A 906,215-nucleotide genomic window follows, 5' to 3' on the forward strand; every position below is an offset into this window, starting at 1 on the left:
GCACCATCCCAGCGAGTTTTGGTCACTTGGCACAACTGGCCGCCAAATACCGTAATAAAGTGAAACAAACATTTACTAAGTTAGACGATCGACGTGATTTTTGGGAAAAAATCATCAATGGTGTTACAGCTGAACATATCTATGCAGGCCGTAAAGCCGAAGCAGAGCAAGTATTGCAATCACAGTTGGAAAGCCCCGAAGTAAGAGCTAATGGTGAGGTGTATTTAGTAGGCGCGGGACCTGGGGACCCTGACTTATTAACCTTCAAAGCGTTACGGCTAATGCAGCAAGCCGATGTGGTTTTGTATGATGCGTTAGTTTCCGATGCCATTATGGAATTAGTACGCCGAGATGCCAAGCGAATATACGTAGGAAAACGACGCGCTAATCATGCATTACCTCAAGAAGCCCTAAACCAAAAATTGGTTGACTTAGCACTCGAAGGCAAAAGGGTTCTAAGATTGAAAGGCGGAGATCCATTCATTTTTGGCCGAGGCGGTGAAGAAATAGAACTCTTAGCAGAGCAAAATATTCCGTTCCAAGTTGTTCCAGGTATTACGGCGGCTTCGGGTTGTTCTAGCTATTCAGGTATTCCGCTAACTCATCGCGATTATGCGCAATCTGTTCGTTTTGTGACTGGGCATTTAAAAGATGGAAGTGCAAATTTACCTTGGGCGGAGCTTACCGCTCAGAAACAGACTCTAGTTTTCTACATGGGATTAAATGGTATTAACTTTATTTGTGAGCAGTTAATCCAACATGGTCGATCACCTGAAACGCCGATAGCGTTAATTCAAAAAGGCACAACTCCGGAACAAAAAGTATTTATCGGCACTTTAGCGACCATGCCTGAAATTGTTGAGCGGGAAAAACCACAAGCGCCAACTCTGACCATAGTTGGAGAAGTTGTAACCTTACATGAAAAGCTAAAGTGGCGTTGAATAGGAACTTTAATAATCTTTTTTGGTCAAAGTCATTATGACTAGCCAATGATCACATATGTTAAAACTGCTTAAAAAACCAAAACTAACAGCCATTTTAGCACTAATGTTCTATGGCACTTGGGCTAGTTATTCTAATTTCGAATTCGGCTATAGCATCGCAATAACTGCTTTCATGATTCAAGGCAGTTTTGCGTTTACTTCGACGTTAGTTTCAGGCTATACCGCGTTGTTTTTAATGAAAAAGCTCCAGCATTTTTCGCATTATCTATTATGGTCGTATTTGATCACCATGGCACTGCTTGTATCCATTCCTTTTGTACTTCATACCGTCTTCTTAACACCCAATAAACTTTTATCTATGGCGCCTGGGATGGTAATAGGTGGGTTATACATTGCTACGCTGTTGCGATTGCATAGCAAATCGAATTAACTAATTCTTAAAGATTAAATAGTGAAGGTTTAAAGAAACAGGATAACGCGTTGGTTATCCTGCTTTATTTTAATTTAAAATATTATTAAAAAGGCTCCATCAACCAGAGTTGTTACTGTCGTAGTTGTTTACGTAAGTGGTGCTAGACGCATTGTAGGTCGACTTTGTAAAGTTGTTATAGCTGTCATACAGGTATGTTTGAGTTCTATCTATCGAACCATTGTTATCGTCGTCGATTGATAAGCTAGTGGTATTGCCCAAAGTATCAAATAAATAGCTGTGAAGGTCATCGTTATAACTTTCAGGACTAACTTTAGGAAAATGAGAAACAATGCTGGTTCGACCAAGTTCAGTGTAAGTATGAATATAATTTGATTCACTGAAATATGGACTACCATCAGATGTAGTTCGTGTAATTACATCACCGCGATCATTATATTCAAAGCTTATAACCTCCTCAGGCGGTTCAGTTACACTGGTGTAAAAATAATGACTTTCTTGTGTTTTGATTCCAGCGATATCGTAAGAAAAGGTCGTTATATTAATCGGATCGGGCTCGGTGCTACTGAATACTGAGAGGGTGGTTAGATTTCCATTGTTGTCATCGTACTCGTATGTAGTCGTTTCATCGGGGTCTGTTGATGGAAGTCTATACCATTCCTTACTGATTAACTGCCCTTGAGTATTGTAAGTGAAATTGTAAACTTGATCTTCGTTATTCACACTTACACTACGCAGAACTTTTAAACCACTGTCAATGTCGAGACTTGAGTATAAGTGCTGCATGACCTGCCAGGGCCGGCGTAGTTGTCGAGGCCCATCAAAGCCATTCGTTGCATAGCTCGATTTAATAGCTCGATAAATTTTGACTGTGTTTAAGGTTTTTAATGTCTGCCGTAAAATCTAAACTATTCTCCGTAAACATGGCCGATATGTGTGTCGGTATATCAATACCGTTTTCCAGATTATTATCACGATCTAAGGTTTGCAATAGCGTCGCAATGCCTAGTACTTTTTGCATAGGTGTGAGTTGTTCGGTGTTTAACAGGGCAGGGTATAATGCATCACCCGTTAATGGCTCTATGCCGACTAGGTCAAACGGTGAGACAATGTTTTTGCCTTCTACTTGACCAAGTAGTAACTCACCAAGATAAAAGCTGACGGATTCACCTTCAAGGTATTCGAATGTACCCTTGTCAATAGCCGTAATGCCTTCTCGTGACGGTGTTACGTAACGTAAACCGCCAACGGCACTTTCAATGAACTGACCTTGCTTAACGTCACCAGAGCTAGAACTATTATCAGATTTACTTTCGAAACATGCCGTTAATAAAAGTGGCAGAGTGAGGGCGAAGGCTGTTAGTTTTTGACGCCTAAATGATTTTAAAGTCATAAATATTCCATCTGTCCTACAGAGTAATTTTAGAGGCTCATATAGAGGGTTAAAATATAAAAATGGGCCTAATAATAGGCCCATTTAGACATTATTTAATGTTCGCGTTGATGACGCAGCAGGGTATTAAATAGGCTCCACCATGGGTCATTGTCATTTGAATAATGGTATTGAATAGTCTTATTAGATAGTGCGTTATTAAATTCCCAGGTTTCTAGGATGAGTTTGCCATTTTCATCGTATTCGTACGACTTATTCTCAAAACTTGTAATTTCATCGTTGCTCAGATTCATATAGGAATGAAAATGACTCAATAATTGATCATATTGATTGTAAGTGTAAGCAATGGATATTTTTTCATTGCGATTAGGTTGAACGATAATATTACTCGTTAAATTATTATTTGAGTCATAGGTGTATATATATTCTTCATCAATATTGCCATCATTTCCATAATCAATACTTTCACTTAGTAAGTTATTCGCAGCATCGTATTGATAGGTATAAAATCCTTCGGAATTTAGGAAATAACCATCGCCAACGCCTGTAAATAATGTAGTTCTACTATTTCCCGAATATACCTGAACATATGTACCTTTAAATTCATCAGATTCGATTTCATCTATAATAGTATGAAGAGTTAAATTATTATTTTCATCGAATTCAAAAGTTTCGATCCAATCGGCTAATCCGTAGATTTCCCATTTGTAATATTGGTAACCTACAACGTTACCGTTTAAGTCATATTGGAATTTTTCAATGAAGTATGGGTCTCCATTGATGTCCCCTACATAGTGTTTATAGCTTACAACGTTACCATTTACGTCATTTTCGTATACTCCAACGATGTCAGGCATTCCAAAAACATCAGTTTCAAACTCGCTTTCTTTCGCTTTAAAACCTAGGAAATCATAAGCGTAGGTTTTGACATAAAATGGGTTAACATTGTCAGACGAATTATATTCCGCAGAATAAATAACATTACCGTATTCATCATAGTTATAGCTATATGTCTTATGATATGAGCCCGTTTCGGTTTCGTCTCGCTCTATTAAAACAGGCTGTCCATTCGCATCGTATGTATGACGATAAGTAACCGCTTTGGCGCCATCTCGTGCTTCCTTTGAAGTTATAGATGAAACTGCCATTAGCTGAGTTTCAATATTCAGGCTTTCATAAAGGTTTTTTAATGCTTGCCAAGCAGGGCGGATTTGACGCGGTTCAGTGAAACCGACACTGTCATTTGCCAATAATATTAATTCGTTAATTGTTGAACTCGACATTAAGTTATTAAATGATACTTCGGTATCAATTATTTCATCATTAAACAAGGCGGAAATTTGGCTTGAAATAACAATGCCATTGCTCAGATCGTTATCGCGATCCATGGTTTGCAATAAACGTGCAATGCCAATAACTTGCTGCATTGCAGTATTCTCTTCTAAATTCTCAATGGTCGCCCGCAATTCATTACCAACGGGGGCTTCTATACCAGCAAGGTCAAACGGTGTGATGGTTACTTGTCCTAAAGTAGATCCAAGATATAGCTCACCAAGATAGAAACTAATGGTTTCACCTTCTTTATAGGAAAAGTCACCGCTGCCAATTTCGGTTATGCCTTCTAGGCTAGGTGTAACATAGCGAAGGCCGCCAACTTGGCCGTTAAATTGACCAACCTGTAATTTATTCGAGTTACTTTTAGAACTGTTTTCAGAACAGGCCGTTAATATAACAGCTACAGTGAGGACAATAACCTTAGCTTTAAGGTTGCTTAACAAATAATTGTGCATAACTTTCCTATTTTCTGTTTTAGCCGTCAGATTAGTACGGGCAATTAGAAAGTTATGAAATTTCCTTATTAGCCAACCTATTAAGACTACGCTTTGTACGGTTGTTGTTAGGGAAGAAATTAAATGCTGAAAATACAGCAGATGAGATATCTCTAATTAGATAGTTTCACAATGACATTATAAAGTCAATTTGATTAGGTAAATGTTTTTTGAAATCTATGAATAGTGAGAGGATTTAGCATTAGTACCGATTTTTCCACCAGATATGAGTTTGCTTTTGCGCGTCTACATAAGGTAGAGACTGAAGTTTAGACAAGATAATTGCTGCTGTATCTACTGTGGCCTGTAGGCCATAGGCGTTGCTAGAGTCGTCGTTCCATAATTCTATTAGTGCCGTAAAGGTTGGCGCGTCAGGGCGAACAGATCTTCGTTTAAGTGATTTAGGTACAAAGTCATTATCTAGTGGGTGATAACCTTGAATAGCGATTCTAGTCTCTGAATCAGGCCGAACTTCAAATTCTCCGCCGTCACCTTTTAGAACGATATTATTGTTCTGCGAAAGCTTCTCAGCAACTTCGTGGTGAAGGCTTTGATATGCCGGATGGAACATCGCCTGCAATGTTAGATTCGTTTTGAAGGGTGTTAAATGGCGAACCAGTGTATTCGCACAGCTTCTTAGCCCTAGAGTGTGTTTTAGGTCGATTAACCGTGAAAGAGTTGGGTTCATAGCCTCTAGCGGTATATAACAAAAGTTATGTTCTTGAATTAGATTGGATGCACTTTCTATTAAAGTCGCACAGGGCAAATTCAGCAGCTGACATACTTGCTGTGCATATTGCCGATTTGCAGTGTGATGACCAGCTCCGTGCATTAATACGGAAACGCCATTTTGAGCCAGCAGTTTAGCTGCTAATAAATACCAAGAAGGTTGTCTTTTTTTGCCAGCATAAGCGGGCCACGTGACATCGACCTGTACGGTATCGCGAATGGAAATGGCGTCATGGCAGGCTTGAACCATTCCCGCTATTTCAGAGGACGTTTCTTCTTTTACGCGAAGTAGCATTAAAAAAGCGCCTAATTGAAGATCTTCCATTTTGCCATCTAAAATAGCAGACATGGCAAAGTGCGCTTCTTCAAACGTTAAATCGCGAGAGCCAGTTTTCCCTCGTCCTAATATTCTTATGATACCAGGAAGTGTCATAGCAGAATCACTCATAAGCAATTCTTCGGTTTTGGTAGGCCAGCCAATAAGGCTAAGACACGAGCAGGGCTTTCTCCATAGCGTTGCATCAGCCAAATGCTGTTGCCATAGTCGCTATGGACGTTATTTTTAATTAATTTGACTAAAGGTCGCATCGGCGGCGAAAGGTCAAAATCAAAATAGAATTGTCGTAAGGCATTTATAATTCTAAAATCAACTTCATCCAACGGTAAGCCTTGTTTTTGCGCCATATGTTCAGCCCAGCTTTCTGTCCACTCGGACGCATCTAATAAAAAGCCTTGCTCATTTACTTCTAAAGCCATGTTTACCACGCGATGTGTTTGTTTGCAGTTATAAGGTGGGTAGCCCATTGCTCATCGGTAATGACTGTCCAGCTGTCATGCGCATGGCCACCGCTTTGTAGTAATTCACACTCTCGCACAAAAGCCTGTGTATTTAAGGGCTTTTCTGTGTACACCAATGAAATTGAGCTGCTGGTAGCAATAACGGCATCCGTTGGTGAGAGTGAATTTGCTAAAAACTCCAATTGAAAAGGGCTTGGAGGAAGTGAAAGTGTAACCGTTGTCATTAAAACACCTCAACATGGTTTGCGTTTTGAAACCAAGTCGTCAATTGCTGCAATGAAACCGGAGCCACTAATGAGAGTGTTTCATTGTTGCCTAAAATAGCTTCCTTATGCTCGGTAACGAAATACAGCTCATCGCTGTCATACATGGGCAACGCATTGAGTTGTTTTTCTATTGATTTTGCATGGCTCGGGCTTTGATTCTTAGTCAACCAAGTTAACCCTTGCTCGAAAAACACAATTTTATGGTTTACTTCAAAGAGAGCTAAACTCATTATGGCTTCCAGCGTTTCATGCCCGGTACGGCTGCTGTAGGGTGGTTTGGTTACTAATATTAAATTGAAACTCATTCGATACCCGCTATTTAAAGGTAATTAGCTTATCGCAATCATGAAACCCTGTGGCCCATTGGCCTAGACCAGTCAGTTGAAAAAAATCAGCCGATGAAGGGTGAGATTGCATATAACGTTGTGTTTCTTCTGCATTCAAAACGCCTCGATTCGCAGACGCAGCAATGCAAAGCAGTAGCTCAACTCCTTGGTTATGAATATCTTGCCATTGCGCCAAAAAGTTGAATTCATCACTGGCGGGGCTTTGATTTGATAGACCATGGTAAACGCCATCAAAAAAGAAGAAAACACGTGCAAGCTGATGGCCTTGTTGGAGGCATTGTTGAGCAAACGTCAAAGCATCTATCGATGCTTGATGGCTCCAAGGCGCTGAATATACATTTATTTGAATTCGCATAATATCTACTATTTTAGTAATAGCTCTATGGTAGCAAATTCGCAGTTAAAGAGGGTAGAGTTGGCGTATTTTAGGTACAAAAAAGGCCGCGATTGCAGCCTTTTTTATTGAAGCAATATTACTAGTCGTTACCAGAGAATACGGCAATCAAGTGTAATAAATGGACAAAAATATTATAAATATCTAAGTACAATGAAACGGTAGCGCGAATATAGTTTGTTTCGCCACCGTTAATGATTCGGCTGGTATCAAACAAAATGGCTAATGACATGACTAAAACAACGCCACCAGAGATCATTACGCTGCCTAACGCACTGCCAAAGAACAGATTAGCGATCATGCCGACAATTAAAACCAGTACGCCAACCATAATAAAACCACCTAAAAAGCTAAAGTCTTTCTTTGTGGTTAACGCATAAAATGATAAGCCAAAAGTAATAATTGCAGTTCCGCCTAATGCTTGAGCAACATAAGAAGCTCCGTTTGGCAAAGCTAGGTACATTGAGAGCATAGGGCCTAAAGATGCGCCTAATAGCCCTGTGAAAGCAAATGCCCAAACAATTCCTGAAGCCTTGTTATAGGTGCGTGGCAATACAAACCATACGATGCCAATTGCGGCTAAACTCATGATAAGTGCTGCTCCGCGAGGAACATTTAGCGCCATCGCTGCCATCGCTGCTACGGCACTGAATAACAATGTCATAGATAACAGCATGTAGGTGTTTTTGAGAACTTTGTTTGTTGCTAAAACGGATTCTTGTTGAACCGTTGCATTGTGTTCTATATGAGCCATTTCTAGCCTCCAGTGTGGATGTTTGTTTATTGTTATGAGGGCTGATGCCTCTAATTTCAATAGCTTGGGCTAGTTTTAGTCGAAACAGCTGTTAACTTCAATGCTTTTTACGTTTGATTTAACTTAAATAGTTGGAAGATGGGTGAAAATTACACAAATCAAAGAAAATAGCTGCAAATCATTTTAAAAAAGCCTATTCTAGTCGTTTAAAACGATCGTTTGAATTGAAAGAGCAGTAATTATGACCCAAGCCGATACCATCACCCGAATTTTAGACTCAGCCGAGCAATTGTTTGCTGAAAAGGGTTTTGCAGAGACTTCTTTGCGTATGATCACTACTCGCGCCAAAGTGAATTTAGCCGCTGTTAATTATCATTTTGGATCAAAGAAAGATTTAATTCAGGCCGTTTTTGCTCGTTTTCTAACACCGTTTACCGAGAAGCTTAATAAAGAGTTACAGGTGGTCGTCAAAGACAATCCATCGCCTTCTTTTCACGATGTTTTAGGTGTGTTGGCAAAGACGATGTTAACAGGCATCGAGAATAACGAAAATTATAATAAATTGTCTGTATTTATGCGCTTACTCGGCTTAGCTTATACGCAAGCTCAAGGCCATTTACGTAAATTTTTACTCGAAAATTATTCTCAATCTTATTCCGCGTTTATCGGCTACTTGAAAATGGCTCACCCTGAATTAAGTGGTCGAGAAATATTCTGGCGTATTCACTTTGCCATTGGTGCCTCAGTTTTCACAATGTCTAGCATTGAAGTGCTGAGAAGCATGGAGCAGAACGATACTGGCGCAAAGTCTTCTATCGAAGAAATTATGAACCAGTTGATTCCTTTTTTAGCGGCGGCTTTAGAGCAAGAGCAAACATTTAATGTGAATGCTCAAACTTAGTCTGTTTTAAAGCAGATTCACGAACGTCTATTGAGCTTTCTATGAGTGTATCTAACAACGACTCATCTAAAGGCTCAATTGAGCTGACTGTTAACATCGATTTTGTTTGAATTAAAACGGTTTCATCCAGCCTCACCATATTTCTAATGATCATATCGGCATAGGAATCCAACTCTTGCTCTGGCATCAGCTTATTGACTAAACCTAAACGCGTAGCCGTGTAGGCATCGAGAGTTTCTCCTGTTAAGGCGTAGTAGCGGGCTGCGTGTTCTCCGAGCGTTCTTATTAGGTAAGGGCTTTGCAGTACTGGCGCTAACCCTAAATGTACTTCATTTAGGGTAAAGCTGCTTTTTTCACTCGCAAAAACAATATCACAGCAGCACAATATGCCGATTGCATCGGCGTTGGCTTTGCCACGAACCGTTGCAATTACTGGAATTGGTAAATCATATAAAGTATGAAATAAGCGCGAAAGGTGCTCCGCATCGAGCTGATGTTCAGCTCGCCCCGATTCCTGGCGATGCTGAAGCCAGCGTGAATCTGGTCCACTGCAAAAGTGGGGACCATTGGCGGTTAACCATAAGATTTTAACGTTGCTGTCTAAAGAAATTTCATCCAATGCCGTAATCAGTGTGCAAACAAACTCATGATCATATGCGTTTCCGATTTCAGGCCGATTAAATATAATTTTTGCGACGCCATCCATTGGGCGTTCTATAACGATCGTTTCCTTCATGTATTTTCTTCTTATATTTAGAAGGGATACATTTAAGTTAAACCAGATTGTTACAGAACGCCAGTTTTTGGCGTAAAGAAGTGGTAAGGCTCTAGAGCGACCCTGGTGGTGCGCACAAAATCATTCGTACGCCGCTGGTCGCAAATTCACAATGCTCCCAAGCGTCAGCTTCAATCGCGATTTGCTGTTTCAGTTTTTCAACATCATCGGCTGTTACCAACGGATTGACACTCGCTAGGTATTCAATGCGTTCTAATCGTGCACGATTAAACTCAAACGAAGACTGCTTGGCCTTTTCCAATATGTTGTTAAAACGTAACCTAGCGTGCTTTTGACTGGCGTCATAAAGAGGGTTAATACGGTCTTTCGCCTGACGCACCATTTTGCGAGCAAGCTTGACTGGTAAGGTTTTAACCTGCTCTTGCAAGCTGTCTTCCGTTAAAATAGAGGCTAAGTCTTTGTCGCCGCCTTCTAGTACTAGCGTTCGATATAGAGCTTCATCTAAGTGCGGTTTCATCGCATGAACGTGCTTTTCTGGTAATACAACCGACCATTGAGTTTCTAAAAGGAGTTGTCCAGCAGGAACCTGCTCCGATTCCAAAAGGGCAATACTCGCCTGGCCAATATCCGTTCCAGACAAGATATCTTGTAACCCTTGAATGAAAGGGTGTTCCCAAGAGATGAATAAAATATCTTCACGCTCTAACGCCTTATCGCGTCGGAAAGTGATTGTAGCACCGCCTTCTGGAATGCCAGGAAGAGTAGGTATGAGCATATTACTCGATGGAATTAGCTCATAAATACCCGTACCTAAGGCTTCAAAGTGTAGATTCAACAGGTTTGCGGCCATTTCAACCACATCAAGCGGGTGTTCAAACTCTAAATCTTCGATTGCATGGCGAATCTCATTCGCTTCTGGCTGGCGACATGAGTTTAATTCAAGAAGTATATCTCGACCGTTTTCAAGCTCTTGAGAAAGCTGTTCAATTTCAACGACAACTTCTTTTAGTAATTCATCACTCGGGTTACTAAACCATTCTTGAGCGTATTTATCATGCACTGCACCAGCGGCGGGTTGCATGCCTTCTAAACAATTCAGGGCATCATGGTACCAGCGGTACTTCATGGCATCATCGCTTTGTGCATTGGCCATGATATGAATTTCGATGGTTTGTTTTTGGCCAATACGATCTAAACGGCCAATTCGTTGCTCTAAAACATCCGGGTGGTCGGGTAAATCCCACAGTACTAAATGATGGCAAAATTGAAAGTTTCGGCCTTCACCACCGATTTCAGAGCATACTAAAATTTGTGCGCCATCTTCATCGTCGGCAAAATGTGCTGCGGCTCTGTCTCGTTCAATTAGGTCTAAGCCTTCATGAAAGGCCGTCGCTTCTACGCCATGAACATGCCACAGCGTCTGGGCGAGCTCTTTTGCTGTTTCCATCGTTTGAGTAATAAGCAACACTTTTTCGCCACGATGATCTTTAAGGAATTGAAACAGTGCTTTTTCACGTTCCGTCTCGCTTTCAAATTCTTGAAAGTCTGCAACGCGCTCATGGAACCCCTTGACGCCTTTTCGTGTATTACGATAAACAACTCGGCCGGTACCATGTCTGTCTAACAACGCTGACAGCGCTTCTTGCGGGTCATCGTTCCAAGAAACGCCCAGTGCATTTAGCTCATTAATGGTTCGATCTGTAATTTGATCCGCATTGAGGTCACGAGCAATATTAGTTAATGCTGAAAAGTTGGCTTCTTCACTTTGATACTTTTCAAAGCTAGTAAAACGACCAGCATCTAATAATTGTAAGCGACCAAAGTGCGCTTGTTGCCCTAATTGCTCTGGAGTCGCCGTCATTAATAATAGGTGAGGGGTGGTGTGAGCCAGTTCAGTCCAATGCAAGCTGGAATTGTCCGCATTTTCGCTTTCTAAGTGGTGGGCCTCATCAACCACCAGCATGTCCCAGTCTAATTCGGTGATAAGTGCCATGGTGAATTCATTGCGCAGCTCTTTATGAGTAACTAGGTGTACCTGGCCCATGGCAAAATCGTGAGCGATGTCTTGGTAAAGTTCACAATGAATTGAAAACCGGCGAATCAGTTCAACAAGCCATTGCGCCTGAAGCGCTTCAGGCACAGCAATTAAGATTCTTTTTGCGCAACCCTGATGATACAAGCGATTAATGATTAGGCCCGCTTCAATGGTTTTCCCCAATCCTACTTCATCTGCCAAGAGAGCACGAACGTGTGTATGTTCTGTTGCTTTTTTGGCTACATAAAGCTGGTGAGGTAAGAGGTCTGATCGAGTACCCAGTAAACCATTTAAATTTTGATTCCAAATGGTGGAGATACCTTTATCTAACGTTGAACGAAAGGAAAACCAATTAGGGTGATCGGTTTGGCCGGTAATTAGCCGCATAATTGGGTTGTTGCGTTTAACGGTGTCGGCCAGATCTGTTTCAGGCACCATGCGTTCGCCATCTACTTCATATATGACGATGCCATTTAGCTCATGAACCTCTGTAATGGTCATTTGGCCATCATCTCGGTGCTCTAAGGTGTCTCCTGCTTCTAACACCAAACGCGTTAATGGTGCTTCTTGCAGTGAGTAATGACGTTCACACTCTTGTTCTGGGAAAAAGAGGGTTACAGCTCGGGCTTCGATGCTTTGCACCATGCCTAAGCCAAGTTCTGGTTCACTGTCGACAAGCCAACGTTGCCCTTGAACAAACTCCGTCATATATACCTCTAAAACTGAGAAAGGGGCGGTATTCTACGGATTTAACCATAATATTAAAGGGTTATATCCAAACTTAATTTGCTTTCAACCCCTTTAGCGCCATAAGCTATAGCGTTATCTATTAAAAATAGACCAAATCTTAGGCACAGGCATAATAAATGACCAAATCAGAAGTTACGACAGCAACAATGTCTCCCCATTCATCATTTGAGGCGGTTAAATCTCACTATGTTGAATCACTTAATGTTCGCCTTGAACATTATCGTCATAAAAAAACAGGCGCAGATCACTTTCACCTAGCCAGTGACCACGAAGAAAATATATTTATGGTGACATTGCGCACTATGCCAAAAGACTCTTCCGGTGTCGCCCATATTTTAGAACATACGGCATTATGCGGTTCAGAAAAGTACCCGGTTCGTGATCCATTTTTTATGATGACACGCCGTTCTCTAAATACATTTATGAATGCAATGACCAGTAGCGACTGGACAGCATATCCATTTGCCAGCGAAAACAAAAAAGATTACGAAAACCTTTTAGATGTGTATTTGGACGCTGTATTTTTTTCTAGGCTAGATGAGCTAGACTTTTTACAAGAAGGGCATCGTTTAGAGTTCGAAGAACCCACAAACACAGAGTCACCATTAGTGTATAAAGGTGTTGTGTATAACGAAATGAAAGGAGCCATGAGCTCACCGGTTAGTCAGATATACCAATCTTTAAAACATTATTTATTTCCAAACAATACTTATCACTTTAACAGTGGTGGTGATCCTGAGTGTATCCCAGATTTAACATACGATGATTTACTCTCTTTCTATAAAACTCATTATCACCCATCTAATGCTAGCTTTTTTACATTTGGAAACCGTTCTGCTGAAGACATACAGCAGCGTATAGATGAAAAAGCCTTAAATAGATTCGATGCTTTAAATGAGAAGCTTTCTGTACCTTTAGAAAAGCGTTTCAATCGTGAACTAAGAGTTGAAGATGCCTATGCTTTTGAAGGTGACAGTGTTGAAAACAAAACTTATTTATCGATGGGTTGGTTATTAGGTGAAAGCACCGATCTATACGCACAACTCGAAGCGCATTTATTAAGCGATTTATTGTTCGACAACAGCGCAACTCCGCTTAGAAAAGCGTTAGAGACGTGTGAATTTGGTACGAACCCAAGCCCATTGTGTGGCCTAGATGATTCAAATCGTGAAATGGTCTTTTTATGTGGTCTAGAGGGCAGCGAACCCAAACACCAGCAAGATTTTGAACAGCTCGTTTTAAATACTTTAAAAGAAGTAGCTGAAAACGGTGTGCCACAAGAAAGTATTGATGCGATGTTGCACCAACTTGAGTTGTCGCAACGTGAAATTACCGGTGATGGTTATCCCTATGGTTTACAACTTATTTTATCATTGACTGGAGCCGCTACGCACGGTGGCAGTGTGATGGATGCTTTAGATATAGATGCTGCACTTGAAAAGTTAAGAATTAAAAGTAAGAGCCCTGATTACATTCCTGAATTGGTCAATAAGTTGCTATTGCAGAATGTGCATCGCGTAACGTTAACAATGCGCCCTGATGCTAAACTCGTTGAGCGACAAACAAACAATGAACGACTGCGTTTAGAAGCCATTGAAGATAGTCTTACGGAAGCAGAAAAGAAAGCAATTGTTGAACAAGCTAGTGCATTGAAAGTACGTCAAGAACAACCCGATGATGGTGACATATTACCCAAAGTAATCTTGGCCGATGTAAAACCTGATGTGAAAACTTTAGCACCCATTAAAGAGATGCCTATTGTTCAATACGGTGCAGGCACGAACGGCATTGCTTACCAGCAACTTTATTGGGCATTACCTGTTTTAAGCAAAGAAGAACAAATTTTGTTGCCTATTTATACATCGCTTTTAACTGAACTAGGCTCGGGTGATAAGTCGTATTTAGATTTGCAAAATTGGCAGGCTGCACGCACCGGCAGTGTTCATCTTTACAGCATGTATAAACCGAGCCTGACCGATTTAGACAGCATCAATGGCTATTTGATTTTCTCAGGAAAAAGTTTAGTTCGACACGCGGATGAGTTAACAGACATCATGGCAAGTCACTGGCTAGAGCCACGTTTTGATGAAGTAGATCGAATATTAGACTACCTAACGCTTATGAGTTCGCGTCGATCGCAGGGTATTACTGGCAGCGGGCATAGCTTAGCCATGCAAGCGGCATCGAGCGCACAAAGTGTTGGCAGTGCTTTTGTTTACAACAGCTCGGGTCTTCCTGCAATTGCTAGACTAAAACAATGGGTTGAACAATGGAAACAATCTCCAGAGCAATTAACACAATGGTTGCAAGGTTTATATGCGCTGCATAAAAAGCTTTCTTCTTTAACACCACATGCACTGTTAGTTGCTGAAAAAGATGAATTACCCGTTCTTGAAGCGCATTTATTGCAAAGTAAATTCAAATTAACGGCAGAACCCAGTATTTCTGTTCAGCCTGCAGAGGTAAATAGCCACTCAAAAATAGTTTGGAGTACTTCTACACAAGTTAACTTTTGTGCGGCCGCTTTTAAAACAGTTGCGCCGACTCACGAAGATTCTGCGCCTTTAACGGTGCTAGCTGGTGTGCTAAGAAACAATTATTTGCATCGAACTATCCGTGAACAAGGAGGTGCATACGGGGGAGGAGCATCACACGATAATAGCAATGGCGTTTTCCGATTTTATTCATATCGAGACCCTCGTTTAGAGGAAACGCTTAAAGACTTTAATGCGAGTATTGAGTGGTTAGCCCAAGGAGATTTTACGTCTGAAAAAGTAGAAGAATCTATTTTAGGCGTAGTAAGCTCGATGGATAAGCCTGGTTCACCGGCCGGAGAGGCAAAAATTGCTTACCAAAACAGACTATTTGCTCGTTCTGATGACTTTAGACGTGAATATCGTGAGCAATTGTTGAATGTTAATAAGCAACAACTCGTTGATTTAGCCGGAAAATACTTAACGAGTGATAATGCTTCTCATGCGGTCATTACTAATGGGGAACAAGCTGAAGTATTGGCTGATAAGGGCTTTAATTGGCAAAAAATTTAGCGCTATGTTGTGCCGTTAAAAAGGGCTGCCAAAAGGGCAGCCTTTTATTTTAGGCAAGTTCAATATCTAACGTCAGCCAAATGGGCGCATGGTCGCTGGGTTTTTCTAAACCGCGAGTATCGTAATCTATCCCGGCTTCTTTAATTAATGGTACTAATGGTTTTGTGATCATGATTTGATCAATGCGAAGTCCGCGTTTTGGGTTGTCATCAAAACCTTTAGACCGGTAATCAAACCAACTGAATCGATCGTTAACTTCGGGATACAAGTGACGGTAGGAATCGATAAAGCCCCAATCTCGAATGCGTTCAAACCATTCACGTTCTTCTGGTAAAAAAGCAGACTTACCTTCACGCAACCAACGTTTGGCGTTTTTTTCGCCAATGCCAATATCGTTATCGACTGGTGCAATATTAAAATCGCCTAAAATAATGACTAAATCATCTGGTGTAACATTCGTATTTAGCCACGCAAGTAAATCGGCGTAAAATTTTCGCTTTGCTGGCCATTTGGTTTCGTGTTTATTGCTTTCGCCTTGTGGGAAATATCCGTTAATAACAGTTAGTAATTGGCCATTAACTAATGGGTGCTGGGTGATAATAAGTCTGCGCTGGTCATCTTCGGAGTCGGTAGGGTAGCCGCAAGTATACTCCACTGGGGTCCGAGTAAGCGTTGCAACGCCATGGTGTGCCTTTTGCCCCCAAGTTTGCGAAACCAATCCACTGGCTACTTGCACATCTTCATGTGGGTATAAGTCGCTATGGACCTTAATTTCTTGCAAGCACAGAATGTCGGGGTCGTGTTGCGCTTTTAAGGCCGCTAATTGATGATAACGGGCTCGTACGCCATTGATATTAAAAGAAATAATCTTCATTTGGGTCCTTAGGCATTGTGGCTTGAAGGGTTTGGCGGCTATTATTACCAGACCTTAAGCAAATTACCAATGTTAGGCATTCTATGGCGCAACTCTATTTTTATTATTCGGCGATGAATGCCGGTAAATCAACTGCACTTTTGCAATCTGACTATAATTATCTTGAGCGTGGAATGACCACACGGTTACTGACGGCCCAATTAGATAATCGCTTTGGTGAAGCTACAATTTCTTCAAGAATAGGGCTTTCTAAGCCTGCCGACACCTTCAATGAAAGCACTGATTTAGTTACTTGGTACTTAGACGGACCCAAAGTTAATTGTATATTTATCGATGAAGCACAGTTTTTAACCAAAGAGCAGGTAAATCAGCTGGCGGTTATTGTAGACAAATACAACACGCCTGTTTTGTGCTACGGCATTCGTACTGATTTTCAAGGTGAGTTGTTTACCGGCAGTGCACGGCTTCTGGCAATTGCAGATAAGCTTACTGAATTGAAAACCGTTTGCCACTGTGGCCGAAAAGCCATCATGGTTGTAAGAATGGATGAACAAGGCAAAGCATTGGCTCATGGTGCGCAAGTACAAATTGGCGGCAATGAAAAATACGTATCTATGTGCCGGCGTCATTATCATGAAGCATTAGCGATAGCCTAGTTTTTACTTTTAAACCGCCGTTTTGCGGTGGGACTCTGGCCACCAGCACAATGAACATTCACGTTCGACAATAGAAAACCCTAAGCTTTGATACAACGCCGTTGCGTGGTAATGCTCATCGGCCACAATAACCAATGATTGTAGAGAGCTAGGGGCATTTTGTATAAGTAATGTTAATAAAGTAGAGGCGATTTTTTGGTTCTGATACTCAGGTATCACGTGTACATTTTGGAAACGACCTAGTGCATCTTTATGGTATAAACCGGCATAACCAATTAATTGGTTGTTCACAAAGGCTCCTAAATAGTTTCCTAGCTGTGCCTTTTCTAGTTGATTATAATTTTTTGCTTTTCGTGTTAAGTAGGTTTTCAAGCCTTCTTCAGAATAATCACCTTGTTGATCTGCTATTGATAACTGAATCCATTGCTCCCAATCTTCCTGCGAAGTTAATGCGCGATAAACAGGGGTTTGATTTAGTTTTATAGGCTCTTTAAAAGCTGATTTGTTCAGCGCAAGAATGTGCATTTCTTCAAATTCAAAACCGGCACTCGTAAAAGACTCAATAATAGCCAACTCATTCTCATTATTTCTAACCCAGCTGAAAGTTAAATGTTCTACTTTAGGCATGTCTTTAAACTCATGAGTGAATATTTTCAGCCATTCTTCTTTTGAATGAGTGCTAATTGGAACACTTAACGCTAATAAATTTCCAAAATAATAACTCGGGTTGCTGGCCGTTTTTAAAACTGTGTACTCTGGTTTTACGAGGATATCCGCTTCGAGTTGGCTGATTACAAACTCACTTTGAAATCCTAAATTACTTATAGGCGTCATATATTATTTTGCTTTACATTGATTGGTTTGGAGTGATAGGCGTAGAGTAGCCATCTGGAAATGATTCGGGTAAAAGCATTCCACCTAATATTTTTTGGTAAAAATTTACCGGCCCAGGCGAACCGATAAACGCATATACATAGCCTCGTTGCATTAAACGATGCATCGCATCTACTAGCAATATTTTACCTAAACCTAAGCCTCGCTCGCTCTCTAACACACCGGTGGGCCCGAAAAAGCTTGGGAATGTTAAATCGAAACCGGCAAATCCGACTATAGAATTATTCTTAGTAATAAGAGAAACTTTAGCCGGGTGGCCGGAAAGTCCGCACAATACTTCATTTGACCATTCAGGTAAAAAATTCGCATCGACCCATTCAACAATGGTTTGGCTATCCCAAGGTTTGGCGATGTCTAATGTATAACCATCTGGCAGTGCTGGAATAGGTGGTAAGTTTTTAAGTGGAACAATCATATCCGGCATAGGCATTACTCTTTAAAACCTTTAAAAGTGTAGTGTAGGGTCATAGTATCCTATTGGTAATAGGGTTCAACTTTATCACCGTAGAGCGTGTATCCGCTGCCCCCAAATCAGATTCTTGATACTCCACCTTGAAAAGCTTACTGACGTGGGCAGGGTCATAAGTGTATCGAATTGAAGTGCTTTTAATGCTTCAATAAGCTCTGTTGCTGCAGGCGAGCCGTGCTCCAAATTTCCGTTATCGTTTTCCCATATCACGGGTATGTAAGTTTGCTTCCCTAATTACGCTTTATTGGTATAGCTTGTGCATAATTGTTTAATTTAAGTAGATTGAACTAGGAATAATCAGAAGGGCCACTGATTAGGGAATAAAATTTGCCCTTTAAAAGTGCACCTTGAGAGTAGATAAGCGACGAAAAGACATCTTTAAATTCGGGGTAATGAGAGTCATTTGAAAACGGTATCAGTGCCAAAGTGGTATCGGCATGAAAAGATTCACAGTCAATAATCTCGACTTCATGAAGATCTTCTACATGGCTTAATTGGTGAACAAGCACAATGATGTTGGTCGACAAAAATACGCCAAACATCAATACAAATAGCAGTGTGTGAGTACGGTCCATTTTGAGAATAACTGCCGATAAGATAAGGGCGGTAATCAACTATGTTGGCGTTTGAAAGAAAACTCCACATATTTGAAAAATGTCTATAATCAATTAAACAGCAAATATTGTGCTACAACGGAGTATTGCATGCGGAATTTGACCTTAACATTTAGAATATCGTTACTTGTAGTTTTATTAGTATGTGCATTGGGGTTTTTATCCGTTTTGATGGTCGCGGGTATTCAGCAAATTATTACTAACATCTCAGCGGACAATATCTACCGCCAATATGAGGTAAATAGCAGTAAATCTTGGCGTATAGTAGAGGAAAGCTACAGTGTCAGTGCTACCGTAGGTAATCAATTCACGGCTAGAGCTGCAACGATTGAAGAAGTAGACGAAGCCGCACTGCAAATGAGGAATGCACTCGCAGAGCTTGAATCAACTGTGTTATCGCTCAATGATCAGCAAATAGCGCATTGGGACGAAACCATGGCAGATGTTGGTGAACCCTCAATTAGTGGTGAGCTAGGTCTATTTTCAGAAGATTACGAACGGCTTGTAGCGGCTTACGAAGGGATTTACAGCAGTTGGGCCAATCAAGCGGGCTTTAGTGCACGTAAAAGTGCACAGAAAGAAATTGATGCCTCGTTATCCTTAATGGATTTACGCATGCAAAGCATTGGTGATCATTACCAACGGTATACTTCTGTTTCAGCCGAGAATATCATTCAGACTCAAAAAGCCCGTATGAACTGGGTATTGCTCGTGGCTTTGGCGACTATTGTATCTTCCATTGCATTGTCTATTTTTATACTACGCAATATGAAAAAAGACCTCGCAAAAATTGTGACAGAAACCAATTATGTGGCGCAAGGTGATTTAACGCGCCCCATAATTGTGTCTGAAGGTAAAAATGAGATCAGTGATGTGAATCGCTCGATCAATACAATGCAAAATAAGCTTAAAGAGATGTTTTCTAACATCAATGAGCTGTCAAGTGAGCTGGGCAAGAGCACTAACTTACTGGAAGCCGACGGTGACAATCGGCGTAGAGGTGCTGAGAAGCAAACGGAGAAAATTGAAGCGGTGCTAGCCACCTTTCAAAAGGTAGAGTATGCATCTCAGCAGGTTGAACACAACGCAACGCGCGCGATTGATCAAAGTGACAGTGCTTCAGAGTTAGTAGAAAAAAGTGAACATATCATTCACGCAACGGCGACGGTGATTAAAGCCTTGGCTGAGAAAATCGAAGATGCGGTTAATATTATTTCTAACTTGAATGCTCAAACTGAGAACATTCAAAATATCTTGGGTGTAATTAAAGGTATCGCCGATCAGACTAATTTACTTGCATTAAATGCTGCCATCGAAGCGGCAAGAGCTGGAGAGCAAGGCCGAGGCTTTGCCGTTGTTGCCGATGAAGTTCGAACACTTGCCATGCGCACACAGCAGTCTACCCAAGAAATAGAATCTACGCTCGATACCTTGACGGTAAGTACTGGCAAGGCCGTAAAAGCTATTAACGAAAGCAAAGACGTTTCAGAGCAAAGTGTGACAAAAGCAACTGAAGCGGCCGAAGTTATGAGCAGTATTGGAACAACAGTCAGCGATATTAAAGCGATGTCTAGCGAGACAACCGTTTCGGCACAAGAGCAAATTCAATCTTTACAATCGCTCTCAGAAATTATTAATGATATTGCAGAAGTAGCGACTGATAACGCTAAACAAGCCAATTCTTCGAGTGTTATTACTGAGACATTAAGCAGCTTAAGCAAGAATCTGTTGAAATCTTTAGAAGATTTTAAATTTAATAAAGTTTAATAATAAAAAAAGCGGGCTTCTTAAAGCCCGCTATTACTTTCAGTCAGTCCATATTATGGGCATTGACCCACTTCAAAAATGCCATCAGAAGTTTCTGCAACCCAACTATAAGAGCCCGACACACCACCTAAATAATCATTGCCTCCAACGGTGTAGTAACCCATTGAATAATACGCCCGTGAATTATTAGAGTGCTGCAAATTCGATCCATACCATTGTTGGCATTCAAATGAACTTGGTGGTGGTGGGGTGCTATGGCAAGCCGCAGGCTCAATTAAATACCATAAACCAGGTTCACCCTCCGTTAACGTCACCGTACTCCAGCTATCCCATGCAAAGCCAATGTCGTTTTGGTCACCGGTAGAGATAGCTCTTAAGTTATATGAGCCGCCGGCATTAGCACGACCAGCTTGAATATGGTCGCTGGGTGATGAATTGCTCACCGCGCATGTTTCAGTAGGAGCGTTAGGGTCGTAAACCTCAATAGTACGAGTTGCTGTACCAGTATAGTTATCGGAATCTGTTGCGCTATAACTACAGTAGTAATCGCCAACTATGGCCGTGTTCACGTTACAACTAGATTGCACAACTAAACTGCCATCTTCTGCATCATAAGCCGTGGCACCTGGATCGTTAAAGCTATTGCCAAGAGCGATTAACATAGGGTTTGCGCCATTCATTGTAATGATGGGTTTGTTAACAGACGTGCCAGCCTGTTTAGGGTGGCGATTAAAGAAATCCCAAATTATATCCGGCATGCTTGGTCCAAGTTTAATAGACCATTTGCCGTTGTTACCGTTTTGGCCGCCAATCCAATAGTGACCATGGTTTGTGTCTTGCGTGTTTGGTGTACTTAATGGACCATTGTAAAAAACAGTTTCTACAATAGAGCGTGAGCCAACATTGCCATCTTGAGTAAAGAACTCGTGCTCACAACCATAATCATTACTGCCATTTACCGGCGAACAGTTTTCTATTTTTGCTCGGGTTTCACTCGGGGAATTAAAGTTTTCGGAACCAAAGACTAGTAAATGACTGTCGCGAATGTTTCGCCCAGCGGGTTGAACGACAGTACAATCATTTTCACTTTGAATAACCATCATAGGAATAGGGTAATCATCATCTAGTTCCTGATTGATATCGTTAGCAACTCTTCCAACTGAATGGAATGTTGCGTTACCAGGGCATTGACCACTTAAAGAAACAGACGCTGCATCCTCTCCATATGGTAACCCTGCTACCGAGGCTGAAGCCGCCCAATATTCGTTATGAGTAATGGCCGCTACTTCGGCCATTGCACCACCTGAAGATAGCCCTGTGATGTAGCGGCGATTAGGGTCAATACTAAATTCTTGTTCAACTAAAAGCCCAATTTGATGTAAGTCTTCAGCTTCCCCAGAGCCTTCGTGGCGGTGATTTTCAAACCAAAATCCCCAGCAATTTTCATTACGTAACCCATCGTAACTCGTAATAAATGGCATTACTAAAACAAAACCATATTGGTCGGCGGCATCGACTAACCCCCAATCGTTTTTCACATCGGTATTCGTTTGTTTGCAGCCATGCAAAGCCATAACCATAGGTGCAGAGCTGGTTGCTCCAGTTGGTACATACACTTCAAATTGTCTTGTTTGTGATGCTGTATAAGATTGTTGATAAAGTGTTCTAGAATAGAAAGTTCCAGCAACAACGGTTGCACTGGAAAGTGAAAATAGGGCGATCATTAAATAGCCCATGAGTCGGTAGTTCATTTGTCTCTCCTCGTTATTTTTATTTTAATAACGTAGACATGAGACCCCAATTTTCGCTAGTCGTCATCAGAGTGGCTCACTCTACGGCCACGACTGCTCAACATGGTTCTGATACTATGGCTGTTCAAATAACAAACAGATATCGTAAGATAGGAGGAGGTTAAAAATGATGAGGTTGAGCGAAAAAAAACATGCCCACTTCCGATTGTTGGCCGTGGGCTGAATAGTTTTCTACTAAGCTTTTTCTTTTTGCTTTAATCGATTTTCCCAAAAAGTTGCGTTTTTAATGCCTAGTTTTACTGGGTCAAACGTAATTGGTCCGCCTGCTTTTTTCTGGTCTTCGTAATCTTTCAGGCAACGCATAGTTGGCTTATACATCATGAAAATAACTAAGATGCCGACGATGTTTACCCAAGCCATTAAGCCAACGCCAACATCTCCTAAGTTCCATATGTAGCCGGCACTGTTAACGGTGCCGTAAGCGACCATAAACATAATAAGGAATTTGAAAACCATAGAAGGCAAACGATTGTTGAGTAATCGATTCAAATACACAACGTTGGTTTCGGTAATGTAGTAGTAAGCCAAAATCGTCGTAAACGCAAAGAAAAATAAGGCGATGCCAACGAACACTTGACCAAACTGCCCAAATACACTGTATAAAGCCATTTGCGTAAAGGCAGCTGAACCAATTTCAGTTGATGCATCAATATGTTGAATAATGAACGAGCCATCGGATAGTGTGCCAACAACGTTGTATTGCTGAGTGATTAAAATCATTAATGCCGTTGCAGTACATACGAAAAGAGTATCGACGTAAACAGAAAATGCCTGAACTAAACCTTGCTGAGAAGGGTGGTCTACCTCTGCTGCAGCGGCTGCATGTGGCCCTGTACCTTGACCTGCCTCATTAGAATAGATGCCACGCTTAACACCCCAACCAATGGCGGCACCAAAACCGGCTTGCGCAGAAAAAGCATCGCTGAATATTAACGCAAAAATGCCAGGCACTTTATCGAAGTTTAAGAATACAATGATCAAGGCCATGATGATGTAGCCTAGTGCCATAAAAGGAACAACGACTTGCGTAAATGAAGCAATGCGCTTAATGCCACCAAATATAATGAAACCCAATACCAGTAAAATAATCGCCAAAGCCACTAGCTTATGCGATCCAACATCGCCAAAAGCAGTAGAAACAATATTGCCACCACCAAATATTTGCGTAACAGCGTTACCAACTGCATTGGCTTGAACGCCGGGTAGAAAAATTCCGCAAGCTATAATTGCAGAGATTGCAAAAACAACCCCTAACCAACGCCAGCCTAAGCAACGCTCAAAATAATAGGCAGGGCCGCCGCGGTATTCACCTTCTTCTTCAACTTTATATAGCTGACCTAAAGTCGATTCAACATAAGCCGTACTGGCCCCTAAAAAGGCAACGACCCACATCCAAAAAATAGCACCAGGACCACCAAAGCCAATGGCCGCGGCCACACCGGCAATGTTACCAACACCTACGCGACCCGATAGAGAAACCGCCAACGCCTGGAAAGAAGAAATACCTTTTTCAGACGTATTGCCATTTAGCAGCAGCTTCCACATTTCTTTAAAATGCCGAACCTGACCAAAACGCGTTAATATTGAATAGAATAAGCCTGCGCCTAGGCAAAGGTATATAAGAGCTTCGCTCCAAATAAACCCATTGAGCGTAGAAATAAATGCTTCCATTTTGTTTCCTTATTGTTGTTGTCTAAATTAAATCGCCAGAATGCTATTCACTTTGACCATTAAAAACAATGTCGATTAGGGAAAAACTGTAAGAAAGTGGAGGATTTTGTAAGGCGCTATGAGCAGTCTGATAATGTTTGTATGGTTTGTTTTTAACCCATATTATAAAAGCTATACAATGCAAAAGGGGAATTTAATGAGTGTGATATTTTGGGATTTTGACGGCACTTTAGCGAGCCGACAAGGAATGTGGTCTGGCGCGTTAGTAAACTTAGTTCAAAGATATTTCCCTGAATCTGAAATAAAAATAGACGATATTCGGCCGCATCTAAAAAATTGATTTCCTTGGCATGAGCCACTAAAGAATTACGGTAGTCGAAGCGCTGATGATTGGTGGGCTGAAATGCAACGAGTATTTAGCAGTGCTCATATAAATGTGGGATTAGCATCGAATGACGCAAAAAAATTATCTGGCTTAGTTAAGGATGAGTACCTTAACCCAGAATACTGGACGGTTTATGATGATGTAAAGGGTTGTCTTTTAAAACTGACTGAATTGGGTTGGAAGCAAATAATACTAAGCAACCATGTTCCAGAATTACCGTCACTTGTACATAAATTGGATTTAACTCAATATTTTGATGAAATAATAACCTCCGCCAACGTAGGTTTTGAGAAGCCAAACAAAGCAATTTATGAAGCTGCAAAAGATAGAGTTAATGTGCAATCAAAAATATGGATGATTGGCGATAATTATAAGGCTGATGTTGAAGGCGCTGAGCTATGTGGTATACCTGCAATTTTAGTTCGCAATCATAATGATGCGGCCATGCGAAGTTCATTGTCATTATCTGGCATAGCCGATATTGTCGGAAAAGCTTAAGAGTCTAAGGCGCTAAACTAAATAGGTTTCATTTGAAAAGGTTTTAAAACTTGAATTGTCATAAGTACTTAGCTTGTAACTGAAACAGGGTATCTAACCTCTGCTATTATTTCCGATACTGTTCAGTACTCGACATAAGGTAATATGCCCGTTAGAATAGCTTACAGACCAATTAGTGATCTTGATGCCTATGAAAATCGATAACCCAACGCCGTTGTTTCCTAAGCAAGACGATTTTAAACAATTTGATATGCGTGACTATCCAAATATTGAGCCTGTTTTAAATGAAGCTTGGAAACTTAAAGATTGGCAGCAAGCTTTTGATTTTTTAGCCTACATCAACCGCAATAAGTCAAAAAACACCTTTACGCGCTTTCGCAGTGAAATTGAAAAGCTGTTGCTTTGGTGCTTTTTGGTTAAGCAATCGCCTTTAGAATCACTCAGGAAATCGGATATTCTCGAATACATCGATTTTTTCTGGAGCCCGCCAAAACATTGGATGGCTTTTAACAACTACGATCGATTCGTACTATCTGAAGGTAGATTCCTAGTTAACGAGAAATGGATGCCTTATAAGGTTTCTACTCCGAAAGCGTCTAAAATAAAGGCCGATAAGTCTAAATACCGTCCGTCACAACAGTCGCTCGCATCTTTATTTACAGCAAATAATGCCTTTTTTAAGCATTTGATTGATGAAGAATACCTTATAGGCAACCCAGTGCCATTAGCCAAAAAAGACTGCCGGTATTTCATCAAAGACGCTCAGGTTAAGAAAATAAAGCGCTTATCTGAAGATCAATGGGCTTATGTGCTAACAACCGCAATAGATTTAGCCGATAACGATGCTTTTTATGAACGCAGTTTATTTTTAATTATTACATTAAAAACTCTGTTTTTACGTATTTCAGAACTGTCTGATCGGGATGAATGGAGCCCAACTATGGGCGATTTTTGGAAAGATCACGACGGTAATTGGTGGCTAAAAGTTTATGGAAAAGGGCGCAAAATACGCGATGTATCGGTACCTGCTAGCTATTTAGACTATTTACGTCGTTATCGAGCCAGTCAAAGTTTACCATCACTGCCCTCACCCAATGAGCCCTCGCCTATTATATTTAAACTACGCGGCCCTGGCAGCCCAACTTCTCGTCAGTTAACACGGTTAATACAAGAACTGTTCGATATCGCTCATGACAAAATGGTCAAAGAAAAAGGTGTGGAGGAATCGCAACAACTAAAAGAATCCTCTACGCATTGGCTAAGGCATACAGGCGCTAGCATGGAGATTGAGCGTGGCCGTGACATGAAAGATTTATCGGACGATTTAGGGCACTCGAGCATGGCCACAACAGATACTGTATACGTGCAGTCAGAAAACAAAAAGAGAGCAGAGAGTGGTAAGGAAAGGAAAGTATAAGCTGCACTATTACTATCTATTTAAATGGAATCTGCATAATTGCTAGCAAACTACTACACTAAGTCGACCTGCTACAATCTTAAAGAGGAGCAAAAATGGATACCACGGATCACAGCCACATGGCATCACTATTTGAGCAATTAGGTCTTTCGGCTTCAAATGAAGATATTGAACGTTTCGTTTCTACTCATAGACTCGATGCTGGCGTTGCAATAGAAAAAGCGCCTTTTTGGAAGCCTAATCAGGCCAGTTTTTTAAAAGAATCGATTAATGAAGATTCTGACTGGGCTGAGCTAGTCGATCAGCTGGCGGTATTGCTAAGAGCATAGTCAACCAGCAATTTAGATCCAATACTTTAATGCCAGCTAACGCCGACTTTGCGATAGACTCAACCATTAGAAAAACGCCTGAAGACCCGTTTGTGCACGCCCGAGAATAAGCGCATGTACATCGTGCGTACCCTCGTAGGTATTCACAGCTTCTAGGTTCATTACATGACGTATAACGCCGTATTCATCACTGATTCCGTTTCCGCCGTGCATATCACGAGCGACTCGTGCGATATCCAATGCTTTACCTGTGTTATTACGTTTCATGAGTGAAATGAGTTCGACTGGGCAAGCACCGTTGTCCATTAATTGACCCATGCGTAATGCACCTTGCAATCCTAAGCTAATCTCAGTTTGCATGTCGGCCAATTTCTTTTGAATCAGCTGTGTAGCGGCTAATGGTTTTCCAAACTGAACACGTTCCATGACATACGATTGTGCCGCATGCCAGCAAGCTTCAGCGGCGCCCATTGAGCCCCATGCAATGCCGTAGCGAGCTTTATTTAAACAACCAAACGGACCTTTTAATCCAGTAACTTTAGGAAATATATTGGCTTCAGGCACAAATACGTCTTCCATGACAATTTCACCCGTTGTTGAGGCTCTCAAACTAAATTTGCCCTCAATTTTAGGTGTGCTTAAACCATTCATATCGCGCTCAAGTATAAATCCGCGAATCTCATCCTCTAGTTTGGCCCAAACAACGAATACATCGGCAATGGGCGAATTCGTGATCCACATCTTTGCACCGTTTAAAATGTAGCCATTGTCGGTCTTAACGGCTTTAGCTCGCATGCTTGCAGGGTCAGAACCAGCATCGGGCTCGGTTAAGCCAAAGCAACCTACAAATTCTCCGCTCGCTAATTTTGGGAGATACTTCATGCGCTGTTCTTCACTGCCGTAGTCATAAATGGGGTGCATAACTAGGGAAGATTGAACACTCATAACAGAGCGGTAACCGCTATCTACCCGCTCTACTTCTCGGGCGATCAAGCCATAAGCGACGTAAGTGGCATCGGCACCACCATATTGCGCTGGCAAAGTTGCACCTAACATACCTAATGCGCCTAACTCTTTCATAATGTTGGCATCGAAATGCTCTTCACGGTTGGCCATTTGTGCTCTAGGTAATAGCTCGCCCTGACAATAATCGCGCGCGGCTTCCATGATCATAAGCTCGTCATTTGTAATTTGGCTATTAATCAAGAATGGGTCTTTCCAATCGAAGTGGGTGCGAGGCATGTTTAATTCCTATTGCTTTAGTTTATTTGTTAGAGCCACCTTACTAAAAACTTTTGAAAAGATATATTTTATAGTTTCTATCAAAATTTAGGGATAGTCCTACCTGCCCTGAGCATTGCGATTAAAACCTTAGAAGAATAAACCGCTCTTAAACTGATCAACCGAAGTAATCGTACAATGTTACTTACCTCAGATGGCAATGCATTACTTAATATCCCAGAATTTTTTACCATATAAGTAAAATAAAATAGCCAAACTAAACTGCTCTTAAGCATTTTGTATGCTGTCCTATTTAAATACTTAAAATAAAAAAGCCACCTTAATTGGTGGCTTTTAGTGTGAATAATGCAATTAGTCGTTGGCGTCCATTAATTTACCGAGCATGGCATGGTATATTTCACGATCACCAATATAACCCACAAGTTCACCTTGCGATTCTACCAGTACGGCGTGCCCGCTTTGGTATCTCAATGCCATTACGTCTTGCATTTTAGTATCGAGCGGTACTATTAATACAGCCGATTTATCTAGCCCTTCTATACTTTGTTCATCGCTAATTTGCCAGTATTTAACCGGTGTTTTTTGATCACCATAACGAATAAAGGCATCGGAAAGATTATCAGCCATGGATAGCCAAACGTCATCACGCTGGCTTAGGCAGTATTCATCATTTTCTTGTTTTATGTCGGCCATGGGTCGCATTAAAGACTGGGCATTTACCACGTTTACAGGGTTGATGTGGGCTACAAAGTCGCGTACATAATCGGTAGCCGGCTTCATCACAATGTTTTCTGGTGTATCGTGTTGCACTACTTCACCGTCTTTCATGATGGCGATGTGGTTACCCAGTTTTAGGGCTTCGTCTAAATCGTGGCTCACAAAAATAACCGTCTTATTGAGTTTTTCTTGTAATCGAAGCAATTCATCTTGCAGTTGAGTTCGAATAAGCGGGTCTAATGCTGAAAATGGTTCGTCCATTAATATAATGTCGGTTTCCATTGCAAAGGCACGAGCCAAACCTACGCGTTGCTGCATACCGCCAGAAAGCTGATGCGGCTTGCTATCAGCCCACTCTGCTAGCCCTACTAGCTCTAGCTGTTCTAATGCTTTGGCTTTAACCGTAGCTTTGTCTAGCCCTTTTTGCTCCAAACCAAAGCCAACATTTTCTGCAACGGTTAGCCAAGGCATAAGTGCAAACTTTTGAAACACCATAGTGATTCGGTTCATGCGAGCGTTTCGTTTATCTTCTTCATTGAGCTCGTGGAAGTTTTGTTTGCCGTTTTCTGTTTCAATAAACACTTGACCACGTGCAACCGAGTTTAAGCCGTTCGCAGTTCTTAATAAACTGGATTTGCCTGAGCCCGATAAACCCATAAGGACGCAAATTTCACCTTTACCGACACTCAAGCTAACGTTTCTAACTGCCGCCGTTAAACCAGTAGATTCTTGAATTTGCTGAATAGATTGTCCGCTGTCCATCAATGGTAGTGCGCGTTCAGGTTGCTTGCCAAAGACAACATCAACATTTTTAAATTCAATCATTATGTTCTGCCTTTATTTGGTTTTAAAGAGTCGGTCTAACATGATTGCCACTAATACAATGGCCAGCCCTGCTTCGAAACCCGTTGCAATATCCACCGTATTTAACGCACGTACTACTGGCTTCCCTAAGCCATCAGCCCCTACTAAGGCCGAAATAACCACCATCGATAAGCTCAACATAATACATTGTGTAATACCGGCTCGAATGCTAGAAATGGCCGCAGGAATCTCAACTTTTAATAGTAAGTTTCGGTTGGTACAACCGAAGGCACGCCCGGCTTCTAGCAACTCTTTCGGTACTTCTGAAATGCCCAAATACGTCAGACGAATCGGAGCAGCAATAGCAAACACGATGGTTGAAATTAAACCCGGCACTACACCCAAGCCAAATAGAGTTAAGGCAGGAATTAAATAAACAAAAGGCGGAATGGTTTGCATTAAATCTAGAATCGGGCGTAATGTTCTAAATAACCAAGGTCTATGAGCTGCAGCAATGCCAATGGGCACGCCAATCAACACGCATAAGGTGGTTGCATAAACAATCAATGAAAAAGTCTCGATTGATTCTTCCCAATAGCCCAAATTCCAAATTAACAGTAAGGCTAAAATAAAGAACAGAGTGACGCCTTTATTGCGCTGTCGCCAGTATACTAACCCCGCAACAATGCCAATAAATAGCCAAGGCGGTAGCATGGATAAACCATCAACTAAGCCTTCTATCATCGTGTCTAAAACCAGTGAAATTGCGTCAAAAAATGAACCGCTGATATTAATCAAACCATCCATTAAGTATTCTGCCCAATGACCAATAGGCAATTTGTTTTCAGTAATAAAACTCATTATTTACTATTCTTTGTTTGTGAAACGTTGCTAGGTTGGCTAGGTGGCCAACCTAAATCAAGGGCAGTTATTTTGCGATGTGTGCTTTTACTTCTGCAAGCGCTGGCTTACCATCTAGGGTACTTACGCCGTCTAACCAATCTACTAATACAGACTCATTTGCTTGTAACCAGTTTTTAGCGGCTACGTTTGGCTTTTGACCATCATTCAAAATACTCGCCATTACTTCGTTTTCAGCTGAAAGCGTGAAGGTTAAGTTAGTCAGTAATTTGCCAACGTTAGCGCACTCTTGGGTGTAGCCTTTACGAACGTTGGTATAAACACTGGCACCGCCAAAATCAGGTCCAAAGAAATCGTCACCGCCGCTTAGGTACGCAAGGTCAAAGTTTGCGTTCATTGGGTGTGGCTCCCAACCTAAGAATACAACCCAGTTATTACGTTTTGTCGCACGCTTAACTTGAGACAACATGCCCGCTTCACTCGATTCAACGACTTCAAAATCTTTTAAGCCAAATGCGTTTTGATCAATCATAGATTGAATTAAACGATTACCATCATTACCAGGCTCGATTCCGAAGATTTCACTGTCGAATTTATCGGCATACTTAGCAATGTCGCTAAAATCTTTCACGCCAGCATCGTAAACATATTGCGGAACCGCTAACGTATATTTTGCGCCTGACAGATTTTTATGAATGGTTTCAACGGTGCCCGCTTCACGGTAAGGCTTAATATCGCCTTCCATAGTTGGCATCCAGTTCCCTAGAAACACGTCAATATCGCCATTTTCTAACGACTTATAAGTTACCGGTACCGATAACAATTGCGTGTCGGTTTTATAACCCATACCTTCTAAAACGGTCGAGGCAATTGCTGTCGTTGCGGTAATATCGGTCCAACCTACATCAGAGAATCGAACAGTTTCACATTGGTTCGCTTGCACTGACATAGCTGCACTGGCGGCTATAATAGGTAGAATCATTTTTGCTTTCATTGTTATTCCTTACTTTTTGACACTTAATTTTTATCCGACTTACATAACTCGTTAATGCAAATCAGAACGATCAGCGGAGGCATATTCACCTCCGCCTTTTTAGGTAGAAACTAATTATTGATGGCTATATTTGGCCGTTGACGGGTTTGCCATTTTTCGTCCATTTTCACTGCGACTTGTGCTGCTAGAAGAGTGTCGCCGTTTAATATTAGGTCGGCTGCACGCTCAGCAACCATAATGGTTGGCGCATTCAAATTGCCATTGGGAATAGTTGGGAAAATAGAAGAATCGACAACGCGCAATCGCTCAATGCCATGAACTTTGGTTGAAGGGTCTACCACGGCCATGTCATCCACGCCCATTTTACACGAGCATGATGGGTGATAAGCACTTTCTACATTTGCACGAACAAAGGCATCTATTTGTTCATCGCTTTGAATTTGCTCGCCCGGTTGAATTTCTCCATTGCGATACTCATCAAAAGCTGGCTGCGCGATAATTTCTCGAGTTTTACGCACACAGTCTCGAAACCCTTCCCTATCATCTTCGTGCTGCAAGTAGTTAAATTGTATTGAAGGTGCTTGTTTTGGGTCCGCACTCTTCACATGTACATGGCCACGGCTTTTAGGCTTGTTGTGACCAATATGAACTTGAAAACCATGACCATCAAAGGCTGCTCGGCCATCATAGCGCATAGCGGCTGGTAAAAAGTGGTACTGCAAATCGGGCCATTCGACACCAGCTTTAGAGCGAATAAAACCGCAGCTTTCAAAGTGATTTGTGGCACCTAAACCAGTTTTAGTGAAAAACCATTGAGCCCCAATAAGACCTTTATTAAACAGGTCTAATTTTCCATTTAACGTAATAGGCTGTTTGCACTTAAACTGAAAATAGAACTCAAGATGATCTTGTAAGTTTTCACCAACGCCGTTAAGTTCATGCTTTACTTCAATACCCGCTTTATTTAAAACATCGGCATTGCCAATACCTGATAACTGCAAAATATGCGGAGACCCAATTGAACCTGCACTGAGTATGGTTTCTTTTGCAGCCAACGCTGTTTTGGTCGTACCCTTGTGTTCGTATTCGATCCCAGTGGCTATTTTGCCTTCAATAATAACCTTTTTTACTAAAGCATGTGTTACCACGGTTAAATTCTTACGTTGCATTGCAGGGCGTAAATAGGCATTGGCCGTAGACCAGCGACGACCATTTTTAACGGTCATGTGCATGGCACCAAAGCCTTCTTGCTGGGCGCCATTATAGTCTTTAGTGAATTCATAACCGGCCTGTTCTCCGGCTTTAATAAAGGCGATATACAATGGGTTTTTCATCTCATTGCCATTATTTACGCCTAAAGGCCCTGTGTCTCCACGGTATTCATCACCACCAAAAGACCAAGTTTCAGCCTTTTTAAAGTAAGGCAGGCAATGTTGATAATCCCAATTATGCGCGCCCTGCTCCGCCCATTCGTCAAAGTCTTTCGCGTGACCGCGCACATAGACCATGCCGTTAATAGAAGATGAGCCACCCAAAACCTTGCCACGAGGGCAATGCATTTTTCGGTTATCTAGGTATGGCTCGGCATCGGTTTCAAATTGCCATGCGTATTTTTCAGTATTCATCGGTATAGACAACGCTGTTGGCATTTGGATAAAAATACTTTTATCACTGCCACCGGTTTCTACCACCAGTACCTTATTATTTGGGTCTTCCGAAAGTCGGTTTGCCAGTACGCAACCAGCAGACCCAGCACCAACGATGATGAAATCAAATTCATTTGTCATTGTGTTGGCTCCTTCAAAATGGGCTGTCAATTTTGTTCATGCCGACATATACCGCTTTTTGCTGCGTGTAATGATTCAGCGTTGATAGGCCATTTTCACGCCCAATGCCCGATTGCTTGTATCCGCCAACTGGCATTTCAGCTGGGCTATTGCCGTAGGCATTAATCCAACAAATGCCCGCTTGAATTTGATGAATGACTCGGTGAGCACGCTGAATGTTTTGCGTGAATACACCGGCGGCTAACCCAAGCTGGGTATCATTTGCACGATTAATCACTTCTTCTTCAGTGCTAAAACTTAAGACCGACATAACCGGACCAAATATTTCTTCACGAACGATCGTCATGTCATCGGTGCATTGAGTAAATACGGTGGGGGCTACAAAGTAACCATTAGGTGCATCTTCTGGCGCTAGAGCACTTCCGCCGCATGCTAATTGAGCGCCTTCTGCTTTACCTTTTTCGATGTATTCCAACACAAGCGCTTGATGCTTTTTAGAAATAAGTGCGCCAAAGTTAACATCGGCATTCATCGGGTTGCCGGCAACAATGTTCTTTTCGATTCGCCCAACGAGTACCTTTAAGAATTTTTCTTGAATAGATTCGTGTACAAATACACGGGTACCGTTGGTGCAAATTTCACCTTGGGTATAAAAGTTTCCAAGCATTGCAGCAGAAACCGCTTCGTCTATATCGGCATCTTCAAAAACAATCAAAGGCGATTTACCACCTAACTCCATGGTCACGTCTTTTAGTGTGCTAGACGCGGCGGCCATTACTTTCTTACCCGTACCTACTTCACCTGTAAACGACACCTTGGCAATGTGTTGATGATACGTAAGTAACTCACCTACACGGTGATCACCTTGAACCACATTAAACACCCCTGCCGGTAAACCCGCTTCATAGAATATTTCGGCTAACTTTAAGGCACCTAAGGGTGTTTCTTCTGATGGCTTAAACACCATAGCGTTACCGGCTGCCAATGCAGGTGCGGCTTTCCAGCATGCAATTTGTAATGGATAGTTCCATGCGCCAATTCCCGCACAAACGCCTAGAGGCTCGCGACGGGTATAATAAAAATCACCGCCTAAATCTTGCTGATTTCCCTCAATAGCCGGTGCTAAACCAGCAAAAAACTCAATTGAATCTGCGCCCGTCACTACGTCTACCACACTGGCTTCTTGCCATGGTTTACCCGTATCAATGACTTCAATTTTGGCTAGTTCATCATTGCGCTCGCGTAATAACGCCACCGCTTTTAATAAAATTCTCGATCGCTCCATGCCTGTCATGGCTGACCAAACTTTAAAACCTTCTTGAGCGCTGCGAACCGCTTCTTCTACTAGCTCAGGGCTCGCCTGTTCAACAGAATATACAACGCACCCAGTAGCAGGGTTAATCACATCAAAGGTTTCGTTACTGTTACTGCTTACATATTGGCCAGCAATAAAGGATTGGTAAGTGGTAGTGCTCATGCGTTTGCAACCTCATCGGTCTGTAATAGCTGGGGATTAATAAGAGAATGAATATATTTAATACAATAATCTGCGGAGGCTTCGATAGAGATAGGCTGTTTACTCAGTGCTCTTCTTAGCCAAAGCCCATCAATCAATGCAGCGGTCGTTTGTGCCGCCTGTTCAACCTGGTCACTGGGCAGTAACTGTTTAAACGAGTAACGTAAGTTCGATAATAAGCGTCGTTCGTTAACTTGCTGTAAAGCCGAGAATTGTTCGTCATGCATCGCTTGAGTCCAGAAAGCCAGCCAAGTTTTTGAGCTTTTATCGGCCGTTTGAACCTGAGCGAAATTTGCTTTTACGATGGCTTCTAAGCGCTTTACAGGGTCTTTATTATCTATTTTGCGAAGCTCTTTCATGAGTTCATCGTGAAGTGACTGCAATAAAAAGCGAACTGTGGCTTCTAATAACCCCTGTTTACCGCCGAAATAATGATTAATGATGCCTGTTGAGACGCCAGCGATTTTAGCAATCGAATTAATGGTGGTCTTATTAAAACCATACTGCTCTACCGATAAAAGCGTGGCTTCTATTAGCTGGCTTTCTCGCAGTGGTTTCATTCCAACTTTAGGCATCAGTGCTCCGTCAAAGTTCATTTTTTATTAATTGAACGTTCAATATAAAAAGAATGATAACGGATATTTTATAGAGTACACAAGTTTGTTTTGGAATAAACGGCGTAGTTTTGATGGTTTATACTTTGATATCTAACCTTAAAAATGTCTTGAATACCCTATTTATAGGCGTTCTAGAGAATATTTTACTTTGGAATATTTAGTGTTCTAAATTGTAGTGAACAAACAAGGATAAAGGGGTAGTTGTTTATTCCGCACCTTCTCAGAAGCTTTTGTTTCAAACGGGATGACCATTTCGTTAAATTGAACATAAGCAAAGTTTAAGCGTGTAAACTGTTCAACTAGCCACGCCAGTTCTGCCCTACTAGAAACCGAATAAACGGACTTTGGCTGGCCTTTGGTATGGAACGAGCCATGGCTTTTAACTTGTTTCGGCTTTGATTTACAAAAATAAGAGTGTTTCTGCACATCCATTTTTACAGCAGGCGCGTACAATGGTCACTACTACTTAGAATGTTCACACTATGAAATACACTAAATTACCAACCGCCATCCTTTCTATTTTTCTGTTTATGACATTGGCGATATCACAAGGCTGGATTCCCACCGGGCTCGAGCTCTTGCAATCGTTAAGAGACGGTATAGGTGATCAATGGTTTTGGTTGGTTGTGTTTTGTATATTCTTAGAGGCACTTATTGTTATAAGTCTCTACTTTCCTGGTCAGTATATCGCGGCTATCTTAGTGATACTTTCAGGTCCAACGTTTACCGATATCATATTGCTGACGGCCGCCATGGTCATTGCAGTAACTCTTGGCTCTAGCGTTAACTATGCAATAGGCCGTTATTATTCTAATGAACGCATCACCAAGCCTATGTCTTTTAAAACGCTACTACCAGCGATGATTCATTCCAGTGGTTTAGCCATTTTTACCTTTAACTGGGGGTTACAAAAAGGCACTGCAAAACTGATAATTGCCTCGGCTTTACTGAATCTACCTTACTACCTATTCATAATGTTCATCACAGTTTCTTTTGGTGAGCAAATTATTGCAGCAACCGATAACCCCTTGATAATTGGTACAGCACTATTGATTTGGTTAGGCATCGCAATATACCGCGATCGGCAGTTGCTAGTTGCTTCGCGGAATGTTTTGCCCAGCTAAGAGAAGCGTCTTAATGGTATTAACGGCCTCCAGAAACTTCTAAAAAGGCACCCGTGGTATAAGCTGATTCGTCTGAGACCAAAAATGCAATGGCTGCAGCAACCTCTTCTGGCTGGCCACCTCGTTGTAACGGTAGATTTTGCTTTAAACGGTCTACTCGTGCCGGCTCCCCACCACTGGCGTGCATTTCGGTGTAGATCAAGCCTGGCCGTACGCAATTAACACGAATACCTTGGTTTGCTACTTCCAATGACAACCCAATGGTTAAGGTATCTAAAGCCCCTTTGGATGCGGCGTAATCTACGTATTCATTCGGTGCCCCTATTCTTGAGGCCGCTGAAGAAACGTTCACAATGACCCCGCCTTCATGGCCATACTCGGTCGACATTCGCTTGATTGCTTCAATGCAACACAAAAAAGGACCGGTAACGTTGGTTTGTAATACCTTATTGATTCTTTCCGCGTTGAGTGACACCACCGGGCTCTGCGTAAAAAGAATACCTGCATTGTTTACTAGCACGTCTAATCGGCCGCAGTTTATGTCTATTTCTTGATACATGCGTTTAACATCGGATTCTACACCAACATCGGCTTGCACTACCCAAGCTTGATTGCCCATTGCCAAGACCTGTTGGGCGACTTTCTGTGCTGCTTCTAGATTGGAAACATAGTTAACTACGATATTGTAGCCATCTTTAGCTAACCTCAAAGCCGTTGCAGCGCCAATGCCACGACCACCACCAGTAACTAAGGCTACTTTATTCATCATTCAAAATATCCAATTTGTTAAACAAGAAAAATACTAACAAGATTCGATACATAAACCAAAAGGCTGGCTATAATGAGCCTTTTAAACCTTGTATAGAGTTATTATGAGAATTTGTGGTATTGAACTGAAAGGCGGCGAAGCTGTTTTGTGTATTTTGGGTTATAACATGGGGGCCTTTGAACTGCCCGACAGTCGACAGCGGCAAATCGCCGTGTCCAACTCTGAAGACACTCAAAGTATTCGAGACTTTCAGTTTTCGATCAAAAAACTATTTGAAGATTACAAAGTTGAACGCGTCGCCATTATAAAGCGCGAGCAAAAAGGTAAGTTTGCAGGAAGTGCCACCAGTTTTAAGCTGGAAGCCGCATTGCAGCTGCTCGATATGCCCGTCGAGGTATTTAGCCCTTCGGTTATTAAAGACCAGATGAAGCGCAACCCATTACAAACAGACTTTGCATCTCTAGGGCTAAAAAAGTTTCAACAACAAGCTTTTAATGTAGCCTACGCCGCACACAATTTAAGACTCTACAAAGAAGGTGATGCTTCATTAGATCAAGAATAAGCCTGCCTCAACTTGCATCGCCTATTTAGGGCGATGCTTATTTTGTAAGCCTTGAAGGAAATTCCTGAGCACCTGATCTTTACACGGGCGAAAATGTTGGTGGTCTGGTTTGCGGAAGAATGCGCTTAACTCAGATTTGCTCAAGCGAAAATCAGCTAATTGCAATGTGGCGAGTATATCTTCAGCTTGCAGATTAAGTGCAATTTTAAGCTTTCTAAGCACAATGTTATTGTTTAACTTAGTTTCAACAACAGGCTCAGCGCCCTCTTTTTTACCACGAAGCTTCACAATAAAACCGTTTAAAAACTGCGCTAAAGCTGGGTCTTTTAGTGCCTTATAAGCTTCATCTTTATCACTTTTCAACCAATCACTCACTTCAGCTCTGGTGACATTCAGCCCCCCCAGCGAAAATATTTTGATCATAGCGTCGTCTTTTAAATCATAAATAAAGCGGATTTTGCGGAGCACATCGTTATTTGTCATAGAAACCTTTAGTTAGATAAATATTGCGGTAATTTGAGGGATTTTAGCAGGTATCTAGCTCAATAGCCGCGTGCGGCGGCTTTTAATTCATAAAGTGGCGATTCTTTCTTCCAATTCGCCTAAATTCATTTCAGAAAGCGAAGCCTTTAAGTGCGTTTCATTCCAAACTATATCTTCAATAAACCGATCAAGAATCATATGAAAGCTCGTTTTATCGGGTCTTTTCTGAAACAGCTGAAACGCAATCTTACATGAATTCGCTAAGCTTTTACGCTCATCACTGCGACCTAGATAAGCACCGACTATGCGCACCAGTTCAGACGCACGGTAAGATTTTAAAACCGCGCGTAATTGTTTTGACCGTGCTTCAGCACTGCTATGAGTTAATGATTGGATAGGTGCACGTAAGCCTTCGATGATGGCGCTACTGATTGTTTCTTCGCCTGTCAGTTCTTTAAACTCGAGCAACATCTTGTGTGCTTCTGGTGTAAGCGTGATATTTATCGGTGCCGAATCTAAGCGTTTGTCTTTACGTCGCCGTTTCTTAGCGGAAAGCGCTTTTCTTAGTCGAGCCCAATCTTCGGCTTCTAGTGCATTGTCGAGTATTTTTTGTGCAGCCTCGCAAAGCTCATCAGAAGGGCTTGAAACTTCTCGCCATTGAACAACACACTCTTTGAGGGCAGGTATACCCATATCGTGGATAGAGTGTTTAGGTTGCTCTAACCATTTAGGTAAAGTTAATTGGTAAGACAGCCAATCTAGGCTGTCGTGCCAATCTTTGCGATTAATTTTATACTTAGGTCGAGCCATATATCTACACGGTAGCTAATAGTAGCCTTTAATTTAAACTCATAGCCTGATAAATGCCAGCGCTTTCATCAATGGATTCAAAATTAAATTACCCCTAATTCTAACGCTTTAAGTACCGCGCGAGTACGATCTCTGACGCCCAGTTTCGCTAAAATATTAGAAACATGGTTCTTGATAGTGCCTTCAGATTTAAAAATGGCTCTAGATATTTCCTTGTTTGAATACCCTCCTGCCATGAGCCTTAAAATTTCAATTTCCCTAGAAGTCAGCGGGTCTTGTACGGGCTCTTTTTCAACTTTGCTTTCGCCATTACTTTGAAGCTCAGTAAAACCTTTAATAACGCGTTCAGTCACGGCCGGTTGAATTAACGTTTCGCCTCGGCTTACCGCGTCTATTGCTTCAACAAGGCTTTCAAGTGAAACATCTTTAAGTAAGAAACCTCGTGCACCGGCTCTAATACCGTTCAACACTAATTCATGATCATCAAAAGTTGTTAATATAATTACAGGGGTTTCATTACCCTGCTCTTTAAGTGCTTTCAACGCTTCAATGCCATCCAATCGAGGCATTCTTATATCCATAAGAATGACATCGGGTGCTAGTTGTTCAACCGTTTCGATGGCTTCTTGCCCGTCGGATGCTTCGCCGACAATATTTATGTGTCCGGCCAATTTTAAGAGGGATTTTATGCCTTGTCTTACAAGGTTCTGGTCATCTACCAGCATCACATTAATGGTTTGTTTTCCTGCGTCGCTCATAGTTCTTCCTTATATGGGATGTTGATGGTGATCGAAAAGCCATCAGTTGAGTCAAGTTGTACCTGTCCTTGAACGTTTTGCACACGTTCTTGCATTCCTAGCAGGCCATTTCCTTCAATGATGGTGTGTTTTGCCTTACCGTTGTCTTTGATGATCAGCCTTAAGTTTTGATCCACTTTAGACAATGAAATAGATATTTCTGTTGCTTTCGAATGTTTCAATGTATTGGTTATGGCTTCTTGAATGCTTCTGAACAGTGCTTCAGTAACAGCGACATCGGTAATTTTGATGTCCTCATCTAAATTTAATTTGATGTCGATATCAGGTACCTGGGCAATTAATGCATCGAGAGCATCATTAAAGCTAACAGTAGACTGTTCACGCATTTGGTGAACGGTTGATCTTACATCTTGCAATAGTTCACGGGCTAAATCATAGGCTTCTGTGATGTCATTTTTAGTGTCACCTTCAGTGGTATAGGTTAAATACTGAAGTTTTAAAATTAATGCCGTCAAATGGTGCCCTAGTCCATCGTGTAAATCTCTTGATATTCTCATGCGCTCGCTGTGTTTAGAGGACTCTTCTAGCAAGGCCTGCGTGGCAATAAGTTCGCGGTTTAGAGTTGCAATTTCATCTCGGGCTTCTTGCTCTTGAATCACTCTTTGCGTCATTCTAAAAGCAAAAAGATGGAACGCAGCCGCTAACATGGTCCAAATGAGCGCATCCTGGAGATGCCAGTGCCATTGATTAAACCAAAAGTCGACTAAGATCAGCGCTAAAACGCCCAGCAACGCTGAAAGCTGATTTAAATACATCGGAAGCAGCGCCGCCAATGCCACGCTGAGAATAACTACGACACCTGAATCACTTAATACTCGAATAAGTATAATGGCTATAAATTGAATGAAAATTGCGCTTAAGCGAATAACAATGTCGTTTTTAGGTGACACCTGAGGTCGGGTCGCAAAATAGAAGCCCACGATAAACAACAATAACCCCGCCACAATAGCAAACAGCAGAATTTGCCCAGAGAAAGTATCCGTGGGTTGGTCATTTAGCGTTAAATAGCACACCATTGCCCAAGACAAGTAGCCGATAATACCTTCAAGGTTTTGAGCAAATGAATTTTTATACAAAGTGGTGCATCCTTTCTGAGCTAACAGTGTAATTCGGCTAGTGTATATTGAATTGTGACCCTGCGCACAGTGACTAAGGTCACGGTTGCTATTCCGATGCAAGCATGGTGATATTAGGAAATGACTAGTTCAATCATCAAAAAAGCGTATCAGCCTCATATCTTCTTAGATGAAAATCGCATCGGAAGAGACTTTGTGGTGTCCGATCTACACGGATATCGTGATCAACTCGACAAAGCATTATTAGAAGTTTCCTTTAACCCAAATAAAGATCGACTCATTTCTGTAGGCGATTTAATCGATCGCGGCCCTAATAGTCAGGCCTGCTTAGATTTATTAGAAGAACCTTGGTTTTGGAGTGTAATGGGTAATCACGAGCAACTACTGATTGATGCAGTTGAGCACCAAACAGACGCACTTTGGAGCCGATGGTTATTAAATGGCGGTAGTTGGATCCTGAAGTGTGATGATGCCGTTGTGGCTAATTACGCAAGCTCCCTTAAATTTTTACCATTGACTATTACGATTCCCGTTGGCGGACAGTTGATGGGCGTTTGTCACGCCCAATATTCAGAATCTTCTTGGTTAGAACGAAAAACGGCCAGCGAGCATAGTCAAGCCGATTGGTTGTGGGGGCGAAGCCGACTAAAGAATAATGATACCCAGCCTATTAATGATATAGACTGGGTGTTTAATGGCCACACGGTGGTGCCTGATATTACAACGCTGGGCAACAGTGTCTTTATTGAACGGGGTACTTACCTAGAACACCCTATTTCACTGATTAACCTTCATCAATGGGCAAGCGACTATTCATAAAGCGTTTCAATTGTTCACTTTTTTGCCTACAAACCGAGAAGGTTCTCGCATAGTCACAAACTCTTCGGCTGCGGTAGGATGAATGCCAATGGTGCTGTCAAAGTCATTTTTAGTAGCTCCGGCTTGAAGTGCTACGCCAATGCCTTGAATAATTTCACCTGCATCATGGCCCGCCATGTGGCAACCAATAACTTTATCAGTTTCAGTGTCTACCAATAACTTCATTAACATTCGCTGAGGATTGCCTGAAAGCGTATTTTTCATTGGCTTGAACGCACTGTCGAAAACGGCGACTCGATCAAACTGTTTGGCGGCTTCTTCTTCTGATATGCCTACCGTGCCGAGGTTTGGCTGGCAAAATACAGCGGTTGGAATCAGGTCATAGTTCACTTTACGAGGTGCTTTGTCTGAAAACAGTTGATGGGCAACATGCATACCTTCGGCCAATGCAACCGGAGTTAATTGAACTTTGCCAATAACATCGCCGACGGCAAAAATATGAGCTTTAGAGGTTTGATATTGGTCATTGACGACAATCTCTCCACCATGTCCAACGGATAAACCAGCCTTTTCTATCTTCAGGGGCTCTACAAGTGGTTTTCGGCCAAGCGCGCAAATTAATGCATCAGTAACGGTCGTGGTTCCGTCATTAAAAGTGGCTTCAAACTGACCATTTTCAAGCTTTTCCACTTTCTCAATTGTTGTATGGTAATGCAAATTAATACCAGCGTTGCTCAGCTCTTCAGAAACAAAGTTTCGTACTTGCTCGTCAAATCCTCTTAAGACAGGCTCTCCTCGATACACAATATGAGTATCACAGCCTAACCCGTTAAGAATGCCCGCAAACTCAACCGCAATGTAACCACCGCCAATGACAATTGCGTGTTTAGGGAAATTTTCCATATAGAAGAATTCATTCGACGTTAAAACATGCTCGCTACCTGGAATTGCCGGTTTGAATGGCCAACTGCCAGTTGCTATGAGGATATTTTTTGCGGAGAAGATTTCATCGCCAACTTTTACCGAATGTTCCGATTCAAATTCAGCATGACCGTCGATAATTTCAACGCCTGCGTTTTCAAGCATGCGTTGATACACACCGTTCAAGCGCTCAATTTCAGCTGTTTTGTTATCTCGCAAGGTCGCCCAATTAAATTGAGGCTTACTATCTACCGTGTAGCCGTAACCCGCCGAATCTTCAAAGTGTTCTTGGTACTCTGAAGCATATACGAAGAGTTTTTTCGGAACACAGCCAACATTAACACAGGTGCCACCTAAGTATCTTGATTCCACCACGGCAACTTTTGCACCCATAGATGCAGACATTCGTGCGGCTCGTACACCGCCAGACCCTGCCCCTATAACCAGTAGATCATAATCAAATTCCATCACTTTTTGCTCCTGTGGCAATCAATAAAAAAAGGCCGATAACGGCCTTTTTACAACATTTGTTTAGTGTACGACCAATGCGGTTAGGCTGCCGCTTCCTGGTAATTTGGGTTTGGTCGATACAGTATGTATTCTTTCTGAGGGCCGAGCGGTAACTCAGCAAATACCTCATACCCTAATGACTGATAGAAATTTAGATACTTGTTATTACCAGTATCTAAAAATAGCCCAATAGAGTTGTTATCTTTATCAGTTAACTCATGAATGCTGTCTAATAATTTTTTTCCAAGGCCTTGTTTTTGAAAATCTGGATGAATACCGATTAAACTGACCATTCGATGATTTTTGACCGGTAAACTGTCTTGTACATCATTAAAGTATTCAACATACCGACGAGTTCCCTCAAACCCAGCCGTCAAAAGCATTTTGCAACGCCATAAAAATTGGTTGGAGATATCCATTTTCAACTCTAAGTCACTAAAAAATGCGATGCCAATTAGTCGCTCTTCTTTTTTGTGAATCACGCCCAAAACAAACTCACCTCGGCTGAAATGAAGCTTTATAAGTTCTCTAATGGTGGCTCGAATTCGTTGCTTATAGCCTGAACGATGGGCATCTAACAAATACTTAAACGTTGGTTCGTCTTTATACGAATGATAAAGAAGTGAGCGAGCTTGTCGTGAAAAACGGTCATCTAAGCGTACAACTTCCACATCTTCAAGGTCGATTTGCGGCATTGAGGTTCCCTTTTTTATTATTATCTTTTTTAGCGTAATGTTTGCTAAACCCGAATTCAAGCGAAATTAGGTCAATTTTTAGGTAATGCAAAGGTTACACGAACCGATACAAATCCAGGTTTGTTCTCATCATCTAACGTCAATTCTGCTTGAGTAATACCCATCGATTCTAAACCAGCTAACCACTTTACAACAGATGGGTAACGTGCGCCTTCTAGCCACACTCGCAAATTATCACCTTGAGGTTCAAAACGTTGAATCGACAATCCATAGCGAACGGCCTGTCGGCGAATTTCAGAATTTAAAGAGCTGATCGAAAATGCCGGAGTCGATTGACCATTTGCCAGAGCTTGTGGCGCAATGGCGAGCAGCTCTTGATATGTTGTTTCTGCATTAGCGAGTGAGTTTTTGGCATTGTTTTGAGCATTTACAAGAGGCATTACAATGCCAAAAATAATGATAGCCACTAACAGAGAAACACTTAAAACAATAACCGACTTCTGATCACGCTCAGAAAAGAGAGCCCAGCGTTCAGAAAGTTTAGTTTTTACATCGGCAAACATGGTTTAACCTCCTAATACGCTTTTAAATTTAGCTCGAACCGCATCACGATCTTGGCTGGCCGAATATTCCACACTGTACCCTTTACGACTTAACTCAGTTTTAAGTGCTTCAAAGTGGTTAAATGCATCGCTTTGCGCATCGCTGACCAGGGTAAACGTTGTTTCGTTGCGATCTTGATTGTATCGCAAGTCTTCTAACTGAAGAGTAGCGTTTGCACTACGTAAATCATTCAAAACGGTTAAGGCATTCGCATTGGGCTGTTTAGAGTCGCTAGAACCAATAGATGCGGCTTTATTACGCATTTCACGGACCATGAGCGGTCTTTGAATTCTTTTTTGATCGCCAAAAACCTGTTTAAAGACAGCTTCACTGGCTTGCCAAGTTTGATCAGCTTGCTCTTGTAATCGCATAGTTGATATTCCGGTATAGGCTGACCAAACCACTAACGAAAATACAGCCGCAATACTCGTTGGCACCCAGAATCGAGCATGTTTATTGGACGTCCCCGGTCTAAGGTTTGCTGTCAGTAAATTATGGACCGATTTACTGGAGGATGCTGTTTCGGCCCATTGTGCAATCGAACTGTCTTCTTGAATAACCCACTCTACTTTGTGACCGTTAGTTTCTAGCGAAGTCACCAGGTTTCTAGCGGCACCATCTGTTTGAGCGCTGTAGACCATAATAGACAAATTTTCTTCGAAACCATTTTGACTGAGCCAATGCTCAAACCATTGTGGAAATCCACGGTAATGTGCCTGTGAAAAATTAAGCCCAGATCTTATGGAGACCTGTTCGTTGTTCACATGAATATCAACGTCATGGGTGCTTTGATGTGGAAGCAAAAATTGGCCCGCGTCATAGGCTTCAAATACGTTCATATTTCGGGTTTTGAGGGTGCTTATTACCTGTAGAAAAGGCTCTTTAGCCGTTGCACAAACAGACGCTTCTCCTTGTTGTGGCTTTCCTAACATTACTAGATGCACATCTTCGATGTTTTGAGCAATAAATTCTTCTGCAGCGAAACTGAGCATTTGGCTCGACACTCGCTTAGCACCTTTTGGCAATTGTACAGGGAAAGTAGTAAACCAACCCGCTGGCAAGAATAGCCGCGTTACAACTTGGGCTAAATTTCGCTGCTGCACCTGATCTTCCAGCTCTTCAAGCGTGCCATTAAACTGAGAATTTTCTTCAGCCCAATACCAACTTATATTTTGTGCATCTTGCCAGTAAAGGCTTAATTGTATGCTCATAAAATGCCTATTATTCTACTTTTACATTGCCTTGGTTGGATGATCCGCTTTTGATCGGATCTCCTGGTGCACGATTGGCCGCTTGAGCCGACCTATTACGTGTTACCACAATTACCTGCTGATTATTTCTTGATAGCAAGCTTTGCTGAGTCAGAGTTCGATCTTCTATAGTGACTGAAGTATAAAGTTCGAACCACTGCGAAGAAACGCTCAACTCAGAAATATTAAGTGATTTATCCTGATTAATGGTAAAGACTGGGTATTTTTTAAAATCATCAACATTTTTAAACCCAGATTCACCTCGGTCAGTCACCATCTGATTAGCGGTATCTTGATCGATAAACGTTGCTATGCTTTGCAATACTTCTATGGGTGCCGTATTCACATTTAACGCACTTTCTGGTGGCAGAGCACTGATGTAAGGGGCCAACTTATCGTACTGTTCAACATCTATCGCATTCAGTAACCTCAACTCTGAAATGTCTGCTAGTGGGTAATACGAGGGTGCATAGGTTGGTATTTTATCGAGATAAAAATAATCTGCACCGCTGTCTTGATCGAACCACATATTTAACTCATCGGCTATTTCAGCATTCGCACCAACGAGAGATAGTAGTCTCTTAAAGGCTATTAATGCCCCTTCCCGGTTTGCGCTTTGCATCGACATCCAGTTTAGGTTGAATCGACCTTGTAGATCATTCAACTCTGTTTCTATAATGCCCTTGGGTTCTGTTAATGGGAATATTCCTTCAGAGACATTCCAAAGTTCATATAGGTGATCGGTTTTAGAGTTTTGTGCATCAAGGGTTAAGCCAACTTTCGCAATGGCCTCGGCGCTGTCGAGTAATGTAGTGGCTTGCGAATAAAAAAGCGATTGTTGCGCCCGCTCAATGTTTAAGCGCTGCCCTAGTTGCAAATTAACCGCCACGATGCTGAGTAATGCAAAGATCAGTAGAACTTGAAGTAAGGCGATGCCTCTTTGCGCTATCATGATGCCGCTCCACTAGATTTTTCATAAGGGCGGCTCGGTGTTGCAATAATACGTTTAAAGCGCCGATCATCGTCCAGCGTGAGCGTAACTGAAAGGGCGTGTATTACTAACGATTGTGGCTGTGTGCGGTCAAAGTTTTCTGGCAATGTTGAGACAAGATTTTGTTCGCCCGTAGCCTCATCAACCAACAAAAATTCCCAATCGAGCTCTGTCACGTGCTCACTGATCACCTGGTGTTTCCACTCAAACGAACCATCATCATCAAGGTGAACCGTGAAGCTGCGTACAAAGCAAGGTGTGTCTGTAACAGAATCTGCTGAGTATTCGCATAGCTCACTGCCGCGCGGTGCTAAGCGATATTGAACGCGCTGTAAGGTAGAGCGCTGATAGGTTTGATAAGGGCTCACGGCCCAACCATTCCTGGTCAATTGTAAGCCTTCGTAGGTAACCGCTAAAAAATCATTGTACTCACCGTATGGATTACGCACGGGGCGAAACGGAGCTATTTGAGAAAAATCACGTTCTAAAATTGCCATTGCCCGAGTCAATTCTAAAAAAACATCACTTTGTTGTTCAATGCTTTTTTTGGTTTCGACACTGATGCTAAACAACCGAAACGATACCACCGCAATGATCGCTGAAATAGCTAACGCGATTAACAATTCGACTAAAGTTAACCCCTGTTGCCTTTTCATTGAGTCACCTGCACATGCCCTATTACAGCATGCAATCTATCTACAGCCGATTCGTCGTTTTCTAAATAAGCCCGAACTTCAACGCGACGTAAAAACGGACCGATAATCTCTACCTCTACGTTAAAGGTTTCTATTTCTACCGTCCATTCATTGTTATTTAACGTCACCTTGTCTTTACTGAGGCCCGGTTTTGGTAACACTTCAGATAACCGTAGTTCGGTCAAAGCATTTTGTGTTAGCCAACGAGCATTTTGCTGCTCTTCTATTTGCCTCGCGGCAGCAATGCTTTGCGTGTTGGCGATTGAAATAGCCGATGCCATAACAGCAAATACGACAAGCGCTACCATGACTTCAACTAATGTAAAACCACCGTTAACGCGCTTCACGATTCACCCTTGCGCGATTAAAGCCATCAGCAATTATTTTCATTTGCTCATCGCTGTAACCGTCATCATAAAAATGAATATAATAGGAAGGAAAATATTCTTCAGAAGGCGTAACAACAACGTGTGGGGTTAAAAACTTGCCTTCCGATTCTTCTGGCAAATCTGACTCTAAATCTACCCAATCGCTGAGATCGATATCTAAAAACAACTCAATGCGTAAATCTTCTGGAATGGTAAAGGCACTCAACTGACCGTGAGCTTCCCAAACAATGTCGGGCTCGGCCTCCATCGGGTCGCCTTCTCGCCATTTCATGGCCTGCACATTAGATTCAGTAAAGTACAGACCAATGTCCTTGCCGGATAAAAGTGATTGGTCAATTGATTTTGAAAACCAATGCTGAAAGCCATAAGCTTTTTTTACGGTATCTTCGAGCGGATCTTTAGTTTGGCTGGCTAGAGAAATCATACTCATTACCACACCCATAATGAGAATCACCACTAATACTTCGATCAGCGTGAATCCATTCATTGTTTGGCGTGGTAACTTTGTCATTTGATTTTATTGAGCCGCCGAACTGATATCGGCATTCACGCCTTCCCCACCTTCTGCTCCGTCGGCTCCATAAGAAATTATTTCTGGCACACTGCCATCATTGATATAGCCGTAATCGTTGCCCCAAGGATCTTTTGGCTGTTGCTTCAGGTAAGGCCCCCGCCAATTTTTAGGCTCAGGTGATCCACTTGGCTTGCTTACTAACGCTTCTAAACCTTGGTCAGTTCCTGGGTAATGTGAGTTGTGTAACCGATACATTTCTAACGCATTGCCAATGGTCTTTATATCCGTTGCAGCGGCCGTGGCGCGTGCTTCGTCTCCTCGACCGGTTACATTTGGTACCACCAAACCAATGATGATCCCTAAAATAACCAATACGACCATCAGTTCAATTAGGGTAAAACCCGTTTGTTTTTTCATTTCAATCTTCTCCACAACTAAAAACGGTGTGTGTTTAACCTGCCAATGTATTCATTGTTAACATAGGCAATACAATGGCTAACACAATAATTAATACGATGACGCCCATCACTAAAATCATGAGCGGCTCAAATAAACTTAAAATACTGGATATCAGAATTTGAATTGATTTGGTTTCAGCATCGGCTGTTTTTTGCAACATGATGTCGAGCTCACCACTGGTCTCACCGCTGCCAATCATATGCAACATCATTGGTCTAAAGTAACCTGCTTCTTTTAGAGCTTGATACAATGAGCCGCCTTCACTGACCTTAACCGCTGCCCTTGATACACGTTGTTGAATTTCCAAATTGGTCACAACTTGAGTGGCTATTTTCATGGCTTCCACCAATGGTACGCCGCTGCTTGACAGCATAGCAATGGTGCCAATAAAACGAGACGTATTAAAGCCTTTCGAGATTCTCGCTATCAACGGAAGCTTTAAATACAATCTGTGTGTTCGAATTCTACGCTGAGGCTTTTTGTTAAACATCACTATCGCAATAATGAACAACGCGATACCAATCAATCCTTTTCCCCAGTGATTTTGTATGGCCTCGCTCACTTGTAATAATACTTGAGTCGGCTTTGGCAGTTCGGCTCCAGAATTAACAAATACACCCACAATTTCTGGGACTACCGTGTTTAAAAGCAAAATAACAATGCCAATAGCAATGCAGCTTAATATCCCCGGATAAATACTGGCGTTTAATACTTGTGCATTGATGGCTCTTTGCTCTTCCATATAATCTGCAAGGCGATCCATAACTTCGTCTAAATGGCCACTGTGTTCACCGGCTTGCACAGTGGCTCGGTATAATACAGGGAAAGCTCTTGGATACTCTTCTAGCGCTTTGGCTAGGCTATAACCTTCTAACACTTTCGAACGCACACTGAGCATAATATTGCGTACTTTGATCTTTTCAGATTGCTCTGCTGCAGCACGTAAGCACTCTTCTAACGGCATCCCAGAGCCAACCAAGGTCGACAACTGTCGGGTCACCAGTGATAAATCAGACACTGAGAGTTTAGGACCAATAAGAGTAGAAAAGCCGCCGCCTTGTTTGCGAGATTTGGTCGATAACTCTACCGATTCAGGATACCAACCTTTGTCTCTCAGTTGCTGGCGCACCTGACGAGCGCTGTCGGCTTCTAGAGCGCCCTTTTTCTTTTTCCCTTGGGCATCTAACGCTAGGTATTCATAGGCCGCCACCGTTAATAGCTCCTATTCACTCGAAGTATTTCTTCAATAGTGGTTAAGCCGGCCAGTACCTTCTCTTTACCATCATCCATTAATGCGGGTGTGGTTTTACGAGCATGCTTTTCAAGTTCTATATCACCAGCGTTGTCATGTATCAGTTGGCGCATGCCTTCATCTACTTTGACCAGCTCGTAAAGCCCTAAGCGGCCTTTATAGCCACTACTTTTACAGGCATTGCAGCCTTTGGGTTGAAATACATTAAGTGGTTCTGTTGGGCCAACACATAAAAATTCACGCTCTTTAGCATCTGGCTGATATGGCTCTTTGCATTCAGGGCAAAGGGTGCGCACGAGGCGTTGCGAAACTAAGCCAATGACACTGGAAGAAAGCAAAAATGGCTCAACGCCCATGTCTTGTAATCGTGTAATGGCACCAACGGCGGAATTTGTGTGTAGAGTACTTAATACTAGATGCCCGGTTAAACTGGCTTGTACCGCAATTTCGGCCGTTTCTAAGTCACGTATCTCACCAATCATGACGACATCAGGGTCTTGTCGTAAAATGGCTCGCAAGCCGCGGGCAAATGTCATATCAACTTTGGTGTTAACCTGGGTTTGACCAATTCCTGGTAAGCCATATTCAATCGGGTCTTCTACGGTCATAATATTGCGCGCATGGCTATTAAGCGATTGCAATGCGGCATACAGCGATGTGGTTTTACCTGAGCCCGTTGGACCCGTGACTAAAATAATGCCATGAGGACGGGCGATCAGTTCCTGCATTAGCGTTAAATCACGATCCACCAACCCTAAATGACTTAAATCTAGTCGGCCTGCCTGCTTGTCTAACAATCGTAGAACGACTCGCTCACCATGACTGGAAGGTATAGTCGATACTCGTAAATCTACCTCTCGACCCGCCACTCGTAATGATATTCGGCCGTCTTGAGGCAAACGTTTTTCGGCAATGTCTAATTTTGCCATAACTTTAATACGTGAAACTAATAATGACGCTAACGCGCGCTTAGGTTGAACAACTTCTCTTAGCACTCCGTCTACACGAAATCGAATAGACAGGCGTGTTTCAAATGTTTCGACATGAATATCTGAGGCATTCTCACGAACAGCCTCGGTCAAAATGGCGTTAATGAGGCGAATAATGGGCGCATCATCCACTTGGTCCATTAAGTCTTCAGTTTCAGGGACAGAATCGGCTAACGAGCTTAAATCCATAGACTCACCCAAACCCTCAACCATTTGCATGGTTTCATCCGAATCGGTTTGGTATGCCAAGTTCAATGCCTCTGAAAATGCCGCATCGTTTACTAACTCCAACGGCAATAAAGCTTGAGCTACTCGTTGCGCTTCTTGGATAGCCACTAAGTTTGCTAATTCGGTATACAGAAGCCGTGCGCCATCACCGTGGCGATAATCAATAATTACGCCATGGCGCTTAGCAAACGAAAAAGGTAATTGTCTTTCCAAATGGAGAGATCCTTCTATTTTTATTAGTTGGATGAAACGACTTTAAAGATAACCTCTAAGGTATTGATTCTCTATTATTTTCACGCGCCCTTTACATCAATAGCTGCTCCAGCGTTGCATAACACTGACTAATTCATCGTATTGGAGGGGTTTAGACAAGAAATCATCCATACCAGCGGCTAAATATTCGCGCTCTTGTTCAGCCGATTGTTCAGAAGACATCGCAATAATGGGTATATGGCTACCCGTTTGAGATTCAATTTGCCTTATTTCGCGTGTGGCTAACAATCCGTCTAAACGTGGCATGTAACAATCCATTAATACCAGGGCGTAGTCATTTTCACTTACCTTCTTAATGGCTTCATGGCCGTTGACCACGGCATCGACTTCGGCACCCATCTGTTCGAGCATGGCAGACAATACACGCTGATTCAGTAAATTATCTTCTGCTATTAGTACTTTGACTTGCTTTTCGCACTGGTATTTATTTTCAGCGGTATCATCTAACACCTCGATGGCTTGCCTTAATGTGTACAGCAATTGGTCTCGGGGGACCGGTTTTTCAATGAATATTGGGTCTACAGTCAAATTCTTAACAATGTTTCGCTGTAATTCTGATGCATATATGATCAGATGGGTATTTTCATCGAAGCGAGAAGCCAACTGGTTAACTAGCTGAATCTGAGTTAACGCTTTTTGGTCTTCAACAGAAAGGTTAACCAACACAAAATCAGTATCTATGGCATTATCGCCGTCTATTAACTTTTCTAAATCAAGCTTTTGAACCGTCATGTTCCAGCTGAGGAATTCAGCTGCTAAAGCCCTTTCAGATAATGGGCTTAAATCGGATAATATGATTGAGCGCCCGGCCATATGCTTGGTTGGCCTAAAGGAACTAGCTTGCTGAGTCGTTGCTTTTATCGGTAAACGTACTTCAATGGTTTTTAAATCACCCTTGGCGCGAATATATATCTTGGCGCCCATCGCTTTAAACTGAGCCGTAGAAACCATGAGCGTTAATTGATCTGTAATGTCCTCATCTTCTGGCAGGATGGCCATCTGGCGTTCTACCGCGGCGGTTAAATCTGATTTTTCTATTTCGTTGTTCATAAAATAGAATGACAACACTAACAAATCGTCTTCATGCTCTGGGTCTAAGCCAATCTTTACGGTAATTTCGCCTTGTTCAGCCGACTCCAACGCAAAATCGAGCATTCGACGAAACGCGTTCGATAACCAAGTAGGATCGGCTTCTATGCGTTCTGGTACATCAGGGTGGTACAAATAAGACAACTCACGGCCATGTTCGTGGGCTTTGGGTCCCATATCGGCGAGCGTGTGTTCTAAGGTTTTGCGTAAATTAAAAACAATTGGATTAGGAACGCGGGTTTGGTCTCGTTGTTCAATAAAAGCTTCCAAATCACTCATTAAATCTAAAATAGAAAACCCAGATCGACGAGCAATGGTCAGCATGCTGTTGTTGGCGCTTTCTTGGTCTTCGGAGCTGAGCATGCCTAAAACGCCTAACAGCCCACTGAGTGGTGTTTTTAAACGTAAAAGTATTTGTTGAACGAAGCGTCGATTCGATGATTTTTCGACGGTGGTTGCTTCTCTCGCCTGCTCTAAAGCCGTAAGTCTCAGCTTATACTCGGTATTCATTTTCAAAAAGCTCCAAATGAGCTCCGAAATACGAGAGGCTGTCATAACCAAGTAGGCATAAAGCGCTAATATGGCGATACCGATTACAAAATCGTGTGGCTTTGCACCTACAGCTAAATAAAACACCACCAAAGGCAAAAGCAAAACAGCTAAATACACTTTAACCGTGTACCCATAGAGCGAATACACAAAGGTTCCGCCCGCCGCTATTGCAGAGGTATAGAGGATGCCTAATAACAAAATTGGGTGATCAGGTTCGGTGTAAAGGCGATAAGCTAAATAACTTGACCAAATACCCGCATGTAAGATGCCTGAAAGAATAAAGCGTTCACGCCACTTTTTAGGCCCGCGAGCATACCAGCTTTCAAATTGGGCAATCATGACAAAACGCCAAGCCGCCATAATTATGAGCGCAAAACCAAAGAAGTAAACGGTATCAGGTATGGTATAGCCCGTTTTGCCTCTTAAGTAGGCTTCTAAAATAATGAACAAGCCAAAATGAAGAATGGCACTGGGCAGCCCTTGGCGACTTAACGTCTGATCAATCTTTTTTAAAGTGGCTCGATCTTTTTGGGCTTTATGCTTTGGGTTAAAAAATAAACTCATAACGCGAATCGTTGACAGAAAAACGGCTACTATACGCCTGTATCACACTAATCCCAAGCCCTGTCAACGTACAATCTGAGCTAACGACTACTTGATTAACAAAAAATACAGTTATTTTAAAACTGTGGTCGCCTTTGCGATGTTAACGCTGTACGGTTTTTAAATTGGGCATAAAAAAAGCCAGCATGTGCTGGCTTATTTAATGATATTTTTAAGCGAGATTAGATGCTTTGCTCAAGTTCCGGCAAGGCATCAAATAAGTCTGCGACTAAGCCGTAATCGGCCACTTGGAAGATAGGCGCTTCTTCGTCTTTGTTGATCGCAACAATGACTTTACTGTCTTTCATACCAGCTAAATGTTGAATCTGACCAGAAATACCAACGGCGATGTACAATTCAGGAGCAACAATCTTACCAGTCTGCCCAACTTGCATGTCGTTAGGAACAAACCCTGCATCAACCGCTGCGCGAGATGCGCCAACGGCCGCTCCTAACTTGTCGGCAACTTTATAAAGTAGGTCAAAGTTTTCACCGTTTTGCATACCACGGCCACCCGAAATAACCACGCCTGCTGAAGTTAGCTCAGGGCGGTCAGATTCGGCAAGCTCTTCACCAACAAATTCACTAACACCAAGATCAGCCACGGCTTCAACGGCCTCGATAGAAGCACTGCCGCCCTCTGCACAGGCATCAAATGCCGTGCCACGAACCGTAATTACCTTGATGGCGTCAGCCGATTGAACCGTAGCGATGGCGTTGCCAGCGTATATTGGGCGACGGAAAGTGTCAGCGCTTTCTACGGAGACAATTTCAGAGATCTGCTCAACATCTAATTTAGCCGCTACACGAGGTAAAAAGTTTTTACCCGTGGTAGTTGCTGCCGCTAAAATGTGGCTATAGTTAGCGCCTAACGCACTAACAAGCTCACCCATTGGCTCTGCTAGTTGGTGAGCGTATTGTTCTGCATCGGCCGTTAAAACTTTGGCTACGCCTGCAAGCTTAGCTGCAGCTTCTGCTGCACCACTTACATTAGAACCTGCAACCAGAACGTCTACATCACCACCAATAGCCGTAGCTGCAGTAACCACGTTTTTAGTGACAGCTGATAATGCTTCGTTGTTATGCTCTGCAATGACAAGAATACTCATGACAACACCTTCGCTTCATTTTTCAATTTATCGACAAGTTCTGCTACAGAGCCAACTTTAATGCCCGCTTCACGTTGTGCTGGCGCTTCTACTTTTAAAGTCGTTACTGAATTTTTTAGCTCTACGCCAAAATCAGCTGCCGTCTTTTTATCCAAAGGCTTACGCTTAGCCTTCATAATGTCTGGAAGTTTCACGTAACGAGGTTCGTTAAGACGTAAATCTGTGGTTACAATGGCAGGAAGTTTCAAGCCAACAGTTTGCAAACCACCGTCGATTTCACGAGTGACGTTCACTTTGTCACCGTTAATTTCAACTTTGTTTGCAAAAGTGCCCTGAGGCAAGTTGCTTAATGCTGCCAACATCTGACCTGTTTGGTTATTGTCAGTATCGATAGCCTGCTTACCAAGAATAACTAAACCTGGTTGCTCTTGCTCAACAATAGCGTTTAACAACTTAGCGACGCCTAAAGAGCTTGGGGCTTCTTCGGTCGTAATAAGAATGCCGCGATCAGCGCCAATGGCCATTGCACGACGAATTTGCTCTTCCGCTTTGGCTTCGCCTATGGAAACAACGATGATTTCTTCAGCGACGCCGGCTTCTTTTAACCGAACGGCTTCTTCTACCGCAATATCACAAAACGGGTTGATGTCCATTTTAACGTTGGCGAGATCAACCCCAGTATTATCGGGCTTGACGCGTACTTTGACGTTGTAGTCTACAACGCGCTTTACAGGAACCAGAATTTTCATAGCGTCCTCAATGTAGGTTTTGACGATTTAAACGGGCAATTGTTGCCTTCGTACGAAATATACGGCGTTTAAAATCATTACTGTTAACTAAATGACCATAAACACTGACATAGTTGAGCCTATTTAAGCTGGTTTACGGAGAAAATTCAAACAGTTGTTTTAATTTTTTGTATATTACAGGTAAACTGAGGGTAATTAGTTAATAATCACCGTGATTTTTAACCCAATAATAAAACGAATTTTTAAAATTTGAGCCATTACGATAAAAAAGGGGTCTCTATGGAACGCGAATCTATGGAATTTGATGTTGTTGTTGTGGGTGCCGGTCCTGCAGGCTTATCAACAGCCATTCGTCTGATGCAAAATGCACAGAAAGAATCAAAAGAAATAACAGTCTGTGTCGTTGAAAAAGGCTCTGAAGTCGGTGCTCATATTATGTCAGGTGCGGTTTTTGAGCCTGAAGTTTTATCCGAATTATTCCCAGATTGGTCAGAAATGGGCGCACCTCTAAACACCAAGGTGGTTCGAGATGAGATTCATGTTTTAAGATCTGAATCGAGCACCATTAAAGTACCAGGCGTGTTTGCACCGAGTACAATGCATAACGAAGGCAACTATATTATTAGTCTAGGAAACCTGTGTCGCTGGTTGGCTGAACAAGCCGAAGGCATGGGCGTAGAGATCTTCCCAGGTTTTACGGCTGCAGACGTTCTTTATGATGAAAACGGAGCCGTAAAAGGCATCATTACCGGTGATATGGGCGTAGCAGAAGACGGATCTCAGAAAGATTCATACATGCCTGGCATGGAGCTTCACGCCAAAACAACCGTTTTCGCCGAAGGCGCTCGTGGCCACCTAGGTAAACAGTTAATTGCCAAGTTTAAGCTTGATGAAGGTAAAGACACTCAACATTTCGGTTTGGGTATCAAAGAATTGTGGCAAGTGAGCGATGAAGTTCATGAGCAAGGGTTAGTCGTGCACACAGCCGGCTGGCCACTGCAAGAACACGGTGCCGCAGGTGGTAGTTTTATGTATCATCTTGAAGATAATCAAGTGGTCGTTGGTTTAATAACCGATTTAGGTTATGACAACCCATACTTATCGCCATTTGATGAGTTCCAACGATTAAAGAGCCACCCAGTTTTTGCAAAAGTATTGAAAGGTGGCAAGCGAATTTCCTATGGCGCTCGCGCGCTAAACAAAGGCGGGCCACAATGCCTTCCTAAAATGCACTTCCCAGGTGGGCTGCTTATAGGTTGTGATGCCGGCACCATGAATGGTGCTAAAATTAAAGGTTCTCACACGGCAATGAAGTCAGGTATTTTGGCGGCAGATACTATTTTCAACCAAATAGATGAAGCTGACTACGGAAAAGATTTAACGCAATTTTCTGAAGCCTTTGCTGCAAGCTCATTACAAAAAGAGTTGCACTTACAGCGGAACTTCAGCCCAGCTCAACACAAATGGGGCAACATATTAGGGTCTGCTTATGTCTTTATTGATATTAATATCTTTAAAGGAAAGCTACCCTGGACCATGACGGATCCTGTTCCAGATCATGCGACTTTAAAGCCTGCGAGCGAATGCAAAGAAATTCACTACCCGAAACCCGATGGCGTATTGTCGTTCGATAAGCTGAGTTCAGTCTTTTTATCGAATACAAACCATGAGGAAGACCAGCCCGTTCATTTGAAGTTAAAAGATTCAACGATTCCTCTTGCTCAAAACTTACCTAAGTTTGCAGAGCCTGCACAACGGTACTGCCCTGCTGGCGTGTACGAAATTGTAGAGGATGAATCTGGTACGAAAAACTTCCAGATAAACTCTCAAAACTGCGTGCATTGTAAAACATGCGACATTAAAGACCCAGCCCAGAATATTACTTGGGTAACCCCAGAAGGCGCCGGTGGGCCAAACTATCCAAATATGTAATAAGTGCAATAAAATCAAGGGCTTCTGTTTAGAAGCCTTTTTTGTTTATGACGTTTTTTCTAGCAAGAATGAATGGTCATTGCTGCTAATGTATAAACCGTCATCTTTTAACCCACCTTGCTCAATGGCAAATAGTTGCAGTTGATACATCAGTTTTGTTGTGAGTCTGGCTGGTATTTTACGTTTCCAAATAATGGCTGGCTCGCCGTTCGAAACGTCAATGGGATGGTTTGCATCTAAGATGATCTGTTGATCCAAGTTATTGTAAAACACTAAAGTATTGTCGACACATTCAAAGCGAACAGCAACTAAGGGAGTAGACTCTACCTTTATTTGTACTTTTTCGACGGGCGTCACTAAGAAAAAATGCTCTCCTTCACGCTTCAGAATGGAAGCAAATAGTTTCACAAGTTTTATTCGCCCTATCTTACTTCCTTCATGGAACCAGTCGCCATTTCGTTTAATTTCAATATCAATTTCACCACAAAATTCAGGGTTCCATTGCTCCACAGGCGGATCAGACATTCCATCAACTTGGCTGAGTATATCGGATAATCCCATTAGGTTTTCTCCCCTATTGTGTACACCGATTCTAATAAAAACTTTGAAAAACCACGCTTGTCAGCGATTAATTCGTGAAAATAATCAGAATCGGTTAAATGTGAAACGCCTGAAGCAATCGACCATATCAGTCCATAGTAAAAGCGAATATTCTCTTCATCCAACTTATGTTCGGCCGGTAATGTAGATTGTATGGCGGCTGAAAATTCATCCACGTGGCTAGCTCTTAACAGTTTCCAGCGAGTAAAGCGTTCAATAGTCTCGTTATTCTTCTGTAGAATGGTTTCGAGCTGACCTAAAAGTTTATACTTTTTAATATTTTGAATGCAGTAATTTAAATAGTTCTTTAATAGCTCGCCTGCTGAGTGTTCGTGACTCATTTGTTTTATGAGGCCGTGAATTGCAAGTTCTTCTGATAGTAATATGGCGGCAAATAAATCTTCTTTATTCGAAAAGTATTTATAAAAACTAGCGCGGCTTACACCAGCGGCTTTGATAACTTGCGTAACAGACAGCGGTTTTTCCGGGTGCTTAACTAACAAATTGAAGGCCGTGGCAATAAGCGCACTTTCAACGGGCTCTTGATCATGAAGGTCTGAAAGGATTATCTGAATAGGCATAGCAATTTCAGTACTGATCAAATGAGCTTTAACAGTACTGAAATTAAAGACTCATGCCAAGTCTTACATTGTGTGTGTTGGCTTATCCGAATTTAACGCGCCGGCTAAGTATTTTTCTATTTTATCTTTTGCCATTTCATTCTTTTTAGAAAACTGCACGCCGATGCCAGTGGCTCGGTTCCCCTGCGCACCTCTTGGTGTTAACCAGATAACTTTACCCGCTACTGGTATTTTCTCGGGTTCATCCATCAATGTGAGTAGTAAAAAGACATCGTCGCCAATATTAAATCGCTTGTTTGTGGCAATAAATAACCCACCATTTTGTACAAATGGCATAAACGCAGCATATAACACGGCTTTATCTTTCATGGTGACCGATAAAATACCGCTACGTGCTCCACCCAACTTAGGGTTCATATTAATCCTCTCATTTTTAACCATCGTGCCGCAATTTGTTCGCTCATCAACTGAGTATTCAAATTCGCCTGATTTTTAACTGATGTTAGCATGCCTACAATATAGTCGCGAAATTTAAAAAGCAAAATTGAAGGCACTTTATTGAGTTCCTGCAGCATTGATTCAGAAACGCCTGTGTTGTCGCTCTTTGGGGTTTGCCTTTGCCTCAAGCTCTCATCTACCCAATATAACACTTGCTCCAATAGCTCTGGCAACGATTGGCTGTTTATAAATTTGCCCAGCGTCGTAAATGAAGAGGGTCGCAAGAAGGTCGTTTCACGCTCTAACCACGCAGCTTCAGCCTCATTAGATAGTGTTAACGCCGAAAAAGGAAGCCCAAAGCACATGGCTAGCTTTCGGCTGGCGTCTTCTTTGGTAACACCTTGAAGCGCCATCCAGTCTAGTGATTCCTGGGGTTGCGGTCCGTTCAATCTAACGATTCGGCTGCGAGATCGAACCGTTGGCAGTATTCGGCTTAATTCTTCTACTTCCATTAATAAAAACGTATTTTGTGTCGGTTCTTCTAGAACTTTTAATAACGCATTTGCAGCATTCAGGTTCATTTTTTCTGCGTTTTGAATAAACACAACCTTATTGCCAGATTGTTGTGCCGTTTCTGATACTAAATGCGTTAATTGGCGAATTGCGTCTACTTTGATGGTTTGGCTTTTTCCTTCCGGCTCTACCTTTAAATAATCCGGGTGAGAGCCGCTCGCGAGCAATTGGCAAGATTTGCACGTTGAGCAAGCATCACCATTTATTGGCGCAATACACATTAAGGCGGCAATTAATCGTAAGCTGGCCTCTCGGCTACCGTTTCCTATGCGCCCTACCATCATTAAACCATGCGGCAAGGTACTATGAGCGTATTGTTTGGCTAAGTTTTGGTAGTCGGCTTCTAACCAGTTAGGAAAGTTGCTCATACCATCCCTCCAATGCATTAATTAAGTCTTTTTTCACCTGAGCCTCGGTTTGGTTAGCATCGAGTCGTATGAAGCGGCTGGGGTCAGCGTTAAATCGCTGTTGGTAGGCTGCTCTACAGCGATTAAAGAAGCCTATCTCTTCTTGCTCAATTCTATCTAGAGCGCCACGTTGCTTGGCTCTTGCTAAGCCAATCTCAGCATCGCAATCTAGCCAAAGCGTGAGGTCGGGTTTAAAGCCGTTTAGCACTATACGCTCAAGATTACTGATCAGGTCTAAATCTAACCCTCTGCCACCGCCCTGGTAGGCATAGGTTGCGTCGGTGTATCTGTCGGAAAGCACCCAATGCCCGTCATTTAAATTGGGCCGAATGAGCGCTTCGGTATGTTGTGCTCTCGATGCAAATACAAGCAGTAGCTCTGTTGAGGGCATCATCTTTTCGCTGTGATGCTCTAAAACAAGGTCTCGTACAGCTTCAGCAATAGGTGTACCGCCAGGTTCTCGAGTACGAACAATGGTGTGCCCTTTATTGGCAATCCAATCGTTTAAGTGCTTAGCCTGGGTCGATTTTCCGACGCCTTCAAGGCCTTCAATGGAGATAAAACGACCGGTCATTATTTTGAATCCTCGGTGCTTGGGGCAGATTGATAATCTTCTCGGCGCCCAAAGCGCTGATACTGACGAACGGCGCTATTGTGTTCTTCTAATGTAGTCGAAAAGTAGTGAGTGCCGTCACCTTTGGCTACAAAAAACAAAGTTGTACCGTCACTGGGGTTTAGAGCTGCAAAAATAGCCTCTCGACCCGCACTGGCAATTGGCGTAGGTGGCAAGCCCTTCCGCGTATAGGTGTTATAAGGCGTGTCTGTGCGTAAATGAGTACGCGTAAGATTGCCACTGAAGTTATCGCCTAAACCGTATATAACCGTTGGGTCGGTTTGCAATCGCATACCCTTTTTCAACCGACGAGTGAATACCCCCGAAATCATTGGTCGCTCAAACGCGGCACCAGTCTCTTTTTCAATGATCGAGGCTAAAATTAGCGCGTCGTAAGGCGTTTTTACTGCAGCTTTATCTGATCGATTTTCCCATTCTTGCGCTAGAACATTTTTAGTGCGTTGATAGGCTGTTTTTAGAATGTGTAAATCGGTAGTCCCTTTCTCGAAATGGTAGGTGTCTGGGAAAAACCAGCCTTCAGGGTGTTTAATGTCTGAGCTTACCTTTGCAACAATCTCTTCGACAGCTAAACCAGTCAGAGTTTGCTTTATATCGCTATGGGAGGCGAGTGTTTTAAGTAACTCGCTAAAGCGGTGGCCTTCGATGAACGAAATAGTGCTGAGCACTTTTTTACCTTCAATCATTTTCTCTATGGCAGCCATAGGGGTTAAACCAGAGGTTAACTCATAGTCGCCCCGTTGTATGGCGGTTTTTTCTAAATACCGTAAATACAACTCAGCCGCCCTAGATTGTGTCATCCAACCTTTTTGCTCAAAATCGGACAAAACCTTGCGAACGCTGGATCCGTTTTCCACGGTATACAAAGTAGGCTCTTGTATTTTTAGCGGTAAAGTGAATTGGTTATAAACATAATTGCCGTAACCTAAAATCGCGATTAATACGATTAGAGGTAAAATTAAGAAAAGCTTTTTAATCACGAAGTAGCCTTAGTGAATGAGTAAATTGAGTAAGATTTGAGCACAACTCGAGCTTGCGTTGGTTTAATTCGATTATTGGGATAATTCCCATCAAACTATTCGTTAAGAATGCGGATTCTACCTGCGCTAATGTCGCTTGGTCTATATGCTGTTCTAAAATTTGAGAACTAAAGGCACTCAATAAGTGTTGTCTAATAATGCCATTCACGCCAGCCGTATCTAGAATGGGAGTAAACCATTGCCCCTGAACTTTTAAAAAAACATTAGCCATACTCGATTCAATGACGCGTCGTTTGCTAGTTAGCATGAGCGCGTCGTGCGCACCTTCACTTCGAGCTTCCTGCCGAGCTAACACGGAGTCTAATCTGTTTAAGTGTTTGATACCGGCTAAATAGGCATTTTCTGAAACGGGAATGCTGGATTCAACAACCTTTGCGCCCTGGCACCAATCGGGCTTTTGATAAGGATTTAGTTGAATAACAACGTCTAATCCTTGCACCTTAGGGTTAAAGTCATAGCCGCGACCCGGTGCCTTACGTAACAGCATGATTTTTAAAACATGAGGCTCGTTGATATGACTTGTAAGATGAACGACATCTTGCTTAAGGCTAAGCTTTTGCGCATCATCAAACGGGAGCAGCAGTTTCTTAGCGCCGTCCATTAGCCTTTGTAAATGGGCGGCTAAAAAGTGAATCGTTCGATGGCTGACCAAACAAGTTTCAAACAATCCATCTCCATACGCGAGCGCACGATGGTTCGCTTCTATTAACGCATCTTGGCCATTAACCAATAATATTTCCATAATAAAAAAAGGGCTCTAAATGAGCCCTTAATGTTATCAGATTTTACTAAATATGAGAGATCCGTTTGTACCACCAAAACCAAACGAATTGCTCAAAGCATGGTTTATTTCCATATTCCTAGCCGTGTGAGGTACGTAATCCAGATCACAACGTGGATCTGGGTTGTCTAGGTTGATTGTTGGCGGTGCTACTTGATCACGTATTGCCAAAACACTAAAAACAGCCTCGATTGCACCGGCTGCCCCTAACAAATGACCAACCATAGATTTAGTAGAGCTAACCACAATTTTATCGGAATCTGCGCCATAAATAGATTTAGCCGCCTGAGATTCAGCTACATCGCCTGCAGGAGTCGATGTACCGTGTGCATTAATGTAGTTAATGTCGACAGCATTAAGCTTGGCATCATTTAGAGCGTTTTGCATAGATGCTGCAGCGCCAGAGCCATCTTCAGGTGGTGATGTCATGTGGTATGCATCGCCGCTCATGCCAAAGCCAGTCATTTCTGCATAAATTTGAGCGCCGCGAGCCTTGGCGTGTTCGTATTCTTCTAGCACCAATACGGCTGCGCCATCGCCTAACACAAAACCATCACGATCAACGTCCCACGGGCGACTTGCGCTTGTAGGATCATCATTGCGAGTAGATAGTGCGCGAGCTGCACCGAAACCACCCATACCTAAACGCCCTGAAGCCATTTCAGCACCGCCCGCGATCATCACATCGGCATCACCATACGCAATTGTTCGCGCTGAATAGCCAATGTTATGGGTGCCTGTGGTGCAGGCTGTGGTGATTGCGATATTAGGGCCTTTAAACCCGTATTGAATAGACAAGTTACCCGAGATCATATTGATGATGGCCGCTGGAACAAAAAATGGCGACATTCTTCTTGGACCCGATTTTTGCATCGCCAAGAAATTGGTTTCAATGGTATCTAAACCACCAATACCCGATCCAATAGCAACACCCATTCGGCTTGCATTAGAATCGGTAACTTCAATACCAGAATCGGCAATAGCTTCCACAGCAGCAGCAATGCCGTACTGAATAAAGCCATCCATTTTTTTGGTATCTTTAGAATTCATGTAATCGGAAGGGTCAAAGTTTTTGACCTGCGCAGCAAACTTAGTTGTGAATTTCTCGGTATCAAAATTCTCAATTAAATTAACACCACTTTTACCTGCAAGAATACCATCCCAAGTATCTTTCACGGTGTTACCGAGCGGGCTAATGCACCCCATTCCGGTCACCACTACGCGTCTTTTAGTCATGTAATACTCCGATTTTTTGCATAAAAAAAGCCGTAATCCTTTAAAGCTTACGGCTTTCGATACTAATTAATTCTGTACGTCTTAAGACAAGTGATTGTTGATGTAATCAATCGCGTCTTGAACAGAAGTTAGCTTCTCTGAATCTTCATCAGCAATTTCAGTTTCGAACTCTTCTTCAAGAGCCATTACTAAGTTTACTGTGTCTAAAGAGTCAGCGCCTAAGTCATCGATGAAAGAAGCTTGATTTGTAACGTCTTCTTCTTTAGCACCTAACTGTTCGCAAACGATTTTTTTAACGCGATCTTCAATGTTGCTCATTATGAACACTCCCTAATATGTATTTGGCACTGCTAATGTGCCGGTTAGTTTATATAAATAGTAAACCTTTGAGCAAGTCAAAAGACTTTCAACTTGCAGGAATTATCCCATATACATGCCGCCATTAACATGCAAAGTTTCACCTGTGATATACGAAGCGTTATCACTGGCTAAGAATGCAACCGCATGGGCGATTTCATCTGGCAAGCCTAAGCGTGCCAATGGAATTTGTTTTAAAAGTGTTTCTTTAACGTTTTCGGGTAACTCGTGTGTCATATCGGTTTGAATAAAACCAGGTGCAACTGAGTTAACTGTTATTGAGCGAGACCCAATTTCACGAGCTAGAGAACGTGTAAATCCTTCAACCCCAGCCTTCGCGGCGCAGTAGTTAGCCTGGCCTGCGTTCCCCATAGACCCAACTACTGAAGAGATATTAATAATGCGACCATAACGAGCGCGAGTCATAGATTTGATAACCGCTTTGCTCATGGCGAAAACCGACGTTAAGTTGGTGTCTAACACAGACTGCCACTCTTCATCTTTCATGCGTAAAAATAGATTATCTTTTGTAATGCCTGCATTATTTACGAGCACAGCCGGATCAGAATAATCTTCTTTAATGGCCGCTAAAGTCGCTTTTATTGATTCAGCATCCGTTACATTTAAGCAGTAACCTTTACCTTCAATGCCTTTGCTATGTAAGCGCTCAGTAATAGCATTTGCGCCATTTTCAGAGGTGGCTGTACCAACAACGATAAAGCCTTGTTCACCTAAGTTATCGGCAACCGCTGCGCCAATTCCTCGACTTGCCCCAGTGACCAGTGCTACTTTTTTTGAATCTGTCATGTTTATTTCCCTACTCGTTCTTCAAACGCGCTTAAACTTCCGATAGCCGTGTGTGTAGTATCTTTTGCAATTCGCTTATTTAACCCAGATAAAACTTTGCCTGGGCCACATTCAATAATTTCTTCTACTCCTTGATCGGCCATATAAGATACTGAGTTAGTCCATAAAACAGGCATATAAAGCTGCTCTAATAAGTTGGCTCGAATTTCATCAAGGTTAGTAACGGCTTTTGCAACACGGTTTTGAATAATTGGGCAGTTAGGTGCTGTAAAATTTATAGCGGTCAATTGCTCGGCAAGTTGATCCGCGGCTGGTTTCATCAGAGCGCAATGAGAAGGTACACTCACATTCAATGGCATTGCTCGTTTGGCACCGGCTTCTTTTAATGCCGCCATTGCGCGTTCTACGGCGCTTTTTTGACCAGCAATGACCACCTGGCCGGTTGTATTAAAGTTAACAGCAGAGACCACTTCGCCTTGTGCAGCTTGCTGGCAAACCTCGACAACTTTATCATCATCTAAGCCCAATATAGCGGCCATTAAGCCTTCACCTGCGGGTACTGCTTTTTGCATAAATTGACCGCGCATTTCAACTAACTTAACTGCATCGGCAAATGAAATGACGCCAGAAGCAACCAACGCACTGTACTCACCAAGACTATGACCCGCCATATAGCTAGGCTGTATGTCTGTATTGGCTGTAAACGCTCTAAACAAGGCTACACTTGCGCAAAGCAATGCCGGCTGTGTTTTTTCAGTACTGTTTAATAACTCTATCGGCCCATCATTAATTAGAGCGCTCATGTCGTAGCCTAGAACATCACTTGCTTCACTGAACGTCTCAGAAATGACAGGATAAGACTGAGCTATATCAGCCAGCATACCAATCTGTTGAGAACCTTGACCAGGAAAAACAAAGGCGACTTTTGACATACTTCTCTACCATTAACTGTAATTTGCAGGCGATTATGACGAGATTGGTTGTTTTTAAAAGGCGAACCCTGTTAAAACATTTATGAATTCTAGGCATCGACCAAACCGAATTCAGCATCGAAACAGACGCTAATTTAGCGAACTTTGTCGAGTTCTTCCCATATTCGCTCAGCCGATTGGCTTTCTATTGCATCAACAGCACGATTCAGAGCCGCGGTAAGTGCTCTTCGTCGAGCATTGCCATGGCTTTTTATGACAATTAAATCAGACCCTGCGACCAATGCTCCGTTTGCATTGTCTGGGTGAAGTTGTGAAACGACGCTTTTTAATCGATATTTTAAAACCAATCCAAGCAATTTATGCCAAATAGACGCGGTAAATTGATCCGAAACGGAACTGAGGGTGAGCTTTAATGCGCCTTCCGCTGACTTAATGGCAGTATTACCGGTAAAGCCATCCGTAGCGACAATGTGGGTTCGCCCACAATAAAGATCATTCGCTTCAATAAAGCCTTGAAATTCTATTCCCTCCCATTGAGACAATACCTGGTAGGCGGTACGTAATTCGAGAGGCCCTTTAAAGGCTTCAGTCCCTAGGTTTAACAGGCTGACTTTAGGTGTTGAGTAGCGGCTACGCATCAATCCAATGCCAACAGCGGCATAGGCTACCAGTTGGTCGGAAGTTGCCGAAAAAGAAGCACCTAAATCGAGCATCACGGTTTCAGAAGATGTCGTAGGTAACCAAGAAGCGAGTACTGGGCGATTCAATTGACTGTGCAGCTGACCATATTTTGTAGATAAAGCGAGTAATACGCCCGTATGCTCGGCCGATACAATCGCATCGACATCTTTATTAGACAGCGCTTTATAAGCTATTTCTATGGAGCTGGTACCCGATTTTCTTAACAGCTTAGAGGGTGTAGCACGCTCGATATCGGATAATTCATCGGTGTCTATCCACTCAACATTCGCTGGGCTTTCAGAAACATATGCACGATAACTTTGGGCATTGCCAAATAAATAGCCGAAATGCTGGGGGTTAGAACGAAAGAAGTCTAAACAAGAAGGGATTACAACGAAGGGGCCAAAGTCCCCTCCGTGTATATCGACGGCAAGTTTTGCCATCTCAAGAATTAGTCGTCGCTACCTGCAACAACTTTACGGCCTTTGTAAAAGCCATCAGGGGATACGTGATGACGACGATGAGTTTCGCCAGTCGTAGCATCTACTGTTAATTCTGGTGCTTTTAACGCATCGTGTGAGCGACGCATTCCGCGACGTGAACGAGTCACTTTACTTTTTTGAACTGCCATGGCCCAAAGCCTCCTAATTGATATTTTTTTGAAGATTTACTTCAAATCTTTTAATACATCGAATGGGTTGGGTGTTTTCTCAGTTTCCTGTTCTTCACCAACCTCTCCAAATTGGGTTTCAATCCGGCATTCACCTGCTGGATGCTTTGCGTGGATCGGCAAGCACAATAATAGCTCTTCCTCGATCACATCCGCTACATCCATGGCTTCATCTGGTAGCAATAAAAGTGCATCCAAATGCGCCGGCAATCCCTTAGACATTTCTTCGTTATAGACCAAAGCAAGCTGAAACTCACCTGATAACTTATAACCAAATGCATTAAGGCATCGTTGGCATTGCACTTTCGCAACGCCGTTTACCTGCCCTGCTATCACGCGTCTGTTAGATTCATCTCTGAAAAATCGCAATGTAGCGTGCGCTTCAGAGGGTTCTCCAGCAGTAGCATCTGCAAGGCGTTCCAACCGGCTGCCACTTATCACTCCTTCCAAGTTAGTCTCTCTATCGGCTAACTGATAAGGGTTTACATGTTCCGGTAACTCGAAATTTGACATAGGCGCGGTATGATACGTATGAGTTAGAGTAAGTCAAAGCCTTTTTCACAAAAAACCGCTCAAAAACAAGGTTTTACGCCACTAATGCTAAATAAAAGGATCATAAAACATTGAACCCCTTAATTTTCGCCAGCACATCAACCTATAAACAGCAGCAATTATCGACATTAGGCCTTAAATATCAAGCCGTTAACTCACAGATTGAAGAATTTCATGACCCGGCTTTAAAGCCCAGTACGCTTGCCTTAACGTTAGCTCAACAAAAAGCAGAGAGCGTAATGGATCATTTTTCACAATGCTGGGTGCTTGGTTCAGACCAGGTGGCCGTTTCGCCAGACAACACACTGTTAACGAAGCCTAACACCGTTGAAAACGCCGTTAAGCAACTTTCTATGTGCAGCGGCAAAACTGCAACCTTCTACAGCGCCATTTGCTTAATCAATGGAACTAAGAGCTACAAAAGTTGCATAACAACAACGGTTAGCTTCAGGAAGCTTACTCAGTCCGAAATAGAACGATATATAGCAAAAGACCAGCCGTTAAATTGCGCTGGCAGCTTCAAAGCAGAATCTTTGGGCATTAGTTTGTTTGAAAAAGTCATCTCGGAAGACCCCAGCGCTTTAATCGGACTGCCCTTAATAGCAACCTGTAATTTGTTGCGAAAAGCCGGTTTCAGCCTGCCTTAAAAAACACAGTTACAGGCAGGCAGATTTAACCAGCCTGCCTGTCTGGCCGTTTAGCGAAGCGAAAAGCCTTGCTCTGAAGATAAACTTAACAAGGCTTTAGCAATGCTGACCCCTAGTGAATCGGCAAATGACTGTAGCGGTGAAGGCCGATAAGTATAATCAACGACTTGCTCATAACCTAGCTCGCGCGCAAGCTCTGACGTTGACTTCAAACCATCAACTAAACCCATTTCAAGCGCTTGTCGTCCGGTCCAGAATAGCCCTGAAAAAGTCTTTTCCGTCGGTTTCAGGCGGTCTCCTCGGCCTGCTTTCACATCATCTATAAATTGCTGGTGAACATCATTCAACAGTGTTTCAAAGAGGGCTTTTTCTTCTTCTTTTAATTCAACAAAGGGGTCTAAAAAGGCTTTATGCTCGCCAGAAGTGAACTGCCGACGTTCCACACCAAGTTTATCGAGTAATTCTTGGAACCCAAACTGAGCTGATGTAACACCAATAGAGCCCACAATACTGGCTCCGTTTGCATAAATGTTTTCGGTCGCCGCGGCAATATAATAGGCACCACTCGCGCCCGAGTCTGATATGACTGAATGAATAGGCACTTCGGGGTGCAGATCTCTTAACCGTATAATTTCATTGTAAATGTATGAAGATTGCACTGGGCTACCACCTGGGCTATTTATTCGTAAAATAACCACTTTAGTATCTTCGTTTTTAAGCGCAGCTCGCAAACTACTCACGACAGCATCTGCGCCAGCTGGCTTGCCGTCGGCAATGACACCCTGTACATCAATGACCGCCGTATGGCCACCAGTAGCAGTCCCTTCTTTGCCCGCATTGCTGGCATCTAGAAATAGAAAGAGTAAGCCAAATAAATAGACGAACGTTAGAATCTTAAAAAATATACCCCAGCGACGGCTTCGTTTTAATTCGTCCGTATTTGCCATAACGACACGTTCGATTAGCTTCCATTCCTTTGCGGAAGGCTCTTTTGAACTGGGTGCTGAATCTTTACTTTGACCAATGCCTAACATAATCAACCTCTATTTAACTCAATGATGCTAATAGTGCCTTAAGCTTTGGCTCTAAGTCAGCAATAAAAGCCATTTCTTTACGCTCTATAGGGTGCGGAATCGTTAACCGAGCCGCGTGTAGAAAAAGCCGCTTAAGCCCTATTTTTTTAGCAATTAGCTCACATTGCGAATCTTGATATTTATCATCCCCCAGAATTGGGCATCCGGCTTCCACGCAATGGACACGAATTTGATGTGTACGCCCTGTCACCGGTTGCGCCTCTATCCAAGCACAGTCTTCAAATTGCTTGAGCAGTCTAAATTTTGTTACAGAGGGCTTTCCATCTGGGTGCACGGACACTCTCCGTTCACCCGATTGGCTTTCATCGTGGCGTAACAACGGGGCGTCAATTTTTTTCACCGACTCTGGCCACTGGCCTTTCACTAAGCACCAATAGGTTTTTTGAACGTCTCTTTTTAAACGAAACTCATCTTGCATCAACGTTAATGCTTTTCTTTTTTTTGCCACCAAAACAATGCCCGAAGTATCGCGGTCTAATCGATGCACTAACTCTAAAAACTTATCCTCTGTTCTATCAGCTCTCAAAGCTTCTATAAGGCCAAGCTTTAACCCAGAGCCCCCGTGTACAGCCAGCCCACTGGGTTTATTTACAGCCATCATTACGTCATCTTCGTAAACGACTGATTTTTCGAGTGCTGACCTTAATCCCTGGCTAGGCTGTGCAATTTCTACGACTTTTTCTGAATCTGATACAGGCGGTATTCGCACAGAATCGCCTGTACAAAGTTTTGTTTCTGGCTTGGCTCGTTTTTTATTAATTCGCACCTCTCCCTTACGGATGATGCGATAAATTCGGCTTTTAGGGACATTATTCAAATAATACATCAAGAAGTTATCTAACCGCTGACCTGAGCGATCTTCTTCAACTTCTATAAAACGAACTCCAGACACGTAGCAACCTTATAAACAACAGTGTAAAAACATGATGATAACAGGTTATACAAGATTGAAGCAGCGGGTATTTACTGCTATATTCAACTTGCTTGGTATATTTAGGCTACCGTCCAGCGATGACACAGGCGGATAGGCTATATGCCCAACACTTAATTAATTGGTTGGGCAGCAAGAACAGAATGTACAGTTTTAATATTTTTGCGCCACCGGAAGCACGCTTTCCATTACAAAGGCGAGAAAGCGACTAAAGAGAGCCGGTATCTCCGTAAGACTCTGTCCAAGGGCGAAAATATTTTAAGGTTAAATATCGTTAGCTTACGCACCATAAGTGCGAAGTTTTTAGTATTAATCGATTTCTATCGGTGTTAGCCGGCTGTGGCACCTGCCTTGTTGCTCTGAAACTTACAAATAGAGTAATAATCCTCAATGAAGAGAATGTTAATAAACGCAACACAAGCCGAAGAGCTGCGTGTTGCCCTTGTAGATGGTCAAAAACTATACGATTTAGATATTGAAACTGGTTTTAGAGAACAAAAGAAAGCCAACATTTACAAAGGAAGAATCACCCGAATAGAACCCAGTTTAGAAGCCGCATTTGTTGAATTCGGCGCCGACCGACACGGTTTCCTCCCCCTTAAAGAAATTGCCCGCGAATATTTTATCGATCCCTCCATGTCTTCTCGCTCAAGTATTAAAGAGTTAGTAAAAGAAGGCACTGAAGTTATTGTTCAGGTAGATAAAGAAGAACGTGGCAATAAAGGTGCGGCACTCACTACAATGATCAGCTTAGCCGGTCGTTACCTTGTTTTAATGCCGAACAATGCACGCGCTGGCGGAATATCTCGTCGAATTGAAGGCGACGAACGTGCTCAGATTCGCGATGCGCTTCAAGGCGTTAATGTTCCAAACGGTATGGGCATGATTGTTCGTACGGCAGGTATTGGTCGTACCACTCAAGAATTGCAATGGGATCTAGACTACCTCATTCAATTATGGGCTTCTATCAAAGAAGCTTCTGAGACTCGCCCTGCTCCATTCTTGATCTTACAAGAGAGCAACGTAATTCTGCGCGCCATTCGCGATTACTTGCGCCAAGATATCGATGCCGTAATGATCGATACCAAAGAAGCTTATAACTACGCGTTAGACTTTGTACAAAAGGTAATGCCTGGTTATCAGAACAAAATCAAATTGTATGATGATTCTGTTCCGCTTTTTAACCGTTACCAAATTGAATCTCAAATTGAAACGGCCTTCCAGCGTGAAGTGAAGCTTCCAAGCGGCGGCTCAATTGTTATTGATCCAACAGAAGCACTGGTTTCTATTGATATTAACTCTAGCCGAGCAACTAAAGGCAGTGATATCGAAGATACTGCTTTCAACACCAACATGGAAGCCGCAGAAGAAATTGCTCGTCAACTTCGATTGCGCGACATGGGCGGCTTAGTAGTTATCGACTTTATCGATATGCACCAAGCAAAGCATCAGCGTGAAATTGAAAACAAGATTAAAGAATCAACCAACACAGACAGAGCGCGTGTACAAATTGGACGTTTGTCAAAATTTGGATTACTTGAAATGTCTCGTCAGCGTTTGCGCCCTTCTTTAGGCGAAACCAGTGGCATTGTCTGCCCTCGCTGTAATGGCCATGGCACAATTCGTGATGTTAAATCTCTATCTTTGGCTATTTTACGTTTAATCGAAGAAGAGTCACTTAAAGAACGTACAGCCCAAATCCGAACAATTGTTCCACTTGCCGTGGCTACCTTCTTATTAAATGAAAAGCGCGATGCTATCTCAGAGATAGAAAAGCGTAATAAAGTTCATGTGTTGGTTGTTCCGAATCCTCAAATGGAAACACCTCACTATGAAGTGATTCGCATGCGCGATGACGATGAATCTTTGGTTTCAGGTGAAGCAAGTTTTGCCATTAAATTTGAATCTACACCTTTAGAAACTGAAACGGTATTAGAAGTTCAACCCAAGGTTGAAGAAGCGGCAATCAGTGCGTTAACGCCTACTCATGCTCCTGTACCAGAAGCGGCACCCGTAGCTAAAGCATCACCTGCAAAACCGGTGAAAAAAGCAACAGCGAAAGGACCTGGCTTATTCGCAAAAATAGCTTCAGCAATCAGCGGTATTTTCAGCAGCGATGAAGAAGAAGCTCCGGTCAAAAAACCTGCTTCAACTCCCAACAAGCGCCCTCATTCGGATCGCCCACAAAACCGAAACCGAAACAATAACCGCGGTAGAAACAATAACAACCGCAACAACGATAAGCGCCAAAACAATCGTAACAAGCCTGAAGCGAAAGAGAAGCCAGCAGTCACTTCTGAAGCGCCAAGTAATAATACGAGTAAGCCAGCAGCCGATAAAGCTCCTGCACCTCGTAAAAACACGAAACGCCGCCCAAGTCGTGATACTTCTACAGGACGCGTTGCAAGCGATGAAATCGGCGCAAACCGTAAGTCTCGTGGCGACAGTAAAAATGCAAGCAAGCGTGTTAAGCCAGCTAAACCGGAAGGCATTGTGAATGACATAGATTTCGAAATGCTGGGTAAAGCTCCTGCAGCCGTGGCTAAAGCCGAAGCAAAGGCAAAAGCAGAGGCAAGTAAAGATGTGGTTGTAGAACCAAAAGAAACCGTTTTAGAAACCACAGAAAAACTTACTCCAGCCACTACCGATGTTAAAGTAGAAGAGGCAACTGAGGTTGCAATTAAAGCTGAAGCGGTTGAAGCCCCAAAAGCGGTTGAAGTTGAAAAAGCAGTTGAAGTAACGCCTACTGTCGAAGCCGTGAGTGCTGTAACTTTAGCCGATTCACCTGAACCTAAGGTTGCACATGAGCCTATTGCAGAAACTCCTACTGAGCAAACAGAAGAGCCAGCTGCAGAAGAAGTAAAGCAAGAAGCATCAATAGCGATTGAGACTGACGAGAAAGCACCTAAACAACGTGCAGCCAACGATCCTCGTGAAGTTAAGCGTCGTAAGATGGAAGAAGAAAAAGCCGGTGAGTAAAATTACCTGCCAATAAAAAAACCGGCCTAGGCCGGTTTTTTTTTGCTTTGATTTTAGTCTAAATAGTTATCGTAACGCCCAGATTGTCTAAAACTTGCCAGGGCTTCATTAAATTTTTCTAGTAAGACTAAGCTATTAGGGTCACTCTTCGGAAACAACACAAAACTTTGATTTTCAAGAATTGGCTTAGTATGAAAAACCAGCTCATTTTTTAAATCAGGCGCAAAATTATTCAACGTATATTTAGCCACGCTTATTTCTTCGGCATAAACATCTGTCCGCCCTGCCGCCAACATCCTTAAATTTTGCTCTACCGTTGGCAAACGGATTTGTTTAAAAACACCCTGTTCCAAGGCTTCGTCGAATTCGGCGCCATAACTGTACCCTAGACCACCGCCTATTAGCTTCCCTTGCAGGTCTTCCATAGTAGTCCAATCAAATGAATCATCTTTACGATAGATAAATACAAACATTTCATTTAATACAGGGTCACTGTAGTAAAAGTCTTCAGCGCGTTCTTCTTTAAACATCCATACAGCTGTCGCGGCATAATCGCCTTTTGCGGTAACCTGATAAGCTCTAATCCAGGGTAGAAAATTGAATTCCACTTGATACCCAGCGTCTATAAAAACGTCCGTGAGTAAATTGGCAATTAGGCCCTGCTTTGGTAAGTTTTCACCAAGGAACGGAGGCCACTCTCCAACGCTTAACTCTAATTTAGGCAAGGTACCTTGGTTAGTTTGCGTCTCTGAAGTAGCTATGGGTACCGCTAAAAGCCCTGTCGCCATTATAAATGCCAAAGACCGAATGTAATTTCTCATGCCAGCCTCCTTATAAACTTAAGTTTCAACGTTAGCTGCCCTTAGACTTTAACTCTTAAAGAGTATAGTTGAAAATTGAGTTTCAACCCCTTTCTGGACGGATTGAAGCTTAAAGATCTCCTGCAATATAGTTGAGCAGTTCAACCACCTGTTGCGGACTAGTCGCCCAAGCATGAGCTGCTGCATCTACTTCTTTTAGTGGGTGAATAATGTCTTCACTGTGCAAAGTTATATAAGGTGTTCCTAATGCAGCGCAATATCCGGCATCAAATGCCGCATTCCACTGCTTATATTTATCTCCAAAACGAATAATTGCAATATCACACTGTTCGATAAGGTTCTTAGTTCGCATAGCATTAACTTTGGCTGATTTATGATCGCGCCAAAATCCATTATTCTCTTTGCCCAGTACATCTCCAGCGGCATCGCTAGCCTCATGGTCTGTTATAGCTGAAGTAAATTTGAAAGCACCTTCGCCACAGCCACTAATGATTTGTTCGCGCCAATCCGTATGGATTTCACCTGAAAGATACACATTTAACATACTAATTTTCCTTATAGTGAAGTAGACGTAAGTTTGAAAACACTCGCATTGTCTAGCAAATGTATTTTTGATTGATCAGGATAACAATTACAATTTATGAATTTAACGAGTTCAGGGCTGGGCTCACAAAATAAAATATCCAACGCTAAACGATCATGCCCATACAACCCTCGATGAATCATATTTGCATCAAAAGCTAGCAAATCACCTTTTTGCAAAGGTACTGCAACACCATTAGGCAAGTCTTCATGGTTTTTACGGCCATTTTTTTCTAACCTTACATTGAGCTCTTCCTCGTTATCCCACTGGTGATGGCTACCAGGAATAAACTCCAAACCAGGCTCATTAAACAAAGGAATGCGAAAATGAACAACTTTAGGCCCTTTAAGTGCCTCTTTTTGTTCCGATTCTGATAAATGGTATTGCGGATCTCTGTGCCAGTAGTTTTTCTGGTTTTTATTAAAAGGATCAAAAAACAGTTGAGTGTTCATAAAAACAGCGTTGCTACTGACAAATTTTTTAACGCAATCAATCAACTTATCACGGCTGATAAAATCAAATAAAGCCCACCTATTTTCTTCTGATAAAGAACCTTTAAGCGTTAGCTCAGCCGAATTGACAGCCTTCTTTTGGTACCAAATCTTATTGTCTAAAAGCCACTGCTGATGAAAGCGTTGAGCAATGGTAGTTAAAAAACCCAGCTCGTTTGCATCATAAAAATTACGGAAAACGGTAAAACCGTTTTCGCTAAAATCATTCATGTGGGCTGGCGTGAAGAGGTTGATACACACCTAAATTACTGCCACCCGGCAGTGTAATATGTACAAGCAGCCCCCAAGATTCATCTTGGATATCTGTACAAGGTATTTTATTTTCCGACATTGATTCTATAAATGAATGTATATCATCACACGTTAGGTAAAATTCTTGCTTACTGCTGCCCTGAATAGGATGAAAGGCTAATTCAGAAGGCGGTAATTTAAAGATCAACCATCCACCTCCTACATCGACATGAGGGAACTTCAATACATCTCGAAAGAAGTTTCGATCTGCATCGGCATCGTTGCTGTAAATGATAGAATGAGCGCCAGATATCATATAACCACCGCAATTTTAATTATTGTTAGGCCGTTTAGCTTACTAAATACTGCCTTCCTTCTCAATGACCAGTATTCGGGCTTCACCCTGAGGATGAGCAACATGCTCTGTACCAATTTGGGCATAAAAAATATCGCCTGAATTTAGTATTACAGACTGCTCTATACCATTAGCCCTGTATTTCATTTCTACAGCACCATCTAGTACAACAAACACTTCTTCACCGTCATTGATGTGCCATTTATAGGGTTCGTCTGTCCAATGAAGGCGAGTAGTAATGCCATTCATATTACAAATATCAAGCGCGCCCCAGGCTCTTTGCGATTTAAACTCTCTTGACCTTATGACTTTCAATAATGTCACCCTACTCTAAATTTTGAAATATTTAATTTTCTAGATCAAAGTTAAATCCAATAAACTCTTCAATTTCTGTTGGCTTTAGCGATGAATACAATGCATTAGCCGCCTTATTATCCGTTTCTGTTCCTAACCATGCTTCCGTGCAATTATGCGCTTTCGCTATGGTCAGGAGTGATTTCATCATGTACTTGCCTACGCCTAGCTTTCTAAAATTAACACAAACATCCACTTCATCAATATAGAGCCATTGCTCTTTACCGTAAGGCTTGATTTCAATACGAGCCGAGGCTATGCCAGCAATTTGCTCATCTATATAGCAGGCTAAGAATACAGTATCTTGGCGTGATAAATAGGCCGTTAAGCTTTCAACATCGAACACTGAAATTTCATTTGCATCATCCCACATCGCATTATTTATTAAGGAAACTAAACTACTAAGGTCATCATGAAGCTCTATTTCTTTAACCTGCATCTTGCCCCCTTACCTATAACATTAACGGCGCTCGAACGTAACCATGTTAAGAATCTCTGGTATATCTATAAATACTGTAGCTATAGTTATATAGGAAAGCCTCATCAAAAACGATGGATTGTAAAGAATCCTGAAGAATAGCCTCTACTTCTTCATAGCTTGACCCCTGATGAACTGCGGCTTCTATATTAGACTGGGTCGTTAAGTACTTGATGAGTGCTGCTTTATCGAAGCTAAGCGGAATTGTTCCCTTTGAACTGTCTAGTTTTTCAAGGTTAGAAACCCCCTCAAAATTTGCCGTTTGGCTGTTTCTCGGTGGTGTCGGAAATAATGTTAAGTAAGTATCGAAAAACCAATCGTTAAATTCTTTTGAGTGAACACTGCCGCCAAATGAAAAATTGTATATTAGCCAAATTGACGAATCACTAGAAGCTTGTTTATATGCTTGCACGGCCTGTTCAAAGTCGAACCAATGAAAAGCCATGCAAGTGGTAATTAAATCAAATTGCCCGAGAGTATGAGCCGCTTCGTAACCCAACTGGTTTACTTCTAAACCTTTAGCGCGAGCTTTGTTAAGCATAACTTCGCTTAAATCTATGCCTTGTACCGAATTAGATATATCGATTACCGGTATAGTCGAATCACCTGTTCCGCAAGCAATATCTATGGCTGTATCAAAGCGTTTGGTAATGCCAGCATTTTTAAGCCAATGCTTAATCACGCCATGCACTTTAGGCCGGTATTGTTCGTAGCGATTCGATGCTTCTTCTAAAGAAAAATATGTCAAATAACTTCCTTTATGCAGTAATTAAAAAATAACTATGCCAATTAAATCAAGTTGCCTTAGAACTTAAATGAGCTCTACCTTTATGTAATTCAACATATTCATTGAGCAACTGTTGCGATTCTTCCTTACAAATACCGGTCACTACATTCAGTCGTTCATCATAATATCGATTTTGTTTAAGCAGAGCGATAGAGCCTACAAAATTATCGTCGGCGGCATACACCAATTGACCAATACTGGCACTCACAAATGCACCTGCACACATACTGCAAGGCTCTAAAGTTGAATACAAGGTAGCTTGCCTTTTATTTTTAAACAGTAAATTTTCACAACTGCGTATAGCTGTAAGCTCTGCATGAAGCAAATCAGATTGGTTGGTGTCTACTAAATTATGGGCTCTAGCAATGACTTCACCATTGAGTACAATGCAGCACCCAATTGGTAAATTCCCCAGCTCGAATGCCTTTTTTGCCTCTTCTAACGCAATTTTCATATATTGTTCGTGCATCTATTCTCCATAGATAGGTAAAAAGTAAATGGCCACATTATCATTATAAAACCAAATTACTTAAACCTATTTTAATAAATTCAGGTCTAATTCTTTCTGTTTTTTCTTGGACAGGCCCAAACCCACAATACGATAAGACTCGGAAATATAATACTCAAGATTATCTCGCTCATCAGGCGTATATTGAAACAATTGAATCCACTTCATACCACGTGAAGCCAAATAAGGTGCTGGCCGATAACATTCGTGGTCGCTTAGAAAATAGAAGTCTTGCTCTGAAGTTTTAAAGGTAAATGCAGGTTTACTATCGTTATTTTCCCAGCCGCCTATTGCGAAAACCTTACCACCTACTTTCCAAACATGAGAGCCACCCCATTGCACAACATGAGTAGTAGCCTTAAATGAACCGCAAAAATGATTAAACTCTTCGTAAGTCATAGGCGTCTTATTAATTACATTTACAATTTCTTGTTGTTCTAAACTTTGAAAGCTTTGCATCCAAGTTTTTTGTCAAAAGAACCTACATGTTTAAGCGTTAAAATCTAGTATCTTGATTGATAATTGAACATCACTTTAGCTTTTCTAGCTGCCCTTTTCGCTTAACTATATTCTTATAATCCCACTGTATATCACGAGACTGCGACAACCAGTTTTGAAGTAACTTTGTATTTACTTGATTTGATGATGTATAGCGTACCTCACCCGCCTTAAAGCTCCCAGTTTTAGCTAAACTGTCGCCTTTAAAAGATTGTCCACTCCAAAACATGAGACGTATACAGTGTTTTAGTTTTCCGTAGCCGACGATAGGGTTTCCATCTAAAAACCAGACTGGGTGTGCATGCCAAATTTTGTTCTCAGCCTCTGGGAGGCCTTTGTTTATTTCATTAGCAAGAAGCTCACAAATAGCTTTGTTTTGTTCTTCTTGTGAATCATTATAAGCTTGGGTGTCTGGGTTCATTTGGGTGCGCCTTTTTTGTTTATATGCATTCTACAACCACTTATACATAACGAGGGCATCTATAAATCCTTTTAATGGATGTTTAAATGCCTTAGGCAACCGGCCTACTGTTTCAAACCCTAACTTAGTCCAAAGGTACAAGGCAGACTCATTACTGGAAGCCACAAAATTAAACTGCATCGCTTTATAACCTAAACTTAATGCCATCGCCTGGGAGTGTTCACACATCTTTGCAGCGACCCCCTTCCCTCTAGCCGATTCAGAGACCATATAACCACAATTACACACATGACTGCCAGGACCGGCCTGGTTGGCTTTTAGGTAATACGTTCCAAGTATTTGGTGATTATCTTCAATGACAAAGGTTTTTCTTGGTGTATCTAGCCAAAGCTGTTTAGCTTTAGGCTTCGAAAGATCAATATCGAATCCATAAGTATCACCAAGCGATACAACTTGATGAAATATAGGCCATATTGCCTCCCAATCGCTTGTTGTGGCTTCTCTTATAACCATTTAAGGGTTTTCACTGCCAAAATAGGTACTTATCCACCAAGTATTCCCGCCAAGGTCTTTAAATGCGGCTTGCCTCTCCTGATAGGGTTTATCTTCTGGCTCAGCGATTGATTCTGCACCTAACTTTATCGCTGTTTGATAAGTAGCATTAACATCTGGAACATAAATATATAAAGAATTGAGCCAACCTTCAGCTCCCTCAGGTAACTGTCCTGCTTCGATGACAAGTACCGACCCATCAATATTTAGCTCAACATGGCAACTTTCAGAACCAAAAACATGTCGCTCTAATTCTATGGCATTAAATACTTGGGTTATAAATTCAATTAACGAAAGTGGTCCATGAATATAAGGTCTAAGGTTGCCAATGCCATGGCGAATGTGAGTAGTCATTTGAAATCTTCCTCGTATGTTTAGTCCCACCTTAAGCTGTTTTCGCAGCGGTCGCAATCAAACAGAAACCATGAAATAGGCAAATAAATTTGGCTTTAAAGGTGATTACTACAAATGATTCCTAATGAACCGGATAGCGCCTTTAAAAAGTGGATGCCAGTTGTCGTCTAAATCGCTATTTAATGGTAGCCAAAAAAATCGGAAATTGTGACCGTTATCGTCGAGACAGTAGTGAACCCAAGAATCGCTGGGTTCTTTCAGCAGTTTTATTAGGCAAAAACCCCATATTTGGCCCTCGAAGTTAGAATCCCATTTACCTAAATAAGATTCAACCACCCCATTAAGACCGGACTCTTCGAAGAGTTCTCTAATACAGGCTGTTTCTAAGGGTTCATACTTCTCAATAGTACCTTTTACCAATTGATAGCCTGCCAGTGGATGCTCAAAGGCGAGCAATTCCAGGGCACCATCTCTTTTTCTTACGACTATGGGGCAAGCTTTATTAATAGTCATCGCTCATAATTCAGAAAACAAAACTAATAGACACCGTTAATGTTTTAAACTTTTAAGAGTGCCATTTATTTTAAAAAAACATTCGTCACTTTCTACTATTGCTCACTGAGTTTGGCAAGTATTACCTCTAGTTTTTTTATCCTTTTCTCTTGAAAAGTTAGAGCGCCAATTAACACGATAAATAGCATAAAGGCTGAGAACATGGGTGTGCCTTGAGCTTGGCTAACGAAATATCCTAAAGATAAAGTGAGGGCAACTGCAACGATAATACTTTCAATTTTTTTCATTATTATTCCTTTAATGAATTTATTCGAAATAAAAGGCTATTAAATGTATTTAATGCACAAATTACCAAGCCTATAGGATAGTTTGGTAGTCATAATTTTGACTCTTCAGAGTACTTTAAATTTTAGTTACTACATTCAGTAATGTCTTAAGTATATTTCAGTATAATTGAATAAGAAATTAACTATCGAATGCTTCACATTCCAAATAATGTCACAAATTTATTCTTTGAGTTCTGAGCTTTCAGATACTTTTGGTCATTCGATTTACTTGGTCTTCTTTAGATAATTATACTTAACGAGATGGTTCAATTATGCCTCTCTAAAAATAACGCCGAGCGCTACTGAAAAGGGTTAGGCTAATTTACTTCAGCCACTGTACACCGAAAAACTCAACCATACATACGCGCAATAACAGACTAATAGTGCTCCGCCTTCAGCTCGGCTCAATTGCCGCCTTGTATAAAGGAACAAAAGTAGCAGCACTGATGTTCCAAGCATGACCCATTGATCAAATTGGAGCACTCTGGGAGGGATAGGGAGAGGCTGAAGAAATGCCGATAAACCGAGTATTCCGAGCAGATTAAATATGTTACTGCCAAGAATATTGCCGACAGCTACATCAGCATGACGCCGAATAGCTGCAAGTACCGATATAGACAATTCAGGGAGAGAAGTACCCACGGCCACTAACGTTAAGCCAATTACCGCCTCAGGCACTCCGAAGTGGTGAGCTAATCCAGTTGCACCGATCAAAAAAACTTGTGAACCGGCTATTAAAAGAATCAGACCATGCAACGAGGAAAAGACAGCAGACATAGCCGACTTTGGAACGGCCGTAAGTTCTTCCGATTCTGCTTTGTGTAATTCTCCAGAGGGTGCTGAGTGGAAATTTTCACTCCAGTAAGCCCAAACCAGGTACACAAGTAAGGCACCGATTAAAAGTGCCGCGTCCAATCGACCTAACGCTCCTCCTCCAGCAAGGACCAAGAATAATATACTAGCTGCAACAACTGTGACGGCATCTCTTTGTAAAGCCAATGGCCTTACTGATAAAGGCGTAATTATTGCGCATAGCCCGAGTATCAGTAGGATATTGCCAATATTACTGCCAATAACATTTCCAATTGCAATATCAGGTTGCCCATCAATAGCAGCGTTCACAGAAACCACTAATTCAGGTGCTGAGGTTCCAAAGCCTACTATCACAAGCCCGCTCAATAAAGGTGATACGCCGAGTAGCCGAGCGGAAGCAAGTGCACCACGAATCAATGCTTCACCGCCAACAGTGAGTAAAACCAAACCAATACAGAAATAAACTAAATCGAATGTCATTTACTTGCTCGATCCTTCAATGGGCTGCCAGAACGTGCTTGAAGATTCACTCAAAGCTACCGAGTATTCTCAATAAGCTTCTCAATTATTATATTACCGACCAATTTGACAGATAAATAGTCTTTTTCAAGTGATCTTTTAGGTAATTTAGGCGTAGTACGGAATTTTGCGATGCAAGTCTGAATCGCCCGCTCTGATCTAGTCATCTTAGCCGATTCGTTATTGGTGATATAGCTCTTAGCCTACTTTTTCCGTTTCCCCTACCCCATACTCGGGGGGTTCGTCCTTAAAAACTGATGGCTAGATCACAGGCGGGGCGACCGCCATCAACACTCGAATGCAAGTCATCAAGAATTGTGATATTTATTCATATCGTAAAATTTGAATTTCGGTATAAACAAACTCCGTTTGAGATACGCCAATTTATACAAAAAAAATGGACAAGTTAGAGGTATTTCTAAAGTCTGAACGCTGCTCTATACAGCGCTTGTTATTCGATTTGTATTGAGATTGGTACGCCATATCTTTTATTGTAAATTTCTGCTCTATAAGGAGCCCTTGGCTTAAGAGTAATTAAGCCTTTAGATACAGAAATATTTGATGCAAGGAAAAATAAATCTTCGTAAAACTCCAGTTCTATTTCACTAGTGAAAGCTTTACTTGATTTTTTATCGAGATAATAAATTTTGGCCACTGAATTATCTGATCCATTGGGGATTATTTGGTAAGTCAACTTCACTTCATATGACTTTGTCTCTTTGTGCTTATGTAATAACTCGATCTCAGACCCTTTTGATGCTATTTCACTTTTTACTTCTTTAATTAGCGCCGATTGGTTTTGATTAATTAACTCTAGTGCTTGATAGTTTTTTTCTACTATAAAAAGCAACTTATCAGAATCGCTGAGCTGATTTGCTTCATTTCTGTTAATTCCAACATCGAAATATTTGAACCACTTTTCACAATGCTTATTTTATAAAGCTACCTCTGAGTTAGGTATACTTTCTGTGAAGTTGATATAGACATGATCAAACTCGCCTGTAGAAAATCCAAGCCCTCTTAGTTTTCTAGCTATTCTCGCTCCTAAAGCTGACGCTTCCTTTCCAATTTTGAATATTGAAACATACTGGCCACTAGTACTTTCATCATCCTCAGAGTAGTAGCGTATATCTAATATATTCTTTTCCTTGGTCATATCTATCCTTTACGCATAACGCTTTTAGCACGCGCGAGTCTACGAGTCGCAGTGCTTGCGATTGTTATGCCCTTGGAAAACCATTAAGTATTTTCACGAGATCAGATGCAGACTTCCCGAAATTATCGGGGAGGATTCCATGTGGAATGTCCATATTTACTGGGTAGCCTTGCTTAGCTTCGGCTTCTAAAACAACCTCTTCGCTGTAATGCCACCCTACCTTTTTGGTTTTTCCATCTTGCATGGTCAATTCGTAAAAATAAGAAATCTCGTTCCATGGAATGAAATTCGTTCTAAATAGAACCGTATACCTGATACCGTCACTTGCAATTTCGAGTTGACTAGCTCCAGGCAGAAGTTGCAACAATGCAACAATGAATCCGATACCAAAAAAAATAGAAGCAATATGCCCCATATACATAGGGATATCGGATCTAAAATATAAAACTATGAAAACAAATACCCCCGTTAAAGCCAGAAGGAGAAGATTTTTAAGTTTTGATGATTTTAATACCATTGCTGGCTCCAAATATTGGCATAACGCCGCCATAATTTGCTGACTGAAGCGTAGCGTAAGGCGGTCAAATTCATGGCCTTGTTACACATTGCTCATCCTTGAATAGTGTGAAATAAAGTGTTTATTCCACCTAATTAAAGCCTTTTTTCTTTCCATGTGAGAAGTTAATAGTTCTTTATTCTGAGCTCGAAATTCATCTTTTTCATAAATATAGTTTTGAAATTCGTAAACTTGCTTAACTAGCTCATGCATTGGCTTTGACTCAGAGTGTTTAATATCCTCAAACTCTATTGGTTGGTCAATATCAAAAATAGGATCGACACGATCTTGGTGCTGAAAATAAAGCACTCCTTTTCCTGTTGGGTAAGGAGGCATAGTATGTTGTGCTAGGTACGAGTCGAAACGACTGTAGTCTCCGAGATATCCAGACTGGAAGCTATCATCAGACGATCTTCGTATGATCGGCTGATAAAGATGTATTGACGGCTTTGCGATTGTTTTTCTCAGCAGTGGATGCTTAATACGGCGTGTAATCTGAAAGTCATTTAAATGCATCAGATTAGGGTTATCTCCATCTAGAGTTGTATATCGACTTTTAGGAAAAGGGAAGCCGCAGCGAGCCGAAAACAAGTAATCGGACGACATATTTAAGATCAATATGTCATTTATTCGAAGCGCAAAGCAGGAAGGCTGACTGTGAAACACTAATGACTCGACTCCAAACGCGTTCAATCCTACTCCATCACCGGCTATTGGATAAATCGCAACCATTCTGTCTTTTTGGCAGATTCGGGTTTTAATATGAAAGCTTGGATCTATATTGGTTGGGTTCCCTTGAATAAAATGATACGCAATCCAAATTCCGACACGTACCTTATCAAGCCAATCCATAAAGTCAGAATACTCAATGCTTGAAAGAGCTTCTCTGGCGACTAGCTTTAGAACATGGGCCTTAGCTCGAGCCTCCAAGTCAGAAAATTCCGTATTGCAGCTTTCGCATGCTGGAACACAGAAATTCGACCAATCAAAACGTATAGCATTTCCATTTTTGAAGTTCGTTCCAAAATTGACCACTCGCTTAGGGTCACCAGTGAGTTCAAGAAGCCACTGAGGGAGTATATGCTCTCGATTCTTTTTTTCTGGAGGGCTTCCACAGAAAACGCAGAACCTATTGGTCGTCATGCTTTATATCCATAGATGTGTAACGCCTTTATTTTGTGGCGAGTTTACGAGTCCAAAGCCCACTTGCGAAGCAAGGATGTTGGGCTTGAACAACAATTTTTTGTAAGGCTATTGGTAGTACAATTCATCAGGCTGTTTACCAATATTATCTGGTTCCAGTGGTTTCGTAAATTGTACGGCCAATATAGTGTCATGCCCTTCCATCTTGGCCTTACAAACACGGTGCATACCGTCCATTATTCTACCTTCGCTACATAAAATAATTGGATAGCTAAGGTCAGCTTCGTAAATTTGTTTCGCGTGCTGAATTATATCTTCGCACTTAGCTTCCATTCCGGGCATAAAACCGAACCAATAGTTCTCTTTGAGCTCTCCAATTTCCTCCACCTTTTTTTCGAAAACCGGAAAGTCTTTGGATAATTCAATTAATTTTAGAACATCCCACGACAGTAATCCTAGGGTGGAAGGTCTAAAATGATATTGTTGATGTAATTTATTTTTCATAAAGCCTAACGTTCCTAAACTGAGGCGCAATGAAGCGCAGCGTAATTGCGTCCTATGCCCGCCGCGGAACGCGGTTTTTGGCGGGCATGAACAGCTTTGGTTTGTTAGGTGGACCTAGAATTACCACTAATTTCACTACTGTATCTAGCAATGAATTTCCTTTGGTGCACCCAATAACCAGAAGTAACTAGTACCGAAACAATAAAGCCAATTGCTCCCTGACTTGCAACGAAAACCCACAATACAAATGTCGAAATGGCTATTCCTTTGCCATACGCTCCATTTAAAACAAAAATGATTAGCATTACTGCTAGAAAATTAGAACCACCAATTACGAGATACAATACCAGTGCAATATATGGGCTCGACTCCTCGAAACCTTGTATCGAAGGAATAATAAGTACAATTGGAAGAACCAAAAATACCAAATTAATCCAAAATAAATTACTGAGAACGAGCCTCTTCATATACACCTAACGTCAAAATAACTGGCGAAATTGCGCGCCAGCGTGATTGAGTCCAGTGCGTACCGCGCAGCGGTGTTTACGCACGAAGTTCATTGCCTTGTTAGAGTTTGCCAGTTCTAAGCAAGGAGATTACCTTTTCTTTTGCGGATACGGGTTGCAAATTGACGTTTTCTAGCTTTTCCATATTAACCCAAATGAGTTCGTATTGGTTATTTGAACTCTGCCTTTCCTGTTCAGGTCCATTGCCTAACTTTACTTCACCTGAAATAGCCCCTATAGAAAAGTAGCTCTCTCTTCGTCCTTCATTAGATTGCTCAAATACGAGCTCAATATTTGAGGTAGATAAGCTAGTTTCTTCCTCAATCTCACGAATTACGGCTTCTTCTGCGGTTTCGCCTTTTTCAATACTACCACCAGGGAAAACCCAATACTCACGTTCGTCCTTCATCCTGTGAACTAGCAATAATTCTTTAACATCATTTACTATTAGTGCGCAGGATCTAGGATTCATAAAAAACTCTAACGCCTATAGCACGCGCGAGTTTACGAGTCGCCGTGCCTATGATTGTTAAAACGGCCCTCTCAAGCCAATTAAATTACCAAATGGATCTGTTACTTGGCACATCCATTGGTTTGCCTCAATCTCCATTGGTCCTCGGTATATAATAGATCCAATGCTTTTAAACCTATCCATTTCATATTCTAGGCTTTCTACTAGCCAATAGGTTACTGATCCACTCTTACCAGATCCAACCCTTTCATCAGCTAAAACCAATTCTAACGCAAAACCATTTACCTCGAGGAATGTAAAATCGTCAATGGTCCGTACAATTGCACCAGGGAAAGCCTTTTGGTACCAATCAAGACCTAACTTAAGATCTTCCACATGTATTAGGTTTGCAATAGGTTTCATAAGCCTTTTAACGCAAAGCACTGCGGCGAACGACAGTGAGTCCAGTGCCGTAGGCACGATGCAGCTGTGCCTTGTTACAAGTAGTGGCCTGTGGCTCTTAACTATCACGTGCCAGCGTGCTTAATTATTTATTGTTTTCCATCAAACTTCGCTTTTGACGCAGTAATTTAGTTTGATGGCTTTAAAACTTTCTTGCCAGCTTAACTAGGCTGGCTAATCACTCTACCCTAGCTTGGGAGCAATGGCTATTGCGTACAAGCTAGCCTGTTAAAGTTGTGAACCGTTGCTCTAAAAACCATAAATTTATACGAGCAAAACTATATTTTGGTGCAGGATTCATTCAATAGTTTTAAATGTCCTTCCACCTGTAACGCCAAAATAACTGGCGAAATTGCGCGCCAGCGTGATTGAGTCCAGTGCGTACCGCGAAGCGGTGTTTACGCACGAAGTTCATTGCCTTGTTAAGTGTTACCCTTCCACAGCCTCAACAAAGTAGCTAAAACTATTAAAGTCCCAATTAATTGCTATCGAATCAGGAAGATACTGCTTCAAAAAAGGTAGGTTTGCCACACCGACTCCAAAGCAGTCATACATCAGATTCTCTTTAGGAACATCAAATTCTTTTTGAAATTCACCTAAGTTAAAGTTCACAAGCTTCACATCAAAAACTAACCTTTCGGTTTCGTTTGTAAAGCAAGTCTACGTACGAACCATTCTATAATTCATAAAAACACTTAACGCCGCAAGCAACTGCAGATGAAACGGAACTTGTTTTTATGCGAGTATTTTACCGCATAAAAACAAGTGGAGAGTAACACGTCAGATTGCCTTGCTTTGTTATACGTTTTCAAGTGAAAGCCTCACTCCTTGAGCCTTAAAGTTTAACTTACCTGCAAACTCTATTGTAAATATATATTCACCAAGAACAGTGAACTGAAAGTCTTCTATATGGCCAAAATCCTTTTCACCAGTGGCATCAACAGCTGGCTTGCACTCAGCTAAAGAACTGAACCCGTCCATGTCTTTAACTCCATCAAATATCAAGTATGCAGAAGCGAAGCAAGCCCATTCATTTTCTTTCGGCTCCGTATAGCCCTCGTGCTCTGGAAAGAGGTACGCATCGATTTTAATACGTAATTCTTCGCCTTTAAGTTCCCAGCCAAGAACAAAGGACTCCCAAAGGTCTATGTGTTCAAGACCGCTTATTTTATTAGCATCGTGATATAGCATGGTTTACGTATAACGTTGTACACAGTGGCGAGCGTATGCGAGTCCAGTGCCGTAGGCACGATACTGCTGTACCTTGTTAATGTGCATTGACCACCACTGCCACTTTTTATAATTTTTAAAAGCTCAATCAACCAAAGCTTTTACGACGATTTCATTGCCTTTAATATGCCAGCCCCAAAACTTGGTGGCTAGCAATAGTTTTGCTTTTTTTCAGAAAGTATTGCTACTGAAATGTAAAATAAAGTATCAGTTAAGCCAGCTTAAAAAGGCATTCTCATTCTGCACAATAACGCCGTTGTAAATTGCAGTTTTGGAGGAGCCCGTTTGTGCTATTAAGCACAAAAAGGAGCGACGGAAAAACTGTCAATTTGACAACTTTGTTAAGCGTTTTTACGACTCTTGCCATTCTTTAAATTCTTTAATTGTATTTGGAGTAAGCTCGAGAATAACTTCAGCTAATTCTTCGCTACCTTTTGCGACTGCTACAGCGGCTGCTAATACGTTAGCCATTATTGGGTCTGATAAAGGCGATTCTCCAGCAAGCTTAGCCATTAACTTTATTGATTCGATATAGTTTCTTTCCATTTCAATATTTAATTTAGCACCATTACCTTTAAGTCTGGCTATTTCTATACAAACAGGCAATAGAAAGTAATTGTAATTTGCCCTCTGTGGGTGCTTTTCGATTAAAGAAATTATATGCGGAACGGCTGCATATGAAGAGTTATAAATATCACCTTGATGACAGAGGCTACTCCATAATGTAAAGAATGGTTCTGATTCATAGTCCTCACACTCAGGATACTCTTCAAGTTGAGCCAGTAGCCCAGGGATGTCCGAAGCATTTCCATATGCGTGTTCCAACTTATTCCAGTTAATTAATTCCATGTTTGATCTCTTGTGTAACGCTTAACGCAAAGCTTAGCGGCGAGCGTGAGCGAGTCCACAGCCCACCGCGAAGCGGTATATTTGGGGCTGTATTGCTACAGCGTTTTGTTATGAGGCTAAGTTACCACCACTATTTTTCCCTTTGTACGAATATAAACCCTTAATACGCGCCAACAGATAAAAACACCAATACCAACAAATAAGTTACCAAAGTAGAAAGCCGATAGTCCCATCAATGCTACTAATACTAGGTTCACTGTACCTTCAACAAGCAGGTTGTCCTCAGGGTCAAGCATTAGCAATGAACTGCATTCTGAGCATATCACTGAGGCTCCTGGAATGTGCATTCCACTAGCAAAAAGCTTCATTCTAGAAATCGTTCTAGCTTCGCAATTCGGGCACACTCTCACTTAATTTGCCTCATAACGTTGTACACAGTGGCGAGCGTGAGCGAGTCCAGTGCCGTAGGCACGATACTGCTGTACCTTGTTAATGTGCATTGACCACCACTGCCTTTATTTTTAGATTACAAAAGCCTAAATACTATGACTTTTGCCACGAATTAGTGCCTTTAATATGCCAGTGGCGCAGTGTTTAGGCCACTAGAAATTTAGTTATGCACGAGGAAAATGGTGTTAAATTAAAAGACGATTACTACATAGTGCCATTTAGAGTTAAATATCCCTCGTCTGCACAATAACGCAAAGCACTGCGGCGAACGACAGTGAGTCCAGTGCCGAAGGCACGATGCAGCTGCGCCTTGTTACAAGTAGTGGCCTGTGGCTCTTAACTATCACGTGCCAACGTGCTTAATTATTTATTGTTTTCCACCAAGCTTCGCTTTTGACGCGGTATTTAGGCTTGATGTCCTTTAAATTTGGCTGCCAGCTTAACGAGGCTGGCTATTCACTTTACCCTAGCTTGGGAGCGATGACTATTGCGTACAAGCTAGCCTGTTAAATTTGTGAACCGTTGCACCTAAAACCACAAATTAATACGGGCAAAACTATATTTTGGTGCAGACTTCACTCAATAGTCTTAAATACTTTTCCACCTGTAACGTTTGCGTTTGTTGTTAGTTGGCGCGAAGCAGAAACTAATCCACAATACGCTCTTGTTAACCTTTGCTTAGCCACTTTGCTTTAACTTAATGGCTAAATCATATACTTTCGAGGAAAGGTCATTACTAGAGCCAAATTTCTCAATAAGCTCATTTCTTTCCTTAGATTGATTAGGATTGTAGTAGTCATTGAAACTACCCATTCCCCCATATACTGCTCTAATCGAACTAGAGAGTTGATATAGATCGTCGTCCACATAACCGTATTCAATTAGGTCATTTATATGCCTTAACTGCTTCTCAAAATGGGCAGTCCACAAACAACTTTTATCTGTTTTTAAATGAAGAATTAGTTGCTCGATTGCAGACCTAATCTCTATCAAGACTTGTTCCTTTTGCCACATCAACTAATACCTAAAGGTTAACGTTGTACACAGTGGCGAGCGTATGCGAGTCCAGTGCCGTAGGCACGATACTGCTGTACCTTGTTAATGTGCATTGACCACCACTGCCTTTATTTTTAGATTACAAAAGCCTAAATACTATGACTTTTGCCACGAACTAAAGCCTTTAATATGCCAGTGGAAAAACCTTTAAGCCACTGGAAATTTAAGCTATTCACGAAGAAACTGGCGCTAAATTAAAAGACAATTACTACATAGTGCCATTTAGTATTAAATATCCCTCGTCTGCACAATAACGTTGTTGTGCTGGCGCGAACGGTATTGAGTCGAAGGCCCGCCGCGCAAGCGGTTTTAAGCGGGCCTGTTCCAGCCACTCATTGTTATAGGCTATTGCGATTAAGCTAAATCTATTTCATTCCATAAAGGCTTTAAACCTTTTGACTGCATATAGGTTCCGTAATCTACCCATTTCCCACCTCGAATATGTTCTTTCTTGAACCAAGTGGCTTCGCACTCTTCACACAGGAATATTTTCTCGTTTTTAGCTCTGATCCTAGCTTCTATTATTGAGCCTTGTGAACATCTAGGGCAAAGCATTCAATATTATCCTCGACTAAAACCTATAACGTTTGCCCGCAACGGCGAGCGTGAGCGAGTCCAAATGCCCGCCTGCGAAGCAGGGTTTGTGCGGGCATTGCTGTTGCCGGGCCTTGTTAGAGTTTGACCTAGCCACTTTACTTTAACTTTTTGTAAATTAGAAAACCAAACAATCCCGTAGCACCTAAAGCAATGAACATAAAATACCATTGATGCGTTAATTCAAACAGATTGATATCGAAGGCAAATAGGGAGAATACACTTATCACTAAAAAGGAAGCGATAAACAAACCGTAAGATGCAATCAGCCACTTTAGATGCCAGGTTACTCCTTTCTGATTTCCCATACATTAAAACTCTAACGTTGTACACAGTGGCGAGCGTATGCGAGTCCAGTGCCGTAGGCACGATACTGCTGTACCTTGTTAATGTGCATTGACCACCACTGCCACTTTTTATAATTTTTAAAAGCTCAATCAACCAAAGCTTTTACGACGATTTCATTGCCTTTAATATGCCAGCCCCAAAACTTGGTGGCTAGCAATAGTTTTGCTTTTTTTCAGAAAGTATTGCTACTGAAATGTAAAATAAAGTATCAGTTAAGCCAGCTTAAAAAGGCATTCTCATTCTGCACAATAACGTTGTACACAGTGGCGAGCGTGAGCGAGTCCAGTGCCGTAGGCACGATACTGCTGTACCTTGTTAATGTGCATTGACCACCACTACTTTATTTTTAGATTACAAAAGCCTAAACACTAAGACTTTTGCCACGAATTAGTGCCTTTAATATGCCAGTGGCGCAGCGTTTAGGCCACTAGAAATTTATGCTATTCACAAGGAAAATGGCGCTAAATTAAAAGACAATTACTACATAGTGCCATTTAGTATTAAGTATCCCTCGTCTGCACAATAACGCAAAGCACTGCGGCGAACGACAGTGAGTCCAGTGCCGTAGGCACGATACAGCTGCGCCTTGTTACAAGTAGTGGCCTGTGGCTCTTAACTATCACGTGCCTACGTGCTTTTTAATTTATTGTTTTCCATCAGGCTCCGCTTTTGATGCAGTATTTTTGCTTGATGGCCTTTTAACTTGCCTGCCAGCTTAACGAGGCCGGCTACTCACTCTACCCTAGCTTGGGAGCGATGACTATTGCGTACAAGCTAGCCTGATAAAGTTGTGACCCGTTGCTCTAAAAACCATAAATTTATACGAGCAAAACTATATTTTGGTGCAGGATTCATTCAATAGTTTTAAATGCCCTTCCACCTGTAACGCCAAAATAACTGGCGAAATTGCGCGCCAGCGTGATTGAGTCCAGTGCGTACCGCGAAGCGGTGTTTACGCACGAAGTTCATTGCCTTGTTAAGTGTTACCCTTCCACAGCCTCAACAAAGTAGCTAAAACTATTAAAGTCCCAATTAATTGCTATCGAATCAGGAAGATACTGCTTCAAAAAAGGTAGGTTTGCCACACCGACTCCAAAGCAGTCATACATCAGATTCTCTTTAGGAACATCAAATTCTTTTTGAAATTCACCTAAGTTAAAGTTCACAAGCTTCACATCAAAAACTAACCTTTCGGTTTCGTTTGTAAAGCAAGTCAACGTACGAACCATTCTATAATTCATAAAAACACTTAACGCCGCAAGCAACTGCGGATGAAACGGAACTTGTTTTTATGCGAGTATTTTACCGCATAAAAACAAGTGGAGAGTAACACGTCAGATTGCCTTGCTTTGTTATACGTTTTCAAGTGAAAGCCTCACTCCTTGAGCCTTAAAGTTTAACTTACCTGCAAACTCTATTGTAAATATATATTCACCAAGAACAGTGAACTGAAAGTCTTCTATATGGCCAAAATCCTTTTCACCAGTGGCATCAACAGCTGGCTTGCACTCAGCTAAAGAACTGAACCCGTCCATGTCTTTAACTCCATCAAATATCAAGTATGCAGAAGCGAAGCAAGCCCATTCATTTTCTTTCGGCTCCGTATAGCCCTCGTGCTCTGGAAAGAGGTACGCATCGATTTTAATACGTAATTCTTCGCCTTTAAGTTCCCAGCCAAGAACAAAGGACTCCCAAAGGTCTATGTGTTCAAGACCGCTTATTTTATTAGCATCGTGATATAGCATGGTTTACGTATAACGCCAAGCTTAGCGGTGAGCGACGAAGGAGAGAATCCTAGGCCCACCGCAAAGCGGTGAATTTAGGGCCGTATTGCTACAGCGATTTGTTAGGCTAAATCATCCGACTAAGCACGAGACAGTTGTACTCGCGTCCATTTTCATGTTCTTTTTCAAAAGCGACTATTTTATTAAAGCCGCCGTTATACCAGAATCTAAAAGAATCCTTATTCTCTGCATAAACATTAAGTTGCAAGAGATTGAATCGATCGTATGTAGACAATAGATCAACGATGCTTCTTAGGATTTCAGTGCCATAGCCAAGGCCTTGTTTATTAGGCGAAAGAACTAACATAGGAATCCAGCATTGTTCATTGGCTGGCGCGTTTAGCTCTAACTGCAAATATCCAACTACATCCCCTTCTTTCTCGACGATTTTCCGCAAAATAAAAGCTTGGGGTGTAGATAGATCTTTTGGCTCTAAATCCTTATTAATTAAAGATTCATACTCGGAAAGGGGCCATTCTCTGAAAGTAGGATCAACATTCACTAAGTGAGAATTTGCAGAAAAGATATTTTTAGCTACTTGAGCTTCATTCAGTTTGAATGGCTCAAACAAAAGCCTCTCAGATTCCCACTTTTCTTTAAACATCGTAAAGTACTCTATGCCTAACGCCAAAATAACTGGCGAAATTGCGCGCCAGCGTGATTGAGTCCAGTGCGTATCGCGAAGCAATGTTTACGCACGAAGTTCATTGCCTTGTTAAAGCGGGTCACAATGATGAAAGCCTTGATAGTATGCCTTTAATTTTGCCGGCATTTCATTCCAATAAGGTGATGCCTTATTTGGAGCGACTTTCCAAAACAAATTTTCAACAAATGAGACATCAATGCAATCGCTTATTTCCTTTGAACCTATAGCGTCAGCTTTTCGAATAAACTCGAATAACTCTTTGTAATTACTGAACGGAACACTTGACTCCATCTCAGAATTTAGAGTGTTCGCTAAACTTTCAAACCAGCAATAGCATGTATCTAAGGAAACAGTATCCCAAATCCTAATATGTTCAATATCGGCCTTTTCAGTAATCTCTGAAAACCTACGCCTAAACTCGATGTAAAATTCTTCTACAGTATTCATAGCTTTAACGCTTACAGCACGTGCGAGTTCACGAGTCGCTGTGCCTGTGATTGTTATGAATTGTCGGTGTCGCCAAACAATTCAAGTATTTTTCTTTCTAGCAATGAGTGATTGCAAGTGGAAAGCAATGCATAAATTTCTGTCAGAAAGTGTATGTTTGTTGCCATTTGCTCGCGAACATCACTTTGAACTAATTCGTCAATTCTCTCCAAGTATCCTTTCAGATACGTATATTCATCTGTCGTATTGAGGCCAAGAGATTCATATTCCTTAATAATCGACCTTAATGAAATAGGCACTAACCTAATATGAGTATTGATTAATCCACTAAAAGTTTTTGTGACATCATCTACTTCTTTATCACTTCCGGAACTATATCCAGTGGAAAAGCCTAAAAGCGAAGTTAGGCTTTCTTGAAGCTCTTTTTGAGCATCATTTAACCTGTCCTGCTGGTTTTCATAATAATGTAATAGGTGCTCTTTGGCTTTGAAGGAATTTGCTCGCTTTAACTCTTCAATTTTTAGTTTACTTTGAATGCTAGTAACTTTATATGTGGCAAAAGAAGCAATGGCAGCTGGGCCTAATATCTTCGTTGCTTCAGTAAGAACATCAGCAATCAATCGAGCAATTTCAACTTCCATTCTGAGCTACCTAAAATGATTCATAACGCCCACCACACAGGCGAGCAACTTGTTGCGAGTCCAAGGCACGGAGTGCCTGATTGTGCTGGTTCTTGTTACTAGTCTGGGTTGCCTTCATATTTAACTTTGGAGCTCTATTTGTTTTGGTTTTAGCAGAGCTAATAGCATATAAAATACCCATGCGAACCAAGATACAAAGATCATAGCTAAAAGCCAAGCAAGTTTCTCTTTACCTGAAACCTTCTTCGAGAAAATGATACTGAGAAGTGGTATAAACCAAAAAATCAGCAAAAAATGACCTAAAAAAGTTAAGTTAATATTCATAGATTATCCTTATCTAATTATTACTAGTAACGTTTGTAGCAGTTGCGCGGGCTTTTTCGCGTCGACTGCCTGCATTTGTTACTAGGGAGCAAAGCACCCCAGAATTTCACCGAAGCTTGATATCTCAAAATTTGGTTTCCCAATTTCTTCAGAGGGTTCAACTGATGAAAACTTACCATTACGGAACCATATTGATGTTGCACCGCGCTCGTTTGCCCAAGCGATGCCCCGAATTACGTAATCATCTACAACAGCGACTTCTTCGGGTTGAAGATGGAATCGCACTAACATTTCATCTAATGCCGAATGTTTTAGCTCTGGCTTATCCACAAACCAGACACCTTCAAATAATTCCCAAACTCCAAGTTTTCTAAGTGCTGATATTCGGTTATCCACATCATCACACTTGGAGTATGAAATGATACTCAGAGAATAGTTATTACTAAGTTCTTTTAGCACAGCACTGACTTCGGGAAAGAAATCATTACGCTCCCTATCGAAAAGAGTACGCCCATAGTCAAAAGCAATTCGCTGTATCATATGTACCTAGTAACGATTAGCTAAGCGGCGAGCGGATGCGAGTCCTTAGCCCGCCGCGTAGCGGTGAATTTAGGGCTAAATTGCTTCAGCGCCTTGTTAACTTTACGAGTGCCTCATGGCCGCCAACTTCATCCACTAAATCATTTTTAAGGCGAACTATCTGGGCATTCAAACGTTTCATCTCATCAAAGCTTACATAGTCTCGTTGCTTATACGAATGTATTGCCGTTTCCGAATATAGTTCGCCCGATTTTTTATTTTCGAAAATCTGCACCATCATTGGATTATGAACTATCGTATTTCGCCTTTCTGCTAGCTCTATCGCTTCTTCGAGATAGCTCTTCAATTTAGCTTTACTCTTACCATTGAGTTGACTAACTACTTGCTTGGTTCTCTCTTTAAAATTATGCGAAGGATCATCATCTGGATAAAGTTGCTCATGAAGCAGGTAGCTTACATATTCAATTTCACAAAACTCAACGATAAAACTTCCTATTTCATCCTTCCATTCTTCGTTCAATCAGTGAGCTCCAAAGAAAGTTAACGCCCGCATAAATGGCGAGCAACTTGTTGCGAGTCCAGCGCGTACCGCGAAGCGGTGCCTTTAAACGCGCGATATTTCATGCGTTTGTTAGGCACTTTGAATTGCCTGAATTTCTTTTATCGCATTCGATATTTGGTCTTCGTCATATCTCAGTTCAATTTCCCATTTCACACTTGGTTTTCCAAGGAATGATGGACCTTCGAAGGTAAAATCAAATGTAATCTCTAAAGCACATTTCAGGACACCTCTATTCTCGATAAAGGAAACTTTCGATGTATCTGCGGGATTGTGAGCGTGCCCAAGATATACAGAACCATCTATGTAGCCGTTTTCAGGATTAATTGGAAATGAATAAGAATTCCCAATGAGTTCCTTCCAATCGTTACGAACAGGCAAATGGATAAAATCAAGTTCAACAGTAGTATCGACTTTTTCATTCTGAAATTTGAACGTTTCCAATGGAATACTAATACCAAAAAAAAGTGTTGGTTTTAGACCTATAAACTCGTTCTCAAAAACACTCGCACTCAGAAATCCGGATAGTGGCTTAACTTCCTTAAATGACTCTATATCCATATCTACTCCTTTTGCCTAACGCCCGCCACACAGGCGAGCAACTTGTTGCGAGTCCAAGGCACGGAGTGCCTGATTGTGCTGGCGCTTGTTAAGTGTGCTAGCTGGATACATTACGCCAACCTTCGAGCTCAGTTTTTCTAAAATGCGTAATCCAGAATTTATGTTCAGGATCAAAAGCAATGCCAAATTTGGGGCTGACTATGAAGCCTACCGTTTCAAAAATTTCACTATCGTATTTAGATAAGTGATCTTTAAGTAAGTGATACTGTACCGTTGCTCCATTTATCTCTATGCTTTCAAGATTGGCTGTAACTTCAACAAGCCTTCCTTCTTTATCTAGTCTGTAAACAGATTCACCATAGACCAGCTCATACCAACCTAGACTATTTGTACTTTCATCTTCCGGACTTCCCAACTCTTGAATTATTTCATCTTTTGAAGAGTTGAAAGAAATCTCGTTGACTGATTTAAATGGACAGAATTTCATTTCAATTACCACTTAACGCAAAGCTTAGCGGCGAGCGAATGCGAGTCCACAGCCCGCCGCGAAGCGGTGTATTTAGGGCTGTATTGCTACAGCGTTTTGTTACATTCAGTTTGATACATAACTGAGTGTTTCTTCTAGCAGTACAGATTTGCTTTGAATGGTATCTAAGATAAGCCTGCTCGAAATCAAGGGTGTGTATTTAGTAGATATTTCTACTACGTCAACCCAGCTCAATTCGTACCAACCTTTAATATTTCGTTTTCTTGATTCAATACGGCGCTTATGCTCAGCTTTGTCAGAGCAAATGCACTCGATTGCGATCAATTCTTTTGTAAGCAGATCAGGCCAAAGCTCGTTCACGCGATTTTTATCTGCGATGAAATCCACAATGACAGATGATTGCCGTTCAAGGTGCTCGTCAACTAAGTTTTTAAGCAAAGTATATCCAATACCATTCAGCAGCTCAGTTCGCAAAGCACCATGTTCAACGATTGAAGCCTCTAATTTGTCTTTTGAAAATAGAGGCAAACCAAGTGTTTTTGCTAATTCTTCTGCCAGTGTACTTTTCCCTGAACCAGGCAAACCACATATAAGAATCACCTTAGCCATCTAATTCCTTGAATGTAACGCAAAGCACTGCGGCGAACGACAGTGAGTCCAGTGCCGTAGGCACGATGCAGCTGCGCCTTGTTACAAGTAGTGGCTTGTGGCTCTTAACTATCACGTGCCAACGTGCTTAATTATTTATTGTTTTCCATCAAGCTCTGCCTTTGGTGCGCAAGTTTAGCTTGATGACCTTTATACTTGCTTGCCAGCTTAACTAGGCTTGCTAATCACTCTACCCTAGCTTGGGAGCGATGACTATTGCGTACAAGCTAGCCTGTTAAAGTTGTGAACCGTTGCTCTAAAAACCATAAATTTATACGAGCAAAACTATATTTTGGTGCAGGATTCATTCAATAGTTTTAAATGCCCTTCCACCTGTAACGTTCCTAAACTACGGCGAAATCGCGCGTAGCGTGATTGAGTCCAAGCCCAGTTTGCGCAGCAAACGTCTTTGGGCTGAGTAGCTTTGGTTTGTTATGTGTTTTTTCGCACATAGGCGGAAACAAGCCTCTTTCGAATATAGGAGCCAATAAAACCTGAAACTACATACACTCCAAATAGTTGTATAGCGTTAATTCCAGTAGGATTAAGCGAAACCCAATATAAATAAAACCCACTGATAGACACTAAAAAAACAAGAATTGGAAATGCTATGACTACGCGCCAGATGGAAAATCCTTCTTTATATAATTTCCTATATATAGGCCATAGTCTCTTTATTTTAATAAGCTCATTCTTTTCAGCCTCTGAGGATTGAGCCATTCCAATTATGAGGCCAATAAATATTGCTCCAATCACCTGAAGTATTATCATCACGGATTACACATAACGCTTACAGCAGTTGCGCGTGTTTTTCCGCGTCGACTGCCTGTGATTGTTAATTTTCATACTCAACCCTTAATGTTGAGCATATAGAAAGAGCAGTATTGATTGCTCCACTTATTCGACTTCGCTCGTCGTCCTCATACAAAGTGACATTTCCAGATTCAAAGAGTAGAAAATTTGCCATGTTCAATAACGAAACAAATATACCCGGAAGTCCAGAAACTTCGAGAGACCAGCCCTGCGGCATAAAATGTATGAAATTATTTCGAAGCTCAAGAAGTTTTGTAACGGCACGATCTCGCTCTTCGTCTTCAGGCAACACCTTGCTGCACGTTAGGAAATGCATATATTCAGTGGACTTAACCTTCTTATACAAATTAGGAAAATTATCCATTTTAACTTTGGGCCAGGGTTTGTTCTCTCTATGTGCTTTTAAACATTTTTCCGCAAGTTTATCAGGCATTATACGAAAGTCATTACCTGCTCTTAGCGCCAAGACCATCGAACCTTGCAAAGAATTATGAAGCGCTATTACGGCCCATTTCCAGTATTCGATATCGGTATTAACCTTGGATACGGACTCACATACCATATTTAGAGAGGAAATTAGTTCATTTCTCTCATCCGTTCGAAGCCATTTACCCATACATTTCCCTGAAAATTAACGTTGTACACAGTGGCGAGCGTATGCGAGTCCAGTGCCGTAGGCACGATACTGCTGTACCTTGTTAATGTGCATTGACCACCACTGCCTTTATTTTTAGATTACAAAAGCCAAAATACTATGACTTTTGCCAAAAATTAGTGCCTTTAATATGCCAGTGGCGCAGCGTTTAGGCCACTAGAAATTTAAGCTATTCGCGAGGAAGCTGGTGCTAAATTAAAAGACAATTACTACATAGTGCCATTTAGTATTAAATATCCCTCGTCTGCACAATAACGCTTACAGCATTGGCGCGGTTTTTTTCGCGTCCATTGCCTGTTATTGTTAGTTGAGTGTTGGCACAGTCGAGTAAATTTCTTCATTTCTTACTTCAAGAAACCAGTCACGATGCACAATATCTCTACCACCCTTTGATTTATACCAATCTGCGATGCGTTGAACGTGCGTTTCGTCTGAACGAATATTAGCTTCTATTCTCTCATATTCGTCTTTACTGTCATATTCCCATATTGCGAATACTTCAACTCGATTTTCATCTAAAGGGAGCATCCATCTGCCTACAATTCTGGTACCGTGCTTCAGTTGATTAGGAAGATTTACTTCATTAAACAGCTTATTAAATTCGTCTAAATACTGATTAGCGACTATGTAATATTTTCTACGGTAAAACAATAGATACTCCAATTCCTACAACTAACGCTTGCAGCAGTTGCGCGTGCTTTTTCGCGTGATCTTCCCCCGATAAAATGGACACCTCGGGATTCACGCTGCCATTTGTTCATAATTAATTGGTGACATATACCCAATACCTGAGTGTAACCTCACCGTATTGTAAAATTTATTTATATACCTGCTAAGCTCAGATCGCAACTCTTCTATTCCTTTAAAATAGGTTTGCCGGATTAACTCACCTTTTAAGGAATGGTAAAACGATTCCATGAACGCATTGTCTGTACAATGTCCTGGTCGATTGACACTGTGATGCATACCATATTTTACCAATTCAGATTGAAAGACCGAGCCCGTAAATTCAACACCTCTATCGGTGTGAAAAATAACATTTTTTGGGTTTCGCCCTTTTTTAATGACATACCTTAAAGCGGTTGTCGTTAACTCCGTTGTTCTAGAATAGGATAATGACCAACCCAATATCCGGCGCGAGTATTGATCCATGATCGTTGCTAAATACGTCCACTTTCCTTGTAATTTAATATAGGTTACATCGGCGACCCAAACTTGATCCGGTGCCGTTGCAGCGTCGCGCGCTAATAATCGATTTTCACCTTTCGCTATGAAGCGTTTAAGTCCTGGCATTCGCCGCGTTACTTTGGTGACCCTGGCTTTGAGCCCTGCTTCACGCATTAGCCGCTCGACACGCTTCTTAGCGATGCGGTAACCGCTCTGACGCAGGGATTCATAGACTCTAGGACTGCCATATCGTCCGTGACTGTCGTCAAATATCTTCGTGATCTGTTTTAACAATTGCTGATCGGACAATGCCCGATCTGTTGTCCCTCGCTGACGCCATGCATAGTAGCCGCTGGGCGATACCTGCATCCAACGACAAAGGTTACGTACCCCTATTTCTTTTCCGTATCTGTGGATGAACCCAAATCGTTCTGATGTTGATCCGCCAGATACTGTTGCCACTTTTTTAGAAGGTCATTTTCCCTCTTTAATCTATCGATTTCTTTTTTTAACTGAGCGTTCTCAGTTATTTGCTTCGCCGATTTCACTTTGCGTTTCTTTGACAAACCTACTCGCCTTTTTCCATCACCTTGAAGATGGCCTTCTCGATACTCTTTGCGCCAACGGGACAACATAAATGGATGAATACCCAAGCCTTCCGCAACCTGAGAACTTTTAATATCAGGTTGATAGCTCATTTTAACAGCTCGAACTTTAAACTCTGTTGAATACTGCCACGTTTTACGTGGATTATTATACTTTGGCAAAATTACCTCCAGATGCGTTATCTAGAGGTGTCCACTAAAACGGGGGAAGTTCAGCGTCGACTGCCTGTGATTGTTAGGTGGGAAATTTACCATGGGCGCCTACCTTTATTTATTGGTATCACATCACCATTTTTTATATTTACGATGAAATCTAGACCAACCCAGTTACCAGCAATTAATTGACCATCCTCAACATGCATATCCATATAAGCCTTATCTTCTGTCGCTCCACCAGCTGGACACTCCTGTATTATCCAAACAAGACTCCCATCAGCTTTATGAGCCTCAATATTTCTGTTTAATTTTTCGCGAGGATAATCTACGAGAGCTTCATCGGAAGGATACCGTCTAATAATCTCGAGGCCTTCAATTTCAATCCTCTGTTTGATTTCAGCTACTTCCATATTGCACCTAACGCAAAGCACTGCGGCGAACGACAGTGAGTCCAGTGCCGTAGGCACGATGCAGCTGCGCCTTGTTACAAGTAGTGGCCTGTGGCTCTTAACTATCACGTGCCTACGTGCTTTATTATTTATTGTTTTTCACCAAACTTCGCTTTTGAAGCGGCATTTAAGCTTGATGTCCTTTAAAATTGGCTGCCAGCTTAACGAGGCTGGCTATTCACTTTTCCCTAGCTTGGGAGCGATGACTATTGCGTACAAGCTAGCCTGTTAAATTTGTGAACCGTTGCACCTAAAACCACAAATTAATACGGGCAAAACTATATTTTGGTGCAGACTACACTCAATAGTCTTAAATACTTTTCCACCTGTAACGTTGCTCACAGCCGCGAGCGGCAGCGAGTCGAAGGCCCGCCCGCAGCAACGCGGAGGGGGTATTTAGGGCCTGTGGTTGCTGGGCCTTGTTAATTTTGTAACCCCTGAATCTCAAATTGCTTCCTACTGTATGCTATGGAGAAATATACCACAGAAACAACTAGTGGCCAGCCCGTAACTACTCTAACAATTGAGTAGGCTGTTTCAGAGTAATCTCCCAGTAGAAACAATGCCGCTTTGACCAAATAGGCAATAGCCCAAACAATAGATATGGTTTTGAATATACTTATATAGGTACTGCCATGCTCGTTTCTGACGTCTTTCAAGGGTGGAGCAAAGGCTTCAGCGAGCAACATTGGTATAGGTTTATTAAGAACCATAAATGCGATAAGGATGATGGATGATTGGACTGCATATACCTGAGCTTGAATAGAAAGCGCGTCACTCAGATAGCTTTTGGGCACTATGAGCGTAATTGCTATGTCTATTACTCCAAACAATAGAAACAAGTAAGCGAAGTTACCCAGAACTCTAAACTTTAAATCAATTAATAGGCAATAAACTGCCAAGATTATTGTTGCTACCCAAAGTCCCAACTGAGCGGTTAGAAATGGATAAGCAATTCCAGGGATAATTACCGTTGCAATAGCAGTATTGCTGAGCATTGAATTCAAAAGAATTTTCAGGTTTTCCATAACCTACCTTTTTAAAATTAACGCAAAGCACTGCGGCGAACGACAGTGAGTCCAGTGCCGTAGGCACGATGCAGCTGCGCCTTGTTACAAGTAGTGGCCTGTAGCTCATAACTATCACGTGCCAACGTGCTTAATTATTTATTGTTTTCCATCAAACTCCGCCTTTGGTGCGGAAGTTTAGCTTGATGACCTTTATACTTGGTTGCCAGCTTAACTAGGCTGGCTAATCACTCTACCCTAGCTTGGGAGCGATGACTATTGCGTACAAGCTAGCCTGTTAAAGTTGTGACCCGTTGCTCTAAAAACCATAAATTTATACGAGCAAAACTATATTTTGGTGCAGGATTCATTCAATAGTTTTAAATGCCCTTCCACCTGTAACGCAAAGCACTGCGGCGAACGACAGTGAGTCCAGTGCCGTAGGCACGATGCAGCTGCGCCTTGTTACAAGTAGTGGCTTGTGGCTCTTAACTATCACGTGCCCACGTGCTTTTTAATTTATTGTTTTCCATCAAGCTCCGCTTTTGGTGCAGTATTTCAGCTTGATGGCCTTTAAATTTGGTTGCCAGCTTAACGAGGCTGGCTATTCACTCTACCCTAGCTTGGGAGCGATGACTATTGCGTACAAGCTAGCCGGTTAAATTTGTGCACCGATGCACTAAAAACCACAAGTTTATACGAGCAAAGCTAAATTTAGGTACAGACTACATTCAATCGTTTCAAATGGTTTTCTACCTGTAACGTCCGCATTTGCGGTTGGTTTGGAGCGCAGCGGAAAACCAATCCGACAACATGCGCTTGTTAAATTGCAATTACTGCTGACTTTAGAGCAACGAAACAATAAGTGAACCAATTGAAGCTATGGATGCTGCTGTTGGCAAAGACTTAATCAGTGCGCTTATAACAACCTTACTTGGACGTTCATTTTTACACTGCTCTTCTATTGCTCCAACGACCTCTATTGCTTCAGATTTATCTTCGGTCGATAATTCAAGGCGGTTTATTTCAGTCTTTAAAGCCTCAACACTTTCAACTAATTCATTATTTATATTTACAACGTTATTAGAGTTATCCGTTGAATTATTATTTACGCGAGAATTATTACCATGAAAATTATAAGTTATATTCTTAATTTCGGATTCAGCTTCAGGAATTCCTAGTTTCTTATAAGAAATCTTGTACCCAGAAGATATTCCACTCATGCCTTGATAAAATCCCGGATCTATAATTTTAAATGTTTCTTCAAGACCGCTAGGAAGTTTACGGACTAAAAGGTCACCCGATTCAATTGCTACATCATAACTCTCAGTTACTATTAAATTCGGAGTTACAGCTGCCTTTATACCTTCTACGACTTCACCACTTTGTTTTCGTAACAATAATTGATCATTCATCATGTCTGAAAATGACATACATTACCTCCTTGAAATTTAACGCCCCTATTCAACGGCGAGGAGCTTTTACCGAGTCCGTTGCAATGGTTTGTTAAGTTTTAGTAGCGACCAATGCAATATATTAAACACTCCGCAACCCATAAATAATGCTATGGCTCCCGCCCCAATTAGAAACGGCCAAAACAAAATATACATATGCGATGCCCCCTCATAAAAATCGGGACGTTCGCGAATAAATATTAAGTAGAGCCAAACGGCTAAACTACCTAATAGAACTAAGTCTGAAGCAGCCCTATAAACGTTAATTCTTAATATCGTGAAGCTAGTTTGATAGGATGCAAAGAATGCCATAAAAGCAGGTAGTGCCGTAAGAACTCCGAAGATTATTACAGCAAATACAGCATTTAGACTGATCCCAGCTTCATAAGTGTCAAGAGCAGCATTAAGGCTCCCCATTAGTCCTAGAAAAAACATAAGCTTAAAGCGAATATCCAACTCCTTTTAAAAAACTTAACGCCAAGCGCAGGGGCGAGTGACTGATAGGGAACGAGTCCCAAGCCCGCCGCGCAGCAGTTTTTTGGCGAGCTTCATTGCTGCCGCACCTTGTTAAACTAAACGGTTACCAAGTGCCACCGCGACTCATCGAATTCCCTAATCTTTAATTCAATTTCTTTGTTTAAGGATTCAATCGTAAGAGCATGAGTAATGCCGTTAGGTATTTTTAGCCAAACTGAATTGTTAGGTTCAACTTCAATTTCGGCTTTAACTTGGCAGTTTTGAGATAAACGCTCTTCGCACAATAGAATTCCATTTAGTTCATTTAATCTAATTCGATTAACTGTACTTAAGTTCTTCAATTCAATAATTCTATACCTTCTGATGTCATACGCTAAACGGGATTCTCTATTAATTTGAGGAAATATAGGAACTAGAACCCCGATAAATCTGGACCGACTTCTATATGGGCTAGAACACATTTCGACAGATATAGAGTCAGAAGTTCTAAAACACCAGATGCTATGAAAATCGTCATACGATTTTGAAGCTGAATTCTCAATTTCAAAATGATAGTTATTTGCCGAAATGGTACATCCAGTAAAAAGTATCAATGTGAAGATAAAGGCTAGGTATTTCATAAGTTTAACGTTCCTAAACTACGGCGAAATCGCGCGCAGCGTGATTGAGTCCAAGGCCAGCCACGAAGTTGCGTTTTGGCCTGAGTAGCTTTGGCTTGTTATAAGCCTGAAATCTGGTGCCATTCATGATCACACCCGTCTATGCATTGTGTCTTTCTTCGTCGCTCATCTGCAACGGAGAAAACAGATAAAAGCAGTTTGAAAGAACGTTCCTGATCAAGACCATTCATTCTTAGAACTTTTTGACGCACCTCGCTAAATGGCTTCTTGCGAATAAGAACGCAAGGCGAATAGGTTTCTTTCAAATTCGATTTAATCAAACCCTCCTCAATATCTTTGACTGTAGGGTGGGATTGATAAATACAGTAATCCAAGCTCTTCATGATTTCGTTTTTCTTGGCATCAGAGGAATTCGAAAACCACTCAAAACCGTCTTTAAGCGGAATCAACTCTTGTGCTAGCTTATTAATCGTAAGTTCAATTTCTCTCATAAAAGCTTATAACGTTGTACACAGTGGCGAGCGTATGCGAGTCCAGTGCCGTGGGCACGATACTGCTGTACCTTGTTAATGTGCATTGACCACCATTGCCTTTATTTTTAGATTACAAAAGCCTAAATATTATGACTTTTGCTACAAATTATTGCCTTAAATATGCCAGTGGAAAAACCTTTAAGCCACTGGAAATTTAATCTATTTACGAGGAAATGGTGCTAAATTAAATGACAATTACTACATAGTGCCATTTAATATTAAATATCCCTCGTCTGCACAATAACAGTTTATTCTTCCGCACTTGCGGCTTTTATAAGGAGCGGTTAAATCTTGTATGAAATTCACTCGCCACTCCTACACGTCGTTCATAATGTATATTAACAGCTTACCTGTCAATTTGAATATCCAGAAGATTCCTGCAGGTGCATCAGTATTCCTGTATATACCGTACTGATAGCCCTTTAAAAACGTACGCTCTTCGATTATGGCTTCGTGACCCTCTATTTATATATCTCAATATTCTAGGTGGTTTTACCGCGCTTTCGTTGTATTTCAAATAAACACTATAAATTACCGCACACCTGCCCGTTTATGTGATGCAAATCGTATATTTTTCGCCCTAACCTCACTACTGTATATGCATACAGAACACATTGTAATAAGGAAATTACACTATGCCTAAAAACAAGGTTATCGATACTCGCGTCTACATAAATGAACATTAAAATAAATTTACTGATCAATTATGCCGGTTTATCCGCTCTAAGGGGCTTTCGTATAGCACTGAAAAAACCTACATGATTTGGATTCGGCGATTTATTCGCTTTTGTGAGTACAAATCTCCAAAGGAAATTCAAACGAGCGATATTGAGCGCTTTTTAAACCACCTATCTCAAGATCGCTTTTGCTCTCCCAACACCCAGGCTACGGCGTTGAACGCCTTAATTTTTATGTTTCGTGAATTTTTGGGTATTAGTACTGAGGGGCTAAACTTCATTCTTGCGCGCCGCAAGCCAAAGGTACCCACAGTACTGTCTCGTGAAGAGGCTCAATTGGTTATTCAACAACTCTCGGGCAATAAAAAGCTAATTGTGCAGCTACTTTACGGTAGCGGGCTTCGCATCAGTGAGGCAATCCGCTTACGAGTTAAGGATGTAGACTTTAATAACAAAGGTCTTTTTATAATGGAAGCAAAAGGCGATAAATCTCGTAGAACCCTGCTACCAACGGCTCTAGTAGAGCCTTTAAAAATGCAAATTGAGTTTGTTCGCAATACATTAGAGGCCGATAAAGCCTTAGGTAAGGCGGGAGTCTTTATGCCCGATGCCCTTGCTAAAAAATGGCCAAAGGCTGAACTTGAACTGGGCTGGCAATATGTGTTTCCTGCAAATGATTATTCGATAGATCCGCGAAGCGATAAAGAGCGCAGGCATCATGTCTCGCCTGATCAAATTCAACGAGCGGTTAAGCAGGCTAAGGGTAAAGCTGGCATCAACAAGAAGGTTTCTTGTCATACATTCAGGCATTCTTTTGCAACAGAATTGTTGCGCCAAGGTACCGATTTAAGGAATATTCAGGAAATATTAGGCCACTCGTCTATAGAGACCACTCAAATATATACCCATGTGGTTGGCTTACATGAACGCGGAATGGTTAGCCCTGTAGATATTTAACAAATTAACATTTAACAAGCTGAAAAGTTTACAGGCACAAAAAAGGCCGCCAATTGGCAGCCTTTCTTCAACAAAATAGCAATTAGATTGCTACGATGTTCTCAGCTTGAGGGCCTTTTTGGCCTTGAGTTACAACGAACTCAACTTTTTGGCCTTCAGCCAAAGTCTTGAAGCCAGAACCTTCAATTGCAGAGAAATGTGCGAAAACGTCTGGGCCAGACTCTTGCTCGATGAAGCCAAAGCCTTTAGTTTCGTTGAACCATTTAACGGTACCAGTAGTTTTGTTAGACATGATATATATCCTGTATTAATTTGATTTTGCTCTAGAGAGCGTTTTTTAGTAAAAACGAATCTCCTACTGACTTATGCACTACAGGACGTAATTTAACAATAAACAACGAATTGGAGCCGATAAACAATAGACGTTCTTTCTAACTGGCGCTCACTTTATACAACTTATATTGTATGTCAACGATTTATTGAAAATATCTAACAGCCCGCCCTATTGCTGGTGCTATTATGCACAGCATGTGCATAAAATGCATATTTGCACCCCACTTTAATATTAGCTACACTACCAACAAAGGTTTAGAGAGCATGTTATGGCCGATTTAGCCCAGCAAACAGATTCAAAATACTATGCCACTCTCAGTGTCGCTCAGCTCGGTAGTGAACACGCCGCCGCGAGTATTCGTTGGATGAAGAACGTTGCTATGGTGCAGTTGCAGCTGAGTGTCGATGAAGCTTTAGAGCTTCTTGGTGGGTTAAAGCGCCGTACTTGGTTCGAATGGGTTAAAAAGGCGGAGTCTCATCAACCCTTGGCTATTAGCCGAGATGTCATGGAGCGTTTCTCATTATTAATTGGCATTTATAAAGCCATGAAGTTAAGTGTTCCCGATGCTCCTAATGCTCTAAACCATTTTTTCAATGAACCTTCTTCGGCTAATTTATTCCAGGGGCAATCTGTAAAGCACTATTTGTTACAGCACGGAACCATGGCAGCACTTTACAATGTAAGGCGGTACTTTGATGCTCAACGTGGATAACTACCCGAAAACAAGACCGTTATGGCAACACTATCGGGTAATCCATTCTCGGTTTCCGCCCAAAAACATGTTTGATACCAATGATCAAGATGCATTTTTGTTGGCTCAAGTAGAATCTAGTACTAACGATCGTTTGTTTAATTGGTCAAATTATATAGCCGCGGAAGATTTTAATAACGGCGATGGTTGGGGCGCACTAATGGCTTCGTTTTGCTACCCAAGAGAAGGCCGATTCAGTACCGATAATAGAGGCGCGTATTATTGCGCTAAAAGCATAGAAACCGCTATTAAGGAGTGGTCTTTTCATACTGCAAAGTTTTGGCACAGCCATGGCTGGACAAATGAAGTCAGTGCAGTTGTACGCAGTTACACTGGCCGAATCGTTGAAAACCTAATAGATGTGCGAGGTGAAGCTAGCCTGCACCACCCTAGTGACTATAGCCAATCAATTTTATTTTCCGATCAAGCCTATCTAAATAAAGCCCATGGCATTGCATATCAGTCTGTTCGGCACCCAGGCAGCGAGTGTTTAGCGCTGTTAAGGCCTACAGCTTCTACCCCAGTGAAGCAATCAGCACATTACACACTCATTTTTAATGGCCAGTCTTTTGAAAGTTACGCGAAGTTAGGCGAGCTCAAAAAACTTTAACGCCAAATACGTGGCTCCATCTCCAATGTAACACCAAATTTTTTATACACTTGTTGTTGTACCCATTTTGCCCACGCTAAAACGGCTTCTCCGTTTGCTTTGTTTGGGTTTACCAGTACCAATGCTTGTTTTGCATAACAACCCACGCCGTCAAGATTGCTCTGCCCTTTTAAACCAACCTGGTCTATTAACCAGCCTGCCGCTAATTTAATGTTGCTTCCAGCAGGGTAATGAACAATATCGGGAAATTGTTTTTCTAAGCTTGAAAAGGAATCAACTGAAATAATTGGGTTTTTAAAAAAACTACCGGCGTTTGGAATGCTAGCTGGGTCAGGTAACTTTTCCGTACGAACAGCAATCACCGAATCGAAAATGAGCTGAACATTCAAGTTAGGATGGTCGGCAAGTGCCTGCAAAGGCCCATAAGTTAAAATTGGCTGCAACTGTTTGCTAAGCTTAAACTGCACCGATGTAATAACAAATCGGCCTTCGTGCTCTTTAAATAAACTGTCACGATAACTAAATTTACAGTCTTCAGCCGTTAAAGTAACAAATTCATTTAATTGAATGTCAAAAGCCGTTACCTGCTCAACTACACTGGCCACTTCGACGCCATAGGCCCCGATATTTTGAACGGGTGCTGCGCCTACCGTCCCAGGGATCAACGCTAAATTCTCTACACCTGAATAGCCTTGAACAACACACCAATTTACGAAAGAATGCCAAATTTCACCACCCTGCACTTCTAACCAAATATAGGAATCGTCTTGTTTAACGATTTCTATGCCAATTAGGCTGTTATGGACAACAACGGCATCAATGTTAGGTGTAAGTACAAGGTTACTGCCGCTGCCTAATACCTTCATAGAACTGCTAATCTGCTGTATTCGCTCAACAAGCAACGGCAAATCACTGCTTGTTGTAAGCTCGTAATACCAACGCGCATTGGCAGTACACCCTAAGGTTGATAATCCAGTTAAATCTTTATTTTCTTCAAGAGTAATCATGTTAACCGATCAATAATCTGTTGAGTGGCGCGTTCACATAAGTCCAGCACAACTTCAAAGCCGTCACCATCACCGTAATATGGATCTGGCACTTCTTGTTGTTCTAGATTGGCGAATGCAAGGTACAAGGATACTTTTGCGTTGGCGTCTTTTGGCTGCATGGCTTTAAGATTGGCTAAGTTGCTGTTGTCCATTGCAAAAATGAAGTCATATTCGTAAAAATCATCAATGACTACTTGCCTAGCACGTAAGTCGCTTAAGTCGTAGCCATGCTTCTTGGCCGTAGCTTGGCTGCGTGAATCTGGCGCTTTGCCTATATGATAAGCTGCGGTTCCGGCGGAATCGACGAAAAGTGGTAGTTTTTGCCGCTCAATTTCATGCGCTAAAATACCATGCGCTGTCGGCGAACGACAAATATTGCCAAGGCACACCATTAAACACTTTTTCATAAGGCTTGCTCTTTAAACAGTTGAATTACGTTGTGCAGATCTTCTTCTGTATCGACTCCGATTGGAATGGTCACTCTGGCCTTCTGGGCAATAATTTTATGACCATTTTCTAGAAACCGTAATTGCTCTAGCTTCTCCAAAGCCTCTAACGAACTTTCTGGGTAGGTAACAAAGGCATCTAAAGCCGACTTTCGATATGCATAAACGCCAACATGGCGCTTCAACATTTCTGATGGAGTACGCGAATTATCTCGATCAAAAGGAATATTGGCGCGTGAAAAATAAAGTACTTGGTCGTTCAAGGCTTGCACAAGTTTCACGGCATTTGGGTTATCTAAGCCATCCGTCAAACTGATATCTTCATATAAGGTAGACACAGCCATGTCGCTATTTTGTTCGAGTAAATCGCTCACCTGTTTTAAGTTTTCATTCGGCATTAGTGGCTCATCACCTTGTAAATTAATGATGATATCTTCAGCGTTTAACTTCAGTTTATTAGCCGCCTCATGAAGGCGATCGGTCCCACAAATGTGATCGTCACGCGTCATAATGGCTTTATAACCATGCTCTTCAACAACATTTGCAATACGAACATCATCTGTTGCCACAGCAATAATATCGGCACTCTTCGGATCTACAGCTTCGCAAACACGAATAATCATCGGCTTGCCCAAAATATCCTTAAGTGGCTTACCTGGCAATCGGCTTGAACTATAGCGAGCGGGAATGATGACGGCTTTTTTCATCTACTTTATCTCTTACTAATGCGAGCAATTGCTCATCGAATGAATGGGGCAATGTAAATAACAGCGGTGCAACATAAACATGGGGGTAGTCGGCTATGTTTAACTTCACCGCGTCTTTTTCGGTAATTACCACGGGCGTATTTGCTTTCAATTCTTTCTCAGGAATTACGGCGTGATCGGTTAAAAATACAGAACTACTCACCTCATAGCCCAGTTGTTGTACTGAAGTTAGAAAGCTATCTCCATTCCCAATGGCCGTTACCAATCTTATAGGCCGCTGAAATGAGAGTTCTTCACCTACACTGTTTTTTGGGGGGCCTAACGTGGGAATGGCATGAGCATCTATTTGAATAGGCAGGTCACAAACCCCCTTACTGACTATAAAATCTACCTTACTTAAGCGGCTCGACTGTTCACGTAACGGACCAAGTGGTAGCAAATGACCATTGCCCAAGCCCCTAATGCCGTCGAGCATCACCAGCTCAATATCGCGTGCCATATTATAATGTTGTAAGCCATCATCGCTAATGACTAAATCTACCTCAAACTCAGAAAGTAAGCGTTGAACGGCTTCGTGCCTATTAGGGGATACAACAACAGGAATATTTAACGATTCACTTAATAATTTGGGCTCATCTCCGCAAACAGAGGCTGGTACAGCCTTAGAGACAGTTAACGGGTATTGGTCGCATTTACCACCATAGCCTCGGCTTACAACACCTACTTTAATAGAATGCTTTTTACACAGTTGTACAAGGTATTGAATCATCGGCGTTTTGCCTGTACCGCCAACGGTGATGTTACCGACAACTAATACTGGCGCGCGATACCCTTCTAAGCGACGGTTTTTGCGCCGTTGGCGGGTTATTCTGTTAACTAAAACAACCCATGGCTGCAATAAAAAGGCGAACCACGGTAATTTAGAGCGATACCAAAAGTCCATTAGCCCACCCTTTTAGTTATTCCGCGCTTTGAGTTTGTGTCGTAATACTCACTTTATTAAAGCCCTGTTGCGCAACGGCGTCTAGTGCGTGAATAAAGGATTGGTGAGGCGCGGCGGCATCGGCGGTTATAACAATGGCCCGCTCTACATCTCCACCCGAAACCTGTTCTAAGGCTTGTTTTAGCGATTCGATGTCGTGCTTAATTAACACCTGCCCATTAACAGCATAAGTACCGGTACGGTCTACTAATACTTCTATTAAGCCGGTGTTTTCAGCAGAAGCTTCCGATTGGCTCTCAGGCAAGGTTATCTGCAACTGGGTTTCACGGGTAAACGTAGTGGTTACCATAAAAAATATCAGCAGTAGAAAAACGACATCAATCAACGGGGTTAAGTTGACCGATACCTCTTCTTGTCTTGATCGTCGAAATCTCATTTCTTATCTTTCGCTGTATCGGCATGAATTGCATCGACTAATTTAGTGCTGTCTTGCTCCATAAGCACTAACAGTTCATCTACCTTACGAGTTAATGATCGATGAAATGCAACGGCCGGGATAGCAACTGAAAGCCCTGCAGCGGTTGTAATTAATGCTTTAGAGATACCGCCGGCTAACACCGCCGTATTGCCCGTACCTTGCAACATAATGTCAGAAAACACATCAACCATACCCAATACCGTACCTAACAGCCCCATAAGCGGAGATATAGCGGCAATAGTACCGAGCGTACTTAAGAATTTTTCCATTTCATGAGCAGCGTGGTTTCCGGCTTCTTGAATAGCGTCTTTCATCGCTTCTCGACCATGTTTAGAGGTACGAAGCCCTGCCGCTAGAACAAACCCAAAAAGACTACTTTGAGCCAGCTCTTTAATTTTTGTGGAGTCTAGTTCGTGATTTTTAATCCACAACCAAACCTGTGGTAACTGGTCTTTTGGTCTTACTTTAGAAACGCGTAATGTCCAGTAACGCTCTACAATTATGGCCATTGCAATCACCGAACTGAGTAAAATGGGCAGCATTAACAACCCGCCAGCCTTTATTATTTCAAACACAATGAATATCTCCTATAAAGTGGCCATACTTTAACATAGGAAATTTCAAAAAAAGTAGTAAAATCAATAAATAAGGCGTTTTCTGAACGCCGATTCGTAAGATTTTATGTGAATATCAACCTGTGTCACAAAAACATCCAATGTGCCTCTTTTTGCGGTATTTGCTAACGCAATTTTCTCTGATTCAAACCAAGAACGTATTGCGGTTGCTGGCCAACTGCCACGAGCCATATCAGCCCCACTGTTTACAAAAAACGCTTCTTTATTCGCCTTTAGCCAGTCGGTCGCACTACTCGATGCACTGCCATGATGACCGAGCACAACGACATCAAATGGCAGCAGTTGCGGGTAAGCCTGCATTAGAAAATATTCAACGTTTTTCCCTGCGTCCCCCGTTAAAATAATTCGTTTACCTACATGCTCAATCACAAGCACACAGGATTGATCATTATCGTTTTTCTGCAGGTTATAGGGCACCGGAATAAAAAATGAATGATCGTTTACAAATGGCGCATCATGGCAATTCTCAGAAGGAATGGGCAATAAGCCAGGTTGACCGCCAAATAGTTTGGCCGAAGGGTGCTGCTCTAAAACATCTAACACGCCCGCAGAATGGTCACTGTCTGAATGAGAAACGATCAATGCGTCGATATTTGGTACTAGCGATGATAATTTACGAGCGTAAATACTGTCTTCTTGGCCTATTCGTCCTCCTGTATCAAATAGTACGGTGCCACTGGGTGTTTTTATCAGTACGGCCAATCCGTGACCAACATCAAAAAATCGTAACACTACATTAGTATTGGGTTGTTGATTAAGTTTAATAGGATTAATAACCGCCACTGGCCACACAGCCAATGCAGACAAACTAAAAAGCCATATTATTTTTTTCTCTGGCTGCCAAACCAAAAACAAAACCAACAACACAATGCTTAACGCTATATATGCGTAAAGTGTATTCCCTTCAACGCCAAAAGTAGCCGATTGCTTCATCAGGTCTAAACTACGTTCAGCAAACCATTCAAACACCCCTACCAATAGGGATGGCTGCCATAGCATTAAAATGGCCAGCGGAAAAATCACAAAAGTGATAAATGGACTAGCAAGTAGGTTTATAAAAAAACCCAAAGCATTAAAAGAAAGGCCATAAAAGTAGCTCCAAAATAAAGATAGCAAGCTCATCAACAGCTGAAACAAAAACAAAGCCGTAATCTTTGAAACATTCGCAAACAGTTGCCAACGAATCGCTACAATAATCAACAATACCGACCCAAAGCTAAGCCAGTTGCCAATACTCAGCCAAGTTTGCGGATACAACAGTAATACAATGATTGCAGCCATCAGAATGCTACGATACGCCGACAACTTTACACTCAGTACCACGCACACTAATGGTACCAATGCCATTATTAATGCGCGTAATGCGGGTATGGGCCAACCAATAAAAGCCACATAACTCGTTGTAAGAACAAACACTCCAGCGTAACGTATTTCTAATGGTAAACGATACATAGGCGACAATACCCAACCTATTCCAAAACATAATCCGTGGGCAATTAACGCAATAATTCCAATATGAAACCCACTCACTACGAACATGTGGGCTAACTGATTACTGGCCAAAAGTGCTTTTAACTCGGCGCTCATTGCTGAAGACCAGCCTAAAACCAATGCCGCCCACAACTGTTGGTGGCTTTCATCAGAAAAGTACGGTTGGGCTTTGCGATTTAATTGAAACATCAAACGATCGTTAATATAACTTCGCTCTAGCTTTACCAACGATACTTTTGCATCTATTTTTTGAGAAAAATAATATTGATCGGCATTAAATTGCCCTGGTAACAATTGTCCAAATGGCTGCTTCACTCTAAAAATGCCAACGATACACAACCCCGGCGAGTTAACGAGTTCAAACTTAGCGCCAATGGCGGCAGATACTCGGCGTAATTTTAGTTCATCTGGCTGCGATACAATAAATGCATTACCTAGCATTACATCGTCATAGTGTTTAAAGATAGAGTCAGCACAAATAGTTAGCTCAAATTGATCGTGCTGATATTGAATCGGCAAGGTATGTGTCGATTGCACCTGTAACGTAGCAATGCAAATACTGCCAAAAGCGATAATGCTTAACGCACATCGGATAGAAACCAGTTGCCCAGTAATAGATAAAAAAATGAGATAGGAGGCCGCCCAAACTATACCGTAGTGAAACCACAGCCATGGAATTAGCAACAACCCAGCGTACGCAAACATCCTTGTTCACCATAGCCAGTTTATTAGTATTAGGTCACCTTTTCTAAATGACCTTTCGATAACTTAAATTGTATCGGTATGTGGTTTGCCCAGTCTTGGTTGTGCGTCACAATTACAAAGCTTGCATTAAACTGTTCGTTTAATGATTCGATCAACTTTTGGGCCTGCTCAGAGCTGACTTCATCTAAATTACCAGTAGGCTCATCCATTAACACCACGGCCGGCTTGTTAATCAAGGCTCTTGCTATCGCTACTCGCTGACGCTCACCTCCAGAAAGTTCACCAGGGCGGTGACGCATTCTGTCTCCTAACCCCACACTGCTTAGCAAATGCTCAGCATACTGACGAGATTCCGCACTCACCTTGCCAACAATCCGGCACGGCATCAATACGTTATCGAGCGCTGAAAACTCAGGCAGTAAATGATGAAACTGAAACACGAAACCCATGTGTTTATTGCGGGCTTTGGCTTTGGCTTTATCCGATAAATTGGCCAAATTCTCCCCGGCCATTAATACTTCGCCTTGGCTGGGTTCGTCTAAACCGGCCAACAAATTTAACAAGGTTGTTTTACCCGATCCACTGGTGCCAACTATGCTGGCCATTTCACCCGCTGAAATATCAAATGAAATGTTTTTCAACACATCAATCGATTCGTGTCCTAGTTTGAAAGAGCGCGATACCGACTGACACGACAAAACAGAATTAGGATTCATAACGCAGCACCTCCGCTGGTGAAATTCGAGAAGCACGCCAAGCTGGATAAATAGTAGACAAAGCCGCTATAACAAAAGCACTGATCGACACAGTATAAATATCGCCCACCTGTAGCTGAGATGGTATGTAACTGATGAAATAAACGTTTGCGTTTAGAAACTCAATATTAAATGCGCTTTCTATCCAGGCAATTATATCGGCAATGGTTAATGCCCCTAAAATGCCTAAAAGTGTACCGACTACAATGCCCAACGCGCCAATGACAGTACCCTGAACAATGAATATTCCCATTACTTGGCTACGAGTTGCGCCAATAGTACGAAGTACCGCAATTTCGCCTTGCTTATCGGTCACTAGCATCACTAAGCTCGATACTATGTTAAACCCGGCCACAGCAATGACCATAAACAGCAACAGTCCCACCATTCGCTTTTCCATTTGGATGGCTTGGAATAAGTTGCCTTGAGTCACACTCCAGTCGCTCACTCGGTAATACCCTTCGAGTGATTGACCGGCCTCTTTGGCTATTGAACGAGCTTTGAATAAATCATCAACCTTCAGCTGAATGCCATCAACAGCGTTGCCGTATTGCAATACCTTGGCTAGGTCATTTAAATTAAACACAGCCAAAGACTGATCAACTTCGGCACCTACTTTAAAAATACCAGAAACTGTAAACCGCTTGAATCGGGGTTGAATACCCGCAATATTGACCGATAATTGAGGCACCAGTACGGTAATTTTATCACCAACATAAGCTCCAATTGAACGTGCGAGGTTATCGCCTAATATCACGTTAAATTCACCTTCGGCCAAATTTTCGATATCACCTTCCAGTAAATGATTAGGTAATATAGAAACCGTAGACACAGTACTGGGCTCTATACCACTGAGCAAAGCGCCTTTAGTTTGTCGGCTACCTACAAGCATGCCTTGCGTTTGAACATAAGCTGAAGCCCCTAAAACTCTTGGGTGTTCTAAAGCAATTGCCCTAACCTGTTCGGCATTAGTCATTTCACCAGGCTGTGAAATAGTGGCGTGTGGCACCATGCCTAAAATTCGTGTGCGTAATTCTCTATCGAAGCCATTCATCACCGAAAGCACGATAATCAACACGGCGACACCTAAGGTAAGGCCAATCATAGAAACAGCAGAGATAAACGAAATAAAGTGATTTCGTCGTTTCGCACGTATATAGCGCAACCCAATATACAGCGGTAAGCTTTGAAACATACAGATATCCAAAATTTGCGGCAAGTCGCCACTATATTGACTACAATGGCATAATTAGATTCATTTTACATAACAATGACAACGAGCCCAATATGCCTGACGTTTCCAATGATAACCGCGATTCTTTTCGAGTAGACATGAATGCCGTGGTACAGCTTAAACCGGTTGATGAAGACACCGTCAATGGCTCAGATTGCTTCCCAGAATTGATCACCCTTTCAATGATGATGGAAGCCAACCATATCGATACTGAAATCAATGCACTGAGTGAACGAATTAAAGATTTATCTGTTCAGAAAACACTCAAGTTAATGCAAAAGAAAATAGATTTAACCTTGAAAGCTCAAGAAATTGAAAAGGTTCAAAACTTTGGATTAAAGCCGCAACCTTTAAACATTGGTGAAGGCGGTTGTTCGTTTTCCAGTAACGCTAGCGTGAACATTGGAGACCGAGTGGCTTTAGCGATTATTCAAAGTTCGCATTTTTTCACCTTTTTTCCAATTGCTCATGTAGTTGAAATTACGCAGAGCGATACTAACCCTCAGTTGCATTTAGCGTTTGAAAAGCTAACAGAGTCAGACAATACCATTTTAATGCAGCAGCTGTTTAAAATTCAAACATCCCAACCGCGTTCAGAATCTTAATTAGAACCTGTAAACGCAAACAAACAGGCTTTATTCAATTTCCCAACGGTAACTGGGTAATGAACGCATGACACTCTTTCCATAGCGTTTTTCAATTATCCGGCGATCCATAAACCAAATGGTGCCAGTATCATTTTCATTACGAACTAAACGCCCACACGCTTGCACCAATCGAATAATGGCTGATGGCAACGTCACTAACTGAAAAGGATTGAGCCGTTTTTGCTCTAACCACTGCGAGAGTGTTGCCGTAATCGGGTCATCTGGTGTACCAAAAGGCAATTTAGCTATCACTAAATGTGTTAAATAGTTACCGGGTAAATCTACCCCTTCGGCTAAGCTGGCCAACCCAAACAACGTAGAACCGGCCCCACCCTCCAAACGTTCCTTGTGGTGACTGATGAGCATTGATTTTGGAAGGTCGTCTTGTAAGGTAACAATTTTCTGCCATTCTTCACTTAAGCCTTCATAGGTTTCATGCATTTGAGCACGTGATGAAAACAGCACCAGGTTACCGGTTTCTTTAGGCAATTGCGTTTCAATGAGTTCGATTATAGACGCGGTGTGCTCAGTCTTTTTAGCTGCATCAACAGCAATCGCCGGTATTTTAGCGGTTACTGCATTTTGGTAATCAAACGGACTATCTACTCGCAGTACATCCGAGTCATCTTTTAGACCGGCTTGATTCAAAAAGCGATCGAATTTACCCTCAATAGTGAGTGTGGCAGACGTGACAATGGCCGCGCTGCAACGATTCCACAAATAACTTCTTAAAACATGATTCGCCGATACTGGGCTGGTATTTAAGACTAAATCTTGGTTTTCTGGGGTGTCTAACCGTTCAACCCAACGTGCTATTGGGGCGTAATCGGGTGAGTCTTCTTGCAACCAATTTGAAACTAGAGTCTTTGCTGGCTCCATTCGTTGAAGCCAACGTCCAACCACGGGCATGGCGTTTTGAAGGTGGTCTTTTTCTTCAATATCTTGCGCAGAGGCTAACCGTTTTCGAATATTCTCTTCTAAAGCAACAATCGCTAGAAATAGCTGAGTAAATGGGTGATTCAACGGTTCTAATATGGCTGAAAATTCTTCTATTTGCTCAGGTTGCAGTAATGTTAACGTATTGTTGTCTCTATCTAGGCGGTGATACCAAGGCTGCAATGCCTGCCAAGCAAATGCCAAGTGCTGGTGAGCGGCGCTCAGCTCATCAACAACCTGATCGAGTAAGTACTCCGATTTCTCACCATAATTCAACTCTAAACGCAGCTTAGGCACTTGCTTCTTCCACTGCTCGAATTGGTTCAACATATACTTAGCCGTCAGTTGACTGGCAAAATGCATCAGGGCTTTATCGGGTAAATGGTGACCTTCATCAAAAATATAAATCGTGTCCTCGGGTGCCGGTAAAATTGCACCGCCACCGAGGGATAAATCGGCCATCACTAAATCGTGGTTGGCGATGATTACATCGGCTTCTTCTAGCTCGTTTCTAGCCTCAAAGAATGGGCAATTCTGAAAATGCGGACAACGTCTATTCAAACATTCACGGTGCGTCGATGTTAGGGTTTGCCAAATTTTATCATCCACTTTCTCTGGCAACTGATCCCGATCACCACTCCATGCACCTCGACCAAAATCGGTCATAAGTTCATTGTATATATTTAATGTGGCCTCATCGGCTTCCATAGTCTCTTCAAACAAAGACATCGCCACCACAGTGCCGCTGTAGAACTGAATCAGCTGCTCCAGTTTGTGTGTGCACAAATAGCGACCGCGGCCTTTTGCGAGCACCGCTTTAAACTTTAAATTGGTATTCTTTTCTATATCCGGGATGTCTTTATTGACGACCTGCTCTTGCAACGCCACTGTCGCGGTGGCGATAACCAATTTCTTTTCAAAAGCTTGAGCCATAGGAATAGCACTTAAAGCATAGCCGACGGTTTTACCGGTACCAGTACCGGCTTCAATAACCGCTATTGGCGCTTGACCAATTTTATTGCCCTCGCTATCGACTTCCATTCGCGACAAACTGCGGGCTATCTGAGCCAGCATGTGTTTTTGTCCGTAACGAGATTTAAGCTCGCGAGCGTCAAGATAGTGTGAATATGCCGATTGAATGGTCGATTTTACAGTGTCAGTTAACATTTAAACTTGGTTTCGGTGAGAAGGCGGCTACAATAGCCTACTTTCTAATTAAGAGGAATATTTGATGCAACAACGAGTCGTTTCAATTGGTGATATAGCCTGCGGTAATGATCAACCTTTTACCCTATTTGGCGGAATAAACGTACTAGAGAGCCGAGACTTAGCCTTACGCGCGGCAGAATCTTACGTAAATGTCACCGAAAGCTTGAATATTCCTTATGTGTTTAAAGCCAGCTTCGACAAAGCGAACCGTAGCTCAATTAATAGCTTTAGAGGCCCAGGCTTAGAAGAAGGCCTGAAAATTCTTCAAGAAATCAAAGAAACCTACAATGTGCCTATTATCACGGACATTCACGAGCCATATCAAGCTCAACCGGCTGCTGAAGTGGTTGATATTATTCAGTTACCCGCATTTTTGTCGCGCCAGACCGATTTAGTATCTGCTATGGCGAAAACCAAAGCCATTATCAACATTAAAAAAGCACAATTCCTAGCCCCACATGAAATGCAGCATATTTTGAATAAATTCCAAGAGGCTGGTAACGACAAACTTATCTTATGTGAGCGCGGCACCAGCTTTGGTTACAATAACCTGGTTGTCGATATGTTGGGTTTCGGCATCATGAAAGAAACGGGGTTCCCTGTAATATTCGATGTAACCCACGCCCTTCAAAAGCCAGGCGGACGAACAGATTCAGCCGATGGTCGTCGCAGCCAAGTAACCGATCTAGCAAAAGCTGGAATGTCTCAAAAGATTGCCGGTTTATTCTTAGAAGCGCACCCAGACCCAACCAAAGCCAAATGTGACGGCCCGTCGGCTCTCCCATTAGATATGCTTAAGCCTTTCTTAGAACAAGTAAAAGCCATTGATGATGTGACGAAATCGCTGCCAGATATTATTACTGGGTAATCAGTGCTCCTTTCATTCTAACTCAAACCGAGGTACTGCAGCACGGGGTCATCCCATGTTTGCAGAACCTCAGAGTGTGCAAACTTACTAAAGCTAAAGCGTTGGTTTTCTATATCGTTCTTTTGCGTTCAAAATCGGCCGACATAGATTTTTCGTAAGCTAATTTGTATTTGCCTTGAGCTTTCAAAAGAAGGTCACATACATGACGTGCTACACCTTCACCGCCCTTCTTGGGCACAATGTAATCAACATTTTCAAGTACGTAATCGTATGCATCACTCGGACACATAGACACCCCAACAACGTTGATGGCAGGAATATCGACCATATCGTCGCCTACAAAAGCTACTTCTTCTAATGGTAATCCCAGTTTCGAAGCCAATTCAGTCACTTTGTTTTGTTTATTTTTAACACCCGGAAAGTAATACTTAATACCCAACTCACTAATACGCTTTGCCACCATTTTAGAATCTTTTGCAGTAACAATGGCAACTTGAATACCCATATCAGACAATAACTTTAGGCCAACACCATCACGAACGTGAAACACCTTGATAGCTTCACCTTGTTCGGTGTAATACAGTTTACCATCTGTTAAAACACCATCGACATCAAATACGACTAACGACAGTTTGGACAGTTTTTTATTTAGCTCGCTTGAAATTTCCATTACGTTTACCCAAAGAGATCAAAGTTAGGACCTTCAGCATCGGCATCCGTATTGAGCCAATTTGCAGGTTTACTAAAGGTTTGTTCAATTTGCCGCTGAAGCGTAGCAGACAGCTTTTTTTTGCCGTCACAATAAGCAGCGGCATGTTCTTCTGATATTCCTAAACAATGGGCGAACTCGATCGAACTGATCATGTTTTCGTCTAAAATTTCTTGTAATTTTTTAACTTGCTCTGTCATTGTTTACTCCAATGAAAAAGGCTGCAAATGCAGCCTTTATTAAACACCGAATGTACTTGGTATTCTACTGTCGGACTTTAATGTCTGCAGCCGCTCGTGCCGCGTTGAACACTACTTGATACTGGCTGTTGCTAGATGCTTGTTCTAGCCAGCTTGCTGCACTAGCAATATCAGCTTCCGTAACTTCACCATCAATTACGTTAGTGACAGCAACGGCATACGCTTCATTACCTTGCACGGCAGAACCAAAACTGATTGTTTCTGGTTTCGGCAAACTGAATGCTGTTTCAACAACATCAACAGGCAAGTCTGATTGATTGCGATCAATACCATTCGCCAAGGTCCAAGCACTTATGTCAGCACCTTCAGAAGCTGCAGACTCAGCCGCGGCTGCCATTAACTCAACTGACTTCTCAGCTGTTAACTGCGCAACGATCGTTTCTTTCACAGACTCTAATGGCTCTACTTGCTCTGCAACATAGTCAGATTTTTGAACCACCACTAAATCGCCATTAGCGAGTGTGGCGACATCACTGATTACACCATCTACCGTTACTTGATCAGAAAACGCAATGGCTTGGAAAGCAGATTCAGACATTAACGGGTTTACTGTAGAACGAGTTAACCAATCTGTATTCTGAACATCGACAAAAAATGCACTGGCAACATCTTCAATGTTGTCATTCGCATAAGCTTCATCCGCTAATTGAGATTCTAATAATATGAGTTCGTCTCGTGCTTTGCGGTCACGAACGTCTGCTTCTAAATCTGCCTTCATTTCTGCGAAGGGTTTAGCTTGTTCAGATTTTATAGAATCTAAACGAATGATATGAGTACCGTATTGAGTTTCTACCAAACCAGACAGTTGCCCTGCTTCGGTTAAAGCACTCGCCGCTTCATTAAATTCAGCAACAAATACACCGTCGACTAAAACACCTAAAGAACCGCCAAATTCCGCACTGCCAGGATCATCTGAAAGTTCTTTTGCCATTGCAGAAAAGTCTTCACCTTCATTTAATCGATCTAATGCAGATTGCGCCGCAGCTTGGTTGTCTTCTTTTTCAGCAAATAAGATATGCGAAATTTCACGTTCTGAACTTGAGCTAACCGAAGCTACATAAGATTCATATGCACTCTGTAAATCTTCGTCAGTTACAATAGCTTGCTCAGCAATTGATTCTTTTGAAAGCACAACGTACTTCAGCTTAACCTTTTCTTCACTCATGAATAGGTTACTGTTTTCATCGTAAAAAGTTTGAATTTCTTCGTCGGTTAACTCTACGTCGCTTTCGAAATCTGCAGCAACAAACGTTTTATAAGCCACATCGCGCATTTGCTTATCGAGCTTCGCTAATTGCAGAGCTGATTCCTCAATATTAAACGCACTGCCAAATACACCGGCCTGGAACTGGCTTAGGGCATTGCTTTTTTGCTCACGAGCAATAAAAGTTTGATGGGTATAACCAGAACTTGAAAGTACTCGAAGGTAGGTGTTTTGATCGAATACACCATTCACTTGAAAGGCTTCTACACTGCCAAGCGACTCAAGTATTTGCTGTTCTGAAATTTCAAACCCCATGTTTGATGCTAATTGAGATTGAATTTCTTGGTTTACTAAATTGCTCACCACTTGATTGCGTAAAAATGGCGAGTTACTTAATTGTGCCGCCGCCTCAGCACCATATTGCTGTGCTAATTCTTGTTGGCGCGTGTTTAGCATAATTTGATATTCCGCTTCGGAAATATCTTGTCCGTTTACGGTAGCAGGTGAAGAATTACCCGCGATCGACATAATTGATTCGGCACCAAATAATACAAATGTGATTACAACGAGACCAACGATAATCTTACCGGGAGTGCCCTTTGCGGAGTTACGAAAGGTATCGAGCATTTAATTTCCAACCTGGCTCTAAAGCTTGAAGTAAATAAAAAAAAAGCGCATCTCACGACACGCTGTTATCCAATAATTTGGAGTGGTGAGCACATAGGCTCACCGAACAATCTTAGTTAACTGCGTCTTTTAAAGCTTTACCAGCTTTGAAGCTAGGCACAGTGGCCGCAGCAATTTGGATTGGATCGCCAGTTTGTGGGTTACGGCCAGTACGTGCAGCACGCTCTTTCACAGAAAAAGTACCAAAACCAACTAAAACAACTTGATCACCTTCTTTCAATGCACCAGTGATTGACTCAACCATTGCATCTAATGCACGACCAGCAGCAGCTTTTGAAAGATCCGCAGACGCAGCAACTGCATCAATTAATTCAGACTTATTCACACTATTCCCCTTTACTTTGTTTTATTAATACCAAAGTGATCATATCACCAAAAATATTTCTATTTTTAGCGTCAACAACCCTTTGTTAATGTTTTTTATAATTTCACACTAAATCCAACGCCAATTTATACCAGCCTGCAAAAACTAAAGTCAAGCCGATTAGTGCGTACTTAGGCTGGTTTCTGGGTGGTTTTTAGCTTTTTGTTTAGAAATTGCGGCCTCGACCTCATCATCTGTCAATGGTTTTGGCTTTGACTCTAACGCAATGTCTAAAACTTGATCAATCCATGAAACGGGTCGAATATCGAGCTCGTTCTTAATATTATCAGGAATTTCCTTCAAATCGCGAACGTTTTCTTCAGGGATCACAACTGTCGTGATCCCGCCTCGATGTGCGGCCAACAGTTTCTCTTTTAAACCACCGATAGGCAACACCTGACCGCGCAATGCAATTTCACCGGTCATAGCCACGTCTGCACGCACAGGGATGCGCGTCAGCACCGATACAAGCGCCGTACACATACCTACCCCTGCCGAGGGTCCATCTTTCGGTGTAGCACCCTCAGGGACGTGTATGTGAATGTCTTGCGTTTCATGGAAATTAGGTAAGATACCTAAACCTTGGGCACGAGAACGAACAACCGTCATCGCAGCCTGAATGGATTCTTTCATTACATCCCCTAAAGAACCCGTTCTCAATACAGAACCTTTACCTGCAACTGACGTCGCTTCTAAATTTAATAGCTCTCCGCCAACAGAAGTCCAGGCTAAACCAGTCACCATACCTACTTGGTTTTCTTTATCTGCCATGCCGTATTTAAACTTAATGACGCCAGCATAGGGCTCAAGATCATCTAATGATATGGTTGTGTTAGATTTATCTTTCTCTAACAAGTGCTCCATTACCACCTTACGGCAAATTTTAGCCAGCTCTCGCTCTAACCCTCGCACACCGGCTTCACGCGTGTAGTGGCGGATTAACCCAAGAATAGTGTCATCAGAAACAGTTAATTCATTTGGTTTAAGGCCGTTTGCTTCGATTTGCTTAGGCAATAAGTAACGCTTAGCAATATTGAGCTTTTCATCTTCGGTATAACCAGGAATGCGAATAACTTCCATTCGATCTAATAACGGACCCGGAATGTTCATGCTGTTTGAAGTACACACAAACATAACATCGGATAAATCGTAATCGACTTCCAGATAATGATCATTGAACGTATGGTTTTGCTCAGGATCTAACACTTCTAGCAAAGCTGACGCTGGGTCACCTCGATGATCCATGCCCATTTTATCTATCTCATCGAGCAAAAATAATGGGTTCTTTACACCAGCCTTACTGAGTTTTTGAACGACTTTACCAGGCATAGAGCCAATATATGTACGGCGGTGACCACGAATCTCCGACTCATCACGAACACCACCTAGCGCCATACGAACGTATTTTCGATTCGTTGCTTTTGCAATAGACTGACCAAGCGAAGTTTTACCCACACCAGGAGGGCCCACAAGGCACAATACAGGGCCTTTCACCTTTTTAACTCGCTGTTGAACGGCTAAGTATTCTAAAATGCGCTCTTTCACTTCTTCCAAGCCGTAATGATCCGATTCTAAAACGTCTTTAGCTTTAGATAAATCGTGACGAACCCGAGATCGCTTAGACCATGGTACACCTAACATCCAATCTAAATAGTTACGAACAACTGAAGCTTCAGCCGACATTGGCGACATCATTTTGAGCTTATTAAGCTCACTCATTGCCTTGTCTTTGGCTTCTTTCGGCATGCCCGATTCATCAATCTTTCGCGTCAGCTCTTCTACTTCATTGGCGTTGTTTTCATCCAAGTCGCCTAATTCTTTTTGAATCGCCTTTATTTGCTCATTCAAATAGTACTCGCGCTGAGACTTCTCCATTTGCTTTTTAACGCGCCCACGGATTCGCTTTTCAACTTCGAGTAAGTCTATTTCGGCTTCTAAAAGTGATAATAGATGCTCAATACGCGCCCGTTCGGAAGCAACTTCAAGAACTTTTTGCTTTTCTTCTACCTTTAAAGATAAATGAGATGCAATGGTGTCTGCTAACCGGCCCGGCTCTTCAATATTATTTAAAGAAGTCGACACTTCTGCAGGCACTTTTTTACTTAATTGAACATATTTATCAAATTGGGATAACAAAATACGGACTAAAGATTCTTGCTCACGATCTGAGAGCGCATTTGTCTCTAGGCTATCAGCCTGGGCAAGCAAGTATTCACCGTTGTCTTCAATTTTATCAATAGACACACGCTGCTGCCCTTCTACCAGCACTTTAACGGTGCCATCGGGCAGTCTCAATAGCTGCAGAACCGTTGCCAATGTACCAATTTCATATAAATCGGCATTAAGAGGGTCGTCGTCTTTGGCATTTTTCTGCGCCACTAATAATATTTTTTTGTCGCTATCCATTGCTACTTGCAATGCTTCTATCGACTTTTGGCGTCCTACAAACAGTGGAATAACCATATGCGGGTACACAACAACGTCGCGTAGCGGCAGTAATGGCAATGCCAATGTATCTGAAAGGTGTGCGTCTTCTTGCGCCATGTAAACCTCAAAACAGTAACTAGTCTGCCACTGTATTGCGGCAAACCTAAATATATCAATAGCTTAGAATAAAAAAAACGGGCTATAGCCCGTTTTAATCAGATGCACCGCCAGCCGATTTGGGGGTTTCTTGAGTCTCATAAATTAATAAAGGTTCAGACTCCCCTTTAATAACTGACTCATCGATAACCACTTTGGTCACCCCTTTTTCAGATGGAATACGATACATCGAATCTAGCAACACATTTTCAATGATAGAACGCAATCCACGCGCGCCTGTTTTACGCTCCATTGCCTGCTTGGCAACCGCACGCAAAGCACTTTCACGGAAGTCTAATTCTACCGACTCCATCTCAAACAATTTTTGATATTGCTTAACGAGCGAATTTTTCGGTTTGGTTAGAATTTGCATTAATGCTTCTTCATCAAGCTCACGTAACGTGGCTAAAACAGGCAAGCGACCTATGAATTCGGGAATAAGACCATACTTAACGAGATCTTCTGGCTCTACTTCCGAAATTACCGATCCTAACTCACGCTCGTCTTTACTCTTAACCGATGCATTAAAGCCAATACCGCCCTTTTCAGCACGCTGGCTAATCACCTTTTCCAAGCCCGCAAATGCACCACCGCAAATAAACAATACGTTTGACGTATCGACTTGCAAAAACTCTTGCTGTGGATGCTTACGACCACCTTGAGGCGGTACAGAGGCAACGGTGCCTTCGATGAGCTTTAATAATGCCTGCTGAACACCCTCACCCGATACATCGCGAGTAATCGAAGGATTGTCCGACTTACGTGAAATCTTATCAATTTCATCAATATAGACAATGCCACGCTGAGCTTTGTCGACATCGTAGTCACATTTTTGCAACAATTTTTGAATAATATTCTCTACGTCTTCGCCCACATAACCTGCTTCGGTTAAAGTTGTGGCATCGGCAATGGTAAACGGAACGTTTAATAATCGCGCTAACGTATCGGCCAACAAAGTTTTACCGCTGCCTGTTGGACCAATTAACAATATGTTCGACTTACTGAGCTCAACATCTGAACTGCCTTCACCGTAATGCAGCCGCTTGTAGTGGTTATACACAGCAACCGACAAGACCTTCTTAGCTCGGTCTTGACCAATCACGTATTCATCAAGCGTTTCGCGTAATTCTGCAGGCGTCGGTAAAGTTGCACTTTCACTTTTCGGTGCCGCTTCTTGTAATTCTTCACGAATAATGTCATTACACAAATCAACACATTCATCACAAATAAAAACCGAAGGCCCTGCAATTAACTTACGGACTTCGTGCTGGCTTTTTCCGCAGAAAGAGCAATACAACAATTTGCCATCGTCGCCCTTTCTGGTTTTATCCTCAGCCATTTAATTACTCCAATACCTATTTCTTAAAATTAAAGATGTATCCACCTTCAAATAAAAGCAAGTTTTTGACTGCACTATTATGTACCAATTCGTTAACTTGCCCTAATAATTAGTTACGGTCTGATATAACCTTATCAATTAGACCATATTCTACTGCTTCATTTGCCGTCAAGAAGTTATCTCTATCAGTATCTTTCTCAACTTCTTCTAATGGTCTACCAGTATGATAGGCCATAATTTCGTTCAAACGCTGTTTCATTGAAAGAATTTCTTTGGCATGAATCTCAATATCGGTCGCCTGACCTTGATACCCACCTAGAGGCTGGTGAATCATCATACGAGAATTTGGCAAACAGTAGCGCTTACCTTTAGTACCGCCCGCTAACAATAATGCACCCATACTGGCTGCCTGCCCGATGCACATTGTGCTTACGTCAGGTTTTATAAACTGCATGGTGTCATAAATAGCCATACCTGCCGTAACAGAACCGCCTGGCGAGTTAATGTACAAGTGAATGTCTTTATCTGGGTTTTCACTTTCAAGGAACAACAGCTGAGCAACAATTAGGTTGGCCATATAGTCTTCAACTTGACCCACAATAAATATGACATTTTCTTTTAGCAAACGCGAATAGATGTCGAAAGAGCGTTCACCGCGAGAAGTCTGCTCAATGACCATAGGCACTAGGCCACCCGCATTTTGAATCTCGCTTGCTAATCCTGTTTTAGGATCAAAAGACATTGTCTGACTCCTTGGTTTTTTATTAGAACAAAAAAAAGTTGGCCTTCTCATCGAAGCGCCAACTTTTATTGTAGTCGTTAAAATCGAATACTGTTACACAAAATTACTAAAAATTAGCCTTGTGCCGCATTTGATTTAATAGCGTCTTCGTAACCAACTTTAACATCAGTTACTTTCGATTCAGCCAATATATGGTCGATCGCCGCGTTTTCAACTACAACCGCCTTAACTTGATTCAACATTTCAGCATTATTGTTGTAATACTCAATAACCTGAGCTGGATCTTGGTAAACAGACGCTTGCTCTTCGATGTACGCTTTAACCAAAGCATCGTCCGCTTTAATTTCAGCTTTATTCACGATTTCATTCATGATTAAGCCAACTTTAGTGCGACGCTCTGCTTGATCTTGGAATAATTCGTTAGGCAATGTGTTTGGATCCATATCCGCACCACCACCAAACTGCTGCATAGCCTGCTGCTTCAAACGACCAATTTCATCGTCAACCAACGCTTTTGGTACGTCTAAAGTGTTCACTTCTAGAAGCTTGTCAATAACGTCGTTCTTTAACTTACCTTGCAACGCGTTTTTCGCTTCACGCTCCATGTTAGATCGAACTTCAACGCGGAAAGCGTCTACGTCTTTAACGTCTGCACCGAACGCTGCAAAGAACTCTTCGTTCATTTCAGGCAGTTCTGCTTCAGCAACTTCATGAACCGTAATGTCGAACTGAGCGGCTTTACCGGCTAATTCTTTATTGCCGTAATCTTCAGGGAACGTTACGTCGATCGTTTTGGTTTCGCCAGCTTTCATGCCTTCAATACCTGATTCGAAACCAGGGATCATTTGGCCAGAACCTAAAGTAACAGATTGACCTTCAGCGCTGCCGCCTTCGAACAATTCGCCGTCTACTTTACCAGCGAAATCGATTTTAACGCGATCGCCTTCTTTGCTCTTGCGCTTAACTTCTTTGTAGTTAGCACGTTGCTTTTGTAGGTTCTCTAGCATGGTTTCAACATCAGCGTCTGTAATTTCAGCAACTGACTTTTCAAATTCAAAACCATCGAAACCGGCTAATTCGATTTCAGGGAATACTTCAAATGTTGCAATAAACTCAACATCTTCACCCGCAACATCTTTAGTGAACTCAATGTTCGGGTTGCCGGCTGGCATTACTTTCTCTTCTGTAATTGCCTTGAAGTAATGGTTACGAACCACTTCTTCTAAAACTTCAGCTCGAATACCCGCGCCGAAACGCTGCTTTACTACAGACACAGGTACTTTGCCTGGTCGAAAGCCATCGATACGAACACGACGAGCGGTTTCTTTAACTTTAGTATTTACGGCTGTGTCGACTTCGCTCGCTGGTACACCGACGGTCATGCGGCGCTCAAGACCACTTGTCGTCTCGATAGAAACTTGCATGAGGCTTCCTCTTAACTCTAGGTAATTGGTAAAAAATTGGGGCTGATACTCTAAGGATGGAACACCTTATAATCAAGCCCTAATACGCTTATTGATCACATTATGGTTAAAAAACCAAAAAAAAAGGCCGTCAAGACGGCCTTTTTAAAAAATATGGGGTGGACGATGGGGATCGAACCCACGACCACCGGAATCACAATCCGGGGCTCTACCAACTGAGCTACGCCCACCATATTGTTACGTTGTTGGATACTGGCACGCCCGGCAGGACTCGAACCTGCAACCACTCCCTTAGAAGGGGAGTGCTCTATCCAGTTGAGCTACGAGCGCAAACCTTGCCCGCCCTACGGGCCACCTTTGCGAAATTGGTCGGAGCAGAGGGATTCGAACCCCCGACCCTCTGGTCCCAAACCAGATGCGCTACCAAACTGCGCTATGCTCCGTTCGCTACGTGTCCGTCAACGTGGCGCGCATATTAATGATACCCTTCCAGTTCGTCAAACACTTTTTTAAAAAAATGTTAAAAAACAATGTGATAGCTCACTTTGTGAACGAGTATAAGATACTTTCTACCCACTTCCTGCAATTTCATACAGTTACTAGACGCTATTAGTTGCTGTGCCTTAGCACACATGCGAGAATTCGCGCAGATTTTTCTCCTATCCTTAATATCTTAACAAAGGTAGCAAACGTGTCGGCCAAATTAATCGATGGCAAAGCCATATCTCTTTCGATACAAGACCAAATTAAGCGCGATGTAATAGCAATGACCAGTCAGGGCCACCGCCCTCCGGGCTTAGCCGTAATACTTGTCGGTGCAGATTTTGCCTCGCAAAAATACGTTGCCAGCAAAATCTCAGCCTGTGAAGACGTGGGTTTTAAGTCAGTCAACAAAAAACTGCCAGATACAACCAAAGAAAGCGAACTTCTACAATTAATCGACGAACTCAACGAAGACGCCTCCATTGATGGCATTTTAGTTCAAATGCCATTACCTGCTCATATCAATTCAGATACAGTGCTAGAGCGTATTAAAGTAGATAAAGATGTCGATGGCTTCCACCCGTTTAATATAGGCCGCTTAGCACAGCGTCGCCCTCTTCTAGAAAGCTGCACACCTAAAGGCATCATGACCTTGTTGCAAGAAACCGGTGAAGCGATTCGAGGTAAAGACGCGGTCGTCGTAGGCGCATCTAATCATGTTGGTCGCCCAATGTCTCTTGAGTTATTACTCGCAGGCTGCACCGTGACAACCACTCATCGCTTCACTGAAAACTTAGAGCAACATGTTCGAAACGCTGACATAGTCGTGGTTGCTGCAGGCAAACCTGGTTTGGTAAAAGGCGAATGGATAAAAAAAGGTGCCATCGTCATAGATGTTGGCATTAACCGCGATGGAAATAATAAAATTGTTGGCGATGTAGAATTTAGCAAAGCCGCAGAAAACGCCAGCTGGATAACACCGGTCCCGGGCGGGGTTGGTCCAATGACCGTCGCAACATTAATGCAAAATACTCTCATTGCTGCCAAGCAACTACACTTAGGCATCACTAATTAAACGTAAGGAAATTACTTATGAACGTACTAATGAAAACTTCGATGGGCGACATCACCATTAAGCTCGACACAGAAAAAGCGCCTAATACAGCTGAGAACTTCAAAAACTACGTTGAAGCTGGTTTTTATGATGGCTTAATTTTTCACCGTGTGATTAACGGCTTCATGATTCAAGGCGGTGGTTTTGAACCCGGCATGAAACAGCGTGAAACCAATGATCCGATCGACAACGAAGCTAACAATGGCCTTAAGAACGCTAAGTACACTTTGGCCATGGCACGTACTATGGACCCTCATTCAGCAACAGGTCAATTCTTCATAAACGTTGCGGATAACACCTTTTTAGACCATAAATCTGAAACCGTTGATGGCTGGGGCTACGCTGTATTTGGCGAAGTCGTTGATGGCACTGACGTTGTAGAGCGTATTAAAGCGGTGCCAACTACATTTAAAGGCGGACACCAAGACGTTCCAACCGAAGATGTGATTATTGAATCTGCGACTTTAATCGACTAATGAACAAAAGTTACCGCAACGCTCTGTTTATTTCAGACTTGCACCTAAGTGAAGAACGGCCGGCGTGTAACCGGGCGTTCTTTTCTTTTTTAGAATGGGTGCCAGAAAAAACAGAAGCCTTATTTATCTTAGGTGATTTTTTTGATTATTGGGTGGGCGATGATTTGCCATCTGAGGTAGCCCAAGCCGTTGCACTTAGTCTTAGAAAGCTCAGCATCGAAAAACAAATTGACCTGTATTTTTTAGCGGGTAATCGAGATTTTGCCATCGGCCAGCAATATTGTAATGATGCCAATATGACCCTCCTTTGTGAAGAAAGTCTTTTTGAAATTGCCGGGAAAACGACCGCAGTGTCGCATGGCGATATTTACTGCACTGACGACATAAGCTATCAACGTTACCGAAAAGTTATTCGCCACCCTTGGGTGTTAAAGAGTTTATTGAGTTTACCTAAGCCTTGGCGAGTTAAAATTGCAGAAAAACTACGACAAGCCTCTAAAGAAAAATTTCAGCGGTCACCCTACTATATCGATGTCACACCTAAGGCAATTTCAGAAGCACTGGATCAATTAAAATGTGAAATTTTGGTGCATGGCCATACCCACATGGCAGACATTCATTTAGCCAATGAGCCCGAGGCTTACCCTAAACGAATAGTATTAGGCGATTGGCATGAAGCGGGATGGTATTTAGAGCTGTCAGAATCTGGCGAACGCCTACACCGCTTTAGCATAGACGCGCCGTTATTTGCTAAGAATTAGACGTTAGGCCGCGTTCGGTACACCGCTGTGAAAGCGAAACTCTGTGTCTTCAGACAATATCAATTCTTTTTCAGCCAGTAAAAATTCATTAAGTCGAAGATTAATTGGCGAATCAGCGTATTTTTCGGCGAGGTTTATATAGTGTTGATAGTGTCGAGCTTCACTGCGCAATAAAGAAAAGTAGAACTTACCTAACTCTGGGTCTAAATGCGGCACCAACTTAGCAAAACGCTCACAAGAACGGGCCTCTACGATTGCCCCTAAAATGCATTTATCGATGAGCAACTGCGGCTCTTCTTTTACCACCATTTTAAATAATGTAGCCGCATAGCGTCCGGCCGGCACGTGATCATAACTAATATCACGTTGTTTCATTATTTTAAGAACCTGATCAAAGTGCACCAGCTCTTCACGGGCTAACTTACTCATTTTAGCGAGCAGCTCCGGGCGATCGATGTATTTATACATCATAGACATGGCGGTAGAGGCTGCTTTTTTCTCACAATTAGCGTGATCAATCAGCAATGTCGGTAAGTTACTCAGTGCAGCTTGAACCCAACCATCGGGTGTTTCGCACGCGAGAAAGCCGCGAATATCTACCAACAGCTCATCAATTTCTGCTTTATGCATTAGGAGTTACCTTACCGTCTATTTCAAAGAAGACGCGGATTATATAGGCCGAAAAACTCCGCACAATAGGCTATACTGAATAATCTCAAATATTTAACGGTATAAACTGGAATACCCTAAGAATATCAATACAATTCGCCGCCTGATTTTGATTGAGAACCCCCATGCCATTTCCATTTGCACCTGAACAGTACGAACAACAACTGACTGAAAAGTCGGAACGACTCACCAGCTTACTGGCGAACTGGAACCACCCGTCGCTTGAAGTCTTCCGTTCAGAAACGCACAACTATCGAATGCGAGCCGAGTTTAGGTATTGGCATGAAGGCGATCGCTCATTCTACGCGATGTTTGCTCCTGAAGATCGTCGTACCCCTGTAGAAGTAACTGATTTCCCAGTCGCCTCTACTCTTGTCAATGAGCTAATGACTCAGGTCAATGACGCCGTTCATGAAGATGACGACCTGAGGCGAAAACTATTTCAAGTTGAGTTTTTAACCACAACATCGGGGGATGCGCTCATTACCCTTATTTACCACCGCCAACTTGATGACCAATGGCAAGAGCGAGCCAAATACTGGCAGTCACAGTGGGGCTTTCCGGTTATTGGTCGTGCACGGAAACTACGACTGGTTTTAGAGCGTGATTACGTGCAAGAAACCCTGTCTATTGCAGGTAAAAGCTATCATTTCCGACAATACGAAAATGGCTTTACTCAGCCTAATGCCGGCGTTTGCCAACACATGGTAAGTTGGGCCGTTCAACACTCGCAAGGCAATTCAGATAAAGATCTAATGGAAATGTATTGTGGCAACGGCAACTTCTCTATCCCAATGGCGCAAAACTTCCGCAAAGCGCTGGGCACAGAAATTTCTCGTACTTCTGTAAACAGCGCGCAAGAAAACATTGAACTGAACAACATCGAAAATCTGAAAATAGCGCGCATGGCAAGTGAAGACTTGTCGAATTGTTGGATAAAGGGACAACAAAGCCGTCGCTTTAATGAATTTGACATCGATAGCTATGATTTTGATACCGTACTAGTCGATCCACCAAGAGCCGGTTTAGATGAAACGACCATAGAATTGCTTAAACGCTTTCGTCGTATTGTTTATGTATCGTGCAACCCTGAATCTATGGTGGCTAACATTGAATCGTTAAAAGATTCTTATAACATGACGGCCAGCGCATTATTCGATCAGTTTCCGTACACACATCATATGGAAGCAGGTGTCGTATTGGAACGCAAAGATTCATGAATTTAACGTCAGCTCGATTACAACGAGTGCCTAAAGATAACACGCTGAAAGCGTGGAGTGCCGCAGATGAATTACTTTTATCTCGCATCCCTTTGGAGGCAGGTTCATCAATTCTTGTCGTAAACGATACCTTTGGCGCGCTGAGTATCGGATTATCAGAACATACACACGATTGGTGGAATGATTCTGCAATGTCGATTCAAGCGCTTCAAGAGAATTGCACCGTAAACGATGTATCTCTGCCTACGTTGATACAATCACCAATGCGCCGTTACGATACCGTTGCTATTCATATTCCAAAATCATTAAAGCTGTTTGAGTGGCAATTGCGTAGAATTTTTGAACACTGCGATGAACAAACTCAGTTTTTTGCGGCTGGCATGGTGAAACACATTAGCGCAGGTCATATTAAGGTGATGAATAAGCTTTTTGCTTCTGTAAACCCAGGTCGCTCAGAGAAAAAAGCTCGAGTCATTGAACTAAAGCAGGCTTTCGCCTCCGCTGAGAAACAAGTTGAATCGCTGACAACCGAATACCCTGTAGAATCACTCAATCAAAATATAGTAAATCTGCCCGGGTGCTTTGCACAAAACTCTATCGATCCTGGTGCACGAGTTTTCTTAAACTGCATGAAACTATTGCCTGAAGCTAAAAAGGTGATCGACTTGGGGTGTGGCAACGGTATTTTAGCGTTGGGTTATTTGATCCAATACCCTGAAACCCAAGAATTGAATTGTGTCGATGATAGTTTTCAAGCCATTGGCAGCGCAAAGATAAATTTATCCAGCTATTCACAAGTAAATTACTGGCATAACAACAGCTTTAATGGATTGACGGAACTCAATCAATCCGACTTGATATTGTGCAACCCTCCCTTTCACCAAAGCACAACATTAACCGAAAATATTGCAAAAAAAATGTTTCAAGATGCCGTTAAAGTACTCGCGCCGGGTGGCGAATGCTGGGTAGTAGCCAATAGACATTTAGTGTATCAACCTATGCTGAGATCACTTTTTGCCTTGGTAGAAGTTGCATCGAAAGACCCAAAATTCACAGTCTTTCGATGCGTAAATCACAGCTAACCGTTACTCTTCAATGTGTCGAATTTCAAAACAAACGTGAGGCTGCTTGCGTTTGTAATCGGCCGGAACAGAATGCGCGGTAATTTCACGAACGTCGTACTTTTTAAGCACTTTTTCGGACATTTTAAACTGACGATAATTATTCGAAAATAATAACAATCCGCCCTCGTTTAAATGTTTCATTGCGAAAGCCACCAAAAATCCATGATCGCGTTGAATGTCTAAAGTTTCACTCATCCGTGCGGAATTACTGAAGGTGGGTGGATCCATCACGATCAAATCAAACTTCTCATCGGTTTCTTTTAACCACTTCATAACATCGGCATGTACGAATTGATGATTCGGCCCTGCCTTGCCACCATTGAGCTCCAAGTTATCTTCAGCCCATTTTAAATAGGTTTTTGATAAATCAACACTGACTGTTTTACTTGCCCCACCTTTAAAAGCATGCGAAGTAAAACTGCCGGTGTAACAAAACAGATTTAAGAACGAAATACCTTCGGCACTTTCCTGCACCCACTTTCGAGACGGGCGATGATCTAAAAACAACCCCGAATCTAAATAGTCGTGTAGGTTTACCTTCAGCTTTACGCCATGCTCCATAATGGAAAAAGAGCGATCCGTTTGCCCTTTTTTCTCATATTGATTAGTTCCCCTTTGGCGCTCTCGTCGTTTAACCACCACTTGTGAAACTGGAATTTCAAAATAGTTCGATAACGCCTCAACGGCATTTAACAACCTTGCTTGAGCCTTTTCTTCAGGAATTGATTTTGGCGGCGCGTATTCCTGAACATGCAACCAATCACCATATTTATCGACGGCAATGGCAAACTCAGGAATGTCGGCATCGTATACTCTATATGCCTCAAGCTGCTCTTTTTTAATCAACTTTTTAAGTTGCTTAATATTTTTCGCAACACGGTTCGTGAGTGCTTGGGTTTGCTCTTGCTGCTTAGGATCCGTCGTATTTTGCTCTCGTGAATCATTCACGCCATACGAGTAAAATACGGCTTCGATAGGACCATTATAAAAATTACGCTTTAACTCAGGCCTTAATCCAATTTCACGCGCTAAGATATCGTCAGAAGTTAGCATGCCTATAGACCACTGTGAAAGCTGGCTGCGAGCAATGTCTCCAATGGTCCGATAAAACCGCATTAATGTTGGTTTATCGCCTAGACGCTCTCCATAAGGTGGGTTCGATACCCAAAGACCTGGCTTTAACGCCCAGTGAGTTGGTAATGTCCATTCATCGAGAGATTTTTGGTAACAACGTGCATGCTTACTTAACCCGAGCGACACCAGCGTTTCGTTGGCTTTTTCAATAACACCGCCATCCGAATCGAAACCAAGTACCGAAGGCATTGCCTCTAAACCAGAGGTTCGACGTTCACGAGCTTCTTGCAGCAAAGTATTCCAATGCGTCGGGTTATGTAATAGCCAACGTTCGAATGCGAATTCCCGTCGTAATAAGCCTGGAGCGTAATCGGCGGCCATTAAAGCGGCTTCAATCACAATGGTACCCGAACCGCACATAAGGTCTAAAAAGGATTCACCTTGCTTCGATTTTTCTGGCCAGTCTTTACTAAAGAGTAATGCTGCCGCTAAGTTTTCTTTGATGGGTGCGGGCCCCGTGGCTTGCCGGTAGCCGCGCTTATGCAAAGAATCACCAGTGAGCTCTATCCCTAAAAACATACGTTTTTTGGCAACTTGAACGTAAACTGTTAAATCGGGCGTATTATCGACGCTAGGCCTTGTACCATGCTTTTCTCGAAATTGATCAACAATCCAATCTTTAACCTTTTGTGCACCGAAACGGCTGTCCCTAATTTCAGGCAGACGACCACCAAACGACACCTTTAACGAGCCAGTAGGACGTACGTGTTCATCCCATTGAATAGCTTCTACCATGGCTTGCAACGATTCAAAGGAAACATTAACGGTATCGTTTAAGCCTAAAAATATTCGGTTTGCTAAACGCGACCACAAACAAACGCGATAGCCAGCTTCCAATGTACCTTCAAATTGCACACCTTTATTCCAATCACCTGCTACGATACCCGTAATGGCTTCAATTTCTTTTTTCAGTAGTCCATGCACACCCTGAGGGCAAGTCAACCAAAACGTAAATGTTTGTTCAGCAGTCATATTTAGACAGTTTCTCTATTTTAAAATTTGTTTCTATAGCTTGTGGCTATATAAACGCACTAAGGGCTAGGCTTTAGGTGCTCGCTAACCCCCTTACGTTGCAGTCATGCCAGTTTAACATTTTTTTAATCACATGAATTCATAATAAAATGTTTTTTAGACCGTTTCGATTGTCGACAACAACCGCATTAATTAGGTACAACAGTAGCACAGGTTTTACAGGTACTCGGTAAAACTTGTGCTACTCATCTGAGTAAAAAGTAATGAAAAAACGAATAAGCGAGGATCGTTAATGAAAAGACAAAAGAGAGATCGTTTAGAGCGTGCATTTCAAAAAGGTTACATGGCAGGCGTAGAAGGAAAATCTAAAGAGTTATGCCCTAAAGACGAAGGCCCCGAACATCAGCAATGGATGAACGGTTGGCGAGAAGGCCGAGGTGACAATTGGGACGGATACACCGGCGTTAGTGGGATTCATCGAGTTAACGAAGTCGTCATTCACCACTAATATAGTGTAATAGACACCCTCAAATTAGGAGAGGCCGAATGTTATTCGGCCTTTTTGCCTTCTGAATCCATCATAGTTTCAAGCAGACCACTCAGCTTACTAATATCGCTGTCACCTAACGGTTTCTGAGCCTTTTTAAGCAACATCACCAGGCTCACCTGTTGATTTGCACTAAGATTTGCAAGCAACTGCTCTTTTTTAGATTGCTGTAGTGTTAAAACACTCCGCTGAGCATGCTGTCTATCGGTGACTTGCTTCACAAAAGCTACGGCTCTTCCTAATAACACGAAAGCAAACTGTAAATCAGCAATAGGGCCGTATTGTAACTTTTTACCGGCAACGGGTACTCCCCTTACTTTCCAGGCTTCTGGTTTTAACGTCGCCCAGGCCGCCGTAGCCGCAGACGCGACACCTCCGATGGCGGCACCTAGCATGAGTGAACTACCCCCAACGCCTATATCGACTACTACGCCCGTTGCAGCGCCAGCCGAACCTGCTAACCCAACCAACTTTGCACGGCTTAAACCAAATAAATACCAATATTGCTCATCAAATAAATCGGGATAATCTAGACTCAAACTTTCATGGTCTATTTCGAGATTAAAATGGGTGTATAACTGAGCGACTTTTTTATGCAAATCGGCTTCTAACTGCCGCAACCGAGTTTGATACTGTAATTCTAAAGCCTTTACCGTAGCCTGAGTAATCCCATCCGTGGTTTCTGGTGCGGATACTTTATAACCGAGAGATTCATTAAGAAAGCCGGCGATGATCCGAGACGATTGTTGTAATCTTTTACCGCTGACCTGCTGCAATTTCTTCGCACAGTCGAGTAACGGGTCTCGCCATTGTGTGAATATTTCAGCGACCGATCGTAAAATTTGCTGCTGCTTTTCTAGGTTGTCTGTCATCGGGTTGAAAACTTTAACAAGGCTGAAATATTGGCTTAACGCAGCCTGCCAATCATGTATATAGGCCTCCCCGCCAATTGGATTTATCAAGGCAATTCTTGGCTGCCCTGTCCATTGAAGAATAGCCATTTCAGCTTCAAATTGAGATGAAAAAGGCACTGATCCGTCTACCACGTAGATAATAGCAGCCCCGTCTACAATAGGCTTTAGCAGCTCTACTTCACTTTTAAAGCGGTTTGACTCGACAGGTAAATTACTGTGTTCATTAACAAATTCAGTGACAGTCTGCTGTCGCTTTGCGGCTGAACCGCAATGCGACTCAAGCCAATCTATAACCTGCCTAGGGCGTTGAAATCCCGGTGTATCGACAAGGTGATACATTGGTTGTCCATCGATCACCAAAGAATGACGGCTGGCTTCTACCGTTGTGCCCGACTCTTCGGATATACCAATAGAGTCTTGTTGAATCAGGGTCGATACAATACTCGACTTGCCTTGATTAGGGTGACCAACGATAGCAAATATAGGTTCACTCATGATACTGGCTCTTGGAGAATTACGAATCGGATCTGTGGGTGCTTTTGCGAAAACTGCCGCCAAGTTGCTTCGAAGCGCCCTGCGCGCGAAGCTTCATTTTCGCCAATGAACAGCCCAATAGTTACGAGGTTGGTACTGAGCAATTCTGATATCTGGCTCACTAAGTCTATTAGCTCTATTACTGGGGTCTGGAAAATATTCACCAGCACCAGTACATTGCCTTTTTGAAGTTGAGCTGTATTTTGTTTTAACCAGTCGAGATCGACTTGCCAGGATTCAGCACCAAAATTGTAGCCCAACTCAATAGTTGAATGCTTAAATTGCCACCCGAGTAAAAGGCTCTCGCTTAAAAGACTATAATCACCTTTCGATAAACTCAGGGTTTGTGAATCCACTTCAATTTCCGAATACACTGATTTTTGCTCAATTGTAAGCGCATTATAACGCTCGATAATACCTGATGACCGAATATCGGCGATAATTGCAGACTTTAAGCGATGATACTTCCATGCAAACAGGCAAAGCCGACTCATGAGACCATATACAAACATACTAAAAAATACATACGGCCACCATTGCCTTAAAATTTCAGCGTTTTCAGAGGCGTTTCTTGAAAGCAAACTCGCTTCTAACAGCTCATTTGATGGTGCACCCAAGTAAAAATGGCCTGGCCAAGTCAGCCAACTCGCCAATGGCGCCATCCAACTTTGGCTATTGGATAAAGTCGATGTCCAACCAAAGGAGATATCCCAGAAAGTAATGATAGTTAAAAAACCAATCAGTGAGCCTAGAGTAAAACTGATTGAAAAATACTGCCATTTCCAAGCAACCCAGCGCTGAATCAACGTTTTACTTTTCTGAGAATCTAATAAATCATCGGGAAAATGTTTGCCTCGTTTGACCATTGCAAATAAGGATTGAACCCACATCGATTGAGCTGGCCGAGCATCTTGCACCACGCTCAACAGCGCAGTAATAAAAGGCCAAAGTGCAAAGACGCCTATAATAAGCCATAAATTGGCCGGTTGATCTTTGGCATAACCGATCAAACTGGAAATACCGATAATGCCAAAAACAAGACCAACAGCGAATAAAGCTGAACCTAAGTGGCTCGCTGGGTGTGTCGACGCAAAAGCACGGTCTATTTGATCAGCTAACGGCTCTTTGGTACTTGGTAAACGGTGAGATAAGGTTCGATCTAGCGCTTGGCTCAAAGTGAGCCAAGCGAAGGTATTTGTAGTTAGGTCGGATTGAAATACCCGCCTTTCATCAGGAGATAACTGCACTAATTAAACTGCCCCAATCGGTATCAAGCACGTTAGTGTACCAGTATGTTGAGGCAGGTTCGTACTATTTTGCTAAACGTTCTACTGACTTTTTGATTAAACCAGGGCCTTCGTAAATAAATCCAGAATAGATTTGCACCAAATCGGCACCCAGTTGCACTTTTTCTTCTGCTTCTTCGGCTGAAAGCACGCCACCGACCCCAATGATAGGTGTGTCTTCATTGAGCTTTTCGCGAAAACGTTTAAGTACATGATTCGATTGTTCGCGTACCGGAGAACCGCTTAAACCGCCCGCTTCTTTTCCATGTGTGTAGTTTTCTACGGCGTCACGTGCCACGGTAGTATTCGTCGCAACAATTCCTTCCACTGCTTGTTCGTTGAATGTTTGTGCTAACTGATCTACTTCTTCGTCGGTTAAATCGGGCGCAATTTTTATTAAGATTGGTGTATGTGCATGGGTTTCATCTAACTGCACTTGACGCTGTTTGAGGGCCTGAATCAACTTTACCAATGGCTCACCAAATTGTAGGTTTCTTAAACCAGGCGTGTTCGGAGAACTAAGGTTTACAACGATATAATCAGCTACCGTGTAGACTTTATCTAAGCAATATAAGTAATCATTTACCGCTTCTTCTTCTGGAGTGGTCTTATTTTTACCAATATTAACGCCAATTATCCCGCTGTATTTTGACTTTTTTACTCGTTCAACTAAATAGTCGACACCCTTATTGTTAAACCCCATTCGGTTAATAATGGCATCTTTTTCAGGAATTCGGAAAAGCCTTGGCTTTGGATTACCGTCCTGAGGTTTTGGCGTCACAGTCCCTACCTCAATAAAGCCAAATCCAAATGAACCCAATGCATCTATAAATTCACCATTTTTGTCTAACCCAGCGGCTAAACCAACACCATTTGGGAATGTTAACCCTAATAGCTCTACAGGCTTTTGCGCTCTTGGTTTCGGCATTAAATTCATTAACCCCAATCGAGCGAGTGCACTGGCACCTTCCATAGAAACTTCATGGGCCGTTTCGGGCGTTAAACAAAACAGTGCTTTTTTTAAAAATGAATACATTCTGGGTCCTTTGCGGAAATATGCTCGAACATTATACGATTAAAACGCGCCTATTGGCATCAGAGTGAATCGTTTCAAATCGCTTCGATTCGCTCAAACTTATGATTTTTATCAAAATGAATCACAAAGGTACCTTTTATACCTTCACGACGGACAAATGGCTGAAGTATTCGAGAAGGAAACTGTACCCGTTTGCCCTCCCTAGAAACGCAAGATACAGTATGAACGGCACCTTGGTAATGTTGAAGATAATCTTCGGCAGAAATATAAATATCGACCGTGAGTGATTGTGTTGTCATTTAATAGTATTCGAGGTGGCTATTCTTATATTATAACCACGCTAAACCCAAAATAAGAACTCGTTTTAGAAACAGCCTTTTAAGCGTGTTCGATTGTTTTGGAATCTATAATATCGCTTAATTCGGGCAAGCAAGAGCCACAATTTGAGCCGCATTTTAACGAACGGGTAAGATCGGCCAAGTTTTTAACACCCTGCTCAAGTGCATCGTTGATTTGATTTTCGCCAACATTAAAGCAAGAACACACAATTCGCCCGTGATCAACTCCATTAGATGGCTTACCTGCCAGCAATCCAAGCCTTTGATGCTGTTCAATTTTAGATTGGCTGGTCACCATTTCCCTCAACCAATGAGTACTCGGCAACATGGGGTGCTGAGCAAAATAGAAAGCGGCAATCAGAACATCATCTTTTACGAAGGAGAACCGAGCAACGTTTTCTATTGGATTAGAGTATACAAGCCACTCTCCTGCTTCTATATCTACATTTTTAGCACTTAACAAACTTTTGGCTTTTTCAAATAGTTCAGTACTTGTCGCAGACGCTTCTTGAAGCGCGAATTCTGTATGAGCACCTTGCTCTAAGGTTACGTGACACCAATAGGCTGCATCATCAAAGTTTAACTTCTTCTGACTGATACAGTACCCATAGAGAAGTTTTTCTACCGGTCGAATGACTACCTGTGCAAATTTTGATTCAGGCTGACCAGACAACGGATCAACCGTTGCATTGATTAAATTTGAGATAACGGCATTGTTCGCAAATTGATCCGTCCAATGAATCGGCGCAAACACTTGCCCTTTCTTCTGAGTGGAACGAATATTGGCTCTCAGTTTAACTGAGCCAAGCTGGGATACGACTTCAACAATTTGCAGCTGAACTATCGATAAATGTGCCGCATCTTGAGGGGAAATATCAATAAAAGGTTGCTCAATATGCCCCATTAATTTACTGGTTCGGCCGGTACGTGTCATCGTATGCCACTGATCTCGAATACGACCGGTATTCAATGTTAATGGGAACTCATTAGACAATTTTTCGGCTGGTTTTTGTGGGTTAATCGGTACAAAATTCGCCCGCCCTGAATGGGTGAAGAATTGACCATTCTCAAACATTCTCTCCGTTCCTTCCGGCTTTCCTATAGGAACAGGCCATTGAACGGGTTTCATTTCATTGTAAGTTTTTTCTGAGATTTGACTAAAGTGCCCTATATCAAAATCACGGGTTCCATTATTTTCGAAGGCTGAAAGCCCGGCATGTTCTGCAAAAATCTCATGAACACCCTGGTATGAAAACTCAGATGAATAACCCATCGCAATGGCAACGTCACAAATGGCTTGCCAGTCGTGCTTGGCCTCACCCTTTGGCGCTTCAAAGCTGTGTTGGCGAGAAATTCTTCGTTCAGAGTTTGTCACCGTACCATTTTTTTCACTCCAACCTGTTGCAGGCAGCAACACGTCGGCCAATTCAGTTGTATCTGTTTTGTCATAACATTCACTGACGATCACTAAATCACACTTCTTTAACGCTCTTCTTACTTGTGCGCTGTCTGGCAAACTTACCACGGGGTTGGTAGCCATAATCCATACGATCTTTACGTCGCCGGCTTCAATTGCTTTAAATAAATCTACCGCTTTTAAACCGTTTTGCGTTGCCATCTTAGGTGCTTGCCAATATCGTTTTACTCGGTCAATAGCGCCTAGAGTAGTGAAATCCATATGAGCGGCGAGTTGATTCGCCAAACCACCAACTTCACGTCCACCCATCGCGTTCGGTTGCCCCGTTATCGAAAATGGACCCATTCCTACTTGGCCGATTCGGCCAGTTGCTAAGTGGCAATTTATAATGGCATTCGATTTATCAACACCCGTTGCCGATTGATTAATACCTTGAGAAAATAATGTGACTGTTTTTGGGGTGCTGCACCACCATTGCGACAAGCACTGTAACTCTTGCTCTGAAACGCCACAAAAACTGGCCGTTGCTTGCTCAGTCCAAGGTTTTGCCTGCTCGAGTGCTTGGTCGAACCCTTCGGTGTTCGATTTAACATAACCGATATTTAATGCATTATTTTGGTCGGTTTCGTTAAGTAAGTAGTTAAATAAGGCGGCATCAGATCCGGGGGAAATGGCTAAATGTAAATCGGCGACATCACAACTTGCCGTTTTTCGCGGATCAATAACCACGACCTTCATGGCTGGATTATTTTTTTTAGCCGCCACTATTCGTTGATATAAAACAGGATGAGTCCAAGCCGCATTTGATCCGACCATAATCAAGAGGTCGCATTGTTCTAAATCTTCGTAATTGCATGGAACCGTGTCCGATCCAAAGGCACGTTTGTAGCCGACTACGGCAGAGGCCATACAAAGCCTAGAGTTTGTATCAACATTGGCCGTGCCAATAAAACCCTTCGCTAGTTTATTAGCTACATAATAGTCCTCTGTAAGTAATTGCCCAGATAAATAAAATGCAAAGGCATCGGGTCCATGTTTAGCAATCACATCTTTAATTTTACCAGCAATAGTATGAATGGCTTCATTCCACTCTACTGGCTTTCCTTGGATAAATGGTTGAGTAAGCCTGCCTTGCGGCGTTAGAGTTTGCAGTAAGTTACTGCCTTTCACACAAAGCTTGCCAAAGTTAGCCGGATGGCTCGCATCACCTTTAGCTGTAACTTGCACTTCACTCAATACAGCTTTAGCGCTGACTTCTACTCCACAACCTACCCCACAATAGGGGCAAGTTGTTTTAGTACTACAGTTATTAAGCGGTTTGTTCATAAAGTGTCTCTACCGCTAGGGAAATTTTTCCGTTTTCGATTTTAACGGAATAGCTTGGTACGCTGACCTCTTCTTCCAAACATTGCCCAGTTTTAAGATCAAAGTGATGTTTATGAATAGGGCTAGAGACTACTAACCGGCCCTGAATATCCCCAAGAATACCCCGTGACAATACATTCGCCTTGCTGATTGGGTCCCAATTCGACAAAGCAAACACACGTTCTTTGGTGTTAGGCATGTAAAATATCGCTACCTGTTGATTCGATACTTTTACGGCAATGCCTAAATTTGGAATGAGATCATTTTCTAAACAGACTGTTTCGAATTGCATTTTTTGAACCCTCTTCAGTTAGCCACCGCAATAAGTTTTTTTTCTTCTTCCGTAGCAGGTCGAATTTGACTACGCTCTTCAATAAAAACAACGTTCTCGTCTTTATCATTACTATTTACAAACGGTTTAAAGGCTTTCAGTGCCTCTGGGTTTTCTAAGGTAGTTTTCCATTCACACTGAAAAGTATCGACAAGATGTGACATTTGAGATTCTAATTCGGCCGCAATAGAAAGGCTGTCTTCGATAACGACTTGTTTTAAATAGTCTAAGCCGCCTTCTAAGTTTTCCATCCAGACCGAGGTTCGTTGCAAACGATCGGCGGTTTTAACGTAAAACATCAAAATTCGATCAACATATTGCAGTAACTGTTCATCACTTAAATCGGTTGCAAACAAATCTGCGTGCCTAGGCTTCATCCCACCGTTACCGCACACGTATAAATTCCAGCCACCCTCAGTCGCGATCACGCCAATATCTTTACTTTGAGCTTCAGCACATTCACGAGTACACCCAGACACTGCAAATTTCAACTTATGAGGTGATCGTAAGCCTTTGTATCTGTTCTCTAATGTTAATGCCATAGCCATACTGTCGTTCACCCCGTAACGGCACCAAGTACTACCGACACAAGATTTAACCGTTCGAACCGATTTACCATAGGCTTGCCCAGTTTCGAACCCGGCATCAATTAATTTTTTCCAGATCAACGGTAACTGATCAACCGTTGCACCAAATAAATCTACTCGCTGCCCACCGGTAATTTTCGTATAGAGCTTAAATTCTTTCGCAACTTCACCTAAAACAATTAATTTTTCCGCAGTAATCTCGCCTCCAGGTATTCGGGGCACTACAGAGTATGTTCCGTCTTTTTGAATATTTGCCAAATAGCGATCATTCGTGTCTTGCAATGAAACGTGTGGTTTTTCTAGTACGTAATCGTTCCAAATACTGGCAAACATACTGCCTGCTAGCGGTCTACAAATCGCACAGCCGTGGCCTTTACCGTGCTTTTGAATCAATTCATCGAAAGTAGTAATTTCACCTACTTTAATCAGGTTATACAAATCTTGGCGGGTATAAGGAAAGTGCTCACATACATCAGTGCTTACTTCGACACCCAATGCAGTTAACTCGCTGTCCACTACTTTTTTCAGCAATGCAGCACACCCACCGCAACCACTGCTGGCTTTCGTTGCGCTTTTGACATCAGCCACAGATAAGCAGCCGCTTTGAACAGCTGATGAAATATTATCTTTGGTAACGTTTAAACAACTGCAAATAGAAGCCGACCCAGGTAATGCTTCAACACCTAATGCGGCCGAGGCACCATCAGTATTGGGTAGAATCAAGCTCTCTGGCTGCTTAGGCAGTTTGATTCCATTTAAGTAATATTGTAAAAGAGTGTCGTACGCGCTGTTGTCACCGACTAACACGGCTCCTAGAAGATGTTGTCCATCTTCTGATACCACTAATTTTTGGTAACTTTGAGTCATACCATTGTGATACACAAACGTTTTGGCACCTTGGGTTTGGCCATGAGCATCACCAATCGAACCGACATCACACCCAAGTAACTTTAATTTAGTGCTCATATCAGCACCGGTAAATTCAACGTTTTCTTTTTGACTTAAGTGGAACGCCGCGGCTTTTGCCATTTGATATCCTGGCGCTACTAATCCAAATATTCGACCACTCCATAAAGCACACTCACCAATTGCGTAAATATCTTTATCTGAAGTTACGCAATGATTATCGACCTCGATGCCGCCTCGCTCCCCTACATTAAGACCTGACGTACGGGCTAACGCATCTTGTGGTCGAATCCCCGCGGAAAATAGAATCAGATCAGTTTCTAAATAAAGCTCATCATCTGTCTGACTTGCAAACTTCATTCGGTGTACACTTTCTTGTCCATCGACGATTTCAGTCGTCGCAGTTGAGGTATAAACATTTACACCGAGCCCTTCGATCATCGCTTTTAGAACCGTGCCGCCTTGATCGTCTAACTGCACTGGCATTAACCGAGGTGCAAATTCCACTACACTGGTTTCTAAACCAAGATTTTTAAGCGCATTTGCGGCTTCCAACCCTAATAAGCCACCACCTACTACGGTGCCAGTTTTAATAGATTGCGCACAAGATTTGATTGCATCCAAATCATCGATGGTTCGATATACAAATGTATTGAGTCGATCGTAACCTGGAATGGGTGGTACAAAAGGATAAGATCCTGTGGCAAGTACTAACTTTTCGTAGTCAACTCGATCACCTTTCTCTGTGAGCACTTGCTTTGCATGAGTATCAATATGCTCAACCCGACAATCAGTTTCAAATCGAATGCCGTTTTCTTTGTAGTAATGAGCTTCGGTTAGTGATAAATCGTCTATTCCTTTACCATTGAAATACTCACTTAAATGTACGCGATCGTAAGCTAAATGTGGCTCTTCACCAAACACTAATATCTCATAAACTTCATTTAAATCTTGCTCTATACATTGTTCAATATAGTGATGTCCGACCATGCCATTACCGACAACAATAAGTGTTGGTTTTTGATCTGCTAATTTTTTCATATTTGCTCTCTCTATAAATACAGCGTTACCGTCGCACTTTAAATATTAGGCGGCATGATTAATGACTGATTCACTATTGCAGTATGCTTCGCCAAAAATTAGGTTTCTCATTAAGTGAGAAACATTGGCTTTAGTTTGGATTAATGAAAAGTACCAAGGCCCATCCGAAATGTTTCCGTACAAAATAGCAGCTACAATGACACCATTATCGATAATAATTTTTCGGTATTCACTGTTGGTACGATCGACCAGTACAATTGAATTTTTATCCGTTGCTTTACCAATATCACCAACAGAATAAAGATTGACACCCGACACCTTAAGCTTGGTCGGCGAGTGCTCTATTTTAAACTTAGGGTTTTGATTGCTTGGAGCACCTTTAGCATTTAGCAGCCAACTCACTAAAACTTCGAGCTGTTTCCATATAGGGTCGACTAAGCCAAATGTTTGGCCATTAAACTCCGTACATTCGCCTATGGCATAAGTATGAGCCTTGCTCGTTTGAAGATACTCATTCACTACAATGGCTTTCTTGGTTAACAAGCCGGATGATTTTGCCAAGCTAACTTCTGGTGTAATACCTGTAGCGAGAACCACCGTATTACACTCAATATGCGTTCCGTCCTCTAACGTTACACCCGTAACAATTTTTTTATCTTGAGCAAATTCATGAGTGAGCTTAGAAGGAGAATGTCCGAGAAAAAATTTAATACCTAATGCTTCTAAATGGGCTTGTAATAACTCAGCGGCAGCGACATCCAACTGACGATTAAGTATATGCCCCGCCCGATGTACTAACGAAACATTTAACCCACGTTTAACCAAACCGACAGCCGCTTCCAACCCTAGTAATCCACCGCCAATGACGACGACCTGAGCGTCATTGTTAATGTTTTCTAAAATACTGACATCGTTTAAGTTTCGAAACCCATGTATATTCCCAATGTTTTCAGGAAATTGAGCTAATTGACTTGCCCGAGACCCTGTCGCAAATACAACCTCATCGAATGCCACTTCGACACCACTGGCTAAAATAATCTGTTTCAGTTTGTAACTAACTTGAACCGCAGGATCATTAGTTATGAGTCTCAGCCCTTGGCTACAAAGTGCTGTCATATCAACAAAGTTAATTTGTTTGGTAGTTATCTCTTTAGCGAGCAGCGGCGAAAGCATAATACGGTTGTAGCCTGCTTTTGCTTCTTCTCCGATTAAGGTAACTTGAATATCGGGGCGACCAGACTCAACAAGTGATTGAGCTAACTTACAACCCGCCATTCCCGCGCCGATAATGACGATATTCCGATTATTTGTTTTCATTAACATCTAACCCGCCACCTTTACTGCAGGTTGATGTTCTACTTTAGGAGATTTTTTGCTTGGTAATGGCTCTACCTTTTTTTGCTTTTCATATAAAAACTTAAGTACTTGAGAGCGGTAATCTACGTAAACCGGATCATTGGCTAAGGCTAATCGATCTCGTGGTCTCTCTAAATTAACGTCTAAAATCTCTCCAACAGTCGCTTCTGGCCCGTTGGTCATCATCACAATTCGATCTGAAAGCAATACCGCTTCATCAACATCATGAGTAATCATTATGACGGTATTGTTTAGTGTTTTTTGTATGTCCATTAAGGAATCTTGTAAATGCGCTCTTGTTAACGCATCGAGAGCTCCGAACGGTTCATCCATTAAAAGTACACTAGGCTCCATTGCAAGTGCTCGAGCGATACCGACTCGCTGTTTCATACCACCCGACAACTCGTCTGGTCTTTTATCTTTTGCATGACTCATGTGCACGAGCTCAAGGTTGTGCTCAATCCAATCGCTCATTTCCCTGTTGCTTCTCGTGCGTCCAAATACTTGTTTTACGGCCAGTTCAACATTTTGATAAGCTGTTAACCAAGGCAGTAAGGAGTGGTTTTGAAAAACAACCGCTCGTTCGGGACCTGGCCCTTTAATTTCACGGCCGTCTAAAATAACGCCACCCTCTGTTGCATCGTACAAGCCGGCTACAATATTCAATACGGTTGATTTACCACACCCAGAATGACCTATAAGACTCACAAACTCGCCCTTATTAATTTTTAGCGAGACTTTATCTAACGCTTTAAAAGAGCCTTTAGGTGTAGGAAACTCGATTGATACTTGGCTAATTTCTAAATGAGATGACATAACTTATTCCTTATCTTAATACTTGAGTTTTATCCCATGAAACAAACCGCTGTACGATCAACATGGTGCGGTCTAACAAAAATCCAATAAAACCAATGGTAATAACGGCCACCATTATTCTGCCCAAAGAATTTGAGCTGCCATTTTGAAACTCGTCCCAAACAAATTTTCCTAAACCAGGGTTTTGAGCCAGCATTTCTGCAGCAATGAGCACCATCCATGCGATGCCTAACGACAAACGTAGCCCGGTAAACATCATTGGAATTGAAGAAGGAATCACTATTTTCCAAACGTGGGTTGTCCAGTTTAATCGCAGTACCTTAGATACATTAAGTAAGTCTTTATCTATGGCTGCGACACCAACAGCGGTGTTTATGAGCGTTGGCCACATGCAACATAGCGTTACGGTAAACATTGACGTGAGGAAAGATTTTGAAAACATAGGATCATCAGTAACATAGGTTGCGCTAACCACCATAGTGACCAGTGGTAACCAAGCCAATGGCGACACGGGTTTAAATATTTGAATAACTGGATTTAATGCACTGTAAATAGCTCCGTTTAACCCAATGAGAATACCGACCGGAATGGCGATCAATGATGCCAATAAAAAGCCAGCTAACACGGTGATTAGGCTGGTAAATATTTGATCAAAGTAAGTGGGCTTTCCAGTATATTCACGTACTTTGGCAACATAGGTTGGATCATCGGCTAAACGCTGCGCATTTCGCTCTGTTTGTCGCTCATGAAAAGCGATTTCTTTCTCTCTTTCCCGTTGGTGGTCATCCACAAGACTGTGCCATTGTTCGTAAACAACCACCGGACCAGGAAAAACACCTAAGGATGTTTCTATTTTTGATGAGCCTGCCTGCCAAATCAATAAAAACAACGTAATTCCGATCATAGGAAATACGAGGGAAAGAATGGTTTTGATGTCAAAGAATGACCATAGGCTAGTCATGTCTTCTTTTTTTATCTGATTAAGTTTCAAAAGCGTTGAACTAATCATTGGGTAACCTTTTTTTTACGGGTAAATTTGCAACGTTTAAATCGGAGTTCAGGGTAACCTGCTAAGCAATGTTACCCATCCACCTAGTGTTTAAGGTTTTTCTGAACCTTTTAATCCAATATCGAAACTCTCTAAATAGCTATTTGGGAAACGGCCATCATAAGTAACCTGATCGATAAACTCGTTCATTGGGGGTTTAAAGCCAGATTCAGTAGAGAAGTCTGGGAAGTCAGTAGCTTTAAATCCATACTCTTCAATGAGCGCTTGTGCCGCGACGGCGTATATATCGGGGCGGTACACTTTTTTAGCTGTTTCCATGTACCAGTCATCCGTTTTTTGCTCAGAAATTTGACCCCAACGTCTCATTTGGGTGAGGTACCAAATAGCATCGCTGTAATAGGGGTAAGTTGCGTTGTGACGGAAGAACACATTGAAATCGGGGGCAGCACGCTTATCGCCCTTTTCATACTCAAAGGTGCCGATCATACTGTTTGCAATCACTTCAAAATCGGCGCCGACGTATTCGCTTCTAGATAATATTTCGACACTTTCGTTTCGATTGGCGTTGTCGTTTTCATCTAACCATTTCGCAGCACGAATGAGTGCTTTCACGACGCGAATATGGGTATTAGGATACTTATCAGCCCATTCTGAATTTACGCCAAAGACTTTCTCAGGATTATTCTTCCAAATATCGTAATCCGTTATTACGGGAACACCTATGCCTTTAAAAACGGCTTGTTGATTCCAAGGTTCACCAACGCAATAACCGTCAATGGTACCGGCTTCTAACGTTGATGGCATTTGAGGAGGCGGTGTAACCGATAGCAGTACATCAGCTGATCGCTGACCGCTAGTATCTCCTTCGGCGGGAGCATAAAAGCCAGGATGAATACCGCCAGCCGCTAACCAGTAACGTAATTCGTAATTATGAGTCGACACTGGAAACACCATTCCCATATTGAATGATTTACCTTCGCTATTGAAACTTTCTATAACGGGCGCGAGTGACTTTGCGCTTATGGGGTGCTGTGGTTTGCCATCTGCCATGGTTGGGATATATGGTTTCATTTGCTCCCAAACCGAATTCGACACAGTGATGGCATTGCCATTTAAGTCCATGCTGAATGCCGTGATAATGTCGGCTTGTGTGCCGTAACCTATGGTAGCTGCAAGTGGCTGACCAGCTAACATATGTGCACCATCTAACTGACCATCGATGACTCGATCTAAAAGTACCTTCCAATTGGCCTGAGCTTCTAATGTGACGTAAAGACCTTCATCTTCGAAATAACCTTTTTCGTAAGCGATGGCAAGTGGCGCCATGTCAGTTAACTTAATAAAACCAAAGGTGAGATCTTCTTTTTCGGGGTAACCTACTTCACCATTGGATGTCGCACTTAAAAACACACCTGCACTGACAATGGCTATTTTAGAAAACTGAAGCCTTAAATTTTTGAGTAATGACGCACTTTTTTTACGGGCTACTTTCATTGACACTCTCCGCCTTGAAGAAAATTCGCTTACAAAAAAAGCGCCTGGAGACAAACACATTTTAGTGCTCGTCTTCAGGCGCCTTTGCCTTAATTGATATCTGCGTCGATATCAATCTCTAATTGTTTGCTTAAACACTTTTAAGCTTTCAAACTAGAAATAGCATTTAGCGTGCCAACGTCTTAAAACTACCGTTACACCAGTAAAACTGGCTACTTCACTGAATGAATGATTAATAAACGGCTGGACTTTATTCTCCAAATCGGTGCGTAAAATTATTTATGCACCAAAAAGTATCATGCTTTATTTAAATAAAACCCACTCAGGTGTCCTTGCTTACTTATTCGAACGCGCCCTTGAACTGCTTCGTCCTGCCAATGATCGCTGATTAACTCAAATGCCGAAAGGTTCTTAAAATCAATGTCTGTTTTTAAAGCGTGGTTGTACGCTTTAGGCAAATACACTTTGCTCACAATGGTATTAAGCTCTGGTGAAGGTAATATTTGTTGCCATCGCAACATTTGAGTTAATAACCAATAGGCAAGATTTACAGCAGGCTCATTTACGGTTGTACCAGAAAAGATTTGATTCGCTTCTAACGGCCAAGCAACTTCACCCTGAGGCTTTTTGGATACAAAACCATACTTTAATTGCGCTACAGTACAATTAAGATAATGTGGTTGACTCAAAATATTCAACAACTCTTCCTTATGATTATCGGTATCAATCCATTGACATGCACTGTGTAGCGCACGAATAATTTTAAAATGTTTATCAGGGTATTGATTAGCCCAATGTTCGTTCACGCCTAATACTTTTTCCGGTATATTTCCCCAAAGGTCATAGCCTGTTGTCACCATTTGGCCAATACCCTGCTCCATGGCTAGGCTGTTCCAAGGCTCACCGACACAATAGCCATCTATTATGTCTTCCTTCAAATAGGTCAACATGTTAACCGGTGGCACTACGACAATTTTCACATCAGTATCGGGATTGATATTCGCTTGGGCTAACCAATCTCTTAATAAATAGTGATGCGAAGAGTACGGATAGACCATTGCAAAACGGAGACTTTTCTTATTTCTAGTCTCAATCAATCTTTTTAAGGCAACTCCAGATTTTATATCGCCTTCTTGGTACGCAAACTCTTTCATAGATTCAAAAAGCGCATTGCTGACCGTTATGGCGTTTCCATTTTGACTTAAAGTAAAAGCCGATTGCATCGGGGCCTTTAATATACCAAGTCCTATGCTCGACGCTAAAGGTAGTGCCGCTAACATGTGCGCCCCGTCGAGTACATTAAACGCCACTTTATCTCTAATACTTGCCCAAGATGCTTCTTTACTTAACACAACTCGAACGCCTTCTTGCTCGAAGAATCCTTTTTCTTGTGCTATCACGAACGGAGCACAGTCTATTAAGGGGATAAATCCTAACCTGACTGTGTCTGAATTGTTCTTATTTACTTTTTGGGCAGACATTAAGATTTACCTCCCATTACGCTCATCACAGAAATAATATCCTGAGCAACATCTACTAACTTTTGACTGCGACTCATCGCCAGATTTCTCAAAGCTTGGTAGGCCGCTGGCTCATCGCATCCTTGATTTTTCATAATGAGCCCCTTGGCTTTGTCTATTATTTTACGATCTTCTAATTGAATTTTTACAGTATTTAGTTCTGACTTCAGTGCTTGAAACTCACGAAACCTTGCTACCGCAACTTGTAAAATTGGTTTCACCCGACCTGCACTCATACCATCGACCACATAGGCACTGACACCGGCTCTAACCGCCGCTTCAATTTGTTCACTGTTATCTTCCTCGGCAAACATAACAATTGGACGAGGGTTATCCTTGGTCAACCGAGACATATTTTCGAGCATGTCTCTATCGGGTGATTCGATATCAATAATGACAATGTCGGGTTGCGATTCATTAACCGCTTGAGTGAGGTGATGGGTGCTTTCTAAACGTCGAATAACCCGATAACCATTATCAAGCATGGCCTGCTCAACGATAGCGGCTCTTGCGGGTTCATTATCCACTAACATAACCGTTAACTCGGTCACTTTGAGGGTCCTTACAGTAATGTACTAGGCAGTTTTACATGAGTGATTGTCGAGATACTAACCAGTTGTAGAGCAGAAACAAAATAGAATTTTAATTTTTTAGAATTGTTGAACGACCAGTTAGAAAAAAATCCCCATAAAAAAAGCCCGATCAGTTAACTGATCGGGCTTTGATTCTACTTAACATTTTCAACCTAAATGAACGGTTTATAGTTCTGGTAATGTTGCCTGTGATAAATCTAATAGCTCACGTATTGCGACGCTGTACATACTGAATTCAGGTTCGCCAACTGCACGAATTTCACTCATCATCTTCAACCAACGCTCAACCAATAGGTGATTATCAACTAACCATTTATCAACAGTCTCAACTAATTTACCTTCCTTACCCATTTGGAAGAATAAACCTTGGGTAATTCGTCGTTGCTGCCATTCAAGATCATCACGGAAGCTTTCGCGAGCCATCGCTTGCCAATGAGAGAATACTTTCAGCTCATTTACTTGCCGTGCGAACTGCTCTAACCCTAGTGCATCGCCTACCATGAAGTAGCCTTGCGCAACTTCAAGTGCATCACGTTCAATGCTTTGTGAAATGCCAACAACGCCTAACGCTGTATATAAGATATCGCTAGAGGCAATTTTCATCGCTAACTCATGCGAAACGCCTGCTTCTTCCATGCGCTTAGCATCGGCTACCCAAGCTTCATTTGCCTCTTTGGGCAACAGTGAATCCAATTTACCCGCTAGCTCTTGCAAAGGTGCTTTATACTGCTTTACCACCTGTTCCATATTGATGCCCATACGATAGTTTTTTATCAACCATCGACTAGCACGGCGAACCATTCTTAAGGTACGGCGCATCATATCACTTTGTAAATCACTGGGCACTTTATGGTCGAGCGCTTCAATATCGTCAAATAACTGGTGTAAACCAAAAATATCACGAGCCGCAATGTAGGCTTTAGCGGCTTCTACTGCCGAAGCGCCCGTGCTTTCTTGCAATCGATTATAATAGGTTATGCCCATATAGTTGATCATATCGTTAGCAACTTGGGTGGCTACAATCTCTTTTTTCAACCGATGCTGGTGAATTGCTGCACCAAACCTCTTGACCATTGCTGCAGGAAATTCTGTTTCCACAGCTCGAGCAACATAGTCATCTTCCGCTAAGTTTTGATTAGCGAGCTGCTCTTTTAAATCACCTTTTACATAAGAAATTAGAATCGCTAATTCTGGGCGCGTTAAACTTTGACCGTTCGCCTTGCGCTCACTAATGGTTTCGTCAGAAGGTAAAAATTCCAACTCACGATTTAGTTTTCCTTCGGATTCAAAACCGTTTATTAGGCGACGGTATTCTTCAATTCTAGAAAGCGATTCCGTAATGGCTACGCCTAAAGCTTGAGTTTGACGATAGTTGTTACGTAACACTAAATTAGAGACATCATCTGTTAAGCTCTGCAATGTTTCATTACGCTGCTTAACCGTCATATCTCCCGCTGCTACCATGTCATCTAACAAAATTTTCATATTGACTTCATGGTCCGAACAGTCAACTCCGCCAGCGTTATCAATAAAGTCTGTAAAGCATCGCCCGCCATTGAGGTTAAACTCGATTCGTCCTAACTGACTAAACCCTAAGTTACCGCCCTCACCTAATACGCGAGCTTGTAATTCGCAACCATTGACTCGAACAGGGTCATTGGCTTTATCGCCTACATCGGCATGTGTTTCATCAGTAGATTTAACATAAGTACCAATACCACCGTTCCAAATTAGATCGACCGGTGCCTTTAACATCGCGGTGATCAATTCATTCGGCGAGAGTTTGGAAGCAGAGATACCAAAGACGGCCTTCATTTCTTTGCTTATAGCAATAGATTTCGAGCTGCGACTAAAGATGCCGCCACCTTTCGAGATAAGATCTTTGTTGTAGTCTTCCCAAGTAGATCGAGGCAGCTCAAATAAACGTTCACGCTCTTTGAAGCTTTCTTCAGTATTTGGATTTGGGTCAACAAAGATATGCATGTGGTTAAACGCGCCAACCATTTTCAACATTTTAGAACGCAATAAGCCGTTACCAAAAACATCACCCGCCATGTCGCCAATGCCAACCACAGAGATTGATTCCGTTTGTACATCAATGCCAAGCTCTCGGAAGTGGCGCTGCACACTGACCCAAGCACCTCGAGCTGTGATACCCATGCCTTTATGGTCGTAACCATATGATCCGCCAGATGCAAAAGCATCACCTAACCAAAAGCCATATTCATCAGCAACTTCATTGGCGATATCAGAGAAAGTGGCGGTACCTTTGTCGGCGGCAACAACCATGTAAGGGTCATCATTGTCGTAACGCACTACCTGTTTAGGGGGCACAACATCGGCTTCAACTAAGTTATCGGTGAGATCCAATAAACCTCGTATAAACGTTTTATAACAGGCGATTCCTTCTGCAAAAAAGGCTTCACGATCACTCGCGGGTGGCAATTGCTTAGCAACAAAGCCACCTTTTGCCCCAACAGGGACAATGACGGCATTCTTAACCTGTTGCGCTTTTACTAAGCCCAATACTTCGGTGCGGAAATCTTCGTTACGATCAGACCATCGTAAGCCGCCTCGCGCTACGTTTCCGCCTCTTAAGTGAACGCCTTCAAGTCTTGGCGAGTAAACAAATATTTCATACTTTGGCCGAGGTAACGGAATATCACTAATTTCAGATGGATCTAACTTGAAGCTAATGTATTCTTTTCGTAACCCTTGGTCATCTTCTTGATAAAAGTTAGTTCGCAATGTAGCCATTATAAGCTCAACATAACGACGTAGAATTTTATCTTCGTTAATATTGTTTACGTCTTCTAACAAGGCATTAATTTTATCTACCCAAGATTCACAGTTGTTCTTGCCGCCCTGTTTTTCAGGGTTAAATCGAGCTGAAAAGAGTTCGGTGATATGATCGGTAAGTTGAGTATGCTGAATTAACGTTTCAGCGATGTATTCTTGGCTCAAGCTGAACTGGGTTTGTTTCATGTACTTGGCGTAGCCACGTAACATAGCCACTTCTCGCCAAGTCAACTTAGCACGCAGCACCAAGCGGTTATAAAGGTCATTCTCTGAGCGACCATTCCATATATTCAAAAATGCTTTTGAAAATAAATCACGGTATTCGGCCGGATCTAACTCTGGGTCGGCTTCGTACACTAAGTTGAAATCGTATATCCAAGTGCATCCATTTTTAGGGTGCATGATTTCATACGGAAACTCATCGACTACCTTTAGTCCTAAGTTTTCTAATACAGGGATCAAATCAGATAGCTGAAGCTCATCGCCTTTATTAAATATTTTCAGTTTTAAAGCCGACCCAGTTGGTTCGATAGATCGGAAAAAACTTAGCGCTAGCTTGTCGGTTTTATGTTTTTGTAAACTTTCAATACGTTGAATATCGGCAACGGCAACGCGTGCACTGTATTCTTCAACATAACTGGATGGAAAAGCGTGCTCATATTGTTGATATAAACGAATACCCTTTTCTTCACCGAATGATTCCACCATGGCTTGCTGCAGTTCATCTGTCCAGCGTCGCGCAAGCTGCACGATCTTATTTTCTAGGCGCTGAATGTCCGGCATTTCTTCAATGGGCTTGGCCAGTTTAAATACAATACGTGTGCGCGCTAGTACAGATTCACTGAAATAGGAGGTGAAATCTGACCCTTCAACTTCAAAATGAGACGCCAGTAAATCGTGTACTTTAATACGCAATTGAGTATTAAAAATGTCTCTAGGCATATAAACCATAGCATTCAAGAATTTTCCGTAAGCATCTTTACGCAAAAATAAACGAATTTGCTTACGTTCTTGAATTGATAGAATTTCATTCGTTACATTGTGCAGTTCGTCAACGCTGCCTTGAATTAGCTCATCACGTGGTAAGGTGTATAAAATAGCCGCAAATTCTTTATAGGCATGCGAACCAGGCGCGTAACCACTGCCTTTTATGATTTCCGCAATCTTGGTTCTTACAACGGGAATATCTTTAGCTGTTTCGCTGTAAACAGACGAAGTATAAAGGCCTAAAAAGCGGTATCCGCCAATTACATTGCCTTTTTTATCGAATTTTTTAACTAATACATAATCACTGTAGGCCGGACGGTGTACTGAAGATCGGCGTCCTGATTTTGAGAAAATCATCAACTCTTGCTTAAAGACATGCTCTTTACGGTACTCGGTCATATCTGAAATGACTTCTTCGCGACGTTTAGAGGTCTTTTTAAACAAGCCGAGTGCTGTTCCTTCAACCTGCTTTACAACATCGCCAAAAATTTCATATTCGTCATATGCCAAAAAGCTAAAGTGATTATCGGCCATCCACTGCATAAATACAGAAGCCTCTTCCATTTCATCTTTGCTGAATGGATAGTTTTCTTTTTTGAAGGCTTCTTTTACTACTTTAGTTTTTTCTAACATGGCCGGAAAATCATCTACCACGTAGTGAACATCGAGTAATACTTCGTTTAACGAATCTTCAACTTGTTTACGCTGCTCAGGGACCGTAGTTCGATCCATTTCCAAGCACAACAATAATTCGTTACTGCCTTTATCAGAAAACTTAACAAATTTCCCTTTATTATCTCGCTCAACAAAAAAACTACCGTAAAAAATGGCGTGAATATTAATGTCTAGGCTATTGAGGGCTAATCGTGCGGAATCGATAACAAATGGCACTTCATCACTTAACACCGTTACAATAGAATGCGAACTCTGCCATTCATGCTCTTCAACACTTGGGTTAATGACTTCAACATTGGCTTGTTTTGGCGATTTTTTTTGAAGTGCCCGCCAAAGTGTTACCACCATGCCAGCTAAATCGGTCATTTCGTAGCTGGTTAAATCACGCATAGATGCGTGTTTAAACAATTGCTCAATTAATGTGTTTAAATCACTGTGATGTTGCTTAGGAAACTCGGTGGTTAACCGCTGATATAAAGATTCCAATAATTCAGAGCGATTGGAGGCAACCAAATTTGTCATATAGACCTCTATTGTATTTTTTGCGAAATTAGGCAGATGGTTATTAGGCTAGACCAATATCCAGTATTCTCTAGTATTTAACCAGCGTTGGCATGGTACATTAGGGCAAAACCCCGAAAACTGTCGCAGTTCAGCCTGTTTTGTCGCTTTTTTGAAAGGTGTAAGAAATGAAAGATGAGCAAAAAATTATCAAGCCCAGCTTTTGGCAAGTTTGTAAAAGTGTATTAAGTGCCGCCGTGGGTGTACAAAGCGAAAAAAATCGAGAGAAAGATTTCCAAGCCGCATCGGTTTGGCCATTTTTAATTGGAGGGATTATATTTACAGCCGCCTTTGTAATCGGCTTGATTGTGTTAGTAAAAACAGTAACTTAACGAATGAAGTAGTTTAGCAAAGCCTAAAGGTAGAATGCCTACCCTTAGGCTGCTAAAAATAAGATATGAGGTTCACCTTAGGCGGTGGCTACCCAAAATACCGCAGTCGCAACAACGGTTAAAACAACAATTACGGCAGCAATTGCATCGGCTTGTGCATCGGTAAATCGAGACTTTCCAGAAGCCATACTCTCTCCTAATTTTTTTATTATTAAGTATTTTAGCTTAGAACAAGCTAATAGCTCCATTTAATCGGCTTTTTAGCCTTAGTGCAACCCACCATATATAACACTATGGAATAAAATCATGAAAATATAATCATTCATAGAATAAGGATGATTATGTATAGTCTTGCACTCATTAAAAGCACTTTATCGAAGGATATCTCATGTACGTGTATGATTCGTATGATCAGCAACTTGTTGATCAGCGTGTCGAGCAGTTTCGGGACCAAACTAACCGATTCCTTGCGGGACAGCTAAAACCAGAAGAATTCCTGCCTTTGCGGTTACAAAATGGCCTATATATTCAGCGACATGCACCAATGCTTCGAATTGCCGTGCCTTATGGGCTTATGAATTCAACGCAGTTACGAAAGGTAGCCCATATCACCCGTGAGTACGATAAAGGTTATGCCCATTTTACCACGCGACAGAACATTCAATTAAACTGGCCTGCTTTAGAAGACGTGCCCGATATTTTAGCTGAACTCGCTGAAGTTCAGATGCACGCTATTCAAACGTCTGGCAACTGCATACGCAATACGACCACTGATCAGTTTGCGGGCGTCATCGCAGATGAAATAGACGACGCTAGACCCTGGTGCGAACTGATTCGCCAGTGGTCAACACTGCACCCCGAATTCGCTTTTTTACCTAGAAAATTTAAAATTGCAGTTAATGCCAGTAAAAATACCGACAGAGCGGCCATTCGATTTCATGATATTGGACTGCAACTGGTTAAAAACGAAGCGGGCGAGCTTGGCTTCCAAGTATTTGTTGGCGGTGGCTTGGGGCGTACACCTCTTGTTGGCCAAGAAATAAAGTCCTTTTTGCCCAAACACGACCTCATTACCTACCTCGATGCTATTTTAAGGGTCTATAACTTAAAAGGTCGGCGAGACAACAAATACAAAGCACGAATTAAAATATTAGTAAAAGCCATGGGCATAGACGCCTTTAAAGCTGCCGTAGAAGATGTGTGGCAAGGTATTCGAAACGGAGCAGACCAGTTAACCGATGCTGAAATACAGCGTGTCAGCAGTTTCTTCATCGATCCAGCATATGACGTTATAGAAGACGCAACAGAGTTATTAGCGCAACAACGTTTCGAACACAAAGATTTTGACAATTGGTTAAATCACAATGTTGAGAGCCACAAAATACCAGGTTATGCCGCTGTAACTGTCTCGGTTAAGCACCCTTCTTCGGCTCCTGGCGATGTAACCTCTGATCAGCTCGACGCATTGGCCACTTTAGCCGATGATTATTCGTTTGGGGAAATGAGAGTTAGCCATCAGCAAAACGCTATTTTAGCTGATGTAAAACAAGAGCAGTTGTTTGATCTTTGGCAGCAATTGAAATCTCTCGAATTCGCTGAACCAACGGTTGACACTTTACTGGATGTCATCTGCTGCCCTGGTGGAGACTACTGCGCACTGGCAAATGCAAAATCACTTCCTATTGCTGAGGCGATAAAGCAACAGTTTGATGATTTAGACTATATCTATGACTTAGGCGATATCGATTTAAATATTTCTGGTTGCATGAATGCCTGCGGGCACCATCATATTGGACACATAGGCATATTAGGCGTCGATAAAAAGGGCGCAGAATTCTACCAAGTGTCTTTGGGTGGCAACAGCGGTCAACATGCAAAAGTAGGAAAAATATTAGGCCCTTCGTTTAAGGCAGATGAAGTTCCTGCCGTTATCAAAAAAATATTAGATGTTTTTGTTGAGCAACGACAGCCTGAAGAGCCGTTTTTTGATTTTGTTCATCGCGTAGAGCTGAAAACCTTTAAGGAGCGTGTTTATGCCGCATCTCATTAAGTTAGAAGGCGCTATAGAATCGGAGCCTAACACATTTGTGCCGTTTTCTGATTGGTTGGCCTTAGACAATAATAGTCTCGCAGATGTATCGGCTGTCATAGTAGAAGAAAACGATTCAATTATTGAGACTGACATTAGCGTTGAATCATTAAAAGTTATTGCGTTTAATTTTGCTAAGTTCGCCGATGGCCGAGCGTTTTCCCAAGCTAGAACGCTAAGAGAAACACTTAATTTCAAAGGTGATATTCGAGCAATGGGCGATTTCATTCCAGATCAAGTGGCGTTTTTAACTCGATGTGGATTTACATCTTTTGAATGCAAAAATGAATTAGAGCTTGAAATAGCCAGCCGAATAAAGTCTTTAATAACGACCCAATACCAATCGGATGTTATTGAGAAACAGCCCTTATTTAGGCGTCGTTAACCCCACCGACGCTTATGTTTTATGCCGCCAAGCCTTATAGCTTGGCGGCTTTTTTTTGCCTAATCGACAAAGGTATCGTCGAAAGTCTAGAAACACAAAACGTACAAACTATCCAAAAAATGCTTAACATCACTTTAAGCCCGATCGGATCAACTATATAAATAGACAACCCAAAGGTTAATGCGATTATAATTAACGAACGTCTTTTCACCGCTGGTTCAATGTATCTTTCTTGGTTCCAATTTTGAATTAACTGACCAAATACCTTATTGGCCAGCAACCAAGCGTGAAACCTAGGAGAGCTTTTAGCGAAACAGGTGGCAGCTAATAGAATGAACGGTGTAGTGGGCAGAATCGGCAATACGATGCCGGCAATGCCTAAAAACATACACAGCCAACCCAGCGTGAAAATCACCCATTTCACAGCATTAACCTTCACCTAATTGTATTTCTGGAAGATTAGATGACCGAGTATTAGCAATGGGGGCATTGGTTGCATCATGGTAGGTAAAGACCATAGAAAGCTTTACTGTCTCAGTCGCATTTCGAGTGGCCTTGTGTAATAAACGGCTGTCAAAAAACAACACATCACCCGGCTCTAGCGTTAATTGGATTTTGTTATCAAGCCAAGTTCTATTCTTTTCTAACCCTTCGATAAAGAACTTGTCTTCGTCAAATTGATCGTGATCAAACTGAGCGCTATGGCTTTTTGGGATAACTTGTAGCGCCCCGTTATTCGCTGTTTCAGAACCTAAAGCAATCCATGCACTGATTAGATTGGGCTGCTTAAAATGCCAATACCTTATATCTTGATGCCAATGCGTGTCACTGCTGTAACTCGGGGCTTTAGTCATCAAACAGTTATGATGGTTTTGATTCAAGAAGGCAGGTGTTTTGCTACCAAATAAATGCTGTAAAACACCAGCAATTGGGCCTTTGGTGGCCATGTTTTTAACCGATTCACTGCGTGAACACAAAGAAAGCACGCGTCGAATGGTTCTTCCTCCCTCACTTTCAGCCGTCTTTGGGGCACCTGGATACCCAACAGCGGCTTCTAGCTCTAGCGGTTCAACTGGTTTTTTTAGTAAAGCATTGGCTTCATTAATCGCAAGGCTGAGGCTCTCTGAGGACAAGAGTTGTCTTTTAATAAGATAACCATTTTCTAAAAAAAACTGCCGTTCTAGCGCAGTCACCGTTACATCACTTTTCAACAAATTCGCCCTTTTTTTAAAAAGTTCTTTGACATCAGAACTATTGCTGTATATAAATACAGGTACTGGACAAACAAACAGTACTTGGAGAGACTATTATGACAACTCAACTAGCACAAAGCCATTACCATGGCGCTTTAACACAAAAAATAGCCCCAAAACGCACAGTACGATTTTTTGACTATTGCTCTCCTATTGTTAGCCAATGCCATTTCTTAATAGATGCTATTCGGCAAGTCAAAAACGCTAGGCTTTGGGTGACCCTCATAGATCCACCCTTTCTGCCCAAAAAAGGCTATTTGACTATGTTAGGGCTCGGCCACTTTAGTATCAGAGTTGTAAGACTTAAAGGAATGTCGACTGTTGAAAAGCAGCACTGCTTAGAGCAATGCGTCCTCAATGGTAAAAGCAGTTTAGTGGCGATTTGGTCTACTTCTAAAACAGAAATACCCGCAATTCTTAATGATGACGGTTTAGAAACACCCTTATGTCAAACTCTTGTATTTGAGAACCAAACAAGCCGACATGAGCAATTAGAAATGGAATTTTAAGGAAATGGCCTCTTTTTATTCAAAGAGACCATGACATAGCAGAAGTTTTAGTCTATTTCGGCGTTGTGATATACGTTTTGTACATCGTCTAGAAAATTCAACAATTCAAGAAATTTTTCAAATTGTTCAACATCTTCGCCTTCTATTTTGGTCAGCATCTGCGGTACAAATTGAACCTCTTCTACATCGAATTCTATGCCTTCATAAGCATCTTTTAATGCTTGTCGTACTTTTGCATATTCAGTATGGGGTGCAAATACCGTTACTTTTCCGTCTTCTAGCTCAATGTCTGAAACATCGACATCGGCTTCCATCAACACTTCAAGTATCGCTTCTTCATCTTCTCCATTAAATGAGAAAATAGCGCTGTGATCAAACATATGGCTCACTGAGCCTTGGCCACCGAGTTTAGTTTTTACTTTATTGAAGCAGGTTCTAACGTCACCAAAAGTACGATTTGGGTTGTCAGTTAAGCAATCAACAATCACCATCGTATTCCCAGGACCAAAACCTTCATAGCGAGCAACGGCGAAATCTTCACCACCACCGCCCGCGGCCTTATCGATAGCCTTTTCAATAACATGCGCAGGTACTTGCTCTTTTTTTGCTCGATCGACCAAAGAAGCTAGAGCCAAGTTGCCCGTTATTTCTGTGCCACCCGTTTTAGCACACATATAGATTTCACGGCTGTATCGGCTGTATATCTTCGCCTTCATATCAGACGTTTTTGCCATGGATTCTTTACGGTTTTGGTAGGCTCTGCCCATGAAAATACACCATTTATTGAGTTGTTTTATCAATTTTATAAAATTTAACCGCTGCGCACTAGCGGTTTCTGCTATGGCTCACAAGACACTTCTATAGAGACTGTAAACCCACTCACTCACTAATCTTTCCAGCGCTCTTTAATAACCAGCACTTCGTCTAAATTTTGAACAAACACATCAACTAAAACAGGATCAAAATGTAACCCCTTTTGGCTTTCTATAAAGCTAATGGCTTGTTCTACTGGCCACGCATCTTTATAGGGTCTTACACTAGTGAGTGCATCAAATACATCGGCGATAGCCACAATTCTTCCTTCGATGGGAATATCTTCACCCTTTAATTTGTTTGGGTAGCCAGAGCCATCGTATTTTTCGTGATGAGTCATCGACACTACTTTTGCAAGCTCTATTAAATCTGAATCAGAGTCTCCAAGAATTTCCGCCCCTATCTGAGGGTGATTCTTCATGGTTTCAAATTCTTCTTCAGTGAGCTTTCCTGGTTTCAACATGATTGCATCGGCTATACCAATTTTCCCAATATCGTGCATGGGAGCGGCATGAAAAAGATTATCGGCTGCTTGCTCAGAAAAACCCGCGTTTAGAGCAATAACCTTTGAATAGTGACTCATGCGCATAACATGCATTCCCGTTTCATTGTCTTTATATTCAGATGCCCTTCCCAGACGCTGAATAACTTGCAAGCGCGTATCTCTTAAAACTTGGGCATCGACTAATGAAAGGTGCGTTTTAACGCGTGCTTTCACTACCGCTGGCGAAATAGGCTTAGATATATAGTCAGCCGCCCCTATATTTAAGCCTTCAGCTTCATCATCAGGATCACTTAAAGCCGTAATAAAAATAATTGGGATATGTTTAAATTTAGGGTTAGCTTTGAGTGTTTTACAAACATCATAGCCGGTTACATCGGGCATCATGACATCTAATAAAATCAAGTCTGGGCTATCTTTTTCAACAAGCCGAATAGCTTCTTGACCACTTTTGGCAAAGATCAACTTATAGGTATCACCGAGCACTTTATTAAGCACTCGTAAATTCGTAGGCTCGTCATCAACAGCTAAAATCCTTTGTTTATTATTTGTCACCGTGTTTTCCTATTCTATCAAACTGATTAAACACCAACCGCCTCTCGCAATTCATTAATTTTTTCAGAAGCAAGCTCAAATTCAAAATTATTGCACGACTCTATAATTTCGTTAATCAGCACAGGACTATAACTTTGCAGCTTCTCCAGCTGATTCAGTAAATCATCATTTATTTCGTTATTATCGGTTAGCTCTTTTAACTCAGCTGCAATGTGCACCAATGACTCAAGTGAGTGGTCGTTACTGCCAGTGTTTGTGCTTTCTGACAGCTCACCTTCTTGCATCGACTTTCGAGACTGCATACAAGCTTTCAACGCCTCTAACTCGATGAATATTGTATCTATTGCTTCAAGTGTGGCTGGCATATCAGTAGCTGAGCTACTTGCCTCTAAGCTATCGAAAGCTGCCGCAAGTTTTACAATAGCAACGTTACTTGCACCACCTTTAAACTTGTGTCCTATAGCAGCAAGCGAGCTAAAATTCTGTTCAGTTGCCAATTGCTTAAATGAAGCCAACTCCGGTGTTAAATTATCAACAAATCGCTTCACTTCATTATATAGATTCGTTTTAGAGCCCCATAAAGAGACGCCTTTTTCAACATCGACGATTTTACTAGCGGTGCTAGGATCTGTTTCGGTTAAAGGCGAATCTGGCTCTATGTGCTCTAACATTTCACCATTTAATACCCTTGCAATTTCACGATTCAACTGTTGCATATCAACCGGTTTATTTGCAAAACCATTCATACCTGCACGCTCAGCCGACAAACGATCTTCGGCCAAAACACTGGCCGTTAAAGCGATCAATGGCGTTGAGTCCAGGTTGTTATCTTGCTCATACTTACGCCTAATCTTCGAAGCTGTTAATCCATCCATAATTGGCATTTGAATGTCTATTAACGCAACATCGACTGAGCTCTTTTCTAGCACCTCAAGTGCTTCTTGGCCATTGCGTGCGCACTGAATAAAATGGCCATCTTTTTGCAACAATCTAGTGAGTAGGTCTAGATTTTGTTCAATGTCATCTACAATTAAAATTGACAGCTCAGGCAATTCGGTATTGGCTTTTGAACTAGCTTGTAAAGTAACTTGCTGCGCTGGTTTTAATGGAATGGTAAAAGAAAATGTTGATCCAACGCCAGCCTCACTCTTTGCCGAAATCTTCCCCCCCATAAGCTCTACCAGTTGCTTACTAATGGTGGTTCCTAAGCCAGTACCACCAAACCGTCTATTCATTGATTCATCGGCCTGCGAAAACGGCTCAAAAATATTTTCAAGTTGATCACTGGTCATGCCTATTCCCGTATCGGAAATGCTAAAGGTTGTGCATCCTTTTTCACTTTGGCTGACATCAATAGAAATGGAGCCTTGCTGGGTAAACTTAATGGAGTTTCCAATAAGGTTAGTAAGAACTTGACGAATTCGATCCGGTGCACCGTTAAACTGATCTTTTAGTTTCTTAGGCAAGTTTAAATTAATTTCTAACCCTTTTTGTTGCGCTTGCAGCCAAAACGTTGAAACCACTGTATCTATTTCTTCAACTAAGGAGAAATCTCGGTATTCAAGCTCAAACTTACCTTTATCGAGCTTAGCGCTGTCTAATATATCATTTAAAATGTGTAAAAGTGATTTGGCAGATTGGTTAATAGTTTTCAACTGCCTTCGTTGTTCATCGGTAACTTGGTCAAGCAACAACAATTCGCTAAACCCAATGACCGAGTTCATAGGAGTACGGATCTCATGGCTCATATTGGCTAGAAAGTTTGCACGAGATTCGGCCGCTTTTTCAGCCGTCTCTTTGGCTTGAACCAGCTCAGATTCCATTTCTTTCCGATCACTAATATCCATCAAAAAGCCGTCTAAACAAGCCGACTCAATACCCTCCACCTGAGTAGCTTGGCCGTAGCCAAGCAACCACTTAATTTTGCCTTTGCGATCAATAATTCGATACTCAATTTGATAGCCGTTCGGGTTTAGCAAATCGGTTCTTTCAAAAACACCAACATCTTCAGGGTGTAAAAAGTCGTTAATGCTCCGAGTTGGGTTAGGTAACATAAAGTCTTCTTTCGGGTACCCTAAAATATTTTCAACCTGATCATTTACAAACAAAATAGGCCAAGTTGGATCGTAAATGGCGCGAAATGTGATGCCCGGTATATTGCTCAAAATTGCCTGAATTTGTGACTCGTTGCGTTTAATTTCAGCCTTCATGCGATGGTATTCCCGTAAATCAGAAATAAACAACACGCTGAGGTTAGCATCACTTAGATCAACCTTACCGAGTCTAAAACGAATTGGAATACGCTCGCCGAACACGTCACTGACTTCGGTATCCTCATCAATGGTATACCCAAGTGATGAGTTGTTTACCTTGCCCAATAAGCTTTTTTCAATATTTAACGCATCAAGCGGCCTACCTATTAGCTCATTTTCCTGCCACCCTAAAATGGTTGTCACTGCCTTATTCACACTAATAATGATACTGAATTGATCAATCGTAATGATGCCATCTATCGCTGTATCCATTGTTGCAATGAGGCGTTTTTCGTTGCGTAGGGCTGCATCTGACTTATCGCGATACCTAAAAATAAGATTGGCACCCAACACTAAAATAATCATCAAAATAGTAATCGCGGTTATAATCGAGGCTAAAACTAGAGATATTTCTCCTGATTGAATTGAAGGGTCCATCCCTGGTGGCAATACGAATCTTGCTGCGGCCATGCCCGTATAATGCATACTAGATATAGCAGCGCCCATCACAAGGCTTGATATAAGTATTTTGAAGTTTGGAGTCAGCGATACACTTCCATGACTATCTAGCCCGTAGCGTACCCAAAGCGATAAAATAGCTAACGCAACAGCGACCAAAATAGAAATGAGAAATACAGCCAAGTTGTAGCGAAGAAAAGCAGCCATTTCCATTGCGGCCATACCAATATAGTGCATAGCTCCAATGCCAGCCCCAACTAAAACCCCACAAACGATTAACTGCTGGGTTGTGATGTTTTTATGAGTAAGTTGATTCAATGCAATCCAAGAAGCGACAATGGCCGGTATAATAGACAAGGCGGTAATGTCCAATCGATAGGTCACCACTGTACAAATTTGCAACGCCAACATGCCTATGAAGTGCATAGACCAAACACCGCCTGCTAGCGCAACACTGCCGACGATTAAAAATACATGCTTACGCACCCCTACCGTTGTAGAAGCTTGCCCTGCAACCTGAAACCCCATATACGAAGCAAAAACAGCAATAGATACCGACAGTAACACCAGCCAAGAGCTATATTCGGTTACGCTGAAAAGACTTTGTTCGGAATACTGAAATAACTCTAAAAACCACTGCATAGCTAATTACCAATAAAAGCGTAGATAAAACTCAAATCTCAATTCCATCGAATTGTAACTAGCGAACTTGTAGCGGTGTTTGACCATTAATGACCTATCACCCTAACGGCTGCTGAATTTGAATCACATAGGAAGTACTCTAGCGCAGTCTACATAACTGTACTGAGCACGCTAATTATAATGAAAAATAAACTGGCTGCAGCCCATATAGGTTGAAATCTCCGTCACAACTGCTTTTCCCCTCGTTAAGGTGTTCACTTTGCAATCAACCCAGCGCCCGCATTATGCCTATTTACGAATGAAGTTTGTTTTACAAACCATAATTTGAATATTTTTAGCCTCGCATCTACATTTATTTTCGTATCTGTATAAAAACACACTAACCTTTTACTGGTTCAACCAGTAGAATATCGTCAATTTTCCGGCCACCACTTAAATAGGATAAACTCATGGGTTTTTCGACCGAACGGTCCAATAATGTCGTCGTAGTAAGCAACTCTTCTGATAATCCCTTCGCTATCGACGTAGCTTATGCAATGGGTCAACATGAAGACATCGCCGACCTCATCAGCATGAAGCATTTTATGAACTCTGAGTTTTGCCCGCGATTTATTTCCGATGAAAATGATTTAGAAAACATAGGCAACAACCTAAAAGATAAAACTGTTGTCATTGTCAGCACCAGCAGCCATGTAAAAAGCCGACAAGAGTTAGCAATGTCAAACTTTTTCATTGCTCGTACAGCAAAGGAAAACGGGGCGGAAAAAGTTTTTTTAGTTGAGCCAGATTTATTTTTCAGTGCTCAAGATCGTGGTCCGAGCGCTGATTTAGGCGAAACACTTTTCGAACGAGATATTCACGATATTAAAAAGTTTGATGGCCAAGCTTTTACCTCTAAGTTGTATGCACAACTTTTAAAAGTATCTGGAGTAGATGCAGTTTTAACCATTCACAATCACTCTTACTCTGTGCAAAAGATATTTTCAGACGTATTTGAAGGTGATTTCCATAACCTTATCCCCTATGAAATTTATTCACACTACCTGTTAAATTCTAATATATTGAATTACGGTCCTAATGGTGAAGGTTTAGTGTTATGTGCCCCGGATAAAGGCGCCAGGGACTTCGTGAAAACCATGTTTGATACCATTGGTTTAAGCAAAGCCAAATTTATTATGCTCGATAAAGTCAGAACAAATGAGCGTAAAGTAGAAATCACTCTCCACAAAGAAAGCGAGCACACCTTTGAAGGGTTAGATGGCTGCAGTATCGTTTTATTTGATGACATGGTTAGAACTGGTTCAACAGTCGTTAAGTCGTGCCAATTCTTAAAACAAATTAGCCCAGAACGAATGGTATTTGCTGTTTCACATTTTTACGCAAGTGATGAAGGCCGCGAACGTATGGCCCACCCTGCCATTGGAGAAATACTTACACTGAATACCCTACCCACTATATTAAACCGAGACGAACAAGGCCGCCTGCGTAAAAAAATGGTGGTCTTAAAAGTTGAAAAATGGATTGCGCAAGAGCTAAATAAAATCTTAGGATTAGCACAAACTGAAGACATGAACCCATATAAAATTGACATGTCTTCTAAAAATCCTCGCTTTAAACGAAAGATCTGGTTCAGTGATCAACTGGAAGACCTAAACGAAGGTTAAACTATACTTTAAAGTTTGAAAGTTAATTTAAAAGGCGCTATAAGCGCCTTTTTTTACTCTAATGTGAAGCCAAGTAAGATTAACCTTTTTACTCAGTTACCAAGTTACAGTAGAAGAAACATTGTTGTAAACAATGGTCATTTCTGTACAGCTCACAAAAGTAATGGTTAAAACGTTGGCACTTGTACTATCAGTTACCACAATTGTTCCTGAAGAAAAACCACCCTCTGAACAGCTGATCAGATCTGTTCCTTCAATTGTGATGTAACCATAATCTTCATGATACACCTTAGCTTCAACATCATACCCAGAAGAAGCGCTGCCACTCACACTGAAATTCGACACGCGATAACTTGTACCACTGTATGAAAATTCATCGCTGTATGAGCAATTAAATTCTGCATCACATTCATAGATTGCGGTAATTTTGTAGCTTTCTGAACCATAGCTTACTGTTATGTCGTACTCGTAACGCAGTGATCCATCTTCATTGTTCGTATAGGTTGCAAACCCATCAATAGCTGCCGTTTCACCTCCATAACTGTAACGGCAATTATTATATGTAATGGAAAAGGTACCATATCCAGTAGTATTATTTTCATCATAGGTATAGCCAGCAGAGCCGCCAGCTTCACAAACTGAGCTACTTAAATCGACATAGCCCCTACCTTTAGCTTCACCGAAAAAATCATTCAAAGCTAGTATGTGATGTTCAAGTACGGGCTCTACGGAACGTGCTCTAGGCACCAGCGCCCTACCCGGTGCAGCACTCGCTTCTATCGCTTGTTTAGCTCCCACTGAAGAAGCTATTGCAATATCGTCTTTGTTTTCTTCATTGACCGTAGCGGCAGATTCTTTGCCTGAATAACCAGTATCAGCGCCTTCACCATCGCCTGAACCAGCACATGCGACTAACGCAGTAATTGCAATAGCCGCGAATAACCAATTTTTTAATTCCATGTATCACCCCACTCCCATTTTGATTGCAAAATTGCACGGCTAGATTAGCTAAATCAAACAGCCCGAACCATTCAATCTGTTTATCTTGTGATCAGGTAGCCATTGAAAATGAGGGGGTTATCACAATGTGATAATAAGCATGCTATTGGTGTATATCTATTCTGTGTAGTGAAATCTCTTATTGCCATTGAACTTTGTACCGTTAGCGATTGGTAGTTACCTGTTGAACGGGAAGATCACATGGAACATCGGCGTTATTGGTAAATATGCGTGAAAAGCTATTTAGACTCGCTACTTTTACTGAACCGTTCAACTGCCATTTGCTCTCGTCGGCAAACAACCAGCTTTCTCGCGCATTGGCTAAGATTGCCTTAGATATTTCAGCTTCTTGAGGTTCATGCTCCATTGCAGTTTGACTAGAACTGACGGAGCCACATCCGATAATACCGATATCGGCTTCAAACTCACTGAAAAAACGTAATGTACTTTGCCCGACTAAATCTTGGTAATTACTGCGGATCAAACCTCCAGAAAGGTAAACCTCGATGCCATCGCTTGCCTCTAATGTTCGTGCCACTTGTAAGTTATTTGTGACCACCCTCAATGATTTAAACAGGACCAGCTGCCTAGCCACATAATCCATTGACGTACCGATACCTAGCATTACCGTAGCACCTTCTGGTATTTGCTGAACGATAGCCTGTGCAATCGATTGTTTTACAGTACAGGCCACATCGATACGATTTTCAAAGCTGGTATTGCTTAAACTTGGTGGCAAACTAACACCGCCATGAACTCGCCTTGCAATACCTTGCTCACATAATAGGTTAACGTCTCTTCTAATGGTTTGGGTAGTTACTTCAAATATATTCGCCAACACATCTATTTGAACTTCTCCGTGCTCGGCTAAATATTGCTTAATCTGTTGCATTCTTGGGCTTAACGACATGCACTAACCTTTCAATTTGACTTTATCTCTATGTTCATTTGAAAATAAAAGTGTTCATATGAATACACTTTTTCATAAGTATATGGTAAAAATCACCCAGCACGAATAAGAGCTGCGTTTCATCACAGGTTCATATTTATGCACTATAACAATAATTTCACTACTTTTAAGAAGGTTAACTCAATGAAAAAGCTGCTAATTGGGTCGGTTTTAACAGCCGCTACCCTATTCGGCGTGGCTACAACGGCCGCTGCTGATAAAATTAACATTAATATGAGCCTAGTTTTCACTGAAAACGAGGTGCTTACTCAGCAATTAATCCAAGTAACGGATAAAATTCGTGCCCGAACCGATGGTGATGTGAACATTCAGGTTTTCCCTGGTGGGCAGCTACCTGTATACAAAGATAACCTAGAGCAAGTTGTAAACGGTGCCGACTGGATAGCTGTAGAAGACTTAAGCTATTTGGGCGATTTTGTTCCAGATTTTGCTGCATTAGCGGGACCAAGCCTATATCGTTCTTATGATGAATACCTTGCCATGATGAAAACTGACATGGTTGCCGACTTATCAGCTCAAGCTGAGAAAAAAGGCATCAAAGTTTTAACCGCCGATTACGTGTTTGGTTTTCGTCATATGATCACGAACAAAGTAATCCGCACACCTGAAGATATGAAAGGAATGCGAATTCGAGTTCCTGGGAGCCAACTGTTTATCAGTACACTGAAAGCCATGGGCGCTGCTCCAGCACCGATCCCATTCCCAGAAACCTATTCTGGCGTTCAACAGGGTGTTGTTGATGGATTCGAAGGTTCTATTTTAACGATGTATGGCACTAAGATGTATGAAGTGACTAAGAACATGTCTTTCACAAAACACTTCTTAGGTTCTGTTGGTTTATACATTTCTCCTAAAGTTTGGGATAAATTAACCGCTGAACAACAAAAAATTGTGATGGAAGAGCTTGAAGCCGGCGCTATTTCAAACACCAACGCTGTAGTTAAGCTGGATGCTGAATTTAAGCAAAAGCTTGAAGATCTAGGTGTTACTTTTAACGAAGTAGACAGCGCTGCTTTTAGTAAGCTTACGGCTGAAGTTTATAACCAGTTCCCGCAGTGGAGCAAAGGTATTCACGGAACAATCAATGCCGAGTTAGAAAAAATACGCGCAGCACAATAAGCGCACTAACTGACGGCCCTAATGCGCTATAGGCGCAATAGGGCCGATTTTTTTTGATTAATTAAGCTTCGGGGAACCTATGTGGTTTTTGAAGAATTTTGAAGAAGTACTAGCATCGTTAGCCATTTCAGTGACGGTTCTAATCGTGATATTAAATGTAGTTCTGCGATATTGCTTTGGCTTTGTCATTCCATGGACAGAAGAACTCTCTGTAATTTGCTTTATTTGGGCCACCTACTTTGGTATTAGCTCTTGTTACAAACATAAACTTCACATGGGTGTTGATGTTGTACTAACGCTATTACCTGAACGAGCAAAGCCAGTTTTCAGACTGTGTGTTTTCAGTTTGTTGTTGGTGCTCAACACCGTATTAGCGTATTTAAGTTACGATTACACCATGCTCTCTAAAAAAGTGACGCCCGTTATGGGCATGTCTTATTTCACTATTAACGGCGTGTTAGTGGTGTGCTTTAGTTTAATGGCGTTTCATACACTTCGCTTTATGAAAGAAGAGTTCAAATTAATTAAACACCCTACTTCAACGACACCAATTTCTTAGGACGCTCACGTGGAAATATTTTTACCGATCATCCTGTTATTTATACTGTTTTTAATCAATATTCCCATTGCGTTTTCATTGATCGCATCGGCGTTAGTGTATTTTTTATTCATTAATACATCGTTGCCGGTCAGCTTAGTCATGCAAAGGTTTATTTCATCCGCCTCTTCTTTTCCACTGCTCGCCATACCCTTTTTTATCATGGTGGGTTCTATTATGAACTACGCAGGAATCAGCCGAAGCTTATTGGCCTTTGCAGATTCTATTATTGGGCATAAAACAGGTGGTTTAGCTCATGTAAACGTATTACTCAGCTCACTTATGGGAGGCATTTCAGGCTCTGCTAATGCTGATGCGGCTATGCAATCTAAAATTCTGGCACCTGAAATGACAAAGCGTGGATATGGTTTGAGCTTCACTGCTGCAGTTACTGCAGCATCTTCTGCAATCAGCCCAGTCATACCGCCTGGTATTAACCTCATAATTTTTGCACTGCTGGCCAATGTATCGGTGCATTCAATGTTTATTGCCGGCTATGTACCTGCTTTCCTAATGGCTATTGCGTTGATGTTTGCTATTTCAATAATTTCACATAAACGTGGGTACAAACCATCTCGTTCAGAACCGGCGTCGGCAAAAGAACGCTGGGGTTATTTTTTGAAAGCAATTCCTGCCCTATTAATTCCGTTTGGAATAATTTTAGGCATGCGTTTTGGACTATTTACACCCACAGAGGCAGGTGCTATCGCTGTGCTTTTGTGCGCAATAATCGGTGTGTTTGTCTATAAAGAGCTTAAGCTCAATCATGTTGCTTTAATTTTAAAAGAAACCATTCAAGGTACAAGCGCGGTAATGTTTATCATAATTGGTGCAATGGTTTTTGGCTATTACATGACATTAGAGCGCATCCCACATGAAGTGGCATCGGCTTTAATTCAATTAACCGACAATAAACTCGTGCTTTTACTGCTTATTAATGCACTCTTACTCGTGGTAGGCATGTTTATTGAAGGCGGTGCGGCCATGATTATTTTAACGCCACTATTACTCCCTGCCGTTCTCAATTTAGGGATTAACCCAGTGCATTTTGGTGTCATTGTAATAGTTAATATAATGATTGGCGGTGTAACACCGCCCTTTGGTTCGATGATGTTCACAGTTTGTTCTATACTAAAAGTACGTATGGTCGATTTCGTGCGTGAAGTAGCGCCACTTTTAGTTGCCCTTATTGCAGTATTATTGCTACTCACCTTCTCTGAAGGCTTAGTCATGTTTTTACCAAACTTATTGAAAGGATAGCCAACTACGTTATGACCACAGGGCAAAGTGCATTAACTGAGCAATGGAACAACATTAAATGGGTGTTGACGGATGTAGACGACACCCTCACTTGGCAAGGTAAACTACCACCCGAAGCATTGATCGCATTAAATAAGCTTCAGCAAGCAGGGATCAAAGTAATTGCTGTTACCGGCGCTTGTGCGGGCTGGTGCGATCATATCGCTCAGCTTTGGCCAGTGGATGCTGTGCTTGGTGAAAATGGCGCCTTTATCTTAGAAAAGAAAAATGGATACTTAACAATCAGCGCTGACCTATCTTTAGACACTTTAAAGGCACAGCAATCTCAATTAAAGGAACAAGTGCTTAAGATTCTAATGAAGTATCCCGATTTAAACCTTACACTCGATCAGGCTTATCGATTATGCGAAGTTTCGATTGATATTGGGCAAAATAGACCCCGTGTAGACAACGAAATCATTGAAGAAATTACGTTTAATATTCAAGCCTTAGGCGCACATGCTACCTCGAGCTCTATACACATTAACGCCTGGTATGGAGAACACTCCAAAAAGGCAACTTCCTTTAAATATTTGAATGCTAAGGGTTTAACTGAAAGCGAAATAGCTAAACATTGCTGTTACATCGGCGATTCAATGAATGATCAAGCTATGTTTCAAGCTCTACCTTTAACGGCCGGCGTTGCCAATATTTCGCATTACTGGGATAAACTGCACCACCACCCTTCTGTAGTGATGGAAAATAATGGTGGTTATGGATTTTCTGAATTTACTGAGAAGTTGCTTACGATAAAGTGCATAGCTTAAATACTGTTTTAAAGAGGGCAATTTAAATTAATACCCCAGTTTGTAAACACGGAGAACATTAATGGTCTATTTTCGATTGCTTGATAAATTTCATATTGAAATTGAGTCGAAGATCACGCGTGAAAGCTCTGATTCTAAACTGCAGGTTTATTTCTTTTTACCTGATCAACTGGGGGTGAATGCCTACACCTTCACCGACGACATGTTTTACCAAAGCATGGTAACAGAGCAAGGTTACTTTTATGGCAACCCAAATTTAGTTAAATCACATGTACAAATTTCAAAATTAGGTCGCATCCGCACCGACAACAACGACAATCACAACGCCTATTGGAAGCAAGTTAGCTTGCTCAGTGTTCAATGGCGAAAAGCGATAAAATCAACCTTTCGTGATATTGTAAAAACTGAAAATTCTGAGCTATTGGAAGAAACATTATCTCATTTAAAGCACTTATTTAAATTGCTTAGAGAAGTAGAACCCAAAAAAGAACAAGCCCGTTTTTACCGTACTTTTCAGTTTTTAGACAGCCATCTAAGTTGGTACCTTCAGCAAAAACTTATTACACTTTCAATTGAGTTGAAGGGTCTAAAATCTTTACCTAAAGATGCATGGAAAGATAGCGTTAATGGATTAATTGAATCGGAAAAGGCCTATTACCACGACAAAGGTTTCAGAGAGTATGAAGCTAGTGAAGAAGGTGCTGATAAGCTGCTTTGGCGAATGAAGCAAGTTCAACGCTACCTAGACCACCCTATTTTACTGAATACTAGCCGGAAGCCAGTAGGTATATTTACTGAGCAAATGGTATTTGGGCTTGCAGCTGCAGCTTCGATGGCATTTGCGACAGCCATTGCCTTTTACACCCAAAAGCAATTTGGTAACTTCAGCACCACCTTTTTTTACGCCCTAGTTATTTCCTATATATTGAAAGATCGCTTAAAAGACTTAAGTCGCAGCTTTATATATAAAGTGCTAAGCAAAAGGTTTTACTCGTACAAATATGCCGTACGCACTAAAGACAATAATACTCGTGTGGCCACAATTAAAGATGCTTGCGGATTTTTGAAAAAGGATAAAGTACCGGAAAATATTCTAGATATAAGAGAGAAAAACTTATTAACTAGCCGCAAGGCTGAAGAACCCCATGTGTTCTTGTACAAAAAATCATTTACGCTGTCTTCGTCCTCATTCACCTCTGAGCACGACAAAATGTATGACAACATAAAACTCAATTTGGCCAGAATGATTCGGAATTTCCCAGATACTCGCAAGAACATTTACTTTTACGAAGACGGTAAAACTAAAAAGTTTGTCGGCCGCCAAAAGTTTGCGATAAACGTCTGCATTACTTTTAAGTCTAGCTCGAGTGATATTTTGAAATACTATCGATTAATGATAAACAAAAAAGGGGTGTACCGTATTGAAGAGCTAAAAGAATAATACACAATTTAATACGAACGTTAAAACGCCTCGTTTTCACTGTAAACCGCCAAGCCTAGCTGCCCTCCCCCTAAGTCAGACACCACAAAGGTAATCGGCTTGCAACAAACCTGACAATCTTCAATATAGTTTTCACCGGTATCGGTTGGGTCTAGTAAGACATCTAGGGTAGCTGCACAGTATGGGCAACGGGTTCGTGTTTCCTGTAAGTGCTGCATTTTATCGCCTATAAATTAGTTGCCCCTATACAGTTCGTCTAGGCTGCATCACCATAATTATCACATACAACTACAAGGTATCCGTCTGGGTCATGAAGCCATATTTCATGGTGTTTTGCATTAGGGTTAACATGAGGTTCGGCAACCACTATCATTGGCTCAATTTTCATATTTCTTCCACCTATGTAGTATTTATATATAGGTTATTAATGTTTAAATTTCAACAGATTGCGCAGCTTTTGTGGTAACACACCTCTAGCTTTGAGGGTTAGATATGCTTCATGCTATTGCCATACCCCCCAGATAAATACCACATCGTTACTGCAATAGGTATCGTTAGAAACGGGTATTTGTACCGCCAAACCATCACGGCACCAACGGCAAGCGTGGCCAGCTCCATGGAAAGCCAATGCCATTTTAAATATCAGTGATAATCACCTTTTCATTCGCAAGCACAGAAAGTGTGTTTGAACCAAATAGCTAACCTAAATGAAGGTAGTTGTTACCGAATTTCTATATTGTGATTCATTTTATATTCAGTACTTTCTGTTATATTTCCTTTATACGTTTTCAGTATCCATACTGATTTCAACCATTTACTCTATGGCAAGGAGACGGGACACTGACAAATGCTGTCGTTGTGGTCCTCACTAATATGAATGAAGCATTAAAAAAATTACAAAAAATTTCTGTAACCACACTTTTATTTTCTGCAAGTACGATTGTGTTCGCGATAAACACGACCAATATCCCTGAACAATGCCAAGAATATGTAAGTGAATTAAAGTTGCAACTCACTGAGGCAGATACTGAGTTTGTCCAATCTGGTCTTCCCTATGTGATATCCGCGTTCCGTGAGGGGTCTCCTGAGTGCATGTCGCTGGTATTTGAATACCCTTTCGAAATGCCTAACCCACTCCCTCCAATAAAAACCCCAACCGAAATGGTAAAAAGGATCGCTGAGGTCGTTGACGATTCAATCCAGCTAAAAATTGCGCAATCCTCCATAAACAACTGGAGCACAATGGGCTGGAAAGGATCTATGCTAGAAAACGGCATTATTTGGATAGCAGAGTCAGGGGGAATATTTAGAATTCACTATGAAACAGCGGCAAGGAAAACAAAAATTGAGAGTGTGCTAGCAGCACAGCAAAAGAACCTCCACCCTAGCTTACATGAGTTCGAGAGCCCTATTTTATCGTGGAATTCGAAACGCTTTAATATCAGAGTAGATCAGTTGGTCAATGACCAATATCGATACGCTGTCTGGAAAGGCAGTGAACCCCAAAGTTCTAAACCAGATCTAATCCTAAACAATGGACAATATTATCGATCGGGTGGATCAATGTCATACCCTGAGTATCAATTTAGGAACGGTAAGTACATTTACACAATTGGTCAATCGTGGACTCCTAATTGGCCTGACGGGAAAATTGGTCAGCTAATCGTAGAAAAAGAAAACTCTGATGGTTCAACAAATTTATTAACAACTGTCGATTACTTCGAAAATGATATTGGTATGAACATTCCTATGAGTCGAAATGAATTTGTAGAAGACTTTATTAATAAATTGCTACAAAGCGCTCCTTTAAGAGGCAGAGGACAAGATAATATTAATTATAAACACATTGGTACCACAGATGACCTTTATTCAGAGAATTACTGTGACCGATCTTATGAATTAAATTTAACCAACATACCAGTAGAGCAATTTACTGAATTACTAGAGTTGCACATAAGAGAAACCTTTACATGGGAAAAAGAGAATTGGCCAAATATGAAATTACAGTTTTCCGAGTACTCAGGCGTAAATCAAGAATTAATGACTCCTGTAGACAGTTCACTTTCAATTGATGTGATCAATGTTACTGTTGACGAACCTGGTTCAACCTTTTTATTTTACTTTACTGAAGAAAACGGAGTAGATAAATTGATTCAAGTTTCGCGAAAAACACTGTGCATGCCTTAATAAACGTTTAAATGATAACATTGATAAGCTCTTGGATTTCTGACTTGATTCCAAGAGCTTTTTAAAAATCTATTTGTTCACAAAAATAACAACAACATCAACAACAGGCACTTATAACTTCTACAACTAGCGCTTCATCATCGGCTTCAGCTAAACCACTGACTCCCATAGCCCCTAGAACCTTACCTTTCACTTCAATAGGTACTCCGCCAGCAATACCAGTAAACTTTGGGTCTGTCCAGTAACTTAACCCTTTATGAGTTTCTCGTGCCCATTGAGCTAAGCTCGATGTTTTTTGCCGGTCTCTGGCTGACGTGTACGCTTTGTTTTGCGCTAAGACGATGGCGTGTTTAGCTACATTATCTGTTCTAGCAAACCCAACCAATTCACCGTGATTGTCTACAACCGCAACCGCTATTTCTACTTCTTTGTGTTTCGCAAACTCTAATGCTTTCGCGATTAAATCCTGCGACAACGTTAAATCTATATCCATACTTTTATCCACCTATGAACAATTACTTTTAGTTAATATTGACTAGCTCAATACTAATATATGCACTGAATATATGAAGGTGATTCATTCGAAAGAAGGTTAATTGTTCGTACTATAGTTGTGTATTTACCTATTACAGATATAAAAAATCACTAAACGTCACTAACATTTGCCACAAGCTCGGTCTTTTTCCCGTTAAAATCACGGTATAGCTTTTCATGAGCCACTTTAGAAAAAGTATCGGTACGGTTGTTATAATCTGTGATCCAGCTAATGAGCATGTCTAAATTTGCATCTTGTGCAGCTTTAGATTCATATTTGTGAGGCTCCCATGGGCGATTCCTCGCATTGTCTATACACTCTGAGATAGGTAGGTTGAGAAAGATGATTTCACTGGCCTTTGGCATGACAAGCTTTAATAAATCTGAATAGCAGCCTTCAATTACCCAGTTAGGGCGGCTCTCAATAAACTCGATTATTTGGTTTTCTGATTCTTCAATAGCCTTTCGCTCGGGCGGCATGATCGGCTGCCATGCCACTGTATCCAAATCTAAATGAGCTAGTTGGTATTTCTTGGCCAATTTTTTGGCTAAGGAAGACTTCCCCGACCCTGAATTCCCAAAAATAACAATGGTGCTCATTTGAAAACCCCTTAAGACTTAATAGTGAATGCCTTGTATCGACCATAAAAGAAGATTAACAAAGAAACGGAACTACCCGAAAATGAATTCATAAAAGATCGAGAATGCTAGTTCCAATTTAATTCAAATACTTCTATCTGAGAAATATTCATTTAGGCTATGAGGAAGAGAGCCATTCTGAATTACGTAGGCTGTAAAATCACCAACTAAGGAAGCAGCAACAAAACTTCCTACGACATAAGCCAAAGCCTCAAAACCACTTGTATCACCCCACTTTACAAGGCAGGTAACAAAAGCAATTAAATGGAATGCCGCTCCATAGGTTGGTATAGGCAAGACAATATAGGCAGCAACTACGAACAACATTAACTGTTTCAATTCAATATTTTGAAACATTCTTTTACTTGCAAAGTACATAATGCCAATTGCTACTAGAAAGTTACAAATCAATTCTAAAAGATTCAATTGCCATAGCTCCTTATTAATCAATCACTTGTCTTTTTATTTTTTTTTAGATATTCCGCTAAGGTAAACACCATCCATGTTTCTTAGTACCTTAATTTCAATCATAATGTCGACTATTCACCTACCTGTCAATTTGAACATTAACATTGCTTGTTTAATTTTAAAACCTACAAAACTGAATCGCAGGTAGCATATTTTGGTGCTAAATGTACATGGTAGCCCTATCCTACACTCGTGAAGCGGAATTGTTATATTTCATATAATGAGGTTCATATTTTTCGTGCAATGATGAAAACACTAATGCCATTCTTGCCATGACTCCATTGCTTTTCAATTGAAAAACCCGCCTTTTTGATTTCATAGAGCAGCGTTGATTCGGTTAATACAAATACATCGGGCATAAGCCCTAATCGCTTTCCAATTGGAGCAAGCAATTTTATGAAGCGTAAGTAAGAATGCCCAATACAGGCCGTACTGCTAACAAATACTCCACCAGGTTTAAGAATTCTGGCAACTTCAGTAATCGCAGACTGCCAGTCCTCCATTAGGTGAATCACATTTAAACCTAATACTGCATCTAGACTATCCGCTTTAGCATTAAACTCTTGTAAAGTTCCACGCGAGAAAGTAATGTTATCAATATCAGCCTCTCTTGCCTTATTCCGGCCAATCTCAATCATTTTCTCAGATATATCGATGGCGTAAATGTGTTGCACATAAGGAGCATGATATACAGCCGTTGTGCCAGTACCGCACCCAAATTCTAAAACCTGCATGCCGGTAGACAAGGTAGCTTGCGTCTCGCGAAGCTTTTTCTGATACGTTAATTCATCAGAAATCGGACTCTCCGCATAACCCTTAGCTTTACTATCCCAAAATTTATCAGACTTACTCATGCCAACCTCGACTATGCTGTTTAAACTGCAGCTTAGGTACTTTGGATTTGAATCGGTATCTCTATAGCAACCAGAACAAAAATACCTTCAGGGAGCCTATTTGCTTAGGTTAGTGCCATAAAAGCTTTTAGGCTAATAAATACTCAACCTTACGTCTAAAATACAAACATTCCCGCAAACCTAATTTCATTCTTTTTAGATGGTTTGTCCATTTAAGTACTGTATTTTTAACCTCAACGGATATATAAATACTTATGCACTTCAATGAAAAAGTTTGGCCGACAGGATTTAGGTCACGTTGAGCAATGAATGCATAGCAACTTTTGGCTATATACCTAATTTGCACTCAAGAACGGACACTATGAAACTAAATATGGTTAATTACTTATTATCAACTATTTCGATTTTGTTCTTTATATTAGGAGCCCTACTAATATTTGAAGTTATCAGACCTTATAGCAATTTAAAGGTAGATGGACCACTAGGGCTCAGTTGTTTTGTTCTGGGGGCTTTGATTTCAGGGTGTTTTCTTTGGTTCAGTTTTGGAGTGATTGCAATAAACATGATCAGCTTAGCCTTAAACTTGGTCTTTATCGTCTGGGTATGTGTCATGCTTTATATGGCATCAAATATATTTTAAACATCAACAATAGATAATTTTTTGTCGGAAACTAGAGGCAAATAAGCCATAGTTTTACACGCCACTAGTTATAAAGCACAAAGTAACCCTATAAAAACACGGGTCGTGTTAATTCTTAAGGAATTGCTGCAACTTGCATTATACTAAGGAGTTCCTTCAAAAAAACCGCTTACATACCAACAGCCATCCAATTTCTGGAATAGCCATTTTCTATAGTTAGACTCTACTTCTGCAGCATAAATTAGCTTTGCCCGATCATCATTAACGGTAGCAACCCATTTATTAGCTCTGTCTTTTTGCAGTAATTTCAAGGAAGCCGCTGAGGATTCTCTGATACTAGATAAATCTCCATCCATGATTTTCTCGTTGTAATCTAACTCAGACGACTTAACCTTATGTTGAAAGGGAAACCTATAGATAAGCTCGCCGCTGTTAAAACGGTGCACTATTTCTTCACGATTAAGCTCTATTACACATTCAGAAAATGTAAATGGTGAAGCCATAAAAATTGACATAATTATCAGTTTTTTCATGAAAGTTCATTTTAAATTTAAGCTTCTCTAAAAACCCGTTCGTCCCTACTTTCATTAGTATTCAATTTACGGAACTATGACGGCCATACCCAATACGGCTCCATATTGAACCAGGAATTTATACCTGTCAATTTGAACATCAATATAAAATAAAAAAGTAGCGTAATTTTTCAGATAAGAGAAAACTCTCAACTACCTAACGGCATGAGAAGATGATTTAAAAGCTGAGGAAGTTCTAGGAAATGGTGCGGGTGGCCGGACTTGAACCGGCACGACCGTTAAGTCGCAAGATTTTAAGTCTTGTGTGTCTACCGATTCCACCACACCCGCTAAAAGACTTGGACGTCTCCGTCCTTTGTTACCTTACTGCTGCTCTTTACTGTGGAAAGAACACTTACTCTATTTTGAAACTTGTCCACTGAGTAAGTAGTGGAGGCGCGGGTCGGAATTGAACCGGCGTACACGGAGTTGCAGTCCGCTGCATGACCCCTCTGCCACCGCGCCTAATTTGCAATGTTTTAACAGCTTGCTGCTGATTGTGCCAAACAAGCGCGCAACCGCTTATTTTTAATAATTTGGAGCGGGAAAGGAGGCTCGAACTCCCGACCCCAACCTTGGCAAGGTTGTGCTCTACCACTGAGCTATTCCCGCTAATTGTTGTTGGCTGTATGCCCTGACAACGGAGACGCATTTTAAGCATCCCTCACTTGTTGTCAAACATTATTTTATAACTTTTTGATTTTTATAGTGTTTTTTTAAAAAACCAGTCAATATTTAATCAAATCGAACAAAAATTACGCGTTTTCGCGCACTGATCACAAAAATAAAGCCGCTATTGCGGCTTTAGATCGGACCATGCAGCTTTCAGGTAAACGATCATCGACCATAAAGTTAAAGCAGCCGCTACTTGTAATGCAATTAAACCAAAGTTGCTGACAAAATTAACTGTATCTGGCGATTGAGCCAGTAACACAATGATAGATACCATCTGCATCGTCGTTTTGAGCTTACCTAACATGTTAACGGCGACACTCGCACGTTTGCCAGCTTCTGCCATCCACTCGCGTAATGCTGAGATCACAATTTCACGACCAATAATAATAACGGCAGGTATAGTCATAAAAAAGCTGGCGTGAGATTCAACCAAGACCACTAAGGCGGCCGCAACTATCAGTTTATCGGCTACGGGGTCTAGGAATGCACCAAAGGGTGTCATTTGCCCCAGCTTGCGCGCTAGATACCCATCGAACCAATCGGTAACGGCGGCTATGGTAAAAAGAATGGCCGTCGCTAAATACGCCCATTGAAAAGGTAAGTAATACACGATGACGCATACTGGAATAAGTATGACTCGAAACATCGTCAGCAAATTTGGAATATTCATAGTGGTCCTTGAAAATCTATCGGCGCATTATAAACACATTCATTGAAAATAGGTTATTTGGTTTAATTCGTGTGCAAAAAAGTATAAATATCCTGAGCAAGTGCCGTCGATATGCCCTGCACTTTGGCAATTTCATCAACGCTGGCCGATTTAACTGCCTGAGCACTGCCAAAGTGGCGTATCAATGCCCTTCTGCGCGTACTCCCAACTTTAGGGATATCATCTAGCACAGAGCCTAATCGCTGCTTGCCACGCCGCGCTCGGTGCCCTGTAATAGCAAAGCGATGAGCTTCATCTCGTATATGCTGAATGAGATGCAAAGCTTGCGAATGGTTGGGTAAGGTAATCGTTTGATCGGGTGTTTCGAAAAACAAGGTTTCTAACCCTGGTTTACGGGTTTCGCCTTTAGCGACACCTAACAACGGTATGGCCACACCGAGTTCGTTCATGACCTCACGAGCCATACTCATTTGCCCTTTACCGCCATCTACAATCAGTAAGTCGGGTAATTTAGTGTCTTCTTTTTGCAGCCTTGCATAACGCCTATGAATGGCTTGCTGCATAGCGGCGTAATCATCACCTGCGGTCACGCCTTCAATATTGAATTTTCGATACATGCTTTTGTTAGGGCCGTCTCTGTCGTATACCACGCACGAGGCTGTCGTGGCTTCCCCACTGGAATGCGAAATGTCAAAACATTCGATGCGCTCTGGTATTTGCTCTAACTCTAGCGCTTCCTGCAACGCTTCTAGGCGTTGCGTAACTTGCTTACCGTGCGACATACGCAAACTTAATTGCTCGCCTGCATTGGTTTTAGCTAACTCAAGCCATTTAGCGTTAGTGGAACGAACGGCGTGGCTAATAGTGACCGAGCGATTGAATTGTTCTTTTAAAGCGCGCTCCAGCCAAGCTGATTCTTGCACCGGAACATTCGATAATATTTGCGTAGGGCATTCGGTATTGGCGCGCGCTAAATAGTATTGAGCTAAGAAGCCAGTCATGATTAAGCTTTCGTCTTCCTCTATTCCCGGCTTTGGAAAAAAGCTGCGGCTGCCGATCATGCGACCATCTCGTACCATTAAAAAGTGAATGCACACGCCCGAGGCTTCTTTTACTACAGCAAACACATCAACGTTGCCTTTAGCGCCCGAAACAAATTGTTGCTCTTGCACCTTTCTTAAAAACAACAATTGGTCGCGTAAATCGGCGGCTCGTTCATATTCGTATTTTTCGGCAGCGGCGTCCATGTCACGTTCTATTTTTTTTACCAAGTCTTGGCTCTTGCCTTGCAAAAAAGCGCGGGTTTTATCTAAATCTTCTTTGTATTCTTGCTCTGATACCAAGCCAACACACGGGGCTTTGCAGCGTTTTATCTGATATTGCAAGCAAGGCTTTTCGCGATTACTAAACACGCTGTCTTCGCATTGACGAATCCGAAACGCTTTTTGCAATAACAATAAACTCTCTCGTACTGCATGCGCACTTGGAAACGGCCCAAAATATTCATCTTTTGCGCCTTTTGAACCGCGATGAACGTATAATCCTGGCGACGAATGCGACGTTGAAAGCTTTAAATAGGGGTACGATTTATCGTCCATCAATAGAATATTATAGGGCGGGCGATGCTTTTTAATCAGCGTCTGCTCTAGTAATAGTGCTTCGGTTTCACTGTGGGTAATGGTGATTTCAATCGATCGAATATGCGACACCAAAGCCACGGTTTTATTGGTGAGCCCGCGCGAGCGAAAGTAGCTCGATACCCTATTCTTTAAATTTTTTGCTTTACCGACATACAGTAAATTGTGTTCGCCATCGAACATGCGGTATACACCGGGGCGAGCGGTTAAATTTCGTAAAAAGGCTTTTGAATCGAAAGGTTCGGCTTGGGGTTCTGTAGTCGGGTCAGACATAGATGTTGCAGTTACACCATTTCTTGAGGTTCTAATAAACCGTGCCGTATCGCTAGGTGAGTCAGCTCAACATCGCTGGAAAGCCCGAGCTTATCGAAAATACGATAGCGGTAAGTGTTCACCGTTTTAGGGCTTAAGCAAAGCTTATCGGATATTTCCTGCACCTTCTTACACGAGCAAATTAAAATGGCAATTTGCATTTCGCGATCGGATAAATCGTTAAATGGATTCTCCGATGCACCTAAACTATTTAAGGCCAACTTTTGAGCGATTTTGGCCGTTAAATACTTTTGCCCAGCAATGACGGTTTTAATGGCCTTCACCATTTCGTCGGTAGAAGCCCCTTTAGTAAGGTAGCCTGAAGCGCCCGCTTGTAGCAATCTTGTAGGGAATGGGTCGTCATCGCACGCTGTTACTGCAATAACTTTAATATCGGGAAGAATACGGTTAATTTTACGCGTCGCTTCGATGCCATCTACGCCCGGCATTCTAACATCCATCAACATAACATCAGGTTCGTGCTGTTTGGCGAGTTTAATTGCTTGTTCGCCACTGTTGCCTTCGGCGACAACACGCAAACCTTCAACGTCTGACAATAACTTAACTAGCCCCATTCGGACTAAGTCATGATCGTCTACTACAATTAAATCAACCACTTAGAATACCTCTAATATTACCCTGCTCCATAATACGTTGGCTTGAGCAGGGTTTAAAGCGTTTTTTCTAACATACCTTTAAAGGTGAGATTCTGCAAAAGCAGCCAGCCTGCTTCGTGCCACGCCCTGTAAAGTAATAGATCCAGCATGTTCAAAGCCTTTAAAACGCTCACTGATATAAGTAAGCCCACTGCTGGTCGACCCCAAATAGGGCGTGTCTATTTGTGCCAAGTTTCCTAAGCAAACTACTTTTGTACCCTGCCCGGCTCGTGTCACGATGGTTTTAACCTGATGAGGGGTCAGGTTTTGAGCTTCGTCAACAATCAAAAGCGTTTGTTGAAAACTTCGGCCTCGTACAAAGTTTAAGCTTTTAAACTGGATGGGCACTTTCGATCCGACGTAATCTTCACTGCTGACTGGATCAAAATCCTCAGCATGCAGAACCTCTAAATTATCGGTAAATGCACCTAACCACGGTTGCATTTTTTCAGCTTCTGTTCCTGGCAAAAAGCCAATATCCTCATCTAAACCACGTGTACTTCTAGTGGCCAAAATTCGTTTATAAATACTTTTTTCGACGGTCAGTTCCAATGCGCAGGCTAGCGCAAGAATGGTTTTACCACTGCCTGCCGCGCCGTTTAAACAGACTAAATCTATATCTGGGCTCAGCAATAAATGAATAGCCATGGCTTGATGAATATCTCGCGGTGCTAACCCCCAAGCTTTTTGACGCATCATAGAACCGTGGTTTAATAATTCTATCGCTATGTTCTCGCCATCGTCTTTATGTGTGCGGCAAACAAAGTCATTTTCATCGTATAAAAACTGATTAACATATACGGGTGCTCCAACCAGTTGTTGAATAACTTCTTTACTCATAACATGGTATTTTTCACCACTTGGGCGTTGCGGTGCTATGGCCTCTACGCGCTCCCAAAAACTGCCTTCTATAGCGTGATAACCTGTTGCAAGTGAGTTTAAATCGCTGATTAATTGATCGTTGTGATAATCTTCCGATTGCAAACCGCAGCCGCGCGCTTTCAATCGCATGTTAATATCTTTGGTCACTAATACGACTTCGGCATCAAGCACGTTTTTTTGAAGTGCGAGTAAGTCGTTGATGATTTTATTATCGTTTAAATGATTCGATAAACTTTGTTCAGCCGACTCTTTATTTGGCATTAAAATAGATATAAGACCTAAGGTTTCACCACTGGCGCGAGGAATGGGTACACCATTCATCACCTCGGCAACACTGGCTTTACCTAAAACACCTTCTAATGTTCTTACGGCTTGCCGCGCATCGGCGGCTACGGAGGTAGGTCCTACTTTGAGTTTATCGAGTTCTTCTAGCACCACCATGGGTATTTTTACGCGGTGTTCTTCGAATTTATAAATGGCGCTTGGATCGTGAATTAAAACATTTGTATCTAATACATATACGCGTAAACCAGAATCGCTATCAAGAGTCATATAAGGCAACCTTAGACAATACTGTCGTAATGGAAAGTGTTTTGCTTAACCTTTATCTCATCTAAATAAAAACAACAGATTACAGTATTAACATAGCGCTATTTGTTTTGTTCGGCCAACCATTTTTTCAATGCTTGAGATAATTCAGCGGCATTCTTATATCGATCGCTCAGCTCCTTATGTAACGCTTTGTTCACAATTCGAACTAACGATACCGGCACATCACCATTAATATTACGTGGACTAACCTGCTTACTCTGAGTGATTGCATAAGCCAATGTCGGTAAGGTATCGCCCGTAAATGGCAATTGTTGGGTTAAAGCCTGATAAAGCGTTACGCCTAAACTAAAAACGTCGGTTTGCCCGGTCAGATTGTCGCCTCGAATCTGTTCCGGGGACATGTAAGAAGGGCTGCCCAACACAACGCCCGTTTGTGTTTGCTGTGCACCAGCAATACGCGCCACACCAAAGTCAGTCAATTTCAATTGATTAGTTTTGCTGTCAATGATCATGTTTGCGGGTTTCACATCGCGGTGAATCACCTCGTGATCATGCGCATAAGCTAAAGCATCTGCGGCTTGCGCTATCCAGGTTACACGCTGAATTACATCAATACTGGCCGCTTTGCTGATGTGATCTGAAAGCGCATGCCCTACCAGTAAGTCCATCGCAATAAATGCAACATCGTGCTCTTCACCCACATCATAAACGGTCACTATGTTCGGGTGGTTTAATTTACCTGCGGCTTGTGCTTCGCGGAAAAACCTCTGTTTTACGGCATCCATCTCATCAAAGCCTAAGCTTTTCAAATGCACTACTTTCAAGGCGACGTGCCTGTTAATTTTGGGGTCGTTGGCTTCATAAACTATCCCCATTGCGCCTCGGCCCAGCTCTTTAGTTATGTGATAACGACCTAGGGTTAAATTTTCTATGTGCCCAACTGGCAGCTCACTTCTAGTTTGGCCAATGACCATTGTCGCGGTACCATCAATAACTTCTTTTAGCTGTTTTAATCCTTTTTTAGCTTCCGTACATTTTGGATCAAACGATAATAACTCTTCATAGCATAATTGCGCTTTGTCTAACTGGCGATTGCGCTGGTAGCCTTTGGCTACTTCCAGCCAAAGTGGTGAATACGCCAATGTGTTTTTTTGCTCAACTAGAAATCGGTAGGCGGATTCTGGCTTACTATCATCCAACAATGAAGCTACCCAGTATCCTGCAATTTTTCTATGCGCTTTGTTTAAATTGTTTATCCTGTGCATTAGGCTGGTTTTTTGCAGATACCAAACCGTGGCCAACACCAACATAACAGCAGGCACTAACACTGGCACCCAAACGGCTTGTGCTATCAATAAATACAGCACAATAGCAACCTCTATCAGGCCGATAGACAACGCAACCCACATTGGTTTTGAAGTGGTCGCTATTAATAGCCAGGGTGCAGTTGCCAACAATATGGCCAATAAAAATGACCAATTCGGTACAGTCACCCAAAGCTCTTGTAACAAAGCGGCTTGCTCTTTAATAAATTGGTGCGCTAATGGGGTATCATGCGAAATTAGCGTGGCATCAAAATTTCCTAAATCTGCATAGCTTAGGCTAGGTACTGCCTGCCAATTTAAAAACAAGCCTCCAAAACCATCTATCGGAATTGCTTGATAGTTTAGCAACAAATGATCGGCATCTTTTTCTACTGGCACACCTAAGGTATTTAACGTTGCATCAAAAAAACTGCGACCTTCTTGGTAAGAAACCAGAGTTTTATAGTGAACCTGCGCAGGCTGCCAGTAAAAATGTTCACCTTCTTGAATTTGAGTCGCTCTAGTCTTTCGAAATAGATTGAGCGCCGATTGAAGCCAGCGTTGCGTAGTGATAGATTCGCTCGAGTAACTGTATTGAAAGCCAGACAAAACCTGACTAGGTGAATGCGATACCGGTGTTTTAATGACCAACTCACCTCTTTGAGACAAGCTCGGTACAACACGCACTAATGGCGCTTCCAACGCGTCTCCCGGGCTCAATGAACGGCCCCAACTGATGAGTTGGCTATCGATGCCATGCGTGGCTGGAAATAGCCCGATGACTAAAATAAAACTGGAAATTAGCCCAAAAAATAACCTAAAAAACAGGTGTCGCACGATTTAGTCACCATTCTGTTAACGATTTATCAGTGTTTTACATTTAACCCTGCTAATCTATACCCGAAATCATTCATACTTGGCAACCGCAGGAGCTCGGAAATGCCCCTTTTAATGCAAATAAAAGATGACGTGGTGCAAAATAAGTTTCCACTGGATCAAAAAACCATGTCGATAGGTCGCGCTACGGATAACGACATTCAGCTCGATGATAGCACGGTATCGGCCAATCATGCTTGGCTTGAGTACCATCCAGCTGACGACGAACAGACTCAGCCGTACTACCGCTTAATTGATTTAAAAAGCACCAATGGCTCATTTGTTAATGAAGAGAAAATCTCAGAGCACACCATTCATCACAACGACATTGTGAGAATTGGCTTTGTATCGTTCAAGTTTATTGATGAAAATGAGCATCGCTTCGAAGAAACCGCAAAGGTACACAAAAGCTGGATTCCTGGCGTGTATTACACCAAAGACAAATAACAATGAGCAGTGGCGCTATGCCACTGCTTTTTTCTTTTAGGATACGCCTACCTCAGTCTTCAAAGTCATGATCTTCAGCGGCCAGCGCTAATGAAATGGCACCTGGCCCTAAGTTTATTCCACCACTTAGGCCCATCACGCAGCTCAACACTTGTACATTATTTTCTTTAGCGATAGCCAACATTTTTGGGTATTGCTCAAACGCCATTAAATCGGCCTCATCCCCTGCTACACTCACTACGACATATTGGCACAAGAGCCCTTTTTGTATTCGTTTAATTGCGTACTCAAATAAACCGTTACCAGCATTGCGATAACCTTTAACACTGGCCACTGAGACAGTATCGTCGTTTTTAAATTGGATGATGGGTTTTATTTTCATCGACTTCGCAAAAAACGCACTGACAGCCCCCACAGAGTTTTCACCTCGTGTTTTGGCCCGCTCACGAATATAACCCACCTCGGGTGGCAGCATGTAGGCGTATATTTTATTCTTAAACGCTTCCGACAGCTTTAAAATTTCTTGTCGCGATTTTCCTGCTTTTATGAGATCGGATGTAAAGGCGGCTAACAACCCTTGGCCTGCAAACATATTGGCTGAATTCATCACTCTCATGGCAAAGGGTTTTTCGGATTTTCCTAAGCCTCTATAGCTTTTTAATATTTTAGGTTGAGCCAGTTCATAGTTATTAAAAATTGGGCTGCGTGCTTTGCTAGCCGTTTGCACCAACGCAAAATCAAAAAACTCTAGAATATCGTCTTTAAACACTTGATGTATTTTTTCTGGACTAAAGGCGATAGTTTCGGCTTTGTGCTCTAATGTTAAAAGGTTATCGGCATAGAAGGCTTTAAGCTCTTCAGGGTCTTTGCTGTCTTCGTATAAATTGCCATCTACGTTTACTGTAATAGGAAATACAACAATGCCTCGCTCTGCTACAAAGGTAGCTGGCAAATCGCAGGCGGCATCAACGACCAACAATATACTCATTTAACTCTCCTAATCTTTAGAAGTTTCATACCACTCTGGTGTAAACTAGCGCCACAACAAAAGGCCATAGGCCATTTATTATGATTGTCGCTTACTTAACTGGATTCTGTATTGCAAGTTATCACTTTAGACTATTTATCCGATGTCATCGTACTTACTCAGACACTTTCGTCAGAAAATGGCTTTATATGGTTTCATAATGGTCCTGAATCTAAGGCTGGAGAAGAGTGGTTTTCGGCTTGGCCTACTGAAACCTATCAGTATTTAGGTCAAAATAGCTGCCAAGTAAGCTGTTTCTCAGGCGAAACGGAACACCTTGTCAGAGATTATTTCGAGCTTTTAAAGTCAAAACTCGGCGAGCCGGCGAATACCCCTTCAAAAGGCCTGTTTACGGGAGGGCTAGCTGGGCATCTTAATTATGAGATAGGCTTGGAAACACAAGGCGTTGCAACGAAACACGCCTGTTCAACTGAAGATAAAACCCTTGCAACGGTGGGCCTGTATCATTGGGCCTGTAAGGTTGACCACAACAACCAAACCATCGAAGTATTTATCCGCTCTGAATGCCCAACAGGCATTAAAGAAAAAATAGAGCAATGGGCGAGCTCAAACACGGAACAAAAGGACAATCAGACCAAGCAAAATAATAGCAATTTACATTGGCAATGCAGTATGAGCTATGAACACTATTGCCGTGCATTTAAGAAGGTGAAAGATTACATATACGCTGGCGATATTTATCAAGCCAACCTCACTCGGCAATGGTCTAGCACCAGCAATGTCACACCGTGGGCCAACTACTGCAAACTGTTAAGGTCCATGTCAGCGCCCTTCTCATTTTACCAAGCGGTTGATGACGTTGCGGTTATGAGCGTTTCTCCTGAACGCTTTTTGCAAGTAAAGGGCGACACCATTTTCACACAGCCTATAAAAGGGACTCGTGCCCGCGGCATTACACCCCAAGCCGATGAGCGGTTAAAAATAGAACTTCAAAACAGCGTAAAAGACCAAGCTGAAAACTTAATGATTGTAGACTTGCTTCGTAATGACATAGCCAAGAATGCAGAGCCAGGTTCAGTCGTTGTTGATAAGTTGTTTGAATTGCAATCTTTTAAAAATGTTCACCATTTAGTCAGCAGTATACGTGCTAGAAAGCTGCCCACTAGCCACCCTTTGGATATTTTAAAAGATGCTTTTCCCGGTGGCTCGATTACAGGTGCGCCGAAGAAACGCGCCATGGAGATCATCGATGAACTAGAAGTGGTGCAAAGGCGGCAATATTGTGGCACTGCGTTTTTCTTGTCTTTTGAAGGTTATTTAGACAGCAACATTATGATTCGGACTCTTACGCAAAGAGGCAACGAGCTTACTTGCAGCGGCGGTGGCGGCCTTGTATACGACAGTGATTTAGACAGCGAGTACCAAGAAAGTGAATTAAAAATTCAACGCCTTCTCGATGCGTTGTCTGAAAACACCTTATAACCAATCGTTATGTAATATTCTTATCTTATACAGTTATTTTTAGAAATGATGCGACCGTGCTAGAGTCAGGTCAATTCAAATTTTGGCAGCAATTATGGAAAATATAACCGAATTAAACCTCGAGCTCAGTGCGAAATCGCCTCGAGATATCATAAAACACGCTCTTGCTACACATAGCAATATCGGCATCAGCTTCAGTGGTGCTGAAGATGTAGTGCTGATAGACATGGCCGTTAAGCTTAAAAAAGATGTTCATATCTTCACACTCGATACCGGTCGCTTACACCCAGAAACGTATCAATATTTGGAAAAAGTGCGCGAGACATATGGCATTCGTATTGAAATCTATTCTCCGGATGCCAGTGCCCTGCAAGCATTTACCAATGAAAAAGGCTTATTTAGCTTTTATCAGGATGGCCATAAAGAATGTTGTGGCGTACGTAAAATCGCTCCGCTTCGAAACGCCCTATCTAACCTAGATGCTTGGATCACTGGTCAGCGTAAAGACCAAAGCCCTGGCACCCGAAACAGCATTGCAACTGTAGAAGTGGACACGGCTTTCAAGGGTAAAACAGACCAACTCATTAAGTACAACCCATTGGCAAACTGGTCTTCTGAAGAGGTTTGGAATTATATTCGAGCTATGGAGATACCTTACAACGAACTGCACAGCAAAGGATTTAAAAGTATTGGGTGTGAGCCTTGTACGAAAGCGGTTTTGCCAAACCAGCATGAGCGAGAAGGCCGCTGGTGGTGGGAAGAAGCCACACAAAAAGAATGTGGCTTACACGCTGGAAATATGAGCCAACCTTAGTAGGTTGGCAAAGAGGTATTTTTGAACATCTCGTCTAGTTCGTGTTTATTAGCGACGGCCATCGCAGCTTCAACTGTCGCTTTATCAAGATGAGGAGCAAAACGTTCAATAAACCGGTACATATAACCTCTAATAAATGTTCCTTTGCGGATACCCAAACGAGTGATGCTGGCCTCAAATAAATGGCTAGCATCAATGCTAACTAAGTCTCGATCAGTTTCCGGATCTACCGCCATGTGCGCCAAAATACCTACACCCAAGCCTAAACGAACGTATGTTTTTATGACATCGGCATCGGTGGCGGTAAAAACCACCTTGGGCTTTAAGTCTTGTGCAATAAAGGCATCGTCTAATTTAGAACGACCGGTAAAACCAAAAACATAAGTCACTAATGGGAATGCGGCCACATCTTCTAATGAGATACTGCCCTTTTTCGCCAAAGGATGGTCACGCGGAACCACCAATGAGCGGTTCCAACGATAACAAGGCATCATCACTAAATCAGAAAAATGATCCATACCTTCTGTAGCAATCGCCATATCAACAGTGCCATCTGCAGCCATTTCTGCAATTTGAAGTGGGTTTCCTTGATGCATGTGAAGTGAGACATCGGGGAAGTCTTCAATAAAATGCTCGATAACCTCGGGTAAAGCATATCTAGCTTGGGTATGGGTGGTGGCAATGCTTAAACTGCCCTTTTTATTATTGCTGTGCTCTTGTGCAATTTGCTTAATTGAATCAACTTTGCCGAGTATTTCACCCGCCACTTTGAGTACGGCTTCACCGGCAGGCGTTACCCTTGTAAGGTGTTTGCCAGAGCGCGCAAAGATTTCTATACCTAGCTCATCTTCTAGTAATCTAATTTGTTTACTGATGCCCGGCTGAGAGGTATACAAAACTTGTGCGGTAGCGCTTACGTTTAGATCGTGATGCGCAACTTCCCAAATATATCGGAGTTGTTGTAGCTTCATTGAACCAATCCCTTACCCTAGTGGTATGTAGAAATGTTTGTCACCATCCTAAGTTACATTTTAGTTATATAAATATCAATAACTATTCTTTTTAGAAATACACCATACAGGTTAGATTAACAACATTGTTAATTTATGCCTTTTTGGATGGTTATGGAAATACTTTTGTTTATAGCAGCAGGCGCAGCAGTCGGGCTCATTGTGGGCATGACAGGCGTTGGCGGTGGTGCACTGATGACACCTATATTGTTGCTTTTTGGTTTTCCACCACAAATTGCCATTGGCACAGACCTTTGGTATGCCGCTATTACTAAGTCTTCCAGCCTTTATAGCCATCATAAGATGAACAATATTCGTTGGCAAATTGCGTTAACAATGGCGGCTGGTAGCTTGCCCGCTGCTGTCTTAACCGGCCTAGTATTAACCTATTGGTTTGATGACAATGGCTCTTATACCCACATTTTAACAACCGCGTTAGGGTTTATGCTGATCTTAACAGCCTCAGCCATCTTATTTAAAAACAAGCTCATGAAAACATCACGAGACGATACAGAAGGCAACCAAACAAGTAGGCAAGCTGTAAAATTGTGGGCGATAGGAGCCATTCTCGGTGTTTTGGTCACTCTCAGTTCGGTTGGTGCGGGGGCTATCGGGACCGCGGTACTGTTAATTTTGTACCCAAAGTTTTTGCCTAGCCAAATTGTCGGTACCGATATTGCTCATGCCATACCCCTGACATTTGTTGCCGGACTAGTACATTTGCAATTAGGCAACGTTGATTTCTTCTTATTGGGCGCCCTTTTAATGGGGTCGATACCTGCCATTCAGATTGGTTCGAAGTTAACCCAAAAAGTACCTTCGGCCATTTTACAGCCAGTTCTTGCTTGGCTGCTTTTAGGCTTAGGATTAAAGTACGCCATTTTTTAAGCGCTTACTTTTTAAAAAAACCAAAGCCCTTACCACCTTTGATTCGAGTTTCGAGCATTTGGCGGTTCACAGCAGATACATCGCATCGAATGTAAAGATCTAAATCTTCTTGATCTTTAACTCGTAAATTCACAAAAACCGTATGAACCTTTAACTCAGAATTATAACGTGATGATCGTTTATCAAAATTAGTTTGCATTAAATCTCGGCCATAGGAATCTATTGCCTCTTGTTTGCATACTTGAATTGCAACTTGTTGACTCACTTCAGCACGACCTTGAGGCAACTCACCTCGGCCATTTAATACATCCCAGACTGAAGGCCTGTATTCACCTTGATTTGCGACCATTTCATCTACCGCTAAAACCATGGCAAAGGTAAAACCTAAGGCAAGTATTATTGGGATAACGATCGTTTTAAACTTACTTTTTTTAACGGCCATTCAAACTCCGTAAACATTTATATACAGGTTGTAATTATAACTTTACCACTTTATGATAGAGCCTACATACTACACAAACACACAAGCGCAAAATTATTATGAACCCAATTGATAACCTCAATGTTGATAGTCAAACTATCCTTATTACACCGAGTGATCTTAAAAAAGAACTGCCTATTTCAGATTCTGCCTATAACACCATAGCAGAAGGCCGAAGCGCTGTTAGAAATATTTTAGATCGTAAAGACGACCGTTTAATGGTTGTAGTAGGCCCGTGTTCAATTCACGATACCGAAGCAGCACTCGACTACGCACGTCGCCTAAAAAAGCTCAGCGATGAAGTTAAAGATGACCTCCTTATCATAATGCGCGTTTATTTTGAAAAACCACGTACCACAACTGGCTGGAAAGGGTTAATCAACGATCCGCATTTGAACGACTCCTTCAAAATTGAAGAAGGATTACATATAGGTCGTAAATTGCTACTCGATATTGCTGAGATTGGTTTACCAACAGCGACTGAAGCACTGGACCCAATTTCACCTCAATACATGCAAGATTTAATCAGCTGGTCGGCTATTGGCGCACGTACCACAGAAAGCCAGACACACCGTGAAATGGCCAGCGGCTTATCGAGCGCTGTTGGCTTCAAAAATGGTACTGACGGGGGCTTAGAAGTTGCGATTAACGCGCTTAACAGCGTGTCTTCTGGTCACAATTTCTTAGGTATCAATGGTGACGGTCAAGTGGCCATCATTAAAACGAAAGGAAATGCATATGGCCATGTTGTATTGCGAGGTGGTAATGGCAAGCCAAATTATGATTCTGTTTCAGTCGCGCTTTGCGAAGAAGAGCTCATTAAAGGCAAGCTAACTCCCAATATTATGGTTGATTGCTCTCATGCAAACTCCAACAAAGATCACAATCTCCAACCGCTAGTCGCTGAAAATGTGGCCAACCAAATTCTAGAAGGCAATAAGTCTATTATCGGCATTATGATTGAAAGTAATATTGAAGCTGGCAATCAAAAAATAAAAGAGTCACTCTCGGATATGACCTATGGCGTATCAGTAACCGACGCTTGTATTGACTGGAAAACCACCGATACCTTGCTTAAAAACATCAGCAACAAGATCTCAACGGCATTGAGATCAAGAAATTAAGCATTATTATAAAAGGGCACTGGTACATCACCTACCAGTGCCCTACTCTTAACTTGTATCCTCTACTGTATTTAAACGATTAAACTATGGTTTTTTCTTTCTTCCTTATTTTTACGGGTGCGGCAATTTTTGCCACATTCGCTCTCTACACAAAACAACCGCTGCTTATTGCGTACATCGCATTAGGCGTAATTGTCGGGCCATTTGGGTTTTCCGTCGTAGAAAACACCCAGCTTTTAACCGATATGGCCGAGATTGGCATTATATTTTTGCTGTTCTTACTTGGGCTTGATATGCAGCTTTCTAATTTAATATCGACGCTAAAGAAAAGTGTCGTTGTTGGTATTGTTAGTTGCGTGGCGTTTGTTTTAATTGGCTTTACGGTAACCAATATAATGGGGTTTCCTACCAGTGAAGCGATCATTATCGGATTGTGTTTAATGTTTTCGAGTACGATCATTGGTATTAAACTTTTACCTACTACCGTACTGCACCATAAACACTCTGGTGAGCTTATGGTGGGCATTTTGCTCATTCAAGATTTCGTTGCAATTTTGGTGTTACTGGCAATAGAAAGCCTTGGCAGCGGCACGACCGATGTGTATTCCATGATAAAACCACTTATCATGCTACCTATTTTAGCGGCCATTACTTTTACTGCGGTTAAATTTGTTATTTTACCTTTGTTCAGTAAATTCGATCGCTTCCAGGAATATATATTCTTACTCACCATTGGTTGGTGCCTGGGCATTGGCGAGCTAGCTCACGGGTTACTTGGGTTATCATACGAGATAGGCGCTTTCATCGCGGGTATTAGCTTAGCAAGCAGCCCCATATCGCAATTTATTGCTCTCAATTTAAAACCATTAAGGGATTTTTTCTTAATACTTTTCTTCTTCACCTTAGGCGCACAATTAAACATTGCAGTACTTGCAGATGTTTGGGTTCCAGTATTAGTGCTAACCGCTACTGTGCTAGTCGGCAAGCCAATCATATTCCGGTTTTTACTGCACCGGTTAAGTGAATCAAACCATTTAGCATGGGATATTGGCTTTAGGTTAGGTCAGATAAGTGAGTTTTCGCTACTGGTGACCTTTATTGCCCAGGGCGCAGCGTTAATGTCTGAGAAGTCAGCGGTATTAGTTCAATCTACAGCCATTGCAACCTTTGCTATTTCCAGCTATATCATTGTATTTAATTTTCATAACCCTATAGCCGTCTCAGATAAATTACGACGCGATTAACCGCTAAGATTGCTTAATAACTAGTTCTAGCAATGTGGGGGTTACATCCTTCTCTAGAATGCGCTGCACTCGGGCTTGCTGCTTGAGGTGGCGCTTAGCCAACGCCACCCCTTTTTTATTTGTAGCAACCCAAACGATGGTATTGGCAACACCCTTCATCGCTTGCAACGCTTCTTTACCTTCTTTGAACGTGAACGATGACAATAACCCATGGCGCTTGAGTTCGTGTCGGAAAAAAGACTGATGTTCAAACTCAGTACCCGCACCTTTTATCCAAGATTTACCGACAAGTTTTAATCGCTTTAACAATTTAATGCCAGGGATCCAGTAGCGCTTTTTACTTTTGACTGGTTTAGCGTTGACGCAATAATAGTGCGCAATAGGTAACGTATAGTTAATGGAATGCAAAGCCATTTGAGCGCCGTATCCTATACTGATCATCTGGATCGGGGCATTGCGTTTTTCATTTATAAACTGAACTACGGCGGGTAAATCGTACTGCGCCATATTTAATAAATAGTTTTGCGAATCATCTTTATTTTTCTTCGATGCACCATGTGCGCGCCAATCCATCAGCCATACAGAAAAACCTGCTTCTAACAATTGGTTCGCTAATGAACTGTACGGCGGTTCATCAAATTGCCAGTGCGTTTGAAAAACATCATGAATCAATAGCACCTGGTTAGATTTAGCGTTAATTTTCGGTTGCAAATGTATAAGCGATATTTCAACGGTTTTATCGGAACTGTTGTTAGGCTTAACTGAATAAGTATCTTCAAAATAAGTATCGCGAACTTCAGCGCGAATAATTTCAACCGGGAAAAAACGACTGCTGCTTTTCAATGAAATAAACCCTTTACACAATGGCTTAGCTGTATATAATCCCAGATACTGTACATAAAAACAGGCTGGAAATCCATGGATAAATTGACCGCTCGACAACAACAAGTTTTAGACGTCATCAAAGATCATATTGATGAAACGGGCTACCCACCTACCCGTGCGGAAATAGCAAAAACACTTGGGTTCAAATCACCCAATGCCGCAGAAGAACATATTAAAGCATTAGCCCGCAAAGGCCATATAGAAATTGTACAAGGGGCCAGTCGTGGAATTCGCTTACCCGAATCCGAAACCGGCTTACCTATTATAGGCCGCGTTGCAGCAGGCTCCCCTATATTGGCGACTGAACAAATCGCAGAATATATGGATTTACCAAAGTCTTTGTTTCAACCAAGTGCCGATTTCCTACTGCAAGTTCAGGGCTTAAGTATGAAAGATATCGGTATTTTAGAAGACGACTTAATTGCCGTTCATAAAACCAATATGGCTAAAAATGGCGATATCGTTGTTGCTCGTGTAGGTGAAGACGTAACGGTAAAACGCTACGAGAAAAAAGGCAGTGTTGTCACGCTACACCCTGAAAATGAAGACTTTTCACCTATTGTTGTTAATTTAGGTCAAGAAGATTTCGAAATTGAAGGTCTATACGTGGGTGTAATTCGACGCTCCATTCATTAGCCTATAAATTGGGCGTTTGTCATAATCTCCATTAACAAACGCCCTAATTTTAAAATCTTACTTAGGCCATTGAATAGGTTGGCCTGTTTTTTTCGCCAGCATGTCTAAAAACGCTTGATGAGCTTCAAGCTCTTCTGCAGATGGGGCGACTTCAATAAGCGCCCCTTGAACTTCACCTAAATTTACCAATGCTGATTCGTCGGTCTCTTCATCCTCATCTTCTTCATCACCAAGCAGTAAATCTGTTTGACCACCCGTGAGCATCAAATAAACATCAGCTAGAATCTCGGAATCGAGTAATGCTCCGTGAAAGGTTCGATGAGAATTATCAATGCCATAACGTTTACATAATGCATCGAGCGATGCTTTAGAACCTGGGTGTTTTTCTCGAGCTACTTTAAGCGTATCCAGAACCGTGCACGCCGATTCAAGCGGCTTAAAAGGTTGATTCCGTTCTTTGGCTAAAATCTCATACTCTGCATTTAAAAAACCCATATCGAAAGCCGCGTTATGGATTACGAGTTCTGCGCCTTCAAGCCACTGCCAAAGCTCATCAGCTACCTCTCGAAACTTTGGGCAGCCTTTTACGCGCTCATTATCAATATTATGAATGCGCACCACTTCTTCAGGGATGTCTCGCTCTGGGTCGATAATATGATGAAAAGTTTTTCCCGTAATCTTGCGGTCAATAACTTCAACACACCCAACCTCTAGAATACGGTCACCTTTCTTAGGGTTTAAACCGGTTGTTTCGGTATCGAGCACTACTTGTCTCATTGTTTTTCCAACTCATCCATTGCTTGGTTTGCTAATTGATCGGCCAATTCATTCATCGGATCGCCCGCATGCCCTTTAACCCAATGCCAACTTACATCATGTTGCGTCATGAGATCATCTAACCTTATCCATAAGTCTTGATTTTTAACGGGCTTACGGCTGGCTGTTTTCCAGCCATTTTTCTTCCAGTTGGTGATCCAACTGGTAATTCCTTGCTTCACATATTGTGAATCGGTGTATAACTTGACTTCCATTCTACGCTTCAGTGCATTCAGCCCTTCGATAGCAGCCAATAATTCCATTCGATTATTAGTAGTATCAGGCTCACTTCCATACAGCTTTTTTTGCTGATCACCCCACAATAGCACAGCGCCCCAGCCACCAGGCCCTGGATTACCTCGGCAGCCTCCATCGGTGTAGATCGTTACTGAATTCTTCAAACTTTTGTCCTTGCTGTTGTTTGGCCGCCCAATGAGGCATCGAGAAAGCCTTTTTTAATTGTAGAGTGAGATGGCGGCAACTTGCCATACACTTGCTTATAGCCCACTAACAGATAAACCGAACCGGCAAATGGAAAAATACTGCGAAATAGCTTTGAGAGTCGTTCACTTTGGGTAAGTTTTTTAGGTTTCAAAATAGGAGGCATAAAAATATGACGCTCGTGGCGTTCTAATTCAAAATTGAGCAGATGCATCCAATCTTCAACTCGACCGCTTCTTATAAATCGAGAACTCCAAACCCCAGCCGACTTTCTACGGCCTTTTATCAAGGCCATAAGCCCCCACAAACTAAAGGGATTAAAACCTATTACTATGAGTAAACCACCTGGTTTTAGTGCAATTGCCCCTTCCCTTACGGCTTGATACGGGTCATCGCAAACGTCTAATGTATGATGCATTAACACCATATCAACGCTTTCTGGTTCAAAGGGTAGGCTTTCAGGCTCAGCCTGAACAGAGGGGCAAAGCGCGCGGTGCTCAAGTTGAGACACAATAATACCGGATCCAAATAAACGTTTTTCAAACAATGCATCATGATGACCCGAGTCTAATTGCACCATTACCGAGGCAAAACGACCCGACACAGCCCGAGATACCAACGATTTTTCAGCATTTATTAAAATCTCGCCCAGGCCTGTGGTATACCAATGAGACAGCGCTAACTCCTGCTCTGCGGCACTTTCAGGACCTTTTCGATAAACTTGTTTAAATCGCCGCTTTAATCGTTTAACCAACTAAGCCTCTCTTTACTTTTCAACACCTTGCGCCTGAGCCGAATCAAAAATAGAATTATCCCTCATCTCATTCACAGTCACAAATAACAGAATCGATCCTTAATGAATTTTACTCAAAATATAACCCTGTTTATATCGGCTCTGGCACTTGTAAGTTGCCAGATGATACCGACACAAACGTCGATGACTAGTGAAGACACCCTAGTTTCAGAAAACGACCTTACGATCAATCAAGATTCAGGGACCGAATCTGCTATTCAAGCCTTAGAAAGAGACCTCATTACCGATATCATCAACTACCACTATGCCGCTAAAACAAAAGACCAGCTAACAGATTACGAATTAGCTTGGGAACAGCCTCTCGACTTATCTCGCCCAGATCCATATGCAAAATACCCTGACGACTTGTATCAGGTTTTACGTCGAGGCTTCGTATTTGACCTCACGGTTGAAGACCCACGCATCACCGCACAATTAATGTATTACGCCAAACACCAAAGCTATATTAACCGAGTTAGCGATCGCGCATCACGATACATGTATCACATCGTTCAAGAGATCGAAAAGCGAGATATGCCGATGGACTTGGCTCTATTGCCAATCGTGGAATCTGCTTTTGACCCATTTGCGTACTCACACGGCAGCGCAGCAGGAATGTGGCAGTTTATTCCGTCTACAGGCAAAATGTATGGTTTAAAGCAAAACTGGTGGTATGACGGCCGTAGGGATGTAGTTGAATCTACCCGCGCAGCACTTGACTACTTAGACGATTTGCAAAGGATGTTCGATGGCGACTGGCTTTTAGCATTGGCTTCCTATAATTCTGGACCTGGTACGGTATTTAAAGCGCAACGTAAAAATCGCGCCGCTGGTAAACCAACCGATTTTTGGCATTTAGATTTACCGCGTGAAACGGAAGCCTATGTTCCGAAAATGTTTGCATTGGCTAAACTATTTCACAGCCCCGATGTATATGGTGTAGAACTTCCCATTGTGCCAAATGAGCCGTTTTTTGCTGAAGTAACGCCAGGCGGCCAAATCGATCTTGCTCAGGCTGCGACCTTAGCCGATATGGAACTCAGTGAAATTTATTTACTTAATCCAGGCTACAATCGATGGGCTACAGACCCTGACGGCCCGGACCGTTTATTAGTTTTCGCTGACAACAAAGAAATTTTTGAAGAAAATATTAAAAACCTACCGGCCGACAGCCGATTAACCTGGCAACGACACACAATTAAACCCGGAGATTCTCTCCTTTCAATCGCCAAAAACTATGAAGTAACGGTAGACGTAATCCGCGACGTTAATAAGATTCGTGGTAATTTAATCCGCGCAGGCGATACTTTATTAATCCCCGTAGCCAGTAAAGGTGATAATTATTATTCTCTCAGCGCTGATAACCGCTTAAAGGTTAAGCAAAATGCTCTTTCGGGCAGCAGTAAGCAACGCACGGATTATATTGTACGAAGCGGCGATACCTTTTGGGATATATCTCAAAAGTTTGACGTGAGCGTTCAAAGCATAGCTCGTTGGAACAATATGGCTCCCAAAGACATTCTTCGACCTGGGCAAAAGCTGGCCATCTGGACGGCACCAAGCGCCAACACAACTACAAATAATGCGATCGCTAGCATGCAAGACCGCGAAGTGGTTCGTAAGGTGGGGTATGTTGTTAGAAGTGGCGATTCATTATCTCGAATCGCCAGTAAGTTTAACGTTCGAATCAAAGACATCGAAAAATGGAATACGATCACCGGTAAATACCTTCAACCCGGCGATCGCTTAACTTTATACGTAGATGTTACTCAGATTCAATAAACTTAAGGCAACCAACGCTTTTTAAGCAGCGCCTCTGCACTTTCAAAGAATGCGCTGCTGGCACCCTTAAGACGTTGCTCCAAAGACTTCTGTGGCTCCCAAGTAACGCGATAGACGTCTTTTGAGGCTGCTAAAGACTGTAAGTACTCATCGCTGGTTTTGATCTCATCTACCAAATTCAACTCTATAGCATCTTCGGCCAACCAAAAATCACCTTCCGATACGGCATCGATATCTAGCTGCTCACGTTGCGAGGATACCAATGTTTTAAACCGTTGATGAATAGCGTTTAAATCTTCTAAATGCTTTTGACGGCCTTCTTCTGTGTTTTTGCCCATTAGAGTTAATGGCGCTTTATGTTTACCGGCCGTTAAAACGTCTACGTCTACATCAAATCGCTTTAAAAAACGATGAACGTTAGGTACTTGGCTTAACACGCCTATAGAACCGACAATGGCAAACGGTGCTGCATAAATTTTATCGCCAACACAAGCCATCATGTATCCACCGCTTGCCGCAACTTTATCGATGCAAATGGTCAATTTTAAACCGGCTTCTTTTAATCGAATCAGTTGAGATGCCGCCAAACCATACCCAGAAACTGCTCCTCCTGGGCTTTCTAGACTGACAACAACTTCTTGCCCTGGTTCAGCAATCGATAAAATAGCGGTCACTTCTCTTCTCAAAGACTCGACTTGTGAAGCCTGTATGTCACCTTTAAATAAGATACTGAAAGCCTTTTCTTTGTCTTCTGGAGCTTTAGCCTGTTGCTTCTTTTTGGCTTTTTCGTCTTTTTCCAGCGCTTTGAGTGCCTTTTTAGACAGCATATTCTGCTGCATATGACTCTTTAGGCTTTCCCACTGCTTATTTAAGAATACAGTAGATAATTTACCTTTGGCAGCACCGCCGGATTCAGATTTAGAGGCTTTTATTAAAACGCCCACTATAATTATAAATGCCACCAAGAACGTGACTGTTTTTAGTAGGTAAAGGAAATAATCGGACCACAAAATAGCATTCTCCATCAATTTAAAACTATTGTTTAAAACATTTGTTTGATTTTTCATTCCATCAACACATACAATGCAGGCAGGCCACTGATGCTGTCAACCGACAAAAGTATGTTTAGGAGCGTAAATATGAGTGCAATCGCTGAAGCGTTTGGAAAAATAGAATCTAAATTCAATGCCTCTGCTGCTGCAGGGTTAGATGTTGTATTTCAATTCAATGTAGATGGTGAAACGTTTCACTTAGTTGTTGCAGACAACGCCTGCAAGCTTGCAGAAGGTGAACATAATGACCCAACTGTTACCTTGATCATGGATCACGCGACTTTAGAAGAGATCATAAGTGGTGATCTAAACGGCATGCAAGCTTTTATGGCTGGCCGATTACGCACAGAAGGCGATATGATGTTAGCAACTCGTTTATCGGATCTTTTCGGAATTTAAGATTGTCTAAACGCATAAAAAAAGGGCGATCAATCGCCCTTTTTAGTGCCCACGACTTATCTATACATGCAATGACTTAAGCGAATGAACCGCTAAATTCAGAATATCAAGATTATCATTACCGCTTAATAACCCTTCCAAATAAAACTCTAAACTCGACAGCGCATCGGCAAACAACTCCAATTGCTTACCATTAATCAAAGTACCACTTTCGAGTAGGTCACGCTCTACAAATGCAATGGCTCGCCCAACTAAGTCGGCGGCTTGATCACTGCTCAAAAAAACCAAAGCCCCACGAACGCCATTTAAAGTGGGCACTACATTCGCCAAATGCAATTTATCGCCATTTGAATCCATATAAGAAGAAATAGAACGCTTCGCTAAGGCCAAACCAGATTCAGACTCATCGATCAATACAACTCTTGCTTCATGCACTTGCGCTTTAAATGCCTTATTGTCGCCTTCTTGATCTAACTGAGACTGACCTTGAAGCAATCGAGATAAGGCACTCTCAGCGTATAACACGACATCGGCAATATTTAACAAATCTTCATGCGTTGGAGCCGCGTTGTCAGCCCAACCACCAACAATTTTAGCTTGATTTTTCATGACATTTGATGGGCTCTGCAAGCCTAACATCACGTAAATATCTGCGACTTTAACAAGACGTTCCGTTAATTCCTTTGCCGAAAAATTACCGCCGCGCGCCACTTGGTCCACAGTATCTTTAATTGCATTGATATCATCTTTGAGGGCTTCTGCAACGCTTTCCATAACGCCTAACCCAGGGCTAAATAACAGCTGACGCTGCTCTTCTAGTATAGCTTCTGAATACTCTACAATGGGTAGGTTATAAAACTTAGCCACTTGCCGTGCTTTTAAGCTGTCACTTTTATTAATGGCAATTAAATAAAGGAATTCTTTTATTAACGGGATGCTCGGTGACTTCTTTAACGATTCCGGTGCCTGCAGTATTAGCTTTTTTAGCTCTCTATCTAGAAGCGAAAACAATCGTTTTCTCGTAGGCGTCATAGAGGCGTTATTTTGCACCATCGCCTCAATAGCACCAGAAGCAACCCACCAAAGTGGCGCACAAGGAATGGTTCCCAATAGCTTATCAATGCGTGCTAAAGCTAAACCCATATAGCGCATTGCGCCAATGGTTCGATCACCGCGAATCATATGCAATAAAGAAGCTTGGTACATATGACGGTATTTTTTAAGAGCCGTGATGGTCTCTCGTGTAATGCGAACTTTTTGCCCCGAAGACGGCTTTCCAGCCTTAAAGCTGAAATCGAAAAAGTATCCTTCTCCCAAGACAGAGGCACCACGAGCGATTCGAATTTGGTTTATGGCCGGCAACAGAACTGCAGGCACCACTTTGTTTTTTAAACTGATTAACTCTAAATATCGGCTAAGAATGACTAACCCTTGGCTGATGCTTTCTAAAATCCCTTTATTTGAGTTCGCAACTTGATCAACTTCTGAACTCATGGAATTGAGCCCAGCGTTCATTTCATCACAAACAAATATTGCAGCAGGCTCTTCTAACATTTGGAATATGCCACGTAACTGGCGGACATAGTCTTGAACCTGCTCTAGATGAGACAATTCCGATGCATCTTCGCTATACCCTTCTAAGGCTGATTGTGCCTGTTGGATGGTAGCTTCCAGCTCACCTTTAATAGCGTCTTTTGAAAAAATTGCACTCATGGATGTTCCTATTAACTTGTTCTTATTTCTCGAACAATGACCTAAATAAATACAAATCGATTACAAGTGGTTTAAATTACCCTTTAAAGAGGCATTTTACCAGTGGGGATGAGGGTTTAGCGTTAAAACTCAAAGCAAAGTCTCAAAAATAGCCGTATTTTTGACGAGTTACCCTTATATTCAAACATTTTAGGTTATACCTATGATGTTTGGCTCGGATTTCTTATAATTCAACGTCACTACAGCCCATCTTTTCTTGCGACATTCTTGAGACTCTCATTTCATGACACAAACGCTTTACAAACATCCTTTTTCGGTTGCCCCCATGATGGATTGGACAACATCTGAATGCCGTCAATTTCATCGAAAGTTGACAAAAAACGCCCTACTTTACACTGAAATGGTCACAACTGGCGCGATCGTTCATGGTGATAAAGAAAGGTTTTTACGATTCAACCCCGATGAACAACCGGTTTCACTACAGCTAGGCGGCCATGACCCGAAAGACCTAGCAACCTGCTCAACGTTGGCACAGCAATGGGGATACAATGAAGTTAACCTCAATGCGGGTTGCCCGAGTGATCGCGTTCAAAACGGCATGATTGGCGCAATACTCATGGCGCACAGCCAAATAGTGGGCGACGGACTCAAAGCAATGCAGGACGCTTCAGATATAGAAGTAACTCTTAAGCACCGGATCGGCATTGATGATATGGACAGTTACGACTTTATGAGAGATTTTGTTGGCCATGTTCATAGTATCTCAGAGTGTAGAACGTTTATCGTCCATGCTCGAAAGGCAATATTGCAAGGCTTGAGTCCAAAAGAAAACCGCGAAATCCCCCCTTTAGATTATGATCGCGTTATAAAGTTAAAGCAGGACTTCCCACACTTAAATATAGTCATCAATGGCGGAATTAAGAGCCATGAAGACGGCTTAGCGCTAATGAATAAGGGTTTAGACGGTGTAATGTTAGGACGGGAAGCGTACCAAAACCCATTATGCCTAAGAACAGTCGACTCCCTATACTACGGCTCTAAAGACGCATTCGAATCTCCACAAGCATTGAACCAAGCTTTAATAAGTTGGATTAACCAAGAGGTATCCGCAGGTAAACCTCTGAAGTATATCGCACGGCATATGCTTGGGTTATATTCAGGAAAACCAGGCTCGCGCCAATATCGACGATATTTAAGTGAAAACATACATAAAGCAGAATCTACCGCTGCTGTATTTGAACATGCTATAGGGCTTATAAAGGTTGATTCTTTTTAATATCAATTCAACTGACTAAAGGCTTCTCTTTTTGTTACAAAAGCCATAAACTTGACCAAACAGTCCATAAAAGCAGAGATATGATGAATAAATTAAAGCAGCTACAAGAAAACACCATCATTGTTGCCGACACCGGCGATATTGAAGCCATCAGTAAGTATGCGCCTCAAGATGCGACTACAAACCCCTCTTTGATTCTTAAAGCCGTTCAGAGCGGGCAATTTGACTCTCATATTGAAAAACTTGCTAAAAGCAACTTATCGTTTGAAGCATTTATGGACCAAATTGCAACGACCGTCGGTGTTGAAATTTTACAATTGGTACCAGGCTATGTTTCTACGGAAGTAGATGCTCGTTTATCATTTGATAAAGCAGCGACAATTGAAAAGGCACAAGCTTTAATTGCTTTATACGAAGCCGCGGGCTATTCGCGAGATCGCATCTTAATTAAGATGGCGAGTACTTGGGAAGGCATCCAAGCTGCAGCCGAACTAGAGAAAGAAGGTATTCACTGCAACCTAACGCTTTTGTTTGGAATGGCTCAAGCTCGCGCCTGTGCTGATGCAAATGTCACTTTGATCTCCCCTTTTGTTGGCCGAATTTTAGACTGGTATAAAAAATCGACTGGTGAAGACTACACAGCGAAAACAGACCCAGGTGTTTTGAGCGTACAAGAAATTTTCAACTTCTATAAAAAACATGGCTATAAAACCATTGTTATGGGTGCTAGCTTCCGAAATATCGGTGAAATTGAACAACTGAACGGCTGTGATCGTTTAACTATTTCGCCAGGCCTTTTGGAAGAACTCAGTCAAGATACAGGCCCGCTAAAAACATTATTAAAATACGACGATGCGGTTCAACCAGCGCCAGCAGCAATTACTGAAGCTCAGTTCCGCATTGAGTTGAATCAAGATGCCATGGCCACGGAAAAACTCGCTGAAGGTATTCGTAACTTTATTAAAGATACAGAAACGCTAGAAGCCTTGGTTAAATCTAAGTTTTTAAGTTAATCCCTGCTTATACTTCAGAAAACGGTGCTGAGAATCTTCATTTCAGCACCTTCTCCTTGAATAATACGTACACCTCGCGTAAATTTATCTAAAATCAAAATAGATAACGGTATAAAAATGGAAGCTCAGCTCTATAAACAATTTGAAGCTTTGCGAGATTCAATGCGTGATTTTTCCAGAATGCTATCGGATGACCGCAATACTTTATGGCTCGCACCGTGGAATCACTTAGACAGCCGCTCTACCATTGAAGATATTTTATTCGATCTTTGGTATCAAGATGACCAAGATGGCCGAGAAACACGCGTCTATCCTGGGTTAGTAGGCATTACACCGCACCAGATAACTTATGCAAATGAGATCAATTTAGCAAAAGATCGATTTCGTAAAACAGTCCAAAAAATCAAAGCGGACGATTCTGCTTTTTGGCGTGACGTTCAAGGACGATTAGCCAAACGCTATAAAACTTTAAACGATCAATTAACCCGAGACGGGCTTGCCAGAATTCACCTAAAACAAGTGTTCAGGCACTTGCCTCTTGTGGTCAGTCGTCCCGAAAAAGTTGGATTCAGTTGGTACACCAGCGGTCGATCGATACAAAAAATCACGACGAAAGACGCTTACGACTTACTGTGCAAACTCAATACAGAGTCTGCGCACATTCAAATTCAACTAGAGCGATTGGCGGCTTTGCCATCGAATGAACCTTTAGCGCGAGTGCAAAAGCAAGCGCCTGTATTGCGTGCTAATATTGTGTTTGCGAATAAACAGCGGCGTTCACTTAATGTATCTCTTCCTCTATTGTTTCCTAACGAGGGTCAAATAGATCTGCCCGACTTTAATATTCCACCACAGACTCCGCCAGCGCAAAGGCAACGATTAGTACGTTCAGATAATAGGATAGAAGATGAGGCATACCTCCCCTCTATTCGAGTGCATCGGTATGCCCAACAGCAAAAAACCAATTTTTTCTAAAATTAGAAAATTCGATTTAATCCGTTTAAAGCAGCTACCCGATAAGCTTCAGCCATTGTTGGGTAGTTAAAGGTATGTTCTAAGAAATAGCGAATCGTATTGCCACCGTCGGTTTGCGCCATAATAGCCTGGCCAATGTGCAAAATTTCTGCAGCCTGATCACCAAAACAATGAATTCCCAATAGCTCAGTTGTTTCTCTGTGGAAGAGTAATTTTAAGACCCCTGTTTCTTCGCCAGTAATTTGAGCTCTCGCAGTATCTTTAAAGTAAGCTTTGCCAATTTCATACGGCACTTTTGCTTCGGTCAGTTCGCGCTCTGTTTTACCAATAGACGATATTTCTGGAATCGTATAAATGCCCGTTGGTACAGAATTAATTTTACGATAAGTACCATTGTTGGTGATAACGCCAGATACAGAACGGCCTTGATCATAAGCGGCACTGGCTAAACTTGGCCAACCGATCACATCACCTGCGGCAAACACATGTTCTACACTGGTTTGATAATGGTCATTCACTTTAATCTGACCACGACCATCGGCTTGTAAGCCAATTGCATCAAGGTTTAATTTATCTGTATTTCCGGTTCGACCATTCGCCCACATAAAGGCATCCGCTTTGATCTTTTTACCAGACTCTAACGTTAAAATGATGTGGTCGTCGAACCCTTCTACACTTTTGAAAGACTCGGCATGACGAATCATTACCCCATGGCCTCGTAAGTGATAAGACAATGCATCTGATATTTCATCGTCCATAAACGCCAACAAGCGTTCACCTGGGTTGATCAAATCAACTTTTGACCCTAATCCATTAAAAATAGATGCATACTCACACCCAATAACACCAGCTCCGTAAATAACTATATGCCGAGGCGTACCATCAAAATTTAAAATCGTATCGCTATCAAACACTCGCGGATGGTTGAAGTCTATTTCTGGTGGGCGGTAAGGCCGAGACCCAGTAGCAATGACAAAGTTCTTAGCGCGAAACTTTTCTGTTTGACCATCGGGGAGTACCAAAGTAAGTGTATTGTCGTCTTCAAAACTGGCTTCGCCAACTTTTAAGTCGACGTTGTTGCGTGCGTAAAAACGTGCGCGCATTGCCACTTGTTGATCAATAACTTTTTGGGCTGTTTTTCGAACGTCTTGGTAAGACAGCCATTTAGGTTCGGCCATATTACGAAACATCGGGTTGCGATTAAAACGCATGACCTGATGAACTGCGTGACGTAGCGCTTTTGAAGGAATCGTACCTTGGTGAGTACAGTTGCCACCCACCTCTTCTCGTAGGTCAACCACCGCAACCCTTAAGTTGGCTTTTGCACCATTCATAGCAGCGCTTTCACCTGAGGGGCCACTGCCTATAACAATTAAATCGTAATCAAAATTCGACATAGTAATCCTAAGAGCTGTAATTATTTAGGCTCGCTTGCATCGTAGAAAGCAGAACTGGATTCAACTTCGCCCTCAAAGGCATCGTCTTTATCACATTTGGTTTTATCGCCACCGCAAACATCGCATTCAGATTCCATTCCAATCGCAGCCATGCCACCGCAAGAACCGGCAATAGGTTTACGACCAAAAATAACGCCTACGGCCATCACAATGACAAACATTGCCATAAAAGCAAAAACCACTATAAACATATTTAACATTTTAATGCCTCCAAACTTAAACTCAGTTAACGGCTAAAGGTCCAAATAATCGGACAAATGAATCAGATGCCGCCACTTTAAATGCCTTGTCTTCTCGATAGATAAAATAGGCCGCTATATTTTGCTCGTTTGCTATATTTAACGCTTTTTCTAATCCCATCGCCATAAAAGCCGTTGCATAAGCATCTGCATCCATGCAATTTCGCATAATAACCGATGTCGATGCTAAGTTATGACTAACAGGATAGCCTGTTTTTGGGTTTATGGTATGGCTATATCGAACACCATTTGTTTCAAAATAATTTCGATAATCCCCACTGGTGGCAATAGCCATATCCGTTAAGGGAAGTACATCAAACACTTCACGCAAGCCATCTGTAGGCGTTTCAATAGCAATGAGCCAAGCTTCGTCATTTGGCTTTACGCCTGCGCTGCGCATTTCTCCACCAATTTCGACTAAAAACTGCTCAATTCCCTCTTCTAACAAGTACTCAGCAACTAAATCTACAGCATAACCTTTAGCAATGGCGGACAAATCTAATTCAGACGCCGCTGTTTTACTTAAGGCCTGTGAGGAGATGACTTTCACATTATCATACCCAACCAATGGTAAGCGTTGACCTATCTCAAATGCTGATGGTTCTTCACTCACATCGGGAGATGGACCAAAACCCCATAAATCAACTAAAGGCGCAATCGTAGGGTCAAAATAACCGTGTGTTGCGTTAGAAACTTCCAACGCGCGCGTTACGACGGCTGCGGTTCGGCTACTGACATCAAGCACTTCACCTATATCAATTGCTTTAAACTTTGATAAATCTGAACTTGGCAGATAAGTCGACATTCTAGCGTTGATATCAGACAAAATGCCTTCTATACCAAGTTGCAGTCGCTGCGATTTTGACAACGATGATACAATTTTAATGTGATAACTGGTGCCCATGGAATAACCATAAAGGCTTTGTATTTCATTTTTTTCAGTAAAACTGCATGCTGATAAAAAGCCCACCAAAAGGTAGGCTTTGAATACAGTGAATAACACATGCTTTCGCATTTATTTCTCGCTGTTAATTGTTAGCCGCCGAAGTCATCAAGCAAGATATTATCTTTCTCAACGCCTAAGTCTTCTAACATTTTGATCACGGCTGCGTTCATCATTGGAGGCCCACACATGTAGTACTCGCAATCTTCCGGCGCTTCATGATCTTTCAAGTAATTCTCATAAAGAACATTATGAATGAAGCCAGTATAACCATCCCAGTTGTCTTCTGGCATAGGATCCGACAACGCTAGGTGCCATTCAAAGTTATCGTTCTCGCGAGCCAGCATATCGTATTCTTCTTGATAGAAAGCTTCGCGCATAGAGCGAGCTCCGTACCAAAAGCTAATTTTACGCTTGCTGTTTAGTCGCTTAAGTTGGTCGAAGATATGTGAACGCATCGGCGCCATACCAGCACCACCACCTACGAAAACCATTTCAGCATCAGTGTCTTTGGCAAAGAACTCACCAAAAGGACCGTAAACATCGATAGTGTCGCCTGGTTTTAAGTTAAATACATATGAACTCATGATACCCGGTGGATGATCGGTACCTGGAGGTGGTGACGCCACTCGAATATTAAACTTAACAATACCCTTTTCTTCAGGGTAATTCGCCATAGAATAAGCACGAATAGTTGGCTCTGTCACTTTAGACTTGTACTGCCAAATATTAAATTTATCCCAATCTGGGTGATACTCTTCTTCAATGTCGAAATCTTTGTATTCAATCTCGTGCGGTGGGCATTCTAATTGCACATAGCCACCCGCTCGGAAATCAACATTCTCACCTTCTGGAAGCTTAAGCGTAAGTTCTTTAATGAATGTGGCCACGTTCGGGTTAGATTCAACCGTACAAGTCCACTTCTTTACGCCAAAGAACTCTGGCTCAACTTCAATTTTCATGTCTTGCTTAACAGCAACCTGACAAGACAAACGCCAGCCTTCTCGTAATTCACCCTTTGTGAAATGTGGTTGCTCTGTTGGCAATGCTTCTCCACCGCCCTCTAAAACCTTACATTTACACTGCGCACAGGTACCGCCGCCACCACAGGCGGATGATAAAAATACACCGTTTGCTGAAAGTGTTTGCAATAACTTTCCGCCAGCGGCTGTTGTAATTTTTTTATCGTCGTCATCGTTAATATTAATGGCGACGTCACCACTGTTTACCAGCTTTGAACGTGCTGACAAAATAACTGCCACCAAAGCCAAAACAATGACGGTAAACAGTACAACGCCTAAAATAATTTCAGTTGTCATAATTTGAATCCCTTTGGTGTATTACAGCGAAACGCCTGAGAAAGACATAAAGCCTAACGACATTAAACCAACCGTTGCAAAGGTAATGCCTAAGCCTCGTAAGCCTTCTGGTACATCACTGTACTTCAGCTTTTCACGAATACCGGCCAACGCAACAATGGCCAATGCCCAACCTGCGCCTGCACCGACACCATAAACTACGCTTTCGCTAAAGTTGTAATCACGCTCCACCATAAACAACGACGCACCCAAAATTGCGCAGTTCACCGTAATAAGTGGTAAAAACACGCCAAGCGCGTTGTATAAAGCTGGGAAATAACGATCAAGTACCATCTCTAAGATTTGTACGATCGCAGCAATTACGCCAATGTAGCTAAGGTATCCTAAGAAACTTAAATCAGCTTCAGGAAAACCCGCCCAAGCCAAAGCCCCTTCTTGTAATACGTAAACGTATAAAAGGTTGTTCACCGGAACAGTAATCGCTTGAACAACAATAACCGCAACACCCAAACCAATGGCAGCGGATACCTTCTTGGAAATAGCCAAGAAAGTACACATGCCTAAGAAGAATGCCAAGGCCATGTTTTCAACAAACACAGCTCGGATAAATAGACTGATTAGGCCTTCCATTAGTGAGCCTCCTTATTTACGTTCTTGGCAATTTTATAGTCTTCGGCTTCTACCTGATCTTTTTGGTACAAACGCAACCACCAAATAAAACCAGCGATAATGAAGAATGCGCTCGGCGGCAACAATAGCAACCCATTTGGAATGTACCAGCCACCGTCATTGACCAATGGCAAAATTGTTATGCCAAAGAGCTTACCTGCACCTAAAAACTCACGAATTACCGCGATAAAAATAAGTACAACGCTGTAGCCTAAACCATTTCCGATGCCATCCATAAAGCTTGAACGTGGTGGGTTAGACATTGCGAATGCTTCTGCACGCCCCATCACAATACAGTTGGTAATAATTAGACCAACAAAGACCGACAGCTGCTTTGAAATATCATAAGCAAAGGCTTTCAAAATTTGGTCCACAACAATTACCAGTGAAGCAATAATCGTCATCTGAACAATGATTCGAATGTTCGAAGGAATGAAGTTTCGAATCAAAGAGATAAAAAAGTTAGAAAATGCAGTAACCGTGGTCAATGCTAAACACATAACCAACGTAACCTGTAGGCTTGTTGTAACAGCTAGTGCCGAACAGATACCTAAGATTTGCAATGCAATCGGGTTGTTTTCAAAAATTGGAGAAAACAAAATCTTTTTAGTATCAGACATATTAAGCTCCTCCTGCTTTAAGGTTTTCTAAGAACGGCTTGAAGCCATCTTCACCTAACCAATACTGAACAAGGTTTGTCACACCGTTACTCGTCAATGTAGCGCCACTTAGGCCATCGACTCTGTGGTTTGCTTCAAACTCGTTGGCCGGGTTAATTGATCCCTTTTTCAAGCCTATGACGGCTTCGCCATTGTTATAAACTTGCTTGCCTGGCCACATTGACTTCCACTTAGGATTATCAACTTCGCCACCTAAGCCGGGCGTTTCTGCGTGATCATAAAAACCTAAACCCACGACCGTATTCAGATCGTTCTCAAGAGCAATAAAGCCCCAGAGTGTAGACCACAAGCCATAGCCACGAACCGGCAAAATGATAATATCGAGCTCACCTGCACTGTCGCGCACCAAATAAACTTCAGTAAACGTTTCACGGCGCTTGATGCCTGCTGGGTCTTCTTTTTTACCCAGTGCTTTTGTAATTTCTGGATTAGAAATTGCTTTCACTGGATCAAAAGTATCCACGTCGAACTCAGTTGAAAACTGACCAGTTTCAATATTGACCAACCGTGTTTCAATTTGCTCGAACTGCTCTTCAACCGTTTTACCTTCAACTAAAAGGCCGGCCGCTGATAAGATATTTCGTTTTAAGTCGAGTTCTTTATTCTTTACTTGCAGTGGGCGCAACGCAACCGCGGACGATGCCACAATAATTGCGCAAACCAGACAAACGGCAAAAGCGACCGTAAAGATATATTGAATGGAGTCTTTATTCTTAGCCACGAGCTAACCTCCGCTTGATGTTCCGTTGAACAACAAAGTAATCGATCGTTGGGGCGAAAATATTGGCAAATAAAATTGCTAACATGATGCCTTCTGGGAATGCTGGGTTAATGACCCGAATTAAGATAGTCATTAGGCCAACCAACACACCAAACCAAATTTTACCTGCATTGGTCATGGCCGCTGAGACTGGGTCGGTTGCCATGAACATCATGCCAAAGGCAAAGCCACCAATAACTAGGTGCCAATACCATGGAATAGCAAACATCGGATTGGTTTCAGAGCCGGTTACATTGAACAATAATGTTGTGGCAATTAAGCCGATCATTACACCCAATACAATTCGCCATTGAACAATACCCATTACCATAAGCACGAAGCCACCTAACAAGATCATCAAAGTAGATACTTCACCTACTGAGCCCTGTTGGAAACCTAAGAACGCTTCCATCCAAGTTAGGCTGCCGATCATGTTATCTACCAAGCCATCCGAGAAAGCTACGCTGAGCGCAGTTGCCCCGGAAAAACCATCGACTGCGGTCCAAACAGCATCACCCGACATAGAAGCAGGATAAGCAAAGTACAAGAACGCACGGCCTGTTAATGCCGGGTTTAGGAAGTTCTTGCCGGTGCCACCGAAAATCTCTTTACCGATAACAACACCAAACGAAATACCTAATGCCACAGCCCAAAGCGGGATAGTTGGCGGACAAATCAACGCGAATAAAATAGAAGTAACAAAGAAACCTTCATTAACTTCATGGCCACGAATAGAGGCAAAGAGGATTTCCCAGAATATCCCTACTGCGAAGGTAACGATATAAATAGGTAAAAAGTAGACTGCGCCGAAAGCAAAGTTATCCCACAAGCTTGAAGGATCGTTTCCGGCAATCAGGCCGATAATAGCTTCACGCCAAGTATCAGCAAACACACCGGCACCACTGGCAACAGCGGTATTGGCTTGAAACCCTAGGTTCCACATTCCCCAAAACATGGCTGGGAATACAAATAGCCAAACCATAATCATCATACGTTTCAAATCCATGCCGTCACGTACATGTGACGAAGAATGCGTATTGGATGCAACTTTATATAAAGCTGTGTCTATCGCTTCAAACAATGGATACAACGGCGCATATTTTCCGCCTTTGTGAAACTGAGGTTCGATTTTATCTAAAAAAGCCCGAAGACCCATAATTATCCCTCCAGCTCTATTTTAGTTAGCACATCCCGCAAAATTGGGCCGTACTCATATTTACCTGCACATACATAAGTACACAGCGCGATATCGTCTTCATCTAACTCCAACGCACCCAATTGTTCAGCACCTTCAAGATCACCGGTGACAATGGCACGCAAAAGTTGAGTCGCTAGGATATCGAGAGGCATAACCTTCTCAAACTGGCCAATTGGCAGCATGCCGCGCTCAGAACCATTGGTTGTTGTGGTGAAATCGAACAATTTGTTTTTGAACAAACTAGAGATAAACGTACGTTTCACAGAATGGTTATTCACGCCTAAGCGTAAGAAGTGAATCATTGGGCGAGAATAGTCTTCTGCCAACACACTCAATTGGGTATGGAAACGCCCTAAATAAGCCAAAGGACCTTTACCTGTACGACCACCAAAAACAGAACCTGAAATTAAACGGTTGTCGCCGTCTTTGAGTTCATCTTGAGCAATCATGGTTAAATCGGCGCCCAACTGGGTACGCACGAGTCTTGGCTCTTTTACTTGAGGGCCGGCAATCGAGATTACTCGATTCATATCTAATTCACCGGTTAAAAACAGGTTCGCCATAGCGATTACGTCTTGATAGCCAATAGTCCAAACAGTTTTAGTCGCCGATACTGGCTCTAAAAAGTGGATATGAGTACCAGGATTGCCCGCTGGGTGAACGCCACCGAACTCTTCAACTTGTATGCCACTGGCCGTTGGAATAGACGCGCCAGGCGCTTTACAAAGATAAACTTTGCCTTGCGTCAACTTAGTTAACAACCCCAAACCTAGCTCAAATGCTTCAGCTTGCTCGGCAATTATAACTTCAGGATTTGCGGCAAGTGGATTGGTATCCATGGCTTGAACAAAAATAGCGGCCGCTTCTGAATCAATGGCTGGAGCTTTAGAATAAGGACGCGTTCGCAATGCTGCCCACAAGCCAGATTCTACTAACTGACTTCGAAGCTCTTCAGCACTGATAGAAGCCAATGCAGACTTGTCGAATTTTTTAAATTCGACCGCGTCATTTCCCTGCACTTCTATAACAAGTGACTGAAAAACACGTCGCTTACCGCGATTAATTTCTTTTACAACGCCCGAGGCTGGCGCAGTGTATACGACACCTTCATTTTTCTTGTCAGAAAAAACAGGTTGGCCTTTTTTGACTTGATCGCCTTCACGTACCAGCATCGTTGGTTTCATGCCGTGGTAATCGTACCCGATCAGAGCCACCGTACTAACGGGTCGACCTTCAGAAATTTCCTGGCGGGGTGCGCCGGAGATCGGAAGATCCAAACCTTTCTTGATGGTTATCATAATTATAGTATCCGTTGACTTCGCGAGATCTTTGCTTGGTTTATAACCAATATGACCGCTTCGTTGTCAAATTGCTTTCAGGTAATTCGTGTGCACTGTGGTTCACAGCTACTCGAACACCTCCCAAAAAATCGTGCGATAGTATAAAGATCCGCGCTATATAAGGCCAGCGCGTATTTTACCGCTTGGTTAAAAAAATTTACTCGACCGATTAATTTTTGTACCACTTCAGTGTAGTCGGCCACTTTCATTTGACAAATATTCAATGAATACTCGCGCATGAGTAAGTTTTTACCTAGAATCGCGACTCCATTCGAACAGTACTGTTTCCTATTCGTCATGACATTTTTTACTTTTAAGACACCGAATAAAGCCAGCGATATTAAAAAGATAGGTAATTTAGCGGGAAGCAGCCAAGCACTGTTACTCGTAAACCTTATTGAGCAGCAAGGCGGTACCATTTTTTGTATTGTGAACTCCCCCGCCGAATTAGAATCTCTAGCCTCCGATTTAGCCTGTCTACGACAAAATAACGACTGGTCAATTCAGACCTTTCCAGATTGGGAAACACTGCCCTACGATGGTTTTTCGCCTCATGAAGACATTATTTCAGATCGCTTATCGGTACTGTCATCGTTAGCAAGCCAATCAAACAGCCTCGTTTTGGCCACCGTTTCAAACATTAGCCACCGCTTACCCCCTGTTTCCGCGATCCAAGGAAACCACTTTCATTGGCAAGTTGGTCAAACACTCAATATTGATCAGCAACGGCAACAACTGCAATCTTCTGGTTACCGCGCAACGGAAACTGTATTTGAACATGGTGAATTTGCCGTGCGAGGCTCACTGCTCGATGTTTTCCCAATGGGCTCAGAGCAGCCGGTTCGAATCGAGCTGTTTGATGACGAAATCGAGTCTATTCGTTGGTTTGACCCTGAAACTCAGCGAACAAGTGAACAAACCAACAGCATTACCCTTCTACCTGGACGTGAAGTCCCTTTAACGGAAGCGGGCATAAACCACTTTAGACAGTCTTTTAGGAGCCGCTTTGATTGTGACTTTAACAAGTCGACACTCTATAAAGAAGTTAGTCAAGGTATCGCCAGCCCAGGAGTCGAATATTACATTCCTCTTTTTTACGAAGAGACTGCGAGCTTTTTCGATTACCTCCCAAACAACACAACCATAGTCACGACTGAAAAGCTCAATGAAACTTTTGATCGCTATTGGCTAGAGATTCAAAACCGATATGAAAATCGTCGCCATGATGTATTCAATCCAATTCTAGAACCTAACGAACTCTTTTTACCGCAAGAAGTTTTCTTTGGTCATTTAAAGGCATTTCCACGGATAATGCTTTCGCACCATGCCTTTGACGATTCTCAAGCTTTCAACCAAAACACAGAAAAGCCTTCTGTTTACCCAATTGATCACCGGGCAACAGAGCCTCTTAACAAATTGGAATGCTTCCTAAAAGAAACGGATCATCGCGTTTTATTTTGTGCAGAAAGCGCAGGACGTAGAGAGGCGCTGCGTGAATTACTGGCCCGAATACGAGTAAAACCAACCGATTGCACAAACATTCACGCCTTTTTAGAGCAGCCAGATATAAACATTGGGTTAACCGTAGCCCCGCTATCGACGGGCATGACGTTAACGGACGCCAAAATAACCTTAATTGCAGAAACGCAATTGTTCGGCGAATACGTTGCGCAACGACGCCGACGTAAACCAGGAACACCGTCTGAACAAAGCGATAGCGACCAAGTAATTAAAAGCTTAACCGAACTCAGCATTGGCACGCCAGTCGTGCACTTGGATCACGGTATCGGCCGCTATATGGGTTTAGAAATACTGGATATAGACGGCCAAACTCAAGAATTTTTAAAGCTCGAGTACGCTCAAGGCAGTAATCTCTATGTACCCGTATCGAGTTTGCATTTAATCAGCCGATATTCAGGAGCCGATGTTGACTACGCGCCTATTCACAAGCTAGGCAATGATCGCTGGGCTAAAACCAAGCGAAAAGCGGCTGAAAAGATCCGAGATACAGCCGCAGAATTGCTCGACATTTACGCTCGCAGAGAAGCTCAAAAAGGGTATGGCTTCACTATTGATGAAACCGATACGGCATTGTTTGCCAGTGGTTTTGGCTTTGAAGAAACCGAAGACCAACAAATCGCGATTGATGCCGTAACCAATGATATGCGTCAAAAGCGACCAATGGACAGGCTTGTGTGTGGTGATGTTGGCTTTGGCAAAACCGAAGTCGCTATGCGTGCCGCCTTTATTGCCGCCAACAATGGAAAACAAGTGGCCATTCTAGTGCCCACTACCCTGTTGGCCCAGCAACATTTTGAAGGCTTCCAAGACCGTTTCGCTGATTGGCCATTTAGAATAGAAGTGCTCAGCCGGTTTAACAGCTCTAAAGAAACACAATCGACCTTAGAATCTTTAGCCGATGGTAAAGTTGATATCGTCATAGGAACGCATAAGCTTTTACAAAAGTCAGTGAAATTTAAAGACTTAGGGCTTTTAATAGTCGACGAAGAGCACCGATTTGGTGTTTCGCAGAAAGAGACCATCAAAGCGTTACGCGCCAATGTCGATATTCTCGCTCTCACGGCAACGCCGATTCCACGTACCATGAACATGTCGATGTCTGGTGTACGCGATTTAAGCATCATTGCGACACCGCCAGCCAAACGACTGTCCGTAAAAACATTTGTTCGCGAGAAAGACGATGCGTTAACTAAAGAAGCCATTCTGCGAGAAGTACTTCGAGGTGGCCAAGTGTACTTTTTACACAATGAAGTCAGTACGATTGAAAAAACGCAACAGTATTTAACAGATTTAATCCCCGAAGCTCGAGTGGTCGTTGCTCATGGCCAAATGCCAGAGCGCCAACTTGAACGAATCATGAGCGACTTTTATCATAAGCGATTCAATGTTTTGCTTTGTACCACCATTATTGAAACCGGCATCGATGTACCCAGTGCAAACACGATCATCATTGAACGAGCGGATAAATTTGGCCTAGCACAATTGCATCAGCTTCGAGGGCGCGTCGGTCGGTCACACCACCAAGCTTATGCTTACCTGCTAACGCCGCCTTGGAAAACAATGACCAAAGATGCACAAAAAAGATTAGAAGCTATTGCCGAATCTCAGCATTTAGGTGCCGGTTTCACGTTGGCGACACACGATCTTGAAATTCGTGGCGCAGGGGAATTGCTGGGTGAAGAGCAAAGCGGTCATATAGAAGGTATTGGATTTGCCTTATATATGGATTTACTGAACAAGGCCGTACGCGCCCTAAGAAAGGGTGAGGATATTTCACTCGATGATATAGAAAATCAAGGACCCGATGTTAACTTACGCATTCCTGCCTTGATTCCTGCTGACTATATGGGCGATATTAACACTCGGCTTTCCATGTATAAGCGCATTGCGACTATCACTGATGATGCCAATATGCGTGAATTACAGGTAGAATTAATTGATCGATTTGGTTTATTGCCTGATTCTGTGAAAAACTTATGCCGTTTAACATTGGTTCGCTTAAAAATAGAACAGCTCGGTGCCACACGACTCGACATGAACGATTCGGGCGGTAGCCTAGATTTTGGAAAATCTACCACGGTAGACCCTATTAAAATCGTTCAACTGGTTCAGGCTCAACCACATATTTATAGCCTTGTAAAAGGCACTAAATTAACGTTTAAAGCCGACACTCAAACTGCCGATCAGCGCTTTGAGACGGTCGAAAAACTACTGACACTTTTAAAATAAAGAAACGAACATGATGCGAAATAACTTAACGCTGGCGACCTTATTATCACTGTCTTTGTGGTCGGCTACCGTACATGCCGAAGACCAAGCTGAAGAACGCTGGTTCCAAGTGGAAATCATCGCTTTTACCAACGCCGATGTTGAAACAGATTCACCCGAGGCTTGGCCTAGCTACTCGACTATAGAAACACCAGAGCAATTCATTCAAATTAAAGGGGTAACTGAGTTGCTGACCGCAAATTCGGCTCAGGAACCGACAGAAGAAGAATTAGCCGAGCTAGAAGAAGCGACGTTAGAGCCCCAAATGACAGAAATAAACTTGGAGGCATTTGTCGCACTGTCTGAATTTGAACGCCAACTTAATGTACAGCGCTTGTCTTTAGAAGGCAGTCGAAGTCATCGAGTACTGTTTCACGAAGCTTGGAATCAGCCGGTACCTAACAGAGACAACGTTATACCAATCCGTATAGATGGTGGTGAAAAGTACGGCCGCCAAGCTGAATTACAAGGCTATATAGATTTATATGTTGAACGCTATTTACATCTCAACACTCGGCTGACGTTTTTAGAATACGCAAAAAGCCAAGATCCATTTAGTTTTTTTAGTGAATCCAATACTTCCGGATCGGCTACAGATGCCGTAGATGATTTTGGTGGCTTGTCGCTTATTAATGCAGATTCACTTTTGAACAATCGTGTTAGCCGTAAATCGGATGACTATTTTATATCGACCAGCGCTGCGGCAATGAACGAGAACCGAAGAATGAGAAGTAAAGAGTTGCATTACTTCGATAACCCAAAATTTGGACTCATCGTGTTAATAACCCCAATTGAACTAAAACAGCCTGATGAAAACTAAAAATCAAAAAAGCCGACTAACGTCGGCTTTTTTTAAGCTGATTAAATTACTCTGATTCGTAATAATCGCTAACTACCTGCCCTAATATTCTACGTACTTTTTGCATTCCCACGGCTAAATTTTCATCGATCTCGCGAATGGTGATGGCACCACGTCCTTTACCAGACGCCGGATTCACGATTAAGGACAAGCTCGCATAATTCAATTTAAATTCACGTGCTAAGCTTGCTTCTGGCATGCCTGTCATGCCAACAATGTCACACCCATCGCTCTCCATTCTAAAAATTTCAGCCGCTGTTTCTAAGCGAGGGCCTTGAGTGACGCCATAAACCCCACCATTTAAAACCTTTTCACCAACCTTGCCTGAAGATTTAATCAACAAGTCTCTCAGTTCTTCAGTGTAGGGGTAACTAAAATCAACATTCGATACGGGTGCGAACTCCCCATCAAAGATGGTTCCTTCACGACCGTAGGTGTAATCGATAATTTGTTTCGGTAACACAAGTGTACCGGGCTTCATATTTTTTGTAATACCACCTACCGCATTGACGGCAATAACATCTGTAGCATATAGGTTTTGAAGCGCCCACAGGTTGGCACGATAGTTAACTAAGTGTGGTGGAATTCTATGCGGGTGACCATGACGAGCAATAAACAACACGCGCATTCCATCGAGTTCACCTTCCAAGACAGGGGCTGATGGTGCGCCAAATGGCGTCTGAATATCGTGAGCATTTGAAATTGTTAATCCGGCAAGCTGAGTTAAACCGGTACCGCCGATAATGGCTAAAGACTTTGACATGATCACCTCTTGATTAGTTTGTGGCCTCCCCGCAGGGACTCGAACCCCGATCTACCGCTTAGGAGGCGGTGGCTCTATCCAGTTGAGCTACGGGGAGGCAGAACTCGCTAGATTGTAGCGAGCAGCCGTGCAGAATAAAAGACCGATTCGCATTTCCTTTTCGTGATTCTTTAAATTACGCGTATAATATAAAAATAAATCTCAAAAGGTTCCAAATAATGTCCGAAATTGATGTAGACCAGCTGGCCGACTGGTTGGAAAGTGAACAACGCAGTGAAGATTGTTTCGACATTCATGGCTTACATGGTTATTTGACTGCGTTAGCCATTTGCTCAGAGCCCGTTTCCGATGAATGGCTAGCAACCGCCATTGATCAGCCATTAACAGAGCTTGAAGAATCCGAAGCCATCTACTTTGCAAATACGTGTGTGGCTCTGCATGCACAAATTGCAGAAGAGCTCTATTCTGATGATGCGATTACATTAACATTTGAACCGACCGTTGATTACCAAGAGTCTGACATGGAAGCTTGGTGCCAAGGCTTTATGGAAGTTGTGTTTGAATTGCCAGAGCACTTCCAGCACAAAGACGAAGAGCAAATGTCGGTACTTATGCTGCCTATTGAAGTAGCATCGGGCTTTTTTGCTGAAGAACCAGACTTTAAACAGTTTTATCAACAGAAATCACTGTTGAAGCAAATGTTCGATGAAATACCGGACATTCTAACCGACCTATACCTTTTGTTGAATGTACCAACAAAGTAACAGGTAACCGTGCAATAAGCCTCGAAGCGAACCACACGTTCGCGCGAGGCATAGCTATCTGAATTAAGACTTCGAACCGCCCAAGCAATTTGGTGAATCTGGTGAACTGCCTTGCCACTCTTGCGTGTCATAGGCGTGAATCGCCAACGCATGAACCTTGCCGGGCTGCAATTCTTCTTGTAATAGTGCGTAAATCATTTGATGGCGCTTTACTGACCTTACCCCACCAAATTGATCGCTAACAATTGTCACCTTAAAGTGAGTTTCACTGTTTTTCGGTACAGAGTGCATATGACTTTCATTAATAACTTCAATAAAACTAGGGTTTAACACGGTTAGTTTTGCTTCAATTTGAGTTTGAATCGACACAGGTGACTCCAAATACAGTACAATAATTTCTATATAATAACGCAACTGTTAAAACTATAAGAGGATTTCATGACAAATCGCGCTCAAGAATTGATTAAAAATTTCTACGAAGAAGAAGCTCTCCGCAAAGAAAGCGAGATTACCTTTAGTGACTTTAATGTTCGGTTAAATAGCTCGGATATTGCTATGTTGGACATTATTGCTAAGCGCTTTGGTAAAACCTCTGATCGTGTCGCTGCCGACGCATTGTCTGCTGCGCTGTACTCAATGGTAGAGGCGTTAGAAACTTCTGAGCGAAAGCAGCTAGCTAAGGAGGCCGACGAGCTGAATGAATCCTTAGCAAAAAAAGCCGCGAAAAGTAACGGAATGGCCGATTATGATGAAAAATCTGTTACTTGGACTATGAATGATCGCGCCATAACCCGAGAAGAAAATAGACGTAAAAAAGAGCAAGAATCCAATCAGGCCACTCAGTCAACCTCAGCCCACACAGAGACCGCAATTGAAGCGTCAGAATCGTTGGTTACCGTAGAGAGCCTTCCTGACAACGCAGAAAGCCAGAGCACCTACGCTCCAGCGTCTGATCAACATACAAATAATTCGGTATTTAGTAGCTAAAGATCGGCATTTTCTATTTGTTCAGAGACAAAGGTTTTTTTATAGGTCTCCTGAATCAGAAATGCATCAATGCCCGCTCGATGATCGGGCAACTCACGGTGCATTTCAATTTCAGCTTTAGTTTGATCCCAATGTTCTAATTGGTACTCTGATAATATTTTAGGCAAGGTGTCTAATTTAAAAAACATTTTTCGACCCGACACATAATACAGCAGATTCAACCAGCCTGAATCGAATCCCCAGCCATCACTGTATAGCATTTGACCTTCAAAAAGTTCGTTGAGTTTGTCGGCAATCTCGGATGTAGGCAAGCCTTCTTTCAACAATTTCTCACGCGAAATGCCATGCAATGCCTCGGCTTCTTCTCGCCAATGCACCCAGTCATCTTCCGGTCGAATCAACCAAGAATGTTGACGTCCCGCTTCTGTCATTACGCCTATTTCAATGGGGTAACTGCCCTTACCAAAACCAGAGGCCTCGATATCTAAAATGGCTGGTAAGCTAAATTGTTCCAACGAAAAACCTTCTTCACCTAGAAATGTTGATTTAATGGTCGAGCAAACTCAAAGCATAGCTTGTCTTGTTCACTTTGACCATTGGCTCTAGGCAATTTACTACAGTGTTTCTCCCCGAAAGGTCTCGGCAACTAAACCAAAACTGAGGATCTGCGGTAATACTAAGGCTTCAGAGGCACCCTTATGGTAATAGGCATACAATGGCACGCCATCACGATTGAACCCTTCAATGAGCTTATCGACCGCTGGCGATGGGTTCGTCCAATCGGCCTTTACTAGCACCACCCCTTCTTCTTTAACCAATTGATTAAAACGATCTCCCGAAAGTGCAACGCGTTCGTTTGCTTTACACGTAATGCACCATGCGGCCGTTACATCGATAAAAACGGATTTGCCTTGGCTTAAAGACTCTTCAACAAGCGATTCACTGTAGTCGACCCATAAATCTTCTTTTTCTCGGTAATCGAACAAAGCAAACAAGGCTAAAACTACAAACGACCACCTTACGATCCGTTTGAACCACGCAAGGCGCACACTTTGAATTTCATTTACCGTCAACACGGGCCAAATAGCAATAGAGAGAGCAATCAGCCCAAGACCTACCGTTAATAAAGCATCGGTTCCTTTAATTTCTACTAATACCCAAGTTAGCCACAACACCGTGGCAAACAAAGGAAAGGCCATTAACTGCCTAAACACATTCATCCAAGCACCAGGCTTAGGCATCAGCGCACCTAGGTTCGGCAGTAGTGTAATCAGTAAAATGGGTGCCGCCATACCAAATCCCATGGCGGCGAAGATTAGTAAGCTTACATAGGCCGGCTGTAGCAACGCAAAACCAATTGCAGAGCCCATAAAAGGAGCCGTACAAGGTGTCGCGACTACGGTAGCAAGTACGCCAGTAAAGAATGAGCCCGATAGTCCAGACTTCTGCGTGAGCCCTTGCCCGACACCCATTAAGTTTTGGCCAAACTCAACGTAGCCAGTCATGGTGAGAGACATTAAGAAAAACAAGGCGATGAGAAACGAGACAAAATAAGGTGATTGCAATTGAAAGCCCCACCCCGCCCAGTCACCAAAATAACGAATCAATAGCAAAACACCCGCAACTGCCACAAAACTTACTATTACCCCTACGGTATAGGCTAATCCGTGTGCGCGCGCTTGCTGCTGATGCTGTCCTAGTTGTGCCATTTGCATTGCTTTTATTGACAAGACCGGAAATACACAGGGCATTAGGTTTAAAATGAGTCCACCAATCATCGCGAAGATGACGGCTGTTACAATAGTGAGATTTGAATCACTAGCTTGAGGTAGATCGGCAATTAAAGAGTCACCTAAATCTAAACTGGTTCCTATATTGCTGCTCGGGGCTGCTATTGGCTCACCCGTTAATGAAAAGTATCGTTTTTGAGGCGGGTAGCACAAGCCAGCATCGGCACAGCCCTGAAAGGTAACTTGAATACTGCCATTCTCAGCGATTATCGCGTGCGTTGCCGTCATAATATTATAAAAAACGGCCATGTCCTCGCCAAAATTAGGGTCGAATTTTATTTTTACATTGTCACTGAATTCTGCAGCACCAAGCTTAGCGCCCTCAATCCCTTTTATTGAGTAACGATCTCGATACAAATAATAATCGGGCGCAATTTCAAAACTAAACATGAGTGAATTATCGGTGCGCTCCGTGGAGATTTTGAAGGCATCGTCAACGTCTAAAAACTCACTGGCAAACAAGGGGTTAAACAATAATAAAACTAAAACGAGTAGCGACTTCATTTAAACCTCAATACTTCCAAAAATAGAACTGTCTTTTCTTATGGCTAAGTATGGCAAAGCTATTTCATCTAGCCACTCTTTTGCACGCTCACCTTTTAACATGGCAATTGTTGTGATGCTACCGGCCATTATGCAGTTTTGTGTAATGACCGAAACGGACGCCAAGCTTTCTGTATCTGGCCAGCCTGTTAACGGGTTTATTAGGTGATGGTAACGCTTACCATTAATAAGCATGAATCGCTCATAATCTCCGGAGCAGGCTATTGCCCCACCTTCTAGGTTTACCGTTGCTATAACCTTACCCTTAGCACGTGGATGCACGATTGAAATAGGCCATGGTTGCCCTTCTACTTGCCTTCCCGTTACAGCAATGTCTCCAGCTAAATTTACCAGACCGGTAGCCCGATGCTCTTGCAATAACGCAACCAAACGATCTGCGGCAAATTCTTTGACCAGCCCGCCAAAATCAAGTTCCGTTCCTTTCAATAAATTGACACTTCGACCATTCCAACCAACCTTGTGCCAACCTACTTTGTCTTTAACCGTTAAGATTTCAGATTCTTTAGGAGTTTTTCCAGACTTAAAATCCCATATTTCTCTGAAACTGCCGACGGTAATATCAAATAGGCCATCACTAATTTCAAAACATTGTTGGGCGTAATTAAGCAGTGCAGTGGTTTCATCATCAAGATCTGAGCCGTTATGTTCGCCACGATTAATTTGTGACACCAAGCTCGAAGCTTTAAACCGACTGAATTTAAGTTCTAACCGACGCACTTCTTGTTCGAGAGTGCGCTTAATATCATCAGCCTGTTCTGAGTGATGCCAAAAATAGATTGCACAGGGGCCGCCCATGGCCACAAATTGATGATTGTGCTTAAACATTGATTAAAACTTATAATCTAAGCCCGTAGTAAATCGCCAATAAGCCGGCAAACCCGGAACTTCGCCAATAGCTGGATCATCAGAGAAATTAAACCCATAGGCAGGGTTACCCGCATAGCGTTCTGCCAATGCATTCCAAGCAAATTGCTTGTAAGTCACTTTGAGCCGCGCCTTCAAACCTAAGGCACCATACCAAGACAATCGCGGATCGCTTGAATAATACTCTGTTGTATTTTCATCGTAAGCCAACCCTCCAGGGTAATCAGCTAGGTTTGGAACTTCATAGAAAAAAGCTGAATTTTGTTGGTAGTAGCGAATGCCCGGTGCAACCTGAATGGTTATATCGTTATTAGTAAAAAACTTGATATTGGGTGCAAATGTTTTATACACATCAAAATCTAACGTGTGAGAAGCTACATCCCAGGTATCTAAATACAATCGGTAATCTGCGTGCACGTAGGCATCATATTTAGGTAAATACTTACGACCACCAAGCGCTAGTGTACCAGCGGCACGGCTAGATGGCCGAATATCACAGGGTACGTTTTCAGCGTGGTCACATATATCACGATACGGATCCGATAAATAACCCGCTTTATAAGTAAAAGAGACCGCAGCTTGAACTACCGTATTCATATCAATTACTTGGCCAACACCTTCAAACACAGACACTTGCCACTTTGTTTGATTATAGGCGGCTAAACGCCCCGCCGAAACATTGGCCTTTTGCGCATCTGATAGATCACCAATATCAATGGTTTCACCTTTACTATTTTTGATTCCAGAATTTGGATTTAACCAATCGTATCCAGCACTGAGCCCACCTGAAATAGTAGTCATTTGATCATTAAATTGCATCGACCCATCAAGGTTGCCACTAAGCGCTAAGTAATCTCGCTCTTTTGAAATATAAGCACCCGCGCCAATATCAGCTTCTGAAAAATAGTAGCGAGCCGAGGTAGTTGCATCAAAGCGACGCTCTTCAGAAGCCCCACTGTAATAGGTAGACACTTCGTCTTCACCATCGGCAATGTATGATGCGGCTGGAGAAGATCCAGACATGTATTCATAGCTCACTTCAGCGTTAACCGCTAAATGCTGATCAATTGGGTGCAATAAGTGAAATTGATGGACTTGAATATTGTATCGTGGATTGGCGGTATTTGAGTCATCTCGTGCAACATCGGATTTATCTTCTTGGTAAAAGGTGTACCGATAAGATGCTTCTGATTCGGCCGGGCCCGCGGCTGAAATTTGAGCGCTCATTCCCGGAATAGCCAACGCGCTGCTGGCTAATAGTTTTAATTTATTTGACATAACAACTTCCATTTAAATTAGTTACAACCACACCCACCGCCTGCAGCGGCTGTACCACCCGAAGAGGCCTCTTTTGCAAAATATATATGGCCATCTAAGGTACTTTCGAGTCTATCTGGTGCCCAACTCATTTCGGTTTTGGCGAGTGTCCCCCGTTGCCACGGACTGACCGTAGCGCATCCGGAGAGCACAACCATTAGTGCGCAGATTGCAACTAATTTATACTTCATGGATTGTCCAACTTCTTTTTAATAATTAATGGACGAGAAAACTCGCTAAGTTTTATCGGAATAATACCGACATTAACCCAGCATATTTAACTCATCAACTTCTATCGGAAACTGCAAAGCTTCCGCTGTATTATGTATCCCTGCTTTTTTACGCAATTGATCGTGTAAGTGTGCAGCCGTCATTCTGCGTGAACCGCCTATTGTTAAGTCTGTGCCACTATTACTGACCTCAACGGCACTCACTAGACCATCCGTTGCGTTTACAACCGTTCCACCTGCAACGTGGTTTCCAAATAATAAATAACTGGTTACAGCCCAATGGTCCTTACCGTTGCCATCGTTAAACCAAGGCGTACGACCAAAATCAGACCCCGCAATTACCGTCGTTTGATCGGCAATACCATAAGCATCGAGCGCTTTAAATAAAAAATGCATATCTTGCAGAACGGTTCGAATACGATTGAAATGGTTAGCATCATGATTGCCGTGAGTATCGAAGCCTCCAAATCCTACTTGCATAGACGAAGCCATTCCGGCAGCAAAACCAGCAACACCAACTCGCATATGACGACGCGTATTGTTATTGGCCAGATTTTCTACAGCTATTTGCTCTGCTGTTGATGGATTTAAAATATCATTCGCAACAGCCGAAAACTCTTCACTACTTTCACGCACCATATACAATTGGTTTTGCAATTGCTGACGTAAAGGTAAGTTTTCTTTTTGAGCTTGAATTTGCTTCCGAATCGCTTGAGCCGTTTCTAATTCGGTATCGACAAAATCAACCATTCCGTCTTTTGGATCGGCTAAAATACCGAAAAAGTTTGCATCACTGGCGGATGAGCGAGCCACAATTCCGGCAGATTCATCATTACCGCGACCATCCGTCATCCAAGCTAATGGCCTGTCTGCACCCTTCACGGCGGCATACAAAGCACTAAAATCAGGGTAGCCCATAGACATACTTCCGGTATCAGCATACCGAGTGCCTGTATCGTGGGAGTTCGTTTGGTTATCGACACCATTTAGAACACGCATCTGGTGAGCGTATAAGCATACGAATGCATCGTAGCGGAATAAATTAGCCGCCATATTAGCACCTGCTGTACCAATATCTGTAATAGCTAAATCGCGATCAACTAATCCCGTAAGTTCTCCAACTACAATAGTAGTAGCAGTGCCCTCGAGAATCGCTTCGGCATTAGTTCGAATGTTAGCTTTATCTGCAGCAGCCCAATCTAAACCCTCTGCTGCGATAGTAATTGTATCTCCAGCTAAACTACCCGCTAAAATGCGCTGAATGTGTTCTATTTTGAGACCACGGTTTGCATCGCCATTATCATTAACCTCTATATTGTCTGGGTCAACAAGATTATACGTGCCTAAAAAAGGTGCATAGGTTAATTCATCGGATACCATACCTTCCCCAATATAAACATCTACAGCTCTACGAATGGCTGATTTAGGAAAGCGATTCACAGGGCTCTCTCCACGTGTCACTCGACTATTTGGTTCTGGCAAATTCGCATTAACTGATGAACGTAACTCATTACCTTTTGGGTTACAAAAGGTGGTTGGATCCCAACCACCACCTAAATGCGCAAACACAAAATATTGCCCGACGGGCGCAAATGTTGCGGCGCTGGCTTTGGTACTTACGCTTAAAGGTGCAACCATTGCTAATCCAGAAGCACCTGTCGTTTTTAAAAATTCTCGACGATTCATTGTTATTCTCCTGAATTAACCGTAAATGAAGCGGTAGTCGCTTAGCATGAATACCACGACAACGTACCAAGCATCTTCAATGTCGTTTCCATTTGTTCCACCGCATCCTGAGCTGGCGGTAGCGCCATTTTCTAGCGCACTCATGAACAAATCAAAAACTAAGTTCACTTCTTCACTGCTCAAATCAACTTCTTTTTGCAACATCGCTAGATATAGGAATTGAATATTTGAACGAATTGCTCGAATATTATTCATCCTAGTTTGTGCCGAAATGTTAGTGGCCATTGGATTCGTATTCAATTCAACATATTTCAGCAGTTTGCGTTCTTCACGATCTCGATTAAATTCATTGTTAACAATGTCACAGGCTTCCTCAACGGCCATACGGTCTAGGACACCAGCGATGATTCCCCCGACGGAGTCTGCATCTTTCAAAATATCATTAGAATTCATACCGCCGATAAATTGTCGAGAGTTCAATTGACGTAAGTCCAAAGAGTTAGTCCAACCACCCGAATTTAAAGCACGAAGCTTTTGATGAAGAACTTGAGGAGCCAAATAGCTCACGGCGCCAACCTGAGTGTATTTGTCTGAAAAGCTCGGGCTAGCCACATTCGCACTTCGGTAATAGGCACTTTTGGTTACCGCATAAACCAGCGCTTTTATGTTATAACTGTCCGCTTTAAATTCAGTCGCCGCGTTTGCAATCAGGCGTGATTGTTCAGCATAGGCATTTCGGTATTCTTCAGGGGAGTCATCGCCTGGCTCACCTAAAATTTGCTGACCTAACATGCCGCTAACCACAATTTGAGCAATGCCACGTGCATAGGCAGGGTCATTTGCGATTTGCTCGCCTAACCATTGTAGCTCACGGTTTGCATAACTGGTTCCCTGCCCTAATTGGTTGTAATCAATATCAGCATTACTCAAACCCCATCCAACAGTCTTGAGATGTGCTGGCACCCGATCAGAATTATCTGGATCCCATAGGCCATTCAATGCATAACTTTCAAAGGCTTTCGCAACAGGATCCATAATGTCATGGCAAACTTTACAGTCAGGGTTTTCCTGTGTTGGATCGTTTGTACCAACGCTCACGCCATCAAAATCATCAAAAGCAATGGTACTGGCATCTCGGTTACCCTCAATCGCTAACAAATCTTTCGCAGCAAAGAACCAATAAATCATTCTTGCTCTGTTTCGATGCATATTGGTTTCGGTTGCAGTATATACATTCAAAAATAATTCATCTGTGATGACGCCGGAATGAGGTACGCCGCTGGCTCTTGGTAAACCAGTTCCTGTTTTTTCATTATAAAAAATCTGAGCCGCTTTTAAATCTCGTGGATCATAAGGGTAGTCCGACATTATGTATTGATTTCGATCTGTTGTTGACAGCCCAATTCCGCCAAGATATTCAACAACATCTAAGTACTCATTTATTTCTTTTTGTGAGTTAAATGTGCGCCATTCTGGATTAGACACTGGTTTTGACGAGCCATTCGGACGAGGCTGATCAGGATCTACAATAACTACATTATCGCCCAGCATATCAAACATAAACTTGTTGACGACTGTGTATTTACCACTGACAAACTCACGGAAGTCTCGATCGTTTCGAGCTAAAAATTCAACATAGAGCATGGGTTTACGTGCTAACCCTTGTTCAGCAAAAAAGCGCAAATAGTTTCGAGTTAACATTCCTGGTACTTCACTCTCCCATTCTCGTGTATCAGGGAAAGGCGTATAATTACCACCATTTGGATTAGGCAACTGGAATTGACCATTTCCGCCATCATACAAGCCACGTACGTTACCGCCATTTTCACTACGATAACGATCCGTCAGCATGGTCTCATTGAAAATATCTTTTAACCGCTCGTAAAAATAGTCTTCTTCCATGAAGCCATAAACAACTTCTTTTTCACCCCCTACGTTTTCAGAAAAGGTGGCAACTTCTTCATCGGTAGGTAAACGGCCCGCGAGGTCGAATGCAATTTTATAAATTGCTTCCTTCTCTGTCATGGTGGCTAACCCGGGTAATGTACGCTGTACACTACCTATAGAACCCGAGTTAAAAGCATCAAAAACATATTCTGCGGTGTTACGAGCATCGTCACCTTTCAGGGCTTTAGACGCACTTGGCATATCTCGTTCAATTTTGGCAATTAATGAGCTAGTGTCACCACAGGTAGCACAACCAATTAGGCTGCCTCCGTTACCACCTTGACCACTTGAACCATGGCAAGAAGCACATTGCTCAGCATAAATCGCCTGACCTTTTTCATTGATACCGCCAGACCGACCTTCAGCATCGCCAAAATCTTGCGTACAGGCTGTTAACACCAAAAAGGTGCCGGCAATTAATAATTTTAAACTAGCTTTTACGAGTGTGTTGTAATCCATGCTCTCTCCGCGACCTCTGAGGAGGTTCTATCATTTGCTCAAGATACAACCAAGAAGTACAAGCCATGCGGAACTGAATCACAGAATTTTAGCTTTATTTACAAAACGCGATTGATGTCACATTGCAAAATCGGAATACTGATACTGATCTGACCAAATAGGTCACATTTTTGCATGGTTATTCAAATCAAAATGATTACGACAACAGGTTATTCAATTTTATGACACCAAAAATTGACACAAATTCAGTCCGCCTACTATTAGCTCATTACGCTAAAGCAAGGGAGGTAGTGACTTACAAGGAGTTAACCGAAAGACTGGCCATTACACCCCCTCATTCTATTCAGCAATTAGTTCAGTTACTCGAGGCATGCCAAGAAGATGACGCGGCGTTACAGCAACCTCAAATAGTCAGCGTGGTTGTGCAAAAAAATGGGCTGAATTGCCCAAGGTCAGGTTTTTTCCAAAAGCTCAAGGCACTAGGCCTGTATCAAGGCCCTGATCAAGGACCGGAAGCTCAGATGTGGCACCAAAATGAACTCGAAAAAGCCTTCGAGTTTTATCGTTAAATCACATTATTGAGGCTTTTGAGCCGCTTTTGATATCCAGCGCGCGAATAGTGCGCCATAAAGCAAAGTCGCCCATGCGGCCTGGCACCATAGTAAAAATAGCGGGATCGCATAGAACACGCCGAAAACTAACGACCAATTAGGAATATTGGTGTAAAACCAAGAAAACGCTGCTTTTAAAATCATAAATCCAAGGGTCGCTAGCAAAGCGGCCAAAAATACCCACCTAGCCGCTATAGAACGCCGACTGGCTAATCGATATACAAAAAAAAGCACCAGCAACTGTGCCACTTCTGCACCAATTGAAATCGACGGCAATAAACGGCCTAGACCCGTTCCTAATATAATTTGAAAAACTACAATGGCTGTCATACTTGCCACCAGCAATGACATCAACGCAGGCATGACCCAAACGTAATGTAACCATCGCCGTTTACCTCGTCGTGTTTCAAGTGCAAATACCTCATGCAAGCTGTGGTCTACCCTATTTACAAGAAACAAAACGCTGGCAATGAGTAAAATAAAAGAGCTCAACGGTAAATCAGTGGAATCCGCTTGCCAAAACTCCAATCGTTCACGCCAAGAAATTGCTTGTTCGGGAACCAATTGCGATAAAAACTGCTCAAGCAACTCGGCTATTTGTGACTGATAAACCGGCAGTTGAGAGATAAGCCAAACAGTCGTAAACGCAATGGGCACAAGCGCAAATAAGGTCGCTAAAGTCAGCACCGCCGAATGTTGCCCAATGTGGCTTTTTGCTACAATATTTGAATTTAAGAAGACCTGAATACTTCTTCCGATTCCTTTCATACGGTATGATCTCGTGAACGAACATTAATAAAGGATGATGACGGAAATGACCGCAACTATCTACCACAATCCTCGCTGCTCTAAATCTCGACAAGCTTTAGCTTTACTCGAAGAAAAAGGGATTGACGCCAACATAAAACTTTATTTAAAAGAATCTTTAACCGCAAAAGAGTTGAAAGAGCTCATATCAGATTTAGGAATCAAAGCGCACGATATTTTACGCACTAAAGAAGTGGAATATAAAGAGTTAGGTTTATCCGCAGAATCAACCGAATCAGACATTATCAATGCGTTAATAAACACCCCTAAACTACTTGAACGCCCAATCGTGAAAACTGTCAAAGGCGCTCGAATTGGGCGACCAACTGACGCTATTTTGGACATACTCTAGTGCCTTACATTCTCGTTTTATTTGCTAGCCGCCATGGCAGCACTGAAACATTAGCGCACAACATTGCAGAGGGAATTGAAAGCATTGAGGGCATTTCAGCGCTGGTTAGAACGGTAGCTCCGATCGGAACTAGCTTTAACCCTGAGATATCCGACATTCCTGAACAAGGCTCACTTTATTGCAGTGTAGAAGAGTTCGCCAATGCCAGTGGGTTAGCACTAGGGTCTCCCGGTCGATTCGGAAACATGGCCGCCGAGCTTAAATTCTTTTTAGAACAAACCAGCACACAATGGCTGTCTGGAAAAATGATCGGTAAACCGGCGACCGTTTTTACCAGTACTACAACCGTTCATGGTGGCCAAGAATCTACGCTACTGAGTATGATGAACCCTCTTTTTCATCATGGAATGACGTTAATGAGTGTCCCTTATACTGAGCCAAGGCTGCATGCTCAAAGTGGTGGCGGAACGCCATACGGGGTTAGCCATGTAGCCGGGCCACATCATAATGCGATTGATTCAGAAACGGCTATGCTTGCTAAACAACAAGGGAAACGACTCGCACAACTCGCACTGAGGATAATGAATGACTGATCACACTATTTCGATTAATAAAAAAATTAGGCTTCATTACATTTTACTGGTCATCGCAGTCATTGTGGGTGTGTTAGTCAGTGGGCCTGCTTTAGATTCAATGCCATTAGGGAAATGGTTTGCCAGCGGCACTATTATTGCCATCATTACTTGCCTGCCGTTGTTACTATTTATACCAACAATCATAAACCCCAGTTCAACCGGATTAAGCTGGTATGGATTCTTACTTCTCGCTTATATTTTAGGCGGGCTCGTAAAGTTATTAGGCCCATCTGGTTTAATTGGCGGGCTACTCATCGTTGGCTTTAGCCTTACTAACTTTATGTACGTCATCATGTGGCTCAGACCGTTTAAAAAAGCCGCCAAGGCGAAAGAAAAACAACAGAAAGCTAAAGCCAAAAGCTAACCTGAGAATGGCTTACTTCTAACTATGCGCCGGTAATCACTCGGGCTTACCGACGCATGCTCTTTAAAGGCTTTAGAAAAATAAGCGTTATTCGTATAGCCGCTGGCAAAAGCGACTTCAGCCATCGACAAATTCGTTTCTCTTAATAAATCTTGTGCGTATTCCATTCTAATTTTTGTAAGGTATTGCAAAGGCGCTAACCCGGTCGCTGATGTAAACCTTCTTCTAAACTGTCTTTCGCTCTGCCCGACAACTTCGGTTAGTTGCTTTAGACTTATGGGTTCAGCTAAATGCGTCCTCATCCAGCTTTGTGCTAAGCTCACTAGCTCATCATTGTGCATTGCACCGCCAGGTTCATAGAATGGCGTTGTAAAAGATCGCTTTAGCTCATGCATAAATTGTTGCTCTACTAACGCTAACGCTTCTTCCCCCCAATGCCTTTCAATAAAATACAATACAAGATCAGTCTGTGCGTTAATTGAACCCGCACAATACAAGCCATCTTGGTGAGTAATAAAGTGTTGTTTTTGAAACTCAACGTCGGGAAAGCGCTTTTGAAATCGGTCTAGATAATACCAATGCGTAGTAGACACTCTTCCGGCTAATAATCCTGCCGAACACAAATGACCTACTCCTGTACCAGTGGCAATCAACTTGGTGCCGTTTGCGTAAGCGTTGGCCAACCATGCGTGCATTTCACTAGCCTGGCTTAACTGATGCCAAGGGCTCCCCCACATGGGAGGGACAAACACCCAGTCAAAATGGCTTTGCGTTTCAAAGGCGTCCGTTGCAACGAGCGTTATCCCACCGGTTAACGTCACAGGCCCCGTATGGTTACTGATAAAATGAGCGCTGAATTGAGTGTTTTGATCATTTTTAACGTGATCCGCAGCCTGGAACATTTCGACAGGTACGGTAACGGCCGTTGCTAATACCTGCGGGTACAATAAAAAGCCAACTTTCATTTCAATTGCCGTTTTTAAACATTGCGTGTCCGAAATAGCATACTCTTTTTTTTCAAGAATCTCTAATACGCCCTGATCAACGCTCTTTAAATCGCACATTTCAATTTAAAGCGATTCTCCCGCCATGTGAGTGCTTATCAGAAAAAGCTCTCGATTTGTTTGAATTTTGAGACATCGGTCGAAAAAAACACACTCTCGACCACTGTTTTTTAAACAGAGTTCACAAATTAACCTACGTTGGGTTGTGGCTATGTTTTGACCACTTTAATAGTGGTGTTCTGTCCGCTCAAAAAACACCCAAAAGGTGTTATTTGCATCGAGTCAGTCTGACGTGTGCTTGCCAAAAACGAGCCGTGTTAGAACACAATAATAATGACAACATAGGATACTCTAATGAAACATTTTAAGTTTTCACTCTTGGTCAGCGGTTGCTTATTAGCATCCGCGACGACCTTCGCCGCCGATCGGGTTCCAGCGACGGAAGTACACTTATCGCAAGGTATCATGGCTTCTCAAGCGAATGCCTCATCCGTGCAGTTAGTCAAATCACGTCGCTTAGCCAATGATGTAACCGTAGAGAAGTATCAGCAAACCTACCAAGGCGTTCCCATTTGGGGCGAAATAATTACTCGAAGCGCAAGTGCAAATGCCTCTGCTTCGTTAGCCGGTGACTATGTCACCAATATCGCGTCTGATTTACCTCAAATGACACCGACATACGATGGTAAAGAGATTCTAAATTACGCTTTAGAGCAACATAGCCTTAGAACACAAGGCGTTCGCCCAAGCCAGAGCGCGATAAAAAATAAGTTAATGCAACTTGAGAACAAACAGCAAAACTTATGGGTGCGTTTAAACGACAATGATGAAGCCCAGCTCGTTTACCTTGTGTCTTGGATGGACTATTCAGCTGAGCCTACTCGCCCACATTACTTTATTGATGCCATGACCGGTGAAGTACTTGAGCACTGGGATGGTCTTGCGCATAGAGATGCAACCGGCCCAGGTGGTAATGAAAAAACAGGTCAGTATTTTTATGGCACCGACTTCCCAGCGCTTAATGTCGATGCTAACTGCCGCATGGACAGCCCAAACGTTGAAACGATCGACATGCAAAATAGAACCACCGGTGGCTCTGTTTTCCAATTTACCTGCCCTGAAAACACGAACCGATACGCCAACGGTGCTTATTCGCCACTGAATGATGCCCACTTCTTCGGCAACGTCGTGTTTAACATGTTTAACGATTGGTACCAAACGGCTCCTATTAACACTAAGTTGCGTATGCGCGTGCATTACGGAAACAGCTATGAGAACGCCTTCTGGGATGGCAGCCAAATGACCTTTGGTGACGGTGCTACACGCTTTTACCCACTCGTGAGTTTGGATGTTTCCGCGCACGAAGTCAGTCATGGTTTTACTGAGCAAAACTCTGGTTTGGTTTACAGCAATCAATCGGGTGGTATGAATGAAGCCTTTTCTGATATGTCTGGTGAAGCCGCTGAATTTTACATGAAAGGCAGTAACGACTGGCAAGTGGGTGCCGATATCTTTAAGTCGACGGGCGCATTGCGTTACATGGATGATCCGACCAAAGATGGTAAGTCGATCGGTCATGCGTCTAACTACACATCAGGTATGGACGTACACCACAGCTCGGGTGTATTCAACCGAGCATTTTACCTAATGGCCACGTCTCCTGGTTGGGATACTCGCAAAGCGTTTGATGTATTCGTTCTAGCAAACCAAACTAAGTGGACTCCTAACTCAACCTTTGTTCAAGGTGCTTGTGGCGCTCTCAGTGCCGCGCAAGACTTAAGCTACGATACATCCGTCGTTGTTTCAGCCTTTAATACTGTCGGTGTTTCTACGGCTTCTTGTGGTGGTGGAAGCACAGTTACTCCTCTGGATAACGGTGTACCCGTCACTGGGTTAGGCGGCGCTTCAGGTAGTACTGTCATGTTTAAGCTCGATGTACCCGCTGAAGCCACTGACGTTACAATTAACATCAGTGGTGGAACCGGCGATGCTGATTTGTATGTTCGTTTTGGATCAGAACCAACGACATCTTCATACAACTGCAGACCATACAAAAATGGTAATAACGAAACATGCAGTTTCAACCCTGCGCAGACAGGTACTTACTATGTAATGATTCGAGGATACAGCACTTATAGTGGCGTTACCTTAACGGGCTCGTATGCTACAGGAACTGGCCAACCCACCTCTGGTACAGAAACAAACTTAAGTGGAGTTACTGGTAGCTGGAAACACTTTGAAATTAACGTACCTGCCGGTGCAACTAACCTAACGGCGTCAATTTCAGGTGGTTCAGGGGATGCTGATTTATACGTTCGTCAAGGCAGTCAGCCTACAACGTCACAATACAATTGCCGCCCATATCGAAACGGGAACAACGAAACGTGCTCTGAAAACGCCCCCGCCGCTGGTACTTGGTGGGTCAGTATTCGGGCTTATTCGAGCTATTCGGGCGTTACAATGAACTGGGATATTAACTAATACTTAACTTTGAGTATTTAAACGCTATCTAATCAACAAGGGTAGGCGCTACAAAAGCGCGTACCCTTTTTTTTATTGCGTGATTTTGTGGTACATCGGCGAAAATTTGTCATTAAAAATGAATAGCTTTGCGGTTTATCGCGGAGGGTCAATACTATTGTTGATGGAAGTGTTAACACGAAACCAACCAGCAACGGAATATCGATCTCTTGTTGCAGGTAGCACTTCATGTGGAAATTCTTCGCTAAGAAAGGCTACGACCGTTCCATAAAGTGGCACTACTTTTATACCTTCTCGGTCTTTTTCGTCTCTGTACACAACCAGCTCCCCACCATCCGATGGCCCCCACCCAGGATTTAAGTAGGTAACAATTGAAAGTACTCTATTCGCTTGGCCCCTGAACGCATCATAATGCCTTTTATAGTATGCGCCGGGCGGATAGTGAGCAAAATGACTTTCAAAAGAAAACAGCCCTAAGAAAAGTCGTTGATTTAAAAATCGTTGCAATTTCGTCGTCCAACCTACCCACTTACTCCCTGCTTCTGAATCACTGGTGATCCAGCAAATTTCATCGGTTCTCACAAATTCCGTCTTTAGATAGTCGTCACCACGTCCGATGCCGGCATCGACATATATATTGGAGTTGAGCTCCAGTTGGTGAGCATACAAAGAACTTGAAATATCATCAGGTAAGGCACCGTGCCTAATACTAAAGCCTTGATTGACGAGGTCATCCGCGATCAGTCCAAAAAGAGTTTCATCAATGGTATTTCCATCATTAGCTTTAGGGATTCGCTTAACTGCTGCCAAAATTTTTATCTACCTATTCGAATAAAAGTATAAAAACCAGAAAAAATGCCCAATTAAGCCACCCTAAAAAAATGATCGGCCGTATGGCTTTCTTAAATGACCAAAATGCATCTTGTTAGAATGAAACGTTTTGCCGCCTTAGTTACCTACAAATAAGCCGTAAATTTTAAGGGTTTAATCTCCTTAGTATCGAAAATCAGAGGATTAATATAAGAGAGCTTAACGTAAATACCTACTGTTTATTTCGCCTTGTTAAATATTGAAAGAAACTTATGCCATGCAACGTTGGGTTTTAACTCGCACGATACGAATTTTGTGTAAAATTCGCAATTGCGCGAATCCAGCTGTTCATTTCAGACCTATTATCGATAGAACATTGATATAACTTGTTGATGACGCCTAATTATCCGATAAGCAATAAATAATGGCCGATTTATTATACCCTTAATCATAAAATCCCCCTATATTCTGCACAAACACTTTGTAAGAGACGGTTTATGAAAAAGCTTCCCGTAATAGTCGGTTTTGGTGGAATAAACACAGCAGGACGTGCTTCCATGCATCATGCCCACAAGCGCATGGTTCATGATGCATTAGATGATTCAACCATGAAAAACACTTGGGAAGACTTAGCCACATTGATGGGCTTAGATCGCAATGCGGATGATTTCAAAGAGCAAGCTCTCAAAGGCACACTTATTCGCAAAATCGAATCCACTTTATACGATCCTGATAAAGTTCAATCCGCGAAACAAGGCGAATTTAACACCGACGCCACGCGAAATTTCAACGTCAAAAAAGGGCATCTTCCTGAAACTATTCCGGAGAATTGGAGTGTAACTGAAATTGATGCAAAAACGGTCAATGTAACCATTAAAGGCCCGATCACTGCAGTCATTCCTGATAATTACAAAGCAAAAGTCAGCAGTGCTGGCCAATTACCCACCGGATTTGACCCAAGCAGTTATTATAACTCGGCACACCACCCTCGCGGACTACAAATGACAGTTTTTGGTGCTTCCGATGCTATTCAATCTATCGGTATTGATTGGTCAAACATCGTGGACCATATCTCACCTGATGCAATTTCTGTTTACGCAGGTTCTGCTGTAGGCCAAACCGATCAATACGGTTTAAAAGGGCTTTATCAAGCTGGCTATAACGGAAAACGCACCACCTCAAAAATGATGCCATTGGCATTACCTGAAATGGCCGCCGATTTTGTGAACAGCTATATCATTAACAGCGTTGGTAATACGGGTTCAAATGCAGGTGCTTGCGCTACTTTTTTATATAACCTTCGCCAAGGGTTAATCGACATTCAGTCAGGGCAATGTCGCGTTGCCATTGTAGGCAACTCAGAAGCACCCATCGTTCCAGAGATTATGGAAGGCTTCCGCGTAATGGGAGCGCTGGCTGAAGATGAGCAATTAAAGCAACTTGATGGAACTGAAACAGCCAATAATCGCCGAGCTTGCCGACCGTTCTCTTCTAACGCTGGGTTTACCATGGCCGAGTCGGCACAATTTATTATGCTCATGGACGATGAGCTAGCCTTAGAGTTAGGCGCTACGGTATTTGGTTCTGTAGCCGATGTGTTTGTGAATGCAGATGGCAATAAAAAGTCGATCTCAGGTCCTGGCGTCGGAAATTACATTACTATGGCAAAAACTACCGCTCTTGCTCAGGCCATTTTAGGTGATGAGTTAGACAAAACATTTGTCATGGCACATGGTACAGGTACCCCGCAAAACCGAGTCACTGAATCACATATTGCCAATGAAGTTGCAAAGTCATTTAAAATTAACAACTGGGCCGTCTCTGCAGTGAAATCGTACGTTGGCCATTCACTAGGACCGGCCGCTGCAGACCAAATTACCGCCGCGCTTGGGGTATGGCACACAGGTTTTGTTCCTGGCATCAAAACCATTGACCACATCGCCGATGATGTTTTAGATTCAAATCTGAACATCTTAATGGATCATCACGCTGTAGGTGAGCACGGCGCTGAGATGTTGGGTACCGTAATTAATTCGAAGGGGTTTGGCGGCAACAATGCCAGTGCATTAATATTATCGCCGGAAAAAACTAAGGCATTAATGAAGCAGCGCCATGGTGAAAAGTCATTCACCAAATACCAAGTGCGCAATGAAAACGTTCTTGAGCAACAAGCCAAATTCGATGAAAATACACGCCTTAATGGATTGTCAGTAACCTATTCATTTGGCGAATCGGTGATGAGCGATAAAGACATCAGCTTCGACCAAGAGTCTTTTAAACTCAGTGAGTTTAAAAATAAAATTAAGCTGCCTAACTCAAACCCGTTTATTTAATAGAAAATAAAAAAGGACCGATACTCGGTCCTTTTTTCTAGCATACCTTACCCTTTGGCATTTTTAGTCAACGCTAAAAAGCCCCCTAGCGCAATCAATAACAAGGCAGTACTGGTAATTATGGCGACGGGGTAATACAAATTACCGGCCAACTCTAATTGGCTGTACTTAATAACCATGATCAGCCCTTCTAATGAAAGTGCGATACACACGGTACCAATAAAGCGCGGAATGGTGCGTCTTAAGCCTACGACAGCGTCTTTTTCCGACTCTTGATCATGGCTAGAGTATTCACTGTGAATCACTAATGCCAATTCAAATACGGCTAAAGCAATGATCCCAGTATTAATGCCACTTAAGAAAATTTGCATAATATTGGTACCATCTAAAATGCCTTCCAGAACTTTTTTAGCAAGCGAAAAAAGTATTGCCGCGGCTAAACCAAAAAAGATAAAGGTAAAAATTTTAGCGAAAATACTGCGTACAACGGAAATCAATTGATCGTTCATATCATCCTTACTAATTTAAAATAAATAGTCCTTAGTCAACGCTAAGGATGTCAGAATGATAATGAAATAAAAAAATATTGGTGAGATGACGTTCAAGAAGTGTTGTAAGCATTGAGTGAAACTTTTGTACGCAATACTTACAAACGTAAAGAAACTATAAGGCTAAAACTTGTTTTAAGAATGGAATCGTGAGCCGCCGCTTTGCCGCCAGAGATTCAGTATCTAACTTATCAAAGGTCGCGACCAGCTCTTTCATATTCTGATTATGGCGGAGAATTAAAAACTCAGCTACTTCGCGCTCTACAACCAATCCTCGTCGCCTCGCTTTCCAAATAACCCAATCAATTCGCTGGTCGTCATCGAGTTGAGATAATTGTAGAGTTAAACCTGAGCTCAATCGCGATTTTAGGTCAGGCAACTCAATAGGTAACTGCATCGGGCTACAATTACTGCCCACTAAGATCATTTTACCGCTGTCGCGCATTCGGTTGTAAAAATGAAAAATCGCTTCCTGCCACTGAGCATTACCGCTAACAAGCTCAATATTATCTAAAGCAATTGCATCAACCTCATCTAAACCGTCTAATGCCTCTGGTCCAAACTCTAGGCATTCGGCTAATGGCAAATACATGGTAGCCAAACCTTGCAATTGTAAATCGTGAATAGAGGCCTGCAAAATATGACTCACCCCCACCCCTTCGGCTCCCCAGATTAATATTAGATGGTCGTCTAATCGTGCTAGTGCTTGCCGCAACGTTCCAATCGCTAGGGCGTTATTGCCCGGCAGATAGTCTTCAAAGACGGCATTATCTTTGAATGTCACATGAAGTGGCATTTGTGGAGTAGCTTGATGAACCAATTACTTTTCCTCTGGACGGTTTAGTTCGTCGTCTGTTTGTTCTTTCGTTACTTCGCTGTCATTGGCGTTGTCGTCTGCATCCGTTAGGCCATTGTCACTGTCGTCCTCGTCATGGTGATCTGGACCATACAATTCGCTCACGCGATAATTATCGTGCATCTGCCGAACTAAAACCATGATCACGGCCGCAGTAGGTAAGGCTAATAAAATACCGACAAAACCGAATAATTGTCCGCCCGCCAACACTGCAAATATAACGGCAACGGGATGTAACCCTATTCTATCACCGACAAACTTTGGCGTTAATACAGTGCCTTCAAGCGTTTGACCCACACCAAATACAACAGCAACAAGCACCAAGTGAGTAATATCACCAAACTGAAAAAACGCTGCTACTAATGCGGCGCCAATGCCAACAATCGCACCTAAATACGGTACAACAGAGGCCAGCCCAGCTAACAAACCGATCAATAACCCTAAGTCTAAGCCGATCAACATTAAGCCAACTGAATAGATTACAGCCAAAGCCAACATGACCATAAGTTGACCACGGAAAAATGCGCCTAGTGTTTCATGGCAAGCAGACGCTAAATGAGACGATTTTTTATAGTAATATCGCGGAATCAAAGCACCAATTTTCGCGATAACATCGTCCCAGTCCCTTAGAAGATAAAACCAAACAACGGGAACCAATACTAAATTACCGATGAATCCAATCAGCGCAAAGCTACTTTGAGTCACATTACCGATAATGTTTTTAGCAATATTACCGGTTGCCCCCCAATTCAGTTGCTGGCTGAGTTGAAGCCAATCTAACTGAGCCAACTCGACACCAAACTTTGCCTCCACCATGGGTATAAAAGTGGATTTAATGTAATTGATTAAGGTCGGAATCAGCTTAATCAATTGGTCTATCTGTTCAACTAATGCCGGCACAAGGATGAGACCCGCCAACACAAATACAGCGGTTAGGGCTAAAAACGTCACCACAACACCTTGAGTGCGAGAAAGCTTCCAAGTTTGCAGTTTATCTACTATAGGGTCCCCCATATAGGCCAATAAAATAGCCGTCAGGAATGGACCTAAGATGGGAGACAATAAACTAAGCAGCCATATGGATAAGCCCAAACAGGCTAATATAAACCATTTTTGTGAATCGGTGACTTTCATGCTTCTATCCTTAGGGTTGCCACATAAATAACAACTCATTATCGAGTTGAGCTTCAAGCGTTGTTTCTAATAAAGGAATCAGTTTTTTATCGAGTGCTAGCAAATCGGAGAACTGATTTCTATCACCACTGATCTCTACATCAAACACAACAGCCGATTCAGACAATGAACTCAGCGTAAGCTGCGTGATCATGTTAATAGACTGCAAATAAGACTCTATAGCCGCTAAAGTTTGGGCATTTTGCACGTCTTGAATTTTTACGGACACAGCGCCAATTTGATTGGCATCTAAAACGAACGCATATTGCTCGGATAAGCGCTGCGCCACCATATCAAAGCCTTGTTCGGTAACTTCATCTAAAGTACCGCTAACGGTCGGAAGCCTGATACGCTCGCCTTTAAATAACATTAACCAATCGGCTTTATAACTATCACCTTCTCCCGTTAATCGACCGGCTAAAATGGCTTCTGGGGCATAACGTTCGGAAGCGGATTGAATATCGCTGGAAAAGAGTCCATAGACATCCGAAAATGAAATGCTCAGCGTATCGGTTAAATCCATAATGGGTAACACGATTGGAATTCCGCGCTGTTGCGCATTGGCCAAAATAGTTTCAGCGACCTCTCCAGTTTCAGAATCAGCCAATATATGATCTTGATTATTGACGCGATCCGCTAACCAAATTAAAACCTCAGGACGCTTTTCACCCCATACTGGCAAACCATTAGCTATTAATAAATCGTTTACCAATTTTTTATCAAACTCTAATATCATGGCTTTGGTAGGAATTTTCTCTCCTAACACATTGGTAAAAAACTCACTGCTTTCTACAAATCTAAAAGAGCTCAAATAACGATCACCCACGTTCAGAGCATCAACAATATCCGGGCTTTCAGTAATCGATTTAATTCCAGAGACTCGAATAAGTGTTTCTTTAAAGGCACTTTGTACCGCTTCGGATTGCTCTTTATTATTAGCGTTTAAGCTCACAACCACGGTATTGCGATACAACTCAACCTCGGTGGCTGCTGCACTAAAGCCACTGACACACGCTAAAAAGGCACTTAACACTAGCACCAAGCTCAGTCGTGATTTGATATTCATACCCTACTCCGAATGCATTTTAAAATGGCTAAAAACCGCTATTGTGACAGAGCGTAACCAAAAATACAGCGATCTGTGTAACAAACTAAAAAACTGACCGATTAGACATGCTGATTAACGCTAAAGACGCTGTTACAATCCGCGCGCCATTAAGGCTGGTGATCATTTTTCATTCTTGGAGCCCTTCATGACCGACCAAAACAAGCCATCATTAAGCTATAAAGACGCAGGTGTTGATATCGACGCTGGTAATGCTCTCGTTGAACGTATTAAAGGGACAGTGAAAGCAACTCGACGCCCAGAAGTAATAGGCGGCATCGGTGGTTTTGGAGCTTTGTGTAAAATACCAAAAGGCTATGAAAGCCCTGTACTCGTCTCTGGTACAGACGGCGTAGGCACCAAATTAAAGCTGGCAATGGATCTTGATCACCACGATACCATTGGTATAGATCTAGTGGCCATGTGTGTGAATGACTTAATCGTGTGTGGTGCAGAACCACTATTCTTCTTAGATTATTATGCAACTGGAAAGCTAAGTGTTGATATTGCTAGCCGAGTTGTCGCTGGTATTGGTGAGGGTTGCCAACAAGCCAATTGCTCGTTAGTGGGTGGTGAAACGGCCGAAATGCCCGGAATGTACCAAGGTGAAGACTACGATTTAGCTGGGTTTTGTACCGGCGTCGTTGAAGAAAACGCCATCTTAGATGGCAGCAAAGTAGCTGAAGGAGATGTCGTAATTGGCTTACCTTCAAGCGGCCCTCACTCAAATGGGTATTCATTAATACGCAAAGTATTAGAAGTATCTGGTGAATCGACCGACCAACCTTTAGGCGAAACAACCTTAGCAAAAGCACTCATGGCGCCAACGACTATCTATGTGAAACCAATTTTAGAGTTGTTAAAAAGCCAACCAGTGCATGCAATATCTCACATCACCGGTGGCGGCTTCTACGAAAATCTACCTCGCGTTCTGCCTGATAACTGCAGTATTCGCATTGATGCCAACGCTTGGCAAGCGCCTGACGTGTTTAACTGGTTGCAAGAAAAAGGCAACATTACTGATACTGAAATGTTCCGAACGTTCAACTGTGGTATCGGTTTAGCATTAGTCGTACCGGCCACGGCGCAGCAGTCGGTAATGGATTCACTATCGGCTATGGATCAAAAGCCAGTCGTCATTGGTGCTATTGAAGCTCTACAAGGCGAAGGCGAACGCGTACTTATTGATGGCATAAACGGTTAATGATGAAACGAATAGTTGTGCTCATCAGCGGCGGCGGTAGCAACCTCCAAACCATATTAGATAACTGTCTATCGGGTGAGATTAATGGGCGTGTTGAAGCGGTTATTTCAAACCGCCCAGACGCATATGGATTGGTACGAGCTAAGCGCTACGGCTGTGAAGCCATTACCTTAGACCATAAACAATTTACCAGCCGAGAAGCGTTTGATGAGCAGCTTCAAGCAACCATCGATGAATTCAGCCCAGACTTAGTGGTTTTGGCTGGGTTCATGCGCATTTTAACGCCCGAGTTTGTTCAAGCCTACTTGGGGAAGATGATTAACATACACCCATCTTTACTGCCCAAATACCCCGGGCTACACACACACAAAAGAGCATTGGAAGCCGGTGACAAAGAAGCCGGAGCAACCGTTCATTTTGTAACGCCGGAATTAGATGGTGGCCCCCCTATTTTGCAAGGCAAAGTGCCCATTTTACCTAAAGATGAAGAGCTCGATCTTGCCAAACGCGTTATAGCGATAGAGCATGTTATTTACCCCAAAGTGGTGGGTTGGTTTTGCGAAGAACGCTTAACCCTGGCTGAAGGTGACGTAATCTTTGCAGGTAAAACACTTCAAATACCGCTGACATTAGATGATACTAACGCCACCAAGTAAAACTAATTGGATTTCTTGAATGGCGTTACACTTTTTCAAAACTGTATTTACCTTTCTAGGGATTGCGATAGGCAGCATTGCCTTTGCAGCAGACCCGCTTTTGCCATTTGAAGCCAAACTTAAAGCTACTCGCTTTGGCGCTGTAGATGTCCATTTAACTGGTACGATGTACCTGCGTACAAAAGACAATCAGTGGGAATTTGCTTTAAACGCCAAAAAAGGCGGCATTTCAACCCAAGAAGTATCTAAGGGTACATTACTTCAAGACAACCGGTTTTTGCCAACCAGCTATAATAAGAAAGCCCGTGTTTTCCTAATTAAAGAAGACATTGAGTGGCGTTTTGATTGGCCAAAAAACAAGGTAACTGGCCAAGTCAAAAAAGATAAGCTAAGCCACACAATCAAAGCCAATACCTTTGACCCTTTAAGTTATCAGTTAGCATTAAGGCAACAATTGAAAACAGGTGCTACCGAGCTCAATGTCATTAATTTGCGTTACAAAAACCCTGAACCTCATCGGTTTGAAGTAATTGGTGAAGAACTCCTCGACGTCGACGGTGATTTAATTTATACGAAAATTGTAAAACAAGTACAACCGCAGAAAAAAGACACCAAATATTTGATCTGGGTTGCACCTGAGCTTGATTATATTACGTTAAAATTTGCAAGCTATAGGAAAGGCAAGTTAAAAGATTTGGTTGAAGTGGAGTCGCTTACTATCAATGGTCAGCCAATCAATCTCTAACTTGCCTATATTTACATTTAACCACTCGGCCAGTGGGTAAACATAGGAATTCGCCATGAGAGTTGCCGTATTCAGCAGCAAGCCATACGATGAAAACCATTTAATCCAAGCCAATAAACACAACCATCACTTTTCTTTTTTTGAATCCCATTTAGATGAAACCACTGTCGCACTTTCTCAAGGCTTTGACGCGGTTTGTTGCTTTGTAAACGACACGCTTAATGCAGACGTCATAAAACACCTAGAAGATAACGGTATAAAACTTATAGCTATGCGCTGCGCAGGCTTTAACAATGTCGATTTAGAGGCCGCACAAAAAGCCAACATCACAGTAACCCGAGTACCTGAGTATTCTCCCTATGCAGTAGCAGAGCATGCGGTAGCGCTCATTCTTGCGCTAAACCGCAACATCCATCGAGCCTATAATCGAGTTCGTGAAAACAATTATGCACTCGACGGTCTCATGGGGTTTGATTTGCATGGCAAAACAATTGGTGTGATCGGCACAGGCAAAATTGGTTTAGCCTTTATTAAAATCATGCGTGGGTTTGGCTGTACGGTAAATTGCTATGACCCATACCCAAACCCTGAAATAACGCCTGTAATGGCAAACTATGTTGGGCTAGAAAAAATATGGACTGACAGTGATATCGTTTCATTACACTGCCCATTAATGGACGCTACCAACCACATGATTAATCAGGAAACACTGGCCCAAATGAAAGACGGTGTTACCCTAATTAATACCAGCCGAGGCGGCCTAATAGACACTGGCGCTGTTATATCAGCATTAAAAAGTGGGAAAATAGGTAATTTAGGGTTAGATGTTTATGAGGAAGAGGCCGAGCTGTTTTTCGAAAACAATTCCAATAAGATTCTGTACGATGATCAATTAGCACGGTTACTGTCATTTCTTAATGTGATTGTAACCGGACACCAAGCTTTTTTTACCGCTGAAGCCTTAACGGCCATTGCCCAAGTTACTCTGAACAATATTGATGGATTTACCGAAGGAAACTTCGACACAATATTTCAAGTAAACGCCGAGTAATCAGCCGAAAATAATCGCGCCCTAGCATTTGCCTAAGGCGCGAAACTTGGTTATTTCGCCAAACTCGCCTTTAAATTTAAACGCGCTTGGTGCAACAATGGCTCTGTGTAGCCACTTGGCTGCTCAACCCCTTTAAAGACCAAATCGAGCGCCGCCTGAAAAGCAATACTGCTATCAAAATTAGGCGCCATAGGCGTGTATTCAGGGTCCCCAGCGTTTTGTTCATCCACAACCGCGGCCATGCGCTTCATCGTTTCTAATACTTGAGCTTCATTCGTAAGGCCGTGTACTAACCAATTACACATGTGCTGGCTAGAAATACGCAGTGTCGCTCTGTCTTCCATGAGCCCGACATTATTTATATCGGGCACTTTCGAACAGCCTACCCCTTGGTTTACCCAACGAACTACATACCCTAATATTCCTTGCGCGTTATTGTCTAACTCACCTTGAATTTCTTCAGCAGTTAAACTATTGGAGTCTTCTAATAAAGGAATGGTCAGAATATCTGAACGTTTCGCTCTTTCTCGCTGTGAAATTGAATTTTGCAATTCGAATACATTAACTTGATGGTAATGAGTCGCGTGTAAAGTGGCTCCATTAGGTGATGGTACCCAGGCTGTTGTTGCACCTGATTTAGGGTGCGCAATTTTTTGCTCAAGCATAGCGGCCATTTCATCTGGCATGGCCCACATACCTTTGCCAATTTGCGCCTTACCCGATAACCCTGCGGCCAAACCGGCATCAACATTATTGTCTTCGTAGGCACCAATCCAAGTGGTCGTTTTCATTTTGGTTTTTGGAATGAAAGCGCCTGCAAACATGCTAGTGTGGATTTCATCACCGGTACGATCAAGGAAGCCCGTGTTGATAAACACAACACGCTCAGATGCCGCCTTAATACAGGCACTTAAATTTAATGAAGTACGGCGCTCTTCATCCATAATGCCTATTTTAATCGTGTTATCCGCTAAACCCAACGCCTCTTCTACTCGAGCAAACAAGCGAACGGCAAAGGCAACTTCTTCAGGACCGTGCATTTTCGGCTTAACAATATAGATGCTGCCAGTGCGACTATTTTGGAATTTGCTCAGCTTTTTAAGATCGTGCATGGCGGCTAATACGGTCACCATTGCATCTAAAATACCTTCAGGAATTTCATCGCCATTGGCATTTAAAATAGCAGGGTTAGTCATTAAGTGCCCAACATTGCGGATAAACATCAGACTTCGGCCTTGCAACCGAACTTCTTCACCTGCGACCGTTTGATAAAGCCGATCGGCGGCCATATCTCGCGTCAGCTTTTGACCATTTTTAACAAAACCAGCCGACAGCGTTCCGTTCATTAAACCTAACCAATTGCGATAAACTTCCACTTTATCTTCAGCATCTACTGCGGCGATTGAATCTTCACAATCCATAATGGTTGTAATGGCGGCTTCAACTAACAAGTCTTTAACGCCAGCCGGATCGGCTTCGCCTATTTGGTGATGAGCATCAATTTGAATTTCAACGTGTAGTCCATTGTTCTTCAACAGTATTGCCGAAGGAGATTCTGCCTTACCCTTATATCCGATGTACTGAGTAGCATCGGCTAATCGGCCTTGCTCCTCATTTTTGAAGGTTACAACCAAACCATCGGCATCAACGCTGTATTGAGTAACAAGTTCATGACCTTGCGTGGACAACGGAAAAGTTTCATTTAAAAAGTTTTTCGCATAATCAATGACTTTCTGACCCCGAACTGGATTATACGCTCCGGCTCGCTCAGCGCCGCCCTGTTCAGATATTGCATCAGTACCGTACAGTGCATCATAAAGGCTGCCCCAACGCGCATTGGCTGCATTCAAGGCGAACCGAGCATTTTTAACGGGTACCACCAACTGAGCGCCCGCTTGCTGCGCTATTTCGGTATCGACATTTTGTGTTGTTACCTGAAACGGCGCCGGCTCTGGCAACAAATAACCAATATCGGTTAAAAATTCCGTGTAAGCTTGAGCATCATGAGGCTGACCTGCACGCTCTTTATGCCAATCATCTATTAAACGCTGAAGTTCTTCTCGCTTGGCTAGTAACATTTTATTTTCTGGTGCTAGGTCATTAAAAATTGACGAAAGCTCTGCCCAGAAATGCGCACTACTGACTCCCGTGCCGGGGGCTATCTCATCTTCGATCAATGCAAACAACTTTTTATCGATCTGAAGATCGCCACTGTTCAGGTATTGACTCATCGCTTTAGTCCTTCGTCAGAATTTTTTGTTGTGTTCCTATACTAATCACCAAAATTAATTTATCTAATCTATATTAGTTATACTTTCCATTCATAATATGAATGTTAAAAGTACGGTGCTGGGATTTCTTCTGCAACGTCAATGATCATGCGGCGTAGCCATCTATGGGCTGGGTCATGATGAAGCAACGGGCTCCAAACCATTTTCAACAATAACGACGGTATTTCAAAGGGAGGTGCTTTAATCGCCAACCGATCATTCCTGGCTTGCAAATGTGCGGCTCGTGCTGGAATAGTAACCACTAGGTCATTTTCTTCGGCAAGCAACATAGCGGCACCATAGTGGCGCGTATAAACCGAAATATGCCTTTTTTTGCCCAGTTGATTGAGCACTTCATCTACAAACCCTAAACGCTGTACATCATCTGGATTAACCCCCACGCCAACCCCATAGCCTGTCTTACTCACCCAAATATGACGCGCTTTTAGATAATTCGTTAAACTAAAATTTTCTAAAATGGGATTATTCTTACTTAACATGCAACAAAAATTATCTGACCACACTGTCATTTGATGGAACGATTGCGGCAATGTATCAAAACGGTTTATCACCATGTCGACCCGCCCTTGTTCTACATCTGAAAAGTTAACGTCACTGGGCGTCATAATATCTAACGCTACATTCGGCGCTTCGTCCGATAAGCGCTTTAGTAACGCCGGCAACAGAGTAGATTCAGCATAATCACTGGCCATGATCCGAAAAACTCGATTACTTTCAGCGGCATCAAAATGATGTCGAGGCGTGACCACTTTCTCTAGGCTTTGCAATGCCATGCGCAGCATAGGCTCTAAATCTCTTGCACGCTCGGTCGGTGTCATGCCATCGCTGGTTCTGATCAGTAATGGGTCTTCAAATAGGTCGCGCAAGCGACGCAAACCATTACTCATGGCCGGCTGACTAATACCTAGCTGATGCGCAGCTTTAGTAACGCTGCGCTCTTTTAAAAGAACATCTAAGTACACCAATAAGTTCATATCAACCCGATTCAGATGCATTTCAACCCTCCAAGCGTAATTTATTATTTAGCGTAATTTCGCTAGAAAACAGGTATTTACCACCCTTTATAACTTCTGCGAATGTCAGGCATCATAGATATAAATTAGACGAATCACAAATAGATTCTTATCTTTGGGTCATCACCAGCGGGAAACAACATTAATTTCCGCCGTTATTTTGGATGCCAACGACCAAGAAAAGAGGGTTTACACATGACTCAATACAGCAACGATATCAGTCAAATTTCTGAACTAAAGGACAAAGCTGGCAGCAGCTGGTCAGCAATCAACCCGGAATATGCCGCTCGTATGCGCGCTCAAAACCGATTCCGTACAGGTCTTGATATTGCGAAATACACGGCAGACATTATGCGTAACGATATGGACGCATACGATATTGACCCAACTAAATACACTCAATCTCTAGGTTGCTGGCATGGTTTTATCGGCCAACAGAAAATGATTTCTATTAAGAAGCATTTTGAAGGTAAAACAGATCGTCGTTACTTATATCTTTCTGGTTGGATGGTTGCAGCGCTACGCTCTGAGTTCGGTCCACTGCCCGATCAATCAATGCATGAGAAAACTTCTGTTGCCGCTTTAATTAAAGAGCTTTACACCTTCTTGCGCCAAGCCGATGCGCGTGAGCTAGGCGGTTTATTCCGCGACTTAGACGCCGCTCGCGAAGCCGGCGACAGCGATAAAGCAGCCAGCATACAAGACCAAATCGATAACTACGTTACTCATGTTGTTCCTATTATTGCCGACATTGACGCTGGTTTTGGTAATGCTGAAGCCACTTACCTAATGGCTAAACAAATGATCGAAGCGGGTGCATGTTGTATCCAGATCGAAAACCAAGTGTCTGATGAGAAGCAATGTGGTCACCAAGACGGTAAAGTTACTGTTCCACATGAAGACTTCTTAGCTAAAATCCGTGCGGTTCGTTACGCTTTCTTAGAACTAGGTGTGGATAACGGCGTTATCGTTGCTCGTACAGACTCTTTAGGTGCTGGCCTTACTAAGCAGATCGCGGTATCACGTGAACCGGGTGATTTAGGAGATCAGTACAACTCTTTCTTAGATTGCGAAGAAGTTGGACCAGAAGCTCTACAAAACGGCGATGTTATCCTTAACCGTAACGGTAAGTTACTTCGTCCTAAACGTTTACCGTCTAACTTGTTCCAGTTCCGCCAAGGAACGGGTGAAGATCGTTGCGTACTGGATTCAATTACGTCTTTACAAAACGGTGCAGACTTATTGTGGATCGAAACTGAAAAGCCGCACATCGGCCAAATCGGTGGCATGGTTGACCGCATCCGTGAAGTAATCCCGAATGCGAAACTGGTCTACAACAACTCGCCTTCTTTCAACTGGACATTAAACTTCCGTCAGCAAGTATTCGATGCATGGGCTGAAGCGGGTAAAGATACATCAGCGTACAACCGCGATAACCTAATGAGCGCAAACTACGATGAAAGTGACTTGGCTAAAGAAGCCGATGAGCGCATCCGTACGTTCCAAGCGGACTCTTCACGTCAAGCGGGCATCTTCCACCACTTGATTACGCTTCCTACGTACCACACGGCTGCATTGTCTACTGACAACCTAGCTAAAGAGTACTTCGGTGATCAAGGCATGCTTGGCTACGTAGCTAACGTTCAGCGTAAAGAGATTCGCCAGTCTATCGCTTGTGTGAAGCACCAAAACATGTCGGGTTCTGACATCGGTGATGATCACAAAGAGTACTTCTCTGGTGAAGCAGCCCTTAAAGCCGGCGGCAAAGACAATACGATGAACCAGTTCTAATCTACTGCTTCTAAAACCAACCTCCCCTGACTATGGTCTTGGGAGGTTTTTTTGTAGTCATTTTAAAGTTCAGTGCCCTACCTGCTTTTGATTTAACCCGAAGCCCTAAACAGTGGCTATAACCCGCTTTGGTGGTGGGATTTGCTTTCGCGGGTCGCTGTTCGCGCATCCTGCGCCGCTAAACTTCGCCATCCATGGCTCAGATGCCCGCTACAGCAAACCCCACCACCAAAGCTATCTACAACAACCACTCAATGAAGTAAGAGCGCTCGAAGCAAAGCGAAGACGCGATGGGGTTGATTTTCTTTTACCTAACTCTAGTACGAAGTTATTTTTAAAGCAGCGTTTTTCTGACCATTCTTAAAACACTTTCCTCTTGAGTGATCATTTCAATCTCGGCTCGGCTCATCCATTTAAGCTCGTTAGATTCTTCGCTTATTGTGAGCGTTTCGTTATCGGCTATAAACCAGTAACGAATATCTAAATGATTATGCTTCGGCTCACTCTTTCGCTCGGGAATAGCGTGAACATCAACATCGAAAATCTCAGTTTGTTTTAACGTAAGGTTTGCAAGCCCTGTTTCTTCTTGCGCTTCACGCAAGCTTGCTTGCGCTAAAGATTCATCACTGTCATCCACATGGCCGCCAGGCTGCACCCAAATATCTAATTTTTTGTGGTGCAGTAATACGGCTTTGGTTTGCTCTGCATTAGTGATCCACGCCGAAGCTGTTAAGTGCCCTACTAAGGTATCTCTTGCCCAATAACGAGGCTGTTCGGCTACAAATTGAGTGATAAATTCGAGTGACTTGGCCTCTTCCTCGCAGCTCGGGGTTACTTTGCTAAGGTGCTGTAATACGGTTTCTTGGCTTTCCATTATGCTCAGGTTCCATAAATTTTCGCGCAGTATAAACGATGGTCGGTAGGGTTTCGATTGCCTGTTTGTCTAAATTAACGGTTACTTACTGAATAGGCGTTGAGCGCTTCAGCTAAACTAATTAGAATGCCCTCTTTTATATGCCTGCTTTTATGGCGTTCACACCTTTTTTGGAGTTATTTGATTGAGCCGTGCCGATTCCCTTGTTGTTCTAGATTTTGAAACCACGGGTCTTTCACCCGATATGGGTGATCGCGCTATTGAAATTGGCGCTGTTAAAATTGAAGAAGGTGTCATTGTTGATCAGTTTCAAGCGCTCATGAACCCTGGCAGACGTGTAGACCCATTTATCGAACGTTATACAGGCATTACCAATACCATGCTCACCAGCGCAGACTCTTGTGCTGACGTCATGGCAGATTTCGCTGAGTTTATCGGTGATAGCAATTTGCTCGCACACAATGCCTCATTTGATAAACGCTTTCTTGATGCGGAGTTTCAGCGAATAAAGCATCAATATCGCGGTGAATTTATCTGCTCGCTTTTAGTATCTCGCCGCATTTTTCAGAACGCACCCAACCATAAACTGGGTACTTTGGTGGGTTACTGTAATATAGAATCAAATGGTGCTTTTCACAGAGCCTTATACGATTCAGAGATGACGGCAAAGCTTTGGCTAGCCATTATTGATATTATATGCCAGCGCTCGAACTTAGAGACCCTACCCTTTAATGCCGCACAAAAACTTTGCAAAACCCCAAAAAAGTCTATCGATAAATATCTAGAATCACTAAAGCCCATAGTCGCCTAACGCCTTCAAAAAATTTAGTGAGCTAGCTCTGCAAGCGTCACTTTATAAGAGACCGTTCCTTTTACGGTTTCATTAAAGCCATGCTTAATAAGCAATCTACGAAGCTTTGTATCGAATGCTTCAGCCTGCTCTGGCACCATTCGATCTAGGCTAAACCCATTGCGAGCATGAAAAGAAGAAATATAGTGGTCGATGTTTTGCTCAACGAGACTAACGGGCATTTCAGTGGTTAAGGGTGCCTCGATGTAACCACCCTTAGTCAACATGGTTACCACGTTATAGGGTTTAAAGGTTTTTGTCGTTGAGAAGGCTTTCACTAGGGCAAGAATTTCATCTTGAAGCCCTTCAATTGCGATATCACCACCCGTGATTATTGCAAAACGAGCATTAGGCTTGGCAACGGCTCTTAACGCTGGAAAAGCGCGATCCCAATCGGTCCAGTGAATACTGTTTGCAGCAACAATTAAATCGAATGCTTGAGGCGATTCAAAGCTTTCGATGTAACTTTGCTTAAAATCTACATCCGCATTCTTCGCTGTTGCTGCTTTTATCATTTCAACAGACGGGTCAACGCCTGTTACGCAGTGCCCTAGCTGAGCTAATGGTATGGCTATTTCTCCTGTGCCTGTACCAACATCTAATACCGACATATTTTCAAGCTGGAGGCTATTCGATAGGAATTGAATAACATCAGGCGTATATTCTGGTCGATAGCCATAGTTTTCAACGACCGATTTATCTGAAAACTGATCACCTATCGCTTTACTTAAATGCTCAGGCTTATTCATTTACACCCTTACTAACCTAAAATCGCTGATACTTACTATCGAAAAACAGCTAAGAATTTATAGCATATAAAATTGCGATGAATGCGACTACAAAACCCATGCAGCTAATAACCCCAGGAAGATTATTGCGCGCCAGTTCAGAAAGGTTTGCCTTCATAAGCTGTTTTTCTTGATCACAAATTTCATCACCACACCCCCGACAAAAACGGTCATTAATGCAAATAAATTTTGCACAGTGCACACACCGATAGCGGTCTCTGGTATTCCAAGGGAGCGCACCGACTACTGAATTAGGCAATGCGCGCATAGCCTTAACTTGATCAATAGTAAAAGTAATACCGCAGCTACGACAATGATGGTCACCATCTGCGACCACACCTTTACAAGAAGGACAGTTATAAATGTCTTCTAATGTTTTAATGGTTAAAATCCTTTAACACTTCATTTTCAAGCTAACTTATACCGCTCAAACATGCTGATCAATTAATATTTTATTTCCATCAGGGTCAGTCACAGAGAAACTGCCAGGCCCACTATCACCTTCAATGCTCTCTTGGGTTACCTCTAACCCCTCTGCTTTATATTTAACATGCAGCTCTCTTACATCTGAAAAAGCACCCACAGATTGCGCACTCTGGTCCCAACCTGGGTTGAATGTAAGAATATTGCTTTCAAACATTCCCTGAAAAAGACCAATATTGGTATCACCGTTCTTCATAATCAAATAGCCGTGTGACTCGTCACCACCGAAAGCACTGAAGCCTAGTTTTTCGTAGAAAACCTTCGACGCACTTAAATCTTTAACCGCCAAACTGACTGAAAAGCAACCTATCGACATTGGAGCACTCCTTTTACTGTTCGTTGAGTAGGAAGTATAGCCTTGATTGAGTTGTAAGCCTTCATATGCTGACTACGAGTGGAATATTCGCGTCTCCGCTTTGCTTCGATCACTCCTACAAAAGCTTTGAAATGGTGGAATAGTTAGCTTTGGCGGTGGGTTTCACTGCAGCGGGCATCTGAGCCATGGATGGCGAAGTTTAGCGGCGCAGGATGCGCGAACAGCGACCCGCGGAAGTGGAATCCGCCGCCAACGCAAATTCAGGCAGTGTAATTTCGACTAAAGACAAGCTCAAAATAATCGCGTCTCAGCTTTGCTTAAATCACTTATATGGACCCGTCCGTTGTTGCAAGCCACTTATTTTACATTAGATTGAGATTGCACGCTTATATTCGGCTTCTTATTTAGGACGGCCGTCGCCTTCTGTCCTGAGCCATTATGAGTTGTGCTCTTACTGTCCTGATCTCCTACGCGGCTTCTTTGAGCCAAAGCGCTCTCAAGGGTTCAGTAAGTCGATCTTATCTTTTGTGTCTTAAGGGTCTGCGCAACCTCTAGGTTAATCTGATTTATAACTTCTAACTTACCTTGCTGGTTCTTTTTCTCTTTTGACTTAAGAGTGGTATACCGAACCATTTTTCATCAGTGCCCAACTGATTCTGGCGAGCTTATTCGCGAGTGCCACGATGATGACATTGGGATGCTTGTTCCCTTCGTGCTTCATCACCCATTGCTTTAGAGCACTGTCTTTTTCCTGCCGCTGCAAGGATTTATAAGCCGACCTCGCGCCATGCACCAGCATCTTACGGATCTGTTTATTGCCTTGTTTACTAATGCCAAGCAAGACATCTTTCCCTCCGCTGGAGTGCTGTCTGGGAACCAACCCCAGTGAAGCACTGACATGACGACCACTGGCAAACGATGCAGCCTTGCCAATGTGACTGTAGAGAAGCGTTGAGATGATTGGACCGATACCCGGTATGCTTTGAAGACGCTTACAGGTTTCATTTGAGTTGGCGATCTGCGCGATTTCTTTGGCGTATTGCTGCTCTTGCTGTTCGCGTTGCAACCACTGCTGCCTGAGGTCGGCTATCATTCGCCGACCTCGAACGCTGAGCTCATTCGTTCCATCCTCTAACACCAATAACACCTGCTCACGGATAGCTTTTGCACCCTTAGGAAGAATGACTCCATATTCAGCCAACAGACCTCGGAGCTCATTGCCTACGGCAACACGCTCTTTCACTATACGCTCCCGAACACGATGCAACGCCTGAAGATCTTGTTGCTCAACATTTTTTACAGCAACGGTCGGCATGGTTGGTCGACTCGCTGCTTCAGCGATGCCAAGAGCATCCCTGGTGTCATTTTTGTTCACCTGAACGAAGGGTTTAACGTAACGAGGGTGTATAACTTTAACGGTGTGACCGAGCTTAGCCAACTGCCTAGCCCAGTAATGGGATCCGCTGCAAGCTTCCATAGCGACGACAGATGTTGGCTGCTTCGCAAGAAAAGGCAACACTTGAGCACGCTTGAGCTGCTTCTTTTTAATCTCATTGCCGCGATGATCTAACACAGACAATTGAAAAACAGACTTCGCCAAATCAAGACCGATAATGTTAGTATTTTGCATGATGGATCCTCCTGCTGGATGCCGTACCTGATTAGAGTTTTGCAACTTAATCATGGCACAAGTGGGACGGGTCCATCTCATTTCCTACAAAAGCTTTGAAATGGTGGAATAGTTAGCTTTGGCGGTAGGTTTCAATGCAGCGGGCATCTGAGCCATGGATGGCGAAGTTTTGCGGCGCAGGATGCGCGAACAGCGACCCGCGGAAGTGGAAGCCGCCGCCAACGCGGGTTCAGGCAGTGTAATTTCGGCTTAAGACAAGTTCACAACAATCGCGTCTCCGCTTTGCTTCGATCACTCCTACAAAAGCTTTGAAATGGTGGAATAGTTAGCTTTGGCGGTAGGTTTCAATGCAGCGGGCATCTGAGCCATGGATGGCGAAGTTTAGCGGCGCAGGATGCGCGAACAGCGATCCACGGAAGTGAAACCCGCCGCCAAAGCGGGTTCAGGCAACGTGAGTTACGCCGCTACGCTCGAAGGGAATGCGTGTCTAAAGATACGGTACCAAACTTGCCCAAATTGCTTTGAAAGCCTTCCCGTATTATAGGTTTGACCATAGCGCTCGCAGATTTCTCTTACTTTAGGCGCCAGTTCTGCATAGCGATTTGCGGGGATTTCAGGAAATAAATGGTGTTCTATTTGATGGCTCAGGTTGCCACTTAAGATATGGAATAATTTACCACCTGAAATGTTACTCGAGCCTTGAATTTGGCGTAAATACCAATGACCATTGCGAGTATCTTTAACTGCACTTTCAGGAAAAACTTGGGCTTTATCGGTAAAATGACCACAAAAAATAATCGTAAAAGTCCATAAACTTCTAATGATGTTAGCGACCGCATTGCCTGCAAGCACTGTTAAGAATAATGGACCCGCCAGCAACGGAAAGACGACGTAGTCTTTTAAGACTTGCCATTTCATTTTTTTCCATTCTTCTTGGTTATTATCACGCAGTGATTGAAACAAAGTCTTGCCTGGTGTTTTCTCAAATTTCACATTTTGTAAGGCCACGCCCCATTCAAAAACAAACGCAAAGAAAAAGGTATAAATAGGTTGTAATAAAAACCAAGGGTTCCACTTTTGCTCCGCAAAGACCCGAATAAACCCATAGCCAATATCTTCATCATGACCTTCAATGTTGGTATAGGTATGGTGCTTATAATTGTGAGTTTCACGCCAGTTATCACTGGTGCCAATAATATCCCATTCATATTTCTTGCCCTCAAAAGTAGGGTCGCCCATAAAATCGAACTGGCCATGAATAACGTTGTGACCTAACTCCATGTTATCGAGAATTTTTGATAACGCTAAAAATGCGACACCAAAAAACCAAACATAAGGAATGAAACTTAAAAACAACAAACCACGTCCTAAGACGCCAGTATAACGGACGGCTCGATGAATTTTTCGAATGTATCGAGCGTCTTTTTCGCCAATTTTTTTCTTAACATCAAGCTTCAGCGCATCAATTTCAGCACCAAAAGCTTCCGTTTCTGCATCAGAGAGCTTTTTATAATATTCAGACATTATAGTTCCAACGTGATATCACTGATTGCAGCGTGCATACAAGGTTTAAACATTGCGTCGTCTTCAGCGTGCACACGTTTATCTTGTTGATCTTGAACCAATCCACTGACCTTTTTACAAGTGCAGGTATTACAAGTGCCCCGGCGGCATCCGCTAGCAATTGAAACGCCAGCTTGCTCTAAACCGTGCAAAATGTTCATACCACTGGGAATAGACACACTGCGGCGCTGCTTAGTTAAATTAACTTGAATAGGCGCACCTGCAGAAGCAGTAGCAAAGGCCGGTGTAAAGGATTCAAACGAAAAACTATTCACCCAAGGCTGAAAACGATCTCGCAATTGGTTTACAAAACCTTCATTACCACAAGCAAACGCCTCGACATTCGGCAAGCGTTTCTTTAAATCTTCAAACCACTGAGCCGATTCCGCAATTAACTTAGGCGTACCGTCTTCATTTCGTTCAATAAACTCTGTTTCAATAACGTGCAATCGGAACCAATCATTCTTTTTCGCAATTTTCTTTAAGCGTTTTATAAAAGCCAAATCTTTTTCAGACTTACCCCAATACATCAACTCAACCGGGTGGTTACGCATGCTGGTAGACCACGCTTCTAGCATACTAATGATCGGGGTAATGCCGATGCCTCCTGCTAAAAACAAGGCTGGTTTCTCTTCAAAATGAGCCATAGAAACTTCGCCATAGACATCACCTAAAGTAATCACCAACCCTTTCTTAGCGTGATTATTCAAGTAATTACTCACTTTGCCTTGGCTGACTTGCCGAGCGGTAATTCGAAATCGCCGCCCTTTCACGCGCGAAACCGAATAGCTTCGATTTAAGCGCCTGCCGTCGACTTCGACACCAATATTAATGTGCTGACCGGGTTGAATACCCTCGAAATTTGCGTTTGGCTTAAGCCATAAAGACACGGAGTCAGATGATTCTTGAACAACCTTGACGACTTTCGCCATGGCTTGATCTCGCCTTGAAATGAACCCAAACTCTTGACACCAAAAATCATAAACCTTTGCCGGCAAAACCATGTTTCTTGCCGCGCGTAACCAACTTACTGCAATACTCATATATTTCTACTACCAATTTAACCATTCAGCCAGTATAGCCTTTTATATACAGTTGTCTATTAATCTATTGAAGACAGCTATGACGATACAAGGTAGTATAGTAATCTCGTTTCGTCATCAAGGAATTTACGTGAACATCGTTCAATCGCAAGAAAAGCGCACAGCGGGCCGAAAAGCAACCATCACTCGAGATGATATCATTGCCGCAGCTATGCGATTGGTCGGCCCTAACCGCAGCGTTTCTTCGTTGAGTTTACGTGAAATAACCCGTGAAGCCGGTATAGCGCCTAATAGCTTTTATCGACACTTCGACAATACCGAAGCACTCGCCATTAGTGCGATTGAACTTGCCGGCTCAACATTAAGAACTTTAATCAAAGAAGCTCGCTTTAGAACTTCAGAGATGAATAAAGGCATCGTCCGTATGTCGGTTGAAACCTTCATTCACCAATTATATTCCGACGGGCAATACCTGCCATTGCTACTAAGAGAAGGTATCGTTGGCTCAGATCGCTTCAAGAAAGCCGTTCGAAAACAATTAGCCTATTTCGAACAAGAATTGGCCGATGACCTGCAAGCCATTGCCTTAAAAACAGGAAAAGTACCCCACCGCCCAGATTTAGTCGCAACAGCCATTACTCGCTTAGTGTTTTCCATGGGTGCAGATGCACTCGATACTTCCGTAGAACACCATCAAACTTTAATCGATGACATGGTTACGACTATCAAAATAATAATCACAGGCGCGCATGTTATTGAACATAACAAAGAGCTACTAAAGTAAACTTACGATTTGCTTGATCGACATAGCCAAACACATAACGATGACTAAAGGGCGAATTAATTTCGCCCCGCCCCAATAGATACTGTGTGCTCCAACGAATGCACCCAGCAGTTGTCCTACCATCATAACAAACCCTAACGTCCACATGACTTGCCCGCCAAAGGCAAAAACCACCAGAGAAGCAATGTTGGAAGTGAAATTTAACGGCTTAGCCATGACGGTGGCATCGATGAGATTTTTACCCCGCAAGATCACACTACTGGCCGCAAAAAAGGACCCCGTTCCCGGTCCAAAGAAGCCATCATAAAACCCAATAGCGGGAACAGCGGTGTTTTTCCATTTTTGGTGTGAAATTTTTGGTGTTTTCTCAACGGCCCCTAAATTCGGGCTCATTAAAAAATACATGGCGACCAAAACCAGCAAAACAGGCACAGCCCAGTTGAGCCACTGAGTATCGATAAGTTGAATTAAAAGCGTTCCAAGCATGGCACCTAAGCCACTCATTAACATTAATGGCCACAAACCCGCTGTACTCAGCTTTCGCTTACTTATTAATGTAATGGTTGCCGTGAACGTGCCAATAAATCCTTGGCATTTATTGGTAGCCAAGGCCGATACTGGTGATATACCTGTCATCATTAATGCTGGAAGCACTATAAGCCCTCCGCCTCCAGCTAAGGTGTCTACCCAACCAGCGACGGCTGCAACAGCAAACAACAAAACGATCAACTCAATGCTAATGTCCAACGGCAGGCCTTACTAAAAAATAATAAAGGCGCCATAGTCTATAGTTTTCGCATTGGCGTCAATTTTATTGTTCCGCTAAGGACGGCATAAGCCCAACGGCCGTTAGATGGGTCCAAACTTCAGTTTGCTGAGCTTTATTTTTTAAATTGGCTACTACAATACGATAACGCGCATCGGCCATAGAATAATTTAAACTCAACGTCACTGGATTTTGATTAATGCGCTGAAAAGCTTCAAACCAAAGTACTTCAGGTGACCGTAAGCGAGAAAGTATTTGCAAATTAGATTCGGCTCGATCAACTTCAACGCTGAATTTATTTATCGGAGCACCTAGAACGAACTGATAAATATCCCCGTTCATACGAGTTAAAACAGTCAGTGATTTTGCGGAAAAATTTTCCGAGGCAAACATGGCACGCCAATTATCTAGCTGCGCTTGATGATGGAAACCAGAAAAGTTCAACCAAGCTTCTTGTCGTGTTTCATCCCACACCATTGATTTCATGGTGGGCAATTCCATCGTTTCATCACTGGCCAAGATTCGTTTAAAAAAGGTTTCATTAAGCAATGCAGTTAAAGCCGATTTTGTTAATGGTCCAACTTGAACATAACCTTCAATGGTTTCAGGCTTGGAATCCGTCGCTGGCAGCTGTTCTAAGATGGGCGAATTCATTTCAATTGTAGTGTTTGGCAGACTGTTCAACGCTTGTACATCGACTACCACTGGCTCGGCACTGTTTAACTGCTCAACATTGATATTTTCGATTCCTTCGCCGGTCGCCGGCAAAGAATTCATTCGCGCTATTTCCTCTGCCGTGTAAGTGACTTCGGGCTCTAATAAAGCTGGATCTAGAGCAATGGTGGGGTTTTCGACACGCTCACCGCTGTCACCGATCACTTTACGCAGCCTTGCACTTATGCCATTTTTTTTCAATTCATGACGCCAATAGCGCAGTTCTGGCAACTCGTTAATTTCGCCTAGGAACAATGCCACCGAGCCATATTCATCAATTTGGGCTAAAAATACCGGTAACGGATTTTTTTGATAGGCACGCGAATTAAAGAACTGGCGTAAGCCACGATATTCCATGGCTCTTACGGCTTGCTCGATATGTTTAAATTCACCCAGTTGAAGCGTATAAGGACCTGCAGGATAACACTTGCAGAGCTCAGCAAATTCAATAATAGGCGGCAATGATTCGCTCATATTACCAGGCACATATTGAGGTACCCTAGTATCTATTGTTGTACTCGGATTCTCTAACTCTTGAGCTTCTTTTTGATCTGCTTCAAAAGCTTGTTGTTGTTCCACCGCCTCTAAAGGCACAATATTATTGCCACCAAAATTGAGTCGCAATCCGTAGCGCCAACGCAACGAGCCTGGCATTTCACTTGAAGGCCAACCCTGATAACCTCCTTCAGCAAAAGCTCTAAAATGAGTAAAAACAGGGACGCTCATCCCAGCATCTAAACGGTAGCCCATCTCAAACTGATCTATAACTGCGCCTCCAGGCGCAGCCACATCGACACCTGAAAATAAAGCTCCCGCTAACATTTGAACGCGGAACCCTTTATCGCCCCATTGCTTTAAACCGGCCACTTCATATTGCAGAAAGTTATCTTGGTTCAGCTCGCCAAAACTCTCAGTTTCGTAGCTAATATCGCTAAAGTAGCGTGCACCTACGTCTACGCCTAAACCTTGATCGGAAATAATTTGTACGTGAGAACCTGCTCCCCAAGCATTCACCTGTGGCGAGCTAGAGAAGCTCCCGTCTAGGCCAAACTCGGCCGCCCCTACCGAAACGCTGAGTATCCCACCTAAAATTAATGTATTAATCGTACGCAACAATGATTGAGTCATAACAACCTATCCGATTCATCTCAATCAGGTTATCGCCCAAGCGAAGAAAACATTTAGTTATTTCGTTCATTGGTTTTAAAAAGATGGTTTCGAAAGGTAAATCTAGAAAGGCAGCTCGAGTGGCTGCCCTACACTATTAACAGATCTGAAACTTAGTTATCACTAAGTACAGCGATACCCTCAATAGACAGTTGTTCTCTTACTTCCGGTATAGAAAGTTGTTTTAAGGCGTTTCGGTTTGATAAATTTCGAGACTTAGGCGCTTTCGCTACCACCTTAAAAAAAGCAGTAAAAGAGGGCCTGTCAGGGTCGGTTCGGCTCATTATGTGATCCTTTAAAATATTCAATGTTAAATGTCGACTCGATACGAATTAAAAAGCACCGAGTCATTTTTACTGTATGACAGCCACACCCAAAAATCTGTACGTTTTTCATACAAACATTGTTGCCTTAAATTCACTTATAGGGTTATTGATAAACATTAAACCCGATGAAATTAAGATATAGCGACCTTACAGCGACATCCATAATAAGGATTTAATTTAATAAAAACACCACACACTGCACACTTTTCGCCCAATTCTATAAATAGTTGTCAAAAATGTGATATTGGTTTGATTTTTAGTCGCTTTTCAGTGAATCGCGAGTTGAAAAAGCGGTTTGACTACTTCTTGCGGTAGATTATTCCTGGGCGGCAGTGAACCATTTCATATAAATCGGACAGACCATTTACGGCTTCTGAAGCCCCTACCATTAAGTACCCACCCGGATTTAAAATGGCGTGAATTCGAGTAAGAATGTCTTTTTTGAAGTCTGCTGTGAAATAGATTAAAACATTCCGGCAAAAAATCGCATCAAACTTCCCTAGCATGGCATAGCTGTCTTGAAGATTAAGTAATTTAAAATCAATCATACTTGCAATCTTGGCGTCAATTTTAAACTGCCCGTTTTCAATTTCTTTGAAGTGTTTTTTCAGGCGCATCGGATCTAGCCCGCGGCCCATCGCTAAACTGGCATATTCTCCAGCCTTGGCTTGTGCCAACGCGCTGGGTGAAATATCCGTAGCTATAATTTTCTCACCACCAGCCATCACACGATGCTTAGCTTTGTAATCATTAATGATCATCGAAATTGAATAAGGTTCTTGCCCGGTAGAGCAAGCGGCAGACCAAATACGAATAGGCTTTGCAGGTTTGCGCCCATAAAACTCAGGCAGCAGTATTTCTTCCAATATGCGATAAGGATGGTTATCCCTAAACCATAAGGTCTCATTTGTCGTCATCGCGTCAATCACTTCGGTTCGAAGCTTTGCCTGACCAGGGCGATCTATGGTTTTTAAAAGTGCAAAGAGATTGGGTAATTCGTGCTCCGCCATCAATTTGCGTAGGCGGCTAGAAACCAAATATTGCTTATTGGCTCCTAAATAAATTCCGCTGTATTTTTCTAAATAGGCACAAAATTCTTCATAGCCATCTGTCAAATCTGACATCGGTGGTTTAACTCTCTTTAGTAATCAATAAGGCCTAACGATAATTAGACTAACTCTTTAATGCTTCTTCAACATCGACAGGCATTTCGCTGCCTAAGTTTGTCATTCTTTCTATCACCACCTGCGCAAGCATATCGGGCTGGAACTTCGCTAAGAAATCGTCGGCTCCAACTTTAGACACCATGGCTTTATTAAATACCCCACTCAACGATGTATGCAACACAATGTACATATCATTCAGTTGTGGGTTATTTCTTATCTCGGCCGTTAAGGTATAGCCGTCCATCTCTGGCATTTCAATATCTGAAATTAGCACAGGGTATTTTTCGGCGGGTCTTATACCCTGATCGGCCAACTCTTTCAAATGATCCCAGGCGGCTTTACCGTCGTTAAAGGCAACCACAGAAAAACCAATTTTCTCCAGCGTTTTAGTGATTTGTTTTCGAGCGATCTTAGAATCATCGGCGATCATTATTTCTAAATTAGGGGCTTGCTTAGCCACTTCATCGGTAATTAATTCTTCTGAAACCTCTTCATTCATCGGTGAGACTTCGGCCAGAATTTTTTCTACATCAATAATCTCAACCAATTGATCATTGTATTTTGTCACCGCGGTCAAATAATGTTCATGCCCAGTACCTTTTGGCGGCGGCTGAATATCTTCCCAGTTCATATTAATAATGCGCTCGACACCCGACACTAGGAATCCCTGAATGCGCACATTGTATTCAGTAATGATCACAAAATGCTCTTCGATATTACTTAACGGCGGGTTTCCTGTTGCCAAGCTCAAATCTAGAATCGGAATGGTACCACCACGTATATGAGCAACACCGCGCACAACAGAACTACTTTTTGGTAGGTGCGTCAGTTTTGGGCATTGCAGCACCTCTTTTACTTTAAATACGTTGATACCGTATATTTGCTCGCCTTCTAAACGAAACAGCAACAGCTCTAATCTGTTTTGACCAACCAGCTGTGTGCGCTGGTCAACACTTTCCATTACTCCGGCCATAATTTACTCCGCTTCAAACAGGCACAGCATTTGCACATAACCTAATAAATACTATTGCGCCAGAAAACTGACTTTATATGAACTGTAAGCATAGACGGCTATTTCAAGCTAACAACCGAAGATACCAATATTTTTTTGGGTTATCGGCGCAGCGTATCAAAACATTACCCTTTTTAGAGCGATTCATTCCTCAGGCCTTAATTGTTGCCTGTATTTGTCTTTCACCACAGATCGCCAACGGTGCATCAATAGTAGACCAAATTAACAATATTATAGAGCAACATGCACACCAAGCAGCTTCTCGGGCTCACCCGAATGTATTGGCTAAAAATATTCAAGTCTCACCCGCCCCGTTGCACCCAACGCTTACCGCTAAAACCTGTCAAGACCTGAGCTTCCAGCAACAAGGTCAGCGCGTTGTTGGACGCCTCACAGGGAAGTTGAGCTGCAATGAACCGAATTGGTCGGCCTATGTAACCTACGAGGTCGCTGTTTTTGATGACATTGTCGTTACATCTGAAGCCATCAGCCGCGGTGCAACATTGCAATCCAGCCAATTAACCACTCGACGGGCGGATGTAGGATTGCTTAAAACAGGATATTTTAAGAATATAAACGATGTAGTGGGTTTTACGGCTAGGCGAACCCTAAAACCAGGCCTAGTTGTCACCAACTACATTGCCGAACCACCCTATTTGGTTGAAAAAGGAGACTGGGTCACCATTGTTTCTGGCACAGGCGCGATAAAAGTTACCGCCACAGGTGAAGCGTTAAACTCTGGCCGGTACGGCGAACAAATAACCATCAGAAACTTATCATCAAAAGAAAAAATTAAAGCATGGATTATTAAAAAAGGGACCGTTAGCACGCGAAAATCGGCAATTTAGAAAAAAATTGATGTTTATTTCACAAAAACATTAAAGTTTCTGGCTTGCTGGCCGTTAACACCTACAGATAAGACTATTTAGAGAGGACAAAGCAATGCCTATCAACATTAATGGACCAACTTCAACTCAGGTTGATCCAAGTAAAACGCGTCAAAGCCAGTCGTCTAACGGCGTCACTCCTGAAAAAAGCGGCAATGGCACGGAATCTGCTTCTACTGAAGATGTGGTACAACTTTCCGATAAAGCCCGCGTCATGAAAGCAGTTGAATCAAGAATTCAAAATATGCCAGACGTTGACCAGGACAAAGTTGACCGCATTCGCAATGCTTTAAGCAACGGCGAATATAAGATCGATTTTGACAAGCTCGCAGACGCATTCCGACGCTTCGAATCAGGGTTGTAATTCCTGATCACTGCTAAGGGTTGCTTGCGAGCAGTCCATAACAAAGGCAGTGACTATGGAAACTCAACTTCTGACCCGTTTACAAGAGACGCTGGATGCCTCTGTAACCTTGGCACAAGAATTTAATGAACTCTTAGAAAAAGAAAAGAAACAACTGACTTCGAGCGAGCTTGAATCGGTAACCGCCCTCCTACACGACAAAGAAAAGCTCACTGAAACGCTCATGCAGCATCAAAAATCCATATTAGGCATTTGCCAAAGCGTCGGAATAGACCCCAGCTATGGGGCTCTGCGGTCGTTTTTGTACCGAACAGGTATAGACCAGGCTGAGCATATATTGAAAGAATGGACTAAGCTCAAGAATGCACTCATTAAAAGCCAAGCCCTAAATAAAACCAATGAAGCGATACTGAGCGAACTGATGCGCCGAAATAAGATTAAACAACAACTGATCAACAACGTTGGGCGCTACGGCAACACCTACGGCCGAAATGGTGAAACACAATCAGGCCAAGCACTTGGCTGGGTTGAACAGGTTTAGTATATGTACATAGAGCCACTGACACTCTTTATTCTCGGCGAATTCTTGGTGGTTTACATCATCATCAATGTGTTTTTGTTTTATAAAAGCCGACTATATAACGTGCTTGTGGCAATACTTAAAGAGATGCGCTTTGAAAAGCATCGCCGACAGCAGCAAAAGAAAAAAGAAATAGAAGATCTAAGATCGACTAATAAGCAGTTATTAGAAAAGGTCGAAACAGTTGCCAGCAGTGCTAAAAGTGCCGGCAAAACCATTCCAGAACAACTTGAAGACCGCATAGAAACACTCGCTCAAGCCAACCCGAGAGCACAGTCACTTGATAGCTCAATGGATTACGACGAGTCGACCCAGTGGCTACGGATGAGAATACTTGAACTCGAGAAAGAGCTACTCAGCGGCAATATTGACGAAGGAAAGTGGCAAGAAATGGCCACTGAGGCTATTAATCGGCTCACTGAAGCCACTAATAGTTCAGAAGAGGAAACGGCCAATAAGAAACAAAACGCCGAAGAAGAACGCTACACCGGGCAACTGGAAAAAGACCTTGAAGTCAGCAATCGACAACTTGAAGAAGCCAAAATACGCATCAATCACTTAGAATCAGAATTAGAAGAGCTAAAGGCAATTGACACTCCTTCAGAAAACCCGATGGAGGCTCCCGCAGCAGGCCGCTATGCCGACGAACTGTATCGTTTAAAGTGCGATAACTTTGACTTACACGAAGCTATAAACAAGTTAAAACTGCAGCTTGCGTCTGGGGAGGATTTAACCACCGAAGATCTAAACGATCTAATGGAAAATCAGATGTCAAACATGGAGCAATACATTAAGAGCGCTGATATATCGATTGGTTTATATGAGAAAGAATTGCAGGCCGCACAGGCTGAGATTACAAAACTGCACGAACAGCTCACCAAGGCTATGAACCCACCTAAGCCGCTTCAAGAAAACAAACAAGCCCTAGAAAACTTATCGACTAATAACAGTGAGCAAAGCGACGCGCTAAATACGCTGAAGGCAACCATGTTAGAAATACAAAATGGCGCGAATGTAGAAACTCATATTGAGGCATTAGAAGCTGAAATCCAGCGCTTGGAACGATTATTCAAAGAAAGCGAGCAATGCATTGTACTCATGGAGTCAGAACTAGAAACCAGCCATGAAGAAGTTGAAAGCCTTCAGTCTAAACTCGAAATACAAGCCGCTAAATTACTGCAGAGCAAAATGGGCGGCCTAAATGAAGCGCAGCAAGGCCAAAAAGAAGGCATTGGAAATATTAAGAATATTATGGATCAGCTGAGAGACGGTGGTGACGAGGCCGAATTAACCGCTCAGCACAGCTCTGAAGTAGAAAAACTGGAAGGCTTCCTAAAAGAATCAGAAACCATCATTCAGCAACTAGAAGCTGAGATAGACGAACTCACTGAAAAGGCAGACGCTGCAGAAGCTGAGCTTGCCAGTGAAGAGGAGGCTCGACAGTCTATCGACAGCAAAGAGAATTTACTTGAAATGGAAGAACTGTTGCAGCAATTTATTTCCGACACCCAAAGCCTACTGACAAATATCAACCAGCTTGAAGATGAAAATATCAAGCTAAAACAACAAATTAAGCGCTAAAGCGGGTTTAGCGCCACTCCCCTACTTTGGTGCTAGACTTCTTTGAATATAGCCGCTATTTATCGATTTTTTAGCACTTTTCTGGTACAACTGACACACTCCTTCGTGATGAGACAACAAAAATAACATGACTAATGTATTCGCTCAGCAATTGAACGTATTAATCGCCGATGACCACCCTTTGTTCAGGCAAGCCCTAGCGGAAGCTCTGTCTCAAACCGACATGGCCATTAATATTGAGCAGGTTCAAACTTTAGCCGACACTTTTAAACGTGTAGATCAAGGCGATATTGATCTCCTTCTTCTAGATCTCAAAATGCCTGATTCCGTCGGTTTAATGGGCTTAATTGATTTACGTGAAAAGCACCCAGAAACGTCTATTGCTGTAGTAACTGCCAACGAGTCACCGCAAACCTTACTAAAGGTGAAAGCCGCTGGTGCTATAGGCTATTTAATTAAGTCGATGGAGCTAGAATCACTCGTCAACGCTTTGAAGCAGTTGCTCAATGGTGAGTCTTATTACGCATTAGAAGGCGATATTGACGAAGATGAAATAAGTGAAGACATTGATGCGATGAAGAAGCTCAGTTCACTTACTCCAAAACAACAGCATGTTTTGAGTCTTATTTCGAAAGGCTTTCTTAACAAACAAATAGCCTTTGAGCTCAACATTAAAGAAACCACGGTTAAGACTCACGTTTCAGAAATTTTTCGTAAGCTTGGCATTTATAACCGAACTCAAGCGGCTATTTTCAACCAATACCTAAATGTAATCGATTAAAGCGCTCTTCTATGACTGATCCTACGCTTTCAAGTAAGCAACGGTATGCGGTTATCGCCAAAGTTAACTGGGTCTGCTCAGTTGTTGACGCGCTCTTGTCTACACTAAAGCTCACCATTGGCTTTATCACTCGTTCCCCGGCACTGATTGCCGATGGTGTTCACAGCCTTAGCGACTTAGCGACCGATATACTCGCGCTCATCTTAGGTAATATGGCGCAACATGGTCCTGATGAGGACCATCCTTATGGTCACGCTCGATACGAGACCATAGGAACGGTCGCCTTAGGCGCTACTTTAGTCGCCGTAGCCATCGGGATTGCTTATGACAATGTGATGGCCGCATGGCAGGGCGAGTCGATCACACCTCACTGGTTGTCCTTGCTCGCTGTGTTAGTGTCAATCATTAGCAAAGAGGCATTGTTTCACTATTCAATGAAACACGCCAAAGCCACCAACTCCAATTTACTCGAGGCGAATGCATGGCATTCTAGGTCTGATAGCCTCTCTTCTGTGGTGGTATTTTTTGGTATTTTAGCCTCTATGGCTGGCTACCCTATTCTAGAATATGTCGCCGCATTAGCTGTTGCCGTTCTAATAGGAAAAATGGGCGTGGGTTTAACCTGGAACGCAACGCAGGATTTAGTAGACCGAGGGGTACCACAAGACAAGTTAGACGCATATAAAACAACGCTGCTGAGCTCTAACGCTATCGATGATGTGCATATGATACGCACTCGACTTATGGGCAATGACGTATTTATAGACGCCCACATACAAGTAAGTCCATTTTTAACAGTCTCTGAGGCGCATCAATTGAATGACAATTCTGCAGCCAACCTCAAAAAAACACACGATGAAATAACAGACGTAACCTTACATATCGACTTTGAGCCCGATAACATTCAAGCCAAAACATTGCTCATGCCAAAACGCAGTGAGGTTGAATCAGCCCTTGCCAACTCTAACTTAGCTCACTATCAACGCCTTTACTTACACTATAAAGGCGCAACGTTAAGCATCGAAATCTTATTCGATGAGAACGCAATTATTCCGGCCGATTATCAAATAACAACGATGGCATTACAAAAGCAATTTGATTGGATTAATCGAATAGAATTATACAAAAAGACTCAGTAAGCAGGCTTTCCAAAAAACCAAAGCACCCAAAAGCATTCGCTGAAAGCTCGGTTTAAGTACCATCATATTAAGATAGATCGCCTCTGCGTTAAAACCGTGTTACACATAACCGTGCTTTAAGGTCATCGGCCTTAATAAAAGATGTATCTAACTCAAAAAATTGGCTTTTAAACCCGTCCTTCTGCCAATTATTGCCCCAGCCCTAAATGCGTTCGATAGGCGTTTTCATTGCAGAAACATACATGCCTGCACTTTAAGTTTTACTTTTTTTCAACATCAGTTTGAATCTATACGTTCATATCAATAGATTAGGTTCGAGCCTAACCCGATTGTCGATCAGCCGGGTGATTTACGCCGTCATTCGTCGGAATACTTTCGAGCTTCAATGGGTTTACGCCTTCCAAACAAGCCACATTAAATCCGTATTGATTCGGGTTGGAACGTCGTTGGTGATGAGTATAAATGCCGCAGGTATCACAAAAATAATGTTTCGCTGTCTTTGTATTGAATTGATAGAGCTTTAAGCGTTCTTTACCTTTTATGATTTGAATACCCGTTAACGAAACTGAAGCGGCTATAGCACCACGACGTCGGCACAACGAGCAATCACATCGCCTTAGCTCTTCAAGGCCATTCGGCAAGTCAAACCTTAATTCAACGGCCCCACAATGACAGCTAGCCTTATGTTTATCTTGAATGACAACCCCATCAACTTCCTTAATGCCCATAAGAACTCCTTCACCACTGGTTTTTTCTAAAAATAAGTAAGTTAATCCGCTGGATTCGAAAAACAATGCCTCCTCGCCCTTTAAAGCAAACTTTAGAGAGTTTTAGGGGTTACCGATAATTGTCATCCAAAAAAAAGCCGCCCAATGTGAAACGGCGGCTTAGTAAACTCTATAGCGACGTTGAGTGTTATTCGATAACAACGTTAATGGTATCAGACGCCACAGTATTACCCGCTTCATCTATAACTTCGACCATCCATTCGCCATCCCATTCAGGTAACAGCTGCTTAGAGCTGTATACGCGCCAGCGAGGGCCACCAACATTGAAAGTAACTTCAGCCATTTGATTGCCATTGAAAGACCAGCGGTGGGTCACCATTGTGCCTTCGAAGTTATTTAGTTCGGTGAAGTAAAACAACGGGTTCACATTCATCGCATCAGTTACGGCGTCTACGGGCTCGCGGTTTTCGATAGCGGTTGAAAACTGGTGACGAGAAACTTGTGCATCGGCAGCGAACACAAGAGATGCGGTCATGGCCATTAAAGTTATCAGTAGTTTTTTCATTGGGGCTCCTTTTCAATCAAAAATCAGTCAGTTTGTAGGCGACAACAGCTTATATAAACGCCATGCCTAACTGTAGGTGTTTTTAACAAAAAAGAAAATGGCACAACAAAATAATTTGCTGTGCCAGATAAGAGAGGAGTAAATTAATTTGATGCGGCTAAATATTTACGGCCTTTACCGGTAATAAACCAACGCGTGCCTTTTTTACTGAGCACCTTGCCCCCTAGATCACGCGCTACGATGATTCCGAGCGTTTTAGACAGTGTATGCTCATCTAATGTTGTTTCAGCCTCTAACCCTGGTAATGAACGGAAAATATACCGACCATTGCCTAAGGCGGATAAAACATTTTGTGTCGTGACGTCCAGCTCTTCTTCGGGCGGTAAGGGTTTTACTTCACTGCCTTCGTCCGATTCGGTTTCCATTTCCAATAAAGGTTCAAGCTCACGTTGCAATAGTCGCAATTCAACTAACGTTTCTTCAGCTTTTGCTTTGGCAAGTTGTACGTCTTGTTTCATTCGCTGCGTTACGGTGGTCATAGCAAAGCGGCTTGACCAAGCGGCAATTAAACAATACCCTGCAAAAATTAGCAGCCCACTCGGATCACCGAGACTGGTTTCTACTAAATCGCTGCCGACGATGTAAAGAACGATAGGAACTAAGAAAGCTCCGGCTAGCCCGCCCATAATAGACCGAGGCATGCTTGCGTTTTCAGTATCTGCCTGTACTTGAAGGTAATAGTTTAAAAGACCACCAAATACCCCCGCCATTAAGATTATAATGACTAGAATAAACATATGATTCGCCATAAGAGCTCCGCGTTTTTATTTATTGTGCCTGTCTAGCGTGAAATTGACGCCTGTTTACTTTTTAAGCAAAAGACTAGCCAGTTAGACCATTAATGTATAGTAAAGCATGAAGATTTTTTACAAAAGATTACTCTTTTGCCAAAATTAAGGCTCTTGGGTCGCTTCTTCGCCCTGCTCCAACGCTGCTTCGTTTTGTTTTAAGGCTTTTATGCGCAGTACAATGGCCGTAGCCACTATGACAAATGTACCGGCCAAAATGGCCTTAGCCATTCCGGATAACATAGCAAAAGCCGATTGTGGCCCTAAATCTAAAAAGTCGAACGCAGCTACAATAATCATCGGCGCCACATAAGGTTCTGGCTCGGTTCCAAACCAAGGCGTGAGAACCACACATAGGTAAAGCCAAATCAACCACCAGCGCAAAGGGCGCCAAGGTAACTTGGTACCCAGCTTCCACATTACAATTAAGAAACCTATCACACCAATACCGTAAGCGAGTGCGGCATTCCAATATAAATCTTGATAAATCATGAACCAACCTTTACTAATTATTGAGGCGCAATGACATAATTTTGCCACTCTTCCTCTGTGACTTCGTTGTCTCGAACTAAGTTTAACGAAGTTACAGAAACATTAACTGCATGAATTCGCTGTGGATCTCCACTTACCAATGGGTGCCAGTCTGGCAATGGTTTGCCTTCAGCAATTAACCGGTACGCACAGGTCGATGGCAACCAAAAAAATGAATCTACATCTTCCGGTTTTAGCCAAACACAATTGGGTACTAATTTTTGTCGATTTTGATACTCAGAACAACGGCAGTCATCCGTCATATATTGGCAAACAACCGAGGTATAATAAACCGACTCATCCTCTTCATCTTCTAACTTCTGCAGGCAGCATTTACCACATCCATCGCACAGGGATTCCCACTCACGACGACTCATTTCTTGTAGCGTTTTCGTTTGCCAAAAAACTTGATCTGCCATGTTTACTCGCTTGCTTTTTTCATTTCAGCCAACAAATCTTCTTTTGGAGGCGGCAGCTGTAAGAAGAAGCCTTGCTCTGAAATACTCTCTAAAACTTTAACCGCCTCAACGCGAGCCAGTTTTTTATCCTCTGTCAGCAACATATCAAAAGCATGAATGGGTTTACCCACCAGCTCTTTTAATGCGTCGGGGATAGCCTTTATACCCTGCTTCTTTGCAACATACACATAGGTATCCGAGTTTTTGCTAGACCTATATACACTGACTATTTCACGCATGATCGACCTCTTGCCACTGCTTATTTAGGATGGTTGAAATGGGTTCTACTAAATAGGCTTTACGCCACCCCGTAAAAAATTCAGGAATGTTATAGTGACCTGTTCGGCAACCACTCCTGACCCAGGCTTCCAATAGTTTTCTGCGAGCTAAGGTATCCACGGGAATATCATTCTGCTCGGCTATGTCATTAATTTTAGTTTTAATTTGTTGGTAAATATCGGCTTGATCCGCCGGAAGCGGCCCATCGATTAGTTCAGGCCATGCCTCTTTGCGAGCATTATTCGCTTGTTCGACAAAGCTAAGAATACTTGAACCGTAGAGCCGAATCGTTCTTGAGCCTAGCTTCACATCTTGCTGTAACTGAGCGGTTCGAGTAGGCATTTTTTCAGCAATGACCAACATCTCTTTGTCTTTTAAAATTCGACCTCGATTCACATCTTGACTGCGGGCCAGCTCTTCTCGCCATTGAGCCAATAACTGCAACGTCAGTAATCGCGCGCCCTTTAGTTTCCAGCCACCGCGCAATTTTTTATAATATTGCGTTGGATTCACGTTGCTGGTTACCGCCTGGCGTTGACTGTCTTCTTGAGCCCAATCGTATCGCCCTAGATTATCCAGCTTTTCTTTAAGATGGAAAAACGCCTTATACAGCCAATAAACATCCGCAGCCGCATACTGACATTGCACAGGATCCAGTGGTCGTTTCAACCAATCAGAGCGTGTCACTTCTTTAGCGATTTCTTGATCACAGAGTTCACCGATCAATTTGGCGTAACTCATTTGCTGTGGGTAGCCTAGAAAACTTGCCGCCACCTGTGTATCTAAAACGTTGGCAATGTTACACCCGACTGTGCATTGCAAAACCTCAACGTCTTCCGATAATGCATGCAACACTTTAACCACTTGCTCATTCGTCAATAGGTCGGCAAATGGACGCCATTTAGTAATGGTAAGTGGGTCAATTAGCCATGTTTGCTGTTCAATACCAACTTGAATTAGCCCTAGCTGAGGATAAAAGGTTTCCGTACGAATAAACTCAGTGTCTAAGGCGAGTACTGGCGCCTTGGACCAAATTGCGACACATTGAGCGAGCTGCTCATCGCCAATAACCCACTGGTAATCATCAATCATGTTCAAAACCTAACGATTGTTTGTTTGCAAAGGCATCAGCAATGATTCGGCTGTCGGCTTTATCGAGTGTGCCGCTTTTAAATTGAGAAAAGCGCACGCGCGCGCATTCAATCTTTAATTTTTTTAGCTGCTCATTTATAAAGTAAGCGGTGGCATCCGATTCCATCTGATCGTCAAGTGCTAACAACACCTCAGTTACTGAATTATCAGCGGCCGTCAGTTTATCGACCAACTGCCAAATTCCTAATTGCTCAGGGCCAATACCATCTATCGGCGAAAGCACACCATGCAGCACAAAATATCGACCGTTAAAATGCCCCGAAAGCTCTAACCCTTCTTTGTCGGCATCACTGATGACCACACATAATACCGTGCTGTCTCGGGCTTCATCGGTGCAAATTTCACACAAAGGCGATTCCGTTAAGGTTCGGCAACTTGGGCATTTTTTGACTTTAGATAAGGCGTCAGACAACGCATGGTTAAGTGACTTTGCATCGTCTGGTGCGCGCTCTAACAAATGTAACGCAAGGCGTTGCGCTGATCGCACCCCAATGCCGGGTAATATTTGCAAAGCTTTAATTAAGCTTTCTGTCGATGGCGTGTAAGACATAACGACCCTTAGAAAGGAAGGTTCATTCCCGGTGGCAAGTTTAGCCCTCCGGCCACAGAAGACATTTTTTCTTTGCTAACCGTTTCAACTTTACGAACGGCATCGTTAACAGCCGCCGCCAGTAAATCTTCTAATAAATCTTTATCTTCTGACATTAAAGAATCATCTAACGAAACCGATTTAACATCGTGTCGGCCCGTCATGATTATTTTCACTAAGCCAGCACCAGATTCGCCTGTAACTTCTGTGTTTGCCACTTCTTCTTGCATGGCCTGCATTTTTTCTTGCATTTGCTGGGCTTGTTTCATTAAGCCGCCCATTCCACCTTTCATCATAATTAGGCTCCTGTAGGTATTGGACTAAGATTTGGATTAATAGACATCTCATCAAGCTCTGCTTGATAATCAGACATCAATTGTTGAATAAAAGAGTCTTGCAGCAACTCAGTTTTTGCTGCGTGCTTAGCACGATGAACGATATCGTCCGCCCATCGTTGCGGAGTGCTTTCTACGGCACCAAACTCATAATTTATATGCTTACACTCTGGCAACCATTGCTTTACGGATTGCAGCAATCTTTCGCAATGGCTGTCGTTCATGATTTTTTTATAATTAGGTGAGATCTGGATATTTAAAGTACCATCATCGAAACTTTTCCACTGACTGTTAGCAAACACGGTCTTGGTCATACCCGTAAGCCCCATTCGGTGCAGTGACACTTGCCACCAAAATACCGGGTCCGATTCCTTATCAGTCTCCGGCCAAGTGGCTGGTTGGCTTTGAGTCGGAAGCAATAGCTCTTCAGCACTGGTTTGCGCTGGTAACGGTGACTGTGGTGTATCTGAACTTTCGGGTAACGCATCGGCGGGTTGTTCGCCTTCTTTCACCAGAGATTGACTAATCTCGAGCTCACCCACCGCGTCTAATCGGGCTTGTTCTGCTTTTGGTTCTGGCTCGTGACTTTCAGGCACAGGCACAGGCGCAATTTCATTAACCCGCGTCTGGTTGGGAGCGTCTTCAACAGTCGCCTCCCAAGGTGGAGTGCCGTTTTCGGTCGCCACTTCACGGGTCTTTGTACCAATTTGCTCAGCAGTTCCCGGCCGATTTGAATCTGACACCTGTTCAGTAACGTCATAAGGACTGTCTGAAGATTCGGCTGAACTTAATTGTTGTAAGGATTGAGTATTCTCAGGCTCAACGCTAGGCTCTTGCGAGCGCTCAAGCTTTGGGATCTGGTCCTGGCCTGCCTCTTGCACTTGAGCGGCCGTGCCTTTAGCTTCAGCGGCGACCAGTGTTGGTAACTCTCCAATCGCAACCGCAGGTGTTTGACTGAATGCAAGCATCCTCAACAAGGCCATTTCGAAACCGGCTCGCTCGCTCGGGGCTAAAGCCATTTCGGGCTTGGCTTTTATCGCTATTTGATAATATAGGTGAACGTCTTCTGGGCTGGTATTTTTAGCTATATGCAATATCGCATCTTGATCGCCCTTTTGGTTATCAATGGCTGACGGAGCAGCTTGGGCTATAGCAAGGCGATGCAACGTAGACATTAACTCGGCCATTAACGCCTGATAGTCTGGAGCGTGATCATCTACTTCTTGAATGAGCGCCATCAGGCCGTCTATGTTCTTTTCAAACAATAACTGAGCAAGCTTTAATACGCGTTTGAGATCGACTGTACCCAACATGGAAGCCACTTCATTTTCTCGCAACTGCCCTTCGCCAAATGCGATGGCTTGATCGGTTAAACTGAGTGCATCACGCATACTGCCTTGAGCCGATTCAGCAATGGCCCACAGCGATGCATCGTCAAAGCCAACCTTTTCTTCGGATAAAATATGCGACAAGTGTTGAACAATGTGCTCTCGCGACATGTTTTTTAAGTTAAATTGCAAGCAACGAGACAACACGGTCACCGGCAGTTTTTGAGGGTCCGTCGTCGCCAGCAAAAACTTAACATGCTCGGGCGGTTCTTCGAGCGTTTTAAGTAAGGCATTGAAACTGCTGGTAGACAGCATATGGACTTCATCGATCAAGTAAACTTTATAACGGCCACGGGTCGGCGCATATTGCACGTTTTCAAGCAACTCACGAGTGTCTTCAACTTTAGTTCGGCTTGCGGCATCAACTTCAATGAGGTCTACGAAACGCCCTTCGGCTATCTCTGTGCAAGCTGAACAGGTTCCGCAAGGTGTAGAACTCACCCCTACCTCGCAATTTAAGCTTTTGGCGACCAGACGGGCGATAGTGGTTTTACCCACTCCTCGCGTGCCGGTAAACAAATAGGCATGGTGCAATCGCTGTTGATCGAGAGCATTCATCAAGGCGCGCAACACGTGAACTTGACCCACCATTTCTTTGAAGGTGGATGGGCGCCATTTCCTAGCTAAAACCTGATAAGACATAGGGAGTAATCGTCAATTTATCTAAAGTTGCCTATCCTAACTTTGATTGGCATTGGCCGCCACCATTGATACAGATAAAATAGCAAAATGTTAGTAAAAACAGAGAGTTACGAAGAGAAGAGATTGGGTGGCGACCTCACCAGCCACACCCCGGCACACAATTCAGACGCTACCGTTGCTCCCTTCCGGGCCTGGCGGGGTTTACGTCGTCTTGTTGCGAGGGGACCGGCAAGATCACCATAACGAGCGCGGCATTATCCATATTTTGTAAAAAATGGCAACAGGCATCGCGATAATTCCTTGATTTAGTTAGATTTTATCGACTCTGTCTAATAACCTATCTTTAGATGATCTATTTGAGCTTATTTGCCGTATATTAAAATACAAAACGACCAGAAAAGAGCTTAATTGAAATGCAAACCATCATAGAGCGATTACAACGCACCTATAACTGTTTAAACAAAGAAAACATCGACAGCGACTTACTTGATCAGCTGTATACCGACGACATTTTGTTTCAAGACCCACTCCACCAGTTTCAGTCCCTTAGCAAGCTGCGCGATTATTTTAAGCGCTTGTATAAAAATGTTGATCACATCAGTTTTAACTACCAAGATGTCGAGGCAAATGATCGCGAAGCTTTTGTAACTTGGTCGATGACTTTTCTGAATAGAAACTTTAACAAAGGCAACCCTGTTACGGTCGAAGGCATTTCGCACCTTAAGTTTCGTGATGGGAAAATCAGCTCACATCGGGATTACTTCGACAGCACACATATGATTTTTGATCACATCCCGCTTATGGGTCGCATCATTCGAATGATAAAAAACAAACTCTAAGGATTCATCATGTCTCGGAAAAAAATCGCTATCATCGGTTCAGGGATTTCAGGATTAACCGCAGCAGCGAAATTACACCCTAATCATGACATACATGTTTTTGAAGCCAACGACATCATCGGCGGCCACACCCACACTGAACAAGTCGAAATAGAGGGAAAGACCTACGGCATCAACACGGGTTTTATTGTTTACAATGATTGGGTTTATAAAAATTTTAACGAACTGATGGCTCCGCTTAATTTAAAACGCGTGCCAACTGAGATGAGTTTCTCGATTAAAGACGACATTACTGGGCTTGAGTATAATGGTCACAATCTAGATACCTTGTTTGCCCAGCGTAGGAACTTGTTTTCGCCAAAGTTCTACAAAATGATCAAGGACATATTAAAATTCAACCGAGAAAGCATTGCCGACTACAACGCTAATGCCATTGATGAATCTTTAACCCTAGCGGAATATTTTAATCAGAAAAACCTAGGAAAAATGTTTATCAATAAATACATAATTCCGATGGGCGCAGCTATTTGGTCTAGCGGAGAAGCCGACATGATGAACTTCCCTGCTCTGTTCTTTATTCGCTTTTTTAAAAATCATGGCCTATTGTCAATTAAAGACCGACCACAATGGTACACGCTAGAAGGTGGCTCTGCGGCTTATTTAGAGCCACTTTCGCGTCCATTTAAAGATAAAATTACCACCTCAGCTCGCATCAAAACAGTGATACGAAAGGCTGACTCAGTAGAATTGGTCATGGAAAACAATAATAAAATCACATTTGATGAAGTAGTTTTTGCTTGCCACAGCGATCAAGCACTCGCCTTACTTGATCAACCATCCCAAGCTGAAACTGAAATTTTAGGCGCTATTCCTTATACTCCTAATGAAGTGATCTTGCATACCGATGAATCCCTACTGCCTAAACGGCGAAAGGCTTGGGCCGCTTGGAATTACCACTTAGGTATAGACAACAAAGCCCCTGCTAGCCTTACTTATAATATGAATATGTTGCAAAGCATTGAAGATGCCCCCGTAACATTTTGTGTCACCCTGAACAGAACTCAATTGATAGATCCGAGTAAGATCATTGGCCGCTACCAGTATGATCACCCTGTTTTCGGTCCAAAAACGGAAGGCGCTCAAGCTAGATACCACGAAATAGGTAATCAACAGCGTACCCACTTTTGTGGTGCTTACTGGTTTAATGGGTTTCACGAAGATGGTGTTAACTCTGCATTGCGTGTGGTACAAGATATAGAAAGCCAACAGTCATCTGCGGGTACAGCTTCAACACAAGGCGCTCACGTTTGAAGACATTGAATAGCCGAATATATACTGGGTGGGTTCGTCACCGACGCTTTTCACCCAGCGAACACCAGTTTAAATACAAGGTATTTATGCTTTACCTTGATTTGGACGAAATTAATTCCGTTTTTTCAATCTCAAAGTTATGGTCGATTAATCGTTTCAATTGGCAAAGCTTTTATCGAGCCGATTTTTTTAAAGGTAAACACTCAGATTTAAAGCAATCGGTATTAACCTATATTTCAGAAAACAGCGACATTAAAGCAGAACAAATTGCTCGCGTGTGCATGTTAACTAACTTACGAACGCTCGGTTTCTCTATGAACCCGGTGACCTTTTATTATGCCTACGATGAGTCCGGTGAATTGCTGGTAATAATGCCCGAGATTACCAATACGCCCTGGGGTGAGCGCGACCAATACCTACTTTCTACCAATGAAAACCCTATCCATGGTTTAGAACCGGCCGTGGAAACCACTGCGCGATCATTTCGATATAAGCTAGCAAAAAAATTCCATGTATCGCCTTTTAACCCAATGGATATGGAATATGACTGGCGGTTCTCAACCCCTACGGACACAACAAATACGATCCACTTGGCAAATTATAAAGAACAAAAAAAAGTGTTTGATGCCACCATGGTTTTAGAGCCTGTAGAGATAACCGCGAAAAATATTCGCCATACACTGATCCAGTTTCCATTAATAACCGTAAAAGTTGCATCAGGTATTTATATAAACGCCTTACGGCTTTGGTTAAAGAAAGTACCATTTTATCGTCACCCAAATAAAATATAATAAAAGGAATAAAATCCATGACTGTGGCACAGCTGTCGGAACAAGAATCACTTGGACTTGCCTTTAAATTATGCAAAAAACTTTTGAGCAAGCTCAGCTTTGGATCGCTAGAACTTAATTACTTAGACCATCAATTCGTTTTTGGAAACCCTCAAGACTCAGGACCACATGCTAAGGTCACTGTCCACGATAAGCAGGTTTTCGCGCGCTTTCTTACTGGCGGCACAGTCGCCGCTGGTGAGTCCTACATGGATGGGCAATGGGACAGTGAAAACTTAACCACCTTAACCCAACTATTTTCAGCCAACATAGTGAAAGCGAAAGGTCGTTCTTCTTGGTATGAGAAGCCCATGCAATTAGCGCTTAGATTAGCAAACACATTACGGCAAAATAGCATCAGCGGTTCAAAAAAGAACATCAAAGCGCACTATGACCTAGGCAATGACCTCTTTGAAGCCTTTTTAGACCCTAGCATGATGTACTCAAGTGCCATCTATCCAAATGAAGACGCTACTTTAGCAGAAGCACAGCAGTATAAATTGAAGCGAATTTGCGAAAAACTGGACCTTAAACCCACCGACCATTTACTTGAAATTGGCACTGGTTGGGGAGCGATGGCAATATATGCGGCCCAGCATTATGGTTGTAAAGTTACCACCACAACCTTATCGGATGAGCAATATTCGTTAACCCAAGAACGCATCAAGTCGTTAAATTTAGAATCGCAAATTACACTTTTAAAAACAGATTACCGCGAGCTCACAGGCCAATTCGACAAACTTGTTTCAATTGAAATGATCGAAGCCGTAGGCCACAGCTATATGCCAGGTTATTTCAAACAAATTGACCACTTACTCAACGACAAAGGCATCGCGCTTTTACAATGCATCACCATTGCGGATCAGCGTTATAAGCAGTATCGCAACTCGGTCGACTTTATACGTAAATACATATTCCCAGGGGGCCACTTACCTTCTGTCTCGATGATTCATAACCTCATCGCCGAACAAACTTCAATGATAGCTACTCACTTTGAAGACATTTCGATGCATTATGCCCGTACACTGAGAGACTGGGACGAAGCCTTTGTAAAAAACTACCCATTTCTGCCTTCAGATCGTTACGATGAGCGTTTTTATCGTATGTGGCGATATTACTTAACTTATTGCGAGGGCGGTTTTAAAGAACAGGCCATTGGCACTCACCAAATCGTGTTTACGAAACCCCAATTCCATAAAAATTGGCTTGTTGAGAAATAACCCCCTCGAAATGGCGCCTTTATTGATTTACAGGTCGAAAGTTGGGTGGCGAGCCTCAACTTTCGATGCTTTACTTAAGATCTGAGCCATTTTAGAGATGTAACCACTATTAAATCCTTTTACAAGAACGCACATAAATTTAGATCAATATTTAGTCAAAACCTTATTTGGAGGCTCACCCTCACCTGCTTGTTAACTACTCTGACCATCAGTGTTTACTTTGCGGTCAGTGAGACTCAAAAGGAGATTGAAGAGAAGAAAATTGAAGTAGCGCGAGAGCTCGACCGAGTGTTTTCTTCACTTCAAAACCCGATAAAAATAGCCATTTTAAGTTTTGATGAAGCGCTGGCCGATGAAATTTTATCAGGGTTATTGCTGACAGATTTCATTAAAAAAGCCACCATCATCGACGATTATGGCAACGTACTTTCTGAAAAATCTAAAGCTTACGGCACCGAAGATAGCAGTAAACTGCTAACCTTTATTCTTGGCGAAACCATCCGAGAAAAAAGACAAAATATCAGCTTTTCAGTTGGCGATACCAGTTCGGTCGGTGAATTCATCTTAGTTTACGACTACCACCAGCCGTTTTTGGCCTTGTTTGACTCATTGTACAAACGAATCATCATCACTATTACCGAGTTATTTCTTATTGTCCTCGTTTATTTGGGCATTTTTTACTATTTAGTCATGCGTCCGCTCAGCCAGTTAAAAACTCAGGTAAAAGGTTTAAATATACAAGGCTCTGAGGACCTTATTTTAAATAGCATTGAAACCCATGAGAAAGATGAAATTGGTGAGCTAATCGATGTATTCAATAAGCAATTTGCCTACATACACACCTTGTTTGAAGAAAATGAAAAAGCACTGAGAAACACTGAAGCCTCTTTCGATACGTTACAGTCACTGATAGAAACGTTGCCGCATTTAATTATTGTGCACGCATTAGATAAAACAATCCTTTTCGTTAACAAAGCCTTCACCAAAGAATTTGGATTTTCAGCCGAGGAGCTGCTCGGTAAAAGCTTGAATGATGCCATCTACGCCAATAACGACAGCACTAAAAAAGTGATGGATGATGCCAACGAAGAAGTGGTAAAAACACAACAACCGGTTTTAATTCCCGAAGTGACCTGGCAAGTGAAAAACGGCAACTATATTACTATAGAAATGCGCAAATTGGTGATTCAGTTCCGTGGGTCCCCTGCCATTCTTACCGTTGGCGTAGATGTCACTGAACGTAAAGAACATCAAGCCCGAATACAACACATGGCCTATCATGATTCATTGACGAGCTTACCTAATCGACACCTATTTATAGACAGGCTCGAGCAAGCCTTGCTTCGCGCTCAACGCAGCGAGCGATATGGCGCGTTAATTTTTGTCGACTTAGACAACTTCAAAGAAATAAATGACTCTAAAGGCCACTTTGCAGGGGATACTTTATTAACTGGTATTTCTAAGCGACTAAAAGAAATATTCAGAGATGAAGATACGGTTGCCCGGCTCGGAGGCGATGAGTTTGTTGTCTGCATGACAGACTTAGGTAAATCAAAACCTGAAGCGAAAGTTGTTGTAGAAGACAGAGCCGAACGACTGTTAAAATCACTGGAAAAGCCCTTTATTATCGAAAATGCGTCAGTGCAAATTGGCGCAAGCTTAGGCATTGCCTTTTTCCATAATCATGATGCAAGCGCGTCAGAGTTGCTTGGCTATGCTGACATGGCTATGTATAAAGCCAAAGAAGCGGGCAAGAATCAGATCATGTTCTTTGAAAAGTCGATGGCTGAATCGATTGCTCGAACGACAGAATTAAAAGACGACAGTCGACGCGCCATTGATGAAGACGAATTTTACTTGGTGTACCAACCTCAAGTACACGCGGTAACCAATAAGATTATCGGTGCGGAGTCACTGCTTCGGTGGAACCACCCAACACGTGGTTTAATTTCGCCGGCCGAATTCATTCCTTTGCTCGAAGACATAGAATTAATGCCGGAAGTCGGCACCTTTGTCCTTAAAACAGCTCTCAAGCAAACAAAAGAATGGCTATTGGCCGATCGCATTGATGATAGCTTTAAGATTTCAATTAATGTGAGTCCGCAGCAGTTTCGTATGTCTAATTTCCCAGTTATTGTGAACGACATTATTGAACGGTATGAAGTGCCTCCATTTATGGTCGATTTAGAAATTACGGAATCTATGATCATCGACAACATCGATTATACGGTCGCCGCCATGAAAGAGCTGCGCTCTACGGGCGTTCATTTTTCCATTGATGATTTCGGTACCGGCTATTCGAACCTAAACTATTTGAAGAAGCTGCCATTAGATGTGCTCAAAGTTGATCAATCCTTCGTGCGAGACATCCTCAGCGATCCAAACGATACGGCCATCGTGCGCACCATATTAGCCATGGCCAACCAACTAAATTTAAGAACCATCGCTGAAGGTGTTGAAACGCCTGAGCAACTGGCCTCTATTAAAGAAATGGGGTGTCATGTGTACCAAGGTTATTTATACTCCCCGCCCGTCACCTCAGCAGACTTTGAACATCTGTTAAACGAAAATTACGAAGAAATGAACACTTAATGACCTACTCTGTTAAAGAAATGTTTTACACCCTTCAGGGCGAGGGGTTTCATAGTGGCCGTCCTGCGGTTTTTTGTCGCTTCACGGGGTGCAACCTGTGGAGTGGTCGTGAACAAGATAGAGCGAAAGCTGTTTGCAGTTTTTGTGATACTGACTTTGTCGGCACCGATGGCCAGAATGGAGGCAAATTTAAAACCGCTGAAGATCTGGCCACCCGAATCCGTTCATTTTGGCCAAACGATAGCTTAGGCTTTGTTGTTTTTACTGGCGGTGAACCGGGGCTACAACTAGACGACGCACTCATTAAGGCCATGCACAAACTGAACATTGAATGCGCTGTTGAATCAAACGGTACTGTTGCGCTTCCCGATAATTTGGATTGGGTGTGTATTAGCCCTAAAGGACGTTCAGAGGTTATTATTGAGCGCTGTGATGAACTAAAACTTGTCTACCCACAAGCCGAAGCCCCTCCAGAACGGTTTGATCACATTAAAAGCAAGTATCGCTTTCTCAGCCCCATAAACGATTGGACTGAACAGTCACTCTACCCCGCAAAACAAGTCTCCACCCGGCAGTGCATTGACTATTGTTTAGCCAATCCGAAATGGTCTTTAAGCTTACAGACTCACAAAATTATCAATATAGACTGATGATTTAATCGGATGATAGAATTCACACCCTGTATTCACTAAATGAATGACAACTATCGACCCCATACACTTAACTTTTTGTCACTGAACTACTACACTTCAGCAGCATTAAAACCAGCTACATTCATAAGTCGTCCAATAGTTACAACTTACTTATGAATCTCACTATGGAGAGACAACCGTGCTAGAAGCTTACCGTAAACACGAACAAGAACGCGCCGATCTCGGCATTCCTGCTAAGCCACTCAACGCTGAGCAAGTAACTGCGTTGGTGGAATTACTTAAAAACCCTCCGGCTGGTGAAGAAGCCACCCTTAAAGAATTAATTGTAAATCGAGTACCACCAGGCGTAGATGAAGCCGCTTATGTAAAAGCAGGCTTTTTAAGTGCCATTGCTAAAGGCGAAGCGACCAGCCCTTTGATCGATAAAAAAGAAGCGGTTGAGTTGTTAGGCACCATGCAAGGCGGCTACAACATTGAAACGCTCGTTGCTTTATTAGACGATGCTGAACTTGCTGAGACAGCGGCTAAAGAATTAAAGCGCACTTTGCTTGTATTTGATGCCTTCCACGATGTTGATGAAAAAGCGAAAGCAGGCAATGCCGCGGCTAAATCGGTCATGCAATCTTGGGCTGATGCTGAATGGTTTACAAGCAAGCCTGAAATCCCTGAAAAAATCACTTTAACGGTTTTCAAGGTTACTGGTGAAACAAACACCGATGATCTATCACCGGCGCAAGACGCTTGGTCTCGTCCAGACATTCCGCTACACGCATTAGCGATGTACAAAATGGAACGTGACGGTTTAAACCCAGATAAGCCTGGCGAAATCGGCCCTATCGCACAGCTAAACGCTTTAAAAGAAAAAGGCCACCCAATTGCTCTAGTGGGCGATGTAGTAGGTACCGGCTCTTCTCGTAAGTCTGCGACTAACTCTGTACTTTGGTACACGGGCCAAGACATACCAAACGTACCAAACAAACGTTTTGGTGGTTTCTGTCTAGGCAACAAAATTGCTCCGATTTTCTTCAACACCATGGAAGATGCCGGTGCACTACCGATTGAACTAGACGTTGATAAAATGAACATGGGCGATGTGATCGATCTTTACCCACATGCGGGTAAAGTTGAAATCGACGGCCAAGTTGTTTCAGAATTTGAATTAAAAACCAATGTATTACTCGATGAAGTACGTGCCGGCGGCCGTATTCCATTGATCATTGGTCGTGGCTTAACAGACCGCGCTCGTGAAGCCCTAGGCTTAGAGCCTTCTACTGTTTTCCAACGCCCAGTGGCAGTCGAAGCCAGCAATAAAGGGTTCACCTTGGCTCAGAAAATGGTTGGTAAAGCTTGTGGTGTTGAAGGCGTTCGCCCTGGTCAATACTGTGAGCCTAAGATGACCACCGTTGGTTCTCAAGATACCACAGGTCCTATGACGCGTGATGAATTGAAAGACTTAGCTTGCCTAGGTTTCTCTACCGATTTAGTGATGCAGTCTTTCTGTCATACTGCGGCTTACCCTAAGCCTGTCGATGTAGACACTCAGCACACACTTCCTGATTTCATCATGAACCGTGGTGGTGTTTCTTTACGCCCTGGCGACGGCATTATCCACTCTTGGTTAAACCGTATGCTACTACCTGATACCGTAGGTACTGGTGGTGATTCTCATACACGTTTCCCAATGGGTATTTCATTCCCAGCGGGTTCTGGCTTAGTCGCCTTTGCTGCGGCAACGGGTGTTATGCCATTAGATATGCCTGAATCTGTATTGGTTCGCTTTAAAGGTACTCGCCAGCCAGGTATCACATTACGTGACCTTGTCCACGCCATTCCTTACCAAGCAATACAAGACGGACACTTGACGGTTGAGAAGAAAGGGAAGAAAAACATCTTTTCTGGTCGAGTTTTAGAAATTGAAGGGTTAGATGACCTAACTGTTGAGCAAGCGTTTGAATTATCAGATGCATCAGCTGAACGTTCAGCTGCGGGTTGTACTATTACCCTATCTGAAGACTCGGTGACGGAGTACTTAAAGTCAAACATTGTGATGCTTCGTTGGATGATTTCAAATGGCTACGGCGATGCACGTACGCTTGAACGTCGCGCTAAAGCGATGGAAGAATGGTTAGCCAACCCATCATTGATGCGTGCTGACGCGGATGCTGAATATGCGACCGTTATTGAAATCGACCTTGATCAAATCAAAGAGCCCGTACTTTGTGCACCAAACGATCCAGACGATGCTCGTTTATTATCTGAAGTGCAAGGCGAGAAAATCGATGAAGTGTTCATTGGTTCTTGTATGACCAACATTGGTCACTTCCGTGCCGCAGGTAAGTTGCTAGAAGCTCACAACCAGTCAATTGCGACGCGTTTGTGGATTTCACCGCCAACGAAGATGGACGAAGCCCAGCTCATGCAAGAGGGCTACTACAACATCTTTGGTAAGGCCGGTGCACGTACCGAGATGCCGGGTTGTTCTTTGTGTATGGGTAACCAAGCACGTGTTGCGGCTAAATCGACCGTTGTTTCTACCTCTACTCGTAACTTCCCTAACCGTTTAGGTGATGGCGCGAACGTATTCTTAGCGTCAGCTGAATTAGCCGCGGTTTCTGCGTTACTGGGTAAGCTACCTACCCCAGAAGAATACGCGGAATATGCGACTAAAATCGACAGCATGGCGGGCGATATTTACCGCTACTTGAACTTCGACCAAATGGAAGAGTTCAGTGCAGCAGCGAGCTCAGTTATTGCGCAAGGTTAATATTTTTCACCATTAAAAAAGCAGGCTTCGGCCTGCTTTTTTCGTTTTAGGGGACTTATTTTTATTTAACGAGCTCATTAATCTGGTCGTTTGGCAATAAATAAAATGTATCTCGCTAAATCGCAATAGGGTCGTTGCTCACAAAGTTCTAGCTCAGCTTCAAACACTTCATCTTCTTGGTACCAATCAATCACTGTTTTTTCAGCCAAATCTGAAAACGAGCGAATTCCAGCCTGCGTTATAATTTCAAACCCCGATGCGATCAATCTAGACTCTACTTCTTGAGGGTTTAAAGCCGAAATTGGCGTCAGCCCGCCTTTTGCTCCTCGGATATCACCAGACATTGCTTTGGCCATCGTGCCGCGCATTAAATGCCTTAACATCAACATGTGCTTGTTATAAACCATTAAACCAAGGTACCCGCCAGGTTTGACCCAATGAACTATGTTATCGAGCACTGAATATGGGTCTTCTAACCACTCCAGCACAGCATGAACATTGACAAAATCAGCCGGGCTATTGGGTTGATAATTTACAATCGACGCGACTTCAGCGTTTATTCTATTCTGCGCAATCGGCTCTAAAAATTGATCACAAACGCGTTGAACCATCTCTTTTGATACATCAAAATAATCAATGTGCTGCGCACCTTGCGCATGAAACCACATGGTCATCTGCCCTAGCCCGCCTGCGGCATCAATCACGCTCGACCCTGTTACTTTGTTTTCGGGTAAATACTGTTGATACAGAGCGTCGATCAGGCGCATACGCAGTCGCCCTTTTCGGGTACCGTAAATATTGTCAGAAAAACGATCAACTAGAGAATCAAAACTTACAAATGCCATAAAGAAATGCACAACCACAATTGCGGAAGTGCATTCTAATTTATTAGACGGTTGGGTGCGAGCCTCGTGTGTTTACGAGTCTGCGTATATGCGCGCATCTTTTATGCGCGGAATATCAATGGCCAAATCGGTATAGCCGCTGCCTAAGCGTATTCGTAACTGTACTTGATTGTTTCGAACAGCGGAAATAGTTCCAATAAATTTTTGCCCATCATTACGTTCAATTAAGGCTTTCCGGTTTATGTGCGATGAAAGATTAACAGGAGGGACTTTAATCAGCCGGTCTACCTTCACCACATTAGCGGCCGAGGACGTTGTCTTATTATCAGAAGCCAACGAAACATTGTGCGCGAGCCTCACCGCTTTCAAATTCAAATTATCGAAAGCGTCCTTATTAAAGTCTAACCCAGTTAGATCGAGCGCCTCGTTATTCACATTAAACTGCAAATTCGACAAACTGATAAGATCAGGCACACCATAATAGGCTAACTGAGATAATTCAAAATCAGGCAGTGGGCGCAATGAAACCTCTAACTCGATTCCTGGTTGCATAATCTTGGCATAGGTTTCTTTTAGTTCAAAAGCCGACGAAAGCTCAATTTGATTCAGCGCTGTGACGACCATGTTAGTATGCAATTCTCGCCACTCATCATTGGTGAGCTTGGCTTTTTTAGCACAATACTCAACTAATTTATTGTTGTAGCCAAAATCGCGCATACTCAATCGCGTATTTTGAGTAGTTATATTTCCGACATCTAAGAACATGGCCGATTGATAATTATTCATTACATCTAACAAACCCAATATCGTTTGTTCAGATTCAATAGCACCCATGCCATCAATAGACATTGACGTTGTGGTCACAAATTCATCTAACGCCATTTCGTAAACGTAACCGACTTCGATATCTAGGACGAGGCTGTTCAAGCCTAGGTCATACAGTTGCATTGGACCAATAGATTGAATTTGTCCACAGCCTAGCGCCGCCATTTGGCTGAGGGTATTGCTCGGCATTACGGCATCTAACTGTGAAAATGCCGCCCGTGGGATGTCAAAGTCTAAGCCTTTTATATCTACTTTAAGGGTATGAGGGAGCTTGCCAGATTTAAAGGTGTCTTCTAAACGAATGGTTTCTAGCAGCCCGGAGGTTGCCAACCCTATGCTTTGAATGCGCACACTGGTGGCCGTATTCGCTTCGTAAAAATTTAATTTATTAATACTGATGCGACCGTCGAGACCCACTTTAACGTTGTCGTAGTCGGCATCTATAAATGGGCTCAACTGGTTCATGAGGTTTGATACGGCTTTATCTACTTTCCATTGCAGACCAAAATAACTTGCACCTGTCGCAAGCAGTAAACCAACAATAAGAACAATAAATACCTTTTTCATGTAACCCTAAAGCCTCGAGATAATGTATACCTATGCACCTTACCACGAGTTTTAGGGTTTATGAACGACTAATAACTTAGATCGTGAGGGCGACCTCAGTTCCTTGTTTAATCGCGCGTTTCGCGTCTAATTCTGCAGCCACGTCGGCCCCACCAATCACAAAGACCTCAACATTTGAATGCTCTAACGCATCGGCTAATTCACGGAGTGGTTCTTGGCCTGCACAAACAATAACATGATCGACGTCAAGCACTTGGGCTTCTTCTCCGACTTTTATGTGCAAACCCAATTCATCAATTTTTTCATAGCTCACACCCGACATCATTTTAACCTGCTTGTTTTTCAAAGCGGTTCGATGAATCCAACCCGTCGTTTTACCTAACTTAGCCCCTACTTTAGTGGTTTTTCGCTGCATTAAATACACGTCACGGGCTGGCGGCGTTACCTCAGGTTTTACCAACCCTCCAGCGGCGGATACCGTTACATCTACCCCCCATTCGGCCAAAAACTCCTCTTTGGTTTGCACGTGGTCAGGGTCTTCATGAACTAAATATTCTGCAACATCGAATCCAATGCCGCCCGCGCCAATGATAGCCACCTTATTACCCACAGGCTTATGATCGCGCAATACATCTAAATAGCTCATCACCTTAGGGGAATCGGCCCCTTCTATCTCTAATGCTCTTGGTGATATTCCCGTCGCAATCATGACAGCATCGAACTGGCCCTCTAAGTCTTCTGCAGCAACTCGTTTGTTTAATTCTACGGTAACACCTACCTCTTTTAAGCGATTCGCAAAATAGCGTAAGGTTTCTTCAAACTCCTCTTTACCAGGAATCTGTTTAGCGATATTAAATTGTCCACCGATGCGATCGCTCGAATCAAATAATGTTACAGAATGCCCGCGTTCCGCCGCCGTAACAGCGGCGGCTAATCCGGCGGGTCCAGCCCCTACAACAGCGACCTTTTTCAGATTATCAGCGGCCGTAAGGATTAATTTGGTCTCATTAGCGGCATACGGGTTTACCAAACAGGAAACCTCGCCCCCGACAAACACATGATCTAAGCAGGCCTGATTACAACCAATACACGTATTGATGGATTCCGGCTTACCCATAGCGGCCTTGTTTACAAAATCAGCGTCTGCCAAAAATGGACGAGCCATAGACACCACATCAGCATAGCCCTCGGCAATAACTTGCTCTCCGACTTCAGGCGTATTTATACGATTTGTCGTAACCAGAGGAATCGATAAGTGTTCTTTCATCCGCTTAGTCACTTCAACAAATGTGGCCCGAGGAACACAAGTCGCTATGGTTGGCACACGCGCTTCGTGCCAACCAATGCCAGTATTGATTAACGTGGCTCCGGCTTTTTCAATGGCTTTGCCAAGCTGTACTACTTCTTCCCAAGTTGAGCCATCTTCAACAAGATCCAACATTGAAAGACGGAAGATAATAATAAAATCTTCTCCAACCGCTTCCCGAATTTTAGTAACAACTTCTATCGGAAGCTTTATTCGATTCTCATAACTGCCACCCCATTGATCGGTGCGGTGATTGGTGCGTTTACAAATAAACTGGTTTAGAAAGTAACCTTCTGAACCCATGACTTCTACGCCATCATAGCCGGCTTTTTTGGCTAATGATGCGCAGGTGACAAAATCATTAATTTGCTTCTGAATACCGGCTTCATCGAGTTCTTTTGGTTTAAATGGATTAATAGGCGCCTGTATGGCCGAGGGTGCGACCAAACTTGGGTTATAGGCGTATCGGCCGGTATGCAAAATTTGCATACAAATTTTAGCGCCATCTACTTCATGTACCGCTTGGGTCACCATTTTGTGCTGCTCTACCTGCTGATCATTGACGAGTATTGCACCACCTTGCACCCCAACGCCTTCTTCATTAGGCCCAATACCGCCAGTCACAATCAAACCAACGCCTCCTTCTGCTCGGGCTTTGTAGTAGGCTGCTTGGCGTTCAAAGCCCTGTGGGCGCTCTTCTAAGCCTGTATGCATAGACCCCATCAATACACGGTTACGCAATTGGGTAAAACCTAAATCCAACGGTTCTAGTAAGTGTGGGTAATGTGGGTTTGTCATGGTGTGTCCTTTTATTTTGATTCTAGCCGATAACATTATCATTTAATTATTGACCAGATTAATCAAAAGGCCATACTTCAACAATACCCTTAATTAACAATAGAGTACCTTTAAGTGACAATTTCTTTGGGCGACATTTCGGTTCGTTACGTGCAGCTTCTTCTAAAAACCGCAAGAGATAACGGTATAAAAACCCATTCTATAGAGCAGCAGTTTTTGCTTTCTAAAGAAAAGCTAACCTCGCCTTATAGCCGCATCAGTATTCCAAGATTTATGCGGCTCGGAGAACGATTAATCCACTTAGGCGATTGCCATGATTTAGGCTTAAAATGCGGCGCAAATATTCGGTTAAGTGATTTAGGCATCACAGGCTACTTAGCCGCGAATGCCCAAAACTTGCATCAATCGTTAAATTGTATCGCCAGCTATGAAAAGCTTAGCAGCCAAAACCTTCGCGGCCACTCCAACGTGCGACAAGACAACAACAAAGTCATCTTTTGTTTTTACAGCATCAGTCCTTACAACCAGTATAACTATTTTGTGGTCGACCTAGCTTTGCGTGCTACGGTTAATTTTGTTAATGAACTGAGCGGCCAAAATTTAGAGCCTGAGCGCATAGAGTTTGAGTTCCCTGCCCCACATTATGCGTCACTTTACAGCCAATACTTCTCAGCGCCGGTGTATTTTAACCAACCGCGTAATGCTGTCGTATATCGAAAAGAAAAGCTCATGATCGCCCCTAAAAACGCTAACGAGATAACCTACTTAGAATTAAAAACTGAGTGCGATCATTTACTAAGCCGTGTGAGCCAAAATGATAGCTTTGTTGAGCAAGTGATGAATGAGATAGGCCCTTTATTAACGTCAAAAGCCCCAACGATGGAGCAAGTGGCACATAATTTAGGTATGCCACCTTGGACACTCAGGCGGCGCTTAAAGGAAGAGCAAGTACGCTTTAAAGATTTGATTGATGAAACACGACAAACGTTAGCGGGTATTTATACCAAAGACCCGCAATATTCTTTAGAGGAAGTCAGCTTTTTACTCGGGTTTGCTAACCCTACAGCGTTTCACCGTGCGTTTAAACGTTGGTTTGATTGCACGGCAAGCCAGTTTAGAGCAAACAAAACGTTGACAGATTAGCCCCGTATTAGCCGCACTCGGAAGGATCGACCTTTTAACTTACCTTCCGATAATTTCTTAAGCGCTTGTTTCGCCACGCTCTTTTTAACGGCAACATAAGCGGTATTATCAAAAAGCTGGATTTTACCAATGGTATCGCCTGGAATCCCTTGCGCTCCCGTTAAGGCACCCACGATATCACCTGGACGCACCTTTTGCTTTTTGCCGCCATCAATTTGCAGCGTCGCCATGCTCGGTTTCACGGCAGGTTCTTCTAAATATTTACTGTCGGGAAGGTCAATTGGATCGCCCAGAGGATCATGATCTAGTGGCATTTGCGCAACACGGTGACCTTCTTTTTCTTCAAAAAAAGAAATAGCAATGCCTTTGTTGCCAGCACGCCCGGTTCGACCAATTCGATGCACATGAACTTCAGGGTCACGAGATAACTGGAAATTCACAACCGCATCGAGCGATTCTATGTCAAGTCCGCGAGCGGCAACATCGGTCGCTACCAGCACCGAAGCACTTTTATTAGCAAAGCGCACCAAAACTTGGTCTCGCTGTTTTTGTTCTAAATCACCGTGCAGCGCCAATGCCGAAAACCCTTCAGAGGCTAAATAATCCGCTACATCATCGACGTCACGTTTCATATTACAAAAAACCACGGTTGTCTCTGGCGCAAAGCGTTTTAACACTAAGTTTAGGGCTTCGAGGCGATGCTCATAATTTTCAACTTTGTAGAACTTCTGTTCAATTGACGCGTGGCTGTGAGTACTTTCAACTTTTATCATGGCTGGATCAACCATAACTCGTGCCGCAATTTTTTGAATTTGATCCGGAAAAGTGGCACTGAACAGCAACGTTTGCCGAGCATCTGGTACGTAACCTAAAATGTTATCGAGCGCCTCTTGAAACCCCATATCCAACATTCTATCGGCTTCATCCAGCACCAAGGTTTCAACGTTATCTAGTTTAAGCGTACCTTTACGTACATGTTCTTCAACGCGACCTGGAGTACCCACAATAATGTGTGCACCATGCTCTAAAGACCCGATTTGTGGCCCAAAAGGCATACCACCACACAATGTTAACACTTTAATGTTATGCGTAGTTCGAGCCAATCGGCGAATCTCTTTTGCCACCTGATCGGCTAATTCGCGCGTTGGGCACAACACCAAAGACTGAATGCGAAATCGCTTTACATTAAGCTTTTGCAGCAGCCCTAATCCAAAAGCCACCGTTTTACCACTGCCTGTTTGCCCCTGCGCAATGACATCGCGACCCTTTAATACATGCGGCAAGCTTTCTTGCTGAATTGGAGTCATCGAGGCAAAGCCTAATGAGGATAAATTTTCGATAAGCTCGGGCTTTAGCGAAAGAGAAGAAAATGAAGAAGTAGTCAAAGAAATGCCTGCAAGAAGTGGTGGTTTTAAAAAACCGTATTTTAGCAGAGAACCTAATAAGCTGCGAGCAAGGAGTTCACAGCGCTCTGAAGAGAATGCAACTAGAACACTATTCAGCTTTTTAAAGCTAAAGCATCGTATTCAATGTAAGCGCTTAAATTTAATTGTTTGGTTCGAATAATATGATGTGATCTAAATCAAGCTTGATGCCAATTCGCTCGCCTAGCGCGTGATTATGGTGACTCGATGCTAAACAAAGAAGCTTTTGGCCGTTGGTAAGTTCTACTTGGTACTGAAAATAGGTGCCGCGAAACTGCTTGCTTATGATTAACCCAAAAAAGTTGCTGTCGTCATCGTGCAGCACATCATCTGGTCGCACTAAAACATCAACTTTGGCATTTATCGGAAAATTATGAGACTCGGTGATGTCTAAAATGCCGAGTTCTGTATTTATTTGCTGGTCATTTAAGATCTCGGCCGATAAAAAGTCGCCTTGGCCGATAAAGTCTGCTACAAACCGTGTTTCAGGCAAATGGTATAACTCAAATGGAGCGCTGTATTGCTCCAAGCAGCCTTCATTCATTACGGCGACTTTATCGGCTATCGCAAAGGCTTCCAATTGATCATGGGTCACAACAATTGCCGTAATGTTTTCTTTAACTAAAATTCGACGAATATCGGGCACCAACGTTTCTTTAAGCGTTGCGTCTAAACCTGAAAAGGGCTCATCCATTAACAGCAAAGAAGGTTTCGGTGCCAGTGCTCGAGCGAGTGCAATTCGTTGTTGCTGCCCGCCCGATAATGAGCTCGGATATCGATCCGAGGTATGCTCTAAGCCCACCAGCTGCAACAGTTCTTTAACTCGCTCCAATCGACGCTCGGAACCAAGTGATTGAATACCAAAGGCAATATTCTCGGCGACGGTTAAATGTGGAAACAAAGCAATGTCTTGAAAAACCATGCCAATATTACGAAGTTCTGGTGGTACTTGCTTGCTTTGAGAAGAGACTGTTTTCCCGTGCAGGGCAATGGTGCCATTTGTTACCGATTCAAAGCCAGCAATGGCGCGCAACAAAGTCGATTTTCCACATCCACTTGGCCCTAATAAACAACCCACCTGGCCGTTTTCTAAATGCAACGACACTTGCTTTACTACTCGGTGATCACCATAACTTACATCGACAGAATCGAGCGTGAGTACAGGCGGTGTTTGTTTATTCATATTCATAAAAACCACTAATTCTTGATGATGGACCGATTCAATAAAATAACCGGAATTAAACCCACTAACACAATGGTTAAGCTTGCTGGCCCAACATCGATTAAACGTTCATCGGAAGCAAATTCATAGGCTCGAACAGCCAAGGTATTAAAATTAAACGGTCGTAAAATTAACGTTGCAGGTAACTCTTTTAATACATCGACAAACACAATGAGAAACGCCGTTAAAACACTGCCTTTTAGCAATGGCACATGCACTTTGCGAATAATTTTTGCCGGAGTCAGCCCTAATAATTGTGCACTTTGATCGATACTGGGCTTGATACTTTGCAAACCACTTTGAATAGAGCCCAATGATACCGCCAAAAAGCGAACCGTATAGGCAAAAATAACGGCAACTAATGTACCCGACAAAAAAAGCTCAAATTCGGAATCCGTATACCGCTCTATAAAAGTCAGTAATTGATCATCAAAACCATTGAACGCAATGACGACACCAATTGCAACAATAGTACCTGGCATGGCGTAACCAAGCGAGGTGACTTGAACCGCACCGCTCACCCATTTACTGTTCGATTTTCTAGCGGCATAGGCTAATAGCAACGCTAAAGTAACCGCCACAAAGGCCGCAATAAACGCTAAGCTAAAGCTATTCCAAATGAGCACAAAAAATTCTGGCGTTAATAAAACAGTACTTTTAACAGACCAATAGGCTAACACCAGAGCGGGGATAATAAACCCAACTGACGCAGGCACTAAACACCACGCTAAAACAATCCACTTCAAAGCGCCTTTCAGCTGAACTCGTTTGGGCTTGATTTTGTTTTCGGTATGGCTGAAATATCGAATTTTTCGGCGAGAAAACTTTTCCAACATCACCAACAGCAATACAAACGCCAACAAACTGGTGGCCAATTGTGCCGCTCCTGCAATGCTGCCGAGCCCATAATAGGTTCGGAAAATACCGGTCGTAAAAGTACTGACGCCAAAATATTCTACGGTGCCATAGTCGGCAAGGGTTTCCATGAGCACCAGACTTAAACCCGCTATGATCGCTGGCCGAGCCATTGGTAAGGTAACTTTAAAGAAGCTTTTAACAGGGCTTACACCTAACGAGCGGCTTACATCTACTAAATTACGCGACTGAGATAAAAATGCGGCTCGGCTCATCAAATAAACATAGGGATACAGCACAAAAGACAGCATTAACATAGCGCCCGTCAGTGAGCGAATTTCAAAAAACCAGTAATCACCGTAAGACCAATCGAATGTCGCTCGAATAAAACTTTGCACTGGTCCAGCAAAATCTAAAAGACCTGTGTAGGTGTATGCAATGATATAAGCAGGCATTGCCATAGGTAATAGCAACATTAAAGACACTATTTTTCGGCCAGGAAACTCAAAGCTGCTGGTCCACCAAGCACTCGATACACCCAGAACAATAACGCCCACGCCCACGCCAAACATTAACAGTAAGGTATTGATAATGTAGTCAGACAACACACTGCTATAAAGGTGCTGCCAAACAGACATGTCTTGAGAGAAAATTTTAAAGACTATAACGACAATCGGCAGCGTTAAAAACGCTGCCGTAATAAGTGTTATAAAAGAAAGTTTTTCGAATCTTTGCAAGATTACTTCCAGCCAGCGCGATCCATCAATTTAACCGCGGCTTCGTTGTTTTCGCCTAATACAGTTAGGTTAACAGCATCGGCTTTAAACTCACCTAAATCTGCCAAAGCTTTAGCAGCTTCAACGCCTGCAACAACTGGATACTCGTTGTTCACTTCAGAATACCACTTTTGCGCTTCAGTGCTTAGCATAAATTCAATTAACTGCTTAGATTCTTCTACATTTTTAGACGCCTTGGTAATGGCTACACCACTGACGTTAACGTGTGTTCCACGATCATCTTGGTTTGGCCAAAAAACACCCAGCTTAGCCGCTACTTCATTATCTGAAGCTTTATCGCTGTTCACTAAACGACCGTAGTAATAAGTGTTTGCAATCGCAATGTCACACAGGCCTGCCGCCGCGGCTTTTAATTGGTCGGTATCACCGCCAGAAGGTGGACGAGCAAAGTTATCTACCAAGCCTTTTGCGAAGGTTTCAGCCGCTTCAACTCCATTAGCGTCAACCATCGAGGCGATTAAAGACTGGTTATAAATGTTGCTAGAAGAACGTATGCATATACGCCCTTTCCACTGAGCATCTGTTAAGGCTTCGTAGGTAGAAAGCTCGCTTTCTGAAACCTGGCCTTTAACGTAAAAAATAGGACGGGCGCGCATGGTTAATCCTGTCCAGTAATCATCGCTGTCTCGCAAACTCGCCGGCACTTTGGCATTGACGACATCGCTGTTTAAAGGCTGAAGAACATCGGCCGTTTTTGCTCGATACAAGCGACCAGCGTCAGCGGTGATTAGAATGTCTGCAGGCGAACGCTTGCCTTCTGTGGTTAATCGAGTGATCAACGCATCGTCTTTGCCCGATACAAGATTCACTTCAATACCCGTTTGTTCACTGAACTGATCAAGAAGTGGCTTAATCAACGCTTCTTGACGCGAAGAATATACGTTGATTTCAGCTAATGCTGAGGTTGCAGTAAGAGCAACGATGCCAGCGGTGATGAGCTTTTTAGTAACTTGTTTCATGATGTCTCCAATGCATTACATAATTTTCGCAAACAATAACGATAATGAAGATTAAATGCAAATGATTCTCATTGAATTTTTTAAGTAATTTGATATCGGCCCGGTTTATGGTTCAAAGCAATGACGATATTGAGAGCAAATGCACCAAGAACCGACGTAATTAACAAAGGCAAAGGCACTAAAAAATACCCCACACAAACAATGCAAATATCGATCACCATCTGAAACTTGCCCGCTGAAAGCTTAAAACGCTCCTGCACAAATAAAGACAAAACCCCTAACCCACCCAAACTGGAGACATGGCGAAACATAATCAGAATACCCATACCGATGCATAACCCCCCTACCACGGCAGCAAAAATTGGGTTCACGTAGTCGAAGGTGATAAACACTCTGAAATAATCTGACATAAAAGACACCAGAGTCACGGAGACAAAGGTATTTAACGTAAATCGAGAGCCAATGCGCGTATAAGCTAAATAATAGAAAGGCAGATTTACAACAAAGAATATTTGACCAAAGCTAAACGGGAACACATGGGTTAACAAAACAGCGATGCCTGCGGTTCCACCTGTCAGCAGCCCACAGACATTAAAAAGGTAGATTCCGAGAGAAACGAAGGCCGAAGCCATAATGACCGCCAAAACGTCTTCGGCGATGGAGTGGTGTTTTTTAGGTTTCAAAGGCTACCTTTTGTGCAGTCGTTAAAAATGAGACTGCATCCTACTGATAAATTAAGCCCAGTATAGACTCGATCCCTCAATAGGATGGTAGATGAACACGCCCTTATGTACAGATTTCTATACAAAAACTACAAAACACTGTTTGGTTAATCCGCTGGAGTGCTTCTATTTGCATAGGCCGAAAAATCGGGGGCATCGGCGGTATAGTCATTATGCAACAACGGCGACATAATCATAAAATCGGCGCTCGCTTTATTACAGGCCACCGGCACGTTGTACAGTGCAGCAATGCGCAGTAAAGCTTTAATATCAGGGTCGTGTGGTTGTGGTTCGAGTGGGTCCCAGAAAAATATCAACAGATCGATCGCGCCTTCGGCAATTTTTGCGCCTATTTGCTGATCGCCCCCTAATGGGCCACTGAGCAAACGTGTCACCGGTCGATTCAAACCCTCTTCTATTAATCGCCCTGTTGTCCCCGTTCCCCAAATCGTTAAGGGTGCAAGATGGTCTTTATGCTTTTGCGCCCACGCAACTAGTTCTTTCTTTTTATTATCGTGCGCTACTAACGCAACATTTTTACTGGCCATCTCTAATCCTTATATAATCGACTGTTTTTTAAAAAAGTAATATAACAAAGAGCGAATATTCCGGTACCGATAGCCAAACCAAGTGAATTGGCCACAACATCGGCCGCGCTGGCAAATCGGTACTCCGTTAACCCTTGTAAAAATTCTATTAAAATACCATAGCAAAAAAGCCCAACAATAGTGGCAACTTGCTGCTTAAAAGCAACCAAACCCACCAAACTGAGTGCTCCATATGCGATAAAATGGTTAACCTTATCGTTGGGTGAAAAATCTGGCTGTGAGACTGGCGCTAGAGATAACACCATGACTAAAAGCAACATTAGCACGAACGCTATTTTGGCCAACATAAAAAAGCCAATACGAATACTCATACTTTCCTCAATAAAATCGACTAAACTTAAGTTTATCAGTGTACAACGCTTTCAAATAGGAAATCATGCCCTTAATTCAACTCATTAAAGAAAACGGTATTCGCTGGGGCGTCGTCTGTCTGAGCTTAGTGTTTACACTGTCGTTAACCTTATACCAAATCGTTAGTGCACCATACGACACCAGTTCATTTATTAAGCGGCTCGATTACCTGTTTTATGATTGGCGCTATAACCTCCTTTTAGATGAAAACCGTTTCGAGCGAGCCGAGGCCAACATTGTTATCGTCGATATCGATGAAGAGAGCTTAAAGGTTGAAGGCCGATGGCCGTGGTCGAGGGAAAAACTGGCAACCATGGTAGATCGTTTGGCTGAAGCGGGCGCCGTTGTCATTGGTTTTGATGTATTAATGGCTGAACCGCAAATAAACCCGACGGAAGAATTGCAACGCAAAGCACGCGCCATTGGGCGCCCTGATGTTGCTGAAGCGCTGAATACGTTTAAAGATGAAACCGCATACGATGAAATTTTAGCCCGCAGCTTTGAAAACGTCGATGTACTACTGCCCTTTTTATTCCACGATACAGACACCATTGCGGTTGGCCAATTGCCTAACCCGGTGGCCAGCATTGACCCCAGCGATGCTCAAAATATTTTAACCGTCGATGCCTATGGCTACACAGCCAGCGTACCACTTTTACAAGAGGCTTCCGTAGGCGGCGGTTTCATTGTACCGACCATAGATGGCGATGGCGTATTAAGAAGAGCGCCCTTAGTGCAACGCTATGGCAATGACCTTTATCCGGCGTTGTCTTTAGCTATGGGGCTGTCTTACTACCTACTCGACTCTATAGAATTGGAGCTCGAAGTTTTCAGAAAAAACCTACTGGCCGTAAAGGGCTTCCAGTTTGCCGATAAAAACATCATCACCGACTTTAGAGGCGGCGTGCTCGTGCCCTATTTAGGTGGCGAACGGCAATACCCTTATATTCCTGCAACCGATGTATTGAACAACAACGTTGAACCCGGCACCTTTAAAAATGCCTTAGTTTTGGTGGGAACCTCATCCGTTGGATTAGCCGATTTACGAAGCACTCCCGTCGGTACTCAATACCCTGGCGTAGAGGTACACGCAAACTTACTGAATAGTTTATTGGTGGGCGAATTTCCCTATGATTGGGAGTACGCTAACGAATTTACCGCACTGGTACTGTTTATTTTAGGTTTGTTATTCACTCTGTTTTCGAATCGTTTTGGTCCGTTTGCATTATTGCTGGCAACGCTAACCCTTCTAGCCAGCTTATTAACTTTTAATCTTTATTTTTGGCTAGAGCAAAATGCGTCGCTGCCATTGGCCAGCAGTATTTTACTAACATTGGGTTTAGGTGCTATTCATCTACTAGAGGGCTTTTTGTCGGAGCGCATGGCCAAACAACATGTGACCAGTGTCTTTGGGCAGTATGTGCCAAGCGAACATATTTCTCATATGCTTGAAGCGCCCGACAAATATGGTTTTGAAGGTGAAACACGAGACATGACTGTGCTGTTTTCAGACATTCGCTCGTTTACCACCATCTCAGAAAATCTTTCCGCAACCGAGCTAAAAGATTTACTCAATCGTTATTTCACGCCCATAACCGAATCTATTTTTAATCATCAAGGGACTATTGATAAGTACGTCGGCGATATGGTTATGGCGTTTTGGGGTGCACCACTTGATGATGAAGATCATGCCGAACATGCTCTAGCCGCCGCCGTAGATATGTTAGAGGTTTTAAAAAAACTGAATCCAGAATTAGCCGCATTAGGGTACCCAGAAATAAAAGTGGGTATTGGCTTAAATTCCGGCCAAATGAATGTCGGTGACATGGGTTCCAATTTTCGAAAAGCATATACCGTACTAGGCGATGCCGTAAACTTAGGCTCTCGCCTTGAAAGCTTAACGAAATATTATTTCGCCGACATTTTAGTTGGCCCGGAAACTAAAGCACAATGCCACTCTTGGGCATTTCGTTTAGTTGATAAAATACAGGTTAAAGGAAAATTAAATGCGGTTGATGTTTACGAACCAATAGTGCCTATTGACCAACTCACCGAATCTTGGACGAGCGAATTGCAAAAACACGATCACGCATGGCAAGCTTACCTTGCAAAAGATTGGCATAAGGCCAACACGCTGTTTTCTGAGCTCGCTCAAAGCTCTCAACGGCCCCATTTATATAAAGTTCTGTTAGAGCGGATAACTGGGTTAGCCAGCCAGACCTTACCTGATAATTGGGAAGGAACCTTTATACATGAAAATAAATAAACGTTACGGCTTACACTCTACCAGCTCTAACGGCAGCCCATCTGGATCTTGAAAAAAGGTAAATCGATTTCCAGTCAGCTCGTCAACCCGCACAGGCTCAACTAAAATATTGTTGCTGACTAAATAGTCTATCGCTTCATCTAATATTGAAACTTTAAACGCTAAGTGCCTGAGCCCTTGTGCCTCTGGCTTGGAGGGTCGGCTGGGTGGGTTAGGAAAACTAAATAGCTCAACTTCAAATCCATCGAAAGCCACATCTAGTTTGTAGCTGCTGCGTGCTTCGCGAAGTGTTTCCGCAATCACTTTGCCACCTAATACTTCGGTATAAAAATGTTTTGATACTTCATAATTAGAGCAAATAATCGCAATATGGTGAACGCCACCTAAGCCAGGTACGGCCATTATAATGGACCTTCATTTTTCTTCATGCGCATTCCGTTGGCATACTGTTTTAATAAAAAGGGTTTTATTTTATCGTTTAACTTATCAGTACGTGCCTGCAATTGCGAAACAGCTTCCGTTGTAGCGCTAAACGATTCACCATTAAGCATGGCTTGCGCCCATTCGTTGGTTTCAAATGGTCGGTATAATTTATAAATTTGTTCATCAATGGCCAGAGCAACATCGGCGTCTTTTTCAAATGACCCTTGGAGTACATTGCCAAACTCTAAGTGCACACGACCTTTCCAACCGGTCATGCCTTTAGCAATAGAATTCATATCTTCGTTTTTACGTTTTTTATAATTACCTTCTTCGGCCATGGCATGCAATTCACGCGCTTTAGCAATATCGGTTGGGTCTAACTCATAACTGATGGCTACTGGCACAATATTTAGTTCATTAATGTAATCGGCATAGTTTACAGTTTTGGGTTTGCTTAAACTGAACATGCCAATGACAGCACTGTTGGTCTTATCATAGCCCGCTTTGGCACGGCCTTCTGCTTGAGCTATCCATATATTGGCTTTTTCCTCCAATATTGAATAGTGAATATATTTAGACAGCTTCTGAGCGGCTCGTAAACGTTCTTTCATGCCCTTTAGGCCGCGCTTAACAATGAAGCTTTTATTCAATCTCATTAAATTCGAGGAAAACGGTTTTGATAACAAGTTATCCCCTATGGCAATTCGCACGGTGTTGAAACCATTATTATACAAAGCCCAGTTCACCATGGCTGGATCCATCACAATATCGCGGTGATTAGAAACGAACAAATACGCCTTAGTTGGATCAAGGTTCTCTAAACCATGCACACTGTATTCTTGTATCGATTTTCGCACTAAAAACCCAGCAAACGGTGCTAACTTACGCTGAAATTGCTCAATGCTAGACACACCCAATAAATAGGCTTTGAAGACCAGTCGAATAAAACCCTGAACCAGTTTAGGAACTTTTTTATTGAGCCCAGGCGCTAACCAAGCGGCCATGGTTTTGGAAAACTCAGGGTCATTCAGCGTTTCTTTCAAAACGCTTTTTACTTCATCATCGTGAAAGGGGCGAATATCGTCAAATTGGCTGTCGTTCATAAACTTCACAGTATCATTCAAGAGTGAGCATATTAACGAGTTTTCAAAGGAGTTTCAGTATTTTTAGCCGCTTTATGATTGCTTTCACGACAGTTATTCTTTTATGCCGAAAATAACTAACCCGTAATTCGCCAATACATTTTGCAACCGTTTATATCAATATGAAACTGACTATTTTGAGACAATGCATATTGCGCGCCCGTAAAAAGTGAAAACAACACATCATTTTCTTGCAAATAAAACGGGGTTATCTCGGTATCATTTAAAAACTCACAAACACTGTCAGGGTTTTTAGATCGATACATTTGCCAGACTTTGGTGAATGTACTCAATAATTGCTCAGGTAAATTAAATTCTATCCACCCGTGTTGCGCGAGCCAACGGTATTGCACCGTTGGTTGGACAAGAATTTTATCAATCGGGACTTGCTGCATTATTGTAAGATTCGATAATCCGCGAGGAAAGTGCAGACTACCTCACCGGTTTCGTCACGAGCGATAATATCGACTATCGCCTTTAAATGCCCGCTAGGCCGTTTTACAGGGGCTTCTTTAAAGTGAGCTGTGACAGTAATGTTGCTCAAGGCTGCCTTAGGGTAACTGACCTCTCCGCTTTTAATGGCAACCTTCTCACCAAAGCCATGTTCAGAGGCCCAATGCGAACATAAATACCAGCCCGTTAAAACAACCGTAGAGTATTGGCTACCCGCAAAGAAGGTGCCTTTATCATTTCTATTCCCTTCTATAGGCATCGTAAATACCGCCTCGTGAGAATCGCACGATACTTTTTTAACACCTAGCGGTTTGATCGGTTCTATTGCTTCTAAATTCATCTCTTAGGCTCCGTTACACTTTTGTTAGCCAATTGGGCAAATGCTCTAATGATTCAATAGACCCGGCTAACATGGGGTGCCACTCTGGTTTTGTGGGGATTAAATCTGGCACATGAAGCACTTGGCAACCTGCGCTAGCTCCCGATTTCACACCATTCTCACTGTCTTCAATGACTAAAGTGCCGTTGGCCGGCATTCCTAAATGCTCAACGCCTTTTAAATAGGGTTCTGGGTTTGGTTTTCCTTGACGAACTTGATCGCCACCGATCACATGTTTAAAAAACGGCAGCAACTCAAATTGAGTCAGTTTACTGAGGGCCGATTGAGTTTTCGTGCTGGTGACCACCATTTGTGGAATATCGAGCGAATCAACAAACGTTAGTGCTTCACAAACTCCCGGTTTAAGTGTCAGTTCGGTTTTCGCCATGCTGACATAAACTTCATTAACGGCCGAATACAGTGATTCAGCCTCGGCCTGGCTTTCAACAAACTGCAGATACCAATTGACCGTGCTAGCACGATTAAATCCAATAGTCTCTAAGTAGCGCTGCGCGGGGCGCTCCATTAAGTTCAAGGAGTTAGACACTTCAACAAAAGCTTTCTGAACCAAGCGCTCTGAATCAATTAATACGCCATCCATATCCCACAATACGGCTTGAATTCGGTTCATGCGCTTACTCCAAACACTCAGACATACTGGCCGACAACTGTGTTAATAATTCAAAGTATAAGGTCGGTCCTGGTTCAAGTTTGCTGCCTAGTGTGTCAATTACCCCAATCTTTGCAAACGGCAACTTAGATTGAATAACATTCAGGTAGCGAGCATCATATTGCGGCTCTGAAAATAAACAGGTAACCGAGTAGTTTTTGGCCGCATCAATTAATAAACTCAGCGTTTTCGGTCCTGGCGGTTGCTCAGGGTTTAACACGACTGCGCCAATGCCGTTTAGTTGATAGGTGGCTTCAAAATATTGAAAGCCATCATGAAACACTATAAATGGCTTAGTCTTTAATCCGGCGGTCTCAACATGAATGTTCCGATTCAGAATATTCAAATCGATGATCAATTGCTTCAGGTTGGCTTCGTAATTATCTTTATGGCTAGGATCTAACTGTATAAGCTGCTCGGCCACTGCTTTGCTGAACGCAATTGCATTAAGCGGATCTAGCCAAAAATGTGGGTCAAGCTGACCATGGTCGTGACCGTGCTCATGAGCATCATGCTCGTCATGACTATCATGGTCATCGTGTAGGCCTTCTTGCTGCGGAAATAAGCTTGGCCGATTCTCTAGCAACTTCAAGCCATGCTCATACCCGGTAAGTCCATTTTCATCAAACAGTTGCACAATAGTGCTCTTAAGCGCTCGTTGCTCTATTAATCGCCCTAAACTTTGCTCTAGGTCTTCGCCGACCCATATAAGTACATCGGCATCGACAACCTGTTGAAGCTGGCTAGGCTTTAACGCAGACGAATGCGGCGATTGATCGGTTGAATAGATAAGTGATGGCTCAAAAACGTCCTTACCTAAATGAGACACCAAACTGTGCAGCGGCGATATACTGACGGCTACTTTTAGCGATTCAGCATGTACATTCCAAGCGTTTAACAACAGCACAGTAAATAGTAGGCGAAATGGAAGGGTTTTGAACACGAGACAGACTCCTAAGCTTGAGAATGCGAAGGCTACCGATAGAAGGCGCTAATGTCCATGCAGGCCTTGATTTTTTACCAATCGCCGTCATCATGGCAGCACTAGCCTAGGAGCAGTTTCGTGCCGTCAACGTCTACACACTCAGTTTTATTACACGCCAAAGATATTGGCTTAACCATTAATGGTCAATCAATCTTAGAACAGGTGAATTTAACCATCAGCGCCGGCGAGATTGTCACCATTGTCGGCCCTAATGGGGCCGGTAAATCCTCTTTAATAAAAACACTGATTGGCATACAAAAGCCTACCCAAGGTCGAATACATCGCAAGCCATCGCTGACCATTGGCTATATGCCTCAAAAGTTATCCATTGATGATTCGCTACCCTTAGACGTATACCGGCTTATGACGCTGACACGAACGGCGAGTTTAGATGATGCCGTGCAAGCGCTGGCTCGAACTGGTGTAGAACACCTTATTCATCGAAGTGTCCAGAATTTAAGCGGTGGCGAGTTTCAACGCGTGATGTTAGCGCGTGCATTGTTGGCCAAGCCCGACATTCTCGTGCTTGATGAACCCGCTCAAGGGGTAGACTTTAACGGCGAGGTAGAGCTCTACGAGCTTATTCAAAAATTAAGAACGGAACTTGGCTGCGCCATTGTGATGGTCTCTCATGATCTGCACATCGTCATGGCCGCAACTGATCAAGTAATCTGTCTAAACAAGCACATCTGTTGCTCTGGCCACCCTGAATCGGTTTCACAACACCCAGAGTTTACTCAGCTGTTTGGCAAAGAGTTTGCACCAGCCCTAGCGGTTTATACCCACGAACATGATCACACTCACGATTTAGGCGACTGCGGAGGCCACCACCATGATTGATTTACTTTGGCCCGCCCTAGTTGCAGGAAGCCTCATCTCGTTACTAGCGGGTCCGCTCGGTAGTTTTTTAGTCTGGCGAAAAATGGCCTATTTTGGCGAAACGATGGCGCACTCGGGTTTACTGGGAATAACCCTAGCCGTGCTACTCAACTGGAATATTACTGTAGGTATTGCATTAATAACGTCTATGTTGGCGCTGTTGTTATTTGCATTGCAGCATCAACATAGAATTCCCGCTGATACGCTTTTAGGCATTATGTCTCATGGATCTCTTGCTTTAGGCATGCTGGTGTTAGCTTTTTCTACTCAAATACGAACCGACTTAACAGGCCTACTGTTTGGTGATTTACTTTCAGTAGGATCAAGTGATTTATGGTTAGTCGCCATCATTATTACCATCGGTTTGCCGCTGCTCATTACCATTTGGAAGCCGCTACTGGCCATTACCGTGAATGAAGATTTAGCCAAAGCAGAGGGCATTAACACGAGCTTAATTAAGGTGGTGTTTTTACTATTGGTGGCCTTAACCATTGCGACCGCCATGAAAATTGTGGGGGTGTTACTGATTACCGCCTTGATGATTATTCCGCCCGCCGCGGCACGCTTTATTGCAAAAACACCCGAACAAATGGGCGTTATTGCAACCATTATTGCGGTGTTATCGGTGTGGTTGGGCATTTCTGGCTCTTGGCAGTTTGATGCACCAACCGGCCCAGCCATCGTTGCGATGGCTGTTGTGTTTTTCGTCGCCTCTGTGGCCGTAACCAACTTAAAGCAAAAAGTGAATTAAGCCTTTGGTTTTCGGGGCGGCATAGCATCGTGCATTGGCAAGTCATCATTGTGGCGGTGCCAAGGTGCGTTTTCTTGCATGAAATTATGCTGCGAAGGCTTCAATTGCGGATCTTCATTTAAAGAACCGGCTGGAACGATGCGACGGTCTAGCCCTTTGGGTTGCCATGGCAAAGCAGACCCGCAGGTTTTGCAAAAACAAGTTCCAAAATACTTTGCCTCAGGCAAATGAAATTCTGAAATATTATCTTCACCCTGAGTCCATTTAAACTGATCGCCTTCTACAAACATGTTAGAAGCAAATGCACTGCCGGTCACTTTTTGGCACCGCGTACAATGACAATATTGAAACAAGTTTAAGTGCCCTGTTATTTCAAAAGCCACATCGCCACAAAGGCAACTGCCCGTTACTTTATAATCGCTCATGTTACTCCCCTTTATCACTGACTGATGATGCAATGGCCCTAAACGCGGCCACGGCCTTCAAGTTGGCTTCTCCATTATTTTCCATAAAATTAATATCGGCACTGTTCTTTACGATCACCACATCGAGTGCGCGATTAATATAAATAAACTGCCCGTATATGCCAATAGCCATAAATTCTTGGTCGGCGTTTTCAGGAACCCACCATTGATACCCATAACCAAAGGTTGTGCTCGATGTACTTCGTTTACCTGGCATGAGGTGTGGCGCATCTGGGGTAATACTGCTTTGAATCCATTGCTCCGGGATAACTTGCTCACCATTGACTCGACCAAAATCTCGATACAACTTACCAAAACGCGCGTAATCTCTTGATATTAAATTTAACCCGCCCAATACCATCGGCTCACCCTGGCTGTCGGTAATATAAATGGCATCGCGCTCTGTCCCTAATTTTGACCAAAGCCTATCGTTGAAGTAATCGACAATAGATTCGCCCGTTGCAGCACGCAATACCATGCCAATAACATGCGTATCGATACTCACGTAATGCATGTAGATACCCTGCTCACGATTACTCGAGAAAGAGCTGGCGAAATCATCAAAGCTGCCACCCAACGCCATAATTCGACCAAAGCGATTGATGTCACTGTTAAAATCGCCATAGTCTTCATTAAAGTGAATACCGCTCGACATTTGCAAAACATTTTTAATGCTCACGCCTTCATAACCGGTGCCTTTTAATCGAGGTACGTACTCGGTTACGGGTGCATTTAAATCTGCAATGGCGCCTTCGTTTACGGCGATACCAAACAATGCACTTAAGAAAGACTTAGCCACAGACCAAGAAATGCGCTGGTCATATTCTTCTGTTCCTAAACGATACTGTTCATGCACAATATCGTTTCCTCTTACTACCACCAACGCTGTTGTACTGGTATTTTGTAGCCAATTTTCAACATCGAAAACATTTTTATTAAACGTGAACGATTCAGGCAACGGCAAAGGCTTACGACCAAAGTGTTGAACAGGTGGCGTTCTTTTTATGGTCACTGTTGGTGCCATTGTTTGCATATTTGAAAAATTATGAACAATAACATTAGGGTTAAACAGCTTAATCGTGTGGTTTAATTGCTTTAATTCACTTTTGAAAAAAAATGCGACCAGCACCACTAAAACGGCTAAGACAATCAAAATTTTTACTGCAATGCTTTTCACTAAACTTGAACCTCTATTTTTATTTTTTTAATGTAAATGTGCCTTTGCGTTGGCTTACCGTTGCAATGACCACGAGCAAATAGCAACCCGCTAAGAACTAAGCTACACTCGCGCCCTTCAGCATATCATTCACTTAGGAGCCCGTCATGCATAACTACTTGCAACACCTCAACACCCTTCAACAACGTTATGACGCTCTTTGTAAGCAATACCAACTAGACGGCATTTTAATCAGCAGTGGCGCATTAACTTATTACGCGGGTGACGACATGAGCCACCCTTATAAACCGGCACCTTTCGCACAACAATGGCTGCCCTATAATGTGGATCCTCTCACTTGGATCTTGATTACGCCAGGCCAAAAGCCTGTTTTATACTGGCCGGCCCAACAAGACTTTTGGCACGTTATTCCAAATGCGCCTGAAGGCCCTTGGACGGAACATTGGCAAATAGAAGCGGCCGCCACAAACGACTGGATGAGCCAACTGCCATCAAATATTGCTATTTTAGTGAATGATCCTGAGAATTTACCTCCTGCTTTGAGTGGAGAAATAAACCCAAACACCGTTGTAAATGCCTTGGCGTACCAGCGAGCTTATAAAACCGACTGGGAAGTTGACCAACTCACACAAGCTAATATCAACGCCGTCAAAGGGCATTTAGCAGCCGAAAAAGCCTTTTATGATGGTGCTAGTGAAGTTAGCATTCACCAAGCCTTTTTAAACGCCAGTGAACAAATGCAAGCCGAAGAACCCTACAGTGCCATCGTCGGGCTAAACGAATCGGCGGCAGTGCTGCATTACGAGCGTAAAAACCGCTTGCCGCCGGCTGAGCATCGCACCTTAATTATCGATGCGGGCGCAAAAATCAATGGCTACGCCAGCGACATTACCCGGACAGTAACCAACGACACCGGCTTATTTAAAACCTTACTCGACAAAATGGATACCTTAGAGCAAGAGCTTTGCGCTGCCTGTACAGCAGGCACTGACTATTTAGCGGTGCATCAACAAACGTTGGTTGGCATTGCCACTATTTTGAAAGAAACAGGCATTTGCTCACACAGTGTTGATGTGCAACTTGAAAAGCGCATTCCTCAAGTATTTTTCCCACACGGTATTGGGCACCTACTCGGCTTACAAGTCCACGATATTGCGGGCAAGCAAATAAACTCAGAAGGAGACATTAAACCCTCTCCCGAAGAAGCACCTTTTTTACGACTAACGCGCCGACTCGAAGATGGCATGGTCATCACCATTGAGCCTGGTTTGTATTTTATTCCGATGCTCATTAATAACATGGTAGAAAACATCAGTGACCATGGTTGTAACTTAGATTTAATTGAACAACTAAAACCATTTGGCGGCATTCGCATTGAAGACAACGTATTGGTTAAAGGCGATACGCCGGTTAACTTAACGCGTAACGCCTACCAGCAACTGGCTAATGCCGATTAATGACCGGGTAACGCACATCGCCCCAATCTTCTTCGCCAGCACTGAGCATAATTTCTATAAATAAGGGCACTAAGGTGCCCAATAAGCCTGCACCATCTCGCACCTGTTCTCGGTTAACACGTCCTTCAAAGGTGGCGCCGCCATGCACAATTTGATTGCGCAATACAAATAAACGGTCTAGCACTATCGAGCACAATTCGGGTACGCGTTTACGGCTAAGTGCGTTTAATGCCTTAATGGAGGATTGATCAAACTCGGCTTGCCAATAGTTTGTTCCATTACGTTGGGCGTGCCAAAACGGCAAAAAAACAAAAGGATTTTTAACGAGAGATTTAACATGCCCGGAATATTCCTCCCACAAGCAACTGTATATCTTTTGCTCTTCATCGTGATTCACAATCAGTTCAATAAACTGCTGAAACGACTCCAGTGTCTCTAAAGGCTCATCTCCTACTTCGTCAACACAAAAACAAGCGCTGAACGAGATCCATAAAGAAATAAACTCTATATCTAAACTTTGCGCTTGCTCTGCACTTTTTAACCAACTAATTGCACGGTGCAATCGAATCGCATGGTTCGCCGACAACACGTCTTCGCGTTGCGCTAGGGCTTCTTTAAGTGAATCGGAAGTAGACAGGGTAAATGCAGTCATAATGCCATCTCAAATACAGTTAGCCTTAGCTTACTGTTAAACAGGTTATTAACTCAACAAGCTTTGCCAAAGATTAGGCGCTTTGTTTAATTTTATTGGCGACTCGTTAAAGGTTTGGTTATTAGCAATGGCTGCTATGGCATCGGCTACCTTATGAACTTCGGCTAATGACATCGCCGGATGAAAACTCACCCTGACCCAACCGGGCTTCACTGTTTGATGATCATCGCTTAATGCTTGGGTAATTTTGTTAGACGTGCAATGATCAATATTAAGCAAATGATGCCCGTATGTGCCAGCGCAGGCGCAGCCGCCACGTGTTTCAATACCATATTGCTCACTCAAAAGCGTTACAGCCTCATGGTAATCTAGGTTTTCAAAAATAATAGAGAAAATACTGAGCCTGTCTTTATGGTGCCCCGATAAAATTTTAACGTGACTGATAGCTTGCAACCGCGAGAAAAACACCTCATTGATTTGCCGCTCTTTTGTCATGATGGCTTCTACACCCATCTCTTCTTTAAGTTGAATCGCCAGAGCTGTTCTGATGGTTTGCAATATACCTGGCGTACCACCGGATTCACGCTGCTCTATATCGCTGACAAATTTATGTTCACCCCACGGGTTCGTCCATACCACGGTACCACCACCAGGAAGCTCAGGTACTTGGTTGCTGTACAGCTTGCCATTAAAAATAAGCACACCATTAGAGCCTGGTCCGCCTAAAAATTTATGAGGCGAAAAGTAAATGGCATCGAGCGATTCCAATTCGCTGGGGTGCATATCTATTTCAACGTAGGGTGCTGATGCGGCGAAATCGACAAAACATAAGCCACTGTGCTGGTGCATCAGCTTGGCGATTTCATGATAAGGAGTCACAATGCCTGTCACGTTCGAAGCGGCCGTGATAGAGGCTATTTTTATTTTTCGATGTTCTTGTTTGGCCAGATCGGTTTTTAACCAGGGTAAATCTATGGCATCGCCTTCTAGCGCAGGAATAACCTTTAATTCCACTAGGCTTTCTAGCCACATAGTTTGATTTGAATGGTGCTCTCGGTGTGTGATATACACCAAAGGCCGCTCAAAACCATGCGCCAACACCGCCTCTTTATACGATTCGTGCGCCCACCAACCTAACATTCTAATAAGCTTTGCTAAGGCACCTGTCATGCCATTGCCAACGCTGATTAAGGCATCTTCTGGCGCGGCATTGACGTGGCTTTTAATACGTTGCACCGCCTCATCATACCAATGCGTCATGGTTCGCCCGGTCACACTTTCTTCAGTGTGGGTATTGGCCATGTATTTACCGGCTATTTGGGCAATGCGATCTTCAATGGGTTGATAAAGGCGGCCACTGGCGGTCCAGTCGGCGTAAATACGATCATCCGATTCTTTGATAATGTGCGCAGCAATTTTTTGCCATTGTTCATCACTTTGATGCTGATTGGATACTGGCTGAATGGACATAAATCACCTCGATAGATTGGCTGTGTTTTGAATGTAACCAGTGTAATAGCCGCAAGCCGCAAAAATATGACTAAATTTTCGACATTTAGCCTACTTAAGGGTATGTTTTACCAATATATAAAATAATCAGGGTAATTTATGCTCGACAGTACCGACAAAGCCATTTTAAACCTGCTCCAGCAAGATGCATCCCTCTCGGTAGCCGATATTGCTGAGACCATAAATTTAACCGTCAGCCCTTGCTGGCGGCGCATTCAAAATTTAGAGAACCGTGGCTACATTGAAAAACGCGTCGCTTTGCTGAATCGGCAACAGCTCGATTTAGGCATCGATGTGTTTGTCTTTATCAAAACAAACCAACACAACGATGAATGGATAGAACAATTTTACAGTGCACTTGAAGTATTGCCCGAAGTGTTAGAAGCCTACCGAATGAGTGGCGATGTAGATTATTTATTGCGCGTGGTGGTTAAAGACATCAGTGCATACGATGCGTTTTATAAGAATTTGGTCAGTAAAGTTCCATTAGCCGACGTCAGCTCGAGCTTTGCCATGGAACGCATTAAATTTACCACGGCGGTGCCTATTTAGAGGTGTGGGTATAAACACCATCCCAATCAATGCCTACAGGGTTGGCTATAAAGTATTGGCAACGCTCAACATACATCAAAACCGATACATTTTCAGGCTGTAAGGTTTGAAGGTGATTAAACGCTGTGAGCGCTTGTTCAAATTCACGGCGCCGATACTGATTTAAGGCCTGTTGCCACTGTTCGTTAAACCTAACTTGCTCTGTAGAAATTTCCGTACCTTGAAGTTCGTACAATTCAACAGGTTCTTGCTTGCCCTTGACCCGAACTCGATCTAAATCTCGACACACAAAATGATGCTTCACCTTTTTATAGGTGGCATCACTGATCATAATTTCCACGCCATAACTTTTGGTGAGGCTTTCAATACGGGCGGCTAAATTTACACTATCGCCGATTACAGTGTAATTAAACTGCTGGCTTGAGCCCAGATTCCCGACCACTACATTGCCGGTATGAACACCAATGCCAGCTTTAACAGGAAATAGACGTTTTAAATCGGGGACACGTTCTACGATATGATCGAGTGCTTTAATCATGTCGACTGCCGCTTGGCAGGCATCCACTGGGTGAGAATCGAACGGAACCGGCGCGCCAAAAATAGCCATAACCGCATCACCAATGTATTTATCCAGCGTGCCGTTATTGTCCAGTACACAATCGGTCATTGGATCCATGTAGGCTTGCAAAAACCGAGACAATTCACTCGGCGTGACCGTTTCCGATAAATTAGTAAAGTTTCGAATGTCACTGAATAAAATACTGAGCTCTTTCTCTTCACCACCGAAATTCACTAAATCAGGATTAGCCGTTAACTGGTCTACTAAAGCGGGTGACAAGTAATGTTTAAAGGCAGAGCGAACGTGCGAATAACGCGCTTCAACCATAAAGCTCTGATAAAACATGATAAAAATAAAACACAGTGACCAAGTGGCCGTAGGGTAAAACAGATTATTCCAATGGTTTAATTCAGAAAAAGCCAAAAAGTTTAGGTACAGCAACACGCTTAACATCGTTAAATAAAGCAATACACGCGTTGGTGTTCTTGAGGTAAATGGAATAACAATGCCAATAATTAAACAGCCCACCACTACGGTGATTATATCGACCAATTTATGGTTCGCGTTACGGCTCAGTGGATCACCTAACACGATATTCTCGATCACATTTGCTTGAATTTCTAAGCCAGGGAACTCGGCACCAAAAGGAGCCGAGTGTGAATCAAACACACCGATGGCGGTGGAACCCAGCAGCACCATTTTGTCTTTAAAAATGCCTTCAGGCAGCCTCCCTTGCAGCACATCTATGGCTTTGTAGGTTTTAATGGTTTCTTTAGGCCCTCGATAATTAATGGGCAAACCACCCTGCTCGTTGGTTTTTATAGCCAGATCACCCACCAACACTTGGTTTATATAACCCCCTAAGGCTTGAACAATAATAGGGCTATCATCTAAATAGTGGGCCAAAGTTTTGAGTGCCAAGCTTGGGTACAAATTATCTTGATACCGAATGACTAAGGGTGCTTTGCGTACCACACCATCGAGCTCTGGAATTTGATTAAAAAAGCCAGCGCCATTGCCAGCCATTGCGATGCTATCTAAATTTGTAGTGACTGAAGAAAAGTCCATGGCTCGAAACGATTCAGTATTAGATTTTATGGCATCGACTTTAGAGTGCGACAAGGCTATGGAATCTGCACCTAAAGCATCGCCCTGTTCATCTAAATAGAAAAACTGACCATTCACCACATTGCCGACCATAAATATGGCCGTGGTCAGTGCGGTGTCACGGTTTGTTTGGGATTGCAATTGCTTTAACTTGGCACGTTCACTTTGCGTCCAGTTTTGGTTTTCTATAACGCTGTCTAAAGGTGAACCTTCGGGCTCTGAATAAATAATATCTAACCCGATAGTTACCGCTCCAAGGCGGTGAATTTCTTCTATGAGCTTGGCCTGAATGTCTCTCGGCCAAGGCCAGCGCCCGATGGCTTCGATGCTTTCATCATCGACCGATACTAAGTTAACTAAACCACTGGGTTGAACCACGCCACGAATTTGAAACCTTGCATCGAGTAAGTTTCCTTCGATGTCTTCAAATAGGTTGGGTTTTACCACTTCCATCAATAAAACAGAAAATACACCAAAGGATAACGCAATCAACACCGAAATAAGGCGGTTGTTTTTAGTACCGCCTTTTAAAATGGTGTTGTTGAGCTTTGTTAGGAAGGTCATTTAGAGTAACTAAAACATAAGACCTACACCAGGAAGCACTTCGACTTTGACCTCAAAAGTGACTGGACCAGGTGGGTTTTCACTTTCGATTAACGATAAGGCAGCGATATCATAGGCTTCTATCTGAATGGTATGGCTAAGTAAACTTGCCAGCAAAACTCCAGTGTATTGGTATTCCAATGTATTCCCTATGGTTCGAGCACTAACTCCTAAGGGAAGATTCCCGACAACCCAATAGGTTATTTCATCGTTTACATCGTTATCCACTTCTGAGCTTAATGGTAACTCCATGGTATGCAAAGTAGTATCTATGACCGAAAGGGTAAAATTTTGAATAGTCGGCCTAGTATTTGGCACTAGAAACATAGGAAAGCCATCATTGCTTACCGTATACCCACTAACTAAACTTGACTCATTACGATCATATTTATCTAGAACACCATCACCGTCAGAATCCGGGTCTTTTGAATTAATAATATTGTCGCCATCTATATCAGGATGACCAAGCGCGTTTAGAAATAGGTCTTCGAAGTCACCACATATACCATCAAAATCATCGTCTGTATCTTTGCAGTTTTCATCCGATGCCAAAATAGGCACACTGGCATCAATATCAGCCTGAATAGGCACTGTCACCTGCACACTAGCGCCGCCTAACGCTTCCGGTGCTACTTCGGTAGACCCACTGAATACTTTTAAATTGGCGATGTTAAACGCTTCAATACTGACGGTTAGGGTTTCATCGGTTGGGACATTTAAACTGACGTTTGTATCGGTTATTTTAATCGCCGACTTAGCCGTATTTAACGTTAACTGGCCATTATTATATTGCTCATTTATTTGCACAACATTGAGCGTAGGCGTTTCAATACTGACCCAAATAGTACCAATACTTGGATAAACCGAACTGATACTGGCTCTATCAGCAAAGCGCGCACTTTCAGATTGATACCCAACTGAAACATTAAGCGACGTTTGGGCACGATTCTCCCACTGGCAACTTGTTAACGTTGCAAAAACCGCGATTAACAAAAACGCAAGCTGTGCGTTTTTTTTCTTCAATATGCGCAAACTCATAATGCGACTTCAACCTCAACTGTTGGTAATTCAACTTCAAACTCTAAATTTACACCGGGCAATGGCACTTCTACTGGCTCCGTAATAATGTCTAACTGAGGGTCTTCAATAATGGTGGTTAATGTGGTGCTGGGTAAACCCACTTGAACCGATGCATTACCGCCGTCGCCTACAGAGACACTTGCCGAAGTAGACCCCACACTGGCCGACGCGCCCGCAGAAGCAGCCCCAGTAACACCGCCCGTGTTAACAACCGATTCTAAAACACTAGATTGCACAATTCTTTCAAGTAACGAGCTTTCAATAGTGCTGATATCCAAGGTTATGTTTTGAATTTCTATCGAGTCTAAAATGGAATCTAACTCTAAATTATCGTCGGAGTTATCGGCATTGCTGGCACCTAATTGCTCCAATAGGTTTTGGTCGGCATTTATATCTGTGGCGGGTGTCGGCAGTGCATTTGCTTTTACGCTGGTATATTGCGCGGGTAAAATAATAACACCCGCGCTGTTAGCTAACCCTGCCCCTGTAGAGGTTATTTCTACCGAGCCATCAAAACAACGCACGCCGGTTACCCATTCGCCATTCACTTGAATGTGTACCACTTCAAAATCGGTACCGCGTACACCGGCTACGGCAACTGGAGTTTCAATATCGAACTTGGTGTTCTCGCCTAGCTTGTTACCAATAACTGAGCGCAAGCGCCCTTTCAGCAAATCAACTTTACTTCGGCCTTCGGCATCGGGGCCGGCGATCATTTCAGAAATAACCACTTCACTGTTGGGTGATATTTTTAAAATAGTGTCATCACGCAATAAAAGTTTTGCCAACCCATCTGGGCCAGTAACTATCACATCATTTAAAAACAATTCACCTTGCGCAACTAAGGCTTCACTTTGGCCGGTTGCATCACGCTTAACCGTGACCGAGCCAATCACCACAACTGCATTTCCAACCGGCTCTGTAGTTGCTATCGCTAATTGCGCCCACAACACACTCAAACCCACTATCAATAATCGCTTGATCATCATTAAAACCTCCATGCCAGCGCACTGCTTAAAACATAACGCTGATAATCAAATTGTTCTGGGCTTGCAAGTACCCAAAACGAATCGGCTGATAATGTCAGCCTTAAATTAGAAAAGAGTATGCGCGAACCTACAAACGAAGTGCTCGCCATTAATTTAGATTCTTGAACAGACCCGGGTGCGTATTCGGTGTAGCTCACATCACCTTTTGCTTGCAGCTGCCAGTTAGATACCATGGCAACAAATGCAGCACCTGTTTGAGCACTCAAGCTTTTTGCTTCCCATTGCTCATTAACTTGGGCTTTAGCCCCCGCATTGATGGATAGCAAAGGCAAAGCATTGGCTTTCGTTACCGTATAGGCACCATTAATGCCACCTACAAAACCATTTTGTGATTCGCTGTCGGGATAAAGTAGGCTAGAAAGCTCGGCATTAACGGCAAGCTTCTGCCATTGAGACTCAAGAAATAACCGATGCTGGTGTTGCCATTCGGCTTTATCTAAAAACGATTGGCTATAGCTATAACCGAATCCAGTGGGAACAACTTTAAAGCCAGGGTTAACATGTACCTTTACCTTATGAGATTGTAAGTTGTATTCACTTACCTCGGCATGTTCTGTAAGAGCGCCATTGTAATTTAAGGTGATTGGGCGCACCGGTTGAATACTGGCATCTATTTGTAGGGTACCACGAACATCTTCTTGTGCCTCAGAATCTATAGCTAAAGCCACATTAGAGTCGTATGAGGCTTTGCCACTGAGTTCTACCGACCAAATTTTAGTACGCTCGCTGCGTACATTATTAATAATCACGTTGGCGGAGGCCTCGTAATCGCTGTTACCCATTACCACTACTTTTTTAGCTGAGCGTAACGCCAAGGCACTTTGATTGCCTTTATAAGCACTCGCGGCGAGTAAATAGTATATTTTATCAGGCGTAATATTGGTGGTTGCTGCAGCATCTATGCCCTCTTCAAGCGGCAATAAAACGTCTATCGCACTTTTATAATTGGCTTGTTGGTAATGGCTCATGGCTAAATAGTATCGACCCGGCACATGGTTTGGGTGCTCTGCAAGCCAAGCTGTTAGAGCTTTTTCAGCGGATTCCGGGTTGTTTAACTTGAGTTCAACAACGGCTAAATCAAACAGCCATTGTTTATTATCGAGAGATGACGTGTGTAACTGCCTTAAAATAAAGGCGGCTTGTTCTAAATTACCCTGCTTTGCCGCAACCAAGCCTTCTAAATAAAGCCAATCGCCTTCCAAGCTAGAGCCCGTAAACAGGCTAGACTTTTCAGCCACCAACGCAGATGCTTCATTAAAATCATTAATGCTTAATAAATACAGTAACTTGGTTCGCGCGACTTCATATTTATCTTGAAGTGATGCAGCCGAAACAGGTGACATCAGGCTCACCACGAGAATTGAGCTGATGATGCCTTTGGATAAAACCGACATATCATTCCTTGCTATTAATTACACACACAGCTTGTGACTTCTATCACACCTAGCCCACTATAATAGTTGCAGATGACGAATGATGCACGTTTTTTGAGCTTATTATCGTCAATATTACAAACATGCCAAGAAATTGACCTAAATGAGGTAACTACCCGCATGAAGGGCCTAGCACTTAAGTACCCCTGTCAAAAATTCCTTTTAGTCCTATTTGTTCAACCATTTCCCCTTAACTATGCGCGTTAGATATATATAAAGCTAAATAGGCTAATACGGTAATAAAAATATAAAAGGCAACCTCAAAACCCAACTGCACAAAGATCCAACAAAAATGCACTAATCGCAAAAAAGCACATCAAAGAATTGTTCAAAAGTTCAACAATTCAAAACTTTTTGTTAATTTTCAGCAAGTTAGCGAGATTTTTTGTTGACACGAAATTTCAGGACTGTATTATTCGCGCAACTCAAGGAGAGTTGGCAGAGTCCGGCCGAATGCACCTGACTTGAAATCAGACGTAGGGCAACCTACCGGGGGTTCGAATCCCTCACTCTCCGCCATATTCCACAAAAGAGCCCGCTTAGTGCGGGCTTTTTTGTGGAATATCGATTAGTACGGACTTCGTTCGTATGCACTTATAAGGTTCGACCCGCAGAGCCGCGACCAAAGGGGGCGCATCCCTCGCTCAGTTTAAATACTCAAGGGTTCGACTGCCGTCCATTCTTGAGTGGTTAAAGATAGCCCCTAAAAACTGGCTTCAGAATGTTAAGTATTTTGAAACCAGTTTTAAAGTCATGGCTGGTTCATTAAGTTCAGTGAAGTTTAAGTGTACTCATTTGGGTTACAAGCGAATACCCGCGACAAGCCTTATACTGACCTAGTTCTAGATATCAACATCTATTACCTTAATTCAGATCATTGAAGGATTTATACTGCCTGAATTTTAGCTTTTTAACGTCTATCTTAATCAGGAACAACAATTGAAGTGAATTTTTTCGCAGAGATATTTATTACTGGTCAAATGGGGCTTTCGATTTTTAAAATACGTGTCTAAATAAGTTTTGCCTGCTTGGTAGAGATTTTGAGCTATAAAGTGTCTGTCCTATTAAGCTCCTTCTAAGCAGCTTACTTATAGACAATTGGCGATTAGTGAGCGCACTTATCGGGGTAAGTTGGAAAAGGCTAAGGATGCTGAATGGGTGGTGATATGCATGAAAAAGTTTAAATGATAATCATTGTAATGTTGAACTATCGAGACTGACCTGAAATTGGAGGTTATAAAAAATATTGGCTACAATTCAGTAAATTTATAACTGAATTAAGCAGATCAATGAGCCAACTCCTATACCTCAAATTAGTTATTCAAAATTGATTCATTCCATTATCCAGCCTTGCATTGAATTAAGAGGTATAGTCAGCCATTTTTGGACTGGTAGTTGGGAATCAATATTAAGCAAACCAAATAATACTCATTACATCATTGCCAATCGCTTAACTGAAATAACATTTGCTTTTAATAATACTAAACCAAATGCTGACTTAGTTTTTTCAAGCATACAGGGACACACTTATCTACCCAGAACCGCTGTAGTATCAGAGTACAATCATTTAATTGGCGTTACGTTTAATTCATATGCCTTAAATAGGGTATTCGATACTCAAGCATTGGATCTTAGTAACGAGTTTATATCAGTTGATACCTTTTTAGGTTCGAAAGGTAAAACATTGAACGAAATGATTGCGTCTCCAAATACAACAGAGAAACGCATAAAAATACTATCAGATTTTATACTTTCCATGCTAAATGAGAGGTTTTCGAATGATCGCCTTATACTTAATTCAATTAACAAAATTGACTTGTCACTTGGTACTTTAAGAATAGAAGACTTAGCTAAAAAGTATCACCTTTCTGAAAAGCAATTTGGTAGACGATTCAAGGCATTTACCGGTTTCAGCCCAAAAATCTTTTCAAGAATTGTTCGCTTTGAAGCCTCAATTGCCAATCAAATAAATTCTGATAGTTTAACTGATTTAGCTCAAAAAACCGGCTATTTCGATCAAGCACACTTCAACAATGAATTTAAATCGCTCACAGGATTCAGCCCAAAAAATTTTTGGAAATTAAAAGACTAAATGTCCATTTTTTACAATCTACTAGCATACTAATTTCCTAAAATAGCGGGAAATCCAATTAGAGAGAAAAAAAATGTTGACAATAAACCACCCTATTTCAGAAAAGACGATGTCCTCGGCTGCTGGCTTACTAATATTTTCAGGTATTATCTGCGGGATATTTAGCGTTGTCCCATATGTTGAAGGTATAGAGTATTTGTCTGAATCGGCACCTCACGGAACGAGAGTTCTAATAGGTGCTGTATTCCAGTTCCTCCTTGTTCCTATATATTTTGGATTTGCATTATTCTTATATCCCATTTTAAGACGATACAATAAGAGCCTAGCAATCGGTTTTGTTTCATTTCGCTTATTGTCGTGCGTATTTCAGATTATAGGAGTGATACTTCTTCCCCTATTCATTCTTCTAAGTAGTAAGTACTTATCCGTATCAAACCCCGACACAAGTACAATTGAAACTTTGGGAGAAATACTTAAATTAGGTAGAGATTTAACGAATCACATGGGGGTGATGCTTGCAACTGGGTTAGGCAATCTCATTCTGTTTTACATTTTTATAAAGTATAAGCTTGCGCCCTTGTGGTTATCGTACTGGGGGCTACTAGGAAATATACTCGCTATGTTCACGAGTTTTCTAATCCTTTTTGATGCCATTGACGTTATTTCAAGTACGTTTATTGCGATGACAATTCCACTAGTTATACAAGAGATTGTTTTAGCTATATGGTTAATTAAAAAAGGTTTGAATTCATATAATTCAATACCTCTAAAGAATTGAAAAATAATGAATATGAACCAAATAGTAACGATAAATATGCATGTTTAAAGTCAATTCATATTCAGTTCAGATTCAAAGGGTTAACAGTATATAAATCGTCATCATATTAACCCTTAAAGGATCGGTCCAATGTTTAAATTTTTGTATAGAAAACCCATTCAAAAAAGACACTCCTCGTGAGCAAGACCTTTCAAACCAAGTAGATAGCCTTGAATATCAGCTAGCAATTTCAAATAGAGAACTAGAAGCCGCCAACATTCACAACGAAGGTCTTGAACGTAGGTTTGCAGAGCATCGTTTACGTGATTACCCGGCTGCTTCTAGTTGGGTTACTGATATTCAAACCGCCGGTCTGTTCAGTTCAGACTTTCAAAACCCAGTTAAAAATGTATTAAGTGATGTTTAAACTCTTGGTGTAACTATCCCTTAAAATAATACAGCTCAACCGTAGAATTTCTTTTAAACTAAAGTAAGGAATTTAACGATGAGTAAACGTATAACAGAAAGCCAAATTGTGGCCATTTTAAATGAGGCTGAAGCAGGCATGCCTGTTAAGGATATCTGCCGAAAATATGGTATTGGGAACTCAACTTTTTATAAATGGCGCGAAAAATACGGCGGTATGGAAGCAACTGATGTTCGCCGGTTAAAAGAACTCGAAGAAGAAAATCGCCGACTCAAGCAGATGTACGCCGAATTGAGCCTCAAAGCACAGATGCAAGAGGATATTATAAAAAAGCTATAGCACCTGTGGCAGAACGAAAAGTCTGGGCACATGAGCTCCAGGTGCAATATAAAGCCAGTATCGTCACCTCTTGTGAGGTAGTGGGTATAAGTCGCACCGCGTATTATTACAAAGCCAAGAGTAGCAATGATGATGAAATCATTGACGCCTTAACTCAGCTGATCGAAAGGCATCACCGCTGGGGCTTTCCAAAGTGTTTCAAGCGTCTAAGAAAACTTGGTCACCACTGGAACCATAAGCGAGTTTATCGTGTTTATACAGAGCTTAAGCTTAACCTACGACGTAAAACTAAACGAAGACTGCCCAATCGCGATCCAGAGCCATTAGCCGTACCGGATGCTTTAGGTAAGTCCTGGTCAATGGACTTTATGAGCGACAGTCTGCACAACAAGGTGAGGTTTCGTACACTCAATGTCATTGATGATTTTAATCGAGAGGTATTGGGTATCGATATCGCCACCAGTATGCCGTCGCTGAGAGTCATCCGTTACCTTGATCAGCTTGCAGACTGGCATGGTTACCCAGAAAAGATACGGGTGGATAATGGCAGTGAATTCACATCAGACGTGTTTGTGAATTGGGCGAAGGCACATGGCATTAGGATAGATTATATCAAGCCTGGCTGTCCCTACCAAAACGCTTATATCGAGCGGTTTAACCGAACGTACCGAGGCGATGTATTGGACTGCTATATCTTCAACAACTTGCATGAAGTGAAGCAGCTCACTAAATGATATGACGCCACTAGAGTATAAGAAGGTAGCCTAAATATTCTAAGGGCACGCTGTGTTGTAGATGGGGTATTTACAGTTCATTGCCCGTTTGAGCAACTTATTTTACGTTTATAAACCTAACCGTTCGAATTCTGCATTCATGAATTGAATTTTAAATCCTATACCTATACCTGAATTTGCGTTAGCTTCTATTACTTGAGACATAGCTCCTAAGCCTTGCGCGATCATATTTGCGAATTGCCTAAAGTCTATACCCATTATCTGAACTGAGCCACGGTTTGCGATACCTGCACACTGATCACCTAATTGAGCAACTTGCTGCCCAAGAGTTTGTAAAGATTGACCTCCCAAAAAACGACGTTGTGTAACGATACCTAAAAGCTCGCCAGCACTGTTTACAATCGGTCCACCAGAATTTCCACCGTTAACAGAGCCGTCGATGTAGAATGCATGTTGTTGAACTGGTCCTGAAACAATTGCTTCATGAACTAACAAGTCATGAATACCGTGAGGAAAACCCGAAAATAGCAATTTAGATCCTCTAACCGCTTCAGCGGTTAAGTTGGGCTGAAGTACATTTCTATTAGCAGGCAACGGGTCTTCCAACTCTAATATTGCAAAGTCGTATTGTGTTTTATCAGAGTGGCTCAATAAGGTTGCCCTTAATTGTGTTCCGTTTTCCGTAATCGCAGCAATTGGCTGGTTATTTAACAGATTTGGCTCAATCACATGGTGGTTAGTAACTACAATATTATTATTGCGATAACTAAATCCACTACCAGAGCTTACTCCGCATTGAATTCTAAAAGTTGAATCGGCTAATGCTTGATGCATAACTACTCCTTGAAAAACATATAACGCCCGTCACAACGGCTTATAAAACTGGCTCTGGTTTTGCCGGCTTTTTGGTAAAGCGAGCCACAGTTTTGCAAGTGATCTTCCCCCGATAAAATGGACACCTCGGGGATTCACGCTGCCATTTGTTCATAATTAATTGGTGACATATACCCAATACCTGAGTGTAACCTCACCGTATTGTAAAATTTATTTATATACCTGCTAAGCTCAGATCGCAACTCTTCTATTCCTTTAAAATAGGTTTGCCGGATTAACTCACCTTTTAAAGAATGGTAAAACGATTCCATGAACGCATTGTCTGTACAATGTCCTGGTCGATTGACACTGTGATGCATACCATATTTTACCAATTCAGATTGAAAGACCGAGCCCGTAAATTCAACACCTCTATCGGTGTGAAAAATAACATTTTTTGGGTTTCGCCCTTTTTTAATGACATACCTTAAAGCGGTTGTCGTTAACTCCGTTGTTCTAGAATAGGATAATGACCAACCCAATATCCGGCGCGAGTATTGATCCATGATCGTTGCTAAATACGTCCACTTTCCTTGTAATTTAATATAGGTTACATCGGCGACCCAAACTTGATCCGGTGCCGTTGCAGCGTCGCGCGCTAATAATCGATTTTCACCTTTCGCTATGAAGCGTTTAAGTCCGGGCATTCGCCGCGTTACTTTGGTGACCCTGGCTTTGAGCCCTGCTTCACGCATTAGCCGCTCGACACGCTTCTTAGCGATGCGGTAACCGCTCTGACGCAGGGATTCATAGACTCTAGGACTGCCATATCGTCCGTGACTGTCGTTAAATATCTTCGTGATCTGTTTTAACAATTGCTGATCGGACAATGCCCGATCTGTTGTCCCTCGCTGACGCCATGCATAGTAGCCGCTGGGCGATACCTGCATCCAACGACAAAGGTTACGTACCCCTAATTCTTTTCCGTATCTGTGGATGAACCCAAATCGTTCTGATGTTGATCCGCCAGATACTGTTGCCACTTTTTTAGAAGGTCATTTTCCCTCTTTAATCTATCGATTTCTTTTTTTAACTGAGCGTTCTCAGTTATTTGCTTCGCCGATTTCACTTTGCGTTTCTTTGACAAACCTACTCGCCTTTTTCCATCACCTTGAAGATGGCCTTCTCGATACTCTTTGCGCCAACGGGACAACATAAATGGATGAATACCCAAGCCTTCCGCAACCTGAGAACTTTTAATATCAGGTTGATAGCTCATTTTAACAGCTCGAACTTTAAACTCTGTTGAATACTGCCACGTTTTACGTGGATTATTATACTTTGGCAAAATTACCTCCAGATGCGTTATCTAGAGGTGTCCACTAAAACGGGGGAAGTTCAAAGCCCGATTGCTGCGCTTGTTATGTTGCACTATGTCAGTCTGTCACATCTAGTTTTAATGGAAGTTTAAGTTCGTCAATCCTTTTGCTAAAACTTTCAAGGTCAAGCTTCGGAGCTGAGCGTATTTTATCTTCTCTATGGTGCTCATCCTTTTGCCCTGGCTCAACTTGTTGAAAGCCTCGTGGGTTCGAATTTGGGAATAGTCCAATATCTAACATGTAAGCAGAATACCGTGTTCCATCACTATTAGATGCACTAGTGTTGGAATTTACCAAGTGAAGAAAGCGTAAATCAACTAGCTCTTTGATGGCTTGATGTATTTGAGGATGATTTTGTACTTCAGTATTTGATAGTAGAAATGCATTCCACTTCTTATTTTCTATTATATCGTATTTAATAATTCGTAAGTAATGCTCAAGCAATACTTCTTCATCAGCTGCATCTTTTTTGAAGGACTCCATTTTATTTGCGACATTCTCTATAGCTTTCTCAATAACATTTGGTTTTGAAATTGCTTTTTCGCCACCAAGCAAAGATCCTAAAGATATAATAAGACTGAAAAAATCTCTTGGCACTCCACCAGATGCCAAACATAAAAATCTGAACGCATTGTCAGTTATCAACTTATTGTAATCGATTTCAACGCCAACCTTTTCATTTATATGCTGTAATAGATTTTTCATGAAAATTACTAATTCATTAAAATCTTGCAAGCTATAGTCAAGATTTAGTGTTTGTGCATCGTGCGGGATCTCAATACCAATATAACTATCATCTTGAACATAAAGTTTACTCCTATGTTTTATTGTCGCAACTTTAAGATACAAAGGTGTATTTTTAGATACCCTATGGAAAAAGTCCAAAAAGTATGGTTGCTCATCTTTCTTGATAAAATAGAAATCATCCAAAATTAAATAAATATCTTTATCAATAAGCTCTGCAGACTCAGAAAATAGTTCTTTAACGTCTGTTAGTTTATTTTTCAAGTCATCAAGTTTATCTATTTTAATTTGTTTTGTCGTTTCTATTTCTTCTGTAGCTTCTGCGCCTGTCTCGACCTCATTGCCACCGGCTTTACTTTTCCCTCTCCCAAATACTTTCCCTCCCTTTTTTTCTTTTATCGACTTATCATATTCATCAGGGTGAATTAATTGGTCATCAAGTATTTTAATTTGTTTTTTTAACTTTCTGATTAACGGTAATGTTTGCTTCCAATATGCTAATGTTAACTTCTTATGAACTTGGGTTATTGCCGGAAGTAGTTGTTTAATTATAGCTTTTTGAACTTGAATAATTGAGTTTGGGAAACTAATGTCTTTGAAATCTTCCATATTCACGCTAATACAGGAAAAATTATTATTCTTTCTTAAGGATTTGAGTAATAGAGATTTACCCGACCCGCGTCGACCAAAAATGATATGATTTTGCTTAATATTAAGGCGATCTATATTCCCTTGAGAATCTAGGTATTCAATTGAGGTTTGCTCTGTTACACGCATGTTCTCTTCGATATATCTGAGAATTTTTGCTATATCTTCTTTATTATTCATTTATTCCCTATATAATCTTAGCAACATAACGCAAAGCACTGCGGCGAACGACAGTGAGTACAGTGCCGTAGGCACGATGCATCAGTGCCTTGTTACAAGTAGTGGCCTGTTGCTCTTAACTATCACGTGCCAGCGTGCTTAATTATCAATTCTTTTCCATCAAGATTCGCTTTTAACGTGGTATTTAGGCTTGATGGCCTTTAAATTTGATTGCCAGCTTAACTAGGCTGGCTAATCACTTTATTCTAGCTTGGGTACATTGTCTATTGTGCGCAAGCTAGCTTAAATACTTTGTTAACCGTTGCACTTAAAACCACAAATTAATACGGGCACAACTATTTTTTGGTGCAGGATTCAATAATTAGCTTTGAATGCCCTTCCACCTGAAACAGATAATTTATTCTCACATACACCACCCAAGTATAGGCATACTAGGCGCTTAAAGGTTAGCATGTCAATTCGACAACTCCATAAAAAACTGCGCAAGGCGACATATGTGGATATATCCGACAAGAGCCGCAAAAAAATAACCTATATTTGTGATTTTGCACTCACCAAAATTGCCTGAATGACCAACGCTGTCTATTTTTAATTACACTAACGATCATTTGCTAGAATTTTGATTTGCTCCCAAATTTCTCTCACTAAACACTGTTGTTTGCATCGAATATTGACCTACATAGTCTAACCTAAACCTGCAGCGTTATAGCTAGATTATGCGGAGTGATTAATGTGGCAATAGTCAATGTAATTCGCCATACGCATCTTCGGGATGACCTATCCATCCGAGAAGTGACCCGAAGAACTGGGTTGTCTCAGAATTCAGTTCTTAACTTAACAGGCCACACACTCTAGACCTTGGCGCCCGCACCAAAAACTGGTTATATGTACAGAAATAATTGCATATTCAATGATTAGACTATGTCCTAACCAGAGAAGAATCAGGTCTCAATTGATGCTACACCCACCTATAACTGCATCTCTCACTGTATTCGTCGAGCCTTTTTGTGTGGGTTAGAACCATATACCCAAGTAAATAACGTCCACTGACTTGGCGGGGTTGAGCAAAAAATATTAGCGCTAGGCCAAGTATTCTGCATTGATGTCTATGCTTTTGTTGTAATGTCCAACCATTATCATGTGTTGATATTCAATTATAGCTCAAAACAAGCGCAGTTAACCGACTTTGAGGTACTTGAACGTTGGTCTAGGTTATTTAGAGGCAATCTATTAGTGAATCGCTACGTTCGTGGTGATGATCTATGCGAGGCTGAACTGCATGTGGTAAATGAAGTGGCCGAGCAATGGCGTGAACGGCTGAACAAAATCAGCTGGTTTATGAAAGTACTTAATAATTACAGAGCTTTGCATAGAGCCATAGCATAGCTGATACTGTGCTATCGATATTATAATTCTTTAATGATCTAATTTCTTTTAATAAGCCCTCTACATATAGAGGGCTTTTTTATTTAACTGGCTTTAAAAAAGGGGTTAAGAATGTGCAAACAAGCTAAGCTTTTCATTAACTAAGTCAATAATCGAAAGTTTGGCAATTAGCATCACGCAACAATATTTTTTATCGAGCCTCGAACTTCAAAAACATAAAATTTCGCTTAGCCTACTTAATTAAATTTCTCTGTTTTTCGTGCTAAAACTAATAATAAACTCAATGCGAGAAATAATAACCCAAAGCTACCGCTACTTTTTACAACCACAACTGTTGTACTTTGCGTTTCTTGTGCGTTTTGATCTTCGTTTTGATTTACTTCTGTTTCTACTGAAGATTCTTCAGAAACATCTACTTCAACAACCACAGATTCTTCGGAAGAATTTGATTCGTTCATTTCATCACTAATATAAAGCTGCGTGGCCGCTTGATTGTTTTGAGTGATCGCTATATCAGCTAAACCATCGTAATTCATATCCTGCATAGTTACGCTTGTTGCGTGCTCTCGATTAAATGTGTGCTCACGCGTGTAAACTGAATCATTTTGAGTAAAGATTTGCACGGTGCCTTGATTGCTTAAAGCAATAATATCCAGAGCATCGTTTCCGTCGAAATCCGCAATGGCCAAACTTACCACATCACCTGCATCGATGGTTGCGACGCTTAACAGAACATTTGAGTTGACCCGGTACAACTCAAGACTAGGGATATTTTCACCTGTACTGCGTGCTATGAAAAATTCGTTTTCAGTGCCGTCATTATTTATATCTGCAACAACAACAGTATGACTCTCTGTAACGGTTGAACCGATTAATATAGGGCTGCTAGCAAGTATTCCAGAAGTTTGATCTTCACCAGCGTTCAAATAAACGAGGTCGCTGTCATCAAGATTCGTAACAATGAGATCCGGGTAGCCGTCTAGATTGTAATCAATTACGTCAATATCGCTGGTGTCTGCATCCCCAAAGCTATCACTCACTGTAAAGCCATTGGCTTGATTGTTTACATAAATCTGATTCACACCTGAATTGGCAAAGACTAGATCAAGATAATTGTCGTGATTAATATCGATTGCCACAACAGAATGGCTTTCCGAAGAGCCCAAACTTATGTCCGAACCAAATGTGCCATTACCTTGGTTAAAGAATACGCTGTTAGCACCATGGTGCGCGAAAACTACATCGTTTAGTTGGTCGTTGTTTAAGTCAACAATCAAAACAGAAGAAGCATTTCTATGAGTCGTAAACACTTCAGATTGAGTTAAAGAACTAAAATCAGCGTTAAATTTATAGCCATATTCTACAGTAGTTCCTCCGTTAGCAAAGAGAACTTCTTTCTTGTTGTCTCCGTCTAAATCTCCAAAGCTCGCTGCTTGCGTATTCTGAGTAGCGAGTACAGTGTCAGTAAGTTGCGGTGAAGTTTGGTTGTCATTAAATATTAGGGTGAGGTCCTGCCAGTTATTTGAACCGTCGGGGTCTGTTTGGGTTCCAAAAATCTCTGCACTTATGTTTTCTGTATCAGAGCTACTTTGAGAAACTGTTAGGCTGTAGTCTTTGCTGCTTAAAAGACCAGTGAAGTCACATCGTACTTGTATTGCAGTATTAAAAGTGCAATTTGGATGTATGGCGCTAGTAGTCGTATTGGCATCTACCGTTATCAACAGATAACCATCAGCATTGACTTTCGGACCATCATTGATTGCACTTACGTTTATCACGGCTGATTCATTGAGACCCACTAACTCTTCAGCCGTATTGAGGGTGACAGATAAATCTGAACTATTGGCATCGGCAACCGTTAGGTTAAAGTTTAGATTGTCTGATAGTGCACCGTCGCTAGCGGTCACTGTAACGGCCTGAGTACCGATATCAGAGTTGGACGGCGTTCCTGTTAGCTGCCCTGCATTGTTGATCGAGAGCCAACCATGAGCGCTACTCACAGAAAAAGTTATTGAACCGCTATCAACATCGGTTGCTGAAAAAGTTGAGCTGTAGCTGCCTGGGTAAGTTACGGTTGTCGATGGTGCACCGCTGATTACAGGAGCGTCATTAATTGAGTTTACGGAAAGGCTAAATGATACAGTACTACTGTTTGTTTGCCCGTCGTTAACATAAGCACCAACAGATAGGGTTCCATTAAAGTGTGTATTTGGTGTAACCGTATTGCCTGAAATACTGTAATTGTCACCACCAACAATGACCAAGCTAAAAGTCGCATCATCAGGATCGCTAATCGTGAAGTCGCTCACCGTGAAACTATGGCTTGTATCTTCATCAATGCTCACCGTTGGTGTTGTAGTGATCGATGGTTTATCGTTTATGGCATTTACAGTTACGATTAAATTGTAACTGTCGCTGTTTGCTTCGCCATCGTTCACGGTTACCGGAACAGTTAAGGCGCCGCTAAAATTTAACGCGGGTGTTATTTCACTACCCGACACAGAATAGTTGGCACCTGAGCCGACATTGAGTGTAAATGAAGTGTCGTCCGGGTCAGCAATGGTCAACATTGAGACGGATAGTAATAAGCTGTTATCTTCATCCACTGAAATATTACTCTGAGCATTAATCAGCGGTTTATCATTCACTGAATTTACCGTTATGCTCAAGTTGAAATTTTCACTGTCATCGGCGCCGTCATTCACGCTAACGGGAACTGTTAAAATTCCATTAAAATTCTCATTGGGGGTGACCATATTCCCAGACACTGAATAATTAACGCCACTGTAAACTGTTAACGTAAAGTCAGAAGGGAAATTGTTGTCAGAATCGGCAACCGTTAGGTCTGCTAGCGCAAGCGTTATTGCCGTGTCCTCATCGGTAGCCAATGCAGATTGCCCAGTAATAACCGGAATAGCATTATTTGAACTATATATATTCCAGCCGATGTCTTGTAACAGCGCCGTGGAATGATCATGACTCGCGTCTCCCGTATACTGAGGCTCCATCAATTCATTCGGGTTGAGCTCGGTGTCAAAATGCGATATCGAAGAGCCACCTTCGTAGGAGGAAGGCGCATACATTTGCACCTTTCCACTATTAACACCTGCGGTCAAGTCACCACTTAAGGCGGTAACGGCAGCGCCATCCCACACTACATTGCCATCATTCACAACAGAAGAATTTCGCTCAGCACTACTCATTGCACTCCAAGCTTTAGCGGTGGTTTGGTCTTTAAGGAAGGTTGTGAAAATGTCGATAATTCCCCCGTTATTGTTACCATCAGACATCACTAAAGAGAGAATGCCTAAACCGTGCCCAAGCTCATGCAAAACCACTTCGTAAAAGTCGATATAACCCGATGGAGTATTCCCATCCATTCCATAATACCAACCACTACTGGCTAAGCAGTCTGCGTTTCCAATATCTGCATTAAATTGTGCCGAGATATCGGCATTGCCAGTAAAGTAATCGGATCCATAATAAGCATTAATCAGTGCAGTGGGGTACCAAACATCATTCTGAAGACCGAATGATTCAGCACCTGAAGAAAAATAAGTACTCAAAGGTCCTGCGGAACCCAACGTCGCGGATGTAGAGTTGCAGAAAAGGGCTGAGCTAAATTCGGCATCAATAACAATATCGGTAGGGCTTACTAATATGTCAGCCCAAACCTGCACAGCGGCTACGAATGCGGCTTCACGATCAGCACCGTCTACACCATCGAACCCACCATTTTTATTTATAATAAAGGTAGATCCATTTCCATTTACTGTTACAGATGCCGCCTGAGCAAGTGCAGACAAAGCTAAACAAAAAACAATGATCGATATTTTTAGACTGTTAATATTCATGAATTGTAACCGTTCCATCTTCGTTGATGACAGCGACGGGCACGGTACGAGGACCATTCGTCATTAGGAAAACACCCGGCTGAGTTTCAACTACCGTCGTTGCTGAGTTGTCTCTTCCGCTTAAGGATTGGATTTCTTGTTGCATTGCTACTGGCAGTGTTTCTATTCTTTTCGCGTTGGGTTCAGCTGCTGATGTATTAGTGGCAGTGCCAATGACGCCCATAGATCCAACGTTCCCACTAGCTGAAGTTTGCGATGTCATATTAGGTAATTGAGAAGGTAATGTGGTTAAAGGCGCATTAACCGGTGTGTCTTCAGACCCAGCTGATGATTTTGTGGAAGAGGCTACCAAGTCTGGCTGGCTTAAGCTTAGTCTTACAATCCATGAAGAGATTGCGAGGATTATAACCGTGCCGATTATTAAACTGCGCTTGAGCACACCCTTCCCCTGTACAGTGGTTTATCCACACAAACTAAATGATTAACTCACACTTTCTATACCAACTAACAAATACCCACAAAACAAGAAGATGCGTCAAATAGTTGCTTGTTTTAAAGTAATTTTTAGCAGAATATCAAGGGAAATATCGACGAAAACATGACACCTACGTTAGGTCGTCAATAAAATGTCTAACGAATATTCTAATTCTTAAGCAATGGCGCTTATCCAGAGTTAGATCAAACTGATAAATCAATCGTTGAAGTACATGCTTTTGTCGGGTAAATCTCACTTACGGCTCAAATATTTCCAACCGGAGAATAGATTCATATACCAATGATAAGTAGAAAAACAATGTAAGTGTTATCTACTCTATTACTAACTAATACTTTGTATTAAGTAGCCTTAGCGATCCATGTTTAATAATGTAATACCTAAATAGTCCGAGCAAATTACTTGCTCGGACTATTCTACAATCTACTGATATAAATGAAGGGGAGATCACAGCTGCAAATTTTCCGGAGTCACCTGAACTTTTTACCTATAAAGAAGGTTATTTTTTTTAAAGTTTTGATAGGCATTGGTTAATTCACCAAACGGTAATGGCTTATAAAACATGTACCCTTGTATAAAGTCGCATTGATATTGATTTAAAAGCGCTAGCTGCTCCTCAGTTTCAACTCCTTCAGCAATGACCTTTTTCTCTAACAAATGCGCTAATGAGATAATAGATGAAATAATGACCTGACTTTCTCGATCATCAGGAAGTTCTTGCACAAAAGATTGATCAATTTTTAGAAAATCAACAGGTAGGCGTCTTAAGTAGTTTAGAGAAGAAAAACCAGTACCAAAATCATCTAAAGAAATAGCAACACCAAGGTCTTTAATCTTATTTAAAAGAACGGTTACTTTGTCCATGTCATCCAAAAAGCAGCTTTCTGTAATTTCTAACTCCAATCGGTCAGCTGGAAATCCAGTATTCTCTAACACGTCTGTAAGTAACTTATAAAAATCAGGGTGTTTCAATTGCTTAGCTGAAATATTAACAGCAACTTTAATTGGTATATTGTCGCAAAGAAGTATATTACCCTGTTTACACGCCGTGGCTAATATCCACTCACCTAAAGAGACAATTAGTCCGGAAGACTCCGCCACCGGTATAAAATCAATTGGTGCTACTAAACCTAACTCAGGGTGATTCCACCTAGCCAACGCTTCTAGCCGAAAATATGGTTCACCTTTTATGCTAATTTGTGGTTGGTAGTACAATTCAAATTGTTGGCTCTCAATTGCAGACCTAATTTCATACTCACGCTGATGAAATACGTCTAACTTTTTATCTAGGTCTTGGCTGTATGAACGGGCATGATTGCGACCTAGCTCCTTGGCTGCGTACATTGCGGTATCGGCATGCTTTAGCAAATCAGCGGCTGACTGCCCATTGACATGCTCTGCGAATCCTATACTTGCGCTGACAGAAATAATACCCTCTGCTAACGTCAACGGTTCTCTAATACTGCCTAACAATCGATCGCAAATAGCAGCAGCATTTTTACTCACTTTGTCACCGACCAAAATCACTAGAAATTCGTCACCACCCAGATGCGCTACAAAATCTGTTCGCTTTACACCTCGGGAAATTCGTGACGCCATTGCTCCTAATACTTGGTCTCCTGCATCATGACCAATTCGATCATTCACTGATTTAAAATAATCAAGATCAATATAAACAAGCGTGCAGGCGTCTCCTTGCTCTAGGCAGGCGTTAATTTTTTTCCAGAAATACCGGCGATTTGGCAAGTGGGTTGTAAAATCATATTCGTTTACATTGCCAGAGTCTGACAAGCCAACATTCATAAACTTACTCAGGTCATTTGCCACACAGACAAAATGAGTAATTTTTTGATGTTCATTTTTGACAGGACCAATTGCAAGGCGAATCCACTTACGTTTACCCATTAAATCTTTTGATTCAAACTCACCTTCCCAATGCTTCCCAGAACTAACTACGCGTTGTATTTCTGGATAGTATTGCTCGGCTTCTTGAATCCAATGATCTAATAAAGAACGCCGACTAAATTCCTTATCTTCTTCAATTTGATAAATATCGATCAGTGCTTTGTTGAATACTTCGACACTGCCGTCTGGCTGGCATACCATAACCGCAGAGCTGGTTGAATCAACGGACTGTGAGATGGCAGATAAGGACGCTTCGTGCTTTAAGTGACTTTCTATTTGCGACTGAAGAGAACGTTGCCGATGATTTAACTCTACAACCATCTTTTCATTTGCCAATGCAATTTCTCGTGCTTTTTGAAATACATGTTGGCGTTTTTCATAGCTATCAGCCATATTCTTTATCAAAAGATAACAATGATCATTTGTTTTTAACGCAAAGGCTTCCATCATCACTTCGCCAGCATCACTGTCTTCTATCCAAAGGCCAGAGTTAACGGTTCCATCATTATCACTTGCCCAAATTTTTTCTGCGTCAAACATAAAGTTCTCGACAAAAGGAAACGCTGAAACCAGATCGAACTCTTTGTCATTCTCGTCTAGTGGCTGTTCAATGCATGTTTGATACAGTTTTTCAAACCATGTTGGCGTTAATGAGAGTGCTTCGAACCTACCCAAAGGAAGTGGTTCAAATGCGATCACATCTAATGCATGAACAATATCAAGTAGTTTATTCACGGACGACCCTGATGCGTGTCGAAATACATCATCTTTTCGGCTAAATCTTGAAAGGCTGCATCTACATTAGTACCATCTTTAGCGCTAGTAACAAAGGTTCCCATATTTTTTTCAGCCATGTCAGCTAAGAAACTGTCGTCCATCTTCCATTCTTGAATTAAGTCAACTTTATTGGCAATTAAAACAATGGGAACTTCTCCTAATACCCGTTGTATAGGACTCATTAGGCGCTGAAGGTTGTCATAGCTTTTCGGACGAGTACCATCAACCACTAAAAGTATGCCACTCGATCCACGTAAGTAGTTTGCTTTAAGCTCAGTAAACACATCGTCCCCTTCAATATCCCATATTAATAGTTTAATAAGCTGATCATTAATAGTTATAGATTTCTTTGAAATCTTCACTCCTATTGTGGTCTGGTATTTTTCACTATAAATACTTTCAACAAAACGCTTTACTAAACTTGTTTTTCCAACCGCAAAAGAGCCTACCATACATATTTTTTTGGCAATCATTGAATACCCTTTACAACGTCGCTTTCCAATTCTGAATATAAACTGACGCTAACTCGGCGTTGAGAGTCTGCTGACAACTCAGAACCATCTACATGCCCAAACCCCCAGCTGACAATTAACGTAGAGTCCACACCGTTTTCAACCAACATGTCTTTTACATGGCTTGCACGAAGCTGACTTATTCGTTGATTAGCATCTACTGATCCTTGACTGTCTGCAAACCCTACTATTAATAGTTCGAAGGCAGGGAAACCATAGTCAGTATGTAAACTGTTCAATTGCTTTAAGTTTTTTACCAATCTTAATAATTCAACCTGACTTTCTTGGGTCAGCGCTAATGAACTTGGTAAAAAGTAGAATGAAACACTCCCTACCTCTTGAATCAATTGCTGGTATTGGTCGGATTGAGTAATGCTTGCTTTTGCCAAATTTTCAGCTTGCAAAATAGTGACATCAGAAAAGTCTACACGGTTATAAAAGTCGTTAAATTCTGCGCTACTCATAATTTTTTTTAAACTCTCTTGTGAAATTATTCCAGAAAGCCTTAATTCACCATTTTGCTCAAAAGCTTTAACCTGATCAAAATTACTCAAGAGTGTTTGAATACTTTCGCTTACATCTACACTTTCAACACTGCCAGCGTTCTCAGGCAATTGAAAATAGACAATTTGCTCATCTAGGGAGAGTTGCATCAGATCGCTGGAAATATCTTTCGACACGGATGAAACTAATCGCGACATAGGATCCCTAAGTAGTGAACCTGTTATAAGATCCCCAGCCCTTTCATGGCTAACCAAGGCATAGCCAGGTTCTAATTTAAGTATTGTTATAATCCGTTGATACTCCTGACTATATATGTACTGAGTATAAACACTATTAACTATAAGCCCTACGGTAATTAATAACACCACAATTGCAGCGAACGGAATTTTTGGCTTTTTTTCAACTTCGAGAGCTTGTGATAAAAGACACGCTTTTAGAATTGTGTGTGTCTCAGAAAAAGGATCGAGATCACCATTGAAAGTCTCGATCTCTTGAGCAAATCCGGCCTGGATTTGCTCAGACGCCTCATCTAACGTTATGCGTACTTGCTCACTAACGATTCCTCTAACCGCTGCGGCTATAATCACATCTGGACCCGCGCTTATATGCAATTGAAATTCACCAAATCGAATCCCTTCGAGTGTACCGGATCTGTCCTGTTCAAAAGAGTCAGTGATAAAATCTAATATTGCTGTGAGCATACTCGAAACAAGCTCAGGGTCTTGAGTTTGTATTTCTGGTTGCGCAACGTGATTTAGTAGAAGACCTGTTTCCCGATGTACTAACAAAACTTGTTCCACTCGGAACTTTAGAGAATTTAGCAATACGTATTGAGCATATGGAATACCTGCTCGGTTTGCTTTGAACCGCCACCAAAAAGATTTAATATTTAAGCTTTGTTCTAAAATACTATTTAAAGACTGAAACATATCCGCTAATGCAACAGATACGGCCCTTCTAACGGCAGGACCCAAAATAGGAAATATAACATTTATAATTCGATTAGGGTTTTCATCAATGGATGTTTTTAGAGCGCTATCTACAATGGGAGCCAAAGAACGAGTAACAGAATCATCCTGCTTGCTTCGCTTTTTAATGGCCTCTGAAACCACGTTAGCGACCCGATCTTCATCACTCTCCTTTGACAACAAAGATTCTAGCGCTTCTTGGTACTCATCACCCAAGACAAGTGATCTTAGTCGATCGACCTCATCTTGTTGACGCGTGTAGTCTTCAATATTTCCAACGGATCCCCGTTCAATTGGCTTCATTGAATACCCACTATTCTTGTAGGCTCTTTACTAGGGATTGGAACAAGTTGGCCAGTTCTTTCCGATCGGTTTTACTTTGAGTTAAGAGTCGAGAAGATTGCTCCAATCGATCTTCCATACCTTTATTCTTCTTCTCCATAATAGCCTTCAAATTTTCGATTTCTTGTTTTAGGCTATTTTTTATTTCGATTTCAGATTTATTATGTGCGACTGCATTAGCCTGCACCAATTCATGAATTTTATTAATCGCACCCTCGACACTTTCGCTATCGGACAGCTGAAGGTCGTGCAATTGTTTCAGCGAATCTGCCTGCTCAGCCAATGAATCTGTGAATTCCGCAGCTTGTGAATCAATGCTAGACTGAAATGTTTTTTCTAGCTCTACTAAACGCTTTTCAATTTCATCACGAAATGCATTTATTTTTACTTCAACTTGACTCAACTGCTCACCAAATAGTAAATTCTGAATCTCTTTTAATTGGTTGCGCTGATTCTCGTTAGGATCAGATTCATTGGGCTGGTTGCTTTTTTCTTTTTTTTGACTTGCCATGCCTTTTACACCTACGTCTATTTATTCCCTCCCTGTAAACCAATACGTCTATAAAATACAGAGAACATCAATTTCTAAGCAATTTGATTCAGTATAGTCACATTTCTATGAACACTGTTAACTCTCAATTCATCACAGAATGCACTATTTAGACAATTTAATACTATTAAGCTGACTTATTATAATCAAAATGACTATTTCAATGATTTTCTGGTGACATCCACTCACATACTAGCGCTGTCATTTGAGGTTTAGTCCTATCAACTTAACAGGGGTTAACAGAACACACCAAATCTATGCCACATTAACTTGAACATTTAGCAATAAAGCTGAATAACTTCTACTATTTGAAAAGCAACTTAACGATTACTGCAAAGCTTAAGGTAAATATTTAATTAACTCGCAATGCCATATGTAAAATCTCTTTGAGTTAAATTTTTAGCGCGCCTCTATCTTGGAAAACATCAACTGCAATGTCTCCTGCCCACGAAAGCGGTTGCAGCTTAGTTGGTAAACGCCGATTAATTGCTTGGCGTTGGTTGGCCATTCTTCTGTGTCAATGTTAAAGGCGATGCCGTCTATTTCTTGTTGGCCGGTTTTTACGACCAGTTTTAAATGCCGCTCTCCTACGATACGTTGAGAGACTATGGTGAATTCGCCATAAAACTGTGGTTCAGGGAAGGCTTGCCCCCAGGGGCCGGCTTGCTCAAGATTTAGGGCTTGATGCAGGTTGAGATCGGTTTCTTGTAGGGGGCCGTCTGTCCATAGATGGGCTTGTAGAGCCTCTGGGTCGGCTAAGGCGTGAATTGATTGCTCGAATAGGCTGCGGAATTCTTCGAGCGATTCTTCTCGTATGGTTAAGCCAGCCGCCATGGCGTGGCCACCAAATTTAATGAGGATGTTTGCATTTTTTTTGCTGACCCAATCTAAAGCGTCGCGCAGGTGCACGCCGGGTATGGATCGGGCGGAGCCCTTTAAGGTGCCGTTATCGGCTGGTGCCATGGCAATGACTGGGCGATGTATTTTTTCTTTCACGCGTGATGCTAGTATGCCTATGACACCTTCGTGCCAATCGTTGTGGCACAGCACCAAGCCAGATGGCGGTGCGCTGATATTAATATCATCTAAGTAGCTTTGTGCATCGGCCACCATCGATTGCTCAATTTGCCGGCGCTCTACATTAAAATCTTGCAGTTGCTGGGCTATTTCTCGGGCTTCGTGATCGTTTTCGGTTAACAAGCATTGCACGCCAATGGTCATGTCGTCTAACCGGCCTGCAGCGTTTAAGCGCGGCCCAACCACAAAGCCCATGTCTAAACTTTTGGCTTGCCGCCAGTCTTTGCCGGCTACGTCGAATAAGGCGCGAATACCTGGGCGGCACTGGCCTTGCCGTATGCGTTTTATACCTTGCTGCACCAGTTTGCGGTTATTGGCATCGAGTGGTACCACATCGGCTACCGACGCCAGTGCCACTAAATCTAACCATTTACCTAAGTTCGGTAACGGTTGTACGCCTTGATCACGTAAGGTTGCTCGCAGTGCGATTAATACGTAAAACATAACCGTGCAACCACAGGCCGCCTTGCTTTCGAAATTACAATTAGGTTGGTTAGGGTTCACTATCGCGTCAGCGTTAGGCAATGTTGCAGCGGCTAGATGATGATCGGTAATTAATACTTTTACGTTTGCGGCCTTGGCTTTAGCTACGCCTTCTAAACTGGCAATGCCGTTATCGACCGTAACGATTAAATCTGGGCTTTGTTGCAACGCTAAATCTACAATTTCAGGCGATAAACCATAGCCATATTCAAATCGGTTCGGCAGTAGGTAATTTACGTTTAACCCCATCTCGGTTAAACCCAGCATGGCTAACGCGGTAGACGTTGCTCCGTCGGTATCGTAATCGCCCACTATCAGCACTTTCCAGTGCTCTGCTTTCGCTTGTTGCAGCAAGTCGGCGGCTTTGTGAATATCTTTTAGGCTTTGCCATGGCAGCAAAGTAGTTAAGGAATCTTCGAGTTGGTTGGCCGATTCTACACCACGGGCAAGGTATAAGCGGTTTAATAAGGGGTTTTGATGAACCTGATGTGATTCATCTGAAGCATGGCGGGTTCGAATCTCAAACCCGCCGATAGAAAGGTTATTTAACTTACTCACTAAAAACGTGTTTTACAACGTAGGCTTGCAACGCGTGTAGCTCGTTGGCAATGACATCGTATCGCTCTTCACGTTCGAACAAGTCGGATAAGTGGTGCGGCAATGCCGGTGTTTCTAACCCTGCTTTTTCAATGGCTTCGGTAAATTTCACCGGGTGTGCGGTACCTAAGGTAATCATGGGTACGTTTGCATCGCGACGGCATTCGCGGGCGGCTTTTACACCAATGGCCGTATGCGGGTCTAGTAGGTAACCGGTATCGTCGTATACTTCTTTTATGGTATCGCAGGTAGTGCTGTCGTTAACGGCGTGGCTATCAAAGGTTTCGCGTACGCTGGCCATTTTTTCTAAATCTAGCTCAACGGTTTCTACGTTCATTTTATCCATTAGGTTTGCTAGTGCCGAACCTTCGCGACCATACACATCAAACAACAAACGCTCAAAGTTAGATGACACCACAATATCCATTGATGGCGATAAGGTGTGCGCTAATGGCAGTTTTTCATATTTATTTTGGCTGATGGTGCGGTGCAAAATATCGTTCTGGTTGGTGGCTACAATGAGCTGCTTAACCGGTAAGCCCATCTTTTTAGCCAAGTAGCCAGCAAAAATATCGCCAAAGTTACCGGTGGGTACTGAGAACGCCATTTCGCGGTCGGGGCCACCTAAGTTTAAGCTGGCGTAAAAATAGTAAACCACCTGCGCCATAATACGCGCCCAGTTGATGGAGTTTACGGCAACTAATCGGCGCTCACCTTTTAAGAATGCTTGGTCCGCAAAACAGGCCTTAACCATGCTTTGGCAATCGTCAAAGTTACCTTCAACGGCCAAGTTAAAAACGTTATCGCCTTTAATGGTGGTCATTTGTTTGCGCTGCACTTCCGAGACACGGTTGTTCGGGTGCATGATAAAAATATCTAGGTGGTCGCTGTGTTTGCAGCCTTCAATGGCGGCTGAACCGGTATCACCCGATGTTGCGCCAATGATCACGGCTTTTTCATTACGCTTGGTCAACACATGGTCTAACAAACGGCCAAGCAACTGCAGCGCAAAGTCTTTAAACGCCAGTGTAGGGCCTTGGAATAGCTCTAACACGTATTCGTTATGATCTAATTGTGCTAACGGCGCAACGGCTTTATGACCAAAACCAGCGTAAGTTTCTGTGAGCATAGTTTGCAGCGTGGCATCGTCTATTGCGCCACCGATGAACGGCTGAATAATTTTGAAAGCCAGCTGATCGTAGGGTAAATCGCGCCAGCTTCGAATGGTCTCTAACGAATAATGCGGTAACGTTTCTGGTACATATAAACCACCATCACTGGCTAAACCAGTGAGTAACACATCTTCAAATTCTAATGCCGGTGCTTGGCCACGCGTACTGATATATTTCAAAATTTTACTCTCACTGTTATGAGTCTAAACGTTCAACACGAATACGAACAACTTTTTCAGGTACAGAAGCTAGCGCTTCGATGGCTGCTATTGCACTGTTCATTTGACGCTCTTTAACGGGTTGCGTTAATAATACCAACGGCACTAGTTCGGCGTCATCTGGGGCTTCTTTTTGGATGATCGCTTCCATATTAATGCCATGTTTGCTCAAGGTGTCGGCAATTCTTGCCATCTGCCCGACTTCGTCTTTTACAGAAATATGCAAATAATAAGACGTTGTGAAATCGTCTGGCGCTAACACTGGCAAATCTTTAGTGACGGTACTAAAACCTAAGTGCGGCACAAGCCCAGGGCTGTCGATATCACGTGCTATGTCAACGATATCGGCAATCACGGCAGAAGCCGTTGCTTCAGCACCCGCACCCGCTCCGTGATACATGGTTGGACCAACAGCATCACCGATCACGAGAACAGCATTTAAAACACCATCTACATTGGCCAGCAAACGCTTGTTTGGAATTAACGTTGGATGAACTCGCATTTCCAAGCCTTCATCGGTTCGGCGGGCAATGCCTAAATGCTTAATATTGTAGCCAAGCTCTTCGGCAAACTGCACATCTTCTCTGGTAATTTTGGTAATGCCTTCGGTATATACTTTATCGAACTGTAACGACACACCAAACGCATTGGCCGCTAAAATGGCAAGCTTATGCGCGGCATCTATGCCTTCTACGTCAAAAGTAGGGTCGGCTTCGGCATAGCCGAGCTCTTGGGCCTCTTTAAGTACATCTTCAAAGGCGCGTCCTTTTTCTGACATTTCCGATAAAATAAAGTTACCGGTACCGTTAATGATTCCCGCTAACGACTCTATTTGGTTGGCCACTAAACCTTCACGAATGGCTTTGATAATAGGAATACCGCCAGCCACGGATGCTTCATAGGCAACCACAACGCCTTTGGCTTCGGCTGCGGCAAAAATTTCATTGCCATGAACGGCGATAAGAGCTTTGTTGGCCGTAACCACGTCTTTACCGTTTTCTATAGCGGTTAACACAAGGTCTTTAGCTACGGTTGTGCCGCCAATGGTTTCAACAATAATATGCACATCAGGATCTTTGACGACATCGAAAATATCGCGAGAGACTTTTACTTGCGATGTATCGCAAGCAGGGTTATCGCGGCGTGCTCCAATGTGTGTAATCTTAACTGATCGACCGGCTCTGCGGGCAATTTCATCTAAATTGCGCTGAATGACATTAAACGTACCTGCACCAACGGTGCCTAAACCACATATACCTACATTTACCTGTTTCAAAACTCGCCTCTTTAGCGCAGATGATGACAATTATGAATGCGAACAGTACTGAAGCCCACCGCCTAGGTCAACGAGCAGCGCCGTGAAATAACGGCTTTTTTGACGTTTGTCTGGTGACGATTTCGCAACATCCCATTTCAGGGTTAATTTGCTTACTAAACGGTCTACATTGCTGTTTCTGGTTATTTTAAAAAGGTGGCAAGAATCGCCTAATCCGAGATGGTGAAAAAAGGGACGCCGTAAACCCATCCATGGGGGCTCGTCATTGGCACCCATGCCAATGAACGCCCGATTTTCACCATCTCGGATTAGGCTTAGAAAATTGGTTAATCTATATAAGCGCTTACGAAACACCCTTTTAAAAACAAAAAAGGCCGCCCGTGGGCAGCCTTTTTAGTGAAGAAATCAAACAGCGATTAAGCGTTTGCTTTCTTACCTGGGATCTTCTCTTTAATACGAGCAGAACGACCAGAACGCTCACGCAAGTAGTAAAGCTTAGCTTGACGTACAGCACCACGGCGCTTAACTTCAATGCTGTCTACTAATGCAGAGTAAGTCTGGAAAGTACGCTCAACACCTACGCCATTCGAGATTTTACGAACGGTAAATGCAGAGTTAACTCCACGGTTACGACGAGCAATTACAACACCTTCATAGGCCTGTAGACGCTCACGGTCACCTTCTTTTACTTTAACCTGTACAACCACAGTGTCACCTGGGCCAAAGGCTGGTATTTCTTTTTTAATCTGTTCAGCTTCAATTTGCTGAATAATCAAATTTTTGTTGCTCATGATTCAGCTCCTGATCAGTCGCGTGAGCGTTGTTGCTCACTTTCAAATTCATCTAAAAGAGTCAGCTGTTCTTTCGAAAGCTGGCGACCTTCCAGTAAGTCGGGTCGTCTTTGCCTTGTCCGGCCTAGCGCTTGTTTTGCTCGCCATCTACGAATATTTTCGTGATGTCCGCTTAACAGTACTTCCGGCACACCTTTATCATCGAGTACTTCTGGTCGAGTATAGTGGGGACAATCCAATAAGCCATCAAAAAAAGAATCTTCAACCGATGATAAGTCATGCCCTAGTACACCAGGAACCATGCGACTGATAGCATCCATAAAGGTTAGCGCTGCCAGTTCACCGCCACTGAGAACAAAATCCCCAAGTGACCACTCTTCATCAATATCTGTTTCAATCAACCGTTCATCTATTCCCTCGTAACGACCACAGACAAATATCAAATGTTCGTTTTGAGACAACTCCATAACGCCTTGTTGATCGAGTTTTCGCCCTTGAGGTGACATATAAATCACCTTTGCTTTACCTTTGCTGCTGGCTTTCGCCGCAGAGATGGCATCGCGCAATGGCTGAACCTTCATCAACATACCGGGACCACCGCCAAAAGGCCGATCGTCTACGGTACGGTGCTTGTCGTGGGTAAAATCGCGAGGATTCCAACAATTTGCTGAAATGAGCCCTTGCTTTACCGCTCGACCCGTAACGCCATACTCTGTAAATGATTCAAACATTTCAGGGAACAACGTAACTAAACCAAACGTCAGTGCAGGTTGATCTACACCTTCTTCTTTCAAAACTCTGGATCCCAATCTACTGTCATTTCACCTTTTCCAAGGTCAATCTCTAGCAAAAATTGGTCAACATACGGTATTAAGCGTTCCCGCTTATCAATGCTATTTGCATTGCCTTTCACAACGATAACGTCGTTCCCAGGACCGGCTGCCATTAAATGATCCACTTCACCGAGCACAACACCTTCGGTATTGATTACGGTTAGGCCTTCCAGTTCGTACCAGTAGTACTCCCCTTCGTCCAACTCAGGTAAACGGTCTTTCGGGACACAGATTTCTGCGCCTGAATACTTTTTCGCAACTTCGCGGTCATCGACCCCTTTAAGATGCGCAACCATCCCCTTGCCATGACTACGTCCTTTGTCTACTTCAACACCGATCAGTTTTTGACCTTGTCTAAGTGTCCAATCACCATATTCTAAGATTCGATCCATAGGTTCAGTGTAAGAAAACACCTTAACCCAACCTTTAACGCCGTAAACCGACGAGATCTTACCTAAAACAATGAAATCTTCAGAACTTTGTGTACTCATGACGACCTATAGCCTCATCTTCAATTAGGCTTCGGCTTTCTTAAACTCTTTAAGCAATTGAGCGACGCGATCAGAAGTCTGTGCTCCCTTGCTTGCCCAATATTCAACGCGATCCAGGTCGACGCGTAAGCGCTCTTCCTGACCACGGGCAATTGGGTTAAAGAAACCAACACGCTCAATGAAACGACCGTCGCGGGCATTTCGGCTGTCAGCCACTGTAAGATGATAAAACGGGCGCTTCTTCGAACCACCACGTGCGAGTCTAATGACTACCATCGCGTTCTCCTGTTTGTGGGCAAGCTTTGAAATCACCTGCCATTGTGGAAAGCTATCGGGGGTTACCCGTAGACTAAAATCCAACGTTTAAATAACCTGGGCGAACCCAGAAATTACGGCCGCGCAATTATACGTATTTTGCTTAGTTAAGCAAGGTAACATCCCGCGCACCGCTGTGATTCAAACAATAAAGGCTATTTTCTATGCTTTTTGTCGAATAGTCGGACCAAAAAGAATGCTTTAAGCCCTATGACTACCACTACCCCAGCTGTTATAAGCACTACTTGCAACCCTAGCGACATTTATTCACCTTTTTCACATATCATCGAATGGTGGATAACCATTATTTTTTTCAATATCCAAATCTATCACATCGGCCGCACTTGAAAGTGCCACATTAAAATCTGTACCCGTTAGAATATCATCCATAGCATCGGCGAGTGCGGCGCGAATTACCGGGTATGCAGGGTGCAACGGCTTGGGTCGAGCGCTGGCGGCGAGCTGACTTGCCGGAATACTTAAAGGACCACGCTCACCAAAGATGGGAGATTTTGACAATGCACTTAAGGTAGCAGGCACACTGTAATTTCCATTTGAGCTCATTAGCACCTCTTCATCGGACATAATAAACTTCATAAATTCTGCCGCCTGCTGTGGGTTTTTAGTCTGGCTGGTTATACCGTAACTCCAATTATCATTACTCGTTACATGATATGGCCCTAAAACTGGAAATGGAATTGCAACAACATCATCACCTAGTGCGCTTTTAAAGCTTGGCCATTGCGATGTCGTTGCGAGCGACAACGATGCCCGCCGTTTTTCAAAACGGCGAGTCGACTTATGGCTAGGCACAATCCAGTTGTTTTGAACCAACGGACTTAACACCTTTTTAAAGTCATCCATAAATAAAGACTCTAGCGCAATATGAGCATCCCACTTTGTATTTGAGATGATCTCACCTCCTGTAGATTGGATAAAAGGCGAAAAGGCTGTAACGTACCAATCATCGTCGGCATAGTAGAGCTGCATGTCTAAAGGCCACTTGCCATGCTTTTTGGCCAACAAATCTAAAGCATTATGAAACTCATCTAAGCTCCACGCCTCTTCAATACTTCGAGGCACCGTAACACCGGCATCCGCCAATAACTGACGATTGGCAAACAAGGTTAACGCATCACTAGTGGGGCTTAACGCGTATTCTCTACCATCTATAGGGTATGTTCCTTGCTGGCGAATCGTTTGGGTAACGTTATTTAGGAATTCCTCACTTAAAAGCTGATTGATCGGCATCAGTAAATCGGACCAAACATAGCGAGATAAACTTCCCGATTGAAAATAGAGTAGGTCTGGCAGCCGACCTTGCTTGGCCTCCTTCACGACAAAATCTGAAAAGGCAGATTGAGGTAGAACCAATGTATTTAGATTGATGTTCTGATGTTGACTATTAAACCGACGAACCTGATCCTCGAAAAGCGCCTGCTCACTTTTGGACCCGACGTTATACCAAATTGTTAAGTCAACCCTATCGCTGGCGAAGCTGACCACAGAAATACAGAAGAAAATCAAAAGCCATAGATTTTTCATTGTTGTTATTCACCTATTATCTGAAAACGTTTTCAAAACAGCGTTTTAATATACAGAATTGAATAACTAATGTCCAAACTCGAAAAACAAAAAGCTTAAAACAAAAAAAGCACCTCTAAAGGTGCTTTCTTAAAATTTGAACATTGCTTTTAGAAGGGAAGCTTACCGCCACCCAAGCCAGGTGGTAAACCACCGCCAGGAGGCATACCGCCTTGGCCGCCGCCCATCATGCCGCCCATGCCACGCATCATTTTTTGCATGCCGCCTTTCTTGCCGACTTTCTTCATCATCTTCGCCATTTGCTTGTGCTGCTTTAATAGACGATTGATGTCTTGAATTTGCGTACCCGAACCTTTGGCAATACGCTTTTTACGCGAGCCGTTGATTTTATCGGGCATTCTGCGCTCGTAGGGCGTCATGGAATCGATAATGGCGCCCATTTGGCCAAATTGTTTTTCGGCTCCTTGAATTTGAGTTGCGGCTTGTGCCATTTGACCCATGCCTGGCATTTTATCCATCATGCCCATTAAGCCGCCCATGTTGTCCATTTGTTTGATCTGATCGCGAAAATCTTCTAAATCGAAAGACTTTCCTTTTTTGATCTTAGTCGCGAGTTTTTCAGCTTTTTGCTTGTCGACCTTGCGCTCTACTTCTTCGATGAGCGATAACACATCGCCCATATCAAGAATTCGAGAGGCAATTCGATCTGGATGGAACGGCTCAAGAGCATCGGTTTTTTCACCCATACCCAAAAATTTAATGGGCTTGCCTGTGATATGGCGTACAGACAATGCCGCGCCGCCTCGCGCATCACCATCGGCTTTCGTTAACACGACACCGGTTAGTGGTAATGCTTCATTAAAGGCTTTTGCCGTATTCGCCGCATCTTGACCTGTCATGGCATCTACCACAAATAAGGTCTCAATTGGGTTTACGGCTTTGTGCAGCATTGTAATTTCAGCCATCATGGCTTCATCTACTGCCAAACGACCCGCGGTATCGACCAACAGCACATCAACAGCTTGTTTCTTAGCGGCTACAACAGCATCTTTAACAATGGCTTCGGGTTTTTGGCTGATATCACTCGGGAAAAACAGCGCCCCTACTTCATTCGCCAGCGTTTCTAACTGTTTAATAGCCGCTGGACGATAAACATCGGCAGAAACGACCATCACCTTTTTCTTTTCGCGCTCTTGCAAAAACTTAGCAAGCTTCGCCGAGGTGGTTGTTTTACCGGCCCCTTGCAAACCCGCCATTAAAACGATAGCTGGCGGCTGAGTTTTTAAATCTAGGGCTTCGTTAACATCGCCCATGACATGCTCAAGCTCACTTTGCACAATCTTTAAAAATTGCTGGCCTGGGTTTAATGCTTGAGAAACTTCTTGGCCAACGGCCCGCTCTTTAACGGCATCAACAAAGGCTTTAACGACTGGCAGCGCGACATCGGCTTCGAGTAGCGCCATGCGTACTTCACGCAATGACGACTTAATATTCTCTTCTGTCAGCTTTGCCTGACCGGTAATTTGCTTAAATGTTTGGCTTAAACGCTCTGAAAGGCTATTAAACATGGTCACTTCACAGTTACAATCAAAGGCTAGAGTATACCAGCCTTACTATTAATTTGGCTAACGACTCTCTTTACTCAAGTTAATTTTTACAAAAAAGGTTTTTGAACATGCTGTTGTGGATGGCCATCCTAACTTATTTAATCAGCGGTGCTGTGGCTACTTATGCGCTCTATAAAGGTAAAAAAGTAAATAATTGGGCGCTCTATACGTTTGCCATTGTCGGCCTTCTCTCCCATTCAGCCGCGTTACTGTCTGAAATATATACCGCTGGAATGCTGAGCTTTAGCCTTTTAAACGCATTGTCTATTTGTGTGTGGATGGTAGTTGCGGTTGTTTTAGTTTCTAGCAGCTCAAAACCTTTGCAAAACTTGTTTCCTTTTGTCATGCCTTTTGGCGCAGGTCTGTTGTTTTTAGGGATGTTAACGCCACAACCAGAAGCCTTCAAAATTTATAACTCTGGCATGGTGGCGCATATTTTTTTAGCGCTGTTAGCCTACAGTGTCATGGCCGTTGCTACCGTTCAGGCATTACTCGTGAGCTATCAAAACCGCTGCTTACACAACCATCAAATTCGTAATCGTATTTCAGAAATACTGCCGCCATTGCAAACTATGGAGCGTTTAATGTTTGAATGGGTCTTAGTTGGCTTCTTACTGCTCACGCTTGCTGTTGCAACAGGGGCTATATATATAGAGAACTTCTTTGCTCAGCACCTAATCCACAAAACGGTTCTTACGATTATTGCTTGGTGCTTCTTTTTTTATGTACTAATTGCTCATTACTTCTTAGGTGTACGTGGGTTAATCGCCAGTCGGCTGATTTATATCGGCTTTAGTTTCTTAATTATCGGCTTTGTTGGGTCTAAATTCGTTTTAGAGTACCTTTTACAGTGAGATTTCTCCAAAATACTTGACTCAACTGCCACTAAACGATGAAAATCCCCTTTTAATTGTGACAAGGGTCACCACTTTTGAACGAATTACCTTTAGGCTGGCTGTTTACACTGCTTGGCCTACTTATATTATTCTCAGCTTTTTTCTCTAGTTCCGAAACCGGGATGCTGTCGTTAAATCGATTTCGCTTAAAGCATTTAGCTAATGAAGGCCATCGAGGCGCAAAATTAGCTCAACGTTTACTAAAAAAACCAGAAACACTGATCAGTGTCATCTTGATTGGCAACAATCTGGTCAATATTGCAGCCGCATCGTTAGCAACGGTTATCGCGATCAGACTCATGCCTGGCAACCAAGACCTAGCTCTTGCCGCTTCAACTGTTGTACTGACCTTTGTCGTGCTCATATTTGCTGAAGTTACCCCCAAAACATTGGCACAGCGCCATCCAGAACGTATTTCTTTCATCGCCGCTTACCCATTGCGAGTATTTGCGACCCTATTAGCGCCAGCAGTTTGGCTGGTTAACCACATCGTTAAAGCAATTTTCTGGCTAATGCGAGTCGGTCATCGTAAAGCTTCATCAGAATCCATCTCTCCTGAAGAATTAAAAACAATCGTTTATGAGTCGAGCGCGACCCTACCCCAAGATAAACAATCAATGCTGCTAGGCATTCTTGAGCTGGAAAACGTAACCGTAGACGACATTATGGTACCCAGAAACGAAGTTGCCGGTATCGATATGGAAGGCACCGTAGAAGAAATAGCTGACAGCATTCGTCAAACCGAATACACACGATTCCCTTTGTATAAAGGCGATGTCGATAAAGTTATTGGTATTTTACATATTCGCGATGCGGCTGAGTTTTTATACGCAGACAGCCCCTCTAAAGTAATGCTTACAAAGGCTGCAAAAGACCCGTATTTTGTTCCTGAGGGCACACGCCTGCACACTCAGTTGATGAACTTTCAGTCTCAGCAACTGAGAATGGCCTTAGTTGTAGATGAATACGGTGATATTCAAGGGTTAGTCACATTAGAAGATTTACTTGAAGAAATTGTTGGCGAATTTACAACTGATCAAGCCAACAGCAACAAAGAAGTACACCCTCAGCGTGACGGCAGCTACGTGATCGACGGTACCGCTTCTATTCGTGACATCAACAAACTGCTGAATTGGGATTTACCAACCGATGGCCCTAAAACGCTCAATGGATTAATCCTTGAACAAGTTGAAGCCATTCCGGATGCCAATTTGAGTTTGAAAATAGGTAACTATTTAATCGAAATTTTACAAATTAACGATAACGCCGTTATTGCCGCGCGCTTAACTTCTCTCGAACTGGAATAACCACCCCACTGGTACCGCTTTAAATTTGAGCAAATGTGAACTGGCGTCGTTGTCATTTGCTCAAAAACCTGCCTATACTGACTCAAAGACAAAAAGCCTTTTGTACTTATATAACAATAAAAATCAGTAAGGGGATATTATGTTTATGAATCATATCGTGGGGATATTCAGCAACCCCGACAACGAATGGGCTCGTATTCGAGACGAAAAAGTCACCATCAGCCAACACTGCATGACTCACACCTTAGTGCTTGCACTTATTCCTGCCATTTGCGGCTTTATTGGTACAACTCAGGTCGGGTGGACCGTCGGTTCGTCAGATACGGTGTACACACTCACCACCCAAAGTGCGATGGTTTTGTGCATACTCTTTTATGGCGCAATGGTTACTGGCGTAGTGGTTTTAGGTAAATTCATCGACTTTTTATCGGTAACTTATCAAGACAAAACTGAAAACACGCCGCTGCGAGGCATATCACTGGCTACTTACACCAGTACGCCTTTATTTATTTGCGGCTTCGCCGCGCTCTACCCAGTTTTATGGTTAGACTTAATTTTAGCACTCGCTGCAATAGCTTACGCTGTGTACCTTTTATATGAAGGTGTGCCTATTTTAATGAACATTCCTAAAGAGCGCGGCTTTGTTTTTGCGAGCGCTATTATTACCGTTGCGATGGTCATGTTCGTAAGTTTAATGGCACTCACTGTTATAGTATGGGCGTTGGGCGTTGGGCCGGTTTATATAACCCACTAAATTACCTAAAAAGTTACCAAGGCGAGTATTTTGCTGCTCGCCAAGGCCGTTTAACTTGTTACAATGCAGCCAATTCTCATTATTGGCTTTTTTATGTCGTTAAATATCAAAATTGTCCTCATTAAAACATGGCACCCGGGTAACATTGGTGCCGTTGCTCGTGCTATGAAAAACATGGGCTTACACAACCTCACCTTGGTAGACCCGGTTGATTTTCCGAGCGAAGAAGCCACAAGTCGCGCCGGCCAAGCCACCGATATTTTAGAACAAGCCACTGTGGTATCAACACTTAAAGAAGCCATAGATGACTGCACCATGGTAATTGGCACCAGTGCACGCGATAGAACCATAAAGCTACCGTCTTTAAGCGCAGAAAGCTGTGGCCAGCAAGTGGTTGCAGAACAAGTCAAAGGCAATGTAGCCATTGTGTTTGGTCGCGAACGCATGGGATTGCATAATGATGAAATTCAACAATGTCATTTTCAACTGAACATTGACGCAAACCCTGACTATCCAGTTCTCAATTTAAGCCAGGCAGTGCAATTAGTTTGTTATGAAGTATTTAAAGCAGCAAACACAGCTCAAAACGAAGCGCCACAAGAAAGTGAATACCCGCTACATAAAGAGCTAGCTTTGTTTCATGAACATTTAGAGCAGACCATGCACGACATCGGCTTTACCAATGAAAAACACCCAGGGTTGGCGTTTGATCACTTGAAAGCGCTGTATCGAAGGGCTCGCCCCACGCGAAAAGAGCTCAGTATTTTGCGCGGTTTTTTAAATGCCGCACAAAACAGCAAACCCAAAAATTAAAGGGCAATGCCTAACTTTTTATAAATAAAGCCCAGAAGCCATGCCGGTCCAATGAGTAAAAACTGGATATCTTCAAAAAAACTGGGCTTTTTGCCTTCAATTTTATGCCCAATAAATTGACCAATCCAGGCAACCACAAACACAGACAGCGCTACTTTCCACAATGCTAGTGAGAAACTGGCCTCATACCACACGATTAAACCAATACACAGCAGCGTAAATACCACCATTCCTAATGCAATAGAGATAGAAATGCGGCTATAAAATGCCAGCGCGCCTAAACTGAATACAACGGCCAAATTTGCCCATTCCGAAAACGGTAAGTGAACCGACCAAAACAGAGCCAACACAGTCCATGTTATCGCGGGCACACAAAGCCAATGGATGAGTTTATTGCGTTTATTTTGGTGCGATTCACCGTAAGCTTCTAGCCATTGTTCGATTGTGCGGCTCATTTTGACTCCTACTTTAGTCGTAATTTTTTATTATTTTGACGCTCCAGATTAGGGTTTTAGGCCTATATGTCAATAAATGCTTCCATTACTTAATAAAAACACCCCTAATAGGCTTTTTTTTCCTAATTGATAACTTAAGGTCATTAATTAGGCGTTCCTCATTCTTTCCATTTCTCTTAACTTGCCATATTCTTTACACTAAGACATTGATGTCGCTGTAAATAACCTTTGGGTGTATATGTATAAAATAATAATTTTAATCTTCAGCATTTGTTTTTTAAATGTGTCTCACGCTCAGAATTACCTAAACGGTGTTTCCGCCTATGAGCAATTAAATAAAGAATATTATCTAGGTGCTCTGTATACAGCCACCCCTATTCAAGATGCTGAAACACTGCTTGCTGATAGCCGTCCGCAAAAAATGGTGATTCGCGTCACCGCAAAGCGCTGGTCGCCTCATAAGTTCAACCAACTCTGGCGCCAAGATTTAGCTTTAAACAATTCATTCGCAGAGAATTTATCGCTCACCGAAGCCGCCATCGCATTTACTACCTTCCCGCAAGAGAACCTTACCATTGGCGATGAAATTGAAGTGAACTTCACGAGCAAAGCCGGCACAGTTGTGACCCTTAACGGAAGGCAGGTACTGACTTACCCTAATAAAGCCTTGTTCAATGCTATTTTAAATACTTGGATTGGCGAAGTACCTCCGAGCCGATTATTCCGATCAGATATTTTGGGTACCGAAGCCATCATCACCTCTAAAAAAGATGTGCTTATTGAGCGTTTCGATACCATCAGCATTAACCCACAACGCTTAGATTTAGTCGGTAATTGGAAGCGCGCGCAACAAGATGCCGCCCGTGCATTAGCCAAAGCTGAAGAGGAACTTCGTCTACAGCAACAAGCCGCTGAAGACGCTAAACGTAAAGCCGCCGCAGAGAAAAAACGCTTAGAAGAAGAGCGTAAAGCAGCTATTGCGCTTGCCGCTAAACGCAAAAAAGAAGCCGAAGAAGCTAAGAAGAAGCAGCAAGAGCAGTTGAACAACGCTTCTACAGATGAAGAAAAAGCGAAGCTGGCAGCAGAGCAAGCCAAACTAGCCGCAGCCATTGCCGCACAAGAAGCCGCTGAAGCACGTGCCGCGGAACTGGCCAAGCAACAAGAAGGTCAAACACAACAGCAATTGGCTCAAGATTATGCTGAGCGCCTGTATAAGTGGGAAGTTCAACGTGATATTTACAAGCGCGTCTCCTACCCAGAATGGGCTCGACAGTTTAATCAAGAAGGTGTCATTCGAATTGAGTTTATCGTCAATTCTTCTGGACAGATGGTGGGGATTACCTCGCTGACCCCAACAGACAGTGGTCTTTTAGGGCAAGAGTTGAAAGACGCTGTGTCTCGCGCTGCGCCGTTTAAACCATTCCCGGCCGATTTAGAAGCCAACCAAATAAAAATGGCGATCAATTATGAGTTCACGCTAGAAGAACGTGTTGCCGAAGTACCCCCTATGCCAGAACCACCGGCCGCGCTCAAAACGAATCAAGAGCTAACGCCCGAACAACAAGCAAAAACATGGCAAAACTATAAACAACAGATCAAAGCGGACATATCTGCAACTATTGAGTACCCGTTCTGGGCGCAAGATTTAAAACAGCAGGGCTTGGTTACTATGGAAGTCACTGTGAATAAAGAAGGCGTTGTAACGAATGCCAAGCTAAAGAAAAAGACACGTCACGCTATTTTGAACCAAGAAATGCTTGATGCTGCCGATCGCGTGGGTGGGTTCTCCCCTTTCCCACAGTGGATAAACGAAAATTCAGTTACTGTGACCATAGAACATGAATTTAAATTATAAAAACGATAAAACTTGGAGTGGCCTATGAAATTATCGCATTGGGCATTAGCTAGCTTAGCCGCTGTCCCCTTTACTGCCAACGCCTTCGAGACACGCTTAAATGGATTTATATCTGTCGGCGCGGGCATGACCTTACAAAAAGACCAGGAGCTGATTACAGACCCGGTCAACTACGGCACTTATGACAATGAATTGAGTATTAAACCAGACACCATGGTGGCTATTCAAACCTTATCAAAAGTGAACGATCGCTTATCTGCCACAGCCCAGTTAACAGGCTTTGCAGGTAACGACTTTGATGTAAACTTTGAGTGGGCTTATATCAATTATGAGCTGACGAACGATATCGACGTTAAAGCTGGCCGTATTCGTATGCCAGTATTCAGCTATTCTAGCTCGCTAGACCTTGGCTATTCATACGTTTGGATTCGCCCACCTGCTGAAGTATACAACGTATTCTTAACCAACCTAGAAGGTGTGAGCGCCGACTACAACCTGTTATTAGGTGATTGGTATACAACAGCGTCTGTCTATTTTGGTGAAACCAGCGGAACTGACCCAGAAACACAATCGTTTGTTGAGTTCGAGAGTATCTTAGGTGGTAGCCTTACGCTGAACAACGGTAACTTAAGTTTGCGCGGCTCTTACAGTGTTGATGAAAACGTAACGGCAAATCGTCCGGTTTATAGTAGCGCTCTTGAAACTGCTGCGCCTTATACTGGCGGATACATGGTGATGGAAGTTGATTTACCGGTCTCATTTACCTCGGCCTCTGCCATTTATGATAATGGTACTTTCCTTTTGAATTCTGAATACACCTATACAAAATTCATTAACGATGCGAACAATAACGAAACGGCTTGGTTCGCTACTACAGGACTCCGAGTAGGAGACTTTACTCCTCACGTTACTTATTCTTCATTTAAGCAAAGCGACAATTCTACGACAACGCTTCCTGAACTAGATGGTTACCCATACCCTATCGCCGTAAAAGACTACGCACATGATATTTCGGCCATAACAGCTGGCGTGCGTTGGGACTTCGATATTGCGGCTTCAGCAAAAATTGAGTACACCACTAGAACAGACAGTACCAAAGAGCCAACAGGGCTTGATGGAAAATGGTCTCCTTATGGCGATGCACAAGCCATTTCAGTCGCTGTCGATGTTGTATTTTAAAGGGTGATTAATATGAAATTAAAAATGAAATTATTGAAAGTACTGTCAATGATCACCCTAACGCTTGGTATAACCGCTGGCGCAATGGCTGATTTACTGGTGATTGTTCACCCAGAGAACAACAGCAAAATTGATGCTAAATGGGTTAAGAACCTATATTTAGGTAAAACATCCGAGTTTAAAGACGGCACAGATGCCGTGCCTTTGCTTTTAGCTGAAGACGATGATTTAACTTTGGTGTTTCTAAAGGAAATCGTAAAGCAAAAGCCGGTGCAATTTAAGCGTTTGTGGTCTAAATCATTGTTTACGGGCAAAGGTTCTCCGCCACAAGCGGTAGCCAACGAAGCTGAAATGATGTCTTTGGTGATGAATAACCCTTCGATGGTTGGCTTTATTCACCAAGATAACTACACCAACGATGTTCGTGCTGTTATCCGAGTAAAAATGGCTAAGTAAATAGCTAAAGCTTATTGAGTCAACCAAGAGAGTAGCCACACGGCTACTCTCTTTATATTAGGTTTATAACTTCTAAAATTTAGCTCCGCTCTTTCATCGCTAATCTTTACACTTCAAACTCTCGACTATTCACTCCCTTCCAGCGTTCTTTGCTTGAGCTATACTTAACAACCATTACAATACGCCCCTTTCTTTTACTCTGAGGTTTGCATGAGCCAAGACAATATCATTAACACATTCAATGTTTCCGAAGGCCATACCTTAGATGCGCCTGGAAATGTCGGTTTTATCAGTCTTGGTTGCCCCAAAAACACGGTAGACTCAGAGCGTATCATCACGCAATTGCGCAGCGAAGGTTACAATATCATCCCCAGCTACGATAACGCCGATGTGGTTATCGTAAACACCTGTGGATTTATCGATTCGGCGGTCAAAGAATCCCTCGATACTATCGGTGAAGCACTAAACAAAAACGGCAAAGTATTAGTAACGGGTTGTTTAGGCGCTAAAGAAGATGATATACGCGAAATACACCCCAGTGTATTATCGGTAACTGGCCCTCACGCCTATGAAGCAGTAGTCAAGCAAGTTCACGAAGTTGTGCCGCCTAGACACGACCCTTATACATCACTGGTTCCCGATACAGGCATAAAGTTAACGCCTAAGCACTATGCCTATTTGAAAATTTCGGAAGGCTGCAACCACCGTTGTAGCTTCTGCATTATTCCGTCATTTCGCGGCGATTTAGTCAGCCGCCCAATTTCAGATGTATTAACGGAAGCCGAAAGCTTAGTCAAAGGTGGCACTAAAGAATTACTGGTCATCTCTCAAGATACCAGCGCGTATGGTGTCGACACTAAATATCGCGAAGCCATGTGGAAAGGCAAATCTATACAGACACGGATGAAAGCATTGTGTGAAGAGTTAGGACAACTCGATGCCTGGGTGCGAATGCATTACGTGTACCCATACCCACATGTCGATGACATTATCCCTATGATGGCCGAAAATAAAATTTTGCCTTACTTGGATATTCCGTTTCAGCATGCCAGCCCTTCAATATTAAAAGCCATGAAGCGCCCTGCCCATGCTGAAAAGGTTCTACACCGAATTAAAAAGTGGCGAGAAATCTGCCCCGACATTACGTTGCGCTCCACCTTTATTGTGGGTTTCCCAGGTGAAACTGAATCCGATTTCCAAATGTTGCTCGACTTCTTAGAAGAAGCGCAATTAGACCGAGTGGGAGCGTTCCAATATTCTAATGTCGATGGTGCTACCGCGGCAGCATTACCTAACCATGTAGATGAAGCCGTTAAACAAGAACGCTACGATCGATTCATGGCAGTACAGCAGCGCATCAGCGCCGCGCGATTGCAAGCCAAGGTAGGCACCGAGATTGATGTCATCGTTGATGAAGTGGTTGAAGAAGGCGCTGTAGCGCGTTCAAAAGCAGACGCTCCCGACATTGACGGACAGGTGTTTTTAGACAACCAAACGCACTTAAAGCCAGGCGATATTTTAAGAGTAAAAGTTGAAGAAGCCGACGAGTACGATATGTGGGCGCACCCAATCGTTTAATGGGTGTCCGTTCTAAAGCCTAATTTATTAGGCTTTAGAACACAGCTTTACCGCCAATTTTTGTACCGTTGGCCCAAAAAGATATATCACTGAAAAGGCAATTGGCCAAGCCACGACCCAAGCACCCAACCAGCGCCAGAGAAAGCCTGAGTCTACACCTGTATTTACCCAAGTAATTATTGCCGTCATGATCGTGACCATCATAGTTGTCATCAATAATGACTGGACTAATCTCAAGTGCTTCACCGCAAACATAAGAACTACCTAATATTAATTAAGCGCCTGATTATACGGGTAAGACAGCGGCTGTAAACAACCGCCTTTCATTGTGGTCTTTATTCATAACGAAGTGCGTCAATAGGGTCTAGCCGTGCGGCTTTTGCGGCCGGTAAAATACCAAAAATCACACCAACACCTGTTGAAAAACCTAATGCCAACGCAATGGCCCAGGCAGGCACATCAGATGGCGGGAAGTTTGGAATAATACTGGCGATAGCTGTGCCTAAACCGAACCCGATTGCCAAGCCAACTAAGCCACCAATTAAACTGATGATGACGGCTTCTAATAAAAATTGCAGCAAAATATCAGCGCGCGTTGCACCTAACGCTTTGCAAATGCCGACCTCGCGAGTACGTTCCGTAACCGACACCAGCATGATGTTCATGATGCCAATGCCGCCGACTAAAAGACTGATGCCGACAATTCCGCCAAACACTAATGTGATGACTTGCGTGACTTGCCCAATAGAGCTTAATACTTGATCGGAGCTTTGAATGGTAAAGTCGGATTCTTCATCACCGTTAATGCCGTGTTGCCGACGCAAGGTTTGTTTCACTCGCTCGGTAATGGCCGCCATACGATCTACATCGGATACTCGCGCCACAAAAATAACAAAGGGTTGTTTTTGAAACCCCATAATTGAAATGGCTGTAGGGTAAGGAATGTAGACATAGTTATCTAAATCTTGCCCTAACATTTGGCCTTTACTTTCTAATACACCGATGACTTTTAACCAATGGGGTCCGTATTGAATAAACTCACCAATGGGGTTTTCAGGTAAGCCAAGTTCCTCTTGTACCTTAACCCCTATAACAGCCACTTTTTTCCTTCCGTTAGCATCGGCCGTGGTAATGAACCGGCCAATTTCTGGATAAGAACTGTCCATCTCAGCATAGTCTGGCATAACACCTACAACATCGGCGCTGTGGTCTTTGCCTTGGTATTGCACACCATTGTATTCAAAGACAAATGTCTGAGGCGAGATCACTTCTATGCCGTCAATTCCTCTCAGCTTAATGAGGTCATCGTCCGTCAGGTTACCCTGTAAACGTCCGTAATTGTCTCGTTTTTGTTGAATAAAAAGTGAGTTAGAACCATAGCCTTCGAACTGGTCTGTAATAGACGTTTCTAACCCTTTTACTAACGAAACCACGGCAATAATACTGGCCACACCAATAATAATACCCAATGAGGTTAAGAAGCTGCGCATTTTACTGGCTAAGATGGCACGAATAGCGGAACGAAACGCTTCAAATAGAATCAGCATAATTACAATGCTCCTTCTAATTGAACAGAATTGCGGATATCGGAAACAACTTTGCCATCGGTTAATTTAATTTGTCGCTGGCATCGTTCGGCTATATCGGGCTCGTGCGTGACCATGATGATGGTTTGACCTTCACGTTGCAGTTCGTCAAATAAATCTAATATATCGTGACTGGTCGCACTGTCTAAGTTTCCGGTGGGCTCATCGGCGAGCAATATAGAAGGTTGAGTCACTAATGCCCGCGCAATGGCGACTCGTTGGCGCTGCCCACCCGACAATTCGTTCGGTTGATGCCCCATGCGTTTAGATAACCCTACTCGCTCTAGCATAGCTTGGGCTCTTTGCTTTCGTTTTTTATAACCTACACGCTGATAAACCAACGGTTGCATGACATTATGCAATGCATCTACGCGCGGTAGCAGGTTAAAACTTTGAAAAATAAAGCCAATTTTACGATTGCGAACTTGGGCCAACTCACTGCCAGTCATGTCACCTACCGATTCGCCATCTAAATAATATTGGCCTTCTGAAGGAGAATCTAAACAGCCCAGTAAATTCATCAAAGTAGACTTACCTGAACCACTTGAGCCAATAATGGCCACGTAGTCGTTGGTGGATATATCAATATCAATACCGTCCAACGCGTGCAAGGTTTCACCGCCCATTTGATAGGTACGGCGAATTTTGTTCAGTGATATAAGTGCTTGCGAATCAGTCATCGTTCTTTACCGTTATGGCTTGACCATCTTTTAACGTACGAAGAACACGGTAAGGACCAATGACCACTTCATCTGAAGCCGACAAACCAGACTTAATAGCCTGATATCGATCGTCTTGGGTACCTAGCTCAACATTTTTAGACGTGACTTTACCGTCTTTTGCAATAAACACTTTAAAAGAAACTTCACCGCCTTCCGTTTGCTCTTGTATGGCTTCGATTGGCACCAAAGGCCAGCTTCGCTCAGAACGATTCACTATTTCGGCCCGAGTGCTCATTCCTGGGCGTAAGGTTACGTTCTCGTTACCTTGAACTTTCACCTCGACGGGGAACACTAAAGAATTTTTACCCGGTACATTGCGGGCACTGGTGGCAATTTTAGTCACTTCGCCGGTTAACTCTTCATCGAGAAAGGCTACCGCAAATACTCGCACAGGCAACCCTAGTGACACGTGACCAATATCGGCTTCGTCTACGTCAATTTCAGTAAAAATAACACTCGGGTCTACCAAGGTCATCAACGAAATATCGGCCCCGCCTGACACGGCCAATTCACCTTTTTTAATATCCAGGGCACTCACTAACCCGCTAACAGGGGCTCTAATGATGGTTTTCTCTAGACGTTTCTTTGCCTGATCGAGCGCTTCCTGAGCTTGCGATTGCAATAACGATTGCATTTTTAAATCGACCTTTGCCTGCGCAATTTGATTCTCCATGTCTTCAATCGTTGTGGCTTGAGCCGCCCCTTGCGAGGCCAGCTTCAATTGCCTATTTAATTGAATCTGCAAGCTCTCGATACGCAGTTGTGCTCTCTCCTTATCGATAGCCCGCAAAGCAACATTGGTCTGCTGATTGTCAACTTCAGTTTCAAAGCTCTCCTGATCTAATCGAATCAACACTTGACCTTTTTTAACTAAATCACCTTCTTCTACAGTAATTTCTTCTACACGCGCATTCACTTCAGATCGAATTTGAAACTCATCACCATAAGTCAAACGGCCACTGGCCAATACAGTCGATTCAATGGGTTGCTCAATGACCGAAAAGGTTTGAACCGTATCGGGTTCGTCGGTTTTTTTATTGTTACCAAGATAAGATAAACCAACAACCGCCAGCACGATAATGACAACAAGTAAGAGCTTTTTCATATGGAATTTCCTTCAAAAATTCTTACAACGACATTAAGCCAAATTGAATCAACGCAGGTACCACACCAACAACCACCGCCGTAATTGGTTTACAGCGAGTCAGTACTTTAAAACCCAAACCATAAAGCACATAGGCCCACACAGTTCCTAATGTTAGCGTAGAAAGTACATTAAAGTTGGCATCATCGAAACTAAGCCCCATAATTGAAGCCACCGATGTTTTATCAAGCGCTTGAAACAATTCAAACCCAGGCGTAACCATCGCGTAAGATACCGCAATACTGATCAACGATATTAAGCTCGGCAAGCTACCCCATGCGACTACGGCCATCCATCGCCCAAAGCCAATTTTGTCTTCTGCGACCAACATCGACATTAAAAAGAAATAAAGCGCAATGATTAGATACACAACTAAGGTGGCGACGGCGCCTATACTGGCAGAGGACCACCGAATAATCGCTTCAGCTTGCAGTATTTGACTCAATTCTTCTGGATTAACTTCCTGTCCAGACATGATCATGCTGGCTTCCATAAACTGATATAAATCAATGCTAAGGAAGTACCAAAAAGACACTCCGGCGGTTGCGGCTACTAAGATCAGCAGTGGTATCCAAGCCGACAATGTGTTTTCTTTTATGCGGTTAAAAACCACGACTGGGCTGGCAAAAGTATCGACCAGACTGTTTAAATTACTCATTTATTTCTCCCTTTTCTGAGTTTTCTTTTAGTCTCACCTTATATTTTGTTAGCTAATAGTGCAGATGGTCATTTTTTAGGGCAAAAAAAAGGCTAAGTCGCAATTAATGCCCTTAGCCCTTTGAACGCAAGCTTTTTGCTGCGTATATTTTCTTCAGGTTACTTTAATGCGTTCATGGCCAGTTCGCTCACATCTGGTGACAAACCATCTGTAGAAACGATCATTTCTAAGGCTTGTTTCATGGGCACTCCGCGATCTTCAGTAAAGACGCGCCAGCTCTCCAACACCTTGGTGAAGCGTGCTGCAACTTGTGGGTTAACCTGATCAAGTTTCACAATTTGCTCCGCTATAAACTGATAATTACCAACCTCTCCAGCGTGAAACGCTTCAAAATTTGAGGCAAATGCCCCCAACACTGAACGTACTTTATTTGGATTGGTTAAATCAAACGCTTCATGCGCCATCAGCGCATTTGCTTGCGCAACATCAAAGCTTTTTTGCCCAGCGTTAAGTGCTAACCAAGTTTCAACCATTTGGGTATCGTCTTTCCACTGTCGGTAATAGTGTGTCAGAAGCTTCTCTGAGCGCTCTTGATCATCTGAAGACAGCACCGCTTGCAAGCCGTTGAGCCGATCCGATTGGTTTTCGGCTGCGCGGTACAATGCTTCCGCGAAGTTAATGGCCTCAACTTGACCTGAGCTCACCCAATAGGAAATAGCCGTGCCATGAAGCGCTCTTCGGCCCGCTTCTGCAGCGTTAAATTCATAAGGTTGAGCGCTGGCTAAACTATTCGCTAATTGCTGCCATTGCTCTGCAAAAGTAACTGCTATGTGGCGCTTCAACTTTTCTCTTGCAAAAGCCAGTGCTTGAGCATTTATCGGCGAGAACATTGTTCGCAATACCGCAAAACTTGGCAAAGTGATCATTTGCGCTTTAACAGCATCAACTAATGAACCATCGCCTAACGTCGCTTTTATCAATTCATCAACTGATTCTGGAATGGCACTATCAATATCAGCATTAAGCTTGCGGATAACCTCCACAAAAACAGATTGCAATGCATTGGTACGATTAAATGCATTGCTGTCTTTAGTAGCGAGCGTCATTTGATCTTGATCCGATAAAGCCATGTCTACAGTGACAGGCGCAGAAAAATCTCGGAAAAGGCTGGCAACCGGCTTAGCGTTTAAGCCACTAAACGTCACCACTGTTGTTGCTTCTTTTAGCAATAACACTGAGGTGTCAGAATTAAAGTCTCCGTCGCATGAGATCGGAAGCTCTTTTCCTTGTTCACTTAATAACGCCATTTTTACAGGAATAACAAACGGACGTTTTTCTGGCTGGTTTGGCGTTGGCCGACAACTTTGAGTAAACGTCAACTTGTATTGACCAGCGTTGGCATCAAAGCTTTCTTCAACCGCAACATTAGGTGTACCGGCTTGAACATACCAGCGCTTAAATTGAGTAAAATCATGCCCACTGACTTTTTCCATACAGCCTATGAAGTCATCTGTAGTAGCCGCTTGACCATCAAAAGTTTCAAAGTAGAGGTCTGTGCCTTGACGAAACAATGCCTCACCTAAGATGGTATGGATCATGCCAATTACTTCTGCGCCCTTCTCATAAACAGTGGCGGTGTAAAAGTTATTAATTTCTACGTATTCTTGAGGTTGAATCGGGTGCGCATTTGGACCGGCATCTTCTGAAAACTGGGCCGCTTTTAGCATGTCAACATCGCTGATGCGTTTCACGGTTGCGTTATGAGTATCAGCGGTAAATTGTGAATCGCGATAAACCGTTAAACCTTCTTTTAAGGTTAATTGAAACCAATCTCGACAGGTAACTCGGTTACCGCTCCAGTTATGAAAATACTCATGCGCAACAATCGCTTCAATTCGATCAAAACGATCATCGCTTGAAGTTTCAGGAGACGCTAACACAGCAGCGGAATTAAAAATATTAAGACCTTTATTTTCCATTGCTCCCATGTTGAAAAAGTCACTGGCTACAATCATAAAAATATCAAGATCGTATTCACGACCGTAGCGTTTTTCATCCCAAGCCATAGATCGCTTTAAGGAGTCGAGCGCGAAATCAGTTTTATGTGCATTGTGCGCTTCGGCAAATATACGTAACGATACTTCTCGCCCTGATTGAGTTACAAACACATCATCATGACGAACCAAGTCGCCTGCTACCGCGGCGAATAAATAAGAAGGCTTTGGAAACGGATCGTGCCACGTTGCAAAGTGACGTCCGCCCGCTAGCTCACCTTGCTCTACGGGGTTTCCGTTAGACAGCAATATTGGATATTGCTTTGCATCCGCTTCGATTCGTGTCGTAAATACAGACATTACATCTGGGCGATCTAAATAGAAGGTGATTTTTCGAAACCCTTCGGCTTCACATTGAGAACAAATCATGGTGCCCGACTGGTACAGACCTTCTAAAGATGTATTTTCATTAGGCTTAATGTGAGTAATGCTTTTAAATACAAACTCATCTTTGCCTGGCTGAACCGTAAGCAGCTCATCTTCGTATTGATAATCGGATTCGGTTAATACCAGTTCATCTAATTGTATTTGCTGTATTTGTTGATCTATGCCATTTAATTGTAAAACAGGGAAGCCCACTACTTCGGGATTTTTATGCATATGCAACGTTGATTCAACTTGCGTGTAGTTTTCAAAAATTTGAATCGTTAAATCTGTTTTTTTAATGGTGTAATCTGGCTTTTTATAATCTTTTAATCGAATAGTACGTGCAGTATCAGTTCTCATGAGGCCTACTTTTTATAGTTATAACGCTTATTAGTGTGCGTTTTATGTGATTAATATTTAATGATTTGGTTTTGCTTAATATAGATTGACTTGGTAACCACCGAAGCGTCGTATATTTATGACTCCGGTGTCTAAAATTAGGTACTGCCCCTTTATACCCAGCAAAGTCCCTTCCACATTAGGATCTTTATCAAAATTAAAGCTGGTGACTTTTTCAGGGTATTGCTGTACGGGAAATTCAAAGTTGAACGGATCTCCGTGACCCAACAATTGAACAGAAATAATGCCATGTTCTGCAATCAGCTCATCTAACTGAGGTCGCGCTAACTCAACTAAACGATCACGCTCTTGCGCTAAATCGAGTGTTTCTGCCGTACCCTTAAGCATGGTGCGCCAGTTTGTTTTGTCCGCAACGTGCTGCTTAAAAATCACTTCAACTAAGCCAGCTAATAAACGAGTAGACACGCGCGCGATGACCATAGCTTGAGTGGCACCTTGGTCTATCCATCGTGTGGGTATTTGACCGCCTCGAGTAATACCAACTTTTAATCCACTGGCATTCGATAAATAAACATAGTGCGACTGCATGCAGTTTCGCTCGCCCCATTCAGGCTCTCTGCATGTTCCTTGGTCGTAGTGACACTTCTCTGGCGACATAATACAAGCATCATTTTGCGCCAACGCCATAAAGTGTTTATAGCAGTAGCCTTGACCAAAACTTTTCTTGGTCACTTCATTACAATGCAAACAACGGATTTCACCCGTATGTTCTAAGCGTATTTTTTGGCCTATTTTTTCATTTAAAGGCACTTTATTTTCGCCCACCAGCAAGGTGTACTGCACGGGTAACGATTCGCTCCAGCGTACCGGCATTTTTCTTAGGAGTCCGCTGGCGATGGCATCAGAGCCTTGATGTGACGCAAACATATCCATTGTCATAAGCTAGCTTCCTGATCGTCGGTGACATCAACGGTCGGTATACTTTCACTGCTCGACTTACACGCTTGCTCTAAATAACCTGTGCGTTGATGCTCTGGAATATTATGGCTAATTTCATATTTTAACATTGCCTCTATGCACAAGCCTTTTTGCTCTTTAGTCAAAGCAACGCCGTTTGGCCAACGACCTAGCTCAACCGATTCACGTATGCGACTGTAGATATCGGGCGTCATATTCTGGGCGAGTTGATCAAAATTCATAGATCGGGGTCCTGTTCTTCATTTTCTACTTTACGACTCCAGCCTAACTTGTTACGGCAGATATCGTAATAATTATGCTCTGTTGGGTGAATTAACGTCAGCGTTTTGGGGTATTTGGTTATACGCAGTTCATCCCCCTGCTCCATTGTTAAATGGTTTTGGGCATCTAAGCTAACGTGTGGGGGTGTATCATTATAGTGATCGACTTTAATGGTAAGGTTTGATTCTGCACCAACAACTAAAGGCCGGTTGTTTAAGCTATGAGGGAACATCGGCACCAGTATTAATGCGTCCATACTTGGGTGCATTAATGGGCCGCCTGCACTCATAGCATAGGCTGTGGAACCGGTTGGCGTTGATACAATTAAACCATCGGAGCGCTGGTTGTACACAAACTGCCCGTTAATCTCTAGGTCAAACTCAATCATTCGTATCGATTTGCCAGGATGCAATACCACATCGTTTAATGCGCAGTTTTCACCCACGACCTTGCCATTGCGTATGATCTGAGCCAACAGTAAGAATCGATCTTCGGTATTAAACTCACCTTTAAAGACGTCACGCACTTGCCGATCCATTTGTGATGGCATTATGTCGGTGAGAAAGCCAAGGCGACCTCGGTTAACACCCAGCATGGGTACTTCAAATTGGGCGACATCGCGTGCAGCAGACAAGAAGGTGCCATCTCCGCCAACGACAATGATAAGATCGGCCCATTCACCAATATCTTGACGACTGGCTGCTTTGCCTTGAACCTTTGTGAGCACATTAGCAATTGAGTGTTCAATTTGGCATTCTTTATTGAGGTCTTGCAGCAACTGCATGAGCTTAGTGATCGATTTTTCAACACTTTGGCTGTCTAAACGCCCGAAAATACCGACCTTTGTAAACTGCATAACTTCATTGTTCGTTGTCATAGAGTCATAACACGTAAATAATATGCTCATAGCATACCAGAGGTAAGAAGTTGAACGAACCATTTGATGAACAGATCATTCTAAATGACTTAAGATGGGTCACCCAGGCACCATCACTGCTCAAGCCGCATATTCAAATATGGCCAAGCCATCAATTCGATGCCGACTCTCTTATTGCCAACATCAGTGAACAACAGATACAAGCGCTCATAGACGCACGGCAGCGAAAACTCGGAGGTTACTTTGAGCAGTTAGTTTTTACCCTATTCTCCTTAAACGATGAGTACCAAGTTTTGGCGTTTAATCAGGTGATAGACCACCAAGGCCGTACCTTAGGTGAAATGGATCTGTTACTTGAACACTCTGGCGGCGACATCATCCATTTAGAATTGGCTCTGAAGTTTTATCTATGGGCCGAATCGACACGACCAAGCGAACTGAACTGGGTGGGCGCTGGTCTAACCGACTTTTTCGCCCTTAAATTAGCCCGTTTAGCACACCACCAACTGCGGTTACCGAACCTCGCAATAGCCAACGGCAGCTGGCCAAAACTACCTAAGCCTAACCGCTCTATGTTGTGGATTCCAGGTAGGCTCTACCTTCCAAAAAACAAAAGACTGTGCCAAACCGAAACGCAATTTACAGACGCTCCTTGGCAAATAAACCCAGAGGCGCTAACGTCTTATTGGAGTGAAACTACGCAGCCAAAGCCATACCTTGCCTTAGTAAAAGGCGATTGGTTGCAAGGTGTTCCAACGCACGCAGAACGAGCTATGAGGCGATTTCAATTGCCAATGCAGTTTGCACAAGCGAATCATGCGCCCATATTTATTTTACCGAATAACTGGCAAAATGACGCAACCACCGTAATAGACAACAAACAAAGTAGCTATGACACCCTTACAAATAAGCAAAACCGTTCAGCACGACCAATACAATGAGTTAGATTGTTTGCGGATAAACAATTCCGCCGCTTGTGCCACCATTTTTTTACAGGGCGCGCACATAACCGAATACAGCAAAACGCAATCGAACAACCTGCTATTTGTCTCTAAAGCCGAGCCTTTTAAAGCAACTGAAGCCATTCGTGGCGGTATTCCTATTTGTTGGCCATGGTTTGGCCCTCACTCAACGCAAAGAAATGCACCGGCACATGGCTTTGCGCGCACACGCATATGGCAATACAGTTTGGTTCATGAAAGTGACCACAGAACCGACATTTTGTTTAAGCTTGAAACAGATGGACATGATATAGGATTCCCCTACAAAGCCACCGCTGAGCTGTTAATCAGTGTCGGTGAAACTCTGGCCATGTCTTTAACCACAACGAACTTGGGTGATGAACCCTTTGCGATAAGCCAAGCCATGCACAGCTATTTTGCGTGCGAAAATATTGCAACCGTCAAAGTTACTGGCTTAACTGGAGAGCAGGTATTAGACAATCGTAATGGCGCATGTAAACCGTTTCCAAGAGACTTTTCATTCTATCAAGAAACCGATTGGACGGTTCTCGATAAAGGCCAACCTATCCTTTTAAGCGGTACCGGTAGGCCTGCAATTCAATTGAATAGGCTCGGAAGCCGTTCTGTGGTGGTCTGGAATCCGTGGCTAGAAAAAGCATCGACTTTAAGCCACTTTCAACCTCAGGAATATCAATCAATGTTTTGCGTTGAAACCACCAATGCCGGAGATGACACTCGTTTGATCAAACCTAAGCAAGCCCATGCTTTGGCCATGGAAATACAAGAGATCAGTGCTTCGTGAAGCACGTTAATCATAGCCCACGCCTGTTGTCAGCTATTGATGATATTTTGTCGGCTTATCCTAATGGGGTCACTGAGTATGATTTGATGGTCTTGTTGGATCAACAGGAAGACTCTTTGTTTCCGAAACCTAACCTCAGTGACAAAATTTTGTTGTTTCAGCACCATTTCATGCTGCGGCATTGCTTATATCAACTTCAAACAAAATACGCCCATCAGGGTCAATATTTTCTCGATCTCAGTTTAACCCGAATAGTTCGCAAGCCCTCCTCAGATGGCGAACAACATTTAAAAGAATATGATTCGCTTAGGGACTACTACTTAGATCTAAATAATTTAAATAAAGAAAGTGCGGCCAGTATCGATGCCATGCTGGATTCATTTTGGAAGCGCCTGGTGAGAGTCAAAGCAGCACCTGAGGCACACCAAACCCTAGGACTTACTGGCCAAGAATCGTTTAAAGAGAAACAGCAGCAATATCGTAAATTAGCGCAGCAACATCATCCTGATAAAGGTGGCGATGCGGAAACTTTTCAGAACATACAGTCAGCGTGGGAAAGCATCAATAAGAGCAAAAGTTGACCGCTTGAAACGATGTTTACCCCAAAAAAGCGTGATACACTTCACTAAAATACGTTAATTTCGGTCTTTACGAATAAAAATAAGAGATTTACATGAAAAAACTCGCTTTGATTCTATGTGCCCTCATACCCAGCCTCAGCATGGCCACGTCTATTTCAGTCATTCACCCCAATCACAGCCCTAGCGAAGTTAAAGCATACAAAATGTTGCAAAACTCGCTCGAAAAAGTCGGGCTAACATGGTCGAGCGAACTGGCCGAGACAGCCGAATTTCCAGATTCTGAGCAAATTAAAGGGCTGGTTTTTCAAGACAGCGAAACACCTCGAATGGCGCAAATCAACGGCAAAGAGTTAGAACGTTGGTATGATTTAGGCGTTGTTCGCCACTTAACGCGTGTTGCCGACCAAAATCGGTGGCGTGAGTTTCTGCCAGACTTTGTCTATAAGCAAATACAACATCGTAGCCAAATTGTAGCCGTACCCAGTGGTTTACACGTTACGAACACCATTTGGGCCAGTAAAAGTATTATTGACCAAACGGGCCTTCCGCTCGATAACTCTTGGGAAAACTTCTTATCGCTATTAGCGGCCATTCAAGCCAATGGTATTAGCCCAATTGCTGTTATAGACATTCCACAATCGGATGCGCTAATTTTTGAATCACTGCTGTTAGCTGAAGTGGGTGCTGAGCCATACAATGCCGTCATGAAAGATTTGGACAGTTCTTCATTGAGAGCCATCGAGCCAGCTTTTGAACGCGTGTTTAAAAAGATGGATCAGCTTAAACCTTACATATTAAGATTGCCCGCGGACTCTCAAAGCTCTCGGCTAGTGGAAGCCATTGTGGCCGGCGAAGCCGCGATGACTTTCCAAGGAACTTGGCTGCAAGGCGCATTCAATTTAAAAGGTCTCATTGCGAATCAGCAATACTACTGTGCCCAGGTACCAGGCCCTAATGAGGGTGTCGTATTTAAGCTGGAAACCTTTGCCGCGCTGGCGACCAATCAAACCGGTGCGCAGCAACATCAAGAAGCGTTTGCGATGCAAGTACTCGACAAAGATACCCAATTTTTATTGAACAACTATTCCGGGGCGTTACCGGTTACCCCGAACACGGGTTTAGAAGCGCTGAATGAATGCAATGCTGAACTCACCGAGCGCATCACTAACGCAACGGCAACGGGTAATATTGTTGGCTCTACAGCCTATGGAATGAACTTACCTATTCCTATTGGCGAAGAAGTACTGTCTATCATTCATGATTACATGAAGTCAGGTTCTTCCGCGGCAGAGACTGCGAATCACCTACGCAAGCGCATGAAATATGGCAGCTTTGTGATCAACTAAGCCCTACAGCAGGGCTTCAAACACAAAAAAGCGCGCTTAAGTATTCCTTAGCGCGCTTTTTTTAGAGTTAAACAAACTGTGTTGTTACTGGTAATAAGCATTTTCCGTAACAGTATGGTCCGTTACGTCACGCACACCTTTTAGCTGCGGTAATCGCTCCAATAACGTCTTTTCAACACCGTCTTTTAGCGTTAAATCCACGGCAGAACAACCTTGACAACCACCGCCAAATTTCAATACTGCAACGCTCTCATCCGTAAGTTCTTCTAGTGTAACTTCACCACCGTGCGAGGCTAAACCTGGGTTAATCTCGGTATACAAAATGTAGTTAACTTGGTCACTCAAAGGGCTGTTTTGATTAACTTTTGGCATTTTGGCATTAGGTGCTTTAATCGTAAGCTGGCCACCCATGCGGTCTTGAGCGTAATCTACTTCAGCTTCATCTAAATACGGCAAGCTATTGCGCTCAAGGTGAACTAGTAATTTACTCATTTGAACGACTTCATCGTCGTCTTTTTCTTCGCCTGGCTTGCAATAGGCTAGGCAAGTTTCAGCGTACTTAGTACCCGGCTGAGTGACAAACATACGAACCGACATACCCGGCGTTGGCTGCTTTTCTAATAACCCAGCTAAATATTCTTCAGCAGATTCGGTTATATTCAATTGAATATCCATTCATTACCTCTTTGACGGAAGGATCTTTGGTGCGGATTCTACCGTAATTTAATCAAAACAAAAATACCCGACTAAAATTGTCAGGTATTTATTTAGCATTTACTTATGCAATGGAAGCCGTATTTCGGGCTCCTTTAAGCGCATCGGCTATTAAGAACGCCAATTCAAGTGCCTGATCGGCATTTAAGCGAGGGTCACATTGAGTATGATAACGCTCGGCTAAATCAGCCTCTTTAATGTCAAAGGCCCCACCCATGCACTCTGTGACATTTTTACCAGTCATTTCAAAGTGAATACCACCGGCATGCGTACCTTCGGCTTTATGAATGGCAAAGAAGTCTTTTACTTCTGACAAAATGGACTCTACTTTACGCGTTTTATAGCCATTGCCTGCTTTAATGGTGTTGCCGTGCATTGGGTCGCTACTCCACACCACATGGCGCCCTTCTGCCTCGACTTTTTGCAGTAACGCAGGGAAATGATCGGCAATTTTATCCGCTCCCATCCGTACGATCAGGTTTAGTCGGCCAGGCCCATTATTAGGGTTTAAAACATCGATCAAACGAATTAAATCATCTGGGTCAGTGGATGGACCTGCTTTTAATCCTAACGGGTTATTAATGCCTCGACAAAACTCAATATGAGCGCTGTCTAACTGACGAGTACGATCACCAATCCAAAGCATGTGTGCAGAACAGTCATACCAATCCCCGGTTAAACTGTCTTTACGCGTTAAAGCTTCTTCATAAGGTAACAACAATGCCTCGTGCGAGGTAAAGAATTGCGTCTCACGAATATGTGGCGTATTAAGAGGCGAAATACCGATTGCACTCATAAAAGCTAATGAATCATCAATCTGATCAGCCATCGCTTGATAACGTGCGCTTTGCGGGCTCTTCTCAACAAAGTTCTGATTCCACTTATGCACCTGATGAATATCGGCCAAGCCACCTTGGGCAAAGGCCCGCAACAGATTCAACGTTGAAGAAGACTGATGATAGGCCTGCACCATACGTTCAGGGTCTGGCTGACGCGATTGTTCAGTGAAATCGATGCCATTAATGATGTCACCACGATAAGAAGGTAAGGTAACTCCATCAATGGTTTCATCGCCTGCTGAACGAGGCTTTGCAAATTGCCCAGCCATCCGCCCTACTTTTACTACAGGGCTTTGGCCACCAAATGTCAGCACTATCGCCATTTGCAATAAAGCCATAAAAGTATCGCGTATATGTACGGTATGAAATTCTTCAAAGCTTTCTGCGCAATCCCCACCTTGCAATAAAAACGCTTCTCCGCGAGATACCTTAGCCAACTCAGACTTTAATTGACGCGCTTCGCCGGCAAAAACCAATGGAGGCATTGCGGCTAGCTTTTTTTCTACGTTGTTGAGAGCGGCTTTGTTTTGGTATTCAGGCATTTGACGAATAGTGTGCTCACGCCAAGAAGATGGGGTCCAAATTGTCATTACAGTGTTGTCCTAGTGAAAACTCTATATTGAGTCTGTTAGGTTAAGATGAAAAGAGAATATGTTGCCATTTGCGTCTGAGACACTGATGGCAACGAGGTTCATTCTACAAGGATTTTTCAAGATTCTGAAAGGTCAGATTAAACTATCTTTAAGCTTTTTAATTAAACCACGCGTATGTGCCAAGGTTCATAACGCACCCCCAATGTATTATCGGCGGTGTATCGAATTTGCACATAGCCTAAGTCTTGTAGCTTTTTAAACTCTTCAGTGCTGGCAAATTCAGCGGTAAAGTTTGCAAGCCCGCCACCGACTCTACCCACATCGAAATCGCCAATGGCATGGTACGAATGCCCAGGAGGTGCTAATGAACGGGATGCACGCGATAAGTTTCCACTGGCCTGAACCGTTTTGGCCATAAACAGCTGATATTGCTTCACAATATTCCGAACACCACTGGTCAGAATTAGGGTATCCCCCACTTCAGCCGTTAACTTGTTGTAAAAAGTTTCAGAGTGGCCACGGAATACATAGTGACCGGTGCCCGGCATTTTAACCACGTCGTTACTTGGTACCACGTTAGTCATGTTCGAAATAACTTTCTCACCAAAAAAGCCTAAACGACTGGAGTTATAGTTAAACATTTTCTCTAGAAAATTCAGTTCTTCTGCGCTGAATTCTCCAATACGGGGCGAGTATTTAGCGTACTTTAAAGCTTCATCGAGCGATAAAACGTTAAAATTACCAAAGCCTACGTAATCTTGAACGCGATTAATTCGCTCAAGTGATTGTACAAGCAATTTATAGTCGGCTTCGGACAATACAACATCGTCTGTGAAGTTAGTCTCAAAGTTAGAGACCTTTTCTTGGACGGTTTCGGCGGATTCTTCAGGCGTGGCTAAGGCGATGTTTTCGATATTCGTATCGGGTAATACTACTTCTTCCACAATATTTAACTCGCTGTCTGGGCGTGTTAAATCGGGCATGAGTTTTTCGGCTTGATCTTGCTGCAAATAGGAAAGTGCCGGTCGAGACTGGGCCTTTTCAGGGCTGGGAAGGTCGATCCCGGATTGAGGAGCCGAAGGAGATACCAAGCCCTCATCCATTGTAGGGTTATTCTCAACCATCACTTTGGCCGCAGCATGGGTGCCACGTTGTTCAATGGTTTGCTCGTATCGCAAGTGGCGACGGGAGAGCATATCTAAAGAAGCGTAACCAGCACCGGCTATCACTGCAGAAGCAGAGACAGACTGTATTAAAAATTCACGACGCTTCACTCAATTTCTCCGCTTTAAAACAATGGTCTATAACTCTAAGTATTGTCGTTTTTTTCAAAAGTGCCAATACTATTTACTCATTTTAATAGGTTACACCTCAATAGCAATGCTGAAGTGGATACAATTCATTAATCAACCCCTATAGTAGCTGACTATCGGCCTTCGCGAGCAAACCTTAAGGGTTATTTTGCGCTTCTGCTTTTGCTTTTATAAAGTGCGAATGATGTAAATGAAGCGATTCATTTAAGCGCCTAACTCGCTGGTCTTCATGTTTATCTAGTTCACCATCCGCAAAGGCTACGCGCCATAGGTCTACTACTAATTCATACCGCTGTTGCTCGCCCCAGTGGTCATTTATGACCTTGGTAAACTGATAGGTATCGTGACTGGCCTCCCTTCGCTTGATAGCCACGTCGATGCACTCTTTTATCTCACTTTCGGTCGCATTTAAGCGTTTAGATAAAATAGACTCAATACTTTGACGCTCGCGCTGATCCATGTCATGGTCTGCCATCATGATTTCAATGAGCAGCACTGCGGCGGCATCATCAACAGAGAGTTCTGGCTGCGCTGCTTCTGGCTCAGAATTGAAAAACGCTATAATTTGCTTAATCATAAACCCACCTACATCAGTGAACAGATAAAAACATGACGATTACGACGCCTGCACTGCTTTTCCCTGCTATCTCTTTATTAATGTTAGCTTACACCAATCGCTTTTTAGTCATTGCCCAACTGATCCGCTCGTTATACAAACAAAACTCCGAAAACCCAGACACTGATTTACGCAATCAAATACTGCACCTCAGACTCAGAATCGTCGTCATTCGCCGGATGCAGGTCGCGGGTATCTTATCGTTTATTTTTTGTGTAATAACTATGATCGCGCTATTTTTACAATTCGTTGAACTGGCCTACTACCTTTTTGGCTCGTCGCTGGTGCTGCTATTGATATCTCTATGCATCAGTTTGTACGAGGTTCAAATAAGCGGCCAAGCGCTTACTGTGCAACTTAAGAACCTCGAAAAGAAAAGCTAACGACTAGGCGAGTAAATTTTCCATTATGCGGTAATACATGTCTGTCAGCTTATCGAGATCATCGACACTGACACATTCATCGATTTGATGAATGGTTGCATTTCGAGGACCTAGCTCAAGTACTTGAGCTCCCGTCGGGGCAATAAAGCGCCCATCAGAGGTACCACCGGCGGTAGAGAGCTCTGGCTTGTAGCCAACGGTATCTTCTACTGCTTGTACCGCCGCTTGTACTAACGCACCTTGAGCGGTCAAGAAAGGCTCACCTTTAACCTCAAAACGAAGCTCATATTCAAAGCCGTGTTTATCTAGCAGAGCTCGGGTTCTTTGTTGCAAAGATTCCGCGCTCGATTCCGTGCTAAAACGAAAGCTGAACATAATTTCTGCATCGCCTGGAATGACGTTGGTCGCGCCGGTTCCCGATTTAATGTTTGATACTTGGAACGATGTTGCCGGGAAAAAATCGTTGCCTTCATCCCAAATCTCTGTCGATAAGGCTGCAATTGCCGGGGCAGCTAAATGCACTGGATTCTTAGCTAAATGTGGATAGGCGACATGGCCTTGCTTTCCTTTTACCGTAAGATAGCCCAGCATAGAGCCACGACGACCATTTTTAATGGTGTCTCCCACTTTATCCGTACTGGAGGGTTCACCGACGAGCGCCCAATCAATTTTTTCACCACGTGCCATGAGTTTTTCGATGACCGCAACTGTTCCGTGGTAAGCATCGCCTTCTTCATCAGAGGTAATTAAATAGCCAATTCGGCCTTTGTGGTTTGGGTAGGCTTCCACAAACCGCTCTGTTGCTACCACCATAGCGGCCAAGGAGCCTTTCATATCGGCGGCACCGCGCCCGAACAAATGACCATCCACTACCGTAGGTTCAAAAGGTGGGTGCGTCCACTGGTTTAAATCACCTGTTGGCACAACATCAGTATGACCAGCAAACACTAACAAAGGGCCAGAGTCACCTCGTGTTGCCCAAAGGTTTTCTACATCCTCAATTCGCATGTGTTCATTGTTAAAGCCAACAGCGCTGAGCCTATCTGCCATTAGCTGCTGACAGCCTTTATCTTCGGGTGTTACTGAATTACGTGAGATTAAATCACAGGTTAAATCAAAGGTAGCTGAGCTCATAGGTGTCTTATTCTATAAATGTTAGTCATGAGCCGTTATCATACCCACTATTCTTGAATGATTTAAGGCTCTAATAGTGACGAATAAGGAAAAGCTTACTGCGTGGCTTGAAAGACAAATTAAATCCCCTCGTTTAGCGATGCAACGCTTTACCACTGGCGGGTTTATTTTTGCGGGCGGCGTTATGATGCTGATCTTGTCCGACCAGCTATTGTCCGAACAATTGGCTGGCGAATTTACGGCTTTATTAGCACTTATTATTATCGGCCTTGGCGCTCTTATAGCTTTACGTGGATATTTAGCTTTAAGCCTGTACAAAGTATTGTATTATTTATTGAGTTCAAACTCAGAACACTAAACCACTGCCCGCTTTTAAGCCCTAAGGTAAGACACATGACCCGTGCGCCCGATTTAGAAATATATGTCGATCAGATCGATGTTGAGCAATCAATTACTTGGTTAAGCCAACTATTTAGCAAAGTTGCTAAAACTAAAAAAGTAAAAGGCATGCCGAAACAGTCTTTTCCTTTTGTATTTGAGCATGATCATCGACAATATGAAGGTGTAATTTACGATAAGGTTTCTGACGGATTCACGAGCATTTGGCTAAACAGCGATCAACTTCCTTGGCAAGATGACTTAGCTTTAGCAAAATTGGCAGCTGAACAATTAAGTAAAGAAGTGCGAGTAACTCAAGGCGGTTGGGGGCCAGAAGATAATCCTGACGCTTGGCTAAGAATAATGCCCGATGGCTCAACGTCGGAAATTATTTGGAAGTCTTAACAAAAAAGCCAAATCAAATGATTTGGCTTTTTACTGTGCAGAACGTCTATCTACTTCTATTTTTGACGTAATATAGTGACGTCTTCGGCTTGCAAGCCTTTCGAGCTTTCAACCACACCAAAACGAACTCGCTGACCTTCTTGCAAAGAGCGATGGCCACGACCACGAATCGATCTAAAATGGACAAATACATCTTCACCATTTTCACGTGTTACAAATCCAAAACCTTTACTCACGTTAAACCACTTTACAGCGCCTTCTTCACGATCATCTTCTTCAAACTGGGCAACAACAGGTGCAGCTATCACCTGAGCCAATAAAACAAGAATTGTGACAGCACAAACGATGGCACCATAAGCGGTCCATTTCACGCTGACCATACTGGTAGATACCAGTTCCGCTACCGTTAACGATTGTAATTCTGGGATCAAGGATAAGGCTGCTGCGCAAATGATGGGTGCTACCAGCGCGACTAATAAGCTTACCGCAATCTTAACTAACCATAATTTCAACTTCATTCTATTACTCACTCTTTAATGACAGATGTCTTACTTTTATTGGAATACTTATTTAAGGCTGAAAGACAGCCATTTGTGTATCGTTATCACTATTTACGCCTACAATTGGCGAAATCTCTGGCATAATGCCAAAATTCTCACCTATATTGCAACGTATCACATTTTTTAGGAAAGATATTGTAAATGAACAAATCAGACCAAGACGTAGAGCTAGAAACTCGAATTACCTACATGGATGACACAATAGACCAGCTCAACGATGTGATTAGCCGCCAACAGCTGCAAATCGATAAACTCGAGCGCATCGTACAAAAACTGCTCACCGATCACATTGAGCTCAAGGATCAACTCGCCCCAGAAATCACCGACACACCACCTCCACATTACTAGCCTAGTGTCGGGCTTTAAAAAAACGTAAAATATCCTCTTTTAGTAAGGTATCGTGGTTAGATGTTCTCTATACAAACAAAAATTCGTCAGTGGGTTCAAAAAGTCTTGTTTTGGTGGGTTAAAGTCCCAGAAAACCCTCATCACACCGACTTTGACCCGATTTTAAAAGCAAAGCATTGTGTTTACGTGCTAGAGCACCAATCTACCGCCGATGCTTTAGTAGTCGATCATCAGCTAAAAAAGCTCGGACTGCCTGGATTACATGAAAAGCTTCAGCTTTCACCAGAGAACCAAGAGAAAGCGTTACTCACTGTTCACCCAAGAAAATCAGTATTACAGCGCCACCAACCCAGTATTACGCCCAGAATCCAGTCTTTTATAGATCATTTGGCGGTTAATTCTGATGAAGAAATTCTATTGGTTCCGATCGCTTTGTACTGGGGTCGAACGGCCAGCACCAACAACAGTATAATTTCGGCACTATTAAGCTCTAACTGGTCTGTTGTAGGCCGGTTTCGCAAACTCTTGACGGTTTTGTTAAACGGTCGCGATACCTATTTAGAAATAAACGCACCTATTTCATTACGACAACTGATCGATGAAAGCGAAGACCATTCAAAGCTCACTCGCAAAGTAGCCCGTGTATTACGTGTGCATTTTCGCCATGTTCGTACCGCTGTCATTGGGCCAGATTTATCTCACAAACGGGTTATCATTGACCAAATCCTCAGTTCCGAACCCGTTCGTAAAGCCATTGCGACTCATTCTTCAACTAAATCTGTCAGCTTAGATAAATCACGCGCCGTGGCACGCAAACATGCACTGACCATCGCGGCCAATGTTTCTTACAATACGATTCGAGTTCTCGATGTGTTGCTGACTCGACTCTGGAATAAAATTTATAACGGTATTGTTTTAAATGGTATCGAGCCAGTTCGTGAACTCGCTAAAGACAACGAAATTGTCTATGTACCCTGCCATCGAAGCCATATCGACTATTTATTGCTGAGTTATTCCTTGCATCGGAACGGGCTAAATGTGCCTCACATTGCGGCGGGTGAAAACTTGAATATGCCCATTGTCGGTAATATTTTAAGACGCGGCGGCGCATTTTTCATTCGTCGAAAGTTCGGTGGCGATAAGCTCTATAGCACTGTCTTTAACGAGTATATTCATACGGTATTCCGCCGCGGTTACCCAGTTGAGTATTTCGTTGAAGGAGGCCGCTCCAGAACCGGCAGAATGCGCAACCCTGCTACCGGGACGCTGGCAATGACGGTCAAAAGCCACTTACGAGATAGCAGCCGACCTATTGTATTTATTCCTGTTTATATCGGATACGAGAAAGTGTTTGAAAGCGGTTCCTACTTAGGTGAACTGAAAGGCAAAACTAAAAAGAAAGAAAATCTTTTTGATCTCGTGAAAACCGTGAAACATCTGAAAAACTATGGTCATGTGTATTTAAACTTTGGCGAGCCCATAAAACTAAACGATGAGCTCAATGAGCAGGTACCTACGTGGCGAGATACTCCTTACGGCCCCAATGATAAGCCTGATTGGATGTTCCAGTTTGTCGACAGTTTATCGACCAAGGTCGTAACAAAAATCAACGCCGCCGCCGCACTGAACCCGATCAATTTAATTGCAACCGTATTGCTGTCTACTCCAAAGCAAGCCATTGAATCAACTTTTTTAGAACAGCAACTGTCTTTGTTAATTGAACTCAATAAAGAACGCGAAGACTTAGTCACCCTGCCAACAGGCACACCTAAAGAGTGGATAGAGTACGCGGTTAAAATGAATACACTGCGCCTGATCCCTCAAAAATTCGGTGATATTTATGGTTTAGACAGCCACAATACGGTGCTGATGTCTTACTATCGCAATAACGTTCAGCATTTATTTGCGCTTCCATCTCTAGTGGCTGCATTAGTCGCTCGCAGTGAAGGTATAGAAGAAGCGGAGATGCTGTCGCTGATAACCTTGATTCACCCTTACATTCGCAGCGAACTGTTTATTGACGGCGATGATGAAGAAACCGAAAAACAAGCCTTACGAATTATAAAAGATTTACTGAAGTTGCAACTTATTTGCCAGAACAGCGACGGCTTGTATTGCCCGCCTGAAGCCAGTTCCGACAAGCACCTTCAATTGCAATATTTGGCCAACATCATTCTGCCAACACTGGAGCGATACTTACTGACACTATCGGTTTTAGTCAGATTCGGAAATGGCGAATGCAGCCAAACCGTTCTAGAAAACCAATCGCAACAAATGGCTCAGCGTCTGTCTTTATTGAATGGACTGGATGCGCCTGAATTTTTCGACAAAGCCTTATTTAAAAACTTCATCATGACGCTTAAAAAGCGTGGTGCATTAAAGACGAATGAAGAAGGTAAACTCACTTACAGCGACAATATACCTATGGTGATCAGTAAAGCTGGCTCTGTCATGCCTAATGATATTTGGTATAACGTTTTGCAAGTGACTAAACGATCGACTTCTTAGTATAAAGGTCAAAGCGACTACTTTTTCCGACTAAAGAAGTTGTCGGCTTTTGATCTGCAAGAAAGGGCGCCTGTTTTGGGCGCTTAACCACCACTCTGTATTCAGCCATTTCTAATGCTGGGGCCAATAAAGCATCGGCATCTTCATCGCTTCCGACTAAATCGTGAAATAAAGCCATATCTTTTTTAACCTTGGCGGATTTTTCTCTGGTCGGGAACATAGGATCTAAATAAATCACCTCAGGCGCAAAACGTGCAACAGCTTCGGATTCATAGAAGTTACCGAATTCTAAAGAAATCGATCCGGCCTCTAAAACCTCTGCCTGCTGGTGTTTTAAACGAAATAACCCATCAGCGAGAAGTTGATGGACAATAGGATGGCGTTCGCACATTAATACCTTAGCACCTAGTGAAGCCAATACGAACGCATCGCGTCCTAAGCCTGCGGTGGCATCCACCACCTTTAAATCTTTACGCTTATTCAGCCCGATAGCTTTGGCAACGGCTTGCCCTGCCCCACCACCATGTAAACGCCGGTGCGAGGAAGCATTAGAGAGAAAATCTACGCAAATTGGTTTAACTTTAGGCCATTGCTTTGGTGCTACTGATAATTTATCTTCGTTAAAGATTAAAAAAATGTCTTCTGGGTTGTTGTGAACAACTTCGACCCAATTTTCACGCAGCAACCTTGATATGTGGTCCGGTAAAACTGAGGCATCATCTTTTGGTAGGTAAAACTTAATGTTCATCCAGGCTACTAGTTAAGAATGTTATGTAATCGCTATTGTAAAGTAGATTGGATGCTAAACGTAGACATCTATGCCGAAAAGTCCTGGCTGATTATCTCTCGCTTGCGGTTGGGTTTGCTGAGCCACCTGCTGATACTGATTGATAGGCTTGCTTTCTGACCCTCCATCTTGGTTTGTGGCCAAGGTTCGATTAGCTTCTGAGGAGGCGGTAGGTTGGCTTACGGGCGCAAACTGCGTACTTTGTGGCGACTCTGTTCTATCTTGAGTTTGTGGGCGCGCCGACGCTTTTTGCTCTGCTGGCCTAACGTTTTCGGCTTGCCCTACATTGTTGGTGTTCACACCTGAGTTAACTGGCGATTTTGAAGTTGGCGTTGCGAGTGGGATTGAAGCGCTTTGAATTTGCATAACAAGTACCAGCCCAAGTTAAGATTTTAAAAGCGTAGCGCTACATCCTAGTTTTGCCAGTTAAAATTACGAAAAATAAACAAAGAACAAAATAGCCCCTAAAATCAACCGATAAATGACAAATGGAATAAAGCCTGCTTTCTCAATCCATTTAAGAAACAGAACAATACAGGCAAATGCGCTGATGAATGACAGAACTGTTCCATACATCAGTGCTTGATAGTCGATTGCTTCGGCCGATTGAGCAATATCAACACCCACTAAGAGGCCGGCCGCCAAAATAATAGGAATCGACAATAAAAAGCTAAACTTGGCGGCATCAGATTTTTTTAACCCCACCATGAGGCCGGCTGTCATCGTAATACCGGATCTAGAAGTACCCGGTATAATTGCCACCGCTTGAGCTAAGCCAATGAACAGTACAGATTTTATGGATAAGTCTTCTACACCTTGCTTCTGCTTAGCGGTAGCATCGGCGTACCAGAGTAACAATCCAAAAATTACCGTGGTAAAAGCAATCACTATCAAACTGTTATCGCGAATCACAGATTCGAGTGCGCCCTTAAACAATCCACCAAATATAACCGCAGGTATAGTCCCTAATATTATAAACCAACTGAGTTTGGCGAGCTGAGGATCATGTGGACGCTTAAATAAACTGAGCGTCCAGTTCTTCGCCATCGCAATGATGTCTTTATTAAAATAAATGATGACCGCCAATAACGAGCCTAAATGCACGGCGACATCAAAGGCTAACCCTTGGCTTGTCCAACCCAATAATTGCTCTGGTAACAGCAGGTGCGCCGAACTGGAGATGGGTAAAAACTCAGTTAACCCTTGAATTAGCGCTAATACAATCCATTGAACTTCTGACATACATCTCTCTTTTTATTGAAACTTATAATATTTGATCATGTGCAACCCTTAAGAACCGACTTTGGGTTTGTTGTCCCAAGTCACGTTATCTCTTAAGTAGGTCGGTAGCGCTAATTCTGGGCTCAGAGCAACGCTAGGGTCTTGCTGGTATAGTTTCATGGCTAATTCGGCACTGTCTAATGCGTTAGGAACTAAAATATGAATAGTTTGGTCAGCAACCTGTGCAGAAAGCGCTGAACTCATTTCATAACCCGCCGTCCAACCGTTTCCGATAAAAGTTACATTCTCAGGTGCAGCTTCCTTTAGTAACGAAGGAGGTATAACCGCTTCGTCTTTTAATGGATTCGGTGTATTAGAATTATCGACCGAATAAGGTGCAAAATAGATTTCCGACATTCGAGCATCAAGAGCCACCCAACAATCACGGTGACCTGCTTTAAAGGCAGAATAGGCTAACGAGTGCAACGTACTGATGGGGATAATTGGGCAATTTAATGCCATTGCTAATCCTTGAGCAACGCCAGCCGCGATACGAATACCGGTAAAAGAACCAGGCCCTCGTCCATAAACGATTGCGTCCAAATCACTCATGTTCAGCGAAGATTCTTGGATAAGGGCATTAATCTCACTTAAAAGAATATTCGCATGTTCGCGTGGGCGATGTTGATGGAAGCTAAAATGTTGTTCCGGCGTAACAATGCTAATCGAGCAATATTCACCTGAAGTATCTAACGAAAGTATATTTTTCATAAGTTGCAGCACTAAGGTTTAATCGGCCGAATATTACCACATTTCACTCCAAATGCATGATCAAGCACCGTATTTGGCTTTTCATAGGCACAAAAAAAGGCTGCCACTGCAGCCTTTCTTACAACATTGGAAGAAAACTAGATTTTACTTTTTCTTCGCAGTCTTTTTAGCGCTCTTCTTCTTAGCGGGCTTTGCGTTGTGCTTCTTCTTTAAATCAGCCACTTTCGCTTTAACCTTTTTAGAAGCAGCTGAAATTTTGCCAGCTTCTTTCTTCTCAAAAGCTTTTACTTTCTTAGCATCGGCTTTAGCGCGAGAAGCTAACCATTTAGCTTCAAATGCTGCCATAGCTTTATCTAATGCTTCCGCTTTCTTAGCCTCTAAAGACGCAGCATATTCAGTAGCACGCTCATCTGCTTTAGCTTTTGCAGCTTCTACAGTGGCTTCTACTTCAGCAACTTTCAAGTTGAATGATGCTGTTTTAGCAGCCTCTTTAGCGGCAGCTAATGATGCACGAGCTTTATCGACACCTGATTTTGCGGTTTCAAGCTGACGCTTGACGGCCGCTGTCTTTTTCTTCTTAGCAACAGCTGCTTTTTTAGTCATTGCACTGCTTAATGCAGTTTCAGCTTTTTTGACTGCAGCGGTAGCTTTATCTACGGCTTTAGTTGCTGCAACGACGGCTTTATTGGCAACAGCCGCTGGCTTTTTAGCGGCGGTTTTTTTAGCAGGCTTTTTAACGGCCTTCTTGGTAGTTTTTGGTTTTGCTTTTTTCGCTGCTACTTTTTTCTTCGCAGCAGGTTTTGCAGTGGTTTTTGGTCCGCGTTTTGCGGCTTTTTTCTTGGCAGCTGCCATAAAATATCCCTCATGTGTTCACGCACAAAAATGATCGAATAAAATTAAATCATCGATAGAATCCTAATTTAGCTACCTAAAATCAAATTGCAAACAAAATGAGCATAAAATAAGCAAATAATGTTAAAAAAGTACGATTTTTCTTCAATTAAAACCGATATCGACTTAAAAAATTAAAATTTTCAATTTTTAGTAAGATTTTTTATTTCTCTGGCTTATAATTTTTAATCGCATTCACTGCACAATAAAAATGAAATACGCAATTTTATCCATTCTGAAATTCAGGTTTGAACAGCAACAAATTAGCCTCATCATTTCATGGTAGTTAGGTAAAAAAATTTCGAAATTTAACGCATGTAAACATCCCTTTTTTTAAACAAACTTTCTTCCTATTAACCGCAAAAATTTTTAGTCCGTTAATGTTTGTGTTCAATAACATTTAACTGAATATTTTCAGTGTTTATTGGAATCAGTTTTAAGACTTTCCGGCACTCACCTTTTATTCCACCTCATCCGAATAAACGGCACACTCCTTTATAAGGTGAACGATAACCCCGTGAATGCTTTTCATTTTTACGAGCTGCCATGCAAGTCCATTTCAAAATTTGCTGAAGCGTAACTTAAAAGGTTGCTTTTTTTGTTTAAAATCAATACTTAAGTTTTTTGGAGAATAAAAACCCTGCCGTTATAACGATTAAGTCTAATACTAAATAAGCGAATCTAACTGCGCTTAAAAGGCTAGATATCGGGGTTAATCGTTTTCAGAGTTTCAATAACAACTTGATAGACTTTTATTTCATTGAAAAAGAGGCAGCAAGCTTAAAAATATCAACTATATTCTTAATTACTGTTGATCGTAGCAGCAGCAGTATGGTGACTACTCCCATGTGGGCTCTGCCCCATGATTCCGGACACTGATTTCAGTGTCCGTTTTTTTATCTAGAGGAAAAGCAATGCAAAGCGAGTTTCTATCCATTGAAAAAGCCGCAGAATTCTTAAGCGTGTCAGATATAACCGTAAAACGATATATTCGAGAGAACCTCATCCCTTCCGTTGAGCAAAATGGAGAGACCATGATCGATAAATCGGCCTTAGAGCGATACAAAGCCATTAATGATAAGTTTAAACGCTGATTCATGAGGTGAGCTTTGGTATAATTATCTTTTGTTTTAAAGATACTAACCATGCACCCTACCTTTCAAATACTCGAGCGGCATCGCGATGAACTCGACAGCCATGCTTGTCATTATTTCGATGCCCCTGACCTTATTCCTTGGCTAAAAAAAGGCGATGATAGCTTTACGTTAAATGCCGATGAGAGTTCATCTTTATCCCCATTAGAGCCCGTTTGGCAAACTTCTGAGTTAAACATCTTATTTTATCCCAAAGCTAAAGAGCGCTTAACTTGGTGGTTATACCAAATACAAAGTGCATTAAAAAACCAGCAGCGTATTTGGGTTGTTGGTGAGAACGATGGAGGCATCAAAAGCCTTCCGAAAAAGCTCAAAGGTTTTTTTGAATGTGAAAAGCTAGACACCGCTAGGCATTGCGCATTATTTGATTTAACACCAAACCCAGGCATTAGCGAACAAAGTTTTTGGACTCAATACGAAACCAATGACCTAATCATTAAGGCATTGCCCGGTGTTTTCAGTGCTAAAAAGCTCGATACCGGTACGTCTGTATTGCTAGAGCACTTGCCAGACATTGCGGCGGGAAATATTTTAGAAATGGGTTCAGGTTCAGGTGTTTTGGCCTGTGAATTATTGAAGCGCCATAAAGAGTGCACAATAGACACCTACGATGTCGACTTATTAGCGTACCAATCGAGCCTTGCGACTGTAACAGCCAACAATCTAAACGATCAAGCAACGGTGTATTGGGCGAATTCTGCAAGCAAACTGCCTACCCAGAGATATCAGAGTATCGTCACAAACCCACCATTTCATAAAGGAATACGAACGGAATACGGTCCGACAGAAACTTTCTTTACGCAAGCGAGCGAGCGTTTAGTAAGGGGTGGTAAACTTGTATGGGTTGCAAACGACTTTTTAAACTACCAAAACCTTATCAAAGACCAATTCAAGTCAATAAAAATATTGGCTCAAACTCGGGGCTTTAAGGTTTATGAGGCTATTAAATAGGGCGTCGCATTACCCGACTTCACTCACAAATAAATAGCCTTTAGAGCGAACGGTCTTTATTCGTCGCGGATGAATAGGATCGTCGCCTACTTTTGGGCGAATTCTAGAAACACGTACGTCTACGGACCTATCTTGACCATCGTATTCTATACCTCTCAATTGGCTAAAAATTTGTTCGCGAGTTAAGACTTCACCAGCATGGCTGGCTAATAGCCAAAGAAGATCAAATTCAGCACTGGTTAATTCAATGGTTTCATTGTTTAGCCAGGCTTCTCTCATGCCATTGTCTATCACCAAATTACCAAACTGCAGTCGATCTTCTGACTTGGCCTGATTTTTTTCTTCCTCGGCGCGATCCAAACGACGTAACAAGGTTTGGCACCTAGCTAAAATTAAACGATGGGACGCGGTTCTGTGAATATAGTCATCAGCCCCCATGTCCAAGCCCAGTACTTGGTCGAGCTCATCGCTGTTTTGGCTCATCAATATAATGCCACCGTTAAAATACTTACGGCTTAGTTTGCAAATGGTTAAACCAGACTCCCCTTTGAGATCGACCTCTATCAACACGATGTCCGGCAGGTCATCTCTGATTCTCGCTAACGCAGTTTGTGATTCAGATTCAATATTAACCTGTATACCACCGCTGCGTGACAGATACTCCGCTAAAGCTTGGGCATGATTCGCATCGTCGTCAACGACTAAAATTCGCTTATGTGCTTTGGTTTCGTCCTGGAGTCCCACGGGTTCGCTCACCTAATTTTCATTAAGACATTAAATGTAGTGCGCAAACTGAAACAACAGCTACACACCTTGTTGAATTATAAATTTAGACGTTATTTTTCAAATAGCGAGGTTTAAGGATAGATTTGTTACTTTATGTGAAATGCCCTGCACTTTGCAATACAGGGCGTAGGTTTTTAGCGAGTACCGAACAATTTATCGCCGGCGTCACCTAAACCAGGAACAATAAATCCGTGCTCATTTAAATGATCATCAACGGTTGCAACGTAGATATCAACATCAGGATGTTTCTCTTCAATCGCTTTAGCGCCTTCCGGAACGGCAAGTAAACACAAGCCCATGATCGAAGTGCAGCCTTTTTGCTTTAATAGATCAATGGTAGCAATCATTGAGCCACCGGTAGCCAGCATAGGGTCGACAATTAATGCCGTACGTTCTTGCACGTCTTCAACGACTTTATCAAAGTAGTACACAGGCTCTAACGTCTCTTCATCACGATACAAACCAACTACACTGACACGCGCCGATGGAAGTAACTGTAAAACGCCATCCATCATGCCTAAACCGGCACGCAATATTGGGACTACGGTAATTTTTTTACCTGCAATGCGATCGACTTGCATGGTACTGCCATCCCAGCCGGTAATATTAACTTTATCGGTCTCTAAGTGTCGGGTTGCCTCGTAGGTTAATAAGTTGCCAATTTCCGATGCCAATTCACGGAAATGTTTGGTACTGATACCTTCTTCGCGCATGATGCCCACTTTATGAGCCAATAATGGATGCTTAATTTCTATAATTGCCATCGTTACAATCCCTCTAAAAAGTCTAATTCAGCTTGCTTACGAATCACTTTACGATGATTCGCCCATAATTCCTGTATTTTTTCTTGATTACATTGTTGGCGGTCAACCAATACTCGCGTGTTCAACTCGCCTCGGGCACTCGCATTGGTAAGCGGCACTTTAGAGAAAACGAATTGATTCGATATCATATCCATAAATGGACCTGATTTACTGGTTGGCATTATAAAGAGTAACTGTAGCCCTAAACTTTCGGTTAGGTATCGGATTACTTCTTTAGATCGTGTCTCATCCATTTTAGAAAAGGCTTCATCGACCAGTACCATTCTCAGGTGACTGTCGCCTTCGTTAAATCGAAATGCAGAGGTAATCGCCGCAGAGCGTATGATATAGGCGGGAGTTTCAAGCTGCCCACCCGAGCCCGTACCGTATTGTGAAAGTGCAATGGGCTGCTTACCTTCGGGCTGTTTATAAATTTCATAACTGCGATAATTACGGTAATCTGAAATTCGCTCTAACTCCCTTAATGCTCGCTGCTCATCAACATCAAGCAGCATAGTCATTAATTGATCTCGGATTTTGCTAGAGCGCTCTGTCAATTTCGTATCAAACAGGGTATTACCCTCACCAATGGATGGGCTTTTAAATACTTCGTCAAAAAAGTGCCAATACTCTTTAAATTCTGGCACCCACTGATAATCGAACCAATACTTTTCTCTATCGGCACCAAATCTATGATGCTCCAACTCTTTATTAAGGTTCTGTAATACCCGCTTACCTTCATTGATAGAATGGTAAATGGCGTGGCATAAATTCGTCACGAATGCGCTATTAAAACTTTCACGTAGCGAGGCCAGTTGGTCGACCTTCTCCACTAACACATTGTTTCTCATACGGTTTAAGCCATTATCAATGGCCCTCCGTAAATTCACCATTCCGCGGAAAAAATCTAAACTGTGCAGCTGGCCATAATCCATGTCTATTTCAATCGCATCTTGCTGCTGACATTCTTGATTATGCTCTTTCAGCAATACTTCCAACTCGTGGGCTTTAGCTGTTAACTCACTCTCAAGAGATTTACGCAGATTCTCTTCACGATCGGCATCGGTATCGGCCGCCTGCTCATCGGCCGACTTAAGTCGTGCATCGACATCGAAGTTCGGCCAAAACTCAACAATATTTCGTAAATACTCTTCTTTTTCTTCTGAACGAAGCTGTGTATCTTCCTGCTGTTCCGATAAATAGCAACACTGCTTAGTCAACCCGGCTATACGCTCCTGCAATTTGCCTTTTTGCTCATTGCCATCGCTAATCTTTTTATCAAGTTCAGCTAACGCCGTTGATACTTGCTTATACTCTTCTTCAATTCCTTGAACATCACTTAGGTCTAACGAAGTAAGTGCTTGTTCGGCGTTTCTTAGCTCGCGATGGGTTTCCAGCATATCCCGCATAAACTGGCCATGCTGCATATGCGTCAATTGATTCACGGCATTGTATAGGCTGCGAATTTCATCCACGCCGGCTTGAAGCTCATTCGCTTGTTTTGCGAGTTCGTTTAATTCATTTTTCTTTGCATCTAATGCTCGTTCACGAGCACCCTGGCCAAAGACTAAATCTGAAATAGGCAAATCACAGCGGTACATGGCGTAGGCTCCGCTGCCTAAGCCAGCGGGGGTGACGCCTCGTCGCGTTTTCTTCAGTTCTTGCGCATCTTTGCACTGCTCAACCATGCCATAACTGGCTGTTAAATAAGATTTTGCGATGGCATGATCAAATTTAAGGAGATGTACAATTGAATTGCTAGGCAACTTAATGCGCTGAGCGTCTTGTTTCGCTTTACTGCCTTGAATAACCCTAGCGCGATTATCACGTGGTAAGGCTCGTACAATACTAATGGCTTCGGCTTCGTAATCGGGCTCAACTAATATGGCAAATCGTGCACCGGCCATATAACCTTCTAATGATGACTGCCATTGCTCATCTAAAATTTCAACGTAATCACACAATACCCTAGGGTCTGCTTCTGGGCATTCACGTTTGATGGCCTCTAGCGCAATTCGAACATGATGAGGGTAATTCACCTGCGCCGATGCCAAACTATCTATGTCTTGTTGTTTACGAGAAATGGATTGTCGAGTTTGCAGTAATCGTTGTTCGCGTCGATCAACTAGACGCTGCGCTTGATCACGCAAGGAAACCCCGCTGCCCTGCATTTGCTCATCAAACCACAGTTGACGCCACTCATTTAGCAGTGACTGTTGGCTGAGCGCAGCATCGAGATGGGCCTCTAACGGGCTAATGTCAATCCAGTCTTGATTCAATAAACTTTGAAAATCAATTTCCAATTTAGATTGTTGCGCCACCTGTTTGGCCAGCTGGTGCAAACGCTTATCGCCAAGACCTTCGATCTCTGTAGCTAAAGAGGACTTAAGCAGCAACTGGTGTAGGCTATTGCTAGCGGTTAATGTTTTTTCAAGCGCTATATTTTGACGCAGCAATGGCTCAGCTTGTTTTTGCAGCTTTTCTGTAGCTTCTTTTACTTTCGTTTCAAATCGATCTTTATCTTGCAACGCTTCCACGCCTCGGCGTTGCGCTTCAATAGAAACCAATTGGTCATGGGTTTGCCGTCGTCTTTCTGTTGCAACATCTAAATCATTGATTAACGCTTCGTGACTATTAATTACTTTTTGCTGTTCCGATTTTACCGCTAAGTAACGTTGTTGATCGGCAACATAGCGGGATTTTGCCGCGATGTAATCTGTGACGTTGTAATCTATCCATCGATCAACATAGCTTTCACCAGCGCTTCGAGCTTGGGCTAACCGGTCAATGATCGACTTAAGTCTATTAGCCTCGTTCTCCATTCCATTAATGGTTTTCATTAAATCTGAAACTGTGCGAATGGCTTCGCCGAGATCTTTCTTTTCGAGGATTTCTTGAGCGACAAAGCCGTCTATGCTTTTAACCGGCTTATAAGCCATGAATCGAGAGAAAGCACGCGCCGCATTCATGGCTTCACGCTCACTGATGGCATCGGAACGGCCTTTCAAAGCTGCGTATAATCGCCGTAAATACTGCTTTTTAGTGTCATACTTTTCTACACTGACTTTACGCGAACTCAACCGACTGACAATTTTATCTAAAGAGATTACTTGAGATCGGCCATCATTCTCTTGAACAAAATCAGACTTAGAAAGAGACTCACCAGCGCTGATGAAATAGGCAATATCCGATTGGCGGGCAATTGGGGTCGCGCCGGCTTTATCTAAAAAGGCTGAAACACCAATGATTGCCGTAAACGGCTCGGCCGATTCGCCTTGTGTTGGGTGAAAGACAGCGGCTAAATAACCCACTGTTGGGTCTAACCGTGCAAAAGATCCATCATCACACCCCAGTACATAAGAAGCCAGCGTACGAACCTGTTTGCCGCGCCCTCGTTGGGTAGCTTCATCTTGACCGGGGTTATACTGGAATAAGGTATCGTGTGCGGCTGTCATGATAGTTTGCAGGGCATCAGCGGCCGTGGTTTTACCCGACCCGTTACCGCCGCTGAATAGATTAATCGGACCAAAATCAAATTCCATCACAGGAATATTGCCCCAATTTACGTAAATAAATTTCTTTAAATGCACGGGCTATTCCTTTTCGATATCATTTTCAGCGGTGAGGTTGAGGTCTTCAGGCTCATCACCATCTGGCGATTCCTGCAGTGGTGTTTCGCCCAGCAAGGAAGACAGTACATCATCGGAAACATAACTGATGATCATAGGTCGAATTCGAATCCAAAGGTCGCTGCTGTCTTCGCTCAATTCTTGATTCAATTGAATCAAACGCAATTGTTTGAGCCGTTTAAAAATAGAGCGACGATCTGTCAATTGCTCTGGCAAGGTGCGCTTCAATAGGTTACGTAAACTTAACGTCACATTTTCAATAGACACCAATACACAGCCTTGGTCGTCTAGCTGACCTTCTCGCAGGGCTCGATCATATAAACTGCGCAAAACAAGAACCACCGCGACTTCGTTTTGTGTTAACCGAATTCGGAACCCACCATTAAAAGGCTGATCTTCGTGGTCCGACAAACCAGGAACTTCAGCGCCTGGCGGAAATAATCGGACAAAATTAAATCGCTGATCGTGAGCGATACGAATACCAATGATAGATAAGTAATCTTCTACTAAATCTTGCAGCCGCACAAAACGATCGTATAGCACTTGTTCGGTTTGGCTCTCATCGCGACACAACACACCGTAATCCATTAATCGAATCAATAGTTCGGAATATTCGTTTTGACTGACGCCTGCTTTTTCAAGCTGCTGTTCAATTTCCTGAAACAAGGTTGGCTTCCTCTAAACTGTTTTCCGCATCGTGAGTGAGGCTAATTTCAAACAGATCTTGCGATGTAAAATACTCACTGTGTACGGGATCTTGATGAATATATTTAACGTTAAATTTAAATTCGCTGCTAAATGAATTTGCGCTGCCAACCTCAATGGCATGAGAGAGCGACAGCAATTCATCGGCCGATTTAACCGGTAAATCTGACGTTCTAACCGACTCACCCCGCGTCAAATGTGAGATTAAATATTGGCGCACTTGGTTATCGTTTATTAAAAATGCTTGATCCAACCACTGCTGCACCACTAACTCTTTGCGTGCTGATTGATCAAAATCTCCTATCTGATCTTCGACGACATCTAAAGAGAACTCTCGGCGCACTCGTTTGTTATGCAACCGTATGGTTGAGGGATCTAAGTAGCCCAATTGAGGGACGGACATTAATTGACTCGCTCTGTCCAATAACGCGCTTTGTTCACTGTCTGATTTTTCAACGAACTGCTGACACACTTGAACCATGTCATTGTGGCTGGAGCTAGACAAATAATTCATTTGCCGAATAATAAGGTCGGCTCGCTTGGTAAAGCCTTGCAATGCCTTTCTGAGTGCGGGCAGCATAATGTCGCTGGCCGCCTGCAAACGCGTTTCTATGCTATCTAAAATAAGCCAAAGCACCGATTGATTTTCTTGAACAAGCTCAGGCAATAGCTCTCTTAATCGTTTTTCAGCGTTTTGTTTGAAGGTTTTATTTTTGTTGCGGATGTTATGAATGATCTCAACTATGTGGTCCCGATATTTTTCAACGTTGTCGGCAGAGAGTCGAATGGCTAAGTCGGGCTGGAAACGTCTTTCCATAAAATCAAAGAAGTCTTCTGTCGCTTGCGCGATCATGGCATGGGTTTCCATTTCTCGCACTAAAGATCGCTTTCGTTCGTCTAACTCAGCAATGATATCGGTAAAATCACTGATGATGCTTTCAGAATATTCCCAAGCATCTAGGAGATCATAAACTTCACCACTTTCAAAAAATGAATTAATGGCGTTACGCACATTTCGTGTATTTCGGTGACGTGTACGAATAGATGACATGTCATTTTGCACAAATGGTTCGGTAAAGGTTCGACCCATTCGGCTGAAATTAAAAGAGCTTTGTAAGTTGGCTTCGTCGACTTGTTTTTCTAACCAGCCATGATCGAGTAACATAGAAAGAATCCAATTCGATTTTTCACGATTGGTACGAAACCGCCCATCGAACTCATCATCACCACTCGACAACACTGGCGAACGCTCCAATGCCGCGCTGAAAGTATCGATGACATCATCGCGATTAAGCGCGTGGCCGTAATCGGCGCTCGAACTGGCATACAACCGTCGATACAGCTCTTTCAGCGCATCGACAATTTGCTCACGATACTTACTCGTCAGGGGTCTAAAAAACTGCTCACGTTTTTGATCAAAAAACATCCAAGCTCTCTGTAATATCAATAACTTAGCGGAAATCGCCAAAACGCCTCAGCATACATCAAATCTACGGCTAAAACGAGATTCGAACGACGTTACGCCTCAAAAAACACTTAAGCCCACAGGCTCCTTTACATTAACTTTGTGAGCTTGGCTGGATAAAACTATTCCACGTTAATTGAGCATTTCACCAAGCCACGATAATCTATGGTCACTTTATAAGATATTAAGGACTCAATTATGGCACTACCTCCACTACAATTGCCTACAGTGGGCAAAGCGGCCCCTGCTTTCACGACCGTAAACCAATCTGGTGAAAAGGTGGCTCTCACCGGCCTTAAGGGTAAGCGAGTCGTCCTTTATTTTTACCCTAAAGCCATGACACCTGGCTGCACCACACAAGCGTGCGGCATAAGAGATACCCAAGCCGAATTTAAAAAGCGCAACGCTGTTGTTTTAGGCATTAGCCCGGATGCGCCGTCACGTTTAGAAAAGTTCATTGAAAAGCAATCTTTAAATTTTGACCTTCTAAGCGATGAAGACCACAAGATTGCTGAAAAATACGGTGTTTGGGCGCTGAAAAAATTTATGGGAAAAGAATATGTCGGCATTCATCGCCTTACCTTTATAATTGATGAAAAAGGCAAGTTGGTTCACATCATGGAAAAGGTGAAAACTAAGTCTCATCACGATGATGTACTCGAAATTCTTGATAATCTTTAGCTTCTGTTTCGGTGCCTGTGATCCAATTCACGGTGCACCGTTGTAAAAAACCTTACCGTTTTAATCACATTAGAAGAATTAAATGACCAAATCGATCATTGCTAGCCTTATTTTCATTCTGTCGAGCGCTGCATACGCCTGGGATAATAACGAAATCGATCAAGCTTGGCGCACCGAAAATATTGATCAACTAACCAAACTTGCGAAACTCGACGGGTTTGATGCCCTTTACAGCCACTATCGACTTGCGTTATTAGCACAGGAAAAAGGCGATAAAAAGCTGGCAAAAAATTCACTTGAGATTATTTTCGATGCGCTAGAAGACAATTATCAAAGTGCAGACCAAGCCGCCTTGTATTACAACGCACTCGGCTTGTCGATCGCGCTGAAGCCATGGACCGCTGCTTTCACACTTAAAAAAGCGAACAAGGCAATAGAATATAGCGATTTGGCCGCCCCTAACCATGCACCGTCTCTCGTTGCAAAAGCCGTAGGGCTCATTAACCGCCCGGCTTTTGCGGGCGGAGACAAAGCCCAAGCCCTGATATATTTAGATGAAGCCCTAGAGACTTATCGCTTAACAGAAGCGTGGGGTTATGAAGATGCTTGGCTTTGGAAAGTTAAAGTATTGGCCGCGTTAGACCAACCTGATCAGGCGCAAGCAACCCTGAAAGCGTTACTTACTCAGTTCCCCGATTTCAAAGCAGCAGAGCGCCTAGCATTGTAATTGAAAGAAACTTCGTTACCATTTCCAATTATATAATTAATTGGAAACCTTATGGCGCACTACCTCATTATTAATACTGGCGGCACCATTGGCATGGTCGACGGTCCTAAAGGCCTTACTCCCAGCGCTGGTATCATAGAGCAATCCATGCAGACAGCCGCTGAACTCGATGCATGGCGAGCCCATCGTTTAAGCTGGGAGCAGTGGCAGCCGCTACTGGATTCATCTGATTTAAACCCACAGCATTGGCTCGACATTAAAATGTTGATTGTCGATGCAATGAGCCAAGGAAACCTTGATGGTGCGTTAGTGATTCACGGAACCGATACTCTATCTTACAGCGCGGCTGCATTAAGCTACCTGTTAGCTGGCTGTGAAATACCTGTCGTTATTACTGGCTCTATGCTGCCAATTGGTACAAAAAATACCGACGCACTTGCCAATTTAGCGCTGGCACTTAAAGGCTTAGAAAGCAAGCGAGCTGAAGTTATGGTGGCCGTGGGCGATTCTTTACTGCCGGCGGCAAAAGTCACCAAGGCAACGACCTTTAAGCATCAGGCATTTACTGCCTGCCAGTGGCAAGACGTGCAGTGGAATACTCCGTCGCCTAAGCCAAAGACCCATCCGTTTTCACAGTTGTCCCAATGGAAAGATGTTAAAATCGGTCTGTTTACGCTGTTTCCAGGTACCACGTTTGAAACCCTTTCGATGATGATTAGTGGTGACTATCGCGCCATAATTATTAATGCATTTGGAAATGGAAACGCCCCAAGTAATCCAACCTTTTTAGAATTGTTGGCGCAGGCCACCGAGAAGAACATACCGATATTTATTCGCAGCCAATGTTATGAAGGGTCGGTCGATTTCGAACTTTACGCGGCTGGCGCTATGTTTAAAGAGCATAACGCCATAGAATGTGGGCACATGAGTGTGGAAGCGGTGCTCACAAAACTGCAGCTGATCAGTGCCATCACTCATTCTAGTGAAGAATTAGTGAGCTTATTTAAAGCGCCCTTGAGCCGAGAATGGCAATAACACTAATAGAAAGAGCTCAGCAATATAACCGTAAGAGAGATTCTCAATGACTGAAATATGGACACCGGCTTCTGAAAACGATGCCTTTCCTTCCGAAGCTCTAAACCGCGCATTGGAACTAAACCCAATTGACCAACTGCCTTCAAATTGTCCCGACGAAATATTGCCGTTGCAGCCATGGATGAAGCGCCCCTTTACTCAATGGCAAGACACACTGGAGACACTTGATGTAGCGCAATTGACGCATTTAGTACGCTTTTTTACCTTGGCCGAAACACAGTGGACTGACTGGCAAGCAGGCGACAAAAACCCAGCCATTTGGGCCAGTAAAGTATTAAAACAGAAGCAAGCATTCCCAGATAAAACATTGATTGCCTGGATACGACAAGTATCGACCAATAGATTTATACCCTATGGCAATATTCTGGGTTAAAAATGCCACAACTGCCCATTGAATCCATTAAATCTGAAGTTTTGTCGGCTTGGCAAGCGGGCGGCTGCATTGTCAGTGCGCCTCCAGGCTCAGGGAAATCAACACAACTGCCGCTCTGGGGCCTTGCCTTACCCTTTAAAAAAACATTCTTACTGATTCCAAAGCGGATTGCTGTAAAGCTAGCTGCTAATCAATTAGCCAACAATTTAAATCAAAAGGTTGGGGAGACCGTTGGCTATCAATTGCGACAAGATCAGTGCCTAAGCAACCAAACGCGTATCGTAGTAACCAGCTATGGTAGTTTTTTACAGATGCTCTTAAATAACCCTGAATCTGTTTCTAATTGCACGGTTATTATGGATGAATTTCATGAGCGAGCACTTGATCAGGATGTCAGTTTTGCGCTAATTCAAGAGACCATTGCACTACTCGATGAGCCGGTGCCACTGATCATCATGTCGGCAACGTTAGAAGTAGAGCAACTTCAAAAAATGACCGAATTTCCGTTGATTGCGTCACCTGGCTTTAGCTATCCAATTGACATTGAATATCAAAAACTTGATTTAAACCGCAGCACAGAGTTCGCCCATTTCATTGAAAAAATTTGGCAAAATAGCCACTCTCACCTGTTAGTGTTCTTAGCAGGTTTAAAAGAAATTAGAGCGATTGAGCGAACTATCAACAACACCATCCCTGTAATGGTTCTTCATGGACAGCTAAATAACACCCCTAATCTAGAACAGCTGAACACAGTCGAAAAAACAGTCATATTAGCTACGAATATCGCTGAAAGTAGTGTAACGCTCGCCAACGTTCATACTGTAATCGACAGCGGCCTAGAGCGCTTTGCCACTACGCATCCTATTACTGGAATTTCAGCGCTAAAAACCCGAAGAATCAGCCAAGCAAGCGCCACTCAGCGAGCCGGTCGTGCAGGACGCCTAGGACCAGGAAAGGTCTTTCGACTATGGAGCGAAGATGAACATCAATCTAGAGTTCCCTACCAACCTGCCGAAATAACTCAGGCTGATTTAACCCTAAGCCTTTTGCAACTTGCCTTATGGGGAACTCGGTTCGATCAGGCCTCTTGGTTAACCCAGCCCGATAAAAACAGAGTAGAAACGGCCGAGCAAAAGTGTGAACAATGGGGCGCACTTAAAGACGGACACATCACTCAGCATGGAGAAGCCATGTTAGCGACAGGGCTTGACCCTGCGTTGGCTAATTTTGTTGTGACCGCCGAACATTACGAATGCTTGCCAGCGGCAATAGTATTTGCGGCAACGTTATCCGTTGATCCGGCCCAATTGGCTCAAAATTTAAAGCCAACTTCAATGCCCAACCAATTACAAATCAGAAATGAAGTAAAACGTCTTGCAAAGCGACTCAAGCAAGATATTCCTCCGCAATTTAAACCATTAGATTCTTTTGCCTTAGTCAAAGCATTTCAACAACGATTAATTTATTCACCAACAAATGGTGCGCCGAAACTCTTTAATGGCGCCTCCGTCAGCTTTATGAACGCCAATAATAGTGAGTGGTCACTGATGCTCGAAGGCCACCAGCAGGATCGCAGTATTCGTGTTTTTCATGCTTTGCCTATCGATGCTGATACGGCGTTTAAAGCAATAAAAGTAAATCAGACAGTGCAATTTCGGCCAAGTCAACGGCAAGAGTTTTGGCGTATTGAGACGGTCGGTCAAATAGTCATTAAGCAAGAGCCCTTTAAAGCAAACCCTGAAGAGAAAACACATGCTTGGGAAAACTACATAGCCAATCACGGAGAAAGTGCGTTACCGATAAACTCAAACTTGCTCGCTTTAAAACAGCGCTGGCAAATTGCAACGAAGGCACTGAATAACTGGCCAAAATGGCCCGACGCATCGGCTTGGCTGGGAATCGCTCAACCATTTTTAACAGGACTAAACGCCTTAGCGGATTTAGATACCGTATCGGCCTTTAAGCATTGGGCTGGTTATGAGCAACTGGCCACACTTGACCAACTGTGCCCAAAGCTATGGCAATGCCCTTCTGGTCGGTCAGTCCCTTTAGCGTATCAACCTCAACACAGTAAAGTGGTTGCCCAATTAAAGCTCCAAGAAGCCTTTGGTTTAAATGAACAACCAACCGTGGCAAACAATTTGGCCATAACCTTAGAGCTCACGGCCCCGAATGGTCGGCCCGTTGCAACAGTGCACGACTTACCTCATTTCTGGCGTAACATTTACCCAGAAGTTCGAAAGGAGCTTCGCGGGCGATACGCGAAGCACCCTTGGCCTGAAGACCCTATTGGCTTTAAGGCCACAGCTAAAACTAATCGCCAGTTGCGAGCCACCTAAAAACAAGCCTTGCCTGATGAGTGTATTGCTATACCATACGCCTCAAATTATAAGCATGCTCTGACCTTATGAAGCAAGATATTTCAAGCAACAAAAGTACATCGATTCCTGAAAAAAAGCCCAATGGCATTAAACGCATATGGCTGGCTACTCAATACAGTTATCGTGGTCTTATCGCTACCGCTCAACATGAAGAAGCGTTCCGACAAGAGCTATTGCTGTTATTGTGCGCTTTTTTATTGATGCCTTTATTTGCAACAAGCTGGTTCCACGCTGTTGCACTGATAGGATCGGTTATCATGATTTTGATCGTAGAATTACTGAACAGTGCAATTGAAGCCATTGTTGATCGTGTAGGATTAGAGTTTCATGAATTGTCTGGGCGAGCTAAAGATATGGGGTCTGCAGCGGTTTTTTTAAGCATCACCTTGGCGGGAATGATTTGGTTGGTGTCTATTATCCAGTGGTTTTTACACCACTAAGTTGCTATAAAGCAAATTCTTCGTAAGGCCACATTGTTGCGGGCCGATCTTCTACCCGCTCGATTGCGCCTAAGTTTCGCTCCAAATAAGCCATAATTGTCATGGCAATTTCAAACTCACTGTTTTCGTCTAAACCCGTTGTTGTTACAGCAAAACACAGGCGACGGCGAGTTCGCATTTGGGCTCTAATTTTCACACTATCGGTAACAAATTGATCTAAAAACCCGGTTAATTCTTGAGGTTCTTTAAGATCTTGATGCAGGGTAAGCCACCAAACACGCTCCCAACAATTAGCCGCCAGTCTAATTCTAGGAGGCATTGGGGGAAAATCTTTAGGGGAATAGGATGGTGAATGAATTCTAGAGACCTTCGCTGCCGTCATGATCGTGAACCTCGATGCTGAATTAGGCTTCCATCCCTGAATTGAATAAATAATGTACTACAATTATAGAAGTCATGGCAGTTTGTCAAATTTAAGACCGTTAATTGACTTAACTTATTTTAATTTCGTGATATATGTCTAAAAATTGAACAGCCAAAATTGAACAGAATCACCTTCAGTCACGTCAACAATGACGCCTAAAAAGGGAAAAAGAGAGGATTTAGGCTCTAATCAGAGCCTATTTCGCGCAATATAGTTTATAAAGTACGGAGATGATCGCTTCAGCTTGTGGGCTTGCTATAGAATAATAAACCGTTTGAGCCTCTTTGCGCACTTTCACCATCTTGTCATTTCGTAGACGAGCTAAGTGCTGCGATAAGGCCGATTGACTCAACGGGATGCGTTCATTTAATTCGCCAACGCATTTTTCACCTGAAATCAGGTTACATAATATTAATAAACGGCTTTCATTACTGAGCGATTTCAATAACGCCGCCGCTTCAGACGCGTTTGATTCAAGCATTTCAATTGGTAAATCTAGCGTATCCATTTGTTTGACCCTGATAGAAAGGCAACATTTTACAAGAATTTACAGCCTAACTCTACGATAACTGATGCACTTTACTTGGCATCATTCAGTTATTCCCATATCCTGCCCGAAAAAGCGAATATCTATAGGTCTCTTTGTGTCGATAGAAAAGTCAAATGTAGCGTTATACCGAATTATTGGCAGTGTCGTTTATGACTGGCTCGTATTGTTAGGATTGTTGATGGTTTTTGGTTTTTTTGCCGTTGCCATCAACCATAGCCTGACCGGTGAAGAAGCTATTTCCAGCGAAAACATCTTTTTTAAGCTTTATATTCTGGCCGTTATAGCCTTGTATTTCGTATATTTTTGGCATCGATCAGGGCAAACCGTTGGTATGAAAGCTTGGAAAATACAGTTGCAATCGGTAGATCAGACCCCAATTAAAGCAAAGCAATTATTCACACGGTTAATAGTAGCGGTACCCAGCTATGCTATAGGCTTAATAGGCATTTTATGGCTGTTTACACCGTCAAAGCGCACCTGGCAAGATATGGCCAGCGGCACACAATTAACCTTTAAACCTAGAAAGTAACGAAGTTGGCACTTTATAAGTCAACTCATCATTATAATTAAAACGCTCACTTGAATAACAAATGGAACTCACCCATGAAAATTACATATTCAAACTCCCCTATCAAAGATATTTCCCAGCAGCTGATGGTTGCATTCCTCTTTGAAGACGCCGACACAAAAAGCTTTTCAGCCCTAAAAGACAGTCAATCTGCACTTATTGAGTCACTGGTTGATAACAAAACAATAAAATCCGATCTGGGTTCAGTGACGCCTCTAATTGGTCACACCGGTTTACCCGCTGCGCACGTGGTTGTAATTGGCTGCGGCAAAGCCGAAAACTTTAAAGAAGCTGAAATCATCAAGACCATGGCCTCTGTAACGGCGGCTATCAAGAGCAGTTCAGCGAAATCATTGGCGCTTTGTGTTGATGACATCACGACTTCTTCTCGCGATGCTGTTTGGTGTGCTGGTAAATGCACCGAAACTATTTTGACCGGTCTATATGAATACGATACGACTAAGAGCAAAAAAGCTGATTCAACAACGCTCGAAGAGATTCACTTCATAACGGAAGCAACCGAGTTAGACCAAACCATTGTCAATGCTAAAGCTATTGCACACGGTACCAACATTGCTCGTGAGCTGGGCAACCTACCCGCTAACATTTGTGACCCAGATTACTTAGCCGCTCAGGCTACGAATTTGGCCGATGCGTACGATGAAGTTGAAGTGGAGATTTTAGAAGAAGCTCAACTAGAAGAGATGGGTATGGGTGCTTTCATGGCTGTTTCTCGTGGCAGTGAAAAAGGCGGCAAAATACTTGTCATGAAATACAACGGCGGTCCAGCTGGCGAGAAGCCTCACGTATTAGTGGGTAAAGGCTTAACATTTGATTCAGGCGGCTACAGCTTAAAGCCACCAGCAGGCATGGAAGAAATGAAATGGGACATGCTGGGCGCGGCCTCAGTTATTGGCACCATGAACACCATTGCAGAATTAAAGCCAAACATGAACGTCATTGGTGTGGTTGCAACGGCTGAAAACATGATCAGTGGTGGCGCGACTCGCCCAGGCGATGTTGTTACCTGCATGAACGGCAAAACTGTTGAAATTATTAACACAGATGCCGAAGGCCGTTTGGTGTTGTGTGATACCTTAACGTACGTTGAGCGATTTGAACCGAAATCTGTTGTCGACATCGCTACGTTAACGGGCGCTATTGTTATAGGCCTTGGGCACCATGCTACTGGCGTCTACGCGAATGACGAAGTATTGCAACAAGAGCTTGTAAGCGCGGGTATTGCTAGCTGGGATCGTGGTTGGGCAATGCCTCTTTGGGATGATTATAAAGACCAATTGAAATCACCATATGCCGATATGCGTAATGTGGGCACACGTGCCGGCGGTTCTATTACGGCGGCTGTATTTTTAAGTGAATATGCGAAAAACTACAAGTGGGCACATTTAGACATTGCCGGCACTGGTTGGTCTTCAGCTAAAGAAGGTGCTTCTGGTCGCCCTGTGGCCATGTTGACACAGTATCTCTTGAATCAGTAATTCAGGATTAACCCTGTTAATGAATATAAGCACTCTGAGGAGTGCTTTTTTTTGCCTGACAATAGGTGATCTGGTTCTTAATTATCCGCCACATCCCAGTAATTAAGCTTGATTAATAGCCCCATTCCGCGCAAAAATGTGTAAAATTCAAAGCCCTACAGCTTATAAAGAAAAGCGATATTCATGACTAAGGTAGATTTTCATATTTTGCCGGCGTTTCAAGAGCATGAGCGTATTAAATATGTCACTCGGCTCATACGAAAAGCGCAGTCCCAATCGTTGAATGTACTCATCAGTACAGAAGACGAGGCGCATCAGCGTGCGGTCAGTGAAGGATTATGGGCCAGTTCGCCCGACTCTTTTTTAGCACACGAACACATTGAAGAGGATTTTCATCCTATTCAAATCAGTTGCAGTGATGCTTGTGGTCAACACCACCAAGTTCTCATAAACCTATGTAACCAAACGCCAAACTATTTCTCTCGATTTGAGCGTGTCTTTGAAGTAGTTAGCCAAGAGCCTTCTGTGCTTAACGCTTCTCGGTCTCGCTATAAATTCTACAAAGATCGTGGCTATGCTTTAACTCGTCATGATTTAAGGGATAGGGTTTAACCGTGTCGAAACAACCTCAGAATCACACGCTTCTGGAAGACTTAGAAGCTATACAAAAAAGCTTAGATAAGATTTCTAAATCTGAGCCGGTGATTCCGACGTTGGAAGAAATTGTTGGGCACAGAGCGCCAACAACCGTTAACCCCAAAAACCCGTTTTTATCGAGCCAATCATTATCAGAGCTAATTAGCATTCGCAATGAAGCTGAAACGCACGCGGCTCAAGAACTAGCCCGCATTACGCCCGTACGGCCTATTGAAGAAATACTGAAAGAAGAACAACCCAAACCCAGCGCTCCCGACCCAAGCATGGTCATCGAGCAAATGGAGCATATGTTCGAAAGCTGGATCGAAAGCGCTGTCAATGACTATATGTCGCTGTTTGAAAGTGAATTACGCAATCGATTACAGCAAGATTTTAAAACCTTGGTCACGCAATGGTACAAAGACCATGACCTGCCTATTCCTGAAGGCTTTGAACGCAGCGAAGATTCTGAACCAAAAGATGAGCAATGAGCCTGACCCAAGCCTTTGACTTATGTATAATCAGCCTATTCGAAGTTACACCCTAAACAAATAACACAGCCATTTATTCGTAAGTGAGACAGAGAGCACCCCATTCCCATGGAAAAGACGTATCAACCACATAATATTGAAAGCAAGCATTACGACATTTGGGAGAAGAAAGGTTACTTCAAGCCCAACGGTCAAGGTGAAGAAACATACAGCATTATGATTCCACCGCCCAATGTCACGGGTGTCTTGCACATGGGTCACGCCTTCCAACAAACCATTATGGATGCGCTCACTCGTTACAATCGAATGATGGGTAAAGAAACACTTTGGCAGCCTGGTACTGATCACGCGGGCATTGCAACTCAAATGGTTGTAGAGCGATTACTCGCGGCAGAAGGCAAAACGCGCCACGATTTAGGGCGTGAAAGCTTTATTGACCGTATTTGGGAATGGCAAGAACAGTCTGGCGGCACCATTGGTTCACAGATGCGACGTTTAGGCGATTCGGTTGATTGGTCTCGTGAGCGCTTCACGATGGACGATGGCATGAGTGAAGCCGTTCGTGAAGTATTTGTTCGCTTGCACGATGATGGCTTGCTGTACCGCGGTAAGCGCCTGGTGAATTGGGACCCTAAATTCCACACCGCCATTTCTGACTTAGAAGTAGAGAACAAAGAAGAACAAGGCCACATGTGGCAGTTCCGCTACCCTCTGGCCGATGGTGCTAAAACGGCCGACGGTAAAGATTACCTTGTGGTTGCAACGACCCGCCCTGAAACTATTCTAGGCGACTCGGCTGTTGCGGTTCACCCAGAAGATGAGCGCTACGAAAGTTTAGTGGGCAAGTTTGTAGACTTACCTCTGGTAGGACGTAAAATTCCGATTGTGGCCGATGATTATGTTGAAATGGATTTCGGAACGGGCTGTGTAAAAATCACCCCCGCACACGATTTCAACGACTACGAAGTGGGCAAACGTCACCAATCACAAGTGATCAATATTTTCGACCAAAGCGCCGCTGTTTTAGCAACCGCACAGGCTTTCGACTACAGCGGTAAAGCCGTTGACGATTTCGACGGCACTCTCCCTGAAGGGTACGCAGGCTTAGATCGTTACGATGCTCGTAAAAAAATCATTGCCGATTTCGAGGCCATTGGCCTACTCGATTCCATTAAAGACCACACCCTAATGGTGCCACGTGGTGACCGATCCGGTGCTGTTGTAGAACCTTGGTTAACCGATCAATGGTATGTCTCCGCGACTAAGTTAGCAGTTCCAGCTGCTGAAGCCGTACGCTCTGGGCAAATTGAATTTGTACCTAAAATGTTCGAGAACGAATACTTCCGTTGGATGGATAACATTCAAGATTGGTGTATTTCTCGACAGCTTTGGTGGGGTCATCAAATTCCGGCTTGGTACAACGAAACAGGTGACGTTTTTGTAGGTCGCAACGAAGAAGAAGTTCGTAGCAAATACAACATTGCCGACAGCGTTACCTTACGTAGAGACGAAGACGTATTAGACACTTGGTTCAGTTCGGCGCTGTGGACATTCTCGACCCTAGGTTGGCCTAACAATATGGAAGAGGTGATGAAATACCACCCGACCAATGTATTAGTAACGGGCTTCGATATTATTTTCTTCTGGGTGGCACGCATGATCATGATGACCATGCATTTCATTAAAGATGAAAACGGCCAACCACAAGTACCGTTCAAAACAGTTTATGTAACGGGCTTAATTCGTGATGAGAACGGTCAGAAAATGTCTAAGTCTAAGGGCAATGTTTTAGACCCCATTGACCTAATCGACGGCATCGACATTGAATCGTTAGTCAATAAACGTACCAGTGGCATGATGCAGCCAAAACTGGCTGAGAAAGTTGCTAAAGGAACTCGTAAATCTTTCCCTGAAGGCTTTGCCGAAAGCGGCAGCGATGCACTGCGCTTTACACTCACGTCTTTAGCATCATTGTCTCGCGACATAAACTTCGACGTTAAGCGCCTTGAAGGTTACCGAAACTTCTGCAACAAAATTTGGAATGCATCGCGCATGGTGATGCAAAACACCTTTGAGCGTATCGAAGAAAGTGACGATTTTGGCGCACCTTTAGATTGCGGGCAAAATGGGGGCGACGTTGAATTTACCCTGGCCGATCGTTGGATTCAATCTCGCTTGCAAACACTAGAAGCCGAAGTACACAAGCACTACGCACAATACCGTTTCGATTTAATGAGCCAAAACTTATATGACTTTATTTGGAACGAGTACTGCTCTTGGTACTTAGAGCTCTCAAAACCTGTACTGTGGAATGAAGACAGTACAGAAGCGCAATTGCGCGGTACACGCCAAACCTTAGTGCGCGTACTGGAAACCCTAATGCGTTTGTTGCACCCTATTATGCCGTTCATTACTGAAGAAATTTGGCAAAATATTAAGCCAGTTTCAGGTGCCTCTGGCGACTCATTGATGTTACAGCCGTTCCCGATTGCCGATGAAAGTAAAGTCGATGCCGCTGCCGAAGCCGATTTAGAATGGGTGAAAGGCGTGATCATGGGTGTGCGTAACATTCGCGGTGAAATGAATATTTCACCAGGTAAAGCCATTCCAATTTTATTGCAAAATGGAAACGCTGAAGATAAGCGACGGTTTGAAGAAAACGCGGCGTTCTTAAAACAGCTGGCTAAACTAGAAAGCATCAGCTGGGTTAATGAAGGCGAAGATGTACCGCACAGTGCCACCGCTTTAGTTGAGAAATTAAAAGTATTGGTCCCTATGGCTGGATTAATTGATGTCGATGCAGAATTAGCACGAGTGGCTAAAGAAGCCGAAAAAATCAACAAAGAACTGGCACGCATTGAAGGCAAGCTGAACAATGAAAAGTTTATTGGCAAAGCACCTCAAGAGGTCGTAGATAAAGAAAAAGCAAAGGCCGCTGCTTTACAAGATAAGCTAACCGACCTTAATGCGCAGGCCGAGCAACTTAAAACTCTGGCTTAATTTAAAACGCTTCTACTAAGGCATGTTATTTTCAGTGGCTTCGGTAATCCGAAGCGCTGGTAATAACATGCCTTAATTTATTTTTAAGGGGACCGTTTAACCATGACGATAGATTTAAATTTCGATAAAAACCACCTTTGGCACCCCTATACGTCGACAACCCACCCACTGCCTTGCTACCCAGTAAAAAGCACTCAAGGGGTTCGAATTGAATTTGAAGACGGCACCCAAGTGATCGATGGTATGGCTTCATGGTGGTCGGCGATTCATGGATACAATGTTCCCGAAATTAACCAAGCCATTATTGAACAAACCCAAACCATGGCGCACGTTATGTTTGGCGGTTTAACACACGAACCCGCCGTTGATCTGGGTAAGAAACTGGTCGACATTACTCCTGACGCCCTACAAAAAGTATTTCTAGCCGATTCAGGATCAATAGCGGTAGAAGTCGCGTTAAAAATGGCCATGCAATACTGGGCAGGCAAAAACAAGCCCAATAAATCTAAAATTGTGACAGTGAACAACGGCTACCATGGCGATACCTTTGGAGCGATGAGTGTGTGTGACCCCGTGAATGGCATGCACACCTTGTTTGAAAGCGCCCTTGCCAGCAATCTCTTTTTAGGAGAGATTCCGCTTGGTTTTGATACCCCTGTCGATACTGTACTCGCACAACAATTTGAAAAACAAATTGCCCAGCAAGCCGATGAATTGGCGGCCTTTATCATTGAGCCTATTGTGCAAGGTGCTGGCGGTATGCGTATTTATAACCCACAGTGGCTCGCTCTAATTCGCCAATGGTGCGACAAGTACGGTTTACTGTTGATCGCCGACGAAATTGCCACCGGCTTTGGCCGTACCGGAAAAATGTTTGCTTGCGAACACGCCAATATAACACCCGACATTCTTTGCTTAGGCAAGGCTATTTCTGGGGGTTATATGACCTTAGCAGCCACTTTAGCCACCGATGATGTTGCCGAAGGTGTGTGCGCCTCTGAAGCGGGGGTATTTATGCACGGGCCTACCTTTATGGGTAACCCTTTGGCCTGCGCTACCGCCAATGCGTCTCTTTGCTTACTCATAGAGTCAGACTGGCAAAGCCGCGTACGCAACATTGAAAACCAGCTTACTCAAGCTCTATCGCCGTTACGGGCTTTAAATTGTGTTGAAGACATTCGCACCCTAGGCGCTATTGGCGTTATGGTCATGAAAGAGCCAGTTGATACCGCCTCAACACAAAACTACTTTATTGAGCGGGGTGTTTGGGTACGACCATTCGGCAAAATCGTATACATTATGCCCGCTTACGTAATAAGAGAAGTCGATTTAACAACCATTACAGACGCAATGATTGGCTTTGCAAACGCCACAGAAACAACTAAGTTTTAAAAAGTACAAACTACCCCTTTTATTAATTTAATGTAAATCAGGATAACCATGAAAATACTTATACGTAATCTAGACCGTAAGACCACCAAAGAAGAATTGGAAACTTTATTTAAAGAATATGGCAACGTACAGTCTTGCAACATTGTTGTCGACAAAGAGACGGGCGAATCTAAAGGCTTTGCTTTTGTTGAGATGCCAAAATCTGGTGAAGCGAAAGCCGCTATTCAAAACTTAAACTATAAAAAGCTAGGTAACGAATCGATTCGAGTGAAACGCGCCCAAACAAAAACCGAAGAAGAATAATCGCACCGCCAACTGAAGGAAACTTTACAAAAGCCCCCTATTCAGGGCGATATAAATTTTCAATTTCCTGCTGATATTGCTCGGCAATGCTTTTACGACGAACTTTCATTGTGGCGGTTACTTCACCGTCGTCATGATCCAACTCTTTCGGAAGCAGATAAAAGGTTTTTATCTGTTCAACCCGCGCCAGTTGCGTATTGGCTTTTTCCACTTCTTCGGCAATTAATGCTCTAACTTCAGCAGACTGTGTTAACGATTTAAACGTGGTGTAGCTGATATTATTCTGTTCAGCCCACGTTGGAACGGCATCGGGATCTATTTGCAACAAGGCTGTTACATAGGGGCGCTGATCGGCAATGACGATACACTCTTTGATATAGGTCGAAGCCTTCACGGTATTTTCGATTAAACTTGGCGATAAGTTTTTACCGGCGGCATTAATCATAATGTCTTTTTTACGGTCGATAATACTAAAGGACCCGTCTGGATGGGCTTCAGCAATATCGCCAGTATGCAACCAACCGTCATGAATCGCTTCTGCGGTGGCTTGGTCGTTTTTATAATAGCCCTTGAAGATAATGCCACCTTTTACCAGTAGCTCACCGTCTTCGATTACTTTACATTCAACATTAGTACAGGGTTGCCCGACTCTACCTAATGAGTTCATGTGCCAAGGCTGAATGGTGGCGGCACCGGTCGTTTCTGTCATTCCGAAAATTTCACAAATTCGAATACCCATACCTCGCATCTGCGACAATAAAGAAGGTGAAATAGGCGCCGCTGCCGTCATCGCAAAGCGGCAACGAGCCAACCCCAAATAGGCACGAAGATGCTTGTAAACCAATGCATTCCAAAAAGCGTAGTTGAGCTTTTGTGACAACGACCAATTTAAAGGCAATACTTCGCCGAGTTCAGCAGCACGGCCCATGGCACGCAAAATTAACCAACCTCGTAAGCGACCGCTTCGCGAGGCTAATACGCTAATCTCCGCTTGCATTTTCTCCCATATACGCGGCACACCAAAGAACACATCGGGTGAAATTTCTTGCAGGTCAGTACGGATAGTCCGCAAACTTTCACCAAAATTAATAACAACCCGATTAATCAACAAGTTTAGTGTCGACATCGCCTGTTCTGCAATGTGACACAAAGGAAGGTAGCTCAGTAAGTTCATACCCGGCACGGTATCAATGGCATCTCGAATCACCAGCATTTCATGCCATATATTTTCGTACGAAATCATCGCCGCCTTAGGAAGCCCGGTAGAGCCACTGGTAAAAACAATGAGGGCGGTATCATCTTTGCCTTGTTGCTCATGACATTCGTTGACGCAGTTCGGATTAGCTTGCAACGCTTGAGCACCAGTAGCCTGCAAAGTGTCTAAGGTTATTAGCTTGCAATGATCGTATTTTTCTAACCCTTTTGGGTCAAAAACAATAATGTGCTTTAATAATGGCAGCTGGTCTTCAACCATTAAAACTTTATCGACCTGCTCTTGGTCTTCACAAAACACCATCGTGCAGTCGGCACTTTTTAATAGGTAAACCACTTCATTCGAAGGGCTGGTTGGGTAGACACCACAAACCACACCACTCATAAAGTTAATGCCTAGTTGCGCGAGCACCCACTCTTCACAGTTCTCGGCAATAATACCGATATGACAGCCACGCTCTCCGCCCAGTTCAATTAAACCTGCGGCAATAGATTGAGTAACCTTTAAGAAGTCTTGCCAAGTTTTCTGCTGCCAGATGCCATGCTTTTTCTGCCGTAATGCGATCTCGTTTGGGTAAGCCTCAGCATTTCGTTGCAGAATCTGAGTTAGGCTGTAATACGATTCCATTATTTGTCCTCAGCTCAACCAGCGCTTACGTCGCTTGTAATGTTTAACGTTGCGGAAAGACTTCTCTTCATCTGAGTCTCCCATGCCCAGATAAAAAGTCTGAATGTCTTCATTCGCTTTCAGTTCTTCTATACGCCCTTCCAGCACAACTTTTCCGTTCTCTACAATGTAACCCTGATGAGAAACAGAAAATGCGGCCCGTGCATTTTGCTCAACTAGTAACATACTTACATTTTGCTCACGGTTTATCTGCGCAATGATGGAAAATATCTCTTCAACCAACTTTGGCGCTAAGCCTAACGAAGGCTCATCGAGTAAAATCAGTTTAGGTTCGGCAATTAACGCTCGTGCCATTGCCAGCATTTGCTGCTCGCCGCCAGAAAGTAAACCCGCTAACTGGCGCGAGCGCTCTTTTAATCGTGGAAAGTAAGTGTATACCTGATCAAACGCTTGCTTGGGCTTACGCCCTGTTAAAGCATAGGTTGCTGCTTTTAAGTTATCTTCAACCGTCATTTCGGCAAAGATACAACGCCCTTCCCTCACATGAACCAAGCCCCGGCGTGCTAATAAATGAGGCTTTAACTGGCGAATAGAATCCCCGTCAAAGATGATATCCCCCGCTTCAATATGGCCGTTTTCTAGCGCCAACAACCCTGAGGCCGCTTTTAGAACCGTGGTTTTACCGGCTCCATTCGCCCCCAGCAACGCGGTGATTTCTCCCGGTTTTACCGAAATAGAAAAACCTTTCAATACCTGAACGGCATGATGATAATTCACGTTGATGTTGTTGATCTGCAGCATTCATTGATCCTATTATAGGTTTATCGGGCAACGCTTGGGTCGGTTATCCGACCCACCTATGATTATGTTTCTATCCAATCAGATACCGGCGTAAACAACTTAGATTCTGCGCTGTAGCGGTATACTCGACCTTGGCCAATTTTGTGTTCAGCTAATGAGACTGGCTTTCCGAAAAACCCGCCCGTATCCCAATCTTTAATGGAACGCATAGACGCCATTAAATTATCGGCGGTAATCGGTTTATCGGCTTCGATGTTGATTTCCATCGATTTTTTCCAAATTAATAAATTGATGTAAGCCTCTAACGCCCAGGTAACGATGTACCCTGGAAAATCTGGATTCTGATTCTTCTTCCAAGCGTTTACCATTTGGTAATAAGGCGCGTCTTCCATATCGTAGAAATAACGGTATGGCATAACACCTTGATAGCCATCTAAAAATGGACCGGCTTGATCGGTCACTTTATCGGCAACCACTTTTTCCATGCCCCAGAAAGTACCCATGAATTGAGTCGGCAAACCAAAGGCTCTAGCAGCACCGATCAGCTGTGGCCATACGCCAGTGACATAACCTTGTAGTATGGCGTATTCTGGATTAGCTTGAGCCAGCTTGGTAACGTGTGACTCAATATCGGCGCCCGCTGTTTTCGTGACTTCTTCCAATACAATCTTGATACCTAATGATTCACACACTTTTCTAGCATGCGGAATTGGATCACGACCAAACTCAGAATCTGAATAAATCAACGCGACGGTTTTTCCGCCTTTGCTCGCTATGTCTTTAAGTAATATTTCAACCTGATCTTGATAGCTGGGACCGGCCATAAACTGGTACGGCCGTTTAGCCGGATCAGCAAGAGACGACGCAAAGGAAGTCGACATCATCATCACGGCGTTTTCGCCTGTTAAAGAAGGCCCCACTAGTTCCATAAAGCCGGTTGAATCTCCAAAATAACCATGCAACGGACCACTGGCGCGAGCACGCTCGAAGTTTGCCAAGGCATTCTTGGGTACGTACCCAGAGTCTTCAACTTCAATTTTCATAGGTTTACCACCAATACCGCCGGCGTCATTTACCATCATGGTAAAATCGGTTAGTGCCGGCGCCACTAATTGCCCAGCCGTGGCAAACGGGCCCGTCATTGGTAACGACCCTCCAACCCGCCAAACTTTTTCTTCGGCTCGAACAATGGCAGGCGCAAAGCTGGCTGCGGTTAATGCTGCCCCTGCTTTAATAAAGGTACGACGTTTCATGGACATGGTTGGTTCCCCTTGTTTTTATTTTGAGAATGGCCAGCGTGCTACCACTCGCCAGAAACGATCCCATATTGACACCAGACCCATGGGTTCGAAAATTAGAAATAGAATAATGATCAGACCAAAAACAATATCCCGAATAGAGCTAAAATGAATCAACGCTCGGCCATCGCCACCGGTGATCCAGCCGCTGACTATTTTCAGCATTTCTGGAATCATCAAGATCAGTAAGGTGCCGAATATAGGCCCGAGCGTTCGCCCCATACCGCCTGCGATCAAACAAACCACCAACGTAATTGAAAGGTTTAAGCTGAAGTCTTCTGGCAAGATGGCCGGAAAAAAATACGCCCAAAGCGAGCCAGCAGCACCACAGTAGGCGGCCGAAATAGCAAAACTTTTTAGCTTATAAGCAAACAAAGAAATTCCGAGAATTTCAGCGGAGTGATCATTGTCTCGAATACCAATTAGTGCTCGCCCGAATCGAGTTCGAAATAAATTCTGCGCAAACAAAACCATTGCTAAGCAAATCGGAAGAATAAAATAATATTTCTGGGTGTTTGTGAGCATTTCTTGGCCAAAGAAGAAAGCGTTTGGCGTTTCAATACCTTGCCGACCACCAGTCCAAGGTGCCAGCCAATCTTGACGAATAAAAAATAAAATAATGAAATTTGCCGAGAGAGTGGCAACCGCTAAATAAAGCCCTTTAACACGAACCGACGGTAAGCCAAACAAGAAGCCAAAGCCTGCGGCCACAAGAGTAGAAATCAACAGCGTAATGAGCGGTAACAAATGCTCGACATACTGATGCAGTACAACAGTGGTATATGCTCCCACCGCGAAAAACGCGCCATGTCCGAGAGACATTAAACCGGTGTAGCCCACCAAAACGTTTACCCCGGTAACCGCAATGACGTAAATGGCAATCTGCCCGGCTAACAGCAACACATAATTATCGGCAAACAACGGCAGCGCAAAAAGAAAAATAACCGAGGCAATAAATCCCGCTCTCTTCGCCCAATTATTCCAAAGGCTCTCATCGGCGGCGTAGGTCGTTTTAAAATTTCCGGTAATCATATTCGTTCTATCTCCGCCTGCCCCATCAGCCCGTTAGGCCGCCAAATAATGACCAGCAATACCAACACGTAAGGAACAATTTCAGCGTACTCGCCACCAAACTTCCATTGCGTAAAGGCTTCAAATATTCCAATAATCATCGAGGCAATAAACACACCGGCGTATGAATCTAAGCCGCCCATCAACACTACCGCGAGCACCGATAAGCCAAACAAACCCAGTGTGGGCGACAACCCATTTCGGCTGGCTAGAATGGCCCCAGCAATTGCACCCGTGGTAGCCGCTACAACCCAGGCTGTGGTAAATACTGCAGGAACATTAATACCCATAGCGTAAGCGGTCGATTGATCTTCGGCGGTGGCCCTAATAGCAACGCCCGAACGAGTAAAACGAAGAACCAATAACAAGCCAATAAATATCATGAGCGCGATCACGAAATTAATCGCCGATGAACTGAACAGAAATACCTGTGAATCAAAAACCGTAAAGCGGATAGGAAAGTTGGGTCCTAACGGAGGAACTTGATCTATATCCGCAGACCAAATTAAACTCGCGCTACCCTCAAGCACCCAGATTAACCCTACCGTACAGAGGATCATCGATAGGCTGCTTTTGCCAATCAATGGCCGCATAAATACACGTTCAATAAACACCGCCAGCAAGGCATTGCAAACCAGCGACCCTACCACGCCCAAAATAATACGCGGCAGATTACTCACCCACGCCGCTATCGCTGCTTTGGGCGAAAACATCATGGCCCCTTCTTTATAGGCCAGTAGCCATTCTGGTTCCCATTTGGCGACCCAATCTGGCATAAACTCGGCACCGGGCAAAATAACGGCGAATGTAAAATAGAAATAGGCACCAAACATAATGATATGCCCATGGGCGAAACTGACCACTTTGGTCGATTTAAAAATCGACACGATACCCACTGCAATTAAAGCATACAGCGCCCCATTCATAATACCGTTGAGTAAATATTGGATGACTTGAGCCATTAAGCCACCTCCATGTCGCTGCTACCCAAATAGGCTTCAATGACTTGCGGATTCGCTTGCACATCGGCCGGAGCACCGGCTGCAATCTGCTTCCCGAAATTAAGCACAACGACTTGATCAGAAATATCCATAACCATGCCCATGTCGTGTTCAACCAATATGATCGTTGTTCCCCACTGCTCTTGTATATCTAAAATAAAGCGGGCAATGTCTTCGGTTTCTTCACGGTTCATTCCTGCGACAGGTTCGTCGAGCATGAGCAATTTCGGCTTCATCGCAAGCGCTCTAGCGAGCTCGACCCGTTTTTGTAAGCCATACGGTAGCGCCGACACAGGTGCCTTGCGAATATGGTCTAACTCCAGAAAATCGATGATGTCGCGCTCTATTTCTTCTCGGAAAGCAATTTCTTCTCGTTGTGCTCGGCCGTAATACCAACCGCCACTGAACAATCCAGATTTTAACCGGGTATGGCCGCCGAGTTTTATGTTATCGAGAACCGACATACCCCGAAACAGAGCTAAATTTTGGAATGTACGTGACATGCCGCGCTTTGCACGGTGGTCTGGACGCTCGCGCGTGATGTCTTCACCTTGGAAAAGAATTGCACCACTTTGCGGCTGATAAAAGCCCGATATGATATTGAATAAACTGGTTTTACCGGCGCCATTAGGCCCAATAATTGAAGTGATTTCGCCCTCGCGAGCTGTAAAACTGAGGTCTACGAGTGCATGAATACCACCAAAACTCAAACTTGCGTTCGAAACGGTCAGCATTAGTTATTACGCTCCGTAAAAGCTGTTCATTGACAGCCGTTGTTTTTATTATTTCAGTCATACTAAACATAGTAGAGGTAGGCTGTCAAAAGAAATGACTCTGCGTCATTTAAGACTTTAGTGGTGATAAATACGATCTCGTTAGAATAATAATTTTTTCGAATTGCGCGCAACGCTCCTAGTCTATTAGTGTCCAAAGCTGTTCACGCTCTTGATTGGTTAACTCATAGAGATTTAAAAAAGCCGGCCATCCGTTGTAAATAAAAAAAACAGAATTAAATACCTTTTTGGGCTTTGAAATATCCTTTAGATTATAAACTTTACGACCCGATAACATTTCGCTAAAAACGAGAAAATTTTCATCGAATTGAATTAACGGGTAGCTATACAACAAATGTAAATGCCTCAGTATAACAAACCACATATAGCCGAGCACAATTAGGATTGTTAGGAGAAACAAAGCCTCTCCATTGTTTATAAACATATCTATTCCAACATATAATAGGAGTGTCGATATAGGCAATCCTATGACTACAACCAGCAAGAAAATTGGAACGGCTATTCTGTTTAAACTTTTTGAACGACCTAGCTCTACTAAAGGCATTCTTACTCCTGATTCTGACTAATATTCCATGTAACCGATCGGCTCAAATCCAAGCGACACTATGTGAATATTGCTGAATACTGCCTAGACTGCAAGCTAATTTGTATAGAATACCGCTAGCTTGCTTTAAAGTGTTAAAACCGTCATATTTCTATGCTGAGCCTTTTTGAAACCGACCTTATGAAAATAGTGATCGCGCCAGATTCTTACAAAGAAAGCTTAACGGCTTATGAAGTAGCACAAACCATTCACCAGGCTTTTTCGCAACACCTCCCTGATGCTGAATACCACTTAGTGCCAATGGCTGACGGCGGCGAAGGCACAGCTTCATTACTGGCTGAAGCCTGCGGCGGAGAAATGATCACTATCATGGTACAAAACCCACTGGGCGAATCGGTTGAAGCTCAATACGGCTTATTTGGCGATACGGCGGTTATAGAGATGGCTCAAGCCAGTGGCTTACACCTTGTAAAACCTTTACAGCGCAATCCAGACATAACCTGCAGTTATGGCACTGGTGAGCTCATCGCTCATGCATTAGATCAAGACGTTTCTAAGGTCATAGTAGGTTTAGGCGGTAGCGCGACTAACGATGCTGGACTTGGCATGCTCATGGCGCTTGGGGCTAAGTTTTTTGATCAGCAAGGGGATGCTTTAAAGCGTGGCGGCGCATCACTGTCAAAATTGGACTCGATTGATACCACCAATCTTCATCCAAAGATTAAAAACGTCAGTTGGCAAATTGCTTGCGACGTCGACAACCCTCTCGTAGGACCTAACGGAGCAAGCGCTATCTTTGGACCACAAAAAGGCGCCACCTCGAAGCAAGTATCACATTTAGACGATGCCCTAAAACACTTTGCTACGAAAATAGAACAACATATCGGCATAAACGTAAGCGATACTCCTGGCGCAGGTGCAGCGGGCGGATTAGGTGGAGCATTTTTAGCTTTTATGAAAGGTCAACTTAAGCCTGGCATTGATATCGTTGCTGACACGTTAAAATTATCCGAAGCCTGCCTTGATGCCAATATAGTCATCACCGGCGAAGGAAGAATGGATGGTCAAAGCCTTTCTGGAAAAACACCCGTAGGTGTTGCTCGAATAGCAAAAGCGGCAAACGCCAAACAAGTTTTAGCCATTGTGGGTAGCATTGAAGAAGGATACGAAAAAGTTTACTTACATAATATTGATGTAATTTTTAATTGCATACCCAAACTAGAACCGCTAGACAGTGTCCTAAAAAATGGTGCCCGAAACTTAACGATAACGTCTGATTCAATTGCGCGATTAATTAAGGGCATTATTGCGGGGTAATGCGATAGACAGCAGTGCGGCTATGGCTACAAAACTCGAAGAAAACCACAAGCATACTATTAAGCCATAATCTTGGTATAGCCAACCCGAAAGCACGGTACCTAAAAGTCGGCCCATGGCGTTTGCCATGTAGTAGAAGCCAACGTCTAAAGACACGCCCTCTTCACTGGCATAGCTCACTATCAAATAACTGTGCAGTGAAGAGTTTATAGCGAATATAGCGCCAAATATTAGTAGGCCAACAATGATTGCGGCCTTGTCGTGCCATTCCAACATTAAAGTCATAGCAATCAGTACGGGTATTACGCTCAGCAGTAACGCCCACATAAGCGCATGATGGCCATCGGGGTTTTGCCCTTTGGCGGACCCTGTTATTTTCGGTGCAATGGTTTGCACAAACCCATAGCCAATAACCCAAAGTGCTAAAAAACCGCCTACCCAAGAATGATTCCATCCAAACTGGCTAGAGAGGTAAACGGGCAGTGCAACAACAAACCAAACATCACGTGCACCAAATAAAAACAATCGTGCGGCTGAAAGCACGTTTACGGCTTGGCTTTTCGAGAAAAGTTCTGTGAATTTGGGTTTGGTTTTTGCTTTGCCGATATCTTTCTTTAACTTAATCAGGCTCAGTACCCAAACCAACGCTAACAGCACCACCATGATCCCTATTGCGTTTCGGAACCCAAACGCCGCTAACAAGGTGCCGCCCATAAAAAAACCAATGCCTTTCAGGGCATTTTTAGAACCAGTTAATATCGCTATCCATTTAAATAACTGACCTTCAGCATCTTTAGGCACGAGCATTTTAATGGCGCTTTTTGCGCTCATTTTATTTAAGTCTTTGGCAATACCCGAGAGCGCTTGCGCGGCCATGACCCAAGGTATTAATAGCAGGTTTACGGGCACGAGTAACATGGCTAAGGCCATTATTTGCAAAAACAAACCAATGTTCATGGTTTTATTTAGCCCTAAACGGGCGCCTAACCAACCGCCTAACAAATTGGTGATTACGCCAAACACTTCGTAAAACACAAACAACATGGCAATATCAAATGGGCTGTAACCCAAGCCGTAAAAATACAGCACTACTAACATGCGCAGTGCGCCATCGGTAAGGGTAAACGCCCAATAGTTACCGGTGATCAAAATGTATTGGCGCAGCGATGCAGGCAGATTAGCAAGCCCATTCATTTGCTATGAGTCCTTATCGGCTAAGCCAATCTTTCGCATCAACTCAGCTACGCGGTTAGCGTAACCCCACTCGTTGTCATACCAGGCATAAATTTTTACTTGGGTGCCATTAACGACCATGGTTGATAGCGCATCCACAATGCTAGAGCGAGGATCTGTTTTATAATCAATTGACACTAATGGGCGTTCTTCATAACCGAGAATGTCTTTTAATTCGCCTTCTGCGGCCTCCTTGAGTAACTGATTCACTTCTTCCGCTGTTACCACTCGGCTTACTTCGAATACGCAATCAGTTAATGAGGCATTCGTTAAAGGCACTCGAACCGCATGGCCGTTTAATTTACCTTTTAGCTCAGGGAAGATATGAGTGATGGCCGTTGCAGACCCGGTTGTAGTTGGTATTAAACTGGTGCCACAAGACCGTGCTCTACGTAAATCACTGTGCGGCGCATCTATGATCGTTTGAGTATTGGTGATGTTGTGAATGGTGGTCATTGAACCATGCTTAATGCCAATTTTTTCATGAATCACTTTAACAACAGGAGCCAAGCAATTGGTGGTACATGAAGCGGCGGTCACTATCGAGTGCTGGGTTTTATCGTACAGATGATCATTCACCCCCATCACCACATTAAGCACACCTTCTTCTTTTACCGGCGCGGTCACGAGTACGCGCTTTACGCCTTGGTCTAAATAAGCTTGCAGCAAAGCTTTGGTTTTCATTTTACCACTGGCGTCGATGACCACATCACAGTTGGACCAGTCGGTTTCAGCTATGGTTTTATGTTGACTGCAGCGAATGGTATGTTTATGGATAGCCATGTTATTGCCGTGTGCTGTAGCGTCATAAGCGCAACGGCCATGCACGGAATCAAAGGTGAGTAAATGAGCCAGTGTTTCAGCGTTTCCAGCTGGATCATTTATTTGTACGAACTCTACATCATCCCAGTCTATTGCAGCTCGCAGTGCTAAGCGTCCCATGCGGCCAAACCCATTAATGCCTACTTTAATTGTCATCTGTTGCTCACCTTAAATTATTAATAATATTTCAAACTTATGACCGTTTGATGACGATTTTATACCAACTGGCAGTGCATCGCACCGTATCGAATCATCTAAACTTATACAGAAATGTTCATTTTGACTTGATAGGTTATATGGCAGAATCGATGCTGTAGATGTTTATCACTCACCTGTTTACGATAGGAGAACACATGAAATTAGAGTCAATTGCTTTACACGAAGGGTATACCCCTGAAGAAACGACAAAATCTGCAGCGGTTCCTATATACCAAACCACTTCCTACACATTCGATGACACTCAGCACGGCGCAGATCTATTTGATTTGAAAGTAGCCGGTAATATTTATACTCGTATCATGAACCCAACAACCGATGTGCTAGAAAAGCGAATTGCCGCAATGGAAGGTGGTATCGGTGCAGTAGCTGTGTCTTCTGGCATGGCAGCCATTACATACGCGATCCAGTGTATTTGTGAAGCAGGTGATAATATTTTAAGTACTAGCCAGCTTTATGGGGGTACCTACAACCTGTTCGCTCATGCCTTCCCAAGACAAGGCATTGAAACACGCATGATTTCTCACGATGATTTCGACGGCTTTGAAAAGGCGATCGACGATAAGACCAAAGCTATTTTTTGTGAGTCTATCGGTAACCCTGCGGGCAACATTGTCGATATTGTTCGTTTATCAGAAATAGCTAGAAAGCACGGCATCCCTTTAATCGTTGATAATACCGTTGCGACTCCGTACTTGTGCCGCCCCTTCGAATTAGGTGCCGACATTGTTGTTCACTCGCTCACCAAATACATTGGTGGTCACGGTACGTCTATTGGCGGTGCCATTGTAGACTCGGGCAAATTTGACTGGGCTAAACACAAAGAACGCTTCGCTGTTTTAAACGAGCCAGACCCTGCGTACCACGGCGTTGTGTACACTGAAGCCTTAGGCGAAGCAGCCTATATTGGCCGTTGCCGAGTAGGTCCACTGCGTAATACCGGTGCCGCTATTTCACCCATGAACTCTTTCCAAATTCTTCAAGGTTTAGAAACGCTTGGATTGCGCATGGATCGCCATTGCGAAAACGCTGAGAAGCTTGCCGATTACCTACAAAAGCACGAAAAAGTTGAGTGGGTAAATTACGCAGCCTTACCCGATAGCCCATACAATACCGCTTGCCAAAAAATCACCTCAGGTAAAGCTTCTGGCGTTTTAAGCTTTGGTATTAAAGGTGGCATTGAAGCGGGCACTAAGTTCATTGATGCGTTACAGATGATCTTACGCTTAGTAAACATAGGTGATGCTAAATCATTAGCCTGCCACCCTGCTTCGACCACGCACCGACAGTTAAACGAAGAAGAACTTGCCGCGGCCGGTGTAAGCTCAGACTTAATCCGAATTTCAGTAGGTATTGAGCACATTGACGACATTATTGCCGATGTAAGCCAAGCGCTAGAGAAAGCTTAATTTATTACACATTATTGTGTTAACTTAGCGTTATTATAAATAGTTAAACTGAGTTAAATCGGTTTAACTATTTTTTGATTAAAATTTAGGAGAATGTACTCAAAACTGAGTCAAATTAAGTAAGTACTTCTTATTGTCTTTAAAATCAAAACAAAGAGCCGTAATGTCACGTCAAAAGAAATCAATGTCGGAAGCAACAACCAAGAACATTTGGAAAAATAGCAACTTTATATCCATTTTTGGTGCACATACGGTTTCTTCATTTGGTTCTGTTGTTACTCGCGATGCCATCCCGTTCATAGCGGTCTTATTCTTAGCAGCCCAACCTTTGAATATGTCTATACTTGCTCTTGCAGGTGTCATTCCCATTTTATTAGTGGCATTACCCGGTGGCGTACTCATTGATCGGCTGCCACGCATTCCAATCATGTTACTTGCCGATATTGCACGAGCGGGCTTGGTGCTACTTATTCCCATTGCTTGGTTTTTTGATTTTTTAACACTTTGGGTGCTAGCTGGGGTTATTTTCCTTACGACAATTTTTAGTGTTCTTTTTGATGTTGCGAATCAGTCGGTATTACCTGAATACGTTGAGAAAGATGAATTACTGTCGGCAAATGGCAAACTTTCAAGTGCGGATACCGCTGCGGAAGTGACCGCTTCTAGCCTAACAGGTTGGCTGGTTCAAACCTTGGGTGGTCCTATCGTCTTATTGTTAGATTCTGCTTCCTATCTAATGTCAGCTGCATTTATTTTACGTATTAAACAACCAGCACATAAAGCAGAAGCACTTGATCAAGATCAAGCTCGGCCAAAACAAACCTTTATTCAAGATATGCAATCAGGATTCAAGATTTATGCTCAAAATAGACAACTAAAAATATACCTTATTACTTCGGCCACACAGGCATTTTTCGGCGCGTTCATGGGTGCGTTATATGTCTTTCATTTGCTAAATACGCTGAGTATTTCTGCATCGATAACGGGCTTGCTAATCGCAGTGGGGGGTATTGGCGGGTTGCTGGGTTCTGTTCTCTCTGAAAAAATCTCAAACAGGCTGGGGGCAAACAGAGTAATGTTCTACTCCATATTTTTAAGGTCTTTCACCATATTACTGCTACCTCTCAGCGTTTTGTTATCCCCTATTTTAGTCATTATTGCACTCATCGTTGACCAGGTACTGGGTGATTTTCTCTTTGTTCAATACCATATTAATGAGCGAACAAAACGCCAACAAATTGCAGAGGTTCATGAGTTAGGTCGTGTGAATTCAACGGCACATTTTACTAGCACAGCGGCTTTTTCATTGGGCTTGTTGGCTGCCGGGGTTATTGGTGAATTTTCGAGTACAACTGTAGCGTTAATTATTGCGGCTAGTGGAATATTTGCTTTATCTATATTTTTTAAGGTAAGTTATTTAAATAGGTGTGCTAATTAAACCTGCCTGCACTCTTTTAGGACAAGTACTTATTATCCTAATGACCGTCAAGGACAATTCGTGATATTCCCGACTCCATTAAAGCCTGGCGACAGTATTGGTTTCTTTACCCCGTCTTCACCTGCAACCGTATTTGCTCCAAACCGTTTTCAACGGGCAAAAGAATTTCTTCTTGGTAAAGGCTTTACCTTAGTCGAAGGCAGTTTAACGGATAAGTCAGATTTCTACCGTTCTGGTTCAATTCAAGAGCGCGCCGATGAGCTGAACAGTTTAATTCGTGACCCAAAAGTACGTTGTATAATGTCGACGATAGGCGGCAGTAATAGTAATGCACTCCTCCCTTATATTGATTACGAAGCGCTGCGAGAAGACCCCAACATAATTATTGGCTATTCCGATGTCACCGCCATTTTATTAGGTATTTACGCCCAAACAGGGCTAATTACCTTTTACGGACCTGCTCTGGTGGCTTCGTTTGGTGAATACCCGCCTTTGGTCGATGAAACCTATCAATCGTTTATTGATCTATTAACAATACAATCCGACAGCTATCACTATTCTATGCCTGAAGCGTGGACGGATGTAAAAATTGATTGGGAAGCTCAACAAGCCGCAAAGCCGGTTTATTCTAATGAATGGGAGTTCAAAGGGACTGGGAATGTAACCGGCCGCATTATAGGTGGTAACTTAAACACCATGGCAGGAATCTGGGGAAGTAAATATATGCCTGAGATCCAAGCTGGCGACATTCTATTAATTGAAGATTCATTAAAAAGCATTGAAAACGTAGAGTGTTCATTTGCACACTTAAAAACATGCGGCGTATTCGACCGCATTTCGCTATCGTGTTAGGCAAACATAAACTCTTCGATGATAAAGGCTCAAATCGCACACTTCTCGATGTGCTTTTAGAGGTACTCAACGGGCAAATGATCCCCATTCTAAATGGCTTCGACAGCTGTCATACTCACCCTATGCTTGCGACGCCTTTAGGTCTGCAATGCACGATAGATTTTGGTGAGGATAGAATATCTTTGGTAAGCCCTTGGTTGACTCAAAGTAAGTTAGTAATTAGTTAGCTAAAATGTTCGTTAATAAACTCAAGGGTATCGGAAGTAGTACAATGTTGTACGCTGTCGATACCCAAACTCTGAGCGGCGGTTACATTTGCTAGGCTATCATCAATAAATACAGCTTGCTCGATTAACGTGTCAACTATGCTCAAGGTTTTTGAAAAAAACTCCAAACTCGGTTTAGCAACCCCAATCTCAGACGAGTTGATTACAACGTCGAAGGCATTCTTAAGTTTTGCTTTAGCTAAATCAGAGGGTAAGCGGCTAGTGGCGTTGGTTACTAGCACTATTTTTGCGCTGGGGGCTCGGGCTTTTAGTTGCGCTAAGAAGTCATAATCTATTTTAAACTTTGCATTACTCCAAAAAGCAACCAATTGCTTTGCAACCTGTTGGTTGTGCAATTGGCTTAACTTAGTTTCAACGTGACCTTGCCATTGCTCGTGGCTAACCTGCCCAGTGATAGCGGGCATTAGCAATTTGCTATCAAAAGCAACCGAAGCCAAGGTCCCCGGCGCTAATCCTAATGCATCTTCTTTTTGATTGATGTCCTCGTTAGACCAATGGCGAATCACTCCATCAAAATCAATTAAAATAGTGTTTTTCGCCATATCACCTAGTACCTAAACTTATAACCAGACTCACTGAAATCTTGTTTCAACTGATGCAGGACTTCATCTTGTAAGTGAATGCGATGCTTATCGTTTAATTTAATCAAACCGTTCGAGGTTTCATTTTGGTAGTTGACCCAAACAGAACAACCTTGATCTTCTGGCAAATCACTTTTAACCAAAGTCTTTAGTTTTTTCATAAACTCCGGAGCTTGGTCTGCCGTTGTTTTAAACTCAATACCTTTAATTAGGGCTTGCCGTGCATCCACCAATGTATAAACGCGTTGCGCTCGAATTCTTGGCCGGTCGTTATAATCATCCCAACCAAGTTCAGCTTCTACCACCACTACGGTATCGGGTACTAGAACATCTTTAAATTGCGCATACAACTCACCGAATAAAGTCATCTCAACACGGCCGGTACGGTCATCTAACGTTACGATACCCATAGTATCGCCCTTTTGAGTTTGGCGCGTTCGCACACCCATTACAAGACCGGCTACAGTTTTGATATTGCCACGACGAGCACGTTTAAGTTCTTCGGCCGAACCATCAAGTTCACCTAATCTTAGCGATACAACTTGTTTTACTTCATCTTCAAACTCATCAATCGGGTGGCCCGTTAGGTAGAGACCTAACGTATCTTTTTCACCGGCTAAACGAACTTTCAACGGTGCATCTTGAACCTTCAGGTAGGGTTCATACACATCCGCTTCAACTTCTGCTTGAATCTCGCCGAATAAATCCATCATACCCGCGGCCGCATTAGCCGCGCTTTGATCGGCCGTTTTAATGGCATCGGGCATTGCGGCCAACATTACTGAGCGGTTTGGACCAATGTTATCTAATGCACCCGCTTTAATGAGCGCTTCGATGGCGCGCTTGTTTACTTTTTTGCTGTCGATACGCTGACAAAAATCAAATATATCTGTGAACGGTGCGCCACTATTTCGCGCAGCAACAATAGCCTCTACAGGCCCCTCGCCTACGCCTTTAATAGCCCCTAAACCATAAATTATTTGATCGTTCTCGTTGACCGTAAAATAATATGCGCCGGCATTAACATCAGGGGGCAACACATCAATATTCATTTCGCGGCAATCTTCAATAAAGATCACCACCTTTTCAGTGTTTTGCAATTCCGATGACATGGTGGCCGCTAAAAACGCGGCTGGGTAATGTGTTTTTAACCATAATGTTTGATAAGCCACTAATGCATAGGCGGCCGAATGCGATTTGTTAAAACCGTAACCTGCGAACTTTTCAACTAAGTCGAATATCTTCATGGCGAGATCGCCATCGACGCCATTTTCAATGGCACCCTGTTTAAAGATAGAGCGCTGCTTTTCCATCTCTTCTGGTTTTTTCTTACCCATGGCTCGGCGTAGCATGTCAGCGCCACCTAGGGTATATCCCGCCAGTACCTGAGCAATTTGCATGACCTGCTCTTGATACAAAATAATGCCATAGGTTGGCGTTAAAATTTCTTTCAGCGATTCATGCTGATACTGCGAATCTGGGTAAGAAACTTCTTCTCGGCCGTGCTTACGGTTAATAAAGTTATCTACCATGCCCGATTGCAAAGGACCGGGTCTAAACAAGGCCACTAATGCAATCATGTCTTCTAAACAGTCCGGCTGTAACCGTGCGATTAGGTCTTTCATACCACGAGATTCCAGCTGGAATACTGCGGTGGTTTTAACATCCATTAATAGCTGGTAAGAGGGCTCATCGTCTAGCGGTATGGTGGCAATATCAATTGGTTCTTTGCCTTCGGCTTCTAACCTAGGGTTAATAATTTTCAATGCCCAATCAATAATTGTCAGGGTACGTAACCCTAAGAAGTCAAACTTTACCAAGCCAGCCGATTCAACATCGTTTTTATCAAACTGAGTTACCAAACCTGCACCATCTTCATCGCACAAAAGCGGCGAAAAGTCGGTTAGTTTCGTCGGTGCTATTACAACGCCCCCGGCATGTTTACCCGTTTGTCGTGTTATGCCTTCGAGCTTCAACGCCATTTCCCAAATTTCGTTGGCTTCTTCGTCGTCGGCTATAAATTCTTTTAGCTCCGCCACTTCATCAATGGCTTTGCCTAATGTCATGCCTGGATCGGGCGGGATCAGCTTTGATAAGCGATCTGCCAAGCCATAAGACTTACCTTGCACTCGAGCCACATCACGCACTACGGCTTTTGCCGCAAGCGTACCGAAGGTCACAATCTGTGATACAGCCTGCCGCCCATAGGTATCGGCCACGTATTGAATAACACGGTCTCGCCCATCCATGCAAAAGTCAACATCAAAATCGGGCATGGAGACACGTTCTGGGTTTAAGAATCGCTCAAACAGCAAATCGTATTCTAGTGGGTCTAAGTCGGTAATATCCAACACATAGGCGACCAGTGAGCCTGCACCCGAACCTCGACCCGGCCCAACCGGCACGCCGTTTTCTTTACCCCAACGAATAAAGTCCATTACGATAAGAAAGTAACCTGGGAACCCCATTTGAATAATGATGTCGAGTTCAAACTCTAAGCGGTCAACATAAACTTGATGACGCTCTTTATAGTCGTCCGCATCTTTATCAAGAATACCCTTAAGACGGTTTTCTAAGCCTTCAAAACTCAACTTGCGGAAATAATCATCCATTGTTGTGCCTTCTGGCACAGGAAAGTCGGGTAGAAAGTACTCTCCAAGTTTTACAGTAGTTGAGCAACGCATCGCAATGTGCAAACTGTTGGAGATAGCTTCAGGAATGTCAGCAAACAGTGCGTTCATATCGTCACTGCTTTTTAAATATTGCTCTTCGGAATAGCGGCGAGTACGTTTTGGGTCATCGATTACGACACCTTCGTTGATGCAAACTCGGGCTTCATGCGCATCGAAATCTTCCTTATTTAAAAACATGACATCATTGGTTGCCACAACTGGAATAGCCAGTTTTTTTGCTATGACTACACTGGCTTTTACAACGAGTTCGTCTTGATCACGCTCGGTACGTTGCAGTTCTAAATAATAACGATCACCGAACACTCCTTGCCACTGTTCTGCCAAGGCTTGCGCTTGCTCTGAATTACCTCTTCGAATCGCTTGACCCACATCACCAGATCGCGCGCCAGACAATACGATTAAGCCTTGGTTTTTCTCTATCAGCCACTCAGGCTTAACCACCGCTCTATCATGATGTTGGTTTTCTTGGTACGCCGCTGAAATTAACTCTGTTAAATTTCGATACCCTTTATCGTTTGCCGCCAAAACAGGCATTAAAAAAGGTTGCTTAGGGTCATTTGGATTCTCTAACCATAAATCAGCACCCAAAATTGGTTTAATTCCCGCGCCCAATGCGGCGTTATAGAATTTAACTAAACCGAAAAAGTTTGTAATATCGGTAATGGCAATCGCTGGCATGCCAGACTGTTCGGCCTCTTTGATTAACGGCTTAACCCGTACAATTCCATCGACCAATGAGTATTCGGTATGAACTCTTAAATGTACAAATTGACTCATAATGACAAACTTTTAACTCGTTAATTCCAGTTGATTTCGGATCGGTGCAAAACTTCTTCGATGCTCATCGATCACGCCAAATTTTTTAATGGCTGCTAAATGCTGTACAGTCCCATAACCTTTGTGCTGATTAAAACCATATTGAGGGTGTCGCTGATGGAGCTCTACAAGCTCTTGATCTCGCGTAACTTTGGCCAATATTGAGGCGGCTGAAATGGCCGCGATTTTACCATCGCCTTTGACAATTGCTTCTGCTGGGCACGGCAAGCCTTTCGGAATTTTGTTTCCGTCAATTTGGCAAAAATCAGGCTTCAAGGTTAACCCATTCACCGCTCGTGCCATCGCCAACAACGTAGCCTGCAATATATTTAATTCATCTATTTCGTTTACCGATGCCCGTGCAATGCAATAACAAAGTGCTTTTTCTTTAATTTCTTCAGCTAAGGCTTGACGGTTTTTTTCAGAAAGCTTTTTAGAATCATTTAAGCCAACAATAGGCTTGTTTTCATCCAAAATGACCGCGGCCGTAACAACATCACCGGCTAAAGGTCCACGTCCTACTTCATCTACACCGGCTATTATTTGGGCGGAGTTAGCAAAGTCGAAATCTGATTGATTCATTTTTTTATCAAACTCATCACAGCGGCTGCCGCTTGATCATCAGCATTTAGTGCTAACTGGTCATGCCAATAGCAGGCTTTTTTTAGAAACTCAGCCCGTTGGGTTGAATCTGTCAGTGCGGCAATAACATCGCTTTTTAATTGCTCAACCGTTGCTTGTTCTTGCAATCGCTCGGGAATCCAATCATCTTGCTCTAGGATATTCGGAAGTGAGACCCACTTCGTTTTGGCCAGTGATGATATTATTTTAAAACTGACAGCACTCATTTTATAAGCTACGACCATGGGCTTTTTTAATAACATGGTTTGCAATGTAGCCGTACCAGAAGCCACTAAAACCGCATCGGCTCGACGTAATGCTTCATCACTTTGTTTTTCAAGAATCTCGACATTAAAATTTAAATTTTGGTTCGCAATAATGGCACGAACTTGCTCTGTTCGAGCGCGATTAGGGGTAGGAATTACCACATTCAATGACCCTAATTCTTGTTTTACGGCCTCGGCTACTTGTAAAAATAGAGTGCCTAACTTTTCTACTTCACTGCTTCTAGAGCCCGGCAGCACTGCGAGTGTTTTTGTAACTTGAGTACTATTTTCAGCCTGTTTTAAAAGCTCAGCCAGCGGCTTTTGCGGTAGCTTATCGGCTAAAGTATGCCCGATAAAAGAAACCGGCACTTGATGTTGACGATAAAAATCGGCTTCAAAAGGTAAAAAGGTTAACATGTGGTTAACGGCTTTTTTTATTTTCTTTATACGCCCTTGCCGCCAGGCCCAAACTGAAGGTGACACATAATGTACGGTGGTAATACCGGCGTTTTTTAAAGCAAGCTCTAAATCCAAATTAAAATCTGGCGCATCGATTCCGATAAATACATCGGGCTGCCAATCTATAACCCATCGACGCAAAGCTTTGCGAATACAGATAAGTTCAAATAATCGGCCGATGACTTCAGAAAAACCCATCACCGATAAACGTTCGATGGGAAACAATGACTGAAACCCGTGGGAAATCATTGATTCACCTCCAATGCCGGCGAACTCAATATTCGGGTGACGCTTTAACAGAGACTCCATCAATCCTGCGCCTAATGTATCTCCACTAGCCTCGCCCGCAACAATAGCTATGCGCAATGGGCGTTCCATTATCGGGCAATGCCTCGTTTAGACGCTTGAATAGATTCAATAAAGACGCGAACTTCAGGGAGTAATGGATCTAGAGATTCAAGCTCAGCTAACGCTTCTTTTAACGTATTGCCTTCACGATAAACAACTTTATAGGCGTGGCGTAAAGCTTTCATAGCCTCTCTTGAAAAACCACGACGCTTAAGCCCTTCCATGTTCATACCATGCGGTGAAGCTGGAAAGCCTTGAACAGTGACATAAGCTGGAATGTCTTTTAACACGGTAGAACCGGTACCTACAAACGCATGTTCACCAATCTGGCAAAACTGATGAATGCCAGAATTACCGCCTAAAATAGCATGATTACCAATAACACAATGGCCAGCTACTTGGGTCGCATTCGCTAAAATACAATGGTTACCAATAATACAATCGTGCGCTACATGGCTGTAGGCCATGAACAAATTATGACTGCCAATACGTGTTTCTTCTGAATCTTGAATGGTACCACGATGCAAGGTGGTAAATTCTCGAATGGTGTTGTCATCGCCAATAATTAAGCGCGTTGGTTCGCCTTTGTATTTTAAATCTTGGCAATCTTCACCCACGCTGGCAAATTGATAAATTCGGTTGCGCTTACCAATTACGGTAGGACCGTTAATCACCACGTGCGGGCTAATAACGCAATCGTCTCCGATTTCAACATGAGCACCAATAACAGTGAATGCCCCTATGGTGACGTTTTCGCCAATTTTTGCGCCCGGATCAATAATGGCCGTCTCATGTATCATGAGTTAAACCTTACGCTCAGCACATAAAATATCGGCACTTGCCACCACTTGACCATCAACAGAGGCCACTCCTGTAACTTTCACCATGCCGCGTCGCGCGGACACAAACGTTACTTCTAAATCTAATCGGTCACCGGGTTTGACTGGGCGCTTAAACTTAACGTTGTCTAGGCCGGCGAATAAGTACAAATATCCATCTGATGGGCGGTTACCCGATGATAAATAGCCGTACACAGCGGTTAACTGCGCTAACGCTTCACAAATTAGCACACCCGGAAATATAGCGTTGTCGGGGAAATGCCCCTGAAACAATTGCTCATTAGCCGAAACATTTTTATACCCTTTAATGCTCTCACCTTCGACATAATCGGTAACGCGATCTAGTAATAAGAAAGGGTAACGGTGTGGAAGCAATTCTTTGATAGCTTCAATACTTAAAGGTAGCTCTATGCTCATAGGTTTTTCCTATTTTAATTTTTTTTCAATCGCGTCAACGCGTTCAAATAAGCTGTCTAGTTTACGAATTCGAGCCACCATTTTACGCCAAAGCCCACTGGCTTGCGCTGGAATACCCGATGAATATAATCCGGCTTCCGTTGTACCTTTGGTGACCATCGCTTGGCCAGTAAAATGGCTGTTATCAGCGATGTTGATATGCCCAGTAAAGCCGCTTTGGCCGCCAGCGGAGCAGTTCGCTCCAACATGGGTGCTGCCAGCTATGCCTATCTGTGCGGCTAAAGCGGTTGCTCGCCCTATTGTGACGTTATGCGCCAAATGTACCAAATTATCAATAATGGCACGGTCTTCAATAACTGTGTCTTCTATTGCGCCGCGATCAATTGTGCAATTAGCACCTATTTCGACATAATGGCCAATTTTAACACGTCCGGTTTGAGCAATGGGTTGCCAGCCTTTACCTTCAGGCAATGGCGCATAGCCAAACCCATTAGACCCAATAACGGTACCGCTTTGAATTAAACAGTGAGTACCCACTTCCACGCGGTGCAGCAATGTTACGTGATGTTGTAGACGGGTAAACTCACCTACTTTTGCGCCTTCGGATACAATACAATGAGCGCCAATGTGCGCATTATCACCCACCTCTGCATCGGCTTCGATTACCGCATAAGCTTCAATTGTAACATCACGGCCAATCTGCGCAGCGTCTGAAACTAAAGCCGTTGGATGAATGTGGCCCGAGCCTTTTGGTGTAAGATCAAATTGATGCGACAAATAAGCATAGGCAAGGTATGGGTCATCGACCACGATTGCAGTAATTGAGCTGGGGCAATTCTCGCGTTCTTTTTCGGTCAGTAAAATGGCACTCGCTTCGCTGCTTTCAAGTAAACGACGATACTTAGCCGACGCTAAAAAGCTGATGCTGCCTGCCTTAGCCTTATCTAAGGGTGCGAATTCATTAATCTCAATCGCTGCAGCTGATTCAGGGACTGAAACAGGTGAAGGCAACGCTTCTAGAAGATGTTTTAATTGCACAATTGGCCCCTGTTGGTAAATCGCACGCCGGTACCTCTATGGCAAAGGCGTGATTTCATTATTTTGGAACAGCTTGTCAAAGCGAGCGATGGCTTCTTCGGTAATATTAGCTATTCCATCTATATATACAACTGTCGACATATCAACAACCAAGTTGTACCCGCGTTCAGCGGCTAGTTCATTGATAAGCTGTTGAACGACATTTTTATACTGATTGACGAAATCATTCCGAGAGTTAGTTTGCTTTTGTTGACCCGCATTAATGGCATTTGAACGGTTTATCAGCAATTGCTGAATCTCTTCTTGCCTTAACGATTGCTCTTCTTCTGTTAAGGTGGCGCCATCAATGGCCAACTTATCTTTTAACGCTGTGACACGTGTTTCAATTTCGCCAATCTGTTTTTTAATGGCTTCTATTTCTGGCTGTAGTGTATTAGTCGCCGCTACAGCCGCTTCAGATTCAAACAATACACGCTGAAAATTTACGACAGCGATCGAGTTTTGGGCCGATGCAAACACAGCACCCAACAATATAAAGCATGTAAATACTAAATGTTTGATCCTCATAAAAGCTCCTTATTGCCTTAGTTTAATAGGAAATACCTATGTTAAAGGAAAAGTTCGTAACGTAATCATCTGGCTTATTATTCAATGGCCATGCGTAGCTGAAACTCAGCGGCGCAATGGGGGTTATCCAAGTAAAGTCAACGCCAGCTGAGTAACGTATTTCATCCCATAGAATACCTGATTCACACCGAGTATTCGTGGTTGCACATTGATCAGTAAACACATTACCGGCATCTATAAACAAAGAGGTACGGTAAGCGTTTTGATTCGACACGATTGGCGTTGGAATAATGAGGCCGACGCCATACTCAACTTTAATATTACCGCCGATCGGACTCGGTTCGGTTAATTCAGTTCCGCTTTCATCTGTTTGTGGCGTACCCAAAGGCCCTAACCCACCTTGCTGATAACCACGCACCGACCGTGAACCACCGGCATAGAAATTTTTATAAAATGGCAACAGTCCAGAATCTCCTAAGCCACCGCCGTAACCAAGATCCGTATGAAAACGTAACGCTAGGTTTTTATCAAAATGGACAAACTGCTGAGCGTTAAAGGTTGAACGGAAGTAGCTCAGATCACCCGGAGGCACCGCCACCTCGATGTTTGCAGACGCAAATCGGCCTTTGTCGGCCTTAATAGAGCCGTTCAGAGTGTTATAGTTCCAGCCAAATTTAGTGGTAACATTCGAGTAGACATCACCATTGGTCTCTCTGAAATCGAGCATCTCTTGCGTTGCTAAAGTATCGCTTAAAAACAATTCTTCATTGGCTAAACCGATGCCATAAGAAACACGTTGGTTTTCAGAAAGTGGGTAACCCAATGTTACACGGCCACCCGCAGCATTTGTGGCGTAAGTACCAAAGGTCGTGTCGCTGTAATCTGAATGCCGGTAATAGAGATCTGCCCCCAAACTGACCCCGTCTAAGGTAAAGTAAGGGTTATCGACCGAGATCGAATAATTTTGTGTGGTTTTATTAGCATTAAGCGTGGCAGAAAAATCTACCCCGCGACCCATAAAGTTAGTTTGCTTTAAAGAAAACTCACCATAAAAGCCAGAGCCACCAGCATAGCCACCGGCAATATTAATTTGCGAGTCTTTAGCTTCGGCAACACGAACGACTAAATCGACTAAATCGGTTCGGCCAGTAATTCTTTGCGTTTGAATAGACACATTTGTGAAATAGCCTAATCGTTCTAGCCGTGCCTTAGACGCCCGAATGTTATTATTAATAACCAATGCGCCCTCTAGCTGCCGCAACTCGCGTCGGATTACTTCGTCATTAGTCGCAATGTTGCCTTGAATTAATATGCGATTAACGTAAACCAAACTGTTCGGCTGCACATTAATCGTCACTTTCACGGTGTTGTTTTCGGTGTTCAGCTCAAAACCATCTCTAACACTCGCAAAGGCGTAGCCTTCTTCACTGAGTAATTCTGTTAGGTTTCGAACCACTAAAGAAACATCTTTACGTGAATAAACCTGCCCCGAGGTTAAGGTTACGGCCTGCTCAAGTTCAGCGCCTAAATGCAGTAAATCACCCGTTAACTCAACGTCTGAAATGCTAAAGATTGGGCCTTCAGTGATATTAAATGCCATTGAAATATCTGATTTATTCTCTGAAATGGACACTTGATTAGAGTCTAACTGGTACGATAAATGTCCGCGGTCAAAGTAAAAGTCTTCTAAACGCTGCTTATCCCCTGCGAGAGCGGCACTGGAATAGTGGTTGCGCTTATTAACGAAGTGCCAAAGGCTAGAACCTGATTTTTGCAACTGCAGAGCACGAGCTAATTCTTCATCGCTGTACAACTCATTTCCTAGAAAATGAATGTAAGCAATTTTGGCTACGGGTCCTTCTTCAATGGCTAGATCGATGTTAACCCGATTACGCGTTAAGGGAGTAACTGTTGATTCGACTACGGCGTTGTATCTACCTTGAACACCGTATTGCTTTTCGAGCTCTAGCTGAATGTTTTCTAACAACGCGGGGTTGTATATTTCACCTTCGGCTAAGCCGACATCTTTTAACACCGCCTCAAAGCTTTCGGTAGGGATGCTTTTTAAGCCATCGAAAGAAACTTTTTCTATAGCAGGGCGCTCGGTAACCTCGAAAATAAGACGATTGTCTTCGCGACTGAGCTCAACGTTGTAAAAGTAACCTGTTTTATAAGCTTCACGAAGCCAGCGATTAGCGTCTTGCTCTTCTACAACATCGCCTTCTCTAACGGTGAGTACGGATAGAACAGACCCCAAAGAAACACGCTGCAACCCTACTACTTCTATGCCATCAACTTTAAAAGTGGCTGCACCTACGGCCTGAGCAGATAACAAAAAAGCTACAGCCATCAATCGTTTTACACTCAACAACAAACTAACCACCCTATTAATAAACTTGAAAACCGACTAAAAATTTAGCCGGCTATTTTTACTTGATTTGCGCCACTTCGACAGTCTTTTTACATTAATCGACCAATATCATTGAAAAAAGCTAACGCCATTAGAGATATTAAAAGCATCAAGCCAATTTGCATACTGATCATTTGAGCTCGTTCGGATAATTCTTTTTTTCGTACCGCTTCTAATGCATGCATGATTACATGGCCGCCGTCTAAAATGGGCACTGGCAATAAATTCATAATACCTAAGCTAATGCTGATTAAGGCTAAAAAGGCAATGAAAGCTTCAAACCCTGATTCAACAGACGTGCCTGCCATTTGAGCCATGGCAATAGGGCCACCAATTTGCTTCAACGATATTTGCCCACTGACCATTTTCCAAAGCATGCCTAGGCTTAAGCTAACCATATTCTTTGTTTCTAGCGCCCCTTTATACAAGGCTGTCCAAGGCATGTATCGATTAACGATGAGTTGCTCTTCTGGCCAAGCGACCGGTGCGGCTGCAGCGCCAATGTAACCCTGCACTTCACCCTCTACTTCGCGCGCATCGGGAGTTAACAAAAGCTGCTGTGTTCCACCGTTGCGAATAATACCGACAGTCAGTGTTTGCTCAGGGCTGCTTTGTATAATATTAACCCATTGTGACCAGTCTTCTATATCGACACCATTCACTTGAGTGACCTTATCTTTAGCTAAAAGCCCATCTCTTTGTGCTGCACCGCCTTCCAGAAGACCACCAATAATGGCAGGCTGACTCGGATACAAGGGTGTAATGCCTAGGCTTCTTGCCATACGGGGAGATTGTTCACTTGCCAGCCAACGCTGAATGGGTAACGAAACTGGCTGTATTTGACCTTTTCGATCAACTTGCAACTCAATTTGCCCAGACTCACCCACTCGGGATGCCAACGCTAAACTGAGTTCAGAAAAGCCATCAACTGCTTCGCCATCGACGGCAATAATGCGATCGTTCGCCTGTAGGCCGGCTTCTTGAGCTACCGAGCCAGCAATGGGCTCCCCCACAATGGTGGCAACATCTCGAACGCCAATCATGAACATTAACGCGAACGCAACAATGGCAAATAAGAAATTGGCGACAGGACCTGCTAAGGCAATGGCTATTTTTTGCCCTGGCCGCTTAGTATTAAACGCTTGGTCTTTTAAGTTTTCTGGGACATCGCCTTCACGCTCATCAAGCATTTTGACGTAGCCACCTAAGGGAATCCAAGCAACAACAAACTCTGTACCGTGCTTATCTATTTTGCGCCAAATGGGCTGGCCAAAACCAACTGAAAAGCGTAAAACCTTTACACCATTACGCCGAGCAACCCAAAAGTGACCGTACTCATGAATGGTTACTAAAATACCTAACGCTATGATTAAGCCAAAGACAGAATTAAACATAATTACTTGTTCACCTTATTTACAAGCTTTAAGGCTGCAGCTCGAGCTCGCTGATCAACTGACATCAATTGATCCAGTGATTCCACCGCCTCAGTTTTGATCTCGTTAAACACTTGTTCGTTAATTTGGGCAATTTCCATAAAACCAATATGCCTATCTAAAAAGGCAGCCACCGAGATTTCGTTCGCCGCGTTCAATACCGCTGGCTGAATCCCGCCTACATCCATCGCTTCTTCTGCTAAACGTAAGCATGGAAAACGCGTTCTATCGGGTTGATCGAAAGTAAGATTAAGCATTTGATCAAACGCTAAAGCAGGCGAACCGCTGCTGATGCGTTCAGGGTAAGCCAAACCATAAGCAATAGGTGTACGCATATCAGGTGCGCCCATTTGTGATATCACAGATCCATCAACATACCTAACCATGCTGTGAATGACGCTTTGCGGGTGCACAACCACCTCTACCTTACTGGGCGGCACATTAAACAACCAGCACGCTTCTATTAGCTCTAAACCTTTGTTCATCAACGACGCTGAATCTACGGATATTTTTTGTCCCATAGACCAATTAGGGTGCGCGACCGCTTGCTCAGGAGTAACCCCTGCTAGCTGCTCTAAACTAAAGCTTCGAAATGGTCCACCAGATGCGGTTAATAGAATGGATTCGACACCGGCATCGCCTCCCGAAGGGGGCATACATTGAAAAATAGCATTATGCTCGCTGTCTATTGGCAACAATTGCGCATCATTATCGCGCACGGCGTCCATCAATAGTGCTCCGGCCACCACCAAGCTTTCTTTGTTTGCCAAGAGGAGTTTTTTACCGGCTTTAGCCGCGGCTAACGATGATGACAAACCAGCAAAACCGACGATAGCGGCCATAACCGCATCAACCTCACTTGCAGAGGCCACTTCAATAAGCCCTTGTTCGCCTACGCTAATCTCCGTTTTACTGTTAGGGATTAGCGCTTTTAAAGCGTCACGAGCTTGATTATTTGGGACTACGGCTACGGCAGGCTGAAACTCAACAATTTGTTCAGCCAGTAAGGAAATATTTTGAAAACCACTTAACGCAAACACCCTGAACTTGTCAGGGTGCCGTTTAATGACATCAAGGGTACTGCAACCAATACTGCCTGTTGCTCCCAGAACAGTAATGTTTATGGGGTTAGCGTTCATTTAGGCTCCAGCAACAACAAGCCAAAGCAAGACAAACATAGGGGCTGCCGCGCACATGCTGTCTATACGATCTAAAATTCCACCATGCCCAGGTAGCAACGAAGAGCTGTCCTTTATTCCAGAGTTACGCTTCATTAAACTTTCAAGTAAATCGCCCAATACGGAAATGGCAATGACGGCTACCGACAAGGCAATTAACCAAACCCATCGAATCGCGCTCAGCTCTCCTAGAAAAAACAGAGCAATCACAACTGATATAAGTATCGAGGTTGCCATGCCGCCATACACCCCAGCCCAAGTTTTACCAGGGCTGACGTTAGGCGCTAATTTACGGTTACCAAAGAATCGGCCTGCAAAATAGGCTCCTATGTCGGCGCCCCACACCAATAACATAAACCAAGTGAGCAACAGTACAGAGTTGTGCTGCAACTTTAACCACACCAACCCCATCCATAAGCCCGCTAACACAGGAATACCCGCAATAAGGCGAGCCATTTGAGAATTTAACCAGCCTTTATGTTTCGGGTAGCGAATAACCGCAACAAAGGCAAACGCCCACCAAACCAGGGTAGCCAGCACCATGACCGACCAACCTTGATCTGTAACCATGACAAAATAATGCAACCCAAAGAGTACTGCTCCGAGTAACAAACCAACCAAAACACGCGCGCGCATTGAGGTAAAGCCTGATAAATGCGCCCATTCCCACGCGCCTAACATTACAATAATGCCGATAAAGCCACGAAACCAAAGATCAGGTAACCAGTAAATGCCGGCTAACATTAAAGGCGCTAAAACCAGCGCTGTCAGAACACGTTGAAACAACATAGTTAAGGGTTCTCTTTCTGTAATTGTTCGTCGGTCCGCCCAAAACGGCGAATGCGACCGGAAAACGAGTCAAACGCTTTAAACAAAGACTCTTTATTAAAATCGGGCCAGTATTCAGGTGTAAAGTAAAACTCGGTATAAGCCATTTGCCAAAGTAAGAAATTTGAAATTCGTTGCTCGCCGGCGGTTCTAATGCATAAATCTGGCGGCGGCAGATCACCGAGCATTATTTCATCGGTTATGTGCGCATCGGTAATATCTTCAGGCGATAAAGCGCCTTGTTGAACCTTTTTGGCCAGTTTTTGCATGGCTTGCGTTATATCCCAATGACCACCGTAATTAGCCGCGATCGCAAGCGTCATACCGTCGTTTTCTTTGGTTAGCGCTTCGGCCTCTTTTATCGATTTCTGTATCGATTTATTAAATGCCGTGGTATCACCAATGATTCTTAGGCGAATATTATTGCTGGCAAGCTTTTTAACTTCGCGTTTCAATGCCATTAAAAACAAGTCCATGAGCGCATTCACTTCTTCTTGCGGCCGAGCCCAGTTTTCAGAGCTGAACGCATAAAGTGTTAATACCTTCACGCCCGAACGCGCACAATGCTCAACCGTAGTTCGCACAGCTTTAACACCAGCCTTATGGCCCGACACACCACCTAACAACCGTTTTTTGGCCCAACGATTATTGCCATCCATAATGATGGCGACGTGTCTTGGAATTTTTCTATCGGTGTTACTTTCGCTCATTAACTTCTCTTTTTTACCAAACATCCCTGATAAAACGCCTCTTCCTTCGGTTTTTAACCAATTAAATAACACAAAGGCAACATGTCGCCATGCTGCCTCTGAGGAAAGCTACTAAAAAGCCTAAACTTTCATTAACTCAGCTTCTTTTTCTTGCAAATGCTTATCAATTTCAGCAATGGCGGCATTGGTAAGCTTTTGAATCTCTTCTTCTGAACGCTTGCCTTCGTCTTCAGACATTTCTTTCTCTTTCACAAGCTCTTTGATGCTTGAGTTCGCATCACGACGGCCATTACGAACCGATACACGAGCCTTTTCAGCTTCGGCCCGAGCAACTTTAATCATGTCTTTACGAGTTTCCTCAGTCAACATAGGCATCGCGATGCGGATGTTGTTACCGGCTGTTGCTGGGTTTAAGCCTAAATCGCTTTTCATGATCGCCTTTTCAATGGCCGGCACCATGTTTTGCTCCCAAGGCACAACCGACAAGGTGCGGTTATCTTCAATAACAACGTTGGCAACTTGCTTCACTGGCGTCATAGTGCCGTAGTAATCGACCATTACGTTATCCAAAATAGCAGGGTTTGCACGGCCAGTTCGGATTTTATTAAACGCATCATCTAATGCGCCAATCGCTTTTTGGTTGTGAGTATTGGTTTCCTGCTTAATTTCTTCGATCATGAGCTAACGTCCTTAACTGGGTTAATCCACGCTGTTTTTACAGCTATGTTAAATTTTGCAGGCATTATACACACAAATTTCGAATTATTCCGCAACTCTCACCTGCATCTTTGATCAGTTTCACGCATTTTTTGGGCGCATAAAAAAAGGCAGCCTAAGCTGCCTTTTTCTTATAAATCAGTAACTTAGTTACCTTTAGCTGCCGCAGCAACTTCAGCAGCAAAGTCTACTTCTTCTTTCTCGATGCCTTCACCCACTTCAAAGCGAGTAAAACCAACAACATCAGCGCCAGCATTCTTCGCTAAAACACCCACTTTAACGTCTGGGTCTTTAATGAAAGGCTGCTCTGTTAAAGAAATTTCAGCTTCAAACTTCTTGATACGACCAATCATCATCTTCTCGATGATTTCAGCTGGCTTACCAGAACCTTCAGATTGAGCACGAACAACTTCTTTTTCACGCTCTAATACGTCTTCTGAAATTTCAGAAGGCTTAACAAACTGAGGGTTACTTGCAGTAACGTGCATAGCAATGTCTTTAGCTAGCTCAGGCGTGCCGCCTTGTAGCTCAACAGCTGCCGCAATTCGACCACCATGAACATAAGCTTCAACCGTTTTGCCTTCGCCACCTACAAAAGAAATACGACGAACAGAGATGTTCTCGCCAATCTTCTGAACTAGAGCTTCACGAACGTTTTCAAGTTCGCCAGCCATTAGCTTAGCAACGTCAGTTTCTTTTGCTGCAAACGCCGCATCAGCGATTGTGTTTGCAAAACCTAAGAAGTTTTCGTCACGTGCAACAAAGTCAGTTTCACTGTTGATCTCAAGCAACATAACCACTGAGTTATCTTCAGCAGTACGTGTAACAATAATACCTTCAGCCGCAGTACGACCTGCTTTCTTAGCCGCTTTCAGACCAGATGCTTTACGCAAATTGTCGATTGCCGCTTCGATATCGCCATTGGCTTCAACCAATGCCTTTTTACATTCCATCATGCCTAAGCCAGTACGCTCACGCAGCTCTTTAACTAAACTTGCAGAAATCGCCATGATTTTTATCCTCAATTCGATTAATAATAAGCATTCTCAAACCAAAAAAGGGGCCAAAACCCCTTTTCGAACGAATAAGGTCTAGCCTTACTCTGCAGCTTTTTCTTCAGTCGCTTCAGCAACTTCAACGAATTCGCTTGCTGTGTCAGCTTTAGCTTCAACAACTGCGTCTGCAATAGTACGTGCGTAGATTTCGATCGCACGGATTGCATCGTCGTTACCAGGAATGACAATATCAACGCCATCTGGGTTAGAGTTAGAATCGACAATACCAATGACTGGGATACCTAACTTGTTCGCTTCTTGAATAGCGATACGCTCGTGATCAACGTCGATTACGAACAAGACATCAGGCAAACCGCCCATATCTTTAATACCACCGATCGTTTTCTCAAGCTTAACGATCTCGCGAGAAGACATTAGACGTTCTTTCTTAGTTAACTGCTCGAAAGTACCATCTGCTTCTTGGCTTTGAAGATCACGTAAACGCTTGATCGATTGACGAATCGTTTTGTAGTTGGTCAACATACCACCTAACCAACGATGCGCAACGTAAGGCATACCCGCACGGATAGCTTCTTCACGAACGATGTTGCTAGCAGAACGCTTAGTACCAACAAAAAGAACCTTGTTCTTTTTAGCGGCTAATTTAGAAACCAAAGCAATCGCTTCTTCCATTGCTGGAACAGTGTGCTCAAGGTTAATAATATGAATCTTGTTACGCGCACCAAAGATGTATTGAGCCATCTTTGGGTTCCAGTAACGAGTTTGGTGACCAAAGTGAACACCTGCTTTAAGCAGCTCACGCATTGAAACTTGTACCATAAAATCCTCTCTAATTGGGTTAGGCCTCCACACATCCCATAGTCCAACCCGAAGGCACCCAGAACCACGTGACGATGCATGTGAGATTTTAAGTTACGGTCATGATAGACCGACTCTTACGAGTTAAGGTGTAAGAGCGGCGCGCTTTATACCAAATACATACCCCTATAGCAAGGGAAAAGATGGAGCGGTTTTGGGTTTTAGGCTGCGGGCTGCGGGTGGAGGCCGCTAAAAAAGGGCTGTTTAGGCGTGCTAGTCGAGGTCGACGGTATGGAATGGAGGGGCGTTTTTTTTGGCTGCGGGTTGCGGGCTGCATGTTAAAACCTATAACTGCCCTTTTACCGCTAGGAGCCCCCGGAACAGAGTGATGAAGCGATTTGCATTCCTTCAAGAGCCGCTATGCCTCGCCGAGATACCAATTTTTTTATTTCTCTCGGAAATCCGAGCCGTGGATGGCGAGGCTTAACGGCGCATGGATAATGGTATGGACCCACCCCACTTCCCTATCGGCCTCATAATGGGCCAAAATGGAAGTTGAACACAAACCATTTAACAGAAGCGGAGTGGGTCGATATGAAGATTACAACGATTGGGTTAGATATTGCAAAGTCTGTTTTTCATCTGTTTGCTACCAACCGGATGGGCAAGCTGGTTAAGAAAAAGCAGCTGCGTCGAAAAGAGGTTTTGGCTTACATGGCAAACTTAGATCCGTGTTTAATTGTGATGGAAGCCTGCGGCGGCGCCAACTACTGGGCGTGGGCGTTTATTGCGCAAGGTCATCAGGTCAAACTTATCGCGCCGCAGTACGTCAAGCCGTTTTTAAAAGGTAATAAAAACGACTACAACGATGCTGAGGCAATCGCTGAAGCCGCGCAGCGGCCAACGATGCGCTTTGTGCCTATCAAGAGTATTGAGCAACAAGATGTACAGAATTATCACTGCCGCCGTGAACGTCTTAAAAAGGCCCGTACCGGATTGGTCAATCAGGTACGAGGGTTACTGGCGGAGTATGGGATTGTGATTAACCAAGGGATTGCCTCTGTACGCCGAACATTGCCGGAAGTATTAGAAGATGCAGAAAATGGTTTAACGGTTATGGCACGAGAGCTCTTTGCCGACTTGCTCGACGAGCTGTACGAACTGGATCAACGACTGCACATCTGCGAGCAAAGGATAAAAGCAGTGAACAAAGAGAACGAGACCTGTAAACGCCTAGAAGGCGTGTTGGGCATCGGCGCAATAACCGCCAGTGCATTGTATGCGGCTGCAGGCGATGGCAAAAACTTTGTGAATGGTCGTCATTTTTCTGCGTGGATTGGCCTCGTACCTGGGCAACACGCCAGTGGCGGCAAGGCAGGTTTACTTGGGATCAGTAAACGGGGTAACGGCTACTTACGCACTCTATTGATACACGGTGCTCGCGCAGTACTCATGCATTCGGCCGGCAAGATCGATCGCTTCAGTTGTTGGGCACAAGCACTGTTGGCGCGCCGCGGGCATAATAAAGCCTGTGTCGCTGTAGCTAATAAACTAGCACGTATTGCTTGGGTAGTTATGGCCCGAGAAGAGAGTTACCGCTTAGCGGTATAGAAGCAAACGCCAGCCAAAGGCTGGCAATATAATAAGAGAAAGTAATTACCTTTCACTTCAGTTGCAAAAGACAGATTGATCGGATGGTGAGATAGGTCAGACCGGCTCATCCGAACCCTTACACGCGCATTGGCCTTCGAGGCCGTATGGATGATGAGGGGGTTGAGCGCAGATAACCATCGGGGCCAGGAGGTCAAAAACACCTTCAGTCAAAGGCCGGATATATGAGAGCAATGATTTTCTCTCACATGATGATCAAATATGTCTTGCAAACGGGGTGGGTCCATATATGCGCGAAAAGCGACCGAGGAAAGTGAAAATGGGTGGCTAGGCGGAATGTGGTGCTGAACATCAACACTTCGCGTCTCCGCTTTGCTTCAAACACTCCTACTTTTGGTAGGTTGATTCGAGGGTAGCCTAGGTACCCATTTTTACTTTCCTCGGAAATCCGAGCCGTGGATGGCGAGGCTTAGCGGCGCATGGATGCGCGAAAAGCGACCGAGGAAAGTGAAAATGGGTGGCTAGGCGTAATCTGGTGCTAAATTACAGCAGGTTGGTGAACCTAAAACTTCGCGTCTCCGCTTTGCTTCGAACACTCCTACTTTTGGTAGGTTGATTCGGGGGTAGCCTAGGTACCCATTTTTACTCTCCTCGGAAATCCGAGCCAGGGATGGCGAGGCTTAGCGGCGCATGGAAGCGCGAAAAGCGACCGAGGAAAGTGAAAATGGGTGGCTAGGCGAAATGTGGTGCTGAACATCAACACTTCGCGTATTCGCTTTGCTTCGTACACTCCTACATTTTGGTATCGTTTTAATCGGAGGATAGCCTAGGTAACCATTTTCAGAGGATTATTCCATCTAACCCCTATGGCTACTTTTTGGCAAAACCATTAGAATCTATTGATATTACTCAAGAATTTGATTTGGAAGGTCCATGGCTGTCACCATAAAAACACCTGATGAAATAGAAAAGATGCGCGTTGCAGGCCGTTTGGCTGCGCAAGTACTTGAAATGATCGAAGAACACGTGGTACCTGGCATCACTACGGGTGAAATTGACCGTATTTGCCATGACTATATCGTTAATGTGCAAGATGCTATCCCAGCACCACTGAATTATGGGCACCCTCCTTTCCCTAAATCTATTTGTACATCGGTTAACCATGTAATTTGTCATGGTATTCCGAGTGATGAGAAAAAGCTGAAGAAAGGCGATGTCGTCAATATTGACGTAACCGTAATTAAAGACGGTTATCATGGTGATACCAGCAAAATGTTTTACGTAGGCGAAGTGCCCGCGCATATTGACCGCCTATGCAAAATTACTCAAGAGTGCCTATATAAAGCCATTGAAATTGTTAAGCCTGGAACCACCCTAGGTGATATCGGCCATATTATTCAACAGCATGCCGAATCTAACCACTACAGCGTAGTGCGCGAGTTTTGTGGGCACGGCATTGGAGCTGGCTTCCATGAAGAGCCACAAATTGTACATTACGGTAAGCCCGGCACAGGAATGGCGGTTAAAGAAGGCATGTGCTTCACCATTGAGCCTATGATTAACCAAGGCAAGGCCGCCTGCAAAATTTTAGGCGACCAATGGACAGTGATCACCAAAGACCGTAAAGCCTCGGCACAGTGGGAGCACACCTTGCTTGTCACTAAAACCGGCGTAGAAGTACTCACAAAACGGAACGAAGAGAAATTCTAAAAAGGCTATCAGTCAACTTTGTGAATAACCACTACCTGACTTGATTTAAGGACCCACATTGGATCTTTCGCGATACGCCGATGAGAAGCTGCTCGATAAAGCAGCACTCATCGAACAGCTAAAAACGGAACCAGCGATCCCAACATTAAAAGCTGCGCTGGATAACTTAAGCAAAGTACTCGATCAACGCTTTGTAAAAGGAAAACCAATACGCAGCCTCGTTTGTGGCCGAGCTTGGGCAATGGACATGCTCCTTCAGAGCATATGGACGCAATTTACTTGGGAAAACCCAGAAAAAGTGGCCATCATAGCCGTTGGCGGTTATGGCCGAGGTGAATTGCTGCCCAAATCCGATATCGACCTGCTGTTTCTATTTGAATCCGAAAAAGACATTGATAACAACGTTTCCTCCTTACAATCATTCATCACCCTACTGTGGGACATTAAACTCGAAGTTGGCCACAGTGTTCGCACAATCAAAGCCTGCGTTAACGAAGCCATTGCCGATGTAACGGTGACCACCAACTTAATGGAATCTCGCACGATAGTCGGCAGCCACGAACTGTGTGAAGCCATAACCGAAGCCGCCTCGCCAACGAATATTTGGCCCAGTAAAGATTTTTACAAAGCCAAAATGAACGAACAATCGATTCGTCATGGCAAATACAACGAAACCGAATACAACTTAGAGCCTAATGTAAAAGCAGGTCCCGGTGCACTGCGCGACATTCAGAATATTGGCTGGGTGGCCAAGCGGCACTTTGGTGATGACTCGCTGCAAGACCTGGTTGAGCGAAACTTTTTAACCGATTCTGAGTATCACGAACTGCTCGAAGGCCAAGACTTTTTATGGCGTGTTCGCTACGCCCTGCACATGAACACTGGCCGCGAAGAAGATCGGTTACTGTTTAACTTACAAGAACAAGTCGCCGATTTATTTGGCTATGTAGAGCGCGAAGGTTTGCTCGCCGTAGAACACCTGATGCAAGACTACTTTCGCCAGGTCTTTAAGCTACGAGCGCTCAACATCATGTTGCTGCAACATTTTGATGAAGAAATTTTAGGCGACAAAAACAAAGAACAAGAAGTTATAGAGTTGAACTCTCGCTTTGTTGTAATAGATGGTTACATACAAGTGACCCAAGACAACGTGTTTCAGCGCACGCCCTCGGCATTGTTAGAAATATTTGTATTGTGCGCGCAAACGCCAGAAGTGAAAGATATTAAAGCCTCAACATTGCGGCTTATTCTGGCTAGCCACCGATTAATTGATGGCCACTTTAGACAAGACCTACGTAACATTACGTTTTTTATGGAACTGTTACGATGCCCAATGGGTGTATCTACCAACCTAAGACGCATGAACCAATACGGGGTTTTAGGGTTGTATTTACCTGAGTTTGGTAAAGTGGTTGGGCAAATGCAGTTTGATTTGTTTCACGCTTATACCGTCGATGCCCATACCCTTTTGACTATTCGTAATCTTCGAAAATTCCGCCACAAAAGCAACACCAAACGATTCCCTATTGCCACCAAAGTTGTTCAGCAGCTGCCTAAAGTAGAGTTGGTTTATATTGCCGCACTCTACCACGACATCGGCAAAGGACGAGATTCTGATCACAGCGTTGAAGGCGCGATTGACGCCAAACGTTTTTGTATTCGTCACCGGCTTTCAGAGTGGGACACCGAACTGGTTACCTGGCTAGTACGCAACCATTTACTGATGTCGATGACCTCGCAGCGCCAAGATATTTCAGACCCTGAAGTGGTCAATCAATTTGCGCAGCAAGTAGGAACTTCTCAACGGCTCGAATATCTTTACGTTTTAACCGTTGCCGATATTTACGCCACCAACCCTAATCTTTGGAATAGCTGGCGGGCTTCCTTATTAAAGCAGCTCTACGAATCGACAAAAATTGCGTTACGAAGAGGCCTAAGCAATCCAGTCGATAAAGATGAGTGGATAGCTCAAACTAAATCTAAAGCCATGGAACTGTTGGTTGAAGATGGGTTTACTCAAGAAGACTTTATCGCACTGTGGGATAACCCAGGTGATGACTACTTTTTACGGGAGACGCCTGAAAACATTGCTTGGCATTCTAGAGCTATCGCCAACCACGGAAAAAATGTTCCATTAGTGTTATTAAAAGAAACCAATACCGGAGCAGGTTATGCTGGCGGAACTCAGGTGTTTGTTTACGCACCAGACCGACCTTATTTATTTACCGACATTGCCACCACTCTCAGTAACTTAAACTTAGTGATTCAAGATGCACGCATTATGACGTCGTCGTCTTCGAACTTCAGTTTAGATACCTTTATTGTACTAGAAGCCGATGGCACCAGTATTGGCGATAATTCTGAGCGCTTAAAAGAAATTCAGCACAAACTGTTATTAGCCATTCAGGACCCTGACTCTATATCTGCGACTCATCGCCGTATATCGCGCCAGCTGAAACATTTTCAGGTACCAATCGAGATCACCATCAGCAATGACAGCATTAACCCGAAAACAATTGTAGAGGTTGTTGCGGCAGACAGACCTGGTTTATTAGCCGATATTGGCCGTTGCTTTAAAGAACAGAACTTAATTCTACAAAATGCGCGCATTTCAACTTTGGCCGAACACGTAGAGGATGTCTTTTTTGTTGTGAATCAAGACGGCGAGCCGTTGCAAAGCACAGAAGAAGTTGAAAACTTACAAAAAGCGCTGACACAAACTATTTCAGAGGTACTTGACCGTTGAACCCTCGTTTATCTGCATTACACCCGTACCCGTTTGAAAAGCTCCGAGCTTTATTAGCCGATGTTACTCCGGCCGAGCAATCTCCTATTGCATGGTCTGTTGGGGAACCGAAACACGCTGCTCCGAGTTTTGTAGAAAAGGTGTTAAACGCCAACCTCAGAAGTTTTGAAAACTACCCAGCCACTGCGGGCACACTTGAACTGCGCGAAGCCATTAGCGCTTGGTGCTACCGCAGGTTTAAGTTAAAAGAAACCGATGCCTTTAGCGCGGAAGCGAATGTACTGCCAGTCACCGGTACACGTGAAGCACTCTTTTCTGTTGTGCAAGCTCTATTCGATTCTGAGTCTGATGCCGATGAAGTTTGGATGCCAAACCCGTTTTATCAAATTTATGAAGGCGCAACTTTATTAGCGGGTGGTAAAACACGTTACCTAGACTGCACAAAAGAAAACGATTACCAGCCCGACTATCGATCCATCAACGATGAACAATGGCAACAATGCCAAATGCTGTTTATTTGCACACCGGGTAACCCCAGCGGTACAACCTTATCGATCGAGACATTAAAATGGCTCATCAAAAAGTCGATTCAACACAATTTTATTATTTTTAGTGATGAATGTTACAGCGAGCTGTATCGAGATGAAGCAAACCCACCTGCTGGCTTACTGCAAGCAGCCTCTGATTTAGGTCATAATGATTTTAAAAATTGCTTAGTCTTTCACAGCCTCAGTAAGCGCAGTAACCTACCAGGGCTACGCAGTGGATTTACCGCCGGTGATAGTGAACGGATTGCTACATTTTTACGTTATCGAACCTACCATGGTTGTGCCATGCCTATACCGCATCAAAAAGTCTCCATTGCCGCATGGCAAGATGAGACGCATGTGATAAACAACCGTAAACGTTACAACGAAAAGTATCGTGCTGTTACGGCCGAGTTAAAAGGCGTGTTACCACTTAGCGTACCCGACGCCAGCTTTTACCTTTGGCCAGATTTAGAAACAGATGACTTACAAGTCACCAAAGATTGGCTCAGTAAAGCCAACATACGAGTGTTACCAGGGCAGTATTTGTCTCGTACCGTCGATGGAGTAAACCCTGGTTATGGCCATGTACGTGTTGCTTTGGTCGCACCCTTAGATGATTGCATAACAGCGGCCAAAAGATTGAAAAATATTTTATAAAGGTACCGTTCCATGATTAAAATTTACGGCATAAAAAACTGTGACACCCTTAAGAAAACCTTAAAATGGTTTGACGCTCAAAACGCAGACTATCAATTCATAGATTACAAAAAAGAAGCGCCTACCCAAGCGCTTGCTCAACAATTTTTGGCGGCGCACCCTTGGGAGACCGTCATTAACAAACGCGGTACAACGTGGCGAAAATTGGATGACGAGACAAAAAATTCTATGACTGAAACCAAAGCCGTTGACCTAATGCTAGAGCAACCGTCAATTATTAAGCGCCCAATTGTTGTATCGAATGACACAATTATAGTCGGCTTCGATGAAGCGGCATTTCAAAAATTAATTTAATGGAGAATCACATGTCTTACTATGCCATCGGTTTAGGCACTGCAACGCGCAACAAAGAAGAAAAAATCATTGAAACATGGTACCCACAACCGCAGTTAAACCCAGGCGATGCCTTGATTCAGTCGGTCAACGCTATTGTTAAACACGATTCAGGCAACGCCGTGCATGTATTAGAGCCGGCACAATACAAAGCCCTAGCCGATGTGTTCGACGCAGAAGGTTTAAACTTAAATGCTACGTTATTAAACCACGCCAAAGACAGCGAACAGACGCTAGTGTTAACGCTCTTAGAAACCGATGCCGCCCCTGCAAACGTAGCAGAAGGCTTTCTTAAATTGCATTTATTGTCTCACCGCCTAGTGAAGCCACACGGTACCAACCTAGATGGAATTTTCAGTATTTTGCATAACATTGCCTGGACCAGTGAAGGCCCGATAGATTTACCCGAGCTACCGCAACGACAAATCGAAGCACGTTTGGCTGGCCGAGTTATCGAAGTAAACTGCATCGATAAATTCCCTAAAATGGCAGACTATGTTGTACCGAGCGGCATCCGCATTGGTGATACAGCACGGGTACGTTTGGGTGCGCACTTAGGTGAAGGCACCACCGTCATGCATGAAGGCTTTGTTAATTTTAATGCAGGAACCGATGGTGTTTCTATGGTTGAAGGCCGTATCAGTGCCGGAGTTATGGTTGGGAATGGTTCAGATGTAGGTGGTGGTGCTTCTATTATGGGCACCCTATCTGGTGGCGGTAAAGTTGTTGTGTCTATGGGCGAAAACTGCCTATTGGGTGCAAATGCTGGGGCGGGAATTCCACTTGGAGACCGCTGCACCATTGAAGCCGGTTTATACATTACGGCGGGCACCAAAGTGACCATGCTCGACTCAAATAAAGACGTCATTAAAGTTGTGAAAGCACGTGAATTAGCTGGGCTTTCCGATCTGTTGTTCTGGCGCAATGCGGTCAGTGGCCGAATTGAGTGTCTAACCAATAAATCGGCTATAGAGCTTAACAGTGAGTTACATTCTCACAACTAACCAATGGCCGTAATCGTTCCAAGCAACCTAACGGCTTGGAACGACCTACTTTAGGAGCAACATGACACAGCTAAAAACGAACATTAGCGGTTTAACGCTTCGCTACCCTGACCCTACTTTTGCTCCTCAACTGGCCAGTTTAATCGATGAAAATCGAACCTTTCTACGACAATGGTTGCCTTGGCTAGATTTTAGTACTCGCGAATCTGATTCTCAGCGCTTTCTCACCGATTGCCTAAACGGCATAAACAATGGCACACAATGTCCAATGGCTTTGTACTTACATGAAGAGCTCATTGGCATGGCTGGCTTTAATATTATTAACGCCTCGAATCACAGTGCTGAAATTGGCTATTGGCTGTCGAAGGAGCATTGTGGCCACGGCTATATGACTGAAGGCGTGCGAGCCGTTATTCAGCACGGTTTCCAAGAATACAAACTGAATCGCATTGTGATAAAAGCCGCCACCTTAAATCATCACAGTCGTGCCATAGCGCATCGACTTGGATTTCATCATGAAGGTACCTTACGACAAGCTGAAATGCTGTACAGTCGCTATCATGACCTAGAGCAATACTCGCTTTTGCATTCAGACTGGCTATAACTATATCAATATTTTTTGATATAGCTTGATATTCGACGAATTTTGGGTTTTCATTAGCCTCATAATATTTCTGTACCCGATAAAAAGAGAGTGTCATGTCTGCCAGCCAAGATCGAATTAAGTCCCTTTATTCTGCCATTAAAGAACGAATTCTAATTTTAGATGGGGCTATGGGGTCTCTGATTCAGAGCTATCAACTGGAAGAGCAGGACTACCGCGGTGATCGATTCTCTGATTGGCCTAGCGATATTCGCGGCAATAACGATTTACTGTCTATTACTCGGCCAGATGTCATCGAAGCCATATACAAAGCCTACCTCGATGCCGGCTCGGATATTATTGAAACCAATACCTTCAATAGTACTGCAGTGTCTCAGGCCGACTATGGCATGCAAGACCTAGCCTATGAGCTGAACAAAGAAGGCGCTGCTCTGGCGCGTAAAGTGTGCGATGCCAAAACTGCTGAAACGCCAGACAAACCACGTTGGGTGGCGGGTGTTTTAGGGCCAACCAGCAAAACATTGTCTTTGTCTCCTGATGTAATCAACCCTGGTTATCGAGCAGTTACCTTTAATGAACTGGTCGATGACTACAAAAATGCCTCGCGCGGTCTCATTGAAGGTGGTTCAGACTTAATCCTTATTGAAACCATTTTCGATACGTTAAACGCCAAAGCCGCTATCTTTGCAATCCAAGCCGTATTCGATGAAATTGGTTACAAACTGCCCATCATGATCTCTGGAACCATCACCGATGCCTCTGGCCGAACCCTCTCAGGGCAAACCACAGAAGCGTTCTTTTATTCAGTACGCCATGCACAGCCGATCAGCGTTGGTTTAAACTGCGCCTTAGGTGCATCAGAGCTGCGTCCTTATTTAGAAACTCTATCGTCTATTGCCGACTGTCACGTATCCGTTCACCCGAACGCTGGCCTACCCAACGAGTTCGGTGAATACGAAGAAACGCCCGAAGAAATGACTGCCGTCGTAAACGAATTTGCCGAAAGTGGCTTTGTGAATATTATTGGGGGTTGCTGCGGAACCACACCAAAGCACATTTCAATGATCAATGAAGCCATGGCTAACCACTCTCCTCGCAAAATACCGACACTCACGCCACAAATGAAGCTTTCTGGGTTAGAGCCGTTTGTCGTCAGCGATGCATTAAATTTTGTGAATGTGGGCGAACGTACCAATGTTACTGGCTCGGCTAAATTTAAGCGTTTAATTAAAGAAGAGCTCTACGATGAAGCGCTCGATGTGGCGCGTGAGCAAGTGGAAAACGGCGCGCAAATCATCGATATCAACATGGATGAGGGCATGCTCGAATCCAAAGAAGCGATGGTTCACTTTCTTAATCTCATTGCCTCGGAACCTGATATTTCACGAGTGCCTATCATGGTCGACTCCTCTAAATGGGACATTATTGAAGCGGGTTTACAGTGTATTCAGGGCAAAAGCATTGTTAACTCTATTTCGATGAAAGAAGGCGTTGAAAACTTCTTAGCGCAGGCCGAATTATGTCGCCGATATGGTGCCGCCGTTGTGGTTATGGCTTTTGACGAAGTCGGCCAGGCCGATACCAAAGAACGAAAAATTGAAATCTGTCGTCGCAGCTATGAACTACTGGTCGACAATGGTTTCCCTCCTGAAGATATAATTTTTGACCCCAATATTTTTGCAGTTGCCACGGGTATTGAAGAACATAATAACTACGCGGTAGATTTCATCGAAGCGACCAAGTTCATTCGAGAAAACCTGCCTTATGCCAGTGTCAGTGGCGGTGTATCAAACGTGTCGTTTTCTTTTCGTGGCAACAACGCAGTGCGAGAGGCGATTCACTCCGTGTTCCTTTACCATGCTTGCAACGTTGGCATGAATATGGGCATTGTGAATGCTAGTCAGCTTGTAATTTACGATGATATCCCTAATGAGCTCCGCGAGCTGGTTGAAGATGTCATTCTAAACCGACGCGCCGACGCAACCGATCGGCTGCTCGATATTGCTGATAAATACCGAAACGACGGTCAAACGGCTGAAAAGGTCGAACTCGAATGGCGCTCTTTCGACGTGAATAAGCGAATTGAATACGCGCTCGTGAAAGGTATTACCAGCCACATCATTGAAGATACGGAACTGGCCAGATTAGAAGCTCCACGACCCATTGAAGTCATCGAAGGACCGCTCATGGACGGCATGAACGTGGTGGGTGATTTATTCGGAGCGGGTAAAATGTTTTTACCGCAGGTTGTTAAATCGGCACGTGTTATGAAGCAAGCCGTTGCGCATCTTATTCCTTATATTGAAGCGGAAAAAGACGAAGGCCGTCAGTCGAACGGTAAGATTCTTATGGCCACCGTGAAAGGCGATGTTCATGACATTGGTAAGAATATCGTCGGAGTTGTTTTAGCCTGCAATAACTTTGAAGTTATTGATCTTGGGGTCATGGTGCCGGCTGAAAAAATCATAAGCACCGCTATTGAAGAAAAAGTCGATGTGATTGGTTTGTCTGGTCTTATTACACCGTCCCTCGATGAAATGGTTTACTTTGCACGTGAATTACAGCGACGTGACCTTAAGTTACCGCTGTTAATTGGTGGTGCAACTACATCTAAAGCCCATACGGCGGTTAAAATTGAACCACAATATAAAAATGATGCCACCGTGTATGTTTCCGACGCATCACGATCTGTCTCGGTTGTGCAATCGTTAATCTCGCCCGATCAGAAAGCTGACTTTACCGCTAAAATTCACGCGGAATACGATGTCGTACGTGAGCGTAACAAGAACCGAAAATCAAAAGCCCTACACACCTATGAGGCGGCAACAGAGAACACCTCTGATATTGATTGGGGCAGTTACACGCCCCCTACCCCAAGCTTTACCGGCGTAAAGACTATAGATGACATAGAGTTGTCTGATCTAGTCGATTTTATTGATTGGACCCCATTTTTTATTACTTGGGAACTGCACGGTAAATTCCCGAAAATATTGTCAGATGTCAAAGTTGGCGAGGCCGCAACCAACCTCTACAACGATGCCCAAGCCATGTTAAAGACAATCATTGAAGAAAAGTGGATCGAGCCAAAAGCCGTTGTTGGATTTTGGCCTGCGAATACCAGCGCACCCGATACCATTACTCTAGAAGCTGAAGGTGCTCAGGTGAATCTTGAGCACTTACGTCAGCAAACGATGAAACCAGAAGGGCAACCCAATTATTCACTCGCCGACTTCATAGCGCCCTCAGAATTTGCTCAAGACTATGTGGGTGGCTTCGTAGTGACTACCGGGCATGGCGTTGAAGAGAGAGCAAAAGCCTATGAGCAAAACAGCGATGACTACAACAGCATATTACTGAAATCCTTGGCCGACCGTTTGGCTGAAGCGTTAGCGGAATATATGCATCAGCGGGTTCGTACACAGCTTTGGGGCTACGCACCGAATGAATCACTGTCGAACGATGAATTAATCAAAGAACGTTATAAAGGCATTAGACCTGCCCCTGGCTACCCGGCCTGCCCTGATCATACAGAAAAGCGGAAGTTGTTTGACTTATTAGAAGCTGAGAAAAACACCGGTGTTGAACTCACCGACAGCTTTGCCATGACTCCGGCATCCGCCGTTTCGGGTTGGTACTTTAGCCACCCAGAAGCGAAATACTTTGGCGTTGGTAAGATCACCAAAGATCAGGTAGAGGATTACGCAACTCGAAAATCTATGAGCCTCGTCGAAGCAGAGCGATGGTTGTCTCCATTACTGGCTTACGAACCCGCCGTATAACCCACTGCCTTAAAGCGTCATTTTTACCAAGATGTAAAAATGACGCTAATACTAAAGCATTAACCAATCCCTAATTTTTTGAACGGAGTTCAACGCGCAGCTCAAAATGCTGTGCTATATTGAAATACTCAATCTTGAGTAGTTTTTTTTATGCCAAACAAGTTCCGCCCGCTCAATGCAATACCCGTCGTTTTTGTGGTCTCGGTCATTGCAATCATTTTAGCGGGTTTCGCACTTAAGTGGTCAAACTTTAACGATTTACTATCGCGTGACCACCCTGAATTTATTGAACTTGACTACGGTTTTACCAGAACCACGCAATCGGTAAACCCAGAAAAATTAGATGCGCTAGAATTTTCTCAAAGTAAACTCAATTCGATCAAACCTAAATATGGTGATCATACCGATTGGCACAAATTCACGCTGACCAATAAAGATACAAAAAGTAGCAGTTTGGTGGTTAAATTTGATAACCCCATGATCGATAACATAGACATTTATCGTTTTCGTTCCAGCACTCAAACCTATGTTCTAGAAAAACAAATAGGCGACCTTGTTAAAAACATTCCTGTCGATGAAAGAATTGCCTCGGCTTATCAGTTTTCACTGCGACCGATGGAAAGCCGAACTTTTATTGTAGCGAGCCAAACATTAGGCTCCCCTAAACTCCCTATTGTCATTTTTACGAAAGACGAGTTTTCAGATTACCAGCGAATCGAGTTTTTGATTTGGGGTACTTTTATTGGAATAGCCATGCTCATGGCAATTTATAATTTAGTGCTGTATCAAGGCGTTAGAGATTTAACCTACTTAGCCTACATTGGCTATGTAATTGCTATTTTGGTCAATTTAGGTGTAATTCACGGCTATGGTTATTACCTATTTAAAGAACCGGTTCAACTTTTCTTAAACCAGCACATTCTTCCTCAAAATGCACTATTGGCATTAATGACCATATTTTTTGCAGTTAACTTTTTAAAGTTTAACCGCAGCTATACCAAGATGCACAGCTACTACTCTATTTTAAGTGCCTGCTTAGCCATTTACTTTGTCTTCTCATTTTTTATTCCAGAATATCTAACGGTACCCGTTTTTTCGGTGCTTCAGCTTTCGCTGTATATTTTGGCTTATAAGATGGTAACTTTTAAAATCAAAGAACGCTTTAGTTGGAGTAAATATTACGTCATTTCTTGGTTACCCCTATTCATAGGTGCCGGGGTTGGTTTTGCCTTATTTACCGGAAATGCACCCTATAATTTTTGGACGCGGTACGCATTTTTGTTCTCAGCCATTTTCGAAATGACGTTAATTTCAATGGCTCTTGCTGAAAGACTCGGAAACACTGAAAGCCAACGACTTTACCAAGCCACACATGAAAGCAAATTTGGTTTTGCTAACGACGGCCTATTACAAAAAACCATAAACCGATTACAAGAGGGCATTCCCAAAGAACCCATCAGTTTAATTACCGTTGAAATCACCAATTACAATGTTATTGCCCCCTATTTAACAGATAAGCAGTTGTCGGTGATGATATTCGGATTAGCCAATTACATTGTTAGCCAGCTCAAGAGTACGCTACCGGTCATTGAACTCGACGAAGACAACAATAAAAACGGCGCTATTTCACTGGCACGTGGCGACTTATTGTCTATTTTGGTGAATACAGACGATTACACCAATATTGAAGATGCCTTGAAACGACTCAGCGATCTAGAGAACTTCAATCCTGTGCAAGGCTCTATCCCCTATCGCATTCATTGTATTTTCGGTGCCGCTATCGTTGATGCAAAAGAAACGAACCAGTTCGATTTAATCAATCAAGCGAAGCAAGCCATTACTCAGGCAAAAGAAAAAGATGTTCCTTATTTTATTTACAGCCCAGAATCCGATTTAATCAGTGAACGCCGAATCAAGCTGGCCTTAGATCTAGCCAATGCGATTCGCAACAACGAACTAGAGCTTTATCATCAACCTCAACTTTTTTCGAATCAAACCCATATCACGCCGAGTGAATTACTGATTCGTTGGAAGCACCCACTTTATGGCTTTATCAGCCCCGATGAATTTGTCATGATCGCGGAAGAAACAGGTTTAATTAACCACTTAACCACATGGGTTATCACACGTGCGGCAAAACATGCAAAAGCATTAGTCACATTTGGCATACACGATTTTCATTTCGCCATAAATGTCTCGGCGCATGACTTATCAAAAGACGGATTCTGCCATGAAATTTGTAATATCTTTAAACGACACAATTTGCTCACTAATCAATTCACATTAGAACTCACCGAAACAACTCACTCTCTCGACAGCGAAACATTTAATAAGAATTTATTTGATTTAAGTGAAGCTGGCTTTAACTTAGCCATTGATGACTTTGGCACGGGCTATTCTTCTCTGACTTACGCCAGTGACCACCCTTTTGATGATATAAAAATAGACAAGCAATTCATTCAAGACTTCTTTAACTCAGAGAAGCACCAAGCGATTGTAAAAGCTACGATAACGATGGCGAAGAATCTTGACTTAAACGTAACAGCGGAGGGTATAGAAGACGGTGTAACGCTTGAGCTGTTAAAAGAGTTAGGATGCGATAAGTTACAAGGCTACTATATCGCCAAACCGATGCCCTTTAATGAGTATTTAAAATGGCGCTCACCTAATTTTGAAACACACACAAAAATAGGTGAGAACCTAACTTTAGATTTTAACGAAGAACCGTCTAGTCAGCGTCAATAACGCCGCGACGAATTTGATCTTCTTCGATAGATTCAAACAACGCTTTAAAGTTGCCTTCGCCAAACCCTTCGTTGCCCTTACGCTGGATAATCTCAAAAAACACAGGTCCAATAACGGTGTTCGTAAATATTTGCAACAGTATGCCCGAATCTTCTGGAGCGCCGTCTATTAGAATATTTAAATCTTTCAAGTCTTGCAGTGGCTCTGAATGCCCAGGAACACGATCATCAATTTTTTCATAGTAAGTATCGGGCGTTGTCATGAAATCAACACCACGTGCGCGCAGTCTTCTGACGGTGTCGTATATATCTTCGGTTGACAACGCAATGTGCTGAATGCCTTCGCCTTTATATTCTTTCAAATACTCTTCAATTTGCGATTTATCGTCTGAAGATTCGTTTATAGGAATACGGATTTTTCCGCACGGAGACGTCATTGCTTTCGAGGTTAGCCCTGTTAACTTGCCTTCAATGTCGAAATAACGAATTTCTCGGAAGTTACCAATGCGCTCGTAAAAATCGGCCCAGTTTGCCATGTTGCCGCGCATAACGTTATGCGTTAAATGATCTAATACCTCTAAACCCACGCTGTTTTCAGCTAAGCGTGATTCCCAATCTGGGTAAAATTCGAAATCCACTTCATAAATAGTCTGATCACCGTAACGATCTACAAAGTATAAAGTTGAATCTCCAATCCCATAGACACCAGGGATATTAAGCTCCATAGGCCCTATTTGGCCCTGAAATGGCTTCGCACCGTTTTTAATCGAGTGTGCCATGGCATGAGCCGCATCTTTAACACGAAACGCCATACCGTTAACACTAGGACCATGCTGTGAAGCAAACTCTTCAGCGTGAGAATCCGGCTCACCGTTTACAATAAAGTTAATATCGCCCTGCTTGTACAACCAAGCTTGCTTGTTTCGGTGCTTGGCTATTTCAGCAAAGCCAAGGTCTGAGAACAGTGCTTTTAAATCGCTCAAGCCTTTTGCAGTCGGCGCTGTGTATTCAACAAATTCAAAGCCATCGGTTTGTAATGGATTTTGTAATCCGTTCATAGTCAAATCGGCCATGGGGCTCTCCAGTTCTTGTCATTATTTTATGGGCACTGCACTACACAGTTACGGGAAATAAATTTGAACTGAAACCGATTAAAAAGCCAGCTTCATGGGCAAGATGGTTTTGATCGATGTAAAGGAAAGTTGGCAACCCATTGTAACCATTCACTTACAGCTTAAATACTTTATTGAAGCCTGAGGTGTTTTAGCTTTAGTGTCGGGGTAAAGAACTAAAACACCTAGGCTATTTCGCCCTTATGAGGCGTGCTTACCAATTCGGTATTCACGGAGCTTGTTAGCAATAGCCGTATGAGATACGCCAAGCTTCTTGCCTAGCTGGCGACTGCTTGGATAAGCTGGGTACAATCGCTTTAAAAGCTCCGATTCAAAGCGCTTCATGGCTTCGTCTAAGCTGCCTTCAAAGTTTTCATCAACGTAACCCCAACCATTGGTGAAGCTCGGCAGCTGCAAATGTTCAGGCTCTAAAGTATCACCTTCGGTTAACGAAACGGCTCTTAAAAGTGCATTTTCCATTTGCCGCACATTGCCAGGCCAAGGGTACTGGGAAATGGCGTTTTGGCACGCCTGAGACATTTTAATGCGCTGTCGTTGCGGTTCGGCGAACCGTGCAATAAAGCGTTCGGCCATGGGCATAATGTCAGATTTTCGCTCACGCAATGCCGGTATGTGCAGTGATAATACGTTTAAGCGGTAAAACAAATCTTCTCGGAATTTCCCCGACTGACACAAATCGAGTAAATCGGCTTGCGTAGCACAAATGATGCGAACATCGGCGGTATATTCGGCCTCGTCACCAACACGGCGGTAAGAACCATCTTGCAATAAGCGCAAAAACTTAGATTGCAGCAGCTCAGACATGTCGCCAATTTCATCTAAAAATACGGTGCCACCTTCGGCTAACTCGACGATACCTTTCTTTTCACTTGTGGCGCCTTCAAAAGCGCCCGCAGCATAGCCAAACAGTTCACTTTCAGCCACGTTGTCGGGCAGTGCGGCACAATTTAGCACTAGAAACGGCTTATCTTTGCGTAAACTGTGTTGATGACAAGCTTTAGCGAGCAGTTCTTTGCCGGTTCCTGTCTCACCCGTAATGAGCAGTGGCGCGTCTAGCCCAGACATACGTTTAGCTTGGCGAATGACTCGCTTCATACCTTGGCTTTCAGCGATTAACATTTCAAACTGCCCAGTTTGCTTATGATAAGCGGTCATTTGTCGACCTAGCCGCTCAGGGGACTTAAAGGTGATGACACCACCCGCAAATAATGGCTCACCTTCGGTTTGATCAATGTGTACTGGGTAGACATCGGCCAGAAACGTTCGGCCTTTTAACTGAACATTGGCGGCATCGGAGGTGGTTTCTGGGTGATTCAACCATTTGTTAAAGTTAAACCCCTTTACCCAGGTTTTTAGTAATTTTCCGCGCACTTCTTCATGGGATGCATTGAGTATATCAAGCGCTGCATCATTGGCTAACACCACATAGCCTTTAGAATCTATCGAAATAACTGGCTCAGGCAAGGTTTCGAGCAGGGTTTGCATTTCTTTTTGCTCGCGCTCAAGCGGCATGTATGGCACTAGAGAAACATCATGAACACCCGGAATCATTCGCATTTCAGGCATTAAATGCTGAAACTCTTCAAACTCTAAATTTGGGAAATTCAAATAGATTTCACCACTGGGATCAATCTCAATGCCACGCAAATCGATTTCATGGTTCACTAAAATATCGAGAATCTCGGCGCAGATACCGAGCCGGGAATTACACTTTATATATAGGCGCATGTCAGCTCTCTCAGGCTACAATATGGATCAATGCAACGGCTTTGCTGCTCAATCTTTTGTAATTATTTATGTGCAGACACGAAAGTTGCCTGAAAGCGCTTTTTTTGTCAATTAATATTTACAACTATTCAGTCCCAAGCAGCTGATCTGTCTTAGCCGCGCAAATAAAGTCGTTTTTATGTAATCCGTTAATCGCATGTGTCCACCAGCGAACCGTTACTTTGCCCCATTCTGTCACTATTTCAGGATGGTGGCCTTCGTTCTCAGCTAATTCTCCAACTTGATTGGTAAAGGCTAAGGCTTGGCGAAAGTTTTTAAACTTATACTGACGCTCTAATTGCAGCACGCCGTCAATAACCGCCGGTGCCCAATCTGGAATCTCACGCATCAATGTCGCTAATTCTTCATCACTGACTTTCGGAGCATCAGCTTGGCACGCTTCACACTGTTGATTGGCTAATGTCATATTTTTATCCTTAATTTTGAAGAGATTTCGGTTCGAAACGAGGCGGCAGCATGGGCAATTTCTGAGCCTCGTGCACCGCTTTCATGATGTCTGTTTTGGCAATATCAAACAATTGATCTATAGATTCTAAGTAGAAATATACTGGTTGAAGAATGTCTATTCGGTATGGCGTACGCAATACAGTCATCATATCAAACGGTTCTCGGTCTGCCGCGTCACTCGCGTAAGCAAATTCGGTTTCTTTTGGCGAAGAAAGGATACCGCCGCCGTATATTTTACGTTCTCCAGAATGGTTTTGAAGCAAGCCAAACTCTACCGTAAACCAATAGAGCCTCGCCAAATACACTCGCTCCTCTTTGCTCGCCGCCAGCCCTAATTTGCCGTAGGTTTCTGTAAACTGCGCAAAGGCTGGGTTGGTTAACAAAGGGCAATGGCCGAAAACTTCATGGAAAATATCCGGTTCTTGCAAATAGTCCAGTTCTTCTGGGCTTCGAATAAAGGTGGCGACTGGGAACTGTTTGTTGGCCAGCAGCTCAAAGAACCTAGAAAAATTGATCAAAGCCGGCACCGCAGCGGTGCGCCACCCAGTTTCTTTAAGCAATACTTTATCGACATCAGCCAACTGAGGGACTTTATCGTACTGCAGACCCAAGGCTTTAAAGCCATCTAAATACTCTTGGCAGGCTTTATCTCCTAACGTTGGGTATTGCCGTTGAGACAAGGCATGCCATGTTTGATGTTCATTACTCGACCAAGCCACAAACCCATTCGGATCGGGTTGATGCGCCACATACTGAGACGTTTTAGACATAAATTTGGCTCACTGTTGTTGTAATTATTAGTCAGCCTATTTCGAACGTAGTTGATGAAAAAGTACAGTTTTTAGGTGTTTTAGATCCCTACAATTGCGTCAATTTTGCTGAACAGTTTTTAAGATTTGTTGACAACACAGCTAGCGCCCCCATTCCATAACGCCTTTTGGGCTACTCGTACTTTCAAGCTGTGAATTGATGTCAACTTCAGACCATGCCATTTCAACAATGTCTCTTAACTCAACCCTTGGGTATTGCTTAATCCAGCTGGCCAACAGTTTGGGAACATCGGGGTAGCGCACTTGAGTCGCCTTTGCCGTTGTCAAAAAGTAGCATATAGACTTAGCATCAATATGGTCGGTCACATCACCCCACCCGAGCGTTTTTAACGCTTCGGCATTTGAAAGCTGTTCGACTTGCCCTGCCAAAGGCTTAACTAATAATCGTTTGCCAAGATGTATGCACTCTGAGGCCAATTCAAAACCTGCGTTACAAATGACAGAGTCGCAGGCTTGCAAACTGTCTTTAAAGCCCGTCACCGAAAACCCTTTTACGTGAACGTTTCCATAGAATCCACAGTCGATATCTCTTGCATGCACAATGAACCGAAACGGTAACTTATTTAATGTTTTGATTACCTCTGTTGTAGATTCGAAAGGTAAATAAACGAGAGCGACTTTTGATGATGGATCGTTTATTGTCGAGAACGACTGCTGCTCGATAATTGGTGGCAGTATTGGCTGGTTAAAATGATGCCAATGCACCCCGATGGCCTCACTCACGGGTGCAAACCACTTCATTATGGCATAGCTGGCAAAGGCATTTTTTGTTTTTGGAATATCGTGTAGAAAAGCGTACTGATGCCCTAACCCAATACACGACACTTTTTTAACTTTCGCAGCCCAAGCCACAACGGGCTCAAAGTCACTGATGACTAAATCATATTGTTCTGGTTTTAACGCCTGTACATCTTTTAAAAGCTTGGTAAAGGACGCTTGTGACACAGTTTTTATTGGATCAACCTGGCCGGCTTTTATTGAAAAGCTCAACCCTTGAAAGCATTGATAATCGCCGAAAACTTCCATACCAAAGTATTCTTCTCTAGGTCGACCAGAAAATACCCAATCGACTTCAATTCCTTGGGCTAACAGCGCCTTTTGCATTGCTCTAGCTCGTGTTAAATGACCATTACCGGTGCCTTGAACGCCATAAAGAATTTTCATGACCAACCTCCCATTAAGAGTGCCCAAGTGCCTATTAGACTGCCTAAAGCGGCTCCCATGATTGTATCGAATGGGAAGTGCACGCCCAGTAACACTCTTGAATAAGCGACTAAAACCGCCCAACTGTAAAACACCCCTGTAAGCGCTGGATAATAGCTGGCCATCAAGGTGGCAAACAAAAATGCCGCTGAAGTATGGCCCGAAGGGAAACTGAACTGGTCACTGGGCTGTATTAAACTCTTAAAGTCGGAAATCGAATTCGCGGGTCGATTTCTTTTCAGACTGTTTTTTAAAATAAAGTAACAAAGGCGCTCAATGGCTATCGCACAAAGGGCTATTTGCACAAAAAGCAAACTTGCGGAAGTGTATTGCAGCCCAATGATGATCAATACCAACAGATAGCCTTCACCATCGGCTGATTTTGAAATAAAACGAGCCAAGGCTTGATAAGCGGCATGAGAACGTTGTCGATCGAGGCAGTGAAACAACCGTAAGTCGGCTGCGCTTAATTGATTTAGTAATTTCATAAAAAAGCCCTCTTCAATTGAGGGCTATTTAGTCAGAGCACTGTGACACTTATTTGACCGTTTTATAAAACTATTATGACAGCCTTAACGATTCGGCGTAAAAGTAGACGATTCAAAAAATTTAGCCAATTGCTCAATGCGCTGCGATAACTCATTTGGCTTATAGGCTTTAGGTGGTACGGCCCCCCAAACTGGGTTTGGCCAAGCGGCATCGGTCTTTTTTCGTAGAATATGGTGAATATGCAGCTGAGGTACTACGTTTCCTAACGCACCGATGTTCATTTTGTCACCTTGGTAGCCATTCATGAGCCTTTCTGCCACGAATGAGCTTTCCCAGATAAACTGCTCTTGGTCATCTCCATCGAGCTCGTACAACTCGGTCACGTCTTGACGTTGAGGAACCAAAATTAACCAAGGATAATTGGCATCTTTCATCAGTAAAATTTTACATAACGACAAGCTGCCAATTTCAACGCAATCACTTTTTAAACGATGATCTAACTCAAACATAAAATTACCAATAGAAAACGATATCAATGACAGACTATACTCAATTCTACGTTAACTATTCAACAATTGAGGGTTCAAAGCATCAATAATGCCTTTTATTCATCATAAAACATGGAGTGACCACCCTGCTGATGTTGAGCACCTTACCTCCAACCCTTTTGTGTCTTCACCTTTTATTAATGCCTGTGAGCAAGCTCAGGTCACGGATGTGCGATCTGGCTGGCAACCTCACCATATTAAAGGAACGGTAAATGAAGGCCACATAGCGGTACCTTGCTATATAAAATCTCACTCTTGGGGAGAGTATGTTTTTGATTGGGCATGGGCTGAGGCCTACCATCAACATGGTCTTGAATATTATCCCAAACTGCTTATTGCTGCGCCATTTACGCCATCGGTGGGCCCTAGGCTTTTGGGAGCTCAGTCTCTAGAAAGCGTCTCAGCATTAGTGTCGCACCTTAAGCACCATTGCCTAGCGCATGAATTTAGCGGGTTTCATATTCTTTTTGCGTCTGAGCAAGAGCAGCATTGGCTCAGCCAGTTAGATTTACTGGAACGTCACGATGTTCAATTTCAATGGAATAATAAGGGTTATAACGGCTTTGAGGATTTCCTTGCCACCTTTACCTCTCGAAAGCGTAAAAACGTCCGCAAAGAACGAGCCTCCATTGAGGAGCAGAATATAGAATTAAGAACACTAGAAGGTTCGGCCCTGACCACAGCCGATATGGACGCCTTCTATTACTTTTATCACGCCACCTACCTTAAACGGGGTCGCCAAGGGTATCTAAATCGCGCATTTTTTGAAGCCATTCACCAAACCATGGCTGAAAACCTCGTCTTGTTTATGGCCTATAAAGACAACAAACCCGTTGCTGGCGCTTTATGTTTTAAAGACGGCAAAAGCTTATATGGTCGATATTGGGGGTGTATTGAAGAGTTTAATAATCTGCATTTTGAAACGTGCTATTACCAAGGCATTGAGTATTGTATCGCCAATAATCTTCAGCATTTTGATCCTGGTACGCAAGGTGAACACAAACTGGCGCGAGGTTTTGAGCCGAAAATCACACGATCGTTTCATTGGTTAGCTCATGAAGGATTCATGGAAGCCGCCCAAGCGTTTTGCAAGCAAGATCAAAGCCATACACACTTGTATTTCCAACAAACAACACAATCATTGCCATTTAAACAACCTAATAAGGACAACTTATGAAGTTTTTGCACTCAATGGTTCGAGTGACTGATTTAGATGCCTCAATTCACTTTTACTGTGACTTACTCGGTCTCAAAGAAATAAAGCGCAACGACTACCCAAAGGGAAAGTTTACGCTGGTATACCTTGCGACCGCACCTGGCGAGCCAGAAGTAGAGCTGACCTATAATTGGGACAGCGATGAAGTGTACAAAGGTGATCGTAACTTTGGCCACCTGGCGTTTGAAGTCGATAACATTTATGACCTCTGCCAACACCTAATGGACAACGGCGTGACCATCAATCGCCCGCCGCGTGATGGGCATATGGCCTTTGTACGAAGTCCAGACGGAATCTCTATAGAGCTGTTACAAAAAGGCGATAGCTTACCTCCTCAAGCGCCATGGCAAGATATGCCTAACGTTGGTGAGTGGTAACTCACCTTAACGACCCGAAGGCTTCTAACTTTGGGTCGTTGCCTATACAATTGCGCATTCGTTTGTAACTTGTTTAAAAGGAACGCTCAATGCGCGCAAGTCGATATCTTTCTGCGACGGTTAAAGAATCTCCAGCTGATGCCGTAATTATCAGCCATCAATTGATGTTACGTGCTGGTTTAGTCCGTAAATTAGCCTCTGGTTTATATACTTGGCTACCCACGGGCTTAAAAGTTTTACATAAAATTGAAACCATCGTACGTGAAGAGCTTGATCGCGCTGGCGCTCTAGAAGTCTTAATGCCCACGGTACAACCGGCGGAGCTTTGGCATGAAACGGGCCGTTTCGATGCTATGGGTGGCCAGATGCTCAAAATGAAAGATCGCCATGATCGTGATTTTGTCTATGGCCCTACGCACGAAGAAGTGATCACCGACATCGCTCGTAATGAATTATCCAGTTACAAGCAACTTCCAATGAATTTCTATCAAATTCAAAATAAATTCCGGGATGAGTTTCGCCCGCGTTTCGGTGTTATGCGCTCACGTGAATTTATCATGAAAGATGGCTATTCATTCCATGTGGATCAAGAGTGTTTGAATAAAGAATACGACAACATGTACCAAGCCTATTGCCGTATTTTTGACCGATTAGGGTTAGAGTATCGCCCTGTGTTGGCCGATTCAGGTGATATGGGTGGCGATGCATCTCATGAATTCCAAGTGTTGGCTGATTCAGGTGAAGATTACATTGCTTATTCTGATAGCAGTGACTTTGCCGCAAACGTAGAACGGGCCGAAGCGGTTATGCCAGCTGGCGAACGAGCTGCGCCAAGTGCAGAAATGACGCTGACCGACACGCCAAATGCAAAAACCATTGCAGATTTGGTTGAGCAATTTAACCTGCCAATCGAAAAAACCATCAAAACATTGATCGTTGAAGCCAGCGAAGACTCTGAACATGATTTAATTGCACTTATTGTGCGTGGCGATCACGAGCTCAATGAAATTAAAGCTGAAAAACTAGAGGGTGTTAAATCGCCACTAGAAATGGCCCCTGAAGAGAAAATTCGCGACGTCATCGGTGCAAGCCCTGGCTCACTTGGTCCTGTAAATTTACCAATTCCATTTATTGTTGACCGTGCTGTCACACTATTATCTGATTTTGGTGCCGGTGCGAATATCGACGGTCAACATTTCTTCAATGTAAACTGGGACCGAGATGTCAGTTACAGCCGAGTTGAAGACATTCGCAACATTGTTGAAGGCGACCCAAGCCCATGCGGTAATGGCACCTTAAAAATACTAAAAGGTGTTGAAGTAGGTCATATTTTCCAGCTCGGCGATAAGTACACCAAAGCGTTAAAGGCCGATGTACTCGATCAAAACGGAAAAGCTAAAACCATGTTGATGGGTTGTTATGGTATCGGTATTACTCGTATTGTCGCTGCCGCTATTGAGCAAAACCATGATGACAAAGGCATTATTTGGCCAGATGCTATCGCGCCTTTCCAAGTGGGTATCGTGCCACTGAATGCGCATAAATCTCCTGAAGTTATGGAAGTTGCTGAAAAACTCTACACGCAGCTACAAGAACTTGGCTTTGAAGTGTTATTGGACGATCGTGACAAAAAGACCAGCCCAGGTGTGAAATTCGCCGATATGGAACTCATTGGTATTCCGCACCGGATTGTCGTCAGTGACCGTGGCCTTGCCGATGGTCTAGTAGAATATAAAGCCAGAAAAGACGCAGACAAGTCTGAAGTTAAACTGGATGAAATCATCGCGTTAATACAGTCTCAGACAAACCGCTAAACAACGCGCTAGTCGCTAATAAGAGTTTATGGGTCGCACGCCCATAAACTCATCTTTTCGTCTTATACCCCTGCCCTAGAGCCTTCAGTTCGTTAAAAGTCTGTTTTACACTCGATCCAATAAAGTCTACTATTTCAGTAACACCTGAACGCTTTCAGGTCGGTATTATAAAAAAAGGATACACATTATGAGCAACAACGCGATTACAGTAGCCGATTGTATGGTTCCGGCACGTTTAACCGTCACGCCACAAACGACCATTCGAAAAGCCGTGGAAGAGATGTTAAGAACGCAGCTCATTAGTGCGCCAGTCGTCGATGAAAAAGGAATGGTGTGCGGTTATATTTCAGAGCAAGATTGCTTACGCCACATGATCAGCGGCAGTTATTACAACGAAGAGAGCGGCTTAGTCAGTGATGTTATGCAGCATGAAGTGCTGTTTGCTGAGTCATCGATGGATATCATTGATTTAGCTCACCTAATGTGCGGCGCTAAACCTAAAAAGTACCCAGTTTGCGAAGACGGCAAACTCGTTGGTGTCATTACGCGTTCACACATTATGAAAGCATTACTGGAATCGACCGAAGACTAATCTCAGCGCTCCGCTTTTCTTTTAGCGACATTTTAATAGGAATGAATCGCGGAGCAGTATCAACTCGTAATCGACTCGAATATCATTAGAATACAGATTGTTTATCTATTCTTGGAGTTTGACGTCGATGCTACCTCGTTTGCACCAGCTTACTGCTGTACAAAAAACATACTTAGATTATTTAGATGCAGCAAAAAACGCGGGCTTTAGCGGCGACTTAAACCCCGATTACGCACACCGAACGGTTCTCTCCACCGACAACTCCATTTATCAGGTCTTGCCTCAGGCCGTCGTTTTTCCGAAATCAACCGCCGACATACAAACTTTATTGACGCTTATAGCGGAACCCCAGTGGCAACACATTGTTCTTTCGCCTAGAGGGGGTGGTACGGGCACCAATGGTCAATCTCTCACCGATGGCATCGTGGTAGATTTATCTAAACACATGAACTCTATTTTAGAAATAAATGCCGAACAAGGTTGGGCGCGCGTCCAAACCGGAGTCGTTAAAGACCAGCTGAATAAAGCACTGAAAGCGCACAACTTATTTTTCGCTCCAGAACTTTCCACCAGTAACCGCGCCACCATCGGCGGCATGATCAATACTGATGCCAGCGGTCAAGGCTCTGTAATGTACGGAAAAACGCGTGACCACGTTTTAGAATTAACCACAGCATTGGTGGGTGGCGATGTTATTCAAACTCAGTCCATCGAAAAACGTAAGCGCCCTCAAACTGGCACAATCGCCAACCTTTACACAGTTGCCGAAGACATTGCTTCTCGTAGAAAAGATGACATAGCCAAAAAATTTCCGCCTTTAAACCGTTGTTTAACGGGCTATGACTTAGCTCACATAGAGGAAAACGAAGACCGTATTAATTTAAACAACCTGTTATGTGGCTCTGAAGGCACCTTGGGTTTTATCACCGAAGCCAAAATAAATGTACTGCCGATCCCAAAATTCGCCGCACTGGTCAATGTGTTTTACAGCAGCTTCGAATCATCTCTGCGCGATGCGCAAGCCCTGATGCAGGCAACGCCAACTTCCATAGAAACCATAGACAGTACGGTATTGAATTTAGCGCGAGAGGACACCAGTTGGTCTACTGTTGCCGACTACTTCGACGCCAATGAAGCTCTTGTTGATGGTATAAATTTGGTGGAATACACCGCCAATTCCGAAGCCGAATTGGAACAAGGCGTCGCAAGACTGACACAACTTTTAGACCAACCTTCGGCAACCGCCGTTGGTTATTCTATTGCTTGGGGTGATGACGCGGTCAAGAAAATCTGGGCAATGCGTAAAAAGGCCGTCGGCTTGTTAGGAAACGCAAAAGGCGAAGCGCGCCCGGTGCCTTTTGTTGAAGATACTGCGGTTCCGCCTGAAAATTTAGCCGATTTTATTATGGAATTCAGAGCGGTACTCGATGCAAATAATTTGCGATATGGCATGTTCGGCCACGTAGACGCCGGTGTTTTACACGTGCGTCCTGCGCTTGATTTAAAAGATAAACAACAAGAATTAGAAATTAGAAAAATCACCGACCAAGTAGTCGAGTTAGTAAAGAAATACAACGGTTTATTGTGGGGGGAGCATGGCAAAGGAGTTCGTTCAGAGTTTGCCCCGAAATTTTTCGGCGATCTTTACCCTGAACTACAATTAATTAAGCGCACCTTTGATCCACGTAACCAATTGAACCCGGGTAAAATTGCCACACATGAAGCGGGTATCGAACTATTAAAAATAGATGAAGTCCCTACCAGAGGGTCATTAGATCGCACGATTCCAAGCCAAAGTTGGCATCACTTTAAAGAAGGTATGTACTGCAACGGTAACGGCGCATGCTATAACTTTGATCCAAACGATGCCATGTGCCCATCTTGGAAAGTAACTCGAGACCGACGGTTCTCTCCAAAAGGTCGGGCGTCTTTAGTGCGTGAATGGACTCGATTGCTAGGGAATCAAGGGCTTGATACCGAACAACTGGCAAAAAAGGAACAGCTAAAACTCCCACTCTGGCATTTTATACCTAGAGCATGGAACAGTTTTTCGAAAAAGCGCGGCCAATATGATTTTAGTCATGAAGTTGCCGAGTCAATGGACGCTTGTTTGGCGTGTAAATCTTGTACGGGCCAATGCCCAATCAAAGTTGATGTACCCGAGTTCCGGTCTAAATTTTTTCAAATATACTACAGCCGATACTTACGACCGTTAAAAGACTACGTTGTTGGATTGCTCGAATTTATGATCCCGGTCATTTCTAAACAACCGGTCAAGAGTATTTATAACGGGTTAATGCGTAATAAATGGATTACTCGTTTATTGCAAAATGTTGTCGGCATGGTAGATAGCCCACAATTGCACACGTTGAATTTACGAAAAGAATTGCGAAAACGAAAAGTATTGTTCGCCGATGCGAGTATGCTGTCGGCATTGAGCTTGGTTGAGAAAAATAAATCAGTGGTAATCGTTCAAGATGCCTTCACCAGTTACTTTGAAACCAACATGGTATTAGACTGCATCGACTTACTCCAAACCTTGGGTTTCCGTGTTTGGATGATGCCCTACCATGCCAATGGTAAACCTTTACATGTTCATGGCTTTTTGCACACATTCAAGTGGGTTGCAAACCGCAATCAACGTAAACTATCGAACATTGCTCACAGTGGCGTTCCAATGATCGGAATGGATCCTGCTATGACGTTGGCATACCGTTCAGAATATGCCAAATACGTCGATGCGGCAATGCCAACCGTTTTACTCATTCAAGAATTTTTAGCGCAACACCTGAGTGTACTGGAAGAAAATCGCACGCAGTTTAAACCCAATAAAGCTACGATGCTTGGGCATTGCACTGAAAAAACTAATGCACCCGCCTCTTCTGCTCAATGGGTTGCGGTATTTGACCAACTCAATCAACGCCTAATTCAGAAACCTGTTGGTTGTTGTGGCATGGCTGGCACCTTTGGTCATGAAACCAAAAACAAAAAAAATTCGATTGGTATTTATGATCTTTCTTGGCGAGAAGTTGTTGCAAATGAATCGATTGAAACACTCGTAGCGACTGGCTATTCGTGCCGAAGCCAAGTAAAACGGGTGGATCAAAAATCCATTCTTCATCCGGTTCAGTTTTTATTGAAACAAAAAATATAGCTTGCACCGTTTAGATTATTATCGTTATAATTTTTTAAAACGTCTTGTCGGAGTGCCCTTTTAAGGGGCTGAGACTGCATTGCAGAATTCGCGGAACCTGATCCAGTTAATACTGGCGTAGGAATCAAGATAGTACGCTTGAGTGTATACTTTTACATTGCGTTCGATTTTATTGTGCCATGTTTTTGGCGCTTCCCATTCGACAGACATTCACAAACGAACTGTGGTGATGCTATGTCGAATAACAATTCTCAATCGGTAAACTTTTCTGAAACTTTTTTAAACCAACTTAATGGTCAACCCTTTCCTGCATCAGAGAAAGTGTTTCTAAATGGGTCTGACGGCATTCAAGTACCGATGCGAAAGATCAGTCAAAGTGATACGTTGCTAGAATCGGCACAGGGTAAAATTAGCTATGAGAGTAATGAAGATATTTATGTCTATGACACCACAGGCCCTATAACTGACAAAAATTGTTTTGTTGATATTCATCAAGGCTTGCCGTTACTTCGAAAACCCTGGATTGCCAAAAGAGATGATACGCTAGAGTTCATTGCATCGAATAATCCGGTCCCCTCGGCCAATTTTGAACCTCAAACCACTACCTGTTTACGAGCCAAAAAAGGTTCCGCCGTGACTCAAATGGCCTATGCCAAGGCCGGCATTATTACTAAAGAGATGGAATTTGTTGCAATACGTGAAAACTTAAACCGTCAAGCGTATCAATCTGAGCTTTTAAAAACACAACAGAAGGGTGAGTCTTGGGGGGCAAACATTCCTGATGAGATTACGCCTGAATTTGTGCGTAAAGAAATTGCTGAAGGGCGGGCTATTATTCCCGCAAACGTTAACCACCCAGAACTAGAACCGATGATCATCGGTAGAAACTTTTTAGTTAAAGTAAATGCCAACATTGGCAACTCACCTGTCAGTTCAAACATCGAAGACGAAGTTGAAAAATTAGTGTGGTCTACCCGCTGGGGTGCCGACACCTTAATGGATTTATCGACCGGCGATAACATTCACCAAACGCGTGAATGGATTTTACGCAATGCACCGATTCCTATTGGAACCGTACCCATTTATCAAGCTTTAGAAAAAGTAAACGGAATCGCCGAAGATTTAAGCTGGGAAGTATTGCGGGAAACCATCATTGAGCAAGCCAATCAGGGCGTGGATTATATGACACTCCACGCGGGAGTGCTATTGCGCTACATTCCAATGACCGCGAACCGATTAACCGGTATTGTCTCTCGCGGGGGTGCCATCATGGCGAAGTGGTGCTTGGCGCACCATCAAGAAAATTTTATATACAGCCACTTCGAAGAGCTATGCCAAATTTTAAAACAATACGACATTTCCATTTCTTTAGGCGATGGGTTACGCCCAGGGTCTGTATACGATGCTAATGACGAAGCACAGTTTTCAGAGTTACGTACCTTAGGAGAACTCACTAAAATTGCTTGGCAACACGATGTTCAGGTGATGATCGAAGGACCAGGCCATGTACCACTGCAAATGATTAAGGAAAACATGGATGAACAACTTCGCCATTGTTACGAAGCCCCATTCTACACCTTAGGACCTCTCACCACTGACATAGCTCCGGGCTATGATCATATGACTTCAGCCTTAGGCGCGGCCAACATAGGTTGGTATGGGTGCGCAATGTTGTGCTATGTCACCCCGAAAGAACATCTAGGCTTACCCAATAAAGAAGATGTGAAACAAGGTCTGATCGCCTACAAAATTGCAGCGCATGCCGCTGATTTAGCAAAAGGCCACCCTGGCGCACAAATACGTGACAATGCACTGTCGAAAGCCCGATTTGAATTTCGATGGGAAGATCAATTCAACCTCGCCATGGACCCAATGACCGCACGTGAATACCACGATGCAACGTTACCAAAACCTTCGGCTAAGAAAGCGCACTTTTGCTCAATGTGTGGTCCAAAATTTTGCTCAATGAAGCTCAGTCAAGATCTAAAAAGAGATCACAAAGCAGAACAAGTATCATTGAAAACAGTCACTGGTAAAGACATTCAACTCGCCGAAACTCAAACCGACGACGGGTTTAAATCCATGTCTCAGAAGTTTAAGGAGCAAGGATCGAACCTATACGTCAATGCCGAGAATGAGGAATGAAAGTAGCCGTAATTGGGGCGGGCGTTGTCGGTAGGTTAACAGCGCTCTCTTTGTTGAACCAAGGAACGCAGGTCAGTCTTTTCGAAAAATCTGAACTCACTTCCAATCACAATGCGGCCTTTGTTTCTGCCGGTATGATCAGCCCCATTTCGGAGTCGGCTCATGCACACCCTGAGGTCGTTGATTTGGGGTTTAAAAGCCTCAGCTTATGGCCAAAGATACTTCAAAGAATGGCTGAATATGACCCCTTAGGGCGAGACGTCTATTTTCGAGATGACGGCAGCTTGGTGGTAGCATCGGCTCATGAGCAGCCGGGGCTACAACAATTTCATTATGACATTAAATCAAAGCTGGCTACTCGCGACGTCGATATAAAACCTTTAACAAATGCGCAGATAAACGATATTGAACCGGATATTAAAAACAGTCATAGCGCATTTTTACTGCAACCAGAAGCTCAGCTTTGTAATCGCAGTTTTTTGACTGCTTCCACACGTGTCTTACTCGAAGAATGCCATTCGATTTCTCAGCAACAGTTAACCGTGAGCAAAATTAAAAAGCTTCAAGATTCATTTGATTATGTTGTGGATTGCCGCGGTGAAGGCGCAATCGATAAAGAAACAATTCAGCAGGATATCGGCCCACTTCGCGGTGTTCGTGGGGAGGTTATTCGAGTGCACTGCCCCGACGTGTCTTTGAATAGATTTATTCGGGTTATCCACCCGCGACATCCTATTTATATTGTGCCAAAACCAAACAGCACGTTTGTTGTCGGAGCCACAGAAGTTGAATCTAAAAGCACTCACCCCATTACGGTTCGAAGCACATTAGAACTACTCAATACGCTTTACAGCATCAACCCTGCCTTTGCTGAGGCCACAATATTAGAAAGCCACGTGGGTGTTCGAGCGGCCTACTTAGACAATGCCCCTTCTGTTCTAAAAAAAGGCAATTTAATTTCGGCTAATGGATTGTACCGACATGGGTGGTTAACCGGCCCCGCCATTTCTCAAAAAATTGTAAATCACATTCAAGAGAGTAATTGATGCAACTGACCATAAATGGAAATCCAAAGACTATTGAACATCAATTTTTGTCTGAGCTGATTCAGCATGCCAAGTTTCAATCGCCTTTTGCGGTTGCGGTAAATCATCAGTTTGTTCCGAAGCAACACTACCAAACCACAAAGCTGAACGAAGGTGATCGCATTGATGTCGTCTCACCCATACAGGGAGGATAAGGTGTCTCATTTAACCATTTATAATAATTCGTACGCATCAAGATTGATTGTGGGCACCTCTCGCTACCCATCTCCGTTGCAATTAAAACAATCAATTGAACAGTCAGGTACTAATCTTGTGACAGTATCGTTACGACGACAACAGAACGACCTTCATTCGGCCCAACATTTTATAGATTTTATTCAGCAATCATCTATCGATGTCTTACCCAATACGGCCGGCTGCGAAAGCATAAAAGAGGCCATGACACTCGCGCACATGAGCCGAGAAATATTTAATACCGATTTAATAAAGCTGGAATTGGTAGCAGATCAATATCGCCTAGAGCCCGACATGGAAAAAACCCTAGACTGTGCACGTTTGCTTTTATCGGAAGGATTTAAAGTACTGCCTTACTGCACCGATAATTTGGAGTTTTGCGTTGAGCTTGCCACCGTTGGTTGCCAAGTTGTAATGCCGTGGGGTGCCCCCATTGGCAGCGGCCAAGGATTACAAAACCCAGAGCATTTAATGCAATTGCGAAAAGAGCTGCCCGATACCACGTTGATCGTCGATGCCGGCATCGGTAAACCTTCACATGCCGCGCAAGCCATGGAACTTGGATTCGATGGAGTGTTGTTGAATACCGCCATAGCTAAAGCACAAAGCCCGTACAAAATGGCCCATGCCATGAAACTGGCGGTTCAAGCGGGTCGTGAAGCATTCAAGGCGGGTACCATTATTGCTCAGGATTTTGCCACACCCAGTACCCCGACTTTAGGAATGCCATTTCGTGATTAGCCCCTCATCTCACTTACTGATCATCTCAGGATTAGAATCTAATGGCTTTGCTGGCGCACTGAAAGATATCGAAATCGCAGCTCGATTTTCTATATCGCCAAGACTCGTTGTTTCTACTCTCACCGCTCAAACTAATCATTCAATGCTGGCCAATGAGCCAACGCCTGCTGCGGTTGTTAAAGCGCAACTTGAGTCTCTTCAAGCGCCACCGAGTTGTATTAAAATTGGTGTACTCCCAAATTCTGACCAAGCTGTAACCATTGCACATTGGCTAAAAAACTTAGGTCCGAACAAACCAAAGGTGGTACTTGACCCAATTAAGCTCAGCAGTAGTGACCGCTCAGCTTTTTCCGATGAAACTCTAGCCAATATCATTTTGCCGTTGATTCCTTATGTGGATGTCATCACGCCAAATCTAAGTGAATATTGTGATTTAACGAACACGCCTAAACCCCTATTTGATCACAAAACGGCTTTTGTTCATTTCAAAGTAGCGTTTCCACTGTTTAGAGGCTGCCTATACATTAAAAGCGCTTTAGTGGATTCCAAAAACAGCCGTGTGACTGACTTATTGATACAACACAATACCCCCACTAAAATACAATACCTGACTCAACACATGAGCGAACTGAATTTACGTGGAACAGGCTGTGTTTTCTCAACCGCTCTAACGTGTGCTTTATTTCAACAACACTCGATAGAAAGTTCTGCAATTTTGGCCAGTGCTTGCTTAACTGAGTTGAGAGATTATCAACTGCGATCAACAAAGCCGAGTTTCGGTTGGCCAATAAATGTGAACTACTACCCTACCGTCGGTCGCCGCGGCCTGCCCACGGTTGCCAGTGCATTTCCTAGAATGGCTGATCAAGCCGGCTTATACCCTATAGTTGATTCTTCGACGTGGATTGCCAAACTAGCCTCTTGGGGGGTTCGTACCGTACAACTGCGATTAAAAAATAGGAACGCAACCGACATAGAAGCAGAAGTCATCAAATCTGTCGCTATTGCGAAGCAACATCAACTACAGCTGTTTATAAATGATTATTGGCAGTTGGCTATAAAGCACAACGCTTATGGGGTTCATCTGGGGCAAGAAGATTTGCAATCTGCAGATATTGAAAAAATTCACTCCGCCGGTTTACGCTTAGGTATAAGTACGCATGGCGATTATGAATTTTTGATTGCCAAACAATTACGACCCTCCTACTACGCCGTTGGCGCTATTTTCCCCACAAAAACAAAAGACATGTCGGGTAAAATACAGGGCATCGAACAGCTAAAACGCTATTGTTTTTTAGCACAAGAGACTCCAGTGGTTGCCATAGGAGGCATAACGCAGCAAAACATAACTCAGGTACTGTCTGCTCAACCCAATTTCATTGCAATGGTTTCAGCGATCACAGAAGCGAAAGACCCTGAATGTGTGACGAAAGAATTATTAAAGACACTGTCGAGAGGCTAGCGTTTATTGCGTTTAGTTTGATTCTTTTTAAGCATAAGTTTCAACACCCAAAGCAGCACTAGAAACCCTCCGGCTAAATAAAGCAGAACCATCAATTCCGATGAGGCACCTTCGGAGTTCATAAAGCGGGACATGTCTTGAATGCGGTCCCGCTGGTCCATAAATAAACTAAACCCCATACGACCTCCCGTGCTCTTCACGTAACGCTTGTACGCTTAAAAAACGGATATCACTCCGACAATGACAATTGCGTAGCGAGCCGCTTTACCGATGATCAACCAAGCATACGCCTTGCTCCGCGAAAAGTTAAGCGCACCGGCCATTAACGGTAATGCATCACCAACTATAGGTAGCCATGCAAAAAACAAACTTGGGGTGCCATAACGACGAACTTTTACCAGTACATTTGGGTGTTTTTCTTGCACATTGGTTAATTTAGATTCGAACCACGGCGCTGACCAACGCGCCAATTCAAACATGGCGATAGACCCTAAGGCATTTCCTGCGCTCGCAACAACCCAAATGGTGATGTATTGCTCTGATGCGGCAGACACCAGATAGACGACGTAGGCTTCAGATGCCATTGGCCACATTGTTGCCGCGATAAACGCCACAAAAAATAACGTTAACAATTTGATTTCATTCCTTTAGCGATGGCTCGCACAACTTTTAACCCCACTATACTATCTCAATGCCAGAGTATGACTTGTCATAATAATTAGACAATGCTTGAATAGTCTTTTCACTTCAACAGTAGAGTACCGCATGGCAACGTTTCGATTTTTTGCACTATTAGACCGGCTCCGTTGGATAAAACGCTGGGGGCTTAAACGCAATGTCATTGAAGAAAATGTCATGGAACATAGCTGGCAAGTAGCGACTATTGCGCACACCTTGGCTGAGATTCGGTTTCATGTGTTAAAGCAACCTAGCCATGAATATACCCCTGAACAAGTGGCGACAACGGCACTTTATCATGATTGCAGTGAAGTGATCACTGGCGACATGCCCACTCCGATCAAATATCACTCAACGACAATTCGAAAAGCCTACCAAACCATAGAAGATGAAGCTGAGCATGAGTTGTTTAATCAACTGCCTGAATCTCTGCAGCCTTCTTTCAAGCATCACATGCTGCACAAGCATATTCATCCAGAAGTGGCTAAATTAGTAAAATACGCCGATAAAATCAGTGCTTTCTTAAAGTGCCAAGGTGAGCTGCAAGCCGGGAATGCGGAATTTAAGCAGGCAGCAAAGGTTATTGAGAGTGATATACGAGAAATGAACAGCCCAGAAGTAGACTATTTTATGTCAAACTTTGTGGAATCGTATCAGCTCACCATTGATGAGCTATTGAGCCAACACGATTCTTTAATCGCTCAATCTTGATCTAAGCCTAGCCCGCCAAGAACAAGTGTTTTAATGGTTTTGGTCGCGGTCGCGAAGTCTTCTTCAGTAAGCTCTTCGCGCCCTAGCACCCATTGGATCTGAGTGGCAAAATCCGCATAATGCTGAGTGGCCCCCCACATAACAAAAATCAGATGATTTGGGTCTATTTCTTTAATTTTTCCTGCTTCTATCCAGCCGTAAAAGACTTTAGAGCGGTCGTCTATCCATTCTTTTAAGTCTTCAGATAAGAATTTCTTTAAATACGGAGCCCCTTGGATAATTTCCATGGCAAAGATTCGCGATGCCAATGGGTTCGTCTGTGAATACTTCATTTTTTCTTCAATATAAACAGACAGCACTTCTTTAGGATCATCATTTACAGTGGCATTACTGAAAACATGGTTCCAAAGCTCAAGAATATCGGCTAAAAGCACGCCATATAAGCCTAATTTACTTTTAAAGTAATAGAGTATATTAGATTTTGGTAAATTAGCCCGATCGGCAACGGCATTCAAAGAAGTGCCCTTGTAACCGTTGAGGGCAAATTCAATTTCTGCTGCTTGCAGAATTTTGGCTTCGTTTTGCTGGCGAATGCGCCCCGCTTTCTTCGGTGTGCGAAATGCACTGTTTAACTGTTCTTGCGCAGAGTTCACGGTGAGTTTCCTGTAATAGCCGTCTCAAGAGCACTCACTTTACCATAAATTTTTCACTATTAGGACTAAGAACTAAGGTAACCATAAATCAAAAGATGCGCCCCCTCCTTCATTGTTTCCCAAAGCAATAAAACCACGCTTCTCATTGTTTTTATGTAAGCCGGCAATTTTCTGACAAAAGAATAACCCTAATCCCGTGGTGCCTGTTTGAAAATCGATGCCATTTTGCTCTTTCACTAGGCTCACCATAGACTCAGGGTATCCATCGCCATCGTCTGTAATTTTAATATTTAACCAGCCGTCAATCTCATCCACGGTAAAATAAAGCCCAGAGCGAGTATAGCGGATGGTATTGGTCATAACATTGGCTAGCAGCCCTTCAATTAACATAGCATCCATAAACCAAACACTGTCTTTCACTTTGTAATCTATAGTTAGGTCGAGTTTCATAGACCTTAATAGTTCGGTGTAGCGGGCGGTAGCATCGCTGATGACATCGCTGACCAACACTTCATCAAAGCTGGGAACAAAATTGCCTTTCTGCATTTTGTAGAGCCCTAACATGTGAACCAGCCCGTTGTTAATACGACCACACTCTAACTGTATTCTGCGAATATCTTGAGCCGATTCCCCGTCGACATCTCCCAATCGTTGAGCAACATCATTCAACTGCCCATCGATGAGCCCTAATGAATTTTTAACATCATGAACCGTGGCCGCCATAATCATTTGCGTTTCAATATCCATTAGCTCTCCTGAATTATCTTTTTAACCGTTTTACGTAACTTAGCGTAGCGATCGTATTGATAATGCTGCTCTGGCAAGTGATCAATGCGCTGCAATAACTCTGAGCACTTCTTTACATCGTCGGTCGGGTTTGCAAGGGTTCGTAACGTTTGCAATTTGGATTGCACAAAGTTAAGAATCATACCGGGGTGGTTAGGTGAAATACGAAGGGCTTTTGCAAATAACTCTAACGATTCGACATACTCTTTTCGTTTATATTTTTCAATGCCTTGCACGTTTAGATCGTGCGCTTCTTTACGTTTAGCAATTGAGACAGGGTCCGCTTGCAGTTCATCTAAACGCTCCTTAAATTCTTCATCACCTTTAAATTGCACTCGCAGCCGTTTAACAATTTCATCGGCGTCTTCAAATCGGCCATTAAAATAAAACGTTTCAGCTATATAAAAGGCCGTATCCGGGATTACTTGATCGATATTAGAAAACAACTCTTTATAAAGTTCATCGAGCTTTGGGTTTAACGTACTTTGATCTTCAGATTCGGCTTTACGAATTTTTAGCGCGACATTAAAAAGCCGAGCATTGATATTACCTGGGAATCGCTCCGACATTTTTTTACTGACAAACATGAGGTCTTTATAAATTTCACGCTTTCGATTTTCTGTCGAATCACCTAATTCAGATTCGGTTTCTAAACCATCGACCAGTTTTTGATAATTCCCCAATTCTTCATGCATTGTGCCTTCGGCCAGCGCAATGGCTGCTTTGTAAGCTTTGTTTGAACGATGCATGTCTAAGTTTTGCTTGGCAACCCTGGCAAGATCTAAGTTACGACGAATGTTTCTCGGCGCTTTTACGATGGCCTTTTCCAGTAAGGCTTGAAGCTCCATTCGATTTTCAGTTTCTTTATAAATCCTTGCGAGTAAATCATAAGCGGCCATTGCCGTTGACTCATTCACTAGAACTTCTTTTAACCCTTTAGCTGCCGCAGCGTATTTATTTTGTATGAATTCAATTTCATGTAAATCGATTTTCACCCAGCTTTGATAGCGCTGTTCAAGCAATCCTAATAAAAAATTCTCCGCTTCTGTGAGTTTTTCTTGTTCAATCAAAGATTCGGCATACATTTTCTGAGCAAACGATCGATACCGTGGGTGCTCTTCTTCAATTTCTCGAGCTAATTGGCATAACTCTGGCCATTGTGCTTGCTCTGCACACACCAACAACGGCAGTAACACACGCCTTCGCTCAAACCAGCGTTCTAGTCGCCCCGCTAATACATCCATCGCAAAAGGTTTGGCTAAATAATCATCAGGCTCGAACTCTAAAGTGCTGGTTACCAATTCACGTGAGGTGTCTGCGGTAATCATAACGAAAACCGTCTCCTGCCCGATAAGCTTCTTTACACGCCACTCTTCCAAAAGCCGAGCGCCGTCTCGACCTTTGCCTAAATTAAAATCGCATAAGATCAATGAAAAATTAATTTCTTTAATCGCCTTCATTGCAGAATTGGCTTCGCCTGCTTCATAAACATATTCGTAGCCAAGTTCGTGCAACATGCCCTTGATCGATTTACGAACGTTATCGAAATCATCTACGATTAGAATCTTCTGATTTTTAGGCTCTGCGTTTGTAAATGTGTCGCCTAGTAGCGCGCTCTGTGTACTCAATGCTATCCCCGAATGTTCTACTATACTTTTTGGGTCAACTCACCAATTCTGCAAGCTGTAAATAACTGTAGACTAAATTAAAGAAACCACCCAATTTGGCCGATAAACTTATAACTTACCGAGGCAACCTGCTGCACAGCTGCTAAGCTTGTTAAGCAAACTTTTTGAGGATTATTAATGAAGGCTCGATTCATTGCATTGGCCACCTTGCTCGCGAGCACTAGTTTTTCAGAAGAATCCGTGACCCCTGTCGTTGTGCCACTTTTTCAAGCACCCGCCAATTCAGAAGAAGCGTTTAATACTGAAGCACTCGCGCAATTTGTTGCCTTAGTTCAACAACAAGATTGGCCTACGGCCAGGATGTTGGCCGATGAAATCATCACAGAGGCTGAAGGGTTACCCCGTTTTGATCTTTATTACGGCATACTTTTAATGCAAGAGAGGGCTTTTGATCAGGCGATTTTTCCGCTTGAACGCGTATTATTCACTAACCCAAGCCAGCACAGAGCACGCTTAGAGCTTGGTCGGGCCTACTATTTTCTTGGCAACTTCGAACGCGCTAAAGTAGAGCTCAATCAGGTATTGGCGATAAACCCGCCAACCAACGTTAAAACTCGCGTTGAAACGTTGTTAGCCGCTATTGAATCAGCGCAATCCAGCCGAGATATCAGTAACGTTGTCGGAGTTAGCCTATTAGCCGGCTGGGACAACAACGCAAATGGTGGCTCTAGCTTAGATGAAGCACTCGATTCAAACTTGCTGGGGTTAACCGAGCTCAGTAACGATTCCGAGCCACTCAGTAGTGGTTTTGGCCAGTGGTCAATCAATTACGCGCTTATTAAGCCGACCAGTCAAACCGGTAGCCAGCGATTATTGTTTGACTATACCAATCGCCTTTATACCGAACCAGAACTCCCATCAACGCATACCTTTACTCTAGGTGGGTTAATCACATCGGAGCAAGACAAGCTTCGCTCTAGCTTACCTATTACTATTCAGCTAGCGCTAGCCAAAGACTCCTTGGCTCAACTCACCTTTGATGCAAACTACCAGTTGGAACTGCTTGCATGGGGCCCTCTGTGGGCTGGCGTCAAAATAGGCACTCAACCGTCAATTTCAGTGAATGATTCATCCTCCACATCTGTCAAAGATATGGCAGCTTTGGTCTTAAATGCCTCAGAACGTGGACGAGATCACACTTTTTTGAGCCAATATTTGCAGACCAGTATCGCTGGGGAGGAGGATGGACATATCGAATGGCGCGCAATGGCGAACCAGTACCAGCTCAACTGGCCTTTAAAGCCTGCGTTGAGTTTGACCAGCCAGTTTGAGCACCAATGGCGAATTTATAAGGATGAAGATCTGTTTTTTACTGTAGACGAGGAATCTACCAAGTTAAAAACACGGCAAGATCACATTCTTAGCCTTAATAGCCAAGTAAATTGGCAGGCAAGCCCTTGGCTTACATCACAAACGCGACTTTCGTTTGAATGGCTAAGAAGTAACATTAATGCATATGAACGCAATCGCTTTGCCATCAGCCAAGCCATCAGTGTTCAATTTTGAAGAAGGTGTGCCCATGAATAAGTTAATACAGCTTGTAACGGTTATCTTAATCAGTGTCATGGCAACCACTGCTTTTGCTCAGGTCGGAAAGGTGATCATCGCTCAAGGTGAAACCTATGCCGTTGATGCAACCAGCCAGTCTCGAACCATTAAACGGCGCTCAGTCATTTTAGAGGGCGACACCCTAGTTACCGGTGCTGATGGTGAAGTGCATATTCGCTTTAACGATAACGCCATATTAGCTCTGCGAGCAAACTCTCAACTTAAAATTAACGAATATCACGGCCAAAGTAACGGGCAGCCTGAAAAAGTGCTGATGGAACTTTTATCCGGTGGATTTAGAACCATTACGGGCTCATTTGGCAAATCGAATAAAGAGGCCTATCAAATCAGAACGCCGAACGCGAGTATCGGTATTCGCGGTACTAACTATGAAGCCGTCATAAGCGGACCCGACTTAGTGGTGGGCGTATATGATGGTGGTGTCAAACTGCAAAACCCTAGCGGCACTTTAAATTTGGGCTTAGACAGTGCCTTTAGCTTTGCCAAAGTTGCTTCACCTCAAGGCCCTATTCAAGGTTTAGTGCAACCACCAGCTGAATTAACAGAAGCCTTAACGGTATCAACCAATGATGTTGCCCCTTCAACAGAGCCAGAAGAAGCCGACAACAGCGAACAGGCCAAAGTTCAAGAGGAAGACGAGGATGCGCTAAATATTGAAAATGTCACCATTGAAGAAGAAACGGCGCCTTCTCAGCCAGCCCCCGTCGAAACTGCAGTTCGGCCAACTCTGAATCCATTAAAAACCTTATCTCAAAGTACTGAACAGGCCATTGAGAAATTAAAGGCAGAAGCCAACTTATCAGAATATGCTGATGCTCGCTTAACTCTAGCGCAACTGCATGAGTTGAATAACAACCCAGGTGTTGGCTTTGTGGTTGTGAACGACCATTCCGATTATATGCCCGCTGTATTTAAAGCAGACAACCTAATTACGGCCGGCCCTACGATAGGAGGCGTAACGTTTGACATAGTCTTAACATCTGGGCTTGGCACCAAAGTTATTCCTGTTTCAATTGGATCAGTCACTCTATCTGAAGCGACCATCATGAGTGCAATCAGTACAGCAATTGATGCAAACCAAGATATGCTCGATGGTAGCAGCACTTTAATCCCGTCAAATATAAAAGTAAGTGTTGATCCTAGCGGCCGTTTAACGTTGACCGGCTTCGGTAATAATGATGAAAACGGTTCTTTGAAATTCGAAATTAACAATTTCTCAGGCGTTGCAGCCGATGTAAACGATGTCAAAATAAGCTTAGGCCTATGCACTGGCGATTGCAGCAACACGCCTACATTCACATCTGATAGCCACGCCTATGGCAGCAACGATGGCGCCACCCATTACGGCTACGTTTTAAAAGGCAAAAATGGCCCTGTTTTCGTCAACTACGAATCGGAAAGCATTACAGTACTTAATGGTGGCTATAAAACACCAGACCATGTTTTTAGAGGCCACCCCGATGCGACCAATACTCGTTTTAACTCATTAGATACCAACAACGATGGCGTGAACGATATCGATTGGGGCTTCTGGGATGCCAATACCAGCCAACCGGCCATATTAATGAGTGACCCAAATAACGCCACGGTTTCAGAAAAAATGGACAAAGGCTTCTACTATGTTCGAGCTACGCCGGCCAAACAAGCTGTCTTAACGGGCTTACGAACCTTCGATTGCAATCCTTGCACCGGCAATAACTGGCACGCGCAGAGCTCAACGGGCAATGTAACCTCCCTATCGGCTAATTTAGAAGTAAGCTTTTCATCTGGCGAAGCCGTTGGCAATGTCAATATAACCGATGCCAACGACAACGCATGGGATCTTACCTATTTTGGCATGGCCAGTGGTTCTAAAATCAATAGCGAATTTGCCTTTGGTACCTTAAATTACCAAGGCACCACCTACGATGCTGTCGGTCAGGTTGATGGCATGTTCGTGGGCGATTCCAGCCAACTCGGGTTTTTAGCTGGCTTCGGGTTTAATACCACAAACATGGATAACTTCCATCAATCGACCGAAGGCGTTTTTTATATACCCGAATAATCAACGATCTTTTTCCTATCAAGCATGAATAGTGGGTCGGTTTTTTGATATGGTGACGCCTGAATTTACTTAATATGGGTTTTACCATGTCAGATCGACCTTCTTCATTAGATAAAAACGACCTCATTGAGTGCGGCCATGGCCGAATGTTTGGCCCAGGCAATGCACAATTACCTGTCGACAACATGTTGATGATGGATCGAATAACCACCATTTCCGATGAAGGTGGTGAATACGGCAAAGGCTTTATTCGCGCAGAACTCGATGTAAACCCCGATTTATGGTTTTTCCAATGCCACTTCCCAGGCGACCCAGTAATGCCTGGCTGCCTTGGCCTTGACGCCATGTGGCAATTGGTTGGCTTTTACTTAGGCTGGCGTGGCAACCCTGGTAAAGGGCGAGCGCTGGGCGTAGGTGAACTTACCTTTAAAGGGCAAATCATGCCCGACGCTAAAAAAGTAGTTTATAAGCTCGAAATTAAGCGCGTCATTGAAAGTCGCTTAGTAATGGGTATTGCAGATGGTATTGTTGAGTGCGACGGCAAAGAAATTTACTTTGCAAAAGACCTCAAAGTTGGCTTATTCAAGCCAGAACAAATGAAGTAAGGTGACACTATGAAACGCGTTGTAGTTACAGGAATGGGCATTGTGTCTTGCATAGGCAACGATGTCGCCTCTGTTACAGAATCTCTTAAAGCAGGTAAGTCGGGTATTTCGTTTAACGAAAAATACGCAGAACTTGGAATGCGCAGCCATATCAGCGGTACTCCTTCGATTGATTTAAAAGAACACATTGACCGCAAATCTATTCGGTTCATGGGCGAAGCCGCCGGTTACGCCTACGTTGCAATGCAACAGGCAATCGAAGACGCAGGTTTAAGCGAAGAGCAATACTCTAACCCACGTGTGGGCTTAGTTGCTGGCTCTGGCGGTGCTGATTCAGCAAGCCAAACTGAATCTGCGAACATTCTGTTAGAAAAAGGCCTAAAGCGTGTAGGCCCTTACCGTGTGACGCAAACCATGGGTTCTACGGTTTCGGCTTGCCTAGCAACGCCTTTTAAAATAAAAGGGGTTAATTACTCAATTACATCAGCCTGCGCGACCAGTGCACATTGTATTGGCAACGGCATGGAGCTGATTCAACTGGGCAAGCAAGATATCGTGTTTGCTGGCGGCGGTGAAGCTGAACATTGGACCATGAGCTGTTTATTTGATGCCATGGGTGCTTTATCTACGAAGTACAACGATGCACCAGAAAGCGCAAGCCGCGCTTACGATGCGGATCGTGATGGCTTTGTTATTGCTGGCGGTGGCGGTATGTTGGTTCTAGAAGAATACGAACATGCTAAAGCTCGTGGCGCAAAAATCTACGGTGAATTAGTTGGCTATGGCGCAACCAGCGATGGTTACAACATGGTTGCTCCTAGCGGTGAAGGCGCTGTACGTTGCATGCAAATGGCCATGGAAAATGTCGACGGCGATATTGATTACATTAACGCACACGGCACCAGTACACCGGCCGGTGACGTTACAGAATTGAAAGCCGTGCGTGAAGTGTTTGGCGATAACATGCCAGCCATTGCTTCAACTAAATCTTTAACAGGTCATAGTTTAGGCGCAACCGGCGTACAAGAAGCCATTTACAGCCTTATCATGATGAATGAAAACTTCATCGCGGCCAGTAAGAACGTTGAAAACATAGATCCTGAAGCTGGTGATAATGTGAACATTGTTACGGAGCGCAAAGATGGGGTTACGCTGAATAACGTAATGTCGAATAGCTTTGGTTTTGGTGGTACGAACGCTACCTTGGTGTTTTCAAGAGCCAAGTAAACGCATGCTTTAAAATAAAAAGGGCGCTGTCTATGAGACTAGCGCCCTTTTTTATGCATTCAACTTTAGCGGTTGTTTTAGTCTAAATAACCTTTCTTCTTCAGTTCGCGTTCGCTGAAGTATTCTCGCATCACCAAGGTTATTGCTAAGGCAGCAACAAAAAAGGCGCCCAGAGTAAACAGCAACTTCCAAAAAATTTCGCTGCTAAACGGAGTGAACCAAACTTGCACCACCGTTAATATGACGGACAATACAAATAAAATTGTGCAAACAATGGAGCCGTATTTCATTTTTCTCGACCTAAAATAACGACATAAGCTTCACGCTTCCAAAACAAAAGCATACGACGGATATCCTTTTCCATTGTTTGAACTCGCCAACCTTCTGCAGAGTTCTTATTTAAAAATTCCGTGAATTTTATCGGGTTAACCTTAGAACCGCCTAACACCAATGACCCCAGCATCCCTTCTTGATAAATAACTACTTTGTATTCCATTTTTGTTCCCTTTTTGGTTTTGCTTGTTATTGTTGCATTCACTAGATGCTCTCTGATCTAGTGTTAAAACTCATAATCGAACTGATAAAAGTGAACACCCTCTTTTATATCGATTTTCATAGAGCCTTTTATACCAGCTAACTCACCGGTACCTGAATCAGCCACGACTTCAAGAATTAAGTTATCTTCGCCTTTATCCATTGTGCCAAAATGCTGCAACACAAAACTACCTTGTTTACCGGCTAACGACCCCTCAACTTGTTCGATCGCAACATAACCCGCGGAACCTTGAGTAGATGTCATGGCACTGAGCATTTCACCTTGGCTTGTAGCGTCTAGGTCGCCGGTAAATGTTTTATCAATAGACATACGCCCTAAATTATTTCCGTGCTTGCCCTGAGCATAGCCATCTATTGGTTTAAGCGAGACTTCGAATTGCCCTTTCGCATTCATAAACACCCCTTGATTTTTTATTTGACCACATAATCTAAAACATTTCGAAGCCTTCCGCGAGCAATAATTTTAGCAGCGGCCTATTCGTTCGTAATTACATTTCAAGCTAAAAGGAAGAGCCCGGCTGCTCTAGAAACGCTATTTCTTGCTCACTCGATTCGCGACCTAAAATATAATTTCGGTGTGGATATCGACCATATTTTTCGATGATCGCCTTATGGCGGCGCTCAAATTCTAGTGTATTTTCGTTACCCAGTGCGGCAAACAGGCGCTCGGCTTCTTCGTGCACGACAAGTGATTCACTGTGCATATAAGGCATGTACAAAAAACTGCGTTGTGAGGGCGACAATGCTTGGTCATCACCTTGCAAAACGGCTTCTTGCGCTAAAGCGAGTGCGAGCGTATCCGATGCAAAAGCTTGCGCCGTGTCGCGATACATATTTCGTGAAAATTGATCTAATACGATCACCTCGGCAAGTCGACCTTGCGCCGTAGCTCGCCAAGAAAATAGTTCACACTGATGTGCTTGCTGGTGCAAATTCAGAAAGCGTCGACGAATATCTTCATCAAACGCTTCATCTTTTACCCACCATTGTTTTGGGTTAATCTCCTCAAACCAAAATGCTAAAACATCATCGTGTGTCATGAGTTGGCCTCTAGTTAATTGGCTTATTGTGAGTGAACTGTGACTACCACTCTAATATAACCTTACCTGATTGGCCACTGCGCATAATATCAAAGCCTTTTTGAAATTCATCAATCGGCAAGTTATGCGTAATAATGGGTTTTAAATCTAAGCCCGATTGAATAAGCCCGGCCATTTTGTACCAGGTTTCAAACATTTCACGGCCATAAATGCCTTTTATTTCTAAACCCTTGAATATAACTTGCGTCCAATCAATCCCCATTTGCTCAGGAGGAATACCCAGCATGGCTATTTTGCCGCCATGGTTCATGGATTCAAGCATGGCGCGAAACGCACTCGGTACGCCCGACATTTCTAACCCAACATCAAAGCCTTCCGCCATACCTAAACGCTCCATAACCTCGCTCAACGATTCTTGAGCCACGTTGACGGTGGTGCTGGCACCCATTTGCTTTGCCAAGGCTAAGCGATAATCGTTGATATCGGTGACCACGACATTGCGCGCGCCAACGTGCTTAGCCACAGCTGCAGCCATGATTCCTATTGGACCTGCTCCCGTAATGAGTACATCTTCGGCCACCATATTAAAGCTCAGTGCCGTGTGCACCGCATTACCAAACGGATCAAAAATGGCGGCCATATCATCAGTCACGTCGGCCGGCAGCTTAAAAGCATTAAAAGCAGGTATCACTAAATACTCTGCAAAGGCTCCGGCTCTGTTAACGCCCACACCTTGCGTATTTCGACATAAATGACGACGCCCTGCTCGACAGTTTCGGCAAAAACCACAGGTAATATGACCTTCCCCACTGACACGATCGCCAACGCTAAAACCGCTAACTTCTTGGCCCATTCCCACCACTTCGCCAACGTATTCATGACCTGTAACCAAGCCAACCGGCACGTTTTCTTGTGACCAATGATCCCAGTTATATATGTGAACATCGGTACCGCAAATGGCGGTTTTTTTAATTTTTATCAGTAAGTCGTTATGTCCGACTTCTGGCTCAGGAACATTGGTCATCCAGATGCCGGGTTCGGCTTTTAATTTTGCTAATGCTTTCATTTAATCACTCCGTGCAACTTACCCACTTCAATAAACGCATCGATGGCTCTATCTAATTGAGCTTTGGTTAGAGCCGCGTTCATTTGAGTACGTATTCTCGCCTGCCCTTTGGGTACAACAGGAAAGCTAAAACTAACAACATAGATATCGCGTTTGAGCATTTCTTCTGCAAACTTACCGGCTACTACGGCATCACCGATCATGACGGGAATAATGGCATGATCTTTCCCAGCTAACGTAAAGCCGGCAGCTTCCATTCGCGCCCTAAAGTAACTAGCGTGAGCCCACAGCTGTTTACGCAGTTGATCACCCTGTTGTACCAGCTCTAGTGCCGTTAATGTGGCGTGTGCTATGGCAGGTGCCAAAGAATTAGAGAATAAATAGGGCCGTGAACGTTGGCGCAACCAATCAACAATGGGTTGCTTTGCCGCCGTGTAACCGCCACTAGCGCCACCTAAAGCTTTACCTAAAGTGCCCGTTATGATGTCTATTCGCGAGATCACATCACAGTATTCATGGCTGCCTTTGCCGTTGTCACCTAAAAAGCCAGTGGCGTGGCTGTCATCGACCATAACTAGGGCGTCGTATTTATCGGCTAAGTCACAGATAGTTTTTAAATCAGCAATGACGCCATCCATAGAGAAAACGCCGTCGGTTACAATTAATCGTGTTTTGGCGTCTTGACACTGCTGCAATATGGATTCGAGTTCATCCATATTGTTGTTGGCATAACGAAACCGTTTTGCTTTACACAAACGAACGCCATCAATAATAGAGGCATGATTCAATGAATCTGAAATCACCGCATCTTGATCATCGAGCAACGTCTCAAATAGGCCGCCGTTTGCATCAAAACAACTGGAGTACAAGATGGTGTCGTCCATCCCTAAAAATTCACTCAGTGCCTTTTCAAGCTGCTTATGAACCGCTTGAGTTCCACAAATAAATCGTACCGATGCGGCACCAAAACCGAACTGGTCCATGCCCTGTTTAGCGGCGTTTATTAACTGCGGAGAATTCGCTAAACCAAGGTAATTATTGGCACAAAGGTTTATAACTTCTCCCTGATTGGTTGATATTTCGGCACCTTGTGGCCCTAAAAGTTCTCGTTCATTTTTGAACAAGCCCTCTTCTTTTAGTTGATTCAGCTGCAATGGCAATTGCTTTAATAATGATTTAGACATGAGCGGCTCCTATATTTGCTGTATAGGGTCTGATGCTTTCAACCTAAAATCAACAGACAACATGAAAGGCGTGTGAAATTAGCTGTCATCGAGTGCTGACACCTACTATTTAGCCCCACGACAACATAGTAGTCATTTTGATTGTCATGTTGATTTTTGACCAAGAGCCCGCATAGTAATTACGACTTAAGTAGAAGAATTTGCGCCAATTTGTCACAATAGACCAGTCAGCTAACATTGGTTACTTGAGCATTTTATGAATTGGGCGGTATAACCCAATTTCATGGTCTAAAATGAATAAACAAGCTAACGTCATGGCGGGAAGCCCATAAAGCTTAGAAAGTTTTTAAAACCTAGAGGGATGCAGAATGGATCCAGAATTAATAGCACTTGAAAACGCCATTGAAGATGCCGAAATGGCAAAGCGTGCCTTTGTTAAAGAAAACCCTAACGGTGCAGGTGATAAAGACGAAAGAATGCGTCTTTACACCAACGTTGAACGAGCCCGTAAAGCTTTAAGAGAATATAAAAAAGCGAACCCACACCTGTTATAACTTCAAAAATGCAGACCCTTCTTGGGTCTGCCAATTCTTCAGTAATTACTCGGTATTTTGCCTTGGTACTGACCAAAAAATTCGTAGCATTCTTGAGCATCTTTTTCGACGCTGTCGGTAGGATAGAATAAGTCTAAAAATCGAACGGTTTTAGTCTTATAGTCAATAGTTACCCGGAACACAGGAACATTTGCAGCTTTAGCAATTCGCAAAAAACCGGACTTTAAGTGTCCGACTTTTTTACGTGTTCCTTCGGGCGCAATAGCCACCAGCATGGTTTCGTGAGCTTTAAAACGATCGGCAATTTGTTCTGCCAACCCTTTAGGTGCATGACGATAAACCGGAATACCGCCCCACTTCGTCATTATTCCGTTAAATGGCCAGCTAAACAGGGTGTGTTTGCCCATCCAATACACTTTAAAGTCCATAGCGAACATCACCATTAAGCCAATCGGGAAATCCCAATTACTGGTGTGCGGCGCCACCGTAAACATGGCTTTAGGGATATCAGGTATTTCGCCTTCTACTTTCCAGCCCCAAGCTTTTAAAACAGTTCGTCCCAGCCAACGGCTAAAACGATTGCCAAACCGATCCCAGCTGTCTGGGATTTTTGGAAATTCAGACACATCAGCCTCCACAAACTATACACTTGTCTATTAAATGCATTGTAGCGGTTTTGGCCAGTAGTATTAATGAATTTAGAACATTTTTATTTGTCAGTGAGCGACCCAATGCCGTAAATAAAAGAATTCGATTAAAAAGCTCTATATTGGTTTAATTCAAAAGCAAAAAAAAACCGAGCCCCGCATTCGCCAAGCTCGGTTTTTACTCAATCCTTAAGCGATTAGAAGCTTAAAGAAACGTCTCTATGGTGCGATTGACACGCAGCGATAGACAACGCCATCGACTCAGACAACTTAGGCTGCTGCCTAACACCAATATTAGTAGCAATAACTTCATCAAATGCTAACAAGTGCGGTAACACCTGCTCTGATGCTTGCTCAAGCCAAGCCAAATCTTGAATCAGTTGATCAATAGCCTGATTCTTATACAACACGGCTTCCACCGTATCTGGAGTATCGCCACGTAAAGCTCTTCGTGCTTTCGTGACTAAACGAGCCACATCGTAAGAACCAGGTACATCGGCTAGACGGTCTTCGAAAGTTTTAATCCACTCCATTGTCGCTTCGGCACCATCGTTTTCAATACGGCTTTCGATGGATTCAATATCACCACGCAATGCGGCTAATTCATCTTTCGCTTGAATCACCTGTAGCAATTCTTGGAATGGCGTATAAGTATTATCGACATGATTACGATAAGCAAAACGACTGGTCTTTAGCGTTTTTTCCAGTGCTTGATAAGTCGACTGAGTTTCTTGCCAGCTCTCAGGAATAGTGGCCGTTAATCGTTCAACTTCCGCCTCCAATTCAGCTATTTCTTTTTCAGCATCTAACACATCTTCAGCGCTGGTCGATTCTTCATAACGTGCATCGGCAATAAATTTCGTTAACTCTTCAACTTTGGCTAACAGTTGGTTTTGCTCACGCTCAATTTGACGAACATTACCATGCAATGGACGGTACGCATTAGAGGCTTCCTCTACGGCTAACTCAGCTTCTCGAACGACACTGACTTTCTCAAACGTTTGCGCCGCCTGCGATAGTGAATCGCTTAAAGACGATTGATACTGCTCAGGCAACATAGATACATCGATCTGACGCATCGCTTCAATTGCATCTAAAATTTTGCCTTCATCTCGTGCATACACCGAGAATACTTCTTCTTCTAAACATTGCTGAAGCTTTGGATTAATCGGTGGCGGAGAGTTCTCAGAAGTTAAAAAGGTTTTGTTTGGCAAGTAGTTCACCAAAAATGGCATGAACCCAACAATGACTAAGGCTAAAAGCTGCAACCCAATGAATGGAATTACACCTTTATAGATGTCCATGGTTTTAACCGCTTTTGATGCAACACCACGCAAATAGAACAATGCGAAACCAAACGGAGGTGTTAAGAAACTTGTCTGCATGTTGAGACCAATCATCACACCTAACCAAACAGCAGTTATGTTTGCATCTGGAGCGGCCAACAAAATAGGCGCGACTAGCGGCACCACCACTACGGCAATCTCAATGAAGTCTAAGAAAAAGCCTAAGACAAATATAACCAACATAACAACGAAGAACTGAGTCCAGAATCCGCCAGGTAGGCTGGTCAAGGCATGACGCACCAACTCTTCACCGCCGAAGGCACGGAACGCAGCGGTTAACATGGCTGCACCGAGTAAGATCACGAAAACCATACTGGTGGTTTTTACTGTTTCAATCATAACGTCGTGCAAGGTGTTATCGGTGCGGTGAACTCGAATGATGCTCCATGCTATACCTAGGATTAAAAACACCACTAAAATAACAGCGATCACCAATGCAAACGATTGGCCGCTAGTCTCTAGGTTTTTAACGTTAATATTCCAAATAGATAACAATAAACCTAAGCCAATAACCGACGCTAGAGCGATCATCGACGGCGTATAAACGTGCTTTTCGCCTTTATAGAGACGGTAGCCACCCATTAAAATAGCGCCAACGGCACCAATTGCGCCTGCTTGGTTTACCGTAGCAACGCCCGACAAAATAGAACCGAGTACCGCTATGATGAGAGCCAATGGTGGAATAAGCGCTTTAAGTACATTCGCCATAAAGCTACGATCGTATTCACCTTCGTAAGGTACCGGCGGAGCCGACTTAGGGCGAAGTAAAGCGCTGCCTAAGATGTATAAAATATACAAACCCACTAAAACTAGCCCAGGAATAATAGCACCCATGAACATATCGCCGGCACTGGCCGAAACCACATCTAAATGTGATGGCATAGAAAACTCGCCAGTTGCAGCACGATAAGCCGCAGCACGCATTGTAGAAGCTTGATCTGCCGCGGAAGACAATTGATCGGCTAAAATAATTAAAACAATAGAAGGCGGGATAATTTGCCCTAACGTACCCGAGGCACAAATGGTGCCCGTAGCCAGTGACTTGCTGTAATTGTTTCTCAACATCGCGGGTAAAGAAATCATACCCATGGCAACTACGGTTGCGCCCACAATACCTGTGGTGGCCGCCAGTAAAGCACCCACTAATACGACTGAAATACCCAAACCACCTGGCACAGGACCGAATAGTTGAGCCATGGCCACTAATAAATCTTCAGCTATTTTAGAACGCTGAAGCATGATGCCCATGAAAATGAATAAAGGGATGGCAATGAGCGTATCGCGCTCGACTTCCCAATAAATGCTCCTAAAGTTGGTTACACCGGCCGTTAGCCACTGAACCGGCCCACCGTCGGCAAAATAAGCACTGCTATCACCGGCAAAGATTAAGCCACACACAGCCGCCAATGAAATAGCGATAATAGCTGAGCCAGGTAACGCAAAAGCTACAGGAAAACCGGAGACTAAGGCTCCGATCATCAAAAATACGAGTATTGCTAGAAAAAACAGTTCCATGATAATCCTTACCTATGCGCCAACGTCTTCATGTGCGTCATCGGCGACTTCAACTTCATCGACCAAGATAGCAACGTGTTTAAGGAAGTAACTCGAAAATTGCATAATCATTGTTAAAGCAAAAACAGCGAGATACGCAGCTAATAAATATTTAACGTACAAACCATAACTGGCTTGAGAAATTTCAAACGTGGCGATTGGGCTGTTTAGCACACTGGTGCTTTCCCACATGCCGATGCCTAAAATTATCCAGCAAAGTGGTAACCCCAGAGCAACAATACCAACTACATTCACCCAAGCTTTAAACCGTACGGGTTTGCCGGCGTATAAAACATCGACACGAACATGCCCTTCAGCATTTAACGTATAGGCCGCGGCCAAGAGAAATAACCCCGCATACCAAAAGCGAACTAGATCACCCATAAAGGTTTGTTCATACGAAAACACAAAACGTGTAATCACAATAAGTAACTCAGCTAAAACGACCATTAACGCTAGCCAAGCAATGGAATATTTTTTAACAAAAAATGCAACAACAAAACTGATTAGAATGAGTGGAAAGTGAATGTACTGCCCACGAAAAGTTGCGATGCCAAGGTTTCGTTCAAAGTCTTCGCTAGTGAAATAACCTAACAAGCCCTCGACTCTTAGAAACGAAATAACACTGTCTACTAAACCAATCAGTAGAACTGTCCAAAATACAGCTCGAACGACATAGGATGTCCAACGAGTTAATTTTTCGCTGTCTTGAATAAGCAGAACATCAGAAGAACGCTTACTCCAAACTAAAGCAAACGGAAAAACAATTAAATAAGAGGCTAATTGAAGCCAACTTAATGTCGTGGCGCCTTCTTCGGACCAAAAACCAGCTATGCCAGGCCAATCCTGAGCGACAACGAGATAGTTATTTATAAAAAATACAAATGTAAAAAAAACCATGCCCAACGCAAATGTACGCGCAAAAAGATTTATTGATTTGTATTTGGGGGTCGAGGGTTGCTCATGAACAGCGACAATATCCACTAGATCACCACATTAAATAGAAGGTAAGAAAACTAAACACCCGCTTAGTAAACCTAAGCAGGTGTTTTCTTATGTGTTATTAGTAGTTGTAGCGATTAAAAAACTACAGGCCTAATACACGGTTACGTTGCTGTACGTATGCAGAGTCAGAAATATTGTTCCAACCACCAATCTCTTTACGTGCTTTCACCATACTGTCATGGATCTCTTTCGCTAATGGAGAGTGATCTTGCACGTCTTCAAATACTTCTTCAGCGGCTTCACCGAATGCATCGTAAGTATCGTCAGAGAAATTACGTAGTTTAACGCCTTGCTGGTTAACCAAACGCTCTAATGCAGCACCGTTTTTCGCATTGAATTCAGCGAACATAACGTCTGTTTCCATTGCCGCAGCAGCTTCAATGATTGTTTGGTCAGCTTTAGACAGACCATCCCACCATTTTTTGTTCATCTGAACACTTAACGCTGCACCTGGCTCATGGTAACCCGGGTAGTAGTAGAATTTAGCGGCTTCATAGAACTTCATGATCTCATCGTTCCAAGGGCCAACCCACTCAGTTGCATCAATTGCACCAGAGATTAGGTTTTCATAAATCTGACCGCCAGGTAGAGAAACTGGAGATGCACCTAACTTAGCAAGTACAGAACCACCTAGGCCCGGCATACGCATTTTCAAGCCTTTGAAATCAGCAGCTGAACGCATTTCTTTACGGAACCAACCGCCCATTTGTACACCCGTGTTACCACAAGTAATACCTTTAAGACCGAAATCTGCAGATAGTTTGTCGTATAACTCTTGGCCACCTGCAAAACGCATCCACGCTGTGAATTCTGAAGCGGTCAAACCGAATGGTACAGCTGTGAAGTAACCAAAGCCTGGGTGCTTACCTGTAAAGTAGTAATCGGCTCCGTGATACATTTGTGCGTTACCTGATGCTACTTCATCAAATACATCGAATGCACCAACACGCTCACCGGCAGCAAAGTACTTAACAGTAATACGACCATCGGTCATATCTGACAAGCGCTGTGCGAAACGCTGGGCACCCGTTCCCAACCCAGGGAAATCACGAGGCCAAGTAGATACCATGCTAATTTCAATTCGATCAGATGCGATTGCTGGCGCTGATATAGTCGCAGCAGCGGCTACAGAACCTGCACCGATCAAGCCTTTTTTAATGACGTCACGTCTTTTCATTGTTTTCTCCTGGTTGGTCACCCATATTTCTATTCCTGAAATATCGGTTTTCTTTATAATTGTTTTATAACTGCATAGGCAGTGAACCATCTTACGGAGCGATTTTGATCACTCATATGCGCTTGGTTATTGTTAATATGCGCACTCTAAATCTAACGAAACAAAACACCTTTGAATAGCATTTATTTCAGACTTCCTACTATTGTACGACAAGAAATTCCCAATACCCTCATACTAAAGTAGCAGATTTTCTCAAAACACTGTTGCAAAAATCGCGCCCTAAAACCGCCATATTTTATTGAACTCTGTACGCAGTCAATGCATTCTAAAAGGGTTTAAAACTAAGTTCCACTAAAGTTCTCTAACACTCAGGTAAGGAGAAACACCACTATGCCGTTAACGATAGCTGTACCACACGATAAGGCTCCAGGCGAGGCTCGTGTACCGGTCAGTCCAGTTACGACTAAGAAATTAGTCGACCTAGGCTTTAATGTTGCCATTGAAAGCAATGCAGGCGCTGCATCACAATTCTCAGATGATGATTACAAAGCCGCCGGCGCGACCATAGAAACAGATGCTCAAGCCTTACAGGCAAGCGCAGATATCATTCTAAAAATCAACGCCCCAAGCAGTACCACTGAAATCGACCAGTTAAAATCGGGTCAAACGTGGATTTCCTTTTTAGCGCCCGCTCAAAATGAAGACTATTTAGCTGCATTCCAAAACAATGGAGCTTCTGCCATTGCTTTGGAATCCATTCCTAGAATTTCGCGCGCGCAAAAAATGGATATCCTTAGTTCAATGGGAAACATTGCGGGCTACCGCGCTGTTGTTGAAGCTGCAAGTAATTTCGGGCGCTTTTTCACCGGGCAAGTCACCGCTGCCGGTAAAATCCCACCGGCCAAGGTACTCGTTATTGGTGCCGGCGTCGCTGGCTTAGCGGCTATTGGCGCCGCCAAAAGCATGGGGGCTATTGTTCGCGCTTTTGATACCCGCTTAGAAGTAAAAGAGCAGGTTGAATCGATGGGAGGTGAGTTTCTTACCGTAGAAATCGATGAAGACGGTGCAGGCTCCGGCGGTTACGCTAAAGAAATGTCAAAAGAGTTCATCGAAGCTGAAATGGCGTTGTTTTTAGAACAAGCTAAAGAAGTCGACATTATTATCACCACGGCACTCATTCCGGGCCGACCAGCACCTAAGCTGATTACCGAAGACATGGTTAAAGCCATGAAACCCGGTTCGGTCGTTGTCGATTTAGCTGCGCCTAACGGCGGAAACTGTGCTTGCACGGTGAAAGATGAGGTCGTACAAGCGCATGGGGTAAATATTGTTGGCTACACCAACATGGCATCTCGTGCGGCGAGCCAATCCAGTACGTTAATGAGTAACAATATATACAGCCTCATTGAACATATGTGCCCTGAAAAGAATGGCGAGCTGGTGTTTGATTTAAACGACGAGATTACTCGTGGCTGTACAGTGGTTCACGAAAAAGAAATACTGTGGCCTCCACCACCTCCAAAATTATCGGCCGCGCCAAAGGTGGTTGAAAAACCTGCGGTTGAGCAAGAACCCAAGCCAGAGCCTGTTAAAAAAGCACAACCCATCGCCCTTTATTGGATTATTGCGGGTGCGCTAATTCTTGGCTTAGGCAAAGTGGCTCCAGCCGACTTTATGGGCCACTTTACCGTATTTGTCCTGTCTGTTTTTGTCGGTTGGCAAGTGGTTTGGAACGTCAGCCATTCTTTGCATACGCCGTTAATGAGTGTGACGAACGCCATTTCAGGCATTGTTATTATTGGCAGTTTGCTTCAGGTTACTTCAGAAGGCTCCAACCTTGTGACCATTCTAGCGGCGATCGGTATTTTAGTCACCAGCATTAATATCGCCGGCGGATTCTATGTAACCCGCCGAATGCTCAATATGTTCCGCAAGGAGGGTCAATAATGACTGGCGTATTATCAATGGCCTACCTATTGGCGGGCATCTTTTTCATTTTATCGCTGAGCGGATTAAGCTCTCAGGAAACTGCGCGCCGAGGTAATTTCTACGGCATGTCCGGGATGGCAATCGCAATTCTAGCAACAATTGCCGCACCCGAGGTAACCAACTACGGCATCCTCATTACCGCTATGTTGGTCGGTGGTGCGATTGGTTTGTGGCTTGCAGTTCGAGTAGAAATGACCGCTATGCCTCAACTTGTCGCCATGTTGCACAGTTTTGTAGGGCTAGCAGCAGTGTTAATCGGCTGGGGTGGCTATTTAGACCCGTCTATTCATTTAGAAGGTGCTGAAGCGGCCATTCACAATACCGAAATATACCTTGGTATATTTATCGGCGCGGTAACGTTAACTGGCTCGTGGGTAGCCTATGGCAAGCTGCAAGGGTCTATTTCTGGTAGCCCGATGACATTACCTTTTCGCCATGGTCTTAATGTTATTGCCCTAGTCGCCTCAATTATCATGTTAGTGTTATTCGTTATGGATTCGCACAGTAGCAGCGCCATGATGATGTTGATTGCGATGACCGTCATTGCCTGCTTGTTAGGTGTGCATTTAGTGGCCGCCATTGGCGGTGCCGATATGCCGGTTGTCGTTTCAATGCTCAACAGTTACTCAGGCTGGGCCGCCGCCGCAACGGGCTTTATGCTCGGTAACGATCTTCTGATTATTACAGGCGCGTTAGTGGGCTCCAGTGGTGCTATTTTGAGTTACATCATGTGCAAAGCCATGAATCGCTCGTTTATCAGCGTTATTTTGGGCGGATTCGGCAACGACAGCAGTTCAACTGCAGGTGATGATACCGAGTACGGTGAGGCGGCGAGTGTTTCGGCCGAAGAAGCAGGCCAGTGGCTAAAAGATGCGGATCGCATCATTATTACCCCTGGTTTTGGTATGGCCGTAGCGCACGCTCAGCAGGCGGTTGCAGATTTAACTGAAAAGCTTCGTAAGCAAGGCAAAGAAGTTCGTTTTGCTATTCACCCTGTCGCCGGGCGCTTGCCTGGGCACATGAACGTATTACTTGCCGAAGCCAACGTACCTTACGATTTAGTACTCGAAATGGATGAAATTAATCAAGATTTCCCAAGTACCGATGTTGTAATGGTTATTGGTGCGAATGACATTGTGAACCCAGATGCGATCGAAAAACCGAACTCTCCTATTGCTGGCATGCCAGTTTTAGAGGTATGGAAAGCAAAAAAGGTCATTGTTCTAAAGCGCTCAATGGCTACAGGGTATGCCGGTGTTCAAAACCCACTTTTCTTTAAGGAAAACAGCGCCATGTTATTTGGCGATGCAAAAGAAAGTGTGCAGGCATTGGTGAGCAATACTTAGCCTTTTGCCTTTTAACATGAGCCCGCATCGTCAGCGGGCTTTTTTTTGCCTACCGCTCATATTGCTCTACTTAGCTTATATTCAGAACATCCTCGATCGGTGACGGTCTTCCGAGTAAAAAGCCTTGAACACTATCTACGGCTAACTCTTTAAGGGAGTTTAACTCGGCCTTTGTTTCAACTCCTTCAGCAATAACGCGACAGTTGATAGATTTAGCAAATGCACATAAGGCTTTGGCTAGCAAGAATTTTCGTGGTTGCGAGTGGATATTTTGAGTCAGGCTTAAATCAAGTTTTATAATGTCGGCCTGTAACTCAAGCACATGCTGAAAGCTCGCATATCCAGCACCAGCATCGTCTATCGCTAACAATGCACCCTTTTTTCGCAACGGATCTAAGGCTTCTCGCAAGGCTTCGTAATCTTGCACGGGAGAATGCTCGGTTATTTCAAGCACTACCCTTTTTGCATCTACATTCGCCAACACTTTCTCTAAATGACCACTGAGAATGGTCTCTGGAGAGGTATTTACAGCAATGTAATGTGAAGAATTTAAATATTCTAAACCTTTTAAAGCCTTTTCTATTGCAGAAACCTCTAACTCTACACCCAATCTTAACTTCGATGCTTCATCAAACCAGACATCCGGCGTTCGATAGGGGTCAGTAAAAAATCTAGATAAAGATTCATACCCAACCACACCTTGAGTTTGTAAATTAAAAACCGGCTGATAATAGATAACATGTTTCTCGGTATTCAATACCGACTGAATGCGTTTACTGCAGACATCTCTAAATTTCTCTGACGTGATGTTTTTTTCAATCAATACACTGGTGATTTCACACGCGGCTTGTAAAAAGGCGAAGTCGCGTTCATTTAACGTCGAATCGGCAGACTCTTTATAGCAACAAAAAGTACCATAAACCTCACCGCTTGATAATCGTATAGGCGCTCCCATATAGGAACCGATGGATAATTTTTCAGTCACCGTTAGGTTTCTGGTAATGTTGTTTTCATGGGTGTCTAAAATAATACTGTCTAAATTTCTGTCCACTATTTTCTTGCAATAAGTCTCTTCTAATGGATCTGAATCTCCAACATTAATAGCGGCACTGTTGTTATTAGAATCGATAAATCGGAACACCCGCTTACCATCTACAAACTGGGAAATAAACGCAACGTTCATACCCAGGTGTTCACGCATAATGGTTAACAATTTATTGAGCTTGTCTTCCACTCGCTCATTGCCAGTAGGTTTACTAACCAGCTGCTCCAGTAAATCACTCTCAAGGTGGTTAGGTGTTGTGTGAAAGGTCATGCTTACTCCGGCAGTGCTTTTCTAGTGCTCGGCTTGAGAATTGTCCAATCTAGCGAGCCGCAGTTATTATTATGTTAATACTCCAATTAAAAATAGCAGAAATTTACTATATATCCATATAGGTACGTTCTATTTGGCAACCTAGGTTCTCAAATACGGCAATTTAGGAATAAACTGAAATATTAAAATGACACCGTCAATTTGGTCTTGAGCACTTGTGTATGGGTTTATTGCCACCTTTATGCTTTCTTGGTCTGCGCGTTCGACAAGCCGATCCACCGACTTTTTACTGGTTTTGGCAAGGTTAATGGCTTCGTTGAGCCCTTCAAAATCAAAGGTTAGAGAAATATCTGTAAATGGCCTGTTTATATCTAAGGGAAGAAGTTTGACAAAATCTTTTGCTTTCGCCGTAAACTTTCTTATCAACAAATTGGCGTCTAAATAAACAACACCCAAATCTGTACACATCAACAAGGTGTCAAAATCAAAATTAGCCGCTTCCAATTCTCTTATTTTCTCTTGATACTCACTGTTAACGGTAAAGAGCTCTTCATTGACGGATTGCAACTCTTCATTACTCGATTGCAACTCCTCATTAGAGGCCATGAGTTCTTCATTAGAGACTTGTAATTCTTCGGCTAAATTTTCAATATCTTTCTGACGCTCCGCTAGGATTTCCCGCGCGTCCACCAACGCGGCATCGAGTTTTGATATTTGCCCCGTCATTTGATTATGCCGACGGAAATCTCTTTCCTCTTCAGATTCCGCGCTGGTTAAAGCTCTTTCAACGATAAAGCTTACCGTAAAATTTTCGACATTTTTCGTTACAGGACTTTCAATAAAGTTACCTTCAATACTGAGTTTTATGTTTTCAGGCAACATAACTAAGTTTTCAACTCTAACCGGCAAATGCGTATCTTCGACTCGTTTAATAAGTACACTGACGGCACTGGCAATATCATTATGGAGCAAAGCACTTATATTGAGTGACGTAGCGCCGGGTACAATTTTTTTTGAAAACAGCTGAGTATCGCCAATGGAATAAATAATATTATGGTGTTTATCTGTAATGATAGTTGGCGGTGCATAGGTACTTAGTACTACATCTTTTACACGCCCAATCACAGACTGAGCCGACAAACTAAAATCACCCGCTTTTAAAAATGTTTTTACCTTATTCGTTTGCTCAACAACTTTAGTATGTTTATGCGTTTGGAGTTGTTTTAATCCCGCTTCTAAGAGAGTAATTCGTGTGTCGTTATTTTTTTGATAAATTCTATTTTTGGAATCAACAGGATAATAGTAATCTGTTAACGCTCCTAATGTTTCAGCAGAGCCTAATAATAAATATCCGTTAGATTTTAAACCAAAATGAAAATACGACAATATTCGCTTTTGTGCCGAAGGCTGGAAGTAAATCAATAGATTTCGGCAACTGATTAAATCTAAATTTGAAAAAGGCGGATCAACCGCGACATTGTGGCTGGTAAACACAACATTCGCCAGCACTCGCTTGCTCAGTTCATAGTGCCCGCCTGCATTAATAAAGTATCGTTCTAAATACTTGGCTGGAACAACCTCTTCTATATCTTGCTCATAAGTAACGCCCGTTAGATTACGGTATTCAGATCTTTGAATATCGGAGCCGAAAATCCTTACTTCGCGATGCTCGCCTAATTCTTCAAATGCGTACATAAATAACATACTGAGCGTATAAGCTTCCTCACCGCTCGCACACCCAGGAACCCAAATTCTAATATCCTCATGCTCCGGCTTTTTTACAATCATGGGTTTCACTATTTGTTCCAACAGTACCTCCCACACTTCTGGATCGCGAAAAAATTGTGTCACACTAATCAGCATGTCCTTTGCCAACATAGATACTTCGACTTTTTCACGAAGCACATATTCGTAGTATTCTTGAATATTATTTATTTCTAGAACACCCATTCGATGTTGAATTCTTCGTTCAGCAGTACCTATTTTGTATTCCGAGAAATCAATATTTGAGTCTTCTCTGATAAGATCAAATATTTTCTCTGCCAACGAAAAATCGGATTTCCGTTGAGATATTTTTACATCGGTGTTTAACCGACTATTTACATGCTCACATATAATGCGACTGAGGTCTTTTGCATCGGCTATATGATCTACATCGTTGTTTTCAATAGCGCTATTTGGCATGCCATCGAATTCGGCTTCTTGCGGCGATTGACAAAGAGTTAGGGCTCCCACTTGCTGTAAAGACTGAAGACCTTTAGTACCATCATTTCCAGTACCCGACAAAATGACACCGTAGGCTCTATTTTGAAACTCTTCCGACAGTGATTTAAAAAAGTAATCAATTGGATGGCGATACTGATTCACCTCAGTTTCTGAGAGCACAATACGGCCACCAGCGATAGAAAGGTAGGTGCGTTGCTCTAAAACATATAAGCAACCGCCCTCAATTATCTGAAAATCATTTGCCAACTTAACGTTGATAGGACAATGTTTTTCAAGAATTTCATCCATAATGCTTTTAAAATCGGGCGATAAATGCTGAACTAAAATAAACGCCGCTTGGGTAGTGCTAGCAATGCCTTTAACAAATTGAATGAGAGCACTTAAACTTCCGGCTGAGCAGCCTATGCCAACCACATACTCAGCTTTTTTTATACTAAGTTCAGTGGCATTTATAGACCTGGTATTTTTTTTATTGCTCATAATAGTGGGTAATCCATTTTACTAATTTTTTTGGCGGCATTGGTTTCGCAACCGCAAATCCTTGTATACAGTCGCACCCCATTTTCGATAGTGTTTCACGTTGCAAATCATTTTCAACCCCTTCTGCAACGACTGTTAAGTTGAGGGAGTGAGCTAATCGCAAAACACCATCGACCAAAGCTCGCTGCTCAGTTTTTTTCAATATCGGCTCAATAAACGATTTATCTAGCTTTATTGCGCTTAACGGAATTTTAGTTAAGTAACTCAGTGAGGAATAACCGGTACCAAAATCATCCATATTAATTTGGAACCCTTGATCAATAAGTGACGCTAAGTAATCAATAATATGCTGTTCATCGCTTACAATCATAGACTCGGTTATTTCTAAGGAAATTTGTGACGGGAGAATGCCTTTATCTGTGATATAAGCTAAAAATTCGGATAAATGAACAATATCGACTATTTGCGATGCGCTTAAATTGATAGCGACCCGAAAGCTATGGGAGGCAAGTACGCCCAGTTCCGAAAACAAAGCAATATCACGGCTCACCTGTTCAATCATGCAATATTGTATATCGGCTATTTTCCCGTGTGATTCAGCTATGGGAATAAAACGATCAGGCGTTATTTGGCCAATATCTTTATTATTCCAACGAATCAAAGCTTCAACCGTCGTTATCTCGCCGCTTTTACAATTAACGATCGGTTGGTACACCATATTAAATTCTTTGTTCTCGATGCCCGTCGTCAGTTTTTGAAGAATGTTATAAAAATCGGTAACCTTTTGAGAGTCATCATTAGTAAAGCGAACATATCGGTTTTTTCCCTGCTTTTTAGCACTGTAAAGCGTTATATCTGCCCTTTGAATTAAATCGTCCATTATCAGTTTGGCCGATACTGGCGGTGCACTCACAATCGCTTTATTTGGAATGTAGTCGGAAATGCCAATACTGACCGACGTGTGCAAGGTAATTTTCTTTATCTGATAAGGAAGCCCTACCCTTTCGATTATCTTGGTTGCAATACCATCAACAACCGATTGATCAATAGCACCAGGAATGATCAACAGAAATTCATCACCGCCAAAGCGCGACACTAAATCAGAATCACGTACACTTTCTTTTAATCGCTCCCCGACTTCCTTTAGCAATAAATCACCCACAGGGTGGCCGTATAAGTCGTTTATCATCTTAAAGCTGTCTAAATCAACGAACAACAAATGAATAGGCTGAGTCAGCTCTTGAGCAATATTTATATAACGCTCTAATTGGTGCAAAATAGACAGTCGGTTGTGCAGCCCGGTAATTGGATCAAAATTGGCTAATCGGTGTATTTCGTTTTGCCTTTCGACACGATCAGATACATCTACAAGGGCACCCACAGCATGGTTTAAAGTCCCATCGGCATTTAATTGGCCTTTGAGTTCCAATTCCAATGTTTTAGTACGGCGACCAGGGCTGTTTATCGCTAAATCTACTCGAGCAACGCCTTCGGTTGAAAGCTGGCTCACTAATGACTGCAAGCGCTCATGTTGATGCATAAACACATCAATCCACTCTCTTCCGGCCAGCTCCGCTTCGGTTTTTTCAGTCAGCAAACAAAACTCGCCGTTCACAAACTCGCATTCCCACTCCCCATTTATACTGATGATTCCAATAGGCACACTGTATAAAAGTTTATCTATAGATCGGGGCATGCTAGAAATGGCAGGTTGCTTACTGGTTTCACTCATCCAACAGATAAGCCCAAATTCTAGAGGCTCTTGTTCGTTGGCGGCGCTGGAATTAAGCCGTGTTAAGACTCCTTGCGCCATTAAAGGGTATTTTAAACCGCTGTGTTGAAGGGGGAAATTGACCAATTGGTAAGAAAGATTCTTTTTAGCATTAAAATTGCGAAGAATTCGCTTTAAGGAGGTAAGCTCTATCGGGTAGGTTGAAGTATCGCTGTTGTTTGTTAAACGACCTAACCAGCGCTTTAACGCAGAATTGCAGCTGACGACTACGGCTTCTGCGTTAACGATGGCACTGCCAATGTCGGTTCCGTTGAACAACTCACTCAAAGGTTTAGGTAAATTGGGGCTTTCGACTTTGCTTTCAGAAGCATTACGTGGCGACATAACACCACCGATCCAAACTAATGTTGAACATACCCTTCTACCTTTATGAGCAGACTTGGTTAGATTATCACCAATTTAGCAATGAAGGTAACTTTTTAGGCCCTTCGAATAGACTTAAAATAGCGTCACAACGCCGTAGTTTTGCCTAAATTTAATTGAGATAAATGAAAAAGCGCCAAAAATGGCCTGTAGTCAATTGCTAAAATGGCACAAACCCTGCGAATTACAGTGTTCGAAATTAGATCTGTAAATATTAATAAAAGTCAAAAAGGTTCAATGTTGGGTGAAACGTAGGCTTCCCTGGCTTCTTGTGAAAACAAAAGTTCCTTAGAGTAATGAGTTAACATTACATCAACGTCTAGCAGCTTAGGGTTATGTTCAATAAACTGCTGAGAATCATCATAGACTTTTCCGGCCACTATAAAATGATTTACAGCGTGCAACCAAGCTTGGGTCAAGGTTGCATGGTACTTTTCAGCAGGGTCTATTCCTGCGTGTTGCAATAAACCATAAAGAGATTGTTTCATTACATCGACAGATTCAACAACGCCATGCTCAACGATATAAATATAGGCTAAGCGAACGTGTGCCCTGTGGTTAAAATCGGGCACTGGGAAGCGACAATGCTCTACATCGCTCTTAAAATTAAGATCTTCGAGTGAGATTTTGTGGTTCATAAGAAGCCTTGAGTATTAAGTGAGATTAATACAATACAGCCTAAACGGTTACCTTACGGCAAATGGCAGACCGCTTCTATATTGTGACCATCAGGATCTATTACAAAGGCCGCATAATAACTTTCATGATAATTAGGGCGCAAGCCTGGCTTTCCGTTATCTTTGCCTCCAGCCTGTAAAGCTGCAGAATAAAATTCATCGACCTGTTGCTGAGATTTTGCAGTAAATGCAATGTGAAGAGGAGCGGGTTTTTCCGCCGACTGATAAAAACAAAGCGAAATATCACCGTCAGGGTCGTATATCTCTATTCCAAGAGGAGGCCAATCTGTATAACCAGTAATACCTAAAGGCTTTAAGGTACTTTGATAAAAGCGTTTACTCACCTGAAAATCACAAACGCCAAATTTTACATGATCAAACATAGTAATTTTCCGTTACATTTTAGGTTCTAATGTTCATTTATCTCTTCTAACTCAACATCCACTAGCGTTTTTGTCATAAACCGGCTATTTGGGTCGGCTGTGTATTGAGCAAAAGGACCGCAATACTCGAAACCATGCTTTTGATAGAGATTTCTCGCAGCTAAAAAGTAGTCTTGCGAGCCGGTTTCTAAGCTTACAGTTAAATAGCCGTGCTGAGTGGCCAGTTCAAGTACATGATTCAACAACTTAGAAGCAACGCCTAAATTACGCGCCGTTTTTACGGTTCTCATTGACTTCAGTTCAATATGCCCGGCGGTCAACCGCTTAGTAGCAATACAACCCAGCAACGAATTGTCATTCCATGCGCTGTAAAACTTAATTTCAGGTGCTTTCAGCGCATCCACATCTAACGCATGCACACTTTCCGCTGGCGATGTTGCATACATATCAGCCAGGTGCTCTTCTAGCAACGCAACAACTTCACCACCCGATAAATCATCAACAATAATGTTCATTCTTAAAACCTTTTAAGAGCTATGGAAATATTCTTAATTGATAATACATTAGATTGAACCCTTCGTAACGCGCATTCAGATCAACACTCGTTAGGGCTCTACTGGAGGCCGTTAAAAAAACTATCGGTGGGGCGTAGCGGTACGAGATTGAACTTTTTGTTAGATGCATTGCGCAGTTGGATATTGAGAAAGCCGCCGTTTGTTATAACCTATTCTCTTATCCCATTTCTACATTTACTTTTTCAAGATTCAAGTTCCCTGTCTCATCACGAATAGATCGCAATGCAAAGCTGAACCTATTAACATCTAAACACAAATCAAAATCTGATGATAGGCACCACGGTTTATTTGGGTCGAAAAATCGTTGTGAGAAGGGAGATTTACGTAAAGTCTCAACAATAGTGGTCTCATCAAACGGTTGGTTGCTTAACAACATCTTAATATATTCTGCACACAGGTCATCTTCATCAGATTGGTTTTTAGCCTCAAGCCCCATTTTAACCAGTGTTACTTTATCAGGGTTTCTATCTTTAATGTATTTAGCTGTAGCCTTGGCGTTTACAAATGCTCCCGTAAGAACTTCATCTGCATTTAATGCGTTAACTATTCCTTGGGTACCCGCGTGCGTGGTATGAACAACTGTCTTACCTAATAGGTTCGCAGCTATAATTTCTGTTGGAGAGTTCCCATAGTCAAAGCCAGGTAACTTCTTACCTTTCCTTTCACCAATCAGAATCCCGTCAGCAAAATTTTTCACTAAATTATATGAGTCATCAACATCACCTACAGGGTATATTTTTGAAACACCCTTGCTAAAGCAATAACAGGCTACAGAAAAAGCCCGAAAAACATCAATAACAACGGCTATACCTTCAGCATTCCTAGCCCCATCTACAAAATTTACTATTTCTATTTTCATGCTTTCTCTCAGGGTAACTTGAACATCTAACGCTGCGTTAAGCGGTGAACGACGCAACCACTTAGCCTAAACCATTGTGCCGCAAACACTTGAGCCGATCTAAACCAAAACTGCCAAACGTGGTAAATCCGTCTTGAGCGCTTGTTTTGTGAATTCTAGCGTTCTAGCACCCAAATTTGGTCTGCATAGTCATAGCCATCCGGCTTAATCTCGTGACTAAAAGACATCCCCAACTTACGCAAAACACCAATCGATCTTAGATTATTTGGATCAACTTGCGCGTATACAATTGATAAGCCGCACTTTTCGAATGCATGCCTAACAATAAATCTCGCGGCTTCAGTAGCTAAACCTCTACCCCAGAAACTTGGAAAAATGCGATAACCAATTTCGGGTAACTCTGAATATTTAGAGCGTAGCAAACTGCAATAACCGATAACCTCATGTGTTTCAGCCAATACGATTGCAAAAGTACCAAATGAGTCACTCGAAGCGTACTGTGATGCTATAGACTCAAACCACGTATCGATATATTCGGACGCAACAAAACCCTCGCTGAACTCCATAACTTGAGGGTCAGAAAGCAGTTTTGAAAAAACTCCAAGATCATCCTCGCAAATTTTTCGCAACATGACTTTGCTCATTGAAGCTCCATTTACATAACGCCCGCCATATGCGTCAGACTTTTTGTTGATTGTTTTTGCTAGCGTAATCGTTAAAGGACAAACGAACAACGGAAAGTTTGTCCAGTCCACGGGCGGCGGTGCATGATGGCATTGTTATGTGTTTTTAACTGTTGTTCCATTTTCATTTTTTAAAACAATATTCCAATCAAGCTTAGAGTAGAGTTCAGGGACATCCGTTAGCGCGTATAGCTCTTCCGCTACCTCTTGTGTTTTGTCAATCATTTTAGAAGCAATCCCCATTCCGCGAAATTTCGGGATTACAAATACAGCATTAATCCAAATTGCTATACTGTCACTCATCGGTACCTGGTAGCTTGTAAATGACAATCCTCCTACTAACTCGCCATTTATCGATGAGACTATTGGATCAGGTATTTTTACACCTAATTTTTCTTGTTTGAAGCCCTCAAATTCAGGCCACTCCGATTTTAACAGTGAAAATAGTTTTTCAGCTAATTGGGAGTTAGTTTTTACACTTTTAATTTCCATTCGGAGTTCCCTGATGGCTTTACACATAACGCCTATAGCACGCGCGAGTTTACGAGTCGCCGTGCCTATGATTGTTAAAACGGCCCTCTCAAGCCAATTAAATTACCAAATGGATCTGTTACTTGGCACATCCATTGGTTTGCCTCAATCTCCATTGGTCCTCGGTATATAATAGATCCAATGCTTTTAAACCTTTCCATTTCATATTCTAGGCTTTCTACTAGCCAATAGGTTACTGATCCACTCTTACCAGATCCAACCTTTTCATCAGCTAAAACCAATTCTAACGCAAAACCATTTACCTCGAGGAATGTAAAATCGTCAATGGTCCGTACAATTGCATCAGGGAAAGCCTTTTGGTACCAATCAAGACCTAACTTAAGATCTTCCACATGTATTAGGTTTGCAATAGGTTTCATAAGCCTTTTAACGCTAGCAGCAGTTGCGCGGGCTTTTTCGCGTCGACTGCCTGTGTTTGTTAAGTGAAATTGCCACCGATCAGCTCCTTAATTGCAATATATTCATCATATCGAATTTCCTTAATTTCGGGCAATCGGTTTGATATGAAGTCAATTACATTTGAATAAGACAATAATTTATAGTGCATGGCACTCTCACGCCTGTGATCCCGAAGCCTATTCTCACTAAAACTATCAATCCATATCGAGTTTTCAATTCGCAACATCGGGTAATATATTTTCTTGGCCTCATTTGAAAAAGGAGGCACTGGATCTCCACGTTTCCTGTCCATGTTAGGATGGCAAAACTCCTCAAGAACCTGAAAGGCTACCACATCCTCAACAGTAATAAGGTAGGACTTTTTCTCATCCATCATACCACTAGCGTAAACCACAAGATTATTGTCATCTAAACTCATGGTTAGATACTCAGAAAACGTGTCCGGCAGCGCTATTTGTGTGAAGATTCTCTGGTATTTTTCCATTATCACTTAACGCTTGCAGCAGTTGCGCGTGCTTTTTCGCGTCGACTGCCTGTGATTGTTAGGTGGGAAATTTACCATGGGCGCCTACCTTTATTTATTGGTATCACATCACCATTTTTTATATTTACAATGAAATCTAGACCAACCCAGTTACCAGCAATTAATTGACCATCCTCAACATGCATATCCATATAAGCCTTATCTTCTGTCGCTCCACCAGCTGGACACTCCTGTATTATCCAAACAAGACTCCCATCAGCTTTATGAGCCTCAATATTTCTGTTTAATTTTCGCGAGGATAATCTACGAGAGCTTCATAGGAAGGATACCGTCTAATAATCTCGAGGCCTTCAATTTCAATCCTCTGTTTGATTTCAGCTACTTCCATATTGCACCTAACGCCCTGTTAACAGGCTAAATATAGTTGGCTAGAATAAGCGACGAAGGAGCAAAAGCCAACTGTATTTTGTCCTTGTTTAACAGCTTGTTAGAGAGCTATTTACGGCTAGGCTCGAACGAGTCATATCTTGGTAGCTTAGCATCTAGTTCTTCCCAATTTGCTTTTGACGAAACAAAATTATGAGAGATTGGGCGTTCTTCTATATCTGAATCAAGAATACCCAACCTTAATCTATAACGTGTAGGATCTTGTTCATTTGAACTATAAACTGGAGAGCCACAATTAGTGCAGAAATGCCTATTTTTTCCTGGCTTAAATGAAAATGTGCTTAAGCTATTCTTGCCTGATGCAATCTCTAAATCTACAGAGTTTATGAAACCATTTGTGGCAAAAGCTGTACCGCTATTTTTTCTGCACAAAGAACAATGACAGTGAATAATGTCACTGATTTCACCATTTATTTTTATTTGCACTTCGCCGCATAAACACTTGCCTAGATACATAATTCGATATTCCTACAGCTCTCTAACGCCCGCATTTACGGCTGGTTTGAAGCGCAGCGGAAAACAAGTCCGACAACATGCGATTGTTAGTTTTCATTAGCTACTACCTACTTTTCCAGCTTTTATCGACCTTTAGCCAAAACGCAGGCGTCAGCGATTTTATTTTTTTAAAACTTACCTCTTCCCCATCATGCTCACCAAGAACTTTGCCCTCAACCATTTCGGCAATTGCGGCCAGAGAGTTTGTTGAGTGAGGCACTTCATCCACATCAGTGCAGGTTTCAGCAAACCAACCTTGATAAAATCTGCTACAAGGACCGCCCATACCATAGGTGTTTGGGGCGTTAACGTTTTCAATATACTCCCACCAACTTATTGCTTCGATGAGAATTCCACTTTCAATAATTGCTTTCGCGAAAGAATGATATTTTTCTCTCGATACAATTATGTCGATGTAACCGTCTCCGACAGGCTGCGCTTTATATTCTTCTAACAGCCCATCGAGCCTTACTTTATCGGACATAGTCATGGGCTTATCCTGAAAACTAACGCTTACAGCATTGGCGCGGTCTTTTTCGCGTCCATTGCCTGTGATTGTTAGTTTATCTTGCCGATAAACTTGCCAATATTTTATCTAATTCCTCTCGACCTATAAAAACGTCGTCTAATCCTTCATAGGTTACTAAAATCGGACCAGCATTGGTGCCAATATACGCAATGATAAAGAAACCATCTGAGGATGTGTTTTTGAAGCTTGCTAGTCTAAAGTTTAAATGAGGCTTAGGTCTAACATCAGCAAACCCTGTTACTAACTCTAGAGGCTGATCATTAGGCATTTTAGAATATGTATCTTCAATATAAACCGAAAACTCCACGAACTCCTCAGGACTTTCGAGTGCATAGTTTGATGCTATGAAATACCTGTTTTCTGATTGGGAATGAAGACTACCATCTTCCATTTTCTTAGATTGCCAGGTTCCAGGCATGTCAAACGCAAACGGCCCAAGCTCAATTTTCGTAGGTCCTTGTGCAAATGAAACTTGCATAAATAGAATCGCTGTAATTAAAAAAATTCTCAATTTCATTCCGTAAACTAACGTCTATATAACTGGCGAAATTACGCGCCAGCGTGATTGAGTCCAGCGCGTACCCCGAAGGGGTATTTTACGCGCGAGGTTCATTTACTTGTTAGAAGGAGGCCTTAGCACCAGAGCTGCACTTTGACTATTAACATTATGAAACTGCTCGATTTCAGCCATTTCACTAGAACTAAACCCTAGAAGAATTTTCACTTCTGCATCTCTTTTAAACAAGTCAACTGTGGTTATAACACCCGTAACAGAAGTACCGACCTCTTTTACCCATACATCAATGCCTTCCCCATCACCGCCTATAGTACTTTCTAAATAACCATAATTGTACGGATAAACGATTCTCTCGAACTTTGGATGAGTACTATTCTTCGGACGATCGATTACTACTTGCGATTCCGAAACCAGTTTATCAAGTGCGTCCCAGTAGTTCATTTAATGCCTTCTAACGCAAAGCACTGCGGCGAACGACAGTGAGTCCAGTGCCGTAGGCACGATGCAGCTGCGCCTTGTTACAAGTAGTGGCTTGTGGCTCTTAACTATCACGTGCCCACGTGCTTTTTAATTTATTGTTTTCCATCAGGCTCCGCTTTTGATGCAGTATTTTTGCTTGATGGCCTTTTAACTTGCCTGCCAGCTTAACGAGGCCGGCTACTCACTCTACCCTAGCTTGGGAGCGATGACTATTGCGTAAAAGCTAGCCTGTTAAAGTTGTGAACCGTTGCAATTAAAACCACAAACTAATACGGGCAAAACTAATCTGTTGGTGCAGGATTCAATAATTAGCTTTGAATGCCCTTCCACCTGTAACGTTGTACACAGTGGCGAGCGTGAGCGAGTCCAGTGCCGTAGGCACGATACTGCTGTACTTTGTTAATGTGCATTGACCACCACTGCCTTTATTTTTAGATTACAAAAGCATAAATACTATGACTTTTGCCACGAATTAGTGCCTTTAATATGCCAGTGGAAAAACCTTTAAGCCACTGGAAATTTAAGCTATTCACGAGGAAACTGGCGCTAAATTAAAAGACAATTACTACATAGTGCCATTTAGTTTTACATAACCCTCGTCTGCACAATAACGCCCATATTTTGCGGCGAGTTTACGAGTCCGAAGCCCGCTTGCGTAGCAAGTTGTTAGCGGGCTTGAACAACAATTTCTTGTTAATAGTACACGTTTAAGGATACTGACATTCTTCAGATTCGGATATTAAATTATCCTCTGAGGTATAGCATTCAGCTTTCCCCCAACCCCCTAGGAAAAGAGTGCTTACAGTAAATATAATCGATAATGCCAAACAAACTCTGCTAACGCGAAGTAATCTAGTCTGACGAATAACCAATGAAATTACCATTAGAATTAGTACCAAAATTGAAACTATCAATCCTGACTGAAACAGAATTGCCGGGTTTTCTATAAAGTCCATTTATACTCCAGTTTTCCTTGTACGATTAACGCAAAGCACTGCGGCGAACGATAGTGAGTCCAGTGCCGTAGGCACGATGCAGCTGCGCCTTGTTACAATTAGTGGCTTGTGGATCTTTACTATCACGTGCCAGCGTGCTGAACTATTTATTGTTTTCCATCAAGCTCTGCCTTTGGTGCGCAAGTTTAGCTTGATGACCTTTATACTTGCTTGCCAGCTTAACTAGGCTGCTAATCACTCTACCCTAGCTTGGGAGCGATGACTATTGTGTACAAGCTAGCCTGTTAAAGTTGTGAGCCGTTGCACTCAAAACCACAAATTTAAACGAGCAATACTATTTTTTGGTGCAGGACTCAATAGTTAGCTTTGAATGCCCTTCCACCTGTAACGCCCAAAGCAGCGGCGCGCGTTAGCGCGTCCAGCCCGCAGGGCGATGCTGCCTTTGTTTGTTAAGGTGCTTACTAGCGGAATAGGGGTAAACATAATATAACCACCAGTGAACACATACCAAATAATAGAGTAGCTGCACCAACCCATGATAAAAATTTAGCTTGTTGGTAGTTATGCCGCTTGTGTAGGAACTTACCTGCAAATAACCAAGTGCCTGCACCGAGATAAATTGTGCATAGTAGTCTGGCTTCGACACCATAAAAAGTAACGAAAGTTCCGATTGGTGGATTGCCTCTACCAAGTAACGTACAGCTGCCTTGAATTAGCGAATAGACACCATAACCAAACAACGCACTAGATAAAATAAGGCCTAGTAGCACCATCTCTACTTTTTCAAATTTAGGCTGTGGCTTTATGCTGATGCTCATTATTCGTTTTGCACCTTAACGTTTGCGATTACCGGCGAAATGAGCGCCAGCGAAATTGAGTCCAGCGCTTACCCCGAAGGGGTGTTTTAGCGCGAGGTACATTGCTTTGTTACTTTTCATGGAGCAACGGTGCTTCATAGCTGGCTGGCTTACGAATAACCCAGTACCAAAATGTATGGCTGCCTGCTAGAACTACTGCAATATTCTTTACCCAAAATAAAGGCTCATGTGCATAGTTTCTAAAGTACACTACTAGTGTCGCTATCGCAGCAATGCAGATCAGAAGACCAAGCCAACCGAATACTCTCATAAATACTTTAAGCAACAATCACCTCCCTGATCAAAAGTAACGCAAAGCACTGCGGCGAACGACAGTGAGTCCAGTGCCGTAGGCACGATGCAGCTGCGCCTTGTTACAAGGAGTGGCCTGTGGCTCTTAACTATCACGTGCCTACGTGCTTTATAATTTATTGTTTTCCTTCAAGCTTCGCCTTTGGCGCGGTATTTAAGCTTGATGTCCTTTAAATTTGGCTGCCAGCTTAACGAGGCAGGCTATTCACTCTACCCTAGCTTGGGAGCGATGACTATTGCGTACAAGCTAGCCTTTGAAAGTTGTGAGCCATTGCACTTAAAACCACAAGTTAATACGGGCAAAACTATATTTTGGTGCAGACTACACTCAATAGTCTTTAATACTTTTCCACCTGTAACGCCCCTAAACTGCGGCGCAATGAAGCGCAGCGTAATGAAGTCCGATGCCCGCCGCGGAGCGGTTATTGGCGGGCATGAACAGCTTTGGTTTGTTAAACCATTATGACGCTACCGCTATAGATCGTCGCCACATAAACCAAAGCCAAAATCACATTCCAAATACCGGCAATGAATAAATGCAACCAATAAGCGTCGCCTTTTCCCTTATAAACGTGAGCAAAATAAAGTGTTATTAATCCTACTAGAATATACGGGAATGTATAACCGACAGTGGTTATGTAAAACAACAACCCAAAAACAAAAAACACTCTAAGCCACTCGAAACCCTCATTACCATACAAAGGTCCAAAGATACTTATGTAACCCAAATAACCAATCGTGCCAATAAACGGGATTACGTAGTGGATTATTTTTTTCAAATTCTACCTTTTGAGGTTTAACGCAGAGCTTAGCGGCGAGTGGATGCGAGTCCACAGCCTGCCGCGAAGCGGTGTCTTTGGCTGTATTGCTACAGCATATTGTTACTTTAACTTGCCACTGCCTTTATAGCTTCCCATATCAGGGTGCCGACTAATGATATGGATATTGCTCCAATTGCTATCTGATGTCTGATTGCTTTTTCGAATGTGCTTTTGTATTCGATTCTCGGGAATGCCCATCTTGCGTAGTGGTAGACAATACGAAAAGCTATAATAGTGGCAAAGCCAACATAAAGATAAAGCGCACTCTTAAAAAAAGAATTGAAACTAGCGAATGACTCAACAAACCCTGAAACTTTATAGCTAAGGAAAAAGGCGAACGGCATCCCAATTAACCAAAGAAACAGATCGTAAGTTGCATGTTTATGAAGAAAGAAACCCGGTTTCTTTCTATTCCTCAAATAGTTTTCTATTTCAGCGTATAGTCCATTTACCCAGCTGGAATCCAACCCTTCTACCTGAAAATTACTATTATTGGGAGTTTTATACCCAGGTAAAACAGAGAAATCTAAAAGCTTGGGCTTCGTAAAATCAATTAGGACAATAACTTTGTTACGGGGTGTAAAATCACAATTAACCTTTAAGCTAGTTTCTGAAGATGCGAAAACCTTCGTTACTACATCAGGAAAGTTTGGAGAGTCGAAAACATCTTCAATTGTCCCCTGAAGCTCTTCTCCATTTGAACCATTCAGTGTAATTGTTAAAAGGAACGAATCTCTAATATTTTGTGCTAGCTCGTCATAGTTCTCTAAAGCTCTAGATTCTTCGGAATAGTTGGCTTCTTCTAAACCAATTGCCTCAGGGAATCTACTCTCAATTCGTGACAAAAGCGCGCGAACGTCGCCCTTAGCTAAGGATGTACTTTCAATGTTCTTCATCAGATTGGTTCGATGAAATGAAGCGGAATTAGTCATCGTTTATCCTTATCTAAAAGTAACGTTTACGTTTGTGGTTAGTTGGCGCGTAGCAGAAACTAATCCACAACACGTATTTGTTAAGTGGTTTAGACTTCCATTGCATAGCGTAATTCAACTAGTCCTGTCTTGGGATGTATAGTCTTGCCATTATCAGGCTTCATGCCACAGTGCTTGTAGAAATTAGATCCTAATTTATTCTCTTCAAGAACCCACAAAACAATTTTAGTAAACCCTGCTTCAGTAAGAGATGCTTTAGCTTTTTGGAAAAGACGATAACCTAAACCAGTACCAACTAACTCGGGGCGTATATATATAGACGTTATTTCGCCTATGTTTTCGGAGCCTAAATCATTACCCCGATATTCTGAGACGTGAACAAAGCCTGTAATTTCACCTTCGTTAGACTCTGACACGTACATTGGCAGGGAGCTTTCCTGCAAAACTAGCTTCCAATTTTCGCTACGCTTGCTGTAATCAAGAGAGTCTAAAACTTGGTCTTCGATGATACCCTTGTAAGCGAATCTCCATGAATCAACATGTACTTTTGCAATTTCTAAGGTGTCTTCTGAGTTTGCTTCACGTATCACGATAGTCCTTAACCTTTATACACTTAACGCAAAGCACTGCGGCGAACGACAGTGAGTCCAGTGCCGTAGGCACGATGCAGCTGCGCCTTGTTACAAGTAGTGGCTTATGGCTCTTAACTATCACGTGCCCACGTGCTTTTTAATTTATTGTTTTCCATCAAGCTCCGCTTTTGGTGCAGTATTTCAGCTTGATGGCCTTTAAATTTGGTTGCCAGCTTAACGAGGCTGGCTATTCACTCTACCCTAGCTTGGGAGCGATGACTATTGCGTACAAGCTAGCCGGTTAAATTTGTGCACCGATGCACTAAAAACCACAAGTTTATACGAGCAAAGCTAAATTTAGGTACAGACTACATTCAATCGTTTCAAATGGTTTTCTACCTGTAACGCTTACAGCTGTGGCGCATGTTTTTCGCGTCCACTGCCTGTGTTTGTTAAGAACCAAGCCAGATTAGCTCGATTCGCAATCCAGATGGCTCGTTAAACATCATGTGTTTTCGAGGGCCACCTGATAATAATTCAGGGGAAAACTCTACCTTGCAGTTTTCAAGCTTACTTATCTTTCGATTTAACTCGTCAAGCTGTTCCTCAGTAGAGACCTGTATAGCTAAATGATGAAGCCCTACATTTTTACGTCGATTGAAAGGCTCGCCTTCTAGAGACTCATCTACTTGCCAAAGCGTTAACTTCAGATTTCCATCAGAAACTGCAGTTCTGGGATACGAAGGGTCAAACCCAGATTCTTCCCAACCAAGCACTGTAACAAAAAAGTCCTTTGTAGCCTGCAAATCACTAACAGATAAACCTAAATGATTTATTCCTTGAGTTTCTGGCACAGTATTCCCCTTGATAGTTCTTAACGTTGTACACAGTGGCGAGCGTATGCGAGTCCAGTGCCGTAGGCACGATACTGCTGTACCTTGTTAATGTGCATTGACCGCCACTGCCTTAAATTTTAGATTACAAAAGCCTAAATACTATGACCTTTGCCACGAATTAGTGCCTTTAATATGCCAGTGACTAAGCGTTTAGGCCACTAGATATTTAAGCTATTCACGAGGAAACTGGTGCTAAATTAAAAGACAATTACTACAGAGTGCCATTTAGTATTAAATATCCCTCTTCTGCACAATAACGCCCCTATTCAACGGCGAGGAGCTTTTACCGAGTCCGTTGCAATGGTTTGTTAAGTTTTAGTAGCGACCAATGCAATATATTAAACACTCCGCAACCCATAAATAATGCTATGGCTCCCGCCCCAATTAGAAACGGCCAAAACAAAATATACATATGCGATGCCCCCTCATAAAAATCGGGACGTTCGCGAATAAATATTAAGTAGAGCCAAACGGCTAAACTACCTAATAGAACTAAGTCTGAAGCAGCCCTATAAACGTTAATTCTTAATATCGTGAAGCTAGTTTGATAGGATGCAAAGAATGCCATAAAAGCAGGTAGTGCCGTAAGAACTCCGAAGATTATTACAGCAAATACAGCATTTAGACTGATCCCAGCTTCATAAGTGTCAAGAGCAGCATTAAGGCTCCCCATTAGTCCTAGAAAAAACATAAGCTTAAAGCGAATATCCAACTCCTTTTAAAAAACTTAACGCCCGGCTAACCGCGCAAATGTTTGATGGCGGCTTTTTTGCGGCCCTTTGCAAAAAAGGTGGCAGCAAATATTTGTCCGGTTGAGCCGCTTGTTAAATGGTTTTTTCATTGTCGCATGTAACCTTTGAACTCTTGAAGGCTACCTGCAATTTTTATTGCTGTATCTGGTGACATGCCTATAGCAGGCATATAAAAAACCTCACCTTGGTCATTAACAACCAGGAGCTCACCGCCACCGTTACCGCCGAAAGTAACAAAACCCGGCGCATATTCTTTTAGCTCGTAATCTTTGTTGAACTCTTCGATTTCTTCAGGACGCCACAAAACATACCATTCAGGCTCTACCGAAAGCTCTCCTTCGATGTAACCTTCATCAATCCATGATTCTAGAGTTTGCTTAATTGCTTCGATGTTCATATTTACCATTTAACGTCTAAATAACTGGCGAAATTACGCGCCAGCGTGATTGAGTCCAGCGCGTACCCCGAAGGGGTATTTTACGCGCGAGGTTCATTTACTTGTTAGAAGGAGGCCTTAGCACCAGAGCTGCACTTTGACTATTAACATTATGAAACTGCTCGATTTCAGCCATTTCACTAGAACTAAACCCTAGAAGAATTTTCACTTCTGCATCTCTTTTAAACAAGTCAACTGTGGTTATAACACCCGTAACAGAAGTACCGACCTCTTTTACCCATACATCAATGCCTTCCCCATCACCGCCTATAGTACTTTCTAAATAACCATAATTGTACGGATAAACGATTCTCTCGAACTTTGGATGAGTACTATTCTTCGGACGATCGATTACTACTTGCGATTCCGAAACCAGTTTATCAAGTGCGTCCCAGTAGTTCATTTAATGCCTTCTAACGCCTTTGTCAGTTGCGTTTTGGTTGGAGTGGAGTTTTGGGGTAAAGTGGCGAAGCCACCCCAAAACGGAGCGTAGACCAAAACGTCAACTGGACAAACTTGTTAGGCATTTAGTTGTTTTCTCGCAATAATGTTAGATATGAGCGCTCTTTATCTTTATTGGCCCATGTTTCAGCAATGTGCTCAGACAAGCCTGGAATATCTTGCTCCAATGTGGACGGCCACAAACAAGGGTTGTAGTCAAAAACTCTTAGCATATGGTCAATGTCAAAAATGGGTGCTGTGCCTTTTGCTCTAATTAAACATACAGGCTTATTAAAGGCGATCCTCATACCAAGCTCAAACAATACGTTTGGATTATGTTCCGTCAAATCAACTATCACCAAATCAGCAGCATCGAGATCATTAACAATTGTGGATTGTATGATTTCACTACCAGACTTCTTTGCTGTTTTGGCATTAAAATTGGCTTTTACCGCCGCTGGTGTAATTAGGTGTTTAAGAACTTCATCAAAGTACCCTTTTGGGTAATTTGATGTTTTCTCAGAAAATGGCATAGCTACAAATGCTACAAGTTCACCGCTATTACTGGATTCCCCAAGCAAAATAGAGCCAGAGCTTGAACTCTCAATATTTCCGCTAGCTTCGCTATCAGAGACTCCCGTTTTTGCTTGAATCTCATTTATGTATTTGAGGTTTTTCTGGTAAAGATCATAAAACTCGTCCTGATGAAGTTCATCGACCTCGAATTCAGTTTTTAGTGTGTTTTTCAAATACTGAATTTCAGGTAAGTTACTACCCTGATAGTATTCATAAACCTTCTTAAACAAATCTACATTTAAAAATGCTTGTTTAGTAGCTTCATACTCTTCATCCGGTGTCTTTGGGTAAGCCAACTTTTTCCCAATCTCATCAATCTCTATTTTGGGCGTATCTCTTGTGCCAATCGTTAATCCGTAATCGCGAGAGGAAGCGGTCAAATAGAAGAAATTGTTTCCTTTTCCCATACCGAGAGCTTTAGCAACTTCAGTAGGTGACCAAGGGTTTCCAGCATTAAACTCCTTAATGACATCAAGAACTTTTTTACTTTCTTCGATGCTACTTTGAGGGAAATTCTTCTTTGGCTTAGCCTTTTTCTTGGCGGGCGTCTTCTTTACCTCCGGCGTGGTAACTTCCACCTTAGGGCTATCATCTATTTCCGTACCTTTTGATTCTTCACTCATTTACAAAATCCTATCTCGATATTAAAGTGTGGATGCCTAACGAATAGCACTGCGGCGAACGACAGTGAGTCCAGCACCGAAGGTGCGATGCAGCTGCTACTTGTTACAACTAGTAGCTTGTGGCTCTTAACTATCACGTGCCAACGTGCTTTTTAATTTATTGTTTTCCATCTAGCTCCGCTTTTGGCGGTGTATTTTAGCTTGATGGCCTTTAAAATTGGCTGCCAGCTTAACGAGGCTGGCTTTTCACTCTACCCTAGCTTGGGAGCGATGACTATTGCGTACAAGCTAGCCTATAAACTTTGCTAACCTTTGAATTCAAAACCACAATTTTATACGAGAACAACTCAATTTTGGTGCTGGATTCAGTTATTAACTTTGAATGCCCTTCCACCTGTAACGCCCCTATTCAACGGCGAGGGGCTTTTTCCGAGTCCGTTGCAATGGCTTGTTACTTTCGAGATTTCTTATGATGAAAAGACTGAAGGCTCTTCTCGAACCCTAGTTTCTCATAAAACGCCTCTTTCTCAGGTTGAGCCCCAAAAAACAACGATGTTGGTGCTTCCTCTTTAGCTAGTTCAAATAGCTTAGTTCCGATACCTTCACCTTGCCATTCAGGCAAGACAAATGCTTCTGGTATTGTAGAGAAAAAGTAACCATCAGTTAGAATTCTAAGGCACCCTATCAAACTACCATTATCTCTAGCGCTTAGGTTGATAGTTTTCTCTAACGCAGCCTTAGCTTTTTCACGATCGTACTCACCTGGCCAGTTGCTATTTGCTAGTGAAAGAAATTCATCTATTCCAACATGCGAATCTACCTGATATTTCACCTTACCTTCCGAAAGTAACGCAAAGCACTGCGGCGAGCGTGAGCGAGTCCAGTGCCGTAGGCACGATGCAGCTGCGCCTTGTTACAAGTAGCGGCCTGTGGCTCTTAACTATCACGTGCCAGCGTGCTTAATTATTTATTGTTTTCCATCAAGCTCCGCCTTTGGTGCGGAAGTTTAGCTTGATGACCATTAAACTTGCTTGCCAGCTTAACTAGGCTGGCTAATCACTCTACCCTAGCTTGGGAGCGATGGCTATTGCGTACAAGCTAGCCTGTTAAAGTTGTGAATCGTTGCACTCAAAACCACAAATTAATACGGGCAATACTATTTTTTGGTACAGATTAAATTCAATAGTTTCAAATGGTTTTCCACCTGTAACGTCTTTGTTTAAGGGCTAGCGAATGCGAGTCCAAAGCCCGCCCGCTTAAGTGGGCATAAGGCGGGCTTGCCTTACAACTGCTTGTTACAAACCTAGTTGCTGATAGATTCATATCTTTGAAGCACCCATTTACCATCTAGCAACTTAAAATACAAACTAAGGCTGATACCATTCTCAACACCCTCAAATGAGAGAACTCGTTCACCTGTATTCTCTACGGTCTTTTGAAAATTGTCGTAGATTATTAAGTCGTAGCAATTTGTTTTGCAGTGAAACTTATTGGGCCCAGGTAGATACTCCCAATCTACCGAATACCTTGTTTCCTCAATATACTCTTGCGTTTTGTCGTCGTAGTATTCAAAAGTATACTCACTTGCAACATACTCCGACTGAGATATCTCATTCCCGAAGAACTCATATAAAAACAACCGAAAGTCTAAAGTTTGATCGGAAAGTGCAAATCCTGAGATAAAGAATACTAATATTGATCTATATAGATTTTGCACAGCACTTTCCTGGTTTGTAACGTTTTTAGCACGCGCGAGTTTACGAGTCGCAGTGCCTATATTTGTTAATGCGGCTTACTCCACCGCCAATTTAAGTTTCCGCTGGATGGCTCTGAAATTCGAACCCACCCTATATCTTCCAATTCGTGCCATATTTCAACAAGTGGATCGTTATGCAATTCAATCCAGCAATATCTTTTATTCACATTACCTTCTAAGCAGTCACCTTTTCTTCTTGTGACTTTTACTTGGAACGTTGAGTCACCGAGAAGAACAGAAGATCTACCCTCTCCTAGATATTCCAGTACCAGAATGTTATCACCAACTTCCTCTCCTTTAACCTCGCTATTTTTACGAGTAATCCTCCCATATCCAGGATTGATTTTTAAAAGTACATTTTTTACGTTATAACTTTTCTCTAACTCCACTAAACCTACAACTAACGCATCAACATTTGGTTTTGAATAGATTACATCTCCACTTAAATATGATTGCTCTGCGACTGCACAGTCATATCGGTAGCATTCTATCTTACTAATCGTTTCGGCAAAGCAAAGCAGAGACATAAATAAACACAAGCAACCAATTATTAATTTCATAAGCTCATTAACGTTGTACACAGTGGCGAGCGTATGCGAGTCCAGTGCCGTAGGCACGATACTGCTGTACCTTGTTAATGTGCATTGACCACCACTGCCTTTATTTTTAGATTACAAAAGCCTAAATACTATGACTTTTGCCACGAACTAAAGCCTTTAATATGCCAGTGGAAAAACCTTTAAGCCACTGGAAATTTAAGCTATTCACGAAGAAACTGGCGCTAAATTAAAAGACAATTACTACATAGTGCCATTTAGTATTAAATATCCCTCGTCTGCACAATAACGCCTAGCTAAACCGCGCGTCTTTTAGCGTCTGATTTCAGCGTATTGTTATGTGATTTTTGATACATACTTTGCCACCCAAAATTTCCTAAGAAAATAGCCACCTATGCCAGAAGCTAAGTATATAACTAAATAAACTTGAATTGGCCAGCTTACAGGCTCAATGGAAATCCAGTAAATGTAACCTGCAGCAAAGCCAAAAATAAGAGCAACTAAGGGTATTCCAACTAGCACGCGCCACCAGGAGAAGCCCCTTGAATAAAACAACTCATATAACCGCCACAGCCCTCGACTACGAAGTAACACTGTGTTTTCAATACTAGATGATTGGGTAATTCCAATTATCAACCCCAAGACCATTACAAGTAAAACTTGAATAAGAACATTCATATTTTAAGCACATAACGCCAAAATAACTGGCGAAATTGCGCACCAGCGTGATTGAGTCCAGTGCGTACCGCGAAGCGGTGTTTACGCACGGAGTTCATTGCCTTGTTAAGGATATGCAGGCCAACGGTTTTTTAGTTTTCGTTAACTTAACATCATAAATTTTTGCACTACCATCATCAAATATTATCAATCCTGAAAGATCTCCGATATAGGCTTCCGTTGGATGGCTAAGTCCTAAAAAATCATCCAAGTATAAAATTCTTTCAAGCTCTACTTCGTCTCGCCATACGATGGCTCTCGTATTATAACGATCGATGTAATAAATGTTCTCTTTAGTCTGACAGGTATATGTCCATTTATACTCTCCGATAGGGATATTTGTTTCGTCAAATGCAAAGTTGTTTGTCATCAAAATACACAAGAAGATGAATCTTAGAATATAGTGCACTGTTTCTATTCCTTAACGCCTTTATTTTGTGGCGAGTTTACGAGTCCAAAGCCCACTTGCGAAGCGAGGATGTTGGGCTTGAACAACAATTTCTTGTTAGGCTATTGGTAGTACAATTCATCAGGCTGTTTACCAATATTATCTGGTTCCAGTGGTTTCGTAAATTGTACGGCCAATATAGTGTCATGCCCTTCCATCTTGGCCTTACAAACACGGTGCATACCGTCCATTATTCTACCTTCGCTACATAAAATAATTGGATAGCTAAGGTCAGCTTCGTAAATTTGTTTCGCGTGCTGAATTATATCTTCGCACTTAGCTTCCATTCCGGGCATAAAACCGAACCAATAGTTCTCTTTGAGCTCTCCAATTTCCTCCACCTTTTTTTCGAAAACCGGAAAGTCTTTGGATAATTCAATTAATTTTAGAACATCCCACGACAGTAACCCTAGGGTGGAAGGTCTAAAATGATATTGTTGATGTAATTTATTTTTCATAAAGCCTAACGCCCTTGTTTTGCGGCGAGTATACGAGTCCGAAGCCCGCTTGCGAAGCAAGTCTCTTGCGGGCTTGAACAACAATAGATTGTTAAGTATAAATCAGCCACTGAACATACTTTGAAACTGACATTACCCATAAAACTATCGCAAGCATACCACCAATTCGAAGATACTTACTTTTAGTTAAATACCTCCAATTAATAGCTAGTATAATGAGAAAGATAGCTCCTAGAAGATCGGGCACAATACTAAAGTCTATCTTTCCTTGAACAGTCATCATTGAGGTTGGTCCACCATTCCCCCCAATAACTTCAGCGTTCATTAGCCACGAAAATAAGCTTGGAAAAAAGGTTAAACTAGCAATGAAAATTACTATATATAAAGGATACAGCAGTATAAATAGAATCAGAATTTTCCGATAAATTATTGAATTCATTCAGTACCTTTATACTTAATGCCAAGCTAAGCGGCGGGCGTTAGCCCGTCCTTGCTTGAGCGCCTTGTTAAGTGTTTGTAGCCGCATTTAAACCAGTAAATGCCAATACCTACCATAGGTATGCTTATGCCAAACGATCCAAAACTGGTAATAAAGTTTGAACCTGTATATTGAGGTTGAGTTTCGACAAACACGTTATATAAAACCCAAACGATTATCGCGGACCCGATTCCAATAGCTAGGATTGCCATCACAAAGTAAATTAATCCTTTAATAAGCCACATGCTTCATTCTCAATTGACACTTAACGCCCCTGTACAGTGGCGCAATGTAGCGCCAGCGAAATTGTGTCCAATGCCCGCCGCGGAGCGGTTGTTTGCGGGCATGAACTGCTACGGATTGTTATGTGAAGTACTTTCTCCGTAACTCTCAAAACCTTGAAGCCACTTTACGCCCTGTGAGGAAACGGATAAAACCTCATACTCGTTCTGAGGTGTAAATGACTCATCCCCAACTATAAATTCTGTAACCGTGTATATACGTTCGCAAGTCTTCCACCCTGTGCACGGACATTTATTTGGTGGAAAATCCCAAGGTATAGCAGCCCTTCGTTGAAGCTCAGCTAAAGCTTCATCAAAACTTTTAAAGTCTCCTTGCCATTCCGCATGGACTTCATCTTCTATAGAGAATCTACGCATTCAATTACACATAACGCAAAGCACTGCGGCGAACGACAGTGAGTCCAGTGCCGTAGGCACGATGCAGCTGCGCCTTGTTACAAGTAGTGGCTTGTGGCTCTTAACTATCACGTGCCCACGTGCTTTTTAATTTATTGTTTTCCATCAAGCTCCGCTTTTGGTGCAGTATTTCAGCTTGATGGCCTTTAAATTTGGTTGCCAGCTTAACGAGGCTGGCTATTCACTCTACCCTAGCTTGGGAGCGATGACTATTGCGTACAAGCTAGCCGGTTAAATTTGTGCACCGATGCACTAAAAACCACAAGTTTATACGAGCAAAGCTAAATTTAGGTACAGACTACATTCAATCGTTTCAAATGGTTTTCTACCTGTAACGTTGTACACAGTGGCGAGCGTATGCGAGTCCAGTGCCGTAGGCACGAAACTGCTGTACCTTGTTAGTTGCTTTTCTCTCGTTTTAGCCTTTGAATCCCTGGTAATGCTCCAAGATGCGAAACCAATTGGTTGACTCCTACTTGATAAATATCTCTTGTTGTAGCTTCCTGAGGTGGTTTCATAAAAAGGCTATGCTCGTGCCATTTAAGGTTCCCACAGAGCTGCTTCACTCTGTTATCGCTGAATGATGCTGTAATCTTGTGAGCAAATTCATTTCTGATTTTTCCAACGGTCTTAATATCCTTGTATACCAGTTCTGGAATTACACCAAGTAAATATAGTAGCCTTGCTCTTGGGATTAACCCATTCAGAGGTCCTATCGAGTCACTCAAGAGTTCTGCTACCTCTTTAGGATCATCAATGAAAGTAGCCTCAACTATTTCCTTTATCAGGCTTTCAATATATGCACAGCCGACAATCACGATTTCCCGATCATTGTCATGCTCATAATCAAATGAACTAAAAAATTCTAAAAGCCGTTCAGTTTCTGAGTTCAAGAGCTCTCCTGACGCAACTAACGCAAAGCACTGCGGCGAACGATAGTGAGTCCAGTGCCGTAGGCACGATGCAGCTGCGCCTTGTTACAAGTAGTGGCCTGTGGCTCTTTACTATCACGTGCCAACGTGCTTAATTATTTATTGTTTTTTACCAAGCTTCGCTTTTGAAGCGGTATTTAAGCTTGATGTCCTTTAAATTTGGCTGCCAGCTTAACGAGGCTGGCTATTCACTTTACCCTAGCTTGGGAGCGATGACTATTGCGTACAAGCAACCCTTAGAGAGTTGTGAACTGCTACACTTAAAACCACAAATTAATAAGGGCAAAACTATATTTTGGTGCAGGATTCAATTATTAGCTTTGAATGCCCTTCCACCTGTAACGTCTAAATAATAGGAGCGCGCTTTATGCGCGTCCTTATTAATTTACTTGTTACTTTCCAGTAGACCACTGTCACTGCTGTTACTAATGCAGTTGCAATGATCGCGATTATCGAGAATGAAATTAGTGATACACAAGTCAAAACCAGCAACCATCCTGCCAAATACCAGAAAATAACCTCCTGTATTGCTTCGCTACAGCTTACAGGGAAATTCTTTAGCGAATGCAAGACATAGCCAACGGGCGGAAACACTAATGCAGCTCCAGCAATACACCATCCAACTAGTCCGCCAATAAACAGGCCAGCTATGATAGCTAAAGGTGCCAGAAACATTGAAAATATTCTAATTAATATTCCCAAAATGTTAATTAACTCTGTCTTTACTTCATTATTCATATAGAAAGTAACGCCTTGAATAAGCCGCCGATTTGGAGCGATAGCGGAAAATCGGTCGGCCTAATTCACTTGTTAAAACACATCGGCCGATTAATACAATTAACCATGATGACCTCGCCTATAGTGACATGAGTGAGACCGCAATTCTCATGAGGAAACCGAACTTTATGTGGCAAAGCTAATATGTTGTTTATCAGCTCTCTTAGCATATGGCCATGAGTTACCACCAAAATCCTTTGACAAGGTTGAGACAGAATTACCTCCTTGGTCCGTCTCACGCGGGCTAGAAATGCACCTCCAGTTTCATTTTGAGAGGGGTAGTCATAACCAGCCCCGTGACTGAAATACTTGGGTTCTTCCTCATCATGTGAACCAGAGAGCAATAACTGCCCTTCAGCTAAGCAAGAATGAACTTCTATATTTTTCTTTGCGAACTCAGAAAACGGTCTGACGGTTTCCAAAGCTCTAGGATATGGAGAGCTCAAAATGCTATCGATTTCCAGTGCAAGGAGGCCCTCAATGATGCTTTGTGCCTGATGATGACCGTGTTCAGTAAGCGCATCATCGCTTCCGGTTGCTAATCCGCCTTCACGATTTGTTTCGGTTTCTGCATGCCTAAGGAGAAATATTTCCATACTTTCCGTGCTCTAACGCAAAGCTTAGCGGCGAGCGACTGCGAGTCCTACAGCCCGCCGCGAAGCGGTGTATTTTAGGGCTGTATTGCTACAGCACTTTGTTAAGGTTGAAGCTCAAAAGGCTCTACCTTAGTTCCTTGGTGAAAAATAACCTTCCACCCGTCTTCAAACTTTTGCCAAAAGCTACTTCTATGAGAGTAAGTGCCACTATCAGCTTCATGACTCTTAATATACGCTCTAAATACCAACTGGCAAAATTCGGGATTAATTTGCCTAAATTCGAAATCTTGCACTTTAGCAGACCAAGATTGCTCAGTGGGAAGTCGTTCCAAAATGCTATCTAACCCAAAATAAGAACCACTAGCACCTATTTCCTTAAACCCTGGAGCGATCCGTTCAAGCAATTCAGTTTTTGATTTTCGCACTTCAATTGTGAGTAGCGACTTCTCTAAACTGATGATTTGGGCTTCAAGATCCATAAAAACCTTAACGTCCGTAGCAGTTGCGCGGGCTTTTTCGCGTCGACTGCCTGCGTTTGTTATGAATTGCGATGCAACTCACTTTCTATACTGTTTATCAGCTCGAAAAGTTCAAGCTGGTTTGTGTAGTACTCTTCGATTTCCCCAAAGGATCTATAATTAGAGATATTGAATCCTTCCTCGATATCGTTATACCAAATTACCTTGTTGCCGGCTAAAGCTACTACCCAAAAGCCGCCTCCTTCATCACCCAAGGGAGGGCACTTCCATTTCGTAGGCTTGACCTTCAGGAGCTCCCATAATTTTAGTGTTGGGCCTTCAAGTGCTTGCTCAGAAAGCCAAATATCTTTCTCGAGCTCGTTAAGGGTTATTGGTTTCCAACTACTCATACTAATTCATAACGCCTAGCTAAACCGCGCGTCTTTTAGCGTCTGATTTCAGCGTATTGTTATGTGATTTTTGATACATACTTTGCCACCCAAAATTTCCTAAGAAAATAGCCACCTATGCCAGAAGCTAAGTATATAACTAAATAAACTTGAATTGGCCAGCTTACAGGCTCAATGGAAATCCAGTAAATGTAACCTGCAGCAAAGCCAAAAATAAGAGCAACTAAGGGTATTCCAACTAGCACGCGCCACCAGGAGAAGCCCCTTGAATAAAACAACTCATATAACCGCCACAGCCCTCGACTACGAAGTAACACTGTGTTTTCAATACTAGATGATTGGGTAATTCCAATTATCAATCCCAAGACCATTACCAGTAAAACTTGAATAAAAACATTCATATTTTAAGCACATAACGCCAAGCTAAGCGGCGCAGCTTTGCTGCGTCTGATCTTCCCCCGATAAAATGGACACCTCGGGATTCACGCTGCCATTTGTTCATAATTAATTGGTGACATATACCCAATACCTGAGTGTAACCTCACCGTATTGTAAAATTTATTTATATACCTGCTAAGCTCAGATCGCAACTCTTCTATTCCTTTAAAATAGGTTTGCCGGATTAACTCACCTTTTAAGGAATGGTAAAACGATTCCATGAACGCATTGTCTGTACAATGTCCTGGTCGATTGACACTGTGATGCATACCATATTTTACCAATTCAGATTGAAAGACCGAGCCCGTAAATTCAACACCTCTATCGGTGTGAAAAATAACATTTTTTGGGTTTCGCCCTTTTTTAATGACATACCTTAAAGCGGTTGTCGTTAACTCCGTTGTTCTAGAATAGGATAATGACCAACCCAATATCCGGCGCGAGTATTGATCCATGATCGTTGCTAAATACGTCCACTTTCCTTGTAATTTAATATAGGTTACATCGGCGACCCAAACTTGATCCGGTGCCGTTGCAGCGTCGCGCGCTAATAATCGATTTTCACCTTTCGCTATGAAGCGTTTAAGTCCTGGCATTCGCCGCGTTACTTTGGTGACCCTGGCTTTGAGCCCTGCTTCACGCATTAGCCGCTCGACACGCTTCTTAGCGATGCGGTAACCGCTCTGACGCAGGGATTCATAGACTCTAGGACTGCCATATCGTCCGTGACTGTCGTCAAATATCTTCGTGATCTGTTTTAACAATTGCTGATCGGACAATGCCCGATCTGTTGTCCCTCGCTGACGCCATGCATAGTAGCCGCTGGGCGATACCTGCATCCAACGACAAAGGTTACGTACCCCTATTTCTTTTCCGTATCTGTGGATGAACCCAAATCGTTCTGATGTTGATCCGCCAGATACTGTTGCCACTTTTTTAGAAGGTCATTTTCCCTCTTTAATCTATCGATTTCTTTTTTTAACTGAGCGTTCTCAGTTATTTGCTTCGCCGATTTCACTTTGCGTTTCTTTGACAAACCTACTCGCCTTTTTCCATCACCTTGAAGATGGCCTTCTCGATACTCTTTGCGCCAACGGGACAACATAAATGGATGAATACCCAAGCCTTCCGCAACCTGAGAACTTTTAATATCAGGTTGATAGCTCATTTTAACAGCTCGAACTTTAAACTCTGTTGAATACTGCCACGTTTTACGTGGATTATTATACTTTGGCAAAATTACCTCCAGATGCGTTATCTAGAGGTGTCCACTAAAACGGGGGAAGTTCAGTCCTTGCTTGAGCGCCTTGTTATGCCTTTACTCGGTAACACTAAAATTTACCTTAGTGCCATCGGGAAGGTCTTTGATTTGTAAATTCATTTGCCCTGACATTGCAAAGTGAACCTCAATGTCTGTTAGCTCAAAGTTATCTGGCTCGTACTTGCCACCCAAAACAGGTAATTGCTTGAAGCCGAATAATTTACCTTGCTCAAGAGTTGCCCCTTGTTCTTTGAGCTGCGCAACAACAGGGACTAAAAACCATTCATGAATTAATTCGTTGTCTTGGAGCTTACCTTGAAACTCTTCATATGAATCTGCGACCTTTTCAAATTCTGCGCTACCAGTTATTAGCCAGAATATTTCACCAGTTTCGGACTGCAGGAATGCATCGCCAACTGAAGTTATTAGAATAGGTAGGGCTGAACCAACAAGCCATTGCCAGTCTTCTATCAATTTAGTTCGATCAAGATGCTCGAAGTCAACCGTAAGATCATTCCAAGTTAAAGACACCAAACGCTCCTTGAGGCATAACGCAAAGCACTGCGGCGAACGACAGTGAGTCCAGTGCCGTAGGCACGATGCAGCTGCGCCTTGTTACAAATAGTGGCCTGTGGCTCTTAACTATCACGTACCAACGTGCTTAATTATTTATTGTTTTCCACCAAGCTTCGCCTTTGGTGCGGAAGTTTAGCTTGATGACCTTTAAACTTGCTTGCCAGCTTAACTAGGCTGGCTAATCACTTTACCCTAGCTTGGGAGCGATGACTATTGCGTACAAGCTAGCCTATTAAAATTGTGAACCGTTGCTCTAAAAACCATAAATTTATACGAGCAAAACTATATTTCGGTGCAGGATTCATTCAATAGTTTTAAATCCCCTTCCACCTGTAACGTTTTGCACACCGGCTAAATTGAACGCCAGTGAGATTTAGTCCAAAGCCCGGTACGGGCCGGTGCTGCTACTTGTTAGGCTTTACGTGCAGCTACCATTAAATACTCGCAAGAGTACCCTGCACCAGAAGTGTAACCAACCGCTCTTTCCTGTTGTGATACCACAAACCCGGAATTAACAATGAAATCATTGATTTCCGATTCAGCGTAAGCAGTGTGAACTACTTCTCCACTGTAGGTATTTCTAGGAAGCTTTGTATTATTTGGGTCATGTACCTGAAAGCTGATAAGGGCTATACCACCTGGTTTTGTTATTGCTGCTACTTCTTCCATGAAAAACTGTATATTGCTGAGAAATTCAGAAAACCCAAGAGCAACCACAAGATCATTAGGCTGTTCAAACAGTTGAGAAAATGACTTATCCAAATCCATTTGAATTGTCTTGTTGTAGCAGGCTTTAGACTCAGCATATCGAATCATATTCTCTGAGATGTCGATTCCTGTAATATGTGCGTCTGCAAAGGAGTTTCTCAACACTTCACCGAGTACACCGTTGGCACAGCCCAAATCTACAATAGATGAGCAAGTAAACCTGTTGGCTTCTAGGAATCGAGATAACCAATCAGGGCCAATATACATACTACTATCTACAAGATCCGAATATCTATGAGCAGTTTCGTTATACAGTTCTTCTACGTTCATGTACTTATCTGTGAGCCTAACGCAAAGCACTGCGGCGAGCGTGAGCGAGTCCAGTGCCGTAGGCACGATGCAGCTGCGCCTTGTTACAAGTAGTGGCTTGTGGCTCTTAACTATCACGTGCCAACGTGCTTAATTATTTATTGTTTTCCATCAAGCTCCGCCTTTGGTGCGGAAGTTTAGCTTGATGACCATTAAACTTGCTTGCCAGCTTAACTAGGCTGGCTAATCACTCTACCCTAGCTTGGGAGCGATGGCTATTGCGTACAAGCTAGCCTGTTAAAGTTGTGAACCGTTGCACTCAAAACCACAAATCAATACGGGCAATACTATTTTTTGGTACAGATTAAATTCAATAGTTTCAAATGGTTTTCCACCTGTAACGCAAAGCACTGCGGCGAACGACAGTGAGTCCAGTGCCGTAGGCACGATGCAGCTGCGCCTTGTTACAAGTAGTGGCTTGTGGCTCTTAACTATCACGTGCCCACGTGCTTTTTAATTTATTGTTTTCCATCAAGCTCCGCTTTTGGTGCAGTATTTCAGCTTAATGGCCTTTAAATTTGGTTGCCAGCTTAACGAGGCTGGCTATTCACTCTACCCTAGCTTGGGAGCGATGACTATTGCGTACAAGCTAGCCTGTTAAATTTGTGAACCGTTACACCTAAAACCACAAATTAATATGGGCAAAACTATATTTTGGTGCAGACTACACTCAATAGTCTTAAATACTTTCCCACCTGTAACGCCCCGCTAAACGGCGAGCGTCAGCGAGTCCGGTGGAGGCCACGCCTTTTGTGGCCGGAAAGTATTTGAGCGGCTTGTTAACTGTGTCTTCGCTCCATTGTGATTAGACCCGCAGTATTCATACCACGTTGCCAAGCTCTATTTGTCCAGTATGTTCCTTTTAAAACTGTTTTTTCTTCCTTAACTATGATCTCTAGCTTGGCCGCCCCGTCAAAGAGTCTATCATCTGTTTCTTTAGGAATCGGAACTGACGCTTCAAAAATATAACTTAGATAGAAAGTTCCTGTACGAGGATCTCTATAAAGCTCGCTCTGTATCACCTTACTTTCTTGGTAACCGTCCAATGACCTCAATGCCAAGCTAAACCCAAACAAATCCGCCTTAACGGTCAATTCAACTTCTTTTGTTACTTTGTTGCCGTTTTCGTCGGCATAACTTGAGTGGATCTCTCCCAACCACTTCCCGTTGAGGTTTGGACACACAGATTTATGCAGGATCGCCCCGAGAAATGGGAGTTTCCAGAAAGCCAACCATCCCCATTTCCCAATGACAAAAATAACAAAGACAAATATTAGCGTTATCGGCGCTGTAAGCTGAAAAGAGTCACCAAAGGTATTCCAGGAAAGCTCTCCACCATTAGGGCCCATTAGCAGGATCAATGCAGAGAGAAATAATGCTGAAAAAATAGCGAGTAATAGCTTTAATAACCCGAGTTTCGGAAATACCTTCCACATATTTATCTACCTTTAAAATAATTTTTCCTGGGAGGATTTCTTAGAGGTCTGGAAAGCCCAGTTATGCGAACTTTAACTGCACCCATGCCCTTTATATTGTTCTTATCAAACACCAAGCATTCCATATAGTGGGTGCCGCTATAACTGCAACCCTCATACCGCTCCTCGCTAACAGAAAGTACCGAAGTATGGCCAAGATCGTTGACTCTTTTTGCTTCCGCATCTTGATTTCGTACAATCCAATGAACTTCGGCAGTTTCACTATAGTCAGCGTCATTCTCTATTGAAAAATAAAGCTCTTCATCACGAAACACCTTTATTTCATCTTTCACACCACTAGATAGAAGCTTCTTATTTTTGTCTAAATGACGAACTTTAATTTTAGGGGGAACTGTTATTGCGGGAAGGTTTGTATTCTTGGATACTTCATCAATCCTTTCAATAAAAGGAGGAAACATGTGTTCAAATGTTGCGCTCCACAGAACATATTGCTGGAGACTATCCTCTGATTTATTGATAAATTCACACACATTTTTTAATGAATCTGATCTATTTTTAATTTTTTGATATTCATTTCCTTTGAAACCAAACAAATCCCCTCCGCCGCAGGGATTGTCTAGCGAGTCATTTTCGATAATGTAATTCATAACATTTACTGCGGTTTGAATGAAGGCGTCATCGTCATCATCCGCCTCAACATATAGATCTGCAACTAACACCGTAACTGCTATTGATGGAATTCGAATTTCATCTTCCTTTCCTTTGATCGCAGTCCAAACCTTTAGATATTTGATTATCCTTCTAAGCTGAGCCAAAGATTTTGGCGTTAAACTCGATAATTTTTTATTGAACCAATCCTGAAGCGCTTTCGGGTCACTATCAACCCACTCGTCCGATTGAACTGCTAGCTTACAAGTGTCTGTTTCAGCATCGTAATAGTAGATAGGTATATCAATATGGAAAGATGAAGGATAAATCAGCCGCTCGCAGCTCGTTTTACTATCCCCGACTTTGGCTTCAGGTCTATTTGAAACATACCACTCAAGAATGCTTCTATTAACCTGCTTTACATCTAACGCAGATAATCCTTCGTCTTCTGCATTGCATAAAACATATATTCCAACATCAATGTCAAATTCATCGCCCTTTTGTATAGGCCTTACAAGGGTTTGATTTTTATAGGAACCTTGGAGCCAATGTCTTACTGGAACTTCCAGTGATGAGGAAAGCTCGGGCTTGATTAGCTCAAGTAGCTTATCTTTCTTGGCTCTAGCATCTTCCAATTGTTCTGGCGTCAACGAAATACGTGTAAAGAGTGTTTCATTTTCGTTATTCTCAAAAAACAGCTTAGCGCTTAATCCCATTAATTTATTTCCCTATGGCTGCGTACGTACACCGGACAGTTAACGCAAAGCACTGCGGCGAACGACAGTGAGTCCAGTGCCGTAGGCACGATGCAGCTGTGCCTTGTTACAAGTAGTGGCCTGTGGCTCTTAACTATCACGTGCCAGCGTGCTTAATTATTTATTGTTTTTCACCAAGCTTCGCTTTTGACGCGGTATTTAAGCTTGATGGCCTTTATACTTGGCTGCTAGATTAACGAGGCTGGCTATTCACTCTACCCTAGCTTGGGAGCGATGACTATTGCGTACAAGCTAGCCTGTTAAATTTGTGAACCGTTGCACCTAAAACCACAAATTAATACGGGCAAAACTATATTTTGGTGCAGGATTCAATAATTAGTTTTGAATGCCCTTCCACCTGTAACGTATAGCACTGCGGCGAACGACAGTGAGTCCAGCACCGAAGGTGCGATGCAGCTGCTACTTGTTACAAGTAGTAGCTTGTGGCTCTTAATTGTCACGTGCCAACGTGCTTATTTATTGCTTGTTTTCCACCAAGCTCCGCTTTTGGTGCGGTATTTCAGCTTGATGGCCTTTAAATTTGGTTGCCAGCTTAACGAGGCTGGCTATTCACTCTACCCTAGCTTAGGAGCGATGACTATTGCGTACAAGCTAGCCTACTAAAATTGTGAACCGTTGCTCTAAAAACCATAAATTTATACGAGCAAAACTATATTTCGGTGCAGGATTCATTCAATAGTTTTAAATGCCCTTCCACCTGTAACGCAAAGCACTGCGGCGAACGACAGTGAGTCCAGTGCCGTAGGCACGATGCAGCTGCGCCTTGTTACAAGTAGTGGCCTGTGGCTCTTTACTATCACGTGCCAACGTGCTTAATTATTTATTGTTTTTTACCAAGCTTCGCTTTTGAAGCGGTATTTAAGCTTGATGTCCTTTAAATTTGGCTGCCAGCTTAACGAGGCTGGCTATTCACTTTACCCTAGCTTGGGAGCGATGACTATTGCGTACAAGCTAGCCTTTGAAAGTTGTGAACCGTTGCAATTAAAACCACAAATTAATACGGGCAAAACTAATCTGTTGGTGCAGGATTCAATAATTAGCTTTGAATGCCCTTCCACCTGTAACGCAAAGCACTGCGGCGAACGACAGTGAGTCCAGTGCCGTAGGCACGATGCAGCTGCGCCTTGTTACAAGTAGTGGCCTGTGGCTCTGAACTATCACGTACCAACGTGCTTAATTATTTATTGTTTTCCACCAAGCTTCGCCTTTGGTGCGGAAGTTTAGCTTGATGACCTTTAAACTTGCTTGCCAGCTTAACTAGGCTGGCTAATCACTCTACCCTAGCTTGGGAGCGATGACTATTGCGTACAAGCTAGCCTGTTAAAGTTGTGAACCGTTGCTCTAAAAACCATAAATTTATACGAGCAAAACTATATTTTGGTGCAGGATTCATTCAATAGTTTTAAATGCCCATCCACCTGTAACGAATAGCACTGCGGCGAACGACAGTGAGTCCAGCACCGAAGGTGCGATGCAGCTGCTACTTGTTACAACTAGTAGCTTGTGGCTCTTAACTATCACGTGCCAACGTGCTTTTTAATTTATTGTTTTCCATCTAGCTCCGCTTTTGGCGGTGTATTTTAGCTTGATGGCCTTTAAATTTGGCTGCCAGCTTAACGAGGCTGGCTTTTCTCTCAACCCTAGCTTGGGAGCGATGACTATTGCGTACAAGCTAGCCTATAAACTTTGCTAACCTTTGAATTCAAAACCAAAATTTTATACGAGAACAACTCAATTTTGGTGCTGGATTCAGTTATTAACTTTGAATGCCCTTCCACCTGTAACGTTTTTAGCACGCGCGAGTTTACGAGTCGCAGTGCCTATATTTGTTAATGCGGCTTACTCCACCGCCAATTTAAGTTTCCGCTGGATGGCTCTGAAATTCGAACCCACCCTATATCTTCCAATTCGTGCCATATTTCAACAAGTGGATCGTTATGCAATTCAATCCAGCAATATCTTTTATTCACATTACCTTCTAAGCAGTCACCTTTTCTTCTTGTGACTTTTACTTGGAACGTTGAGTCACCGAGAAGAACAGAAGATCTACCCTCTCCTAGATATTCCAGTACCAGAATGTTATCACCAACTTCCTCTCCTTTAACCTCGCTATTTTTACGAGTAATCCTCCCATATCCAGGATTGATTTTTAAAAGTACATTTTTTACGTTATAACTTTTCTCTAACTCCACTAAACCTACAACTAACGCATCAACATTTGGTTTTGAATAGATTACATCTCCACTTAAATATGATTGCTCTGCGACTGCACAGTCATATCGGTAGCATTCTATCTTACTAATCGTTTCGGCAAAGCAAAGCAGAGACATAAATAAACACAAGCAACCAATTATTAATTTCATAAGCTCATTAACGTTGTACACAGTGGCGAGCGTATGCGAGTCCAGTGCCGTAGGCACGATACTGCTGTACCTTGTTAATGTGCATTGACCACCACTGCCACTTTTTATAATTTGTAAAAGCTCAATCAACAAAAGCTTTTACGACGATTTCCTTGCCTTTAATATGCCAGCCACAAAACTTGGCGGCTAGCAATAGTTTTGCTTTTTTTCAGAAAGTATGCTACTGAAATGTAAAATAAAGTATCAGTTAAGCCAGCTTAAAAAGGCATTCTCATTCTGCACAATAACGCAAAGCACTGCGGCGAACGACAGTGAGTCCAGTGCCGAAGGCACGATGCAGCTGCGCCTTGTTACAAGTAGTGGCCTGTGGCTCTTAACTATCACGTGCCAACGTGCTTAATTATTTATTGTTTTCCATCAAACTTCGCTTTTGGCGCGATATAATAGCTTGATGGCCTTTATACTTGGTTGCCAGCTTAACTAGGCTGGCTAATCACTTTACCCTAGCTTGGGAGCGATGACTATTGCGTACAAGCTAGCCTATTAAAATTGTGAACCGTTGCTCTAAAAACCATAAATTTATACGAGCAAAACTATATTTCGGTGCAGGATTCATTCAATAGTTTTAAATGCCCTTCCACCTGTAACGCAAAGCACTGCGGCGAACGATAGTGAGTCCAGTGCCGTAGGCACGATGCAGCTGCGCCTTGTTACAATTAGTGGCTTGTGGATCTTTACTATCACGTGCCAGCGTGCTGAACTATTTATTGTTTTCCATCAAGCTCTGCCTTTGGTGCGCAAGTTTAGCTTGATGACCTTTATACTTGCTTGCCAGCTTAACTAGGCTGCTAATCACTCTACCCTAGCTTGGGAGCGATGACTATTGTGTACAAGCTAGCCTGTTAAAGTTGTGAGCCGTTGCACTCAAAACCACAAATTTAAACGAGCAATACTATTTTTTGGTGCAGGACTCAATAGTTAGCATTGAATGCCCTTCCACCTGTAACGACCAAATTTGGGGCGAGCGACGCAAGGAGTGAGTCCCTTGGCCCGCCGCGAAGCGGTTTTTGGCGGGCCAACTTGCAACATTGTCTTGTTATGGTTAGTCATTCACAAACCAATATCTATTTTTTTTAAAACCACTTCGATTGCCATAAAATTTTTTAGCCTGCTTTTTAATATTGACCACATCACCAGTAGAGTGCCAAGGTGCTGACTTCTTTAAGAGCTTAATTTCTCTATTAGCATCTTTAAAAAAGACTTCTTGAATACAATAGCCATCTCGGCATAGCATTTCTTCTTTAATAACTTCCAAAGAAACTACCTCGATCTTTGGCTCATAAAAGCCAAAGTAAAATACTACGACAACTAGTATGATAATTATTAATGATAATTCTCTAGCCTTTAAGCCCATCTAGATAGCTCTACCATAACGCAAAGCACTGCGGCGAGCGTGAGCGAGTCCAGTGCCGTAGGCACGATGCAGCTGCGCCTTGTTACAAGTAGTGGCCTGTGGCTCTTAACTATCACGTGCCAGCGTGCTTAATTATTTATTGTTTTCCATCAAGCTTTGCTTTTGACGCGGCATTTAGACTTGATGCCCTTAAATTTGGCTGCCAACTTAACGAGGCTGGCTATTCACTCTACCCTAGCTTGGGAGCAATGGCTATTGCGTACAAGCTAGCCGGTTAAAGTTGTGAACCGTTGCTCCACAAACCACCAATTAATACGGGCAAATCTATATTTATGGTGCAGGATTCAATAATTAGCTTTGAATACCCTTCCACCTGTAACGTTAAGCGCTGGGTCGAGGTTACGAGTCCCAAGCCCGCCGCGAAGCGGTTTTAGGCGGGCTTATTCCAGCCGCGCCTTGTTAAATTTTTTATACCAGCACTATCGCGGATACTAAACCCGTCGCTAACAGTATTACCGGTACCCACATTATTAATTTGTATTGGGCAAATGATAGCAAGCGCAAAGGCCGAGCGAGAAAGTGCACCATAAAAAGTAGTGATAACCCAATCCAAAGAAGCGAAACAAAGACCGCATCGCTACCCTGATAGTAAACAACAGAACTTCTACCCCAAAAGACTGCCTTAGATTGAAGCAGAAAATACAAGGCATAACCGGCAATAGTTGTGGGAACTATGATACCGAGTACGACTACTTCGACTTTTGCGTATCTTGGTAAGCGCTTCATCTTCCCTTAAATTTAACGAATAGCACTGCGGCGAACGACAGTGAGTCCAGCACCGAAGGTGCGATGCAGCTGCTACTTGTTACAACTAGTAGCTTGTGGCTCTTAACTATCACGTGCCAACGTGCTTTTTAATTTATTGTTTTCCATCTAGCTCCGCTTTTGGCGGTGTATTTTAGCTTGATGGCCTTTAAAATTGGCTGCCAGCCTAACGAGGCTGGCTTTTCACTCTACCCTAGCTTGGGAGCGATGACTATTGCGTACAAGCTAGCCTTTGAAAGTTGTGAACCGTTGCAATTAAAACCACAAATTAATACGGGCAAAACTAATCTGTTGGTGCAGGATTCAATAATTAGCTATGAATGCCCTTCCACCTGTAACATTTTATTCTTCCGCACTAGCGGCTTTTACTGGGAGCGGTTAAATCTTGCAATAAAATACTTAAAAAACTCCCAACCCCACTCATAATGTATCTTAACGGTTTGCCTGTCAATTTGATCATCAGTGACATTGCTGCACGTGCAGTGTTATCCCTGTATATACCGCTCGTATAGGTCAGTAAAATGCTGGTTTTTATATTTCAATCAATTGCTGCTTATTTTTTTAAAATTATTATTTTACCGCCTATGCAGTATATTCAGGATAAGCACTTGGAAAAGCCGCGCCGATTTTTAAATTGAGAGGTTTATCACAAATTTTAGCTTCGCGGTTTTAAAAAGCTTAATTTACGAGTGTCTATGTTTTCAAATGATTACAAATAGCTTAATTTTGAAAAACCGCTTGCTGCGTGAATAAATACTTACTATTCATTCAGGGTTGGTACTCCTGTTTGTCCTACTCCTACTTGCTCTGAAATTATTTCGGCTTCTTTTTTATCATTCTTATCAGGTTGCAAGCCTTCTTGTTCTTTGCCTTTATTTGGCTCAAAACTTAATACGGTAAACAATGAGAAGTGATCAGAACCTATGTGCGGTAGTCGCTCTATGTGTTTTAAGCAAAAGTGCTCACTATGAAAAAGGTGGTCTAGTGGCCAGCGTAAAAATGAGTAATCGGCGTGGAAGGTGTTGTACATACCACGCCCTACTCTTGGGTCGAGTAGGCCACTTATTTTACGAAACAGTCTTGTGGTGAATGACCATGCAACGTCATTTAAATCGCCGGTGACTATTACCGGCTCTTTTGTTGTTGCTACACTTTTGGCAATGGTAATGAGTTCGGCGTCACGCTCTGTCGATTCCTCGTTTTCAGTTGGGCTGGGCGGTGCTGGATGCACAAAGTGCATATTCACGTTTGCTCCGTTACGTAATTCAACGATGCAGTGCATTGACGGCACGTCTTTTTCTACCAAAAATGAAATTTGCTCTTGTGCTAATGGCAGCCTTGAATACACATGCATTCCGTATAAGTTTTCTAGCGGGCACTTTATGGTGTGCGGCATCTCTATTGCTATTGGCGCTAGCTGGTCTTGCCACCATCTATTGGTTTCTAAGGTAACTAATATATCGGGTTTTCGGGTTCGCACTAATTGAATCAGAGCCTCAGTATTATGGTTCGTTTGCAATACGTTGGCGGTCATAATACTGAGCTGATTTTGAATGTTGCTCTCATTAGTGCTCTTTACTTCGGCTGGCCATATGGGCGTATAAGGAATTATCCACCACAGTTGAACAGATAAACTAATCAGGGTGGCGAGAAGATTCAATTGGCCAAGCCATTGGTCTAAATCTGTAAAAATTAAGTGAAATAACGCTACAGCACAGGCTAAAACGGCAATTTGAAAACGAGGAAAGTCGAGTCCCCGTATAACCCAATGGTTAATTTTTAAAAGTGGAAGGGCCGTAGTTAAAACAATGAACATTGTTATGACACTTGCGGCTATCATGGCCAGCTACTCAAGTAACGTTTAGGTTACCGAACATAACCTATGCCTGCGAAGGCTACAAGTGTTAAACCTCAGCGTACGGCCGTGGTGGTTTTTGGGTACATTTATTTTAGCCTGGGCTTAGGCCGCGTAAACGCTCGGTTCTGCGTCTTAATAATTCAACCACCGTCAACAACAAAATAGACAAGGCAACTAGTATGGTGGCTACGGCTAAAATGGTTGGGCTAATTTGTTCGCGCAAGCCAATAAACATTTGCCATGGCAATGTTTTTTGTGCCGAAGAGCCTACAAACAATACCACGACAACCTCATCAAAAGACGTAATAAAAGCAAACAACCCGCCCGATACAACTCCAGGTAAAATTAACGGCATTTGTATTTTCCAAAAGGTTACTACAGGGTTTGCGCCTAAATTCGCGGCTGCTCGTGTCAGCGAATGATCAAAACCCACCAATGTTGCTGTCACGGTAATAATGACAAACGGAATGCCCAACACGGCATGCGCTAATACCACTCCCCAGTAGGTGCCTTGTAACCCTATGCGGCTGAAAAAGAAATACATGCCAGCGGCTGATATCACCAAGGGTACAATCATGGGCGATATAAGTATGGCCATTATGAAGCGTTTAAAAGGCACGTGCGGTTGGCTTAACCCTATGGCGGCGAGTGTACCTAAGCTTACCGATAAAAATGTTGCCATCGGTGCTATGCGAATAGAGTTCCAGATGGCATTTGTCCAATCGCTGTTGGTAAAAAAATCTTCATAGTGCTTAAAAGAGTAACCAGCAGGGTCAAATGCCAACATTTCTTTGGTAAAAGTAAAAAAGTCTTGAGCGTTAAAAGACAAAGGAATAATGACGATAATAGGCGCGATTAAAAAGAACAATATTAGCCCACAGATAACTCTAAAACTATAAAACCAGAGTTTTTCGCCGGTCGAGGCATAAGATGGAAGTTGCAACATAACAGATTACCCTAGTTTTAAATTATCAATGCCAACGTACTTGTCATACAGCCAATACAGCACCAGCACTACAATCAACAAAATGGCACCTAAGGCTGAAGCTAAGCCCCAATTAAGCGAGCTGGATATATGGAAAGCAATGCGGTTAGAAATAAAGATACCCGTTGTACCGCCCACAATAGCTGGGGTTATGTAATAACCAATGGCCATAATGAATACTAAAATAGAACCAGCGCCAATACCGGGAACCGATTGCGGAAAGTACACTTTCCAAAACGCGGTCCAGTTGGTTGCACCTAAAGATTTAGCGGCACGAACATAGCTAACTGGAATGGTTCGCATAACCGAATACATGGGCAATATCATAAAGGGTAATAAAATATGCGTCATGGCGATCATGGTACCGATGGCGTTATTCATCATAATCAGCCGGTTAGCGTCATCTACCAAACCGATCCAAACTAATAAATCGTTGATCACTCCTTGTTGTTGCAGCAACACTTTCCAGGCCGATGTACGCACCAACAATGATGTCCAAAACGGCAATAAGACTAAAATTAATATTAGGTTTGCCTTGCGCATTGGCAAATGCGAGAGCAAATAGGCAATGGGGTATGAAAGCAAAATGCAAGAAGCCATGATCGCCAGCGATAACACCAATGTGCGTACAAACAATAACTTATACACTTGCAAATTTTCGGGTTGGGCTTCTATACCATCGGCTGTTTTATGCATATCTAGAGCATTTAAAAAATAGCCATTGGTGACGGCAGGCGCATATCGTTTCAGTACGCCCCAAGTATTTGTTGCTAGCCAATCTTCATCGGCCGATTCAAACTGCTCGATAATATTAATTGGCTGAAAGTTTTCTACAGCGCTTTTTGTACTGGTCCACCAGCTGTAGCTTTGTAATTTTGTTGGTGCATTTGGCTGAGTTAAATCTAAATAAAGGGCATAAAATAAGACATCCTCAGGGGTTTCTTCTTTGATGTCTTTTTCATCTTCAACTAATAATGCTTGCCAACTTGACCAAACAGAGGCGGTTGTCGGTAGAGCATCAGAAAACTCTGGTTGCTTTGTAATCTCTAGCCAAAATTCAGCCGATTCCCATTGCGGGTTAAGTGCAACAAATTGATCGGTAATTTCATCGGTTTCAAAACGGCCTACTCTTCGGCCTGTTTTTCGGAATAAAGATGAAATACCCGATTCTTGGTAATTTAAACGAGACCCAAGCCGAGTATGTATTTTCAATTCAGCGGCAAAAAACAAATCAAAATACAGCGCATTAAAAACCGCTTCACCTGGCGGTTTTCCACTGCTTTCCTGCCAACTGGGCAAAAGCTCGACTGTTCTGGGTAATGTCTCCGACACAATACGGTTATCAACAGCCCGATACAGCATATCGGCAATGGGCGCGATAAAAGTTAACAATACGAATAACAACAAGGGCGCAATAAGCATTAAGGCGCGTAACTTTTGTCTTCGCAGCGCACGCTGTAAGCTTTGCTCTAACGGGCGGCCGTCTGCCGCTAATGGTACCGTTGCCGTGTCTTGTCCAGTCATCTTTTATTACTTCGCACTGTTGTATTTTAAAATTAAAAGGGCACATAGGTGCCCCACTTCAAGTTAAACGCTTTGCTTAGTTACGCACCAACCATGCTTGAAATTTTGCGTCGATGTCATCGCGGTAATCGGCCCAAAACTCGTAGTTATATAAGAAGGTGTTTTTCGCATTTTTAGGGTCGGTTGGCATGTGCGGAGCCATATCGATTCCCAATTCCGCGTGCTTACTGACAAGCGGAGCCGAACTTTCACGCGCAGGTCCGTAAGAAATGTATTTTGCTTGGTCCGCTAAACGCTGCGTATCGGTAGCAAAATAAAGGTAATCTTTAACGGCCTGAAGTCTGTCGGCTGGTAAACCTGCAGGTATAATCCAACCGTCTAAGTCGAATACTTGCGCATCCCACAACATTTCTACTGGTTGGTTTTGCTCAACAATGACAGAGAACAAACGGCCATTGTAAGTAGAGCCCATGACAACTTCGCCATCGGCTAATAACTGAGGCGTATCAGCACCGGCCGACCACCAAATAACATCGTCTTTAATGGTGCTGAGCTTAGCTAACGCTCGCTCTTGCCCTGCATCGGTTTCTAAAACATCGTACACGTCGTCTTTATCTACACCATCACACAACAAAGCCCATTCCATGTTGTTGATTGGGCGCTTTTCTAACGCGCGTTTGCCTGGGTAAGCTTTGGTATCGAATAACGCACAAATATCCGTCGGCGGAGTACTGCCCACTAAATCTTTTCGATAGCCCACTGTGGTTGAATACACAATTTGCGGAATAAAACATTCCGACACAATTAAGTCTCCAAAGTCATCAGAGGCATCGGTGCCATCTGGCGCGGGTGCCAACACTTCATCGTGATCAATTTCCATCGCCAAGCCTTCATCGCATAGGCGCAGGGCATCCGATGCAACAACATCGACTAAATCCCAAGTAACATTGCCAGCTTCATTCATGGCGCGCAGTTTTGCAACAGCTTCTGCAGAGCTTTCATCGTTAATGATATTAATGTTCGGGTTTTTCGCCATATAAGGGTCGTGGTAGGCTTTTTGTTGCGAATTCGAATAGGCGCCGCCCCAAGATACAATGGTTAAGTCTTGTGCGATTGAAGAAGTAGCCGTTATCAGAGATAACGCTCCGACTACCCAAAATGATTTTGACATATCCATATTTTCCTCACTTAATTTTTGCCCCATCTTATTATTGGCTCCGCTTAAACTGGGGTATAAAAAAGCGGATAAGCGTTTATTAATCGGCGTCTAAGGCGCGACAATCAGCGGCGGCCCAACCAATATTAACCTCTTGCCCAACCATGACGCGTGGACTTTCGGGCGAATTAGGAATTTTGGCAATAAATTGGTCGTCTCCATGCACACGCATACGGCACCGAATGTGATCCCCTAAATAGATAAGCTCCAACACTTTGGCTTGTGTGACATTTTCGGTAGCCTGCTCGCCAATACGAATGCGCTCTGGCCGAATAGATAACAAAGTACGCGAACCGGCTGCGCCGCAGTTTACGGCTAATGCACTGCTTTGCTCACCACTGTCTAAAACGACGACACTGTTTTCGCCATCAAGCCGGTCTACTCGGCCCATTAAGCGATTATTTTCACCAATAAATTGCGCCACAAAAGAGTTTTGAGGGCGTTCGTAGAGTTCTTCAGGGGTCGCCAGTTGTTGAATGCGGCCATCATTAAACACCGCAACACGATCAGACATGGTGAGTGCTTCAGATTGGTCATGCGTTACATAAACCACGGTAACGCCTAATTGTTCATGCAGGTGCTTAATTTCAAATTGCATGTGCTCTCGCAGCTGCTTATCAAGTGCGCCAAGCGGTTCATCCATCAACACCAATTCAGGTTCAAACACCAATGCTCGCGCTAACGCTATGCGCTGCTGCTGCCCGCCCGATAATTGGGCGGGACGACGATTCGCAAACTCTCCCATTTGCACCATTTTTAACGCTTGGATTACTTTGGCTTCGCGTTCGGCTTTTGGCATTTTGCGAACGGCTAACGGAAAGGCAAGGTTTTCAGCGACGGTCATATGTGGAAACAAGGCATAATTTTGAAACACCATGCCAATTCCACGCTTATAGGGTGGAATATTATTAATGGGCTGCCCATTGAGAAGTATGTCGCCATGCGTGGCGGTTTCAAACCCGGCCAGCATCATTAAACAAGTGGTTTTACCCGAGCCAGAAGGGCCGAGCATGGTTAGGAATTCGCCTTTGGCAATGTCGAGATTCAGGTCTTTTACCACTAAATTGCGACCATCGTAGCTCTTTTGTACGCGGTCAAATACCACAAACCGATCATCGTTTGCTTGGGTCACTAACACACTCCTTGGTCGTGTTTTTATTATGTACGTTTGTATGCAAATAACCCTACCGCTATCAATATATGCTTTCAAGTCTAAATATTATTTTTTTATAAATCTCACCAAAATGGCGCATAACTGCATCACACACCCTAAATCAGTGACCTATCCTGTAAAAACTTTATAAAAACTGATTTTTTAACAATAAATATTCATTAGAACTCAATACTTATACCGATCCTAACTTTTGTAATTAAACAGTGATCATTAGGTTCAAATACAAAAGCTCATGCTTAATCGCCATAACTTATGGTAACGTCGACGCTTAAATCATCGTGTTTATTTGGGTAATTATGGACATTCTAAATTCACTTCAGACTATTGTTGGGCAAAGCAATGTTTTAACAGGGAAAGATGTAACCTCTCGCAGCGTTGGCTGGTTTGATAGCAACGCTCGTCAGGCGTTAGCCCTGGTTCGACCGAAATGCACAGTAGAAGTCAGCCAAGTTGTAAGGCTGTGCTATCAGCAAAGCATATCCATCGTTGTGCTCGGAGGCGGCACAGGTTTTGTGGAAGGTTCGATCAGCCACGAGCATCAGGTGGTTTTGTCGTTTGAGCGCATGAATAAAATAGAATCCATCGATGAGGATAACCGCAGCGTTTTGGTACAGGCAGGTGTTCCATTGCAAGCATTGCATGAATTTGCTCAAGATCACCAACTGCACTTTCCCGTAGATTTAGGAGCGCGCGGAAGTTGCACACTGGGCGGAATGGCCGCGACTAACGCTGGCGGTAATGAAGTATTACGCTACGGCATGTTTCGAGAACAAGTGCTTGGGCTAGAAGTGGTGATGCCTAACGGCGAGATCATCACTAATTTACGGGCGCTGTTAAAAAACAACACCGGCTACGATATAAAACAACTCTTTATAGGCAGTGAAGGCACACTGGGCATCGTTACGCGACTGACGCTCCGGTTGCGGCCGCTACACAACAGCGTTTCTACAGCCTTGGTCGCGGTTAGCCAGTTTGAACATCTTGTTACGGCATTGCGTAATCTCGATAGGCAGCTGGGTGGGCGCTTATCGGCATTTGAAGTCATGTGGCAAGACCATTATCAATTTATTATCGACGATGGCCAAAAACACCAAGCACCACTTTCTACCGAACACCCCTATTATGTCTTAATTCAAGCGGCAAATTATCACGATTTAGAAGCCGACATTTTTATGTCTGCACTGGAAGCTTGTATGAACGATGGCATCATTGTCGATGCAGCGATTGCATCATCTAAAGCGCAACAACAAGCTATGTGGGCCATACGAGATGACATTGAGCGGTTAACCACCGGCCTAGCGCCCTATATTGGTTACGACATCAGTTTGCCCATCAATAGAATAGCGGGCTACATAGATCAATTGCAAACGGCCATTAAAAGCCAGTGGCCCGAAGCGAAAATCATTGTGTTTGGGCACTTAGGTGATGGCAATTTACATCTATTCATTCACGTTGGTCCTACTTTAACGGCGAAAACTAAAGATGCGATCAATCATTTAGTTTACCAACCGTTAGCCAACCTAAGTGGCAGTATTTCTGCTGAGCACGGAATTGGCTTACAGAAAAAATCCTATTTAAAATACAGCCGAACTCAAGAAGAAATTGCGCTCATGCAGTTACTCAAAAAACAATTAGACCCGAAGGCTATTTTAAACCCTGGCCTAATTTTCGATTACTCGGAGCGTTGAATTGGCACATATAGATCGTGAATCCATTAAAAATGGTTTCTTTCAAAAAATGGCTCAAGCCGCACACGATAAGGGGTTAATCACCTTAACATCGGCCGAAGAACGTGAACGCAGTTGGCGACAAACGCTATCAACAAACCCCAACCAAGACGGCAGTGTTTGGGTATTTGCTTATGGCTCATTATTGTGGAATCCAGCCATGCATATTAGCGAAAAAACGGACGCTTATTTAGAAGGCTACCACCGAGATTTTTGCCTGCAAACATACGTTGGTCGGGGTTCGGAAACACATCCCGGATTAGTGTTAGGTTTAGAGCAAGGAGGCAGTTGCCACGGTCAGGCTCTTAAAGTGGATCCCAGTTGTATCGAAGAAGAATTCAGTGTTTTATGGTCTCGCGAGATGGTCGCTAGTGCCTACCAGCCGCTCTGGTTACCCTTAAAAACAGATAAAGAAGCGACTCTATATGCCGTAGCGTTTGTTATGGATAAAAACAGCCCACAATACGCCGGCAGCTTAAATTTTGAACAACGCTGTATTCATTTAGCCCAAGGTGAAGGCGCTCTTGGCAGCGCGGCCGATTATTTATTTGAAACCGTAAATGCGTTGCATGGCTTGGGTATTAATGATGAACGATTAGACAAGTATGTTAAAAGGGTAGAAAGCCTTTTAAATGAAAGCCGCACCGAGTGAGCGGCTTTATAACGATATATTCACTCGTTGTCATTGATTTCTTTTAAAGCACGCGCAACCTGTGTTCGCCCTTCGGCTTCTATCATTAAAATTTTAGGGATCTGCCCATTTAAGGCTTCTTGCGGTTTGCTTAGCCAAGCGTGCGCTAAATCGGCATCACCAAATTTTGAGCAGGCTTTCACAACAAGTTTGGTTATATCGTCTACCACTCCTAACATGGGGGGCTCTTCTGACATATCCATAGACACCAACTCGGCACCGGGTACCGCAGAAATGACCTGTTGCTTGGCAAACTCAAGTAAGTCGGTAGCGTGCTGGCCTTCTCGAACAAAGTGCACACTGAACTCTTCACCGTTATAAGCTTGCGATTCTACATGAAAGTCGCTGCCTTCTATCTGGCTAGCTACTTCGTTTACATCAACTGGTTGACGCTCTGCCATCTTAAATGTCAAGGTGAAATGATGTCGCATAAGGTCCCTATTAAAAAATGAAACTACCCTAAGAATATAACCAAAGAGTCGCCAATTAGCCAATTAACTTATCGACCACAAGGGCAATTTTTTTGCTAAACTGCAAACAAACCTAATAAGGCAACCAAACATGTCACAATTCCAATTTCCTCAAGTCACCATTAGTGGCACAGGCCTATGGCACCCAGAGCACAGCATTTCTAACGAAGAATTAGTGCAGGTACTGAATGAAAACGCCGACCGTTACAACACGCAGCACGCCGCTGAAATAGAAGCCGGCGAGTTGCAGCCATTGGCAAAATCGGATGCCGACTTTATCACCAAAGCCAGTGGTATTAAGCAGCGTTACGTTTATGAAAAAGAGGGCATTCTCGATTTAAACCGCATGCGCCCCAACCTGCCCGCACGTGCAGAAGATGAGTTATCGTACCAAGCCGAAATGGCTGTTAAAGCCGCGCAGGCCGCGTTAGATAACGCTCAGAAAAAAGCGGCCGACATCGACGCCGTCATAGTGAGCTGCGCTTACACCGAGCGCGCTTATCCTGCCATTGCTATTGAAGTGCAAGAGCAATTAGGAATCACGGGGTTTGGCTTTGATATGCTAGTGGCTTGTTCGGCGGCAACATTTGGGTTGCATCGCGCTTACGAGATGATTCGCTCTGGTAGTGCAAAAGCCGTGTTAGTGGTAAACCCAGAATTAGTGACGCCTCAGTTAAACTATGCCGATAGAGACAGCCATTTTATATTTGGTGATGTAGCCACAGCGGTCATTGTGGAAGCGGAAGAAACAGTAACGACTGACACTTATTTTAAAGTGCTCAGCACAAAAGCGGTGACCCAATATTCCAACAACATTCGCTCTAACTTCGGGCATTTATCACGCGCGCACGACAGTGATGTTTTTGCTTCACCTAACTTGTTCCACCAAGAAGGGCGCAAAGTATTTAAAGAAGTGTGTCCAATGGCGGCAAAGCACATGACTGAACATCTCAGTGCTCACAACATTGAAAATGCTCAAGTAAAACGCTGGTTTTTACATCAAGCTAACTTAAATATGAACCAACTGATTGCTAAAAAACTGTTAGGCCGACCTGCCACTAACGATGAAGCGCCAACCATTTTAGATGAGTTTGGTAATACCGCATCGGCTGGTTCAATTATTGCCTTTAACCGCCACAATAGTGATTTTAAACACGGCGACATTGGCATGATCTGTTCTTTTGGCGCTGGTTATTCTATTGGTTCATTAGCGGTGGAATGCGTAAAAAAATAGCTATTGGTGAGTTTTAGCTTGTTGCCAATAGGCTTCAAGCTCTTCCAGGCTGTATTCAGACCAAGCTCGATCACTTAAGTTGACTTGGTCTTCTATATACCCAAAACGATATTCAAACTTAGCGTTTGTTTTGCGAACAGCACGCTCAGGATCAACCTTTAAATGGTTGGTTAGATGCGAAAGCGCAAACAAAACATCACCGAGTTCAGATTCAATTTCTTCTTTATCCTTGCTTTGAATCGCCTCTTCTAACTCGTCTAATTCTTCGCGGATTTTGGCTAGCACGCCTTGGCTATCAGGCCAATCAAACCCCACTTTCGCGGCACGTTTTTGAATTTTTTTTGCTCGCAATAAACCTGGTAACGCCTTTGGAATATCATCGAGTATACGCTCGGCTTGGTTTTTCGATTTTTTTTCTTTTTGCTTTATCGCATCCCACTGACCACTGACGCTTTCGGCGTTAATGGTTTGATCGTCTCTCTGGCTGGTTAACGTACCTTCTGGGAAAACATGTGGGTGCCGATAAACCAGTTTTGCCACCAAGCTATGAATCACATCATCGAGTTCAAAGCGAGCTTCATCTTTGGCGATTTGAGCATAAAACACTACTTGAAAAAGCAAGTCACCTAGCTCTTCTTTTAAGTGTTTGTAATCGGCTCGTTCTATGGTGTCGATCACTTCATACACCTCTTCGAGCGTATGCGGAACGATCGATTCGTAGGTTTGCTCGATATCCCAAGGACAGCCACTTTGAGGGTGACGCAAGCGCGCCATTAAATACTTTAGGTCTTGGTAATTGTATTTTTTTGTCATGGCATTCAGCTGCTATACACTCGGCGAACGTCGGCAATATTTGGGACTTTGGTAAGCAACGACATTATTCGCCCGAGCGAATCGATGCTTTCCACTTCAACGGTAACTCGCATATCGCATGAGTTATGTGACTTGTCGGTAATGGTTTGCATGCCCACCACGTTAATACCAATGTTGGCCAATACCGTCATAATATCGGCTAACAATCCGGTGCGGTCGTAAGCGGCAATATGCAATTCTACTGGGTAAGTGGTCGACACGTCATTACCCCAAGAAACATCAATGATGCGTTCTTGCTCTTTGTTACGCAGCTGCAACAAATTAACGCAATCGTCTTTGTGTATAGAGACACCGCGCCCCAAGGTTATATAACCGGCTACGGCATCACCAGGTACTGGCTTACAGCAGTTTGCAATAGTGGTCATCATGTTACCCACACCGCGTATCATTAAATCGCCACTGTGGTTTTGCTCTTTGCTTTCACGTAGCTGAATTTCTTTTGGCTTGGGCGGGTTAATAATTTCCTCAGCGTGATGAACTGCGTGCATTAAACGAATATCGTTGGCACCAATGGCCGCGTATAAATCATCTTCTGCGTGTAAATTCAAAGCTTCGGCCAGCTGAACCATGTTGATCTTATTAATATTAAATCGGCGTAACTCTTTAGTGAGCATTTCTTTGCCGTCTTTGATATTAACTTCGCGATCTTGCGATTTAAACCAATGCTTAATTTTTGCACGGGCACGCGCAGAGCGTACAAAGCCTAAATCGGAGTTCAACCAATCTCGGCTTGGGCTGGCTTCTGATCCAGTTAAAATTTCAACTTGATCACCGACAACGAGCCGAGTATTTAATGGCGCAATACGGCCATTGACCTTTGCACCTCGGCAACGGTGGCCAACATCGGTATGCACTTTATAGGCAAAATCAATTGGCGTGGCATCGGAAGATAAATCGACCACGTGGCCTTCTGGTGTTAATACATAAATACGATCAACAGTGACATCGGTTCCAAGTTCATCGACCATTTCATCGATGCCGCCGAGCTCATCATGCCACTCTAAAACCTGCCGTAACCAAGCTACTTTCTCTTCGTAACCACGAGATTGCGCCGCTTTTTTCGCATCGGTGCCTTTATAAAGCCAGTGTGCGCAAACACCTAACTCGGCGTCATCGTGCATATCGTGTGTGCGTATTTGAATCTCTACTACTTTTCCTTCTGGCCCTATCACGGCCGTATGGAGTGAGCGATATCCGTTAGGTTTTGGCGAGGCAATGTAATCATCAAATTCACGTGGGATGTGTCGCCAAAGTGAGTGCACAATACCCAAAACGGTATAACAATCGCGTACTTCTGGCACTAAAATACGAAACGCACGAATATCATAGACTTGGCTAAAACTGATGTTCTTACGTTTCATTTTGCGCCAAATGGAATAAATGTGTTTTGCTCGGCCTTGGATTTGCGCAGAAATGTCGGCTTGTTGAATCTCATTAGAGATCAGCTGCTCAACCTTTTCAATATACTCTTGGCGATCTAATCGCTTTTCATCTAACAGCTTGGCAATTTTTTTGTAATCTTGAGGTTCAATATAACGGAACGCTAGATCTTCTAGCTCCCATTTTAAATGCCCCACCCCTAAACGGTGCGCAAGGGGCGCGTATATGTCAAACACTTCTCGGGCGACTTTATAACGCCGCGCAGCAGGTGAGCTTTTTACGGCTCGGATGGCGCAGGTTCGTTCGGCCAGTTTAATTAGGGCAACACGAACATCGTCGATCATTGAGACCAACATTTTGCGGATGGCTTCGCCTTGGGTTTCGTTTTGGCCAAACACACTGGCTTTAGTAGAACGATACTTGGTATGAATTGCGGCCATTTGCAACACACCACGAATCAAGTTCGCAACTTTTGGTCCGAATTGATCTTTTACAGTGTCGAGCTCAAGTTCTTCTTCTCGCACAGCTCGGTAAAGCACGGCGGCTATCAATGCATCTTGATCCAGCCCTAAATCGGACAAAATTTCGACCATTTCCAAGCCCGTTAAAAAGGAGGAATCACCCTCTCCCCACTGATTCGCACGGTGATCAGTTTCTTGCTCGGCGGTCCGTGCAATGCGGCAGGCTCGAATCAGCTCTTCCGGATCAACAATTGGGGTTTTGCTTTCTAACCGTTCTAACCAGGCTTCTAAATCGACGGTTCCGTCTCGAAACACAGGTTGATCTTCACGTACTTTCACAACTCAAGTTGTCCTATTTTTTCTTTTTTTCTAGCAATGCCATACTTTCAATATGACGAGTATGCGGAAACATATCCATAACGCCGACCTTTCTCAAGTGCCATTTATCATGAATTAGCTCAGCAATGTCCCTTGCCAATGTCGCTGGATCACATGAAATGTACAGGATTTTTTGCACCGTAGGCAGCGTATTCATATTCTTTACCACGGCTTCGGCCCCAGCTCGCGGCGGGTCGAGTATAACGGCTGTAGGGTTAAACTGCGCTATTTCTGGAATATCTTTTAGCGGTGAAGTGAATAAGTTTGCAACGCAGTAGCGGGTTTGCTGATTGGCTTGCTCACTGTTCATCGCCATATCGATTGCTTCTTGGTTGGCTTCTAAACCAAGAATGGCCTCAACGTTTTTGGCAAATGGTAGGCTTACGTTGCCATTTCCGCAAAACAAATCCAATACTCTGTCACTAACGTCTAAATCGAGCCAGGCCTTGGCTTGTTCAATCATGGCGGTATTCACCCGCCGATTCACTTGCGTAAAGCTGCCAGGTTTCGCCCAAGTTTGAGCGCCAGCACTGCGATACTGTAAAGGTGCTTGAGACACCCAGCCTTGTTGCTCACCCCACTGTGCAAGCGCACTTTTAGAAGCACCCGACCCTTCTACAACAGAAATGCCTAATTGATCGGTATCGTCGATAACCAGTTCAAGCTGCTTTACGCCTTCTAACGGCGCTTCACGCTTTACTATGATTAAAGCGTCGTTGATGGCAGGTACGACCACGGCACACTGGCTAATAGGCACGATGCGATTGCCTTTAACATTGAAAAAACCAACCTCTCCTTTTTTAGAGACTTGGAACCGTGCTCTGTGCCGATAGGCAACTTTCTCGATCGAAATAGGTTCAGCCAATGCATCGTGAGGAACTTTATTTCGACGCAAATGATCTTCCAGTGCGCTTTGTTTTAAGGCAACTTGATCGGATACCGGCACATGCTGTAAAACACAGCCACCGCACTCACCATAATATTGGCAAGTTGGCTGTTGGCGACGATCGCTTTGTGTGAAGTGTTTAACGGCCTTGCCTTGCCATAACTTAGTATTGGCTTGTTCAAGCTTTACTTGCACCTGCTCACCCGGCATAGCGTTAGACACCATCACTACGCGGCCTTGATGAATACCTATGCCTCGGCCATCATGACTGTATCGGTCTATTGTGAGCTCGAATGGAGCGGGCAAATTGGCTTTTTTAGGGCTTCTACGGCTATTTCTCACTAACGGTATACCCCGGTCGATAAATATCGATCTCCGCGATCACAAATTATCGCGACAATAACGGCATTATTAACCTGTTCAGACAATAATAACGCTCCAGCCACAGCCCCCCCAGAGCTAACACCTGCAAAGATACCTTCTTCGGCGGCTAATCGTCTCATGGTCGTTTCAGCGGTCACTTGATCCATATCGATCACCGAATCCACACGCGCTTTTTGATATATTTCAGGCATATAATCGGCTGGCCAACGACGAATACCGGGTATTTGAGAACCATCGGTGGGTTGCAGCCCAATAATTTGAATATCTGGGTTTTTCGATTTTAAGTACTCAGAACAGCCCATTATTGTCCCTGTGGTGCCCATCGCCGAAATAAAGTGCGTTATTTGACCATGACTGTCTTGCCAAATCTCTGGACCCGTTGATTCAAAGTGCGCGGCGGGGTTATCGGGATTACTGAATTGGTTCAGAACTTTACCTTCGCCTTTTTGCTCCATGGCGATGGCTAAATCACGCGCATACTCCATGCCCTGCTCTGGTGTAACCGAAATTATTTCGGCCCCATAGGCTCGCATACTGGCACGGCGCTCTTCCGACAGGTTAGACGGCATGATCAAAATCATCTTGTAGCCTTTTATGGCCGCCGCCATGGCAAGAGCGATGCCGGTATTGCCACTGGTCGCCTCAATTAGGGTATCGCCTGGTGTTATGTCACCACGTTGCTCGGCTTTTACGATCATATTCATGGCCGGTCGGTCTTTAACCGAGCCAGCGGGGTTGTTGCCCTCTAACTTAACCAAAATTGTGTTGGTTGGGTTAGGGTTTATGCGTTGCAATCGAACCAAAGGGGTTTTCCCTATAAATGCTTCGATTGTAGGAAACTGACTCATTAATTCTCCTGACCATGAAAAATTTGGCTAAATATCAATATTGGGCGTGATTATAGCGGTTTATGGGTCCAATCAATAATAATCTTCTCATCTAATGTCGTTCTCTTTTGACATGAAACCTATACACTGTGATCTTGACAGTTTTTTCGTCATAATGATTAAAAACAACACAAAATACGACGGGTCGCCTATGAATTCATCCGGATTACAAAATAGACTGCTTTTTATATCGCTGATTCCAGTCTTTATTCTGGGTGCGCTGGCTTTTTCATGGTTCACTTACAATGATCTCAACCAGCAGCAATTATCTTTTAGTCAACGCACAGAAAGTATGTCGAAACAGTTGGCCGATACATTGGCGGGTCCTATTGCTCGGAATAATACCGAACTGATTGATGCGCTCATGCGCCGTTCGTTAAACGAAAAAGATGCTCGCTCGGTTCGGGTGTACGATAATTTTGCATCCATGATTATGTCTTCAGGACCTAACCCAATTGGCCCGAGATACCCTGCATCGATCACCGATACAACTGAGCTTACGCTATATCAAAGTGGTGAAACGTTCCGTTATTTAGTGCCTATTTTTCATCCAGACGACCTCATTTTGAATGCTGTGTTATCTCGTCCGGTTGCATGGGTTGAGCTTGAGTTCGATAACGCCAACATTCGTGTCGCTCAGTACCAGACCATTCTTATAAATTTACTCATATTGTTGTTTATTCTAATCATCATTACTGGCATTGCGTTATACCTAAACCAAACCGTCATTGTACCGGTTCACAACATGATCAGGGCTGTCTCTGAAATACGTGATGGCAACTTAGAAGTTCGAGTACCGACGCAATCGAAAGGTGAATTACGCGAGCTCGAAGAAGGCATAAATGCAATGGCTGAGACCATCAAAGATGCCTACAACGAAATGCAAACCAGTGTTGACCAAGCCACCTTTGATTTACGAGAAACGCTCGAAACTATTGAAATTCAGAACATTGAATTAGACATGGCACGTAGAGATGCGCAGCAAGCTAACCAAGTTAAAACCGAATTTTTAGCCAACATGAGCCACGAAATTCGCACCCCACTTAACGGTATTATTGGCTTTGCTCGGTTGCTAACTCGATCAAATTTAACCAAGAAACAAGAAGACTACGTGGGCACTATTTTGTCGTCGTCTCAAGTACTGTTGACCATCATTAACGATGTACTCGATTTTTGTAAAATTGAGGCCGGCAAATTAATGCTCGACCAGCGCAGCACAAACCTAAAAGTTGCCATCGAAGAAGTGTGCATGATGCTTGCGCCTACGTCTCAATCTAAAGGGTTAGAAGTCGTTTCGTTGTTTTATGAAGATGTACCAGAGCAACTGGTGTTTGATCCGCTGCGAGTAAAGCAAGTACTCACCAACCTGATCAGCAACGCCATTAAGTTTACCGCCGACGGTAGCGTCGTGATACGAACCATGATTGAGCAGCAACAGGGCAACAAAGTTTTGGTTCGAATCAGTGTCTCTGATACCGGGATCGGGCTAACCAAAAAGCAACAAAAGGCTCTCTTTCAAGCCTTCGCACAGGCCGATTCTTCGACCGCTCGTGAATTTGGTGGTACCGGTCTCGGGTTAGTTATTTCCAAGCGACTCGTGGAAGAAATGGGCGGCGACATTGGCCTAGAAAGTGAAAAAGATAAGGGCTCGACATTTTGGTTCAACATTAAATCTGAAGTCGCCCCCGCGGCACAACAGCCTCCTAAGCATCGAGGGCTAGAAGGACATACCGTTGCCTTAATTGAACCACGAGAAATGAGCCGCATTGCGTTGAACCATCAGCTTTCTAGCTGGGGCGGTGAAGTAGACGATTATGAATCGACCAAACAGATGCTCATTAAATGGACCAAAAATCAAGCGGCACCAGCCGATTTAGTCGTGATCGACATTCAAGGGTTAGAGGCGACTGAAGACGTTTACAAACACATTGCCCACATGAAATCTAAATTTAAAGCCAAAGTATTGGTCATTACATCTTCTACCGATGAAGACGATCTCGATACTAAATTGCTTGAGAAAGGTGCCGATTTTTCAATCGCGAAGCCGTTACGCAGCTCGGTAACCTATCAGGCTGTTATGCAGGTGCTGAACCCTGAAACCCCCAAAACAAAAGAAGCGCGCGATTTGAAACTCGGTTCAAGCCAAACCGAAGTGCGAGTATTGGCCGTTGATGATAACTCCGCCAACTTAAAGCTCATTGCCGTTTTATTGGAAACGTTAGGCATCATGGTTACATCGGTGAGCAGTGGCGAAGAAGCGGTAGAAAAAGCCATTGTTAATAATTACGACCTGATTTTTATGGATATTCAAATGCCAAATATGGACGGTTTAGAAGCAACTCGCCATATTCGACGCCAAGAAGCAACGGACCGACACGTGCCCATTATTGCACTGACGGCTCATGCCTTAGCCGAAGAGCAAGAAGCCATGTTAGCGGCCGGCATGGACGATTACCTTGCGAAGCCGATTGATGAAGACCAGCTTCAGCGGACGCTGTTTAAATGGACCGGCGCTATGCTCGGTAACAGTATCAACCCCAACGTTATTGAACACTCTGAAGATTCGGTCGAAACTTTCCCAACGGTCGATACGGACGCGCTCGCAGAATACGAAACCGTAGACCTAGTCTTTAGCTTAGAAAAAGCCAACGGCAAACTCAGCCTTGCGAAAGATATGTTTGCTATGCTGCTCGACTCATTAGAAAAAGACCAAGAACAAATAAACAACCAATATCAACAAGGCGATTACAAAGCATTGTTAGAGCTAGTACATCGCTTACATGGTGCGTGCGCTTATTGTGGAGTGCCTAGATTAAAACTAGCGGCTTACAGTACCGAATCATTACTTAAGCAAGGCTTTTATGCGCAACTCGAAGATGCGTTATTTGTACTAAATGAAGAGATTAACCACTTGGTGCGTTGGGCAAAAGACAGCGAGATTGATGAAGCCTTTGATCGTGCTTTAAAAGTATACGCTTTGTCTAAACAACAAAAGAAAACCTCACTCACTCTGCAATAGATGTGCGTGAGGCCACTAATTGAGAACGACAAACGCGACCGCGTAATCTTTCTCATCTGATAAGCTGATTGAAACTTGCTGACCGCCCTTTTCTTTAAACAATGCTAGCGCATAACCGTACAATGTAACGATGGGGGCTCCGAATTCATTAGGCAGTATTTCGAGATCGTTAAAGTTTACTCCTTTAGCGATGCCGGTGCCTAACGCTTTCGCAATCGCCTCTTTTGCAGCGTACCGGTTTGCTAAAAATGCCATAGATTGCTTTCGAGCATCAAAGACTTCACGTTCCTTTTCAGTAAGCAATCGCTTTAAAAAACGCTCACCTTGCTTTTGGTAAACCTTTTCTATGCGCTCTATTTGCACAATATCGGTGCCTAGCCCAATCATTTGTTAGCCTCGCTTTGAACGGGTAATGTTTTTAACCACTCTCGACTTAAAATAGGCTCATTATCGAGCGCCATCAATAATTGTTGGTGCTGGCATTCTCGCGCCGTTGCTAATGCGCCTTTTACTTCATAATCGCTTCGTGCGTTGGCAAGAATGGCCTCACCTTTGAATGCGCCAGTAGCCTGTTCACAGAAGCCTTGCCCGGCTTCAAAGTGGTAACGATGTTGCGCATGAATGGCAACACCATTAACACTCATCAAATAATCAATGCCCAAGCCGATATGCACCAACAACTGCTTTTCAAAAAAACGTAAATTGGCTAGGCGGTGGTTATCGGCCTGCAATTGAATCAGCGTGCTGATATAGGTGCCAAAAAAATTATCTATGTCCACTTGCGTGGGTACCAACCGATACACCAGTTCATTCAAATATAAGCCATACAACCGTGCGGGTGATGAATCAATGAGTAGCGTTTGCGTGTAGCGAAAATCATGACACGAATAAAATTGATTGGTTTCTTTGAGTTTTATTTCAAATTGGCGAAAAAATTCAGGATGCTGACGATGAAACTTACAGCGAATGAGCCCAAGAGTTGGGCTCAGTAAGGCGCACATAAAGTTATGCTCTTCTATGGCTTGCGCATGCACTAGAAAACCTTGAATAACCGAAGCACGCACAGCCATAATTTGGATTACTCGTCGAAATAGCCCAAGCTTTTTAGCGCGCGCTCATCATCGGCCCAGCCACCTTTTACCTTCACCCAAAGGTTCAGCATAACCTTGGTTTCAAATAAGGATTCCATGTCGATTCGCGCTTCTTGGCCAACTTGTTTGAGTCGAGCGCCTTTATCGCCAATCACAATGCGCTTTTGACCCGAACGCTCGACTAAAATAAGCCCATGTATATGCAATACTCGGTCTTCAAAGGTAAATTGTTCAATTTCTACGGCCGTTGAATACGGTAATTCGGCCCCTAACTGACGCATTAGCTTTTCACGGATAATTTCAGAAGCCATAAACCGCTGACTGCGGTCTGTAATTTGATCTTCGGGGAAGTAATACAAACTTCTCGGCATCTGAGCGGTTATCAGCTCCATTAAACGATCTAAGTTATGACCGCGCAATGCCGAAATAGGCAGCACTTCTTTAAAGTCGAATTTTTCAGATACTTTATCTATATGCGGAAGCAGTGTTTCTTTATTTTCAAGGTGATCCACCTTGTTAATCACTAAATAAACGGGTGCTTTTACATGCTTAAGTTTATCGAGCACCCATTGATCTTCATCGGCCCAAACGGTTCTATCGACCACCATCAAAATGGCATCAACATCGGCTAGCGCAGAATCCGCAGCGCGGTTCATAACTTTGTTTATGGCTTTTTCTTGGCCTCGGTGCATCCCTGGGGTATCCACGAAGATTACCTGAGTTTTATCTTCGGTATAAATACCGACAATTTGATGCCTTGTGGTTTGCGGCTTACGCGAGGTAATCGATATCTTTTGGCCTAAAATATGGTTCATCAACGTCGACTTACCGACATTTGGACGACCAACAATGGCGACATAGCCGCAATGAGTATCGAGTGTCTGGTTTTCTGTCATGATTTTTCTACCTCACCTAACAAGGTTAATGCGTGTCGGGCCGCTTCTTGCTCGGCAATTCTGCGGCTGTTGCCTACCCCTTCGACGACTTCTGATTGGCCTTCAATGGTGCAATGAACGGTAAACTCTTGTTGGTGTGCTTCACCGGTAATATTCACAACTTCATACACAGGCAAAGCCAGGCGACGAGCTTGTAAATATTCTTGTAACCGTGTTTTAGAATCTTTAATGTTTTCTTTTAAATCTAAGTTCGCTAAACGCCCTTCAAACCAACTCAGTAAAACCTTTTGAGAAGTCGCTAAATCGGCATCTATGCTTATCGCACCAATGATAGCCTCTACTGCATCGGCTAAAATACTGTCACGACGAAATCCGCCACTTTTCAGCTCACCACTGCCCAGTTTTAAAAAATCGCCAAGCGCAAATTCACGGCCAATTTCAGCCAAGGTTTCACCCTTAACTAAATGCGCACGCAAGCGCGACATCTGGCCTTCTTTGGCTTTTGGAAATTGCTCGTAAAGCGCTTGTGCAATGGTGCAATTTAAGATCGCATCGCCTAAAAATTCTAAGCGTTCATTGTTGGTTCGCGAAAAGCTTCTATGCGACAAAGCCTGCTCTAGCAGGCTTTGATTTGTAAATTGGTATTGAATGGATTTCGTTAATCGAAAGTATTTATCAGCCAAAGCTATAACTCATATGTTTCTGAAAAGGACAAAACGGCGTCGACATTACCCATCAGGTGTACGCGTTTTTCGTAATTTAATTCAATGACGATAGGCTGAGAACGCTTATTAATTTTTAGATCCTTCTTTAAATCTAGTCGAATATTGTTAATTTGCATGTTCTTTTGAAGTCTATCTTTAAACTGAGATTCATCAAATCGGCCTGCGCTAAAGTCACTCAAGCTGGTCGAAATCATTTTATCTAAGGTCATGTGATCGTAATAATGGCCACTCAATTTAACGAACAAAAGCCCGAAAAAGATAACCAAAAATAGTAGAAAGGCCACACCATACAGGCTTAACCCTTGTTGTTTGCTTAATCCAGCCATGGTTTTAGCTCCTAATTAAATTATTGAATGGCGCCTGTACGAGAAAAGCTAGGATAAAAGCCCTTCCAGTGCATCCATACCACGAAAGCCTTACCTAAAATGGCGTCTTCGTCAACAAAGCCCCAAGCATTATTGCCTTTATTGCTGGCATCACCTTCGTATAAACGGCGCGTTCCTTCCCAATAGCGAGCATCGTGACTGTTATCTCTGTTATCACCCATCACAAAATATTTGCCTTCTGGCACTACAACACCTTGAATTGGCAGCCATTCATCACGTCGGCGGCTGGCAGGCGATTGATTGGTATAAATGGAGTGGTCCTGATCAAATAAATGCTCGGTATACAAATTAAATCGCTCACCGTTTACATCAACACGCTCTTCTAGCGTTTTTTCTATCAACACCCCATTGACGCGCAATTGTTTGGTGGCGTAATCGTATTGAACACGATCACCCGGTACTGCAATGACACGTTTAATGAAGTTTTTATCCGGCTCATGAGGTGGCTTAAATACAATCACTTCACCGCGTTCGGGCTGATCGACCGGAATTAACACCTTATTACTGATAGGCACACGAATACCGTATGCGAAGCGATTCACTAATATAAAATCTTTAATTTCGAGTGTAGGTCGCATAGAACCCGACGGGATTTGGAAAGGCTCAACCAAAAAACTACGCAATACAAACACAAACACTAAAATTGGAAAAAAGGCTTTGCTGTTTTCGATTAAACCTGGCTCTAAGGCACTGCGATCAACCTGATCATCAAAATTCGGAATGGTCTCTTCGGCTTTGGCCAGCAAGCGATCGCGTGCTTTTTTGGTCAGAATCTTATCAACTCCCCAAACCACACCCGAAAATACCGTTGCCCCGAGCATCAATACCGCGAAATCAAAACCCTGCTTTATGGTTTGCAATATCAGGTAACCCAATACTGCAATCAGTGCGTAACCTAAAATTCTTTCCAACCAGGTCGATTTAAATACGGTCTCTAATTGCTCGACACTGAGCGATTGACCCGATTCAATGCTTTGAAGGCGATTTCGGTAACTCCAAAAGACTAGTCCGGTTTGCGCTAATGCAAACACTAAAATCGCCAAAGACAGCGCATACAAGCTCATTTAATTTCCCTTGATATTAGTCACTCGGCTCCATTAGGGGCTAATTAGAGCACTCTGAAAAGAGCCGAGGGTCATTCCGACACGATATTTACGTTTAGTTATCTACTTTCAACACGGCTAAAAACGCTTCTTGTGGAATCGATACAGATCCCACCTGTTTCATTCGCTTTTTGCCTTCTTTTTGCTTTTGAAGCAGCTTCTTCTTACGCGAAACGTCACCACCATAGCATTTTGCGGTAACATTTTTACGCAATGCCTTTACAGTGGTACGCGCAACAACATTAGAGCCATGGGCGGCTTGAATAGCCACATCAAACATTTGACGAGGGATCAGCTCTTTCATTTTTTCACACAGTGAACGGCCGCGGCGCTGAATAGAGTCAGCATGCATAATAATAGCCAATGCATCCACTCTCTCGCCATTCACTAAAACGTCTAAGCGCGTAAGGCGTGCGGCTTCAAAACGATCAAAGCTGAAATCGAGCGACGCAAATCCACGACTGACCGATTTTAATCGATCAAAGAAATCTAAAACCACTTCAGCCATAGGAATATCGTAGGTTAGCGACACTTGTCCGCCCAAAAACTGCATATCGGTTTGTACGCCACGCTTTTCAACACACAATGTAATAACGTTACCGACGTGCTCCTGTGGCACCAAAATATTCGCTTTAACGATAGGTTCACGGAACTCTTCAATGTTATTAACCGCGGGCAATTTTGAAGGGTTATCTACATAGATCACTTCGCCATCGGATTTTAAAATTTCATACACCACGGTTGGCGCTGTGGTGATTAAATCGAGGTCATATTCTCGCTCTAAACGCTCTTGGATGATCTCCATGTGCAGCATGCCCAAGAAGCCACAACGGAAACCAAAACCCAATGCGTCTGAGCTTTCTGGCTCATAAAACAGCGAGGCATCGTTTAAGCTTAATTTTCCGAGTGCTTCACGAAACGCTTCGTAATCGTCAGAGCTGACGGGGAATAAGCCGGCATAAACCTGAGGTTTAACCTTTTTGAATCCGGGTAACTGAGCGACATCTGGCGTTGAAGCATGGGTTATTGTATCCCCTACTGGAGCGCCTTGAATTTCTTTAATAGAGGCACAGATAAAGCCCACTTCACCGGCTTTTATCTCTTTTAGTTCGTTCATTTTAGGTGTGAAAAAGCCTAGGCGATCAACAACGTGGGTTCGACCCGTGCTTTTAACACTGATTTTATCGCCCTTTTTCAGCACGCCATTCTTAACACGCACTAAGGAGACAACGCCTAGATAGTTATCGAACCATGAATCAATAATTAAGGCCTGTAAATCGGCTTCTAAATCACCCTCCGGAGGCGGAACGGCACGAACAATCTCTTCAAGGGTTTCTTCAATACCAATGCCACTTTTCGCAGATGCTTGAACCGCACCATGTGCTTCAATACCAATAATTTCTTCAATTTCAGCCGCTACTCGCTCAGGCTCTGCTTGGGGTAAATCCATTTTATTCAGGATAGGCACTACTTCTAGCCCCTGCTCAATAGCCGTATAGCAGTTTGCGACCGATTGCGCTTCTACGCCTTGAGCGGCATCTACCACCAACAATGCGCCTTCACAAGCCGACAAAGAACGCGATACTTCGTACGAAAAATCAACATGGCCGGGGGTATCAATGAAGTTTAATTGGTAGGTTTTACCGTCTTTCGCTTTATAGTCCAGCGTGACACTTTGGGCCTTAATTGTAATACCGCGCTCTCGCTCAATATCCATTGAATCGAGTACTTGCGCGGCCATTTCACGGTCTTCTAGACCACCGCAGAATTGAATAAAACGGTCAGCCAAAGTCGACTTGCCGTGGTCGATATGGGCAATAATGGAAAAGTTGCGGATATGAGATAAATCGCTGCTCACAAATGTCTTCACTTGGCTGAAAAATGGGGCGTGGAGTTTATACTATTTAGCCCCTGAACTCTATGGTTTTGCCCACGAAGTGCGGGCAAAACCATATTTTGAGGTTACTTAATGGGAATTGCCAGATAGACGATACTGTTGCCTCGGATAATTCGCACCGCAACGGCCCCATTAGCGGGCAGTTCTGACATAATTCGATCGAAATCATCTTTGGTACGAACAAACTCATTACGCATCATGGTAATGATGTCATTGGCTCGCATTCCCGCGCGTTTCGCAGGGCCCTCCAGCACTTGCTCAACCAAGACCCCATTTTTGCCACCCGCGTCTCTCACAACAATGTTTAATGGATTATCGGCTTCAGGGTTGACCGCTGACGATGAGGCCAAACTGCTTTCATTCAACACCCCGATTGTCACGCTTACTTTACGCTCTTTACCATCGCGCAAAATAGTAGCCTCAACCGTTTCACCTGGCTTAATGGCACCCACCAGCGGCGGTAAATCACTGTATCGCTGCACCGTATTGCCGTTTAGCTCAATAATGACGTCGTTGGCCTGCAAACCTGCTTTATCGGCGGGACTGTTATTGAAAACTCGGGCAACTAATGCGCCTTCTGCCCGTTCAAGCCCGAGTGATTTAGCCAATTCCAAATCATCGTTAAAGGCGGCATACATTTCTACACCTAACCAACCGCGCTGTACTTCCCCAGTTTCTACTAACTGTTCGGCAACACTCATGGCAATATTAATTGGGATCGCGAATGAAACCCCCATAAATCCGCCCGAGCGAGTGTAGATTTGTGAGTTGATACCCACTACGTCGCCGTCTAAATTAAACAGCGGACCACCAGAGTTACCCGGGTTAATAGCCACATCCGTTTGAATAAAGGGCACATAGCGATCGTTGCCGCCTAATGCACGGCCTTTGGCGCTCACTATTCCCGCTGTTACGCTGTACTCAAAATTAAAGGGTGAACCGATAGCGAGTACCCACTCACCTACTTTTAACGCATCACTGTCGCCTAAAGTGACGGCCGGAAGATCGTCGCCCTCAACCTTTAAAACGGCCACATCGCTGGCTGAGTCTGCACCAATAAGCTCAGCTTCATATTCATCGCCATTGGTTAAGCGTACGGTAATTTTATCGGCCCCCTCAACCACGTGATTATTCGTTAAAATATAACCATCTTCGCTGTAGATAAAACCAGACCCTAACCCTTGGCTCGGCTGAGGTTGGTTGTAGTTGAAATCATCGGGCAGTTGATCACCAAAGAAGTACCTGAACAGTTCAGGAACATCTTCGCGCCCTTGGGCAACCGCTTTACGAGTTGACTGGGTACTTATTTTCACCACCGAAGGTGATTGGTCTTCAACCAGCTGAGTAAAATCGGGCAAGCCGGATGACAAGGCGTATGTCATCGACGCTGAAATAAATTGTAGATTGATCAGTAGTATAAGCCGCTTGGCCATAATGCCTACTCCTGTGATACAGCACTTAGTTAGCGCTTAGAGTAAGGGCTCTACAGGAGGTTAGAAGTCGCTTTACGTCTGTTTTACAAGGTTTGTGCTAATTTGACGAAGCAATCACATTAGGCTGACGCTTACCATACACTCGCACAATCTCTGGGGTAAGTCGCGGCGTTTTTATAAACGACATACGCTGCAAAAACACGTAGCTGGCAAGGATACCGCCAACGAACCCAATCAATTGAATGGCCTCATTTAGATTTAACTTAGTGGCCAAAAACATCAAAACAAAGCCCACCATTAGAGGTGCGATATAGACGATCATCGCAACGTGAGAGACAACATCTGGGTGCATACCTAAGGTGACAGTATCTCCCACCTGCAACGATTGCTCAGTTGGAATACTGAAATGATTCTTAGCCTGCTGCTTGGTTTCATCGCCCCATTCGCTCAAAACAGCTTGTCCGCATCCCTGTTTAGCCTTACAGCTTTGACAGGCGCTTGTACGCAGTACCTCAACGATAACTTCATTGGGCTTAACGGCAACCACAGAGCCCTGTTCTTCAATCATCATGCGGGTTAAAAATCCTTAATTAGGGTCACACTTTGTGCGAGTTTCATCGCTGTTTGTTCAGGTATTTCACCAACGACAGTGACCCCCAGTTTATCACGACTGACCATAATTGCAGTGGTCGCACCCATTTTTGCCATGGTTGATTGTGAACTGGCCAAGCCTTGGCTATCAACAAAGACAGAGAAACTCGTTAACCCATCGCTGTAACTGATTTTTTCAGTCCAGCCATTGGCGCTGGCCATTGTTTGAGAGTGGTTCACTAAGAAGCCGCTGGGCACCCAAGTTAGCGTAACTTTGTCGCTCTTGACTTGGTTCGACTGATGATTGACCTGGCTCGATTGCACTAGAGCTGGCTGTTCAATTTTAGGCCGCAACTCTTGGTTCGATAAAGCGACATTCAACTCTAAGCGCGTAAACCTAAATTGCTCTAAAACTTTACCATGGCTGTCGATGATTTCAGACTGCAAAAGCATGTGCGTTTCTTTTTCTAACCAAAATCGATACTCGTAACGCCACTGATCGGAAGTTAGCTTGATAATATTTGCCATATATCCCGCCACACGATCCTCACCCACCTCGCTAGCGGTATAGGCTAGGCTAATTTGCTCCAATCCCATCTCACTGAGCTGACTAAACGGTGCTGCGGGGACAGGATGCTCAGCTGCACTTTCTGTGCCTTCAGGAAAATAGCAGGTAAGCTTCTCACCTTGGCGTAACACCTCAATCATATGGCCATCCAGCTGCCGCAACAATTCAGTTGCCGTTCCGTCGGTAAAGCGATGCACAATGCTAAACACCTGCGTATCGTCTCCTCGCCGATGCATAAACTCGCCTCGGTAATTGAGTTGCTGAACCGAGAGGCGCATTTTCTCTAACCACATCCATTCCATGGCATGCAACGGGCTGCACACCACAATCAACAGGAACATTGCGCTGACTACTCGCTTATTCATCGGCAGTTTTCACCTCTGTCCATATAAGTTCACTGGGAATAACCCCATGACCGGTCGAAAAAGATGCCTGTTCAATATGCTGTTTTAAAAAGTATTCCAGCCTCTGCTGCGCCTGGAATTGTGACGCCGATATGGCTGCGTCGGTTGGTTCTGTGCTGTTTACGCTGATTCGTGGTATATCATCGTTCAGAGAAGGCGTTTGCATCACCCAATAGCCGCTGCTAATGGCCACGGCAAACAATGCGGCCACCGATATTTTCGGCATCCAGCTTATTTTTTGAACCTCGGGTTTGGGCTCGGCAGCGCTGGCCTCTGAGTTTAGCCCCGCCTGACTGATTTCATCACCTTGCAAAACAGCTTGAGCACAAGAAACCTGATGCCATTTCTCGATGACACTGGGGTCTTCTTCCATCGCATTTAACATGCGCTGGACGTCTAATTCACTGGCTTCGCCATCTAAGAAGGCTGAAAAACTCTCATGTACTTTTGTCATTTAACAACGACCTCAACTTTGCGCGTGTAAACGGTTACGACCGGCCATAACCGACTGCATGTTAGTTTCTATAAACTCTCTTGCCCTAAAGATTCTTGAGCGCACCGTACCAATGGGCGTGCCCATAATGTGCGAGATATCTTCATAGCTCTTTCCTTCAAACTCTCGCAGCGTAATCGCAACTCGCAATTCTTCCGGTAATGTATTTAATAATTGATTCAACTCAGATTCTAATTGCCCTCGAGCGAGTAGATTATCGGGAGACTCTTCACTTTTTAAAGGCTCCGGTGTTTCTATCACCATCATGGCATCTAAGTCTTGCGCTCGATAACTCGGCTTCCGAGCAGCCGATTCAAGGTGATTCTTCGCCGTATTCGTGGCAATTCTATGCAGCCAAGTAAAAAAAGCACTGTCTCCACGAAACCCAGACAAAGCTCGATAAGCTTTCACAAAGCTTTCTTGGACAATATCCTCAACAATATCGCGCTCAGAAACGAGTTGTATAACAACCGTGGCGAGTTTGTGTTGATATTTCAACACCAGCAAATCAAACGCCCGCTTATCACCGGCTTGCGCTTTTTTAACTAGGATTAAATCAACATCGGTGGCTTCTGCCATTCCGTCTGCTCCAATTTACGAATACTTCATAGACGATGATCACTGCGAAAAGTTCCTTCAGGGTTGAAATTACCTCAGTTCGAAGAGATAAATGCAATTTCTGAGATGCACTGACCTTGCAAACTCCGTACAATCTTCGCCGATTCATGTCTTGAGTATAGAATTATGTCCGCTCGTCTTGCTACTGATGTTTTAATTGTAGGCTCTGGTGCCGCCGGTTTAACCATGGCCTTAAGCCTGCCCAGCCATATGAATATATTGGTACTCAGTAAAGGCGAATTGGGTGGCGGCTCTACAGCCTGGGCGCAAGGCGGTGTTGCTGGCGTGCTCGACGAAGTAGATTCTGTAGATCAACATGTAGAAGATACCTTAAATGCCGGTGCCGGCCTGTGCGACCCAAAAGCAGTGCGATATACCATTGAACGCTCGGCCTGTGCGATTCATTGGCTGGTCGATCAAGGTGTGCCTTTTACCATGGCCGATGGCTCTGACGCACAATTTCATTTAACCCGTGAAGGCGGCCATAGCCAACGGCGAATTATCCACGCGGCTGATGCGACCGGCATGGCGATATCTACTACCTTGATTGATCGTGTCAACCAAGCCCCGAATATTCTCGTGCTCGAGAATCACGTCGCTATAGATCTAATTACCTTAGAAAAGCTTGGCGTTACCAACGAACCGAACCGCTGCGTGGGCGCGTATGTACTCGACACAACAAAAGATGAAACCATCACCATTGGCGCTAGTTTCACTTTGTTAGCCACGGGCGGCGCCAGTAAGGCTTATTTGTTTACATCGAACCCCGATGGAGCTACCGGCGATGGCATTGCGATGGCTTGGCGCGCGGGCTGCCAAGTCGTTAATATGGAGTTTAATCAATTCCACCCTACTTGTTTGTATCACCCTAAAGCTAAATCGTTTTTAGTGTCTGAAGCGGTTCGCGGTGAAGGTGGCTTGCTTAGGTTGCCTAACGGCCAACGATTTATGCATAAGTTTGATGAACGTGCCGAATTAGCACCACGAGACATTGTTGCTCGAGCCATCGACCATGAAATGAAACGCTTGGGTGCCGACAATTTATTTTTAGACATTTCTCATAAACCAGCCAGTTTTATTAAGTCGCACTTCCCCACCATCTACAAACGGTGCCTTGAATACGGTTATGACATGACCAAAGAGCCATTACCAATTGTACCTGCGGCACACTATACCTGTGGCGGTATTCGCACTAATGAACACGGATCAACTGATTTAGTCGGGCTTTATGCCGCGGGCGAATCTGCCTATACGGGTTTACACGGCGCTAACCGTTTAGCTTCTAACTCATTACTTGAGTGCATCGTTTATGCACGAGCGGCCGCTGAACACATAGTGAGTTCGAGCTTAAAACCGTTCAACGCCGAACAGTTGCCATTGTGGGATGAATCTCGCGTCAGTGATTCCGATGAGCTCGTTGTGATTACTCATAACTGGGACGAACTGCGACGATTCATGTGGGATTACGTAGGTATTGTGCGAACCGATAAACGCTTAGAACGAGCGCAGCGCCGAGTAAAACTGCTAAAGCAAGAAATAATGGATTACTACTCAAATTATCGAGTGAATGCGGATTTATTGGAATTACGTAACTTAGTGGTGGTGGCCGAGTTGATCATTGAGTCGGCTTTATCTCGCAAGGAAAGCCGCGGTCTGCATTATACTCGCAGCCACCCACAAACGAATGACAATGCTGAAATTACGGTGTTGTCTTCAACAGAGCGTTAGCTTGTAATGCTTGAGATTGCCAAACCGTAAACGCCATGTTTAAGGCGCGCCAGCTGCTGTCACTGACCTGGTCTTTCCAGACGACTAAACGCTCTTTGCCTTGTTCGCTTTTAAGGTGCCAAAGTATAAATTGCGAAGATCGCCGACCACGCCCAGTCCATTGCCATTCACTTTCGTCGTGTTCAAAGCCAAACGTCAATTTACCCATTTGCCATGATAAACGAGAAATTGGCATGGGTCTAAAAAACCCATAACTGGCAAAAGCCATAAACCAAACTACGAAGGCAAGTAGGCCGATATATTGAGCCAACACTATTGAAAAAAGCAACCAGCCAATACAATGCACGCCCATTGGCCAGCGGCTTTTAGTTAAAGATACGTTAACCGTTGCGGGCATAGTCTAAAATTATCTCGACCATACGTTGCAGCTCGGCATCTTCACTTTTAGATTTCTGCATAAACCAATCGAACAAATCTTGATCTTCACTATCGATTAACCGGCGATATAAGAACTTATCGGCCTCATTTAGGCTGCGAAACTTATTTTCGGTAAATGGGACTAGCAAACCATCGAGTTCTAGCATGCCTCGCCGACTGTGCCACCAAAGACGTCGAATTTCTTGCTCTTCTTTTTCCTTTTGATCCACTTTCGATTACTCTACACCATTGAATATTGTCGATAGTTTACCATTTTCTAGAGTCAAACCGAGCCTTATGAACAAAATAACTCAACATCCGTTAAAACATTTAGCATCATTGTCTGTACAAGGTCACGATGCATTCACTTTTTTACAAGGCCAATGCACCCAAGATTTATCGAAGATCCCAGACTTTGGTGCGCTTCCTGGCGCATTTTGCACACCAAAAGGCCGAGTGGTTGCGAACGTTTGGCTATACAAAGTCGGAAATAATAACGAGGCTTTTGAGTTAGTGTGCCATGAAAGCATCGCTGAAGTGCTTTATAAACATCTCAAGAAATACGTCCCGTTTTTCCGTGGCACAACCATGACGGTGTCTCCCTCTGATGAGTTGCAAGCCAGTGGGCACTTAGGTTTAGGTGAAAAACCTGGGTTTATGCTTAACGAGCACATGTCTATCGAGCTTCATTCTCAACTTCCAGAGGATTCATCAGCGACGCCTTGGCAGATCGCTGAAATAGAAAACGGTGTGCTTTGGTTGAGTGACTCTCAATCTGAACAATGGATTCCGCAAAACGTTAATTTAGACAGCCTAAACGCCGTGTCATTTAGCAAGGGCTGCTATACCGGACAAGAAGTGGTTGCACGATTGCACTACAAAGGCAGCAGTAAAAAAAGACTCTTTGCGGTAAAATCAACGATAGGCTTTGCAAGCAAAAGCTTAATTAACCAAGAAGGTAAGGCCGTAGGCGATGTCATCCAACATATCGATGCAATACCTTTTAGTTTTGCTTTGGTTGTTATGAAAACAGAAGCCGCAGAGTCGCCAATTTTTGTCACAGAAAACGAGCAGGTTTCAGTAGAACTGCTACACTCATTTTAAATAGCTTCGAACGGGCATAGAAAACAGATGAGCAACATTGTAGAAACGGTCACGCAAGATATTATAGATGCGCTAAATAATGACCAGTTAACACTACCTAGCCTTCCAGAAATAGCCTTAAAGGTCAGAGATATCGCAGAGTTAGAAGACACTACGATCAATGATTTAACCGATATCATCATCCAAGATTCAGCTCTTACGGCCCGCATCATTCGGGTCGTGAACAGCCCTTTACTGCGTGCGCCTCAAGAAGTGAAAAACCTTCCTATGGCGGTGAGTCGCTTAGGCATGAACTACACGTCAAATTTAGCCATTGGTTTAGCCATGGAACAAATGTTTCAAGCCACCAGTGAAATGATCGAAAAACGCATGCGTGCCTTATGGCAGCTCACCGGTACAATTTCCACTTGGGCTTCGGTATTAGCGACCCACACCAAGATCTTACCACCCGATGAAGCCATGCTTGCGGGGTTAGTCCATCGACTGGGCGCACTGCCAATTTTAGCCTATGCCGAAGAACGGGATGACATTATTCAAGACAACATCACGTTGGGCAAAATCATTGATCGCTTGCATGGCCCACTAGGCGAAGCTATTTTAAAAAAATGGGAGTTTTCTGAAGATATCTCGCAAATTCCAAAACTGTACCGAAAAACGGATCGTGTTTCAGATGAGCCCGACTTTGTTGGCCTGATCACCTTAGCGAACTTAATCCACAACCGTGAAATCCATGCGGGGTGGGGTTTAAAAGAATGGAAAGATATTAAACTCTTCGACCAATTTCATCTTCCTGCCGATAAAGAGCACGTGATTTACAATGAACTAGAAGAAAAGGTGAAGGCGTCACGCGCTGCACTTATGTAACGTTGATCGTCGTAATCACTTCCAGATTATTAAGAATAGAGAGCGCCTGCTCTCTATTTACTCCACAAATAGCCGCTTCGGCCTTAAAATTAGCGCACACCGTTGGCCGCTCGGGTCGATCAAAAATTTTGCAATTAAATTTTTGATCTAAATGGACACAGACCACTCCGGCGGGCTTTCCACTGGGCATACCATAAAAAGGTTCATTAATGCTGGGGGCAATGCAACAGGCACCGCACCCTAATCTACATTCCATTGAACTTGCCTATAACGGGAGAATCGATAAACTGCTTCACAACGATGAGAAGGAAACAGCATGCTAAAAACAGAAACACTCGGCAGTGGACCCGATTTAATCTTTTTACACGGTCTTTTTGGTGCCGGTGATAACTGGAAAAGTATCGCACGATCTTTGAGCGAGCACTACCGCATTCATTTAATTGACTTACCAAACCATGGTCGATCTGGCTGGACAGATGACCCTTCATACCCGGCTATTGCCTCTATAATAGAAGAGTGGATTGAGTCTCAAGGCATTGACAGCTACCTATTGCTCGGTCATTCAATGGGCGGTAAAGTGGCCATGCAAATGGCGTTGAACGAACACAGTTCTCGTATCAAGAAATTGATCGTTGTTGATATTGCCCCCAAGTTTTACCCGCCGCACCACCAAAGTATTTTTAAGGCGCTGAACACACTAGATTTAACTCAACATAACAATCGCCAGGCAGTTGAATCCGAACTACGACCTTATGTAGAAGACCCAGGCATTCGCCAGTTTCTGTTAAAAAGCCTGTATAAAAAGGACGGCGTGTTAACCTGGCGTTTTAATTATTCGGTGTTGGAATCTAAATACGAAGAAATTGCTAAAGCGCCTACGGCATCGCAACCGTTCACTCTCCCGACACTTTTTATAAAGGGTATGAACAGCCAATACATCACCAAAGAAGACCAACCAGAAATAAATCGATTATTCCCAAATGCGCAAGCTAAATTGATCGAAGGCGCTGGCCACTGGCCTCATGCAGAAAAGCCAACGGCTTTTCAAAAAATCATAGAAACGTTTTTAAAATAAGGACACAACGATGGCCGGAACTAGCCTACTGACCCTGATAGATGATATAGCAACCTTACTTGACGATGTTGCCGTGATGACCAAGGTTGCCGCTAAAAAAACCGCTGGTGTATTAGGCGATGATTTAGCTTTAAATGCACAGCAAGTGACTGGCGTTAAAGCCAATAGAGAGATACCCGTCGTCTGGGCTGTTGCAAAGGGCTCTTTTTTCAATAAGTTGATACTGGTGCCATTGGCCTTAATTATCAGCGTTTTCTTACCTTGGGCGATCACGCCGTTATTGATGCTAGGTGGAGCTTATCTGTGCTTCGAAGGCGCTGAAAAAATACTGCACAAATTTTTGCACTCTAAAGAAGAAGCCGATCATCAACACAAAGCCAAATTACAAGCCGTTGCAGACCCCAACGTGAATATGGTTTCCTTTGAACGTGAAAAAGTAAAAGGCGCCATTAGAACTGATTTTATTTTGTCGGCCGAGATTATTGCCATTACCTTAGGCACCGTAGCTACGGTAAACCTCACCACTCAATTTTTTGTGTTGGCTACCATCGCAACCGTTATGACGGTGGGTGTTTATGGATTAGTTGCGGGCTTGGTCAAAGTAGATGATTTAGGTTTGTATTTAACTCAAAAGCCTGAGGCTTCCGCGTTTACTCAATCAATTGGTGCTTTATTGTTAAGTTTGGCGCCTAAAATGATGAAGTTTTTATCCATCGCTGGCACCATCGCAATGTTTTTAGTGGGCGGAGGTATTATTGCACATGGTATTCCCGCGCTTTATCACTTATTTGAAACTTGGGCCGTTGAGTTCGGATTCTTGTTAACACTGCTTAACGGAATTACCGGTTTGATCGCAGGGTTTTTATTGGTAGGTCTGTATACAGTATTTGAGAAAGTTAAAGCGCGCCTTAGCGCATAGCCTTTTCTAGTACAAATTAAAAGGCGGCGAAACAAATGTTCAGCTGCCTAATACTTTTTAACTATTAACCATAAACGCACAAGTAAGCCGTACTTACTGGCACTTGCAATTGAAACTTACTGTTAGCGGGTACATGAAACTGGGTGCCGCTTAAATAAGTGATCCAATCTTCAGTCCCTGGCAATTTCACAATTAACTCACCTTCAATGACCTTCATTAGCTCAGCGGCTTCAGTACCAAACTCATAGCGGCCTACCGACATAACACCGACTGTGGCTGGCTTATCGTGATCATCCAGCGTTAAAGATTGAACCGCTCCGGCAAAGTACTCATTATGTTTAATCATTTAATTTAATCCTAATAATAGTGTTTATTGTGCTTTTTAAGCCTCAGCTCAGAAGCGCAGAGTTGAGGTTATTCCTCGCCTAAAAAGCCACCAGTCTGATGTTGCCACAATGCGTTATAAATTCCGCCTTGTGCAATGAGTTCTTGATGCGTACCTTGCTCTACTATACGGCCTTGATCCATCACGACTAATCGATCCATCGCGGCAATTGTCGATAACCTGTGCGCGATAGCAATAACAGACTTACCTTCCATAAGTTTATAGAGGTTTTCTTGGATGGCCGCTTCTACTTCAGAATCGAGTGCTGACGTTGCCTCATCTAACACTAAAATGGGGGCGTCTTTCAACAAAGCTCTTGCTATGGCGATACGCTGGCGCTGACCTCCGGAAAGTTTTATCCCGCGCTCACCCACTTGTGCGTCGAATCCTTTTAACCCATTTGGGTCGGTCAGATCGGCAATAAAATCGAGTGCCTCGGCTTTTTTACATGCGGCTAATAGCTCATCTTCGGTTGCGTCGGGTTTGCCGTATAAGATGTTTTCTCGCACCGAGCGATGCAGCAGCATAGTATCCTGAGTCACCATACCTATTTGCGCCCGTAGAGATTCTTGTTGCACAGACGATATTTCTTGGCCATCAATTCGTATTGCGCCAGTTTCAACATCATAAAACCGCAGCAACAAATTAACCAACGTAGATTTACCCGCACCAGAGCGGCCAACCAGACCCACTTTTTCACCAGGTTTAATCTGCAAATTGAACGAATCAATAACCCCAGCACCTTTGCCATAGTGGAACCCTACTTGATCAAATTCAATGGCACCTTGATGTACATTTAACGCTGGAGCATTTGGTTTATCTTCAATTGCAATAGGCTTGCTTAATGTAGATATGCCATCAATGACGGTACCAATGTTTTCAAACAATGCCGTTACTTCCCACATGATCCAATGGCTCATGCCGTTTAAGCGCAGCGCTAAAGCCAACGCAACGGCTATAGCGCCAACTGTTATACTGCCTTGCAACCACAAATACACCGACAATGCGCCAATTGAAAACACCAAGGTGTAATTCAGCCATTCAATGCACAAGTTTAAACCCGTCACTAAACGCATTTGTTTATGAACTGTTTTTAAAAAACCATCCATACCTTCTTTGGAGTAATCGGCTTCGCGTTCGGTATGAGCGAACAACTTAACTGTTTGAATATTGGTATAGCTGTCTACGATACGGCCTGTCATCAGTGATCGAGCATCGGCTTGCTCCGCAGCGACATTTCTTAACTTTGGCACGTAATAGCGCTGAATGGTTATATAGCCTACCAACCATACCAGCATTGGAATCACCAAAATCTTTTCAGCATTACCCACTAAAAAAACCATGGTAATAAAATAAATAACCACATAAACCAATACATCCAACAGCTTCATGACGGACTCACGTACCGACAGCGAGGTTTGCATAAGCTTTGTGGCTACTCGACCTGCGAAATCGTTCTGATAAAACGATAAGCTTTGCTTAATCAAATACCGGTGCGCTTGCCATCGAATGGCCATTGGGTAGTTTCCAAGCAGCGTTTGATGCACCAACATAGAATGCAACAAGACGACACCCGGAATGACGACTAACAGTAAAATACTGATAGCTACGAGTTCGAATTGATAATCGATTAAAAACGTTTCTGGATTACTGGTGCTAAGCCAATCGATCACGACACCGATCATGCCAAACATAGACGCTTCAGCAATGGCTACGAGCGACGTCAGTAAAGAAACAAACAGAATAGGCCACCACATTCCGCGGGTGTAGTGCAAACAAAACTGAATCAGTGTTGATGGTGGCTGTTCGGGCTGTTGAGAAGGGAACGGATTTAAAATCCGTTCGAAAAAAGAGAGCATGGAACCCCTTAAAAATTTTAATCGATAAAGTTAACAACCCCAGTTTCAAGCGAATACTCTGCCCCGACCACGGTTACTCTTTCTTGCTGTACCAATTTCTCTAAAATAGGCGATGAATATCGAATGTGACCTACAGAGGCTCTAACATTGGCGCGAATGGAATATTTTTTCAATTCTTCTTCATCTTCGCTGATATTCGATTCACAAAGCGTCTCAATAACAGGACGAATACGGGAAACGATGGAATTGAGATTGTGTGATGAAGAATCAACATTTCCGCGTATGACGTCGATAGTCGACTTTATCGCACCGCAATTACTGTGCCCTAACACCACTACTAAAGGTGTACCAAACTGCTCTACCGCAAACTCAATTGACCCTACCTGAGAAGGCGCAACAATGTTGCCCGCGACACGAATCACAAACAAATCACCTAAGCCTTGGTCAAAAACGATTTCCGCTGGAACGCGCGAATCAGAACACCCTAAAATAACCGCAAAAGGTTTTTGCTCAGCAACCACAAGCTGCCTACGCTTCTCTGAAGACATTTCTTCATGCTGGCTGTTTCCAGCAACGAATCGTTCATTTCCTACTTTCAAACGCTCTAAGGCTTCAGCCGCCGTGATCATAGTAACTCCAACTTAATTCATTTTCTCTAAGATATCGCAATATGCGAACACCGCAAGACTAGAATGGTCAGAGCAATAGTGAATTTTTGGAAAAAACGATCACATACGCAGTTACAGGCTCGCATATGGACGCCAGCCTGATCTGCAACCTAATGTAACTATCTATTAAGCCGGCACGTGCACTTGACCACTCATGATAATGCGCGCACTTCGGCTCATGGTGGCTTTTGTGACTTGCCACTGGCCATTCACTTCTTTTGCTTCGGCACCAACTTTTAACGTACCCGATGGGTGTCCAAAGTTTACCGAAGCCTGTGCACCGCCGGCGGCATTGCTGACTGTGGTGCCAGGAATTGCGGCCGCAGCCCCAATGGCTACCGCGGCGGTACCCATCATAGCGTGGTGCAATTTACCCATAGACAATGCTCGCACATTAAGCTGAATATCGTAGTCGTTTACGGGGGCGCCACTGGAGCTTTTATAACTTTGAGGCGGTGCAACAAAAGCGACCTTTGGCGTATGTTGCCGTTCAGCCGCTTCTTCAATACTGGCGATCAATCCCATTTTTACGGCGCCCAAAGCACGTATTGTCTCGAACCGACTAAGGGATTTTTCATCACCATTAATGGCTTCCTGTAATTCGGTTCCTGTGTAGCCAAGCTCAGCGGCATTGAGGAAGATGGTTGGAATGCCTGCGTTTATGAAGGTGGCATTTAACACGCCACTTGCAACAATTGCTTCAGGTACTTCCAATTGGTCGATGACATTGCCCGTTGGAAACATTGACCCTTCGCCATCGGCTGGGTCTATAAATTCCACCACAATTTCAGCGGCAGGAAAGGTAACACCATCTAATAGAAAATCACCCGTTTCTTGAACCTGGCCATCGCACATTGGCACGTTCACAACGATGGTTTTTTGAATGTTAGCCTGCCAAATTCTCACTGCCGCTAAACCATTTTCAGGAATTCGATCGGCATCAACCAAGCCTTTGTGGATAGCGAATGCTCCTACCGCGGCCGTTAGGTTGCCGCAGTTTCCGCTCCAATCAATAAAAGGTTTATCAATCGCTACCTGACCAAATAAATAATCAACATCGTGGTTTGCTTGGCTACTTTTGGACACGATGACCGCTTTACTGGTGCTTGACGTGGCAGCGCCTAAACCATCGGTGTGCTTTCCGTAAGGGTCGGGGCTACCGATGACTCGCATAAGTAGTGCATCTCGTGCCGCACCGGCCTGTTGAGCATTTAGCGGCAAATCATCAAGGCTAAAGAAAACACCTTTACTGGTACCGCCGCGCATATAAGTCGCCGGTACCGTCATTTGAGGCGTGTGCTTCATAACTGTTTCCTTTTTTAATTTAACCGACTGTTGATTCTAAGAAATCTTCGGCAAAACGCTGCAGAACACCACCGGCTTTATAAACCAACACTTCATCTTTCGTATCGAGTCGGCATATAACCGGTACTTTTAGGGTGTCACCGTTACGGCGATGTATCACTAAGGTCAGTTCCGCTCTGGGTGCAGCTTCGCCTTCTACATCGAACGTTTCAGTACCATCAATGCCATAGGTTGCTCGGTTTTCACCCGGTTTAAACTCTAACGGCATCACACCCATGCCCACAAGGTTGGTACGGTGAATGCGTTCAAAGCCTTCCGCGACAATCGCTTCAACACCGGCTAATCTCACACCTTTTGCCGCCCAATCTCGCGAAGAACCTTGGCCGTAATCGGCACCAGCAATAATGATCAGCGCTTGTTTTCGTGCCATGTAAGTTTCTATCGCCTCCCACATACGCATTTCTTGGCCTTCAGGTTCAACGCGTGCGTAGGAACCTTGCTTAACTTTTCCAGCTTCTTGCACCATTTCATTTAACAGTTTTGGGTTGGCAAAGGTGGCGCGCTGAGCCGTTAGGTGATCGCCTCGGTGGGTTGCGTAAGAGTTAAAGTCTTCTTCGGGTAACCCCATTTTATGCAAGTATTCACCCGCCGCGCTTTCTCTTAAAATGGCATTAGACGGTGATAAATGGTCTGTCGTGATGTTGTCACCCAACACGGCTAACGGGCGCATACCTTTTAAAGCACGTTCCCCGGCGAGCGCACCTTCCCAATAGGGAGGACGACGAATATAAGTCGATTGCGGTCGCCAATCGTATAATGGACTGATCGATTCGCTTAACGCTGGTGTTGCGTCAAACATAGGAATATACACTTCTTGAAACTGTTCAGGCTTCACGTGTGCTTTAACAATGGCATCAATCTCTTCATCACTTGGCCAAATATCTTTGAGGCGAATTTCGTTTCCAGCGTTATCGGTACCGAGAACATCTTTTTCAATATCAAAACGAATCGTACCGGCAATGGCATAAGCAACCACCAGCGGTGGCGAGGCTAAAAAGGCTTGCTTCGCATAAGGATGAATGCGCCCATCGAAGTTACGGTTACCCGAAAGTACCGCCGTAGCGTAGAGATCACGGTCAACAATTTCTTGCTGAATGCTTGGGTCTAAGGCACCACTCATACCGTTACAGGTGGTGCAAGCAAACCCGACAATGCCAAACCCTAGTTGCTCTAATTCGGGCAACAGTTGGGCATCGTTTAAATAAAGTTCAGCAACTTTCGAGCCCGGTGCAAAGGAAGTTTTCACCCAAGGTTTGCGTTCAAGACCCAGCTCATTGGCTTTTTTAGCCAACAGTGCAGCGGCCACAACATTGCGAGGGTTACTGGTGTTAGTACAACTGGTAATGGCGGCAATAATAACGGCACCGTCTGGCATCTTGTCACTTTGCGGCTCCATTGCGCCTGAAATACCTTGCTGTGCTAAATCGGCCGTAGACACACGACGATGCGGATTTGACGGGCCTGCAATATTACGACCGACTGTTGATAAATCAAATTGCAGCACACGTTGGTATTTAACCTTGCTCATGCCATCGGCCCATAAGCCGGTGTGCTTAGCGTAATCTTCAACTAACTGAACTTGCTCTGGCTCACGCCCGGTAATTTTTAAATAGTCGATGGTTTGTTCATCAATATAAAAAATACCCGCACTGGCACCATATTCCGGTGTCATATTTGAAATGGTGGCCCTATCGCCAATGGTCAATTTAGCTGCGCCTTCGCCAAAAAATTCCAAGTAAGACGAAACCACTTTTTCATTACGCAAAAACTCAGTAATGGCTAATACGATATCGGTTGCGGTAATGCCTGGCTGACGTTCACCGGTAAGCTCCACCCCTATGATTTCAGGCAAACGCATATAGGAAGGTCGACCCAACATGACGTTCTCTGCTTCTAAACCACCCACGCCAATGGCGATGACGCCTAAGGCATCTACATGAGGGGTATGGCTATCGGTACCGACTAAGGTATCGGGGAAGGCCACGCCATCAACATGGTGAATCACCGGCGACATTTTTTCTAAATTAATTTGATGCATGATGCCGTTGCCTGGCTGAATCACATCGACATTTTTAAAGGCTTTTTTTGTCCAGTTAATAAAATGGAAACGATCTTCATTGCGGCGGTTTTCGATAGCACGGTTTTTATCAAAGGCATCTTTTTCAAAACCTGCGTGTTCAACAGCCAAAGAATGGTCAACAATAAGTTGCGTAGGTACCACAGGGTTAACCAAGGCAGGGTCGCCACCGCGCTCGGCAATGGCATCTCGTAGGCCTGCTAAATCGACTAACGCGGTTTGGCCTAAAATGTCATGGCACACAACGCGGGCTGGGTACCATGGAAAATCTAAGTCTTGTTTGTTGTCTATAATTTGCTTAAGCGAATCGGTTAAGGCTTCTGGCGGACACTTACGTACTAGGTTTTCAGCTAACAGTTTTGAAGTATAAGGCAAGGTGTCGTATGCGCCCGGTTTTATTGATTCTACGGCTTCACGAGTATCGTAAAAATCGACACTCGCGCCCGGTAATTGCTTTCGAAATTCAGTATTCATAATGTGTCCAAAATAAATGAATGAACCTAAACAACAAAGCCACCGATAACGGCAGCTTTGTATTTTGGTTTAGCGTTCAGAAATGGGTTGATATTTGCGAGGCTCTTCACCAATGTAATCGGCATTCGGACGAATGATTCGATTATTTGCACGCTGCTCTTTAATGTGAGCCGTCCAACCTGCAACACGTGACATAACAAAAATAGGCGTGAACAAATCGGTCGGGATACCCATGTGGTGATAGGCCGAGGCATGGTAAAAATCCGCGTTTGGAAACAATTCTTTTTCACGCCACATCACTTTTTCACAACGCTCAGAGATATCGTATAAACGCGTATCACCCACCTCTTCGCTGATCTTCTTCGCCCATTCTTGAATGACGACACTGCGTGGATCACTGGTGCGATACACGGCGTGGCCAAAGCCCATAATTTTATCTTTGGCCGCTAACATGGCCATTAAACCTTTCTCGGCATCATCCGGGTCTGTAAATGAACTGATTAACGCCATGGCTGCTTCGTTTGCACCACCATGCAGTGGGCCTCTGAGCGTTCCAATCGCACCCGTAACGGCACTGTAGATATCGGTTAAGGTGCTCGCAGCAACTCGGGAGGCAAACGTCGAAGCATTGAATTCATGCTCAGCATATAAAATGAGCGACACTTGCATGGCATTAATATGCAACTCGCTTGGTTTAGTTTGAGAAAGTAACGTTAAGAAATGCTCAGCAATAGAGTCGGCGTTTGAATCGGTATCAATTTTTTTGTTGCTGAAATGAAAGTGGTACCAGTAATTCATAATGCCTGGGAATTTGGCCAGCATATTCACAATGTGCTCGTCTTGCTCGGCAAAACTTTGCTCGGGTTGTAACACCCCTAAAGCCGAACAACCGGTACGCATCACATCCATTGGGTGCGCCGTTTTAGGAATGCGTTCTAATATTTCTCGAAGTGCCACCGGCAATTCACGTTGCTGTTTCAAATTTTGCTTGAAGGTATCGAGCTCGGACTGTGACGGTAGCTCACCATGTTGCAGCAAAAATGCGACTTCTTCAAAGGTGGCGTTGGCGGCTAAATCGGCCACATCATAACCGCAATAGGTTAAACCACTGCCACTGACACCCACGGTACACAGTGCTGTTTCGCCAGCGACTTGACCGCGCAAGCCTGCCGTTGACGTTGATTTTTGAACCATGATGTTCTCCTTATTTTTGTATGAGTATTAGATCAAAACGGATCGTTATTTTTTAGTGAACAGTGCGTCTAGCTTTTGTTCAAATTCGTGATAATTCAGCACATCGTATAAGTCCATACGTGTTTGCATGGTGTCGACAACCGCTTTTTGATCGCCATTTTCGTGAATGCTGCTGTAAACATTCAGCGCCGCTAAGCTCATCGCACGGAAGGCACTTAAGGGGTAAAGCACCATGGCACAGCCCACCTCGCCTAATTCTTTTTGGTTGTACAAAGGCGTTTGCCCAAACTCAGTAATGTTCGCTAGGACAGGTACATCGAGCGCATCGGTGAAGGCTTTATAGTCTTCTAAGGTATGAACCGCTTCAGCGAAAATGCCATCCGCTCCGGCTTCAACACAGGCTTTTGCACGATCAAGTGCGGCTTCTAACCCTTCTTGAGCAAAGGCATCGGTACGCGCCATGATAAAAAAGTTTTCATCCACGCGAGCATCAACACAGGCTTTAATGCGATCGACCATTTCTTCTTTACTGACAATCTCTTTATTCGGACGATGTCCGCAGCGTTTTTGTGCAACCTGATCTTCAATGTGAACCGCCGCAACGCCTGCACGTTCCATCTCTTGAATGGTACGAGCAATGTTAAACGCGCCGCCCCAACCCGTATCGATATCAACCAATAGCGGTAAATCACAAGCCGCTGTGATACGACGTGCATCTTCAACAACATCGTTCATAGAAGTAACGCCTAAATCGGGTAGCCCAAAAGAAGCATTAGCCACACCACCACCCGATAAATATATTGCGCTGTGCCCTGCTCGCTTAGCTAACATGGCAGTGTAGGCATTAACCGCGCCAACGATTTGGAGTGGTGAGTGGGCTGCTAGAGCTTGACGAAATTTTAAACCTGCGCTCATGGGGAATCCTCTTAATGTTGTATGTCGTTCGACGAAAGCAAAAGTTGCTTAGCCGCTTGAATGTGTCGCTTCATCAGTAAGGCGGCCAATTCACCGTCTCGATTTGATAAAGCCTGAAAAATGCGCTGATGCTCTTCTAACGCCTTCGACGGACGACTGCGTTGGTGTGCTGATTGATAACGGTACATTCTTACGCGGTGATACAATTCATCGCATAATAAACGAATAAGCCATTGGTTTTCTGAACACTGAATGATAAAAAAATGAAAATCTAAATCAGGATCTTGGTCAATATAGGTTTGACCATCATTACTGTCTAAATAGGCTTTATGGCGCTCCAGTATAGACTGTAATTCCGTCAACTTAGCGTCACTCATATTCCTAGCGGCCAACTCACAGGCCAACGCTTCCAAGTTTTCACGCAGCTGGTAAATCTCAAGGATTTCACGTTCATCAAAGGCAATGACTTGCGCGCCAACATTTGGCACTTTAGTGATCATTTTACGGGCTTCTAATTTATGAATTGCCTCACGCAAAGGCCCACGCCCTACCCCGAGCTCTACCGCCAATTCAGTCTCCCGAAGGCGAGCATTGGGGGCTAAATCACCCTTCACAATAGCTTCTAACAGATACTGATAAACTTTCTCAACACTGGATAAATCAGCCATATTGTTAACAATCACTAATATTTTCAGGCAAAAATACGCTTTTAATCCTAAAATTACAACAATTTTGTTAACAATACATAAAGTGGAGGTGAGGGAAGAATCTGTTAAACGGCTCAGTTAAAGAATGCAGGCCACGTAAATGCCTATGATGATTAGTGGTTTGAAAGCCAATGGATGGGCAATAAGGATTCGAAGGGTTACTTAAGTTTTTTGGTTCTTAGGTACGGCCTATAGAGTAAGACTCATTAACATTGGAGCACCCTTGGCGCTTTCATGGGATATTTGCGTAAACCCTATCTGCCGATATAAATGAATGGCCTGGGCATTTTGCGGCATCACTTCGAGAAACAAAGCACTTAAACTAGCCGATTTACAGGTGCTTAGTAAGACATTCATTAGCAGAGCACCAAAGCCTTTATTCTGATACTCAGGCTTAACGTACATTTGAATTATTTCGCCCGAATTTAGTTGACGCTCTGTTTCAAAGGTAACACCGCAAATACCCACCAGCTGCTCACCATCAAACGCGCCAAACATAAGCCCTTGATTTGATTGCTCTTCGATGATTCGTTCAAAATACAATTTATCCAGACTTAATTGCTGTTCATAGCCAACCCCAAAATGCTCAGGGTAGCGTTTTAATGCTTCGAGCCGTAGTGACCGATATCTTAAAGCATCCTCTGATTGCAATATCCGAATCAAATTAAATTCCTCAAGTTCAACTAGGTACTCACTTAAAATTGACTTGTTTTACATGAGGATTATCAATGGTTACCTCTAATGATTTGATCGATCCAATTTCCTGTAAAAAAACAGAATCGTCTAACGTCAACTTTACGCACTCCGCGTTCGCCTCATTGCGCACAGTATCCAAGGCCGTACCCAAGATAACGTCACCCGTTACCAATGTTAATTTAACTGGGTACCGAAACATGCAAACAATTTCAATGTAATCGTGGTACTCACAACTCAACATTACCACCCCTTCTTTAAATTAAATGCTGATGAATAAAGCCCACGTTGTCTTTTAACCCAATTTCAGCGTAACTGCCATTAATTAAGGTTAAATTAGGGGGGTACATGGCCAATATCGACATCATACAGAACAGGTATTCCCTTGTTCGCTAAATGCGCTTGCAATACATCGAGGTAACTTAATTCATCCTCCGGCTTATCAACACGGAAATTACGCCCTAAAACTAGCCCATTAATCGATGAAAAAACACCTCTAAACATCATACTGTGAATTGCACGAATTAAATCACAAGGCGACATTTCAACATTTTCTAAATAAAGTAAAACACCTTCCAAGTGCCTCTCCTTAAAAACTGACAGAGGCAAAAAAGTGGTTTCGATTAAATGCGTTAGTATATCCCAGCAACCCCCAACAAGCCTTCCAGACATAAACTCACCATTTTCAGGAGGCACCAACCACATCCACTGGGTGGTTTCATCTCCGACAATAAACGCACTAGGGTTTTTCTCAATATCTGGCCATTTCCGTGTGTGTTTTTCGGAATTATTTTGCGTAAAATTCGATCCCGCAGGTAGCGATAAATAATTTAAAGCTTGTTTTGTGAGAGCGTCTTCACAGGTGCTTATTAAATCCATCAAATTAGAACAATGAGCACTTGCCCAACCTAGCTTTGAATAAAGCGCAACCGATATAGTACAAACGTCTGAAAAACCCAAAATCCATTTAGGTTTCGCTTTCTTTAATCGCTCAAAGTTTATTAAAGGCAACAACTCAATCGCCAACTCACCACCCCAAGGTGGCGCAACAGCATCAATATTGTCGTCCAATAAAAACTGCATTAATTCATCCGCTCGCTCCTCCTTCGGTGCACTGACATGCTTTTCATTACCAAAGAGGCACTGCCCAAAAACCACATTAAAGCCCTGCACCCGTAAACCATCAACCACCGCCTCTAATCTAGGCTTTTGAGATTCAGTCACGCCTGAAGAGAACGCAGTAACGGCAATGGTAGAGCCTTGTTTCAAGGGTGCGGGGTAGATCACGGAATACTCCTGTTAGATAGTGCTGGGTGGACTCCAGCTTCTCGCAAAGTGCATTTAAATGCAATGGGTTTGGATTTGGGCTGCAAGCTGTATGCTGCATGGAAAATGAAAACACATTGAACTAGAGTGCGGTAGAACAAGTTAGCTTGTGTGGTCAGTTTTATTTTTGTGGGCATCTGAGCCAGGAAGGCGAAGTTGAGCGGTGCATGGATGCACGAAAAGCGACCCGCGAAAATGAAACTGGCCGCACGAGCCGAGGTTGGCTAGGGGCTGCGGCTGCGGGCTGCGGGCTGCGGGTAAAATCAAAACACTTAAACAATCGCGTCTTCGCTTTGCTTCGAGCGCTCCTACTTTATTTGGTTAGTTTTTTAGCCATACCGCGAAATACTTTGCAATTTTATTTATTTCATTCGAATGGCTTGGGAATTCTTTTTCTAGCAATACTAGAGCATCGGCTAAGGTTACCTGATGAAGATTAATGCAGTCATCGAAAATTAACGCATTAATATTTTGTTGGAAAGTTGCTGAACTGCTCTCAAGGCTTTTAAGAATGCTTTCGTCTAACATATCTTCAGGGTCTTCTAGAGGTAATGTTGCTTGGTTGTACAAATGCAGATATATCTGAGCCAACTGTGTTGGCGTAAATGTTTCTTTGCTCCGGATTAACCAAGCTAATGATATTAGATTATGACCAAAAAAATGAGGCTGCTTTAAACAGGCATCTAGCAAAGTTGATAGACTAATCTCTTTTGAATTTCTGCTGATCGGAAAGCTACTATGAATGTAATAAGTAGAAGTGACGAACTCCGTCATTCTATTTAAAAACACGGGAATTTGACCCGATTTTAACAGAGGGTACATACATTTAAACGCAAGCAGAATAGTTATGTTATGTGACAAGGTATCGCTTTGCTTTGAAGCAAGATCAGCATAAAACTCGAAAATACTCTCAAAGCCCTTTTGCTCATGCCACTGCCACATAGCTTGATAAGCCGCAGGGTAAATCCCGCTTTGTAATATTCGCGCAATACGCACTTGTGAGAATTTTGGCGCTTCGACTTGAACTGAGAACTCCCCTGTAACGGTTAACTCACTCTTAGAGATTAATTTACTAACTTGAGACCAAATTGCATCGTTTTGCTCAAATGCCGTTTGAAGGAAACTAGCCGCCAAAAACGCCTTAAGTGCATGTGGCTGGTGAATACTAGCACTGCTATAGAGTGCACATTCAAGTAAACCTTCTTTAGTCATTTAAACTCCAAAACAATCCATCGCAATTATGTTCACACTAAACACACCTTGATTACACCACGTTATTTTAATATGTGTGGCAGTACAAGCTCATTATTGGTGATTACGAAAGGAACAATCTACTTGACTCCCAAATGAGAATGACTATCATTTGAATTCGAGGAACAATAATTAAAGGAACACCTATGAGCTATCACATCAATGCCTGGTTAGAAAATGGCGTACCTCAGCTGCAAGTTATTGATGCTCAGACAAAACGTGTTTGTATGAATTGGAGTTACCAATCTGAGTCCGAGCCAAGCGAGCAGCAAAAACACGAGATACAGCGGCTTTTTAGAGAGTTACTGCTGCTGACTTGTAAGCAAGATATTGCGAATTGTCGGGTGTTTAGGGTTGGGGTTTAGGTTTTTTTTAGCTGCAAGCTTCAAGCTGCAAGTTATTAGCTGCAAGTAAGGTCAAAATATTTAAACCGCTTTGGTGGTGTGTTTTAGGCTTCGGGCTGCGAGCTTCGGGTAAGGTCAAAACATTCGCGGCTTTGCTTTGCGCGCTCCTACTTGAGTGTGATGCTGATGATTAGCTTTGGTGGTGGGTTTCGCTGGAGTGGGCATCTGAGGCATGGATGCCGAAGTTGAGCGGCGCTGGGATGCGCGAACAGCGATCCACGGAAGTGGAACGCACCACCAAAGCGGAAATAAACCCATGAGTTTTAGGCTGCGGGCCTCAAGCTGCGAGCTGCGGGCTGCGGGTAAAGCCAACACATTCGCGGCTTCGCTTTGCTTTGCGCGCTCCTACTTGAGTTTGATGCTGATGATTAGCTTTGGTGGTGGGTTTCGCTGGAGTGGGCATCTGAGGCATGGATGCCGAAGTTGAGCGGCGCTGGGATGCGCGAACAGCGACCCACGGAAGTGGAACGCACCACCAAAGCGGAAATCAACCCATGAGTTTTAGGCTGTGGGCCTCAAGCTGCGGGCTGCGGGTAAGGTCAAAACATTCGCGGCATTGCTTTGCGCGCTCCTACTTGGGAGAGGTGCTGTAGGTTAGCCTTGTTGGGTGGCTTTGCTGGAGTGGGCATCTGAGCCATAGATGGCGAAGTTGAGCGGCGCTGGGAAGCGCGAACAGCGACCCGCGGAAGTGAAGCCAGCCATCAAGGCGGAACAATGGTGCAAAACAAAAATAACAGGGTAATAAACAGCGATTGAAATGAGAAACAGGAAGTAAATAGAAACAAACTGGGGAAAGTTGGTCGGAGCAGAGGGATTCGAACCCCCGACCCTCTGGTCCCAAACCAGATGCGCTACCAAACTGCGCTATGCTCCGACTTTTAACTGGCGGTGAGTGAGAGATTCGAACTCTCGATACGATTTCTCGTATACACGCTTTCCAGGCGTGCTCCTTCAGCCACTCGGACAACTCACCTAAGGGTAAGTGTTGGCTTAATGACATAAGCTCTGACTCACCTCGTTTTCAAAAGAATGACTCCTCTCGAAAACGGGAGCGAACTTTACCCAAATATTCTTAAGTTCGCAAGTTTTATTTTTAAAAACAACGAGTTACCCGTTATTTAAGGCTTAATTCGGTAACATAATCTTCTACAACCAAGCGCTGAATGTGCTTATCATCGTTCGAAGGTGTGCCTAAATATAAAAAACCGACAATTTTATCTGTTTTTTCTAAACCCAGAGCCTCAACTAAATATTCTGAATCTGCCAAAGCGCCTGTTCGCCAAACGGCGCCAAAACCCTGCGCGTATGCCGCCGCGACGATATTTTGAGCCGCACACCCGGTCGCAACTATCTGCTCCCAAGCCGGCACCTTTGGGTGATCTTGAATGTGGGCCACCGCAATAATCACCAGCGGTGCCCGCAGGGGACCTTTTTGTGCCTTTGCCACAACGGCTTCAGCAGCGTCAGCATCGTTTGCTAATACAGCTTTTGCCATTAACTCACCCAAAGCCTCTCTTTGCTGGCCACGCACTTCAATAAACCGCCAAGGCCTCAAATAAGCATGATCTGGCGCGCGAAATGCCGCCTTATAACATTGCTCCAGTACAGACTTATTTGGAGCAGGTTCAGTTAGAATGGCGTGAGAAACACGATTTTGCAGTCCTTCCAAGAATTCAGGGTTTTTATTAATAGTCATGGTTAAGCCAATGATTTAATTTGGTTTTATCATACATTATTTAGCTAAATCCGCTATGATAGCAAAAAATCAATAATAATTAGATTAGAAGAAGTGAAGGCACTCGATGGCGCGGCAAAAAACACCCCAACACCCCCTTAAAAAATCCGAGCAAAAGTCGAACAACTTAAGCCAACATGAAGTCACCCAAGAGCTTGAACTGTTTGATGATTTTACTGTACTGCCCATATCAGCCGAATTTAACTCGCGGTCGATCATTTATTTAACATTGGCCGGCACATTAGTGAGCAGCATCTCGTTTGGTTCAATGTCCTCCCTGTTTTCACTGGTTGTTGCCTTTTGTTTATTGTATCCAACCTTTATTCGCTTTTTGAGTTTGCCTCTTCGCCGTCAGCACCCAAAACAAATCGGGTACACCCTAATATTATTTGATGCCTTCTTTATCGGTGCAATCTTAACGGTCATGGGCTTGCCACTCGAACCAACCATTTTCATTCTCATCATGGCGAATGCCAGCTTTATTGCCTTGGGCGGCGCAATGGCCTATTTGCTCTGTGTACTATTTCTATTTGGCGGTGCAGCAGCATCCTATTCTATTCAACCTAATTTCATGATTCATGAAACCAGCACATTAATGATGTTTATAGCCGCATTTGGTACAGGTTTGTATGTTGCCGTTACGGCTTACTATACCAATCAGTCGGCCCGTCGTTTGAAAGTTGCTCGTTTAGACGCCTACCAACAAAATGAAAAGTATCGGACCATATCTCGCCAACTGTCTAAGTACTTATCGCCACAAGTTTGGGAAAGCGTTTTCAGCGGAAAACGTGACGTGAAATTAGAAACCACACGAAAGCGCTTAGTCGTATTCTTTAGTGACATTAAAGGCTTTAGTGAACTCTCAGAACAAATGGAATCTGAAGCCTTAACGGAATTAATTAACACCTACTTAACCGAGATGAGCCGAATCGTGATGAAGCATGGCGGCACCATCGATAAGTTTATCGGTGATGCCATCATGGTGTTTTTTGGAGACCCAGAAACAAAAGGCGTAAAGAAAGACGCTGAAGCTTGCGTGTCGATGGCTATTGAAATGCGACGACACATGAAAGTACTTCGACAACGATGGAAAGCGCAAGGCATTAAGCACCCTCTTGAAATTCGTATGGGCATCAATACGGGGTATTGTACAGTGGGTAACTTTGGTGCTGAAACGCGAATGGATTACACCTTGCTCGGCAAAGAAGTGAACCTAGCCTCACGATTAGAGTCGGCCTCTGAACCTGGTGAAATTTTAGTCTCATACGAAACCTACTCACTGATTCAAGACCGGATATTATGCAAAGAGAAAGGGCAAATCCGAGCTAAAGGGTTTTCACGTCCAGTTCCTGTTTATCAAGTTATCGATTTTAGACGTGACCTAGGCGGTAGCCGAACCTTTACGGAAGTTGAAATGGATGGCTTCTCAATGGCGCTAGATTTAGAAAAGATTAAAAACTACGACAAAGATCGTATTTTAGAGGCCTTAGAAAAAGTGAAGAAAACCGTTGTAAGTAAAACGATCCCGTAAAACTTAATGACAGCCATGACCGGTTTGGGCTATGGCTGCACTCTTTAGGCTTATTGCCGAACCAATCGAATGTTCTCAGGCTGAGCACCCTCTACATTGGAACGAAACGGATTAATATCCAAGCCACCTCGGCGCGTGTACCTTGCATATACAGAAAGCGACTCGCAATGACACTGCGCCATTAAATCTGTATATATGCGCTCCACGCATTGTTCATGAAACTCATTGTGCTGCCTAAACGATATTAAATATTTAAGTAACGCCTGCTGATCTATTTTCGGTCCAGTGTACTCAATCACAACACTGCCCCAGTCTGGCTGACCTGTAACTAAGCAGTTGGATTTTAACAAGTGCGATATTAGTCTTTCAGTGACTAATACCTCGCTATTTGCCACCAGCATATTAGGTAGAGTTTGATAGTGCTCAATATCGACATCATGATCATCAATGCATTGCGCTTCAATAGTACCAATATCAGCCGAATGGCCCGCCTGATGCAAATACACGACAGTAGCGTGCACCTCAGCACCCGCTGCACTCGATAAATCAGCCTCTAATTTATTTTGCACGGATTGCAAAGAATCGAACTTAGATTGATTAAAACTGTTTAAATAAAGCTTAAACGATTTTGACTCAATCAAATTTGGTGAGCTTGCTGGAATAAAAAATTCAGCCAACGCCACCACTGGTTTGCCTTTTAAATTCAACCACGATAACTCGTAAGCATTCCAAATATCGACTCCTGAAAAGGGAAGCTCGCCCTCAATACCCAGCTCAAGGCGCTTCTCAATTCTAGGAATAGGGAACAGCAAAGAAGGATCGTACTGATCTATGTAGGCACTGGATTTTCCCAACGGTGATTGTTCTGGCGTTGCCATATTAACCTCTATGTTAACGAATATTTAAGAGCGTAGCCCTTTTGCGGTATTTAACAAATGGAGCGCCCATCCGCCTAACACCAATACAAATATAGCCAACATAATATATGCAATGCCTACCGGTATATCGGTAATACCTATGATGCCATATCGAAAAGTGTTTACCATGTATAGAATTGGATTCAGTTTACTGACCCACTGCCAAAGCTCAGGCAATAAAGAAACCGAATAAAAAACGCCACCTAAATAGGTTAATGGCGTTAAGATGAATGTTGGTACTATGGTCACGTCATCAAATTTAGTAGCGAAAATTGCGTTGATCAAACCGGCGGTAGCAAAGACAATCGCAGTTAATAGTATCACCGATAAGGTGACCCAAATGTTATGAACGTGTAGGTCTGTAAACCACAACGAGAGAGCGGTAACAATTAACCCGCAAGCAAGCCCGCGCGCCACCCCGCCAATGACAAACCCAGCTAAAATAATCCAATTAGGGACAGGAGCAACAAGTAATTCTTCAATAGATCGCTGGAATTTATTTGAGAAAAAACTGGAGCTTACATTCCCATAGGCGTTGGTGATCACAGACATCATGATCAGCCCGGGTACAATAAACTGCATGTAATCGAAACCATCCATTTCACCAATACGGGAGCCGATTAGGTTTCCAAAAATCACAAAATAAAGCACCATTGTTATCGCAGGCGGCAGTAATGTCTGTGGCCAAATTCTAAGGAATCGTTTTACTTCTTTATAGACGATAGACCAAAATGCGACCCAATATGGATGACTCATAATGCGGTCTCCTTAACTTGCTCTTTCCCAGTTAAATCAATAAACAACTCTTCTAACCGATTAGTTTTTGGTCGAATGCTATTCACTTCTAACCCAACCTCTGAAAGTGCTGAAAATATTGTGTTCAAACTGCGACCTTTTTGTAAGCTAAATTCTAAACTGGTGTTATCTACTAGGCGTGCATCGAATGGTGCTAAAGACTCAGGGACCTCTGCACACTCACCGGTTAAATCGGCAACAAAGGTCGATTTATTTTTCTCTTTAAGTAATTCCTTCGTTCGCCCTTGGGCAATGATACTACCTTGGCCGATGATAGCGATATTTCGACATAAGCTTTCCGCTTCTTCTAAATAGTGCGTCGTTAATATTATGGTTGTGCCTTGAGCGTTGAGCTCTTTCAAAAAAGTCCACATCGAGCGGCGAATTTCTATATCAACACCCGCCGTTGGTTCATCTAAAATGAGCATTTTGGGTTCATGAACCAAGGCACGGGCAATCATTAATCGGCGCTTCATACCACCCGATAATCGTTGCGCCTGAGTGCTTCGCTTATCCCATAAATCGAGTTTTTTGAGATATTTTTCGGTTCTTTCTTTGGCAAGTTTTCTGGGCAAACCATAGTAGCCTGCCTGCTGAATGATGATGTCCTCTACTTTTTCGAATGAGTTAAAGTTAAATTCTTGAGGCACAATCCCTAAACATCTTTTTACTTGCTCACGCTGTGTATCTAGGTCATAACCAAATACCTTCACATTACCAGCAGATTTATTCACCAAAGAGGAAACAATACCCAGCGATGTCGACTTACCTGCGCCATTCGGACCTAACAATGCAAAGAAATCACCTTCCTGTACGGCTAAGTCGATGCCTTTTAAAGCACGAAAACCATTTTCATAGACTTTTTCTAGCTGAGAAATTTCTAATGCATTCGACATAGCGGCCCTACTTTTACCAAAAGGAAGACCCAATATGGGTCTGATTCAACAAAGTTCAACATGTATTATTAAAATCGCTTTGACAGCACGTTATCTATATAGCTTCGAGAGGCACACTCCATTCCAACGTCGTGTCCTTTTTCCTCGCTCAAATACCAACGATGCTCGAGAATTTCATGGAACATCTCAGCATCATCCAAGTCACCTTTTAAGTGAGACGGAATTTCCTGAACGGCGGGGTTGAATATTTCAGATAACCAACGATAGGCTGCTACCGGCAATGGTACTTCTGAACCGGCCTGCTCAGACAAGGTGACTTTGTAGCGATACAGGCTATTGAGCAACCGGCGGGCTTGGTTTTCTTGCACTTGCAAGCCCGTTAAAGAAGCCAACCTTCTTTTATGATGCCAGTGCTCCACGACTCTAGGCACCATTCGAACCTGCTTTCCGTTGTCGACGGTGGTGATTTCCATCTCTTCTACATCGAACCCTAAGTCGTTTAATCGACCAATTCGCTTCTCTATTAGGTATTGGTCTTCTGGGTCGAACACTTCATCGCGCGTTAACTCAGCCCAAAGCAAGTTATAGCGTTCCACGAGATAATCGGACAAATCAACTGGATCAAGATTTCCGGGTAACCCAACGGATGCTTCCAGATCCATTAAATCTCCCGCAATATTTGTATGCGCAATATCGACATCAAATTCACGTCGGTTTTGCGACACTTCGTCCATAAGCTCACCGGTTTCGGCATCCACTAAATAGGCCGCCATGAGTCCAGCATCGCGCCTAAACAATGCGTTCGAGAAAGAGCAATCGCCCCAGTAAAACCCTGACAAATGCAATCGAACCAATAATTCGGCCAAAGCATCCAGCATTTGGTGCATTTGAGCCGGGCTAATGCCTTGTTGAATTATAATTCTATAAGGAAGAGCCCCGACTAAATAATTTGTGATTAATAAGCCTCGGCCTTTCATATCAAAATGGCGTTCTGACGTAACTAAATGCGAGCTGGCTTCTTGGATATTTTCATTTCGATGCGTCACCAAACCCACAGGCTCTACCACCGGTAATCCCATTTCTTCTAGTTCGCGCAGTAACCGGTATTCTTTTGTTGCTATCGGTGTTGCCAATTCTTTAAGTGCATACACACGTTCTTTGTGGCTGATAAATTTAACAACGTTTCGATGTATTCCTCGGGCAACCTCAACAAACAACGATTCCGGCCACTCATTAAGATGGCGAGACCATGGCAGCCTTAAGTCTGTAAAGTAATGACTGGGTGACGCTATCTGAAATTTCATTTTAGGCTCACTTTATGTATACAACTGTACATTGATTTAAACCGAAACCATTAAAAAAGCCGACATTATCGTCGGCTTTTATGATTCAACTTCTACACTAACATACCTGTACTATAGACGCTCTTGCGTTTCGGCATCAAAAATATGCAATTTATCCGCATTAACATGTAAAGCCACTTCATCGCCCATTTTAGGCGTTTTATGAACGTCCATTTTAGCAATAAAAGGCGCTTTTTCACCCGCAACGGTAAAGTGAACCACAACTTCGTGGCCTAAAGTTTCTACAATACTCACATTACCCGTAATGTTTGCCACGTTTTTCCATTCGTGTTCTTGAGCTTCACGGACAAACTCAGGACGGAAACCAACGACAACTTGCTTACCTTTACGTGCTTCAACACCTTCTTTCCATGCCTCTGGAGTATTAAAAGTAACGCACTCACTGACTAACTGTTTGCCATCTTCTGAAACCGTCATTGTTAGAACGTTCATATTTGGCGTACCAATAAATTGGGCCACAAAAACGTTCGCTGGCGTATCGTACAAATCTAATGGCGTGCCCACTTGACGTAAATGGCCGTCGTGTAAAACAGCAATACGGTCACCCATGGTCATTGCTTCAACTTGGTCATGGGTCACGTAAACAGCGGTAATACCTAATCGCTTTTGCAGGTTCGCAATTTCGGCACGCATTTGCACACGTAACTCGGCATCTAAGTTCGAAAGTGGCTCATCGAACAAAAATACTGAAGGCTTACGAACAATCGCACGGCCTAAAGCAACACGCTGGCGCTGGCCACCAGAAAGCGCCTTTGGTTTTCTATCTAATAACTGAGCTAAACCTAAGGTTTCAGCGGCTTCAGTCACCAGACGATCAATTTCATTTTTATCCATTTTACGCAAACGCAAACCGAAAGCGATGTTTTCGAAAACGGTCATGTGCGGGTATAGCGCATAACTTTGAAACACCATCGCCACATCACGATCTTTTGGGTGAACCGTATTTACAACTCGGTCACCAATGTAGAGTTTTCCGTCGGTGATTTCTTCTAGCCCTGCAATCATGCGTAATGTTGTAGATTTACCGCAGCCAGAGGGTCCAACCAGAACCATGAATTCTTTATCTTGAATCTCTAGGTCTAGCCCTTTAATGATGTTCACATCACCGTAACTTTTTATAACGTTCTCGAATTTAATACTCGCCATTAGTGTTTACTCGTTTGTCGATTCAACTCGTCTACTCATCTTCTCAGAGGATGAGAGCCCGTGCATGCTTACCCCCTGAGGGTTCGCATAGATACCGCTTTTATTTTTGTTGTTTTATTACAGCACAATTCGAATTTCATGTCGAACTTTTTCCAAACACCTGTAATTAAACTACCAATTGACACCCTATATTAAAAAGCCCCACTTTATGGGGCTTTCAGAAGAGTCAATGACGCAAAATAATCCACAACAACGTTATTTAACCTAATTTGCTCGGATTTTATTCAAAGATTTACAAAATTGAACAATTTCCGGTTGTTTGAAGAGAGCTTCGGTACTTTTTGAAAGTTTTCTACGCCAATTCGGATACTCAGAACTGGTTCCTGGAATATTCACTGGCTTATTAATCAGCATGAGATCTTCTAGCTGTACCGCGACTATTTGCGAATTTACCTCGGCTAACTGCGCATGTATCGCCATGCAGAGTGCTTCTGTCATTTCAGGTACTTGCTCTACTTCGCTCGACACGGTGCTCGGTAATCGATTATACCGCTTTAACAGGGTTAAAATATGCTGCTTATTTGTATCGCGGGTAACTTGCTCTGCAGTGTAGTCTTGCTCTGAACCGAACATACCCAGCTCCCAGCGTAGCGCAAGGTCACTTTTATTCCAAAACGCTTTGAGCGTTGGCATATCATGGTTACACACAATCGCCAATGCTTTGCTCGCGTAGTCCGCAGGTTCCGTACACCCTTGCTCCGCTATTTCAAAATAGAACACCTTATTCGAATAAAGCTCTGCTTTCGGGAAAAACTCCGTCACTTCATCCGGTACCGTTCCTAAATCTTCAGCAATCACCAAACATTGGTTACGCTGCGACTCTAAATTTAAAATGCCGAGCATATCGAACATATCGTAATAAACATAAGTACCGTAGGCGGCCGTTTTGCCAGGTGGGCACCACCATAAACGCAAAAGAGACATAGCATGATCTATGCGGAGTGCACCACATGCCCTCATGTTATTTCGCAGCAATGTAATAAACGTACTGTAAGCATTATCTTTTAGTTTAACAGGGTCTAACGGAGGCAAGCCCCAGTTTTGGCCGTTTGGTCCTAAGGCATCAGGCGGTGCTCCCACCGAGGCATCTAAGCAAAAGCTTTCTTTATTCGACCAGATTTCAGCGCCACCCTTGTCTGCCCCGACGGCTAAATCACGGTATATCCCGATTTTCATGCCTAACTGTTTCGCTAACGCATCTACCGCTTGCAGCTGCTCATCGGTAATAAATTGCAAGTATTGCCAGTAGCGAATAGCTTCTTGGTTTTCTTTTTTAAAGGCTTTAACTTCTGCAGAGCGATGGTCTTTATAGGCATCCGGCCAAACCGGCCAACCCCAGGCATTAATATCGAGCGCTTTAAAGTGAGCCAGCAATGCTTCAAACAGTGCGTGCTGCACTAGTGGCTCACCTTGTTGCTCTACAAATGCATTGAAGGCCTGTTCTCGCGCCGAGCCAGTGCCGTGGTGCTCTTTCAAATAGGTTTGATACAGCAATTCAAAGCATTCATGTTTTGCGGCACTCACGCCCTGATAGTCTACATCTTCAACAGCTCTAAGCTGCTTTAGACGCTCATTAAACACCTTTGAACTGACCTTTTTTTGCAAGGCTTTAGAGTGCTTAAACTCTGGCACCTTCGTCACATCCGCATACAAGCTGTTCAAAAAACTTCGATTCGAAGGAGAATATGGACTGTTGTGATCTGGACTGATTGGATAAAGCGCGTGAATAGGATTTAATCCAATGACATCAGCGCCTTGGGCGGCTAAATCTTCTATAAGCTGAGCCAGGTCGGTGAAATCTCCCATCCCCCAGTTGCTGTCGGAGCGCAAGGTATATAGCTGAATCGCTGTACCCCAAATTTTATCACCTCTGGCCATTGGCTCAGACTGAAAGCTGGTTTTAGGGGTGACAATAAGCGGGCGAGTTTCTACCCGATCACCAACGACAACTTTAATTTGGTGATATCCTAAGGGTAAATCTGGCGGCAACGTGAGAAGTCTTCGTACATATTGTGTCTCACCCATCCAATAATCACCGGTTTGAGTCAGCATATCTAAATGCACAACACTCTCTAAAGTACTTCCGTCTTCAAAGGAAATTTGCCAGTTAGAAGGAGTCATTAAATCTTGGCTGGTGATGTACAAATTAACACCCCAAGAATCACGTAATGGAGACAACACAGTAATTGGTTCGAGTAAAGTTAACCACTGATGTGTATCTAATTGCGTAGCTTGCACACTTAAAGCTTCATCATCGTCAAGGTTGTAACCCATTGCGCGTAGAATTAACTCTATATTTTCAAACGCAACGTCAGCTTCATTACCAAGATAATCTACAAATTTATTTGAAACGTGACGCAGATGAGCAACTTTAGATGAAAGCTCATAGTTTGCCATTGATAACCCCTTTGTTTATGCACAACGTCGTCAATCTTGGTTGTACAATTATCCAATTTATTGAGGCATTTTAGAGCACTATTAGAAAGAGCGCGCGTAAGAAATTATCTTTTAAGGTGGGATTTTTCATCAGGTGGAGTTTCTAAATCTAGAACGCCACTGTTTACTTTCCCAAGGCACTTTGAGCTAATTGAGTTACACGAGACCAGTCTTGCTGATTAATGGCATCGGCAGGCACCAGCCAAGACCCTCCGACACAAAGCACACTCGGAAGCTCGAGATAGTGTTTAAAGTTAGCCTCTGTAATGCCACCCGTAGGGCAAAAAGATACATCCGGAAATGGACCAGCAAAAGATTTAAGCGACTCCACACCACCGGCGGCCTCGGCTGGAAAAAATTTAAAGCAACGATACCCGAGCTCAATACCTTGCATCATATCCGACACACTTGAAATGGCCGGTAAAAAAGGCACACCGACACGCTTTCCAGCTTCCAATAACTTTGGCGTTGCACCGGGGCTGACGGCAAAGTCTGCCCCTATCGATAACAACTCATGCAATTGGCCTTCGCGAGTTACCGTACCTGCACCAATGAGTAGCCCGTCGATTTTTTTCATTTCGGCTATGGCATTCATGGCAGCGTCCGTTCTTAGGGTAACTTCAATTACACGAATACCACCTTGTTTTAGCGCCATCGCTAAAGGCAGCGCATCTTCCACTCGATTTACAGTTAACACTGGAATCACAGGCGCTGCGAGCGCCAGGATTGCCTCAATTTCTTTACTCATTTTACCAATCTCAATGTACTTCGCATTTTAATTCTGAGTATGAACTTGATGATTCAATACCGCCGCCGAGCCCAACAAACCTGGTTGCTTCGCCATAACAACGTACGTTGGAATGCTCTCAACAAATCCCGACAACCTCGCTTTTTCTTCGAACCGAGCTCGAAACTCGCTTTCCAAGAAATAGTCTAGAAAACGCGGCACAATACCACCCGTAATATACACACCGCCTTTTGCTCCAAGGGTTAAGGCCACATCACCGGCGTAACTTCCTGTGATTGCGCAAAACGTAGATAAAGCTTCTTCGGCTATCGGATCTGCTTGCTCAAGCGCTCTTTTCGAAATTTCAGGTGCCGTTAATTCTACAATGGGTTGCTTATTAAAATAACAAAGCCCTTGATAAATATTTTCTAAACCCATGCCAGACACTAATCGCTCGTTCGAGACTCGATCATGCTTGGTCAATAGATACTGCAATATGGCGATTTCTTTTTCATTCGTTGGGGCAAAGTGAGCATGCCCACCTTCTGTTTCTATGGTGATAGGTCCTAAATCATTAAAGGCCAACGCAGCCAAACCCAACCCTGTTCCCGGACCTGTAATTGCCATCGGTTTGCCAACTACGGCTTCACCACGCCCTACTTTCACTAATTCGTCAGCGGCCAAATGCGGAATAGCGTTTGCCATTGCATTGTAATCATTAATGAATTTTAAGCTCACTAATCCTAAACTCGCTTTGAGCGCAGAAACCGAGAATGACCAGGTGTGATTGGTCATGGTGATTTGGTCTTTGTCCGTTGGGCAGGCAATTGCCATAACCGCATGCTTAGGTTTTGAGTATTCTTTATCAAGGCCCGATAGATAGGCTAAAATGGCGGCTTCAATCGTTTCATATTCTGCGCCGTTTAAGGCCTTCGGGGCAACAAGCTCACTTTCAGACAAACTCAGTAAATGGGGATGTTCAAAACTTTTGATAGGCGCTAGCGCGAACCGAGCATTAGTGCCGCCAATATCCGCGATTAATCCATACTGAGTCATTATGTAAAACCCTTATAAAGTTAAAAATTGAAATGCTTTTTGTAACTATATTTCAATTAAGGTCGCCATTGCCACTTTTTATAGCATTATCTAGTAACTTAATTACCAAAAATCTAAAATTTAAGCCCATACTAAAGCCCATGGTTTCATGCGAGCGGGCTTCTTTGTTCACAATATTCGAACTTAGTTTATATAAAACGGAAATCTATCGCCTTTTTGCTTTACCTCGACTACTGATATTCCCTACAATCTACCGAAGACCCACTGTTCGGAATACAATTATAATGGCCACAAATATACTAGATCGCCTCAAATCGAACCCAAGCGTTTTAAGCAAAAGCGAACGCAAAGTGGCGGTCGTAATATTACAAGATCCCAACAAAGCGATTCGCTCCAGTATAGCCAGCTTAGCAAAATCAGCTGACGTATCAGAACCTACCGTGAATCGCTTTTGCCGGTCATTAGACTGTACAGGTTTTCCAGATTTTAAATTGAAACTCGCGCAATGCTTGGCGACCGGAACCCCTTACGTTAACCGAAATGTTGAGCCTGATGATCGTGTCGAGGACTACAGCAGTAAAATATTTGAAGCAACCGTGAGCGCTATCAGCGATGCCAAACGCTCCATAGACCCAAATGCGTTAAGCCGTACGGTTGATGCGCTTTCACAAGCAAGAAGAATAGAGTTTTACGGATTAGGCGCATCAGGCTCAGTTGTGATGGATGCCCAGAATAAATTTTTCCGTTTAAACACGCCTTGTGTCGCCTATATCGATGTTCTACAACAAAGAATGGCCGCAGCCGCTACCAAGCCTGGCGATGTCGTAGTTATTATTTCCAATACGGGTCGAACAATTTCCTTGGTAGAAACAGCAAAGATCGCCAAAGATTCTGGCGCAACGGTTATAGCATTAACCTCTCCGCATACACCACTGGCTAACAGCAGCCATATTTTGTTAGGCGTTGATAGCCCTGAAAACACCGACATCTATACTCCACAGACGTCTCGATTAGTGCACTTAACTATCTTGGATGTGTTAGCGACTGGCGTTACCTTAAAGCTAGGTCCCGAATTTCAAAGCCATCTCAAGCGAATTAAAGCCGCTCTGTCTGAAACGCGTTTTCAAGAAGAACAAAGCGACTGATCCCTTCTTTTCTCACTATTTATACCCACACCTGCTTAACTCAATTTGCAGGTGTGATTCGTTTGAGAATCGAATCTAATTGTAATAAAATTACAAAATCAACTTATTATTGCTTGTACTGTAGTAGACTCCATTGGTTTTTTTCATATAAAAATTGAACAAGAGAGCCAAAAGAATGACCTTAAGACGCACTAAAATTGTCACCACGCTTGGCCCAGCCACCGATGCAGAGGGTGTTTTAGAGCAACTACTGATAGCCGGTGCCAATACAGTTCGTCTAAATTTCTCTCATGGCGACGCGGAACAACACCGTCAGCGAGCATTAGCCGTTCGATCTATTTCTAAAAAATTAGGTATTTCTGTTGCGATTCTAGCCGACTTGCAAGGCCCAAAGATTCGTATCGCTAAATTTAAAGACAACAAAACCGTCCAACTTCAAAACAACCAATCTTTTATCCTTGACGCCGATTTCGATAAAAACGAAGGCTCAGAATCAATAGTTGGCATTGATTACCCAGAGTTAGCGCACGACAGCAAACCGGACGATGTTTACCTTTTAGATGACGGACGTGTTCGAGTAAAAGTCACTGAAATAGTAGGCAATGCCGTACATACTACGGTCATCCAAGGTGGCCCGCTGTCTAATAACAAAGGGATCAACAAGCTAGGCGGTGGGCTTTCGGCGGCCGCCTTAACTGAAAAAGATAAAGAAGACATTAAGTTAGCTGCCGAGCTTGAGGCCGATTATTTAGCCGTATCATTTCCGCGCGGCCCTAAAGACATGCATGAAGCAAGGCAATTGCTCAATGCGGCCGGTTCAAGCGCAGAATTAGTGGCTAAGCTAGAGCGAGCGGAAGCCGTTCTCGATCATGAAAACTTAGACAACATTATCTTAGCGTCTGAGGCAGTGATGGTTGCACGCGGTGACTTAGGTGTTGAGATTGGCGACCCGGAATTAATAGCCGTACAAAAGCACATTATTAAACGAGCACGCACATTAGACAGAATAGTCATAACCGCGACTCAAATGATGGAATCGATGATAGAGCACCCGTTTCCAACTAGAGCCGAGGTGTTTGATGTCGCTAACGCAGTGCTAGATGGCACAGATGCTATTATGTGTTCTGCTGAAACCGCTGCCGGCAAATATCCATTAGAAACGGTCCGAGCCATGAGTGATATTTGCATCGGAGCCGAAAAGCACAAATTGACTACCGAGTCTCGACACCGATTGGGCTCTGAGTTTAAGCGCATTGACGAAACGATAGCCATGACTGTCATGTATGCGGCTAATCATCTTCGCGGCGTCAAAGCTATAATTGCCATGACCGAATCGGGTTCCACGGCTAAATGGATGTCACGAATCAGTTCTGGCATGCCTATTTATGCACTGACTCGCCATGAAGCAACACAAAGTCGCGTGTCTTTGTATCGTGGCGTTGAAGCCATTCCATTTGATTTATTTAGTATCGAAGACAAACAAATTAACAAAGCCGCTGTTGATGAATTAAAAAAACGAAATCTGGTTAAAGATGGCGATTTAGTCATCTTAAGTTATGGCGATCATTCGGGCGTCCATGGCGGCAGCAATACATTTAAGATTGTAAGTGTTGGCAATATACTGTAAAAAGGCGTCCGTTAAATAACATTTCCCAAACGGCAGCCTCGGCTGCCGTTTGGCGTTTTTGGGACAGAAAAAAGCGTAATTTCGCCAGTTTTCTTTAACTCGCTAAATGGCGTAAGTTAGCTAAAGTAAACTGATTAAATGACAAACATAGATGTTTGAAACACACCATTGGGGCAAGAGGGTATTAACCTATGGAACATGATTTAGATCCTATCGAAACACAGGAATGGCTAGATGCACTGGCATCAGTCGTACGTGAAGAAGGTAATAATCGAGCGCAATTCTTATTAAAGCGATTATCGGACCAAGTAACAGACGGAGGCTCAGACGTTCCGTTTGCAATCAACACGCCGTTTCGCAATACCATTAAGCTTGAAGATGAGCCAAAGTACCCAGGCGATAATGAAACGGAGCGAAAAATCCGTGCGATGATTCGTTGGAATGCGGTAGCAATGGTAGTTAAAGCCAATAAATCTGGCGATGACTTAGGCGGCCATATTTCAAGTTTCCAATCTTCTGCAACCTTATACGATATTGGTTTCAACCATTTTTGGCGTGCACCAACCGAAACCCATCCAGGTGATATGATTTATTTCCAAGGTCACATTGCTCCGGGTATTTATGCACGCTCTTATGTTGAAGGCCGTTTAACCGACGAGCAGCTTGAGAATTTCCGCCGTGAAGTAGACGGTAAAGGTCTGTCCTCTTACCCTCACCCATGGTTAATGCCAGACTACTGGCAATTCCCAACGGTTTCGATGGGCTTAGGTCCTATTCAAGCCATTTACCAAGCCCATGTAATGCGTTATATGGAAAACCGTGAAAAGATCGACAAAGGGGGTCGTGTTTGGGCTTTCTTAGGCGACGGAGAAATGGATGAGCCAGAATCATTGGGTGCCATTTCGTTAGCTGGACGCGAAAATCTTGATAACTTAAACTTTGTGATCAACTGTAACCTTCAGCGCTTAGACGGCCCTGTTCGTGGAAACGGAAAAATCATTCAAGAACTTGAAGGCATGTTCCGTGGCGCGGGTTGGAATGTCGTTAAAGTTGTCTGGGGTCGACATTGGGATCAACTGTTTGCTAAAGACAAGAAAGGTTTCATGCAAAAGCGCATGGACGAAGTCGTTGATGGCGAATTACAAGCCTACAAATCTCATGGCGGTGCGTACACGCGTGAATTCTTCTTTGGAAAATACCCTGAGCTGGCTGACCTGGTTAAAGATATGTCCGATGAAGAAATTTATCGCCTAAACCGAGGTGGGCACGATCCGTATAAAGTTTATGCCGCTTTCCAAAAAGCCGTAAGCGACAACAATGGCAAACCAACGGTAATTTTAGCGCATACCGTTAAAGGATACGGCATCGAAGCGGGTGAAGCGAAAAACATGACTCACTCGTTGAAAAAGCTATCGGTCGATGATCTAAAAACGTTCCGTGATCGCTGTGGTGTTCCTATTAGCGACAAAGACTTAGAAGATGGGAAGATTCCATTCTATCGTCCAAGCGAGAACAGCCCTGAGATGCAATACATTCGTAACCACCGCAACAACCTAGGCGGTTACATTCCAGCACGACGCATCAACGCCGCTGAAAAAATTAAAATTCCAGGTATTGAAACGTTTGAAGCGCTAACCAAAGAAAGCGGTGAGCGTGAAATTTCGACAACCATGACTTTTGTTCGTATGTTGTCGCAATTAATGAAAGATAAAACCATTGGTGATCGTATTGTTCCTATTGTGCCTGATGAAGCACGTACTTTCGGTATGGAAGGCATGTTCCGTCAGTTTGGTATTTATTCTCCGTGGGGGCAAACGTACATCCCGCAAGATAAAAACCAAGTCATGTGGTACAAAGAAGACATCAAGGGTCAAATACTCCAAGAAGGTATCAACGAAGCTGGCGCTATGAGTGCTTGGATTGCAGCTGCAACCTCTTACAGCACTTACAACCACCAAATGATTCCGTTCTACGTTTATTATTCTATGTTTGGTTTCCAACGCATCGGCGACTTAGCTTGGGCGGCGGGTGATCTACAAGCCAGAGGCTTCTTAATTGGTGCTACGTCTGGTCGTACCACTCTTAACGGCGAAGGCTTGCAGCATCAAGATGGTCACAGCCATATATTGGCAGGCACTATTCCAAACTGCATCACTTACGATGCTACCTATGGTTATGAAGTTGCCGTGATCATCCAGGAAGGCATGCGCCGAATGGTCGAAAACCAAGAAAATGTTTTCTACTATCTCACTACGCTGAATGAAAACTACCAAAACCCAGGTTTGGTCGATGACAAAATGGCCGAAGGCATCAAGAAAGGCATGTATTTGCTTGAAGATGGCGTGAAAAAAGGCAAGAAAGCCGTTCAGCTAATGGGGTCTGGTTCTATCTTGCAAGAAGTTCGAGCAGCCGCAGAAATTTTGCGCAACGACTTTGACGTACAAGTCGATGTTTGGGCGGTTACATCGTACAACGAACTGACCCGCGACGGTTTAGATATTGATAGAACCAATTTATTAAACCCTGAATCTAAACCAAAAGAGGCGTATGTCACTAAGACATTATCGAAGCGTCGTGGACCGGTTATTTCGGCCAGTGATTACATGAAAAACTACGCCAACCAAATCCGTAAATGGGTGCCACAAGATTACCATGTCTTAGGAACCGATGGTTTTGGACGCAGTGATTCTCGCGCGAAATTGCGTCACTTCTTTGAAGTGGATCGCCATTGGGTCACCGTAGCAGCGTTAAAAGCGCTAGCAGATGAAGGAACGATCGAAGCGAAAGTCGTCTCACAGGCGATCGAAAAATTCGGTCTAGACATCAATAAACCAAACCCAATGACAGTGTGATTGCGGAATTAGGAGTCTTATATGACAACTGAAATAATCCGAGTACCCGATATCGGTATGGATTCTGCCACCTGCATCGAAGTGGCAGTAAAAATAGGTGATACGATCAATGAAGACGACACTCTCATTGTTCTAGAATCAGACAAGGCGTCAATGGATGTTCCGTCGCCTATGTCTGGAAAAATAACTCAAATTAAAATTGCCGAAGGTGATGAAGTTAAAGAAGGCGATGAGTTGGTTTACCTTGAAGTTGAAGGGTCCAGCAATGCCAATGAAAACTCGGCACCAAAAGCGGAAGCTTCTGATGCATCCAATAGCGAAGAAAGCACAGCCAATGCGCCAGCCTCTAGTAGCGTAGAAGAAATTGCGGTACCAGACATTGGTATGGACAGTGCGAATGTTATTGAGATCGCTGTGAAGGTAGGTGATACCTTATCAGAAGATGACACTTTGGTTGTTTTAGAATCAGATAAAGCGTCCATGGATGTTCCGACACCCAAGGCCGGTGAAGTTGTCGCGATTCGCGTTAAAGAAGGCGATGAAGTTTCTCAGGGCGCTATTTTAGTCGAGTTGAAAACAGCGTCTTCAGGCGCTGAAGCTTCGGCTCCTGCACCATCGAAAACGGCCGAATCAGCACCGGTAGCATCCGCTGAATCGAGTGTTGAACAAGTAAAAGTTCCCGATATCGGCATGGACAGCGCAAAAGTCATTGAGATCGCCGTTAAACCGGGTGACCAATTGAGTATTGACGACACTTTAGTAGTTCTTGAGTCTGACAAAGCCTCTATGGATGTTCCTTCTCCCGTAGAAGGCGAAGTTACCGCGGTAAAAGTTTCTGATGGCGACGAAGTATCTCAAGGTGATTTGCTAATAGAAGTAAAAGTAAAAGGATCGGCGACATCGTCTTCTCCTGAAAGCCCTGCGCCAGCTAAAACGTCTAGCGCAGCGCCGGCGAGTTCTCCAAAAGCCGCAGCAGAAGAGCAACCGGCTGTATTAGCTCATGCCTATGAATCTGCCCCTGTTAAACCGAGCAAAAACGTTCATGCAGGCCCTGCTGTGCGCCGTTTGGCTCGCGAATTTGGTGTTGATTTAGCGCTAGTGCCCGGTACAGGACCACGCAACCGTATTATAAAAGACGATGTGGCAGCATGGGTTAAAAAGCGCTTACAAGAGCCAAAGCAAGAAACCGTGGGTGGTGCTTTGCCAACTGTGCCAGACCAAGATTTCTCGAAATTTGGCGATATCGATATTGTTGAGATGAATCGTATTCAACAAATAACTGCGGTCAATATGACGCGGAATGCGTTGGTCATCCCACATGTAACGCAATTTGATGAAGCTGACATCACTGACACCGAAAGTTTCCGACAGTCTTTAAAGCCTGAGATGGAAAAACGAGGCGTCAAAATCAGTCCGCTTGCTTTCATTGTAAAAGCTTGTGCTTCGGGCTTAGTAGAATTCCCGAAATTCAACGTTTCACTCATGGCAGACGGTAAACGCATGGTGCAGAAGCACTATGTAAATATTGGCATTGCGGTGGATACTCCGAACGGCTTAATAGTTCCGGTCATTAAAGATGCTGATAAGAAGTCGATCTGGCAAATTGCTGAAGAAATCATTGATTTTGCAAAGCGCGGCCGAGATGGCAAAGTGAAACCAAACGAAATGCAAGGCGGTTGCTTCACTGTCAGCAGCCTGGGCGGATTAGGCGGAACAGCCTTTACACCAATCGTAAATGCTCCTGAAGTGGCCATTCTAGGCGTTTCTAAGAATGCCGTGAAACCGCATTGGAACGGTTCTGAATTTGTTCCTCGTACATTCACTCCGTTGTCGCTTTCATACGATCATCGAGCGATTAATGGGGCTGATGCCGCAAAATTCACTACTTACATAGCCAGTGTAATGGCTGATGTGAGAAGGCTAGTGCTATAACAGCAATTTTCTAAAACTGCTCATGTAAAGCCAACGTGTTCATCGTTGGCTTTTTTTTGCCTCAAAGACGAATATGAAAAGGCATAATTTTAGGTGAGCTTCTGCATTAACAATCTATAAAAATCATAAATTGTTGTAATTAAACAACAAAAATACGCTATTCACCCACCTATTTTACTTGGAATGAGCCCAGTAACTTAAAGGCATTACAGCCATCGCACCCTTTATTTGCTCCCTTAAACGCCATTTATAGCGACAACTAGCGTTTTTTTTGGCATAATCTAAACTTATAATGAACACCGCATACAAGCTAAATTTTGTAGTATTACCAAAATTTAACGCCAACTAAGTGACATTATAATAATTTAAAGTTTAGCGGGTTCTATCATTACGTAACCATTCCATAAGGGGTTTCTTTACCATGAGAAAGACTAAGATCGTTTGTACTATCGGACCGGCTTCCGAATCTAAAGAGATGCTAACTCAGTTAGCCAATGCTGGCATGAATGTCATGCGACTCAACTTCTCTCACGGTGATTACGAAGAGCACGGATCTCGTATTCAAGCTGTTCGTGAAGTATCTAAAGAAACCGGCAAGAAAATTGCGATTCTTCTCGACACCAAAGGTCCAGAAATTCGAACAATGAACCTAGCCGATGGCGATGTTCTCCTCAATGCAGGTCAAACATTTACGCTCACCACCGATCAAAGCGTTGTTGGCGACAGCACTAAAGTGGCCGTCACCTACCCTGATTTCACCAAAGATTTAAGCGTCGGCAATACGGTTTTACTCGACGATGGTTTGTTAGAACTCACTGTCACTGAAATTAAAGACAATGATGTTATTTGTCGAGTAGAGAACACTGGTGAATTAGGCAATAAGAAAGGCGTCAACCTACCAGGCGTTAGCGTTAAATTACCGGCACTATCAGAAAAAGATAGGTCAGACATCATTTGGGGTTGCGGACAAGGCGTAGACTTTGTTGCGGCTTCGTTTATCCGCAAAGCCTCGGATGTTGAAGAAATTCGTGCATTATTGAACGCAAATGGTGGCGAACAAATTAAGATTATATCTAAAATCGAAAACCAAGAAGGTGTTGATAACTTCGCTGGGATTCTTGAAGCCAGTGATGGCATCATGGTAGCTCGTGGTGACTTAGGTGTTGAAATAGCCGTAGAAGAAGTTATATTTGCACAAAAAATGATGATTAGCGCCTGTGTTGAAGCTCGTAAACCCGTTATTACGGCAACGCAGATGCTTGACTCGATGATTAAGAACCCTCGACCCACACGTGCCGAAGCTGGTGACGTTGCAAACGCAATCATCGATGGCACCGATGCCGTGATGTTGTCGGGTGAATCAGCAAAAGGTAAATACCCTGTAGAAACTGTTTCTATCATGGCACAAATTTGTGAGCGTACCGATGATGCCATGTCGCAAGTTGAGCGAATCAGCAACGAAGAAGGTGGTGAACTTCGCGTCACGGAATCTGTGTGTAAAGCAGCCGTGCAAACAGCTGTTGATTTAGATTCATCTGTCATTGTCGTTGCTACGCAGCATGGTAAATCAGTTAAATCAGTCCGTAAGTACTTCCCGAAAGCGCAAATTTTAGCGCTCACGCGAGACCCTAAGACAGCTCAACAATTATGCCTAACTAAAGGCGTAACGACTTCTGTAGTTGAGCCATTTGAGAACAGCGATTGCATATTTGAAAAGGCCAAAGAAAAAGCCGTTCAGTATAATCTCGCTAAATCTGGCGAGCCTATTGTCGTTGTTGGAGGCGCTTTATTTGCATCGACCAATACCATGTCAGTGCATTTTATAGACTAACTTTTGGTAGGGCGTAATCGCCTATACCTATAAATCGGTATAACCACAAAAGGCTTGTTCGCAAGCCTTTTTTTATTTTTTAAACTTTTTAAATATTAATTTATAAATTATTCCTCTCAGCCTACTCTGGCTATAAACTAAGCTAAACTTTCAAAATACTCAGTCGCAGCCGCGGTCCAAGAATTGAGTAATTCTATTCAAGAGATTGCGAATAGTGCTCAAGGTACAGCAGAGTCAACCAATGATGCCAACGAAGAGACTCAAGCTGGACTAAAAAACCTCAACAGTGCAACCAAGAAAACCGAATCTCCTGTTGCTACTAGGAATGATACTGAAAAATCAGTGAATCAACTCAACAATCTGTAACGGCAAATGAAATCAGCAGTAGCTTAGAAAGTGATTTAGCATTAACAGCCGACTTAGCCGAAAGCGCAGCCCAAACTATGCAATTCGGAGATGACTTGAAGCAACGATCCGAGCAACAAGCAAAAGTGATTCGTCAGTTCAGATAAAATGCTGAAACAAAAAAAAAAGCTTATACCGAAGTATAAGCTTTAAAGTCTACCACACTTAAAATTGGGTCAGATTACTTAGAAATATGAGCAGCCAAATCCAACACTTTATTTGAATAGCCAATCTCGTTATCGTACCAAGAAACAACTTTCACAAATTTGTCAGTTAGTGCAACACCAGCAGCGGCATCAAATACAGATGTCTTTGTTTCACCAATGAAATCTTGTGAAACAACTGCGTCTTCTGTGTAACCCATAACGCCAGCCATATCGCCTTCAGAGGCTTCTTTCATGGCCGCACAAATTTCTTCATACGTAGCAGGCTTAGATAGGTTCACCGTTAAGTCAACAACAGAGACGTTCGCTGTCGGTACACGGAAAGCCATACCTGTTAACTTACCGTTCAACTCAGGAAGTACAACGCCAACTGCCTTTGCTGCGCCTGTTGAAGAAGGAATAATATTTTGAGAAGCGCCACGACCACCACGCCAATCTTTTACAGATGGGCCATCAACCGTTTTTTGAGTTGCTGTAGTTGCATGAACCGTTGTCATAAGGCCACTTTCAATGCCCCACTTATCATTCAATACCTTAGCAATGGGTGCTAGGCAGTTAGTGGTACAAGAGGCATTAGAAACGATGTCTTGACCCGCATAAGTCTCATGGTTAACACCCATAACAAACATAGGCGTAGCGTCTTTAGAAGGGCCTGTAAGAACAACTTTCTTAGCACCTGCTTGAATGTGCTTACGAGCGGATTCGTCAGTTAAGAAAATACCTGTCGCTTCAGCCACTACATCAACACCCACATCGCCCCAAGCGAGGTCTTCAGGGTTGCGTTCAGCCGTTACGCGAACAACATTGCCATTTACAACAAGGTTGCCATCTTTAACTTCTACCGTGCCGTTAAATCGACCGTGAGTAGAATCGTATTTCAACATGTAAGCCATGTAATCAACATCAATTAAATCGTTGATCGCAACAACTTGAATATCGTCACGTTCACAAGATGCGCGAAATACGAAACGACCAATACGGCCAAAACCGTTAATACCTACTTTAATAGCCATGGTATTAAAACCCCCTATATTAGGTGTGTGATTTATGTAAAAACAATTAAGTAGTAAAATTACAAAATTCAGCGAAATAGTCAACCTTTTTCACCATATACTGCGCAAATACACTCAAATATGTTGAAAGATAACAACAAAAATGCATAAAAGTGTGGTGTAGCTAGCAGTTTAGTAAATTGACCACGTTTTGCATGGGAAAAGTTTTTGGGTTTTTTTGGAGTGTTTTGGGCTTCGGGCTGCGGGCTTCGGGTAGGGTCAAAACATACGTGTCTTTCCTGCGAGCGCTCCCTCCATTAAATATAGATTGGTACCGTTTTGAGCTTGGGTGGCTACTGCCCATTGATCGGAATCTGAGCCTGGAAGGCGAAGTTAAGCGGTGCATGGATGCACAAACAGCGACCGAACAATGGGCATTGGCCGCCTAAGCGGAGTTTTAGGCTGCGAGCTGCTGGCTTCGGGTAGGGTCAAAACATTTGCGGTGACGCTAGTGCTTCTCCCTTAAAGGAATGCCGCCATAAAATGCATTAGTAATCTGCTTCATTATGGCGGTTCAAAAAGGCTGATTAGTTGCCTTTACCTTCTTTATAAAGGTTTTCATAGCAATATTGAGTCGCTTCGACAAAGCCCTCAACTGAACCACAATCGAAACGTGTGCCTTTAAAGCGGTACGCTAACACCACACCATCTTGGGCTTGTTGCTTTAATGCGTCTGTAAGTTGAATCTCGTTGTTCTTGCCTGGAGGCGTGTCTTTTAAGATTTCAAAAATGTCCGGTGTTAAAATGTAACGCCCGATAACGGCCAAGTTACTTGGAGCATCTTCTTTATCGGGCTTTTCAATCATATCACTGACTCGATAAAGGCCATCTTTCATGGCTTCACCTGCAATGACACCGTATTTATGGATCTCGTCTTCTGGTACTTCCATGACGGCCACGATTGAGCATCGGAATTGCTTATAAACCTTAACCATTTGCGCAAGGACATTATCTTCACCAGAATCGCCCACGCATAAATCATCGGCTAAAACCACGCCAAACGGCTCATTACCCACCAGAGTCTCGCCGGCTAAAATTGCATGACCTAAGCCCTTCATTTCTTTTTGGCGGGTATAAGAAAAAATGCCTTCATGCATCACGTGTCGGATAGACTGAAGATACTGTTCTTTAGATGTACCGCTGATCTCTTGCTCTAACTCATAAGAGATATCAAAATGGTCGGCAATTGCACGCTTGCCCCGCCCTGTAACGAACCCGACATAATTTAAGCCGGCCTCGATCGCCTCTTCTACACCGTATTGAACCAACGGCTTATTTACAACAGGCAACATCTCTTTTGGTAATGCTTTGGTTGCGGGAAGAAATCGAGTGCCATAACCACCCACCGGGAACATACATTTGCGTATCATTTGCATTTTTCCTTAAATTCAATACACCGAGACTGACGATTACCGTTACATTGAGCACAGCGACCATAGTCAATTAGATTTTACGGCTTTATAGAGCCTATTGTGCCCTATATTTTGAAGTTACACTACCATCGCAAAAGATCGCTTGGCAAAACATTGCTTCCTATTAATTTTGGCATTAAAGTCAACGCCCTCCATAAAACTGCCAATATCGAGAGCGAATGCCGAGTCATCAAAACCAAGGTGTGATCTTTGCTTTAGTAGCCTATACCTTTTGGGCATTTGCCCCAATCTATTTTAAATTAATAGACCAAGTTCCAGCTACAGAAATATTAACGCATCGAGTTATCTGGTCTTTGCTAATTACGCTAATTATTATTGCATTGACGAACCGTAAGGCCGCATTATTAGAGGCGTTAAAAAGCTCTAAGACACGAAAATACCTGCTCTTAACCACCTTACTCATTGGCGGTAACTGGGGCGTATTTATCTGGTCGGTCAATGACAACCGAATGCTCGATGCCAGCCTTGGTTACTATATAAATCCGCTCATCAACATTATATTAGGAATGTTATTTTTTGCCGAACGGCTCGACAGACCGCAAATTATTGCCGCTGCACTTTGTGTGATCGCGGTAGGTTTCGAGCTTATTCAGTTTGGTAAAGTGCCATGGGTCGCCTTATTTCTTGCGACCAGCTTCGCATTATATGGATTTTTTCGAAAAAAACTGGGCGTAGACAGCTTCGTAGGCATGGCACTAGAAACGGGTCTTTTACTACCCATTTTTGCAGTTTACTTTCTATGGATGCCCCACACTACACTGAACTTGACAGAAAACAGTACGAGCCTAAACGCACTTTTAGTATTAGCTGGCCCTGTCACGATGATCCCGCTGCTGTGCTTTGCCGCGGCAGCCAATCGAATTTCCCTTTCGGCGCTTGGCTTTTTCCAATACATCGGTCCCAGCGGCATGTTCCTTTTAGCTGTCTTTGTTTACGATGAACCCTTTAGCACAGAAAAGCTCATTACCTTCTCAATAATATGGTCAGCACTTGCGATTTTGATTTGGGACAATATTTTAAAAGTTAAACACCGTCGAGGCGCAATCAAGCAAATATAGGGCGTTCGGCTGATAACCTTACGCGTTTAGCCGCAGTATGCTGTCTCTATTCTCAGTCGAGCAATTAACGCTCAGAAAACAATAAAGCGACGTTGGAGACCTCTCGTGAACATAAAAGATTTTTACTCTGCTCTTTGGCAAGACTACGTAAACATGACACCCCAGGCCGAGACAATTGCCAATGCTTTGCGCCAACGCGGTGAAGAAGTGTTGAACGATCATGTCGCATTCCGAACATTTAATATCGGTCCAATTACCATTAAAGATTTAGAGCCTTATCTTTTAGAATTAGGCTATACAAGGTACGAGCCTTATCATTTTGCGGCCAAAAAACTCGATGCCTATGGCTACACGCCACCCTCAAAAGATTTACCACGTGTATTTTTAAGCGAACTTAGGGTTGAAGAGCTCTCCGATACCGCTCAGAAAATTGTCCACGATTTGGTGGTACAAATTGACGCCAAAGAAGTCAACGACCCGAGCATTTTTTGGCGCGGGCGCTTATGGCGAGCACCGAGTTACGAAGACTACTTAACGTTAGCCGAAGAGAGTGAATATGCAGCATGGTTAAGCATCATTGGGCTAAGAGCCAATCATTTTACTATCAACGTAAATGCATTAATGCAAACCACGGAAGTCGCTCAAGTGAACGATCTCGTTGAAGAGCTTGGCTTTCAAATTAATGAAAGTGGCGGGCGCATTAAGGGTAGCCCTTCTGTATTGCTTGAACAGAGCTCGACCATGGCATCTAAACAAGAATTTGAATTCTCAGATGGCCAGAAGCATGAAGTCACTACTTGTTACTACGAATTCGCAAAACGCTATTTTGATGAAACGGGCGAATTGTATCAAGGCTTTGTCGCAGCGAGTGCAGATAAAATCTTTGAATCGACCGACATGAAAAAATAACAATCTTACGATTGTTTCGGTAAACACACTGCTCTAAACTCGATAGTTTTAGAGCAGTGATTAAACAAATGACTTCACACAGCAATGCTATTGTATGGTTAGACATCCCCGTTTCTAATTTACCGCGTGCCATATCGTTTTATCAGGCTGTATTAAATTTTGATCTCGTCTCGACACAATCGAACCCTGATATGGCAACGCTGATGAAGCAAGGCTCAACAAGTGGTCTTTCGCTGCTCAGCATACCGAATGTAACACCTACCCCAAACGCCATGCTGCCCTACTTTAATTGTGAAGGGCGATTAGAACAAGCCGTCAGTATAGCAAAACTGGAAGGTGGAAAAGTATTACAGGCGATACATTCTATGGAACCTTTTGGCCATCGCGCAGTCTTACAAGATGTTGATGGCAATCGATTTGCTGTGCATTCTAGCTGACAAACTTTAATCTCTTAAGAGCGAAACCTCCATGTGCTTAGCTGTTTTTTCTTGGCAACCTCAGTCACAGTACCCTCTTACCGTGGTCGCCAACCGCGATGAATTCAGAGCGCGACCAACACAAGCTATGCACTGGTGGTCGAATGAAATTCTTGCGGGTAAAGATTTACAGGCGGGCGGAACATGGCTTGGACTAAATCGTCAAAATAAGTTCGCATTGTTGACGAATATACGCCCTGGATACATCGGCATGAAAAGAGAACTTAGCCGCGGCGAACTGGTAACAAAATTTTTATCATCCGAATGCAGTATCGAGACTTTTCATGAAAGCATCACCCCCAAGATAAACGATTATGCTGGGTTCAATTTATTACTGTGTGATGGTAAACGCTTGTTTTGGTTTAGTTCGACGAATCCTTCTGGTCGTTTTTTAAACCCTGGAATATACGGGCTGAGCAATGACGCCTTAGACACACCTTGGCCAAAACTCAACGAGGCTAAACAACAGCTACATGATCAACTTCCCAAGGTGCAGAACACTCTCACGGCACACAGCGTTCTGTGTTCTACTGAACCTGCTCCGAAAGAACAACTGCCTAACACAGGCGTACCAATAGAATGGGAAGCTAAGCTTTCTTCGCAATGTATTTTAGGCGAAGAGTATGGCACCCGTTGCCGAAGCCATATCGTGCAAGATGCCACAGGGCTAACCCGAGTGTGCGAACAGCAAATTGATCTCAATGGGAATATCACACATACGAATCAATGGGCGTTTTAGATCACGAAAGGCGCCGGTGCTGGTTTACAGGAACGGCGCTGCGAAACTCCGACACTTCTGAGAAATCAACCTCAACAATCAAAGCGTCAACATCTTCAACCAGTGTGTCTACCGTTCCATTAGGGTGAACCAATTGGCTGTGCCCCCATGTTTGTCGTTTTTCATCGTGTTGCCCAGTTTGATTGACACCGGCCACAAAATATCCGTTTTCAATCGCACGCGCTTTAATCAACGCGTCCCAGTGCATTTTGCCGGTTTTATAGGTAAATGCTGAGGGTAAAAGAACCAATTCAGCCCCTTGATCATTTAAAGACCTAAACACTTCTGGAAAACGAAGATCGTAACAAACAGCCAAACCTAAACGCCCCCAAGGTGAATCAAAAACTACCGGTTCACGGCCATAAGAATAGCTATCAGATTCTTTGTAACTTCCTTGTGTATCCCCTACCGTTGCATCAAACAAATGTATTTTATCGTAGAAGGTTATGAGCTCGCCTTGATCATCAACGACATGGCAACGCGCTTTTGGTCTTTCTCCATCTTGGGCATCTACCGGCACGGTTCCGGCAACGATCCACACACCATGTTCTTTCGCCAGTGAACGAATTATTCTCCCGACTGGTCCGTTAAAGTGTGTCTCGAGCGCAGCAAGCTCTGTCGTATCCGATACGCCAAACTGAGCAAACATTTCAGGTAAAACCAATAAGTTACAACGATGACTGGAAGCCTGCTGTGCAAACTCTTGAACAGCTGCAAGGTTTGCGTGAATATCTTTTACACTGGTCATCTGTGCTAAAAGCATCTTCATAGTTATCTCCTATGGATTCGCGGTTGAAGGAACCACACTCTTTAGACGATCCGTAACCGTCTGGTCTTCATTGCCTAACTGACTGTCGAATACGCGATAAAACTTAATAATTGGCTCTTCAAATGACCCTGTAATGTGCATACGAGCGGAACTGATTTTTTTTAGCTCGTTGTTAAATACTCGCTCAGTTACATAAATTGCCGCCGCTGCTTGAGGGGAAACACCTGCTAATAATGCCACCAGCGGAAAAGTGCTCGACAACGGTACCGTTAACACCATATCGATATCAATAACATTGGCGAGCAAGTCCGCATCTCCACTGAATTGAAAATTGGTGGAAGCGCCATCAATTACTAAACCTTCGCCAACTCGAGCAAACCCTCGGTCAAACAGCAATTCGCCTTCAATGGTATCGAAGGTAATGCCGCTCGAAAGAAGATCTGAGAAATCTAAAGCAATACGCTGCAAAACACGGGTGAAATTTAACAACCCAATTAATTTTATTCCCTCATACTCTTCGACTTTTAAAATAGCCCCTTTGGTAAGGGCTAAATTTATTTTCCCTTGCACTCGTTTGAAATCGAAAAACGCAGGCGAACCTAACCAATTCAGAGATACATTAAACAGCCCATCTCTACTGGTCAGCACGGGGGCATACTCCCACTCATTTAAAACGGTTAATACATCACCCGTTATAATGTTGCCACTAAAGTCAGTAAAGTGCTCTTCGTCTTCGTGTCGCCAAACCATATCACCTGTGAGCGTAGCACCCGGCATATTCCCGACTATCGAGTTTACCGAAAGGGAATGACCCGTAGAAGTTAAGGTAGCGCGCCAGTCTCCCATGTCTTGTTCGTTCCAAACTAAGTTTTTAATTTGAATTTCCATATTTGGAACGTCAGATGGTAGATATTCAGTTAATGGGTCTTGCTCTTCAAGCCAAGGAAGTTCAGGTTCTTCCGTTTCTATGGACAACCACTCAATATCAGCGAACATTGAATCGTCACTGTGGGGAACAAGCACGTTCCCGACACCTTCATCTGCTTCGAACTCAATAAGCCAAGCATCGTTATTTCGCAATAGCTGAACAGCCGCCTGAGACCAATCGCGACCTAAATAAGAGCCTAAATTTACATTCACATTAATTTCTTTCAATTTTGATTCAAAACTAGGTCCTTGAGCCGATTCAGTTGCTTTTACTGAATAAATTGACCTCATGTTTTGAATCGTTTGCCACCAAGCTTGTCCGTCAATATAGTGAGCTTGAACATCAATAAACACCCCTTCTTCTGGGTGCACTTTTAAAGCTTGACCTACGGAGAAACTGGCTCGCGTAATTTCGTTATCAGAACTTAATTCTAGAAGCCCTTGGAGTCTATCTTCAATATCAACATGTACTGATTTTTCATTTTCGTTATTGATATTAATATCAAAAACGACCGGCCAAGCGTCGTCGCTTTGCTTATTCAACGGAATGGGGAGGTTAAATTCCGGCCCTATAAAATCACTATTAACGGTTATTCTTACAAAATCGTCATAAATCTTTATATCCGTTTGGTGAGCAACCGATTCACTAAACCCTTTGAGGTAAGGATCATTAAAGTACTCCCCCCAAAATGCTAAAGGGGTTTCTCCACTCGCTTCAATCGAAACTAACTGACGGTTGTCTGATAAATCTCGACTTAATGATAGCTTTTGTATAACACCAGCATGTAAAGCCTCAATATTTTTGGCCTCAAATCCAAGCTTATTATTGAACTGTAGCAACCCGTTAATTTCTGATAGCTCTAACCCTAAATCCACCAGCTTAAGTTCAGCTGATAGAACATCGGACAGCGAAGTGACATTCAACTCATTGGGCTTATTTAAATTTACCTCGAGAGACACTTCACTGTGAACATTCCCGGTGGCCTGCCAATCATTAATGACGGCTGGTGCAACCGGTTGAAGCGCACCGGTTTTAAACAGCCGTAGGTATTCAAAGGCGTCGCCCTCAACACCAAAATCAGCTTGAAGGTCACCTTTGGAGAAGTCTAATGACAAATCACCGCGTGAAATATTTAGGGCTTCGTACTGCGCTGAATTTATCTCAAGATTCAGTGATTCTTGATTAATACTGAGCTGACTCTGATGCACTGTCAGTGGCGACCAACCCTCTAAGAACGAGAGCGTTGCAGAATTAACAGAGGCCACTAAATCAAAGTGTGATTTACGAGATTCTTTTTCGCCTCGGCTAAAATAGCCGAATTCAGCTTCTGTTGCACTTCCACTTAAAAAACTGTCTAAAACATAACGACTAGCACTGTCAGGTATGAGTTTACTGCTGGCAACATACTTCACCCACTCGTTATTGATCTCTGGCGCACCCAAAACTAGTCCTAAGCTGTTTTCATAACCTTCATTTTTCATAGCCTGGTTTTTTAACGAAGCAAACCACTGCACATTTAAAGGTAATTTTGAATCGTTTAAGTGCTGAATGTTTGCACTGTGCTCCCCTTCTAGCAAAACACCTACCCCTTCCACGATGCGCCAATCAACGATCGATTTTTCTATCGAAGCTAATAGTGAATCATCATTGAATACTGGATATCGGAATCGAGACTCCGAAGGGTTTAGCATTATTTGACCTTGGAGGTTATCTACCGTAACAGTGCCTGATAAATTATCTAACCCTGGGACACCCATATAAGCATTGACTCGGGTATTACTAAAGGTGCTGGATATTTTTAAACGTTGAGCTTCACCAAACTGGTAGTGAGCCATGCCTTTATGAATATCGCCTTGCAGCCCTAAATTGCCCCAAAAATCGGACGTATCATTCATTGCAAGCCATGCGCCGACCAACGAAGCCGAGAGTTGACTCCAAGTTACTCGGTACTCTTCTGGTAAAATGTCTAGCGTCAGTTCAGTACCATTGATGGCCAAATCATTCACGGAATAGGTATCGACGATGGATTTAGCAAAAAAGCCGTTCCTGGTTTTCTCTAAAACCGTTGTCGATTTAACATCGGTCAGTTTTAGTGGTTTCGCTTTGCCTTCCACGGTGAGTACTTCAATCATCGAGCGCGCCGTCAGTGATCGCCATTGGGTGCCATTAAAATTTAACCAATACTCTCCTGACGCTTTTGCTTCACTGACCATCGACGCTGATTTATTCAGCCAAGGGGCGAAATCAATTGCGCCATGTTTGACATAAATGCTATTTAAATTGGGATTATTTTGATGAAATTCGGCTTGTAGCTCAACAGGAACCGTTAATTGTGAATATTCAATTTGAGCGTCGGCCGTTAAGGAGTTATGCCCCTCGTAACCGGAGAGTTCACCTTTGTTTAAGGTTAAATTGAATGAAGGTAACTCTAAAGGAGAGATTTTTAACGATGAGGCTATAAATTGAATATTTTGCTGTCTTTGCAGCAACTTCAGTAACTTATCGAAACTAAACGCTGGCCGCTCGGCTTGCTGAGACCCTTTCAACCCAATTAATTGCCACCCTTGCTCCGATTGTTTTAAGTGACCATGAAATTCACTTAGTTCAAATTTTAAGAACGAGAGACCACCGTGACTTAACGATTCAAAGACGCCAGGGGCCAGCACCATTTCTTTAATATCCAGAGATTCGCCGATGCTGATGTTCGTTAAGGTTACGATAGGACCAAACCGAGCCCACTCACCTTTAATGGAACCTATTTCAACTCGCTCTTGAAATTGCCCCGATAACCATTGTTCTATCGAAGTTTCATATCGTTCAATATAAGGAAAAAACTGACGACCTAATGCCAAGTAAACAGCAAATAGCAAAACCCAGAAAACAAAAACTTTTAAGACGGCACTTTTAAGAGCTCGCCAAATAGAGCCAATGTTCATTGCACGACTCTACGACTTTTCTGTGAGACTTTGCACATGTCATTCCTGAATCTACTGCAAAATAACATCAAACTGCTCTTGGCTATACATCGGCTCTACTTGGAATCGAATCGGCTTATTAATAAACTCTTCTAGATCGGCCACATTGGAAGACTCTTCGTCTAGTAGCGTATCAATGACCTGTTGCGAAGCTAACACCAAATACTGTGCCGTATTGTAAGCGCGCTCTTCTCTTAATATTTCTCTAAACACTTCATAACACACGGTTTGTGCGGTTTTTAAGCGACCTCGCCCAGCACAAACATTGCAGTGCTCGGTTAACACGTGCTCTAGGCTTTCACGTGTCCGCTTACGCGTCATTTCTACTAACCCTAATTCAGAGACGCTGGTCACTTTGCTTTTAGCGTGATCTTTCTCTAGGTGTTTCTCAAGCATCCGGTGAACTTGACGCTTATGCTCTTCATCATCCATATCGATAAAATCAAGAATTATGATGCCACCTAAGTTTCTTAATCTAAGTTGACGTGCAATGGCTGTAACCGCTTCAAGGTTTGTTTTATAGATGGTTTCTTCTAAGTTACGGTGCCCCACAAACGCACCTGTATTGACATCGATGGTTGTCATGGCCTCTGTTTGATCAATGATTAAGTAGCCACCCGATTTTAATTCCACTTTGCGCCCTAACGCTTTAGAAATTTCATCTTCAACAGAAAACAGATCAAAAATGGGTCGTTCACCAGGGTAATACTCAAAGACACTTTCCACTTCGGGTGTGTACTTAGTGACAAATTCGTGCACTTTAGAAAAAGTTTCTTTGGAATCAATGCGAATTTTTTCCACATCGGTTTTCACCATATCGCGTGCAACTCGCAAATAGAGCGCTAAGTCTTCATAAATGATGGTAGCGGGCTTATTTTCTTTCATGCGTTGCTCTAGCACTCGAAACAAACGCTTTAAATAATTCATGTCGCTCTGAATCTCGGCCTCACCGACACCTTCAGCGGCCGTTCTTAAAATGAACCCGCCTTTTTTGATCTCTTCAGCTTCTTTAACGCTGGCGACTAAGGCTCGCAAGCGTTCGCGCTCTTCTTCACTGTCTATACGTTGGGAAATACCAATGTGATCTGAATCGGGCATAAAAACTAAGTAGCGAGAAGGCACCGACAGTGCTGTCGTTAGTCGCGCACCTTTTGTGCCCATCGGATCTTTAATGACTTGGACGACCAAAGCTTGACCTTCGCGTACTAAAGTCTGGATAGGCTTATGTGGCTCATTGTCGGTACGATTAAGATCAATATCAGATGCGTGTATAAAAGCAGCACGCTCGAGACCAATATCAACAAAGGCCGCCTGCATACCTGGCAGCACTCGAACAACTTTGCCTTTATAGATATTGCCTACAAGCCCACGGGTTTGGCTACGCTCAATGTAGAGCTCTTGTACGGCACCGTTTTCGACTAATGCCACACGCGTTTCCATCGGTGTAACATTGACCAGAATCTCGGAAGACATAAATACGCCTAAAAATAAGTTAAGTTTTGTTATTATAGAGGTTTAAGCGCCCAGTTGTAGCCTAATTACAGGTCATTTGCGTTTAAGGATTCATTCCAAAGCGATATGTTATGAGCCAGCAGCATACTGGCCGTTTCAGCCAACGGTAAGCCAACCACAGCAGAGTAACTGCCACGAATTTCACGTACGAACAGTGATCCAAGCCCCTGAATACCATAACCACCAGCTTTGTCGCAGGGCTCACCGGTTTTCCAGTACTTTTCTAGGAGCGAGGTCGACAATGAATGAAACACTACATCTGTCACAACAACCTGCTTGCTTATTTTTTTATCACTGATAACAGCGACTGACGTCATCACTTGATGGGTTTGACCCGAAAGCCGAGCCATCATGCCCATAAATTCATCTTGATCTTGAGGCTTTCCTAATATGTGATCTTGAAAAATCACCGAGGTATCAGAACCAAGGACGGTATTTTTTGACGCACCCAATCGATTAAAAATAACCATCGCTTTTTCTTGGGCTAGACGCAGAACATAATCCGAAGGCGCTTCACCTTTTAAAACCGTTTCATCAATATCGGCACTGGCAACGTTAAAGTTTACCCCTAAGGTAGCCAGCAATTCCTTGCGGCGTGGCGATTGAGACGCTAAAACTAAAGACACGACAACCCTTATTGTACTCGAAAATACTGCATTAAATTACGGCCAATGCCATAAACCCATGGCCAAACTATCGCAGAAACCAGCGCTGGCCATATTTGCATTTCGCCTGTTATGCCACCAACAAACCAATCTTTTAACCACTGCACCAACACATGACTGATGCCCAGAATCAAGAAAACAACCATAGCTTGCTGACCCAACGGATACATACGCAACCGAAAGTTCAGTAATAACACTAAATAGGCCACACTAGAAAATACTAACCCATAAGTACCCAGTTGTGTGCCGATGAGCGTGTCATACAGAATACCCACAACAAACGCCATGGTAATGCCAAATCGTTCTGGCAATACCAGGCACCAAAAGATCAGAAAGAGGCCCACAAAATCGGGGCGAGCAAGTTGAAACTGCCCAGGAATTGGTACCGCCGCTAATGAAAAGGCAATAAAGAAACTGACGGCTATTAGCCATAACCCATGAGGCGGCTTTTGCTTCATTGTGCGACCTCTTTTTGGAATACCATCAATAAATTTTTACTTTTGTTTAATTGAGCTAATGGTTTCGCTCTGATACGAGCAAATGGTTCGCCAGGATCGTGCTCCTTAGCTACCACCATCGCCACGGGATACCCTTCCGGGTATCGGCCAGCTAAACCGGAGGTCACCAACACATCGCCAACGACAATATCGGCCGTGTCGGGCACGTACTCTAACTCTAAATTATTTAAATCACCGGTACCGATGACGACAGAGCGCATGCCGTTGCGGTTTACGTATACCGGCACGGCAATGTTGGCGTCCGCGACCAGTACGACTCTTGATGTCATGGAATTAACTTGAGTAATCATGCCAAACAGCCCTTCGGCATCTAGAATTGCCTGCCCAACATAGGCACCATCACTTGCGCCACGATTAATAATAACCTGAATCGAGTATGGGTCAGGGTCAACACTGATCATTTCAGTGGTCATAAAGCTTGACTCAATTCGTGCACTGGCGTCTAACAACCGTCTTAGGCGATCATTTTCGGCTTCTAAAACCGCGAGTTTTTGCATTTTCTGCTGCAAAACACTGATTTGATTATTGAGCGTACGATTTTCTTCGATCAATTGATCGCGCTCGGCAAAAGTCGTTGAAGACCAATGTATAACTTCGCTGGGGAAAGTGACCAAAGATTGAACCGGTGAAACCAAATAGGAGATGGCCTGCCGCAGCATATCTACCTGGGCAAAGCGAGAATCTAAAACCAGTAGCGAAAGAGAGATAGCGGCCACGAGAGCAAAACGATAGCCATGTTGAGGACCAGCCGTAAACAGCGCTTTAATGGGTCTCTCCTCTTTTAGGTTATGCCATAATTATTGAATCAATTAACACAACAAAGCACTTCCTAAAGAAGTGCTTTGCTTTGATGAATACGCTCACTTAAATTATAGCGGCGTTTATTCTGAGCTCAAGAAGTCAAACGTTTGCTCATCCATCATTTCTAATGCTCGACCACCACCACGGGCAACGCAGGTTAACGGATCATCAGAGATCAACACAGGTAAGCCTGTTTCTTCACTCAGCAAGCGATCGATATCTCTTAACATAGCGCCACCACCGGTTAACACTAAGCCGCTTTCGGCAATATCGGCCGCCAGCTCTGGTGGTGTTTGTTCAAGGGCGCTTTTAACGGCCTGAACAATGGCTGAAAGGCTTTCTTGTAACGCTTCCAATACTTCATTGCTGTTCAACGTGAAGCTGCGAGGAATCCCTTCGGCTAGGTTGCGACCGCGAACGTCGATTTCTCTGATCTCAGCCCCAGGATAAGCACAGCCAATCTCAATTTTAACGCGCTCAGCGGTTGCTTCACCAATTAAAGAGCCATAGTTACGTCGAATATAAGAAACGATTGCTTCATCGAAACGATCACCGCCAACTCGGACGGACTCACTAAACACAATGCCGTTTAATGAGATGATGGCGATTTCAGTGGTACCACCACCAATATCAACAACCATAGAACCACGCGCTTCTTCAACAGGTAAGCCAGCTCCAATAGCCGCGGCCATCGGTTCTTCAATTAAATACACTTCACGGGCACCGGCACCATAAGCCGACTCGCGAATAGCTTTTCGTTCAACTTGGGTCGATTTACAAGGAACACAGACCAATACTCTTGGGCTTGGCGCAAACCAGCTGTTTTCATGAACCTTGGCTATAAAGTGCTGAAGCATTTTTTCAGTAACGTGAAAGTCGGCAATTACGCCATCTTTCATTGGGCGAATCGCCTGAATACTGCCTGGAGTACGCCCCAACATACGCTTAGCTTCTTGACCAACGGCGGCAACCGTCTTTTGATTGCCAGTCATGCGTACGGCAACCACCGACGGTTCGTTCAGAACGATGTCGCGATCACGCACATATATAAGTGTATTGGCTGTCCCTAAATCTATGGACAAATCGCTGGAAAATAAACCTCTAATTTTTTTAAACATGTTTAATATCGCTTTAAATGTACGTAAGAGCTAACGGTAACAGCGTTGCAATGTAACAACCGTAGGGTTTTTGAGCAAGCCGTAAATGTGATAACGTATACCCTGCACGGTTTTTTTACAGTAATTGTTCGTGTTTTAATCAAAGCGCTATTTCAATTTCAATCAAAACCCATATATTCAGACCATAATACCCTTTTGTAGATCCCTGTTGAGGAGTTAACAATGAGCATAGATAGCTCAAAAGTTGAATCTGTCGCGATACTTGCGCGACTTAAAGTGAGTGAAAGCGAACTACCCGAATACGTAAATAGCCTGTCGAGCATTTTAGATTTAGTCGATACCATGCAGGCGGTCGATACTGAAAATGTTGAACCTTTAGCGAACCCGCTTGATGCAGCAGCACGATTGCGCGCCGATGAAGTCACCGAGACCAATCAACGCGAAGCATTGCAAGCTAACGCGCCCAAAGCTGAGCACGGTTTATTTCTTGTCCCTAAAGTTATTGAATAAAATTAAGGTTCATCATGCTGCATAAAACACTCAAAGAACTCTCAGATGACCTACATGCCGGTAAATACAGCAGTGTAGAGCTGACACAACACTATTTAGATGCCATTAAAGCAAAAGATGGCGAGCTCAATGCTTATGTTACCGTCACGGATTCAGAAGCGCTGGCGCAAGCCGCGCAAGCAGACGAACAATTTAAAGCTGGAACAGCCGGTCCGTTAACGGGTATTCCAATTGCACATAAAGATTTATTTTGCACCGAGGGCGTAAAAACAGCCTGTGGTTCAAAAATGCTCGACAATTTTATCGCCCCTTATGAATCTACTGCTACGGGCAACCTAAAAGCCGCAGGCATGGTCATGCTGGGTAAAACCAACATGGACGAGTTTGCCATGGGTTCATCGACCGAAAGCAGCTACTATGGCGCTACGAAAAACCCCTGGAATCTTGATTGTGTGCCTGGTGGTTCATCCGGTGGCTCTGCAGTGGTGGTCGCCGCAGGAACAGCGCCAGCATCACTGGGAACCGATACCGGTGGCTCAATTCGCCAACCGGCCGCATTTTGCGGTATTACGGGCTTAAAACCGACCTATGGCCGCGTATCGCGCTGGGGTATGGTTGCCTATGGCTCATCTTTAGACCAAGCCGGTCCAATGACGCAAACCGCAGAAGACGCGGCAATGATCATGAATGCGTTGGCCAGCTTCGACACGAAAGATTCAACGTCGATGGATGAACCCGTAGAAGATTACACGGCGAGTCTAAACCAATCACTAGACGGCTTAAAAATTGGTTTGCCGAAAGAATTTTTTGGTGAAGCCCTAGATGAAGGCATTCGCGCGACTATTATGGAGGCCGTTAAGCAATTTGAAGCCATGGGAGCAACCGTAAAGGAGATCTCATTACCAAGAACCGAATTGTCGATTCCGGCTTATTATATTATTGCGCCGGCTGAAGCTTCGACCAACTTGTCTCGTTACGATGGTGTTCGCTATGGCCACCGCTGTGAAGACCCGAAAGATCTAAACGACCTGTATATGCGTTCTCGCTCTGAAGGCTTTGGCGATGAAGTGAAGCGCCGAATCATGGTAGGTACCTACGCATTGTCAGCTGGTTACTACGATGCTTATTATCGAAAGGCTCAACAATTGCGACGCTTAATCAAAAATGATTTTGTTGCCGCATTGAATGATGTGGATGTCATTATGGGGCCTACTACGCCGTCTCCAGCGTGGAAAATTGGCGCAAAAAATCAAGACCCAGTATCGATGTACCTCGAAGATATCTATACCCTGTCAGTTAACCTAGCTGGCTTACCAGGCATGTCCGTGCCTTGCGGTTTTGTCGACGGAATGCCCGTTGGCCTACAAGTGATTGGCAATTATTTTCAAGAAGCCAAATTATTAAACATTGGCCATCAGTTCCAGCAGGCAACTGATTGGCACACCCGCAAACCACAGGCTTAAGGAGTATTAAAATGCAATGGGAAACGGTTATCGGGTTAGAAATTCACGTTCAGCTTTCTACCCAATCGAAAATATTTTCTGGTTCTAGCACGCAGTTTGGTGCCGAGCCGAATACCCAAGCCAGCGCAATAGATTTAGCATTGCCAGGCGTATTACCCGTATTTAACGAAGGCGCACTGAAAAAAGCGGTCGCGTTTGGCTTAGCCATTGATGCAGAGATTGGAAAGAAATCGGTTTTTGATCGTAAAAACTATTTTTACCCAGATTTGCCCAAAGGTTATCAGGTGACCCAAATGGATCACCCCATTGTTGGGGTGGGTCATGTCGACATTACCACTGAAGAAGGTGAGCAATTTCGAATTGGTGTAACGCGCGCGCACTTAGAGGAAGACGCTGGTAAGTCTTTACACGAAGACTTTGCCGGCCATTCGGGTATCGATTTAAACCGAGCCGGAACACCACTGCTAGAAATAGTGTCAGAACCGGATATTCGCAACGCGAAACAAGCGATCGCCTATCTTAAGAAAATACACAGTATTATCACCTATATTGGAATTTCTGATGGCGATATGTCTCAAGGCTCAATGCGTTGTGACGTGAACATTTCTTTGCGACCTAAGGGTCAGAAAGAATTTGGCACGCGAACTGAGCTGAAAAACTTAAACTCATTTAAGTTTATTGAAAAAGCCATCCACAGCGAAGTTGAGCGCCAGATGGACATCTTAGAGGATGGAGGCAAAATCACTCAAGAGACTCGCTTGTACGATGCAGACAAAAACGAGACGCGACCAATGCGTAGCAAAGAGTTTGCAAACGACTATCGCTATTTTCCTGAGCCAGACTTACTCCCGGTCATAATCGATGATGCTTACATTTCAGAGGTAAAAGCAGAGCTGCCAGAGCTACCAGACGCGAAAATAGCGCGCTTCAAAGCTGACTTAGGGCTGACTGAATACGATGCCACAGTACTGTCTGCCAATCGCGTCATGGCCGATTACTTCGAACAGGCCTCACAAGTCTCTGGCGATGCCAAACTTGCGGCAAACTGGTGTATGGGAGAACTGTCAAAATTCTTGAATCAATCCGATTTAAGTATAGAGCAGTGCCCGATCAGTGCGGAAGATCTAGGTCTATTGTTAGCTCGCATCAAAGACAATACGATTTCTGGAAAAATCGCAAAGACCGTATTCCAAGCCATGACTCAAGGTGAAGGAACGGCGGATGACATCATTGAAGCTAAGGGGTTAAAGCAGGTTACCGATACTGGTGCTATTGAAGCCATGGTCGATGAAGTGATCGCTGCCAACCAAGGTCAATTTGAAGAAATGAAAGCCGGCAAAGATAAATTGATGGGCTTTTTCGTTGGTCAGGTAATGAAGGTATCGAAGGGTCAGGCGAACCCTGGTCAAGTAAACCAAATCATAAAAGCCAAACTAAACGCTTAAATCTTGAAAACCAGTGCAGCAAAGGGGCATCTCCTTTGCTGCATTTTTATACAGACATCACTTTTATGATCAACTTCCAACCACTTGAACAGCGTTTAACTTTTCTCGAAATGTCTTAAGTTTTGAACTTAATCACAGCCTCAAAAATATTTTAAATTTGCAATTCGCTCGAAACCCTCAAGTTATGCACCCTGCACTAAAGTCAACCATTCAAAACACAATTTATGGGTATTTTATCCCTTCACACTACTACAGGTAGTGGTTTAGAATGCTTCGCAACACAAGTACAATTCTCATCCACCTTTGAGCATTAGAGGCGCTTAGCATGACGGATAACACACAACTGGATCGTGACAACTGCATAAAAATAGACCACCAACCCGCATCAATTGATATTTGGGATGCTAAATACCGCCTGAAAAACGCTCAAGGCGAAGCAGTTGATCAAGACATGAAAGGCACCTTTGTACGCGTTGCTGAGGCACTTTCTTCCGTCGAAAAAGGTAAAAAGAAGCAACAAGAATGGCGTGAAAAGTTTACTTGGGCACTTGAGAACGGCGCAATTCCAGCCGGTCGAATTACCTCTAATGCGGGTGCCTTAGCTCATAAACCAGCCACATCGACCATTAACTGCACCGTTTCGGGCACTATTGAAGACTCTATGGATGGTATCTTAGAGAAAGTTCATGAGGCTGGCCTTACGTTAAAAGCAGGTTGTGGTATTGGATACGAATTCTCAACGCTACGCCCTCGAAATGCTTTTGTCAGCGGTGCAGGCGCTTATACATCGGGTCCTTTATCCTTTATGGATATTTACGATCGCATGTGTTTTACCGTTTCTAGCGCAGGTGGCCGTCGTGGTGCCCAAATGGCAACATTTGATGTCAGCCACCCAGACGTTATCGATTTCATCAAAGCTAAACGTGAAGACGGCCGTTTGCGCCAATTTAACTTATCATTATTAGTAACGTCTGAATTTATCGAATCGGTCGTCAACGATGCCGATTGGCCACTGGTGTTCCCAGTTAGCGAAGCAGAAGTTAAACGCGACTCCTTAGATGTGAATGACCCTGCCCAAATCATTTGGAAAGACTGGCATGTCAAAGATGGATACATGCAGAATGAGCAAGGTGAAACCGCTTGCCGTGTTTACCGCGTCATCAAAGCACGCAATTTGTGGAACATCATCATGACCTCCACTTATGATTTTGCTGAGCCTGGCTTTATCTTGATCGATAAAGTTAATGAGATGAACAACAACTGGTTCTGCGAAACAATCCGAGCAACAAACCCATGCGGAGAGCAACCGTTGCCGCCGTATGGAAGCTGCTTACTCGGCTCGATCAACTTAACTCACTTTGTCGAAAACCCATTTACCGATAAAGCCCGTTTTAATTGGGATAAATATCGTAAAGTTGTCAGTATCTTCACCCGCATGCTCGATAACGTTGTTGAGATCAATGGCCTACCACTTGAAGGTCAACGACGCGAAATTGAACGCAAACGCCGTCATGGTATGGGTTATCTAGGTCTGGGCAGTACCATTGCCATGTTGCAAATGAAATATGGCGATGAAAAGTCGGTTGAATTCACAGAAGAAGTGACCAAAGAAATGGCGCTTTCTGGCTGGCAGACGTCATTAGAACTTTCTAAAGAGAAAGGCGCAGCACCAATCATGGATGAAGAGTTCGAGATCACTCATGAAATGACTCGCCAACGCCCTGAATTACTACAAGATGGCTACCAGGTTGGCGACAAATTGCCAGGACGAATCTTGCACGCTAAATACAGCCGCTATATGCAAAAACTAGCGTCTGTAGCGCCCGAGTTGGTGTCTGAGCTAGCGCAAACAGGCGCTCGTTTCACCCACCACTCATCAATTGCACCGACAGGTACAATTTCGTTGTCTATTGCTAACAACGCCAGTAATGGTATTGAGCCTAGCTTTGCACACCATTACAGCCGAAACATTATTCGAGAAGGCAAAAAGTCGAAAGAAAAAGTCGATGTTTTCTCGTTTGAACTGCTGGCTTATCGCGAGCTGATCAACCAAAAAGCAATGCCTTTTAGCACAGACCCAGAAGAGCAATTACCAGAATATTTCGTGTCTTCTGAGACCATTTCGCCGAAGCAACATGTAGACATTCAAGCCGCTTCTCAGTTGTGGATTGATTCATCTATTTCTAAAACAGCGAACATTCCAACGGACTACCCGTTCGATGACTTTAAAGACATTTACTTATATGCCTACGAGAAAGGTCTAAAAGGTTGTACTACCTTTAGGTTTAACCCAGAAGCATTCCAAGGCGTATTAGTTAAAGAAGAAGATTTAGAAAATACAACTTACCGTTTCCAACTTGAAGATGGCAGCAATATTGAGCTGAAAGGTAATGAAAAGGTAGAGTACGACGGTGAAGAACATACAGCCGCCAACCTATTCGATGCACTCAAAGAAGGCTACTACGGGAAGTTTTAAGGATGACTGAAATGAAAAAGATTAATCAAAAAATTGTCGGCTTTGATGTTGTAACACCCGAGAAAAAAGCCGCTCAGTTAGCTAACGATGCCGCTCAAGCGGAAAAAAATGCACAAGCTCAAATTGAGCAAATGCATGAGTCAGTCGAGCGTGCCGAAATGCTCATTGGTTCTACTTATAAAATTAAAACGCCGATGTCTGAACATGCTATGTACGTCACCATTAACGACATGGTGTTAAACGAAGGTACGGAGCACGAAGTAAGACGCCCGTTCGAGATTTTTATAAACTCGAAAAACATGGAGCACTACCAGTGGGTTGTTGCACTGACGTTACTTATCTCGGCGGTTTTCCGTAAAGGTGGAGACATAACCTTTATTGTCGATGAGCTTAGCGCTGTATTTGATCCACAAGGCGGTTATTTCAAACGCGGTGGTAAATTTATGCCGAGTCTTGTTGCTGAAATTGGCGATGTCGTTGAAAAGCACTTAAAAATGATCGGTATGATTAAAGAAGAAGGCTTAGATGAGCATCAGCAAAAACTGATCGAAGAAAAGCGAAAGCAATATGAAGCAGCTACAGCGGCACCAAAATCTGGCGATGCCGCCGATTCTGGCGACTTTCCAGCCGATGCCCACGTATGTAAAAAGTGTAACACCAAAGCAGCCATCATTATGGACGGTTGTCTAACTTGCCTAAACTGCGGCGATTCAAAGTGTCAATAACGGCATAAACATTGTAACGTTAAGGCGGTTAAAGTAAGAAAACACAAAAATTAAAAAAAGACCCAGAACCCTTGAAAATCAAACGTTTCAGGGGTTTTTTTATGTCTCGAAAATACCGCCTTTGCAGCTTGGCTCAAACAACGAGGTAACCTGCGTGGAACAGGCGCAATGGAGCCTGAAACAACAAACAAAACTCTGGACTAAGCAAGCTTGCTTTTTAAGTGGTTTGCGGAACAATATTCAACTTTCGAAGGTCGCTCAAGTGAACATGAAGTTGAGCTTCAAATGTACAAGAAAGCCATCAGCGAACGATTTTCGGATAAGCATGTACGTGTCCGCAGGAAGAAAGTTGCAGATAATTTAACTGAAAATGAAATTACAACGATTGAACATTTTTTAAGACCAAATCTACGCCTAGAAAAACAGCCAAAACTTTGTCCTGCCCAAGCTATCAGAAACTACCCTTTTTGGAGGCTTGTCATTGATTTCGTACTTCGAGAAGGTGAGATCCTAGCGCTCCGTTTAGAAGACCGTCCACATCGCGATCAAATCCAAATTAAAATCGTTAGAATTGAAGAGCGCGGTGCAATGAAGAGTCAAAATGAGTTATTCAACGTAAACGAACAATGAAAGCCATACAATGAAACCGTACCGAAATCGTCTGGTTTTTAGCCTGAAAAATCTAAATACAGGCAATCTCAACAAAGCCTGGCTTCATTCTTTACCGCAATCAACGCCGTCAGTACCAGCTTGTATTAGGTGAGTAGCAACACTATATCGCAACTCATGGCTAATGATTGCTACCAAAACTAAAGAATTGACTTTAAATTGCTAATCTGATTTTCCTGATACTACGCCAGAATTAAAGAGATTAGGCACTTTTTAGCGACCTAATAGCAAGAAGTTTTGGTTGTACTTATTCTTGTTGTAACTTTAGTTTTCCCACAATCATTAGAATAGTAGTACTTCTTTGTCGTTTTATAAATTGTCCGATAACCAAGCGTCTGATCGCTTTTCAAGCATAAATCCTTCGACTTGCTGATTGTTTCAGTCGACCTATCCAGATGCCACTTACTGCACCCTTCATCATTGCCAGCCATTGATAGGTTTGCTGTTCCAAAAAGTGTAATAGAAAACAACAGGCATTTTACAATATCGAGTATTTTAGTTCGTTTCATTTTTAGCTTCCTTTCCTAGTTATAGTCTTAGCTTAGAATGATTTGCATGATCCGGTTGAAGTCTTGGTTACTGTAGTTACTTTATTTTTACCACAATCATTTTTGTAAATGTACCTAGTAGTAGTAGTAGTTACTTTTACCTTCTTCCCTACAAGGCCATTCCGGCGGGCACAAAGAGACTCTTTCTCGGAGACAGTTACCTTCTTGTCATACAAGTTCCAGCTACCGCAACCTTCATCTTCAGCAGATAAAGCAAAACTACCTAGCGCAGCAACAAACAGTAAAAGTGACAAAGATCTAGTTGGTCTAGTGAAAGCAATTATAATGTTCATATACCTTCCTTGTTGTATCGATAGATTTATTTAGTGTAAGTTCAAATTCCTTTCGGAGATTACAGACGATACCTTTACACTTCACAATCATCTACGAACAGTGTTCATTATTGTGGTAGAAGTCACATATTATATTTTTATGAATAAGACGAAACCTCGGAATTGTGGTCTAATTAGAATGATGGTATTTAGATAAAAGCGATCCACATTGGGTGAGTTATTAATTATTAAGGGAAGAGCAAATTGAAACAGAGCGCTGTATCAAACTACGTTGCTAGCATAATTCTACTAGTGCTTGTTGTGCTTCAAACAATTAGTTTAATTGGTGTAAAGCATGACCAGAAACTTCATCAAGAGCAAGTGCAACAGGCACTATCCGAAATTAGAGTCTCACTAGACAATATAGAAAAGCGTATTAAAAACGCATCCTTGCAAGTTGACACGACTCAATTAATAGCCCCTATCGAGAGCAAAATAAATACAAGGATATCCGAGGCAAACGCTTCAAGTCTAAGCAATAAATCCCTAACTTCAATTTTCAACCCGGACTTTGACACACTATCCGAGAGAGAAATACTTGAGTGGTATACCGCATTCTCAAAGAGTTATGAGGATCAAATGAGCTTCTCAGACAACGATAGAGAAATGATTCCGCTCGTCCAATTATCTGAAGAAAATCCAGAGTTATTACTAGAGCTATTTCTTCAAAACCCTGCAGATACATATGTTGAAATGGCTCTGTACAATGCCATCACATCAGAAAACTATTATTTAATTGAAGATTACATTTCTACAAACCCCATGCTCATGCAGATAGCTATTAATGCTGGTATGCATCATGAGAAGCCTTCCACTTTTGATTCTTTGCTTGACCAACAGCTAAAGTCTGATCAAGAACTTATAAGCGATGCTTTGATCGAGGTATCTGCCAGTTCCCTAAAAGGAACGGAAGCCGAGGACAAGCTTAGAAAGTATGCTGTAGAAGGACAAAATAGATATTTAACGTTTATGTCTTTAGAAAGAGCAGGCTATGATAACATTGAAGCACTTGCGAATGACATTTGGAAAAGTACAAGTAGCAATCCACTTGTAGTCGGCGAGTGGGATGAGATTATGATCTCATATTCTGCTGCTAGATATGGAAATAGAGACGCACTCAATAAATTTGTCTACTTCTATAAAACAAGTTCTGAAATGGTTGAGTTTGAACGTTTATTTAACAGCCTGTTTAAATCAGTTGTAACAGTTGACGATTACGAGCAAAACAGGAGCTTGTTTTCTTATGATAAAGAAATTAAAAAATGGTCATCAACTTAGCAAAGGTCCAAGTGCCAGGATAGTTGTTACAGTTCTATTACGATGAAACGCCTACTTTGCCTTGATAGCTTAATTTAGGAGCGATTGTTTCTGATGCCTTATTCTCTCGTCCATTTTATGTCCGCTATCGAACAGTGAGCACCTTACTCAATAAAGGCGGTTACTTCCGATCCTACCGCTCGTAATAAACAAGAAATGGTTCACTATCGGATAATGTGAAAATAGATAAATTACCATAAGGCTTATCAGCACGACCGCAGCCTGATTTTAAATTCCAGTCCGTCACATTGCCGCAGTCTTCCGATCAAACCATTGAGCTCAAAACACAACTACCCAACGGCCAACCGATTTGGCTCTCAATCTCTCCAGCACAACTGACCCCAATAAGCTCACTAAAGACCAACTCGTTGAGCTGGTATCGTCACTCGAGCGCAAAAGTCAGAAAAATAAAGACCAGCCCAATACAATGGGCTGGCTTTTTTTTACGATTTTAAACTGTCTTTTAATGACCGAATGTCATTGCCGGTAGGCGATTCATGAATACGCAAGTCAAAGGCTGGCAGTGCAGCAAATATATGGTCAAATATATCGGCCTGAATATTCTCATATTCACCCCAACTGGTTGTATTGGTGAACGCATATATTTGAATCGGCAACCCTTCTGACGTCGGTGCCAGTTGCCGAACCATCAAAGTCATATCTTTATGAATGCATGGGTGATTTTGCAAATAGTTCACCAAATATTGGCGAAAGGTTCCAATATTGGTTAGCCTGCGACCATTCACAAGAACGGCCATATCGACATTCTTTTCCTTGTTTTCGGCTTCAATTTGTTCTAACCGTTCGCTTAAATAGCGCCCAACCAATTCTGATTTATTCAAATCAGCCAAAAGTGCTTCATCTAAGAATCGAATGCTGCTGGTTTCAATCAACACGCTGCGGCTAATTCTGCGCCCGCCCGACTCCGTCATGCCGCGCCAATTCTTAAAGGAATCCGAAATAAGCGCATAAGCCGGAATGGTCGTAATGGTTTTATCCCAGTTACGAACTTTGACAGTGGTCAGCGCTATATCAATAACATCGCCATCGGCACCATACTTAGGCATTTCTAACCAATCGCCAACGGCCAACATGTCGTTTGCCGAAAGCTGAATACCCGCCACTAAGCCCAAAATAGGGTCTTTAAACACCAACATCATCACGGCTGACAACGCGCCCAAACCACTGAGCAGCAATAGCGGAGATTTGCCGATAAGCAGCGCTATAGCGACTAACCCTATAAACAGCGACGCCAGTAATTTGATCGTTTGAAGAATGCCTTTTATAGGAAAATGATTCCCACCTGAGGCGCGGCGATTCCAAACGCCATGAAAAACGTCTAAAACAGAAAATAAGGTTAATAATAGAAACAGCAGAATCCATTGATCACTGGCAAATTTAATGACTTTAAAGATGGTCGAACCCTCGTCTAACCACCAAACTGATTGCAACTGAACAACCGCACCTTGTATCACAAAAGACGCACGACGAAACAAATTATGGCTAAACAACGAAAACTGCCAATTACCCTTTAGTTTCGACGTCCAGAGTGAGATCCAGTTGGCTACATAATGTCGAACAAACAGATGTAAGACTATGTGTAGAAAAACAGCAAAAACGCCAATCCAGGCAACCACAAGCCATTCAAACCAGGCTTCAGCTCCGCCGGGTAAAAATTCTAACCATGGCTCAACTATGACCTTAAACTCATCCCTTAAATTACTCATATAACTGGGTTCCTCCTATCAACATCGATGATTTTCTAAAACCAACACTCTAACATAAGTTCCCTCTATAGCTCGAACGCACTATTCACGCCATTTACCGTAATCTTTACTGAGCAAACACTCAAGTTTTGGCTATAATTGTCGATATCCCTTCTAAATATCCATTCTAAGGCAGTCTGATGTTAAAAATTTCTTTGGTTCAACGCGTCGCACTGGGGTTTTCACTCACATGCTTGCTGATATTTGCGATGGCGGGCTTTTCACTAACATCGAATAATAAGCTCACGAGCCAATTAGAATACACAGCAACAACATTAGGTCAGCTTTTGGATAACGCCAATACGCTACTTTTAAACGTCCAGGACGCTAACCGAGCCGTGATGCAACATGCCAATGCGGAGGATACTGAAAAATTAGCTCAGCTGAGACAAAACTTTGAATTAGCGACGTCAAAATACGAACAAAACTTAGCGCTTGTGCGCACTAAGCTCAGTGCTCTGCCCGACTATGATAGCGGTGCGAATAATGTTGACGAGTTGTCTCAACAAATTTTTGAACTTTCTCGACAACACTTAGACTTGCAAGATACCAAGGTTGAAGCACGCGTTAACGCGATAAAAGAGCTAGAATATTTCAATGGCGAATGGTTGTTTTTTGATCAAGACTTAAACTCGATCATCAACACTGCAAAGCGGCAAAATGCGGAAAGCGCCGTTTGGGATTTAGAGTTCATTCAACGCCAAGCAATCAGCGCTCAATCTTTCATTCAGCAAGCCCTGACCATTTTAGACCCAGAGCGGCTGGTGAAAGTTGAATCAGAGTTAATGAATTACTTAAGTGGAATTAACGAAAAAGTTAATAATATCTCCTCTAGCTTACCCTCTCAAGCGGGTGACGTTGAGCAAATTGTATCCTTATTGAATCGCGCAATTGCTGAGCCTGAGGGTTTGTTTCAACGCCATAAATTATTTGTTCAACTCACCAGCGACAGCCAAAATGAATTGCAAACCCTAGCCGATTTAGTCAATCTCGCAACTCAAAATATGTCAGCCTTCGTCGGTCAGGTTCGCAACACAACCGATACCGCTGTTTCAGAGGCAAAAGATGTCGCTAAACAAGCCAACCTGTTGGGTATTTCTCTATTTCTAATCACTTTAACAGTTTCTATTTTAATTGGCGTTAACGTATTTCGTTCTATTCATTACCCTTTAGCAGGCATCATGGAAGCCTTAGATAAAATTGCCAGTGGAAATTTATCGGATCGTATAAAAACCAATTACGGTGCGGAAATGGGTCTTATTTCTGATCACATCAATTTAATTTCCGACCAGCTCAGTTTGCTTATTTCTAAGGTGCAGGAATCAGCCGTCACTATCAAAGAAGTTTCTCAAAAAAGTTACGACATGAGTCAGCAAACCAATCTTGATGTCAGTGCACAAAAAGAACAAACAGATTCAGTGGCCGCCGCTGTGACTGAGATGGAAGCCGCTGTATTAGAAGTTGCTTCCAACGCCGAACAAACCAGTGCCGAAGTGACCAGCGTGACCAATTACGCGCAGCAAAACATTGCAACGATCAGTGAAAATGTTGAGTTCGTTGAGCATTTAAAGGCGTCTTTAGATGAGGCTTCGCAAGTCATTAATTCGCTTTCAAATGATAGCCAGAAAATAGGTGAAATTTTGAATGTTATTCAAAGTATTGCCGAGCAAACGAACCTATTAGCCTTAAATGCCGCTATCGAGGCAGCACGTGCGGGTGAACAAGGGCGAGGCTTTGCCGTGGTAGCCGATGAAGTTAGATCGCTTGCAAACCGCTCACAATCTTCAGCAGACGAGATTCGAGAAATGATTACCGCCTTGCAAACTAACTCTTCTAAAGCGGTTAAAATTGTAGAAGAAAACGTAAGCAGTGCCGATGTTTCGGTAGAAAAAACTCAAGCCACCTTCCGCTCGTTGAATAAAATGGTCGATAGCTTGGAGCTAGTGAATGACATGAGCCGAACGATAGCCACAGCATCGGAAGAGCAAAGTGCTGTTGCAAAAGAAGTAAGCCAAAACATCATTCAAATATCGGATATGTCAGAAAATATTGCCGAAAGCGCACAACAAGGTGCTGAAAACTCGAACAAATTAAACGAGCTATCAACCACACAAAGTGAATTGGTCAATCAGTTTAAAATTTAGGCTTGACCGCCCTGCCCAGATAACACAGCTTGGTCAATACCGAGCTGCTTTAAGGCTTGAGAGTATTTTTCTGAGTTGGGTGAGAAAATAATATCGATGTCCGCTTTGACCGTCAGCCAAGCATTTGTTTTAAGTTCTTCTTCAATCTGTCCTTTCGTCCAGCCGGAATAACCTAAGCAAAATAGATACTCCTCTGGACCGTTTTTACTCGCGATATCAACAAGAATATCTCGGCTGGTTGTTAAGCTCAGCTCATCGTTGGTGATCGCGCTAGACCAAGACCGCTCTCGCCGCCGATGCAAAATAAAACCCTGCTCTGGCGTTACCGGACCGCCATGATAAACAGGCAATTCTCCAACGTCAGGTTCATAGGTTTCAATCTGGGCGGCTTTAAAAACCTCTTGCAATTCCACCTCTAACGGACGATTAATAATGACACCTAAAGCTCCGTCATCATCATGCACCAACAAGTAAGTAACTGTACCTGAGAATACAGGATCACCCATATCTGGCATGGCAATTAAAAAGTGTCCGGTTAAATCAAGCGTCCTCTCTGTGGATTCAATATTCATGCTCTAGCCTTAGCGAAGGCAAATAAGGAGACTGTTTCGTTTCCAGATTCTGGGTGCCTAGGGATCATTTGGCTACAGACCAATGACATAAATGCAAAACCAGCGCCGATATAAAAAACAAGCTCGGGAGATTTTAACCAGACCAACCCAAGAATCGCTGGTAACACAACGGCGGCTATGTGGTTTATGGTAAAAGAAACTCCCGCAGTAGAAGCCATATCAGCAGGATCTGCGACTTTTTGGAAATAGGTTTTAATGGCAATAGCAAACGCGAAAAACAAATGATCAATAACATAGAGTGCCGCGCCAATCCAAGCATTCTGAACCAGGGCGTAACTCACAAAGACAAAAATAAGCCCCACGTATTCAATCGTTAACGCTCGCTTTTCTCCAACACGACCGATCCATGCGCCAATTTTTTTAGCGAATAACATATTAAAAAAGTGGTTAATAAGCAGCAATAATGCAACTTGACCGGCACTGTAGCCAAATTTTTGAACCATCATAAAAGCGGCAAAAACAACAAAAATTTGCCGGCGGGCACCGCTTAAAAAAGTGAGTAAATAGAACAACCAATAACGCTGCTTAAACACTAGCTTTTTCTGCTGCGGCGTTTTGGCTTCAAACAAGGGGTATTTAAATATCATATAAATTACCAGCCCGAGCGTAAGCCCGCCAAAGATCGCATACACCCATTTATAATCGATATGAAAATAGTCTATTGTTAGCCAGACACCACCAAACGTAAATACAGCCGCAAACGCTTTTACAGAAAGTGCTTTCCCCATAAATTCAGCGGCTCGTTCTTTTGGAAGCCATTGCAGCGTTAGCGATTGATTAATGGTCTCAAAATAATGAAACCCAATAGACATAATAATAGTCGTTATGTACAAGCCCATGGCACTTGGAAAGAAGCCTGTTAAAAATACGCCAAAGCCTAACGTGAACAGTGAAATGACCGCAAACCGCTGCTCTTTTAAAAACAATAAAACAAACACCGCGGTGAACGCTAAAAACCCAGGCACTTCTCTTAGGCTTTGTAAAATTCCTATCTCTCTTCCAGTAAATGAAGCCGCTTCAATTGTGAAGTTGTTCAACAACGCCATCCACGAAGAAAAAGCGATCGGCATTGCAAAGGCAATTAATAGCAGAAAATGTTCACGTTGTTTTTGATCTTGGGTCATGAATTACGCCTTAACGGAATGGCACACAGGACAAGCAGTGTTCTTAGCATAGTTGAATTTTTGAAACTCTAGGGATTTTGCATCCCAAGTCAGTAACTGGCCAAACAAAGGAGCGCCGAAGCCAACGATAATCTTTAGCACTTCTAAAGCCGCCAGTGACCCCATTGTGCCTACTACAGGCCCTAAAACTCCCGCCGTTGCGCAGCTGACTTGGTCATCTTGGCCGTCGGGGTACACACAAGCAAAGCAAGCACTGCTTTCTTGTCTAAAGTCGAAGCTCGTTAATTGGCCGCTAAGGCCAATCGCCGCAGCAGAAACTAGTGGGGTATTGAGCCGATAGCAGGTTTCATTCAGTAAATAACGACTACTGAAATTATCCGAACCAACAACCACGACATCAGCATTCGCAACCAGCCGCTTGGCATTCACTGATGTCACGTTTTCGGATATAACTTCGACTGAAACATCACTGTTTAGCTGATGAACCCATTGTGCAGCGCTGTTAACTTTCAACTGCCCAACGGTATCTTGAGTGTGAATGATTTGCCGCTGCAGGTTTGTTTCATCAACGTAATCGGCATCGGCCAGTGTTAAAGCCCCGATACCTGCCGCCGCTAGGTACTGGACAATTGGGCTACCAAGCCCACCCACGCCCACCACAAGCACGTTTGCTGCGAGCAGCGCTTCTTGGCCTTTAATATCGACATCTGCTAGGAGAATATTTCGGGCGTATCGTAATAGTTGGGAATCTGTTAATGCCATAACGCTCTCTGAATAAGGGCAGATACATCCTCTACCTGCACGTTAGGTTCCAAAAAAAAAAACCCCAAACTTAACCGTTTGGGGTCTTTCAGTTTAACACTATTTTCCGTGCTTATTCAGCCGCAGGAGCTGCTTCCGCTAACAGTGTTTGCAATTCACCTTTTTCGAACATTTCATTCACAATGTCACAACCGCCAATTAACTCACCTTTTACCCATAATTGAGGAAAAGTTGGCCAATTAGCGTATTTTGGAAGCTCGGCACGAATGTCAGGATTCTGCAGAATATCGACATAGGCAAAGCGTTGGCCGCAACTCATAACCGATTGCACTGTACGTGCCGAGAAACCACACATTGGCTGGTTAGGGTTGCCCTTCATGTAAAGTAAAATGTCGTTAGACGCTATTTGTTCTTTAATGTTTTCAATGGTATCAGTCATAAACCCTACTAATTTAGTCAATTATTTTCACTATTGTACTTATTCCCACAAACACAACAAGCACTCAGGCCAATAACAGTTGAATGTTCTGATCAAATCGGACGTTGCATGGAATAACCTATTGTATCGCTAAAATCGCAATTGCCGTTATATGGCATTGCGTGCTAGCCTTTCTCGCTTTCGTAAAAATAGTTGTACTATTTAAATTGGAGCAACCCGATGTCTGTTAGACACTTCCTAACGTTAAATGATCTTTCTAAAGCTGAAGCATTGAGCATTATTGAGCGTGCCGGTGAACTGAAAGCACTTCACAAATCTAAAACTCTGTTCGAACCTCTAAAAAACAGAGTTTTAGGCATGATCTTTGAAAAATCATCCACACGGACGCGGGTTTCTTTTGAAGCTGGAATGACGCAACTCGGCGGCAGCGCGATCTTTTTATCCTCGCGCGATACCCAATTGGGTCGAGGCGAACCCATAGAGGACAGCGCACGTGTCCTATCTCAAATGGTCGATGCGGTAATGATTCGAACCTTTGAACATGAAAAAATTGAAACCTTTGCACAATACAGCACGGTTCCTGTTATCAACGCGCTGACCGATGATTACCACCCATGCCAATTGTTAGCTGACATGCAAGCCTACATTGAAGCCAGAGGCAGCATTGAAGGCAAAACTGTCACCTGGATCGGCGATGGGAACAATATGTGTAGTAGCTACATTAACGCAGCCATGCTATTCGATTTCAAATTAAATATCGCCTGCCCAGAAGGTTATGAGCCTAATGCGAAATTAGTCGAGAAAGCGGGCGATAGAGTGACCATTACTCGTTCAATTGAAGAAGCGAGTCGCGGCGCGCACCTTATTACCACGGATGTATGGGCCAGCATGGGGCAAGAGGAAGAAACTAAGGCTCGTCTTGCTGCCTTTGCAGATTACCAAGTTTCACCCAAACTCATGGATTTAGCCGACAAAGACGCCGTATTCTTGCATTGCTTGCCAGCACACCGAGGCGAAGAAGTCAGCGAAGATATGCTTGATGACCCTCGATCGGTTGTTTTTGAACAAGCCGGAAACCGACTACACGCACAAAAGGCCTTATTAGAATTCTTAATTCTAAACTAAGGCCACTTAAAGATGAGCAGGCCACCTAAAACGGCGGACCCTGCTCATCTCTTAACTTTGATTGTGCAAATTAAAGCAATATGTCACTCTACTCTAAAAACAATAAACCATTTCTTATGACAATAATTTATCACTGGCTGTTTCTTGCAACATCTCTCATCTATTTAGCGTTACTACCCTTTGACCCGCTGCCCGTTACTTGGCTTCTAAAAATGCTGCCAATTGCCGTGCTATTTTTCGCTGTGTTCAAGGGCTTTCCTTTTTCCGGTCGAATCTTGGTGTTGCTGGCATTATTTTTTAGCGCTTGTGGTGATGTATTACTGCAATTCGATTTCTTTGTTCCTGGAGTCGCTGCATTTTTAGTGGCGCAATTAAATTACGGCGTTTTCTTCGCTAGGCATTGGTCTTCTGCTCACACGCGCTGGCCGATTTCTACAATGGCCATAGGATACATGCTGGTGATGGCATTTTTACTCACGCCACACTTGGGAGATTTAATTGCGCCAGTATTTGCCTATTTAGTTGTTATTGGTTTCATGGGGATTTTGGCCACGCATTCTACGCTACCCATAAAGTGGGCCGTACTGGGCGCATTTGTTTTTATTCTTTCTGACTCATTCATAGCGATTGATCGATTCTTAAGGCCTTTACCTTTTAGCAGCTACCTAATTATGATCACCTACTACGCCGCACAATGGATGATCATTCAAGGGGCCTTAAACAAATACAAACAATATAAATCTTAATGCCTTGGACCAATCGACAAGGCCATCACCATACTAATTTCACATAAAGGTCTTTTAGATTCATCGGCAAGATCATTAAAATAATGCTGTACGGTGGCTAAATCTCGCAGACTTGTTGGCTTTTTAGTCACCACGTTAGCGTTTATGAGCGCTCGCGTTACATCTTCGCTCAGCACAAAGGTGTCTTTACCTGCCATACGAAGAAAGCGTGCTCCACCATCACCTCCTAAATGAGCGCCATGCTTTTTTACATACTGCCACAACCCTACTATATCGCGTGTAGGCCATTGCGATAAAAAGTGACCGAATGACCCGTGCTCTTGAGCGGCATCTAACACCATCGTTGCATTGATGGGGATGGTTTTCATTTTTCGCCAATGCCGAATAAGTTCTCTGTTTTGCATATGTTGATCAAACAATTCATCACTGATTAATTGGCACGCTTGAGGGTTAAAATGCCAAAATGCTTTTTCAAATGCAGCCCAACGTGAGTCGACAACAGAATGTTTCATCCCCGCTCGAAATACACGTCTGGTGAGTAAACTTAAATATTCTGCATCGGTTCGTTCTATGAGCACGGCATTGTTTACTGGCGTTGGTAAAAGAGATTCAATAATCTGTGCCGTGCCATGATGGCGAATAGCCTGCTGCCAGTAGTCTTCAAACGTCAACGTGCTACTCTCCTTCGCTGTCTTTTTCTAAATGCATCGATGCTGAATTAATACAGTAACGCAAACCTTCTGGCCCTGGTCCATCTGGAAATACGTGCCCTAGGTGAGCATCACAAGCCGCACACACTACCTCGGTTCGAACCATGCCATGACTCGTGTCGGTAATTTCTTTTATTGCACTTTTATCGAGCGTTTCATAGAAACTAGGCCAACCACAACCCGCATCGAATTTTGCCGTAGATTTAAACAGTGGTGTTTGGCAGCAAACACACCGATAAATTCCATCACTGGTTTCGTCCCAATAGATACCACTGAAAGGCCGTTCAGTATGCGCTTTTCTTGTCACCAAATATTGCTCTTCTGATAACTCTTGTTGCCACTGTTCATCACTTTTGACTATTTTATCACTCATGCCAATCTCCCATAGATTTCAGTCTGAGAATCTTTATACTCTAAATTGTACGATTTGGATGCATTTGATATTTAAACCATTGCCCCTGAGCGCATAACATAACCCATTTTAGGATTTTAAGACCCATGAAGGAAATACTTAAATCGAACAAGCTGGCGAATATATTTTACGAGATCCGCGGTCCGGTTCTTGATGAAGCCGCACGCATGGAAGATGAAGGTCACCGAATCCTAAAATTAAACATTGGTAATCCAAAGCCTTTTGGGTTTGATGCTCCGGACGAAATTATTACCGACGTCATCAAAAACTTACCTCACTCAGAAGGTTACTCTGAATCAAAGGGAATATATTCAGCCCGTAAAGCGGTTATGCAATATTACCAACAACAACGCGTTCATAATGTTGATGTTGACGATGTGTATTTAGGCAATGGAGCAAGTGAACTCATACACTTGGCATGTACAGGTATTGTCAACAATGGTGATGAAGTACTTATTCCCGCGCCCGATTACCCTTTGTGGACAGGAGCCGTCACTTTATCTGGAGGTAAAGCTGTTCATTACATATGCGACGAACAGTCTGATTGGTTCCCCGATATAAACGATATTAAGAGTAAAATCACCGAGCGAACTCGTGCCATTGTGGTTATCAACCCGAATAACCCTACCGGTGCTGTTTATTCTAAAGCTCTGCTATTGGAAATAGTTGAACTTGCGCGTGAACACAATCTCATTATTTTAGCCGATGAAATTTACGACAAAATACTTTTCGACGGTGCACAACATCACTGTTTAGCGGCGCTTTCACACGACGTTCTAACGCTAACCTTTAATGGCTTATCAAAAGCTTACCGGCTATGCGGTTGGCGATCGGGCTGGATGCTCATATCCGGGCCTAAGCATTTAGCAAAGGATTTAATCCAAGGCTTTAATATGCTGTCTAGCATGCGATTATGCCCCAATGTTCCGGCACAATACGCCATTCAAACCTCACTTGGAGGTTATCAAACCATTAATGATTTAGTTGCTCCCGGTGGTCGCTTTTACGAACAGCGTAACCAGGCTGTAGATGCAATAAGCAGCATACCTGGTTTGTCTGTTGTGAAGCCAAAAGGCGCACTGTACCTTTTTGTGAAAATGGATAAAAAGAAGTTCTCGCTATCCGATGATGAAACCATGGCGCTCGATTTACTTAAGCAAGAAAAAATATTAGTCGTTCATGGGCGTGGTTTTAACTATCCAGACATTGACCATTTTAGAATGGTATTTTTACCGCCAAAAGAAGTGTTAACGGAAGCAGCGGAACGCATGGATCGATTTTTCAGAAACTATAAGCAAGATTGATATGTTAGATATTCATATTACTGAATTTTACAATGACAGCGCGCGAATTTTGCTGAGCTTGTATCGATCATTTCCGCGCCAAATTTCGATGTACGTTGAAGATATCAGTGGTTTAGATACCCCAGATGAATATGGCATGCACAGCGAACGTCATTTAGCCTGCTTCAATACTTTTTTATGGCTAAAAGAAGAAGGCTTAATTCGCTTTTCGGATATTGAACGGCAAATTGGATTTGATCAATGCGTTTTAACGCTCGAGGGTTTTCGCTGGCTCGCCAGCTTTGATCATGAAGGTGGTCCAAAGTTTGTCGATGAACTTGAACTCGCCGTCAAACAAAGTGATTCGATTCTCGTGGAGCAATTGATGAAGTCAGTTTTTCAAGCGCAGTCTAATATTAAAAACGCTCAATAACCTCTACTTAAAATGGGTAAAGCCAAACATTTTTAAGCGTTTTTTAAGCACTTCTGGAGCGTGAGCAATAGTCGTAGAAGCTATTTCCCGGCGTGTTGGGTATTCTTTTCGGAGAGCATCAAAAGTACGTGCATCTAACTGATTGTTACCGGCGCTAAATCGCATAACCGCGGTATCTCTTGCAGGGTCATAGAGAGCTAATACTATTTCACTAGCCCACTGCTCAACATCTGATTTTTCAAATAAACGCGCATCAACCGTAACACCATTTGGCAGCGGCACAGATTTAATAGCGGTTAAGCCAAACTCCTTTGCAAACGCACGTGCTAACATTTCAGTTCCTTTAAACTTCCCTTCCAAGCTATAGCCAGCGACATGTGGAGAAGCCAGATGCACCGCATCTAACAAAGGAACGCTGACACTGGGTTCATTTGGCCAAACATCCAAGACGATATTTAATCCATTCTTAACTCTTGCTTCGAGCAGTGCTGACTCTTCAATGACAGGTCCTCGTCCAGCATTGATTAACCAACTGTTTTTTGGCATTAACGACAAACGATCAGCGTTTAACATTTGATGAGTAAGATAGTCGCCACTGCGAGTATGAGGAGCATGTACACAAACGATATCGCTTTGCACTAAGAGTGACTCTAAATCGATATGCTCAGGAAGTTCGCCATTTGCGTTTTTGACCGGATCACACACCAGCACTTTCGTTCCAAATTGCTTAAAGCGGTTTGCAACCTTACTACCTACATGCCCGATGCCTACAACACCGACTACTTTTTGTGACCAATTTAGCTCGTGGTCAAGACGCAAGCGACAAAGTACCGACAAAAGCCAATCGACGACAGATTGAGCATTACAGCCAGGGGCGTGATAAAAAGGGATAGATTGGTGCTTTAGAAATGATTGATCGATGTGATCTGTGCCAATGGTGGCGCTGCCGACAAACTTAACCGGCGTTCCGCTCAGTAGATTCTTGTTGACTTGGGTAATAGACCGCACCAATAAGACATCGGCGTCTTTAAGTGCGTTAGCCGTTAACGTTCGCCCGGCTACTCGCCTTATACTTTGTGCATAAGGCGAGAACCAAGGCTCTACGTTAGGCATATTTTCATCTGCAACTATATTAAATTGCAATGTAAGTGCCCTTAAGCGTTTTTGCTGCTGCTTTCTTCAGCGTTGTTAGCGGCTTCTGCGCTTTCAAGAGCTAATTCGGCTTGCTCAGCTTCAACGGCATCGCCTTCGATTTCATCTTCAACGACAGTCACTTCGACCTCTATCTCGGGGCCTTCTTCGGTTTCTGCAATTTCAATCGAAGATATTTCGCCGACAACTTCATCGGCAGCCGCATTGTTCTGTTCAGCGCTGTTATCTTCAGTAGTTACCGTTTCGGCTACTTCGCCAGCACTCTCTGCCTCTACGGCGGCTGTGGCTTCTGCTTCTTCAGCATCTAACTTACGCTGAGCAATAGCATCAATAAAGGCTTCGTCACTTACCCAAGCGGCAGGGACTTGCTCTACGTTAATTTTTGCTTTGATGTATTCTTCGATTGCCGGAATCTGGAATGAATCGTCTTCACAGGCAAAGCTAATTGAAACGCCTTTTTTGCCCGCGCGGCCAGTTCGGCCAATACGGTGCACATAATCTTCAGCATCTTCAGGCAAGGTGTAGTTTACAACATGCGAAACACCATCGATATGAATGCCACGGCCAGCGACATCGGTTGCGACCAACACGCTGAATTTACCCTCTTTAAAACCGTCTAATGTACGTACACGCTTATTTTGAGGTACTTCACCGGAAAGCACTTGGCAATTAATACCATCGGCTTTCAATTTTTCAGCTAGATCACGAACAATGTCGCGGCGATTAGCAAACACCATCACTCTATCCGCTTCTTCTTCACTGACGATACGCTTAAGCACTTGATATTTTTCATCTGCAGAGACAAGGTAAACATGTTGCTCTACATCATCTGATGTTTTTATCTTTGGCTCAACTTCAACGCGGACAGGATCGTTCGTCCAACGATCGACCAAATTCAGGATATCAGGCGAAAAGGTAGCCGAGAACATGAGTGTTTGGCGGTTCTCATTGCGAGGTGCTGCGCGAACGATGGTCTTAATATCAGGGATAAAGCCCATATCAAGCATGCGATCAGCTTCATCAATCACGAGTAATTCGATTTGATCTAAGAAAACCGATTTACGATTCATTAAGTCAATTAACCGACCTGGTGTTGCGACTAAGATATCGCAACGTTGCTCTGCCAGTTGCTTTTGCTGTTTCTCTAAATCCATTCCACCGACGGCCGAAACAACTTTCAAGCGGCTGAACTTAGTCAGAGCGGTAGCATCTTCTGCAATCTGTAACGCCAACTCACGGGTTGGGGCCAAAATTAAAGCGCGCGGCTCACCGGAATACTGCTCTTCTAAACGGTGCTCAAGTAAGTCGGTAATCACGGTAATTAAGAACGCCGCCGTTTTGCCTGTACCTGTTTGTGCTTTTCCGATTAAATCATAACCCGCCAAAGAGTATGGCAATGTCATGGCTTGAATTGGGCTTGCGTATTCGTAGCCAACTTCTTGAATGGCACGCATAAGAGCAATCGGTAAAAATAGATCGTGGAAGCGTACTTTGCCCTCAACTTCTTCAACTTTAAACTGAGAGATATGCCAACGCGGCCGACGATAACGTTTATTTTGTGTAGTCACTAATATTTCACTTCTGGTTAAGTTGGTCGAGAACTCTGGGATTCTAAGACCTTGGTTACATTTACTGGCGTTTAGTTGCCATTTATTTTCAAACTTGGTTTCGAACATCAAGTTTTAGGTGAGTGTCCGGATTTGAACGTCGGAGCACTCGCTTAGAGGGCTGAAAAGTCTTGGATTCGGCCCTATTTTCTCATTTTTCAGAGAACGGCAATTGTAGCCTATTTTTTAACTAGTCTCGACAGGGTTTTGCATTTACTATTCCTTTTTTAATGACCATCTCAGTAAACCTGACCCAACGAGACGAAAATCGACCATGTTAAGCCTTTATACCACCAGTGCTATCCGTTTTGTGTTCCTGTTAGCGCCATTTTTCGTAGTGTCTATGTTTTTAGTAATGACGCATGGTGAAACCCTTGAAACCAAACGTCGAACAGCGATCAGAGCCTGTTTTGCGGCGACGGCGATGGGGGCAGTGCTATTTTTTGCAGGACCGCTAATCTTTAGCTTAATCGGCATTACATTGGATTCATTTCGGATTGGCGCCGGTGCCTTACTGTTTTTAACCGCTGTAAGCTTGGTTAATAATGGGACGCGCTTACACGCTAAAGGTTTACCCAATGAGCAACGAGATGACATTGCTGTAGTGCCGTTAGCGATGCCTATCATTGTTGGACCTGCCACCATTGGTACTATTTTAGTACTCGGTGCAGAATTACCGACACGTTTAGAAACTTTTATTGGCTTTTTAGGGATGGCAACCGCCATGCTTGCGCTGGCTATTATGCTGATTTTATCGAATTGGCTAGAAGATTTACTCGGCACTACTGGTTTGAACATTTTATCGAAGATAAGCGGCCTCATTTTGGCCGCAATGGCTTCAGACATTGTGTTTACTGGAATCTCTAATTATCTTGCTTAAGCTTTCGCAACAAAACGGATGTATCACAGCGATTCATGCCTTGTGCTTGGAGTTCTTGATAAAAGCCTCGCACTTGGCTGGCAACGGGTAGCGTTAAATGGTTTCGTTTCGCTTCATCTAGGCAATACCCTAAGTCTTTAATCATCCAGTCAATGGCAAAGCCAAAATCATATTCGTCTTTTGCCATTGTATGTGCGCGATTCTCCAGTTGCCAACTCTGCGCGGCTCCGCCGGCTAAAACTTGCTGCACTTTCTCGACATCCAGACCGGTTTTTTGAGCCAGTGCGATTCCTTCGGCCAAGCCTTGCAGGATTCCGGCGATACACACCTGATTCACCATTTTACAGCGTTGCCCACTGCCGGCCTTTCCAAGCAGCTGCCAGCCTTTCCCATAGGCTTGAAAAACCGACTGTGCGCGTTCGTAGCTGCTTTGTTCGCCACCACACATAATCGACAGCTGACCATTTTCAGCTCCTGCTTGCCCTCCTGATACAGGACCATCAACAAATTCGCTCTGCGCCGCCTTTACGGCAATGTCGAGCTCTTCAGCAAGCCCTGCCGATGTAGTCGTATGGTCTACCACCAACGCGCCTGGAGCTAACCCAGCTAAAATACCTTGATCACCAAAAAATACGGACCTGACGTCTTCATCATTCCCTACACAAACTAAGACAATGTCTGCATTCGCAGCCGCTTCCTTTGGTGTATCAGCACTTGCGCCACCAAATTCTGCAACCCACTGCTGAGCTTTAGCGGCGGTTCGGTTATATACCGTTGTTGAAAATCCTGCTTTTTGCAGATGGCCTGCCATTGGGTAGCCCATAACCCCCATACCGATAAATGCTGCATTTTTCGACATTTGAATTTCTCTTTGTAAGTGACGGAATCATTCAAGCTATGGTGCCAGAGATTTTTACTGGGTGGAAATCTTTAGTGATTCTTACGTTAGCTCACTTTAGGTGGCACGATTTAAGCTTTAGGGTTCCGGTAAAAATTTAAGCCGTTAACAACAACTCGCTGCGCTCAAACTGTCATTCATTTTAAATTTTCCTCTCACCCTTGCGGGTATCAGATAGTTGGTTTTGAGTAGCTTTGCTACCTTAACTAAAGTTTCTTTTTCAAGCGTTTGTTAAATCTTCTCGCTTAAGAGGCCAGCGATATATGATAATTAATGTTAGAGCAAATACTACGGCAGGTATTATCGAAATACTTAACCGCAATGCATACAATGCTTCTTCAGATTGCGGTGGAAAACTGCCATCTGTTGAGCTTTGGTAACCTGACAACTGTAACATCCATCCGATAATAAACGGCCCTAGTGCAATGCCAACTTTTTGCAATGCTGTCCACCAACCGTTGAACAATCCTTCCAACGATTTATCGGTGTATGTTTTAGCGTGGGTTATTGCATCGGCCATCATAGACCACGGGAAAATCATATAGGCTGAATACCCAAAGCCAATTATCATCATGACTATAAAACCCAAATTCACAGTAGCAGCACTCATGAAATACATTGAACCGGCGCCCAATGTAAACACAATGCCGCCCCATACAAATGCAAAAGGTTTGCTTGTTTTTTTTGCTACCTTTAGCCAAAAAGGCAAAGACAGAACCGTAGACAACACAAACACCGGATACAGTTGCGTTAACAACGCATTCGCATCTTGCGCCTCAAAAATGTAGGCACATGCTAATAGCAAACCAGCCGTCACTTGCGCCATCATGCCAGCTTGCACTAAATAGGTGAGCGCTAATTTAACAAAGGGTTTATTTTGTTTGACTAATGCCCACTGCTCTTTAAAGGAAAGCTTCTCTGGGGTTGCTTGTTTTAATGGAACGTTTCTTAAGAAAAATACCGTGATCAACGTCGGCAAAGTAATTAAAGGGATAAAGACCAACCCCATGATACGATGCCCTTCTAAACCCCCGCCAAAAATAGAAACAAGTAACGGGGCACCCGCTCCTCCTATCAATAAACCCACCGAACCAAACGTCATACGCCAAGCAGTTAAGCTGGATCGCTCATCATAATCATTTGTTAGCTCAGGCGTCATGGCACCATAAGGAACACCCACCATGGTAAAAGCCGTGTAGGTGATCATTAAAGCTATCACAAAGTAAACGCCTTGAACGGTCGCTGGGCTATTCGAAAAAGGTGCTAAAAACATACCCGCAAAACCCAAACCCATCAGCACTGAACCAATCGCCATCCAAGGTAATCGACGTCCGTATTTAGATTGCGTTTGATCACTGAGCCGGCCAATAATTGGATCAGAAATGACATCCCATACTTTGGCAGCTAGTAATAATGTACCTGCAATGCCGGCATCTACACCTAATACAGTTGTGAGGTAGGTAAACGTAATTAAAATAGAGGCAATCACCAAGATATTGACGCCTAAATCTGACGCCCCGTAGGCTATTCGGATACTCGTGGTTAAGCGTGTCGACATAATCAATCTCATTATTTTTTTTTAATAAAGTATGACCTAGCCATTTTCCAGTCAATTGAAATCGTTTTCAGGGCGTTATTAAAGACCAAATCAAATCGATTTCTAAGTTTTAGCAGAGACTGTTAAATTTATGGAACAAACGGAGATGGGTTTTTGGCTGCGGGCTGCGAGTTGTAATGTACGACTTAAATTTATATCGGTACCCATAATCTATCGTCGTGGCACGCTAAACAAGCAACCAAGAAAAAGGCGACTCAGTTGAACCGCCTTAAACTTAACTTGCTTTTAAGATCATCAAATTGATCGTTAAGTTTTTTCAACAAAGTTTTTGATGTCTTCTAAATCTGCTGCGCACATTTTCTGCATAGAGTTTTTCATGAAAAACCCCATCACTTTAGACATAAACCGACCAAAGGCTGTAGTTGCTGAGCCCGAAAACTCCATTGAAAGCAAAGTTTTACCATTTTGCTCTTTTACCGCCATTTTGGTTTTATAAATGGCACCGTGATTTTCAGCGCGAGTCCAGTAATGGTCTAAAGGCACGCAATCGGTGATCCACATTGTTTCCATGGCTTCCTTACCAAATATTTTGCGAGTTTCTTTCCACTTAAACCCAACTAATGAATCTTCAGGTTTATTTACCACTTCTATTTTTAAAATGCCGCTAATCATGTGATCAGAGTGCTCAATATCTGTAATTGCGGCCCAAACTTTATCAATCGGGCTATTAATCTCTTGTTCGACATAAGTTTTCATAGCGTCTCCAGCGACAGGCTTATAGTTATTATGGGTAAATAACAATGTAAAGGGTTGAGGTAAAGGCTGCAAGTTTTTCGAATCAGCCTGAACGCTGAAATATTTAAGCAATAGCTTCTGGCATTTCCGCCACTAAGAAATCAATGAACGCCTTTGTCTTTGCTGGCATATACTCTTTTTCTGGGTAAATAGCGTAGATCGGTAGCCCGCCTATTGGCTTGTAATCCGTCAAAACTGGCTGCAGCAGTCCTCTGGAAACCGTATCGCCGAGTAAACTTTTATCAATAAGCAAAACGCCCATATGCTGTGTCGCAGCCGAAACTAAAGCACTGGCATCATTTAAAGAAAACGAGCCATCAACATCGACCGTCTCCTCATTACCATCACGTACAAATGTCCAAGTATTCATTTTCGTCTTGGCATTTTGATAGTAAATGCAATTATGGTTTAAAAGATCGAGTGGTTTTTCCAACGAAGGGGCTTGCTCTAAGTAGCGAGGGCTAGCGCATAGAGTCCAAGTTAAATCCCCCAATTTTCTAGCAATCAAACTAGAGTCAGGTAAAAAACCGATTCGGATAGAAACATCTATGTTTTCACTCAGCATATCAACGAAACGATCTTCGAGTTGAAGGTTTATTTTTATTCTCGGATACCGGTGCAAAAACTTAGCCACCAGCGGAATCAAATGCTTGCGGCCTTGTGCGCTTGAACAAGATATTTTCAGCGGACCTGCTATTTCTAACTGATAATCTTCACTAATATGATCAATGGCCTGCATCGCCTGCTCTACTTTTAGGGCCTCTTTAAGGACCTGATGGCCAACCTCAGTCAACATGATTTTTCGGGTCGTTCTTTTCAACAAACGCGCACCAACTCTCTGCTCTAAAGCGGCTAGCTGCTTACTGACAGTAGAACGACTCAGACCGAGTAACTGAGCGGCAGACGATAAGCTACCCTGCTTATTAATAATCGAAAAAAGCACCAATCCGTCTAATTTATCGCCTTTCATAGCCACGTACTCAATCTTTGTTTCGAAATTGGAAACAATATAGTCGCAATTCACTCTCTAATCAAAGTACCAAACACCGCGTACACTGCGCGCACCTTAAATAATAGAACCCTAAGAGACCTATATGACTTTATTAATGAAAGCAGCGCAAATCAATCGCTATGGTGATCAACGCGCCATTGAAATAAATACTATTGCCGTACCAAGTCCGAACGCCGATGAAGTGCTGGTCAAAGTAAAATCTGCTGCCGTAAATCCTGTTGATTGGAAGATCCGCGAAGGGTACTTACAAGACATGCTGAATCATAACTTGCCTCTGACTTTAGGCTGGGACGTCGCCGGTGAAATCGAAAGCATTGGTGAAAACGTAAAAGAGTTAAAAGTAGGCGATGCGGTATATAGCCGTCCAGAAATCACAAAGAACGGCAGCTTCGCCGAGTACATGACCATCAGCGCCAACGAAGTTGCTTTGAAGCCGGCGTCTTTATCTTGGCAAGAGGCTGCTGGTGTACCGCTGGCTGGGCTAACGGCTTGGCAATCGTTATATGAACTCACACAACTCCAAGCTGGTGATCGCGTTTTAATACATGCAGGCTCTGGCGCGGTTGGGCAATTTGCCATTCAGTTGGCAAAGCTTCGTGACGCCTATGTGTATACAACAACCTCGGCACGAAACACCGAACTGGTGTTGAGTCTCGGAGCAGATCAAGCCATTGATTATCATCATGAAGATTTTTCAGAACTACGAGATTTAGACATTGTGTTTGACACTGTGGGCGGAGAAACGCTAGACAAAAGCTGGGAAACATTAAAAAAAGGTGGACGTCTTGTCTCAATTATAAGCCCACCCAGTGAAGAAAAAGCCGGTCAGCACCAAGTAAGTGCCTACTTCTGTTTTGTACAGCCCAACAGCCAGCAGCTAGCTGAACTCTCAAAATTGGCCGACGCTGGCAAACTATTAGTTAACATAGACAGTGAGTTCACATTAGAGCAAACCCACTTAGCGCATGAACGCAGTGAAACCGGTCGAGCTCAAGGAAAAATCATCGTCAACGTTTCAAAATAAGCGGTAAAGCAAAGCAAACTACGGTGCTTTCGAGCACCGTAGTTTTAAATGAAACCTCTTTACAAAACTGTCGCCAGTGCATTCGCCAACCCTAAATACTTGCAAACCAAACAACCCTCACGTAATCTAACAAAAGTTAATATAGGTAACTTTTGTTATGAATGACATAGAATTCAAGATCATAAAAGCTATAAAAAGCGCGCCAATGGCGACACAGCAAGAGCTAGCGGACACATTGAATATGTCTCGGGAGTCCGTTGCGGGCTATATCATGAGGCTGACTCGTCGCGGGGCTATATTGGGCAAAGGCTATATTTTACCAACTCAAAACAATATTTTAGTCATTGGTGGTGCCAACGTAGATTTAACCGGCAACAGCACACAAAGTTTTAGGCCTGGCGATTCAAACCCCGGGCAAGTTGGTCAAAGCGCTGGTGGAGTTGGCCGCAACATCGCCGAAAATTTAGCTCGTCTAGGCAACGAAGTCTCCATTATTAGCATCATTGGAAACGACTATCGCGGACGATACCTATTAGAGCATGCACGAGAAATTGGCCTAGGTACCGAAGATGTCATTCAGCACCCAGATTTTGCAACAAGTACCTATTTGGCGATGAACAATGAAAAAGGCGAGCTGATCGGTTCAATCGCAGACATGACCATTATTGATCAACTAACACCCTCGATGTTAGAAGATAAACTCAGCCGAATACAAGCGGCCACAACCATTGTCGTAGAGGCCAATTTACCTAAAGCAACCTTGTCTTGGTTAAGCGAGCAAAGAATCAATGCACCGATAGTTGCCGACGCCGTATCAGCAACAAAAGCGCCGCGCTTAATTCCACTTTTACCCCGAATCGACGTTTTAAAAGTAAACAAAGCTGAAGCTCTGGCCATTTTAGAACGTGAAGAAAACGATGCGACTCCCGCAGAAACTTTGCTCGAAGAGTTGCTACAAAAAGGTGTAAAGACAGTACTGTTGAGTTTATCAGAGCAAGGGGTTTTGTACGGTGAAGGTGATCAAAAAATTCACCAAACCGTCCCTCAATGTCAGATGATAAGCGATACCGGCGCAGGTGATTCACTACTGGCTGGCTATGTGCACAGCCAACGCTTAAGTGAAGAAAAACAACAGCGACTTCGATTTGCTATCGCATGCGCCGCCGCCACACTGGAGTCAAAAGATGCGGTTTCAAAAACAATGACTCAAACCAATGTATTAAAACGCTTTGGCGATTTTATCAACCTAAACACAGAAACGGTACAATCCGAATTGGAGAAATAATATGAATCAGTATTTAGATATCCACCCCGATGTCGCAAAAGCACTGGCAAACAATCAACCCGTCGTCGCACTAGAAAGCACAATTATTTCTCATGGCATGCCATGGCCAGAAAATTCAGAAACCGCAAAACTTGTTGAGCAAACGGTACGTGATAATGGTGCAACACCTGCAACCATCGCCATTATTAATGGTCGTTTAAAAGTGGGCTTAAGCAACGATGAAATTGATGAACTTGCCAAAGCAGGTTTAAGCGTAACCAAATGTTCCCGCAGAGATTTACCATTCGTAGTCGCAAAAAAACAGATGGGTGCAACCACCGTTGCAGCCACCATGATAATTGCCGACATGGCAGGCATTAAAGTGTTTGCCACCGGTGGCATTGGCGGTGTACACCGAGGCGCTCAAGAAACGTTTGATATTTCAGCCGACTTACAAGAGCTAGGAAAAACAAACGTAGCGGTTGTTTGTGCTGGTGCAAAATCAATTTTAGATTTGGGCTTAACACGAGAATATTTAGAAACGCTCGGCGTACCTGTATTGGGCTATAAAACCAATAGCTTGCCAGCCTTTTACACTCGAGAAAGTGAACATACGGTTGATTATCGCCAAGACAGCTCAGAAGAAATTGCCCAGTTCTTAAGTGCTAAATGGAACATGGGTTTAGAAGGCGGCGTAGTCATTGCTAACCCCATTCCTGAAGAATACGCCATGGACAGCGATAAAATCAAAAACGCCGTAGAGCAAGCCGTTAAAGAATCTGTAGAACAAAACATTGTCGGTAAAGAATCAACGCCCTTCTTACTAGCAAGAGTTGCCGAGCTAACGGGAGGCGACAGCCTAGCCAGCAACATTCAATTGGTACTCAACAACGCACGTTTAGGTTCAGCGGTTGCCGCAGACTACTGCAAAGCTTAATAGAAACTGCGGCGTGAAAAAACGCCGCTATTCTTCACTGATAAACTCAAATCTCGCAACTTGCTTGCCCTCAACTATTTTCGGTTCTAAAAACAAATTAATTGGTCGAACCCAAAGATCAAATTCACCATAAAGTGTTCGATACACCACCAGCACCTCCTCTGTTTCGGAATGTTTTGCAACACCAATAACTTCATATTCGTTACCTTTAAAGTGACGGTAGCGGCCTAGTTTTAGTTTGCCATTGTTGTCTAGCATTGAGGATCCTATGTTGTATCAATTTTTTATATAGAGTAGCGGTTTTTGTTTTGGGCTGCGAGTTTCAAGCTGCAAGCTGCAAGTTATTAGCTTCAAGTAAGGTCAAAACATTTAAAACCCTCGCGACTTCGCTTTGGTGATGTGTTTTAGGCTGCGGGCTGCGAGCTGCGGGTAAGTTCAAAACACTTAAGCTTTCGCGGCTTTGATTAGATGATTAGTTTTAGGCTGCGGGCTGCGGGCTGCGGGTAAGGTCAAAATATTTATGCATTCGTGGCTTTGCTTGCTCCTACAAGGTCTGGTGCTGTGGTTAGCCTTAGTGGCTGGCTTTGCTGGAGCGGGCATCTGAGCCATGGATGGCGAAGTTTAGCGGTGCATGGATAATGGTATGGACCCACCCCACTTCCCTATCGGCCTCATAATGGGCCAAAATGGAAGTTGAACACAAACCATTTAACAGAAGCGGAGTGGGTCGATATGAAGATTACAACGATTGGGTTAGATATTGCAAAGTCTGTTTTTCATCTGTTTGCTACCAACCGGATGGGCAAGCTGGTTAAGAAAAAGCAGCTGCGTCGAAAAGAGGTTTTGGCTTACATGGCAAACTTAGATCCGTGTTTAATTGTGATGGAAGCCTGCGGCGGCGCCAACTACTGGGCGTGGGCGTTTATTGCGCAAGGTCATCAGGTCAAACTTATCGCGCCGCAGTACGTCAAGCCGTTTTTAAAAGGTAATAAAAACGACTACAACGATGCTGAGGCAATCGCTGAAGCCGCGCAGCGGCCAACGATGCGCTTTGTGCCTATCAAGAGTATTGAGCAACAAGATGTACAGAATTATCACTGCCGCCGTGAACGTCTTAAAAAGGCCCGTACCGGATTGGTCAATCAGGTACGAGGGTTACTGGCGGAGTATGGGATTGTGATTAACCAAGGGATTGCCTCTGTACGCCGAACATTGCCGGAAGTATTAGAAGATGCAGAAAATGGTTTAACGGTTATGGCACGAGAGCTCTTTGCCGACTTGCTCGACGAGCTGTACGAACTGGATCAACGACTGCACATCTGCGAGCAAAGGATAAAAGCAGTGAACAAAGAGAACGAGACCTGTAAACGCCTAGAAGGCGTGTTGGGCATCGGCGCAATAACCGCCAGTGCATTGTATGCGGCTGCAGGCGATGGCAAAAACTTTGTGAATGGTCGTCATTTTTCTGCGTGGATTGGCCTCGTACCTGGGCAACACGCCAGTGGCGGCAAGGCAGGTTTACTTGGGATCAGTAAACGGGGTAACGGCTACTTACGCACTCTATTGATACACGGTGCTCGCGCAGTACTCATGCATTCGGCCGGCAAGATCGATCGCTTCAGTTGTTGGGCACAAGCACTGTTGGCGCGCCGCGGGCATAATAAAGCCTGTGTCGCTGTAGCTAATAAACTAGCACGTATTGCTTGGGTAGTTATGGCCCGAGAAGAGAGTTACCGCTTAGCGGTATAGAAGCAAACGCCAGCCAAAGGCTGGCAATATAATAAGAGAAAGTAATTACCTTTCACTTCAGTTGCAAAAGACAGATTGATCGGATGGTGAGATAGGTCAGACCGGCTCATCCGAACCCTTACACGCGCATTGGCCTTCGAGGCCGTATGGATGATGAGGGGGTTGAGCGCAGATAACCATCGGGGCCAGGAGGTCAAAAACACCTTCAGTCAAAGGCCGGATATATGAGAGCAATGATTTTCTCTCACATGATGATCAAATATGTCTTGCAAACGGGGTGGGTCCATATATGCACGAAAAGCGACCCGCGGAAGTGAAGCGAGCCACCTAGGCGAGTTTTTTGCTGAGGTGTTTTAGGATGCGAGTTTTAGCTGCAAGCTGCAAGTTAGTAGCTTCAAGTAAAGTCAAAATATTTATGCATTCGTGGCTTTGCTTGCTCCTACAAGGTCTGGTGCTGTGGTTAGCCTTGGTGGCTTGCTTTGCTGGAGCGGGCATCTGAGCCATGGATGGCGAAGTTTAGCGGTGCATGGATGCACGAAAAGCGACCCGCGGAAGTGAAGCGAGCCACCAAGGCGGGTTTCGCTGATGTGTTTTAGGTTGCGGGTAAAAACAAAAGCTTTGCGTTTTTGATTTGCTTCGAGCGAAGCTAGGGAGATTGGAAAGCGGCTTGAAGGCGTTGCTTTATGCTTGAAGCTCTTTTCGGTAAGCCGTGTTGTTCGTAGTATCGCATTTGCATGGTTACGCTTTTTTGAAAACGGCTAATGTCGGTGGCTTCACCCGTTAAATTATCGGCACTGACGTTAAATGTTCGTTGGCAGGCTTGGGTGAAATGCCATTCAATGGCTTGCGGTTTTACTTCGACTTGTTCAAACAATTTTTGTTGTTCAGCAGTTCGGCCATCGGGTTCATACCAATAGCCATAATCGGGTAATAACCTTCGATTTTCGCCGGCAACGCACCAGTGCGCCAGCTCATGTAAAGCACTGCTAAAATATCCATGAGCAAACTGGATTTGATGATAGCTACCTTTGAGTGACGCAGGCTTATAGAAAGGCTCTTCCGGTGCAGCAACAAGCGTTGTTTGCCAATTTGATTCTAGCCAAGGATTCAAACACGCAAGCAATTGTTCAACGCCTGATTCCCATTTTTCAGTGGGTAAAGTATGCAACTCAACACTACTCATTTACGGATAAGCGTCGAATTATAGTGAGCAAGCGTCACTTTGCAATGCACTCGTTCACGGCATGAAGTAAGATATGCTTTTTGACAACATTAAACGCTGCAGGTCACCCCATTGAACCATGAAATCATAGACGAAACGCATCAACCAAAAGCCGATAAAAAACAACCACTCATCGGCCGGGTTAAACAAGAGTGGAGTGTTCTTGCGAAGTTGGGCGCGCCTATTCTTGTAGCGCAACTGGCGCAAATGGCCAACGGCGTCATTGATGTAATTATGGCCGGTCGCGCCAGCGCAGATGACCTTACCGGAGTCGCAATTGGGAACAGTCTTTGGACTCCCTTATTTTTATTTATGCTGGGTGTTTTGGGAGCCTCACAACCTATCATATCTAGCTTAAGAGGCGAAGGTAGCCATCATAAAATTGTACCTGTTACCTGGTCCGCAATATACATTGGTATATGCGCGGCATTAATTAGCATTTTAGCCCTCACCAATATTGGTCCTGTGTTGGCACTTCTTAATATGGAAGCAAAACCTGAATACATTACAGTAGGTTACTTGCAAGCGTTTGTGTGGGGCATACCAGCCTTATTCTTATTGCTCGCACTTAGAGGCTTAACAGATGGGCTTGGGCACACTAAAACCTTCATGGCTTTTTCCATTCTCACAGCCTGTATCAATGCCCCACTAAACTATGCTTTTATTTACGGAAAATTTGGAGCGCCAGAGCTTGGTGGTATCGGTTGTGGCTGGGCCACGGCGATCTCAATGTGGGTGACTGTCATTTTATATTTGGTCTATTTAAATTTCGCCAAGGCATTTCAAAACTTCCATCTTTGGCGCCACCGTATTCAGCCAAACTTAACAGAAATTAAAGCCTTTTTATCATTAGGCATACCCATCGGATTCACCATTTTTGTAGAATCAACTATGTTCGCCGTTATAGCGTTACTACTGGCTTCGTTTGGATCGCACATAGTCGCTGGGCATCAAATTGCGATAAACGTGGTCAGTGTTATGTTTATGGTGCCTTTGAGTTTAGGGATGGCACTTACCTTAAGAATTTCATTTTTAATGGGAGCAAAAGATAAAGACAGCGCAAATTTAGTCGCGAAAAGCTCCTTAATTCTTGTACTTATTATTGCCTTTTTTTACGCCGGAATTTTGGTTCCTTTTGCGGAAACGCTGGCTGGGTTTTACTCGACCGAGCAAGATGTCATTGACGTCGCCGTGGTTCTGCTAGGCTATGGCGCAATGTTTCAGATAGCCGATGTGATACAGGTAAATAGCATTTCTGCTTTACGAGGTTTTAAGGACACTAAAATTCCGATGTTGATTATGGTGTCCTCTTTCTGGGGGATCGGAATACCACTGGGATATATTTTGGCAAAAACAGATTGGCTTTTTCCAGCCATGGGTGCCGCAGGGTTTTGGATTGGCTTAATTGCAGGCCTGACGAATGCCGCCTTTTGGCTGACTTTAAGGCTATTTCGATTCAGCCGAGTTCAGCGTTGACCTTTTTTCAGCCAAAAAAGATACACCTCATCTTCAACGCTGCTGCTTAACAATTCATGCGGTAAGAACTCACAAAAACTTGGAATATCGCGCATCGTGGCCGGATCGGTCGCGATGACTTTAACCACCTCGCCCACTGCCATCTTTCGAATTTGTCGATGCAACATCATAACTGGTTCAGGGCATTTTAAACCCTTTGTATCGAGTTCAATATCGGCGACTAAATCACTCATCCGTTTTGATTCCCTAAATCTAGAAACACTGTAATTTCTTCACGGTCATGGTAAAGGTGCTTAGCTTTCATAACCGCTTTTGGGTATTGACCAGTCTTCGCAATATCGAGTTGAGCTTTAATATCTTGCCACTCTTGAAAGCGTTTCTTCATCGGTAATTTTAAATTAAAAATTGCATACTTTGCTTGGCGGTTGTGTAGCCATTCGTACATCAATTGTGCCACCCTACCCGGCTTTTCAATCATATCGCACACCAACCAATCGACCATGAGTGGCGGCTTCCAAGTGAACCCATCCGCCGCAACATGCTCTACTAAACCGGAGTCCATTAATTGCTTATTCATAGGGCCGTTATCAATGGCGTAAGTATATAAACCTTGATTGACTAATTGCCAAGTCCAACCGCCTGGTGAAGCTCCTAGGTCAACACCGGTTCTGCAATGTGACAATTGCTCTCGCCAATCGTCTCCTAAGAAAAAGCCAAACGCTTCTTCTAATTTTAACGTTGAACGGCTTGGTGCGGCGGCAGGGAACCGTAAGCGCGCTATCCCCATCGGCCATTTTGCACGCAGCCGCGGCTTATCCGCGCCCACCAATACCTGTGTAGAGTCTTTAAAAAATAGTCGCAACATCGGTTTCGACGGATCTTCTTTTTTACTCAACCAACCCAATTTGCGCAATGCTTGGCGCACTGGGTGAACAAACTTACCTGCAAACTTTGCGGTGGCACGATAATCATCACCCTCGGCATGCTCTGTTGAAACATCCCCAAAACTTTTAACGCCTTTTTCTTTCATAAGCTGATCAACACTGGCAATTATGGGGCTTATGCGGTCTTGTGGGTCTAAATCTGACAGGCGACTACTTATTGGCCACACATCGCGACTAAAGACCAAATTATCACAGTGAGAATACAATGAATGCGCTTGCTCACACTCAAACACAACAAAACCAGAATTCATTTCTATGCTGGCCCAGCCATAGGCTTCTTTTGAGCCTGCTAACTCTGTGATTTCTGCCATGCATTCTTTTTCGAATCCGGGGCGGCAAAACAGCATTAATGCACTCATTTAGATTTCTCCATAACATAATGCGCGAATGCTAATGCCCGCTGTTCACTCCATAACGGCTGATTTAGCCTCCAGCGTGCAAAGCCAACATGCCCACCATTTGAAGGCGTCTCCAAATACAATTTGGTACAGCGTTCAGATAAACCACTGTCGTGGCAGCTTGAGGCTAAGAAAGGGTCGTCCATTGCGTTTACAATGAGCGTGGGTCTTTTTAAACTGCACAAAGCCTTACGACTTGAACACTGCTGCCAGTAATCTTGCGCACTACTGAAACCGTGTAATGGCGCAGTATAGCGTTCGTCAAACTGATGAAAGCTAGTAATGGTTTCGTAGTCTTTGGCGCTGACAACATCTGGGAATAACTCAGCCTTTTGCTCAACTTTCACTTTTAGATCACGTAAAAAGCGCTTCATGTATATCGATTGAGCTGGCTTAGCCAACTCATCAGCGCAGGCACCTAAATCAAGCGGAACGCTGAAAGCTGCACCCCCAACTACTTGAGCAGGCAGATCATTTTCGGCAAGGGTGAGAACGGTTTGATTCCCTCCCATGCTAAACCCCAACAAAAACACCTTCTCGGCTTGCTCAGCGTTCAGTACATGGTGAACAACGGATTTTAAATCTTCAATTGCGCCACTGTGGTAAAATCGAGGCAACCGGTTAATTTCGCCCCCGCAGCCACGAAAGTTCCAAGCCATGACATTCCAGCCTGCCGCGTAAAACTCGCGTGCCATACCCTGAATATAATGACGACGACTGTCTCCTTCTAAACCATGACTGATGACAACCCAAGGCGCCTCTTTATGCTGTTTGAGCTGATCGAGCAATAGAAAATCACCATCGGGCAGCTCTAATTTACTGCGCTGAAATGGCACTTCAACTTGACGAAATACAGAGGGGATTATCGATTGCAAATGACCATTGGCTAAGCCAAAGCCAGGAGCATAGGTGGGGTAATCAAACAGCGCTTCGGTCACAGAATCAGCCTTGCTAAAAATTAGCGGCATTCTAACTACTTATGACCTAACAATCACTAGCCGAGCAGCTTTAAGTCGTGGCTTTTAGTAAACCGTAACCGATAAGCACTAATATCAGTACCAGCAAAGAGCTGGTTCTGATCTGTTGGCAACGCTTACACGGCTTTTTAGCCATTACGCGAGCGCCTTTTTCGGCATATACCGAACGCTTAGAGCGTCAAAAAAAGACTCTTTTAACTGAGATATTTCTTTTTTCACGTCATCGATCAAGTGAATTTCCTCCCCAGTTAATTGCTGCTTTTCAGCGTAGACTTGTCGCCTAAGGTTGACGATTTTAGCGCCATAAATTCGTAATGAGCGCTCAAGGCGCTTCTCTCCCAGCAACAATAACGTGCTTTCTGCTTCTGTTAGAGCTTGAAACACGTCAACCAATTCATTGCCAACTCGCGCCAATTCATCACGTCGGCTCTTTGGCCAATGTACGCCATACCGCGTAAACTCGGTCGCCAGTGCCAAATATTGCTGATAAACATAATGTACTTTACCAACATTCGCCGCGACCGATTCAAACAACTCTCGACGACGACGCAAGTTTTCGGCGGCGGCACCATCTAATGATTGATGTCGACGCAAGTACCATAAAAAGAACAATCCCGAAATCAACATGCCTGTCGCAATTTTGACAGCTGCATCGATCATTTCCATCGTCAACATACTCTACCTCCAGAAATTTGACGCCAAATAGGGTTATTAAGGATATAGAGCAAAAACAATGCCTACTTCAAGCCCTACCCTTCTTCCTTACAAGGCATAAGTTAGAAAATTGTTCACTCACTACTCAAAAAAACACAAAACATAAAAAAACCTAAAAAAAACAAGCAATTAGGCTTGACTCTTGGCCAGCGATCTCTAGAATACGGCTCCGTTGTTCCCCGATAGCTCAGTTGGTAGAGCAGTAGACTGTTAATCTATTGGTCGCTGGTTCGAGTCCAGCTCGGGGAGCCACTTCAATTACGAAGTATGGCTCTAGTAGCGGTATTTCAACGATTAATCCTCGATAGCTCAGTTGGTAGAGCAGTAGACTGTTAATCTATTGGTCGCTGGTTCGAGTCCAGCTCGAGGAGCCAAATAAGAGAAGCGCATCGAAAGATGCGCTTTTTTTTTTGCTTTTGAAAACAGTCTTATAGAATTAATCGTCAAACCACCTTCGTCTTCGATCTTCTGCAACAAACGTCCATGCGACAAAGCGACTGATTTTTTGACCTTGGGCCATCTTGACGACTTTAACTTCAATGGCACCCGTTTTTTTCAGTGCTAGTTTAATGGGGTTAAGATTTTCTTTCTTCGAAATCAAAGAACTAAACCAAGCCACTTGCTCGGCAAATTCCTTACTTTCGCGAATCATGGTTTTAATAAAGGCCAATTCGCCGCCATCACACCACAATTCATTATGCTGGCCACCAAAGTTTAAGGTTGGCTTAGTGTCTTTTTTATTAGTGGTCTTTGCTTGTTTAGATAGGTTTAAATTCTTTCGATGGGAACCAGCGTTTGCGACTTTGGCGGACGCATGAAATGGCGGGTTACATAGAGTTAGGCTTATTCGCTCGTTCCGTACTATTACGCCTTTAAAAATAGATTTTGGTTCGGTTTGTTTTACTAAGTTTATTGCGTTACGCAAACTTTCATTGCGCTCAATATTTTCTTTAGCAGCAACATAAGAGGCTTCGTTAACTTCGCTGGCTGTGAAGTGCCAACCATAGCTTGATGAGCCAATGATTGGATACACTAAGTTAGCTCCTGTTCCAATATCGACTACTTTAACTTGAGTACCTTTTGGAACTTTACGATTGTTCATGTCGGCCAGTAAATCGGCGGCATAGTGAATATAATCCGCCCTACCCGGAATGGGTGGGCACAAAAAGCCTTTTGGTAATTGCCAATTTTTAACGCTATAAAAGTAACTTAACAAGGCCTTGTTCAGCGCCACTACAGCCCGTTGGCTTGAGAAATCTATAGTTTTTTGGCCCGACGGATTTTTAATCACAAACTCAGACAATTCAGGGGTCGTCTTCAACAATACATCGAAATTATAACGACCTTGATGAGGATTGCGCGGGTGCAGTTTCGCGACAGCAGGCGCATTCCGTGAATTTGGTTTGGGCATAAGGGCTCAACTAAAGTGGGTTAAGCAATAAAGTATGCGATGACACCCGCAGCGAAACAATAGTAAAGCATTGGAATCAGAGTAAATCGTATAATCTGCCCTTCTTTTCCGACTAAATTTACAACCGAAGCGGCTGCGACCACATTAACCACGCAAATCATGTTCCCTGCATTAGCGCCAATCAGCTGCATGGCTAATATAACCTTTGTATCTAGCCCAAGCTCCAAGGCGGTAGATTGCTGTAATTCAGCAAACATCATGTTGGAAAAGGTCGCGCTGCCTGCAATAAAAGAGCCTAGCACACCCACCAAGGGTGCCATGATAGGCCAAACACCAGAAAATGTATGTGCTGCTGATTCTGCCAAAGCAATCGGCATGCTGAGCAATTGTGCGGAATTCACACCAGAATTTAAGAATATTCGCACCATAGGTACAGAGGCAGCGAGCGCAAGCACGGTGGGCAAAAGTGAGATTACAGACCCTCCCCAAACCTCCTTGACTTGAGTCTTGCTTAAACCCAGTAACGCAATACTACCTAAAGCCACAACCACAAAAAGCGTACCTGGCAGATAGAGTGTATGTATGCTGGTGCTAATAGAAGTGCCTAACAAGTTTTCAAACTCTAGGGCGGTGCTTACGAGCCAAGCTTTAAAAGGCAAAAAACTGAGCCGTGTTAACACCAACAATGAGACTACCAATAAGTAAGGCAGCCACGCTCGCCAAAGAGAATGTGATTTTTCTACATCGTATTGCGTTTCACGTTGCGTGTTTTCTTCAGCACCGAACCCCCAGCTCTGTTTAGGCATTAAATAACCCTGTTTTGCAGCAAACGTCGTAACAACTAATCCAATTAAGGCACCAAATATCGATGGGAACTCAGGCCCAAGAAACAACGCGACGACCCAAGCCGGCACGGTAAAACTTAGGCCCGCAAACCAAGCAAATGGCAATGCCGGCAAGCTTTCTTTAAACGACTTATTAGGACCAAAAAATCGGGTTAATAAAACAACCATGAGCACTGGCATAAACGAAGCAACCGCAATATCTATCGCTATAGCTTGTACTGATATCGATTGTAATACTTGCGCGTCTATCCCCTGTATGCCTTGACCTAATCCCACCAACACTGGTGTGCCTACCGCGCCAAATGAAACGGCAGAACTGTCTGCGATCAATGCTAACACTACCGATGCCATAGCTGGAAAGCCAAGCGCGACCAATAACGGTGCGACAATGGCCGCCGGAGTCCCAAACCCGGAAGCTCCTTCTAAAAACGAGACGAAAAGCCAACCAATTATGACCAGCTGAATTCGCCTATCGCTGGTTATGCCCATGAAACCTTCACGAATAACTAAGAGCGCTCCGCTGATTTTCAAAGTATTCAGTAAGACAATCGCGCCGAAGACAATCCAAACAATAGTGAAAGCAATAATCCACCCTTCTAGTACAGAAGCTGTTAACTGCATGGTCGGCATTTTCCAGACAACGGCGGCCATAACAGCCGTCATCAAAAAGCTCAACAACATAGCTTTCGTTGCTGGCAGTCTAAAAAGAACAAGGAGGATGAGTACCGATAATACCGGCATGAGAGCCGTTAAAGTTTGAAGAGTTGTCATAGCAGGCTTATTGGATGAATTTCGCCTTATTATAAAGAGCAATCATCACAATTTTTTGACTAAGGTCATATTACTATAGAGGTATGCATTTCGAATGGGTAAAAAAAGGCTTAAATGCAGAATCCTGCACTTAAGCCCCTTGTTTTTAGCGTCTAAATTTTAAAGAATATCTAAAAGTTCGACTTCAAAAATAAGTGTTGAGCCAGCTGGAATAGTTGGGCTCGGTGAACTATCACCATAAGCAAGGTCAGATGGAATCGTGAAGCGATACTTATCACCAACGGCCATCAACTGAACGCCTTCTGTCCAACCTTTAATAACGCCACCTAGATTAAATTCGATAGGCTCGCCACGGTCGACTGAACTATCAAATACTGTACCGTTCACTAAAGTACCGTGATAATGAACTTTAATATTGTCTTCAGCTGTAGGACGAACATCGCTGCCTGAAGCGGTAATTACTTCGTATTGCAAGCCGCTGTCAGTGACGTTTACACCCTCTTTTTTAGCGTTAGTGGCTAAAAACTCTTCACCTTCCGCTTTAGCCGCTTCAGCTAGTTTTGCGCTTTCAGCTGCTGCAGCCGCTTGTTGCTTCGCTTGCAACGCCTGAATGGCGGCGGTGATTTCTTCTTCACTGATCGCTTGATCGGCTTTAGCAAAAGCATCTTCGATGCCTTTTACCATTGCATCAACATCTAGCTCTAGGCCTTGTGTTTGCTGAAGCATATTATTTGCAAAGCCGTACCCTATACCATAAGAAGCTTTTGATTCATCAGTGTCGAAATCGACTGCAAAGGCTGCACCTGCGGCAACAACAGCCGCCACACTGGCCCCCGCAATAACTAGCTTAATTTTTGTTAACTGCATTCAATGTTCCTTTAATTCTTTCAAAAATGTCGGTTCCCGATTTTAGGGGTAACCATAAAAAACAGCCAGTAGGTTTACTATCTACTGACTGCTAACGCATCTAATTAAGAGTATTGGGTTTAGCCAGCTTATTGCAAGGCTAATGCCTCTGTTCGATCTAAATCATTCACAATATGCCATTCGCCGCCACCGGTCTCTACCTTTGTTTGCCAAAGTTCCAATCGGTCCATATACACTTGAGGGTCTATGTTATCTTCCCGTAGCTTGGTTACGTTGAGGGCGAAAACATTAAAGCCTTCTAACTGATAATCAAAGTCGCGTTTATACCCTTCCGGTAGCTCCTCTTTTAAGTCGGAGTATATAAGGACATACTTTTGCCCGGCTTCGGTTTCATTTAAAAATTCAACCGCCTGCAATAACCCACCCGATATATCCGTATATTGAGCGCTGTTTACTGAGGCTACGAAATCGCTTACAGCTTTAGCAAACTCTCGCTTTTGTGCATTCATCTGACTAGGACGCCCATCGAAAGTGACTTTCGCAATGATATCCTTTTCACTGAAGCTGCCGCTGTCAATCCGGGCTACAGCAAACGAGTCTCCTGCGGACAATGTTCCTAGGTAATAATTTATGATTTGCTGCGCTTTCACCAGTTCTTCGGTATAAGTGCCTGATGTATCTAACAGCAAGTAAACGCCACGGTAGGGGTTTTCTGTGCCACTGGAACAACTGAGCATCGAGGCTGCAAACAGCAGTGTGCAAAGGTACTTCATTTTGCTTCCTCCAGCCCACTTGCTTTTGTGGAATTATTGAGAGGCGCACGATGCACCAGCTTATATTCAACCCACAACGGCACACTGACCACAATGTCGTATATAGCCAGCAGTATATCGACCGTGTATTTAACAATGGTGCCTAGTAATCGCATTAACACAATGATGAAGTGTAAAAATTGAATTAATAAGGTGCCTAAAATTACCCGACTGCTTTCAACAAACGACTCGAAAGGCACCGCAGCAAACATAAGCACAAAAGGTAATACAAAGCCCAACAACATTTGCGCTGTTTGCGGAATAAACTGACTGATGTTACTCGATACTTCCGCCGAGACTGCTTCCCCGCCCACCAACAAGGTTTTTAGCGCCGCATTGTCAGATGCTATTTGATCGCGCATAAACGCCAAACCCGATTCGATGGATGCAAAAACAAAGATAAAACCTAAGAATGTCCAGATGAGTATGGATCGCTTTCGATCATCTAAAGTACCAAAAGCCGGAAACAACCGTGTAATGTGCAACACTTCCATGAGTAACATACCAATGACCATTTCAAGCACCACAATCATCATGCCGGAGATTTCAGCGATGGTGAACGTACCTATGCGAGCACCACCACCCACCATTTCTGACATGGGTAATGCAATGAGATGAAAGTTTAAAAATGCACCGCCGATTAAGCAGGCCATAATGAAGGTCGATTTAACAAAATCATTCATGGCCGAGACACGCAACATACGCTCGGCTTTATCTGTACCGGCATGTATTTCACGGTACTGCACCATGTTTTTATCGATTTCTTCTGCTTGAATAATCAAGTTCTTCATGGTGCCACCCACGCGCTCAACCGCATTATTCAGTTTGCGCCAATTCGGCATCATTGAGTGCAGTAGCTTATGACGAGTAGAAACGCTGACACGGTAAGATTCTAAGGTTTTCTTTTGTTGCGACTCTAAGCTGGCATAGAGGTCTTCCAATACCTTAACAATGACTGGATTTCCTTTTTGCGCTTCTTTTAAGTTGACGATCGCTTCGATCGCCTCGATCCAATCGGGGGAAGGCGGCGATGTTTCAGCCGATTTATGGTAATCCTCTTCTAGTTGTGTCACTAGGTGGGAAATGGTCTGCTGTAGCTCAGGATAGTTCGATAAATCGTTCGACACGATCTCGTTGACTCGATGAAAATCACGATTTAAACGCCGCTCCATCTGGCCTTTACCCATTTCGAGCAAAACCTCTTTGTTGCGACTGCGCAGATTTTCAATGACACGCCCTAGTGCTTTGGCATTTAAACGTAAAACCGACGCTATTAGGCGGGAAACGCGATACAACGCTTCGTGAACCGCTGTTCGTGCGAAATAGAGAACCGCTATGGTGAGAACACCAATTGCGATAGCAGACAACAAAGGCTGTCCTTCAATTATGACCCAATTCATATTTACTCCAGATGTTTCGTCTAATTAGTATTTACTGTTTTCGGGGTAACTTGATGACGATGTTCCAGTATTGCAGGCAATTTACTCACTAACTGTTATCTTGGTCAAAGAATCAACAAAAAAAAGATTGGCGTTGTAAAATTGAGAACTAGGCAAGCATTTTGCTTAACGACTCTTTATGGAAAAACTACTGATAAAGATAGCCGTTAAATGCGCGTTTGTTTTGCTGGTGGCCGCATGCGCCAGTGATGACGAGGGCTCTGGCACGAACAGCGACACTGAAGACGCCATTGAATACCAACGCATTAGCGGTACGTCGGCACTGGGGCGACCAGGGCGCTGGGCAACAAATTGCCTAGGAACGGCCTGTGCAGGCTCAAACTCGGAAGGTTTCTACCTGTTATCCGCAGAAGTTGATGCCGCCTCATTGATGTTCAGCGATATCCCTGAAGCCGATGGTACGACCATTCGCTTGCATGGTTTATATCGTCACGATGCTGAACGTTCATCGAGCATGGTCAACTTTAACCCTAGTACTCAAGCAATTTTAGATGCCTACAGCCAATACAGCTCTGCGACCTCTATAGACGAATGCGCACTGGAAGCCACCTGCTCTCAACAGCTGCTGACTGGCTTCACGACCGATGTAGAAGAGACAATGATCAGCCAACTATCAACGCTAATGGGCGCTATATGGCCAGAAAACTACAATCCGTTTAGTGATGTGTATATTGCGGACCCAAACCCGGCAAGCCCAACATACACCGCGTTAGATCAGATGCATGATATGTTTGATTTCGTGGTAGCAGATGGTAATTGGCAAGTATTAGATAATAACGGTGATTTAATCAGTAGTGTCCCTCTAGATTTATTAATGATTAATAACCCGAACGCGATAACGCCGTTAACCGATGAACAGCTCACCAGGGCAGCGGCGTTAGATGTTCCGCCCCCACCTTCTGGTAACCCGATCACATTAATATACCAAACCTCGCCTTCACTAGCCGCAGAGCTACAGCCGCCCGCCAGTTTTGCAGTAGATGCTTCTCGAAGCCGATCACTGAACCCGGGTGACCTACTCTTTAGCCATGAGCTTACTGACCCTGAAGGCTTTAGAGTGCTGTTCGAAGGAGCCGGTGTGAGCACCACCTTAGAAAAACCAGGCAATCACGTTTGGTTAATCAGGGCGACCGATTCAGCCCAAGCAACGCTAGTACAAGGGTTTGTTATTCGCGTGGCCGCCGATGAAAATGCAGATCCCATTTTTGGCGGTGACGGCAGCTGCTACACCCCTAGTCCGTTATCGGCGAACCAATTGAATTATTGCATAGAAACTCAAAATGGCGGCCGCTTAGGGGCTTGTGAACCGATCAATTCTGGATCGATTGTGACGCAGTTTTCACCCGCGCCCTGCGCAAGTGAGGTCCAAAATGATGGCGCATTATTTGGCGTGTGTACCATAGAAGCTTCTGAGCTTAGATATTTTTTGTACGATAACCTGAACCGACCAAATAATGCCGACAGTTTTCAAGACAAACAGCAAGATACCGCTGATCTGTGCCGGTTATTTTTTCAGGGAGATTGGTCTGATAACCCATAACCACCGATACAATTTAGTGTTAACTATACCCTCTACCCCTTAACGCTTATACTATGCTTAGGTACTTATGGAAATTAGAGTTCACTCATGAAGCGAGCGAGAGCCCCGGAACAGAAAGCACAAAGACGCGCCACCATTTTACACGCAGCCGAGGTGTGCTATCACTTGAATGCGCCAAATCTTCCTTCAGTAGCGGATGTGGCCGCACAAGCCGGTGTTTCCAAGGGAACGGTCTACCTATATTTCCACACTAAAGAAGAAATATTTTTAGCCTTATATAGCTTTCACCTCAACGCTATATTTAAAGACATACAGCAAGTGGATGTCAGTGAAAATCCAACACTGGCATTAACAGATGCCTTACTGCAATACGTCACTCTTCACCCGATTTTTATGCCTCTCGCTGGCATGCTGCATTCGGTTTTAGAGTCTAATTTATCGCTCGATGTTTTGTTAAATTTCAAACTCCAGCTGAGCCAAGGTTTAACACATACTGCCACAAAACTGGACCATAAACTTAACAGTGACGCAGGCTTTAGCGAACGCGCCCTTTTGCACAGTTACGCCGCCTTAACTGGGCTTTGGCAATTACTGCAATGGCCAAGTGCTCTCGCACATGAACAAGGCAACCCACAATTTGGAGCACTGCATAAGAGCTTTGAAGAAGAGCTCCGTTTATTGTTGCGGAATATTTGGCGAATAGACTAGCCACTGATTAATACAGTGGCCCAAACCCTAATTACTTTGAAGAAGCGTTAATGCTCAACGCCATTGCTTCTGCAATTTTTATCCCATCGATCGCAGCCGACATAATGCCACCCGCGTAGCCAGCACCCTCACCGGCAGGGAATAAACCCTGTGTATTCAAGCTCTGATATTGGTCATTGCGCTTTATACAGATAGGTGCCGATGTGCGGGTTTCAACGCCGGTTAACAACGCATCATCCAGTGCAAAACCTTTAATCTTCTTATTAAAGGCAGGGATCGCCTCTCGAATCGCCTCAATACAAAAATCAGGAAGGGCATCGGCTAGGTTGGTCAATTTAATGCCAGGTTTAAAAGAAGGCTCAACTTGACCTAATTCTGTAGAAGGCTTGTTTTTCAAAAAATCACCGACACGCTGAGCCGGGGCATCGTAGTTTTCACCGCCCATCACATAGGCGTGGCTTTCTAGTTTACGTTGAAACTCAATACCCGCTAATGGGCCGCCTGGATAATCGTTTGGATCGATACCCACCACAACCGCACTGTTTGCGTTTCGCTCATTACGAGAATACTGGCTCATGCCGTTAGTGACCACTCGCTTTTCTTCAGAAGTAGCGGCAACAACGGTGCCACCGGGGCACATACAAAAGCTGTATACCGAACGGCCATTTTTGCAATGATGCACTAACTTATAATCGGCAGCGCCTAATATTTTATTACCGGCATTAGGTCCAAATCGCGCTTTGTCGATCATGGATTGCTCATGCTCAATTCGGAAACCAACGGAAAATGGCTTAGCCTCAATGTATACGCCTTTATTAAAAAGCATTTCAAACGTATCACGAGCACTGTGCCCAATAGCCAAGGCAATATGTTTTGAGTGTAATTGCTCACCCGTAGACAAAGTTAAGCCCGTTATTTGACCATCTTCTAAATGCACATCGTCTACTTTTGAGCTAAATCGTATTTCACCACCCAGTTCAACAATTTTGGCACGCATCTGCTCAACCATGGATACGAGTCGGAAGGTACCAATATGTGGCTTACTGACGTACATAATTTCTTCTGGCGCGCCAGCGGCCACAAACTCACTCAGAACTTTGCGACCATATTGTTTTGGATCTTTGACTTGGCTGTACAATTTGCCATCAGAAAAGGTTCCCGCCCCACCTTCACCAAATTGCACATTAGATTCTGTGTTGAGCTCTTTTTTTCGCCAAAATCCAAACGTATCTTTGGTCCGTTCTCGAACTTCCTTGCCCCGCTCTAACACAATTGGTTTATAACCCATTTGCGCCAAGGTCAGTGCGGCCAATAACCCGCAAGGACCAAAACCTATGACTATCGGTCTTTCAGTTAAGGTTTTAGGAGCCTCCGCGACAAAGTGATAGCGTAAATCTGGAGTGGCTTTCACTTGGTTGTGATCGGCGAACTTCTCTAACAACCGATCATTCAACTGGGTATCAACATCAAGCGTATATATAAGCCAAATGTTCGTTTTTTTACGCGCATCATAACCACGACGGAACACATGAATATCCTTTAAATCGGCTTTTTCAATTCCCAACGTATCGAGCACCGCTTTTTCTATGGCAGCCTCTGGGTGATCGAGTGGCAGTTTAATGTTGGATAAACGAATCATGTTTTACATCCTGAAGAGGTTTTCAAAAGAATAGAAGATCTATGAATAGGGTCAAAAAATACAGTAAAGATGGTTAAGCTAAATGTGGTTTCACAAAAAAAGCGATTCAATCGAATCGCTTTTTAAAGTAAAACTAAAGCGGCTTAGAAGTGTGCAGTTGCACCTAAGAAGAAACCACTTACACCAACATCCGATGCGAAATCAGACGTATCGGCACCCAAAGTAGAATCTCCAATCACCATACTAAAGTTACGGTAACCGCCTTCTAGGCCAACTTTAACTAGCATGTTCGTTGGTAATGGAGCATACCAAGTGCCCTTAATATTCCAATCAGAGATTTTAGTATCACCTAATGGTAAGGTGCTTAGCTCGCCTGAAACCTTAACACCAGCGCCAGGAATGGTGCCCGCAGCACTTACATAGCCCATTGGAACGATTAAAGGGGTAGAACCAATTTGGAATGGTGCTTCTACTGTCTCACGTTCCCCACTTACATCACCCGTAGCACTGAAGCCGCCCAACATTGAGCGTACGTTCAGACCAAAATCGATATCGACTACAGGTAAAGGCAAGCCAATAGTTAATGCCATATCTAGGTGTGATAGGTCTAAAGTAGAGGCAATATCACCATCCATTGTATATTGCTGACCGTATACTTCTTGGTTTAATGTGAAGTTGTTAGTACCTTCAAGAACTAGGCTTTCATACTTCAATTTCACATCCGGCAAGAGTGGTAACGAAATTGATGCCCAACCATACAAACCATTATTAGCTTCCATGTTTAGGCCATAGCTGTCAGACGTGACATCTTTGCTAGTCAGGTTGAAGGTTTCATTCATCAAGTGACTACCTTCACCTAATGAATTAATGTTGTAACCTACACCACCATCGATGTTAATTAACACCTTAGCAGAGGCCATTGGTACCGTAGCGGCAATAGCAGCGGCTAGAATCAGTTTTTTCATGTTGTTTTCCTCAAATAGTGACATTGTTTAGTATGACTTTAGAAGTGAATCGCTGAGCTTGCAATAGCTCTGCTATTCTTAATTACAATTCCAAGCCAATTCGGCGCGCTACTTCAATGTAACTTTCTACCACTCCGCCTAACCCTTGGCGGAATCTATCTTTATCTAATTTTTCTAACGTTTTCGCATCCCAAAGCCGGCAACCGTCTGGAGAGAATTCATCCCCTAACACTACGCGCCCTTCAAAAATACCAAACTCTAGCTTGTAGTCGACTAAAATCATGCCGCCAGCGGCGAACAAGTCTTTCAGTACAGAGTTGACTTGGAAGGTTAACTCTTTCATGCGTGCAATTTGGTCTTTAGTAGCCCAACCAAATGTTTCGATATGGTAATCGTTAATCATTGGGTCGTGTAATGCATCGTTTTTTAAGAAGAACTCAAAAATAGGAGGGTTCACCTCTAATCCTTCTTCTACACCTAAACGTCTGACTAAGCTGCCTGCGGCTCGGTTACGAACAACACACTCTACTGGCATCATCTTTAGGTTACGGACTAATGATTCGTGGTCTGAGAGCAACTTCACAAAATGCGTTTCTATACCCGCATCTTGAAGCTTTTGCATTACATAGGCATTAAATAGATTGTTCACTCGACCCTTGTCGTCTAACTGCTCCATTTTTTCACCGTCAAAGGCTGAGGTGTCATTTCGGAACTCAAGTACCATCAGATTTTCATCTGCAGTGGTATGAACGGTCTTTGCTTTGCCTGCGTATAGAACGCCTGTTTTTTCCATCAAAAAAGCCTCGTCAGAGATTATAGATGTTGCAGTAAGTGTATTTACCACCAAAATTAACGGTTAAGTTACGTCTATCCATTCACAGCCTTGGACTTGCGAGAGCATTAGAATTTCCGCTTTCGTACCTTCCAGAGCCGACTCAACAGCCTGTATTGCGAGCTGCTCATCATTATTTTGCTCACTTATGTGCGAAATGAGCACATGAGACAATGCACGTTTATCAATACAATTTAAAAGTTCGACCGCCTGCTGATTACTTAAATGCCCATAATCACCCCCTACACGCTTTTTTAAGCTATAGGGATAAGGACCATCTAACAACATTTGCGGATCATGATTGCATTCTAACATTAACAGGTTGCAGTGTTGATAGGCTTGTTTCACGTGTTCGGTTATAGAGCCAAGGTCGGTGAGCACCCCTGCGCATAGTTTTGCCGCTCTAAATACAAATTGAGTGGGCTCTGAAGCATCATGGGGCACCGTTACTGGTTCAATTTCGATATCGCCAATCTGGAACCGTTGTAAGGGGTTTATGGTCTGGAAAGTTGGCACTTCGCGTTTAAAAAAACGACGGGTACCCGCGCTGGTCCAGAGCGGAATGGCGTATTTATTCGCCAACATTGGCGCACCTTTTAGATGATCACCATGTTCATGCGTGACCAAAATAGCCGACAATTCATTCGCGGATACACCTTTGACGGCGAGGCGCTGCTCAATATCTTTTAGCCCAAACCCGCAATCGACCAATAAAGTGGTTGATTGCGCCTGAATCAGCGTGGCATTACCTTTGCTGCCACTGCCAAGTGAGGCAACTCTCATCATCGTATTATTCAGACCAGTGCATTAACAGCTTTTCAAACAATTCGTCGGCCTGTTTGCTATCGGGTAACTCATCATTAGCCGATTCCAAGCTTAAAATTGTATTTTGGCCGCTGGGAATGAGTACCAGTAGCAATGGATTCGTCTTTTTACCGAACAAACGAGCTAATAAACCTCGCTTTCCTACGTTGCTAGCCAGCTCAAATCGGTACTCACTTCGATTTCTATCGGTGGTTTCAATCGCCAATTCTATTAACGCTTGATCAACAAGCTCCCAGCTCGATGCGGTATTACGGTTGATTTTTAAGCTGGTTTGACCAAAGCTATCGGTTATCTTTTCAACACTGAGCGGTGCTGTCGTAGCATTAGAATCCGAACTGATATCAAGTGTTAAACGTGGAACGTCAATATCGTCGACATTGACTTGAGCTGGGGCGTCCGCAGGTAAAGGTAAATGGTCTTCACCAGAGACAACGCTTGCATCATAGCTGACCATTGATGGCGTGGAGCTACAACCCAATACAAAAAATGATACAAATATGGAACTGAGTAGAGTGCGTTTCATGTGTTTAAAGCACCCCAGATTCCATCAAAGCTTGCGTCACGGTTTCATGGTGCTCTTCGCCCAAGGTTACCAACGGCAGTCTTAAACCATCGGGAATTAACCCCATTAAATTAAGAGCCCATTTTACAGGTACCGGGTTTGCGTCTACAAACAGCTTCTCATGCAATGGCATCAAGCTGTCATTTAAACGCTCGGCCAGTGCGGTATCTCCAGCCAGTGCGGCTTTACACATGCTGGCCATGGCCTTTGGAGAAACATTCGCTGTCACCGATATATCGCCATGCCAACCCGCTAAAAGGAAAGATAATGCCGTTGCGTCATCACCACTGTAAAGGGCGAAATCATCGGGCAGTTCGGCTTTGTAAAAGTGGGCGCGTTCAATTTTCCCGGTGGCTTCTTTTAAACCGACAATATTTTTGATCTTTGCTAATCGAAGGGTTGTTTCTGGCAGTAAATCAACGGCTGTGCGACCTGGCACATTATACAGCCATTGAGGAATATCAACGGCTTCAGCGATTGCTTTGTAATGCTGGTATAAGCCTTCTTGTGAAGGCTTATTGTAATAAGGGGTCACGATTAGGGCAGCATCGGCGCCGGCGTCTTTTGCAGCTTGCGTTAAGTGGATCGCTTCACGCGTTGAATTGCCGCCAGTACCGGCGATTACTGGGATACGGGAGTTAACCTTTTCGACCGTGAAGCGTATTGCGGCTTCATGCTCGTTCATATCTAAAGTAGAAGATTCACCAGTGGTGCCGACTATGACGATAGCGGCCGTGTCATTTTCGATATGGAATTCAATCAACTCTTCTAAACTTTGCCAAGCAATACTGCCGTCAGTATTCATGGGTGTCACAATCGCGACTAAACTGCCCGTTATCATACTTTCACTACCCTTATCCGGAATTAGGCTAATGGTACTGAGGCGTAGAGGCCAGCACAAGCGCCAAAACTGGCAAAAACAAAATATTGAGCCATACTGATTAAACCTTGAACAATTTTCCCATTCACTGATCCAAAAAGGAGGACGGTATGGTTCAAGAAGGACAACCAGTACCTGATTTCATCGTACCCGCTACGAGCAATAAGAACATTCAACTAAAAGCACTTAGAGGCTACAAAGTACTGCTTTATTTTTATCCAAAAGATAATACGCCAGGATGCACCATCGAAAACCAAGATTTTGCCGCGAACTACCCTCGCTTCAAGGCTAAAAACATACTTGTTTTTGGTGTTAGCCGTGATTCTCTCGAAAAACATGAAGCGTTCAAAGATCAACAATCGCTTCCCTTTGAGCTTATCTCGGATCACGATGGCAAGCTATGCGAACTATTTAACGTATTGCGAGAAAAAGAACTGTTCGGTACAAAAATAATGAGCGTAAGCCGGAGTACCTTTTTAATTAATGAAGAAGGCGTTCTCGAACAGGCATGGCGCGATGTAGAAGTGCGAGAACACGTGCATAAAGTTTTGGAGTCTATAGAGTCCGGCACTAAAAGCCGAACTGGCACTCACTAAGGCTTTACAATTTCTTCATTCTGATGCTTTGGCCAGGCGTTGAAAATGGCTTTGACCAACGTCGCCAAAGGAATGGCGAAAAAGACACCCCAAAAGCCCCAGATGCCACCAAATATAATCACCGCGACGATGATCGACACTGGATGCAGATTAACAGCCTCAGAGAATAAAAGCGGCACAAGCACGTTGCCATCGAGCATTTGGATGATAAGGTAGGCAATTAATACGCTGTATAGATCTGAATTAAACCCCCATTGCATCACACCGGCGGCAAAAACAGGGATCGTTACAAAAATAGCGCCAATATAGGGCACTAATACGGACAGCCCGATCAACACACCCAGCAAAGCGGCATATTCTAACCCGAGCAACTGCAAGGTAATAAACGAGACTCCGCCGACAATTAGAATCTCAACCGCCTTACCGCGAATGTAATTGGCAATTTGCCCGTTCATTTCCAAAGCAATTTGATTCATTAATCGTCGTTGTTCTGGCAGCACACTTTTAAAGCTGCCCCATAATTGCTGCCGATCTTTTAAAATAAAGAAAACCATCAACGGCACTACAATGGCGTAGACCATAAAAGACACTAAACTTGGAATCGTGTTGAGTGAGAAGCTTAAAACATCGGGTAACCAGGCCGAAAACTGCTGACCAATTTTTCTTAAATCAAAGCTGGTAACCCACTGCCCGACAATTTCTTCAGAAAACATATCCGGGAACTTTTCAGGCAAATTGCCGAGCTCTATCTGAATCATAGCCATCATTCGAGGCAAATCGGCGACCAAACTACTGACTTGGCGTACTAACGATGGAATCAGAATGAGCAGTGATATGGTCACAATGCCAAAGAAGCTCATGAACACCAGTGTAACAGCCAACGAATGCGGTATTTTAAAGCTCTCGATCTTATCGATTAAAGGAGACAGTAGGTAAGAAATAATAACGGCGGCAAACAAAGGCGTTAATACCTTACCGAACAAGTAAACTAAGGAGAAAAATATTACAAACAAGAAAAATAAGATAACCGCTTCTTCATCAGAGAAGTAACGATGAAAAAAGTCATTAATTACACGGTAAAGCTTCAATTCATTAACCCTTTTCAATTAAAAAATAGTATTGCTGATCTCGTTGATCACATTGGAGCAAGGTATGCGAGGTTAAATCTATGAACGCGGGAATGTCTCTCATGGCTCCTGCGTCTGTTGCTAGCACTTCTAGCCTTTCACCTTGCTGCATGCCGGCTAAGCACTGTTTAACTTTCAACAGTGGCAATGGACAGCGCAAACCGCTGGCATCCAAGTGTTGTTTTGGGGGTGCTTTACAACTCAATTACAAGCCTCAAATGTCTATTGTTATTGGATTCGTTATCATTGTCTCATAGCTCATCATACAACAATTAACTTTTACGCTGTATATTCACAGCCAAGGTGATTCAATGCCATTGCGCCTGCTACTTATTTTCTTTGTTACATTTTACTTTGGCTTCGTACGTGCCGACTATGGTGACCGACCGGTAGACTGGACGGCGAAAGATACTGCAATTTTTCAAGATTATGCCATACGAGCCCTAAACGCTAAGAGTAGCATTAAAAATAATTATTGGGCGCATTATTGGTTGTCTGAGAAGCTGAATCAATTCCAGCTCTCAGAAATGCGTTTAACGAATACTCCAACGCCTTTACTCATAGACCAAAACAGTATAAATGCCTTTGCACTGCCCGGTAATTTAATTGGCATACATACAGGCCTATGGCGGTTTGCTCAATCCGAAGACGAACTATTGTCCGTCCTCGCACACGAAATGGGCCATATATCTTTAGACCATTTTACGCGTTTAAGCGCAGATCGCGCACAAAAAGGCTGGTTAATTGCTTCCGGCATCGTGTTATCGTTTTTGTTGGCGAATGAGAACCCAGAGGCCGCCAATGCAGCGCTTTTAAGCTCATTTGCCGCCGCTAGTCAGCAAAACTTGAGTTTTAGCCAAGCCATGGAGCTAGAGGCCGATCAGTTCGGCCAAGATTTGTTGAAGCATCTGGGCTATGAACCCCACGCTGGGCGCCACTTCTTCACTCGGCTCGATCAACAAACTTTTGCTAACACTCAAACTGAGTTTCTAAGATCTCACCCACTGGGTTCAACTCGCGCTTCTAAGTTGAGCAGCGCTGAAAAACAATCTCCTAGCTCTGAACAGCCTAAAGTCTTTGATTTTATTAATCTACTGGTACTTCAACACGATCAAAACGGTACTTTTGAATTCCTTAAGAGAACGTTAGCCGAGCGTTCACTAACGCCTGTAATGGGCGATGATCCTCATTTAGAATATGCACTTGCACTCTTTGCGTTAACACAAGATCAAAAGCAGGCTCCTTTTTTAGAGCGCCTCAGTCAAGTCACAAATCGTTTTCCTAATTATTTCCCCGCGTGGCATAAACGGCTAGAAGTTGCCTTGGAAATAAATTCAAAAGACAAATGCGAAGTTTGGCAAAACTTACCTGCAGGATTTGCTCAATCCAATTTAAGTTTAGATGCGCTAGAAACTATTGCTCAAGGCGCACAGCATTGCCAACCGATAGCTTCGGTAGAATGGCAAGCTCGATATTTTTGGCGTTCAGGACAAGAAGAAAAGGCGATGAGCTTGTTGAGAAATTCAATTATAAGAGAGCAAAATACGAATCAGCTGGCTCGATTAAAAAACCAGCTGAACACATTCAATGAACGTTATGAGCGCTTACGCTGACTGGCAAAATCGAGCATTCGATTCAACGGAATCACCGCCTTCTCTATTAACGTATCATCGACAAACACTTCATTCTTAGGCGCAATGAGTTCTTGCTTGATACGCTCTAAGTCATTCATGGCCATCCAAGGGCAGTGGGCACAACTGCGACATTGAGCACCTGAACCACCCGTTGGCGCTTCAATAAATGATTTCTGTGGCGACCGCTGCTGCATTTTATAAAAGATACCGCGATCAGTAGCGACTATAAACTGAGGGTTTGGCATTGTTGCTGAGGCTTCAAGTAGCTGCGTAGTAGAACCTACGACATCCGCAATCTCTATGACAGAATCGGGGGATTCAGGGTGCACGAGTACGGCCGCATCGGGATACATCGCTTTCATATCCATTAAGCCTTTCGCTTTAAATTCTTCATGCACAATACAGCTACCATTCCAAAGCAGCATATCTGCGCCGGTTTGTTTCTGAACATAACCGCCCAGGTGCTGATCTGGAGCCCAAAGTATCTTTTCACCTTGGCGATCTAAGTGATCGACAATATCCAATGCAACGCTCGAAGTAACGACCCAATCAGCACGCGCCTTAACGGCCGCAGAGGTATTGGCATACACCACCACAGTTCGGTCTGGGTGGGCATCACAAAACGCCTCAAACTCATCGATAGGGCAGCCTAGGTCAAGTGAGCAGGTGGCCTCTAACGTTGGCATGAGTATGCGTTTGTTAGGGCTCAGTATTTTTGAAGTTTCACCCATGAACTTGACGCCAGCGACGATGACCGTGTCTGCCTCTACGTCCCGACCATATCGCGCCATTTCAAGTGAGTCACCGATAAAGCCACCTGATTTCTCGGCCAATGCCTGAACCAAAGGATCCGTATAGTAGTGCGCTACGAGCACGGCATTTTGCTCTTTTAAACGCTCTATGATTTCGTCGTTTAACTGTTGAACTTCTTGCTGGCTAAGTTGCGACGTGCGCTGAGCAACGGGAACATCAAAATTAACGATGAGATCGGACAACTGGTTTTGAGTTTTCATAGGGCTCGAATTAAATCAGGTAGGTGGAAAGGATATTCTAACAGGCACAAAAAAGGAGAGCTAGGCTCTCCTTCTTTTAAAAGTTGGTGGGTCGTGTGCGACTCGAACGCACGACCAATTGGTTAAAAGCCAACTGCTCTACCAACTGAGCTAACGACCCTAATCTTGTCGGTATTTTACAAAGCGAAATCCACAATTTCAAGTAAAATCAACCACTTACATTCAATTTCTTAAGTGGTGGGTCGTGTGCGACTCGAACGCACGACCAATTGGTTAAAAGCCAACTGCTCTACCAACTGAGCTAACGACCCCCGAAAGAGGCGCATATAATATTGAAATTTTCTGCTAACGCAAGCCTTAAATTAAAAAAAAGTCACCCAAGTTATTGTTTTTTAACGACATTAAAACAAAAACAGGGCTGCAGGCCGCGTTCTATAAGGCTTAAGCCTTCACATAACGAGTTTGATCGGGCACACCTGCATCGCTAAAACCTTTAATTCTTAAGCGGCAAGAGTCGCATTGACCACAGGCTTCACCCTCATCATTGGCTTGATAGCAACTAACTGTCAACGAATAATCGACACCCAGCTTATGCCCAAGTTCAATGGTTTGCGCTTTGCTTAGGTCAATTAAGGGCGTCACAATCTTAATGGGGTGCCCTTCAACACCTCGCTTTGTGGCTAAATTAGCCAGCGTTTCAAACGCTGCGATGTATTCTGGACGACAATCTGGGTAGCCAGAGTAATCTACTGCGCTAACACCAATGCAAATTGCGTCTGCATTGATCACCTCGGCCCACCCTAAAGCCACCGACAAAAACACTGTATTACGGGCCGGCACGTAGGTAGAAGGGATTCCTTCAGACTCTTCAGTTGGCACATCTATTGAATCATCCGTTAACGCCGACCCGCCAATGCTGCGCAGGTTCATCGGTACAATTTTATGCTCTATCACCGAAAACTGCCGTGCGACTCGTCTAGCCGCCTCTAATTCAGAATCATGGCGCTGGCCATAATCAAAACTTAACGCATAAACGTCATAGCCATCGGCTTGCGCCTTTGCAATAACTGTTGTTGAATCGAGTCCACCACTTAAAAGTACGACGGCTTTCGGCTTCATAGGAAGATGTCCTTTTGAATGTTTTTTACAATGTTAAGTAAATTTTTGCGAATTAGATACGACAGGAGAACCATTGAGAAAAACCACGCAAGTCTTATCGCTGACTAAAAATACCTTCGCTTGGTGTCGGTATTTTTTAACGCCTAAGGCTAACGTGGATTAGATTATTGTGCGTCTAACCGTGCTTTTGCTAACTTCGCACTTTGAGTGTCTGCATACTCTTTGATGACTCGATTAAAATAATCAGCGGCTTTTGCGGCATTTCCAGATTGCTGTGCAATAACACCCAATTTGTAGAGTGAGTCGGGCGTTTTATCGTGGTCACTGTAGTCTTTTACAATACGCTCAAAAGCCTTTTGTGCACTGGCTGTGTCTCGCTGCACAAGGTAGATTTCGCCAATCCAATACCATGAATTAGGCGTTAACGGGTGCTGCGGGTATTGTTTAGTAAACACAGAGAGCTGAGCAATGGCTTTATCAAAATCACGCTCTCGCATGAGATCTTTAGCCTGATTATATTGCGCTAAAATCTCTTCATCAGAGAGTGCTGCGTCATCTGGAGCATTGTTCGTGGCGGCAACAGGGCTTGCCTGTACTGTAGAGCGCTGCTCTTGCAATGACAGAATGCGGCGATCTAGGTCTACATAGCGCTCTTTTTGCTCTTGCTGCAACACCTGCACTTGATAATGTAACTCTTCGATCAACCCTCGCTGCTCAGCAACCATCGACTGAAGATCTTGCACCTGAAACAACAACGATTCTATAACCGCGTTATCAGCAGCTGCAACCGTAGTTTGCCGGTTTAACGGCACCGCGTCCTGGCTTTGAGCCACGTGATCGGCTTGAGACTGAACAATAGGGACATCTGCCCATAGTTGTGCGCTCATAAACGCAAAAGTGCCGCCCACTAGGGCAGCACTTATTCTTTTATACATCAACTGCATAATCGCTCAGCTTATTTGTAAACGATCTGAACTCGACGGTTTTCAGAGTAAGCAGCTTCAGTTTTACCTAAAGATAAAGGCTTCTCTTCACCGTAGCTCACTACGTCGATTTGAGCTGCAGAAACACCTTTCAACTGAAGGTATGTTGCAACTTGCTTAGAACGACGCTCACCTAAACCTAGGTTGTATTCACGAGTACCACGCTCATCAGCATGACCTTCTAAAACAACGTTTTGGTTAGGGTTGTTCATTAAGAACATAGCGTGTGCATCTAGCATAGCCATGAAGTCTTTACGGATAGAAGACTGATCGAAGTCGAAGAACACTAACGTTTGGTCAAGCAATGCTTGATCGATATCGCTAGCCATGTCATCTACTTCAACCATTGCGTCAGATTCTACTTGTTCAACTTCTAGAACAATTTCATCATCAACAACTAGTTCAACAGTCGGTTCTTCAGTCGCTGTTCCTGTAGATTCTGTTGAGTTAGACGTATCTTCATCTTGGGTCTTACCGCCACAAGCGACAAGTACTAATGCTGAAGAGAATACCGCAGCTGTTAAAAGTTTGGATTTAGCCATGTTACTATCCCATTTCCTGTTTTATTGTTTGTCCGTTCACTTTATTCTAAGTTCGGTCGACTTGTCTATCTTGAACTGCTTTTAAATTTAGTTCAAGTACGGAGACCAAGAGGGCTCCAACACATCGCCAAAATCAGATTTCATTTGGTTGGTGACCTGCCCATCTAAAGAGACCCAAGCTAAAACACCTTGCGAATCTCTTTGTGTAGCATACACCAACATCGTACCGTTTGGAGCGATCGATGGCGACTCATCTAAGTTTGTCTGCGTGAGAATTCGAACATCTCTTGTCGCCAAGTCCATCGCGGCGATATGGAAACGTCCTTCTAGCTGATGAACAAAGACTAAATACTTACCATCGGTGCTATATCGAGCACGTAAATTCTGTGATCCTTCGAATGTTAATCGCTCTGAACGCTTGCTGGCAAGGTCATATCTGTAAATTTGTGGCCTACCTCCCTTTTCTGAGGTAAAAACAAATGATTTTGCGTCTGGAGCAAAGCTTGGCTCAGTGTCAATGTAGGTATTTCGCGTAATTCGATTCGATTTTCCGGTCTGAAAATCGTACAAATATATCTCAGGGCTGTTCTTGTTACTCGACACATAGGCTAAATAACGGCCATCGGGTGAAAATGAAGGCGCACTGGTATACCCACGTGCATCCGAAATGGATCGCACTTGGCCACTGGCTAACTCTTGTATGAATATTTTCCAACGATCTCCAACTTTATTGGCAAACGCGATTTTTTTACCATCGTGAGCCCAAGAAACAGAAATAATGGGCTCACGAGATTTATAGATAGTTCTGGCACGTTGGCCATCGGCATCGGCAATTTGTAATCGATAATCGAATTGATTTCCACCCAGCGATTTTCGCGTTACAAAGGCAATTTTAGTTGAGAAAATCCCTTTTACACCGGTTATACGCTCGTAAAATAAATCGGATATAGAGTGAGAGAACTCACGAAGCTGATACACCCCAATATTCTGCGTCACTCGCACCATTCGGGTTTTCTTTACAACATCGTAGAGTGCAACCTGCACCTTTACTTGATTGTCCGGCAATGGCGTTAGGTTACCGATCACCAGATACTCCTGCCCTAATAGCTGCCAATCTCGAAAGTAGATACCTTCCTCGGTAGAAGGCTGGCTTAACATTTCACTCGGGGCCAGCGGTTCAAACCGTCCTGTTCGCACTAAGTTGTTAGTCAGGGTGTTTTCAATGCGCTCTGGTAGCACCGACGTACCAGACCAATAAAACGGCACCACCGCTATGCGGGTTTTTGTATCGTAGCCCTTAGTTACCACAATTTCGAGATCGGCCTGTGCAGGCAGCATTAAGAGCAGCAAACTCAGTAAGCTAAGGCTGGTGAATATTCGTCTTAAAATCATGGCTGCATTAAATCCTCTGGAATAAAGGTAATGGATAAACTTCGAAAGCCACCGGCTTCGAATACTTCTGGGTCTTCGGGTACTTCAAAGCGCCGAACTCGTTCAATGGCTCGCAATACGGATTGATCATAAGTAGCCATACCACTGCTTTCAATGAGCTGGACCGATGACAATTCACCGGTAGGTAGCAGCTTAACAGACACCTTGGCTTCTAATCCGGTTAAGTCTTTTAAGCGTAACTCGGCAGGTCGTGACCATCGCGACGAAATTTGCTGAGTTATTGCGGCCCTGTAGTTATTAATCTCTGCACCAATTTGCTCAGCTCGGGCTTTGTCGGCCTCTAACTGCGCGAGCTTATTATCAATTTCAGCGTCTTCGGCATCGAGGTCTGCCAAAAAATCATCAAATAAAGCCGCTTCTTCAGCTGCGGCCTTGGCAGCAGCTTCTGCGGCCGCTTTTTCTAGCTCCGCCTGTGTTGGGCCGGCAGGTTTCGGTTCTTTTTCAACGGGTGGTGCCGTGGGTGTCGATGCCAGTTCCTTAGGTACGGTTTCTTTAGGCTTTGGCTGCTCTACTGGCTTAGGTTTAGGCTTTGGCGCGGGCTGGGTCTTTTCCACCGGCTTAGGCGTCGGCGTTGGCTTAGGCTTGACCACCGGCTTCGGTGCAGGTTTTGGCGCTTCTATGGTGACTACTTCAGCACGAATGGAATTAGGTATCTCAAAGGCTTTCGGTTCAGAGGTTGAAAACGACCAAGAATTAAACACGGCCACAGCCACAACCAAATGAACAACGACGGAGAATGCGACAGGAACCCCAAAAATTTTCAGCGATTCCGGCAACGAATTACTCATTAGGTGCCTCTGTGATTAGGCCAACGGAATCCATTCCAGCCGCCTGCAAGCTCGACATAATAGACATAACACGTCCATAAGGCACATCGGCATCTGCACGCAACAACACCTGTAAATTAGGCTGCTGCTTTTTAATTCCGGCGACGTAATTAGCCACACCTACATCATCTACCTTAGCGGGCTCTTCTTCGCCTCGTTCAATTAAGGCCTGACCTTCTTTGGTTAACGCTACGATAAGATGCTGCTCTTTCTCATCAATTGTTAATGGCGCAGAAGATACTTTAGGCACGTCAACTTCGACCCCTTGGATTAACATCGGTGCGGTGACCATAAAAATAATCAACAACACCAACATTACATCGATATAGGGCACAACGTTCATTTCGGCGACAGGTTTACGGCGCTTACGAAGCAACATCTTTAGGCACCTTGTTTTTTGTTTTGATTTGCCAAAATATGCGTTTGCCGATGCAATATAGACGCAAACTCTTCAGCAAAGACTTCTAAGTTTCCGAGCATTTTATCGGATCGAGCTGAAAAATTGTTGTAGGCAATAACCGCCGGAATAGCCGCAAACAAACCCATGGCCGTTGCGATCAATGCTTCGGCGATACCAGGAGCGACTGTCGCCAAAGACACCTGTGCGACAGAGGCTAAGCCAAGGAAGGAGTTCATGATGCCCCAAACCGTACCAAACAGACCAATGTAAGGACTGGTTGAACCCACGGTGGCTAAAAAGTTGAGGTGAGCATCTAGCCGTTCGGCTTCTTTACTCAGTGCCACCCGCATTGCTCTCTGACAGGCTGCCATGATGGCATCAGAATCGGTCACGTTTTGCGCCCTTAAGCGCGAAAACTCTTTAAAACCGGCTCGGAATAAAACTTCACCACCATTCACTTCATCAGGGTTAGCATTAACCTGGCGATAGAGATGCGCCAAATCTATCCCCGACCAAAAGCGTTCTTCGAACTCAGAAAATTTAGCGGACGCGGTATTCATCACTTTACGACGCTCATAAATGAACACCCAAGTAGCAATAGATAAACCCACTAAAACAAGCATGACTAGCTTAACTAAGAGTGACGCATTAGAAATTAAATGCCAGTACGACAAGGAATCGCCCACGAGAATGTCCTTTCAATAAATAGTGCCCTTAGGCTAAAGAACTTCTCGACCTAATTCCAGCCAATTAAAGCTTTGTAATGAATAATTTTCTAAGCCTTTGCAAAGCAAAAAAAAATGGCTCAGTTAGTTTCTTTATGTGGTGGCTTTAAATCAAAATGCAAATAGGCCAAATCGGTGACAATACGCCCTCTAGGCGTTCGCATTAAAAAGCCCTGTTGAATTAAATAAGGCTCTACAACATCTTCTATCGTATCTCGCTCTTCACTCAGTGCTGTGGCAATGTTTTCGACCCCGGCAGGGCCGCCATTAAATTTTTCAATTAATGCCAACAACACTCGACGGTCTAATTGATCGAAACCAGCGCGGTCTACATTCAGTAAATTCAAAGCGCCATCAGCAATGGCTTCTGTCACAAAGCCATCGTGACGAACCTCGGCAAAATCTCTTACTCGCCGTAACAAACGGTTCGCAATTCGAGGCGTACCTCGCGAACGGCGCGCGACTTCTCTGGCACCAGGCTCGTCTATTTCAATGTTCATTTTCCCCGCAGAGCGCATCACAATCGTGGTTAAATCAGCCACACTGTAAAACTCGAGTCGCTCTACAATACCGAATCGATCGCGTAGCGGTGAAGTTAACAACCCTGCACGCGTGGTAGCGCCGACTAAAGTAAAAGGCGGCAAATCTAATTTTATGCTGCGCGCAGCGGGTCCTTCACCAATCATGATGTCAAGCTGATAATCTTCCATTGCAGGGTATAGTATTTCTTCGATATGCGCCGATAACCGGTGAATTTCATCGATAAAGAGCACATCGCCTTCTTCAAGGTTGGTCAGCATGGCCGCTAAATCACCTGCCTTTTCAAGCACGGGACCTGACGTTGTCTTGATATTTACACCCATTTCATTTGCGATGATGTTGGCTAAGGTGGTTTTACCTAAGCCTGGCGGCCCAAATATCAAGCTGTGATCCAACGGCTCTTCTCGCTTTTTAGCCGCGCCAAGGAAAATCTCCATTTTTTCGCGCACAACCGCTTGGCCAATGTAGTCAGCCAACGTATCGGGGCGAATAGCGCGATCCTGGCTAACTTCTCTAGGACTTTCCTCTACCGCACTGACAAAGCGATCGGTTTCTATCATGTGTTTTTTCCTACCCGTGTCCGTCTAAGGCTTTTTTAAAAGTTTACCGTTAAATAGCTTTCAATGCAGCGCGAATAATTTCTTCTGAGCTCATGCCGTCTAAGGCTACTTTTTCAACGGCTTTAGTGGCCTGCGCTGGCTTATAGCCTAATGCCAATAAGGCACTTTCGGCATCAGCTAATGCATCGTGACGCTCTACACGTGCCACTTGAGCCTCTAATGGCGTCATAAGTGCTTCGCCTGCTGAGCCCAATGCGGCTAGTTTATCTTTCATTTCAACAATTAATCGCTCGGCTGTCTTTTTGCCAACACCCGGGATTTTAACCAGACCACCGGGGTCTTGATCTTGAATGCACTGGATAAAGCGCGGTGTTTCCATGCCACTTAAAATAGCTAAAGCTAGTTTTGGCCCCACACCACTGATTTTTATGAGCGTACGAAAAAGCGTGCGCTCTTGTTGCGTGTTGAAGCCGTACAAAACATGAGCGTCTTCGCGCACGGCAAGGTGGGTATGTAGGACGACGCTTTCGCCCACGTGTGGCAGTGCAAACGCTGTTGAAAGCGGTGCTTTTATGTCATACCCGACGCCGTGTACATCGACCAAAAGGTCAGGCGCTTTGTTTTCAATGAGAATGCCAGAGATTCGACCTATCATAGTTCCCTCGGATGATTTTCTTTTCGATACGATGCTGTGTTTAAGAATGCGGGTAATGACAAGCGCCATTTAATGGCCGCAAAGCGAATAATGATGACGATGTTTAGCCCAATTAATGCCGCTAAGCTCATCGACATCCCTAATTTTTGAGCATAATACACCCAAATTGCGCCTGTTAAGGATGCTGTAGCATACACATCCCGGCGAAAGATAAGCGGAATTTCATTGGCCATAATATCGCGAATAATGCCGCCGAAAATCCCCGACAACATACCCATCATGATGACAATAAGCCCTGGCAGCTCCATCGCTATCGCAGCTTGTGTGCCACTCACGGTAAATGCTGCGAGACCAATGGCATCAGCATAGAGCATCATCTGAAAGGGAACTCGGATAAATTTAGCCAAAACAAACATAGCAAAACCAGAAACTAAGGCGGTATAAGCCAGGGTTAAATCACCGATCCAAGCCAAGGGCGATACATCGAGCAACAAATCTCGAAGTGTGCCCCCGCCAAGTGCGGACACAAAAGACAGCACCAGAACGCCGAACAAATCAAAACGATTTCGCGCGGCTTCTATGGCCCCAGCCATAGCAAATACGGCCACTCCAAATAGATCAATCCAATATAGTACGGTCATTAGACCACTCTTCCTCTGCGCGAGTGGCTGGCACCCGCTATGTTGACTAATCCTGCATGGTTATAGACATGACACAGGGCTATGGCTAACGCATCAGCCGCATCTTCCTGTGGTACACCAGGCAGCTTTAAAATAGATTGCACCATATAGCCCACCTGTTCTTTATTGGCATTGCCGTTTCCGGCAACGGACTGCTTTACTTTACGGGCGGCATATTCGTAGACTTCTAATTTGGCTTGAGTGGCGGCAATTATTGCAGCCCCTCTTGCCTGACCTAATTTGATAGCCGCATCGGGACCTTTGCCCAAAAACACCTGCTCAATGGCAAAACTCTGAGGGCAATGCTCTTCAATTATTTGCGTGATGCTTTCAAATATTAAATTCAAACGTGCCGCTAAATCGGGTTCTTTGTGCAGCCTAATAACACCACTAGTGACATAGGTCGCCTTTTGGCCTACCTGGTTAATAATTCCAAACCCAGTTTTACGTGACCCGGGGTCTATGCCTAAAATGAGTGCCATATATGTTTATTCGCTTTCAACAAACGAAGCGTTGGTATAGACCGCTTGCACATCATCAAGATCTTCAAGCATGTCGATCAGCTTTTGAACTTGCTCGGCTTGCTCTCCCTTCACCTCGGCTTCTGTGCTCGGTAACATGGTCACTTCTCCCTCGGGCTCGTAACCTGCGGCAATAAGTGCCTGCTTAACCACAAGAAACTCTGTTTGCCCTGTACGAACTTCAAAGCTGCCATCGTCATTGCTTATGACATCTTCAGCCCCGGCTTCTAAAGCGACCTCCATGATGGCGTCTTCGTCGCCCTTTTCAATGAAGAGCTGGCCGGCGGTTTCAAACAAAAATGCGACAGACCCATCAGTGCCTAAATTGCCATTACTCTTTGTAAACGCGTGCCTAACATCTCCGACGGTTCTATTTTTATTATCTGATAAACACTTAACATATACAGCGACTCCGCCAACGCCATAACCTTCATAGGTCATCACTTCATAAGCGTCGCCTTCCATATTGCCCGCGCCCCGAGCAATTGCTTTCTCAATCGTGTCACGCTTCATATTTGCAGTTAATGCTTTATCAATGACGCTGCGCAACGTTGGGTTGTCTTCAGGATTAGGCCCACCTTGCCGAGCGGCGACCACCAGCTCACGAATCAGTTTGGTGAATATTTTACCGCGTTTGGCATCTTGTGCCGCTTTACGATGACGTATGTTTGCCCATTTACTGTGACCGGCCACGATGTTTTCCTCGTTTTTTTTGCCTATTTTTGGGGTGCTTGGTTTAAAGTGGTGGTAAGCCTTTAAAAAGGACGCTGTGAACCCCTCCTTGGGCGCTCAAAGATGACATCCATGTCATCTCATGCCTTTATATAGCCTCACCACCACGTATTCATCTAGTCGAGTGCTCAACTTTTATTAAGAGGTATAAAGTTGCGCTTAAAACTATACTGTCTTAAATAACAACGCCCGATGCAAGTCGGGCGTTGAGTTTAGCTATTGAGTTAGCAATGTTACTTGCTTAGCTTTCCGCGGCGGGCTTACGGACTCGAATACTGAGTTCTTTTAATTGCTCCGCTTCAACTTGGCCTGGAGCCTGTGTCATAACACAAGCCGCTGACTGTGTTTTCGGGAAGGCAATCACTTCACGGATTGATTCTGAGTTTGTCATCAACATAACCAGTCGATCTAAACCGAATGCTAAACCACCGTGTGGAGGTGCACCAAACTGTAGGGCATCTAATAAGAAGCCAAATTTCTCTTGTTGCTCTTCTTTACTGATTTTCAGTACATCGAACACGGTATTTTGCATGTCTTGGTCGTGAATACGAATAGACCCACCGCCCAATTCAACACCGTTCAATACCATGTCGTATGCTCGAGACAACGCTGTATCTGGGTTTGCAACGAGCTCTTCAGGAGAACAAGATGGCATGGTGAATGGGTGATGCAATGCCGTTAGGTTGCCTTGGCTGTTTTCTTCGAACATTGGGAAGTCGACCACCCATAAAGGCGCCCACTCTTTGGTGTAAAGATTCATGTCTTCGCCAATCTTACAACGCAATGCACCGAGCGCATCGTTTACGATGTTAGCTTTATCGGCACCGAAGAAAATTAAATCACCGTCCTGGGCATCTAAGCGCTCAAGCAAGGCTTTGCGAACGTCTACCGGTAAGAATTTAACGATAGGAGATTGCAAACCTTCTTCTAAATCGGCTTTATTATTTACTTTAATGTACGCTAAGCCCTTTGCACCGTAGATGCTAACAAACTTGGTGTAATCGTCTATTTGCTTACGCGTTAGACTGTTTCCACCTGGTACTTTTAATGCAGCGACTCGACCTTTAGGGTCGGTAGCTGGACCTGAGAATACTTTGAATTCAACGCCGGCCATTAAATCGTTTACAGAGACCAACTCTAATGGGATACGAAGGTCTGGTTTGTCGCTGCCGTATTTTTCCATGGCTTCAGAGAAAGGCATTTGCTCAAAATCGCCAAATTCAACATCAAGAACGTTTTTGAATAATTCACGCACCATGGTTTCAGTAATGCCCATGATACCTTCTTCATCCATAAACGATGTTTCGATATCGATCTGAGTGAATTCTGGCTGACGATCGGCACGTAGGTCTTCATCGCGGAAACATTTGGCGATTTGATAGTAACGGTCAAAGCCTGACACCATTAAAAGCTGTTTAAATAGCTGAGGTGATTGCGGCAACGCAAAGAAAGAACCAGGGTGAGTACGTGAAGGAACCAAGTAGTCACGAGCACCTTCTGGTGTAGCGCGGTTTAAGATCGGCGTTTCGATATCGATAAAGCCTTGATCTTCTAAGCTGCGACGAATAGCCGAGGTAATTTTACTGCGCAAAATAAGCTTTTGCTGCATCTCTGGGCGGCGTAAATCTATATAGCGATACTTTAAGCGGGTATCTTCGCCCACACCAGAATACTCATCTAGAGGAAACGGCGGTGTTGCTGCTTTATTAAGCACCTTAATTTCGCGACCTAGCATTTCTACTTCGCCAGTTCGCATGTTTTTGTTAATTGTCCCTTCTGGGCGCGCTCGAACGAGACCGGTGATTTCAACGACATATTCACTGCGGACTTTATCAGCCGTATTAAAACTGGCTTCAGCATCTGGATCAAAAACAACCTGCATCAACCCTTCACGGTCTCGCACGTCTAAAAATATCACACCACCGTGATCACGGCGACGATGGACCCAACCAGAAATGGTTACAGTTTGATCAATATATGAGCTATCTAAAGCTCCACAGTACTGGCTACGCATGGATTATCCCGATTCAGTTTCTATTCGCAAAGGTCGGCTATTATACGGGAAAAAATAAAAGAATTAACCCGATTAATGAATGATGTAAGATATAACTGTTTGATTTTATTAAATATGGCTCATTTTTTATGAATCTAAGTCTAAAAATAGCTCTTGCTGGCCTTTTGTGGGTAGTAATGTCTCCAGCATTTACTATGGCTGACAGCAATGAAGGTGTTGCGAATGCTCTTAAATCGGCATTAGAGCAAAGTACTTCCTTTGAAGACCCTTATATGGGGCAAGTTTGGCTTGCCACCATGTCTCAAAAGCTAGAGCGATGGGTAGAAGACCCTGAAGAACGCATTACGCTGCTCACGAAAATTCATGCCGAAGCCACTCGAGCCAACTTGGAACCCGGCCTAGTTTTAGCGTTAATCCAGGTAGAAAGCGCTTTCAATGGTTATGCGATTTCTTCAGCAGGGGCACGTGGCATGATGCAAATTATGCCTTTTTGGAAAAAAGAAATTGGCCGAGAAGATGATAACTTGCTAAATGTCGATACTAATTTAAGGTATGGCACCACTATTTTGGCGCACTATATAGAAATTGAAAAAGGCCGTGTTATTCCGGCATTGGCCCGCTATAACGGCAGTAAAGGGCAAACTTGGTACCCAAGGCGGGTTCTCAACTACTGGTATAAATATTGGCGATTCGATGATTAACCAATCATGAACCCTGGTTTTTCCTCGGCCTTACAGGGTTCTACATCGACCCCAGCAACCACTGAAAAGCGTGGACCTTGGTTTAAAGCTTCTATCATTTTTGACAAAGCTTGCTCCTGACCCGTCACCAACACCTCTACTCGACCATCGGGTAAGTTTACAGCATAACCTGTCAGCCCAAATTGCTTGGCCATCTTCTTACAAAACAAGCGATACCCTACCCCTTGAACTTTACCATAAACCGAAGCTTTCAATGTTTGTTGCATTTATTCAATCCCTTAAATTAGCGACATGAGCATACCAGCAGACTTAAGAATCGCCAAAATCTTCAGCTATAAATCGGCCACACCCCACACTTTGAATAAAAACAGTGATCCAAACGTGACTCAGTTCACAGTACAGACATCACATGCTTCACACTTTTGAAAACCGACTACTTTAATAATGAACAAAGGGCGAAGTATTTCAACATGGAGGGGAAGGCTCATGAGTATTGCATCTCTCAGACTGACGCTACCTGAACAAAATTTACATTTTAGTCGCGAAACGGCCGCTATGTATCGTGATGTTTTGGTCAATCAGGTTTTAAATTCTGGTGATTTTGAGCAACAGCTTGAAAAAATTACGATCAGCTTGAGCAACCTTAATCGGATGTCTCTGGATGGAGATACTCGCCTTTCATTAACAGAGAGCTTGATTAACCAATATTTGACGTTTATGAAACACGTCCGTACGGGTGATTTATCTCTAAAGGAACAATCAGCCTCTGGTCTTACAGAACTGAATCGCGAGTTTGCATTTGCTACTAAACTTTTACTGCGAGACGCGGTATCTCACTCCAAAGAAGAACTGGCAAACTTTGTTTATTGGGTGGTAAGCGCCATCAGCGAACAACTGCAAGACTATAGCGTTACCAGAAGAAACCAGCCAGAAGGTTTGTGGGCAGAGCTTAATCGAATTTATCAATTTGCGGAGTCTCGCTATTTAACAGATTTTCACAACAACAAGCCCGACAAACGAGATATTGAAAGCCGCTACAAACAAGCCTTACTCTTTCAAGCCGCTCAACCGCATCATTTAAACGACAAAGAGCAAATTCTGCTCAATGCTTATTTGACGAAATGGGCCTTTAGATCACACTTGCGCCACCAAGAGTCACGCGAGTTCAATTCGCGCTATTTTTATGTGGATCTCGACTCTCCAAAAGGCGCGGTTTCCTCGCGCAGCATTGAAGGCGTTGCTAACGGTGAGAGCATCAGAGCGCTCAACCCACTTCCCATCATTGAGCAGGTAAGATTGCATATGAGCCAGCTGCGTAAATCAATGTCGGCCGATAAAATCGGTTTTCAACCCAACACTGATAATATCGATGCCTTTATGACGCTCAAAAAAGTGCTGTTATCGTGGAAACAAGAGTCGACACGCCGTTTTGAACGAGCCTCTTGTGCGGTCAACGCTCGAACGGCGGTTGGACTGAACAACATCCACCATTATTTACGCTCTCCAAGATCTTACTCGGAGAGCCTAATTAACAGCTCAACCGTGAATATGAGCAAAACTGGAGCGTGTGTGAAACTAGAATCTGCAAACTCTGGTTTGGAGTTATCCGTTGGCGATGTGGTCATGCATAAACACGCCAATGAGAGCAATGGTCGATTAGCGGTTGTTCGGTGGCTGCAACGTGCAGGCATGTCTATATTATTCGGCGTTGAATACATTGTCGGTAATTTGCAGCCGGTAACAATTCGAGTGCAAGATAAAATTGCTGAAGCATTACTCATTTCTACATCTGATAACGATTCGTTAATAACCCACAAAGGATACTGCGCCAGTAATACGCCGGTGCGTCTAAAAAGTGTCCGCCACAATTTATCACTCGATGCTCGAGTTCAAGCGCTCATTCAGCGAGGTCAACACGTTGATCAAATTCGCCTGAAACGGAGCCAAATGGCCTAACCTTTTATTAGTATCCTAAATATTCAAAATAGCGTCTTTCCATTGTAAACCGATTGGAAAGGCGTGTTGTATCTACTACAATTAGCGCTAGAACGCCTATTCTTATGTTGTAAATGCTTATTCTAGAAAAGATTGACCTAAGTCATTTGCAATAACCTTACACTATAAGCATACTGGCGCCGTTTTTTTTACCCTTCCCTTTTCAAACGATCGGAAACGTATCAATGAGCAATGTATTAAACTCGTCCCAAGTACAGGAAACTTACAACTATAAAGTAGTTCGTCAGTTTTCTATTATGACGGTCATCTGGGGTGTCATCGGCATGTTAGTCGGTGTCATAATTGCTGCCCAAATGGCTTTTCCTGAATTAAATTTTGGACCCTATTTTCACTTTGGGCGACTCCGACCATTACACACGAACGCTGTTATCTTTGCCTTTGGCGGCTGTGCTTTAATGGCCACTTCATATTACGTTGTTCAACGTACCTCTCAAGCACGTTTAGCTTTTGGACCTTTAGCCAGCTTTACCTTTTGGGGTTGGCAAGCCGTTATCGTAAGCGCTGTCGTTACACTGCCTTTAGGATTAACTTCTTCTAAAGAATACGCCGAGCTAATTTGGCCTATCGACATTTTAATTGCGCTTGTGTGGGTGTCTTATCTCATTGTCTTTGCGGGCACCGTTATGCGTCGCAAAATGCCTCATATTTATGTTGGTAACTGGTTTTACCTTGGCTTTATTATCACAGTTGCTGTGCTACACATTGTTAACAGTGCCGCGTTACCGGTTAGCGCGACTCAAGCTTATTCTGCCTACGCCGGCACCATGGATGCAATGGTACAGTGGTGGTACGGCCACAATGCCGTTGGTTTCTTTTTAACCGCAGGCTTCTTAGGCATGATGTACTACTATGTCCCTAAGCAAGCTGAAAGACCTATCTATTCTTACCGTTTATCGATAGTTCACTTCTGGGCATTGATCGCTGTTTATATGTGGGCTGGCGGACATCACCTACATTACACCTCTTTACCAGACTGGGCACAGAACTTAGGCATGGTTATGTCTCTTATCCTATTAGCGCCAAGCTGGGGCGGTATGATTAACGGTATGATGACTCTATCTGGGGCTTGGCATAAATTGCGCACCGACCCTATTTTACGTTTCTTAGTTGTTTCACTTTCTTTTTACGGTATGTCTACGTTTGAAGGCCCAATGATGGCCATTAAAACGGTGAATGCGTTGTCTCACTATACCGATTGGACCATTGGCCACGTGCATGCTGGCGCGCTTGGTTGGGTTGCCATGATCACCATTGGTGCTATGTACCACACCATTCCAAAACTTTGGGGCAAAGACCAAATGTTCAGCGTGGCATTGATTAACGTGCATTTCTGGTTAGCCACCATAGGAACCGTATTGTATATCGCTTCTATGTGGGTAAACGGTATTTTGCAAGGCTTAATGTGGCGTGCGATCAACAATGACGGAACCTTGGCTTACAGCTTTGTTCAAGGCGTTGAAGCCAGCTGGCCAGGGTATGTTGTGCGCTTAATCGGCGGCATCTTATTCTTATCTGGCATGATCTTAATGCTTTACAACGTCTGGAAAACTGTGAAAGACGGTGTGGAAGAAAAATCACTTAATTCAGCAGTACAAGCGGCCTAGGGAGATATAGAACATGAAACATGAACAGGTCGAAAAAAACGTTGGGTTAATGGCCTTTTTTATCGCCATTGCCATCAGCTTTGGTGGATTAGTTGAAATTGTTCCGTTGTTTTTCTTAGAAGACACAACGAAACCAGTCCCTGGTTTAAAGCCATTAACGGCAGTACAGCTTGAAGGGCGTGACATTTATATACGTGAAGGTTGCAGTAACTGCCACTCACAAATGATTCGTCCTTTGCGTGCTGAAGTTGAACGTTACGGACCTTACAGCCAAGCAGGTGAATCAGTTTATAACCACCCATTTTTATGGGGTTCTAAGCGTACCGGACCAGATTTAGCACGAGTCGGCGGTCGTTGGTCTGATGAATGGCACCGTTACCACCTTTTCAACCCTCGGTCTGTAGTACCAGAGTCAAACATGCCGGCTTTCCCTTGGCTGTTTGAAAACGAAGTAGATGGCTCTAAGACTGCTCAGAAAATGAAAACGCTACAACGTTTGGGCGTGCCTTATACAGAAGATGATATTGCTAAGGCAGAGCAAGAAGCTGACGGCGTTAAAGAAGTAGAAGCGTTAATAGCTTACCTACAAAATCTTGGCACTGTCATGGCAGGTCAATAAAAATGGACCTTAATGACTTAAGAGCCCTAGCAACAGTTTTCACCACTGTTGCTTTTATAATTGTTTTCGTTTGGGCGTACAGCAGTAAAAACAAAGCTCGCTTTGACGAAGCGGCAAATTTGCCATTTGCTGATGACCCAGAACAACAGCCCACAAAGGGAGAGAAAGAATGAGTTCTTTTTGGAATGCCTATATTTTCGTACTCACCGGAATATTTTTATTAGGTATTATCGGCCTAATTTACTTCACTCGACGTATGCCGGGCGATGATAAAATAGGCGAAACAACTGGCCATAAATTTGATGACATTGAGGAATACAACAACCCAATGCCAAAATGGTGGTTGAATTTATTTTACATCACCATCGTATTTGCTGTCGGATACATGATCTATTACCCGGTGGGCAATTGGGAAGGTATTAGTAAGTGGACATCTGCTAATCAACTCGAAGCAGAAACCGCGGCGTACAATGAAAAGTATGGTGATATTTACCTACGCTTTTTAGATACACCTGTTGAAGAATTGCAAAACAATGCTCAAGCAAAACGCATTGGCCAGCGCCTATTTGTTAACAATTGCTCTCTATGCCACGGTCAAAACGCGCAGGGCTATTATGGTTTCCCTAACCTAACCGACAATGATTGGTTGTATGGCAGTGATGCCGATCAAATTAAACATTCCATTAATTTCGGTCGCATGGGTCAAATGCCAGCGTGGAAAGATACACTAGGTACACAGGGTGTCTCTGCCGTGACAGAATATGTACTCAGCATTTCAGGTAATGAGTATATTGAGTCTCAAGCTAAGAAAGGCGAAGTCATTTACCAGCAAATGTGTGTGGCCTGCCACGGTGCCCAAGGGCAAGGTAATATAGCGTTAGGTGCACCTAACCTTACCAACAATATTTGGTTATACGACCTACCTGAGCAAGAACTGCGACGCGACATAATGACTACCGTTATGAATGGCCGTGCCGGCAACATGCCAGCTTGGAAAGATATTTTAGGGGAAGAAAAAGTCCATCTAGTATCTGGATACGTATATAGCCTACGTAATTAAACCGTAAGGGAGGCAACGCCTCCCTGATTTTCCTGTTAAAGGCGAATACAATCCGCAAATAAGTCTTCACGCACGTTTATGACTGGAATCAATTTCTTATGTCTAAGACCTCAAAAAGCTCCGCCTCCTCTCCTGAAATCATTTCAACTGACCTTTATCAAGCAAGAGAAAAAATTTACATCCGTCGCGTTAATGGGTTATTTCGAAATTTACGCGTCATTGGTGGGCTATTTTTATTTGCGCTGTATTTTGGTGTGCTCTGGTTAGATTGGGATGGCAGGCAGGCGGTACTTTTCGATCTACCGGCTCGGCAATTTCACATATTTGGTATAACTTTCTGGCCTCAAGATTTTGCACTGCTGGCTTGGGCACTCATCATAGCGGCTTTCGCACTCTTTTTTATTACGGTCTATGCAGGCCGAGTATGGTGCGGTTATACCTGCCCGCAAAGCGTTTGGACGTGGATCTTCATGTTCATAGAAGAAAAAACTGAGGGCAAGCGCAACGCCCGTATTAAGATGGATCAAACTGGATTCACGCTTGAAAAACTGCTTAGGAAAACAGCTAAGCATATTTTATGGACTTTAGTGGCTTTAGTAACGGCCATTACCTTTGTTGGGTATTTTGCGCCCATTAAGGAACTTATCCCTGATTTAGCAACATTCCAAGCTCACGGTTGGAGTGTGTTCTGGATAGCATTTTTTACCTTAGCGACTTACGGCAACGCCGGTTGGTTAAGAGAGCAAGTGTGCATTTACATGTGCCCTTACGCTCGCTTTCAGTCGGTCATGTTCGATGAAGACACCCTAATTGTGAGCTACGATGCCGCAAGAGGTGAAAGCCGAGGTACAAGAAAACGTGGTGTAGAGCCAGACACTTTAGGTCTTGGTGACTGCATTGACTGTGAATTATGCGTTCAGGTTTGTCCTACGGGTATCGATATTCGAGACGGCTTGCAATACGAATGCATTTCCTGCGCGGCATGTATTGACGCTTGCGACAGTGTGATGGAAAAAATGGATTATGATAAAGGTCTAATCCGCTATACAACAGAAAACGAATTAGAAGGTAAGAAATCGCATTTATTAAGACCGAGATTGGTAGGCTATGCCGTGGCGCTGTTGATCATGATTATTGCGTTTACTTGGGTGATTCTCAGTCGCGTTCCTTTAGAGTTGCATATTTCCCGTGATCGCAATGCATTACACCAAATGACCAGTGACGGGTTAATAGAAAATAACTACATGTTAAAAGTCATCAACATGACAAATGAACCACAAACGTTTCAACTTTTTGTCGAGGGAATGGAAGGTTTAGAATTACGCAGCGATACCACCTTTACTGTTCGCGCGAGCGAATCAGAAGATATATCCGCTACGTTAGTATTACCACCAGCCTTAAACAAGCTGCCGACGAATGAAATTTATTTCAGTATTCAAAGTATTGATGATGAATCTTTAAAGACCCGAGAAGAGAGCCGATTCTTTGGACCGGCCAATTTTTAATTTTGGAGTAAGCACTTGATAAACGACACTACCCCTTGGTACAAACAATTTTGGCCTTGGTTCATTTTATCGCCGTTACTAATTGTCATCTGCGCGGGATTTTGGATGCTTTACATGGCCATAACGACCAACGATGGTGTCATCGTTGATAATTTTTATAAAGATGGCCTTGGCATTGAAGTCCGAACGGAACAAGATATGGTGGCCAGAAACCTTGGGTTAAATGCCAATCTAAAATGGACAGGGCGAACCTTAAGTGTTGAACTGAAAGGTTTAACCACCGGCTATCCTGATCAGCTTTCACTGTTAATCGTTTTTCCAACTAAAAGCTCACGCGATATTCAAGTCTTGTTAAATCACCAAGGTGCAGGTGTGTATAAAGGCGCATTAACGGAAGAAGTAACTGGCACTCGTCAATTACAATTAGAGCCTGTTTCTGGTTCCGTAAAAAACAGCTGGCGCCTACACGCAAAAGCTCAACTGCCCCCTCTTTCCAGTTATGTGGCACTTACCCCGAAAGCCCAATGACCTCTTCTCACTGTTTTCACTGCGGGTTGCCTAACCCTAAGCAACCCCATCTACTGACAATAGAAGGCGATCAACTCGCCTTTTGTTGTATTGGCTGCCAAGGCGCGGCGAAAACCATTATCGAATCAGGTTTGGGAGATTACTATAAGTTTCATCAGCCCGACCAAAGCCCAGTCTTCATTGAATTATCGGACCGGCAACAGCAAGCCTTCCAAATTTTAGAGCGAAATGACGTTCAGGCTCAATTTGTACATCAGATATCACCTAACGAACACCACGCTATTTTACTGATTGAAGGCATTAGCTGCTCGGCTTGTGCTTGGTTGATTGACAAACGTCTAACTCAACTAAACGGCGTAACTAAAGCGCACGTTAATTCAGCCACACATCGGCTGTTGCTGGAGTGGGACCCTAACCAAATCGGGTTGTCCGAAATTGCTAAAACTCTCTTCTTTATTGGCTATCAAATCACGCCTTTCTTACCGAGTGAAGAAGATACTGTTATTAAACGCACGCAACGCCAATACATCTTAAGGTTAGGTATTGCCGGGATAGGCATGATGCAGGCCATGATGAATGCTGTTGCGCTTTATTCAGGGCAAATCACCCAACAACATGAACAGTGGCTGTGGTGGGCGAGTTTATTTTTGACGGTGCCTGTGATGCTGATATCGGCAAGGCCATTCTTCACATCCGCTTGGCAAGCGTTACGAGCAAAACAAATGTCCATGGATGTGAGCGTTTCTCTGGCCATTTTAAGTGCTTTTTTTGCGAGTTTATACGCAACAGTTATAGGGCATGGAGAGGTTTATTACGAATCGGTCAATATGTTTACCTTCTTCTTGGTGTTGAGTCGATTCTTAGAGTTTAGGGCTCGTACGCAATCGAATCGTAATCACCACAATCAAGTCACACTCCCGACTCTGTGTAAAAAAATACTGAGCGAAGGCGAGCTTCAAACTTGTTCGGTAACCGATTTAAACGTTAATGATTTGATTGAACTCCAAGCCGGTGAAGCCTGCCCTGTTGATGGTCAATTAGTGAGCGGCACTTCTGAGTTTGATGAATCTACTTTTACCGGTGAGTTTACTGGTGTCCGAAAAAGCGTTGGGGATTCAGTACTGGCAGGTTCCGTCAACTTGGCACAGCCCATTACCTTAAAAGTAACGGCTCTAGGTGCCAACAGCAGTTACAACCTAATTCAAAGGCTCATTGAGCAAGCAAGCCAAAGCAAACCTCGATTAGCGTTAATGGCTGATCGCGGCGCACAGCAATTTGTGTGGTCGACGTTAATCATTACCTTATTCATTGGATTGTTCTGGCTTTATTATGACCCTGACCGTGCATTCTGGGTTGTGATCAGTGTTTTGGTTGTAACCTGCCCATGTGCATTGAGCCTTGCTACCCCCACGGCGTTATCACAGTCATTAAATCAGCTAAAAAACATTGGTTTCTTGCTTACCAAAGGCTACACCATCGAGCGCTTAGCCTCTATTAGGACCATTGCATTTGATAAAACAGGCACCTTAACTGAAGGACATTTTGTAGTTGATCACTTAGAACGCTACCCTAAATTAGATTCGTTGGACTGGACGAATGATGAGGTGCTCGCCCTTTGTCATTTACTCGAAAAGCAAAGCGATCACCCCATCACAAAAGCGTTTCCAAAACAAGCTAGCAGCAGCCCGATAGGCATAAACAACATAATTTACAATGCGGGTCTTGGCGTTTCTGCTGTCGCCTCTATTGGTGAAATTAAATTAGGAAACGCACAGTTTACCCATCAGTCTGAGCAGCCAAACAGCGATACCATTTTATTCTTAACGTTGAATTCAGAACGGCTAGCGGCTATTCGGCTGAAAGATAGGGCTCGTGCCTCATGCTCAGCGTTATTTTCGGAACTTACAAAATTAAATATTCAGACCAACATAATTTCCGGCGATCCAAACCCAAAAGCGGCGAATGCCTTTCAAGAATTGGGGTTTAAGGGTCACTACTTTTTCGGAGCGAAACCCGATGACAAGCTCACTATTTTAAAAAAAGCCGATAAAGACAGCGCTTTCGTTGGTGATGGGATCAATGATGGACCCGTCTTGGCCGGAGCACACCTTTCGATTGCCGTAAATAACGCAACAGACTTAAGCAAAACACAAGCCGATGCGATCTTACTCAATGATAACCTTTTGACGATTACGCAGGCCATCATCATTGCGAAGAAAACGCATCGCATTATTAAACAGAATTTAGCTTGGGCATTAGTCTATAATGTGGTGGCGCTGCCAGTGGCCGCTATGGGATTAATCACTCCGTGGCAAGCCGCCATTGGAATGTCGCTAAGCTCACTCATTGTCGTCGGCAATGCTGTTCGACTAAGGAAGTAAATTGGATATCCTGCTGATTCTAATCCCTGTTACGCTCTTTTTATTAACCATTGGCGGCGTTTTATTTTGGTGGACTGTTAAAACCGGTCAGTACGATGATTTAGACAGCCCAGCTCAACGGATTTTATTCGACGACGATCATCATATGGTTCCTACCAAAACTAAATCTTCTAAAAAGCAATGATCAGCACCCTTCTTTCAGCCTTTATCATTGGGTTAGTTTCGGCGGGTCATTGTTTTGGCATGTGCGGGGGCCTGGTTGTAGCTGCTGGTTTTAACAGCCAAGCACCTTCTTACATTTGGTATTATAATTTAGGCCGAATCTTAACCTATGCACTGCTCGGTGGCTTCTTTGGCCTAACCTTCGCGGCCTTACCTGCCGCGACCATACCTTGGCTTAAACTTATGTCCATCACGTTACTGGTGCTGACGGCATTGTATTTCATGGGCATAACATCGGCCGTCACTCAATTAGAGCGATTAGGGCTTCCTATCTGGAAAAAGTTACAACCGCTGACCAAGCAATTTTTACCGGTATCGTCCTCGGCTTCCGCCTTACGACTCGGGTTTCTTTGGGGATTTATTCCCTGTGGGTTAGTGTATACCGCACTGGCCTTTGCCATAAGCCTAGGTAGCTTAACTCAGTCCATTATAGCCATGCTTGCCTTTGGCCTGGGTACTTTACCAGCGATGGTATTCTCTGGGTTAGCGGCGAATCGAATTCGGCCCATTCTAAATAGGCACTCGGTAAGAGTCGCGCTTGGTAGTGTGTTGTTGTTCACTGCGTTATTATTAGCCTCAACGCTTATTCAACACTAGGGTTTATCCATGCATTATATTTTCGGGTACGGCTCACTTATTTGCCAAGACAGCCGCAGTCGCACCGGAACAAGCTCAAAAGCTTACGCCATCGAAGTCAAAGGCATTAGCCGTAATTGGTCTGTTCATACGCCTGATTGGCCAGCCACGGCGGTCAGTGTGACGCAAAAACAATCCAGCCACTGTACTGGGGTTTATTTTGAAGTCGATGAAGCCAATTTAAAGCAGTTTGACCGCAGAGAACAAGGTTATAACCGTGTCCAAATACCTTGGGAGTCGGTTGCGCCAAGCTGTACACAGCCTTTACCTGAATCTGGTAACTTATGGGTATATGTTGGCAAAAACAACAATGTCACGCCTTTGCCCGAACGCCCTATCATGCAAAGCTACCTTGATGTGATCTTAAATGGCTGTTTAGACTTTAGCGAGCATTTTGCCGCTCGGTTCTTGCAGCTTACTGGGCATTGGCAGCATCTCATTGACGACCGCAGCAACCCGCAGTATGTGCGACCACTAAACTCAACCCACCGCCTTGAGTTGATAGACAAGCTAATTGCTGAGAATCAGCCAGAGTTGTGGACTGAACGTAAGCCACTTGAACCTAAATAAAACTGAGGCTAACGCTGTTTTGGGCATTTACTGAAAGCTTCTCTCGTGTTACAACACGCGGCCAATTTATACCTAGACTGACATACCATGAAAGATACACTGATCGGCAAAGATAAACTCGAATACAACAAGCTGCATAAGAGACTTCGTCGTGATGTCGGTAAGGCCATTGCCGATTATAAAATGATCGAAGATGGCGATAAAATCATGGTTTGTTTATCGGGCGGTAAAGACTCATTTACCATGTTAGATATTCTGCTAAATTTGCAAAAAAGTGCGCCTGTGTCCTTTGAGCTGGTCGCCGTGAATTTAGACCAAAAGCAACCTGACTTTCCTGAAGACATTTTACCAAATTACTTACAAAAGCTAGGCGTGCCGTACCATATCTTAGAACGGGATACCTATTCGATTGTTCAAGAAACGGTCCCTGAAGGTAAAACCACCTGTGGGATATGCTCTAGGCTAAGAAGAAGTACCCTATACGCTTTTGCAGATGAAATTGGTGCCACAAAAGTGGCTTTAGGGCATCATCGTGACGATATTGTCGAAACACTGTTCCTTAATATGTTTTATGGTGGCAAATTAAAAGCGATGCCGCCGAAATTGCTCAGCGACAGTGGCACTAACGTGCTCATCCGACCGATGGCTTATTGTAAAGAAGCCGACATCGCTCGCTTCGCTCAATATCAGCAATACCCTATCATTCCTTGTAACCTGTGTGGTTCTCAAGAAAACTTGCAGCGCCAGAACATTAAAGCCATGTGTCAGGAATGGGAGAAGAGCTTCCCTGGCCGCGTAGACAGCATATTCCGCAGCATGGCGAATGTGTCACTTTCACAGTTGGCAGACCGAGAAGCATTTGATTTCGAATCGCTACAGATTTCCGGCATTCGTGCTGTTAATATTGACGAAAATAGCCAATACGCACCTATGGCATCTACTACAGTGAATACTTGGGTACCAGAAGCTCTAAACACGAATACTGCAGACTAAACGCTTTAAGTTTTGGGTTCAATTGACTATTATCCAGTTACTTATAGAGTTGGAGCCTGTTCATGTCTTTGTCAACGGCCTGCAAAAATTGCAGCTTACATCCCCTGTGTTTACCACTGGCTTTAAACGTTGAAGACATGGATACGCTTGATGGCATCATAAACCGTGGTCGCCCTATTAAAAAAGGCGAACACTTGTATTATCAGGGCGATGAATTTAAAGCCATATACGCCGTTAGAACCGGAACCCTTAAAACCTATTCGCTAACTAATGATGGCGAAGAGCAGATTACCGGGTTTCATCTGGCCAGTGAGTTGGTGGGTTTAGAGAGCTACGATTCTACGACATACCCTTCGTCTGCCAAGGCACTAGAAACCACCAATGTCTGTGAAATTCCAATCGAAAAGCTCGATGACTTGGCCGGTAAAATGCCAGAGCTTCGTCGCCAGTTAATGCGCCTGATGGGCAAAGAACTCAGAGATGAGCAAAAGATGATGCTGCTGTTAAGCAAGAAAAGCGCAGAAGAGCGTATCGCCTCCTTTTTGATTAATTTAGCCGCTAGATTTAAACGACGCGGCTTTTCTGGAACGTCCTTCCGCCTGACGATGTCCCGCGCTGACATTGCGAATTATTTAGGATTAGCGGTAGAAACCGTCAGCCGTGTGTTTACTCGTTTACAAAAGCAAGGTTTATTAGACAATTCTGGCAGCGCGAAAGATATCATCATCACAAACTTCGATGAATTAACTAAAATGGCATCGTTGGCTGAATGTGAACGATTGGAGCTGGGTACCGCTTAGAACACTGCTTAGTTATCACTCATTAGATCGGTTAATCGATGCATTGACTGATCTATATCAACACACTTAACTCACCTTTTAATACACTGGTTTCAACACATGTAAACCATTTAGAGGTGAGTTATGTATTTAGACATAATTGTATTATCTGGCATTGGTGTCGTTGGCTTAATGGTCGCTTTTTTAGTAGGTTTTTTCTATATATTGCGCAAAGAAGGCCATCGTAACGACCCCGAATGCTAGCCTAATCGCTCTTTTTTATAAGCTTGAATCAACCAACCCGCTATCGTCATTCCCGGTGAATGCTTTGGCAAATTGTTTAATTCAAAGAATTGAGCATCGGCAATTTCTCCCGGTGCAGGGGTAATGTCACCGCCATCGTATTCGGCCATGAACCCTAACATTAACTGATTAGGGAAGGGCCAAGTTTGACTGTTCATGTAGCGAATATTTTTTAACTGAACGCCAACTTCTTCAAACACTTCTCTTGCAACGGCTTGTTCGGCTGATTCGCCCGTTTCGATAAAGCCCGCCAACGTGCTGTACCAACCACTCTTTTTGTGTCGCTCACCTTGCGCCAACAACACCTTATCTCCATGAGTAACTAATACAATGATGCAAGGCGAAATTCTGGGATAAAATCGCAAGCGACAAGGCTGACAGGTTAAAGCAAATTCAGTGGCAATTTGTTGAGTCGGCTGCCCACATTGCCCACAATACTGATGCTGGCTTTGCCAATCCAGCAACCCTTTAGCTCTTGATGCGAGAGAGAATAGCGTTTCACTTTTAGAAGCAACATCCCTAAGCCCCAACAGCTCAGTATTACCTGGACTGGTGACGTTGGCGCAATAATAAGGCTTTCCATCTAACAACCCTACAAACAGTTCAGAACTCGTTTTAAAGGGGTGGTTGTGAGCTGGCCAAACGACATTATTCTGATCAGCCAACAATTGCCCTTCGAACCAAAGTAACATTCGCCCTTGCTCGTCAATAGGACCTTTTCGAAACGGCAACTCGATCGTATGTTGACCAAACTCGTATAACATTCAATACCCTTTGCTTAAACAATTTTTTCGGCGCGAACCACTTCTTCTTCATGGTGAAACTCAAAACCAAATCGATTCGCTAAACCCAACATGGCCGTGTTTTCTGGAAGTATATCCGCCACTATTTTACTGGCTTTTATTTGTTGAGCATAACTGACCGTTTTTTGCATAAGCCGGCTGGCTAGCCCTGTTCCTTGAGCGAGAGGCGCGACCATAATGGCAAACTCTAACTCATTGTTATTAATATCAAACCAAAGCCGTTGCTCCCCAAGCATGGTATCGTGATCGACTGCGATAAACACCATTTCACGTCGATAATCTATTTGGCTCATCGTCGCCAACTCTAAATGCTCAAAATTCATTCGGCTATAAAAAAAACGCAACCTGAGCGATTCAGCATCAAATGCGGCCATAAAGTTCTTAAGCATCGGCTCGTCTTCGCCTTTAATTGGACGAATAACTACCGTGCGCGCATCTTTCAATTTCACCGTTTCTTCATACTCGACGGGATACGGATTCAAAGCGGGTCTTATTTTTTCACCCTGATCGACAGCCACTCCTAACACTAAGGGCGCTTGATCATTTTGCAATAACAAGTTTACTTCTACACCCTTTAAACGGGGCAAATCAATAACCATTTGCGATAACGTAATGAGCGCTTTAATCAGCTTTGTTACATCCCCTTCAACATCTTCACTGCGCTCTAACAATACTTGGTAGCTTTGCGATTTTAAAATGAGATGTTTGGCTAAAGTAGAATTGAGAGGCGCTAGAGACACTTGACGATCGGCCAGCATGTTGGCATGCGAGCCACCCCCTCCGAAAAACACTAAAGGCCCATAGGTTTCGTCTCTGGTGATGCCTATACTATATTGTAGAGCGTCTACTTTTCTTCTCATGGGCTGAATGGAATAACCCAAGACTTTCGAGTGCGGCAATCGTTTTTGTTTTTCTTGTGCTAACTCTTTTTGCGCAGTCATCAGCGCTTCTCGATTCGGAATATCTGTTTTTGCGCCTCGCCATCGTGCGGCTGGAACGTGTTGGTATGCAAACGGATAACTGTAGGTTTCATGTATTATTCTCAGCGCTGCTGGAAAATAACGCTGATGGGCCTGATTAACCAAATGCTTAAAATCAACATCGAATAAGCTATCGACCAAGTTGAATCCATATAAGCGCAGCAACTGCCGCGACTCTGGCCAAGTGAGGTAATCTCTATTCGCTTTTCTAGCTTTATACAAAAGCGCTTTCGCTTGCTTTACATTCGCCACAAAACCGAGATCATCTGATGAAGGGGTTTCTCTTAATTGTTCTTGGGCCGATTGATATTTTGCCAGCGTAAGATAAGCGTCAACGGCGTCTGTGGGCGTATCAAAGCTCAATAAGCCAGCGCCATCAAATGACTGTCGAGCATCTCGTGTCGAAAGTCCTCCTAAAAAACAGGTGAGAATTAAACGACGACTGCGTTTAAGATACGGCAATAAGGTTTGAGAAAAATCGACACTGCGGGTCGCGCGATTCGGACTGTGAATAACTAGAATGACCCCTACTTCTTTGATTTGCTCGAGCTGTTTTAAGGCCTCTAGATAATCATTACCCTGTGCTTGCGTTGGCAACACTATTGGATTGCCGGACACTTCCTTTTGATACCAAGCCATTTTAGAAAGCGTGGTATTGAGCTTAAACTGCGCAAGTTCACCCCCTTGGCTTTCCAAAAACTGTCGTGCCATCAATGCCGTGCCTAGACCATTACTGACTATCGTGAGGTTTCGGCGGTATATTGGTTTGGCTCGACTTAAAAACTCTAATCCAGAAAATAGTTCGTTGAGGGTATCTACTTTTAGAACACCCGCTCTAGAAAAGTATTCATCATCTACTTTAGTAATATCGATAATGCCAGCCGGTGCATCGTTGTTGGGTCGTGTACGTATTGCCAACACTTTTTTGGAGCGTGATGCTGCGCGTAAAGCAATGAGTAAACGATTTGAATCTCTTATTTGCTCTAAATGGACCAAAATTGCCTTAACCCGCCTGTCTGAGGCTAAGTAGTCCACAAAATCAGAAATGCGCAAATCTGCGCTAGCTCCGACCGTTAAAAAATGCGAGAAACCTATGCCTCGTGCACCGGCCCAATCTAATAATGCAGAGCCCAGGGCAGCTGAGTGCCCAACATAAGCTGCATGCCCTGGCAGAGCGTCTATGTGGGTGTAGCTAGCATTCAAATGATGATCAGGAACTAAGATACCTAGGCAGTTTGGTCCTAACACGCGGATGCCAAGTTCTTTTGCCAAATGTCTAATTTTTCGGTTTTGTGTGTCCGATTGGCTAAGTTGCCGAGCCATTCCGCCTGTGAGAATCATTGCCGAGCGAAGCTTTTTCCTGCCCATTTGCCGCAATACACTGGTGATGGCGTCTCCAGGTACACATATGATGACTAGATCGACTGAGGTTTGTAACTCTCTTAAATAACGAACGCATGGAATACCATGTACCTGTTTATAGCCTTTTAAATTGACCCCTGTTATTGGAAAATCATATCCAGAATCTTGCAGATTCTTAATAACGATACCGCCCAAGCTATCTTCTCGCTCAGACGCGCCGATGACCGCAATGGATTTCGGATAAAAAAAGGATGTTAAATTAGGCATATTCAACCAAAGTCGTGATGCAGATGCCCTACTCTAGACGTATAATGCCCTTAAAAACAATGGCCTATATCAAAAATGATACCGACAGCGCTCATTTACCATCCTGATTGTGAATTACACGACATGGGTGAAGACCACCCTGAATCGCCCTTGCGAACGAAAGCAATCATGCAGCGCCTGCAGGATAAAGGGCTTTTCGAGCAGCTCAAAGTACACCAAGCTAAAATGGGCACCAGTGACCATGTACTCAAAATTCATCACGCCACCTATGTTGAACAACTTGAGCGCATAAATCCAAGCCATGGTCTCATTCAGGCCGACCCCGATACTCTTATGGGACCGCACAGTTACGATGCGAGCTATTTAGCCGTGGGGGCAGGTGTTCAGGCGGTCGATGGTGTTTTATCTGGGCAGTATAAGCGGGCATTTTGTAATATTCGTCCACCTGGCCATCACGCTGAACCGGCCGCCACCATGGGGTTTTGCTTTTTCAACAACATTGCTGTCGCTGTCGCACATGCACTTGAGCAAGAAGGTATAAATAAAGTCGCCATTTTAGATTTTGATGTTCATCAGTGTAACGGCACCATTGAAGCATTCGCTGACAAACCCGAAGTTATGGTCTGCACCAGCTTTCAACACCCTTTTTACCCAAATAGCCATTGGGCAAGTGAACACCCCCATATGATATTAACGCCTCTCGTTGCTTTTTCTGATATTCGAGATATGAAACATGCATGGGAAGCACAATGGTTGCCAGAGTTAGAACGACATCAACCCGATATGATTTTTATTTCAGCTGGCTTTGATGCGCATACTTTAGACACGATGGGACAATTAAACTGGCAAAACGAAGACTACTATTGGCTAACCAAACAAATTACAGAATTTGCGGCCACACACTGTGACGACCGCATTATTTCGATGCTGGAAGGGGGTTATCACCTGCCTAGCTTGGCTGAATCGGCATCACTGCATATTCAAGCCTTACTTGAGGATTAATGCTCTAGCAGATCCCGATATAAAATTTCATTATCGGGCTCCTCTAAACTAATTCTACCTAAAGATCCATTTCGCAAATCTTTCAGTACAATTTCACTCACTTTATGCCAATCTACACTGCCGCCCTTCACACACGCTCGATGCTTTGCGATCGCTTCCATACATTCCATTGCCGTTTCAGCAATCGTATCTAACTTATAGCGTTGCTTTAACGCTTCAGGGTAACGTTGAGCTAAATAATCGATCGCAAACAGAGCAATATCTTCATATTCAACCGCCGTGTCTCTAATGGCCCCAGAAGCTGCTAAACGGTACCCGCCTAACTCACTCTCTGGCGATGGCCACATAATTCCGGGCGTATCCATTAACGTAAAGTCATTGGCAATCTGAATGCGTTGCTGAGCTCTCGTGACAGCGGGTTCATCACCCACTCGGGCTACTTTTTTGCCCGCCAACCCATTAATCAGGGTAGATTTCCCAACGTTCGGGATGCCAACCACGACACTGCGCACAGGCTTTCCGATTCCGCCTCTAAAAGGGGCTAGTTTTCGACATAAATTAGGAATACGAGCCAACTGTTTTTTATCTTGCATCACTATGGGCAGTACGATGATGTTTTTTTCTTGCTCATAAAACCGCTGCCATTTTTCGGTAACGGTCGGATCGGCTAAATCACTTTTGCTGAGTAGGCGCAAAACTGGTTTATCTCGACGTACTTTAGTAAGTACCGGATTCATACTAGAAAGAGGGATTCGTGCGTCTAACACTTCAATAACAACGTCTATTTTAGGAATAATCTCACTAATTTGACGCTTTGCTTTGGCCATATGGCCGGGGAACCAGTTTATTTTTGCCATGATCTTTTTGTGTAACTAAAAAGGGTAGTGTAACACAGTTATTTTCGGTTCCCTTGTAATCCGCCGGTATGCAAAACGGCTATTTGCTGACTTAGCAATGATTTGTCTTGATCTAACTTTGTTTGAACTGCGTGAAACACTTTTGAATTATAAACCGTATCGAGTTTTATTCGGTTATCTTTATAAAAAGTTTTAGAAAACTCGGCTTGTTCCAAACTCGGTTTGCCAAATTTTTTCCCAGCAAAACCTGACCAAAGTTCATATTGGTCTTGAGACACTCCTGCTTGAATCATTTTTTGTTTTAGAGCGGAATAATTATCTGGATCTTGGAAAACGGGGATTCCGACGACCTTCACGTGCTTTGGTGCAGCCAATGCTAACCCGGCCAACGTGGTACCTGAGCCAACAGCCGTAACAACTAAATCAGTGTCTGATGGGATTCCACTCCACCATTGCTGACTGCCTTTAATAGAGGACTCGCTCCAACCGCCCTCAAGAACGACTTCACTGTTGGGGTACTTTTCTTGCCATTTAAGCCAAAACTCGGGTTCGTAGCGTTTTTGGAACTCAACTTTATTGACCCAATGCAACACCATGCCCCAGCGTTGACAATCTTTTAACGTGGGGGTGAGTTCTTGATCGGGATAACCTTGGACAATGCCAACAGAAGGAAGACCATATTCTTTAGCGACAAAAGCCAAAGCATGTAGGTGATTTGAGTAGCGCCCGCCAACCGATAGAATCGAATGAATATTTTGACTTTCGATTCGTTCAATTAAAGGCGCTAACTTAAATAGTTTATTACCGGAAACAATGGGATGCAGTAAATCGCCTCTCACTATTTTCACATTTCGATAACCAAACCATGAGCTTGATAAAAGCGGCGCTACGGCAATTTTCTTCATGAATTCCTAACTGGTTTTACGGAACATCGCTACATTGCCATTATCGACACGATGTTTGGTGCATCGGTCATTAACGCCAGCCTGAAAATCAGAAGGTGCATCAATACGTTTTACTGGGACATGGCATTCACCACACTCAGGATTGTCGTAATGTAGCAACCAGCTCTTATATTGACCCAAGGTTACACTGCATTTTTGGGCCGCAAACACGAGCGGTTTTTCTAAATAATCTTCCAATTGCCTCGCGGGTAAACTGATATGCCCTGCTCCAGCGTGGTATGCAACAAAGACTAACTCCAAGCTTTCCATTTTATCGAATAGATCAGTCGAAGATGCTTCTGCGGCTTCGACCTCTGAAAGCTCTTGCTTAATGCCTTCATATTTAGTGGTGAGGGCTGCCAATGCACGATTCGCTTCTTGCAACTTGAATTCGGCCGACTTCGAATTCTCTTGAAGCTTCTTGTTTTCGGATTCTGATTTCTTTAATTGCTGAACATGTTCCAAGCCTTCCGACTGGCTTGATTCTAGCTGAGCCGTAAGCTTTTCTACATTGGCTTCCAGTTGCGTAACCTTAGCGGCAAGCGCAGCTGCTTCGGATTGTTTATCGGATAACAATGAACGTAAATTTTCAATTTCTTCAGAACTGCTTTCAGACACTTGCTGATTTTGCTGTTCAAAGCTTGCAATTTTAGCCTGAAGCTCTGAAACCATTGCTTTTTGTGAGGTGACATCGTCTTTCAGATCGTCTATTTCCACACTTTTTAGAGTGAGCTGCTCTTTTAACTCAACAACCTTTTCAGATTCTTCGTTCTCATTTGAACGTTGATTACGCAAAAGCCCCAAATATTCATCTTTCAGTTCGTCGTATTGAGCCTTTTGAGTTTCTGCTTGGTCGGCGAGCTGAATATGATCGCGCTCTAAACGAGTATTGCGAGATTGAATTTTCTCGAGCAATACTTTGTTGTGATTAGCTTGTTGCTCTAATTCTTGTGCTTGGTGGCGATACGTTTGTGTTTCATTACGCATAGCTCGTTTAACTTGATCAATTTCGTCTTTATATTTTTCTTCTAAGCCATGCAAAGTTTGCTTTTGGCGTTGAACCAATTGATCGACTTGTTTTTGAAATTCTTTGGCTTGAGCTTCTAGGCGAGCATTAATGTCTTCTTCAGACGTAGCCGTTAGCGTTGGCACTTCTACTGTTTCGGATATTACCGGAACTTCCGGTGCCGGTGGCGGCGATAAAGTAGGGATTTCATCAAAGCCAAGGTCATCAACAATTAGGCCCAACTTATTGCGTTTCACAGCGTCTTTTAATAAAACAAAATGATTAACACCGTCTTGACTTGGCTCCCACAACTCTCGTTGATACCAAGAAACTGAACATTGGCTTCGGCAAGCTAAACGAATAGGTCCCGCACCTAAGTCTGGTCCTGGCCCGGCATTATCTGCAAGGTGTCTTAAAGGTATGTTCCAATCTTCATCAGCAAAGCCGCGCTCGTTAAATTCAATGGTGAAGGTAACGATGCTATGAACCTGCAAAGAATGATTAATTTTCAAGTAGGCGGCATTGACGGTTTTATTCGCTAACTCAGAAACACCCACAACCCCATCGAGCACGGCTTCAAATTCTGAATAACGCATTTCTTTGATAACGGCCTTTTTGCCAAAAAAGCAGATCGCTTCAAAAAGTTCTTTGTTCTTCCTAGACGACATATTTAGCCTCAAAACACTCTTATCGTACAGCGGGTCATAGGGTAGATTTAGTCTATGAATAGTAGAATAAAATCCATTTTCTAACTGTGACTTCCACAACACTTCCTACTTTCTTTTGTAGTTTTTATCGAAAGTGTGATCTTGTCGGCGCCAAAAATGCGAAATTAGGCGAATTTACCGCATTTAGGCAATCAATTGGACAAACTACTTTAGTTGAGTGGCATTTCGGGCGCAAGCTTTGATTTAGGGTCTAGAAGAAGAAGCGTTGAAAATCATTGATTTTGAATAGAGATAATAGATAAAGAAAAGCACATGCAATATGCCGCAAAGGAGGGGCTTAGACCAAAAAAATACTTCGAACGGCGGTCACGCCAAAGAGGTTGTTTAAATATTCGAACGGAGGTTTCCCTTTATACTTAGGAAAAGTGGCGGAACGGACGAGACTCGAACTCGCGACCCCCGGCGTGACAGGCCGGTATTCTAACCAACTGAACTACCGCTCCAGGTAGTAATTTAAAGCCTTTCGGCTTGTTAAGTCGTCAAACTTAACGTTCCTTTTATACTTAGGAGAAGTGGCGGAACGGACGAGACTCGAACTCGCGACCCCCGGCGTGACAGGCCGGTATTCTAACCAACTGAACTACCGCTCCGCATTATGGTGGGTGTGAACGGGTTCGAACCGCTGACCCTCGCCTTGTAAGGGCGATGCTCTCCCAACTGAGCTACACACCCATAATGCTAAATTTAAAGCCTTTCGGCTTGCTAAGTCGTCAAACTTAACGTTCCTTTTATACTTAGGAAAAGTGGCGGAACGGACGAGACTCGAACTCGCGACCCCCGGCGTGACAGGCCGGTATTCTAACCAACTGAACTACCGCTCCGCATTATGGTGGGTGTGAACGGGTTCGAACCGCTGACCCTCGCCTTGTAAGGGCGATGCTCTCCCAACTGAGCTACACACCCATAATGCTAAATTTAAAGCCTTTCGGCTTGCGACCCTAAGCTCTGCTTTGGTCGCAGTGTTAAGTCGTCAAACTTAACGCTCCTTTTATACTTAGGAGAAGTGGCGGAACGGACGAGACCGATGGTCCGGCATCCCGGCTTGCGATCCGAAGCTCTGCTTTGGTCGCGATGCTAAGTCGTCAAACTTAACGCTCCTTTTATACTTAGGAGAAGTGGCGGAACGGACGAGACTCGAACTCGCGACCCCCGGCGTGACAGGCCGGTATTCTAACCAACTGAACTACCGCTCCGCATTATGGTGGGTGTGAACGGGTTCGAACCGCTGACCCTCGCCTTGTAAGGGCGATGCTCTCCCAACTGAGCTACACACCCATAATGCTCTTTTGAAGGGCAAAGATTCATTCTCTCGCTTCTTCAAAAGTGACGCGCATTTTAGCGATTTCTTCAATGAAGTCAAACATTTAGCGAACTTTTTAAAGAATTAAATTAATTGACTAAAAACAATACCATTCCAGGCCAATAGGTAATCAACAAAACAACCGCCATTAATACAACCATAAAAGGCAGGGTTGCTGCATAAAGTTCGGTAATAGATTTCTTAAATCGATAGCTGGCAATAAATAAATTCATTCCCACCGGCGGCGTAAAATAGCCAATCTGCATATTAGCAACGAAGATAATACCTAGATGAATCGGATCTATGCCGTAATCCATGGCAACAGGCAAGATTAACGGAACAATAATGATTAAGGCCGCAAAAATATCCAAAATGGCGCCCAGTGCTAATAAGCCTACGTTGAGACACAATAAAAAAGCCCAACGGCTGTCGATATTATTTCGGATAAACTCGAACACTATGGAAGGAACTTCAAGGTCGACCAATAAATTGGTAAACGCTAAGGCAACCCCTAATATTAACAAGATGCCGCCGACCATCTTCATCGCATTGGCCGCAATACTTGGCAATGACTTTAGCGATACTTCTTTGTAAACAAATACTTCAATAATCAGCACATATAAGGCCGTAATGGCGGCGATATCTGACACCACTAACCACCCACTGAGAAGGCCACCCAGCACAATGACAGGAATTGCTAGCTCCCATTTTGCGCGATTAAGCTGCCGTAACAGTTCGCTAAATTGAAAGGGTATTAGTGGAACCGCTTGGTGTCGCTGACTCCATACGCCATACCCCCACAACGCAAAAATCATAATTACGGCCGGTATTAAACCAGCAATAAATAGATCTTGAATATCAACATTTGCAATATTCATTTGCTGAGCAACGATGCCATATAAAATCAAAGGAATGGCAGGAGGTAACAGCAAGCCAAGGCTGCCTGATGTAGTAATAAGTCCTAGTGAAAATCGCTCAGAGTAACCGGCTTGTTTAAGTGCCGGCAGTAACAATGCACCCAGAGCAATAATGGTCACGCCACTGCCACCCGTTAGCATTGTGAAAAAAGCACAGGCTAACAATGAGATCAGTATCATTCCACCAGGTAGCCAGCCAAAAGCCGCGGCTGAAAGTGCAACCAGCCTATCGGCCGCTTTACTTTCGCTGAGTAAATACCCTGCGAATGCAAACAATGGCAACGCCATCAGCAGGGTATTTTCGGTTAGCCTATATAACTCAATAGGCAACACCATGAGGTCAATTTCAGCTACCCAAAAACCAGCCGCTGCGCCTCCTAAAATTACCGCAAACAAGGGCGCGCCAACAAGGGCCGCAAGCAATACAATCAGCGTCAGTATAGAAGTCAAGATTGAGGCTCCTTTACTGTGCTGAATAAGCCTATCGTAAATCTCAGTGCCATTATTGAAAAGCCGACTGGCATAATGAGCTCAAATGGCCAAGCAGGCAGCTCAGAAAAAGTTTGAGTCTCATAAACGTATTCATCGTAAACAAAGCGGGCACTGTGATATGCCATTAACGCTGAAACCAACGAGGCAAACAATAAGGCTAACTTGGTTATCGCCCAAAGCTTCGCGCCTGTCCAATAATGCTTTAAAGCATCTATGGCTATATGCTCACCTTCTTTTGTTGCCACCATAGCCCCTAATACGGCCAGCCAGAGCACAAGCAGTCGATTAAATGGATCTATCCAAAATAGACTGGTACCAAATACATTGCGTAAGACAATTTGCAATACAGCCAGCAAAATCATACACAGCAAAATGGCCACCAACAGCCCTTTCTCAAAACTGGCCCAACGCTCAATCCAAACTCGCATACTTACCCTTTTGATCGAATCTCATTCAAAATTGCCATTATGCGATCGTAAAATTCTTGGCTGATTTCGCCCGATTCAATTAATTTCGCAGTTGCCTTCGCCGATTCTTGTTCTAACGCAGCTCGATCTTCCGCACCCGGTTCTAAAATGGTAATCCCTAGGCTTTCTAAGGCTTTGAACGCTTTTTTGTTGTCTTCTCTAGCAATGTTATCGAGTACCTTGCTGGATTGGGTAAGTTCTTCTTCTAGAATCGCCATATCGGCGTCACTGATACCTCGAAGAGCTTTGGTCGAAATACCGACAACACCGTAGGTGTACATAAACGGAGCGTTAGTTAGATATTTTGTTTTACTGTACCACTGTAACGTAATTGCCCCTACCGGAGGCGCAACAAAGGCATTAATGGCCCCAGTTTGTAAGGCTGTTAGCACATCCCCAATATTCAGTGCAATCGGGTTTATGCCAAATGATTTAGCAATTTTTTCAGTAAATGGATCATTGGCTGGCAACCAGATCTTCTGTTGTTTTAACGCATCAATAGACGTGGCAGGTTCTGTTGTCATGCCAAACGCAAAACCGCCTTCGACAACACCAAAGGTTTTCCAACCATTCTCTGTAAAGCCCTGGTTAATCTCTTCATCAATGAGCGCGCGAACCGCATCAACTTCACTGAAATCTCTAAAAAGTAACGGCGCATTTAACACTTGGGAATCTTTATACACATCAGCTAAGCCTCCACTATGAATAAAGGCACCGTGCAATTGACCTATTCGCACTTTCCGTTTCACTGCAACCGCGTCACCCATAACCCCACCTGGGTAAAACTTTAATTTGATTCGGCCTTCCGTTCGCTCTTCAATTCTTTTGCCTGAAGCTCTTAATTCATTTAATACTGAGTTGCCATCTGGATACTCAGTGGCAATTTTGAGTTGCTTTGCTTGCACGCCCGATACGAAAACGACGGTAAGCAATACAATTAACGCAGTCCTAAACATGGTGAATCCTTTAAAAATAATCATAAGATGAAGCTAGCAAAAGTTTCGCCTGTTGTTGGGCATACACATTCTGCAGCGTGTACCCCTCAACATACGGATCCAGGCTTAACACCTGCTGAAGCAATTGATCGTGTAATTCTTGGTCAAACATGAGTCGGGCGTAATTGGCCGCATAGTACACATAGATGATTAAGTTTTCTTCTTTTCCTGCCTTTAACGCTCTCTCATAATAGTCTTGAGCAACATCGGGCTTCCCCCCTAGGCTTGGCGGTAATATGCTATTCATAACGCCTAAATACAGTAGGCCCATGCCTTTTTCATAGCTTTCATCAATACTCACCAACTGCTTCAAGACGGCCTCTGCCTGACCAAGTTGGGCTACAGCCAGCCAATCGTCTGAGTTCGCTTGTATAAATGAAGCCCACGCGGTCCCTAGTGCGTATAAATACGGTACGTCGTCTTTATCAGACCACTGCTCTATTTTGCCCACAAAATCATCACGATGCGTGTCTTTTAAGTCACAGGCATTCTCATCGTGTAAGCAAAATGCTTCAAACGCATAATTTAACGCTTTTGTGGACATATTTTTTTTACGGATAGATTGTTCGGCCGGTATAAAGACTCCGGCATATGAGCCGTTCAAACTAGCGGCGGTAAGATGCATAGCCTCGCTATTTGGGTAAGTGCTCACTAACGCGTCGACCATGAGAAGATAGGCTGGTAACCCATCATTTACAGTTTCTAAGTCATCACTATTTAAAATGGCGCCCGAAAGATTTGCGGGCAGTTGAGTAGTAGCACAGCCGCTAATAATAGCGGCGCATACAAAAACAGATAACCGAAGCATAGGCCTCTCTTAACATTAACATTAATAATGACAGTATAACGAACTTCGATGACATTTCGATTAACTAATGGATTTTCGTATCTCGCGTTTTTCAGAAACGGGGTACAGGGCGTAATGCCGCCAGAATTCAGATAAAGTAAAGTTTTGTAAGACTTGCTGGCTGTAGGCTTCTTTTCGCGCTTTTAGAGGATCGTAACCTTTGTAATGGATAATTTTCAAACAATCAGGACATACTTGTTTTGGCATATTGACGGTGATGTTAGTCGCCACAAAAAGAGAGTCATCTATAGGGAATTGCTCACAATGGGCAACATGAAAGACGCTTTTGTCTCTTACAATACAGCGAGTATTTTTGTATACCAATGTAAAGTCGAGCAAATGCGATACCCCACTGCGAGGAAGTTCAGCGCCTTGTCTTTGCAGTAACGAACGCTCATCCCCCGTTAAGTGGTGCTTGGGGTCAAATAGCTCAAAGGCCCCTAGCTCGGAGGCGTTCATTTTTTCGCGAAGTTTATTAAATGGCTCAAACTCCGTGAAATCAGGTAAATGAATTGCCATTATTTTTGACTCTCTAAAATAGCCGCAATGCGACTTTCAGCATCGGTCCGTAACCGAAACTCAACACGACGTGAGCCTTCTCTATTTTCCTCTCCTGCGGCTGTGTAAATTGGTTTAGAGGAGGAAAGCCCATTGGCTGTCATATGGGCTTTAAGCCATTGCTTTTCATTTTGCACTGCAGGGATTTCCAATAAAAAGCTTAAAGTGGATCGAGTGCGCGCTTGCGATAATCCCATATTCAAAATATAGGCTTCATCTTCAGCCCGACCTAACCAACCACTAGAAGTGTGACCTTCTATTCGAACTTCTGCGATGTCATCGCGGTATTTTTCAGATGCAATAATGGCTAGGTATCGCGGGAAAAAATCTTCCAAAATGGCTTTAAACTCAGTTTTGAGTTCATTCTCTCCTTTATCAAAGATTAGCTCAGGACGCCCAAAACGAATACTCAAGTCTTCATTTATTTCCGCACCCCAGGCGTCTAGATCTGGCTGAAACTCAGTTAACAGGTCTTCATACAATTGAGTTCTTAATCGATCATATAAAACGGCAACATCACGAATTTTGTTCCGCTCAATTTCAGCGTTCACCATAAACACAATGGCGATCAACAAGAACACCATCATTAAACCTGCCATCAGGTCGCTGACTGATACCCAATGCTCTTCTTGCTCGATATGCTCTTCGGTATTGACCATATTATTTCTCTGCAGCTGAAACGAGATCGCGGAGTTTATCGGTTAACGGGATGTAATCATTAACGAATTTTTCTGATAACGAAGAAAGTTGGTAACCAAAACTCGTCAACGCTTTATTGAGCTCAGCCTCCATAGAAGATTCAAGGCGTTCAAATTGTTGGTTATTTTTTTCAAGCAATGATTCTAATTGCTTTCCTACCGCCTCTTGTGAACGAGTCGTTCCCTCGATCAGCAATTTACTTACCTCTTCAGAGGTGTCTTTTATGCCACTTGCGGTTTGCTCTAATATTGACCTCATTTGCTCAGTTTGGCCTTTCACTAGCTCTTGTAACCCTGTCGTGAGCGCTAAAATTCTATTTTCTATTTGAGGCAACCCTTCTTGCGCATCAACAATGAGCGTCGTAAACGTGGTTAAATATTCGCGCAGGTTTTCGCTTTGGCTCTGCAATGCATTGAGTAGCGTTTCCATATCTTCGGCGACTGTTGTAAAGGAGCTGGTTTGAGAGATTAGTTTTTCAAAAGACTCTGCTGCAATTTTTGAAGAATTCGCTGATCGCTCATTGGCTGACATTAAGTCCTCGAGTTGGCCTTTGTAGTTCGATTGCCACTCCAACATTTGTCCGACCGACTCATTTAAACGCTTGAAGTTGTCGCCATACTGATCTTCAATTCGCGTATTAAATTCGCGCATAACATGGGTTATGGCTTGTTCTAATGCTACTTTATTGGCTTCGGTCATTTGAGTTTGATAGCCATTTAGCGTGTTCAGTAAGGCTTCGTGATGAGCCTTGGCTGTATTCGCTTGCTGTTCTCGCCAAGCCAACCAGTTATCTTTATCGTCTTGACTCACGGCGTTGGCAATTTTTTCTAAGTGCCAAGCAAGATCATCCATTGTGGCCGTTTGCTTTGCCTCTCTATGCGCACGAACTCGCATACTGGCAACGGCATAGCGAAACTTAATCGACAAGGCACCCAATAAACCTGCGATCGATGTCCAAAAGGCTGTTTTCAATCCTTCTAAAAGGGTCGGAACACTATTTTCAACCGACTGAGTATCAAAATCATTTAACCCCAAAGCCACGCCGAGAAACGTTCCAAAAATTCCGATACTGGTTAAAATTGACGGTGAGTAATTAGCGGTATGCGCGGAATAGACAGGCCCGTGAAAATAAACCAGCAATGCTGCAATGATCGCTATAAACGCCCACGTGAGCGGGGGGAAAGACTGTAGCAGTTCCATGTTATAACCTAAGTAATATCAACTCAGTTTAGTATGCCATTGCGCAGCACTTAGGACAAAGTTTTAGACAGCGATGAAGTTTTAGACAAAAAAAACCGAAGCGCTGAGGCTTCGGTTTTCATTAATAGGCATAGCCTTAAAAAGGCATTAGCCAAAGTAAGAGAGCATAACACCAGCCGCAACGGCTGAGCCAACAACACCAGCAACGTTAGGACCCATAGCGTGCATTAACAAGAAGTTTTGGTTATTGGCTTGCAAACCAACTTTGTTCGATACACGTGCGGCCATTGGCACGGCCGATACACCAGCTGAACCGATCAATGGGTTAATTGGAATTTTAATGAACAGATTCATGAACTTAGCCATCAACACACCGGTAGCCGTACCGACACAGAATGCAACCAAACCAAGAGACAAAATTCCTAACGTCTCAACATTTAAGAAGTATTCTGAGCTCATTTTAGAACCCACACCTAGACCTAACATGATGGTTACGGTGTTCATTAATGCATTCTGAGCTGTATCGCTTAAACGCTCTACTACGCCGCTTTCTTTCATTAAGTTACCGAAACAAAACATGCCGAGTAAAGGCGCTGCGGAGGGTAAGAACATAGCCACCAAGAATAACACCATAAGCGGGAACACAATTTTCTCTCGCTTCGAAACTACTCGTAGCTGAGTCATGGTAATTTTGCGCTCGGCTTCGGTAGTTAATGCTTTCATGATCGGCGGCTGAATTAACGGTACCAATGCCATATAGCTGTAAGCCGCTACAGCAATAGCACCCAACAATTCAGGGGCCAACTTACTTGCAACAAAAATAGAGGTAGGCCCATCTGCCCCACCAATAATACCGATCGCGGCGGCATCTTGCAGGCTAAAGTCTACCCACCCCATGCTGGTCATCCACATTGCACCAATGACGGTACCAAAAATACCGAATTGGGCGGCGGCACCTAAAAACAATGTTTTAGGGTTAGCCAGCAATGGGCCAAAATCGGTCATTGCGCCCACACCCATGAATATGAGTAGCGGGAAAACACCGGTTGAAATACCAATATTAGAAATGTAATACAGTAACCCACCCGGATCACCCATACCTGCGCCAGGAATGTTCACAAGCACAGTACCAAAACCAATTGGCAATAATAGCAAAGGTTCAAATTGCTTATTGATGGCTAGGTAAATTAATACCAAGCCAATAATCATCATTGAGAATTGACCAAACTCTAAATTCGCCAACCCAGAATCGAGCAGTAACTGCTGAAACTTATCCATTGAGTGGCTCCTTATAGTGTGATCAATGTATCGCCAACAGCGACGGAATCACCTTCTTTGGCCGTTACCGAACTGACGGTACCTGCTTCAGGTGCACTGACTTCAGTCTCCATTTTCATAGCTTCAAGGATCATCACCACTTGACCTTCCTCAACGACATCGCCCGGCTTAACCAACACTTTGAAAATGTTCCCCGCAAGAGGCGCTGAAATTTCAGTTCCGGTGCTCGCTGGCGCAGCGGAAGTTGAAACCTCGCCACCTTCTTCAATCGACGTTTGGTAGGTTTTACCATTAATGGTCACGGCAACCGCACCTTGCGCATCTACAGCCGCCACATAGTGTTTACCATTCACTTCTACTGTATAGGTACCAGAATCTTTTGATTCCGAGCTGGCCTTTGAATCTTGGGCCGTAGGAGCAGGTTCAAATGCGTCTGGGTTACCCCGGTTTTGTAAAAACTTAAGCCCAATTTGAGGGAACAGTGCGTAAGTAAGCACATCATCCACGCTTTCTTGAGCTAATTTAAAGCCTTTTTCTTGCGCTTGAGATTCTAGTTCGCTCGTTAACGCGTCTAGTTCATTGTCGATTAAATCGGCAGGTCGACAAGTGATTGGCTCCGCACCATCTAAAACTTTCTTTTGCAGTTCAGCGTCAAAAGGAGCCGGTGCTGCACCGTATTCGCCTTTTAAGATCGCCTGTGTTTCTTTAGAAATAGACTTATATCGCTCGCCCGTTAGAACATTTAAAACGGCCTGAGTGCCGACGATTTGTGACGTTGGCGTAACCAATGGAATATGGCCTAAATCTTTACGAACCTTAGGAATTTCGGCAATAACTTCATCGAATTTATCCGCCGCGCCCTGCTCTTTTAACTGCCCTTCCATATTGGTCAACATGCCGCCAGGCACTTGAGCAATTAAGATTCGTGAATCGGTTCCGCGCAATTGACCTTCGAACTTAGCGTACTTTTTACGAACGCCACGGAAGTAATCGGCAATTTCTTCTAACAAATCAAGATCGAGCTCAGGATCACGATCGGTGCCTTTAAGCGCGGCAACGAATGATTCCGTTGGCGAATGACCGTATGTCATCGACATCGAGGAAATGGCTGAATCTATATGATCGATACCCGCTTCAATAGCCTTCAACAAAGTCATTGAAGATAACCCTGACGTTGCATGGCAATGCAGAGAAATAGGCACGTCTATGCTGGATTTTAGTTTTGTAACAAGATCATAAGCTTCGTATGGCGCTAAAATGCCAGACATATCTTTTATCGCGATTGAATCCGCGCCCATGTCTTCAATTTCTTTTGCCAACGACAGCCATTTTTCTGTGGTATGAACTGGGCTCGTGGTATATGAGATTGTACCTTGTGCATGCGCGCCGTTATCTCTAACAGCCTGCATCGCACGTTGTAAGTTTCGAGGATCGTTCATTGCATCAAACACTCGAAAAACGTCGACTCCGTTCTTCACAGCTCGCTCAACAAACTTGTCTACAACATCATCGCCGTAGTGGCGGTAGCCTAATAGGTTTTGCCCGCGCAATAACATTTGTTGCTTGGTATTGGGCATGGCTTTTTTAAGCTCACGTATTCTATCCCAAGGATCTTCGCCTAAGAAACGTATACATGAATCAAAAGTCGCTCCGCCCCAAGACTCTAGAGACCAAAAACCGACTTGGTCTAATTTATCGCATATCGGCAGCATATCGTCGATACGCAGTCGCGTTGCAAACAAAGACTGGTGCGCATCTCGCAGCACTACGTCTGTGATTTTAATAGGATTTTTTTTATCAGTCATGGCCTCTCGCCTTTCAAATTCTAAAAGTTAGTGGACTTAAATTGCATTGAATGCGCGTTCAGCGCTGATGCACAAGTTTTACGGCCGCTGCAACGGCAGCAACCTCAGCCATTTCTTCATCGCTGTTTCGACTTTGCGGACGAGCCACAACTTCTACTTCAGGCAATCGCATTAGGATCTGCGACATTATTGTGATGCCGAGCACCAATAATGCGAGGAATACAAAGACAGACCCCATCCCCATAACCATGAGGCTGACGCCATCCCACATAATATCGGACATAAGGTCGATTCCTGTGTGATCTTATTTAACAGTAATATGGTTAGTGCTTTTAGTTTTGCTAGGTCTATTCCTGACCTTTCTGAGCTACGTAGAGTACTCAAACAGTGGGTCAGGCGCAATAACTAGGGAGCAACCATTGTTGCAATGCTATATTTCAGACATCTTTAGCATGTTCAATAATCAAACAATCTTATCCAGATGATCAAGATAAGTTATTCTCTGGAAATCGGATTTAATTCTCGAAAAGCAGTCTGCCTTGCACTACTATGCTGCCCTTATTTTATGCGGTATAGATACATTTAATGAAAGTTTTACTTGCCCCGATGGAAGGCTTGGCCGATGCCTATTTAAGAGAAATTTTAAGTAATGCTGCTGGTTACGATTTGATCACTTCTGAATTTGTGAGAATTGTCGACCAACTCCTACCAAAACGTACATTTTTTGATCAAGTACCAGAGTTGAAGAATAACAGCCAAACCTCCAATGGCACTCCAGTACGGGTCCAATTGCTTGGTAACCACCCTGAGATGATGGCCAGTAATGCATTAAGAGCAACAGAGCTGGGCTCGTTTGGCATTGACTTAAACTTTGGCTGCCCCAGCAAAACTGTCAATAAAAGCAAAGGCGGCGCAGTCATGCTGACTGATCCTGAATCGATTTACCAAACAGTATCCGCGGTACACTCTGCCCTACCTCCCACACAACCGTTATCCGCAAAAATGCGGCTTGGGTACGAAGACAGCACGTTAATGATGGAGTGTGCGCAAGCTATTGCTGATGGTGGCGCGCAAGCAATTACGATTCACGCTCGCACTAAAAGCCAAGGATACACGCCGCCAGCCTATTGGCATTTGGTCAAACACATCAGCGATAAACTAGACATCGAAAAGACGATAAATGGCGATATTTGGACATTAGCCGATGCGCACCAAGCATTAAAAGACTCTGGTTGCGACAATGTCATGATTGGACGCGGTGCAATTAAAAACCCTAAGCTCGCTGACTGCATAAAAAAGAATCAAGATAAGACGGCTCAATGGTCTCAAACGGCGCCATTAGTTAAACATTTTTGGATGAGTATTACGCAGGAGATGTCGAACCGATACTGTGCGGGTCGTTTAAAGCAGTGGCTAAATTATCTAAAAGATCAATACCCTGAAGCAGAAGCACTCTTCGTAAGTGTTAGGCGATTAACAGACATCAACGACATTCAACCCTACATCGAGGCGCTTTAGCGCTTCAAGCGGTGTACTAAAGGTATTAAAGAAAACGAATAAGAAAATAAATCAGGAAAGATTTGAAAGTAGAAATGGCGCGCCCGGCACGATTCGAACGTGCGACCGCCTGGTTCGTAGCCAGGTACTCTATCCAGCTGAGCTACGGGCGCGCAAGGCATTAACACAGTTATACTCCGGTTAATAAGGAGTTGGCGCGCCCGGCACGATTCGAACGTGCGACCGCCTGGTTCGTAGCCAGGTACTCTATCCAGCTGAGCTACGGGCGCGTACTTCTTGAGTTGCCTACCAACATTAAAGAAACTTTAATGTTGATGGCGGAGAGTGAGGGATTCGAACCCTCGATAAGATTTCTCCTATACGCCCTTAGCAGGGGCGCGCCTTCAGCCACTCGGCCAACTCTCCAAACAACGGCGCGCATATTACCATGTTTTTTCAAAAAGAAAAGGAAAAAACCTAATAAAATTAAACAATTAGCGCGTTTTCCTATAATTCAGACCCGCAATATAATATTGAGAGTTTTACTCGTCGTCTTGTTCAGGAGAGCCTATTTCGCGCTGGATACGTTGATAGATCTCTTCACGGTGCACAGCTACGTCTTTTGGCGCATTGACACCAATACGCACTTGATTCCCTTTTACACCCAATACAGTAACAGTAACTTCATCACCGATCATCAGTGTTTCGCCAACTCGACGGGTTAAAATTAACATTAAACTTCTCCTAAATTTCTGGAATATTCCTGCAATCCAGTCACCCATCCTATCGCTGGGTAAGTGCACAACAATAGTTACTAGTATTGACTAAATTCCAAAAAAACAAACTTTTTAATTAAAAAAACTAATTCAGATTAACAACTTAACCTATGATTGGCGCTAATTCTACACCTTTAGAACTAGACTTGCTCTTCTACAGCGTCTAAATCGAACGCAGTATGAAGCGCTCTAACCGCTAATTCCAAATATTTCTCTTCGATAACCACAGAAACCTTGATCTCAGAAGTCGAGATTAGCTGGATATTTATATTTTCCGAGGCTAAGGCATCGAACATTTGCGAGGCCACACCGGCATGTGAGCGCATTCCTACCCCGACAATCGAAATTTTGGCTATCTCACTGTTACCCCGTACTTCCTGTGCTCCAAGATCTTGAGAGACTGAATTTAGCACCTTAGAAACACGCTGATAATCGTTTCGATGTACGGTAAAGGTAAAATCGGTCGTTTTATCTTCGGCGATATTTTGAACGATCATGTCTACTTCGATGTTCGCCGCACTGACTGGTCCTAAAATACGACTGGCCGCGCCAGGAATATCGGGTACACCCACAAGCGTAAATTTCGCTTCGTCTCGATTAAATGCAATACCTGAAATAACCGGCTGTTCCATTTTATGTTCACCTTCAAATGTAATCAAAGTACCTTCGCCATCGACAAAACTCGATAAAACGCGCAGTGGTACGTGGTACTTACCTGCAAACTCGACTGCTCTAATTTGCAACACCTTAGAGCCCTGACTGGCCATTTCCAGCATTTCCTCAAATGTAATTTGAGATAGACGCTGAGCTTTTTCTACCACGCGAGGATCGGTGGTATAGACGCCATCGACGTCGGTGTATATCTGGCATTCATCTGCATTTAAAGCCGCCGCAACGGCAACGGCAGAGGTATCGGAACCGCCTCTACCCAACGTAGTGGTATTTCCAAGCTCATCTACGCCTTGAAAACCCGCAACGACTACGACTCGGCCTTTTTTAAGATCTTCAGAAATAGAGCTCACATCAATATCTTTAATGCGAGCTTTGGTGTGCGCACTGTCGGTCAAAATTCTGATTTGATCACCGGTGTAACTTCTCGCATCACAGCCACGCGCCTGCAATGCCATGGTCAATAAAGCAATGGTGACTTGCTCACCCGTAGAAACCAAAACATCCATTTCACGGGGGCTTGGGTCATCGCTTATCTGATGTGCCAAGCCAATTAATCGGTTTGTTTCACCGCTCATGGCTGAGACTACCACGACGATATCGTGTCCTTGATCTTTAAATTTCGTGATCTTATCGGCCACGGCTTCGATGCGCTCTGGGTTGGCGACAGATGTACCACCAAATTTCTGTACGTACAGTGCCATAATTATCCGCCCAGCTTAGTGCGCACCCAATCAACAAGGCTCGCAAGTGCTTCATCAAGTTTGGCACTGTCTCCACCGCCGGCCATGGCCATATCTGGCTTACCACCACCTTTAGCACCAATGGGCGCACCAATCGCGTTAACCACATCGCCTGCTTTAACTTGCGATATTTGATCTTTTGTCACACCCGCGGCTAATTGAACCTTATTGTCATTTACGGCCGCCAATACAATAATGGCGCTGCCTAGCTTATCTTTCATTTGGTCCATCGTGGTACGTAATGACTTAGCGTCTACTCCGTCTAGTCGTGCGGCTAAAACTTTAACGCCATTAACATCGACGGCACTTCCCGTTAAATCACCGGCTGCGGCCGAGGCCATTTTAGCTTTCAGTTGCTCAATGTTCTTTTCCAGTTCTTTTATTTGCACTAAGCTCGCTTGAGCTTTACTGGGTAGCTGCTCAGTTGAACACTTAAATGTGCCTCGCAACTGGGAAATTAAATCATCCTCGGCGTGCAATTGCGCCATAGCATAAGGGCCAACTACCGCCTCTATTCGCCGGATACCTGCAGCAATACCGGACTCTGCCGTTATGCGCAACAATCCAATATCACCGGTTCGCTCTACATGTGTTCCGCCACACAATTCTTTTGAAAAACCTTCCGTGCCCATAGAAAGAACGCGAACTTCATCATCGTACTTTTCGCCAAACAACGCCATTGCACCGGCATCACGGGCAGAATCAATATCCATCAACTCTGTCTTCACTGACGTATTGGCTTGAATTTGCTCATTAACGAGTCGCTCTACTTCTCTTAACTCACTTGGAGTGACGGCTTCTAAGTTAGAAAAATCGAAACGAAGCTTATCAAAAGCAACCATCGAGCCTCGCTGCTGAACGTGCTCCCCTAATACTTTACGCAGCGCCGCGTGCAACAAATGCGTAGCACTGTGGTGGCGAGCGGTATTTAAGCGTTCTTCGCGCTTCACGGTAGCCGTTAGCTGAGTACCTACGGTTAGCTCACCCTCTAAAACCGTTACTGTATGCAAGTGATGGCCTTGTAATTTTGTACAGTCAGAAACTTCAAGCTTAATTCCGGGCGCGGTTAGCTGCCCCATATCACCCGATTGCCCACCTGATTCAGCATAAAAAGGCGTTCTATCTAAAATAACAGTACCTGTGTCTCCCGCTTTTAACGAATCAACGGCATCTTGACCGCTTAAGAGCTTGAGAACCTGACTTTCAGCCACTAATGAATCGTAGCCTAGAAACTCTGTAGCACCGTCTAAGGCTAAATCCACGTCTCGATCCATTTTAAACTTACTGGCCGATTGCGACTGTTTACGCTGTTCAGCCATAGCGGCTTCAAAACCTTCAACATCAATAGTTAAGCCATTTTCACGAGCCACATCGGCCGTTAAGTCGGCTGGGAATCCGAAAGTATCGTATAACTTGAAAACCAATTCACCAGGGACCACATCTGAAGTAAGCGCTTTAATGCCATCATTTAAAATAGCCATGCCGTTTTCAAGGGTACGTGCGAATTGCTCTTCTTCAATTTTGAGAACTTTTTTAATGTGATCCGAAAGCTTATCAAGCTCTGGGTAGGCATCACCCATTTCAATGATGAGATCATCGATGAGTTTATAGAAAAAGGTTTGAGTACACCCTAGTTGATGCCCATGACGAATCGCACGACGTATAATACGTCTTAATACATAACCTCGGCCTTCGTTAGAAGGAACAACACCATCGACAATTAAAAAGCCTGCCGAGCGGATATGATCTGCGATAACGCGCAATGACCGGTTTTCGATATCGGTACAGCCTGTTTCTCTCATGGCCGCTTTAATTAAACTTTGGAAGATATCGATTTCGTAGTTACTGTGTACGCCTTGTAAAATAGCCGCTAACCGCTCTAGCCCCATACCTGTATCAATAGAAGGTTTAGGCAAAGGAACACGCTCCCCGCTTTCCAACGTATCGAATTGCATAAAAACTAGGTTCCAAATTTCAATATAGCGATCTAAGTCATCGTCTTTTGAACCTGGAGGTCCACCTGGAACATCTTCGCCATGGTCATAGAATATTTCGGAGCTCGGTCCACAAGGGCCAGTATCACCCATCATCCAGAAATTATCTTTATCACCTAATCGAGACAACCGATTAGGGTCAACGCCAATTTTATTTACCCAGATATCAGCCGCTTCGTCATCGTCTTTATATACAGTTACCCAAAGCTTTTCTTTTGGTAAACCAAGCTCAACCGTTAAGAATGTCCACGCAAATCGAATTGCTTCTTCTTTAAAATAATCGCCGAAACTGAAGTTACCCAACATTTCGAAAAATGTGTGGTGTCGCGCTGTATAACCTACGTTTTCCAAATCATTGTGTTTACCGCCAGCTCTAACACAGCGTTGAGAGGTAGTTGCTCGCGTGTAATCCCGCTTTTCATTGCCTAGGAAAACATCTTTAAATTGATTCATTCCCGCATTGGTGAAAAGCAAAGTAGGGTCATTGTGAGGAACTAAAGAGCCTCCTGAGACGATTTTATGCTGGTTTTTTTCAAAAAAGTTTAAAAAGCGACTGCGAATTTCGGCGGTTTTCATGAAAATGCTATCTCAATGTTAGTTTCGACTAAAAAGACCGCTAATAGTACACACATGATCAGGCTTATGAAACAGGGAATAGGCGAGGATAGCCCTAGAAATGAGCAAAAATAGAGCAAGAATTTTGATTGGATTACACAATGCAAACCAATGATGAGAATTGTATCAAGCCTAGAGTGGGTCTTGATGCTCTTTGAATTGAGAATGGAGTTCATCAAAAGCAAATTGGATCATATTACCGCTGAACCCTCGGTAGCTTAAAAACCGATAGATTTTTGCTTTATCATCATAACTGGCCCCATTAGAGTACCGTCTCGAAACAGCATCAAGCGCTAATTGGCACCAATCGATTTCAGATTGGCTAAGTAGAGCTTCGATCCGGCTGGAAATACCCTTCTGCCGTGATTCATATTGAATGCGTTTAGGGCCTCTGTACTTTGCAATTTGCCCATTGAACCACATTTGGGCGTAGCGCTCATCGCTTTGCAACCCTTGCTCTTGTAAGCGCTCTAAAACATTCTCTATTTCATCAAGGCTTTCTGGAAACCGCGACTGCAACTTAGTCAATAGCTCCGACTGAGAATGCTCTCGTCGAGCTAAAATATTGAGTGCTGTATTCCAAATACTCACAACCAGTTCACCTTAAATAGAAACGCCTTGCTTTCAACAAGGCGCTGTAGGATTGTCATCCCTGACTCAGGTATTCCAAAAACTTTATTGGGCAGTGCTTTCTTTCGCTTTACCCTTCGCTTTTGCTGCTTTCGGTGCGGCGGCACCGTCTTCAGCAGAAGCTTCATCTTTATTACTGCCTTTATTTAAAAACTGAGCACGGATAGCGGTTTCAATTTCGTTAGCAATTTCTTTATTCTCTTCTAAGAAGCGAGCCGAGTTAGCTTTACCTTGGCCAATCTTATTACCTTTATAGCTGTACCATGCGCCTGCTTTTTCAACTAGGCCAATTTTAACGCCCAAATCAATTACTTCGCCCATATGGTAAATACCCTTACCATACATAATTTGGAATTCAGCCTGTTTAAATGGCGGTGAAACCTTATTTTTAACCACCTTAACCCGAGTCTCAGACCCGATCACTTCATCACCGTCTTTCACGGTACCCGTTCGGCGAATATCTAAGCGAACAGATGAGTAGAATTTCAAGGCGTTACCACCTGTAGTGGTTTCAGGATTACCAAACATAACGCCGATTTTCATACGAATCTGGTTAATGAATATCACCAAGCAGTTAGCTGTTTTAATATTCCCGGTAATTTTGCGCAGCGCTTGTGACATTAATCGCGCTTGCAAACCAACGTGGTGATCGCCCATTTCACCTTCAATTTCAGCTTTAGGTACCAAGGCTGCAACCGAATCGACAATGATAACGTCTACAGCATTAGAACGAACCAACATATCGGTAATTTCTAGAGCTTGCTCGCCTGTATCTGGTTGAGACACTAATAAATCATCAACGTTTACGCCAAGCTTCTTAGCATAAGAAGGGTCTAACGCATGCTCTGCATCTACGAACGCACAGGTGCCACCAGCTTTTTGCGCTTCTGCAACAACTTGCAACGTAAGGGTTGTTTTACCAGAAGATTCAGGGCCGTAAATTTCAACAACACGACCTTTTGGCAGACCGCCTATGCCTAACGCAATATCAAGCCCCAAAGAACCGGTAGAAATGGCCGGCATAACGACATCTTGTTGATCGCCCATACGCATAACTGAACCTTTACCGAATTGACGTTCAATTTGCGATAAGGCGGCCGTAAGTGCTTTTTCTTTATTGGTTTCCATGGTTTTTGGTATCCTGGTCAAGTGCTGTATGAATAAACAGTATTTTTACATGTTTAGAATTTAGATGACAAGCTTTTATTTGTTTTTTATCGCAAATAAAGCGTAAGCTGCTCCAATGCGAACTCAACCGTTTGACGGCGAATGGTTTCACGATCTCCTCTAAAGTAGCGTTTAAAGCTATAAACAGCCGATTTAGACGCAAGACCAAACCACACCAGCCCAACAGGCTTTTCAACACTTCCACCTCCCGGTCCAGCAACGCCAGTCACAGAAATTGCCCAATCGGCACCTGATTCTGCTTGCCCACTGGCCGCCATAGCCTCTGCCACTTGCTTACTTACCGCGCCATGATCATCAATCAAAACCCTTGGAACGCCTAGCTTCATCTTCATTTCATTCGAATAGGTCACCCAGCCACCGTCAAACCAAACTGAGCTACCCGGAATAGAAGTACACAAAGCGGCTATACCGCCACCCGTACAGGATTCGATGGTCACTAAAGTCTCATTTCTGAGCTCCAGCAACCTAGCCACTTCACTGAGGTTCATCGCATGTACTCCGATTGTTTGTGGTGATTTTAGCGGCCTTGGTTATGGAGCTGCAAGTTATTAGCTGCAAGCTGATAGTAAGGTCAAAACCTTTAAACCGTCGCGGCTTCGCTTTGGTGGGTGGCTTTACTGGAGCGGGCATCTGAGCCAGGGATGGCGAAGTTGAGCGGCGCAAGGATGCGCGAACAGCGACCCGCGGAAGTGAAGCCAGTCACCAAGGCGGAAACTTATATCCGAGGTTTTGGCTGTAGGCTGCGGGCTGCGAGTTTAGTCAAAACATTTAAAACCGTCGCGGCTTCGCTTTGCTTTGCGCGCTTCTACTTAGGCTTGGTGGGTGGCATTTCTGGAGCGGGCATCTGAGCCAAGGATGGCGAAGTTGAGCGGTGTAGGGATGCGCGAACCGCGATCTGATGAAGTGAAGGCAGCCACCGAGGTTGGTTTGGAGAGGGTTGTCGTTGATTGTTTTTCGTTTTAGGTGGAAATTTGCTATTCTGTGCGCCGCTTTTGACTTTGTAAATTTAGGCGACTCTATTCAATATTCAGGTTTGAATTCATTTTTTTATAAGTAGTGATCATGACAAAAACAGCTCGTAACGCCCAAGCATCTGCCAGTGACGCACCAAAACATACGCCAATGATGCAACAATACTTCCGCTTAAAAAAGGATCACCCAAATGACCTCCTTTTTTATAGAATGGGCGATTTCTACGAACTGTTTTTTGACGATGCTAAAAATGCGGCTCGGTTACTCGACATTACACTGACAAAGCGCGGCCAAAGTGGTGGTCAACCTATCCCTATGGCTGGCATTCCCTATCATGCCGCTGAGAATTACATCGCCAGATTAGTGCAAGGTGGGCACACCGTTGCGGTGTGTGAGCAAGTTGGAGACCCAGCCACAGCAAAAGGTCCTGTAGAGCGCAAAGTAGTTCGCGTACTCACACCGGGCACACTCAGCGACGAAGCTTATTTGCAGGATCGGCAAGAAAACTTATTAGGCTGTGTCTTTTTAAGCGAAGCAACTTGGGGGCTAGCGACGCTTGATATGGCCGGGGGACGGTTTTCTGTACAAGAACTATCAGACAACGCCAGTTTAGAAGCCGAATTAGAACGCTTAAAAATACGTGAGTTGCTTCACCCAGAAGACTTAGACCTACCAACTACTCAGACTGAAAGCGCATTGCGCAGCCAACCCATCTGGCAGTTTGACTACGACACAAGTGTAGATGCCCTAACCACTCAATTTAAAACCAAAGACTTATCCGGCTTTGGTATTGAAAAAATGCATACCGCCATTCGTGCGGCTGGCTGCTTAATACAATACGCCAAAGAAACACAACGAGGCGACCTGCCGCATATTCGCGCCATAACCGCAGAGCGCTACGAAGAAAGCGTATTGTTAGATGGCGCGACGCGACGAAATTTAGAAATCGATATTAATGTTCGCGGCGAAGATGGCAATACCCTTTACGCCCTAATGGACAACACTTCAACTGCAATGGGAAGCCGAGCGTTAAGACGTTGGTTAAATCGCCCGTTGCGTGATCAGCAAGTGCTAAAAGAACGACAACAGGCCATTAGCTCACTGCTCGAATGTTTTCGTTACGAAACACTCGAACAACAACTCAAACCTATTGGCGATATTGAACGGGTTTTGACTCGAGTTGCACTTGGTTCCGCTCGCCCACGCGACCTAATTCGACTGCGCGAAGCACTGATAGCCGTGCCCGATCTAAAATCATTATTAGCGGAGATAGACTCCCCTCTTTTAACCAATATCAGTGGACAGTTAACGGCCGACTCAAAATGGGTAGACGAACTTCAGCGGGCCATAATCGATAATCCGCCAGTCATCATCAGAGAAGGCGGGGTTATTGCCGATGGTTATGATAACGAGCTAGATGAACTGCGTAACTTAGACGCCAATGCAGCTGAGTTTTTATCAAAACTGGAAGCCGACGAAAAAGAACGAACCGGATTAGCCTCTTTAAAAGTCGGTTATAACCGTGTTCACGGTTACTACATAGAAATCAGTAAATCGCAATCGGCTGACGCGCCCGTTGAATATGTTCGTAGGCAAACTCTGAAAAACGCAGAACGTTTCATTATTCCCGAGTTAAAAGCATTCGAAGACAAAGCTCTCAGTGCAAAAAGCCGAGCACTCAGCAAAGAAAAAGCCTTGTACGAATCTCTCGTCCAACGACTAGGGGCCGACATAGAAGCATTGCAGCAGACCTGTAATGCCATCATAGAGTTAGACGTTTTATGTTGCTTAAGCCATTGTGCTGATCAACTAAACTGGGTGGCCCCTTCTTTGGTAGAGCGCGCTGGTATTGATATTGAAGCCGGTAGACACCCTGTCATTGAATCACTTTCGACGGTACCTTTCGTGCCGAATGATACATTACTCAACGCAAGCTCTAGCTTGCAAATCATTACCGGGCCAAACATGGGCGGTAAATCAACCTATATGAGGCAAGTCGCCTTAATAACCTTACTGGCTTGTATTGGCAGTTACGTGCCTGCGCAAAAAGCAACAATTGGCGCAATAGACCGCATATTCACCCGCATGGGCTCTTCAGATGATGTGGCTGGCGGGCGCTCAACGTTCATGGTGGAAATGACCGAAACAGCCAATATTTTGCACAATGCTACACAAAATAGCTTAGTGATCATGGATGAAGTTGGTCGCGGCACCAGTACTTTTGATGGCTTATCTTTAGCTTGGTCAACAGCAACTCAATTAGTCAGCCAAGTAAAAGCCCTAACTTTGTTTGCGACGCATTATTTTGAAATGACCGCCTTAGCAGAGGCTAATCCAGAAGTCGCAAACGTGCACCTGGATGCGACCGAACATGATGATAGGCTGGTGTTTTTACATCGAGTGCAACCAGGGCCTGCTAGCCAAAGCTATGGTATTCAAGTAGCCCGATTAGCTGGCGTCCCAGAATCTGTCATCAGCCACGCTAAGCAAAAACTCGCTGAGTTAGAAGCGATCAGTTTAGGTACAGAACACGCGCCGAAAGCTTTAGAGGCTGACAGCTCACATTCGCCTAGCCAACCAGCAGCAGGTCCTATGCAAGCCGATCTCTTTGCTGTATCAGCGCACCCGTTAGTCGATGCACTGCAGTCATTGGAGCTCGACAACATGACAGCAAAACAGGCACTAGACTGGTTGTACGAAAGCAAAAAACGGCTATAGTCATTAAAAACAGCTTTTATATAACCGTTAGAAATATCTATGAGATATAATTGAATCAATATCACCTTGAGACTCTGCCGCTAGATCACTAGAATAGGCGCATTGTCCCAATTTACTTAGAGAGAAAGTTCATGGCCTTTGTTGTCTTAGAAAACTGCATCAAGTGCAAGTACACCGACTGCGTTGAAGTATGCCCTGTCGATTGCTTTTATGAAGGCCCAAACTTTTTGGTCATTCATCCAGATGAGTGTATCGATTGTGCGCTTTGTGAGCCTGAGTGCCCTGCAGAAGCCATTTTATCTGAAGATGAAATACCCGCAGATCAGATCGATTTTATTGAATTAAACGCTGAACTAGCAGAAGTTTGGCCAAATATAACCGAACAAAAAGATCCGCTCCCAGAAGCCGATGAACAAAATGGCGTTCCTGGAAAGCGCGAAGCACTCGAACGTTAGACCTAATCGTTAAACTCAAAAAAGCCGGCATTAGCCGGCTTTTTTTATACATGGGTTTGAATCAATCGTTATGCGCCAAATAACGCCACAGCTGATAACCCCTGTTTTTCCATAATATCTCGAAGTCGCTTCAAAGATTCTACCTGAATCTGACGCACTCGCTCACGAGTTAATCCAATTTCTCGGCCCACATCTTCAAGAGTGGATGTTTCATGACCTCTTAAACCAAAACGGCGCGCAACGACTTCACGTTGTTTTTCCGATAATTCGTCTAACCAGCGATCAATCGATTGCTTTAAGTCTTGCTCTTGTAAGTCATCAGATGGGTCGTTAGCGTGCTCATCTGCAACGGTGTCTAACAGACTCTTTTCTGAGCTCGGACCAACCGGAGTATCAATTGACGTTACTCGCTCATTCAGTGAAAGCATTTTTTTAACATCAGATACCGGCTTACCTAATAATTCCGCGATATCTTCAGGTGTTGGCTCATGATCCAGCTTCTGAGCCAGCTCACGTGCCGCACGCAAATATACGTTTAGTTCTTTAACCACATGGATGGGCAAACGAATGGTGCGCGTTTGATTCATAATCGCGCGTTCAATGGTTTGACGGATCCACCAGGTAGCGTAGGTTGAAAAACGGAAACCTCGCTCAGGATCAAATTTCTCAACCGCTCGGATCAAACCCAGATTACCTTCTTCGATCAAGTCTAATAATGTAAGACCTCGATTTAGGTATCGTCGGGCAATTTTTACCACAAGACGTAAGTTACTTTCGATCATACGTTTCCGGCCCGATGGCTCACCTTTGCGTACCAGTCGAGCAAAGTAGACTTCTTCTTCAGGACTCAGTAACGGCGAAAAGCCGATTTCGTTTAAATAGAGCTGCGTGGCATCCAGAGAGCGCTGCATGTTGCCATTAGCATTGAGAGCGTCTTGAAACTCTCCATCTTCTTCATTGGCATCAAATTGGGATGGCTCAGCTTCGACTGCGTAAGCCGATTCTTCTGGAGCATTAATTAGGTTAGTGAAACTCTTAATGTGTTCTTCTGCGATAGCAGTATTGGCTTCCCTGAGTTCTGTCATAGTGTTGCACCTGTGCTTTATACTTTCTATATCGGAACGCTGTCCAAAATCTTTAGCGCTTTGGCAAAAAAGACTGTGGATTAACTGGTTTCCCGTTCCGTCTTATCTCGAAGTGCAAGCCGGGCTGGTCTCCCTGCTTACCCATCTTAGCAATTTGCTGCCCGACAGAAACTTTGTCGCTTTCTTTTACCAGTATTTGTTGAGCGAATGCGTAAGCGCTTAACAAAGACCCAGAATGTTCGACAATAATCAAGTTTCCATAGCCTGGTAACCCATTACCTGCATAGACGACAACTCCACTCGCCGCTGCAGTGATAGAATCGCCAATTGAGCCCCTGATATCAATGCCCTTCTGGGTAGACGAACCAGACTTATATGTTCGCACTATATTCCCATTATGTGGCCACTTCCATTGCCCTGGTGATTCAGAGCCCAATTCATTGACTGCTTTGGTAATTTTGGCACTACTACTGTTAACTTTTGTAACTGACTTCGAGGGACTACTTGAGGCAGGCTTCGTGACCGGTTTAGCCGCAGGCTTTGCGGTGATTTGTGGTGCAGATGCTTCTTTTAATGCCAACGCCTGCCCTTCATAAATGGCATAGTTGCGATCAATATTATTGGCATTGGCGAGCTTTTTATAATCCAGTCCAAAGCGAAAAGCTATAGAGTACAAGGTATCTCCAGGCTTAACCAAATAAAATTGAGGGTTAGCATTACTGTATACCGTAGATTCAATTTCAGGCTCACCGGTGGCACTCAATACCGATTTATCATGATCTATTGAGGTAAACCGCGAATGGTTGACGCATCCGGCTATTATTACAACCAAAATACCGACAAGCAGTTTTTTTGACGCTAATACCACAGGTTTTTTATCCTCAAATAGAGACGCTGTTCTCACATTTTTTGCGGACTGAACAGCGTTAAACATAATTTCTTATAGCTAAGGGCATCTCAAACAGGGTTTCAAATGACAAATCTATCTAATTAAATCAATATAAATATTCAAAATTTTTATTTTCTTTACATAAACCTGCAGTAAGAGTTAGTTTTTTGACCATTTTGTCAACAACCAGACTAATCCACTTCCGAAAACAAATGTAATAACAGATAGCATTAAAAAGCTCGGCTGTGTGGTTTGCTCTGTAAACTGGCTCGGCAGCAACCAAAGGCGTTCGGTTTCTATTTGCCAAGGCCAAACTTTGACTAGTGCTCCCACGACAAAGCCCAACATAAAGCTCATCACAGAGTCGTGCCAGCGGCGTAACAACCATTGCAGTAGCTGCGCAAAGCTTAAAATTCCTACCAAGCAACCTACAGCAACCCAAGCAATGATACTAAACTCTTTATCGTGCACAGCATCTACGACCACACTATACAACCCAAGCAATAACAACATAAACGATCCAGAAATACCGGGTAACACCATTGCTGAAATAGCAATAGCGCCTCCGAGCATCAAAAGCAACGGCGTTGGCTCAAGGCTCGCTGGCGTTGCAAATATTAATCCCACTGCAATACCGGCACCCATTAACAGCAAGATGACATCCCTAATGGTCCAGTGTTTTCCGGAACACATAAACCATAAAGACACCACAATAACACCCATGAAAAATGCCCATACCGCGGGCGCATAGTGCTCTAACAACCAATGCATCGCCGAGAGTGTACTAAACAGGCTTACCAAGATTCCTATGCCTAGAGACAATAAGAAGGTGCCATCGATGGCTTGCCAAAGACCCTTAAAATCTTTTCGTTTAATGAATGCCCATAGAGATGGTTTAAAAGACGCAATGGCTGCAATAAACCGTTCATATATCCCTGTAATTAATGCAATGGTACCGCCCGATACGCCAGGTACACCGTCCGCAACGCCCATGGCTGCGCCTTTAAGCACCCAACTGATGATGTTTTTCATGACTCCCTTTTTACTCCTTGCAACATGGGTACAAATACCACCGGCTCAATTTTTTGAATATCAAGTTCATCTCCGTGTTTATCGATAACCGTTAAGTATTGTTCCTCTTCGCCTATCGGCATAATGAGGCGGCCACCATCAGGTATGAGCTGATCAACCAATTCTTTAGGTGGCTCAGAGGGTGCGGCTGTTCCGATGATGACATCGAAGGGAGCCTGGGTAGGCCAACCTAAGAACCCATCGGCCATTTTTAATTGTGTATTGTAAAGCTTTAACGCTCTAATCCGAGCTCGAGCCTTTTGCTGTAATGGTTCAATTCTTTCAACACTGAAAACCTCACTCACCACATTGGCCAGCACGCAGGTTTGAAAACCAGAACCAGTTCCAATTTCTAAAACTGTCTCATGATGTGGTGCTTGTAAAACTAATTCTGTCATTCGGGCAACAATGTAAGGTTGCGATAAGGTTTGTGCATAACCAATAGGGACAGATATGTCTTCGTACGCTTTGTGCCCTAACGCCTCATCAACAAACAGGTGTCGAGGCACTTTATTAAAGCAATCTAATACTCTTGGGTCTCTTATACCCTGCTCAAAAAGCCGTTCTATCAACCGCGCTCTAGTCCGCGCCGATGTCATACCTATGCCATTCAATTGCTCTTTCATCACTCGTTCCAATCCGAACTCAACAGACCAAGCTGCCAATCAAATAGCTCAGTCATTACCGCAGTTGCGTAGCATCCTGCAGGTAAGAAAAAAGAAAAAACCGGATCGCCGTTTTCAAAGTGCAAGGCGGGTGACTCAGGGAACACTCTTAATTTTCGAAAGTGCCGTGCCACCCGTTTGTTTATCAACGCGGTGGTTAGCTCCTGAAAAGGTTCAAGTGTATTCTGCTCTCGTGCGTCTAAAGCAGCAAATTCATCTCGGCTTTCACCAGGCAAGCTAGCACTGGGCGAAATCTCACCGTTTTTACAGCGCTCTATTTCAGCAGGTTCTATTATTTCACAGTAAAAGCCTGCCTTGCCTGCGTTAAATTGCGCAAAGTCACCTGGAATAAGCGTACTCCAACTCCCTTCGGCAATGCGCTGAGCCAAAAGGTTATTAAATAAATAAGAGCGAACGGCCGACAAGCAAATAGATTGCAAATGTTTAGGCAGCTTTTTTTCTCCGAGCAACCATTGCGAACCATCTTCTACATTTCTACCTTGCCGACCAAATCGTTGCGGACCAAAATAGTTAGGGATGCCATGCTCACAAACCTGAGACCAGTTTTTCTCGATAATGTCCTTAGATTGTTCAACATTTCGAACCCTTATGGTGAAATTGTTCCCAATAAGTTGCCCTGTACGAAGCTTTTTACTATGCCGCGTGGCGTTGATGATCTTGACGCCATCTATTTCAAGCAGGCTGGTATCTGGGGATTGCAAACCAGGCAGGTGAACAGAAAAAGTTTGAATAGTAATGGCTTGACGGTCTTTTAACCCAGCATAACTAACGTGCCTGGGTTGAACATTCGCCCACTTTGCAATTTGCTTGGCGACCCACGCGGTGTTTTGATTTGTTTTTTCGATTGTAAGCCAAAGGTGCTCACCTTCACCACTGGGGCTTTCAGGAAGTTTTTCAATTACTTTAAAGTCTTCAGGGTATTGTTTTAATACCCCTTTAACGCGTTCAAATGAATAGGCGTGTGGCCAATCTAAAGAAAATTTCATGGCTCAGCCTTCATAAGTAAGCACACGGCATCCACGGCGATGCCTTCTTTTCGTCCAACAAAGCCTAACTTTTCAGTCGTAGTTGCTTTGACATTTACGCAACTGGCTTCAACGCGCAAATCAGCCGCAATGGTATTGGCCATTGCCTGTTTGTAATCTTTTAGGCGAGGCGCTTGGGCCGCTATTGTTATGTCTACATTCCCCACTCGATAGCCCTGTTCTTGAACCAAATCGACGACATGCCTTAATAAGACACGTGAATCGGCACCCGCATACTGAGCATCGGTGTCTGGGAAGTGTTCACCTATATCACCGGCGGCAATAGCACCTAACAAGGCGTCACACAAAGCATGCAACACCACATCTCCGTCGGAATGTGCTAATAATTGTTTTTCGCTAGGAACGTCTATGCCACCCAGCTTAATAGGTGCAGCATTGGAGTGTTCATCAAATCGGTGGACATCGTAACCATGACCAATTTTAAACATGTTTAATTCGCTCTTGATTTGAAAGGTAAAATTGCACGAGGGCGGCATCTTCTGATCGGGTCAATTTAATATTATCCCCGTGACCTTCAATTAATTGCACCGGCAATTCCGCTAGTTCTATGGCACTGGCTTCATCGGTAATGTGCGCATTTTGCGCAATCGCCTGCTCTAGCGCACTTGAAAGCTCGCCTAGACGAAAGCATTGAGGCGTCAACGCGGCCCACAATTGGCTTCTATCTTCTGTTGTGACGATGCTGCGTTGTAACCTCTTCACCGTGTCGGTTATTGGTTTAGCTAATACTCCGCCTTGGTTTTCAGTTTTGCAGCTTTGTAGCAGCTTTTGAATATCATCGCGGCGCACACACGGCCGAGCAATATCATGTACCATGACCCAATCATCCGCTTTGCCGTGCTTTCGTAAATATATCAGAGCATTCATCACTGAATGAAAGCGTTCATGCCCGCCCAATACGGTTTGATAAGCATGGTCGAATTTACTTAATATTTGGGTGCAGGTTTCATCTTCTTTCGCTTTGACGACTATTTTTAACCCATCAACGGGTGCATCCTGCCAAGCAAGAAGAGTCCACTCCATCACGGTTTTCCCTGCAATGCTGACGTATTGCTTCGGAATATCTGCACCGAATCGAGACCCTACACCGGCCGCAGGGAAGACGACATGAACTGTCATTTAAAGGTTCTCGGCTCGTTAATCATAATAAAAGTTTCACCTGGCTTAATAAGTCCAAGATTTTGACGAGCTAATTCCTCAATCGCACCAGAACCACTTTTTAAGTCGGCTACTTTGGCTTCTAAATGGGCATTCTTTTTCTGGATAACAGCGCGATCAAATTCGGCTTGCGCGATGCTTTTTTCGATACGTTTTAAATCGGTGTACCCATTTTCAGCAAACCAGAATCGGTATTGCAAGACAATGAGTAAGACAAAAAGGGCGACTTGAATCAGGCGCATAGGCAGCTCTTAAAATTAGACAGCCTATTCTTACGCATAAAAAAAAGGGAGCCAAGCCCCCTTTTCATGTTTTCAGCGATTCTACGCCAATAATTGCTAAATTATTGCCTTACGCTTGGCCCTTTACTTCTTTTAAGCCATTGTATGGCGCTTTATCACCCAACTCTTCTTCAATACGAATCAATTGATTGTACTTAGCGACACGATCAGAACGGCTCATCGAACCTGTTTTAATTTGGCCTGCCGCTGTACCCACAGCCAAGTCGGCAATGGTGGCATCTTCTGTTTCACCAGAACGGTGAGAAATAACAGCGGTATAACCTGCATCTTTGGCCATTTTAATCGCTGCTAGCGTTTCAGTAAGTGATCCAATTTGGTTAAATTTGATCAAAATTGAGTTTGCAACGCCCATCTCAATCCCTTTTTTCAGGATTTTGGTGTTAGTTACAAAAAGGTCGTCACCTACCAATTGAAGCTTATCGCCTAAAAGTTCAGTTTGGTGTTTAAAGCCATCCCAATCTGATTCATCTAGACCGTCTTCGATGGATACAATTGGGTACTGGTTGGCTAAATCTTGCAAATAAAAGTTGAACTCTTCTGAAGAGAAAACTTTACCTTCGCCCTTCATGTTGTAGTTGCCAGCTTCTTTATCGTAGAACTCAGAAGCGGCGCAATCCATCGCTAACGTTACGTCTTTGCCTAGCTCGTAACCGGCCGATTCAACAGCTTCTTTAATAGCGGCTAACGCGGCCGCGTTGCTTTCAAGGTTGGGTGCAAAACCGCCTTCGTCACCAACAGCGGTGCTCAAACCCTTGCCTTTTAATACTTTGGCAAGGCTGTGGAATACTTCAGCACCCACACGAAGCGCTTCAGTTAAGCTTTTTGCGCCAATCGGTTGAATCATAAACTCTTGAATATCAACATTGTTGTCTGCGTGCTCACCACCGTTGATGATGTTCATCATCGGCAATGGCATAGAGTAAACACCAGGAGTGCCATTTAAATCGGCAATGTGTGCGTAAAGCTCAACACCTTTAGACATTGCAGCCGCTTTAGCGTTTGCAAGTGATACGGCTAAGATAGCGTTGGCACCAAAGTTAGACTTATTCTCTGTTCCGTCTAAGTCGATCATCAACTGATCTACTTCGGCTTGTTGAACAGCGTCTTTACCAACTAAAGCATCGCGAATAGGACCACTAATAGCAGCAACGGCTTTTAAAACACCTTTGCCAAGAAAGCGGCTTTTGTCACCATCACGCAATTCTAATGCTTCACGTGAACCAGTAGAAGCACCAGATGGCGCAGCAGCGCGGCCTTTGATTCCGCCTTCTAATGTTACGTCTGCTTCAACAGTCGGGTTACCGCGACTATCAATAATTTCGCGTGCTTTAATGTCTACAATCTTTGCCATGCTGTCACTCTCCTGAGTTTTGACTCAACGTGCGTTAAATGCCACTGCTTGAGGTAAGTAATTATTCTTCAAAGCCACTAAAATGTAGTTTTGTTACAAAAATTATCGAAATGCATTATATGCATCTGATTTTAAAATGCGAGTGTTCTATTTGATGAGGTAAAAAACGACACTTAAAGTAAGCCGAAACCCCAGTAAATACGCAGGCTGCGTAGACTGAACACCCAAACAGCCCAAAACATACATTCTAATTACTTTTTAGCGTGATCATTCACCGCTGAAATAAAACCACTAAATAGACCATGACCTCGACGCGGTGTCGACGTAAATTCAGGGTGGAACTGACAAGCAACAAACCATGGGTGATCTGGATTTTCGACGATTTCAACTAAAGCACCATCAACTGAGCGACCGGCAATACGCAATCCGGCTTTTTCTAAGTCAGTAATATAGTGATTGTTTACTTCATAACGGTGTCGGTGGCGTTCTACTATTTTAGACTCGCCATAACACTCAAGTGAAAGTGAGTCTTCGGCTAATTGGCATTCTTGCCCGCCTAATCGCATAGTGCCACCTAAATCGGTACTTTCTGTACGCTCAACTTTCATGCCATCGGATTCAATCCATTCTGTAATCAAACCGATGACTGGGTGTCGAGATTGACGGTCGAATTCTGTTGAATGTGCGCCGTCTAAACCACAAACATTTCTTGCATACTCAATAACAGCGACCTGCATGCCTAAACAAATACCTAAATACGGTACTTTGTTTTCACGTGCGAATTGCGCGGTTAATATTTTTCCTTCTACACCACGGTGTCCAAAGCCACCAGGAACCAGAATACCCGACACGCCTTTTAATACATCTGTACCATTTTTCTCAATATCTTCTGAATCTATGTATTGAATCTTCACTTTAGTACGAGAACGAATACCGGCATGGTCTATGGCTTCAATGAGAGACTTATAAGCATCCAAAAGCTCCATGTATTTGCCAACCATGGCAATGGTGACTTCTTTTTCTGGGTTTAGCTTACGATCAGTTACATCATCCCAGTCGGTTAAGTCCGCCTCATCACATTCTAGGCCAAACCGCTCAACGACAATAGCGTCTAAGCCTGCTTGTGAAAGTTTGCCAGGTATTCGATAAATGGTATCGGCATCTTCTAGTGGAATCACGGCACGCTCTTCAACGTTGGTGAACAAGGCGATTTTACGAAGTTCATTTTTGCCAATTGGCATTTCTGACCGGCAAAGCAGAATGTCTGGCTGTAAACCAATGGTGCGAAGTTCTTTAACAGAGTGCTGCGTTGGCTTGGTTTTTACTTCACCCGCCGTTTTTAAATAAGGGACTAACGTTAAGTGAACCGATAGCGCTCGTCGGCTGCCTAATTCAACTTTCATTTGACGAATGGCTTCTAAGAAAGGCAATGATTCAATATCGCCCACGGTGCCACCTACCTCTACCAGCGCAACATCTGCATCGCCTGCACCATCAATAACTCGACGTTTAATTTCATCGGTAATGTGAGGAATAACCTGTACAGTGCCGCCCAAGTAATCACCACGGCGCTCTTTTTTAAGAACATCTTGATAAATTCGACCCGTGGTGAAGTTGTTTCGATGGGTCATGGTGGTATTAACAAAACGCTCGTAGTGCCCTAAATCGAGATCGGTTTCAGCACCGTCTTCTGTTACAAACACCTCACCATGTTGGAAAGGGCTCATCGTACCAGGGTCAACATTGATGTAGGGATCGAGCTTTAGCAGCGTTACCTTTAGACCTCTCGCTTCTAAAATTGCAGCCAGAGATGCCGAAGCAATGCCTTTACCGAGTGAAGAAACAACGCCGCCGGTGACGAAGATATAACGAGTCATAGAGGATCCCATCTTTTAAAAATACGAAACTCTCCCAAAGCATTGGTTGCTTGGAATGAGTAACAAATTAAGGTGATTGTGCTGTACAAGATGGGAGATCAGCATAGCAAATTATCTTGATTGTCTCAATCAAGAATTCTGCCAAATGACCTCTAATGCTAAATTTTCTTCTTCGGCCGTATGGTCTGCCGATATGAATAAATCAGCAACTGCGACTAAGGTGTCTCCGCTATACAACAAAGGCAAGCGATCACGTTGCCAAGGCTTAACCCGGTACTCCTGCAGCAAGCGCTTCAGGTCTCTGCGTTTTGAGCGACCCAACGGCCTAATTTGCTCCCCACCTTGCCGAGTTCGCCAATGCAGGTTCGGCAAGTTTGCCTTTAACCCTGCCTGCCCTTTTTCTGAATATTTAACCTCGATATATCCAACGCCAGGCCAGTAGGATTTATTTCCTATTTGAAGGGGTGGCGGAGCGTCGATGGCGCTTTGCTCAGGCACCCAATACAATGCAGGACCATGGCGGCGAACATAGCCGTTGCCCATACGCACCTTTGGGTCTGCATCTGGTTTTGCCTCTACAACATCACTCAATACATGCTGCAACCTTACTTTAGACGGCACCTGCACGCCTAATTCGGTTAACCAGCGATGCAGCAGAGAAAGCTTGTCGGCTTCTGACCATGAGTCTAACTGTACCCACTTCAAACCACCGTCGTGACTCAAGCGTGCTTCTAAATTATCGCCATGGTGCGCATTAGATTGAAGTTCTGAATCTACTTGCTGAATAATACCGTTTACTCGCTCACGGTAACTTGGCCATCGGCTTTCAAACAAGGGCAGCACTTCATTACGTAGATAGTTTCTATCGTATTGACTGTCGACATTAGATTCGTCTTCTATCCATCGTAAGCCACAAGCATTAGCGGCTTGTTCAAGCTGCAAGCGACTGAACTTTAACCACGGACGGCACAGCTGATAATGATCACGTGGCTGTATTGCTGACATCGACTTTAAGCCATGTAAGCCTGTACCACGCATCATTCGTAAGAAAAAGGTTTCAACCTGATCATCAAGGTGGTGCGCTAACAGCAGCCAATGTTTGGGTGTAACATGCTGTGAAAACACGCTATATCGGTACGTTCTTGCGGCGGCTTCCACTCCTTGTCCCGTCGACTCCACTTGCCCTTTTTCGACAATCAATTTACACCCAAGTTCTGCGACTTGCTGCTCGCAAAAAGATTGCCATTGATCGGCGTTGGCGGACAAACCGTGATGAACATGAATCGACACAACATTTGATGCACCAACAACATCGCAGGCACATTTCAGCAAAAGCGTGGAATCGAGACCACCACTAAAACCGACAAACACCGGACGTATGTCATGGCCAATTAATTGGTCACGCAGAGATTGGGTTAAATTCTGATAAATAGAAGGGGTAGTTGTCACGAGGTACTCTTACAATGTCCACAAGTACCGAAGTTTCTCACGATCGCCGCGATGCCACAATTCGCTGCCAATCGGAATATCCACCAGATCAACAAAAACTGCGCCGAGCTTTTCAATGGTTTTAATGGAAGCATGGTTTCCAGGGTTGCATGTAATCCACAATTCATCAAAGCCCTGATCTTTCGCGACGAGCTTGATGAGCTGGCACGCCTGCGCGGCAAACCCATGGCCACGATAAGGTTTATCAATTCCGTACCCAATTTGGCCGCCAAATTTTACAAGGCTGGGCGTCGTTTTTAAGCGGATATCAATTTGGCCAATTGAGGTACCGTCGTGCAGCACAATATCAAATAAATACGCAGGCACACCATCGAGACCTTCGTGTGCCCCCAATATACGGTTAAGCACCAAAGCAATCTCATCACCTACGATGGGAGTCATCATATTTGATTGGTCATAGAGTATGTTTTGTAGAGATACATTAGCCATTTAGCCAGCCAAAAATAGTAAAGCGTTAATGGCTAATGTAGATTCTTTATTGAAGAATGCAAGAACAGACTTATTCTTGGAACCCGAAAGATTGCAAACGAGCGTAACGCTCTTCCAACAAGCTTTCTATTGGCTTAGTTTTAAGCTCAGACAACTGGGTAATTAATGCCGTTTGAATCGTCTTCGCCATTTCATCGACATTACGGTGAGCACCACCTAATGGTTCTTCGAGTACTTTTTCGACCAACCCAAGCTCAAACAAGCGAGAGGCCGTAATGCCCATCATTTCAGCTGCATCAGAGGCGCGCTCAGCGGTTTTCCATAAAATAGAAGCACAGCCTTCGGGTGTTATGACCGAATATGTACTGTATTGCAGCATATTCAAATGATCGCACACGCCGAGTGCCAAAGCACCGCCTGAACCACCTTCACCAATTACGGTAGCAATTACAGGTACTTTTAGTGAAGACATCTTTAATAGATTGTAAGCAATTGCTTCAGACTGACCGCGTTCTTCAGCACCAATGCCTGGGTAGGCTCCCGGAGTATCGATTAGTGTCAGTACAGGGATATTGAATCGCTCGGCGGTTTGCATTAACCGCAACGCTTTACGATAACCTTCCGGTTTAGGCATACCAAAGTTTCGAAGCACTTTTTCTTTTACTTCACGACCCTTTTGGTGACCAATAACCATGACAGACTGGCCATCTAAACGAGCCAAACCGCCTACAATAGCCGCATCATCCGCGTAGTGGCGATCACCGTGCATCTCATCAAAATCGGTAAATACGCGTTCAATATAATCTAATGTATAAGGGCGCTTAGGGTGGCGAGCCACCTGAGATACTTGCCAGGAAGTCAATTTCCCAAAGATCTGTTCAGTTAATTTAATAGACTGAGCGTTTAATTTTTCAATCTCACCAGAGATATTTAGATCATTCCGGTTACCAACGAGACGTAGTTCGTCAATTTTGGATATCAGATCAGCAATGGGCTGTTCAAAGTCTAAATAATCGGGATTCATGACAATTCCTGTATTTTATGGCCACATTCAACGATGAATTAAGCACAATTTCTATAATATGAGTAATAAAACACAGGGTAAAGATTCCGCTCAAGACAAACAAGGCCGCTAATAAAATTGAGCTATGACGAAAAGTAAATAATAAAGGAAAAAGAGGGGTACGCCGTGACTATTAACGCACGGCGTATTTTATAAAGTGAGGCTAGGTGAACTCTCTTAAGAATCGCTCCAGTTTATTCACCATGTTTTTCGAGCCTACAAAGAACGGAACTCGCTGGTGCAACTCACTGGGCTCTAATTCTAGAGTTCGGCTTTCTACACCACTAATAGCCACACCACCTGCTTGCTCAGCTAAAAAGGCCATCGGGTTGCACTCATACAACAACCTCAACTTGCCCGTTGGGTGTAATGATGAAGCGGGGTATAAAAATATTCCGCCTTTTATCAAATTCCTGTGGAAATCCGACACCAATGAACCAATGTATCGGCTGGTATATGGGCGATTCGTTTTTGCATCTTCCATCTGGCAGTATTTAATGTATTGCTTAACGCCATCATGAAAGTGCACGTAGTTGCCTTCGTTCACCGAATAAATGGTACCGTTTTCTGGATAACACATATTCTCGTGTGATAAACAAAAAATACCTAAGCTTGGGTCGTATGTGAAACCATGTACGCCATTACCCGTACTGTAAACCAACATAGTCGAAGACCCATAAATCACGTAACCCGCAGCCACTTGCTGGTCACCAGGCTGCAGAAAGTCAGCCTCGGTCACTGGTTCACCCATTGGTGATAAACGGCGGTAAACCGAGAAAATGGTGCCCACCGAAACATTCACATCGATATTTGAAGAGCCATCTAACGGATCTATTAAAACAACATATTTTCCAAATTTACTGCGATCGTCATCAAAATGTACGTAGCAATCTTCTTCTTCAGAGGCTAATCCACATACGACACCACGCGCCGCTAAAGCGGCCTTAAACTTATCGTTAGCGATAACATCTAACTTTTGTTGTTGCTCGCCTTGAATGTTCTCATTACCCACCGCACCGGTAATATCAGCCAAACCTGCTTTATTTATTTCACGGTGAACAATTTTGGCCGCAAGCCGTATTGAAGAAAATATAGAGGACAGCTCGCCCGTCGCATCCGGGTAATCTGCTTGTTTCTCGATGATGAATTCACCCAGCGTTTTGGTAATTTCCATGTGATAAGCCTTACATTGCCTTTAAATAATTACTCAAATTGTCATTTTTTTATGGCTGCGCATTCATTTCCATCTTTTGAGTTTTTTGCCCATCAGGTCAAGATGCTGTTTTATCGTTATAATGCGCTTAGCTTACCGAGTTTTATCTGTCACGTCCCGCTTTCATTTGTCATTTATTTTTTGACAAAACCATAATTAGTCTGCTGATTGCTCAACGACAACTTTATTTCTGCCCTCTTCCTTTGCCTTATATAATGCTCGGTCAGCACGTTCGATTAACTGCTCTAGAGAATCTTGCTCACGTACACTCGAAACACCAAAAGAGGCCTCTAACTGTTCAACCGCAGTGAATTTAAACCCGCTTACCTTTTCTTTTATACCGTTCGCTAAAATTAGAGCCTTATTGATATCGCATTCTTTGCAAATAATGATAAATTCTTCGCCGCCCCATCGGCCCACGACATCTGATTCCCGGGTGTTATTCAACAAAACTTGAGCAAACTCCTGCAGTACATTGTCTCCTTGTTGATGGCCAAAATTATCGTTTACTCGCTTAAAATGGTCTATATCTGTCATGACCACGCTAAATAAATTGCCGTAACGCTGGAACCTTGCCAACTCCTTTTCAATGGCTTCGTCTAAAAATAATCGGTTATGAAGATTTGTTAGCCGATCGGTTGTTGAAAGTTTTTCTAGCTCTTCGGTATAGCCTTTGATTTCAGATTCATAACTAAAAATGAGTCGGTTGATATTACGCTCAAACAAATAGATTAAAATTGCCGTACACAGCATGGTAAAGGTGATTAATAAAATAGAATAAAAACGCTGGGCATCAAAACTCTCGTTTAAGTTGGCTCGCTCTTGATCAACATATTGCTCAAAGTCATCTAAATATATTCCGGTTGCAATGACCCAGTTGAAAGGTTTAATCAGTTTTGCATACGATAGCTTTCGCTCTACTTTCCCCGACGTTTTCTTTTTAAAATAGTAACTATAAAATATTTCGCCATTCGCAAGTACGCCATCTAATTCAACCTGATAAGGTTTGCCGCCCTTAATATCCTCTGCATTGGTAGATAACAACGCACCTTCTGTTTCGGGCATACCCGGATGTATTAACCGAATTGCAAAATCGTCTCCACCCTGTTCATTTATGATTTTATTAACCCAAACATACTGTTCATCATCGGGTAACGTTAAACCGTGTAAGTAGTTGCGAAAATTCGACTCCAAAAGTGTCTGCTTTTCAATTTCAGTTAAGGTTTTGGAATCTTGAGAATGAGAAATATCGTGCTGAAGACTATCGATGATGTATAGGGTGTGGTCTATCGTGCTTTTAATAAACTGCTTTTTTTCGGCTAATATGCGATTGGATAACTGCTCGATATAAGCGTTATGATCTTTTTTAATTCGCCCAGATATTGTCAATGTGAACACCAGCATAAACAAAAAAACCGGTACCACCGTTCCTATATAAAAATAGGCCCTTATGCGATTTTTATTTATCTGAACCTTACGACGCGCGCCAACTGTAACTTCATTCATAAAACATCCGCGGTCTTTCATTTATAATTATTGTGAGCAATACCAAAGTACAGCAAAAGGGGTCATTCCATAAGAAAAAACTCACTCAATGGTTAAAATATAGACTAATGTACTAGGCAACACGGTTGATATTTTGAATAAAACAGTTCGAATACCTGTCAAAATCACTTGTACTCATGATTGCTGACCTCATATAGAGTGCTGAATTCAATTGGTTTGACAACGTTATGATTCCATTTTCTATTCTCGATTTAGCCACCATTGCCGAAGGTCAGACGGTTCAAAATGCTTTGGCCACTACTCGGCAATTGGCACAAGAAGCTGAGGCGTTGAATTACAAGCGCTATTGGCTAGCCGAGCATCATGGTATGCGTGGTGTAGCGAGTTCGGCGACGTCTGTTTTGTTATCTCACATTGGCGCGGCCACTAAGCACATTCGAATTGGCGCAGGCGGTGTTATGCTGCCGAACCATGCCCCCCTAGTCATTGCCGAACAATTTGGGACCTTAGCGGAGCTTTACCCTGGTCGAGTAGATTTAGGCCTAGGGCGCGCACCCGGCACCGATATGCAAACGGCACGCGCCTTACGCCGCAATCTAGATAGCGAGGTAGACAGCTACCCAAGCGATATTAAAGAACTTCAAGCCTATTTTAGCGATGCCAACCAACCCGTTTTAGCCATTCCAGGGCAAGGCACCGAAGTACCGCTTTGGTTGTTAGGATCAAGTTTATACAGCGCTGAATTGGCGGCGCATTATGGCTTGCCTTACTCATTTGCTTCGCACTTTGCACCCGATCAGCTTATGCAGGCGCTGCAGATTTATCGTGAAACCTTTCGCCCAAGTAAGTCTCATGCAAAACCGCATTCAATGGCGGGCATCATGGTTGTGTTAGCCGATACCCAAGCCGAAGCGGATTATTTGTTCACCTCGGTGCAACAAAAGTTTAAGCAAATGCGCAGTGGCGGCAATACGCCGTTTCCTGCCCCAGTAGATACTATGGATGGTCGTTGGAGTCTGGCCGATAAGCAAATGGTTGATCATGTTTTAAGTTATGCACTGGTAGGAACAAAAGAGTCAGTTAAAGACAAACTGACTCGATTCTTAAAAATGACTCAAGTAGATGAGCTGATTGTGTCTATACCTATTCACAATGCCCAAGCCCGCAGCCACAGCCTAACGCTGCTGGCAGAGCTTAGAGACAGCTTTTAGTAATCAACGCCTTGACGTGCTTTTACACCGGCGTTATAGGCGTGCTTGATGTCTTTCACTTCCGAAACGGTGTCGGCTAAGTCTTTTAAGCCTTTACCGCCGCCACGGCCGGTCACCACCACACTCATGTGTTCGGGTCTATTTTTCAACGCATCTAAAATGACGTTTTCGTCTAGATACTTATAACCAATCATGTACGTGATTTCATCGAGTAAAACAAGATCATAAGAAGGGTCGGCTAAGGCTTTTGCGGCTTCTTGCCATGTGGTTTCGGCCGCCGCTATATCGGCGCTGCGGTCTTGGGTATCCCAGGTAAAGCCCGTGCCCATTTGGTAAAAGGTTACTTCATCGGCCAGTTTTTCTTTTAGGTATAGCTCTTCACCAGACAGTTGCTGGCCTTTAATAAACTGAATAACAGCGACTTTTTGGCCGTAGCCTAAAGCACGCAGCACCATACCAAAACCCGAACTACTTTTGCCTTTACCGTTGCCGGTTAGCAGTATCATTACACCGCGTTCTTCGTCGGCTTGAGCAATAGAAGAATCGACACTCTCCTTTTGCTTTTTCATGGCTTCTTTATGTTTTTGGTTTTTTTTATCTAAATCATTGGTGTTTGTCATAAAGCTACTCAACTGATGTTTTCTGACATCATACGTGAGTTTTCAACGGCTGTTGAGTAGCCTGCAGGTAAAAAAACTTGCCTTAACTTTCAACAAAGGCGCGTTCAATAACGTAGTGGCCTACATTACCGTGGCGAGCTTCTTTAAAGCCCCGAGCATCTAATATTTTACAGGTATCTTTAAGCATGCTCGGTGAGCCACAAATCATGAAACGGTCGGTTTCGGTATTCATAGGCGGTAAATTTAAATCGCTGAATAGCTTTCCTGATTCCATCAGCTCGGTAATGCGGCCCATGTTTTCATAGGACTCACGCGTTACCGTTGGGTAATACATCAGCTGGTTTTGAATTAACTCGCCAAAATATTCATTGCTGGGCAAATCTTCTTTGATCAAATCTTTATAGGCCAACTCATCGACCGTGCGAACACCGTGGGTGAGTATCACTTTATCGAACTGTTCATAGGTTTCTGGATCTTTAATTACACTCATAAAGGGTGCTAAGCCCGTGCCAGTACTGATTAAGTACAGGTTTTTACCCGGCAAAAGGTTATCTACAATGAGAGTACCTGTTGGCTTTGACCCAACGACCACTTCATCACCCACTTCGATTTTCTGTAATTTAGAGGTTAACGGGCCATCGGGCACTTTAATGCTGAAAAACTCTAACTCTTCTTCATAGTTAGCACTGGCAATGCTGTAGGCACGCATAAGTGGGCGGCCATCGTCTTGCTCTAAGCCGATCATCACAAAATGACCGTTTTTAAAGCGGAACCCAGCATCACGCGTGGTTTTAAAGCTAAAAAGTGTATCATTCCAATGGTGAACATCGGTGACGGTTTCTTTTCGTAATGCGGCCATTCACAACCCCTTAACGGTTTATGTTGAATTTTGAAGTGAGCTAAAGTTTACTCAGCTACAAATATCCTGTAAAACAGGATTATTGAATATCAATAATCGGAAATACCGATAATGAAATACAGCCTAAGACAATTAGAGATTTTCCTCGCCACGGCCCACCACGAGAATTTAACGCTGGCCGCTAAAGAGCTGGCTATGTCTCAATCGGCCGCCAGTGAATCACTCAAAACGCTAGAACAGCAGTTTGATATTCAGCTGTTTGATCGCGCCGGAAAATCGCTCAAATTAAACGAACTTGGCCAAGCACTGCGTGTAAAAGCCGAGGCGCTAATTAACCAAGCTAAAGCCTTAGAAAACGACTTTCGATTGCACACCGATATTGGCGACATCAAAGTTGGGGCGTCGCTCTCAATTGGTAATTATCTTGCTGTGAATATTGTGGCGCAGTTTATGGGCGAAAACCCACAGGCCACCGTCTCTCTAGAAGTTGAAAACATGACCGCCATTGTGCACAAGGTGAAAAACTTTACGCTCGATATTGGTTTAATTGAGGGTGAAATCAATGATGCCGATATTGATACTCAATTTTGGCGTAAAGATGAGCTCGTGGCCTTTTGCAGCCCAAACCACCCACTTGCTCAACGCGGCACTCTCACCGAGGCCGATTTACTGAACGCCCAATGGATACTGCGAGAACCAGGTTCCGGTACCCGCCAAACCTTCGATTGGGCCATGAGGGGCATTTTGCCTGAGCTTTCCATTGCGATAGAACTGCAACACACCGAAGCCATTAAACGCGCCGTTGAAGCCAATTTAGGCGTAGGCTGTTTATCAAAAATAACGCTCGAAGATGCTTTTAAGCGCGGCACATTGGTGCCCCTAGCCGTACCCAGCCGTAACTTCGAACGCAACTTATATTTTATTTTGCACAAAGATAAGTACATAAGTGCGGGCATCGAGAAGTGGCTTGCCTTGTGCCAATCACCTGAGTATGTAAACCCCTAGCAACTTAGTTTATTAACTGCCGCGTTAAGGCCGCAACAATAATACCCAAACTAATAGCAATGAGTGGTTTCTTGACTACACCCATCGTAACCGCCGTGGTGAGCAATGCTAGCTTAGCGCCCACATCGCCTTCTATCGCCAAGGGAGTTAACAACGCTATCAAAACTGAACCCGACATGGCGTTAATAAATTGCTTTACTCGATAGCTAATGGGCACAAAACCCATAATGAACACACCGCCCCAACGAGTAACAAGCGTCACTAAAGTCATGATGGCAATCACAATAAATGCACCTAGCCCAGCCGTTTCAATCATCATGCTTTTTTACCCAACCAAAACGCACCTATAAAGCCACCCACTAACGCACCCACAATGACATGACTATTCGGTGGTAAATACCAATAAGCCAACAACGAACTCAATGCGGCGGCACTCCATATTACGATAATTTTAACGTCTACTTTTCCGCCTGCGACCATCGATAATAAAAAGCACGCCATCACCATATCTAACCCTAAACTTACTGGGTCTTTTATCGCACTGCCAAAATATAACCCCAACCAAGTGCCTAACAACCAACACAACCACAACGCAATACCGCCACCGATTAAAATACCCAAGCCCTGCTTGCCATTGTTGATGGCTTGTAAACTCATGGCCCAGTTAGCATCGGTCACCAACATCATCGCGCCATAGCGTTTGGTAACAGAGAGGTGTGCAATATGCTGATGCAAAGATGCCCCCATTAATAAATGGCGTGCATTAATGGCAAATACCGTAATCATCACTGGGATAATTGCGATTTCAGCGCCCCATAAATCTAAGGTAGCGAATTGAGAAGCACCCGCAAACACAAAGGCACTCATGGCAAGAATGGCACTGTTCGTTAACCCGTGTTGCGTGGCTGCCAACCCGAAAGCCAACCCAAAGGCGATGACAAATATGGATATTGGTAGCAGTTGTACAAAGCCTTGGTAGATTAGGCGGCTAGTGATGTGTTGTTGTGCTTGAGACATGGATAAAAAGCTCTACTTAAATAGGAGATGACATTTAAATACTGACGAGCTTCAATGCTACGCCACATACAAACGAACTGCATCAGCTTTTTGTCATAGCTTGCCAAATATTGGTAAAATCTGCGAAGGTTTTAAGTTGATAATCTACGAACTCTAGCTTGTGCTTAGATGGTTTGCCTAGAATTGACTTGCCCATTAACAAATTTTCAATAGATTGATACTGCACACAACTTTAAGCTTGCTGACTTGTCTTGGACATTGTCGTCTAAATCAAAAAGTGCGTGCATTTAGTTTACTTGTGAAATTTTGACGTGCAGTTTTGAGAACTTTCGAGCATATTTAGTCACTTCGATCTGTATTGATAGTGACAATGACTAATTTTTTCAAAGCTTCCAAATTAGTGGGTTCGTTGAATGCTGTTTCAAATAAATTGTAAGCCTCACAGTCCTTTTCTTTAAGCCAACTAAAACTAAGTTTAGAGCCTAAAAACCAGTGATCTCGAAGTTCAAAATACACTTCTAACAACTGACACAGCAACAAAGTTCGCCGATAGCTTGCTTCAAATGATTGTCCTGATGCTCTTTGGACCATATTTAAAGACCATTCAACAAGGTGCTTTCTCGCATCAGGCTTAAGCGGCTCTGGACCAGCACTATAAAAGTCTGTCACTTCCTTCAAAAAATTTTCACCTTGACCTGACTTATCTATCAGTAGTTCACCACCTACAAAACGCAAAAACTCTTTTTTCTTTGGTACCGCTTCTTTTAAAGCATAGATCCAGCAATCAAGTTTTCTTCCATTAAATAGCCTTACATCTTTAGAGACATCAGTTGCCCTGCAAAAACAAGCTATATCAATATCACTATCGCCTGAATAATCCCCGCGAGCAACTGACCCATAAAGAATGATAAACTCAGGGTCGTATTTCATTTGAAGATCTAAAACAATTTCACTTACTAGCTCTTTCACAGCTTTCCTTTACAAATTAATGGTAATTTGTTGTGTGATATTTTACAGCATACAATCCATCTTAATTTTTAACTAAGAGATTTTGCTATTAGATTTCTCCAAATTCGAATAGGCATTTATGATTTCTGTCTGCACTTTACTTTCCACCTTGGTTCGAGGTGGTACTTTTTTACATTGCACAATTGCAATTATTGCCCCTAAAAGCGGCAAGCAAAAAATGACCACATACCAAAATAAGCGCTTATAAAAACAATCCGAATAAGCTTTCTGGGCAACAAAAAAAGCATAAACTACAAGTGCCAGTGAAATGACTGAGAATAAAATATAATTCATATCTTCCTTATTTTAAAACATTAACATTCCTAGTCTACATCATAGGGCTTGTTATGAGGTAACTCTAATGACTTATTGACGATCAATTCTTGCCATTCATCAATAGTAACGCCTAATTTTATCGAGTCGTACTAGACGCCAATAAAGTATCCAACCTTTCTAAGTGCTCCTTCTATTTTAAAGCTGATACTTTTCGCAATGCTGATCAATCTAGGATTACCAGACCAAGTTGTCATACCTACTTTTTCAAGCTCTAAATTTTCAAAGATGGTGGTAACCCATGCGACTTAAGTCGGGCAAAAAATACCGAAGGCAGTATGGCTAAAAATCTTTTAATTTTAGGTTAAAAGGTCTATAAATAGACTGGTAGTTTTAAAATTGTGAATGGGTCACTCAATTTAAATTATATGATGCATATTTTAATTGAATAATTTCCGACTGATATACAATGACACCTAGACATTAAATTGACTAGATTTCCCACTCCGATTTATAAGTTCGCCCTTCGAGCAAAGCACAAAGCTCATGCATGACTTGCATTGACTTTACCAAGCGGGGTTTCCGTTCCTCAGAAAGCATTCCATTAACCCAATGTCGATCATGCACATATACATTGTAAGGGTTAATAATGCATTTAAAGTCTAACATGAGCGAGTTGGCTAGTGGGGTGTGCGCCATATAGCTATGTGGAAGACCTGCTGAATTTACAAAGGTGATTACCTTATCGAAAAGCGCACCAACATGCTGTTCGTCTGTTGAGCCAACGTATTCGATGTATTTTTTTAACTCTGAACAAGTACCCCAATTATAGGTTGGGCTACACAACACTATGCCTACAGCATCTTTAGTAATTGCGTGTAAATACTTATATTGAGAAGACTCATATATTGTATTGTTGTCGAAATTTGGGATATTGAGTTCGTCTAGATCTACAAATTTCGTATCTATCGCCAGTGTTTCTAATGTTGCCTGACATTGCTTGGCCAGTATGCGGCTTCTACTATTTGGGTCTTGACTAGAGCTAACGATCAAAATATACACTTATTAAATTTCCTGCTTCATCTTAGCGCTTCATACAGTTTCGAAATTTGGTATTTACAAAAGCTACATCATTAGTATGGCATGTTTTTATGTAATTTGAGCGAATCACAAAGTTGTACGTAATCTGTCCAAAAAGATAGTTGCATCTTAAACGGAAAATAAGGAGGCCCTCTCGTTTCACGCGACCATTTGCACTAGAAGTAGCCGTGGTAACGTAATGACTATTATTTTAGAAAAAAGAAAAATTAACATACTGGTATATAGCCAAAAAATAACAGGCTCTTCCTTCCTATTAAGTATATGTACTCCTCCTAATAGCTTAATGCTTCCTTTTTCAATTCTAAGTAGGCAATAAAACAGCATGTAAATAGCGCCAATCAGTAGAAAATAATTAGCTGCAAGCGCATTACGATCTGAAATTTCAATTGTACCACCAAGAAGAAATCCAATTGGTGTCAGTGCCATGCAAATCAAAGCTACTTTTCTGTGCATTTTCTCAAAAATCATAATTCATCTACATTGTATTTCGTCATTGCCTGGCGCGAGCGCTATCTTGTTCACGAAAGTTGTTTATTTACACAGAGTACTCTCATTGACTCTTGTTAGCCGTTTATTTAACCGCTGCTAAAAAAGATGGTTCATATATCTCGTGCATTGAAGAACATAGCCAGTTTGTTCTAGTGCTAGAATGCTGAAAAATTCACTTTAACTTGACATTAACCTTTTATCATGTAGAGAACTATTGAAATAGTGAGGCATAAAAACAGTAATGACATATATACAAAATGAACAAAGTAAATCAGGTTCTTATTTTCTGATTTTTTACTCAGAACATTTAAAATAGGCCCAATTGGAACAAATCGCCCATATGCCTCCAATTTGTAAAACTGCAATTCAAAAATTAAAGGAATTGCTGATATCCCTATCAGTTGAAACAAAGTGCGATCCGAGAAAAATATAAATAAGAATCCTATATACAGAATTATAAATGCTATTCGAAACAAATATCGCGAGTAGAATATTTTTGCATATCGTACGGTATAAGAAATGTTCCCCTCGTTCAATGCACATCTCCAGCTTGGTCAATAAACGCTTCTGTGAACGAACCACCCATAATATATTTAACCACTACAATTATCGGATATTTTTTCCATTTTGAACGGCAACACATTGATTGTTTGAAAACCATCGTAGATAAATAAGCTCCCTATAACTACTTCATACTGACTGCTGTAGGTGTAAGCTATCTTTAAAGACTTCAAGTTATTCTTTGTGAAATCTATAACCTTTAAATCTTCGATTATTACAACATCTTTATCTGATGCTTCAAACATAAATTTCTGGCCTGAAAATTTAGTATATTCAAGAATGATTAAATTTTTTATTAAACACACTGATATATCAACAGAACTTGTGTTTTGAATAGACTTATAAAGCCCTTTAGGTAAATCTTCATTTGAGTAACCAAGCGGAGCAGCAAGCACAAATATTAAAGTTATAATTTTATTCACTAAGTGATTCCAAATAGTCGTTGTAAAGGGGTCACCAATTACCCGCCAGGGTTAACTGCCAAATCTATTCCATATCCACTGTAAGAAAAGTCCAAATTACTGATGTCCGGGTACATACAGCCTTTTTAGTTCTTCACTATATTGGGAATCAAAATATCCATTGCCTGCATTGATAGTTTGGTATGGCATTCTTGTTTGTTCAATTAGTAAATCACAAAGCTGTGCGTAATTAGACCAAAAAGACACCATACATTCTTTTCCGTTCCATTGCTGCTCAAAGCAATAGGGCGTTTTTTCTAGATATTCAGCAACTTTTAAAGACCATTTTTCTCCGCGATGCTCCATAACCCATTCAATGTGAGACTCCACGTTACTTGGACGCAAGTAAATCAACTTAGGATTTACATCGGCTAGTATACGTTGGCATTCACTGTAATAGTCAGCCACTAATTTTTGGTTCCTACCCTCTAGCATGAAACGAACCGTGCTTTGAAATAGGCTCCCCTCAAAGATAAAAAGATGATCACTACCCTTATTATCAGAAACAAATTTCGCCCACTGCTTTAAGCAAAGTTCAGGGAAAGTCTTTTTGTATTTATCATGCTTAATAAAGGCAGGGTGAATTGGGTGATCTGCTGACTCTTCTAGGTACCAGCTTGACCCAACTCCATCAACTTGAGCCCCATCATATAGTTGCTTTGCCAGTGTGCTTTTTCCACTACCTGGCAATCCTTCGATTAGCAATAGATCCATACAATCCCTTAAGGTGTAACGCTCGCAGAACACGTGGAATGAGGTGAATGCTTAGCTGTAACCTAAAAGGCGGAGCTTCAGCGAACTCCAACTCAATGAAATGGAGCGGTTATGATGTGTTTGTTAAGCATTGATCACCTTGCTACTTTGCTTAAATATTGAGACAAACCAAAATATTGCCATAACTCCAGATGAAATAATGCCGTTTATTAAAGCATCTTTTAATAGAAGCATGTAGCCAGCGGCAGTAATTGAGCCATACTCTACAACAAGGGTTTGTGAATAATAGCTAGATGTGTAGCCACTTAATAACCAAAGCGATAAGGCTATATCCAACGTTACAGCTACTACAAACATTACAGCACAATATGACCACATATTTGTGGCATTTAGTTTCTTCAGAACCAAGTGAGATATGCCTGCAAAGGCTAAAAATACTACGTATGCAAAAAAGGTGTTTATAACCACCCATTTTTGCAACTCAGAATGTTCTAAAGCAGGCACAGTCCAAACAACAATGTATAACCATGGCGCAATGAGAACACCTATGACTTTTCGAATGACTGAGTTGTCTATTTTCATTATTTCCTAACAGCTTATTATTTACCTACAAACTATTTTTACGGTGACCGTATGTTTAAATTCAGAATAACTTAAAAACACCGATTAATTAGTTTTAACATAAGGCCTCCACCTTAACCTGTCAAATTAATCATCTCGTAAAAACACGCTTTCAAAATAAAAATTTTATGGGATATATAAGCGTGTTCGAGTTTTTGTTATTTACGTTAACTTACGATCATAAGCAAAAGATATGTATGCCCACAAAAAAACCCGCCGAAGCGGGTTTGTTTTCTAACTCTAAAACTCAACAGCTATTAAAGCTTGTCAGAGTTTCCAGCTAGGTATTCTGCAACGCCGTCTGGTGTGTTAACCATGCCTGCGTCACCTTTGTTCCAGCCTGCTGGGCAAACGTGTCCGTTTTCTTCGAAGAACTGAAGGGCTTCTACAACACGTACTAGCTCGTCGATGTTACGACCAATTGGCTCATCGTTCATGTGCTGTGCGCGTACAACGCCGCTCTTGTCGATAACGAAAGAAGCGCGGAAAGAAACGCCTGCTGGGTAATAGCTGTCGCCACCGATAGATTCAACACCGAAAGACTTACAGATGTCGTGGTTCATGTCGCCAACCATGGTGTATTGAACTTGACCAATACCACCTTCGTTTACTGGCGTGTTGCGCCATGCGTTATGCGTGAAGTGTGAATCTACAGAAACGGCCATCACTTCAACACCTAGCTCTTTCAGTTTCGCCATGCGGTGATCAAGTGCGATCAACTCAGATGGGCATACAAACGTGAAGTCTAGTGGGTAGAAAAATACCAAGGCATATTTACCTTTGATAGTTTCAGCAAGGTTGAAGGAATCAACAATTTCGCCATTGCCCAGTACCGCTGGTGCTGTGAAATCGGGTGCTTTACGACCTAATAATACGCTCATATTTATTCTCCATTTAAAGTATTGATGGTTACTTTATTATAAAAGTGCTGCTTAACTCCCAACAGCACTTCTGTCTTAATTCGAGGGCAGCTACTTTAACTGATTCCATGTGAAAATGCTTGTCAATACAAGCTATAACTATCATAGCAACTGGCTATCAGTGGCATAGTTTCTATTAACATTGCCAACTTAACTAAAGTTGCCTTAATACGGTCATCGGCGCTACTTTGACTACCTTTCGGGTAGACAAGCTGCCCACTAATCCAATTAAGATGCCGCCGCATACTGGCCCCAATACCCAAAGACCGTAACTTGGCTGGTATTCAATGTTAAGCAGCTCTGTTTGTAAGAAATACAGAGTTGTTTCAGCGCCTAGTACGGCTAATACTACGGCCAAGGTGCCCAATGCTATGAACTCAATAGCTAAAGAGCCCCTTATTAACTGAGCTTTTGCTCCTAATGTACGCAAAATGGCACTCTCTTTTAATCGGCTGTCTAGCGTAGCTTGCACACTGGCGATTAATACGATCAACCCCGCTATCAACACTAGCGATAAAATAAACTCAATCGCCAGGGTCACTTGCGACACGATGCCTTGAATCTGCTCAATGATGGCATCCACTTCAATGACTGTTATGGTGGGGTAGGCTTGTAAAATTTCAACCAGCAATGGCTTTTGAGATTCATCCAAGTAAAAGCTGGTTAAATTAGCCGCGCCTGCGCCACCTAAAATAGGCGCGCTAAAAATGATATAAAAGTTTGGCGATAAGCTATCCCATTGAACTGTTCTTAGGTTATCAACTTCAACTTTTACCTCTTGGCCACCAAAAGAAAAGGTCAGCTCATCACCTATTTGAATATTCAATGCTTTTGCGTAATCTTGCTCAACCGACACTAGATTTTTAGTAGCATCTTCGGCATCGAACCATTCGCCTTCTACAACTTCGTTGTCTTCTGCCAGCGTGTTTGACCAAGTATTATTGAGTTCTCGCCTGAAATCATCGCCATCGGGCTTTAAGCGCTCTACTCTGTCGGCAATAGACTCTTCATTGACATAAGTTAAGCGCCCGCGAATCATTGGGTAAAAAGGCGTAGATTGAATGTCATTGCGCTCAAAGATCGACTCTAAACCGGCACGGTCCTCTTCAAAGATATTAAAAGCAAAGTGGTTCGGCGTGCCTTCTGGCAGCTGGTCTTGCCATTGCGATAACAAGCTTGTTCGTAATAACGTTAAAATAAACAGCAACATGAGCGACATCGAAAATATCACAATTTGAAAGCTATTTTGACTACTGTGTCGCTGCAAACTGGCCAGGCCTAAACGCCACGTAGTACCAAGGCGAGAGGCCAATTTTTTGGCCAAGTAAATCATTGCTCGAGCCAACAAACTTACGCCCACCACCGCTACGGCACCGGCTATGACGATTGCGATCGTAATTGCAAAACTTTTTGAATAAAAATACACCAAACCAATTACCGCTAAACCACCTAGGATCATCGTTTTTGCTTGGCTTAATGTGCCGCCGGCCATGTCCGATCGTAGCACTCGCGAAGGTGGTGTATTACGCAACATCCACATCGGAGGAAAAGCAAACGCAATTAAGCACACAAAGCCAGTCAGTACGCCAATGAGCAACGGCCTTGCGGTTGCTGGTTCAAGTTCTCTAGGAAATAATCCGCTAAACACCTCTAAGAAAGACCAATGCAGAAACCAACCTAATGCCAAGCCCAGCGTTACAACGATAGCGCCCAAAATCATTAAGTTGCCAGCGTATAACCACGAAATATTTACGGGTGTTAAACCTAAGGTTTTTAACAAGGCTACATGACTAAGTTGGCGGTTTGCGTAGCGTTTAGAAGCGAGTGCTAACGCCACCCCCCCTAATACAACACCAAGAGCACCCGCTAACAATAGAAAGCTTTCAGCTCTTTCTAAGGTTTCGGTCACGCTTTCATTGGCATCTGTAACATCACGCCATCTGTGGTGTTCTACCTCTATTTGAGACCATTCTTCTTGAAAAGCCTCAATGTTGTCTCCTGCCAACAACAAACGATATTGAACACGACTGCCCACTTGCACAGCACCTGTGGCGTCAATATCTTCGGCGTTTATCATTACTCGAGGCGAAAACCCTAAGCCGCCACTTTGGCTATCGGGTTCTTTTACGAGCACTTTGGTTACAGTTAAATCGGTATCGCCGACGCCGATTACATCACCAATAGAAACCCCCAATGCTGCAACAACGCGAGAATTAAGCCAAGCTTCGCCAGGTTTTGGTCCTTGCGTTACAACCGAAACCTCACCGTAGGGCTCGTTAGACACTTCCAGAACACCCTTAAGTGGGTACTCAGAGGATACCGCTTTGATAGAGGCTAATTGCAACTTGCCATCATTCCCAAAAGCAATTGCCTGAAACCCTATGACATTGGCCGTTTCTAATCCATACGATTGAGCTTGGGCTTGCCACTGCGCCTCTATTGGTTGGCTACCAGAAATTTGAGCATCGGCTGCCAACAAAGAACTGGCTTCGTCTAAAATAGAATTACGAATTCGGTCAGAAAATAGACCAATGCCTGTTACCGTGGTCACCGCCACCAGTAAAGCCGCAATGAGTACATTGAGCTCTCCACCACGCCAATCTCGCCACAGCAGTTTAACGGTCAATGCACTGAGCGTTTTCCGTGTGTTTGAACTCATGCTGTTACCTCAACCAATTCTCCAGCCGTCATTTCAAACTGTCTATCACACCTTGCCGCGAGATGAGGGTCATGAGTGACTAATACCAAGGTGGTTTTTTGTTCTTTGTTTAGGCTAAACAATAAATCGGCAATTTTATCTCCCGTGGTGGTATCCAAATTCCCGGTGGGTTCATCGGCAAACAAAATCGCCGATTCACTTGCAAATGCACGGGCTACCGCCACTCGTTGCTGCTCACCGCCACTGAGTTGTTGCGGATAGTGGCTTATTCGATCTGATAACCCCACGCGCTCTAACCAAGATTGAGCCTGCTTATCTGGATTGGCTAGTCCTTTAACTTCTAAAGGCAACATGACATTTTCTAAGGCCGTTAAACTAGGTAACAACTGAAAGTTTTGAAACACAAAACTCACCTTTTCACCACGTAACAGCGCACGGCCTTCTTCGTCCATTTGAGTAATATCTTGACCAGCAACGTGAATGTGCCCACTACTGGGAGTATCTAACCCCGCCAACATTCCGAGCAATGTAGATTTACCAGACCCTGAGACACCTACAATGGCGATACTCTCTCCAGAATAAATTGCCATATTTATACCTTTGAGAATGACTAATGCCCCTTCCCGATTCGGTACTTCCTGTTTAAGATCTTGTGTCTGAATTATTACATCGGTCTGAGTTGTCATGAAAATAGCCATCCAAAATATATTTGCACATAAGAATAAGGGAATTGTTGCCCTAGTTTGTTCATTTTTACTGCTTTTATTCAGTCCCATTAGTCACGCTAAGACCATTTTAGTTCATGGTGATAGCTTATCGGCTGGTTACGGTATGCTTCCAGAGCAAACTTGGGTAACCCTAATGGCCAAGCAACTTGGCGAAGGCGTTACTGTAGTAAACAGCAGCATCAGCGGTGAAACCTCTAAAGGTGGGTTAGACCGATTGCCTGCACTATTATCCGAAACCCAACCAGACATCGTCATGATTGAACTGGGCGCTAATGATGGTTTACGTGGCTACCCTATCAATCAGACCACTGAAAACTTAAGAAAAATGATCTCTCTAGCGCAAAATCAAGGTGCCGAGGTTGTCTTGTTGGGCATTCGCTTACCGCCAAATTTCGGCAAACGTTATACCGAACCCTTTTTTAATCAATATGCCGTGCTTGCTAATGAGTATGAAACTGGCTACCTACCCTTTTTGCTGGAAGGTGTTGCAGGCTACGATGAATACATGCAAGCCGATGGTTTACACCCTACTGCCCAAGCGCAACCGCTCATTCTTAATAACGTCTTACCCTTTATTACCGATTAGGGGCTAAGAATAAGCGAAGAATTCGATTACAATCAGCGTCATTAACCATCCACTTTTTATGCTAGGAGTATTTATGGCGGCAGTTCTTTGTTTCGGTGAAGCTTTGATAGATTTTTTGAATACTGGCTCGCAAGCCGAAGGGCCGCTTGCCATTCCTGAGTTTCGTCAATTTCCAGGGGGAGCACCGGCTAATGTTGCGGTGGCTATTGCTAAACTCGGCGGTGATGCTCGGTTCGCCGGACAAGTAGGCAATGATAGCTTCGGTCAGTTTCTTAAAAATGCCCTCGATACCTATGAAGTAGATACTGCACACCTGATGACGCATGCTTCGGCTAAAACCGCACTTGCCTTTGTCATGCTAGATGAAACCGGAGAGCGTTCATTTGAGTTTTACCGTGATAAAAGTGCCGACTTATTAGTCACTCCCCAAGATATAAAAGACATTTGGTTTCGAGACGCAAACATATTCCATTTTTGCTCAAACACCTTAACCGATGAAAACATAGCCGCTACCACTTTGTTCGCGTTAGAGCGCGCCCGTAAGCAAGGCTGTTTAGTCAGTTTCGATGTAAACCTTCGCCATAACTTGTGGCCTAACAATGTCATTGATAAAGAGCGTATTAGAGCCTGTTTCGAACACGTTGACATCGTAAAGGTATCAAAGGAAGAACTCGATTTTCTGGAGCCCGAAGGTGAAGCAGCCTTTGTGAAAACAGTTATTGGTCTGGGAGCTAAAGTTATTTTACTCACAGACGCTGGCAACCCGATAAAGATTTTAGCCAAGGGCATCTACTCTGAAATTTCACCGCCCGATACAGAAGTAAAAGATACAACTGCAGCGGGCGATGCCTTTACCGGCGGTTTCTTATTTGCCCTCTCAGAACAAAGTGATATACGCAAAGCCATTGCAAGCCAATCTACATTAGAGGCTATGACTGTTTTCGCAAGCAAATGTGGAGCCTTTACGGTGGCCCGTCAAGGTGCGTTCACGGCCTTGCCAACGCTAGATGATTTGGAGAGCTAAGTTGTGAGCAACACTCATTCAACTCTGCCAAATTTTAGATCGGTTGACTTTTTAGAGTCTCACATCAAATCGATTATCGAATTTTACAATCACGCTAAAGATGAATCCGGCGGTTTTTTTCACAACTATTTAGATAACGGTGAAGTCTATGATCGAGGCACGAAGCATCTTGTGAGCTCGTGCCGAATGATTTTTAATTTTGAACAATCCCATCGCCTATTCGGCGATGAAAACCATAAATTAATGGCACAACATGGCTTGGCGTTTTTAAGATCTCAGCACTGGCAAAATTCACGGCAAGGCTATGTCTGGACATTTGAAAATTACCAAGTAAATGATGAAACCAACCAATGCTATGGTTTGGCGTTTGTCATGCTGGCTTTTGCTACAGTTTTAAAGCAAGGCGATGAAAGTGCACGAGCCGATATTTATCACACTTGGTCTTTGCTCGAAAAGCATTTTTGGCAGGCCGAGCAAGGCTTATACGCCGATGAAGTATCTGCAGATTGGTCACAAACCTCTGACTATCGCGGCCAGAATGCCAATATGCACATGTGCGAAGCCTTAATTTTTGCCTATGAAGCCACACACGATGATCAATTTTTAGATAGGGCCTACGCTTTATCTAGAACCATTGCCGTTGAACAAGCGGATAAATCAGGTGGTTTAATATGGGAGCATTTTAAGTTCGATCTCAACATCGATTGGGATTACAACAAGGATGACCCTAAAAACCTTTACCGCCCGTGGGGGTTTCAACCCGGACACCAAACTGAGTGGACTAAATTACTGCTCATGTTGCATAAACATAAGCCTGAAAACTGGATGGTTGAACGCGCACAACAGCTTTTTGATAAAGCGTTTGAAATTGCGTGGGATACCGAGCACGGCGGCTTGTTTTATGGTTTTGATCCTGACGGGAATATTTGTGACGAAGACAAATATTTTTGGGTTCAAGCCGAAAGTTTTGCGGCCGCCGCGTTGTTAGCTCAAGCTACCGGTGATGAAAAATACTGGAAACACTATGATCAACTTTGGCAGTACAGCTGGCGTCATTTCATTGATCACAAGCATGGAGCTTGGTTTCGAATATTAAATGCCGACAACTCAAAAGTAACCGATAAAAAAAGTGAAGCGGGCGCTAAGTGTGATTACCATACTCTCGGCGCATGCACGTTAGTTGTTGATTCTCTTAAGGCGAAATAAAACAGAGGAATGCTAAGGTGACATCCACTTTAGCATTTCTTCTCTGGCACTATTTGCACCCTCTATGTCCCCTTGCGCAGAGCGACACTGTGCAATCACTTCCCACAACGATGCTTTAAATTTTGGCGATTTATCGGTATAGGTAAGGCCTTTCATGGCAATTTGTTCAGCTTCGGTAAAGCGCTGCTGCCCCATCCGCACGGTGGCCAACTGGTGATAAATATCCACCTTTTGCACATCAATGCGCAAAGCACGCTGCAATACGGTTTCGGCTTCTTGCCATTTACCTTCACTTTGCAATTGCAACGCTAATTGTTGCAATCGAATGACAACCTGCACCGGGCTTGGTGGCGGTTCTGCAGGTTCGATTTGTGTCTGCACAGCATCAGCGCCAGGATCTTGCTGGGGTTTCGGAGATGATGCTGGCTTGCTGGTTTGAGCGGGCTCTTTTTTTGCAATGTTTTCATCACTCGAAGCTGATGCTTCAGAAGATTCCGTTGCACTATTGGTCACTTCGGCATCAAGTTCTGACATTTGTGGTTGATTACTCTCTCGCGTGCTCTGTGTATTTTGATCGACGCCAGAAAGTGTGGCACAACCAGTAAGCCAAATCGTTGTTGCGGTTATGGTCGCCCAAATAGTTTTTGTAGCCATGTAGAATCATCCGTATCGGGTTTGGGTTCATTACTGTGACAGGTTAGGCCGCGAGCCGGTTCATTGCCAGCAATAAAGGGAATTGTCCGCACATCGTCACACCAACTGGGTACTTGTCGGCCGGCCTTATTCACGTCTATTTCAACTATATTAGCCGGCAATGTTCGGCGCTCTTGAATGGGTCGCAATACTTGCATCACTTTTGCCCAAATAGGCAAGGCGCCAGAAGACCCCGTGAGCGGTGTGGGTTTGTTATCATCATTGCCCACCCAAATCACAAGCTGTCTGTCGCCTGTTAGGCCGGCAAACCATGCATCGCGATTATCATCGGTTGTGCCTGTTTTACCTGCTATCCACCAATTTTTAGGCAAACGCCATTGAAGGCTTCTAGCAGTACCTGTGACGGTTACTTCATGCATTGCGCGTTGCAAAATATGAATATGTTCAGGCTCAAACTGTTTCTTCACCGATAAATCAAAGCGCTGAATCAACCCTTGTTCAGGGTGCGAAACGGCACGAATAAAGTTAAGTGGCGTGTAAAAACCATTCCCAGCGATGGTTTGATACATTTGAGCCACCTGCATTGGCGACATGCCGTGAGCTCCCAACATCACAGCGGGTACTTTGGCGACCTGATTGCCAATACCCAACCGATCTATGACATCAAATACGTTTGCTAGACCTACTTCCATGCCTAAACGTGCGGTTGCTTGATTATAAGAATTCGCCATCGCATCAATCAACATCGGGTTTCCGTGGCTGGTTTTGTCATAGTTTTTCGGTTGCCAAGTGGTGCCATCACCTGCACCTACGGTCACATCAGCGTCACTGATTAAGTCGGATAAATTATAGCCATGTTCAATGGCCGCTAAATAAACGGCGGGCTTCATTAACGAGCCAATTGAACGTTGTGCATCGAGTGCGCGATTAAAGCCTGACGCTCGTGCATCCCGATCGCCTACTACCGCCAGTACGTCCCCGGTCGATGGGCGAGTCATCACAGCGGCCGATTGTAAAAACTTCGGCTCTAAGCGATGGTCTCGCTCTATATCGGCCAAACCAACAGCTACTTGCTGCTCAATTGTGGTTTGAGCCACCGGGCTCAACGTTGTAAAAATAGACAGCCCTTCGGCCATTAAGTCGTCTTTTCGGTAGTCTTTTTGCAATTGACGACGCAGACCATCCATAAAGGCAGGAAAGCTCGCTTGGCCAGGCTTATCCGCCACATCTAATGGTGCCTTTAAGGCCGCTTGATATTGGGCATCGTTAATTAAGCCGCTGTCGAGCCAGACTTCTAATACGGTATTTCGTCGCTTAGTGGCACGCTCTGGATTCCGACGCGGATTATAATAAGAAGGACCTTTTATCAAACCAATAAGCAACGCTTGCTGATGAATATCGAGATCTTGCAAAGTGGTGGCAAAGAAGAACTGCGCCGCCAAACCAAAACCATGAATAGATCGAGACCCTTGCTGCGCTACGTACACTTCATTCATGTAGGTTTCTAAAATTTCATTCTTAGAGAAATGAAACTCTAAAATAAGTGACATCAACGCTTCATTTATCTTTCGGCTGATTTTTTTCTCTGAGGTTAAGTACAGGTTTTTAACCAACTGTTGCGTCAGCGTGCTGCCCCCTTGAGAGACACGCCCCGAAATAATGTTAGCAATGAGGGCTCGAGCAATGCCTCGAATCGACACTCCATGATGCTCAAAGAACCGGTCATCTTCGACTAACAACAAACCCAGCACTAAAGTTTCTGGCATTTCCTCTAACCGATACAACACTCGATCTTCTGCTACCCCTGGGTATACCTGGCCCATATATAATGGGTCTAATCGGCTGAGTAAAACCGACTGTCCAGCCGAATCGGTGACTTGTGCAATACCATTTGCATCAAACTGAATATTGAGCCATCTGCCCGATTCTTCACCGTCCCAAAAACGAAACCCTCTGGTATGCACTCTTACCTGATTGCCGTGCTCTACATATCGCCCTTCTTGGGAAACAGAGGCTGAACTACGGTAGCCCAATTGATTAAGTAATTGGATAAATTCAGATTGTCGAACAGGCGCACCGGCATAGATTTCTTGAGCTTCGCTATAAACCCGAGCGGGGATTTGAAATCGACGGCCTTCAAAGCGCTCTTTGACAACGGCATTTAAGTAGATCATCCAAAAAAACACCAAACATGCCGCCACTATGCCTATTTTAAGGCTAATGCTTACAAAGGAATGCCAGAGATGACGCCGCTGATTCGACTTTTTCTTTGGTTTTGATGAGGTTTTTTTCGGTTTTTGGGGAATTTTTTTAGCCATAGGTTGCGTAGTATAAAGACAGTGTGCGTCGTTGTCTTTGACCCATTTATCATTCGAGTGTCTTTTTTACCCATACTCTTTATTGTTAAAGGGTCTTAGCGTGCTGCAGGTTTAATATTGATCAAAAAATCACTGGAAATCGTGAACTTGCCCCACTTTAGGGTTTCCCTTTCACTATAATAGAAGGTTAAACTACAATCACTGACTAACAATTAGATACAAAGGGACCTTTCCATGATTCGACTGTTCAGCCTGATATTATTGGCTTGCCTACCGTTTATGACCTTTGCAGCCGGAAAAATTTACACCTGGCAAGATGAAAATGGCAATACGGTTTATGGCGATCGCCCACCAGCCGAGGCCGAAGTCACCGAAATTGCTATTCAAGGCAAGAAAAAGGCCGCTGTTGAAGTTGAATCCGATGCATTAACTGGAGAATGGTTTGGCGCCGGCGATAAAGGCGGTGAAGTTAAAATGAGTATGCGCAGTGCAGGTAATATCGTTTTCACGCAAACTCGTTCAGATCAGTCGGTATACAACTATCAAGGTGTATGGACACTCGAAGACACGACCCTAACTGTAATCACTGAATTTACACAAGAAATATCATCGGCCGGGAAAATATCCCGTTCAGTTGAACCTGTTCAGTTAATTTACACTATTGTTGATTTCGACGGAGCCAACATGGAGTTTATCGCCGGGCAAGAACGCTTTACCGTCGGTAAATTATAATTCTATAAAAAGGAGCAGCCTCAAAACAACGAGAGCTGCTCATCGAGTAACGCCTTAAAAGACTCCCCTAAAAAATGAAGAATAGCGTCAGCAATAGGCTCTATTTGTTTTTCAATGTAATGATCATAATCTAACGCGGCAGTAACATACGGCTTGGGCTGCCAGCCATTCACAGTTTTAACGTAATCGATGGTGCGGCCTCGCCACTTTGGGTTCAATTGTTGTTTTAAGGCCGCAGCTTGTACATGAGGAGGGCGCTGTTTTTGATACTCCTCAACTGAGCGACGTAGTCGCCTTCTATACACTAATTGATCGTCGAGCTGGCCAGATTTTAATGCAGACACCGTTTCGACCACCCATTGACGATGATCTTCCTTCGCAAAGACTCGCCGATAAAGCTCAATTTGAAAGTTCTTTGCCATTTTTGTCCAATCACTGCGGACCGCTTCCAAGCCTTTGAAAACGAGTTTTTCTTCACCATTGGATACCTTAATTCCCGCGTAGCGTTTTTTAGACCCCGTTTCAGTCCCCCTGATCGTCGGCATAATGAACTCACGGTAGTGCGTTTCAAATTCCATTTCTAAATGGCACGGCAAGTTAAATTCATCTTCTAAGCGCTGTTGCCACCAAAGGTTAAGCTGTTGCGCAAGCGACACTCCCAATTGCTCTGGTTTATCGGTTTGGCTTGCATGAACAAAAATTGAATCGGTATCGCCGTAAATAACTTTGTAACCTTGCTGCTCAATAAACTGCCTACTTTCTTGAAGAATTTGGTGCCCCCTCATGGTAATTGAACTTGCTAAACGGGGATCAAAAAAGCGACACAGTTGGCTGCCTAACACACCATAAAAAGAGTTCATGATAATTTTAATGGCTTGCGACATGGGTTGGTTATTGTCTTGCTTTGCAACGTCTCGCGCCTGCCAAAGCTGATCGATGAGTGCAGGTAAAATATGGTTTTCTCGATGGAACTTTGCTGAAATAAAGCCTTCAACGGTCTCCGATTCTGATGAGCTTAAGCCTATTTGTAACCCCAAAGGGTCTATCAAAAACGTACGAATAATGGATGGGTACAAGCTTTTAAAATCTAGGACCAGTACGTTTTGGTACAAGCCCGGCTGACTGTCCATTACAAAACCACCGGGGCTATCCAGTTGTAACGTTTGGTCGCCGATACTGGGCGCAATGTAACCTTGTCTATGCAAGCGTGGCATGTAAACGGTGTTAAATGCTGCTGAAGACCCACCGGCTCTATCCATTGAGAGTCCGGTTAAGTGTGCTCGTTCAATCAAAAAATGCCACAGCCCTGCTTTATGGAATAATTCAATAACTAAGACTGCGTCTTCAAGATTGTATCGAGCAAAGGCCTCCGTATCTTCGCGATACATACGCTCGATCTCATCGACTTTATCGTCGGTGTGGGCTATTTGCTTGCCTCGGTTTAATAACGATTGAGACACAGTTTCTAATGAATAGCTCTCAAACGCCCAAGCGGCTGATCGAAAAGCACCGGGGCCATCAACAATCTGCCGACCTTCAACATCGATGTAATGCCGATTCGGGTTATCTGAGCGAGTTCGCCATCGGGGGGCACTTTTATCTCGACCAATCTGAAACTCTATGCCTTGCTGATCACAATGTTGCTGCAAAATTCGAAGATCAAAATCAACAACATTCCACCCGACAATACAATCTGGGTCCCACAACTGAATCATTTCAATGCAGCGGAGTAAGCACTCGCTAACGCTCTGACACCAAGAAACATTTAAGTCTTGATTTCCAATCTTTTTAGGCTCGCCAACGATGAATACAGCCTGCTGGTTATCTGTGGTGGCCAAGGCAATACTGTATAAATTAGGTGTCTGACCTGGTGTGTACCACGAAGTTTCAATATCGATGGATAACACCTTAAGGCTTGGGCTAGCATGAGCAGGTTTAGCCTTCGAATCTTGAAAACGAACCCCACCAAATAAAAACCGCTCCATTAAAAAACGATCCGCCGGATTAACATCGTCTTCCCAAACTAACAACCCAATGTCTCGCCCTTGCCTCACCCAACGCCGCTGCTGCGAAAAGCTTTTGCTGTATACGGCAATGGCGAGCAAGCCACTAAAGGTTTTAAAGCTTTGCTGGCCCACGCGAACTTTTTGTCCCCATTTGGCCCAAACTGTTTGCCATTTTTTTAGCTGATGTTGCGCAATAAAACAGGTAGATTCTTGCTGTTCGAGTTGCCAGCATCGCACGCCATTACCCGACACAAGCCAGTAACGCAGCTCTATACCATGTTCGTTTTCCGACCAATGGCGACTTAAAATAAATTCTGCTTGGGAATTGCTCACTGTGAAAAAGCCAAAAGGTTGATTTAGGTTCCTGAAATTGAGATTCAGTCTATACGCAACTTCCATGAGCTTGCTATACTGGCCGAAAAATAAGTACAGGAATAGACTATGTTATTGCTCGGCGAACGCCCCGCATACGTTGACCAACTCACGGATCGATTAAAGAAATTAGCTCACAAACTATTTGAAGAGTTACCCGATGTACCGGCTATTTCTTTAAATGCATCAACCGATCTTTACGAGTTAGAGTCGACCGAAAGTCTGTTCATTGTACAGCATGGTAACTTATCTGGGTATCACAACGACCAGCTGTGCATGTACTTCGAAAAAGGCGACATAATTGGTTTAACCGAATGCTACCAATTACCATCATTACGCATCGCGGTAGAAGACAATACGCAAGTAAAACCATATTCGGCCGATACTTTGTTGAAATTCGTCAACGAAACCAAAGAAAGACAAGCCATTTGGAACAGTTATCTTTTAACGCTGGTTTCGCTGTACCAAGATGCCTATGGTCGCAATCACACAACCAAAGTCGAGCCGAGCACGGGTTTCTTAAATTTTGAGCCGGGCCAAACTATTATTAAACAAGGCGATGAAGCGCATGAAGTCTTTACCATTTTACAAGGTAAAGCCGATGTCTTTGTTGATGAGGTTAAAGTAGGCGAAGTACTCACCGATGAAATTTTTGGCGCTATGGCCGTATTTACGGGCGAGACCCGTTCGGCAACGGTAAAGGCCGCAGAGCCATGCGCTATACTGGCTGTGCCGCAAGAAGAGTTTGTCACTCTGATTAAATCGCACCCACAAACCACCATGACGTTAATCGAGAATATGGCGCGACAAATCAAAGCCTTGAACAGTAAAATCCAATAGGAGCACCCTTTGCTAAAGCAGCGCTATATTGACTCTAATGCCGCACCCTTTAGTAAAGTAGTGCCAACTCAAGTGGCTTCCCCCTATTGGGTTGCATTTAATGAAGCTTTAGCTGAGCAAATAAACCTACCCCATAGGGCTTCTCCTGAACTCTTAGCTGTATTTTCAGGCCAAGCCATCTTTAAAGACACCCACCCCATTGCACAGAAGTATGCGGGTCATCAATTTGGTGGTTGGAACCCCGATTTAGGCGACGGTCGAGGCTTATTGCTGGGTGAATGGCAAGATAACCGTCAGCAACTGTGGGAGTTTCACCTAAAAGGCGCAGGTAAAACCCCTTATAGCCGCTTTGGCGATGGCCGGGCTGTATTACGATCTTCCATTCGCGAATACTTAGGCAGCGAAGCGTTAAACGCCATAGGCATTCCAACGACACGCGCATTAGCACTGATAGGCTCTAACGAGCAAGTGGTTCGAGAAACCACTGAACCTGGAGCTACTTTATTAAGGGTCACTCAAAGCCACGTTAGGTTTGGTCACTTCGAATGGTTAGCGTATCAACGCGATGAGAAGGCTTTAAAGCACCTAGCCGATTTTGTCATTGAACATCATTACCCAGAAGCTGCGCTGCAAGAATTACCGTATGCATCCTTGTTTGAACTCATCGTAAAACGCACCGCCAAAATGATGGCCTATTGGATGGCATACGGGTTTGTTCATGGGGTCATGAACACAGACAATATGAGTATTTTAGGCGAAACCTTTGATTATGGTCCTTTTGCGTTTTTAGACACGACAAAAATGAACGCTGTTTTTAATCACACCGATCAAACTGGGCGTTATGCGTTTAACCAACAGCCATCAATTGCCATGTGGAACTTACAAAAGCTAGCTCAAGCACTCAGTTTAATTGTCCCTGAAGAGGCGTTAAAAAGAGCACTGGCACTGTTTGCACCCCGCTGTGATGAACAGTATTACCAGCTCTTAAATCGTCGTTTAGGCGGCAACTTACAGCAGCCCATTCCGCCTGCGCTTTGCGCTCAGTGGATAGAGCTACTAGCCAATAACCACTTAGACTTTCACTGGTATTTCCGCCAATTGAGTAAACTCGAATTAAACCAATGGGAAACACTGGTCGATGAGTTTACTGACCGTGATGCATTTTTAGCTTGGAATAAAAGTGTTCAGCCCTATTTAGAGCAAGATTCCGCTAATCGTTTAACGCAAATGCAACAATCAAACCCTGCGACCGTTGCCCGAACCGAGCTGCTTCAACTAGTTATCGATGCAGCCTATCAAGGCGATTTTAAACCATTCGAATCTTTCTATGCTGCATTGATGTCGCCATTTGAAGAACGGCCTCAATGGTCTCAATGGCAGCAAAAGCCCCAAAACATCGATCAACACATAAGTTTGAGCTGCAGTAGCTAATCTTATGTACACATTTTAAAAATTCAGTTGACCTTAAAGTTGCTCGAAGCTTCATAATTTGCCTGACTCCTAATTATGAATGTCGAGGTCTGTATGTCTGACAATCAAAATAATCGATTTATCATCCCTATTACAGGGCTGACTTGCGCCAGTTGTGTTTCGAGGCTAGAGCGCAGTTTAACTAAGCGCGATGCGGTTGAGTCGGTCAGCGTAAATCTAGCGCTCGCCAATGCGGATATTCGCTTAAAAGATAAAGCGGATGCGGTAAACCTACCCGAGTGGGTGAAAGCTTCAGGGTTCGACACCGAAACAATGTCGGCCACCTTTTCAGTTCAAAACGTAACCTGCGCTAGTTGTACGGCACGTATTGAAAAAGTCTTACTAAAACTTCCTGGCGTGCAAAGCGCAAATGCAAATTTAGCCACCTCGACATTAAAGGTCACTTGGGTGAATGGTCTCATTCAAAAAAGCGACATTGTGGCTAAATTAGCTCAGATTAATTACCCGGTAGTCGACGATAATCAAGAGCAATCAGCCGCCGAATCTTCCCGTGCGAAACCTTTAGCACGTGAAGCGGTTATGGGTGCGGCATTATCATTGCCTATGGTCATTGCAATGATCGGTGAGCTTGCCGGGCTAGGCTGGATGCTGCCCGCTCTAGTGCAATTTTTACTGACGCTCCCAGTTCAATTTATTATTGGACGACGTTTCTATGTTGGTGCTTATCACTCGCTAAAAAATGGCAGTGCTAACATGGACGTATTGGTCGCATTAGGTACAACCACCGCGTTTTTCTACAGTCTCTACTTGTGGCTATTTACGCCCTCTATGCATCTTTACTTTGAAGCCGCAGCGGTTGTCATTACTTTAGTCGTGGTCGGCAAGTGGCTGGAAGAGCGCGCTAAATATATTACCGGCAATGCCATACGAAAGTTGATGCAATTGCAGCCCTCCAATGCCAGCAAATGGGAAGAAGGCGAGTTAGTAAAAACCCCCATTACCGATTTAAAAGTAAAAGATGAAATTCAGGTGACGCCAGGAGAAACCATTCCAGCTGATGGCGTTATTGTTAAAGGCGCTACAACCATAGATGAATCTATGCTCACTGGAGAAAGCGTGCCGGTGAGTAAAATCAAAGGCGAAACCGTGTTGGCTGGTACGCAAAACGGTAACGGCAGTATTCGAGTGCGACTGGAAGCGACCTCTGAAAATTTTAGGCTAAAGCAAATTGTCGATCTTGTTAACGATGCTCAAATGAAGAAGCCAGAAATTCAAAAGACCGTCGATAAAATTGCGGCCGTTTTCGTACCCATTGTCATCGGCATCGCTGCTTTAACATTGCTCTCCCAATGGTGGTTTAATTCTTTTGATGTTGCCCTAATGGCTGCGGTGTCTGTGCTGGTTATTGCTTGCCCATGTGCTTTGGGTTTAGCAACTCCTACCGCAATTATGGCATCTAGTGGCGTAGGTGCCAGAGTAGGGGTATTAATTCGCGACATAGATCAACTGCAACTACTAGCAGGCACCAAAGCCATTGTATTTGATAAAACAGGAACACTCACCCAAGGGCAGCCGAAAGTAACCTACAAACATACACCACGCCATGCCGAAAGTGAGTTGAGATACGTTAAGAGTATTGCGCAAAACAGTCAGCACCCTTTAGCGCATGCCATTACAGAGCATCTGGCTGACCTTGAAAGTCATTCAAATCATTTTGAGTTTGAAAATATTTCTGGCCAAGGCGTTATCGCGCATTTCAATGACGACAGATACCTTTTTGGCAATGAGAAACTTCTGTCAGCGCACCAAGTTGTTATCAAAGAAGAAGACCGACCCTCTAAAGACACGGCTGCCAGTGTTGTTTGGGTCAGTAAAAACCAACAACTCATTGCGCGCTTTGATATTGAAGACAGCCCTAGAGATGATGCAAAACAAACGATTGATCAACTGCATCAACGTGGCATTAAAACTTGGATGCTGTCGGGCGATAACAATGCCGCGGCAACATCAATTGCGACACAGTTAGGTATTGATAACGCCATCGGTGAGCTCATGCCAGAACACAAAGCACAGGCGATCAATCAGCTCATTAAGTCGCATGGCAAAGTGGTTATGGTTGGTGATGGTATAAACGACGCTCCTGCTTTAGCTGCGGCCAGCGCGAGTATTGCAATGGGCACCGGTACCGATGTCGCCATGGATACCGCTGGCATTACACTTATGCAACCTAAACTGGGCTTAATTGTTGCGGCCATAGATATTGCCGTTAAAACTCAACATAAAATCAAGCAGAACTTATTTTGGGCATTTATTTATAACTGCATCGGCATTCCTTTAGCGGCTTTTGGCTTACTAAGCCCAATCGTCGCAGGCGCTGCGATGGCGTTTTCAAGCGTCAGCGTTGTATTAAGCTCGATTTTACTTTTAAGCTGGACACCTAAATCCATTACTCAACAGGAACCACAAAAATGATTTCAATAAAGATAGAAGGCGCTACATGCCAAGGCTGCGTTAACGCAATAGAAAAGGCATTAGGTAATACCCAGGGTGTGAATTCAGCGAGTTTCGATTTAAGCACACAATGGGCGCGTATCGACGCTTCAACCGATATAGATGCATTAACCAGCGCAATTGAAGATGCTGGGTTCGATGTTTTAGAAAGTAAAGAGGATTAGTAAAATGATCGGCAAACTTAAGCAAGCCTCGATACTTTTTTTAGCTACGGTGGTGCTTGTTGCGTGCAACAAAGAAACACCTACAGCCCCAAGTGTTGTTAGTGTAGACCTAACGCCAAAGCCAGTGACCCAGCGCTGGTATACCGAACAACAACTGCGTGAAGGTAACAAGCTGTTTGCAGAAAACTGCGCAAGTTGTCATGGCGTAAAAGCAGAGTCTATTCCAAATTGGAAAGAAGTTGATGATAATGGTAATTATCCACCGCCACCTTTAGATGGCAGTGCCCACGCTTGGCACCACCCATTAGCCGTGTTAGATCAGGTTATCGCAAAAGGCGGCGCTCCTGTTGGCGGTGTTATGCCGGCATGGGAATCGGTGTTGTCTTTTGAGCAAAGGCTCAGTGTTATCGCCAGCTTCCAACATTATTGGTCAGATGATATTTACCGTATGTGGTTAGGACGCGAACAATCGAATCGTGAAAATTAACGTTTACCAAGGGTTTGTATGGACTACAAAATATTTTTGACAATCTTTGCATCGGTTTTCATTGCCGAACTGGGAGATAAAACCCAACTAGCCACCATGCTATTTGCGGCCGATAAAGCGGTTAGTAAAACTACGGTGTTTTTAGCGGCCAGTGCCGCATTGATAGTTGCCAGCGCCATCGGGGTGCTAGCAGGCTCGGTTTTATCTGAGTACATCAATGAAAAGGTATTACACTATATTGCCGGCATAGGCTTTATTGCTATTGGCGCGTTCACTCTCTACAACGCTTAGTTTATAGGCATAAAAAAGGCAGCGAACCCAAGGGTCGCTGCCTTCATTTAACGTTACAGAATCACTTCAGATTAAAATAAATCCGCTTCCAATGACATTAACGTGTCACTGCCGGCATTTACCTTTGCTGCATAAGCATGTGCTTCAGGTAGAATTCGAGCAAAGAAGAACTGCCCTGCGGCAATTTTACTGGTATAGAAGTCACCTTCTTTACCTTGCGCAGTGACCATCATCTTAGCCCACATAAAGGCATAAGCGGTTAAGCCAAATAGGTCTAAATAATCACAGCTTGCTGAACCAATGGCAAAGGCATCATCTTTTGCAGAATTCAAAACAACTTGAGTCGATTCATCTAATAAATCTAAGGCGGTTTGCAATGATGCAATCATATCACCGGCTTCTTTATTTTCTGCAATGAATACTTCTACTTCAGATTTGAAAATGCCGAAAGCTGCGCCATCATTCGCCACAACTTTACGACCCATCAAATCGAGTGCTTGAATACCGTTAGTACCTTCGTAAATTTGAGCGATACGAGCATCACGTACAAACTGCTCCATACCCCATTCACGAATGTAACCATGACCACCAAAAACTTGCTGACCGAGTACAGTTGCGTCGAAACCACGGTCGGTGAAGTATGCTTTGGCGACAGGCGTCAACAGTGCCACCAAGGCATCTGCTTTTTTCTGCGTGCTTTCGTCTTCATGGCCTTTTGCCATATCCAACCACATGCCCACATAGGCGGCAAAAGCGCGCGCACCTTCATTGTAAACACGTTGAGTTAATAGCATTCGACGAACATCTGGGTGAACAATGATTGGGTCTGCTACTTGATCTTTATTGACAGCGCCGCCTGGTGATCGGGACTGAATACGGTCTTGTGCATAAGCACGTGCCGACTGGTAAGACGCTTCGCCTAAACCAATACCTTGCAAGCCAATCGACAAACGCTCGTAGTTCATCATGGTGAACATGGCCGCTAAACCTTTGTTTTCTTCACCAATCAAATAACCTTCAGCACCATCAAAGTTCATCACGCAAGTCGCAGAGGCTTTGATACCCATCTTATGTTCAATGCTGCCACAAGAAACTGAGTTTCGATCGGCGAGTGAACCATCTTCGTTTACCAATACTTTAGGGACTAAGAATAATGAAATACCACGTGGACCCGCAGGGGCATCTGGAAGTTTCGCTAATACAAGGTGAACGATGTTTTCGGTTAAATCGTGTTCACCGCCGGTAATAAATATTTTAGTACCCGTAATTGCGTACTTACCATCACCTTTTGGTTCGGCTTTGGTTTTTAGAATACCTAAATCTGTTCCGCAATGAGGCTCTGTTAAACACATAGAACCCGCCCAGCGGCCTTCATACATTGGCGGTAAGTAAGTTTCTTTCAGAGCTTGGCTACCGTGCGTCAAAATACTTAAACAAGCACCTGTCGTTAGAGCCGGATATAGCGCAAAAGAAGTGTTCGAAGCATAAAGCATTTCTTCAAACATAACCGTTAGCATTTTTGGCATGCCTTGGCCGCCAAATTCAATGTCACCGCCTAAGCCAACCCAACCACTTTCTGCGTAGGTTTGATAGGCTTCTTTAAAACCTTTTGGCGTTGTTACATTGCCATTTTCAAACTGGCATTCTTCTTCATCACCGCTTCGGTTGATAGGCAACAATTCGTTTTCACAAATACGTGCGCCTTCTTCAAAGATAGCGCTGGCTAACTCTAAGTTAACCTCGGACGTAGCTGGCATAGATGCCCAGATGCTATCTGCATCAAACACTTCGTTCAGAATAAATTCGATATCGCGTAACGGCGCTTTATATTCAGCCATAATGCCACCTGTCGTTGTTGTTATACTAAAAAGAGAAAGGCCCTGAGAATCAGAGCCTTTTATTTAAGAAATTAAAAAGCGAAGTGATCTTCGTCTAATGCCATGGTGCTTTCTACGCCATTCATCATCATCAAACGATGAGACTCTGTACGTGGCAAAATACGATCAAAGTAGAATTTAGCGGTAGCGATTTTCGCTTTATAGAAATCCGCTTCATCCGTACCTGCATCCAGCTTTTCTTGTGCTGTTTTCGCCATCATCAACCAGAAGTAACCCATTGAAATATAACCAGAGTACATCAAGTAATCGACAGCAGCGCCACCAACTTCTTCACGGTTCTGCATAGCTTTCATGCCAACTTGCATAGTCACATCGCCCCACTCTTTATTCAGTGTCGCTAGCTTCTCAACCAAGCCTTTCAACTCAGTGTTTTCAGCTTCTGCTTTACAGAATTTGTGAACAATTTTAGTGAAACCTTTAAGCGCCTCGCCTTGTGACATTAAGATTTTACGGCCTAGAAGGTCAAGTGCTTGAATGCCTGTAGTACCTTCGTACAACTGAGAAATACGGTTATCACGTACAATTTGCTCCATGCCCCATTCTTGAATGAAACCATGACCGCCGTAAATTTGTACACCGTGGTTCGCAGCTTCTGTACCCACTTCGGTTAGGAATGCTTTAGCAATTGGCGTTAAGAAAGAAAGCATATCGTTAGCGGCTTTCACTTCAGCTTCGTCTTTCGACAGCTTAACGGTGTCAACTAAGAAAGTGGCATACGTCATCATTGCACGACCGCCTTCCGCGAATGACTTTTGCGTCATCAACATGCGTCGAACATCTGGGTGAACAATAATAGGGTCGGCTGCTTTTTCGGGCGCTTTAGGGCCAGTCAAAGAACGCATAGCCAAACGCTCACGTGCATACTCAAGTGCGCCTTGGAAAGATAATTCTGCAGAAGCCACACCTTGCTCGGCCGTACCTAAACGTGCAAAGTTCATGAAGGTGAACATGCAGCGTAAGCCTTCATTTTCTGGACCAATTAAGAATCCAGTGGCTTTATCGAAGTTCATTACGCAGGTTGAGTTACCGTGAATACCCATTTTGTGCTCAATAGAACCACACTGAACTTCATTGCGGGTACCATCAGGTAAGAACTTAGGTACGATGAACAATGATATACCTTTTGTACCTTCTGGCGCGCCAGGCAAACGTGCTAATGCAATATGCACGATGTTTTCGGCCATGTCGTGTTCGCCAGAAGAAATAAAGATTTTAGTACCCGAAATAGCGTATGAACCATCGCTGTTTGGCTCAGCTTTTGATTTTAATAAACCTAAGTCAGATCCACAATGCGGTTCGGTTAAGCACATAGTGCCTGTCCACTCACCTGAAACTAACTTAGTTAAATAGGTTTCTTTTTGCTCATCGGTACCGTGCATTCCTAACGTATTCATTGCACCGTGTGACAAGCCAGGGTACATACCCCAAGCCCAGTTTGCTTCGGCTACCATAGCCGAAACCATGCTGCCCATAGAATCAGGTAAGCCTTGACCACCGTACTCTTCAGGTAATGCTAGAGATGGCCAGCCATTTTCTACCCACTGCTGGTAAGCTTCTTTAAAGCCAGTCGGTGTTTTAACTTCACCGTCTACCCACGTACACCCTTCTTGATCGCCGACTTTGTTTAAAGGCGCTAGCACTTCTTCACAAAATTTTGCGGCTTCTGACATGATCGCATCGACCATATCTGGAGTTGCATCTTCATTTCCCAACTTTGCATAGTGTTGTTCAGAATTAAACACTTCATGCATAACGAATTGCATATCACGAATGGGAGCTTTATATGTTGGCATGTTGATTCCTCTCGAGGATGGCTTTTTATAGTCATCAATATATTTTTGGTTGAGTTCTGAGTGCGCATCGCACATCGAGAATATTCAAACGATCGTTTGAAACATATGTTCGGAGCCTTAAAATGTCAAGTTATCTCAAGAGCATTCCCTCAGATCATGTCTCTTTGTGCGTTTGTGTGTCGTTTTTTATGTCGGCTATTGAAATCTAGTCATAAATAAACAATCCACCAGTCGAATTAGCCATTTATTAACAAATAAATACAGGGTAACCTTCGCTATTAACTATCCTTATTTCATCGCCAGTACAGTGAATGACCATGACTGATATGTTTGTTGCCGAAGAAACACCAAAATTCCAATCAAATTGGGACTTGAGCCGATCCGGAGATTTATTAGTCCGCCTTTCAAAAGAGCATAATCTGACCGACCTTATGCACCTTATTTTAACGGAAGCTAGGCTGCTCACTGGCGCTGAAGGCGGTACTTTTTATCGAATCAGCGGTGAAGATGAGCAGGCACTGCTGAACTTTGAAGTGATACAAAACGCGGCGCTAGGCATTGATGTTATAGATGCCAGCAAGACTGAGAAATGGGTGCCTATCCCTCTTTACCGCGAAGGGCAACCAAATAAAGCCAACGTAGCCACATTTGTAGCCTTAACGAAAGAACCCGTCATCATTGACGACGCTTACGAGACCAGTAGCTTCGATTTTTCTGGCACTCGAGTGTTCGATGAGTCCCATCGATACCGTTCAAAATCGATCATGGCCATTCCACTCCTAAATCACGATAATAACGTAATCGGCGTACTGCAATTACTCAATGCTCGTAACCCTGCAGGCCACCTAGAAAGCTTCAGCACAGAAAGCCGAGACACCGTCGCGGCTATGGCTAAGTTTGCCGCCATTACGCTAGACAATCACCTTCTGGTGGATAGCCATAAAAACCTGCTCGATGCTTTCATTAAAGCCTTGGCACAAATTATTGATGTGCGTTCGCCACATACTTCAGCGCACTGCCAACGCATTCCAGTATTAACAGAGCTTATCGCCAAAGCAGCATGCGACGATAAAGACGGATATTTTAAAGATTTTGATCTAGATGAAGACGGTTGGTATGAACTTTCTGTGGCCGCTTGGATGCACGATTGTGGAAAATTAGCGACGTCAGAAAACGTACTGAATAAAGGAACAAAGTTAGAGCGATTACACGATGGTATGGAATCGGTAAGAACCCGTTTTGCGGCACTATGCCACTTTAGCTCTAACGAACAAGAAAAAGCACAGCACCGAGATGATCTACTTTTCTTAGAGAAAGTAAATAAAGGTGGCGAGTTTATGTCTGAGGAAGACAAAGCTCGCGTTAGCGCCATTGGCCAGCAAACTTGGCCCGATGCCTTTGGCGAACAGCAGCCATTATTAACAGAACAAGAAATCTACAACTTGTGTGTGACACGCGGCACCATTAACGATGAAGAGCGGGCACACATTAACCGACATATAGATATAACCATTGAAGTGCTAGAAAGCCTGCCGTTTCCGCCAAAATTAAAGCGTGTTCCTGAATATGCCGGCGGTCACCACGAAAGAATGGACGGTAAAGGATACCCACGTGGCTTAACCCGTGAGCAAATGTCTATTCCTGCTCGCATTATGGGCATTGCCGACATATTCGAAGCTTTAACCGCAAAAGAAAGACCTTATAAGCCCCCAATGCCGTTAAGCCAAGCCTTCTCAATTTTGAAAAAAATGGTCAAAGACCAACACGTTGACCCAGATGTGTTCGAGCTGTTTCTAAAAAGTGGCGTTTGGAAGAGCTATGCACAAGAACATATGTTGCCAGCTCAAATTGATGTAAACGACCCATCAGAATTCCTAAAGTAGCAATATAATCACTCAAAGTAGAGCTAGACTCTACTTTAACTATTTTTCTTGCCGCCCTTGTCTATGCCTCGTACCTTTGCCTCATAAAAAGGATAACAGGAATGCAGTTATGCAAGGCGACACTCTCAACGATATAATCATTTTCACGCTATTTTTCGCGTTACTGGTTTCGTGCTCCGCTTTATTACCTAAAAATAAATGGGCGATACTTTTAAAGTTGTATTACCGACGTTTTCGAACGGTTCGTTCAATGAAACCTTCAAACATGGCAACCTTGGTGGTCGCAAATCACCCCAATGCTTTCATAGACCCCTTTGCTATTGAAGCCGCACTGAATGTGAAACTCACACGCACCGTTCGCGCTGATTGGACAAAACATTGGCTGGTTCGTTGGTTTACGCAAGCGGTGGGAGCAGTCCCTTTGGCGAGTAAAGCCAGTAACAAGGCTGCTTTTACGGCTTTGACCCAAACTTTGAACGCTGGAAAAGCGGTGATTCTATTCCCTGAAGGTGAGTCTCATAACCGCCGAACCTTAAAGCCTTTTAAAAAAGGAGCGGCCTATTTAGCTAAACAGTACATCGAAAGCACTGGACACCCTATTCGGGTAGTTAAGGTAGCTTTGTACTATGAAGATAAGTCTAAACTAAATACCAATGTTTGGGTTGATGTAGTTGGTGAATCAATTTATACCGATGCCAATTTTAATGTTTGCCAAGAAACCAAACAATGGCGTGAAGAAATCAACACAGCATTACCAAGCTTTAAAAACACTAAAGAAAAGCAATACCACAACTGGCTATTGCGCACACTTTACAGCATAAATCCTAAGGCACTCACTGGGCTAAAGGTTCCTCAAAGCGACCACTCAAAAAGCCAGATAACACTGCTACATCATTGGCTAGACAAAGCGCCTATCAATTTAAGCACGTTGAATATGACAAAACGATCAAACTGGCGTTATATAGTGGATTCCACAACACAACTTGCCATATTAGGGCTGGGCTTACCTTTGTTTTTATTAGGTTTCGTTTTAAATAGCGCGGCAATTTTCATACATTACGGACTGGTTAAGTGGCAATCTCACGCGGAAGACAAGTGGGCTAGCAACGCCTTCGTCTTAGGTTTAGTGGTTTACCCTGTTTTTTGGCTTGGTTTACTCATAGCAACAAACCCAGGAGTCTTGATCACTACCGTAATCACAGGACTGTACGCTAATTTTTATGCCCAAACGAGCACCTCTAGATTAAGGGATTTACGGACCTACTTTGGGTGCTTGTTTCAGCCCCAATCCTGTGCGGACATTCGAAATACAGCCAAAGTCAGCTTAAATTTACACTCAATTGGCACGGTGAAAACTGAGTCTTGATTCTTCTTTTTTAGACGAATGGCACTATTTACCCCGCCTCCATGTAAATTATAGCGATTAGGCTTATGCTTTTACCTTGTCATAACTAAAAGCTCTAACGTGAATGCTTGCAAGCCGCCCTTTGCGTCACCATACTGCTGATAACAATAAGGAAAAAGTTATGAGCGGTAGAGCTAATCAACCTCGCGATTTAGTATGGAGTTTAGAGTCTTTTCGATCCCCCGATAACGCAATGCGTTTCTTCACCGCATTCAAAGGGGCTTTCATGATTTACTCCTACTCAGTCGAAAAACTATATTGCGACTATACAACCCAACTAACGGGCCCTATTGGGCGTCGTCGTATGGTAGTTTTACCCGATTTCCAACAGTATTCTTCTATTTTTAATCGCATCGACAACGAATCGCTTCAGCAAACGTCGATTCACATTTACCCCACTATAAAAAATGGTGTCACCAAGTTAATCGTGTCTGGTAAGTCTAAATCCACTGGCCAACTCGAACGGTTACCCCTACGCCAGGGATTAAAAGCCATGAAGATGGGTTATTTCGACCATGGAACATTAATCCCTGCATTGATGCTTGGCGATTTGCGTGAGTTTCCAGAGAAAAAGCTTCCTTACCTCAAGCTACATCACATTGATCTGGATAAATTGACCGAATTATCAGAGTTTGAGCGCAAAGACATTCACAAAAGTGCGTGGGCGAACCTAGAAAGCCTAATGTAACCTCGATTATTAAACTTAGGGCTGTACTTTGCGCGCAAGTCTTTTCAAGGTTAAACTTAGCAGCCTATAAACTTCACCTTTTTCTGGCGCTGTATTTTTTACATGGTTAATGAAACGAAATGGTTAAAACGAATTCAGACGTTGTCGCTTCCGGCCGTATTGCCTGTGAAGTCGTTGCCTCAGGCCAATGCTGATCTGGGTGACTGGATTGAAATTATCCGAGAAGACCCTCTATTAACAATTCATCTTTTCCGCTATGCCAATAAAATGCTCGCGAGTCACGATGTTTCTGTTAAAACGCTCGATCACGCTGTCAACTTACTGGGCTCAACACGCCTCATTGCATTAACTGGGAAAGTACCCAGAATTGAAGCGACTAATACCAGCACCAAAGGGCTGCTTAACGCTATTGGTGACAGCCTATTGGCCGCATCCCTTATGCGCCAATGGTTTGAAATAAGACAAATCCCTTGGACCGAAGCCGATTATTGGGTCACACTTTTTTACGATTTAAGTATTTGGGTTGCTTGGCTGTTAGAGCCAGAAACAATGGAAGGCATTGAATACCAAGTTCAGCAAGGTGCCAATAGAACCAAATTGATCGAGAAATTTTATGGCATGCCTCTGCGTGATTGGAACGACAAACTGTGTAAATTGTTCCAATTACCCATATTGGTTGAATCAGAAGAGACATCAACTCAGACCGATCAACGCACACAAAATTTCAAACAATCGGCTTTAAAATTCTTTTTACCTTTTAGTCACGACCTCGCTTCAACCGTAAGATCCACTACTTGGACAGGTGAGCCACTGCAAACACTTTGCAGAACTGGTGAAGTATCATTAGGGCTAACCCATTTCCAACCCATGCTGAAACAATGGGTGGCAAATGCCGCTCGAGAGTACAGCCTACCTCAAGTAGCGCTGGCGGCCCGAAGACTACTGGCACACCAACCGCCCATGCAAGTTGCGGCTCGTGTTACTTCTGGGTTTAGTGAGGATGATGTAAATAAAGCACTTAAACTATCTCGAAAGCCAGAAGCTGCCCCGATTGTAACAAGCTGGCCAGAAGCTGAAGAGATTGAAACACTCAAAAGAACCCGAGAAAAAACCCCGAAACCAGCCCTTGAAAGAACCAACAGTACGAGTCCAGAATCCGATTTATCCCCACGTAAAGTCCTTGATTTAAATGCTCAGCGCGAAATACGTCGACAATTTCGAAACCAAAAATCTTGGCACTCACCTGTTGAAGTTCAAGAAAGTGCTTTGTTTGGCCTAATCAATGGGTTTGCCTTTAAGCGGGTTACTGTTTTAGAAATTACAGACGGCTTTTTGCAAGTTTTTGACAGCGAAGGTTGTCAGCAGTCACCACTGCTTCGCAATTTAAAAATGCCCATTGCTTCTTCGGAGTTACTCAAAGAATTCACCAAAAAAGTGTCAGCGTTGTGGGTCAATAGCAGCAATAAGGCCAACGCATCACGAAAGTTGCCTCCTACTCTATTGGCAGCCGCCGAAGACGAATCTTTCTTTTTGCGTTCGTTCTCTATTGGTGGTGAAGTTACAATGCTGCTCTACGCCGATTTAAAAGGCAGCCGAGAACCTTTAAACGCATACGATTATAAACTTTTTCGCGAGTATTGCGCCGATTGGAATACCGCCCTAAATAGACTGAGCCAATGAACTTAAAAAACATTTCATTTATTGCTAGCCAATACCTTTTACCCCATCACCTTTTATCCCGTGTGGTCGGGTATTTTGCTGAATCTGAATTGACCTTCATAAAAAAGCCGTTGATGCAATTTTTTCTGGATCGGTTTGGCATAGATTTAACCGAAGCAAAGCGTGAAAACATAAATGAATACAAAAACTTCAATGACTTTTTTACACGAGCCCTTAAAGATGGCATTCGGCCTATAGCTGGCTCGAATAATGAGTTTATTAGCCCTGTAGACGGTGAAATAAGCCAGTTTGGTCTTATTGAAGACCAAACATTAGTTCAAGCAAAAGGTAAAAGCTTTCGAGTTGTTGATTTACTGGGCGGCGATAGTACACAAGCCCAAAAATTCAGTGGTGGCGAGTTTGCGACTTTGTACTTATCACCGAAGGATTACCATAGAATTCACATGCCTGTGTCGGGAAAATTGGTTAAAACTACGTTTATTCCAGGCAAATTATTCAGTGTAAATCAACTAACCGCTCAGCACGTCCCTAATTTATTTGCGCGTAACGAACGACTAGTATGTGAATTCGAAACCGAACATGGCCCAGTCATTATGGTTTTAGTTGGCGCGATGATCGTAGCCAGCATAGAAACAGTTTGGTCTGGAATTGTTGCACCCTTTCAAAGGAAAATTAGCCAACACTCCTTCGAAACCAAAAAACTCGATTTTGAACGTGGCGAAGAAGTGGGTCGCTTTCGTTTAGGCAGTACCGTAATTTTACTGACACAAAAAGATGCCCTGAACTGGCATGAAGATATTGCTCCAGGAGCCACAGTTAAACTTGGGCAATTATTACAAGCTGACGCAAATTAAACGGGAACGCTCGTTACATAACTTTACACAACCAGCTTCCTTGTCAATTTAACCACTACAATAGATTAAGTCTCTGCCACTTTTTTTAACACGAGAAGTACAGAGACTTCCTTCACCTTATCATCTGATTCCATCGTTCTCATTCCACTGCCATAGAACCGTCAATTATAGCCATTTTGGTTATTTGCGAGGTACTTCACAGCTTCAAATATTTCTCAAATTAAACTCTATTTTGCGCTGGCACTATTGAGTTTTAAGGCTAGTTTAGTAGAACCCATAACCACTATGGACCTAATTGGAGCAAGCTATGGAACCACTTATGATTTTCTCAGAAACCAACATTTATATTTTGTCTAAGTTGGTAGCCTTAGTTAGACGCGATACAGGCACTCGCCATCGTCTAAACTCAAATGATGCGATTAAGCATTTGCTACACGATGCCTCTCGTACGGCCGACGAGCGAATTCAAAGCTTCTATTACCGCTTTTTAGAAAATCTCACTCCAGAACAATTGGTGAGTTTTAAAGCCGAAGGCATTCAGATTCCCGACCAATACATGCGTAAGCCTGGAATTATTCCAACTAACGTAGGTCGTCAATATGCCTACGCATCGCGATAATTCAGCGAGACCGACAAATTTGATGCCTTGAACACACAGTTGTAAATTGTATTCGAGGCACAAATACCGCTTTCGCCCTTTGCAAACGAGTCATAACCGAGTATCCTGCGGCGCTCGAATCATCACATCTATACGAATATTATGTCTGAATTGGAAGTCCAAAACGAATCTCAAGTTACACCAGTAACGGAAGAGGTCTCAGCAAAACAAAAAGCTGATGCAAAGCGACAAAAAGAATACTTAGCGAACCGTAAAGCTCTAGATGAGTTATGCGAGCTTTATCCTGAAGTATTCAACCCTAAAGAGCCTAAACCCCTCCAAATAGGTATTCATGCCGCCATTGCTGAAGACGGAAAGCTTTCAAAGACTCGTATTCGTCGTGCGCTTAACCTGTATGTTCGCATGCGCAGTTACATTGCATGTTTAAAAGAAGGGGCTGAGCGTGTGACTGTTGGCGGTACGTCAACTGGTACAGTGACCGCAGAAGAAGCGCAACACGCAGCGGGTAAATTGGCTGAAATCGACAAGAAGCGAGCGGCTCGCCGCCCAGCAAAGCCAGCAGGCCGTAAGCCTAACAAGGCTCATCCCTCTAAAGCTAAAAAAGCCGATGCGCCGAAAAAACAGCCCGCTAAAGCCAATACTTCAGCTAAAAAAGAAGAATTTGAAGGCGATAGCGAAGCTAGAATGGCCGCTAAGTTAGCCGCTTTAGTTAATAAACGTTCAAATTAAGCACGGCCAAACTCAAAAGGCAGTACCTCACTTATTGATGAGTACTGCCCCAAGATCATCAGCAACCGATCCACCCCCAACGCCACACCAGAACAGCTGGGCATGCCCTGCTCCAATGCCGCCAAAAATGCTTCGTCAATTTTAGGTGCCGCCAAGCCAAGCTGCTGTCTTTGAACAGATTCAGCTTCAAAACGCCTCTTTTGCTCGATCGAATCTGTTAATTCAAAGTACCCATTTGCCAACTCCATTCCTTGCCAATAAAGCTCAAATCGGCGCGCAATAGCCTGATCGTTAAACAGCCCATAGGCAGCGAGCGCAGCCTGGCTTTGAGGATAGCTATGAATAAAGCAAAGTCTTTCTTTAGGCAGGTTTGGCTCAACGACTAACGCCATAAGGGCATCTAAACAATCATCCCGCTGCCATTGATCTGCGTCTGATTGAAGCGAGCGTGCAGCCGCCAATTGGAGCTCTTTCAATGAACTGGAAAAAGGATTGGGTAGTTTCGCGTCTAGAAAGGCTTGTTCATAGCTAGTATGAATCACCTCAAGGTTTGTACCGGGTGTTAAGCCGTCAATGAGGTTAACCACATCGCTCATGAGTTCCCATTCATCCCAGCCTGTTCGGTACCATTCAAGCATCATAAATTCTGGATTATGACGTTGGCCCGTTTCATCTTGTCGAAAAACATGTGCAAGCTGGTAAATATCACCAGAACCGGCAGCCAGTAAACGTTTCATTGGGAATTCAGGCGATGTATGAAGTGCATAACCTTCTTGGGTTATGAATTGGCTTAGATGCACATCCGTGCCGGTCGACCGAGATAAGGCGGGCGTATCAACTTCTAATACGTTTTGATCTTTAAAATAACTACGAATATGAGAAAACACTTCGGCACGATGCCGCAGTGCATTTAGGGAGGCACTTGGTTGCCAATTCATAGAAACCTCAAACAAAAGCCCCTTCAATAGGGGCTTGATAAACAGGCTTTAGCTTTTTGCTCGGCTTAAGTATTCGGCTTTACGCGTATCTACACGAATAATTTCACCTTCACAGATAAACAATGGCACTTTAACTACAGCACCAGAAGATAATTTCGCAGGTTTTGATCCGCCTGTTGCCGTATCCCCTTTTAAACCTGGGTCCGTTTCAACCACTTCTAGTTCGATATGGTTAGGCGGTGTAACTGCAATAGGAGCGCCGTTAAACAAGCACACTGAAAACACTTCTTGCTCTTTTAACCAATCTCTCGCATCACCTAAAGCTGACTCTTCTGCGCCGATTTGCTCAAAAGTTCCATCGGTTTTCATAAAGTGCCAAAACTCGCCATCGCTATAGAGATATTCCATATCTATATCCATGACATCGGCCGCTTCAATGCTTTCACCTGACTTAAACGTACGCTCCCATGTGCGATTCGTTTTTAGGTTCTTCAATTTAACTCGGTTAAAAGCCTGGCCTTTACCTGGTTTAACAAACTCGTTGTCGACGATAGTACAAGGATCGCCATCGAGTAAAACTTTCATGCCTGAGCGAAATTCGCTGGTAGAATATGTAGCCATGTTTACAATCTTCTGCTAACTATTAAAAAGAACCCTTATGATACCTGTTTTCGAAGACACTTTGCAGCCTAATACTCTAAAAGCCACTAAAATTGAAAGTGACCATTGGCAAGTGCAATTGGCTGGTGCCTTTAAATCTGCCCCGGATTTACTGACCTATTTAAACATTGCTCCCACCGAGGCAAATCTCCTGCTTGATGATGACGCGACAGGTTTCGCATTTAAAGTGCCGCTCGCGTTTGCGCAACTCATGAAAAAAGGAGACCCAAGCGACCCTCTGCTTCTTCAAGTCATCACCCGCTCACAAGAACTCAACACAATTTCTGGTTATTCAAACGACCCTTTACAAGAAGCCGATTACAATCCAGTGCCTGGGCTGATTCACAAGTATGCCAACAGAGCATTGCTGATAGCTCACCAAAGCTGCGCCGTTCACTGTCGTTACTGCTTTCGCCGCCACTTCCCTTATAGCGAACAACAGCTTAAACCTGCTCAACTCAGCGCAGCGCTTAACTACATAAAACAAAGGCCAGAAATTAACGAGATTATATTAAGTGGAGGTGATCCGCTCAGCCTCTCTGATGCAAAACTCGAACAATTAATAAACAATCTAAATAACATTGAGACCCTAACCACGATTAGGATTCATACAAGAACCCCTGTTGTTCTTCCTGATCGAATTTGCTCGGAGTTATTGGAAACTATTGAGCGATCAAATAAAAAAATTGTTTTTGTACTACACATCAATCACCCAAACGAAATTGGGAAACGACTTGCCGATAAATTGACGCAATTAAAAAATGTCGGTGTTACGTTACTGAATCAGACGGTTTTACTTAAAGAAATCAACGATAGCGCCGATACATTGAAAAATTTAAGTCAAAAGCTTTGGGACACTGGCGTATTACCTTATTATTTACATCTTCTAGACCCAGTTCAGGGCGCCGCGCACTTTAATGTTTCTGAATCTGACGCCATTGAGATATGGCAAGCATTGCAAGCCGGTGTATCGGGCTACCTACTGCCTAGACTTGTACGTGAAATACCCAATCGACCATCAAAGACCTGGTTAAATAACAGCCAAGAGGGCTGATTTTATTGCGCTCCATCTGTTATTGGTCTTAACTGTAATATATGTAAAGTAATCGCGCTTAATTTGGCTATTTTGCATTCATTAATATTTAACTATTTCGCTGTTGCCCGTAGGTAGGTGTAGACGATAAATTAACGTATAATGAACTATACTGATCAGGGAATGAGATAAGAGAGTTACATGCAATATCGCGATCAACCTTATTTGAACACGCCAAAACAGACACAAACGACTTTATCGTTTTGTGATCCTACCGCGCGTCAATTAAAAGCGTGGGTAGAAAGCCTACCAATGGCAAACATTGGTGAAACCTCACGGCAGCTCTACCATGCGGTTATTGAGTTCAATCAATTGAAACTCTCCGACTCTGCTCGCCTTGAATTAATGGATCTTGTTCGCGGCCCTATTCATTTTGTGTGCAACCAGCTCAATAATCGTTACTTAAACCAAGGTGTTGTTCTTGATGATCAGCAACGAAAAGTGGCCAACCTCGCCCAAGCGTTGCAGACGCATTTAGCCATTGGTTATAAAATAATCATTCAGCACATGCTCGCCCAAGGCAGCATTAAACAAAAAGCGCCGTTGGCAAAAGCTATTCACCGCTCTTTAGGTGAATTGATGCCCGCTATATTGCGGTCTTACCAATTATACATCCAGACGCCTCCTGGTATCTGGCAAGAAATTCATCAGCTTTATCAAATTGCTTCTGCCTTTAATATTCAAATGGAAGTGGTGCCAGATTCATTGGCCACAAAACAGCTGACGATTCAGCAAAACTATTTACGCATTTGCCTGTTGGGTGCGTGCCAGCCAAACCAATTACTGCAACGAGAGTTGAGCGATGTATTTAGCTCGCTCACCAAGTGGGCAACGCATTTAGAAATCGAAGACGTTGCAGATGAAAAATCGGTATTAGTGATTAATCCTGAAACCGACAATGCCCCTCAATACCGGTATTTAATTAAGAAATCGAATTTATCTGATTACCTTGGTATAAACGCATTACCGCTTATTAGGTTGCTTCATGCAGATCATAAAATTTTAGCGAACCCTGAATCACGTGGAAAACTATCCATTGTTGATGAACGCTTTAATGTCAGCTTATTAGAACACTTAATTCAATCTTGGGGGGGGATGAAACAACGCTCCTTCTCACGCACACCGGCCACAGGTCAAGTATCCATGACTGTAGGGCTAACCGCCACCCACTTTCATATTGCGGGTGAGATTCCATTTTATTCTTTGCTTTATGGAACAGCGACTCATTCAGACAACCCATTCATGGGAGCTGTGCAAAACCGATTTAACGCCGACGACACTCAAGCCGTAAAATCTCAACAAGATGTATGGGAAGGGTCATTCGATTCAGGCACTCGCCCTAAAATGCTGTCTGAAGACTCTATAGAATTTAACTCTGAGCCCGACGAAAGCCACCCAAAATTTAGCGGCCAGCTAATTAATGTAAGCCCGCGAGGCTATTGCTTACAGTGGCAAGATGCCCCCGCTTCCAACCTAAAAACAGGCGAAGTGGTCTCGATTAAAGAAGACAACCTGCAACACTGGAACTTAGGTGTGGTTCGTTGGATACGTCAAGGTAAAGATTTTGGTACACAGATGGGTGTCGAGTTATTAGCGCCTAACAGCCGCCCTTGCGGAATACGTCAATTACATAAAACTGGCGCACATGGCGACTACCTTCGCGCACTGTACATTCCAGAAATAAAAGCGATCGGTCAAGACGCTTCCGTTCTAACCCCACGATTGCCTTTCAACATTGGTAATAAGGTTACGATTAACCTCGAAGGGGAAGAAGAAAAGTACCAACTCACGAAAAGAATCCTATCGACAGGTATCATTAGTCAATTCCAAGTCAGGCGCGTTGCGCAAAAAGTAGGCGAAGCCACGAGAAAACCGATGCCTTCCGATGATGGTGACAACTTTGAAAGCTTATGGCGGCAGTTATAAGCGTCTACTGATTAACATTTCTAACAATCAATTTTGCTAATATGTGGGCAGGTAGACCGTTTGTCACTATACTAAGGCCATTAATCCATATAATTATGACAAGTAGTTGATTTATGACTTCTAGTTCCAGCGGCGCAATCCGGGTATTGCTGATTCACGATACCCAAAATGAAGCAGAACCCTTAGCCAATGCGATTCGCAATTCAGGCCAAGCCGTTCGTAGCCACTTTATAGCCAGCCTTGATGAGCTGAACTCCGTTTTAGAATCCCAAACTTGGGATTTATTGCTTGCCAAGCTCAATACAGGAACCGTAGATACCTCCGCCGCCGTAGACGCAATTGTGCGTGACGGTAAAGACTTACCCATGATTGGCCTAATAAGCCAATACGATGAAGATATTATCGCCAGCGCACTCGATATGGGCATGGCCGATGTCATTATTGAATCCAGCGAGCAGCATTTAACCCAAGCCATTAAACGTGAATTTTCGGCATTAAGAGATCGCCGATTACTGCGCACCACTCGTGTCAGCTTAAAAGAAACTGAAAAACGCGTTCAATTACTACTAGAAAGCTCAGTAGATGCCATAAGCTATGTTCACGAAGGCATGCATATTCATGCAAATCCAGCCTATTTAGAGATGTTTGGCTACGATGATTTAGAAGAGCTTCAGTGCACTCCGATAATGGATCTGGTCGCCGGTAAAGAAATCAACACGCTAAAAGATGGCCTCAAACAGGTTGCTTCTAAAAATGAACACAGCTTCTCGACCGTAGGTAAGCATGCCGAAGGAGAAGAGTTTAAAATTCAAATGACCTTCTCTAGTGCCAGCTACGAGGGTGAATCTTGCACTCAAATCGTTATTCGTCGAATTGAAGCCGATAGCGAAGTACTGCAAGAAAAAATCAAAGAAATTAGCTCTCAAGATCTCGTTACTGGTTTGCACAACAAACTTTATTTTAACGAACAACTAGACAGCGCATATCAAAAGGTGATTAGTGACTCGAAACGGTACTTAATCGCCCACATCGGAATTGCGAATTTCGCTGATATTAAAGTGAAAGCTGGCGTAGCCGGCACGGATGTAATATTGAAGCAAATCGCTCAAATACTCAGTGACTCTCACCCGAAAGACGCTCAAATTGCACGTTATGCCGATGACATGTTTGGCTTACTATCTGAAAAATCTGATTTAGCCGCCGTCAAAGCTGAGATAACCAGCATGTTAAAAACGGCCAATGAAAACCTATACGATGTTGATGGTAAAACTATACCGGTAACCTTAGCGGCTGGTTTAGCCCATATAGATGAACAATGCGACAGTGGCAATAAAGCCTTGGTTCAGGCAGATCAAGCTTATAATTCAGCCATAAAATCGGGCGAGCCAGTTTGCTATTTTGATAGATCCGATATCGCCAACCTGGCCGAAAATTCCATTGTAGCCAAAGTCCAACATGCACTAGAGCACGATGGCTTACGCATTCAGTTCCAACCTATTATGAGTTTACGTGGCGATAGCCAGGAACACTATGATGTATTGGTTCGCCTTAAAGATAAAGACGGTTCAGATATAACGCCGGATGAATTCATCGATGCCATAGAAAACAGCGACATGAGCAGTAAATTGGATCGCTGGGTCGTTGAAAAGAGCTTAGAAAACTTAGCTTCGCACCGTGCCCGAGGCCACAATACGCAGTGCTTGATTCACTTAACACCTGCGTCTATTCAAGACCCTGCTTTTTTACCTTGGGTAAATAGCATCTTGAAAAAGCAAAAATTACCCGGAGATTCAGTCTGCTTCCAAGTACGAGAAGAAGCAGCATTAAGCTATTTAAAAGCCGCAAAAGCCTTCAGTAAAGGTATGTCACTGCTTAAGTGTCAACTAGCTATAAACCGTTTTGGATTGGCAGAAAACTCAAAACAGCTGATGAATCATTTAGATATTAGCTACGCTCGGGTTCATCCAAGCTTTGTTGAAGAGCTCACTGAAAAAGGCCAAGCATCGGATGAATTACAAGCCGTGCTTACCGAAATTCACAGCAATGACATTAACTCTATCGTTCCACAAATTGAACAGGCCGAAGTTTTGGCGTCTCTATGGGAACTAGGGGTTAACTACATTCAGGGCTATTACTTACAAGCACCTCTTGATGAAATGGCTTATAACTTTGATGACGAAGATGAAGAGGCGGTGTAACCACCAGCCTCTTTTTAACGTTACTGAGTTAATATTTCTTTATCGGTAAACCCAAGTAAATAAAGAACGCCATCTAGCCCTAACGTAGAGATAGCGTAATCTGCACGCTGCTTAACAATGGGCTTAGCCCTAAATGCGACACCCAAAGCTGCTTCAGCTAGCATTAGTAAATCATTTGCACCATCGCCAACAGCGACAGTTTGCTCTAATGCAATGCCTTCTTTCTTTGCGATGCTTTTGAGTAATTCCGCTTTTTTAGCGCCATCTACAATGTCGCCTTTAACGAGGCCCGTCACTTTCCCATCGCTGATATCAAGCTGATTGGCATGAACATAATCAAACCCTAGCTTTTCTTGTAAGTATTGACCAAAGTAATTAAACCCACCTGAGAGAATGGCTGTTTTAATGCCAAAAGCTTTCAGTGTTTTCATTAACCGCTCAGCCCCTTCAGTTACGGGTAAGTTCTGGGCTATTTCAGCCAACACGGATTCATCCAAGCCTTTAAGCAACGCCATACGTTGCTTAAAGCTTTCTTGGAAATCTATGTCACCTTGCATAGCCGATTCGGTGATTGCTGCGACCTGATCACCGATTCCAGCGGCCTTGGCTAGCTCGTCTATCACTTCGGCTTCAATAAGGGTTGAATCCATATCAAAACAGGCTAGCCGTTTACGGGTTCGGTGTGCCGATGCTGGTTGAATGGCAACATCGAACGGCAAATTAGCCGTGTGTTCTAAAAAAGCTTGTTTTAACTCGTTTACATTGGCTATCTTTCCGCAAAGTGCCATTTCATAGGCACAAACAGAAGGGTTATTAGGCTCTGTTAATTGAGTAGTTTTTTGAATGCTCAGCCCTTGCTGTGACACTTCATGTTCAATGTGACTCAACATTTCTGGGGAAATTTCACGTGCGAGTACTGTTAATACCCATTGCTCATTTGTTTCAACTTCGGCATCTGCGCGGTTAATGTCCAAACCAAGCGCTGAAACGGCCGCTGAAATTCTGGACCATTGCAGTTCGTCACACGAAATTAACGCGTGGAAATTAAAAATGGAATGATCTGAATATTGGTTTAAGTTCTGAAGGGTAATTGCTTCATCAGCCAATATTTGGCCAATGGCAGCGATCAGACCGGGCCGATCTGATCCGCTGATTTGCATCATGAGTAAAGTACTCAACAGGGAATCTCCCGCAGATGATTATTTTTTAACCGATTCGAGAGATTCTAATGCTGCATCGGCAACATCTTGCAATTCGATGATTAAATCTTCAGTTTCGTGCGTAGACAATGCACGCACTCGATCACGTGGGCTCATTAAAAACAGCCCTTTTTTTAAGGCCAGTAATTGTTCTTCTAGTTTCTTAACTGAGTCGCTCATGCGCCTTCCTCATTTTTTTATGAAATCGTGTGATACTTTACAGTGATTTTTTGCCTCAAGCCATTTAACATGGCGTAAACATTCACCGCACGCTTGTGTATCGCTATTGTATCGACTGAGTTTAATATATCCACTACATGAATAATCTAAAATGGCTTTTTCAACCCATAATGGCCTTTGCGCTGGCATTGTTAGTGATCATCAACCTACTTTTGGTGGTTTTTTGGTACAAGCCACTGACGCAAAGCTTATCCGCATCAAATAATCAACTCGGTGAAAGTTTAGCGAGAACGTTATCATTCGAGACTGCCTCGCTACTCCACAAGAACGATCGATTAGGCATCAGCCAAGTATTAAATCGATACGCAGATGAACCTGCCGTGTTCCTTGCCGCCATTGATTCCCAAGAAGCCGATATTCGGCTTACGTCCAGAGACAAAAACCAAACCGTTGCCATAGAAAAATACCGTTTCCCTATTCATTTTGGTGACGAATTGATGGGTCATGCCGATATAGAACTCAACATCAACGATACCGCTTCATGGCATCAGCAAGCCGTAACCAGTTGGTTGTTGTTTAATATTATAGGCATCGGCGCAATATCTGGTTTTCTATATTGGCGTTATAGGCAGGCAATCGCGGCTTGGTCTCCCTTAAAAACACAATTAGACGCTCAATTACCCCAAATTAGTCAACAGCTAACCGGGCGACCAGACCAACAAGTAAGCCAACTGATTCAATTACTGTCCGACCCAATGAGTCAGCACGGACAACTTATGAAGCACCTACAAACTGATTCGGCCTCCGATGATACTGAGCGTTTACTGGAGCAAGTGAGCCTCGTAACAGAAGAAGGCATGTATCAAGACGTCGCCTTACTCTCGATTGATTGCCAAAATTGGGATGCCTTGATTCGAATCTACAACGCACAACAATTACAACGAATCTGGCGGCAATATGAATCGCTCATGATTCGCGTAAGTGAACTATACAATGGTGTGCTTTTACCTGACGGCTTCTCTATTGTTTTTGGCTTAGGCGAATCTGAAACTTTTGCGTTTGACTCTGTATGTGCAGCCCGAGTATTGCAATTGGCCATAGAAATTATCGCTCAAGAAACAGAACAAGAACGACCATTGTTTGGCATTGCTGTAAGCGCTGGACCTGCATTTGTAAGTAAAACCTATAAACACGGCATTCCGCTTCCCCTAGTGACAGGTGACGCGGATCTTTGGTTACAGCAAGTCAAAGCTCTACAACCCATCAACCATATTTTGATGGCCGAACCTATTTTGCAAGACGACGATGTAAACCAACAAATTGAAGCAAACCTATGGCGAGACGTAACTTTGCGAAACGGCCAGAGATTGGAAATTTGGGAGTTTGAACGCTTTAAAGAAAAGGACGACCTTTTTGAAATTCAGGCCCAAACACTCATCAAAACAAATAGCTGAGGAACAATATGACGGAACTGTGCAGTATTCATGATATACAAGAAAGTAATTCGAAAGGCTTCGACAGCCCACATGGCGCAATATTTGTGGTGAAAAAAGACGATCAAATTTTTGTTTACAAAAATGAATGCCCTCACCTTGGGGTCAATTTAGAGTTTCAAGAAGACGTATTTTTAGATCAAGACGGAGCCTTAATAGAGTGCTCTACTCACGGCGCATTGTTTGAAATTGAAAGTGGAAACTGTCTAGCAGGACCTTGCCAAGGGGAGCATTTAACCGCCATTCCATTTAAGATAGAAAACGACTTAATACATGTGTGAATAAACGACCAAATAATAAACTCCCATTTATTATAGTTTGCGCGCAAAGCAATATTACTTAATAAAAGCCTTTCCGTGAATTTCATTCACTAATCATTCAATTAGGTCCTATTTTAGTCGACATCCTCTCTTCTTATTAGTTAAAGTCATTTTGAATCACTAGATTCGACATTTAATAACAACAATTAAGCAAGAGAGGAATACAATGCAGTTCAACCCTAAAGCGTTAATTTTTGCCCTCATTTTACTTTTTGTGGGCGGTTTCTTAGCTCATCAAGTACAAACGAGCGCTGGCAATGTTAAAGTTAGCCATGTTCGTTTTGCTGGAAATGATGGCGTCATCACTCATGCACGTTTATATGTGCCGAAGGGCGTTTCTAATGAAAACCCGGCACCCGGCATCATCGCAACTCACGGCTACATTAATTCTAACGAGACACAATCTGGTTTTGCCATTGAGTTCGCTCGTCGTGGTTATGTTGTTCTGGCTCCAGACCAAACTGGCCATGGGTATTCAGACCCTGCGGCATTCACGAATGGTTTTGGCGGCATTGATACCTTAGCCTACATGAAGACCTTATCTTTTGTAGACCAAGACAATATTGGCCTAGAGGGCCACTCAATGGGTGGTTGGGCGTCTCTTGTTGCGGCCGGTGTTTACCCTGATGCTTATAAATCGATTGTTATTGAAGGCTCTTCTACAGGCACCTTTGGAGCACCTGAAGGCACCGCGCAATGGCCACGCAATATTGCGGTCGTATTCTCAAAATACGATGAATTTTCAGCATTGATGTGGGGCGTTGAAGTTCCAACTGAAATAACTAAAACTGAAAAACTTAAAAAACTTTTCAACACAGAAGAAGATATTGTTCCTAGAAAAATTTATGGCGATATATCTTTAGGTACGGCGCGTGTTCTGCACCAACCCGCTGTTACTCACCCTGGTGATCACTTTTCTCATGAGGCTATTGGTTATGCTATCGACTGGTTTGATCAAACCTTAGACGGTGCAAACGCTTTACCCGCCAGTGATCAAGTGTGGATTTGGAAAGAAATAGGTACCCTTATAGCGCTTTTAGGCATGGTCGTTCTGATTGTCCCTGCGGTCACTGCACTCGCCGAGCGTTCTCCGTTTAAGTCTTTAACTAATGCTTTACCTAAAGCACATGCCTTACAAGGTGCGGGTTGGTGGGTTGGCGCCATTATATTTACTGCACTCCCTGCAATCACATTATTCCCATTTAAGGGCATCAGTGAAGGTCTCGGATGGCAAGCCTCTGCATTGTTTGCACAAAACATCACCACCCAAGTAATGGTTTGGGCGCTATTAACCGGTTTAATTTCGTTGGTGCTGTTTTCTTTGTGGCACCTATTGGTGAACAAGAAGACGGGGGCCACTGTGGCTAATTATGGCATCACGCTTGGCCAGAGTTTTAAAGTCGCTCAAGTATTCCGCTCATTTTTACTGGCATTATCGGTCATTGGGGTACTTTACAGTTCATTGCTTTTAGTCGATTTCTTTTTTGATGTCGATTACCGCATTTGGGTATTTGGCGTTAAGCTATTGAGCCCCCTGCAATTTAAAATTGCACTGTCTTATGTGGTTCCTTTTTGTTTGTTCTTCATTGTTGTAGCGGTTGTGTTACATGGCCAACTGCGCCAAAACCACTGGAGCTTTCGTAAAGAGCTCGTGGCAAACTGGTTGTTACTCAGTGTCGGTTATATGGTATTACTGACCGTTCAGTACCTACCACTTTTCTTGGGTGGTACTCTGTTTATTGCAGCAGAACCACTTTGGACAATTATTGCCTTCCAGTTTATTCCACTCATGGCAATTGCAGCCTTGGTATTCACAGTGGCCTATCGTGTTACAGGCCAAGTCTATACCGGAGCATTCATTAACGGGATGTTTATTACTTGGGTTGTTGTTGCAAGCCAAGCAACACACTTCGTTTTCTAAACCTGTATAGACTTTTTTAGCCAGATGCATTGGCAACAAACAATAACAAGCCCACTGCTGCGGTGGGCTTTTTATTATCGGATAATTCTTCTGTATACTAAGCGCTCATCTATAAGTGTGCTTTTTCATGTCGTCTCCTACAAAAACTCAGTCTAACGCGGTTATTCGTTTAGCCCATCTGCTATTTATTTTTTCTATTGTGCCATTGTTATTTACTGGACTTCGCATTGCAGTTGCCAATGAGCCAGCACTGATTAGACTGGCCATGCTTTTACCTCAGGGCGATGTACATACTTGGCATTTTCGATCAGCCTTATTGCTGGCTTTCGCTATTGGGCTTTACATCATGGGCCGAATCAAGCGCCGTCGGCTCCCTAATTTGAAGCACCCCAGCATTAGCATGATGGCTTTTAATATTACGCATTATTTGGCTTGGGCTTTACTTACGGTAAGTCTAACCACTGGTGTGCAACTTATTCTAGGTTGGCATTTTTTGCCTGTAGAGTGGACCCTTCGACTCCATTTAATCTCAGCGATTTCAATGGCTGTTTATTTCATCGTGCACAGCGCAGTTGCATTTATAGCTTTACCGTGGCGCCAAGTACTGAAAGCGTTCGTAATTTCCGGTCAACGTATTACTTGGGCATGGTTAATATTATTAGGCATGACAGTACTCGTAACCTTCAGCGCTTGGCTAATGACTCAACCGAAAACATTAAAAGTTGGCATGACGGATCAATCCATTGAACTCGATGGCGATTTACGAGAAGCGGCTTGGGCACAGGCTAATACGGTTAGAGTACAAACCTATCAAGGCTATCGCCAGCCAACACAAGGTACTTTAGTTACCATAAAGGCACTACGAGATAATAAAAATATCTACTTTTATATAAGCTGGCCAGATTCAACCCGAAGCCAAATGCATGTACCACTGATTAAAACAGAAGAAGGTTGGAAGGTAGTTCAGACCGACCTTAAGCAAGCTAATGAAAATACTTTCTACGAAGACAAGTTAGCCGTTATGTTTACCCAATCTTCAAGCCTCGCTGGCGGCGGTACGGTACAGTTGGGCGAGCAACCTCTGAAAGATCAGCCCGCGCCGCCAAGTAAGAGGGGCTTACATTACACCACCAATGGCCAAATAGCCGATGTTTGGCACTGGAAGAGCGTTCGAACCGGGCTTAGCTTGGGTCAGGCTGATGACAACTACTTTGGCCCTCCTTCACCGAGCGACTCTGAGTACAAGCGATACACCGGCGGATACCAAAAAGACCGAGATGACTGTGAACACCTAGTGCGCTGGGATGGCAGTGATTTCCAAACCAAACCAGAGTGTGGTGGCTACGTTATGAATTGGACTCTGTACGATGATGGCATCATTACTCCGCTGCGTTTACCCGCCAATAAAGCGCTGCTTAAAAGGCTTGGCCAAGCTAACTTCGATGCAAACGAATCCGACTTTGGTTCATGGTGGCTAGATTGGGAAGACACCATTGCCTACCACCCCGATGAAGACAATTATCCATTAAATACGATCATTCCATCGGTGCTGAGCCTAGGACCATTTAGCCAAGGTCGTGGTGACGTTGAAGCCGTAGGTTATTGGCGTGATGGCTTATGGCAAGTTGAGCTTAAACGCGCCCTAGATACGGGGTCTGAGTTCGACCTTGAGATTACCAACGAGTCTTATTTATGGGTCAGTACTTTTGACCATTCTCAAACCCGGCACTCCTATCATATTAAGCCAGTTCGACTCGAGCTCAATTAACTCAATCGGCATCAAAACATGATGCCTATCTAAAAAATCGAACAAGGTTTTAATTTTTTCATCTTATTCGCTTTCAAGATGGCCTAATTGGTTTAGGTTGAAGGTATCGTTGTGCGTTTTACTCAGGCGCTCAAACGATCGACGGGTGGCGATTCGGCTGTTCCTCACCTCACTATAAAAAACAGTGCTATCGCATTGAAAATAATAAAAACGGAGAACAAGATGAAAGCAACTCTCATGGCCTCATTGCTAGGCCTTTCACTAAGTACGGCCGCACTAGCCGAAGATGTGTGGATCAGCATGGGCGCCGATGGCTACCAGTCTTTAAAAGACCACTACCCGAGCATGATCCAGAAAGAAGCTAAGTTACCCACAACGTTAATGTCAGCCGAGGCTCCTGCTACCCAATTAATTCTGGTAAAAGAGAGGCATTTATCCATTATTTCAGAGCTAATGCACCACCAACATAATCGCTGTGGTGGCTTTATTGCACATGAATCGTTAACAGCTGCTCAAACAGATTTGGTGCAAAACCAAACCATGATGAGCCAAGCTCAGAGCATTGCCGTCAACTACACACTGGATAACGCCGATGTCGTCAACGCACTGCAACAAACCATGACAGAACCTGGTATTCGTAATACGGTCATCGACTTACAAGCCTTTGTTAATCGCTACTATACCTCGACACATGGTGTAGACAGTGCGAATTGGCTCCGCGATGAATGGTCTACAATCAGCAATGGTCGTACCGATATTTCAGTCAGTCTTTTTAATCACAGTTGGGCTCAGCCTTCGGTTATCATGACCATCGAAGGACGCACGAATCCGGATGAAGTCGTTGTTTTAGGAGCGCACTTAGATTCCATTATCTCTGGGGGGATGAGCAATGATACGCGCGCACCTGGTGCCGATGACGATGCCTCTGGTATTGCGACACTCACCGAGTTGATTCGAACCATTGTCACTACAGATTTCAAACCCAACCGTACCGTTAAATTAATTGGCTATGCGGCCGAAGAAGTTGGCCTAAGAGGCTCAAAAGCGATCGCAGCTGAACATCGAAGCAATGGCACAAACGTGGTCGGCGTTTTACAACTCGACATGACAAATTATCAGGGTTCTAGCCAAGATATTTATATTATTGATGATTACACCAATGCGGCTCAAAATAACTTTTTAGAGCAGCTGGTTACGGTTTACCAACCTGAATTGTCGGTTGGCCGATCTACTTGCGGCTACGCTTGCTCAGACCACGCCTCTTGGACAAACGAAGGATACCCTGCGTCCTTCCCTTTTGAGGCGACATTTAACGGTGCAAACCCTCACATTCATACTACAGGCGATACGCTTGATAAAAGTGGTAACCACGCATTCCATGCCTTGAAATTTGGTAAATTGGCAGCGGCTTTCGTCGCAGAGCTGGCTAAAGGAAACATGAGCGATACGCCTCCACCTCCCCCTGAACCTGGCACTGAAGTGACGGATAGTTTTTCTGGCCAGGTAGCTCGAAACCAAGAATTAAACTTCGGCCCTGTATTAGCTGCCGCAAACAGTACAGTAAACGTCGTAATGTCAGGCAACAATGATGCTGATTTGTACGTTCGAGTTGGAGCTGCGCCAACCACTAGTAATTACGATTGTCGCCCCTATAAAAGTGGTTCCGCTGAAACCTGCACCGTTTCAATTGGCAACAGTGATGCGAACGTTTATATCATGGCAAGAGGGTACAGCAGCAGTGCATCTAGCTTTAATATAGATGCCACCTATACACCCGCAGGATCAACTCCACCGCCGCCACCTTCAAACACACCTGTTACTGAAAACTTCACCGGTTCTGTAGGCAAAAGCCAAGAGCAGCACTACGGTCCATTTAGCATCACCTCTGCCAGTCAATTCATCGCCCAGATGACTGGGAACAATGATGCCGACCTTTATGTCCGTTTTGGCGCACAACCTACTACTAGCAGCTATGATTGCAGACCCTACAAAAACGGCAGTACTGAAAGTTGCGATCTAACTTCGGGTGCAAACGATAGCTCGGCATTTGTAATGGTGCGTGGTTACAGTTCTAGCGCTTCAAGCTACAGTTTGAGTGTTGAATACTTGCCTCAGCCTTAATTATCTACTCCGTAAGAGAAAAGACCGCACAAGCGGTCTTTTTTTGCACCCTCAATTAAACAACCTGTTTTTGAATTGGTCCCAAAACAATGTTGCTTAAAACGGATATCCTGTTCGGTATTGTTACCTTTAGAAGGGGCTCAGCTAGCTCGAACATACAAACCCTCACAAAGTAAACGACTAATGGCTTGATATTTGTACTATTCTCGATGACTACCAGCCATCAGAGAAAATAGACAACTCATGAATCTTAACAAAGATAGATTACAAGCTTTTTATCAGGTGGCTATCGATAAGAACTTCCATAAGGCTGCGGATAACCTCTTTATTACACAATCAGCGCTTTCACAAAGGGTTATGAAACTAGAACAAGAAATAGAAGCCACTTTGATAATAAGAGGCAATAACGGTATTACACTGACTTCGGCAGGCGCATTCTTATTCGATTACGTAAGAAATATTGAGAGTTTAGAGATCGAAGTCCTCAATCGAATAGCAGGTTATAGCCGTGCGAACGGGCATGGTAATTTGCGCATCGCCGCATACAGCTCTATTTTAAGGTCGGTTGTTATGCCTGCACTTGCTCCACTAATTGAAAGCTCTAACGGAGTTCATGTTGAATTTTTTAGTCGAGAATTACGTGACCTTCTGCCCATGCTCAAAAGCGGGGAAGTCGATTTTATAATTCTCGACCATTTATTAGAGCAAAACAAACTGGTTTGCAGAAAAATAGGCGAGGAATCTTTGATTCATATCAAAAGCAAGCGTAAACGTTCCAAAGAGGCTTTTTTAGACCATGACTCAGAAGATAAAACTACCTTTCAATTTTTCAAATACCAAAATCTTAAACAAGACAATATTCAACGACGCTTCTACAATGACATTTATGGCATCATTGATGGAGTCAAACTCGGTGCTGGCCAGGCAATCGTTTCCAAGCACCTAATAAGCAACTCCGATGACATTGAAGTAGTACCATATAACAATAAAGTTTCGAATACTGTTTACCTTTACTATCATGAACACAGATTTTTAACCGACTTTCACCAGCGAATCATCAAAACTATAATAGAAAGATCTAAGATTTTTTTGAACCCTGAAATTAATAAATAAAAAGCCGATAGTTAACAATCGGCTCTTCAAATACAGTAATCACTGTAATATTTACCTTCTATTGGGTAATGGAATAAGCATAGAAACCTTTGATTTATATTTTTTGTATTCTTCTCCATAAACAAAAATTAAATCTTTTTCTTCTAAGTAAATCCCTACTAACGTGTAACCTAAGGTTCCAATTGCAAAAACCAAATGCGCTGTCGACATAACAGGGGTAGCCCAAAACGCAACAGTGAAACCAAAGTATATAGGATGCCGGACAAATTTATAAAAACCAGGCGTTCTAAACTTACTACTTTCAAAAGTTTTCCCCGTTAAATTAGAATAGGCTTGGCTTAGCCCAAGTAGTTCAAAATGATTTAACAAAAACGTACTTATCAGTACAAAGGTCCAACCGATCAGTGAGATACCAATTAATACAGACCCTAATGCAGTACCTGAAACATCCCAAATTACGCCTCCCATCGGACGCCATTGCCAAAAAATTAGCGCAAGTGCAAGGCTTGAAAGGAGCACATAGGTATTTCGCTCAATTTCAGTAGGAATGATTTTTGTCCAGAACTTTTTAAAATCGCGGCGCGCCATCACACTGTGCTGTACTGCGAAGACACCCAGCAATAACATATTTATAACTAATGCTATTCCAATAGGTACTTCAGGTCCGGTATCCATTGACTTTGGTACAACAAAGTTCCCAACAAACCCAATCGCATAAAGAAATGTTAAGAAAAATATCAAATAACAAGTAATGCCATAAATAAAATATATCAGTCTCATCTTTGTATCCCTTTTAATAGTATAGAGTCAAGTAAACGTATGCAGCCCGATTTGGGTTGCAATAGCCCTCTCACCTTTACATCATTAAGTCCATTTTATTCACTTAAACAAAGCTGAAATGCAGCGCGCCTTTACCCTAGAGGATGGCATACAATCTTGTCAATTTATCAATTCTAATCAGCTAATCAGTATTACTTATCATCTAGCAAGAAACCTTATAGACGTCCAACAAATTAGCGAACGAACAGGATTAAACACAATGACCTATCTACGATATAAAATATGCAGGTAATGTTTTTTTTAAGCGTTGGAGATTGAGAGAACTAATAAAATAGATGACATAAGGTAATTATTTTATGCCATCTTTAAAAAACAATGCCAGTAGTAATAGATACGGTTTGACTTCTGGAATGAAAAATAGCTCGGCCGTTGAAAGATATGTGGTTACAGTTCTAGTACCTAAAGCTTTAGTTTGAGTGTAGAAGATATACCTCAGATTCTATACCTTAAGTATCGCCCTTATTGAACTTAGTCGGAATGTAGTTTGCAAACTCTTGTGCCGTTAACGGTTTAGCAAAGTAGTACCCTTGCAAAATTTCTGCGTTATATTCTAAACACTTTTCAACATGTGCTTGAGTTTCTACCCCTTCAACGACATTGGGCAACTCTAGTGATTGACTTAAATTAAGCATCCCTTTGAACAATCGGCTGCTGATCTCCGATTCAGGAATATCAAATAAAAATGAACGGTCTATTTTTAATACTTGAACATTAAATTGTTTTAAGTAACTTAAAGAAGAATAGCCGGTTCCAAAATCATCAATGGCAACATCGATTCCCATTTTTGCTAACTCATCTAACACCGCAATTGCCGTGTCGGTGTCTTGCACAAGCTCAGACTCAACGATCTCTAACTCAATACTAGAGGGTTGAATTTCATATTTCTCCAGTAACTCTGTTAACATCGGTAGAAACGAATCATCTTTAAAATGTCGAACAGATATATTCATAGCCATTTTAATTGGATAATCAAACGTATGATCCGCGAGCCATTGGGCGTGTTGTGCACAAGCCTTCTGTATGACTATTCGGTCTATATCAATAATCAGTCCAGTTTGTTCAGCAATATCTAAAAAGTAAGCAGGTCCCACCATCCCTTGAGTAGGGTGACCCCATCTAACTAAGGCTTCTGCACCATACAGCAATCCAGTTTTGGCATCTATTTTAGGTTGGTAATAAGGAATAAAACTCTTTTTTTGTATCGCTTCTCGGAGTTCCGATTCCACGAGGATTCGGCGAATAGCTACCGCTTGTAAACCTTCATTAAAATAATGAAACCTATTTCGGCCTTCAGCCTTTGCTTGATACATGGCTAAATCTGCACGCTTTAACACATCATTAATATCACTCGAATCGTGTGTAAAGTCGGCTATGCCAACACTGCAATTTATGGTCAGCTTTTGACCACCAACTATAAAAGGCGCACTTAACCGATCGAAGATTCGCTGAGCAATAAGGTAAGCATAGTTCTCTTCACGACACATAATCGCAAAGGCAAACTCATCACCGCCTAAACGGCAGATAAAATCATCATCTCGGCACACGGTTCCTATTCTATCAGCCACTTCAACTAAAACGGCATCACCTACTGTGTGTCCGAATGTGTCGTTGATCCACTTAAAATCATCTAAGTCCATCAACATCAAACTGACGTGAGCCGAAGATCTTCGCCAAAAAGCCATAGCTTCAGTAACACGATGCTCAAAAGCATATCGGTTAAGCAACCCAGTGAGCTGATCGTGCTCGGCTAAATCCTTTAAAGTAAGGCGGCTGTTTTCGAGCTCCATTTCATTTTTATGCCGAAGTTTGGCATGTATGATAGCGCGATATAAGTGCTTTGAATCTAAATCCTGTTTACGAATAAAATCTTGTGCACCGTGCTCTAGGCAAGTCACGGCTAAATCTTCATTGGTATTGCCAGACAATATGATAACCGCTGTTTCGCCGATAGAACCCTGCTTCATTCTGTCGAGCACTTCAATTCCTGTTGCTCCGGGAAGATTGTAGTCAAGCAGTACAACATCGAATGATTCGGAGAGTAGACTGTTTAGGCAATCCTCTCCTGAAGACACTTCCTTTATTGATATATCGCCAATGAACTGACTTACAGATCTTTTAACTCGCATTCGATCTATTTTATCGTCGTCGACTATCAGAATATTCATCCTTAATTTGGCTCCTCATGAGCAGGCAATTCAATAATTCGCCAATAGGATGTCAACATATTAATGAGGGATTCAAATCCACTATCAAGCTCGGATTTTACAATATAGCCTGCGATATTTTTCTTGTAAGCCGCAAGCAAATCGGCTTGCGATTTAGAAGTTGTTAATACAAAAATCACCGTATCTTTAATATCATCATCATCCCTTATTACATCAAGGAATTCGAATCCGTTCATCACCGGCATATTTAAATCCAACAACACAATTCTTGGTTTATCTATAGTGTTGTTTCGCAATATATCTAAACCTTCTTGACCATGCCGTGCTCGAGTTACAGGGTTAGCAATGCGCAATTGCTTAAACGCACGCCTAACAATTTCTGCGTCTATTTCGTCGTCTTCTATCAGCAATATGTTAACTTGATTATAGCTTAAATCTTTACTCATAATTGTTTCACTTAATTGTTTTTCTTGGTACTAATCTATATTTTTTGGCCAGGTAAAACTCACGCTTAATCCACCCTGACTATTTGTTGTCAAGCGCATCTCCCCTCCATAATTTGCTATGATTTTTTTAATAATGGCCAGTCCCATCCCACTGCCTTCGCACTCATCTTTAGGCTTTAAGGTAGTAAACAATTCAACGACCCTTTCCATCTGTGACTCAGGCACACCTGGACCGTCATCCTCTACAATAAATTCATATTGATTGTCATGTTCAAGAGCTTTAACCAAAATAGTGCCATTGGGCTTATCGTGGTGCTTGATGGCATTGTCAATTAAATTACGGATCACCTGTGTAAAAGGCGTATGGTGAGTTTTAAATATTGGTAAACTGCTCTCAAGTTTTAGCGTTAATCCCGAATCGTTCCCACCTACTAGATCAAATACTTCTGAGCAAAGTGTCGAAGTTTCAACTTCTCTAGAACTGCCCTCTGTTTTTCCTATCTCACTATACTCAAGCAGGTCATCCAATAATCGCTCCATACGTGTCACCCGAGTTTTCATTAGCTCGAAATTTTCTGGAATTTCTGGCGGCAGCTCGGAATCAACGTGTTTTAAATCTTCTTCAATCCAAACCGCCAATTGCTTAATACCACGTAAGGGCGATTTAAGGTCGTGGGAAGAAGCATAAGCAAAGGCTTTCAGCTCTTCATTCATGCTGGCAATACGGCCAGACTCTTCTTTTAAATGGAGTGTTTTTTCTTGTAGGTTAGCTTCAACTACTTTGCGTTGCTCAACTTCGTTTGACAATTGCTTAACCGTGGGGACATCGCGCAACGTGGGTGCTAACTTCCAGAGCATATAAGCCGTAGCAACAGAAACAACGGCCGTGACGGCTTTTACACTACCGCTCAACCAATAGGTTCCGTTCCAAACATTCCAAACAGCGATGGCATGCGTAATTCCACATAGCAAAACAAAAGCACCAAACAAGGCCATAACTTTTGAAAACACGAGGTCTCGGCGCATATTTAAAATGTAAACAAGGGTAATTGGGATGCTGACGTAAGAAAAGAAAATGAACGCATCAGAGATGACGTGTAACCATAGTAATTCTGACTGCCAGAGATAACACATGCCATGGGGCATAAATTCATCTGAAAATAACTGCTTAAATAAGTCCAACGCTGGCTCCTCCTAATGGTCCACTTATTAGGTATAGATCAACATTGCTCATTCGTCACATTTGTTAGCCTAATATTCACTCTTTAACAGGTGGCAGCTTGGTTTGCGCCATAAAAAAAGGGCTGCCAATGCAGCCCTTTTAAATTAAATCAAACGATTACTGGGTAAAGCTTAAATCAACCCAAACTAAACGGTGGTCAGAACTTTGAACACCCGGGCCGACCAAACGATAATTCACATCGGCGATTCCAGGCCAATAAACACCACTTTGCTCGACTTTATTGCCCCAAGTTCCAGGAAGAACATAGTCTGCGCGCATTTTCCAGTCAGCGGTATGTGCGGCGGCGTTTTCATTGTTAGGATCGTTGTCCACACCACCTGGGCTTGTTGGACGTACATCGCTCATCACTTTCTCAGATGCCGTTAACAACCCGATTGGATTATCGGTTGCATCACCCTCTACAGGAGAAGCGTTAAGATCTCCCATTACCACAAAGTGATGACGATCGCCCTTCATGCCACCTTTGGTGCCGTTATCGTCATAGATGTAGGCGGAACGTGCTGGCTCAACGTAATCACGCCAAAAACGAGTTTCATCGTGGTTGCGTTTGCCGTTTCTGTCTTCATCGCCATCAAATACGGGTGGCGTTGGGTGACTGGCTAAAACGTGTAGCGTATGTTTACCAACTTTCACCGGAATATCCCAGTGACTTTTAGAAGATAAACGGAATACCGCTAACTCTTCTTCGGTATACCAGCTTTCACCCGTTTCAGGATTAACAGGTAATTTAGCATCGGGCATATCTTTCCATAAAAACTTTTGGAAAGTGCGAGCGTTTTCGTAGTCAATTGGGTATTGCGACAATAGCACCATGCCGTACTGGCCATAGAACATACCAAAACCATAGGCATCATCACCATACTGTCCTGATTTACCATCTTTGTTGAAATCAAATGGCGTAATGATGCCGGTATTGCTTTCTGCTAGGTAAACATAGGGGTAATCAATACCTTCCGCACCATTTAAGCCGTTGCTCAAGTAATTCTCCTGAAGCGCTTTAACGGCTGAGCCATCGGCGACATAGTCAAACTCTTGAAGCAATACGACATGGGGGCGTACACGTTGAATAATTTCAGCCACGTTTTTAATTTGCGCATCGTCACCACTTTGAGCGTCAGCCAAAATTTGGCCTTCACTGCTGCGGTTTAAATAAGCATTAAATGTGGCTACTCGTACATCACCAGCATAGGAAGGCACACCAATATCGGTTGATTGCAAGACATTAACGTAGCTTTCACGTGCTTGTTCAACACTGTTTCCGTTAGCGTCTGTCACGCTCAGCGTTACCGTATAGTTTCCAGCTTTTGAATAGGTGTGGTCAACCGCGTCACCATTGACAACCTGACCATCGCCTAAATTCCAGCTAATGGTGTATGGCGCTTCTCCACCTTTAACATTGGCTTCAAAGCTTACGGGTTGAATAGTGGTTACGGTTGTATTGGCTATCGAGAAGTTGGCTTTCAAGGTTTCTTCTCCATAGGTACTGATGAGAGTCGGGTTATCAACGCCCAATCGTCGACCTTCACCACCGCCTGTTCCATTGGTTAAATAACGGAAGGCTACGTGTGCCGCGCCCGTGAAACCAGATACATCAACCTGGTAATGGTTCCAAGCATCACTCACTTCTTGCGATTGATCGAACTCAATTTGAGTCCAATTAGCGTCTAATGGATCGCCTTCGCCGCTATAATCATTGCTGATGTAGAGTTCAAGAGCGGGTCCGCCATACTTAGTGTAAACATCAAATGCAAATTGAGCATTCTGCCAATCTAAAATATGGAACTGAGGAGATATGAGCCAATCATCACTTTTAGCATCTGCGCCAAAACCATTGGCCACCGCACCTAAGTTATCGGCTCGTTCTTCAACAACCCAATCGGCATTACTCGCACGCGAATAAGCACTAAAGGTTCCAAACGTGCTGACATCTTCAAAGCCTTCTGTCCATACAACGCGCTGCTGAAAGACACCTTTTAAATGACCTTTTACGAACGCATTAGCCACACCGTAGTATGCACCCTCGCCACCGCCGGTACCGGAAGTCGTGTATAAAAATGCTAGGGTTACATTACCGGTATAACCTTTCAGGCTGATAGGCCCCATTGTCATCCAAGTATCATCCAGTACAGGGAAATCAACGTTTAAATCAGACCATGTGGCATTTGCTGCGTCGCCGTCGTAATCCGTTGAGACCATTACTTGAAGTTCAGGTCCGCCATATTTCTGGTAAAAATCGAACTCAAGCGCGGCATTATCATCTTCGCTTAATGATACAGTTGGCATAATCAACCAATCTTCACTGGCAGCATCGCCACCGAAACCATTAGCAAAAATACCCGCTTGTTCAGCTCGAGTACCTGGCGCCCAATCTTTATCAGATGCAACACTGACTGCAGACCAATCCGCTGGAATGCCAGCATCTAAAGCATCACCTACCATGGCCGGTGCATTATAAAGACCACGGACAACAATGTTATCTAACTGCCAGTAACGGCCGTCTCCTCCACCTGTTCCAGTTGAAACATACTGGAAGGCAAAGCGTACGTTGTCGCCTTTAATAGAACTTATATCAACTTCACTGGCTTCAAATACATAGCTGCCTGTTGAGGGCTCATTCCAGCATGGTTGAACATTGTCGACCGCTTTACACTCTGCAATCGCTGTCCACTCAGCTGTCGTAGGGTCTTCATTTGCCGCTGGGTCATAATCATTTGAATACAAAACATTGATCAAAGGACCGCCGTAGTTGTAGGCACTTTCAAACGCTAATTGCGCATCGGCATAGTAGTTCAGTGCAAACGCAGGCGTAATGATCCAATCGTCACTGGCAGTATCGGCACCGTATCCATTATTTTGGGCATAAAAAGCTTCAGCTCTTTCAACGACCACCCAATCGGCATTCGATGCCTTATTAAACATGGTTAATTCACCCCAGCCACCGGACTCGAAAGTTTCTTCATACAGTTTCGGGGTTGGGTTTGAAAGCGTTGCAATGCTTAACTCGTTGCTTACATTGCCTAAGCCAGCGGCATTATAAGGACGTACTCGGTAAGTATAAGTTGCGCCTTCAACCAGCTTTTTATCTAAATAAGCCGTTTCATTCGCTTCTAAACGCCAAGTAAGAATTTCCCATTCGCCGTTTCCAACTTTACGCTCTAGCTGATATCCGACTTCATCAAAGGCTCCATCGTCGGACCAATTTAACTGAATTTCACTTACAGACAGTGCTTTAGCAGTAAGCTCAGTGGTTGCATCGGCCAAGGCTTTATCGGTAGTCGACACCACAGCAGTTAAATCCATATCAAATGATAGGTCAGAACTGCCCGCGTCTGATTGATGTACTTCTACAGCAACGACGTTTTTACCGGCTTGCAATGCATCTGCAAACAAGGCGTATTCATAAAATGTGCTTTCTGCACCGCCACCAATACCTGAACCGGCAAACGTAGTTGGCGTAATATCACCGTCAGGCATGTTTGAACGTACAACTTCCTGACCGTTTATGTATACAACCGCACCATCATCTCTTAAGAGGCGTAGGGTAAGTTTGATTACTTTAGTTGGGTCATCTAGGTTAAACGATTTACGGAAATAAGTAGTCGGGTGTTTGTTTTTCTCATCCGAGCCAAAGCTAATTTCAGTCACTTCATCGCCATCGCCATACCCTAGCTGTGCATTACCTTTTGCCCATGAAGCATCATCAAAATCGAGTGTATTCCAACCGTCTGCCGAAGAGCCATCATCCAAATAAGCCCACTCGGCCTTAGAGCCAACAAGTTGCACACTATTGATCTCAGCGCCCTTAAAGCCATCTAATGTCATTGTGATAGATGAGCCAGCCAATGGCTGCCACAGCGGTAAATTTGCCGGCACGGCAAATGGGTTCGCATCTTGGTCGGCTTGGGTTAAGGTGCCAACAGTTGAAATATCTGTTTTAACCCCGCGCAAAGTTTCATGCTCAGAACCAAATCGGACGGTGTGAATTTTCATCGCGTCTGGTGAAGCATGCACTAGCTTGAACTGCCAGAAAGAACCACTGTCTATAGTCCAAGGCTTATCATCATCGGTCGGTCGAGTAGGCGCACCCCATGAACCTTCACCTATGATCATAGTTCCATTGATATCATCACGTTTGAAGTCTTGGTAGCTGCCTTCCGCTTGGCTATAAACCACTGGGTAGGTGTACTTAGACATATGCGTGTCAGATTCAACCAGAATCTTAAAGTTAGTCTCTGTAAAAGTAGGTGCCCACGCCGCAATTCGGCCTTCACCTTCCGTCTTACCCGAAGTATGAGGGCGCATCGGGCGGTGGTAGTTGGCTAACTTCCAGTCTGCATCAGAAGCCTTAGCATCAGCAACGAACTGCTGGTTTTGAGCTTCCCACGCTGTCGCGTCTTGATCAGAGTAGGCACCATAACCAACACCTGGCTCTAATTCAGAATTGAGCGAGAAGATATCCATCATGCTGCCGCCAATGTTGGCAACATAGTAAGATGTTTCTGGCACACCAAACACATAGCTCAGCATGTCTATGACATCATTCTCATGGTTTCCGTGCGAAGCAATAATTGGGTAAACACGGCCATCTTCACTGCGCGTTAACTGCCAATCTTCTAACCATGCAACCCATTGTTCGTGGTTGCCATCGTCGGTGAAATCACCATTAAACAACACAAACAGTGGGCGGATTTGGCTAACGAGTTTATTGCCCATTTGACGGGGTTCACGATTTGTTCGCGAATCACCACCGGCAACATAAGTAAATTCAGTGGGTGAATTAGGGGCGGTTTTGAACCATGAGCTATCACCACACCCTTCGCTATCACAAATTCGGTAGCTGTAATCGGTGTTTGGCGAAAGACCAGATAATCGAGCGATATGAGTTTCAAGGGTAACATCACCATCATCGGGATGGGACATCGTTGTCACCTGTTCTACTGCTTGAGTTAACCAGTTTTCAGGCGATTGCCCTTGGCCAAACTCAACGCGAGGGTTTTCACCGCTGGTTTGTCGCCAGGCAATAGTGGCTTCAGTATCGGGCTGTTCGATCCAGACGACCCGTTCAAGGTCTGATGCTGCCATCGTAATTGAGGGCAACAGTATCGACGCCGCAAGCAAAGACGTTTTAAGTTTCACAATGCTTTCCTTTGATTTATTAGAGTTTTGAGCGATTTTGTGAGCAATGGTCGGACGCGCGCTTCTTATGCGTCTAATTATTGTAAATCGTCACGACTACCGCCAATTTACGCGCCGCGGCCACAAAAATAAATACCAAACTGCACATCAGGTCAAAAAATTAACAATCTAGCCACAAATTAAGCGGCAATATACTGCCTAGAAACCGATTATTAACTCGAATGACATTCTGACCATGTGGTAAAAAAGTCTGTCTAAACCTTAGTTGCTGCCATTATGGCATTCATGTGTCTTTGGTCTGTCCCACAACACCCTCCAAACACATTAAAATGCGGATAACTGTGCCGCAGTTGACTTAGCTGTTCGGCAAGTTCTGTAGGCGCACCATCATCAAGTTCTAGCGCACTTTCTAGTTCTTCGTGACTGCAGCGCGAAGCATTCGCTACAACGCCCCTAACACGCTTAACCCAAGGTTCGTAGTTGAAGCTTTGAAGCATGTGATCAGGATGAGCACAATTAACTAAGTAATACAAAGCGCTGGCTTGAGTGTGTTTATCTACATACTCCACGGCTTTCTGCAGAGACATGCCTGTTGGAAGGCGGCCGTCTGTTTCTACCGTGAAGGAAATGGCAACCGGCAACTCAAACGCTTTTGCCGCCAATACTATCCCTGCAGCCTCTTGTGCGTTGCCCAACGTAAACGCGCAGACAAAATCGACCTCTGTTTCTGCATAGGCGGCCATTTGAACACGGTGGTAATCGCGGGCTTCAAAAATGCTCATAGGTTTGTCTTGGATATAGCCATCCCCCCTAGGTCCGACTTGCCCACACAATACAGTAGGCCAATAATTTTCTTGCTCTCGAACAGAATGAATCAGTTTGATGGCATTTTTATTAAACTCTGCAAGCTCTTCTATGCTGTAACCTAGTTCCGTAGCTCTATCCGCATTTGCAACCCAGGTGACTGAATCTAAAATGACGCCAACATTGTGTTGTTTAGCTATTAGAATCAAAGAACGATAGTAATTTTCAAGTAACACACGATGTTGTTTATTGTTCAGTAACGGATAAGCTGCAAACCCAGGCAGTGGAATGTTTTTATTAAATATTAGATCCGTTTCCATACCGGTATAGCAGGCAAACAACTCATTACCGAGGTGTGGCAAGGCGTACCGATAAATGGCCATAGACTGTTCCTTGTATAGGTTTCGAATAGCCTACAATTACAACAAACTCTTCATTAATACTAGCTCACGAGTTATATCTGAAAACAACTCACTATTCCATTGACGATAAAGCTGATATCGCTTCATCTACGATGGTCACAACTCGATTAGGCGTATGCTTAAAGAGATGCGAACCAAGGTAGATAGGTTCTGTTACAGGTCGGTTAAGCCGATGTGCATTTATTAATGATGGGTCTCTAAATGAGTTTACGGCGTGCTGAGGTAACACAGTAAAGCCCAACCCCATTGCTACAGGCTCTAGAATTAAGTTTATTTGATTGGAAAAGCCGGCTTTTGGTATCTGCCCGATTGCTTGATATTCCTTAAAATTGCCCGCTAAAAGCTGATCAGCATGATGTGCGCCATCTGGATGATCGATAAAACCTAAATTAAGCAGTGTTTGCCAGCTGACAGATTGAATGCCAGAGGCCGTTACAAGCCGCAGTTCTTCGTGGGCAATCAGCTCAGTCTTTAACGTCGCAGAGCTAGACTGTTGAGTCATGAAACCTATATCAATTTTGTCTGCGACCAATAAGGCATCGATTTCCGGGTTGGGTGCGAATCGAAAATCAATAATCAACTTGGGGTGCTGTTGCTGTAACGCTAAAAATTGAGGATAGAGTTTTAGCCCTATACTGCCTGGCGAGGCAATTCGGACAATCCCTTCATCATAAGGGTCATGGCCAATTTTTTTCTCTAAATCTTTCATCGCCAACAATAGGGCTTTGCCTTCTGCATACAACCGTTCACCAGCTGTTGTCAGGGTAAAGCTTTTGCCCTGGCGCACTAGTAATAGCTGACCCAGCTGTTGCTCTAGTTTCTTTACGTGTTGACTCACACCAGATTGAGTCATGTGCAACTCTTGCGCCGTTCTTGTGAAGTGCCGCTGATCTACCAGTGAACAAAAGGTCGCTAACCAATTCGGGTTAATCATTACAAACCATTCTCATAAAAATAATAAATGATAATTTTTTATTAACTTACCTTTTCAGTACTCTAACCGCAACTCAAAACACACTGGAAAAAGCATATGACAACTCCTTACCCTAGAAATTTCTCACATATAGGCATCTCTGTTCCCGATCTTGAAGCAGCCGTAAAATTTTATACCGAAGTTATGGGCTGGTACTTAATCATGGAGCCAACCGATATTAACGAAGATGGCAGTCCAATCAGCGAGATGTGCACAGACGTATTTGGTCGTGGCTGGGGCAGCTTTAGAATTGCACACTTATCGACGGGCGACAGAATTGGCGTTGAGTTGTTTCAATTTGTAAATCAAGAAAACCCTGAAGATAATTTTGAATATTGGAAAACGGGCGTATTTCACTTTTGTGTTCAAGACCCTAATGTGGAAGAACTGGCGGATAAAATTGTCGCAGCAGGTGGTAAAAAACGCATGCCGAAACCGAGATACTACTACCCAGGTTCGAAACCTTATCGCATGATTTATATGGAAGACCCGTTTGGGAACATATTAGAAATTTACAGTCATAGCTACGAGCTTATCTACAGCGAAGGCGCATACTAAATTAGAAAAGGGAAAGGTTACATGCGGTAGCCTTTCTCCCTTTTGTCGGCATTGAAGTTAAAACATGATTTCACGTTTCATGATTCCTGCGAACTCACTGCCTCCTTCGAGCTCGCGAAAATCTACGTTGACTAACTCCCAGCCATCAGAACCCAGCTCGCAAAGGTACTTTTCTACGTCTTCGCGCTTACGCCCCTTAAACAAACCGCCGGTGTCTACATCTCGTGTATCTATCATCTTGTATTCAAATTTTTTCATTCGCTATGATTCCTTTAATTTTGCGATAACAAAAATTGAGTCATCTGCTTCAAATTCTTCATATATAAACGTATCAACAATATCAAACGTTGGTGAGAGCAATGCTAATAACTCACTGCCCTGATAATAAGAAAACAATAACCCATTCATTTCTTCACTTTGATCGCCTAGCCAAAATGAATGCGCTAAAACGCCTCCCGGTAGCAAGTGCTTAGCCTGTACCTCAAATGACTGCGCAAGCTGAGACTTGGTGAGATGGTGTAGAACTTTATTGGAAAAAATGCAATCGAACTTTTTTTGGATCGAAAAGCTTTGTGCATCTAGCTTTAAAAAATCAATGTCTGGGTGACGCGCTTTTAACACGTCTAGAAATGCATCAGAAAGATCCGAGCCAGTAACTAAGAAGTGCTGCTTTAAATAATCTAAATCTAAACCGCCGCCGGAACCTACCTCAAGCAAGGTAGACTGGTCTGGTAGGTGTTGGCATAACCGCTGATATAAATCAGTGCCATCAAAGTCTTGGCACATTGTTAAATACTGCTTTACATTGGCTGGATCATCGTAGAAACCCATAATGCATCCTATTAGCTCGGTTAGACTATTTATAGTTAAGTAAACTTGCTAACACAATAGGTCATTCGTCAGTACTTGAATGCTTTTCCAGCCCTATTCTATCTAATTCTTAATTATCGAACTCGAGTCGCTTTCCTAAACTAACGACGTTGTCGTCGAGAAAACCAATGGCTTTGTAAAACTCAATAACTTTGGTATTGGTATTACGTACTTGCAAATTGATTTTTGGGCAACCTTTTTCACGTAAAAGGGCTTCGATAGACTCCATTAGCACTCGCCCATACCCTAACCCTTGAGCAGAAGGGCTGACAGCTAAATAATTAATCCAGCCACGATGGCCATCGTAGCCGCCCATAACAGAGCCAACAATGCCAACTTCGGATTCGCCGACCAAAAACAAATCTCTTCCAGTTTTAAGTTTTCGAGTAATGTCTTTTGATGGATTATTTTGCGGTACCACTAACCCACAGTCGGTCCATAAGGCAATAATGTCATCATGATCAGAATCGAGATAAGGTCTTAGTTTCATAATAATCTTTTGCGTATCATTTAAATAGACCACCAAATGGCTGAAATATAAGCATGACTAGCCAATGCAAAGCCACCGTAGATCATACAACTCACTATCCCACAGATAACGAATGCCTTTCTATTCAGCTCTTCGTTTTTTAATCTGAATAAAGTAACCCCCAAGGTTGCAGCAGGGAAAACAAAAACCCATAACAGCCAGTGAAATAGCTCAGGTATCGTTGAACTTACCAACGTAAATGTATTCACTGATGCATATAGGATTGCAAAAAATAAAATCTTAGCTAGAACCTTAAGCAGCGAAAGCCTCCTAATTGAGTTGGTCACTCGAAATGCCATGCTCATCTTTCATCAAGAGTTCAGCTTGGGCGATTTTTTTATCAGCATCTAGCTTGCTCAGTGCTCCCTGCTCTACCAACCAGTTAAATTTTTTCACTTCATTTTCTAGAGTGTTTTCAGCGTTAATGTCACCATACCATTTTAATAGCTGTGCACTTCGTCGCTCAAACAATTCATTTATAAGTGCTTGGCTTTGATCATTTTGAATAATAAACACATTGCCACGTTCAGTTCGATAAACGGTATATTTAATTTTCGAATAGACAGCCCAAGCAACACAACCCACACCAATGACCAACCAAAAAATTGTTTGAGAGTAAAACAATTGTAATGCACCCACAGCGATCCATAGGTAGCCAACATTCCTTAGCCATTCGTTTTGCTCTATTTGGATTGATGACTTTAATGGTAAATCAGCGTAATTAAAATCGGTATCACCTGACCCTCTTTTTTCTTCATACGCGAAATTAAAAAGGTCGTCCTTTAATGTAAACGTATGCTTAATAGCGCCTTTCTTTTGAATGTAAGTATTTGTCATTCCCGAAACCTTTTTAGAATTCTACCTTGATTTTTAGCATCATGATTGGCCAAAAAATTAAAGTCAATTATTCAAACACACAAAAATCATAAAAAGTGCCATCGTTGAATAACGCCAACACTAATTAAACCACCTATGCTCAAACAAATAGCCGAACTGATTAACCAAAATTGCAAACTATTCTCAGGGAACGCAGGCATTAGAGCAAAAAAGAATAACCCCCTGAGAAAAAAGACAGTGGCAATGGCAATAAGGGCTAAGCGGGTAAATGGTAAGCTTGTAATAACGCCCGCACCTGACAATGCGTATAGAGACCAGATGCTTAAAATAGCCACTAAACCAGTAGTCAGTATCGTTGGGTACCAAAGCCCCTGTTCAGCCATCGTGGCCATCCCTTCGCCAGCGCCAAAAAATCGATACCAGTCACCGCCAAATACAATACAGCCAAGGTGTGCTAAGGCGGCCAAACCGCATAAGCCAGCCGCGGCCAGTAAATATATATTTGCATTCATAGTTGATGAGCCTCTCTTTTTATTCATAGCTTAACACTTTTGACTGAGTTAACAGTGCTGGCCGGCCGCCCAACCACTTGACCAAGCCCACTGAAAGTTATAACCGCCCAGCCAGCCAGTAACATCGAGCACTTCACCTATAAAAAACAACCCTGATTGGCGTTGGCTCTCCATGGTTTTTGAGGATACTTCTAGCGTATCTACCCCACCAATGGTTACTTCGGCGGTTCGGTACCCTTCGGTGCCGCCGGGCTGAAATTCCCAAGCATTTAACCATTGCGCTAAGCGATGTACTTCGGCTTTAGTGAGCTCCGCTAAGGTCTTTTGCAGCTTTAGCTCTGCAACAAAAAACTCTGCTAACCTTGCCGGCAAGTGAAGCGCTAACCAGGTTTTCAATTGTTTTTTACCGTGTTCGTGGCGATCTTTTTGCAGTTGCTCAGCAACATTGATGCTGGGTAACCAGTCAATCGTTAAAGGCTCACCCGGTTGCCAATAATTGCTAATTTGTAACATTGCAGGTCCGCTCAAACCCCGATGCGTGAGCAGAACATCATGTGAAAATGACTTTGTCGCGCTGGTCACAGTCGCCGGTAATGAAACGCCAGATAGCTCGGACCATTGAGCTTTATTTTTATTATTCCAAGTAAAAGGCACTAACGACGCTCGATAACTGAGAACCTCATGGCCAAATTGTTCCGCAATTCGAAAACCAAAATCACTTGCACCCATCGTCGGAATTGATAATCCACCACACGCAACCACAAGCGACTGACAATGCGCAGGAGTCGCATTTAAAGTTAAATTAAAGCCTGAGCCACTTGCCTGTATCTCAGCGACATCTGTATTGAGCTGCACGTTACCACCCGCTCGCTCTATCTCAGAAAGTAACAATTGTTGAATATCTTTAGCACTATGATCACAAAACAACTGGCCAAGCTCTTTCTCGTGATAATCAATGCCTGCACCTGCAACTAAACCGATAAAGTCCCATTGGGTATAGCGGCTCAGTGCACTGCGACAAAAATGGGGATTGGCCGATAGATAGTTTTCTGGCGTTATATCTAGGTTAGTGAAGTTACACCGCCCACCGCCAGACATAAGTATTTTTTTTCCGGCCTTATTGGCGTGATCGACCACTAAAACCGTTCGACCTCGTTTTGCGGCTTCGATGCCACAAAAAAGGCCGGCAGCGCCGGCCCCTATTACTATGACGTCGTATTCAATCATTTCTTGATTCGACGCCCTTTGTTTTCAACCGAACGGCGTGTACGTTGCTTTTCCATTTTTCGCTTTAGAGGATCAAACTTATTTTTAACAATAGGTTTCCAGGCCATTTTTGGTAAATCAACGGAGGCCGCTAAGCGATCAATATCTTTTTTAGTTAGCTCTTCGAAAGTTCCTGCTCGCACGGTTGACTCTAAAAATACAGATCCGTAACGAACGCGCTTAAGCCTGGCAACTTGCAAACCCTGGCTTTCCCACAATCGACGTACTTCTCGGTTACGACCTTCAAGCACTACTACGTGGAACCAATTGTTACTGCCGCTGCCATCGAAATATTGCACGTCGGTAAACTTTGCAGGACCGTCGTCAAGTTCTACGCCATTACACATATTATCAATGTGCTCTTGCGTCACATCACCATGCACGCGCACTGCGTATTCACGCTCAATTTGATGCGATGGGTGCATTAAACGGTTCGCTAATTCCCCATCGTTGGTAAATAGGAGCAAACCAGAGGTGTTTATATCTAATCGCCCAACAGCCACCCAACGTTCGCCAGGGATTTTGGGCAATCGATCAAATACTGTCTGACGCCCTTCTGGGTCTTTACGTGTAGAAATTTCGCCTTCTGGCTTGTTGTACACCAACACGCGTCTAACTTGTGTGTTCTCAACTTTAACGGCTTTTCCATCTAGACGAAGCTCGTCTTCCGGACCGCATTTATCGCCTAATTTACAGGCTTGCCCATTGACTAAAACACGCCCTTCTTCAATAGCGCGCTCCATTTCTCGGCGCGAACCCACGCCCGCTTTCGCCAATACTTTTTGAATTCTTTCTTCACTCATTTTCATCTTCCTCACGCGGATCGTCGTTCTCACGAGCGTCGAGCAGCGCTTGTTGTTGGGCTAATTTTTCTTGAATCATAGCCCATTGCTCTTCTTCGCTGAGCGGAGATTGCTCAGCATCGTTGGTTTGTTCTGGTTCTGCAGGTGCGCCTTCTTGTTGTGGTGGAATGACCATAGATTGCTCATCAGACGGTTCACCAACTTCACCATTGTTATTGCTTGCGCCAGCTTCAGACACTTCGTCCTCATCTAGGGCTAAATCGGGGTGTTCATGCTCGGCTCTCGCTTGTTCCATCGCACCTTCGAACCGTTCATTCACATCATCCATTTGCGCCAATTCGCCATCCAGATGCTCATCAATGTATTCACTGCCGGTTTTTCCGGAGGCTTGCCCATCTCGAATTTTTTCAATGAGCGCGCCAAAGGTAATTTCAGACTGATTATCCGTTTGGCTTTCCTCGGTAACCTCTGTGCCTTCCATTTCCATCTGAGGGTTAATTTCTTCTAAATCGCGTATTTCACTCAGGCTTGGCAGCTGGTCAAGTGATTTTAGACCAAAATAATCTAAAAACTGACGCGTTGTCGCATACATCGCCGGCCTACCTGGAACATCACGGTGGCCAACAACGCGCACCCACTCGCGCTCCAAGAGTGTACGAATAATATTTGAACTCACCGCAACGCCACGAACGTCTTCGATTTCACCACGGGTCATGGGTTGGCGGTAAGCAATTAACGCTATGGTTTCCATGAGCGCTCGAGAATAACGCTGGGGTTTTTCTTCCCATAAGCGCGATACCCAAGGTGCTGTGTCGGCGTCGGTTTGAAAACGATAGCCACTGGCCACTTCGACTAACTGCACACCCTTGCCTTCGTAACTGGCAATAAGTTCGGCCATGACCGAGCGAATAGTTTTGCCGTGGGGGCGCTCATGCGATTCAAATAAATCGCGCAAATGACTGACGGATAAAATGCCTCCCGATGCAAAAATAGCCGCTTCAAGGATAACCTTAAGCGCTTCATGAGAATGCCCGCCATAAGGATCGCCTTTTTCATTTTCAGACTCATCTTCAAGCACTGCTTCGGGTTCGATTTCAGAGTTTTCGGAAAAATCATGTGCCGCTGGGTCAGCAGTGGATTCAGCATCGAGTTCAGTTTCTGAAGTTTTTTCTTCAACATTCAGCGCTACTTTTTGCTCATTTAGCGATGACTCATCTGTCGCCTCATTGGCAACAGCAGCCTCTTGCTCACTCGTTTCCGGTTGAGTCAATTCTTCATTGTTAGATTGTTCAGGAAAATCAGACATAGTTATTCCGATCGGGCTTTAACGTGAATGGGGGCAAACAACTCATTTTGCACTAAATCTATCAGTTGCTCTTTCGACAATTCCATAATAGCTAAAAAGGTGACGACCACGCCTACGCGGCCTTCATCTGGGCGAAACAAAGTAATAAAGGGGACAAACGCTTTACCTTGCAGCTCTTCTAACACTTCAGCCATTCTTGCACGTGTTGAAAGGGACTCTTTTTGAATCTCGTGGCCTTCAAACATTTCGGCTCGACCCATCACCTCTTTCATTGCAAGCATAATCTCGCGCATATCAACATCGGGGTGCAATTTAGGACGTTTGAAGTCGGGACGCATTTCATCGGCGACAAAAATATCACGCCCAACTCGCGGCATTTGGTCTATTCCCTCGGCCGCTTCTTTAAATTGCTCGTACTCTTGTAATCGCCGAATCAACTCGGCACGTGGATCTTCTTCAGTATCCTCTTCCAGCTCACCGCTTCGTGGCAGTAGCATGCGACTTTTAATTTCGGCCAGCATGGCGGCCATAACCATATATTCCGATGCGAGTTCGAACTGTAAGGCGTGCATTAAGCCTATGTAGTCCATGTACTGCTTGGTTATTTCAAACACGTTTATATTTAAAATATCCAAATTCTGCTTACGAATTAAATAGAGCAATAAATCGAGCGGACCTTCAAAAGCATCTAAAAAAACTTCTAATGCATCGGGCGGAATGTATAAATCGATAGGGATTTGCGTCATCGTCTCGCCACCGACAACCGCCAATGGCAATTCACTCTGCTCAGCGACAGCACGCGCTCGTAACGCTTTCAAGGCCATCTGTTTATGCGATGGAGCTTTTTCAGGTACGGGTGCCGCAGACTCGTCAAAAAGCGGCTGGGGCCCTACAAAATCACTGGCTATTGAGACAGTTTCAGTTGACTGCGTCGAGGTATTATCGGTCGGTTCGATCGTCATAGGGTTACCCTTGAAATGGCGTCGCGTCACCGGTACCAACTCGAAGAACTTCAGGTATACCGTCTACTAAACTGACAATGGTCGATTCATCAAAACCACAAAAACCGCCATCAATTACCAAATCGAGTTCGTGCTCTAATAAATCACGAATATCATAAGGATCGGCCATCGGTTGGTCTTCATTGGGAAGAATTAACGTGGTGCTCATCATAGGCTCGCCTAGTTCGGCCAAAAGAGCTGAAGCGATGGAGTTTCCTAGAACTCTCAACCCGATTGTTCTGCGTTTTGGATGCAGTAACCGTCGAGGCACCTCACTCGTGGCTTGCAAAATAAACGTGATGGGACCGGGCGTGTTATTTTTTAGCAACTTGAAGGCTGCGTTGTCTACTTTGGCAAACACAGATAAATCGGATAAATCTCGGCACACCAACGTCATGTTATGTTTTTCATCAATTTGACGAATGCGTCGTATGGTATCGAGGCCTTCTTTATTGCCCATCAAACAACCTAAGGCATAGGCAGAATCAGTGGGGTAGGCTATTACGCCACCCTTTTTCAAAATTTCCACCGCGTGGCTAATTAAGCGCTTTTGCGGATTGTCTGGATGAATAACAAAAAATTGGCTCATGTTGGCTCCCGCCAAGGTAATTTGAGTGTCATTTTACCTTGAAGCTATTTTCGATACTAGTCAGGTACCCTGTAATTGTGAATTGGCTAACAGCCAGTCTTTAGCCAGCTTAGCAGGACGAGGCCACTGAGGAAAATACCCTAGCTTTAACCAACTGGTGTTTGGGCTATGAAAATCACTCCCTCCACTGATATACATGCCCCGTTGCTGTGCTTGTTCGATTAAAAACTTACGCATGTTAGGGTTCATGCCCACACACGACGCCTCAATGCCTTCGCCACCGGCAGCGTTAAAGTCATCGAGCATTTCTTTGCATTTTGTCCACGTTAAATTATAACGGTGCGGGTGTGCAATGACGGCTAAACCACCAAACTGTGTAATCGTTTTAACCGTTTCGTCAAGCTCTGGCCACTGGCTCTTTACATCGCCAACGGTCCCTCGGCCTAACCATTTTTTAAAGGCATGGGCGGTCGATTTAACCTGATCTGTTTCGACCAAATATTGCGCTATTTGAGGCCGCGCAGGAGGGCCTGGTTCAGCAATTTGTCGAATTCTGGCTTCATCGCATTCAAAACCAGCGCGCCTTAACACAAATAATATTCGCTCAAACCGTTTTTCTCTTCGCTCAATATAGGCTTGCTCTACGGCTAACCAACCTTCGCATTGAACATCGATACCCAGCGCGACCACATGTATGGAGCGACCTTTCCATACACACGATAGTTCTGCGCCAGGATGCAGCTTGAGCGAATTGGGTACCCAATTATTGTCTATTGCAGCTCGATATCCCGCCGCCGTGTCGTGATCGGTTAAGACTAAATGTTTAATTTCCCGCTCTACCGCCAAATTAAATAAGTCTGGGCAGCTTAACTTTCCGTCTGAAAACTGGCTGTGGCAGTGTAAATCCCAGTCTTGTTTAACATTCACGTGCATTCAATGCCCTTAATTAGTGAAACTAGTTTGCAAAATTTAACATCCTCGGTTGCAAACAACCGCCCTAGACGGGTACCTTAAGCACTTTACACCGTTTAGTTTAGGAAACTTTATCATGTGGTATGCCATTATCGCAGAAGATCACCCAAACAGCTTACAAAATCGACTTTCAGTACGTCCAGCTCATGTTGAACGCTTAAAAGCACTTCAAGCTGAAGGCCGATTATTGGTGGCAGGACCGAACCCCGCCATTGACAGCGAAGACCCAAGCGATGCGGGCTTTACTGGCTCCTTAATTATAGCCGAATTTGATGCTTTAGAAGATGCCAAGCTTTGGGCCGATGCCGACCCATATATAGAAGCTGGCGTCTACAGTAAGGTCGTGGTAAAACCTTTTAAAAAGGTTCTTCCGGCTTAACGTTTATTTTTTCATTCATTTTTTTAAATAGGACATCCATTCATGCTTTTTCGACGCGCGGCTAAGACATTTTTATTAGCAATATTTTTAACCTCTTCTATTTCAGCCTACGCTGAAACAGTCTGGCTTAGCGATAACCTATGGGTAAACGTGCGAACGGGACCATCGAATGAGTTTCGCGTTCTCAAAACCGTCCAATCGGGCACACGCATGGAAGTGTTAGAAAAACCAGAAGATGGCGACTTTTATCGTGTCCGTACTGAAAACGGACTTGAAGGCTGGATACCAAGCCGTTACCTCATAGATGAACCGACGGGTCGCCTTTTAGCCGAATCACTTGCGGCTGAAAAAGCCCAATTGCAACAACAGCTTGAGTCTATAGAGAAGAAATACAATGATCTTGCCGCCGATAAAGGCGATGTCAAAGGTGAACTGAGCAGCCTACGGGCTAGCAATGCCGAATTAACGAAAGAACTGAACCGCATCAAGGCTATTAGCGAAAACGCTATTAATTTAGACCAACAGTACCAGCTGCTGGCTGAGGAAAATGCCAAACTCAGCAACGAGCTCGATGTTGCCATTGCCGAGAACATCGCCAACAAAGAATTTAACGACAACACCATGCTCTATACAGGGGCTGCGTTGGTTATTCTCGGTTTAGTGTTAGGTATTTTATTGCCTCGTGTCACTGCACGCCGTCGCCGAGATGGCTGGTCTTAATAGACTCCCTTAATGTACACTTAGGCCATTGAATTTATTGGACTCTTCTCAATGGCCTGGTCGTCTGATCCCATTTTAAAACCCTACACGCTGGAAAACCTTGTTGATTTACTCAGCCAAGGGTTGCTAGGCACCATGTCTCGCTATAGTCACTTCCAAATCGTGGAATGGTGCTCTCGCTTTACTGAAGAGTATGATCTAAACGACGATGACAGCATTCCTTTAACGCCAGCCGACGCGTTAGACTTGGCCGACGATGTAATAGTTCAATGGGAACTCTTTATTGCCACACAATATTCACTAGATGATTTAAGCATGTTTTCCGTGAGTGATGTGGTGCTACCTAAAAGCCATTTCGAGCACTGGCTAAACAAGGCACTTTCACTTCCTCAAACGCATTAGACATGAAAAATACCGACATTTACTTTATGGCCGATGGTACGCCTAAATCGGCTGCGTTTGATGATTACTATTTTTCGAACGGCTTAGGCGTTGAGGAATCGAACTACGTATTTATTTCTCCAAATAAGTTGGTGGATCGCTTTCGAAACCTACCAGAGCTTGGCCATTTCACCATCGCAGAAACAGGGTTTGGCACTGGCCTTAATTTTTTATTGGCGTGGCAATGCTTCCTTGAGCATGCGCCTAAAACCGCTCGTCTGAGCTTCATAAGCTGTGAAAAATACCCATTATCGAGAAGTGACTTACAACTTGCACACCAAAAAGGCCCCCATAACGAATCGTTAAGCAAGCTACTTCAAGAACAGTATCCGCCTCTGGTGAAAGGCTTTCACCTACTGGAATTTGACCGAGTAAATTTAACGCTTATCCTCGACGATGCATCCTCAGCCTACCAGCAAGTGTCAGCAACCGTCGATGCATGGTTTCTAGATGGCTTTACGCCGAGTAAAAACCCCGATATGTGGCAGCCTGAACTGTTCAAGCAAATGTCACGCTTAAGCCAATCAGACACAACGGTATCTACGTTCACATCGGCTCGCGTGGTCAGAGATGCCTTACAAGGCGCTGGTTTTTCCATATCTAAGCAGCCAGGATTTGGCTTAAAACGTGAAATGGTGAAAGGCCTATTTATAGGCGTTTGCGGCCCTAACCCCATAACGGGCTGGCCGAGCTCAGAGCTTCCCTCTCCAAAACCAAACCAATTAAAACGCATTGCCATCATTGGAGCCGGAATTGCTGGCGCTACAACCGCCTTTGAGTTGAACAAACGCGGTTATCAAGTAACCGTTTTCGAGCAAGCTGATCACCTAGCCTCGGGTGGATCAGGCAACGAGCAAGGTGCGGTCTATGCTAAGTTATCGGCGAGTGCAAACCACAACACTCAATTTTATATTCAAGCATTAGTAACGGCCCAAAAAAGCTTAGCTCGCCTCCCCAAAAGCGTGCCACATCAAAGCTGTGGCTTGGTTCAATTGGTTCATGATAAGCGTGAGCTAAAACGACTCAACGATATTGCCGACTCTGACTATATTCCTGATGAATTAGCGAAGGTGAAAAATAGCCGTGAGTTATCGCTACTGTTAGGTACCGACCTAGACAACCCGGGTCTTTGGTTTCCAGAAGGCGGCTGGGTGAGCCCTAAAGACTGGGTAAAATACTTACTGACTGAAATTCCATGTAAGCTCAATCAACGCATTGTTTCGATAAAACAAACATCAACGGGTTGGACCCTATTCAATGCAAATGATGAGCAATTTGAATTTGATCAAGTGGTCCTATGCTCAGCCTATAACACGATTAACTTTACTCAAACCGAGCACTTACCGTTAAATGCCATTGCTGGCCAAGTAACACAAATAGCCGCTACGCCAACCAGCCAAGCACTTAAAGCTGTGATATGCACAGACCGATATGTCATGCCCACCTTCGATAACCGACTCACCATTGGCAGTACATTTCGGCTAAAATCAACTGAGACTCAAACTTTTGAATCTGAAAATGACGACAACATTGAAGGGTTAAGGCTGCGAGTACCGTCGTTATTGACGGGCCAACCCAAAGTTCTTCGAGCACGAGCCGGGGTACGTTGCACTACGCCCGATTATTTACCTCTGGTGGGGGCAATGAGCCCTGCAGCGCAGCTAGCCGACCAATTTACCCTCCCATTGCAACGCAATAGAGCCCATAAAGAGCGCCCTGCCGCTCATATAAAGGGGTTGTGGGTCAATGTTGGACACGGTTCAAAAGGATTGTGCTCTAGCCATTTAAGCGCAAAACTACTGGCAGCGATGATCAACGGCGAGCCTTTCCCTGTGTCTCAAACCATTGCGGACCACCTAAACCCCAACCGCTTTGTGGTTCGAAACGCCATGCGCGCGAAGCGTAAAAAAGCCCTCTAAAGTAGTACTTGTCAAAATAAACAACTAATTTTGTTCAACCTATAGACAACCGCCGTTCAATTCTGTAATTTGCGCGCCCTTAAACCATTGTTTGTTTAAATAACCACCATTTTGTTTCAATAATTAAGGAAAATTAATGAACGACTCTTACGATTTAACACTCGTATTCGCCTCATATTGTGTCGCTGTTATTGCCTCTTTTGCCGCTATCTACTTTAGCGGTCGTGTTCGTAGTCTAAAATCGGGCTTCAAATCCTTCTCTTTCTTCGCTGGCGCTTTGTGTTTAGGCGGAGGTATTTGGTCCATGCACTTCGTTGGTATGAGCGCCTATCACACCAATTTTGAAATGACGTTTGATGTCACTTGGACCGTCTTTTCTTTTGTTGTTGCGCTCATTGCATCTGGCTTAGGTTTATGGGTTATCACTTTAGAAAAAGTTTCATTATTTCAGCTCGCAGGAAGTGCACTTCTGGTTGGCATGGGCGTATTTGCTATGCATTACAGTGGCATGATTGCTATGCAGATGTCGCCAGGCATCATTTATAATATTCCTTTAGTTATTTTATCCGGCATTATAGCGGTCGCGGCTTCCTTTGCCGCCTTGTTGATTTGCCGGAATATTGAGCTAGTACCGGTTAAATACAGCTTATTAGCACGTCTTTCGGCTGCTCTCATCATGGGGATTGCCGTTTGCGGCATGCATTATACAGGTATGTCTGCGGTAACTTTTTTGGTAGGGGCCATTTGCTCTGCTGAAAACACCTTACGCGGCAACTGGATGGGCGTTCCAACGGCCGTTGCCTCTTCTGTATTTTTACTCTTGCTCGTTTACATTGCTTATCAAGATTACCGTGCCATTGAGCGCTCAAAACGCGAACAAGAAGCCAGAGATGCGGCGGTAATGAAGTCTGCATTCATAGATGCCAGCAGTGGCCTTCCTAACCGGTCATCCCTAGAGAAGCACTTAGAAAGACTGTTAGTTGAAAAAGCAGGCCAGCCTTCGAGCGCGTTTGACATTATTTATGTAGAGCTCAGCGATTATCGAACCATCGTCCGAACCAAGGGTGAAGAAACGGCTCAGAATTTTGCTAAGCAGTTTGCACGCATATTGGAACGAAGTATCCCTGAAAATACTTTTTTAGCCCGATATAACACCAATGGATTTGTGGCTGTTTTGCCAGAATCAGGCTTGGCTAGCCTGAAGCAGTCTGCCCGGATTTTGTCGGAAAAACTTCTACAAACATCCGCAGGCAAAATAGCCAACATACACGTTCGCTTTGGGCTAGGTTACAGTCAATACCCACAATCTGGCACGTTACCTAAAATGCTGATTCGACAAGCGCAAGTGATAAAGCTTCGCCAGCAACCCACTTTACAAAAAACACCAGAAGAATCGCTGGCTTAAATCAAAGGGGCGTGCTCCTTTTTTAATCTAGCGTTAGCCGTAGTGAATACTGTTGATATACCAAGTGACTTCCCCTGCTTCAGTTTTCACTACGGCGTCATCGCCAACTTCTTTTTTCAGTAAAGCTCTCGCCATTGGTGCATCGATTGAGATGTAATCTTTACGGTTAAAAATCTCTTCGTAGCCCACAATACGGAATTTCAGCTCATCTCCATTATCGTTCTCTACTTCTACCCAGGCGCCAAAATACACCTTTCCTTCTTGTTCGGGCTGAAAATCAACTATTTTTAAGTACTCCAAACACTTTCTCAGGTGCCGAACGCGACGATCAATTTCCCTTAGGCGCTTTTTATTATATTGGTAGTCAGCGTTTTCACTGCGATCGCCCAAGCTTGCAGCCCATGTTACTTTTTTTGTAATGTCAGGGCGCTCCACCTTCCACAAGGTTTCTAACTCTTGCTTTAGGTTTTCGTACCCTTCTCGGGTAATTAACGGTGTTCTCAACGTTGACTCTCACTTCAAACAAAAAAGAATTATTGAAAAAACAGCGCGACTCATTTATATTAGAAAAATCTAAATTAGAATAGGCGCACAAACATGAAATATACTGAAAAATTTCAAGCACTTGCCGACCATGCCATGTCGCAGGTGAACAGCATTGCTCCAGATATTGTCGATGAACGCATTGCTGGGGGTGCCATTGCACTCGATATTCGCGATCCAGACGAGCATTTACAAGGGCACATTCCTGGCTCGTTAAATATTAGCCGTGGCAAATTAGAAATGATTGTAGAGTCAAAAATCCCAGATTTAAACACAGAAATTATATGTTACTGCAACGCCAATAACCGAGGAGCACTCTCGGCCGCGGCATTGAAGCAAATGGGTTATTTACGCGCAACCTATATCTCAAATGGTTTAATTGCCTATAAAAAGCTTAAAGCTTGAAATTTTTAGACTAGTTGGTCAATTTTTAGCATTTTACCTTAGCGAGCCGCTGAGTTTCTGGTAGAATCGCCCGCCACGCTATACTGTGGGTACGATGCGTTAATCCCTAGTCTAATTGGAGCTTTCTGTCTGTGTTGAATCGTTTGTTTGTTGATAATCTGACTGTGTTAGATTTTAGTTATTTTCACCCACGCAGAGGCGTTGTTGGCGAAAGCTGGATTGTCGATGTCGAGCTTCTGGGCGAATTAAACGATGAAGGCATGGTGTTCGATTTTGGGCACGTTAAAAAACTGCTCAAAGCCGCACTCGATGGCGGAATGGATCACACCTTGGTCGTTCCAGAGCAACTGCCTGGCTTAAGCGTTGAACACCTTGAACTTAATGACGAGATCCGCATTGCTTATCAGGTGCAAGATGAAGTCCAGTTTGCTTACCAAGGACCAAGAGATTCCGTTTTCCTGATCGACAGCGATAAAGTCTCCATTGATAGTGCCAGACCATTACTTGAGAACCACCTCAATAGCTTAGTACCGAGCAATGTGAAACAGGTGAAACTCAATTTAAGAGCTGAAGAAATAGTCGGTGCTTTGTATCACTACTCGCACGGTCTTAAAAAACACCTAGGTGATTGCCAGCGCATTTGCCACGGACACCGATCTAAAATTATTGTCTTAAAAGACGGTCAACGTGACCTTCAAGTTGAAGCGGATATTGCCGAAAAATTTCATGACATCTACCTCATTACCGATGAAGACATATTAAGCAGCGCTCCATACGACCACCTGATGCATGTTGGCTACGAAGCTGAACAAGGCCGTTTTGATGTTTGGCTTAACCCGGCTCAGTGCTACACCATGCATACGGATACCACGGTAGAGCTTATCGCTACGCACTTATGTGACTTAATAAAAAATGAATTCCCAAACCACGAATGGACGGTTCGGGCATTTGAAGGAGTCGGTAAAGGTGCAATTGCACTTTCGGACTAAAAATACCATTCTAACTATTATACAATGGCCGACTAAACTTAATCTGTCACATGACAAACGGAACGCGCATGTCCTTGGTATTGCACAATAGCCTAACTGGCAAAAAAGAGCCCTTTACCCCTCAAGACCCAAACCACGTCACCATGTATGTGTGTGGACCGACGGTTTACAATTATATTCACATTGGTAATGGCCGTTCAGCGCTGGTGTATGACTTGTTGTATAGAACACTCTCATTGCTGTACCCAAAGGTGAGCTATGCGCGTAACTTTACCGATGTCGATGACAAAATTAATACCGCCGCCAGTGAACAAGGCGTAGATATTTCTGTCATTACCGATAAATACATTCAGGCTTATGACGACGACATGGCGAAACTTGGCAATTTAGAGCCAACCCATGCGCCAAAAGCCACAGGTCATATTGAACCCATCATTGCGACCATTGAAAAGTTAATTGAACGCGGTCATGCCTATGCATCTGATGGCCACGCATTATTCTCTGTCGATTCGATGCCCGATTACGGCAAACTGTCTAAGCGTAATACCGAAGATATGATTGCTGGCGCTCGAGTTGAAGTGGCATCTTATAAGAAAAACCCAATGGATTTCGTACTTTGGAAGCCATCGAATGAAGATCAACCCGGTTGGGAAAGCCCATGGGGACGAGGCCGACCAGGCTGGCACATCGAATGTACGGCCATGATCCAAGCCTTATTTGGCGATACCATTGACATTCATGGTGGCGGCACCGACCTATTGTTTCCCCACCATGAAAACGAATTGGCTCAAGGAGTGTGCTGCACTGATGAAAGCCATGGTTACGCGAAGTATTGGGTCCATAACGCCATGCTCGATATCGAAGGCGAGAAAATGTCAAAGTCTTTGGGCAATTTTATTGTGTTGAGAGACATGCTTGCCGAGCAACCACCTGAATTAGTTCGCTTAGCACTGCTTTCTGCACATTATCGTTCAAATATGAATTGGTCCGCTCAATTATTGCATCAAAGCAAGCTGCTTCTCGATCGTTTGTATACCATTAAACGAGATGCCGCCAATATTGAAGCTGTCGCACCGAGCAATTTGAATGATTTACCTGCCATTAGCGCATTACTAGACGACTTGAATACGCCCAAAGTGATCGCGTCGTTGCACGATTTAACCAATCGTTTTTTCAAAACTGAAGACGAACTTGAAAAGGCTGAATTGAAAGGTGAAATATTTGCCATCACAGACTTTTTAAATATTGGGCAGCTTAGCGCTACCGATTGGTTTCAAGGCGATGCCGCCGACGGCATGCCTGCTGAAGAAATTGAAGCATTAATTGCGCAACGCGTCGAAGCAAAAAAAGCAAAAGACTTTGCCCGAGCCGATGCTATACGAGATGAACTTGCCAGTGCGGGCATTCAAATTAAAGACACGCGCGAAGGCACTCAATGGGTACGAGAAGCTTAGCGCATGAAATGGCCGCTGATCGCTTTAGTTTATTTTTACCGCGGGGTGATCAGCCCAATGCTTGGACCACGCTGCCGATATTACCCAACGTGTTCTGAGTATGCATTAATTGCATTAAAAAAATACGGCGCATTGAAAGGCGGCTGGCTTGCTATAAAGCGAATTGGCCGCTGCCATCCTGGAGCCAAGGGAGGGTTTGACCCCGTGCCTGGCGTTCCACTTAATTTAGACTCTGAGGAAGATGACCATGCTCATCGATAAACACTTGTTAACGATTTTAGTTTGTCCGGTCACAAAAACACCGCTACAAATTGACAATGAAAAAGAAGAGTTAGTTTCTACGGCAGCTAAACTGGCTTACCCTGTACGTGATGGCATACCGGTGATGTTAGAAGATGAAGCACGCGCATTAAGCCAAGATGAATTTGAATTTTGGCACAGTAAAAAAGCTTAAGTTTACGACTTAGGCTAAACTTTCGAAATAGCTTAATTGGCAGGAGCGGTATTGTCTTCTGTAGCGGTAGGTGTCGTTGCGTTGGTGATTTCTTTTTTATCGGGCCATGCACGCACCAAATAGTGAATCCAAATATAAGCCGCCATCGCACTGAACATAATGAGTGTTGCATCACTAAAGCCAGCACCATCCATCAACTTATAAAATCCAAACTGCACACCATAGCCTGAAATGACGGCACAAGTTACACAAAACTTAGACGTACTTAAACCTTCGTACCAACATAAAATTGGAACAAATAAGCAAGCGACAATCCATTGTATGGCTAAAAGGTAGGGGAGAATAAGTTCTATATTGGCCATAGCCTGTATTTTAGGCTTCTCATAAGCCATAAAACAAGTCAAAAAGACCTATAAAGCGTGAACCAGCGCATAAAATTCTATTTCAACTAGGCTACCTTGAGTAATTTTCATTAAAGTCCTTTAATATTGGGGCATTCCTTACGAGATTTAAATGTGTTCACACTGACGTTCGCGCAAAAATTGGCTTTATCAATGATCAGCATGATTCTGCTCAGTGCTGGCATATTGGGTTACCCGATGGTTTATCGTCAGTTTTCTTTAATGGAAGAGCAGTTCAATGTGATGGGCACCACTTTAGTAAACCAATTGGCCACCAACGCTATTGAACTTGTGTTTGTTAAAGATGAGCTAAAGCTCGGGCAACTGGTTAAAAATATCAGTGAACAAACCGATGTCCTTTCCACAGTCATCGTCAACAAAGATCAAGAAATTGTGACGGGTTCGGGCATTCAACCACCCAATCATTGGCTCTACGATAGAATGAATACGCAAGAAAGCGGGTTCGCACTCGATGAAAATAACATTGGCTGGTTTTATCAGCCGATTGTTTTCAACGGCGTAACCGGCGGAGTGGCTTGGATTGGTTTAGATAAAAGCCAGCTAATTGAAAACCAACGCTTTATTGTCAGTTCAGGGTTAACGCTAGTGGCACTGATGGTGCTCTCCATCATGCTTTTGGCTGTTCGCATTAGCCGTAACCTAAGTAAACCCATTTTAGAAATCATCAGTGCATCCGAAGCCATTGCCTCTGGTCGGCTAAGTTTTCGTATGCGAGGTGATTATTCAGGAGAATTTACAGCCGTAAAATCGGCTTTTAACAATATGGCCGATGGCCTTGAACAAAAGTTGACGCTCGAAAAAAACATCTCTCGCTTTGTTTCATCCTCTGTCGCTGAAAACTACATGTCTCGAGAGGATGAAGATTTTACCCTACAAGGGGAGCGGGTTGAGGCCAGTATTATTTTTGTCGACTTGGTTGGCTATACAAACTTTAGTAACAACCACAGCCCTGAAGTTATTGCCGATGTGCTCAATTTTTATTTCACCGAATTTGCCAATACCTGCCACGCTCATCAAGGTAACGTAGATAAATTCATTGGAGATTGCGCCATGTTGGTATTTGGCTGCCCTTCTTATGATCCTCAACACCGTCAACACGCGCTTAACTGTGCTGTGCAAATTAGGGATGACATCGCGATTTTAAATAAACAACGGCAACAAGAAAAACTACCTTGGCTCGATATCAGGATAGGATTAGCCTCTGGTGAGGTGTTAGCCGGCTTGCTGGGCTCTCCAGAACGACTAAACTACTCTGTAGTTGGAGATGCCGCGAATTTAGCGGCGCGATTATGCGACAAAGCACCTTGCGGCCAAATATTAACTGACCGAGCTTTTATTGAGTCGGTTAGAGCAAATAAAAATGGCTTTGAAATTAGTACGCACCAAACGCAGCAAGTTCAAGTTAAAGGTTTTACGAATGCCATTGATACTTTAGTTGTCGACCAAATTGAATCAAATAATGAAAAATAACTACTTATACGTTTTATTCCTTCTGACTTTTATAAGTTTTAGCGGTTGCGCAAGCTTTTATGCCCAGCAAGCTGGTCTCGTTGGGCAAGTAGAAATATGGCGAGAGAACGATCAATACGACATTGCCCTTGAAACCATCTCTAAGCTCGAGGCAGATCACCAAAACTATCAGCAATTGAAAGCCCTAACCTCAACATTAGAAAAGGAACGTTCAGCCTTTATTAAAAAAGTACTGAACGATGCCGATGGCTTATCTGCTACGCAAGATTGGGTTGGAGCAACTAATCTCATAGACCAGGCCCTACAACGATTACCCAGTGCACCTGAATTAATTGAACAACGCCGTTATTATGATGATAAACGGTTAGCGCGAGTTGAGATGGACAAGGCTGCCATTTTGATAGCGAAAGCAAAATACTTCATTACCGCCCGGCCACACCAAGAGTCTATGCTCTACAATGCAAATTCTCGCTTTTTTGCTTCTACCACCTTCAACAACTTTAATAGCCAAGCCAAGCAAACCTCACGCGAGCTCTATGTCTTAGGTGCCCGGTATTGGCAAGATAAACAGGCGGTTCAAGCGCGAGAAGCATTAACCTTATCAATACAAACCGCGCCAAATAGCTTAAGTGAAGATCTGCTGTCAGAAGTGTTAGCGTTTGAACAACAACAGCGCCGAGATGCGAGAAACAACAACGTGAAAAAGATCGATGATCAATGGCCGGAGCTAGTGCAAAGCTACAAAAACCGAATTGAACATGATGACTACTTAGGCGCAGAACGAATCATTAACGAAATGAGCGCGCTTGGGTTTGAAGAAACTAAAGCCTACAAAGACAGGTTTGAACTGTTAAAACTACAACGCGTAAAAGCTTTAACTCAACGCGGCAACAAGCTGTACAACTCAGGGCTGATTGCCGAGGCTATAGAGAGTTGGGAGCAAGCCCAAAGGTTGGCGCCAGGTAACAATACTATCGCTCAGAACTTAGAGCGTGCGCGTACATTTTTAGGCAATTTAGAGCGCTGGTCAGATGAACCAAATAGCTCAGAAGCACCCTAATGATTAAATGAGCTTGATAAATTAACTCGAGCTCACTTTCGTTTTATTACAACGCACACAACGATATCGACTGACCAGTTTACCCTGCTTGCTATCGAACGTTGTTTCTTTTTCTACTGACCACTTATGGTGGCCATTTTTACATAAAGTGACCCCTGCCGCCTTGGCCTTAGTTTTAGCCTTCTTGAAAGCAGCCAACGACTGTACATTACCCATTTAAACTCCCAATCACCTTAAATTAGACCCTAAGCAATCGCTAAAAACAGTGGGAATCCCAACGACAGCCTATATACTTGCAGCCTAAATCGTTATTTATCACTGAGACTCATGCTAGATTTAAAATCACTCGATGTATTAAACGCTCTTAAAACAGAAATTCAAGCAAACAAAGAAACATTTACCGGAACTGTAAAAGGAACAGGTAAAAGCTTTGGTTTTGTTGTAGCTGAAGACGGCACAGAAACCTTTTTAGCGCCCGATGAAATGAGCAAAGTTTTCCCAGGTGATAAAGTCACATTTATTATTGAAGAGCAGGCCGACAATAAAACTAAGGCCATTCTTGAGTCTTTGGTGAACAGTGATTTAAAAGAATTTATGGGTACCTTTGTGGTCAGAGGTAAAGCGCAAGGTGTTGAGCCCATGCAGTCAAACTTTTCAGGGTGGCTGTTTGTACCCCCTAGCCACGTAAACGAGGCTAAGTCGAAACAAATAGTAAAAGCGCAAGTAACAAGACACCCTTGGGAAACAGGGAAGGCGCAGGCTAAAGTACTCGAAACCATTGGCGATGCTAACGATAACCGAACCTGGTATGCCATGTCGCTGTTAGAGCACGACTTGTCAATGACATTTACCGACCAAGAGACAGCTGAAGCAACAGCGTTAGCAAACGGACTCGACATAACGTCTTTAGATTACATCGATGCCACAGACATTCCCTTTGTCACCATTGATTCAAAATCGACACTCGACATGGACGATGCCCTCTTTGCACAACAAACAGATCATGGTTGGCACTTAAAAGTCGCCATCGCCGATGCAAGTGCTTACTTACCGGATTCATCCATTTTAGATGAACGCGCAAAAAAACAACTGACCAGTTGCTACCTACCCGGGGTAACTTTACCCATGGTGCCTACTGTTTTATCGAATGACGCGATGTCACTTAAAGAAGGTGAAATAAAACCAGCATTGGTTTTTTCAATGGATATTGCCAAATCCGGTGAGCCTTCAAACCTCGCAATTACACCAAGTTTGGTGAAGAACCACGCAAAACTGGCCTATGACGATGTGAGCCAATGGGTCGACACCAATAGCACCCCAGATGAATATGCATTCATGAATGAATTGAATGATTGTACTTTGGCACTGGGTAATTGGCGCCAAACACACGCGAACCCTATGGTGAATCGACCGGACTATCGTATTCGTGTAGATGACAACCTGGTCGTCACCGATATTGTTAAAGAATCTCGGAACAGCGCTCGCAGCATGGTCGAAGAGGCAATGATAGCAACGAATTATTTAACCGCGCTTTGGTTTGAAAATAGTCCTGGTTTATTTATGAGCCACGCAGGATTCAAAGGCGATAGACACACCGAGTTAAAAGGGTTGCTCCGTGATTTCTGCCCTTCGGTAGCCGATGAAGATGCAACCACTCTAGAAGGTTTTAAACGTATCATTCAACAAGCCCACCAAATTGAAGATTTTCCACTGGCGACATTGCTGACCAAACGATTCGAACGTGGTGTATGGCAGCGTACATCTAAACCGCATTACGGATTAGGTTTGCGTGCCTATAGCACGGTAACCTCTCCTATTCGGAAGTATTCAGACCTAGTAATGCATCGCCTCATTAAGCAAAAACTAAAGGGTGAAGAAGGTGATGTATCTGAAGAACTTGTGCAGCACTTTAATGAAAATGGGTACATTGCTCGAAATATATCAAATAGTATTGAAAAGCGGTTAGGCCAGCAGTGGTTAGAGCAACAACCGGAACAAACTTGGCAAGTACAAGTTAATCACTTAACCGCAAATGGCTTAATTCTACAAATTAAAGACAGTGGCATCATGGGCTTTTTAGATTTGAAGCGCAGCGATGAAAAATTCAGTTACGACCCACTCCGAATGATGCTTAAATCTGAGAACCGAAGTTATAAGTTAAATGATGAGCTATCCGTTAAAGTTACGAAAATAGACGAGCAAGGTATTGTCTTTACTTTAGTAGAGTAAGTTAAAAAAAGCCCCGCTCAATGCGGGGCAAGCCTACTCTAAGTCAACTGAACTTACTCACACTACTCTTTAACACCGCCTTGGGTTAACCCTGAAATAAACTGCTTTGATGCTAATACAAATGCAATCATTGTGGGCGCCATCATAATTAAAATACCAGCAAACATCATGTGCCATTGAATGGCATATTGTTGGTTAAATTGCTTTAGCCCTAAAGTTAATGGGTACAACTCTTCCGATTGAATAAAAATAAGAGGCAAAAAGTATTCATTCCATGCTTGCACAAACGTTAACAAAGCAATGGTAGCGAGCGCAGGTCTAATAAGCGGTAGCATAATTTTGGAATACACCGTAAAGGGCATTGCTCCATCCATAATGGCCGCTTCTTCAATTTCTTTCGATATGGTTTTAAAGAAACTCACCAATATAAATACGGCGACCGGCATCATGCTCGCACTTTGAACAAAAATAACACCCCAAAGCGAATCTAATAACCCTAACGTACGTACTGTATCGAACAAAGGCGCTAATGCTAAGCGTATAGGAATAATAACCCCAATCATAAAACATACAAAAATAAGCGTACTGCCCTTAAATGGCATTCGTGCCAACACAAAGGCCGTTGTACTAGAACAAAAAGTAACAATGACCACACTGATCAATGCGATAAAAGCTGAATTAGCAAAGTACTGCCCAAAGTTTGCATTAACCCAAGCCTTTGCAAAATTGCCCCATGTGACCGGATCAGGAAACCCAAATGGATCACGGAAAACCTGCCCTACGTTTGGTTTCAATGCATTCATAACGGCGGACAAAAAAGGGATAAGTACCACAATTGCCCAGGCAATCATTATAAACTGAACGACCAATTGTTCTTTTTTACTGAGTTTGAAAATTTTATCCATTAGAAGGCCTATTATTTATTTCGTAAGTTACGCAATGCTAAAAAAAGCGCAGCAGGCAAAATCATTAACGCAGTGACTAATCCTATCGCCGCAGCCAAGCCAAAGTTTGCATCTGAGGCTGCAACCGATGCTCCAAAAGCAGAGCGGAACAGAAAGGTACCCATAATATCTGTCGAGTAAAACGGACCGGCTTCTGGTCCCATAATCAATAAGGTGTAATCAGCGTTATTAAAAACATCGACCATCGTGATAACCGTTATGAGAATAAAGGCCGGGCCTAACACCGGAAGCACCACATTTTTAATAGACTGAAAACGGTTCGCGCCATCTAACATAGAGGCTTCTAATAAGTCGGTTCTTACCGCTAAAATACCGGATAAAATCAACATGATGGCAAAACCCATGCGGTGCCATGAATAAAACAGCGCAAGCGTAACGAGCGCCGTATCTTCTGATCCTAAAAATGGAATCGGCAAGTCTGTCACACCCGATTTAACCAACGCTGCATTCAATAGCCCTCTTGGATGAACAAATAAATCCAATAAATAAGCAACCGCTGCCCCTGCCATTGGATAAGGCAAAAAGTAGATAATTTGGTAGGTTTTACGCCCCCAGGTTTTAAAACTGAGTAGCATGGCCAAGCCAGTGCCAATTAACAAAAATGAACCAATGATTACGATAAAAAAGATGACGTTTTGAGCGAGCGCATTAAACAATTGATCTCGATAATACTCTTCACCCAATATTTTTTTAAAATTGTCTAGGCCAACAAACTTCTTTTCGCCAATGCCTGGCCAATCGACCATAGAAATGTAAAACAAGCCCATCAACGGAATAAAGTTAAAAATGCCATACAACAAAACACCCGGTGCGAGTAAAAAAGCGCGCTGAATATTCTGAATAGTTTTGAAACTGAAACGAGGTGAAGCTGTCGACTCAAGCGATGGTTGGGTGGATGCCTTACCGGAGAGCTGAGGTTTCGGGCTGCTGCTGTGTTGTTGGTTCAATTGAGTCATCTTAGGTACTTCTTTAACGCGAAAGGAAGGTATAACTAATAAAGAGTTTAGCGTAAAAAAGGGCTGCAAGATGAGCTTGCAACCCTAAACACTTTTACAATGCGCAGTTAGCAGCGCCGATGTAACCTTGGCTGTTCAGAGTTTTCTGAATTTTCTCCGCCATTTCTCTAGCGGTAGACTTTCCTGCCAGTAACTCCTGCAAGCCTGCAGCCGTTAGAGCCTGGTAAGTTGGCTCGCCGCCATTTAGTGCTGGCGTAAAAAATGGTAAACCAGGCAAAGCATTCGTACCAATTAACTTCGCGGCTTGGTTCACACGATCAACTTCAACTTTTATTTTATGAGTCGACGCGGGGATCGCTTCTACTGTATCAGCAAATAGTTGCGAGAATTCTTTGGTGGTATAGAACTCAAGCACTTTTTTGATCGCCGCTTTTTTCTCGCTATTTGGGTTATACGCAATGTGTCCATCAACGAAGCCGTAAACTTTATTGCTGGCACCTGGAATCGCCATATAACCAAGTTCAAGTGACGGGTCAATTTCGTACATAGGTGACGCAGGTGTTGCTGACCAAATACCATCGACCATCATTGCTGACGTTCCTAATGCTACACCGGTTCTCATTGCACCGTAATCATCTGCCAAAGGCGTTGGGTTTAGATACCCCTTATCTTGCCACGATTTAAAGCGCTCCATTGCATCGACATAGACATCATCCGTAAAGCAAGCCTCACCGACAACCACCTTTTGAGACCATTCATCACTGGTCATACCAGCCAAAATAGTTTCGTGCAAAACTTGATTCAAATACCAAGCATCACGACCATCCACATGCAACGGCACAATACCTTGAGATTTAAGATCAGCAAACAACGCTTCTAATTCTTCTAGGTTTTTAGGCTCTTTTTTAACTACCGCTTTGTTGTACAAAATAGACTGCATTTGCATAACAAAGGGCACTCCATATATTTTCCCATCGGCCGCGGTCGCGCCAAACAGTGCGGCATCGCCAAAGTTATCTAAGTTTATGCCTAAATCGGTCACTGGCGCAGCTACGCCTGCATCTATCCAAGGTTGAATCCATGCAGTGCCTGCTTTTGCGTGATATAGATCAGGTCGATTGGTTTGGAAATCGATACGGAGTTTAGTCTCATGCTCACCTGCACCGTTATAAACATTGGTCTTAATTTCTACACCAGGAATTAGATCGTTTTCATTGATGTAATCGAATAGAGCCTGGTCTTGTTCGCGCCATGTGTACAGCTGCAATACGGTGTCATCCGCAAATGCGAGGTTAGACGTCGCTATGGTTGCAGTGGCGACCGCAATGGCCATACCTGTTTTTAGTCGTTTCATTTTTTTGCCTCGTTTGTTGTTGTTCTGGATATTTATGAGACCAATATAATACCAATATAAATATCAGGCAACATAAAATACACTCGTAATGCCTAATAAAACCTCAAATTAAACCTAAGCTATTGATTTAAAAGGCCTTATTTTTAGTATCACCATGTATCTTTTTCGGCTCTTACCGCCAAGCCCAGTGCTGACAAAAGTGGCATCCAACGCTGTACTCGTCCATAAAAGGCACCAAACTCCCCTTTGGTATTACTATAGAAGCCCAATTCTGAGCCAGCTAAAAGACGAGGAAACATCATGTACTCTGCTTCGGTCTTGTTATGAATCAATTCACTCCATAAACACATTTGAACCCCTTTAATATTCCCTTGGTATTCGATGGGAACGCCTTTGTATGGGTCGTATTCATAAGTTGCAGCCAAGTTCACTGTGCCGGCCCAGTAGTAACCTGGGTCATCGTGCTTGGTGGTAACGGCTAAATCTAGATAACAATGCTGGGCGGGCGTCATCACAATAGAATGACCGAGCTTTGCGGCCTTTATTCCGGCATCTACACCTTGCCAAGAATAAACCCAGGTGTTGGACGAAGTTCCCTCCCCTTCCACCACTTCCTCCCAGCCGGCCATGGTTTTTCCAAAGGTCGATAAATGCTGCTCAACAACGTTAAGAAGCACACCTTGCAAGTTTTTTATCGGTTGATCGGTTTCGGCGGCCCACTGTAAAGCGGAAGGTGATCGTTGCCAAACGCCTGCCGGTATCTCATCAGACCCGATATGAAATAAGCGCCCTGGAAAGAGTTCACACCATTCCGACAGCAATGTCTTTACGATGTTCAATGTGTCGCCATAAACGGGGTTAATGACATTATCATTAAAGAATTGAACACTTTGATAAAGCGATTGATCTTCTTTTTCTTGCAGCTTGGGTAATGCTTTTAAAAGTGCACGGGCGTGCCCAGGTAAATCCATTTCAGGCACCACATTTATGCCTAACTCAGTAGCGTGATGAACAACTTGTTTTATTTGTTCTTTTGAGTAAATACCTTGATAAAGCTCACAACCGGTTCCCATCTGTGGCGGCAACGTTAAACCCGGGCCTCGTACAGAGCCTTTTTGCACTAACTCTGGAAATGCATCACTCGGCACACGCCAGCCATCATCATCGGTTAGGTGCCAATGAAATTGGTTGTAGTGGAACAACGCAAAAACGTCGAGCCACTCCTGCAATGTGGTAGCACTGAAAAAATGTCGCACTACATCAATGTGTACGCCTCTATATGAAAAGAGCGCTCCTCCTTGCATTGTTAGCGCGAACATTTCTTCATTTTTAATCAATTGAAGCAAATACTGTAAGAAAAAGGCCTGGCCTTGATAAAACCCGGCCTTTTCTCGGTAAGTTAAGTGCACACCCTCCTGAGATATATCCAGTTTAAACAAGACATCGAGCGAACCATCACATTGTGCACTGATCAACCACGCTTGATCGGTATCGCTCTCGAAGCGAAACCTTAGCTTACGGGTCATTCGCTCAAACCACCCGATTGACCATATCTCACCTTGAAAACTAATAGCTTTAGGCTTAGTCACCGTGCTTTTGTGCTCAACGACATCACATTGCGGGATAAATGCGGCTGTTTTTGATTTTTGCCAATGATTGGGTTCTGTATGACGAGTGATCTTCGCATTGGTGGTCACTTTTAAGCGGGATTCGTTATTCTCTAAGTAAACACCTTCAGGATAGTCTGTAGCTTTCGTTAAGCTTCCTTTTGCTCGAACCAATAACTTAATTTCACTCTTGGGTGTTAAAGGCTGATCAAGCAAAATTCGATGCCAGTCTCCCTGGCGTTCTATCAGCGTGCCGCCATTCAGCTGATCATCCGTAAAAGGGCTAACAAACGAAAAGCAAATATGATCATAGACCTCCTGAATACCTGGCTGCTGTGGAATGTGAATAATTAGGTCGAAATATTCGCCGTCATTTAACAGCGTAATTCCTGCATTGGTCTGCATAAAGTTGGCCCAGTGGCTGATTTTAAAAAGGTATTATATTGGTATTGTTTTCTTACTGTAAAGGTTATATTCTTAGTCCGCTTTAAAACAACCTTACTATGTAGCTCAAAACGGAAGCCATTAATGAGTTCACCTTATACACATATCATCGGCATTGATGGCGGTGGCACTCAATGCCGAACACGTATTGCAGATTTATCTGGTCAGACATTGGGAGAAGCCGTTTCCGGAAGCGCAAACATTTTTCAGAACGATTCATTGGCTTGGCATTCAGTCTCTCACAGCATCGAATTGGCATTAGAGCGAGCAAAGTTGCCTCAAGATTGCATTAAACGTTCTTATATTGTGGCTGGATTAGCGGGGGCAGAAGTTAAAAGTGCCGTAGAAAGCTTTAAAGCACACGTTCAAGGCGTAGGGCACTTGGACATTCTAACCGATGCGCAAACGGCATGCTTGGGCGCTCATCAACTCAACAACGGTGCTATTTATATTGTAGGTACTGGGACGGTAGGGCTCGCGAATCGCAATGGTAAGTGGCAAAAATTAGGGGGCTGGGGTTTTCCTTTAAATGACGAAGGGGGCGGCGCTTGGCTAGGTATGCAAGCCATTAAGCAAGCGATCAAACGGCACGACCGGCTCATTCACAGCACACCAATGACTCAAAAAGTTTGGCAACAATTTCCAGGCGGTATAGACGAGTTAGTCGCTTGGTCGCAGCACGCAAGCTCAGGTGACTATGGGAAGTTTGCGCCAATTGTTACGGAAGCATTTGCACAAGGTGATGAATTTGCCGCCTTAATCATTGAAGATCAAAAAATTATTTTAACTGAGCAAATTACCGCTTTAATCAGCGATGAATTACCGTTAAGTTTAATGGGAGGCCTCGCCAATTGGGTGAAAGCCTTACTACCAAAAACAATTCAAGAACAGATTCATGAACCAAAAGGCGATGCGTTAAACGGCGCTTTACTTTTGGCACAACAAAGGATTCAACGTGAGCATTAATGTAAAGAGCAGCCAAGAACTGCTCGATTTCATCAGACCCGACCCGACAAAACCAGGATCACTTTACACTCAATTAGCGCGTTCACTCAGCCAGGCTATTCATGAGGGCATGCTTGAAGATGGCGATTTTCTATTACCGCAAAGAGATTTGGCCGAACAATTAGGCGTGTCTCGAGTGACATTGCGAAAAGCTGTCGAAAGTTTAGTTAAAGAAGGTTTACTTGTGCAACGGCAAGGTGCTGGCACCATGGTAACCCGTGGAGTAAAGCAAAACATTCATAAGAACTTAGCCGTTCTTAACAGCTTTACCGAAGATATGCAGGCACGTGGCATGACGCCCACATCGAGCTGGGTTTCGCGTGCAACCCTTCAAGCTTCGCCAAAGGAGGCAAAGGCATTAAATTTATCGCCCGGCAGTATGGTAAGCCGCTTCACCCGTGTTCGATACGCCAGCGATACCGCCATGGCCTATGAAATTGCCAGTGTACCCGCTTACATTATCAACGACGCTAATGAAGTGGGCGAATCACTTTACGCTTACTTAGACACAAAAAAAGCACGGCCAGTAAGAGCGCTACAAACAATGACGGCTATCAATGCCGATAAAAGCGTATCGGAATCATTAAATATAGCGCCCAACGATGCGGTACTTTATATCGAACGCCAAGGCTTTGCTTTAAATGACTCACCCATAGAGTTTACACGCTCTTGGTATCGAGGCGATATTTACGATTTTGTCACTGAACTTAAATTTGATTAATGGCTTTTCAATAGGACTGAATGAATGAAGTTTGCATTAAGAGGCGCTGCTGTTTTTGATGGCTACATCACACACCAAAAATGTGCACTTCTGACACAAGGTGATTGCATTGTTTCGATCGTTCCAGAAAATAACATCCCTGAAGACTATAAGTCGATTCATTTAGACGGAGGCACAATTGCTCCTGGCTTTATTGATTTGCAGGTTAATGGTGGCGGTGGTGTGTTACTCAATAATGCACCAACGGTGGAAACATTAAATACGATGGCGGCAGGTCATGCTAAGTTTGGTGTCACTCGTATTTTACCGACGGTTATTAGTGACAAACCTAAGGTAGCGCTTAACGCGATTGAATCGGCTAAACAATGCGATAAACAACATTCAGGAATTATCGGCATTCATGTTGAAGGTCCATTTTTTAACGAAGAAAAAGCCGGAGTGCATCAATCAGAAAAGCTTAGAGTGCTTGCTGAATCGGATTGGTCGTGGATAGAGCAGCTCGCAGCGCTACCGTCCATTTTAACTCTGGCTCCTGAAAAAATAGACAACAAAGATATTCAACGAATTGATGAGTTAGGCATACGTGTTTGCGCGGGTCATACCAACGCCACCTACAGTCAAGTAGAAGAGGCCCACAAGCATGGTCTTAGCGGCTTCACACATTTGTTTAATGCTATGAGCCAGCTGCAAGGACGAGAACCCGGAGTCGTTGGAGCAGCATTATCACTTTCGCAAACATGGGCAGGGCTCATCGCCGATGGTATTCATGCACACCCGGCCTCTATGTTAGCGGCGATCAAATCAAAAGGCTATGAACATATTTTCTTAGTCAGCGACTCTATGGCGAATATAGGTACCGATAAAAAAACTTTTGAATTGTATGGCGAAATGATAGAGGAACGAGATGGCCGATTAGTAAACTCAAAAGGTAATCTCGCTGGCAGCGCTATTTCATTATTAGACGCAGTGAAGTATTGCATCAACACGTTACAACTTCCTGCTGAACAAGCACTCGCAATGGCCAGCCGAGTACCAGCCACATTCATGAAATTGAACAATCGGTATGGCACTTTTAAGCCTGGATTTACCAGCGATATTTGTTGGTTAGATAATGACTGGAACTGCGCAGGCGTTTGGCGCGCCGGCCAAAAAATATAGAGTTACCATAACTTATGAGAGTAGTTATTTTAGAAAATGCAAAAGCGGTTGCAAACTTTGGGGCAGATAAAATTGCATCGCTCATAAAAACTAAGCCTCAATGTACTTTAGGGCTGGCGACCGGCAGCACGCCCATTAAGTTGTATCAACAACTCATAGAGCAATACAAATCTCAGCAACTTTCATTTAGTGACGTATCAACATTTAACTTAGATGAGTACCTAGGTTTAGACGGTTTACACCCACAAAGTTACCGCTACTTTATGAATGAAAATTTATTTGACCACATAGATATAGATAAAAGAAATACCTATGTTCCCATTGGCAACACCAGCCACCCTGATCAAGCTTGTTTTGAGTTTGAGCAAACGTTAAAAAGCAAAGGCGGCGTTGATCTTCAGTTGCTGGGGATAGGTAGAAACGGCCACATTGGTTTTAACGAACCAAGCTCTAGTTTGACCAGTCGCACTCGTGTAAAAACGTTAACTGAAGACACCATAAACGCGAATAAACGTTTTTTTAAGAAGGAAGAGTTTCAGCCCCATTTAGCGATCACGATGGGCATCGGCACAATTTCAGAAGCAAGGGAAGTGTTACTTCTCGCAACTGGGTATGATAAAGCCGATGCCATTCAGAATGCCGTTGAAGGACCACTTGCCGCTCGATGCCCAGCTTCTATTTTACAATTACACCCAAATGTCACCTTTGTTATCGATGAAAAAGCCGCGCAGAAATTACAAGATATTGCATTTTATAAACATATTGAGCGTGAGAATATGAGATTGAAAGAAAGAACGGCGCGTTAAGCGCCGCTTGTTTCGGGTAAGGTCAAAAGATGAGCTACTCGTTTTTCGAACTCGCAGCCCATAGCGCCAAACTAGCAACTATTTTTTATACCCATCTGGGTTCTGACTTTGCCAGCGCCATGAATCTTTCATCATTTGTTCTAGCCCTCGGCTAGCTTCCCAGCCTAGTGTTTCCTTTGCAAAGCTTGCATCGGCATAACAGCAAGCAATATCGCCTGGGCGACGAGCGACAATTTTAAAAGGCACTTCTTTTTGTGACGCTTGCTCAAATGCTTTAACCATGTCGAGTACGCTGTAGCCTTGCCCAGTTCCCAAACTATAAGCGACACAACCCTCTTGCTTATCTAAATGATCCAAAGCTTTTAAGTGACCACTGGCAAGATCAACCACGTGTATATAATCGCGAACTCCGGTGCCATCTGGCGTGTTGTAATCATCACCAAAAACGGAGAGTTGCTCGCGCTTGCCAATAGCGACTTGTGCAATAAAAGGCAAAAGATTATTCGGTATACCGTTAGGGTCTTCCCCAATGCGGCCACTTTCATGTGCGCCGACGGGGTTAAAGTAACGCAATAACGCAATTTTCCACTGCGAATCTGAAGCGGCTAAATCTCGACAGATATCTTCGACCATTAACTTTGAACGGCCGTATGGGTTTGTCGCACTTAACGGGAAATCTTCTTTAATAGGCACTGTGTGTGGATCGCCGTAAACCGTGGCCGATGAACTAAACACAAATTTAAAAATGTTAAACTGCTTCATCACCTGCAGTAAATTAACTGTGCCCCATACATTGTTTTCATAATAATCTAGCGGGATCTCTGTGCTTTCGCCGACGGCTTTTAAACCAGCAAAATGAATAACCGATTCAATAGTATGCTGTTGAAATACTCGCTCCAACACGGCTTTGTCTCGAATATCACCTTCTATCAGCGTCACAGCTTTGCCTGTGATGTCTTTCACACGATTCAATGATTCGGCTGAACTGTTAGAAAAGTTATCTAATACAACCACCGATTGACCGGCCTGTAATAGCTCTAAAACGGTATGGCTGCCGATATAACCTGCGCCACCTGTCACTAACACTGCCATAAAATGCTCCTTGTTTTATGATTCCATAGCTTAACTTTGAAAACGATATCAGGCAAATTAATCACCCTCAGCTTATTCTGTAAGAGGCGCAACGCTTAGCCGCACAAAGGCACGCCACTTTTCCGACTGCCAACGAATAATCATTATAATGCCTCGTGCCCATTCGTCCATGGCCACCCCGAGCCAAACACCGAGAACGCCTAGCCCCCAGTGAATACCAAAAAGATAGCTGAACAACACGCCCACTCCCCACATACTTAGGATGCCCATTTTTACAGGAAACATAACATCGCCAGTGCCTTTTAATGCGGAAATAACAATGAGATTTAGTGCTCTGGCAGGTTCTAATGCTAAAGCTGCTATTAAAAGTACTCCAATTAACTTAACGGTTTCTGGGTCTTCAGTGAAATAACCTGCGATAGGTTCGCGCGCTGCAATGAACATAACAACCAAAAGGGTTGAGACAGTAATCCCAACTTGCCAGTACCGATGTACGTTTGCTTTAAGCTCATCAAAGCGACTCTGCCCCACAAAATAAGAAGCCATAATTTGCGCGCCGTTACCCAATGACATTGCAAACACAAATACAAATCTTGATAAGTTCTGTGCAATTGCTACGGCAGCCAGAGCCGCCGTGCCAAACCCCGCCACCATAAACATGATGGCAAGCTGCGCTAAGTTATAAGAAAGCCCTTCACCCGCATTAGGTAAGCCTAATCTTAATATTTCTTTAAAGCGCACAAAATCAAGCTTAAAGCTGCTTCGAATAGAAAACCCGATATTGTGGTGGCGAACGATCCACCAACACAGCAACGCACCAACTAACTGACTAAAAACTGTTGAAATAGCAACACCAACGACACCAAATACGGGTAACCCCATGAATCCAAATAAAGCGATATAATTTCCGATTACATTCAGCGCACCGGAAATTAATTGAATAGCCATGGGCGACTTACTAAAGCCATGCGCGCGTAAAACGGTTGAGAAGTAGATACTCAATGATAAGCCAACCGATAGACCGCCGGTAATCGTTAAGTATTGCAAAGCAAAAATATGGACCTGAGGCTCTAATCGATATAGCAGCAACAAGGGCTCTGCACCTAAGTAGAATCCTAGGCCAATGATCGCCGCCATAATTAACGCTAATAAAAAACCGACGTGTGAAAATGCTAATGCTTCTGAACGATTCTTTGCGCCAAGGTTCTGCCCTATTAAAATGGCGCAGCCAGAAGAAATGATCATATAGGCAATCACCATAAAAAAGACAAAGTGCCCAGTTAGCCCCACCGCAGCCACCGCCTCTTCTGAGAACCGCGCTAACATCACGACATCAATCGTCATCATACTCATGCGTAACAAATGCTCGATAAAAATCGGCCAAACGATGGTGCGGATATTCATGCGGTTATCTAATGAAGATGTGGGCAAGGTAAAGCCTTTTTTTAAGCTGCAAGTTTGTAGCTTCAAGTTAGAAGCGGGTGAAAAGACGATTATAGCATGGTTGATTGTTCTGAGCTGCGGGCTTCGGGTTAGTTAAAAACATTTAAGCCTTCGCGGCTTCGCTTTGCTTTGCGCGCTCCTACTTGATTGCGGTGCTTAAGGTTAGCTTTGGTGGGTGGCTTTGCTGGAGTGGGCATCTGAGCCAAGGATGGCGAAGTTGAGCGGCGCAAGGATGCGCGAACAGCGACCCGCGGATGTAAAGCCAGCCACCAAAGCGGGTTGTGGTTTTATGTTTTAGGCTGCGGGCTTCGGGCTGCGGGTTAGGTCAAAACATTTAAACCTTCGCGGCTTCGCTTTGCTTTGCGCGCTCCTACTTGATTGCGGTGCTTAAGGTTAGCTTTGGTGGGTGGCTTTGCTGGAGCGGGCATCTGAGCCAAGGATGGCGAAGTTGAGCGGCGCAAGGATGCGCGAACAGCGACCCGCGGAAGTAAAGCCAGCCACCAAAGCGGGTTGTGGTTTTATGTTTTAGGCTGCGGGCTGCGGGCTGCAGGCTGCAGGCTGCAGGCTAGGTCAAAATATTTAACAATCGCGGCTTTGCTGGCAAAGATAGCGGCCATAAAAAAACCCGCACGAGGCGGGTTTTTAGGATCAATCGTACGATTATGCTAAAGAAGCTTTCGCTTGCTCTGCAATCGCTGCAAATACAGCTTTATCGTGTACAGCAATGTCTGCTAGTACTTTACGGTCGATCTCGATGTCTGCCTTTTTAAGACCGTTAATGAACTTGCTGTAAGACAAGCCATTTACACGAGCTTCGGCATTAATTCGAGCAATCCACAACGCGCGGAACTGACGCTTACGCTGACGACGGTCACGGTAAGCATACTGACCTGCTTTGATAACCGCTTGCTTAGCTACACGGAAAACTCGTGAACGAGCACCATAGTAACCTTTTGCTAACTTTAAAATTTTCTTGTGACGCTTACGAGCCACTACACCGCGTTTAACACGTGCCATAATTTAATTCTCCTAATAAAAAGCGGTTTAGATGTAAGGAAGCATACGCTTAATAAGCGGCTTATCTGCATCTGCAATTTGCAACATTCCACGCAATTGGCGGATACGCTTACTGCTTTTCTTAGTTAGAATATGGCTACGGTGCGACTGCTTGTGTTTAAAGCCGTTCGCAGTTTTTCTGAAACGCTTTTTAGCGCTCGAATTACTTTTCATCTTTGGCATTTTCAATCTCCAGATTTACTTCATTTACCGTTTCACATTCGTTAGCGGGTGTTTCAGTTACCCTACTTTGCCCCGAAGTTACCGGTTGCCTTTAAAACTAAAAAACGGCTGTCCGAAGACGGCCGTTTTGCTAAACCAGCGGTTGCCCACTGGGTTTACAGCTTTTTGAGCTGTAAATTACTTCTTCTTAGAAGGCGCTAAGACCATGGTTAACTGTCGACCTTCCATTTTAGGACGTAATTCAACAGTTGCATAATCTTCCAAGTCGGTTTCTACGCGCTTCAACAACTCCATTCCGAGTTCTTGATGGGCCATTTCACGGCCACGGAAGCGTAAAGTGATCTTGGTTTTATTGCCTTCTTCAAGGAAACGGATCAGGTTACGTAACTTAACGTTATAGTCACCAATGTCCGTATTCGGGCGGAATTTAATTTCCTTAACCTGTACTTGAGACTGCTTCTTCTTCGCGGCGGCTTTAGACTTTTTCTCTTCATAGAGTTTTTTGCCCAAATCCATGATTTTAGCCACGATTGGATCGGCGTTAGAGATTTGAACTAGCTCTAACCCCGCAGCTTTAGCTAGGTTTATCGCCTCATCTAAAGGTGTAATACCAAGCTGCTCTCCAGTTTCAGAAATTAAACGAACTTCCGCTGCTTCGATCTGGTCATTAATGACGTGTCGGCTATTAGCTTTAGCCGCTCTCGCGTTGCGTTTTATAACTTATTCTCCGTTCTGGTTAATAATTCTACCTTTACGAGCCACATCGGCACGTAATAGGTCGCTAAATTCATCGTAAGTCATTACACCAAGGTCTTCACCTTCGCGTGTACGAACAGCAACCTTACCGTTCTCGACTTCTTTGTCTCCAATTACAATTAAGTAAGGGACACGCTGAATTGTATGCTCGCGGATTTTAAAGCCGATCTTCTCATTTCTCAAGTCAGCTTTGGCTCTAAAACCATCTTTTTCGAGTTTTTCGGCGATTAATTGCACATTTTCTGCCTGAGCATCGGTAATATTGCAAATAACCGCCTGCGTTGGCGCTAACCAAGCGGGCATTGCACCTGCATATTGCTCGATTAAAATGCCAATGAATCGCTCGAAGCTACCTACTATAGCACGATGAAGCATCACTGGCGTCTGTCTTTCGCCATGCTCATCAACAAATTGTGCATCTAAACGGCCTGGCATTGAGAAATCGACCTGAATCGTACCGCACTGCCACAACCTACCAAGGCTATCTTTAAGTGTAAACTCAATTTTAGGGCCGTAAAAGGCACCTTCACCTGGTAAAATTGACCACTCTTTGCCAGTAGCATCAAGGGCTTCTTTTAAAGCGGCTTCTGCTTTATCCCATACAGCATCATCACCCACACGCTGTTCAGGGCGAGTAGATAGCTTGAGGATGTAATCGTCGTAGCCAAAGTCTTTATAAACTTCGTCTAGCATACCAATAAATGATGACACTTCCGATTGAATCTGATCTTCAGCACAGAAGATGTGTGCATCGTCCTGTACAAATCCACGTACACGCATAATGCCGTGCAACGCGCCAGAGGCTTCATCTCGGTGGCAAGAACCAAACTCCGCTAAACGCAACGGTAAATCACGGTAGCTCTTTAAGCCTTGGTTAAACACCTGTACGTGACAAGGACAGTTCATTGGCTTCACGGCGTTATCACGAGATTCGCTGTGCGTCGTGAACATGCTGTCTTGGAATTTATCCCAATGACCAGAACGCTCCCACAAAGATCGGTCAACGATCATTGGCGTTTTAATTTCATCGTAGCCATGCTTGCGCTGTTTCTCACGCATGTATTGCTCGATTACTTGATAAATAGTCCAGCCATTAGGGTGCCAAAATACCATGCCCGGTGCGTCTTCTTGCAAATGGAAGAGATCGAGTTTTTTACCAATTTTACGGTGGTCACGCTTTTCGGCTTCTTCTAAGAAGTTTAAATGTGCTTTTAATTGCTTTTTATCGGCCCATGCCGTGCCATAAATACGCTGTAACTGCTTATTTTGGCTATCGCCACGCCAGTAGGCACCAGATATACGCATTAGTTTAAAGAACTGACAGAACTTCATGTTTGGCACATGCGGGCCACGGCACATATCAACGTACTCTTCGTGATGATACAAACCAGGGCGATCATCTTTGCTGATATTTTGCTCTAAGATTTCTTTTTTGTAAGGCTCATCACGCTCGGTGAAAACGTCGTGCGCTTCTTGCCAGCTGACGGCTTTTTTCACAACCTGATAGTTGGTTTTAGCCAACTTCATCATGTGTTTTTCAAGCGCGTCTAAATCTTCCTCAGTGAGGCGGTGCTCCATATCGATATCGTAATAGAAGCCGTTTTCAATGGTTGGACCAATCGCCATTTTGGCATCTGGATACAACTGCTTGATAGCATGACCGATTAAATGCGCACAAGAGTGACGGATAATTTCTAAGCCATCGTCATCTTTCGGCGTGATAATTTGAATATCGGAATCTTCGGTCACTAAATCACATGCATCAACACGCTCACCATTAATACGGCCGGCTAACGTATTGCGCGCCAAACCTGGGCCAATATCTTCGGCAATTTGCATAATAGAAACGGGTTGATCGAACTCGCGCTTTGAACCATCTGGTAAAGTAATAACTGGCATTGCAGTCTCCTTCAGTGGTGACCCCTACCAAGGGCCACGTGTTGGATGTAAATTTGAATAATATTGGAATACGGTTAGCGCCTACCCTTACGAAGGGACCGCACGTTAACCATAAAGCGAAAAATTTACGCTCAAGATTGAAACTATAGCATAACAACCTGGCCGTTTGTAACCGCGAAACTCGCAAGAATGGAGCGAATAGAGGGCAATTCGGACTACTTTAATTTGATGCCAACCGCGCTAATTTGATCGTCTGTAATTTCACGTACAATTAAGGTCACACTGCCCAGCTTCACTTGATCCCCTACCACCGGTTTTCCATGAAATTGCTGTAAAATGTAACCTTTAACGGTTTGGTTCTCGATCTGTTCCTCTATGTCTAAGCCATAGACTGAAGCAATGTCTGCCAATGTAGCGGTAGGTTGCAAAGTAAATTCACCAAAGAATCGGTTTGCATCTAACTGAGCATTGTGAGCTTCCGGTGCGAATGCACGACCCAATACCGCTCTGGCATTGCCACCGGCTAAAAACAAAACTCGATCGCCTACGTTTAATCGTTGACCTTTAGATGGGTTCAGCAAGACTCCTTTGCGGATAACGCCTATCATTTGACTGCCTTCGATACTGGGTAAATGTAAAGGATCGCTTGCTTGAACTTGGCTGCCGGCAAGTACGGGGTAAACTAAGAGCTCTTTGTCAGAAACATCAGGCAACGTTAAGTGCACGTAATCAGGCTGACTGGCCGTTACGGGCACTTTAATCTTCAACCATTTAGCCACAGGAGCAATGGTCCAGCCTTGAACCACCAATGAAATTAACACCACAAAAAAGACCAACTCAAAGTACATTTGTGAAGTATTTAAACCGGCCAAATAGGGAAACAACGCTAAAATTATCGGTACCGCGCCGCGAAGACCACACCAACTAATAAACACTTGCTCACGCCAAGGGAAATGAAAGGGCAACAATGAAATGAACACGGCAATTGGACGAGCGACAAAAATAAGCACGGCAGCAATGCCTAAAGCAGGAACAACAATGGGTAATAATTCACTGGGTGTTACCAGCATGCCCAGCATTAAGAACATCCCTATTTGGCTTAGCCAAGCAACGCCATCGCTAAAACTATGAATGTCGCTACTGTAGGTCAATGGCTTATTGCCAATAATCACGCCCATGATAAAGATGGCAAGAAAACCACTGCCACCCCACATCATTGTTACACCAAACAAACTCATGGCACCGGCCAGTGCCAATAAAGGGTACGACGACGACGGCAAATGCACTCGCCGAAGCGTTTCAACCAAACAATAGCCCCCTGCAAAGCCAACGGCCATACCTAACCCCATCTGCTGAAGCAACTCACTCGCAATCGTCCAACCTTGATCGCCACTGTCGCCTAACATAAGCAATTCGACCAAAGTGATGGTTAAGAAAATAGCCATAGGATCGTTAGAGCCCGACTCAATCTCTAACGTTGCGCTGGTACGTTCTTTGAGCTCAACACCGGCATTTCGAATAAGACCAAACACCGCCGCAGCATCTGTAGAACCTACAATAGCCCCGATTAAAAACCCTTCTAAAACACTCACATTTAAAATAAAGTGCGCGGCTAATCCTGTAAAAGCGGCGGTTCCCAATACACCGACCGTAGCCAGAGATAGCGCGGGCTTTAAGCTAACGCGAAAACTGTCTTTTCTGGTACCCAATCCGCCATCAAAAATAATAATCGCTAAGGCAATATGCCCCAATAAAAAGGCGATGTTAAAATCATTAAACTCAACGCCAATAATGCCATCTTCACCAACCAACATACCCAATACCAGAAACACCAATAAAATTGGCGCACCGGTACGATGCGTAAAAAAGCTGGCGACTACACTTATGAACGCTAATGTGGCAGCGCCAAAAATATAGAGATAAGTCAGTTCAACAGTCACTATTGTTCCTTAATCAATTTAGGGCTTACCCAAATATCAGTGCATCACGACGTTACTTATTGGAAGGGCTTTCATTCGTTACCTTTAATTCTTCCGTGTCACCTACTACACGAATCGGAATAGCCCCAGTTTCTGATCCGGCGTACAAACTGACATGCGGAAAAGGAATTTCAATGCCTTGCTCGTCGAAAACATTTTTAATTTTTTCAAACAACTCATTTTTTACGGTAAGGAAGTTTTCTCGTTTTGCCCAAACAGAAAACTGAAGATCGACAGAAGAATTGCCAAAACCTAGAATAATGAACAGCGGAGCCGGCTCTTCTAAACACAAATTATTTTTTTCGGCTATGTCGAGCAATACTTCCTTAACTTTATTAACGTCTTCTCGATATGCTATGCCAATCTGTAGATCTAAGCGTCGAATTGGGAATTTCGTTAGGGTTGTAATTTCAGATTTAATCATCGTTTCATTCGGGATACGAACAAATAAATTGTCAAAAGTGCGCAATTTCACCGACAGTAGATCGATCGAAATAACCTCACCGGTCGTGCTTCCCACGCGGACGACATCTTTTATAGAAAAGGGACGCTCAATCATTAAAAACAGGCCACTGATTAAGTTAGATGCAGAGGTTTGTGAAGCAAAACCAATGGCCACCGTTAATATACCGGCCGCACCGATCACAACACTTAAATCGAAGCCCAGTTCACGCAACGCCGACATAATAAAAAGCACAATCAAAACGTAGTAAATTGACCGCCGAATGATCGTGAGATTGTGTATGGAAACTTTGTCATCAAGTAATTTAGCAACGGCTATGCTGGCAATACGAGCAACCAATAAACCAACCGCAAGTATTAAAATAGCACGCGAAGCCGACCACAACCGTGTCGAAGCCAACCATGTTAAAAATTCAATATTTTCATTCATAAGGAACTCCTTGTTCTGCACTTATGCAAATAAGCTGCTAAGTGAGCGAATGAGCCGATGTTTACTCACTTCAATTCTTGGCGCAGCCACGCGTTGAGCCTCTCCGGCTTCACTTGGCGCACTTTTATCGAGCGTCAGTACAACGGAATCTTCATCTTGCTCTCGCGTCACCGTCAGCGCTTCCGTCCACAAGTAACCCGAACGGTCGCTGAATAAGCTCAGCATGGGTACCGGTAGGTTAAATTGATCAATCACTAGCACTTCATTGCTGTCGTTCACCACATTGACCGGTGTAATCGCCCTATGTGTGCGCCGCTCTATAAGCTCTAAATTTAGTCGAGCGTCGGTATGCTTTGAATAGCACATTTCGCCCTCTATGGTCGTTGGTCCAAACCAAGAATCCGAAGGACGCCAAAACGGTTGGTCAAAAAACGGATCATGTTCCGGTGCAATGGTCACTTGAAACCACAAGGGCGTACTGACATAAAGCCGCCCAGTTTCACCTGGCATAATATTCAATGGCCGGCTAGGCCGACTGGTAATAGACCTATCTGCGAGAGCGGGTTGTATAATTATTTGGCTCTCGGTCGCCTTAAATAAATAGCGACATAAGCTTTCGTCATCGGGCAAAGTGTTTGGCGCTATCTTTCCTTGCTCCAACACAGTAACCCCCGCTTCTTCTAAAGCATCGACATTCCAGATATTCCATTCAGCCTGAAGCCGCCGAAGCACAAACTGTCGAGACCCAATAGACCAAGACGCCGCTTCATTTACTTCAAATTGAAAGGCTCCCCACCAAGGCTTTTGCACTTGCATTGTTTTTCCTTAATTGATGAAACTGACCCATAACTCCAAGATACCGAGAAAATTATCGATTGCACGAATATATTAGCCTGAATTATGAATCCACTGGGTTAAAACAGCCTCTATATTAGAATACTCGCACAGCCCTATGGATAATTTGCTTATTGAACAATTAATAGACTATATTAGAAAAACCAAAAATAAGAATAGCGAGCGAGGTTTTATGAATAGATTTTTAACATTTCTGACCTTAATAGGATTAGCGGTAAACGGTGCAATGGCGGACAATTCATTGCCAATTTCCAGTGACATTACCGAAGTCACTGTAAACACGGACGAAGGACCCTTTACCATTACCCGCCAAGCCAATGACATGCAACTCATTGGCGGCGTACTTCAACCATTGATCCCTGTAGCCGGGGTACACCCTATGGGCGAGTTGGAAGTACTTGAAGCGCTCAATGACCCAGAATTTGTGGTAGTTGACATGAGAACCATCGACTGGCGTGCAAAGAGCACCATCCCCGGCAGTATTCATATTCCTTACATAGAAATAGCAGCCCGCTTAGACGAGCTTGGCTGCACGGGTTCAGAGGGCGCATGGGATTGTACAAACGCACGTAAAGTGGTCGCGTTTTGCAACGGCCCAGCTTGTGGTCAGTCGCCTATCGCCATTCGCGCCATGGACAGAGAAGGTTACCCCACCGATAAAATTTACTACTACCGCGGCGGGATGCAAAGCTGGACAGTCATGGGGCTGAGTGTGTTGGAGGATGCGTTTTAATTTTAAGCGAAAAAACATAGTGCAAGCATAAAGGCTCACCCTTGGAGCTTGCACATTTTCTTCCGTACCCGCTCTTTCAAACTTGAATAGATTCCACCACCACTTATTGTCACTCCAATGTACCCTACCTAGAAATACAAAAACCAAAACAGAGTCAACATGCCCACGCCAAATGAACTCATTGAACGATTAACACAAATTGGACAATCTCTTAAAAACACCAATGCTGCCTATGCACTGCTAGGGCTTGGTTCTGCTGGTAGAGAACAGGACCGCTTAGATCAATATTCCGATTTAGATTTTTTTGTCATTGCGAAAGAACAGAAAAAACAATCATTTTTAAAAGACCTGAGCTGGCTTACCCAAATATCACCTGCCGGATACTACTTTCAAAACACCGTAGACGGCTTTAAGTTTTTATATAAAGACGGTATTTTTTGTGAGTTTGCTATTTTTGAAGCAGACGAATTACCCAGCATTCCATTCAGCCAAGGCAAAGTAATTTGGTCTGAGTCAGGTTTTGATACCTCACTATTACACCCAACATCGACACAAGGCGTATACCAGCGAAGTGACGATATTGAATGGATACTCGGCGAAGCCCTTACAAACCTCTATGTTGGGTTAGGCCGATACCAAAGAGGTGAAAAGTTATCGGCCTTTAAATTTGTGCAGAGCTTTGCCTTAGATCGATTGATCGATTTGTGCCACATCCAGTGGACCCCCAAACAAAACAGCCAAGATATTTTCATGCCCGATAGACGGCTTGAAAATCGATTTGAAGCAGCCGAAGCTCTCATAGATCAATGCGCGCAAGGTTATAGCAAAACAATTGAATCGGCATTGGCGCAGTTGCGGTGGTTAGAAGAGCATTTTGAAGTAAATAGCGCTATCGCTGGTGAGATTAGAAGGCTGGGAAAGAAATAACCAGATTCGCTTCGACCAGGCCGCTTCTCTTAAAACAAAATTGCAATCCTATTCCCGAATACATAGGCTAACATTTCTAAGGTAGGGACGATGTAACGATGCGTGTGGAGCGGCATTCCTAGCGGATTTGGACTGGTCCGCATCCGGCGACGACCTTATAAACAGCCGTCAGTTCTAATCTGGCCTTCTACGACATAACCAGCAGACGAAAAAAAACCGCTAACCTTTCGATTAACGGTTTCTTAAATTGGTAGCGCGGCTGGATTTGGACTGGCCCGCATCCGGCGACGACCTTATAAACAGCCGTCAGTTCTAATCTGGCCTTCTACGACAAAACCACCAGACGAAAAAAAACCGCTAACCTTTCGATAAACGGTTTCTTAAATTGGTAGCGCGGCTGGATTTGGACTGGCCCGCATCCGGCGACGACCTTATAAACAGCCGTCGGTTCTAATCTGGCCTTCTACGACAAAACCACCAGACGAAAAAAAACCGCTAATCTTTCGATTAACGGTTTCTTTAATGTGGTAGCGGGGGCCGGATTTGAACCGACGACCTTCGGGTTATGAGCCCGACGAGCTACCAGGCTGCTCCACCCCGCAACAAACTGGTCTTACTTTTTCTAAAACTTTCAACTTCAGTAACCATTCTTACTGAACGTTGTAATTGGTAGCGGGGGCCGGATTTGAACCGACGACCTTCGGGTTATGAGCCCGACGAGCTACCAGGCTGCTCCACCCCGCATCAAACTTGTCGTTTTGTTGATTGGCTAATGTTTTACCTCTCAACGGGGGCGCATAATAATGACTTATAGATCCAAGTCAACTAACTTTTTGATTTATTTAAGATTTTTCGATAAATACTGGTTCCTAGCCGCTAGCATTCTGGCTTCAAATTGCTCGTAGGTGCCCTTATCTACTGACCCAATGGTCAACCATTCAACAACACTTTGATGAACCAACGCAGGCGTTACTTGTTGGCCTAAACCATCAGACAACTTTCGAACTTGTAGATTCATTCGCATCTGAGCGTCTTCAGCTGGGCTTTCCGCGCCGACTAAAATCTCAATATCGAGTGTTTTCTCATGCATAACCGCTTGGTTAAACTCATCTACCGGATTTTGCCATTGGTTCTGTACCTCAAATAAGCCTTTGGCTGGGCTCGGTACTTTTATTGCTTGCCATTGCTCTGCTAGTGTTTCTGCACTTAGATTGTCGAAGCGAGCGGCTTTCACCCATTTAATGATGGCTTGCCAGTGGGCGTCTGCGCTGGCACGTTTTGCAGAGTTCGCTACGGCATTAAAAGCTTCGCAGGCTGCCTTAAAACGCTTATTTAAGGCTGGGTAGTGCTCTTTTGGCAATGTGCCCAACTGCTCATATTCAGATTTAAGATTCTCGAATACCGATTGATCAGCTTCGGGTGTTTCAGAATGAGTCAGCCCTTCTAAGCTGGTCAACACAGCCTCAGCTTGCTCACGGTTTGTTTCTAGTTCGGCTTTAAATTGCACGCTTTGCTCATCGCGTTTGGCAAAAAGCGCGTCACAAACTTCGCGAAACTCTTTCCACAGCTTTTGCTCGTCTTTACGTGATACAACTCCAGCTTTTTTCCACTCTTGTTGTAGCTTTTTCGCTTCGCCGGTCGCTTTTTTCACATCGTCGAGTTCGAGTAGAGATTTTGCTTTTTCAATAATGGCTTGCTTTTGCTCTTTAAAAACCGATTGTTCCTTAACCAGCTGATTAAACAACCCTTGATGCAACGTATCAAACTGCTTTTGAACGTTTTTACTGGCTGCTCGATCGACCGGCGAGTAATGGCGCCAATCGTTTCGTGCTGCTTGCAGTACACGGTCAATCTCTTTTAAATCGGGTGAGCTCCAATCGATCATGGCCGAATACTTACTCAGCTGCTCCACCACTTCTTTGCGTTTTTCTAAATTCACTTCGCGCAAGTGTCTTTGCTCGGCATAGTATTCTTTACATGGCTCATACGCCTGCTGAGCCAGCTCGTGAAAAGACTCCCATAAATCTTGCTGGCGGTTTTGCAATCCTCGGCTAAGCAGCTTCCACTCTTCTTGCATGTCTCGAATAGACTGAGCACGCTCTTCTGGTGGCACCGATTGTTGAACTAAGGCCCCCATTTTTTTTATCAATGCTTCTTTTTTAGGCAGTACAGCGTAACTTTGCCAGTCACGCAGTTTCTCTAACGCTTCGGTGGTTTCATCGAGTAACTTTTTCAACCCTGCATGATGTGAAAAATCAAAGCCCGCAATTTTCTCTTCTACGCCTTGATACAAACCTGATGCTCGACGGATCGACCCTTCTTCAATAGCCGATTGGCAACGCCGAATTTGACCTCTTATTGCGCGTACTTGATCAATTTCTTGTTGGCGGTGCTTAGCCAATGTCGCTTCGTGATCTTTCAACGCTTGTTTTATTTTTGCTAGCATGGCTGGTGTTTTATCTCCAAGCACGGGTTCAATATCTTGCACCCAGTGCTCTAGCTCACTCATGAGCCCTTTATTTGATTCTTCTTTAACGGCGGCCATTAACCCTTCATAACCATTATGTTCTGCCAGCAGGCTTTGCAATTTGGCTAACCCTACTTCGTAGGCCGTACACGCTTTATGAAAGGCTTGGTTTTCAGCCTTAGTCGGCGTGCTAACTTGCTCGGTTTCACGCCATTGATGTTGCAAGCCCGTTAAAAAATGCTGGCTTTGTGTTATGGCTTGTTCCGTGTAATCGCCATCTTCAATGCAACCGGCTAAGTCTTCGAGCAAAGTGTTTAGAATCGCTTGTCGTTGTTCCGATTGCTCACCTTCTTCGGCCTCGGGTAATCGTTCATTACCCTGTAAATGATCATTTTTTGATTCGAGCTCAGCTTGAGTGGTTTCTTCGGATATGTGTTGCTCTGGTTCAGCCTTCGTTTTTTCTTCCTCTAAACGAGCTTGAACAGCATTATGAGCTGTTTCATATTGGCTTTGCACCTGTGCAGAACAATGAGTGCCACATTGCCCCCACTGATCAACTAAACCGCGAAGTTTGGCTTCGTACATTGGGTCAAAGCTGGCTTTTGCGAGTTGCTCCAATGCGGCAATGACCGCCTGCTGCTTATCGAGCAACGCTTGCTCTGCTTTAGCCGCTTGTTGTAAGGCTTCTAACTTGTTTTTAACGATGCGATAAACGGTTTTGTCTTTCGCTTTTACTCGCTGCATCACACTGACAAGCACGCTTTCTTCATTGATATTCAACGCAGCCACTTGGCGAACTGATGCGTTAAAACCTTCACATGCGATCAACTGCAATGTGTCGCTGCCCAGCGTTTGCGGCTCTACTTTGGTAAAGTGTAGCTGCAGCATAAGAAGTTCGTTTTCCGGTAACGTAATATTTAAAGTGTTTAGCACGCTTTCATCGTTTTCGATGAGTTTAGCCAACTGCATCATTAAACTGTGTTTTCGCTTACCTTCAGCGACTTTAATATCGTCGGCCAATTGTTCAGGCGAAGTTAGCACAACCGTACCCGCTGGCTTTACAACCGGCGAGGTAGCGACTTGCTTTGCAGAGGCTTTTTTACGACCAAATAACTTTTGAAACACGAGTAAACTCCTTAAATTAACAAAACCTAACGCCTCTAGCGTTGAATTAAACCACTATTTGCGTTGGAAACTGTCACGAATGACAGGAAAACGTTAGCATACCCCCTTTCTAGCACCGTGCGGAACAGGATACAAGTAGGCATGAATCAAAAATTCTCCAGTGAACCCACATTACTTTGGTACGATTATGAAACTTGGGGTGTAGACCCTAGGCGAGACCGAATCTGTCAGTTTGCTGCGATCAGAACCGATTTAGACCTAAACCCCATTGGTGAGCCGATTAATCTATTCTGCAAGCCACCTGCAGATACCGTGATAGACCCTGAAGCCGTGTTGATCACCGGTTTATCGCCACTTGAGGTTGAACAAAACGGCCTCAACGAATGGGATTTTGCCCATGAAATATATCGCCTCATGTCAAAACCAGGCACTTGCAGCGTTGGCTACAACACCATTCGCTTTGATGATGAATGTACTCGCTATTTATTTTATCGCAATTTGTTAGACCCTTATGCGCGCGAATGGCAAAACGGTAATTCTCGCTGGGATATTCTAGATGTCGTGCGCATGTATGCCGCCCTGCGCCCTGAGGGTATTAAATGGCCACAGCATGAAAACGGCTCGCCCTCATTTAAACTGGAACATTTAACAGCGGAGAACGGCTTAGCGCACGAAAACGCGCACGATGCCGTGAGCGATGTTCAAGCCACCATTAGCTTTGCTCGACTTTTAAAAGAGGCCAACCCTAAGTTGTTTAACTTTGCGTTTAGCTTACGTTCGAAACACGAAGCACGCGCCCAGCTAGACTTAGTAAACCGTACGCCCCACCTGCACTTTACAGGGAAAATAGCGGCAACCGAATATTGCATGGGGATTGAAGTCCCCTTGTTTGTACACCCAGATCGAGCCAATGAAGTTGTGGTCATAGACGTTCGACACAACCCTGCTTGGCTACTCGATTACAGTGCTGAAGAACTTCAGCAATGGCTGTACAGTAAAACCGACGACCTTCCGGAAGGCATGAGTCGGCCGCCATTGCGCACAATTCACTTAAACAAAAGCCCCATGATTGCTCCGTTTAAATCATTAACGCCTGAGTTAGCTGAAAACCTTGATATTGATATAGACGAAGTAACAGGCTATGCCTCAACCGTTGCACAAAACCAACGTTATGTGGAGCTTGCGCAGGAAGTGATGAGCCAAACTCGACGTTACGATGACGAGGAACAAGAAAAAGACCCTGAACATTTGCTCTACGATGGTTTCATTGGCAACAAAGATCGAGCTTTATTAAATGAGATGGCATTTGGCAAACTTGCCATGGAAAACTGGATAGCAGAAGCACACCATTTTAATGACGCTCGTTTAGAGCCTTTGGTTGAAAACATATTAGGACGTCACTTTCCCACCGTTTTATTGCCAGAACAGCTAGAAAAGTGGCGAAATCAGCGTAAAAAAGCACTGACTCTCCCAAATCTTGGTCAAAAATTGACTGTTGACGCTGCATTAGACAAACTAAAGACCTTATTGGATAAACATAGCGGCCATTCCGGATTACTCGACACTCAAACCTACCTGCAACAGCTGCAAAAAAATTGGTTTGGATTAACTGAAGGGAAGGCTGAGCTAGATGAACAACTGGATTTATTTTGAGTGTTAAAACGTTAATTATAACCCTTTCTCTTTTGTTCGTGGTGGCCTTGTCACCACTGGCCAGCAGCAGCGAACCTAAAAACGGGCCCGATTCATTTTTACAAGCTATTCAAATTCAACGATCGGGTTTAAATAACATAATGGCCTATATCGATGAACGCCCAGAAATTTTTAATCGCCCTCCCAAACATACATCCATACTATCTCGTTTAGAGCGTCAACAAGTAAAAGATTTATGGATATTGTATTTGGATTATTTAGCCACGCTGAATCAATTGGCCGATCAGTCAGCAACTATAAATAAGCATTCTGGTTTAAATACAAAAGATCAGATTAAGCGTCACCAGTTGGCGTTTAATGCACACTATCGATTTGCGCTTGAGTTTATTAGCCGCGTCGATCAAGACCCTGAAATTGTAAAATGGCTAAACAAAGAGCACCCTGAAGTAAAGCTTAAAAAGAACAGTTACAAAAAGCTCAAACAGGTAATGCTCAGTGATTGGAAAACCGATAGGTTTGATGATTTAAACGCACGCTCAATTGCCAGCTTTTCCCCCGCCAACACACTTGACCAAGCGCTATGGGAAGACCGTCTGGCGATCAGTAAAATGAATCGCTTTGGGTTACTCACACAACAGAGTCTATCTTGGTTCAAAAGTACGCTTTATAAAGGTTGGTACCCTTTGCAAAAAAATGTGGCTTGGGGCATGGGTAAAGTGAAATTTTGGCGCATCGGCCGCACGCTTATTACACCAGAACAAGCACTCAGTTTCAGTCGCAGTTTTCAGCCCGGTGATTTCTTTATAACTCGTAAAGAATGGCGCATGACCAACTTAGGTATTCCCGGCTTTTGGACACATTCGGCGCTGTATATAGGTACAAAACAAGAGCGAGCGGAATTTTTTAACAGCCCTGAAATTACCGCATGGGTGTTAAGCCAAGGCATTGCCTCGGGCAATTTTGAAGACCTACTCCTGGCAACCAGCGAGATGTACCGAAATCATTCAGGCTTTGATGGGAACGGCGAGATCAGAGTCATCGAGGCGTTAAACCCCGGTGTCATTTTTAACTCGATAGAGTCTTCTCTCGATGCCGACGGTGCCGCCATTTTCAGACCAAACGTTTCAAGACTCGATATTGCTAAAGCCATTCAAGGCTCATTCACCTATACAGGAAAACCCTACGATTTCCATTTCGATTTTGACAGTGACACTGCGATGGTGTGTAGTGAACTTATTTTCAAAGCGTATCAAACCACTCCGGAACAAAACGGCATTACATTTCCCGTTAATTTAGTCGCCGGTAAAAAAATGCTGACACCGAATGAAATCGCCCTGTGGTTTGAACAAACGCGCAATACCGATCAACAGCAAATAGAATTGGTTATGTTTATAGATAGCAATGAAAAGGCCGGCGTTGCTTATGAATCTACCGAGCAAGCGTTTTTAGGATCGTACAAGCGGCCAAAATGGCATGTTTTTCAACAATCAAGCTGGACCGAAGTAAATAAAAAAATACCCACCACGGCCAGCCAATAAAAGATTCTAGTTACTTATTAAAAAATGCGGATACCGCATTTTTAAAGTCGTCGCTCTCTAAGCGCTTTCGAAACAAGGCCCCTTCTTCATCGATGGTTTGTAACGTTTTAGACATGTAGGTTTGTTTCATTAATTTTTTGGTAATACGAACAGATTCAGTGGGCAACTTTGCAATGCCTTGAGCTTGTTGTAACGCAGCACTGAAAAATGTTTCATCGCTGTACACTTCATTGATCAACCCAGCCTCTTTCGCTTCATGAGCGCCAAACATTTTCCCGGTCAGTAACCACTCACTCGCTTTAGCATGCCCAACTCGCAAAGGTAATAAGTAGGAACTGGCAAATTCAGGAACCAAGCCAAGATTTACAAAAGGCATTTGGAACTTGGCGTTTTCGCCACAAAACACTAGATCGCAATGCAGCAAGAGTGTGGTACCTATGCCCACGGCCGCGCCATTTACAGCGGCAATCACTGGTTTTGGGAAATCGGCCATGGTCATTAAAAACTGAAATACTGGCGCATCATCATCTTCAGGTGGGTGTTGCATAAAATCAGCTAAATCGTTGCCGGCGGTAAAGCAAGATTTTTGCCCGGACATTAACACCACTTGCACGGCATCGTTTTTGCGAGCATTAATAAACGCCGCCGTCAGTTCTTTGTACATCTGCTCGGTTATAGCATTCTTTTTATCGGGGCGGTTAAATTGAATCTCCATTACACCCTGAGCCGTATTGATATTGATATCGGACATATCGAATCTCTCTAAACATTTACTCCTCAATTTAAACGAGCGTTTTAATTTTGCAAGCCATGACCTTATAAATTCGTCGAATATTCACTATACAACCACCCCGAAAGCGCGCATTTTGGTGTACACTTCCCGCTAAAGCCCAATGAACTCAGGCAGGAGCGAGTAATGACCCAAATTAAACAAGAAGATCTCATTCAAAGTGTTGCCGATGCACTGCAATACATTTCTTATTACCACCCAAAAGATTTTATCGATGCCGTACACGAAGCCTATTTGCGAGAAGAGTCTCCGGCGGCTAAAGACGCTATGGCGCAAATATTGATCAACAGCCGCATGTGCGCTGAAGGTCACCGCCCTATTTGTCAGGACACCGGTATTGTGACCGTGTTTTTGAAAATAGGCATGGATGTACAATTTGGCGATGCCACCATGGGTGTTGAAGACATGGTGAACGAAGGTGTTCGTCGTGCCTATTTGCACCCTGATAACGTTTTGCGTGCGTCTATTCTAGCCGATCCTGACGGTGCGCGTGCCAACACCAAAGACAATACGCCTGCGGTAATACACACCCAAGTGGTACCGGGCAACACCATCGATGTACAGGTGGCTGCAAAAGGCGGCGGCAGTGAAGCTAAAACCAAATTTGCGATGTTAAACCCTTCCGATTCAATCGTTGATTGGGTATTAAAAGTTGTCCCAGAAATGGGCGCTGGTTGGTGTCCTCCGGGCATGTTGGGCATAGGCATTGGCGGCACGGCCGAAAAAGCCATGATCATGGCGAAAGAATCGCTCATGGATCCGATCAACATTCAAGAACTGCAAGAACGGGGCGCCTCAAACCGTTCTGAAGAACTGCGTTTAGAGTTGTTTGAAAAAGTAAATAAACTCGGCATTGGTGCACAGGGCTTAGGCGGTTTAACCACCGTACTCGATGTAAAAGTAGTCGATACCCCAACGCACGCAGCCAATAAACCTGTTGCGATCATTCCGAACTGTGCTGCCACACGTCATGCGCATTTTGTTTTAGATGGCAGTGGCGTTGCTGAACTACCAGCACCGAAAATGTCTGATTGGCCCGATATTGTTTGGGAAGCCGGCCCTTCTGCACGCAAGGTAAATTTAGATACCTTGAAAAAAGACGACATGCTTGATTGGAAGCCGGGTGAAACGTTGTTGCTTTCAGGCAAAATGTATACAGGCCGAGACGCTGCGCACAAACGCATGGTAGACATGATCAATAAGGGTGAAAAACTGCCCGTTGATTTGACCAATAAAGTCATTTATTACGTGGGCCCAGTTGATGCCGTGCGTGACGAAGCCGTTGGTCCTGCTGGCCCAACTACGGCCACTCGCATGGATAAATTTACCGACACTGTTTTAGAGCATACCGGACTGATCGGCATGGTAGGTAAAGCAGAGCGTGGCCCTATTGCCTTAGAAGCCATTAAAAAGCACAAAGCTACCTACATGATGGCAGTCGGTGGTGCGGCTTATTTAGTCTCTAAAGCCATTCGAAGTGCAAAGGTTGTCGCCTTCGAAGATTTAGGTATGGAAGCGATTTACGAGTTCGAACTGGATGAAATGCCGGTGACGCTTGCAGTGGATACAAATGGAGAATCGGTTCACCGTACTGGACCGCAAACTTGGGCGGCTAAAATTGCGGCTAAAGAGGTCTCTTAGTTTTACAACCTGAGGTGAGGCGCATAAGTTGCGCTTCACCTAAATTTTTTTAGCCGTATCGGTTAATGTAATTGAGCATCAAAGTCGGGCATCTGATCTGCATCGTCTAACAACAATACTTCCATATCGACCAACTGCTTATACAGCGCATCTACTTCCTCTAACAACATGGTTAACCATTGGTCAAACTGCGCCTGAGTCAAATGTTTAGATGGTACAGCGTGGCTTATCAACAAGCGTGGTACGTCGTTGTCGGCCATAGTCAGCATGACCTTAACCAAGGTTGAATCGTAATTCATAAAGTGTACGGCACCTTGCAGTGGCAACACGGCCGAAAAACGCAGCGCTATTTCTAATAAAAAATGGCACCGAAATTCTTCCACAAACACCCGCGCTTCTAACACACCTTCTTGGCCTTCCCAGACAGGTAAATGAATGCCTTCACAGTCTTCACAAACATATACTTCAAGCTTGTTTGCTTCTATCCATTGTTGAACTTCGGTGCGGGTAATTTCGGTCATGTTACGTTTGGGTCTCGGTTTTGAATTTTCGGCCATTGTAGACTGCCGTTATTGGCTTTGCACATCTAAAGGCGCAAATTCTTTTACAGCACGAATCGCAAAGGAACTATCAATGGTATTGACCATGCTAAGGCGTTGTAACCGCCTGACCCAACTTTCGTAGGCGGCCAAATCACTTACGACCACGTGCAATAAATAATCAAAAGAGCCAGAGACGGTATAGCAACTCATGACTTCGCTCATAGCTTCTACAGCCTTTTCAAAATTAATCACCACCGGTTCTTGGTGCTGACTAAGCCTGACATGTACAAAAACTGTGACAGATAATCCGAGCTTTTCTCGGTTTAATCGGGCATGAACACCCGTGATTAACCCTGCCTGCTCCAGTTGCCGAATACGTCGTGCACAAGGGGAGCTTGATAACCCAACCTTTTCGGCCAGTTCAGCAGCCGTGGCGCTGGCGTCTTTTTGCAGTAAATCTAAAAGTTGCCGGTCTATTCTGTCTAATTTCATGGTTAGCTCTACTAATCAATATTCAACTAAAAAAAGGTTTCTGCTGCTAACTTAGCATATTTTTATAGCAGATATTAGCAACCAAACACCAAAGCATTCGAGCATACTGGCCGCCCAACTTTTCTTGGTATTAACCATATGACTTCCCAAGCTTTTAATGTTCAGCCTATCCAAGCCAGCAACCGCGAACAACTGAGGGGGTTATTGGCGGCTTTTGGAACCGTTGCTATTTGGTCGAGTTATTTTTTATCTCTAAAACTCGGTGCGTTGTCACCGTTATCAACATTCGATTTATCCCTGCTTCGCTTTGGCATCCCGGCACTTTTGCTCATTAGAATCTTTTGGAAGGCACTACCTAGTTATAAACAAACCCCTTGGGTTTACAGGCTTGGTATTATTTTAGGTGGCGGCTTGCCTTTTTTTGTCGTCTCGGCCAGTGCGATGAAAGCTTCTGGCGTATTATTTGGCAGCACATTAATACCAGGCGTTGCGCCATTATTCGTGACTTTGTTGGCCGTGACCTTGTTTAAACAGCCTCTACCTAAGAAACGACTGGCGGGTTTAGCGGCAATTTTAGTTGGAACCATGGCATTGCTTGCCGGGGCGTGGTTTCAAGGGAGTGTTAGTATTTTTATAGGCGCAAGTTTGTTCGTTGTTTGCGCCTTTTCTTGGGCATTGTTTACATTGAGTGTTCGACAAAGCCAACTCAAACCATTGCAGGTTTCAGCTCTCGCGGCTGTCCCCAATGGTATGTTAATGCTTGCACTATTCGCCGTTTATTCACCAACGTCAATGTTGTTCCAAATACCTACGTCAGAACTGATCGCGCAGGCATTTACTCAAGGCATATTGGTGGGTATTTGTTCAGGGTTACTTTACAGTTTGGCTATCAGCAAGTTAGGGGCAGAAAAAACATCCGCCATCGGATCTCTAACCCCACTGGTGTCAACATTATTAGCCGTTATTATTTTACACGAAGCACTCGATATAATACCGGTGTTAGGGTTATGCTTAGTCGCAACGGGCGTTCTGCTCACTAGCCGTGTAAAAACTACTTAAATCGGAGACTTTCATGTTTCAGGCAATTCCAACCCCAAAGGGTGACCCTATTCTTTCATTGATCACCGAATTTCGAAATGACCCTCGAGATCAAAAAATTGATTTAGGCATTGGGGTGTATAAGGATGATCACGGCATTACTCCCGTAATGCAGGCCGTGACGTTAGCCGAGCAAGTGTTGTTAAACGCCAACGGTACAAAAAGCTACCAAGGCCTGACCGGCGATGAACAATATAACGAATCGATTACCCAATTGTTACTTTCAGGAACATCCGCTTTAGACCGGTGCGCAACATTGCAAACCCCAGGTGCGAGTGGCGCTTTACGAATGCTGGCGGACTTAATCGCTGACACGGCACCAAACAGTACGGTTTGGATCAGCAACCCATCCTATGTCAACCATCGCCCAATTATGGAAAAGGCCGGATTAACGGTGAAAGAATATAGCTATTTAGACGCTCAAACAAAAGCGGTAGACGAAGACGCTATGTTGGCTCAATTTGCTGCGCTGGGCTCGAACGATGTGGTGTTATTACACGGCTGCTGCCACAACCCAAGTGGAGCCGATATGTCATTAGAGGCTTGGCAAAAAATAGCCGAACTGGCAAACAAACAAGGGTTTCTTCCGTTTATCGACATTGCCTACCAAGGGTTAGGGGATGGCTTAGAAGAAGATACGAAAGGGTTGCACATTATCGCGAACCAAGTTGATGAATTTGTCATCTCTACTTCTTGCTCGAAAAATTTTGGCTTGTACCGCGAACGTACGGGTGCAGCCTTAATCGTAAGTAACACTTTAACAGCGGCCATGAACAGCCGAGCAAAAATGTGTGAACTTGCCCGAGGATCCTATTCAATGCCACCAGCACACGGTGCAGCCGTAGTCGATACCATTTTACGTGATGACAACCTAAACGCTATTTGGCGTAAAGAGTTAACCGCGATGAATACCCGTGTAAACGGATTACGCGCAGCGTTAGTGCAAGAGTTTCAAGCAGCCACCCAATCTAATCGATTCGATTACTTTGGTGAGCACAAAGGAATGTTTACCTTGACTTGCATCAGCAACGAACATATTGCTCAACTCAAAGAGCAATTTGGTATTTATATTGTCGGCGGAGGCCGAATCAACGTTGCAGGGCTAAACCAATCTCAAGTAAAACCGTTAGTCGAGGCATTTGTAAGCATTGGTGCTTAAAACGAACAAACCTACATTAGGGCTGCTGGCTATGGTGCCCATTGCCAGCTTGTTCTTTGTTGGCGGCCCATCGGCGGCGGCTTTACCTTGGTTCCGATACGCTTGGAATTTAGGGCACATAGGTTTCTTCTTTATAGCCACTTGGGCTTTTTGCTCAGTCGCTCCTCTCTGGAGTCGAGACAAACCTTGGCGGTATTTAGCCGCCATTGCCATAGCCAGCCTATTGATTGAATCAATTCAGTTTACTATTGGCCGAAACCTAAGCTTAATGGATATTGCTCGCAACATAACGGGTGCCGCCTTAGCGTTATCGATTACTCTCAAAGATAGAGCCCCTAAAGCCATGTTTATGGCAGGCTTGGTGTTTGTACTGATCGATTTCAGTTTGTTCACCAAAGTGGCTATTCAAGACTGGCACTACCAGCACCGTCATCCCATTATTGAAAATTTTGAAACCTCTCAATTTTTATCTTTCTGGCCAAAACACATAACTCAACAATCTAGAGAAGTGTTAGAAGGTAACTATGCAGGGTACGTAAGGTTAACGGCGGGGAAGTTTTCAGGAATTCAGGTATCACCAGTGTTACGAGATTGGTCGGCCTACCGGGCTATTCAAGTGGCCATTTTCAACAGCCAATCGTTCGAACGACCCATCACGATTCGTATGCACGATGTTTTGCACGAGCAGTCTGATCAAAAATATGCCGATCGCTTTAATCGAACCGTGATGTTGCAACCGGGGTGGAATAAGCTATCACTTGCACTGACTGACGTTGAAAAAACCACCAGTGGCCGAGTAATGGATGTATCGAACATGCATCAAATTGGTATTTTTTATTCTGGCTTAGAACAAGACGACTACCTCATTCTAGATGATATTCGCCTTATTCCTTAGCTTTCCTGTGACGGCTTTAAGTACTTTTGGTAGTACCACATCAGTAAAGGCACTTCGATGACGCCACTCACCAACAACGTGAACCAAAACCAGTTCATTTGAAGCCCAAGAAAACTAAAAAGAACGTCACTGCCCCAATATTTTTGAGCAACGGCCACAAAGATAAAGCCGGTTACACATATATCGCAGTAAGTGACTCGCTCAAAACTATGGCCCGCTATCTTAGGATAAATCAATGTGTACGCGGCCAAAAAAGTCAGTGCTACCAGCATTATTATAGAAAATTCAGAACCCATTTCACCCTCTTGCTTTGATCACTTATTGCCTATTTTTAAGCTAAGCCTGCGTCTTCACTACTAACAACCGTGACACCCTGTTCATTAACGTCATAATAAAAACAATCTCGACGATTGGTGTGACATGCAGGTCCTTCTTGATCAACCAACAGCAATAAGGCATCGCCGTCGCAATCGGCACGCATACTTTTTAACAATTGGCGATGACCAGAACTTTCGCCTTTACGCCAATAGGTTTGACGAGATCGAGACCAGTAACACACCTGCTGAGTCGCCAGTGTTTCACGCAGTGATTTTTCATTCATCCATGCCATCATCAAGACTTCTTTCGAATCATGCTGTTGAGCAATGGCCGGTATCAAACCATCGGCATTGAATACTAAGTTCGAGATGAACTCATCTAGATTTAAGGTTGAACCCTCACTGAGTGATTCCCATTGCTTTAACATGCATTGCCCTTTTTGACGGTTTGGATTAAAGCACGAAGTATAATACCAGTGGCAAGGTAACAACAGTCGCCGCATTGGCGAATAATACGATAGCCGCAACTTTATCTGGTTCTTGATTATACTTTTCTGCGATTAAAAAGTTTAAAACTGCTGGAGGCAACGCTGCAAACAGCCAGATCATTTTTTGTTGCGTTTCAGGCAGAGGAATAAACGTTGCTAAGGGTGCGGCTACCAAAAGCCCTAATACGGGTGCAGCAACAGCGCCCAACATTCCTAACTTCCAACCCCTGATATCTAAACTTACCAACCTAACGCCTAAGGAAAACAACAATAATGGCACGGCCACATTGCCTAATAGCCGAAGGGACTCGACCACCCAAAAAGGCAATTGAACATTAAACAAAGACAAGCCTAGGCCAATGGCGGTAGCGATAATCATGGGTTGCTTTAAGAACGCAAACGATCGGTCTTTCGCACTGATGATCCAAATACCTGTTGTAAAATGCAACGTATTTTCGACTATAAAAATAATGATAATCGCGGGCAAAAATTCTTCGCCAAAAGTAAACAGCAATAAAGGTATCCCTACATTGCCGCTATTTTTAAACATCATTGGTGGCACAAATGTTTTTGCATCAATATGAAGCAGTTTCGACAAGCCAAAAGCCGCAACCCCGGGCACCATCGTAATTAAAAATGCCACCAGTATGAGCGAACCATAATCAGGTAGGTTAATTTTTTGCTCAGCAAAGACACTGATAATCAGTAACGGAACGAACACGTCTAAATTTATGGCATTTACTGTTTCCATGGCCGGCTTGCGGGCACGGCTATATAAATACCCAACCAACACTGCTATGAATATGGGTGCAACTATTTCAAAAATTCGGAACATCATAAGGTGGAAATTCTCTGATTCATTTGGCGTAAACTAGGGTACCGCACACAGCCATTTATGAAATGCGACTAAAGTACCCCACTCCCTTGTTTTAACGTGCTAAAAAGCCCTTTAATCGAGCAACGGCCTCCGTCAATCGATCAACGCCTACAGTGTAGGCAAGCCGAGCTGTGGTATTTGGGCTTGGACCTCCGAAATCGGCTCCTGGTGCTAAGGCGACGCCTGTTTCATTCAACACCTGTTCGCACCATTGCAGTGAATCCTGAGTGTAAGGAGATACATCTAAATACAAGTAAAAGGCACCATCTGGGTTTGCCAGAATATTTAAACCTATTTCGGGCAGTGCTTGTGTTAGGTAATCGCGTCTTTTTCGCAGTTCATCGCGTTTTTCAAAACTTTCGCGCTCTACGTCTTCGTCAAAACACCTTAGAGCGGCATATTGAGCAACCGATGAAGCCGAAAGATAAAGGTTTTGCGCAATACGTTCGCATGCATCAATTGCGTTCTCTGGAACCACCAGCCAGCCTAATCGCCAGCCGGTCATGCCATAAAACTTTGAAAAAGATTGCACCACCCAAGCATTGTTATCGGCTTCTAATGCCGTAGGCGCCAGGCCATCAAAGCTTAACCCGTGGTATATTTCATCGGCAATGAGTGCCAACCCATTGTTTTGGCAAAAGCTCGATAACGCCTGCCACTGCTCTAAAGTTTGTACACTGCCCAGAGGGTTACTCGGTGACGCCACCAGCAAGGCTTTCGATTTTTCTGACACCGCACTTTGTAAGGCTTGTTGTGTCAAAGCCATGTTATTGCTTTCATCCATATATACCGCTTCGCTGGTCGCATCTACCATGTGCAGCAAATTTGAATTACAGGGGTAGCCGGGTTCGGGTAACAGCACTACATCCCCAGAATCTATCAAGGCTAAAAAGGCCAACTGCAATGCAGCAGAGCCGCCTGGGGTTACTATGATGCGGGCGGGGTCGATGGTTAAACCGTGCCAGCGTAGATAGCGTTGAGCAATTTTCTGCTTTAATGGCGCTAAGCCAGTGCTTGAAATATAACCTTGGGCGTCATTTTTTAAAGATTCACTTGCTGCTTTTAAAATGGCCGGAGAAGCTGAAAAATCGGGCTCCCCAACGAACAATCGAATAACGTCTTTGCCTTGGGATTCGAGTGCCACGACTTGCTTCAACACTTGAATCACTTGAAAAGGGCTAATGTGCTGACAGCGTTTGGCAAGCTGCATAGAAAAAATCCTTTCATGTTAATATGATGTCATTTTTACCATAGTAACTAATTCTAAAGGTCAATTCATTGAGAAACTACCGAGGTCGCTTTGCTCCAACGCCTTCAGGTCCGCTTCATTTCGGGTCATTATTTGCGGCTGTTGTTAGCTATTTAGAGGCTAAACACCATCACGGCCAATGGTTAGTGCGAATTGACGATATCGACCCTCCCAGAGAACAACCCGGTGCCAGTAAAAGTATTTTAAAAACATTAGAAGCACATGGATTGTGCTGGGATGAGCCTGTAGTTTATCAAAGCAAGCAAAGTGAACTTTATGAATCTCGGTTAGCCGAGCTTTACAGCCAAGACGCACTTTTTTGGTGTCAGTGTTCACGTAAATCCTTAGCGAACCATATTATTTATCCAGGTACCTGTCGAATTCACAAGCAGCCAGTGGAACAGAGTGCCATTCGAGTTCGCGTCGAATCAGAACAGGATACGTTTCATGATTTATTTCAAGGATTGCAAACCTGTAACCCTAAATTAGACTTTGGAGATGTCATCCTAAAGCGCAAAGATGGCCTGTATGCTTATCAACTGGCGGCAGCGGCAGACGATGTCGCTTCTGGAATAACACACGTGATACGTGGCATTGATTTGTTGCCCTCGACCTGGTGGCAGAGAACCTTGATGCAACTCTGGCATGAGCCGCCCCCAAGCTATGGGCATTTTGCGGTGATTCATTCAGCGGACTCCGACCAAAAGCTCAGCAAACAAAATTTAGCCTCGGCTATTGTTAATCAGCGTGCCGAAGAAAATCTACAGGCTGTTTTTTCATTGTTAGGACTAAATATCGAGCCGGCAAACTGTGAACTAATGCTTAGGCAAGCTGTGTCGCTGTATCAAAGTCATAATTTAACTAAAAAACACATACTCAGGGTTACTAATTTGGTCTAGACTGAACATAAACAATGATAATTGGCCAATATGATAGGCATTCGTCAGAGTCTTATTCGAACCTTTATGCTTTACATCACGTTAGCGGCTTTTTGCGCGTTGCTGGCATTGATGACGGCACAGTATTATTCGCTTAAACCCATTCTAGAACGAACACGTGACAACAGCATTGAAGCGTCGCTTGAAAATATGGCACCCCTTATCGCTCGTTCACTTTGGTTTTTTGATGAAGAGGCGATCATCAGATCCGCCGAAGCCGTTTTAAGAGACCAGTTTATTATGGGAGTCAGTGTGAATGATCATAAAGAACTCTATGATTTAAGATTAGGAGACCTGTCAGAAAGTACAACCATTTACCCACAAATTGATGCACTAACTAAAATTGTCGAGAAACACCAAATTATTTATAAGGTGCCACTACTGGTAGAGCAATTTGGGAAAGAAACCATAAATGTGGGCACCTTGGTGGTTTTCTGTAAAAACGACCTTCTCAATGAAAGGATTTTTGACATTGCCAAAGTTAGCTTGCTAATCAGCGTAATTGTCATTGCTGCATTACAAATTACCGTAGGGTTGATCACTCGAAATGTCATTGCCAAACCGCTAGAGTCCATTACAACCCATGTATCTAAAAACATGCAATCTATCGATTCTGACAATATGGAAGAGCAACAAAGCTTAGAAGGCCGCAGAGATGAAATTGGCCGCCTCTACCACGAATTCAATGCTCAACACCAAGCATTACTCGAAAGGGATAGAAACTTAGTCCACTATCAGTCAAAACTCGAGCAAGTTGTTGAGCAGCGAACAAATGAGTTGAGTACCACCAATAAAGAATTGTCTCAATCACTCGAACGTTTACAAATTGCACAAAAAGAGCTCATTCAACAAGAAAAACTGGCGTCTTTAGGCGCTTTGGTCAGCGGCATTGCACACGAGGTAAACACCCCTTTAGGCGTGGCTATTACAGCAACCAGCCATTTAGCTGAAGAGATTAAACTGATCAACCAATGTTTCACACAAGACAATCTTACCAAATCAAATTTGGTAGAATTCTTAACCACTTGTTCCGAGACAGAAGCGCTTCTAACAAACAATTTAAATCGAGCCGGAAACCTCATTCAGTCCTTCAAAAAAGTGGCTGTTGATCAAGCCAGCGATGAAAAGCGCTTGTTCAGCCTGTATCAATACACCGAAGAAATCATTACTTCTTTAAGCCCAACCTTACGAAAATCGAAAGTACGCATTGAGAACAACCTACAAAAAGACATTACGCTGTACTCCTATGCTGGGGCCTTTTCTCAAGTGCTGACAAATTTAATCTCTAACTCATTGATTCATGGTTTTAGCAACGGGAAATTAGAGGGTAGCATCACGCTGACATCGGTTGATCACGAAGACTACTGCACCATCACCTATGAAGATAACGGTAAGGGTATGAGTGATGAAACACTCCGATACATATACGACCCGTTTTTTACCACCACACGAGCAGAAGGTGGCAGCGGGCTTGGCATGAATATCGTCTATAATTTAATAACCTCTAAGCTAGATGGTATGGTAGAAACTAAAAGCAGTGTGGGTGAAGGCATAAGAGTGACCATGACGTTAAAAAAACAAAAATATAAACCCGAGGGTAGTGAGCATGAGTGATAAGTTAGTATTTGCCGATGAAGCCCAAGACACCGAAGCGCCACCTAAAATCCGCAAACCTTGGAAAGTGCTCATCGTCGATGATGATGAAGAAGTGCACAGCATTACTAAACTGGCACTGCGAAACTTTACCTTCGATGATCGCCCTTTGCAGTTTATCCATGCTTATTCCGGTGAAGAAGGCATTGAGCAACTGAGCGTACATAAAGATGTGGCCGTATGCTTACTCGATGTTGTGATGGAGACTGAACACGCGGGGCTCGAAACCGCGAGCCGTATACGGAATGAGTTGAAAAATGCCTTTATTCGGATCGTGTTGAGAACGGGTCAGCCAGGGCAAGCTCCTGAAGAAACCATCATAGCGCAATATGACATCAACGATTACAAAGAAAAAACCGAGCTCACACGCGGCAAGCTTCATACATTGATGTATTCGTGTTTACGCAGCTACCGTGACATTATCTCACTCGAACGCTCTCGTCGGGGGTTAGAACGAATACTCGAGTGCTCTACTGAGTTGCAGCAAAAAACGTATTTAAAAGACTTCGCGCGCGGCATTTTAGAGCAAATTGCAGCCGTTATATCCCAAGAAGAAGACGCTATTTACGCTAAATCTCACGGGGTTGCAGCTTTTGACAATACAGGTGATTTAAAAGTGATCGCGGGTACGGGCGAATTTACAGAATGCGAAGATAAAGACGCCGTTACCATTATTCCAGAAGAGTTTTCAGATTTACTGCATAGCGATGAAATAGGCTTTAAATCGCAACTGACTAAGTCGGGATTTGTGTGCATTAACCGAACCAATGCACAACATATGGGCGTTTTGTATTTGAGAGATTTAAAGACTCGCAATGAACTCGAAACCAATTTATTACAGATGTTTTGCCGCAATGCTTTAACGGCTTTTGAAAACATATCGTTGCGAACCTTACTTGAAGACAGCCAACGAGAGATTGTATATATTTTAGGCGATGCGGTTGAACATCGCTCAAAAGAAACGGGTTTGCACTTAAAAAGAGTCGCTGAAATTGCTTACCTTTTGGCTAGAAAAGTCGGTCTGCCTAAAGAACAAGCGCAGTTTATTCGAGAAGCCGCACCGCTGCACGACTTAGGTAAGATTTCTGTTCCCGATCATATTTTAAACAAAACCGATAAGCTCGACGAACAAGAATGGGATGTAATGCGTTCACATGCCCAAGTGGGCTACGAAATGCTTAAGAACTCAGATAAACCCCTCCTCAAATTAGGAGCCGAAATAGCGCGAGACCACCATGAACGCTGGGATGGTACAGGATACCCGGCTGGCAGCGCAGGCGAAGACATCAGTATTTCTGGCCGCATAACAGCCATTGCTGATGTTTTTGATGCCCTTTGCTCTCGTCGAGTTTATAAAGAAGCTTGGGATATGCAACGCGTAGAAGAGTATTTTCAACTGCAGCGAGGGCTGCATTTTGACCCCAATTTAGTGGATATTCTATTTGATAATCTTGATGAATTTACCGCAATTCAAAGCCGCTACAAAGACATATACAACTCATCGGAAGATTAACGGATTTATGAATCTATAAATCTTCCTTTAAAAGTCTTACACTGGCCGCTGAAATTATTAAATTCGGCGTGCCAGAATGCTGCTCAAGCTCCTAATATTACCGATTTATTTATTGTTACCCTTTACCCTCTACTTATTCGACAACCTCAGTTTTTGGCTGTTGCCTTTTGCGATTTGGCTTGCGCTTATTCTAATTAATGCTGCCATTGAAAATTATAGGAATGACCCACAATGAATTTTGCATGGGGCACCCTCGTTTTAGTCGCACTTGCCTATCTAGGGGTGTTATTGCTCACGGCTTACCTAGCTGAGCGAGGAAAAATACCCAATAAATTGCTTAAGCACCCAATTGTTTATGTGCTGGCATTCGGTGTGAGTTGCAGTTCTTGGGCATACTACGGCAGTGTGGGAATGGCCGTTGAGTTAAAGCACGGCTACTTGGTGTTTTATATTGGTTTGTCCGTACTGTTACTGTTTTCGGCGATGATTATTCGGCCCTTATTTAAGCTCTCCAACGAATACCAGTTATCCTCCCTGCCCGATCTATTTGCGTTTCGTTATCGCTCTCGCTGGGTAGGCTTGATCACTTCTCTCGGTGTGCTCATGGCACTTCTTCCGTTACTCGTGTTGCAACTACAAGCCATAACCGACGTCATTGTAATACTGGACCCAGATGCCAATACCTTATTTATCGCCGGGCTCATTAGCCTTATTTTGCTTTACATCACCGTGTTATTTGGTACAAGGCAAGTCAAACCCAGCGAAAAACATCCCGGTTTAATTTTCGCTTTGGCAATTGAAGCTTTGTTTAAGTTGATTGTTTTTGTATTGATTGGTGCCATTGCGTTGATGCAACTGGGCGATACACCGGCCGAAATTCAACAATGGATTCAATTTGCCCCCGCAAATTTAAGCAGTTTCAACACACGAATTGACCCTGTTCAGTGGTTTTCGTTACTTTTAATTTTCACCACCGCACCGCTGGTTTTGCCACATCTATTTCAGATTCTGTTTAAAGAAAGTTCACAGCCCCAGCATTTGCGCATTATAACTTGGGCCGCACCGCTTTATTTATTATTAATGGCGTTGCCAGTATTGCCTATATTATGGGCTGGCTCACGTTTAGGTGTCGAAGTGAGCCCTGAATATTTCACCATTGGGTTAGGACTGGCTCTTGAAAGCCCTGCCCTCGTTTGGCTTACCTATTTAGGCGGGCTATCGGCTGCGGCCGGCATCACCATTATTGCGTCTTTATCTTTATCGAGCATGTTGCTGAACCACGTGATAATGCCGTTTTCTACGCCCAATACCGATGTCGATATATACAAGTGGCTTATTTGGATGCGAAGAATATTAATCGCATGCGTTTTCGGTGCAACCTTTGCGTTCTACATCTTTTTGAATCAGATTCAAAACCAAACCACCTTGTTAATGACCTCGTTTACGGGGCTTTCTCAAATGCTTCCAGGTTTAATTGGCTTACTCTTTTGGAGCCATGCTAATCGCAAAGGCTTTATCGCTGGCACATTGGTGGGCTTAATTACTTGGGGCACCTTGCAGTTTTGGCCAATTTTAACCGACAGTATTCAACTCACCACTCGCTTACCCATTCACTTTGCTTTCGATCGGGACGCTTGGACACACATTATTTTACTTTCAGTTAGCGCGAATGCCCTCACCTTTTTTGTGGTATCACTGCTGACCAAAACATCGGCGGTTGAAAAAAATTCCGCTGAAATCTGCGTGATCACTCGTATAGATCGCCGTCAAAGATTGCCGTTGCAGGCCAAAAATGCACGTGAGTTTACCGCAGCATTGAGTAAGCCTTTGGGGCAAGTTATGGCCGAACAAGAGGTTAATCGAGCGCTTAAGAAGTTAAAGCTCAACCTCAGTGAATACCGCCCATACGCGCTACGTCGCTTGCGTGATACCATCGAAGCAAACTTATCTGGCATGATGGGGCCTTCGGTCAGCACAGCATTAGTCAGCCGCTACCTACCCTACGAAGACGATCATCGCGGTGAAAGCGACGATATACATTTCTTGGAACAAAACCTAGATAACTACCACTACCAGTTGTCGGGAATGTCTGCAGAGCTGGATCGCTTGCGCCGACACCATCGTGAAACGCTTTACCGGCTCCCGATTGGTGTTTGTTCACTGACTCAAGATGGCGAAATTCTGCTCTGGAACGAGCTCATGGCCAGCCTAACGGGCATCAACGAAAAAGACGCAATTGGCGCGAAAATAGAATCGTTACCTGGTGAGTGGTACGACTTACTTGACCGTTTCTTAAAAGGTAATGAAACCAAGGTTGTCATCGAGCAAGAAGGGGTAGACCCACATCAAGGTACTCGTTGGTTTAGTTTACATCGAACTCGATTCGACCACCGCAGCGATGACCTAAATGAAGGTACCGTCATTTTATTAGAGGACGAAACTGAACATAAAATGCTCGAGGCTGAGTTGCTGCATTCGGAGCGGCTAGCGAGTATTGGCCGTTTAGCCGCTGGCGTGGCACATGAAATTGGCAACCCGATTACAGGCATTGACTGTTTAGCGCAAGATCTAAAATACGTTGATGACCCGGCTGAAAAGGTGGTCATTGCTGAGCAAATTCGACAGCAGGCCGATCGTGTCACAAAAATTGTACGCTCGTTGGTCAATTTTGCTCACGCTGGGCAAGATTCGAGTATGAATAGCCACAAACCCCACTCTATCCATCAAATTGTCCAAGACGCTATCGATTTGTTGTCTCTCAATAGAGACTCAAGCCAAGTGATATTTATCAACGATGTTGAAAAGCACTTAGAAGTTATGAGTGAACCGCAACGGCTAGCCCAAGTGTTTATCAACCTGTTGGGGAATGCTCGTGACGCTTCTAATGATAACGATCCTGTCAGCGTTGAATCCGAAGTCGATGGCGAATCGGTGATTATAACGGTAACGGATCAGGGCAGCGGAATCGAAAAGGCCGTTCTAGACCATATTTTTGATCCTTTTTTCACCACCAAAGAAGTGGGTAAAGGAACCGGTCTAGGGCTATTTTTAGCGTACACGATTGTAGAAGAGCATTATGGACAAATAAGTGTACAGTCGCCGGTTTTAGTCGATAAGGGTATTGGCACTCGCTTTACGATTCGGTTACCCTTACATAATTCTGTTACCTCTGGTAACAACTAACACTGTTTTCATTGGTCTGAGATGACCCTGCTTGGAGTAAAAGCATGCATTCTATTCTCATCGTAGAGGACGAGAGCATCATCCGCACGGCCCTAAAGCGTTTATTAGAGCGCAATAGTTACCGTGTCACCGAAGCTGAATCGGTCACTGAGGCCAGCCAGCACGATTTGAACCAGTTCGATTTAATCATCTCCGATTTACGCTTGCCTGGCGCACCCGGCACAGAATTAATTACCATGGCGAAACAAACGCCTGTGTTAATCATGACCAGCTACGCCAGCATGCGCTCCGCCGTAGACGCCATGAAGCTTGGCGCTGTAGATTACATTGCCAAACCCTTTGATCACGAAGACATGATACGCACGGTGCGGCGAGTAATAGAAGACACCTCAAAAAGCACCGGTTTTCAGGGTTTAGACCTTACCGAAGGCGAAGACCCTGCCGAAATTAAAGTCCCTCAGAAAGATGGCATCATTAATGTCATGGGTGATTTAGTGGGCAGTTGCGAGCCCATGCAAAAGTTTTATCGCCGCATTTTAAGAGTAGCTCCTGCAGATATTACCGTTCTAATACAGGGTGAATCGGGGACTGGTAAAGAACTGGCTGCTCGTGCGGTTCATCAACACAGTCCTCGAAAAGATGCTCCGTTGATAAACGTCAATTGTGCTGCCATTCCTGAAAGCTTGATCGAATCTGAATTATTTGGACACGAGAAAGGCTCCTTTACGGGCGCAACATCGGCTCGTCAGGGTTTAGTAGAAGCCGCGGAAGGTGGAACCCTTTTTCTTGATGAAATTGGTGAGCTTCCGATGGAAGCCCAAGCGCGATTGCTGAGAGTAATTCAAGAAAGTGAAGTTCGGCGAGTGGGTTCAGTGCATTCGCGTAAGGTAAATGTTCGGCTAGTGGCCGCTACCCACCGAAATTTAAAACAATTAGTGAAAGAAAACCGGTTCCGTGAAGATTTATATTATCGTCTTCAAGTGATTGAACTCGCATTACCACCTTTGCGAGAACGCGGCAAAGACGTCCTCGAAATCGCCAACTACCTCATTGACAAGCATGCCCGCCGACTACACATAGACAGTCCAATTAAACTGAGCAAAGCCGCAAAAGATAAAATGGTGGCTTATGACTGGCCTGGCAATGTTCGTGAACTGGAGAACTCCATTCAACGCTCGCTTATATTAGCCGATGACGGTGTTATCGACGTTGAAAACCTAGGCATCAATACCGATGATTGGAACATACCCGATACTCTCGCGACCCCGGATGCGCCAATCACCCCCGAGCCGAAAGCGGCAGAACCGCCAACAGACGCCGAAAAAACAGATGAAGAAGATTTATCTCTTGAAGACTACTTTCAACACTACGTTGTTGAACATCAAGATGAAATGTCTGAAACCGACCTCGCCCAAAAGCTTGGTATTAGCCGCAAGTGCTTATGGGAAAGAAGACAACGGTTAGGCATTCCAAGGCCCAAAAAGACAGCTAAAGGGTAATTTAGAACGGTGTCTATATGGGCACCCGCTTGCTCCGGGCTTCGGGCTGTATCAAAATATTTGCTAATTCAACTTTCGCTTTTCCGCACTGGCTAGATTCTTGTTTTTATTCGTTTTTTTACCATTCAACTTCCCTTGTAAATTCAGTAGGTAACAAACCTGTTACGTTCGTTACTTTTTTGCAACCTGAGGTAACATTTCTATTGACATACTCTGTACATATTTTGACCTTACTGTCGTAACCTCTTGTTTTATAAGGAGAATTAAAAGTTGGCACAGGCTTCGCTATAACCATGGGGCAAGCAGGTAAGCCAGAAAACAAAAATAAAAAAGGCAACCTTGATGGCAGCCCCACCTAAAAATAAAAATAAGGGGCCGCTAATAAGAATTAGGTAAACATAATAAAAATTATAAATAACAAGAATAATAAGCCAGACACCACCTGCGAAAGTGCTGTTACGGCCGGCGAGAACGCCGGCTGGCTCATCTCTTGGGTCCTTATCCCCTCTGCGCTAGATTACCTCTTAAAAATTCTATACACTGCGCGCTCCGCGGAATACCCGAATCAATATAGAATATTTATCATAAATGGTAGTTAATTGGTTAAAGCGCTGGTTAAAGAAACCAGCTACAAGTGATGCATTAGTAAGCATCAGTCGAGATGAGCACGAAGTATCGCGTCGTGGCATCAGTCACAATGCCCTAAAAGTTCTATACCGGCTTCAAAATTCTGGCCACGAGGCTTACCTCGTTGGTGGTTGCGTGCGTGACCTACAATTAGACTTATCCCCGAAAGACTTTGATGTCGCTACTGATGCCACGCCTGAGCAAGTGCGAAAACTGTTCAGTAACTCTCGTATCATTGGTCGTCGCTTCCGTATTGTCCACGTCACTTTTGGGCGTGAAATCATTGAAGTTACCACCTTTCGCGGTAAAGCTGATGAAGCCGACTCTGATCAAAAGCAATCAGCTGAAGGCATGTTACTTCGCGACAATGTCTATGGTGATTTAGAAGACGATGCTCGCCGTCGTGATTTCACTATTAATGCCATGTATTACACACCCAAAGATTTTTCTATTAAAGCCTACCCTATCGGCATGCAAGATTTAGCCAATAAGGTGATTCGCATCATTGGCGATGCCGAAACTCGCTACCGAGAAGACCCAGTGCGAATGTTACGTGCAGTGCGCTTTGCGGGTAAGTTAGGCTTTGATATTGAACCAAAAACTGCAAAACCTATATACGAAGTGGCACCGTTGCTGACGCACATTGCACCTGCGCGTTTATTTGATGAAGTTGTTAAGCTGCTCATGAGCGGAAATGGCTTAAAAACCTGGCAGCTTATGCAACAATACGGTTTATTAGAGCCTTTACTGCCTCAAACCTACGAAGTGCTTAAAGCAAGCCAAGATGATTATTACCAACGTTTTATCGACCAGGCACTGACAAATACCGATGCTCGCATCAACGCTCGCAAAGCGGTGACGCCTGCATTTTTGTATGCTGCGCTGCTATGGCCTGCGGTTCGTGAACAGGCTTTGCACAACATTACCATGGGTACTCCTGAAGTACCGGCTTGGCAAAAAGCCATGGGCCAAGTGCTATCGCGGCAAGTTAAAACAGTCGCTATTCCCAAACGTTTCTCTATTCCCATGAAAGAAATTTGGGAACTGCAATTAAGATTGCCTAAACGACGTGGGTTACGCGCCGAACAACTGTTAGCGCACCCAAGATTTAGAGCGGCTTACGATTTTTTATTACTCAGAGAAAGTGCCGGTGAGCAGCTCGAAGATTTAGGTAAATGGTGGACAGATTACCAAGAGCGTAATCCAGATCAACGCGCCAATATGCGTACGGTTTTGGGTCAACAAAATGGGCCTAAAAAGCGACGTCGCCGCAAACCAAGTAATACCAAGAAACAGGCCGATTAACCATGGCTCGTATCGCCTATATCGCCTTAGGCAGCAATCTTGAAAGCCCAGTTCAGCAATTGCACTGGGCGTTTTCACAAATCTCTCTACTGCCCAACACCAGCTTAGAAACACAATCTTCGATGTACCAATCGGCCGCAATTGGTGGGCCCGAAGGTCAGCCAGATTACATAAACGCTGCCTGCAAAATTACCACCGATTTAAACTCGTATACACTGCTTAAACATTTGCAGGCCATTGAGCACGCTGCCGGCCGAGTGAGAGATGTTCGCTGGGGCCCTAGAACACTCGATTTAGATATAATTTGGATAGAGCATGAGTGTTCAGACGACCCGATATTGACCTTGCCCCACCCTAGAGCGCATCAACGAGCATTTGTTGTTTTACCATTGCTGGAAATAGGTGCAGACATTTCATTGGCTGGACACGATTTAGCGCACTGGCAAGTTGAAACCAGCGACCAGATCATTGAAATAATCGGCTAACTTTCAAGTTTAAATCACCACTAACTTGACTTATGTTCACACAATCGTAATCTTCCACGCTTTCAACAAAAAGAAGCCTTGCCATATGCCTAAGCAACAGAC

Annotated in this window: 1045 protein-coding genes, 26 tRNA genes, 1 other RNA gene, 8 pseudogenes and 1 riboswitch (2 of these 1081 cut by a window edge); of the genes and pseudogenes, 383 read left to right on the plus strand and 697 right to left on the minus strand. The window is 43.4% G+C overall.

Annotated elements, in window-relative coordinates:
- Positions 1–941, plus strand: the 3' portion of a protein-coding gene (cysG, locus tag QWZ13_RS11020; RefSeq protein WP_290281814.1) for a siroheme synthase CysG. 424 nt of this gene lie to the left of the window's left edge; 941 of the gene's 1,365 nt are visible here — the last part of the coding sequence; the start codon falls outside the window, past its left edge; its stop codon occupies positions 939–941.
- 58 nt (positions 942–999) lie between these two features.
- Positions 1,000–1,374 carry a hypothetical protein gene (locus QWZ13_RS11025; RefSeq protein ID WP_290281815.1) on the plus strand — a complete coding sequence of 125 codons (375 nt, stop codon included), beginning with the start codon at positions 1,000–1,002 and terminating at the stop codon, positions 1,372–1,374.
- A gap of 99 nt (positions 1,375–1,473) precedes the next feature.
- Here QWZ13_RS11025 and QWZ13_RS11030 read toward each other — a convergent pair whose 3' ends face one another.
- On the minus strand, positions 1,474–1,635 hold the full coding sequence (locus QWZ13_RS11030) for a hypothetical protein (protein WP_290281816.1): 162 nt from the start codon (positions 1,633–1,635) through the stop codon (positions 1,474–1,476).
- Positions 1,584–1,772: a hypothetical protein gene (locus tag QWZ13_RS11035; protein WP_290281817.1), complete on the minus strand. Its 189-nt coding sequence runs from the start codon at positions 1,770–1,772 to the stop codon at positions 1,584–1,586. Before QWZ13_RS11035 ends, QWZ13_RS11030 begins: the two co-directional genes overlap by 52 nt.
- Before the next feature lie 161 nt (positions 1,773–1,933).
- On the opposite strand from QWZ13_RS11035, the gene QWZ13_RS11040 reads away from it, so the two are divergent.
- Positions 1,934–2,056: a hypothetical protein gene (locus tag QWZ13_RS11040; protein WP_290281818.1), complete on the plus strand. Its 123-nt coding sequence runs from the start codon at positions 1,934–1,936 to the stop codon at positions 2,054–2,056.
- A 165-nt stretch (positions 2,057–2,221) separates the two neighbouring features.
- Here the strand turns inward: QWZ13_RS11040 and QWZ13_RS11045 are convergent, their stop codons facing one another.
- Positions 2,222–2,851: a hypothetical protein gene (locus tag QWZ13_RS11045; RefSeq protein WP_290281819.1), complete on the minus strand. Its 630-nt coding sequence runs from the start codon at positions 2,849–2,851 to the stop codon at positions 2,222–2,224.
- A gap of 11 nt (positions 2,852–2,862) precedes the next feature.
- Positions 2,863–3,081 (minus strand): hypothetical protein, encoded by a 219-nt coding sequence (locus tag QWZ13_RS11050; RefSeq protein WP_290281820.1) that lies wholly within the window; start codon positions 3,079–3,081, stop codon positions 2,863–2,865.
- A gap of 89 nt (positions 3,082–3,170) precedes the next feature.
- Between QWZ13_RS11050 and QWZ13_RS11055 the strand changes: the two genes are divergently transcribed.
- From QWZ13_RS11055 to QWZ13_RS11065, 3 genes are all read left to right on the plus strand, one after another.
- Entirely contained in the window at positions 3,171–3,317 is a 147-nt protein-coding gene (locus QWZ13_RS11055) for a hypothetical protein (RefSeq protein ID WP_290281821.1), read from the plus strand.
- Between the two features lie 196 nt (positions 3,318–3,513).
- Positions 3,514–3,672, plus strand: a complete 159-nt coding sequence (locus tag QWZ13_RS11060; RefSeq protein ID WP_290281822.1) for a hypothetical protein — start codon at positions 3,514–3,516, stop codon at positions 3,670–3,672.
- A gap of 319 nt (positions 3,673–3,991) precedes the next feature.
- Entirely contained in the window at positions 3,992–4,327 is a 336-nt protein-coding gene (locus QWZ13_RS11065) for a hypothetical protein (protein ID WP_290281823.1), read from the plus strand.
- 471 nt (positions 4,328–4,798) lie between these two features.
- Here the strand turns inward: QWZ13_RS11065 and QWZ13_RS11070 are convergent, their stop codons facing one another.
- From QWZ13_RS11070 to QWZ13_RS11095, 6 genes are all read right to left on the minus strand, one after another.
- On the minus strand, positions 4,799–5,854 hold the full coding sequence (locus QWZ13_RS11070) for a glycosyl transferase family protein (protein ID WP_290281824.1): 1,056 nt from the start codon (positions 5,852–5,854) through the stop codon (positions 4,799–4,801).
- Positions 5,770–6,129 (minus strand): TusE/DsrC/DsvC family sulfur relay protein, encoded by a 360-nt coding sequence (locus QWZ13_RS11075; RefSeq protein ID WP_290281825.1) that lies wholly within the window; start codon positions 6,127–6,129, stop codon positions 5,770–5,772. Before QWZ13_RS11075 ends, QWZ13_RS11070 begins: the two co-directional genes overlap by 85 nt.
- Entirely contained in the window at positions 6,084–6,347 is a 264-nt protein-coding gene (locus QWZ13_RS11080) for a hypothetical protein (RefSeq protein WP_290281826.1), read from the minus strand. The genes QWZ13_RS11075 and QWZ13_RS11080 overlap by 46 nt, the downstream gene beginning before the upstream one ends.
- Positions 6,347–6,694 carry a DsrE family protein gene (locus tag QWZ13_RS11085; RefSeq protein ID WP_290281827.1) on the minus strand — a complete coding sequence of 116 codons (348 nt, stop codon included), beginning with the start codon at positions 6,692–6,694 and terminating at the stop codon, positions 6,347–6,349. The genes QWZ13_RS11080 and QWZ13_RS11085 overlap by 1 nt, the downstream gene beginning before the upstream one ends.
- A 10-nt stretch (positions 6,695–6,704) precedes the next feature.
- The gene (tusD, locus tag QWZ13_RS11090) at positions 6,705–7,091 is read right to left on the minus strand and encodes a sulfurtransferase complex subunit TusD (RefSeq protein WP_290281828.1); all 387 of its coding nucleotides are present in this window, start codon (positions 7,089–7,091) and stop codon (positions 6,705–6,707) included.
- Between the two features lie 121 nt (positions 7,092–7,212).
- Positions 7,213–7,944 (minus strand): Bax inhibitor-1/YccA family protein, encoded by a 732-nt coding sequence (locus QWZ13_RS11095; RefSeq protein WP_353958980.1) that lies wholly within the window; start codon positions 7,942–7,944, stop codon positions 7,213–7,215.
- A gap of 181 nt (positions 7,945–8,125) precedes the next feature.
- On the opposite strand from QWZ13_RS11095, the gene QWZ13_RS11100 reads away from it, so the two are divergent.
- Positions 8,126–8,785: a TetR/AcrR family transcriptional regulator gene (locus QWZ13_RS11100; RefSeq protein ID WP_290281829.1), complete on the plus strand. Its 660-nt coding sequence runs from the start codon at positions 8,126–8,128 to the stop codon at positions 8,783–8,785.
- On the opposite strand, the gene QWZ13_RS11105 is transcribed toward QWZ13_RS11100, so the two are convergent.
- Positions 8,763–9,521, minus strand: a complete 759-nt coding sequence (locus tag QWZ13_RS11105) for an enoyl-CoA hydratase/isomerase family protein (RefSeq protein ID WP_290281830.1) — start codon at positions 9,519–9,521, stop codon at positions 8,763–8,765. The two genes, QWZ13_RS11100 and QWZ13_RS11105, sit on opposite strands and share 23 nt — an antisense overlap.
- Positions 9,522–9,612: 91 nt before the next feature.
- The gene (locus tag QWZ13_RS11110) at positions 9,613–12,264 is read right to left on the minus strand and encodes a helicase-related protein (RefSeq protein ID WP_290281831.1); all 2,652 of its coding nucleotides are present in this window, start codon (positions 12,262–12,264) and stop codon (positions 9,613–9,615) included.
- A 158-nt stretch (positions 12,265–12,422) separates the two neighbouring features.
- On the opposite strand from QWZ13_RS11110, the gene QWZ13_RS11115 reads away from it, so the two are divergent.
- Complete coding sequence (locus QWZ13_RS11115) at positions 12,423–15,353, plus strand: insulinase family protein (protein ID WP_290281832.1); 2,931 nt, start codon at positions 12,423–12,425, stop codon at positions 15,351–15,353.
- 49 nt (positions 15,354–15,402) lie between these two features.
- Here QWZ13_RS11115 and xthA read toward each other — a convergent pair whose 3' ends face one another.
- Positions 15,403–16,227 (minus strand): exodeoxyribonuclease III, encoded by an 825-nt coding sequence (gene xthA, locus QWZ13_RS11120; RefSeq protein WP_290281833.1) that lies wholly within the window; start codon positions 16,225–16,227, stop codon positions 15,403–15,405.
- Between the two features lie 83 nt (positions 16,228–16,310).
- On the opposite strand from xthA, the gene QWZ13_RS11125 reads away from it, so the two are divergent.
- Positions 16,311–16,883, plus strand: coding sequence for a thymidine kinase (locus QWZ13_RS11125; RefSeq protein WP_290281834.1), 573 nt, complete (start codon positions 16,311–16,313; stop codon positions 16,881–16,883).
- A 9-nt stretch (positions 16,884–16,892) separates the two neighbouring features.
- On the opposite strand, the gene QWZ13_RS11130 is transcribed toward QWZ13_RS11125, so the two are convergent.
- The 5 genes from QWZ13_RS11130 to QWZ13_RS11150 all read right to left on the minus strand — a co-directional run bounded on the left by QWZ13_RS11130 (position 16,893) and on the right by QWZ13_RS11150 (position 18,891).
- A complete protein-coding gene (locus QWZ13_RS11130) occupies positions 16,893–17,717 on the minus strand; it encodes a GNAT family N-acetyltransferase (RefSeq protein WP_290281835.1) in 825 nt (274 codons plus the stop codon).
- A gap of 13 nt (positions 17,718–17,730) precedes the next feature.
- Positions 17,731–18,207 carry a GNAT family N-acetyltransferase gene (locus tag QWZ13_RS11135; protein WP_290281836.1) on the minus strand — a complete coding sequence of 159 codons (477 nt, stop codon included), beginning with the start codon at positions 18,205–18,207 and terminating at the stop codon, positions 17,731–17,733.
- A 69-nt stretch (positions 18,208–18,276) separates the two neighbouring features.
- Positions 18,277–18,456: a hypothetical protein gene (locus QWZ13_RS11140; RefSeq protein WP_290281837.1), complete on the minus strand. Its 180-nt coding sequence runs from the start codon at positions 18,454–18,456 to the stop codon at positions 18,277–18,279.
- Positions 18,457–18,533: 77 nt separating this feature from the next.
- Complete coding sequence (locus QWZ13_RS11145) at positions 18,534–18,773, minus strand: hypothetical protein (protein WP_290281838.1); 240 nt, start codon at positions 18,771–18,773, stop codon at positions 18,534–18,536.
- Positions 18,715–18,891, minus strand: coding sequence for a hypothetical protein (locus tag QWZ13_RS11150; RefSeq protein ID WP_290281840.1), 177 nt, complete (start codon positions 18,889–18,891; stop codon positions 18,715–18,717). Before QWZ13_RS11150 ends, QWZ13_RS11145 begins: the two co-directional genes overlap by 59 nt.
- Positions 18,892–18,893: 2 nt before the next feature.
- On the opposite strand from QWZ13_RS11150, the gene QWZ13_RS11155 reads away from it, so the two are divergent.
- A complete protein-coding gene (locus QWZ13_RS11155; protein ID WP_290281841.1) occupies positions 18,894–20,627 on the plus strand; it encodes a methyl-accepting chemotaxis protein in 1,734 nt (577 codons plus the stop codon).
- A 53-nt stretch (positions 20,628–20,680) separates the two neighbouring features.
- On the opposite strand, the gene QWZ13_RS11160 is transcribed toward QWZ13_RS11155, so the two are convergent.
- Positions 20,681–22,378, minus strand: coding sequence for an extracellular catalytic domain type 1 short-chain-length polyhydroxyalkanoate depolymerase (locus QWZ13_RS11160; protein WP_290281842.1), 1,698 nt, complete (start codon positions 22,376–22,378; stop codon positions 20,681–20,683).
- A gap of 38 nt (positions 22,379–22,416) precedes the next feature.
- Here QWZ13_RS11160 and QWZ13_RS11165 point away from each other — a divergent pair, with 38 nt between their 5' ends.
- Positions 22,417–22,542, plus strand: a complete 126-nt coding sequence (locus tag QWZ13_RS11165; RefSeq protein ID WP_290281843.1) for a hypothetical protein — start codon at positions 22,417–22,419, stop codon at positions 22,540–22,542.
- A 70-nt stretch (positions 22,543–22,612) separates the two neighbouring features.
- On the opposite strand, the gene QWZ13_RS11170 is transcribed toward QWZ13_RS11165, so the two are convergent.
- Positions 22,613–24,109, minus strand: coding sequence for an alanine/glycine:cation symporter family protein (locus QWZ13_RS11170; RefSeq protein WP_290281844.1), 1,497 nt, complete (start codon positions 24,107–24,109; stop codon positions 22,613–22,615).
- A gap of 196 nt (positions 24,110–24,305) precedes the next feature.
- Here QWZ13_RS11170 and QWZ13_RS11175 point away from each other — a divergent pair, with 196 nt between their 5' ends.
- The 4 genes from QWZ13_RS11175 to QWZ13_RS11190 all read left to right on the plus strand — a co-directional run bounded on the left by QWZ13_RS11175 (position 24,306) and on the right by QWZ13_RS11190 (position 26,738).
- Positions 24,306–24,449 (plus strand): hypothetical protein, encoded by a 144-nt coding sequence (locus QWZ13_RS11175; RefSeq protein ID WP_290281845.1) that lies wholly within the window; start codon positions 24,306–24,308, stop codon positions 24,447–24,449.
- 63 nt (positions 24,450–24,512) lie between these two features.
- Complete coding sequence (locus QWZ13_RS11180; RefSeq protein WP_290281846.1) at positions 24,513–24,992, plus strand: HAD family hydrolase; 480 nt, start codon at positions 24,513–24,515, stop codon at positions 24,990–24,992.
- Between the two features lie 184 nt (positions 24,993–25,176).
- Entirely contained in the window at positions 25,177–26,409 is a 1,233-nt protein-coding gene (locus tag QWZ13_RS11185; protein WP_290281847.1) for a tyrosine-type recombinase/integrase, read from the plus strand.
- A 95-nt stretch (positions 26,410–26,504) separates the two neighbouring features.
- Entirely contained in the window at positions 26,505–26,738 is a 234-nt protein-coding gene (locus QWZ13_RS11190; protein WP_290281848.1) for a DUF2789 domain-containing protein, read from the plus strand.
- A 66-nt stretch (positions 26,739–26,804) separates the two neighbouring features.
- On the opposite strand, the gene QWZ13_RS11195 is transcribed toward QWZ13_RS11190, so the two are convergent.
- The 9 genes from QWZ13_RS11195 to QWZ13_RS11235 all read right to left on the minus strand — a co-directional run bounded on the left by QWZ13_RS11195 (position 26,805) and on the right by QWZ13_RS11235 (position 35,729).
- Positions 26,805–27,980, minus strand: coding sequence for an acyl-CoA dehydrogenase (locus tag QWZ13_RS11195; protein WP_290281849.1), 1,176 nt, complete (start codon positions 27,978–27,980; stop codon positions 26,805–26,807).
- A gap of 80 nt (positions 27,981–28,060) precedes the next feature.
- Positions 28,061–28,255: a hypothetical protein gene (locus QWZ13_RS11200; protein WP_290281850.1), complete on the minus strand. Its 195-nt coding sequence runs from the start codon at positions 28,253–28,255 to the stop codon at positions 28,061–28,063.
- A gap of 76 nt (positions 28,256–28,331) precedes the next feature.
- Positions 28,332–29,522, minus strand: a complete 1,191-nt coding sequence (gene choV, locus QWZ13_RS11205; protein WP_290281851.1) for a choline ABC transporter ATP-binding protein — start codon at positions 29,520–29,522, stop codon at positions 28,332–28,334.
- A 12-nt stretch (positions 29,523–29,534) separates the two neighbouring features.
- Positions 29,535–30,362 (minus strand): choline ABC transporter permease subunit, encoded by an 828-nt coding sequence (gene choW / locus QWZ13_RS11210; protein WP_290281852.1) that lies wholly within the window; start codon positions 30,360–30,362, stop codon positions 29,535–29,537.
- Positions 30,363–30,429: 67 nt separating this feature from the next.
- On the minus strand, positions 30,430–31,356 hold the full coding sequence (locus QWZ13_RS11215) for a choline ABC transporter substrate-binding protein (RefSeq protein WP_377362127.1): 927 nt from the start codon (positions 31,354–31,356) through the stop codon (positions 30,430–30,432).
- 110 nt (positions 31,357–31,466) lie between these two features.
- Entirely contained in the window at positions 31,467–33,143 is a 1,677-nt protein-coding gene (betA, locus tag QWZ13_RS11220) for a choline dehydrogenase (protein WP_290283343.1), read from the minus strand.
- 13 nt (positions 33,144–33,156) lie between these two features.
- Positions 33,157–34,620, minus strand: coding sequence for a betaine-aldehyde dehydrogenase (gene betB / locus QWZ13_RS11225; RefSeq protein ID WP_290281853.1), 1,464 nt, complete (start codon positions 34,618–34,620; stop codon positions 33,157–33,159).
- On the minus strand, positions 34,617–35,255 hold the full coding sequence (gene betI, locus QWZ13_RS11230; protein WP_290281854.1) for a transcriptional regulator BetI: 639 nt from the start codon (positions 35,253–35,255) through the stop codon (positions 34,617–34,619). Before betI ends, betB begins: the two co-directional genes overlap by 4 nt.
- A 186-nt stretch (positions 35,256–35,441) precedes the next feature.
- A complete protein-coding gene (locus tag QWZ13_RS11235; protein WP_290281855.1) occupies positions 35,442–35,729 on the minus strand; it encodes a hypothetical protein in 288 nt (95 codons plus the stop codon).
- 29 nt (positions 35,730–35,758) lie between these two features.
- On the opposite strand from QWZ13_RS11235, the gene QWZ13_RS11240 reads away from it, so the two are divergent.
- On the plus strand, positions 35,759–36,400 hold the full coding sequence (locus QWZ13_RS11240) for an SNARE-associated domain-containing protein (RefSeq protein ID WP_290281856.1): 642 nt from the start codon (positions 35,759–35,761) through the stop codon (positions 36,398–36,400).
- 19 nt (positions 36,401–36,419) lie between these two features.
- On the opposite strand, the gene QWZ13_RS11245 is transcribed toward QWZ13_RS11240, so the two are convergent.
- Positions 36,420–37,169, minus strand: coding sequence for a glucose 1-dehydrogenase (locus QWZ13_RS11245; protein ID WP_435407021.1), 750 nt, complete (start codon positions 37,167–37,169; stop codon positions 36,420–36,422).
- Between the two features lie 103 nt (positions 37,170–37,272).
- Here QWZ13_RS11245 and QWZ13_RS11250 point away from each other — a divergent pair, with 103 nt between their 5' ends.
- On the plus strand, positions 37,273–37,731 hold the full coding sequence (locus tag QWZ13_RS11250) for a DUF3010 family protein (RefSeq protein WP_215999664.1): 459 nt from the start codon (positions 37,273–37,275) through the stop codon (positions 37,729–37,731).
- 21 nt (positions 37,732–37,752) lie between these two features.
- On the opposite strand, the gene QWZ13_RS11255 is transcribed toward QWZ13_RS11250, so the two are convergent.
- From QWZ13_RS11255 to QWZ13_RS11270, 4 genes are all read right to left on the minus strand, one after another.
- On the minus strand, positions 37,753–38,214 hold the full coding sequence (locus QWZ13_RS11255; protein WP_290281857.1) for a YehS family protein: 462 nt from the start codon (positions 38,212–38,214) through the stop codon (positions 37,753–37,755).
- Between the two features lie 87 nt (positions 38,215–38,301).
- Positions 38,302–39,024 carry a hypothetical protein gene (locus tag QWZ13_RS11260; protein WP_215999666.1) on the minus strand — a complete coding sequence of 241 codons (723 nt, stop codon included), beginning with the start codon at positions 39,022–39,024 and terminating at the stop codon, positions 38,302–38,304.
- An 83-nt stretch (positions 39,025–39,107) separates the two neighbouring features.
- On the minus strand, positions 39,108–39,782 hold the full coding sequence (locus tag QWZ13_RS11265; protein ID WP_290281858.1) for a response regulator: 675 nt from the start codon (positions 39,780–39,782) through the stop codon (positions 39,108–39,110).
- The gene (locus QWZ13_RS11270) at positions 39,779–41,020 is read right to left on the minus strand and encodes a sensor histidine kinase (RefSeq protein WP_290281859.1); all 1,242 of its coding nucleotides are present in this window, start codon (positions 41,018–41,020) and stop codon (positions 39,779–39,781) included. The genes QWZ13_RS11265 and QWZ13_RS11270 overlap by 4 nt, the downstream gene beginning before the upstream one ends.
- A gap of 18 nt (positions 41,021–41,038) precedes the next feature.
- Here QWZ13_RS11270 and QWZ13_RS11275 point away from each other — a divergent pair, with 18 nt between their 5' ends.
- On the plus strand, positions 41,039–41,737 hold the full coding sequence (locus QWZ13_RS11275) for a metallophosphoesterase (RefSeq protein ID WP_215999669.1): 699 nt from the start codon (positions 41,039–41,041) through the stop codon (positions 41,735–41,737).
- Between the two features lie 6 nt (positions 41,738–41,743).
- Here QWZ13_RS11275 and gorA read toward each other — a convergent pair whose 3' ends face one another.
- The 15 genes from gorA to QWZ13_RS11350 all read right to left on the minus strand — a co-directional run bounded on the left by gorA (position 41,744) and on the right by QWZ13_RS11350 (position 55,608).
- Positions 41,744–43,126 carry a glutathione-disulfide reductase gene (gene gorA, locus QWZ13_RS11280; protein WP_290281860.1) on the minus strand — a complete coding sequence of 461 codons (1,383 nt, stop codon included), beginning with the start codon at positions 43,124–43,126 and terminating at the stop codon, positions 41,744–41,746.
- On the minus strand, positions 43,116–43,289 hold the full coding sequence (locus QWZ13_RS11285) for a hypothetical protein (protein ID WP_290281861.1): 174 nt from the start codon (positions 43,287–43,289) through the stop codon (positions 43,116–43,118). Before QWZ13_RS11285 ends, gorA begins: the two co-directional genes overlap by 11 nt.
- Positions 43,210–43,863: a GNAT family N-acetyltransferase gene (locus QWZ13_RS11290; RefSeq protein ID WP_290281862.1), complete on the minus strand. Its 654-nt coding sequence runs from the start codon at positions 43,861–43,863 to the stop codon at positions 43,210–43,212. Before QWZ13_RS11290 ends, QWZ13_RS11285 begins: the two co-directional genes overlap by 80 nt.
- A 71-nt stretch (positions 43,864–43,934) precedes the next feature.
- Positions 43,935–44,426, minus strand: a complete 492-nt coding sequence (locus tag QWZ13_RS11295; protein WP_290281863.1) for a type II secretion system protein M — start codon at positions 44,424–44,426, stop codon at positions 43,935–43,937.
- A gap of 3 nt (positions 44,427–44,429) precedes the next feature.
- Positions 44,430–45,677, minus strand: coding sequence for a type II secretion system protein GspL (gspL, locus tag QWZ13_RS11300; protein WP_290281864.1), 1,248 nt, complete (start codon positions 45,675–45,677; stop codon positions 44,430–44,432).
- Between the two features lie 10 nt (positions 45,678–45,687).
- Complete coding sequence (gspK, locus tag QWZ13_RS11305; RefSeq protein WP_290281865.1) at positions 45,688–46,668, minus strand: type II secretion system minor pseudopilin GspK; 981 nt, start codon at positions 46,666–46,668, stop codon at positions 45,688–45,690.
- Positions 46,665–47,363 carry a type II secretion system minor pseudopilin GspJ gene (gspJ, locus tag QWZ13_RS11310; RefSeq protein ID WP_290281866.1) on the minus strand — a complete coding sequence of 233 codons (699 nt, stop codon included), beginning with the start codon at positions 47,361–47,363 and terminating at the stop codon, positions 46,665–46,667. Before gspJ ends, gspK begins: the two co-directional genes overlap by 4 nt.
- Positions 47,360–47,749 carry a prepilin-type N-terminal cleavage/methylation domain-containing protein gene (locus QWZ13_RS11315; RefSeq protein WP_215999676.1) on the minus strand — a complete coding sequence of 130 codons (390 nt, stop codon included), beginning with the start codon at positions 47,747–47,749 and terminating at the stop codon, positions 47,360–47,362. The genes gspJ and QWZ13_RS11315 overlap by 4 nt, the downstream gene beginning before the upstream one ends.
- Complete coding sequence (locus QWZ13_RS11320) at positions 47,736–48,302, minus strand: prepilin-type N-terminal cleavage/methylation domain-containing protein (RefSeq protein ID WP_290281867.1); 567 nt, start codon at positions 48,300–48,302, stop codon at positions 47,736–47,738. The genes QWZ13_RS11315 and QWZ13_RS11320 overlap by 14 nt, the downstream gene beginning before the upstream one ends.
- A 6-nt stretch (positions 48,303–48,308) precedes the next feature.
- Positions 48,309–48,722, minus strand: coding sequence for a type II secretion system major pseudopilin GspG (gene gspG / locus QWZ13_RS11325; protein WP_215999678.1), 414 nt, complete (start codon positions 48,720–48,722; stop codon positions 48,309–48,311).
- Between the two features lie 34 nt (positions 48,723–48,756).
- On the minus strand, positions 48,757–49,974 hold the full coding sequence (gene gspF / locus QWZ13_RS11330; RefSeq protein ID WP_215999679.1) for a type II secretion system inner membrane protein GspF: 1,218 nt from the start codon (positions 49,972–49,974) through the stop codon (positions 48,757–48,759).
- Positions 49,975–49,976: 2 nt separating this feature from the next.
- A complete protein-coding gene (gspE, locus tag QWZ13_RS11335) occupies positions 49,977–51,446 on the minus strand; it encodes a type II secretion system ATPase GspE (protein WP_290281868.1) in 1,470 nt (489 codons plus the stop codon).
- Between the two features lie 96 nt (positions 51,447–51,542).
- Complete coding sequence (locus QWZ13_RS11340; protein ID WP_290281869.1) at positions 51,543–53,711, minus strand: ATP-binding response regulator; 2,169 nt, start codon at positions 53,709–53,711, stop codon at positions 51,543–51,545.
- Between the two features lie 221 nt (positions 53,712–53,932).
- Entirely contained in the window at positions 53,933–54,859 is a 927-nt protein-coding gene (locus QWZ13_RS11345; RefSeq protein ID WP_290281870.1) for an electron transfer flavoprotein subunit alpha/FixB family protein, read from the minus strand.
- Positions 54,856–55,608, minus strand: coding sequence for an electron transfer flavoprotein subunit beta/FixA family protein (locus QWZ13_RS11350; protein WP_215999682.1), 753 nt, complete (start codon positions 55,606–55,608; stop codon positions 54,856–54,858). Before QWZ13_RS11350 ends, QWZ13_RS11345 begins: the two co-directional genes overlap by 4 nt.
- A gap of 279 nt (positions 55,609–55,887) precedes the next feature.
- Between QWZ13_RS11350 and QWZ13_RS11355 the strand changes: the two genes are divergently transcribed.
- Positions 55,888–57,540 (plus strand): electron transfer flavoprotein-ubiquinone oxidoreductase, encoded by a 1,653-nt coding sequence (locus tag QWZ13_RS11355; RefSeq protein ID WP_290281871.1) that lies wholly within the window; start codon positions 55,888–55,890, stop codon positions 57,538–57,540.
- Between the two features lie 45 nt (positions 57,541–57,585).
- Here QWZ13_RS11355 and QWZ13_RS11360 read toward each other — a convergent pair whose 3' ends face one another.
- The 15 genes from QWZ13_RS11360 to QWZ13_RS11430 all read right to left on the minus strand — a co-directional run bounded on the left by QWZ13_RS11360 (position 57,586) and on the right by QWZ13_RS11430 (position 67,787).
- On the minus strand, positions 57,586–58,101 hold the full coding sequence (locus tag QWZ13_RS11360; RefSeq protein WP_290281872.1) for a DUF1285 domain-containing protein: 516 nt from the start codon (positions 58,099–58,101) through the stop codon (positions 57,586–57,588).
- Positions 58,101–58,742 (minus strand): TetR/AcrR family transcriptional regulator, encoded by a 642-nt coding sequence (locus QWZ13_RS11365; protein ID WP_290281873.1) that lies wholly within the window; start codon positions 58,740–58,742, stop codon positions 58,101–58,103. The genes QWZ13_RS11360 and QWZ13_RS11365 overlap by 1 nt, the downstream gene beginning before the upstream one ends.
- 42 nt (positions 58,743–58,784) lie before the next feature.
- Positions 58,785–59,138, minus strand: a complete 354-nt coding sequence (locus tag QWZ13_RS11370; RefSeq protein WP_215999686.1) for a PilZ domain-containing protein — start codon at positions 59,136–59,138, stop codon at positions 58,785–58,787.
- Complete coding sequence (holB, locus tag QWZ13_RS11375; protein WP_290281874.1) at positions 59,135–60,100, minus strand: DNA polymerase III subunit delta'; 966 nt, start codon at positions 60,098–60,100, stop codon at positions 59,135–59,137. The genes QWZ13_RS11370 and holB overlap by 4 nt, the downstream gene beginning before the upstream one ends.
- Positions 60,084–60,713, minus strand: a complete 630-nt coding sequence (gene tmk, locus QWZ13_RS11380) for a dTMP kinase (RefSeq protein ID WP_290281875.1) — start codon at positions 60,711–60,713, stop codon at positions 60,084–60,086. The genes holB and tmk overlap by 17 nt, the downstream gene beginning before the upstream one ends.
- Positions 60,713–61,750 (minus strand): endolytic transglycosylase MltG, encoded by a 1,038-nt coding sequence (gene mltG, locus QWZ13_RS11385; RefSeq protein ID WP_290281876.1) that lies wholly within the window; start codon positions 61,748–61,750, stop codon positions 60,713–60,715. The genes tmk and mltG overlap by 1 nt, the downstream gene beginning before the upstream one ends.
- The gene (pabC, locus tag QWZ13_RS11390) at positions 61,743–62,552 is read right to left on the minus strand and encodes an aminodeoxychorismate lyase (RefSeq protein WP_290281877.1); all 810 of its coding nucleotides are present in this window, start codon (positions 62,550–62,552) and stop codon (positions 61,743–61,745) included. Before pabC ends, mltG begins: the two co-directional genes overlap by 8 nt.
- 36 nt (positions 62,553–62,588) lie before the next feature.
- Positions 62,589–63,827, minus strand: a complete 1,239-nt coding sequence (gene fabF / locus QWZ13_RS11395) for a beta-ketoacyl-ACP synthase II (RefSeq protein ID WP_290281878.1) — start codon at positions 63,825–63,827, stop codon at positions 62,589–62,591.
- 81 nt (positions 63,828–63,908) lie between these two features.
- Positions 63,909–64,145, minus strand: a complete 237-nt coding sequence (acpP, locus tag QWZ13_RS11400) for an acyl carrier protein (RefSeq protein WP_215999692.1) — start codon at positions 64,143–64,145, stop codon at positions 63,909–63,911.
- A 102-nt stretch (positions 64,146–64,247) separates the two neighbouring features.
- Positions 64,248–64,991, minus strand: coding sequence for a 3-oxoacyl-ACP reductase FabG (fabG, locus tag QWZ13_RS11405; RefSeq protein WP_290281879.1), 744 nt, complete (start codon positions 64,989–64,991; stop codon positions 64,248–64,250).
- Positions 64,992–64,993: 2 nt separating this feature from the next.
- The gene (gene fabD, locus QWZ13_RS11410) at positions 64,994–65,923 is read right to left on the minus strand and encodes an ACP S-malonyltransferase (protein WP_290281880.1); all 930 of its coding nucleotides are present in this window, start codon (positions 65,921–65,923) and stop codon (positions 64,994–64,996) included.
- Positions 65,862–66,041, minus strand: a complete 180-nt coding sequence (locus tag QWZ13_RS11415; protein WP_290281881.1) for a hypothetical protein — start codon at positions 66,039–66,041, stop codon at positions 65,862–65,864. The genes fabD and QWZ13_RS11415 overlap by 62 nt, the downstream gene beginning before the upstream one ends.
- A 16-nt stretch (positions 66,042–66,057) precedes the next feature.
- Positions 66,058–67,047: a phosphate acyltransferase gene (locus QWZ13_RS11420; protein WP_290281882.1), complete on the minus strand. Its 990-nt coding sequence runs from the start codon at positions 67,045–67,047 to the stop codon at positions 66,058–66,060.
- Between the two features lie 8 nt (positions 67,048–67,055).
- Positions 67,056–67,235: a 50S ribosomal protein L32 gene (gene rpmF / locus QWZ13_RS11425; RefSeq protein WP_290281883.1), complete on the minus strand. Its 180-nt coding sequence runs from the start codon at positions 67,233–67,235 to the stop codon at positions 67,056–67,058.
- Positions 67,236–67,271: 36 nt separating this feature from the next.
- The gene (locus QWZ13_RS11430) at positions 67,272–67,787 is read right to left on the minus strand and encodes a YceD family protein (protein WP_215999697.1); all 516 of its coding nucleotides are present in this window, start codon (positions 67,785–67,787) and stop codon (positions 67,272–67,274) included.
- 110 nt (positions 67,788–67,897) lie between these two features.
- On the opposite strand from QWZ13_RS11430, the gene QWZ13_RS11435 reads away from it, so the two are divergent.
- Positions 67,898–68,473: a Maf family protein gene (locus QWZ13_RS11435; RefSeq protein WP_290281884.1), complete on the plus strand. Its 576-nt coding sequence runs from the start codon at positions 67,898–67,900 to the stop codon at positions 68,471–68,473.
- Between the two features lie 50 nt (positions 68,474–68,523).
- Here QWZ13_RS11435 and sppA read toward each other — a convergent pair whose 3' ends face one another.
- Both sppA and QWZ13_RS11445 read right to left on the minus strand, forming a co-directional pair.
- Entirely contained in the window at positions 68,524–69,507 is a 984-nt protein-coding gene (gene sppA / locus QWZ13_RS11440) for a signal peptide peptidase SppA (protein ID WP_290281885.1), read from the minus strand.
- Positions 69,508–69,520: 13 nt separating this feature from the next.
- Positions 69,521–70,459: an RluA family pseudouridine synthase gene (locus QWZ13_RS11445; protein WP_290281886.1), complete on the minus strand. Its 939-nt coding sequence runs from the start codon at positions 70,457–70,459 to the stop codon at positions 69,521–69,523.
- Between the two features lie 92 nt (positions 70,460–70,551).
- Between QWZ13_RS11445 and QWZ13_RS11450 the strand changes: the two genes are divergently transcribed.
- The 3 genes from QWZ13_RS11450 to rne all read left to right on the plus strand — a co-directional run bounded on the left by QWZ13_RS11450 (position 70,552) and on the right by rne (position 73,477).
- Positions 70,552–70,710 carry a hypothetical protein gene (locus QWZ13_RS11450; protein WP_290281887.1) on the plus strand — a complete coding sequence of 53 codons (159 nt, stop codon included), beginning with the start codon at positions 70,552–70,554 and terminating at the stop codon, positions 70,708–70,710.
- Positions 70,661–70,831, plus strand: a complete 171-nt coding sequence (locus QWZ13_RS11455; RefSeq protein ID WP_290281888.1) for a hypothetical protein — start codon at positions 70,661–70,663, stop codon at positions 70,829–70,831. Before QWZ13_RS11450 ends, QWZ13_RS11455 begins: the two co-directional genes overlap by 50 nt.
- Before the next feature lie 66 nt (positions 70,832–70,897).
- A complete protein-coding gene (gene rne / locus QWZ13_RS11460; RefSeq protein ID WP_290283345.1) occupies positions 70,898–73,477 on the plus strand; it encodes a ribonuclease E in 2,580 nt (859 codons plus the stop codon).
- A 53-nt stretch (positions 73,478–73,530) separates the two neighbouring features.
- On the opposite strand, the gene QWZ13_RS11465 is transcribed toward rne, so the two are convergent.
- The 15 genes from QWZ13_RS11465 to QWZ13_RS11535 form a co-directional block, all read right to left on the minus strand.
- Complete coding sequence (locus QWZ13_RS11465) at positions 73,531–74,298, minus strand: substrate-binding periplasmic protein (protein WP_290281889.1); 768 nt, start codon at positions 74,296–74,298, stop codon at positions 73,531–73,533.
- A gap of 109 nt (positions 74,299–74,407) precedes the next feature.
- Positions 74,408–74,842, minus strand: coding sequence for a YtoQ family protein (locus QWZ13_RS11470; RefSeq protein ID WP_290281890.1), 435 nt, complete (start codon positions 74,840–74,842; stop codon positions 74,408–74,410).
- 11 nt (positions 74,843–74,853) lie between these two features.
- A complete protein-coding gene (locus QWZ13_RS11475) occupies positions 74,854–75,633 on the minus strand; it encodes a phytanoyl-CoA dioxygenase family protein (RefSeq protein WP_290281891.1) in 780 nt (259 codons plus the stop codon).
- Positions 75,596–75,940, minus strand: coding sequence for a VOC family protein (locus QWZ13_RS11480; protein ID WP_290281892.1), 345 nt, complete (start codon positions 75,938–75,940; stop codon positions 75,596–75,598). The genes QWZ13_RS11475 and QWZ13_RS11480 overlap by 38 nt, the downstream gene beginning before the upstream one ends.
- Positions 75,941–75,982: 42 nt before the next feature.
- Positions 75,983–76,294 (minus strand): cupin domain-containing protein, encoded by a 312-nt coding sequence (locus QWZ13_RS11485; RefSeq protein WP_290281893.1) that lies wholly within the window; start codon positions 76,292–76,294, stop codon positions 75,983–75,985.
- 31 nt (positions 76,295–76,325) lie between these two features.
- A complete protein-coding gene (locus QWZ13_RS11490; protein WP_290281894.1) occupies positions 76,326–76,772 on the minus strand; it encodes a GNAT family N-acetyltransferase in 447 nt (148 codons plus the stop codon).
- Between the two features lie 46 nt (positions 76,773–76,818).
- Entirely contained in the window at positions 76,819–77,559 is a 741-nt protein-coding gene (locus QWZ13_RS11495) for a class I SAM-dependent methyltransferase (protein ID WP_290281895.1), read from the minus strand.
- Positions 77,560–77,605: 46 nt separating this feature from the next.
- Positions 77,606–78,067, minus strand: a complete 462-nt coding sequence (locus QWZ13_RS11500) for a nucleoside deaminase (protein WP_290281896.1) — start codon at positions 78,065–78,067, stop codon at positions 77,606–77,608.
- Between the two features lie 66 nt (positions 78,068–78,133).
- Positions 78,134–78,565: an MmcQ/YjbR family DNA-binding protein gene (locus tag QWZ13_RS11505; RefSeq protein WP_353958982.1), complete on the minus strand. Its 432-nt coding sequence runs from the start codon at positions 78,563–78,565 to the stop codon at positions 78,134–78,136.
- Between the two features lie 70 nt (positions 78,566–78,635).
- Complete coding sequence (locus QWZ13_RS11510) at positions 78,636–79,025, minus strand: DUF1801 domain-containing protein (protein ID WP_290281897.1); 390 nt, start codon at positions 79,023–79,025, stop codon at positions 78,636–78,638.
- Between the two features lie 30 nt (positions 79,026–79,055).
- Positions 79,056–79,538, minus strand: coding sequence for a GNAT family N-acetyltransferase (locus QWZ13_RS11515; protein WP_290281899.1), 483 nt, complete (start codon positions 79,536–79,538; stop codon positions 79,056–79,058).
- The gene (locus tag QWZ13_RS11520; RefSeq protein WP_290281900.1) at positions 79,539–79,988 is read right to left on the minus strand and encodes a VOC family protein; all 450 of its coding nucleotides are present in this window, start codon (positions 79,986–79,988) and stop codon (positions 79,539–79,541) included. It lies immediately after the preceding gene.
- Between the two features lie 51 nt (positions 79,989–80,039).
- Positions 80,040–80,444, minus strand: a complete 405-nt coding sequence (locus tag QWZ13_RS11525) for an NUDIX hydrolase (protein WP_290281901.1) — start codon at positions 80,442–80,444, stop codon at positions 80,040–80,042.
- 653 nt (positions 80,445–81,097) lie between these two features.
- A complete protein-coding gene (locus tag QWZ13_RS11530; protein ID WP_290281902.1) occupies positions 81,098–82,063 on the minus strand; it encodes a calcium/sodium antiporter in 966 nt (321 codons plus the stop codon).
- A gap of 56 nt (positions 82,064–82,119) precedes the next feature.
- Positions 82,120–82,269 (minus strand): hypothetical protein, encoded by a 150-nt coding sequence (locus tag QWZ13_RS11535; RefSeq protein WP_290281903.1) that lies wholly within the window; start codon positions 82,267–82,269, stop codon positions 82,120–82,122.
- Positions 82,270–82,359: 90 nt separating this feature from the next.
- On the opposite strand from QWZ13_RS11535, the gene QWZ13_RS11540 reads away from it, so the two are divergent.
- Positions 82,360–82,512, plus strand: a complete 153-nt coding sequence (locus tag QWZ13_RS11540) for a hypothetical protein (protein ID WP_290281904.1) — start codon at positions 82,360–82,362, stop codon at positions 82,510–82,512.
- 41 nt (positions 82,513–82,553) lie between these two features.
- On the opposite strand, the gene QWZ13_RS11545 is transcribed toward QWZ13_RS11540, so the two are convergent.
- The 4 genes from QWZ13_RS11545 to QWZ13_RS11560 form a co-directional block, all read right to left on the minus strand.
- On the minus strand, positions 82,554–82,952 hold the full coding sequence (locus QWZ13_RS11545; RefSeq protein ID WP_290281905.1) for a hypothetical protein: 399 nt from the start codon (positions 82,950–82,952) through the stop codon (positions 82,554–82,556).
- A gap of 84 nt (positions 82,953–83,036) precedes the next feature.
- Positions 83,037–83,258: a hypothetical protein gene (locus QWZ13_RS11550; RefSeq protein ID WP_290281906.1), complete on the minus strand. Its 222-nt coding sequence runs from the start codon at positions 83,256–83,258 to the stop codon at positions 83,037–83,039.
- Between the two features lie 64 nt (positions 83,259–83,322).
- Entirely contained in the window at positions 83,323–83,679 is a 357-nt protein-coding gene (locus QWZ13_RS11555; RefSeq protein ID WP_290281907.1) for a hypothetical protein, read from the minus strand.
- A 177-nt stretch (positions 83,680–83,856) separates the two neighbouring features.
- Positions 83,857–84,957 carry a hypothetical protein gene (locus tag QWZ13_RS11560; RefSeq protein WP_290281908.1) on the minus strand — a complete coding sequence of 367 codons (1,101 nt, stop codon included), beginning with the start codon at positions 84,955–84,957 and terminating at the stop codon, positions 83,857–83,859.
- Between the two features lie 15 nt (positions 84,958–84,972).
- Here QWZ13_RS11560 and QWZ13_RS11565 point away from each other — a divergent pair, with 15 nt between their 5' ends.
- Together QWZ13_RS11565 and QWZ13_RS11570 are read left to right on the plus strand one after the other, a co-directional pair.
- Positions 84,973–85,215: a hypothetical protein gene (locus QWZ13_RS11565; protein WP_290281909.1), complete on the plus strand. Its 243-nt coding sequence runs from the start codon at positions 84,973–84,975 to the stop codon at positions 85,213–85,215.
- 275 nt (positions 85,216–85,490) lie between these two features.
- Positions 85,491–85,652: a hypothetical protein gene (locus QWZ13_RS11570; RefSeq protein WP_290281910.1), complete on the plus strand. Its 162-nt coding sequence runs from the start codon at positions 85,491–85,493 to the stop codon at positions 85,650–85,652.
- A 376-nt stretch (positions 85,653–86,028) separates the two neighbouring features.
- Here the strand turns inward: QWZ13_RS11570 and QWZ13_RS11575 are convergent, their stop codons facing one another.
- The 8 genes and pseudogenes from QWZ13_RS11575 to QWZ13_RS11610 form a co-directional block, all read right to left on the minus strand.
- Entirely contained in the window at positions 86,029–86,439 is a 411-nt protein-coding gene (locus tag QWZ13_RS11575) for an NUDIX domain-containing protein (protein ID WP_290281911.1), read from the minus strand.
- Between the two features lie 57 nt (positions 86,440–86,496).
- Positions 86,497–86,949, minus strand: coding sequence for a VOC family protein (locus tag QWZ13_RS11580; protein ID WP_290281912.1), 453 nt, complete (start codon positions 86,947–86,949; stop codon positions 86,497–86,499).
- Between the two features lie 360 nt (positions 86,950–87,309).
- A pseudogene (locus QWZ13_RS20005) lies at positions 87,310–87,525 on the minus strand (DUF7683 domain-containing protein); the annotation flags it as partial.
- 153 nt (positions 87,526–87,678) lie between these two features.
- Positions 87,679–88,071 carry a hypothetical protein gene (locus tag QWZ13_RS11590; RefSeq protein WP_290281914.1) on the minus strand — a complete coding sequence of 131 codons (393 nt, stop codon included), beginning with the start codon at positions 88,069–88,071 and terminating at the stop codon, positions 87,679–87,681.
- Positions 88,044–88,202, minus strand: coding sequence for a hypothetical protein (locus QWZ13_RS11595; protein WP_290281915.1), 159 nt, complete (start codon positions 88,200–88,202; stop codon positions 88,044–88,046). The genes QWZ13_RS11590 and QWZ13_RS11595 overlap by 28 nt, the downstream gene beginning before the upstream one ends.
- Positions 88,203–88,461: 259 nt before the next feature.
- Entirely contained in the window at positions 88,462–88,656 is a 195-nt protein-coding gene (locus tag QWZ13_RS11600; RefSeq protein WP_290281916.1) for a hypothetical protein, read from the minus strand.
- 110 nt (positions 88,657–88,766) lie between these two features.
- On the minus strand, positions 88,767–88,916 hold the full coding sequence (locus QWZ13_RS11605; RefSeq protein WP_290281917.1) for a hypothetical protein: 150 nt from the start codon (positions 88,914–88,916) through the stop codon (positions 88,767–88,769).
- Between the two features lie 159 nt (positions 88,917–89,075).
- Positions 89,076–89,306: a hypothetical protein gene (locus QWZ13_RS11610; RefSeq protein ID WP_290281918.1), complete on the minus strand. Its 231-nt coding sequence runs from the start codon at positions 89,304–89,306 to the stop codon at positions 89,076–89,078.
- Here QWZ13_RS11610 and QWZ13_RS11615 point away from each other — a divergent pair.
- A complete protein-coding gene (locus QWZ13_RS11615) occupies positions 89,301–89,462 on the plus strand; it encodes a hypothetical protein (RefSeq protein WP_290281919.1) in 162 nt (53 codons plus the stop codon). The genes QWZ13_RS11610 and QWZ13_RS11615 overlap by 6 nt on opposite strands.
- Before the next feature lie 171 nt (positions 89,463–89,633).
- Here QWZ13_RS11615 and QWZ13_RS11620 read toward each other — a convergent pair whose 3' ends face one another.
- The gene (locus tag QWZ13_RS11620) at positions 89,634–89,756 is read right to left on the minus strand and encodes a hypothetical protein (RefSeq protein ID WP_290281920.1); all 123 of its coding nucleotides are present in this window, start codon (positions 89,754–89,756) and stop codon (positions 89,634–89,636) included.
- Between the two features lie 175 nt (positions 89,757–89,931).
- On the opposite strand from QWZ13_RS11620, the gene QWZ13_RS11625 reads away from it, so the two are divergent.
- A complete protein-coding gene (locus QWZ13_RS11625; RefSeq protein WP_290281921.1) occupies positions 89,932–90,105 on the plus strand; it encodes a hypothetical protein in 174 nt (57 codons plus the stop codon).
- On the opposite strand, the gene QWZ13_RS20010 is transcribed toward QWZ13_RS11625, so the two are convergent.
- The 5 genes from QWZ13_RS20010 to QWZ13_RS11650 form a co-directional block, all read right to left on the minus strand.
- On the minus strand, positions 90,088–90,423 hold the full coding sequence (locus tag QWZ13_RS20010) for a DUF6966 domain-containing protein (RefSeq protein ID WP_377363406.1): 336 nt from the start codon (positions 90,421–90,423) through the stop codon (positions 90,088–90,090). The genes QWZ13_RS11625 and QWZ13_RS20010 overlap by 18 nt on opposite strands.
- Positions 90,424–90,659: 236 nt before the next feature.
- Positions 90,660–90,797, minus strand: coding sequence for a hypothetical protein (locus QWZ13_RS11635; protein ID WP_290281923.1), 138 nt, complete (start codon positions 90,795–90,797; stop codon positions 90,660–90,662).
- Between the two features lie 22 nt (positions 90,798–90,819).
- Positions 90,820–91,020, minus strand: a complete 201-nt coding sequence (locus QWZ13_RS11640; RefSeq protein WP_290281924.1) for a hypothetical protein — start codon at positions 91,018–91,020, stop codon at positions 90,820–90,822.
- A gap of 6 nt (positions 91,021–91,026) precedes the next feature.
- Positions 91,027–91,230: a hypothetical protein gene (locus tag QWZ13_RS11645; protein ID WP_290281925.1), complete on the minus strand. Its 204-nt coding sequence runs from the start codon at positions 91,228–91,230 to the stop codon at positions 91,027–91,029.
- A 12-nt stretch (positions 91,231–91,242) separates the two neighbouring features.
- A complete protein-coding gene (locus QWZ13_RS11650) occupies positions 91,243–91,500 on the minus strand; it encodes a hypothetical protein (protein ID WP_290281926.1) in 258 nt (85 codons plus the stop codon).
- Positions 91,501–91,523: 23 nt separating this feature from the next.
- On the opposite strand from QWZ13_RS11650, the gene QWZ13_RS11655 reads away from it, so the two are divergent.
- Positions 91,524–91,736, plus strand: coding sequence for a hypothetical protein (locus QWZ13_RS11655; protein WP_290281927.1), 213 nt, complete (start codon positions 91,524–91,526; stop codon positions 91,734–91,736).
- 171 nt (positions 91,737–91,907) lie between these two features.
- On the opposite strand, the gene QWZ13_RS11660 is transcribed toward QWZ13_RS11655, so the two are convergent.
- From QWZ13_RS11660 to QWZ13_RS11700, 9 genes are all read right to left on the minus strand, one after another.
- Entirely contained in the window at positions 91,908–92,030 is a 123-nt protein-coding gene (locus QWZ13_RS11660) for a hypothetical protein (protein WP_290281928.1), read from the minus strand.
- 360 nt (positions 92,031–92,390) lie between these two features.
- A complete protein-coding gene (locus tag QWZ13_RS20015; protein ID WP_435407039.1) occupies positions 92,391–92,648 on the minus strand; it encodes a DUF7683 domain-containing protein in 258 nt (85 codons plus the stop codon).
- Between the two features lie 111 nt (positions 92,649–92,759).
- Complete coding sequence (locus QWZ13_RS11670; RefSeq protein ID WP_290281914.1) at positions 92,760–93,152, minus strand: hypothetical protein; 393 nt, start codon at positions 93,150–93,152, stop codon at positions 92,760–92,762.
- Between the two features lie 106 nt (positions 93,153–93,258).
- Positions 93,259–93,795, minus strand: coding sequence for a GNAT family N-acetyltransferase (locus QWZ13_RS11675; protein ID WP_290283346.1), 537 nt, complete (start codon positions 93,793–93,795; stop codon positions 93,259–93,261).
- A gap of 111 nt (positions 93,796–93,906) precedes the next feature.
- Complete coding sequence (locus QWZ13_RS11680) at positions 93,907–94,284, minus strand: DUF7674 family protein (protein WP_290281929.1); 378 nt, start codon at positions 94,282–94,284, stop codon at positions 93,907–93,909.
- Positions 94,285–94,337: 53 nt separating this feature from the next.
- Positions 94,338–94,925 carry a hypothetical protein gene (locus tag QWZ13_RS11685; RefSeq protein WP_290281930.1) on the minus strand — a complete coding sequence of 196 codons (588 nt, stop codon included), beginning with the start codon at positions 94,923–94,925 and terminating at the stop codon, positions 94,338–94,340.
- 120 nt (positions 94,926–95,045) lie between these two features.
- Positions 95,046–95,249: a hypothetical protein gene (locus tag QWZ13_RS11690; protein ID WP_290281931.1), complete on the minus strand. Its 204-nt coding sequence runs from the start codon at positions 95,247–95,249 to the stop codon at positions 95,046–95,048.
- 81 nt (positions 95,250–95,330) lie between these two features.
- A complete protein-coding gene (locus QWZ13_RS11695) occupies positions 95,331–95,789 on the minus strand; it encodes an HAD hydrolase-like protein (RefSeq protein WP_290281932.1) in 459 nt (152 codons plus the stop codon).
- An 85-nt stretch (positions 95,790–95,874) separates the two neighbouring features.
- Positions 95,875–96,135, minus strand: coding sequence for a hypothetical protein (locus tag QWZ13_RS11700; protein ID WP_290281933.1), 261 nt, complete (start codon positions 96,133–96,135; stop codon positions 95,875–95,877).
- Positions 96,136–96,171: 36 nt separating this feature from the next.
- Here QWZ13_RS11700 and QWZ13_RS11705 point away from each other — a divergent pair, with 36 nt between their 5' ends.
- On the plus strand, positions 96,172–96,333 hold the full coding sequence (locus QWZ13_RS11705) for a hypothetical protein (protein WP_290281934.1): 162 nt from the start codon (positions 96,172–96,174) through the stop codon (positions 96,331–96,333).
- An 11-nt stretch (positions 96,334–96,344) separates the two neighbouring features.
- Positions 96,345–96,542 carry a hypothetical protein gene (locus QWZ13_RS11710; RefSeq protein ID WP_290281935.1) on the plus strand — a complete coding sequence of 66 codons (198 nt, stop codon included), beginning with the start codon at positions 96,345–96,347 and terminating at the stop codon, positions 96,540–96,542.
- A gap of 108 nt (positions 96,543–96,650) precedes the next feature.
- Here QWZ13_RS11710 and QWZ13_RS11715 read toward each other — a convergent pair whose 3' ends face one another.
- Positions 96,651–96,809, minus strand: coding sequence for a hypothetical protein (locus tag QWZ13_RS11715; RefSeq protein WP_290281936.1), 159 nt, complete (start codon positions 96,807–96,809; stop codon positions 96,651–96,653).
- A gap of 197 nt (positions 96,810–97,006) precedes the next feature.
- Positions 97,007–97,396, minus strand: a complete 390-nt coding sequence (locus QWZ13_RS11720; RefSeq protein WP_290281938.1) for a hypothetical protein — start codon at positions 97,394–97,396, stop codon at positions 97,007–97,009.
- Here QWZ13_RS11720 and QWZ13_RS11725 point away from each other — a divergent pair.
- A complete protein-coding gene (locus tag QWZ13_RS11725; protein WP_290281939.1) occupies positions 97,381–97,521 on the plus strand; it encodes a hypothetical protein in 141 nt (46 codons plus the stop codon). The genes QWZ13_RS11720 and QWZ13_RS11725 overlap by 16 nt on opposite strands.
- On the opposite strand, the gene QWZ13_RS11730 is transcribed toward QWZ13_RS11725, so the two are convergent.
- The 3 genes from QWZ13_RS11730 to QWZ13_RS11740 all read right to left on the minus strand — a co-directional run bounded on the left by QWZ13_RS11730 (position 97,502) and on the right by QWZ13_RS11740 (position 98,532).
- Complete coding sequence (locus QWZ13_RS11730) at positions 97,502–98,005, minus strand: P-loop nucleotide/nucleoside kinase family protein (protein WP_290281940.1); 504 nt, start codon at positions 98,003–98,005, stop codon at positions 97,502–97,504. The two genes, QWZ13_RS11725 and QWZ13_RS11730, sit on opposite strands and share 20 nt — an antisense overlap.
- Entirely contained in the window at positions 97,998–98,120 is a 123-nt protein-coding gene (locus QWZ13_RS11735) for a hypothetical protein (protein ID WP_290281941.1), read from the minus strand. The genes QWZ13_RS11730 and QWZ13_RS11735 overlap by 8 nt, the downstream gene beginning before the upstream one ends.
- A gap of 268 nt (positions 98,121–98,388) precedes the next feature.
- Complete coding sequence (locus QWZ13_RS11740; RefSeq protein ID WP_290281942.1) at positions 98,389–98,532, minus strand: hypothetical protein; 144 nt, start codon at positions 98,530–98,532, stop codon at positions 98,389–98,391.
- 223 nt (positions 98,533–98,755) lie between these two features.
- Between QWZ13_RS11740 and QWZ13_RS11745 the strand changes: the two genes are divergently transcribed.
- Positions 98,756–98,917 carry a hypothetical protein gene (locus tag QWZ13_RS11745; protein WP_290281943.1) on the plus strand — a complete coding sequence of 54 codons (162 nt, stop codon included), beginning with the start codon at positions 98,756–98,758 and terminating at the stop codon, positions 98,915–98,917.
- Here QWZ13_RS11745 and QWZ13_RS11750 read toward each other — a convergent pair.
- The 5 genes from QWZ13_RS11750 to QWZ13_RS11765 form a co-directional block, all read right to left on the minus strand.
- A complete protein-coding gene (locus QWZ13_RS11750; protein ID WP_290281944.1) occupies positions 98,880–99,419 on the minus strand; it encodes a hypothetical protein in 540 nt (179 codons plus the stop codon). The two genes, QWZ13_RS11745 and QWZ13_RS11750, sit on opposite strands and share 38 nt — an antisense overlap.
- Positions 99,420–99,721: 302 nt before the next feature.
- Complete coding sequence (locus tag QWZ13_RS11755) at positions 99,722–99,853, minus strand: hypothetical protein (RefSeq protein ID WP_290281945.1); 132 nt, start codon at positions 99,851–99,853, stop codon at positions 99,722–99,724.
- Positions 99,816–100,175, minus strand: coding sequence for an NIPSNAP family protein (locus QWZ13_RS19935; RefSeq protein ID WP_353958983.1), 360 nt, complete (start codon positions 100,173–100,175; stop codon positions 99,816–99,818). Before QWZ13_RS19935 ends, QWZ13_RS11755 begins: the two co-directional genes overlap by 38 nt.
- 78 nt (positions 100,176–100,253) lie before the next feature.
- A protein-coding gene (locus QWZ13_RS11760) for an IS3 family transposase (RefSeq protein WP_290280507.1) occupies positions 100,254–101,446 on the minus strand; the annotation gives its coding sequence in 2 pieces (ribosomal slippage) (positions 100,254–101,149 and positions 101,149–101,446; 1,194 coding nt in all).
- An 86-nt stretch (positions 101,447–101,532) separates the two neighbouring features.
- Positions 101,533–101,958, minus strand: a complete 426-nt coding sequence (locus tag QWZ13_RS11765) for a DUF7957 family protein (RefSeq protein ID WP_290281946.1) — start codon at positions 101,956–101,958, stop codon at positions 101,533–101,535.
- Between the two features lie 216 nt (positions 101,959–102,174).
- Here QWZ13_RS11765 and QWZ13_RS11770 point away from each other — a divergent pair, with 216 nt between their 5' ends.
- Positions 102,175–102,315, plus strand: coding sequence for a hypothetical protein (locus QWZ13_RS11770; RefSeq protein ID WP_290281947.1), 141 nt, complete (start codon positions 102,175–102,177; stop codon positions 102,313–102,315).
- On the opposite strand, the gene QWZ13_RS11775 is transcribed toward QWZ13_RS11770, so the two are convergent.
- The 4 genes from QWZ13_RS11775 to QWZ13_RS11790 form a co-directional block, all read right to left on the minus strand.
- Positions 102,312–102,791 carry a hypothetical protein gene (locus tag QWZ13_RS11775; RefSeq protein ID WP_290281948.1) on the minus strand — a complete coding sequence of 160 codons (480 nt, stop codon included), beginning with the start codon at positions 102,789–102,791 and terminating at the stop codon, positions 102,312–102,314. The two genes, QWZ13_RS11770 and QWZ13_RS11775, sit on opposite strands and share 4 nt — an antisense overlap.
- Complete coding sequence (locus QWZ13_RS11780) at positions 102,766–103,035, minus strand: hypothetical protein (RefSeq protein ID WP_290281949.1); 270 nt, start codon at positions 103,033–103,035, stop codon at positions 102,766–102,768. Before QWZ13_RS11780 ends, QWZ13_RS11775 begins: the two co-directional genes overlap by 26 nt.
- Before the next feature lie 228 nt (positions 103,036–103,263).
- Positions 103,264–103,395, minus strand: coding sequence for a hypothetical protein (locus QWZ13_RS11785; protein WP_290281950.1), 132 nt, complete (start codon positions 103,393–103,395; stop codon positions 103,264–103,266).
- Between the two features lie 195 nt (positions 103,396–103,590).
- A complete protein-coding gene (locus QWZ13_RS11790) occupies positions 103,591–103,758 on the minus strand; it encodes a hypothetical protein (protein ID WP_290281951.1) in 168 nt (55 codons plus the stop codon).
- A 20-nt stretch (positions 103,759–103,778) separates the two neighbouring features.
- Between QWZ13_RS11790 and QWZ13_RS11795 the strand changes: the two genes are divergently transcribed.
- Positions 103,779–104,027, plus strand: a complete 249-nt coding sequence (locus QWZ13_RS11795) for a hypothetical protein (protein WP_290281952.1) — start codon at positions 103,779–103,781, stop codon at positions 104,025–104,027.
- A 178-nt stretch (positions 104,028–104,205) separates the two neighbouring features.
- Complete coding sequence (locus QWZ13_RS11800; RefSeq protein ID WP_290281953.1) at positions 104,206–104,406, plus strand: hypothetical protein; 201 nt, start codon at positions 104,206–104,208, stop codon at positions 104,404–104,406.
- Here the strand turns inward: QWZ13_RS11800 and QWZ13_RS11805 are convergent.
- From QWZ13_RS11805 to QWZ13_RS11815, 3 genes are all read right to left on the minus strand, one after another.
- Positions 104,378–104,767: a hypothetical protein gene (locus tag QWZ13_RS11805; RefSeq protein WP_290281954.1), complete on the minus strand. Its 390-nt coding sequence runs from the start codon at positions 104,765–104,767 to the stop codon at positions 104,378–104,380. The two genes, QWZ13_RS11800 and QWZ13_RS11805, sit on opposite strands and share 29 nt — an antisense overlap.
- A gap of 155 nt (positions 104,768–104,922) precedes the next feature.
- Positions 104,923–105,168: a hypothetical protein gene (locus tag QWZ13_RS11810; RefSeq protein ID WP_290281955.1), complete on the minus strand. Its 246-nt coding sequence runs from the start codon at positions 105,166–105,168 to the stop codon at positions 104,923–104,925.
- 71 nt (positions 105,169–105,239) lie between these two features.
- Entirely contained in the window at positions 105,240–105,374 is a 135-nt protein-coding gene (locus QWZ13_RS11815) for a hypothetical protein (RefSeq protein WP_290281956.1), read from the minus strand.
- Between the two features lie 20 nt (positions 105,375–105,394).
- Between QWZ13_RS11815 and QWZ13_RS11820 the strand changes: the two genes are divergently transcribed.
- On the plus strand, positions 105,395–105,535 hold the full coding sequence (locus QWZ13_RS11820) for a hypothetical protein (protein WP_290281957.1): 141 nt from the start codon (positions 105,395–105,397) through the stop codon (positions 105,533–105,535).
- 10 nt (positions 105,536–105,545) lie between these two features.
- On the opposite strand, the gene QWZ13_RS11825 is transcribed toward QWZ13_RS11820, so the two are convergent.
- Positions 105,546–105,896 carry a DUF5958 family protein gene (locus tag QWZ13_RS11825; protein WP_290283347.1) on the minus strand — a complete coding sequence of 117 codons (351 nt, stop codon included), beginning with the start codon at positions 105,894–105,896 and terminating at the stop codon, positions 105,546–105,548.
- Here QWZ13_RS11825 and QWZ13_RS11830 point away from each other — a divergent pair.
- Positions 105,829–106,017, plus strand: coding sequence for a hypothetical protein (locus tag QWZ13_RS11830; RefSeq protein ID WP_290283445.1), 189 nt, complete (start codon positions 105,829–105,831; stop codon positions 106,015–106,017). The genes QWZ13_RS11825 and QWZ13_RS11830 overlap by 68 nt on opposite strands.
- Positions 106,018–106,363: 346 nt before the next feature.
- Positions 106,364–106,501 (plus strand): hypothetical protein, encoded by a 138-nt coding sequence (locus tag QWZ13_RS11835; protein ID WP_290281958.1) that lies wholly within the window; start codon positions 106,364–106,366, stop codon positions 106,499–106,501.
- A gap of 3 nt (positions 106,502–106,504) precedes the next feature.
- Here the strand turns inward: QWZ13_RS11835 and QWZ13_RS11840 are convergent, their stop codons facing one another.
- Positions 106,505–106,663, minus strand: a complete 159-nt coding sequence (locus tag QWZ13_RS11840) for a hypothetical protein (protein WP_290281959.1) — start codon at positions 106,661–106,663, stop codon at positions 106,505–106,507.
- Between the two features lie 27 nt (positions 106,664–106,690).
- Between QWZ13_RS11840 and QWZ13_RS11845 the strand changes: the two are divergent.
- Positions 106,691–107,614, plus strand: a pseudogene (locus QWZ13_RS11845) (integron integrase); the annotation flags it as partial.
- A gap of 82 nt (positions 107,615–107,696) precedes the next feature.
- Here QWZ13_RS11845 and QWZ13_RS11850 read toward each other — a convergent pair.
- Positions 107,697–107,906 (minus strand): cold-shock protein, encoded by a 210-nt coding sequence (locus tag QWZ13_RS11850; protein WP_216001669.1) that lies wholly within the window; start codon positions 107,904–107,906, stop codon positions 107,697–107,699.
- A 310-nt stretch (positions 107,907–108,216) separates the two neighbouring features.
- Here QWZ13_RS11850 and QWZ13_RS11855 point away from each other — a divergent pair, with 310 nt between their 5' ends.
- Together QWZ13_RS11855 and QWZ13_RS11860 are read left to right on the plus strand one after the other, a co-directional pair.
- Positions 108,217–108,660: a hypothetical protein gene (locus QWZ13_RS11855; protein WP_290281960.1), complete on the plus strand. Its 444-nt coding sequence runs from the start codon at positions 108,217–108,219 to the stop codon at positions 108,658–108,660.
- Positions 108,644–109,309: an RES family NAD+ phosphorylase gene (locus tag QWZ13_RS11860; protein ID WP_290281961.1), complete on the plus strand. Its 666-nt coding sequence runs from the start codon at positions 108,644–108,646 to the stop codon at positions 109,307–109,309. Before QWZ13_RS11855 ends, QWZ13_RS11860 begins: the two co-directional genes overlap by 17 nt.
- On the opposite strand, the gene murB is transcribed toward QWZ13_RS11860, so the two are convergent.
- From murB to QWZ13_RS11905, 9 genes are all read right to left on the minus strand, one after another.
- The gene (gene murB / locus QWZ13_RS11865; RefSeq protein WP_290281962.1) at positions 109,306–110,316 is read right to left on the minus strand and encodes a UDP-N-acetylmuramate dehydrogenase; all 1,011 of its coding nucleotides are present in this window, start codon (positions 110,314–110,316) and stop codon (positions 109,306–109,308) included. The genes QWZ13_RS11860 and murB overlap by 4 nt on opposite strands.
- Positions 110,313–110,765, minus strand: coding sequence for a low molecular weight protein-tyrosine-phosphatase (locus QWZ13_RS11870; protein ID WP_290281963.1), 453 nt, complete (start codon positions 110,763–110,765; stop codon positions 110,313–110,315). The genes murB and QWZ13_RS11870 overlap by 4 nt, the downstream gene beginning before the upstream one ends.
- Complete coding sequence (kdsB, locus tag QWZ13_RS11875) at positions 110,762–111,511, minus strand: 3-deoxy-manno-octulosonate cytidylyltransferase (RefSeq protein ID WP_290281964.1); 750 nt, start codon at positions 111,509–111,511, stop codon at positions 110,762–110,764. Before kdsB ends, QWZ13_RS11870 begins: the two co-directional genes overlap by 4 nt.
- Entirely contained in the window at positions 111,477–112,454 is a 978-nt protein-coding gene (gene lpxK / locus QWZ13_RS11880) for a tetraacyldisaccharide 4'-kinase (protein WP_290281965.1), read from the minus strand. Before lpxK ends, kdsB begins: the two co-directional genes overlap by 35 nt.
- Positions 112,455–112,470: 16 nt before the next feature.
- The gene (locus tag QWZ13_RS11885; protein WP_216001662.1) at positions 112,471–112,890 is read right to left on the minus strand and encodes an ExbD/TolR family protein; all 420 of its coding nucleotides are present in this window, start codon (positions 112,888–112,890) and stop codon (positions 112,471–112,473) included.
- Complete coding sequence (locus QWZ13_RS11890) at positions 112,887–113,474, minus strand: MotA/TolQ/ExbB proton channel family protein (protein ID WP_252729235.1); 588 nt, start codon at positions 113,472–113,474, stop codon at positions 112,887–112,889. Before QWZ13_RS11890 ends, QWZ13_RS11885 begins: the two co-directional genes overlap by 4 nt.
- 96 nt (positions 113,475–113,570) lie before the next feature.
- The gene (locus tag QWZ13_RS11895; protein ID WP_290281966.1) at positions 113,571–115,763 is read right to left on the minus strand and encodes a ComEC/Rec2 family competence protein; all 2,193 of its coding nucleotides are present in this window, start codon (positions 115,761–115,763) and stop codon (positions 113,571–113,573) included.
- Between the two features lie 29 nt (positions 115,764–115,792).
- Entirely contained in the window at positions 115,793–116,479 is a 687-nt protein-coding gene (locus QWZ13_RS11900; protein ID WP_290281967.1) for an ABC transporter ATP-binding protein, read from the minus strand.
- Positions 116,469–117,713: a lipoprotein-releasing ABC transporter permease subunit gene (locus QWZ13_RS11905; RefSeq protein ID WP_290283348.1), complete on the minus strand. Its 1,245-nt coding sequence runs from the start codon at positions 117,711–117,713 to the stop codon at positions 116,469–116,471. The genes QWZ13_RS11900 and QWZ13_RS11905 overlap by 11 nt, the downstream gene beginning before the upstream one ends.
- Before the next feature lie 92 nt (positions 117,714–117,805).
- On the opposite strand from QWZ13_RS11905, the gene QWZ13_RS11910 reads away from it, so the two are divergent.
- Positions 117,806–118,357 (plus strand): PilZ domain-containing protein, encoded by a 552-nt coding sequence (locus QWZ13_RS11910; protein ID WP_290281968.1) that lies wholly within the window; start codon positions 117,806–117,808, stop codon positions 118,355–118,357.
- A gap of 30 nt (positions 118,358–118,387) precedes the next feature.
- Here QWZ13_RS11910 and dinG read toward each other — a convergent pair whose 3' ends face one another.
- Positions 118,388–120,502 carry an ATP-dependent DNA helicase DinG gene (gene dinG, locus QWZ13_RS11915; protein WP_290281969.1) on the minus strand — a complete coding sequence of 705 codons (2,115 nt, stop codon included), beginning with the start codon at positions 120,500–120,502 and terminating at the stop codon, positions 118,388–118,390.
- Between the two features lie 64 nt (positions 120,503–120,566).
- Between dinG and kdsA the strand changes: the two genes are divergently transcribed.
- Positions 120,567–121,412, plus strand: coding sequence for a 3-deoxy-8-phosphooctulonate synthase (gene kdsA, locus QWZ13_RS11920; RefSeq protein WP_216001655.1), 846 nt, complete (start codon positions 120,567–120,569; stop codon positions 121,410–121,412).
- A gap of 109 nt (positions 121,413–121,521) precedes the next feature.
- Here kdsA and QWZ13_RS11925 read toward each other — a convergent pair whose 3' ends face one another.
- The 12 genes from QWZ13_RS11925 to QWZ13_RS11980 all read right to left on the minus strand — a co-directional run bounded on the left by QWZ13_RS11925 (position 121,522) and on the right by QWZ13_RS11980 (position 131,167).
- A complete protein-coding gene (locus tag QWZ13_RS11925; protein ID WP_290281970.1) occupies positions 121,522–122,082 on the minus strand; it encodes a KdsC family phosphatase in 561 nt (186 codons plus the stop codon).
- A gap of 5 nt (positions 122,083–122,087) precedes the next feature.
- Positions 122,088–122,321 (minus strand): hypothetical protein, encoded by a 234-nt coding sequence (locus tag QWZ13_RS11930; protein WP_290281971.1) that lies wholly within the window; start codon positions 122,319–122,321, stop codon positions 122,088–122,090.
- A 64-nt stretch (positions 122,322–122,385) separates the two neighbouring features.
- A complete protein-coding gene (locus QWZ13_RS11935) occupies positions 122,386–124,212 on the minus strand; it encodes a SurA N-terminal domain-containing protein (RefSeq protein WP_290281972.1) in 1,827 nt (608 codons plus the stop codon).
- Between the two features lie 112 nt (positions 124,213–124,324).
- The gene (locus tag QWZ13_RS11940) at positions 124,325–124,597 is read right to left on the minus strand and encodes an HU family DNA-binding protein (protein WP_216001651.1); all 273 of its coding nucleotides are present in this window, start codon (positions 124,595–124,597) and stop codon (positions 124,325–124,327) included.
- 159 nt (positions 124,598–124,756) lie between these two features.
- Positions 124,757–127,099 carry an endopeptidase La gene (gene lon / locus QWZ13_RS11945; RefSeq protein WP_290283349.1) on the minus strand — a complete coding sequence of 781 codons (2,343 nt, stop codon included), beginning with the start codon at positions 127,097–127,099 and terminating at the stop codon, positions 124,757–124,759.
- Positions 127,078–127,239, minus strand: a complete 162-nt coding sequence (locus QWZ13_RS11950; RefSeq protein WP_290281973.1) for a hypothetical protein — start codon at positions 127,237–127,239, stop codon at positions 127,078–127,080. Before QWZ13_RS11950 ends, lon begins: the two co-directional genes overlap by 22 nt.
- Positions 127,240–127,274: 35 nt before the next feature.
- Complete coding sequence (clpX, locus tag QWZ13_RS11955) at positions 127,275–128,558, minus strand: ATP-dependent Clp protease ATP-binding subunit ClpX (RefSeq protein ID WP_290281974.1); 1,284 nt, start codon at positions 128,556–128,558, stop codon at positions 127,275–127,277.
- Between the two features lie 109 nt (positions 128,559–128,667).
- Positions 128,668–129,300 (minus strand): ATP-dependent Clp endopeptidase proteolytic subunit ClpP, encoded by a 633-nt coding sequence (clpP, locus tag QWZ13_RS11960; protein ID WP_216001648.1) that lies wholly within the window; start codon positions 129,298–129,300, stop codon positions 128,668–128,670.
- A 113-nt stretch (positions 129,301–129,413) separates the two neighbouring features.
- Entirely contained in the window at positions 129,414–130,724 is a 1,311-nt protein-coding gene (gene tig / locus QWZ13_RS11965; RefSeq protein WP_290281975.1) for a trigger factor, read from the minus strand.
- 154 nt (positions 130,725–130,878) lie between these two features.
- Positions 130,879–130,954, minus strand: a tRNA-His gene (locus QWZ13_RS11970).
- Positions 130,955–130,977: 23 nt separating this feature from the next.
- Positions 130,978–131,054, minus strand: a tRNA-Arg gene (locus QWZ13_RS11975).
- A 36-nt stretch (positions 131,055–131,090) separates the two neighbouring features.
- A tRNA-Pro gene (locus QWZ13_RS11980) sits at positions 131,091–131,167 on the minus strand.
- 248 nt (positions 131,168–131,415) lie between these two features.
- Here QWZ13_RS11980 and folD point away from each other — a divergent pair.
- Genes folD through QWZ13_RS11995 form a run of 3 tightly spaced genes read left to right on the plus strand, consistent with a single transcriptional unit; the run spans position 131,416 to position 133,558 of the window.
- Positions 131,416–132,282, plus strand: a complete 867-nt coding sequence (gene folD, locus QWZ13_RS11985) for a bifunctional methylenetetrahydrofolate dehydrogenase/methenyltetrahydrofolate cyclohydrolase FolD (protein WP_290283351.1) — start codon at positions 131,416–131,418, stop codon at positions 132,280–132,282.
- Positions 132,283–132,299: 17 nt separating this feature from the next.
- Complete coding sequence (locus QWZ13_RS11990; protein ID WP_290281976.1) at positions 132,300–132,797, plus strand: peptidylprolyl isomerase; 498 nt, start codon at positions 132,300–132,302, stop codon at positions 132,795–132,797.
- Complete coding sequence (locus tag QWZ13_RS11995) at positions 132,797–133,558, plus strand: UDP-2,3-diacylglucosamine diphosphatase (protein ID WP_290281977.1); 762 nt, start codon at positions 132,797–132,799, stop codon at positions 133,556–133,558. The genes QWZ13_RS11990 and QWZ13_RS11995 overlap by 1 nt, the downstream gene beginning before the upstream one ends.
- A 3-nt stretch (positions 133,559–133,561) precedes the next feature.
- Here the strand turns inward: QWZ13_RS11995 and QWZ13_RS12000 are convergent, their stop codons facing one another.
- On the minus strand, positions 133,562–134,188 hold the full coding sequence (locus QWZ13_RS12000) for a MiaE family protein (protein WP_290281978.1): 627 nt from the start codon (positions 134,186–134,188) through the stop codon (positions 133,562–133,564).
- 164 nt (positions 134,189–134,352) lie between these two features.
- Here QWZ13_RS12000 and trmA point away from each other — a divergent pair, with 164 nt between their 5' ends.
- Positions 134,353–135,447 (plus strand): tRNA (uridine(54)-C5)-methyltransferase TrmA, encoded by a 1,095-nt coding sequence (gene trmA, locus QWZ13_RS12005; protein ID WP_290281979.1) that lies wholly within the window; start codon positions 134,353–134,355, stop codon positions 135,445–135,447.
- Positions 135,444–136,529 (plus strand): methyltransferase, encoded by a 1,086-nt coding sequence (locus QWZ13_RS12010; RefSeq protein ID WP_290281980.1) that lies wholly within the window; start codon positions 135,444–135,446, stop codon positions 136,527–136,529. Before trmA ends, QWZ13_RS12010 begins: the two co-directional genes overlap by 4 nt.
- Before the next feature lie 3 nt (positions 136,530–136,532).
- Here the strand turns inward: QWZ13_RS12010 and rlmKL are convergent, their stop codons facing one another.
- Positions 136,533–138,677 (minus strand): bifunctional 23S rRNA (guanine(2069)-N(7))-methyltransferase RlmK/23S rRNA (guanine(2445)-N(2))-methyltransferase RlmL, encoded by a 2,145-nt coding sequence (rlmKL, locus tag QWZ13_RS12015; RefSeq protein ID WP_290281981.1) that lies wholly within the window; start codon positions 138,675–138,677, stop codon positions 136,533–136,535.
- Between the two features lie 292 nt (positions 138,678–138,969).
- On the opposite strand from rlmKL, the gene rmf reads away from it, so the two are divergent.
- Positions 138,970–139,185, plus strand: a complete 216-nt coding sequence (rmf, locus tag QWZ13_RS12020) for a ribosome modulation factor (protein ID WP_216001639.1) — start codon at positions 138,970–138,972, stop codon at positions 139,183–139,185.
- 41 nt (positions 139,186–139,226) lie between these two features.
- Here rmf and QWZ13_RS12025 read toward each other — a convergent pair whose 3' ends face one another.
- The 14 genes from QWZ13_RS12025 to QWZ13_RS12090 all read right to left on the minus strand — a co-directional run bounded on the left by QWZ13_RS12025 (position 139,227) and on the right by QWZ13_RS12090 (position 160,750).
- Positions 139,227–140,696, minus strand: a complete 1,470-nt coding sequence (locus QWZ13_RS12025; protein ID WP_290281982.1) for a GTPase/DUF3482 domain-containing protein — start codon at positions 140,694–140,696, stop codon at positions 139,227–139,229.
- Positions 140,630–141,919: a DUF2868 domain-containing protein gene (locus tag QWZ13_RS12030; protein ID WP_290281983.1), complete on the minus strand. Its 1,290-nt coding sequence runs from the start codon at positions 141,917–141,919 to the stop codon at positions 140,630–140,632. The genes QWZ13_RS12025 and QWZ13_RS12030 overlap by 67 nt, the downstream gene beginning before the upstream one ends.
- Positions 141,920–141,983: 64 nt before the next feature.
- On the minus strand, positions 141,984–142,994 hold the full coding sequence (locus QWZ13_RS12035; protein WP_290281984.1) for a quinone-dependent dihydroorotate dehydrogenase: 1,011 nt from the start codon (positions 142,992–142,994) through the stop codon (positions 141,984–141,986).
- Between the two features lie 74 nt (positions 142,995–143,068).
- Positions 143,069–143,293, minus strand: a complete 225-nt coding sequence (locus QWZ13_RS12040; RefSeq protein ID WP_290281985.1) for a DUF2835 domain-containing protein — start codon at positions 143,291–143,293, stop codon at positions 143,069–143,071.
- A gap of 79 nt (positions 143,294–143,372) precedes the next feature.
- Entirely contained in the window at positions 143,373–146,075 is a 2,703-nt protein-coding gene (locus tag QWZ13_RS12045; protein ID WP_290281986.1) for a nitrate reductase, read from the minus strand.
- Entirely contained in the window at positions 146,059–146,406 is a 348-nt protein-coding gene (gene nirD / locus QWZ13_RS12050) for a nitrite reductase small subunit NirD (RefSeq protein ID WP_290281987.1), read from the minus strand. Before nirD ends, QWZ13_RS12045 begins: the two co-directional genes overlap by 17 nt.
- Positions 146,407–146,420: 14 nt before the next feature.
- Complete coding sequence (gene nirB / locus QWZ13_RS12055; protein ID WP_290281988.1) at positions 146,421–148,979, minus strand: nitrite reductase large subunit NirB; 2,559 nt, start codon at positions 148,977–148,979, stop codon at positions 146,421–146,423.
- Between the two features lie 45 nt (positions 148,980–149,024).
- Positions 149,025–150,302 (minus strand): NAD(P)/FAD-dependent oxidoreductase, encoded by a 1,278-nt coding sequence (locus QWZ13_RS12060; protein ID WP_290281989.1) that lies wholly within the window; start codon positions 150,300–150,302, stop codon positions 149,025–149,027.
- The gene (locus QWZ13_RS12065) at positions 150,303–151,151 is read right to left on the minus strand and encodes an ABC transporter ATP-binding protein (protein WP_290281990.1); all 849 of its coding nucleotides are present in this window, start codon (positions 151,149–151,151) and stop codon (positions 150,303–150,305) included. It abuts the gene before it with no gap.
- A gap of 10 nt (positions 151,152–151,161) precedes the next feature.
- On the minus strand, positions 151,162–152,112 hold the full coding sequence (locus tag QWZ13_RS12070; protein ID WP_290283352.1) for an ABC transporter permease: 951 nt from the start codon (positions 152,110–152,112) through the stop codon (positions 151,162–151,164).
- Between the two features lie 138 nt (positions 152,113–152,250).
- Positions 152,251–153,654 carry a CmpA/NrtA family ABC transporter substrate-binding protein gene (locus tag QWZ13_RS12075; RefSeq protein ID WP_290283353.1) on the minus strand — a complete coding sequence of 468 codons (1,404 nt, stop codon included), beginning with the start codon at positions 153,652–153,654 and terminating at the stop codon, positions 152,251–152,253.
- 296 nt (positions 153,655–153,950) lie between these two features.
- Complete coding sequence (locus QWZ13_RS12080) at positions 153,951–155,135, minus strand: CmpA/NrtA family ABC transporter substrate-binding protein (protein ID WP_290281991.1); 1,185 nt, start codon at positions 155,133–155,135, stop codon at positions 153,951–153,953.
- Positions 155,135–155,725, minus strand: coding sequence for an ANTAR domain-containing response regulator (locus tag QWZ13_RS12085; RefSeq protein ID WP_290281992.1), 591 nt, complete (start codon positions 155,723–155,725; stop codon positions 155,135–155,137). Before QWZ13_RS12085 ends, QWZ13_RS12080 begins: the two co-directional genes overlap by 1 nt.
- Positions 155,726–155,932: 207 nt before the next feature.
- Complete coding sequence (locus QWZ13_RS12090) at positions 155,933–160,750, minus strand: NAD-glutamate dehydrogenase (protein ID WP_290281993.1); 4,818 nt, start codon at positions 160,748–160,750, stop codon at positions 155,933–155,935.
- A 167-nt stretch (positions 160,751–160,917) separates the two neighbouring features.
- Here QWZ13_RS12090 and QWZ13_RS12095 point away from each other — a divergent pair, with 167 nt between their 5' ends.
- The gene (locus QWZ13_RS12095; RefSeq protein ID WP_216001627.1) at positions 160,918–161,121 is read left to right on the plus strand and encodes a DUF2970 domain-containing protein; all 204 of its coding nucleotides are present in this window, start codon (positions 160,918–160,920) and stop codon (positions 161,119–161,121) included.
- A 77-nt stretch (positions 161,122–161,198) separates the two neighbouring features.
- On the opposite strand, the gene QWZ13_RS12100 is transcribed toward QWZ13_RS12095, so the two are convergent.
- Positions 161,199–161,369 (minus strand): hypothetical protein, encoded by a 171-nt coding sequence (locus QWZ13_RS12100; RefSeq protein WP_290281994.1) that lies wholly within the window; start codon positions 161,367–161,369, stop codon positions 161,199–161,201.
- Between the two features lie 140 nt (positions 161,370–161,509).
- On the opposite strand from QWZ13_RS12100, the gene QWZ13_RS12105 reads away from it, so the two are divergent.
- Positions 161,510–163,171, plus strand: coding sequence for a nitrite/sulfite reductase (locus tag QWZ13_RS12105; protein WP_290281995.1), 1,662 nt, complete (start codon positions 161,510–161,512; stop codon positions 163,169–163,171).
- A complete protein-coding gene (locus QWZ13_RS12110) occupies positions 163,155–163,595 on the plus strand; it encodes a DUF934 domain-containing protein (RefSeq protein ID WP_290281996.1) in 441 nt (146 codons plus the stop codon). The genes QWZ13_RS12105 and QWZ13_RS12110 overlap by 17 nt, the downstream gene beginning before the upstream one ends.
- Before the next feature lie 34 nt (positions 163,596–163,629).
- Here the strand turns inward: QWZ13_RS12110 and QWZ13_RS12115 are convergent, their stop codons facing one another.
- Both QWZ13_RS12115 and QWZ13_RS12120 read right to left on the minus strand, forming a co-directional pair.
- Positions 163,630–164,034: a YbaN family protein gene (locus QWZ13_RS12115; RefSeq protein WP_290281997.1), complete on the minus strand. Its 405-nt coding sequence runs from the start codon at positions 164,032–164,034 to the stop codon at positions 163,630–163,632.
- Positions 164,024–164,809 carry a phytanoyl-CoA dioxygenase family protein gene (locus QWZ13_RS12120; RefSeq protein ID WP_290281998.1) on the minus strand — a complete coding sequence of 262 codons (786 nt, stop codon included), beginning with the start codon at positions 164,807–164,809 and terminating at the stop codon, positions 164,024–164,026. The genes QWZ13_RS12115 and QWZ13_RS12120 overlap by 11 nt, the downstream gene beginning before the upstream one ends.
- A 95-nt stretch (positions 164,810–164,904) precedes the next feature.
- Between QWZ13_RS12120 and QWZ13_RS12125 the strand changes: the two genes are divergently transcribed.
- Positions 164,905–165,357 carry a hypothetical protein gene (locus QWZ13_RS12125; RefSeq protein WP_216001622.1) on the plus strand — a complete coding sequence of 151 codons (453 nt, stop codon included), beginning with the start codon at positions 164,905–164,907 and terminating at the stop codon, positions 165,355–165,357.
- Between the two features lie 47 nt (positions 165,358–165,404).
- Here QWZ13_RS12125 and QWZ13_RS12130 read toward each other — a convergent pair whose 3' ends face one another.
- The 4 genes from QWZ13_RS12130 to QWZ13_RS12145 all read right to left on the minus strand — a co-directional run bounded on the left by QWZ13_RS12130 (position 165,405) and on the right by QWZ13_RS12145 (position 170,960).
- Entirely contained in the window at positions 165,405–166,124 is a 720-nt protein-coding gene (locus QWZ13_RS12130) for a YebC/PmpR family DNA-binding transcriptional regulator (protein ID WP_290281999.1), read from the minus strand.
- 119 nt (positions 166,125–166,243) lie between these two features.
- A complete protein-coding gene (locus QWZ13_RS12135) occupies positions 166,244–167,227 on the minus strand; it encodes a response regulator (RefSeq protein ID WP_290282000.1) in 984 nt (327 codons plus the stop codon).
- Positions 167,228–167,253: 26 nt separating this feature from the next.
- Complete coding sequence (locus QWZ13_RS12140; protein ID WP_290282001.1) at positions 167,254–170,580, minus strand: MHYT domain-containing protein; 3,327 nt, start codon at positions 170,578–170,580, stop codon at positions 167,254–167,256.
- A gap of 254 nt (positions 170,581–170,834) precedes the next feature.
- Complete coding sequence (locus QWZ13_RS12145; RefSeq protein ID WP_290282002.1) at positions 170,835–170,960, minus strand: hypothetical protein; 126 nt, start codon at positions 170,958–170,960, stop codon at positions 170,835–170,837.
- A 69-nt stretch (positions 170,961–171,029) separates the two neighbouring features.
- Here QWZ13_RS12145 and QWZ13_RS12150 point away from each other — a divergent pair, with 69 nt between their 5' ends.
- Positions 171,030–172,244, plus strand: coding sequence for a phosphoribosyltransferase family protein (locus tag QWZ13_RS12150; protein ID WP_216001618.1), 1,215 nt, complete (start codon positions 171,030–171,032; stop codon positions 172,242–172,244).
- 96 nt (positions 172,245–172,340) lie between these two features.
- Here the strand turns inward: QWZ13_RS12150 and QWZ13_RS12155 are convergent, their stop codons facing one another.
- The 3 genes from QWZ13_RS12155 to QWZ13_RS12165 form a co-directional block, all read right to left on the minus strand.
- The gene (locus tag QWZ13_RS12155) at positions 172,341–172,589 is read right to left on the minus strand and encodes a hypothetical protein (protein WP_290282003.1); all 249 of its coding nucleotides are present in this window, start codon (positions 172,587–172,589) and stop codon (positions 172,341–172,343) included.
- Positions 172,590–172,699: 110 nt separating this feature from the next.
- Positions 172,700–172,825 (minus strand): hypothetical protein, encoded by a 126-nt coding sequence (locus QWZ13_RS12160; protein ID WP_290282004.1) that lies wholly within the window; start codon positions 172,823–172,825, stop codon positions 172,700–172,702.
- 581 nt (positions 172,826–173,406) lie between these two features.
- Entirely contained in the window at positions 173,407–174,153 is a 747-nt protein-coding gene (locus QWZ13_RS12165) for a DeoR/GlpR family DNA-binding transcription regulator (RefSeq protein ID WP_290282005.1), read from the minus strand.
- 138 nt (positions 174,154–174,291) lie between these two features.
- Here QWZ13_RS12165 and QWZ13_RS12170 point away from each other — a divergent pair, with 138 nt between their 5' ends.
- The 5 genes from QWZ13_RS12170 to QWZ13_RS12190 all read left to right on the plus strand — a co-directional run bounded on the left by QWZ13_RS12170 (position 174,292) and on the right by QWZ13_RS12190 (position 179,437).
- Positions 174,292–175,332 carry a C4-dicarboxylate TRAP transporter substrate-binding protein gene (locus QWZ13_RS12170; protein WP_290282006.1) on the plus strand — a complete coding sequence of 347 codons (1,041 nt, stop codon included), beginning with the start codon at positions 174,292–174,294 and terminating at the stop codon, positions 175,330–175,332.
- A 79-nt stretch (positions 175,333–175,411) separates the two neighbouring features.
- Positions 175,412–175,891: a TRAP transporter small permease gene (locus QWZ13_RS12175; protein WP_290282007.1), complete on the plus strand. Its 480-nt coding sequence runs from the start codon at positions 175,412–175,414 to the stop codon at positions 175,889–175,891.
- Between the two features lie 9 nt (positions 175,892–175,900).
- Positions 175,901–177,190, plus strand: a complete 1,290-nt coding sequence (locus QWZ13_RS12180; protein ID WP_290282008.1) for a TRAP transporter large permease — start codon at positions 175,901–175,903, stop codon at positions 177,188–177,190.
- Positions 177,191–177,201: 11 nt separating this feature from the next.
- Positions 177,202–177,996: an HAD-IIB family hydrolase gene (locus tag QWZ13_RS12185; RefSeq protein WP_290282009.1), complete on the plus strand. Its 795-nt coding sequence runs from the start codon at positions 177,202–177,204 to the stop codon at positions 177,994–177,996.
- 61 nt (positions 177,997–178,057) lie between these two features.
- Positions 178,058–179,437, plus strand: coding sequence for a hypothetical protein (locus QWZ13_RS12190; protein WP_290282010.1), 1,380 nt, complete (start codon positions 178,058–178,060; stop codon positions 179,435–179,437).
- A 20-nt stretch (positions 179,438–179,457) separates the two neighbouring features.
- Here the strand turns inward: QWZ13_RS12190 and QWZ13_RS12195 are convergent, their stop codons facing one another.
- The gene (locus tag QWZ13_RS12195) at positions 179,458–179,655 is read right to left on the minus strand and encodes a CPXCG motif-containing cysteine-rich protein (protein ID WP_290282011.1); all 198 of its coding nucleotides are present in this window, start codon (positions 179,653–179,655) and stop codon (positions 179,458–179,460) included.
- A gap of 38 nt (positions 179,656–179,693) precedes the next feature.
- On the minus strand, positions 179,694–179,825 hold the full coding sequence (locus tag QWZ13_RS12200) for a hypothetical protein (protein ID WP_290282012.1): 132 nt from the start codon (positions 179,823–179,825) through the stop codon (positions 179,694–179,696).
- 111 nt (positions 179,826–179,936) lie between these two features.
- Here QWZ13_RS12200 and QWZ13_RS12205 point away from each other — a divergent pair, with 111 nt between their 5' ends.
- Positions 179,937–180,086, plus strand: a complete 150-nt coding sequence (locus QWZ13_RS12205; protein ID WP_290282013.1) for a hypothetical protein — start codon at positions 179,937–179,939, stop codon at positions 180,084–180,086.
- A gap of 293 nt (positions 180,087–180,379) precedes the next feature.
- Entirely contained in the window at positions 180,380–181,624 is a 1,245-nt protein-coding gene (locus tag QWZ13_RS12210) for a hypothetical protein (protein WP_290282014.1), read from the plus strand.
- A 97-nt stretch (positions 181,625–181,721) separates the two neighbouring features.
- Here QWZ13_RS12210 and QWZ13_RS12215 read toward each other — a convergent pair whose 3' ends face one another.
- From QWZ13_RS12215 to QWZ13_RS12240, 6 genes are all read right to left on the minus strand, one after another.
- Positions 181,722–182,117 carry a GlcG/HbpS family heme-binding protein gene (locus tag QWZ13_RS12215; RefSeq protein WP_290282015.1) on the minus strand — a complete coding sequence of 132 codons (396 nt, stop codon included), beginning with the start codon at positions 182,115–182,117 and terminating at the stop codon, positions 181,722–181,724.
- Between the two features lie 152 nt (positions 182,118–182,269).
- Positions 182,270–182,698, minus strand: coding sequence for a P-loop NTPase family protein (locus QWZ13_RS12220; protein ID WP_290282016.1), 429 nt, complete (start codon positions 182,696–182,698; stop codon positions 182,270–182,272).
- Positions 182,613–182,804: a hypothetical protein gene (locus tag QWZ13_RS12225; RefSeq protein WP_290282017.1), complete on the minus strand. Its 192-nt coding sequence runs from the start codon at positions 182,802–182,804 to the stop codon at positions 182,613–182,615. Before QWZ13_RS12225 ends, QWZ13_RS12220 begins: the two co-directional genes overlap by 86 nt.
- 77 nt (positions 182,805–182,881) lie before the next feature.
- Positions 182,882–183,247, minus strand: coding sequence for a hypothetical protein (locus QWZ13_RS12230; RefSeq protein ID WP_290282018.1), 366 nt, complete (start codon positions 183,245–183,247; stop codon positions 182,882–182,884).
- A gap of 245 nt (positions 183,248–183,492) precedes the next feature.
- A complete protein-coding gene (locus QWZ13_RS12235; protein ID WP_290282019.1) occupies positions 183,493–184,119 on the minus strand; it encodes a class I SAM-dependent methyltransferase in 627 nt (208 codons plus the stop codon).
- A gap of 127 nt (positions 184,120–184,246) precedes the next feature.
- The gene (locus QWZ13_RS12240) at positions 184,247–184,465 is read right to left on the minus strand and encodes a hypothetical protein (RefSeq protein WP_290282020.1); all 219 of its coding nucleotides are present in this window, start codon (positions 184,463–184,465) and stop codon (positions 184,247–184,249) included.
- A gap of 27 nt (positions 184,466–184,492) precedes the next feature.
- On the opposite strand from QWZ13_RS12240, the gene QWZ13_RS12245 reads away from it, so the two are divergent.
- Complete coding sequence (locus QWZ13_RS12245) at positions 184,493–184,759, plus strand: hypothetical protein (RefSeq protein WP_290282021.1); 267 nt, start codon at positions 184,493–184,495, stop codon at positions 184,757–184,759.
- A gap of 143 nt (positions 184,760–184,902) precedes the next feature.
- On the opposite strand, the gene QWZ13_RS12250 is transcribed toward QWZ13_RS12245, so the two are convergent.
- Positions 184,903–185,292, minus strand: coding sequence for a hypothetical protein (locus QWZ13_RS12250; RefSeq protein ID WP_290282022.1), 390 nt, complete (start codon positions 185,290–185,292; stop codon positions 184,903–184,905).
- Between the two features lie 243 nt (positions 185,293–185,535).
- Positions 185,536–185,622: transfer RNA gene (locus tag QWZ13_RS12255), tRNA-Leu, on the minus strand.
- Between QWZ13_RS12255 and QWZ13_RS12260 the strand changes: the two genes are divergently transcribed.
- Positions 185,597–185,722: a hypothetical protein gene (locus tag QWZ13_RS12260; RefSeq protein ID WP_290282023.1), complete on the plus strand. Its 126-nt coding sequence runs from the start codon at positions 185,597–185,599 to the stop codon at positions 185,720–185,722. The two genes, QWZ13_RS12255 and QWZ13_RS12260, sit on opposite strands and share 26 nt — an antisense overlap.
- Here QWZ13_RS12260 and QWZ13_RS12265 read toward each other — a convergent pair.
- From QWZ13_RS12265 to QWZ13_RS12295, 7 genes are all read right to left on the minus strand, one after another.
- Positions 185,723–185,796 (minus strand) — tRNA-Cys (locus QWZ13_RS12265). It abuts the gene before it with no gap.
- 72 nt (positions 185,797–185,868) lie between these two features.
- Positions 185,869–185,943 (minus strand) — tRNA-Gly (locus tag QWZ13_RS12270).
- A 181-nt stretch (positions 185,944–186,124) separates the two neighbouring features.
- Complete coding sequence (gene pgsA, locus QWZ13_RS12275; protein ID WP_216001603.1) at positions 186,125–186,676, minus strand: CDP-diacylglycerol--glycerol-3-phosphate 3-phosphatidyltransferase; 552 nt, start codon at positions 186,674–186,676, stop codon at positions 186,125–186,127.
- A gap of 62 nt (positions 186,677–186,738) precedes the next feature.
- Positions 186,739–188,586: an excinuclease ABC subunit UvrC gene (gene uvrC, locus QWZ13_RS12280; RefSeq protein ID WP_290282024.1), complete on the minus strand. Its 1,848-nt coding sequence runs from the start codon at positions 188,584–188,586 to the stop codon at positions 186,739–186,741.
- A gap of 11 nt (positions 188,587–188,597) precedes the next feature.
- On the minus strand, positions 188,598–189,242 hold the full coding sequence (uvrY, locus tag QWZ13_RS12285; protein WP_290282025.1) for a UvrY/SirA/GacA family response regulator transcription factor: 645 nt from the start codon (positions 189,240–189,242) through the stop codon (positions 188,598–188,600).
- A 78-nt stretch (positions 189,243–189,320) separates the two neighbouring features.
- On the minus strand, positions 189,321–190,715 hold the full coding sequence (locus QWZ13_RS12290) for a PhoH family protein (RefSeq protein ID WP_290282026.1): 1,395 nt from the start codon (positions 190,713–190,715) through the stop codon (positions 189,321–189,323).
- A 98-nt stretch (positions 190,716–190,813) separates the two neighbouring features.
- Complete coding sequence (locus QWZ13_RS12295; protein WP_290282027.1) at positions 190,814–192,856, minus strand: protein kinase domain-containing protein; 2,043 nt, start codon at positions 192,854–192,856, stop codon at positions 190,814–190,816.
- On the opposite strand from QWZ13_RS12295, the gene QWZ13_RS12300 reads away from it, so the two are divergent.
- Positions 192,848–193,342: an FHA domain-containing protein gene (locus QWZ13_RS12300; protein WP_290282028.1), complete on the plus strand. Its 495-nt coding sequence runs from the start codon at positions 192,848–192,850 to the stop codon at positions 193,340–193,342. The genes QWZ13_RS12295 and QWZ13_RS12300 overlap by 9 nt on opposite strands.
- A gap of 52 nt (positions 193,343–193,394) precedes the next feature.
- On the opposite strand, the gene QWZ13_RS12305 is transcribed toward QWZ13_RS12300, so the two are convergent.
- Complete coding sequence (locus QWZ13_RS12305) at positions 193,395–194,330, minus strand: DegV family protein (RefSeq protein ID WP_290282029.1); 936 nt, start codon at positions 194,328–194,330, stop codon at positions 193,395–193,397.
- 111 nt (positions 194,331–194,441) lie between these two features.
- Between QWZ13_RS12305 and pabB the strand changes: the two genes are divergently transcribed.
- Complete coding sequence (gene pabB, locus QWZ13_RS12310; protein ID WP_290282030.1) at positions 194,442–195,812, plus strand: aminodeoxychorismate synthase component I; 1,371 nt, start codon at positions 194,442–194,444, stop codon at positions 195,810–195,812.
- A gap of 94 nt (positions 195,813–195,906) precedes the next feature.
- A complete protein-coding gene (locus QWZ13_RS12315; RefSeq protein WP_290283354.1) occupies positions 195,907–196,626 on the plus strand; it encodes a phosphoadenylyl-sulfate reductase in 720 nt (239 codons plus the stop codon).
- Here QWZ13_RS12315 and cysB read toward each other — a convergent pair.
- Positions 196,623–197,597 (minus strand): HTH-type transcriptional regulator CysB, encoded by a 975-nt coding sequence (cysB, locus tag QWZ13_RS12320; protein WP_216001594.1) that lies wholly within the window; start codon positions 197,595–197,597, stop codon positions 196,623–196,625. The genes QWZ13_RS12315 and cysB overlap by 4 nt on opposite strands.
- 135 nt (positions 197,598–197,732) lie before the next feature.
- Here cysB and QWZ13_RS12325 point away from each other — a divergent pair, with 135 nt between their 5' ends.
- A complete protein-coding gene (locus tag QWZ13_RS12325; protein ID WP_353958984.1) occupies positions 197,733–198,524 on the plus strand; it encodes a sulfite exporter TauE/SafE family protein in 792 nt (263 codons plus the stop codon).
- Positions 198,525–198,528: 4 nt separating this feature from the next.
- Here the strand turns inward: QWZ13_RS12325 and QWZ13_RS12330 are convergent, their stop codons facing one another.
- Positions 198,529–198,966 carry a hypothetical protein gene (locus QWZ13_RS12330; RefSeq protein WP_216001592.1) on the minus strand — a complete coding sequence of 146 codons (438 nt, stop codon included), beginning with the start codon at positions 198,964–198,966 and terminating at the stop codon, positions 198,529–198,531.
- 98 nt (positions 198,967–199,064) lie between these two features.
- Here QWZ13_RS12330 and QWZ13_RS12335 point away from each other — a divergent pair, with 98 nt between their 5' ends.
- Both QWZ13_RS12335 and QWZ13_RS12340 read left to right on the plus strand, forming a co-directional pair.
- Complete coding sequence (locus QWZ13_RS12335) at positions 199,065–200,129, plus strand: 3-deoxy-7-phosphoheptulonate synthase (protein ID WP_216001591.1); 1,065 nt, start codon at positions 199,065–199,067, stop codon at positions 200,127–200,129.
- Positions 200,130–200,215: 86 nt separating this feature from the next.
- A complete protein-coding gene (locus tag QWZ13_RS12340) occupies positions 200,216–201,373 on the plus strand; it encodes a cation:proton antiporter domain-containing protein (RefSeq protein ID WP_290282031.1) in 1,158 nt (385 codons plus the stop codon).
- Positions 201,374–201,376: 3 nt separating this feature from the next.
- Here QWZ13_RS12340 and QWZ13_RS12345 read toward each other — a convergent pair whose 3' ends face one another.
- The gene (locus QWZ13_RS12345; protein ID WP_290282032.1) at positions 201,377–202,321 is read right to left on the minus strand and encodes an alpha/beta hydrolase; all 945 of its coding nucleotides are present in this window, start codon (positions 202,319–202,321) and stop codon (positions 201,377–201,379) included.
- Here QWZ13_RS12345 and lexA point away from each other — a divergent pair.
- The gene (lexA, locus tag QWZ13_RS12350) at positions 202,292–202,894 is read left to right on the plus strand and encodes a transcriptional repressor LexA (RefSeq protein WP_216001588.1); all 603 of its coding nucleotides are present in this window, start codon (positions 202,292–202,294) and stop codon (positions 202,892–202,894) included. The genes QWZ13_RS12345 and lexA overlap by 30 nt on opposite strands.
- Positions 202,895–202,951: 57 nt before the next feature.
- Here the strand turns inward: lexA and dnaQ are convergent, their stop codons facing one another.
- The 3 genes from dnaQ to QWZ13_RS12365 are packed head-to-tail and all read right to left on the minus strand — an operon-like array spanning position 202,952 to position 204,905.
- Positions 202,952–203,671, minus strand: a complete 720-nt coding sequence (gene dnaQ / locus QWZ13_RS12355; protein WP_290282033.1) for a DNA polymerase III subunit epsilon — start codon at positions 203,669–203,671, stop codon at positions 202,952–202,954.
- On the minus strand, positions 203,668–204,111 hold the full coding sequence (gene rnhA / locus QWZ13_RS12360; protein ID WP_216001586.1) for a ribonuclease HI: 444 nt from the start codon (positions 204,109–204,111) through the stop codon (positions 203,668–203,670). The genes dnaQ and rnhA overlap by 4 nt, the downstream gene beginning before the upstream one ends.
- A complete protein-coding gene (locus QWZ13_RS12365) occupies positions 204,108–204,905 on the minus strand; it encodes a class I SAM-dependent methyltransferase (RefSeq protein ID WP_290282034.1) in 798 nt (265 codons plus the stop codon). The genes rnhA and QWZ13_RS12365 overlap by 4 nt, the downstream gene beginning before the upstream one ends.
- Positions 204,906–205,007: 102 nt before the next feature.
- Between QWZ13_RS12365 and QWZ13_RS12370 the strand changes: the two genes are divergently transcribed.
- Positions 205,008–206,726, plus strand: a complete 1,719-nt coding sequence (locus tag QWZ13_RS12370; protein WP_290282035.1) for a LysM peptidoglycan-binding domain-containing protein — start codon at positions 205,008–205,010, stop codon at positions 206,724–206,726.
- Between the two features lie 2 nt (positions 206,727–206,728).
- Here QWZ13_RS12370 and sohB read toward each other — a convergent pair whose 3' ends face one another.
- Positions 206,729–207,793, minus strand: a complete 1,065-nt coding sequence (gene sohB, locus QWZ13_RS12375) for a protease SohB (RefSeq protein ID WP_290282036.1) — start codon at positions 207,791–207,793, stop codon at positions 206,729–206,731.
- On the opposite strand from sohB, the gene QWZ13_RS12380 reads away from it, so the two are divergent.
- Positions 207,782–208,177: an SCP2 sterol-binding domain-containing protein gene (locus tag QWZ13_RS12380; RefSeq protein WP_353958985.1), complete on the plus strand. Its 396-nt coding sequence runs from the start codon at positions 207,782–207,784 to the stop codon at positions 208,175–208,177. The genes sohB and QWZ13_RS12380 overlap by 12 nt on opposite strands.
- A 60-nt stretch (positions 208,178–208,237) precedes the next feature.
- Here QWZ13_RS12380 and QWZ13_RS12385 read toward each other — a convergent pair whose 3' ends face one another.
- Positions 208,238–209,890 (minus strand): FimL-related protein, encoded by a 1,653-nt coding sequence (locus QWZ13_RS12385; RefSeq protein WP_290282037.1) that lies wholly within the window; start codon positions 209,888–209,890, stop codon positions 208,238–208,240.
- Positions 209,891–209,892: 2 nt separating this feature from the next.
- Here QWZ13_RS12385 and QWZ13_RS12390 point away from each other — a divergent pair, with 2 nt between their 5' ends.
- The 4 genes from QWZ13_RS12390 (at position 209,893) to QWZ13_RS12405 (ending at position 213,154) form a co-directional block, all read left to right on the plus strand.
- Positions 209,893–210,042, plus strand: coding sequence for a hypothetical protein (locus tag QWZ13_RS12390; RefSeq protein ID WP_290282038.1), 150 nt, complete (start codon positions 209,893–209,895; stop codon positions 210,040–210,042).
- 131 nt (positions 210,043–210,173) lie between these two features.
- The gene (dusA, locus tag QWZ13_RS12395) at positions 210,174–211,166 is read left to right on the plus strand and encodes a tRNA dihydrouridine(20/20a) synthase DusA (protein WP_290282040.1); all 993 of its coding nucleotides are present in this window, start codon (positions 210,174–210,176) and stop codon (positions 211,164–211,166) included.
- A gap of 80 nt (positions 211,167–211,246) precedes the next feature.
- The gene (gene tal / locus QWZ13_RS12400; RefSeq protein WP_290282041.1) at positions 211,247–212,179 is read left to right on the plus strand and encodes a transaldolase; all 933 of its coding nucleotides are present in this window, start codon (positions 211,247–211,249) and stop codon (positions 212,177–212,179) included.
- A 117-nt stretch (positions 212,180–212,296) separates the two neighbouring features.
- Entirely contained in the window at positions 212,297–213,154 is an 858-nt protein-coding gene (locus tag QWZ13_RS12405; RefSeq protein ID WP_290282042.1) for a DNA replication terminus site-binding protein, read from the plus strand.
- 2 nt (positions 213,155–213,156) lie between these two features.
- Here the strand turns inward: QWZ13_RS12405 and sthA are convergent, their stop codons facing one another.
- The 10 genes from sthA to QWZ13_RS12455 form a co-directional block, all read right to left on the minus strand.
- Complete coding sequence (sthA, locus tag QWZ13_RS12410; protein ID WP_290282043.1) at positions 213,157–214,551, minus strand: Si-specific NAD(P)(+) transhydrogenase; 1,395 nt, start codon at positions 214,549–214,551, stop codon at positions 213,157–213,159.
- Positions 214,552–214,571: 20 nt separating this feature from the next.
- The gene (gene nqrM / locus QWZ13_RS12415) at positions 214,572–214,802 is read right to left on the minus strand and encodes a (Na+)-NQR maturation NqrM (protein ID WP_290282044.1); all 231 of its coding nucleotides are present in this window, start codon (positions 214,800–214,802) and stop codon (positions 214,572–214,574) included.
- A gap of 31 nt (positions 214,803–214,833) precedes the next feature.
- Entirely contained in the window at positions 214,834–215,865 is a 1,032-nt protein-coding gene (locus QWZ13_RS12420; RefSeq protein ID WP_290282045.1) for an FAD:protein FMN transferase, read from the minus strand.
- A 20-nt stretch (positions 215,866–215,885) separates the two neighbouring features.
- Positions 215,886–217,112: an NADH:ubiquinone reductase (Na(+)-transporting) subunit F gene (gene nqrF / locus QWZ13_RS12425; protein WP_216001576.1), complete on the minus strand. Its 1,227-nt coding sequence runs from the start codon at positions 217,110–217,112 to the stop codon at positions 215,886–215,888.
- Positions 217,113–217,133: 21 nt separating this feature from the next.
- Entirely contained in the window at positions 217,134–217,742 is a 609-nt protein-coding gene (nqrE, locus tag QWZ13_RS12430; RefSeq protein WP_216001575.1) for an NADH:ubiquinone reductase (Na(+)-transporting) subunit E, read from the minus strand.
- On the minus strand, positions 217,742–218,401 hold the full coding sequence (locus tag QWZ13_RS12435) for an NADH:ubiquinone reductase (Na(+)-transporting) subunit D (RefSeq protein WP_290282046.1): 660 nt from the start codon (positions 218,399–218,401) through the stop codon (positions 217,742–217,744). Before QWZ13_RS12435 ends, nqrE begins: the two co-directional genes overlap by 1 nt.
- Before the next feature lies 1 nt (position 218,402).
- Positions 218,403–219,182 carry a Na(+)-translocating NADH-quinone reductase subunit C gene (locus QWZ13_RS12440; protein WP_290282047.1) on the minus strand — a complete coding sequence of 260 codons (780 nt, stop codon included), beginning with the start codon at positions 219,180–219,182 and terminating at the stop codon, positions 218,403–218,405.
- Entirely contained in the window at positions 219,175–220,377 is a 1,203-nt protein-coding gene (locus QWZ13_RS12445) for an NADH:ubiquinone reductase (Na(+)-transporting) subunit B (protein WP_216001572.1), read from the minus strand. Before QWZ13_RS12445 ends, QWZ13_RS12440 begins: the two co-directional genes overlap by 8 nt.
- Before the next feature lie 2 nt (positions 220,378–220,379).
- Positions 220,380–221,717 carry a Na(+)-translocating NADH-quinone reductase subunit A gene (locus tag QWZ13_RS12450; protein ID WP_290282048.1) on the minus strand — a complete coding sequence of 446 codons (1,338 nt, stop codon included), beginning with the start codon at positions 221,715–221,717 and terminating at the stop codon, positions 220,380–220,382.
- Positions 221,718–221,794: 77 nt separating this feature from the next.
- A complete protein-coding gene (locus QWZ13_RS12455; RefSeq protein WP_290282049.1) occupies positions 221,795–222,058 on the minus strand; it encodes a hypothetical protein in 264 nt (87 codons plus the stop codon).
- On the opposite strand from QWZ13_RS12455, the gene mfd reads away from it, so the two are divergent.
- The gene (gene mfd, locus QWZ13_RS12460) at positions 222,057–225,509 is read left to right on the plus strand and encodes a transcription-repair coupling factor (protein ID WP_290282050.1); all 3,453 of its coding nucleotides are present in this window, start codon (positions 222,057–222,059) and stop codon (positions 225,507–225,509) included. The two genes, QWZ13_RS12455 and mfd, sit on opposite strands and share 2 nt — an antisense overlap.
- A 10-nt stretch (positions 225,510–225,519) precedes the next feature.
- A complete protein-coding gene (locus QWZ13_RS12465; RefSeq protein WP_290282051.1) occupies positions 225,520–226,368 on the plus strand; it encodes a CsiV family protein in 849 nt (282 codons plus the stop codon).
- A gap of 46 nt (positions 226,369–226,414) precedes the next feature.
- On the opposite strand, the gene QWZ13_RS12470 is transcribed toward QWZ13_RS12465, so the two are convergent.
- Complete coding sequence (locus QWZ13_RS12470) at positions 226,415–227,170, minus strand: S-methyl-5'-thioinosine phosphorylase (protein ID WP_216001569.1); 756 nt, start codon at positions 227,168–227,170, stop codon at positions 226,415–226,417.
- Between the two features lie 21 nt (positions 227,171–227,191).
- A tRNA-Arg gene (locus QWZ13_RS12475) sits at positions 227,192–227,267 on the minus strand.
- 121 nt (positions 227,268–227,388) lie between these two features.
- Here QWZ13_RS12475 and QWZ13_RS12480 point away from each other — a divergent pair.
- On the plus strand, positions 227,389–227,934 hold the full coding sequence (locus QWZ13_RS12480) for a YecA/YgfB family protein (protein ID WP_290282052.1): 546 nt from the start codon (positions 227,389–227,391) through the stop codon (positions 227,932–227,934).
- Here QWZ13_RS12480 and QWZ13_RS12485 read toward each other — a convergent pair.
- Positions 227,844–228,065 carry a hypothetical protein gene (locus QWZ13_RS12485; RefSeq protein WP_290282053.1) on the minus strand — a complete coding sequence of 74 codons (222 nt, stop codon included), beginning with the start codon at positions 228,063–228,065 and terminating at the stop codon, positions 227,844–227,846. The two genes, QWZ13_RS12480 and QWZ13_RS12485, sit on opposite strands and share 91 nt — an antisense overlap.
- Complete coding sequence (locus QWZ13_RS12490) at positions 227,998–228,303, minus strand: BolA family protein (RefSeq protein ID WP_290283357.1); 306 nt, start codon at positions 228,301–228,303, stop codon at positions 227,998–228,000. The genes QWZ13_RS12485 and QWZ13_RS12490 overlap by 68 nt, the downstream gene beginning before the upstream one ends.
- 69 nt (positions 228,304–228,372) lie before the next feature.
- Between QWZ13_RS12490 and QWZ13_RS12495 the strand changes: the two genes are divergently transcribed.
- Positions 228,373–228,921: a hypothetical protein gene (locus QWZ13_RS12495; RefSeq protein WP_290282054.1), complete on the plus strand. Its 549-nt coding sequence runs from the start codon at positions 228,373–228,375 to the stop codon at positions 228,919–228,921.
- Here QWZ13_RS12495 and QWZ13_RS12500 read toward each other — a convergent pair.
- The 8 genes from QWZ13_RS12500 to QWZ13_RS12535 all read right to left on the minus strand — a co-directional run bounded on the left by QWZ13_RS12500 (position 228,918) and on the right by QWZ13_RS12535 (position 237,778).
- Complete coding sequence (locus QWZ13_RS12500) at positions 228,918–229,436, minus strand: 3'-5' exonuclease (RefSeq protein WP_290282055.1); 519 nt, start codon at positions 229,434–229,436, stop codon at positions 228,918–228,920. The two genes, QWZ13_RS12495 and QWZ13_RS12500, sit on opposite strands and share 4 nt — an antisense overlap.
- A 99-nt stretch (positions 229,437–229,535) precedes the next feature.
- Positions 229,536–231,215, minus strand: a complete 1,680-nt coding sequence (locus tag QWZ13_RS12505) for a protein-disulfide reductase DsbD family protein (protein ID WP_290282056.1) — start codon at positions 231,213–231,215, stop codon at positions 229,536–229,538.
- A complete protein-coding gene (locus tag QWZ13_RS12510; RefSeq protein ID WP_290282057.1) occupies positions 231,216–232,100 on the minus strand; it encodes an FAD:protein FMN transferase in 885 nt (294 codons plus the stop codon). It lies immediately after the preceding gene.
- 3 nt (positions 232,101–232,103) lie between these two features.
- Positions 232,104–233,417, minus strand: coding sequence for a DUF3570 domain-containing protein (locus tag QWZ13_RS12515; RefSeq protein ID WP_290282058.1), 1,314 nt, complete (start codon positions 233,415–233,417; stop codon positions 232,104–232,106).
- Between the two features lie 17 nt (positions 233,418–233,434).
- Complete coding sequence (locus tag QWZ13_RS12520; protein ID WP_290282059.1) at positions 233,435–233,647, minus strand: DUF4266 domain-containing protein; 213 nt, start codon at positions 233,645–233,647, stop codon at positions 233,435–233,437.
- A 72-nt stretch (positions 233,648–233,719) separates the two neighbouring features.
- Positions 233,720–235,066, minus strand: coding sequence for a DUF1501 domain-containing protein (locus QWZ13_RS12525; protein ID WP_353959018.1), 1,347 nt, complete (start codon positions 235,064–235,066; stop codon positions 233,720–233,722).
- A gap of 142 nt (positions 235,067–235,208) precedes the next feature.
- A complete protein-coding gene (locus tag QWZ13_RS12530) occupies positions 235,209–235,442 on the minus strand; it encodes a hypothetical protein (RefSeq protein ID WP_290282060.1) in 234 nt (77 codons plus the stop codon).
- On the minus strand, positions 235,388–237,778 hold the full coding sequence (locus QWZ13_RS12535) for a c-type cytochrome (protein WP_290282061.1): 2,391 nt from the start codon (positions 237,776–237,778) through the stop codon (positions 235,388–235,390). The genes QWZ13_RS12530 and QWZ13_RS12535 overlap by 55 nt, the downstream gene beginning before the upstream one ends.
- A gap of 170 nt (positions 237,779–237,948) precedes the next feature.
- On the opposite strand from QWZ13_RS12535, the gene QWZ13_RS12540 reads away from it, so the two are divergent.
- Positions 237,949–238,347, plus strand: coding sequence for a hypothetical protein (locus QWZ13_RS12540; protein ID WP_290282062.1), 399 nt, complete (start codon positions 237,949–237,951; stop codon positions 238,345–238,347).
- Between the two features lie 6 nt (positions 238,348–238,353).
- On the opposite strand, the gene QWZ13_RS12545 is transcribed toward QWZ13_RS12540, so the two are convergent.
- Complete coding sequence (locus QWZ13_RS12545; RefSeq protein ID WP_290282063.1) at positions 238,354–239,157, minus strand: YihY family inner membrane protein; 804 nt, start codon at positions 239,155–239,157, stop codon at positions 238,354–238,356.
- Positions 239,158–239,203: 46 nt separating this feature from the next.
- On the opposite strand from QWZ13_RS12545, the gene arsC reads away from it, so the two are divergent.
- The 3 genes from arsC to QWZ13_RS12560 are packed head-to-tail and all read left to right on the plus strand — an operon-like array spanning position 239,204 to position 240,547.
- Positions 239,204–239,548, plus strand: a complete 345-nt coding sequence (gene arsC, locus QWZ13_RS12550) for an arsenate reductase (glutaredoxin) (RefSeq protein WP_353958986.1) — start codon at positions 239,204–239,206, stop codon at positions 239,546–239,548.
- The gene (wrbA, locus tag QWZ13_RS12555; RefSeq protein ID WP_290282064.1) at positions 239,548–240,141 is read left to right on the plus strand and encodes an NAD(P)H:quinone oxidoreductase; all 594 of its coding nucleotides are present in this window, start codon (positions 239,548–239,550) and stop codon (positions 240,139–240,141) included. The genes arsC and wrbA overlap by 1 nt, the downstream gene beginning before the upstream one ends.
- On the plus strand, positions 240,134–240,547 hold the full coding sequence (locus QWZ13_RS12560; protein ID WP_290282065.1) for a DUF2069 domain-containing protein: 414 nt from the start codon (positions 240,134–240,136) through the stop codon (positions 240,545–240,547). The genes wrbA and QWZ13_RS12560 overlap by 8 nt, the downstream gene beginning before the upstream one ends.
- Here QWZ13_RS12560 and QWZ13_RS12565 read toward each other — a convergent pair.
- Positions 240,544–241,611: a GlxA family transcriptional regulator gene (locus QWZ13_RS12565; protein WP_290282066.1), complete on the minus strand. Its 1,068-nt coding sequence runs from the start codon at positions 241,609–241,611 to the stop codon at positions 240,544–240,546. The genes QWZ13_RS12560 and QWZ13_RS12565 overlap by 4 nt on opposite strands.
- Before the next feature lie 294 nt (positions 241,612–241,905).
- On the opposite strand from QWZ13_RS12565, the gene QWZ13_RS12570 reads away from it, so the two are divergent.
- Complete coding sequence (locus tag QWZ13_RS12570; RefSeq protein WP_290282067.1) at positions 241,906–244,032, plus strand: M4 family metallopeptidase; 2,127 nt, start codon at positions 241,906–241,908, stop codon at positions 244,030–244,032.
- Positions 244,033–244,064: 32 nt separating this feature from the next.
- On the opposite strand, the gene QWZ13_RS12575 is transcribed toward QWZ13_RS12570, so the two are convergent.
- Both QWZ13_RS12575 and QWZ13_RS12580 read right to left on the minus strand, forming a co-directional pair.
- Positions 244,065–244,262, minus strand: a complete 198-nt coding sequence (locus QWZ13_RS12575) for a hypothetical protein (protein ID WP_290283447.1) — start codon at positions 244,260–244,262, stop codon at positions 244,065–244,067.
- Positions 244,168–244,842 carry a 2OG-Fe(II) oxygenase gene (locus tag QWZ13_RS12580; RefSeq protein ID WP_290282068.1) on the minus strand — a complete coding sequence of 225 codons (675 nt, stop codon included), beginning with the start codon at positions 244,840–244,842 and terminating at the stop codon, positions 244,168–244,170. Before QWZ13_RS12580 ends, QWZ13_RS12575 begins: the two co-directional genes overlap by 95 nt.
- Before the next feature lie 497 nt (positions 244,843–245,339).
- On the opposite strand from QWZ13_RS12580, the gene QWZ13_RS12585 reads away from it, so the two are divergent.
- The gene (locus QWZ13_RS12585; protein ID WP_290282069.1) at positions 245,340–247,175 is read left to right on the plus strand and encodes a beta-ketoacyl synthase; all 1,836 of its coding nucleotides are present in this window, start codon (positions 245,340–245,342) and stop codon (positions 247,173–247,175) included.
- Positions 247,176–247,222: 47 nt separating this feature from the next.
- Here the strand turns inward: QWZ13_RS12585 and QWZ13_RS12590 are convergent, their stop codons facing one another.
- From QWZ13_RS12590 to QWZ13_RS12605, 4 genes are all read right to left on the minus strand, one after another.
- A complete protein-coding gene (locus QWZ13_RS12590) occupies positions 247,223–247,684 on the minus strand; it encodes a hypothetical protein (RefSeq protein ID WP_290282070.1) in 462 nt (153 codons plus the stop codon).
- A 154-nt stretch (positions 247,685–247,838) separates the two neighbouring features.
- Positions 247,839–248,543: a DnaA regulatory inactivator Hda gene (gene hda / locus QWZ13_RS12595; RefSeq protein ID WP_290282071.1), complete on the minus strand. Its 705-nt coding sequence runs from the start codon at positions 248,541–248,543 to the stop codon at positions 247,839–247,841.
- On the minus strand, positions 248,544–249,770 hold the full coding sequence (locus tag QWZ13_RS12600) for an AI-2E family transporter (RefSeq protein ID WP_290282072.1): 1,227 nt from the start codon (positions 249,768–249,770) through the stop codon (positions 248,544–248,546).
- Positions 249,724–250,818, minus strand: coding sequence for a DUF2066 domain-containing protein (locus tag QWZ13_RS12605; RefSeq protein ID WP_290282073.1), 1,095 nt, complete (start codon positions 250,816–250,818; stop codon positions 249,724–249,726). Before QWZ13_RS12605 ends, QWZ13_RS12600 begins: the two co-directional genes overlap by 47 nt.
- A gap of 187 nt (positions 250,819–251,005) precedes the next feature.
- On the opposite strand from QWZ13_RS12605, the gene purM reads away from it, so the two are divergent.
- From purM to QWZ13_RS12625, 4 genes are read left to right on the plus strand one after another with little or no spacing between them, the layout of a single operon-like run.
- Positions 251,006–252,061 (plus strand): phosphoribosylformylglycinamidine cyclo-ligase, encoded by a 1,056-nt coding sequence (purM, locus tag QWZ13_RS12610; RefSeq protein ID WP_290282074.1) that lies wholly within the window; start codon positions 251,006–251,008, stop codon positions 252,059–252,061.
- Positions 252,061–252,717, plus strand: coding sequence for a phosphoribosylglycinamide formyltransferase (purN, locus tag QWZ13_RS12615; protein ID WP_290282075.1), 657 nt, complete (start codon positions 252,061–252,063; stop codon positions 252,715–252,717). Before purM ends, purN begins: the two co-directional genes overlap by 1 nt.
- A 19-nt stretch (positions 252,718–252,736) precedes the next feature.
- Positions 252,737–253,462, plus strand: a complete 726-nt coding sequence (locus tag QWZ13_RS12620) for a DUF3108 domain-containing protein (RefSeq protein WP_216001545.1) — start codon at positions 252,737–252,739, stop codon at positions 253,460–253,462.
- A gap of 55 nt (positions 253,463–253,517) precedes the next feature.
- Positions 253,518–254,513 (plus strand): 2-hydroxyacid dehydrogenase, encoded by a 996-nt coding sequence (locus QWZ13_RS12625; RefSeq protein ID WP_290282076.1) that lies wholly within the window; start codon positions 253,518–253,520, stop codon positions 254,511–254,513.
- 50 nt (positions 254,514–254,563) lie between these two features.
- Here the strand turns inward: QWZ13_RS12625 and QWZ13_RS12630 are convergent, their stop codons facing one another.
- A complete protein-coding gene (locus QWZ13_RS12630) occupies positions 254,564–256,744 on the minus strand; it encodes a malate synthase G (RefSeq protein WP_290282077.1) in 2,181 nt (726 codons plus the stop codon).
- Positions 256,745–256,848: 104 nt separating this feature from the next.
- Positions 256,849–257,799 carry a LysR family transcriptional regulator gene (locus QWZ13_RS12635; protein ID WP_216001542.1) on the minus strand — a complete coding sequence of 317 codons (951 nt, stop codon included), beginning with the start codon at positions 257,797–257,799 and terminating at the stop codon, positions 256,849–256,851.
- A gap of 213 nt (positions 257,800–258,012) precedes the next feature.
- Between QWZ13_RS12635 and QWZ13_RS12640 the strand changes: the two genes are divergently transcribed.
- Together QWZ13_RS12640 and QWZ13_RS12645 are read left to right on the plus strand one after the other, a co-directional pair.
- Positions 258,013–259,608 (plus strand): isocitrate lyase, encoded by a 1,596-nt coding sequence (locus QWZ13_RS12640; protein WP_290282078.1) that lies wholly within the window; start codon positions 258,013–258,015, stop codon positions 259,606–259,608.
- Positions 259,609–259,720: 112 nt separating this feature from the next.
- Positions 259,721–259,972 (plus strand): hypothetical protein, encoded by a 252-nt coding sequence (locus tag QWZ13_RS12645; RefSeq protein WP_290282079.1) that lies wholly within the window; start codon positions 259,721–259,723, stop codon positions 259,970–259,972.
- On the opposite strand, the gene QWZ13_RS12650 is transcribed toward QWZ13_RS12645, so the two are convergent.
- Positions 259,943–260,482, minus strand: coding sequence for an NUDIX hydrolase (locus tag QWZ13_RS12650; protein WP_290282080.1), 540 nt, complete (start codon positions 260,480–260,482; stop codon positions 259,943–259,945). The two genes, QWZ13_RS12645 and QWZ13_RS12650, sit on opposite strands and share 30 nt — an antisense overlap.
- 184 nt (positions 260,483–260,666) lie before the next feature.
- Here QWZ13_RS12650 and QWZ13_RS12655 point away from each other — a divergent pair, with 184 nt between their 5' ends.
- Entirely contained in the window at positions 260,667–261,293 is a 627-nt protein-coding gene (locus QWZ13_RS12655; protein WP_290282081.1) for a 3'-5' exonuclease, read from the plus strand.
- Positions 261,294–261,307: 14 nt separating this feature from the next.
- On the opposite strand, the gene QWZ13_RS12660 is transcribed toward QWZ13_RS12655, so the two are convergent.
- The 3 genes from QWZ13_RS12660 to QWZ13_RS12670 all read right to left on the minus strand — a co-directional run bounded on the left by QWZ13_RS12660 (position 261,308) and on the right by QWZ13_RS12670 (position 262,919).
- A complete protein-coding gene (locus QWZ13_RS12660; RefSeq protein ID WP_290282082.1) occupies positions 261,308–262,081 on the minus strand; it encodes a class I SAM-dependent methyltransferase in 774 nt (257 codons plus the stop codon).
- Positions 262,082–262,130: 49 nt separating this feature from the next.
- Positions 262,131–262,457 carry a hypothetical protein gene (locus QWZ13_RS12665; protein WP_435407060.1) on the minus strand — a complete coding sequence of 109 codons (327 nt, stop codon included), beginning with the start codon at positions 262,455–262,457 and terminating at the stop codon, positions 262,131–262,133.
- Positions 262,458–262,547: 90 nt separating this feature from the next.
- Positions 262,548–262,919: a VOC family protein gene (locus QWZ13_RS12670; protein WP_290282083.1), complete on the minus strand. Its 372-nt coding sequence runs from the start codon at positions 262,917–262,919 to the stop codon at positions 262,548–262,550.
- Positions 262,920–263,131: 212 nt separating this feature from the next.
- Between QWZ13_RS12670 and QWZ13_RS12675 the strand changes: the two genes are divergently transcribed.
- Positions 263,132–263,290: a hypothetical protein gene (locus QWZ13_RS12675; protein ID WP_290282084.1), complete on the plus strand. Its 159-nt coding sequence runs from the start codon at positions 263,132–263,134 to the stop codon at positions 263,288–263,290.
- On the opposite strand, the gene QWZ13_RS12680 is transcribed toward QWZ13_RS12675, so the two are convergent.
- The 5 genes from QWZ13_RS12680 to QWZ13_RS12700 form a co-directional block, all read right to left on the minus strand.
- Entirely contained in the window at positions 263,277–263,408 is a 132-nt protein-coding gene (locus tag QWZ13_RS12680; RefSeq protein WP_290279979.1) for a hypothetical protein, read from the minus strand. The genes QWZ13_RS12675 and QWZ13_RS12680 overlap by 14 nt on opposite strands.
- A 15-nt stretch (positions 263,409–263,423) precedes the next feature.
- Positions 263,424–263,552 carry a hypothetical protein gene (locus tag QWZ13_RS12685; RefSeq protein WP_290279980.1) on the minus strand — a complete coding sequence of 43 codons (129 nt, stop codon included), beginning with the start codon at positions 263,550–263,552 and terminating at the stop codon, positions 263,424–263,426.
- Positions 263,530–264,630: an IS110 family RNA-guided transposase gene (locus QWZ13_RS12690; protein ID WP_290279981.1), complete on the minus strand. Its 1,101-nt coding sequence runs from the start codon at positions 264,628–264,630 to the stop codon at positions 263,530–263,532. The genes QWZ13_RS12685 and QWZ13_RS12690 overlap by 23 nt, the downstream gene beginning before the upstream one ends.
- Positions 264,631–265,005: 375 nt before the next feature.
- Complete coding sequence (locus tag QWZ13_RS12695) at positions 265,006–266,073, minus strand: fatty acid desaturase family protein (RefSeq protein ID WP_290282085.1); 1,068 nt, start codon at positions 266,071–266,073, stop codon at positions 265,006–265,008.
- Complete coding sequence (locus tag QWZ13_RS12700; RefSeq protein WP_290282086.1) at positions 266,073–267,155, minus strand: flavin reductase family protein; 1,083 nt, start codon at positions 267,153–267,155, stop codon at positions 266,073–266,075. Before QWZ13_RS12700 ends, QWZ13_RS12695 begins: the two co-directional genes overlap by 1 nt.
- Between QWZ13_RS12700 and fabR the strand changes: the two genes are divergently transcribed.
- Positions 267,115–267,939 (plus strand): HTH-type transcriptional repressor FabR, encoded by an 825-nt coding sequence (gene fabR, locus QWZ13_RS12705; RefSeq protein ID WP_290282087.1) that lies wholly within the window; start codon positions 267,115–267,117, stop codon positions 267,937–267,939. The genes QWZ13_RS12700 and fabR overlap by 41 nt on opposite strands.
- On the opposite strand, the gene QWZ13_RS12710 is transcribed toward fabR, so the two are convergent.
- From QWZ13_RS12710 to QWZ13_RS12735, 6 genes are all read right to left on the minus strand, one after another.
- Entirely contained in the window at positions 267,931–268,686 is a 756-nt protein-coding gene (locus tag QWZ13_RS12710) for a TSUP family transporter (protein WP_353958987.1), read from the minus strand. The genes fabR and QWZ13_RS12710 overlap by 9 nt on opposite strands.
- Positions 268,687–268,750: 64 nt before the next feature.
- Entirely contained in the window at positions 268,751–270,547 is a 1,797-nt protein-coding gene (locus QWZ13_RS12715; protein ID WP_290282088.1) for a hypothetical protein, read from the minus strand.
- A gap of 152 nt (positions 270,548–270,699) precedes the next feature.
- Positions 270,700–270,870: a hypothetical protein gene (locus QWZ13_RS12720; protein ID WP_215998631.1), complete on the minus strand. Its 171-nt coding sequence runs from the start codon at positions 270,868–270,870 to the stop codon at positions 270,700–270,702.
- Positions 270,851–270,982, minus strand: coding sequence for a hypothetical protein (locus tag QWZ13_RS12725; protein ID WP_290282089.1), 132 nt, complete (start codon positions 270,980–270,982; stop codon positions 270,851–270,853). Before QWZ13_RS12725 ends, QWZ13_RS12720 begins: the two co-directional genes overlap by 20 nt.
- 229 nt (positions 270,983–271,211) lie before the next feature.
- Positions 271,212–272,036, minus strand: coding sequence for a CheR family methyltransferase (locus QWZ13_RS12730; protein ID WP_290282090.1), 825 nt, complete (start codon positions 272,034–272,036; stop codon positions 271,212–271,214).
- Between the two features lie 49 nt (positions 272,037–272,085).
- Positions 272,086–273,051: a chemotaxis protein CheV gene (locus QWZ13_RS12735; RefSeq protein WP_290282091.1), complete on the minus strand. Its 966-nt coding sequence runs from the start codon at positions 273,049–273,051 to the stop codon at positions 272,086–272,088.
- A 77-nt stretch (positions 273,052–273,128) separates the two neighbouring features.
- Here QWZ13_RS12735 and flgA point away from each other — a divergent pair, with 77 nt between their 5' ends.
- The 7 genes from flgA (at position 273,129) to QWZ13_RS12770 (ending at position 278,729) form a co-directional block, all read left to right on the plus strand.
- Entirely contained in the window at positions 273,129–273,938 is an 810-nt protein-coding gene (gene flgA, locus QWZ13_RS12740; RefSeq protein ID WP_290282092.1) for a flagellar basal body P-ring formation chaperone FlgA, read from the plus strand.
- Between the two features lie 94 nt (positions 273,939–274,032).
- A complete protein-coding gene (flgM, locus tag QWZ13_RS12745) occupies positions 274,033–274,341 on the plus strand; it encodes a flagellar biosynthesis anti-sigma factor FlgM (RefSeq protein WP_215998635.1) in 309 nt (102 codons plus the stop codon).
- 109 nt (positions 274,342–274,450) lie between these two features.
- The gene (flgN, locus tag QWZ13_RS12750) at positions 274,451–274,882 is read left to right on the plus strand and encodes a flagellar export chaperone FlgN (protein ID WP_290283363.1); all 432 of its coding nucleotides are present in this window, start codon (positions 274,451–274,453) and stop codon (positions 274,880–274,882) included.
- A gap of 3 nt (positions 274,883–274,885) precedes the next feature.
- Entirely contained in the window at positions 274,886–276,502 is a 1,617-nt protein-coding gene (locus QWZ13_RS12755) for a hypothetical protein (protein ID WP_290282093.1), read from the plus strand.
- 127 nt (positions 276,503–276,629) lie between these two features.
- Positions 276,630–277,283, plus strand: coding sequence for a response regulator (locus QWZ13_RS12760; protein ID WP_290282094.1), 654 nt, complete (start codon positions 276,630–276,632; stop codon positions 277,281–277,283).
- An 11-nt stretch (positions 277,284–277,294) separates the two neighbouring features.
- Positions 277,295–278,422 carry a cation diffusion facilitator family transporter gene (locus QWZ13_RS12765; RefSeq protein WP_290282095.1) on the plus strand — a complete coding sequence of 376 codons (1,128 nt, stop codon included), beginning with the start codon at positions 277,295–277,297 and terminating at the stop codon, positions 278,420–278,422.
- A gap of 160 nt (positions 278,423–278,582) precedes the next feature.
- Positions 278,583–278,729: a hypothetical protein gene (locus QWZ13_RS12770; RefSeq protein WP_290282096.1), complete on the plus strand. Its 147-nt coding sequence runs from the start codon at positions 278,583–278,585 to the stop codon at positions 278,727–278,729.
- A gap of 13 nt (positions 278,730–278,742) precedes the next feature.
- Here QWZ13_RS12770 and QWZ13_RS12775 read toward each other — a convergent pair whose 3' ends face one another.
- The 11 genes from QWZ13_RS12775 to ffs all read right to left on the minus strand — a co-directional run bounded on the left by QWZ13_RS12775 (position 278,743) and on the right by ffs (position 286,168).
- Positions 278,743–279,216, minus strand: a complete 474-nt coding sequence (locus QWZ13_RS12775) for a GFA family protein (protein ID WP_290282097.1) — start codon at positions 279,214–279,216, stop codon at positions 278,743–278,745.
- A gap of 121 nt (positions 279,217–279,337) precedes the next feature.
- On the minus strand, positions 279,338–279,691 hold the full coding sequence (locus tag QWZ13_RS12780) for a DUF2914 domain-containing protein (protein WP_290282098.1): 354 nt from the start codon (positions 279,689–279,691) through the stop codon (positions 279,338–279,340).
- Positions 279,692–279,858: 167 nt separating this feature from the next.
- The gene (locus tag QWZ13_RS12785; RefSeq protein WP_290282099.1) at positions 279,859–280,524 is read right to left on the minus strand and encodes a YEATS-associated helix-containing protein; all 666 of its coding nucleotides are present in this window, start codon (positions 280,522–280,524) and stop codon (positions 279,859–279,861) included.
- A 144-nt stretch (positions 280,525–280,668) separates the two neighbouring features.
- Positions 280,669–281,103: a hypothetical protein gene (locus QWZ13_RS12790; protein ID WP_290282100.1), complete on the minus strand. Its 435-nt coding sequence runs from the start codon at positions 281,101–281,103 to the stop codon at positions 280,669–280,671.
- Entirely contained in the window at positions 281,073–281,513 is a 441-nt protein-coding gene (locus QWZ13_RS12795) for a YcgN family cysteine cluster protein (RefSeq protein WP_290282101.1), read from the minus strand. The genes QWZ13_RS12790 and QWZ13_RS12795 overlap by 31 nt, the downstream gene beginning before the upstream one ends.
- A 2-nt stretch (positions 281,514–281,515) precedes the next feature.
- Entirely contained in the window at positions 281,516–281,791 is a 276-nt protein-coding gene (locus QWZ13_RS12800; protein ID WP_215998645.1) for a YcgL domain-containing protein, read from the minus strand.
- Positions 281,784–282,923: a ribonuclease D gene (rnd, locus tag QWZ13_RS12805; protein ID WP_290282102.1), complete on the minus strand. Its 1,140-nt coding sequence runs from the start codon at positions 282,921–282,923 to the stop codon at positions 281,784–281,786. The genes QWZ13_RS12800 and rnd overlap by 8 nt, the downstream gene beginning before the upstream one ends.
- A complete protein-coding gene (gene recR / locus QWZ13_RS12810; protein ID WP_290282103.1) occupies positions 282,916–283,533 on the minus strand; it encodes a recombination mediator RecR in 618 nt (205 codons plus the stop codon). Before recR ends, rnd begins: the two co-directional genes overlap by 8 nt.
- A gap of 8 nt (positions 283,534–283,541) precedes the next feature.
- Positions 283,542–283,868 (minus strand): YbaB/EbfC family nucleoid-associated protein, encoded by a 327-nt coding sequence (locus QWZ13_RS12815; protein ID WP_290282104.1) that lies wholly within the window; start codon positions 283,866–283,868, stop codon positions 283,542–283,544.
- Between the two features lie 2 nt (positions 283,869–283,870).
- The gene (gene dnaX, locus QWZ13_RS12820) at positions 283,871–285,937 is read right to left on the minus strand and encodes a DNA polymerase III subunit gamma/tau (protein WP_290282105.1); all 2,067 of its coding nucleotides are present in this window, start codon (positions 285,935–285,937) and stop codon (positions 283,871–283,873) included.
- Between the two features lie 134 nt (positions 285,938–286,071).
- An RNA gene (gene ffs, locus QWZ13_RS12825) (signal recognition particle sRNA small type) lies at positions 286,072–286,168 on the minus strand.
- Between the two features lie 182 nt (positions 286,169–286,350).
- On the opposite strand from ffs, the gene QWZ13_RS12830 reads away from it, so the two are divergent.
- From QWZ13_RS12830 to acnB, 7 genes are all read left to right on the plus strand, one after another.
- Complete coding sequence (locus QWZ13_RS12830) at positions 286,351–286,776, plus strand: nuclear transport factor 2 family protein (protein ID WP_290282106.1); 426 nt, start codon at positions 286,351–286,353, stop codon at positions 286,774–286,776.
- A 9-nt stretch (positions 286,777–286,785) separates the two neighbouring features.
- Positions 286,786–288,087: an NAD(P)/FAD-dependent oxidoreductase gene (locus tag QWZ13_RS12835; protein WP_290282107.1), complete on the plus strand. Its 1,302-nt coding sequence runs from the start codon at positions 286,786–286,788 to the stop codon at positions 288,085–288,087.
- Positions 288,084–288,878, plus strand: coding sequence for a DUF1365 domain-containing protein (locus tag QWZ13_RS12840; RefSeq protein ID WP_290282108.1), 795 nt, complete (start codon positions 288,084–288,086; stop codon positions 288,876–288,878). Before QWZ13_RS12835 ends, QWZ13_RS12840 begins: the two co-directional genes overlap by 4 nt.
- A gap of 17 nt (positions 288,879–288,895) precedes the next feature.
- Positions 288,896–290,137 (plus strand): SAM-dependent methyltransferase, encoded by a 1,242-nt coding sequence (locus tag QWZ13_RS12845; RefSeq protein ID WP_215998653.1) that lies wholly within the window; start codon positions 288,896–288,898, stop codon positions 290,135–290,137.
- A 189-nt stretch (positions 290,138–290,326) separates the two neighbouring features.
- The gene (locus QWZ13_RS12850) at positions 290,327–292,729 is read left to right on the plus strand and encodes an EAL domain-containing protein (protein WP_290282109.1); all 2,403 of its coding nucleotides are present in this window, start codon (positions 290,327–290,329) and stop codon (positions 292,727–292,729) included.
- On the plus strand, positions 292,729–293,379 hold the full coding sequence (gene queE, locus QWZ13_RS12855) for a 7-carboxy-7-deazaguanine synthase (RefSeq protein WP_290282110.1): 651 nt from the start codon (positions 292,729–292,731) through the stop codon (positions 293,377–293,379). The genes QWZ13_RS12850 and queE overlap by 1 nt, the downstream gene beginning before the upstream one ends.
- 181 nt (positions 293,380–293,560) lie before the next feature.
- Positions 293,561–296,146 (plus strand): bifunctional aconitate hydratase 2/2-methylisocitrate dehydratase, encoded by a 2,586-nt coding sequence (gene acnB / locus QWZ13_RS12860; RefSeq protein WP_215998656.1) that lies wholly within the window; start codon positions 293,561–293,563, stop codon positions 296,144–296,146.
- 77 nt (positions 296,147–296,223) lie between these two features.
- On the opposite strand, the gene QWZ13_RS12865 is transcribed toward acnB, so the two are convergent.
- From QWZ13_RS12865 to QWZ13_RS12875, 3 genes are all read right to left on the minus strand, one after another.
- On the minus strand, positions 296,224–296,991 hold the full coding sequence (locus QWZ13_RS12865) for a methyltransferase domain-containing protein (protein WP_290282111.1): 768 nt from the start codon (positions 296,989–296,991) through the stop codon (positions 296,224–296,226).
- 72 nt (positions 296,992–297,063) lie between these two features.
- A complete protein-coding gene (locus QWZ13_RS12870; RefSeq protein ID WP_290282112.1) occupies positions 297,064–298,383 on the minus strand; it encodes an aq_1923 C-terminal domain in 1,320 nt (439 codons plus the stop codon).
- A 76-nt stretch (positions 298,384–298,459) separates the two neighbouring features.
- Positions 298,460–300,487 (minus strand): NADPH-dependent 2,4-dienoyl-CoA reductase, encoded by a 2,028-nt coding sequence (locus QWZ13_RS12875; protein ID WP_290282113.1) that lies wholly within the window; start codon positions 300,485–300,487, stop codon positions 298,460–298,462.
- Positions 300,488–300,637: 150 nt separating this feature from the next.
- On the opposite strand from QWZ13_RS12875, the gene QWZ13_RS12880 reads away from it, so the two are divergent.
- Positions 300,638–301,630, plus strand: a complete 993-nt coding sequence (locus tag QWZ13_RS12880) for an AraC family transcriptional regulator (RefSeq protein WP_290282114.1) — start codon at positions 300,638–300,640, stop codon at positions 301,628–301,630.
- Here QWZ13_RS12880 and dbpA read toward each other — a convergent pair.
- On the minus strand, positions 301,627–303,015 hold the full coding sequence (dbpA, locus tag QWZ13_RS12885; protein ID WP_290282115.1) for an ATP-dependent RNA helicase DbpA: 1,389 nt from the start codon (positions 303,013–303,015) through the stop codon (positions 301,627–301,629). The genes QWZ13_RS12880 and dbpA overlap by 4 nt on opposite strands.
- Positions 303,016–303,019: 4 nt before the next feature.
- Between dbpA and QWZ13_RS12890 the strand changes: the two genes are divergently transcribed.
- Positions 303,020–303,196, plus strand: a complete 177-nt coding sequence (locus tag QWZ13_RS12890; RefSeq protein ID WP_290282116.1) for a hypothetical protein — start codon at positions 303,020–303,022, stop codon at positions 303,194–303,196.
- Here QWZ13_RS12890 and QWZ13_RS12895 read toward each other — a convergent pair.
- The 6 genes from QWZ13_RS12895 to QWZ13_RS12920 form a co-directional block, all read right to left on the minus strand.
- Positions 303,176–304,243: an ABC transporter ATP-binding protein gene (locus QWZ13_RS12895; protein WP_353958988.1), complete on the minus strand. Its 1,068-nt coding sequence runs from the start codon at positions 304,241–304,243 to the stop codon at positions 303,176–303,178. The genes QWZ13_RS12890 and QWZ13_RS12895 overlap by 21 nt on opposite strands.
- Positions 304,244–304,251: 8 nt before the next feature.
- A complete protein-coding gene (locus QWZ13_RS12900) occupies positions 304,252–305,868 on the minus strand; it encodes an ABC transporter permease (RefSeq protein WP_353958989.1) in 1,617 nt (538 codons plus the stop codon).
- Positions 305,869–305,870: 2 nt separating this feature from the next.
- Complete coding sequence (locus QWZ13_RS12905) at positions 305,871–306,887, minus strand: Fe(3+) ABC transporter substrate-binding protein (RefSeq protein ID WP_290282117.1); 1,017 nt, start codon at positions 306,885–306,887, stop codon at positions 305,871–305,873.
- Positions 306,888–306,967: 80 nt separating this feature from the next.
- The gene (locus QWZ13_RS12910) at positions 306,968–307,570 is read right to left on the minus strand and encodes a YitT family protein (protein ID WP_215998663.1); all 603 of its coding nucleotides are present in this window, start codon (positions 307,568–307,570) and stop codon (positions 306,968–306,970) included.
- Positions 307,571–307,716: 146 nt separating this feature from the next.
- Positions 307,717–308,157, minus strand: a complete 441-nt coding sequence (locus QWZ13_RS12915) for a methylglyoxal synthase (RefSeq protein WP_215998664.1) — start codon at positions 308,155–308,157, stop codon at positions 307,717–307,719.
- Between the two features lie 2 nt (positions 308,158–308,159).
- On the minus strand, positions 308,160–308,504 hold the full coding sequence (locus tag QWZ13_RS12920; RefSeq protein WP_290282119.1) for a VanZ family protein: 345 nt from the start codon (positions 308,502–308,504) through the stop codon (positions 308,160–308,162).
- Here QWZ13_RS12920 and QWZ13_RS12925 point away from each other — a divergent pair.
- Entirely contained in the window at positions 308,494–308,616 is a 123-nt protein-coding gene (locus QWZ13_RS12925; RefSeq protein ID WP_290282120.1) for a hypothetical protein, read from the plus strand. The genes QWZ13_RS12920 and QWZ13_RS12925 overlap by 11 nt on opposite strands.
- A complete protein-coding gene (locus QWZ13_RS12930; protein ID WP_290282121.1) occupies positions 308,594–310,834 on the plus strand; it encodes a CHASE2 domain-containing protein in 2,241 nt (746 codons plus the stop codon). Before QWZ13_RS12925 ends, QWZ13_RS12930 begins: the two co-directional genes overlap by 23 nt.
- A gap of 3 nt (positions 310,835–310,837) precedes the next feature.
- Here QWZ13_RS12930 and gloA2 read toward each other — a convergent pair whose 3' ends face one another.
- The 7 genes from gloA2 to QWZ13_RS12965 form a co-directional block, all read right to left on the minus strand.
- Entirely contained in the window at positions 310,838–311,236 is a 399-nt protein-coding gene (gloA2, locus tag QWZ13_RS12935) for an SMU1112c/YaeR family gloxylase I-like metalloprotein (protein ID WP_290282122.1), read from the minus strand.
- On the minus strand, positions 311,236–312,360 hold the full coding sequence (locus tag QWZ13_RS12940) for a 1-acyl-sn-glycerol-3-phosphate acyltransferase (RefSeq protein ID WP_290283366.1): 1,125 nt from the start codon (positions 312,358–312,360) through the stop codon (positions 311,236–311,238). Before QWZ13_RS12940 ends, gloA2 begins: the two co-directional genes overlap by 1 nt.
- Before the next feature lie 116 nt (positions 312,361–312,476).
- A complete protein-coding gene (locus QWZ13_RS12945; protein ID WP_290282124.1) occupies positions 312,477–312,794 on the minus strand; it encodes a hypothetical protein in 318 nt (105 codons plus the stop codon).
- Positions 312,794–313,192 (minus strand): YiiD C-terminal domain-containing protein, encoded by a 399-nt coding sequence (locus QWZ13_RS12950; RefSeq protein ID WP_290282125.1) that lies wholly within the window; start codon positions 313,190–313,192, stop codon positions 312,794–312,796. Before QWZ13_RS12950 ends, QWZ13_RS12945 begins: the two co-directional genes overlap by 1 nt.
- Before the next feature lie 13 nt (positions 313,193–313,205).
- Positions 313,206–313,862, minus strand: coding sequence for an HAD family hydrolase (locus tag QWZ13_RS12955; protein ID WP_290282126.1), 657 nt, complete (start codon positions 313,860–313,862; stop codon positions 313,206–313,208).
- A gap of 4 nt (positions 313,863–313,866) precedes the next feature.
- Positions 313,867–314,844, minus strand: a complete 978-nt coding sequence (locus QWZ13_RS12960; protein WP_290282127.1) for a zinc ABC transporter substrate-binding protein — start codon at positions 314,842–314,844, stop codon at positions 313,867–313,869.
- Positions 314,774–314,938 (minus strand): hypothetical protein, encoded by a 165-nt coding sequence (locus QWZ13_RS12965; RefSeq protein ID WP_290282128.1) that lies wholly within the window; start codon positions 314,936–314,938, stop codon positions 314,774–314,776. Before QWZ13_RS12965 ends, QWZ13_RS12960 begins: the two co-directional genes overlap by 71 nt.
- Positions 314,939–314,964: 26 nt before the next feature.
- On the opposite strand from QWZ13_RS12965, the gene znuC reads away from it, so the two are divergent.
- Both znuC and QWZ13_RS12975 read left to right on the plus strand, forming a co-directional pair.
- On the plus strand, positions 314,965–315,726 hold the full coding sequence (znuC, locus tag QWZ13_RS12970) for a zinc ABC transporter ATP-binding protein ZnuC (RefSeq protein WP_290282129.1): 762 nt from the start codon (positions 314,965–314,967) through the stop codon (positions 315,724–315,726).
- Positions 315,719–316,516 (plus strand): iron chelate uptake ABC transporter family permease subunit, encoded by a 798-nt coding sequence (locus tag QWZ13_RS12975; RefSeq protein WP_290282130.1) that lies wholly within the window; start codon positions 315,719–315,721, stop codon positions 316,514–316,516. The genes znuC and QWZ13_RS12975 overlap by 8 nt, the downstream gene beginning before the upstream one ends.
- On the opposite strand, the gene QWZ13_RS12980 is transcribed toward QWZ13_RS12975, so the two are convergent.
- Entirely contained in the window at positions 316,513–316,941 is a 429-nt protein-coding gene (locus tag QWZ13_RS12980; protein WP_290282131.1) for a GFA family protein, read from the minus strand. The genes QWZ13_RS12975 and QWZ13_RS12980 overlap by 4 nt on opposite strands.
- Position 316,942: 1 nt before the next feature.
- Positions 316,943–318,157: a serine hydrolase domain-containing protein gene (locus tag QWZ13_RS12985; RefSeq protein WP_290282132.1), complete on the minus strand. Its 1,215-nt coding sequence runs from the start codon at positions 318,155–318,157 to the stop codon at positions 316,943–316,945.
- Between the two features lie 146 nt (positions 318,158–318,303).
- On the opposite strand from QWZ13_RS12985, the gene pepQ reads away from it, so the two are divergent.
- A complete protein-coding gene (gene pepQ, locus QWZ13_RS12990; RefSeq protein ID WP_290282134.1) occupies positions 318,304–319,614 on the plus strand; it encodes a Xaa-Pro dipeptidase in 1,311 nt (436 codons plus the stop codon).
- Here the strand turns inward: pepQ and QWZ13_RS12995 are convergent.
- From QWZ13_RS12995 to QWZ13_RS13005, 3 genes are read right to left on the minus strand one after another with little or no spacing between them, the layout of a single operon-like run.
- Positions 319,601–320,266, minus strand: a complete 666-nt coding sequence (locus tag QWZ13_RS12995) for a HEPN domain-containing protein (protein ID WP_290282135.1) — start codon at positions 320,264–320,266, stop codon at positions 319,601–319,603. The two genes, pepQ and QWZ13_RS12995, sit on opposite strands and share 14 nt — an antisense overlap.
- A gap of 48 nt (positions 320,267–320,314) precedes the next feature.
- A complete protein-coding gene (locus tag QWZ13_RS13000) occupies positions 320,315–321,682 on the minus strand; it encodes an aminotransferase class V-fold PLP-dependent enzyme (protein ID WP_290283367.1) in 1,368 nt (455 codons plus the stop codon).
- Positions 321,580–321,798, minus strand: coding sequence for a hypothetical protein (locus tag QWZ13_RS13005; RefSeq protein WP_290282136.1), 219 nt, complete (start codon positions 321,796–321,798; stop codon positions 321,580–321,582). Before QWZ13_RS13005 ends, QWZ13_RS13000 begins: the two co-directional genes overlap by 103 nt.
- A gap of 76 nt (positions 321,799–321,874) precedes the next feature.
- On the opposite strand from QWZ13_RS13005, the gene QWZ13_RS13010 reads away from it, so the two are divergent.
- The gene (locus QWZ13_RS13010) at positions 321,875–322,327 is read left to right on the plus strand and encodes an Lrp/AsnC family transcriptional regulator (protein WP_215998679.1); all 453 of its coding nucleotides are present in this window, start codon (positions 321,875–321,877) and stop codon (positions 322,325–322,327) included.
- On the opposite strand, the gene QWZ13_RS13015 is transcribed toward QWZ13_RS13010, so the two are convergent.
- Genes QWZ13_RS13015 through QWZ13_RS13030 form a run of 4 tightly spaced genes read right to left on the minus strand, consistent with a single transcriptional unit; the run spans position 322,320 to position 328,119 of the window.
- Entirely contained in the window at positions 322,320–324,557 is a 2,238-nt protein-coding gene (locus QWZ13_RS13015) for a CHASE2 domain-containing protein (RefSeq protein ID WP_290282138.1), read from the minus strand. The two genes, QWZ13_RS13010 and QWZ13_RS13015, sit on opposite strands and share 8 nt — an antisense overlap.
- A 9-nt stretch (positions 324,558–324,566) precedes the next feature.
- Positions 324,567–325,634 (minus strand): hypothetical protein, encoded by a 1,068-nt coding sequence (locus QWZ13_RS13020; protein ID WP_290282139.1) that lies wholly within the window; start codon positions 325,632–325,634, stop codon positions 324,567–324,569.
- Entirely contained in the window at positions 325,631–326,677 is a 1,047-nt protein-coding gene (locus tag QWZ13_RS13025) for a FecR family protein (RefSeq protein ID WP_290282140.1), read from the minus strand. The genes QWZ13_RS13020 and QWZ13_RS13025 overlap by 4 nt, the downstream gene beginning before the upstream one ends.
- Positions 326,665–328,119, minus strand: coding sequence for a tetratricopeptide repeat protein (locus tag QWZ13_RS13030; protein WP_290282141.1), 1,455 nt, complete (start codon positions 328,117–328,119; stop codon positions 326,665–326,667). Before QWZ13_RS13030 ends, QWZ13_RS13025 begins: the two co-directional genes overlap by 13 nt.
- A 72-nt stretch (positions 328,120–328,191) precedes the next feature.
- Here QWZ13_RS13030 and QWZ13_RS13035 point away from each other — a divergent pair, with 72 nt between their 5' ends.
- The 10 genes and pseudogenes from QWZ13_RS13035 (at position 328,192) to QWZ13_RS13075 (ending at position 332,507) form a co-directional block, all read left to right on the plus strand.
- Positions 328,192–328,365, plus strand: a complete 174-nt coding sequence (locus tag QWZ13_RS13035) for a hypothetical protein (RefSeq protein ID WP_290282142.1) — start codon at positions 328,192–328,194, stop codon at positions 328,363–328,365.
- A gap of 117 nt (positions 328,366–328,482) precedes the next feature.
- Positions 328,483–328,626 (plus strand): hypothetical protein, encoded by a 144-nt coding sequence (locus tag QWZ13_RS13040; protein ID WP_290282143.1) that lies wholly within the window; start codon positions 328,483–328,485, stop codon positions 328,624–328,626.
- Positions 328,588–328,677 (plus strand) — tRNA-Ser (locus tag QWZ13_RS13045). Before QWZ13_RS13040 ends, QWZ13_RS13045 begins: the two co-directional genes overlap by 39 nt.
- Positions 328,678–328,714: 37 nt before the next feature.
- Positions 328,715–328,852: a hypothetical protein gene (locus QWZ13_RS13050; RefSeq protein WP_290282144.1), complete on the plus strand. Its 138-nt coding sequence runs from the start codon at positions 328,715–328,717 to the stop codon at positions 328,850–328,852.
- Positions 328,853–329,485: 633 nt separating this feature from the next.
- Positions 329,486–329,746, plus strand: a pseudogene (locus QWZ13_RS19940) (DUF6597 domain-containing transcriptional factor); the annotation flags it as partial.
- Between the two features lie 168 nt (positions 329,747–329,914).
- Complete coding sequence (locus QWZ13_RS13055) at positions 329,915–330,250, plus strand: helix-turn-helix domain-containing protein (protein WP_290282145.1); 336 nt, start codon at positions 329,915–329,917, stop codon at positions 330,248–330,250.
- Between the two features lie 109 nt (positions 330,251–330,359).
- Positions 330,360–331,028: a DUF4386 domain-containing protein gene (locus QWZ13_RS13060; RefSeq protein ID WP_290282146.1), complete on the plus strand. Its 669-nt coding sequence runs from the start codon at positions 330,360–330,362 to the stop codon at positions 331,026–331,028.
- A gap of 272 nt (positions 331,029–331,300) precedes the next feature.
- Positions 331,301–331,423, plus strand: coding sequence for a hypothetical protein (locus QWZ13_RS13065; RefSeq protein WP_290282147.1), 123 nt, complete (start codon positions 331,301–331,303; stop codon positions 331,421–331,423).
- Between the two features lie 89 nt (positions 331,424–331,512).
- On the plus strand, positions 331,513–331,773 hold the full coding sequence (locus QWZ13_RS13070; RefSeq protein ID WP_290282148.1) for a transposase: 261 nt from the start codon (positions 331,513–331,515) through the stop codon (positions 331,771–331,773).
- 5 nt (positions 331,774–331,778) lie between these two features.
- A complete protein-coding gene (locus tag QWZ13_RS13075; RefSeq protein ID WP_290282149.1) occupies positions 331,779–332,507 on the plus strand; it encodes an IS3 family transposase in 729 nt (242 codons plus the stop codon).
- A 108-nt stretch (positions 332,508–332,615) separates the two neighbouring features.
- Here QWZ13_RS13075 and QWZ13_RS13080 read toward each other — a convergent pair whose 3' ends face one another.
- From QWZ13_RS13080 to QWZ13_RS13095, 4 genes are all read right to left on the minus strand, one after another.
- Positions 332,616–333,341 (minus strand): S1 family peptidase, encoded by a 726-nt coding sequence (locus QWZ13_RS13080; RefSeq protein ID WP_290282150.1) that lies wholly within the window; start codon positions 333,339–333,341, stop codon positions 332,616–332,618.
- Between the two features lie 2 nt (positions 333,342–333,343).
- A complete protein-coding gene (locus QWZ13_RS13085) occupies positions 333,344–333,466 on the minus strand; it encodes a hypothetical protein (protein ID WP_290282151.1) in 123 nt (40 codons plus the stop codon).
- A gap of 9 nt (positions 333,467–333,475) precedes the next feature.
- Positions 333,476–334,668 (minus strand): IS3 family transposase gene (locus tag QWZ13_RS13090; protein ID WP_290282152.1). Its coding sequence is split into 2 segments (ribosomal slippage): positions 333,476–334,371 and positions 334,371–334,668, totalling 1,194 coding nucleotides; the frame shifts between segments, so codons are not numbered across the junction.
- Positions 334,669–334,756: 88 nt separating this feature from the next.
- Entirely contained in the window at positions 334,757–336,220 is a 1,464-nt protein-coding gene (locus QWZ13_RS13095) for an ORC-CDC6 family AAA ATPase (RefSeq protein WP_290282153.1), read from the minus strand.
- On the opposite strand from QWZ13_RS13095, the gene QWZ13_RS13100 reads away from it, so the two are divergent.
- On the plus strand, positions 336,219–336,413 hold the full coding sequence (locus QWZ13_RS13100; protein ID WP_290282154.1) for a hypothetical protein: 195 nt from the start codon (positions 336,219–336,221) through the stop codon (positions 336,411–336,413). The two genes, QWZ13_RS13095 and QWZ13_RS13100, sit on opposite strands and share 2 nt — an antisense overlap.
- Positions 336,414–336,625: 212 nt before the next feature.
- On the opposite strand, the gene QWZ13_RS13105 is transcribed toward QWZ13_RS13100, so the two are convergent.
- The gene (locus tag QWZ13_RS13105; RefSeq protein ID WP_290282155.1) at positions 336,626–336,793 is read right to left on the minus strand and encodes a hypothetical protein; all 168 of its coding nucleotides are present in this window, start codon (positions 336,791–336,793) and stop codon (positions 336,626–336,628) included.
- Positions 336,794–336,994: 201 nt separating this feature from the next.
- On the opposite strand from QWZ13_RS13105, the gene QWZ13_RS13110 reads away from it, so the two are divergent.
- Both QWZ13_RS13110 and QWZ13_RS13115 read left to right on the plus strand, forming a co-directional pair.
- Positions 336,995–337,126, plus strand: coding sequence for a hypothetical protein (locus QWZ13_RS13110; protein ID WP_290283448.1), 132 nt, complete (start codon positions 336,995–336,997; stop codon positions 337,124–337,126).
- A 267-nt stretch (positions 337,127–337,393) separates the two neighbouring features.
- On the plus strand, positions 337,394–337,657 hold the full coding sequence (locus QWZ13_RS13115; RefSeq protein WP_290282156.1) for a hypothetical protein: 264 nt from the start codon (positions 337,394–337,396) through the stop codon (positions 337,655–337,657).
- Between the two features lie 236 nt (positions 337,658–337,893).
- Here QWZ13_RS13115 and QWZ13_RS13120 read toward each other — a convergent pair whose 3' ends face one another.
- The 17 genes from QWZ13_RS13120 to ffh form a co-directional block, all read right to left on the minus strand.
- On the minus strand, positions 337,894–341,568 hold the full coding sequence (locus QWZ13_RS13120; protein WP_290282157.1) for an FG-GAP-like repeat-containing protein: 3,675 nt from the start codon (positions 341,566–341,568) through the stop codon (positions 337,894–337,896).
- Positions 341,501–341,950 (minus strand): hypothetical protein, encoded by a 450-nt coding sequence (locus QWZ13_RS13125; RefSeq protein ID WP_290282158.1) that lies wholly within the window; start codon positions 341,948–341,950, stop codon positions 341,501–341,503. Before QWZ13_RS13125 ends, QWZ13_RS13120 begins: the two co-directional genes overlap by 68 nt.
- 166 nt (positions 341,951–342,116) lie before the next feature.
- Complete coding sequence (locus tag QWZ13_RS13130) at positions 342,117–342,242, minus strand: hypothetical protein (RefSeq protein WP_290282159.1); 126 nt, start codon at positions 342,240–342,242, stop codon at positions 342,117–342,119.
- Positions 342,243–342,487: 245 nt separating this feature from the next.
- Positions 342,488–344,644 (minus strand): sensor domain-containing protein, encoded by a 2,157-nt coding sequence (locus tag QWZ13_RS13135; protein ID WP_290282160.1) that lies wholly within the window; start codon positions 344,642–344,644, stop codon positions 342,488–342,490.
- A complete protein-coding gene (locus tag QWZ13_RS13140) occupies positions 344,641–345,159 on the minus strand; it encodes a Rab family GTPase (RefSeq protein WP_353958990.1) in 519 nt (172 codons plus the stop codon). Before QWZ13_RS13140 ends, QWZ13_RS13135 begins: the two co-directional genes overlap by 4 nt.
- The gene (locus QWZ13_RS13145) at positions 345,156–346,973 is read right to left on the minus strand and encodes an OmpA family protein (protein WP_290282161.1); all 1,818 of its coding nucleotides are present in this window, start codon (positions 346,971–346,973) and stop codon (positions 345,156–345,158) included. The genes QWZ13_RS13140 and QWZ13_RS13145 overlap by 4 nt, the downstream gene beginning before the upstream one ends.
- A gap of 10 nt (positions 346,974–346,983) precedes the next feature.
- Positions 346,984–347,523 carry a hypothetical protein gene (locus tag QWZ13_RS13150; protein ID WP_290282162.1) on the minus strand — a complete coding sequence of 180 codons (540 nt, stop codon included), beginning with the start codon at positions 347,521–347,523 and terminating at the stop codon, positions 346,984–346,986.
- A gap of 438 nt (positions 347,524–347,961) precedes the next feature.
- Entirely contained in the window at positions 347,962–349,680 is a 1,719-nt protein-coding gene (recJ, locus tag QWZ13_RS13155; RefSeq protein WP_290282163.1) for a single-stranded-DNA-specific exonuclease RecJ, read from the minus strand.
- Positions 349,673–351,070 (minus strand): threonine synthase, encoded by a 1,398-nt coding sequence (thrC, locus tag QWZ13_RS13160; RefSeq protein ID WP_290282164.1) that lies wholly within the window; start codon positions 351,068–351,070, stop codon positions 349,673–349,675. The genes recJ and thrC overlap by 8 nt, the downstream gene beginning before the upstream one ends.
- A gap of 16 nt (positions 351,071–351,086) precedes the next feature.
- Complete coding sequence (locus QWZ13_RS13165) at positions 351,087–352,385, minus strand: homoserine dehydrogenase (protein WP_215998719.1); 1,299 nt, start codon at positions 352,383–352,385, stop codon at positions 351,087–351,089.
- Between the two features lie 30 nt (positions 352,386–352,415).
- On the minus strand, positions 352,416–352,739 hold the full coding sequence (locus QWZ13_RS13170; RefSeq protein WP_290282165.1) for a hypothetical protein: 324 nt from the start codon (positions 352,737–352,739) through the stop codon (positions 352,416–352,418).
- Between the two features lie 62 nt (positions 352,740–352,801).
- The gene (gene rplS / locus QWZ13_RS13175; protein WP_215998720.1) at positions 352,802–353,176 is read right to left on the minus strand and encodes a 50S ribosomal protein L19; all 375 of its coding nucleotides are present in this window, start codon (positions 353,174–353,176) and stop codon (positions 352,802–352,804) included.
- A 14-nt stretch (positions 353,177–353,190) separates the two neighbouring features.
- Positions 353,191–353,940: a tRNA (guanosine(37)-N1)-methyltransferase TrmD gene (gene trmD / locus QWZ13_RS13180; RefSeq protein WP_290283369.1), complete on the minus strand. Its 750-nt coding sequence runs from the start codon at positions 353,938–353,940 to the stop codon at positions 353,191–353,193.
- Positions 353,941–353,966: 26 nt separating this feature from the next.
- The gene (rimM, locus tag QWZ13_RS13185) at positions 353,967–354,500 is read right to left on the minus strand and encodes a ribosome maturation factor RimM (RefSeq protein WP_290282166.1); all 534 of its coding nucleotides are present in this window, start codon (positions 354,498–354,500) and stop codon (positions 353,967–353,969) included.
- Positions 354,501–354,524: 24 nt separating this feature from the next.
- Positions 354,525–354,776, minus strand: a complete 252-nt coding sequence (gene rpsP / locus QWZ13_RS13190) for a 30S ribosomal protein S16 (RefSeq protein ID WP_215998722.1) — start codon at positions 354,774–354,776, stop codon at positions 354,525–354,527.
- A 315-nt stretch (positions 354,777–355,091) separates the two neighbouring features.
- Positions 355,092–356,360, minus strand: coding sequence for an ABC transporter substrate-binding protein (locus QWZ13_RS13195; RefSeq protein WP_290282167.1), 1,269 nt, complete (start codon positions 356,358–356,360; stop codon positions 355,092–355,094).
- A 149-nt stretch (positions 356,361–356,509) separates the two neighbouring features.
- A complete protein-coding gene (gene ffh, locus QWZ13_RS13200) occupies positions 356,510–357,928 on the minus strand; it encodes a signal recognition particle protein (RefSeq protein ID WP_215998723.1) in 1,419 nt (472 codons plus the stop codon).
- Positions 357,929–358,035: 107 nt separating this feature from the next.
- On the opposite strand from ffh, the gene QWZ13_RS13205 reads away from it, so the two are divergent.
- Positions 358,036–358,821, plus strand: a complete 786-nt coding sequence (locus QWZ13_RS13205) for a cytochrome C assembly family protein (RefSeq protein WP_290282168.1) — start codon at positions 358,036–358,038, stop codon at positions 358,819–358,821.
- A gap of 77 nt (positions 358,822–358,898) precedes the next feature.
- Positions 358,899–360,170: an HlyC/CorC family transporter gene (locus tag QWZ13_RS13210; RefSeq protein ID WP_290282169.1), complete on the plus strand. Its 1,272-nt coding sequence runs from the start codon at positions 358,899–358,901 to the stop codon at positions 360,168–360,170.
- Here QWZ13_RS13210 and QWZ13_RS13215 read toward each other — a convergent pair.
- Complete coding sequence (locus tag QWZ13_RS13215) at positions 360,095–360,256, minus strand: hypothetical protein (protein ID WP_290282170.1); 162 nt, start codon at positions 360,254–360,256, stop codon at positions 360,095–360,097. The genes QWZ13_RS13210 and QWZ13_RS13215 overlap by 76 nt on opposite strands.
- A 53-nt stretch (positions 360,257–360,309) precedes the next feature.
- Here QWZ13_RS13215 and QWZ13_RS13220 point away from each other — a divergent pair, with 53 nt between their 5' ends.
- From QWZ13_RS13220 to QWZ13_RS13230, 3 genes are read left to right on the plus strand one after another with little or no spacing between them, the layout of a single operon-like run.
- Positions 360,310–360,924 (plus strand): Yip1 family protein, encoded by a 615-nt coding sequence (locus QWZ13_RS13220; protein WP_290282171.1) that lies wholly within the window; start codon positions 360,310–360,312, stop codon positions 360,922–360,924.
- On the plus strand, positions 360,885–361,049 hold the full coding sequence (locus tag QWZ13_RS13225; RefSeq protein ID WP_290282172.1) for a hypothetical protein: 165 nt from the start codon (positions 360,885–360,887) through the stop codon (positions 361,047–361,049). The genes QWZ13_RS13220 and QWZ13_RS13225 overlap by 40 nt, the downstream gene beginning before the upstream one ends.
- Positions 360,988–361,737: an RNA methyltransferase gene (locus tag QWZ13_RS13230; protein WP_290282173.1), complete on the plus strand. Its 750-nt coding sequence runs from the start codon at positions 360,988–360,990 to the stop codon at positions 361,735–361,737. Before QWZ13_RS13225 ends, QWZ13_RS13230 begins: the two co-directional genes overlap by 62 nt.
- On the opposite strand, the gene QWZ13_RS13235 is transcribed toward QWZ13_RS13230, so the two are convergent.
- Positions 361,734–362,192, minus strand: a complete 459-nt coding sequence (locus QWZ13_RS13235) for an Mpo1 family 2-hydroxy fatty acid dioxygenase (RefSeq protein ID WP_290282174.1) — start codon at positions 362,190–362,192, stop codon at positions 361,734–361,736. The genes QWZ13_RS13230 and QWZ13_RS13235 overlap by 4 nt on opposite strands.
- A gap of 35 nt (positions 362,193–362,227) precedes the next feature.
- On the opposite strand from QWZ13_RS13235, the gene QWZ13_RS13240 reads away from it, so the two are divergent.
- The 5 genes from QWZ13_RS13240 to rimO all read left to right on the plus strand — a co-directional run bounded on the left by QWZ13_RS13240 (position 362,228) and on the right by rimO (position 367,260).
- Complete coding sequence (locus QWZ13_RS13240) at positions 362,228–362,413, plus strand: hypothetical protein (protein ID WP_290282175.1); 186 nt, start codon at positions 362,228–362,230, stop codon at positions 362,411–362,413.
- Between the two features lie 17 nt (positions 362,414–362,430).
- Positions 362,431–364,047 carry a TonB family protein gene (locus QWZ13_RS13245; protein ID WP_290282176.1) on the plus strand — a complete coding sequence of 539 codons (1,617 nt, stop codon included), beginning with the start codon at positions 362,431–362,433 and terminating at the stop codon, positions 364,045–364,047.
- Positions 364,048–364,071: 24 nt separating this feature from the next.
- Positions 364,072–365,226: a hypothetical protein gene (locus tag QWZ13_RS13250; protein ID WP_215998729.1), complete on the plus strand. Its 1,155-nt coding sequence runs from the start codon at positions 364,072–364,074 to the stop codon at positions 365,224–365,226.
- Positions 365,227–365,238: 12 nt separating this feature from the next.
- A complete protein-coding gene (locus QWZ13_RS13255; protein ID WP_290282177.1) occupies positions 365,239–365,682 on the plus strand; it encodes a hypothetical protein in 444 nt (147 codons plus the stop codon).
- Between the two features lie 210 nt (positions 365,683–365,892).
- The gene (gene rimO / locus QWZ13_RS13260) at positions 365,893–367,260 is read left to right on the plus strand and encodes a 30S ribosomal protein S12 methylthiotransferase RimO (protein WP_290282178.1); all 1,368 of its coding nucleotides are present in this window, start codon (positions 365,893–365,895) and stop codon (positions 367,258–367,260) included.
- Positions 367,261–367,287: 27 nt separating this feature from the next.
- Here the strand turns inward: rimO and QWZ13_RS13265 are convergent, their stop codons facing one another.
- From QWZ13_RS13265 to QWZ13_RS13305, 9 genes are all read right to left on the minus strand, one after another.
- Entirely contained in the window at positions 367,288–367,515 is a 228-nt protein-coding gene (locus QWZ13_RS13265) for a DUF2798 domain-containing protein (RefSeq protein WP_290282179.1), read from the minus strand.
- Positions 367,516–367,595: 80 nt separating this feature from the next.
- Entirely contained in the window at positions 367,596–368,807 is a 1,212-nt protein-coding gene (locus tag QWZ13_RS13270; RefSeq protein WP_290282180.1) for an ABC transporter permease, read from the minus strand.
- A gap of 2 nt (positions 368,808–368,809) precedes the next feature.
- Entirely contained in the window at positions 368,810–369,526 is a 717-nt protein-coding gene (locus QWZ13_RS13275) for an ABC transporter ATP-binding protein (protein WP_290282181.1), read from the minus strand.
- Positions 369,519–370,673: an efflux RND transporter periplasmic adaptor subunit gene (locus tag QWZ13_RS13280; protein WP_290282182.1), complete on the minus strand. Its 1,155-nt coding sequence runs from the start codon at positions 370,671–370,673 to the stop codon at positions 369,519–369,521. Before QWZ13_RS13280 ends, QWZ13_RS13275 begins: the two co-directional genes overlap by 8 nt.
- Before the next feature lie 22 nt (positions 370,674–370,695).
- The gene (locus QWZ13_RS13285) at positions 370,696–371,370 is read right to left on the minus strand and encodes a YIP1 family protein (protein WP_290282183.1); all 675 of its coding nucleotides are present in this window, start codon (positions 371,368–371,370) and stop codon (positions 370,696–370,698) included.
- A 158-nt stretch (positions 371,371–371,528) separates the two neighbouring features.
- Positions 371,529–374,150 (minus strand): aminopeptidase N, encoded by a 2,622-nt coding sequence (pepN, locus tag QWZ13_RS13290; protein WP_290282184.1) that lies wholly within the window; start codon positions 374,148–374,150, stop codon positions 371,529–371,531.
- A 75-nt stretch (positions 374,151–374,225) separates the two neighbouring features.
- Positions 374,226–375,089 carry a DUF2797 domain-containing protein gene (locus QWZ13_RS13295; protein ID WP_252728669.1) on the minus strand — a complete coding sequence of 288 codons (864 nt, stop codon included), beginning with the start codon at positions 375,087–375,089 and terminating at the stop codon, positions 374,226–374,228.
- On the minus strand, positions 375,086–375,349 hold the full coding sequence (locus QWZ13_RS13300) for a YeaC family protein (RefSeq protein ID WP_290282185.1): 264 nt from the start codon (positions 375,347–375,349) through the stop codon (positions 375,086–375,088). Before QWZ13_RS13300 ends, QWZ13_RS13295 begins: the two co-directional genes overlap by 4 nt.
- A complete protein-coding gene (locus tag QWZ13_RS13305; protein ID WP_290282186.1) occupies positions 375,346–376,329 on the minus strand; it encodes an NAD(+) kinase in 984 nt (327 codons plus the stop codon). Before QWZ13_RS13305 ends, QWZ13_RS13300 begins: the two co-directional genes overlap by 4 nt.
- Here QWZ13_RS13305 and QWZ13_RS13310 point away from each other — a divergent pair.
- From QWZ13_RS13310 to QWZ13_RS13325, 4 genes are all read left to right on the plus strand, one after another.
- Positions 376,317–377,207, plus strand: coding sequence for a DUF1853 family protein (locus QWZ13_RS13310; protein ID WP_290282188.1), 891 nt, complete (start codon positions 376,317–376,319; stop codon positions 377,205–377,207). The genes QWZ13_RS13305 and QWZ13_RS13310 overlap by 13 nt on opposite strands.
- Positions 377,158–378,030: a D-hexose-6-phosphate mutarotase gene (locus QWZ13_RS13315; RefSeq protein ID WP_290282190.1), complete on the plus strand. Its 873-nt coding sequence runs from the start codon at positions 377,158–377,160 to the stop codon at positions 378,028–378,030. The genes QWZ13_RS13310 and QWZ13_RS13315 overlap by 50 nt, the downstream gene beginning before the upstream one ends.
- Complete coding sequence (locus QWZ13_RS13320; RefSeq protein ID WP_290282191.1) at positions 378,027–378,611, plus strand: DNA-J related domain-containing protein; 585 nt, start codon at positions 378,027–378,029, stop codon at positions 378,609–378,611. The genes QWZ13_RS13315 and QWZ13_RS13320 overlap by 4 nt, the downstream gene beginning before the upstream one ends.
- A 92-nt stretch (positions 378,612–378,703) precedes the next feature.
- Positions 378,704–379,957: an extracellular solute-binding protein gene (locus QWZ13_RS13325; RefSeq protein WP_290282193.1), complete on the plus strand. Its 1,254-nt coding sequence runs from the start codon at positions 378,704–378,706 to the stop codon at positions 379,955–379,957.
- A gap of 84 nt (positions 379,958–380,041) precedes the next feature.
- Here the strand turns inward: QWZ13_RS13325 and nfuA are convergent, their stop codons facing one another.
- The 3 genes from nfuA to QWZ13_RS13340 form a co-directional block, all read right to left on the minus strand.
- Positions 380,042–380,632, minus strand: a complete 591-nt coding sequence (nfuA, locus tag QWZ13_RS13330) for a Fe-S biogenesis protein NfuA (RefSeq protein WP_215998745.1) — start codon at positions 380,630–380,632, stop codon at positions 380,042–380,044.
- A gap of 103 nt (positions 380,633–380,735) precedes the next feature.
- A complete protein-coding gene (locus QWZ13_RS13335; protein WP_290282194.1) occupies positions 380,736–382,100 on the minus strand; it encodes a class II 3-deoxy-7-phosphoheptulonate synthase in 1,365 nt (454 codons plus the stop codon).
- 164 nt (positions 382,101–382,264) lie between these two features.
- Positions 382,265–383,377, minus strand: coding sequence for a M15 family metallopeptidase (locus QWZ13_RS13340; RefSeq protein WP_290282195.1), 1,113 nt, complete (start codon positions 383,375–383,377; stop codon positions 382,265–382,267).
- A 22-nt stretch (positions 383,378–383,399) separates the two neighbouring features.
- Here QWZ13_RS13340 and QWZ13_RS13345 point away from each other — a divergent pair, with 22 nt between their 5' ends.
- Entirely contained in the window at positions 383,400–383,522 is a 123-nt protein-coding gene (locus tag QWZ13_RS13345; RefSeq protein ID WP_290282196.1) for a hypothetical protein, read from the plus strand.
- A 30-nt stretch (positions 383,523–383,552) separates the two neighbouring features.
- Here QWZ13_RS13345 and QWZ13_RS13350 read toward each other — a convergent pair whose 3' ends face one another.
- Positions 383,553–383,993, minus strand: coding sequence for a tellurite resistance TerB family protein (locus QWZ13_RS13350; protein ID WP_290282197.1), 441 nt, complete (start codon positions 383,991–383,993; stop codon positions 383,553–383,555).
- Positions 383,994–384,025: 32 nt separating this feature from the next.
- Between QWZ13_RS13350 and QWZ13_RS13355 the strand changes: the two genes are divergently transcribed.
- Positions 384,026–384,415: a DUF2721 domain-containing protein gene (locus QWZ13_RS13355; protein WP_215998749.1), complete on the plus strand. Its 390-nt coding sequence runs from the start codon at positions 384,026–384,028 to the stop codon at positions 384,413–384,415.
- Between the two features lie 3 nt (positions 384,416–384,418).
- On the opposite strand, the gene dapE is transcribed toward QWZ13_RS13355, so the two are convergent.
- Positions 384,419–385,549 carry a succinyl-diaminopimelate desuccinylase gene (dapE, locus tag QWZ13_RS13360; RefSeq protein ID WP_290282199.1) on the minus strand — a complete coding sequence of 377 codons (1,131 nt, stop codon included), beginning with the start codon at positions 385,547–385,549 and terminating at the stop codon, positions 384,419–384,421.
- Between the two features lie 76 nt (positions 385,550–385,625).
- Here dapE and QWZ13_RS13365 point away from each other — a divergent pair, with 76 nt between their 5' ends.
- Together QWZ13_RS13365 and QWZ13_RS13370 are read left to right on the plus strand one after the other, a co-directional pair.
- Complete coding sequence (locus QWZ13_RS13365; RefSeq protein WP_290282200.1) at positions 385,626–385,907, plus strand: hypothetical protein; 282 nt, start codon at positions 385,626–385,628, stop codon at positions 385,905–385,907.
- Positions 385,908–385,942: 35 nt separating this feature from the next.
- On the plus strand, positions 385,943–386,332 hold the full coding sequence (locus tag QWZ13_RS13370) for a hypothetical protein (RefSeq protein ID WP_290282201.1): 390 nt from the start codon (positions 385,943–385,945) through the stop codon (positions 386,330–386,332).
- Between the two features lie 56 nt (positions 386,333–386,388).
- On the opposite strand, the gene QWZ13_RS13375 is transcribed toward QWZ13_RS13370, so the two are convergent.
- The gene (locus QWZ13_RS13375; RefSeq protein WP_290282202.1) at positions 386,389–386,850 is read right to left on the minus strand and encodes a cold-shock protein; all 462 of its coding nucleotides are present in this window, start codon (positions 386,848–386,850) and stop codon (positions 386,389–386,391) included.
- Between the two features lie 183 nt (positions 386,851–387,033).
- On the opposite strand from QWZ13_RS13375, the gene QWZ13_RS13380 reads away from it, so the two are divergent.
- Positions 387,034–387,240: a SlyX family protein gene (locus tag QWZ13_RS13380; RefSeq protein ID WP_290282203.1), complete on the plus strand. Its 207-nt coding sequence runs from the start codon at positions 387,034–387,036 to the stop codon at positions 387,238–387,240.
- A 60-nt stretch (positions 387,241–387,300) separates the two neighbouring features.
- Positions 387,301–389,748, plus strand: coding sequence for a glycerol-3-phosphate 1-O-acyltransferase PlsB (plsB, locus tag QWZ13_RS13385; protein WP_290282204.1), 2,448 nt, complete (start codon positions 387,301–387,303; stop codon positions 389,746–389,748).
- Here the strand turns inward: plsB and QWZ13_RS13390 are convergent.
- The 5 genes from QWZ13_RS13390 to QWZ13_RS13410 all read right to left on the minus strand — a co-directional run bounded on the left by QWZ13_RS13390 (position 389,729) and on the right by QWZ13_RS13410 (position 393,379).
- Positions 389,729–390,496, minus strand: a complete 768-nt coding sequence (locus QWZ13_RS13390) for a class I SAM-dependent methyltransferase (protein ID WP_290282206.1) — start codon at positions 390,494–390,496, stop codon at positions 389,729–389,731. The genes plsB and QWZ13_RS13390 overlap by 20 nt on opposite strands.
- A 54-nt stretch (positions 390,497–390,550) precedes the next feature.
- Positions 390,551–390,901, minus strand: coding sequence for a hypothetical protein (locus QWZ13_RS13395; protein ID WP_290282207.1), 351 nt, complete (start codon positions 390,899–390,901; stop codon positions 390,551–390,553).
- Positions 390,902–390,967: 66 nt separating this feature from the next.
- Positions 390,968–391,777 carry an undecaprenyl-diphosphate phosphatase gene (locus QWZ13_RS13400; protein ID WP_290282209.1) on the minus strand — a complete coding sequence of 270 codons (810 nt, stop codon included), beginning with the start codon at positions 391,775–391,777 and terminating at the stop codon, positions 390,968–390,970.
- 48 nt (positions 391,778–391,825) lie between these two features.
- The gene (tsaB, locus tag QWZ13_RS13405) at positions 391,826–392,527 is read right to left on the minus strand and encodes a tRNA (adenosine(37)-N6)-threonylcarbamoyltransferase complex dimerization subunit type 1 TsaB (protein ID WP_290282211.1); all 702 of its coding nucleotides are present in this window, start codon (positions 392,525–392,527) and stop codon (positions 391,826–391,828) included.
- 144 nt (positions 392,528–392,671) lie between these two features.
- Positions 392,672–393,379: a hypothetical protein gene (locus QWZ13_RS13410; RefSeq protein ID WP_290282212.1), complete on the minus strand. Its 708-nt coding sequence runs from the start codon at positions 393,377–393,379 to the stop codon at positions 392,672–392,674.
- 463 nt (positions 393,380–393,842) lie between these two features.
- Between QWZ13_RS13410 and QWZ13_RS13415 the strand changes: the two genes are divergently transcribed.
- Positions 393,843–393,998, plus strand: coding sequence for a hypothetical protein (locus QWZ13_RS13415; protein ID WP_290282213.1), 156 nt, complete (start codon positions 393,843–393,845; stop codon positions 393,996–393,998).
- Positions 393,999–394,256: 258 nt separating this feature from the next.
- On the opposite strand, the gene QWZ13_RS20020 is transcribed toward QWZ13_RS13415, so the two are convergent.
- Positions 394,257–394,565 (minus strand): hypothetical protein, encoded by a 309-nt coding sequence (locus QWZ13_RS20020; RefSeq protein ID WP_290282214.1) that lies wholly within the window; start codon positions 394,563–394,565, stop codon positions 394,257–394,259.
- Here QWZ13_RS20020 and QWZ13_RS13425 point away from each other — a divergent pair.
- Positions 394,564–395,523: a methyltransferase gene (locus QWZ13_RS13425; protein ID WP_290282215.1), complete on the plus strand. Its 960-nt coding sequence runs from the start codon at positions 394,564–394,566 to the stop codon at positions 395,521–395,523. The two genes, QWZ13_RS20020 and QWZ13_RS13425, sit on opposite strands and share 2 nt — an antisense overlap.
- A 9-nt stretch (positions 395,524–395,532) precedes the next feature.
- On the opposite strand, the gene QWZ13_RS13430 is transcribed toward QWZ13_RS13425, so the two are convergent.
- From QWZ13_RS13430 to QWZ13_RS13450, 5 genes are all read right to left on the minus strand, one after another.
- Positions 395,533–396,279, minus strand: coding sequence for a winged helix-turn-helix domain-containing protein (locus QWZ13_RS13430; RefSeq protein ID WP_290282216.1), 747 nt, complete (start codon positions 396,277–396,279; stop codon positions 395,533–395,535).
- A gap of 164 nt (positions 396,280–396,443) precedes the next feature.
- Complete coding sequence (gene upp, locus QWZ13_RS13435) at positions 396,444–397,073, minus strand: uracil phosphoribosyltransferase (RefSeq protein WP_290282217.1); 630 nt, start codon at positions 397,071–397,073, stop codon at positions 396,444–396,446.
- A gap of 2 nt (positions 397,074–397,075) precedes the next feature.
- Positions 397,076–400,702 carry an ATP-binding protein gene (locus QWZ13_RS13440; protein WP_290282218.1) on the minus strand — a complete coding sequence of 1,209 codons (3,627 nt, stop codon included), beginning with the start codon at positions 400,700–400,702 and terminating at the stop codon, positions 397,076–397,078.
- A 3-nt stretch (positions 400,703–400,705) separates the two neighbouring features.
- On the minus strand, positions 400,706–401,407 hold the full coding sequence (locus QWZ13_RS13445) for a DUF4194 domain-containing protein (RefSeq protein WP_290282220.1): 702 nt from the start codon (positions 401,405–401,407) through the stop codon (positions 400,706–400,708).
- Positions 401,391–402,914, minus strand: a complete 1,524-nt coding sequence (locus QWZ13_RS13450) for a Wadjet anti-phage system protein JetA family protein (RefSeq protein ID WP_290282221.1) — start codon at positions 402,912–402,914, stop codon at positions 401,391–401,393. Before QWZ13_RS13450 ends, QWZ13_RS13445 begins: the two co-directional genes overlap by 17 nt.
- Positions 402,915–403,109: 195 nt before the next feature.
- Here QWZ13_RS13450 and bcp point away from each other — a divergent pair, with 195 nt between their 5' ends.
- From bcp to QWZ13_RS13480, 6 genes are all read left to right on the plus strand, one after another.
- Positions 403,110–403,592: a thioredoxin-dependent thiol peroxidase gene (gene bcp, locus QWZ13_RS13455; RefSeq protein WP_215998768.1), complete on the plus strand. Its 483-nt coding sequence runs from the start codon at positions 403,110–403,112 to the stop codon at positions 403,590–403,592.
- An 82-nt stretch (positions 403,593–403,674) separates the two neighbouring features.
- Positions 403,675–404,319 (plus strand): tetratricopeptide repeat protein, encoded by a 645-nt coding sequence (locus QWZ13_RS13460; protein ID WP_290282222.1) that lies wholly within the window; start codon positions 403,675–403,677, stop codon positions 404,317–404,319.
- A 93-nt stretch (positions 404,320–404,412) separates the two neighbouring features.
- Entirely contained in the window at positions 404,413–405,354 is a 942-nt protein-coding gene (locus QWZ13_RS13465) for an asparaginase domain-containing protein (protein WP_290283370.1), read from the plus strand.
- A gap of 46 nt (positions 405,355–405,400) precedes the next feature.
- Positions 405,401–405,787 (plus strand): hypothetical protein, encoded by a 387-nt coding sequence (locus QWZ13_RS13470; protein ID WP_290282223.1) that lies wholly within the window; start codon positions 405,401–405,403, stop codon positions 405,785–405,787.
- A 2-nt stretch (positions 405,788–405,789) separates the two neighbouring features.
- Positions 405,790–408,126 carry an ATP-dependent helicase C-terminal domain-containing protein gene (locus QWZ13_RS13475; protein WP_290282224.1) on the plus strand — a complete coding sequence of 779 codons (2,337 nt, stop codon included), beginning with the start codon at positions 405,790–405,792 and terminating at the stop codon, positions 408,124–408,126.
- Between the two features lie 68 nt (positions 408,127–408,194).
- Positions 408,195–408,608, plus strand: a complete 414-nt coding sequence (locus tag QWZ13_RS13480; RefSeq protein WP_215998773.1) for a diacylglycerol kinase — start codon at positions 408,195–408,197, stop codon at positions 408,606–408,608.
- 4 nt (positions 408,609–408,612) lie between these two features.
- Here QWZ13_RS13480 and QWZ13_RS13485 read toward each other — a convergent pair whose 3' ends face one another.
- Positions 408,613–408,990 carry a hypothetical protein gene (locus tag QWZ13_RS13485; protein ID WP_290282225.1) on the minus strand — a complete coding sequence of 126 codons (378 nt, stop codon included), beginning with the start codon at positions 408,988–408,990 and terminating at the stop codon, positions 408,613–408,615.
- A 238-nt stretch (positions 408,991–409,228) separates the two neighbouring features.
- Positions 409,229–409,540: an ArsR/SmtB family transcription factor gene (locus QWZ13_RS13490; RefSeq protein WP_290282226.1), complete on the minus strand. Its 312-nt coding sequence runs from the start codon at positions 409,538–409,540 to the stop codon at positions 409,229–409,231.
- 64 nt (positions 409,541–409,604) lie between these two features.
- Here QWZ13_RS13490 and QWZ13_RS13495 point away from each other — a divergent pair, with 64 nt between their 5' ends.
- From QWZ13_RS13495 to QWZ13_RS13525, 7 genes are all read left to right on the plus strand, one after another.
- Positions 409,605–410,111: an RDD family protein gene (locus QWZ13_RS13495; RefSeq protein ID WP_290282227.1), complete on the plus strand. Its 507-nt coding sequence runs from the start codon at positions 409,605–409,607 to the stop codon at positions 410,109–410,111.
- 74 nt (positions 410,112–410,185) lie between these two features.
- On the plus strand, positions 410,186–411,649 hold the full coding sequence (locus tag QWZ13_RS13500) for a leucyl aminopeptidase (protein ID WP_290282228.1): 1,464 nt from the start codon (positions 410,186–410,188) through the stop codon (positions 411,647–411,649).
- A gap of 183 nt (positions 411,650–411,832) precedes the next feature.
- On the plus strand, positions 411,833–412,261 hold the full coding sequence (locus QWZ13_RS13505) for a DNA polymerase III subunit chi (protein WP_290282229.1): 429 nt from the start codon (positions 411,833–411,835) through the stop codon (positions 412,259–412,261).
- Positions 412,262–412,263: 2 nt separating this feature from the next.
- Positions 412,264–412,776: a hypothetical protein gene (locus tag QWZ13_RS13510; protein ID WP_290282230.1), complete on the plus strand. Its 513-nt coding sequence runs from the start codon at positions 412,264–412,266 to the stop codon at positions 412,774–412,776.
- A 108-nt stretch (positions 412,777–412,884) separates the two neighbouring features.
- The gene (locus tag QWZ13_RS13515; RefSeq protein WP_290282231.1) at positions 412,885–415,776 is read left to right on the plus strand and encodes a valine--tRNA ligase; all 2,892 of its coding nucleotides are present in this window, start codon (positions 412,885–412,887) and stop codon (positions 415,774–415,776) included.
- 102 nt (positions 415,777–415,878) lie between these two features.
- Complete coding sequence (gene bioA / locus QWZ13_RS13520) at positions 415,879–417,168, plus strand: adenosylmethionine--8-amino-7-oxononanoate transaminase (RefSeq protein ID WP_290282232.1); 1,290 nt, start codon at positions 415,879–415,881, stop codon at positions 417,166–417,168.
- Positions 417,169–417,216: 48 nt separating this feature from the next.
- A complete protein-coding gene (locus QWZ13_RS13525; protein ID WP_215998782.1) occupies positions 417,217–417,471 on the plus strand; it encodes an RNA recognition motif domain-containing protein in 255 nt (84 codons plus the stop codon).
- Positions 417,472–417,508: 37 nt separating this feature from the next.
- On the opposite strand, the gene QWZ13_RS13530 is transcribed toward QWZ13_RS13525, so the two are convergent.
- From QWZ13_RS13530 to QWZ13_RS13565, 8 genes are all read right to left on the minus strand, one after another.
- Complete coding sequence (locus QWZ13_RS13530; RefSeq protein WP_290282233.1) at positions 417,509–419,311, minus strand: AMP-dependent synthetase/ligase; 1,803 nt, start codon at positions 419,309–419,311, stop codon at positions 417,509–417,511.
- A gap of 9 nt (positions 419,312–419,320) precedes the next feature.
- Positions 419,321–420,112 carry an ABC transporter ATP-binding protein gene (locus QWZ13_RS13535; protein WP_290282234.1) on the minus strand — a complete coding sequence of 264 codons (792 nt, stop codon included), beginning with the start codon at positions 420,110–420,112 and terminating at the stop codon, positions 419,321–419,323.
- A 62-nt stretch (positions 420,113–420,174) separates the two neighbouring features.
- Complete coding sequence (locus QWZ13_RS13540; protein WP_290282235.1) at positions 420,175–421,371, minus strand: ABC transporter substrate-binding protein; 1,197 nt, start codon at positions 421,369–421,371, stop codon at positions 420,175–420,177.
- 18 nt (positions 421,372–421,389) lie between these two features.
- Positions 421,390–422,442 carry a branched-chain amino acid ABC transporter permease gene (locus tag QWZ13_RS13545; RefSeq protein WP_290282236.1) on the minus strand — a complete coding sequence of 351 codons (1,053 nt, stop codon included), beginning with the start codon at positions 422,440–422,442 and terminating at the stop codon, positions 421,390–421,392.
- A complete protein-coding gene (locus QWZ13_RS13550) occupies positions 422,439–423,443 on the minus strand; it encodes a branched-chain amino acid ABC transporter permease (RefSeq protein WP_290282237.1) in 1,005 nt (334 codons plus the stop codon). The genes QWZ13_RS13545 and QWZ13_RS13550 overlap by 4 nt, the downstream gene beginning before the upstream one ends.
- On the minus strand, positions 423,443–424,216 hold the full coding sequence (locus tag QWZ13_RS13555) for an ABC transporter ATP-binding protein (protein WP_290282238.1): 774 nt from the start codon (positions 424,214–424,216) through the stop codon (positions 423,443–423,445). Before QWZ13_RS13555 ends, QWZ13_RS13550 begins: the two co-directional genes overlap by 1 nt.
- Positions 424,217–424,278: 62 nt before the next feature.
- Positions 424,279–424,413 carry a hypothetical protein gene (locus tag QWZ13_RS13560; RefSeq protein WP_290282239.1) on the minus strand — a complete coding sequence of 45 codons (135 nt, stop codon included), beginning with the start codon at positions 424,411–424,413 and terminating at the stop codon, positions 424,279–424,281.
- Positions 424,395–424,820: a hypothetical protein gene (locus QWZ13_RS13565; RefSeq protein WP_290282240.1), complete on the minus strand. Its 426-nt coding sequence runs from the start codon at positions 424,818–424,820 to the stop codon at positions 424,395–424,397. Before QWZ13_RS13565 ends, QWZ13_RS13560 begins: the two co-directional genes overlap by 19 nt.
- A 153-nt stretch (positions 424,821–424,973) precedes the next feature.
- Between QWZ13_RS13565 and QWZ13_RS13570 the strand changes: the two genes are divergently transcribed.
- On the plus strand, positions 424,974–426,137 hold the full coding sequence (locus QWZ13_RS13570) for a glycerate kinase (protein ID WP_290282241.1): 1,164 nt from the start codon (positions 424,974–424,976) through the stop codon (positions 426,135–426,137).
- Here QWZ13_RS13570 and arsJ read toward each other — a convergent pair.
- Together arsJ and QWZ13_RS13580 are read right to left on the minus strand one after the other, a co-directional pair.
- Complete coding sequence (gene arsJ / locus QWZ13_RS13575; RefSeq protein ID WP_290282242.1) at positions 426,111–427,331, minus strand: organoarsenical effux MFS transporter ArsJ; 1,221 nt, start codon at positions 427,329–427,331, stop codon at positions 426,111–426,113. The genes QWZ13_RS13570 and arsJ overlap by 27 nt on opposite strands.
- Before the next feature lie 3 nt (positions 427,332–427,334).
- Entirely contained in the window at positions 427,335–428,348 is a 1,014-nt protein-coding gene (locus tag QWZ13_RS13580) for an ArsJ-associated glyceraldehyde-3-phosphate dehydrogenase (protein WP_290282243.1), read from the minus strand.
- Between the two features lie 197 nt (positions 428,349–428,545).
- On the opposite strand from QWZ13_RS13580, the gene QWZ13_RS13585 reads away from it, so the two are divergent.
- The 3 genes and pseudogenes from QWZ13_RS13585 to QWZ13_RS13595 all read left to right on the plus strand — a co-directional run bounded on the left by QWZ13_RS13585 (position 428,546) and on the right by QWZ13_RS13595 (position 432,334).
- Complete coding sequence (locus tag QWZ13_RS13585) at positions 428,546–429,817, plus strand: O-acetylhomoserine aminocarboxypropyltransferase/cysteine synthase family protein (protein WP_290282244.1); 1,272 nt, start codon at positions 428,546–428,548, stop codon at positions 429,815–429,817.
- 133 nt (positions 429,818–429,950) lie between these two features.
- The gene (locus QWZ13_RS13590) at positions 429,951–431,255 is read left to right on the plus strand and encodes an MFS transporter (RefSeq protein WP_290282245.1); all 1,305 of its coding nucleotides are present in this window, start codon (positions 429,951–429,953) and stop codon (positions 431,253–431,255) included.
- A 60-nt stretch (positions 431,256–431,315) separates the two neighbouring features.
- Positions 431,316–432,334, plus strand: a pseudogene (locus QWZ13_RS13595) (S66 family peptidase).
- Here the strand turns inward: QWZ13_RS13595 and QWZ13_RS13600 are convergent.
- The 13 genes from QWZ13_RS13600 to uppS all read right to left on the minus strand — a co-directional run bounded on the left by QWZ13_RS13600 (position 432,331) and on the right by uppS (position 447,598).
- Positions 432,331–432,936, minus strand: coding sequence for an HAD family hydrolase (locus QWZ13_RS13600; protein ID WP_290282246.1), 606 nt, complete (start codon positions 432,934–432,936; stop codon positions 432,331–432,333). The pseudogene QWZ13_RS13595 and the gene QWZ13_RS13600 sit on opposite strands and share 4 nt — an antisense overlap.
- A 5-nt stretch (positions 432,937–432,941) precedes the next feature.
- Positions 432,942–436,445 (minus strand): DNA polymerase III subunit alpha, encoded by a 3,504-nt coding sequence (gene dnaE, locus QWZ13_RS13605; protein ID WP_290282247.1) that lies wholly within the window; start codon positions 436,443–436,445, stop codon positions 432,942–432,944.
- Positions 436,446–436,457: 12 nt separating this feature from the next.
- Positions 436,458–437,066 carry a ribonuclease HII gene (gene rnhB, locus QWZ13_RS13610; protein ID WP_290282248.1) on the minus strand — a complete coding sequence of 203 codons (609 nt, stop codon included), beginning with the start codon at positions 437,064–437,066 and terminating at the stop codon, positions 436,458–436,460.
- Positions 437,063–438,208 carry a lipid-A-disaccharide synthase gene (gene lpxB / locus QWZ13_RS13615; RefSeq protein WP_290282249.1) on the minus strand — a complete coding sequence of 382 codons (1,146 nt, stop codon included), beginning with the start codon at positions 438,206–438,208 and terminating at the stop codon, positions 437,063–437,065. The genes rnhB and lpxB overlap by 4 nt, the downstream gene beginning before the upstream one ends.
- Positions 438,208–438,978, minus strand: a complete 771-nt coding sequence (lpxA, locus tag QWZ13_RS13620) for an acyl-ACP--UDP-N-acetylglucosamine O-acyltransferase (RefSeq protein WP_290282250.1) — start codon at positions 438,976–438,978, stop codon at positions 438,208–438,210. Before lpxA ends, lpxB begins: the two co-directional genes overlap by 1 nt.
- A gap of 3 nt (positions 438,979–438,981) precedes the next feature.
- The gene (gene fabZ / locus QWZ13_RS13625) at positions 438,982–439,434 is read right to left on the minus strand and encodes a 3-hydroxyacyl-ACP dehydratase FabZ (RefSeq protein WP_290282252.1); all 453 of its coding nucleotides are present in this window, start codon (positions 439,432–439,434) and stop codon (positions 438,982–438,984) included.
- A gap of 9 nt (positions 439,435–439,443) precedes the next feature.
- On the minus strand, positions 439,444–440,445 hold the full coding sequence (gene lpxD, locus QWZ13_RS13630; protein ID WP_290282253.1) for a UDP-3-O-(3-hydroxymyristoyl)glucosamine N-acyltransferase: 1,002 nt from the start codon (positions 440,443–440,445) through the stop codon (positions 439,444–439,446).
- Between the two features lie 63 nt (positions 440,446–440,508).
- A complete protein-coding gene (locus tag QWZ13_RS13635) occupies positions 440,509–441,039 on the minus strand; it encodes an OmpH/Skp family outer membrane protein (protein ID WP_290282255.1) in 531 nt (176 codons plus the stop codon).
- 22 nt (positions 441,040–441,061) lie between these two features.
- A complete protein-coding gene (gene bamA, locus QWZ13_RS13640) occupies positions 441,062–443,413 on the minus strand; it encodes an outer membrane protein assembly factor BamA (protein WP_290282256.1) in 2,352 nt (783 codons plus the stop codon).
- Positions 443,414–443,499: 86 nt separating this feature from the next.
- Positions 443,500–444,843 carry an RIP metalloprotease RseP gene (rseP, locus tag QWZ13_RS13645; protein WP_290282257.1) on the minus strand — a complete coding sequence of 448 codons (1,344 nt, stop codon included), beginning with the start codon at positions 444,841–444,843 and terminating at the stop codon, positions 443,500–443,502.
- Positions 444,844–444,845: 2 nt separating this feature from the next.
- Positions 444,846–446,021 carry a 1-deoxy-D-xylulose-5-phosphate reductoisomerase gene (gene ispC / locus QWZ13_RS13650; RefSeq protein WP_290282258.1) on the minus strand — a complete coding sequence of 392 codons (1,176 nt, stop codon included), beginning with the start codon at positions 446,019–446,021 and terminating at the stop codon, positions 444,846–444,848.
- Positions 446,022–446,849 carry a phosphatidate cytidylyltransferase gene (locus QWZ13_RS13655; protein WP_290282259.1) on the minus strand — a complete coding sequence of 276 codons (828 nt, stop codon included), beginning with the start codon at positions 446,847–446,849 and terminating at the stop codon, positions 446,022–446,024.
- A gap of 2 nt (positions 446,850–446,851) precedes the next feature.
- Positions 446,852–447,598, minus strand: a complete 747-nt coding sequence (gene uppS, locus QWZ13_RS13660; protein WP_290282260.1) for an undecaprenyl pyrophosphate synthase — start codon at positions 447,596–447,598, stop codon at positions 446,852–446,854.
- Here uppS and QWZ13_RS13665 point away from each other — a divergent pair.
- Positions 447,582–447,713: a hypothetical protein gene (locus QWZ13_RS13665; protein WP_290282261.1), complete on the plus strand. Its 132-nt coding sequence runs from the start codon at positions 447,582–447,584 to the stop codon at positions 447,711–447,713. The two genes, uppS and QWZ13_RS13665, sit on opposite strands and share 17 nt — an antisense overlap.
- Positions 447,714–447,718: 5 nt before the next feature.
- Here QWZ13_RS13665 and frr read toward each other — a convergent pair whose 3' ends face one another.
- From frr to QWZ13_RS13690, 5 genes are all read right to left on the minus strand, one after another.
- Complete coding sequence (gene frr, locus QWZ13_RS13670) at positions 447,719–448,276, minus strand: ribosome recycling factor (RefSeq protein ID WP_215998807.1); 558 nt, start codon at positions 448,274–448,276, stop codon at positions 447,719–447,721.
- A 185-nt stretch (positions 448,277–448,461) separates the two neighbouring features.
- Positions 448,462–449,328 carry a translation elongation factor Ts gene (gene tsf / locus QWZ13_RS13675; RefSeq protein ID WP_290283371.1) on the minus strand — a complete coding sequence of 289 codons (867 nt, stop codon included), beginning with the start codon at positions 449,326–449,328 and terminating at the stop codon, positions 448,462–448,464.
- Between the two features lie 84 nt (positions 449,329–449,412).
- Positions 449,413–450,150, minus strand: a complete 738-nt coding sequence (rpsB, locus tag QWZ13_RS13680) for a 30S ribosomal protein S2 (RefSeq protein ID WP_290282263.1) — start codon at positions 450,148–450,150, stop codon at positions 449,413–449,415.
- An 88-nt stretch (positions 450,151–450,238) separates the two neighbouring features.
- The gene (locus QWZ13_RS13685) at positions 450,239–450,466 is read right to left on the minus strand and encodes a hypothetical protein (RefSeq protein WP_290282264.1); all 228 of its coding nucleotides are present in this window, start codon (positions 450,464–450,466) and stop codon (positions 450,239–450,241) included.
- A gap of 28 nt (positions 450,467–450,494) precedes the next feature.
- On the minus strand, positions 450,495–450,644 hold the full coding sequence (locus tag QWZ13_RS13690; protein ID WP_290282265.1) for a hypothetical protein: 150 nt from the start codon (positions 450,642–450,644) through the stop codon (positions 450,495–450,497).
- Positions 450,645–450,723: 79 nt separating this feature from the next.
- Between QWZ13_RS13690 and QWZ13_RS13695 the strand changes: the two genes are divergently transcribed.
- Positions 450,724–451,740, plus strand: coding sequence for an IS110 family RNA-guided transposase (locus tag QWZ13_RS13695; protein ID WP_290283236.1), 1,017 nt, complete (start codon positions 450,724–450,726; stop codon positions 451,738–451,740).
- Here the strand turns inward: QWZ13_RS13695 and QWZ13_RS13700 are convergent.
- Together QWZ13_RS13700 and QWZ13_RS13705 are read right to left on the minus strand one after the other, a co-directional pair.
- The gene (locus tag QWZ13_RS13700; RefSeq protein ID WP_290280165.1) at positions 451,722–451,937 is read right to left on the minus strand and encodes a hypothetical protein; all 216 of its coding nucleotides are present in this window, start codon (positions 451,935–451,937) and stop codon (positions 451,722–451,724) included. The two genes, QWZ13_RS13695 and QWZ13_RS13700, sit on opposite strands and share 19 nt — an antisense overlap.
- Positions 451,938–452,368: 431 nt before the next feature.
- Positions 452,369–452,530, minus strand: a complete 162-nt coding sequence (locus QWZ13_RS13705; protein ID WP_290282266.1) for a hypothetical protein — start codon at positions 452,528–452,530, stop codon at positions 452,369–452,371.
- A gap of 143 nt (positions 452,531–452,673) precedes the next feature.
- On the opposite strand from QWZ13_RS13705, the gene map reads away from it, so the two are divergent.
- The 7 genes from map to metH all read left to right on the plus strand — a co-directional run bounded on the left by map (position 452,674) and on the right by metH (position 463,163).
- Positions 452,674–453,450, plus strand: a complete 777-nt coding sequence (gene map / locus QWZ13_RS13710) for a type I methionyl aminopeptidase (RefSeq protein WP_290282267.1) — start codon at positions 452,674–452,676, stop codon at positions 453,448–453,450.
- Between the two features lie 58 nt (positions 453,451–453,508).
- On the plus strand, positions 453,509–456,196 hold the full coding sequence (gene glnD, locus QWZ13_RS13715; protein ID WP_290282268.1) for a [protein-PII] uridylyltransferase: 2,688 nt from the start codon (positions 453,509–453,511) through the stop codon (positions 456,194–456,196).
- Complete coding sequence (dapC, locus tag QWZ13_RS13720; RefSeq protein ID WP_290282269.1) at positions 456,193–457,383, plus strand: succinyldiaminopimelate transaminase; 1,191 nt, start codon at positions 456,193–456,195, stop codon at positions 457,381–457,383. The genes glnD and dapC overlap by 4 nt, the downstream gene beginning before the upstream one ends.
- A gap of 12 nt (positions 457,384–457,395) precedes the next feature.
- Positions 457,396–457,737, plus strand: a complete 342-nt coding sequence (locus QWZ13_RS13725) for an ArsC family reductase (protein ID WP_290282270.1) — start codon at positions 457,396–457,398, stop codon at positions 457,735–457,737.
- Positions 457,738–457,748: 11 nt separating this feature from the next.
- Complete coding sequence (gene dapD / locus QWZ13_RS13730) at positions 457,749–458,780, plus strand: 2,3,4,5-tetrahydropyridine-2,6-dicarboxylate N-succinyltransferase (protein ID WP_290283372.1); 1,032 nt, start codon at positions 457,749–457,751, stop codon at positions 458,778–458,780.
- Positions 458,781–458,841: 61 nt separating this feature from the next.
- On the plus strand, positions 458,842–459,384 hold the full coding sequence (locus QWZ13_RS13735) for a GNAT family N-acetyltransferase (protein ID WP_290282271.1): 543 nt from the start codon (positions 458,842–458,844) through the stop codon (positions 459,382–459,384).
- A gap of 95 nt (positions 459,385–459,479) precedes the next feature.
- A complete protein-coding gene (gene metH, locus QWZ13_RS13740; RefSeq protein WP_290282272.1) occupies positions 459,480–463,163 on the plus strand; it encodes a methionine synthase in 3,684 nt (1,227 codons plus the stop codon).
- Here the strand turns inward: metH and QWZ13_RS13745 are convergent.
- A complete protein-coding gene (locus QWZ13_RS13745) occupies positions 463,099–463,230 on the minus strand; it encodes a hypothetical protein (RefSeq protein ID WP_290282273.1) in 132 nt (43 codons plus the stop codon). The genes metH and QWZ13_RS13745 overlap by 65 nt on opposite strands.
- A gap of 83 nt (positions 463,231–463,313) precedes the next feature.
- Here QWZ13_RS13745 and QWZ13_RS13750 point away from each other — a divergent pair, with 83 nt between their 5' ends.
- The gene (locus QWZ13_RS13750; RefSeq protein ID WP_290282274.1) at positions 463,314–465,908 is read left to right on the plus strand and encodes an EAL domain-containing protein; all 2,595 of its coding nucleotides are present in this window, start codon (positions 463,314–463,316) and stop codon (positions 465,906–465,908) included.
- Here the strand turns inward: QWZ13_RS13750 and hppD are convergent.
- The 7 genes from hppD to QWZ13_RS13785 all read right to left on the minus strand — a co-directional run bounded on the left by hppD (position 465,892) and on the right by QWZ13_RS13785 (position 472,333).
- Positions 465,892–466,980, minus strand: a complete 1,089-nt coding sequence (gene hppD, locus QWZ13_RS13755) for a 4-hydroxyphenylpyruvate dioxygenase (RefSeq protein ID WP_290282275.1) — start codon at positions 466,978–466,980, stop codon at positions 465,892–465,894. The genes QWZ13_RS13750 and hppD overlap by 17 nt on opposite strands.
- 240 nt (positions 466,981–467,220) lie before the next feature.
- The gene (tyrR, locus tag QWZ13_RS13760; protein WP_290282276.1) at positions 467,221–468,768 is read right to left on the minus strand and encodes a transcriptional regulator TyrR; all 1,548 of its coding nucleotides are present in this window, start codon (positions 468,766–468,768) and stop codon (positions 467,221–467,223) included.
- 124 nt (positions 468,769–468,892) lie between these two features.
- Positions 468,893–469,234, minus strand: coding sequence for a 4a-hydroxytetrahydrobiopterin dehydratase (locus QWZ13_RS13765; RefSeq protein ID WP_290282277.1), 342 nt, complete (start codon positions 469,232–469,234; stop codon positions 468,893–468,895).
- Between the two features lie 10 nt (positions 469,235–469,244).
- Entirely contained in the window at positions 469,245–470,045 is an 801-nt protein-coding gene (gene phhA, locus QWZ13_RS13770; protein WP_290282278.1) for a phenylalanine 4-monooxygenase, read from the minus strand.
- A 141-nt stretch (positions 470,046–470,186) separates the two neighbouring features.
- Positions 470,187–471,269: an MJ1255/VC2487 family glycosyltransferase gene (locus QWZ13_RS13775; protein WP_290283374.1), complete on the minus strand. Its 1,083-nt coding sequence runs from the start codon at positions 471,267–471,269 to the stop codon at positions 470,187–470,189.
- Positions 471,266–471,796: a phosphatase PAP2 family protein gene (locus tag QWZ13_RS13780; RefSeq protein WP_215998822.1), complete on the minus strand. Its 531-nt coding sequence runs from the start codon at positions 471,794–471,796 to the stop codon at positions 471,266–471,268. The genes QWZ13_RS13775 and QWZ13_RS13780 overlap by 4 nt, the downstream gene beginning before the upstream one ends.
- A gap of 84 nt (positions 471,797–471,880) precedes the next feature.
- The gene (locus tag QWZ13_RS13785; RefSeq protein WP_290282279.1) at positions 471,881–472,333 is read right to left on the minus strand and encodes an HIT domain-containing protein; all 453 of its coding nucleotides are present in this window, start codon (positions 472,331–472,333) and stop codon (positions 471,881–471,883) included.
- 61 nt (positions 472,334–472,394) lie between these two features.
- On the opposite strand from QWZ13_RS13785, the gene QWZ13_RS13790 reads away from it, so the two are divergent.
- The 10 genes from QWZ13_RS13790 (at position 472,395) to thiE (ending at position 485,126) form a co-directional block, all read left to right on the plus strand.
- On the plus strand, positions 472,395–473,522 hold the full coding sequence (locus QWZ13_RS13790) for a GNAT family N-acetyltransferase (protein WP_290282280.1): 1,128 nt from the start codon (positions 472,395–472,397) through the stop codon (positions 473,520–473,522).
- Positions 473,519–473,938, plus strand: coding sequence for a VOC family protein (locus QWZ13_RS13795; protein ID WP_290282281.1), 420 nt, complete (start codon positions 473,519–473,521; stop codon positions 473,936–473,938). Before QWZ13_RS13790 ends, QWZ13_RS13795 begins: the two co-directional genes overlap by 4 nt.
- 149 nt (positions 473,939–474,087) lie before the next feature.
- Positions 474,088–475,752, plus strand: a complete 1,665-nt coding sequence (locus QWZ13_RS13800) for a proline--tRNA ligase (protein ID WP_290283375.1) — start codon at positions 474,088–474,090, stop codon at positions 475,750–475,752.
- Between the two features lie 187 nt (positions 475,753–475,939).
- Entirely contained in the window at positions 475,940–476,344 is a 405-nt protein-coding gene (locus tag QWZ13_RS13805; protein WP_215998827.1) for a CBS domain-containing protein, read from the plus strand.
- A gap of 127 nt (positions 476,345–476,471) precedes the next feature.
- Positions 476,472–479,498: a D-2-hydroxyglutarate dehydrogenase YdiJ gene (ydiJ, locus tag QWZ13_RS13810; protein ID WP_290283376.1), complete on the plus strand. Its 3,027-nt coding sequence runs from the start codon at positions 476,472–476,474 to the stop codon at positions 479,496–479,498.
- A 38-nt stretch (positions 479,499–479,536) separates the two neighbouring features.
- A riboswitch (TPP riboswitch) is annotated at positions 479,537–479,639 on the plus strand.
- 93 nt (positions 479,640–479,732) lie between these two features.
- The gene (thiC, locus tag QWZ13_RS13815) at positions 479,733–481,643 is read left to right on the plus strand and encodes a phosphomethylpyrimidine synthase ThiC (protein ID WP_290283377.1); all 1,911 of its coding nucleotides are present in this window, start codon (positions 479,733–479,735) and stop codon (positions 481,641–481,643) included.
- On the plus strand, positions 481,640–482,689 hold the full coding sequence (locus tag QWZ13_RS13820) for an FAD-dependent oxidoreductase (protein ID WP_290282282.1): 1,050 nt from the start codon (positions 481,640–481,642) through the stop codon (positions 482,687–482,689). Before thiC ends, QWZ13_RS13820 begins: the two co-directional genes overlap by 4 nt.
- Positions 482,689–482,883, plus strand: coding sequence for a sulfur carrier protein ThiS (gene thiS, locus QWZ13_RS13825; RefSeq protein ID WP_290282283.1), 195 nt, complete (start codon positions 482,689–482,691; stop codon positions 482,881–482,883). Before QWZ13_RS13820 ends, thiS begins: the two co-directional genes overlap by 1 nt.
- Positions 482,855–483,664 (plus strand): thiazole synthase, encoded by an 810-nt coding sequence (locus QWZ13_RS13830; protein ID WP_290282284.1) that lies wholly within the window; start codon positions 482,855–482,857, stop codon positions 483,662–483,664. Before thiS ends, QWZ13_RS13830 begins: the two co-directional genes overlap by 29 nt.
- A complete protein-coding gene (thiE, locus tag QWZ13_RS13835; RefSeq protein ID WP_290282285.1) occupies positions 483,657–485,126 on the plus strand; it encodes a thiamine phosphate synthase in 1,470 nt (489 codons plus the stop codon). Before QWZ13_RS13830 ends, thiE begins: the two co-directional genes overlap by 8 nt.
- On the opposite strand, the gene QWZ13_RS13840 is transcribed toward thiE, so the two are convergent.
- Together QWZ13_RS13840 and QWZ13_RS13845 are read right to left on the minus strand one after the other, a co-directional pair.
- Positions 485,123–485,326, minus strand: coding sequence for a hypothetical protein (locus QWZ13_RS13840; RefSeq protein ID WP_290282286.1), 204 nt, complete (start codon positions 485,324–485,326; stop codon positions 485,123–485,125). The genes thiE and QWZ13_RS13840 overlap by 4 nt on opposite strands.
- 15 nt (positions 485,327–485,341) lie before the next feature.
- On the minus strand, positions 485,342–485,758 hold the full coding sequence (locus QWZ13_RS13845; protein ID WP_215998835.1) for a YqaA family protein: 417 nt from the start codon (positions 485,756–485,758) through the stop codon (positions 485,342–485,344).
- A gap of 97 nt (positions 485,759–485,855) precedes the next feature.
- On the opposite strand from QWZ13_RS13845, the gene yfbR reads away from it, so the two are divergent.
- The gene (gene yfbR, locus QWZ13_RS13850; RefSeq protein WP_290282287.1) at positions 485,856–486,515 is read left to right on the plus strand and encodes a 5'-deoxynucleotidase; all 660 of its coding nucleotides are present in this window, start codon (positions 485,856–485,858) and stop codon (positions 486,513–486,515) included.
- Here the strand turns inward: yfbR and QWZ13_RS13855 are convergent.
- The 3 genes from QWZ13_RS13855 to QWZ13_RS13865 form a co-directional block, all read right to left on the minus strand.
- Positions 486,506–487,168, minus strand: coding sequence for a TetR/AcrR family transcriptional regulator (locus QWZ13_RS13855; RefSeq protein WP_215998837.1), 663 nt, complete (start codon positions 487,166–487,168; stop codon positions 486,506–486,508). The genes yfbR and QWZ13_RS13855 overlap by 10 nt on opposite strands.
- Positions 487,169–487,240: 72 nt before the next feature.
- On the minus strand, positions 487,241–487,915 hold the full coding sequence (locus QWZ13_RS13860; RefSeq protein ID WP_290282288.1) for a sensor histidine kinase: 675 nt from the start codon (positions 487,913–487,915) through the stop codon (positions 487,241–487,243).
- Positions 487,915–489,582, minus strand: a complete 1,668-nt coding sequence (locus QWZ13_RS13865) for a response regulator (protein WP_290282289.1) — start codon at positions 489,580–489,582, stop codon at positions 487,915–487,917. The genes QWZ13_RS13860 and QWZ13_RS13865 overlap by 1 nt, the downstream gene beginning before the upstream one ends.
- Positions 489,583–489,759: 177 nt before the next feature.
- On the opposite strand from QWZ13_RS13865, the gene QWZ13_RS13870 reads away from it, so the two are divergent.
- The 4 genes from QWZ13_RS13870 (at position 489,760) to fabB (ending at position 495,087) form a co-directional block, all read left to right on the plus strand.
- Positions 489,760–491,148 (plus strand): tetratricopeptide repeat protein, encoded by a 1,389-nt coding sequence (locus QWZ13_RS13870; RefSeq protein ID WP_290282290.1) that lies wholly within the window; start codon positions 489,760–489,762, stop codon positions 491,146–491,148.
- Positions 491,093–493,255 carry a FecR family protein gene (locus QWZ13_RS13875; protein WP_290282291.1) on the plus strand — a complete coding sequence of 721 codons (2,163 nt, stop codon included), beginning with the start codon at positions 491,093–491,095 and terminating at the stop codon, positions 493,253–493,255. Before QWZ13_RS13870 ends, QWZ13_RS13875 begins: the two co-directional genes overlap by 56 nt.
- A gap of 86 nt (positions 493,256–493,341) precedes the next feature.
- The gene (fabA, locus tag QWZ13_RS13880) at positions 493,342–493,860 is read left to right on the plus strand and encodes a 3-hydroxyacyl-[acyl-carrier-protein] dehydratase FabA (RefSeq protein ID WP_215998842.1); all 519 of its coding nucleotides are present in this window, start codon (positions 493,342–493,344) and stop codon (positions 493,858–493,860) included.
- A 9-nt stretch (positions 493,861–493,869) separates the two neighbouring features.
- Entirely contained in the window at positions 493,870–495,087 is a 1,218-nt protein-coding gene (gene fabB, locus QWZ13_RS13885) for a beta-ketoacyl-ACP synthase I (protein WP_290282292.1), read from the plus strand.
- A gap of 77 nt (positions 495,088–495,164) precedes the next feature.
- Here fabB and QWZ13_RS13890 read toward each other — a convergent pair whose 3' ends face one another.
- The 7 genes from QWZ13_RS13890 to QWZ13_RS13920 form a co-directional block, all read right to left on the minus strand.
- Entirely contained in the window at positions 495,165–495,377 is a 213-nt protein-coding gene (locus tag QWZ13_RS13890; RefSeq protein WP_215998844.1) for a hypothetical protein, read from the minus strand.
- Positions 495,374–495,583 (minus strand): DUF4177 domain-containing protein, encoded by a 210-nt coding sequence (locus QWZ13_RS13895; RefSeq protein WP_215998845.1) that lies wholly within the window; start codon positions 495,581–495,583, stop codon positions 495,374–495,376. The genes QWZ13_RS13890 and QWZ13_RS13895 overlap by 4 nt, the downstream gene beginning before the upstream one ends.
- Before the next feature lie 63 nt (positions 495,584–495,646).
- The gene (locus tag QWZ13_RS13900; RefSeq protein ID WP_290282293.1) at positions 495,647–496,036 is read right to left on the minus strand and encodes a DUF3224 domain-containing protein; all 390 of its coding nucleotides are present in this window, start codon (positions 496,034–496,036) and stop codon (positions 495,647–495,649) included.
- Positions 496,037–496,142: 106 nt separating this feature from the next.
- Entirely contained in the window at positions 496,143–496,682 is a 540-nt protein-coding gene (locus QWZ13_RS13905; protein ID WP_290282294.1) for a DUF924 family protein, read from the minus strand.
- Between the two features lie 43 nt (positions 496,683–496,725).
- Positions 496,726–497,748, minus strand: coding sequence for an L-threonine 3-dehydrogenase (tdh, locus tag QWZ13_RS13910; protein ID WP_290282295.1), 1,023 nt, complete (start codon positions 497,746–497,748; stop codon positions 496,726–496,728).
- On the minus strand, positions 497,745–498,932 hold the full coding sequence (locus QWZ13_RS13915; protein WP_290282296.1) for a glycine C-acetyltransferase: 1,188 nt from the start codon (positions 498,930–498,932) through the stop codon (positions 497,745–497,747). Before QWZ13_RS13915 ends, tdh begins: the two co-directional genes overlap by 4 nt.
- A gap of 109 nt (positions 498,933–499,041) precedes the next feature.
- On the minus strand, positions 499,042–499,170 hold the full coding sequence (locus QWZ13_RS13920; RefSeq protein ID WP_290282297.1) for a hypothetical protein: 129 nt from the start codon (positions 499,168–499,170) through the stop codon (positions 499,042–499,044).
- Positions 499,171–499,300: 130 nt separating this feature from the next.
- Here QWZ13_RS13920 and QWZ13_RS13925 point away from each other — a divergent pair, with 130 nt between their 5' ends.
- Positions 499,301–499,486, plus strand: a complete 186-nt coding sequence (locus tag QWZ13_RS13925; RefSeq protein ID WP_215998850.1) for a hypothetical protein — start codon at positions 499,301–499,303, stop codon at positions 499,484–499,486.
- A 38-nt stretch (positions 499,487–499,524) separates the two neighbouring features.
- Here the strand turns inward: QWZ13_RS13925 and QWZ13_RS13930 are convergent, their stop codons facing one another.
- On the minus strand, positions 499,525–500,112 hold the full coding sequence (locus tag QWZ13_RS13930) for a lysophospholipid acyltransferase family protein (RefSeq protein ID WP_290282298.1): 588 nt from the start codon (positions 500,110–500,112) through the stop codon (positions 499,525–499,527).
- Here QWZ13_RS13930 and QWZ13_RS13935 point away from each other — a divergent pair.
- Positions 500,097–500,264 carry a hypothetical protein gene (locus QWZ13_RS13935; RefSeq protein WP_290282299.1) on the plus strand — a complete coding sequence of 56 codons (168 nt, stop codon included), beginning with the start codon at positions 500,097–500,099 and terminating at the stop codon, positions 500,262–500,264. The genes QWZ13_RS13930 and QWZ13_RS13935 overlap by 16 nt on opposite strands.
- A 66-nt stretch (positions 500,265–500,330) precedes the next feature.
- On the opposite strand, the gene QWZ13_RS13940 is transcribed toward QWZ13_RS13935, so the two are convergent.
- From QWZ13_RS13940 to QWZ13_RS13950, 3 genes are all read right to left on the minus strand, one after another.
- Entirely contained in the window at positions 500,331–502,994 is a 2,664-nt protein-coding gene (locus QWZ13_RS13940; protein ID WP_290282300.1) for a TRAP transporter large permease, read from the minus strand.
- A 12-nt stretch (positions 502,995–503,006) separates the two neighbouring features.
- A complete protein-coding gene (locus QWZ13_RS13945) occupies positions 503,007–504,017 on the minus strand; it encodes a TRAP transporter small permease subunit (protein ID WP_290282302.1) in 1,011 nt (336 codons plus the stop codon).
- 103 nt (positions 504,018–504,120) lie between these two features.
- Positions 504,121–505,305 carry a TRAP transporter substrate-binding protein gene (locus QWZ13_RS13950; RefSeq protein ID WP_290282303.1) on the minus strand — a complete coding sequence of 395 codons (1,185 nt, stop codon included), beginning with the start codon at positions 505,303–505,305 and terminating at the stop codon, positions 504,121–504,123.
- A gap of 300 nt (positions 505,306–505,605) precedes the next feature.
- Here QWZ13_RS13950 and QWZ13_RS13955 point away from each other — a divergent pair, with 300 nt between their 5' ends.
- Both QWZ13_RS13955 and pntB read left to right on the plus strand, forming a co-directional pair.
- Positions 505,606–507,162: a Re/Si-specific NAD(P)(+) transhydrogenase subunit alpha gene (locus tag QWZ13_RS13955; RefSeq protein ID WP_290282304.1), complete on the plus strand. Its 1,557-nt coding sequence runs from the start codon at positions 505,606–505,608 to the stop codon at positions 507,160–507,162.
- Positions 507,162–508,550, plus strand: coding sequence for a Re/Si-specific NAD(P)(+) transhydrogenase subunit beta (gene pntB / locus QWZ13_RS13960; protein WP_290282305.1), 1,389 nt, complete (start codon positions 507,162–507,164; stop codon positions 508,548–508,550). The genes QWZ13_RS13955 and pntB overlap by 1 nt, the downstream gene beginning before the upstream one ends.
- 70 nt (positions 508,551–508,620) lie before the next feature.
- Here the strand turns inward: pntB and QWZ13_RS13965 are convergent, their stop codons facing one another.
- The 3 genes from QWZ13_RS13965 to QWZ13_RS13975 all read right to left on the minus strand — a co-directional run bounded on the left by QWZ13_RS13965 (position 508,621) and on the right by QWZ13_RS13975 (position 514,630).
- Positions 508,621–509,865: a sensor domain-containing phosphodiesterase gene (locus QWZ13_RS13965; RefSeq protein WP_290282306.1), complete on the minus strand. Its 1,245-nt coding sequence runs from the start codon at positions 509,863–509,865 to the stop codon at positions 508,621–508,623.
- 141 nt (positions 509,866–510,006) lie between these two features.
- Positions 510,007–512,571, minus strand: a complete 2,565-nt coding sequence (locus tag QWZ13_RS13970; protein WP_290282307.1) for a chemotaxis protein CheB — start codon at positions 512,569–512,571, stop codon at positions 510,007–510,009.
- A complete protein-coding gene (locus QWZ13_RS13975) occupies positions 512,561–514,630 on the minus strand; it encodes a putative bifunctional diguanylate cyclase/phosphodiesterase (RefSeq protein WP_290282308.1) in 2,070 nt (689 codons plus the stop codon). The genes QWZ13_RS13970 and QWZ13_RS13975 overlap by 11 nt, the downstream gene beginning before the upstream one ends.
- On the opposite strand from QWZ13_RS13975, the gene QWZ13_RS13980 reads away from it, so the two are divergent.
- On the plus strand, positions 514,602–514,736 hold the full coding sequence (locus QWZ13_RS13980; RefSeq protein ID WP_290282309.1) for a hypothetical protein: 135 nt from the start codon (positions 514,602–514,604) through the stop codon (positions 514,734–514,736). The genes QWZ13_RS13975 and QWZ13_RS13980 overlap by 29 nt on opposite strands.
- Positions 514,708–514,836: a hypothetical protein gene (locus QWZ13_RS13985; RefSeq protein ID WP_290282310.1), complete on the plus strand. Its 129-nt coding sequence runs from the start codon at positions 514,708–514,710 to the stop codon at positions 514,834–514,836. The genes QWZ13_RS13980 and QWZ13_RS13985 overlap by 29 nt, the downstream gene beginning before the upstream one ends.
- 114 nt (positions 514,837–514,950) lie before the next feature.
- On the opposite strand, the gene QWZ13_RS13990 is transcribed toward QWZ13_RS13985, so the two are convergent.
- The 10 genes from QWZ13_RS13990 to QWZ13_RS20090 all read right to left on the minus strand — a co-directional run bounded on the left by QWZ13_RS13990 (position 514,951) and on the right by QWZ13_RS20090 (position 519,613).
- A complete protein-coding gene (locus QWZ13_RS13990; protein WP_290282311.1) occupies positions 514,951–515,364 on the minus strand; it encodes a hypothetical protein in 414 nt (137 codons plus the stop codon).
- 53 nt (positions 515,365–515,417) lie between these two features.
- On the minus strand, positions 515,418–515,786 hold the full coding sequence (locus QWZ13_RS13995) for a VOC family protein (RefSeq protein ID WP_290282312.1): 369 nt from the start codon (positions 515,784–515,786) through the stop codon (positions 515,418–515,420).
- A gap of 26 nt (positions 515,787–515,812) precedes the next feature.
- Positions 515,813–516,301 (minus strand): GNAT family N-acetyltransferase, encoded by a 489-nt coding sequence (locus tag QWZ13_RS14000; RefSeq protein ID WP_290282313.1) that lies wholly within the window; start codon positions 516,299–516,301, stop codon positions 515,813–515,815.
- A gap of 19 nt (positions 516,302–516,320) precedes the next feature.
- Complete coding sequence (locus QWZ13_RS14005; RefSeq protein WP_290282314.1) at positions 516,321–516,470, minus strand: hypothetical protein; 150 nt, start codon at positions 516,468–516,470, stop codon at positions 516,321–516,323.
- Positions 516,471–516,518: 48 nt separating this feature from the next.
- Entirely contained in the window at positions 516,519–517,220 is a 702-nt protein-coding gene (locus tag QWZ13_RS14010) for a 2-phosphosulfolactate phosphatase (protein ID WP_290283378.1), read from the minus strand.
- 155 nt (positions 517,221–517,375) lie between these two features.
- Positions 517,376–517,864, minus strand: a complete 489-nt coding sequence (locus QWZ13_RS14015; RefSeq protein ID WP_353959021.1) for a GNAT family N-acetyltransferase — start codon at positions 517,862–517,864, stop codon at positions 517,376–517,378.
- Positions 517,865–517,999: 135 nt separating this feature from the next.
- Positions 518,000–518,395: a GNAT family N-acetyltransferase gene (locus QWZ13_RS14020; RefSeq protein ID WP_290282315.1), complete on the minus strand. Its 396-nt coding sequence runs from the start codon at positions 518,393–518,395 to the stop codon at positions 518,000–518,002.
- Positions 518,396–518,469: 74 nt separating this feature from the next.
- Positions 518,470–518,814: a VOC family protein gene (locus QWZ13_RS14025; RefSeq protein WP_290282316.1), complete on the minus strand. Its 345-nt coding sequence runs from the start codon at positions 518,812–518,814 to the stop codon at positions 518,470–518,472.
- Positions 518,815–518,873: 59 nt separating this feature from the next.
- The gene (locus QWZ13_RS14030) at positions 518,874–519,002 is read right to left on the minus strand and encodes a hypothetical protein (RefSeq protein WP_290282317.1); all 129 of its coding nucleotides are present in this window, start codon (positions 519,000–519,002) and stop codon (positions 518,874–518,876) included.
- Between the two features lie 407 nt (positions 519,003–519,409).
- Entirely contained in the window at positions 519,410–519,613 is a 204-nt protein-coding gene (locus tag QWZ13_RS20090) for a DUF7957 family protein (RefSeq protein WP_494338226.1), read from the minus strand.
- A gap of 149 nt (positions 519,614–519,762) precedes the next feature.
- Here QWZ13_RS20090 and QWZ13_RS14040 point away from each other — a divergent pair, with 149 nt between their 5' ends.
- On the plus strand, positions 519,763–519,921 hold the full coding sequence (locus tag QWZ13_RS14040) for a hypothetical protein (RefSeq protein ID WP_290283449.1): 159 nt from the start codon (positions 519,763–519,765) through the stop codon (positions 519,919–519,921).
- Positions 519,922–519,965: 44 nt separating this feature from the next.
- Here QWZ13_RS14040 and QWZ13_RS14045 read toward each other — a convergent pair.
- Positions 519,966–520,241, minus strand: a pseudogene (locus QWZ13_RS14045) (GFA family protein); the annotation flags it as partial.
- Between QWZ13_RS14045 and QWZ13_RS14050 the strand changes: the two are divergent.
- Positions 520,177–520,341, plus strand: a complete 165-nt coding sequence (locus tag QWZ13_RS14050; RefSeq protein ID WP_290283450.1) for a hypothetical protein — start codon at positions 520,177–520,179, stop codon at positions 520,339–520,341. The pseudogene QWZ13_RS14045 and the gene QWZ13_RS14050 overlap by 65 nt on opposite strands.
- A 3-nt stretch (positions 520,342–520,344) precedes the next feature.
- Here the strand turns inward: QWZ13_RS14050 and QWZ13_RS14055 are convergent, their stop codons facing one another.
- Together QWZ13_RS14055 and QWZ13_RS14060 are read right to left on the minus strand one after the other, a co-directional pair.
- Positions 520,345–520,770: a hypothetical protein gene (locus tag QWZ13_RS14055; RefSeq protein WP_290282320.1), complete on the minus strand. Its 426-nt coding sequence runs from the start codon at positions 520,768–520,770 to the stop codon at positions 520,345–520,347.
- A 73-nt stretch (positions 520,771–520,843) separates the two neighbouring features.
- Positions 520,844–521,227 carry a hypothetical protein gene (locus tag QWZ13_RS14060; protein WP_290282321.1) on the minus strand — a complete coding sequence of 128 codons (384 nt, stop codon included), beginning with the start codon at positions 521,225–521,227 and terminating at the stop codon, positions 520,844–520,846.
- A gap of 826 nt (positions 521,228–522,053) precedes the next feature.
- Between QWZ13_RS14060 and QWZ13_RS14065 the strand changes: the two genes are divergently transcribed.
- Complete coding sequence (locus QWZ13_RS14065; protein WP_290282322.1) at positions 522,054–522,209, plus strand: hypothetical protein; 156 nt, start codon at positions 522,054–522,056, stop codon at positions 522,207–522,209.
- Positions 522,210–522,513: 304 nt separating this feature from the next.
- Here QWZ13_RS14065 and QWZ13_RS14070 read toward each other — a convergent pair whose 3' ends face one another.
- The 7 genes from QWZ13_RS14070 to QWZ13_RS14100 form a co-directional block, all read right to left on the minus strand.
- Positions 522,514–522,705, minus strand: a complete 192-nt coding sequence (locus tag QWZ13_RS14070) for a hypothetical protein (protein WP_290282324.1) — start codon at positions 522,703–522,705, stop codon at positions 522,514–522,516.
- Between the two features lie 57 nt (positions 522,706–522,762).
- On the minus strand, positions 522,763–522,888 hold the full coding sequence (locus tag QWZ13_RS14075; RefSeq protein ID WP_290282325.1) for a hypothetical protein: 126 nt from the start codon (positions 522,886–522,888) through the stop codon (positions 522,763–522,765).
- A 234-nt stretch (positions 522,889–523,122) separates the two neighbouring features.
- The gene (locus QWZ13_RS14080) at positions 523,123–523,245 is read right to left on the minus strand and encodes a hypothetical protein (protein WP_290282327.1); all 123 of its coding nucleotides are present in this window, start codon (positions 523,243–523,245) and stop codon (positions 523,123–523,125) included.
- A complete protein-coding gene (locus QWZ13_RS14085; protein WP_290282328.1) occupies positions 523,224–523,580 on the minus strand; it encodes a hypothetical protein in 357 nt (118 codons plus the stop codon). The genes QWZ13_RS14080 and QWZ13_RS14085 overlap by 22 nt, the downstream gene beginning before the upstream one ends.
- A gap of 15 nt (positions 523,581–523,595) precedes the next feature.
- Positions 523,596–523,718, minus strand: coding sequence for a hypothetical protein (locus QWZ13_RS14090; protein ID WP_290282329.1), 123 nt, complete (start codon positions 523,716–523,718; stop codon positions 523,596–523,598).
- Entirely contained in the window at positions 523,690–523,908 is a 219-nt protein-coding gene (locus QWZ13_RS14095; protein ID WP_290282330.1) for a hypothetical protein, read from the minus strand. The genes QWZ13_RS14090 and QWZ13_RS14095 overlap by 29 nt, the downstream gene beginning before the upstream one ends.
- Positions 523,887–524,027 carry a hypothetical protein gene (locus QWZ13_RS14100; RefSeq protein WP_290282332.1) on the minus strand — a complete coding sequence of 47 codons (141 nt, stop codon included), beginning with the start codon at positions 524,025–524,027 and terminating at the stop codon, positions 523,887–523,889. The genes QWZ13_RS14095 and QWZ13_RS14100 overlap by 22 nt, the downstream gene beginning before the upstream one ends.
- 46 nt (positions 524,028–524,073) lie before the next feature.
- Between QWZ13_RS14100 and QWZ13_RS14105 the strand changes: the two genes are divergently transcribed.
- Positions 524,074–524,397, plus strand: coding sequence for a hypothetical protein (locus QWZ13_RS14105; protein ID WP_290282333.1), 324 nt, complete (start codon positions 524,074–524,076; stop codon positions 524,395–524,397).
- On the opposite strand, the gene QWZ13_RS14110 is transcribed toward QWZ13_RS14105, so the two are convergent.
- Both QWZ13_RS14110 and QWZ13_RS14115 read right to left on the minus strand, forming a co-directional pair.
- Positions 524,384–524,710, minus strand: coding sequence for a hypothetical protein (locus tag QWZ13_RS14110; protein ID WP_290282334.1), 327 nt, complete (start codon positions 524,708–524,710; stop codon positions 524,384–524,386). The genes QWZ13_RS14105 and QWZ13_RS14110 overlap by 14 nt on opposite strands.
- A 102-nt stretch (positions 524,711–524,812) precedes the next feature.
- Complete coding sequence (locus tag QWZ13_RS14115) at positions 524,813–524,950, minus strand: hypothetical protein (protein ID WP_290282337.1); 138 nt, start codon at positions 524,948–524,950, stop codon at positions 524,813–524,815.
- 175 nt (positions 524,951–525,125) lie between these two features.
- Here QWZ13_RS14115 and QWZ13_RS14120 point away from each other — a divergent pair, with 175 nt between their 5' ends.
- Both QWZ13_RS14120 and QWZ13_RS14125 read left to right on the plus strand, forming a co-directional pair.
- Positions 525,126–525,299, plus strand: coding sequence for a hypothetical protein (locus tag QWZ13_RS14120; protein ID WP_290282339.1), 174 nt, complete (start codon positions 525,126–525,128; stop codon positions 525,297–525,299).
- Positions 525,287–525,436, plus strand: coding sequence for a hypothetical protein (locus QWZ13_RS14125; RefSeq protein ID WP_290282341.1), 150 nt, complete (start codon positions 525,287–525,289; stop codon positions 525,434–525,436). Before QWZ13_RS14120 ends, QWZ13_RS14125 begins: the two co-directional genes overlap by 13 nt.
- 337 nt (positions 525,437–525,773) lie before the next feature.
- Here QWZ13_RS14125 and QWZ13_RS14130 read toward each other — a convergent pair whose 3' ends face one another.
- The 6 genes from QWZ13_RS14130 to QWZ13_RS14155 form a co-directional block, all read right to left on the minus strand.
- On the minus strand, positions 525,774–526,274 hold the full coding sequence (locus QWZ13_RS14130; protein WP_290282342.1) for a GNAT family N-acetyltransferase: 501 nt from the start codon (positions 526,272–526,274) through the stop codon (positions 525,774–525,776).
- Positions 526,264–526,398: a hypothetical protein gene (locus QWZ13_RS14135; protein WP_290282343.1), complete on the minus strand. Its 135-nt coding sequence runs from the start codon at positions 526,396–526,398 to the stop codon at positions 526,264–526,266. Before QWZ13_RS14135 ends, QWZ13_RS14130 begins: the two co-directional genes overlap by 11 nt.
- Before the next feature lie 195 nt (positions 526,399–526,593).
- Complete coding sequence (locus tag QWZ13_RS14140; RefSeq protein WP_290282344.1) at positions 526,594–526,719, minus strand: hypothetical protein; 126 nt, start codon at positions 526,717–526,719, stop codon at positions 526,594–526,596.
- Positions 526,709–527,062, minus strand: coding sequence for a VOC family protein (locus tag QWZ13_RS14145; protein WP_290282345.1), 354 nt, complete (start codon positions 527,060–527,062; stop codon positions 526,709–526,711). The genes QWZ13_RS14140 and QWZ13_RS14145 overlap by 11 nt, the downstream gene beginning before the upstream one ends.
- Positions 527,063–527,435: 373 nt before the next feature.
- Positions 527,436–527,825: a hypothetical protein gene (locus QWZ13_RS14150; RefSeq protein ID WP_290281954.1), complete on the minus strand. Its 390-nt coding sequence runs from the start codon at positions 527,823–527,825 to the stop codon at positions 527,436–527,438.
- A gap of 164 nt (positions 527,826–527,989) precedes the next feature.
- A complete protein-coding gene (locus tag QWZ13_RS14155) occupies positions 527,990–528,301 on the minus strand; it encodes an SMI1/KNR4 family protein (RefSeq protein WP_290282346.1) in 312 nt (103 codons plus the stop codon).
- A 364-nt stretch (positions 528,302–528,665) separates the two neighbouring features.
- Here QWZ13_RS14155 and QWZ13_RS14160 point away from each other — a divergent pair, with 364 nt between their 5' ends.
- Positions 528,666–528,833, plus strand: a complete 168-nt coding sequence (locus QWZ13_RS14160) for a hypothetical protein (RefSeq protein WP_290282347.1) — start codon at positions 528,666–528,668, stop codon at positions 528,831–528,833.
- 34 nt (positions 528,834–528,867) lie between these two features.
- On the opposite strand, the gene QWZ13_RS14165 is transcribed toward QWZ13_RS14160, so the two are convergent.
- On the minus strand, positions 528,868–529,362 hold the full coding sequence (locus QWZ13_RS14165) for a TIR domain-containing protein (protein ID WP_290282348.1): 495 nt from the start codon (positions 529,360–529,362) through the stop codon (positions 528,868–528,870).
- A 614-nt stretch (positions 529,363–529,976) separates the two neighbouring features.
- The gene (locus tag QWZ13_RS14170; protein WP_290282349.1) at positions 529,977–530,117 is read right to left on the minus strand and encodes a hypothetical protein; all 141 of its coding nucleotides are present in this window, start codon (positions 530,115–530,117) and stop codon (positions 529,977–529,979) included.
- Between the two features lie 46 nt (positions 530,118–530,163).
- Between QWZ13_RS14170 and QWZ13_RS14175 the strand changes: the two genes are divergently transcribed.
- Positions 530,164–530,289, plus strand: coding sequence for a hypothetical protein (locus QWZ13_RS14175; RefSeq protein ID WP_290282354.1), 126 nt, complete (start codon positions 530,164–530,166; stop codon positions 530,287–530,289).
- A complete protein-coding gene (locus tag QWZ13_RS14180) occupies positions 530,283–530,453 on the plus strand; it encodes a hypothetical protein (protein ID WP_290282355.1) in 171 nt (56 codons plus the stop codon). Before QWZ13_RS14175 ends, QWZ13_RS14180 begins: the two co-directional genes overlap by 7 nt.
- Here QWZ13_RS14180 and QWZ13_RS14185 read toward each other — a convergent pair.
- From QWZ13_RS14185 to QWZ13_RS14195, 3 genes are all read right to left on the minus strand, one after another.
- Entirely contained in the window at positions 530,432–530,812 is a 381-nt protein-coding gene (locus QWZ13_RS14185) for a GNAT family N-acetyltransferase (RefSeq protein WP_290282356.1), read from the minus strand. The two genes, QWZ13_RS14180 and QWZ13_RS14185, sit on opposite strands and share 22 nt — an antisense overlap.
- 356 nt (positions 530,813–531,168) lie before the next feature.
- A complete protein-coding gene (locus QWZ13_RS14190) occupies positions 531,169–531,303 on the minus strand; it encodes a hypothetical protein (protein WP_290282357.1) in 135 nt (44 codons plus the stop codon).
- On the minus strand, positions 531,284–531,697 hold the full coding sequence (locus QWZ13_RS14195; protein ID WP_290282358.1) for a hypothetical protein: 414 nt from the start codon (positions 531,695–531,697) through the stop codon (positions 531,284–531,286). The genes QWZ13_RS14190 and QWZ13_RS14195 overlap by 20 nt, the downstream gene beginning before the upstream one ends.
- A 52-nt stretch (positions 531,698–531,749) precedes the next feature.
- On the opposite strand from QWZ13_RS14195, the gene QWZ13_RS14200 reads away from it, so the two are divergent.
- Positions 531,750–531,938, plus strand: a complete 189-nt coding sequence (locus tag QWZ13_RS14200; RefSeq protein ID WP_290282360.1) for a hypothetical protein — start codon at positions 531,750–531,752, stop codon at positions 531,936–531,938.
- Between the two features lie 691 nt (positions 531,939–532,629).
- Here the strand turns inward: QWZ13_RS14200 and QWZ13_RS14205 are convergent.
- Positions 532,630–532,887, minus strand: coding sequence for a hypothetical protein (locus tag QWZ13_RS14205; protein WP_290282361.1), 258 nt, complete (start codon positions 532,885–532,887; stop codon positions 532,630–532,632).
- 558 nt (positions 532,888–533,445) lie between these two features.
- Between QWZ13_RS14205 and QWZ13_RS14210 the strand changes: the two genes are divergently transcribed.
- The gene (locus tag QWZ13_RS14210) at positions 533,446–533,670 is read left to right on the plus strand and encodes a hypothetical protein (protein WP_290282362.1); all 225 of its coding nucleotides are present in this window, start codon (positions 533,446–533,448) and stop codon (positions 533,668–533,670) included.
- 251 nt (positions 533,671–533,921) lie between these two features.
- On the opposite strand, the gene QWZ13_RS14215 is transcribed toward QWZ13_RS14210, so the two are convergent.
- Both QWZ13_RS14215 and QWZ13_RS14220 read right to left on the minus strand, forming a co-directional pair.
- Complete coding sequence (locus QWZ13_RS14215; RefSeq protein WP_290282363.1) at positions 533,922–534,056, minus strand: hypothetical protein; 135 nt, start codon at positions 534,054–534,056, stop codon at positions 533,922–533,924.
- 325 nt (positions 534,057–534,381) lie between these two features.
- Positions 534,382–534,639 (minus strand): hypothetical protein, encoded by a 258-nt coding sequence (locus QWZ13_RS14220; protein WP_290282364.1) that lies wholly within the window; start codon positions 534,637–534,639, stop codon positions 534,382–534,384.
- Between QWZ13_RS14220 and QWZ13_RS14225 the strand changes: the two genes are divergently transcribed.
- Positions 534,638–534,781, plus strand: a complete 144-nt coding sequence (locus QWZ13_RS14225) for a hypothetical protein (protein ID WP_290282365.1) — start codon at positions 534,638–534,640, stop codon at positions 534,779–534,781. The two genes, QWZ13_RS14220 and QWZ13_RS14225, sit on opposite strands and share 2 nt — an antisense overlap.
- Before the next feature lie 709 nt (positions 534,782–535,490).
- Here the strand turns inward: QWZ13_RS14225 and QWZ13_RS14230 are convergent.
- Complete coding sequence (locus QWZ13_RS14230; RefSeq protein ID WP_290282367.1) at positions 535,491–535,985, minus strand: MltR family transcriptional regulator; 495 nt, start codon at positions 535,983–535,985, stop codon at positions 535,491–535,493.
- The gene (locus tag QWZ13_RS14235; RefSeq protein ID WP_290282368.1) at positions 535,969–536,103 is read right to left on the minus strand and encodes a hypothetical protein; all 135 of its coding nucleotides are present in this window, start codon (positions 536,101–536,103) and stop codon (positions 535,969–535,971) included. The genes QWZ13_RS14230 and QWZ13_RS14235 overlap by 17 nt, the downstream gene beginning before the upstream one ends.
- Positions 536,104–536,149: 46 nt before the next feature.
- Between QWZ13_RS14235 and QWZ13_RS14240 the strand changes: the two genes are divergently transcribed.
- Positions 536,150–536,377, plus strand: coding sequence for a hypothetical protein (locus QWZ13_RS14240; protein WP_290282369.1), 228 nt, complete (start codon positions 536,150–536,152; stop codon positions 536,375–536,377).
- On the opposite strand, the gene QWZ13_RS14245 is transcribed toward QWZ13_RS14240, so the two are convergent.
- From QWZ13_RS14245 to QWZ13_RS14255, 3 genes and pseudogenes are all read right to left on the minus strand, one after another.
- Positions 536,370–536,507 carry a hypothetical protein gene (locus QWZ13_RS14245; protein ID WP_290282370.1) on the minus strand — a complete coding sequence of 46 codons (138 nt, stop codon included), beginning with the start codon at positions 536,505–536,507 and terminating at the stop codon, positions 536,370–536,372. The two genes, QWZ13_RS14240 and QWZ13_RS14245, sit on opposite strands and share 8 nt — an antisense overlap.
- A gap of 431 nt (positions 536,508–536,938) precedes the next feature.
- Positions 536,939–537,397: pseudogene (locus QWZ13_RS14250) on the minus strand (histidine phosphatase family protein); the annotation flags it as partial.
- Positions 537,398–537,498: 101 nt separating this feature from the next.
- Positions 537,499–537,876, minus strand: a complete 378-nt coding sequence (locus QWZ13_RS14255; RefSeq protein ID WP_290282371.1) for a nuclear transport factor 2 family protein — start codon at positions 537,874–537,876, stop codon at positions 537,499–537,501.
- Positions 537,877–537,947: 71 nt separating this feature from the next.
- On the opposite strand from QWZ13_RS14255, the gene QWZ13_RS14260 reads away from it, so the two are divergent.
- Positions 537,948–538,094, plus strand: a complete 147-nt coding sequence (locus tag QWZ13_RS14260; protein ID WP_290282372.1) for a hypothetical protein — start codon at positions 537,948–537,950, stop codon at positions 538,092–538,094.
- Positions 538,045–538,284, plus strand: coding sequence for a hypothetical protein (locus QWZ13_RS14265; protein WP_290282373.1), 240 nt, complete (start codon positions 538,045–538,047; stop codon positions 538,282–538,284). Before QWZ13_RS14260 ends, QWZ13_RS14265 begins: the two co-directional genes overlap by 50 nt.
- Positions 538,285–538,324: 40 nt before the next feature.
- Here QWZ13_RS14265 and QWZ13_RS14270 read toward each other — a convergent pair whose 3' ends face one another.
- The 9 genes from QWZ13_RS14270 to QWZ13_RS14310 form a co-directional block, all read right to left on the minus strand.
- Positions 538,325–538,510, minus strand: coding sequence for a hypothetical protein (locus tag QWZ13_RS14270; protein WP_290282374.1), 186 nt, complete (start codon positions 538,508–538,510; stop codon positions 538,325–538,327).
- A gap of 237 nt (positions 538,511–538,747) precedes the next feature.
- A protein-coding gene (locus QWZ13_RS14275; protein WP_290280507.1) for an IS3 family transposase occupies positions 538,748–539,940 on the minus strand; the annotation gives its coding sequence in 2 pieces (ribosomal slippage) (positions 538,748–539,643 and positions 539,643–539,940; 1,194 coding nt in all).
- Between the two features lie 81 nt (positions 539,941–540,021).
- Positions 540,022–540,495 (minus strand): T6SS immunity protein Tdi1 domain-containing protein, encoded by a 474-nt coding sequence (locus QWZ13_RS14280; protein ID WP_290282375.1) that lies wholly within the window; start codon positions 540,493–540,495, stop codon positions 540,022–540,024.
- Positions 540,476–540,613 carry a hypothetical protein gene (locus tag QWZ13_RS14285; RefSeq protein ID WP_290282376.1) on the minus strand — a complete coding sequence of 46 codons (138 nt, stop codon included), beginning with the start codon at positions 540,611–540,613 and terminating at the stop codon, positions 540,476–540,478. The genes QWZ13_RS14280 and QWZ13_RS14285 overlap by 20 nt, the downstream gene beginning before the upstream one ends.
- Positions 540,614–540,951: 338 nt before the next feature.
- Complete coding sequence (locus QWZ13_RS14290) at positions 540,952–541,695, minus strand: class I SAM-dependent DNA methyltransferase (protein WP_290282377.1); 744 nt, start codon at positions 541,693–541,695, stop codon at positions 540,952–540,954.
- Positions 541,696–541,854: 159 nt separating this feature from the next.
- The gene (locus QWZ13_RS14295) at positions 541,855–542,055 is read right to left on the minus strand and encodes a hypothetical protein (RefSeq protein ID WP_290282378.1); all 201 of its coding nucleotides are present in this window, start codon (positions 542,053–542,055) and stop codon (positions 541,855–541,857) included.
- 341 nt (positions 542,056–542,396) lie between these two features.
- Positions 542,397–542,801, minus strand: a complete 405-nt coding sequence (locus tag QWZ13_RS14300; RefSeq protein ID WP_435407122.1) for a Cap15 family cyclic dinucleotide receptor domain-containing protein — start codon at positions 542,799–542,801, stop codon at positions 542,397–542,399.
- A 254-nt stretch (positions 542,802–543,055) separates the two neighbouring features.
- The gene (locus tag QWZ13_RS14305) at positions 543,056–544,417 is read right to left on the minus strand and encodes a CBASS cGAMP synthase (protein WP_290282379.1); all 1,362 of its coding nucleotides are present in this window, start codon (positions 544,415–544,417) and stop codon (positions 543,056–543,058) included.
- Positions 544,417–544,557, minus strand: a complete 141-nt coding sequence (locus QWZ13_RS14310) for a hypothetical protein (RefSeq protein WP_290282380.1) — start codon at positions 544,555–544,557, stop codon at positions 544,417–544,419. Before QWZ13_RS14310 ends, QWZ13_RS14305 begins: the two co-directional genes overlap by 1 nt.
- A 241-nt stretch (positions 544,558–544,798) precedes the next feature.
- On the opposite strand from QWZ13_RS14310, the gene QWZ13_RS14315 reads away from it, so the two are divergent.
- A complete protein-coding gene (locus QWZ13_RS14315) occupies positions 544,799–545,080 on the plus strand; it encodes a hypothetical protein (RefSeq protein ID WP_290282381.1) in 282 nt (93 codons plus the stop codon).
- Between the two features lie 65 nt (positions 545,081–545,145).
- Here the strand turns inward: QWZ13_RS14315 and QWZ13_RS14320 are convergent, their stop codons facing one another.
- A complete protein-coding gene (locus tag QWZ13_RS14320) occupies positions 545,146–545,277 on the minus strand; it encodes a hypothetical protein (protein WP_290282382.1) in 132 nt (43 codons plus the stop codon).
- A gap of 46 nt (positions 545,278–545,323) precedes the next feature.
- Here QWZ13_RS14320 and QWZ13_RS14325 point away from each other — a divergent pair, with 46 nt between their 5' ends.
- Positions 545,324–545,569, plus strand: coding sequence for a hypothetical protein (locus QWZ13_RS14325; protein WP_290282383.1), 246 nt, complete (start codon positions 545,324–545,326; stop codon positions 545,567–545,569).
- Between the two features lie 297 nt (positions 545,570–545,866).
- Here QWZ13_RS14325 and QWZ13_RS14330 read toward each other — a convergent pair whose 3' ends face one another.
- Positions 545,867–545,998: a hypothetical protein gene (locus QWZ13_RS14330; RefSeq protein ID WP_290282384.1), complete on the minus strand. Its 132-nt coding sequence runs from the start codon at positions 545,996–545,998 to the stop codon at positions 545,867–545,869.
- Positions 545,999–546,044: 46 nt separating this feature from the next.
- Between QWZ13_RS14330 and QWZ13_RS14335 the strand changes: the two genes are divergently transcribed.
- Entirely contained in the window at positions 546,045–546,170 is a 126-nt protein-coding gene (locus tag QWZ13_RS14335; protein ID WP_290282385.1) for a hypothetical protein, read from the plus strand.
- 3 nt (positions 546,171–546,173) lie between these two features.
- The gene (locus tag QWZ13_RS14340; protein ID WP_290282386.1) at positions 546,174–546,482 is read left to right on the plus strand and encodes a hypothetical protein; all 309 of its coding nucleotides are present in this window, start codon (positions 546,174–546,176) and stop codon (positions 546,480–546,482) included.
- A gap of 601 nt (positions 546,483–547,083) precedes the next feature.
- Here QWZ13_RS14340 and QWZ13_RS14345 read toward each other — a convergent pair.
- From QWZ13_RS14345 to QWZ13_RS14365, 5 genes are all read right to left on the minus strand, one after another.
- Positions 547,084–547,224, minus strand: coding sequence for a hypothetical protein (locus QWZ13_RS14345; RefSeq protein WP_290282387.1), 141 nt, complete (start codon positions 547,222–547,224; stop codon positions 547,084–547,086).
- Between the two features lie 228 nt (positions 547,225–547,452).
- Entirely contained in the window at positions 547,453–547,584 is a 132-nt protein-coding gene (locus tag QWZ13_RS14350) for a hypothetical protein (RefSeq protein WP_290282388.1), read from the minus strand.
- Between the two features lie 234 nt (positions 547,585–547,818).
- Positions 547,819–547,950 (minus strand): hypothetical protein, encoded by a 132-nt coding sequence (locus tag QWZ13_RS14355; RefSeq protein WP_290282389.1) that lies wholly within the window; start codon positions 547,948–547,950, stop codon positions 547,819–547,821.
- Positions 547,943–548,134 carry a hypothetical protein gene (locus QWZ13_RS14360; RefSeq protein WP_290282390.1) on the minus strand — a complete coding sequence of 64 codons (192 nt, stop codon included), beginning with the start codon at positions 548,132–548,134 and terminating at the stop codon, positions 547,943–547,945. The genes QWZ13_RS14355 and QWZ13_RS14360 overlap by 8 nt, the downstream gene beginning before the upstream one ends.
- A gap of 110 nt (positions 548,135–548,244) precedes the next feature.
- Positions 548,245–548,370: a hypothetical protein gene (locus tag QWZ13_RS14365; protein ID WP_290282391.1), complete on the minus strand. Its 126-nt coding sequence runs from the start codon at positions 548,368–548,370 to the stop codon at positions 548,245–548,247.
- Here QWZ13_RS14365 and QWZ13_RS14370 point away from each other — a divergent pair.
- Positions 548,353–548,532: a hypothetical protein gene (locus QWZ13_RS14370; protein ID WP_290282392.1), complete on the plus strand. Its 180-nt coding sequence runs from the start codon at positions 548,353–548,355 to the stop codon at positions 548,530–548,532. The genes QWZ13_RS14365 and QWZ13_RS14370 overlap by 18 nt on opposite strands.
- Here QWZ13_RS14370 and QWZ13_RS14375 read toward each other — a convergent pair.
- Both QWZ13_RS14375 and QWZ13_RS14380 read right to left on the minus strand, forming a co-directional pair.
- Positions 548,529–548,666 carry a hypothetical protein gene (locus QWZ13_RS14375; RefSeq protein ID WP_290282393.1) on the minus strand — a complete coding sequence of 46 codons (138 nt, stop codon included), beginning with the start codon at positions 548,664–548,666 and terminating at the stop codon, positions 548,529–548,531. The genes QWZ13_RS14370 and QWZ13_RS14375 overlap by 4 nt on opposite strands.
- A gap of 56 nt (positions 548,667–548,722) precedes the next feature.
- A complete protein-coding gene (locus QWZ13_RS14380; RefSeq protein ID WP_290282394.1) occupies positions 548,723–549,040 on the minus strand; it encodes a hypothetical protein in 318 nt (105 codons plus the stop codon).
- Positions 549,041–549,199: 159 nt separating this feature from the next.
- Between QWZ13_RS14380 and QWZ13_RS14385 the strand changes: the two genes are divergently transcribed.
- Positions 549,200–549,505 carry a hypothetical protein gene (locus QWZ13_RS14385; RefSeq protein ID WP_290282396.1) on the plus strand — a complete coding sequence of 102 codons (306 nt, stop codon included), beginning with the start codon at positions 549,200–549,202 and terminating at the stop codon, positions 549,503–549,505.
- 334 nt (positions 549,506–549,839) lie between these two features.
- Here the strand turns inward: QWZ13_RS14385 and QWZ13_RS14390 are convergent, their stop codons facing one another.
- From QWZ13_RS14390 to QWZ13_RS14415, 6 genes are all read right to left on the minus strand, one after another.
- Entirely contained in the window at positions 549,840–550,919 is a 1,080-nt protein-coding gene (locus QWZ13_RS14390) for an endonuclease/exonuclease/phosphatase family protein (RefSeq protein WP_290282397.1), read from the minus strand.
- Positions 550,920–551,028: 109 nt separating this feature from the next.
- Positions 551,029–551,883 carry an ABC transporter permease gene (locus QWZ13_RS14395; RefSeq protein ID WP_353958992.1) on the minus strand — a complete coding sequence of 285 codons (855 nt, stop codon included), beginning with the start codon at positions 551,881–551,883 and terminating at the stop codon, positions 551,029–551,031.
- A 6-nt stretch (positions 551,884–551,889) separates the two neighbouring features.
- Positions 551,890–553,344, minus strand: coding sequence for an ABC transporter permease (locus QWZ13_RS14400; RefSeq protein WP_290283382.1), 1,455 nt, complete (start codon positions 553,342–553,344; stop codon positions 551,890–551,892).
- Positions 553,265–553,492 (minus strand): hypothetical protein, encoded by a 228-nt coding sequence (locus QWZ13_RS14405; protein ID WP_290282398.1) that lies wholly within the window; start codon positions 553,490–553,492, stop codon positions 553,265–553,267. The genes QWZ13_RS14400 and QWZ13_RS14405 overlap by 80 nt, the downstream gene beginning before the upstream one ends.
- A gap of 30 nt (positions 553,493–553,522) precedes the next feature.
- Positions 553,523–554,623, minus strand: coding sequence for an extracellular solute-binding protein (locus QWZ13_RS14410; protein ID WP_290282399.1), 1,101 nt, complete (start codon positions 554,621–554,623; stop codon positions 553,523–553,525).
- A gap of 79 nt (positions 554,624–554,702) precedes the next feature.
- Entirely contained in the window at positions 554,703–555,794 is a 1,092-nt protein-coding gene (locus QWZ13_RS14415) for an ABC transporter ATP-binding protein (RefSeq protein WP_290283383.1), read from the minus strand.
- Between the two features lie 338 nt (positions 555,795–556,132).
- Between QWZ13_RS14415 and QWZ13_RS14420 the strand changes: the two genes are divergently transcribed.
- Together QWZ13_RS14420 and QWZ13_RS14425 are read left to right on the plus strand one after the other, a co-directional pair.
- Positions 556,133–557,524, plus strand: a complete 1,392-nt coding sequence (locus QWZ13_RS14420) for an FAD-binding oxidoreductase (RefSeq protein WP_290282400.1) — start codon at positions 556,133–556,135, stop codon at positions 557,522–557,524.
- A gap of 1 nt (position 557,525) precedes the next feature.
- A complete protein-coding gene (locus tag QWZ13_RS14425; protein WP_290282401.1) occupies positions 557,526–558,215 on the plus strand; it encodes a gamma-glutamylcyclotransferase in 690 nt (229 codons plus the stop codon).
- Positions 558,216–558,235: 20 nt separating this feature from the next.
- Here QWZ13_RS14425 and QWZ13_RS14430 read toward each other — a convergent pair whose 3' ends face one another.
- Positions 558,236–558,748 (minus strand): MbcA/ParS/Xre antitoxin family protein, encoded by a 513-nt coding sequence (locus tag QWZ13_RS14430; RefSeq protein WP_290282402.1) that lies wholly within the window; start codon positions 558,746–558,748, stop codon positions 558,236–558,238.
- Positions 558,749–558,815: 67 nt separating this feature from the next.
- Here QWZ13_RS14430 and QWZ13_RS14435 point away from each other — a divergent pair, with 67 nt between their 5' ends.
- Complete coding sequence (locus QWZ13_RS14435; RefSeq protein ID WP_290282403.1) at positions 558,816–559,958, plus strand: beta-ketoacyl-ACP synthase III; 1,143 nt, start codon at positions 558,816–558,818, stop codon at positions 559,956–559,958.
- Here the strand turns inward: QWZ13_RS14435 and mazG are convergent, their stop codons facing one another.
- The 4 genes from mazG to cysM are packed head-to-tail and all read right to left on the minus strand — an operon-like array spanning position 559,959 to position 565,168.
- Entirely contained in the window at positions 559,959–560,771 is an 813-nt protein-coding gene (mazG, locus tag QWZ13_RS14440; RefSeq protein ID WP_290282404.1) for a nucleoside triphosphate pyrophosphohydrolase, read from the minus strand.
- Positions 560,772–560,776: 5 nt separating this feature from the next.
- A complete protein-coding gene (gene relA / locus QWZ13_RS14445) occupies positions 560,777–563,011 on the minus strand; it encodes a GTP diphosphokinase (RefSeq protein ID WP_216001502.1) in 2,235 nt (744 codons plus the stop codon).
- 13 nt (positions 563,012–563,024) lie between these two features.
- Entirely contained in the window at positions 563,025–564,278 is a 1,254-nt protein-coding gene (locus QWZ13_RS14450; protein WP_290282405.1) for a TRAM domain-containing protein, read from the minus strand.
- A complete protein-coding gene (cysM, locus tag QWZ13_RS14455) occupies positions 564,278–565,168 on the minus strand; it encodes a cysteine synthase CysM (RefSeq protein WP_290282406.1) in 891 nt (296 codons plus the stop codon). The genes QWZ13_RS14450 and cysM overlap by 1 nt, the downstream gene beginning before the upstream one ends.
- 190 nt (positions 565,169–565,358) lie before the next feature.
- On the opposite strand from cysM, the gene QWZ13_RS14460 reads away from it, so the two are divergent.
- The gene (locus QWZ13_RS14460) at positions 565,359–568,226 is read left to right on the plus strand and encodes a response regulator (protein ID WP_290282407.1); all 2,868 of its coding nucleotides are present in this window, start codon (positions 565,359–565,361) and stop codon (positions 568,224–568,226) included.
- Between the two features lie 15 nt (positions 568,227–568,241).
- Here QWZ13_RS14460 and acpS read toward each other — a convergent pair whose 3' ends face one another.
- The 13 genes from acpS to QWZ13_RS14525 all read right to left on the minus strand — a co-directional run bounded on the left by acpS (position 568,242) and on the right by QWZ13_RS14525 (position 578,540).
- On the minus strand, positions 568,242–568,613 hold the full coding sequence (acpS, locus tag QWZ13_RS14465; RefSeq protein ID WP_290282408.1) for a holo-ACP synthase: 372 nt from the start codon (positions 568,611–568,613) through the stop codon (positions 568,242–568,244).
- Positions 568,610–569,296, minus strand: coding sequence for a DNA repair protein RecO C-terminal domain-containing protein (locus QWZ13_RS14470; RefSeq protein WP_290282409.1), 687 nt, complete (start codon positions 569,294–569,296; stop codon positions 568,610–568,612). Before QWZ13_RS14470 ends, acpS begins: the two co-directional genes overlap by 4 nt.
- Before the next feature lie 8 nt (positions 569,297–569,304).
- On the minus strand, positions 569,305–570,213 hold the full coding sequence (gene era, locus QWZ13_RS14475) for a GTPase Era (protein ID WP_216001496.1): 909 nt from the start codon (positions 570,211–570,213) through the stop codon (positions 569,305–569,307).
- The gene (rnc, locus tag QWZ13_RS14480; RefSeq protein WP_290282410.1) at positions 570,210–570,896 is read right to left on the minus strand and encodes a ribonuclease III; all 687 of its coding nucleotides are present in this window, start codon (positions 570,894–570,896) and stop codon (positions 570,210–570,212) included. The genes era and rnc overlap by 4 nt, the downstream gene beginning before the upstream one ends.
- Before the next feature lie 2 nt (positions 570,897–570,898).
- Positions 570,899–571,264, minus strand: coding sequence for a DUF4845 domain-containing protein (locus QWZ13_RS14485; RefSeq protein WP_290282411.1), 366 nt, complete (start codon positions 571,262–571,264; stop codon positions 570,899–570,901).
- A 20-nt stretch (positions 571,265–571,284) separates the two neighbouring features.
- Entirely contained in the window at positions 571,285–572,388 is a 1,104-nt protein-coding gene (lepB, locus tag QWZ13_RS14490) for a signal peptidase I (RefSeq protein WP_290282412.1), read from the minus strand.
- A 94-nt stretch (positions 572,389–572,482) separates the two neighbouring features.
- Positions 572,483–574,285: a translation elongation factor 4 gene (gene lepA / locus QWZ13_RS14495; protein WP_216001493.1), complete on the minus strand. Its 1,803-nt coding sequence runs from the start codon at positions 574,283–574,285 to the stop codon at positions 572,483–572,485.
- 104 nt (positions 574,286–574,389) lie between these two features.
- A complete protein-coding gene (locus tag QWZ13_RS14500; protein WP_290282413.1) occupies positions 574,390–575,757 on the minus strand; it encodes a DegQ family serine endoprotease in 1,368 nt (455 codons plus the stop codon).
- A 97-nt stretch (positions 575,758–575,854) separates the two neighbouring features.
- Positions 575,855–576,328, minus strand: coding sequence for a SoxR reducing system RseC family protein (locus QWZ13_RS14505; RefSeq protein ID WP_216001491.1), 474 nt, complete (start codon positions 576,326–576,328; stop codon positions 575,855–575,857).
- Between the two features lie 5 nt (positions 576,329–576,333).
- A complete protein-coding gene (locus tag QWZ13_RS14510) occupies positions 576,334–577,281 on the minus strand; it encodes a MucB/RseB C-terminal domain-containing protein (protein WP_290282414.1) in 948 nt (315 codons plus the stop codon).
- Positions 577,274–577,774, minus strand: a complete 501-nt coding sequence (locus QWZ13_RS14515) for a sigma-E factor negative regulatory protein (RefSeq protein WP_290282415.1) — start codon at positions 577,772–577,774, stop codon at positions 577,274–577,276. Before QWZ13_RS14515 ends, QWZ13_RS14510 begins: the two co-directional genes overlap by 8 nt.
- A gap of 12 nt (positions 577,775–577,786) precedes the next feature.
- Positions 577,787–578,392 carry a sigma-70 family RNA polymerase sigma factor gene (locus tag QWZ13_RS14520; protein ID WP_290282417.1) on the minus strand — a complete coding sequence of 202 codons (606 nt, stop codon included), beginning with the start codon at positions 578,390–578,392 and terminating at the stop codon, positions 577,787–577,789.
- A complete protein-coding gene (locus QWZ13_RS14525; RefSeq protein WP_290282418.1) occupies positions 578,370–578,540 on the minus strand; it encodes a hypothetical protein in 171 nt (56 codons plus the stop codon). The genes QWZ13_RS14520 and QWZ13_RS14525 overlap by 23 nt, the downstream gene beginning before the upstream one ends.
- 17 nt (positions 578,541–578,557) lie before the next feature.
- Between QWZ13_RS14525 and nadB the strand changes: the two genes are divergently transcribed.
- Positions 578,558–580,159 carry an L-aspartate oxidase gene (gene nadB, locus QWZ13_RS14530; protein WP_290282419.1) on the plus strand — a complete coding sequence of 534 codons (1,602 nt, stop codon included), beginning with the start codon at positions 578,558–578,560 and terminating at the stop codon, positions 580,157–580,159.
- Here the strand turns inward: nadB and QWZ13_RS14535 are convergent.
- Together QWZ13_RS14535 and QWZ13_RS14540 are read right to left on the minus strand one after the other, a co-directional pair.
- On the minus strand, positions 580,131–580,556 hold the full coding sequence (locus tag QWZ13_RS14535) for a protein YgfX (RefSeq protein ID WP_290282420.1): 426 nt from the start codon (positions 580,554–580,556) through the stop codon (positions 580,131–580,133). The two genes, nadB and QWZ13_RS14535, sit on opposite strands and share 29 nt — an antisense overlap.
- Entirely contained in the window at positions 580,540–580,806 is a 267-nt protein-coding gene (locus QWZ13_RS14540) for an FAD assembly factor SdhE (protein WP_290282421.1), read from the minus strand. Before QWZ13_RS14540 ends, QWZ13_RS14535 begins: the two co-directional genes overlap by 17 nt.
- Positions 580,807–580,825: 19 nt before the next feature.
- Between QWZ13_RS14540 and ygfZ the strand changes: the two genes are divergently transcribed.
- Both ygfZ and QWZ13_RS14550 read left to right on the plus strand, forming a co-directional pair.
- Positions 580,826–581,680 (plus strand): CAF17-like 4Fe-4S cluster assembly/insertion protein YgfZ, encoded by an 855-nt coding sequence (ygfZ, locus tag QWZ13_RS14545; protein WP_290282422.1) that lies wholly within the window; start codon positions 580,826–580,828, stop codon positions 581,678–581,680.
- A gap of 27 nt (positions 581,681–581,707) precedes the next feature.
- Positions 581,708–582,544: an HDOD domain-containing protein gene (locus QWZ13_RS14550; protein ID WP_216001484.1), complete on the plus strand. Its 837-nt coding sequence runs from the start codon at positions 581,708–581,710 to the stop codon at positions 582,542–582,544.
- Here QWZ13_RS14550 and QWZ13_RS14555 read toward each other — a convergent pair.
- A complete protein-coding gene (locus tag QWZ13_RS14555) occupies positions 582,537–582,800 on the minus strand; it encodes a YkgJ family cysteine cluster protein (protein WP_290282423.1) in 264 nt (87 codons plus the stop codon). The genes QWZ13_RS14550 and QWZ13_RS14555 overlap by 8 nt on opposite strands.
- 60 nt (positions 582,801–582,860) lie before the next feature.
- On the opposite strand from QWZ13_RS14555, the gene QWZ13_RS14560 reads away from it, so the two are divergent.
- Positions 582,861–583,619, plus strand: coding sequence for an alpha/beta fold hydrolase (locus tag QWZ13_RS14560; protein WP_290282424.1), 759 nt, complete (start codon positions 582,861–582,863; stop codon positions 583,617–583,619).
- A gap of 10 nt (positions 583,620–583,629) precedes the next feature.
- On the plus strand, positions 583,630–584,538 hold the full coding sequence (locus QWZ13_RS14565) for a DUF808 domain-containing protein (protein WP_290282425.1): 909 nt from the start codon (positions 583,630–583,632) through the stop codon (positions 584,536–584,538).
- A 64-nt stretch (positions 584,539–584,602) separates the two neighbouring features.
- Here the strand turns inward: QWZ13_RS14565 and ppnP are convergent, their stop codons facing one another.
- The 13 genes from ppnP to QWZ13_RS14630 form a co-directional block, all read right to left on the minus strand.
- Complete coding sequence (gene ppnP / locus QWZ13_RS14570) at positions 584,603–584,884, minus strand: pyrimidine/purine nucleoside phosphorylase (RefSeq protein WP_290282426.1); 282 nt, start codon at positions 584,882–584,884, stop codon at positions 584,603–584,605.
- A gap of 68 nt (positions 584,885–584,952) precedes the next feature.
- A complete protein-coding gene (locus QWZ13_RS14575) occupies positions 584,953–586,782 on the minus strand; it encodes an ABC transporter ATP-binding protein (protein ID WP_290282427.1) in 1,830 nt (609 codons plus the stop codon).
- Positions 586,783–586,799: 17 nt separating this feature from the next.
- Positions 586,800–587,411 carry a carbonic anhydrase gene (locus QWZ13_RS14580; protein ID WP_290282428.1) on the minus strand — a complete coding sequence of 204 codons (612 nt, stop codon included), beginning with the start codon at positions 587,409–587,411 and terminating at the stop codon, positions 586,800–586,802.
- A gap of 67 nt (positions 587,412–587,478) precedes the next feature.
- Positions 587,479–587,652, minus strand: coding sequence for a hypothetical protein (locus QWZ13_RS14585; protein WP_290282429.1), 174 nt, complete (start codon positions 587,650–587,652; stop codon positions 587,479–587,481).
- On the minus strand, positions 587,577–588,755 hold the full coding sequence (gene prpF, locus QWZ13_RS14590; protein ID WP_290282430.1) for a 2-methylaconitate cis-trans isomerase PrpF: 1,179 nt from the start codon (positions 588,753–588,755) through the stop codon (positions 587,577–587,579). Before prpF ends, QWZ13_RS14585 begins: the two co-directional genes overlap by 76 nt.
- Positions 588,756–588,774: 19 nt before the next feature.
- Complete coding sequence (gene acnD / locus QWZ13_RS14595; protein WP_290282431.1) at positions 588,775–591,366, minus strand: Fe/S-dependent 2-methylisocitrate dehydratase AcnD; 2,592 nt, start codon at positions 591,364–591,366, stop codon at positions 588,775–588,777.
- A 69-nt stretch (positions 591,367–591,435) separates the two neighbouring features.
- The gene (gene prpC, locus QWZ13_RS14600) at positions 591,436–592,560 is read right to left on the minus strand and encodes a bifunctional 2-methylcitrate synthase/citrate synthase (RefSeq protein ID WP_290282432.1); all 1,125 of its coding nucleotides are present in this window, start codon (positions 592,558–592,560) and stop codon (positions 591,436–591,438) included.
- Between the two features lie 45 nt (positions 592,561–592,605).
- Positions 592,606–593,475 (minus strand): methylisocitrate lyase, encoded by an 870-nt coding sequence (gene prpB, locus QWZ13_RS14605; protein WP_290282433.1) that lies wholly within the window; start codon positions 593,473–593,475, stop codon positions 592,606–592,608.
- A gap of 11 nt (positions 593,476–593,486) precedes the next feature.
- A complete protein-coding gene (locus tag QWZ13_RS14610; RefSeq protein WP_290282434.1) occupies positions 593,487–594,158 on the minus strand; it encodes a GntR family transcriptional regulator in 672 nt (223 codons plus the stop codon).
- 213 nt (positions 594,159–594,371) lie between these two features.
- The gene (locus QWZ13_RS14615; protein ID WP_290282435.1) at positions 594,372–594,845 is read right to left on the minus strand and encodes a GNAT family N-acetyltransferase; all 474 of its coding nucleotides are present in this window, start codon (positions 594,843–594,845) and stop codon (positions 594,372–594,374) included.
- A 28-nt stretch (positions 594,846–594,873) separates the two neighbouring features.
- A complete protein-coding gene (locus QWZ13_RS14620) occupies positions 594,874–595,119 on the minus strand; it encodes a Rho-binding antiterminator (protein ID WP_290282437.1) in 246 nt (81 codons plus the stop codon).
- Between the two features lie 92 nt (positions 595,120–595,211).
- Complete coding sequence (locus tag QWZ13_RS14625) at positions 595,212–596,162, minus strand: S66 family peptidase (protein ID WP_290282438.1); 951 nt, start codon at positions 596,160–596,162, stop codon at positions 595,212–595,214.
- A complete protein-coding gene (locus QWZ13_RS14630; RefSeq protein WP_290282439.1) occupies positions 596,159–596,302 on the minus strand; it encodes a hypothetical protein in 144 nt (47 codons plus the stop codon). The genes QWZ13_RS14625 and QWZ13_RS14630 overlap by 4 nt, the downstream gene beginning before the upstream one ends.
- Before the next feature lie 6 nt (positions 596,303–596,308).
- Here QWZ13_RS14630 and QWZ13_RS14635 point away from each other — a divergent pair, with 6 nt between their 5' ends.
- Positions 596,309–596,641 carry a hypothetical protein gene (locus tag QWZ13_RS14635; protein ID WP_290282440.1) on the plus strand — a complete coding sequence of 111 codons (333 nt, stop codon included), beginning with the start codon at positions 596,309–596,311 and terminating at the stop codon, positions 596,639–596,641.
- On the opposite strand, the gene QWZ13_RS14640 is transcribed toward QWZ13_RS14635, so the two are convergent.
- Positions 596,523–597,413, minus strand: coding sequence for a hypothetical protein (locus tag QWZ13_RS14640; RefSeq protein ID WP_290282441.1), 891 nt, complete (start codon positions 597,411–597,413; stop codon positions 596,523–596,525). The genes QWZ13_RS14635 and QWZ13_RS14640 overlap by 119 nt on opposite strands.
- 185 nt (positions 597,414–597,598) lie before the next feature.
- Here QWZ13_RS14640 and QWZ13_RS14645 point away from each other — a divergent pair, with 185 nt between their 5' ends.
- The 3 genes from QWZ13_RS14645 to QWZ13_RS14655 all read left to right on the plus strand — a co-directional run bounded on the left by QWZ13_RS14645 (position 597,599) and on the right by QWZ13_RS14655 (position 598,449).
- Positions 597,599–597,817, plus strand: a complete 219-nt coding sequence (locus QWZ13_RS14645; RefSeq protein ID WP_216001466.1) for a hypothetical protein — start codon at positions 597,599–597,601, stop codon at positions 597,815–597,817.
- A 211-nt stretch (positions 597,818–598,028) separates the two neighbouring features.
- Positions 598,029–598,283: a hypothetical protein gene (locus QWZ13_RS14650; RefSeq protein ID WP_290282442.1), complete on the plus strand. Its 255-nt coding sequence runs from the start codon at positions 598,029–598,031 to the stop codon at positions 598,281–598,283.
- Positions 598,267–598,449, plus strand: a complete 183-nt coding sequence (locus QWZ13_RS14655) for a hypothetical protein (RefSeq protein ID WP_290282443.1) — start codon at positions 598,267–598,269, stop codon at positions 598,447–598,449. The genes QWZ13_RS14650 and QWZ13_RS14655 overlap by 17 nt, the downstream gene beginning before the upstream one ends.
- A 1-nt stretch (position 598,450) precedes the next feature.
- Here the strand turns inward: QWZ13_RS14655 and QWZ13_RS14660 are convergent, their stop codons facing one another.
- The 4 genes from QWZ13_RS14660 to QWZ13_RS14675 form a co-directional block, all read right to left on the minus strand.
- Positions 598,451–598,579 carry a hypothetical protein gene (locus tag QWZ13_RS14660; RefSeq protein WP_290282444.1) on the minus strand — a complete coding sequence of 43 codons (129 nt, stop codon included), beginning with the start codon at positions 598,577–598,579 and terminating at the stop codon, positions 598,451–598,453.
- Between the two features lie 74 nt (positions 598,580–598,653).
- A tRNA-Pro gene (locus tag QWZ13_RS14665) sits at positions 598,654–598,730 on the minus strand.
- Positions 598,731–598,739: 9 nt separating this feature from the next.
- Positions 598,740–598,829 (minus strand) — tRNA-Ser (locus tag QWZ13_RS14670).
- Between the two features lie 141 nt (positions 598,830–598,970).
- Positions 598,971–599,552: a nitroreductase family protein gene (locus QWZ13_RS14675; protein WP_290282445.1), complete on the minus strand. Its 582-nt coding sequence runs from the start codon at positions 599,550–599,552 to the stop codon at positions 598,971–598,973.
- Positions 599,553–599,658: 106 nt separating this feature from the next.
- On the opposite strand from QWZ13_RS14675, the gene QWZ13_RS14680 reads away from it, so the two are divergent.
- A complete protein-coding gene (locus QWZ13_RS14680; RefSeq protein ID WP_290282446.1) occupies positions 599,659–601,122 on the plus strand; it encodes an adenylate/guanylate cyclase domain-containing protein in 1,464 nt (487 codons plus the stop codon).
- Positions 601,123–601,172: 50 nt separating this feature from the next.
- On the opposite strand, the gene queF is transcribed toward QWZ13_RS14680, so the two are convergent.
- From queF to QWZ13_RS14705, 5 genes are all read right to left on the minus strand, one after another.
- Positions 601,173–602,000: an NADPH-dependent 7-cyano-7-deazaguanine reductase QueF gene (queF, locus tag QWZ13_RS14685; RefSeq protein ID WP_290282447.1), complete on the minus strand. Its 828-nt coding sequence runs from the start codon at positions 601,998–602,000 to the stop codon at positions 601,173–601,175.
- Positions 602,001–602,024: 24 nt separating this feature from the next.
- Positions 602,025–602,795: an ABC transporter permease gene (locus QWZ13_RS14690; protein WP_215999525.1), complete on the minus strand. Its 771-nt coding sequence runs from the start codon at positions 602,793–602,795 to the stop codon at positions 602,025–602,027.
- A complete protein-coding gene (locus QWZ13_RS14695; protein ID WP_290282448.1) occupies positions 602,792–603,730 on the minus strand; it encodes an ABC transporter ATP-binding protein in 939 nt (312 codons plus the stop codon). Before QWZ13_RS14695 ends, QWZ13_RS14690 begins: the two co-directional genes overlap by 4 nt.
- Positions 603,731–603,798: 68 nt before the next feature.
- On the minus strand, positions 603,799–605,034 hold the full coding sequence (locus QWZ13_RS14700; RefSeq protein ID WP_290282449.1) for a DUF4032 domain-containing protein: 1,236 nt from the start codon (positions 605,032–605,034) through the stop codon (positions 603,799–603,801).
- A gap of 111 nt (positions 605,035–605,145) precedes the next feature.
- Positions 605,146–606,240: an ABC transporter ATP-binding protein gene (locus tag QWZ13_RS14705; protein ID WP_290282450.1), complete on the minus strand. Its 1,095-nt coding sequence runs from the start codon at positions 606,238–606,240 to the stop codon at positions 605,146–605,148.
- A gap of 60 nt (positions 606,241–606,300) precedes the next feature.
- Between QWZ13_RS14705 and QWZ13_RS14710 the strand changes: the two genes are divergently transcribed.
- Positions 606,301–606,435 (plus strand): hypothetical protein, encoded by a 135-nt coding sequence (locus QWZ13_RS14710; protein WP_290282451.1) that lies wholly within the window; start codon positions 606,301–606,303, stop codon positions 606,433–606,435.
- 69 nt (positions 606,436–606,504) lie between these two features.
- Here QWZ13_RS14710 and malQ read toward each other — a convergent pair whose 3' ends face one another.
- The 3 genes from malQ to glk form a co-directional block, all read right to left on the minus strand.
- Entirely contained in the window at positions 606,505–608,697 is a 2,193-nt protein-coding gene (gene malQ, locus QWZ13_RS14715) for a 4-alpha-glucanotransferase (RefSeq protein WP_290282452.1), read from the minus strand.
- 163 nt (positions 608,698–608,860) lie between these two features.
- The gene (locus tag QWZ13_RS14720) at positions 608,861–609,484 is read right to left on the minus strand and encodes a bifunctional 4-hydroxy-2-oxoglutarate aldolase/2-dehydro-3-deoxy-phosphogluconate aldolase (RefSeq protein WP_215999520.1); all 624 of its coding nucleotides are present in this window, start codon (positions 609,482–609,484) and stop codon (positions 608,861–608,863) included.
- A 27-nt stretch (positions 609,485–609,511) separates the two neighbouring features.
- Positions 609,512–610,519 carry a glucokinase gene (gene glk, locus QWZ13_RS14725; protein WP_290282453.1) on the minus strand — a complete coding sequence of 336 codons (1,008 nt, stop codon included), beginning with the start codon at positions 610,517–610,519 and terminating at the stop codon, positions 609,512–609,514.
- Positions 610,520–610,551: 32 nt separating this feature from the next.
- Between glk and hexR the strand changes: the two genes are divergently transcribed.
- From hexR to aceF, 4 genes are all read left to right on the plus strand, one after another.
- Positions 610,552–611,664: a transcriptional regulator HexR gene (gene hexR / locus QWZ13_RS14730; protein WP_353958993.1), complete on the plus strand. Its 1,113-nt coding sequence runs from the start codon at positions 610,552–610,554 to the stop codon at positions 611,662–611,664.
- A 175-nt stretch (positions 611,665–611,839) separates the two neighbouring features.
- The gene (gene pyk, locus QWZ13_RS14735) at positions 611,840–613,291 is read left to right on the plus strand and encodes a pyruvate kinase (protein ID WP_290282454.1); all 1,452 of its coding nucleotides are present in this window, start codon (positions 611,840–611,842) and stop codon (positions 613,289–613,291) included.
- Positions 613,292–613,482: 191 nt separating this feature from the next.
- Positions 613,483–616,143, plus strand: coding sequence for a pyruvate dehydrogenase (acetyl-transferring), homodimeric type (gene aceE / locus QWZ13_RS14740; protein WP_290282455.1), 2,661 nt, complete (start codon positions 613,483–613,485; stop codon positions 616,141–616,143).
- Between the two features lie 21 nt (positions 616,144–616,164).
- Positions 616,165–618,075, plus strand: a complete 1,911-nt coding sequence (gene aceF, locus QWZ13_RS14745) for a pyruvate dehydrogenase complex dihydrolipoyllysine-residue acetyltransferase (RefSeq protein ID WP_290282456.1) — start codon at positions 616,165–616,167, stop codon at positions 618,073–618,075.
- 174 nt (positions 618,076–618,249) lie between these two features.
- On the opposite strand, the gene QWZ13_RS14750 is transcribed toward aceF, so the two are convergent.
- The gene (locus QWZ13_RS14750; protein ID WP_290282457.1) at positions 618,250–618,375 is read right to left on the minus strand and encodes a hypothetical protein; all 126 of its coding nucleotides are present in this window, start codon (positions 618,373–618,375) and stop codon (positions 618,250–618,252) included.
- 121 nt (positions 618,376–618,496) lie between these two features.
- On the opposite strand from QWZ13_RS14750, the gene pykF reads away from it, so the two are divergent.
- Positions 618,497–619,906: a pyruvate kinase PykF gene (gene pykF, locus QWZ13_RS14755; protein WP_290282458.1), complete on the plus strand. Its 1,410-nt coding sequence runs from the start codon at positions 618,497–618,499 to the stop codon at positions 619,904–619,906.
- A gap of 183 nt (positions 619,907–620,089) precedes the next feature.
- Positions 620,090–620,272: a hypothetical protein gene (locus tag QWZ13_RS14760; RefSeq protein WP_290282459.1), complete on the plus strand. Its 183-nt coding sequence runs from the start codon at positions 620,090–620,092 to the stop codon at positions 620,270–620,272.
- A gap of 220 nt (positions 620,273–620,492) precedes the next feature.
- Here the strand turns inward: QWZ13_RS14760 and gap are convergent, their stop codons facing one another.
- The gene (gene gap / locus QWZ13_RS14765) at positions 620,493–621,488 is read right to left on the minus strand and encodes a type I glyceraldehyde-3-phosphate dehydrogenase (protein ID WP_290282460.1); all 996 of its coding nucleotides are present in this window, start codon (positions 621,486–621,488) and stop codon (positions 620,493–620,495) included.
- A 269-nt stretch (positions 621,489–621,757) separates the two neighbouring features.
- On the opposite strand from gap, the gene QWZ13_RS14770 reads away from it, so the two are divergent.
- Positions 621,758–621,916, plus strand: a complete 159-nt coding sequence (locus QWZ13_RS14770; protein WP_290282461.1) for a hypothetical protein — start codon at positions 621,758–621,760, stop codon at positions 621,914–621,916.
- A gap of 138 nt (positions 621,917–622,054) precedes the next feature.
- On the opposite strand, the gene galU is transcribed toward QWZ13_RS14770, so the two are convergent.
- Entirely contained in the window at positions 622,055–622,882 is an 828-nt protein-coding gene (gene galU / locus QWZ13_RS14775; RefSeq protein ID WP_290283384.1) for a UTP--glucose-1-phosphate uridylyltransferase GalU, read from the minus strand.
- Positions 622,800–622,970 (minus strand): hypothetical protein, encoded by a 171-nt coding sequence (locus QWZ13_RS14780; RefSeq protein WP_290282462.1) that lies wholly within the window; start codon positions 622,968–622,970, stop codon positions 622,800–622,802. Before QWZ13_RS14780 ends, galU begins: the two co-directional genes overlap by 83 nt.
- A gap of 29 nt (positions 622,971–622,999) precedes the next feature.
- Here QWZ13_RS14780 and QWZ13_RS14785 point away from each other — a divergent pair, with 29 nt between their 5' ends.
- The 5 genes from QWZ13_RS14785 (at position 623,000) to QWZ13_RS14805 (ending at position 626,142) form a co-directional block, all read left to right on the plus strand.
- Positions 623,000–623,146 (plus strand): hypothetical protein, encoded by a 147-nt coding sequence (locus QWZ13_RS14785; RefSeq protein WP_290282463.1) that lies wholly within the window; start codon positions 623,000–623,002, stop codon positions 623,144–623,146.
- Complete coding sequence (gene rarD, locus QWZ13_RS14790) at positions 623,119–624,018, plus strand: EamA family transporter RarD (RefSeq protein WP_290282464.1); 900 nt, start codon at positions 623,119–623,121, stop codon at positions 624,016–624,018. Before QWZ13_RS14785 ends, rarD begins: the two co-directional genes overlap by 28 nt.
- Before the next feature lie 105 nt (positions 624,019–624,123).
- The gene (locus QWZ13_RS14795) at positions 624,124–624,927 is read left to right on the plus strand and encodes a DUF1338 domain-containing protein (protein WP_290282465.1); all 804 of its coding nucleotides are present in this window, start codon (positions 624,124–624,126) and stop codon (positions 624,925–624,927) included.
- Between the two features lie 56 nt (positions 624,928–624,983).
- The gene (locus QWZ13_RS14800) at positions 624,984–625,364 is read left to right on the plus strand and encodes a VOC family protein (protein WP_290282466.1); all 381 of its coding nucleotides are present in this window, start codon (positions 624,984–624,986) and stop codon (positions 625,362–625,364) included.
- Positions 625,365–625,395: 31 nt separating this feature from the next.
- On the plus strand, positions 625,396–626,142 hold the full coding sequence (locus tag QWZ13_RS14805) for an NRDE family protein (RefSeq protein WP_290282467.1): 747 nt from the start codon (positions 625,396–625,398) through the stop codon (positions 626,140–626,142).
- Between the two features lies 1 nt (position 626,143).
- Here QWZ13_RS14805 and QWZ13_RS14810 read toward each other — a convergent pair whose 3' ends face one another.
- The 8 genes from QWZ13_RS14810 to QWZ13_RS14845 all read right to left on the minus strand — a co-directional run bounded on the left by QWZ13_RS14810 (position 626,144) and on the right by QWZ13_RS14845 (position 635,610).
- Positions 626,144–626,950, minus strand: a complete 807-nt coding sequence (locus QWZ13_RS14810) for a carbon-nitrogen hydrolase family protein (protein WP_290282468.1) — start codon at positions 626,948–626,950, stop codon at positions 626,144–626,146.
- 9 nt (positions 626,951–626,959) lie between these two features.
- Complete coding sequence (locus tag QWZ13_RS14815) at positions 626,960–630,814, minus strand: YhdP family phospholipid transporter (RefSeq protein ID WP_290282469.1); 3,855 nt, start codon at positions 630,812–630,814, stop codon at positions 626,960–626,962.
- A gap of 51 nt (positions 630,815–630,865) precedes the next feature.
- Entirely contained in the window at positions 630,866–632,326 is a 1,461-nt protein-coding gene (gene rng / locus QWZ13_RS14820; protein ID WP_215999504.1) for a ribonuclease G, read from the minus strand.
- Positions 632,327–632,391: 65 nt separating this feature from the next.
- Positions 632,392–632,991, minus strand: a complete 600-nt coding sequence (locus QWZ13_RS14825; protein ID WP_290282470.1) for a Maf family protein — start codon at positions 632,989–632,991, stop codon at positions 632,392–632,394.
- 8 nt (positions 632,992–632,999) lie between these two features.
- Positions 633,000–633,488 (minus strand): rod shape-determining protein MreD, encoded by a 489-nt coding sequence (gene mreD / locus QWZ13_RS14830; RefSeq protein WP_215999502.1) that lies wholly within the window; start codon positions 633,486–633,488, stop codon positions 633,000–633,002.
- Positions 633,485–634,315, minus strand: coding sequence for a rod shape-determining protein MreC (gene mreC, locus QWZ13_RS14835; RefSeq protein ID WP_353959023.1), 831 nt, complete (start codon positions 634,313–634,315; stop codon positions 633,485–633,487). The genes mreD and mreC overlap by 4 nt, the downstream gene beginning before the upstream one ends.
- Positions 634,316–634,429: 114 nt before the next feature.
- On the minus strand, positions 634,430–635,467 hold the full coding sequence (locus QWZ13_RS14840; RefSeq protein ID WP_215999501.1) for a rod shape-determining protein: 1,038 nt from the start codon (positions 635,465–635,467) through the stop codon (positions 634,430–634,432).
- A 2-nt stretch (positions 635,468–635,469) separates the two neighbouring features.
- Positions 635,470–635,610 carry a hypothetical protein gene (locus QWZ13_RS14845; protein WP_290282471.1) on the minus strand — a complete coding sequence of 47 codons (141 nt, stop codon included), beginning with the start codon at positions 635,608–635,610 and terminating at the stop codon, positions 635,470–635,472.
- 79 nt (positions 635,611–635,689) lie between these two features.
- Between QWZ13_RS14845 and gatC the strand changes: the two genes are divergently transcribed.
- The 5 genes from gatC (at position 635,690) to QWZ13_RS14870 (ending at position 642,086) form a co-directional block, all read left to right on the plus strand.
- Positions 635,690–635,977 carry an Asp-tRNA(Asn)/Glu-tRNA(Gln) amidotransferase subunit GatC gene (gene gatC / locus QWZ13_RS14850; protein WP_290282472.1) on the plus strand — a complete coding sequence of 96 codons (288 nt, stop codon included), beginning with the start codon at positions 635,690–635,692 and terminating at the stop codon, positions 635,975–635,977.
- A gap of 14 nt (positions 635,978–635,991) precedes the next feature.
- Positions 635,992–637,440 (plus strand): Asp-tRNA(Asn)/Glu-tRNA(Gln) amidotransferase subunit GatA, encoded by a 1,449-nt coding sequence (gatA, locus tag QWZ13_RS14855; protein ID WP_290282474.1) that lies wholly within the window; start codon positions 635,992–635,994, stop codon positions 637,438–637,440.
- A gap of 11 nt (positions 637,441–637,451) precedes the next feature.
- Complete coding sequence (gene gatB / locus QWZ13_RS14860; protein ID WP_290283385.1) at positions 637,452–638,885, plus strand: Asp-tRNA(Asn)/Glu-tRNA(Gln) amidotransferase subunit GatB; 1,434 nt, start codon at positions 637,452–637,454, stop codon at positions 638,883–638,885.
- Positions 638,886–639,210: 325 nt separating this feature from the next.
- The gene (locus QWZ13_RS14865) at positions 639,211–641,361 is read left to right on the plus strand and encodes an adenosylcobalamin-dependent ribonucleoside-diphosphate reductase (RefSeq protein ID WP_290282475.1); all 2,151 of its coding nucleotides are present in this window, start codon (positions 639,211–639,213) and stop codon (positions 641,359–641,361) included.
- 11 nt (positions 641,362–641,372) lie between these two features.
- On the plus strand, positions 641,373–642,086 hold the full coding sequence (locus tag QWZ13_RS14870) for a TSCPD domain-containing protein (RefSeq protein ID WP_215999496.1): 714 nt from the start codon (positions 641,373–641,375) through the stop codon (positions 642,084–642,086).
- A gap of 99 nt (positions 642,087–642,185) precedes the next feature.
- Here the strand turns inward: QWZ13_RS14870 and QWZ13_RS14875 are convergent, their stop codons facing one another.
- Positions 642,186–642,323: a hypothetical protein gene (locus tag QWZ13_RS14875; protein WP_290282476.1), complete on the minus strand. Its 138-nt coding sequence runs from the start codon at positions 642,321–642,323 to the stop codon at positions 642,186–642,188.
- Here QWZ13_RS14875 and QWZ13_RS14880 point away from each other — a divergent pair.
- From QWZ13_RS14880 to QWZ13_RS14905, 6 genes are all read left to right on the plus strand, one after another.
- Positions 642,297–642,716: a hypothetical protein gene (locus QWZ13_RS14880; protein ID WP_290282477.1), complete on the plus strand. Its 420-nt coding sequence runs from the start codon at positions 642,297–642,299 to the stop codon at positions 642,714–642,716. The two genes, QWZ13_RS14875 and QWZ13_RS14880, sit on opposite strands and share 27 nt — an antisense overlap.
- Before the next feature lie 10 nt (positions 642,717–642,726).
- A complete protein-coding gene (locus QWZ13_RS14885; protein WP_290282478.1) occupies positions 642,727–642,849 on the plus strand; it encodes a hypothetical protein in 123 nt (40 codons plus the stop codon).
- 272 nt (positions 642,850–643,121) lie between these two features.
- A complete protein-coding gene (locus QWZ13_RS14890) occupies positions 643,122–643,283 on the plus strand; it encodes a hypothetical protein (RefSeq protein WP_290282479.1) in 162 nt (53 codons plus the stop codon).
- 185 nt (positions 643,284–643,468) lie between these two features.
- Positions 643,469–643,630 carry a hypothetical protein gene (locus QWZ13_RS14895; RefSeq protein ID WP_290282480.1) on the plus strand — a complete coding sequence of 54 codons (162 nt, stop codon included), beginning with the start codon at positions 643,469–643,471 and terminating at the stop codon, positions 643,628–643,630.
- A 584-nt stretch (positions 643,631–644,214) separates the two neighbouring features.
- The gene (locus QWZ13_RS14900; RefSeq protein WP_290282481.1) at positions 644,215–644,913 is read left to right on the plus strand and encodes a hypothetical protein; all 699 of its coding nucleotides are present in this window, start codon (positions 644,215–644,217) and stop codon (positions 644,911–644,913) included.
- A gap of 287 nt (positions 644,914–645,200) precedes the next feature.
- A complete protein-coding gene (locus QWZ13_RS14905) occupies positions 645,201–645,407 on the plus strand; it encodes a hypothetical protein (protein WP_290282482.1) in 207 nt (68 codons plus the stop codon).
- Here the strand turns inward: QWZ13_RS14905 and QWZ13_RS14910 are convergent.
- Positions 645,396–646,679: a mechanosensitive ion channel family protein gene (locus QWZ13_RS14910; RefSeq protein ID WP_290282483.1), complete on the minus strand. Its 1,284-nt coding sequence runs from the start codon at positions 646,677–646,679 to the stop codon at positions 645,396–645,398. The two genes, QWZ13_RS14905 and QWZ13_RS14910, sit on opposite strands and share 12 nt — an antisense overlap.
- A gap of 179 nt (positions 646,680–646,858) precedes the next feature.
- On the opposite strand from QWZ13_RS14910, the gene QWZ13_RS14915 reads away from it, so the two are divergent.
- Positions 646,859–648,862 carry a methyl-accepting chemotaxis protein gene (locus tag QWZ13_RS14915; protein WP_290282484.1) on the plus strand — a complete coding sequence of 668 codons (2,004 nt, stop codon included), beginning with the start codon at positions 646,859–646,861 and terminating at the stop codon, positions 648,860–648,862.
- Here QWZ13_RS14915 and QWZ13_RS14920 read toward each other — a convergent pair.
- The 4 genes from QWZ13_RS14920 to grxD all read right to left on the minus strand — a co-directional run bounded on the left by QWZ13_RS14920 (position 648,859) and on the right by grxD (position 651,819).
- Positions 648,859–649,434: a YqgE/AlgH family protein gene (locus QWZ13_RS14920; RefSeq protein ID WP_290282485.1), complete on the minus strand. Its 576-nt coding sequence runs from the start codon at positions 649,432–649,434 to the stop codon at positions 648,859–648,861. The genes QWZ13_RS14915 and QWZ13_RS14920 overlap by 4 nt on opposite strands.
- Complete coding sequence (locus QWZ13_RS14925; protein WP_290282486.1) at positions 649,431–650,618, minus strand: MFS transporter; 1,188 nt, start codon at positions 650,616–650,618, stop codon at positions 649,431–649,433. The genes QWZ13_RS14920 and QWZ13_RS14925 overlap by 4 nt, the downstream gene beginning before the upstream one ends.
- Positions 650,619–650,621: 3 nt before the next feature.
- Positions 650,622–651,380 (minus strand): HesA/MoeB/ThiF family protein, encoded by a 759-nt coding sequence (locus QWZ13_RS14930; RefSeq protein WP_290282487.1) that lies wholly within the window; start codon positions 651,378–651,380, stop codon positions 650,622–650,624.
- A gap of 112 nt (positions 651,381–651,492) precedes the next feature.
- Positions 651,493–651,819, minus strand: a complete 327-nt coding sequence (grxD, locus tag QWZ13_RS14935; protein WP_215999487.1) for a Grx4 family monothiol glutaredoxin — start codon at positions 651,817–651,819, stop codon at positions 651,493–651,495.
- 104 nt (positions 651,820–651,923) lie between these two features.
- Here grxD and QWZ13_RS14940 point away from each other — a divergent pair, with 104 nt between their 5' ends.
- The 3 genes from QWZ13_RS14940 to QWZ13_RS14950 all read left to right on the plus strand — a co-directional run bounded on the left by QWZ13_RS14940 (position 651,924) and on the right by QWZ13_RS14950 (position 653,690).
- Positions 651,924–652,049 carry a hypothetical protein gene (locus tag QWZ13_RS14940; RefSeq protein WP_290282488.1) on the plus strand — a complete coding sequence of 42 codons (126 nt, stop codon included), beginning with the start codon at positions 651,924–651,926 and terminating at the stop codon, positions 652,047–652,049.
- Complete coding sequence (gene argF, locus QWZ13_RS14945) at positions 652,039–652,944, plus strand: ornithine carbamoyltransferase (protein WP_215999486.1); 906 nt, start codon at positions 652,039–652,041, stop codon at positions 652,942–652,944. Before QWZ13_RS14940 ends, argF begins: the two co-directional genes overlap by 11 nt.
- Before the next feature lie 116 nt (positions 652,945–653,060).
- Positions 653,061–653,690 (plus strand): lysoplasmalogenase, encoded by a 630-nt coding sequence (locus QWZ13_RS14950; RefSeq protein WP_290282489.1) that lies wholly within the window; start codon positions 653,061–653,063, stop codon positions 653,688–653,690.
- On the opposite strand, the gene QWZ13_RS14955 is transcribed toward QWZ13_RS14950, so the two are convergent.
- The gene (locus QWZ13_RS14955; RefSeq protein WP_290282490.1) at positions 653,687–654,361 is read right to left on the minus strand and encodes a DNA-3-methyladenine glycosylase I; all 675 of its coding nucleotides are present in this window, start codon (positions 654,359–654,361) and stop codon (positions 653,687–653,689) included. The two genes, QWZ13_RS14950 and QWZ13_RS14955, sit on opposite strands and share 4 nt — an antisense overlap.
- Positions 654,362–654,365: 4 nt before the next feature.
- Complete coding sequence (gene msrB, locus QWZ13_RS14960) at positions 654,366–654,773, minus strand: peptide-methionine (R)-S-oxide reductase MsrB (RefSeq protein WP_290282491.1); 408 nt, start codon at positions 654,771–654,773, stop codon at positions 654,366–654,368.
- Between the two features lie 125 nt (positions 654,774–654,898).
- Here msrB and QWZ13_RS14965 point away from each other — a divergent pair, with 125 nt between their 5' ends.
- Together QWZ13_RS14965 and QWZ13_RS14970 are read left to right on the plus strand one after the other, a co-directional pair.
- A complete protein-coding gene (locus tag QWZ13_RS14965) occupies positions 654,899–656,116 on the plus strand; it encodes a pyridoxal phosphate-dependent aminotransferase (protein ID WP_290282492.1) in 1,218 nt (405 codons plus the stop codon).
- A gap of 1 nt (position 656,117) precedes the next feature.
- The gene (locus QWZ13_RS14970) at positions 656,118–656,528 is read left to right on the plus strand and encodes a hypothetical protein (RefSeq protein ID WP_290282493.1); all 411 of its coding nucleotides are present in this window, start codon (positions 656,118–656,120) and stop codon (positions 656,526–656,528) included.
- A gap of 3 nt (positions 656,529–656,531) precedes the next feature.
- Here QWZ13_RS14970 and QWZ13_RS14975 read toward each other — a convergent pair whose 3' ends face one another.
- Positions 656,532–657,671, minus strand: coding sequence for a 4-phosphoerythronate dehydrogenase (locus tag QWZ13_RS14975; RefSeq protein WP_290282494.1), 1,140 nt, complete (start codon positions 657,669–657,671; stop codon positions 656,532–656,534).
- A gap of 11 nt (positions 657,672–657,682) precedes the next feature.
- Entirely contained in the window at positions 657,683–659,356 is a 1,674-nt protein-coding gene (gene rhlB, locus QWZ13_RS14980; RefSeq protein WP_290282495.1) for an ATP-dependent RNA helicase RhlB, read from the minus strand.
- Positions 659,357–659,561: 205 nt separating this feature from the next.
- Between rhlB and QWZ13_RS14985 the strand changes: the two genes are divergently transcribed.
- Positions 659,562–660,167, plus strand: coding sequence for a MarC family protein (locus tag QWZ13_RS14985; RefSeq protein WP_215999478.1), 606 nt, complete (start codon positions 659,562–659,564; stop codon positions 660,165–660,167).
- On the opposite strand, the gene QWZ13_RS14990 is transcribed toward QWZ13_RS14985, so the two are convergent.
- Positions 660,151–660,978 (minus strand): NAD(P)-dependent oxidoreductase, encoded by an 828-nt coding sequence (locus QWZ13_RS14990; RefSeq protein ID WP_353958994.1) that lies wholly within the window; start codon positions 660,976–660,978, stop codon positions 660,151–660,153. The two genes, QWZ13_RS14985 and QWZ13_RS14990, sit on opposite strands and share 17 nt — an antisense overlap.
- A gap of 307 nt (positions 660,979–661,285) precedes the next feature.
- On the minus strand, positions 661,286–662,635 hold the full coding sequence (locus tag QWZ13_RS15000) for an MFS transporter (RefSeq protein WP_290282499.1): 1,350 nt from the start codon (positions 662,633–662,635) through the stop codon (positions 661,286–661,288).
- 118 nt (positions 662,636–662,753) lie between these two features.
- On the opposite strand from QWZ13_RS15000, the gene QWZ13_RS15005 reads away from it, so the two are divergent.
- Positions 662,754–662,885: a hypothetical protein gene (locus QWZ13_RS15005; RefSeq protein ID WP_290282500.1), complete on the plus strand. Its 132-nt coding sequence runs from the start codon at positions 662,754–662,756 to the stop codon at positions 662,883–662,885.
- A gap of 44 nt (positions 662,886–662,929) precedes the next feature.
- Here the strand turns inward: QWZ13_RS15005 and QWZ13_RS15010 are convergent, their stop codons facing one another.
- Together QWZ13_RS15010 and QWZ13_RS15015 are read right to left on the minus strand one after the other, a co-directional pair.
- Positions 662,930–663,490 carry an SRPBCC family protein gene (locus tag QWZ13_RS15010; protein ID WP_290282501.1) on the minus strand — a complete coding sequence of 187 codons (561 nt, stop codon included), beginning with the start codon at positions 663,488–663,490 and terminating at the stop codon, positions 662,930–662,932.
- The gene (locus QWZ13_RS15015) at positions 663,483–664,442 is read right to left on the minus strand and encodes a LysR family transcriptional regulator (protein WP_290282503.1); all 960 of its coding nucleotides are present in this window, start codon (positions 664,440–664,442) and stop codon (positions 663,483–663,485) included. Before QWZ13_RS15015 ends, QWZ13_RS15010 begins: the two co-directional genes overlap by 8 nt.
- Before the next feature lie 70 nt (positions 664,443–664,512).
- On the opposite strand from QWZ13_RS15015, the gene QWZ13_RS15020 reads away from it, so the two are divergent.
- The 3 genes from QWZ13_RS15020 (at position 664,513) to QWZ13_RS15030 (ending at position 667,655) form a co-directional block, all read left to right on the plus strand.
- The gene (locus tag QWZ13_RS15020; RefSeq protein ID WP_290282504.1) at positions 664,513–665,454 is read left to right on the plus strand and encodes an NADP-dependent oxidoreductase; all 942 of its coding nucleotides are present in this window, start codon (positions 664,513–664,515) and stop codon (positions 665,452–665,454) included.
- Between the two features lie 157 nt (positions 665,455–665,611).
- A complete protein-coding gene (locus QWZ13_RS15025) occupies positions 665,612–666,739 on the plus strand; it encodes a carbohydrate kinase (RefSeq protein ID WP_290282505.1) in 1,128 nt (375 codons plus the stop codon).
- Position 666,740: 1 nt separating this feature from the next.
- Positions 666,741–667,655, plus strand: a complete 915-nt coding sequence (locus tag QWZ13_RS15030; protein ID WP_290282506.1) for a pseudouridine-5'-phosphate glycosidase — start codon at positions 666,741–666,743, stop codon at positions 667,653–667,655.
- A 27-nt stretch (positions 667,656–667,682) separates the two neighbouring features.
- Here QWZ13_RS15030 and QWZ13_RS15035 read toward each other — a convergent pair whose 3' ends face one another.
- From QWZ13_RS15035 to QWZ13_RS15045, 3 genes are all read right to left on the minus strand, one after another.
- On the minus strand, positions 667,683–667,913 hold the full coding sequence (locus QWZ13_RS15035; protein WP_290282507.1) for a DUF1653 domain-containing protein: 231 nt from the start codon (positions 667,911–667,913) through the stop codon (positions 667,683–667,685).
- Between the two features lie 186 nt (positions 667,914–668,099).
- The gene (locus QWZ13_RS15040) at positions 668,100–668,255 is read right to left on the minus strand and encodes a hypothetical protein (RefSeq protein ID WP_290282508.1); all 156 of its coding nucleotides are present in this window, start codon (positions 668,253–668,255) and stop codon (positions 668,100–668,102) included.
- Entirely contained in the window at positions 668,227–668,358 is a 132-nt protein-coding gene (locus tag QWZ13_RS15045; protein ID WP_290282509.1) for a hypothetical protein, read from the minus strand. The genes QWZ13_RS15040 and QWZ13_RS15045 overlap by 29 nt, the downstream gene beginning before the upstream one ends.
- A gap of 29 nt (positions 668,359–668,387) precedes the next feature.
- Here QWZ13_RS15045 and QWZ13_RS15050 point away from each other — a divergent pair, with 29 nt between their 5' ends.
- Positions 668,388–669,404 (plus strand): IS110 family RNA-guided transposase, encoded by a 1,017-nt coding sequence (locus QWZ13_RS15050; RefSeq protein ID WP_290283236.1) that lies wholly within the window; start codon positions 668,388–668,390, stop codon positions 669,402–669,404.
- On the opposite strand, the gene QWZ13_RS15055 is transcribed toward QWZ13_RS15050, so the two are convergent.
- Positions 669,386–669,601 carry a hypothetical protein gene (locus tag QWZ13_RS15055; RefSeq protein ID WP_290280165.1) on the minus strand — a complete coding sequence of 72 codons (216 nt, stop codon included), beginning with the start codon at positions 669,599–669,601 and terminating at the stop codon, positions 669,386–669,388. The genes QWZ13_RS15050 and QWZ13_RS15055 overlap by 19 nt on opposite strands.
- 161 nt (positions 669,602–669,762) lie before the next feature.
- Between QWZ13_RS15055 and QWZ13_RS15060 the strand changes: the two genes are divergently transcribed.
- Positions 669,763–669,903: a hypothetical protein gene (locus tag QWZ13_RS15060; RefSeq protein WP_290282511.1), complete on the plus strand. Its 141-nt coding sequence runs from the start codon at positions 669,763–669,765 to the stop codon at positions 669,901–669,903.
- 147 nt (positions 669,904–670,050) lie between these two features.
- Here the strand turns inward: QWZ13_RS15060 and QWZ13_RS15065 are convergent, their stop codons facing one another.
- Complete coding sequence (locus tag QWZ13_RS15065) at positions 670,051–670,515, minus strand: elongation factor P hydroxylase (protein WP_290282512.1); 465 nt, start codon at positions 670,513–670,515, stop codon at positions 670,051–670,053.
- On the opposite strand from QWZ13_RS15065, the gene QWZ13_RS15070 reads away from it, so the two are divergent.
- On the plus strand, positions 670,467–670,652 hold the full coding sequence (locus tag QWZ13_RS15070; protein WP_290282513.1) for a hypothetical protein: 186 nt from the start codon (positions 670,467–670,469) through the stop codon (positions 670,650–670,652). The genes QWZ13_RS15065 and QWZ13_RS15070 overlap by 49 nt on opposite strands.
- Before the next feature lie 46 nt (positions 670,653–670,698).
- A complete protein-coding gene (locus QWZ13_RS15075) occupies positions 670,699–672,102 on the plus strand; it encodes an MATE family efflux transporter (protein WP_290282514.1) in 1,404 nt (467 codons plus the stop codon).
- On the opposite strand, the gene tusA is transcribed toward QWZ13_RS15075, so the two are convergent.
- The 4 genes from tusA to QWZ13_RS15095 all read right to left on the minus strand — a co-directional run bounded on the left by tusA (position 672,093) and on the right by QWZ13_RS15095 (position 675,096).
- Positions 672,093–672,335 (minus strand): sulfurtransferase TusA, encoded by a 243-nt coding sequence (gene tusA, locus QWZ13_RS15080; protein ID WP_290282515.1) that lies wholly within the window; start codon positions 672,333–672,335, stop codon positions 672,093–672,095. The genes QWZ13_RS15075 and tusA overlap by 10 nt on opposite strands.
- Positions 672,332–673,405 carry a 23S rRNA (cytidine(2498)-2'-O)-methyltransferase RlmM gene (gene rlmM, locus QWZ13_RS15085; RefSeq protein ID WP_290282517.1) on the minus strand — a complete coding sequence of 358 codons (1,074 nt, stop codon included), beginning with the start codon at positions 673,403–673,405 and terminating at the stop codon, positions 672,332–672,334. Before rlmM ends, tusA begins: the two co-directional genes overlap by 4 nt.
- Positions 673,402–674,412 carry a YheT family hydrolase gene (locus QWZ13_RS15090; protein ID WP_290282518.1) on the minus strand — a complete coding sequence of 337 codons (1,011 nt, stop codon included), beginning with the start codon at positions 674,410–674,412 and terminating at the stop codon, positions 673,402–673,404. Before QWZ13_RS15090 ends, rlmM begins: the two co-directional genes overlap by 4 nt.
- 144 nt (positions 674,413–674,556) lie before the next feature.
- Positions 674,557–675,096 (minus strand): hypothetical protein, encoded by a 540-nt coding sequence (locus tag QWZ13_RS15095; RefSeq protein ID WP_215999464.1) that lies wholly within the window; start codon positions 675,094–675,096, stop codon positions 674,557–674,559.
- Positions 675,097–675,113: 17 nt separating this feature from the next.
- Here QWZ13_RS15095 and QWZ13_RS15100 point away from each other — a divergent pair, with 17 nt between their 5' ends.
- The 3 genes from QWZ13_RS15100 (at position 675,114) to QWZ13_RS15110 (ending at position 675,509) form a co-directional block, all read left to right on the plus strand.
- Positions 675,114–675,251 carry a hypothetical protein gene (locus QWZ13_RS15100; protein ID WP_290282519.1) on the plus strand — a complete coding sequence of 46 codons (138 nt, stop codon included), beginning with the start codon at positions 675,114–675,116 and terminating at the stop codon, positions 675,249–675,251.
- Between the two features lie 60 nt (positions 675,252–675,311).
- Positions 675,312–675,387: transfer RNA gene (locus tag QWZ13_RS15105), tRNA-Asn, on the plus strand.
- Positions 675,388–675,433: 46 nt separating this feature from the next.
- Positions 675,434–675,509: transfer RNA gene (locus tag QWZ13_RS15110), tRNA-Asn, on the plus strand.
- A 62-nt stretch (positions 675,510–675,571) separates the two neighbouring features.
- Here the strand turns inward: QWZ13_RS15110 and rlmF are convergent.
- The 5 genes from rlmF to QWZ13_RS15135 form a co-directional block, all read right to left on the minus strand.
- Positions 675,572–676,546, minus strand: a complete 975-nt coding sequence (gene rlmF, locus QWZ13_RS15115; RefSeq protein WP_290282520.1) for a 23S rRNA (adenine(1618)-N(6))-methyltransferase RlmF — start codon at positions 676,544–676,546, stop codon at positions 675,572–675,574.
- Between the two features lie 20 nt (positions 676,547–676,566).
- The gene (locus QWZ13_RS15120) at positions 676,567–678,204 is read right to left on the minus strand and encodes an L-lactate permease (RefSeq protein ID WP_290282521.1); all 1,638 of its coding nucleotides are present in this window, start codon (positions 678,202–678,204) and stop codon (positions 676,567–676,569) included.
- 117 nt (positions 678,205–678,321) lie between these two features.
- A complete protein-coding gene (locus QWZ13_RS15125) occupies positions 678,322–679,029 on the minus strand; it encodes an FKBP-type peptidyl-prolyl cis-trans isomerase (protein ID WP_290282523.1) in 708 nt (235 codons plus the stop codon).
- 128 nt (positions 679,030–679,157) lie between these two features.
- A complete protein-coding gene (locus QWZ13_RS15130; RefSeq protein ID WP_252728826.1) occupies positions 679,158–679,802 on the minus strand; it encodes a vWA domain-containing protein in 645 nt (214 codons plus the stop codon).
- Positions 679,799–681,241, minus strand: a complete 1,443-nt coding sequence (locus QWZ13_RS15135; RefSeq protein WP_215999460.1) for a hypothetical protein — start codon at positions 681,239–681,241, stop codon at positions 679,799–679,801. The genes QWZ13_RS15130 and QWZ13_RS15135 overlap by 4 nt, the downstream gene beginning before the upstream one ends.
- Positions 681,242–681,419: 178 nt before the next feature.
- Here QWZ13_RS15135 and QWZ13_RS15140 point away from each other — a divergent pair, with 178 nt between their 5' ends.
- From QWZ13_RS15140 to QWZ13_RS15150, 3 genes are read left to right on the plus strand one after another with little or no spacing between them, the layout of a single operon-like run.
- Complete coding sequence (locus QWZ13_RS15140) at positions 681,420–682,841, plus strand: hypothetical protein (RefSeq protein WP_290282524.1); 1,422 nt, start codon at positions 681,420–681,422, stop codon at positions 682,839–682,841.
- Between the two features lie 53 nt (positions 682,842–682,894).
- Positions 682,895–683,095, plus strand: coding sequence for a hypothetical protein (locus QWZ13_RS15145; RefSeq protein ID WP_290282525.1), 201 nt, complete (start codon positions 682,895–682,897; stop codon positions 683,093–683,095).
- Positions 683,007–683,549 (plus strand): TetR/AcrR family transcriptional regulator, encoded by a 543-nt coding sequence (locus QWZ13_RS15150; protein ID WP_290282526.1) that lies wholly within the window; start codon positions 683,007–683,009, stop codon positions 683,547–683,549. Before QWZ13_RS15145 ends, QWZ13_RS15150 begins: the two co-directional genes overlap by 89 nt.
- Positions 683,550–683,580: 31 nt before the next feature.
- Here the strand turns inward: QWZ13_RS15150 and QWZ13_RS15155 are convergent, their stop codons facing one another.
- The 7 genes from QWZ13_RS15155 to QWZ13_RS15185 form a co-directional block, all read right to left on the minus strand.
- Entirely contained in the window at positions 683,581–685,188 is a 1,608-nt protein-coding gene (locus QWZ13_RS15155; protein WP_290282527.1) for an NAD(P)/FAD-dependent oxidoreductase, read from the minus strand.
- Between the two features lie 143 nt (positions 685,189–685,331).
- On the minus strand, positions 685,332–686,153 hold the full coding sequence (locus tag QWZ13_RS15160) for a TIGR04219 family outer membrane beta-barrel protein (protein ID WP_215999456.1): 822 nt from the start codon (positions 686,151–686,153) through the stop codon (positions 685,332–685,334).
- An 82-nt stretch (positions 686,154–686,235) separates the two neighbouring features.
- Positions 686,236–686,946: a phosphoribosylaminoimidazolesuccinocarboxamide synthase gene (gene purC, locus QWZ13_RS15165; RefSeq protein ID WP_290283386.1), complete on the minus strand. Its 711-nt coding sequence runs from the start codon at positions 686,944–686,946 to the stop codon at positions 686,236–686,238.
- Between the two features lie 63 nt (positions 686,947–687,009).
- Complete coding sequence (locus QWZ13_RS15170) at positions 687,010–687,771, minus strand: MBL fold metallo-hydrolase (RefSeq protein WP_290282528.1); 762 nt, start codon at positions 687,769–687,771, stop codon at positions 687,010–687,012.
- 4 nt (positions 687,772–687,775) lie between these two features.
- Positions 687,776–688,333, minus strand: a complete 558-nt coding sequence (locus QWZ13_RS15175; protein WP_290282529.1) for a hypothetical protein — start codon at positions 688,331–688,333, stop codon at positions 687,776–687,778.
- 4 nt (positions 688,334–688,337) lie between these two features.
- Complete coding sequence (gene dapA, locus QWZ13_RS15180) at positions 688,338–689,213, minus strand: 4-hydroxy-tetrahydrodipicolinate synthase (RefSeq protein WP_290283387.1); 876 nt, start codon at positions 689,211–689,213, stop codon at positions 688,338–688,340.
- Positions 689,214–689,236: 23 nt separating this feature from the next.
- Entirely contained in the window at positions 689,237–689,380 is a 144-nt protein-coding gene (locus tag QWZ13_RS15185; RefSeq protein WP_290282530.1) for a hypothetical protein, read from the minus strand.
- Between QWZ13_RS15185 and QWZ13_RS15190 the strand changes: the two genes are divergently transcribed.
- Positions 689,363–689,848, plus strand: a complete 486-nt coding sequence (locus QWZ13_RS15190; protein WP_290282531.1) for a peroxiredoxin — start codon at positions 689,363–689,365, stop codon at positions 689,846–689,848. The two genes, QWZ13_RS15185 and QWZ13_RS15190, sit on opposite strands and share 18 nt — an antisense overlap.
- Here the strand turns inward: QWZ13_RS15190 and QWZ13_RS15195 are convergent.
- Together QWZ13_RS15195 and QWZ13_RS15200 are read right to left on the minus strand one after the other, a co-directional pair.
- Positions 689,845–690,936 carry an AI-2E family transporter gene (locus tag QWZ13_RS15195; RefSeq protein WP_290282532.1) on the minus strand — a complete coding sequence of 364 codons (1,092 nt, stop codon included), beginning with the start codon at positions 690,934–690,936 and terminating at the stop codon, positions 689,845–689,847. The two genes, QWZ13_RS15190 and QWZ13_RS15195, sit on opposite strands and share 4 nt — an antisense overlap.
- Positions 690,937–690,940: 4 nt before the next feature.
- Entirely contained in the window at positions 690,941–691,180 is a 240-nt protein-coding gene (locus tag QWZ13_RS15200) for a sulfurtransferase TusA family protein (RefSeq protein WP_290282533.1), read from the minus strand.
- A 106-nt stretch (positions 691,181–691,286) separates the two neighbouring features.
- Here QWZ13_RS15200 and QWZ13_RS15205 point away from each other — a divergent pair, with 106 nt between their 5' ends.
- Positions 691,287–692,588, plus strand: coding sequence for a M48 family metallopeptidase (locus QWZ13_RS15205; RefSeq protein WP_290282534.1), 1,302 nt, complete (start codon positions 691,287–691,289; stop codon positions 692,586–692,588).
- On the opposite strand, the gene nadA is transcribed toward QWZ13_RS15205, so the two are convergent.
- The 3 genes from nadA to QWZ13_RS15220 all read right to left on the minus strand — a co-directional run bounded on the left by nadA (position 692,570) and on the right by QWZ13_RS15220 (position 693,933).
- Entirely contained in the window at positions 692,570–693,622 is a 1,053-nt protein-coding gene (gene nadA / locus QWZ13_RS15210) for a quinolinate synthase NadA (RefSeq protein ID WP_290282535.1), read from the minus strand. The genes QWZ13_RS15205 and nadA overlap by 19 nt on opposite strands.
- Before the next feature lie 84 nt (positions 693,623–693,706).
- Positions 693,707–693,782, minus strand: a tRNA-Lys gene (locus QWZ13_RS15215).
- A 75-nt stretch (positions 693,783–693,857) separates the two neighbouring features.
- Positions 693,858–693,933 (minus strand) — tRNA-Lys (locus QWZ13_RS15220).
- 21 nt (positions 693,934–693,954) lie between these two features.
- Here QWZ13_RS15220 and QWZ13_RS15225 point away from each other — a divergent pair.
- Positions 693,955–694,110 (plus strand): hypothetical protein, encoded by a 156-nt coding sequence (locus tag QWZ13_RS15225; protein WP_290282536.1) that lies wholly within the window; start codon positions 693,955–693,957, stop codon positions 694,108–694,110.
- On the opposite strand, the gene queC is transcribed toward QWZ13_RS15225, so the two are convergent.
- The 13 genes from queC to aspS all read right to left on the minus strand — a co-directional run bounded on the left by queC (position 694,064) and on the right by aspS (position 705,372).
- Positions 694,064–694,741, minus strand: coding sequence for a 7-cyano-7-deazaguanine synthase QueC (queC, locus tag QWZ13_RS15230; protein ID WP_290282537.1), 678 nt, complete (start codon positions 694,739–694,741; stop codon positions 694,064–694,066). The two genes, QWZ13_RS15225 and queC, sit on opposite strands and share 47 nt — an antisense overlap.
- A 164-nt stretch (positions 694,742–694,905) precedes the next feature.
- Positions 694,906–695,685 (minus strand): tol-pal system protein YbgF, encoded by a 780-nt coding sequence (gene ybgF / locus QWZ13_RS15235; RefSeq protein ID WP_290282538.1) that lies wholly within the window; start codon positions 695,683–695,685, stop codon positions 694,906–694,908.
- A gap of 11 nt (positions 695,686–695,696) precedes the next feature.
- A complete protein-coding gene (pal, locus tag QWZ13_RS15240; protein WP_290282539.1) occupies positions 695,697–696,266 on the minus strand; it encodes a peptidoglycan-associated lipoprotein Pal in 570 nt (189 codons plus the stop codon).
- 87 nt (positions 696,267–696,353) lie between these two features.
- The gene (tolB, locus tag QWZ13_RS15245; RefSeq protein ID WP_290282540.1) at positions 696,354–697,658 is read right to left on the minus strand and encodes a Tol-Pal system beta propeller repeat protein TolB; all 1,305 of its coding nucleotides are present in this window, start codon (positions 697,656–697,658) and stop codon (positions 696,354–696,356) included.
- The gene (gene tolA, locus QWZ13_RS15250) at positions 697,655–698,506 is read right to left on the minus strand and encodes a cell envelope integrity protein TolA (protein WP_290282541.1); all 852 of its coding nucleotides are present in this window, start codon (positions 698,504–698,506) and stop codon (positions 697,655–697,657) included. The genes tolB and tolA overlap by 4 nt, the downstream gene beginning before the upstream one ends.
- Positions 698,499–698,924 carry a protein TolR gene (tolR, locus tag QWZ13_RS15255; protein ID WP_290282542.1) on the minus strand — a complete coding sequence of 142 codons (426 nt, stop codon included), beginning with the start codon at positions 698,922–698,924 and terminating at the stop codon, positions 698,499–698,501. The genes tolA and tolR overlap by 8 nt, the downstream gene beginning before the upstream one ends.
- Positions 698,925–698,926: 2 nt before the next feature.
- A complete protein-coding gene (tolQ, locus tag QWZ13_RS15260) occupies positions 698,927–699,631 on the minus strand; it encodes a protein TolQ (protein ID WP_290282543.1) in 705 nt (234 codons plus the stop codon).
- Between the two features lie 119 nt (positions 699,632–699,750).
- Positions 699,751–700,770 carry a Holliday junction branch migration DNA helicase RuvB gene (ruvB, locus tag QWZ13_RS15265; RefSeq protein WP_215999441.1) on the minus strand — a complete coding sequence of 340 codons (1,020 nt, stop codon included), beginning with the start codon at positions 700,768–700,770 and terminating at the stop codon, positions 699,751–699,753.
- Positions 700,771–700,819: 49 nt separating this feature from the next.
- A complete protein-coding gene (gene ruvA / locus QWZ13_RS15270; RefSeq protein ID WP_353958995.1) occupies positions 700,820–701,494 on the minus strand; it encodes a Holliday junction branch migration protein RuvA in 675 nt (224 codons plus the stop codon).
- Positions 701,422–702,066, minus strand: coding sequence for a trimeric intracellular cation channel family protein (locus tag QWZ13_RS15275; RefSeq protein ID WP_215999439.1), 645 nt, complete (start codon positions 702,064–702,066; stop codon positions 701,422–701,424). The genes ruvA and QWZ13_RS15275 overlap by 73 nt, the downstream gene beginning before the upstream one ends.
- On the minus strand, positions 702,066–702,587 hold the full coding sequence (ruvC, locus tag QWZ13_RS15280) for a crossover junction endodeoxyribonuclease RuvC (protein ID WP_290282544.1): 522 nt from the start codon (positions 702,585–702,587) through the stop codon (positions 702,066–702,068). The genes QWZ13_RS15275 and ruvC overlap by 1 nt, the downstream gene beginning before the upstream one ends.
- Before the next feature lie 6 nt (positions 702,588–702,593).
- The gene (locus QWZ13_RS15285) at positions 702,594–703,319 is read right to left on the minus strand and encodes a YebC/PmpR family DNA-binding transcriptional regulator (protein WP_290282545.1); all 726 of its coding nucleotides are present in this window, start codon (positions 703,317–703,319) and stop codon (positions 702,594–702,596) included.
- A 280-nt stretch (positions 703,320–703,599) separates the two neighbouring features.
- Positions 703,600–705,372 carry an aspartate--tRNA ligase gene (aspS, locus tag QWZ13_RS15290; RefSeq protein WP_215999436.1) on the minus strand — a complete coding sequence of 591 codons (1,773 nt, stop codon included), beginning with the start codon at positions 705,370–705,372 and terminating at the stop codon, positions 703,600–703,602.
- A gap of 128 nt (positions 705,373–705,500) precedes the next feature.
- Between aspS and QWZ13_RS15295 the strand changes: the two genes are divergently transcribed.
- On the plus strand, positions 705,501–706,073 hold the full coding sequence (locus QWZ13_RS15295; RefSeq protein ID WP_290282547.1) for a lytic transglycosylase domain-containing protein: 573 nt from the start codon (positions 705,501–705,503) through the stop codon (positions 706,071–706,073).
- On the opposite strand, the gene QWZ13_RS15300 is transcribed toward QWZ13_RS15295, so the two are convergent.
- Entirely contained in the window at positions 706,070–706,339 is a 270-nt protein-coding gene (locus QWZ13_RS15300; RefSeq protein ID WP_215999434.1) for an acylphosphatase, read from the minus strand. The genes QWZ13_RS15295 and QWZ13_RS15300 overlap by 4 nt on opposite strands.
- Before the next feature lie 220 nt (positions 706,340–706,559).
- Here QWZ13_RS15300 and QWZ13_RS15305 point away from each other — a divergent pair, with 220 nt between their 5' ends.
- From QWZ13_RS15305 to ccoM, 14 genes are all read left to right on the plus strand, one after another.
- Positions 706,560–708,029, plus strand: coding sequence for a cyclic-di-GMP receptor FimW-related protein (locus QWZ13_RS15305; RefSeq protein ID WP_290282548.1), 1,470 nt, complete (start codon positions 706,560–706,562; stop codon positions 708,027–708,029).
- Between the two features lie 224 nt (positions 708,030–708,253).
- A complete protein-coding gene (gene ccoN / locus QWZ13_RS15310) occupies positions 708,254–709,693 on the plus strand; it encodes a cytochrome-c oxidase, cbb3-type subunit I (RefSeq protein WP_215999432.1) in 1,440 nt (479 codons plus the stop codon).
- Between the two features lie 13 nt (positions 709,694–709,706).
- A complete protein-coding gene (gene ccoO, locus QWZ13_RS15315; protein ID WP_215999431.1) occupies positions 709,707–710,312 on the plus strand; it encodes a cytochrome-c oxidase, cbb3-type subunit II in 606 nt (201 codons plus the stop codon).
- Positions 710,313–710,314: 2 nt separating this feature from the next.
- Positions 710,315–710,485 (plus strand): cbb3-type cytochrome oxidase subunit 3, encoded by a 171-nt coding sequence (locus tag QWZ13_RS15320; protein WP_215999430.1) that lies wholly within the window; start codon positions 710,315–710,317, stop codon positions 710,483–710,485.
- Positions 710,482–711,372 (plus strand): cytochrome-c oxidase, cbb3-type subunit III, encoded by an 891-nt coding sequence (ccoP, locus tag QWZ13_RS15325; RefSeq protein ID WP_215999429.1) that lies wholly within the window; start codon positions 710,482–710,484, stop codon positions 711,370–711,372. Before QWZ13_RS15320 ends, ccoP begins: the two co-directional genes overlap by 4 nt.
- A gap of 98 nt (positions 711,373–711,470) precedes the next feature.
- Positions 711,471–712,877 carry a cytochrome c oxidase accessory protein CcoG gene (gene ccoG, locus QWZ13_RS15330; RefSeq protein ID WP_290282549.1) on the plus strand — a complete coding sequence of 469 codons (1,407 nt, stop codon included), beginning with the start codon at positions 711,471–711,473 and terminating at the stop codon, positions 712,875–712,877.
- Between the two features lie 15 nt (positions 712,878–712,892).
- On the plus strand, positions 712,893–713,405 hold the full coding sequence (locus tag QWZ13_RS15335; RefSeq protein ID WP_290282551.1) for a FixH family protein: 513 nt from the start codon (positions 712,893–712,895) through the stop codon (positions 713,403–713,405).
- Positions 713,402–715,786 carry a heavy metal translocating P-type ATPase gene (locus QWZ13_RS15340; RefSeq protein ID WP_290282552.1) on the plus strand — a complete coding sequence of 795 codons (2,385 nt, stop codon included), beginning with the start codon at positions 713,402–713,404 and terminating at the stop codon, positions 715,784–715,786. The genes QWZ13_RS15335 and QWZ13_RS15340 overlap by 4 nt, the downstream gene beginning before the upstream one ends.
- A 1-nt stretch (position 715,787) precedes the next feature.
- Positions 715,788–715,970, plus strand: a complete 183-nt coding sequence (ccoS, locus tag QWZ13_RS15345) for a cbb3-type cytochrome oxidase assembly protein CcoS (protein ID WP_215999425.1) — start codon at positions 715,788–715,790, stop codon at positions 715,968–715,970.
- Positions 715,967–716,605, plus strand: coding sequence for a sulfite exporter TauE/SafE family protein (locus QWZ13_RS15350; protein ID WP_290282553.1), 639 nt, complete (start codon positions 715,967–715,969; stop codon positions 716,603–716,605). The genes ccoS and QWZ13_RS15350 overlap by 4 nt, the downstream gene beginning before the upstream one ends.
- A gap of 9 nt (positions 716,606–716,614) precedes the next feature.
- On the plus strand, positions 716,615–717,214 hold the full coding sequence (locus tag QWZ13_RS15355; RefSeq protein ID WP_215999423.1) for a gamma-glutamylcyclotransferase family protein: 600 nt from the start codon (positions 716,615–716,617) through the stop codon (positions 717,212–717,214).
- A gap of 87 nt (positions 717,215–717,301) precedes the next feature.
- A complete protein-coding gene (gene ttcA / locus QWZ13_RS15360) occupies positions 717,302–718,207 on the plus strand; it encodes a tRNA 2-thiocytidine(32) synthetase TtcA (protein ID WP_290282554.1) in 906 nt (301 codons plus the stop codon).
- 116 nt (positions 718,208–718,323) lie between these two features.
- Entirely contained in the window at positions 718,324–719,007 is a 684-nt protein-coding gene (gene fnr / locus QWZ13_RS15365) for a fumarate/nitrate reduction transcriptional regulator Fnr (protein ID WP_290283388.1), read from the plus strand.
- Between the two features lie 123 nt (positions 719,008–719,130).
- A complete protein-coding gene (gene ccoM, locus QWZ13_RS15370) occupies positions 719,131–719,250 on the plus strand; it encodes a cytochrome c oxidase subunit CcoM (protein ID WP_289846305.1) in 120 nt (39 codons plus the stop codon).
- On the opposite strand, the gene nudC is transcribed toward ccoM, so the two are convergent.
- Both nudC and QWZ13_RS15380 read right to left on the minus strand, forming a co-directional pair.
- The gene (gene nudC, locus QWZ13_RS15375) at positions 719,247–720,053 is read right to left on the minus strand and encodes an NAD(+) diphosphatase (RefSeq protein ID WP_290282555.1); all 807 of its coding nucleotides are present in this window, start codon (positions 720,051–720,053) and stop codon (positions 719,247–719,249) included. The genes ccoM and nudC overlap by 4 nt on opposite strands.
- A gap of 14 nt (positions 720,054–720,067) precedes the next feature.
- A complete protein-coding gene (locus QWZ13_RS15380; RefSeq protein ID WP_290282556.1) occupies positions 720,068–722,701 on the minus strand; it encodes a bifunctional acetate--CoA ligase family protein/GNAT family N-acetyltransferase in 2,634 nt (877 codons plus the stop codon).
- A 75-nt stretch (positions 722,702–722,776) separates the two neighbouring features.
- On the opposite strand from QWZ13_RS15380, the gene QWZ13_RS15385 reads away from it, so the two are divergent.
- A complete protein-coding gene (locus QWZ13_RS15385; protein ID WP_290282557.1) occupies positions 722,777–723,703 on the plus strand; it encodes a histone deacetylase family protein in 927 nt (308 codons plus the stop codon).
- Here the strand turns inward: QWZ13_RS15385 and ylqF are convergent.
- From ylqF to QWZ13_RS15400, 3 genes are read right to left on the minus strand one after another with little or no spacing between them, the layout of a single operon-like run.
- Positions 723,700–724,560: a ribosome biogenesis GTPase YlqF gene (gene ylqF, locus QWZ13_RS15390; protein ID WP_290282558.1), complete on the minus strand. Its 861-nt coding sequence runs from the start codon at positions 724,558–724,560 to the stop codon at positions 723,700–723,702. The genes QWZ13_RS15385 and ylqF overlap by 4 nt on opposite strands.
- Before the next feature lie 38 nt (positions 724,561–724,598).
- Positions 724,599–725,465: a 1-aminocyclopropane-1-carboxylate deaminase/D-cysteine desulfhydrase gene (locus QWZ13_RS15395; protein ID WP_290282559.1), complete on the minus strand. Its 867-nt coding sequence runs from the start codon at positions 725,463–725,465 to the stop codon at positions 724,599–724,601.
- Positions 725,466–725,471: 6 nt separating this feature from the next.
- Positions 725,472–727,280: a coiled-coil domain-containing protein gene (locus tag QWZ13_RS15400; RefSeq protein ID WP_290282560.1), complete on the minus strand. Its 1,809-nt coding sequence runs from the start codon at positions 727,278–727,280 to the stop codon at positions 725,472–725,474.
- Between QWZ13_RS15400 and QWZ13_RS15405 the strand changes: the two genes are divergently transcribed.
- Complete coding sequence (locus QWZ13_RS15405; protein ID WP_290282561.1) at positions 727,265–727,420, plus strand: hypothetical protein; 156 nt, start codon at positions 727,265–727,267, stop codon at positions 727,418–727,420. The genes QWZ13_RS15400 and QWZ13_RS15405 overlap by 16 nt on opposite strands.
- A gap of 184 nt (positions 727,421–727,604) precedes the next feature.
- Here the strand turns inward: QWZ13_RS15405 and QWZ13_RS15410 are convergent.
- From QWZ13_RS15410 to QWZ13_RS15495, 18 genes are all read right to left on the minus strand, one after another.
- A tRNA-Asp gene (locus tag QWZ13_RS15410) sits at positions 727,605–727,681 on the minus strand.
- Positions 727,682–727,751: 70 nt separating this feature from the next.
- Positions 727,752–727,828: transfer RNA gene (locus tag QWZ13_RS15415), tRNA-Asp, on the minus strand.
- 6 nt (positions 727,829–727,834) lie between these two features.
- Positions 727,835–727,910, minus strand: a tRNA-Val gene (locus QWZ13_RS15420).
- 72 nt (positions 727,911–727,982) lie between these two features.
- A tRNA-Asp gene (locus QWZ13_RS15425) sits at positions 727,983–728,059 on the minus strand.
- A 6-nt stretch (positions 728,060–728,065) separates the two neighbouring features.
- Positions 728,066–728,141 (minus strand) — tRNA-Val (locus QWZ13_RS15430).
- A 213-nt stretch (positions 728,142–728,354) separates the two neighbouring features.
- Positions 728,355–728,431: transfer RNA gene (locus QWZ13_RS15435), tRNA-Asp, on the minus strand.
- A gap of 6 nt (positions 728,432–728,437) precedes the next feature.
- Positions 728,438–728,513: transfer RNA gene (locus tag QWZ13_RS15440), tRNA-Val, on the minus strand.
- 114 nt (positions 728,514–728,627) lie between these two features.
- Positions 728,628–729,905 (minus strand): TRAP transporter large permease, encoded by a 1,278-nt coding sequence (locus QWZ13_RS15445; protein WP_290282562.1) that lies wholly within the window; start codon positions 729,903–729,905, stop codon positions 728,628–728,630.
- Entirely contained in the window at positions 729,902–730,375 is a 474-nt protein-coding gene (locus QWZ13_RS15450) for a TRAP transporter small permease (RefSeq protein WP_290282563.1), read from the minus strand. Before QWZ13_RS15450 ends, QWZ13_RS15445 begins: the two co-directional genes overlap by 4 nt.
- A 2-nt stretch (positions 730,376–730,377) precedes the next feature.
- Positions 730,378–731,370: a TRAP transporter substrate-binding protein gene (locus tag QWZ13_RS15455; RefSeq protein WP_290282564.1), complete on the minus strand. Its 993-nt coding sequence runs from the start codon at positions 731,368–731,370 to the stop codon at positions 730,378–730,380.
- A gap of 10 nt (positions 731,371–731,380) precedes the next feature.
- On the minus strand, positions 731,381–732,217 hold the full coding sequence (locus QWZ13_RS15460; protein WP_290282565.1) for a TRAP transporter TatT component family protein: 837 nt from the start codon (positions 732,215–732,217) through the stop codon (positions 731,381–731,383).
- 60 nt (positions 732,218–732,277) lie between these two features.
- Complete coding sequence (locus QWZ13_RS15465; RefSeq protein ID WP_290282566.1) at positions 732,278–732,775, minus strand: hypothetical protein; 498 nt, start codon at positions 732,773–732,775, stop codon at positions 732,278–732,280.
- On the minus strand, positions 732,775–733,473 hold the full coding sequence (locus QWZ13_RS15470; RefSeq protein WP_290282567.1) for an OmpA/MotB family protein: 699 nt from the start codon (positions 733,471–733,473) through the stop codon (positions 732,775–732,777). The genes QWZ13_RS15465 and QWZ13_RS15470 overlap by 1 nt, the downstream gene beginning before the upstream one ends.
- Before the next feature lies 1 nt (position 733,474).
- Positions 733,475–734,713, minus strand: a complete 1,239-nt coding sequence (locus QWZ13_RS15475; RefSeq protein ID WP_290282568.1) for a hypothetical protein — start codon at positions 734,711–734,713, stop codon at positions 733,475–733,477.
- A gap of 50 nt (positions 734,714–734,763) precedes the next feature.
- Positions 734,764–734,907, minus strand: a complete 144-nt coding sequence (locus QWZ13_RS15480) for a hypothetical protein (protein WP_290282569.1) — start codon at positions 734,905–734,907, stop codon at positions 734,764–734,766.
- On the minus strand, positions 734,861–735,991 hold the full coding sequence (locus QWZ13_RS15485) for a sodium ion-translocating decarboxylase subunit beta (protein WP_290282570.1): 1,131 nt from the start codon (positions 735,989–735,991) through the stop codon (positions 734,861–734,863). The genes QWZ13_RS15480 and QWZ13_RS15485 overlap by 47 nt, the downstream gene beginning before the upstream one ends.
- A gap of 11 nt (positions 735,992–736,002) precedes the next feature.
- Complete coding sequence (gene oadA / locus QWZ13_RS15490) at positions 736,003–737,796, minus strand: sodium-extruding oxaloacetate decarboxylase subunit alpha (RefSeq protein ID WP_290282571.1); 1,794 nt, start codon at positions 737,794–737,796, stop codon at positions 736,003–736,005.
- Positions 737,797–737,854: 58 nt separating this feature from the next.
- Positions 737,855–738,079: an OadG family protein gene (locus QWZ13_RS15495; RefSeq protein ID WP_290282572.1), complete on the minus strand. Its 225-nt coding sequence runs from the start codon at positions 738,077–738,079 to the stop codon at positions 737,855–737,857.
- Between the two features lie 55 nt (positions 738,080–738,134).
- Here QWZ13_RS15495 and QWZ13_RS15500 point away from each other — a divergent pair, with 55 nt between their 5' ends.
- Together QWZ13_RS15500 and QWZ13_RS15505 are read left to right on the plus strand one after the other, a co-directional pair.
- On the plus strand, positions 738,135–738,281 hold the full coding sequence (locus QWZ13_RS15500; RefSeq protein ID WP_290282573.1) for a hypothetical protein: 147 nt from the start codon (positions 738,135–738,137) through the stop codon (positions 738,279–738,281).
- Between the two features lie 100 nt (positions 738,282–738,381).
- Positions 738,382–739,314 (plus strand): tRNA-dihydrouridine synthase, encoded by a 933-nt coding sequence (locus QWZ13_RS15505; RefSeq protein WP_290282574.1) that lies wholly within the window; start codon positions 738,382–738,384, stop codon positions 739,312–739,314.
- Between the two features lie 75 nt (positions 739,315–739,389).
- Here QWZ13_RS15505 and QWZ13_RS15510 read toward each other — a convergent pair.
- The 12 genes from QWZ13_RS15510 to QWZ13_RS15565 all read right to left on the minus strand — a co-directional run bounded on the left by QWZ13_RS15510 (position 739,390) and on the right by QWZ13_RS15565 (position 746,396).
- A tRNA-Arg gene (locus tag QWZ13_RS15510) sits at positions 739,390–739,466 on the minus strand.
- A gap of 40 nt (positions 739,467–739,506) precedes the next feature.
- A tRNA-Arg gene (locus QWZ13_RS15515) sits at positions 739,507–739,583 on the minus strand.
- A gap of 46 nt (positions 739,584–739,629) precedes the next feature.
- Positions 739,630–739,719 (minus strand) — tRNA-Ser (locus QWZ13_RS15520).
- Positions 739,720–739,835: 116 nt separating this feature from the next.
- Positions 739,836–740,027, minus strand: a complete 192-nt coding sequence (gene csrA, locus QWZ13_RS15525) for a carbon storage regulator CsrA (RefSeq protein WP_216000132.1) — start codon at positions 740,025–740,027, stop codon at positions 739,836–739,838.
- A 182-nt stretch (positions 740,028–740,209) separates the two neighbouring features.
- A complete protein-coding gene (locus QWZ13_RS15530; protein WP_290282575.1) occupies positions 740,210–741,442 on the minus strand; it encodes an aspartate kinase in 1,233 nt (410 codons plus the stop codon).
- Between the two features lie 2 nt (positions 741,443–741,444).
- Complete coding sequence (gene alaS, locus QWZ13_RS15535; RefSeq protein WP_290282576.1) at positions 741,445–744,051, minus strand: alanine--tRNA ligase; 2,607 nt, start codon at positions 744,049–744,051, stop codon at positions 741,445–741,447.
- Complete coding sequence (locus QWZ13_RS15540; protein WP_290282577.1) at positions 744,048–744,266, minus strand: hypothetical protein; 219 nt, start codon at positions 744,264–744,266, stop codon at positions 744,048–744,050. The genes alaS and QWZ13_RS15540 overlap by 4 nt, the downstream gene beginning before the upstream one ends.
- Entirely contained in the window at positions 744,223–744,681 is a 459-nt protein-coding gene (locus QWZ13_RS15545) for a regulatory protein RecX (protein ID WP_290282578.1), read from the minus strand. The genes QWZ13_RS15540 and QWZ13_RS15545 overlap by 44 nt, the downstream gene beginning before the upstream one ends.
- Positions 744,678–744,848 carry a hypothetical protein gene (locus tag QWZ13_RS15550; protein WP_290282579.1) on the minus strand — a complete coding sequence of 57 codons (171 nt, stop codon included), beginning with the start codon at positions 744,846–744,848 and terminating at the stop codon, positions 744,678–744,680. The genes QWZ13_RS15545 and QWZ13_RS15550 overlap by 4 nt, the downstream gene beginning before the upstream one ends.
- Positions 744,766–745,848 (minus strand): recombinase RecA, encoded by a 1,083-nt coding sequence (recA, locus tag QWZ13_RS15555; RefSeq protein WP_216000128.1) that lies wholly within the window; start codon positions 745,846–745,848, stop codon positions 744,766–744,768. The genes QWZ13_RS15550 and recA overlap by 83 nt, the downstream gene beginning before the upstream one ends.
- Positions 745,835–745,999: a hypothetical protein gene (locus QWZ13_RS15560; RefSeq protein ID WP_290283451.1), complete on the minus strand. Its 165-nt coding sequence runs from the start codon at positions 745,997–745,999 to the stop codon at positions 745,835–745,837. The genes recA and QWZ13_RS15560 overlap by 14 nt, the downstream gene beginning before the upstream one ends.
- Positions 745,935–746,396: a CinA family protein gene (locus QWZ13_RS15565; protein WP_290282580.1), complete on the minus strand. Its 462-nt coding sequence runs from the start codon at positions 746,394–746,396 to the stop codon at positions 745,935–745,937. The genes QWZ13_RS15560 and QWZ13_RS15565 overlap by 65 nt, the downstream gene beginning before the upstream one ends.
- A 14-nt stretch (positions 746,397–746,410) precedes the next feature.
- Between QWZ13_RS15565 and QWZ13_RS15570 the strand changes: the two genes are divergently transcribed.
- The 4 genes from QWZ13_RS15570 (at position 746,411) to fdxA (ending at position 750,053) form a co-directional block, all read left to right on the plus strand.
- On the plus strand, positions 746,411–746,542 hold the full coding sequence (locus QWZ13_RS15570) for a hypothetical protein (RefSeq protein WP_290282581.1): 132 nt from the start codon (positions 746,411–746,413) through the stop codon (positions 746,540–746,542).
- A complete protein-coding gene (locus tag QWZ13_RS15575; RefSeq protein ID WP_290282582.1) occupies positions 746,517–746,756 on the plus strand; it encodes a hypothetical protein in 240 nt (79 codons plus the stop codon). The genes QWZ13_RS15570 and QWZ13_RS15575 overlap by 26 nt, the downstream gene beginning before the upstream one ends.
- Positions 746,757–746,970: 214 nt before the next feature.
- Entirely contained in the window at positions 746,971–749,598 is a 2,628-nt protein-coding gene (gene mutS, locus QWZ13_RS15580) for a DNA mismatch repair protein MutS (RefSeq protein ID WP_290282583.1), read from the plus strand.
- A 131-nt stretch (positions 749,599–749,729) separates the two neighbouring features.
- Positions 749,730–750,053: a ferredoxin FdxA gene (gene fdxA, locus QWZ13_RS15585; RefSeq protein ID WP_216000125.1), complete on the plus strand. Its 324-nt coding sequence runs from the start codon at positions 749,730–749,732 to the stop codon at positions 750,051–750,053.
- A gap of 68 nt (positions 750,054–750,121) precedes the next feature.
- Here fdxA and rpoS read toward each other — a convergent pair whose 3' ends face one another.
- The 14 genes from rpoS to fbp form a co-directional block, all read right to left on the minus strand.
- A complete protein-coding gene (gene rpoS / locus QWZ13_RS15590) occupies positions 750,122–751,138 on the minus strand; it encodes an RNA polymerase sigma factor RpoS (RefSeq protein WP_216000124.1) in 1,017 nt (338 codons plus the stop codon).
- Between the two features lie 52 nt (positions 751,139–751,190).
- Positions 751,191–752,072, minus strand: a complete 882-nt coding sequence (locus QWZ13_RS15595; protein ID WP_290282584.1) for a peptidoglycan DD-metalloendopeptidase family protein — start codon at positions 752,070–752,072, stop codon at positions 751,191–751,193.
- A gap of 114 nt (positions 752,073–752,186) precedes the next feature.
- A complete protein-coding gene (locus tag QWZ13_RS15600) occupies positions 752,187–753,059 on the minus strand; it encodes a DUF368 domain-containing protein (protein ID WP_290282585.1) in 873 nt (290 codons plus the stop codon).
- Positions 753,056–753,724 (minus strand): protein-L-isoaspartate(D-aspartate) O-methyltransferase, encoded by a 669-nt coding sequence (locus QWZ13_RS15605; RefSeq protein WP_290283389.1) that lies wholly within the window; start codon positions 753,722–753,724, stop codon positions 753,056–753,058. Before QWZ13_RS15605 ends, QWZ13_RS15600 begins: the two co-directional genes overlap by 4 nt.
- Complete coding sequence (gene truD, locus QWZ13_RS15610) at positions 753,724–754,770, minus strand: tRNA pseudouridine(13) synthase TruD (RefSeq protein ID WP_290282586.1); 1,047 nt, start codon at positions 754,768–754,770, stop codon at positions 753,724–753,726. The genes QWZ13_RS15605 and truD overlap by 1 nt, the downstream gene beginning before the upstream one ends.
- Positions 754,767–755,258: a 2-C-methyl-D-erythritol 2,4-cyclodiphosphate synthase gene (gene ispF, locus QWZ13_RS15615; RefSeq protein ID WP_290282587.1), complete on the minus strand. Its 492-nt coding sequence runs from the start codon at positions 755,256–755,258 to the stop codon at positions 754,767–754,769. Before ispF ends, truD begins: the two co-directional genes overlap by 4 nt.
- Positions 755,251–755,949 carry a 2-C-methyl-D-erythritol 4-phosphate cytidylyltransferase gene (ispD, locus tag QWZ13_RS15620; protein WP_290282588.1) on the minus strand — a complete coding sequence of 233 codons (699 nt, stop codon included), beginning with the start codon at positions 755,947–755,949 and terminating at the stop codon, positions 755,251–755,253. Before ispD ends, ispF begins: the two co-directional genes overlap by 8 nt.
- Positions 755,946–756,230, minus strand: a complete 285-nt coding sequence (locus QWZ13_RS15625; protein WP_216000117.1) for a septum formation initiator family protein — start codon at positions 756,228–756,230, stop codon at positions 755,946–755,948. The genes ispD and QWZ13_RS15625 overlap by 4 nt, the downstream gene beginning before the upstream one ends.
- Positions 756,231–756,339: 109 nt before the next feature.
- On the minus strand, positions 756,340–757,641 hold the full coding sequence (gene eno, locus QWZ13_RS15630) for a phosphopyruvate hydratase (RefSeq protein WP_290282589.1): 1,302 nt from the start codon (positions 757,639–757,641) through the stop codon (positions 756,340–756,342).
- Positions 757,642–757,892: 251 nt separating this feature from the next.
- On the minus strand, positions 757,893–759,518 hold the full coding sequence (gene pyrG / locus QWZ13_RS15635; protein ID WP_216000115.1) for a CTP synthase: 1,626 nt from the start codon (positions 759,516–759,518) through the stop codon (positions 757,893–757,895).
- A 129-nt stretch (positions 759,519–759,647) separates the two neighbouring features.
- Complete coding sequence (tilS, locus tag QWZ13_RS15640) at positions 759,648–760,967, minus strand: tRNA lysidine(34) synthetase TilS (RefSeq protein WP_290282590.1); 1,320 nt, start codon at positions 760,965–760,967, stop codon at positions 759,648–759,650.
- A 9-nt stretch (positions 760,968–760,976) separates the two neighbouring features.
- Entirely contained in the window at positions 760,977–761,456 is a 480-nt protein-coding gene (locus QWZ13_RS15645) for a GNAT family N-acetyltransferase (RefSeq protein WP_290282591.1), read from the minus strand.
- A 70-nt stretch (positions 761,457–761,526) separates the two neighbouring features.
- Positions 761,527–762,480 carry an acetyl-CoA carboxylase carboxyltransferase subunit alpha gene (locus QWZ13_RS15650; RefSeq protein ID WP_216000112.1) on the minus strand — a complete coding sequence of 318 codons (954 nt, stop codon included), beginning with the start codon at positions 762,478–762,480 and terminating at the stop codon, positions 761,527–761,529.
- Positions 762,481–762,682: 202 nt separating this feature from the next.
- Positions 762,683–763,693 (minus strand): class 1 fructose-bisphosphatase, encoded by a 1,011-nt coding sequence (gene fbp / locus QWZ13_RS15655; protein WP_290282592.1) that lies wholly within the window; start codon positions 763,691–763,693, stop codon positions 762,683–762,685.
- Between fbp and QWZ13_RS15660 the strand changes: the two genes are divergently transcribed.
- Positions 763,694–763,888, plus strand: a complete 195-nt coding sequence (locus tag QWZ13_RS15660) for a hypothetical protein (RefSeq protein ID WP_290282593.1) — start codon at positions 763,694–763,696, stop codon at positions 763,886–763,888. It abuts the gene before it with no gap.
- Here QWZ13_RS15660 and QWZ13_RS15665 read toward each other — a convergent pair whose 3' ends face one another.
- Complete coding sequence (locus QWZ13_RS15665) at positions 763,889–765,259, minus strand: diguanylate cyclase (RefSeq protein WP_290282594.1); 1,371 nt, start codon at positions 765,257–765,259, stop codon at positions 763,889–763,891. It lies immediately after the preceding gene.
- A gap of 206 nt (positions 765,260–765,465) precedes the next feature.
- Between QWZ13_RS15665 and QWZ13_RS15670 the strand changes: the two genes are divergently transcribed.
- Positions 765,466–766,449, plus strand: coding sequence for an LLM class flavin-dependent oxidoreductase (locus tag QWZ13_RS15670; protein ID WP_290282595.1), 984 nt, complete (start codon positions 765,466–765,468; stop codon positions 766,447–766,449).
- Here the strand turns inward: QWZ13_RS15670 and cobO are convergent.
- Entirely contained in the window at positions 766,446–767,069 is a 624-nt protein-coding gene (gene cobO / locus QWZ13_RS15675; protein ID WP_290282596.1) for a cob(I)yrinic acid a,c-diamide adenosyltransferase, read from the minus strand. The two genes, QWZ13_RS15670 and cobO, sit on opposite strands and share 4 nt — an antisense overlap.
- Positions 767,070–767,151: 82 nt before the next feature.
- Positions 767,152–767,928, minus strand: coding sequence for a ferredoxin--NADP reductase (locus tag QWZ13_RS15680; RefSeq protein ID WP_290282597.1), 777 nt, complete (start codon positions 767,926–767,928; stop codon positions 767,152–767,154).
- Between the two features lie 111 nt (positions 767,929–768,039).
- Here QWZ13_RS15680 and QWZ13_RS15685 point away from each other — a divergent pair, with 111 nt between their 5' ends.
- The gene (locus QWZ13_RS15685) at positions 768,040–768,933 is read left to right on the plus strand and encodes a LysR substrate-binding domain-containing protein (RefSeq protein WP_290282598.1); all 894 of its coding nucleotides are present in this window, start codon (positions 768,040–768,042) and stop codon (positions 768,931–768,933) included.
- 4 nt (positions 768,934–768,937) lie between these two features.
- Here QWZ13_RS15685 and QWZ13_RS15690 read toward each other — a convergent pair whose 3' ends face one another.
- From QWZ13_RS15690 to QWZ13_RS19950, 5 genes and pseudogenes are all read right to left on the minus strand, one after another.
- A complete protein-coding gene (locus QWZ13_RS15690; RefSeq protein ID WP_290282599.1) occupies positions 768,938–769,252 on the minus strand; it encodes an AzlD family protein in 315 nt (104 codons plus the stop codon).
- On the minus strand, positions 769,249–769,950 hold the full coding sequence (locus QWZ13_RS15695) for an AzlC family ABC transporter permease (protein WP_290282600.1): 702 nt from the start codon (positions 769,948–769,950) through the stop codon (positions 769,249–769,251). Before QWZ13_RS15695 ends, QWZ13_RS15690 begins: the two co-directional genes overlap by 4 nt.
- A gap of 82 nt (positions 769,951–770,032) precedes the next feature.
- A complete protein-coding gene (locus QWZ13_RS15700) occupies positions 770,033–770,176 on the minus strand; it encodes a hypothetical protein (RefSeq protein WP_290282601.1) in 144 nt (47 codons plus the stop codon).
- A 113-nt stretch (positions 770,177–770,289) separates the two neighbouring features.
- A complete protein-coding gene (locus tag QWZ13_RS15705) occupies positions 770,290–770,685 on the minus strand; it encodes a hypothetical protein (RefSeq protein ID WP_290282602.1) in 396 nt (131 codons plus the stop codon).
- A gap of 84 nt (positions 770,686–770,769) precedes the next feature.
- A pseudogene (locus QWZ13_RS19950) lies at positions 770,770–770,919 on the minus strand (nucleotidyltransferase family protein); the annotation flags it as partial.
- Between the two features lie 118 nt (positions 770,920–771,037).
- On the opposite strand from QWZ13_RS19950, the gene QWZ13_RS15710 reads away from it, so the two are divergent.
- Positions 771,038–771,166, plus strand: a complete 129-nt coding sequence (locus tag QWZ13_RS15710) for a hypothetical protein (RefSeq protein ID WP_290282603.1) — start codon at positions 771,038–771,040, stop codon at positions 771,164–771,166.
- A 557-nt stretch (positions 771,167–771,723) separates the two neighbouring features.
- Here QWZ13_RS15710 and QWZ13_RS15715 read toward each other — a convergent pair.
- From QWZ13_RS15715 to QWZ13_RS15725, 3 genes are read right to left on the minus strand one after another with little or no spacing between them, the layout of a single operon-like run.
- Positions 771,724–772,284, minus strand: a complete 561-nt coding sequence (locus QWZ13_RS15715; protein ID WP_290282604.1) for an NADPH-dependent FMN reductase — start codon at positions 772,282–772,284, stop codon at positions 771,724–771,726.
- A gap of 31 nt (positions 772,285–772,315) precedes the next feature.
- Positions 772,316–772,474 carry a hypothetical protein gene (locus QWZ13_RS15720; protein ID WP_290282605.1) on the minus strand — a complete coding sequence of 53 codons (159 nt, stop codon included), beginning with the start codon at positions 772,472–772,474 and terminating at the stop codon, positions 772,316–772,318.
- Positions 772,471–772,758 (minus strand): hypothetical protein, encoded by a 288-nt coding sequence (locus tag QWZ13_RS15725; protein WP_290282606.1) that lies wholly within the window; start codon positions 772,756–772,758, stop codon positions 772,471–772,473. The genes QWZ13_RS15720 and QWZ13_RS15725 overlap by 4 nt, the downstream gene beginning before the upstream one ends.
- Here QWZ13_RS15725 and QWZ13_RS15730 point away from each other — a divergent pair.
- Complete coding sequence (locus QWZ13_RS15730) at positions 772,757–772,921, plus strand: hypothetical protein (RefSeq protein WP_290282607.1); 165 nt, start codon at positions 772,757–772,759, stop codon at positions 772,919–772,921. The two genes, QWZ13_RS15725 and QWZ13_RS15730, sit on opposite strands and share 2 nt — an antisense overlap.
- 88 nt (positions 772,922–773,009) lie before the next feature.
- Here the strand turns inward: QWZ13_RS15730 and QWZ13_RS15735 are convergent, their stop codons facing one another.
- The 5 genes from QWZ13_RS15735 to QWZ13_RS15755 all read right to left on the minus strand — a co-directional run bounded on the left by QWZ13_RS15735 (position 773,010) and on the right by QWZ13_RS15755 (position 775,139).
- Positions 773,010–773,357, minus strand: a complete 348-nt coding sequence (locus QWZ13_RS15735; RefSeq protein WP_290282608.1) for a hypothetical protein — start codon at positions 773,355–773,357, stop codon at positions 773,010–773,012.
- Between the two features lie 57 nt (positions 773,358–773,414).
- On the minus strand, positions 773,415–773,555 hold the full coding sequence (locus tag QWZ13_RS15740; RefSeq protein WP_290282609.1) for a hypothetical protein: 141 nt from the start codon (positions 773,553–773,555) through the stop codon (positions 773,415–773,417).
- 345 nt (positions 773,556–773,900) lie between these two features.
- A complete protein-coding gene (locus QWZ13_RS15745) occupies positions 773,901–774,557 on the minus strand; it encodes a P-loop NTPase family protein (protein ID WP_290282610.1) in 657 nt (218 codons plus the stop codon).
- Positions 774,523–774,648: a hypothetical protein gene (locus QWZ13_RS15750; protein ID WP_290282611.1), complete on the minus strand. Its 126-nt coding sequence runs from the start codon at positions 774,646–774,648 to the stop codon at positions 774,523–774,525. Before QWZ13_RS15750 ends, QWZ13_RS15745 begins: the two co-directional genes overlap by 35 nt.
- 32 nt (positions 774,649–774,680) lie before the next feature.
- A complete protein-coding gene (locus QWZ13_RS15755; RefSeq protein ID WP_290282612.1) occupies positions 774,681–775,139 on the minus strand; it encodes a hypothetical protein in 459 nt (152 codons plus the stop codon).
- A gap of 167 nt (positions 775,140–775,306) precedes the next feature.
- Between QWZ13_RS15755 and QWZ13_RS15760 the strand changes: the two genes are divergently transcribed.
- Complete coding sequence (locus QWZ13_RS15760; RefSeq protein WP_290282613.1) at positions 775,307–775,462, plus strand: hypothetical protein; 156 nt, start codon at positions 775,307–775,309, stop codon at positions 775,460–775,462.
- Here the strand turns inward: QWZ13_RS15760 and QWZ13_RS15765 are convergent.
- From QWZ13_RS15765 to QWZ13_RS15775, 3 genes are all read right to left on the minus strand, one after another.
- The gene (locus QWZ13_RS15765; protein ID WP_216000101.1) at positions 775,436–776,059 is read right to left on the minus strand and encodes a peroxiredoxin; all 624 of its coding nucleotides are present in this window, start codon (positions 776,057–776,059) and stop codon (positions 775,436–775,438) included. The genes QWZ13_RS15760 and QWZ13_RS15765 overlap by 27 nt on opposite strands.
- 193 nt (positions 776,060–776,252) lie before the next feature.
- Positions 776,253–778,757 (minus strand): ABC transporter permease, encoded by a 2,505-nt coding sequence (locus QWZ13_RS15770; RefSeq protein ID WP_290282614.1) that lies wholly within the window; start codon positions 778,755–778,757, stop codon positions 776,253–776,255.
- Positions 778,754–779,443, minus strand: a complete 690-nt coding sequence (locus QWZ13_RS15775) for an ABC transporter ATP-binding protein (protein ID WP_216000099.1) — start codon at positions 779,441–779,443, stop codon at positions 778,754–778,756. Before QWZ13_RS15775 ends, QWZ13_RS15770 begins: the two co-directional genes overlap by 4 nt.
- Between QWZ13_RS15775 and QWZ13_RS15780 the strand changes: the two genes are divergently transcribed.
- Positions 779,442–780,071 (plus strand): arylesterase, encoded by a 630-nt coding sequence (locus tag QWZ13_RS15780; RefSeq protein ID WP_290282615.1) that lies wholly within the window; start codon positions 779,442–779,444, stop codon positions 780,069–780,071. The two genes, QWZ13_RS15775 and QWZ13_RS15780, sit on opposite strands and share 2 nt — an antisense overlap.
- Before the next feature lie 3 nt (positions 780,072–780,074).
- On the opposite strand, the gene QWZ13_RS15785 is transcribed toward QWZ13_RS15780, so the two are convergent.
- Positions 780,075–780,224, minus strand: a complete 150-nt coding sequence (locus tag QWZ13_RS15785; protein WP_290282616.1) for a hypothetical protein — start codon at positions 780,222–780,224, stop codon at positions 780,075–780,077.
- Here QWZ13_RS15785 and QWZ13_RS15790 point away from each other — a divergent pair.
- Both QWZ13_RS15790 and QWZ13_RS15795 read left to right on the plus strand, forming a co-directional pair.
- The gene (locus tag QWZ13_RS15790) at positions 780,187–781,095 is read left to right on the plus strand and encodes a carbohydrate kinase family protein (protein WP_290282617.1); all 909 of its coding nucleotides are present in this window, start codon (positions 780,187–780,189) and stop codon (positions 781,093–781,095) included. The two genes, QWZ13_RS15785 and QWZ13_RS15790, sit on opposite strands and share 38 nt — an antisense overlap.
- A 3-nt stretch (positions 781,096–781,098) precedes the next feature.
- On the plus strand, positions 781,099–782,301 hold the full coding sequence (locus QWZ13_RS15795; RefSeq protein WP_290282618.1) for an AGE family epimerase/isomerase: 1,203 nt from the start codon (positions 781,099–781,101) through the stop codon (positions 782,299–782,301).
- A 12-nt stretch (positions 782,302–782,313) separates the two neighbouring features.
- Here the strand turns inward: QWZ13_RS15795 and QWZ13_RS15800 are convergent, their stop codons facing one another.
- Both QWZ13_RS15800 and mrcB read right to left on the minus strand, forming a co-directional pair.
- Positions 782,314–782,955: a tetratricopeptide repeat protein gene (locus QWZ13_RS15800; RefSeq protein ID WP_290282619.1), complete on the minus strand. Its 642-nt coding sequence runs from the start codon at positions 782,953–782,955 to the stop codon at positions 782,314–782,316.
- Positions 782,925–785,273, minus strand: a complete 2,349-nt coding sequence (gene mrcB / locus QWZ13_RS15805) for a penicillin-binding protein 1B (RefSeq protein ID WP_290282620.1) — start codon at positions 785,271–785,273, stop codon at positions 782,925–782,927. The genes QWZ13_RS15800 and mrcB overlap by 31 nt, the downstream gene beginning before the upstream one ends.
- Positions 785,274–785,507: 234 nt before the next feature.
- Here mrcB and QWZ13_RS15810 point away from each other — a divergent pair, with 234 nt between their 5' ends.
- A complete protein-coding gene (locus QWZ13_RS15810) occupies positions 785,508–786,005 on the plus strand; it encodes a DUF4124 domain-containing protein (protein ID WP_290282621.1) in 498 nt (165 codons plus the stop codon).
- 20 nt (positions 786,006–786,025) lie between these two features.
- On the opposite strand, the gene QWZ13_RS15815 is transcribed toward QWZ13_RS15810, so the two are convergent.
- The gene (locus QWZ13_RS15815; RefSeq protein ID WP_290282622.1) at positions 786,026–788,410 is read right to left on the minus strand and encodes a DNA polymerase II; all 2,385 of its coding nucleotides are present in this window, start codon (positions 788,408–788,410) and stop codon (positions 786,026–786,028) included.
- A 42-nt stretch (positions 788,411–788,452) separates the two neighbouring features.
- Between QWZ13_RS15815 and QWZ13_RS15820 the strand changes: the two genes are divergently transcribed.
- From QWZ13_RS15820 to QWZ13_RS15845, 6 genes are all read left to right on the plus strand, one after another.
- The gene (locus QWZ13_RS15820; protein WP_290282623.1) at positions 788,453–789,223 is read left to right on the plus strand and encodes a Crp/Fnr family transcriptional regulator; all 771 of its coding nucleotides are present in this window, start codon (positions 788,453–788,455) and stop codon (positions 789,221–789,223) included.
- A 9-nt stretch (positions 789,224–789,232) separates the two neighbouring features.
- On the plus strand, positions 789,233–790,654 hold the full coding sequence (locus tag QWZ13_RS15825) for a protein adenylyltransferase SelO (protein ID WP_290282624.1): 1,422 nt from the start codon (positions 789,233–789,235) through the stop codon (positions 790,652–790,654).
- A gap of 75 nt (positions 790,655–790,729) precedes the next feature.
- Complete coding sequence (locus tag QWZ13_RS15830) at positions 790,730–793,126, plus strand: heavy metal translocating P-type ATPase (protein WP_290282625.1); 2,397 nt, start codon at positions 790,730–790,732, stop codon at positions 793,124–793,126.
- Complete coding sequence (locus tag QWZ13_RS15835; RefSeq protein ID WP_290282626.1) at positions 793,123–793,329, plus strand: heavy-metal-associated domain-containing protein; 207 nt, start codon at positions 793,123–793,125, stop codon at positions 793,327–793,329. The genes QWZ13_RS15830 and QWZ13_RS15835 overlap by 4 nt, the downstream gene beginning before the upstream one ends.
- Positions 793,330–793,333: 4 nt before the next feature.
- Positions 793,334–793,816: a c-type cytochrome gene (locus QWZ13_RS15840; RefSeq protein ID WP_290282627.1), complete on the plus strand. Its 483-nt coding sequence runs from the start codon at positions 793,334–793,336 to the stop codon at positions 793,814–793,816.
- An 18-nt stretch (positions 793,817–793,834) separates the two neighbouring features.
- The gene (locus QWZ13_RS15845) at positions 793,835–794,107 is read left to right on the plus strand and encodes a TMEM165/GDT1 family protein (RefSeq protein ID WP_216000087.1); all 273 of its coding nucleotides are present in this window, start codon (positions 793,835–793,837) and stop codon (positions 794,105–794,107) included.
- A 71-nt stretch (positions 794,108–794,178) separates the two neighbouring features.
- On the opposite strand, the gene QWZ13_RS15850 is transcribed toward QWZ13_RS15845, so the two are convergent.
- Positions 794,179–795,945, minus strand: a complete 1,767-nt coding sequence (locus tag QWZ13_RS15850) for an acyl-CoA dehydrogenase C-terminal domain-containing protein (protein WP_290282628.1) — start codon at positions 795,943–795,945, stop codon at positions 794,179–794,181.
- Positions 795,946–796,016: 71 nt separating this feature from the next.
- Positions 796,017–797,798 (minus strand): acyl-CoA dehydrogenase C-terminal domain-containing protein, encoded by a 1,782-nt coding sequence (locus tag QWZ13_RS15855; RefSeq protein WP_290283390.1) that lies wholly within the window; start codon positions 797,796–797,798, stop codon positions 796,017–796,019.
- Positions 797,799–797,858: 60 nt separating this feature from the next.
- Here QWZ13_RS15855 and QWZ13_RS15860 point away from each other — a divergent pair, with 60 nt between their 5' ends.
- From QWZ13_RS15860 to QWZ13_RS15900, 9 genes are all read left to right on the plus strand, one after another.
- Entirely contained in the window at positions 797,859–798,017 is a 159-nt protein-coding gene (locus QWZ13_RS15860; RefSeq protein WP_290282629.1) for a hypothetical protein, read from the plus strand.
- 92 nt (positions 798,018–798,109) lie between these two features.
- On the plus strand, positions 798,110–799,681 hold the full coding sequence (locus tag QWZ13_RS15865; protein WP_290282630.1) for an HD domain-containing phosphohydrolase: 1,572 nt from the start codon (positions 798,110–798,112) through the stop codon (positions 799,679–799,681).
- Between the two features lie 76 nt (positions 799,682–799,757).
- Positions 799,758–801,047: a 1-acyl-sn-glycerol-3-phosphate acyltransferase gene (locus QWZ13_RS15870; protein ID WP_290282631.1), complete on the plus strand. Its 1,290-nt coding sequence runs from the start codon at positions 799,758–799,760 to the stop codon at positions 801,045–801,047.
- 103 nt (positions 801,048–801,150) lie between these two features.
- A complete protein-coding gene (locus QWZ13_RS15875; RefSeq protein WP_290282632.1) occupies positions 801,151–801,774 on the plus strand; it encodes a hypothetical protein in 624 nt (207 codons plus the stop codon).
- Positions 801,747–801,884, plus strand: coding sequence for a hypothetical protein (locus QWZ13_RS15880; protein WP_290282633.1), 138 nt, complete (start codon positions 801,747–801,749; stop codon positions 801,882–801,884). Before QWZ13_RS15875 ends, QWZ13_RS15880 begins: the two co-directional genes overlap by 28 nt.
- The gene (locus tag QWZ13_RS15885; protein ID WP_290282634.1) at positions 801,877–803,454 is read left to right on the plus strand and encodes an HDOD domain-containing protein; all 1,578 of its coding nucleotides are present in this window, start codon (positions 801,877–801,879) and stop codon (positions 803,452–803,454) included. The genes QWZ13_RS15880 and QWZ13_RS15885 overlap by 8 nt, the downstream gene beginning before the upstream one ends.
- Complete coding sequence (gene asd, locus QWZ13_RS15890; protein ID WP_290282636.1) at positions 803,451–804,308, plus strand: archaetidylserine decarboxylase; 858 nt, start codon at positions 803,451–803,453, stop codon at positions 804,306–804,308. The genes QWZ13_RS15885 and asd overlap by 4 nt, the downstream gene beginning before the upstream one ends.
- Positions 804,309–804,615: 307 nt before the next feature.
- Positions 804,616–804,927 (plus strand): hypothetical protein, encoded by a 312-nt coding sequence (locus tag QWZ13_RS15895; protein ID WP_216000080.1) that lies wholly within the window; start codon positions 804,616–804,618, stop codon positions 804,925–804,927.
- A 141-nt stretch (positions 804,928–805,068) separates the two neighbouring features.
- Positions 805,069–805,656 carry a ProQ/FINO family protein gene (locus tag QWZ13_RS15900; protein ID WP_290282637.1) on the plus strand — a complete coding sequence of 196 codons (588 nt, stop codon included), beginning with the start codon at positions 805,069–805,071 and terminating at the stop codon, positions 805,654–805,656.
- Here QWZ13_RS15900 and epmA read toward each other — a convergent pair.
- Entirely contained in the window at positions 805,653–806,609 is a 957-nt protein-coding gene (epmA, locus tag QWZ13_RS15905; protein ID WP_290282638.1) for an EF-P lysine aminoacylase EpmA, read from the minus strand. The two genes, QWZ13_RS15900 and epmA, sit on opposite strands and share 4 nt — an antisense overlap.
- A 33-nt stretch (positions 806,610–806,642) precedes the next feature.
- Positions 806,643–807,215, minus strand: a complete 573-nt coding sequence (efp, locus tag QWZ13_RS15910; RefSeq protein WP_216000077.1) for an elongation factor P — start codon at positions 807,213–807,215, stop codon at positions 806,643–806,645.
- A 37-nt stretch (positions 807,216–807,252) separates the two neighbouring features.
- Between efp and epmB the strand changes: the two genes are divergently transcribed.
- The 3 genes from epmB (at position 807,253) to QWZ13_RS15925 (ending at position 812,471) form a co-directional block, all read left to right on the plus strand.
- Entirely contained in the window at positions 807,253–808,308 is a 1,056-nt protein-coding gene (gene epmB / locus QWZ13_RS15915) for an EF-P beta-lysylation protein EpmB (RefSeq protein ID WP_290282639.1), read from the plus strand.
- Positions 808,309–808,488: 180 nt separating this feature from the next.
- Positions 808,489–810,273 (plus strand): cyclic-di-GMP receptor FimW-related protein, encoded by a 1,785-nt coding sequence (locus tag QWZ13_RS15920; RefSeq protein ID WP_290282640.1) that lies wholly within the window; start codon positions 808,489–808,491, stop codon positions 810,271–810,273.
- A gap of 113 nt (positions 810,274–810,386) precedes the next feature.
- Positions 810,387–812,471 carry a GGDEF domain-containing phosphodiesterase gene (locus QWZ13_RS15925; RefSeq protein ID WP_290282641.1) on the plus strand — a complete coding sequence of 695 codons (2,085 nt, stop codon included), beginning with the start codon at positions 810,387–810,389 and terminating at the stop codon, positions 812,469–812,471.
- 20 nt (positions 812,472–812,491) lie between these two features.
- Here QWZ13_RS15925 and serB read toward each other — a convergent pair whose 3' ends face one another.
- A complete protein-coding gene (serB, locus tag QWZ13_RS15930; protein ID WP_290282642.1) occupies positions 812,492–813,649 on the minus strand; it encodes a phosphoserine phosphatase SerB in 1,158 nt (385 codons plus the stop codon).
- A 21-nt stretch (positions 813,650–813,670) separates the two neighbouring features.
- A complete protein-coding gene (locus tag QWZ13_RS15935) occupies positions 813,671–813,850 on the minus strand; it encodes a hypothetical protein (protein WP_216000072.1) in 180 nt (59 codons plus the stop codon).
- A 137-nt stretch (positions 813,851–813,987) separates the two neighbouring features.
- On the opposite strand from QWZ13_RS15935, the gene QWZ13_RS15940 reads away from it, so the two are divergent.
- The 7 genes and pseudogenes from QWZ13_RS15940 (at position 813,988) to QWZ13_RS15970 (ending at position 822,586) form a co-directional block, all read left to right on the plus strand.
- Positions 813,988–815,304: a hypothetical protein gene (locus tag QWZ13_RS15940; protein ID WP_290282643.1), complete on the plus strand. Its 1,317-nt coding sequence runs from the start codon at positions 813,988–813,990 to the stop codon at positions 815,302–815,304.
- An 8-nt stretch (positions 815,305–815,312) separates the two neighbouring features.
- A complete protein-coding gene (locus tag QWZ13_RS15945) occupies positions 815,313–815,624 on the plus strand; it encodes a Rieske (2Fe-2S) protein (protein ID WP_290282644.1) in 312 nt (103 codons plus the stop codon).
- A 205-nt stretch (positions 815,625–815,829) separates the two neighbouring features.
- Positions 815,830–817,584 carry an alpha/beta hydrolase family protein gene (locus QWZ13_RS15950; protein ID WP_290282645.1) on the plus strand — a complete coding sequence of 585 codons (1,755 nt, stop codon included), beginning with the start codon at positions 815,830–815,832 and terminating at the stop codon, positions 817,582–817,584.
- 127 nt (positions 817,585–817,711) lie between these two features.
- Positions 817,712–819,352, plus strand: coding sequence for an ethylbenzene dehydrogenase-related protein (locus QWZ13_RS15955; protein WP_290282646.1), 1,641 nt, complete (start codon positions 817,712–817,714; stop codon positions 819,350–819,352).
- Positions 819,353–819,574: 222 nt separating this feature from the next.
- Complete coding sequence (locus QWZ13_RS15960) at positions 819,575–821,473, plus strand: M20/M25/M40 family metallo-hydrolase (protein WP_290282647.1); 1,899 nt, start codon at positions 819,575–819,577, stop codon at positions 821,471–821,473.
- 243 nt (positions 821,474–821,716) lie between these two features.
- Positions 821,717–821,845 (plus strand): annotated as a pseudogene (locus QWZ13_RS19955) (LysR family transcriptional regulator); the annotation flags it as partial.
- Positions 821,846–821,860: 15 nt separating this feature from the next.
- Entirely contained in the window at positions 821,861–822,586 is a 726-nt protein-coding gene (locus QWZ13_RS15970) for a LysR family transcriptional regulator (RefSeq protein WP_290282649.1), read from the plus strand.
- A gap of 51 nt (positions 822,587–822,637) precedes the next feature.
- Here QWZ13_RS15970 and mddA read toward each other — a convergent pair whose 3' ends face one another.
- The 5 genes from mddA to QWZ13_RS15995 all read right to left on the minus strand — a co-directional run bounded on the left by mddA (position 822,638) and on the right by QWZ13_RS15995 (position 832,416).
- Positions 822,638–823,366, minus strand: coding sequence for a methanethiol S-methyltransferase (mddA, locus tag QWZ13_RS15975; protein WP_290282650.1), 729 nt, complete (start codon positions 823,364–823,366; stop codon positions 822,638–822,640).
- 506 nt (positions 823,367–823,872) lie between these two features.
- Complete coding sequence (locus QWZ13_RS15980; protein ID WP_290282651.1) at positions 823,873–825,591, minus strand: two-component system response regulator; 1,719 nt, start codon at positions 825,589–825,591, stop codon at positions 823,873–823,875.
- Positions 825,592–825,593: 2 nt separating this feature from the next.
- Positions 825,594–826,001: a response regulator gene (locus tag QWZ13_RS15985; protein WP_290282652.1), complete on the minus strand. Its 408-nt coding sequence runs from the start codon at positions 825,999–826,001 to the stop codon at positions 825,594–825,596.
- A 66-nt stretch (positions 826,002–826,067) separates the two neighbouring features.
- The gene (locus QWZ13_RS15990) at positions 826,068–827,219 is read right to left on the minus strand and encodes a sensor histidine kinase (RefSeq protein ID WP_290282653.1); all 1,152 of its coding nucleotides are present in this window, start codon (positions 827,217–827,219) and stop codon (positions 826,068–826,070) included.
- A 157-nt stretch (positions 827,220–827,376) separates the two neighbouring features.
- Positions 827,377–832,416: a choice-of-anchor J domain-containing protein gene (locus QWZ13_RS15995; RefSeq protein WP_290282654.1), complete on the minus strand. Its 5,040-nt coding sequence runs from the start codon at positions 832,414–832,416 to the stop codon at positions 827,377–827,379.
- Between the two features lie 46 nt (positions 832,417–832,462).
- On the opposite strand from QWZ13_RS15995, the gene QWZ13_RS16000 reads away from it, so the two are divergent.
- Positions 832,463–832,588 carry a hypothetical protein gene (locus QWZ13_RS16000; protein WP_290282655.1) on the plus strand — a complete coding sequence of 42 codons (126 nt, stop codon included), beginning with the start codon at positions 832,463–832,465 and terminating at the stop codon, positions 832,586–832,588.
- Between the two features lie 82 nt (positions 832,589–832,670).
- Here QWZ13_RS16000 and QWZ13_RS16005 read toward each other — a convergent pair whose 3' ends face one another.
- Together QWZ13_RS16005 and QWZ13_RS16010 are read right to left on the minus strand one after the other, a co-directional pair.
- Positions 832,671–833,603, minus strand: coding sequence for a homocysteine S-methyltransferase family protein (locus QWZ13_RS16005; RefSeq protein ID WP_290282656.1), 933 nt, complete (start codon positions 833,601–833,603; stop codon positions 832,671–832,673).
- Between the two features lie 91 nt (positions 833,604–833,694).
- The gene (locus tag QWZ13_RS16010) at positions 833,695–834,576 is read right to left on the minus strand and encodes a LysR family transcriptional regulator (protein ID WP_290282658.1); all 882 of its coding nucleotides are present in this window, start codon (positions 834,574–834,576) and stop codon (positions 833,695–833,697) included.
- 96 nt (positions 834,577–834,672) lie between these two features.
- Here QWZ13_RS16010 and QWZ13_RS16015 point away from each other — a divergent pair, with 96 nt between their 5' ends.
- Positions 834,673–835,173 (plus strand): lactoylglutathione lyase family protein, encoded by a 501-nt coding sequence (locus tag QWZ13_RS16015; protein ID WP_290282659.1) that lies wholly within the window; start codon positions 834,673–834,675, stop codon positions 835,171–835,173.
- Between the two features lie 57 nt (positions 835,174–835,230).
- On the opposite strand, the gene QWZ13_RS16020 is transcribed toward QWZ13_RS16015, so the two are convergent.
- From QWZ13_RS16020 to QWZ13_RS16075, 12 genes are all read right to left on the minus strand, one after another.
- Entirely contained in the window at positions 835,231–835,410 is a 180-nt protein-coding gene (locus QWZ13_RS16020) for a hypothetical protein (protein WP_290282661.1), read from the minus strand.
- A gap of 24 nt (positions 835,411–835,434) precedes the next feature.
- A complete protein-coding gene (locus QWZ13_RS16025) occupies positions 835,435–836,004 on the minus strand; it encodes a class I SAM-dependent methyltransferase (RefSeq protein ID WP_290282662.1) in 570 nt (189 codons plus the stop codon).
- 109 nt (positions 836,005–836,113) lie between these two features.
- Entirely contained in the window at positions 836,114–836,533 is a 420-nt protein-coding gene (locus tag QWZ13_RS16030) for a GNAT family acetyltransferase (RefSeq protein ID WP_290282663.1), read from the minus strand.
- 20 nt (positions 836,534–836,553) lie between these two features.
- The gene (locus QWZ13_RS16035) at positions 836,554–836,871 is read right to left on the minus strand and encodes a hypothetical protein (protein ID WP_290282664.1); all 318 of its coding nucleotides are present in this window, start codon (positions 836,869–836,871) and stop codon (positions 836,554–836,556) included.
- Positions 836,843–837,409 (minus strand): hypothetical protein, encoded by a 567-nt coding sequence (locus QWZ13_RS16040; RefSeq protein ID WP_290282665.1) that lies wholly within the window; start codon positions 837,407–837,409, stop codon positions 836,843–836,845. The genes QWZ13_RS16035 and QWZ13_RS16040 overlap by 29 nt, the downstream gene beginning before the upstream one ends.
- A gap of 86 nt (positions 837,410–837,495) precedes the next feature.
- Positions 837,496–837,948: a hypothetical protein gene (locus tag QWZ13_RS16045; RefSeq protein ID WP_290282666.1), complete on the minus strand. Its 453-nt coding sequence runs from the start codon at positions 837,946–837,948 to the stop codon at positions 837,496–837,498.
- A 21-nt stretch (positions 837,949–837,969) separates the two neighbouring features.
- Complete coding sequence (locus tag QWZ13_RS16050) at positions 837,970–839,148, minus strand: BaiN/RdsA family NAD(P)/FAD-dependent oxidoreductase (protein WP_290282667.1); 1,179 nt, start codon at positions 839,146–839,148, stop codon at positions 837,970–837,972.
- Positions 839,145–839,996, minus strand: coding sequence for a 23S rRNA pseudouridine(2605) synthase RluB (rluB, locus tag QWZ13_RS16055; protein ID WP_290283391.1), 852 nt, complete (start codon positions 839,994–839,996; stop codon positions 839,145–839,147). The genes QWZ13_RS16050 and rluB overlap by 4 nt, the downstream gene beginning before the upstream one ends.
- Positions 839,983–841,296 carry an SMC-Scp complex subunit ScpB gene (gene scpB, locus QWZ13_RS16060; RefSeq protein ID WP_290282668.1) on the minus strand — a complete coding sequence of 438 codons (1,314 nt, stop codon included), beginning with the start codon at positions 841,294–841,296 and terminating at the stop codon, positions 839,983–839,985. Before scpB ends, rluB begins: the two co-directional genes overlap by 14 nt.
- 2 nt (positions 841,297–841,298) lie before the next feature.
- The gene (locus QWZ13_RS16065) at positions 841,299–842,120 is read right to left on the minus strand and encodes a segregation and condensation protein A (RefSeq protein WP_290283392.1); all 822 of its coding nucleotides are present in this window, start codon (positions 842,118–842,120) and stop codon (positions 841,299–841,301) included.
- Between the two features lie 142 nt (positions 842,121–842,262).
- Positions 842,263–842,886, minus strand: coding sequence for an L-threonylcarbamoyladenylate synthase (locus tag QWZ13_RS16070; protein WP_216000052.1), 624 nt, complete (start codon positions 842,884–842,886; stop codon positions 842,263–842,265).
- A 60-nt stretch (positions 842,887–842,946) separates the two neighbouring features.
- Positions 842,947–843,813 (minus strand): PHP domain-containing protein, encoded by an 867-nt coding sequence (locus QWZ13_RS16075; RefSeq protein WP_290282669.1) that lies wholly within the window; start codon positions 843,811–843,813, stop codon positions 842,947–842,949.
- 121 nt (positions 843,814–843,934) lie between these two features.
- Between QWZ13_RS16075 and QWZ13_RS16080 the strand changes: the two genes are divergently transcribed.
- From QWZ13_RS16080 to QWZ13_RS16100, 5 genes are all read left to right on the plus strand, one after another.
- On the plus strand, positions 843,935–844,237 hold the full coding sequence (locus QWZ13_RS16080) for a YciI family protein (RefSeq protein ID WP_290283393.1): 303 nt from the start codon (positions 843,935–843,937) through the stop codon (positions 844,235–844,237).
- 42 nt (positions 844,238–844,279) lie between these two features.
- Positions 844,280–844,957: a TIGR04211 family SH3 domain-containing protein gene (locus tag QWZ13_RS16085; RefSeq protein ID WP_290282670.1), complete on the plus strand. Its 678-nt coding sequence runs from the start codon at positions 844,280–844,282 to the stop codon at positions 844,955–844,957.
- Positions 844,958–845,008: 51 nt separating this feature from the next.
- On the plus strand, positions 845,009–845,359 hold the full coding sequence (locus tag QWZ13_RS16090; protein WP_216000048.1) for a hypothetical protein: 351 nt from the start codon (positions 845,009–845,011) through the stop codon (positions 845,357–845,359).
- 2 nt (positions 845,360–845,361) lie between these two features.
- On the plus strand, positions 845,362–847,317 hold the full coding sequence (gene mnmC / locus QWZ13_RS16095) for a bifunctional tRNA (5-methylaminomethyl-2-thiouridine)(34)-methyltransferase MnmC2/FAD-dependent 5-carboxymethylaminomethyl-2-thiouridine(34) oxidoreductase MnmC1 (protein WP_290282671.1): 1,956 nt from the start codon (positions 845,362–845,364) through the stop codon (positions 847,315–847,317).
- Positions 847,318–847,453: 136 nt separating this feature from the next.
- Positions 847,454–848,722, plus strand: a complete 1,269-nt coding sequence (locus tag QWZ13_RS16100; RefSeq protein ID WP_290282672.1) for a sensor domain-containing diguanylate cyclase — start codon at positions 847,454–847,456, stop codon at positions 848,720–848,722.
- A 33-nt stretch (positions 848,723–848,755) separates the two neighbouring features.
- On the opposite strand, the gene greB is transcribed toward QWZ13_RS16100, so the two are convergent.
- Positions 848,756–849,226 carry a transcription elongation factor GreB gene (greB, locus tag QWZ13_RS16105; RefSeq protein ID WP_290282673.1) on the minus strand — a complete coding sequence of 157 codons (471 nt, stop codon included), beginning with the start codon at positions 849,224–849,226 and terminating at the stop codon, positions 848,756–848,758.
- 93 nt (positions 849,227–849,319) lie between these two features.
- Between greB and QWZ13_RS16110 the strand changes: the two genes are divergently transcribed.
- The 6 genes from QWZ13_RS16110 (at position 849,320) to QWZ13_RS16135 (ending at position 852,567) form a co-directional block, all read left to right on the plus strand.
- Positions 849,320–849,670 carry a rhodanese-like domain-containing protein gene (locus QWZ13_RS16110; protein ID WP_290282674.1) on the plus strand — a complete coding sequence of 117 codons (351 nt, stop codon included), beginning with the start codon at positions 849,320–849,322 and terminating at the stop codon, positions 849,668–849,670.
- Positions 849,671–849,801: 131 nt separating this feature from the next.
- Positions 849,802–850,659 (plus strand): 6-carboxytetrahydropterin synthase, encoded by an 858-nt coding sequence (locus tag QWZ13_RS16115; protein ID WP_290282675.1) that lies wholly within the window; start codon positions 849,802–849,804, stop codon positions 850,657–850,659.
- Entirely contained in the window at positions 850,619–850,750 is a 132-nt protein-coding gene (locus QWZ13_RS16120) for a hypothetical protein (protein ID WP_290282676.1), read from the plus strand. The genes QWZ13_RS16115 and QWZ13_RS16120 overlap by 41 nt, the downstream gene beginning before the upstream one ends.
- Positions 850,710–852,113 carry a cysteine--tRNA ligase gene (gene cysS, locus QWZ13_RS16125; RefSeq protein ID WP_290282677.1) on the plus strand — a complete coding sequence of 468 codons (1,404 nt, stop codon included), beginning with the start codon at positions 850,710–850,712 and terminating at the stop codon, positions 852,111–852,113. Before QWZ13_RS16120 ends, cysS begins: the two co-directional genes overlap by 41 nt.
- A gap of 57 nt (positions 852,114–852,170) precedes the next feature.
- Positions 852,171–852,374 (plus strand): membrane protein insertion efficiency factor YidD, encoded by a 204-nt coding sequence (gene yidD, locus QWZ13_RS16130; RefSeq protein WP_290282678.1) that lies wholly within the window; start codon positions 852,171–852,173, stop codon positions 852,372–852,374.
- Positions 852,361–852,567: a Trm112 family protein gene (locus QWZ13_RS16135; protein ID WP_435407424.1), complete on the plus strand. Its 207-nt coding sequence runs from the start codon at positions 852,361–852,363 to the stop codon at positions 852,565–852,567. The genes yidD and QWZ13_RS16135 overlap by 14 nt, the downstream gene beginning before the upstream one ends.
- A 32-nt stretch (positions 852,568–852,599) precedes the next feature.
- Here QWZ13_RS16135 and QWZ13_RS16140 read toward each other — a convergent pair whose 3' ends face one another.
- Positions 852,600–852,971, minus strand: coding sequence for a hypothetical protein (locus QWZ13_RS16140; protein ID WP_290282679.1), 372 nt, complete (start codon positions 852,969–852,971; stop codon positions 852,600–852,602).
- Positions 852,972–853,055: 84 nt separating this feature from the next.
- Between QWZ13_RS16140 and QWZ13_RS16145 the strand changes: the two genes are divergently transcribed.
- Both QWZ13_RS16145 and QWZ13_RS16150 read left to right on the plus strand, forming a co-directional pair.
- On the plus strand, positions 853,056–854,459 hold the full coding sequence (locus QWZ13_RS16145; protein WP_290282680.1) for an adenylate/guanylate cyclase domain-containing protein: 1,404 nt from the start codon (positions 853,056–853,058) through the stop codon (positions 854,457–854,459).
- A complete protein-coding gene (locus QWZ13_RS16150) occupies positions 854,449–855,519 on the plus strand; it encodes a tetratricopeptide repeat protein (RefSeq protein ID WP_290282681.1) in 1,071 nt (356 codons plus the stop codon). Before QWZ13_RS16145 ends, QWZ13_RS16150 begins: the two co-directional genes overlap by 11 nt.
- 21 nt (positions 855,520–855,540) lie before the next feature.
- On the opposite strand, the gene QWZ13_RS16155 is transcribed toward QWZ13_RS16150, so the two are convergent.
- Positions 855,541–855,735, minus strand: coding sequence for a hypothetical protein (locus QWZ13_RS16155; RefSeq protein WP_290282682.1), 195 nt, complete (start codon positions 855,733–855,735; stop codon positions 855,541–855,543).
- Positions 855,736–855,846: 111 nt separating this feature from the next.
- Here QWZ13_RS16155 and QWZ13_RS16160 point away from each other — a divergent pair, with 111 nt between their 5' ends.
- Positions 855,847–857,748 (plus strand): VacB/RNase II family 3'-5' exoribonuclease, encoded by a 1,902-nt coding sequence (locus QWZ13_RS16160; protein ID WP_290282683.1) that lies wholly within the window; start codon positions 855,847–855,849, stop codon positions 857,746–857,748.
- Positions 857,749–857,810: 62 nt separating this feature from the next.
- Here the strand turns inward: QWZ13_RS16160 and QWZ13_RS16165 are convergent, their stop codons facing one another.
- The 4 genes from QWZ13_RS16165 to QWZ13_RS16180 all read right to left on the minus strand — a co-directional run bounded on the left by QWZ13_RS16165 (position 857,811) and on the right by QWZ13_RS16180 (position 863,035).
- The gene (locus QWZ13_RS16165) at positions 857,811–858,653 is read right to left on the minus strand and encodes a carbohydrate ABC transporter permease (protein ID WP_290282684.1); all 843 of its coding nucleotides are present in this window, start codon (positions 858,651–858,653) and stop codon (positions 857,811–857,813) included.
- Between the two features lie 11 nt (positions 858,654–858,664).
- Complete coding sequence (locus QWZ13_RS16170; protein WP_290282685.1) at positions 858,665–859,738, minus strand: carbohydrate ABC transporter permease; 1,074 nt, start codon at positions 859,736–859,738, stop codon at positions 858,665–858,667.
- 25 nt (positions 859,739–859,763) lie between these two features.
- Positions 859,764–861,002 (minus strand): ABC transporter substrate-binding protein, encoded by a 1,239-nt coding sequence (locus QWZ13_RS16175; RefSeq protein ID WP_290283395.1) that lies wholly within the window; start codon positions 861,000–861,002, stop codon positions 859,764–859,766.
- Between the two features lie 170 nt (positions 861,003–861,172).
- On the minus strand, positions 861,173–863,035 hold the full coding sequence (locus QWZ13_RS16180) for a beta-N-acetylhexosaminidase (protein ID WP_290282686.1): 1,863 nt from the start codon (positions 863,033–863,035) through the stop codon (positions 861,173–861,175).
- 12 nt (positions 863,036–863,047) lie between these two features.
- Here QWZ13_RS16180 and QWZ13_RS16185 point away from each other — a divergent pair, with 12 nt between their 5' ends.
- The 4 genes from QWZ13_RS16185 to nagB are packed head-to-tail and all read left to right on the plus strand — an operon-like array spanning position 863,048 to position 866,764.
- Positions 863,048–864,040, plus strand: coding sequence for a glucosamine kinase nucleotide-binding domain-containing protein (locus tag QWZ13_RS16185; RefSeq protein WP_290282687.1), 993 nt, complete (start codon positions 863,048–863,050; stop codon positions 864,038–864,040).
- On the plus strand, positions 864,030–864,800 hold the full coding sequence (locus tag QWZ13_RS16190; RefSeq protein ID WP_290282689.1) for a GntR family transcriptional regulator: 771 nt from the start codon (positions 864,030–864,032) through the stop codon (positions 864,798–864,800). The genes QWZ13_RS16185 and QWZ13_RS16190 overlap by 11 nt, the downstream gene beginning before the upstream one ends.
- A gap of 24 nt (positions 864,801–864,824) precedes the next feature.
- Positions 864,825–865,958, plus strand: coding sequence for an N-acetylglucosamine-6-phosphate deacetylase (gene nagA / locus QWZ13_RS16195; protein ID WP_290282690.1), 1,134 nt, complete (start codon positions 864,825–864,827; stop codon positions 865,956–865,958).
- A gap of 14 nt (positions 865,959–865,972) precedes the next feature.
- Positions 865,973–866,764, plus strand: a complete 792-nt coding sequence (nagB, locus tag QWZ13_RS16200) for a glucosamine-6-phosphate deaminase (protein WP_290282691.1) — start codon at positions 865,973–865,975, stop codon at positions 866,762–866,764.
- A gap of 78 nt (positions 866,765–866,842) precedes the next feature.
- On the opposite strand, the gene galE is transcribed toward nagB, so the two are convergent.
- Both galE and QWZ13_RS16210 read right to left on the minus strand, forming a co-directional pair.
- The gene (gene galE, locus QWZ13_RS16205) at positions 866,843–867,856 is read right to left on the minus strand and encodes a UDP-glucose 4-epimerase GalE (RefSeq protein ID WP_290282692.1); all 1,014 of its coding nucleotides are present in this window, start codon (positions 867,854–867,856) and stop codon (positions 866,843–866,845) included.
- A 72-nt stretch (positions 867,857–867,928) separates the two neighbouring features.
- Positions 867,929–869,287, minus strand: a complete 1,359-nt coding sequence (locus QWZ13_RS16210) for an MATE family efflux transporter (protein WP_290282693.1) — start codon at positions 869,285–869,287, stop codon at positions 867,929–867,931.
- Between QWZ13_RS16210 and QWZ13_RS16215 the strand changes: the two genes are divergently transcribed.
- Complete coding sequence (locus tag QWZ13_RS16215) at positions 869,259–869,396, plus strand: hypothetical protein (protein WP_290282694.1); 138 nt, start codon at positions 869,259–869,261, stop codon at positions 869,394–869,396. The genes QWZ13_RS16210 and QWZ13_RS16215 overlap by 29 nt on opposite strands.
- A gap of 563 nt (positions 869,397–869,959) precedes the next feature.
- Here the strand turns inward: QWZ13_RS16215 and rplT are convergent.
- Entirely contained in the window at positions 869,960–870,316 is a 357-nt protein-coding gene (gene rplT / locus QWZ13_RS16220) for a 50S ribosomal protein L20 (protein ID WP_216000022.1), read from the minus strand.
- Positions 870,317–870,343: 27 nt separating this feature from the next.
- On the minus strand, positions 870,344–870,538 hold the full coding sequence (rpmI, locus tag QWZ13_RS16225) for a 50S ribosomal protein L35 (protein ID WP_216000021.1): 195 nt from the start codon (positions 870,536–870,538) through the stop codon (positions 870,344–870,346).
- Between the two features lie 48 nt (positions 870,539–870,586).
- Here rpmI and QWZ13_RS16230 point away from each other — a divergent pair, with 48 nt between their 5' ends.
- Positions 870,587–870,739 carry a hypothetical protein gene (locus QWZ13_RS16230; RefSeq protein WP_290282695.1) on the plus strand — a complete coding sequence of 51 codons (153 nt, stop codon included), beginning with the start codon at positions 870,587–870,589 and terminating at the stop codon, positions 870,737–870,739.
- Here the strand turns inward: QWZ13_RS16230 and infC are convergent.
- The 6 genes from infC to QWZ13_RS16260 are packed head-to-tail and all read right to left on the minus strand — an operon-like array spanning position 870,716 to position 876,880.
- On the minus strand, positions 870,716–871,255 hold the full coding sequence (infC, locus tag QWZ13_RS16235) for a translation initiation factor IF-3 (protein ID WP_216000155.1): 540 nt from the start codon (positions 871,253–871,255) through the stop codon (positions 870,716–870,718). The two genes, QWZ13_RS16230 and infC, sit on opposite strands and share 24 nt — an antisense overlap.
- Before the next feature lie 3 nt (positions 871,256–871,258).
- Positions 871,259–873,133, minus strand: a complete 1,875-nt coding sequence (gene thrS, locus QWZ13_RS16240; protein WP_290283397.1) for a threonine--tRNA ligase — start codon at positions 873,131–873,133, stop codon at positions 871,259–871,261.
- Positions 873,072–873,380, minus strand: coding sequence for a hypothetical protein (locus QWZ13_RS16245; RefSeq protein WP_290282696.1), 309 nt, complete (start codon positions 873,378–873,380; stop codon positions 873,072–873,074). The genes thrS and QWZ13_RS16245 overlap by 62 nt, the downstream gene beginning before the upstream one ends.
- Before the next feature lie 28 nt (positions 873,381–873,408).
- Positions 873,409–875,133 carry a potassium/proton antiporter gene (locus tag QWZ13_RS16250; RefSeq protein ID WP_290282697.1) on the minus strand — a complete coding sequence of 575 codons (1,725 nt, stop codon included), beginning with the start codon at positions 875,131–875,133 and terminating at the stop codon, positions 873,409–873,411.
- A 52-nt stretch (positions 875,134–875,185) separates the two neighbouring features.
- On the minus strand, positions 875,186–876,064 hold the full coding sequence (locus tag QWZ13_RS16255; RefSeq protein WP_290282698.1) for a mechanosensitive ion channel family protein: 879 nt from the start codon (positions 876,062–876,064) through the stop codon (positions 875,186–875,188).
- 21 nt (positions 876,065–876,085) lie between these two features.
- Positions 876,086–876,880 carry a DUF432 domain-containing protein gene (locus tag QWZ13_RS16260; RefSeq protein WP_290282699.1) on the minus strand — a complete coding sequence of 265 codons (795 nt, stop codon included), beginning with the start codon at positions 876,878–876,880 and terminating at the stop codon, positions 876,086–876,088.
- Positions 876,881–877,016: 136 nt separating this feature from the next.
- Here QWZ13_RS16260 and QWZ13_RS16265 point away from each other — a divergent pair, with 136 nt between their 5' ends.
- Together QWZ13_RS16265 and QWZ13_RS16270 are read left to right on the plus strand one after the other, a co-directional pair.
- Positions 877,017–877,652, plus strand: a complete 636-nt coding sequence (locus tag QWZ13_RS16265) for a rhodanese-like domain-containing protein (RefSeq protein WP_290282700.1) — start codon at positions 877,017–877,019, stop codon at positions 877,650–877,652.
- A 159-nt stretch (positions 877,653–877,811) separates the two neighbouring features.
- Positions 877,812–878,579: a hypothetical protein gene (locus QWZ13_RS16270; protein WP_290282701.1), complete on the plus strand. Its 768-nt coding sequence runs from the start codon at positions 877,812–877,814 to the stop codon at positions 878,577–878,579.
- Positions 878,580–879,104: 525 nt separating this feature from the next.
- Here the strand turns inward: QWZ13_RS16270 and QWZ13_RS16275 are convergent.
- The 3 genes from QWZ13_RS16275 to QWZ13_RS16285 form a co-directional block, all read right to left on the minus strand.
- A tRNA-Met gene (locus QWZ13_RS16275) sits at positions 879,105–879,181 on the minus strand.
- A gap of 65 nt (positions 879,182–879,246) precedes the next feature.
- Positions 879,247–879,323 (minus strand) — tRNA-Met (locus QWZ13_RS16280).
- A gap of 94 nt (positions 879,324–879,417) precedes the next feature.
- Positions 879,418–882,171, minus strand: a complete 2,754-nt coding sequence (locus QWZ13_RS16285; RefSeq protein ID WP_290282702.1) for a DUF349 domain-containing protein — start codon at positions 882,169–882,171, stop codon at positions 879,418–879,420.
- Positions 882,172–882,312: 141 nt separating this feature from the next.
- Here QWZ13_RS16285 and sbcB point away from each other — a divergent pair, with 141 nt between their 5' ends.
- Entirely contained in the window at positions 882,313–883,824 is a 1,512-nt protein-coding gene (gene sbcB, locus QWZ13_RS16290; RefSeq protein ID WP_290282703.1) for an exodeoxyribonuclease I, read from the plus strand.
- Positions 883,821–885,362, plus strand: coding sequence for a YiiX/YebB-like N1pC/P60 family cysteine hydrolase (locus tag QWZ13_RS16295; RefSeq protein ID WP_290282704.1), 1,542 nt, complete (start codon positions 883,821–883,823; stop codon positions 885,360–885,362). The genes sbcB and QWZ13_RS16295 overlap by 4 nt, the downstream gene beginning before the upstream one ends.
- 10 nt (positions 885,363–885,372) lie before the next feature.
- Here QWZ13_RS16295 and QWZ13_RS16300 read toward each other — a convergent pair whose 3' ends face one another.
- A complete protein-coding gene (locus QWZ13_RS16300; RefSeq protein ID WP_290282705.1) occupies positions 885,373–886,113 on the minus strand; it encodes an enoyl-CoA hydratase in 741 nt (246 codons plus the stop codon).
- Between QWZ13_RS16300 and QWZ13_RS16305 the strand changes: the two genes are divergently transcribed.
- Together QWZ13_RS16305 and QWZ13_RS16310 are read left to right on the plus strand one after the other, a co-directional pair.
- Complete coding sequence (locus tag QWZ13_RS16305; protein ID WP_290282706.1) at positions 886,100–886,249, plus strand: hypothetical protein; 150 nt, start codon at positions 886,100–886,102, stop codon at positions 886,247–886,249. The genes QWZ13_RS16300 and QWZ13_RS16305 overlap by 14 nt on opposite strands.
- Before the next feature lie 29 nt (positions 886,250–886,278).
- Positions 886,279–887,793 carry a fumarate hydratase gene (locus QWZ13_RS16310; protein WP_290282707.1) on the plus strand — a complete coding sequence of 505 codons (1,515 nt, stop codon included), beginning with the start codon at positions 886,279–886,281 and terminating at the stop codon, positions 887,791–887,793.
- Positions 887,794–887,855: 62 nt separating this feature from the next.
- Here QWZ13_RS16310 and QWZ13_RS16315 read toward each other — a convergent pair whose 3' ends face one another.
- Positions 887,856–888,350, minus strand: a complete 495-nt coding sequence (locus QWZ13_RS16315) for a YbjN domain-containing protein (RefSeq protein WP_290282708.1) — start codon at positions 888,348–888,350, stop codon at positions 887,856–887,858.
- A gap of 12 nt (positions 888,351–888,362) precedes the next feature.
- Positions 888,363–888,827 (minus strand): Lrp/AsnC family transcriptional regulator, encoded by a 465-nt coding sequence (locus QWZ13_RS16320; protein WP_216000008.1) that lies wholly within the window; start codon positions 888,825–888,827, stop codon positions 888,363–888,365.
- 138 nt (positions 888,828–888,965) lie between these two features.
- Between QWZ13_RS16320 and QWZ13_RS16325 the strand changes: the two genes are divergently transcribed.
- The 3 genes from QWZ13_RS16325 to QWZ13_RS16335 are packed head-to-tail and all read left to right on the plus strand — an operon-like array spanning position 888,966 to position 891,979.
- Positions 888,966–889,886: a DMT family transporter gene (locus QWZ13_RS16325; RefSeq protein ID WP_290282709.1), complete on the plus strand. Its 921-nt coding sequence runs from the start codon at positions 888,966–888,968 to the stop codon at positions 889,884–889,886.
- 13 nt (positions 889,887–889,899) lie between these two features.
- Positions 889,900–891,084, plus strand: a complete 1,185-nt coding sequence (locus tag QWZ13_RS16330) for an amino acid aminotransferase (protein ID WP_290282710.1) — start codon at positions 889,900–889,902, stop codon at positions 891,082–891,084.
- The gene (locus tag QWZ13_RS16335) at positions 891,074–891,979 is read left to right on the plus strand and encodes a VanZ family protein (RefSeq protein ID WP_290282711.1); all 906 of its coding nucleotides are present in this window, start codon (positions 891,074–891,076) and stop codon (positions 891,977–891,979) included. Before QWZ13_RS16330 ends, QWZ13_RS16335 begins: the two co-directional genes overlap by 11 nt.
- Here the strand turns inward: QWZ13_RS16335 and QWZ13_RS16340 are convergent.
- The 4 genes from QWZ13_RS16340 to QWZ13_RS16355 all read right to left on the minus strand — a co-directional run bounded on the left by QWZ13_RS16340 (position 891,976) and on the right by QWZ13_RS16355 (position 894,871).
- Entirely contained in the window at positions 891,976–892,275 is a 300-nt protein-coding gene (locus QWZ13_RS16340) for a hypothetical protein (RefSeq protein ID WP_290282712.1), read from the minus strand. The two genes, QWZ13_RS16335 and QWZ13_RS16340, sit on opposite strands and share 4 nt — an antisense overlap.
- A 35-nt stretch (positions 892,276–892,310) precedes the next feature.
- Entirely contained in the window at positions 892,311–892,724 is a 414-nt protein-coding gene (gene hisI / locus QWZ13_RS16345) for a phosphoribosyl-AMP cyclohydrolase (RefSeq protein ID WP_290283398.1), read from the minus strand.
- 25 nt (positions 892,725–892,749) lie between these two features.
- Complete coding sequence (locus QWZ13_RS16350; RefSeq protein WP_216000002.1) at positions 892,750–893,622, minus strand: AEC family transporter; 873 nt, start codon at positions 893,620–893,622, stop codon at positions 892,750–892,752.
- A 91-nt stretch (positions 893,623–893,713) separates the two neighbouring features.
- A complete protein-coding gene (locus QWZ13_RS16355) occupies positions 893,714–894,871 on the minus strand; it encodes an aminotransferase class I/II-fold pyridoxal phosphate-dependent enzyme (RefSeq protein WP_290282713.1) in 1,158 nt (385 codons plus the stop codon).
- A gap of 68 nt (positions 894,872–894,939) precedes the next feature.
- Between QWZ13_RS16355 and gluQRS the strand changes: the two genes are divergently transcribed.
- The 10 genes from gluQRS to panB form a co-directional block, all read left to right on the plus strand.
- Positions 894,940–895,809 (plus strand): tRNA glutamyl-Q(34) synthetase GluQRS, encoded by an 870-nt coding sequence (gene gluQRS, locus QWZ13_RS16360; RefSeq protein WP_290282714.1) that lies wholly within the window; start codon positions 894,940–894,942, stop codon positions 895,807–895,809.
- Positions 895,810–895,839: 30 nt separating this feature from the next.
- Entirely contained in the window at positions 895,840–897,462 is a 1,623-nt protein-coding gene (locus QWZ13_RS16365; RefSeq protein ID WP_290283399.1) for a sensor histidine kinase, read from the plus strand.
- Positions 897,455–899,014, plus strand: a complete 1,560-nt coding sequence (locus QWZ13_RS16370; protein ID WP_290282715.1) for a response regulator — start codon at positions 897,455–897,457, stop codon at positions 899,012–899,014. The genes QWZ13_RS16365 and QWZ13_RS16370 overlap by 8 nt, the downstream gene beginning before the upstream one ends.
- Positions 899,015–899,090: 76 nt before the next feature.
- Entirely contained in the window at positions 899,091–899,249 is a 159-nt protein-coding gene (locus tag QWZ13_RS16375; RefSeq protein ID WP_290282716.1) for a hypothetical protein, read from the plus strand.
- Positions 899,246–902,197 (plus strand): ATP-binding protein, encoded by a 2,952-nt coding sequence (locus QWZ13_RS16380; protein ID WP_290282717.1) that lies wholly within the window; start codon positions 899,246–899,248, stop codon positions 902,195–902,197. Before QWZ13_RS16375 ends, QWZ13_RS16380 begins: the two co-directional genes overlap by 4 nt.
- Before the next feature lie 44 nt (positions 902,198–902,241).
- On the plus strand, positions 902,242–903,696 hold the full coding sequence (locus tag QWZ13_RS16385) for a sigma-54-dependent transcriptional regulator (protein ID WP_290282718.1): 1,455 nt from the start codon (positions 902,242–902,244) through the stop codon (positions 903,694–903,696).
- 17 nt (positions 903,697–903,713) lie between these two features.
- Positions 903,714–903,938 carry a hypothetical protein gene (locus QWZ13_RS16390; RefSeq protein ID WP_290282719.1) on the plus strand — a complete coding sequence of 75 codons (225 nt, stop codon included), beginning with the start codon at positions 903,714–903,716 and terminating at the stop codon, positions 903,936–903,938.
- Positions 903,939–904,284: 346 nt separating this feature from the next.
- Entirely contained in the window at positions 904,285–905,628 is a 1,344-nt protein-coding gene (pcnB, locus tag QWZ13_RS16395) for a polynucleotide adenylyltransferase PcnB (RefSeq protein WP_290282720.1), read from the plus strand.
- Between the two features lie 2 nt (positions 905,629–905,630).
- Positions 905,631–906,113: a 2-amino-4-hydroxy-6-hydroxymethyldihydropteridine diphosphokinase gene (folK, locus tag QWZ13_RS16400; protein ID WP_290282721.1), complete on the plus strand. Its 483-nt coding sequence runs from the start codon at positions 905,631–905,633 to the stop codon at positions 906,111–906,113.
- An 85-nt stretch (positions 906,114–906,198) separates the two neighbouring features.
- Positions 906,199–906,215 carry the start of a 3-methyl-2-oxobutanoate hydroxymethyltransferase gene (panB, locus tag QWZ13_RS16405; RefSeq protein WP_290282722.1) on the plus strand. 781 nt of this gene lie beyond the right edge of the window, so only the first 17 of its 798 coding nucleotides appear in the window; it begins with the start codon at positions 906,199–906,201; its stop codon lies off the right edge, out of view.

This window comes from Reinekea marina, from assembly GCF_030409715.1.
Lineage (GTDB): Bacteria > Pseudomonadota > Gammaproteobacteria > Pseudomonadales > Natronospirillaceae > Reinekea > Reinekea marina.

What these genes read in the sequence shown, in the direction of transcription:
- QWZ13_RS11025 (WP_290281815.1), top strand. Translation starts at nt 1,000, where the DNA reads ATGTTAAAACTGCTTAAAAAACCAAAACTAACAGCCATTTTAGCACTA.
- QWZ13_RS11035 (WP_290281817.1), bottom strand. Translation starts at nt 1,772, where the DNA reads ATGGTAGTCCATATTTCAGTGAATCAAATTATATTCATACTTACACTG.
- QWZ13_RS11045 (WP_290281819.1), bottom strand. Translation starts at nt 2,851, where the DNA reads ATGGGCCTATTATTAGGCCCATTTTTATATTTTAACCCTCTATATGAG.
- QWZ13_RS11075 (WP_290281825.1), bottom strand. Translation starts at nt 6,129, where the DNA reads ATGGGCTACCCACCTTATAACTGCAAACAAACACATCGCGTGGTAAAC.
- QWZ13_RS11080 (WP_290281826.1), bottom strand. Translation starts at nt 6,347, where the DNA reads ATGACAACGGTTACACTTTCACTTCCTCCAAGCCCTTTTCAATTGGAG.
- QWZ13_RS11085 (WP_290281827.1), bottom strand. Translation starts at nt 6,694, where the DNA reads ATGAGTTTCAATTTAATATTAGTAACCAAACCACCCTACAGCAGCCGT.
- tusD (WP_290281828.1), bottom strand. Translation starts at nt 7,091, where the DNA reads ATGCGAATTCAAATAAATGTATATTCAGCGCCTTGGAGCCATCAAGCA.
- QWZ13_RS11100 (WP_290281829.1), top strand. Translation starts at nt 8,126, where the DNA reads ATGACCCAAGCCGATACCATCACCCGAATTTTAGACTCAGCCGAGCAA.
- QWZ13_RS11105 (WP_290281830.1), bottom strand. Translation starts at nt 9,521, where the DNA reads ATGAAGGAAACGATCGTTATAGAACGCCCAATGGATGGCGTCGCAAAA.
- QWZ13_RS11110 (WP_290281831.1), bottom strand. Translation starts at nt 12,264, where the DNA reads ATGACGGAGTTTGTTCAAGGGCAACGTTGGCTTGTCGACAGTGAACCA.
- QWZ13_RS11115 (WP_290281832.1), top strand. Translation starts at nt 12,423, where the DNA reads ATGACCAAATCAGAAGTTACGACAGCAACAATGTCTCCCCATTCATCA.
- xthA (WP_290281833.1), bottom strand. Translation starts at nt 16,227, where the DNA reads ATGAAGATTATTTCTTTTAATATCAATGGCGTACGAGCCCGTTATCAT.
- QWZ13_RS11125 (WP_290281834.1), top strand. Translation starts at nt 16,311, where the DNA reads ATGGCGCAACTCTATTTTTATTATTCGGCGATGAATGCCGGTAAATCA.
- QWZ13_RS11130 (WP_290281835.1), bottom strand. Translation starts at nt 17,717, where the DNA reads ATGACGCCTATAAGTAATTTAGGATTTCAAAGTGAGTTTGTAATCAGC.
- QWZ13_RS11135 (WP_290281836.1), bottom strand. Translation starts at nt 18,207, where the DNA reads ATGCCTATGCCGGATATGATTGTTCCACTTAAAAACTTACCACCTATT.
- QWZ13_RS11150 (WP_290281840.1), bottom strand. Translation starts at nt 18,891, where the DNA reads ATGTGGAGTTTTCTTTCAAACGCCAACATAGTTGATTACCGCCCTTAT.
- QWZ13_RS11160 (WP_290281842.1), bottom strand. Translation starts at nt 22,378, where the DNA reads ATGAACTACCGACTCATGGGCTATTTAATGATCGCCCTATTTTCACTT.
- QWZ13_RS11165 (WP_290281843.1), top strand. Translation starts at nt 22,417, where the DNA reads ATGAGACCCCAATTTTCGCTAGTCGTCATCAGAGTGGCTCACTCTACG.
- QWZ13_RS11170 (WP_290281844.1), bottom strand. Translation starts at nt 24,109, where the DNA reads ATGGAAGCATTTATTTCTACGCTCAATGGGTTTATTTGGAGCGAAGCT.
- QWZ13_RS11175 (WP_290281845.1), top strand. Translation starts at nt 24,306, where the DNA reads ATGAGTGTGATATTTTGGGATTTTGACGGCACTTTAGCGAGCCGACAA.
- QWZ13_RS11180 (WP_290281846.1), top strand. Translation starts at nt 24,513, where the DNA reads ATGCAACGAGTATTTAGCAGTGCTCATATAAATGTGGGATTAGCATCG.
- QWZ13_RS11185 (WP_290281847.1), top strand. Translation starts at nt 25,177, where the DNA reads ATGCCTATGAAAATCGATAACCCAACGCCGTTGTTTCCTAAGCAAGAC.
- QWZ13_RS11190 (WP_290281848.1), top strand. Translation starts at nt 26,505, where the DNA reads ATGGATACCACGGATCACAGCCACATGGCATCACTATTTGAGCAATTA.
- QWZ13_RS11195 (WP_290281849.1), bottom strand. Translation starts at nt 27,980, where the DNA reads ATGCCTCGCACCCACTTCGATTGGAAAGACCCATTCTTGATTAATAGC.
- QWZ13_RS11200 (WP_290281850.1), bottom strand. Translation starts at nt 28,255, where the DNA reads ATGCTTAAGAGCAGTTTAGTTTGGCTATTTTATTTTACTTATATGGTA.
- choV (WP_290281851.1), bottom strand. Translation starts at nt 29,522, where the DNA reads ATGATTGAATTTAAAAATGTTGATGTTGTCTTTGGCAAGCAACCTGAA.
- choW (WP_290281852.1), bottom strand. Translation starts at nt 30,362, where the DNA reads ATGAGTTTTATTACTGAAAACAAATTGCCTATTGGTCATTGGGCAGAA.
- QWZ13_RS11215 (WP_377362127.1), bottom strand. Translation starts at nt 31,356, where the DNA reads ATGAAAGCAAAAATGATTCTACCTATTATAGCCGCCAGTGCAGCTATG.
- betA (WP_290283343.1), bottom strand. Translation starts at nt 33,143, where the DNA reads ATGACAAATGAATTTGATTTCATCATCGTTGGTGCTGGGTCTGCTGGT.
- betB (WP_290281853.1), bottom strand. Translation starts at nt 34,620, where the DNA reads ATGAGCACTACCACTTACCAATCCTTTATTGCTGGCCAATATGTAAGC.
- betI (WP_290281854.1), bottom strand. Translation starts at nt 35,255, where the DNA reads ATGAACTTTGACGGAGCACTGATGCCTAAAGTTGGAATGAAACCACTG.
- QWZ13_RS11240 (WP_290281856.1), top strand. Translation starts at nt 35,759, where the DNA reads ATGAAATACACTAAATTACCAACCGCCATCCTTTCTATTTTTCTGTTT.
- QWZ13_RS11245 (WP_435407021.1), bottom strand. Translation starts at nt 37,169, where the DNA reads ATGATGAATAAAGTAGCCTTAGTTACTGGTGGTGGTCGTGGCATTGGC.
- QWZ13_RS11250 (WP_215999664.1), top strand. Translation starts at nt 37,273, where the DNA reads ATGAGAATTTGTGGTATTGAACTGAAAGGCGGCGAAGCTGTTTTGTGT.
- QWZ13_RS11255 (WP_290281857.1), bottom strand. Translation starts at nt 38,214, where the DNA reads ATGACAAATAACGATGTGCTCCGCAAAATCCGCTTTATTTATGATTTA.
- QWZ13_RS11260 (WP_215999666.1), bottom strand. Translation starts at nt 39,024, where the DNA reads ATGGCTCGACCTAAGTATAAAATTAATCGCAAAGATTGGCACGACAGC.
- QWZ13_RS11265 (WP_290281858.1), bottom strand. Translation starts at nt 39,782, where the DNA reads ATGAGCGACGCAGGAAAACAAACCATTAATGTGATGCTGGTAGATGAC.
- QWZ13_RS11275 (WP_215999669.1), top strand. Translation starts at nt 41,039, where the DNA reads ATGACTAGTTCAATCATCAAAAAAGCGTATCAGCCTCATATCTTCTTA.
- gorA (WP_290281860.1), bottom strand. Translation starts at nt 43,126, where the DNA reads ATGGAATTTGATTATGATCTACTGGTTATAGGGGCAGGGTCTGGCGGT.
- QWZ13_RS11290 (WP_290281862.1), bottom strand. Translation starts at nt 43,863, where the DNA reads ATGCCGCAAATCGACCTTGAAGATGTGGAAGTTGTACGCTTAGATGAC.
- QWZ13_RS11295 (WP_290281863.1), bottom strand. Translation starts at nt 44,426, where the DNA reads ATGTTTGCCGATGTAAAAACTAAACTTTCTGAACGCTGGGCTCTCTTT.
- gspL (WP_290281864.1), bottom strand. Translation starts at nt 45,677, where the DNA reads ATGAGCATACAATTAAGCCTTTACTGGCAAGATGCACAAAATATAAGT.
- gspK (WP_290281865.1), bottom strand. Translation starts at nt 46,668, where the DNA reads ATGATAGCGCAAAGAGGCATCGCCTTACTTCAAGTTCTACTGATCTTT.
- gspJ (WP_290281866.1), bottom strand. Translation starts at nt 47,363, where the DNA reads ATGAAAAGGCAACAGGGGTTAACTTTAGTCGAATTGTTAATCGCGTTA.
- QWZ13_RS11320 (WP_290281867.1), bottom strand. Translation starts at nt 48,302, where the DNA reads ATGACAAAGTTACCACGCCAAACAATGAATGGATTCACGCTGATCGAA.
- gspG (WP_215999678.1), bottom strand. Translation starts at nt 48,722, where the DNA reads ATGAAAAAACAAACGGGTTTTACCCTAATTGAACTGATGGTCGTATTG.
- QWZ13_RS11340 (WP_290281869.1), bottom strand. Translation starts at nt 53,711, where the DNA reads ATGAGTTTATTTTTTAACCCAAAGCATAAAGCCCAAAAAGATCGAGCC.
- QWZ13_RS11345 (WP_290281870.1), bottom strand. Translation starts at nt 54,859, where the DNA reads ATGAGTATTCTTGTCATTGCAGAGCATAACAACGAAGCATTATCAGCT.
- QWZ13_RS11350 (WP_215999682.1), bottom strand. Translation starts at nt 55,608, where the DNA reads ATGAAAATTCTGGTTCCTGTAAAGCGCGTTGTAGACTACAACGTCAAA.
- QWZ13_RS11355 (WP_290281871.1), top strand. Translation starts at nt 55,888, where the DNA reads ATGGAACGCGAATCTATGGAATTTGATGTTGTTGTTGTGGGTGCCGGT.
- QWZ13_RS11360 (WP_290281872.1), bottom strand. Translation starts at nt 58,101, where the DNA reads ATGGGATTATCCGATATACTCAGCCAAGTTGATGGAATGTCTGATCCG.
- QWZ13_RS11370 (WP_215999686.1), bottom strand. Translation starts at nt 59,138, where the DNA reads ATGAACCCTAAGTTGGGTGGAGCACGTAGCGGTATTTTATCGGTCACC.
- holB (WP_290281874.1), bottom strand. Translation starts at nt 60,100, where the DNA reads ATGAGCAACTTTCCTAACTGGTTAGAAGCCGACTACCAAAACTTAGCC.
- tmk (WP_290281875.1), bottom strand. Translation starts at nt 60,713, where the DNA reads ATGACCGGTCGTTTTATCTCCATTGAAGGCCTTGAAGGCGTCGGAAAA.
- pabC (WP_290281877.1), bottom strand. Translation starts at nt 62,552, where the DNA reads ATGGAAATATTATTGGTTAATGGCCAAGATGCGTTAATAGAAGCGAAC.
- fabF (WP_290281878.1), bottom strand. Translation starts at nt 63,827, where the DNA reads ATGACTAAAAGACGCGTAGTGGTGACCGGAATGGGGTGCATTAGCCCG.
- acpP (WP_215999692.1), bottom strand. Translation starts at nt 64,145, where the DNA reads ATGAGCAACATTGAAGATCGCGTTAAAAAAATCGTTTGCGAACAGTTA.
- fabG (WP_290281879.1), bottom strand. Translation starts at nt 64,991, where the DNA reads ATGACAGATTCAAAAAAAGTAGCACTGGTCACTGGGGCAAGTCGAGGA.
- fabD (WP_290281880.1), bottom strand. Translation starts at nt 65,923, where the DNA reads ATGTCAAAAGTCGCCTTTGTTTTTCCTGGTCAAGGTTCTCAACAGATT.
- QWZ13_RS11415 (WP_290281881.1), bottom strand. Translation starts at nt 66,041, where the DNA reads ATGCTGAATTCGGTTTGGTCGATGCCTAGAATTCATAAATGTTTTAAC.
- QWZ13_RS11420 (WP_290281882.1), bottom strand. Translation starts at nt 67,047, where the DNA reads ATGGCAAAACTTGCCGTCGATATACACGGAGGGGACTTTGGCCCCTTC.
- rpmF (WP_290281883.1), bottom strand. Translation starts at nt 67,235, where the DNA reads ATGGCAGTTCAAAAAAGTAAAGTGACTCGTTCACGTCGCGGAATGCGT.
- QWZ13_RS11430 (WP_215999697.1), bottom strand. Translation starts at nt 67,787, where the DNA reads ATGTCAAATTTCGAGTTACCGGAACATGTAAACCCTTATCAGTTAGCC.
- sppA (WP_290281885.1), bottom strand. Translation starts at nt 69,507, where the DNA reads ATGTTAGGCATTGGTCAAAGTAAAGATTCAGCACCCAGTTCAAAAGAG.
- rne (WP_290283345.1), top strand. Translation starts at nt 70,898, where the DNA reads ATGTTAATAAACGCAACACAAGCCGAAGAGCTGCGTGTTGCCCTTGTA.
- QWZ13_RS11465 (WP_290281889.1), bottom strand. Translation starts at nt 74,298, where the DNA reads ATGAGAAATTACATTCGGTCTTTGGCATTTATAATGGCGACAGGGCTT.
- QWZ13_RS11470 (WP_290281890.1), bottom strand. Translation starts at nt 74,842, where the DNA reads ATGTTAAATGTGTATCTTTCAGGTGAAATCCATACGGATTGGCGCGAA.
- QWZ13_RS11480 (WP_290281892.1), bottom strand. Translation starts at nt 75,940, where the DNA reads ATGATATCTGGCGCTCATTCTATCATTTACAGCAACGATGCCGATGCA.
- QWZ13_RS11490 (WP_290281894.1), bottom strand. Translation starts at nt 76,772, where the DNA reads ATGCAGGTTAAAGAAATAGAGCTTCATGATGACCTTAGTAGTTTAGTT.
- QWZ13_RS11500 (WP_290281896.1), bottom strand. Translation starts at nt 78,067, where the DNA reads ATGCACGAACAATATATGAAAATTGCGTTAGAAGAGGCAAAAAAGGCA.
- QWZ13_RS11505 (WP_353958982.1), bottom strand. Translation starts at nt 78,565, where the DNA reads ATGCAAAGCTTTCAAAGTTTAGAACAACAAGAAATTGTAAATGTAATT.
- QWZ13_RS11510 (WP_290281897.1), bottom strand. Translation starts at nt 79,025, where the DNA reads ATGAACCCAGACACCCAAGCTTATAATGATTCACAAGAAGAACAAAAC.
- QWZ13_RS11515 (WP_290281899.1), bottom strand. Translation starts at nt 79,538, where the DNA reads ATGGTTATAAGAGAAGCCACAACAAGCGATTGGGAGGCAATATGGCCT.
- QWZ13_RS11525 (WP_290281901.1), bottom strand. Translation starts at nt 80,444, where the DNA reads ATGACTATTAATAAAGCTTGCCCCATAGTCGTAAGAAAAAGAGATGGT.
- QWZ13_RS11530 (WP_290281902.1), bottom strand. Translation starts at nt 82,063, where the DNA reads ATGACATTCGATTTAGTTTATTTCTGTATTGGTTTGGTTTTACTCACT.
- QWZ13_RS11535 (WP_290281903.1), bottom strand. Translation starts at nt 82,269, where the DNA reads ATGACTAGATCAGAGCGGGCGATTCAGACTTGCATCGCAAAATTCCGT.
- QWZ13_RS11540 (WP_290281904.1), top strand. Translation starts at nt 82,360, where the DNA reads ATGGCTAGATCACAGGCGGGGCGACCGCCATCAACACTCGAATGCAAG.
- QWZ13_RS11550 (WP_290281906.1), bottom strand. Translation starts at nt 83,258, where the DNA reads ATGACCAAGGAAAAGAATATATTAGATATACGCTACTACTCTGAGGAT.
- QWZ13_RS11555 (WP_290281907.1), bottom strand. Translation starts at nt 83,679, where the DNA reads ATGTATATGGGGCATATTGCTTCTATTTTTTTTGGTATCGGATTCATT.
- QWZ13_RS11560 (WP_290281908.1), bottom strand. Translation starts at nt 84,957, where the DNA reads ATGACGACCAATAGGTTCTGCGTTTTCTGTGGAAGCCCTCCAGAAAAA.
- QWZ13_RS11565 (WP_290281909.1), top strand. Translation starts at nt 84,973, where the DNA reads ATGTGTAACGCCTTTATTTTGTGGCGAGTTTACGAGTCCAAAGCCCAC.
- QWZ13_RS11570 (WP_290281910.1), top strand. Translation starts at nt 85,491, where the DNA reads ATGAAGCGCAGCGTAATTGCGTCCTATGCCCGCCGCGGAACGCGGTTT.
- QWZ13_RS11575 (WP_290281911.1), bottom strand. Translation starts at nt 86,439, where the DNA reads ATGAATCCTAGATCCTGCGCACTAATAGTAAATGATGTTAAAGAATTA.
- QWZ13_RS11590 (WP_290281914.1), bottom strand. Translation starts at nt 88,071, where the DNA reads ATGCTATATCACGATGCTAATAAAATAAGCGGTCTTGAACACATAGAC.
- QWZ13_RS11600 (WP_290281916.1), bottom strand. Translation starts at nt 88,656, where the DNA reads ATGGAAAGAAACTATATCGAATCAATAAAGTTAATGGCTAAGCTTGCT.
- QWZ13_RS11605 (WP_290281917.1), bottom strand. Translation starts at nt 88,916, where the DNA reads ATGCTTCGGACATCCCTGGGCTACTGGCTCAACTTGAAGAGTATCCTG.
- QWZ13_RS11610 (WP_290281918.1), bottom strand. Translation starts at nt 89,306, where the DNA reads ATGCACATTCCAGGAGCCTCAGTGATATGCTCAGAATGCAGTTCATTG.
- QWZ13_RS20010 (WP_377363406.1), bottom strand. Translation starts at nt 90,423, where the DNA reads ATGTGGCAAAAGGAACAAGTCTTGATAGAGATTAGGTCTGCAATCGAG.
- QWZ13_RS11640 (WP_290281924.1), bottom strand. Translation starts at nt 91,020, where the DNA reads ATGCTTTGCCCTAGATGTTCACAAGGCTCAATAATAGAAGCTAGGATC.
- QWZ13_RS11645 (WP_290281925.1), bottom strand. Translation starts at nt 91,230, where the DNA reads ATGGTATTTTATGTTCATTGCTTTAGGTGCTACGGGATTGTTTGGTTT.
- QWZ13_RS20015 (WP_435407039.1), bottom strand. Translation starts at nt 92,648, where the DNA reads ATGAATTATAGAATGGTTCGTACGTTGACTTGCTTTACAAACGAAACC.
- QWZ13_RS11670 (WP_290281914.1), bottom strand. Translation starts at nt 93,152, where the DNA reads ATGCTATATCACGATGCTAATAAAATAAGCGGTCTTGAACACATAGAC.
- QWZ13_RS11675 (WP_290283346.1), bottom strand. Translation starts at nt 93,795, where the DNA reads ATGTTTAAAGAAAAGTGGGAATCTGAGAGGCTTTTGTTTGAGCCATTC.
- QWZ13_RS11680 (WP_290281929.1), bottom strand. Translation starts at nt 94,284, where the DNA reads ATGAATACTGTAGAAGAATTTTACATCGAGTTTAGGCGTAGGTTTTCA.
- QWZ13_RS11685 (WP_290281930.1), bottom strand. Translation starts at nt 94,925, where the DNA reads ATGGAAGTTGAAATTGCTCGATTGATTGCTGATGTTCTTACTGAAGCA.
- QWZ13_RS11690 (WP_290281931.1), bottom strand. Translation starts at nt 95,249, where the DNA reads ATGAATATTAACTTAACTTTTTTAGGTCATTTTTTGCTGATTTTTTGG.
- QWZ13_RS11695 (WP_290281932.1), bottom strand. Translation starts at nt 95,789, where the DNA reads ATGATACAGCGAATTGCTTTTGACTATGGGCGTACTCTTTTCGATAGG.
- QWZ13_RS11710 (WP_290281935.1), top strand. Translation starts at nt 96,345, where the DNA reads ATGGCGAGCAACTTGTTGCGAGTCCAGCGCGTACCGCGAAGCGGTGCC.
- QWZ13_RS11725 (WP_290281939.1), top strand. Translation starts at nt 97,381, where the DNA reads ATGGACAGAATTTCATTTCAATTACCACTTAACGCAAAGCTTAGCGGC.
- QWZ13_RS11720 (WP_290281938.1), bottom strand. Translation starts at nt 97,396, where the DNA reads ATGAAATTCTGTCCATTTAAATCAGTCAACGAGATTTCTTTCAACTCT.
- QWZ13_RS11730 (WP_290281940.1), bottom strand. Translation starts at nt 98,005, where the DNA reads ATGGCTAAGGTGATTCTTATATGTGGTTTGCCTGGTTCAGGGAAAAGT.
- QWZ13_RS11750 (WP_290281944.1), bottom strand. Translation starts at nt 99,419, where the DNA reads ATGGTATGTGAGTCCGTATCCAAGGTTAATACCGATATCGAATACTGG.
- QWZ13_RS11755 (WP_290281945.1), bottom strand. Translation starts at nt 99,853, where the DNA reads ATGAAGAAATTTACTCGACTGTGCCAACACTCAACTAACAATAACAGG.
- QWZ13_RS11795 (WP_290281952.1), top strand. Translation starts at nt 103,779, where the DNA reads ATGGATGCTGCTGTTGGCAAAGACTTAATCAGTGCGCTTATAACAACC.
- QWZ13_RS11805 (WP_290281954.1), bottom strand. Translation starts at nt 104,767, where the DNA reads ATGGGGAGCCTTAATGCTGCTCTTGACACTTATGAAGCTGGGATCAGT.
- QWZ13_RS11820 (WP_290281957.1), top strand. Translation starts at nt 105,395, where the DNA reads ATGGTACATCCAGTAAAAAGTATCAATGTGAAGATAAAGGCTAGGTAT.
- QWZ13_RS11830 (WP_290283445.1), top strand. Translation starts at nt 105,829, where the DNA reads ATGATTTCGTTTTTCTTGGCATCAGAGGAATTCGAAAACCACTCAAAA.
- QWZ13_RS11840 (WP_290281959.1), bottom strand. Translation starts at nt 106,663, where the DNA reads ATGTTCATTTATGTAGACGCGAGTATCGATAACCTTGTTTTTAGGCAT.
- QWZ13_RS11850 (WP_216001669.1), bottom strand. Translation starts at nt 107,906, where the DNA reads ATGTCTAACAAAACTACTGGTACCGTTAAATGGTTCAACGAAACTAAA.
- QWZ13_RS11855 (WP_290281960.1), top strand. Translation starts at nt 108,217, where the DNA reads ATGGCCGATTTAGCCCAGCAAACAGATTCAAAATACTATGCCACTCTC.
- QWZ13_RS11860 (WP_290281961.1), top strand. Translation starts at nt 108,644, where the DNA reads ATGCTCAACGTGGATAACTACCCGAAAACAAGACCGTTATGGCAACAC.
- murB (WP_290281962.1), bottom strand. Translation starts at nt 110,316, where the DNA reads ATGATTACTCTTGAAGAAAATAAAGATTTAACTGGATTATCAACCTTA.
- QWZ13_RS11870 (WP_290281963.1), bottom strand. Translation starts at nt 110,765, where the DNA reads ATGAAAAAGTGTTTAATGGTGTGCCTTGGCAATATTTGTCGTTCGCCG.
- kdsB (WP_290281964.1), bottom strand. Translation starts at nt 111,511, where the DNA reads ATGAAAAAAGCCGTCATCATTCCCGCTCGCTATAGTTCAAGCCGATTG.
- lpxK (WP_290281965.1), bottom strand. Translation starts at nt 112,454, where the DNA reads ATGGACTTTTGGTATCGCTCTAAATTACCGTGGTTCGCCTTTTTATTG.
- QWZ13_RS11885 (WP_216001662.1), bottom strand. Translation starts at nt 112,890, where the DNA reads ATGAGATTTCGACGATCAAGACAAGAAGAGGTATCGGTCAACTTAACC.
- QWZ13_RS11890 (WP_252729235.1), bottom strand. Translation starts at nt 113,474, where the DNA reads ATGCTGCCCATTTTACTCAGTTCGGTGATTGCAATGGCCATAATTGTA.
- QWZ13_RS11895 (WP_290281966.1), bottom strand. Translation starts at nt 115,763, where the DNA reads ATGTTTGCGTACGCTGGGTTGTTGCTAATTCCATGGCTGTGGTTTCAC.
- QWZ13_RS11900 (WP_290281967.1), bottom strand. Translation starts at nt 116,479, where the DNA reads ATGAATCCTAATTCTGTTTTGTCGTGTCAGTCGGTATCGCGCTCTTTC.
- QWZ13_RS11905 (WP_290283348.1), bottom strand. Translation starts at nt 117,713, where the DNA reads ATGTTTCAAAGCTTACCGCTGTATATTGGGTTGCGCTATATACGTGCG.
- QWZ13_RS11910 (WP_290281968.1), top strand. Translation starts at nt 117,806, where the DNA reads ATGCCTGACGTTTCCAATGATAACCGCGATTCTTTTCGAGTAGACATG.
- dinG (WP_290281969.1), bottom strand. Translation starts at nt 120,502, where the DNA reads ATGTTAACTGACACTGTAAAATCGACCATTCAATCGGCATATTCACAC.
- kdsA (WP_216001655.1), top strand. Translation starts at nt 120,567, where the DNA reads ATGCAACAACGAGTCGTTTCAATTGGTGATATAGCCTGCGGTAATGAT.
- QWZ13_RS11925 (WP_290281970.1), bottom strand. Translation starts at nt 122,082, where the DNA reads ATGGAAATTTCAAGCGAGCTAAATAAAAAACTGTCCAAACTGTCGTTA.
- QWZ13_RS11930 (WP_290281971.1), bottom strand. Translation starts at nt 122,321, where the DNA reads ATGACAGAGCAAGTTAAAAAATTACAAGAAATTTTAGACGAAAACATG.
- QWZ13_RS11935 (WP_290281972.1), bottom strand. Translation starts at nt 124,212, where the DNA reads ATGCTCGATACCTTTCGTAACTCCGCAAAGGGCACTCCCGGTAAGATT.
- lon (WP_290283349.1), bottom strand. Translation starts at nt 127,099, where the DNA reads ATGGTTATTCCACTGTTTGTAGGACGCCAAAAGTCGATAGAAGCATTG.
- clpX (WP_290281974.1), bottom strand. Translation starts at nt 128,558, where the DNA reads ATGGCTGAGGATAAAACCAGAAAGGGCGACGATGGCAAATTGTTGTAT.
- clpP (WP_216001648.1), bottom strand. Translation starts at nt 129,300, where the DNA reads ATGTCTTTTGATCCTAAAACAGGATTAGCAAGCGAGATTCAAAATGCG.
- tig (WP_290281975.1), bottom strand. Translation starts at nt 130,724, where the DNA reads ATGCAAGTTTCTATCGAGACGACAAGTGGTCTTGAGCGCCGCATGACC.
- QWZ13_RS11990 (WP_290281976.1), top strand. Translation starts at nt 132,300, where the DNA reads ATGAACGTACTAATGAAAACTTCGATGGGCGACATCACCATTAAGCTC.
- QWZ13_RS11995 (WP_290281977.1), top strand. Translation starts at nt 132,797, where the DNA reads ATGAACAAAAGTTACCGCAACGCTCTGTTTATTTCAGACTTGCACCTA.
- QWZ13_RS12000 (WP_290281978.1), bottom strand. Translation starts at nt 134,188, where the DNA reads ATGCATAAAGCAGAAATTGATGAGCTGTTGGTAGATATTCGCGGCTTT.
- trmA (WP_290281979.1), top strand. Translation starts at nt 134,353, where the DNA reads ATGCCATTTCCATTTGCACCTGAACAGTACGAACAACAACTGACTGAA.
- QWZ13_RS12010 (WP_290281980.1), top strand. Translation starts at nt 135,444, where the DNA reads ATGAATTTAACGTCAGCTCGATTACAACGAGTGCCTAAAGATAACACG.
- rlmKL (WP_290281981.1), bottom strand. Translation starts at nt 138,677, where the DNA reads ATGACTGCTGAACAAACATTTACGTTTTGGTTGACTTGCCCTCAGGGT.
- rmf (WP_216001639.1), top strand. Translation starts at nt 138,970, where the DNA reads ATGAAAAGACAAAAGAGAGATCGTTTAGAGCGTGCATTTCAAAAAGGT.
- QWZ13_RS12035 (WP_290281984.1), bottom strand. Translation starts at nt 142,994, where the DNA reads ATGTATTCATTTTTAAAAAAAGCACTGTTTTGTTTAACGCCCGAAACG.
- QWZ13_RS12040 (WP_290281985.1), bottom strand. Translation starts at nt 143,293, where the DNA reads ATGACAACACAATCACTCACGGTCGATATTTATATTTCTGCCGAAGAT.
- QWZ13_RS12045 (WP_290281986.1), bottom strand. Translation starts at nt 146,075, where the DNA reads ATGAACAAACCGCTTAATAACTGTAGTACTAAAACAACTTGCCCCTAT.
- nirD (WP_290281987.1), bottom strand. Translation starts at nt 146,406, where the DNA reads ATGCAATTCGAAACAGTCTGTTTAGAAAATGATCTCATTCCAAATTTA.
- nirB (WP_290281988.1), bottom strand. Translation starts at nt 148,979, where the DNA reads ATGAAAAAATTAGCAGATCAAAAACCAACACTTATTGTTGTCGGTAAT.
- QWZ13_RS12060 (WP_290281989.1), bottom strand. Translation starts at nt 150,302, where the DNA reads ATGTTAATGAAAACAAATAATCGGAATATCGTCATTATCGGCGCGGGA.
- QWZ13_RS12065 (WP_290281990.1), bottom strand. Translation starts at nt 151,151, where the DNA reads ATGTCATCTCATTTAGAAATTAGCCAAGTATCAATCGAGTTTCCTACA.
- QWZ13_RS12070 (WP_290283352.1), bottom strand. Translation starts at nt 152,112, where the DNA reads ATGACTAGCCTATGGTCATTCTTTGACATCAAAACCATTCTTTCCCTC.
- QWZ13_RS12075 (WP_290283353.1), bottom strand. Translation starts at nt 153,654, where the DNA reads ATGAAAGTAGCCCGTAAAAAAAGTGCGTCATTACTCAAAAATTTAAGG.
- QWZ13_RS12080 (WP_290281991.1), bottom strand. Translation starts at nt 155,135, where the DNA reads ATGTCTGCCCAAAAAGTAAATAAGAACAATTCAGACACAGTCAGGTTA.
- QWZ13_RS12090 (WP_290281993.1), bottom strand. Translation starts at nt 160,750, where the DNA reads ATGACAAATTTGGTTGCCTCCAATCGCTCTGAATTATTGGAATCTTTA.
- QWZ13_RS12095 (WP_216001627.1), top strand. Translation starts at nt 160,918, where the DNA reads ATGAAAGATGAGCAAAAAATTATCAAGCCCAGCTTTTGGCAAGTTTGT.
- QWZ13_RS12100 (WP_290281994.1), bottom strand. Translation starts at nt 161,369, where the DNA reads ATGGAGCTATTAGCTTGTTCTAAGCTAAAATACTTAATAATAAAAAAA.
- QWZ13_RS12105 (WP_290281995.1), top strand. Translation starts at nt 161,510, where the DNA reads ATGTACGTGTATGATTCGTATGATCAGCAACTTGTTGATCAGCGTGTC.
- QWZ13_RS12110 (WP_290281996.1), top strand. Translation starts at nt 163,155, where the DNA reads ATGCCGCATCTCATTAAGTTAGAAGGCGCTATAGAATCGGAGCCTAAC.
- QWZ13_RS12125 (WP_216001622.1), top strand. Translation starts at nt 164,905, where the DNA reads ATGACAACTCAACTAGCACAAAGCCATTACCATGGCGCTTTAACACAA.
- QWZ13_RS12130 (WP_290281999.1), bottom strand. Translation starts at nt 166,124, where the DNA reads ATGGGCAGAGCCTACCAAAACCGTAAAGAATCCATGGCAAAAACGTCT.
- QWZ13_RS12140 (WP_290282001.1), bottom strand. Translation starts at nt 170,580, where the DNA reads ATGCAGTGGTTTTTAGAGTTATTTCAGTATTCCGAACAAAGTCTTTTC.
- QWZ13_RS12150 (WP_216001618.1), top strand. Translation starts at nt 171,030, where the DNA reads ATGGGTTTTTCGACCGAACGGTCCAATAATGTCGTCGTAGTAAGCAAC.
- QWZ13_RS12160 (WP_290282004.1), bottom strand. Translation starts at nt 172,825, where the DNA reads ATGGTACCTTTTCCATTACATATAATAATTGCCGTTACAGTTATGGAG.
- QWZ13_RS12165 (WP_290282005.1), bottom strand. Translation starts at nt 174,153, where the DNA reads ATGTCGTTAAGCCCAAGAATGCAACAGATTAAGCAATATTTAGCCGAG.
- QWZ13_RS12170 (WP_290282006.1), top strand. Translation starts at nt 174,292, where the DNA reads ATGCACTATAACAATAATTTCACTACTTTTAAGAAGGTTAACTCAATG.
- QWZ13_RS12175 (WP_290282007.1), top strand. Translation starts at nt 175,412, where the DNA reads ATGTGGTTTTTGAAGAATTTTGAAGAAGTACTAGCATCGTTAGCCATT.
- QWZ13_RS12185 (WP_290282009.1), top strand. Translation starts at nt 177,202, where the DNA reads ATGACCACAGGGCAAAGTGCATTAACTGAGCAATGGAACAACATTAAA.
- QWZ13_RS12190 (WP_290282010.1), top strand. Translation starts at nt 178,058, where the DNA reads ATGGTCTATTTTCGATTGCTTGATAAATTTCATATTGAAATTGAGTCG.
- QWZ13_RS12195 (WP_290282011.1), bottom strand. Translation starts at nt 179,655, where the DNA reads ATGCAGCACTTACAGGAAACACGAACCCGTTGCCCATACTGTGCAGCT.
- QWZ13_RS12200 (WP_290282012.1), bottom strand. Translation starts at nt 179,825, where the DNA reads ATGAAAATTGAGCCAATGATAGTGGTTGCCGAACCTCATGTTAACCCT.
- QWZ13_RS12205 (WP_290282013.1), top strand. Translation starts at nt 179,937, where the DNA reads ATGCTATTGCCATACCCCCCAGATAAATACCACATCGTTACTGCAATA.
- QWZ13_RS12215 (WP_290282015.1), bottom strand. Translation starts at nt 182,117, where the DNA reads ATGGATATAGATTTAACGTTGTCGCAGGATTTAATCGCGAAAGCATTA.
- QWZ13_RS12225 (WP_290282017.1), bottom strand. Translation starts at nt 182,804, where the DNA reads ATGGTCGATACAAGGCATTCACTATTAAGTCTTAAGGGGTTTTCAAAT.
- QWZ13_RS12235 (WP_290282019.1), bottom strand. Translation starts at nt 184,119, where the DNA reads ATGAGTAAGTCTGATAAATTTTGGGATAGTAAAGCTAAGGGTTATGCG.
- QWZ13_RS12245 (WP_290282021.1), top strand. Translation starts at nt 184,493, where the DNA reads ATGGTTAATTACTTATTATCAACTATTTCGATTTTGTTCTTTATATTA.
- QWZ13_RS12250 (WP_290282022.1), bottom strand. Translation starts at nt 185,292, where the DNA reads ATGAAAAAACTGATAATTATGTCAATTTTTATGGCTTCACCATTTACA.
- pgsA (WP_216001603.1), bottom strand. Translation starts at nt 186,676, where the DNA reads ATGAATATTCCAAATTTGCTGACGATGTTTCGAGTCATACTTATTCCA.
- uvrC (WP_290282024.1), bottom strand. Translation starts at nt 188,586, where the DNA reads ATGTCTGACCCGACTACAGAACCCCAAGCCGAACCTTTCGATTCAAAA.
- QWZ13_RS12290 (WP_290282026.1), bottom strand. Translation starts at nt 190,715, where the DNA reads ATGACTCTTGATAGCGATTCTGGTTTACGCGTATATGTATTAGATACA.
- QWZ13_RS12305 (WP_290282029.1), bottom strand. Translation starts at nt 194,330, where the DNA reads ATGAGTATATTGTTGGTCGTTGATGCCGCCTGCGATTTGCCAGCTACC.
- QWZ13_RS12315 (WP_290283354.1), top strand. Translation starts at nt 195,907, where the DNA reads ATGGAAAATATAACCGAATTAAACCTCGAGCTCAGTGCGAAATCGCCT.
- cysB (WP_216001594.1), bottom strand. Translation starts at nt 197,597, where the DNA reads ATGAAGCTACAACAACTCCGATATATTTGGGAAGTTGCGCATCACGAT.
- QWZ13_RS12325 (WP_353958984.1), top strand. Translation starts at nt 197,733, where the DNA reads ATGCCTTTTTGGATGGTTATGGAAATACTTTTGTTTATAGCAGCAGGC.
- QWZ13_RS12330 (WP_216001592.1), bottom strand. Translation starts at nt 198,966, where the DNA reads ATGGCCGTTAAAAAAAGTAAGTTTAAAACGATCGTTATCCCAATAATA.
- QWZ13_RS12335 (WP_216001591.1), top strand. Translation starts at nt 199,065, where the DNA reads ATGAACCCAATTGATAACCTCAATGTTGATAGTCAAACTATCCTTATT.
- QWZ13_RS12340 (WP_290282031.1), top strand. Translation starts at nt 200,216, where the DNA reads ATGGTTTTTTCTTTCTTCCTTATTTTTACGGGTGCGGCAATTTTTGCC.
- lexA (WP_216001588.1), top strand. Translation starts at nt 202,292, where the DNA reads ATGGATAAATTGACCGCTCGACAACAACAAGTTTTAGACGTCATCAAA.
- dnaQ (WP_290282033.1), bottom strand. Translation starts at nt 203,671, where the DNA reads ATGAGACAAGTAGTGCTCGATACCGAAACAACCGGTTTAAACCCTAAG.
- QWZ13_RS12370 (WP_290282035.1), top strand. Translation starts at nt 205,008, where the DNA reads ATGAATTTTACTCAAAATATAACCCTGTTTATATCGGCTCTGGCACTT.
- sohB (WP_290282036.1), bottom strand. Translation starts at nt 207,793, where the DNA reads ATGAAAAATCAAACAAATGTTTTAAACAATAGTTTTAAATTGATGGAG.
- QWZ13_RS12385 (WP_290282037.1), bottom strand. Translation starts at nt 209,890, where the DNA reads ATGAGTGCAATTTTTTCAAAAGACGCTATTAAAGGTGAGCTGGAAGCT.
- QWZ13_RS12390 (WP_290282038.1), top strand. Translation starts at nt 209,893, where the DNA reads ATGTTCCTATTAACTTGTTCTTATTTCTCGAACAATGACCTAAATAAA.
- dusA (WP_290282040.1), top strand. Translation starts at nt 210,174, where the DNA reads ATGACACAAACGCTTTACAAACATCCTTTTTCGGTTGCCCCCATGATG.
- tal (WP_290282041.1), top strand. Translation starts at nt 211,247, where the DNA reads ATGATGAATAAATTAAAGCAGCTACAAGAAAACACCATCATTGTTGCC.
- QWZ13_RS12405 (WP_290282042.1), top strand. Translation starts at nt 212,297, where the DNA reads ATGGAAGCTCAGCTCTATAAACAATTTGAAGCTTTGCGAGATTCAATG.
- sthA (WP_290282043.1), bottom strand. Translation starts at nt 214,551, where the DNA reads ATGTCGAATTTTGATTACGATTTAATTGTTATAGGCAGTGGCCCCTCA.
- nqrM (WP_290282044.1), bottom strand. Translation starts at nt 214,802, where the DNA reads ATGTTTATAGTGGTTTTTGCTTTTATGGCAATGTTTGTCATTGTGATG.
- QWZ13_RS12420 (WP_290282045.1), bottom strand. Translation starts at nt 215,865, where the DNA reads ATGCGAAAGCATGTGTTATTCACTGTATTCAAAGCCTACCTTTTGGTG.
- nqrF (WP_216001576.1), bottom strand. Translation starts at nt 217,112, where the DNA reads ATGACAACTGAAATTATTTTAGGCGTTGTACTGTTTACCGTCATTGTT.
- nqrE (WP_216001575.1), bottom strand. Translation starts at nt 217,742, where the DNA reads ATGGAAGGCCTAATCAGTCTATTTATCCGAGCTGTGTTTGTTGAAAAC.
- QWZ13_RS12435 (WP_290282046.1), bottom strand. Translation starts at nt 218,401, where the DNA reads ATGTCTGATACTAAAAAGATTTTGTTTTCTCCAATTTTTGAAAACAAC.
- QWZ13_RS12445 (WP_216001572.1), bottom strand. Translation starts at nt 220,377, where the DNA reads ATGGGTCTTCGGGCTTTTTTAGATAAAATCGAACCTCAGTTTCACAAA.
- QWZ13_RS12450 (WP_290282048.1), bottom strand. Translation starts at nt 221,717, where the DNA reads ATGATAACCATCAAGAAAGGTTTGGATCTTCCGATCTCCGGCGCACCC.
- mfd (WP_290282050.1), top strand. Translation starts at nt 222,057, where the DNA reads ATGACATTTTTTACTTTTAAGACACCGAATAAAGCCAGCGATATTAAA.
- QWZ13_RS12455 (WP_290282049.1), bottom strand. Translation starts at nt 222,058, where the DNA reads ATGACGAATAGGAAACAGTACTGTTCGAATGGAGTCGCGATTCTAGGT.
- QWZ13_RS12465 (WP_290282051.1), top strand. Translation starts at nt 225,520, where the DNA reads ATGATGCGAAATAACTTAACGCTGGCGACCTTATTATCACTGTCTTTG.
- QWZ13_RS12470 (WP_216001569.1), bottom strand. Translation starts at nt 227,170, where the DNA reads ATGTCAAAGTCTTTAGCCATTATCGGCGGTACCGGTTTAACTCAGCTT.
- QWZ13_RS12480 (WP_290282052.1), top strand. Translation starts at nt 227,389, where the DNA reads ATGTCCGAAATTGATGTAGACCAGCTGGCCGACTGGTTGGAAAGTGAA.
- QWZ13_RS12485 (WP_290282053.1), bottom strand. Translation starts at nt 228,065, where the DNA reads ATGACACGCAAGAGTGGCAAGGCAGTTCACCAGATTCACCAAATTGCT.
- QWZ13_RS12495 (WP_290282054.1), top strand. Translation starts at nt 228,373, where the DNA reads ATGACAAATCGCGCTCAAGAATTGATTAAAAATTTCTACGAAGAAGAA.
- QWZ13_RS12505 (WP_290282056.1), bottom strand. Translation starts at nt 231,215, where the DNA reads ATGAAGTCGCTACTCGTTTTAGTTTTATTATTGTTTAACCCCTTGTTT.
- QWZ13_RS12510 (WP_290282057.1), bottom strand. Translation starts at nt 232,100, where the DNA reads ATGTTTAAGCACAATCATCAATTTGTGGCCATGGGCGGCCCCTGTGCA.
- QWZ13_RS12515 (WP_290282058.1), bottom strand. Translation starts at nt 233,417, where the DNA reads ATGTCAAATAAATTAAAACTATTAGCCAGCAGCGCGTTGGCTATTCCG.
- QWZ13_RS12520 (WP_290282059.1), bottom strand. Translation starts at nt 233,647, where the DNA reads ATGAAGTATAAATTAGTTGCAATCTGCGCACTAATGGTTGTGCTCTCC.
- QWZ13_RS12525 (WP_353959018.1), bottom strand. Translation starts at nt 235,066, where the DNA reads ATGGTATCCGATGAATTAACCTATGCACCTTTTTTAGGCACGTATAAT.
- QWZ13_RS12535 (WP_290282061.1), bottom strand. Translation starts at nt 237,778, where the DNA reads ATGGATTACAACACACTCGTAAAAGCTAGTTTAAAATTATTAATTGCC.
- QWZ13_RS12545 (WP_290282063.1), bottom strand. Translation starts at nt 239,157, where the DNA reads ATGAAAGGAATCGGAAGAAGTATTCAGGTCTTCTTAAATTCAAATATT.
- arsC (WP_353958986.1), top strand. Translation starts at nt 239,204, where the DNA reads ATGACCGCAACTATCTACCACAATCCTCGCTGCTCTAAATCTCGACAA.
- QWZ13_RS12560 (WP_290282065.1), top strand. Translation starts at nt 240,134, where the DNA reads ATGACTGATCACACTATTTCGATTAATAAAAAAATTAGGCTTCATTAC.
- QWZ13_RS12565 (WP_290282066.1), bottom strand. Translation starts at nt 241,611, where the DNA reads ATGTGCGATTTAAAGAGCGTTGATCAGGGCGTATTAGAGATTCTTGAA.
- QWZ13_RS12570 (WP_290282067.1), top strand. Translation starts at nt 241,906, where the DNA reads ATGAAACATTTTAAGTTTTCACTCTTGGTCAGCGGTTGCTTATTAGCA.
- QWZ13_RS12575 (WP_290283447.1), bottom strand. Translation starts at nt 244,262, where the DNA reads ATGAAGTGCTACCTGCAACAAGAGATCGATATTCCGTTGCTGGTTGGT.
- QWZ13_RS12585 (WP_290282069.1), top strand. Translation starts at nt 245,340, where the DNA reads ATGAAAAAGCTTCCCGTAATAGTCGGTTTTGGTGGAATAAACACAGCA.
- QWZ13_RS12590 (WP_290282070.1), bottom strand. Translation starts at nt 247,684, where the DNA reads ATGAACGATCAATTGATTTCCGTTGTACGCAGTATTTTCGCTAAAATT.
- QWZ13_RS12605 (WP_290282073.1), bottom strand. Translation starts at nt 250,818, where the DNA reads ATGAATATCAAATCACGACTGAGCTTGGTGCTAGTGTTAAGTGCCTTT.
- purM (WP_290282074.1), top strand. Translation starts at nt 251,006, where the DNA reads ATGACCGACCAAAACAAGCCATCATTAAGCTATAAAGACGCAGGTGTT.
- purN (WP_290282075.1), top strand. Translation starts at nt 252,061, where the DNA reads ATGATGAAACGAATAGTTGTGCTCATCAGCGGCGGCGGTAGCAACCTC.
- QWZ13_RS12620 (WP_216001545.1), top strand. Translation starts at nt 252,737, where the DNA reads ATGGCGTTACACTTTTTCAAAACTGTATTTACCTTTCTAGGGATTGCG.
- QWZ13_RS12625 (WP_290282076.1), top strand. Translation starts at nt 253,518, where the DNA reads ATGAGAGTTGCCGTATTCAGCAGCAAGCCATACGATGAAAACCATTTA.
- QWZ13_RS12630 (WP_290282077.1), bottom strand. Translation starts at nt 256,744, where the DNA reads ATGAGTCAATACCTGAACAGTGGCGATCTTCAGATCGATAAAAAGTTG.
- QWZ13_RS12635 (WP_216001542.1), bottom strand. Translation starts at nt 257,799, where the DNA reads ATGCATCTGAATCGGGTTGATATGAACTTATTGGTGTACTTAGATGTT.
- QWZ13_RS12640 (WP_290282078.1), top strand. Translation starts at nt 258,013, where the DNA reads ATGACTCAATACAGCAACGATATCAGTCAAATTTCTGAACTAAAGGAC.
- QWZ13_RS12650 (WP_290282080.1), bottom strand. Translation starts at nt 260,482, where the DNA reads ATGGAAAGCCAAGAAACCGTATTACAGCACCTTAGCAAAGTAACCCCG.
- QWZ13_RS12660 (WP_290282082.1), bottom strand. Translation starts at nt 262,081, where the DNA reads ATGAATAAGCCTGAGCATTTAAGTAAAGCGATAGGTGATCAGTTTTCA.
- QWZ13_RS12670 (WP_290282083.1), bottom strand. Translation starts at nt 262,919, where the DNA reads ATGTCGATAGGTTGCTTTTCAGTCAGTTTGGCGGTTAAAGATTTAAGT.
- QWZ13_RS12675 (WP_290282084.1), top strand. Translation starts at nt 263,132, where the DNA reads ATGCGCGAACAGCGACCCGCGGAAGTGGAATCCGCCGCCAACGCAAAT.
- QWZ13_RS12685 (WP_290279980.1), bottom strand. Translation starts at nt 263,552, where the DNA reads ATGGTTCGGTATACCACTCTTAAGTCAAAAGAGAAAAAGAACCAGCAA.
- QWZ13_RS12690 (WP_290279981.1), bottom strand. Translation starts at nt 264,630, where the DNA reads ATGAGATGGACCCGTCCCACTTGTGCCATGATTAAGTTGCAAAACTCT.
- QWZ13_RS12695 (WP_290282085.1), bottom strand. Translation starts at nt 266,073, where the DNA reads ATGTCTGAATATTATAAAAAGCTCTCTGATGCAGAAACGGAAGCTTTT.
- fabR (WP_290282087.1), top strand. Translation starts at nt 267,115, where the DNA reads ATGTTTCTTGCCGCGCGTAACCAACTTACTGCAATACTCATATATTTC.
- QWZ13_RS12700 (WP_290282086.1), bottom strand. Translation starts at nt 267,155, where the DNA reads ATGAGTATTGCAGTAAGTTGGTTACGCGCGGCAAGAAACATGGTTTTG.
- QWZ13_RS12715 (WP_290282088.1), bottom strand. Translation starts at nt 270,547, where the DNA reads ATGACTCAATCATTGTTGCGTACGATTAATACATTAATTTTAGGTGGG.
- QWZ13_RS12720 (WP_215998631.1), bottom strand. Translation starts at nt 270,870, where the DNA reads ATGAGCCGAACCGACCCTGACAGGCCCTCTTTTACTGCTTTTTTTAAG.
- QWZ13_RS12725 (WP_290282089.1), bottom strand. Translation starts at nt 270,982, where the DNA reads ATGAAAAACGTACAGATTTTTGGGTGTGGCTGTCATACAGTAAAAATG.
- QWZ13_RS12730 (WP_290282090.1), bottom strand. Translation starts at nt 272,036, where the DNA reads ATGTCAGATTTGACAGATGGCTATGAAGAATTTTGTGCCTATTTAGAA.
- QWZ13_RS12735 (WP_290282091.1), bottom strand. Translation starts at nt 273,051, where the DNA reads ATGGCCGGAGTAATGGAAAGTGTTGACCAGCGCACACAGCTGGTTGGT.
- flgA (WP_290282092.1), top strand. Translation starts at nt 273,129, where the DNA reads ATGAACTGTAAGCATAGACGGCTATTTCAAGCTAACAACCGAAGATAC.
- flgM (WP_215998635.1), top strand. Translation starts at nt 274,033, where the DNA reads ATGCCTATCAACATTAATGGACCAACTTCAACTCAGGTTGATCCAAGT.
- QWZ13_RS12755 (WP_290282093.1), top strand. Translation starts at nt 274,886, where the DNA reads ATGTACATAGAGCCACTGACACTCTTTATTCTCGGCGAATTCTTGGTG.
- QWZ13_RS12760 (WP_290282094.1), top strand. Translation starts at nt 276,630, where the DNA reads ATGACTAATGTATTCGCTCAGCAATTGAACGTATTAATCGCCGATGAC.
- QWZ13_RS12765 (WP_290282095.1), top strand. Translation starts at nt 277,295, where the DNA reads ATGACTGATCCTACGCTTTCAAGTAAGCAACGGTATGCGGTTATCGCC.
- QWZ13_RS12780 (WP_290282098.1), bottom strand. Translation starts at nt 279,691, where the DNA reads ATGGCCATGACCGCATCTCTTGTGTTCGCTGCCGATGCACAAGTTTCT.
- QWZ13_RS12785 (WP_290282099.1), bottom strand. Translation starts at nt 280,524, where the DNA reads ATGGCGAATCATATGTTTATTCTAGTCATTATAATCTTAATGGCGGGG.
- QWZ13_RS12795 (WP_290282101.1), bottom strand. Translation starts at nt 281,513, where the DNA reads ATGGCAGATCAAGTTTTTTGGCAAACGAAAACGCTACAAGAAATGAGT.
- QWZ13_RS12800 (WP_215998645.1), bottom strand. Translation starts at nt 281,791, where the DNA reads ATGCGTGAAATAGTCAGTGTATATAGGTCTAGCAAAAACTCGGATACC.
- rnd (WP_290282102.1), bottom strand. Translation starts at nt 282,923, where the DNA reads ATGATTGATGATTACCAGTGGGTTATTGGCGATGAGCAGCTCGCTCAA.
- recR (WP_290282103.1), bottom strand. Translation starts at nt 283,533, where the DNA reads ATGTCTTACACGCCATCGACAGAAAGCTTAATTAAAGCTTTGCAAATA.
- QWZ13_RS12815 (WP_290282104.1), bottom strand. Translation starts at nt 283,868, where the DNA reads ATGATGAAAGGTGGAATGGGCGGCTTAATGAAACAAGCCCAGCAAATG.
- dnaX (WP_290282105.1), bottom strand. Translation starts at nt 285,937, where the DNA reads ATGTCTTATCAGGTTTTAGCTAGGAAATGGCGCCCATCCACCTTCAAA.
- QWZ13_RS12830 (WP_290282106.1), top strand. Translation starts at nt 286,351, where the DNA reads ATGCAAACCATCATAGAGCGATTACAACGCACCTATAACTGTTTAAAC.
- QWZ13_RS12835 (WP_290282107.1), top strand. Translation starts at nt 286,786, where the DNA reads ATGTCTCGGAAAAAAATCGCTATCATCGGTTCAGGGATTTCAGGATTA.
- QWZ13_RS12845 (WP_215998653.1), top strand. Translation starts at nt 288,896, where the DNA reads ATGACTGTGGCACAGCTGTCGGAACAAGAATCACTTGGACTTGCCTTT.
- queE (WP_290282110.1), top strand. Translation starts at nt 292,729, where the DNA reads ATGACCTACTCTGTTAAAGAAATGTTTTACACCCTTCAGGGCGAGGGG.
- QWZ13_RS12865 (WP_290282111.1), bottom strand. Translation starts at nt 296,991, where the DNA reads ATGGCATTTGTAAGTTTTGATTCTCTAGTTGATCGTTTTTCTGACAAT.
- QWZ13_RS12870 (WP_290282112.1), bottom strand. Translation starts at nt 298,383, where the DNA reads ATGAAAAAGGTATTTATTGTTCTTATTGTTGGTTTACTGCTTGCGACA.
- QWZ13_RS12875 (WP_290282113.1), bottom strand. Translation starts at nt 300,487, where the DNA reads ATGACAAACCCACATTACCCACACTTACTAGAACCGTTGGATTTAGGT.
- QWZ13_RS12890 (WP_290282116.1), top strand. Translation starts at nt 303,020, where the DNA reads ATGCCTGCAAGAAGTGGTGGTTTTAAAAAACCGTATTTTAGCAGAGAA.
- QWZ13_RS12895 (WP_353958988.1), bottom strand. Translation starts at nt 304,243, where the DNA reads ATGAATATGAATAAACAAACACCGCCTGTACTCACGCTCGATTCTGTC.
- QWZ13_RS12905 (WP_290282117.1), bottom strand. Translation starts at nt 306,887, where the DNA reads ATGAAACAAGTTACTAAAAAGCTCATCACCGCTGGCATCGTTGCTCTT.
- QWZ13_RS12915 (WP_215998664.1), bottom strand. Translation starts at nt 308,157, where the DNA reads ATGGCCAGTAAAAATGTTGCGTTAGTAGCGCACGATAATAAAAAGAAA.
- QWZ13_RS12920 (WP_290282119.1), bottom strand. Translation starts at nt 308,504, where the DNA reads ATGTTGGCCAAAATAGCGTTCGTGCTAATGTTGCTTTTAGTCATGGTG.
- QWZ13_RS12930 (WP_290282121.1), top strand. Translation starts at nt 308,594, where the DNA reads ATGCCCTTAATTCAACTCATTAAAGAAAACGGTATTCGCTGGGGCGTC.
- gloA2 (WP_290282122.1), bottom strand. Translation starts at nt 311,236, where the DNA reads ATGGCCGTACCTGGCTTAGGTGGCGTTCACCATATTGCGATTATTTGC.
- QWZ13_RS12940 (WP_290283366.1), bottom strand. Translation starts at nt 312,360, where the DNA reads ATGAACGACAGCCAATTTGACGATATTCGCCCCTTTCACGATGATGAA.
- QWZ13_RS12945 (WP_290282124.1), bottom strand. Translation starts at nt 312,794, where the DNA reads ATGCAGCAAGTCCCGATTGATAAAATTCTTGTCCAACCAACGGTGCAA.
- QWZ13_RS12950 (WP_290282125.1), bottom strand. Translation starts at nt 313,192, where the DNA reads ATGAATTTAGAAGCAATAGAACCGATCAAACCGCTAGGTGTTAAAAAA.
- QWZ13_RS12955 (WP_290282126.1), bottom strand. Translation starts at nt 313,862, where the DNA reads ATGAACCGAATTCAAGCCGTATTGTGGGATATGGATGGCGTATTAATT.
- QWZ13_RS12965 (WP_290282128.1), bottom strand. Translation starts at nt 314,938, where the DNA reads ATGATGACGGCGATTGGTAAAAAATCAAGGCCTGCATGGACATTAGCG.
- QWZ13_RS12975 (WP_290282130.1), top strand. Translation starts at nt 315,719, where the DNA reads ATGATTGATTTACTTTGGCCCGCCCTAGTTGCAGGAAGCCTCATCTCG.
- QWZ13_RS12980 (WP_290282131.1), bottom strand. Translation starts at nt 316,941, where the DNA reads ATGAGCGATTATAAAGTAACGGGCAGTTGCCTTTGTGGCGATGTGGCT.
- pepQ (WP_290282134.1), top strand. Translation starts at nt 318,304, where the DNA reads ATGCATAACTACTTGCAACACCTCAACACCCTTCAACAACGTTATGAC.
- QWZ13_RS12995 (WP_290282135.1), bottom strand. Translation starts at nt 320,266, where the DNA reads ATGACTGCATTTACCCTGTCTACTTCCGATTCACTTAAAGAAGCCCTA.
- QWZ13_RS13010 (WP_215998679.1), top strand. Translation starts at nt 321,875, where the DNA reads ATGCTCGACAGTACCGACAAAGCCATTTTAAACCTGCTCCAGCAAGAT.
- QWZ13_RS13015 (WP_290282138.1), bottom strand. Translation starts at nt 324,557, where the DNA reads ATGACCTTCCTAACAAAGCTCAACAACACCATTTTAAAAGGCGGTACT.
- QWZ13_RS13020 (WP_290282139.1), bottom strand. Translation starts at nt 325,634, where the DNA reads ATGAGTTTGCGCATATTGAAGAAAAAAAACGCACAGCTTGCGTTTTTG.
- QWZ13_RS13025 (WP_290282140.1), bottom strand. Translation starts at nt 326,677, where the DNA reads ATGGAGGTTTTAATGATGATCAAGCGATTATTGATAGTGGGTTTGAGT.
- QWZ13_RS13030 (WP_290282141.1), bottom strand. Translation starts at nt 328,119, where the DNA reads ATGTCGGTTTTATCCAAAGGCATCATCAGCTCAATTCTCGTGGTGAGC.
- QWZ13_RS13035 (WP_290282142.1), top strand. Translation starts at nt 328,192, where the DNA reads ATGACGAATGATGCACGTTTTTTGAGCTTATTATCGTCAATATTACAA.
- QWZ13_RS13055 (WP_290282145.1), top strand. Translation starts at nt 329,915, where the DNA reads ATGCTAAATGAGAGGTTTTCGAATGATCGCCTTATACTTAATTCAATT.
- QWZ13_RS13060 (WP_290282146.1), top strand. Translation starts at nt 330,360, where the DNA reads ATGTCCTCGGCTGCTGGCTTACTAATATTTTCAGGTATTATCTGCGGG.
- QWZ13_RS13070 (WP_290282148.1), top strand. Translation starts at nt 331,513, where the DNA reads ATGAGTAAACGTATAACAGAAAGCCAAATTGTGGCCATTTTAAATGAG.
- QWZ13_RS13080 (WP_290282150.1), bottom strand. Translation starts at nt 333,341, where the DNA reads ATGCATCAAGCATTAGCCGATTCAACTTTTAGAATTCAATGCGGAGTA.
- QWZ13_RS13100 (WP_290282154.1), top strand. Translation starts at nt 336,219, where the DNA reads ATGTTCTCTTCGATATATCTGAGAATTTTTGCTATATCTTCTTTATTA.
- QWZ13_RS13095 (WP_290282153.1), bottom strand. Translation starts at nt 336,220, where the DNA reads ATGCGTGTAACAGAGCAAACCTCAATTGAATACCTAGATTCTCAAGGG.
- QWZ13_RS13115 (WP_290282156.1), top strand. Translation starts at nt 337,394, where the DNA reads ATGTCCAACCATTATCATGTGTTGATATTCAATTATAGCTCAAAACAA.
- QWZ13_RS13120 (WP_290282157.1), bottom strand. Translation starts at nt 341,568, where the DNA reads ATGGTCCTCGTACCGTGCCCGTCGCTGTCATCAACGAAGATGGAACGG.
- QWZ13_RS13140 (WP_353958990.1), bottom strand. Translation starts at nt 345,159, where the DNA reads ATGATTGCCAAAAAAATATGTATGGTAGGCTCTTTTGCGGTTGGAAAA.
- QWZ13_RS13145 (WP_290282161.1), bottom strand. Translation starts at nt 346,973, where the DNA reads ATGAAGCCAATTGAACGGGGATCCGTTGGAAATATTGAAGACTACACG.
- QWZ13_RS13150 (WP_290282162.1), bottom strand. Translation starts at nt 347,523, where the DNA reads ATGGCAAGTCAAAAAAAAGAAAAAAGCAACCAGCCCAATGAATCTGAT.
- rplS (WP_215998720.1), bottom strand. Translation starts at nt 353,176, where the DNA reads ATGAGCAACAAAAATTTGATTATTCAGCAAATTGAAGCTGAACAGATT.
- rimM (WP_290282166.1), bottom strand. Translation starts at nt 354,500, where the DNA reads ATGAGTACACAAAGTTCTGAAGATTTCATTGTTTTAGGTAAGATCTCG.
- rpsP (WP_215998722.1), bottom strand. Translation starts at nt 354,776, where the DNA reads ATGGTAGTCATTAGACTCGCACGTGGTGGTTCGAAGAAGCGCCCGTTT.
- QWZ13_RS13195 (WP_290282167.1), bottom strand. Translation starts at nt 356,360, where the DNA reads ATGAAAAATCTATGGCTTTTGATTTTCTTCTGTATTTCTGTGGTCAGC.
- ffh (WP_215998723.1), bottom strand. Translation starts at nt 357,928, where the DNA reads ATGTTTAATAGCCTTTCAGAGCGTTTAAGCCAAACATTTAAGCAAATT.
- QWZ13_RS13205 (WP_290282168.1), top strand. Translation starts at nt 358,036, where the DNA reads ATGCTGTTGTGGATGGCCATCCTAACTTATTTAATCAGCGGTGCTGTG.
- QWZ13_RS13220 (WP_290282171.1), top strand. Translation starts at nt 360,310, where the DNA reads ATGTTTATGAATCATATCGTGGGGATATTCAGCAACCCCGACAACGAA.
- QWZ13_RS13225 (WP_290282172.1), top strand. Translation starts at nt 360,885, where the DNA reads ATGGGCGTTGGGCGTTGGGCCGGTTTATATAACCCACTAAATTACCTA.
- QWZ13_RS13230 (WP_290282173.1), top strand. Translation starts at nt 360,988, where the DNA reads ATGCAGCCAATTCTCATTATTGGCTTTTTTATGTCGTTAAATATCAAA.
- QWZ13_RS13235 (WP_290282174.1), bottom strand. Translation starts at nt 362,192, where the DNA reads ATGAGCCGCACAATCGAACAATGGCTAGAAGCTTACGGTGAATCGCAC.
- QWZ13_RS13245 (WP_290282176.1), top strand. Translation starts at nt 362,431, where the DNA reads ATGTATAAAATAATAATTTTAATCTTCAGCATTTGTTTTTTAAATGTG.
- QWZ13_RS13250 (WP_215998729.1), top strand. Translation starts at nt 364,072, where the DNA reads ATGAAATTATCGCATTGGGCATTAGCTAGCTTAGCCGCTGTCCCCTTT.
- QWZ13_RS13255 (WP_290282177.1), top strand. Translation starts at nt 365,239, where the DNA reads ATGAAATTAAAAATGAAATTATTGAAAGTACTGTCAATGATCACCCTA.
- rimO (WP_290282178.1), top strand. Translation starts at nt 365,893, where the DNA reads ATGAGCCAAGACAATATCATTAACACATTCAATGTTTCCGAAGGCCAT.
- QWZ13_RS13265 (WP_290282179.1), bottom strand. Translation starts at nt 367,515, where the DNA reads ATGTTTGCGGTGAAGCACTTGAGATTAGTCCAGTCATTATTGATGACA.
- QWZ13_RS13270 (WP_290282180.1), bottom strand. Translation starts at nt 368,807, where the DNA reads ATGCTGATTCTATTTGAAGCGTTTCGTTCCGCTATTCGTGCCATCTTA.
- QWZ13_RS13275 (WP_290282181.1), bottom strand. Translation starts at nt 369,526, where the DNA reads ATGACTGATTCGCAAGCACTTATATCACTGAACAAAATTCGCCGTACC.
- QWZ13_RS13280 (WP_290282182.1), bottom strand. Translation starts at nt 370,673, where the DNA reads ATGAAAAAGCTCTTACTTGTTGTCATTATCGTGCTGGCGGTTGTTGGT.
- QWZ13_RS13285 (WP_290282183.1), bottom strand. Translation starts at nt 371,370, where the DNA reads ATGAGTAATTTAAACAGTCTGGTCGATACTTTTGCCAGCCCAGTCGTG.
- pepN (WP_290282184.1), bottom strand. Translation starts at nt 374,150, where the DNA reads ATGAGAACTGATACTGCACGTACTATTCGATTAAAAGATTATAAAAAG.
- QWZ13_RS13295 (WP_252728669.1), bottom strand. Translation starts at nt 375,089, where the DNA reads ATGACAATGGATATGTTTGCGTCACATCAAGGCTCTGATGCCATCGCC.
- QWZ13_RS13300 (WP_290282185.1), bottom strand. Translation starts at nt 375,349, where the DNA reads ATGAATTTTGATCAACTCGCCCAGAATATGACGCCCGATATCTACAGT.
- QWZ13_RS13305 (WP_290282186.1), bottom strand. Translation starts at nt 376,329, where the DNA reads ATGGTTCGTTCAACTTCTTACCTCTGGTATGCTATGAGCATATTATTT.
- QWZ13_RS13315 (WP_290282190.1), top strand. Translation starts at nt 377,158, where the DNA reads ATGACACCCTTACAAATAAGCAAAACCGTTCAGCACGACCAATACAAT.
- QWZ13_RS13325 (WP_290282193.1), top strand. Translation starts at nt 378,704, where the DNA reads ATGAAAAAACTCGCTTTGATTCTATGTGCCCTCATACCCAGCCTCAGC.
- nfuA (WP_215998745.1), bottom strand. Translation starts at nt 380,632, where the DNA reads ATGGATATTCAATTGAATATAACCGAATCTGCTGAAGAATATTTAGCT.
- QWZ13_RS13335 (WP_290282194.1), bottom strand. Translation starts at nt 382,100, where the DNA reads ATGACAATTTGGACCCCATCTTCTTGGCGTGAGCACACTATTCGTCAA.
- QWZ13_RS13345 (WP_290282196.1), top strand. Translation starts at nt 383,400, where the DNA reads ATGGTCTATAACTCTAAGTATTGTCGTTTTTTTCAAAAGTGCCAATAC.
- QWZ13_RS13350 (WP_290282197.1), bottom strand. Translation starts at nt 383,993, where the DNA reads ATGATTAAGCAAATTATAGCGTTTTTCAATTCTGAGCCAGAAGCAGCG.
- QWZ13_RS13355 (WP_215998749.1), top strand. Translation starts at nt 384,026, where the DNA reads ATGACGATTACGACGCCTGCACTGCTTTTCCCTGCTATCTCTTTATTA.
- dapE (WP_290282199.1), bottom strand. Translation starts at nt 385,549, where the DNA reads ATGAGCTCAGCTACCTTTGATTTAACCTGTGATTTAATCTCACGTAAT.
- QWZ13_RS13370 (WP_290282201.1), top strand. Translation starts at nt 385,943, where the DNA reads ATGACCCGTGCGCCCGATTTAGAAATATATGTCGATCAGATCGATGTT.
- QWZ13_RS13375 (WP_290282202.1), bottom strand. Translation starts at nt 386,850, where the DNA reads ATGAAGTTGAAATTATGGTTAGTTAAGATTGCGGTAAGCTTATTAGTC.
- QWZ13_RS13380 (WP_290282203.1), top strand. Translation starts at nt 387,034, where the DNA reads ATGAACAAATCAGACCAAGACGTAGAGCTAGAAACTCGAATTACCTAC.
- plsB (WP_290282204.1), top strand. Translation starts at nt 387,301, where the DNA reads ATGTTCTCTATACAAACAAAAATTCGTCAGTGGGTTCAAAAAGTCTTG.
- QWZ13_RS13390 (WP_290282206.1), bottom strand. Translation starts at nt 390,496, where the DNA reads ATGAACATTAAGTTTTACCTACCAAAAGATGATGCCTCAGTTTTACCG.
- QWZ13_RS13395 (WP_290282207.1), bottom strand. Translation starts at nt 390,901, where the DNA reads ATGCAAATTCAAAGCGCTTCAATCCCACTCGCAACGCCAACTTCAAAA.
- QWZ13_RS13400 (WP_290282209.1), bottom strand. Translation starts at nt 391,777, where the DNA reads ATGTCAGAAGTTCAATGGATTGTATTAGCGCTAATTCAAGGGTTAACT.
- tsaB (WP_290282211.1), bottom strand. Translation starts at nt 392,527, where the DNA reads ATGAAAAATATACTTTCGTTAGATACTTCAGGTGAATATTGCTCGATT.
- QWZ13_RS13410 (WP_290282212.1), bottom strand. Translation starts at nt 393,379, where the DNA reads ATGGCAGCTGCCAAGAAAAAAGCCGCAAAACGCGGACCAAAAACCACT.
- QWZ13_RS13425 (WP_290282215.1), top strand. Translation starts at nt 394,564, where the DNA reads ATGCACCCTACCTTTCAAATACTCGAGCGGCATCGCGATGAACTCGAC.
- QWZ13_RS20020 (WP_290282214.1), bottom strand. Translation starts at nt 394,565, where the DNA reads ATGGTTAGTATCTTTAAAACAAAAGATAATTATACCAAAGCTCACCTC.
- upp (WP_290282217.1), bottom strand. Translation starts at nt 397,073, where the DNA reads ATGGCAATTATAGAAATTAAGCATCCATTATTGGCTCATAAAGTGGGC.
- bcp (WP_215998768.1), top strand. Translation starts at nt 403,110, where the DNA reads ATGGCACTACCTCCACTACAATTGCCTACAGTGGGCAAAGCGGCCCCT.
- QWZ13_RS13460 (WP_290282222.1), top strand. Translation starts at nt 403,675, where the DNA reads ATGACCAAATCGATCATTGCTAGCCTTATTTTCATTCTGTCGAGCGCT.
- QWZ13_RS13465 (WP_290283370.1), top strand. Translation starts at nt 404,413, where the DNA reads ATGGTCGACGGTCCTAAAGGCCTTACTCCCAGCGCTGGTATCATAGAG.
- QWZ13_RS13470 (WP_290282223.1), top strand. Translation starts at nt 405,401, where the DNA reads ATGACTGAAATATGGACACCGGCTTCTGAAAACGATGCCTTTCCTTCC.
- QWZ13_RS13475 (WP_290282224.1), top strand. Translation starts at nt 405,790, where the DNA reads ATGCCACAACTGCCCATTGAATCCATTAAATCTGAAGTTTTGTCGGCT.
- QWZ13_RS13480 (WP_215998773.1), top strand. Translation starts at nt 408,195, where the DNA reads ATGAAGCAAGATATTTCAAGCAACAAAAGTACATCGATTCCTGAAAAA.
- QWZ13_RS13485 (WP_290282225.1), bottom strand. Translation starts at nt 408,990, where the DNA reads ATGACGGCAGCGAAGGTCTCTAGAATTCATTCACCATCCTATTCCCCT.
- QWZ13_RS13490 (WP_290282226.1), bottom strand. Translation starts at nt 409,540, where the DNA reads ATGGATACGCTAGATTTACCAATTGAAATGCTTGAATCAAACGCGTCT.
- QWZ13_RS13495 (WP_290282227.1), top strand. Translation starts at nt 409,605, where the DNA reads ATGCACTTTACTTGGCATCATTCAGTTATTCCCATATCCTGCCCGAAA.
- QWZ13_RS13500 (WP_290282228.1), top strand. Translation starts at nt 410,186, where the DNA reads ATGAAAATTACATATTCAAACTCCCCTATCAAAGATATTTCCCAGCAG.
- QWZ13_RS13505 (WP_290282229.1), top strand. Translation starts at nt 411,833, where the DNA reads ATGACTAAGGTAGATTTTCATATTTTGCCGGCGTTTCAAGAGCATGAG.
- QWZ13_RS13515 (WP_290282231.1), top strand. Translation starts at nt 412,885, where the DNA reads ATGGAAAAGACGTATCAACCACATAATATTGAAAGCAAGCATTACGAC.
- bioA (WP_290282232.1), top strand. Translation starts at nt 415,879, where the DNA reads ATGACGATAGATTTAAATTTCGATAAAAACCACCTTTGGCACCCCTAT.
- QWZ13_RS13525 (WP_215998782.1), top strand. Translation starts at nt 417,217, where the DNA reads ATGAAAATACTTATACGTAATCTAGACCGTAAGACCACCAAAGAAGAA.
- QWZ13_RS13530 (WP_290282233.1), bottom strand. Translation starts at nt 419,311, where the DNA reads ATGGAATCGTATTACAGCCTAACTCAGATTCTGCAACGAAATGCTGAG.
- QWZ13_RS13535 (WP_290282234.1), bottom strand. Translation starts at nt 420,112, where the DNA reads ATGCTGCAGATCAACAACATCAACGTGAATTATCATCATGCCGTTCAG.
- QWZ13_RS13540 (WP_290282235.1), bottom strand. Translation starts at nt 421,371, where the DNA reads ATGTCCATGAAACGTCGTACCTTTATTAAAGCAGGGGCAGCATTAACC.
- QWZ13_RS13545 (WP_290282236.1), bottom strand. Translation starts at nt 422,442, where the DNA reads ATGATTACCGGAAATTTTAAAACGACCTACGCCGCCGATGAGAGCCTT.
- QWZ13_RS13550 (WP_290282237.1), bottom strand. Translation starts at nt 423,443, where the DNA reads ATGGCTCAAGTCATCCAATATTTACTCAACGGTATTATGAATGGGGCG.
- QWZ13_RS13555 (WP_290282238.1), bottom strand. Translation starts at nt 424,216, where the DNA reads ATGCTGACCGTTTCGAACGCAAGTTTGAGTTTTGGTGGTATTCATGCA.
- QWZ13_RS13565 (WP_290282240.1), bottom strand. Translation starts at nt 424,820, where the DNA reads ATGCCTTTAGTAGAGCTAGGTCGTTCAAAAAGTTTAAACAGAATAGCC.
- QWZ13_RS13570 (WP_290282241.1), top strand. Translation starts at nt 424,974, where the DNA reads ATGCTGAGCCTTTTTGAAACCGACCTTATGAAAATAGTGATCGCGCCA.
- arsJ (WP_290282242.1), bottom strand. Translation starts at nt 427,331, where the DNA reads ATGAATGGGCTTGCTAATCTGCCTGCATCGCTGCGCCAATACATTTTG.
- QWZ13_RS13580 (WP_290282243.1), bottom strand. Translation starts at nt 428,348, where the DNA reads ATGACAATTAAAGTAGGCATTAATGGGTTTGGCCGCATGGGACGCTTA.
- QWZ13_RS13585 (WP_290282244.1), top strand. Translation starts at nt 428,546, where the DNA reads ATGAAATTAGAGTCAATTGCTTTACACGAAGGGTATACCCCTGAAGAA.
- QWZ13_RS13600 (WP_290282246.1), bottom strand. Translation starts at nt 432,936, where the DNA reads ATGGCGAAAAACACTATTTTAATTGATTTTGATGGAGTGATTCGCCAT.
- dnaE (WP_290282247.1), bottom strand. Translation starts at nt 436,445, where the DNA reads ATGAGTCAATTTGTACATTTAAGAGTTCATACCGAATACTCATTGGTC.
- rnhB (WP_290282248.1), bottom strand. Translation starts at nt 437,066, where the DNA reads ATGAATCAATCAGATTTCGACTTTGCTAACTCCGCCCAAATAATAGCC.
- lpxB (WP_290282249.1), bottom strand. Translation starts at nt 438,208, where the DNA reads ATGGAACGCCCATTGCGCATAGCTATTGTTGCGGGCGAGGCTAGTGGA.
- lpxA (WP_290282250.1), bottom strand. Translation starts at nt 438,978, where the DNA reads ATGATACATGAGACGGCCATTATTGATCCGGGCGCAAAAATTGGCGAA.
- fabZ (WP_290282252.1), bottom strand. Translation starts at nt 439,434, where the DNA reads ATGAGCATAGAGCTACCTTTAAGTATTGAAGCTATCAAAGAATTGCTT.
- QWZ13_RS13635 (WP_290282255.1), bottom strand. Translation starts at nt 441,039, where the DNA reads ATGAGGATCAAACATTTAGTATTTACATGCTTTATATTGTTGGGTGCT.
- rseP (WP_290282257.1), bottom strand. Translation starts at nt 444,843, where the DNA reads ATGTTTAATTCTGTCTTTGGCTTAATCATAGCGTTAGGTATTTTAGTA.
- ispC (WP_290282258.1), bottom strand. Translation starts at nt 446,021, where the DNA reads ATGAACGCTAACCCCATAAACATTACTGTTCTGGGAGCAACAGGCAGT.
- QWZ13_RS13655 (WP_290282259.1), bottom strand. Translation starts at nt 446,849, where the DNA reads ATGTTGTTTCAACGTGTTCTGACAGCGCTGGTTTTAGCGCCTTTAATG.
- uppS (WP_290282260.1), bottom strand. Translation starts at nt 447,598, where the DNA reads ATGAGCGAAAGTAACACCGATAGAAAAATTCCAAGACACGTCGCCATC.
- frr (WP_215998807.1), bottom strand. Translation starts at nt 448,276, where the DNA reads ATGATCGAAGAAATTAAGCAGGAAACCAATACTCACAACCAAAAAGCG.
- rpsB (WP_290282263.1), bottom strand. Translation starts at nt 450,150, where the DNA reads ATGGTACAAGTTTCAATGCGTGAGCTGCTTAAAGCAGGTGTTCACTTT.
- QWZ13_RS13685 (WP_290282264.1), bottom strand. Translation starts at nt 450,466, where the DNA reads ATGCAGCCCGCAACCCGCAGCCAAAAAAAACGCCCCTCCATTCCATAC.
- QWZ13_RS13695 (WP_290283236.1), top strand. Translation starts at nt 450,724, where the DNA reads ATGAAGATTACAACGATTGGGTTAGATATTGCAAAGTCTGTTTTTCAT.
- map (WP_290282267.1), top strand. Translation starts at nt 452,674, where the DNA reads ATGGCTGTCACCATAAAAACACCTGATGAAATAGAAAAGATGCGCGTT.
- QWZ13_RS13725 (WP_290282270.1), top strand. Translation starts at nt 457,396, where the DNA reads ATGATTAAAATTTACGGCATAAAAAACTGTGACACCCTTAAGAAAACC.
- dapD (WP_290283372.1), top strand. Translation starts at nt 457,749, where the DNA reads ATGTCTTACTATGCCATCGGTTTAGGCACTGCAACGCGCAACAAAGAA.
- QWZ13_RS13735 (WP_290282271.1), top strand. Translation starts at nt 458,842, where the DNA reads ATGACACAGCTAAAAACGAACATTAGCGGTTTAACGCTTCGCTACCCT.
- metH (WP_290282272.1), top strand. Translation starts at nt 459,480, where the DNA reads ATGTCTGCCAGCCAAGATCGAATTAAGTCCCTTTATTCTGCCATTAAA.
- QWZ13_RS13750 (WP_290282274.1), top strand. Translation starts at nt 463,314, where the DNA reads ATGCCAAACAAGTTCCGCCCGCTCAATGCAATACCCGTCGTTTTTGTG.
- hppD (WP_290282275.1), bottom strand. Translation starts at nt 466,980, where the DNA reads ATGGCCGATTTGACTATGAACGGATTACAAAATCCATTACAAACCGAT.
- tyrR (WP_290282276.1), bottom strand. Translation starts at nt 468,768, where the DNA reads ATGCGCCTATATATAAAGTGTAATTCCCGGCTCGGTATCTGCGCCGAG.
- QWZ13_RS13765 (WP_290282277.1), bottom strand. Translation starts at nt 469,234, where the DNA reads ATGACATTAGCCAATCAACAGTGTGAAGCGTGCCAAGCTGATGCTCCG.
- phhA (WP_290282278.1), bottom strand. Translation starts at nt 470,045, where the DNA reads ATGTCTAAAACGTCTCAGTATGTGGCGCATCAACCCGATCCGAATGGG.
- QWZ13_RS13775 (WP_290283374.1), bottom strand. Translation starts at nt 471,269, where the DNA reads ATGAAAATTCTTTATGGCGTTCAAGGCACCGGTAATGGTCATTTAACA.
- QWZ13_RS13780 (WP_215998822.1), bottom strand. Translation starts at nt 471,796, where the DNA reads ATGAAATTACTAAATCAATTAAGCGCAGCCGACTTACGGTTGTTTCAC.
- QWZ13_RS13790 (WP_290282280.1), top strand. Translation starts at nt 472,395, where the DNA reads ATGCCTTTTATTCATCATAAAACATGGAGTGACCACCCTGCTGATGTT.
- QWZ13_RS13795 (WP_290282281.1), top strand. Translation starts at nt 473,519, where the DNA reads ATGAAGTTTTTGCACTCAATGGTTCGAGTGACTGATTTAGATGCCTCA.
- QWZ13_RS13805 (WP_215998827.1), top strand. Translation starts at nt 475,940, where the DNA reads ATGAGCAACAACGCGATTACAGTAGCCGATTGTATGGTTCCGGCACGT.
- ydiJ (WP_290283376.1), top strand. Translation starts at nt 476,472, where the DNA reads ATGCTACCTCGTTTGCACCAGCTTACTGCTGTACAAAAAACATACTTA.
- thiC (WP_290283377.1), top strand. Translation starts at nt 479,733, where the DNA reads ATGTCGAATAACAATTCTCAATCGGTAAACTTTTCTGAAACTTTTTTA.
- QWZ13_RS13820 (WP_290282282.1), top strand. Translation starts at nt 481,640, where the DNA reads ATGAAAGTAGCCGTAATTGGGGCGGGCGTTGTCGGTAGGTTAACAGCG.
- thiS (WP_290282283.1), top strand. Translation starts at nt 482,689, where the DNA reads ATGCAACTGACCATAAATGGAAATCCAAAGACTATTGAACATCAATTT.
- QWZ13_RS13830 (WP_290282284.1), top strand. Translation starts at nt 482,855, where the DNA reads ATGTCGTCTCACCCATACAGGGAGGATAAGGTGTCTCATTTAACCATT.
- QWZ13_RS13860 (WP_290282288.1), bottom strand. Translation starts at nt 487,915, where the DNA reads ATGGATATTGAAACGCAAATGATTATGGCGGCCACGGTTCATGATGTT.
- QWZ13_RS13870 (WP_290282290.1), top strand. Translation starts at nt 489,760, where the DNA reads ATGAAGGCTCGATTCATTGCATTGGCCACCTTGCTCGCGAGCACTAGT.
- QWZ13_RS13875 (WP_290282291.1), top strand. Translation starts at nt 491,093, where the DNA reads ATGCATATGAACGCAATCGCTTTGCCATCAGCCAAGCCATCAGTGTTC.
- fabA (WP_215998842.1), top strand. Translation starts at nt 493,342, where the DNA reads ATGTCAGATCGACCTTCTTCATTAGATAAAAACGACCTCATTGAGTGC.
- fabB (WP_290282292.1), top strand. Translation starts at nt 493,870, where the DNA reads ATGAAACGCGTTGTAGTTACAGGAATGGGCATTGTGTCTTGCATAGGC.
- QWZ13_RS13890 (WP_215998844.1), bottom strand. Translation starts at nt 495,377, where the DNA reads ATGAAATACGGCTCCATTGTTTGCACAATTTTATTTGTATTGTCCGTC.
- QWZ13_RS13895 (WP_215998845.1), bottom strand. Translation starts at nt 495,583, where the DNA reads ATGGAATACAAAGTAGTTATTTATCAAGAAGGGATGCTGGGGTCATTG.
- QWZ13_RS13900 (WP_290282293.1), bottom strand. Translation starts at nt 496,036, where the DNA reads ATGAATGCGAAAGGGCAATTCGAAGTCTCGCTTAAACCAATAGATGGC.
- QWZ13_RS13905 (WP_290282294.1), bottom strand. Translation starts at nt 496,682, where the DNA reads ATGACACACGATGATGTTTTAGCATTTTGGTTTGAGGAGATTAACCCA.
- tdh (WP_290282295.1), bottom strand. Translation starts at nt 497,748, where the DNA reads ATGAAAGCATTAGCAAAATTAAAAGCCGAACCCGGCATCTGGATGACC.
- QWZ13_RS13915 (WP_290282296.1), bottom strand. Translation starts at nt 498,932, where the DNA reads ATGTCTAAATCATTATTAAAGCAATTGCCATTGCAGCTGAATCAACTA.
- QWZ13_RS13920 (WP_290282297.1), bottom strand. Translation starts at nt 499,170, where the DNA reads ATGTTAGCTGACTGGTCTATTGTGACAAATTGGCGCAAATTCTTCTAC.
- QWZ13_RS13925 (WP_215998850.1), top strand. Translation starts at nt 499,301, where the DNA reads ATGGATCCAGAATTAATAGCACTTGAAAACGCCATTGAAGATGCCGAA.
- QWZ13_RS13940 (WP_290282300.1), bottom strand. Translation starts at nt 502,994, where the DNA reads ATGGAACTGTTTTTTCTAGCAATACTCGTATTTTTGATGATCGGAGCC.
- QWZ13_RS13950 (WP_290282303.1), bottom strand. Translation starts at nt 505,305, where the DNA reads ATGGTTCACTGCCTATGCAGTTATAAAACAATTATAAAGAAAACCGAT.
- QWZ13_RS13955 (WP_290282304.1), top strand. Translation starts at nt 505,606, where the DNA reads ATGCCGTTAACGATAGCTGTACCACACGATAAGGCTCCAGGCGAGGCT.
- pntB (WP_290282305.1), top strand. Translation starts at nt 507,162, where the DNA reads ATGACTGGCGTATTATCAATGGCCTACCTATTGGCGGGCATCTTTTTC.
- QWZ13_RS13965 (WP_290282306.1), bottom strand. Translation starts at nt 509,865, where the DNA reads ATGACCTTTCACACAACACCTAACCACCTTGAGAGTGATTTACTGGAG.
- QWZ13_RS13970 (WP_290282307.1), bottom strand. Translation starts at nt 512,571, where the DNA reads ATGAGCAATAAAAAAAATACCAGGTCTATAAATGCCACTGAACTTAGT.
- QWZ13_RS13980 (WP_290282309.1), top strand. Translation starts at nt 514,602, where the DNA reads ATGTCGGTTCCGTTGAACAACTCACTCAAAGGTTTAGGTAAATTGGGG.
- QWZ13_RS13985 (WP_290282310.1), top strand. Translation starts at nt 514,708, where the DNA reads ATGTTGAACATACCCTTCTACCTTTATGAGCAGACTTGGTTAGATTAT.
- QWZ13_RS13990 (WP_290282311.1), bottom strand. Translation starts at nt 515,364, where the DNA reads ATGAACCACAAAATCTCACTCGAAGATCTTAATTTTAAGAGCGATGTA.
- QWZ13_RS13995 (WP_290282312.1), bottom strand. Translation starts at nt 515,786, where the DNA reads ATGTTTGATCATGTAAAATTTGGCGTTTGTGATTTTCAGGTGAGTAAA.
- QWZ13_RS14000 (WP_290282313.1), bottom strand. Translation starts at nt 516,301, where the DNA reads ATGAACATTATTGTTGATGATTTATCGGGTGGTGAAGTTGTTGCGTTG.
- QWZ13_RS14005 (WP_290282314.1), bottom strand. Translation starts at nt 516,470, where the DNA reads ATGCATCTAACAAAAAGTTCAATCTCGTACCGCTACGCCCCACCGATA.
- QWZ13_RS14010 (WP_290283378.1), bottom strand. Translation starts at nt 517,220, where the DNA reads ATGAAAATAGAAATAGTAAATTTTGTAGATGGGGCTAGGAATGCTGAA.
- QWZ13_RS14015 (WP_353959021.1), bottom strand. Translation starts at nt 517,864, where the DNA reads ATGAGCAAAGTCATGTTGCGAAAAATTTGCGAGGATGATCTTGGAGTT.
- QWZ13_RS14020 (WP_290282315.1), bottom strand. Translation starts at nt 518,395, where the DNA reads ATGGAAATTAAAAGTGTAAAAACTAACTCCCAATTAGCTGAAAAACTA.
- QWZ13_RS14025 (WP_290282316.1), bottom strand. Translation starts at nt 518,814, where the DNA reads ATGAAACCTATTGCAAACCTAATACATGTGGAAGATCTTAAGTTAGGT.
- QWZ13_RS14030 (WP_290282317.1), bottom strand. Translation starts at nt 519,002, where the DNA reads ATGCACTATAAATTATTGTCTTATTCAAATGTAATTGACTTCATATCA.
- QWZ13_RS14050 (WP_290283450.1), top strand. Translation starts at nt 520,177, where the DNA reads ATGTCACTGATTTCACCATTTATTTTTATTTGCACTTCGCCGCATAAA.
- QWZ13_RS14055 (WP_290282320.1), bottom strand. Translation starts at nt 520,770, where the DNA reads ATGACTATGTCCGATAAAGTAAGGCTCGATGGGCTGTTAGAAGAATAT.
- QWZ13_RS14060 (WP_290282321.1), bottom strand. Translation starts at nt 521,227, where the DNA reads ATGCCTGGAACCTGGCAATCTAAGAAAATGGAAGATGGTAGTCTTCAT.
- QWZ13_RS14080 (WP_290282327.1), bottom strand. Translation starts at nt 523,245, where the DNA reads ATGTTTACCCCTATTCCGCTAGTAAGCACCTTAACAAACAAAGGCAGC.
- QWZ13_RS14085 (WP_290282328.1), bottom strand. Translation starts at nt 523,580, where the DNA reads ATGAGCATCAGCATAAAGCCACAGCCTAAATTTGAAAAAGTAGAGATG.
- QWZ13_RS14090 (WP_290282329.1), bottom strand. Translation starts at nt 523,718, where the DNA reads ATGAAGCACCGTTGCTCCATGAAAAGTAACAAAGCAATGTACCTCGCG.
- QWZ13_RS14115 (WP_290282337.1), bottom strand. Translation starts at nt 524,950, where the DNA reads ATGGGCATTCCCGAGAATCGAATACAAAAGCACATTCGAAAAAGCAAT.
- QWZ13_RS14150 (WP_290281954.1), bottom strand. Translation starts at nt 527,825, where the DNA reads ATGGGGAGCCTTAATGCTGCTCTTGACACTTATGAAGCTGGGATCAGT.
- QWZ13_RS14155 (WP_290282346.1), bottom strand. Translation starts at nt 528,301, where the DNA reads ATGAACATCGAAGCAATTAAGCAAACTCTAGAATCATGGATTGATGAA.
- QWZ13_RS14160 (WP_290282347.1), top strand. Translation starts at nt 528,666, where the DNA reads ATGAGTACTATTCTTCGGACGATCGATTACTACTTGCGATTCCGAAAC.
- QWZ13_RS14190 (WP_290282357.1), bottom strand. Translation starts at nt 531,303, where the DNA reads ATGAATCTATCAGCAACTAGGTTTGTAACAAGCAGTTGTAAGGCAAGC.
- QWZ13_RS14215 (WP_290282363.1), bottom strand. Translation starts at nt 534,056, where the DNA reads ATGGGTAATGTCAGTTTCAAAGTATGTTCAGTGGCTGATTTATACTTA.
- QWZ13_RS14225 (WP_290282365.1), top strand. Translation starts at nt 534,638, where the DNA reads ATGCTTCATTCTCAATTGACACTTAACGCCCCTGTACAGTGGCGCAAT.
- QWZ13_RS14220 (WP_290282364.1), bottom strand. Translation starts at nt 534,639, where the DNA reads ATGTGGCTTATTAAAGGATTAATTTACTTTGTGATGGCAATCCTAGCT.
- QWZ13_RS14255 (WP_290282371.1), bottom strand. Translation starts at nt 537,876, where the DNA reads ATGGATCTTGAAGCCCAAATCATCAGTTTAGAGAAGTCGCTACTCACA.
- QWZ13_RS14260 (WP_290282372.1), top strand. Translation starts at nt 537,948, where the DNA reads ATGCAACTCACTTTCTATACTGTTTATCAGCTCGAAAAGTTCAAGCTG.
- QWZ13_RS14305 (WP_290282379.1), bottom strand. Translation starts at nt 544,417, where the DNA reads ATGGGATTAAGCGCTAAGCTGTTTTTTGAGAATAACGAAAATGAAACA.
- QWZ13_RS14355 (WP_290282389.1), bottom strand. Translation starts at nt 547,950, where the DNA reads ATGACTAACCATAACAAGACAATGTTGCAAGTTGGCCCGCCAAAAACC.
- QWZ13_RS14360 (WP_290282390.1), bottom strand. Translation starts at nt 548,134, where the DNA reads ATGCTATGCCGAGATGGCTATTGTATTCAAGAAGTCTTTTTTAAAGAT.
- QWZ13_RS14380 (WP_290282394.1), bottom strand. Translation starts at nt 549,040, where the DNA reads ATGAAGCGCTTACCAAGATACGCAAAAGTCGAAGTAGTCGTACTCGGT.
- QWZ13_RS14390 (WP_290282397.1), bottom strand. Translation starts at nt 550,919, where the DNA reads ATGATAGCCGCAAGTGTCATAACAATGTTCATTGTTTTAACTACGGCC.
- QWZ13_RS14395 (WP_353958992.1), bottom strand. Translation starts at nt 551,883, where the DNA reads ATGTTGCAACTTCCATCTTATGCCTCGACCGGCGAAAAACTCTGGTTT.
- QWZ13_RS14400 (WP_290283382.1), bottom strand. Translation starts at nt 553,344, where the DNA reads ATGCTTATTGCGCCCTTGTTGTTATTCGTATTGTTAACTTTTATCGCG.
- QWZ13_RS14405 (WP_290282398.1), bottom strand. Translation starts at nt 553,492, where the DNA reads ATGTGCCCTTTTAATTTTAAAATACAACAGTGCGAAGTAATAAAAGAT.
- QWZ13_RS14410 (WP_290282399.1), bottom strand. Translation starts at nt 554,623, where the DNA reads ATGGATATGTCAAAATCATTTTGGGTAGTCGGAGCGTTATCTCTGATA.
- QWZ13_RS14420 (WP_290282400.1), top strand. Translation starts at nt 556,133, where the DNA reads ATGGACATTCTAAATTCACTTCAGACTATTGTTGGGCAAAGCAATGTT.
- QWZ13_RS14435 (WP_290282403.1), top strand. Translation starts at nt 558,816, where the DNA reads ATGTCACAATTCCAATTTCCTCAAGTCACCATTAGTGGCACAGGCCTA.
- mazG (WP_290282404.1), bottom strand. Translation starts at nt 560,771, where the DNA reads ATGACAAAAAAATACAATTACCAAGACCTAAAGTATTTAATGGCGCGC.
- cysM (WP_290282406.1), bottom strand. Translation starts at nt 565,168, where the DNA reads ATGAGTCAGTTTCCTACAATCGAAGCATTTATAGGGAAAACCCCTTTG.
- QWZ13_RS14460 (WP_290282407.1), top strand. Translation starts at nt 565,359, where the DNA reads ATGAATTCATCCGGATTACAAAATAGACTGCTTTTTATATCGCTGATT.
- acpS (WP_290282408.1), bottom strand. Translation starts at nt 568,613, where the DNA reads ATGATTGGGCTAGGCACCGATATTGTGCAAATAGAGCGCATAGAAAAG.
- QWZ13_RS14470 (WP_290282409.1), bottom strand. Translation starts at nt 569,296, where the DNA reads ATGGCTGTGCGTGCTTCGGTTATTCAAGGTTTTCTAGTGCATGCGCAA.
- era (WP_216001496.1), bottom strand. Translation starts at nt 570,213, where the DNA reads ATGACAGAAAACCAGACACTCGATACTCATTGCGGCTATGTCGCCATT.
- QWZ13_RS14485 (WP_290282411.1), bottom strand. Translation starts at nt 571,264, where the DNA reads ATGGCTGGATTAAGCAAACAACAAGGGTTAAGCCTGTATGGTGTGGCC.
- lepB (WP_290282412.1), bottom strand. Translation starts at nt 572,388, where the DNA reads ATGAGCTTGTATGCGCTGTCTTTGGCGATTTTAGTGTTTGCATTAGCG.
- QWZ13_RS14500 (WP_290282413.1), bottom strand. Translation starts at nt 575,757, where the DNA reads ATGGCCAAGCGGCTTATACTACTGATCAATCTACAATTTATTTCAGCG.
- QWZ13_RS14505 (WP_216001491.1), bottom strand. Translation starts at nt 576,328, where the DNA reads ATGATGATTGAAGAACAGGGCTCTGTGGTTGCCGTTAAGCCCAATGAA.
- QWZ13_RS14510 (WP_290282414.1), bottom strand. Translation starts at nt 577,281, where the DNA reads ATGAATAAGCGAGTAGTCAGCGCAATGTTCCTGTTGATTGTGGTGTGC.
- QWZ13_RS14515 (WP_290282415.1), bottom strand. Translation starts at nt 577,774, where the DNA reads ATGACAAAAGTACATGAGAGTTTTTCAGCCTTCTTAGATGGCGAAGCC.
- QWZ13_RS14520 (WP_290282417.1), bottom strand. Translation starts at nt 578,392, where the DNA reads ATGGCAGAAGCCACCGATGTTGATTTAATCCTAGTTAAAAAAGCGCAA.
- QWZ13_RS14525 (WP_290282418.1), bottom strand. Translation starts at nt 578,540, where the DNA reads ATGAATCGGCGAAGATTGTACGGAGTTTGCAAGGTCAGTGCATCTCAG.
- nadB (WP_290282419.1), top strand. Translation starts at nt 578,558, where the DNA reads ATGTCCGCTCGTCTTGCTACTGATGTTTTAATTGTAGGCTCTGGTGCC.
- QWZ13_RS14535 (WP_290282420.1), bottom strand. Translation starts at nt 580,556, where the DNA reads ATGCCCGCAACGGTTAACGTATCTTTAACTAAAAGCCGCTGGCCAATG.
- QWZ13_RS14550 (WP_216001484.1), top strand. Translation starts at nt 581,708, where the DNA reads ATGAGCAACATTGTAGAAACGGTCACGCAAGATATTATAGATGCGCTA.
- QWZ13_RS14555 (WP_290282423.1), bottom strand. Translation starts at nt 582,800, where the DNA reads ATGGAATGTAGATTAGGGTGCGGTGCCTGTTGCATTGCCCCCAGCATT.
- QWZ13_RS14560 (WP_290282424.1), top strand. Translation starts at nt 582,861, where the DNA reads ATGCTAAAAACAGAAACACTCGGCAGTGGACCCGATTTAATCTTTTTA.
- QWZ13_RS14565 (WP_290282425.1), top strand. Translation starts at nt 583,630, where the DNA reads ATGGCCGGAACTAGCCTACTGACCCTGATAGATGATATAGCAACCTTA.
- ppnP (WP_290282426.1), bottom strand. Translation starts at nt 584,884, where the DNA reads ATGATTAAACATAATGAGTACTTTGCCGGAGCGGTTCAATCTTTAACG.
- QWZ13_RS14575 (WP_290282427.1), bottom strand. Translation starts at nt 586,782, where the DNA reads ATGCTCTCTTTTTTCGAACGGATTTTAAATCCGTTCCCTTCTCAACAG.
- QWZ13_RS14580 (WP_290282428.1), bottom strand. Translation starts at nt 587,411, where the DNA reads ATGATCACGGCGGCTGAAGCCTTAGAGCGTTTGAAAGTAGGAAATGAA.
- prpF (WP_290282430.1), bottom strand. Translation starts at nt 588,755, where the DNA reads ATGAAGCACACGCCTCAAATGACGGTACCGGCGACTTATATGCGCGGC.
- acnD (WP_290282431.1), bottom strand. Translation starts at nt 591,366, where the DNA reads ATGAATACTGAATTTCGAAAGCAATTACCGGGCGCGAGTGTCGATTTT.
- prpC (WP_290282432.1), bottom strand. Translation starts at nt 592,560, where the DNA reads ATGGTTCAAAAATCAACGTCAACGGCAGGCTTGCGCGGTCAAGTCGCT.
- prpB (WP_290282433.1), bottom strand. Translation starts at nt 593,475, where the DNA reads ATGAGCGCAGGTTTAAAATTTCGTCAAGCTCTAGCAGCCCACTCACCA.
- QWZ13_RS14620 (WP_290282437.1), bottom strand. Translation starts at nt 595,119, where the DNA reads ATGTTGAGTTGTGAGTACCACGATTACATTGAAATTGTTTGCATGTTT.
- QWZ13_RS14640 (WP_290282441.1), bottom strand. Translation starts at nt 597,413, where the DNA reads ATGACTAAAGAAGGTTTACTTGAATGTGCACTCTATAGCAGTGCTAGT.
- QWZ13_RS14645 (WP_216001466.1), top strand. Translation starts at nt 597,599, where the DNA reads ATGAGCTATCACATCAATGCCTGGTTAGAAAATGGCGTACCTCAGCTG.
- QWZ13_RS14650 (WP_290282442.1), top strand. Translation starts at nt 598,029, where the DNA reads ATGGATGCCGAAGTTGAGCGGCGCTGGGATGCGCGAACAGCGATCCAC.
- QWZ13_RS14655 (WP_290282443.1), top strand. Translation starts at nt 598,267, where the DNA reads ATGGATGCCGAAGTTGAGCGGCGCTGGGATGCGCGAACAGCGACCCAC.
- QWZ13_RS14675 (WP_290282445.1), bottom strand. Translation starts at nt 599,552, where the DNA reads ATGACTATTAATAAAAACCCTGAATTCTTGGAAGGACTGCAAAATCGT.
- QWZ13_RS14680 (WP_290282446.1), top strand. Translation starts at nt 599,659, where the DNA reads ATGGCGCGGCAAAAAACACCCCAACACCCCCTTAAAAAATCCGAGCAA.
- queF (WP_290282447.1), bottom strand. Translation starts at nt 602,000, where the DNA reads ATGGCAACGCCAGAACAATCACCGTTGGGAAAATCCAGTGCCTACATA.
- QWZ13_RS14690 (WP_215999525.1), bottom strand. Translation starts at nt 602,795, where the DNA reads ATGAGTCATCCATATTGGGTCGCATTTTGGTCTATCGTCTATAAAGAA.
- QWZ13_RS14695 (WP_290282448.1), bottom strand. Translation starts at nt 603,730, where the DNA reads ATGTCGAATGCATTAGAAATTTCTCAGCTAGAAAAAGTCTATGAAAAT.
- QWZ13_RS14700 (WP_290282449.1), bottom strand. Translation starts at nt 605,034, where the DNA reads ATGAAATTTCAGATAGCGTCACCCAGTCATTACTTTACAGACTTAAGG.
- QWZ13_RS14705 (WP_290282450.1), bottom strand. Translation starts at nt 606,240, where the DNA reads ATGGCGAGTATTAAATTCGAGAACGTTATAAAAAGTTACGGTGATGTG.
- malQ (WP_290282452.1), bottom strand. Translation starts at nt 608,697, where the DNA reads ATGGCAAACTATGAGCTTTCATCTAAAGTTGCTCATCTGCGTCACGTT.
- QWZ13_RS14720 (WP_215999520.1), bottom strand. Translation starts at nt 609,484, where the DNA reads ATGAGTAAAGAAATTGAGGCAATCCTGGCGCTCGCAGCGCCTGTGATT.
- glk (WP_290282453.1), bottom strand. Translation starts at nt 610,519, where the DNA reads ATGACTCAGTATGGATTAATCGCGGATATTGGCGGCACTAATGCTCGG.
- hexR (WP_353958993.1), top strand. Translation starts at nt 610,552, where the DNA reads ATGCTTTTTGTAACTATATTTCAATTAAGGTCGCCATTGCCACTTTTT.
- pyk (WP_290282454.1), top strand. Translation starts at nt 611,840, where the DNA reads ATGACCTTAAGACGCACTAAAATTGTCACCACGCTTGGCCCAGCCACC.
- aceE (WP_290282455.1), top strand. Translation starts at nt 613,483, where the DNA reads ATGGAACATGATTTAGATCCTATCGAAACACAGGAATGGCTAGATGCA.
- aceF (WP_290282456.1), top strand. Translation starts at nt 616,165, where the DNA reads ATGACAACTGAAATAATCCGAGTACCCGATATCGGTATGGATTCTGCC.
- pykF (WP_290282458.1), top strand. Translation starts at nt 618,497, where the DNA reads ATGAGAAAGACTAAGATCGTTTGTACTATCGGACCGGCTTCCGAATCT.
- gap (WP_290282460.1), bottom strand. Translation starts at nt 621,488, where the DNA reads ATGGCTATTAAAGTAGGTATTAACGGTTTTGGCCGTATTGGTCGTTTC.
- galU (WP_290283384.1), bottom strand. Translation starts at nt 622,882, where the DNA reads ATGTTCCCGGTGGGTGGTTATGGCACTCGATTTCTTCCCGCAACCAAA.
- rarD (WP_290282464.1), top strand. Translation starts at nt 623,119, where the DNA reads ATGCCGAGTCATCAAAACCAAGGTGTGATCTTTGCTTTAGTAGCCTAT.
- QWZ13_RS14805 (WP_290282467.1), top strand. Translation starts at nt 625,396, where the DNA reads ATGTGCTTAGCTGTTTTTTCTTGGCAACCTCAGTCACAGTACCCTCTT.
- QWZ13_RS14810 (WP_290282468.1), bottom strand. Translation starts at nt 626,950, where the DNA reads ATGAAGATGCTTTTAGCACAGATGACCAGTGTAAAAGATATTCACGCA.
- QWZ13_RS14815 (WP_290282469.1), bottom strand. Translation starts at nt 630,814, where the DNA reads ATGAACATTGGCTCTATTTGGCGAGCTCTTAAAAGTGCCGTCTTAAAA.
- rng (WP_215999504.1), bottom strand. Translation starts at nt 632,326, where the DNA reads ATGTCTTCCGAGATTCTGGTCAATGTTACACCGATGGAAACGCGTGTG.
- mreD (WP_215999502.1), bottom strand. Translation starts at nt 633,488, where the DNA reads ATGAAGCAAAAGCCGCCTCATGGGTTATGGCTAATAGCCGTCAGTTTC.
- QWZ13_RS14840 (WP_215999501.1), bottom strand. Translation starts at nt 635,467, where the DNA reads ATGTTTAAAAAAATTAGAGGTTTATTTTCCAGCGATTTGTCCATAGAT.
- gatC (WP_290282472.1), top strand. Translation starts at nt 635,690, where the DNA reads ATGAGCATAGATAGCTCAAAAGTTGAATCTGTCGCGATACTTGCGCGA.
- gatA (WP_290282474.1), top strand. Translation starts at nt 635,992, where the DNA reads ATGCTGCATAAAACACTCAAAGAACTCTCAGATGACCTACATGCCGGT.
- gatB (WP_290283385.1), top strand. Translation starts at nt 637,452, where the DNA reads ATGCAATGGGAAACGGTTATCGGGTTAGAAATTCACGTTCAGCTTTCT.
- QWZ13_RS14865 (WP_290282475.1), top strand. Translation starts at nt 639,211, where the DNA reads ATGACGGATAACACACAACTGGATCGTGACAACTGCATAAAAATAGAC.
- QWZ13_RS14870 (WP_215999496.1), top strand. Translation starts at nt 641,373, where the DNA reads ATGAAAAAGATTAATCAAAAAATTGTCGGCTTTGATGTTGTAACACCC.
- QWZ13_RS14885 (WP_290282478.1), top strand. Translation starts at nt 642,727, where the DNA reads ATGAAACCGTACCGAAATCGTCTGGTTTTTAGCCTGAAAAATCTAAAT.
- QWZ13_RS14900 (WP_290282481.1), top strand. Translation starts at nt 644,215, where the DNA reads ATGAGCTTCTCAGACAACGATAGAGAAATGATTCCGCTCGTCCAATTA.
- QWZ13_RS14910 (WP_290282483.1), bottom strand. Translation starts at nt 646,679, where the DNA reads ATGAGTAATTTAAGGGATGAGTTTAAGGTCATAGTTGAGCCATGGTTA.
- QWZ13_RS14915 (WP_290282484.1), top strand. Translation starts at nt 646,859, where the DNA reads ATGTTAAAAATTTCTTTGGTTCAACGCGTCGCACTGGGGTTTTCACTC.
- QWZ13_RS14920 (WP_290282485.1), bottom strand. Translation starts at nt 649,434, where the DNA reads ATGAATATTGAATCCACAGAGAGGACGCTTGATTTAACCGGACACTTT.
- QWZ13_RS14925 (WP_290282486.1), bottom strand. Translation starts at nt 650,618, where the DNA reads ATGACCCAAGATCAAAAACAACGTGAACATTTTCTGCTATTAATTGCC.
- QWZ13_RS14930 (WP_290282487.1), bottom strand. Translation starts at nt 651,380, where the DNA reads ATGGCATTAACAGATTCCCAACTATTACGATACGCCCGAAATATTCTC.
- grxD (WP_215999487.1), bottom strand. Translation starts at nt 651,819, where the DNA reads ATGACTGATACCATTGAAAACATTAAAGAACAAATAGCGTCTAACGAC.
- argF (WP_215999486.1), top strand. Translation starts at nt 652,039, where the DNA reads ATGTCTGTTAGACACTTCCTAACGTTAAATGATCTTTCTAAAGCTGAA.
- QWZ13_RS14950 (WP_290282489.1), top strand. Translation starts at nt 653,061, where the DNA reads ATGACAATAATTTATCACTGGCTGTTTCTTGCAACATCTCTCATCTAT.
- msrB (WP_290282491.1), bottom strand. Translation starts at nt 654,773, where the DNA reads ATGAGTGATAAAATAGTCAAAAGTGATGAACAGTGGCAACAAGAGTTA.
- QWZ13_RS14965 (WP_290282492.1), top strand. Translation starts at nt 654,899, where the DNA reads ATGAAGGAAATACTTAAATCGAACAAGCTGGCGAATATATTTTACGAG.
- QWZ13_RS14970 (WP_290282493.1), top strand. Translation starts at nt 656,118, where the DNA reads ATGTTAGATATTCATATTACTGAATTTTACAATGACAGCGCGCGAATT.
- rhlB (WP_290282495.1), bottom strand. Translation starts at nt 659,356, where the DNA reads ATGTTCGAAACCAAGTTTGAAAATAAATGGCAACTAAACGCCAGTAAA.
- QWZ13_RS14985 (WP_215999478.1), top strand. Translation starts at nt 659,562, where the DNA reads ATGTTAAGCCTTTATACCACCAGTGCTATCCGTTTTGTGTTCCTGTTA.
- QWZ13_RS14990 (WP_353958994.1), bottom strand. Translation starts at nt 660,978, where the DNA reads ATGGCAGGCCATCTGCAAAAAGCAGGATTTTCAACAACGGTATATAAC.
- QWZ13_RS15000 (WP_290282499.1), bottom strand. Translation starts at nt 662,635, where the DNA reads ATGAGATTGATTATGTCGACACGCTTAACCACGAGTATCCGAATAGCC.
- QWZ13_RS15005 (WP_290282500.1), top strand. Translation starts at nt 662,754, where the DNA reads ATGGAACAAACGGAGATGGGTTTTTGGCTGCGGGCTGCGAGTTGTAAT.
- QWZ13_RS15020 (WP_290282504.1), top strand. Translation starts at nt 664,513, where the DNA reads ATGACTTTATTAATGAAAGCAGCGCAAATCAATCGCTATGGTGATCAA.
- QWZ13_RS15025 (WP_290282505.1), top strand. Translation starts at nt 665,612, where the DNA reads ATGAATGACATAGAATTCAAGATCATAAAAGCTATAAAAAGCGCGCCA.
- QWZ13_RS15030 (WP_290282506.1), top strand. Translation starts at nt 666,741, where the DNA reads ATGAATCAGTATTTAGATATCCACCCCGATGTCGCAAAAGCACTGGCA.
- QWZ13_RS15035 (WP_290282507.1), bottom strand. Translation starts at nt 667,913, where the DNA reads ATGCTAGACAACAATGGCAAACTAAAACTAGGCCGCTACCGTCACTTT.
- QWZ13_RS15040 (WP_290282508.1), bottom strand. Translation starts at nt 668,255, where the DNA reads ATGCCCGCTCCAGCAAAGCCAGCCACTAAGGCTAACCACAGCACCAGA.
- QWZ13_RS15050 (WP_290283236.1), top strand. Translation starts at nt 668,388, where the DNA reads ATGAAGATTACAACGATTGGGTTAGATATTGCAAAGTCTGTTTTTCAT.
- QWZ13_RS15060 (WP_290282511.1), top strand. Translation starts at nt 669,763, where the DNA reads ATGCGAGTTTTAGCTGCAAGCTGCAAGTTAGTAGCTTCAAGTAAAGTC.
- tusA (WP_290282515.1), bottom strand. Translation starts at nt 672,335, where the DNA reads ATGAGTGATTTAGTCGCCGATATTGAACTCGATACAAAGGGTTTAAAA.
- rlmM (WP_290282517.1), bottom strand. Translation starts at nt 673,405, where the DNA reads ATGAGTGCATTAATGCTGTTTTGCCGCCCCGGATTCGAAAAAGAATGC.
- QWZ13_RS15090 (WP_290282518.1), bottom strand. Translation starts at nt 674,412, where the DNA reads ATGCCGCTAATTTTTAGCAAGGCTGATTCTGTGACCGAAGCGCTGTTT.
- QWZ13_RS15095 (WP_215999464.1), bottom strand. Translation starts at nt 675,096, where the DNA reads ATGTTGACGATGGAAATGATCGATGCAGCTGTCAAAATTGCGACAGGC.
- rlmF (WP_290282520.1), bottom strand. Translation starts at nt 676,546, where the DNA reads ATGCCCAAACCAAATTCACGGAATGCGCCTGCTGTCGCGAAACTGCAC.
- QWZ13_RS15125 (WP_290282523.1), bottom strand. Translation starts at nt 679,029, where the DNA reads ATGCAGTTAACAAAAATTAAGCTAGTTATTGCGGGGGCCAGTGTGGCG.
- QWZ13_RS15130 (WP_252728826.1), bottom strand. Translation starts at nt 679,802, where the DNA reads ATGAAGTACCTTTGCACACTGCTGTTTGCAGCCTCGATGCTCAGTTGT.
- QWZ13_RS15135 (WP_215999460.1), bottom strand. Translation starts at nt 681,241, where the DNA reads ATGAATTGGGTCATAATTGAAGGACAGCCTTTGTTGTCTGCTATCGCA.
- QWZ13_RS15140 (WP_290282524.1), top strand. Translation starts at nt 681,420, where the DNA reads ATGGAAAAACTACTGATAAAGATAGCCGTTAAATGCGCGTTTGTTTTG.
- QWZ13_RS15145 (WP_290282525.1), top strand. Translation starts at nt 682,895, where the DNA reads ATGCTTAGGTACTTATGGAAATTAGAGTTCACTCATGAAGCGAGCGAG.
- QWZ13_RS15155 (WP_290282527.1), bottom strand. Translation starts at nt 685,188, where the DNA reads ATGATTCGTTTATCCAACATTAAACTGCCACTCGATCACCCAGAGGCT.
- QWZ13_RS15160 (WP_215999456.1), bottom strand. Translation starts at nt 686,153, where the DNA reads ATGAAAAAACTGATTCTAGCCGCTGCTATTGCCGCTACGGTACCAATG.
- purC (WP_290283386.1), bottom strand. Translation starts at nt 686,946, where the DNA reads ATGGAAAAAACAGGCGTTCTATACGCAGGCAAAGCAAAGACCGTTCAT.
- QWZ13_RS15170 (WP_290282528.1), bottom strand. Translation starts at nt 687,771, where the DNA reads ATGATGAGAGTTGCCTCACTTGGCAGTGGCAGCAAAGGTAATGCCACG.
- QWZ13_RS15175 (WP_290282529.1), bottom strand. Translation starts at nt 688,333, where the DNA reads ATGAAACGCACTCTACTCAGTTCCATATTTGTATCATTTTTTGTATTG.
- dapA (WP_290283387.1), bottom strand. Translation starts at nt 689,213, where the DNA reads ATGATAACGGGCAGTTTAGTCGCGATTGTGACACCCATGAATACTGAC.
- QWZ13_RS15190 (WP_290282531.1), top strand. Translation starts at nt 689,363, where the DNA reads ATGGTTCAAGAAGGACAACCAGTACCTGATTTCATCGTACCCGCTACG.
- QWZ13_RS15205 (WP_290282534.1), top strand. Translation starts at nt 691,287, where the DNA reads ATGCCATTGCGCCTGCTACTTATTTTCTTTGTTACATTTTACTTTGGC.
- nadA (WP_290282535.1), bottom strand. Translation starts at nt 693,622, where the DNA reads ATGAAAACTCAAAACCAGTTGTCCGATCTCATCGTTAATTTTGATGTT.
- queC (WP_290282537.1), bottom strand. Translation starts at nt 694,741, where the DNA reads ATGAAGCCGAAAGCCGTCGTACTTTTAAGTGGTGGACTCGATTCAACA.
- ybgF (WP_290282538.1), bottom strand. Translation starts at nt 695,685, where the DNA reads ATGCAGTTGATGTATAAAAGAATAAGTGCTGCCCTAGTGGGCGGCACT.
- pal (WP_290282539.1), bottom strand. Translation starts at nt 696,266, where the DNA reads ATGGCTAAATCCAAACTTTTAACAGCTGCGGTATTCTCTTCAGCATTA.
- tolB (WP_290282540.1), bottom strand. Translation starts at nt 697,658, where the DNA reads ATGATTTTAAGACGAATATTCACCAGCCTTAGCTTACTGAGTTTGCTG.
- tolA (WP_290282541.1), bottom strand. Translation starts at nt 698,506, where the DNA reads ATGAGTAATTCGTTGCCGGAATCGCTGAAAATTTTTGGGGTTCCTGTC.
- tolR (WP_290282542.1), bottom strand. Translation starts at nt 698,924, where the DNA reads ATGTTGCTTCGTAAGCGCCGTAAACCTGTCGCCGAAATGAACGTTGTG.
- ruvB (WP_215999441.1), bottom strand. Translation starts at nt 700,770, where the DNA reads ATGATAGAAACCGATCGCTTTGTCAGTGCGGTAGAGGAAAGTCCTAGA.
- ruvA (WP_353958995.1), bottom strand. Translation starts at nt 701,494, where the DNA reads ATGGCGCTTGTCATTACCCGCATTCTTAAACACAGCATCGTATCGAAA.
- QWZ13_RS15275 (WP_215999439.1), bottom strand. Translation starts at nt 702,066, where the DNA reads ATGACCGTACTATATTGGATTGATCTATTTGGAGTGGCCGTATTTGCT.
- ruvC (WP_290282544.1), bottom strand. Translation starts at nt 702,587, where the DNA reads ATGGCACTCATTTTAGGCATAGACCCCGGGTCACGTAAAACTGGGTTT.
- aspS (WP_215999436.1), bottom strand. Translation starts at nt 705,372, where the DNA reads ATGCGTAGCCAGTACTGTGGAGCTTTAGATAGCTCATATATTGATCAA.
- QWZ13_RS15295 (WP_290282547.1), top strand. Translation starts at nt 705,501, where the DNA reads ATGAATCTAAGTCTAAAAATAGCTCTTGCTGGCCTTTTGTGGGTAGTA.
- QWZ13_RS15300 (WP_215999434.1), bottom strand. Translation starts at nt 706,339, where the DNA reads ATGCAACAAACATTGAAAGCTTCGGTTTATGGTAAAGTTCAAGGGGTA.
- QWZ13_RS15305 (WP_290282548.1), top strand. Translation starts at nt 706,560, where the DNA reads ATGAGTATTGCATCTCTCAGACTGACGCTACCTGAACAAAATTTACAT.
- ccoN (WP_215999432.1), top strand. Translation starts at nt 708,254, where the DNA reads ATGAGCAATGTATTAAACTCGTCCCAAGTACAGGAAACTTACAACTAT.
- ccoO (WP_215999431.1), top strand. Translation starts at nt 709,707, where the DNA reads ATGAAACATGAACAGGTCGAAAAAAACGTTGGGTTAATGGCCTTTTTT.
- QWZ13_RS15320 (WP_215999430.1), top strand. Translation starts at nt 710,315, where the DNA reads ATGGACCTTAATGACTTAAGAGCCCTAGCAACAGTTTTCACCACTGTT.
- ccoP (WP_215999429.1), top strand. Translation starts at nt 710,482, where the DNA reads ATGAGTTCTTTTTGGAATGCCTATATTTTCGTACTCACCGGAATATTT.
- ccoG (WP_290282549.1), top strand. Translation starts at nt 711,471, where the DNA reads ATGTCTAAGACCTCAAAAAGCTCCGCCTCCTCTCCTGAAATCATTTCA.
- QWZ13_RS15340 (WP_290282552.1), top strand. Translation starts at nt 713,402, where the DNA reads ATGACCTCTTCTCACTGTTTTCACTGCGGGTTGCCTAACCCTAAGCAA.
- QWZ13_RS15350 (WP_290282553.1), top strand. Translation starts at nt 715,967, where the DNA reads ATGATCAGCACCCTTCTTTCAGCCTTTATCATTGGGTTAGTTTCGGCG.
- QWZ13_RS15355 (WP_215999423.1), top strand. Translation starts at nt 716,615, where the DNA reads ATGCATTATATTTTCGGGTACGGCTCACTTATTTGCCAAGACAGCCGC.
- ttcA (WP_290282554.1), top strand. Translation starts at nt 717,302, where the DNA reads ATGAAAGATACACTGATCGGCAAAGATAAACTCGAATACAACAAGCTG.
- ccoM (WP_289846305.1), top strand. Translation starts at nt 719,131, where the DNA reads ATGTATTTAGACATAATTGTATTATCTGGCATTGGTGTCGTTGGCTTA.
- nudC (WP_290282555.1), bottom strand. Translation starts at nt 720,053, where the DNA reads ATGTTATACGAGTTTGGTCAACATACGATCGAGTTGCCGTTTCGAAAA.
- QWZ13_RS15380 (WP_290282556.1), bottom strand. Translation starts at nt 722,701, where the DNA reads ATGCCTAATTTAACATCCTTTTTTTATCCGAAATCCATTGCGGTCATC.
- QWZ13_RS15385 (WP_290282557.1), top strand. Translation starts at nt 722,777, where the DNA reads ATGATACCGACAGCGCTCATTTACCATCCTGATTGTGAATTACACGAC.
- ylqF (WP_290282558.1), bottom strand. Translation starts at nt 724,560, where the DNA reads ATGGCAAAAATAAACTGGTTCCCCGGCCATATGGCCAAAGCAAAGCGT.
- QWZ13_RS15395 (WP_290282559.1), bottom strand. Translation starts at nt 725,465, where the DNA reads ATGAAGAAAATTGCCGTAGCGCCGCTTTTATCAAGCTCATGGTTTGGT.
- QWZ13_RS15450 (WP_290282563.1), bottom strand. Translation starts at nt 730,375, where the DNA reads ATGCGAGTTTGGATTGAGCGTTGGGCCAGTTTTGAGAAAGGGCTGTTG.
- QWZ13_RS15455 (WP_290282564.1), bottom strand. Translation starts at nt 731,370, where the DNA reads ATGTTTAGGACTGCGTTAATTGTATTGCTTACCGTCGTTTTCGTATCG.
- QWZ13_RS15460 (WP_290282565.1), bottom strand. Translation starts at nt 732,217, where the DNA reads ATGCTTCGGTTATCTGTTTTTGTATGCGCCGCTATTATTAGCGGCTGT.
- QWZ13_RS15465 (WP_290282566.1), bottom strand. Translation starts at nt 732,775, where the DNA reads ATGGCAATTCATTTACCTGATTTCACGGAGTTTGAGCCATTTAATAAA.
- QWZ13_RS15470 (WP_290282567.1), bottom strand. Translation starts at nt 733,473, where the DNA reads ATGGTCAATACCGAAGAGCATATCGAGCAAGAAGAGCATTGGGTATCA.
- QWZ13_RS15475 (WP_290282568.1), bottom strand. Translation starts at nt 734,713, where the DNA reads ATGGAACTGCTACAGTCTTTCCCCCCGCTCACGTGGGCGTTTATAGCG.
- QWZ13_RS15485 (WP_290282570.1), bottom strand. Translation starts at nt 735,991, where the DNA reads ATGGATAAGTTTCAGCAGTTACTGCTCGATTCTGGGTTGGCGAATTTA.
- oadA (WP_290282571.1), bottom strand. Translation starts at nt 737,796, where the DNA reads ATGACTGATAAAAAAAATCCTATTAAAATCACAGACGTAGTGCTGCGA.
- QWZ13_RS15495 (WP_290282572.1), bottom strand. Translation starts at nt 738,079, where the DNA reads ATGTCCGATATTATGTGGGATGGCGTCAGCCTCATGGTTATGGGGATG.
- QWZ13_RS15505 (WP_290282574.1), top strand. Translation starts at nt 738,382, where the DNA reads ATGAAAGTTTTACTTGCCCCGATGGAAGGCTTGGCCGATGCCTATTTA.
- csrA (WP_216000132.1), bottom strand. Translation starts at nt 740,027, where the DNA reads ATGTTAATTTTAACCCGTCGAGTTGGCGAAACACTGATGATCGGTGAT.
- QWZ13_RS15530 (WP_290282575.1), bottom strand. Translation starts at nt 741,442, where the DNA reads ATGGCACTGTACGTACAGAAATTTGGTGGTACATCTGTCGCCAACCCA.
- alaS (WP_290282576.1), bottom strand. Translation starts at nt 744,051, where the DNA reads ATGAAAACCGCCGAAATTCGCAGTCGCTTTTTAAACTTTTTTGAAAAA.
- QWZ13_RS15540 (WP_290282577.1), bottom strand. Translation starts at nt 744,266, where the DNA reads ATGAACTCCATTCTCAATTCAAAGAGCATCAAGACCCACTCTAGGCTT.
- QWZ13_RS15550 (WP_290282579.1), bottom strand. Translation starts at nt 744,848, where the DNA reads ATGAAGCTTCTGCTGAAGACGGTGCCGCCGCACCGAAAGCAGCAAAAG.
- recA (WP_216000128.1), bottom strand. Translation starts at nt 745,848, where the DNA reads ATGGAAACCAATAAAGAAAAAGCACTTACGGCCGCCTTATCGCAAATT.
- QWZ13_RS15565 (WP_290282580.1), bottom strand. Translation starts at nt 746,396, where the DNA reads ATGAACCTCAGTGAAGTGGCTAGGTTGCTGGAGCTCAGAAATGAGACT.
- mutS (WP_290282583.1), top strand. Translation starts at nt 746,971, where the DNA reads ATGACAAAAACAGCTCGTAACGCCCAAGCATCTGCCAGTGACGCACCA.
- fdxA (WP_216000125.1), top strand. Translation starts at nt 749,730, where the DNA reads ATGGCCTTTGTTGTCTTAGAAAACTGCATCAAGTGCAAGTACACCGAC.
- rpoS (WP_216000124.1), bottom strand. Translation starts at nt 751,138, where the DNA reads ATGACAGAACTCAGGGAAGCCAATACTGCTATCGCAGAAGAACACATT.
- QWZ13_RS15595 (WP_290282584.1), bottom strand. Translation starts at nt 752,072, where the DNA reads ATGTTTAACGCTGTTCAGTCCGCAAAAAATGTGAGAACAGCGTCTCTA.
- QWZ13_RS15600 (WP_290282585.1), bottom strand. Translation starts at nt 753,059, where the DNA reads ATGAAAAACATCATCAGTTGGGTGCTTAAAGGCGCAGCCATGGGCGTT.
- QWZ13_RS15605 (WP_290283389.1), bottom strand. Translation starts at nt 753,724, where the DNA reads ATGAAAGAGCAATTGAATGGCATAGGTATGACATCGGCGCGGACTAGA.
- truD (WP_290282586.1), bottom strand. Translation starts at nt 754,770, where the DNA reads ATGAAATTTTCTTTAGATTGGCCACACGCCTATTCATTTGAACGCGTT.
- ispF (WP_290282587.1), bottom strand. Translation starts at nt 755,258, where the DNA reads ATGTTTAAAATTGGTCATGGTTACGATGTCCACCGATTTGATGAACAC.
- ispD (WP_290282588.1), bottom strand. Translation starts at nt 755,949, where the DNA reads ATGACAGTTCATGTCGTCTTCCCTGCGGCCGGTGTAGGGTCTCGATTC.
- QWZ13_RS15625 (WP_216000117.1), bottom strand. Translation starts at nt 756,230, where the DNA reads ATGCGCCTGATTCAAGTCGCCCTTTTTGTCTTACTCATTGTCTTGCAA.
- eno (WP_290282589.1), bottom strand. Translation starts at nt 757,641, where the DNA reads ATGGCAAAGATTGTAGACATTAAAGCACGCGAAATTATTGATAGTCGC.
- pyrG (WP_216000115.1), bottom strand. Translation starts at nt 759,518, where the DNA reads ATGACTCGTTATATCTTCGTCACCGGCGGCGTTGTTTCTTCACTCGGT.
- QWZ13_RS15645 (WP_290282591.1), bottom strand. Translation starts at nt 761,456, where the DNA reads ATGGCTAATGTATCTCTACAAAACATACTCTATGACCAATCAAATATG.
- QWZ13_RS15650 (WP_216000112.1), bottom strand. Translation starts at nt 762,480, where the DNA reads ATGAATCCCGATTATTTAGACTTTGAACAGCCCATTGCTGATCTGATA.
- fbp (WP_290282592.1), bottom strand. Translation starts at nt 763,693, where the DNA reads ATGGAAATTACCAAAACGCTGGGTGAATTCATCATCGAGAAACAAGCA.
- QWZ13_RS15665 (WP_290282594.1), bottom strand. Translation starts at nt 765,259, where the DNA reads ATGAAAGACCGCGGATGTTTTATGAATGAAGTTACAGTTGGCGCGCGT.
- QWZ13_RS15670 (WP_290282595.1), top strand. Translation starts at nt 765,466, where the DNA reads ATGATTCCATTTTCTATTCTCGATTTAGCCACCATTGCCGAAGGTCAG.
- cobO (WP_290282596.1), bottom strand. Translation starts at nt 767,069, where the DNA reads ATGACAAACACCAATGATTTAGATAAAAAAAACCAAAAACATAAAGAA.
- QWZ13_RS15680 (WP_290282597.1), bottom strand. Translation starts at nt 767,928, where the DNA reads ATGGCCGCATTACGAAAAGAAACCGTCACCGATGTTCACCATTGGAAT.
- QWZ13_RS15685 (WP_290282598.1), top strand. Translation starts at nt 768,040, where the DNA reads ATGAAATACAGCCTAAGACAATTAGAGATTTTCCTCGCCACGGCCCAC.
- QWZ13_RS15690 (WP_290282599.1), bottom strand. Translation starts at nt 769,252, where the DNA reads ATGATGATTGAAACGGCTGGGCTAGGTGCATTTATTGTGATTGCCATC.
- QWZ13_RS15695 (WP_290282600.1), bottom strand. Translation starts at nt 769,950, where the DNA reads ATGTCTCAAGCACAACAACACATCACTAGCCGCCTAATCTACCAAGGC.
- QWZ13_RS15710 (WP_290282603.1), top strand. Translation starts at nt 771,038, where the DNA reads ATGATTTCTGTCTGCACTTTACTTTCCACCTTGGTTCGAGGTGGTACT.
- QWZ13_RS15730 (WP_290282607.1), top strand. Translation starts at nt 772,757, where the DNA reads ATGCAAATCAAAGCTACTTTTCTGTGCATTTTCTCAAAAATCATAATT.
- QWZ13_RS15725 (WP_290282606.1), bottom strand. Translation starts at nt 772,758, where the DNA reads ATGGCACTGACACCAATTGGATTTCTTCTTGGTGGTACAATTGAAATT.
- QWZ13_RS15745 (WP_290282610.1), bottom strand. Translation starts at nt 774,557, where the DNA reads ATGGATCTATTGCTAATCGAAGGATTGCCAGGTAGTGGAAAAAGCACA.
- QWZ13_RS15755 (WP_290282612.1), bottom strand. Translation starts at nt 775,139, where the DNA reads ATGAAAATAGACAACTCAGTCATTCGAAAAGTCATAGGTGTTCTCATT.
- QWZ13_RS15760 (WP_290282613.1), top strand. Translation starts at nt 775,307, where the DNA reads ATGGGATATATAAGCGTGTTCGAGTTTTTGTTATTTACGTTAACTTAC.
- QWZ13_RS15765 (WP_216000101.1), bottom strand. Translation starts at nt 776,059, where the DNA reads ATGAGCGTATTATTAGGTCGTAAAGCACCCGATTTCACAGCACCAGCG.
- QWZ13_RS15770 (WP_290282614.1), bottom strand. Translation starts at nt 778,757, where the DNA reads ATGAGTTCAAACACACGGAAAACGCTCAGTGCATTGACCGTTAAACTG.
- QWZ13_RS15780 (WP_290282615.1), top strand. Translation starts at nt 779,442, where the DNA reads ATGAAAATAGCCATCCAAAATATATTTGCACATAAGAATAAGGGAATT.
- QWZ13_RS15775 (WP_216000099.1), bottom strand. Translation starts at nt 779,443, where the DNA reads ATGACAACTCAGACCGATGTAATAATTCAGACACAAGATCTTAAACAG.
- QWZ13_RS15785 (WP_290282616.1), bottom strand. Translation starts at nt 780,224, where the DNA reads ATGGCAAGCGGCCCTTCGGCTTGCGAGCCAGTATTCAAAAAATCTATC.
- QWZ13_RS15800 (WP_290282619.1), bottom strand. Translation starts at nt 782,955, where the DNA reads ATGGCTACAAAAACTATTTGGGCGACCATAACCGCAACAACGATTTGG.
- mrcB (WP_290282620.1), bottom strand. Translation starts at nt 785,273, where the DNA reads ATGGCTAAAAAAATTCCCCAAAAACCGAAAAAAACCTCATCAAAACCA.
- QWZ13_RS15810 (WP_290282621.1), top strand. Translation starts at nt 785,508, where the DNA reads ATGATTCGACTGTTCAGCCTGATATTATTGGCTTGCCTACCGTTTATG.
- QWZ13_RS15815 (WP_290282622.1), bottom strand. Translation starts at nt 788,410, where the DNA reads ATGGAAGTTGCGTATAGACTGAATCTCAATTTCAGGAACCTAAATCAA.
- QWZ13_RS15820 (WP_290282623.1), top strand. Translation starts at nt 788,453, where the DNA reads ATGTTATTGCTCGGCGAACGCCCCGCATACGTTGACCAACTCACGGAT.
- QWZ13_RS15830 (WP_290282625.1), top strand. Translation starts at nt 790,730, where the DNA reads ATGAATGTCGAGGTCTGTATGTCTGACAATCAAAATAATCGATTTATC.
- QWZ13_RS15835 (WP_290282626.1), top strand. Translation starts at nt 793,123, where the DNA reads ATGATTTCAATAAAGATAGAAGGCGCTACATGCCAAGGCTGCGTTAAC.
- QWZ13_RS15840 (WP_290282627.1), top strand. Translation starts at nt 793,334, where the DNA reads ATGATCGGCAAACTTAAGCAAGCCTCGATACTTTTTTTAGCTACGGTG.
- QWZ13_RS15845 (WP_216000087.1), top strand. Translation starts at nt 793,835, where the DNA reads ATGGACTACAAAATATTTTTGACAATCTTTGCATCGGTTTTCATTGCC.
- QWZ13_RS15850 (WP_290282628.1), bottom strand. Translation starts at nt 795,945, where the DNA reads ATGGCTGAATATAAAGCGCCGTTACGCGATATCGAATTTATTCTGAAC.
- QWZ13_RS15855 (WP_290283390.1), bottom strand. Translation starts at nt 797,798, where the DNA reads ATGCCAACATATAAAGCTCCCATTCGTGATATGCAATTCGTTATGCAT.
- QWZ13_RS15865 (WP_290282630.1), top strand. Translation starts at nt 798,110, where the DNA reads ATGACCATGACTGATATGTTTGTTGCCGAAGAAACACCAAAATTCCAA.
- QWZ13_RS15875 (WP_290282632.1), top strand. Translation starts at nt 801,151, where the DNA reads ATGCTTGCAAGCCGCCCTTTGCGTCACCATACTGCTGATAACAATAAG.
- QWZ13_RS15885 (WP_290282634.1), top strand. Translation starts at nt 801,877, where the DNA reads ATGGTTAATGAAACGAAATGGTTAAAACGAATTCAGACGTTGTCGCTT.
- asd (WP_290282636.1), top strand. Translation starts at nt 803,451, where the DNA reads ATGAACTTAAAAAACATTTCATTTATTGCTAGCCAATACCTTTTACCC.
- QWZ13_RS15895 (WP_216000080.1), top strand. Translation starts at nt 804,616, where the DNA reads ATGGAACCACTTATGATTTTCTCAGAAACCAACATTTATATTTTGTCT.
- QWZ13_RS15900 (WP_290282637.1), top strand. Translation starts at nt 805,069, where the DNA reads ATGTCTGAATTGGAAGTCCAAAACGAATCTCAAGTTACACCAGTAACG.
- efp (WP_216000077.1), bottom strand. Translation starts at nt 807,215, where the DNA reads ATGGCTACATATTCTACCAGCGAATTTCGCTCAGGCATGAAAGTTTTA.
- epmB (WP_290282639.1), top strand. Translation starts at nt 807,253, where the DNA reads ATGATACCTGTTTTCGAAGACACTTTGCAGCCTAATACTCTAAAAGCC.
- QWZ13_RS15920 (WP_290282640.1), top strand. Translation starts at nt 808,489, where the DNA reads ATGCAATATCGCGATCAACCTTATTTGAACACGCCAAAACAGACACAA.
- QWZ13_RS15925 (WP_290282641.1), top strand. Translation starts at nt 810,387, where the DNA reads ATGACTTCTAGTTCCAGCGGCGCAATCCGGGTATTGCTGATTCACGAT.
- QWZ13_RS15935 (WP_216000072.1), bottom strand. Translation starts at nt 813,850, where the DNA reads ATGAGCGACTCAGTTAAGAAACTAGAAGAACAATTACTGGCCTTAAAA.
- QWZ13_RS15940 (WP_290282643.1), top strand. Translation starts at nt 813,988, where the DNA reads ATGAATAATCTAAAATGGCTTTTTCAACCCATAATGGCCTTTGCGCTG.
- QWZ13_RS15945 (WP_290282644.1), top strand. Translation starts at nt 815,313, where the DNA reads ATGACGGAACTGTGCAGTATTCATGATATACAAGAAAGTAATTCGAAA.
- QWZ13_RS15950 (WP_290282645.1), top strand. Translation starts at nt 815,830, where the DNA reads ATGCAGTTCAACCCTAAAGCGTTAATTTTTGCCCTCATTTTACTTTTT.
- QWZ13_RS15955 (WP_290282646.1), top strand. Translation starts at nt 817,712, where the DNA reads ATGTCGTCTCCTACAAAAACTCAGTCTAACGCGGTTATTCGTTTAGCC.
- QWZ13_RS15960 (WP_290282647.1), top strand. Translation starts at nt 819,575, where the DNA reads ATGAAAGCAACTCTCATGGCCTCATTGCTAGGCCTTTCACTAAGTACG.
- mddA (WP_290282650.1), bottom strand. Translation starts at nt 823,366, where the DNA reads ATGAGACTGATATATTTTATTTATGGCATTACTTGTTATTTGATATTT.
- QWZ13_RS15980 (WP_290282651.1), bottom strand. Translation starts at nt 825,591, where the DNA reads ATGAATATTCTGATAGTCGACGACGATAAAATAGATCGAATGCGAGTT.
- QWZ13_RS16000 (WP_290282655.1), top strand. Translation starts at nt 832,463, where the DNA reads ATGGTCGGACGCGCGCTTCTTATGCGTCTAATTATTGTAAATCGTCAC.
- QWZ13_RS16005 (WP_290282656.1), bottom strand. Translation starts at nt 833,603, where the DNA reads ATGGCCATTTATCGGTACGCCTTGCCACACCTCGGTAATGAGTTGTTT.
- QWZ13_RS16010 (WP_290282658.1), bottom strand. Translation starts at nt 834,576, where the DNA reads ATGATTAACCCGAATTGGTTAGCGACCTTTTGTTCACTGGTAGATCAG.
- QWZ13_RS16015 (WP_290282659.1), top strand. Translation starts at nt 834,673, where the DNA reads ATGACAACTCCTTACCCTAGAAATTTCTCACATATAGGCATCTCTGTT.
- QWZ13_RS16020 (WP_290282661.1), bottom strand. Translation starts at nt 835,410, where the DNA reads ATGATAGATACACGAGATGTAGACACCGGCGGTTTGTTTAAGGGGCGT.
- QWZ13_RS16025 (WP_290282662.1), bottom strand. Translation starts at nt 836,004, where the DNA reads ATGGGTTTCTACGATGATCCAGCCAATGTAAAGCAGTATTTAACAATG.
- QWZ13_RS16030 (WP_290282663.1), bottom strand. Translation starts at nt 836,533, where the DNA reads ATGAAACTAAGACCTTATCTCGATTCTGATCATGATGACATTATTGCC.
- QWZ13_RS16035 (WP_290282664.1), bottom strand. Translation starts at nt 836,871, where the DNA reads ATGGCATTTCGAGTGACCAACTCAATTAGGAGGCTTTCGCTGCTTAAG.
- QWZ13_RS16040 (WP_290282665.1), bottom strand. Translation starts at nt 837,409, where the DNA reads ATGACAAATACTTACATTCAAAAGAAAGGCGCTATTAAGCATACGTTT.
- QWZ13_RS16045 (WP_290282666.1), bottom strand. Translation starts at nt 837,948, where the DNA reads ATGAATAAAAAGAGAGGCTCATCAACTATGAATGCAAATATATATTTA.
- QWZ13_RS16050 (WP_290282667.1), bottom strand. Translation starts at nt 839,148, where the DNA reads ATGATTGAATACGACGTCATAGTAATAGGGGCCGGCGCTGCCGGCCTT.
- rluB (WP_290283391.1), bottom strand. Translation starts at nt 839,996, where the DNA reads ATGAAAATGAGTGAAGAAAGAATTCAAAAAGTATTGGCGAAAGCGGGC.
- scpB (WP_290282668.1), bottom strand. Translation starts at nt 841,296, where the DNA reads ATGTCTGATTTTCCTGAACAATCTAACAATGAAGAATTGACTCAACCG.
- QWZ13_RS16065 (WP_290283392.1), bottom strand. Translation starts at nt 842,120, where the DNA reads ATGGCCTTGAAAGCGTTACGAGCGCGTGCTGTCGCTGAGCAGAGTGAA.
- QWZ13_RS16070 (WP_216000052.1), bottom strand. Translation starts at nt 842,886, where the DNA reads ATGAGCCAATTTTTTGTTATTCATCCAGACAATCCGCAAAAGCGCTTA.
- QWZ13_RS16080 (WP_290283393.1), top strand. Translation starts at nt 843,935, where the DNA reads ATGTGGTATGCCATTATCGCAGAAGATCACCCAAACAGCTTACAAAAT.
- QWZ13_RS16085 (WP_290282670.1), top strand. Translation starts at nt 844,280, where the DNA reads ATGCTTTTTCGACGCGCGGCTAAGACATTTTTATTAGCAATATTTTTA.
- QWZ13_RS16090 (WP_216000048.1), top strand. Translation starts at nt 845,009, where the DNA reads ATGGCCTGGTCGTCTGATCCCATTTTAAAACCCTACACGCTGGAAAAC.
- mnmC (WP_290282671.1), top strand. Translation starts at nt 845,362, where the DNA reads ATGAAAAATACCGACATTTACTTTATGGCCGATGGTACGCCTAAATCG.
- QWZ13_RS16100 (WP_290282672.1), top strand. Translation starts at nt 847,454, where the DNA reads ATGAACGACTCTTACGATTTAACACTCGTATTCGCCTCATATTGTGTC.
- QWZ13_RS16110 (WP_290282674.1), top strand. Translation starts at nt 849,320, where the DNA reads ATGAAATATACTGAAAAATTTCAAGCACTTGCCGACCATGCCATGTCG.
- cysS (WP_290282677.1), top strand. Translation starts at nt 850,710, where the DNA reads ATGACAAACGGAACGCGCATGTCCTTGGTATTGCACAATAGCCTAACT.
- yidD (WP_290282678.1), top strand. Translation starts at nt 852,171, where the DNA reads ATGCTTGGACCACGCTGCCGATATTACCCAACGTGTTCTGAGTATGCA.
- QWZ13_RS16135 (WP_435407424.1), top strand. Translation starts at nt 852,361, where the DNA reads ATGCTCATCGATAAACACTTGTTAACGATTTTAGTTTGTCCGGTCACA.
- QWZ13_RS16150 (WP_290282681.1), top strand. Translation starts at nt 854,449, where the DNA reads ATGAAAAATAACTACTTATACGTTTTATTCCTTCTGACTTTTATAAGT.
- QWZ13_RS16155 (WP_290282682.1), bottom strand. Translation starts at nt 855,735, where the DNA reads ATGGGTAATGTACAGTCGTTGGCTGCTTTCAAGAAGGCTAAAACTAAG.
- QWZ13_RS16160 (WP_290282683.1), top strand. Translation starts at nt 855,847, where the DNA reads ATGCTAGATTTAAAATCACTCGATGTATTAAACGCTCTTAAAACAGAA.
- QWZ13_RS16165 (WP_290282684.1), bottom strand. Translation starts at nt 858,653, where the DNA reads ATGGATAAAATTTTCAAACTCAGTAAAAAAGAACAATTGGTCGTTCAG.
- QWZ13_RS16175 (WP_290283395.1), bottom strand. Translation starts at nt 861,002, where the DNA reads ATGGCCATTGCGGTCGCCACTGCAACCATAGCGACGTCTAACCTCGCA.
- QWZ13_RS16180 (WP_290282686.1), bottom strand. Translation starts at nt 863,035, where the DNA reads ATGCAGACCAATGCAGGAATTACGCTGTTAAATGACGGCGAATATTTC.
- nagA (WP_290282690.1), top strand. Translation starts at nt 864,825, where the DNA reads ATGAAGTTTGCATTAAGAGGCGCTGCTGTTTTTGATGGCTACATCACA.
- nagB (WP_290282691.1), top strand. Translation starts at nt 865,973, where the DNA reads ATGAGAGTAGTTATTTTAGAAAATGCAAAAGCGGTTGCAAACTTTGGG.
- galE (WP_290282692.1), bottom strand. Translation starts at nt 867,856, where the DNA reads ATGGCAGTGTTAGTGACAGGTGGCGCAGGTTATATCGGCAGCCATACC.
- QWZ13_RS16215 (WP_290282694.1), top strand. Translation starts at nt 869,259, where the DNA reads ATGCGGTTATCTAATGAAGATGTGGGCAAGGTAAAGCCTTTTTTTAAG.
- rplT (WP_216000022.1), bottom strand. Translation starts at nt 870,316, where the DNA reads ATGGCACGTGTTAAACGCGGTGTAGTGGCTCGTAAGCGTCACAAGAAA.
- rpmI (WP_216000021.1), bottom strand. Translation starts at nt 870,538, where the DNA reads ATGCCAAAGATGAAAAGTAATTCGAGCGCTAAAAAGCGTTTCAGAAAA.
- thrS (WP_290283397.1), bottom strand. Translation starts at nt 873,133, where the DNA reads ATGCAAATTGCCGAAGATATTGGCCCAGGTTTGGCGCGCAATACGTTA.
- QWZ13_RS16255 (WP_290282698.1), bottom strand. Translation starts at nt 876,064, where the DNA reads ATGAATGAAAATATTGAATTTTTAACATGGTTGGCTTCGACACGGTTG.
- QWZ13_RS16260 (WP_290282699.1), bottom strand. Translation starts at nt 876,880, where the DNA reads ATGCAAGTGCAAAAGCCTTGGTGGGGAGCCTTTCAATTTGAAGTAAAT.
- QWZ13_RS16265 (WP_290282700.1), top strand. Translation starts at nt 877,017, where the DNA reads ATGGATAATTTGCTTATTGAACAATTAATAGACTATATTAGAAAAACC.
- QWZ13_RS16270 (WP_290282701.1), top strand. Translation starts at nt 877,812, where the DNA reads ATGCCCACGCCAAATGAACTCATTGAACGATTAACACAAATTGGACAA.
- sbcB (WP_290282703.1), top strand. Translation starts at nt 882,313, where the DNA reads ATGAATCAAAAATTCTCCAGTGAACCCACATTACTTTGGTACGATTAT.
- QWZ13_RS16300 (WP_290282705.1), bottom strand. Translation starts at nt 886,113, where the DNA reads ATGTCCGATATCAATATCAATACGGCTCAGGGTGTAATGGAGATTCAA.
- QWZ13_RS16310 (WP_290282707.1), top strand. Translation starts at nt 886,279, where the DNA reads ATGACCCAAATTAAACAAGAAGATCTCATTCAAAGTGTTGCCGATGCA.
- QWZ13_RS16315 (WP_290282708.1), bottom strand. Translation starts at nt 888,350, where the DNA reads ATGGCCGAAAATTCAAAACCGAGACCCAAACGTAACATGACCGAAATT.
- QWZ13_RS16320 (WP_216000008.1), bottom strand. Translation starts at nt 888,827, where the DNA reads ATGAAATTAGACAGAATAGACCGGCAACTTTTAGATTTACTGCAAAAA.
- QWZ13_RS16325 (WP_290282709.1), top strand. Translation starts at nt 888,966, where the DNA reads ATGACTTCCCAAGCTTTTAATGTTCAGCCTATCCAAGCCAGCAACCGC.
- QWZ13_RS16330 (WP_290282710.1), top strand. Translation starts at nt 889,900, where the DNA reads ATGTTTCAGGCAATTCCAACCCCAAAGGGTGACCCTATTCTTTCATTG.
- QWZ13_RS16340 (WP_290282712.1), bottom strand. Translation starts at nt 892,275, where the DNA reads ATGGGTTCTGAATTTTCTATAATAATGCTGGTAGCACTGACTTTTTTG.
- hisI (WP_290283398.1), bottom strand. Translation starts at nt 892,724, where the DNA reads ATGTTAAAGCAATGGGAATCACTCAGTGAGGGTTCAACCTTAAATCTA.
- QWZ13_RS16350 (WP_216000002.1), bottom strand. Translation starts at nt 893,622, where the DNA reads ATGATGTTCCGAATTTTTGAAATAGTTGCACCCATATTCATAGCAGTG.
- QWZ13_RS16355 (WP_290282713.1), bottom strand. Translation starts at nt 894,871, where the DNA reads ATGCAGCTTGCCAAACGCTGTCAGCACATTAGCCCTTTTCAAGTGATT.
- QWZ13_RS16365 (WP_290283399.1), top strand. Translation starts at nt 895,840, where the DNA reads ATGATAGGCATTCGTCAGAGTCTTATTCGAACCTTTATGCTTTACATC.
- QWZ13_RS16370 (WP_290282715.1), top strand. Translation starts at nt 897,455, where the DNA reads ATGAGTGATAAGTTAGTATTTGCCGATGAAGCCCAAGACACCGAAGCG.
- QWZ13_RS16375 (WP_290282716.1), top strand. Translation starts at nt 899,091, where the DNA reads ATGCTGCTCAAGCTCCTAATATTACCGATTTATTTATTGTTACCCTTT.
- QWZ13_RS16380 (WP_290282717.1), top strand. Translation starts at nt 899,246, where the DNA reads ATGAATTTTGCATGGGGCACCCTCGTTTTAGTCGCACTTGCCTATCTA.
- QWZ13_RS16385 (WP_290282718.1), top strand. Translation starts at nt 902,242, where the DNA reads ATGCATTCTATTCTCATCGTAGAGGACGAGAGCATCATCCGCACGGCC.
- QWZ13_RS16390 (WP_290282719.1), top strand. Translation starts at nt 903,714, where the DNA reads ATGGGCACCCGCTTGCTCCGGGCTTCGGGCTGTATCAAAATATTTGCT.
- pcnB (WP_290282720.1), top strand. Translation starts at nt 904,285, where the DNA reads ATGGTAGTTAATTGGTTAAAGCGCTGGTTAAAGAAACCAGCTACAAGT.
- folK (WP_290282721.1), top strand. Translation starts at nt 905,631, where the DNA reads ATGGCTCGTATCGCCTATATCGCCTTAGGCAGCAATCTTGAAAGCCCA.